Below are 851,678 nucleotides of genomic sequence, written 5' to 3' on the forward strand. Positions count from 1 at the left end.
TGATGGTATACGCCGTGCTGGTGCTGCTGTTTCGCGATTTTCTGCAACCCATCACCATTCTGGTGGCGCTGCCTCTGTCCATCGTCGGCGCCATTGGCGGGCTGTTGTTGTACCAGGCGGCATTGGATCTGGCCTCGATCATCGGCATCCTGATGCTGATGGGCATTGTGACCAAGAACTCCATTCTTCTGGTGGAGTTCGCTGGCCGTAAACGCGAACAAGGCATGGACCTGAGCAGTGCTCTGATGCAGGCCGGCCGCGAACGCGCCCGCCCCATTATCATGACCACGCTGGCCATGGTGGCCGGCATGATGCCCACTCTGTTTCTGAGCGGTGCCGACGCCGGGTTCCGTTCGCCGATGGCCGCCGCCGTCATCGGTGGCTTGATCAGCTCGACCGTTCTAAGCCTGATTTTCGTGCCTGTCGTCTATAGCTATATGGATCAGCTCTGGCGCTGGCTTGGCCGCCGGCTAAGCCGCCTGTCCAGCGTTACCGACAAGGACAGGCAACTAGCCGAAGCGCGGGCGTCGGGCCGGCAGGATTAATTAGGCACCGGGGGCCTGCCAGCCCCCGCCCAAGGCCCTGAACAAATCTGCGCGGGCCTGCAAACGATTCGTAGTCAACTGCACGCGCAGATCCTGGGCAGCATAAAAGGAGCGCTGCGCATCCAACAAAGTCAGCAAGGTTTCAGAACCGGCGCGGTAACGGGTCTCGGCCAGATTCAGTGCCAACCGTGCCTGAGTCCATTCCTGCTCGTTAGCCAGTGCCTGCGCATCGATTCCGCGCAACTGAGCCAACACATCTTCGACTTCCACATAAGCCTGCACCACTCCCTGACGGTACTCGGCCAACAGCTCCTGCAAACGCGCGTGGTTCCACTGTGCATCCGCCTGGAGGCGGCCCGCATTAAAAATAGGGGCCACCAAACCACTTAACAGACTATAGACGGGATGCTCCAGACTTTTACGCCAATGATCGCCCCGCGCACCGGTGCTCGCCCCCAAGGTCAAGCTGGGATACAAGGCCGCACGGGCAGCGCGCAGATCGGCCTGCGCAGCGGCTAAACGGGCCTCCAGACGCGCGATATCCGGCCGCTGGCCCAGCAAGGCGGAAGGCAGCCCCGTCTGCACCGACGGCACATGCAGCGTCAATATATCGTCCTGTGGTTCGGGCAAGACCTGCACTTGCCCCAACAACGCACTCAACTCCAGCCGGTTCCGCACGGCCACCGCTTCCAGCCCATGCAAAGCACGCTGCTGGCTGGCTAGCAGGCCGCGCTGCTGGGCCAGTTCCAGCGGCGATGCCGCACCGGCCTGCGATCGCGCTTCCAGCAGCGCCAGTAAACGCCTGGCCACGGCCAGATTATCGCGGGCGATGCGCAGCCTATGCCTGTCGCCCAGCATCTGCAGCCACAAGTATGCGACCTCGCCCTGCACGCTGACACGCAATACATCCAGCTCATAGGCCGCCGCCTGAGCCTGCGCTGTCGCGCTATCGGCCAATGCGGCATTGCGGCCCCACACATCCAGTTCATAACGCATGACCAGACCGGCTACATAGTCCGACCTGGCCGGCCCATGCCGGCTTTCAAACGGTGCCTGGCGCTGCGCCGACAACGACCCCTCCAGCTCGGGCCACAGACGCGCGCCGGCCATCCTGGCCTGGGCACGCGCCTGCAGCACCCGGGCCTGTGCCTGCTGCAAGGGCGCAGCCTGTGTCACGGCCTGCTGCATCAGGACATCCAAGCCATCGCTGCCAAACGCGCGCCACCATTCGGAGGCCAGCACCACACCGTCGCGTGCGCCACCCGGATCGCCCTGTTCATAGGCCGGGGGCAGTGCGGGCAAAACCACATCTATATTCGGAGACAGAGGCGCACATGCCTGCAACAGTCCGCCAAGCATCGCCAAGGTCCATCGAGAAACGCGCATTGCTACTCCCCAGCCAAGGCTTGCACGGGATCGAGCGCCGCCGCCGTGCGTGCCGGCATATACCCGAACACCACCCCCGTCAGCACCGCGCAGGCAAACGCGCCCAAGGCAGCACTGACCGAGAAAACCACATCCACCCCACCGATAATCAGACCCGTACCGATCAAGGCTCCCGCCAGCACACCCAGCAGCCCCCCTGTCACGGTCAGCATGACGGCCTCGGTCAGAAACTGGCGCAATATGTCCCCCTGACGAGCGCCCGTAGCCATCCGTATGCCGATTTCACGGGTCCGCTCCCTGACCGTCATCAGCATCACATTCATGACGCCGATGCCACCAACGACCAAGGAAACGGCGGCGATCAGGCCCAGCATCATGCTCATCGACTGGCGGGTGGACTCCTCGGCCTGCAAACGAGCCGCGGCATTGCCAATAGAAAAATCTTCACGCCCGCCATGCCGCTGCGTCAGCAGACGGCGCATGGCCTGCTCGGCCTGCAGCACCACGCTGCTGTCTTGCGCTTCCACCACCACATAATCGGGCTGAGTCTGAGCCTGATAGACTCGCGCCCGCGCCGACTGATACGGAATGAACACCATATCGTCGTAATCCTGAACGCCCGAATCCGCTCCGCGCTCCTGCATGACCCCGATGACCTCGAACGAGGAGTTGCCGATCAGCAATTGCTGCCCCAAGGGACTTTGGGGTTCGGGAAAAAAATGTCGCGCGGCCCGATGCCCAAGTACCACCAGCGGTGCCAGATCCCGATCTTCTGCATCGGTGTAATAGCGTCCCTGCGCCAGCGGCCACTGATGAATCTGCGGCATGGACTCGTTGGCCGCGAAAACGTAGATCTGCCTGTCCACATTGCCGCGCCGCACCGTGATCGGATCGCCGATAACCGGCATGACCCGTCGAATCTCGGGCAGTTCGCCCACGGCGCGCAAATCCTCCTGCGTCAACTCCCCGCGCGGCAAGCCGCTGGAGGGTGACATGCTGCCCAAATACATCACCGTCGTGCCCAAGGTCCCCATCTGGGCAATCACGCGCTGACGCGCTCCCTCGCCCACCGCCAGCATCACGATGACGGACGCGACCCCGATAATAATGCCCAGCAAGGTCAAAGCCGTCCGGTAACGATTGATGAGCATGCTGCGCAACGCCCCCCGCGCCGCATCCCGAAATTCCGAACTCCATGCCGCGCGAACGGTCTCTTTGGGGGGGGACGGCGGCGCTGCCGACCCACCCACCGGTGACGCTGCTGCTCGTTTGTCCGACAGGATGCGGCCGTCGCGAATCTCGATGATGCGATCGGCCATCGCCGCAACCTGATGGTCGTGCGTAATCAAAATAATGGTATGGCCAGAATCGGACAGCTCGCGCAGCAAGGCCATGACTTCGGCCCCGCTGCGCGAATCCAGCGCGCCCGTGGGCTCGTCGGCCAGAATGACTTGTCCGCCGTTCATCAGAGCCCGCGCAATGGACACCCGCTGCTGTTGCCCGCCGGACAACTGATTAGGCCGGTTGTCCGGCTTGTCCGACAAGCCCAGCTTGCTCAGCAAAGCCAGAGCCCGGGCCTCGCGCTCCTGCACCGGCAGGCCCGCGTAAATCGCCGGCATCTGCACGTTTTCGGCGGCTGTCTCGGTAGGGATCAGGTGGTAACCTTGAAACACAAAACCAAAGGTTTCGCGCCGCAGGCAAGCCAGTTGGTCGGCATCCAGCTGCGCCACATCCCGCCCCTGGAACAAATAAGTGCCGCTGCTTGGCCGGTCCAGGCAACCCAACACGTTCATCAAGGTGGACTTGCCCGATCCGGACGCCCCGACAATAGCCACGAACTCCCCGGCATACAAGGTCAGATCAATATCGAACAACACTTGCACGGCCGGCTTGCCGCTGGGCGGACCGCCATAAATACGGCTGATGCCGCGCAACTCGATCAATGCAGGATCAGCCCCTACCATTGCAACCACCGCCAGCCGCGTTCCACCGGCACCACGGCAGTAACGATCTGCTCGCCTTGCGCCACACCATCCAGTATCTGCGCCTGATGACGATCACGCACGCCCAACCGCACCTGCCTGTCTTGCAGTTTGCCCGCTGCCAGTACTTGCAAGCGATGCGCCTGGGCGTTTTGCGGGTCGGGGCTCAAAGCGACCAGAGGAGCCAGCAAGGCCTGCTCGGCCCGCGCCGTCTCGAACAGCACCTGCGCCGTCATCTGCGGCATCAGTTCGCCATCCTTGTTATCCACATCGAACAGCACCATATACATCACGGCCTGCGTCGCTGTGGCTTGTGCCTCCTTACCCTCTTCGCGCACCGCTTCTTCGGGTGCCGGCATGATCTGGCGCACCCGTGCGCTCCAACGCCGCGCCTGCAACTCGCCTTGATCGCCCAAGGTTGTAAAAGACACCGGCATGCCGGCCTGAAGACGGCGCACATCCGCCTCGGACACGCTGGTCCAAACCGTCATGGTTCCCAAATCAGCAATACGCAGAATCGTAGGCGTCTGATAGGTGGCGTTCAGCGTCTGCCCCTCGCGAGCCTGCACCCCGATGACCGTGCCGGCCATAGGCGCATAAATACGCGTATAGCCAAGTCGTGCTTCATCCGCTTTCAGTGTGGCCTGGGTCTGTTCGATCTGGGCCTGCACATGGCGTATGCGCGCCTGCGCCACCGCATGGTTGGCCTGGGCCGTCTGCACGTCCTCCTGACGCGTCGCCCCCTGGCGTTCAAGTTGCCGCTGACGCTGCCACTGCTGACTCGCCAGCGTCGACTGAGCCTGCTGCTCGGCCAATTGCGCGCGCAAACCCGCCAGCGACGCACGCCCGGCATCCACCGTGGCCTGTTGCACGCTGGGATCGATCTCCACCAGCAATTGTCCCTGCTCGACCTGATCACCAGGCGCAACCAACAAACGCTTGATCTGTCCGGACACCTGCGCGCCCACATCCACATAGCGGCTGGGCTTCAAGGTGCCCACGGCAGCCACCGTAGCGCTGATCTCGCCCAGCACGACAGGCGTGGTTTCAAACTGCTGCTCGGGGCGGCTTGCCTGAACGGCCAAGGCACCCAACGCCAGCGCCGCCAGCGCAACCAGCACCCAGCGGCGTTTTGCTGCTTTGGACTTCATCGGTGATTCCATCAAAAACACACGCTTCGCCCGCCCCAATTGCTCGGTCGGCCAAAGGCTGTGGACATTGGTCAAAGCCGGAAAAATCAAACAGCGCCATGCAAAAGGCAAAACGCAAGGACCGCTGGCTAGTAGACAAGAAACATTAAATGAGAATCGATTCTATTATCATTTAAAAAGCTTCCGCAAGCCCAAATCGCCATACCCACCTGGAGAGTAAGGATACGTATTCGTTTACGACAGACGAAACAACCATCAAAAACAAATGAAAATCCAGAAAAATCAATCGATTGACGGATAAATCAATCAACGTAGATTTTCCTGCTTTAAAAAGTGAATAGACAAATAGAAATCGCCATACACCACCAAACTAGCAAACTCAGTTGCACTGCCTGTGCGGCAGCGAACAATAAACATGACCGTGTCTGAACTGATGGACTTTTCTAAGCTGCTTATACGGCAGCAAACCGCACATCGTTCAAGCTGGGTCAGGTCGAGGTTTTCTAAGCTGCCTATGCGGCAGCAAACGAGCGGATGTTGTCGTTACAGCAACGATTGAGTTTCTAAGCTGCCTATGCGGCAGCAAACGCGGCCACCAAGACGCAGCAGCAGGTCTTCAATTTCTAAGCTGCCTATGCGGCAGCAAACCCAGCGACCAGAGGTGTCATCCATCAAGGCCTTTTCTAAGCTGCCTATGCGGCAGCAAACACATTCGACCAGATCAGCGAAGCATTGGACAATTTCTAAGCTGCCTATGCGGCAGCAAACAAGGCTGGGCGGTCTGTGTCGCGCCCCGGTACTTTCTAAGCTGCCTATGCGGCAGCAAACGATCATCACCGACGTTTACCAGGGCGCACTGTTTTCTAAGCTGCCTATGCGGCAGCAAACGGCGCTTCCTGTCGATACCCGCTGCCGAACTGTTTCTAAGCTGCCTATGCGGCAGCAAACGCGGCGCGCAGGCTTTCCGGCAGGTTGTCATATTTCTAAGCTGCCTATGCGGCAGCAAACGATCTCGCGCAAGCGTAAGCCGACCATCATCCTTTCTAAGCTGCCTATGCGGCAGCAAACATGACCGTGACCGGCGGGCGCGTCACCTTCACTTTCTAAGCTGCCTATGCGGCAGCAAACACTTCCATCCGCGTTGTGTAGCGTTTGCCCTGTTTCTAAGCTGCCTATGCGGCAGCAAACCGAGCTGGAAATGTGCCTGGCTGATCCGCTCTTTTCTAAGCTGCCTATGCGGCAGCAAACGGGGCACAGGGTCGTCAGAGGCGAACGAGTACTTTCTAAGCTGCCTATGCGGCAGCAAACAACTTGCGCAGCTTGATTCTTCGTTTGTGGCTTTTCTAAGCTGCCTATGCGGCAGCAAACTATTGCCGTTGCCCGCACTGGTTCACTTGCTGTTTCTAAGCTGCCTATGCGGCAGCAAACGCCCTTTCCGTTTTGGCAGTGGCTTACTACCATTTCTAAGCTGCCTATGCGGCAGCAAACAACTCCATGCAGGTTTAAACCGCCCCGGCAGGTTTCTAAGCTGCCTATGCGGCAGCAAACGGCGGGCGGGGTTGCGGTCGATGCAACGGCGGTTTCTAAGCTGCCTATGCGGCAGCAAACCGGCCCTGGGAGCGCGCCTGGGAGAGCTGGACTTTCTAAGCTGCCTATGCGGCAGCAAACATTGTCTGAATAAATCGTCCGTTTTTGAATAATTTCTAAGCTGCCTATGCGGCAGCAAACGAGCCGTGATGCAGTCGGGCAGCAACGCAAATTTTCTAAGCTGCCTATGCGGCAGCAAACTCCTTTCATGGCCGCGAACCGGAGCCGATGATTTTCTAAGCTGCCTATGCGGCAGCAAACTCTGATCGATAAAAACGGCACGGTCGGCCCCTTTTCTAAGCTGCCTATGCGGCAGCAAACGTATTGGGAGCCAATTGGAAAATACGCCGATGTTTCTAAGCTGCCTATGCGGCAGCAAACGCTAGGTAATCAATGCCAGAGTCCCACTCTGTTTTCTAAGCTGCCTATGCGGCAGCAAACGTAGAACGCGCAGAAAAGCGGCTAGACGATCTTTTCTAAGCTGCCTATGCGGCAGCAAACAACGGTAGCCCCGTGACAGTTTTTTCAGTCCATTTCTAAGCTGCCTATGCGGCAGCAAACCCAGTGTCCACGGGCGATCCGTTCGGCAGACTTTTCTAAGCTGCCTATGCGGCAGCAAACGGTCATGCCGGGACACCCTGGTCGCGCACGCTTTTCTAAGCTGCCTATGCGGCAGCAAACCGGTGGCCGTTGCCGCGATGGCGGGCGGCGTATTTCTAAGCTGCCTATGCGGCAGCAAACACCCGCCCACAGCAACGAGTTATTCTCCAGCATTTCTAAGCTGCCTATGCGGCAGCAAACCCTGGCGATGAGTACGAGCCTATCGAGTACGATTTCTAAGCTGCCTATGCGGCAGCAAACATTCGTTGTATTGGCCGCGCGTCATCGGCGTGTTTCTAAGCTGCCTATGCGGCAGCAAACTAGAAGAAAAAAAATCAAAAAAACTTATAAATCAAATATTTAATAGAAATAGGCACCAAAAACCCTTTTTTTCCAAAGAAACACAAGCCATTGATTTATATAAAAAACCTATCAACTAAAAAAATTAGGGTCAAAACCAGGGAACGGTGGCTTGGTTGCTCAGTCCATAAGCATTGAACACACCTGTATTCGCTTCAGGCTGCTCCGGCCCCATCGCCAAAAACAAACAAAATGGTTGTGCAGTACTACTGCTGCGCAGGTGAATAAATGGCAGATTTGGCTGCTGTTGTGCGTCCGCCGGAATCGCAGCACTTGCTTGCTCTGCGGTTTCGGCGTGGCGTTTCATGCGTCTACGACGCAAACGATCTACATTGGTTTTGAATTGACGCCGAAAGACCGTCCGATACGTTGCGCTTGACGGGACAGCCTGTATAGAAACCGGTTCGATATGGTCCCGCATGCCCCGCAGCCACTGCGTCTGCTCCAACCGCTGCAGCGCAGGCATCGACCCATGAATACGCATACGGGTTCCCAAACCCTTAGGTTTAAGCGCATACTCCGGAAAACTGACCCCCAACCCTTGCTCCTGCAATTGAACCAATGCGCGGTGCAGTTTGGAATACAAAGCACCTAGCAAATAGGTAGCACTGAATTCCGGGTCGGGCAGAATACGAATTTCGATGTAGTGGCTAGTCATGCCTTTAATTCCCAGCATCACCAAATACACCACCTCGGATCAGCACCGCCATCACGAAATGCTGCTGTTCGATATCCGGCACCTGATCCTTCAGCAGCCAGTTATCCAGTAAGGTATAGAAATCCAGTTTCGCCTTGGGCTGACGATACGCTTTCCCTTGGGTCGTAACAGAGCCATAGGGCTCGACAGCGATGGGGCCCAGCCCAGCAGCATCTGGATACCAGTCATCGATGGTACGAATCGCATTGCCCAATTTCTGCGAGTGCATAGCGGCCACGCTATCGACGTGATACAGCGTCTTGCTTTTATCGCCCTTGCCACGATCCAGAATCAGTTCCTGGGACGGAAAAACCTCCTGCCCCGCACCGATACGCACATAAGCGGTGACGCGCAGCAAAGTGTGCCGTTGACCAGCCAGCCCTTGTGCAATGACTTGTGCCAAGGCATCACAATCTGCCTGCTGGGCCTGCCCCTCGAAGGCGCGCAAGCTCAATTCCAGCGCATCAAATGTCCAACGCTGGCTGACGCTTCCGTGCTCCAAGACGTCCACCACGACATTTACCTGCTCCGCACCAATCCGGTTGCGCCATAGAAACCGGCCATTCGCCAGGTTATACGCATAACGGCGTGCCAATTCATCGAATCCATGTTCTTGCGTATAGGACTGAATGACCTGTTGCAGCTTCAGTTCGTAATCGGCGTTATTGCATGCCGACGGTTTACCGGCACCGGCCAGCACCCGCACTGTAAAACTAACTTTTAATGTGTCGCTGGACGGAGGCAAAGTAGCCACATCCACCGTCTGCAAGTTAGGGTTTTCGATTGCGGCGTCCAGTTTGGCCGGGTCTTGATCCTTGGTTTTCAGACGATTGGAAATCGTGCCTCGCACCGATTTAAGGCGCAGGGGGACAGCAGTCCATACAGCTTCCTTATCCTGGTCGGCCCAGTTTCCGGCATAAAACAAGGCATCGGAAGGATCGATTTTTCGCTCAAAGGCCAGGACAGATGCAGTTTTCAACGACATGATGACTATTCCTTAAAAATTCGAGATCAAACTTGAAAGACAAGCCGTCAAAGCGGCCAATCAAACACGGACTCATCCAACGCGGACAACTCGGACTGCGGCTCCTGCCGGGGAGCACAATAATCGTTACGGCACAAATACGCGCCAGAGGGCTCGTGGAAATCGGCATACCACAATAAATCGCTTGGACTCTCTAAGCGATGCGGACCTATCCACTGGCCTATGGAATACACACTTTCCACAAAACGAAATGGGGTCGCGCTGTCGCGCGCATTCAATACGGTGCCACCCGCTTGCAATGCTCCCAAGGCCCCATACCCAACGGGGATAGGCACGATCCATCCCGACCTGTCATGCTCCCAGCGTATCTGACCTTCCTCCGTTTCTCGGCTTCGGTAGTTGAACCGCGACAGATCCAGCCAAGCATCGAGCAAGGATGCATTGGGATCATCGCCCTTTAATTCAGCCCAATGTTCTTGCAACAAATCATCCCGGCTGACCAAGGCAAAGCCTGGCAGACAACGTCGTCGGATATCACGGAAAAGGTTCTGCTGCTCTTGGAGATCCTGCGGCCAGCAATACAAGGAGGGACGCTGTCTGGACACACGATTTCGTGCCGACTCCAGCACGCTTCCCCCACCAATGCGCAGAGTCTGCACGTGGTCGGTAACCCGCTGAGCCAGTTCCTGCAAACGCACAGCATCAAGATCCGCTAAACGGCTGCCTTCACCCATGCTCTGAACCTCGAACACCAGCGTCAGATCCAGATGAATACGCCCTTCTTCGACAATCGCAGCGGTATCGCCTTTTTTATCAACAGGGTTACGCGTTAAATTAAAGGTCTTGACGTAACTGCCCTGCGCCAGCTCTTGATGCCAATGACACACAACGCCGACTTTATTCAAGCTCAGCGGTATGCCTTCTTGGGCCAGTTTGCGATTCAAGGCCCACATAAACCCCAGAAATGCCGTCATGGCTGGAAAGCCATGTGTCATCGGGCTAGAAATCGTATTTGCGTTCTGAACCCGCACATGCGGAATAAGCAGCACACCCTCAAGCGACGAACTCATACCGCCTCCTTGCTGGTCGAAGTATGGACCTGAACACCCAAATCCTGCAGTTGCGCCATCCAACTCGACTCATAGGCCAATAATTCTTTTTTCCATTGTCGGTGCTCTACCTCACCCACCGGCAGATGCCCATGTAAACGGGCATTCAGCCAGTTGCCAAAACGGTGCCCTATTTGCTCCGGCCACTGCATCTGCTGCCACTCCAAACGGAACTGCCGGTCCGATTCGGAGCAAAAAACGTCATCCTCATCCACACGTCCTATGTCCAGCCACAATTGCTCTTCGCGGGCCATGTCGCAACGACTGTCGGCACTCCAACCTGCTGGCCAGGCCGTGCGCAGTTCACCAGCCAACGACACTACTTCGTCTATCAGGCTGCTAATGTAGCGATCCACACGCTCTCGCGTCTCCATATTGGAAGCCGGCTTGCTCAACAAGAAACGCAGCAGATTTCCAGTCAGATGGCGCACTTCGCGACGCCGCATCAGTAAGGTGTCAAACACAGAGTTCAGCCCCCACGGTTGCGGAACGGCGCGTGAAGTCCAGTTCGGGGGGAGAGAACTCAACAAATAATTGACGCCACCGCGTTCGCTATTGAGCTGAGAGATGTTTTGAGGCTTGGTTCCCCCCAATTTGCGCACTGCCAAGTCGGGATAGACACGTACGGCGTCATCATGGAGCTTTTGATCGCGCCGTGCCTGACGGGCCTGCTTGGCGCGGTCACCAAAGCGATCCTCCTGCAGCACACCGTGCACGGCATGCACCAACGACGTAGGAAACAAAGGCGCCAACAAATGATACTGACCGTTATCACTGCTATCCGATCCGGTCAGCCAATACAGTTGTTTCGCCAAAACATGGCTAGCCGCCGCTTGCCCAGTGTCTTGCACCAGCCCCAGAAAAGCATCGGCCCATTGCCTGGCCTGATCTGCATCCTTGCTGAAGGCGTCCAGCACAGCCGGCTCATTGCATTGCAGACGTTCCAAGATGCTGCGTCCGTCCAACTCCAGCCGCAAAAACTTATACACATCCAGCGCCGCCGCATTGCCAACGACATCACTCGCAAAACCAGTCGTCAGCACATGGCTGCCCACCTGACCCAGAGTTGGCAGTTGATTTGGTGCCACATAAAGACTGGTGCCACGCGCATCCGGATGAATCGGCTTCAGGGCATGCGTTACCGCTTGGATCTGCCCTACCCGCCGCGCCGCATCCGCCAGCCATGCCTCTGGTTCGTACGGAGCAATCAAGTCCCCACGTTTAGGATCATCCGGCGGCAGTTTGTCCAGCTTGGCCTGCAGGCGGTCTTGAATAAAAGAGTGGATCAAACTTTTCAGCCTGATCCCATCACTCACAGTTTGAGTCACGACAAACCCCTACGATAGAAAACACCCATTGTTTACAAGCAAAGAAGGCCGCCTGGATTAGCATCACACCTTCCGACTGAATCCCAAGCTCTCATGCCACCTCCACCCCTGGTCGCTGGCAGTAACGGATACAAGCCCGAACCGACGGGCGAACGCGTCCAGTGGCATGTCCATGTCCTGGGCCTGACGTTCCATCAAGCTCTGCAGGCTCTCCATCGGCCACGCGTGAACACCTGGCACCTGTGGCAAGACGGTGTCATGCCGCAGGCTGGCATCTATTGCCACGTACAGTTTTTTCCATTTTTGCTCGCCCTCGGCAATACGATGCAGTCGCAGCCGATCGTCGTCATCCGGCAAAAAGGTCAGATCAACCTGCTGGGTGGTCTGTTCGCGAAATGGCTGCATTTGCTGTAGAAATCCCAGTAAATGCACATGCGGCGCACTCCAGAAACTGCTGGCATTCATACGCACAGGCGTAGGTCGCTTATCCGGCGTCAAGGACGCCGACACCGGCAGCATGAGTTCTTCAAGCCTGGCATGTTCCAGATCCACTAAGTTTTTATGTGGTTCGCGATCCCTCATGGGACGCGGCGCTATACGCGGACCGGCATCAATCGGGAAAGTAAAACGCTTGTCCAACAAGGGTTTCAGCGCATGTTCCAACAAATGACTTTCCAAGCAATACCCCCCTTCTGACTCAAACCCAGGGCGACAGAAAGCCGGTTTTCCGAGGCCTGCATCGAAATGCAGCACATTGGCATTGCACAGCAAGACATTGGGATACTTAGGGGTATGCTCGACACGGTGTCGCAAGACCCGCCCAGCCAACTGAATGATGGACCGCATGGACGAGGGCTCGACAATCGCCCAGTCATAATCGTGGTCTCGCCCCACCTCTGTCACCGGCGACCCCAAAACCACGAACACATGATCCTGCTCGGTCGACGTATCCAATGCCTGGCGCACGACAGGCAACTGAAAGACTGCATCCTCCTGCCGTCGGTTCAAAACCTGATCCAGCATATGTTCTATCGCGGATCGCATCACCAGCGGATACTGAGAGTGGTACACGCACAGATGAAGCTGCACCCCTTGCGGCATTCCCGCCTGATGCAGTGCGACCGCCACATCAAACAAGGGATTGATATTGGCCATACGCACCAGACCGAAACTGACTCGCTTGCCACTGAGCGGGTCCGCACCATGATGAGCTTTGTGCAGTTGCCCTATGGCGGTCCTGAACGTATCGGCAAGTTGTACCCGACGCTCGTGTTTCCCCATCTTGCCCATCGATGCCGGCAAAGGCAGAAGCTGGGCCTGACGACGCATAGGCTGCCTGGCTAACTGCTGCATGCGTTTCTGAACAAAACGGCTATGGTGATGAAAAAAATCATCACCCTGTGCGCACGGCTCATGCGCCTGATGGAACTCATCCACCCACAAACATGCTATCTGGGCCGGTTCATCCGGCCGCGCCCCCCGGTTGCGCTGAAACCAGCCACGTCCCGTCGAATAGGCCAGAAACAGGCCCTGGACCAGTGCAGGTGCCAAGGTGGCAGAGGAAAGCAGGACACGCGAACCCAATAAGCCTGCCCAATAAACAAGCCGCGTCAAAGCGGGCAGATCGGCCAGATCAAAATCATCCGGCTCGTCAAGAACCAGGTCGCCGGTCAATAAACGCAACATAGGGGCGATCTGCCTGCCGCCTCGCAAACTTTCGGTGGCGGGCGTCAAGTGATCCACCGTGCATACCAGCAGCGGTGCCATCAGCAGCTTTTGCGCCCCGCCATCATGCGCCAATTGTTGCAAGGCCGGATGATCGGCATTCGCCTCGTAGACCACATATCCGGTCTCGTCCAGCAGGCTCTGTCGGGACGCTGATCCAGTGCGTTCCGCCACTTGTTCGTAATAGTCAAAAATTTCTCTTTGGGCCGCACCGCCCACTTGAATAGCCAACTGATCTTCGCCCAGCCCCAAATCCGTTTGGAAGCTGCGCCCGGTCTGCAAGGTCAGCGTGCGCAAGCCAATTGCAAATGCGCAACGCATGCCCTGACCAGGCTCGGCCAAGGCGTTCATGATGCGTGCGTTCCCCAGTGTTTTGCCGCAACCTGTCGAAGCCATATTGACGATGAACACGCCCTGACCTTGGGAACGCAGACGGATCGCACTGGCGATATCTGCGGCCTTGTCCTGCCAACGGAACCGGGCCTGCGCACTGCGCTGCCTCAACTGACGGTGGCTGATTAGATGGGCAAGCTGGGCCGTCAAACCCGGCAGGCTGCGTACCAGCCGCCCCGCGTGATGTTCCACCCCTAGCAAATGCTCGTCCAGGGTTTGCAACAATGCCCCTGTTTGCCTGTCTGTATTGGCATATAAGGGAAAGTCCTTTTCGCCCTTACACCGTTGATCTTCTTTTTTTAGACCGGAGTAATAATGATCTGCCAGCATCAATGACAGGCGGGACAAATGCATGATGTAAGGATCAAACAAACACGACTGCGCGGCAGCCGCATGGGCTTGCAAGGCATGCGCTAGACGGGCCGCCCGTTTCCTCCATTGAGCCGTCCGCACCGGCAAGCCGACAGGGAACTGCCAGTAAGGCCATATGCGCGCCGACTCGTCAAACCCGGTATCTCCAACTGGCCACGGTTCGTTCCAGTCGGCATCCACTTGACCGAGCAAACTGTCCAAATGCATCGCGCTGCCACCTTGCGGCTTCTGTCCGTGCCGGCAGTGGTGAACATTATTGTGTGCCAGATAATCCGGGCAAGCGGGCAGACGGTGATGCGTCAGAACCAACCAGGCGACAGCCTGTGCGAGCGGGGGCAGACCCGTGCCATCCTGAGCAAACGGTTTATTGTGCCGTGCCTCTTTGTCCAGGCCGTCCCTGAACAACGGTGCCGCTGCCCGTCCCAACCACTGCTGTTCAAAGTCCATCGCACCAGCCCCCGAGCCAGGGGCTTGAACCAAGCGGGCCAGCCAGCTCTGATCGTCATCGGTTCCGACAAAAGCCTGAAACAAACGCACCGATACCCATTCGTGTCGATATCGATTTTTTTCAGGAATGGCACGGCTGCGCAAACGATCCTGAAACGACCGGGATGACTTTCCCAAATCGTGAAGCAGGGCCGCCAATGCCGTCAGCAAGGCCATGAACGACAGGCCATGCCAATTGTTTTCGTCAGCGACACGCAGAACATCGCGCGTCGTGGAATTGGTCGGAACCGCACCCTGGGCATTGAATTGAGCCGCGTTCCCCACCACCCACAACAACTCGGTATGGTCTTTAGCCCGTATCCAATGACAGGCCACCGCCGTATTTTTTCTTGCGCTCTTGCGCAGCAATTTGCGCAAGGTATCCAGTCCCGCCTGCGTAATTGATGTTTGCCAGGTCCGCTCGCCCCGTCGCTCGGCAAACTGATCCAGGATACGCCGCGTCTGCGTCAAGGCCTGCTTTGTACACTGCGACACCAGCATGATATTCATCTGCTGCGCTCCATCATGCGATCTTGCCCTTTGATGTCTGCGTAGCAATGTCTTTCAAGCTATCTATCATGAAGTCCAGGGATTCGCTGCGCGTCAACGATTCAATACACTGGCGGCGAAATGCCTGCTCCTCGTCGCCGCGCATCGCCGACAAAAAAGCCTGCGGCAAAATAATTGCGTCTTTCACCAGGTCCGCCGCATCAAAGACAAGACCTCCCCGGCGCGTCTTGCCATGCAACACCGCCAAGCCATGAGGCAAGCCCAGCACCCAACACGCCGTTGCCCCCAAGCCATAAGCCAAATAATTACCATGATCTAAAAAGCGATTAGCCGGGTCCAAGCCCTGACCTCGCTTACCGCGAGTAAAGTCGCCGTACCCCACCGCAGCAACCGCAAGTTTGAATAAGGCTTTCGTCAAACGCGCTTCTTCGGTCAGCAAATGCATAACGGTTTCCGAATTCTGCATCGCACGGCCTGCTGCATCCAACAAGGTGCCTAGACCCGTCAGATCCACCTGAAAGCCCGCTTCTCGGATCTCTCTTTTTCCCCATTGCACGCGCAAAAACTCCAATCGCAGTTTTTGTAACGCCAACGCTGCTTTCAAGCGCAAATGATCATCAAACCAGAAGCTTACCCAGGCCTGTAAATATTCCGTCGGGCGATACTCGCTTTGCGGTGTCAGCCAGGCCACCTCAACATCCATCTCGTTTACCGCAAACAAAGGCGTGCCTCCGCCGCCGCAAAACCCCACCAGCACACCTGCTTTAGCCAATTCCCGCATCGCCGCCTGCGTCACCGATGTCCCAGTCCCCAAAAGGATGCTGGTGGTATTGGCAATGGGAATATTCCAGTACAAAGACCGCTTTCCTGCATCTGTGACATATTCGACGCGCCCGCCATTGACCAGCACACGGCAATGTTCCAGATAATAAATATTGGCACGCTTGGAGTGCAGAATGGTTTTTAGCTCGGAGGCGGCGATAGGTTCCATGAATATTTTTGTAACACCTTGTTGAGCATTTATCTACAAGCGTATTTATCCATTCAAAAAATCGACTGACTATTTAATGGCAATTTTGCCTACTCTCTTTGACTGGATAATGGCCAAACCCACTCCCTGCGCCAAGGGGCCAATTTCGTCCTGATGCCTGGCCCCACCCCCCGCGCCCTCGCTACAATAGTCAATTGGCCGTCCTTGCGACGGCGTTGTTGTTGATTTCTGACCTGTACTGCGCCATGACCTCCACTGCCGACCTGTCCGCCCACACGCCCATGATGCGCCAATACCTGCAGTTGAAAGCCCAAGCCGGCTCGCATCTGCTGTTCTATCGCATGGGCGATTTCTACGAGATGTTCTATACGGACGCCGAGCGTGGCGCACGCCTGCTGAATCTGACGCTGACCAAACGCGGTGCCTCCAACGGCGAACCCATACCAATGGCCGGCGTGCCGTTTCATGCTATGGAGGGGTATCTGGCGCGTTTGGTGGCGCTGGGCGAGTCGGTGGCCATCTGCGAACAAGTGGGCGATCCGGCAACCAGCAAAGGGCCGGTCGAGCGCAAGATCGTGCGTGTCGTCACTCCAGGCACCTTGACGGACGATGCACTGCTGCCGCCCAAGGCGGACCGCTTGATCGCCGCCTGCACCCTGCTGAAAGTACAGCGCCAGGAATGGGTAGGTCTGGCCTGGATGAATCTGGCCAGCGGCGAATTTTTGGCCTGTCAGTGCGAACCCGATATGCTGGAAACCGAGCTGAACCGCATCAGTCCGGCCGAACTGCTGTACCCCGAAGGCCTGCGCCACCTGCCGGAACTGCCCGGCGCAAGCTGCCACACGCTGCCGGACTGGCATTTTGCGCAAGACGGTTCGCGCCAGACGCTGCTGGAACACTTCAAGCTGGATTCGCTGGCCAGTTTCGGCCTGGACGATCTGCCCGCCGCGTCCGCCGCCGCCGGTGCGCTGCTGCGTTACGTAGGCAGCACCCAATCGCAATCGCTGGCGCACATCGCCGCCGTGCGCGTACAGCACGGCTCGGACTTTGTGGTGCTGGATGCCGTCACCCGCAAAAATCTGGAAATTACCGAGACCATCAGCGGCGAGACCAGCCCCACCTTGTTCTCTACCCTGGACCACTGCCAAACGCCGATGGGCAGCCGCCTGCTGCGCCGCTGGCTGCATCACCCGCTGCGTCTGAACCAGGCCGCCCAACAGCGTCAGGACATCGTCGCGCTGTTTGTACAACACCAGCAAGCCGCCAGCCTGGACGCCCGCGACCCGCTGGGCGCGCTGCGCCAGTCCCTGAATCGCTTCCCGGATCTGGAGCGCATCGCCACGCGCATCGCGCTGCGCAGCGTGCGGCCCCGCGAACTGGCCAGCCTGCGCGATGCTCTGGCGGGCCTGCCCGAGCTGCGCGACGGGTTGCAGCAGAATTTCGGCGCTTCGGGCGAGCTCGCCCGGCACCTGCACGGCCTATCCACAGACCCCGATCTGGCCGCCTTGCTGCAAGCCGCCATTGCCCCCGAACCGGCTTTGCTGGTGCGCGACGGCGGTGTCATCGCCGACGGCTACGATGCCGACCTGGACGAATTGCGCAGTCTGGCCAGCGACAGCGGCGATGTACTGATGCGCATTGAAGCACGCGAACGCGAACGCACCGGCATTGCCACCCTGCGTGTGGAATACAACCGGGTGCATGGGTTTTTTATCGAAGTCAGCCGTGGACAGGCCGACAAAGTACCCGACGATTACCGCCGCCGCCAGACCCTGAAGAACGCCGAGCGTTTCATCACGCCGGAACTGAAGGAATGGGAAGACAAAGTACTGTCCGCCAAGGATCGCAGTCTGGGCCGGGAAAAATTCCTGTTTGAAGCCCTGCTGGACAAATTGCAGGATTTCGCCGGACCGCTGGCGCTGTGTTCGTCGGCCCTGGCCGAACTGGATGCCCTGTCCTCGCTGGCGCTGCATGCGCTGGACAATGACTGGGTCGCTCCCGAGCTGGGTGAACAGGCCGGATTATGGATAGAAGCTGGTCGACACCCCGTGGTTGAACACAGCATCGAGCGCTTTACCCCCAACCACTGCGAGATGCATGCGCAACGCCGCATGCTGCTGATCACCGGCCCTAACATGGGCGGCAAATCCACCTATATGCGCCAGGTGGCGCTGATTGCCTTGCTGGCGCGCGTCGGCAGTTTTGTGCCCGCGCGCAGTGCCCGCATCGGCCAGATCGACCGCATCTTCACCCGTATCGGTGCCGCCGACGATCTGGCGGGCGGCCGCTCCACCTTCATGATGGAAATGACCGAAGCAGCCGCCATCCTGGCCGGTGCCACCCAATACAGCCTGGTCCTGATGGACGAGATAGGCCGCGGCACATCGACCTACGATGGCCTGGCCCTGGCCTGGTCCATTGCCCATCGCTTGCTCAGCCACAACCAGGCCCTGACCCTGTTTGCCACGCACTATTTCGAGATCACCCGCCTGCCTAATGAATTGCCCACTGCCGCCAACGTCCATCTGGCAGCAGCCGAATCGGCCTCGGGCATCGTCTTTCTGCACGAAGTCCAGGAAGGACCGGCCAGCCGCAGTTACGGGATTCAGGTTGCGCAGCGCGCCGGTGTTCCCAGCGCCGTCATTCGCCAGGCCAGCCGCGAACTAAGCCGCCTGGAAGCCCAGAACGACCCCAGCGCGCAACTGGACCTGTTCAATGCGGGCAGCGCCCCCGTCGCCGTCCATACCGAACCCGACCCGACGACCGAACAAGCCTTGGACTTGCTGGAACAGTTCAGACGCGTGGATGTGGACGAACTCAGTCCGCGCGCCGCCCTGGACCTGTTGTATAAAATCAAGAAAAGCCTGCAAAGCTAATAGGCCCTGAACCTGCCACGGCGCGCCATCTTGAACCAGGCACCGCCCGGGCACACCCGAACACAGGCAGCAAATCGCGCAGAAGGTGCCGGGACGGCGACATCGCTTTAACCGGCCCCTAACCCTGTTTACAGTCCATGATCGACGGGCTGGCATGCGGCAGATCAGTTAAGCTTACGACTGTATTCCCTTTTTACTTTTTGTTCAGGCAGCCCATGGACATCGATCAGCCCTTGGCCCTTCTGGGCGGCATCAGCGCGCATGAATTCATGCAAATCTACTGGCAACGCAAGCCTTTGCTAATCCGCCGCGCCATCCCCAATTTCAAACCGTCGCTCAGCATCGCCAATATTCGCGAACTGGTGTCGCGCGACGAAGTCGAATCGCGCCTGATTGTGCACGACGAACAAGGCTGGCACATGGAAACCGGGCCGTTCGACGAGCTGCCGCCCGCTTCCCAGCCCAAATGGACCGCCCTGGCCCAAAGCGTGGACCTGCACGATGACGCCACGGCGGCTCTGATGCGGCAATTTCGCTTCATTGCCGATGCGCGCCTGGACGACGCCATGATCAGCATCGCCTCGGACGGCGGCGGCGTGGGACCGCACTTTGACAGTTACGATGTCTTTCTGCTGCAGGCCCACGGACGGCGGCACTGGCGCATCAGCCAACAAAAAGACTTGAGCCTGGTGCCTGATCTGCCCCTGAAAATACTACGCAATTTCCAGGCCGAAGAAGAATTCACCCTGGAGCCGGGCGATATGCTGTATTTGCCCCCGCATGTCGCGCACGACGGCATCGCCCTGGGCGAGTGCATGACCATCTCCATCGGCTTTCGTTCGCCCACCCAGGCCACGCTAGCGCGCGGCCTGATGGAGGCGGCCAGCGATCAGTTGGCTGCTGCTGGCGGCGAAGGCTACGGCTTGTATTCCGATCCGCCCCTGGCCATGCCAGACCTGCAGGCCCGTTATACCGACCCTGGCGTGGGCGCAACCCGCACGCCGGCTGCCCTGCCTGAAAACCTGGTGCAAAAGTCGCTGGACGCCCTGAATGCCATCCGCTTTGACGACGCCCTGGCCGCCCGCTTTCTGGGCGTCTGGCTGACCGAGCTGCCGGCCAACTCGTGGTTCGACATTGCCGACGAGCCGGTCGATCTGCATGATCCGGACCTCCCTGCTGGTCGTCTGGTACTGGATCGCTGCACCCGAATGATGTATCGTGAACACGAGTTGTACATCAATGGCGAAGTCGCCCCCTGCCCCGCCACCCGTGCCTTGCGCCTGCTGGCCGACGAACGGGAAATCAAGACCGGCAGCGCGGCGTTCCAGGAGCTGGACGAGGACGCGCTGGACATGTTGAACGCCTGGCTGGACGACGGCTGGATTCAGTTTCAAGCCGCTTGAGCGCGCCGAGACAGGGCAAAAAAAGAAACAAAGCCGGACCTTTCCGGCTTGTTTTTTATCCCAAAGCGGTCTGCTCAATTGCCTAAAAGTGTATGGATTAAGTAGTCCATTAGCGGGCTATAAAACCAATTCGGTTTTCATTCCCCATGCTCTTTCAGGAAGCCCTGCACCGCCATGTCCACAGCCAAAACCTCACACTCCCTCCTGCTCAGCGATCTGACGCATCCCGTGGTGGCCGGCCTGATTTCGGTCATCGTCAACTATGGCGGCACCTTTATTCTGGTCTTTCAGGCCGCCAAAGTCGCCGGGCTCAGCCCCGAGCTGACCGCCTCCTGGGTCTGGTCGGTATCCATCGGCGTCGGCGTGACCGGTCTGATTCTCAGTTGGGTCGCGCGCGAACCCATCATCACAGCCTGGTCCACCCCGGCCGCCGCCTTTCTGGTCACTGCGCTGGCCAGCACGCCCTACGAACAGGCCGTCGGTGCCTACCTGATCTCGGCTCTGGCCTTTGTGGTGCTGGGACTGTCCGGTTACTTCGAGCGCGTCATCCGCCTGATTCCCGCCGGTATCGCATCCGGCCTACTGGCCGGGATCTTGCTGCAATTTGGCATCGGTGCCTTTGGTGGAATGAGTGTGGACCCCATGCTGGCCGGCCTGCTGATCGCCGCCTACCTGATCTTCAAGCGTCTGAACGCGCGCTACGCGGTAGTCGGCATCCTGGTGCTGGGCCTGGGTTTTCTGCTGCTGCAAGAGCGCGTGGATCTGGCCGGCCTGCAGCTGCAATTGGCCGCCCCGGTCTTTACCATGCCGGCCTTTTCGCTGAATGCCTTGCTCAGCGTGGCTTTGCCCCTGTTCCTTATCACCCTGACCGGCCAATACATGCCAGGCATGCTGGTGCTGCGCAACGACGGCTTTCGCACCAGCGCCAATCCTATTGTCGCGCTGACCGGCCTGGGTTCGCTGCTCATGGCCCCCTTTGGCTCCCACGCCTTTAATATAGCCGCCATCACGGCAGCCATCTGCACCGGCCGCGAAGCGCACGAAGATCCGTCCAAGCGCTGGATCGCGGGTATTGCCGCCGGCCTGTTCTATATCCTGGTGGGCGTGTTCGGCGTCACGCTGGCCGCTGTTTTCATGGCTTTCCCCGCCACCTTCATCACCACACTGGCGGGCCTGGCCTTGCTAGGCACCATAGGCGGCAGTCTGGCCGGGGCCATGGCCGAACCCAAGACCCGCGAAGCCGCCCTGATCACCTTTCTGGCCTCGGCGGCCAACATTACCCTGCTGGGCATAGGCGGTGCCTTCTGGGGCCTGCTGATCGGCTTGCTGGCCTATCTGGTGCTGAACGGAAAAATGCCGCAACGCAAGTCCAAAGCAGCCGTCCTGCCCACCGAGGCCAGCCCCGAAAAGCCCGTTCTGCGCTAGTCACTCCCGACACCAGAATCAGTGTCGCCATCCCAACAAGGATCGGCGGCACAGCGCCATGCGGCCGATACACCCGGACTCAGAAAAGCGCGCATATGTTTTACCGCTGTCGCTCAATTTGTAAAAAATAGATACATAAAAGCGATCAATTTACAGCAAATTAACCTATATGCACCGAAAATCTATCTATACATATACACACGATTAATAGATACAGCTTCCCGGCAGCGATCCAAAGACATGCATGCTAGCCTGCACCGGCTTCGCTACAGCTCTGGAGACATGCCGTGTTCAAGGCGCCATTCATCGCCGACCCCTACGCGTTTTATGCCGACCTGCGCCAAGGTCCGCCCTTAGTCTGGACGCCTGATTTCTGTGGCGGTGCCTGGCTGGTTCACCGCCATGCCGATGTCCGATTCGCCTTGCGAGACCCCGCCTTGCGCGTGCGCCGGATCGGCGGTTGGACCACGCAGGCCCAGGCACCGGACACCTCCCGCCTGTATGCCTTCAAAAGCCTGATGGCCCGCGCTCTGGTGTTCGTGGACCGGCCCCGGCACACACGGATACGGCGCGTGCTCAGCCCCGCCTTCACCGCCGATGCCATGCGGGCACTGGAACCGGCTATTCAAACACGCTGCCAACAACTTGCCGGTGAACTACGCCGCAAACTGGAAAACGGGCAGGCCGATTTAGCACGCGATATCTGTCGGCCCCTGCCTGTACTGGTCATGATGGACCTGCTGGGCTTGCGCGATTTGCCGGCCGAACGACTGCTTGAATGGACCGAAGCGATGGCGCATTTTCTGGGTATCCCCACCCCGGACGCACCCGTGCTGCTGCGCGCCCAACACGCCCTGCTGGACATGGCCGACTGCCTGTCGGACGCGCGCCATCTCGTGCCCGACGGCTTGGCCTGGCAGCTATTGCACGACCAAAACCTGTCCCTGCGCGGTCGCCAAGAACGGCTAGCCCAGTGCTGCATGCTGCTCTTTGCCGGTTACGAGACCTCGCGCCACCTGTTGGGCACCATGCTCAACACCCTGATCCAACGCGCCGACCTGCGCCAGACGCTGGAGCAGCACCCACAGCAGATTCCGGCCGCCGTGCGCGAATTTCTGCGCCACGACAGCCCGATTCAATACACGGCGCGCCGCCTGGAAGGCGATCGCCACTGGCACGGCCAGACATTACGTAAAGGCCAGTTGCTGGTCTTGTTGCTTGGCGCGGCCAATCACGATCCCGATATTTTTCCGGACCCGCAGACACTGGATTTCACACGCCACACGCAGCCAGAGCTGTCTCTGGGCCACGGCATCCACCACTGCCTTGGGGCCGGACTGGCGCAACTGGAAGCCCGGCTTGCCGTGCAAACCTTATTGCCCCTCTTGCCGTCCCTGCAGTCCCGCCCAGGCCAGCGCATCAGGCTGCCCGCCTACCGAGGCTGGGACAATCTGCCCGTACAAACGGTCGCAGCATGAACGCTCTTTTGAATCGCCTGGAGCACGGCCTGCAAGGGCTGCGCCGGCAAGACTTGTGGCGCCACCGGACACTGTGCCAACCACTGCCCAACGGCCATGTCCGACGCGACGGCCGGGACATGCTGAGCTTTGCCGGCAACGACTACCTGGGCCTGAGCCTGCACCCGGACCTGCAACCCGCGCTCGCCGATGCAGCCGGCGCGACGGCTTCCCCTCTGGTGTGCGGACACCACCGCCAAGCCCATGCATTGGAGCAGGAACTGGCTGCCTGGAGCGGATTTGACGCTGCGCGTCTGTTTGTCAGCGGTTACCAAGCCAGCCTGGGGGTGATTCCCGCCTTGCTTGGCCCCAAGGACAGCATTTTCTGCGACCGCCTGAATCATGCCAGCCTGATCGACGGCAGCCGGCTATCCGGAGCACGCCTGCGCGTCTACCCCCATCGCGATATGGGTCGGCTCGAGGCCCTGCTCTCCCGACCGGGGCCGGGTCTGAAATTAATCATTTCCGACAGCCTCTTCAGCATGGACGGCACCCTGGCTCCGGTCGATGAGCTACTGACACTGTGCGAGCGCCACGATGCCATGCTGTACCTGGACGATGCCCACGGCCTGGGCGTGCTGGGCGCAAACGGACGCGGCGCACCCGAACACTTTGCGCTGACCCAGGCGCAAAGGCGCAGGCTGATCTATCTGGGCACGTTTGGCAAAGCAGCGGGGCTGGGCGGCGCTTTTGTGGCCGGCAGCGCCACGCTGATCGACTGGCTGACCCAACGCGCGCGCAGCTATGTGTTCAGCACAGGACTGGCCCCGGCCCACTGCGCCGCCTTGCGGGCCTGCCTGCCCTTGATTTCCCAAGCACAACAGCAGCGCACCCGTCTGCAACACCTTGCCCGACTCTGGCAGATCCAGGCCGACACCTTGCCCTGGCCTTCCCCTTTATCCGAGACGCCGGTGCAAAGACTGATGCTGGGCCAGCCCAGTCAGGCGTTGCGCCTGTCCGCCTATCTGGCCGAACACGGCATCTGGGCTCCGGCCATACGCCCGCCTACCGTGCCGCGCGGCCAGTCCCGACTGCGCATTTCGCTGTCCGCCGCCCACCAAGAGCGGGACATTTTGCGTCTGGCCGATTGCCTGCGTCAGGCCCCATCCTTCCCCAACACCGAAACGAGCGCACCATGAGCCACATCGACCTGCCCCCCTTATCCCGCCGCAGCCTGGATGCCGTCTGGCATCCTTGTACCCAAATGCAACACCACGATCAAGGCGTGCCGCTACCGGCCATCCTCCGCGCCCAGGGAGCCTGGTTGCACGATCAGGACGGAAAACGCTATCTGGACGCAATCAGTTCATGGTGGGTCAACCTGTTCGGGCACAGCCACCCCCACATCATCAATGCCATCAGCGAACAGTTGCACACCCTGGATCACATCATGCTGTGCGGTCTGACCCACGAGCCCGTTGTGCAACTGTCCGAACAGTTGGCTGCCTTGACCGGCAACCGGCTAGGCCATGCCTTCTACGGCAGCGACGGGGCGTCGGCGGTAGAGATCGCTCTTAAACTTAGCGCACAGTACTGGCGCAACCAGGGCCAGGCGCACAAACACCGTTTTGTGGGCTTGCAACAGGGCTATCATGGAGAAACCCTGGGCGCACTGGCCGTCACCGACGTCCCCTTGTTCCGCGAACACTATGACGCGCAACTGGCTACAAACTACATGGCGGCCAGTCCCGATCTACGCCAAGCCGCGCATCCGGACGAGCAGCAGGCCGTCACCCAGGCCGCGCTGGACTCGCTGGAAACGGTGCTGCGCCAACACACCGACATTGCCGCCGTCATTCTGGAACCACTGGTGCAATGCGCCGCCGGCATGGTCATGCATGCTCCTGCCTATCTGCGCGGCGTACGCGCCCTGTGCGATCGCTATCAAGTGCATTTGATTTTGGACGAAATCGCTGTCGGCTGCGGGCGCACCGGTCGTTTCTTTGCCTGCGAACATGCCGACATCTGGCCTGACCTGCTGTGTTTATCCAAAGGCATCACAGGCGGCACGCTCCCCCTGTCCGTCGTGCTTTCAAGCCATACGCTTTACCAGGGCTTTTACGACCCGGACCTGCGACGCGGGTTTCTGCACTCGCATTCCTATTCCGGGAATCCACTGGCCTGTCGGGCCGCGCTGGCCACGCTGGAACTGTTTCGGGAACTGCCGGTTTTCGAGCTACAGGACGCACTGGCACGAGAACTGGAACCCGGTTTGCAGGATCTAGCGACACGGCACCCAAACATACGGCACCTACGCCGATGCGGCATGATCTGGGCTTTCGATCTGGATACAGGCCCGATGCGACATGACCATGATGCCTTTGCGCGCCGTTTCTACCGGTCCGCACTGCGCTACGGCCTGTTGCTGCGCCCGATTGCCAATACCGTCTACATCATGCCGGGCTACATATGGCAGTCATCGGAAACTCACCACCTGCTGACCGGCCTGCATGATTTGCTGAAGGAATACGCATGAAGGCCTGCTTTGTCACCGGAACCGATACCGAAATCGGCAAAACCCTGGTCAGCGCCGCCCTGTTGCATGTGTTGGCCGGCCAAGGCGCGCGCAGCCTGGGCATGAAACCGATTGCATCGGGCGCAGAATCCATCGGCGGGCGACTGCGCAATCCTGATGTACAGGCCTTGGCCCTGCATTCCAGCGTCAGGGCCGACCCGGACCTGCTGACGCCGTATCTGTTTCGCGAACCGGCAGCCCCGCACATTCTGGCCGCCAAGGCCGGAGAAATACTGGACCCCTTGCGTATCCAATCCAACTTCCAGGCAGCAAGCAAGTTGGCCGACTATGTTGTGGTCGAAGGCGTAGGCGGCTTCATGGTCCCGCTGGGGGCCGGGCAGACCGGGGCGGATCTGGCGCAGCGCTTGAACCTGCCGGTGATTCTGGTGGTCGGTCTGCGGCTGGGGGCCTTGAACCATGCCTTGCTCAGCGCCCAGGCCATACGCGCAAGCGGCTTAACATTGCTGGGATGGGTCAGCAATCAGGTAGAAGAAAATATGCTGCATGCGCAGGCCAATATACAAAGCCTGCGCGAATACCTGCCCGAACCGTGCCTGGGAATCATCCCCCGCCTACACAACCCCGATCCAAACGAACGCATACGCTTGGCTGCTTTGCACTTGCGCCATCCCTGGCCCGCCTGACACAAGAGCGCGCGCAGGGAATGGTACGGACTAACCTACATACCGCCCTAGGCCACCCAACACCACCAAGCCCGCCACCAAGGCCAAAGCGCCCCCCAGAACCGGGCGACGAGCCGGGTGCGCCAGCCAGAAGTCTTCGCAGACATCTTGCAGGCGGCGCATCCAAGCAAAGGGCGGCGTATGGTCTGCAGGAAAAGCATCCTGCTCCCGCAAATCACGCAATTGCGCAGGACTCAGCCTGCCCAGGGCTTCCCATTGCGCCTGCCAGCGGCGATAGGCGGCCTGATGTTCGGGATCTATGTCCAGCCAGGCTCGAAATGCGGATTGGCTACGGGCATCCATGCCATCGCTTTCTCGCACCAACCATTCCAGGGCTTGGTCATCGATGCGCCGGACCCGTTCGTCGACCCGCATCTTAGCTCCTACCCGGCGCGGCCGACATGCCGCTTGCCGCAGAGCCTGGCACCCTCGGGGCTTGACGGCAGGCCCGCAAGGCCAAACGCACATGTTGTTCCACCATCTGGCTGGATGTCTGCATGCGCCGGGCAATCTCGGCATGCGACAGGCCATCAAAACGGTGCAATAAGAACGCTTCGCGCCGACGACGCGGCAAGGAGCGAATGACCTGCATGATGCGCTGATCGGGCTGTGCCGACGGCGCATCTGCACCCGCCCAACGCACGCAAAAATTGATCCATTTACGATAGTAATATTCGAGCATGAGCACACCTCGTACAGGAACATCAAACGATAATAATTCCTATTATCTTTTGATCGATGTTGAATGTCCAGTTAAAGCGCGCAAAAAAAACCCTGACTGTTTAAGTCAGGGTTTTGACTAGCTTACCCAATCCTAAGGTGAGCAGATATTACTTGCCGGGCCGCATATGGCTGGACAGCACATTAACAATGCGCTTGGCCGTAGGCGTGCTCTGCTCCTGGCCGTTCTTATCCAGAACCGTGACACGAGTCGCATCACCCTGACCGGTCAACTTGATCCGCAAGGGTACGGCTTCGGCCGTGTTGCGACCACCAAAGATGCGACCGATGATGTTCTGCTGCTCGATCTTCTCGCCCGTATCGGAGTCCAGATAGCGGATGAAGAATTCGCCAGCCGAACGGTCGCGGTCTTCGACCGAGAAACCGGCCGAATCAATGGCCACGCCGACACGACGCCAAGCACGATCAAAGGATTCGTTCAACACCAACTCCGCCTGGCCCGCCGTATCCAGCGTCTGCACCTGGGCAAGAGAAGGATCTTTAGAGGCATTGGCTACCTGTTCGCGGGCCGAATCGATGTCCGAACCCAGGTACACCATGATGCGCGCCAGCATGGCGGCATTCAGGCCCGGATCTTCCTTGGCAAATACCCATTTGAAAGCGGCACCGTCGGCTGTCGGAGTTTCTTCCATGCGCTGATGCGACACATAGACTTCGGTTTGCCCGCCCACGCGCTCAATGCGAGTACGGAAGCGTTCGCGTTCGCCGCTGTCAAAGACCTGGTCGATGATGGAGCCCAAGGCGCTGCGAATCCAGCTTTCTGGAATCTTGGCGCGGTTCTCGGCCCAGTCGGTCTGGATCAGACCCGCGCTGGGGTCCTGGGACTGAATGGTAAAGCCCTGTTCGCCCCAGAACTCCACGATACCGGGAAACACCTTGTCCACGGGACGGTCAATGACCAACCAGCGCAGATCGCCATCGCGCATCACCTGGATGCCGGCCGCCTGAGGCAGCACTTTGACGGCACCGCCCGAGGCCGCCTGGGCGCTTTGGCCCTGGGCATACTGGGAATAGGACGTAGCCCCTTCCGGTGCCCGATAATGGGCGTCGCGATTGGCCTGGGTCAGATCCGGCGGAATGCTCAGGGGATCGCCCGCCACCGTGCTCTTGTAATTGATCGACTCTTCTTTGCCCAGCACCTGGTCCACCGTCGAACAACCGGACAGAGCCAACAGGCTCAAAGACAGGCCGATAAGGCTTTTACTAGCTGGCTTAACTATCATGAAATCAGATCCGCAACTTTCAAAGATTGGCGCAATAAATCATGGTACTGCTGGCTTAACGGCGTCAATGGTAAACGATAACCGAGCTGAGTGAGGCCCATTTCTGCAAGCGCCCATTTCACAGGGATAGGATTGGCCTCGACAAACAGATTCTTGTTCAGATCGCCCAGCTTGGCGTTAAGACGACGCACAGCGGGCACATCCATGTCCAGCGCGGCGCGACACAACTGGCTCATCAGGCGCGGCGCGACGTTGGCCGTGACCGAAATATTGCCGCGCGCACCCAGCAGAATATAGGCGGCCGCCGTCGCGTCATCGCCACTGACCACGACAAAATCCTCTGGCGCATCGCGCAGCAGCAAGGCACCACGCGCCAAGTCGCCGGTGGCATCTTTGATGCCAAAAATATTAGGCAGCTGGGCCAGACGCAGCACAGTGGCGTTGCTCAGATCGGCCACGGTGCGGCCAGGGACGTTGTACAGCATCTGGGGCAGATCGACCGCCTCGGCAATCGTACGAAAATGCTGGTACAGCCCTTCCTGGGTCGGACGGTTGTAATAAGGCACCACCGACAAACCAGCATCGGCCCCCACGTCCAGCGCATGGCGGGACAGTTCGATGGCTTCCTTGGTGGAGTTGCCACCCACGCCGGCCACCACAGGCACACGGCCAGCGGCGTGCTCGACCGCCACTTTGATCAGCTCGGCATGCTCGTCCACCGACACCGTAGGCGATTCGCCCGAGGTTCCCACCACCACCAGCACATTGGTTCCTTCCTGAATGTGCCAGTCGATCAGTTTTCGGTAGGCGGCGAAATCCAGACCCCCATCGGGATTCATAGGTGTAACAAGGGCAACCATGCTGCCCTGAAGATTGGAAATAGCAGAGTCCGAACTTGCCATGATGAGAGAAGTCTCCGGATTTAAGGCGCAACAGCCGACAAAAATAATGACCTGTCAGTTTAACGGATAAGCAGTCAAATCATAAGAACCATTTCAACACCCCTTCTCCCAAGGCAATCAAGGGACGCATCAGCGTCCAGAGCACGCCGGTAAACATCAGCGCGATCAGAATGATCATGCCGTAGGGTTCGATGCGGGAATAGGCATAGGCCAAACGATTTGGCAACAAACTAAAGACAATTCGCCCGCCGTCCAAAGGCGGCAAAGGCAGCAGATTCAAGGCCATCAACACCAGATTGACCTGTACGCCGGCCACCGCCATGCCCATCCAGAAGGCGCTGTCGCCCTGCCCGATCGACACCATCAGGTGTGCGTACAGCACCCACAGAATCGCCATGAATAAATTGGAAGCCGGCCCAGCCAGGGCTACCCACAGCATGTCCCGCTTAGGGTTGCGCAAACGCCCCCAATCCACCGGCACGGGCTTGGCCCAACCGAACAGAATGCCCCCCATGCCCATCAGGGAACTGCTCAACAGCAGCACCAGCGGCACGACGATCGTGCCGATAGGATCAATATGGCGTAGAGGGTTCAGGCTGATGCGGCCCGCCAGCATCGCGGTCGGGTCGCCGAACAGGCGCGCCACATAGCCATGCGCGGCTTCGTGCAAAGTAATGCCGAAAATAACCGGCAAGGCATAGACAGTAATTGTCTGTATCAGAGAATCCATGACAGTCCTGAGCTCCGAAGGAGCAAGCGCTCCGCCACGGGAGCAGCGGGCGCATTGATCCGGGTTGGACAGTCGGTGCTGTCCCAGGTTCAGGATTGAAACACGAATGTCCGCCCAGGCGCGAATTTTTTCCCGGCCCGAAGCGTCAAGTCAGACCCAGCAAAGCGGGGTCGCCCAGTCCACGACGCAAAACGGCAGGCGAAGGCCCGGTCAGATCAATCACCGTCGTGGCCTGCAAAGGGCACGCCCCGCCGTCGACCACGGCCGCTAGCTGATGGGCATAACGATCCAGAATTTCCTGGGCGTCGTTCAAGGGTTCGTCCTCGCCTTCAGGGATCAAGGTCGTGGAAATAAGGGGGCTGCCTACCTGCTCGATCAGGGATAAGGCCACTTTCTGGCTGGGTACGCGTATGCCTATGGTCTTGCGCGATGGGTGCGATACGCGGCGCGGCACTTCCTTGGTCGCTTCCAGAATAAAGGTCCAGGGACCAGGCGTGGCCATCTTGAGCAATCGGTACTGTGGATTATCGACCTTGGCAAACAGACTGATTTCGGCCAGATCACGGCACAGCAAGGTCAAGTGATGACGCTCATCCAACCCCCGCAATCGCCGCAGATTCTCGGCGGCGGATTTATCATCCAAGCGCGCCACCACCGCATAACTGGAATCGGTAGGAACGGCCAACAGCCCTCCTTTGGCCAGCAGCTCGGCGGCCTGAGCCATGGCGCGCGGCTGGGGGTTCTCGGGATGAACGACGAATAATTGGGACATATCGCGCTTCCTTTGTTGTAGGAGGATGATTAAACCTGATGCCCACATACCCCGGCAAGGCCGCGCACATGGACACCAGAAAAAAAACTGTAGGCGGGTATTGCATTTTGCAAAAAATGCATGCTAGAATACATTTTTTACAGCAAACCGCATCGGCCAAGCGTAAAAAACAGTGGTGACCGTAGCTCAGTTGGTAGAGTCCCGGATTGTGATTCCGGTTGTCGTGGGTTCGAGCCCCATCGGTCACCCCAACAAACATGCCGCTCCCGGCGCTTTGCGCATCCCATTGAATGGTGACAAAGCGAGGAATTGGTGACAAGCGCTTTGAAAGCCCGCCCTAGAGCGGGCTTTTTTGCGTCCATCCATCGTAACAAGTTTGAGCGCAAACAACACCCCTATGGACACGAATCGCAACAACCTGAATTTCAAAAAACTGCGTGCTGCTATGCTGCTGCGCACTGATGATATCGTCGCTATCTGCCGTCATGGTGGCTACCAGGCCAGCCGCTCCATTGCGCAGCGCTGGGGTCTGAGCCAGGATGCCGGGCCTGGCCGTTACGCTGTCATGACAGACGAGGCGTTTGACGCATTTTGCGGCGGACTGCGGACGTGGCTGATTGAGCAAGAGACAAACGATGACAAATGAACAATTTGATTTGCTGCTGTCATTTACGAGCGCCCGCGCCCCTGCCCTGATCGCCGCCGCCCGCCTGGTGCTAGTCGCGGGGGAGCAGCAGGCAAATGCGGTTTTGCAGACGCAGTGCGAGCAGCAACATCTGTCCCGGCTGCTAAAGAAAATGAAATTAACTCACGAAAAATTGCGGCAGGCCGATCAGACTGGGCTGGTCCGGACTGATTTTGTTGTAAACATGGGAACCCCAGGGCGCAAAAAATAAACCTATTTACAAACCAATAAAATGATGTATAATTTAAATCATGGAGTCGCAACACCGCGATCTAATTTTAAGGGGAACATCATGTACTTGGTCCGCGCAATCTCTACAACTAATACCGAGCCCCGCTACGACGGCTGCATTGAATGCAGCACATTTGCTGATGTGCAAAACTACCTGGCTAAAAACCCAGGAGTGTTTTACGGCCACGGCGCAGATATACTCGATAGCAGTGATAATGTGTTGTTTCACACAAACGACTATCAGACAGCATCGACCACGATAGATCGGAACGGAAATGAGCGGACAGTAGTGCCGACACTCAAGGCGTGTGTGGCGGCGGCAGCAGAGTCTGCTAACTACTAATCACTGCATGTTCCCCGCGGCGGCGGGGATTAACCGCTGAATGCTAGACCAGCCCCCTGTTCCCCGCGTAGGCGGGGATTGCTGCCACCCTGCAGCGCAACATGCGAGACTCACATGCATATCCCACACCAGCCTGGGCGCGATGAATTCGCGCTGTGGGCTAACTCCACCGCCCTGCCGAAAACTCGGTGCAAAACATTCGATACCGCCGCTATGACTGCTCGATTTGAGTCTGAGCACCTCTCCGAAGGCGCGCAGATCGCGCTGGCAGGAATATTTTTTGAGGGAGCGCGGCGAAATCTATTTGCCGATAACGGGCACGGAGTAGCCCAGGCCATCGGCGTACGCAGCCCCATTTCTAGCACGGGCCGACCAGCTATCAATGAAAACCGATTTATGCGGTTAATCCGCTCTGCCAGCTGGCCCGCATTTTATGACGCGATGATAGAGGCCCTGTTGATAATCGAGAAAACCACTCCCCGTAGTCCGATGTCCGCGCCGTTGGATCTACGAGCGCTCTACGATTTTGTTCGGCTCTACGATCAGTCGACGCCAGAGCAAAATGAATTCAGCACCCGCCCGCGCGATGGGTTTGCGTATCTCGCTGCCGCTGAGTTCTCATACAGTCAATCCCCGCTATGATCACAATCGAACTGCTGACGCTCTACGTCAGGACGCCCAGCAAATGCGCAATGCGAAATACCAAGCGCCGGACACTGATCATCCTAGCTGATTGACAGTACCGCTTAGGCGGTACATAATGGGCCATGCACTTGGAGAATGACATGGAACTCTTTCACACCAGCCCAACCGAAATCAATAAAGTCACCACCCTGGGTCGCTTCGGTGAGTTCCTGTTTTTCTCGGACAATGAATATGTAATGACGGCCGGCGAACATATCACCTACCGCATTGAGCTGGATAAATCCCAAATCGTCGAGGCTGGCCAGCTGTTCTACCACGAAGGCGCTGATAGGCTGGCCCCGCTGGTTGCAGAACTGGCTGCCCGCCTGGGCGTGGACGAAGACGAGGCTGAGGCGCTGATTGAAGAGTCCAAATCAGTCTACGACTTGGACGGCGTGGAGCCTGAAGACGCTGCAGATCTGTCTTGGGACGTGCAACTTTACACCGCTCGCGCAGCAAAGGCCCTCGGTTTCCGTGGAGTCCAGGTCGAGGACGAACAAGGCACCGCCTTCATGGTCGGTATGCTGGGCCGAGAGGCCGAGCTGGAGCGGGTATGACAAACAATCAATTTGATGCGCTCGCCGCGCTGATGCGCCTACGCCCCTCCCCCAGCCGGGAGGCGCTGCGGCTGGTCCTGGTCGATGGCGCGACTCATACAGCAGCTGCAGAACGAGCCGGCATACCCCGGCCGAACGTCACGAGGCAGGTAAGCAGCGCACGGCACGCCCTCGCATTAATTGAGGCGATTACCGACAAGCCCGCTTCCAAGTGACGGCCGCTGGGCAGCCGCGCAGTAGCTACCGCCCCTGAGCATCCGTGTATGCGGCTTCACACGCCAAGCCAGCTACTCGGCGTCGATCAGCCGCTGCCGCATAGATTCCCGCCAAGTCGTCAGTCTGGCTAAGCAGCTCGGCAAACATTCTGATGGCGGTATCGGCTGCTTGGCGCTCTGCGGCAGCGCTGGCAAGCGCGGTGTCCCGACGATAGCGGGCGGCGTATTCTTGGGCTGACTGGCGCACGCGCTCATCAGCAGCGCGGCGCTCAGCAAGAGCCACTTGCTCCAACTGTTCCAGCGTTTCACGGTCTCGGACCTCCATTTGTTGGGTTAATTCGTGCTCGATCTGCCGCGCCCTGCCCTCCGCATGGGCGACGGCGATCATGTGTTCGGCCTGGGCTTTGTCGTAGCCCTTTTTGCGCTGGGCAGCGCCGTACATCTGCAGCCCCAAAAAAAGGGCTGCCAGTACAGCAGCCCCAGTTAACGCAGACTTGATAGACATATCTGCCTCTCCGCTTGACGGCGCCACTCCAGCCCGCGCAACTTCTTGCCGCCGGCATACACCCAGCGCAGCAGCTCATTGCAGGCCGCTTTCAACTCGCCAGCACGCAGCCGGCGCAGCAGCGTTGAGCCGCCATAGGCACCAGGCCCGACGTTGTAGACAAAGCTGGCCAGCGCCACGCGCATGCCGTCGGGCAGTTGGCCAGGCGTCGAACCATCCACGACCGCCAGCGCCTTGCGTACCTCCTGCTCAGTCAGCACATCGCATTGCGCGGACGTAGCCACATCACCCAGGCGCACGCCATGCGTGTAGCCCTCGCAGATGGTCGGTATCCCCACAGGGTCCGCGTAGGCTACGAGCGAGCGCCCCTCCCAGGCAGCGACCAAACTGACAGCGGCAGCGAGCACTCCCGCGCCAACCTTAGTTTTCAGATCCACTTTTCCACTCCTTGAATCGCAGCCAATGGCGCTGCAGGCAGCCGGCGATGCGCGCAACGGCGCGTGTGAACTCCGGCAGCTTGGTCACAATCAAAATGACCACGTAGGCGGCCCACAGCAGGAGCACGAACTCCTGCAGCGTCCAGCCGTAAATCACCAAAGCCGAGCCTGTCGTAATGGGCAGATGCGCCCCATCGTTGTGCAGCATCGGTTTCTTCCCCTTCGTATGTACGGTCGGCATGGCTGTCTCCCGTGAAGCGCCGCGATTGCGGCAGACGTAAAAAAAGCCGCTCAGGCGGCCGGGTATTCCCACACGATTTGTTCGACGCTCGGTTTATCAGGGGCCAATTGAACTTGCTCAGCCAGCGCCGCGTTGTGCTGCATCAGCGCCAGAATCCGGACCTTGGCTTCGCGCCCCACCTGCTGGATCTGCTCGGCGGTGTGCGGGCGCATGGCCCACTCCCCGGCAGCGTCGGCGCACCAGAACGGCGTTGCCCAATCTGCCGGCAGGTCGGGCAGCAGCGAATCGGTCACACTGCCGGCGAGATTGATCTGGTCCGTCTCTTTGCTCGGGTACAGATGCGGATCGCCCAGGGCGTCCGATTCGAAGCCGGCGGTAATCGCGGCGCGGCATTCCGCCGACAGCGCGACGGCTTTCGCGTCTTTGTGCGCCTGCAGCTGCGCGGCGGCTGTGACGAGTTTGCTGGTATCAATGTTGATCTGCATTCGGGGCGTCCTGTTGTTCGGGTTCAGGGGTAGGTTCTGGCTCTGGCGGGAACTGCGGCGGCAGCGTGATCGGCCCGTCACCGGTGACAAAAATCGGCTCCGGGAAACACGCGGTCGGGTCAGTCTGGTTCAGACTGATAGGGAACAGCAGGCCGTCGATTTCGATTGTGTCGCCCTGCCGACGGATCTCTGCGCTCTGCAGTAACGGATGATCGATAGCGCCGGCAGGCAACGTGTCGCCGTCACCCAGGAATGACAGATCCAGCACTGCGCCGTTGATCAAAAGCGTCGCGCCATGGGCAGCCAGGACCAGCGCCTGGGGCGAATCGCAGCCCTGGGGAGATAAAATCATGTTCCAGTTCATTATTTCCACCTCCCTGCCGCAAAAAAATCAGCAACCACATCGCCGGGGCTTTGATAGAGATAGCGGCAGGAGGCCGCCAGTTTATTCTGATACTGGGGATGGAATGCAACGGAAGTGGGAGGCGTGCCAGAGCCGATATGGGCGCTTACGCTCGAGAAATACTCCGTATCGTTGAGAAACTCTACGGGGAACGTCCAGGTAATACCAAAAATCGTACTGCCCCCTCCACTAATGCCCGCTCTCTGGCGGCACACCTGCAGCCCGTTTTGGAACCGCCACCAGCTGCCGTTAGCGTTTCCGCCCGACTGCATCGCTGCGCCGGTGCCCACATCACCGACTAGATCTGCAAACGCGCCGGATTTCAGGCCGAGCAGCGACGCTGCATTACCGACAGTGATTGTCTCGCTCCAGCCCGACCACAATCCAGTGCCAGCCCTGGCGCGCCAGAATTGGCGTCCAGCTTCAGTGCAAAATCTGTCCAGCAAACACGTGCCGCCGGGACCGCTCAAACCCTCACGGATCAGCACACCGGCTCCCCCGGGGGTATCTGCAACGCCAGCCGCGCACGTATACTCCCCCGGTACCGCATGCATATTTACTGACACATGCGGGTAGGGGTCTGGCGCGCCGCCCAGGCCGTACGCGTTACCGGGCAATAGCTGATCTGCAGTGGCCCAGTATTTACTGCCGATGCTCGATTTCTGGATCGAGTTTTCAGCGAGAGTCAGTGCATCGTAATAGCGTCGCAACAGCTCTGCTGCACGGTCGGCCAGTTCCTTAACATAGCCCTGCAGCGGGGCTAGCGCATACGGCTGCGCGGTCTGCGTCGCGCCACGGTACGGTTTTGTCAGCGTGAGTACGGTGTCCGAGGCGATATTCAGCACCTCGTACAATCGCCCGTCCGGACCGACAAACGCCTCTCCCTGCCTCGCACCCGCCAGCCACTGCGTGCCGACGCCCGTTACCGTGGCGCTGTTCAGGGTGACGTTGACCGTCCCTGCGTCATACCATGCCATGACTGCCCTCCTGCTGGCCGGCGTCCTGCTGTGGCGCATCATCAGCCTGGGCCTGTTGCTGCACGCCAGCGGCCAGTATGTCGATCAGGCTGCGAACCATGCCAGCGGCGAGTTCCGGCGTGATGCGGTTGCCCATATTGTTTTCAAAAACCTGCACGATGGATTTGTGAATGCTCATATTTCTGTCCATAAAAAAAGCCGCTAGGCGGCTGGATACTTGGTTTTGACTTCCTGGCAGTGGTCGATCCACTGCTCAACGTCAGGCGGGAGCTGCTGGCCATGCCCTCGTAAATGCATGGCCAGCTTGAATACAGCATCGAGCTGATCGCCAATGTCGGGATATTCCCTGCGTCGGCGCTCGGCGTGGTTATTGGGTTGATGGTGGATTTTCAACTGTATACCTCCCATCCAGATACGGCCAACGCGTGACCGTGATTTCATACGTGCCGGGGTATTGAAACGACAGCTCCACATCCCCGCCCTCCGCGCATTCGTACTGCTGGCCATCAATCGTGATCGTGCTGCCGGGCCTAACACCGCGCAGTGTCAGACCGTCAACCAGTGCCGGGCAGGCCTGACGTTTCCGGGCCTGGCCACCGTAAAACCACCAGGAGTCGTCCAGTGCGCCCGGCGCGTGGCCGCCACCCCAGCGCGCCAGAAACGGCTCAATAACGAACAACGGCGACCCCTGCAGCGTTTGCACAAACCTGCCGTCCCGAAACAATGAAACAGTGTTTTCCATGCCTACCTCATAAACGCTTCGATACGGATTGCGGCAGCGCCCACCCATTTCCCTGCTATTGAGCTAATAATCGGAGACCGCTGTCGGATCGAAAACTGCTGCCAGCCAGCGGGCACCCATCCTCGGAAAACAACTACCCCGGGCGCTGTCATCGAGTTATCAAAATCACTCACTGTTCTAAACGCAGCGACATCGTAGCCGCCCGTGTCGTACACGAGCTCATGTCCTGTATCTGCGAGTGTGCCAGGCTGAGTATTCGTCAATCCCTCGATCGTTGCCGTAACGACAACATCAGCGCCATGCGGCAGCGCAAGCCCTGCGGCAACAGATCGGAACGTACTGCCCGCCGCCAGTTCTCCCGCGCCCGCCGTTGCATATGCAGTCACAGATACCGAATTTCCGGCAATTTTCAAAGTGTCGACCGAGGCGTTTACGATATGCGCACGCTGAATCTGCGCAGTCTGAATGTGCGCGGACTTGATATATGCAGTATCAAGGTCGGCCAATACGGCCGCTAAATACTGTGTTTCGATTTTCCGTGCATCGAGCGACAGTATTTTTGCTGACGTAATGGATGCGTAGCCAATCAGAGCAACATTCAGAATGCTGGCCCCGTTCTGCACTGAGAACACGGCCGCAGGGCTGCCGTTAACCGCGTGCATCACTGCAAATCTTTCAGCGAGAACGGCGAACGTGGACTGCATCACGCCGGACTCGTTCGTCAGATCCAGGCCGACCCCGGCCACGTACTGCACGCCGTTGACGTTGGTCTTGAATTTGATGCCCCAGGATGCAGAGATTTTGCCATCCAACTCGACGAGCGCACGCATCACCTCCTCGACGGCCGCCGAGTCCTGACCGATACTCGCTGTTAGCGTCGTAACCGACTCGGCCAGCGCGCGATTTTGATCTGCCTGCACATTCTGAAACTGAGAAAGCGCGGCGCGAGTCTCGTATGCATTGAGCGCGTTTTCTAAATCTGCGCTCTCGCCTGCGATGATGTTTTTCACCTCTGCGTTCAAGACCAGGAATTTTGTCGCCGCTGCTCCCTCCACCTCATCTATGCGTGCCGTGGTTTCCTCCAGGACTCCGGCGTACGCATCCAGACCGTCTGCGTATTTCCCGATAGGCTCCCAACACAACGTATCAGTAATGGGCGTACCGGCTGGAACGTCTTGCTTTGCGCGAAACATGTAACCGTCCACGAACACCACTGTCTCGGCGAGATAGTCGGTTTCAAGGTCCCATCCTGTGGCATTCAATGAGTCCCGAATGTTCGGTATGTCGCGGATGTCGCCCATGATCAGCTCGCCCAGCCCGCCGGCGACAATTTCCTGCGTGATCAGGTCGTTGTACTCGCTGGCCACCTGCGATGGCGTGCCGCGCACACCGGGTTCGGACTCAGCCGGATACCACGGACCCCAGGTGCCGTTCTTGTCCACCAGCCGCGCCCAGAAATAGTGCTCGGTGTTGATGGCTAGGCCCGTTTGCTCAAACGAGTCCGTGGGGTACGCGAAGCCGCCCGCCGGCCGCGAATCCGCAAACTCCGGTGAGCGGCTGTAGCGGATTTCCGTGCGTTCAACAATATTGGGGCCGAACGGGAACCCCCAACGTACCACCACGCCCCAGGGGATGGATTCCGTAATTAAATGCGTGACCGGCTGTGGTGCCCCCACACGGCCATCCAGCTGCGTCAGGCTGGACGTGGCCCACAGGCTGGACACATCCAGCACGTTGATAGCACGCACGCGCGCAACGTAGCCGCCGGCGTAGATATTAGGCACCTCCACGCTGGTCGAACCGGTGCGCGGCACGCTCACCCACTCCGAGTTATCCCGACGCCACTGGACCTCGTAGGAGACGGCATTGGCGGCCGCATCCCACGAAATGACCGCATTGTGCCGGGCCTGTCCTTGCGCCAGAACGTGGTACGAGGTGATCACCACATTGGCTGGCAGATTCTGTACCGGAGGCGGCACCACGCTAATGGGTGGCGTCTCAACTCGGGTTTCGTAGTCAATAGCCGCATGTTTGCCGTCTACGTACTGCAGCGCTGTGATGGTGTGCTGTAGCCCATTGCCCTCGCTAACAGTCAAAACACGATACTTCTGCGTCGCCAGATCAGGCGAACTGATCGACCAAGCCGACTCTGCCTGCGGGGTTTGACTAAATGGCGGGTCCACAAAGAGAGTTTCGGCCAGCCCATTCGGCCCCTGCACGGTTGATACCAGTCGGCTCTGCGATACGCCACTGGGCAGCACCACGGTCAGGCGGTCGCCGGCCGACACGCGCGCGGGCGCATCCAGCGTCACGGCCTTGACGGTGGCTGATTTAATCAGCCCGCCGATCCGACGACCTGCCAGATGAGCATCCGCCACCTCGATCACCTGCCCAGGCAGGGCGAGCGTGCCCGACAAACCGACGGCAAACGTCACGCTCTCGGTTTCCATGCGCGACGTAAACAGCGCACTGCGCCCCAGACGCTGGGCTTGGCCCTGGGAAGTGCAGCCGAACGCCGTCAGCTCGACCTGACGCACACCGTAGCGGGCGATACCCTCCGGGTCCTCGACCACTTCCACCTTGGCACGGCCCATGTCCGTTTCATCGTTCCAGGACACCAGAGCCACGGTGTAGCGGGTTTTCAGGCCTGAGCCGGCATAGTTGAACTTGCCGCCCGCCACGTTCGCGTTCGAGTAGGTATACACGGCATCGCGCGGCATGTCGGCCACAGCCAGCACCGAGCCGTGGGCGTAATAGGCCAAGCCGCGGAACACAGACGCCAGATCCTGCAAGACTTTCCAGGCCTCGGCCTTGTCCTGCAGATATACATTGCAGGAGAAACGCGGCTCCGTGCCACCTTTGCCGTCCGGCACCAATTCGTCGCAATATCGGGCAATCTGATACAGCGCCCAGCGGTCCACCCAACCGGCGGGCAGCAAGCGGCCCAGGCCGTCGCAGGCATTCGTGGCCAGATCGTAAAACACCCAGGCCGGGTTATCCGTCCAGGACATTTTGAACGTGCCGTCCCAGGTGCCCACATACGAGCGCGTCCAGGCGTCGTAATTGCTGGGCACGCGCACCACGCGCAGGTACAGATGATACGCGCGCGTCGGGATCGACTGGAACTGCTTGGCATTGACCCGAATCCCGACGCACGCCGACATCGGCCGGCGCAGCTTGGCGTCCGTCACCTCGGTGATAGAGTCCACATAGGTCACATCGCTGATGGTGGAGTTGCTGCTGTTGGGCGTGATCCGGCGCACGCGCACGGACCAGCCGGTGTTCGCGCGCGGCAGGTCGATCCGGTGCGAGCGGGAGTACTGCTGGGTGGTTTTGCCATCAAATGCGGCGCGCAGCACCTCGGCCCAGGCCGATCCGTCGGTGGACAGCTCGATCACGTACTCGACGCGGTAGCCGGTGATGCCACCGGTCTCGGTCGATTGGCGCTTCAGGCCGCGCACGGACAGGCCCACGCGCACACCAGAAATGTACACGTTCTGGATAGCACGCGTAAACGGCTGATCCGAGCGTAGCTCAACATTGACGGCGCTGGACGACTCCACAGCCGGAAACCCAGGGATGTAGCGCTGGTCCTGCGTGCCAGCGCGAAACTCCAGCTGCACATCCTGAAAATTCAGGCTGCCGTCTTCGTTCTGAATCGGTGTATTGTCTAAATAGACCGAGCGCAACGGGTACCACTGATCAACAAATCCGTGTATCGGCCCTGCACTGACCAGATCAATCACAGATGCGTACGCAATGCTATGCAGGTTGTCCTGGTCCTCGGTCGGCGTACGTGTCGATCCGCCACCGCCTTTCCCGCCGCCCTTATAGCCCTGGATGCTGTAGCCGCCAGAAACAGAAACGGCACCCTCAGGTGCCGCAATGTTGTAATCGAGAAGCCGCATTACATCTGATCCTCTGAGTAAATCCCTGCCGATACCACCGCAGAGCCGACGATTTTCCTGCCATAGCCCAGCGGCACCGGATTGCCCTGGGCGGTCGTGTTCACGGGACCGTTGAAGTTGTAGGAAGCGCCGTTCTCGGGCCGGTCGGCCGTGCCCAGGCCCTGCTGTGTGGGGGCCATCATCTGGAACACCCCGCCGATTGCCATGCCGGCACCTGCCGCCATCAAGCCTGTCGCCATTGCCCCCCATCCCATCGGATTCCACCAGGCCACAGCCATTAGCGCCACACCCAGCACCGTCTGAAACAGCCCGCCACGCTTGGCACCGCGAATCACCGGCGCAATCCGGATCTCGTCCCCGCCAGCGGGTGCCTGCAGGGCTTCTTCATTGATGTTGGTCTGGGCCAAGAAGCACGCGTATGACACGCCCCGGTCGCCCGAGGTCATCATTTCCCGCTCAAACCCAGGAAACAGCACGCACAGCGCGCGAATGGCCTCGGCCACCGAGTTCACGGCCAGGCGGTGCACGCGCCCGAAGCGAGCACCCAGCTTGCCGTACAGGCGCACGGTGCGCAGCTCGTCATCGATATCGGTGGCAACTATCACATCAACTCCTTGTGTCGAATGATTTTGCGGGTGATCTGAGCCCAGTACCCGCCGTACGGAATGCGTTCGGACAGGTAGCCGTAGGCGTGGTGCAACATGGCGTCCGGCACCGGGTGAACATTGGGGGCCTCGGTCAGCGGCACATTACCGAGAAACACGGCGGCATGATTCACGCGATCGCTGCGCAACTGCATGAGGATCACATCGCCCGCGCGCGGCCCGTCGTCCACCTCGACAAAACCCGCTTTCTCGAAGTTTTCCAAGTACAGCTCCTGCTCGCCTTCCCACCAGCCGTCTTCCCGCTCAAAGCCTGGCAGCTCGATACCGCGCTCGCGTCGGTAGTAGTCTTGCACCAGCGTGTAGCAGTCCAGCACGCCGTGATAAAACTGGCGGCCAATCAGCGGCGCCTGGTAGCCCTCCGGACAGAACGACTCGATACTGGCCACCTGCGGCGCGACCTCGCCGGGCATGACAGACACAATCAGCCACTCCAGCGGTTTCACATGCTCGGCCATGGCTTCGCACGCGACCCGGTCCGCCTGGCTGGGCGTGGCCGGCATGTTCGGGTGCGAATGCACGAACGCGATGATGTCGCCCAGCTGCTCGGCGGCTGCCCAGTCCTGCGGCCGGGTCTCAAAATAGTCTTCTGGCTTGGCTGCGACGTTCACCCCGGGCATGTACGCCTCGCGCCGGCCGGTGGCCACCACAAAGCCGACAGCCTCACGCGGGTACTCGGCCAGGGCATGCGCTTTGATCGCCTCAATGGTTTTTTTCTGCATACATCACCCATAAAAAAAACCGCCCGAAGGCGGCTTAGATTCTCAGCTCTAACTTATAAAACCCAAGTTGATGAAGGTCTAGTTGCATCAATCTCCACAACACCTGCCCCAGCAAGCATCGGAAGAATATACGTAATACATCGCACCCCCGAATTTGCGCGCTTTGCTGCCAAGCACAATGGCCCTGAATCTGAGTCTGCGTTGGCCGAACGGATCTCACACCTATTGTCCTCAACATGGCCATTGCGTAGAAGATACTGAACTGCATCGACAAAAGACTCTCGTGCAACTCTAACCTCGGTACCTCCAGCCAACACCTTTAACAAACTATCTGTTTTGTCGAGCACGAGGAACTCACGGCTTCCAGAAGGCGTTCTGTACGTTAAATTCAAATCAATCTTTGACCAAATGCCCTCAATTAGCATTTCAGCAGCTTTTTTCATGAAAACTCCTAGAAGAGCTGCGATAGTATCGAATTCCTAAAATCAAAACAATTTCATCGGAGTCGGTCAGCGGCCGGTTCGCCGCCAAAGTTAATTTCCGCCTCCGTCGGCGTACAGCCCTGCTGGGCAGCAAAGCGGAGCTGACAGCTACGCACAAACCCAGGACAACGGTCCAGGGCTGGGTCGCTAACCGGGTTGTCATTCTTATCGAACATTGCAGACCCTGTGTAGCCGCAGTACGGCCCTCGGTATCCGCCTATTCGGGTCCAGGCGCACTGCGTTGTGATCTGGCGCGCCGGCAACTGCTGACCCTGAAAATCAAGCGGACTGGACAGCTCAAACTCCACGACCTCTGCGTCGCTGGAGGTTCGCTGCTCAATCAGCCAGACCTCATCCGGGAAAGCCTGCGCCGGGTCCGCCGTCGGATTGCCGCCACTGAAATTTGCCGCATCCAAGTACTTCGCCAGCGTTCGGCGTCGGATAAACCGCGCGCCGGCCATATCGCCGTACATGCGGCACATCGCGGAAATCACGCCAGGGATGCGCTGCCCCTGTGCATCCAGGCCGATATTGCCCACGCGTACAGTCGGCGCGGGCTGCCGACCCTCGCCTACCCGCTGGAATCCCGTCGCTTCAATGGCCCACGGCTCGTAGCGTTTGCCTTGCCACCAGATAGGCTGGTCCTGCGGGTAGCCGTGAAAGCGCAGCGTACCCGCACCAATTTCTTCGGCGTCCAGCTCAAAAACCTGAACAATGTCACCCGGTTCCAGCCGCTGAATGTCAGATTCAATGCTCATGGCCGAAACCCTTGTTCAAATGTTGCCGACAACCTCCATGCTTGGCCGCCCCCGTGCGGCCGGGAGTACGCCTTGCACTTGACGACGATAGCTGCTGCCTGCCCCGGTGGTACCCACAAGAAAGAGCGCCAGCCACCATGAGCATCCAGAAAGCCCTTGATAGTGTCGATCCGGTCCTGACGCCCGAAAAACGTCAAGGCCCAACTCGAATCGCGGTTATTGATCCCGTCGCCCGCGCTCTGCTCGTAGCCCTCGCCAAACTTGGCAGACAGCACCCGAAACTGGACATCCTCGGTCGCGTTCGTCTGCTCCGGGGCCCAGGTAAATGTTTCCATCATCGTAAGTACCCATTTCGTTGATTCCACAACAGGCCGCCCTGGCGCATTTCTCGCGCCAAGCCCTGCTGAACCATCCCTGCAACCATCTCAGCCAGTTGGCGGCCCTGCTGTGCGCCAGCCCCGCCCACCTGGGTCTGAGTAGAGCCGTCATTGGCAATATTGACTTCGACGTTGATATGGATCGGCTGGCCGCTGCCCTCAGCACCAGCGGGTACTGTGTTGGCTTTCTTGAGATAGGAGGTCAGGTCACTGTTCTGACGCGGGCTTAGCACGCGTTCGCCCTTGTCCAGCAACCAGGTACCCTCGCGCGGGATCTGGTCAATGCCGCTGTGGGCCATGCCGGTAAGCGCAGTCGCGGCGATCATGCCGACCGAGGCATAACCAAGGCCTCGCATTGTCGCAGCCATCGGCGGGCCAGCAATTGGCCCAAGCTCTGCAAGAGCCCGCGTGGCGGCTATCTCGGTATTTATGATCGCCTGGGCAATGCTTGCTGCTTTGCTTGCCAGAAACATTGCCTTATACACCACCGACCCTTCATGCCCGAGGGTTCGCAGCATCTCCGCAGCATCCCCCGTGACCGAGGCAAAGCTTGCAAGAGAGGCAGATTTCCAGGCGTCAGAAAGATTGGACTGCTGTTCGTTGTAGCGCCGGCTGATTTCAAGAACCGCATCAGCGTGCTCCTGCTCACTGATCAGTTTCTGGTTCAGGTACTGCTGGTGCCTCTGCATCTCTTCGGCGCGCCATTTATCCAGCTCTGACCGTGCCTGGGCGACCCGCACAAGCTCGCCAGAAGCGCCGCCCACACTCGCATCAATACCATCAAACTTTGGCGCAACCGAGATTCCACCCTTGATCACGCGCTGCATTGCACTGGCGTACTGGTCCGCTGACAAGCCGGCCTCGCGCAGCACACGAACGCGCTCCTTGAGCAGATCCGTGGTTCGCTCTTCCTCCGTCCGTAGATCCAGTATCAAGGATTTGTAGGCGTCCTGTGCTTCCTTGGCTTTCTCGAAGGCATCTTTCGTTGCCAGTAGAGCATCTGCTGCTTTGAGTTGGCTTTCGGTGGCACCTGCCATCCGCAGTTGATAGCGTTGCATCTCAGTATCCGCCATGCCCAACACCGCTACTTGGTCTTGCAGCGCCTTAATCAGACGGACGGTTTCTTTTTCCTGCTTTATGCCAGCGCCCGCAGCTTTTCGCCGGGCCTCTTCTGCTCGTTCGCTGGCCTCCAGGGTGTCAATCTTCTCACGGGCACGCTTCTGCTCTGCATCGCTCATTTCCCCAAGCAGGCCCTTCTCCAGATCATAACGAAGCTGAACTGCTGCACCAGATTTGCCAATGAGCGCGATCTGGCGATCTATTTGAGATTCGAACTTCGCAAAAGCCTGTGACGTTTGGTCGCCGCCAACACTGATAGGCGCACTCAGCAACCCTGCAATTTTTTCCAACTGCGCACGTAACCCATCAGCCCGCCCCCTAGTTTCTTCATAAGACTGTGCCAGGTCCATCATTTGGCGATACATCTGCTTGTACAGGGGCGAGTTCTTGTCTGGGATCGCATTCATCTGCGAGCCCAGGCTTTCCAGCTTGATCTTCGTAACGGCTATCGTCTGGCCCAGACTAATCAGCTCGTCCTCGATCTTTAGCTTGGCATTCCCCAGGGCAGACGCGCCCATCTTATCAAGTGATGCAGTGAGCAAGTCAACAGAGCCCCGAAAGTCATCTGCGCTTTTCTCTGCGGCATTTGCGTTGCTACTAAACAGCAAGAATGAGCCAGCGGCAAGCGCCGCTGTAACACCAAGCCCCACAGGTCCGCCCAACACCCCAAGCAGCGCCCTACCCGCACCAACACTTGCAGCCTGCGCCGCAGCCAGGCGCTTCGTGGCGGCCTCTTCCGCAACCTTTGCCGCTGCTAGCTGTATATGCGTCGCTTTTAATCCAAGGTTCGCCTGCGTGCTAGCCAGAGTGGCAGCAGTGGCTTGTGCCTCAGCTTTCGCTTCCGCTAGTGCGGCACGCCCTTTTGTATAACTAGCAGCGGCAGCTTGTACGCTAGCCGACGCCGCCCCAAGCGTCCGAGATACATACAAAGTAATCGTGCCAGCAGCGACGTATCCAAGCACATCCGCAAGAGCGGCAAAATTCTTCGAAATAATGCCGATCCCTGATGCCAGCGTCGCCGTAACCTGTGACGACTCGTTCGCCTTACCAATATATTCGCCAAAGGCAGTATTCAAGTTCGTGAGAGCATCCCGCACCGTAGTAGGCATGCCCTCAACCTGCTTCATCACAGGCGCATAAGCAGACAGCAACGCCTTGGCCATCATTTCGGCGGAGATCTTCCCCTCCACCCCCAGCTGACGAATCTCCTCCGCCGCTTTCCCTGTACTGTCAGCAAGATGCTGCACAATAGTATCGGCAGTGCTGTAAATCGTCATCCAGGCATCAGCATCGACACGACCGCGCTGGAAAGACTTACCCAAAGCCTCCATCGCTGCAGCCCCGCGCTCCGCGTTGGCACCGTTTACTACCAACAGCCCAGAAAACGCATCAACAGCATCAATACTTTGATCCAGACTAAGCCCCATCTCCCGCAGTACTGGGGAAAGCTGGATGAATGCCTCTCGTGTCTCGTTGATCGCCCGAAATGTAGTTTGCGCCGATTGCGCCATCCGAGACTGGGCGTGGTTGTACTCGTCCTGGCTCTCGGTGGCCATACGCATGCGGCTTGCGTACTGCCCCCACTCGTCGGCCATATCAATCAACCGCATGGTCGAAAAGCCAAGCAGCGCTGACTTCAAAACACGATTTATCGTGGCTGCCGAGGTGGCCGCCTGTTGCTCGGTCTTTGCCAGCTCTTTATTCAGACCATCAACGCTCGCTGCGGTTGTGCGCGCTACGCCACCGACCCCCACCAATCCACCACTGACGCGACGAGAAGATCCAACGACGCGGATGCCGGCAGCCTCCATCGCGCCGAGCGCCTGCTCCAGCTCCTTGGCTTTCTGCTCAGCGGATCGGCTGTCAATGGTGATAGCCAGGCGAGATTCTTGCGCCATTCAAATTCTCCAGACGAAAAAAAACCCCGCCATCAGCGAGGTTCATGAAGTTTTAATTTTTAAATTAGGAAAGGCTGTCTACGCAGTATGGCGATGCCTCCTTAAGCTGTGAGTCCATTTTGAATCGAACTGTATTGGCGCCTAGGTAATCGTAGTTTCCAACAAGCCCTTCCCCTTCGCGGCTTAAACGCATTTTCGTGCCATCTTGAAAGTAAAGGCGATCCTGGACGAACTTAATGCGGCCCAGGGTATTCCGCTCCCCCCATGAAGAACAAAAAAGCCCCGTCCCGTCCTGCCCTATGCGCAGCGTCAGCAGGTATGGGCCGTTCGAACCTGTCCATGCCCCCACCAAACCTTCGCTCACAAGTTCGGGCGTAAGCTCCGCAAATCGATTGTCGGCCATGTCATGCGTTGGCAGCGCGCAGCCAGCCACCCAGCTAGAAATGATCAAACCCAGTACACGTAGCCTCATCCCCACCTCCACAAAGTCGATGCAGAGATCATAGCCAACGACGAAAGCCCGCGCTAGGCGGGCGAAAAAAAAGCGACCCGGAGGTCGCTTTTAGTGCGGAGGAGGAATAATTTGCCCATAAGTTGTCGGAACTATGTCTGCCGGCGGCGACATCTTTTTCTGTATCTCTTCCGCTTTCTGAGCGGCCCTGCGTTTTGCCGCCGCCATCACCAATGCTGTTCGCAACCTCTGAAGACTCAACACACCTCCGAGTACAGAGATTAGCCGAATCAACACAAAACCCAGCAGGCCACTAATCAATCCACTGAAAACAAAAGAGAAATCGATCGTGCCAACACGCGGAAACTGAAACACAAGCGCGTTTTTCAAAAGCGTTCCAAGTACCAAGGCAACAACCGTTAGGACATTCACTGCCAGCATACCAACCCAGAAACTTTGTTGTCGCTGCAAAGCTCGTGACAGTCGATCGGCTTCGTCAGGAGTCAAATCGTCACCAGAAAGAAAGTTTGTAGTGACAGGAATTAGTTGTAGAAGAGCTGCAGAAATCAGCCCCAAAAATGCAATTAGGCCATCTCGCATTCCGAGCCATACGCTCAGATCTACCAGGTAGCCAGATGCTACGCTGATAGACAGAACTATGAACAGATGCAAGTATTTCACGATAAGTACCTAGTCAGCGATCTTCCCGTCCGCCATCATGACAGCATATGCTTGGCACATGGCACGAAGGACATCGTGCGGGTCAAGCAACGACCCAACAATTTCCGAATCTCCGTTTTGCGACTTAATAAGCCTAATGGAGGCGTTGTGATGCAACCTTACGCTTCCATCTGGCGAGGTCTTCGATCCCTTAGAGAAAACACTGAGTTGACTATCAGGAATATGTCGCAGACCAACTTCCAGATTCCTCAGCGGGGCCCGATCAACCTTGCGCCGGCGAGTTTTATAACCAATATGAACCTGCACGTGCAACTCAGCATCAGCCGGGACAGACTCAAGAACTCTATCAGCCGCGGCAGAGTCATGATTTAGCAACGCCTCTAGCACGCCACGTACCATCTCTTGTCCTGAGCTGACACGCGACATAAGATCGTCTGTTGTTGTTACCTCGCGAATCTGCGGTGGATCAGCAACATTTGAAGAGCTCGCTTCATCGGTCGGAGCCTGAGGGCCACTCAGCGCCCCACCAATGACTATCTCTTTTATATCACCCAGATCCCCGCCAACAACAGCGGAATCAAATTTTGCAGCGAGCGTTACATTTCCAATCCAATTAGCGACGTATTTGGAGAGCAGCCATGCAAGATACTTTTCTAACGCCTCAGTCTGCAACGAGGTGCTCTGGATCACAAACACATGATCACCTTTCACCATCCAGAACATCTGCGAGTGCACGTACTCGCTTCGCTCTGGAGCTGCCATTTGCGCAACAGCAAGCTGGGACAGCGTTTGGTCCGACATCTGGAGCACCGCCTGCATATGCCCCTTGGTGAAGTGAACAACGTCTCCAAACGCAAGATCATGACCTTCGGCGCTACTATCAACAAAGATATTGGCTAGGAAATTGTCGGCCTCCACCTCTTGGATTCTGAGCGTATATCGATCCCTAACCCTTGCCTCCACGCTCGCGTTGTGCGCGTTCATCGCACTATGAACCATCTGCTCAAGCGTAGGAGACCCGCTCTCCCGGACATAACGTCGATAGTGTACCGTTACCGGCTTGCGTGCTAATGCCATCTACCCCTCCCCCTGTTGAAACAAACAGTAACCCGAGGGAAAGCAATTTAAAACTGGATAAACATACAGCATTAATGAAAAAACAGCAAGGGTGCTGAATTGAGCATTGAGTTGATCGGCGACTTCACCTCTCCACCTCCTTAATTCGCCTTATCCCACATTCGCCACCGCTCCAGGCCCGTCAAAGATACGGCCACTGTTTTAGCATATGACACTGGCCATCTTCCTTTACCCGCACTGATACAACAGGTAGGCGTCACCCATAGAGAGAATAATTCCAGTGACTCTCGATACAGCCGCGTTGCGGTCTGACTGTGCGTATACATGGGTCACAGCCCAAAGAAGCGGCCCCGAGCGCACACCCACCAAACATCTCCACTCCTTCGCGGTCACTCCCGCTCTAAACGATCAATAGCAAACACTGCCGCATCCAACTCTCTCCTGGATAGTGGCGTCCCATATGCCTCCACCACAGCAGTGATGTTTGCTGTGGTCAGAGGCAGCGGCACAGCTCCAGCCATCCCGACCGCCACACCCCGGCACCGATCAACCGCGCAGTAAACGCTGATGATGTGATCGGTGATAGGGTCGGTAGGCGGCTCATCGGGTACCTCAGCGCCCAGGGCCGAATAGATCAGCTTGCGCTTTTGGCTTTGCCCGGCCCACTCTTTTTCCCACTGGTACCGGGCGACGGCTTTTCCACGGTTTCCTGAACCTCCTTCTGAGCGCCCGCTGCTACCTGGGCCGCAGTTGCAATCACCCAGACGAAGAGGTCCGTGTTGCTGCACAGGAGCTTGGCGGCAACCTCTGGTGAGTAAGGGACTACATCGCCGGCATCGTCCAGGATCTCACCCTTCCAGTCCTTGATGATGTAACGACCCAGCAGCTGGCACTGCACATCATGCTCGCGGACATCGTTGCCAGACACATTGATAGCTGCCAGCCTCTGGCCTGCGTCTTCCCGCGCGATCAGGCGACGAGCGCGCTCCAGAGCGATCTGGTAGGCCTCGATGTCCAGGCCAGCGAGCTTGAAGGAGACGTCTTCGTCGTAGTCCTCCCAGCGCTCGTTCGTGGCGGCAGGCTCTTGCCGGTTAATTCTCAAAGCCATGAATGCTCCTTAAGGTTCTGGCGTCGCAACTGGTGTACGCGTGATGGTAGGGGCCTGCTTGGCTACCGTGTAGTTCAGCTGGATCTGCAGAATGTCGGATTTGCCGCCACTGGGCAGCTCGCCGTCGATTTCCACTGCGGGTAGCGAGATCTCGTACTTGTTGCCCAAGCTATCGGTGACTGGAAAAGCAATGGCAATCGGCGTGCGTGTGAACTGATTCTTCCAAAGCTCCCACGCCTTCTTGGACCAAGCCAGATTGACGGTACCGGTAATGGCTGCCGTCGTTTCAATCAGGGCCCCCGGTCCCAGGCGCTCGGCACCGAAGCAGCGCTGCGTCTGCAGGTTGTTGTCAATGTTCAGCGTGAGGCCAGAAACGCAGGCTTGCCCAGCCAGCGAGACGCCATTGGCTTTCACGTCGCCTACGCTGATCGAAGACATGAACGGCGTATCCGTGGGCGCTGCCGGTGTGGTCGCAAATGGCGTTTCCTTATCCTCATAGTCCAGGCAAGACATCGAGAACGTCACTGTGGCTTTGCCCTCTTCCGGCACTTCCAATGCCATAGAGCTGACATGTGCGCCCTTGAACAAGGCATAGACACCGACGTCGCGGTAGCCCTTAGCCACGCTGAATGTGGTGCGCGTTTCGCCCACGGTCAGTTTATTGACCGTCCAAGCACCGTAGAACGCGGCGGCCAGCAGATCGTCGAACGTACCGTAAGACAGCTCGCCCGCGATGTCACCGGCAATGTCTACGCTGGTGGTGATGGAACCCTGTCCGATTCGCGAGTCCGTGATTTCTTCGGATTCCTCAGTGTTGGGCGTAGGGGTCAAGGTGTTCCCGGTAACGCGCAGAGTCTGCCAGCCAGAGCTGGGCGTGACGCCGGGCGTGACCTCCTTGACGATGTGGGTTGTTACTTTGGCTCCGCTCGACATGGCGTGCTCCTATTGATGGCGTAAAAAAACCGGCTCTAGGCCGGGTCAGTTCAGGGTTAGAGATGGCTGGATTTCATGCTCCAGCCGTTCGCGCCGCTTTTGCAGCTCTGGGATGGCGCGTTTTCGCTCCAGCATCAACCGGGAGCCGAAAGAGGCTCGGACTTGCGTCGAAACCTCTTCTGCCACCAAGGCCTGGAGCTGCTGGTAAAGGTTCTGCGTTCGCTGGTTTAGTGCGTCTCGCATGCGGTAGAACTCACGGATAAGCCGAACCTTGAAGGCCACCACCTCGTCACTGTTGCGCATGAGGGAAATCAGCAACGCGGCTTGCTGCTCATTAAGCATGGCGTATTCAGTTGGCGAACCGCCACCCTGCGGGCGTTTCGCCACCCGCGTTTCAAACGCAAGTGGCCCAAATTGCTCAAGAGAGGCTGCATGCTTGCGGATCAGTTCCAGCATGTTCTTGTGCCGGGCCTTCATGCCTCGCGCAATCACAAGACTGGACGCCAGCGGCTCGCCACTGACAACAGAAACAAGAGGTTCAAATTGAGTCATTTTTAGATCCCAGAAAAGAAAAGGGCCGCCCGCAATGGGCAGCCCCGGACTTTTCAAAGCTCTTCCACCCTCTCGGGCTCGGTATCTACCGAATTAAGGCTGCCAAGAAAACAAGAAACCGGCTCGCAGCCGGCAATAGATAGATTGATACTGACTATCCAGCCCTAAACCGGATATTGACGTTGATCTGATAGAAACCCAGGCCCTGTGGCCGGCCCACGGAATCCCCGGTACCGACGTCCACCTGACTGGCCTCCAAGCACTCCAAATCGCCCTGGGACCAATAGGAGAAGTGCTCCTCCAAAGAATCCGCCAAGCGATTAAGCGTACCCAGCCCAGCGCCGATGCGGTCGAAACACTGAATGGTGATAATGCCGGGCTTGCGGCTATGTGGTCGGTCGGCCATGCCTGCCATGAAGGCTTGCCCATGCTGGATACTTAGGCGACACCACAGCCCCGACTCGGGCGGCGTAAATGCCGTCAGAGCGTTGGGATAGTCAATGCGCTCCTGGTCGACACCAGGAAAGACAGCCATCCGCGCAGTGATAGCTCGCCGGATCTGTTCAAAGGTCATTTGGTGTGTTTCTCCACGACAGCGGCGAAAGCCACGCCGTAAACCCCGGCGGGCGCCTGACCAGAATGGCCGTCCTCCAGCGCCTCGCCGTAGGGGATATTGTTCTGGATGACGGTTTCGCAATATGGACTGGCGGCAGACCCAATGACCTCACTGCCAGTTTGAAGCGTCTCGGCTCCCGATGGGTCGATTTTCTCCAGGTCATAGCCGAGATCCACCCCGTCGATACTGACGCGGTGATTTGCGCGGTAAGCGCCGGAGTCCACAGGCGAACCAGCGACCACTGCAGCCAGGGTTTCCACAGCAACTTGATGCCGCTTCTGTCCGAGATCCTGCTCCACCACCTTGATAAAAGCCGTGGGTGGTTTACTCCAACCAGTAGCCATTTCAAACCCTCCGTAGCTGCAAGGTCCAGGTGGCACCGACTGGATCCTGACCGACATTCAGCACTTCCATGCCGTTGATCTTGTCGCCTACCTTGGGTGTACCGTCCACATCGCCTTGCAGCGCAGTCAGCTTGGAGTCCGTGGCCAGTATCCGGATGCCATCGATCAGTTCCAGCTTGTAGCCCCCGATGACGCCCCGGCCGGAGTAGATGATCTCAACTTCTGGCCAGACCTCATTCACCGGGTCGTAGGCAAGCCCGCGCTCGATGCGCCGGCCTTTGAACTCGGTCACCGCATCTGCCAGATCTGTATCGAAGGCCTCGGCAATATCGGCCATCAACTCGTCACGCAGCCCCATATCAATCCCGTCCTTTACGACACGGCTCCGGCTTCCACGGCATGCGTTTCGCTTTGATTGTTCGCTTGCCTTGGGCCAATGCCTTGATGACCCTGTGCCGCCCATCTGCTATTCGGCCATTCCAATCCAGCAAAATCGGGGAGTCCAGATCGGCGCTCATGACCTTCTTCACATGCCACGCCAACGAATGCATATTGCTGCCTTGCCAAATCTCCCCAGACAGGTCCAGGGCAGCCAGCGGGCAATCAAAAACAGGCAAATCACCTGCGTCGTCCAGGAGACGAGCCACTGAATACTCGTTGCCCTCGCCGTCCGAGTAATAGTCTTGTAGTGGGTAGGCCTGACTAAATGAGACTTTGGGCACCTTATTTCCCTTGGCCATACACATTTACGTCCTTTTCAGAAAAATGACACCGCCACGCCCCAGCCATGGCTTGAGCAGCGCCAAGGCGAGTCGCTCACCCGCCGTCAATTGCTGGTAGTTCGCTGCAAAGGTTTTGCTGGATTCGACCGTGTCGGCCTTCACAGACTTGCTGGTCACACCTACCTCGGTCGCGCGGTAAAGCCGGTCGGCTGCCGCTTCCACAGCAACCTCGGCACCGGCCTGCTTCCATTGCTGTGGCATGGGGGCCAGGCTGGGCAGACCCTGCTCACCCATCCAGGCATTGGCCAACAACACCGCCCGCGCCTTTTTGTCCTCGGCAGCCCATGACCGCCCCATCAGCTCGTCCACCTCTGAAACAGTCACGTATTCCATGACTATTCCGAGACGAGCGCCAGGGCCAGCAGTTCGTCCTTGGTGGCCTTGGGGTCGAAATCAATGCCCAATCCCTTCAGATACTTGCGCAGGGCCGGCAGCCCCATTTGTGCCGGATCGACGTCGACTTCGTCGCGCTCACCATCGGGGACAACGTGAACAGGGACATCAAGCGCCTTGTACGCCGCAACGATCTCGGGAAAGTGCCCCATGATGGCCACTTCCTCGGCACCGTTCTCGGGGCCTCGGAAATAAATCGGATTGCGCACGGCCACGAACGCGCCTTCGGGCACAGGAATTGTCGCCTGGGTCGTGTACAGAATTTTCATGATTGCTCCTTGAAAGCGGGGCCGAAGCCCCGCACTGGCTTAAGGGCCAGGATCAGGCGTCAGATCGATCAGCACGCCGGCGGTTGCCTTGTCGCTGGTGGCGTACTTGCCCCAGTTGGCACCAGCGCCCAGGGCGGCCAGGTTCGGATTCACGCCGGACGCTTCTTTCCAGGAGTAGCCCAGCAAATCGACGTTGAACGTACCTTCTGCGCGGTAACCCAGCGCCAGATTTTCCTGGGTGTTGATCGGATACGAACGCACACCAGGCACCTGCGATTCGGTCAAGGTGACCGCACCCGCCTGCAGGCCAAAGATGCTGTTACCCGGCACTTTGTCCGAGACCAGCACGGGCTTGCCCATGGTGCCGGGCGTACCGCCATAGATCACGATGCCGGCTTCTTCATAAATCTTCTGATCGATCGCATCATCCACCAGGTCGAAATACGTGGCGGAATCCATGCCGAACAGAGCGATACGGTTGAAGCGGTCGCCGAACTTGCGCATACCCTTGGTCAGGACCTTCTTGTGATCGGTCGCAAACGCGGCCTTGGCGACCATGTTGGCGTTGGAACCGATGGCAGCAGCCAGGGATGCGAAGGCTACTTCGATGTAGTAATCCAGGGCGGCGTCGGCCATATCCTGGCCCAAGAGCATCGAAAACTCTTCGGGGCTGCGCGCGCGGCGTTTGAAGGCTTCTTCAGTGGTTTCGTAGGGGCCATATTTCCACGGCGTCTTGACCCCAATCATTTCACCGGCACCAATCTTCTTGCCCACTGCATTTGCAGCGGAATTAACGTCTCGGTGTTCCAGCGATCCGCCGATCTTGTAGAAGGCGCGCTTGCGCAGATCGCCCTCGATGTTCTCGTTCTGCAGCACCAGCGCGCCGCCCGAGGATTGATTGAAAATGGCCAACACTTCCTGGAGGCGTTCCAGGTAGGCGGTTTGCGCCAGATCGTTGTAGATGATCAGGTCGCTATTGACGGTAGCAGGCATTGAATGCGCTCCTTATTTGGGTAGTTTCAGGTAGGCCTCGCGGCCGTGATCTTTGACGTAAGCAGCAATCTCCGCAGGCGACATTTCGCTGCGCTTTTTACCGCCCTTGCCGCCTTTGTCGCCAACGGCACCCGCGCCCTGAGCTCGCGGCCACAGATGCGGTGCCGACTCGCGCAGGCCCTCGGCCCATTCGAGTGGGGACAGCGGCGTTTTGCCGTCCTTGCCATAGACAATCTCGCCGTCGGCCATCGCGACGGCCTGGCCGTCTTCGCTGAGCTGGAACACGCTGCGCGCGCGCAGAATCATGTCTTCGGCTGCCTCGGGCAGCGCCCCGGCCTTGGCCGACGCTTCACGAATGGAATCGGCCAGGACCTTGTCCTTGAACCGTGCTGCGAATGCCTCAGCCTTGTCGGCACGCTCCTTTTCGGCCTGCAGCTTCTTATCCTGGTCGGCGCGCAGACGCTCGGTGCGGCGAGAGACCACCTCGTCCAGCTTGCCCTCGGCAATCAGGCGGGTTTCCTCGTCCTGGTCGGCCTTGCTCAGCAGGCCTTTGACTAAATCGAGATCCAGGCCGTCGAATTGGGCCTTGAATTGGTCCAGCTCGCCCTTGGCGGTCTTGACCGAGCCCAGCAGTTCCTGGTTCTTGGTTTTCAGGCCCGAGACGGCCTTGTCGATGGCCTCCTGCCCTTTTGCGGCCAACGCCTCCTTGAGAGCGGCGACCTTATCCTCGGGCAGGTCCAGGCCCAGCCCGGCCAGATCGAGATCTTCGAACATGTGGTTTTCCCCTTGGGAAGGTTTCGGCCAGCCTCGCCAGCCATAAAAAAAGCCGCCCCTCGGGCAGCCCAGAAAAAAGAAAACCCGCTCAGAGGCGGGTTATGTGTCGTCTTCCAGCTCCTGTCGGCGCATCGATATGTTGATGTGCATGTGCAGCCATAGCTCGGGCCGCTCCAGTAAAGGGCGGCGCTCGACGATTCGGTGTTTCCACCATTCGAGAAACATGAAATCGCAGGGCTGGTGCTCAGTCACCGAATATGCTCTTGAAGGTATCCGCGTCACGGCGACGCAGCTCCTGCAAAGTGTACTGTCGCCCGCGCGGGTCAACAAAGCGACTCAAGTCGTAGCCGCCCTCTTGGTAAAGCTTGTACCGAGCCGGCCCTAACCATTCGCGCTGGAACGCAACATCCTGGCCGCGAAACCAGCCGCCGTACTTTGTGCTGGCCTGCACCTGGCCAACTTTGAGGCCCGCCTTCTCACGCTGCGCTTTGGTCATGTCTCCGACAGGTCGGAAGCTCGCTGGCCGTGGAACACGTTCACCGTCCTCGCCGATCCGGTAGCCGCCGCGCGCCTTGAGCGAGCGTACAAATGGCCGGTTGCCCACCAGGTCGCCGTCAAAGCTTGGCGCAAGCACCGTGCGGCAGTTCGGATGGTACGGAGGACGTGGAAAATCAGAATCCAACTCATACCGCGTTCCATCCATCGCCGCGCAATATTTGCTGGTGCGCCCGTCCAGCGTGGCCACCACCACCAAGTACTTCACGCCCAGGGCGCGGTAGGTGTTTTCATACGCCACGTTAGAGACATGGTTGCGTGCCGTGCGCACCACCCGCTCCACGTCCAGCTTGCTGCGGTGAATCAGACCATCCTGATAGCGCAGCTTGTCGGTACCACGCAGGCCTCGGATGATGTCGGCGTTGGTTTGCCCTTCCCCGATGCCCTGCCTGATACCGGCATAGATCCGGGCCCGAGCCTGGACTGGGATGTCAGTCAGTAGATCATCCAGCAACTGGCCGCCAAACACCGGCCTGTCAGCGGCAGCCTTAAGCACCTTGACTGGCGACACCTTAACCTTGGGCAGGCCATCGACGGCCTTACCCATCACCTCGGCAATGTAGGCAATCTCGTAACCTGCCAAGGCCAGAGCACCAGCAGACCACTCTGCCCGGATGGCCACATCCAGCGTCTTGGCGGCCTGATCGATCTCGCCCTTCACCGCTTTGAGCGCATCCGTCGTGTAACGGCCAGCTAAGAACGCCTCCCGCTCACCGAGACTCAACGCTTCCAGCAGCGGCAGCAGCTCCTTAGCCAGAGCGGCACCGATCCGGTCCAGTTCAAGCCATAGGCGATTCACGACCTGCGACGATGCCCGGTAGCCATAAGACGAATGCTGGGCCAGCGCCGCTACGATAGCCCGCTGGGCGTCACTCAGGCTCGCCATGCTCTACGCCTCCAGGGTTCTCGATGTGCAGCGCCTCTTCGTCATACGAACGCTCAGGCAGTTTGCCCAAGATCAGGTACTGCCAATAAGCATCCGCGCTGATCTTGCCGGCCATGACCGCCTGCAGCAGTTGCTGGGCAATGGCAGGATCAATCACTGGTGTGCTGAACTCCGGTTTAACCGTGAACTTCACCCCGTCGGGATTCTCGCCAATCCACTCGGCGATATAGCGCAAGCCTTGCTCGATGGCCTCGGCCACCGTTACGACAATGGAGTGCAGAGTCGCGTGCTGATCATCCTGCCGCGCCTTGCGGGCCTCGCCAGACTCGGTGCCGGCCACATCCATGACCTTGGCACCTGCCTCCAGCGCCGCCCCCTTCTGATCCTGCATTGCCCGGCGCACAGCATCGATACCGGCACCCTGGAACTCCAGATAGCCACAGGTGCCGTTATCACCCAGATCCCAGGCTGCCGACGGACCGGTTACCGAAAGCGGTTTATCCGCTTCCAGCCCCGACACCCACGGCTGCGGATGACTGGTGTAGTGCAGGCTAGTGAAATAGTCAGCGCTAAGCTGGTACGACTTGATGGCCGCGCGCGCCATAGTCAGCAGCGGCACCTCGTCCACACCCGGGCCGTTGTCGGTCGAGCCGCAGTAGATGACTGGCAGAAAGCCCAGCCCCTTTGCCACCTGCCCACCGGTCGCCACGGTGCCCAGCGGCCGGCGCTCTTCGATAATCTGTCCGTCGCTGCCCTGAACCTCGGTGAAGCAAATCCCACCATCCAGCGCATAAATGCGGTACACAGCCTCGGTGTCGTGCGAAAAGACGTCATCGCCTTTTTCGCGGAACTCACGGAACACGGCCAGCACCAAGTCCTGGCGACCTTCGACCGTCGCCTCTTTCCAGTTGGTGGCGTTCGTGGCGCGATAGGTGGCGAAATACGGCTGGCCCTGGTCGTCGATATTGACCACCACCGGTACGCGACCATGGGAGACGGCCTGGCGCACCATACGCAGGAACAACTGCTTGAGGCTGAACCCGTCATCGGTGGCGTTCTGCTCCATGGCCTGCATACGGTTGGGTAGCTCGATCTCGGGCTGCAGCCGCGAGACCAAGCCCATCATCGAGCGCAGGCTGTCGCGCACCCAGTGCTCGTACTGAGCGCGTTCGCGGTAGCCCTCGTACAGATAGCGATTGTCGCCGCTAAGTTTTTCCGCCTCGACCATGCCCGCCGGTTTAGGCAGGTAGCCTGGCTTGGCCTTGATAGCCCGCTCACCCTCCAGGGCATCGTCCATCATTTCCCATTCAGGCAGGTGTGCATCGTAGTCGGGATGCGTGGTTGTGACTGACATTACGCCAAGCCTCCAATCTGGCGCTGTCCGGCGCTCGGTTTCTTAATCGGGTAACGATGGACCATGAAGTAGCCCTGTGCATCGTTCGCGTGGTCCTGGCCACTGCTTTTGTCCGGCTCCCCGTTCTTGTCGTAGGCCTGCTGCTCCAGCGCTTCGGTCAGCACCGGGCAGCGGTCCGTGTTCACTTTCCAGCGCCGCTGGTCCATATGATTGAGAAGCATGGCGTTCACCGCGTTGACCCGGTCGCGCACAGATGGGTTGCGACTGTTCGCCCGTACAGTGAATCCAGCCTGCCGCAGAATGCTCAAGTCCGATTCGCTCGCGTTCTTGCTGCTGGTGTTCTGTCCGCTGGCATCGGGATAGACGATCACGGCATGCCCACGGTCCTTGAACCGGTCTTTGAGCAGCTTGGCCATGGCCGGCGTGTCCCGCACCTCGGTCAGTTCAGCCACCGTAATCGGCAGGTCATCGCGGATCACATTGATGGTGGCTGTCATGTTCAACACGTTGAAGTCCATACCCACATGGAGCGTCTCGTTCGGGCGTTCCACCTCGGCGCTGTGGTTGCGCCGCCGGCAGAAAGACGGGTACACGCTGCCGCTGTTCAGGTTGACGAACCGGCCCTGTAGGTAGGCCTCGATCAGTTGCGCCGGGTAGGACTCGCGCAAGGAGTCCACATAATCGTCCGGCAAGAACGGATTGCTTGAGGTGGCCGCCTGGACCATCACATAGCCCGGCTTAGGCTTGCGGGCCCAGGTCTCATAAGCGAACCGGAACCCCTCGGGCGTCGAATAGGCGCTCACCCGGTTGAATGGCTTGTCCACACCTTTGGGCTTTTGCCGGTTACGAGCAATGATCTTGCGCCAGGCCGCCTGCGCCTGCACCTTCTTCAAGGTATCGATCTCGTCCACATGCGCCCGGTAGGATTCGTACCCCACGATGCGCGCCGGGTTCTCCAACGTGCGCAGGATGAAGTCGCCGCAGTTGGGCGCGCTGGTGTAGATGATGTTTTCCTGCTTGTTGTACTTGTACCGAATGCCCAGGTCGGACAGCTTCTCTTCCATCCGTGGTGCCAGGATCAGGCGTACAAGATCGTAAGTCGGCTCATACAGGGCAATCAGGGCATCCGAAGACTCCAGCGCGTCGCGCAGCGCACAGTTAGCCAGGGTCTCTGTCTTGCCGCTGCCGAAGCCGCCGATAAACGCTGGATACTTGTCCTCAGTCTGGAAGAACCGCGCTTGCGGCTCCGTCATCTGCAGGCGCAGGGTTCGGCTTTGCATTCACAATCTCGATTTGGATCTTGCCTACCGGCGTTTCATCTGGCGGCGAGTTCTTGGCTAGGTCAGCACGAGTGCGCTCCAGACTCTCGATGCGAGCCATAAGCCTGTCAACTATCGGCGACCAGTCGCGACGCTTGAACACCTCGTTTTTAACCATTTCATCGTAATCGGGCATACCGCCCAACATAGAAGGCGACTCGGCCCGCTCCACCAGCTCAAGATCCTGCTCGCCAATTTCGGCAATCAGCGCACGGCGCAGACGAATTTTTGCTATGCGCAATTCATCATCTATGTTCCCTATCTCAACACGGTGATAGATTTGCTTTTCTTCATCGGTCAGGCCGCTGGCGTACAAGCCATGCGTTCTAGCGTTCTGGTTGCCCTTGTGGGTAATCTCTGCTTTGCCGCCATGCATGCGGCACCGCCCATTGCCCATCGCCCTGCTTTGGCACGGCTGGCCGCTGCGGGTTTTTGCGCCGCACTTGGCCATTTCTCATCCTCGCAGATTGCATGGGGTGTTTTGCCACCCCAAAAAAGAAACCGCCCGAAGGCGGCAAAAGCTTAAGACCCAGACGTTCTGGCGGAAGATTGCCTTGCTGCTCGGCGGACAGCTCTCGCGGCCCGGCGAGGCGAAGTTCGTCCACGCATATCGCACTCCTAAATCAAAGAGACAGCCCGGCATAGTCTTTAGCAACCCTAGGCTCGGTCTTGCCAAGATCGACTCGCGGCAAATCCACGCCCATCAGCTTAGCGACCTCATCGCCGGGCAAATACTTGTCGCCAAACTGAATCCAATTCATAGCCGCCAGGAAGCGATCTTTTTGCTCCCTGGTTTTGAAGCACATCGCAAACCAATACTCAGAGTCCGTCACGTTCTGGAAACGGTCATTCTCGGCCTTGGCTCTTTCGCGAAAGCCGCGCTTGACCTCGTCAAGATCTGCCAGCGAGTCGGCCTCAGCATCGCCTGTCGGGGTCGGCATACTCACCAGCTTAGGATTTCTGCGGGCTGCTTTCTTAGCTGCTACCGATACCCGGGTTTGCTGAGCCTTCAGCCTTGCCGCTGCCTTAATCGCCTCTTTATCAATCATGCCGCCAGCCTCTCGAAACGGAACAACTCCAACTCTGCTAATGGAAACATTTCCAGAACGCGCTGATAATCACGCGGGAAATGCCGCTTCATTGGACCCAAGAACCGCACATCCATGCCATCGAATGTGCGGCCAAAAACACGGTAGTCGGGAGCCAGTTTGACGCCCGCATGGCGAAACTCACGCAGCAAGTCAGATTTTCTCCAGTCCCATACCGGGTGATATTTCAATCCGTTCTGGCTGATCGGCCCATGAGTTTTGATCGCCACCAGGCGCATGGGCGAGTCAGCTGCGCGCACGCCTGTGGCATAAAGCATATCCGCCGGCAAGCCGTGATCCTGACGAACCACCTGGAATACCTGCTCATAGGTGTGATCAGGCAATCCAGCCTGCTCAACAACTACACACTGCTCAGGCGGTCGGAAAATATGTTCATTCAACCAACGGTGCAGGCTCGGGTGCGGCATCTGGATAATGCGCTCTCCGAAAAATTGCTCATAGTAGTCGATGGACTCCTGAACAAACCCTAGCCCAGGCACCAGATACATGTAGACAGGTATCACGCGGTCAAAATGCGGGCGAATACGCAGCCAAGCTGCGACAGCGTCTTTGCCCAGCGAAAATGCCAGCAATGTCTGGCTCTGCCTGGAGCGAATCTCGCGGATGGTATCCGCCCCGGATAGAACATGAGAACTCATAACACACGCCCAAATAGGAACAATGATCCTATTTATATTCTATTATCGCGCGATTTACAACTACAATGTTCCGCATGATCCCAGATGCTGAAAACTCCTCACCCGCTACCCCGGACTATATTCGCTCGCTCATCCAGAAAACCGGGAGGCCGGCCACCTGGTGCGCAGCACGAGTCGGGATCACCGACCGATATCTACGCGAGCTCACCAGCGGAAACCGTCAGGCCAGCTACTCCCTGCAATTCACCCTGGAATCCCTCGCGCACGAAATGGAGCAATTGCGCCTCGCCGCCCAGCAGCATGCACACATGAAAAAATAAAACCCGCCGATCTTTCGATGGGCGGGCCTGATTCAAATCCTATAGGCACAGTTGTGCTGCTGATAATGTAATGGTTCTTGAAATGGTTTTCCAGAGCCTGATGTTATGCTTTGTGCCCACCACCAATCTGCGTGGGCGCCATTCCCCACTTCGCTGCGGTTCGATTGGATATGTCCTGTTGACTCCAGGTCGCGTAACACACGCCACACTCCGGTGCGAATTACCGCCCGCCGTTTCTGATCGGCATTGCCGCCTATGTAATTGATGATCTGCCTCATCTTGAAACGACGCCCTGGATACGCCGCCAGCAGATCAATCACCTCCGACGCATACTTCACAGCAACACCTCCTTTTCTACCTTGGCCCTAAATCCTTCCAGGTGCCGTTTGTAATCCTCGTCCCGCAAAATGGCGCCGGTCACGTCACGGATCCACCGGCGCGCCATCACCATGCGCCCTGAAGCCGACAAGTGGCCGAAATGCGAGTTCTTGCGCGTGTACTCGACCTGCACCACCATGGCCTCATGCCTGGGAAGACGCTGATACAGGGCGTCGACCGCGCGCGCATGATCCATGTTGATTGGTCGGTAGTCGTCTTCCCATGGCACGTACCGCTCCATGTTGCCCACCGTCCCCCCGGACCAGCACCAGCGAGCCCAGTTCCAGAGCAAATCATCGCCGCTCAGTTTTTGCATGGCCGCCCTCCCCAAATAATGCTTTCAATCCCTCTCGCGCACGCTCCCGTTTAGCTTCCGGCTGCCGCGCTTGGTGCTCTTGCCGCTTCCTGCGCACGAAATCCACGTGCTTGGACGGGTCTTGGTACATCCAGCTTGGGTATGACATATCAAACCTCCCGCACAGAAATGCCGTGGACCTGGAGCATGAGCTTGCGCTTCACGATGTAGTCCCGCGTGCGCATGCCCTTGGCATCCTCGATTACGGTCTGGCCGGTGGCCGTGTCCGTATACCGGAAGTCAGCCACGTACTCACAGGCCCACTCGGGCTTCCCATCGTCGCGGCGCTGCTTGGGTATCAGTTCAAACCGAGGCTGCAGTTCCAAGTCAGTGATCTGCCCTGCCCGCTCCAGCAGCTTGAGCTCGCCGTACCGGTAGGCTTCCCGTTTTGAGTCAAAAGCGTAGCCGTCCAGCACGACCTTGCGGTTTCCGTACTTGCGCTTCATGCCTGCAGCCTCCGCGGTGAGCTGGGGGCCAATGCCTCCTGCATTTCTCTGTCGCTGAGCTGCTGGAACCCGATGCGCTGCGTGTCGGAGCCGTTCTGCAGCACTAGCTTGGCGCGCACAGCATCACCGATCAGCACTGGTGGCTCTACCGGCTGGCCGGCCTGGCTGTTCTGCGCTTCGGCAATGCCGGGCAACCAACGGGGATACTCCAGGCTGGGGCGTGTCGCATAGGCGCGGTAGCGGTTCTCGAACTCACGCGCCACGAATGGCCACTCATCCTCTTTTTTCGTGCCCAGCGCGATCCACCCACCCATGTCCTGCAGCACCAGCAGGATGATCGGATCGTCAAATGTCACGCTGCGGTATGTGCCGACTGCGCGCACGGCTTTATCCACTTTGGCCCAGGCCACTAGGGCGCTATCTTGAGTCGAGCCACGCAACAGCTTCACAATGTCCGAAGGCTTCGGCACATACTGGCCGTTGTCCGGGTTCACGCAATGCCGGTTTATGGCTTCGTTCACGGCAGGGTAATCAAAGGGTTTCATGGCTTCCCACCAGACGTTCAACGCAAAGCGCGATGTGTCCCTGTGGTAGAAGGCATAAACGTCGGCCATAAGGCCAAAGAACTGCTGTTTTTCAGTGTCGTGCATCTCAGGCCTCCATCGCGGCACGGCGCGCAATTTCTCGGTTTCGGGCCTCTAGGGCCTCCTGGCGGTTCAATCCTCCGGAGTGCGCAGAGGGCCCTTGTCCGGTGTTGCTTTCCTTGATGCCAAAAAGCCCAGTCCAACCACGCTCAATGCTCTGTTCGATGGCGGCTGTCGGGTCCTGCCCTGCGGCATGTAGCTTGCCGAGTGTTCGCAGAGAAAGCCGTTTGGCTGCCTCCGTCCAAGCCTTACCGGATTTTTCTTTTCGGAATTCATCCCACATCGACCACGCATCAGAATCCAGCCAATCGGGCAAAACCAAGGCGTCAGCCTTTGGTGGTTTATGACGGTTACTTGATGGTTCTATGGTGGTTATATGCGGGTGCAACGGGTTGCACCCTTTCATGTCGCCGTTTGCACCCTTTGTGTCGTCAGATGCGCCCTTTATGTCGTGGATTGCACCCTTTTCAGGTGGATTAATGGGCGCAAAATTTGCACTGTTTTTTTCATCAGAAATGGGTGCAATTTCTGCACCGTTTTCTTGGCCCGGCAGTTCGCCACCTTTAATCCAATCAAGGTTGATTCGATACTCGCGGGACTGGCCGCGTCCACCATGCCCGCTATTAACCAAAATTAGCCAGCAAGACTCTTCCATCCTGCGTAACTGATACTGGACCGTGCGACGCGACTGGCGCGTCTTGATCATCAAATGCTCAATGGACGGGAAAACCTTGCATCCGTCATCATCAGCGTGGTCGGCCAGCGCCAGGGCGAGAATCATCTCACCGCCACCGACCGGATACCGTTCAAATACGGCCGTCATTACCTTGACGCTCATACAAACTCCTTATCCCGCACTGGTCGCCAAGCAGCGAACGCACGCTCCCAGATCGTTTTCTTTTCATCGCGAGTAAATCGCCGTCCTTGATCTAGCTCTGCGTGGCAGGCGTGGCAGCCAGGGACGGTATAAAAATCAGGGGCTTTCAATCCGCCTGCCTTGTCGTACTCCAACCAGTTGGGGTGACACGGGACCACAGTCGGATCGTCGGGATAGCTGCGACACAGCCCGGGAATCTGCAAATAACATGGATGGCCACGCACGGAATTGCGCAGCTTGGCATCGTGCCGGCCGGGCCGTTTCTTGGGTGCCCGCTTTTTCCAGGCCGTGGCCTTGATCGGTTTGTAAGTACGCAGCGGACCGCCAGCGCGCAGTGTGCTGTTCCAGGCGGTCTTCATTGGTCTTGCTCCGGAAAAGCCAGGTACACACCGCGATCGCGAAAGTCTGTCTGCACAGCCTCGGCATACGCGCTCAATTGCTTGCGGCTCATGAGCGATGTCACCGGCAAATACTTCATCATCAGCAGCTTTTCTTCGTAGCTGCGGCCTTTGATGATCGAGTCGTACATGCCCTGAAACTCAGCGTCTTCAGCCCGCAAGATCGGCACGCCGTGATGCAGCTTGCAGTAACACCGCCAGCCCAGCGCATCGTCCTCGGGCAGTTCCCGGGCTATTTGCCCATACCAGACATGGGTGATGTCGTTCTGAGGCAAAGTGCGGGCCTTGCCGGTCTTGATTGAAATGCGCAGGTATCGGTGAGCCTGGTACTGGCTACGCAGGTCACCCATGAAGCGCTGCAGGGATTCGTCGCTGTTCACGATTTGCATATCAGCCCCCTGCGTGCTTGCGTTGTGCAATCTGCTCTTCCAGCGCCGAGCGGGCGGCCTTCTGAGTGCCGATGGAGTCCGAAAGCTCTTTATGTGCTGTCTCCATCGCATCCAGGCTACTGTCCTGGGAAAGACTGAGCACCGCAGCCATCGCCTCAGAGCCTTCCTTATTGATCGCCTTCACGCGGTCCACCACATCGAACTCTTGCCCGAAGCAGAAAATGAACTTGCGCGCGGAGAAACCTAGCGGACGCAGCATTTCATTCACGTAGGCGTAGCGCAGGTCTTCGGGCATGGCCAGCAGGATGGACTGCTCGAAGTTCGCTGGCATGTAGTTGTTGTCTTTGGTCTGGTCATCGAGCCAGCGGAAGATTCGGTCAGCCGCATTCTTGGCCAGCGTGAACGTGTCACCGGCCGTTTCAAAACGGATTTTGCTGCTGGCCTCCAGGCCGAGCCGTTGATGGGTCTCCACGATGGCCAGCGCCACTGCCTCGCGGCTGCCGGCACGCGCGCGCCATTGATCGACGTAGTGCAGCAAGGTCTTCAGCTTGGATTTGTGCGATTCGTTTCGCATGATTGATCTGTCCCGCTTTCGTAAAGTAGCCCCTGAGACCATTGCAATCCTCGGGAACTACGTATGGATAAGAATCTGAGTGGGCCGGACACTACCGGCATGGATGAAGAAATCGACTTAGAGCGCCTGGAGCTGCTGGACCGTGCCGAAGAGCTGGCCAGGCAAATGTTTGAATACCCAACAGAGACCCATGTAGAGGGTGTGCTGGACAGGCTGCTGTGGAATGAGCTTCACGGCTTGGGCGAGGCCGGGGCAGCGACGCTGCACTAGGCGTCGGTTGGGCCGATAGGGATCGGCTCTCTTTTCTCTGGATCACACATTTGCGCGCTCCTTTATTGATTTCCAAGTAGTAGGCCATTGCTTTGGGTTCTGCTTGGCGACAGCCGCAATCACTCGGTCTGCAATTCGCGGGGGAAGGTCTTCAGGCCATTGGGTTACTGCCTGCGGCATGATCCCGATGGCTGAAGCGGCGGAGCTGACGGTGCCGCCTAGTAGTTGAATGGCATGTTTTTTCTTCATGAGCAAATGTTAGCGTGCTTACGCAAGCATTGCAAGCACGCTTTTCACAAAATAGAGTGTAATTGCGCTTACATATGAGCGAACTTAAAGAAAGAATCGAAGAGGTAAAGGCCTCAATGAACTGGAACGACACCCAGATGGCAAATGCCGCTGGCGTGAGTCGATCAGCCGTGTCTCAGTGGGCTGGAAAAGGAAGCAAAATCATCCACACGATTGGCGATGTGGAGGTTGCGCTAAACCTTGAGCGCGCCACGGGATACAGCGCTCTCTGGATAGCCAAGGGCGTAGGCCACAAGAAGATGAAAGACCGTCTTTCCGCTGAGTCTTGGCCCTTCATCTCTATAGATGATCAGAAAGTTCGCGCGCTAGCCCCTGACAGAGAACGCATGCAGCTTGAGGCTGCCATCCTCCTATCAGCAGCCCAGCTCGGCCTGGACGTAAAGAAGGACTAGGGTACGTAAGATGGCTGAAAACGTGACCCGACCCAGGGAGGCTGTACGCAAGGACTGAAACACCAAAAGCATGGTGGTTTTAGTAAGACAAACTCAGCGGGTTATTCAACCAATTCTTTACCAATTAGGTAAAAAACACTAAAATGGAACAGAGTTGAGGATCGGATTTAACGACGAAAAGGTCCGCAAAATCTGCGAACAGCATGCGGTTGCAGTCAAAAAGCTTGGGGATATCTGTGCACGAAAGCTCCAGATGCGACTAGCTGAACTGGAGGCGGCTTCGTGCGTCAAGAGTCTAGTAGCAGGAAATCCTCATCCACTGACCGGCGACCGAGCCGGTGAGTTTGCTGTCGACTTGTACCGCGGCTTCCGTCTCACCTTTACTCCCGGAAATGATCCTTGTCCTATAAAAGCAGACGGGGGAATTGACTGGGATGAAGTGACTATTATTAGTATTGAATACATTGGGGACTATCATGACTGAACTGAGTGCTCCTTTTGCGCCAGATTGGGTTATCCCCCCTGGTGCATCAATCTTAGATCTAGCTGAAGAAAAGGGCTGGACGCAAAGCGAGCTCGCCAAACGCATTGGTTTTAGCGAAAAACATATTAGCCAGCTCATAAACGGCAAGGTGCCAGTCACCACCGACGCAGCCAATCGTCTTGAGAAGGTGCTGGGCAGCTCTGTCGATTTTTGGCTGACACTTGAAGCAAACTACCAAAAACATAAGGCCCGCTTAGACTCTATGGCGCGCTGTGCCAGCTGGATCGGATGGCTCGATGAATTGCCTATTAAAGACCTCATGAGCTACGGCGCAATCATGAAGCGCCGCCTAACTCAAGCGGTAAAGCCAGATGTTGTCAGCGATTGCTTGCGTTTTTTTGGCGTAGCCTCGCCAGATGAATGGCGCGCTCATTATGGAGGTATGGAAGTCTCGTTCCGACGTAGCCGTGATGAGCAGTGTGATGTTGGGGCGATCTCTGCTTGGCTTCGCTTGGGTGAAGAGCAAGCCGAAAAATACGAAGGCCCTAAGTACGATAGAGCAAAGTTTGAAGATGCTTTGCATGAAATTCGTCGCCTAACTTGTGAGCAGCCTGAAGGGTTTGAGCCGCAAATGCGACGCTTGCTTTATAATGCAGGCGTTATATTTGTGCTTGTTCCATCCATTCCTCGAGCGCATGTCAGCGGTGTTGCGCGTTGGCTTGGCCCTAGCCGACCGGTCATCCAGATGTCGCTTTATGGGAAAAGTAACGATAAGTTCTGGTTCACTTTTTTTCATGAGGCAGCCCACATCCTGCTGCACGCTAGCACTCCAGAAGAAAAGAAATCAATTTTCCTGGACGACCCGAATGCCGCTCGTTCAACGGCGACATATGAACACGAAGCTAACACATGGGCTGCTAATTGGCTGATTCCCGAGTCGGAAACCCAATCGCTGCACGGGCTTCGCAATAAAGCTGCTGTGATAAGCTTTGCCGCTAGAATCGGGGTGCACCCAGGAATCGTAGTTGGACGCCTTCAGCACGAAGGGATCATTGAACAGTCATGGTTTAACGATCTGAAGTCACGCTTTCAACTTAAGTGATACTCACACACACCAAAGCCCCTCTCCGGGGCTTTTTCTTTGCCTATAGCTTTCGTCATCTTCCTCCCCCACCGTCTCTCTCATATCTCCCAGCCGCCGGTAATCGCCACTGAGAGTTAGCCCAAGCCGCATAAACAAAGGCTTCCGGGCAATCTGAACGTCGAGGCTCAGTCCAACTCTTGACTCAAAATACTGTATGGATATACAGTATAACTACTTCCCCTGCCCCGCCATATTGATGCGCTCTATGCAGCCTTTTGCTGTACAGGCCGCACGTCTAAAACGCCTACAGGAATTAGAAAAGCACCGCGATATGACGAGTAACCAGAACACTAAGCCCCCGGCTGACCTTTCATTCTTGATGCGAGCGGCAGCTGAAAGACTGGAAGAAAGCTGTGCGGTTATTGATGCCGCTGAAGCCGCCTGGATGTCTCCTGCACTGCCCGATGATGCAAAGCTGCGCATCATGCTCAGCCTTCGCCGCACCCTAATTGACGTAATCCTTGGCATTGAGAGCGGCACGCAGTCGGGCTGAGCGCCTCATATCCAATACCCCTGCTCGCGATTGCGAGCTTTTTTTCACATAAGGCGTACGCACTCTTACTCAATTACGTTAGCATGCTTGACATTATCTGTTAGCGCTCTTACACTTCATCCAACGCTTCACCAAACCGCAGAACAGCCTAGCCCCCAGGGCAGCCCAGTAACGGTACAGAGAGCGCCAGCAGCGAGGGCTGCGCCTGCTACGGCAGGAGCTCTTTAACAACCAAACGCCGATGTTGCTCACCCCACCTATGCGAGGTGTTCGTCCGGCTCAATAGCACCCACAAGCATGGTTGTGGCTCTGCGCGGTATCCCTGCCGTTCCCAGTCCGCCAAAGCGCGGTTCACGGGAAAAATGGGTGAGGCGTAGACGGCCAAGAGTAGAAACGGTCACTGCCGGTTGGAATCCCGGCGCCGGCCTCGCACAGGGGCCTTATCCACCAGTGCCCTGGCTCTCAGGGTGCTGACGGATAAATAGGAGAGAAATATGAAAGAGCCGATGCGCAAGAGAATCCTTTCCGCCATCGCGGATTGCGACCGCTACATCGCAAAAGAAGGTGCCAGAGCCGCTGATCTGCGGCCTGCTGAAATCCAGCGGCGGCTGGCTTACTACATAAGCCACAGGGACAAACTTGCAGGAATGCTGGCATGACATGCGAGGGAATGGCGAAATCATACAGATTGGCCGCCAGATGCAGTCGCCGCCAGGCTAGGAAGCATATTGTTGCTGGTAATTTGCCTGCGGCATCGGAGGCTGCGTCGCATGCCGGGCTGATGGAGGAATGTGCATTGGAGGTGGAGCGAAGCGCTGCGCTTCCGATGCCCCGCAAGGAAAATATTCGTGCGTTACTTAAAGAATGGTACCTACACAGCCGTTTCGAGGGCCGGGATGGCCCCGTATGGGGCGCTAACTACTCGACCCTGATCGTCGAATCGGTGAGCAGGGATCTCGAATCATACGGAGTGTCGGGAATCAGCATGTACGAGTCTCGTACAGGCAAGCCAATCAAGTTTGGTCGTAACCTGAGCATCTTGAATGCAGACGAGCCGCCGCCTCAGATTCAACGCAAGCCAGCAAGCATTGGACGAATTATTCACGGGCAGGCCTGGTGATATCGGAGATAGACATGGAAATCATCTACGTGCAAAACAGTGGCGGTATGGCCTGCGTCGGTGACGACCTAGCCGCACGCGCCGCCGAAAAAATTGGCGCTTTGCGTCAGGGGCCAGGGGATCGCATTCCTCCGGGGTCGCTCATCGTCTATCGCACCAACGAGGTTGGGGGCTGGTTCGGCGTCGCACGCTCTGAGCGCCATGGAAGGCTGTGCCGATTTCGCGGCTTTGATCGGACGCTTGCAACTGCGCAGCGTATCGCTAAGGCAGTTGAACACACGCCACCTGTTGGCGCACGCCTGCAGCACGACGCCAGCACCGGAGAGTTTGCGTATATCTCCGAGCAACTGGATGGGGACGGAAGCCCCCTGTGGGCCACCGACTGGCATCAAAGCGAAAGCGCCGCGCGTGCCGCCATCGCCACGGTGGCTGGCACTTAATCATCACCCGCCCAGGCAGGCCGGCATAGCCGGATCTCCTCGGGCCCGCGGCGGGCCGACCTGGGTAGCCGAACTGGCAGCAGATAGTGATCTGCCTCCCCTGCGCCAGGACAGGGGCATCACATAGGCGGCGGCGTGGAAAGCAGACACGCTACAAACGGCATGACTCGATGGGGATCGGCCCTTGGGGATGGGAGCCAAGGTCGGTAGCTGGCACACCTCGCTTGCGACAGGTGGAAACAGGCCCTTGAACGCACTCGAACAGCAGGCATTACCGAGCAATCGGGTGATAGTGCGCACGCCTGCGGTCATTACACAGAGCATGCACGTTCCCTAGCTGGAGTAGCGCCCAGCCCGCCTATGTGATGGTCAGCAGGAAACCAGCAGGCACCGGATCCTGTAATCCGGCGAGCCAGGAACAACGGGGATGAAATGCCACTGGCCTCCCCGCCGCTGGAATACGGGTAGCTCCCGGCGGCCATCAAACTCAAATCGTCCGGGCCGCGCGCCGGAGCTGGAACCGTAACCAGCACCCTCCAGCCGCAGCATTCCCCTTCCCCTCCCACTGACCCACTCCGCCCACCCCGGGCGGCAGGGAGTGCTGCGCCTAGAGGGCCACTGCGAGCCTGTCCGAGCCGCAAATTCTAGACGCGTGAGCCGACTTAGCCGGTGACCGCCCTCTTCCCATCACAAGCGCCGGACGCGGCGCAACCCCCATCCGGAGCACACCATGAACGCTATCGCTGAGCGCGAATACCTCGCGCATGAGCTGGCGGAGCGCCGCCGCGCCTATATCGCGGAGCAGATCCGCAACTGCCTGTACGGCGAAATTGAGTTCGTCACCATGGCCTACACCTACCCGGCCATCACCCAGACCGAGAGCCGCGCCGACCTGATCGAGTGCATGGAGAACGAGCTGATTGTGTTGGCAGACGACTACTCAGCCCGGCTACTGGCCGCCCTGGACGACGAGGGACTGCGCCCTTCCCTGCGTGAACTGCGCGACAGCATCATCGAGCGCTGGGCGCGCCACACGCACGACAGCATGACCCGCCAGGAACTGGAGGCGCTGCCGTGCTGATCGAATTTCTTATTTTCTGCGGATTTTTCTGCTGCGCGGCTTTTGCGATCGCGCTGGCGGCTGAGGCTGTGATCAATATCTGGAGGCAGTCATGACCATCGATACAAAAAAACTGCGCACCGTCATAAATGACGACGAGGTAAGCGACGAGGAGCTGGTGCAGCAGATCGAGCCGGAAAAACTGCTCAATCACATTGATGCCCAGGAGGTTGAGATAAAGCGGCTTAAAGAAGCACTCTACTTGGCGCTTGAGTATTGGGCTCACCGCCAGCAGCGCTACAAGAACCGCAGTCCGGTTTGGGTTCAAAAAGCCCGCGATGCCCTATCGGGAGAGCCAAATGGCGCGTAGCCGATGCACTCTGCACAAAACAAAGCTGGTCGAGTTCAAAGCGTTCTGCGAAGAACGCGGCTGGCAGGCCGAGCCGACCAAAGGCGGATACGAAATGCTGCGCATGCGTCACGCCGACCGCAAAGACCCGTTGATCGTATACGACCGGAACAGCGCCCCCGAGCACTACACGACTTGGGGCGAAAGCGCGCGGATGGTCACCGCCATGCTGCGCCAGCGGCGATAGGAGACATCAAATGCCGCACAGCCAAAACCCCGGCTTCCCCCGCACTCGCCGCCGTAACCCATTCGATGGACAGGGATGCTACGCACCAAATAGCAGCGCCCCGCCCTGGGGCTGGCCCCTCACCCTACTTATTGCCATTGCAGTCTGCGGACTGCTTTTTTTCGGCCCGACTCTCGCGGCCCGAGCGATTGGAGCATGACATGACCGAATCCACTGAATTGATGGGTCTGCCGCCAGCCGAAACGGCGCTGCAAATCTACCAAACACCAAATGGCCTAGACCCGTACATCGAGCGCATCCGACAAGAAGTCACCGGGCATGCACCGAACCTAAAAACCGACAAGGGCCGAAAGGAAATCGCCAGCCGCGCATTCAAGGTGCGCAAGATCAAAACCGCTCTGGACGGCCTGGGCAAAGAGCAGGTGGACCGGCTCAAGGAAATACCCAAGCTGATCGACGCTGAACGTAAGCGCATGCGTGAAGAACTGGACGCACTGGCCGACGAAGTCCGCAAGCCGCTAACGGAATGGGAGGAAGCAGAGGCCAGCCGGGTAGCGATGCACAAAAACGGCTTAGAAAGCATAGCATCTCAAACGCGAGAGGTTGGCGGACTTGACTCGGACTCTCTTCGCCTGCGTATCGAATCGGTAGAGGCCGAGGTGATTGGCGAAGCTTGGGAAGAGTTTGAAGCCGAAGCCCACCGGGCCAAAGCCAAAGCGCTGGAAATCCTGAACGCAGCCCTGGCTGAGCGGCAGAAGTACGAAGCCGAGCAGGCAGAACTGGCTGAGCTGCGCCGCAAGCAGGCCGAGCAGGAACAGAAAGACCGCGAGGCTGAGATCGCCCGGCAAGCGGCCGAGAAGGCCCGAGCCGACGCGGAAGCCAAGGCCCAGGCCGAGCGCGATGCCGCCGCCAAGCGTGAAGCCGATGCAAAAGCCGCAGCCGAACGAGCAGAGCAGGATCGCTTACAGGCCATCGAGCGCCTGAAACAAGCCGAGGCGCGAGCCGAAGCGGAAAAGCTGGCCGCCGAGCAACGCGCCAAGGATGCCGCCGAAGCCGCGCGGCAGGCAGAAATCCAGCGCCAGGCCGACGAAAAAGCGGCAGCAGAGGCAGCACAGCGAAAACGCGAAGCTGATATCGCGCACAAGGCCAGCATCAACAACGCCGCCCTGACCGCATTCATCGATAACGGCCTGCCTGACGCGTGCGCCAAGCAAGCCGTCATTTTGATCGCCAAGGGACTGATCCCGGCGGTAAAGATTCAATATTGAGGACATCATGAGCAATCAAACCGCGACCGTTGAGGATCTGGTCTACAGCATTAAGCCCGCGTTTGACACCGTCCTGATTGATCGCGGGATTGTCTTTGAACGAGAGGCTGAGTTTGCGATCCAGGCGATTCTGGCAAGCGAGTACGCCACCAAAATGGCAATGCAGAATCGGCAGAGCGTGATCGATGCTGTGACAAATGTGGCAGCCATTGGCATCAGCCTAAACCCAGCCAAGAAACAAGCCTATCTGGTACCACGCAAAGGTGGTATCTGCCTATCCATCGGATACATGGGCCTGCTTGATATGGCAATGGATTCCGGCTCTATTAAATGGGGTCAGGCAAGGTTGGTGTACGAAGCCGATACATTTCGGCTGAATGGACTGGACCGCCAGCCCACGCACGAATTTGACCCGTTCAACAAGGATCGCGGTGAGGTTGTCGGCGTGTACGTATCAGTCAAAACGGCAGATGGGGACTACTTAACTGAACCCATGTCTGTCGATGAGATCAATTCCATCCGGGACCGATCGGACGCATGGCAAGCCTACATCACCAAGAAACGCTCCTGCCCCTGGGTGACGGACTGGGGGGAAATGGCGAAGAAAACAGCCGTTCACCGTGCCTATAAATACTGGCCCAAGACTGAACGCCTGGAAAACGCCATCCATTACCTGAACACGGATGGCGGCGAAGGCATTCAAACAAACAGCCAGCCTGCACACGACCCTGAACTCGCGCAAGACTGGGCGGCCAAAGCCACTGACTGCCTATCCACCAGCACATTAACCGAAGTTTGGAAAAAAGGGCTTGCCGCCATCAAGGCCGCTGGCGACATGACGGCGTACCAAACATTTAAGGACGCCGTTGAAAAGCGGGGGACAGAACTGAAAGCCATCGAATCTAAAACCGTGGAGGCCGAACCGGCATGACACACATCGTCATTAACTGCGAACAAGGCAGTCTGGAATGGCACCGGGCCCGCGCAGGCGTCATTACCGCAAGCATGTTTTCAACTATTCGGGCAAAGGTTAACTGCCTGGATGAAAAGCAGTCTGCTTATGTCCAAGCCATCTTGGCTGGCAAGAGCGAGGCCAGCGCACGGGAGATTGCTGGGTACAAGACCGCTCCAAGAGCTGAGGGCATTCGCAAAGCGCTGGATGGTGAGCCTGTCGGCGACTGGTCGGACACAGCAAAAAACTATGCATTCCGGCTGGCCGTGGAGCGGATCAGCGGCGAGCCGCTGGATGAAGGGTTCCAGACTTGGAGCATGAAACGAGGCCATGAACTCGAACCGATGGCGCGCATGGAACACGAGTTGCAATCCGGCCTGATCGTGCAAAGAGCTGGCTTCGTCGTGACCGAGGACGGCGCATTTGGAGCAAGCGCAGACGGACTCATTGAGGACGATGAAGGCAGCGAATACAAGTGCTTCATCGACCCTGAAAAATTACGCGCCTTCTGGGTTGACAACGACCCTAGCAGCGTCATGGAACAAGCCCAAGGCTGTATGTGGTTGACTGGTCGTAGGCGCTGGCATATCGGCCTGTATTGCCCCGCCCTTGAGCCGGCCAAGAAACAATTATGGTGGCGCGTGTTCGAGCGCGATGACGACTACATCGAAAAAATGGAGCGTGATCTGCTGGGCTTCAAATCAGTTGTGGACGGCTACGAGGAACTGCTGCGCAAGGAGGCGGCATAACATGGCATCGGTAAATAAAGTCATTCTGATCGGCAATCTCGGCCGCGACCCAGAAGTACGCTACAGCGCGGAAGGTTCGGCCATCTGCAATATTTCCATTGCCACGACCTCGCAGTGGAAAGATCGCAACTCCGGCGAACGCCGCGAGGAAACCGAGTGGCACCGCGTGGTGTTCTATAACCGTCTGGCCGAAATCGCCGGCGAATACCTGAAAAAAGGCCGCTCGGTCTATGTAGAAGGTCGTCTGCGTACGCGCAAATGGACAGGCCAGGACGGTCAGGAGCGTTTCACTACTGAGGTCATTGCCGAGCAAATGCAAATGCTTGGTGGCCGCGACGGTGGAGGCGAAAGCTACGGCAGCGCGCCCCAGCCAGAGCAGCGGCAATCACACTGCCAGCAGCGCAACAACTACGCAGACACCGAAGGGCGCGGGCAGCAAAGACAAGCCCCGCCTCCCATGACGGATAACTTAGCCGACATGGATGACGACATACCTTTTAACTGAGGCGACACGGCCTAGAGCGCCGGCTTACCCGGTGCCGTGCCGCCTACCATCGCCCTTCGGGGCAACTTCCCGACAAGGAAATCCAACCAATGAACACAGTCCAATTCGATTTGGGTGGCGGAGCCGTGCTCGCGCTGCCTACCGCTACTGTCGCTGAGAAACTGATCGGTAGCCTGCAGCAGGCCACTCCGGAGGCGATAGTGCAACCACCTGTGCGCCAGCGCATTGGCGAATATCTGCCTGGCCAGGGCGGTGTCTACGCCGGGGACATTCTGGGCGATGACGGGGTGCTGTACGGCCTGGTCATCGCTGAGCCCAAAGACGTCGGTATGGCCGCGTGGGGACCAGAAGGCGACCTCGATATGAGCGCATGGGATGGCCTGAGCAACACCAACACCCTGCGCGACAAATACCCTGCCGCCAAGCTGGCCGGCGATTACGAGGCCGACGGCCATTGCGACTTCTACCTGCCAGCACGGCGCGAAATGATGATCGCCCTGGCCAACGTGCCGAGCCTGTTCGAGAAATCGGACTGGTACTGGACCAGCAGCCTGCGCGGCGCGTACCCCTGGGCGGTCGTTTTCGAGTACGGAATCGTGCGCTTCAACTTCCGGGGCGACGAGTTCCGTGTCCGCCCTTTCCGCAGATTCGCGCTTTAACCCTTTACCCCTTCACACCGGCACAGGAGCCACCCAATGACCACCACTGAAACCATTTCCCGCGTCCCCGTGATCGGCCAGCACTGGCCTGAGCAGGGAGGTATCTATATCGGCCAGCGCCTGATCGACGGCCAGCCCCATCACATCATCATCGCCCCTGGCATCGAGTCCGACATTCAGGACGTGAAGTTCGCGGACGTGGATAAAGCCATTGCCGAAGTCGGCGAAATCAACGGCCACGCCGATTGGCGGGCACCGGAGCAAGAGGACCTGATGCTGGCCTACGTGAACGCGCCGGATCAGTTTGTGCGCAAAGGGCTGGCCAGCATCTACTGGTCGCGATCTGAGCATCACGACTGGCCCTGGGCGGTCGGTTTCGAGGGCGGGAACGTGCTCAGCATCGCCCGGTGCAGCGAGTTCCGTGTCCGCCCTTTCCGCAGCATTGTCGCTTCATCCATTTAATCATTTAGCGGGCGCTAGCCCGCAGTAACGGCATGGCACTCCACACCGACACCGCAATATACAAAGCGACGTACTCCCTCTGCCAACTCGTCACGCAGCTGGTCTCCAACATGCCACGCAACTACAAAGCGGATTTCGGTGCCGAGCTGCGCCGCCGCTGCATGGGTCTGGTCATGCGGGTCTATGAAGCGAACACCACAGACGAGCGGGCCGACATCCTGCGCAAAATGCGCCAGGAGGTTGAGGCGGTGAATCTGGCATTGCGGCTGTCGGTGGATCTGCGCCTGATTTCACGCGGGCAATATGCACAGGCCATCGCCCTCACGGATAGCGTCGGTAAGCAGGCTACCGGATGGCAGAAACACTCGGAACGTGCGCTTGACGCCGGTTTGCCACGGCAGACCGGACAACGCGCCTATCAATCTGGTCGAGCCGCTGGGCCACAAGCCCACCGCCAGGCGCAACAGGGATATCGCCGGCAGCAGTCGGAGTGATCCTGCGCAGTCTGCCCAATGAGCCAAAGTCTCGCTGGGCCGATGTGAATAGCTCGAATGAACCTGGGCGGTCGATTTCGAGAACGGAAACGTGAACAACAACAACCGAAACAACGAGTTCCGTGTCCGCCCTTTCCGCAAACTGAACCGAGAATTTCTATGGATACTGGCTATTCGTTCGAGCTGCTGGTGCAGGCGTATTTCTCCTGCCGCCGGCTCAAGCGCAACACGGCCAGCGCATTGCGCTTCGAGCAGGATCTGGAGCGCAATCTGCTGGACCTGCATGATGACCTGGTGACTGGCGCGTACAGCCCGGGAAGATCAATTTGTTTTGTGATCACGCGGCCCAAGCCCCGCGAGGTGTGGGCCGCTGATTTCCGCGACCGGATCGTGCATCATCTGCTTTACAACCAGATATCTGACCGGTTTTACCGCCGGTTTATCGCTGACTCCAGCGCCTGCATTCCTGGCCGGGGCACCCTGTACGCCGCACAGCGGCTGGAAACCAAGATCAGAAGCCAGACGCAGAACTGGAACCGGCCAGGGTTTTATCTCAAGTGCGATCTGGCCAATTTCTTCGTCAGCATCGACAAGCGGGTTGTCTGGCCCATGCTGGCCCGGCACATCCCGGAACGCTGGTGGCGCATGCTGGCCAAACTGATCCTGTTCCACGATCCGCGTAACGATGTCGAGATCCGCGGCGAACAGGCGCTGCTGCAGCTCGTACCGCCACACAAACGGCTGATGACAGCGCCGCGCCATCACGGTCTGCCTATAGGAAACTTGAGCAGCCAGTTCTTTGCGAACGTGCTACTCGATGGGCTGGATCAGCATGTCAAACACCGCATTCGGTGCAAACACTACGTGCGTTATGTCGATGACTTCATTCTGCTGCACGACTCACCGCAGTGGCTGAATGACGCGCTGGCCAGCATCAATGAATACCTGCCCACCCTGGGCCTGCAGCTCAACCCTACAAAGACAATCCTTCAGCCCATCGCCAGAGGCGTGGACTTCGCTGGCCACGTAATCAAACCCTGGCGTCGGCAAGTGCGCCGTCGTTCTGTGCGCACGGCGCTGCATCGTATTGAAACAGTCCCCGCTGGCAAGTCGCTGGGAACGATCAACAGCTATCTGGGGCTCATGCGCCACACCAATGGGTACCGCGACAGAGCAACGGTCAGCGCCGCAGCCAGAAAGCGCGGGCATGCCATCGCCTGGGACGCAGCCAAAGCATACCGAAAATCAGGAGCGCCCAATGGCCCTCAATGAAGATCCGCTAACCCGCCACAAAGGCAACAAACCCCTACCCCGCCTTCGACACATTGAGCCGGGGCAATTTTTTATCTTGAGACACGACCCGACGCCCCACGTGCTGCTGCACAAATCAGGGCATCACGGGCATTTCAACAATGGATATGCATCCCTGTGCCATGAGCTGGAACGCTCTTGTGTGGTCTGGGGTGAGAACGGATGGGAAGCAAAGCCTTGAGCGCAGACATACTCCAAGAGTTCACCAAAGAAGAAATCATCCAATGGGTACGTCATAGAGGGCTGATATTCCGCGTCAACAGGCGTGACCTTTTGTTCATCCGATGGGAGCTGGCCAGCCAAAAGCTCATGGCTGACTACGACGCAGAGCTCTCCACCTGGGACGCGCAAAAACCCGACTTCAAAGTCCGGGATGCCCTAGCCGTCCAACTCAACGCTACCTCGGACACTCAAGAGAAGCTGCGACTACTGAGTGAAATCCAACCATACGACAAAGCGCTCCAATCCCACATAGATCGGATGAAGAAATTGGACAAACGCCAGGAAGCCGTAGATCGGATGTATCAAGAGATAAATGGAGCAAAACAGTGAGCACCCACCCACACAACCAAGCGCGGTCTACCCCGCAAGAAGCGTTCAACCTTCAACGCGCAGCGCAGGTATACGGAACACGCGCATTCATCTCCGTTACGTCCAAAGCCGCCCCCAATCCTAATTACCCGCAATTGAAGGAGAAACGTCGATGAGCACAGATACACAAAACAGCGCACCTGTTAGCGCGGAGCCAGTGGCCGTGCCAGATGCAATTCTTCTCATGGCCCAGCGCATCGCCGCCGATGATTTCGAGCACTGCACATCAGATCCGATATTCACCGTTGAGAAACGCAATCTGATTACCGGCCTGGACTTGGATTACACCGACAACATTGGCTGGTTCTGCGAAGGCGAGCAGATTGATGACGAGGATGCAGCGGTGCTCGAAGCCGCATATCAAGAATCTGGAAACGTGCCGGACAATTACACCCGCACCGGTATAGAAGAGACATGGGAGCATTTCGCCACTTATGTGACGCTGGAAGCAGCGCGGGAGTTCGTGAGCAAGAAAGGTGACCAGTACCGGGTTTACGTTGATAGCGGATGTCGTAATCACGAATGGAAGGCTCTACGCGCATTCCTGCTACAGATAGCCGCCAATCCGGTGCTCGCCGCCCCCGTTGCCGCCCAGGCGCAGCAGTCCGCAATTAGTGCTGACTGGCGGTTTGTCGAGGCGCGCGAATGTAGTTCGTGCGGACACGTTGGTATCAATGACTCGTCATCTGATAACGCAGCATGCTCGGAATGCGACTGGATCGGCCCCATGCCAGAGACGGATCGCTGCCAAGGGTGCGAACGAGAAAGCGTGATGACGGCCGCGTGCCCGAAATGCGGGGATCGGTACAACCTCCTGGCAAGTTCCACTACTCAAGCGCCAGCGCAGCAACCTGTAAGCGGTGCTGACCGGTTGTCCATTGAGCTACGCGGCATTGCTGAGGCGGCCAGTACCCGGCCGATAGCCGTCGCTGGGTTCATCGCCGCTGCTGGGCATTGCGAGAACTGTGATGCAGCTAAGGGGCATGTCGAAGGCAACGCGGATACCGAGCGACTGAATCTGCTGCAAGACAATTACTGGGATCTACGCTGCATTAGCGTTCGATCCGGCGGCGACGATGCCGATGTGGATTGGATCGTGATCGGGCACCACATGGCAAAGCCTCATGAGCGCGTGATTGGGCGCGCATTCAAAGACGACCCGAGGGCAGCCATCGACGCAGCCCGTAAGGAGCAGGCATGAAAAGAGCAGCCCCCGCTGATCTGCGGAAATCGTTGATTACGGCGCAGGATCTGGCTAAGGCGGGTGTCGATTTCGTGGTAATGCCCGTTTTAAATGAGCAGGACAGAGTGGCTCTACTGGCCCAACAGGTCAGCAGGCTGGCAGGGCTATTGTGTGACTTTGACTGCCAGGAGCAAGACCAATGATTCAAATCACCGACATGAACGGGCGGCGTCATTACCTGCACCTAGACGCAATTGCCCGGGTCGCTCAGGCAGGCCCAAACTGGCACGGGATACGGGCATACGTGAAGACATTTGACGGCAAAACAATTGAGGCGGCAGAAAGCGCGGATGAGATTCAGCAGGCCATCCAGCTGGCGCGCCGCCCGCCTCATACGAATCAAACCTCATTAATTGCACACATCACTGCATTCATCGCCAGCGATGCCCTGGCCATCTCGTACCAGAGCCTGGGCGAGTACCGCACTGCCCTGCTGCGGATGCTGCGCGAGGCACAGACCAACACGGAGGGCGCATGAGCATTTCACCCGAGGCTGCAGAGGCTGGCCGCAAAACACTTTGGGAGCTGTTCCTCAAGTGGGTGGACAGTCTCCCCATTTAATTCTGATCAGGAAAAAGACATGAACTACAGCTGTGAGAAACACAGTGAAGCCCAAGTGCATCGCGGTCGCACCTGCGTGGCGTGCGAAATCGAGAATCTGCAACAGCAAGTCACTCGCGCTCAATTCCCAGCAACTCGGATGTGGAATTGGATGAACAACCCGGAAAACGCTAAAGACCTCACGGGCGAGCAGCTACGGCAGCGATTCTTGCGGGAGTTCCGGCAAGCCACATGACGCAGGATCGAATTTTGGAAATGTTGGCCAGAACGGCCGAGGATTGGAATCTACCCGCCCCCGTGGCGGGTTTTTGATGGGAGGAGCCATGGCAAATGGTCTATACCTCACCCCCGATGAGCTGCGGCTATTGACGGGGTACATTACTCGCCCCGCCATGATTCGGTGGCTGGAGCGCAACGACTGGCCGTTTGTCATTGGCGGCACAGACAGATGGCCGCGGGTGCTGCGCGAGTTCCACGACCGACGCATGCTGGGCATGCCCACACAAAACAAGCGCGCCGCCGCCGAGCCGGCCTGGAGTGTTTCATGATTGCATCGCGGAAAAAGAATCGTCACCTGGGGCTACTGCCCAGGATGGACGCACGTAAGCGCAAGGGCGGCGGGTACACGTATCGGTACCTGACCTACGACAGGCGCTACATCAACCTGGGACACGACAGGGCCGAGGCCATCAAGCGCGTGCTGGAGATGGAACAGCGGGCGCCTGACACGGGGACGGTGACAGAGCTGCTGCGGGAATATTTCCGTAGCAGCAATTTCAAGAACGATATTTCCCCTCGAACCCAGCAGGATTACCTGGGCTACAGCAAGCAAATCCTGCGTGTGTTTGGGCAGATGCAGGCCAGCGACATCTTGCCGCCACACATCGCCCGCTACCTGCGCATTGAGCGGGCCAGCGCCCCCTCCCAGGCGAACAAGGAAGTTGCAATGCTGTCTTCTGCGTTTCAGTTTGGGATCGAAGCCGGGATCGCAATCAAGAACCCATGCCGAGAAGTGCGCAAGAACAAGGAGCGCCCCCGCACACGATGCCCGTCGTGGGAAGAAATCGAATCGTTCTGCCTGACAGCCAAGGCAAAAGGGCCGTCATCGCATGTGATCGGCCTGATGGCAAAATTCATAGCACTGACTGGCCGCAGGCGGGCCGAGTTCATCAATATGAAAAAAGCGGATTTGACGCCAGACGGAATCCGCGTGACGTACGCGAAGGGACGCGTCGACGACCCTGAAAAACGGGGCCTGATCGAATGGACTGATTCCCTAAGGGCGATACTCACAGAGCTGAAAGCCATCGAGCGTCCAGGCGCGATCAGCTCTGTGTATCTCTGGACCAACAGGTCGGGTAAACCCTATACAGAACAAGGATTCAAGGCGATGTGGGCAAAGATCATGGCGGACTGGGCCAAGGATGGGCAGGACCGTTTCACGTTCCACGATCTGCGGGCCTACTACGTAACGAGAATGGTGGAGCGCAACCAGAATCCAGAGACCCACTCCAACCCAGCGACCACCCGCAAAGTCTACGACCGCCGGCGCGTGGTTCGCATCAAAACCAGCGCTTAAAACGTGGTGACCGCCCTCTTGAAACCCGCATGGGATCTCAGTGCGCCGAGCGGCCCATGTCACCACGTTTCTTCTGTAACCCGCATGAATCCTAGAATGTGAACCGGATTGTGATTCCGGTTGTCGTGGGTTCGAGCCCCATCGGTCACCCCAAAATTTCTCTTTCAGTCTACAAGAAAACCCGCCGAAAAAAATCCCGGGAACATTTCAGCTTGTAGCCTAACGAAAAAGACGAACTCAGCCCATCACCCGATGGGCTTTTTTGCGTTTCAAGCATCCGTTTTACTGCTGCACCACCCCCACGCCAGCCGCTTTGTTACGAAAACTGGCACAATCCCGCACTTTCTTATACCCTAGTCTGTCCCGATTTCCTGGAGGCACACGAATGGAATGCGCTTCTCTCCAATGGGAGCAGGCACCGGCCGGCTGGGACTGGCTGGCCCAGGACGCCGATGGTCAATGGTATTGGTATGGCGTTGAGCCGTCACCGGGCATAGGCGGCGGGGTTTGGCGCGCGCCCTCGCGCCTGCAGAAACTCGCCGGCCCAGGCTCGGCCAACCCGGCCTGGATACAGGCCCTGTATCAACGCCCCGCCTTGCCCTTGCCGACCAGCGACAGCGAGGCCACATGCAGGAGCACGTAATCCAGTTGCGTGCCCTGCTGCAGGACTACTGGCCCCATATCGCCCTGGTTCTGAGCATTGTGGTGGGCGCATCGGCCGCCATCCACGCAGCCATGACCAAGAACGATGTGCGCGCTGCCATCAGTTGGGTGGGCGTCATCATCATGTCCCCCTTGCTGGGACCTTTTCTATACCTGATCGCCGGCATCAACCGCGTGCGCAAGCAAAACCTGCTCGATCACGGCACCGATGCCTTTCGCGAACAGGTTTCGTACACCTATCCGCCGGTCTCGGATGTCGGCCCATTGGCGGGCGCGCAATTTCGCTCCCTGCAAATATTGGGCGACCGAATCAGCCGCAGCCAATTGCGCAGCGGCAATAATGTGCAGGTGCTCGACGGCGGCGACCAGACCTATCCGGCCATGCTGCAAGCCATACATGAAGCACGCAGCACCATTGCCCTGCAAAGCTATATTTTCGACAGTGATCGGCTGGGTGAGCAGTTTGTGCAGGCTTTGGCGCAAGCCCATGCGCGCGGCGTACAGATACGCGTGCTAGTCGATGCCATCGGTGCCAAGTACTCCCGCATTCCGATTGTGCGCCTGCTGCGACGCCAGGGAATACGCTGCGCCCTGTTCATGACCAACCCGCTGGGCTTCATGCGCATGCCTTATGCCAATCTGCGCAGCCACCGCAAACTGCTGATCATCGATGGAGCCATTGGCTTTACGGGCGGCATGAATCTGCGCGAAAGCTTTATGGCCCGCTATTCGGACGGCCAGCCGACGCGCGACACGCATTTCCGGCTGGAAGGTCCTGCCGTAGTGCAATTGGCGGCCTCGTTCGCCCACGACTGGCAATTCACCACCCGGGAAGTGCTGCCTCATTCCCTATGGTGCGCCGATAACTGGAACCCACCCAAACCTCACGTACCGGCCCGTTGCATCTGCTCCGGCCCCGACCGTTTCATGGCCAGCACGCACCACATGCTGCTGGGGGCCTTTGCCGTGGCGCAGCGGCACATACGCATTCAGTCGCCCTATTTCCTGCCCGATCAAATCCTGCTGGGTGCGCTGAACACCGCCGCGCGCCGGGGCATCCAGGTCGATATCGTCATCCCCGGACAGAACAACCTGAAACTGGTGAACTATGCCATGACGGCACAACTGGATCAGGTTCTGCGCGCCGGCTGCCGCGTCTGGCGCGCCAGCGGCCCATTCAACCACTCCAAGCTCATCACCATCGACGGGGCCTGGTCGTACGTCGGTTCCTCTAATATGGACCCGCGCAGCCTGCGGCTGAACTTCGAGCTGGATGTGGAAATATACAGTCGAGATACGGCCCGCCAAATCCAGAATATCATCGACAAGGAAATCGAGGATGCGCAAGCCGTCAGCCTGGAATCCCTGGCCGCCATTGCCTTTGGCAAGCGCCTACGCAACCGCTTGATCTGGCTGGCCAGCCCCTACCTGTAATTCAAGCCTCCCGTGGACCATCGCAGCCGGCATGACGCCAAAGCCCGCACAGTCCCATGCAGATTCCGGTACTTGCGCAGTTGGCGCTTTATAATCAATGCATAAAACAGGCCTGACAAGGCAGGCGATCCGTCCGACTTCAGCCGCCCATACAAAAACAATGTCCGATCCTTCCCATTCCGACCTGGCCCTTTGGGCCGCCCACCATCTTGAAAATCGCCCTCCACGCGCCAAATCTCTGGTCATGACCTTGTTTGGCGATGTCATACGCCCACACGGCGGCAAGCTGTGGCTGGGCAGCCTGATCCAGTTGTTGGCCCCATTCGGCATCAGCGACCGCCTGGTGCGCACCAGTGTCTACAGGCTGGCCGAGGAAGGCTGGCTTAGCGCCCAGCGCGAAGGCCGGCGCAGCCAGTACACGCTGCGCCCGGAAGCCAGCCAGCGATTCGAGCACGCCTACCAGCGCATCTACACGCCTACTTATCTGGCCTGGAACGGAAAGTGGACCTTGGTCTTTAGCTTGCCCGGCTTGATGATGAACTCCAAACAGCGCGCCGACCTGCGCAAAGAACTGCTCTGGGAAGGCTTCTGCGCCCTCTCGCCCACGGCTTTTCTGCACCCCAATCCAGACCACACCATTCTGGACTACATCCTACAAGCCACCCAGGCACGCGGCCAAGTCTACGTCGCCCAACTGGAGCCATCCGATTTACCTCAGACCCGGCCACTGGCGCAACTGATAGAAGAAAGCTGGGACCTGGCTCACGTGGCCAAAGGCTATGGGGAGTTCATCCAGCGTTTCATGCCCGTACGCGACATGCTACAGACGGGCCAACCCTACAGCGCGGAACAGGCTTTTGCCGTACGAACCTTGCTGATCCACGAATTTCGCCGCATCCAGCTGCACGATCCGCAACTGCCCATCGAACTGCTGCCAGCTGGCTGGGCTGGCAAACAAGCCTACGAACTATGCCGGACCATCTACCGCCTGGTTAGCGTCAAAGCCGAGCAGTACATTCTGCACACGCTGCGCGCCGAAGACGAACATGCTCCCGAGGCCGCTCCCTACTTCTACGAACGCTTCGACGGTCTGCCCCAGGCATAAGCTCGTCTGGCCATGGCTGACGCTTGGCTAGACCGAGGCATACCGACGCAAAAAAGCCGGCGAGACGGGTAGCCACGCCGGCACAAATCCGCACCGCCCGGTAAGGCAGCTCGGAACGCAGAGGAGAGCACCCAAGGGTGCCCTCCAGGGAACAGATCAATGCGACGAAGCGGACGCAGCACCGATACCGGTTTCGGAACGCACCGACTGGGCGGCAAAACCGTCGCGGTCCAGTTGAGCGCGCGGGCTGTTATCCAGCACCGAGAACAACCAGATAGCCACGAACGCCAAGGGCATGGAGAACAGCGCAGGCGAAGCGTAAGGGAATGGAGCCGAGCCGACTGGATTACCAAACGTGGCCTCCCAGACCGACGGCGACAGCAAGGTCAGGACCAGAGCCGTGAACAAGCCCAGGAACCCGCCGATGGTTGCGCCACGCGTCGTGCACCCCTTCCACAAAATGGACAGGAACAAGACCGGGAAGTTGGCAGAAGCAGCGATCGCGAAAGCCAGCGACACCATGAAGGCGATATTTTGCTTCTCGAAGATAATGCCCAGCAACACGGCGATCACGCCCAGCATCAGCGTCGTGACACGCGAAACGCGCAGCACTTCCTCGTTGGTCGCATCGCCCTTTTTGATCAGCGTGGAGTACAGGTCATGCGACACGGCAGAAGTACCCGACAGCGTCAGACCCGCCACCACCGCCAGAATGGTTGCAAAAGCCACAGCCGACATAAAGCCCAGGAAGATGTCGCCACCCACAGCGTCAGCCAGATGGACGGCCGCCATATTAGTGCCGCCGATCAACACGCCCGCGCTATCCAGGAACTTGGGATTGGTGGAGACCAGAACGATAGCGCCAAAGCCGATAATGAAGGTCAGAATGTAGAAATAGCCGATCCAGGTCGTGGCCCAGAACACGGATTTACGCGCTTCCTTCGCATCGGGCACGGTAAAGAATCGCATCAGAATGTGGGGCAGGCCGGCAGTACCGAACATCAGGGCCATGCCAAAGGAGATGGCGCTGATGGGGTCTTTGATGAAGTTGCCCGGTCCCATGATGGCCTGACCGATCGCGGACGCCTCGACGGCATCCTTGCCCGCAGCCAAAGCGCCATCGGTCTTGACCTGCACGGCGGCGGAAAACAGTTTTTCCGGCGAAAAGCCATACTGTGCCAACACCATCAAAGCCATGAACGAAGCACCGGACAGCAGCAGACCAGCCTTGATGATCTGCACCCAGGTCGTGGCCGTCATGCCACCAAACAGCACATAGACCATCATCAGGACACCGACCAGCACCACGGCCATCCAGTATTCCAGCCCGAACAGCAGCTTGATCAACTGACCCGCACCGACCATCTGCGCGATCAGGTAAAAGAGCACCACCACCAACGTGCCCGATGCGGCAAAGGCACGGATCGGCCCCTGGCGGAAACGATACGCCGCCACGTCGGCAAAGGTGAACTTGCCCAGATTGCGCAGCTTTTCGGCCAGCAAGAACGTAATAATGGGCCAGCCCACCAGAAAACCGATAGAGTAGATCAGACCGTCGTAGCCATTGATCATGACCGCGGCGGAAATCCCCAGGAACGAGGCCGCCGACATATAGTCGCCGGCAATCGCCAGCCCGTTCTGAAAGCCTGTAATGCCGCCGCCAGCCGTATAGAAGTCGGACACCGATTTAGTGCGGGCGGCCGCCCACTTGGTGATCCACAAGGTGGCCAGCACAAAAACACCGAACATGCCGATGGCCGTCCAGTTTGTCGCCTGTTTTTTCAGCTCGCCCAGATCGCCGCCAGCCGCCATCAAGGCAGGGCTGGCCAGGAGCAAGCCAAGAACCAGGCCCGAACGCAGAAGGGAATGCTTCATTTACGCACCTCCTCGAGCACTTCGCGGGCCATGGCGTCGAACTTGGTGTTGGCGCGCCATACATAAATGCCGGTAATGACCACGGCCAGCACGATGACCCCAAAACCCACGGGGATGCCGACGGTCATGACACCTTCGCCCAGGCGTTTTGCAAACAATTCCTTGTCGAACGCAATAATGCCGATATAGCTGTAATACGCCGCCAACATGATGATGGTCAGAATCCAACCCAGGCGCAGCCGGGTTTTGACCAGATTCTGATAACGGGGATTGGCCGTGATCCGGCCTACAAGAGGATCCTGCATGTTTTGTCTCCGTATTTTCTGACCGCCTGATGAATCGGCGGATCTTATAAGCCGGGCCAGCCCCCCAAGCAGGAGCAGGAACGGTGCTGTGAAGACGCCTGTCGACGTCTATGCGGTGAACATTAGACGGCGACACTTACACCATGCTTACTGGTAGGACAGGATCAGGGTAACTGCGGAGAACGGCGCGTGGCGCTGGCGCACCTCGACGCTGAAACGTCGAACCGCAATGAGGCCATTCTAGAGGAACTTGCAAACTGGAACACTGAACTCAAGCGCCTGAACTCCCCCGCGCTGCAACCGGGTAAGGAGGTCAAGCCATGAGCCTCGACCGCCCACCCATTACCGGGGAATTCCAGAAGGCCAGCACACCGACACCGCCACCTCAAGGGGACAAGCCCGCGCCGCCCTTCTCACTACGCCTGAGCACTGTAGAGCGGGCTGAACTGATCCGCCGCGCAGGCAGCAAGCCGCTCGGGGTCTATATCCGGGCGCAACTGCTCGGAAACGTGACAACCCCGCGCCGCACCCGTCGCCAGCCCGGAGCTGATCAACAAGCCCTTGCCAGGCTGCTGGCCGAACTGGGGCACTCAAAACTTTCCAGCAACCTCAACCAGTTGGCCAAGGCCGCGAACACGGGTTCGCTGCTCGTGACCATGGAGACGGAGCAAGCGCTTATCGAAGCCTGCGAGGATGTCCGCCGTATGCGCCATGCCCTGCTGACCGCGCTGGGCTTGAGGTGCGAACCATGATCCTCAAAGGCAGCCAACGCAGCGGCGCAAGCCAGCTTGCCACCCATCTGCTCAATGCCCGTGATAACGAGCATGTCGAGGTGCATGAACTGCGCGGATTCAGCGCCGATGATCTGCATGGCGCGTTTCAGGAAATCGAGGCCACCAGCCGGGGAACACGGGCTAGACAGCCTTTGTTCTCCCTGAGCCTGAACCCGCCGCCACGCGAACATATCAGCACCGAAGCCTTTGAAGCCGCTATCGAGGCGGCAGAAAAGAAGCTGGGGCTGCAAGGCCAGCCCCGCGCCATCGTCTTCCACGAGAAAGAAGGCCGCCGCCACGCGCATGTCGTGTGGTCGCGGATTGATTCTGAGTACATGAAGGCGGTCAACCTGCCCCACTTCAAGCGCAAGCTGCAAGACGTTTCCCGCCAGTTGTACCGGGAACACGGGTGGAATATGCCGCGCGGCTTGGTTGCTGGCGCGCAACGTGACCCGCTGAACTTCACCCGCAGCGAATGGGAACAGGCCAAGCAGGCGAAGCAAGACCCGAAAGCCCTCAAAGCCATGTTTCAGCGCTGCTGGGAACAGGCAGATTCGGGCAAGGCTTACGCGCACGCCTTGGCGCATCAGGGCTACACCCTCGCGCAAGGGGATCGCCGCGCTTTTGTCGCGGTGGATTTTCGGGGACAGGTCTATGCGATTGCCAAGTGGTCAAACGTCAAGACCAAGGATGTCCGCGCACGGCTGGATGGCCTTCAAAACCTGCCCAGCGTCGAGCAGGCGCAAGCTCAGATTTCCGCCCGCATGACCGAAACGCTGCGGGCCTATGTCACCGAAGCGGAAACCGCGCGCCAGAAGCACAAGGCCGCACTTGCCATGCAGCGGGCGCAACTGGTGCAGCGCCAGCGCAAAGAACGTGCTGACCTTGCCGCCGCACAGGAACAGCGCCAGACCAAGGAAAGAGCCGAGCGCACCAGTCGCCTGAACCGGGGCGTGCGCGGCCTGTGGGATCGGATCACAGGCCGCTACGCCAAACAGGCCAAGGCGAATGAACAGGAAGCCCTGACCGCATGGCAGCGTGACCGACGAGAAAAAGACACCCTGATCGTCCGACACCTCGAAGAACGTGAAGGCCTGCACCTGATGGCCCGCCAGCAAAAGCAGGCCCATGACAAAGACATGGAGCAACTGCACCGCGACATCGCGGCCTATCAGCAACAAGATGGCAAAACACCGCCTGACCTGAAAGGCCAATTCCGAGACGGCGCTGAGCGCGCCAGTGAACGCATACCTGAGCGGGGACGCGATAGAGGCCTGTCCCGCGAACCCTGATCCCTTCCCTGTAACAAGGCCCGCAAGGCCAGAAAGGAGTTCACATGCTGAAAATCATTCTCCAAGATGCCATGGCACGAAGCCTCACGGAGTATCGCGCCGATCCCGAGCACTGGCAGGGCTGGGACTGGTGCGAACTATCACCCGAAGAGTCCGAAGTGTTCAACATCTCCCCCGCGCGGTGGGCCGAGCTGCTTCCGGTATGGCAAGCTTTTGAGTTCTTCATCGGGCGCACCGATGGCTGGAATGATCCCGTCATGGAACAGGATTACCCTGATCTCGGAACGGTCATGCAAGCAGTGCGTGACCAGTACCCGGAATGGGTTTCTCTCAACGCATCGGCGCAAAGCTTCATGCGCTTTGCCCAGTGTTTTGCGGGTGTCCGCTTCCGTGAAGCCCATGCCGTGTTCACCAAAATGCAGTATTGGGGCGTGCGGGCGGGGATTCACTGGTTCTCGGATGAAATGAACTGACCTTGCACCACAGCGGATTCCTAGCAAAGGGCGCAAGGCTTCCCCATCCGGGCGGGGGGCGCGGGCGGCATCAGCCGGGGGCGCGAATTGCCCGTCTGCCAAGATGGGCCACACAAAGAAAAGCGCCGGGGAAACCCGGCGCTTCTGCTTTCTCGCTCATGCTGCGAACAAGGCAAGCTGCTCTTGCGGCGCTGGTGCTTTCGCCTGCAACCCGTGCAGATAATCCATGGCCTTTTGCGCATGACTGGCGGAGGCGAAGATCGCCCGCTTGTCTTCCTTCATCACTTCCAGCCATGAGGCCAGATAGTCCGCATGGTCGGCGCGCAGTTCCGGTGTGACGGAAAGATCGGCGCACAGGAACGCCGCGCCCATCTCGGCCACCAGTTCCTCAAACGCATAGGCCCGGTCGCCGTAACGCTTACCGAATTCCCGCGCCATGCGGTCTTGATGGCCCGTCCAGTGGATCAATTCATGGGCTTTGGTCGCGGTGTAGCTTTCAACGTCGCGGAAAGACGGTACCGGGGGAAGCTGGATCACATCCGGCCCCGGCGCATAGAACGCTGACGATCCGCCATGCCGGAACACCGCCCCGGTGCGGGCAAAGAAGCTTTCCGCGTGTTCTATCAGGTCAACGGCTTGGCCTTCATCATCCGCAGCACCCGCCGGATAAACCCCCGCGTCTAGCCCTTCGATCTGCTCTACGTTGAACACGGTATAGGCTTTCATAAAGCCAAACGCGCGTTCTACATCTTCGCCCTTGTCGTTGGTCTCGATACGGTGGATGGTGTCGGCATAAACGACCATCGCCCCCTTCTCGCCTTTGCGCACATGCGCCCCATGTTCGGCGGCCTGCTTGTAGGTCATCCAAGTGCTGGCCCGATAACCACGCTCTACGCTTTCAGCCCACAGCAGCAAGACATTGATACCCCGGTAAGGCTGGCCGCAGCCACGCCGGGGAAACGGGGCACCGCCTCCCGCCTGCCATGGCTTCATCCATGGGCGGGTTCCGGCCTCCAGACTGGCGATGATTTTGTCAGTGACGCGGGTATAGACATCGGCTTTGGTGCTCTCGGCTTTCATGGTTTTCTCCTTTAGGGTTTGGTTTGCAAGGCGCGCTTGCAAACCTGCCCGTTGGCGAAACCGGGGGGTGCAAAGGACAAGGGCGGATGGAGCGGAGGGGGATCACCCGGCCTGCACAAGCCGAAGGCGCGGAAGGTCGGGGATACCGCTCCATCCGGCCAAGGGCTTGCCCTTGGCTTTACCCTTGTCCTGCGCTGGTGGGGCTGGCCCCCAAGCCACAAACAGGGGTGTGCGGCAAAGCCGCTTACCCCTGTCACCAAAGAAAAGCGCCTGCGGGGCCAAAGCCCGGCAGGCGCTCGACTTGAGCGACAGGCTATGCCTGCCGCTGCTGACTAAAGGATTGATGCGAGAGGGATCGTTACCGGATGGCCGGGACAGACACTGGCCCGGTGCGCCGACAAGCGCATAGAGCCTGGCCGCGCCAGCGGCTCGCCCTGCCTGACCGCATCAGGTCAATTTCTGCGCTTATTGATAACCTTCACCCAGTTTTCAAGAGCTTCAATGTCGCCCTTCAGTTCGTCTGGATCAGGGATGGGGGCGCGGGCAGCGGCAGCTTGATCGTGTCCGGGTAACCAGCGCGAGCATTTGGTCATACCAATTTCAAGCTGACGGCAATCTTCATCGGTCACATCAGCGATCTTGGCGATCTGCTGCGTTTGGACGCTTGGCCGATAGCGCTCGACGATCTTGCAAAGCAGCACTTCTTCAAGCGCCCGCTCCCACGCCTCTCGCAGGAGACCATATATATATTGCGCATCACGCTCGTAGGCAGCTTGCTCACCATCACGATGTCGCTTCTCCGCGCCTTGCAGTTCTTTTTTCAAGTAGCCAATCTTGCCTTTAATGGGCATAGCAACCCAAGGCAACTCATCCGTAGTCACCCCGGCTCCCGCATGTAATTGACGGACATGCTGATCAAGCTGATCAACCTGCTGTTCTTCGGCGATCTGCTTCAAGAAAAGAAGAAAAACAACATCGTGAGTGAAGACAATGACCTGCCGCTGTTTGGCGGCCTCTACCAAGCGGCGTGCAACGCCTTCGCGCCAACGATAGTCAAGCGAAGACACAGGGTCGTCAAATACGATGCCGGAAGCATCGTTAGCAGTGCTCAACTCAGCAAAGAATGCGGCGATGGAGAGGCAACGTTGCTCTCCTTCACTAACAACCTTGGGCAAATCGACTCCCGGAGCGCGCGTCAAAGCTAATTTGTGGTAAAGCACCCCTTCCGCACCGCCAACCTCTTTCAACTCGACTTCGACGTGTTGAAAGGCCAGATTGCGCAACTCAGTCTGGAAACTCTCTTTGAGTTTCTGCGTCACAACTGCACGAGTAACCTCTCCGCTCTTCTTCGTTATGGCTGCGGTCTTCGTTTCACCCAAGGCCTGCTCATACGCTGCGGCTCGTTTCCGGCGATCGATTTCGTCAAGAACGAGTTGCTCATTTTTGGAAAGCAGAATGCGCGCGCGAAGTTCCTGGGCTTCCGCCGTCAGTTGCTTTCGCCTCTCCACGGCGGCATCCGCGCTCAATGTCGCTACGCGCTCTTGAAGCTGAGTAGCCAATGCAGACACCTCAGCATGAACACTTGGAAACTCAGGAAGGCCCGGCGGTAGATCGGCATTAGCCGCAAATGTGTCAGCAACCTGTTTGCGACGCTCTTCAATGGCACCAAGGGTTGTCTCAACTTGATCAGCGATGGCTTCGCTCTCGAGTCGCAGCTCTTTGACAGCTTCGACTACTGAATCAGGCCGCACAACCAGTTGAGAGAACGCCTTAGCCGACTCGTTGAAAAGCGCTTTGGCTTCCCGCAGTTCTTGCTCCGTGGCCGATGCAATGAACGCCTCGAATTGCTCAAGTCGTTGGCTCGCTTCGTGATCCAGCCCCTGTTGGCACAAGACACACTGCGCATCCTCTCCAACATGAGGAAAGCTGTGATGCGGATAAGCTTTCTCTTGGGAAAACGCTCTTGCGGCCTCCCAAAGTGTTTTCCACTCAGTTGATCCCGTCCCATCAAGAAGACCTTCTGGGAACGTGGCAGCGCGGAGGCGTTTGGCTTCCGCATGTTTCCGGCGAAGGGCATCTCTTGCATCGAAGGCAGCGGTCACTGCCGCAGGCGAAAGCGACATCTCAACGCTGCGCATATGTTGAGCAAGTGTCTGGATGCGTGCGGCGCGCAGCTTTAATTGTTGAGCCAGCTTGGCTGGATCGTTGGCCTGTAAATCGAGAAGTGACTTCTCAACCAACTCGTGCCGGGCTTTTTCATCGTCAGTGAGTGTGGCAAGCGCCTTGACGGCTTCCGTCTTCGTCATCACAGACAGGGCAGTGAGCATCTTCGCTACGGCTGTTCCCGGCGGCACCTCCTGCATAAGAAGCGCCGTCTTAACCCCGCCAAGCGCGCGCTGCTCGGCTTCTAGGTGAGCACGAACCGCCTTAGAAGCCTGAACGAGCTTGTCAAAGAGATCAAGGCCTAAGGGCCGAAACGCAACGTCTGTCTTCTCGGTCAAATAGACCGAAGCACTTTGAGTATCAAAGACACTTACTCTGGCAATGGATTCATCGTCGCCTTGCCCACCCCACTCTCGCAGTTCAGCCTCACCTTGAACTTGATACTTAATGGAGACTGCGGGGCGCAGAGGTGCAACACCCGATACCACGTTGCCAAGAATCTGCTCTCGACCACGGGCGCGACATGCGCTCTTCAGGATGCGGGTGTAGCCGCTCTTACCCGCCCCATTGTCACCATAGACAACGGTAAGACGCGGGCCGAACTTCAATGTCTGTGCTTCTGCCAGTGCGTTCACACCCTTGTCGTGATAAATCGAATCGAGGGAAACAATTCCAAGGGCTGTGTCTTCATTGGGCAGGTGATGGGCTATCAACGGATCACCCGGATTCGGCTCCACCAGTCCGTAACTACTTTTGCAAATCTCAGCCAATAATGGGATGTCGCCGTCTGCAATTTCGCCCGTCTCGACAAGACGGCGCAAGGCGTCGCGTTGCCACGCCGGACGATCAGCAGACCACCCCAAGACCTCCTTCAAGACGCTCATACAGCGACCCCTCCCTGTTCAGCCTAGTTCGAATAAAGATACTTCTGGAAATCCACAAAAACGCGGCGAATTTGATCGGGCTTACCAAGTTCGGCAAATGCGTCGGGCAGTGCGCGGTACTTGAGGCGCAGGAGCGGCGATAGCTTTTCCTGGTCTAGTTCGTCCACGCCTTGTTTCACGTACTGCGCGAGAACGAAATCAACGAACGCTTGCTGCTTGTCTGTCAAACCTTGTGCGGCGGCAACTTTCGCCGCGTCGGCACGTTGTTCGCGGGTTTTTGGTTCCATGGCAAAGGCTACAAATGCAAGAACGTCGAAGAGGTCGCTGTTCTCGGCTTCGATGATTTTCTGCATCTCGGTAAGAGGTTCTTTGCTGAACCCCTTTTCCGCCAGCCCCACCAGCAGTGCCTTGCGTGTTTCTGGTACCGACCAGATTCTGCGAAGCTCATCTTCATCCTTGAAGAATTCAGGCAAAGCCCCGTAAAGCACTTCCAGGAATTGCGCTGCTGACATCGGTCGTCCATCCGCGCTCCAGAACGTCGTGGCCATCATGCTCTGAATGCTGCGTGCCTTCCCGTCTGCCAGCTTTACCTTGATCTTCTGGCGCGGCGGCTCCGGTGGCTCCGGCAACGGCCCAGGAGGTGGCTCAGGCGAAGGCCCACCACCACCGCCACCGCCCCTTGGCGGCTCAGGCTCGATAGGTTCGCCATCCCACTCTGGATCATTGAAGTGGTGATGCGCTTTCACAAAATCGTAGATCGTGAAGTAATCTTTGCCGTCATAAAGCCGTGTGCCGCGCCCGATGATCTGCTTGAACTCGATCATCGATTTGACGGGGCGCAACAAGACAACGTTGCGCACGTTACGCGCATCGACACCCGTCGAGAGCTTCATCGATGTGGTGAGCACTGTGGGAATGGTTTTCTCGTTGTCCTGGAACTCGCGCAGATACTGGTCGCCGAGCGCACCGTCATTGGCCGTAACCCGAACACAGTACAGCGGGTCTGCGCTGGTTTTCATCTGATTGATCAGATCACGCACCGCGAGTGCATGGGTCTGGTTTGCGCAGAAAACGATGGTCTTTTCACGCTGATCAATCATGCCCATCAGGAGCTTGACGCGGTACGCTTCACGCTCCTTGATTTCGATGATCGTATTGAAATCTTTTTCTTCGTAGCGCTTTCCGGTTTCGATCTGCCCTTCGAGCACATCGTCGTCAGCGGTGTAGACATACTCGTCAAGGGTTGTCGCAATCTGCTTGACCTTGAACGGTGTCAAGAAGCCATCATTGATGCCTTCTTTGAGCGAATAGATATACACCGGCTCACCGAAATACGCATAGGTATCCGCGTTATTGGTGCGCTTCGGCGTTGCAGTGAGGCCCAGCTGAACCGCTGGCGCAAAATAATTAAGAATTTCACGCCAACTGCTTTCATCATTCGCGCCGCCGCGATGGCATTCATCAATCACGATGAAATCGAAGAAGTCAGGCGGATATTCCCCAAAATACGGTGCGCCGCCGGGGCCACTCATAAAAGTTTGGAAGATCGTGAAGAAAACGCTGCCATTCTTCGGCACACGCCCCTTCTTCTTTATGTCAGCGGGATCAATGCGCACAAGCGCATCATCCGGGAATGCCGAGAATGCGTTGTAAGCCTGATCTGCCAGGATGTTTCGATCCGCCAGAAACAAAATACGCGGGCGGCGTGTCGGCTCACTGCCGCTCTTCCAGTCGGTGACATTCCAGCGGCTTTGAAACAGTTTCCAAGCAAGCTGGAATGCGACGAACGTTTTGCCCGTGCCGGTGGCGAGAGTCAGAAGAACGCGATCACGCCCCGACGCGATGGCTTCCAGAACACGCTCAATGGCGATGTCCTGATAGTACCGGCCCTGCCATGTCCCGCCCTTGTCCTCAAACGGAATAGCAGCGAAGCGGTCGCGCCAGACATTGGCAGCCGGGAATGTCAGATTCCAAAGCTCATCAGGATTCGGATATGCAGCAACGTCACCTTCAACGCCCGTTTGCATGTCGATGCCGTAGATCGTCTGCCCATTTGTCGCATAGGTATGGCGCACGGCGAGTTTGGCAGCGTAGCTCTTAGCCTGACCAACACCCTCGGTATAGGGCTTGCCCCACGCCTTGGCCTCAATGACGGCCAGCTTGGTGTTGCGGTAGACAAGAACGTAGTCGGCAATCTCGGCCTTCGCCCGCTTGCCGCCCCCTTGCAAGCGCCCTTGTGTAATGCCATGCTCTCGCAGAACCCGGCTGCCTTCAACGACACCCCAGCCAGCGGCTTTCAGGGCGGGGTCAACATGCTCTGCGCGGGTCTCTGCTTCGTTCATGCCACGGCTTCCACTTGTTTGTCTGTTGTCTTAGCTGTCAGCTTTCCAGTGAAAGCTTGGTGTAAAAGTGACTTTTTGAGTTCGTCTAGAGCAGCGACCTTGCAGGTGGCGATGTCGGCCAGTTCGTGAGTTACTGTCGCCAATGCCTCGATCTTGGCGACGATCTTATGTTGCGCGTCAAGCGGCGGCAGCGGAACTGCGATCTCGGCAAGCATTCCTTGATTGAGGCTCTTTATGTTCAGCCCGTTACCACCATCAATCAACTTGCGGCGCACTGCGCGCGATCTCAGAAACTGGCAAACATAAGTCGGTGCTGCCTTGGTGCGGTCGAGGCTGATTCGAATCGTGAATCCTGAGTGCGTGGTAGGTTCCGTCAAGCTGCCAACAACCATGCAGCGACCAATCAACTCTGGATTGCCATTGGAACGAACCGTGAGTATGTCTCCTTCGGAAACCGCGTCGATGGGACTCAGGTCACCATCCAGCGTAACTGTGTCCAAATCACCAAGCGGCGCCCAAAAATGCTTCTGGAAGTCCTTGACCCCGATGATTTGGACAGCTTGGCCGTTGCTCTGTTTGGTGAAGTTGACACCGTTGCGGAACGTAGCCAGCTCGCCCAGCCGAAAGCGTTTTGGACTGCCAGCATGATCCGCGAAGACCATATCGTGTTGTTGATTGAATACTTCGACAGCGTTGAGAAGGTTCTTCTCAGTGTTGGCCTTGGCAGTGGCAATGGCGTCGAAGGCTTCATCAAGGATGGCGACGATGCGGCGCTGTTCGAGAAGCGGTGGATAAGAAACGTTGATCGCTTTGTAGGCATCACCGTTCAAGTTCCGAATGCCGGTGGAATGACTCTGCATCCCTTCAGTCACGCCTGAGAGGTAAAGCCAGTGCAAGTAGCGGTGAAGATAGCTGTGATCTAGCGTCAACGGATCGTTGATTCTGATCGCTGCAGTAAAGTTGCTGAAAGAGTAATCACCCTCAGTCTTATCAAACAAGATGACCCGCCCAACAGGTTGTTTTGGGCCTCCACCAGATTTTTCCAGTATGAGGTCACCAAACTGAAGACGACGCTTTGCATATTTTTTCGCCTCCACATCGAGATATGCAATATCGGAGTCATCAAGGGAGCCGTCCTTGGCGAAATTCGTATTTCGGATCACTCCAACCCGAACGAGTGGCGGCACATCACCCTTCCATAAGCCATTGATGAACTGACAAGCATCCCCAAGACATGTCGTTTGCCACTGTGCCATCACGCTACCAACTCCCTGATCGTTGCCAGCACCTCAGCACTCTCAAGGTCGAGCGCAGCGATTTCATCGAGGATGTCCTGTGGATTGCGCAGCACGACCTCATCGCCGCCGTTTGGATTTTTTACCGAAAGATCGTAGTTGCTTGTGTCAATGGCGGTTGCGTCCACTAACCAGCTCTTGGGCGAGTCAGCGAAGCTGGCTTGCAGCGTGACGAACTCGGCCAGGTCATCGTCGTTGAGCGGATTGGTCTTACCAAGATTACGCCCCGGATCAAGCTGGTAATACCAGACCTTGCGGGTGGGTGCGCCCTTCTCAAAAAACAAGACCACGGTTTTGACACCCGCCCCCTGGAACGTGCCGCCGGGGCAATCCAGCACAGTGTGCAGGTTGCAGCTTTCCAGCAGCAGCTTGCGGATACTGGACGAGGCGCTGTCGGCGTTCGAGAGGAAAGTGTTCTTGATGACGATGGCAGCGCGGCCACCGGCCTTGAGACTCTTGATGAAGTGCTGCAAGAACAGGAATGCTGTCTCCCCGGTTTTAATCGGGAAGTTTTGCTGCACCTCTTTGCGCTCCTTGCCACCGAAGGGCGGATTGGCAAGGATGACGTCGTAGCGGTCTTTGTCCTGAATGTCTGCAATGTTCTCGGCCAGCGTGTTCGTGTGAACCACGTTTGGCGCTTCGATACCATGCAGGATCATGTTCATGATCGCAATCACGTAGGCAAGGCTCTTCTTCTCCTTGCCGTAGAAAGTGCGCTCTTGCAGCGTCTTGAGGTCTGCGGTGGTCAGACCTGGCTGGTTTGATAGATAGTCAAAGGCTTCGCAAAGGAACCCTGCTGAACCGCAAGCGCCGTCATAGATGCGCTCTCCGACACGGGGCTTCGTCACTTGGATCATGGCGCGGATCAGCGGACGGGGCGTGTAGTACTCACCGCCGTTGCGCCCCGCGTTGCCCATGTTCTTGATCTTGGCTTCGTAAAGATGCGACAGCTCGTGCTTTTCCGTCTGGGACTGGAATTGCAGTTCGTCCACCTGCTCGATCACGTCGCGCAGGGTGTAGCCACTCTGCACCTTGTTTTTGATCTCGCCGAATATCTCGCCGATCTTGTATTCGATGGTGTTGGGGCCGCTGGCGCGTGCTTTGAAGCCCGCAAGGTACGGAAAGAGCGTGCCATTCACGAAGTCGCGCAAGTCATCGCCGGTCAAGGCAATGTTGTGATCGAGCTTGCCGTTCGCACCCTTTGGGGCGGCCCAGCTCGACCAGCGGTAGGGTTCATCGAGGATAAAACGGTAAGTCTTCGCTTCCAATTCGGCCTCTGCGGCCTTGTCAGATTCCAGATTGTCCAGATATTTGAGGAAAAGCAGCCATGAGCTTTGCTCGGTGTAATCCAGTTCGCTCGTGCAGCCCGCATCTTTATGCAGGATGTCATCGATATTCTTAAAGGTTTGCTCAAACACGATATTCCTCTCCCCCTCATTGTTTCCCATGTTTCTGAGAGGTAATCAATTATTTACTGATAAGTTGCTATGCGAAAAGCTTTGCAATCTGCCCCATGGGCAGAAACAGCCGCAGCGGGGTTTGCTGGAACGGCTGAAAATCAAAATGCCGGTAAAAGCTTTCGGCCTGCTCGTTTTTGGCATCTACGATCACAGCCATGGCCGCGATCTGCTGCGCGGCCTCCAGGCTGCGGCGCAGGGCATCGACCAGCAGGAATTCCCCGACCCCTTGCCCCCCGGCTGAACGATCCACCGCCAGCCGCCCGAGCAGCGTAACGGGCAACTGACCGTAGCGCGGCAGCCGCTTCATCAGCTCTGGCGGCAGTTCTTCAACGGGAATGATCGAGGATGAAAGGGTGTAGAAGCCGAGCACCTTGGCATCGCCCGGCTGCGTGAGCACGAACGGCGCGGCCACGCGCTTTTCAGCGTCCTGCCGCGCCTGTTCACGCAGATAACGGTTCAGGTCTTCTTGGCCGCAATCGAATGACTTGCGTTCATGGGTTTTGGTCAGCGGGCTGATGTGCTCCGGCGTAAGGAGGAGCGCCAATCAAAACCCCGCCTTCTGACGGTAGCTTTGGACGGCCTTTTGCAGGCGCGGCCCCGGTTCAGAAGGCGTGAGCAGTGCGCTCACGAACGCCACCTGTTCCTCACGGCTCAGGCGGATAACTTCGTGCTCCTGCACGATCTTCGCGGCGGCTTCTTGCGTGCTGTCGATGACCAGCTCACTCAGGGTGCGCCCGGTCAGGTTGGCCGCACGCTGGAAAAAGTCTTTCTGGTCGCTGGACACGCGCGCTTCCAGCCGCGCATTGCGCGACTTTTCTTGAATTTCAGGTGTATGCAGCATGGTTGACCTCATGGGAAATGGGTTCACGTTCCACATTTCACTGTACGCCATTTGTCCGTACACGTCAAGATAAACTGCGTTCCCGCCCCTCCTGCCTCCCCGCCGCCGCCTGCACGGCCTTTTCTCGCCGTTTCTGGCACAAGGCTATGGCACTGGAAAACCGGAAGTCCTTTCCGGTTCCTCCACTTTGTTGCGGCCCTTGCGGGTGCCCGCTGCCATTTTCCCCTTGCGCTTCTTCCGGCCTTCACAAAGGCCGCGACAAGCGCGGCCTCCGAGCCAAGGAGGCAACGATGAACACATATATCCCGACCATCCACGAACTGGATCACTACAGCGAAAGCGAACTGCGCATGATGTTTCGCCAAGCCGCAGACATCGCGGCAAGCACGCAGTGCTCCGACGCAGAACGCGCCACCGCCCGGCAGACGCGGGAGAACATTCGCCGCGTTCTTGCCTCTCGCTACCCACAGCCATGAGCCGGACGGCTTCGCACCTGCGCGCCAGGGCATCAGCCCTCGCGCGCAACGTGCATCAAAACCGCGCTGGAAGCGGCTGGGTTCCAAGGGGGCAGGCACGCCCCTTGGTCGATGGGGATGCAAGGGGAGAGCGAAGTTTCCGCCTTGCCCGATGGGGTTCCGGGGAGCGCGGCAGTCTCCCCGGTCGCAATCCAAGCGCGATGAGCTTGGTCAGGGTGTCGGGGCATGAAAGCCCTGACTGGTGATGCAACGGCCAGACGTTGCCCTGGTGCGGAAAGGCTCGATGCCGCAGCCGCGCCAGCCGCAGGGGGTATCCAACAGGGGGCGGCACGCTCCCTTTGGCAAGTGGGTTCTGGACGTAGTACAGAACACATCTTGCAGTCAGCGCCCAAACAACCCGCAAGCGCATGTTTGTAGTACGCCAGCAGCTACCGCTTGCCGCCCCAAACGCACCTCAAAGCACCGCGCCCAACTAGTACGCAAGCAAGCCGCACCTCATCCCGCATAGGCACGCCGAGGCATTGTCGAAGGCTACTAGCAATCAGGCTGTCGCGTTGATGTGCCCCGCAAAGTGCGTCCCTTAGCTTCGATTGCAAGATCACACAGGGAAACTACCTATCCCCGATCTATTGAGTAGCGCCAGTTCGCACCAAATAGATAACAAGGCGCACGGTACTTCCAACACATGTCCTGTTGTCCGCGTGCCGCCCTTGATCAACCCTCGAAAAGGAGCGCTGCCATGAGCCAAGACACATCCGGCCTCTACAAAGCCATTTCCTCGCTGGGCGGCGTCCTGGCTTTTGCCATTGCCATCCTTGCCACGCCCTTGGTGTTCGATCTGGCCAAGGGGCCGCTATACCGCTATTTCCTCTCGCACTGGGGTGCAGATTTAGCGTGGCTTCTGGTCTGGGTGATGGGCGGGGTTGAAGCCTTCGCCATCTTCGCGGCCTCAGCCCTTTTGCTCAAAGCGGGCATGGTCTGGCTGCTCACGTCGATGGCGATGCGCCGTTTCAAGGAGTGATGTCATGTCCTCCTTCCACGAAGAATTTCGTTTTGGCAGTGCGCAATGGGCCACCGCAAATCAAATCGACCGCGCCGGGTTGCATGGCAGTTCCGGCCCCTTCATCGGTTTCGCAGGAAAGCGCCCGCTGCGCCTGCCCGGTGATGCACCCATCATCACTTTTGGCGGCGCGGGTTCGGGCAAGCTGCGCGATGTGCTGGCCTACAACCTGTGCGGCTTGCGAGATCACAAGGGCATATGGCAGGCACCGCGCCGGATGCTCATCAACGATCCACGCGGTGAACTGGCGGCGATTTCCATCGGCAACCAGATACGCATGGGCAAGGCCGCGTACTGCATCAACCCGTATGGATTGCACGGCCTGCCGCGCCACCGAGTCAATCCGTGGAACATCCTGCGGCCCGGTTCGGCAACGTTCCATGCCGATACCAAGCTGCTGGTAGCTGATCTGATTCCGCTGCCCGCGCAGGGGGATGATTATTTCGGGCGACGTGCCCGCGAACTCTCCGAAGCCCTAATCAAGGCGCATGTGGCGGGTATGCCCCCTAGCCAGACCCGCGATGCTATCAGCCTTGCCAGCTTTTATGAGCTGGTAAACATGATGGCGGTTCCTTCCGGTTGGGATGTCTTGGTGCGGCGTATGGCCGCCATGCCCGATGGCGACATTCGCCGCGTGGCCGAGGAGATGGACAGCAAGCGCAAAGAAGCGCCCAAAGAATACAGCGGCATTGCAGGCAGTCTGTATGAAGCGGTACAAGCCCTGAGCGATCCAGCAGTGCGCGAGACCTTGAGCGGATCGGATGTATCGCTCGAAGCTTTGTGCCAGCAGGACTGCAATATCTATCTGGTCATCCCGGCTGAATACCTCGGTATGTTGGCCCCGGTGCAGCGGGCGATATTCGGGTCGGCCATCCTTTACAAGAACCGCCACCCCGGTGCACCCGGTGTGCTGCTGGTGGTTGATGAGGCCGCGCAGCTTGGTAACTTCGAGGCACTGCTGCGGGCCTACAGCTATGGCCGGGGAATGGGTTTGCGTGCCTGGTCATTCTGGCAAGACCCCGGCCAGATCACGAGCAACTACGGACACGCGGCTTTGTCGGGGTTTATCGGCTCCAGTCAGTGCCGTCAGTTCTTCGGTGTGCGTGACTTCGACACGGCACGGCTGATCTCGCAGATGCTGGGCCAGCAAACGCTTTCCTACGATGCCGAATTGCAGCAGCACGCCGCGCGGGCGCAGGCAGCGCAACTTGTTCATCAGGTCATGGCGGGGGATGACCCCTTCACGGCGGGCCTGGGCATCGCGCAAGCCCAACATGCAGCGCGACACCGCCAGAAGCAGGCCCGCGCGCTGCTCACGCCGGATGAGGCGTTGAACATGCCGGAAAACGAACAAATTCTGTTCCTCTCGGGCCTTGGCCTGCCGCCGATTCGGGCGCACAAACGCCCTTACTTCAAGCAGCCTGAAATGGCGGGCGGCTATCTGCCCAATCCGTTTCATCCGCCGCTGGATCGTGTTCCCATCGCCGGGCGATGGCGCAATTCATGGGCACCCGTGGTACGCGAGAACGTACCCGCCGATCTGGCGCAGTGGCCCCAGCATCAAACGGGCATGTGGGCCTACCCCGAAGGCTACCGCCCTGCATTAAAGAGGCCGCCATGAATCCCGCAGATTTCCGCGCTTTTTACAGGCCGTGTTTACCGATTCTTAATCGACTCGGTAGCACTATTAAAACTAGAGCAACCCTTGGTTGCTCATTGCGAAGGGAAGCTCTATGACTACCGACAAGACCTCCACCCCGGCATCGATTCCGCCCGTAGCGAGCGTGCTGCCCTTTGACGCAGGCAAGTACCTTGAACATGTCGAGGATTTCGAGATGACCGAGGCGCAGAAAGTAGAGTTTCTGCGCGTGCTCTGGGACATCATGGCGACGTTCGTGCGCCTTGGCTTCGATGTGGATTCCGTGCTGCCGCGCTTCAAAGAGGCTTCCGAGAATGCATCGGATGCGGTAGAACAAATCACCCCCACCCATGAATTCAATGTCGCTGTCGATGACGGCACGAACGAAGAGGAGTGAAGCATGGACACGGATCAGAAATTGGCAGTCATTTACTGCCGGGTGTCCACCATCGCGCAAACCAAGCGCGGTGATGGCCTCTCCTCTCAGAAAGCGCGCTGCACGGAGTATGCAAACGCGCGGGGCTACACGGTCATCGAAACCTTCATGGACGATGCTTCGGGCAGCCTGATTGATCGCCCCGGCATGAAAGCCATGCTGGGCTTTCTCAGGAAGCACCGTCACGCTGCGCCTGCGGTGCTGATTGACGATATTTCGCGCCTAGCACGGGGCGTGAAAGCGCATATCGAACTGCGCGCTGCCATCAGCCTTGCAGGCGGTGTGCTGGAATCGCCCAGCGTCGAGTTTGGCGAAGATGCCGACAGCGAGTTGCAGGAATACATCCTTGCGACCGTGGCCCAGCACCAGCGCCGCAAGAACGCCGAGCAAACCAAAAACCGGATGCGCGCACGTGTGCTCAATGGCTATTGGCCGTTCCCCTGCCCAGTGGGTTTTCGCTATCAGCGTGTACCCGGCCATGGCAATGTGCTGGTGCGCAATGAGCCTCTGGCCTCTATCGTGCAAGAAGCCTTGGAAGGCTACGCCTCAGGACGCTTTCAGATTCAGGCGGAAATTGTCCGCTTTCTGGAGTCACACCCGGAGTTCCCGCATGACCGCAAAGGTCGAGTACGTTTCACGCAGGTGAATGACATTCTGACCCGTGCCGTCTATGCCGGGTACGTCTCAGCCCCGAACTGGGATGTGCCTTTGCGCAAGGGGCACCATGAGGCGCTCATCAGCTATGAAACGCACCTGAAGATTCAGGAGCGTTTGACGGGCGGCGCGCGTGCACCCAACCGCAAAGACTTGAATGCTGATTTCCCGCTGCGCGGCGCGGTCGTGTGCGGCCATTGCAGCACGCCCTTGACCGCTTGCTGGTCAAAGGGGCGCATGAGCTATCACCCCTACTATTTGTGCCGCCAGCGCGGCTGCGAAGACTACGGCAAGTCGATTCGCCGCGACGTGATCGAAGGGGAGTTCGAGACCCTGCTCAAGAACATGCAGCCGACGGCACCCTTGTTCAAGGCAGCACGCGCCATGTTCAAAGACCTCTGGGATCATCGTCTGGCAATGGGCGTGGAGCGCACCAAAGCTCTCAAGGTCGAGCTGGGCAAAGTCGAGCAGCAGGTGAATCAGTTCCTTGACCGCATCGTCGATGCGTCCGTGCCATCGGTGATTGCGACCTATGAGACGCGCATCAAGACGCTGGAAGATCGCAAGCTGGTTTTGCTGGAAAAGATCGGCACTACAGGTCGTCCGGTGCGAAGCTTTGAAGAAACAGTTAGAACCGCCTTCGACTTCCTCGCAAGTCCTTGTATCTTATGGAGTTCCGAGCGTCTGGAGGACAAGCGCGCCGTGCTGAAACTGGCGTTTGCCGAGAGGTTGGCGTACACGAAAAAACAGGGGTTTAGAACCCCCGATTTTTCCTTACCCTTCAAGACCTTAGCTCAAATTTCAGACCCTGATTTTAAGATGGCGCGGGTGGAGGGGTTCGAACCCCCGACCCCAGGCTTAGAAGGCCTGTGCTCTATCCAACTGAGCTACACCCGCCAGGATGAGGATGTGCGAGACGCAAGTATCAAGCCAGCGCGCGCATCGCACAAAGACTACCCTTTTACAGCGCAGGCATCCCGGCAGGATGCGCGGCCAAAGGGTAATCTGCCATTTTAGCGCGAAAACAACTTTTGCATAGCGAAGCGGGCCCTGCAAGCCGCCATACTGTAAAAAATTATGGTCGCAAATACGATTTTCACGCTCAAATGGTACAGTCGTGTACGGATAAATGAGAATCATCGGGATATTCATGCAGAAGAAGACCCCACACAAGAACCTGCTTTTGCTGGCGGCACCGCTTATGCTGTCCGGCGCAATCATCAATACCGCCCAGGCCGGCGTCAACTATCAACTGCGGCAAGTCCATGCCGGCCCCGGAGAGACCGTCAATATCGATGCCCTGGTCTTTAACGACACAGGCAGCCTTATGAGCTGGACCGCACCGCAAAACCTGGTTTTGCAATGGCGCGACCACCAAGGCAATGTGGTGCGCAGCCTGGCCGAGCTGGAGACACGCGACCCCCAGGCGTCGATTCCGGTCAATAACTTTACAGCCTACAGCTGGCGCGCGGTGGTGCCCAACGGCATAAAAGGTCTGCAAGCCGTCAACATCGAAGGCGAACGCGTCATGCTGGCGCTGGACGCGAACTCTCAGGGCAACAGCCCCATCACGTCCAGCCCGGCCATTGCCGCCGTGGTCAACGCGGGAGCCAGCGGCGATCCGTCCGCCCCCGATCCAGCCTTGCCGGCTGCCCAAGTCGCCGCCGCCGGTGCCGCCGCGCAAGGACCGGCCATCAACAGCGGCTACGGACTGCAGCCTGCCAGCTCCAGTTTCGACAGCTTTCGCAATGCCATCTCCGCCCATGACCCGACCTACTTCATCGCCGGCAACAAAGGTGGAAGCAATGCACGCTTTCAGCTCAGCTTCAAATACCGTCTGCATTCGCCAACAGACCCAAGCAACCCGGGCTTTTTCGATCACTTCTACATAGGCTATACGCAGACGGCGCTCTGGGACCTGCATTCGGACTCCAAACCCTTTGTCGACACCACCTACAACCCCAGCCTGTTCTGGCGCAAAGACGCCATCTGGGAGTCCGAGCACAAACGCATGTTCCTGGGACTGGCCACCGGGTACGAACACGCCTCCAACGGCAAGTCGGGCGACGACTCGCGGTCCATGAACGACGTATTCATCCAGCCGGAGTTCAACTATCGCTTTGACCACGGTGCCACGCTGACCTTTGCGCCGCGCGTCAAACACTATGTCTTTATGGGCGAGAACGCCGACTGGAAGCACTACCGTGGCCGGGTGGACTGGCGTCTGCGCTATGCCCAGGACAACGGCCTGGTACTGTCGGGTATGTACAACCAGGCGTCTCAAGGTCGGAACACAAAAGAAGTTTCCATTGCCTGGCCGCTCAAGCGCACGCCATTGAATATGAATGGCTATCTGTATGGTCAGTATTTCTCGGGCTACGCTCAAACCCTGCTGGGCTACCGCGAACGCAGCTCTTCGCAATTTCGCATCGGCTTGGCGCTGGTCCCCTAAGACTCGGCCTGGGGAATGCTAAAGCAGTCCCCCGCCGCGCCGGCCCGCCAGGCCGGCGCGCGCCATATCCTGCTCACAGGCCTGGATCAGAAAGCGCTGAAACAAGGCCACCAGCCCCACCGGTTCGCGCCCCAAAGGCCAAAGCAGCCCCACTTCCAAAGGCTCCACCGGATCGCTGATGCTGATGGCATGAATGCGCTTGCCCTCCAGCGACCAAGGCCTGTAGACCATATCCGACAGAATGCTGACCCCGAAGCCATAAGCAATCAGGCCGCGCACCGCCTCCAGCGAACGCGTGCGCATGGCCACGCGCGCCGGGAATCCGCCGGACCGGGCATGGCGGGCAGCGGCGACATCGGCATCGTCCACCGTCAACAAAATAAAAGGCTGCTCATTGATCTGTTCCAGCGTCACGCTGGGTTCGCGCGCCAAGGCATGCTGGTCCGACACCCACAGCCGACGCCGCGACGTGGCCAGGCGGTGATGCCCATAATGATCCAGACACTCGATATTGGACAATAAGGCCACACCCAGATCGATCTCACGGTTCTGCAGCGCCTGTTCCATCTCGGGGCGCTCCATGTCGACCAGTTCGATATCGATGTTGGGGTAGCTGTGCTTGAAACGGCTGATCAGATCGGGCAGGAAATAACCCAGCACGGTGTAACCGGCGGCCACATGGATGCGACCCTGGATATTTTGCCGCTTCAGGTCCGAGTGATTAAGCGCGTCGTTGACCGCGTCCAGCACATGGTGGGCGTGATGAAAAAACACCTGACCTTGCGGCGTCAAGGCAACACCATGCGGCAGGCGCTCGAACAAGGGCAGATTCAAGCGCCGCTCCAGACTCTGCACCGCATTGCTGATGGCGGACTGGGATACATTTTCTGCCTCGGCGGCCGCCGAGAACTGCCCGCTGACGGCAGCGGCGATGAAATAGCGGAACTGTCGCAAGGTCACTTCGTGTTTCATAGCCATCCGATTTTCAGATATCAGGTACACGTAAATTTGATTTTACGATATCAAAAAGCTTCACTAGACTAAAGCCATAACGACGATAACTTGCACGAACACAATTCCTGCAGGAGACAAAACCATGAATGCCCCACTCAACAAGCCCCACAAGGTCATGTTGGAATCCGTGTCGCTGGACGACAAATACACTGTCGAACAAGGACGCGCCTATATGAGCGGCACCCAGGCGCTGGTGCGCCTGCCCATGCTGCAAAAAGAACGCGACCGGCGCGCCGGTCTGAATACCGCCGGCTTTATATCCGGTTACCGCGGCTCGCCCCTGGGCGGCGTGGATCTGGCCTTGTGGCAAGCGGATAAACACCTGAAAGAACACGATATCGTGTTCAAACCCGGCCTGAACGAAGATCTGGCCGCCACCGCAGTCTGGGGCAGCCAGCAAACCAATCTGTACGACCAGGCCCGATTCGATGGTGTCTTTGGCATGTGGTATGGCAAAGGGCCGGGCGTGGATCGCTCCATCGATGTGCTCAAGCATGCCAATTCGGCCGGCAGTTCGCGCCACGGCGGCGTGCTGGTGCTGGCCGGCGACGATCACGGTGCCAAGTCCTCCACAGTGGCGCACCAATCGGAACACGTTTTTGCCGCCGCCGGCATTCCCGTCCTGTATCCGGCCAATGTGCAGGAATACCTGGATTTCGGACAACATGGCTGGGCCATAAGCCGTTTTTCGGGCCTGTGGGTGGCGCTCAAATGCGTGACCGAGGTCGTGGAATCCAACGCTTCTGTCGATCTGGACCCGGAACGGGTACAGATTGTGCTGCCCGACATCGAGGACATGCCCGCCGATGGCCTGAACATACGCTGGCCGGACCCACCGCTGGTTCAGGAAGCGCGCATGATGAACCATAAATGGTATGCCGCCCTGGCCTATGTGCGCGCCAACAAACTGAATCGCATCGAAATCGATTCGCCCCAGGCGCGCTTTGGCATCATGACGGCCGGCAAAGCCTATCTGGATACCCGCCAGGCCCTGGCAGACCTGGGCTTGTCCGATGCGCTGTGCGCCGAACTGGGCATACGCCTGTTCAAAGTGGGCTGTATCTGGCCGTTGGATGCTCAGGATGCGCGCCAGTTCGCCACTGGCCTGTCGGAAATTCTCGTCATCGAAGAAAAACGTCAGGTCATGGAATATGCCCTGAAAGAAGAGCTGTATAACTGGCGCGACGACGTGCGCCCCAAAATCTACGGCAAGTTCGACGAAACTGAACACGGCGGCGGCGAATGGTCCACGCCTCGTTCGCCGTGGCTGCTGCCTGCCCAAGGCGAGCTGTCGCCCGCCATGATCGCACGCGCCATTGCCCGACGTCTGACCACGATGGAGCTGCCCGACCCATTGCGCGCCCGCATCCAGGCCCGCCTGGCCATTCTGGACGCCAAAGACCGCGAGGCCCGCGTGCCGCGCGTGACCGCCGAGCGCAAGCCCTGGTTCTGTTCCGGCTGTCCGCACAATACGTCCACGCGTGTGCCGGAAGGCTCGCGCGCCATGGCTGGCATCGGCTGCCACTACATGACCATCTGGATGGACCGCAGCACCTCCACCTTCAGTCATATGGGCGGAGAAGGCGTGGCCTGGATAGGCCAACAGCCTTTTACCAACGAAAAACACGTATTTGCCAATCTGGGCGACGGCACCTACTTTCACTCGGGCATTCTGGCGATCCGCGCCTCCATTGCCGCCAACTCGAACATCACTTACAAAATTCTGTACAACGATGCGGTGGCCATGACAGGCGGCCAGCCGGTGGACGGCATCCTGAAAGTCACGGACGTGATCGCTCAGGTGCATGCCGAAGGTGCCAAGAAGATCGTGGTGGTCACCGACGAACCGGAAAAATTCAAAGGGGTCAGTCTGGCGGGCAATCCGCCTGTCTACCATCGCGACGAACTGGATCGGGTGCAGCGCGAACTGCGCGATGTTCCCGGCACAACCGTGCTGGTCTATGACCAGACCTGTGCCACCGAAAAACGCCGTCGCCGCAAGAAAGGGACGTACCCGGACCCAGCCCTGCGCGCCTTTATCAACGACACCGTCTGCGAAGGCTGCGGGGACTGTTCGGTCAAGTCCAACTGCCTGTCGGTCGAACCGCTAGAGACCCCGCTGGGCACCAAGCGCACTATCAATCAGTCGTCGTGCAATAAAGATTTTTCCTGTGTGAACGGGTTCTGCCCCAGCTTTGTCACCCTGAAAGGTGCACAGCTACGCAAGCCGCAAGCCAAAGGCCATTCGCTGGAATCGTTCAATCTGGCTGATTTGCCTCTGCCTACCCTGCCCGATCTGGATAAAACCTACGGCATCCTGATCGCCGGCATAGGCGGCACCGGCGTGGTCACGGTAGGCGGCCTGCTGGGCATGGCAGCCCACCTGGAAAACAAGGGCGTCACCGTGCTGGACATGGCCGGTCTGGCTCAGAAAGGCGGTGCCGTGCTCAGCCATGTGCAGATCGCCCGCCAACCCGATCTGTTGCACGCCACCCGCGTCCCGACAGGCGAGGCTTCCTTGCTGATCGGCAGCGATGCGCTGGTCAGCGCCTCCACCGATGTGCTTAGCCGGGTCAGTCGCGACCACACCCGTGCCATCGTCAACACCGCCGCCAGCCCAACATCCGATCTGATCGGCAATGCGCACTGGAAATTCCCGCTCAAAACGGCCTGTACCGACATCGAAAATGCGATTGGCAGCCACACCCGCTATCTGGATGCCAATGCCCTGGCCGTACACCTGATGGGCGATGCGCTCTATGCCAACCCGATCTTGCTGGGCTACGCATTTCAGCGCGGCTGGATTCCCCTGCACATGAACAGCCTGCTGCGTGCCATCGAACTCAATGGCGTTGCCGTGCACGCCAATCGTCAGGCCTTCCAATGGGGCCGGCTGGCAGCCGCGCACGGCGTGCAGGCGCTGATGGAGGATGCCGAGTCGACCGCGCCCGCTCTGACCTTTCCTGAAAGCGTGCAATCCCTGATCAAACGCATGGAAACACTGTTGAGCGAATATCAGAACCCTGGATGGGCACGGCGCTATCGGGAAGCGATCAGCCCCTTGCTGGAGCGTGAGACTGAACTGGGACAAGACAAGAACCTTCCGCTGACCCGGATCGCCGCTACTCAACTGGCCCGCCTGATGAGCTACAAGGACGAGTACGAAGTGGCCCGCCTCTATACCGATCCGGCCTTTCTGGACAAGCTGCGCGCCCAGTTTGCGGGGGAACCCGGGACGGACTACCAGATCCAGTATCATCTGGCTCCGCCCATCCTGGGCCGCAAAAACAGCCAGGGCCAACCCGTCAAAAGTCAGTTCGGACCGTCCACGATGACCCTGTTCCGTTTTCTGGCCCGCCTCAAGGGCTTGCGCGGCACACCACTGGATGTATTCGGCTACTCACAGGAACGACGCCACGAACGTCAGGGCATAGAGGACTATCTGGCCGACCTGGCCGAAGCCGGTTCACATCTGACGATCGACAATCTGGACATCGCCCAACGCTGGCTGGGCTATCCCGAGCTGATACGCGGCTATGGCCACGTCAAGGAAAACGGCCGCCTGAAAGCCTATGCGCTGCGCGAACAGCAACGCAGTCAATTCCGCGCACGCACCGAGCCCCATCAGCACGTGGCCTGAACCGGCATATAGGCCTGCCCATTCGCGCCTTGCTCCACCCTGCACCCTGGCTTTCACCGAAGCCGGGGTGCTTTTTTATGCAACGCAGCGCCCTACGCAAACTGGCATACAATCGAAACGAATCCAACCCTCGCCGCCGGCCGTGTCCCTACGCCCGGCGCGAAATTCGACCTTATGCGCCACCTTATCTATCTGTTTGTTCCCCTGGCTTTCATCCTGCTGACCGCCTTCAGGCTGGCCTTCGCATTCTGGAAATGGCCTCGGGTGCGCCAAGCCGGCGGCCTGGGCCCCATTCTTTTAGGTGGGCTGCGCATCGATGCCCTGATGATCGCAGCCCTTTGTGCACCGGTCGCCCTGCTGGCCCCCTGGGTCGGGCACTACGAAACCGCCACGCTGTTGACGGCGGTGTGGTTCACATTCGCCTGGTTCTTGCTGAGCCTGCTGGAAGTCTCCACCCCGCAGTTCATCATTGAATACGACACCCGCCCCAACCGCCTTTATGTGGACTACCTGAAGCATCCCCAGGAGGTCATGGGCATGCTCTGGAAAGGCTACAAGCTCATGATTGCCGTGGCGCTGCTTGGGCTGGCGCTGATCGTCTGGTCAGGATGGAGCCTGTTCGGCCACACCACCCCCGACCCCGCCATGAATCTGTGGCTGCGTCCGGTCTGGATGCTGGTCGCCGCCGCGCTGTGTACCCTGGCCATACGCGGCACCCTGGCGCACCGTCCCATCAATCCGTCCACCGTAGCCTGGTGCGGAGACAGCATGGTCAACACCCTGCCCCTGAACTCGCTGTACAACGTGGCCTACGCCATCTACAGCATGAAAAATGAGCGTTCGGCACAGGATCTTTACGGCCATATGGACCCGCAGCGCATGAACGAGATCGTGCGAACCGCTGCGCAATTGCCCCCCGGCCCGGAGAATCTGCCCACCCTGCACCGCCAGCAGGCCAGCCAGACCCGCACGCGCAAACCTAATCTGGTGCTGATCGTGGAAGAAAGCCTGGGGGCGCAATATGTCGGCAACCTGGGCGGTGCCGACCTGACGCCGGAACTGGATCAACTGGCGCAAACAGGCTGGAACTTTCGCCGCGCCTACGCTACCGGCACCCGTTCCGTGCGCGGCCTGGAAGCCGTCAGCGCGGGCTTTCCGCCCACGGTAGCCGATGCCGTGCTGCGCCTGCCAGGCTCGCAAAGCCGCTTTTTTACCCTGGCCCAATTGCTCAAGGAACAGGGCTACCGCTCACGCTTCATTTATGGCGGCGAAGCCCACTTCGACAATATGAAGAGCTTTTTCCTGGGTAACGGCTTTGACGAACTGCACGAGCAGTCCAGCTTTGAGGCACCGCAATTTGTCGGCACCTGGGGAGCCAGCGATGAAGACATGTTCAACAAGCTGCACACACTGCTGAGCCAGGATGGCGAACAGCCCACCCTGACTCTGGCTTTTTCGGTCAGCAACCATTCCCCCTGGGAATACCCGGCCGGCCGCATCCAGGTTCAGGGCGATCCAGCCACCGTGGAAAACACCGTACGCTATGCGGACTGGGCCATCGGCGACTTCTTTCGCAAAGCCCGCAATGCCGAATACTGGGACAATACCGTCTTTCTGGTCGTGGCCGATCACGATTCGCGCGTAGGTGGAGCCAGCCTGGTGCCGCTAAAGCATTTTCATATTCCCGCCCTGATACTGGGCGGGGGCGTACCCCAGCGCCAGGACGAACGCATCATCAGCCAGATCGACCTGGCCCCAACCCTGCTCTCGCTGATGGGCATAGACAGCGAACACCCCATGATAGGACGTGACCTGACGCGCCAGGACAGCGATCGGGCCATGATGCAGTATTACGAAAACTATGGTTATCTTAAAGGCGACATACTGACGGTACTGACCCCGCACCAGGAACCGGGGCAATACCGATTCACCGCCCCCGACCAATACACGCCCATCGCACAACCCGACCCGGAACTGGCCCAGGAAGCACTGGCCCATGTGCTCTGGCCAAGCTGGGTCTACCACGAACACGCCTATACGCTGCCGCATCTGCAGACACGCCAGGCTGGCAGCGAGTCCGCCCGCACATCTTGACTTGTTTCTAAATTCAATTTAAGATTACTGTCTTTAGTCGGGGCGTAGCGCAGCCTGGTAGCGCATCTGGTTTGGGACCAGAGGGTCGCGAGTTCGAATCCCGCCGCCCCGACCATGTATTTTAAAAAAGCACCGCTTGGCGGTGCTTTTTTTATGGTTACTCGAGACATTCCAAGAGCCAATTTACCCAGCCACTGACGAACTGGCTTTTTGAATACGACATTCAAGGCGCAGGCAGATCGGACGGGGCTGACGGCTTGCCGGCCCGCAATTACAAGACAGCCTCTTTGGCGCTTAGCCAACCGTCTTTTCCAGATATACGGAAAGCGCACCCCCACGACAAACCGTCTTTTTACTCTGCACAGCTTGCCAAGAACAAAAACCGGAGATATAATTTTTTTCTTAGTCGGGGCGTAGCGCAGCCTGGTAGCGCATCTGGTTTGGGACCAGAGGGTCGCGAGTTCGAATCCCGCCGCCCCGACCAAAAAATTCAAAAGCCTTGCAGATTTTTCGTCTGCAAGGCTTTTTGTTTGGCCGTCCATTGTATTTGGCCGTAAGCCAACCAACTCTATTGCGGCACACTAACATTGGACTGACCGCTATCGGCCAGAAACTGTGCCACCATGCCTTGGTTTTTTTGTCGTGCAATAAATTCCTGCATCCAGGCATGGGCCAATGTACGGCCCGCCGGCACCGCCATCGCTTGGCGGATCACCGTAAAGCTGTCCGGCAAAACCCGCAATCGATCGCGCGAACGCGCATAGCGCTCCAAAGGCTGACGCACCCCCGCCGCCGCATCCAGCTCCTGTTCCACAAACAGATCTATCGCCGCTGCCGATGTGGGAGCGCGCACCAGATCGGCCTGCTTGAGCGCACGACTCAAGAACAGGTCGTACGCCGCACCCTTGCCGACCGCAATGCAGACACCGCGCCGATCCAACTGCTCCACGCTCTGGTAGTCCGAATCGGAGCGCACCAGATACGTCCCCTCAATGTGCACATAGGCCTGCGTGAACAAAATCTTTTCAGCCCGCTTGGGATCGATGGCCAGAAAAGCCAGATCCCACTCGTCTTTGTAAACACCATCCACAACCATCTGGGCGGAATCGTAAGAATGAAACTGCACACTCAAGCCCAGCTCCTGGGCTACGCTGTGCGCCAGATCTGCGGACACCCCGCGTGGCGTCTGCTCCAGTTCGCCGCGCTGCGCCAGTACCGGATTGCCGTAATTGATCGCCACGCGCAATACACCTGCGGGGGCCAGCTCTGCGGCCACAGCCTGCTTTTCTGTCATGGATACGCTCCGTCATACTTGTTGATCCCAAGACCTCCTACAATACCCCACGTTGCGAACCTTTCAAATGATGGAGACTGGTCATGTCCCGGGATGATCTTGGAAAACTGATTCTGCGCGCGGGCGTTGGCCTGCTGCTTTTGCTGCACGGCATCGCCAAGATCCGCTATGGCATAGGCGGCATAGAAAAACTGGTGCTAGCCAACAACCTGCCGTCCGTCGTGGCCTGGGGCGTTTACCTGGGCGAAGTTCTAGCCCCCATCATGATGATTCTGGGCTACTACGCCCGTGCGGCAGGTCTGGTGGCCGCGCTGAATATGCTTATCGCTTTGCTGCTGGCGCACAGCTCGCAACTGACTTCCTTTACCGGCCAAGGAATCTGGAGCCTGGAACTGCAAGGCCTGTTCCTGATCGGCTGCCTGACCGTGGGCCTGATCGGTGCCGGCAAATACAGCGTGGGCGGCAACGGCGGCCCCTGGAACTGATTCGCCTCCTGGCGGGCCCCGTCAGGAAAGGCTGCCAGAACCGGGCAGTCAAGCCGCCAGGGTCAGATCCAAACGCAGGCCACCCTTATCCGAAGGCCCGGCCTGTACCTGACCATGATAGCTTTGGGCCAGTTCGCGCACAATGTCCAACCCCAAACCAAAACCGGGGTGACGTTCATCGGCACGCTGGCCCCGGCCAAACACCCGCTCCAGCTGATCGGCGCTCAGGCCCGGCCCATCGTCCTCGACCACGATGCGCAACATGCCGTCTTCCTGGCTGACACGGCACCATACATGGCCCGCCGCCCACTTGCAGGCATTATCAAGCAGGTTGCCGGCCATTTCCTGAAGATCTTGCTCCTCGCCCTTAAAAATCACTTCCTGATCGGGCAAATCCAGATCAATCCTCTTGTCCGTATGCAGGCGGCCCATCACCCGACATAAGGTCTGCAAGCTGACCCGCACATCAGTACGCAAACCGATGGCTCGTACGGCGCTTGCCCTGGCCTTGGACAAATGATGATCGACCTGCCGCTGCGCCAACGCCACCTGCTCGACCACCAGTTCGGCCAGATGCGGATCGGCCGCCGCCGCCGCATTGCCCATGATGCTCAAGGGCGTCTTGACCGCATGAGCCAGATTGCCGGCCTGCGCCCGGGCGCGCTCGACCATGCGGGCATTGGCATTCAGAACGGCATTGAAGTCATCGACCAAAGGCTGAATCTCCGAGGGAAATCGTCCATCGATCTCCGGCTGCCGCCCTTGCTGCACATCCAGCAGCCGCCGGCGCAGCAAACGCAAGGGATACAACGCCAAGACAAGCTGCAACACCGCCGCCAAAATCAGGCCCAGCGCCAGCCCGCCCAAGGACAGAAACAAAATCCGCTCGAAACGCGCCAAAGGCTCAGCCAATAATTGACGATTACCGGCAACCATGATTTGCAGACTCAGGCCCGAGTCATTCAGCTCGTCCAGCTCCTGACGCAGCACAATCAAAGGCTGCCGCCCTGGGCCAGTCAAGGCGAACGCACCATGCGCTTTGCCCACTGCATTTACGTCCAGCGCCTCATCCCACAGCGAGGTCGAGCGCAGCGCAACTACCCAGGCCTGGGTGTCGGCGCTACGCCGCGCAATTTGCCAATACAGTCCCGAGTACGGCTGCTCGAACAAAGGATCGCTCAGGCGGGACTGCAGCGACAGCGCATCTGCGCCTTCCAGATTGATATCGGCCATGATCTGATCCAGGTGCGTTTGCAGCCGCTGCTCGAACTGGCGATAGACATGGTCCTGGAACAGGCGGTTCAACCCCAGTCCGGCCAAAATGATACTGACCACGATCCAGGCCAAGGTGCCCAGCAACAAACGGCTGCGCAAGGAACCAAGGACAGTGTAGCTGCGGCCTGGACTCATGCTGCCGGGTCCACCAGACGATAACCCATGCCGCGCACGGTCTCGATATAGCCGGGCGGCAGTTTTTTGCGCAGTCGCACAATAAACACCTCGATGGTGTTCGAGTCGCGCTCGAAGTCCTGGGCATAAATATGCTCGGTCAGTTGAGTACGCGACAAGACCTGCCCCGGATGATGCATCATGAACGCAAGCAAGCGATATTCGTGGCTGGTCAATACCAGACCGATGCCATCGCAACTGACCGTCGAGGCACGCGGGTCCAGCTCCAGCCCCCCCAATTGCAGCCGGGGGTGTGCCTGCCCTGCCGCACGGCGCAGCAAAGCCCGCATACGAGCCAGCACCTCTTCCATGTGAAACGGTTTGGCGACATAATCGTCCGCCCCCGCATCCATGCCTTCCACCTTGTCGTGCCAGTCGTTGCGCGCGGTCAGGATCAGCACCGGCATCGCAACGCCGGCTGCGCGCCAGCGCCGCAAAATGGACACCCCATCCATACCGGGCAAGCCCAGATCCAACACGACAGCATCGAATGACTCGACTTCGCCCAAGTAGTGGCCTTCGCGCCCGTCGTGCGTCACCTGCACGACATATCCAGCCCGCTCCAGTGCCTGCTGCAGTTGTGCGGCCAGCGTCGTTTCATCTTCGATGACCAAAATCCGCATTTCAATGCTCCTTCTTACCGGCACGCCGAGGGCCGCGTACAGCCAATACCTCGGCCGTCAAGGCATCGACTTTAAGCCGCACCAGACGGCTTTCGTCAAACAGCATACGAATGTCGTACACCCAGACCTCGAAACGCGTGTCGTATTCAAACTGAACCCGCAGCACCCGCCCGGGATAGTCGGGTCGCAGACGCCGCAGCACCTCGCGCAGCGGCAGCGCCTGACCGCGTTGCACCGCTTCGCGCGCTTGATCGTGCCCTCGGTACGCCGGCCCCGCTGGCCAGTGCGGGCTGGGACCGAAGCGTTCGGACGGCGCGGGATCGGAAGCGGAATACGGCGGATACGGCACCGCATCCTGCTCAGGCCAGCCATGCTCCACAGACTCATGCCGCTGCGAATCGGTACAGTGCGCCCACGCCGACGGCATAGAAGCCGACAGCACAGCGCCCAGGCATAGGCAGCAGAACGAGAAGTGGCGAAATATTTTCATCAACAGGCAGCGACAGAGATCGCAAAAGACAAGACACAAGCAGCACGCCCCCGGTATAGCAAGTTGCCGATGAACATAACATGAACAGCCACTTCAGACTTGATTAAGAGGCAGCTGCCCATAATGGGCACCAGGCTGATACGAAACGGCCTGACTTCTACCTCTACAAGGAGCTTTACCATGAAACGCTCGACATTGATTTACGCAGTCATTCTGGGTACTACGGGTGTATTGGGGGGCACGGCCGCGATGGCGCAAGCACCCGCAACGGCTCCCAAACCGATGACCCATCACACCACCAAACCTGCTCACGCCGTAAAAGCGCCGGCCGCCAAAAAAGAACATGGAACCATGCCCCGCGCTCATGCGGCTCCCGCCAAGCCCGCCGCGCCCGCCAAGCCAGCGGCCCCTCACCGTTGAACGTTTACTGTGTAAACCAAGAGGGCCAGGCACGGCCTGACCCTCTGCTTCGACTCCGGCACAGCCACAGGCCAGCCGCAACATCACCAAGGAACATCGCATGACAACACGCACCTCCCTTCTGAGCGCCCTTCTCCTGTCCGCCGGCCTGCTGGGCGGCACGGCCGCCATCGCCCAGGAAGCCTCCACGCAGGCCCAGTCCCAAACCACCAACCGCGAAGCCCGCCCGGCGCGCGACCATAAAGCCCTGACAGCCGAACAGATCAAAGACATAGGCCCGGTCTATCAACGCCTGAAGGATGCCGGCTACACCAAAATCGGCAGCATCATGCAACGCAACGACAAAGTCATCGCCACCGTCGTAGACAAAGACGGCAAAGTCTTGCGTGTTCAGGGCGATGCCGACAATGGTGCCTTCACACCTTGGGAACCCAAAAAAGAAAGACGCCAGCATAATCGCGGCCACATGGAGTCCCAACCAGGCACACACCACCCCACGACAACCGACAAAGCCAGCAGCTAATGTCCACGCTCCCCCTTGCGTACTAGCGGCACAACAATCCGGCGCTTCGCACTGACGCCGGATTTCTTCTTTCCGACCCGGAGACGCTGCGTGCCATCGCCTATTCCCTGGGCCACCAACCTACATATAAGCCCTGATGGGGCAAACACCCGGAACCGGCTAGGATAGATTGTTGTATCCAGATTCAAGGAACCACCTTTATGCTGTCCGCCGGCTCTGGCTATTCAAGTACCTACTCGTCTTTTCGTTGGCTCGTCCCCAAGCATTACAACATCGCCGCCGACACCTGCGACAAATGGGCCGACGGCTCTGGCCGACTGGCGCTGATCCAACACATGCCGGACGGTCAGGTTCATCGCTATAGCTTTGATCAGTTAAAGCGCTGGTCAGACGCACTGGCAGCCGCCTGGCAAATACAAGGCCTGAAACGCGGCGACCGAATCGGCATTCTGCTGGCGCAAGGGCTGGAAACCGCACTGGCGCATCTGGCCGCCTACAAAATCGGGGCCATCGCCATGCCGCTGTTTACCCTGTTCGGCACGGATGCGCTGATGTATCGCCTGAACGACTCGGGGGCCTGCGCCTTGGTCACAGACCAGAGCGGCCTGGACACGCTCCGCCCCATCCGGCATCAGCTCACTCACCTGCAACACATTTATAGCGTCGATGCTAGCGAATCAACCGCCACCGAGCATGCATTCTGGCCCGTTCTGGAATCCGCAACAGGCACCGACTTCCAGCCCGCGCAGACCCGTGCCGACGACCCTGCCGTACTCATCTATACGTCCGGCACCACGGGTTCGGCCAAAGGAGCACTGCACGCCCACCGCGTGTTGTTGGGGCACCTGCCCGGCGTAGAAATGTCGCACAATTTTCTACCACGCGGTCAGGGGCTGATGTGGACGCCCGCCGATTGGGCCTGGATAGGCGGGCTGCTGGATGTGCTGCTGCCAGCCTGGCACCACGGCATGCCGGTGCTGGCCCATCGTTTTCCAAAATTCGATGCCCAGGCAGCCTGGGCGCTGATGTCCGAACACGGTGTCACGCACACCTTTCTGCCCCCCACCGCCTTGAAAATGCTGCGCCGCAGTCCGTCGCCACGCACACGCTGGCCACTGCAGTTGCAGTCCATTGCCAGCGGTGGCGAATCTCTAGGGGCCGAACTGTTGCAATGGGCGCGCCAGGAACTGGGCATCACCATCAACGAGTTCTACGGCCAGACCGAATGCAATATGATCGTCTCCTCCTGCTCTGCCTGGTTTCCCGGCCAGGCGGGCAAGATCGGCAAGCCGGTCCCCGGCCACCGGGTGGCGATTGTGGACGAAACCGGCCAGATCCTGCCGGTCGGATCGGAAGGCCATATCGCTGTACAGCGCCCTGATCCGGTCATGTTCCTGGAATACTGGCAACGTCCGGAAGCGACGAACGAGAAATTTGTAGGCGACTGGCTGCTGACCGGCGACAAAGGCATGCTGGACGAAGAAGGCTATATCCGCTTTGTCGGCCGCAACGACGATGTCATCACCAGCGCCGGCTACCGTATCGGCCCCGGCCCCATCGAAGATGGCCTGCTGGGTCATCACGCCGTTGCGCTGGCAGCGGTCATCGGCGTTCCCGACCCGGAACGCACCGAGGTCGTCAAAGCGTTCATTGTGCTCAAGGACGGCGTGGAACCGTCAGACGAACTGATCAAAGATATCCAGGAGCACATCAAACGCCGCGTCGCCGCCCACGAATACCCCCGCATCATCGAATTCGTAGACTCGCTGCCCATGACCGCCACCGGCAAAGTAATACGACATGCCTTGCGGCAACGCCGATGACATCGCCCCGGCTCTACGCACTCGTGCCAAACAGAACATTCAGCGGATGGCTGACACCTTGTACGGCGGACACGCACGTTCTGCCGTTTAGGCCAAGCGAAAAGGAACTCGGGTTCTCGCCAGGGCACTCGTAGCGGGCCGGCTTGGCTGGGTCCTTCGCCCGCGCTGCGTGCGGATTCCCTGGTCAGGATACTGGAGCGGGCGGGGCGTGAACTCGCAGGGTGATTCGTCCACTGGACAAATCACAAGCGCCCTGCTCGAACAGCACGCCCCTTGCCTCCCGCCCCAGTATCCCGCCTGCGGCGAAGGCCCTGACTCGCCCACCGTCCCGCTACGAGTGCCCTGACGAGAACAGCACCGTTGTGCTTGACCCAAACTGCCTACCCACGACGAAGCAATCCCCGAAATCTCGTGAAGAACCATAAAAAAACCCTGCCGCTCAGTGCGACAGGGCTTTACCCAAAAACCGAACTGACGGCAGGGCCGCCAGTCGACAGACATCAACCAAAACGGCCGGTAATGTAGTCTTCGGTTTCCTTGCGGGCGGGTTTGACGAAGATCTGGTCGGTTTCGCCGAACTCCATCAATTCGCCCAGGTACATATACGCTGTGTAATCCGAACAACGGGCCGCCTGCTGCATATTGTGCGTCACGATGACCACGGTGTAGTCCGTTTTAAGTTCGGCGATCAGCTCTTCGATCTTGGCGGTGGAGATCGGGTCCAGCGCCGAGCAGGGTTCGTCCAGCAGCAGCACTTCAGGCTTGATGGCCACACCGCGCGCAATACACAGGCGCTGCTGCTGGCCGCCGGACAGACCGTTGCCGCTTTGGTGCAGCTTGTCCTTAACCTCGGTCCACAAGGCCGCCTTGGACAAGGCCCATTCCACGCGCTCATCCATTTCGCCTTTGCTCAGGCGCTCGAACAAACGCACGCCAAAAGCCACGTTATCGTAAATGCTCATGGGAAAAGGCGTAGGCTTCTGGAACACCATGCCGACCTTGGCACGGATCAGCGAAATATCCTGCTTGGACGTCAGCAGGTTTTCGTTGTCCAGCAAGATCTCGCCTTCGGCGCGCTGCCCAGGGTACAGCTCGTACATGCGGTTCAGCGTACGCAACAAGGTGGACTTGCCGCAGCCCGACGGACCGATGAAGGCGGTGACCTTGTTTTCCTTGATGGACATGTTCACGTTGCGCAGCGCATGGAATTTGCCATAGTAGAAATTCAGATCTTTGATTTCGATCTTGGTCTTTTCGGCAGAAATAGTGGTTTGACTCATAGCAATCAGGCCGACGAGGGCGCTCCGTGAAATTTATTTATTGCGGAAAAGGCTGCGGGCCAGAATATTGATGCCCAGCACAAGCAAAGTGATCAGGACCGCGCCGGCCCAGGCCAGACGGTTCCAGTCCTCGAAGGGGCTGGCAGCGTATTGGAAGATCACCACCGGCAGGTTGGCCAGAGGTGCGTTCATGTTCATGGACATGAACTGATTGTTCAGGGCGGTAAACAGCAGCGGCGCGGTTTCGCCGGAAATACGGGCAACAGCCAAAAGCACGCCGGTAATAATGCCCGAGCGCGCCGCGCGATACGACACGGCCATGATGATTTTCCACTTGGGGCATCCCAAGGCGGCAGCCGCTTCGCGCAAGCTGTTGGGGACCAGCATCAGCATATTGTCGGTCGAGCGAACCACCACCGGAATCACCAAAATGGCCAGGGCCAGAGCACCGGCCCAGCCGGAATAATGCCCCACCTGCGCCACATGCACGGCATAGATGAACAGACCAATGATGATGGACGGGGCCGACAGCAGCACGTCGTTCAGAAAACGCGTGGCCGGTGCCAGCCAGCCGCGCTGACCGTATTCGGCCAGGTACGTGCCGGCCATGATGCCGATGGGCGTGCCGATCAGCGTGCCGACCGCGGCCATCATGACACTGCCCACAATGGCATTGAGCAAACCGCCTTCGCCACCTGGCGGCGGGGTGCTTTCGGTCAGCAGGGACCAGGCCATGGCGCTGCTGCCCTTTTCGATCAGGGTCAGGATGATCCAGAACAGCCAGAACAGGCCGAAGATCAGGGTTGCGAAAGACACACCCAGCATCAGGCGATTAAAAATATGCCGACGCTTATAGATGGGGTTGTCCAGACTGATAGCGGATTTTTTATCGAACATGATAAGTATGACCCTTAGCGCGACGAACCTTCGTTCTTGGCCAGACGCAGCAACAGCAATTTGGAGATCGCCAGCACAACAGTGGTGATCAGGAACAGGATCAGGCCCAATTCCAGCAGCGCAGACTTCTGCATGCCGCCCGCTTCGTTGAATTCGTTGGCCAGCGCCGAGGCGATGGAGTTAGACGGTGCAAACAAGGAGTTGGGCAGATTGAACGAGTTGCCGATGACGAACGTGACCGCCATGGTCTCGCCCAGGGCACGCCCCAGACCCAGCATAATGCCGCCGATGACGCCATTTTTGGTAAATGGCAGAACCACGCGCCACATGACTTCCCAGGTCGTGCTGCCCAGTCCATAGGCCGATTCTTTCAGCAGAGGCGGAACCAGCTCGAACACATCGCGCATCACGGCGGTAATGAACGGGATCACCATGATGGACAGAATCAGTCCGGCCGTGAACACGCCAATGCCAAAGGGAGGGCCGGCAAAGATGAAGCCCAACACGGGCACACCCGAGAACAGCGAAATCAGGCCGGGTTGCACATAAGTCTGGAACAAAGGAACAAAGACAAACAAGCCCCACATCCCGTAGATGATGGACGGAATGGCCGCCAGCATCTCGATGGCGGTGCCCAAGGGGCGACGCAACCAGGTCGGCGACAGTTCTGTCAGGAACATGGCGATACCGAACGAAACCGGTACCGCGATACAGAGCGCAATGAACGAAGTCAGCAAGGTGCCGACAATAGGTACCAACGCACCATATTGATTATTGACGGGGTCCCAGTTATCCGTCCAGAGAAAGGAAAAACCGTATTCGGCGATGGACTCCCGGCTTCCGTAGATCAGGGAAATGGAGATGGCAGCCAGCAAAATGAACACGAAAAACGCAAATGAGCGCGTCATGTTCTTGAATATGCCATCCATAAGGGCGTTCTGATTTGATTTCATGTAGACAGATGAAGTGTCAGGCCGGAATGGGACAAACGAACAGACGCTGTGCTTTGAGTCCTAGGCCAACTGGATGGACTGCCGCCAGAGACCGCCGGATGCGCCGAACGTTCAAGACAAAACCGTAATTTTTACATAACAAAGACGGCACCACCTAATGGTGGGCCGTCTCGGGAGATCAATTTACAACTGACCTGTATTTGAACACGAATCTTACTTCCAGACCGCAGCGCCGTCTTTGGTCTTGATCTCGGCAGCCCAGGCAGCCTTGATCTGATCCGTCACGTCCTTAGGCAGAGCAACGTAGTCCAGTTCCTGAGCGGACTTGGCACCGTTCTCGAACGCCCAGTTAAAGAAGTCCAGCACGGCCTTGCCGTTTTCAGGCTTGTCCTGCGACTTGTGCATCAGGATGAACGTCGCCGACGTGATGGGCCAGGATTCGGCACCGGGCTCTTCGGTCAGGATCACGCCCATTCCGGGAGCGCTCTTCCAGTCTGCATTGGCGGCGGCAGCGGCAAAGCTGGTTTCGCTAGGCTGAACGAAGTTGCCGTCTTTGTTCTGCAGTTGCGTCCAGGCCAGCTTGTTCTGCTTGGCGTAGGCGTACTCGACATAGCCGACCGAGTTCTTCAGCTGGCGAACGTAAGCGGCCACGCCTTCGTTGCCCTTGCCACCCTGGCCGGTAGGCCACTTGACGGCTTTACCTTCGCCAACCTGGGATTTCCAGTCAGGCGACACTTTGGACAGGTAGTTGGTCCAGCCGAACGTCGTACCCGAACCGTCGGAGCGGTGAACCACGACGATATCGGCGCTAGGCAGGGTCAGGTCAGCGTTCAGAGCCTTGATGGCTGGATCGTCCCACTTGGTGATCTTGCCCAGGAAGATATCGCCCAGCACCTTGCCGGACAGCTTCAGCTTGCCGGGCTCGACGCCTTCGACGTTGACCACTGGCACAACGCCGCCGATCACGGCCGGAAACTGGATCAGGCCTTCTTTGGCCAGCACGTCGCCCTTCATCGGGTCATCAGACGCACCGAAATCAACCGTCTTGGCGATGATCTGCTGCTGACCGCCACCCGAACCGATGGACTGGTAGTTGACGCGGTTGTTGGTTTGCTTAGCGTATTCCGCAGCCCACTTGGCGTAGATGGGGTATGGGAAGGAGGCGCCCGCGCCGGTGATGTCGGCGGCAGTGGCGGAAGCGGCGAATGCGCTGAACGCCAGAGCAATGGTTACCTTGTTAAATACACATTTCAACATCGAGAAATCCTCTTGATGATAGTCAGAGACAGGCCCACCCTGTATGTCACGACATGTTAAACAGACTTTATGACATGTTCGTGACAATGTTGTTATTTCAAACACCGCCCAAACGATGCATCAAAAACTGATGCAGGTTGAATGCGGTGCGACGGCTGCGGATACGGCTGTACGTACCGTCGGAATTCGCTTTCCAGGCCAATTGATTGTCCCGCAAGGCAAAGGTGAAGGCTTCGGAGATGACTCGCTTCTTCAGGCTGCGGTCCAGCACCGGCACGCCCAGCTCCACGCGACGGAAGAAGTTGCGGTCCATCCAGTCGGCCGAGGAAATAAATACATCCTCCTGCCCTTCGTTATAGAAATAAAATACCCGCGAATGCTCCAGAAAGCGGCCAATGATCGAGCGCACCTGGATATTCTCGGACAGACCAGGCACGCCGGCCCGCAACGCACACGCCCCACGTACCACCAGATCTACCTTCACCCCAGCCTGACTGGCGTCATACAGGGCCTGGATGATTTTAGGCTCCAACAACGAGTTCATCTTGGCCATGATGCGCGCCCGTTTGCCGGCCAGAGCATTTTCGGTTTCGGTCTGAATGCGCGCCATCATGCTGTCGTGCAAGGTAAACGGCGACTGCAGCAACAGCTTGAGCGGACGCCAGGCACCCAGCCCGGTCAAGAGCGAAAACACCTTGTCCATATCCTCGCACACATCCTGATTGGCCGTCAGCAGGCCAAAATCCGTATACAGACGCGCCGTGCGGGGATGATAATTGCCCGTGCCCAGATGTCCATAACGGCGGATGCAGCCGTCTTCGCGGCGCAGCACCAATACCATTTTGGCGTGGGTCTTATGCCCGACCACACCATAGCTGACATGCGCGCCCACCTCCTCAAGCTTGGCCGCCCAGTTAATATTGGTCTGCTCGTCAAAGCGGGCCATCAGCTCCACCACCACTGTTACTTCCTTGCCGGCGCGGGCCGCCGACAGCAAGATATTCATCAGCTCGGAGTCTTCGCCTGTGCGGTAAATGGTCTGCTTGATGGCCACCACCGCCGGATCGGCCGCTGCCGCGCGCAAAAAGCTGAGCACAGGCTGAAACGACTGGTAGGGATGGTGCAAAAGCTGATCCTTGCGCTTGATGGCGGCAAAGAACTGGGCCGGGGTGTCAAAAGAGCCATCGAAGGGAGCGGGAATAGGAGCCCGATAGTCCGAAAACAGCAGATCGGGCCGATCAGGCACATTGCATAGCTGCATCAGGCGCGACAGATTGACCGGACCGCGCACACGATACGTATCCGGCCCCTCCAGAGAAAACTCGCTTTGCAGGAAACGCTCCAGACTCTCGGGTGTGGACTGATCGATCTCCAGCCGCACCGCCGCGCCGAAATTGCGCTGCGACAGCTCGCCCTGCAAGGCCGAGCGCAGATTGGTGACCTCTTCTTCGTCCACGAACAAATCGCTGTTACGGGTCACCCGCCACTGGTAGCAGCCTTTGACGTCCATGCCCGGAAACAGTTCGTTGACGAACACGCTGATCAACGAGGTCAGCAGCATATATCCCTGCGGAATGCCGGCAATATCGTCCGGCACGCGGATCACGCGCGGCAAGGCTCGCGGGGCCTGAACAATGGCAATCGTACCGGCGCGCCCAAACGCATCTTCGCCGCTGAGCGCCACAATAAAGTTCAGACTTTTGTTATAGACGCGCGGAAACGGATGCGCCGGGTCCAAGCCGATAGGCGTCAACAAGGGCATCACATCACGCTGGAAAGTCTGGTAGGCCCATTCCCGCTGCGCCTCGGTCCAGCGGGCCGGCAGCAACAGCCCTATGCCTTCTTCCATCAGATTGGGCAGCACCGTCTGCATCAACAGATTGTTCTGCCTGTCAATCAACTGATGCGCAGCCCGCTGCACACGCTCGAACGCCTCCTGGGGCAGGAAGCCGTCATCGCCGACCTGATGCGGATTCTGATGAATCTGCTCCTTCAGACTGGAGATGCGGATCTCAAAGAACTCGTCCATGTTGGAGCTGACGATACAGATATAGCGCAAGCGCTCCAGCAAAGGCGTGCTTGGGTTCTCGGCCATGGCCAGAACACGTTCATTGAACTTAAGCAGCGACAATTCGCGGTTGAGCAAAGTGGAATCGGGAGAAGGCAGCATGGTGAGGTCGTTATCCAACAGTGGAAAAATAGATCGCCGGACTCTTTTACTACATGAATATTACTGTTCTATGAATACAAGATCTCCGCTCCTGGCCCCTATGTCCTTATACACAAACCTGTCATCTTGAAAAGCACAGCCAAACACGGCCGCAAGGTGGATAGGCATCTTTTGTGAATTTTCAGGTTTATGTAACAAAACCCACGATTAATGTCCTTATAATCGCACAGTATTCACCCTCAGCGATTCCTCATGGAACAACTACTCGCCGCCGTGGATCTCGGCTCCAACAGCTTTCGCCTGTCCATCGGACGTGTTGTCCAGCACAATGGCCATGCCCAGATCTACGCGATAGACCGCCTGAATGAATCCGTCCGGCTCGCCGCCGGCATGGGGCCGGACAAGTGCATCAGCCCGGATGCCATCGAGCGCGCAGTCGTCATTCTGCAGCGCTTTAATGAACGTCTGAAAGGCTTTCACCCAAATCGGGTCCGCGCCGTCGCCACCAATACCTTTCGCGTGGCACGCAACCTGAGCGAAGTCTTGCCGGCCGCCGAGGCGGCCTTGGGCTTTCCCATCGAAGTCATTTCCGGTCACGAAGAGGCGCGCTTGATTTTCTCGGGGATCAGTAACGAACTGCCCCCTTCGCCTAATCGTCGGCTGATGATAGACATAGGTGGCGGCTCGACTGAGGTCATCATCGGCAAGGGGCTCAAGCCCATGCTGCTGTCCTCGCTGTACATGGGCTGCGTGAGCTATACCGACAAGTTCTTTGCCGACGGCGCGATTACCGAAGAACGCATGCAAAAAGCCATTCTGGCAGCACGCCGCGAACTGGAAGGCATTACGCGCCAATACCGTAAGACCGGCTGGCAGGAAGCCTATGGTTCGTCCGGCACGGCCAAAGGCCTATTCGCCATCTTGCAAGAAAACGGCATGTCCAAAAAGGGCATCACGCTGGAAGGCATGGAGCTGCTCAAGAAGCGCCTGGTGCAGGACGGCAAAGTGGACATGCGTCTGCTGCACGGCATCAAGCCGCATCGCGCACCGGTGCTGGCCGCAGGCCTGGCCATCATGATGGCCGCCTTCCAGGAACTGAAAATACGTCAAATGATGCCCGGCGAAGGCGCTCTGCGCATGGGCGTGCTGTACGACATGCTGGGCCGGGAGTCCGAGCACGACCAACGCTCCCAGACTGTGCAGCAAATGGTCAAGCGCTATCACATCGACACTCGCCAGGCGCAGCGCGTGCGCAATGCCGCCTTGGCCCTGCTGCGCTCCCTGCAGTTGCCCGATTCGCCCGAAGCCCAGGAGCTGGCTCGGCAATTAGGCTGGGCGGCCGATCTACACGAAGTCGGCCTGAGCATCGCTCACGCTGACTACCACAAACATACCGCGTACGTATTGGAACATGCGGATATGCCCGGCTTCTCGAACGATGACCAGGCCATGCTCAGTTTCCTGGGCCTGGGCCACCAAGGCAAGCTGGGAAAACTCAAGCGTTACGAAACTACCAATGCCTGGTGGCTGACGCTGCTGAGCCTGCGTCTGGCCGTCATTCTGATGCGCCGCCGCGAAGACATGGACTCCTTGCCCTTGCGTGTCGAGCTGCAAGGCAAGAAAGTGCTTATTCACCAGAACACAGCCTGGATGGCCTCGCACCCCTTGTCGCAGGCCTCCTTGCTGGCTGAAGTCCAGGCCTGGCAAACCGACCACAACGACTTGACCCTGGAGCTGGTCTAGCAGCATCACGGAATCAATAGGCCGGGCCGCCTGCCAATAAGACGAGGGATACAGAAGCAGTAAAAAAACGAACCCCCAATGCCGGAAACCGCTCCGGCATTGGGGGTTCGTTTCGTTGCGGCACCTATGCCTGATACCTATTGCCGAAAGCCTGCCGTATCAGACCAGCCCAAAATGGCGCTTATAGCGTTCATCCATAGCCTGCAAATCGAGCAGAACCGGGAAGTCCGCCGTATTGAAGTCCGGGTCCCAGGCCGGTTCACCGCAAATAGTAGCCCCCAGCTTCAGATACCCCTTGATCAAGGGCGGAATACGAGCCGGCAAGTCGCTGTCCAGCCGCTCGACCGGATAGCGGTTCAGCGGTGTGACGTGCGGCACCTCGGGATGATCCTGCATGGATTTGCGGGCCACGCGCCAGACTTCGGCCGCCGTGACACCATCGTCGCGCAAGCTGACGCTGGCGCACCCCAGCAGATAGCGGTAACCGCCCATGCGCATCAGGGCGGCAATACCGCCCCACAGCATCATGATGGCCGAACCATTGCGATAGTCCGGGTGAATGCAGGAGCGCCCCACTTCGACCAGGCTGGGACGCAAGGCGTCCAAAGCGCTGATGTCGAACTCGGACTCCGAGTAATACGCGCCCGCCAGCTTGGCCTTTTCTGGCGTCAGCAGACGGTAAGTGCCGATTACCCGGTTGCGTTCAGGCTCGGACACCATGAAATGCTCGCACCATTGATCAAAACGGTCGGTGTCCAGACCATTATGCTGGCCTGGAAATACCGCGTTCATCTCTTCGGTAAAAACCTGGAACCGCAAACGCTGCAGGACTTCAAGCTCTTCGTCTGTGCGAGCCAGACGCAAAGCCAAGCCTCCGACGGTATGGCCGGCCCAGGCATTGCCCAGGTCGGCTGCGGATCGTGCACGCTCAAGATCTAGCATCGTGATGACTCCAAAAACTTTAGTGCATGATGCACAAGCAATGTTTCAGGTTTTTGATAGCCAAATTACTATTTCATTAAATCCACTGCAAGTAGGGTATCAATCCCCGATTGCGCCAGATCAGCATCCTCGGCCTCTACCATCAGACGCAGCTTGGGTTCGGTACCAGAAGCCCGGATCAACACCCGTCCACGCTCGCCAAGCTGGCTTTCCACCTGCGCCTTGGCCGCGGCCAGTCCGGCATGTCCCTGCCAGTTCTGACCTGCCTGCAAAGGCACATTAACCATGATCTGCGGATACATCTTCAAATCCACCAACAATTCGGACAAGCTCTTGCGACTGTGGCGTAAAGCCGTCAATACCTGCAAGGCGGCAATAATGCCATCACCCGTCGTATGGCAGTCCAGGCACAGAAGGTGGCCGGAACTTTCGCCGCCATACAGCCAGCCGCGCTGCTGCATCTGCTCCAGCACATAGCGATCACCCACCTTGGCACGCTCGAACGCAATGCCCAGATCGCGCATGCTTTTCTCGAAGCCGAAATTGGTCATCAAGGTGCCGACCACGCCTTCCACGGGCTGGCTCTGCTGGCGATCGCGCACGATCAGGTAAAGCAGTTCGTCACCGTTGTAGATACGACCATCGGCATCCACCATCTGGAGCCGGTCGGCATCGCCATCCAGAGCAATGCCCAGGTCTGCGCCATGTGCGCGCACTTCCTCGGCCAGACGCTCGGGGTACGTGGCCCCCACCTCGTGGTTAATGTTAAAGCCATCGGGCTGCACGCCAATGGCCACCACTTCGGCACCCAGCTCACGGAACACGTGGGGGGCAATGTTGTAGGCTGCGCCGTGAGCCGCATCGACCACGATCTTCAGGCCGTCCAGATCCAATTCGTTGGGAAAGGTGCTCTTGCAAAACTCGATATAACGACCGGCGGAGTCCTCCAGGCGACGGGCACGGCCCAAGGACTCGGATTTAACCCACTGCATGGGCTGGTCGATCGCCTGTTCGATCTTGAGTTCGACCTCGTCAGGCAACTTGGTGCCATGCGCCGAGAAGAACTTGATGCCATTGTCGAAATAGGGATTATGGGAAGCGGAAATGACAATACCGGCAGCCAGGCGCAGGGTACGCGTCAAGTAGGCGACCGCTGGCGTAGGCACAGGGCCAGCCAGCAGCACATCGATACCGGCCGCCGACAGCCCTGCCTCCAGGGCCGATTCCAGCATATAGCCGGAAATGCGGGTGTCCTTGCCGATAATGACCGTGGGACGGCCTTTGCCCTGGTGTTGGCCTGCCAGCACCTTGCCGGCGGCATAGCCCAGCCGCAAGGCAAACTCGGGATTGATGGTTGGGCCACCCACTTCGCCACGGACACCGTCGGTGCCAAAATACTTCCGATCGCTCATTCAGAGACTCCAAATTCAACCGCATTCCAGATATCCAGCGCTTCGCGCATTGCGGCGACATCGTGGACACGGATCACTTTTGCACCCCGAACCACGCAGGCCAGGGCTGCCGATATACTACCAATCAGACGTTCATTTGCCGTTTTGCCGGTGACATATCCGATCATGGACTTGCGCGACAAACCGATCAGCCAGGGATACCCTGGCACGCTGGCCTGCTCCAGCCCACGCAGCAACTGGTAATTATGGGCTGCTGTCTTGCCAAAGCCAAAGCCGGGATCGAGCATGATACGCTTGGATGCCACTCCATGCTGCAGCAATTGGTCACAACGCTCTTGCAGAAAATCCCTGACTTGCGCAACCACATCCTGGTAGCGCGGCTCCTGCTGCATGGTGCGCGGTTCGCCCTGCATATGCATAATGCACAGACCACAGTCCGAATCACGCACAGCCTCCAACGCGCCCGGCATGCGCAAGGCATAAATATCGTTGATGATGTCGGCTCCGGCGGCCAGGCTGGCACGCATGATCTCCGGCTTGAAGGTATCTACCGACAATGCCACCCCCGACGAGCGCAGGGCCTGCACCAGGGGGATGACACGCTCCATTTCCTGTTCCAGCGATACAGGCTCGGCCCCCGGTCGGGTCGATTCCCCGCCTATATCCAGGATATCGGCACCTTCGGCAATCAATTGATGGGCGTGGTCCAAGGCCCGGGATAGATCGGCATGCCGGTTACCGTCATAGAAGGAATCGGGAGTGACATTCACGATCCCCATAAGCAAAGGGCGCTCCAGCCCAAGCTGGAAGCGCCCACAAGACCATTGGTCGTGATTCATGAAATAGGCGGTGCCTAAGTAAAAATTAAACAGGCGTCGTTGCCGCCGTACCCTTGTCGCCGCTAGGGCTGACGCCCGTAGCCGGTGGCACAGAGCCGTCGGAGGAGGACGAGTTATCGCCGCCCGGGATATGTGGAGCCCGTGGAGGCAAACCCTTCATGATGTCGTCGATCTGGTCCGCATCGATGGTTTCCCATTCCAACAGCGCCTTGGCCATAGATTCCATCTTATCGCGGTTGTCTTCGATCAGCGTACGCGCAACGCTATATTGCTCATCGATGATCTTGCGAATCTCGGAATCCACCTTCTGCATGGTCGCTTCGGATACGTGCGTGGTCTTGGTGACGCTGCGGCCCAGGAAAACTTCACCTTCGTTTTCGGCGTAAACCACTGGCCCCAGAGAGTCGGTCATGCCGTAACGGGTCACGATGTCGCGGGCGATCTGCGTGGCCCGCTCGAAGTCGTTCGATGCACCTGTCGTCATTTGATTCATAAAGACTTCTTCGGCGATCCGGCCACCGAACAATACGGCAATCATGTTGAGCAGACGTTCCTTGTCCATGCTGTAGCGGTCGCCCTCGGGCAACTGCATGGTGACACCCAATGCGCGGCCACGAGGAATGATGGTGACCTTATGAACAGGATCGGTCTTGGGCAACATGCATGCAACCAGCGCGTGGCCCGCTTCGTGGTAGGCCGTATTGCGACGCTCTTCTTCGGGCATGATCATGGAACGGCGCTCGGCACCCATGATGATCTTGTCCTTGGCGCGCTCGAAATCCTGCATGTCGACCGTACGACCATTGCGGCGGGCGGCAAACAAGGCTGCTTCGTTGACCAGGTTGGCCAGATCGGCACCGGAAAAACCCGGCGTGCCGCGTGCCAGCACCACAGCGTCCACATTGGGAGCCAGCGGCACCTTGCGCATATGCACTTTCAGAATCTGTTCACGGCCACGGATATCGGGCAGACCCACGACGACCTGACGGTCGAAACGGCCCGGACGCAGCAAGGCGGGGTCCAGTACGTCGGGACGGTTGGTGGCGGCAATGACCAGCACGCCTTGGCCGGTTTCAAAACCGTCCATTTCCACCAGCAGTTGGTTCAGGGTCTGTTCACGTTCGTCGTTGCCACCGCCCAGGCCGGCACCGCGCTGGCGGCCGACCGCATCGATTTCGTCGATGAAGATGATGCAGGGAGCCTGTTTCTTGGCGTTCTCGAACATGTCGCGAACACGCGAAGCACCGACGCCCACGAACATTTCCACGAAATCAGAACCGGAAATGCTGAAAAACGGCACTTTCGCTTCGCCGGCGATGGCTCGGGCCAGCAAGGTCTTGCCGGTACCGGGCGAACCCACCATGAGGATGCCACGGGGAATACGACCGCCCAAGCGCTGAAAGCGAGAGGGATCACGCAGGAAATCGACCAGTTCCTGCACATCTTCCTTGGCCTCGTCGCAGCCGGCGACATCGGCAAAGGTGACAGGATTGGAGTTTTCGTCGAGCAGGCGCGCACGCGACTTGCCGAAGCTAAATGCCCCGCCCTTGCCGCCGCCTTGCATCTGACGCATGAAAAACACCCACACCCCGATGAGCAAGAGCATGGGGAACCAGGAAATGAACAGGCTGGTCAGGAAGGAAGGTTCCTCGCGGGCCTTGCCGGAAACCTGCACACCGGACTTGACCAGCTCGGGCACCATCCACAGGTCGCCGGGGGAAGTCAGGGTGTAGGTGCGGCCGGAATCAGGCGTGACATGCAGGGTATCGCCCTGGATATCCACCTTGGTGATGCGACCGGCGCGCGCATCATTCATGAATTGCGTATAGGTGACGCCATCGGTGGTTGCCGGCCGGCCGTCAAACTGCTTGAAAACAGTAAACAGCACAAGCGCAATAACCATCCAGATCGCGACTTTGGAAAACGAGTTGTTCAAAGCCAATCTCCTGCGATTGCGATAACTTGCCATGCATGCTTACACATACCTGAACAAGCGCCATACTTAGTTCATTCTACCCGATCCGGAGACCGGCAAGTCATAAATTACCTGCCCTTCAGACCCCGGGCAACCAGAAAAGTCTCGGACGATTTATCGCGCGACGCTTTGGGTTTGCGCTCGATCACTTTGACAAACTTCTGCTTGAAAGATTCCACGATCTGGGAAAAACCACTACCGTGAAAAGCCTTGACGATCAGTACACCATCGGCGGTCAGATGCTCCACCGCAAATTCCATGGCCAGATCACACAAATGCTGGATGCGGGCCGAGTCGGCCGAAGCCACACCTGACAAGTTGGGGGCCATGTCAGAAATTACAAGGTCCACCGGCTCACCGTTCAGACTGGCATGCAAACGCTCCAGCATCTGCTCTTCGCGAAAGTCTCCCTGCATGAACTCGACCCCGGCAATGGGTTCCATTTCCAGGATATCCAGTGCGATAATGCGACCGTCCAGAACCCCTCCGGGCCCGACCATGCGTTCGCGCACCAGTTGCGACCAGCTGCCCGGCGTGGACCCCAGGTCCACGACCACTTTGCCCTTGACAAGGATCTTCTCCAGATCCAGGATTTCACTCAGTTTGAAGGCCGCACGCGCGCGATACCCTTTTTGTTGCGCCAGTTTGACGTAGGGGTCATTTATATGCTGATGAACCCAATCTTTAGAGAATTTTTTCTTGGCCATTCCCGTACAATCTCTTTATGCCTACATTAAACCTTACACCTCATGAGCGCAGCGATCTTCGTGCTGCCGCTCACGCCTTGCGCCCTGTCGTTCTGATCGGCGACAACGGCCTGACAGAGGCTGTGCTGAAAGAAATCAGCGTACACCTTCAGGCCCACCAGCTGATCAAGATCCGCGTGGCCGGCGATGACCGCGAAGCCCGCCTGCAGATGCTCGAACACATCTGCCAGACGCTGGATGCCGCCGCGGTCCACCATCTGGGCAAAATTCTGACCATCTACAGGCCCAATCCCGAACGGCCGCATGTGCTGGGTGCCCCTGAACAACCGACCCGCGCCGTGCGCAAGCCTTCGGAGCCCTACACGCCCAAGAAGCTGGCAGCCGCAGGGGTCAATCGCACCCGCAGCTCCGAACGCGCCCGCCGCGCAGAAATGCGCACGGAACGCAGCAGCAACCAGGAAGAAAAAACATCCGCCGCTGCGCGCAGCGTACAAAAATTCAATGCAGTCAAACCTGCGGCATCGCGCAGCGCCACCCGCCGTCCGGGCAGCGCCATGTCCCTGAGGGCTGGTGCCCGTCGTGGACCCTCGTCGGGCAAGCGCTAACCATCCCGACGCCGTAAATTATAAGGCCCCCGCAGATTATGCAGGGGCCTTTCTTTTTGAGGCTGGCGACCCTCGGGCCGCCAACGGCAGAGCCGCCTGCCTGCAGGCATCAGACGTAGCTGATGCCAATGATTTCGTATTCGCGGATGCCGGCCGGTGCTTTGACCTCCACCACATCGCCCTCGGACTTGCCGATCAAGGCGCGTGCCACGGGACTGGAAATCGAGATCTTGTTGGCTCGAATGTCGGCCTCGACATCGCCCACGATCTGATACGTTACCGTATTGCCCGACTCCAGGTCTTCGATCTCGACCGTGGCTCCGAACACAATACGCCCGTCGGCCTGCAAGGTGGCCGGCTCGATGATCTGAGCGTTGGACAACGTGCCTTCCAGTTCGCTGATGCGGCCTTCGATAAAACCCTGGCGTTCGCGGGCCGCATCGTACTCGGCGTTTTCAGACAGATCGCCCTGCGCGCGCGCTTCGGCAATGGCGTTGATAACATCGGGACGCTCTACCGTCTTTAGGCGGTGTAGTTCGACTTGCAAACGTTGTGCGCCCTGCGCAGTCAATGGGATCGCAGACATAGTATTCCTGCTCAACAAGTAAAAGACGCTCCGCAGCGGGAGCGCCTGGAAGATAGTGGAGAACGGTGACAAAGGCAAATGCCCTGCCGATGCGGCCGGCACCACTGGCGTGATGCTTTGTAGACCGTACGACCTGAACAAAAGCCCCTTGCTGCTGCGCAGGCCTAAACCTGCCTGGATGCCCACAAGGGGCTTTTTTACCTTGGGCGGCCCGGTGCTCCGGTCGCCCTGCGGCAAGAAAAAACCCCGCCAAGAGCCGGGGCCATGCAAGCTATTGTCGGCAAACTGCCCGAAAATAGCAAGCCCCTCCGAAAAGCGGCAGACAGGACGCGCACGTGCCTGACCGACCGAAACCGCTTAGCCCCGCGCAGGACTTCGGCCACGCAACAAGGCGTGCAGAATAATCGCCCCAAAGGTCGCACACCCGATGCCATCCAAGCGGATCACGCCAAATTGCAAGGAAAAGTTGCCTGCGCCCAAAATCAAGGTAACGGCTGCCACCAGCAGGTTGCGGTTGTCGCTGAAGTCCACCTGATTGACCACCCAGATACGTGCGCCCGCAATGGCGATCAAGCCAAATACGACCACCGACATGCCACCGAGCACCGGACCGGGGATGGACTGGATGACCGCGCCGAACTTAGGCGAAAAACCCAAGAAAATGGCAATGACGGCGGCAAAGGCAAAGATCAGCGTGGAATAGATGCGGGTCGCGGCCATAACTCCGATATTTTCTGCGTATGTAGTGACTCCCGTGCCGCCCACAGCGCCAGATAGCATCGTAGCGACCCCGTCGCCGACAAAAGCCCGTCCCAGATAACCGTCCAGATCCTGCCCCGTCATGGCGCTGACTGCTTTGATATGCCCCAGATTTTCGGCAACCAGAATAATCGCCACCGGCACAATGACCGTCATGGCATGCAGCTCGAACACCGGCGCAGAGAAAGACGGCAGGCCCAGCCAGGCAGCGTTCTGAACAGCGCTGAAGTCAATTGGCGTGCCATAGCCCATGACGTTGGTGAACAACCAGTACAGCACGCAGGCAAGCAGCAAACCCACCAGGATCAGCAGGCGCTGCACGACGCCGCGCGTATAGACCGCAATTCCCCCAACGCACAGCACCGTCATCAGGGCCATCAAGGCATCAAAGGTGCTGCCGCCCATCGCGCCCTTGGCAGCGATGGGGGCCAGATTCAAGCCGATCACAGCCACAATCGCCCCGGTCACAACCGGCGGCATCCAGTGGTTGATCCAGCGTGCCGCGCCGCCTTGGGTGCGGGCATTGAAGATCCAGACGAACAGACCGATCAGCGTATAGACCAAGCCACAGATAATGATGGCACCCAAGGCCACGCCTATATTGGCATTGGCTCCGCTGCCCGCATAACCGGTTACGGCGATGACGCCGCCGATGAACGCAAAGCTCGACCCCAGGTAGCTAGGCACCCGCCCGCCCACAAAAGCGAAAAAGATCAGGGTACCGACGCCAGACATCAGAATCGCCAGATTGGGATCAAACCCCATCAGCAATGGAGCCAGAATGGTAGAGCCGAACATGGCTACCACGTGCTGCGCGCCCATGGCGATATTTTGCGGCGTGGCCAGGCACTCGTCAGGCTGCACAACCGTACCCGGCTCGCTGCCGGACACTCGTCGCCAGCGCGGGAAGTAGGACTGAGACATAAAGGGAAATTCCAAAAGGAAAAAGACGAAACAGACGACAGCACTATCTGCGCCTGACTGTCGCCCCAGCAGGGCGACAGACGCATCGAGGCGTAATTTTAGACCTGAAAGACCAGCGCGGTCATAAAAAACGCACGACATATCGCCGCGCCTGGCACCGGCGGGGATCTGTTTGCCCAACCATGCAGCAAAGCCGCTACAGCGACCGCCCCAAAGCCACAGACTGCCAAAGCAACGGCAAGGCAATGGACCACATAATCACCCCGATCAACAGTTCCAGCATGCGCCAGGCTCGGGGCTGCTTAAAAACGGGCTGAAGCAGTCGCGCGCCAAAACCCACGCTAAAAAACCAGATAAACGACGCCAAGCCCGCACCCACGACGAACCACGGCTTTTGCTCGGCCGAAAACGATGCCCCCACCCCGCCGATGATCAACAAGGTATCCAAATAAACGCCCGGATTCAGGTAGGTTACCGCCAGCGTCGCCAGCAAAGCCCCCCACAGACTGCCGCCGCCAGACCCTGCGCCAAGCTGCAGGCTGCTGCGCGAATACCAGGCCGCATGAAACGAACGCGCCCCATACACCAGCAAGAACAGGCCTCCGCCCAGCGTCAGAGCAAAAGCCAGCCAGGGACGCGCCGCAATCACGGCACCGACGGCCATAACGCCCAAAACAATGAACAATAAATCGGACAAAGCGCAAATCAGCACCACCGGCAATACATGACGGCGCATCAACCCTTGCTTGAGCACGAACGCATTCTGCGCGCCGATAGCCACGATCATAGCCAGACTCAACGCAAAACCCTTGAACAGCGCTTGCATCATCAACATCTGCGACCTGCTCCCTGACGAGGCTTGCGCGGCGCATTGCGCGCCAGACGGTCGTACAGCCAATTGGGCAGCAAACGCATCAAACGCGCCACAATGCCCATAGGCCACGGAATGACCCGGTACGATACGCCTTGCGCAATGGCTTTGACGGCACGCCGGGCAAAGGCATCGGCCGGCATCAGGAAAGGCATGGAATAGGGATTGTGGGCGGTCATGGCAGTGCGCACATAGCCGGGCGCAATGGTGACCACGCGCACGCCCTGCCCGGCCAACTCCAGCCGCAGGCTCTCGCAATAAGCGATGACGGCCGCCTTGGAGCAGCTGTAAGCCCCTGCTCCGGGCAAGCCACGTATGCCCGCCACGCTGGCAATCCCCACCAAAGCTCCGCCGCCATTGGCCTTCATGGCCGGGACAAAGGGCTCAAAGGTCGATACCATGGCCAGCAAATTGGTATCCACTATGGCCTTGAAAACCGCAAAATCCTCGGCCTCTTCGGTCAGAGTGCCGGCGCTGATGCCGGCACTGGCTACAACCACATCCACCTTCTGCCCGCAAAACGCCAGAAAATCGGCAGCCGCTTCATGCAAAGCCTGCCGATCACGCACATCCACGACGTAAATGCGGTGCTGACCCGGCAACGTGGCGGCCAGCTCCTGCAATTGGTCCTGGCGACGCCCCAGCAAGCCCAGACGCGCACCCTGGGCCGCATACTCGCTGGCCAGAGCCCGGCCCAAACCACTGCTGGCTCCAGTAATAAATACCGACTGCATGTGTCATGCACTCCAGAACGCCGGGGTATAAAACCGGCCCGACTCTAAAAATGGCGACTAACGAAAAGGCATGTCGCCATTCCAGCGCCAGTGTCCCCTAGCCCTGCGTCACACTCAAAGAAAAATCAAGGCCAGTATGCCCAGCACCAGCGCCCACTTGAGCACGTAATACAAGGTTTCGTTCTTTTTCTTGATGGCCTTGCCAAAACGGCGCACCGCATAAACCACGCCAAAAATGCGATTGATGCCACCGGTGCGATCGCCTTCCTGGTTGGGCGCTGCCGCTGCGCGCAACAGGAATCCGCCTACCGTATGGTTAACAGCCTGCGCCCATCGGTAACGCATGGGGCGCTCGACGTCCGCAAATAAAATAATGCGGTTCTGATCCGTCTTATTTTCGGCGTAGTGGATAAACGTCTCGTCAAACACCACAGCCTGGCCGTCGCGCCAGTAATAGTCCTGACCATCCACATTGATGTAGCAATCCGGACTATTGGGCGTCATCAAGCCCATGTGAAAACGCAGCGATCCCGCATAAGGGTCCCGATGGCGCGGCAAACGACTGCCTGGCGGCAATGATGCGAACATAGCCGCCTTGATGCTTGGAATATCTTTGAGCAGGCCGGTGGTGACCGGGCACAATTCACGGGCCGAAGGATGGTCGGCATCGTACCATTTCAGGTAGAAGCGCTTCCAGCCGGTCTTGAAGAAAGAGTTGAAACCGGCATCGTTATATTTGTCCGACGCTTTGATATGACCTTCGCCAAACAATTGCTCCGCCTCGGCGCGGATCTGGTCGCAGCGTTCGAGCAAAACTTTCAGCTCGGGAAAGTTCTGCAAATCCAGGTAAGGCTTGTTGGGCACCGCCGAAAAAGCGTACATAAAGCAATTGAGCGGCGCGGTAAACGTAGAATGATCCAGCACCTGACGGGAAAAACGATGACGTACTCGTCCCCGATAATGCACCACCAATGTGCAGACGATGAACACGGCAAGAATGAACCACTTCACGGCATGATCTCCTAGAAAACTCTCACGATCCGCAGACGCCCCGCTGCGATCCGCACACGATGCGTTTTCGCCTTGAATGAGTCGGCAGCAAGAAAAAGGGCGCACCTGCGGGTGCGCCCTTCCAACCTTGATAAGCCTTATTGTTTCGCGAGCAAGGCGTGCAGCTCTTGCACTGCGTAAACTTTCAAGCCATCTCCGTGGCGCAGATACTGCAAGCCCTGAACCGCCGCCAATGCACCTGCAATCGTGGTGTAGTAAGCAAGATTAGCAGCCAGCGCGTGAGTACGGATTGTACGCGAGTCAACGATGGCATTGCGACGCTCCTCGACCGTATTGATGACCAGAGCGACTTCGCCGTTCTTGATCATGTCCACGATATGCGGGCGGCCTTCGGTCACTTTGTTGACCACCTGCACAGGCAAACCTGCCTGTTCGATAGCGGCGGCCGTGCCACGGGTAGCGACCACCTTGAAGCCCAAGGACACCAGGCCGCGGGCCACATCCACCGCTTGCGGCTTATCCTGGGCACGCACACTGATAAAGGCCAGACCACCTTCAGGCAAACGCACGCTGGCAGCCATCTGCGACTTTACAAAGGCTTCGGCGAACGATTCGCCCACGCCCATGACTTCGCCAGTGGACTTCATTTCCGGTCCCAGGATGGTGTCCACGCCCGGGAACTTAACGAAGGGGAATACCGCTTCCTTGACGCTGTAGTAAGGCGGAGTGACTTCTTCGGTCACGCCCTGCTGAGCCAAGGTCTGGCCGGCCATGGCACGTGCGGCGATCTTGGCCAGTTGCAAGCCGGTAGCCTTGGAGACGAAAGGCACAGTGCGCGAAGCGCGTGGGTTGACTTCCAGCACGTAGACTTCGCCATCCTGGATAGCAAACTGCACGTTCATCAGGCCCTTGACGTTCAGGGCCTTGGCCATGAGTGCCGTCTGGCGCTTGATTTCGGCCACGGTAGCATCGTCCAACGAGTAAGGAGGCAGACTGCAGGCAGAATCGCCCGAGTGCACGCCAGCCTGCTCGATGTGCTGCATGACGCCGCCCACGAATACACGCTCACCATCGGCCAGGCAGTCCACGTCCACTTCGGTGGCGTTATTCAGGAAGTGATCCAGCAGCACAGGCGAGTCGTTACTGACCTTGACGGCTTCGCGCATGTAGCGCTCCAGGTCTTGCTGTTCGTGCACGATTTCCATGGCACGGCCACCCAGTACATAGCTGGGACGGACCACCAGTGGGTAGCCAATTTCGGATGCCAAGGCAATGGCTTCGCCTTCGGTGCGGGCCGTGCGGTTGGGCGGCTGACGCAGCCCCAGCTTGGTCAACAGCTTCTGAAAGCGTTCGCGGTCTTCGGCCACGTCGATGGATTCGGGGCTGGTGCCGATAATGGGCACGCCGTTGGCTTCCAGCGCACGAGCCAGCTTCAGAGGGGTTTGGCCACCGTACTGAACGATGGTGCCAACCGGTTTTTCGATGTGGACAATTTCCAGCACGTCTTCCAGCGTCAGAGGCTCGAAGTACAGTCGGTCGGAAGTGTCGTAGTCGGTGGAAACGGTTTCGGGGTTGCAGTTGACCATGATGGTTTCGTAACCATCTTCGCGCAATGCCAAGGCAGCATGTACGCAGCAGTAGTCAAACTCGATACCCTGACCAATGCGATTGGGACCGCCGCCCAGGACGATGATCTTCTTTTTGTCCGTAGGATTGGATTCGCACTCTTCCTCGTAGGTGGAGTACATGTAGGCGGTATTGGTTGCAAACTCGGCCGCGCAGGTGTCCACGCGCTTGTACACGGGACGCACGTTAAGCTGATGACGCAGCTTGCGCACTTCCGATTCCACCGTGTCCAGCAGGAAAGCCAGACGACGGTCGGAAAAACCACGGCGCTTCAAGCCAAACAAAGTGTCGCGGTCCAGGTCGGCCAGCGTCTTTTGTTCCAGCGCCAGCTCGATGTCCACGATTTCCTTGATTTGCGCCAGGAACCAGGGGTCGATCTTAGTCAGATTGTGTACTTCTTCCAGGCTGAAGCCCTGGGCAAACGCATCGCCTACGTACCAGATACGCTCGGGACCGGGTTCGCCCAGTTCCACCTGCAGTTTTTCGCGGTCAGTGGTTTTCTGGTTCAAGCCGTCTACGCCCACTTCCAGACCGCGCAAGGCTTTCTGGAAGGATTCCTGGAACGTGCGGCCCATAGCCATGACTTCGCCCACGGACTTCATTTGGGTAGTCAGGCGGGAGTCGGCCTGGGGGAACTTCTCGAAGGCAAAACGAGGTACTTTGGTGACCACGTAATCGATGCTGGGCTCGAACGAAGCCGGGGTTGCGCCGCCGGTGATCTCGTTGCGCAGCTCGTCCAGGGTATAGCCCACGGCCAGGCGCGCAGCCACCTTGGCAATAGGAAAGCCCGTTGCCTTGGAAGCCAGCGCCGAAGAACGCGACACACGTGGATTCATCTCGATGACGATCATGCGGCCGTTATCGGGATTAACGGCAAACTGCACGTTCGAGCCGCCGGTATCCACGCCGATTTCGCGCAGCACGGCAATCGAGGCATTGCGCATGATCTGGTATTCGCGGTCGGTCAGGGTCTGGGCCGGTGCCACGGTGATCGAGTCGCCCGTGTGTACGCCCATCGGGTCCAGGTTCTCGATGGAGCACACGATGATGCAGTTGTCGGCGCGGTCGCGCACGACTTCCATCTCGAACTCTTTCCAGCCCAACAGGGATTCTTCAATCAGCAATTCGTTCGTAGGCGAGGCTTCCAGGCCACGGCGGCAGATCGTCTCGAACTCTTCGGGATTGTAAGCAATGCCGCCGCCCGTGCCACCCAGCGTAAAGCTGGGGCGAATGACAACGGGAAAGCCGGACGTGCCGATTTCTTCGGCAATGCGCTTTTGCACCGCCCAGGCTTCGTCCATGCTGTGGGCAACACCGGACTTGGCGGACTCCAGACCGATGGAGGTCATGGCGTCTTTGAACTTCAGGCGGTCTTCGGCCTTTTCAATGGCGGCGGCATTGGCACCGATCAGCTCGACACCGAACTTCTCCAGCACGCCGTACTTGGCCAGATCCAGAGCGCAATTGAGCGCAGTCTGCCCGCCCATCGTGGGCAGCAAGGCGTCGGGACGCTCTTTTTCAATGATTTTTTCGACGGCTTGCCAGGTAATGGGCTCGATGTAGGTCACATCGGCCGTATCCGGGTCGGTCATGATGGTGGCCGGATTGCTGTTGACCAGCACGGTCCGATAACCTTCCGCCTTCAAGGCCTTGCACGCCTGAGCACCGGAATAGTCGAATTCGCAAGCCTGACCAATGATGATCGGGCCCGCGCCAATGATGAGAATACTTTTTATGTCTGAACGCTTTGGCATAGTGCGATAGTGATCTTACGCGGCTTTGTTGGCCTGGTGAGCAGCCATCAGGCTGATGAATTTGTCGAACAGCGAGGCGATATCGCGCGGTCCGGGCGTGGCTTCAGGGTGACCCTGGAAGCAGAACGCGGGGCGATCCGTCAACTCGAAGCCCTGCAGGCTCTGGTCGAACAAAGAGATATGCGTGACCTTGGCATTGGCTGGCAAGGTATCGGCGTCCACCGCAAAGCCGTGGTTCTGGCTGGTAATGAACACTCGACCACTGGCCAGTTCCTGCACAGGGTGATTGGCGCCGTGATGGCCGTTCTTCATCTTGAGCGTCTTGGCACCGACGGCCAGGCCCAGGATCTGATGGCCCAAGCAAATACCAAAGACGGGCAGCTTGCGCTCCAACAGGCCGCGACACGCTTCGATGGCGTAATCGCAAGGCTCTGGGTCACCAGGGCCGTTGGACAAAAATACGCCATCGGGCTGATAGGCCAGCACATCGGCCAGCGGCGTCTTGGCGGGCACCACGGTGACCTTGCAACCACGGTCGGCCATCAGGCGCAAGATATTGGCCTTGACGCCGAAGTCGTAGGCCACCACGTGAAAGCGGCCGGTTTCCGGCTGGCTAAAGCCCTGACCCAGCTCCCAAGAGCCTTCGGTCCAGTCGTGAGGCTGGCTGGTAGAGACGACCTGGGCCAGATCCTGGCCTTGCATGCCCTTGAAAGAGCGGGCCAGTTCCAACGCGCGCTCGGCATCGTCGCCGACCATGATGCAGGCACCCAAAGAGCCTTTTTCGCGCAGAATGCGCGTCAGCTTGCGGGTATCGACACCGGAGATGGCAACCACGCCCTGCGACTTCAGGTAGTCGGGCAGGGACTGGGTGGAGCGGAAGTTGGACAGGCGGGAGGGACAGTCACGAACGACAAGCCCGGCAGCGTGGGCTTTGGTGGATTCGGAGTCCTCTGGATTGACACCGGTATTACCGATGTGCGGATAGGTAAGCGTAACAATTTGACCGCTGTAGCTTGGGTCGGTCAGGATTTCCTGATAACCCGTCATGGCTGTATTGAAAACGATTTCAGCAACACAGTGCCCCTCGGCACCGATTGATACCCCTTTGAATAGGGTTCCATCCGCCAGGGCTAGGACAGCACTAGTGATAGTGCGGGACTCCTCAGGAAATAAAGACGGCAGCACGTTAAAAACCCCGGTTCTGAAATTGACATTAAACCTTCTGATTATATGCTGAATACCCCTTGCTCCGGAAGTTAATCGGGAAAAACACTGAAAAAAGCGCGTTTTCCTACAAAATCGACTACAGTTGCCGATTGGTTTGATGGCTTTAAGATGGACTTGCAACAGACATGACAACTCAGCTTGAATCCCTGCGCCAGTACACCACCGTCGTGGCCGACACCGGCGATTTCCAGGCCATGCGCGCCTATCGCCCGACGGACGCAACCACCAACCCTTCCCTGATCCTGAAGGCTGTCCAGCAGCCCGCCTATCGTCCGCTGCTCGAGAGCGTCATTGCCGATCATCCGCACGCCAGCCTGGCCGAGACCAGCGACCTGCTTCTGGTGGCGTTCGGCCGTCAGATCCTGGACATCGTGCCCGGCCGCGTGTCCACCGAAGTCGATGCGCGCCTGTCCTTTGATACGCTGGCCAGCATCGAGCGCGCACGGCACATCATTCAGCACTACGAGCGTGCCGGCGTAGACCGCGACCGCGTGCTGATCAAGCTGGCCTCCACCTGGGAAGGCATACAGGCGGCCCGCGCACTGCAGGCCGAAGGCATACGCTGCAATCTGACCCTGCTGTTCTGCCTGCCCCAGGCCATCGCCTGCGCCCAGGCCAAAGTCACGCTGATCTCCCCGTTCGTAGGGCGCATTTACGACTGGTTCAAGAAAAATGCCGGGGCCGACTGGAACGAGCAAGCCAATCAAGGCGAGAACGACCCCGGCGTACGTTCGGTGCGCGGCATCTACGAATACTACAAAACCTACGATATCCCCACGCAAGTCATGGGAGCCAGCTTTCGCAACATAGGCCAGATCCAGGCCTTGGCCGGCTGCGACCTGCTGACCATCAGCCCCGAACTGCTGAGCCAATTGGATGCAAGCCCAGGCGAACTGACCCCCGCGCTGACCGTCGAGCAGGCAAAAACCGTTGCCCCCGAATGGCGCGCCAGCAACGAAGTGGCTTTTCGTACCGAACTGAATCAGGACGCCATGGCCACCGAAAAGCTGGCTGAAGGCATACGCCTGTTCACTGCCGATGCAATCAAGCTGGACGCTTTGATACAGCAAGCCCGCCAAACCGCCTGACCCCCTTGCGGCCCCTACAAAAACAGGCTGCATCAGCACGATACAGCCTGTTTTTGTGTGGCATGCGCACCCGCTATGCGGGCGGCCAAGAAACCCGGCACTCTCCCGGGCGGTGGAATTCCCCGAACCGCAGCTACTGTAAAAGCAACAATACCCCACCCAAAGACCACGCGCACCGTAGCGATAAACAAAGCAAAACAGTAGAATCTCGCGCACTGCGCCGTGCCGCATTGGCCACGAGCAAACTCCGTTGCCCCTGACGCATAAGAATGTCCAAACACACGCCGGAAATCACCTTCTTTGGTGCCCTTCTCTTGAGCCTGACAAACAGCATTGCCGGCGCTTTTGGCCTGGGTCCCACACTGAGCTGGGCCACCGGCCACTCTTTCTGGGTCAGCGTCACCACGCCCCTGGCGTTTACGGGCATTGGTTTTTTGATTTTCTCTTGGATCAACTCACTGATGAGCAATCGCTCCGGCATGATCCTATATACCTTGAATCTGGTATTTGCCCCTTTCGGCTATGGCTTGCTGGGACTGCCTTATCTGCTGGGTCTGGCTCTGGCTATCGCACCCATGCCGCTTTATTTCGGCACCCGATGGCTGTCCGATCTATTCGAGTAACCCTTTCTGAACGCCACCATTCACAACAGGACACTCTGCCTCTAGCCTGGCAAGCGCACACCAAACCGCCGGTCATGACGCATCCCTTATCGCAATGGATGGATACCCATCTGCTCGCACAGGGCCAGCCCATGACCGGCGGTAGGTTTGTTGATATACGCCTTGGCAAAAAAAACCGTTCTGCTTGATAGACCACGACGCAAAATCAAAGCTTTTCTGTTTCGCCCCCCTTGGGCCGCCAGGCCAGCATGCGATCTTCAAACAAGCTGACCAAACCATCGAGCACCAAGGCAAACACGGTCAAGACCACGATACCGGCAAACACGGTATTAACGTCCAGCGTGCCTTCGGCCTGCAGGATCAGGTAGCCTACCCCGCTGGCCGAGCCCAGGTATTCACCCACCACAGCACCGACAAAGGCCAGACCGACCGACGTATGCAGGCTGGAAAACACCCAGCTGGTTGCCGAAGGGATATAGACATGACGCAATAATTGGCGACGGCTGGCACCCAACATGCGGGCATTGTCCAGCAAGGTCGTACTGACTTCGCGCACGCCCTGGTACACATTGAAAAAGACAATGAAAAACACCAGCGTCACGGCCAGCGCCACCTTGGACCAGATCCCCAAGCCAAACCACATGCCAAAAATCGGAGCCAGAATCACGCGCGGCATGGAGTTGGCTGCGGTGATGTAGGGGTCCAGCAAAGCAGCCGCCCGGGGCGACAGACCCAGCCACAAACCGCAAGCCAGCCCTGCAACAGTACCAATCACAAAAGCCAGCAGGGTTTCGGTCAGGGTCACGCCCAGATGCTGGTAGATATCGCCATTGGTCACGAACCAGGCCCAGATGACCTTGACCACGTCCAATGGTCGTCCGAAAAAGAACGCCACCTTGGGGTCCAGGGTGAAGAAATGCCAGGCCGCCAAAATAAGGGCCAACAGCAGGATTTGCCAGACGCGCAAAGTCAGGCGGGAACGATGAGTAGAAGTGGACATATCAGGCGCGCTTTTGTTGGGCATAGCCCTTCAAGACTTCGTCGCGCAGCACGGCCCAGATGGCCGAGTGCAGTTCGACAAAGCGAGGCTGGTTGCGGACTTCGGCCACATCGCGAGGACGCGGCAGATCGATGTGAAATTCGCCGATAGGGCGCGTGCCCGGACCGGCCGAGAGCACCACTACGCGATCGCTCATGGCGATGGCTTCGTCCAGGTCATGGGTAATGAACAAGACCGCCTTGCGCTGCGCCATCCAGATATCCAGCACCTCATTTTCCATCAGTTGCCGGGTCTGAACATCCAGGGCGGAAAACGGCTCATCCATCAGGATGATGTCCGGGTCGCGAATCAAGGTCTGCGCCAGCATGACGCGTTTACGCATGCCGCCCGACATCTGGTGAGGATAGCGATCGCCAAAACCGCCCAGACCGACCCGCTTGAGCCAGTCCTGGGCGCGGGCGCGGGCCTCGTCCTGCGGCACGCCGGCGAACTCCAGGCCGGCCATGACGTTGGATTCGGCGCTGCGCCAAGGCATCAAGGCCTCGCCCTGGAACATATAACCAGCACGTTGATTGACGCCCTGCAGATCCTGGCCAAACACGCGCACCTGACCAGCCGAAGGGGCCAGCAAGCCGGCCCCCACATTGAGCAAGGTGGACTTGCCGCAGCCGGTGGGACCGACCACGGACACGAACTCGCCCGGCGCAACCGTCAGACTGGCATCGCGCACCGCCGTATACGAACCCTTGCCGTCGCGCGAGGCAAAGACACAGCTGACCTTATCAAGAGAGAGCGCGGCTTCAGACATTGGGATACTTCTTATTGGCCTGATCGGCATAATCGTTGGTGAAAATTTTCCCCGTATCGATCTTGGCCGCATCCAGATTGGGCACGAAAGCAGCCAAGGCATTGAGCGCCGTGGCCGGGCCATCCGCATCCACCCGGCCATCGGGCGAAAGCGACTCTTTATTGGCCTGCAGGCACTGCTTGTACAGTTCAACATCGCCCAGCAGATAAGAAGCCGGCACGGTTTTGGCAATGGTATCGGCGTCGTTGGCCTGTATCCACTTGTCGGCGCGCACGATGGCATTGGCCAAGGCCTGGGCCGTCTTGGGATTTTTATCTAAGAACTCCTGCGAGGCATACAGGCAGGCCGACGGCATATTGCCGCCGAAAATCTTTTTGGTATCGGCCACTGTACGCGTGTCGGCAATAATCTGAATGGCGTCATCCTTGACCAGCGTACCGATGACCGGGTCCAGATTGGCCATGGCATCCACCTGCCCGGTGCGCATCGCCGTTACCGCGCCCGCACCTGCGCCAACGCCGATAAACGCCACATCCGATGGTTTAAGGCCATGCTGCTCCAGGAAGAAGTTGACCATCATATTGGTCGAAGAGCCCGGCGCGGTGACTCCGATTTTCTTGCCCTTCAGATCAGCCGGACTCTTGTAGTCGGGCATGGTTTTCTTGGAAACGGCCAAGACAATGGCCGGAGCCCGCCCCTGTTGAACAAAAGCGCGATAAAACTGCCCTTTGGACTGCAAATTAATGGTGTGCTCGAACGCACCCGAAACCACATCGGCGCTGCCGCCCACCACCGCCTGCAAAGCCTTGGAGCCACCGGCGAAATCCGCCACCTTGACCTCCAGGCCCTCATCGTTGAAAAACCCCTTGGCTTCCGCAATCGACAGCGGCAGATAATAAATCAACGCCTTGCCACCCACGGCAATGGTAAGGTTTTTTTTCTCCAGCTCTTGTGCCCGCCCCAGGGACGGCAGAGACATGGCCAGACCGGACACACCGGCCAGCTTGAGCATATGACGACGTGTGAGTGTCATGGAAATCTCCTCCTGTTGTTGTAGTCTTAAGTAAAAGCTTAATACTTATACTACCAAAAGGAGTGCTTCCGGCGACGATACGCCCAAATGACCGCAGAAAGGGTATGCAGCAAACGAACGGTGCGGCTGTCATAGACAACAGCGCATACCGGGCGCTACGTGGCGCGTCGCTCCATCAAGGCCCAGGCAATCGTACCGGGGTCCACATATTCCAATTCGCTGCCGGCCGGCACGCCGCGCGCCAAACGGGTTACTTTCAAACCCTGGCTACCTAACATTTCAGCCAGATGATGGGCCGTGGTTTCCCCTTCGGCCGTAAAGTTGGTGGCCAGAATCACTTCCTGCACCAAACCGTCGCCAGCCCGCTCCAGCAAGCGATCAAATTGCAGGGCATCGGGCCCTATGCCCTCCAACGGCGTCAAACGCCCCATCAGCACGTAGTACAGGCCACGATAGCCGTGGGTAGCCTCGATCATGTTCTGATCGGCGGGCGTTTCCACCACGCACAGCAAGGCCGGATCACGACGCGGATTGGAACAGGTTTCGCAGATTTCCAACACCGTAAAACCATTGCAGCGTCGGCAATGGCGCAAAGTCTGGGTGGCTTGCTCCAACGCGCGGCTAAGCTGATCCGCCCCCACCAGATCGTGCTGCAACAAGTGATAGGCCATACGCCGGGCGCTGCGCTCACCCACACCCGGCAAGCGGCGCAGCGCCTGGATCAGAACCCGAAGCGGCTCGGGTTCGGCAATCTGCGGCTCGTTCATCAGAAAGGAAATTTCATGCCGGGAGGTAAAGGCAAGCCTGCGGTCACGCCAGCCATTTTTTCCTGCGAGGTCGTTTCGACCTTGCGCTGGGCATCGTTGAATGCGGCGGCGATCAAATCTTCCAGCATATCTTTGTCGTCTTCCAGCAGGCTGGGGTCGATAGAGACGCGGCGCACATCGTGACGGCAATTCATGATGACCTTGACCAGACCGCCACCCGACACGCCTTCGACTTCGATATCGGCCAGGGCTTCCTGCGCCTTCTTCATGTTTTCCTGCATTTGCTGCGCCTGACGCATCAAGCCGGCAATCTGACCTTTCATCATGGTGTCATTTCCTGAAAAAATAAGTTGAACACGGGTCGCTCAGGCAACCCGGACCAAGGGAGTCGCCTTGACCGATCCTTCTTTGACGCTGGCGCCAAACTCCCGGATCAGGGTCAAGACAAAAGGATCTTGGGCGACACGCTCTTCCGCCTGCCGCTGCCGCTCGGCCAGCTTGGCCTGCTCCACAGCATGCGCCGTGGCATCGCCGGTATCGCCGTATTCGATAGCCAGTTGCACAGACTGGCCGAAGTATTCAGTGAGCACGGTACGCAGCCGGGCCTTGCCCTGGCTACCGTCCACCGCCTTGATCTTGGCGCGCAGATGAATTTCCTGACCCTGCACACTGACCCATTCGCTCTGACGGGCCAGTTCCGCTGCCCAGCCGCTCAGCGGCAATGCGGCGGCGATCGTGGGCCACTTGTCGGCGGTCATGCCGCCCAAGCGCACTGCTTTACCAGCATCGCGGCCATGTGCCGCAGCAGACTCGACAATCGGCAGCCCCAGTTCGCCATCTGGCATGAAATTGCCCGAGGCCGGCAATGGCGGTACATCGCCATCGTCCTCGCCTCCCGACGCCGCATCCATGCCGGCAGGCTGGTAGTTCTCGAACTCCTCGTCCATGCCCTCGGACAACCAGGCGGGCTCCTGCGGGCCGTCATCGGCCACAGAAACCGATTCGGCGGGCACCTGGGAGGCTAGCTCCGACACCGGGGCAAGAGTCGCGGTCGGTTCCGCAACAACTTCTGTCGCGATTACGCCAGGGGCACTTGGCGGCGAAGCGGTCTGCTCAGATAAGGGGGCTGAGGCCGCTGGCTCCGGCATCGGCGCACTGCTTGACGGCGCGTCCTCCCAGGCTGGAACAAAATTGTCCGCCACCGGCGAGCGTTCGTCCGTGCCACGCGTGTCTGAAGCAAGCGTCTGAACAGCGTCTGATGCCTCCGAGGCCGGCGCAGAAGCTGGAACGGCAGCGACCACCTGGGCCTTCGCTGCGGTCGGCGGAGCCGGAGCCGCAGAGACGGCATCAGCGACTGGGGCGGCAGGCGCAGTCGATTGTGCCGGTTCAGGCCTAGAGACAGCCTGCACAGGCTGAGCCTGTGCGCTTCCCGATCCTGTTGGCGGTACGGGTTGGGCCGGGACCGGCTCGGGCAGTAAGGCCAGCATGCGCAAACAAGCCATGACGAAGCCGGCGTATTCGTCCGGTGCCAGCGTCAATTCCTGACGGCTGTGAACGGCGACCGAATAGAACAATTGGACATGATCCGGCGACAAGGTCGGAGCCAATTGACGTACTGGTTCCGCCAAGGGATCGTCGTCGGAAATGGTACCCGCAATGCGCTGCTCGATAGCAATGCGCGACAGCAAGGTAGCCAGATCGGCCAATGCCCCCGCGTAGGACAAGCCACGCAGCGCCAGATCGTCGGCCACCGCCAGAACAGCCTTGGCATCGTATGCCACCAACGCCTGCAACAACTGCGCCAGATGGCGCTGATCAATGGTGCCCAGCATGGCCTGCACGGCCTGCGCGCTCAAGTCGCCGGCACTATAGGCAATGGCCTGATCGGTCAGAGACAGGGCATCGCGCATGGACCCGGCAGCGGCCTGCGCCAGCAGGCGCAGCGCCGGCACCTCGAACTGCATGCCTTCCTGCGCCAGGATGTCCTGCAAATGCTCCACGATGGCCGGCACTGTCATCTGCTTGAGGTTGAACTGCAAACAGCGTGACAAAACGGTGACCGGAATCTTCTGCGGGTCCGTCGTTGCCAAAATGAACTTGACGTGCGCCGGCGGCTCTTCCAGCGTCTTGAGCATGGCATTGAAAGCATGGCCGGTCAGCATGTGAACTTCGTCTATCATGTAGACCTTGTAGCGCCCCGAACTGGGCGCATACACCGCCTGTTCAAGCAACTGCGTCATCTCTTCGACGCCGCGATTGGACGCGGCGTCCAGCTCTACATAATCCACGAAGCGGCCAGCGTCGATTTCGGTACAGGCACGGCACGCTCCGCAGGGGGTGGCCGTGATGCCGGTTTCACAGTTAAGCGACTTGGCCAGAATCCGCGACAGGGTCGTCTTGCCCACGCCGCGCGTACCCGTAAACAGCCAGGCATGATGCAGGCGCTGCGTAGACAAAGCATGCGTCAAAGCGCGCACCACGTGATCCTGACCAATCAGGGTATCGAAGGAGCGAGGGCGCCATTTGCGGGCCAGAACAAGATAGGTCATGCGAATTCCGGACGGCCAAAGCCATCGACACAGATAAGCAAAAGGAAAAGTGTACCGGATTCGGTGCCCGAAAGGAGCAGACAGACCGGGCGCACTGATCCCGGCAGATAGATGAGGTGGCGAGCCTGACTCCGGCACTGATTCTGCACGGCTGTGGCTGCTTCGTTCCCGACCTGACCAGATTCACCGCCGAACCATGCGGAGGGGCCCGCCACCCAGGAGTGTAACACTAATAAGGCACCCACAGATCCACGCGCGGAAAATAAAGCGCCCCGCGAGCTGGCCGCCCATCCAACGCCGAGACCTGCGCGCAATAACGCTCCAATTGCGGCGCATAACGCTGACGCATGCGCTCCGCAAATACCTCCAGGTTTTCGGTCGCGCCTGGCGTACTGGTCTTGTAGTCGACCACCAGCCAGTGATCCTCCTGGGAGATGGCCAGATCAATAATGGACACCCGACCATTGACATCGAGCAGCGACCATTCCCGCTGCGCACGCGCGGCGCTGAGCAGCCAGCGGCCGCGATCGGTGCGCAATGTCGCGCTGACCGCCTCGAACAAGGCTTGACCGGCCTCATCCAGATACGGTGCGGGCACGCCGGCGCGCTGCAACTGACGGCGCATGACCGGCCGGCTATCGCTCAGCCGCTCCGGCGACCAGGTCTGCACGCCTTCGCGCCCCAGTTTTTCCAGCCAGGCATGTGCAACCGTGCCAATCGCCGTTTCGTGCGTCGTGTCCAAGGACCACTCCCAGGACTGCTGCGCCGCTGCTACCTGTGTCGATATGGGTGCGGGCAGCGTGGGCACGCTGGCCACGCGCACCAGCGGCGGTCCGATCAACTGAACCGCATCCTGCCCAGCCGCTTGCTGCACAGCCTGCCAGGCCGGTGCCGCAGGCGGATCGATGACCGCCCAAAGACGGCTAAGCAAAGAGCGCCCATCGGGATCGCGCAGTCCCTTGTCCTGGGTCACGCTCAGTTCGGCAAACAAGTGCAATTCCTGCCGGGCCCGGGTCAGGGCCACATACAGCAGGCGATGGCTTTCCTGCTCTGCCCGAATCTTCTCGCGAGCGGCCAGAAAGAGCGAAACGGGATCGCGCTGTTCACTGGCCTTGTGGGTAATCGGCCCCAGAATCAGCCGTTCGGCACTATGCTCCAGCCGGATCAGCGGCTCGGTATCGTTAGCCGACTGCTTGTGCAATCCAAACAAGATGACGGTTTCAAACTCCAGGCCCTTGGACTTGTGGATCGTCATGACCTCTACCGCTTTGCCCGAGCCTTGGGGGGTGGCATACAAGGATTCCACACGCGCCTGAAACTGCTGCTGATCGGGCGGCCCATAGGGGCAGAGCTCCTCCAGCAGACGCAGCACCTGCTCGGCATCGGCCTGATCCGCGGCCAGCGGGTAGACGTGTTCGCCGCCCAGTCGCGCCCAGCACTGCTGTACCCAGGCGGCAAACGGCATCAGTCCGCTGCGATTACCCACATCCAGCAAGGTTTGCCGGGCAAACAGCAGGCGCTCGGCCTCGTCCGGCTCCCAATCGGCCACATCGCAGCCGCGCAGCAAATCGGGCATGGATTGCCGTGGCTGCAAGGCGCACAGGCGATACAGACTGTCCAGCCGCAGCCCTATCAGGGGCGAACGCAACAAAGACAACCACGCCAGGCGGTCGGCCGGGTGTGCCAAGGCGCGCACCAGTTGCACCAGATCGGCCACCACGGGTCGCTGCTGCAACGGTTCCAGCTCCACCGCACGGCACGGTATGCCCTGCTCGCCCAATTTACGCACCAAGCCATTCAAGTGCGCTCGCGCACGCACCAAAATGGCCACCGGATGCGCGCTGTCGGCATGACGCTGCAAGGCTTGCCCGGCACAGCGCACGGCCTGTTCAACGGCGACATCTTGCGCCGCCTGCTCCGCCGCTGCACCATCCTCGCCGCGTCCCAGGCGAAAATGCCAAGAGGGGTGAAAACTCACCATGGCACCCGGTTCGTCAGGCTTAAACGCCGTCGAGCGTTCGTACGTGACCATGCCCAGCTCGGGATCGGACTGGCGCGGAAACAACTGCGCCCCCACCCGATTGACCCACTCGACCAGCTGCGGATGAGAACGAAAGTTATTGCTCAGGGCAAGCGGTTCCAGCTCCACATCGCCCAAGCATTTTTCTTGCCAGACACGCAGAAACAAACCAACTTCTGCCTTGCGGAAACGATAGATGGACTGCATCGGATCGCCCACCAGGAACAGACTGCGGCCATCACCCGGCTCCCAACCGCTGGTCAAGCGTTCCAGCAACTGCACCTGCGACTGGCTGGTGTCCTGAAATTCGTCCACCAGCAAATGCCGTATGGAGCGGTCCATGCGCAGCAACAACTCCCCCGGCTCCTGGGCATTGCCCAAAGCCTCCAGCGCCCGCTGCGCGATCTCGGTAAAATCCACTTCGGACTTTTCCGCAAAACGCAGCTTGAGCTGGGCAGCCGCCAACCACAAGACCTGGATCAAATTGGCCAGAACCTCCTGCTGCTGTTCTGAATACTGCTGGGGCAATTGACGGGCACTATCCAGGCGAGAGACCCACGCCTCGGTACCCATAAAACCACCCAGCCAATCGGCCAGCGTCTCTTTCTGAATCGTCTTGGGCGGAAAGCCATTGCGCACCGTCAGGCTTTTGCGCACGCTGCCGTCATTGGTCAACAGCAAAGCGGCCAAGCCGCGCCAGCGCGGCAACTCGTCCATTGTCGGGGTCAGCGGCTCGCCGCCCCAATCGGCTAGCGCCATCATCTCGCCTTCACCCAGATTGGCAGCCGCAAAGCGCGCCAACGGAGCCAAGGTCGATGCCCAGCCCGGCGGCAAACTGGCACGCAACTGCTCAAGCTGCTGTTCCACTACCTCGCGCAGACTGTCTTGCAGCAAGGTCACATCTGCGCCCGCGCCCAAGGCCGGCAGCCACTGATCGCGACTGGCCAGCATGGAGGCCAGCAGCCCCTGGGCCTGGGCCAGGTTGACATCCATATGCTCCAGAAAGCGGGCGACGCTGGGCGTGTTTTCCGCCATTTCCAGTGTGGCCCAGGCAGCGGCCTCGTAGTGCTCCTGCGCGTTATCTGCAATGGCCGGTACGCCGCCCAAGCCAGTGACCCAAGGCATGGCCCGCACCAGATGCGCGCACAGCGAATCGATGGTGCGTATGCTCAGGCGGGCAGGATAGGCCAGCAGATCCCATTTCTGTTCGCGGTTGCGGCGCATGGCCTGACTGGCCAGTTCCCAACTGCGCACCCGGTACGACTCTGCAGGACAAGGCTGGTCGGCCGCCGCCAGTTTTTCCAACACACGGGCATGCATTTCCGCCGCCGCCTTACGTGTGAAGGTAATGGCCACAATTTCTTCGGGCCGATCTACCCGAGCCAACAAACCCAATATCCGGTCGGTCAGCAATTCAGTCTTGCCCGAACCGGCCGGCGCCTGCACCAGAAACGAGTGATCCGGGTCCAGCGCCCGACTGCGGGCACTACTATCGCTGGGCAACATGGACATCACACACTCCCTCCATCGGGGCCGGCTTCTTGTTGGAATAGGCGCAAGAACGGCTGCACATCGCAATACTGCAGATCGTTACGATTCCAGATACGATTGCCTGCCCGTCCCTGCACAAATTCATCGGCTAATTCCTGTACCGCCTGCTTCCAGGCCGACAACTGCGCCTGCCACTGCTGTTCGGTGTCCAATTCGATCATCCCTTCTATATCTGTGCCCGGCGCGGCCAGGCCGCTATATGCTACTTGCCGGGCATGCAAGCGCACAAAGGCCAGAGCGCTGACCTGCTGCCCCTGCTCTTGCAGGGCCGCTGCATAAAAAGGCAATTGCAGATTGACCGGCCGACTGCGCAACCAGTCTTTTTCAGGCCGTAGTTCGCCTATGCCGGTTTTGTAATCCAAGAGCATGCGTTCTTGGCCGGCCAGGCTGTCCAGACGATCCAGTCGCAGGCTCAAGCGCAGCAAACCCCGGCTCCAGTTAAGTTCTTCTTCTGTCGCCTGCAAAGCAAAAGGAGGTCGCTGGGCTTCCAGCCGCGCATAGTCGGCCAGTACCAGCAAGCCGCGTTCCATCTCCAGCCCACGCAACACCTCCCCGTACTCGGCCAGCTCTTCTTGCGCCGCCTGTTCGACACTGTTGTGCAAAACACTGTCCAGCGTCCCCAGAGCCATGTGCTCGTGCAGGGCCTCCTGGTCCTGCACGGTACGCCAGAACAGCTCGACGGCGCGGTGCAGAAACAGCCCGCGTGTATTCATATCGCCCAGACGCGCATAATCCGGCAAGGCCTGTCCGTGCAGACGAAACTTCACAAAGGCCCAGAGCGGACTGCGTGCCTGCGTGTCGAGCACGCTGATGCCCCCGCGTATACGCTCCTGGGCCTGCAATGCAGGGCCTTGTTCATCACTCAAGGTTTCCAGCGCCGCCGCCGGCACAGACGGTGCCAGCCAATCTAGCGGCTGCAAGGGCCAGGACGCAATCAGCGGACTGGGTCGCAACACCTGCTCGCCTGCCTGCAAGGGGGCGCTAAGCCAGACTTGATCCGCGCAGCGCAGCAAGGCTGCCATCATCCAACGCGCCCACTCCAGTTCACGCTCCGGCGTTGAACGCGGTGCCTGGGCGCGGCGCAGCACATGGGCAGGAATCAAGGGATTAGGCTTGACCGCAGCAGGCAAAATCTCGTCGGTCAGCCCCAACACCCAGACGGCATCCCAGCGGCCTCCCTCGGCCTCCAGAAAACCCAGCACATCCAGACGCGCGCGCGGATCGCGCTGCGGCTGAAACAGGCTTTCGCGCGCCATGCGCGCCAGGGCCGACTGGGCGCGCATGGCACTGATGCGGCCCAGCACCGGCGCTTGCTGCGCAAAACGCAACAGCAATTGCTCCAACGCTTCCAGCGTCTGGTACTGCGCGCTGTCCAAGCTGGCGCTGCCAGGGAAACCCAGCGCCTGCAAGCACTGACGCATCACGCTGGCCCAAACATCCACGCTCTGCGCCCCACTGGGAACACCCGCCATCGTCGCCATCGCCGTTGCCCAACTTTGTGCCAAATGTGGCGCATAACGGCTGAGCATGTCCTCGAATTCATTACGGCGCACCACCGTCATGCGATTGTCGCGCCAGGCCTTGTCGATTTGCGCCCGACCACCCGCCTCGGCCTGATCCGCCTGACAGGCCCCCAAGCGCAGGGCCTGACCAAGCAGAGCAGGCTCGGCCTTGCCACTTGCCGTCAAAGTAAATACGGCTTTGAGCCAGGCCAGCGCGCCTTCGATCAACGGCCATTGCGCCAAGGATCGGGCTGCCGCCACGTTATAAGGCAACACCCCCTGCTCGGTCTGCATGGCCTGCCGCAACAGCCTGTGAACCAAGGGCAGTTGGGTTTCCAACTGCGCAGCCACAATCGCCACGCGGGCCTGCGGGTTTTGATCCAACTGACGGCGCGCCCATTGAATAGCCAGCCGCCACTCGGTATCGGCATCCTGCGCCTGAACACGCTGGACCTGCGTCGCCTGCGGATCGGCTTGATCCAGTCGCTGAATCGACAGGCCCATTGCCCGCAAGCCATCCAACAGACGCTGCAAGCGTGGTGATAGTTCATGAAAGCCATGCAAAATCAGATGGGTGTGCCGCAGGTGTAAAACACCGGCCTGCACCGCCGCCACCACCCTCCCGGCGGCACGATTGGCATCGTCCAGATCGCCTTGCTGCAAACCACTCTGATAGTGGCTTCGCCACTGCAAAAAACGCTCGTAATCCGCACTCGTTTCCGAAGGGTCAAGCTGTATGTCCCACTCGTCCAGCAAGCTGTCGGCTTCGCAGGCAAAACGCGCGGCCTGGGCTATATCCAGAAAATAGCCATCCGGTTCGCACTGTTCAATACTGTGTTCCCAGCGCTGCAAGGACGCGAACTTGTCCATATGGTGCGCGGCAGGCTGCCATTGCTCGGAAAAGCACAACTGATCACTGGCCTGGGCCAGCCAGGCTCCCAGCGGCAAAATCTCGGGCACCGCCACCGTGCCGCCCTGCTGCGCCAGCCGAGCCGACAAACTCCCCAGCAGCCGACGCGCATAGCGATTGTTCACGGTCAGCACTACAGTGCTGGTGCTATCCAGGTCCTGCAACTGCGCCAGAGAAATAGCAGGGATGTCATCCATATCGACTCACCCTCTCGTTCGCACGGGAAATACACATCAAGATCATCGTCACGCAACCCAGTCCACACCCCGCGATGGGGAAAGACCCGATCTTAACCCGAGGCAGAATGACAGGATCAGTCCAGCCCCGCTTACGCGGGGAACACCTGCTCTGCAACGTGTCGGGTGACCTGTATTTCGGTTCATCCCCGCTGACGCGGGGAACACTTGTTCTTCTCGTAGCAGGCCCTTTTCTGGGTTCTTCGAAGCATTCCGGGAATCAATTTTTACTAATTCGATGAGGAGCTGGCTTTTTGAAGGCACCATTCAAGGCGCAGCTCGCTCGAACAGGGCTGATGGCTTGCCGGCGCTGCGCGCCGGTGCCCTGGTCGGGCCACATGGCCGGGCGCGTCGTTAACTCCGGCGGCTTGCTTGTCCACCGGACAAGCAAGCCGCCGTCGAACAGAACGACGCTTGCACCCCGTCCCCGCGCCCCGCCTGCGGCAAGCCATCCGACCCGCCCCGTCCAAGCGTACTGCGCCTTGACCGGCTCAAAACTCCGACGACATCGCCCCGGCTATACGCCTTCATGCCAAACGGGAAATCAGCGGATGACTGTTACCTTGTACGGTGTACACGGACGCTCCGCCATTTGGGCCAAGCACAGCGGTGCCGTTCTCGCCATGCCCGCCTTAGCAGGTCAGCGGGCGAGTCAGGGCCTTCGCCGCAGGCGGGATGCCGGGGCGGGAGACAAGGGGCGTGTTGTTCGAGCAGGACGCGTGTGATTCGTCCACTGGACGAATCACCCTGCGAGTTCACGCCCCGCCCGCCCCGGTATCCAGACCAGGGAACCCGCGCACAGCGCGGGCGAAGGACCCAGCCAAGCTGACCTGCTAAGGCGGGCATGGCGAGAACCCGAGGTTCTCTCTGCTTGGCCTAAACGGCTCAAGCAATACGAAGGAATCCCCGAACCCTTTTCTGATTCGGTTCATCCCCGCTTACGCGGGGAACACACAAACGAGGGGCTGCCGACAACGCGCAGTCGCGGTTCATCCCCGCTTACGCGGGGAACACCAAGGCGGGGCTACTCAAGACCGACTCTATCTCGGTTCATCCCCGCTTACGCGGGGAACACGTGAGCATGCCAAGCAGGGCCACACCCAACGCCGGTTCATCCCCGCTTACGCGGGGAACACTTTGCTGATCAGGCCGGTATGGCCGTGGGTGACGGTTCATCCCCGCTTACGCGGGGAACACACCGCCATAGTAACCCTGGCGGATAAACATTTCGGTTCATCCCCGCTTACGCGGGGAACACCTATCTCGGGCGCTCAAGGAAAAGTCTTGGACCTGGTTCATCCCCGCTTACGCGGGGAACACCGTAGACTTTGGTCAAGGCCGTGGCGGTATTCCCGGTTCATCCCCGCTTACGCGGGGAACACCGTAGACTTTGGTCAAGGCCGTGGCGGTATTCCCGGTTCATCCCCGCTTACGCGGGGAACACAACTTGGCTAGCTGATCTTGTGAGCGCGTCAGCGGTTCATCCCCGCTTACGCGGGGAACACCCCTCTGGCACATCTACGGCCACCACTATGCGCGGTTCATCCCCGCTTACGCGGGGAACACATTTCCATCACGGTAAACCCGACCTGGGCACACGGTTCATCCCCGCTTACGCGGGGAACACGGTATGTACTAGGCGTGTACGCGATGTGGTAGCGGTTCATCCCCGCTTACGCGGGGAACACGCCGAACCGCTCACACAGCGCGAAGCGGAAATCGGTTCATCCCCGCTTACGCGGGGAACACCAATACCTGGTTCAAGCAGATGACGCCGCGCCTGGTTCATCCCCGCTTACGCGGGGAACACCACGTAAGAAAATCCGCTCATGGCTCCACCCCCGGTTCATCCCCGCTTACGCGGGGAACACAGGGTCGGCGTCAGGTATTTCGTAGTCGCCCACGGTTCATCCCCGCTTACGCGGGGAACACGAACGCCTGCGCCGTATGTCCGAAATGGTACCCGGTTCATCCCCGCTTACGCGGGGAACACCCATACTGGCGGGTCGGCTTCCGTTGCGCAAACGGTTCATCCCCGCTTACGCGGGGAACACTTCGCCAGGTTCTTGCGCATCTCGTCCAAGCCCGGTTCATCCCCGCTTACGCGGGGAACACTCTTCCCTGGCAATGGTGGAGTCATGATGCAGCGGTTCATCCCCGCTTACGCGGGGAACACGATCTCAAACTGGAACGGGTAGGCGGTATCCCCGGTTCATCCCCGCTTACGCGGGGAACACTTTTGCTCAGCACCTACAAAGTCGAGAAATTGCGGTTCATCCCCGCTTACGCGGGGAACACAAGTGGCGGCTGCCCTCAGCAAAGGTAAATTCCGGTTCATCCCCGCTTACGCGGGGAACACCGCAAAAGCACCGGGTTAAACCAATTGACCTGCGGTTCATCCCCGCTTACGCGGGGAACACCCGCTAACCAATATGACCTATTTGGCCAGACCCGGTTCATCCCCGCTTACGCGGGGAACACGCATCAGCCAAACGCGGGTCTACAACAACATCCGGTTCATCCCCGCTTACGCGGGGAACACGTTACCAGCAATTGTGGACGTATCTTTTTTACCGGTTCATCCCCGCTTACGCGGGGAACACTCTAAAAACAAACCATTGATTTCAATAGAAAAATACCAGACCAGATTTTCCACCAAAAAAACAACTGATTCCGCCGCCTGCTTTCTACCTGCTTTGCAAGGTCACCGATGTTATTAGAGCACGCCACCTACTCCCCCAGAGCTTTTAGGCATTGCCACCCGTAACCGATCAGGTAATATTATTCTCGACATAAAAACACACAGCGGGTAACAGACTGACCGGCGGTTCAGGTTCAGCCGTCACCCATCGCATTCGTCTTGTTGCTCTTTGCCCTACGACCTTACACTGAGGCCTATGTCCAGCAAAAACGAAACTCAAGCCGAATTCACCAGCAGCCTGTCGCTGCGCACCGGCGAACATACCTGGGGCAGCGCACGGCGCATGACGCTGCTGGCAGCCATTGGTGAGCACGGCTCGATCTCGGCCGCCGCACGCAGCATAGACATCAGCTACAAGGCTGCCTGGGACGCCATCGACATCATGAACAACATGGCCGGCGAACCCCTGGTGCTGCGCAGCACCGGCGGCCATCGCGGCGGCGGCGCTACGCTCACGCCCAAAGCACAAGAACTGCTGGATCTTTACCAGACCTACGACCGGCTGCACCAACGCTTCATGGCGCGTATCGGGCGCTTGATGCCCACAGCAGCCACCCAAATGGAGCTACTCCAAACCATGATGCTGCAAACCTCCGCCCGCAACCAACTCCCCGGCATCGTCACCGCCGTCAAGACCGGTGCCGTCAACGACGAAATCCATCTGGACATCGGCCAGGGACAAAGCGTGGTGGCATCCATCACACGCGAAAGCACCGAGAACCTGGGCATACGCGAAGGGCAGAAAGTACTGGCCTTTCTAAAAGCTTCGTCCATCATGATCGGCACCACGGACACACGCACCAGCCTGTCGGCCCGCAATCAGTTGCCCGGCACCATTACGCAAGTGATCCCCGGCGCGGTCAATGCCGAAGTACGGCTGGAGCTGCCGCAAGGCCTGGCGCTGACGGCGACCATTACCCTGGACAGCACGCAACGCCTGCAGCTGGAAGTCGGCCAGCAAGCCTACGCCTTGTTCAAAGCGTCCAGCGTCATGATTGCAACGGTATAAGATCCAACTGGTGCGATGGGTCCAGCTCGTCAGCGGGGCAGCAATCCACAATACGTCCATCGCGGATGCGATAGACCTCTTGCGCCAGCACGCGGGCATCTTCCGGATCGTGAGTGATCAGGATGGTGGGAATATCGAGCTGCCTTTGCAACTGGGCCAGTTCGGCCCGCAAACGGATGCGCAAGTCCTGATCCAGCGCGGCCAAAGGCTCGTCCAGCAGCAAGATCTCGGGTTCCACAGCCAGCGCCCGCGCCAGTGCGCAGCGCTGCTTTTGCCCGCCCGACAATTCTGACGGGTAGCTATCGAGCACCGGCTCGAGCTCGAAGGCCCGCGCCCAGCGCTGTGCCGGCGCAGGTAAATCCTGCACACGCCGGTTAAACCAACCGGTGTTAAGTCCAAAACAGATATTCTGGGCCGCCGTCAGATGCGGAAACAGGCCGTAATCCTGGAAAAGATACGCAACACGCCGCTGACGCGGTTTCAGATCCACGCCCTGCTGCGAATCAAAATAGACCCGGCCATTAATGCTGATGCGCCCATGATCGGGCTTGAGCAGACCAGCGACACTTTGCACGGTCAGGGACTTGCCCGATCCCGACGGGCCATACAGGGCAATATGCCGAACATCGGTCTGTATATCGATATCCAGCGTGAACTGACGCGCCTGGGACTGCACGGTGCGCTGTATGGACAAGGTCAGGCTCATTGCACACTCCGCCGGCGTCGCACATGTCGCGGCGACAAGGCGCTGGCGCTCCACAGCACCAGCACACAGGTTATCGAAATAACAGCCACCAGCACCAGCGCCTGACTGTCCTCGCCGGCCTGCACGGCCTCGTAGATGGCGATGGACATGGTCTGGGTCCGACCCGGTATGCTGCCTGCGATCATCAAGGTTGCCCCGAATTCGCCCAGAGCACGCGCAAAAGCCAATAGAATGCCCGCAAGAATGCCACGCGCCGCCAAAGGCAGACTGACACGAAAAAAGACTGCCATAGGCGTTAAGCCCAGCACATGCGCGGCGCTTTCCAGCCGGACATCCACATCTTCAAAAGCCGCGCGCGCCGCTTTCAGAATCATGGGAAAGGCCACGACCGTCGCGGCGATGACCGCGCCTTGCCAGGTAAAGACCAGCTCGATGCCGAACTGCGACAGCCACTGTCCGAACGGGCTGCGCCGCCCGAACAGCACCAGCAGATAATAGCCGATGACGGTGGGCGGCAACACCATGGGCAAGGTCAGGATGGAGTCGATCAGATCACACCAGCGCGACTCCCACCGCGACAGCCCATACGCTACCGCAATGCCCAGCACACAAGCAAACAAGGTCGCCCAACCGGCGACCTTGAGTGACAACCAGAGAGGAATCCAGATTGTAGTCATCCCGTCCTTACGTAACGATCAGGGTTTGGCAAAACCATATTTTGCCAGCACTTGCTGCCCTGTTTCGGAAAGAACGAAATCCTGGAAAGCCTGGGCCTTGTCATTGCGCCCTTCGCGCTTGACCAAAGCGATCGGATAGGTGACCGGCTCGGTCGTCTTGAGCGTTTCCAGAACAGTGACCTTGTCCTTCATGATAGCGGCATCGGTAGCGAACACAAAACCGGCCTCGACCTCGCCGCGCGACACATAATCGAGCACCTGGCGCACGTTCTGCCCCAGGATCTCGCGCTGCTTGACCGCTTCCCACTGCCCTGCCTTTTCCAGGGCGGCTTGCGTGTAACGGCCCACAGGAACGGTGGCTGGATTGCCAATGGCGACGCGCTTGACCTCGGGCTTGCCCAGATCGCCGGCATTGCCGACCTTGGCAGGGTTGTCGGTAGGCACAACCAGCACCACCTGATTCTGTACAAAGTTCTTGCGGGTGGCCGGATCGACCACCTTGGCCTCTTCGGCCTTGTTCATCGCTTTCTGGTCAGCCGAGGCGAACACATCCACCGGTGCGCCGTTAACGATCTGCTGCAGCAGCACATCCGATGCGGCAAAGCTGGTCAGCACCTTGGTGCCAGGATGCTTGGCCTCGAACTGGGTAGCCAGATCCTTAAAGGCATTGGTCAGGCTGGCGGCAGCGGCCACCACCAGTTCGTCTGCCTGGGCGGTGCCTTGCACCAGCAAGGCCAGAGCAGCGGCCGACAATACGCGTTTGAACATGGTTTTCTCCTCGTGAACAGGCAATGCCCGATAAGTGCAATCAGGAAATATATATAGGTATATAGCGATGGTCAATCCGCCATCGGGAATATCCTCATCATCGCTCGGTGATAGCATAGGCAGAAAACCGAATGGAGGGCCGCTATCCTCTGCCTCCAACTCTTTGCCCCAGCCCATGACTCCTTCCCGCATTGACGATTTCATTGCCATGCTCTGGCTACAAGATGGCCTGGCCGCCAATACACAGCAAGCGTATCGCCAGGATCTGGAGCGGCTGGCCGAATGGGCGCAGTCCAGGCGGCCGGATACCCCGCTCGAACAACTGGCTACCACTGACCTACAAGACTGGATGGCCAGCCAAGCCACCGACACCAAGGCCAGCACCGCCAACCGCCGTCTGGCCACGCTGCGCCGTTTTTACGATTGGGTCTTGCGCGAAGGCCTGCGCCAGGACGACCCCTGCCTGGAACTGAGCGGTGCCCGCCAGGCCCCTCGCATGCCGCATACCTTGTCCGAGGAGCAGGTGGAACACCTGCTGGCGGCCCCCGACCCCCACACAGAACTGGGCCTGCGCGACCGCTGCATGCTCGAGACGCTGTACGCCACAGGCCTGCGCGTAAGCGAACTGACCGAACTGCCCGTGCAGAACCTGAGCCTGAGCGACGGCATTGTGCGTATAGACCAAGGCAAGGGCGGCAAAGACAGACTGGTTCCGCTGGGACAAGAAGCCCTGCACTGGATCAATTGGTATCTGCAGCAATCCCGCCCAGCCCTGCTCGGCCAGCGCCGCAGCGACTTCCTGTTCATCACCGGACGCGGCACCTGCATGACGCGTCAGTCGTTCTGGCTGATCGTCAAAAAATACGCTGCGCGGGCAGGCATTCAAGCTCCTTTGTCGCCCCATGTGTTGCGCCATGCCTTTGCCACCCACCTGCTCAATCACGGCGCGGACCTGCGCGTCGTCCAGATGCTGTTGGGCCATGCGGACATTTCGACGACGCAGATTTATACTCATGTGGCCCGTGAACGCCTGAAAGCGTTACACGCCGCCCACCACCCGCGCGCCTAGACGCGCCCTGTTCATCATGGCCAAAGAAAAACACGTCAGTGAAACGCCCGCCACCCAGTGGCTGCGCAAACAAAACATACCCTTTACCGAACACAGCTACGAGTACATCGATCACGGCGGTGCCGGCGAAGCGGCACGCCAGCTAGGACTAGATCCCCACCAGGTCGCCAAGACCTTGATCATGGAAGACGAGAACGCCAAACCCTTGATCATCGTCATGCATGGCGACCGGGAAGTCTCCACCAAGAATCTGGCTCGCCAGACCGGAGCCAAGAAAATAGCCCCCTGCAAGCCCGAGGTCGCCCAGCGTCACTCCGGCTATATGGTCGGCGGCACCTCGCCTTTTGCCACCCGCAAAGCCATGCCGATCTGGATCGAAGCCGAACTGCTGGATTACGACACCATCTACGTGAATGGCGGACGGCGCGGCTATCTGGTCGGCGTGTCGCCGCAAGCCCTGGTCGACACGCTGAAAGCCCGCAGCGTCCAGGCCAGCCTGGACAAAACCTGATCACCCCCATTCCCTGCTTTTGTCGACGGCAAACGTACGCCGTATGAGCCACTTGCCCCTCTCTCTTGGCCCGTCACCACCTTTCACCAGATAATTGACGCCTAAATATAAGAGGGGGCTTCATGTTTCAATCTTTGCGCCAACCCGGGGTGATGGTCATCGCCCTGGCGGCCGCCGGCATTCTGATGGTGACAATGGGGATACGGCAGTCGTTCGGACTGTTCATCCACCCTATCGACAAAAGCACTGGCATGGGCATTATGTCCATCAGTTTCGCGATGGCCGTCGGGCAACTGGCCTGGGGTGCCATTCAGCCTATTGCCGGTGCCTGCGCCGATCGCTGGGGGCCGGACCGGGTGCTGGCGGCCGGACTGCTTATTTTGGCGCTGGGCTGCGCCGCCACCCCGTTTATCGGCACTGGCCTGGGCCTGACGGTCACCTTGGGTCTGCTGGCCAATATCGGCGCAGGCGCAGGCAGTTTTTCCACCCTGATCGGTGCAGCTGCGCAGCGCCTGCCGGACCATGCTCGTGGTCAGGCCTCCGGCTTGATCAACGCGGGGGGCTCGTTCGGCCAATTCGTCTTTGCCCCCCTGGTCCAGAAACTGATTCAGCTGTTTGGCTGGATGTCGGCCTTATGGGTGCTGGCGCTGACGGCACTGCTGACGTTGCCGCTGATCCGCAAGCTAAGCAGCGCCCACAACGTGCGCCCGGCCTCACATCCCACAGCAGCGCCCAGTAAGGGCTTGCGGCATGCCGTCAAAGAAGCGGCACAAGACCGCAGCTACCTGCTGCTGAACCTGGGCTTTTTCACCTGTGGATTCCACATTGCCTTTCTGGTCACCCACCTGCCCGGCGAGATCGATCTGTGCGGCCTGCCGCCCTCGGTCGCCAGTTGGTCGCTGGCCTTGATCGGCCTGTCCAACATCTTCGGCAGCATCGCCGCCGGCTCCTGGATCGCCCGCTATCGCAGCAAGCATGTCCTGGCCCTGATGTATGCCTCGCGCGCGCTGTTGATTATCTGGTACTTGCTGATGCCCAAGACCGATTGGGTGTTCTACCTGTTTGCCATCGGCCTGGGCTTTACCTGGTTGGCGACGGTACCGCCGACGGCAGGCATCGTCGGTAAATTATTCGGCACCCGCTACCTGGCCACCCTTTTTGGCCTGACCCTGCTATCACACCAGATCGGCGGTTTTCTGGGGGCCTGGCTGGGCGGCATCGCCCTGACCGAGTTCGGCGACTACAGTTGGATGTGGTATGCCGACATCGCTCTGGCAGCGATGGCCGCTCTGGTAAACCTGCCTATACGCGAAGCCAAGATGCAGACAGCCTAAGCCGCCGAAATACAAACAGGCCGCGATTGCGGCCTGTTTTCATTCGGGTAAAACCTGCGATCACGTGGCACTGCTCGGCAAGCCGAACACCCGGTCAAAAGACCAACTGAAGCAAAACGAATAAAACAGAAAAAAGATCAGAATCGCTATTTCCATCTGCAAAGCGACCAAGAATCCGACCTGATACCACCACATATACATAGGCACGATAAACAGGACCAGACCCGTCTCGAAGCTGATCGCATGCACACAGCGACGCAGCACGCTGCGCCCTTTGACTGCCTGGCGCGACTCCCAGAATTCAAACAAGGTGTTGAACACATAGTTCCAGGCAATGGCCACCGCCGAAATCGCCACCGCGATAGGCACGGAATCGGACGTTGCCCCACCGGCAAAATACGCCAGCAGAAATGACGAAAAAACAATCGCGAAAAACTCAAACAAGCCCACGTACAACACGCGGCGTTTCCAACCCTGAAGTGTCATTGCAACCCTGCGCTGCGCACGAACGCCGATTCTGGGCAGAAGCCCAGCTTGACGTACACACGCTGAAATCATGAAGGCATGGCGGGCCCAGCAGGAATCGAACCTGCAATCTTCCCTTAGGAGGGGAAAGTTATATCCATTTAACTATGGGCCCGCAGCGGCATTGTCGTCTCTATCGACCACGATGCGCTGAAGAAAAGCAGGCGCAAAGTGTATCAGCTAGATGCATGCGAAGAAAGTCTCAAGCAAGAAACCATTCGCCGGCGGTTCAGGGCTTTCGCCTATGCTCAATAGAAAAACGCCCCGCGCTCCAAAGGCACAGTCTTATCCGTACACAGGCGCTTGAGCGCCTGACCAAACAAGAGATCCACGGGGCGATGGGGACCTTGCTCCCGGGTGAACAAAGCCACAGGCGACAAGGCCCACTCGAACGAATAGGGCACGATCGCCACGCCCGATACACGCACCAGCTCTTCGGCAATCTCCGTGGGTACGACGGAAACGGCGCGGGGGTTGTTGGCGATCAATTCGCCGATCAGCTTGGGCGATGCCGTCTCCACAATGGGTACGGGCTCCAGCAAACCGGCCTTCAGAAACAAATCCACGACCTGGCGGCGCATGGGGGTACCGCGCGGCCCCATGATCCAGTCAAGATCTTGCAGATGCGTCCAGTCCAGTCTGCGCCGCCCCAGCCGGCCGGCCAGTTCACGACCGGCGATCAGGCGCGGATGTTGCAGATACAGTGCATCATGGCGCACCCCTTTCATGTTCAGTCCGGGCGATATGCGGGCCACGACGCAATCCAAGGAATGATCCAGCAATTGCGCCAACAGCTCTTCGGTCAGACCTTCCTGAACGCTGACGGACACGGCCTGATCTTGCGGACGCGTATCGCGAATGGCGCTGGAGATCAACTTGCCCGACACCATAGGCACCACCCCCAGGCGCAAGTGGGCCTGCCGTCCGGCCGCATGCGCCTGCAGATCCAGACTGAGCAGTTCCAGATCCTGCAACATGGCACGCGCGCGCAGCAAGACGATGCGCCCCTGGTCGGTGGCCGTCATGCCCCGCGAAGAACGCAAAAACAAGGGCGCGCCAAAAACCTGTTCGGCTTCGGCCAATGCCTGGGTCACGGCAGGCTGACTGGTAGCCATATATTCGGCCACTTTAGTCAGCGAACCCAGGCGGTCAATCTGCAGCAGCAAGGACAAGTGGCGCAATTTGAGCCGACTAAGCAATCGATGCGCCAAATCCGTTGAGTCCGTAGCCGCCATATCAACCCATAAGTGTTTACTAATAGGGGAATAATAAAACGAAATAGCACCTGCCGCTCAGCTATCTACACTGCTTGAATGATTGCTGCCGGCGCTAGCCGGCCCCCGACACTTCGGTCGGCACGTACGCCGGCTTCTTGTTAGAGAGGACACCATGAGCACGACGGTAGACCGCCAAGCCGCATTGGATTATCACGAATTCCCCATTCCCGGCAAAGTCACGATTGCCGCCACCAAGCCGCTGGTCAACCAACGCGATCTGGGGCTGGCCTATTCGCCCGGCGTGGCCGCCGCCTGCGAAGAGATCGTCGCTGACCCCAAGAATGTGTTCCGCTTTACGGGCCGTGGCAATCTGGTAGGCGTAATCTCCAACGGCACCGCCGTGCTGGGCCTGGGCAATATCGGCGCGCTGGCCTCCAAGCCGGTGATGGAAGGCAAGGCCGTCCTGTTCAAGAAGTTTGCCGGCATGGATGTGTTCGACATCGAGATCAACGAAACCGACCCGGACAAGCTGGTGGACATCATCGCCGGTCTGGAGCCGACCTTCGGCGGCATCAACCTGGAAGACATCAAGGCCCCCGAATGCTTCGAGGTGGAACGCAAGCTGCGTGCGCGCATGAACATTCCTGTGTTCCACGACGATCAGCACGGCACGGCCATCTGCGTGACCGCTGCTTTCCTGAACGGTCTTAAAGTGGTCGGCAAGGATATCAAAACGATCAAGGTCGTGACCTCCGGGGCCGGGGCCGCCGCCTTGGCCTGCCTGGATCTGATGGTGGACATGGGTTTGCCCGAGGAAAATGTCTGGGTAACCGACATTGACGGCGTGGTCTACCAGGGCCGCCCCGGCCACCAGGTGCCCGAACTGGCGCGTTTCGCCAAGGACACTCAGGCACGCACGCTGAATGATGTCATCGACAATGCCGACGTCTTTGTCGGCCTGTCGGCCGGCGGCGTCTTGAAAGCCGAGATGCTCAAAAAAATGGCCGACCGTCCTTTTGTGATGGCCCTGGCCAACCCCACTCCCGAAATCCTCCCCGAAGTGGCGAAGGAAGCACGTCCTGACGTTATCATGGCCACCGGTCGTTCGGACTTCCCGAACCAGGTCAACAATGTGCTGTGCTTTCCCTACATTTTCCGAGGTGCCTTGGATGTAGGTGCCACCACCATCACCCGTGGTATGGAAAAAGCTGCTGTGCATGCCATCGCCGGATTGGCCGAAGAAGAACAAGATGAAACCGTGGCCGCCGCCTACGGTGGCTACGGACTGAGCTTTGGCCCCGATTACCTGATTCCCAAACCTTTCGACCCGCGACTGATCGTGCGCATCGCCCCTGCCGTGGCGCAAGCTGCCATGCAGGACGGCGTGGCGACCCGCCCATTGGCGGATCTGGACGGCTACATCGCCAAATTGCAACAGTTCGTCTACCACTCCGGCGCGTTCATGAAGCCGGTCTTTGCCATCGCCAAGCAAATGGTGCGCGAGGGCGGCAAAGCACGTATCGTCTTTACCGAAGGCGAAGAAGAACGCGTGCTGCGTGCGGTGCAGGTGATTGTGGACGAAAAGCTGGCGCACCCGATTCTGGTCGGTCGCCCCGCCGTCCTGCTCTCGCGCATCAAGAAGTTCGGTCTGCGCCTGCGCCTGGGCGTAGATGTGGAAGTGACCAACCCGGAATCGGATGATCGCTTTCATCAATACTGGACCACCTACTGGGAAAAAATGTGCCGACGCGGCATCAGCAAAGAAATGGCTCGCGTAGAAATGCGCCGTCGCCTGACGCTGATCGGCGCAACCATGGTCCATCTGGGCGATGCCGACGGCATGATCTGCGGCACGATCGGCTCCTACCATGCCCACCTGCGCTACATCGACGAAATGATAGGCCGCAAGCCTGACTCCAGCGTCTATGCCGCCATGAACATTCTGTTGCTGGGTGAACGCACCGTGGCCTTGACCGACACCCACGTCAACGACGACCCCAGCGCCGAACAGATCGCCGAATACACCGTGGAAGCAGCCAAAATGCTTAGTTCCTTGAACCTGGAACCCAAGGTGGCTTTGCTGTCGCGCTCGAATTTCGGCTCGGACTCGTCTTCATCCGGCCCCAAGATGCGCCGTGCCCTGGAACTGGTGCACGAACAAGCACCGGAACTGGAGATAGACGGTGAAATGCATGCCGACTGCGCCTTGGACGAAGCCTTGCGCAATCGCACCTTGCCCACCAGCACACTCAAGGGCGCAGCCAACCTGCTGGTCTGCCCGAATGTGGATGCCGGCAACATCAGTTACAACCTTCTGAAAACCGCCGCCGGCAGCAATGTGGCCATCGGCCCCTTCCTGCTGGGAGCCAACGCCCCCGTCCATGTCCTGACCTACAGCTCCACCGTGCGCCGTATCGTCAATATGACCGCCTTGACGGTGCTGCAGGCTAATCGGGTGTAATTCGCACCAACAGGCTGTATCGGAAAGCCGGCCCGTTTTGGGCCGGCTTTTTTATTCTCTCTTTTTAATCACATGCATCGGAAACAATTAAGCCAATACAAAAAATAGAAAAACCATCTCCTGCATAATTTGGAATTCCCTATACACTATCCTGACTGTCAAAACCAAAATACGAAACGGGCTCTTGGAATGAACCATGCCTTCGAAACATATAACACCAACCCAGCCCTATTTCAGACACGACACGGATGTCTTGCGTTCGCGCCTGTTATCTTTGGAATTACTACGCACATTCGTGGCCGTAGTCGAATGCCAAGGGTATACCGCAGCGGCACAGTACCTGCATCGCACACAGGCATCGGTCAGCCAGCAAATCAGCAAGCTGGAGCACAGCATCGGGGTTGCGCTGTTCAACGGTTCCAGGCGTCAATTACAACTGACGGAACACGGTCAGCTCCTTCTTGATTACGCCAAACGTCTCTTGCTTCTACAGCACGAGGCCATCACGCAATTGCGTTCCGACACACTAGAAGGCGTGGTTCGCATCGGAGCCACTCACGTATACGCGACCCAGATCCTACCGGCTATTTTGGCCAGATTTGCCCAGCGCTACCCGCATATACAAAGTGACCTTGAAGTCGGTATTGCACAGGACATGCACCGAGAGCTTGGATCCAAGTTCGACATCACCATCAATGCCTACAGACCCGGAGAAACGCAAGGCATACTGCTGCGCCGCGACCCTGTGGTCTGGGCCATCGCCGAGCACGCCCGGCCCCATCTGAATACGCCCGTGCCTCTGGCAACCCTGCCGCGCGGCTCTCTGTTGCGCCAATGGGCCGAAGACGCCCTGAAAGCTGCCGGGAAAAAATGGACACTGGTCCAAGAAAGTTTAAGCATAGACGTATTAAAAGCGTCTGTACTGGCAGGACTGGCCGTCGGCGTTTTTCAGAAAACAACGATTGCACAAACGCCTGGGCTGCGAACCCTGGGCACCGAAGACGGCTTCCCAGAACTCCCTTCATCAGAAATGCGCTTGGCCCGGGCCAATCGGGAACTATCCCCTTCAGCGCGCCGGCTCTATGACTATTTGCTTGAACAACTTTCCCCATAGAGCGGCGACAGGAAAAAACCACATAAATCATTACAAAGCATTATGAAATTCATAATGCTTTTTTGTTTTTAAAAATCTCCGCAAAAACCTACTATCCCATAACACGCAAAAAACAGAAAAATCAAAAAACACCCAGCCACGCGTAAACAATATATTTCATCTACAGAGGATCATATGCAGATCAACGATCTCCCAGAATCCAAGACGGCCTATCGAGCCATACCTATTTCGGGAACTATCGGGGCTGTCGTCGACGGCATATTGATTCGCGAAGGCATTCCCGATAGTGAAATCGCCTGGATACACCAGGCCCTGACAAAGCACCGCGTGTTGTTCTTCAGGAATCAACATGCCGTCAACGACGCCATTCACCAGGACTTCGCCCGCAAGTTCGGTACGATCATTAGCCACCCGACCATCAACAGCACAGCTGATCCGCAGATTCTGGAACTGGACTCACACCGCGGTGGTCGTGCCAACTCCTGGCACACCGACCTTACCTTTACCCTGTGCCCCCCAAAGCTCTCTATTCTTCGCGCCGTTCAACTACCCATCTATGGCGGTGACACCGTCTGGGCCAATACCGTCGCCGCCTACCTGCATTTGCCCCGTGAACTCCAGGCGCTGGCCAATACACTGTGGGCGGTCCACGGCAACGATTTCGATTACGCCGCCAGCCGTGTCGAGCTATTGCACGATGACACGGCCCGCGCCTATCGTCGTCAATACGCGGCTCAAACCATCAAGACAGAGCATCCTCTGGTCCATATACATCCCGCAACCGGCGAAAAAAGCCTATTACTGGGCCATTACGCACAGCGCTTCGTCAACTGCAACACCTATGAGTCGGATCGACTCTATGAAATATTCCAGGCCCATATCACCCGTCTGGAAAACACGATTCGATGGACATGGGCTCCGGGTGATGTTGCGATGTGGGACAACATGGCAACTCAGCACTACGCCATCAACGATTATGGCGACCAGAAACGAGTAATGCGTCGCGTAACCGTAGCCGGCGATACGCCTATCGCTTGCGACGGCACGCACAGCCGGGCGCATTCGTCTTGAGCCCAGAGCGATTTTGGCTCTCCCTGCTGAGCCTGGCCCTGCTGATGGGCCTGAGCATAGGCTTTACCCGCGTCATCACAGCCCTGTACGCCGTGGAGCTTGGGGCGTATGGCTGGCAACTGGCCATCGTGGCCTTTGCGCAAAGCATCGGTATGCTGCTCCTAGCAAGGACCGCCGCCCGCTGGGTTGATACCACAGGACCGAACAAGGTCTTTACGGCCGGGTCACTCTGGGGTCTAGGCATTTGCCTGACCACCCCACTGTTTCCGTCCGTTGCCGCTCTGGCGCTATTGACCGCTATGGGTAGTTTGGCGATGCCGCCCCGCTTTGTGTCCATCAACACGATATTCATGAGCCAGCTCGAGACACTGGGCAAACAAAAAGCCGGTTGGTTCAGGGCTGCCCACATTATCGGCATGACCTTCATGGGGGCCTTGCTGGCTACGTTTGTTTTTCCGCGTGTCGGTGCCGCTTACGCGTTTCCCTTGGCCGCATTCATCTTTGTGCTCAATATCGCAGTCTTTCACGTAGGAATCGGCCGACACCCTCTACCCTTGCGTTCGCACACGACTCCGACAACCCCGACCAACAACGTCAGCCTGACGCGCATCCCCTTGGTGCGCAAAGTAGCGCTATGGGAATTTGCCATACAAACGCTGAACGCCTACTTTATTTTCTACATCGTCATTATTGTGTTGCGTTACCTGCACCTGCCCGAAACGGTCGCCGGGATCGCTGTCGCCACACAAGGCTGTGTCTTTGTTGGCACTCTGGTCTGCGCCGGTAAGTGTGTGGTATCCCATCCTATGGGCAGTCGGCGGACAGGCCTAGCACTGACGGCATTGGCTTTGCTAAGCCTGCCCGTGGCCGACACCCCAAGTACGATCTATCTGTCTGCCGCAGGCCTGGGAATGGGCCTGGGCCTGCTGCAGATCATTAACCTGACCGACTTTGCGGACCTGGGGCGGTCAATTGGGTTTAGCCAGGCCGCTTACATCAATGCCCTAGCAGGACCTGGCGGCGGTATCCTGGGCGGTCTGCTAGGAGGGCTGCTGGAACCCTGGATCGCCCCTCAAACCTTGTTTCTTTTTTTTCTGCCGCCGGTCCTCGCCCTAGGTTTCTGGTCTACGAACCGCAGCGCGAACGTATCGGCCCCCAACTAAAAAGCCCAAACCCGGTGCCAAACCGGATTCGGGCTTTAAACCGATTTTTTACACTGCCTGACTCACTAAAAACCGGGGTTTTCGCAACGCATCAACTATTTATTCCAGCTTGATATTGCCCTTTTTGACCACGTCACGTGCCCAGTCGTACTGCTCCTTGATTTCCTTGCCGAACTCTTCGGGCGTGTTGCCCGATGGAGCAGCCCCTTGCTTTTCCAGGGCCTCTATGATTTCCGGGGACTTCAAGGCCTGCACAGCAGCGTCGTGCAATTTGGCCACGACTTCGGGCGGCGTGCCCTTGGGAGCCAGCAAGCCATACCAAGCAGGGCTGTTCAACTGCGGATAGCCCTCTTCGGCCAAGGTAGGTACATCCTTCAGGCTGGACAGGCGCTCGGGCCAGGCAATGGCCAACGCACGCAGGTTGCCGCCCTGGATCTGCCCCATCGACGACGGCAGGTTATCGAACATGGCGTTGATCTGGCCGCCTACGGCGTCCGCAACGGCTGGACCCGAGCCGCGATACGGCACATGGACGATGTCGGTACCGGTCGCCTGCTTGAACGCCTCGCCAAACAAGTGCAACACCGAGCAGGTGCCCGAGCTGCCGTAGGAATACTTGCCGGGATTGTCCTTGAGCTGCTGCACGAACTCTTTGAAGGTCTTGGCCGGGAAGGAAGGATTGACCTCGATCACGTTGGGCACATTGGCAAAATTGGTGACCGGCACGAAATCCTTCAGGGGGTCATAAGGCAGATCGTTGGGGCGGCATGCTGGATTCACAGCCAGCGTCGATACCGTCGCGATGGACAGTGTGTAGCCATCGGGCTTGGCACGCGCCGCTTCGGCCGCGCCGATCGCACCGCCGGCACCGCCCTTGTTTTCCACGACCATGGACTGGCCCAGGATCTCGCTCATGCCCTTGGTAACGATGCGCGTCACGATATCGGTAGAGCCGCCGGGCGCAAACGGCACGATGACCCGAATGGCCTGCTTAGGATAGTCTTCAGCCGCCTGGACCGACTGACTGAAACCGACGGCGGCCAGACCTGCACAAAGGGATAAGAGCGCAAAGCGTCGATAGGGCTTCGTTGTCATAGGGTGTCTCTCCTGTTAAACCTTTTTGTGGTACCTCCCCCTGGATAAGGGGTGCGTGTCAATAGTAGCGCAGCTGATCAAAAGCATCGTCAAATAATGTAGAGTCTATTGATACAGGACATCCCTGATAGATCCGACTACGCACTCGTTGCCATGCCCGCCATTTTTTCGCTGATTCTGCCCGACTTTCTGCTGATCGCCCTGGGAGCCTTGCTATTACACCGTTTCCATTTCAGCGCCGAATTTTTTCGTGGCGCGGAAAAACTGGTGTACTACGTCCTGTTTCCCGCCCTGCTGTTTCATTCCATCACGCGCACACCGATCAGCCTGTCCGAAGCATGGACACTGCTGCTGGCCGCCGCCGCATTGATTGCCGCCGGCACATTGCTGGCCTGGCTGGCCCTGCCCATCCTGAAACCCGATATGCGCCAACACGCCGCCGTTACACAATGCGCATTTCGCTTCAATACCTATCTGGGCATGTCGCTAGCCGGCGCAGCGGCGGGATCGGACGGAGTTGCCGTAATGGCTCTGCTGGTCGGCTTTTCCGTGCCGATGGCCAATATGGTAGCTGTCAGCGTGCTGGCGCGCGGCCAACAGAACAGCATCTGGAAAGAAGTGCTGAAAAACCCGCTGATACTGGCGACCGTGCTGGCCCTGGCCTGGAACCTGCTGGGCCTGTCCCTACCCGCTCCGATCGGCGTAGCCTTGAACCGCCTGGGTGCCTGCGCGCTGGGCATAGGCCTGCTCTGCGTGGGGGCAACCCTGTCCATGCAGGGCGCGCGTCAGGCCGGGCCCTTGATCGCCTGGATGGCCTCCATCAAGCTGCTGGCTCTACCGCTCGTCGCCCTGCTGACCGGCTGGCTATTGCAGCTCAGTCCCATCGAGCATCAGATGCTACTCATCTTTGCCGCCCTGCCCACCGCATCCTCGGCGCATGTGCTGGCGGCGCGCATGGGCGCCGATAGCCGCCTGGTCGCGCTGACCATGTCGATCGGCACTATACTAGCGGGCTTTACCATCCCTTTCTGGCTGGCCGTGGCCGGCTGATCTGCGCGTAACTGCCATGACACTGAACACCTTGACGCTGAGCCTGCCGGACGAGGACGCCACCACGGCCCTGGCCGAGCGCTTCGCCCCCCTTCTGACCGGTCAGCGGCCAGGCACGCAGCCAGGCGGGCGCATCCACCTGCATGGCGACCTGGGAGCGGGCAAGACGCACTTCGTGCGGGCGTTGTTGCGCGCCTGCGGCGTAACGGGTCGAATCAAAAGCCCCAGCTACGCGCTGCTTGAAAGTTATAAAGTTTCTAGCTTATACTTCTATCATCTTGATTTCTATAGATTTAGCGATTCACGAGAATGGGTAGACGCTGGTTTTCGTGATATTTTGCAAGACAACACGGTCGTATTGATCGAATGGCCTGAAAAAGCAGGGAATTTACTGCCCGCGCCCGATCTGGATTTACACCTGGATTATTGTGGCGACGGTCGTCTGGCCACCCTGAATGCACACAGCGCCAAAGGAACGCTATGGATTACGACACTCGCCCCCAGCCAGCAGAAGTAGGCACCGCCGGCCAGGCCCGTCGCCGATTCGTCGCTACGGCCACGACCCTGTTCCTGCTCCCGGTAATCCCCCGGCTTGCCCAAGCCAGCACGATCGTGGCCGTACGCACCTGGCCCGCCGATGAATACACCCGCGTCACGCTGGAGATGGACAGCGAACTGAAGGCCGAGCACTTCACCCTGGAAAACCCTCACCGCATGGTGGTGGACATTCAGGGCCTGACCATGAACCGCACCATCGAAGAGCTGGTTTCCAAGGTGCGCCCCAACGATCCCTATATCCGCTCCGTGCGGGTAGGCCAGAACCGGCCCGATGTGGTGCGTCTGGTGCTGGATCTGAAACAAGCCGTCGCCCCCCAGATCTTTACCCTCAAACCGGTGGGCGAATACAAGTACCGTCTGGTGCTGGATCTGTATCCGCGCATTGCGCAGGACCCATTGCTGGCTTTGCAGATTCAGGACGATAACGACCCCCTGGCCTCGGTGCTGGAAAGCCTGGCCCAAAATTCTCCCGATGCGCCTGTGCCTACCGTCAAGGGACAATCCTTGCCTCCCGTAGCGCGCACGCCGTCACCGCCTGTCGCAGTCCCAACGCCACCTTCCAATGGTCGCACGCCCCGGGCTCCGAACCGCCCCTTGCTGATCGCACTGGACCCCGGACACGGCGGCGAAGACCCCGGGGCGATCGGCCCGGGCGGCACACGCGAAAAAGATGTGGTTCTTAGCATCGCCCGGCGTCTGAAGCGCCTGATCGATAGCCAGCCTAATATGCGCACTTACCTGACGCGCGATGCTGACTTTTTCGTACCGTTGCAAGTACGCGTGCAAAAGGCGCGACGCGTCAAAGCCGACCTGTTCGTCAGTATCCACGCCGATGCCTGGATCAAACCCAGCGCACGCGGCTCTTCTATCTATGCCTTGTCACAGAACGGAGCCACCAGTTCCGCCGCCCGTTGGCTGGCCAAGAAGGAAAACGACGCCGACCTGATCGGAGGCATCAATCTGGGCACGCACAACCGCCAGGTCGCCCAGATCCTGCTGGATATGTCCACGGCCGCGCAGATCAACGACTCGGTCAAGGTTGGCTCACGCATCCTGGGTGAAATCGGCAAGATCAATCGGTTGCACAAGAACCGCGTGGAACGGGCCGGCTTTGCCGTGCTCAAGGCCCCGGACATTCCATCCATTCTGATCGAAACGGCTTTCATCAGTAACCCTGAAGAAGAGCGTCTGCTGCGCAGCTCCTCGCATCAAGACAAAATTGCCCAGGCATTACTGTCGGGCATACGCAACCACTTCGCCGAATTTCCAGCCCTGGCCAGCCGAGGCTAAGGCCCCACAGTCGTAAGAAACGACGTACAAACCCAATGCCAGTCAGATGAATGCTGACTGGCATTTTTTGTTTCTGCACAATGCAAGAAAATTCCGTGTCGAATCAGAATCCGTTTTTATAAGGCTCCTCGAAGAACCCCGAGCGCCAATTTATCAAGCCGATAAGGAACTGGCTATTTGAAGACGCCATTTAAGGCGTAAGCAGATCGGAGGGGGCTGACGGCTTGAATGGCTCAAAACACCGATGACATAGCTGCGGCTATACATAGCCATACCCAACAGAACATTGAGCGAATGGCTGATGCCTTATACAACGTACGCGGACTTCCCGCCGTTTGGGTCAAACACAGCCAAGCCAACCCGTCCCGTCTTGCTTCGCGAGAACCCGGATTTCTTTCCACTTAGCCCAAACGACCTACCCCATACGAGGCCCCCCGAAACCTCTCGAAGAACCTTTTCTAAGTACAAAAGCCTATTACCGCCCCAGGGGCACCGTGGCCTGCGATAGACGGTTCCGTCAGTGCAAGCGGCTGTCACCTTTGTGTTTGCGCTTGAACAGTTTCCACAACGCCCCGGCGGCCACCGGCACAACGGCTGCGCCCACGCCCACAAGCACAATCGTATTCAGATGCGCCTTGATGAAAGGCACATTGCCAAAGAAATACCCCAGAGTCACCAGACTGCCTACCCACAGCACTGCACCGGTAACATTAAAAAGTTGAAACCGCCAAACGTTCATGCGCCCCACCCCTGCCACAAACGGCGCAAATGTACGAAACACCGGCAGGAAACGAGAAATGACGACGGTCTTGCCGCCATGCTTTTCGTAGAAAGCGTGCGTCTTGATCAACGCCTTGCGGTCCAGAAACCGCGAATCCGTCGTAAACACCTTGGGACCGAGAAACCGCCCCACGCCGAAGTTGACGGTATTGCCCAGCACGGCCGCCACGATCAACAAGCCACCCAGCAACACCGGGTCCAGCAATCCGGACGCGCCAAATGCGCCGGCAATAAACAGCAAGGAATCACCCGGCAAAAAAGGCAAAACAACAAAACCTGTTTCGCCAAATACAATCAAAAACAAAATAAGGTAGATCCACGAGCCATATTGCTCGACCCAGATTCCCAGATACTGGTCGATGTGAAGGATCATGCTGAGCAGATCAGGCATAGTTCAATACCAAAAAAACCGCCGGCCCGGCACAGCGCCGACCATACGGACACGCAAGCACAAGCAGGTAAAATACAGGCTGACCGTTTGAACCCGACAGGCCAGCATAACGCCGTCCCTGTCCAGATCCACACAAGGCGACCCGCTCCATGTCTTCACGCCGCAGTATTATCCCACTCCCCGAGCTGCTTGTAAGCCAGATCGCCGCCGGCGAAGTCATCGAACGCCCTGCTTCCGTGCTGAAAGAATTGCTGGAAAATGCCATTGATGCCGGCGCGCGCTCCATCGAAGTCCGCCTGGACGGCGGCGGCATACGCCGTATCTCCGTCAGTGACGATGGACACGGCATCCCCCGGGCGGAGCTGCCATTGGCGCTGCAGCAACACGCAACCAGCAAGATTCGCAGCCTGGACGAGCTGGAGTCCGTCGTCTCCATGGGATTTCGCGGCGAAGCGCTGCCTTCTATTGCTTCGGTTGCTCGCCTGACCTTAAATTCCCGCACTCAGGACGATGCCCACGCCTGGGAATATATTCCTGGCCAGCCTGCCGCCGAACCCGCCTCCGGGCAGATCGGCACCCGCGTGGACGTACGCCAGCTCTTTGACGATATTCCCGCGCGGCGCAAATTCCTGCGCACCGAAGGCACAGAGTATGGTCACTGCATCACCGCCCTGGAGCGCATCGCCCTGGCTCAGCCGCAGATCGCCTTTCGTCTATTCCACAACGACAAACCCCAACGCCATTGGCGCGCCGGTTCACTGGAACAACGCTTGCTGGATATTCTGGGCAAGGACTTCGTGGACCAAAGCCTGCCCGTCGCCTTGGAACAAGGGCTGATCGGCTTGCGTGGCCTGGTCATTCACCCGGCACACGCCCGCGCCAGCACCGACAAACAGTTCCTGTTCGTCAACGGCCGCTTTGTGCGCGACCGTACTGTCGCGCACGCCATACGCAGCGCCTACGCGGATGTGCTGCATGGCGACCGCCTGCCCGCCTATGCTTTGTTTCTGAACATAGACCCAGCCACATTGGACGTCAATGTTCACCCGGCCAAACACGAAGTGCGCTTTCGAGACAGCGGAGCCGTCTACCGCTTCGTACTGCAAACGGTGGGCCAGGCTCTGGCACAGGGCAGCATGGCCGGAGAGACGCCTATCGGAGCCATGCCCCTGCCCAACGGGGCCATTGTTCAACCGTCCATGCCAGATCAGGAAAATTCAGCAGCGCCTGCCAGAGGCCTGCCGGGCATGGCAAGCGGCCTGCCCTACACGCCGCCCACCCACCCTGGCCGGCAATCCAGCTTCAACCTGCGCGAACCCAGCAACAGCTACGGAGCAGACTGGAAAAGCCTGTATCGTCCCATCGACACCCACGCTAGCAATATACCGACCGGCGAGACGGGCATGGATGCCAACCAGTCCGACGAGTTTCCGCTGGGCATGGCGCTGGGCCAGTTGCACGGAATCTACATCCTGTCCGAGACCCGCCAAGGCATGATCCTGGTGGATATGCATGCCGCGCACGAACGCGTGGTCTACGAACAGCTTAAACAAGCGCTGGACGGGCGTGAACTGCCCCGCCAGGACTTGCTGGTGCCGGTGGTATTTGCCTGCACGGAAAGCGACATCGCCTTGGTGGACGAACACCAGCACACCCTGGCCGACCTTGGGCTGACTCTAAGTCCAGCTGGTCCCGCCACCCTGGCCGTACGCGCTGTGCCGGCCTTGCTGGCGCAGGGTGACATCGAATCACTGGCGCGCGCGGTGCTGCGCGATCTGGCCCAGGTAGGCTCGTCACGCCATCTGGCCGAACAACGCAACGAACTGCTATCCACCATGGCCTGCCACGGCTCCGTACGCGCCAACCGCCGTCTGACCATTCCGGAGATGAACGCCCTGCTGCGCAAGATGGAGCAGACAGACCGCGCCGATCTGTGCAATCATGGCCGCCCCACATGGTTTCAATGGACGCTGGGCGAGCTGGACAAACTCTTTATGCGTGGACAATGACCGAACTACCCATACTCTGTCTGGCCGGCCCTACCGCCAGCGGCAAAAGCGCCACAACCCACACCTTGGCGCAGCACTGGCCCATCGAGATCATCGTCATGGACTCGGCCACCATCTACCGTGGCATGGACATAGGCACCGCCAAGCCCTCGGCGCAGGAGCAGGCCGCCATCCCCCATCACCTGCTGGACATACGCGATCCGGCCGAACGCTATAGCGCGGCGCAATTTGCCGCCGACGCCCAGGCCTTGATTCAGGATATCCGTACGCGCGGTCACCTGCCGCTGCTGTGCGGCGGCACCATGCTCTACTACAAAGCCCTGCGCGAAGGCCTGAATGAACTGCCCGGCGCGGATCAGTCCATACGCGACCAACTGGACGAACACGCCCGTCAAGAAGGCTGGCCCGCCGTACACGCCCGCCTGGCCCTGGTCGACCCCGACACCGCAGCCCGGCTGGCTCCTAACGATAGCCAACGCATTCAACGTGCCTTGGAAATTTACCTGTCCAGCGGACGCCCCATGAGCGCATGGCTGCAAGAACAGCGCCCAGCACAGAACGACGGACTGCGCTACATCACCCTGAGCCTGGAACCATCGGACCGACTGCAACTGCACGGACGCATCGCACAGCGCTACCGCAGCATGCTGGAGCAGGGATTGCTGGACGAAGTTCGCCGTCTGTACGCGCGCGGCGACCTGCATGCCGGACTGCCCTCGGTACGCTGTGTCGGATACCGCCAGATATGGGACTACCTGGACGGTGCCATCAGCCTTGAAAATGCCATCGATCAAGCCATTGCCGCCACACGCCAATTAGCCAAACGCCAACTGACCTGGCTGCGCAGCGAACCTGGCCGTCACCACGTGGATTGTCTGGCCTCTGACGCACCGCAGCAAATCGTGGACATTGTGCAACGCTACTGGCCGCGGCCCTGAGTCCTGGCCTGCCTGCCGGGCAGGCACTTTTTCCTATTGCCTGAATACGCCGCGTTTGCACACGCGCTTGAGCAATGACGGGATTCGTGAGACGATTCAAGAGGGAATTCAGTACGTTCATGTAGTGGCGCCAGTAACACGGTGAGGCATCAATGAGCAATGGCAGAACGAGGCCGCTGGATCAAGCGGCGCAGGCTTTGGACAACGCGGCTGCGGCAGCGTTGGCACGCTGGACCGGGTCGCTTTCGCCCGCGGCAGGCCTGCTGGCCTGGACGGACTGGGCCAGCCATCTGGCCAACGCGCCCGGCAAACGCTTGGCGCTGGCCGATCTGGCATGGCGACAAGCAGCCCAGCTGATTCAAAGCCTGACCCTAGGCACCGCTCACGACCATGAACCGGACCACCGCTTCGCTGATCCCGCCTGGCAGCAGTGGCCCTTCAACCTCTACCATCAGCAGTTTGTCTCGGCCCAGCGGTGGTGGGAAGCGGCTACGCGTCAAGTACCGGGTGTTGCGCCGCATCATGCGCAAGTCACCGCGTTTGCCGCCCGCCAGTGGCTGGACATGTTCTCTCCGGGCAATGGCTTATTCAGCAATCCGCTAGTACTGCGCCAGACCCTGAAAGAAGGCGGCCTGAACCTGCTGCGCGGCGCGCAATATGCGCTGGACGACGGACTGCGACAAGTCAGCGGACGCCCGCCGGCCGGGGCCGAACACTTTCGCCCGGGCCACGAAGTTGCCGTCACGCCAGGCCAGGTCGTCTATCGCAACGCCCTGATGGAACTGCTGCAGTACGCGCCCAGCACGCCCACAGTCCATCCGGAGCCTGTTCTAATCGTGCCGGCCTGGATCATGAAGTACTACATTCTGGACCTGTCCGCGCACAACTCCCTGATTGCCTATCTGGTCAGTCAAGGTTTTACCGTCTTTTGCATCTCCTGGAAAAACCCGGGAACCGCCGAACGCAACCTTGGCATGGACGATTATCTGCGCGACGGCATAGGCGCGGCGCTGACCGCCATCCAACACATCGTGCCTAAGCAGAAAATTCACGCCACCGGCTATTGCTTGGGCGGCACATTGCTGGCCATTGCCGCGGCCGCCCTGGCGCGCGACGGCGACACCAGCCTGGCCAGCCTCTCGCTGTTCACGGCTCAGACCGATTTCAGCGAACCTGGCGAGCTTAGCCTGTTCATCGACGACAGCCAGATCCACATGCTGCAGGCCCAAATGGGACGCAAAGGGTATCTTAGCGCCGAGCAAATGGCCGGTGCCTTCCAAATGCTGCGTTCCTACGACTTGCTCTGGTCGCGCCTGGTCAACGAATATCTGCTTGGCCAGCGCCATCCCATGTCGGACCTCATGGCCTGGAACTCCGATGCCACGCGCATGCCGGCACGCATGCACACCGAATATCTGCACCGCCTGTTCCTGAACAACGATCTGGCCCAGAACCGCTATCTGGTCGATGGCCGTCCCCTGACCCTGGGGCAAATACAGATGCCGCTGTTTGTGGTGGGCACGGAAACCGACCATGTCGCACCCTGGCGCTCCGTCTACAAACTGCATTTTCTAAGCCCCGCCGAACTGACTTTCGTGCTGACGCGGGGCGGCCACAACGCCGGTATCGTCAGCGAGCCAGGCCATCCCCGCCGCAACTATCGTATGCAGTGCCGCGCCGCCAACGCCCCCGGCATCCCTGCCGAGCAGTGGCTGGAACAGGCCCCGCAACACGAAGGCTCCTGGTGGCCGGCCTGGACCCAGTGGCTGGCGACCCGTTCCGGTCCGGCCACCGCCCCTGCGCCTACATTGGGCGCTCCCGACGCCGGCTATCCTGCGCTCGGCCCGGCACCCGGAACCTACGTACTCGACTGAACCCACACACACGGCCTATCTTTCCCGGTTCGCTTTTCGCGGCCTGCGTGTGATCGGCCTGTGTCTTTACGACCATCCCAACCCCTGCAAGGACACCTTTGATGACGGCCCGCAAGTATCTGATTCCAGCCATCGTCCTGATCGCGGCTCTGACCGTCTATTATGGATGGCACGCCTTGCAGGATCGCGGTCCCGGCGAAGGTTTTGTCAGCGGCAATGGGCGCATCGAAGCCACCGAAATCGACATTGCCACCAAACTGCCCGGACGCATTCAAGACGTGCTGGTCAAGGAAGGGGAGTTCGTGGCGGCCGGCCAGACGTTGGCGCGCATGCAGGTCGATACACTTAATGCGCAGCGCGACGAAGCCCTGGCTCAACATCAGCAAGCCGTGCATGCCGCCGCCAGCGCCAAGGCCCAGATCGCTCTGCGTGAAAGCGACAAAGTCGCTGCCCAGGCCGTCGTTGCGCAACGCAACAGCGAACTGGATGCGGCGCAGCGGCGCCTGAAGCGATCCCAGACGCTGGCGCAAGAAGGAGCCTTGTCCATTCAGGAACTGGACGACAACCGCGCCCGCCTGCACAGCGCCACGGCGGCCGTTGCGGCCGCCCGCGCCCAGGTGGCCGCTACCGAGGCCGCGATACAGGCCGCCCAGGCACAGGAAATCGGCGCTCGCTCGGCCGTGGGTGCTGCACAGGCCAGCATTACACGCATCGAGGCCGACATCCGGGACAGCGAACTGCGCGCGCCGCGCGCCGGACGTATTCAATACCTGATAGCCCATAGCGGCGAAGTGCTGGCTGCCGGAGGCAAGGTATTAAATCTGGTTGATCTGGCCGATGTCTACATGACCTTCTTTCTTCCCGAACAAGCCGTTGGCCGGGTGGCATTGGGCACCGAGGTCCACATCGTTCTGGACGCTGCGCCACAGTATGTCATTCCTGCCGCCGTCAGCTATGTGGCCAGCACGGCTCAGTTCACGCCGAAAACGGTGGAAACCGCCAGCGAACGGCAGAAACTGATGTTCCGCGTCAAAGCTCAGATCAATGCGGATCTGCTGCAAAAACATCTGGCCCAGGTCAAGACCGGCCTGCCCGGCATGGCCTGGATCAAGCTGGATGACCAGGCCGCGTGGCCATCCGATCTTGAAATTCGGGTGCCCTGATGGAGGTGGCCCGGCTTGACGGCGTAACGCTGCGCTATGGCCAGACTCTTGCCTTGGATACCCTTAGCCAAGGCATTCCATCCGGTTGCATGGTCGGCCTGATCGGTCCTGACGGAGTAGGTAAATCCAGCTTGTTGGCGCTGCTGGCAGGCGCACGCGCCGTCCATGAAGGCAAAGTCTGGGTACTAGGCGGTGATATGGCCAATGTCGGCCACCGCGAAGCCATCTGCCCCCGCATCGCCTACATGCCCCAGGGCCTGGGAAAAAACCTCTATCACACCCTGTCAGTCGAAGAAAACCTGCAGTTCTTCGGTCGCCTGTTCGGCCACGATGCCGCCGAACGCCGTCAACGCATCGACAGGCTCACTCAAGCCACGGGACTGTCCGCCTTCTTGGCACGCCCGGCCGGCAAACTATCCGGTGGAATGAAGCAAAAACTGGGATTGTGCTGCGCACTCATCCACGATCCGGACCTGCTCATCCTGGACGAACCCACCACCGGCGTCGATCCCCTGGCCCGCGCCCAGTTCTGGGAACTGATCAGCGCCATACGCCAGGACCGTCCAGGCATGAGCGTCATCGTCGCCACCGCGTATATGGACGAGGCACAGGACTTCGACTGGCTGATCGCGATGGACGCCGGCCGTATTCTGGCAGCCAGCACCCCCGATCAACTGCGGCAATCCACCGGTTGCGACTCATTGGAAGCGGCTTTCATCGCCCTGCTGCCCCAAGAAAAAACCCGTGATCACCGCCCCGTCGAGTTTGTGCCTCTGGAGCTGGACGATTCAGCCGAGATCGCCATCCAGGCTCAGGACCTGACCATGCGCTTTGGCGACTTTATTGCCGTGGATCACGTGAACTTCCAGATCCGACGTGGTGAAATCTTCGGCTTTCTGGGCTCGAACGGCTGTGGAAAATCGACCACCATGAAAATGCTGACCGGCCTGCTGCCTGCCAGCGAAGGGCAGGCCTGGCTGTTCGGCCACCCGGTCGACCCGCGCGACATCGACACGCGCCGGCGCGTGGGCTACATGTCGCAAGCCTTCTCCTTGTATGGCGAGCTGACCGTACGCCAGAACCTTGTGCTGCACGCCCGCCTGTTTCACGTGCCCGCCGCGCAGATCGACACCCGCGTCCAAGAAATGGCACAGCGCTTCGATTTGGTCCAGGTCATGGACGAACTGCCCGAAAAACTGCCGCTGGGCGTGCGCCAGCGGCTATCGCTGGCAGTGGCTATGGTCCACAAACCGGAGCTACTGATTCTGGACGAGCCCACATCCGGCGTCGATCCGGTAGCGCGCGACAATTTCTGGCACCTGCTGATCCGACTGGCTCGCCAAGACAAGGTCACGATTTTCATCTCCACCCATTTCATGAACGAGGCCCAGCGCTGCGACCGCATCTCGCTGATGCATGCCGGACGTGTGCTGGTCAGCGACACGCCCGAACACATTACCCGCCAGTGCGGCACCGCCACCCTGGAACAGGCCTTTATTGACCATCTGCTGCAAGCTGGAGCCGGTACCCCGCCCGCCCCTCCGAACACCGCCGCGCCGCAGGAACACGCGAAGCCCTCTGCCCAACACCACAAAGGCTTTAGCCTGAACCGTGCCGCCAGCTATATGTGGCGCGAAGCGCTGGAGCTGCAGCGTGATCCTGTGCGCGCCACCCTGGCACTGGTGGGCTCGATTCTTTTGATGTTCGTCATGGGCTTTGGCATCAGCATGGACGTCGAAGACCTGCGCTATGCCGTGCTGGACCGCGACCAGACCGGGCTTAGCCAGAACTACGCTCTGAACCTGTCCGGCTCACGCTACTTTATCGAACAGCCTCCCATTACCGACTACACCCAGTTGGACCGCCGCATGCGCTCAGGCGAACTCGCCCTGGCCATCGAGATCCCCCCCGGCTTTGCCCGCGACCTGCAGCGCGGCCTGCCGGTGCAGATCGGTGTCTGGATCGACGGTGCCATGCCCCAGCGCGCCGAAACAGTCCGGGGTTATGCGCAAGGCATACACCAAAACTGGCTGATGGAGCAGGCACGTCAACAATATGGAACCACATTCAACCCACCAGCCAGCATAGAAACCCGCTTTCGCTACAACCCGGATGTGCGCAGCCTGCCGGCCATGGTGCCGGCCATCATCCCTTTACTGCTGCTGATGCTGCCAGCCATGCTGACCGCCCTGTCGGTAGTGCGTGAAAAAGAACTGGGCTCCATCATCAACCTGTATGTCACCCCGGTCACCCGCCTGGAATTTCTGTTAGGCAAACAAGCCCCGTACATCGTGCTGGCCATGGCCAACTTCCTGCTGATGGTTCTGCTGGCCGTAACCGTGTTCGATGTTCCCATCAGCGGCAGCGTGCCCGCCTTGCTGCTGGCTGCGCTGATCTTCAGCGTCGCGGCCACCGGCATCGGCCTGCTGGCCTCGTCTTTTACGCGCAGCCAGATTGCCGCCTTGTTCTTTACCATGCTGGGCACGCTGATGCCGGCCATTCAGTTTGCTGGCCTGCTCAATCCTGTCTCGTCGCTGGAAGGCAGTGGCCGGTTGATCGGGGAAATCTACCCGGCCACCTATATGCTGACCATCAGCCGAGGCATCTTCAGCAAGGCCTTGACGCTGGCCGACCTGGGCAGCCAGTTCTGGCCCATGATGGCCTCCGTCCCCCTGATTCTGGGCGCGGCTGTCTGGCTGCTGCGCAAACAAGAGAGCTGACACCATGGGCCGCCATCTTGCCAATATCTATCGCCTGGGCGTCAAAGAGCTGTGGAGTCTGGCGCGCGACCCCATGATGCTGATCCTGATCGTGGTCTCTTTTACGCTGATGATCTACTCGGCGGCCACGGCCATGCCCGAATCCTTGCACAAGGCCCCGATCGCGATTGTGGACGAAGATGTATCGCCCCTGTCGCAACGCCTGGCCGCCGCCTTCTTCCCCCCCCATTTTTTGCCGCCCGTCATCATTACCTCGACTGAGCTGGATGCCGGCATGGATCAGGGCGACTACACCTTTGCCCTGACCATCCCGCCCAACTTTCAACGCGACGTGCTGGCCGGCAAGCCGGCGCAAATCCAGTTAAACGTCGATGCCACACGCATGTCTCAAGCCTTTACCGGCAGCGGCTACATCCAGCAGATGCTGAACGACGAGATTAACGAATTTCTGCGCCGCTATCGCAGCATCGATCCGCCGCCGGTCGCCCAGGCCATACGTTTGCGCTTCAATCCAAACCTCACGCAATCCTGGTTCGGCGCGATGACCGAACTGATCAACAACATCACGATGCTGTCCATCATCCTGACCGGCGCCGCCCTGATCCGGGAACGTGAACACGGTACGATCGAACACTTGCTCGTCATGCCGGTCACCCCCACCGAAATCATGCTGGCCAAGATCTGGTCCATGGGACTGGTGGTCTTGACGGCAGCCGGCCTGTCCCTGGTGTTGGTAGTACGCGGCCTGCTTCAGGTGCCCATAGAAGGCTCGGTGTCGCTGTTTCTGGCCGGCACGGCACTGCACCTGTTCGCGACCACATCGATGGGCATTTTCCTGGCCACGCTGGCGCGCAGCATGCCGCAGTTCGGCATGTTGCTGGTCCTGGTGCTCTTGCCATTACAAATGCTCTCGGGGGGCAATACGCCGCGCGAAAGCATGCCGCAATTAGTGCAAGACATCATGCTGGCCGCGCCGACCACGCACTTTGTCGAACTGGGACAGGCCATTCTGTACCGGGGTGCCGGCATTGATGTGGTCTGGCTGCCGTTCCTGGCGCTGCTGCTGATCGGCAGTGCCTTGTTTGCCGTTTCGCTCAGACGTTTCCGCCGCACGCTCAGCCAGATGGCCTGAGCCCGGCCCCTGCCTTGCCGCATGGGCGCAAGCGGCAACAGACCCGCTCTTGCGCCATTTTTTAGCCATAGCACGGAGTACCGCCATGAATAGCACACGCACCGCCCTGATTACCGGAGGCACAGGCGCACTGGGCCAGGCCATCGCCCTGGCCCTGCACGATGCCGGCCATCGGGTTATCGTTACCTGCCGCCAAAACGGCCCGGCTGAACAAGCCTGGCTCACCGAGCACACAGAAGCGGGCCGCCCCTTTTTGCTGTACGCCGTCGATGTCGCGGATTATGACAGTTGCCGTCAGCTTGCCGATACACTAGTCGCCGACGGCCACAGTGTCGATATCCTGGTCAACGGTGCAGGCATTACCCGCGATGCCAGCTTGCGTAAAATGCCGCGCGAATCCTGGAGCGCAGTTCTGCGCACCAATCTGGACTCAATGTTCAACATGACCCAGCCCCTGATCGAGGGCATGGTCAACCAAGGCTGGGGCCGCATCGTGAATATCTCCTCGGTCAATGGCTTTAAAGGCGCATTCGGGCAAACCAACTACGGCGCAGCCAAGGCCGGTGTACATGGCTTTACCAAGTCCTTGGCGCTGGAAGTGGCCCGCAAAGGCGTCACCGTCAATACCGTGTCCCCCGGCTACCTGGACTCGCCGATGGTCGATGCCGTCCCGGCCGATGTGCTGGAAAGCCAGATCCTGCCGCAAATCCCCTTGGGCCGGCTGGGTCAACCCGCCGAAATCGCCGCGCTGGTCGCCTTCATCTGCAGTGAACCAGCTGCCTATCTGACAGGCAGCAATGTAGAAATGAACGGCGGCATGTACTGAACACATGCCCGATCCGCGACAGGCAACGCTTTACCCAGCCTTCAAACAAAAAAAACCCGATGCCTTGGCATCGGGTTTTTTTTGGAGTTCTCTGGGCCGGCGAATCAGGCGACCACTGTCTGCGGCTGCCCCTCTTGGCGCTCCGCGATCTCGCCCAGCGACCAGACCTGTTCGCCCTGAGCTTGCAACGTGGCGCTGATGGCCTGGGCCTTGTCGGCGGGAACAATAATGATCATGCCAATGCCACAGTTAAAGACACGATACATTTCTTCATCAGCCACATTGCCATTGGCCTGTAACCACTGAAACAAGGCGGGCATGGTCCAGGAATCGCGGCGCAGGCGGGCCGTCAGGTGATCCTGCAGAATGCGCGGCACATTTTCCAGCAAGCCGCCGCCGGTGATATGCGCCAGACCTTTAATGTCAGTGCCGTGCTCGGCCAAAGCGGCCAGAACGGATTTGACGTAGATGCGGGTGGGCTCCATGACCACATCGGCCAAGGGACGACCATCCAACTCGTCGGTGGGCTTGGCATTGGCGTGCTTGAGAATCTTGCGGATCAGGGAATAGCCGTTGGAATGTGCGCCGCTGGAAGCCAGGCCCAGCACCACATCGCCAGCGGCAATGGATTTACCGTCAATGATGCGCGATTTTTCCACCGCGCCCACCGCAAAACCGGCCAAATCGTATTCGCCTTCCGGATACATGCCGGGCATTTCAGCGGTTTCGCCGCCGATCAGGGCGCAACCGGACAGCTCGCAGCCCTTGGCGATGCCACCGACAACCTGGGCCGCCGTGTCCACCGACAGTTTTCCGCAGGCAAAATAGTCCAGAAAGTACAAGGGTTCTGCGCCCTGGACTAGAATGTCATTGACACTCATGGCCACCAGGTCAATGCCCACGGTGTCATGGCGCTGCCAGTCAAATGCCAGGCGCAGTTTGGTGCCGACGCCGTCGGTTCCTGAAACCAGCACCGGCTCTTTAAGGTGGGTAGGCACTTCGAACAGCGCGCCAAAGCCTCCGATTCCAGCCATGACGCCCGCGCGCATGGTCTTGGCAGCTAGTGGCTTGATACGATCGACCAGGGCATCGCCCGCGTCGATATCCACGCCTGCATCGCGGTAGGTCAAGGAAACAGAAGTATTGTTTTTCATGAGAAAAGCCGTGGGATATGTGAAAATTGCGAGTTGGACGAAATTGTACGACACATGACCGAGCAACTGATTCTGGATATATCTCCAGCGCCGCCTGCTTCTCTGGACAACTTTGTTGCCGGAGCGAATCAGGCTGCGTTGCAGGCCCTGCGCCAGTGCGCTCCAGGACGCGCGGTCTATCTGTGGGGGCCGCCCGGCGCAGGCCGCACGCACTTGCTGCAAGCCATGGCCAGTCGGGACAATAGCCGCTATTTTAGTGCAGATGATCCTCCCGCACCCATTCTTCGCATCGCCACCGGCGATGCCCCCCCACCGCGCCTGTTGGCTGTAGACGATATAGAACGTTTTACCCCACCCGGACAGGCTGCCATATTTGCACTGTACAATCGCTGGCGCGAGTCGGCCACCCGCGCAGACGCGTTCACCCTGATCGTTTCAGGGGACCGTGCGCCCAAGGCCATGTCCGTGCGCGAAGATCTGCGTACCCGGCTAGGCTGGGACCTGGTTTTTCGGCTGGAATACCTGTCCGACGCCCATCGCGCCGAAGCCATGCAACAGCGGGCCCAGGCGCGCGGCCTGCATTTGCAGGCCGAGGTCGTCACCTGGATTCTGACCCACTACGCACGCGACATGAACCGCCTGAGCGCTCTGGTCGATGCGCTGGATAATTATTCGCTGGTAAAGAAACGCCCCATTACTTTACCCCTGCTCAAAGAACTGCTGGCCAACAGCCAGACCCACTCCTCTTCCTGAGTCATGACTGCATCTTCTTCTATCGCCCTTTTCGATCTGGACCACACCCTGCTTCCCCTGGACAGCGACTATCAATGGGCGGACTTTCTGGCCCGCACAGGCCGTGCCGGCGACCCTGTCCAAGCCGTACGTCGCAATGAAGACCTGATGGAGCGCTACAACCAGGGTCTGCTGACCGCCGAAGAATCGGCCGAGTTCATGCTGGGCCTGCTGACCCGAGGCACACAAGAGGAACTGCTGGCCTGGCAGGACGAGTTCATGCAGGCTATTATCCTGCCATCCATCACCCCGGCAGCGCGCGAACTGCTGGCCCACCACCAGGACCAGGGCCATCTGGTGGCCATCGTGACCGCCACCAACGAATTTGTCACCCGCCCCATTGCCGCCGCCTTGGGCGTGCAGCACCTGATCGCCACCCTGCCGCAAATGCACGAGGGCCGCTACACCGGCAAGATCGAAGGCGTGCCCAGCTTCCAGGCCGGCAAGATCACCCGCGTCAACCAGTGGCTGGACGGCATGGGCAAGTCCCTGACCGACTTCGAGCGCAGCTGGTTCTACAGCGATTCGCCCAACGACCTGCCCTTGATGGAAGTGGTCAGCGATCCCGTCGCCACCAACCCCAGCGACCGGCTGCGGGCCGTGGCTGCCGAGCGCGGCTGGTCTATCATTGATCTGTTCGCTGACATGATGGACAGCAAGTCGTAAAATCACACGCATGCTCAAGCAAACAATAAAAACATTCGTCAACCGACTCCTGAATCCATCGCAGCGCACCCGCTCCAGCGGACCGCGCCGCTACGAACGTCAGGAGCACGGCATCGATCGCCGCCTGGTGTCGCGCCATGCCGTCAAGGTCTGCGAAGTCCTCAGCCAGCAAGGCTACGAGGCCTACGTGGTCGGGGGAGCCGTGCGCGACCTGATCGTGGGCCTGGAGCCCAAGGATTTCGACGTAGCCACCAATGCCACACCGGAGCAGATCCGTGCGCTGTTCCGGCGCGCGCGCATCATCGGCAAGCGCTTTCGGCTGGTTCATGTGGTCTTTGGCCAGGAGGTCATCGAAACCTCGACCTTCCGGGCCGACGACAGCGGCAAACAAACCGACGAACACGGCCGTATCCTGCGCGACAACGAGTTCGGCACCTTGAAAGACGATGCTGCGCGCCGCGACTTTACCCTGAACGCGCTGTACTACGATCCACTATCCGAAACCGTCATCGACTACCACAATGGCGTGGCCGACCTGAAAGAGCGTCTGGTACGCATCATCGGCGACCCGGAAACCCGCTACCGCGAAGATCCGGTACGCATGCTGCGCGCCGTACGCTTTGCCGCCAAGCTGGACGCCACCATAGAAAGCAAGACCAAGGCCCCCATCCAGCCCCTGGCGCGCCTGATCGAAAACGTGCCCGAATCGCGCCTTTTCGATGAAACACTTAAATTGTTGAGCTGCGGCCATGCGATGGATTGCATCCGTCGCCTGCAGGCCCAAGGCCTGGACAGCAAGCTGCTGCCTATGGTGTCCGCCGTGCAGCGCCTGCCCGGCGGCGAGGCCTTCCTGGAGATGGCCCTGGCCCGTACCGACAGCCGGGTGCGCGCCGGCAAGTCCGCCAGCCCCAGTTTTATCTATGCCTGCCTGCTCTGGAAACTGGTTCAGAAAGACTGGCAGCAGCGCTGCGATAAAGGCGAACATCCCCAGCAAGCGCTGCTGGAAGCGGCCGACGCCGTCATCGAAAGCCAGACCCGCATCATGCCCATCCAGAAACGCTTCCAGTCGGACATGCGCGAAATCTGGTTCATGCAGCCGCGTTTCGAGCGGATCGCGAACCGGGCCATCTGGCGCATGACCGAACAGCCACGTTTTCGCGCCGCCGTGGATTTCATGCAGCTGCGTGCGGAAGCCAAGGAAGTGGACAGCGTGCAAGCACAGTGGTGGATGGATCTGGCCAATGCCGGCGATGACGAGCGCAGCGAAATGATTGCCGTGCGCAAACCAGCCGGCACCAGCGCGACTGGCGCGCCGCGCAGCGGCCAGCGCCGTAATCGCCGCCGCCGCTCCAATGCCAAACGCAGCAACGCAGCAGGCGCAAGCGAATCGTGATTCCAGGCAACACCACCGTTTTTGTTGCCATGGGCGCAAATCTGGGCGAAGCACGACAGACCCTGGAAACAGCAGCGGCTGAACTGGCCGCTACTACCGGTATCCAGGATCTGACGCTGGCCCACTTCTACAGCACCGCCCCAGTCGACTCCAGCGGCCCGGACTATGTCAATACGGTCATCCGCTTTACCTGTTCGCTGGACCCCGAAACCTTGCTGGACTGTCTGCAAACCATCGAACACGAGCATGGTCGCACACGCCTGTACCGGAATGCTCCTCGCACCTTGGATCTGGACCTATTGCTTTACGGGCAAGAACAGATCAATACAGAACGGCTCACCGTACCGCATCCCCGCATGCATGAGCGGGCTTTTGTGCTGGTTCCGCTGGCCGATCTGGCCCCTGAACTTGAACTGGCCCAAGGTAGCCTGAGCGAATTGCTGGTCAAAGTACACGACCAGGAAATTAAGCGGCTGAGTTGATACCCGCTGTCAGGACTTCTTAGCAGCGGGTCGTGACGAACGGCAGGCTGTACACGCAGCGCACACGAGGGGCATCCGCCAAACACGCTCAAGCGATAAAATCAAACGCCCAACTGCTTGATCAAGGCCTCTTGCTGATTGGAGCGGGCTTCCAACAACTGCCGCCCTTCTTCGGTCAAGATGGCAATCAAGGGAGCGGGAAAATGGGAAGGAGTCTGCGTCGTTTGTGGAATGGCTTGGATTAATCCCAGAGGCTGTAATTGTTCAAAAACGGCTTGTTTTTTGTGCCAGGGAATTTGGCGTAAGCGCACAAGTTCAAGCGTGTTCCAAATAGTGGGGTTGAACTGCGGAATCGTTGTGGAGCGCTGAAGTTGCGTCATACAAGGCCTTTAATTAGACCACCCATACCGACGTTGTGTGCCCATACGGAGGGTCAGCCAGAAAACATCCCTACACCGTACAACATAACGATGTACAGAATATTTCAAGGAGTTCTGACACTCATCGTCGCAGTGCTGCTCCTGGTCACCAATAAGGAATAACCCGCACGGAGCGTTGCTGATCGGCTTGTTAATGCAGAGCCAGCAACACTCAATGCGGGTTTCGCGCTTTATGCGCCGGGAAACCGAAGCTTCCCGTTTGACGTCTTACACCGCGACCAGTGGGATCTCGGCAATGATCTTGCGCCAGTGTGCAGGGCCGGTGTTGTGCACCGATACACCTTGGGCATCCACAGCCACCGTTACCGGCATGTCTTTGACGTCGAACTCGTAAATGGCTTCCATGCCCAGGTCCTCGAAGCCCACGACCTTGGCACTGCGAATCGCCTTGGACACCAGATAGGCGGAACCACCCACGGCCATCAGGTAGGCCGACTTGTGGGCACGAATGGACTCGATGGCCACAGGACCGCGTTCGGCCTTGCCTATCATGGCGATCAAGCCGGTTTTTTCCAGCATCATGTCGGTGAACTTGTCCATGCGCGTTGCCGTGGTCGGACCGGCCGGGCCCACGGCCTCGTCGCGGACAGGGTCAACCGGCCCAACGTAGTAGATAACGCGGTTGGTGAAATCCACCGGCAAAGATTCGCCTTTTTCCAGCATGTCCTGAATACGCTTATGGGCGGCGTCACGCCCGGTCAGCATCTTGCCCGACAGCAGCAGCGTTTCGCCGGGTTGCCAGGAAGCGACTTCAGCCGGGGTCAAGGTGTCCAGATTCACCTGGCGCGACTTGTTGTAATCCGGTGCCCAATGGATATCAGGCCAGGCCGACAAGGGCGGCGGCACCAGAGCGGCCGGACCCGTACCGTCCAGCGAAAAATGTGCGTGGCGCGTGGCGGCACAGTTAGGAATCATGGCAACGGGCTTGGAAGCCGCGTGCGTGGGGAAGGTATTGATCTTCACATCCAGCACGGTCGTCAGCCCGCCCAGGCCCTGGGCACCGATACCCAGGGCATTGACCTTTTCGTACAGCTCGATACGCAGCTCTTCCAGCTTGTTCTGCGGGCCGCGTTGCAGCAGATCGTACATATCGATGTCTTCCATCAGGGCTTCTTTGGCCATGAGCATGGCTTTTTCGGCCGTGCCGCCCACCCCAATGCCCAGCATGCCCGGAGGGCACCAGCCCGCGCCCATCGTGGGTACGGTCTTGAGCACCCAATCCACCAGCGAATCGCTGGGGTTGAGCATGACGAACTTACTCTTGTTTTCCGAGCCGCCACCCTTGGCCGCGACCTGAACGTCGACCCGGTCGCCCGCAACCAGCTCGACGTTGACAATACAGGGTGTGTTATCGCGCGTGTTCTTACGCGTGAACAACGGGTCGGTCAGGATGGAGGCGCGCAGCGGATTATCCGGATTCAGATAGCCACGACGCACGCCCTCGTCACAGAGTTCCTGCAAGGAGCGCTGTGTATCGAAGCGCACGCCCATGCCCACTTTCAGGAACACATTGACCACGCCGGTATCCTGACAGATAGGGCGATGGCCTTCGGCGCACATGCGCGAATTGGTCAGGATCTGGGCGATCGCATCCTTGGCCGCCGGGCTTTGCTCGCGCTCGTAGGCGCGGGCCAGGTGCTGGATGTAATCGGTAGGATGGTAGTAACTGATGAACTGCACCGCGTCGGCGATGGACTGAATCAGATCGTCTTCTTTGATCGTGGTCATGGTGGCATCTATTTAACGGAGTGAAACGAGGGGGAATTACTTGCCTTGCCAGACAGGTTCGCGCTTTTCGGCAAAGGCAGTGGCACCTTCCTTGGCATCGGCGGACGTGAAGATATTGGCAATGCGCGGACGCTGCAGATCAAACATCTGGTCCTGACGCCAATCGCGCGACGCGGCAATGACCTGCTTGGCGGTCTGCACAGCCAACGGGCCGTTGGCCGCAATCTGCGCGGCCAACTCCAAAGCCTGTTCGCGGGCCTGGCCTTCGTCGGCCAGACGGCTGACCAAGCCCAGCTCGGCCATGCGCTCAGCAGGATACATGCCGCCGGTCAGCACCATTTCCATTGCCACGTGGTAAGGGACACGGCTGGGTAAACGTATCATGCCGCCCGAGCCGGGCACGATGCCGCGCTTGACCTCGGGCAAGCCGAACATAGCCTGGCTGGACGCCACGATCAGATCGCAGGACAGGGCAATTTCAAAACCGCCGGCCAGGCAATACCCTTCCACGGCAGCAATCAGGGGCTTGCGCGGCGGCCGTTCGCAAATGCCGGCAAAGCCGCGATCGTCGACATAGGGACGCTGTCCGGTCTTGGCGAAGGCCTTCAGGTCCATGCCAGCGCAAAACGTCTGATGGGCACCGGTCAGCACTCCCACCGCCACATCCGGGCTGTTGTCCAGCTCGTCCAGCGCCTGGGCCAGTTCCTGAGCCGTCTCCAGATTAATGGCATTACGCGCCTCGGGACGGTTCAGCGTGATGAGCAGCACCTTGCCGATGCGTTCGAGCTTGACGAGTTCACCCATGGATATGGCCTCCTGGATCGCCGGCCCGGATACGGCCGGCAAATAAGCAAAGTTTGAACAAACGCATATCATACGTCTAAAACTGGGCTATCCGCAGGACCGGTGGCAGTCCGCCCAGCGGCGCGCAATGGGCTTGGGGATGACCACGACCGGCCTATTTATGCTGCAAGCGCGCAGTTCACGCTAAAATGGAAAAATTTTGCGGCTTCTCGCTTTACTGGCCATTGCTCATGCTCACCTTTCAGCAAATCATACTTACGCTCCAGCAATACTGGGACAAGCACGGATGCGCGCTGCTTCAGCCCTACGACATGGAAGTCGGTGCCGGAACGTCCCACACCGCGACTTTTCTGCGCGCCATCGGCCCCGAACCCTGGCGCGCCGCCTATGTCCAGCCTTCGCGCCGTCCCAAAGATGGCCGTTACGGCGACAACCCCAACCGCCTGCAACACTATTACCAGTTCCAGGTCGTGCTCAAACCCGCCCCTGAAAATATCCTGGATCTGTACATCGGATCGCTGGAGGCACTGGGCATCAATCCCAAGGCGCACGACATCCGCTTTGTCGAAGACGACTGGGAAAACCCCACGCTGGGGGCATGGGGGCTGGGCTGGGAAGTCTGGCTCAATGGCATGGAAGTGACCCAGTTCACCTACTTCCAGCAAGTCGGCGGGCTGGACTGCACGCCCACCACCGGCGAGATCACCTACGGTCTGGAACGCCTGGCCATGTACCTGCAAGGAGTGGAAAGCGTCTACGACCTGGTCTGGACCGAAGGCCACAACGGCCAGCGCATCTATTACCGCGATGTGTTCCACCAGAACGAAGTGGAGCAATCCACCTACAACTTCGAGCATGCCGGCACGGACATGCTGTTCGCCCATTTCAACGACTACGAAAGCGAAGCCAAGCGCATCATCGACGTGCCGCTGGCCCTGCCCGCCTACGAACAGACCCTGAAAGCCGCCCACACCTTCAATATGCTCGATGCGCGCGGCGCCATCAGCGTCACCGAACGCGCCGCCTATATCGGCCGCATCCGCAATCTGTCGCGGGCCGTGGCCCAGGCCTATTACGATTCCCGCGAACGCCTAGGTTTCCCCATGCTGAACAAGAACACCCAGGAGGCCAGCGAATGACCGCCTCCCCTACACAGCCTTTACTGGTCGAGCTGTTTACTGAAGAGCTCCCACCCAAGGCCCTGAATCAACTGGGCCAGGCTTTTGCCCAAGGCCTGCAGAAAGTCCTGGGCGAACAGGCTCTGCTGGCCGAGGGCTGCGAGTTGCGCGCCTACGCCACGCCACGCCGCCTGGCCGCCTGGTTCAGCGCCGTGCGCAAGCAGGCCGACGATCAGCCCTACACCGAAAAGCTGATGCCCGCTCATATCGGGCTGACCGACGACGGTCAGATCGCCCCCGCCCTGGCCAAGCGCCTGGACGCCAAGGGCCTGGGCCACATCACCGCCGCCGAACTGGTACGCGAATCCGACGGCAAGCAGGACTATCTGTACGCCCGGGGCGTCGCCCCTGGTGCCGCCTTGGCTGACGGCCTGCAACAGGCCCTGGAGTGGGCCATCACCCACCTGCCCATTCCCAAGGTCATGCGTTATCAATTGGCCGACGGTGTGACCAGCGTACGCTTTGTACGTCCTGCCCACGGCCTGCTTGCCCTGTGGGGATCGGACATCGTGCCGGTCAGCGCCCTGGGCTTACACGCCGGCCGCCAGACACACGGCCACCGCTTCATGTGCGATACGCCGCTGTCCATCCACAGTGCCGACAGTTGGGCCGACCAGTTGCTGGAACACGGCAAAGTGGTGCCTTCCTTTGACGAGCGCCGCGAACAGATCCGGCAGGATCTGGAAAACCAGGCCCGCGCCCTGAACGCCACGCTAGGCCAGGACCCCGAAGTCGAGGCGTTGCTGAACGAGGTCACCGCGCTGGTCGAATTTCCCACTATTTACGTGGGTCAGTTCGACGAGCAATTTCTGCAAGTGCCATCCGAATGCCTGATTCTGACCATGCGTCTGAATCAGAAATACTTCCCGCTGTTCGACCCAGGCTCTCAGGCGCTGACCAATCGCTTTCTGATCGTCAGCAATATGCGCGTGGACAATCCGGTCAACATCATCGAAGGCAACGAACGCGTGGTGCGTCCGCGCCTGGCCGATGCCCAGTTCTTCTTCGAGACCGATCGCAAGCAAGCCCTGGCCGAACGCGTGGCCACGCTAGCCAATAGCGTCTACCACAATAAACTGGGGTCGCAACTGGACCGGATCGAGCGCCTGCAAACGCTGGCCGGCTACATCGCCGATCAGCTTGGCGCAGACAAAACCCACGCCCAGCGCGCCGCCCTGCTGGCCAAGGCCGACCTGAACTCCAATATGGTGGGCGAATTCCCCGAGCTGCAAGGCGTGATGGGTGCCTACTATGCGCAGGCCGATGGCGAAGCCGACGATGTCGTGCTGGCCATCCGCGAGCAATACCGCCATCGCCTGGACCAGCCTGTGCATCCGCGCACCCTGACCCAGGCCGTGCTGTTTCTGGCCGAACGCGCCGAAGTGCTGGTGGGCATCTGGGGCATAGGGTTGGCTCCCACGGGCGAACGCGACCCGTACGCCTTGCGCCGCGCAGCGCTGGGCCTGATCAGCGCCTACGAACAACTGGAACGCGGCGGCTACTTCGGCAACCATCGCCTGGATCTGGGCGCACTGCTCAGTTTTGCCGCCTCTCTGTTCAAAGAAGGCGTGCTGGCCGCCGATACCGTAGCGGCGGTACAAGCCTTCATCTACGAACGCTACCGCAACCAACTGGGCAACGACTACGACCGCAACGTGGTCGATGCCGTGCTGGCCTTGCAGCCGCCCCTGGAACAGGTGCATGCCCGCATCCAGGCCTGCACCTCATTCGCGCAGCGTCCCGAAGCCGACAGCCTGGCTGCCGCCAACAAACGCGTCAGCAATCTGCTCAAGAAAGCCGAAGGCAATCTGCCCGCGCTCGATACCGCTTTGCTGGTCGAGCCGGCCGAACGGGAACTGGCACAGCAGATCACTTTGTTGCAGCCGGTCGCCCAGCAGCAGTTTGAAGCTGGCGAATTCGATGCCTCCCTGGCTACCCTGGCCCAAGCGCGCAGCGCCGTGGACAATTTCTTCCAGGATGTCATGGTCATGGCTGACGATCCCGCCGTACGCGCCAACCGCCTGGCACTGCTGCACAAGCTGCACCTTTTGATGAACCAAGTGGCGGACATCTCGGGGCTGGCACGATAGTGAAATTGGCCATCATCGATCGGGACGGCGTCATCAACCAGGACAGCGACGCCTTCATCAAAAGTCCGGACGAATGGATTCCCATTCCGGGCAGCCTGGAAGCACTGGCGCGCCTGACCGAGAACGGCTGGAAGGTGGTCATCGCCACCAACCAGTCGGGACTGGCACGCGGCTTTTTCTCCATGGCCACGCTCAATGCCATCCACGCCAAGATGCGCCGTGAACTGGCGTTGCACGGCGGTCTGATCGATGCCATTTTCATCTGCCCCCACGGCCCGGACGACGGTTGCGCCTGCCGCAAACCGGCCCCGGGCATGTTCCGCGATATTGCGCAACGCTACGAAATCAGCCTGCACAATGTTCCTTCCGTCGGCGACTCCTTGCGCGATCTGCAAGCCGCCGCCGCCCTGGGCTGCGTGCCCTGGTTGGTACAAACCGGCAAGGGCCTGCGCACCCAGGAAAAAGGCGAACTGCCCGAAAACACCCGCATCGAGGCCGACCTGGCGGCCGTTGTCGACAAATGGCTCACCGAGACCTGATATGGGCATCATCCGCGCCACGCTCTACCAGCTTTTCCTGCTGGTCACCGTCATCCCTTACGCCTTTGCCTGCATCCTCTGGGCTCCTTTGCCGCTGGACTGGCGCTACCGACTGACGGCCGGATGGCCGCGTCTGGCTGTCTGGGGGGCTCGCACGATTCTGGGCATACGCTGGCAGACCAAGGGCTGGGAAAACCTGCCCGACGGCCATGCCGTGATCCTGTCCAAGCACCAATCCGCCTGGGAAACCCTGTTTTTCCCCGCCTATATGCCGCGCCAGGTCTGCTTCGTCTATAAAAAGGAGCTGCATCGCGTGCCCTTTTTCGGGTGGGGGCTGGCTTTGCTGCGCATGATCCCCATCAACCGCGCCAAAGGCCGGGATGCGTTCGAGCAGGTCATCCGCGTCGGTCAGCAACGCATCAACGAAGGGCGCTGGCCGCTGCTGTTTCCCGAAGGCACGCGTACCGCTCCCGGCACGACAGGCCGCTATAAAATGGGCGGTGCCCTGCTGGCCAGCCGCAGCGGCACCCCGGTCGTTCCTGTGGCCCACAATGCGGGCGAATGCTGGCGTCGCAATGCTTTCGTCAAAACGCCCGGCATGGTCACCGTCTCCTTCGGCCCGCCCATCGATCCCACGGGCCTGACCCCCGAAGAACTAAACCAGCGCGTGCAAGACTGGATCGAGGCCGAAATGCGCGTGCTGAACCCCGAACGCTATGCCGGTACCACCGCAACTGGCGCTGTTTCCTGACACCGCCTTCCCGCACCCGGCGCAGCGGCCCACGCCGCTCGCCGGCCAAGCACGCCTGCCCGCCACCGAGTCGCTGACTATACGCCCCCAGACCCTGCCGTCCGGGGTGCAGTGGCACTACATTACGCTCGATGGCCACACCATCGGCTATCAACTCAAGCGCTCCCGGCGACGCACCGTCGGCTTGACCATCAACGACAGCGGCCTGACCGTATCGGTGCCAGCCTGGGTCAAGCTCAACCAAACCGAACAGGCCCTGCAACACAAAGCCGCCTGGATCGTGCGTAAACTGCAAGAATACAAGGCACGCCGTGAACAGTTGGCGCTGAACACACTGCGTTGGCAAGATGGCGACTGCCTACCCTATATGGGCGCATCGATCCAGCTGACCCTGGACCCAAGCGCACAACAAGCCAGTTTCAGCGGCCAGGCCCTGGCCCCCCGCAACAGTGACCGCCTGCACCTGCCTTTGCCCCTAAGCGCAGACTCACGCCGTGTTCAAGAGCTGACCCAAGCCTGGCTACAGCAACAAGCCGCACACTGGTTCGCGCAAAGACTGGAACACTATCAGCAGATGGCAGGCCTGAACGCCCGCAGACTGCGCCTGGCCGCACCTGCCAAACGCTGGGGATCGTGCAGCAGCGACGGAACCATCATGCTGAACTGGCGGCTGATACACTTTGAGCCGGCCATCATCGACTACGTCGTGGCGCACGAAGTGGCCCATTTGCAAGAAATGAACCACGGCCCTCGGTTCTGGGCCCTGGTCGAAGCACTTTATCCCGATTTCATGCATGCCCGTAATCAATTACGGCAACATGATCCGGGCACGTTGCCCTTGCTGTAGAAATGCTGTCTTTTCTACAGCAAGGGCACAGACCAATCTCTAGGAGCTTTTAAACATGCGTATCCTGCACACAATGCTGCGCGTCGGCAATCTGGATCAATCCCTGGCCTTCTACACCGACGTTCTGGGCATGAAACTGCTGCGCAAATCAGACTACCCCGATGGCCGCTTCACCCTGGCCTTTGTCGGTTACCAGGACGAGGCCGACGGTGCCGTGCTTGAGCTGACTCACAACTGGGATACCACTTCATACGAGCTGGGCAATGCCTATGGCCATATCGCCCTGGAAGTGGACGATGCCTACAAAGCCTGTGAAAACATCAAGGCACGCGGCGGCAAGGTCGTGCGCGAAGCCGGCCCCATGAAGCACGGCACCACCGTCATTGCTTTTGTCGAAGATCCGGACGGCTACAAGATCGAATTGATCCAGGCCAAGGGCCGCGTGGACTGATCCCAGCCATAATCCTGCATCAAAGCCCTCTGCAGGGCAGCAGCCATGCTAGAACCGCGCCCTTGGGCGATACACGCATGCTGCTGCCCACGAAGGCAGATCAGGCAGGACGGTGCTCTTGACTATCGGCATCGTCCTGTGCGTCATGGGGATGCCCAAAAACGCCGGATGGGAAATCGTCCACGGCAATAACCTCGGCCACAAGCTGCTGATACGCTTCGATCTGCTGGGCCTGCTCGGCTGTGATCGCCCCTTTGTCGCGGGCGATGCGCCAATCAGACAGTCCGGCTTTGCGCACTTGATCCAGCAGCGGTTGCACCTGAACCGCCAGGCTGAACGCCCGCTCCAGCAAAGTCACCGATGCCGTGTCATGCTCTTCCCAGACGGCCCCCACCAGACGATCCCGAGAACCAGATGGCTCCAGCAACACCTGCGCCACTTTACGGGTCAGATCGTCGCTTGGGCCTCGGGCCGCCAAGCCGAAGGGCCGCAACAAAACCCGCAACACCCAGGCCAGAGGACGCGACGGCAAATTGGACAAAACCTCGTCCATGCGCCGGTCCAACCGCGCCAAGCTGTCCTGCGCGCACCAATGCACCAGCGCAAGGTCGGAATGGTGCCGGCCTTCATCATTCCAGCGTTTGAGCACTGCCGACAACAAGAACAACTCGGCCAGCATATCCCCCAGGCGCGCGGACAGCATTTCCTTGCGTTTCAGGTTGCCGCCCAAAGACAGCAACGCGCATTCGGCAACCAGAGAAAAAGCGGCGCTGTAGCGATCCAGCCGCCGGTAGACAGGTGCAACTTCTCCGGCCTGACGAGGCCAGCGCCCCACCAGTCCGCCCGTCCAAGCCAGAGCGGTAGCACGCAGGGCATTGCGCACGCTGTGGCCCAGATGTCGCCAGATGGCGGCGTCAAAATCATCCTCGCCCTGTTGCGAATCCGGGTTGGACAGCGCCTGCACCTCCTGCATCAGCCAGGGGTGCGAACGAATCGCTCCTTGGCCAAAAACAATCAGGCTGCGGGTCAGAATATTGGCACCCTCGACCGTAATGGCGACCGGCAAGGCGCGATACAGGCCGGACAGATAATTGCTCGGGCCATCGATAACGGCCTTGCCCGCATGCACATCCATAGCAGCATTGACGGATTCCCGCATGCGCTCGGTGCAATGCAGCTTCATGATGGCCGACGCCACCGCCGGTTTGACGCCCTGATCCAGCCCCGCGCAGGTCATACGCCGGGCGGCCTCGACCACATAGGCATTGCCTGCCATACGGCCCAATTGCTCCTGTACGCCCTCGAACTTGCCGATAGGAATACCGAACTGAGTGCGCACGCGCGCGTAAGCGCCGCTGGTGTGGGCAGCAAACAAACATGCCGACGCGGCCAGCGACGGCAAGGAAATGCCCCGGCCCGCGGCCAGCGCACTCATCAACATAACCCATCCCTTTCCAGCCTGGGCAGGCCCACCGATTAAGGCATCCAGTGGCACGAATACATCGCGCCCTTGCGTAGGGCCATTCTGAAAAACTTGCATGGCCGGCAAGTGACGCCGCCCAATGGTAATGCCGGGCAGATCGGTTGGGACCAGCGCCACGCTGATACCCGGCTCAGGATCATCACCCAACAAGCCATCCGGGTCTTGCAACTTAAAAGCCAGCCCCAGCACCGTGGCCACCGGAGCCAAGGTAATGTAACGCTTGGCCCAGTTCAGCCGGATGCCCAGCACAGACTGACCATCCACGTCCTGGCGACACACCACGCCGGTATCGAGCATAGCGGCCGCATCCGAGCCCGCCTCGGGGCTGGTCAAGCCAAAGCAAGGAATATCCTCGCCACTGGCCAGGCGCGGCAGCCAATGACGCCGCTGCTCGTCCGTGCCGAACTGCAGCAACAATTCCCCTGGTCCCAAGGAGTTGGGCACCATGACGGTCACTGCCGCCGTGACTGAACGCACAGCAATCTGCCGCACGACCTCGGAATGGGCATAGGCCGAAAACCCCAAGCCTCCGTACTCGGCCGGAATGATCAAGCCGAAAAAGCCGTGTTCGCGCAAAAAAGTCCAGACCTCGGCGGGCAGATCACCCCTATGCCACTGGTTGTCCCATTCGTCGAGCATTTTGCACAACTGCGCGACCGGACCATCGATAAAAGCCTGTTCGTGGGCATCGAGCCGGGCCGGTGGCACTGCAAGCAACTTCTGCCAATCAGGGCGGCCGGAAAAAAGCTCCGCCTCCCACCAGGCGTCGCCCGCCTCGATGGCTTGCCGCTCGGTGGCGGACAAGCGTGGCAAGGCATTCTGTCCCATGCGATACAAGGGGATAGTCAACCATTTTCTACGCCAGGCTTTCCAGTCCATAATGTCTCCGAAACATGATGCGGCACTCAAGCTTCATTATCACCTTAATACCCCGAGTCTGCGACAATCTTGCCTGGCTCCCGGTCTCTTGGCGCGCTGCCGACAACATGCTCAATACACTTTGGCTGATTTTCTTTCTGATCGCCGCCGTCAGCGGCTTCTATCAATGGCTGGTCCAAGGACAGGCGGATATTTTTGCGCACATGGTGCGCAGCCTGTTCGACATGGCAGCCCTATCCGTACAACTGATGCTGCTGCTGTTCGGCACCCTGACGCTATGGCTGGGATTTCTGAAAATCGCCGAACGGGCCGGGTTGATCGACGTGCTGGGCCGCTGGCTGACGCCGCTGTTTGCCCGCCTGATGCCCGACGTCCCGCGCGGTCATCCCGCGCTGGGTCTGATCACCCTTAATTTCGCCGCCAACGGCCTGGGCCTGGACAATGCCGCCACCCCCATTGGCCTGCGTGCCATGAAGGCTTTGCAAAGCCTGAACCCGCGCCCGGACACGGCCACCAACGCGCAGATCCTGTTTCTGGTGCTCAATGCATCCTCGCTGACACTTTTGCCGGTCAGCATATTCATGTACCGGGCCCAACAAGGCGCGGCAGACCCGACCCTGATCTTTCTGCCCATTCTCCTGGCCACCACCGCGTCATCGCTGACCGGCCTGCTTTGTGTTGCCCTGACTCAACGCCTGCGACTACTTGATCCGGTCCTGATGCTGTGGTTCGCCGCCTTGGCCGTGCTGCTGGGCACGTTCATGGCCTTGCTGGCCACACTGAGTTCGGCCGCCATTCAGACCCTCTCGTCCCTGTTGGGAAATCTGACCCTGCTGGGCATTATCTGGCTGTTTCTGCTGATAGGCTGGCGACGCAAGGTGCCGCTGTACGACAGCTTTGTGGAAGGCGCAAAAGAAGGCTTTGCCGTCGCCCGCGACCTGCTCCCCTATCTGGTCGCCATGCTGTGCGCAGTAGGCATTTTGCGCAGCTCCGGTGCGCTGGACATCGTGCTGGACCTGATACGTTGGCTGGTGGGCCTATCGGGCCTGGATACCCGATTCATTGATGCTTTGCCCACGGCCCTGGTCAAGCCCTTTTCGGGTGGGGCCGCCCGCGCATTACTGATCGAAACCATGCAGCACCACGGTGTAGACAGCTTTCCCGCCTTGCTGGCCGCTACCGTACAAGGCAGCACGGAAACCACTTTCTATGTGCTGGCGGTCTATTTTGGCGCGGTAGGCATACAGCGCGCCCGGCACGCCGTACCCTGCGCACTGGTGGCGGACCTGGCAGGCGTGCTGGCCTCTATTGGCGTGTGCTACTGGTTTTTTGGATGATCAGGCGGCGCGTACTACGCCCTTGTCCAACAAGTGGTCGGCCAAAGCGATGTACTGCTGCAAAGACAAATCTGCTGGACGGGCAGTAGGGGCAATACCCAGGGCGTCCCAGTCAATGCTGGCGGCCCAGTCGCCCAGTCCACCGCGCAACATCTTGCGTTTCTGCGCGAAGGCGCGGGCGACCACTTGCCCAAAAGCAGCGGCGCTTTTTGCCTGTGGACGGTCCGCCGGCAAAGGCACCATGCGTACCACGGCCGACACCACGCGCGGCGGCGGGTTGAACGCCTCGGGCGGCACCTCGAACAGCTTAGTCATGCGATAGCGCGACTGCAGCATGACGGACAAACGGCTGTAGTCGGATGAGCCAGGCTTGGCCACCATGCGATCGATGACCTCGCGCTGCAACATAAAATGCTGATCGATCACCGCATCGGCATGATCCAGCAAATGAAACAGCAAAGGGCTGGAGATGTTGTAAGGCAGATTGCCCACCACCCGCAATTGCGGCCCCAGGGCCGAAAAATCCACCGTCAGCGCATCGGCCTGGATGATTTCCAGCTTGTCTGGGGAGTACTGATGGCGCAAGCGCGACGCCAAGTCCCTATCAATCTCGACGACGCGCAAATGTTCGACCGCCTGGCTAAGCGGCCGGGTCAGGGCCGAGAGGCCCGGACCAATTTCCACGAGATTGTCGACGGCTCGCGGGCCAACGGCCCGGATGATCTGGTCGATGATGGCCTCATCTTCCAGAAAGTTCTGTCCAAAACGCTTGCGCGCCTGATGCTGCGCCATAGTGATCCTTACCGTTTGCGCGTGCTGGACTCGGGGTCCAGGCGATTATCTATATAAGCGCGGCCGCGCAAACCATTGAGCCAGTCCTCGAACGCCGGCTCGGCCCGCTGCTGGAACAATATCTGGCGCGCCTGCATGCGCTTGTATTCGTTTTCCATGTTGCGGGTGCGGCGCTCCACCACCTGGATCAGGTGCCAGCCGAACTGGGACTGCACCGGACCGCTGATCTTGCCCGGTTCCAGTTTGTCCATGGCCTGCTCAAAAGGAGGCACCGTCTCGCCAGGCGACAGCCAGCCCAGATCGCCGCCTTGCGGCGCGCTGCTGTCTTCCGAATAGCTCTTGGCCAAGGCTTCGAAGGACTCGCCGTTGTTCAAGCGCTGATGCAATTGCTCCACACGCTGGCGCGCCTGCTCCGAGGTCCTTACCTTGGACAGCTTGACCAGGATATGGCGGGCGTGCGTCTGGGTAACCATCATGGGACCGGACTGCACCGCGCCGGCACCTGGTGCCTGCGTCGTGGTGACCGGCGCACCGGTAGAGCCGCGCTCGAGCAGTTTCAGGATATGGAAACCCTGTCCGCTGCGCACCAAGCCCGAAACCTGCCCGGGTTCCAAAGTATGAATAGCCTGTACAAACAAATCAGGCCAGTCGGACTGCGAACGGGTCCCCAACACACCACCGCTCAAGGCTTCCTGACCGTCCGAGCTGGACGCAGCCAGACCGGCAAAATCCGCGCCCGAACGCGCTTGGGCGAGCAAGCCTTCAGCCTTGCGGCGCAAGCGGTCTTGCTCACTGGCATCGGCATTCTCGGGCACCCGAACCAGAATCTGAGCCAGCGTGACCGGCCCGTCCTGTTGCTGGGCGGCCGGCTGCCCCAAGGAGGCCAGCCCTGCGCCGCCACCCTGCGCGCGCAGATAGGTATCGATGTCGGCATCCGTAATGTTGATGGAGCTGTCCACGGCCCGCATGCGCAGTTGATCCAAAAGGATCTCCTGACGCAGATTGACCAGGTACTGATCCCAGCTGATACCATTTTTTTCGACTTCGGCACGCAATTGGGCCTCGGTCATTTTGTTGCGGGAGGCGATCAGGCGCACGCCTTCGGTCACCTGCTCGGGTGCCACGCGAATACCCAGTACACGCGCCTCCTGCTGTTCCAGGCGCTCATTGATCAGGCGTTGCAGCACTTGTTTGCGCAACACGTCCTGATCAGGAGCTGGAATCTTTTGATGCTGTAATTGCGCACGCACCTGCGCCGCCTCTAGCTCGACCTGGCGCAAGGTAATGACTTCATCATTGACCACGGCGGCGATACCGTCCACAAACTGCGGAGCGGTGGACTGCGCCGCTTTGGCTTGCTTGGCCTGCGCCCAGACAGGTTGGGCCGCGCCCAGGCCCAGGGCGGCTGCCAAAGCCAGCGCCAGGGTACGGTTGTTCAAGCTGAAACGCATATTATTCATACCTCTCGTAGATCGTTTTTTCCGGCACGGGCTCGGACACGGGCTCGTAACCTATTACCCGGTCGCGCAGCAAACGCATGGGGTCGTTGCCTATGCCGCCCAGCCCGGAGAGCTCCAGCTGGAAAAACAAGGCTTTATTTGTTTCCTTGGCCGAGACCACGTAACGCTGCATGACGACACGCGCGGTCCAGCAGCAGTCGCCTTTGTACTCCAGACCCAGAATGGACTGCGTGCCGCGCCGCTCTTGCATAGAGTAATCGTAACGCCCGACCGCATAGAACTTGTTGGTCAACGGCCATTGGCCGGTCAGGGAAATCGACTCCTTACCGCGCATGTCCAGAGGGTCAGGCTGAAAGGTCGGGTCCAGAACCTGGCGCGGGTCGCGTTCGTAGCGATAGGTCACGCCCAGGGTCGCCAGGCGCTTGGGCCGCCAACGCAAGCCGGACGACATGCGGTTGCGACGACTTTCTTCTGGGTTGAACTGAGCATCGAAATTGACCGACAGCGTGTTGGTCAGCGCGGCGCTGGCTCCCACCAGATAGTCGGAACGCGTGCTGGTGCGGGGTTTTTCGCCCAGCGTAACCTTTTGATCCTCGAAGTACAGACGTTGCGCCGCCTGCAATACCAGCCGCTCGAACCCGGTATCGGCATCCAACCAGCGGGACGTCAGACCCAGTGTCACCTGATTGGCATTGGAGATGCGGTCCCAGCCCCCCGAATAGATGTTTTCGCTAAATGCCTGAGCGAAGTTGAAACTGGCCAGGCCGGTATCGAACAAGGGCAGCGTGGACTGATCCCGATAAGGCACATACAGGTAATAGACTCGCGGCTCCAGGGTCTGAATGGACTGGCTGCCGAACAAGGTGGTATCGCGCTCGAACGTCATGCCGGAATCCAACGACAAAATGGGCAGCACCCGGCTCTGTGTCTTGGAGCGGTTTGCGTACCAAGGCAATTCGCTAGGATACCAGTCAGTCGAATACTGGCTCATGTGCAGGCCCGCCTTGGGCGTGATGTACCAGCCCGGACGCACAATGGGGTAAGCCACCGTGGTGTACGAGGAAAAACGGGTGCCGTCCGGTGCCAGGCGGCGATCCCGGTACGCATCGAATTCCTTTAGATTGCCGCTATAGAAAGGCAGACGAAAACGCGTGGCATAGTTGTCGCTGACCACATCCAGACCGCCCCAGTTATAGCGAGACGCTCCGACATACAGCTCAGGAAGCTTGTCGTACTGCGGTTGCCGATAACCAGCCGAGGCATCCTGCAGAGTTTGATAACGAGTGGCGCTTAAATGCGCCCGAAAATATTTTGACCCACCCCATCCAACACTTACTGTACTAGCCAGGTCCTGAACGGTAGAGTCATTCAAACCGAAAGTACTGAAGTCACGGAAATAATCGTCGTCAGAAACGCGGCGTATATCGGCGTTCAGATAGAAACTAGCCGGCAGACTCTGGCGGTACTGCCCCATGAACAACCAACGTTTAAAGCCCAGATCGCGATCATGCGGCAAATAATTGCCGGTCAGCTCGCCTGAAAAACCATCGCCCAGATAACGAAACTCGCCGCCCAGCATCGCGCCGCGCTTGAGCATGACGCGCGGAGTCAGGGTGGCGTCGTAATTGGGGGCCAGATTCAGGTAATAAGGAACACTAATATCCATGCCGCTGCGCGTGGACATGCCGTAGGTGGGCAGCAAAAAGCCGGATTTACGTTCCTTACGCAACGGAAACGTCAGGTAGGGGGAATACAAGAGCGGCACGCCCTTGAAATACAGTACCCCGTTGCGCGCCACCCCTTCGTTTTCCTTGGAATACAGGTCCACCTTGGGGGATTTGATGTACCAGGCCGGCTCCGGACACGGGCAACCCGAATACACCATCTTGGACAGCCGCATATGATTGCTGCTGAGAATATCGGCCCGCTCGGCCGTGCCGCTGCCACCGGAGGCTCCCAGCCAGAATTCGGGCATGCTCATGCGGCCGGTTTCGGCATCCAGGTTGTACTCGAAATCCGGACTGTGCGCGATAGAACCATCGCGCATGATCAGCCCGTTACCGCGCACATGCACCTGCCCGGTGTTCTGGTCGTAGTCGATCCGGTCGCCCTTGACCACCGAATCGATGCGCCGCACCTGCGCATTGCCCTGCAGACGCAGGGTACCGTTCTCGTTGGCCTGCATGTCATCCCCGATCAGGTAGACGGACATGTCCTCTTCCTGGAGCTTGCGCACCTGCAGGTTCGGAGACGTCTGCAGAGACGGACGGACAGACGACTGCGCCTGGGCTATGCCCAAGCCAGCTGTCATCAAGACGAAAGACCACGCCGCGACTCGCACCAAGAATGCGCCTCCAATTGTGTGCTGCACATTTGACCACACCAGATGATGAAATCCCTGGCGACCCGGTATTATAGAGAAGCCTGCCGTTTAGCGGCACTGCTAAAACATCAAACCGTTACGATCTTCTGCACCGAATCATCTCATGTCAGTTCCATTTCCTTCTACCGCAGACCAACGCCTGCAGCAAGCCATCGCCTGGTTAACCCCTCTGAAAGACCGTCACGGCCTGCAACTGGACACCTTGCAGCCGGCCTCCAGCGACGCCAGCTTCCGGCGCTACTTCCGCCTGCAGGCCGCAGATCGCAGCCTGATCCTGATGGATGCCCCGCCCGCCACCGAAGACTGCGGCCCCTTTCTACACGTTACACAATTGCTGGCACCCACCGGCATCCATGTGCCCGACATTATCGCCGTCGACCGTGAACACGGTTTCATGCTGCTCAGCGATCTAGGCCAGGACAATTTCTACCATGCCCTGCAAGCGCCCATGGAACAACAGGCTCTGGACCAACTGTATCGCAACACCTTGCTGACGCTGGTCAAAATGCAGCAAGCGGACATCACCGGCCTGCCGCCTTATGACGAAGCGCGCCTGCTCGAAGAACTGCAGGTCTTTCCTGAATGGTATGTGCAACGCTATCGTCAGATCGAATTGAGCGACAAAGAAAAAACCATGCTCACCGTCACCTTCAACGAGCTGGCCAAAGCCAATGTCCAGTCGGCCACCGTGCTGGTGCATCGCGACTTTCACAGCCCCAACCTGATGATGCCCTTGCCCGGCCAGTCCGAGCCGGGTGTCATCGACTACCAGGACGCCCTGGCCGGCCCTATCACCTACGACATTGCTTCCCTGGTCATGGACGCACGCCATACCTGGCCCGAAGAACAGCAACTGGACTGGGCCATACGCTACTGGCAGGCAGCGGTTGAAGCCGGGCTGGATGTGCCCGCCGATTTCGCCGTCTTTCACCAACAATACGAATGGATGAGCCTGCAACGCAATCTGCGCATTCTGGGCGTTTTCGCGCGCCTGTCGCTGCGCGACGGCAAGCACCACTATCTGGATCACATGCCGCGCTTGCTCCAGTATGTCCATCAAGTGGCCAGTCGCTATCAGACATTCAGCGGCCTGCTGCGCCTGCTGAACCGTCTGGAAGGACGCCAGACCATACTGGGAATGACTGTCTGATGCGGGCCATGATTCTGGCGGCCGGTCGGGGCGAACGCATGCGCCCCCTGACCGACACCTGCCCCAAACCCCTGATTCCGGCCGGCGGCCAACCTCTGATCGTCTGGCATCTGCAGGCACTGGCTCGGGCCGGCATACACGAGGTCATCATTAACCATGCCTGGCTGGGCACGCAAATCGAATCCGCCTTGGGCAACGGTAGCCAATGGGGCCTGCGTCTGAGCTACTCGCCGGAGAACGTCGCATTGGAGACAGCCGGCGGCATCGCTCAGGCACTGGACTTCTTTCAAGACCAGCCTTTTCTGGTCTTGAACGGCGATGTCTGGAGCGACTGGGACCCCGCCCAGGCCCACGCCATGGCCGAACGCCTACGTCAGGGGCCCGAGCAGGCCTGGCTGGTCCTGACCCCCAACCCTCCCCACCACCCCGAAGGCGATTTTGGCATGCAGGCCGGACAAACCTTGCTGTGCCCCAAGGACGCCCCCGGTGCACGCAGCGCCACCCTTAGCGGCCTGGGCGTATACAAACCCGAACTGTTTGCACAGGTCCCCAAAGGTCAGGCAGCCAAGTCCGCCCCCCTGCTGCATGCTGCCATTGCGCGCGGGCTTGTCCTGGGCAGCCTGCATCAGGGCTTCTGGATGGATGTCGGCACCCCCGAACGCCTGCAGGTTCTGAATCAACACTTGGAATCGCTGCCGGGCTCACGGTAAACTGAACTTCCGGGTCAGCGCAGCAATCGTTTCCAGGCACAACAAAGAGCAACAAAGCCGGCCGCTCCTGCCCTTGTGCCACGAATCAAGACTATGCTGTCTGGTTTTGTAAACAGGACTTTCCATCGCGCAAGTCCGTCTGTCTGACAGGAACAATTGTCCTCATGCTTGGTTCCTCCAAACGCGCCGTCTTCAAACCCACCGCCTACGGCTCCAGCCGGCGCAAGCGCCGCGTACCACGCTGGCTTGTACTGCTGCTGACTGGTATCGCCCTAGGAGCGGGCGGTCTGCTTTTTCTGCAGAAAAGCTATGGCCCGCCGCGACTGACTGTCGAGCAGTCCGAGCAGTTGCACTACGACCTGAACAGTGCCAATGTCGACAAACAGCGCCTGCAAGGCCAGCTTAACCAGGTCACCCGTGATCTGGAGGACACACGCCAGAAAGAAGGTTCACTGGATAGCCGCGTAGCAACGCTGCAAACCCAGGTAGACAAACTGGAAAAAGACATTGCCCTGTTCGCCGATGCCATGCCCCCCGATCCGCGCGGCACCTCGCCCGGCATCCGCTCCGCCGAATTTACCGTCAGCGACGGCCAACTGCGCCATTTTGTGCTGATCATGCAGGACAAGGGCAAGGACACGACATTCAAAGGCACCATGGAAATGGTGGCCGCCGGGCGCTACAGCAATGGTCGCAGCGGCAGCATCGACCTGCCCTCCACAACATTCGACGTAGAACGCTACGCGTATATTAACGGGCAGTCCGAACTGCCCGCCGGTTTTACCCCGCGCCAGATCACCATACGCATCAAAGCCGAAGGTTCGGAGCGCGTCAGCGCCACCCGCACTATTTTCGTCTCGCGCTGAAACCGCCTTCCAGCCAGGAACACTAGCCTGCGGGCTCAATGCCAGTCAGCTCAATGCTGACTGGCATTTTTTTGCTTCTTCGAAGCATTCCGAGCGCCAATTTACCCAATCGATGACGAACTGGATTTTTGAAAATGCCACTCAAGACGCAGCACGCTCGGACAGGGTTGATGGCTTGCCGGAGCGTTGCTCCAGCGCCCTGGTCGGGGCGCATGGCTGGGCCATACATACCCAACAGAACATTGAGCGTATGGCTGATGCCTGGTACAGCGTACACGGACGTCCCGCCGTTTGGGCCAAACACAGCGGTGCTGTTCTCGCCAGGCCGACCATAGCGGGACGGCGGGCGAGTCAGGGCCTTCGCCGCAGGCAGGATGCCGGGGCGGGAAGCAAGGGGCGTGCTGTTCGAGCAGGGTGCTTGTGATTCGTCCAGTGGACGAATCACCCTGCGAGTTCACGCCCCGCCCACCCCGGTATCCTGACCAGGGGACCCGCGCGCAGCGCGGGCGAAGGACACAGCCCAGCCGGCCCGCTATGGTCGGCCTGGCGAGAACCCGAGGTTCTGTCCGCTTGTCCCAAACGACCCGCCCACTACGAAGAAAAACGACGGCTTTCTGCCACTTGAGCCAAAAGCAACAGTGCTGCTCGTGTAAAGCAGCCCCCCCTACACCACGTGCTGCAAAAAGTCCTTGAGCCGCTGGCTGGGCGGATTGATCAGCAATTCGGCCGGAGGGCCGTCGTGGGCGACTTTGCCCTGATCAATGAACAGCAGACGACTGCCCACACGCCGAGCAAAATCCATCTCGTGGGTCACGACCACCATGGTCATGCCCTCTTCAGCCAGCAGTTGCATGACCTTTAATACTTCCTGACGCAGCTCCGGGTCCAGAGCGGACGTTGGCTCGTCAAACAGCATCAACTTAGGCTTGATCGCCAGGGCGCGCGCAATCGCTACTCGTTGCTGTTGCCCGCCGGACAGTTCGCTGGGGTAGTGGTCCACGCGCTCGGCCAACCCTACTTTAGCCAACAGGTCCAGCGCCAGTACGCGCGCATCGGCACGTCCGCTTCCACGAGTGTGGATGGGGCCGAACATGACGTTCTCCAACGCCGTCATCTGTGGAAACAAATTGAACTGCTGAAACACCATGCCGGCTTCGCGGCGCAGTTCACGTACCTGTGCAGGCGTGCCATTGACACTCAGACCATTGACCACAATGTCGCCGGACTGGATGTCCTCCAGTTTGTTGATGCAGCGCAGAAAGGTCGACTTACCCGACCCCGACGGCCCAACCACCACAACCACTTCGCCTTTTTCCATGCTCAGGCTGATATCGTCCAGCACCGTGTTGGGGCCAAAGCGTTTGGTCACATTCTTGAACTCGACAATGCTCATACTATCCTCATGCGGTGCTCGATAAACTTCAGCGTCAGGGCGATCAGGCCGGTCAGAATCAGATAAATGACCGCCACGGCTCCCCAGATCTCGACCGAACGAAAGTTATTGGCAATGATTTCCTGTCCCTGACGGGTCAGTTCGGCCACCCCGATCACGATGAACAGCGAAGAGTCCTTCAGGCTGATGATGCACTGATTGCCCATAGCGGGAATCATCCGGCGAAACGCCACCGGGCCGATGATGTGAATCAGGATTTTGTGAAACGGCAACCCCATCGCCTCGCCCGCTTCCTTTAACCCTTTGGAGACCGACAATAAGGCACCACGAACAATCTCGGAAATATACGCGCCCGAATTGATCATGAGTGTAAAGATCGCCGCCGTCAGACCATCAATCCTGATGCCCGCCAGCATGGGCAAGGCAAAATAAATAAACATGACCTGCACCACAATCGGCGTGCCGCGTATGACCAGCACATAGACTTGGCACAGGAACGACAGCACGACCATCAGGTGCGCCCGGAAACGGGCCAGCAAGGCCAACACGATCAGCACCTGCAAAACAGTCCATGCCCAATCCGGCACGCCGCCAAACCAATTACCCGCCATCCAGGACGCTCCTTGCGCCGCCAAGGCGAAGGCGATCAACCCCAGCACAGCCAGCACGGCATTGCGCAGGCTCACCGGTACGCGCACATACGTGGTGATGACTCCCGCCAGAAAACCCAGTACGGCCCCGCCCACCAACCCCAGCAGGGTGATGAACAGCGTCATTTTTGTCCCTTCCAGGAGGCTGGGCATAGCCCCCCAGATCGCGTCCCATTGAAAATTCACGATGCTACCTTTGCATTACGTAACACGCCGCACGAGGCGGCGAAAAAAAAAGCGGTGATCCGCGACTGGCACGAGATCACCGCTTTGGACAGCTCCCGGCCTGACTTAGTCAGGCTGCTTGCCAAACCACTTTTCGTAGATCTTGTCGTACGTGCCATCCGCCTTAATGTCTTTCAGAGCCTGATTGACAACAGGCACCAGTTCGCTGCCTTTAGGGAAGCCGATACCGTAGAAGTCGCCGCTCTTGACAGCACCAGTGACTTTCACACGATCCTTGCCGCCTGTCTGGGCGTAGTACTGCACATTGGGCGTATCGTGCACAACGGCATCCACACGGCCGGTAGCCAGTTCCAGGAAGGCGTTATCAATATTGGGAAACAGCTTGAGCTTGGCCGAAGGCACCGAGCGCTGCATGTAATCCACCGTTGCGGTGCCGATCTTCACGGCGACCGTCTTGTTCTCCAGGTCCTTGGCCGACTTGATGTCTTTATTGTCCATATTGACCAGAATGGCCAGACCGCTTTCGTAGTAGGGATCGGAAAAGTCGATGACTTGCTTGCGGTCATCGCGAATCGTGATGCCTGCCAGAGCGGCATCGATATTGCGTGTCTGCAGGCCGGGAATAATGCCATTGAAATCCATAGGCTGCAGCTTGTAGTTCAAGTTTGCTTTCTTGGCCACGGCATCCCACAGATCAATATCGAAACCCGTGTACTTGCCATTTTGCTTGAACTCGAACGGCACAAAGGCGGTGTCGGTCGCCACGACCAGCTCTTTGCCCTGCTGCGCCAAGGCTTGTCCAGCGGGCAAGGCCAAGGCCAATGTCAGGCCGGCCATCAGTGTCTTCATTTTCTTATTGAACATCTACAACTCCTCTCTAGGTTCCGGCCTGCAACAGGCCGGTTCGATGATTCCGCCTGAATCGACATCGGGCTCGTGGCCTGCGTCGACGTAAAGCTATCGTACCCGAAGCGGCCCTGCGCATCGCATTCCGGTGCCCTAAAAAAAGAAAAACCTCGGGAAATCCCGAGGTTTTACTGTTCAAACAAAGACCATCAGAATGCCGGCACAATCGCACCCTTGTACTTGTCGGCGATGAATGCTTTGACATCTTCGCCATGCAGCGCCTTAACCAGCTTGGCAACCCGCGCATCATCTTTGTTCTTGGCTGCGACGGCGATCAGATTGGCGTATGGCGAATCGGCACCTTCGATCACCAGCGCATCTTTAGTAGGATTCAAACCGGCTTCCAGAGCGTAATTGGTGTTGATCAAGGCCAGATCCACGTCCGCCAGCACGCGCGGCAAGGTCGCGGCTTCCAGTTCCTTGAATTTCAGCTTCTTGGGATTCTGGGCAATGTCGCGCGCCGTGGCCTGAATGTCGGCAGGGTCCTTGAGCGTGATCACGCCGGCTTTTTGCAGCAGCAACAGGGCCCGTGCGCCATTGGATGGGTCGTTAGGAATAGCGACCAACGCCCCTTCTTTCAACTCGTCCAGGCTCTTGATTTTCTTGGAATAGGCACCGAAAGGCTCCACATGCACCAGGCCGACGGACACCAGGTCGGTCTTGTGCTGCGCGTTGAACGAATCCAGGTAAGGTTTGTGCTGGAAGAAGTTGGCATCGATATGACCGTCAGCCACTTGCTGGTTAGGCTGCACATAGTCGGTAAACACCTTGATGTCCAGCTCTACGCCTTCCTTGGCCAAGGCTGGCTTCACAAATTCCAGCAGTTCGGCATGGGGCACGGGCGTCGCGGCAATGGACAATTTGTCGGCGGCATGGGCTGTGGAGGCAAACAGTGCCGATACGGACAGTGCCAGAACAGGTACGAATTTCTTCAAAGACATGTAAGACTCCAATCACAGTAAAAAAACCGCGCCGCGCCCTTGGCCCACCCCCTCCAAAGAAGGTGTGTGCCTTAGAGGCAGCCCGGCGAAAACACACACATCCACGCTGCGCCGCCCGTTCGCCGTCCCTACCGGGAGGGCCTGTTTGGCCTTGCAGCAGCCTGGTTTTACTTTCGACTCAGCCTGGCCACCAGAGCATCGCCGAATACTTGCAAAAGCTGCACCAACACCACCAGAATCGCTACGGTCACGACCATAACGTCGGTTTGATAGCGTTGATACCCAAAGCGCAAAGCCAGATCACCCAGGCCGCCGCCGCCGATCACCCCGGACATGGCCGAGTAGCCAACCAGCGCAATCGCAGTGACGATAGTTGCCGCCACGATCCCTGTCGTGGCCTCGGGCAGCAAGGCCCACAGCACCGTCTGCCGGGAGTTGGCCCCCATGGCGCGGCAGGCTTCATTGACGCCTGGGTCCAGTTCGCGCAGTACATTCTCCACCAAGCGAGCAAAGAAAGGCGCGGCACTGAGCACCAACGGCGGAATCGCGCCCTGCACCCCCAAAGACGTGCCCGCCAACAAACGGGTAAGCGGAATCATGACGATCAGCAAGATCAAAAACGGCACTGAACGCAATACATTCACGACCAGAGACAAGGTCTGGTAGATCCAGCTATTGTCCAGCATCTGCTTGCGGCTGGTCAGAAAAAGCAGCACGCCCAAAGGCAATCCGATGATGACGGTAAAGACCAAAGACATGCCCGTCATCAGCAACGTATCGATGGTCGCCTCGCCGATCAGCGCCCAATCCAAATTGGAAAAATTCATGGTCGCAGCACCTCGGATTCGATATTCAATTCTGCCAATAAGGCGTGCAGTCTGTCCTGCGAAGCCCCATCGCCTTCCACTGCCACCACCAACTGCCCGTATGGTTCGTCCTTAATGCGGCTGACCGATCCTTGCAAAATGCTGACATCCAGGCCCAGTTCGCGCGTAACTCTGCTTAGCAAAGGCTGCGTAGTGGCGGCACCGCGAAAGCTCAAACGCAACAAACGCCCGCCCACGCTGCCCGCCAGATCCTGCCAACCATCGGCATCCACGCCGCTTTCGCTCAGCAAAGACTGGGTCGTGACATGCCCAGGATGCAGGAACACATCCAGCACCTCGCCCATTTCTACGATCTGGCCAGCGTCGATGACCGCCACACGATCGCAGACCGAACGGATGACATCCATGCCATGGGTGATCAACACAATCGTCAGCCCCAATTCCTGGTTGATCTCGCGCAGCAGACGCAAAATCGATTGGGTGGTTTCCGGGTCCAACGCCGAGGTCGCCTCGTCGCACAACAAAAGCTGCGGCCGATTGGCCAAAGCACGCGCAATACCGACGCGTTGCTGCTGCCCGCCCGAGAGCTGACGGGGATACTTATGGGCATGATCCTGCAGCCCGACCAGATGCAGCACCTCCAGCGCGCGCTGCTGACGCTGGGCGCGCGGCACCCCGGCCAGGCGCAAGGGAAAGCAGACATTGTCCAGAACCGTGCGCGAATGCAGGAGATTGAAATGTTGAAACACCATACCCACGCCCTGACGAAAAGCGCGCAGTTGGGCATCGGAAAAACGGGTTATGTCCTGGTCCTGCACCCATACCTGACCGGTACTGGGTTGCTCCAGCAAATTCAGCATGCGGATCAGCGTGCTTTTACCCGCTCCAGAGCGACCAATAATGCCGAAAACCTCGCCTTGGCGAATCTGCAAGGAGATATCGCGCAAAGCGTGAACCGTCCTGCCCGCCGACGTATAGGTTTTGGAAATGTTTTCGAGACGAATCAAAGTGGGCTCAGCCTAAATACATTAGTCAGTCGAGTTATAAGCGCCTGACCTGAGAGCGAAATTTACCATAAAGCAAATCCGGCATAGGCAGATGCATATAGCGAAAGGAAATATGAAAACAGATTGATACCGGCCACGTATGGCAATGGTTCTGTCTCTGCTCCAACCCGACTCGGCTTTAGGCGGCACAAAATAAACACGCAAAGAAAAAGGCCGCTGAAAGCGGCCTTGTTTCTGTTTTCAGCTAAAGTGGTGGGTCGTGCGCGACTCGAACGCGCGACCAACGGATTAAAAGTCCGCTGCTCTACCGACTGAGCTAACGACCCCCGACTGAAAGATAGAATTATTGCACGGATAATTTGTACCTGTCAAGCATTCGATGCGCTATTTTCTGAAAAAAGATCGCTATGCGCCCAAACCCCGCTCTTTGCCGTGCTTTCGGTCACACTCACACACCAGGCCCCACATAAAAAAACCGCCCCGAGCAGGCGCAAGGCCTGGCAGGGCGGCTGAACAGTCTGTAGCTGTTGTAACGTGGCGCTCAACGTGCCCGGGAAATGCGTACTTCGGCCCCCCGGCGTTTTACTTCCAGGCCCTCGGATGGCAGGATTTTCAGCCCTTCCAACCCCTTGATATAGCTGGAGCCCTGCATCTGCATGACACGGATCTTGTTGCGCATGACCACCGGGCTGTGCTCGGGCATGCCAAACATCCAGACCTCGTCCAGCAGACGCGCCGAGTTGAACTCGGACGTATGGCCTACCACCGGCCCCAGGCACAACATGTGGCCTTCGCGGCCAAAGACCGGCAAACGGTCCAGGCCGGCCTTGACCTGCAAAGTCGTACCACCTTCGTAACGCCACCCGGTGCTCAAATCCCACCATGCCTCGCCCGCCGGCAAATACACTTGGACGTCCTCGCCCGGCTGCATAATGGGCGCTACCAACAAGGCCGGGCCCAGCAAATACTGGGTATCCCAGAGTCGGGCCTGCTCATCGGCCGGAAACGCCTGAGCCATAGAACGCTGCACCGGCAGGCCGGTGCGCACCGCATCCTCGATAATGCCCAGCACATAGGGCACCAGGCGAAAGCGCCACTCCATCCAGTGGCGAACCAGCGCCTGGGTCGCCTCGTCAAAAGCGTCCGGGCGCAGCGCCGCCACACCTTGCAGGCTGAAGTTAGCCGAAAAGACCGCCATGGCCAGCCAACGCAGATACAGCTCGGCACTCATGCCCGATGTGTCTGCATCGCCATTGCCCAGAGCGTGAATCTGAATCGGCACGCCACTGTTGCCGGTGGATAGCGCCGACTTCAGTGTCTGTTCCAGACCGGCCCAGGAATTATCCACCGCCGGGCCCAACTGCCAGGCAAAACGCTGCGCGGAGGGAAACAGATCACGGCTGGCGACGATGCCTTCTTGCGGCGTCTTGTGTCCGGCCACGGCATCGAACAGAGCCTGCCGCGCCAATACGGGGTAAATGGCCCGCAACAAAGCGCCGGACTCCCCTCCCCGACTGGTGACGGTATCCGGAATGGCAAAACGCGCGTTGCACAGCACCGCGCCCAAACCATCGTCCACCATCTGCCGCTGACGCTCCACCCACATGCGAAAGACGTCTTTATGGGTCAGGTCCAGCAAACCATAGTCCCGACCGCCGCTCAGCTCGTCGCCTTCAAAAACATAAGCGCTGCCGTCGTCGTCGTTGATCAGCAGCCAGCCCCGATCTTCCCATTCGTCGAACAAGGCTGTTGCGGCCAACACACAAGGACGCGTCCAGGCCGCCAACTGCGCCTGCTCGGCATGCAACCCGGCCAAGGTCTCGCGCGGGTCGGCCAGGCGCGTCGCATCCCATTCCAGCATGGGTTTGTCGTCCTGGAATCCATACGATTGCGGTGCAGGCAATACCGCCGCATCCACGCCTATGCCCTGTTCCCGCAGCAGACGAACCTGTTCGCGCAAGGCCTGGATATCGGCACCGGCCACGCCGTCCAGCCATAGCCCCATGGGCCAGACTCCCGGTTGACCTGCGCGCCCCGTCAAAGCGGAATACTGATTGATGATTTCGCTAGGTTCGCCCACGAACAAAAACACATCCAGTTCGGCTGTATGGATACGGGCGCGCAAACGGTCTTGCTGCTCGCGCCCCAGGTCGTGCTCTACCCGCTCGAAGGTATTGATATACAGCCCCCAGCCCTGTGTGCTCCACAACAAGGGCAGGCTGCGGTCCTGGGGACGGTCGGTATCGACGGCCTGATCGCGCCGGTCCAGCTCATCGAGGGTTTCGCCCAGGCCATACAGCGCATCGTCCTCGGCCAGGGCCAAGTCCAGTTGCCAGCAGGCGGCTCCGTCCTGTTGCAGCGTCAAGGGCTGCTCGCCGCTACAGAGCACCAGGCGCTCGCCGCGCAAGACCTGAAAACGCCACGGATGCGCCTGCACGTGGACAATCGCCTCGCCCTGCTCGATACGCCAGCCTTGCGGGGACGGCTCCAGTTGAAACTCGCTGACCGCTTCGTGGCGCGCCAACAGCATATCGCCCAAAGCCTTGGCACGAACGCCGGGCTTTTCGCGCTCAAGCTGGGAACCAGGCAAGCAACGCAAACGGAATACGCCCGGCGCATGCGCCTCGATGCGAAGCACATAATCGGTTTCGACAAAAGCGAAATCCGCATAGGCGGATTTCGCCGTCAACAAACTCAGATGATTAAACAATTGTGTCACGTCGTCAGAGTGGAAGGGCCGGCACGATGCTTAACGCAGGGTTGCGCCCAAAATACTAAACAAGGCCATTATTTTGACGTATTTGCGCCACAAAGGAAAACCCTCGTTAAAAATGGCCGGAAATAAAAACAAAAAAACAAACTATCGGGGTCGAACAGCCTGCTCCAAACGCCGCTCCAACGGGACAGGTTCTTCCATCCAGCGGGCGGCCAACAGCCCCCCTGCCAGCAGGCTCCAGGTCAGGCCGCGCGACCCATAGGCAGCAGCCATGAACAAGCCGGGATGCCCTGGCACGCCGCCCATGACGGGCAGATGGTCGTTCAAGGCAGCCCGCCATCCGGCCCACCCCGAACAAGGCGTCAAGCCGGATAAATCCGCCTGATGCGACAGCATCTGACCCAGCTTGGAGAGCGTATCGGCGTGACCTTCCTGCGTGACGGCCGGCTCCTGACCATCACGCAAATAGGTACTGCCAATGACTTGCCCGTACTGGTCCGCAGGCAATACGTAACCCATGCCGCTCAGCGTAGGCCCAGCACCAACCAAAGGCCGATCCGCCGGCAAATAACTGACCTGGCCGGCCAAGTCCTGCATAGCCACAAGCCGCGGCAACACACGCGCAGCCAGCACATCGGAATGCAGCGCCTGCATGCTGCGACCCGCCGCCGCCACCACGACACGGGCGGTACGCTCCAGAATCGTTCCTTGTTCGCGGTGGATGTCCCAGTACCCCGGCTCAGGCGCAGACCATACCTGCACACGCTCGGGCACGCATTCGATCAAGGGATGATTGAGCAATTGCGCCACCAGCGCCCTAGGGTCCACCACCATGCCTTGCGGAAAATAAAGGCCACCGCGCGCAAGCGACACGCCGGCCGCCTGCGAGGCCTGCTGCCTGTCCCACCATTGCACCCATTCCGGAGCCAGTTGCAAACGCATCAAGGCCTCCTGGATCGCGGCATCGGAATTGCCGGCCTGGCCGAACAACAGCGTTCCCGTGCGACGCGGCCGGGCCGGCTCCGGCAAGTCTTTCCAACCCTGCCAGGCACGCAATACGCCATTGCGGCTCAAACGCGCCAGCGGCGCGTCGTCGAGCGCAAACACCGGTGAAATAGCCGCCAACCTATGCCCTTGATGAGAACCGTCACGCCCCAGACGCAAGACCGGATCGCAAACCAGCACAGACTGACCGCGCCGGGCCAGTTCCCAGGCACACGCCGCCCCTGCCAATCCCGCGCCAACCACCGCCACGCGCCCCGGTGCCGGCACGGCATCGCGATGCCCCAGATGAGGCCGCAACACAGCCTGCAAAGCAGGCCTGCCGCCCACGCCCGGTGTCTTGCGCACCTCGAAACCGACAGAGGACAGATCGCGCCGCACCTGCCCCACGCAACACCCGGAAGCAAGGGTCGCGCCCGGCGCGGCCAACCGCACCAGTTGCCCCAGTACCGCCCGCGACCATATATCCGGATTGCACCGTGGGGCAAAGCCATCCAGATAAAACGCATCGGCTCGGCATTGCAATTCACGCATCATGCCCTGGGCCGACCCGAACACCAAAGTCAACGTCACCTGCCCACCCTGCAACTCCAGCCTATGCACGCCGGGCACCAGAATAGGCCAGACCTCCAGCAACTGCGCCGCCAACGGCTGCAGCAAAGGCGGAAAACACGAATACACGGCCGCCAGATCAGACTGGCTGAAGGGATGTGCCTCGACCGAGACGAAATGCAGATATTCGCTGCGATTCGGGTCGCTGCGCCAGGCATCCCAGGTCGCCAGAAAATTGGCCCCCAACCCAAACCCGGTCTCGCAAACCGTGAACTGACGACGCCCCCGCCAGCGCTCAGGCAAATCATTGCCGCGCAAAAACACCTGCTCGGCCTGAGCAAGCGGGCCGCCCGACGGGTAATAGGCATCTTGGTACATCGAACTGAAAGGCACGCCCTGCGCTGTGAACTCCAGCCGGGCTGGCACTAGCGGCTCGCAAGCTGCTGCAGACATTGAAAAAATCGCCTGAAAAAAAGACCCGCCATACACCCGCCATTTTTACTGGCCGGGGCTTCATAAAACTGGCATAAAGAAGCACGTACAATGAAAGAATTCGCTTCGCACTTTTACTATCGAGACAGAATCACTATGCCATTGCCACGTTTACCGCTCAGCGATTGCCTGGACGCCGCCGTTACGGCGGCCCATGCCGCTGCCGCTATTTTACAAGCCTACGCTTCGGATCGCAGCGAACTGGTCGTGACCAGCAAAATGCGCAACGATCTGGTGTCTCAGGCCGACCGCGAGGCCGAACAAGCCTGCATCGCGGTATTGCGCGAGCGTACGCCAGACATGGACATCGTGGCAGAAGAAAGCGGCGGCGTCAGCACAGGCAAGCCTACCTGGTACATCGACCCGCTTGATGGCACCACTAACTTCCTGCACGGCATTCCCCAGTACGCCGTCTCCGTCGCCCTGATCGCCCCTGCCGGCACACAGATGGACAACGTCGTGCTGAGCGAAGACACACCCGTGATCGCCGTGGTCTACGACCCCAACCGCGAAGAGCTCTTTACCGCCATGTACGGCGTCGGTGCCTGGCTGAACGGCAACCGCATCCAGGTCTCGCAGGCCAAGACCATCGCGGACTCGGTACTGGCCACGGGTTTTCCTTTCCGGGATTTTTCATTTGCCGACCAATACATGCCCGCCCTGCACGCTGCCATTACCGGCAGTCGTGGCGTGCGCCGCATGGGTGCCGCCGCGCTGGATCTGGCCTGGGTAGCCTGCGGCCGCTACGACGGCTATTGGGAAATGGGTCTGGCACCGTGGGACGTGGCCGCCGGCACCTTGTTGGTGCGCGAAGCCAAGGGCATATGCGGTGATCTGTACCAGCAACAACCCTGGCCGATGGACGGCTATGTGTATGCCGGCAATCCCCAGATCGCGGCACAGTTGCTGGATATGACCGGCCCCCACCTGACGATCCCACACCTCTAAGCCCCCACCTGCCCAGCCGGAACTTGTCTGGCCGGGCAGGTGCACCGACACGGCTGCGGCACCTGAACAGCGGCCAAGAGGTCAGGCCACCGGTGCCTTCCTGGCCTCTTCGTCACGCAAGACGCGCCGCAAAATCTTGCCCACATTGCTCTTGGGCAGCTCATCCCGAAATTCGATGATGCGCGGTCGCTTATAGGCCGTCAGCCGCTCTTTGCACCAGCGCTTGATCTCATCTTCGGTCAGGGCGGGATTGCGCCGCACCACAAACAGCTTGATGGTCTCGCCGCTGTGCTCGCTGGGCACCCCGACGGCAGCCACCTCAAGCACATCGGGGTGGGAAGCCACTACGTCCTCGATCTCGTTCGGGTAGACATTAAAGCCCGACACCAGAATCAAATCTTTCTTGCGATCCACCAACCGGATACGGCCCTGCTCGTCCATAATGCCAATGTCGCCCGTTTTCAGAAAACCATCGGCGGTAAAGGTTTTGGCCGTTTCTTCGGGCTGCTGCCAATAGGCCGACATCACCTGTGGCCCCTTGACCGCCAGTTCGCCCTGCTCGCCTTGCGCAACTGGCCGCTCCTGATCGTCGAGCAAGATCACATCGGTCGATGGCAAAGGAAAGCCTATCGTACCGCTATAGACTTTGGAGTCGGTCACGTTAACGGCCACCACGGGCGAGGTCTCGGACAAGCCATAACCTTCGATCAGGGCGCTACCGGTCAGCGCCAGCCAACGCTCGGCCACCGTTTTTTGCAATGCGGCCCCGCCGGCCAGGCACAGCCTGAGCTGAGCAAACGGCAGCTTGCCGAACGGTGCATGATTGGCCAAGGCATTAAACAGCGTATTGACCGCCGGGACGATGTCGGGCGGATTGCGCTTCCAGGCCTTGCAGATGGAATTAAGATCGCGCGGATTCATGATCAGCACCAGATGCATGCCGGCATACAAGGCAAATAAGCCGCATACGGTCAGCGCAAAGATGTGATAAAGCGGCAAAGCCACCATCATGGTGTAAGCCGGCCCTTTGAAATCGCCCAGGGCCGGATGACCTACCGCCTCGACTTGCAGCACATTCGCCATCAGATTGCGCTGACTGAGCATGGCCCCCTTAGGGCGGCCTGTCGTGCCGCCGGTGTACTGCAGCAAAGCCAGATCGTCAGGTCGCGCAGGCCTACGGCGCAACGGCAGATCCGCCCCTTGCTCCAGTGCCTGGTGCAGGCGCAACGCGCCCGGCAAAGAATACGCGGGCACCATGCGTTTCAGATAGCGCACGGCCAGATTAAGCATCGTCCCCTTAAACCCCATGCAGTCGCCTACCGTGCTGATCAGCACATGGCGCGGCTGCAGCGGCTTGGGCACCTGCTGCAATACATGCGCGAAGTTTTCCAGGATGACGATGACATCAGACTGGCTATCGGCCAGTTGATGCTCCAGCTCGCGCTCGGTGTATTGCGGATTGGTATTGACTGCAACCATGCCCGCGCGCAGCGTGCCGACCAGGGCCATCAAAAACGGCAGGCCATTGGGCAGCATCAGCATAACCCGGCTGCCTGGCTCCAGCCCTCGGGACTGCAGCCACGCGGCGAACGCGTCGGCATGTCGGTCCAACTGCCCGTAGCTAAGGTCGTAACCCATAAAGGTCAACGCCGTTCTGTCCTTGTGCTTCTTGATGGCGGCATCCAAACAATCGATCAAGGTCTGCTCGGGATCGAGCCGGATATCCCGGGGGACCGAAGGCGGATAATGTTCCAGCCATGGTTTTTGCTGAGTATCCAAGAGCTTGTCACCTAATTCTGGTTTATTTATGGTTAACTTTACTCTACCTTAATGTTCATGCACACGAACAGGACTGCATCATGAAGCTGCTCGAACCCATTTCCGCCTGGTCCCACGAAATCACGGCCATACGCCGCGATCTTCACGCCCATCCCGAACTGGCCTTCGAGGAAACCCGAACCGCCGACCAGGTCACACACTGGCTCAAGCAATGGGGCATCCCTGTGCACCGCGGCCTGGGCATAACCGGCGTGGTCGGCATTGTGCGCGGCACCGGCGGCGACGGGCCGTCGGTGGGCTTGCGCGCCGACATGGACGCGCTGCCCATGCAGGAGCTGAACGAGTTCGACCACAAAAGCCGCCATGACGGCAAAATGCATGCCTGTGGTCACGACGGCCACACCGCCATGCTGCTGGGTGCGGCCCGCTACCTGGCCGAACACCGCGATTTCGCCGGCACCGTCTACCTGATCTTCCAACCCGCCGAAGAAGGCTTTGGCGGCGCGCGCGAAATGATCAACGACGGTCTGTTCGAGCAGTTTCCTATGCAGGCGGTCTTTGGCCTGCACAACTGGCCCGGCATGCCGGCCGGCACCTTTGGCGTGCGTCCGGGTGCCATGATGGCCTCCAGCAACACCTTCAAGATTCGCATCGAAGGCAAGGGAGCACACGGCGGCATGCCCAATCTAGGCGTAGACCCCGTTGTCACGGCCGTGCAACTGGCGCAAAGTCTGCAAAGCATCGTCAGCCGCAATGTGGACCCGCTCGAACCCGTGGTACTGAGCATCACGCAGATCCACGCCGGCTCGGCCGATAACGTCATCCCCAACGACGCCCTGATGAGCGGCACCGTACGCACATTTTCCAACGAAGCCCTGGAGCAGGTAGAGCAGCGCATGCGTGAGCTGACCGAGCACACCTGCGCCGCATTTGGCTGCCGCGCCCAATTCAGCTTCGATCGCCGCTACCCGCCCACCCTCAACGATCCGGCCCAGGCCGCGTTCTGCGCTCAGGTCATCCGCGAACTGGTGGGCGAAGAGCGCCTGCGCCAGGACATACGGCCTTCCATGGGAGCGGAAGACTTCTCTTTCATGTTGCAAGAGGTGCCCGGCTGCTACGTCTGGCTGGGCAACGGCGACGGCGATCATCGCAGCCACGGACACGGCCTGGGACCCTGCATGCTGCACAACGGCAGTTACGACTTCAACGACACGCTGATTCCGGTCGGGGCCAGTTACTGGGTCAAGCTGGCGCTGGACTGGCTACGACACCATCGCTGAACCTTTAACAAATGTTTAACGGCGGGCACAAGGCTTGCCGTTACAATGCCTGTTGCTTTGCCTGCCGTGTGCGGCCCGCTTGTGCACTGCGTTTATCCGCCAATCCGTACCACTGGAGTTTTCGTGAGTACCCCCAGCACCCTCTCCCAGTTGCCCGACGGCGCGCCTACGCTGCGCGTCATGCCCATGCCCACCGATGCCAATATCCATGGCGATGTGTTCGGTGGCTGGATCATGTCCCAGGTGGACATCGCCGGTGCCATCCCGGCCACACGACGCGCCCAGGGCCGGGTCGCCACGATTTCGGTCAATGCCTTCACCTTCAAACAGCCCGTTTTTGTAGGTGATCTGCTCAGTTTCTATACGGAAATCATCAAAACAGGCCGCACGTCCATCACGGTCTCGGTCGAAGTCTACGCAGAGCGCAAGCGCCTGCAGCTGGAAACCGTCAAAGTGACCGAAGCCACACTGACCTATGTGGCCACCGATGACGAGCGCCGCAGCCGTCCGCTGCCCCCTCTCTAAGCAACAGCAACAGGCAGGCCTATGCAGGAACACCCGGTTTCCCCCTCCGACCCTCGCCCCACACCGCGCCGGCTGGAGCCGGAAGACGCACAGCAAGCCCTGCATCGCCTGCAGAACATCCTCAAGCGCCAGGAAGTAGTCGAATCCCTGGCTCAGCGTCAATTCGAGGACGACGACCGCTCCAACCTGCTCGAAGGCCTGATCCACCGCCAGCACGAGGCCGAGATCAAAGGCATTATCAACGACCTGCATCCGGCCGATATTGCCTTCATCCTGGAATCGCTGCCCGAGCTGGAACGTCAGGCCGTCTGGCAACTGGTCAGCTCCGAACACGATGCCGACGTTCTGCTGGAAGTGGCCGACTGGGCACGCGAATCGCTAATCCGCTCTATGGATTCGGCCGATCTGATTGCCGCCGCCGGCAATATGGACGCCGACGAAATCGCCGATCTGGTGCCGGACCTGCCGCCGGATGTGGTCGCCGCCGTGCAACGCGGTCTGACGGACGAAGAGCGCGCGCAACTGATCGAGGCCATGGGCTACCCCGAAGACACCGTGGGTGCCATCATGGACTTCGACATGGTGCGGGTACGCGAGGACGTCACCCTGGAAGTGGTGCTGCGCTATCTGCGCCGCCTGCAAGAATTGCCCGATCATACCGACCAGATCTTCGTGGTGGACCGTGCCGACAAGCTGCAAGGCACGCTGTCGCTGACGCGCATGCTGGTCAGTGAACCTGAAACACTGGTATCGGCGGTCATGTCCACCGACTACCTGACGCTGAACCCGCTGGACTCGGACTCGGACGCCGCCGGAGCCTTCGAGCGCTACGATCTGGTGTCCGCGCCGGTCGTGGACGATATGGGCCGCCTGATCGGCCGCGTCACCATCGACGAGGTGGTGGACGTGCTGCAGGAAGATTCACAGGAACAAGCCCTATCGCGTGCCGGTCTGCAAGAAGACGACATCTTCTCGCCCATCCGCACCGCCATCCGCAACCGCGCGCCTTGGCTGCTGATCAATCTGTGTACAGCGGCTACCGCCTCTTTCGTGGCATCGCGCTTCGAGGACACCGTCAGCCATATTGTGATACTGGCTTTTCTGATGTCGATTGTGGCCGGCATAGGCGGTAACTCCGGCAACCAGACCATGACCATGATTATCCGCGCGATCGCGACCGGTCGTGTCTCGGGTGCCAATATCGTGCCGCTGATCAAGCGCGAACTGCTGGTGACGTTCCTGGTGGGTGCCTGTGGTAGCGTTGTCACGGCTTTCTTTGCCTGGTTCATTTCCGACTCTATTGCCATCGCTGCGGTGATGATGGCCGCCATGATAGGCAATATGCTGCTGGGCGCAGCCCTGGGCGTACTGATCCCCATCTTGCGCGACCGCTTCGGCAATGACCCTGCTGTGGGCTCGTCGGTGCTGCTGACCTTTGCCACCGATTCGCTGGGCTTTCTGCTGTTTCTGGGGCTGGCGACCGTTTTTCTGCTGTAGCCTGTGCAAAAAAACGGCTTATCGCTTATTGCCGGGAACCACTGTTCATTCATGAACAGAATACGAACCCCAGAAACCGCCGTTCCATTCCGGGGCTGGGCCGCTCACGCTTTGCCCTGATGATGCATGGAGTTGTTTCGGCAAAGAAACGCATTGAGCGATCCGCTGATGTGCAGGTCCCGTACAGACGGGTACGACGGTTTGCCGCGGGCAGTCGTACTTCAGCGGCAGTGGGCACGCCTCTCAATGTCCCGATGCATCCGTCGCATCGGCATCCTCCAACAGCACCTGCAAGCTCTCTGGCACACCTAGCGCATGGCTATGCTGCAAGCGCGGCGTGGCGGCTGTGTGCTCAAAAAAATCCAGCACGCCGTTCATGACCCTGGGCCGCAGACCGGCCTGCTCCATCTGCTGCTTGACCTGCACGACTTCGTCACGCCGACGCACACCATGCACCAGATGCGTGCGCACGCTCAACTCCATGAAGTGGCGCAGGCCATGATGATCCAGATCCTGCAATACCTCGTACAGCTCGGCACGCAAGCCCAGGCGCTCGGCCAGCATCAGGTTTTCGATGGCCAGGGCTTCCAGCCCCTTGGTCATCTGGCTACGCAGCAGTTTTAAGCGCATGGCGTCACCCGCCTTACCCGGCAGAACCCGCACAGCAGCCCCGACGACGCTTAAAAGCGCAGCCGCCCTGCCAGCCCCCTGCCCTGCGGCAATCAGGGCCGTATGTACGCCCGTGGTGGGCACCGAGCCCATAATGGCGATGTCCGCAAAATCAATATCATGCTGCGCGGCCATATGCCCGATGTCCTCCATCGTCTGAGGCTCGCCCGTACACACGTCCATATACAGGGTGCCGCCCGACAGCCAGGGCAATATGGCCTGCGCCACTGTGCTGGCCTGCGCCCCGGTGACAGCACACAACACGCCCCCCACCGTGCGCCAACCATCGGTCGGCATCATGCACAGTTGCGCCCCCACCTGCTGCGCCAACGCCTGCGCCTGTGGTGTTGCGCGCCGTACCAATAGAAAGGGGATCTCCAGTCCAGCGGCTTTCAAAGCAGGGCCATATGCGCGCGCAACTTCGCCCGCACCAATCAAGGCAATACGATCCAATTGGGAAGACATAATCAATGAGACATAAAAATAAAACTAAATAAGCCAAGCGACGCCATCACGCCTAAAGCCGCTGTGACATTCCAATACTCATGCCGTTAGCATCTGGCCTGACGCACAGACGGACGAATGAGGCACAAACAAGAGAGAGCGTAAAAAAAACCCACAGACCGAAATCCGTGGGTTTCTTATCAAAGTCGCACTTACCCTTTCAGGCAAGTCTGGCAACGATCATGCCAGACGGCCATGGCACTGCTTGTACTTCTTGCCGCTGCCGCACGGGCAAGGATCGTTGCGGCCTACGCGCGGCACCTCGCCCTGGGGTGTTTCGTTCAGGCCGGGGTCCTCGCCGCTTAAGGCGGCGTCGTAATCTGAATGGTGGAAACGCACGTTGACGGGCGGCGGCGTATCAACGGCCACTTCTTCGGCCTGCTCGGGTGACTGAATGCGCACGGTCATCAGAACCTTGACGACTTCGTCGCGCACGCGATCCAGCATATCGGAGAACAAAGCAAATGCTTCGCGCTTATATTCCTGCTTGGGATCTTTCTGAGCATAGCCGCGCAGATGAATACCCTGACGCAGATGATCCAAAGCCTGCAAATGGCCACGCCACTGCGTATCGATGGACTGCAGCAACACCGCGCGCTCGAAATTACCCCAGTTGTCCTGTCCGACCTGATCGATCTTGGCCTGCAGCAGACGACGGGACTCCTCCAGCACGCGATCATGCAGATCGTCGTCGGTCAGATTGGATTCCTGCTCCAGCATGGCGGCCAATGGCAGCTCGATCTGGAAGGTGCTGGCCAAGTCCGTGGTCAGGCCAGGAATGTCCCACTGTTCTTCCATGGACTCTTCAGGCACATACTCGCGGAACAGACGGCTGACGGCCGCTTCGCGCAGACTGGCGACGGTCTCGGTAATGTCGGCCGACTCCAGAACTTCGTTACGCTGCGCGTAGATGACCTTGCGCTGATCGTTGGCCACATCGTCGTATTGCAGCAATTGCTTGCGGATATCGAAGTTGCGGGCCTCGACCTTGCGTTGGGCCGATTCGATGGAACGGGTGACCATGCGCGCCTCGATGGGTTCGCCCTCGGGCAGACGCAGACGCTCCATGATGGCGCGCACGCGGTCGCCCGCGAAAATACGCATCAGCGAGTCTTCCAGCGACAGGTAGAACCGCGACGAGCCAGGATCGCCCTGACGGCCGGCACGACCGCGCAACTGATTATCGATACGACGTGATTCGTGGCGTTCCGTGCCAATGATACGCAAGCCGCCGGCTTGCTTGACCTGCTGATTCAACGGCTCCCAAGCGGCGCGGATAGCCTGGATTTTTGCTTCTTTCTGCTCGGCGCTCAGGGATTCGTCTTCACGAACCTGGGCAATCGCACGTTCGATGCTGCCGCCCAGCACGATATCGGTGCCGCGACCGGCCATATTGGTAGCGATGGTCACATGCCCGGGCATGCCGGCTTCGGCCACGATGTCAGCTTCGCGGGCATGCTGCTTGGCATTCAGAACTTCGTGCTTGACGCCGGCGGCAGTCAGGCGCGTGGAAATCAGCTCGGAATTTTCGATGCTGGTCGTTCCCACCAGCACAGGTTGACCACGCTCGTGACAGTCCTGGATGTCCTTCAGAATGGCATTGAATTTTTCGTCATCCGTCTTGAAGACCTGATCATTCTGGTCCTTACGGGCCAGGGGACGGTTCGGCGGAATAATGACGGTTTCCAGGCTGTAGATTTCCTGGAACTCGTAGGCTTCCGTATCGGCCGTGCCGGTCATGCCGGACAGCTTTTCGTACATGCGGAAGTAATTCTGGAAGGTAATGGATGCCAGAGTCTGGTTTTCGTTCTGGATACGAACGCCTTCTTTGGCCTCTACAGCCTGATGCAGGCCGTCGGACCAGCGGCGACCGGCCATAAGGCGGCCTGTGAACTCGTCCACAATGACGACTTCGCCATCCTGCACCACATACTGCTGATCGCGGAAAAACAGATTGTGAGCCCGCAAGGCAACCATCAGATGGTGCATCAGGGAAATATGGCGCGGCTCGTACAGGGACTCGCCTTCTGGCAGCAGGCCGATTTCGGTCAGAATCTGCTCGGCACGCTCGTGCCCGGCTTCGGAAATATGGACCTGCTGGCCTTTTTCGTCGACCCAGAAATCGCCTTCGGGTTCCGGTTCGGTGGGGCGCGGCTCCTGTGTCATGCGGGTCAGCATGGGCGGGACCACATTCATGCGCACGTACAGCTCGGTATTGTCTTCGGCCTGGCCGGAGATGATCAGGGGCGTGCGGGCCTCGTCGATCAGGATGGAGTCCACCTCGTCGACAATCGCGTAGAACAGGCTGCGCTGGCGACGGTCTTCGGCGCGATATTCCATATTGTCGCGCAGATAGTCGAAGCCGAATTCGTTATTGGTGCCGTAGGTGATGTCGGCCTGATAGGCGGCGATTTTCTCGGCATTGTCCTGCTGGGGCACGACCACGCCCACGCTCAAGCCCAGGAAATTGTACAAACGCCCCATCCAGCCGGCGTCGCGCCGGGCCAGGTAATCGTTGACCGTCACCACATGCACGCCTTTGCCGGCCAGCGCATTCAGGTAGACAGCCAAGGTAGCGGTCAGGGTCTTACCCTCGCCGGTACGCATTTCCGAAATCTTGCCGTTATGCAGCGCGATCGCGCCCAGCATCTGCACATCGAAGTGGCGCATGCCAAACACGCGGATACTGGCTTCGCGCACAACGGCAAAGGCCTCGGGCAGCAAGGAATTGAGGGAAGCACCATCGGCGACGCGCTGGCGAAACGCCTGGGTCTTGGCAGTCAGTTCCTCGTCGCTGAGCCCTTTCAGGGAGGGTTCAAGCGCATTAATCTGTGCGACCAGCTTGCGGTACTGTTTAAGCAATCGGTCGTTGCGACTGCCAATAAGCTTTTTCAGCAATGAAACCATTCTTGTGTCGTCAATGTGGGCGAGGCTGCAAGGGCTTGCAACAATACCCCATTCCTATATCAGGTTAAAGGGAAGCGCAAGAAAACAATACAGTTTAACGCACATGCGTCCAGAGCAACTACTTGCCCGGCTCCAATTGTGCGATCTGATTGTCCATGTACTCGCGCGCCGGCAAAAACAAGTTAGGGTCCAGCGCATGACCGGCCATGCGCACCTCGAAATGCAGATGCGAACCGGTGGACTGCCCCGTGGAACCGACACGAGCGATCAGTTGCCCTTTTTCTACCACATCGCCCAGCTTGGCGACGATGGAAGAGGCATGGGCATAACGGGTGCTCATGCCATTGCCGTGATTGATTTCCACCAGTTTGCCATAGCCAGGCACATAGCGGGCTTCGGACACCACGCCGCCGGAAGCCGCATAGATGGGCGTGCCTTTGGGGGCCGGAAAATCCAGTCCCTCGTGCAGGGCATGCCGACCGGTGACCGGATGCCGACGCCAACCGAAGGAAGAAGCCACTTCGTCATAATCGATGGGTCGATAATTAGGCAGGCGGGCTTCGTTGCCCGTGCGCTCAGTCAGCACCGAATCAAGCATGGTGAACCAATCCTGTTGCTCGGACATCTGCTTGGCCAGATGATCCAGTTGTTCGCCCAGGCGATCCGCGCTCCAGCCCAGATCAGTACCGGCCAGGCTGGAAGCCAGGTCGGCATCTTGGGCAGGCATGGAATCGGCCAGTTCGGGATCGGTATAAGCAATGCCGGCCGCTTTGGCGACCCGCTTGCTGACCCCATCCATCTCGATCAGCTTGGCCTGCAGATCACCCACCTTTTCGGCCAGCCGGTTCACATTGTCCTGCATGGCATCGCTGCGCGCCTGCTGGCTGGCATGCGCGCCCGCATCCTGGCCGGACACGGCATCGCGTTCGCTCCAGTGCGACTGAACCCAGGCGCCGGCACCTGCCGACACCCCCAACGAAGCGGCGGCCAAAATGGCGATCAGCGCCTGCCGCAAGCCTTTGGCGTTAGAATCCAAGGACTTCTTGTCTTTTTTTCGATTCACTTTGGTAAAACCTCGAACATGACCTGGAATCCGCATTCACCATCGGCGACTCGCAAACGCGGCGGTGGCCAAAGCCACGCCTTGGGTTGGCTGGCCGGTGACCAGCAGGGTTCCCAGGTTCTGGAAATGGCCCGGCAGCTTATGGCGGCGCAGACCCATGTCAGCAAGGCCTTGCCACCCGCTTTGGGCAAGGCATGTAAGGTGGCCCGTATAGACAGACAACAATTGACGCTGGCAGTTCCCAGCGCGGCGCACGCTGCCAAGCTGCGGCAGTTGCTGCCCACTGTCATGCGGCGCTTGAATGCCGCTGGCTGGAACATTACCGATGCGCTGGTGCATGTACAAGCCCATTTGTTCGCCGGCGAGACAATAAAGCCCGAGCGACAGATCCAGCCACTGGACGAACGCGCCCTGGCGTCGTTCGAGCAATTGCGCGACGCTCTGCCACAGGGGCCGCTGGCCGACGCTGTCGCCAGGCTGCTGCGACATCATCGCGGCTGAGCCGCCTGCCGTAGCGGGCGGCGCACCGCAATCAGGCGAATTTCCACTCGCTGGTATAGGCACGCGGCGCAGCCGCGGCCGACTCGAACGAGACCAGTTCCCAGCTATCCTGGGCGGCCAGCAAGGCGCGGGCCAACTGGTTGTTCAAGCCGTGACCCGACTTGCAGGCCACGTAGCGGGCGATCAGCGGATGGCCGATCAGATACAGGTCGCCGATGGCGTCCAGTATCTTGTGCTTGACGAACTCGTCCTCGTAACGCAGGCCATCGCTGTTGAGCACGCGGTACTCGTCCATGACGATGGCATTGTCCAGGCTGCCCCCACGGGCCAGCCCGGCCGCCCGCAAGGCTTCCACTTCGCTGGCAAAACCGAACGTACGGGCACGGGCGATGGTTTTGACGTAAGAGTCGCGGGCAAAGTCCACTTCGGCAAAATTAGCGGTCGCATCAATGGCCGGGTGGTGAAAATCGATGGAGAACTGCAGAGAAAAACCTTCGTACGGTTCCAGGCGCGCCCACTTGATATCCTGCCCTTCGCCTTCGGAAACTTCGATAGGCTTGAGCACGCGCAGAAACTTCTTGGGCGCGGCCTGCTCCTGCAGGCCGGCCGAACGCAGCAGATACACAAACGTACCGGCGCTGCCGTCCATGATGGGTACTTCTTCGGCGGTCAGATCCACATGCAGATTATCGATGCCCAGGCCGGCAATGGCCGACATCAGGTGCTCGACGGTGGAGACGCGCACATCATCCTTGATAAGCACAGAGGCCATGCGAGTGCCGCCGACCTTGTCGGCCTGGGCCGGCAGGTCCACGACTTCGGGCAGATCAACGCGGTGAAACACAATACCGGTATCAGGCGCCGCGGGACGCAACGTGATTTCCACGCGACGGCCGGAGTGCAGGCCGACTCCCTTGGTACTGATAATGTTCTTGATGGTGCGCTGGCGAAGCATGGTATTTTTTGTACTTGTAAATCGTTGTTCGTACAGAGGATTGTAACCGCGTTGCGGGTTATCCACTATAAGTTTTGTGTTGCTACACCTTGCTGTCAAGCGATCGTTTGCAACAGAATCCCGAAACAAGAACGCCTCCCTGGCGCGAACGCCAGGGAGGGAGTGTGGGAGAAATCAAACAGGCGAATCGGGTATCGCCTGATTTGACTCAATCAGCTTGCTTGCGCAGGAAAGCCGGAATGTCGAAATGATCCATACCGGCGGTTTCCAGGGCGCGCACCTGGGCCGAAGCCTGGCTGCGTGGATTGCGGATCACGGCAGGCACATCCGCATTGGCGTAATCAGCACCGATGACGGGCATGTTGTCCGTACCGGTACGCAGCACTTCCTCGTTGTTCTGCACCAGTTGCGGACGCGACTGCTTGCGGCCCAGGCCGGTCGCAACCACGGTCACGCGCAGGCTGTCGCCCATGGCTTCGTCGTAGGCCGTGCCGAAGATGACGGTGGCGTCTTCAGCGGCATAGCTGCGGATGGTATCCATGATCTCGCGGGTTTCGCGCATTTTCAGCGATGCGGAGGAGGTGATGTTAACCAGCATGCCACGGGCACCGTGCAGGTCCACGCCTTCCAGCAGCGGGCAAGCAATGGCGCGCTCGGCGGCTTCGCGGGCACGGTTCGAGCCCGAAGCGACCGCCGTGCCCATCATGGCCTGACCCTGCTCGCCCATGATGGTCTTGACGTCCTCAAAGTCCACGTTCACATTACCTTCGACATTGATGATCTCGGCAATGCCCGCGCAGGCATTGTGCAACACATCGTCGGCAGCCTTGAAGCAGTCGGACTGAGTCGCGTCCTCGTCCATCAGGTCGTACAGGTTTTCGTTCAGCACCACGATCAGGGAATGGACGTGCTTGCTCAGCTCTTCGATCCCTTCTTCGGCCATACGCAGGCGGCGATTGCCTTCAAAAGAGAATGGTTTGGTTACCACGCCCACAGTCAGAATGCCTAGCTCCTTGGCCACTTCGGCCACGACAGGGCTGGCACCCGTGCCGGTGCCGCCGCCCATGCCAGCCGTAATGAACACCATGTTCGCGCCGTTCAGGGCTGCACGGATTTCCTCGCGCGCCGTCTCGGCGGCGGCACGGCCCTGGTCGGGCTTGGCACCGGCACCCAGGCCGGTGCGGCCCAGACGGATCTGGATGGGGGCTTCGCTGCTGGCCAGGGCCTGCGAATCCGTATTGGCGCAGATGAAATCCACACCCTGCACGCCGGAATGGATCATGTGCGTGACGGCATTGCCGCCCGCTCCCCCCACACCGACCACCTTGATAACCGTGCCGTTGCGGCTGGTATCCAACATTTCAAAGTTCATCATGATTGACTCCCACTCAAACACAAATTAGTAAATTTCCAACTCGCTTCCCCGATACAGCTTCGATTTGGAATCGCCTCAAAACACCTGCCAGCCTCTGGGCTCGCAACCGGTTTGAATCGCCTCCCGGACAGCCCTTGCGGACCACCCCTTTCAGGCATCTGCATGCCTTTAATTCATGAACCACTCTTTCATGCGCGCCAGCAGGCCTTTGACACTGCCTTTCTGCTGGGCAACCTTGCGGCCCCGCGCACTTTGCAAACGCGCCTCGGTCAACAGGCCCATGACCGTCGAAAAACGCGGATTGCGCATCACATCGGCCAGACTGCCCTCGTAGCTGGGCACGGCGACCCGCACCGGCTTCAAGAACACGTCCTCGGCCAGTTCCACGATGCCGGGCAACATCGCCGTGCCGCCCGTCAAGACCACGCCCGAGGACAGCAGGTCCTCGTAGCCCGACTCGCGCAGACTTTGCTGCACAAAAGTAAACAGTTCTTCCACGCGCGGCTCGATCACCGCGCCCAGGGCCTGACGCTTGACCTGACGATTAGGCCGATCGCCCAGTCCGGGCACTTCGATCATTTCCTCGGGATGGGCCAGCGATTGCTTGGCCACGCCAAAACGCAACTTGATTTCTTCGGCATCGGGCGTGGGCGTGCGCAGCATGGCGGCAATATCACTGGTGATCTGGTCGCCGGCGATAGGGATCACATCCGTATGACGAATGGCACCGCCCGTATAAATGGCAATGTCGGTCGTGCCGCCGCCGATATCGACCAACACCACGCCCAGTTCCTTCTCGTCGGCTGTCAGACACGACAGGCTGGAGGCCAGCGGCTGCAGGATAAGATCCTGCACTTCCAGGCCGCAACGGCGCACGCATTTAACGATGTTTTGGGCGGCACTGACGGCACCGGTCACGATATGCACGCGCACTTCCAGGCGCAGACCGCTCATGCCGATGGGCTCGCGTATATCTTCCTGCGAGTCCACGATGAACTCCTGGGTCAGCACATGCAGCACTTGCTGATCGGTCGGAATATTGACGGCTTTGGCCGTCTCGATCACGCGTGCCACATCGGTGGCGGTCACTTCCTTGTCCTTGACGGCCACCATGCCGCTGGAATTAAAGCTGGTGATGTGGCTGCCGGCAATGCCCGTATAGACTTCACGGATCTTGCAATCAGCCATCAGTTCGGCTTCCTCCAGCGCGCGCTGGATGGAGTTGACCGTCGTCTCGATATTGACAACCACCCCCTTGCGCATGCCCTGGGACTCATGCTGTCCCAGACCAAGCACTTCAAACCGGCCTTCCGGCAGGACTTCAGCCACCACAGCAACAACTTTGCTGGTGCCGATGTCCAATGCAACGATCAGGTCTTTGATGTCACGAGTCATAGTGTTCTTTACTTCACAGGGGTAGATGGAACCGGAGCCAGCGTGATCGCAAAGCCATTCGGATAACGTAAATCGGCGCTTTGCAGCGTGCGGTCGCCCAAGCGCTGCATCAGGCCAGGCCAGGCCTGCACAAATCGTTCAATACGCACGGCAAAGGGCAAAGCCCCTTTGCGTCCGTGCGGGTCGGCAATATCGGCCGCAGGATCGCGGCCCAGATTCAGTTGCGTGCCGTTCGAGAGCGTCACGTCCCAGGCATAACGTGGGCTGAGCGCGACCTCGCGCACCTGCACATCCAGGGGGCCGAACCAGCGCGCCAGCTCCGCATAGCGCTGCACCACCAGCCGCTCGGAATTGGGCGGACCGCTTAACTGCGGCAGTTGCGCGTCGTCGGGCACCACCGCCTGATTGGCCGCAAACGCCTCGCCCCAGGTGTTGATCATGTCGTTCTCATTCCAGTAGGCCAACGGCTGCTGCTCTTCGATGCGAACTTGCAGCGTATTGGGCCAGACCCGCCGGATCTGAGCACGCCGCACCCAGGGCGCGGTTTCGATCAAGGCACGGGACTTGTCCAGGTTGACCGTAAAGAAGTTGCCCTCCAGACGGCCCGCTACCGTGGCCTTGACGCCTTCGGGCGTGACATAGGCCAAGGGTTCGCCTTGCGACGATTCGATCTGGATACGCTCGATATTGAAATACGGACGACGCACAGCCCAGATGATGACCCCGACGACCAGCGCCGACACGGCCAGCAGCGCCAGCGTGTTAGCGATCAGATTGGTCAGGCGGGCATCGGAAAACATGTTCCAGGCTCCTTGGGTTTACACGCTGCGGGCGATGGCCTGCACTTTGCAGCGCGCCGTCGCCAAAATGTTCACGCACAGCTGGGCATAACTGACTCCCTGGGCTTTGGCAGCCATGGGAACCAGCGAATGGCTGGTCATGCCGGGCGAGGTATTCATCTCCAGCAGCCAGGGCCGGTTCTGCTCGTCCAGCATGAAATCGGCCCGCGCCCAGCCTTCGCAACCCAACGCCTGAAACGCGCGCACGGCCAGATCCTGCACCTGGGCCGTCAGCTCGGGCGACAAGTCGGCAGGGCAGAAATACTGGGTTTCGTCGGAGTAATACTTGTGCTCGAAGTCGTAATTGCCTTGCGGGGCGACGATATCAATAACCGGCAAGGCACGCGCATGCTCGCCGGTGCCGATGATGGGCACGGTCAGTTCGCGGCCGCGGATAAATTGCTCGGCCAGCACGACGGTGTCGTAATGCATGGCGGTCTGAAACGCTGCCAGTGCCTGATCGGCCTGATCCACACGCACCACACCTACGGTGGAGCCTTCATGCGGGGGCTTCATGATCATGGGCACGCCCAGACGCTCGACGGCGGCGGCCACGCCCGAGGCGTCGGTCAACTCGACAAAGTCCGGCGTCGGCAGGCCCACGTGCTGCCAGACCCGCTTGGTCATGATCTTGTCCATGGCCAGACTGGAAGCCATGACGCCGCTGCCAGTGTAGGGAATACCCAACCATTCCAGCGCGCCTTGCAATGTCCCGTCCTCGCCGAAGCGGCCATGCAGCGCAATGAACACGCAGTCAAAACCAGCCTGGGCCAGATCGGCCAGGCCTTTTTCGCCCATGTCAAACAGATGCGCATCCACACCCATGCTGCGCAAGGCATCATGAACCCCTTGGCCCGACATCAGCGATACCTCGCGCTCGGCAGACTTGCCGCCGTACAACACGCCTACTCGGCCAAAATCTGCTGTCATGCCATTTCTCCCAATTGGGCAGGAATCCGGCTGATGGACCCTGCTCCCATTACCAACACCACATCCCCGTCGCGGACAAAGTCCAGAACGGTCTGTGCCATATCATTGATTTCCGCGACAAAAATCGGTTCAACCTTGCCCAGCACGCGCACGGCGCGGCTGAGCGCGCGACCGTCGGCGGCCACCAGAGGCGGCTCGCCGGCGGCATAGACCTCGCTGAGCAGCACCGCATCGGCCTGACTGAGCACCTGCACGAAATCCTCGAAGCAATCGCGGGTACGCGTATAGCGATGCGGCTGGAACGCCAGCACAATGCGCCGGTCCGGCCATGCGCCACGTGCGGCCGCCAAGGTAGCAGCCATTTCGACAGGATGGTGACCATAATCGTCAACAACGGTAAACGTGCCGCCGCCCTGTCGCTCGGAAACAGGAAAGTCGCCGATCAGAGAAAAGCGCCGGCCCACGCCGGTAAATTCGCTCAGGGCACGGGCAATCGTGGCGTCATCGACGCCCAGCTCGGTGGCCACTGCGATCGCCGCCAAAGCATTGAGTACATTGTGCCGACCCGGCAAATTCAGACATACGGACAGCACCGGCAGATCGCCTCCCGCCCCTTTGCGCTGCACATCAAAACACATGGTCGTGCCGCGGCTCTGGATATTGACCGCCCGCACCTGCGCATCGCTGTCTATGCCGTAGGTCGTGACAGGACGAGATACAAAAGGAATGATTTCGCGCACATTGGCGTCATCACTGCACAGGATGGCGCTGCCGTAGAACGGCAGGCGATGCGTGAAATCGATAAAGGCGCTTTTAAGACGCGCCACGTCGTGACCATAGGTGTCCATATGGTCCACATCGATATTGGTCACGATGGCCATGACGGGCAACAGATTCAGGAAGGAGGCATCGGATTCGTCAGCCTCGACCACGATGTACTCGCCCTGCCCCAGACGCGCGTTCGCACCGGCAGAGTTCAGACGCCCGCCGATGACAAACGTAGGGTCCAGCTCGCCGGCGGCCAGCAGGCTGGCGACCAGGCTGGTCGTGGTGGTCTTGCCATGCGTGCCGGCCACGGCAATGCCGCGCTTCAGGCGCATCAGCTCGGCCAGCATCAATGCTCGCGGCACCACAGGGATACGGGCAGCCCGGGCGGCCAGCACTTCGGGGTTATCGCCGGCAATGGCGGTGGAGGTGACGATAGCCCCCATGCCTGCCACGTTCTCGGCCTTGTGGCCGATGATGATGCGCGCGCCCAGGCTCTCCAGACGGCGTGTTACCGCCGTTTCCTGAATATCGGAGCCGCTGATGGCAAAGCCCAGATTCAGCATGACTTCGGCAATGCCGCTCATGCCCGATCCGCCGATACCTACAAAATGAATTCGTTGAATGCGGTGTTTCATCCCGCCCTCCTTGCCGCCTGCTGACATGCTTCGGCAATGTGTTGCGTGGCATTCAACTGTGCATGTTCCTGTGCGTGGCTGGCCACGCGACTCAATTCTTCACGGCCCAGCGTCTGCAGCCATTGGGCTAGCCACTGGGGTGTCAATTCCGATTGTTTCTTCAACCAGGCCCCCGAGCATTCGCTCAGGTACCGGGCGTTGGCCGTCTGGTGATCGTCGATGGCATGCGGCAAAGGCACAAACAAGGCTGCCACACCCAAAGCGGCCACCTCGGCCACGGTCATGGCACCTGCCCGACAAATCAACAGATCGGCCTCTTTCATGGCTTGCGCCATATCGCCGATAAAGGCCGTGCAGTCGGCCTGTACCTGAACCTGTGCATACGCCTGCTGCAACGCTTGCAGATGCTGCTCGCCCGACTGATGCGTCACCTGCGGACGCTGCCCGGCAGGAATCAATGCCAAGGCCTGCGGCACGACGGTATTTAGTGCCGCCGCACCCAGACTGCCGCCGACCACCAGCACCCGCAACGGCCCCTGACGCTGCGCATAGCGTTCGACGGCCGCGCCTTGATCCACAAACGCATCACGCACCGGATTGCCCACGGTGACGGCACCCGGCAGAGCACCGGGGAAACCGGTCAGGACCTGATCGGCCATCTTGGCCAGATACCGATTGGCCGTGCCGGCAACCGCATTTTGCTCGTGCACCACCAGCGGGCGACGCATCAAAAACGCCATCAAGCCACCGGGAAAGGCAACATATCCGCCCATGCCCAGCACCACATCGGGCTGCGCCTGCTTGATGCAGCGCCGCGCCTGCAGGCAAGCACCCAGCAAGGTAAAGGGCAGTTTCAACAAGGCCCCCACGCCTTTGCCGCGCAAGCCTGCAAATCGCAGCGGCAGCATTTTAATGCCATGCTGGGGCACCAGGCTACCTTCCATGCGTTCCGGATGGCCCATCCAGACAACATTCCAGCCGCGTTCGCTCATGGCCTGGGCAACGGCCAAGCCTGGCATGATATGTCCGCCTGTGCCGCCGGCCATGATCAGAATGGTTGGGGCGCTCATGTGCGTTTCCCCCGCATCATCTGACGGTTTTCAATGTCCACCCGCAACAGCAGGGCCAACGCCACCAGGTTCATGACAATGCCCGAGCCGCCATAGCTGACCAAAGGCAACGTCAGGCCTTTGGTGGGCAACAGTCCCAGCACCACGCCGATATTGATGAAGGTCTGTACGCCGAACCAGACGGCCACGCCTTGGGCGACCATGCCATTGAAAATACGCTCCATGGCGATGGCTTGCCGGCCTATGCTGAAACTGCGCCACACCAGAAACGCGAACGTCAGCACCAGTGCCGACACGCCGACAAAGCCCAATTCCTCGCCGATCACAGCCACGATGAAGTCCGTATGCGCTTCGGGCAGGTAATGCAGTTTTTCCACGCTGGACCCAAGGCCCACGCCAAACCATTCGCCACGCCCCAGCGCAATCAGCGAGTGCGAGAGCTGATAGGCGCTGCCGTAGGCATTGTCCGGGTTCCAGGGGTCCAGATAGACGAACAGGCGTTCGCGACGCCAGGGCGAAATCCAGATCAGCAGTAAGAAACTGCCCACCAGAATGCCCAGCAAGGCCGAAAACAGCTTGCCATTGATGCCGCCGATAAAAAGAATGCCCACGGCAATCGCCACGATGACCATGAAGGCACCCAAGTCGGGCTCCATCAACAGCAGCACGCCCACAAAGCCCAAGGCAACGGCCATAGGCAGGAAGCCGCGCAGAAAAGACTGCAAATACTCTTGCTTGCGCACCGTGTAGTCGGCCGCATACAGCACCATGGCGACCTTCATCAGTTCGGAAGGCTGAAAATTGATGATGCCCAGCGGCAGCCAGCGCCGCGCTCCGTTGACTTCACGACCTATGCCCGGAATCAACACCACGATCAAAAGCAAAATAGCCAGCACAAACACAGGGATGGTCAGCTTCTGCCAAACCCGCATCGGTATCGAAGCGGCGAATACCGCCATCAATGCGCCCACGGCAATGAACAGGCCGTGACGGATCACAAAATAGTAACGGCCATAGCTTTCGTAGCGCGGCCCATCGGCCAAGGCGATGGAGGCCGAATACACCATGAGCAACCCAAACAAGGTCAACATCAAGGTGACTGACAACAGCGCCCGGTCGAACGTGGGCAATGCGGTGCGCCCAGGGCGCACCGCATTGACACCGGAAGTCAGTTCCGCGAACAGGCTCATGCTGCCTCTCCCTTGTCCAGGGCCAGCTCGGTCACGGCGGCCACAAAACACAGGCCGCGATGGTGATAGCTTTTGAACATATCCATGCTGGCGCAGGCCGGCGACAGCAACACCACATCGCCCGGGCGTGCTTGTTCGGCGGCTTGCCGGACAGCCGCGTCCAGACCATCGCAAAATCGATGCGGCACATCCTGCGCTTGCAGAGCAAGCGCCAATTGCTGCGCATCGCGCCCGATCAGAAACGCTTCCGCTACGCCGCCGCGCGCCGCCTGTGCCAACGGCCCGAAATCCTGGCCCTTACCCAGTCCGCCGGCGATCAGCCAGACGCGCTGATCCAGGCCCCGCAAAGCCGCCACAGTGGCACCCACATTCGTGCCTTTGCTGTCATCCAGATACTGAACGCCGTCCAGCACGCGCACCAGTTCTACGCGATGCGGTTCGCCGCGATAGCTGCGCAGGCCATTGAGCAGCTCGGCCCACCCCAGCCCCAGACTACGCGCCAGAATCAAGGCGGCCTGGGCATTCAGGGCATTGTGACGCCCCTTGACCTGCAGGGCCTCGACCGGCATCAGGCGGTTCAGGCGTCCGGGCAGACGAACGGCGGGCGCATCGTCGCCCTTACGTCGACGCGCAGCCGCCACGGGCTGATCGAAATCCTGCGGATCGCTGGCCAACAACCACTCCATGCCGCCATCCACGCCCAAGCCCATATCGCCGGTCAGCGCGGGCCGATCCAGCCCAAAACTGCGCACGGTTGGCAGCGCGGCATCGTCGACCATCGCCATCACGGCCGGATCGTCGCGATTGACCACCGCCAACCGGGACATGCCCAGCAAGCGGGCCTTGGCCTGGACATAAGCCGGCATGTCTCCATGCCAGTCCAGATGGTCCTGAGAAATATTAAGCACCACCGCGGCGTGGGCCTGCAGACTAAAGACACTTTCCAGCTGGAAGCTGGACAGCTCCAGCACCCAGACCTGCGGCAGCGCATCGTCCTGCAAGGCCTGGTACAAAGCTGCCAGTGCCGCCGGGCTGATATTGCCAACGGCGCGCGCGGATACACCGGCCTGCTCCAGAATATGGCGGGTCATGGCGGTCACGGTCGTCTTGCCATTGGTGCCGGTCACAGCCAGCACCTGGCTGTCGCGCCCCTGTTCGCTCAGGTCCCGCAAAGCGCGCGCAAACAGTTCAATTTCGCCGATGACCTCGGCACCCTGCTGACGCGCCTGCGCCAGAAAGGCTGCGATGGGAGCCTGCAGCGGCGACAAGCCGGGGCTGATTACCACCGTATGCACATCCTGCAAGGTGGCCGCCTGCAAAGCCTGTTCCCCCAGGCGACTATCCAATGCTACGCCCGCCAAAGCGGCCAACTCGTCCTGTCCCTGGATCTGTTCACGCGTGTCGGCCAGGCGCACGTTTGCGCCGTGGGCAAGGCACCAGCGGGCAGCGGCCAGGCCTGTCTCGCCCATCCCCAGGATGAGCGTGACGCCGTCGGCGCGGATCGAAGGAAAAGTCAGACCATTCATCGCAGTTTCAAGGTAGACAGGCCCAGCATGACCAGCATCATGGTGATGATCCAGAAGCGGACCACCACTTGTGTTTCTTTCCAGCCGCTCACCTCGAAGTGGTGGTGCAGCGGTGCCATCCGGAATATGCGCCTGCCCTGCCCATAGCGCATCTTGGTGTACTTGAACCAGGTCACCTGCAACATCACGGACAGAGTTTCCACCACGAACACCCCTCCCATGATGAACAGCACGATTTCCTGGCGCACAATCACGGCAATGGCCCCCAGCGCACCACCCAGAGCCAAGGCACCCACATCACCCATAAAAACCTGAGCGGGATAGGCGTTGAACCACAGGAAAGCCAGACCCGCGCCGGCAATGGCAGCGCAAATCACCATCAGTTCGCCTGCGCCGGGAATATAAGGGAACAACAGGTACTTGGAATAATCCACACGGCCCACGACGTAGGCGAAGATACCCAGGGCGCTACCGACCATGACGGTGGGCATGATGGCCAGTCCATCCAGACCGTCAGTCAAGTTGACGGCATTGCTGGAGCCGACGATCACGGCCCAGGTCAGCACCACGAAACCCAGCACGCCCAGCGGGTAGCTGACCGACTTGAAAAACGGCACGATCAGATCGGCCTGCGCGGGCAGCGGCATGGAAAAGCCGCTGAGCACCCATTCCTTGAACAGCGGCCACAGATCGGTGCTGGCCGGCACGGACACGGCAAAGCTCAGGTAGACCGCCGCCACTACGCCGATCAGGGCTTGCCAGAAGAACTTCTGGCGCGAAGACATACCCTCGGGATCGCGGTTGACGACTTTTTTGTAATCGTCGGCCCAACCTATCCAGCCAAAGCCGAAAGTCACCAACAAGACGACCCAGACGAAACGGTTGGTCCAGTCGGCCCACAGCAAGGTGCTGACGCCGATAGAGATAAGAATGAGCACGCCGCCCATCGTGGGCGTACCGTTCTTTTGCAGGTGCGACTCCGGGCCATAGGCACGCACCGCCTGTCCGATCTTCAGTTCGGTCAGTTTGCGAATCACCCAGGGCCCGCACAGCAGGCCAATGGCCAGGGCGGTTGCGCACGCCAGAATGGCGCGCAGCGTAATGTATTCGAACACACCGAAGGCGCGAATATGGGAATCCGACAACCAGCGCGCCAGTTCAAGAAGCATTCGTCGCCCCTTCAAGATTGGAAAAATGGTTTTCCAGGGCGGCAACCACGCGCTCCATGCGCGCGCTACGCGAACCCTTGACCAGAATGTGGGCAGGCTCCAGGGCCAGCAGATAGGCCACCATATCCTCGAAGCCATTGAACTGATGGGCGCGGGCACCAAACGCCTGCGCGGCATGGCTGGCATCGCCGCCCAGCGTCAGCAATTCGTCTACGCCGCGCTCCTTGGCATAGGCACCGACTTCGGCGTGCAGCTCGGAGCTGTTCTCGCCCACTTCGGCCATATTGCCCAGCACCAGCACTTTACGCCCCGTCAGTTGTGCCAACACTTCGATAGCAGCGCGCACGGAATCGGGATTGGCATTGTAGGTATCGTCGATCAGTTGATAGCCCGTGGACAGCAGCTTGGGCTGCATACGCCCGGATACAGGACGGAAACTTTCCAGCCCTTGCACAATCGCCTCCAGCGGCGCGCCGGCCGCATGCGCGCAAGCCGCCGCCGCCAGCGCATTGCGCAGATTGTGCAGACCCGGAGAGTTCAACGCCACCGCTGCGCTGCGACCGGCCACATTCAGCACAAAACGGGTGCGCGCCGGCTCGACGAACATATCCGCGGCAAACACGTCCTCCTGTCCGCTCAGGCCAAAACGCAACACACGGCGCTCGGCGGCCTGCTCGGCCCACAGCGCACTGAACTCATCGTCGGCCGGAATGACCAGTTGCCCATCCGGCGGCAGAAAGTCGATGACAGTGCCATTTTCGCGCGCCACCGCTTCCACACTGTGCATGAATTCCTGGTGTTCGCGCTGAGCATTGTTGACCAGGGCGATCGTAGGGCGCACGATGGCCGCCAGCACGGCGATCTCGCCGGGATGGTTCATGCCCATTTCCAGAACAGCCGCCTTATGGTCCGGGGTCAAACGCAAAACCGACAATGGCACGCCCAGATCATTGTTCAGGTTACCTTGTGTTGCCAGACTGTGGGCTTCGCCCAGCCAGGTACGCAAAATGGCGGCGATCATTTCCTTGGTCGTGGTCTTGCCATTGCTGCCGGTGACACCGATCAGGGGAATGGCAAAACGGGCCCGCCATTGGTCAGCCAGCGCCAGCAATGCATGGCGCGTATCGCCCAGCACGATCTGGGGCAGATCCACCGACGCCTGACGTTGGGCCACAATCGCTGCCGCAGCGCCCTGCTCTTTGGCTTTGTCCAGGTAGTCATGGCCGTCGAACTGTTCGCCGTGCAGAGCCAGGAAAATATCTCCCTTGGTCAGCTTGCGGGTATCGCTGTTCAGGCGCGCGCCACGCAACCAGCACAATGCGGCCTGCGCCCAATCGCGGTCATCGAACACATGGCGCTCGCCGCGCACCTCTTGATAGGTTTCGTGCCCCTTGCCGGCAAGCAAGACGATATCGTTGGGCTTGGCCGCCCATACCGAGGCCAGAATGGCGCGCGCGCGATCAGCCTGCACATGCGCAGTGCCCGGCATGCCAGCCAGTATCTGGCGGATGATCTCGGCCGGGTCCTCGAAACGCGGGTTATCGGTGGTCACGATGACTGAGTCGGCCAAACGGGCTGCGATCTCGCCCATGACAGGCCGTTTGGCCGTATCGCGGTTACCGCCGCAACCAAAGACGCAGACCAGCTTGCCACCGCGCACCTTGGCCACATCGCGCAAGGCCTCCAACGCGCGCTCCAGCGCATCGGCAGTGTGCGCGTAATCGACAACAACCAGAGGAACCGGCTGCTGACGTCCGGCCGCAATCAAAGGATCGACGATCTGTAAACGCCCTGGCACGGATACTAATTTAGCCATGATGCGAGCGATCTTAGAGACAGGCCAGCCCACCTCCTGCAACACGCCGGCGACCAGCAACAGATTGGCGACATTGTGTTCGCCCAACAGATGGGTCAGGATCTGCGCTGTGCCGTGGGGCGTGATCAGGTTAAATACCTGTCCGTCGGCACCGGTGTGTACATCGTCGGCCAGCAGATCCACGTCTGGCTGGCTCATCGAATACGAAACCACACGCGCCGACAGTTCGGCCTGCATCAATTCGCGGCCCATTTCATCGTCGGCATTGACCACGGCGCTACGCAGGCCCGGCCAGCCGAACAAACGCAGCTTGGCCTCTTTGTAGGCCTGCATGGTCTCGTGATAGTCCAGATGGTCGTGGGTCAGATTGGTAAAGCCGGCAATATCGATACGCACGCCATCCAGACGGCCTTGCTCCAGGCCGATCGAAGACGCTTCCAGCGCCACGGCATTGCCGCCCTGAGCGCGAATCGCAGCCAGACTGCGATGCATCGTCAGCACATCGGGCGTGGTCAGCACACCGCCCAGGTTCGAGCCATCGGGCAAGGTCACGCCCAAAGTGCCTATGGTGCCGCAGGGAACGTGCGAATGATTCAGGGCCGAGGCGACCCACTGCACACTGGAGGTCTTGCCATTCGTGCCGGTAACGGCGACGATGGTCATGGATTCGGAGGGACGGCCCCACCACTGGTGGGCGACTTCGCCCAGCAAGGCGTTCAGTCCGGCCACCTGCAGAACAGGCACACCCGGATCGGCGGCTTGTTCACTTTGTTCGCGCACAATCGCCACTGCCCCCTGCCGCACGGCCTGCGCCTCGTACTGTCGGCCATCGCCGCCATGCCCCAGGCATGCGAAAAACACATCCCCTGCCTTGATCTGACGGGAGTCCAGGCACAAGTCTGCCGTCGGCGCGACATGCTGCGCCAGCCATTCCAATACTGCTGCGGCATTCATCGTACTTCCTCCCCGCTGGGGCCAACCGCCACCAGCGACTCAATGGGCGCATCGGGCTGCACACCTAGGCGTCGCAGGCTCCGGGCCACAATTTCTGAAAAAACCGGCGCGGCAATACGCCCGCCGTAATAACTGGAGCTATGCGGCTCGTCGATCGTGACGGCCACCACAATGCGAGGATCGGATACCGGCGCAAAGCCGACAAAAGAGCCGCGATACAAAGACCGGCTATAGCGGCCATCCACTATCTTGCGCGCCGTTCCGCTCTTGCCGGCCACGCGATAGCCTTGTACCTGGGCGCGCCGGGCGCCATCCGGTCCGGCAGCCGCCTCCAGCATTTCGCGGATCTGACCCGCAACACGCGGCGTGTACACCTGGACACTGGCCGGCTTGCCGTCGCGCTTGAGCAAGGTCATGGACACCATATCGCCATTGCGGGCAAACGCCGTATAGGCATGCGCCATCTGCAAGAGCGAGACCGACAGGCCATAGCCATAGGCCATAGTGGCACGCTCGATGGGGCGCCATCGCTCCCAGGGACGCAGACGGCCGCTGGCGATACCGGGAAAGTCCGCCTGGGGCGAACGCCCAAAACCCAATTCAGTAAATTTGTTCCACATTTCCTGCGAAGTCAGACGCTCGGAAATCATGGTCATGCCGATATTGCTGGAGCGGCGCAAAATGCCGGCCACATCCAGCACGCCGTTGCGGCTGACATCGCTGATGGTATTGCCTTGGTAACGGTACTGCCCATTGCCCGTGTTGAACTGGGTGCTGGTCGTGATGCGATTAATGTCCAAGGCCAAGGCCACCGTGAACGGCTTCATGATGGAGCCAGGCTCGAAGGTATCGGTCAGGGCACGGTTGCGCAGCGCCGCGCCCTTGCGATCATCGCGGTCGTTCGGGTTGTAAGTAGGCAGATTAACCAGTGCCAACACTTCGCCGGTCTTGACATCCAGCACCACGGCAGCGGCTGCTTTGGCGTTGACGTCTTCCATGCCTTTTTTCAGGGCCGTGTAGGTGTCAAACTGCAAACCTGCATCGATGGACAAATGCAGGTCCTGGCCGTGGGTGGGCGGAATCACCGCCCGCACATCCTCCACCACCCGGCCCAGGCGGTCGCGGATGACGCGGCGCGAACCCGGCGTGCCGGACAAGGCCGAATTGAACGCCAGCTCGATGCCTTCTATGCCCTGATCTTCGATATTGGTAAAGCCCAGGACATGCGCCATGACTTCGCCTTCCGGATAGAAGCGGCGCATCTCTTCCTGCTGATGAATGCCGGGGATCTTCAGTTCCGCGATACGCGCCGCCGTATCCACATCGACCTGTCTTTTTATATAGACGAAGTTACGATCTTCCACCGACAGGCGGCGCTGCACATCGGGCAGGCCCATGCCCAGCAGCTTGGCCATCTGAGCAATCTGTTCGGGCCCGGCATTGCGCGCGTCATCCGGAATTGCCCAGATAGCGCGCACCGGCACGCTGGAAGCCAATACAACCGAAGCGCTGCGGTCAAATACCTTGCCACGCATAGGCGGCAGCACAAGCGTGCGCTCGTAGCGACGCTCGCCCTGCTGTTGCAAGAACTCGGTGGACAGACCTTGCAAATACAAGGCCTTGACAATCAGGGCACCAAAACCCAGAAACAACAACACCAGGACCAGGCGGGAACGCCAGAATGGCACCTGCACGCTCAGGACGGGATTTTCGTGATAACCATATCGCCTCATGGCCGCTCCCCTTGTTGCGGGGAACTGGAGGTCAACTCCCCACCTTGCAGGTACAAGGTGCGATCCGGCGAGCCCAGCACCAGGTGCAGCTCGTTGCGGCCGATATCATCCACGCGGGCATTGCGTGCCAGCTCGGCACGCTCAAGCTGCAGACGGCGCCAGTCCGTATCCAGTTCACGGGCCTTGGTCGCCAGGCGATCGGTCTGCACAAACAGTTCGCGCGCCTGATAGCGCGCCGTGACCAGCGAAATGGCCGACAGCATGAGAGCCAGAGCCAAGACGATGACCAGGCGCATCATCGGCGTCCCCTACGCCCGACCGGCTGGCGGCTGTAGGCGGCCTGCTGCAACAAGCGTTCGCTGGCGCTGCGCATCCAATCGTCAGGAATAGGCGTGGTGGTGCGCTGAGCAACCCGCAATACGGCCGAACGCGCGCGCGGATTATCCGCAGCTTCCTGATCGGTGGGCAGCACCCGGCCCAAGGACTGCACCAGTGGTTGGGGCATGTCTTTTTCGAGGATAGGCAGGCGCGACTGCTCCTGCGCGGGACGCGCCGCCGCATTCATGAACTGCTTGACCATACGGTCTTCCAGCGAATGAAATGCAATCACCGCGAGCCTCCCCCCCGGTGCCAACCGGCTTAGAATTGACGGAAGCGCATGCGCGAGCTCTTCGAGCTCACGATTGAGGTAAATCCGTATAGCCTGGAAGGTCCTGGTTGCCGGATGTTGACCCTTTTCGCGCGTGCGGACGACACCGGCGACGAGCTCGGCGAGATCACGCGTTGTATGCAGCGGGCGGGATTGGCGGCGATCAACAATCGCCTTTGCAATCTGGAAAGCAAACCGTTCTTCGCCATATTCTGCAATGACCTCCTTTAAGACTTCCACGCTGGCTTGCGCCAGCCACTGTTCAGCGGTCGGGCCGCTGCTGGTGTCCATGCGCATGTCCAGCGGACCTTCGCGCATGAACGAAAAACCTCGTTCTGCATCATCGATCTGAGGCGAAGACACGCCCAGATCCATCATGACGCCGTCCAGCGGACCGGCATCGATATCGTCCAAGGCCTGGGCCAGGTCGCCAAAGCCGCTGTGCAGCACCGTGACGCGGGCATCCTGAGCCGCCAGGTCGCGTGCCACTGCAATCGCCTGCGGGTCCTTATCGAATACGATCAGGCGCGCCTTGGGGCCCAGATAAGACAACAACAGGCGGCTGTGCCCACCCCGTCCAAAGGTGCAATCCACGAACACGCCATCGCGTACCGCATGCGCCGTTGGCGCTTGTGTCCAACGCCGGGCCTCGAATGACGGATCAACGAGGGCCGCTACCGTAGGCTCCAGCAGCACGGATCGATGTACCAGCGTCATGACTTGCTCAGAAAGAAAATGATTCGAATACGTCGGTGGAGCCAGCCGCCAGATCCTGGGCCTGACGGCGTTCCAGTTCCTGGGCATTCCACAATTCAAAATGGGTTGCCATGCCTAACAACATGGCATCGCGCTCCAGGCCCACGGCACTGCGCAGCTCGGGGGCGATCAGTATCCGGCCGGCGGAATCCAGATCGACGTCCTGGGCGCTACCCAGCAGCAGGCGCTGCAGAAAACGTGCGCTCATGGGAAAACGGGCGATCTGTTCACGCTTTTCTTCCCAGACGCTGCGCGGATAAACCAGCAAGCAGCCATCGGGGTGGCGAGTCAGCGTCAGGCGACCTTGTTCCTGCTGGACCAGCGCGTCACGATGCCGGGTCGGAATCGACATCCGCCCCTTTGCATCGATGGTGAGTGCGCTGCTGCCCTGGAACATTTTCCCCCCACTTTTTTACACTATTTCCTACTTTTCCCCACTCTACGGCGGAAAGCGCATACGGTCAAGACGCAAGTTGCAATTTTTTCAATCACAACAAGCACTTAGCGTACTATTAGAGAATCGGCAGTTAAAAATTTCTCTGTTAAATCAAGAAATTGCAGGACGCAGTCAAAGTGAATTGTTATAAGCAAGGACACAGGCAGGTCGTGTCCGGGCTTTGCGGTCCCTAACAATTGATTTCAAATGATTGAAATATGTGCGAAATGTGGCGAGCGCCGGAGAGAGTGTGAGACAGGCCTATAGGCCGGATTCTGTATGCCGGCGGGAACCCGCCGGCCGGCAATCATTCCTCTGGGCCGGCCATTGCTGGACGGCTCTAGCTACCTACCCGCATACTAAGACGAGCCGCCTTTCGGGCTAAAAGCCTGCGTATGCCTATTTGGTATTGCTCCGGGTAGAGGTTACCGCGTTTCACCCCACAGCACCCCGCACCTTGCGATGCCGGAAATACGGAGATGGCCGTATCTGTGTCCGCCGTGGCGAACCCTTGCCGTGGTCTCGTCTCTGTGGCCCTGGTCCTCGGCTTGCCCGGCATAAGCCGGGTTTGCCGGACGGCTGTTAGCCGCTACCCTGCTCTGTGGAGTCCGGACCTTCCTCGATGCGTGCGCACCGCGACTGCCCAGCCTGCCTCACAAGCGCATTGTAACCTGCGACAATACTGAAATTCGCACGACACGCCGATTTATCTGGAGTTTTATGTCCATTAACCTGATTTCCCTGAGCGATGCCCAACTGGCATTCGGTCACCACCCCCTGTTGGACCACGCCGATCTGACCATACAAAGCAACGAACGCATCGGCCTGATCGGACGCAACGGGGCAGGCAAATCCTCGCTGCTGAAAATCCTGGACAGACGCATCGCTCCTGACGACGGTCAGGTACAAAGCCTGAACGGCCTGAAGGTGGCCACTGTCGAGCAAGAGCCCGAACTGGACCCCGATCAAACCATATACGACATCCTGTGCGGCGATTTCACTGAAACCGAAGACTGGCAGCGCCCCGCCCGGGCCAACACCCTGATCGACAAACTGGGCCTGGACCCGCAGGCCAGCGCCGCCAGCCTGTCAGGCGGACAGCGCAAGCGTGTGGCCCTGGCGCGCGCCGTCGTCGAACAACCCGATCTGCTTTTGCTGGACGAACCGACTAACCACTTGGACTTCGACGGCATACTCTGGCTGGAGCAGTTGTTGCTGGGCTTCAAAGGCAGCGCCGTCATCATTACCCACGACCGACGCTTTCTGGACGTGGTGGCCACGCGCATCGTAGAACTGGATCGCGGCAAGCTGTTCAGTTTTCCCGGTAATTTCTCCGAATGGCAGGTGCGCAAGGCCGAATGGCTGGAAGCGGAAAAACAGCAAAACGCCAAGTTCGATAAATTTCTCGCCCAAGAAGAGGTCTGGATTCGCAAGGGCGTACAAGCACGGCGCACTCGTGACGAAGGCCGAGTACGTCGCCTGGAACAGTTGCGCCGCGACCGCGCCGAACGGCGCGAACGCTCGGGCGATGTCAAATTCGCCATTTCCGAAGGCCAGCGCTCCGGCAAGCTGGTGGCCGAACTGCAAGACGTCAGCCACGGCTACGACGACCGCGTACTCATCAAAGATTTCTCGACCGTGCTGATGCGCGGCGACCGCATCGGCCTGATTGGGCACAACGGCGCAGGCAAAACCACCTTGCTGCGCATCATGCTGGGATTACAAGAACCCAATGCCGGAATCGTGCGCCACGGCACCAAACTCAATATTGGCTATTTTGACCAGATGCGCAGCCGACTGGACGAAAACGCTACGCTGGCCGACACCATCAGCCCTGGCAGCGAGTGGGTGGAAATTGGCAATCAGCGCAAACACATCATGAGCTACCTGGAAGACTTCCTGTTTCCGGCTGCCCGCGCCCATTCTCCGGTACGCAGTCTGTCCGGTGGCGAACGCGCCCGGCTGGCGCTGGCGCGCATGTTCGCCCAGCCCACCAATGTGCTGGTCCTGGACGAACCAACCAACGACCTGGATATCGAAACCCTGGAACTGCTGGAAGACCTGATTCAGGATTACACCGGCACCGTGCTGCTGGTCAGCCACGACCGCACTTTCCTGGACAATGTGGTCACCCAGGTCATTGCCGCCGAAGGCGATGGCCATTGGGGCGAGTATGTAGGGGGCTACGACGAGTGGCTGGCGCAACGCCCGCAAACCAAGCCCGATACCCTTGCGGCGGCCGGCACCCCGACTGCTGCCACCCCCGCCAAGCCGGCTGCCGAACGCAGCGGCATGGCCGCCAAAACAGGCCGCCTGGCCCCATGGGAAGAAAAGGAACTGGACGCCCTGCCCGAGAAAATTGCAGCCATCGAAGGCCAGCAAGCCGAACTGGCCAATCAACTGAGCGCGCCCGATCTGTATAAGGACGGCTCCAGCCGGGCAGACGAGATCAACCGCCAGCTTGAGCAGCTCAATAAAGAGCTGGAGCTGTTGTTTGAACGCTGGGAAAAACTGGAAGAAAAACGCCTGGCCACCTAGCGGCAAGCCAAGGGATCAAGCGCTCAGCCCTGAAAAGCTGAGCTGCCCCTCGTTTTCCTCTTGGGCCTTGGGCATGCGCTGACAGTCCACAGAAATAGGTTCAGCGGCCGTGCAGCAGCATGGCAGAACTTCGCCCGGAGCCACATAGGCCAGCGGCTGTTCTTTATAGGTAACTTGTCCATAGACAAGAGGGATGCGGCAGGAGCCGCAATAGCCGCTCCTGCACTGGTACTCGACCTGATGGCCGGTACGCTCCAAGCCTTCCAACAAGGTTTCACCGTCCAGCAACCGAAACTGAGTATCAGTTGTCCGGACTAGGCTCATAGTTCGATGCCATCGAAGTCGTTCGCCGACACTTCCGCATCGATCTGCCCCACCAGATAGGAGCTGAGCTCCACTTCCTGGGGAGCGACCTGCACCGTATCGGAAGACAGCCAGGTATTGATCCAGGGAATGGGATTATGCTTGGCCCCCTCGAAAGCCGGCTTTAAGCCCACCGCCGCCATGCGGGTGTTGGTGATGTACTCCACGTACTGGCCCAGAATATCCTTGTTCAACCCAATCATGGAGCCATCGCGGAACAGATACTGCGCCCACTGCTTTTCCTGCTCGGCAGCCTGCTTGAACATCTGGAAGCACGCCGGTTCCAGTTCCTTGGCAACCTTGGCGAACTCGGGATCGTCCTGCCCCGAACGCATGATATTGATCAGGTGCTGGGTGCCGGTCAGGTGCAGCGCTTCGTCGCGCGCAATCAGGCGGATGATCTTGGCGTTGCCTTCCATCAGCTTGCGCTCGGCAAAGGCAAACGAGCAGGCAAAACTGACGTAAAAGCGAATCGCCTCCAGGATGTTCACGCTCATCAAGCACAAGTAGAGCTTTTTCTTGAGCTCGTACTCGTTGACCTTGTAAGTCTGACCATCGATGACGTGCTCTCCCGCACCGAACCGCGAGTACAGCATGGTGTCGTGGATCAGGTCGTCGTAGTAAGACGATATATCCGTAGCGCGCAGCTTGATGTTTTCGTTGCGCACAATGTCGTCAAAGATAATGGACGGATCATTGACGATGTTGCGGATGATATGGGTATAGGAGCGCGAATGGATCGTTTCGGAAAACGCCCAGGTCTCGATCCAGGTTTCCAGCTCGGGCAGCGACACCAAGGGCAGAAACGCCACGTTGGGGCTGCGGCCCTGGATGGAGTCGAGCAGTGTCTGATATTTCAGATTGCTGATGAAAATATGCTTTTCGTGCTCGGGCAGGTTCTGATAGTCGATACGATCCTGTGAAATATCGACTTCTTCGGGACGCCAGAAAAAAGACAATTGCTTTTCGATCAACTTCTCGAAAATCGGATACTTCTGCTGATCGTAGCGCGCCACATTGACCGGCTGGCCGAAGAACATCGGCTCTTTGAGCTGATCGTTATCGGTTTTTGAAAAAATACTGTATGCCATGGTCTGCGCTCCGTCAGATCTTGCACGCGCCGCCGGCGCAGCCATCGTCTTCCAGTTCACCCTGGGCGTCATCGGCACCATCGCGCGTATTGTGGTAGTACAGCGTCTTGACGCCATACTTGTAAGCCAGCAACAAATCCTTGAGCAATTGCTTCATGGGCACACGGCCGCCCTCGAAGCGCTGCGGGTCGTAATTGGTATTGGCCGAAATGGACTGGTCCACGAACTTCTGCATAATGCCGACCAGCTTCAGATAGCTCTCGTTGCCGGGCATGCGCCAGAGCAGTTCGTACTGATCCTTTAGCTGCTCGAAGTCAGGCACCACCTGACGCAAAATGCCGTCCTTGGACTGTTTGACGGAGACCAGCCCACGCGGTGGCTCGATACCATTGGTCGCATTGGCGATCTGACTGGAGGTTTCGGAAGGCATCAAAGCCGTCAAGGTGGAGTTACGCAAACCGTGCTTGACGATGTCGGCACGCAAGGCTTCCCAATCCAGATGCAGCGGCTCGTCGCAAATACCGTCCACATCTTTTTTGTAGGTATCGATCGGCAGCAGGCCAGCGGCATACGTCGTTTCGTCAAAGGCCTTGCAGGGGCCGTATTCACGGGACAATTGCACCGAGGCTTTTAGCAGATAGTACTGGATGGCCTCGAACGTGCGGTGCGTCAGGCCCAAAGCGGCTGGATCGGAATAGCGGGTGCCGTTCTTGGCCAGATAATAGGCATAGTTGATGACGCCCACACCCAGAGAACGACGCTTTTCGGTGGCGCTCAATGCCGCCTTGACCGGGTAGTCCTGGTAATCCAGCAGCGCATCCAAAGCCCGGGTGATCAGGTCGGCCAGGCCGTCCAGTTCGTCCAGCGACTCCAGCGCCCCCAGGTTGAAGGCCGACAAGGTACACAGCGCAATCTCGCCGTCCGGGTCGTTCAAATCATTCAAGGGCTTGGTAGGCAGCGCAATTTCCATGCACAGATTGGACTGACGCACAGGAGCCACGTCCGGGCGGAACGGACTGTGCGTATTGCAATGGTCCACATTCTGGATGTAGATGCGGCCGGTGCTGGCACGCTCTTGCATCAGCAGGGAAAACAGTTCCAGCGCGGGCAGGCTGCGCTTGCGAATGGCCGGGTCCTGCTCGTAGAGCTCGTACAGGCGCTCGAACTCGTCCTGATCGGCAAAAAACGCTTCGTACAGGCCGGGCACATCGTGCGGCGAGAACAGCGTGATGTGGCTGCCCTTGATCAGACGCTGATACAGCAAGCGGTTAATCTGCACACCGTAATCCAGGTGACGGATACGGTTTTCTTCCACGCCGCGGTTGTTCTTGAGCACCAGCAGGGTTTCGACCTCCAGGTGCCACAAAGGATAGAACAAGGTGGCGGCACCGCCGCGCACACCGCCCTGGGAGCAGGACTTGACGGCAGCCTGGAACATCTTGAAGAAAGGCAGGCAGCCGGTGTGCTGGGCTTCGCCGCCGCGGATCTCGCTGCCCACGGCGCGGATGCGTCCACCGTTGATGCCGATGCCAGCGCGCTGCGATACGTAACGCACAATCGCGCTGGTGGTGGCGTTGATGCTGTCCAGGCTGTCATCGCACTCGATCAGCACGCACGAACTGAACTGGCGCGTAGGCGTGCGAACGCCCGCCATGATAGGCGTAGGCAGGGAAATCTTGAACTGCGAGACGGCATCGTAAAAACGCTTGATGAAGGACAAGCGGGTCTGCGCCGGATACTTGGCGAACAGGCACATGGCCACCAGCACATACAGGAACTGGGGGCTTTCGTAGATGCGTTTGGTGACCCGGTTCTGAACCAGATACTTGCCTTCGAGCTGCTTGACGGCGGCGTACGAGAAATTCATGTCGCGCCAGTGATCAATGTACTGATCGAGCTCGTCAAATTCGGCGCGGCTGTAATCAGCCAGCAGATGCGGGTCGTAGCGACCGTCCTCGGTCAACTGCTGGACATGATCGTACAGAGCGGGCGGCTCGAATTGCCCGAAGGCGATCTTGCGCAGATGGAAAATAGCCAGCCGGGCAGCCAGATACTGGTAATCGGGCGTGTCTTCGGAAATCAGGTCGGCTGCCGACTTGATGATGGTCTCGTGGATGTCGCTGGTGCGAATGCCGTTGTAGAACTGAATATGCGAGCGCAACTCGACCTGCGACACCGACACATTATTGAGTCCTTCCGCGGCCCAGTCAATGACGCGATGAATTTTGTCGAGATTGATCGGCTCTGTCCGGCCATCCCGCTTGGTGACCATCAATTGTTCGGTTTTTTGCATGGTGAGTCTCGGAAATCAGATATAGATACGTGCACACTTGACAAAACGCCAAGCTCCACCCCTGGGCACCACATCTAGTGAAGGATAGCCTGAATTCTACTACATATAGTGTTTCAAGTTGGCGCTGTTTTCACTTCAAAATGCAACACCATTGATATAGGCTTCAATATCAACGGTTTGTGCGCCCTGTCGGCCGACTGGAAAAAAGGCGCAGCGCCTGTCAAGAAAAACCCGGCTCAAACCGGGTAAATAATGCGGCCTGCTATTGCGGATGGATCTCCTGCACACAGCGCAGCAACGCTTCCCCATAGGCCTCGCGCTTGCGCACCCCTATGCCGGTGATATGTTCCAGATCGGTCTGCGAACGTGGGCAGCGCACGGCCACCTCGCGCAGCGTCGCATCATGAAAAATGACGTAGGCCGGCACGCCGTGTTCTTTGGCCGTGGCGGCACGCCAGACACGCAACGCCTCGAAACGCACCTGCTGCTCCGGCTCCAGGGCCGGACCCTGGTTGGCCTGCCCGCGCGTGCGATGCGCAGCCGGGCCGCGCGACACGGTTTCGCGGCGCAACATCAAGGTGCGTTCACCCTTGAGCACCTCGCGGCTGGCGTCGGTCAACAGCAAGGTGCCATAGCCTTCGGTATCGACCGCCACCAGATTATGAGCCAGCAACTGGCGCAGCACGCCCCGCCAGGCCTGGTCGGACAAATCGGTGCCCACGCCAAATACGGTCAGGCGATCATGTTCGTTTTCCTTGACTCTGTCGGTCAGTTTGCCGCGCAGAATGTCAATCAGATGCCCTGCCCCGAAACGCTGGCCCCGTTCGCGCCAGAGCCGATAAATAGTAGACAACATTTTTTGGGCGGCCACCGTGCCATCCCAGGCCTGCGGAGCCTCCAGGCAGGTGTCGCAATTGCCGCAAGGCTCGATCTGTTGCCCGAAATAGGCCAACAATCGCTGACGGCGGCAGGAGATCGTTTCGCACAAGCCCAGCATGGCGTCCAAGGCCTGCCCCTGCTGACGGCGATGCGCCGCGTCCCCCTGCGACTCGTTGATCATGCGATGCAGTTGCACCACGTCCTGTAAACCATAGGCCAGCCAGGCCGTGGCCGGTTCGCCATCGCGTCCTGCCCGCCCCGTTTCCTGATAATACCCTTCCACCGATTTGGGCAGGTCGATGTGAGCGACAAAGCGCACATCCGGTTTATTCACCCCCATGCCGAACGCAATGGTGGCCACCATGACCACCCCTTCCTCGCGCAAGAAACGCGCCTGATTGGTGGCCCGCAACTGGGCATCCAGACCGGCGTGATAAGGCAAAGCATTGATGCCATTGCGGCACAGAAAGTCCGCAGTCTCATCGACTCGCGCACGCGACAGGCAATACACAATACCGGCCTGCCCGGCATGCTCCTCGCGAATAAAATTCAGCAGTTGCTTGCGCACCTCGTTCTTTTCGATGATGCGATAGCAAATGTTGGGACGGTCGAAGCTGGCGACAAAGTGACGCGCATCCTCCAGTTTCAGGCGCTGGGCGATCTCCACCCGCGTGACTTGATTCGCAGTGGCCGTCAGGGCCACGCGCGGCACCTGCGGCCAACGCTGCGCCAGCAGGTCCAGGCCCAGGTACTCCGGCCGGAAATCATGCCCCCACTGCGACACACAGTGAGCCTCGTCGATGGCAAACAAGGAAATAGTGCCGCGCGCCAACAAATCCAGGCAACGGTCGGTCAGCAAGCGCTCGGGGGCCACATACAGCAGGTCCAGTTGCCCGGTCAAAAATTCGCGCTCGACCTCGCGGGCGGTCTGCCAGTCCTGAGACGAGTTCAGATAAGCCGCATTCACGCCCAGTTCGGTCAGGGCATCGACCTGATCCTGCATCAATGCGATCAAAGGCGATACCACTATGCCCGTGCCAGGACGCACCAACGCGGGGATCTGGTAGCACAGGGACTTGCCGCCTCCGGTGGGCATCAGCACCAACGCATCGCCCCCCTGGATCAGGGTTTCGATGATTTCGTGCTGGAACCCCCGAAAACTGTCGTAACCGAAAACTTCCTGTAGAACGTCAAGTGCTGACTGGGCCATGCCGCCTGCTTAAAAAATCGGAACAGAAAAACGCAAAGCCACATTGGACTGACGGCTTTCCAGATGACGGCGGGCCTGCAAACCCACCCTGAGGCTGGGACTGTACCAGAACTGCTGCGACACCCCAACATAGCGGTTCACGCCACCGGCCAGGGGGTGCTGCACCTCGTACTGTGTGTTCAATTCGCCCCAACGGCGCAGAGGCACCGTCGCTCCCAGCACCTGCCGACGACTGGCAGCGGCCATTTTCATACCCTGGTAACGGCTTAGATCGACAAAGCGATCCTGATAGCGCTCACCCCGCCATTCCAGGCGCAAATCATCCAGCACATCCATGCCATAGGCCGCCTGATAACGCCAACCCTGACCCAGCGAATGGGACGCCCGCGCCACGCTGGCCTGCCACACGCCCCAATCCGGCGAGCGATAGGTGGCTCCTACCCCGGTCATGGAAAAATCGCGGGCACTTTCCATTTGCGCGTCCACGCTCGTATGGGTGGCGACATCAGTGCTGACAAGCAAGCTGCCGGCCGTGGCACCGTAGACCAGATCGCCATTGTCGCGGTTGCCGGTGGCATCCAAGGCGCCAAGAGCCAGCGCATAACGCCAAGGACCGCCCGGTCCCTGCTCGAACGCCTGAGTCAGATTGACCCCGCCCATAGACACTGGCTGCGCCCAGTCGGCACCGGCGATCGTGTCGTTGCCCAAGGTCAGCTCCAAACCCTGCTCACCCACGTAGCGCCAATTGCGCTCGCCAAAGACCCAGACCTGGTCGGCGGAACTACGCAACCAGCGTGCCCGCCAGAGCGGCGATGACTGCCTGCTGTATTGAATGGAGCGGGCAAGACTGGCCGTTTCCGAACCGGCAAGACTAAGATCGGAAAACGACAAAGCTGGGGTCGTGTCGTATGTAGGTTGCGCGTCGTCCTGCCACTGAGCGGGATCAAAGAACGGGGTCGGAGGCGGCAGCTCCTGAGCAGGAACCGCTTGGGCCTCCTGAACCCCATACACCTGCGTAGAGGACAGGCGCTCCAAGCCCATGCTGTTCTGCGCGGCGACGGCCGGACCGAACAACATGCCAGTCAAACAGAACATCAGCACCCCCGCAGACACATGGGCGCGAACTAGGATGTGCATGATTACAAAAACCAGAAAGTCAGCGGCGGGCGTCCAGCATCACTTCGCCGCTGGCGTCCAGCGAACGCTTGATGGCCGAATATTTTTCCAGCACGGCGGATTTATAAACCACGCCGATCAGCCGACCGGAGCCATCGCCATTGAGCACCGGCAGGCGCTCACCCAGAAAGTGTACAAAATGCTCCTGTGCTTCATCCAGGCTCATGTCGGGATAAAGCGTCTTGACAAAGTCCATGCGCAAAATGTCTCCTACCAAACGCTGTTGGGCATCGTTGTCATCAAGCAACATGCGGGTCAGATCCTGCTGCGCGATCACCCCTTGGTAAACCTGATGCTCGTCCACCACATACAGATAGCGCACGGGGTACTCCAGGAACATCTGCAAGGCCTCGCGCACCTGCGTAGTAGTACTGACCACCGTATCGGCAGGCCGGATCAGCTCAGCCAGCGTGGTGTGACGTAACTTGTGGCGCAGCAGCGCATCGCGTTCGCGCACCAAAGTAACCTCGTACATGGCCACTTCGGCCACGGCGCGCGACACAAAATAAGCCATGACACAGGCTACGATCAGAGGCAGCACCAGTTGGTAGCTGAGCGTCATCTCGAACAGCATCAAAATAGCCATGAAGGGCGCGCTGGTCGCCGCGCCCAGAAAGGCACCCATGCCTACCAAGGTAAACAGATACAGCGGCACATCCAGGCCGGGCAAGAGCATCAGGGTCAGCTTGCCGAACAAAGTACCGAAGGCCGCGCCCACAAAGATAGCCGGCGTGAACACGCCGCCCACCGCGCCCGAGCCCACCGTCAGCCCGGTGGCCAGCACCTTGAAAAACAACATCAACAATACGGCGTGCCAGGCCCAGTCGCTGTGCAACATGGACGACACCACGCTGAAACCATTGCCGGCCACGCGCGGCACGAACACCAGCAACAATCCCAGCAGCAGGCCGCCCAAAGTCAGACGCAACGGAAGTCCCAGACCCGTACGCTTGAAAAGACTGCGCGACAGATTCATTAATTTCAGAAAGGCGGGGGCCGCCACGCCGATCAAGGCTCCCAGGACCAGAAACGGCAGGATATCCATGCCGCCGATGGCCTGAATGCCCGTCATTTCGTAGGGCGCGTGATAATCGCCCAATGTGCGCATCGTGATATGGGCGCTGACCGCTGCCATCAAAAGCGGGCCGAAGCTGCTCATGCTCATGGTGCCCAGCACGATTTCGGCCACAAACACGGCACCGGCAATCGGCGCGCCATAGGCGGCGGCCACCCCGGCTGCCGCGCCGCACGCCACCAGCAGGCGCAGACGCGCCTGACTGAACAAGGTAAAACGGCCTATGGCCGAGGCCGACAATGAAGCCAGATGCACCATCGCCCCCTCACGACCGATGGAACCGCCCGAGGCCACCGTCATCAACGAGGAAAGCGAACGCAGCAAGCCCTGGCGCACAGACAGGCGGCCATCGCCGATGGCCACCGCTTCCATATAGTCCGAATTGCCTTTGGACGGCAAGCGCCCGGCCAACCACAGCAGCACACCGGCGCACAGCCCGCCCACCGTCGGGAACAGGATACGGACAGGCCAGGACAAACCTTCGGTCACCGCAACAATACCGCCATGCTGCCCCGTAACCCACTGCTGGATCAGCTTCATGCCCTGATGGAACGCAATCGTCGCCAACGCCCCCAGAACCCCCGCCACCACCGCCCAGGCCAGCATGGCCGGCATATCCGACAACCATCGGAACCCTTGCAGACGCTTGCGCATGGACAGAACGGAGTGAACGATCACAATGTTTTCAACCTTTGAAGCTGGGCGGCTGCGGCGGCTGCGACAGACCGAACATGCGCCAGTACACCCACACATTGAAAATCAGCGTGATCGGCAAGGCAATAATAATGGCCGACAAAATCAAGGCCAGCGACGGCACCGACGCGGCCGCATCCCAAATGGTCATTTCGTCAAGAATTAAATAGGGAAAGAAGCTGAAAGCCAGCCCCCCCATGACCGAAACCATGACGAACAAGGTCAGCAGAAAAGGCAGTGCCGTGGTCCTGTAGCTGCTGTTGATCATGCGCTGTAGGCTCATTTCGATAGACACGAAACTGATCAGGATGACGGCCCACAGAAGCAGAACCAATCCCCAATAAGGGCCGTCGGTCCATTTCAGCAAGACACCGGCATTGACAAAGGCCAACACCACCGACACGCCCACGGCCCCGGCGGCAAACCAGCGCACCGAACGCCGCCCCCAACTGACGGCGCGTGCGCGCAACTCGCCCGCCTCGCGCATGATCAACCAACTGGCCCCCAACAAGCAGTATGCAGCGACGGCACAAAAACCCATGAAAACGGAAAACCAGACATAGCCCGCGTCGCTCTGAAAGCCGACAGCGACCTGCGCCAGCAGCACGCCGTGCGAAAATGCGGTAATAAGCGAGCCCAGGGCAAAGCCGGTCTGCCAGCGCGATTGCAGCTCCAGCGGCGCACGCATGCGCAACTCGAACGACACCGAGCGCATGAACACCCCCACCCCCAACGCGCAAAGCGGTCCATACAATTGCCCCATGACCGCGCCCCATGCCTTGGGAAAGGCACATACAAACAAGCCCAGGCCCAAAAACAGCCAGAACTCGTTTGCGTCACGCCACGGACTGAGCAAAGACAACATGCGCGGCCGCAAAGACTCGGGGGCCAGCAAAGACAGGCAACCCACGCCGATGTCAAAACCATCGAGGACCGTACCGGCCACAATGATCAAGAAAAACAGGGCCAGAAAGGCCAGCGGCATCCAAAAGACGGGATCGTGGGCACCGATGCCCACGGCATTGGCAAAAGAATCAATCATGCGCGCCCCCGATGACGAGCAACAGGCACAACGCCAAAACGCACGACATGTCGCAGCATCTGCAAAAAGCCGACCATGCACAAGGCGTACACCAAGCCATAAGCCAGCAGGCCCAGTGCTACGGTCGCCGCGCTATTGCTGCCCTGCACCTGGGCCAGCGTAATATCGGAGCCAACCAGGTAGGGTGCAAAGCCGAACAACACGTAGGCGGCACCGGCCAGCAGCATGACCCAGCCCAGCACCGACGCCCCGACCAGGACCTGGCGCGACCGATAAGAAAGCGAATGTGGGTCCAGACCATAACGACGCGTGCGCAGCAGCGCCCATCCCAACACCAGCAGCATCAGCACTCCTGCGAGCACAGCCAGACGAAACGACCAGAACGTCAAGGCGACCGGCGGCAGCGCATGCGCGAAGCGGTCCAGGCCGATCAAGACGCCATCTGCATCCTGCCCCAGCCAGCGCCCACCCGCATGCGACCAGCGCAGCGCGCCCAGCACACCCTCTTGAACGCCGGGCGAGGCAGCTGCGAACAACAAGTCCGGCTGCACACCGCTATGCCAATAGGCCGCTGTCGCCGCCGCTTTGGCCGGCTGATGCTCGGCGGTCATGAAGCCATTGCCCACGACCATGAACAGTTGAACGCACCAGGCCCCCACGCCCAGAAAAAGAGCGGTGCGAAATGCCAACCGTTCGCTATCCGTTACAGGTCTTTGCATGGTCTGCGCGCAGCTGACTCCCAACATAAAAAAGGCTACAGTCAGTAGACTGCCCGCCAGCAGCAAGCCGCCATACCAGGGCAAGGCCGGCGTGGCCAGCACCGCCAGCCAGTCCACCACGACATAATGCCCTTCCAGCACATCCACGCCCGTGGGCACCTGCATCCAGGCCAAAATAGCGACCAGCCAGAAAGCGGTCAAGGTCACGCCCAGCGCCACCATGAACACGACCAAAGTATGCACCGCATTGGAGAGCATACGCTGAGCAAACAGCATCACCCCCAAAAAGCAGGACTTGAAAATGAACAGGGACAACATGGATGCGGCCAGCATGGGACCGACCACATCGCCCACCTGCTCCATCAGGCCCGGCCACACACTGCCGAACTGGATCAGCACCGGCATGGATGCAGCGAAACTGAGTATGAACGCCAAGGCAAAGATGCGCACCCAGAAACGATAGGCCCCCATCCAGGCATGGTGCCTGCTCCCGAATGTTTTAACTCTAAAATAAAACAACACCCAGGACAAGCCCAGTTCCAGGGCAAGGAACAGCAACATGAAGCCCAGACTAAGGAAGAACTGAGCCTGAGAAAGAGAAAGGGCGGAGTGCGTCATAATGAGCGGTAGTGTAGGGCGAATCGGCGTGCCGACGCCACCGTTACGCGCAAGGTCGGCGCGACCATTTCTGTTTGCGAATACCCCAGTAAAACAAGAACGTGGCAAAATGGCCGATTAGCCTGTCGCTTTCTTTTTTTCATACGTGTATGACCTCTGCTTCCACTCCCGCCCCCGCCTCTAATTTTCTGCGTACGATCATCGACCAGGACCTGAGCGCCGGCCGCTATGCCCAGAAAAGCTGGGCCGGACAGCCCGGCCCGGCCGATGTCCAGCAGGGCGCCGAGCCGGACACGGCGCGCATCCGCACCCGCTTCCCCCCCGAACCCAATGGCTACCTGCACATCGGTCATGCCAAGAGCATCTGTCTGAACTTCGGTCTGGCCAGCGAATACCAGGGTGCCTGTCACCTGCGCTTTGACGACACCAACCCCGAAAAAGAAGAGCAGGAGTACGTGGACGCCATTATCGACATGGTGCAGTGGCTGGGTTTTGACTGGACCTTCAAAAACGAAACCAATCTTTACTTCGCCAGCGACTACTTCGATCACATGTACCGCTTTGCCGAAGCACTGATCGAAGCGGGCCATGCCTACGTAGACGAACAAAGCGCAGAGCAAATGCGCGCCAACCGGGGCACACTGACCGAAAAAGGCGTGAACTCCCCCTGGCGCGACCGCCCCGCCCAGGAATCCCTGCGCCTGCTGCGCGAAATGCGCGACGGCCAGCACCCGGATGGCAGCATGGCGCTGCGCGCCAAGATCGATATGGCATCGCCCAACATCAATCTGCGCGACCCGGTCATGTACCGCATCCGCCACGTCGAGCATCACCGCACCGGCGACAAATGGTGCATCTATCCCATGTACAGCTGGGCGCACCCGGTGGAAGACGCGCTCGAGCGCATCACCCACAGCCTGTGTACCCTGGAATTTGAAGACCAGCGTCCCTTCTACAACTGGATTCTGGAACGTCTGGTGGAACTGGGCCAACTGTCCGACCCGCTGCCTCAGCAATACGAGTTCTCGCGCCTGAACCTGTCCTACGTGGTCACCAGCAAGCGCAAGCTGCGCCAACTGGTTCAGGAAAACCACGTGCAGGGCTGGGACGACCCCCGCATGCCCACGCTAGCTGGCCTGCGCCGACGCGGCTACACGCCGGGCGCGATTCGCCTGTTCACCGACCGTCTGGGCGTTTCCAAAGCGGCCCAGCACATCGACTACAGCAGTCTGGAACAGGCCTTGCGCGATGACCTGGACCCCGTGGCCGACCGCAGCGTGGCCATCCTGGACCCGATCAAGCTGGTCATCACCAACTACCCCGAAGGCCACAGCGAGCTGTGCCACGCTCCACGCAACCCGCACCAGCCCGACGCCGGCCAGCGCGAGTTTCCCTTTTCGCGCACGCTCTACATCGAACGCGACGACTTCAAAGAAGAACCGCCCAAGAAGTATTTCCGCCTGTTCCCGGGCAATCAGGTGCGTCTGAAGTACGGCTACGTGGTGCGCTGCACCGGCTGCGTCAAAGACCCGGACGGCAATGTCACCGAAGTACACGCCGAATACCTGCCCGACACCAAAAGCGGTACACCCGGCGCGGATTCGGTCAAGGTCAAGGGCAATATCACCTGGGTCAGCGCCCAGCATGCCATTGCCGCCGAAATCCGCCTGTACGACCGCCTGTTCGCGCATCCGCACCCCGACTCGGGCGACCAGGATTTCCTGGAGCACATCAATCCGGACTCGCTGCGCGTTATCCAGGGCTGGATCGAACCGGGCACCCTGGCCGAGCCCGACGCCCACTGGCAATTCGAGCGCCTGGGCTACTTCGTGGCCGACCGGGTGGAATCCACGCCGGCCAAACCCGTACTGAATCGCACCACGACCCTCAGAGACACCTGGGTCTAAGCCCCTCATCAACGATCACCAACAACTCAAGTGAACGAACAGACTCACGCCAAAGGGCCACAGGCCCTGGACTTCAAGAGCGCTACCTTATATGCGGTGCGTGTGGTGCTGCGCTCGGCCGATACGGCCGAGCAACTGGCGGCGCTGGCGCAGCGCATGCAAGATGCCGGCTCCTTCTTCGAGGATGAGCCCGTCGTCATCGATGCCAGTGCCATTGCCGCCACGGTAGACTGGCCTGCCCTGATTGCCGCCTTGCGCCAGTACAAGCTGCATCCGGTCGGCGTGGTGGCCCACCCCGACCACATCGATGCCGCCCTGGACAGCGGCCTGCCTAATGTAGAGCTGTCCAGCCCTCCGGCACGCCCACAAACCCAGGCCGCCCCCGAGCAAGATGTACCGGCACTGTCCGTCGCCCCCCAGCCGGCCACCGCGCCCCCTCAGGCTGCAGCCGCGCAGGCGGCACCGGCCATTGCTCCGGCGGCGCTCATCATCAACCGGCAACTGCGCTCGGGCCAGCGCATCTATGCCCGCCATACCGACCTGATCGTGGTGGGTGCCGTCAGCCAGGGCGCGGAAGTCATCGCCGACGGCAATATTCATGTGTACGGCCCTTTGCGCGGCAAGGCCATGGCCGGTGCCCGGGGCGATACCAACGCCCGCGTATTCACGACCGAGCTGGACCCCGAACTGGTGGCCATCGCCGGGGTCTACCGCATCATCGAAACACGGCTGGACCCGCAACTGCGCAACAAGCCCGCCGTGGTGGCGCTGGACGGCGACAAGCTGCGGATAGATCCGCTCGGTGCCTGAAGCCGCCGCGCGCAATGCGCGGCGGACAAAAACAGCAGTACGAACAAAATAGTGCAGTTTTTTACGGCAAACCGGCACGAATCGACGCAATTGATATGTTTTGTTGCGAAGCTCTAGGCGAAGTCGCAGGGCGGATGCCAAAATAGCGCCGGTTATGCTTTACGATTATGTGACTTGAAAAACAAAGGAATCCGATTGTCATGGCGCGTATAGTGGTAGTGACCTCAGGCAAAGGCGGTGTGGGCAAGACCACCACCAGTGCCAGTTTTGCATCCGGTCTTGCGATGCGCGGTCACAAGACCGTCGTCATCGACTTCGACGTAGGCTTGCGTAACCTGGATCTGATCATGGGTTGCGAGCGGCGCGTCGTCTACGACTTCGTCAATGTCATCCAGGGCGAGGCCACCTTGAATCAGGCCTTGATCCGTGACAAACAGCTGGAAAATCTGTTTATCCTGCCCGCTTCGCAAACCCGCGACAAAGACGCGTTAACGCGCGAAGGCGTGGAAAAGGCCCTGGAAGAGCTCAAAGGCATGGGCTTTGAATACATTGTGTGCGACTCGCCCGCCGGCATCGAAACCGGAGCCCTGATGGCTTCGTACTTCGCCGACGACGCACTGGTGGTCACCAACCCCGAAGTGTCCTCGGTCCGCGATTCCGACCGCATTCTGGGCATTCTGGCTGCCAAGTCGCGCCGCGCCGAACAAGGCGGCGAACCCATCAAAGAGTATTTGCTCCTGACCCGCTACAGCCCCAAGCGCGTGTCCGAAGGCGAGATGCTGTCGCTGCAGGACGTCGAGGACATTCTGCGCATCAAACTGATCGGCGTAACACCCGAATCGGAAACCGTGCTGCAGGCTTCCAACCAGGGCGTGCCTGTCATCCACATCCGCGAAAGCGATGTGTCCCTGGCCTATCAAGATATCGTTGCCCGTTATCTGGGCGAAGAGAAACCATTGCGCTTTGTCGATTACGAAAAACCAGGTCTGTTCAAGCGCCTGTTTGGAGGAAAGTAATATGTCTTTCCTGTCCTTCCTGCTTGGTCACAAAAAGACGTCTGCCACGGTGGCCAAAGACCGTTTGCAGCTGATCCTCATCAACGAGCGTGGTCAAGGCGGCGTTGCCCCCGACTACCTGCCTCGCCTGCAGAAAGAGCTGGTGGAAGTCATTTCGCGCTACGTGAAAATCGACCCCGACGATATCAAGGTCAATCTTGATCGCCAGGACTCGCTGGAAGTGCTGGAAGTCAAAATAGAAATGCCGCAGGTCGATGCCGCCACCCTGGCGGGCAAATCGGCCGACGGCAAAGCCTGAGACCGGCATCGTCTGCCCCATGCAGACAAGCCGGTGCAGGTAGCGCCGGCTTGTCTGTCTGTGTTAGTACCTTGCGGTCTCCTTGACCCAGACTCAAGCCTGCATCAGACATAGATCAAGGGCGCACGGCATTGACGCGTTTGCGGGTGCCGCCCAAGGCCCGCAGACAAGGGATAAGGTACAATTTTCGGTTTGCAATCGGCCAGTTCCGATTTTTCTTCGCGCCAGCAGCGGTCACGGTTTGTCAGCATATCTCACCGCCCTGGCTACTTACCCACGCGGAGGGAATCATGACCGACATTGGTCGGATGGCACACGTGGTGCCGGCTCGCCCCCAGCTTCCCGTCAATGCTTATTTTGACGAAGCCCTCTTCAAGCGCGAGCAAGAACTCATTTTCAAGCAGTCATCGCTCTATATCGGCAGCGAAAAACTCGTCCCTGAAAGAGGCGACTGGCGCGCATTGGCCCAAGAAGACGGTGCGCGCGTATTGGTACGCGGCCAGAACGGTGTCGAACTGCTGTCCAATATCTGCCGCCACCGCCAGGCTTTGATGCTGGGCGGGCTGCCCGGCCAAGCAAGCGGCTCTGCGCAGGGCAATCTGGCCGGCACCGGCAATCATATCGTCTGCCCGCTGCATAACTGGACTTACGACGAGCAGGGGCAATTGTTGAGCGCACCGCGTTTTTCGGAAAAGCCCTGTCTGAACCTGCAGCGCTACCGCCTGCGCGACTGCCACGGCCTGCTGTTCGAGGGCCCCCGCGACCCTGCGGCCGACATGGCCTCCTTATTTGCCCGCCCTGAATTCGACTTTGGCGATTATGTGCTGGACCATGTCGAAATCCATCGGTGCAACTACAACTGGAAAACCTTTATCGAGGTCTACCTGGAGGACTACCACGTTGCGCCCTTCCATCCAGGCTTGGGCCAATTCGTGACCTGTGACGACTTAGAATGGGAGTTCGGCGATTGGTATAGCCTGCAACGCGTCGGCGTACACCAGGCCCTGGCCAACCCCGGATCGGAAGTCTACCGCCGTTGGCATGACAATCTACTCGCCTACCGCAGCGGCCAGACACCTGATTTCGGCGCGGTATGGCTGACCTACTTCCCCACCCACATGATCGAGCTCTACCCGCATGTGCTGGTTCTGTCCACGCTATATCCGAAAAGCCCACAGGAAACCATCAATGTCGTGGAGTTCTACTACCCCGAGGACATCGTGGCCTTCGAGCGCGACTTTGTGCAATCGCAACGCGCCGCCTATATGGAAACGGCCATCGAAGATGACGAAATAGCCGAGCGCATGGACGCAGGCCGCCGTGCATTGATGCAGCGCGGCATCTGCGAACACGGTCCTTACCAGTCACCCCTGGAGGACGGCATGCGCCACTTCCACGAATGGTATCGCCGGCAGATGGGCGATCCACCGTTGTAGCAGACCAAAACACAACGCGAACCTCGGTTCGCGTTGTGTCGGCGCGCATCATGCGCCTTGACCGGGGCTGCCGCGCCCGCGACTGCCCAGGGCCAGACTAGACACGGCCTGTACCTTAACCCCCGGTCGACATCATCAGGTCGGGTAGCCAGAGCACGGCCTGCGGCCAAATAATCATGCCCAGCACAAACAGCAGCATGACCAGCATAAAGGGCAGACTACCCAACATCACATCGGTAATGGCACCACGGCCACGCACTCCCTGAACCACATACAGATTCATGCCCACGGGTGGCGTGATCAAGGATATTTCCATCATCAGCACCAGGAAAATACCGAACCAGACCGGATCGAAGCCGAACTGCATGACCAGAGGCACCACAATGGGCACGGTGGCAATCATCATGGACAAGGTTTCCAGAAAGCAGCCCAGTACCAGATAGAACACTACCAACATCAAAATCAGCGTCAGCGGGCTCAATCCCAGTTCGGATACCCAGCGCGACAAGGCGGCCGGAATCCCCAGAATGCCCACCACGTAATTCATGAAGTAGGCACCCACAATAATCAGCAGCAACATCGCCGTGGTACGGGCCATAGACAGAAAGCACTCGTGCAACATGGTCAGCGTCAACTTGCGACGCTGCGCAGCCACCAGCAACGCCGCCACCACGCCCAAAGCGGCGGCCTCGGTAGGTGTGGCCCAACCGCTGTAGATGCTGCCCATGACGATAAAAAACACAAAGGCCGGCGGCAGCAAATCCTTCAGGGCCGCCAGCTTCTCGTCCCAGCTGGCCAGCGGCTCGCCCTGCCCCGCGACCCCGGGCTTGAACACGGCATACAAATAGATCGTGGCGCTGAAGGCCAGGGCCAGCGCCAGGCCAGGCAAAATCCCGGCAATGAACAGCTTGCCGATGGATGTGTTGGTGATCGCGCCATAAATAATCATATTGATGCTGGGCGGAATCAGAATTCCCAGCGTCGCCCCCGCCGCCAAAGAACCTAAAGCCAGGCGCTCGTTATAGCCGCGCTGCTGAAAAGCCGGCAAGGCCACCGTGCCTATGGTGGCGGCGGTGGCCACCGACGAGCCCGACATGGCGGAAAACACCGTAGATGCACCGATATTGGTGTGCAGCAAGCCGCCCGGCAGTCGTTGCAGCCACACCGACAAGGCCCCGTACATACGCTCGGTAATGCCGCAGCGCAACAAGATCTCGCCCAGCAAAATAAACAAGGGGATGGCGGTCAGCAGAAAATCATTCAGCGTCGCCCACAGATTGTTGCCAAAGTTAAACAGCAAAGAGGTGTTCAGATACATCAACACCCCGGCCGTCGCCACCGTAAAAATGGCCACGGCGACACTGATGCCGGCCGCCAGCAACAGCAACAGCAGCGCAAAACCGCCTGCTATACCCATCAAGGTAATCATGGCTTGACCTCCATGTGTGCATCGGGGACGGGACCGGACAAGCGGGTCATCTGACTATCCTCCAAGGCCTCGTTCAGCTCTTCGTCGGTCGTCTTGGGACCCAGCAAGCCATTGAGCGCATCCACCTGACCGCCCGCCGCCAAACGCAAGCCACGGATCAGATAGCTCAAGGCCACGACAGCAAACAAGGCAAACCCTGCCACCCAAATCAACTGCGGAATCCACAACGGCGTCTCCAGCGGTGTAGAGGCACGGCTGTCGAACTCCAAGGTTTCGCGCAGCGTTGCCACGCTCTGCCAACACAGAAAGCAGGCCAGCGCCGCCATCATGGCCGCCGCAAGCACATTAAAGCCTGCCCGCAGGCGACGCCCCAGCGGGTTGATCAGCACATCCACACGGGTATGGGCCCGCATGACCAGTGCATACGACAGGCTCAGGCTGACACCAATCGCCAGGACATAGCCGCCGTACTCATCAACACCCTGAAATGAAAAACCAAAGAATTTGCGACAGATCACCTCTACCGTGATCAGAATGGACAGGATAAATGTGGCATAACCGGCCACCATGGCCGCCATCCTGACGACGAGCTGGGCCGCGCTGTTTCCGTGTTCTGACATAACACTTCTCCCGGATGCCCGGGCCCGGCCCGGAGCATCCTGTTTTGTTCGCACTTATTGAATGGCAAAACCCGTTGCCTGGCCCACCGTCTCGTTCCAGACCGTCTTGCACTCTTTGTAGTTGCGCGAGCAACTGGTCGCCCAGGCCGGCAATACGACCTGATTGGTCAGTTCCACGACACGTTGCCGGTTCTGCGCATCGATAGGTACTTCGCGCATGCTGTAGGCCGTATGCTGCTTGCACTCGCCCTGCCCCGTGCTGCACTGGATGGCGTCCTGGTTATTGACGCTGGCCAGATCCCACATGCTGTCGTCCATCGTTCTGAACTGGGCTTGCAGCTTGGCCTGCTGCTCCGGACTCAATTGCTTCCAGCGATCCAGATTCATCAGGTGGCCTTGCACCGAATAGGACAGCGGCAAAGGCAAGAGTACCTTGGTCACTTCCGGCCACTTGCCGCTGTTGCCGGCGCTGGGTGCGGTCACGCCGCAGTCGGCCACGCCGCGCTGCAAGGCTAGATACACCTCGCTGAACTGCAGCGTAACGGGCGTCGCCCCCAGGCCTTCCACCAACCGCGACATGGAAGGCGTAAACACCCGCACCTTCTTACCCTTTAGATCATCCACCGAATGGATATCGCCATTGCAAAACAGCACTTGCGCGCCAAACGGCCACAATGTCAGCAATTTGGCATTGAAGCGCTGCTGCAAGCGCTCGTCCATCTTGTCGCGAAACGCATCGACCGCCTTGCGCTGGCTCTCCAGGTCGGCGGATACACCGGCCAGATCGATGCCTTCAAAAAAGGGATCATCCCGGGAGGCCATGCCGATCTGCACCGACATGATATCGAAGGAGCCGGAGCGCAACATACGCAAGGCGTCGGCCGCATTCACTCCAATGGCGTCCATCGTGTTGTAGACCACGGGCACGCCCATGCTGGTCTGCAACTGCTCGAAAAAGGGCCGTTCAATCTGCTCCACATGGATTTTGTTGCCGGAAAAATTGCCGACGACACGCAGCGGCGTCTCCGCCTGACTGATCCCGCCGGCCAGCAGGCCTGCGCCCAACAGGGCACTGCCCAGGCACTTCTTGAGTTTCAGGTGTTGCATGGTGTCTCCTCCTTGCTTGTGATCCTGATAAATAAGTCCGGCGCGGCTTTATGCTCTTTCTGCCAGACTGGATTGTCGGAACAACTGTCCCCATCCCTGTATGCGGGACGGGTCTTGTCCGGCCAACAACAGCGACTTCCAGACTGTCACGCTGACCGAGTCATACACTGGAATACCGATCTCTTTTTCAATCTCATCCACCAGCCGCGCGCCACGCAGATTCGTGCACAGAATCGCAATGGCCTCGGGCTGACGCTCGGCTACCCGGTAGATCATCTCGCGCAGGGTGGACTCGTCATATTCCGAGAACGAAAAATTACCTTTATCGCCCAGATGCTCTTCGGCCACCACCTGATGCCCGGCCGCATCGTAATTGCGCACAATGGCTTGCTGCACATCCTTCAGATAGGGCGTAACCAAGCCCAACCGGCCCACATTGCCGCGCGCCAGCACTTCGTTCAAGGCCAGCACACTGGTCGTGGCCGCAATACCGGTGCGGTCAACAATCGCGGCGCATAGCCGTTCATCGACCTCAAAACCCAGCCAGCTTGCCGCCGTGCCGCTCCAGGCAATGGCATCCATGCGCGCATCGCTCAGCAGTTCGGCCGCCTCCAACAAGGCAGGCAAGGAAAACTGAGCCAGCGCGCCGTCCTCCAGCGAAATCTCGCGCACGACAAAACGCTGAAAGTGCGCCGTCACCAAGGGAAACATGTCCATCAGCAATGCGCTGGTGTAGGGCTCCAGCACCGTGTTGGAGGACGGGGTGATCATGCCCAGCAAGGTCCGTTTCATTACGGGGTCTCCTGATAAAATTTGCGTTTTTAATTTTGTATGCAAAATTCAATGTTCAAAAACATGCTATAAAATCCACTGCAAAGCCGCAACCAAAAATCGCGCGGATTAGGGAATGTTCTAAGAAACCCAAACGGAGCATCGCCATGAATGGCATCAGCACTACTCCCAGCACAGCCTTGCGCGTCAAGCGCGAGCCTATGTATCTGGTCATCGCCAACCAGTTACGCAGCCTGATCCTGAAAGCCGAATTAAAACCGGGCAGCCGCGTACACGAGCAATATCTGTCCGATCTGTTCGATGTCTCGCGCACGCCACTGCGCGAAGCGCTGAAAGTCATCGCCCAAGAAGGCCTGATCGAACTGTTACCCAACAAGGGAGCCCGCATCACGGCTATCGATCTGCAAGAACTGCGCGAGATATTCCAGGTCATGACCAATCTGCAGGCCCTGGTGGCCGAGCAATTGCTGGAACACGCCAGCGACCAGGATGTGCAAGGCCTGATGCAACTGCACACGGCGATGGTGGATGCCGCCCGCCAGGGCGATCGGGACGGCTACTTCAAACTGAACCAGAACGTACACCACGAGTTCAGCCGCCTGGCCGGCAACAGCGTACTGGCCGACATCGAAAAGCAGTTGGGCGTCAAGATCGCCCGTGCGCGCTACATGGCCAACCTGAACCCGGACCGCTGGCTGGAGTCGGTGACCGAGCACGGACACATCATGCACGCCTTGCAAGCCCGAGATCGTGCCGGCCTGATCGCCGCCATGAGCGAACACATGCGCAACACAGGACAAGCCGTACTGGCCGGCCTGCCCGCCGACGGGCAGGACTGAGCGGCGTCTTGCCCCCCTGCCCGGCCAAGCTGGCGCGCAGGGCCTCTCTATCTTGAACCACAGTGTCCACAGAAGACACGAGCCGGAGACTTCCCATGTTTGACCTGATCATTAAAAACGCGGACATTGCCACGGCCAGCGAACGCTACACCTGCGATATAGGCATACAAGATGGCCGCATCACTACCCTGGCCCAAGGACTGGAGGGCGCACGGGAAACCGTGGACGCATCCGGCTATCTGGTGTTGCCCGGGGGCGTCGATGCGCACTGCCACCTGGACCAACCCATGCCGGAAGGCGTGCGCATGGCCGACGATTTTCTGAGCGGTACGCGCTCGGCTGCCTGCGGTGGCACCACGACCGTCATTCCCTTTGCTGCCCAGGAAAAGGGCCAATCGCTGCGGGCCGCCGTGGACGACTACCACCAACGGGCGCACGGCAAGGCCGCCATCGACTATGCGTTTCACCTGATCGTCGCGGACGCCACGCCCCACGTGCTGGAACACGAACTGCCCGAGCTGGTGCGCGAAGGCTACACGTCCTTCAAGATCTACATGACCTACGACGATCTGAAACTGAGCGATCTGGAGATACTGAAAGCCCTGGATGTGGCGCGCCGCGAAGGTGCCCTGGTCATGATTCATGCCGAAAGCGCCGACTGCATCACCTGGCTGACGGAAAAGCTGAGCGCCGCCGGGCAGACAGACCCTCGCTATCACGCCGTCTCGCGCCCTTCGGCTGTGGAGCGCGAGGCCACACACCGGGCCATCACGCTGTCTGAACTGGTGGACGTACCTATCCTGATCGTGCATGTGTCGGGCCGCGAAGCCATCGCGCAGATCCATTGGGCCCAAGGCCAGGGACTGAAAATATATGCCGAAACCTGTCCACAGTACCTGTTCCTGACCCAGGACCATCTGGACGAACCCCATTTCCATGGAGCCAAGTTCGTCTGCAGCCCGCCGCCCCGCGACAAAGACAATCAGCAGGCCGTCTGGAATGGCCTGGAAAAAAATATCTTCAGCATCTTTTCGTCGGACCACGCGCCCTTTAACTTCGAGGACCCCTGCGGTAAAAAATTAGCGGGCCAGGAGCCTGACTTTCAATACATACCCAACGGCATCCCTGGCCTGGAAACACGCCTGCCCTTGCTGTTCTCGGGCGGCGTCAACGAGGGCCGGATCAATGTGCACCAGTTCGTGGCACTGACCGCCACCAATCCCGCCAAACTCTATGGCTTGTATCCACGCAAAGGCTCTATCGTGATCGGCGGCGACGCCGATCTGGTGCTCTGGAAAACAGACCAGCGCGTCACCATACGCAATGAAGCCCTGCATCATGCCGTGGACTACACACCATACGAAGGCACTATCGTGCAGGGCTGGCCCATGATGACATTTTCGCGCGGCAAGCTGGTCAGCAAGGACTTCCGGTTCGTGGGCGAAGCGGGCGCAGGCCAGTTCATGTCTTGTCAAAACCCCACGCTGGACGGTCGCCTGCGCTAAGCGAAAGGGGTTACGCGCAAATAAAAGGGGCTGCGCTAAACACCGGAGATTCCTTCGTATTGCTTGGGCCGTTTGGGCCGAGCAGAGAGTACCTCGGGTTCTCGCCAGGCCGATCCTAGCGGGCCGGCTGGGCTAAGTCCTTCGCCCGCGCTGTGCGCGGGTTCCCTGGTCAGGATGCCGGGGCGGGCGGAGCGTGAACTCGCAGGGTGATTCGTCCACCGGACGAATCACAAGCGTCCTGCTCGAACAGCACGCCCCTTACCTCCCGCCCCGACATCCCGCCTGCGGCGAAGACCCTGACTCGCCCACCGGCCCGCTAGGATCGGCCTGACGAGAACAGCACCGCCGTGCTTGGCCTACATGGCGGGACGTGCGCGTACGCCGTACAAGACATCAGCCATACACTAAATGTTCTGTTGAGTACGGATATATATAGTCAGGGCTATGTCATCGGTGTTTTGAGCCGTTCAAGGCGCCTTCAAAAAGCCAGTTCCTCATCGACTGGGTAAATTGGCTTCCGGAATGCTTCGAAGAACCAAATAAAAACCCCTTGGATATCCAAGGGGTTGGGGCTTTGCACGGTACTGCGTAACAGTTAGCGATTCTTGCCGACCTGGTCGCCAATAACGCCACCGATGGCCGCACCGCCTACCGTGCCCAGTACACCACCACCGCTGATCACGGCTCCGGCGACACCGCCTAATCCAGCACCAGTAACCGTGCTTTTCTGGCGATGGCTCATATTGTCCCAAGAGGAGCATCCGGCCAGGGTAACAGCCAGAACAGCGGCCAGGCCTGCTTTAGTGATAATGGCTAATTTCATATACGACTCTCCGTGAAATAGCTGTTGTTAAAACAACATTAACGGATATCTCACGACAGTAGCAAGAAATGACGACAACGGGGTTGTTAGGTAACACTACATTTGTAAACCCCGCCTTTGCCGCTACTTAACCAAAGCCAGCACCTGCCTGAAAGCCGGATTGGACGGGATTTCCAGCCACTCGAACATGGCCATCTCGGCGCTGACGCGCTCCAGGCCATGCTGGGCCCAACGGTCCCAGGCGGCCTGCCGGTCTTCGTGACGACGCGAACCCACGCAATCCCCCACCAGTACCGGCTCGTATCCGCGCTCTTTCAAGCCCAGGCCAGTTTGTAACACGCAAATATGCGCCTCTGTGCCCAGAAGCAACACTCGTGGCCGCCCCACCGGCAAAGCCGGCAGAAAATCCACTTCGCGGGTAGCGTCAAAGTGCTTCTTATGCAGAACCTGGTCCAGATGCGGGGTCAGGGACCGATCGGTAGGCCCGATCTTGTCGGCCCAGTGCTCGGTCGCAAACACCGGCACGCCCAGAAGGCGTGCCGCCTGCGCCAACTTGCCCGCGCGATCGAGCAACGCAGCATGATCGGCAATCGCCGGCAATAGGCCGGTTTGCATATCGACAATCAACACCAACGACTGGTGGGCGGTCAGCACAGGCATGGCAACTCCTTACTTAAGGGACTTGTAGCGGATACGGCGTGGCTTGGCGGCCTCTTCACCCAGGCGGCGTTTCTTGTCGGCTTCGTATTCCTGATAGTTGCCATCGAAGAACACGGCCTGAGAATCGCCTTCAAAGGCCAGTATATGGGTGGCGATGCGATCCAGGAACCAGCGATCGTGACTGATGACAAGAACCGTACCGGCAAATTCCAGCAAGGCGTCTTCCAGGGCGCGCAGCGTTTCCACGTCCAGATCGTTGGACGGTTCGTCCAGCAACAGCACGTTACCGCCGGCGATCAAGGTCTTGGCCAGGTGCAGACGCCCACGTTCACCGCCGGACAGATTGCCCACGATCTTGTTCTGGTCGGCACCCTTGAAGTTGAAACGGCCCAGATAAGCGCGCGACGGCATCTCGAATTTGCCCACCGTCAGCAAATCGGCTCCATCGGCAATCGCATCAAACACTGTTTTTTCGTTGGCCAGCGCATCGCGCGATTGGTCAACATACGCCAGCTTGACGGTCTGACCCAGTTTGACCGTGCCCGAATCGGGCTGCTCTTTACCGGCCAACATGCGGAACAAGGTGGACTTACCCGCGCCGTTGGGGCCGATGATGCCGACAATGGCACCGGCCGGCACCTTGAAACTGAGATTGTCGATCAGCAGGCGATCGCCATAGCCTTTGCTGACATTCTCGAACTCGATGACTTCGTTGCCCAGGCGCTCGGCCACCGGAATGAAGATTTCCTGGGTTTCGTTGCGCTTCTGGTATTCGTGCGAGGACAGCTCCTCGAAACGAGCCAGACGGGCCTTGGCCTTGGCCTGGCGTCCCTTGGGATTCTGGCGCACCCACTCCAGCTCTTTCTTGATGGTCCGCTGGCGGGCGCTTTCGGACGACTCTTCCTGTTTCAGGCGGTCTTCCTTCTGTTCCAGCCAGGAGCTGTAATTGCCCTTCCAGGGGATGCCGTGACCACGGTCCAGTTCCAGAATCCATTCGGCGGCATTATCCAGAAAGTAGCGGTCGTGGGTCACAGCCACTACCGTGCCGGGGAACTGGCGCAAAAATACTTCCAGCCATTCCACGCTTTCGGCGTCCAGGTGGTTGGTCGGTTCGTCCAGCAGCAACATGTCGGGCTTGGACAGCAACAATTGGCAGAGGGCCACGCGGCGCTTTTCGCCACCAGACAAATTACCGATGACGGCATCCCACGGCGGCAGGCGCAACGCGTCAGCCGCAATTTCCATTTGAGTTTCGATGTCGTCCGCGCCGCTGGTCGCAGCGGCGGCAATCACGGCTTCCAGCTCGGCCTGCTCGGCGGCCAATGCGTCGAAATCAGCGTCCGGCTCGGCATATTCCGCATACACCTGCTCCAGACGCTGCCGCGCTTCGAACACTTGTCCCAAGCCGGCTTGCACCGCTTCGCGTACCGTATGCGCGGGATCAAGTTGCGGCTCCTGGGGCAGGTAGCCGATCTTAATACCCGCCATGGGAATGGCTTCGCCTTCGATATCCTTGTCCACGCCCGCCATGATCTTGAGCAATGTCGACTTACCCGAGCCGTTCAGGCCCAGCACGCCGATCTTGGCACCAGGAAAGAAAGACAAAGAAATATTGCGCAGAATCTGCCGCTTCGGCGGCACGATTTTGCCGACGCGGTTCATTGAATATACGTATTGGGCCATAAGAACCTAAAAAGGGAAAAACAAGCCAGACAGAGCCGGCCTGCGGCTACGGTGTCTGTGTCACGACAGGTGGGGCGCGGCGGGCACCATCGTCTGCGCCCCGCACGCCGTACACGAAAACCCAGGCCGGCGCACAGACGCACCGAATAGATGGAAACAGCGATTGTAGGCGTTTGCCGTCCGAAAATGCGCGCTTTGGCGCGATAGATACGCAGGCCAGCGACCCGCCCAGCAACACCCGTCGGTTAATATACTCATTTTATGCTGACAAACCAAAGACACCATGTCCTTCGCTGACGCACCTGATCTTGTTTTTACCGCCGATGAGCTGGAAACCCTAGGCCGCACTGCCGATGCCTTGAGTGCTTATTTAGGCCGCGCCGTGTTGGCCGAAGTCGTGGACGCCCAGGAAACGGGCTTTGAATGGGCCATTTTTGCCGTTCCGCTGGATAAGGACGAAGACGAAAGCCAGTTCACCGTCGTGCAGATAGGCGGCGAAGGGGCGCGCGTGCTGGGCAACCGGGGAGGCCTGGAACCGGACGACACCGCTGTCTACGCCTGCCGCTATCTGTGGGCCATCCAGTTGACCGATGCCGACCCGGTGCGTTTCATCAAAGTGGACGAAGAAGGCGACGAAGTAGCCTGGACCGAGACGTTGGAAGAGCTGCTGCCCTTCGCGCTCAAAGACGATGCCTTCATACCCGACGACGATCAAGACGATGATGATCAAGACGACGACGATGAACTGCCCGACAGCCGCGGACAGATTCTGCACTAAGTCTGCCAGCCGGCGGGCCCGCAATAGCTAGGCCTGCCGGGCACCCCCTATTAGGTGCGCAGCCGATCGCGGATATATAAAGCGGCCCCCGCCGGCCACATCAGTCCGACCAGCAGGCGCGCCGCCATCCCTTTAAGCGGGTATTGCGGCGGTGGCCGGCGACCACTGGCGCGCAAATGCAGGCCGAAGCGCGTATAGCGCGCCGCCGCCATCAAAAATGCCTTGGGGCTGTAGCGGAACCACGGCAGACACTCCACCACCGTATCCTGGGCCAGTAACCATAGACCCAAGGCATGCTGCTGGCTGGTCTTGCCCTGCATGGACAGGGAGTCGGGGCTATCGTGGTAAACACGAAACACCGTATTGACGAAGCGATGCTTGTAGCCCGCGCGCGCAATCGCCCGCCAGACCATGCTTTCGGGCACAAAACCGTCGATCTGATCCGGAAAAGGAAACTGGCGCAACACCGCCGTGCTGAGACAACCGAATTTCTCGCCGCGTACATCGTAGCGAAAGGTCAGATCTAGCGCCGTGGCATCAAAAACATCGCTGGGATACATATCGCCCACCACCTTGCCGTCGGGGCGCACACATAGCCCGGTCACGCCCGCAAAGCCGTCGCGCTCCTGTTCGGGAATATGGTGCCAGACCTGCGCCATGTCGTACAAAGCGTTGGTGCCCAGCGTATCGTCACTGTCCAGCGCAACGATCAATTCGCCATGCGCCAAAGACACGCCGTGGTTGAAAGCCGCCTTTTTATGTCGGTTTTCTTGCCAGGCATAATGAATCGGGAAGCGAGCTTCCTGCTGCCAGCCCAAAACCAAGTCGCGGGTCTGATCGGTAGAGCCATCATCGATCACCACCCACTCGAAATCCTGATAGGTCTGTTCGCACAGCGAGCGATACGCCCGCTCCAGGGTGTGAGCCCGGTTGAAAGTGGGCGTCAGGACCGTGAACAAATGGCGCCATTCCATGATGTTTTCTTCTTCTTTCTCGATATTGAGCACACTGCGCAACCCGCCCTTTACCCATCCGCAACAAAATGCCTGTATACCATAGCACGCAAGAGCAGTGCCGCCATCGCCCGACCTGGGACAAGCGGCCGGGAATTGGTATCCATTTTTAACTGCGACATGGCGCGCACACAAAAAAAACCACAGGCATTCCTGTGGTTTTTTCCCTGTTTGAAAACAGTTGGCGTTCTTTGGCGGCGAGGGCAAAGCCTACGCCGCAAAAGTCGCCGTCAAATGCGCTTACACGCGCTTGACTTTTTCCAGCATCTTGAACACGCCTTTAGGGGCGCGAACGAACAGACGCTTGAAAGCCTTGCCCAGGCAACGACGCTCCAGCGTGTTGCGGCGAGTGCGTTTGATTTCCGCCATGGTGATCTCCGATCTAAATAAAAGCCCTGCCGGATGATCCCGACAAAAGCGCAAAAGCTAACCGGAAATTCTACCGTAAACCGCGTTAAGATACAAAGATTAGCGTAAGCGTCCTCCACGGAAACGACGCTCGCACCCCACAGATCGCACCGGTCTGCCTGCGGTTCGCACCGACGCGCCGCACCGCTCCCGAGGCGGCTCTCTCCTGCGCATCCTGCTGCGCCTTCTCCAAGAAGCCTACCTTGCCATGAGTTCAGAAATACGCATTTTCGGCGCTCGCCAGAACACCCTGAAAAACCTGGATGTCCGTATCAAGACCGGCGAACTATTGGTCATTACCGGCGTGTCCGGATCGGGCAAGAGTTCCTTGGCGTTTGATACGCTCTATGCAGAAGGACAACGACGCTATGTAGAGACTTTTTCGCCCTACGCCCGTCAGTTTCTGGACCGCATGGACAAACCCCAGGTGGACCGCATCGAAGGCATACTGCCCGCCATTGCCATCGACCAGGTCAATCCGGTGCGCAATTCGCGCAGCACGGTAGGCACCATGACCGAGCTGAACGACTACATCAAGCTGCTGTACGCCCGCTTGGGCGAACTGTTCTGCCGCCAATGCGCCCAGCCGGTGCGCCGCGACAATGCCGACAGCATCGCCCGTCAGATCCGCGCTCTGGCGGTCAGCCACGACGATCCACGCCTGGTGCTGACCTTTCCGGTCAAAGTACCGGTCAATTTCACCACCGAAGAAATCGAAAAACTGCTGCACCAGCAAGGCTACACCCGGCTGCACCACGAAGAAACCACGGCATTGCCCGTCGCCACTGCCGGCAAAGGCAAGACCGCCAAGAACTCACCCACCGAGCAAAAAACGCTCTATGTCGTCCAGGATCGCTTTCGCGCCAGCACTGTCGAACCCGAGCGCTTCATGGAAGCCATCGAAGCGGCCTTGCGCCACGGACAAGGCCGCCTGACCGTTTACGCCTCGGCCAACAGCGACGGCCCCGAAACCGCATGGCGCTTCAGCCAGGGGCTGCACTGCGCCCATTGCGACATCGACTACAGCGCACCGGTCGCCAGCACCTTCTCGTTCAATTCGCCGCTGGGTGCCTGCGACAGTTGCCGGGGCTTTGGCCGCGTCATGGGCATAGACTACGGCCTAGTAGTACCGGATCAGAGCAAAAGCCTGCTGGAAGGAGCCGTGCGGCCCTGGCAGACAGCCAGCTACAAAGAATGCCAACAGGAAATGGAACGCTACGCACCGGCGGCGGGCGTGCGCCTGGGCGTGCCCTGGAAAGACCTGAGCGAATCCGAAAAAGACTGGGTCATTCACGGCACCCCCGACTGGAAAGGCGGCAATCAGGCCTGGAAAACCCAATGGTATGGCGCGCAACGCTTTTTCGACTGGCTGGAGTCGCGCGCCTACAAAATGCATGTGCGCGTGCTGCTGTCCAAATACCGCAGCTATAACACCTGCCCGGCCTGCGCCGGTTCGCGCCTGAAGCCGGACGCCAGCCTGTGGCGTGTCGGCCAGGATCAAGCGCCGGCCGACTCCATCTATAAACGCTTCATGCCTGTGCATGCGCTCTGGTCGCGCCCACAACTGGATACCCTGCCGGGTTTAAGCGTACCCGACCTGATGCGCCTGCCCATCGAGCATGTGCGCAATTTCTTCCGTGGCCTGCACTTTGGCGATGCGCGCGATGCCGCCATCGACCTGCTGTTGAAAGAAACCCTGTCGCGCCTGGATTATCTGTGCGATGTTGGGCTGGCCTACTTGTCTCTGGATCGCCAGAGCCGCACCCTGTCCGGCGGCGAAGTGCAGCGCATCAATCTGACCACGGCCCTGGGCACATCGCTGGTCAACACCCTATTTGTGCTGGACGAACCATCCATAGGCCTGCACCCGCGCGACATGCACCGCATCATCCAGGTCATGCACCGGCTGCGCGGCAACGGCAACACCCTGGTGGTTGTCGAGCATGATCCACAAGTCATGGTGGCGGCTGACCGCATCCTGGACATGGGTCCAGGGCCTGGCGAACGCGGCGGACAGATTCTATTCGACGGACCGCCACACGCCCTGCGCAGCGCCCCCACCCTGACCGGGCGCTACCTGAGCGGCGAACTGAGCATCGAATCCCCACGCCCCCTGCCGGTGGCCGACAACACGCCGCGGCTGCTGCTGGAGGACGTCAGCGCACACAATTTGCAGCATGTTTCGGTTTCCATCCCGCTAGGCCGCCTGGTGTGCGTGACCGGGGTGTCGGGTTCGGGCAAGTCCACCTTGATTCAGGATGTGCTCTACCCGGCAATCCTCAAGCAACAAGGCAAGCCCACCGAGGCCCCCGGCAGCTACGGCGCACTGCTGGGCGTAGAACAGATTGCCGACGTCGTCATGGTGGATCAGACCCCTATCGGCAAGACGGCCCGCTCCAACCCGGCCAGCTACGTCGGTGCCTTCGACCCTATACGCAAACTGTTCGCTCAGGCGGCCTTGTCCAAAGAGCGCGGCTATCTGCCCGGCACCTTCAGTTTCAACAGTGGCGACGGCCGTTGCCCGACGTGCGGCGGCACCGGCTTTGAACACATCGAAATGCAATTTCTGTCGGATGTGTATTTGCGCTGCCCGGACTGCGACGGCAAACGCTTCCGGCCCGAAGTGCTGGAAGTACGCATCGAGCACTTCGGGCGCAGCGCCTCCATCGACCAAGTGCTGGACATGACGGTACACGAAGCGATGGCGTTCTTCGAAGGTTTGCGCGATGTGCAAACCGGTCTGGCACCGCTGGCCGACGTGGGCCTGGATTACCTGAAACTGGGCCAGCCCGTACCCACGCTGTCAGGCGGCGAAGCCCAGCGCCTGAAACTGGCCGGCTATCTGGCCGAAGCCTCGCGCAGCCGCCTGAGCCGTGTGCAAGTTGCCAAGAAAGGCAATCTGTTCCTGTTCGATGAGCCCACCACCGGCCTGCACTTCGATGATATCGCCCGCTTGATGCGCGCTTTTCGCAAACTGCTGGCCGCCGGCCACAGCCTGCTCATCATCGAGCACAATCTGGACCTGATCCGCGCCGCGGACTGGGTCATAGACCTGGGCCCGGAGGGCGGCGAACGCGGCGGCCTGGTACTGGGAGCCGGCACCCCGCACGACATCATGGCCCTGCCGCATTCGCACACCGGCCATGCGCTGAAGGAATACGAAGACGCCATCATAGGCCGGGCGACACCAGCCCTGGCCGAACCTGCCGCGTCCTATGCGCTTGCGCCCGTGTCCAAACAGGACAATCACATTGCCATCCTGAATGCCCGCGAACATAACCTAAAAGGCATTTCGGTTCATATTCCGCGCAACACCTTCACCGTAGTAACGGGGGTTTCCGGCTCGGGCAAATCCACCCTGGCCTTCGACATCCTCTTTAACGAAGGCCAGCGCCGCTATCTGGAGTCCCTGAACGCCTACGCGCGCGCCATTGTGCAGCCGGCCGGCCAGCCCGACGTGGACGCCATCTACGGCATTCCGCCCACTGTGGCCATCGAGCAGCGCACCAGTCGCGGCGGTCGCAAGTCCACCGTGGCCACCATGACGGAAATCCATCATTTCCTGCGTCTGCTGTATGTCAAGCTGGCAACGCAGTACTGCCCCACCTGCCGTGTGCCGGTCGCCCCGCAAACGCCCGAGCAAATCGCCGCGCAATTGCTGCGCGACCACAAGGGCGAACACATAGGCCTGTTGGCCCCGCTGGTCACGGCCCGCAAAGGCTACTACACCGATCTGGCCAAATGGGCGCAAGGCAAGGGCTACACGCACTTGCGCGTAGACGGGGCGTTCATCCCTGTCTCGCCCTGGCCGCGTCTGGATCGCTATAGCGAACACACGCTGGAACTGCCTGTGGCCGACCTGATCGTAGACCCTCGTCATGAACTGCAACTGCGTCAGGCGATACGCGATGCTCTGGAACTGGGCCACGGCACGCTCAGCGTGCTGGCTCCGCTGACACCGTCCGGCACCCTGTCGCTGGAGCAGCGCCGCCAGGGCCATCCGTCCGCCTCGGCCAGCCAGCAGCATTTCTCGGTCAAGCGCGCCTGCCCCTGCTGCGGCACCAGCTTCCCAGAACCCGATCCGCGCATGTTTTCCTACAACTCCAAGCACGGCTGGTGTACCGACTGCTTTGGCACCGGCCTGAAGCTGACCGGTTTCGACCAGGAACAAACGGGCGAGGAAAACACCTGGAATGCAGGCTACGAAGGCCAGGCCAGCGAATGCCCGAGCTGCCAGGGCCAGCGCCTGAATCCTGTCTCCCTGGCCTTCGAGTGGCGTGACCGCTCCATCGCGCAACTGGCCAGCCTGCCGGTCGATCAGGCCCAAACGTTCTTTACGGGCTTGAACATGAACGGCCGCGAAGCCGACATCGCCCGCGATATCCTCAACGAGATCCGCAGCCGTCTGGACTTCATGCTGGAAGTCGGTCTGGGCTATCTGGCTCTGGACCGCGCCGCGCCGACGCTCTCGGGCGGGGAAGCGCAACGCATCCGCCTGGCCGCGCAGTTGGGTTCCAATCTGCAAGGCGTGTGCTACATACTGGACGAGCCCACCATAGGGCTGCATCCGCGCGATAACCAGATCCTGCTCAATGCCATGGCCCGTCTGGAAGGCAACGGCAATACCCTGGTTGTAGTCGAACACGACGAAGACACCATACGCCGCGCCCAGCACATCATCGACATGGGACCGGGTGCCGGCAAACGCGGCGGCGAAATCATCGCCCAAGGCACACTGGCGGAAATCGAAGCCAACCCCGCCTCGCTGACAGGCCGCTACCTGCGTGAACCCTTGCAACACCCCATGCAGGCACGTCGCCCTGTCGAACCGGATACGCCCCTGCTGACCGTACATGGCGCGCGCCTGCACAATCTTCAAGACGTGCAGGCCGGCATTCCGCTGGGCAAGCTCAGTGTCGTCACCGGCGTATCCGGTTCGGGCAAATCCACCTTTGCCCGCGACGTGCTGCTGGACAATCTAGCGCGTACCGTCGGCAGCCAGCAACCGCCCGCCTGGCAAGGCTGCGCCTCCATCAGCGGCTGGGAGTCTCTGGACCGCGTGCTGGAAGTGGACCAGACCCCTATCGGCAAGACACCACGCTCCTGCCCGGCCACCTATATCGGTTTCTGGGACGAAGTACGCAAGCTGTTTGCCAGCACGAACGACGCGCGCCTGCGCGGCTGGAGCGCATCGCGCTTTTCCTTCAATACCGGCGAAGGCCGCTGCCCATTATGCGAAGGCCAAGGCATGCGCACGCTGGAAATGAGCTTTCTGCCCGACGTCAAAGTGCCTTGCGATGCCTGCCACGGCCAGCGTTTCAACCCCGACACGTTGTCCATTACCTGGCGCGATGTCACCATCGGTCAACTGCTGCAAATGGACGTGGACGAGGCCGTCGAGTATTTTGCCGCCCACCCTAAGATCCTGCGCCCGCTGCAATTGATGCAAAGCGTAGGACTGGGTTACCTGACTCTGGGCCAGCCCTCGCCCACCTTGTCGGGCGGCGAAGCACAGCGCATCAAACTGGTCAGCGAACTGGTCAAGGCGCGGCTGGACGAAGGCCTGACCCGGACCGGACGGGCCTATAAGGCACCGCATACGCTGTACGTGCTGGACGAGCCCACCGTGGGACTGTCCATGGCCGATGTAGAAAAGCTGATTCTGGTGCTGCACCGGCTGGTCGATGCCGGCCACACCGTCATCGTGATCGAGCACAATCTTGACCTGATCGCCGAAGCCGACTGGATCGTGGACTTAGGTCCGGAAGGCGGTTCGGGCGGTGGCCGACTGGTCGTGCAAGGCACGCCCGAACAGGTCCAGGCCACGCCTGGCTCCCATACCGGGGCCGCCCTGGCTGAATTTTTAGAGGAACACGGCGCATGTATGGCCGCTTTGAAGACAGACTGAACAATACCGCGCTGGAAATGCAGGAGTGCCTGGGCCGGATCGAGGCCCGCACTCCACAGGAACTGACACACGCTTTTACCGCCATTGAAGACGCCCGCCGCGCCGGCCACTGGGTCGCGCTGGCGCTGGACTACGAACTGGCCGAACTGTTCGAGCCGCGCCTGCAAGCGCGTCCTGCCGGTTCCCAGGCTCCGCTGACGGCCTTGGTCTTTGCCAACGCCAGCCATGTTCCCCCCTGGAGCAGCCAGACAGCACCGCGACTGCACGCCAGCCTGGGCATCTCGCAACACGACTACCGCGCTGCCATCGAACAGATACAAGCCGGCTTGCGCGCCGGCGAGTTCTACCAAATCAACTACACCGTCCCCTTGCACATCCAGGCCGACATGCCGCCCCGCGAGCTCTATGCCGCACTGGCCAGCCGTCACCCGGTCGCCTACGGCGCCTACCTGGATCTAGGCGGACGGCACATCCTGTCCCTATCGCCCGAGCTGTTTCTGGAAAAACGCGGCACCCACATCCGCACCCGACCCATGAAAGGCACACGGCCACGGGATGCCGACCCAACGCGCGACAAGGCCAACGCCCAGGATCTGCGTGACAGCCAGAAGGACAAAGCAGAAAATGTCATGATCGTAGACCTGCTGCGTAACGACCTGGGCCGCATCGCCCGTACCGGCTCCGTGCGTGTCAGCAGTCTGTTCGATGTAGAACAGTATGCCTCGGTTTGGACCATGACCTCGACCATCGAGGCGCACCTGCCCGATGACTGCGGACTGGAAACCCTGCTGCGCGCCTTGTTTCCTTGCGGCTCCATTACCGGAGCCCCCAAACTGGCGGCTATGCAATGCATACGTCGCCTGGAATCCTGGAGGCGCGGCATCTACTGCGGCTCGTTAGGCTATGTAAATCCGCAAGGCGATCTGTTCCTGAACGTCGGCATCCGCACGCTGGAGCTGGACGACGAAGGCAAAGGCATCTTTGGTGCCGGCGGCGGTATTGTCTTGGACTCCGACCCGGATCAGGAATGGCAGGAATGCCTGTGGAAGGCACGCGTCCTGCAAACCCCTATCACTCTCATGCAAAAGGCCACGCCATGACACAGGGTAAACCAGAGCTGATCGAAACATTGCGTGTAGACCCGGACGGCCAGATCCCACTGCTGGAATTGCACCTGGAGCGTATCGCGCGCAGTTGCCGCGAACTGAACTATGTCTGGGACGCGCAAATCTGGCTGCAAGCCATGCATCTGGCATTGGCGCAGGCCCCCAGTCAGGTCGCCCTGCGTCTGCGCGTGCTCTGGCAGGCACAGGGTGCCGCCACCGCCCAGGCTGAACCGCTCCCCGCCTTGGCCGGTCCGCTGCATCTGCGGCTATCGGCCACACCGCTGCCGGCCCTAGACCCGCTGCTGGCTCACAAAACCACGCACCGTCCCTGGTATCAACACGCCAGCCGCCTGCTGGCCGACGACCCGAGCTTGTTCGATGTCATTTTCGTGGACGACCGCAACCTGGTCTGCGAAGGCAGTCGCAGCAATATCTACATACAAGACGATCAAGGCGTCTGGTGGACACCGACCGCCACCGGTTGGCTCTTGCCCGGTGTGCAACGCCGGGCCCTGCTCAATAGCGGTCTGGCCCGCGAAGCCGAGATTTCGCTGGATGCCCTGAAAACGGCGCGGGCGCTGCGTATCTCCAATGCGCTGCGCGGCTGGCAGGACGCCTTACTGCTTCAAGAGACTGTTTAAGGCAAAATCGGCCGCCAGCATACCCATGCTGGCGGTAATCGTCACCCCCGACCCATACCCCGCGCAAGCCAAACCCTGCAAAGCGCCGTCCTCCTGAGGCTGCCAGGCCTGCGGCAAGCGGGTTTCCTGCTCGAACCACAGGCACTGCACTCCCATGCGCGGCACGCGCTTCAAGGCGCGACCCTGCGCGTCGCTGCCACGCGCAAATCCATGCTGCTTGCGCAAGATCTGACGCAAACGCCCCAGCAAGGCATCGTGACGGGCCAAAGACAGATCGCCGATGCGCAGCGTCAAAGGATCGGTCTTGCCACCCGCCCCCCCGCAAGTCAGCAAAACCACACCACAACGCTGCGCTTCTAGAATCAGGGCGATCTTGGCACTGGCCTGATCGGTACAGTCCAGAAACACATCGGGCTTGCGCCCCATCAGATCGGCCACATTGTCGGCCGACACGAAATCATCGACGACATGCACGCGGCAATCCGGATTGATATCGAGGATACGCTGAGCCATCGCCTGGGCCTTGCCCTGGCCCAAAGTGCTGTCCAGCGCCGGCAACTGCCGGTTGATATTGGATTCGGCAATGTGATCCAGGTCGATCAAGGTGATGGTTCCCACGGCGGAACGCGCCAAGGCTTCCACGGCCCAGGTCCCCACGCCGCCTATGCCGGCCACCATGACATGGGAGGCAGATAAACGCGCCCGTGCTCCGGCCCCATACAAACGATCTATACCGCCGAAACGACGCTCGGCATCCATGCCCTGCTGCTGTGTCATATAACTTTCCACGTACGGCCCATACCGCCAAACCTCTCGATTTTACGTAAATTCGCCCGCTGCCGAGCCTTATGCTCTCCCTGCCTTGACAGCAACCTGCCAAATAGCAACACTCGTATAAGCAAATTATTATTTTTCCTTAGTTATCAGTCGCAAAGCCCGCTACAGTAGGTTTTGCCGATCTACAATCGCTACAGGTATCAACCATCCGTGATCCAGGCTACGCGCCCCTTTGCCGTGAATATCGATCCCTTTTCCGCCCCTTCCGCACCAGCGCCCACCCCCTGCAGCTTTCGCGTCCTGAGCGACGACGAACGCAACGCCTCTTTGCGCCAGTCTCTGGATCAGGCGCAGTGGTGCGGGGAACAGGATCTTTGGGTCTATGGTTACGGTTCATTGATCTGGCGTCCGGACTTCGAGTTCATCGAGCAGCGCCAAGCCTTGCTGCGCGGCTATCACCGCGCCTTGTGCCTGTGGTCGCGCATCAATCGCGGCACGCCCGAACAGCCCGGTCTGGTTTTTGGCCTGGATGTCGGCGGCTCGTGCCGAGGCATGGCGTTTCGTATCCCCGGGCGTGATGTCCCCAAAGTCTTTGACGCCCTGTGGCAGCGCGAGATGCCCAGCGGGGCCTACATTCCGCGCTGGCTGCGCTGCCGCACCACCCAGGGCGATATCCGCGCGCTGGTGTTCACCATGAATCGCAAGACCGATGCCTATGTGCCCCGCCTGCCCGACGAACAGCTTATGCAAGTGGTGCATTCGGCACAAGGCATCAACGGCCCGTGCATCGAATACGTGATGGAAACCGCGTCTGCGCTCCGACGCTCTAAAATTCTGGATAAACGCCTGCAATCAGTGGTTCAATTACTACAAAGTTACACTGATCAAGCACTTCCCCATCAAGCATAAGAGCGCATCATGTCCCTTGCCGATATTCGTAACGAATACGAACGTTTTACCCTGAGCGAAAGCGATATTGCCTCCGATCCGCGCACCCAGTTCCAGCGTTGGCTGGACCAGGCGCTGGAACTGAAGGAGACCGAACCCACAGCCATGACCCTGGCCACCGTGGACGCACAGGGCCGACCGTCGGCGCGCATCGTGCTGCTCAAAGGCTACGACGAACAGGGACTGGTATTTTTTACCAACTACAATTCCCGCAAGGGCACGGACCTGGACGACAATCCCTGGGGCAGCCTGTCCTTTTTCTGGCCGTCCATGCAGCGCCAGATTCGTTTTGAAGGACGCGTCAGCCGCATCAGTCAGGCCGAATCCGACGAATACTTCCACAGCCGCCCGCTAGGTTCGCGCATCGGAGCCTGGGCATCGCCGCAAAGCGAACCCATCACCCGTGCCGAACTGGACGCCCGCAACGAGCACTATGCCCGCAGCCTGGGCGAAAACCCCGAGCGCCCCCACCATTGGGGCGGCCTGCGACTGTCGCCGGACCATGTAGAGTTCTGGCAAGGACGCGCTTCGCGCCTGCATGATCGCTTGGTATTTGACCGCAATGAACAAGGCCAATGGGAGTTAAGCAGGCTGGCTCCTTGAGCCCCGGCCTTTGTGCAATGACAGCCGTATCCTCTACATTCGACACCGACTTTTTCCGCTCCGCGCTGGGCCGTTTCGCCACAGGCGTCACCGTGGTGACCGGCCCCGACCGGGAGCATCCGGGCCTGGCCGTTGGGCTGACCGTCAGTTCCTTCAATTCGGTGTCTCTCAGCCCTCCCCTGGTGCTCTGGTCGCTGGCCAAGCAGTCGCGTTCGCTGCCTCACTTTCTGCATGGTTCCGGCTACGTCATCCATGTGCTGGGTGCCAGCCAGTTGGCGCTGGCCAAACGCTTTGCCTGGGGCGAACAGGCCGAGCGTTTTCGCGAACACCCTTTGCGAACGTCGCCCAATGGCCTGCCCATGCTGGCCGATCCGGGCTGCAGCGCCTGGTTCGAATGCCGGCCCTACGCCTGCCACGAAGCAGGCGACCACATCATCTTCATCGGCGAAGTCACCCACTGCGAACGCAATGCCCACCAGCCACTGATCTACCATGCGGGCGACTTCGACCTGACGCCGTCGCAGGACTGAGTCCTTCCGCAAGCACGCGCAAACCAGAGCAGCGGCCTGGTTCGCGCCGCTCATGAAAATCCTGCACGACGAAGATCAACAGGAACAGATGCCGGGAGTACACTTATCCCTTTGCGTCATTCTGCAAATAGGGATTTGATCATGGCGAACGATGTCGATTGCGTCGTACTGGGCGCTGGGGTAGTGGGTCTGGCCATCGCCCGGGAACTGGCCCAGCAAGGCATGGACGTGCTGCTTATCGAACAGACACCGGGCATTGGCAACGGAGTCAGCTCGCGCAACTCGGAAGTCATCCACGGCGGTATCTACTACACACCCGGTAGCCTGAAAGCCCGGCTCTGCGTCCAGGGCAAGGAACAGCTCTACGACTATTGCCAGGAACGCCATATCGACCATGCCCGCTGCGGCAAGCTGATTGTCGCTACCGACGCCGCCCAAGAGCCGGCCCTGCGCCAATTGCAGGACAATGCCCACGCCTGCGGCGTACACGATCTGCAATGGCTGGACGCGCAGCAAGCCCAGGCACTGGAACCGGCGCTGCGCTGCAGCGCCGCTCTGCTGTCGCCATCGACGGGGATTGTGGACAGCCACGGCTTGATGTTGGCCCTGCAGGGCGACGCCGAAAACCTGGGTGCGCAAATGGTGTTTAATACCCCCTTCACCCGCGCCCACGTGCTGCCCGGCCAGGGGTTCGAGGTTCAGGTTGGAGGGGCCGAAGCCTTTTCCCTGACCTGCTCCTACCTGATCAACGCCGCCGGCTTGGGTGCGGTAGCCGCCGCCCACCAGATAGACGGCCTGGACGCCGCCCACATCCCCCCCGCCTATCTGTGCAAAGGTAGCTATTTTTCGCTCTCGGGACGTTCACCTTTCAAGCACCTGATCTACCCCATGCACAACGAGGCCGGTTTAGGCGTACACCTGACCCTGGATCTGGCTGGACAGGCGCGCTTCGGACCCGATACCGAATGGGTAAGCGAGGAAAACTACGACATGGACCCGCTGCGCGGCCAGTCCTTTTACGCCGCCGTGCGCCAGTATTGGCCCGAGCTGCGCGATAACAGCCTAAGCCCGGCCTACAGTGGCATACGTCCCAAAATCGTGCCTGCCGGAGTGCCGGCCGCCGATTTCCTGTTTTCTGGTTCCGCCCAGCACGGGGTGCCAGGCCTGATCAATCTGTTCGGCATCGAATCACCCGGTCTGACCGCTTGTCTGGCGATTGCGCAACATAGCCGGGAAATGCTGCTGCACGCCGATCAAAAACCTTTCTGAAGTCATTACAATACCGTCGATGAACGATTACATTTTGACCCTATCCTGCCCGGACCGCACCGGCATTGTGCATAACGTCTCCGGCTGGCTGCTTGAACAGAACGGCAACATCAACGAAGCCCAACAGTTCGGCGATGCCGAAACCCAGCGTTTCTTCTTGCGCATTGAATTTTCCCTGCCCGAAAAAGTAACTGTGGCCGACCTGCAAGCGCGCTTTGCGCCCATCGCCACCCAATTCGGCATGGACGCCAACATCTACGACGCGCAGCGCAAAGCCCGCCTGCTGATTCTGGTCAGCCGCCAAGGTCATTGCCTGAACGATCTGCTGTTCCGCGCCCACAGCGGCCAATTGCCCGTGGACATTGCTGCTGTCGCCTCCAATCACACCGATCACGCCGGCCTGGCGTCGTCCTACGGCATTCCTTTTCATCATCTGCCTGTCACGCCCGAGACACGCCCACAACAAGAACAGCAGATTTTGCAACTGGCCAACGAACTGAAAGTAGATCTGGTCGTGCTGGCCCGCTACATGCAGATTTTGTCGACTGACCTGTGCCGCTCCCTGTCCGGACGGGCCATCAATATTCACCACAGCTTTCTGCCCAGCTTCAAGGGTGCACGCCCTTACCACCAGGCTCATGCCCGCGGCGTAAAGATCATCGGGGCTACGGCGCACTACGTGACTGAAGACCTGGACGAAGGCCCCATCATCGAACAGGATGTGGAGCACGTCAGCCACTCCGTCAGTCCGCTCGAACTAACCCAGATCGGCAGCGACGTTGAATCCTTGGTTCTGGCCCGCGCCGTGCGCGCCCATGTCCAGCACCGCATCCTGCTCAACGGCCAACGCACCGTGGTATTCCGTTAATCCCTCGAGTCCGTCGCCTGACGCCAAAACCCGGCCATCGGCCGGGTTTTTTCATTTCACAAGGACACGGCTCCGACACATCACTGTACAGAGCCAAAGCCAGATGCCGCTCGTTGATCAATCACTTAAGCGAATTCAATATATGTCGACATCTGCCAAAACCTGATCTGCTTCGCTGCTATCTGCGACGTGCCCCAGCTAGGCAGTAAAATGCGCTGCCGCACAACGGCCGCAAAACGTGAGCCGATCCGTTGGGCATTGAGCAGGCACTCTATATAACATCCACTCCAAGAAACCAACGCCGCGACGCAGCTCGGCTTCACTCAGGCCTTTGGCGATAGAGAACATCATGAAAAAGATCGCATCCATCTTTACCCTCATACTGATTCTGATCGCCGCCCACGCCCTGGGCAATATCGGGGGAAGCTATGCGGCAACAAGCAACAAACCAAGCCAGCACGAACTACTGAGAAGGTTTGTAAATGAATTTATCGTGAACAACGCGAATGTTCATTACCCCGTACAGATCAATGAAGACACATACCTGATCGATAGATCCATAAAAGAGGAAGGCCGGTCCATGTTTGTCGTTGAAAACTATCGAATCACCGCCCCCGTCACTGCCAACCCAAACGAAATAAAGCAGGCAAAAGAAACGACGTGGCGACAGGTTAAAGATATTTTCTGCACAAGCCTTCAGGAGCGCGATCGATTATTTACCGGATACTCGTCTGTCGGAATCATACAAAACATCGCAGATTCCAGGGGCACGCTACTGTTCAGCGTCAAAGTTGAAAAATCGCAATGCTCCTAGTCGCTCAAAACTAAGCCACACTTCTTGGCGGAGCATCTGCCACTTGATGCCGAGGGATACAGGACCACCCGTCTTGCCCCCGGCAGTACGAACCTGACAAAACCCATACAAACCGTCCGGCGGCCGGCGCTGGAGGGGTTGGAGTCAATATGTACGCTTTATCCTTGTAGATTTAGACCGGCAGGCTGGGCAGTCGCCGACGCTACGCGTCGGTTCCCTTGGCGAGCCTGGTGGCGGGCGGGGCGTGAACTCGCGGAGCAGCTCGTCCCCCGGACGAGCTGCAAGCGTTCCGCTCGAACAGCACGCCCCTTGCCTCCCGCCCCTGCGTTCCGCCTGCGGCGACTACCCTGACCCGCCTGCCGGTCTAAATCTACAAGGATAAAGCTCAGAATCGGAAACCCCTCCAGCGCCGGCCGCCGGACTGGACACCTTGATCAAGCACAATACCCCGACCACGTCATCATCGCCCCAGCGCCAAACCCTCGCGCCTGGGGTCCACGCCCGCCTCCAGGCCTTGCGCCGTCCAGCGGATAACATGCGTGCCGCTGGGAAAGGGCTGTTCACGAACCTCGTGACCCAAGGCCCGCAAGGCCTGGGCCTGTTCGGTGACCGCGGTATTTGCTTCCAGCTCAGTCGCCCAGTTGCGGCTACCGTAATGCGGCAGGCTGACTGCCTGCTGGGCATCCAGATCCCACATCAACATACCAGTCAAGGCCTGCGCCACGTACAGGATAATCGCACTGCCGCCCGGCGAACCCAAAGCAATGACAGGCTTGCCCTGCTCCATCACAATCATGGGTGCCATGGAACTGCGCGGTCGCTTACCGGGCTGGACGCGATTCACGCTCAAGCGGCCCGCCTCGTCGCGAGGGCTCAGCGCAAAATCGGTCAGCTGATTATTCAGCAAAAAGCCCTGCACCATAATTTTGCTGCCAAAAGCAGACTCTACCGATGTGGTCATGGACACGACCTGCCCTGTGGCATCAACCACCGATAGATGCGTGGTGGAAGGCAGCTCCAGCGTGCTGTCCGCCGCGGGTACTGCATCATCCAGCGGCTGTCCGGGCAGCGCATGGCCCAGGGAGCGGTCCGGACGAATCAAGGCGGCACGCGCCCGCAGATAGTCGGGTGCCAGCAAAGCCTGCTGCGGTACAGCAACAAAGGCCGGGTCCGCCACCCAGGCATCCCGATCAGCAAAGGCCAACCGTCCTACTTCGGCAAAATAATGAATGGCCTGGGCCGACAATGGCTCCAGCGACGCCATCGGCGTATGCTGCAACATCCCCAGCATCTGCATGACCGTCAGCGGACCGGAGCTGGGCGGTGCCATGCCGCACAAGGCCCAGCGCTGCCAGTCCATGCACAAGGGGTCGCGGCGCAAAGCGCGATAGGCGCGCAAATCCGCCTTGGACACGTCACCAGGAACAGGATCGGCAGCCACGGCCGCCACCATATCGTCGGCCAGTTCACTGTCGTAAAAGGCATCCGCTCCCTGCTGCGCCACCCGTTTCAGCACCTGGGCATAATCCGGATTGCGCAAGCGATGGCCAACGGGCCAGGGCTGGCCTTGCGCATCCAGAAAATACGCGCGGGCAGCCGGTTTATCGGCCAGCTCCGCCCTATTGTCTGCTATCAAGGCATGCAAGCGTGGAGTGACAGCAAACCCCTGTTCCGCCAATTCAATCGCCGGGACAAACAACGTGGCCCAGGGCAAAGCACCACCATCCCGATGCATCAATTCCAACGCACGTAACAATCCCGGAACACCGACAGACCGCCCACTGTTGACGGCCTGTTTGAAGGACATGGTTTTGCCGTTCAACTCGAAACGGTTCAAGGTACTGGCGGCCGGTACGGTTTCCCGGCCGTCATAGCTAAGCAAACCTTTACCAGGCTGAAACAGCAGCATAAAGCCGCCCCCGCCTATTCCGGAAGATTGCGGCTCCACCAGGCCCAACACCAACTGGCTGGCAATGGCGGCATCCACCGCGCTGCCCCCCTGATCCAGCATGCGCAGGCCGGCCCGTGTCGCCAGAGGATGTGCCGTCACGACCATGCTCTTGCTGCTGCTTACTTTGTCGCGCTGCAGGCTGGCGGTAGCCGCTTCAGGGTTCAGGTCGGGCGCAGCCGGCCCACGCGCGCAGGCCTGTCCCGCCAAAGCCAGGGTCAAGGCGAGCACCGTCAGACGACGCATCAAGGCATGGTTCATGGTATCTCCTTCTGATTTTGGGCCAGCCACTGGGCCAGCAGCAACACCGCTTCACCCGGCTCATTAGCCGTCGGATAGCTGAAAAAATACGCTTCCTGCACTGGCATGGCGTGCGAGGCCGCCAGCACCAGATCGCCGCAGGCCAGTTCGCTGTCAATCAAGAAGCGCGGCATCAGGGCCACCCCCATGTCGGCGCGCAACGCTGCCAGTATCAGGGAAAACAGTTCGTAGCGCGGCCCGGCACTGACATGCAGACCCGGCTCCAGTCCAGCCGAACGATACCAATCAAACCAACTGTCCGGACGGGTGGACATGTGCAAATGCCGCAATTCCTGCAATGGTGCGCTGGCCGCCAGTGCCGGCGTGCACACCGGCACCAGCTCGCCCTCGTCAAACAAGCGTATGCCCTGCGTCTGAGGCCACAACTGTCGACCATGATAAATGGCTGCATCGAAAGGATGATCGCCAAACTGAAAAGGCTGGGTGCGCACGGACAGGCTGACGGTAATATCCGGATAGCAACGGCTGAACGCGGCCAGACGCGGCATCAGCCACACGGTAGATAGCGTCGGCAGGACGGCCAGATGCACGCTGCGCCCCACGCCTGCGCGGGCAACCAGACTGAAGGTGTCCTTGCCGATCTGCTCCAGGTGATGCCGTATGCGGGCGGCATAGTCGCGCCCGGCCGGTGTCAGAACCAGCCTACGCCGTACCCGCCCGAGCAATTGGACGCCCAGGCGTTGCTCCAGGCCGCTGACCTGACGGTAGACCGCGCTGTGCGTCAACGATAACTCTTCTGCTGCACGCGAAAACGATCCTAACCGAGCCGTGGCCTCGAAGGCCTGCAACGCGCCCAGGCTGGGTATGCCGTGTCTCATGGAGTGCTCCCGATTCGGGGCCGGTGCGCCCCTGCTCCGATTGTGTTGGTGGCCGCTGGTACGTCAGCACACGATGATGTGCAATTTTATCAATTGCCCTGTGCGCTTTGCGCACATTATCCTACGCCATCAAGCAGACATGCCGCTACGGCCTGTCCCGCGGCATCCGACGCGCAACACGACGCCTGTCCGACCTGAGCCGGCTGCAGACCCTCTTTGAATTTCCGGAGCATCTCCATGTCTTCCTCCCCCTCGTTTCATTGGGACGATCCCCTGCTGCTGAATCAGCAGCTCAACGACGAAGAGCGCATGGTGCGCGACGCCGCCCACGCTTACGCACAGGACAAGCTGCTGCCGCGCGTGCTGGAGGCATTTCGCCACGAACGCACCGACCCGGCTATTTTTGCCGAAATGGGCGAACTGGGCCTGCTGGGTGCCACCATCCCTGAAGAATACGGCGGTGCCGGCCTGAACTACGTCAGCTACGGATTGATCGCCCGTGAAGTGGAGCGGGTGGACTCCGGCTATCGATCCATGATGAGCGTACAGTCCTCGCTGGTCATGGTGCCCATCTTTGAATTCGGCAGCGAAGAACAAAAGCGGCACTATCTGCCCAAACTGGCCAGCGGCCAATGGATAGGCTGCTTCGGCCTGACCGAACCAAACCACGGCTCGGACCCCGGTGCCATGGAAACCCGGGCCGTCAAGGTCGACGGAGGCTATAGACTGAGCGGCAGCAAAATGTGGATCACCAACTCGCCCATTGCCGATGTGCTGGTGGTGTGGGCCAAGGTCGTCGGCGGTCAGGACGATGGCAAGATTCGCGGCTTCATTCTGGACAAGGGCATGGCCGGACTGTCTACCCCTGCCATCCACGGCAAGGTCGGTTTGCGCGCCTCGCTGACCGGCGAAATCGTCATGGACAATGTAGAAATCCAGGACAAACGGATGCTGCCTGGCGTCAGCGGGCTACGCGGCCCCTTCACCTGCCTGAACTCGGCCCGCTACGGCATCGCCTGGGGCGCGCTGGGCGCTGCCGAGTCGTGCTGGCACACGGCACGCCAATACACGCTGGATCGTATGCAGTTTGGCCGTCCCCTGGCCGCCACCCAGCTTATCCAGAAAAAACTGGCCGATATGCAAACCGACATCACCCTGGCGCTACAAGGCTGTCTGCGCCTGGGCCGGATGAAAGATGAAGGCACGGCAGCCGTGGAAATTACGTCCATGATGAAACGCAATTCCTGCGGCAAGGCCCTGGACATCGCCCGTCTGGCACGCGACATGCTGGGCGGCAACGGCATCTCCGACGAGTTCGGCGTGGCACGCCATCTGGTCAACCTGGAAGTGGTCAACACCTACGAAGGCACCCACGACGTGCATGCCCTGATCCTTGGCCGGGCCCAGACGGGCATACAAGCGTTTTTCTGAACCCGGACGGCCTTCTTGTTCGCACAACACAATGCCCCTTTCAAGGGGCATTTTTCATGAAGTACCTGACGATACGTCAGCACACGAACAACACAACTATTCTTACGATAATTAGCCCACTGGCAGTCTGTTTATACAATTAATTTTTAACAAAAAAACAAACCATTAAATAGAAGAATCATATTTAGAAAATAAAAGAAAACACAGAAAAATGTGCGATCATAGAAACTAAGAAACCACCGAATAGACCACAGTGAATACTATTTTATATATATCGTATATCGCCACCATTGCAGCGATCATAGCAACACCAGGACCAAACGCGGCATTGATGGTGTCTCATTCCATGAAATATGGCAAAGAGGCCATATTCCTGAACTCCATAGGAAGCGCAGTTGCCGCATCCGTATTAATAGCCATTTCATTGTTTTTTATCGACAAGATAATACCAGAAAATGCAATACCGGCACTATCAGCAATAGGTTCTATTTACCTAATAAACCTAGGCATAAAAAACCTAACAAACAAGGAAAAAACAAAACACCAAGAAGGCAGAAAAACGCAAAAAACAATATTTTATCAATCATTCATAACAGGAATAAGCAATCCCAAAGACATTATTTTCTTTATTTTATTTTTGCCACAATTTTTAGACACATCAATCAACATAGGAACCGCATCAACACTGCTGATATCAGGCTGGATAATATGTGACTTATTCATTATGTCATGCTATGGACTGATAGCTCAAAAATCAAAAAAAACACTATCAGACAATCACATAAAACACATAACAAGAGCTATGGGATTCATCATTCTATCTATTGGCTGCGGCTTAGCCTATCACTCCTTCTTAGAGCTAACAAAAACTTGATTAATTATAAAAAAAGCGCCCTTTCCAGGACGCCTTTTCATTAACAAACAGCAAGCACGAAAATGTATGTTTTTGATCAAATAAAAAATCACTTCAAATCAAACATGCTGGTCGCTTCCAACTCCACCACCAGTTCGTCGTGCTGGTTATAGACATTCCAGAACCAGCGCACAATGCCCAGATCGCTGCGACTGGACGAGACTCGCTTGGAGGCGACCGTCGCTTCCAGACGAATAGAGTCCCCAGGGCGCACCGGCAACAACCAGCGCAGACGCTCCAAACCTGGAGACGCAAACGATTCGGAATCGTGTAGCGCAGAGTCCACCGCCATGCGCATAGCCTTGCTGCATGTCAGCCAACCACTGCCGATCAGACCATTCCAATGGCCGTGTTCAGCACGCTCCTCGTCCACATGAAACCATTGCGGATCGTATTGACGAGCGAATTCCAGCATTTCTTCCCGCGTAACGGGCACAAGCGGGTGATGAATGACCATGCCCACTTCAAATTCATCGAATTTCATGTTGTGCTGCAACAAAAAAATAGTCAGGCCGCCAGTGTACCAATACCGTACGTTTTTGCAGCGCAGCAACGCAGCGCCTGACAGCAACGATCTGCGTACAGTCTGACCGACGTCTGCAGCGCCCGGCTGCAATCTGTGGCATAAAGACACTTTGCCATAAACGTGCACAGGCAAGGCCGCCGGCGGCGGCACTGCTGCGACCCCTACTACCATGACGACACTGGACACATCCCTGCAATTTGCATCGCTCACGCAAGGCGGGCAAGCGATACAGCTGGAATATCAATGGATACGCCCCGAGCTTCGGGACGCGCCGCTGCTGGTCTTTCTGCATGAAGGACTTGGTTCGATCAGCATGTGGAAAGACTGGCCCGCCCAACTGTGCGAACAAGCCGGCTGCAGCGGCCTGATGTATTCGCGTTATGGCTATGGCCGCAGTACGCCGCGCAGCGAACATGGACCCAAGACTCCCGATTACCTGCACGAACAGGCATTGGAGGTGCTGCCACAACTACTGGAACAACTGGGCGAAGAGGGTCAGCGTCCTGTCGTGCTGGTAGGCCACAGCGACGGCGGCTCTATCGCCCTGCTGGCTGCCAGCGGATTTGGCGACCGTCTGCAAGGCATTGTGACGATGGCCCCGCATCTATTTGTCGAGGACATATCCCTGCGCGGCATTCTGGTGGCCCGCGACGCCTACGAACAAGGCTTTCTGCGAGAGCGACTGGCACGCTACCACGACGATGTGGAGTCCGCTTTCTGGGGCTGGAACCGGACCTGGACCGAACCGGCCTTTCGCGACTGGAATATCGAAGCTGAGGTGGCCAAAATCACCTGCCCTATCCTGGCCATACAGGGAGTGGATGACGAATACGGGACGCTAGAGCAGATACGCCGCATCCGCGCATTGGTGCCGCACACCGAACTGCTGGAGCTGGAACAATGCGGCCACCTGCCCTACCGGGATCAGCAAGACAAGGTGAACCAGGCCATTGTCGACTTCCTGCGCGCGCACCGCCAAAACAATCCCGACTAGCCCTCGAAAGCGGCGGCCGCGCGGCCCAGGCGGTCGTTGACGGCCCGCCAACCGGGGGTATCAGGACAACGCTGCACCCAGATGTGCTCGTATTGACCTTGATCCAGACGACGCAGCATGGCGTACAGATCCTGCGCATAGGCTTGGGGCTCGGGCGCGCACACATACCAATCGTGCATATCCGCCGCAAAGGGTGCCAGCGATGCAAAAGCCACGATGGCCTGACGTCCGCCTTGCGCCAATGCCGCCTGCATAGCAGGAACGCTATCCGGGTCAAACAGCGACAAGGGCGTGCGCGGCGCATAGTGGGCTTTCAGGCTACCGGACACCTGTGGTGCCTGCGCATCGGGCAAGGCCGGCTCGTAACCGATGACCTGGGCAATCATGGCCGCCGTCACATGACCAGGACGCAACAATACCGCCCCCAACCCCTGCCCTGTGCGAGAAACATCGACAATCGTGGACTCGATACCCACTTCCGAGGGCCCCGCCTCCAGAATCAGTAGCTCGTCGGCCGACAAGTCCGAAAATTCCTCGCGCACATGGCTGGCCGCCGTGGGCGACACCTGACCGAATTTATTGGCCGAAGGCGCTGCCACGCCTGCCTGCCCGCTGGGTTTCAACGCCGCCATACGGCCGAGCAAGGCCTGCGCCACAGGATGTGAAGGACAGCGCAGCCCGATGGTGGACTGTCCACCGCTGACCGTATCCGGAATCTGCGGATTACGCGGCAAAATCAGCGTCAGCGGCCCCGGCCAGAACGCAGCGATCAATTGCTGTGCCACCGGCGGCACCTGAGCCGCCCAATACAACAGATCCGCACCGGGAGCCACATGCACGATCAGAGGATGATCGGACGGACGGCCTTTGGCACGGTAAATGCCCCGCACGGCATCGGGATTTTCGGCATCGGCCCCCAGGCCGTAGACCGTCTCGGTCGGGAAAGCCACCAAGCGCCCCTGCGCCAAGCGTTCGGCCGCCTGCTGAATATCCTGATCGCTAGGCATAGGAACGGTATCAGCCATGATCAAAAGCAATATGCAAGGCCGCCGCAGCCAGAGCGGCGCGTTCGCGCACCTGCGTATCGGAGTCGCCTACCACGTTGACATGCCCCATCTTGCGGCCGTGACGCGCCTGGGCCTTGCCGTACAGGTGCAGGGACACGCCGGGGATGGCCAGCACGCCGGCCCAGTCCGGTTCGCGGCTGACGCCTTGCGCATCGAACCAGATATCGCCAAGAATGTTGAGCATGATGGACGGACACAAAGCCTGGGTACTGCCCAAGGGCAAAGCCGCCATGACACGCGCCTGCTGCTCGAACTGGCTGGTGACACAGGCATTCATGGTGTAGTGGCCGCTGTTATGCGGGCGCGGTGCCACTTCGTTGGCCAACAGACGGCCATCCTTCAGGATGAAAAATTCGACGCACAACACGCCGTAATAGCCCAGTGTGACGGCAATCGCGGCCGCTGCCGAACGAGCCTGTTCGGACAGGGCATCCGCCTGAAAATGGGCGCTGACCGTGGACACAGCCAGGATACCATCGCGATGTTCGTTGCGGGCGCACGGAAATGTCTGCACCTGACCATCCAGGCCACGCGCCAGCACCACGGAAATTTCCGACGCCAGCGGCTGCAGCGCTTCCAGCACGCAGGGCTGGGTGCCAAACTGCGCAAAAGCCGCCAAGGCCTGCTCCCGGTCGGCCACACGGGCCTGACCCTTGCCGTCATACCCAAAGCGCGCCGTCTTCAGAATGCCAGGAAACAATCCTTGATCCGCCGCCAGCAGATCGTCGGCCGTTGTAATGGCGGCATACGGAGCCACCGGTACGCCGGCCTGGACAATAAAGGCTTTTTCGCGGATACGATCCTGCACAATGCCCACGGCCTGGCCAGAAGGCGTAACCCGGGTATAAGCCGCCAAAGTACGCAGGGAATCGGCCGGTACGTTCTCGAATTCGGTGCTGACCGCCCGGCACAAAGTGCCCAGACGCTCCAGGGCAGCCGCATCATCATACGTCGCGCAGATATGCAGATCGGCCACGCTGCCGGCCGGACTGGCTGCATCAGGGTCCAGAACAGCTACTTTGTAGCCCATATTCTGCGCCGCATGGCAGAACATGCGCCCTAATTGGCCGCCCCCTATCATGCCCAGCCAGGAGCCGGGGGCCACGACGGCAGCCTCGGACAGAGCGGCATCAACAGAATCGGCGCCAGGGCGCGTGGTCGTCGGGATAGTCATAACAAAGTCATCGTCACGCAGAAACAGGGGGAACAACCATAGCGCGGGCCGCCTCGGTCTGGCGGGCGCGGAACGCAATCAATTTTTCGGTCAGTTGCACGTCATTGACCGCCAGATTGGCAATGACATGCAAGGCGGCATTGGCCGCGCCGGCTTCGCCGATGGCAAACGTGGCAACGGGCACGCCTTTGGGCATCTGCACAATGGACAACAGGGAATCTTCGCCGCGCAGGTAGCGCGAGGGCACAGGCACGCCGAACACAGGCAAGTGGGTCAGCGCAGCCAGCATGCCGGGCAAGTGAGCGGCACCGCCCGCGCCGGCAATAATGGCTTTCAGGCCACGCGCGGGAGCCTGCGCACCGTACTCCACCATGTCGATCGGCATGCGATGCGCGGATACCACGCGGCATTCGTGCGCCACCCCGAACTCGTCCAGCACGGCTACTGCCTGTTTCATGACGTCCCAATCGCTGGACGACCCCATGACGATACCCACCACAGGGGATACGCCGTGCGAAGAAGCTAGGTTTGCAGTCATCAGAAATGCACCATCAAAAAAGGAAGAAGGCGCCACCCGGACAGCGGCGCCTTTCAAAGAGTGGATGGGATACACCCACCTTGTGCGAAGGCCTGGTGCACCGGCTCAAGCCGTCAGGCGCTCCAGAGCTTCGCGGTACTTGTCGGCGGTACGCTGGGCGACCTCCACGGGCAGGCGCGGCGCAGGCGGAGTTTTGTCCCAAACCTGGGTTTCCAGCCAATCGCGCACAAACTGCTTGTCGTAGGACGGTGGGCTGATGCCTTCGGCGTAACTGTCGGCAGGCCAGAAGCGCGAGGAATCGGGCGTCAGCACTTCATCCATCAGGTGCAACTGACCATGCTCGTCCAGACCAAACTCGAATTTGGTATCGGCAATGATGATGCCACGGCTGGCGGCATAATCGGCGGCCTCGGTATACAGGCGCAGGGTCACGTCACGGATCTGCTCGGCCAGCTCCTGACCGACTTCCTTGACCACGTGCGCAAAATCCACGTTCTCGTCGTGCAGACCCATTTCGGCTTTGGCGGCCGGGGTGAACAGGACATGGGGCAGCTTGGCGGCTTGCTTCAGACCAGCCGGCAAAGTAATACCACACACCGCGCCGGTCGCCTGGTAATCTTTCCAGCCCGAACCGATCAGGTAGCCACGGGCCACCGCTTCCACCATGATGGGCTTCAAACGCTTGACCACCATGGAGCGGCCTTCAACCTGCGCGCGCTCCTCGGGTGCCACCACATCAACCGGATTCACGCCGGTCGTGTGATTGGGGATGATATGTGCCAGCTTGTTCAGCCAGAATTCGGTCATCTGGGTCAATACAGCGCCCTTGCCGGGAATGGGATCATCCAGAATCACGTCAAACGCCGAAATGCGGTCGCTCGCCACGATCAACAACTTATCATCACCCACGGCATACATATCCCGGACCTTGCCGCGCGCCAGCAGCGGCAAAGACGTCAGACTGGATTGATGTAAGGGCTCTTGCACGATGTCATCCTTGAAACGAAAACATCCCGCTGGCGGCAATGGCTGGCGGGACGACAGTTCCGACGCTGCACGCGTCGGGAGAAAAGACGGGCCGGGAGCAGACGGCAGACATGCGCGTATCCGGTCCCGGCTGACGATTACTGAACGATCTGGGCCAACTGACCGGCGGCATACTGACGAGCGATCTCGTCCAGCGGCGTAGCCTTGATCTTGGACGCGTTACCAGCGGTGCCGAACTGCTGGTAGCGGGCAATACACACTTTCTTGGCCGCTTCGCGGGCAGGTTTGAGGTATTCGCGCGGATCGAACTTCTCGGGGTTCTCGAACATGAAACGACGGATCGCCGCCGTCATGGCCAGACGGATATCGGTATCGATGTTGATCTTGCGCACGCCGTACTTGATGGCTTCCTGGATTTCCTCGACTGGCACGCCGTAGGTTTCCTTCATGTTGCCGCCAAACTGACGGATCTCGGCCAACAATTCCTGCGGCACGCTGGAGCTGCCATGCATGACCAGGTGAGTGTTGGGCAGGCGACGGTGGATTTCCTTGACGCGCTCGATGGACAGGATATCGCCCGTGGGCTTGCGGGTAAACTTATATGCGCCGTGGCTGGTGCCGATGGCAATGGCCAAGGCATCCAGCTGCGTACGCGTGACAAATTCGGCCGCCTGCTCGGGGTCGGTCAGCAACTGATCCAGGGTCAAGGTGCCATCAGCGCCATGACCGTCTTCCTTGTCACCCTGCATGGTTTCCAGCGAACCCAGACAGCCCAGTTCGCCTTCCACGGTCACGCCCAGCTTGTGGGCCATGTCCACGACTTTGCGGGTGACCTCGACGTTGTATTCAAAGTCGGCAATGGTCTTGCCGTCAGGCAGCAAGGAGCCGTCCATCATGACACTGGAAAAGCCCAGGTCGATGGCACCCTTGCAGATTTCGGGCGACTGGCCGTGATCCTGGTGCATAACCACAGGGATATGCGGGTAGGATTCGACGGCGGCTTCGATCAGGTGGCGCAGAAAGGCTTCGCCGGCATACTTGCGGGCACCGGCCGAGGCCTGCATGATGACGGGGCTGTCCGTCTCCGCAGCGGCTTCCATGATGGCCTGGACCTGCTCCAGGTTGTTGACGTTGAACGCTGGAATGCCATAACCGTGCTCGGCTGCATGATCCAGCAGCTGGCGCATGGAAACTAGGGCCATGAATAGACTCCTGAAGACGAAAAATAATAGAAAACAAGGCTTCGCATCCTAGGATGCGCCGCCGCTTGTATACCTGCCATGTTCAACGGCTTTCCCGGCGCGCCGCCTTGGGGCGGAAAGCCTGAACCACCTCGTCGCGGGTTTGCGCGTAAGGTCCGCCGATAAGGTCGATGCAATACGGCACGGCAGCAAAAATGCCGGGAACCAGCACCCGCCCGGACTCGGGATCACGCAATCCTTCCAGGGTTTCCTGGATGGCTTTGGGTTGCCCCGGCAGATTGATGATCAGGGCGGCGTGGTCCTGGATTTCACGGATGACCGCGACTTGCCGCGACAAAATCGCTGTTGGTACGAATTTTAAACTGATTTGACGCATCTGTTCACCGAAACCGGGCATTTCGCGCGTACCGGCATCCAATGTGGCTTCCGGTGTAACGTCGCGCCGCGCCGGACCCGTGCCCCCGGTGGTCAGGATCAAGTCGCAACCGGCCTGAACCAGATCGATCAGGGTGCCGGTAATCAGCGGACGCTCATCGGGTATCAGGCGCTCTTCGTACAGAGGTCCAACCGTCAGGGCCGAATCCAGCCAGCGCCGCAACGCAGGGATGCCTTCGTCTTGATACTGCCCGCGCGAGGCACGGTCCGACACCGACACCAGGCCGATGATAAGCTGGTCGGGATGCTGACGTTGGGACTGTAGCGGTAAAGACATGTTTTTCCTTGCAACAAAATAGACAGCGGGCCAGTAGGCCAGCCCGCCTGCGACAAGATTGTAGCCGGGGAACGACAGATCAGATGCAACGCCCGCCATCGACCTCGATGCAAGTCCCGGTAATAAAGTCCGCCTCGTCCGAGGCCAGATACAAGGCGGCTGACGCCACATCGTGCGGCGTGGAAAAACGCCCCAGCGGGATGCCGGCCAGAAAACGGGCACGATTCTCCGGCGTGTCGGGCATGCCCATAAACTCTTCCAGCAAGGCCGTATCACCGATGACCGGATTGACGCAATTGACCCGGATATTATCGGGGCCCAGTTCTGCGGCCATGCCCTTGCTGATCGTCACCACGGCCCCTTTGGTTCCGTTGTACCAAACCAGGCCCGGCCTGGGGCGCAAGGCCGCCGTCGATGCAATATTGACAAAGGCACCCCCACCCTGGGCCCGAAAATAGGGCACAAAATGCCGCGCCGTCCAGTATATGCTTTTGACATTGACGGCAAACACATGATCGAACTCGCTTTCGCTGACATCGAGCATCGGTTTGTTGCGATGCGTGGTGCCTGCATTATTGACCACGATGTGCAGTCCGCCACACTCGCGCAGCGCCACATCCAGCAGGGCCTGGACTTCATCGCCATGCGAGACGTCGCACGCGGCGAACTGCGCCACTCCGCCCTTGGCCTGTATATGGGCTGCCGCCGCCCGGCCTTTTTCCACATTCAGGTCGGCAATCAACACACTCGCGCCTTCGCGAGCAAAAGTCTGCGCAATGCCAAACCCAAACCCTGAAGCCCCGCCGGTCACAATTGCGACCTTATCTTTCAAACGCATAATTGTCTCCTTGTGCTATCCATCGAATGGGCGGCTTGCCGGCCGCCCATATTGTGTCCCCCACAAACAGCAATACGCCTTGGCGCAGTGCTGCCGGGACGGGCACCGACCGCAGCGCTCTCAGGCACCGTCGTGTCGCACCGCCACTGTTTTTAGACTGGTCAAGGCGTACAGGGCTTCAAATCCCTTTTCGCGCCCGATGCCAGACTGGCCCGAGCCCCCGAAAGGCAGTTCCACACCGCCGCCTGCACCATAGTTATTGATGAACACCTGGCCGGCCCGCAAGCGCCGCGCCAACCGTATCTGACGCGCGCCATCGCGCGTCCATACGCCAGCCACCAGGCTATACGGTGTGCCATTAGCCAAGGCCACCGCTTCGTCCTCGGTGCCGAAGGGTTGCGCCACCAGCACGGGACCAAAAATTTCCTCCTGGGCCAGACGATGCTGGGGCGGCACATGATCCAGCAACACCGGCACTTGGTAGAAACCGCCCTCAGGCGCTTGGGAATCGAGCTTGCCCTGGGCTACGACCACGATGCCATCGTCTTCCAGCCCATTCAGATAAGAACGTACCCGGTCGCGCTGCGCGGCACTGATCAATGGCCCGCAATCCAGGTTATCGGCCGCTGCGCCGGTCAACAGCCCCTTGAAGGCCTCTGCCAACCGTTCCACAAAATCGCTGTAAATAGCACGCTGGATCAGCACCCGACTACCGGCCGAGCAGGTCTGTCCCGCGTTCTGCACAATGGCATTGACCACTACCGGCAACGCCGCGTCCAGGTCCGCATCGGAGAACACCAGTTGCGGCGACTTGCCACCCAGCTCCAGGGTGACAGGCACAAAATTCTGTGCGGCCGCCTGGGCCACCAGCCGCCCGGTCGCAGGCGATCCGGTGAAAGAAATATGGTTGATGCCCGTATGGCAGGCCAACGCCTGCCCAGCCTGCCTGCCCCAACCCGTACACACATTCAGCACGCCGGCCGGCAGCCCCGCTTCATGCAGCAATTCGGCCACACGCAACAAAGACAGGCTGGCCTCTTCGGCGGGTTTGACCACGCAGGTATTGCCGGCAGCCAAAGACGCCGCCACGCTGCGCCCGAAAATCTGCAAAGGATAATTCCAGGGAATGATGTGCGCCGTCACCCCCAGCGGTTCGCGCAGGGTGAATGCCGTCAGATCCGGCCCCAAAGGAATGGTCTGGCCGTGCAGCTTGTCCACCGCGCCGGCATAAAACTCGAAATAACGCGCAATGGCGGCAGCATCAGCCTGGGCCTGACGCAAAGGCTTGCCGGTGTCGCGGGACTCCAAGCGGGCCAGTTCCTCGCCCGCATCGGCCAGCGTGCGCGCGCAACGCAGCAACAAATGACTGCGCTGTGCCGCTCCCAAGGTGCGCCAGTGCGCTTGGCTGGCACGCTGTGCCGCTTTGACCGCCCAATCCACATCGATCTGCGACGATTCGGCCAGACGGGCAAACACCTCGCCGGTGGACGGGTCCGTCACCGGCAACAATTCGCCGCTTTCTGCCCCCAGGAACTGTCCATCAATCCAATTGCGACACTCCATGACTGCCTCCGATGCTATCGTTATATCCGCCGACACGAACTTTATCTGATCCATTCTACTCAAGGACATGCTGCCGTGGACCTTTACTCCCCTACTTTGCTGCTGGCCGGTGCTGGTGATCTAGGCCTGCGCACAGGACAACTGGCCTTACGGGAAAAATGGCAGGTTCTGGGCCTGCGGCGCAATCCGCCCGCCCAAGGAGACAGCCGTATCGAATGGGTCGCGGCCAATCTGGCTGAGCCCGCCACGCTGCGCCTGAAGCACCGCGCCATCACCCACGTACTGTACGCCGTCGCCCCTGATCGGCGCAGCCCCGAGGCATACGAACAGGTCTTTCTGCGTGGCCTGGAAAACTTGCTCAAGGAGCTGGATCTGAACGCCTTGCAGCGACTGGTGTTTGTATCCTCGACAGCCGTCTACAGCCCAGCCCCTGGCTGGCTGGACGAACACTCGCCGACAGAACCGCGCCAGTTCAACGGCCAGATACTGCTGCAAGCCGAACAAATGCTGCAGCACACCATTCCTGCCCAGGCAGTGGTACTACGCCCATCGGGGCTATACGGCCCTGGACGCACGCAATTACTGGAGCGGCTACGCCAAGAACGCGCCACCGTGCCCAACGACCCCGAGCAATGGGCCAACCGCTTTCACATCGAAGATGCCGCCCGCGCCTGCATGCATCTGCTGCGCATCCCAGCGCCCTTCCCCTGCTATATCGGCACAGACAGCCGCCCCTATCCCATTACCGAGCTGTACGACGGCCTGGCGGACCTTCTGCAGGTCGCCCACCCGGCCCGCGAACCCGCCGGCGAAGGCGGCAAGCGCCTGAGCAACCAACGTCTGCTGGACAGCGGCTTCGAGTTGAACTGGCCCGATGCCTTGGACGGCTATGCCCAATTGATCCGGGATGGGGCTTGAGCGAAGCCGCAGCAAGCAACCAAACCAGCTTCGTTCTGGCCCGATTGAACCGCTTCCGAAATCCACGAAAACGTCGCTCAGCTCACAGTATGGTCAGGCTGGGCTGGCTGCTTGCCGGTGCTATGCACCGGTTCCCTGGCCGGCGAGTCGTTCCGGGCGCACCTTGAACTCGACCGGGTGGTTCGTCCCCCGGACGAACCACAAGCGCCGGTCTCAAACAACAAGGCCCTTGCATCCCTACACCACTCACCGTCTGCGGCAATCAGCCTGACCCGCCCCGCCTGACCATACTGTGAGCTGAGCGACTCATACAAAATCAAGTATTTTCTTATACAGCGACATCATGCTTCCAATTCCAACAAGGTCGCTTTGCTAACCATGTGGTCGTGCAATGCGGCGCATCTTTCTTGAGAAACTTGGGTGGCGTCTGCCGGACGAGTTAGAGACCTCGCCGCCGGCAGGGTGGCAGAACAGGATGCAAGCCCCGTACTGTTTGAGGACGGCGTTTGTGGCTTGTCCGGGGGACAAGCCACCGTCCGAGTTTACGGGGTGCCTGTTCTGTCACCCTGCCAAGGGAACCCGTGCGCAGCGCGGGCGCAGGTCTGCGTGCGGCAGACGCCACCCAAGCTTCTCAAGACATCAAGAATCACCTCCTTGCTGAGCATAAAAAAAGCCAGTCAGCACAAGACTGACTGGCTTTTACACCTACACGAAACACGACCTGCCGCCCAAGAAAAGGACGACCTGGCCGTCTTGAACGATCAGGCGCGGTCTTCCAGAGCGGCTACGGCAGGCAAACGCTTGCCTTCCAGAAACTCCAGAAAAGCACCGCCGCCGGTAGAGATATAACCCACCTGATCGCCGATGCCGAACTGGGCAATGGCGGCCAGGGTATCGCCGCCACCGGCAATCGAGAACGCAGGCGAGGCCGCGATGGCGCGCGACAACGTCTCGGTCCCCTGCGCAAAGGCGGGGAACTCGAACACCCCCAGCGGGCCGTTCCAGACCACGGTGCCGGCCTTGGCGATAATGTCGGCAATCTGCTGAGCCGTCTGCGGGCCTACGTCCAGAATCAGGTCATCTGGCTCGACCTGATCTGCCAGCTTGGTCTGCGCAGGCGCATCAGCCGCAAACGTCTTGGCGCACACCACATCGACCGGAATCGGCACCTCGGCACCACGCTCCTTCATGATGCGAATGACTTCGCGGGCTTCTTCTAGCTGACTGTCTTCCACCAAGGATTTGCCCACCGGCAAACCGCTGGCCAACATAAACGTATTGGCAATGCCGCCACCCACCACCAACTGATCCACTTTGGCGGCCAGAGCACGCAGAATGGACAGCTTAGTGGACACTTTGGCACCACCGACAATCGCGACCAAGGGACGGGCAGGTTCGTGCAAAGCACGACCCAAAGCCGTCAGCTCGGCCTCCAGCAAGGGACCGGCACAGGCGATAGGAGCAAAACGTGCAATGCCTTCGGTCGTGGCTTCTGCGCGGTGCGCGGTGCCGAAAGCATCGTTCACATATACGTCGCACAAAGCAGCCATCTTGCGGGCCAGTTCGGGATTATTCTTTTTTTCGCCAAGGTGGCACCGGCAGTTTTCCAGCAACACGACCTGACCGGGCGACACCTGCACGCCGTCCAGCCAGTCGCGGCGCAGCTCTACCGGCATGCCCAGCAGTTCGGACAGGCGTTGGGCTACAGGAGCCAAGGAATCCGCCTGAGTAAACTGGCCTTCGGTAGGGCGACCCAGATGGGATGTGACCATGACGGCAGCCCCGGCATCCAGCGCCATGCGGATGGCAGGAACAGAAGCACGCACGCGGGTGTCTTCGGTGATGCGGCCATCCTGCAAGGGCACGTTCAGATCGGAACGGATAAATACCCGCTTGCCGCGCAGCGCATCGCTGTCGGCCAGCGCAGACAAAGTCTTGATGGTAGTAGACATGATTGTTTTTTGTGGAAATTAACATAACAAGGGCGGGATATCCCGCCCTTGTCGATCGGCTCGATTACTTGGCCGACATCAGTGCAATAGTGCTGTCCAACATGCGAATGGAGAAGGCCCACTCGTTGTCGTACCAGGCAGCCACTTTAACCATATTGCCGCCGGTCACCTTGGTCAGCAGGGAATCGACCGTGCTGGAAGCGGTGGTGTGGTTGAAGTCGATGGAAACCAGAGGTTCAGTGCAGTAGTCCAGAATGCCTTTCAGGGAGCCTTCGGAAGCCTTCTTCAGGATGCCGTTGACCTCTTCGACCGTGGTATTGCGACTGGCCACGAAAGTCAGGTCTACCATGGATACGTTAATGGTGGGAACACGCACGGCGTAACCGTCCAGTTTGCCATTCAGTTCTGGCAACACCAGACCCACGGCAGCGGCAGCGCCGGTCTTGGTGGGGATCATGCTGCTGGTGGCCGAACGGGCACGGCGCATGTCCTTGTGACGCACGTCGGTCAGGACCTGGTCGTTGGTGTAGGCGTGGATGGTGGTCATCAGACCGCTGACCACACCCAGTTCCTTGTGCAGGGGGGCAACCAGGGGAGCCAGGCAGTTGGTGGTGCACGATGCGTTGGAGATGACCGTGTCGGTGCTCTTCAGAATGTCGTGGTTCACGCCGTACACGATGGTGGCGTCCACATCCTTGCCGCCAGGAGCCGAGATGATGACCTTCTTGGCACCAGCCTGAATGTGCTCGCTGGCTTTTTCTTTGCTGGTGAAAGCGCCGGTACATTCCAGTACCACGTCCACACCCAGCTCGGCCCAAGGCAAGGTCAGGGCATCGCGCTGACTCAGCAGGCGGATACGGTCGCCGTTGACCACCAGGTAGTCGCCATCCAGCGAGACATCGGCGTTGAAACGGCCATGCACGGAATCATAGCGAGTCAGGTGCTCGTTGATCTCGGCACCGCCCGAGGCGTTGATGGCCACGATCTCGATATCGTGCTTTTTGCCGTACTCGTAGTGGGCACGCAAGATCATGCGACCGATACGACCATAACCATTGATTGCGACGCGAATCGTCATGTCAGACTCCAATTACAGAATTTCTTGAACGGCCGCAGCAACCTTCTCTGCTGTCAGACCAAAATGCTTGAACAGGACGCCAGCCGGAGCCGATTCGCCGTAGGTATCGATACCCACTACAGCGCCTTCCAGGCCCACGTACTTGAACCACAGGCCTGTGGTACCGGCTTCAACCGCCACACGCGGGATGCCGGGAGTCAGAACCTGATCGCGCCACTGCTTGTCCTGGGCATCAAACAAATTAGTACACGGCATGGACACCACACGGGTCGCAATACCTTGCTGAGCCAGTTGCTCCTGTGCCTGCAGAGCCAAACCCACTTCCGAACCGGTTGCCATGATGATGGCGCGCGCATCTTGCGCATCGCGCAGAACGTAGCCGCCACGACGGATGTTCTGGATGGTTTGCGCATCGCGCTCGACAAAAGGCAGATTCTGGCGCGACAAGAGCAAGGCGCTGGGGCCACCGTCCTGAACATGCATGCCAATGCTGGTGGGACGCTCTACCGAGCAGGCCCAGGCCACGGCGGTTTCAGTCGTGTCGCAAGGACGCCAGACGTGCAGGTTGGGGATCAGGCGCAGGCTATTGGCATGCTCGATGGACTGGTGCGTAGGACCGTCTTCGCCCAGACCGATGGAGTCGTGGGTGAATACGTGTACAACACGCTGCTTCATCAAGGCGGCCATGCGGATGGCGTTGCGCGAGTAGTCGGAGAACGTCAGGAAGGTGCCGCCAAAAGGCAGGTAACCACCGTGCAGGGCCACGCCATTCATGATGGCAGCCATACCGAATTCACGCACACCGTAGTTGATGTGGCGACCAAAATGCACACCGTCGGCGTGAGCGCGCACAGCTTGCGCACCCTTCCAGTCGGTGAAGTTCGAGCCGGTCAGGTCAGCGGAACCGCCCAGCATTTCTGGCAACACATTGACCAGAGCGCTGATGGCCAGTTGCGAGGCTTTACGCGAGGCAATGGTTTCTGCTTTCTGGGCTGTTTCGTCGATGAAGGCTTGAACCCTGGCGCTGTAATCAGCCGGCAGTTCGCCTTTCAGGCGACGGGCCAGTTCTGCAGCCAGTTCAGGGTAAGCCTGGCTGTAGGCGTCAAAACGCTGTTGCCACTCTGCTTGCTGGGCACCACCTTTCTCGCGGCAATCCCAGCCTTGGTAGACTTCCTGAGGAATCTCAAAGGGACCGTGGTTCCAGTCCAGCGCGGCACGGGTGGCGGCGATTTCATCAGCGCCCAGAGGAGCACCGTGGACTTTTTCGGAACCGGCGGCGTTAGGAGCGCCCTTGCCGATCACGGTACGGCAGCAGATCAGGGTGGGGCCTGTGCCCTCTTTCGCGTTGCGGCGAGCCTGTTCGATCGCGTTGTGGATCGACGCGGCATCGTGACCGTCAACAGCGCGGATCACGTTCCAGCCATAGCTTTCAAAGCGGGCAGGCGTATCGTCGCCGAACCAGTTTTCGACCTTGCCATCGATGGAAATGCCGTTATCGTCGTACAGCACGACCAACTTGGACAGTTTCCAGGTACCGGCCAGCGAACACGCTTCGTGGGACACACCTTCCATCAGGCAGCCGTCTCCGGCAAACACCCAAGTCAGGTGATCGACGATATCGTGCCCGTCGCGGTTGAATTCGCGGGCCAACAGGGCTTCAGCCAGAGCAAAGCCGACGGCGTTACCCAGACCCTGGCCCAACGGACCCGTGGTTGTTTCCACGCCGGCCGTAATGCCCACTTCGGGGTGGCCTGGGGTGCGCGAATGCATCTGACGGAAATTGCGCAACTCGTCCATGGGCAGGTCGTAACCCGACAGGTGCAGCAAGGCGTAGATCAGCATGGAACCGTGGCCGTTTGACAACACAAAGCGGTCGCGATCAAACCAAGCCGGGTCCGACGGGTTGTGTTTCAGGTGCCGGGACCACAGGACCTGGGCAATATCGGCCATGCCCATAGGCGCACCGGGGTGACCCGAATTAGCTTGTTGCACGGCATCCATAGACAAGGCGCGGATGGCATTGGCTAGGGGTTTATCAGAGGCTGACGCAAGATCCATTAGAAGCTCGTTGGGGCGCGCGGAGCGGCAGGTCCGACATTGCGGACGGCCCACGGCCCTGATTGGTTTATAAAACGCGCTATTTTAGCATTGCTGGCGCTTGGCAGCGCGTTCACTGTCCCGCCCGCTCAGGACTCACGAGCCCGGATGAGCCCGTTCGCATGGCGATTCACCGGGGCGTCCGGGTACGGTATGCTTGTGCCGTTTTTTGTGTTTGTTGGTGTCCAATTATGGCGGCTCCCCGTTTTTACCATCCACTCCCCCTGGAGGCCGGCGCGGACATCGCCCTGCCTGAAGCGCTGGCCCATCATGCGATCCGCGTGCTCCGTCTGACCGACGGTGCCGATATCCTGCTGTTTGACGGACACGGAGCCCAGTACCCGGCCACCCTGCACATAGAAGGCAAGAAAGGCCGCGCATCGCTAGGGCAGGCGCAGACCCCGCCCACCGAGCTGAACGGCAACATTACCGTGCTGCAGGGCATAGCCGCAGGCGACAAAATGGACTGGATCATCGAAAAATCCGTCGAGCTTGGCGTGCGCCGCTTCGTGCCCATACGAGCCCGCCGCAGCGTGCTGCAGCTCAATGCCGAACGTCAGGCCAAACGACTGGTGCATTGGCAACGCGTCATTGAGTCGGCCAGCGAACAATGCGGACGCAACCGTTTAATGGAACTGGCCGAACCTGTCACCTTGGCCGAATATTGGCAGCAAGCCGCGCAGGGACTGCACTTGTTTTGCGACCCAGATGCCGAACAAACGCTGGCACAGACACTGGCTCCAGAACATCACGACGTTGTGCTGCTGATCGGCCCCGAAGGCGGTTGGGCCGAACAAGAACGCGCCAGCGCAGTGCAGGCACAGGCCCGTGCCATCCGTTTCGGCCACCGTGTCTTGCGCACCGAGACAGCCGCTCTGGCCCTGACCTCGGCCATCAGCGCGCTACAAGGCTGGGAATAAAAAAACTCCGGCGCAATGCCGGAGTTTTTACGGTCAGGCCACACGGCCCTTACTTGCCTTGGCGTCGTCCCAAGGCGTCGGACTGGACGATCAACACCATCAATCGTCATCCTGACTGGAGTATGGCATGGGGGCCTCGCCCAGCTCGGGGTCGGGATGCTTGCCGGCATGCAGCACGGCATAGACGAAACGGCGGTCATTGTTGGACGCCCATTCGTGCACATCGTCACAGACACGCAAAATGGCCTGGGCATCTTTTTCCAGGGCTGGATCGCCCGAATGCAAATGATCGAACCACAAAGCCAGACCAGCTTTCTGGTCCAGAACGGTATCGCACAAGCAATCGTATAACGCGTCAAGATTGCCACCGAAGAACTCGGGAAAATCCACCGCCTTGACCACGGCGCGCAACACGGCCGAACGGTTGCGCGCCCGGTCGCATTCCACCACCAAAGCCGTCAGGCCGTGGGCCTGGGCCTGTTCCAGAAAGTCGGCGGTCTTCAACCCGCCTGCGTCGATTAAACCGCCTTGCTGCAAGACTGCTTGCAAAGTAAGGTGCTGGCTCATTTCGACGTCTCCTTAAAAAACGCTATCACTTCTTCACGACGACTCATGGTATCGGTCTTTCCTAATTCGATCAGCTCTTGGGTGTAGCCGCGCTCGAACAACAAATATGAAATTAATGCGCCGCCTGTAGTCGGACCGGACTTTGAAGATACACCAAGTACTCGAAATAGGGTACGTGCAGCAGTTGGCATCTGATGGATATGCCGGGTGGCAATTTCGTCCAGCGAACGGCTGGGTGTGATGGCAAACGTACTGACAGGACGCAGCGATTGGCTTTGTAATACATTTGCGGGCATGTACGCAAGCAACGTATTAATGCGCTCCATACGCTCAATATCCATTGACACGCTGTCCAGAAAGATGTTGGACAAGGCATATCCACTGATCTGTGCCAGCGATGGATACGGTGGGTCGGACGGTTCTTCGCTGCGGTAGGTGTTATCGGCATATCCCGTACCCACGATCAGGATCTTGCGTGCGCCCAGGTGAATAGCCGGACTGATGGGAGCCAGCAGGCGCATGGTTCCGTCGCCGCACCACTGCGTCTGCCCGCCCACCAGCAGGGGCTGGGCAGGAAACACGAAGGGAATAGCACTGGAAGCCATAAGGTGGTCTACACCGATGGCACCCGGAATGGCGCGGCGCAGGCTGCGGGACCACGGCCGGATACGCCGGTCGGACTGATAGAAAGTAAGGTGTTCGCCCGTGGTATAGGCCGCTGCCGTAATCGCCAGCGCCCCCAGGTGTTCGCACGCTAAATTGCGCTGCAGGCGCTCGAAATCCAGACTGCCCTCCAACAAGCGACGCAGCGGTGCGTTGTCCAGCAAAGAATGGGGCGTATGCTCCCGGAATCGCGGCATCAGCCAACCCAGGGCCAAGGTGCTCATCCAGTGCAAGCCTGTGCGCAAAAGCAGCACCGGGTCCGCATGAAAGACATTGTGGCTGTTCAGCGTCGACCACAATTGTTGTATGTGATCCACAGCGTCGTGCGGCCTGTCGGCTTTGCACGCCAGGCCAGCCGCATTAATGGCTCCGGCCGAGGAGCCACAGATGATATCGAACGGATTGCTGAACTCTGGATTGCGCTGCGGGTCCAGAATTTCCAGCAAACCGGCCAGCACGCCGGCCTGATAGGCACCCCGCGCCCCGCCCCCGTTCAGGACCAATGCAACGGGGGACGAGGTACGAAAGATCATGGCGGGAAATCAGGCTACGGTGGCGACGTTGGCATCCACCACGGTCACGGCCGTCATGTTGACGATGCGCCGCACGGACGAGGTAGAGGTCATGATGTGCACCGGCGCGCGCGCGCCCAGCAAAAAAGGCCCGATGGCGACATTGCCGCCGGCGGCCGTCTTGAGCAGGTTGTAGGCGATATTGCCGGCCTCTACATTCGGGCAGACCAGCAGATTGGCCTCGCCGCTCAGGGTGGACGTGGGCAGTATCTGCACACGAGCTTTTTCATCCAAGGCGCAGTCGCCATGCATTTCGCCATCCACCTCCAGCGTGGGGTCCTGCTGCCTGACTATATCCAGCGCAGCACGCATCTTGACACCGGCGGGCGCATCATTGGTGCCGAAGTTTGAGCTGGACAGCAATGCCACCTTGGGTTCGATGTTGAACTGGCGCATCTTGCGGGCCGCCGCCAACGTGATTTCCGCCACCTGGGAAGCATCCGGGTCGTGGTTGATATGTGTATCGGTAAGGGCTACCGAACGTTCGCTGAGCAGCAAAATATTCATGGCGGCGTAAGTCTGCACGCCCGCTGCCTTGCCGATGACTTGATCCACCAGCTCCAGGTGATTCTCGTAACGGCCCACCGTGCCGCAGATCAGCCCGTCGGCATCGCCCAGATGCACCATCATGGCACCGATCAGCGTGGGACGGCGGCGCATTTCCACCCGGGCCATTTCCTTGCTGATGCCACGCCGCGACATGATTTCCCAATAGGTGGTCCAGTACTGATGAAAGCGATCATCCTGCTCTGGGTTCGTGACCTCGACATCCACGCCCAGGCGCAGACGCAGTCCATAGCGTTCGATACGCTGCTGCAGTACGGCTGGACGGCCCACCAGAATGGGACGTGCCAGCCCCTCATCCACAATGATCTGGACGGCGCGCAACACACGCTCGTCTTCGCCTTCGGCAAACACAATGCGCGCCTTGCCGCCGTCCTGCACCAGCCCCCGGGCCAGCGAATAAATCGGCTTCATGAACGAGCCCGATTTATAGACGAACTGACGCAACTGATAGACGTAGCTATCAAAATCCTGGATAGGACGGGTTGCGACCCCTTCGTCCATGGCGGCCTTGGCGACAGCAGGAGCAATGCGCACGATCAGGCGCGAATCGAAGGGACGCGGAATAAAGAAAGCCGGGCCGAAAGAAACTTCGTCCAGACCATACGCCGCCGCTACGCCTTCGTCCTGCTCTTCGCGCGCCAGTTGGCAGATGGCCAACACAGCGGCTTTTTCCATGCCACGGGTAATGGTGGTGGCTCCCACATCCAACGCGCCGCGAAAGATATACGGGAAGCACAGCACATTATTGACCTGATTCGGATAGTCCGAACGGCCTGTGGCCATGACCACATCGTCACGCACGGCATGCGCGTCTTCGGGCAAGATTTCCGGATTCGGATTGGCCAGTGCCAGGATCAGGGGACGGACGGCCATTTTCTGGAGCATCTCGGGCTTGAGCACGCCGCCGGCCGACAGGCCCAGGAACACATCCGCGCCATCGATCACATCGGCCAGCACGCGCGCATCGGTCTGTTTGGCAAACCGAGCCAGCTCAGGCACCTGATGGCCGGGGCGGCCTTGATAGACCACGCCGTCGATATCGGTGACCCAGACATTTTCTTCGGGCAGGCCCATATCCACCATCAGGTCCAGACAAGCCAAGGCGGCCGCGCCGGCACCGGACGTAACCAGCTTGATTGTCTTTATGTCCTTGCCCACCACGCTCAAGCCGTTCAGAAAGGCGGCGGTGACACAAATGGCCGTACCGTGCTGATCGTCGTGGAACACGGGAATGCTCATGCGCGCGCGCAATTTGCGCTCGACCTCGAAGCATTCCGGCGCTTTGATATCTTCCAGGTTGATGCCGCCGAAGGTCGGCTCCAGACCGGCGATGATGTCCACCAGCTTGTCCGGATCGGTTTCGTTGATTTCGATATCGAACACATCCAGGCCGGCAAAGCTCTTGAACAGCACTGCCTTGCCTTCCATGACAGGCTTGGAAGCCAATGCGCCTATATTGCCCAGACCCAGCACGGCGGTGCCGTTGGAGATTACGCCCACCAGATTGCCCCGGCCTGTATAGCGGAAGGCATTTTGGGGGTCGGCCACGATTTCCTCGCAGGCGGCGGCCACGCCGGGCGAATAGGCCAGGGCCAGATCCCGCTGGTTGGATAATTGTTTGGTCGGTGTGACCGACAACTTTCCGGGTCGCCCCTGTTCGTGATATTCCAGGGCCGCTTTCCGAAAATTGGCATCCATGCTGTGCACCTACGCAAAAATCCATTGAACGAACCGGATTTCCTGATGCGGACATAAACATGCGCCAGGCTCCGGTGGCGTTGTCCCTGCTTTGAATGGGACAACGGTCATTCTAGCCCTTGAGCGCCCCACTGGCACAAGAGCGGCCAGGACAAACAGGCTACAAGTCCTGACCAGGATGCGGAAAACGCCCGGTAGGATCGAACAACGCCTTGATCTGGCTGTCTAGTTCCTGTCCCTGCCAGGACCCCTGCCCGCCAGGCCAAGTCCAGGAATCGGGTGCCGTCCCCGCTTGCAGGTGCTGATCCAACACCACCCACTCCACCCAGGCCAGATCACCGCCGTGGCCCAATAACAAATGCGCCAGATTGATCCCCTCCTGTCCCTGCGGTTGCAAGGCGTCCAGACGATAACGGCCAGGCCACTCTCCTTCCAGCAAGGCCTGCGCGTCGGGGCCGGCCATCAAGCGGAACAAGGCGGGAATCAGTTGCTGAAGACGTAAACTGTCCAGCGGATTACGGTTGTCCTGACCGAACGGCCCGAGCGCCGCCTGGGTATTGTCGGCCAGCAAGATGGAACAATGTCGCAAGCCGGACAAAGCCGTATGCCCTGCGGGCCAGGCATGCAGGCGGCGGTCGGCCAGCCAGGCCCCCACGCTCAGGTCGGGAGGCAGGTGCGCCATTCCTGCAAAACCGTGGGCCTCCAGTTCACCCACCAGACAGCCCGGCTGCACAAACCACAACGACGACCCCGGTTCAAGACGTTCGCACCGAGCCAACTGGCGCCCCGGTGCCAGCCACAGGGTAGGGCCTTCGGCTTCGTGCGCCAGCGGCACACCCTCCAGCCCGATGGCAATGCCATACTCGTCCGACAAGGTCAGCGCCATATGCACATCGGCACTGGAATCGGGCACCAGCCTGGCCTGCTCAAGCCCCGGCTCGTCACTCAAACCCAAAAAGACGCCTTGAACCCGACCCGCCAGACGCGAGCAAAACGCCTGCCATGCTGTCTGGGGTGGACGACGCCCCATCAAAAATGCACGCCGGGAGGGAGATACCATAGACTTTTCCTGCAACAGACCTAAACTGGAGTAGACCGGGACCAAAGGCGTATCCGCAACAGCATGAACGCCCACGGCCCGCCCACACCCGCTGCCCCTTCGGGGCAAGGCACTACAATACACTTTTTACCCGAGATTCGCCGTATGTCCCGCCTCGCCAGCCGCACCGAACTGGTCGTTCCTTTTCATGCCGTAGAACTCTTCAAACAAGCCCATGCCCTGCAGGCCACGGGTCGAGACATCATCAGCCTGGGCATAGGCGAACCGGACTTCACGGCCCCGCCGGCCGTAGTCGACGCCTTGCATACAGCGACCTCCCAAGGCCTGGGCCAATACACCGCTCCGGCGGGACTGGCCGCTTTGCGTGAACGCATTGCGCTGTACTACGAACAGCAGTTCCGGGCGCGCGTCGATCCTGCGCGCATCCTAATCACGGCAGGAGCCTCGGGAGCCTTATCGCTGGCCACGCTGGCCCTGATCAACCCCGGCGACGAAGTGCTGATGCCCGACCCTTCGTACCCGGCCAACCAGAACTTCATCACTGCCGCGGGCGGCATAGCGCGCTTGATCCCGGCCAGTGCCGACGAGCGTTTTCAGCTTAGCGCCGAGCATATCCGCCAGCACTGGGGCCCAGCCACGCGCGGCGTGCTCATCGCCTCGCCCAGCAATCCGACCGGAGCCACCATTTCGCGCCCTGCCCTGAAAGAGCTGATCGCCGAAGTGCGCGCCCGGGACGGCTTTATCATCATGGACGAGATCTATCTGGGTCTGTTCTACGACGAAGCGCCGCTCAGCGCCCTGACTCTGGATCAGGACATCATCGTCATCAACAGTTTTTCTAAGTATTTCCACATGACAGGCTGGCGCCTTGGCTGGATGATCACCCCTTCCTGGATGACGGCCACCTGCGAGCGCATGGCCTCCAGCCTGGCGATCTGCGCACCCTCGCTGGCGCAACATGCCGCCCTGGCCTGCTTCGAGCCAGAAACCATGGCCATCTACGAAGAGCGACGCCTGGCTTTCAAGCAACGTCGCGACTACCTGCTGCCTGAACTGGAACGGTTGGGGCTCCGTGTGCCGGTGCGCCCCGATGGCGCGTTCTACATTTACACCGACATCCGCGAACACAGCCAGGACAGCGACGCCTTTTCGCACCAACTGCTGCACGAAGCGGGCGTGGCGGCTGTTCCGGGCCGCGACTTCGGACTGGCGCACGCTCCCTATACACTACGCTTGGCCTACTCAACCGGCATGGACCGCCTGCAGGAAGCTATTGACCGCCTGGACCGCTTCCTGAATCGCTGAACGTAAAAAACGGGCGCGCTCAACGCGCCCGGACAGGAATTCCGGAAGCCAGGGCGATGCGGCGGCGTTCGGACAAGACTTTGGCTCCATAGCCACCATCGCTAGGCCCGGTGGCCCCTACATAGCAGGCCAAGCCCCCTTCCAGCGAACCACGCCGCCGTATGCAATCGGACAGGATCTGGGCCCCGACGCGAATATTGGCTTCGGGGCTCAGAACCGCCAACGTGCCTTCCATGTAGATATCGAATTTTTCCTTGTGCACCTTGGTCATGACCTGCATCAGCCCTTGCGCGCCGACATGACTTTCTGCATACGGGTTGTACCGTGACTCGATGGCAATGACCGCCAGAATCAGCTGGGGGTCCAGGTTTTTCTCCTTGCCCACGATAAACGCCGTGTGAATCAAGGCCCCGGCCACCGAGTGCGCAATCTTGTACTTGCGGGCCAGATAGCTGCGCAAGGCCTGAATCTGCGCAGGCGAGACGCCGGCCACCGGCTGCCCGGCCACAGATGCGCGTAAATTACGCATGAAGCCCTGATACGCAGACACCGCCTGACGCTGCTCGTCGGCCGTCAGCGACTCGCCGTCCTCGGGCGTATCCTGCTGCTCGGCAGGCCAGACCGCCTGGCTGTAAGCATCGTACTTGACAGCTTCGGGACGCAAGGTTTGCACGAGGCCGGTATAAAGCTGGTTAAACTGGGCGCGCATCGAGGGCACGACCACGCAGGCGGCAATCGTGACCAACACGGCAATGCCCAGATACATGGCACAGACATGCACCAGCTCGCCGACGCGATACGTCAGGGTGCGCGCGGAACGGCTGAGCACATGGTCCAATTCCGGGAAGGCCATGAGGGTGATCCTTAGTTTTGCAGACTGCCCGATGTTAACCTTAACCACCAAACCATATGTAACCGGAGCCACTTTCATCTGTGAAATACCGTGACTTGAGGGACTTTATTGCCCAACTTGAAGCCCGGGGCGATCTGAAGCGGATTACGCAGCCGGTGTCCACACGCCTGGAGATGACGGAGATCAGCGACCGCGTCCTGCGCTCAGGCGGCCCGGCCTTGCTGTTTGAGAACGCACAGCACAATGGCGCTGCGGCTGCCATGCCGGTGTTGACCAATCTGTTCGGCACGCCACAGCGCGTGGCCCTGGGCATGGGTGCCGAGGACGTATCGGCCCTGCGCGAGACCGGCGAACTGCTGGCCACCCTGAAAGAGCCCGAAGCGCCACGTGGCATGCGCGATGCATTGGCCAAAGTGTCCATGCTGAAGTCCGCGCTCTGGGACATGAGCCCCAAGAACGTGCGCTCGCCCGCCTGCCAGGAGATGGTTCTGGAAGGCAAAGACGTGGACCTGAACCAGATTCCACTGCAACTGTGCTGGCCTGGCGACATCGCCCCGCTGCTGACCTGGGGACTGGTCATCACCAAAGGGCCGCATGCCAAACGACAGAACCTAGGCATCTACCGCCAGCAACTGATCGGCCGCAACAAACTTATCATGCGCTGGCTGTCGCATCGCGGCGGCGCACTGGATTTTCGCGACCATGCGCTGGCCCACCCAGGGCAACCCTTTCCCATTGCCGTGGCGCTGGGCACCGACCCGGCAACCATTCTGGGTGCAGTCACTCCGGTGCCCGACAGCCTGTCCGAATACCAGTTTGCTGGCCTGCTGCGCGGTTCACGCACCGAAGTGGCCAAGGCGCTGGGCAGCGAGCTGTCTGTGCCGGCTTGGGCGGAAATCGTACTGGAAGGCCACATCCTGCCCAGCACCCACCCCGACGCCCTGGCACCGGTCGTTCCCGAAGGCGTCAACCCACCGGCCGCCAGCGACTACGAGATGGCGCTGGAAGGCCCCTATGGCGACCATACCGGCTACTACAACGAGCAGGACTGGTTCCCCGTATTTACGGTAGAGCGCATTACGATGCGCCGCAAACCCATCTATCACAGCACCTATACCGGCAAGCCGCCCGACGAGCCCGCCGTGCTGGGCGTGGCCCTGAACGAGGTATTCGTACCGCTGCTGCGCAAACAGTTGCCCGAGATCGTTGACTTTTACCTGCCCCCCGAAGGCTGTAGCTACCGGCTGGCCGTCGTATCGATTCGCAAACAGTATGCGGGCCACGCCAAGCGCGTGATGTTCGGCGTCTGGAGCATTCTGCGCCAGTTCATGTATACCAAGTTCATTGTGGTGGTGGACGAAGACGTGAACACGCGCGACTGGAAAGAAGTCATCTGGGCCATGACCACCCGCATGGACCCGGTGCGCGATGCCGTGCTGGTGGAAAACACCCCTATCGACTATCTGGATTTCGCCTCGCCGGTATCAGGACTAGGCGGCAAAATGGGGCTGGACGCCACCAACAAATGGCCGGGCGAGACCCAGCGCGAATGGGGCACGCCTATCAAGATGGACCAGGACACCAAGCAAAAAGTAGACAGTATCTGGGAGTCGCTGGGCATCTAGCCACCGCATGGACGACACAACAAAAAACCGGCCCAGGCCGGTTTTTTGCATGCAGATGGATAATGAATGTCAGCCGTCTGAATCGCGCCGTACCGGCACCAACACCTGTTCGCTTTTTTTGCGCTGCTGGCTTGTTGCCGCGCTGTAGAGTTTCCAGCCAGTCAAGGCCAGTGCGCCCAAGCGCACCCACCGCCCACCCAGGCTGCTTAACAACGTCGATGCCCCCGACAACAACAAGGGGTAGCGGCGCGTCAAGGTCAGGGCACTGGTCAGCAACCCGCCTACACTACGCCCCGAAGGGGCCACACTGCGCAACAGATTGCCGGGTCGCAAGTCCTCGCCCAGAACATGAATCTGTTGGGACAAAGCCTGGCGCTCCAGAGCAGCACGGGCACGCAACAATTCGATACGAATAGCACGTTCCTGCGCATTCATACTTTCTTTCGCTGTCATTCGCGCTCTCCCACCTTATCGCCCAAGCGTTCCAAAAACGCTGCATCGCGGCGTAGTTCGTCCAATGTGGCAGAAAATGGAATCGGGCCTGTGGTCAGGCGCCGGCGCACCGCCAGAAACAAGCCTATGCCCAGGGCTGCGTACACCACCACCAGAAAACCCAAGGCGACATAGCGGTAGTCCGTCGGCCAGAAATACAAAGCCAGCAACAGGCTGAACACCAGCACGGCCAGCGTAGAAAACAGCAAGGCACCAAACAACATGCTCAGCAAAGATATCAGACTGGTCTTTTGCTGCCCGGCTTCGAGCGCAAACAGTTCGAGACGGGTACGGGCGGACGACACCAAGGTCGAGCCCAGTTCACTGACGGATTGCCGAAGCGCCATAATGGGTTCCTGCTACGCGGTGCCCGATCATTGCCCGCAATGACGAGCGCCTGGTTCATAGAAGGCTGCCGGCACCGCAACAGCGCCGCCGGCAGCAGACACATCCACTACGCGGCCCAAAAGCCGCGTAGCCAAACACATGCGGGTCTTAGCGACGGCACATCAGCATGCCGAACATCAGGCCAACCACACCGGCAATGCCAATGGCCTGCCAGGGATTGTCATGCACATAGTGGTCGGTCGCCTTGGCAGCGCGCACGCCGCGCTCAACCACGGCTTCCTGGGCATCGTGCAACGTATCGCGGGTCGAGCGCAGCGAACGCAACGCTTTTTCACGCAATTCTCCGGCCTTGTCACCCGTGGCGTCAGCCGCTTCGCGCAGGAGCTTCTCGGCTTCGTCCAGGCTGGCCTTGACGTCAGCAATAAAGGTTTCTTCGCTGGTATCCACACTTTTCTTGATTGCCATATACAGCTCCTTGTGGTTGAAAGGGATACGCATGCAACACGTATCGCCAAGTGGGTGGCGCATGGGTGCGCCGGATCAATATCGCCAACGACGCGAACATCCGCCGCAGGCAATAAAATGAAGCCGCCGCTCTGGCGGCACCTGCCAGACAGGTTTACTTCATGTGCGTTACATCGACAAGGGACGCAACGCCGTTCTGTACGCTTTCCTGCTTCATGACCATTTGCACATCCGGGCAATACCAATCGGTAACCTGAGAGTTGATGCCGGGGATAGGCAGGCTGATGCCACTGAAGCTGGCCTGGGTGGGTTCTATATCGCGTTGATAACGGATGGGCCAGCACTCGTGCCTGCCCAGCGATGTTTCTATGGTCTGGACCGGCCCCACCGTCTTGGCACCGGTACGGATGCGCAAAGGATCGGCCTGCGCCCGTTTGTCCAGCTGGATCTGGAAGTCTTGACGCGGGAATGTCTGACCTTCACGCAACGCATTGCGATCGTATGAAAAAAGGCCGACCAGACGCAGATCGAACGAGCCTTTGACCGGTTCCAGGCCACCTTGGCCGTCGTCGCGCTGAAAACTGGCCCGACCATCGCGCACGGTCATGATGTAATCGATATCAGGCTTGCCGGCCGGCAAGCCTGCCAAGGCGACGCTGGCGCGACCACGTACCCGTGCGCTGCACTGATCACCGCCCGATTTGCGCACATCAGAAAAAGCCAGATCGGCTCCCAGAGCCAAAAACCCCGAGCCGCTCAGTTGCACCTGGCCGCCATCATGCATAAAAGGCACATCGCACAGGCCGGCCCGGGCTGTACCCAGACCCAACAACATCACGAGCGGGAGTGTGAACCAGACTGACAATTTCATGATCTTCCGTTTACTCCAAGGAATCACAATTCATCCTACCCCATTTATAGCGACGGCTAGATTGCGCCTTGGCAAAGGATTGTAAAAAACCACGACAACGGTCAATCGTTCCAGGGCGTGCTCAGTCCTTTTGGCGCGTGCCGAAAATACGGTCGCCCGCATCGCCCAAGCCTGGCACGATATAACCGCTTTCATCCAGATGGCTATCGATAGATGCCGTATAGATATGCACGTCGGGATGGTGTTTTTCAAGTGTGGCGATCCCTTCGGGGGCTGCCACCAACACCAAGGCGCGAATATTCTTGCACCCTGCCTTCTTGAGCAGATCGATGGTGGCGACCATAGAGCCGCCAGTCGCCAGCATAGGATCGACAATCAGGGCCAGACGCTGATCCAGTTCGCCCACCAACCGCTCCAGATAGGTCTGGGCCTGCAGGGTTTCCTCGTTGCGGGCAATGCCGATGACGCTGACCTTGGCACCCGGAATCAGGCTGAGCACGCCATCGAGCATGCCTATGCCCGCCCGCAGAATCGGCACCACCGTCACTTTCTTGCCCGCCAGCTTTTCGACTTCGACCTGACCACACCAGCCTTCGATGCTGGTCGGCTCCAGGGGCAGATCCTTACAGGCTTCGTACGTCAGCAGCGCCGCGATTTCCTGGGACATTTCGCGAAAGTTTTTGGTGCTCAGCTCCGCCTTGCGCATCAAGCCCAGCTTATGGCGGATCAGAGGGTGGCGTATTTCGTGTATGGGCATGGTTGCCTGCTCGATAGAGGTACAGATAAAAACAATGGGGAGCCGCGACGGCCCCGAACAATAAAAAGGGTCAACGTACGGCCAGCCACTTGATCACGGCATCGAAAAAAGGCCGCGCAGAGGCCGAACGCTCGTCATTGACCATCATGACGACAATATACCGCTTTCCGCTGGCCCCCAGCACGTAGCCGGCCAGAGCCCGGCTGTCGCGCAGCGTGCCGGTCTTTAAATGGGCACGGCCCTGGACTTCATCATCGCGTAGACGTCCACGCACAGTACCGTCCACGCCCGAAATGGCGAACGAAGAAATATATTCCGGCATCCAGTTCGAGCGCCAGGCGACCTTGAGCATATCGGCCATGCCGCCAGCGGTGATGCGGCCATTGCGCGACAGGCCGGAACCATTGTCCACAACCCAGCCGCGTGTATCCACGCCTTGACGATTCAGAATGGCCATAACAGCACGTTCGCCACTGGCTACGGTGGCACCCTGCCCGCTGGTTTCGGCGCCGACGGTCAACAGCACTGTCCGGGCCATGACGTTATTGCTTTGCTTGTTGACGATGCGGATCAAGTCCGAGAGCGAACGCGAGTCGTGCCAGGTAATGGCCTGGGCATTGCCCGGAACCCGGCCGGAACGTATATCTCGGGCCAGCGTACCGCCCAGATCGCGCCACAAGGAGCGGAACAACTTATCGAAAAACTCGGTCTGCGAATGCACCAGACGGTAGACGCTGAATTCCCCGCAAGACGCTGCCGCCTTGCCGCTGACGCGGATCACTATTTCAGTGCCTTGCGCAGCAATCTGCGTGCCCACAGCCGGAGACCCGGGGCAGGCAGCGGTCGACCACTCGAGCTCACCCTGGACCCGGACACCCGGCAGCGGCGGATCGACGATAGCAATCCACTTGCGTGCTTGCTGGTCGGGCTGGAACACCAAGCGGGACGCCCCCAGGCCGACCATCATGGCGTCGGGGCTGGCATTGTAGGGGCGGTCACCCGCATTGTCGAAGTCGCCCGGGTTAATGGCGACATTGCCGAAAATGGAACGATCCACCACCACTTCCGTCAAATTTTTTACGCCGCGCAAGCGCAGTTCGCGCAGCATGTCCCACAGTTGAGGCACGGTCAGAAATGGATCACCGCCTGCCTTGATATATAAAGGCCCTTTCAAGGTTCCTTGCGCATCCACCTGCAAACCGCCTTGGGCCATTAGCGTGGTACGCCAGGTGTATTCCGGCCCAAGCGCTGACAGGCCGGCCCAGGTGCTGACCAGTTTCATGACCGAAGCCGGGTTGCGCGGCTCCTGGGGGTTGACGCCGATCAGACGCGGCCCCTCAGCCTCGTCCACCACGATGGACAGCGCAGACTGCGGCAGGCGGCTGGCTCCCCATACCGAGGCCAGCTCAGGCGGCAGGGCTTGCGCCCACGCCAGCGTGGCCCCATGCACAGTCAACAAAGTGGCCAAGGCCAGTTGCTTGCAGCGATTGATTACTGGCTTTGCCATCAGGGCCTTCATGTGCGCATCTCCAACGGATCGTTCCGGAAAGTCCAAAGCATACCGAAAGAAAAACGCCGGCGAAACGGCGACTTCGGTAAACCAGGGACAAAGCGTTAAAATGATCGGCTTAGCTTACCGGGTCCAGCCTTCCGCGCCCGGGCCTTTACCCCACACCATGAGCATTGACCCTTCTCTTGATATTTCCCAGTTCGACTACGAACTGCCGTCCGAACTGATCGCCCAAAGCCCGGCGGCCCAGCGCCAGGACAGCCGACTGCTGCACCTGGACCCGGCCAGCCAACTGCACGATCTGCATTTTACCGACCTGCCCGGCCTGCTGCGGCGCGGCGATCTGCTGGTATTTAACGATACACGCGTCATCAAAGCGCGCCTACATGGCCAGAAAAGCAGCGGCGGCAAGGTCGAAGTACTGATCGAGCGCGTGACCGGCCCGGACACGGCGCTGGCTCACATCCGCGCCAGCAAATCGCCCAAACCGGGCAACCTGCTGGAACTGGCCGAAGGCCGCGTGCTGGCCGATTGCACCGGACGCGACGGTGCCCTGTTCGCCCTGCGCTTTCACAAGCCTGTGCTGGACATGCTGGAACACTATGGTGCCACACCCCTGCCGCCTTATATCAGCCATGCAGCGGACGAACACGACGAGTCCCGCTACCAGACCGTCTATGCGCGCCACCCCGGTGCCGTGGCCGCGCCCACCGCAGGCCTGCACTTTACCGACGATATGCTGGCGCTATTGCGCGAACAAGGCGTGGATCAGGCCTTCGTTACCCTGCACGTCGGCGCGGGCACCTTCCAGCCTGTGCGGGTGGACAAGATCAGCGAACATGTCATGCACGCCGAGCGCTATCGCGTCCCAGCCGAAACATTGGCCAAGATCCAAGCCACTCGCGCCGCTGGCGGGCGCATCATCGCCGTGGGCACGACCAGCGTGCGTTCGCTGGAATCGGCGGCGCGGCCCCAGGAAAGCAATGGTCAGGTATGCCCGGACGGCAGCATCGAAGGCGATACCCGGCTGTTCATCACCCCCGGTTATCAGTATCAGTGGGTCGATGCCCTGATCACCAATTTCCACCTGCCCCAGTCCACCCTGCTGATGCTGGTGTCGGCGCTGGCCGGCCTGGAACCCATACAACGTGCCTACCGGCACGCCGTCCAATCCCGGTATCGTTTCTTTAGCTACGGCGATGCCATGTTCATTGAGCCTCCCACCCCATGAGCGGACTGAAGTTTGACTTGCTGGCCACCGACGGCGCTGCGCGCCGCGGCCAGATCACCCTGAACCACGGCGTCGTGCAAACGCCCATCTTCATGCCAGTCGGCACCTATGGCAGCGTCAAGGCCATGATGCCTCACGAGCTCAAGGACAACGGCGCGCAGATCATTCTGGGTAACACTTTTCATTTATGGCTGCGTCCCGGCACGCAAGTGCTGGACCGCTTCGGCGGACTGCACGGTTTCATGGGCTGGGACAAGCCCATCCTGACCGACTCGGGCGGCTTTCAGGTCTTTAGCCTGAAAGGCATGCGCAAAATCACCGAGGAAGGTGTCAAGTTCGCCTCGCCGATCACGGGCGAGCGCCTGTTTCTGACGCCCGAGGAATCCATGCGCATCCAGTATTCGCTGAACTCAGACATCGCGATGGTGTTCGACGAATGCACCCCTTACCTGATCGATGACCGGCCCGCCACCCACGAGGAAGCGGCCAAGTCCATGCGCATGTCGCTGCGCTGGGCGCGCCGCTCGCGCGACGAATTCAAACGCCTGGACAACCCCAATGCACTGTTCGGCATTGTGCAAGGTGGCATGTTCGAAGATCTGCGCGACGAATCCTTGGCCGGCCTGACCGACATCGGGTTCGAGGGCTACGCGATCGGAGGCCTGTCTGTCGGCGAACCCAAAGAAGACATGATGCGCATACTGGCGCACACCACGCCGCACCTGCCTGCGCAGGCACCGCGCTATCTGATGGGCGTCGGCACCCCCGAAGACCTGGTCGAAGGCGTCAGCCGGGGCGTGGACATGTTCGACTGCGTCATGCCGACCCGCAACGCCCGCAACGGCTGGCTGTTCACCCGCTACGGCGACATCAAGATCCGCAACGCCCGCTATCGCGAGGACACCCGCCCGCTGGACGAAAGCTGCCGCTGCCATACCTGCCTGAATTTCTCGCGCGCCTATCTGCATCATCTGCAGCGCGCCAACGAGATTACCGGCTCGCGCCTGAACACAATTCACAATCTGCACTTTTATCTGCAGATCATGGCCGAAATGCGCGAAGCCATTGAACAGCAACGCTTTGAAGCCTGGCGCGCGCAATTTCATGCAGACCGGGCGCGCGGTATCGATTGAAAGCCGTTTGAGTTCCCGCCACAATCTACCGCTACAATACAGAGTTAGTTTTTACAACCCACACAAAAAGTAATCAGGAGCCCTCCATGTCCGTAGTCGACATCTTGACTCTCGTTCCAGCCCAGGCAGCCGCCGGCGGCGAAAACGCCCTGATGGGCATGCTGCCCATCATTCTGATGTTCGTCGTGCTGTATTTCCTGATGATCCGTCCCCAGATGAAGCGCCAAAAAGAACACCGCAATCTGGTGGCTGGCCTGTCCAAAGGCGACGAAGTCATCACCTCCGGCGGCCTGCTGGGCAAGGTCAGCAAAGTCAACGACAACTACCTGACCATCGAAGTCGCCAACCTGGCTGAAAAGCCGGTTGAAGTTCTGGTCCAACGCGTGGCCGTAACGACCGTGCTGCCCAAAGGCACCATCAAGTCGCTGTAATGCCTCCGACCCCGGACCTCGGTCCGGGGTTGCCATTTCCGCACCCGCCGTAGATACCCCATGAATCGTTACCCCATCTGGAAATATCTCATCGTATTGGTAGCACTGGCGATCGGCCTGCTCTATACCTTGCCCAATTTTTTTGGCGAATCCCCGGCCGTCCAGGTCTCCAGCGCCAAGTCCACTGTACGGGTCGACTCCAGCCTGCTGAGCCAGATCGACGAGCTGCTCAAGCGCAACAATATTCCCACGACGGGTTCGTACTTTGAACAAAACGGCCCTAGCGCCACTGCGCGCGTCCGTTTTGAATCCACCGACACCCAGCTAAAGGCCAAGGACTTGATCGAGCGCGAGCTCAACAAGAACGCCGCCACGCCGGACTACACCGTCGCCCTGAATCTGCTGCCCGCCTCGCCTGCCTGGCTGACGGCCCTGGGCGCACACCCCATGTACCTGGGTCTGGACCTGCGCGGCGGCGTCCACTTCCTGTTGCAAGTGGACATGCAGGGTGCCCTGACCGCACGCTATGACTCCATGGTGGCCGACGCCCGCAGCGTGCTGCGCGAAGCAAAAACACCCGTCGGCGGCATCGAGCGCGAGGGTCAGTCCCTGCGCCTGTCCTTTGCCTCCGAGCAGGAGCGCGACGACGCCCTGCTGGAACTGCGCCGTGGCATGCCCGACCTGACATTTACCCACTCCGGCTCGAACGCACTGGTAGGCCGCCTGTCCGACACCGCCGTCACCCAGGTGCAGAACAATGCCCTGACCCAGAACATCACCACCCTGCACAACCGGATCAACGAACTGGGCGTGGCCGAACCCATCATTCAGCAACAAGGGTCCGACCGCATCGTCGTCCAATTGCCCGGCGTGCAGGACGTGGCCAAGGCCAAGGAAATCCTGGGCCGCACCGCCACGCTGGAATTGCGCATGGTGGAAGACTCCCCCGCCGCCATCGCAGCCCTGAATTCGGGCACAGTGCCCTTCGGCCTGGAACGCTACACCGAACGCGGCGGTTCGCCCTTGCTGCTGCGCCGCCAGGTCATCCTGACCGGCGAAAACCTGCAAGATGCCCAACCTGGCCGCGATCAGCAGACCCAACAGCCCACGGTCAACCTGACGCTGGACAGCAAAGGCTCGCGCATCTTCCGTGATGTCACCCGCAACAATATCAACAAGCGCATGGCCATTGTGCTGTTCGAGAACGGCGTGGGCGAAGTGGTCACCGCGCCTGTCATCCGCAGCGAAATTCCCAACGGCCAGGTCCAGATCAGCGGCAGCATGAACGCCCAGGAAGCCGCCGACATTTCCCTGCTGCTGCGCGCTGGTTCGCTGGCCGCACCCATGAGCATCATCGAAGAACGCACCATCGGCCCCAGCCTGGGCGCGGACAACATCCGCCAAGGCTTTGACGCCACGTTGTACGGCTTTATCGCCATTGCCATCTTCATCATGCTCTATTACCACCTGATGGGCATGTTCTCCACCATAGGCCTGGCGTTTAACGTGCTATTGCTGTTGGCCGTGCTGTCCATGCTGCAGGCCACCCTGACCCTGCCGGGCATCGCCGCCATTGCCTTGACCCTGGGCATGGCCATCGACGCCAACGTGCTGATCAACGAGCGCATCCGCGAAGAACTGCGCAACGGCGCATCGCCCCAGCAAGCCATCCATCTGGGCTTTGACCGCGCCTGGGCCACTATTTTCGACTCGAACCTGACCAGCCTGATCGTCGGGGTCGCCCTGCTGGCGTTCGGCTCCGGCCCGATCCGTGGCTTTGCCGTCGTGCATTGCATCGGCATCCTGACCTCCATGTTCTCGTCTGTGGTCGGCGTGCGCGCCCTGGTCAATCTCTGGTACGGCAACAAGCGCCGCTTGCAGAGCATCTCCATCGGCCAGGTCTGGAAACCACAGGACAAGTAATGTGCCCGCGCCGGCGCGCCACCCGCGCCGGACTGGCCCAACAACAGGCATAACGCATCATGGAATTTTTTCGTATTCATCGCAGCATCCCGTTCATGCGCCATGCGCTGGTGCTGAACCTGATCAGTCTGCTGACCTTCATCGCAGCCGTGGTCTTTATCGTCCTGCGCGGCTTTCACCTGTCGATCGAGTTCACCGGCGGCACGGTCATGGAAGTGCATTACCAGCAAACGGTGCAGATCGAAGATGTACGCAGCTCCGTCCAGTCGCTGGGCTATACCGATTTTCAGGTCCAGAACTTCGGTACCTCGCAAGACATCATGATCCGCCTGCCCGTACAGGAAGGAAAAGATTCGGCCCAGCAAAGCGAACAGGTACTGCAGGCCCTGAAGCAGCAACACGCCGATGTCGAACTGCGCCGCGTGGAGTTCGTGGGTCCGCAAGTGGGCCAGGAACTGCTGCACAACGGCCTGATGGCCCTGGCTTTCGTGGTCGCCGGCATCATTCTGTATCTGGGATTCCGCTTTGAGTGGAAGCTGGCCCTGGCCTGCGCCATCGCCAACTTGCACGACGTGGTCATCATCCTGGGCTTTTTCGCCTTCTTCCAATGGGAGTTCTCGCTGTCTGTGCTGGCCGGCGTGCTGGCCGTGCTGGGCTACTCGGTGAACGAGTCCGTGGTGGTCATGGACCGTATCCGCGAGAACTTCCGCAAGCAGCGCAAGATGTCCGTGTCCGAAATCATCGACCTGTCCATCACGCAGAACATCTCCCGCACGATCATTACCCACGGTTCCACCCAGATGATGGTGCTGTCGATCTTCTTTTTCGGCGGTCCTACACTGCACAACTTCTCGCTGGCCCTGACCATCGGCATCTGGTTCGGCATCTACTCCTCCGTCTTTGTGGCCGCTGCCATTTCCATGTGGCTGGGCATCAAGCGCGAGGATCTGGTCAAACCCATCAAAAAAGACGAAGGCGGCGAAGTCGTAGAAGGCTAGGCTGATCTTGCCCGCTTTTCAGAAAACCCGGCGCTCTGACGCCGGGTTTCAGACTGCTGACAAACCCTTGCGTAAAATCCTCTTGCCAGCCCTTGAATGTGGGCTGGCATTTTTTTGCATTACGTTCGGCTGCCGATGTTCATTGCCGAACCGGTTTTCTATAGACGCCACTCAAGGCGCACGCTGAACGGGGCAGGCTGACGGCTTGCCGGCGCTGCGCGCCGGTGCCCTGGTCGGTTCGCGGGGCCGGGCGCGTCGTGAACTCCGGCGGGTCGCTTGTCCGCCGGACAAGCAACAAGCGCCGCCGTCAAACAGCACGACACGTGCCTCCCGTCCTCGCGCCCCGCCTGCGGCAAGCCATCCGACCCGCCTGCCCCGTTCAGCGTGCGCCTTGAGCGGCTCGAAGCCCTGTTGGCATAGATTTCAACCCTTGGTCTATGGGAGATTCACGGATAGCAAGACTAGGGGCGACCGAGAGAGCTCCCGCCTGGTAGGGTTGGTCGATGGGCCTTGGGCCTGAAACCATCACGTTGCCAGGGTGAGTTCGGTGGCCCTGATTCGGCGGGCGAGTCAGGGCATTCGCCGCCGACGGCTGGCCGGGACAGGGGGCAAGCCCCGTTCTGTTTGAGACGCGCGCTTGTGGTTCGGCACGAACCACGCGGCGAGTTAACGGGGCGCCTGTCCCGGCCAGCCGGCAAGGGAACCGGCGCGCAGCGCGGGCGAAGGCCCCAGCCCGCCGAATCAGGGCCACCGGACTCACCTTCTTCGATGTCGTTTCTGCTTCGCTCAACGAACGAACACTACATAGGGATGTGTTCGTCCTGCGATCCGAACATGTGTTTGGGCTGAGCAAACAGACATGGGTTTAACAGCGGGGTTTGTCAGCAGCCTGAAACCCGGCGCTATAATGACAAATTACTTATTTTCAAACTGCCCCCGGGATATACACCCGTCACGGCCCCATCCATGACCGACACCACACTGCCTACGCCCGCCGCTGCGGACGCCGCCGCCAAGCCTGCCCGCAAGCTCTTCATCCGCACCTTCGGTTGCCAGATGAACGAGTACGATTCCGAAAAAATGGCCGACATCCTGAACCAGGATCGGCCGGTGGAACTGACCACCAACCCGGAAGAAGCCGACATCATCCTGTTCAACACCTGTTCGGTGCGCGAAAAAGCACAGGAAAAAGTCTTTTCCGACCTGGGCCGCGTCCAGCACCTGAAAGCCCTGAACCCCGATCTGGTGATCGGCGTGGGGGGCTGCGTTGCCAGTCAGGAGGGCGATACCATCATCCGCCGCGCTCCCTATGTAGACGTGGTATTTGGCCCGCAGACTCTGCACCGCCTGCCCGAACTGATCGTCAAACGCCGCAACAGCGGCCGCTCTCAGGTGGACATCAGCTTTCCGGAAATCGAAAAGTTCGATGCCCTGCCCCCGGCCCGCGTCGAAGGCTACTCCGCTTTTGTATCGATTATGGAAGGCTGCAGCAAATACTGCAGCTTCTGTGTCGTACCCTACACGCGCGGCCCCGAAGTCTCACGCCCGTTCGACGACGTGCTCATGGAAATTGCGGACCTGGCTGACCAGGGCGTGCGCGAAGTGACCCTGCTGGGTCAGAACGTCAACGCCTACCGGGGCCCTACAGGCGTGGCCGGCGAAATCGCCGACTTCGCCATGCTGCTCGAATACGTTCACGAAATCCCAGGCATAGAGCGCATCCGCTATACCACGTCGCATCCCAAGGAAATGACCTCGCGCCTGATCGAAGCCCACGGCAAGCTACCCAAGTTGGTGCCCTTTTTGCACCTGCCCGTACAGGCCGGCAGCGACCGCATCCTGGCCGCCATGAAACGTGGCTATACCTCGCTGGAATTCAAATCGATTGTGCGCCGCCTGCGCGAAGCCCGTCCCGGCATCGTGCTGTCCTCGGACTTTATCGTGGGCTTTCCCGGCGAGACCGAGGACGACTTCCAGAAAACACTCAAACTGATACGCGACGTCAACTTCGACCAATCTTTTTCCTTCGTCTATTCGCGCCGTCCCGGCACACCAGCCGCCGACCTGGAAGACACCACCACCAAAGAAGAGAAACTGGATCGACTGCACCGCCTGCAAGCCCTGGTCAACGAGCAAGCCCAGGCCATCAGCCAGGCTATGGTGGGCAGCGTGCAACGTATCCTGGTGGAAGGCACCTCGCGCAAAGACGATGCCGAACTGATGGGCCGCACCGAAAATAATCGCATTATCAATTTTCCCGGCAGCCAACGCCTGATCGGCCAGATCGTGGATGTACACGTTACGCAGGCCCTGACCAACACGCTGCGTGGCCAAGTGCTGACGCAAGATGTGGTGGCAGGCTCCTGATATGAACGCAAAACACCGCCGTCTGCCCACGGCCGTCCGCCTGGACGGCGACAATACCCATCTGGCCAATCTGTGTGGCCCGCTCGACGAAAATCTGAAACAGATCGCCATCGCCTACGACGTGATTCTGCGTCGGCGCGGCAGCCATGTTTCGATCGAAGGGGAGCGCGCGGCCGAGGCAGCCAAAGCCGTGGACTGGTTCCATTCCAGGGCCGTGCACCAGGCTCTGAATATCGACGACATCCAGCTTGGCCTGGTGGAACTGGGGGCCAACCGCCGCCCCGACCACAAGGACAAGACCGCCCAAGCCGAGCCGGTTCCCGAACTGCCGCCCGTGGGCCAGGACGATTTCCAATTGCGCACCAGCAAACGCGACCTGCGTGCCCGCACGCCGCGCCAGCGCGATTACCTGCACAACATTCTGCACCACGATATCACCTTCGGCATTGGCCCTGCCGGCACCGGCAAGACATGGCTGGCGGTCGCCTGCGCCATCGACGCCTTGGAGCGCGAATCGGTCCAGCGCCTGATTCTGACCCGTCCGGCCGTGGAAGCCGGCGAGCGCCTGGGCTTTTTACCCGGCGATCTGGCCCAGAAAGTAGATCCGTACCTGCGCCCGCTGTACGACGCCCTGTACGACTTGATGGGCCTGGAAAAAGTGCAACGACTGTTTGAAAAGCAAACCATCGAAATCGCGCCCCTGGCCTATATGCGCGGCCGCACGTTAAACCATGCCTTCGTGATTCTGGACGAAGCACAGAACACCACGCCCGAGCAGATGAAGATGTTTCTGACGCGCATCGGCTTTGGCAGCAAGGCCGTCATTACCGGCGACCCCTCCCAGGTAGACTTGCCCAAAGGACAACGCAGCGGCCTGAACCACGCCGCCACAGTCCTGAAGGATGTCCAGGGCATCGCCTCCACACAATTTACCAGCCGCGATGTGGTGCGCCACCCTCTGGTGGCCCGCATCGTGGACGCCTACGAGAATGCCGGCGATGCCTGACCTGTCCCTAAGCGTCCAATACGCCACATCCTGCCCCGAGCTGACCCGCCCGCGCCTGCGGCGCTGGGTACAGTGCGCCCTGGACCAGGCATGGGAACGCACCCACCCCGATGACCGCTTCAGCGGCCTGTCGGTCACGCTGCGCATCGTGGATGCCGAAGAAGGGCGCAGCCTGAACCAGGGCTATCGCGACAAAGACTACGCCACCAATGTCCTGACTTTTGAATATGGCCAAGACCCCGAAGGCATCGTGCACGGCGATATCGTGTTGTGCCTGCCCGTGCTCGAGCGCGAAGCTGCGGAGCAGGAAAAGCCCCTGCTGCATCATGCCGCCCACCTCGTGGTCCACGGCACATTGCACTCGCTGGGCTACGACCACATCGACGAGCAGGACGCCCTGGACATGGAAGCACTGGAAACAACCGTACTGGCCCGTTTGCGCATTCCCGACCCCTACCAGGAGCGCTGACCAAGCGTGGACGGCGCGCTCGCTCGTACTCCGGACCCGTTTTTCGGTTATGCTAACTTTTCGATCAACTCGTCCTTCGGACAATGTCAGACTCTGCCCCCGACCCTGAACCGCGCTCATCCAAGTCCGGTTCTAACAGCCCCATCTCCCGCCTGAGCGCGTTCTTTAACCGACGCAGTGCGCCCGAAGACCGCGAAGAGCTCAAGGCTGTGCTCGTTTCGGCTCACGAACGCCAGATCATCGACGACGAATCTCTCGCCATGATCGCCGGCACGCTGGACATGGCCAGCAAGACCGTCGCGGATATCATGGTGCCGCGCTCCAAGATCGATATGCTGGACATCGCCAAGCCCCTGGCCGAACTGTTGCCCGTCATCATCGAAACCGGCCACAGCCGTTTCCCCATCTACGAAAACGAACGCGACAACATCATCGGCATCCTGCTGGCCAAAGACCTGCTGCTGTCGATTGCCAATCCGGCCATCGATCTGCGACCCTTGATCCGTCCGGCCGTCTTCATCCCGGAAACCAAACGCCTGAATGTGCTGCTGCACGAGTTTCGCGGCAGCCGCAATCATATTGCCATCGTTATCGACGAACACGGCGGCACCGCCGGCCTGGTCACTATGGAAGATGTGCTGGAACAGATCGTGGGCGACATCGAAGACGAGTACGACGAAGATGCCGAACAGACCATCTTTCAGGCCAGCCCCGACAGTTGGCGGGTCATGGCACTGACCGAAATCCCCGACTTCAACGAGGCCTTCAACACCGCTTTGCCCAACGACGACTTCGACACCGTCGGTGGCTGGTTGGCGTCCGAACTGGGCCACATCCCCCGTCGGGGCGATGTCGCTCAACTGGACAACATCAGCATCACCGTCGTGCGCGCCGATGCCAAGCGGGCTTTGTGGCTGCACGTCCAACGCGCCGCTCCTGCCCCCGCCGAGTCCGATCTTGCACACGACTGATTCCCAGGCTCTGCCCCAATCCTTGCGCGTAACCCTGCTGCTGGTGCTGGGCGGCCTGCATGCCTTGTCCTTTTCGATAGGCCCGCTCCCAGCCTGGACTTTGCCGTTTTACCAGATCGCCTTGCTGGCCATGGCCAGTTCGCAAATCATGGCGGCACGCACAATGCGCCAGGCATTCGGACGCGCCTGGCTGTTTGGTCTGGGACACTTCGGGGTTGGTGTCTATTGGCTATATATCAGCATGCACCAGTACGGCGGTATGCCCGCCTTGCTGGCAGGCCTGGCCGTACTGCTGCTGGCGGCCGCCCTTGCCGTATTCCTGGGTGCAGCGGCGGCGCTATGGCAAAGACTGCGCCACAACCTGAACCCGGATGCCTGGCCCGCCCGCCTGCTGCTAGCGGCCGCCTGGGCCAGTTGCTGGACCTTGGCGGAATGGCTGCGCGGCACTTTGTTTACCGGCTTTCCCTGGCTCAACATAGGGTACGCCCACGCCGAAGGCATGTTCGCCGGCTGGGCTCCTGTCGTCGGCGTCTACGGCCTGGCCTGGATGTCGGCCTTCAGCGCTGCCGCCATCGCCCAGTTCACCGCCTCCAAAGACAAAAACCAGAACCCCTCCAGCGCTGCCGGCATCGGTGCTGCTTTGTTGCTCGGGCTTATAGGCATCGGTTTGCCGCATATTGCCTGGGTTCAGGCTGACGGTACCCCCTTCATTGTCCGTCTGGTCCAGGGCAATGTGGATCAAGCCGACAAGTTCGGACCGTCAATGGACCAAGGCATACGACGCTACTACGAGCTGGCTGACCTGCCTGCGAAGTCGCCAAAAGACGCTCCCCGCCTGATCGTGTTGCCCGAAACCGTCATTCCCGTCCTGCAAAGCCGCCTGGCACCCGAATTCTGGCAGGACTGGACCGAGCTGGCCAAGCGCCATCAGGCCGATGTAATTCTGGGCGTACCGATGGACCGCAGCCAGTCCCAGGGCGGCGTTCAGTACACCAACAGCGCCTTGCTGATTCGCCCGGATACCCGCCCCCAAGATATCCCGGTAAGCGCGGCGTCCTTTTACGACAAGCATCATCTGGTGCCCTTCGGCGAATTCATCCCAACCGGCTTTCGCTGGTTTGTGGACATGATGCAAATCCCGCTGGGCGATTTTCATCGTGGTGCCCTACCCCAGGCACCGTTTGTACTGGGCAATAATCGGGTGGCTCCCAATATCTGCTACGAAGACGTATTTGGCGAAGAAATCCTGCAATCGGTACGCGGCACAGCCCAAGCCCCTGGTGCCAGCCTGCTTCTGAACCTGAGCAATCTGGGCTGGTTCGGCGACTCTTGGGCGCTTAGCCAGCACTTGCAGATATCTCGCATGCGCGCCCTGGAAACCGGACGCCCCATGCTGCGCGCCACCAATACCGGCATGACGGCAGCCATCGATCCTAACGGTCGCATACGCGCCGCGCTGCCTGCCTTGAAACCGGGGGTTCTGGACGTCGAGGTCCAAGGCACCCAAGGGCTGACCCCCTATGTGCGCCTGGGCAATCTGCCCGTGCTGATCTGGTCGCTTATTATTCTGGCTCTATTACTTTGGCATAGCCGGCGCAACTCGCATCACCGCCCAGAACCCACTGCCTGACCCGACGCCGGACTGCCCCGCCTGTAAAGGCGGGAGCCACAACCGGCAAGATCACGCTGTTTCGCCACCCAAAAATCAGGCCGACTGCTCGATCCGAGGTTGCCGCTGGCGGACAAAATCCGCGGCCTGATCGCGATTCCAATCCTTGCACCACTGGGCAAAGTCTGCAGCCGGAATCGGCGGCGAGCACAAATAACCCTGCATGTAATCGCAACCGGCTTGATGCAGCAGCTCGACCTGCTCGTACGTAGTCACACCTTCGGCCACTACCCGCAAGCCCAGCTTCTGCGCCATCACAATCATGGCCTGAGTCAGCACCAGATCCTCGCTGCCTTGCGACAAGTTACGGATATAACACTGGTCGATCTTGAGCACATTGATGGAGAAGCGCTTCAGATGCGACAAGGACGAATACCCCGTACCAAAATCATCCAGGGCCACGCCCATGCCGTACTCCCGCAACAGACGCAGCTGCTGCAAAGCTTGATCCTGCCCGTCGAGCAACAAGCGTTCGGTAATTTCCACCACCAAGGCTTCGCCAGGTATGCCCTCGCCTTGCAAGTGCTCGACCCAGTCCTGGGCGCACGAGCCGTTTAGCTTGAACTGGGCCGGGGACACATTCAGGCTGATACGGAAAGACGGGTCCAGCTCCTGACGCAAACGCATGACGGCCTGGGCAGCGGTTTCAAACACCCACTCGCCAATAGCAACAATCAGCCCCGAATCTTCGGAAAACGGAATGAACTCCGATGGCGGCACCAGACCAAGCTGTGGATGCTCCCAGCGAATCAACGCTTCGGCGCGCAGCACCTGCCCGGTTTCCATATCCAGAATTGGCTGGTAATACAGGCGGAACTGCTGCTCGTGCAGCGCGTTCTGCAAATCCTGCGAAAAGCGCAGGCGCGCTTGTACGGCTTCGCCCATAGCAGGCAAAAAGCGGCAATATTGATTACGCCCACAGGCCTTGGCCGCATACATGGCCATATCGGCATTTTTTAGCAGTTCGCCGGCATCATCACCATCTTCGGGATAGACGGTAATTCCAATACTGGCCGAAACCGATACGGAATTATTGTCCAGCTGGAAAGGCTCCTCGATGGTATCGAGCATGCAACGACAAATGCGCTCGACAATCGCCGGATCGCTGATATCGGAGATGATTACCGTGAATTCGTCACCGCCGATGCGCGCTACCGTATCAGTGGCACGCACGCATTGTTGCAAACGACGGGCGACCTCTTGCAACAACACATCGCCCTTTTCGTGCCCCAGAGAATCGTTGACGTCCTTAAAGAAATCCAAGTCCATGAACACCAGCGCGAACGGCAGGCCGGTACGCCGGGACTGTTCCATAGCTTGTTGCAGCCGATCCTGAAACATCTGGCGGTTGGGCAGGCCGGTCAGATGGTCGTAATGGGCCTGCCGCCACATCTGCGCTTCGCGCTTTTTGTGACTGGTGATGTCCGTAAACAAACCAATATGCCGGTAGACCGTGCCATCCGGATTCCAGGCCGTGCTGATGGTCAAGCGCTCGGCGTATTCCTCGCCATTCTTGCGCCGGTTCCAGATATCGCCCTGCCAGCGGCCGGTTTCGATGATCTCCAGCCACATCAAACGATAAAATTCGCTATCCTGACGGCCGGAGCTAAGGATCGCCAAAGTGCGGCCACGCACCTCATCCAGGGCGTAGCCCGTAATGCGGCTGAAGGCCGGGTTGGCATCGACCACATGGCCGAAACGGTCGGTAACCACAATGGCTTCGCACGTATTGTCGTAGACCACAGCGGCCAGCCGCCCGGTAACCTCGTTGCGCACGCGCATCGTGATGTCTTGAACCACTGCCACCGTTGTGATGCGCCCTTCCAGACGGATAGGCACTTCGCACACTTCCACATCAATACTTTTACCGTCATGACGCACCGCGCGGGTTTCGTAGCGCACGCTGTTGGCACCCAGATGGCGTTCGGGCACGACCTCGGACAACGACGGAAAACGCGGTTCCAGAAACACATCCGCCAAGGTCAATTGCTGACGCATGTACGAACGCGAATACCCCAATGTATCGGCCAGCTTCTTGTTGACGAAATCAAAACGACCTTCGCTGGATATGTAAACACCCAGCAAAGGATTATGGGTCAGGCTGCGACAAGCTGCATTAACCTGGGCCAGGCTGCGTTTCTGTATGGAAAGCTGCGCATCCAATTGCTGAATACGCAAACCGCAAAAATTCAGCACTCGCGACAAGAAGCTGATCTCGCTGGTGCCTTCGGCTGAACTTTTTGCTCGATAATTACCCCGCAGAAAAGCTCCCGCCTGAGCGGACAGTTGATCCAAGGGTTGCGCGGCCCAGGTGCGGAACATGAAATACGAGCCCATCAATACAAGCAGGTTCAAGCCAAGCAACCCGGCGACGGTCCAGCGATGCTTGGCTTGCGTGCTCAGGCGTCGGGACTCAAACGAGTCGAGCAACTGCTGGGTATTGTGTCTGAACAACGAGTCTTCGGCACCCAGTGTGGCCGCCGGCAAAAGAACCTGCTCCGGCGTCACAGGAAAATCCAGCCTGGATAAACGGCGCTGCCATTCGTTCGCTATCTGCCCCACAAGACCCAACAAGGGTTTGTCCAAGGGACGCAAACGCACGCCATCAACCATCCCACCTTCATTGAGCAACTGCACCACACGCTGAAACTGCTGATCCAGTCGCCTAAGCCGGGCAGGCGACGCACTATCAGGAGCCGCCAATGCCACCGAATAGCTGATGTCGGACAACTGACTCAGCAAGGCGCTCCCCGCCTGTAACTGAGCTTTGGCCTGATTTTGCTTGTAAATAACAGTAACGGTTGCCGAAACCAGCAACAGCCAGACTGACAGAACCCAGATCAGCAAAGCGCCCAGACTGATTCGTCTTTGGGCATCGGCCGGGACAGGCATGGACGAAGTAGTGCACTGCTTAGCTGACATGGCGCCAATAAATAAAAGCTGCAGGCTCTTGGGGCAGCCTACAAAACGTAATTATTGCAGGTGAAATGTTACTCGTTGAAGCATACCATTAATAGATTCTGCATCCGCGAGATTTATCAAGAAGCGCATAATACTAAGCGCTGGGCGTTGAAATAAAGCATCAGCCGTTTCCTGGAGCGGGATGGAAAGATGCAAAATCTGCTCATCAATAAATCATAAATTGCAATGTGAAGAAACACATATGGACACGATCACACCATGCAATAGCCCAAGTTAAACACGCATTTCACACAGGCTTCACGTGCCAAAGCCCCCCTTCACCTGGCCACGATAGCACCGTGCCCTGCTTGCCCTGAGCGCTGATCAAAAACACAGCCACCCAGCACGCGGATCAGCCAGATTCGGTTTTTTTGCGGATTTTGAACTTTTTGTCGAAAAAGGCTTGCACAAATCTAAAAACCTCTTCATAATCTCATTTCTTCGTTGGTGGACAACACGTTGAACACCGAAATGGGGGTATAGCTCAGCTGGGAGAGCGCTTGCATGGCATGCAAGAGGTCAGCGGTTCGATCCCGCTTACCTCCACCAACACGAAGAAAATGTATGTCCTGTCCCCTTCGTCTAGAGGCCTAGGACACCACCCTTTCACGGTGGGTACAGGGGTTCGAATCCCCTAGGGGACGCCAAAGCTTTTGCTTGGCACCGCTGCGGAGCGGTAGTTCAGTTGGTTAGAATACCGGCCTGTCACGCCGGGGGTCGCGGGTTCGAGCCCCGTCCGCTCCGCCAAAAAATTACGAAATCAGCACCAGACTGGTTTCAGCAGGAAAAAGTGAACGGCCCGTCAAGCCTGACACTTGTTTGATCAAACCGACGCATCGGCATATCCAATGCGCAGATTGAACAAACAAAACGGGGGTATAGCTCAGCTGGGAGAGCGCTTGCATGGCATGCAAGAGGTCAGCGGTTCGATCCCGCTTACCTCCACCAAATGACACTGTTGTAAAGTCCTGTCCCCTTCGTCTAGAGGCCTAGGACACCACCCTTTCACGGTGGGTACAGGGGTTCGAATCCCCTAGGGGACGCCAAAGCTTTTGCTTGGCACCGCTGCGGAGCGGTAGTTCAGTTGGTTAGAATACCGGCCTGTCACGCCGGGGGTCGCGGGTTCGAGCCCCGTCCGCTCCGCCAAAAAATTCAAAAAGCCCGACGATTTTGCATCGTCGGGCTTTTTCTTTTCTACAGGTTCCTCGATGCCTTTTCGACGGCCAAGGAACTACATTGGCGCACATCCCGCATCCATTTGGCACCCCGCCACAACAGATGCGCTACCCGGGCTGCCCGCCACGACCTACAAAACACTCGCCATCGCTTTGTTCGCCATCTTACTGCCAGTCAGCACCCCACAGGCCTGGACTATCAATCTGCAGCAGGACATGGGCCCGCGCGGCTTGATGCGCCACTGCAAATACAGTGACGGTCGCATACACACCGTCAACGCCACCGACTTATGTCCATTGACATTACAAGGCAGTGATTCCGGCATGGGCCGTGGCAAAGGCTTTCTGAAAAGCGACTATCCAGACGGCATGACCAAAGTCTGCGTATATGACGTCCTGGGCGGAAAAAACACACTACGGCTACCAGCCACTGATATTTGCCCGCTCGGTGCCGACTTCTGACAAGCCACATCGCGGACGCCCACGTCACTGCAACACCCCTGTTCGCCAAGCACAACACAGTCCGCGCACAGGGAGCCACATGCACAAAGCCCACCCAGGCCCCCATTAAAAACACTTAAAACGGAAATCCAGGCCCGGAATTGAACCCCGATCCCCGCAAACCACCGCGTCCATCCGATTCCAGCCTAGCCCCGGAGTTACGCCCCGTCCCCCTGAAACCACCACGACCGTCCGACTCCCATCCGGCCCCCGAATTGCGTCCTGTGCCCCGATAGCCTCTGCGGCCGTCCGACTCCCACCCGGCCCCCGAGTTGCGCCCGGTCCCTTTCAAACCGCCGCGACCATCCGACTCCCATCCTGAACCGGAGTTATGCCCCGTTCCTCGGAAGCCACCACGACCGTCGGACTCCCATCGCGCTCCGGCACTGCTCCCCGACCCGGTATAACCGCCGCGTCCATCGGACTCCCACCTGGACCCGGAACGGTGCCCCGTTGTTCTGTAGCCACCGCGACCGTCCGACTCCATGTTTTCCCCCTGATTGCGTCCCGACCCGCTAAAGCCGCCACGGCCATTTGACTCCCACCGGGCACCATTATTGCGTCCGGTTCCCGAGAAACCGCCGCGACCGTCGGAATCCCACCCCTCTCCGGCATTACGTCCTGTTCCCCGATAGCCGCCGTACCCGTTGGACTCCCACCCGGCCCCCGCATTACGTCCCGTTCCGGTGTAGCCGCCACGGCCATCCGATGCCCATCCCGAGCCCGCATTACCCCCTGTCCCCCGGTAGCCTCCGCGTCCGTCAGATTCCCACTCGCCGAATATCTGCGCATGGGCGCTGCTTGCCATAAACACGCTGGCAGCCACTGCCGCAACTAGCCGAATCACTTTACTCACTTCCACACTCCTATTGACAAGGCAAAAACAAGCAAAAATCTGACGAATGACTGAAATCTATCAGGCTTTCTTCATCGCCGCAGCCATCAACGCACCCGCCGTATTGGTCAGCGCACCGTCGCACCGAAAAAGCATACGCCCGCCCACAGCAACGTATCGTTCAAAAATATAGCCCCACCATCCAGGGCACTTGCTCCCGAAACACAAGAAAGTTAATGTATTGCCGTATCGTCACCCCAGATCCATGACTATGCCTGCCTGCACCAGCGGCCAACGCGGCCCTAGCGAACACTATCGCCGTGAACAGATCATTGCTCAGGCCAATGCGCATTTCCGGCTGTATGGCTATCGGAAAACCTCGGTAGCCAACCTGGCTAAGTCCATCGGCGTATCCAGCGCCTATCTATACCGTTTTTTTGATTCCAAGCAGTCCATAGGCCAGGCCATCTGCCACTCGGTACTCCATGACATGCATGTGCAGCTGCAAAAAATCGTCGATAGCGACCTGCCCCCTATCGAGCGGCTGCGTCAGTTCATTCAGACAGCCTGCCAATTAAGCCTGGAACTGTTTCTACAAGAAGGCCGCATGCAAGAGGTGGTCATTGAGGCGCTGCACCACAATTGGCCCCCTGTAACCCAGCATCAGCACGAGCTGCTGACGCAAATTACCGCTCTGGTGCGCAGCGGCCGAGAAAGCGGGGACTTCGAGCGCCGCACGCCACTGGACGAAGTCGCCGAGGGCATTTTGCAGGCCCTGATCCCCTGCCTGCACCCTGTACTGCTGGAGATGCGTCCACCCGAAAAAACCCGCCAGGGCCTGTTTGCTGTGACGCAGCTGATACTGCGCAGCCTGATGCCCTAACGACCAAGCACGAAGTTACGATTTACCCATATATTTACCTGCCTGGAGTCCTGCATGGCTCGTTTCCGCCCCCTCAGCCCCGGCTTGAGCATCTTCATTGCCTTACTACTTGCGGGATGCAGCCAGCAGGCGCAGGAGCCAGACCCGCGCACCCAAGCGCCTTTGGTCATACAAAGCCAGGTTCAGCCCAAAGGCGAACAGCAGCGACGCTTTCTGGGCCTGATCAGCGCCCGGGTAGAAAGCCCGCTTAGCTTTCGGGTAGGTGGAAAGATCGACTCGCGGAAAGTCCAGAATGGCGAGCGCGTAGTACGCGGGCAACCCCTGATGACGCTGGACCCAAAAGACCTGCAACTGGATCACCGTGCGCGGCTGGCTGCCGTGCAGGCGGCCCAGGCACAAGCCGAGCAGGCGCAAGCCGAACTGGCGCGCATGAAACTGCTGGTCGAACAAGGAGCGGTATCGCGCCAGGCCTATGACCAAAGCCGGCAGGCCAACACCAGCGCACAGGCCAATCTGCGTTCGGCGCGGGCACAGGCAGAACTATCCCAAAATGCAGACCGCTACAGCACCTTGCTGGCTGAGTCCGATGGCGTGATCACAGCCCAACTGGCTGATACCGGCCAGGTCGTCAGCCCCGGTCAGGCTGTATTGCGTCTGGCCCACGATGGCCCACGCGATGTGCTGGTAGATCTGCCAGAGCACCTCAAAGTTCCTCTGGGCACCCAGGCACTCATCACCCTTCCCGGCCAAGAGACCAAGACCTACGCCACACTACGGGAACTGGCCCAGGCCGCCGACCCGGCCACGCGTAGCTATCAGGCGCGCTTTTCCTTAGAGCAAACGCAGATACAAGCGCGCCTGGGCTCCAGCGCCGTCCTCTATCTGGATATACCCGATACACAGCGCTTGACCCAGGTTCCCTTGGGCGCACTGCACGATGCCGGGCAAGGCCCTGGCGTGTGGGTCATCAGCAACCAGCAAACGCTGCACTGGCAAGCCGTGCGCATCGACAGCCTGGGACAGGAATATGCGTATCTGTCCGACGGCCCACAGACAGGCGCTGCGATCGTAGCCCTGGGAGCCAGGCTGCTGCACGAAGGCCAGAAAGTTCGCCCCCAAGCGCAGCAAGCGGTGGTGCCATGAACCACTTCAATCTGTCCGCCCTGGCCGTGCGCGAACGGGCCATCACGCTATTCCTGATCATTGCCATCGTCGCCTCGGGCATCTACGCGTTCATCAAGCTGGGACGGGCCGAAGACCCGGCCTTTACCGTCAAGGTATTGACCGTGACTACGCTCTGGCCGGGCGCAACAGCGCAGGAAATGCAAGACCTGGTCGCCGAACCGCTGGAAAAACGCATGCAGGAACTGCGCTGGTTCGACCGGGTGGAAACCGTCACCCGGCCAGGCACCGCCTTGATGGTAGTGATGCTTAAAGACACCATGCCGCCGGCACAGGTGCAAAGCGAGTTCTATCAGCTACGCAAGAAACTTCAGGATCAGGCGGCACGACTGCCCAACGGCGTGCAAGGCCCCTTTGTGAACGACGAGTACTCGGACGTATCCTTTGGCTTGTTCGCTCTGCAAGCCCCTGGGCTGGCACCGCGCGAACTGACCCGCCAAGCCGAAGCCGTGCGCAATAGGCTGCTGCAGGTCGCTGGCGTCAAAAAGGTCAATATCCTGGGAGAGCAAAACCAGCGCATCTTCGTGGACCTGGACGAAAGCAAACTGCACACGCTGGGCATACATCCGCAACAACTGCTTGCGGCGCTGTCTCAGCGCAGCGCCATGTCGGCCACCGGATCGATCAGCACTCAGGGACCGCGCGTACAGTTGCGCCTGTCGGCCGGCCTGGACAGCCCCGAGGCCGTGCGCAATACCCATGTCTACGTGCAGGGCCACAGCTTGCGCCTGGGCGATGTGGCAAGCGTTACACGCGGCTACGAAGACCCGCCCTCTTTCGAGATCCACCACAACGGCCAGTTTGCCATGCTGCTGGACGTTGTCATGCAAGACGGCTACAACGGCCTGCGTCTGGGCCAGGATCTGGAACAGGCGCGCCGCGCCATCGCCGCCGAGCTGCCACTGGGCTTCAGCTTCGATACTGTGACCAACCAGGCCGTCAACATCGCGTCATCCGTCGACGAATTCATGCTTAAATTTTTCGCCGCGCTGGGCGTGGTGCTGGTGGTCTGTCTGGTCAGCATGGGCTGGCGCGTGGGCATTGTCGTGTCTGCCGCCGTGCCGCTGACTCTGGCCATGGTATTTGTGATCATGATGGCGACCGACCGGGTGTTCGACCGCGTCACGCTGGGCGCGCTGATCATTTCGCTGGGCCTGCTGGTCGACGATGCCATCATTGCCATCGAAATCATGATCGTGAAGATGGAAGAAGGCATGGACCGCCTCAAAGCAGCCGCCTATGCCTGGAACCACACGGCTGCCCCCATGCTGTCGGGTACCTTGGTCACCATCATCGGTTTTTTGCCGGTCGGCTTTGCGCGATCGTCGGCCGGGGAATACGCCGGCAATATCTTCTGGATACTGGCTTTCGCCTTGCTGGCCTCCTGGTTGGTCGCCGTGGTGTTCACGCCCTATATGGGCGTGAAACTGCTGCCGCCGATTGCCCCGCGCCAGGGCGGACATCAAGCCATCTACAACACACCCAATTATCAACGGCTGCGCCGCATGATCGAATGGTCGGTACGCCGCAAATTTCTGCTGGCCGGCATTGTCGCTCTGGCCTTGTTGCTGTCGGTACTGGGCATGGGGCTGGTCAAGCAGCAATTCTTCCCGACCTCGGATCGCCCGGAACTGCTGATTGAAGTCCAGTTGCCCGAAGGCAGCAGCATCCAGGCGACGCAAGCGGTCACCCGCAAAATCGAGCACTGGTTGACACAACAAGAAGAGACCCGCCTGGTGACCAGCTACACAGGCCAGGGTGCGCCACGGTTTTTCTTGTCCTACAACCCCGAGCTGCCTAATCCATCCTTTGCTCGCCTGATCGTGCTGACACCTGACGACAAAGCCCGCAACGCCTTGCAGGCCCGGTTTCGACAACGCGTGGCGGACGGCTTGAGCCCCGAGGCGCACGTGCGTGCCACTCAATTGGTCTTTGGGCCGGCCACCAAGTACCCCATCGAATTTCTGGTACGCGGGCCGCAGTTGGCTCCTTTGCGCACCATTGCCGAACAAGCCATGGACATCATGCGCAGCGACCCAGCCATGCGCCAGGTCAACGTGGACTGGGGCGAACGGGTGCCGGTCATGAAGCTGGACATAGACCCAGAACGTCTGCAGGCCTTGGGGCTGGATCGCCAAAACCTGGCCGAACAGATCCAACTGCTGCTGGACGGAGCCGTCATCGCCGAGTACCGCGAAGATGTGCGCAATGTCCTGGTCGTCGCACGCAGCGCCGCCGTCAACCGCCACGATCCGGCTCGGCTGGCGGGGCTGAGCATCGTCAACAAGCAGGGGCAGCGCCTGTCCCTGGATCAAGTCGGCACCCTGACTATCGCCCAGGAAGATCCTACGCTGGCACGCCGCAACCGCCTGCCCACCATGACGGTGCGCGGCGACGTGGACGATGCACTGCAGCCCGCCGAAGTCGCGCACCGCCTGATGCAGGATTTCCAGCCCTTGATCGACACGCTGCCGCCAGGCTATAGCATCGAGATGAGCGGCATCACCGCCGAGGCAGACAAAGCCAATCAGGCCCTGACGCCTGTGTTCCCGGTCATGATCGCGCTGATGCTGCTGGTCATTGTGATACAGGTGCGCTCTCTGCCGGCCATGGTCATGGTCTTTCTGACCGCGCCGCTAGGCCTGATCGGCAGCGTGCCCGCCCTGCTGATTTTCCAGCAACCGTTCGGCTTTACAGCCATCCTGGGCCTGATCGGCCTGGCTGGCATACTGATGCGCAACACGCTGATCCTGATCGAGCAAATCAAAACTAACCGCGCCGAGGGGGCCTCGGCCTACGAGGCGGTGATCGAAGCAACGGTGCAACGCGCCCGGCCCGTGGTCCTGACCGCCCTGGCCGCCGTACTGGCCTTCGTCCCTTTGTCTTTTTCGATTTTCTGGGGCTCCATGGCTTTGACCCTGATCGGCGGCACTGCCGTGGGTACTGTGATTACCTTGCTATTTCTGCCCAGCCTGTACGCCATCTGGAACCGGATCGAGCCCCCGCGCATGCCCTGACTTGCCCAGGCAGCAAAAGTATGCAGATAATGGCTACAGGCCACGTACACGCAGGACATCCTCATGCTCGATAAGCTTGATCTGCCCGCATCTTTGTCCAAGGCCTTTGAACAGGCCATCTATCAAGTCCACTCTCCTGCCGGGGATCTGACTTTGCGCATCGGCACGCGCCACGCGCGTCTGGCCCAGTTACTGCGCCAGGAAAACTGCCGAGGCGCGGCCATACTGACCGCCCACAACCCCCAGGCCCAACGCTGCGGTGACCATTTCAACCTTGCCGCCCAGGAAACCCTGTTGCGCGCCTTGCAGCAACAAGGCATGCGCTGGTGGCCGGCAGTCAACCAAGACCCTGAAGGGCAGTGGCCCAACGAGCCTGGCTTTCTGATTCTGGACATCAGCCTGCATCAGGCACGCCTGCTCGCGCGTCTGGCCAAGCAATTGGCCTTTGTCTACATCGAACCCGATGGAGTCGCACGCCTGCATCAGGTTCAGCAACGCCTGCCTGCCCCGGCCGTCGATTGACTCACTTGCCCGCGACACCCTGAAGACAAAGCCGGAAATCCTCCGCAATCGGTTCGCCCTTCAGACGCCCCTCGGGCAAGACACGCGCCCACGCCCGCCATTCATGCCCCGTGGCCACCAACCGACCATCGGTATTGAATACCTCGTAATCCAGCTTGAAGCGTCGCTCCAGCCATTGACCGACCCCCACCCGCACCAGAATGTCCTGGTCGTAGCTGACCGGCGCGCGAAACTGCGCCCCCACATCGACCAAGGGCGTCACGGTTCCATGTTCCTGACGCAAGACTCGCTGACTCAGCCCTAACTGACGCAGCCAGGCCTGATAGGTGCAATCGAACCAGTAAAAATAGTTGGGATAAAAAACAATTCCTGCCTCATCACAATCCCCCCACTCCACCGTAATGCGGCGCTCAAATGTATGCATGGCCATCCTCTGTCTCAGAACAGGCAATTTTAGCGCTCACACTAAAAGATGGATTCGAAGCACACCAAGCGCATAGAAACATCTTGATAACATTATCGATGAAACCAATTGAAACAGTGAAAATGAGAGAAGTTAATCAATTTTGATCCATAAATAGCATTAAAATCAGCCTATATCTGTATTTTTAAGGAATGCACAGAAAAAATTTACATCGACAAAATTCGTTTTTACCGCTTCTCCCCTCTAGCATGGCCGCACGATTGACAGACTCTGCCCCGCCATGACCCATACCGTCTCTTCCCCCTGGACCATCCGCGCCATTCTGGATCTGTATGAACTGCCCTTCATGGACTTGTTGTTCCAGGCCCAAGAAGTACACCGCCGACATCATCGCCCCCACGAGGTGCAGCTCTCCAGCTTGCTGTCCATCAAGACCGGTGCCTGTCCAGAAGATTGCGCATACTGCCCGCAATCGTCCAAATACGAAACCGAACTGGAGCAAGAACCACTGATGCCGCTGGCGCAGGTTCTGGAGGCCGCCCGCAAAGCGAAGGAGCAAGGGGCACAGCGCTTTTGCATGGGCGCAGCCTGGCGCTCGCCCACCGAAAAACAACTGGATCAAGTCATGGAAATGGTCAGCGCGGTCAAGGCGCTGGGCCTGGAGACCTGTGTCACCCTGGGCATGCTCAAGAACGGCCAGGCCGAACGCCTGAAAGATGCCGGTCTGGACTACTACAACCACAATCTGGACACGTCACCCGAATTCTATGGCCAGATCATCAGTACCCGCACCTACCAAGACCGTCTGGACACATTGGAGCGAGTGCGCGCCGCTGGCCTGAATACCTGTTGCGGCGGCATCATCGGCATGGGCGAAACCCGCCGGGAACGCGCCGGCCTGCTGGCCCAGTTAGCCAATATGCGCCCTTTTCCCGAATCGGTGCCCATCAATCAACTGGTCAAAGTACCGGGCACGCCTTTGGGCGATGTAGAAGATCTGGACCCCTTTGAGTTTGTGCGCACCATCGCGGTGGCCCGCATTCTGATGCCCACCAGCGCCGTACGCCTGTCCGCCGGGCGCGAAGGCATGGATGACAGCACCCAGGCCCTGTGCTTTATGGCCGGCGCAAACTCCATTTTTTACGGTGAGCAGCTACTGACCACGGCCAACCCGCAATTTGTGGCCGATCAGAACCTGTTCGCGCGTCTGGATCTGCAACCGGCCCAGACCGCCCTGGCCGACGGCCACCCGACTGCCGGCAAGACCCGTTTTGTCGCACTCACCGAGGCACTCTGACATGATCACCCTGATTGCCAGCATCAGTTGCAGTGTCGCCGTCTCCATCCTGCTCAAAGTCGCCCGCCAGAAGCAAATCGATGTGGGTCAGGCCATTGCCGTCAACTATCTAGTGGCCGTTACGCTGGCGGTGGTGCTGCTGCAACCCCATCCGTCCAGCTTGCTCAATCCCGCCACCCCCTGGTGGGTGCTGATCGCTCTGGGCGTATTGCTGCCGACTATTTTCCTGGCCATGGCAGCCGCCGTGCGTCACGCCGGTATCGTATTGAGCGATGCCGCCCAGCGTCTGTCCTTGTTCATCCCGCTGCTGGCCGCATTTTTGCTGTTCGGTGAACAATTGGGCGGACAGAAATTACTGGGCGTGGGCCTGGCGCTGGTGGCGCTGCTGTGTCTGCTCGTGCGGCCCCGTCAGGCCGATGGGCAAATGCAGAACACACGCTCGGTCCTGATGCTGCTGGCCGTCTGGGTGGGCTACGGCACGATAGACATCTTGTTCAAGCAATTGTCCAAGGCCGGTGCGGCTTTCTCCAGCAGCCTGGTGGTGTCCTTTTCCCTGGCCGGCGTGCTGATCCTGGGCTGGCTGCTGGCGCGCCGGACCGTCTGGAACCGACCCAGTCTGTTGGCAGGCCTGCTGCTGGGACTGCTGAACTTCGGCAATATCTATTTCTATATCCGCGCCCACCAGACCTTTCCAGATAATCCAACTCTGGTGTTTTCCGCGATGAATATCGGCGTGATATCGCTGGGTGCCATCGTCGGCGCGGGCTTTTTCAAGGAAAAATTAAGCATGGTGAACATGGCCGGCGTCGCCTTGGCGATCGTAGCCATCGTAGCGTTGATCCCTCGCTGAACACGGCTCCATCCCAAGTCCGGGGCAACACTAGGGAAAGTCTTTATATATGCCAAGAAAAATACCGTACATTTGAAACGTCAATAAACTGTCGAAAAAAACTCCTGTAGATTAGAAAAAAACAAGCAGCGGCGATAAAGCCGATCAACTACACAGGAGACACCATCATGGCAGGATTCACCCGTCGTCAATTATTGCTGGCCGCCGCCACCGCCAGCGCAGGAGCAATCGCTGCCCCCTGGTTGGGGCGCAGCGCATTTGCAAGCGGCAAACCAATCATCGCCGCACTGTTCTGCGGCCATATCGACGATAACGGCTTCATGCAGGCCGGCTATCAAGGGCTTAAGAAAGCCCAGGACAACCTGGGTATTACGGCGCACTATAAAGACCGCGTCGCCAACGAAACCCAGGCCCAGATCGCCGCGCTGCGTGAGCTGGCAACGCAATACAAGCCGACCTTGATCATCGCCCACGGCGGCCAGAACACCGATGCTGCACTGGCGGTGGCCAAGGAATTTCCCGATATACGCTTTGTCATTACCCAGGGTGCCGTCACGGCCGGGAACCTGAGCAGCTACGATGTCGTCCAGGAAGACTCTGCATGGCTGGCCGGAGCCTACGCGGCACTGATGAGCAAAACAGGCGTGGTCGCCCATCAATCGGGCATACGCGTGCCTCCGGGGCTGCGCGCCCGGGCTTCCTATGCTGCCGGCGTCAAGCATGCCAACCCGGATGTGAAGCTGCTGACCAACTTCTCCGGCAATCAGGACGACATCGCCCTGGCCGAACGCGTCACACGTGCCCAGGCCAAAGCCGGGGCCGACATCATCTACACCATGCTGAACAAAGGACGCAGCGGCACCACCCAGGCCTGCCGCGAACTGGGCATCAAGGAAATCGGCAATGTCATCGACTGGGTGGCCCGCGAACCCGATGTATTCATCGGTTCGGCCTGGGCCGACGTAGGCATAGGCGTGTTCGAGGCCTGCAAAGACCTGGCCGGGGGCAATTTCGAGTCCGGCAAAATCTTCAAGGTGGGTCTGCAGCGTCCCGAAGCGGTACGCCTGATCATGGCCCAGAACACGCCCGATGCCGTGCGCCAGCGCATCGAGGGATTCCAACAGGACATTCTGGCCGGCAAAATCCATGTCGAAGCCGAATACAAAGGGCCTGAGTTCCAGATCTAATCAGCGCATATTGACCATCGAGTGAAAAAAGCGGCCTGCGGGCCGCTTAGGCTGCTGACAAACCCCGCTGTTACACCCCCGTCTGTTTGCTCAGCCCAAACACAGGTTCGGACCGTAGGGCGAACACATCCCTATGTCGCGCTCGGTCGTTGAGCGAAGCAGAAACGACATCGAAGAAGGTGAGTCCGGCGGCCCTGAGTCGGCGGGCTGGGGCCTTCGCCCGCGCTGCGCGCCGGTTCCCTTGCCGGCTGGCCGGGACAGGCACCCCGTTAACTCGCCGCGTGGTTCGTGCCGAACCACAAGCGCGCGTCTCAAACAGAACGGGGCTTGCCCCCTGTCCCGGCCAGCCGTCGGCGGCGAATGCCCTGACTCGCCCGCCGAATCAGGGCCACTGAACGCACCCTGGCAACGTGATGGTTTCAGGCCCAACACCCATCGACCAACCCTACCAGGCGGGAGCTCTCTCGGTCGCCCCTAGTCTTGCTATCCGTGAATCTCCCATAGACCAAGGGTTGAAATCTATGCCATCAGGGCTTAGAGCCGCTCAAGGCGCACGCTGAACGGGGCAGGCGGGTCGGATGGCTTGCCGCAGGCGGGGCGCGAGGACGGGAGGCACGTGTCGTGCTGTTTGACGGCGGCGCTTGTTGCTTGTCCGGCGGACAAGCAACCCGCCGGAGTTCACGACGCGCCCGGCCCCGCGAACCGACCAGGGCACCGGCGCGCAGCGCCGGCAAGCCGTCAGCCTGCCCCGTTCAGCGTGCGCCTTGAGCGGCGTCTATAGAAAACCGGTTCGGCAATAAACATCGGCAGCCGAACGGAACGCAAAAAAAGCCAGCCCACATTCAAGGGCTGGCAAGAGGATTTTACGCAAGGTTTTGTTTGCCAGACGGCAGGCCCATCCCAGAAGCCTGCAAAAACCAGACTGCTCAGATGCCTGATCGTGGCGGGACATCCCCCCGCTTCCCGTCTTGCTGCACCTCTGCCCTGCCCGCCGACGTATCGTCAACAGAGGGTTCCACCGGCGGGCTCTCCGTACCGGCCGGCACACGTTCCTCAACCGGCGGCAGGTCCTCGAACACCGGGTCATGCGAGACGTCCGAAGGAATATCCACGCGCGGGTCCAGTGCCACGGCGGCCACCGAACTTTGCAAACTGTCGGGCATAGGTACAAAAGTGGTGGGCGCATCCTGGCTCAAGTGGTCGCCCAACACCTTCTGCGGACGCACCAGCAATACCAGAACCAAGCCGCACAGAGCCACAAAAATATAATAGACGTTGCTGCCGATATAGCTCATGAGCAAGCCGGCCACCAACGGCCCCAGACAGGCACCCAGGCCATACACCATGTACAGGATCGCGCTCAGACCTACCCGGCGCTCGGGGTCTACATTATCGTTGGCAAAGGCGGCACCCAGCGGATACAAGGTGAACTGCAAAACCCCGAACAAGGCAGAAAACAACAGCAAGAACCAGAAAGGAGCCTCGAACCATCCCCATAGCGGAATTGCCAGCCCCAAAAGAAAACAGGCATTGATACGAATCAGCAGCACACGGTTGACCCGATCGGCCAGCCAACCTACCGGCCACTGCGCCAACACCCCGGCGGCCACGGACACGGCAACGAACAAGGCAGCCTGTTCGTTGCTAAGGTGTACGCGCACGGCATATACCGGTGCCAAACCATAGAAGGCGCCTGTCAGCATGCCCGCAATCAGCAGCACCATCATGGACATGGGGACGCGATCCATATAGTAGCGGGCATTAATGGGTGCCGGCACTTGCAGGGGCGGATGGCTGCGCCGCGTAATGGCCACCGGCACCAGGCTGAAAGCCGAACAAATGGCCACAAATACCAGCGGCTCGTAATTCAGGTGGGGAAACAGGGTCAAGGACAGTTGCCCCAGAACAGTACCCAAACTGGAAAACACCATGTAGAAGGCAAAAATCGTACCGCGCTGGGTATTGTCGGTCTGCTCGTTCAGCCAGCTTTCTATGCCCATGAACTGCACTACCATGGCCGCCCCGGCCAGAAAACGCAGCAGCAGCCATACATACATGGAGTCGATCAGAATCTGAGCCAGGACACAGATGGTGACAATGGCGGCGCTGGCCGCATACGCGCGTATATGGCCCACGCCCATAATCAGACGGTGGCCCACACGGGCACCAAATACCAGCCCCAGGTAATACACCGCGATCAAGCCACCCACCCAGACTTCCGACACGGAGATGGCGGTCAGGCGCACACCCATGAAGGTATTGAACAGGCCCGAGCTCAACAAGAGCATCAAGGTGGCAAAATACAGTGACGAAAACGCGCCTACCGATGACAGCATCCCTTCTACCTTAAAAAAACGCCGGCACAAAGCCGGCGTCGCACATCAATAAAAGCCTTGCGCCACACCGGATGAGGCGCAAGGCAGTAGGATCACGACTGGATCTGTTTCAGCAGCGTGTCTGCATCGCTGTTGTGCAGGCCACCGCCTTCGTCGATATTCAGCTGGGTGACCACACCATCGTCCAGCAAGGCCGAAAAGCGCTTGGCGCGCACGCCCAGGCCCTTGGCCGTCAGATCGAACTCCAGGCCCAGCTTCTTGGTCCAGATGCCGCTGCCGTCTGCCAGCAGGCGCACTTTGCCGTTGATGTCCAAGGAACGGCCCCAGGCCCCCATGACAAACGGATCGTTGACCGACACGCACCAGATCTCGTCCACGCCGGCGGCCTTGAAGGCGTCGGCCTTGGCGGCAAAGCCTGGCAAGTGCTGTTCGGAGCAGGTGGGCGTAAACGCGCCAGGCACCGCAAAGACGGCGATCTTCTTGCCTTTGGCCAGATCGGCCACCTGGAAATTATTGGGGCCGATGGCGCAGGTCTGCGTGGCGGTGTCGATGTACTCGCTTAATGTCGCGTCTGGAACGCGCTCGCCGACTTTGATAGACATGGGATCTCCGTTGTGAAATTGCGCCGCCAAAACGACCGCGCTCAAGCAACTATGATACTGATACTACCGCCCTGCTTGAAGCCTATAGTGCTTATCAGAAAGTATCAGGTGCGGACAGAACGCAAAAAGGCCGGGCGCAGGGCCCGGCCTTCAGTGTTAACACATCATCGGCGTCAGGACGATTACAACCATCCCATCGTGCGGGGCAGCCAGAGCGTCACTTCCGGCACAAAGGTAATCACCATCAAGAAGCCCAGGCCGGTCAGCAACCAGGGAATGGTGGACTTGGTCACTTCAGTCAGTCCCAGTTTGGATATGCTGGAGGCCACATACAGGTTCAACCCCACTGGCGGCGTCGCCAAACCGATCTCCATATTGACCACCAGCATGATGCCGAAATGCACCGGGTCCATGCCCAGCTTCATGGCCACAGGAAACAGGATGGGAGCCATGATCAAAATCAGACCCGAGGGCTCCATGACCATGCCGATGACCAACAGCAACACGTTCACGAACAGCAAAAAGACGATCAGGCCCATGCCCTGCGACACGATCCACTCGGCGATAGCCTGCGGGATCTGTTCGGAGGTCAGAATAAAGGCGAACATCACGGCATTGGTAATGATGTAGAGCAGCATGGCGCTCATTGCCGCCGATTCCAGCACAATGCGCTTGACGTCTTTGAGCTTCACATCCTTGTACACCCACACCGCGATCACAAAAGCATAGACCGCGCTGATGGCCGCTGCCTCGGTCGGCGTGAACACGCCCGAGTAAATACCGCCCATGACGATGACGATGAGCATCAGACCCCAGATGGAGTCCATGAACGCACGCCAACGCTCTTTGTAGGTGGCGCGCGGCATGCGCGGATAGCCCAGCTTCCAGGCGCGGAACATGGTGGTGGCCCCCAGGCACAGGGCCAGGATAAGACCGGGCACCACACCGGCGATGAACAACTGACCGATCGAGGCCGTGCCGACCTTGGCACCGTCCGGCCCCTCGACCATCATGCCGCTGGTCGCCACCGCGTACATCACCATCACAATCGAGGGCGGCAGCAAAATACCCAGACCGCCGGACGTAGAGACAATGCCGGTGCCGAACTGAGCGGGATAACCCTGTTTGACCATGGCCGGAATCATGATGGAACCGATGGCCGCCACGGTTGCGGGCGAAGAGCCACTGATGGAGGCAAACAAAGCGCAGGCCAGTACAGCCGCCAGCCCCATGCCGCCGGGCAAATGCCCCACCATGGACGAGGCAAAGCGGATCATGCGATGCGCGACGCCGCCGTGCGTCAGAAAGCCGCCGGCCAGAATGAAGAACGGGATCGCCATGATCTCGAACTTCTCGATGCCGGTAAACAGCTTGAGCGCAATACTGTCCATGGGCACTTCGGTCATGGTGAACAAAAAGCCCATGACGGTCAGGCCCAGCGCAATCGATACCGGCATGCCGGTCAACAGCAGCACGGCCAGCAAGGCAAAAATAATCAGGGCGGTCATGCACGCGCTCCTTGGTTTTCAGACAGACCTTGCTCGGTTTCGGCAATCAGGTCGGCAGCGGGTTCATGGTGGGCAATCTCGCCCGTGCGCAGGTAATGCACCATTGCCTGCAAGAAACGAAAACACATCAGCAAAGACCCCGCCGGCACGGCCAGATACACAATCCAGACGGGCATTTCCAGGTCGGCAGTTACCTGCGCGGTCTGCGCAATGCCGTAGACGAAATGACCACCGATCCAGGCCACGATGGCCGTAAACAAAACACCGGAAGCCAGGGAAACAGTCACCAGCAAACGCTGCCAGCGCGGCCCAACCGCATTGACCAGCACATCCACGCCCACGTGTATGCCCACGCGCACGCCATAGGCCGCGCCGAACTTGGCCATCCAGACAAACAGATAAATGCACAGTTCCTGCGCCCAGAGCAGGTTGATACCTGCCACGCTGCGATACGTGGAACGCGCCATGCCCATCAGGGACTCATGGCCGTTTGCCCGCGACCAGGACACCAGATCGGCCAGCAGGCTGACCGAATAACGCTGACACACCGCCACAAAAATAAGCAGGACCGCCGCCACCATCAGAAGCGAGATAAACGCTTCCTCGAAACGATCCAGAAATCGTACAAACATGATATCTCCAGGCTGCAGGCAGGCTGCCCGGCGCACGGCAGGCAGTCACCCATAGCGGGAAAAAGGGGGAAAATGCGCGCCTGGAGCAGGCACGCGCAACAAGGCCGCCCCGAAAGGAGCGGCCTGTGTCTTACTTCACGGCCTGGTAGAACGCATCGATCACGTCCTGGCCGATGCGGGAGGCCATTTCCTTATGCACCGGACGCAGTTGCTCGACCCACTCCTGGCGCTGGGCCTCGCTCAGTTCGTAGAACTGGGTCTTGCCCGAGTCTTTCATGGCCTTGAGCGAGTCCAGATTTTCCTGCTCGGCAATATCGTTGGCGTACTGCGTGGATTCGGTCATGGCCTTTTCCAACGGCTGGCGCACATCTTCCGGCAGACCTTCCCAGAACTTCTTGTTCACGATGACGGCATAGCCCAGGTAACCATGATTGGACAAGGTGGCATGCTTTTGCACCTCGTGCATTTTCTGGGTGTACATATTGGACGGCGGATTCTCGGTGCCATCGACCACGCCGGTCTGCAGCGCTTGATAGACCTCGGAGAACGCCATGACCTGGGGCACGGCATCGAGCGCCTTGAACTGGGCTTCCAGCACTTTCGAGGACTGGATGCGCATTTTCAGGCCCAGAAAATCGTCCGGGCTTTGCAGGGCGCTGTTGGCGCTCATGACCTTGAAACCGTTATCCCAATAGGCCAGGCCCTTGATTCCCTTGGATTCAAGCTTGTCCAGCAACTGGCGGCCGACCGGACCCTCGGTCACTTTGCGCAGATCGCTGCGGTCCTTGAAAATGAACGGCAGATCGAACACCTCGAATTCGCGCACACCCAAGGGGCCGAACTTGGCCAGCGAAGGGGCCAGCATATGCACCGCGCCCAGTTGCAACGCCTCCAGCTCTTCCTTGTCCTTGTACAACTGCGAATTCGGGTAGACCTCCACGACGACCTTGCCGTCGGTGTACTTTTCCGCCAATTCCTTAAAGCGCACGGCACCCTTGCCCTTGGGCGTATCGGGCGACACCACATGGCTGAACTTGATGATCAGGGGATTGGCCAGCGCGGGAGCGGACAGGAATACAGAGGCCACAAGCGTGGCCATCAGCGTTTTTTTCATACTTGCCTCCGGTCGGCGTGGAACCGACACACTTTATTGATTGATTCGCAGAAAGACGTGTAGCTTAAAAAAGCAATGTGAATTTATCTATTGTGGAAATCCGAAATCCTTTGTCATGAACCGCCCAGCCCACCCCGATGGCCCCGCCGCTTCGCTCGCCCAGGCCCCCCATCCCCTGAATCCCTACGTGCCCATGCTGGCCATCGTCGTTATCGTGCTGTTGATGGGCGTGTTCGCCTGGGCCGTGCTTTCCGAACGTCGCGACGAACAGTCAGACGAGCTGATACGCAATGCCTTGTGGGTCGAGCAGTCCCTGTCATTTCAGTTGCGCTCGCACGAGAACAATCTGAACCGCATCGCCGATGAACTGAGCATGTCCGACCGGCTGGGCGATACACGCGAAGCGCAAACCCTGTTGCAACACTTCAAGACCATTCACCCGGACTTGCTCAAAGTGGTGATCCAGGACCGCTTCGGCACCACTTTACTCGTGCGTCCACCGGGCGCGGACACACGCATCGCCGCCCATGTGGCCACACCGCGCAAAGCCACCTGGCTGCCCGTGTACCGCTCGCGGGAACACCAGGAACCCGTTCTGGATCTGGTCGTGCCCGTGTACGAAAACAATGAACTGGCCGGCACGCTGCGCGCCACTTTTTCGCTGCACAAAATTTTGACGGAAAACGTCCCCTGGTGGATCGCCGAGCATTACCACGTCACTCTGGTGGACAACAGCGATACAGTGCTGGCCACGCGCTCCAAAGGCGAGCCGGACAGCCAAGCGCTGCGCCACGCCATGTCGGTTGACCCGCCGCTGCACGGCCTGCGCCTGCTCATCACGCCCTACCAGCAAAAGCGCATTCCAACCTTTACCTTGTTGCTGACCGTCATCGTCGGCCTGGCTTTGCTGGCCGTAGTCAATCTGGTTATTCAGCACCACTATGCCCGCAAGCGCCGCGATGCCGAGTATGCCTTGCTGCAAGAGCAAGCCTTTCGCAGCGCCATCGAAAACTCCATGATCACCGGCATGCGTGCACGCGATCTGGACGGACGCATCTTGTATGTCAATCCGGCTTTCTGCCGGCTGGTGGGCATGGACAGCGAGCAGATTATCGGGCTGGCGCCACCCATGCCCTGGTGGGTGCCGGAGATGATGGACGAAACCCTGGAGCGGCGCGACCGCCTGCAACGCACCCCGACCGTGCAGGTTTTCGAGACGCGTTTCCAGCACACGGATGGTTCGCGTCTGGATGTGCAGGTCTTTGAATCGCCCTTGATCGATGCGCAGGGGGAGCAGGTGGGTTGGATAGGCTCGATTATCGACATCAGTTCGCGCAAGCAGGCCGAAGCCCTGGCCAGTTCACAATCCGAGCAACTACACCACACGGCCAAGCTGATCACGATGGGCGAGATGGCCTCTACCCTGGCGCACGAGCTGAACCAGCCCCTGTCGGCCATCGCCAGCTATGCGGCCGGAGCGCTGAATCTGCTGCGCGCCGGCAAGGCCGACCCGGCTTTGCTCACACGCAGCATGGAAAGTCTGGCCGAACAGACACGGCGCGCCGGGCTGATCATTCACCGCATCCACGATTTCGTGCGCAAACGCGACCCACAACTGATCCCCCTGAATCTGGTTGATGCCCTGCACGGCGCACTGGCGCTGGCACGGGCCGATCTGACCCGCCACGACATACAACTGCGCCTGCCCCCACACCCCACAACCTTGCCAGTCCTGGGCGACAAAGTCCTGCTGGAGCAAGTCATTTTCAATTTGGTGCGCAATGCCGCCGAGGCCATGTCCGATCTGCCCGCGCCCCGCCGCGTGCTGGAGGTGACCATGCTGAAACGCGAGACCACCGTGCTGATCATGGTCGCCGACCAGGGGCCGGGTGTGTCATCGAACATCATGTCCGAGGTATTTCAGGCCTTTACCACTACTAAAACCGACGGACTGGGGATAGGATTGAACATTTGCCGCTCCATTGTCGAACTGCACCACGGTCAACTCTGGTTCGAGAACGAAGCCCCCTACGGAGCCACTTTCCTGTTCTCCCTGCCCTTGAACGAACATGACTAAGCCCATATCCGCCCCCCTGGTCCACATTGTTGATGACGACGACGCCATCCGCGACGCCCTGTCCTGGCTGTTCTCCACCCGTCAGGTAGACACGCAAGTCTGGAGCAGCGGCGAAGCCTTTTTACAGGCCATGACGCCCGAGACCAGCGGCTGCATCCTGCTGGACATACGCTTGGGCGGCATCTCCGGGCTGGAAGTATTCGAGCGCCTGCGTCAGATGCACGCCACGCTACCGGTCATTTTTCTGACCGGACACGGCGACCTGCCACTGGCCGTCAACGCCCTGAAACAAGGCGCGGCCGACTTCATCGAAAAACCGTTCAACGACAATGATCTGGTGGACCGCGTCCTGGAAGTGCTGCGCAGCTACCGGCTGAGTCAGGCCGAACGTGCCAGCGAAAACGCCTTGGAGCGGCGGCTCGACACCCTGTCGCAACGTGAACGCGAAGTGCTGGGGCTGGCCCTGGAAGGACGACTGAACAAGCAAATTGCCGAAGATCTGAACATCACCATGCGCACCGTAGAAGTGCATCGGGCGCGCGCGCTGGACAAAATGCAGGCACGCTCCCTGCTGGAGCTGGCCCGCTGCGTAGACCCGATTCGCTTGCGCTCCGGCACCGGATCGGCCACAAACTGAACCCGGGATCAAGCATGTCCCTGCCATCAGGCCATCCATCCCGCAGGCAGGCCTGGCCCCGATGTATATAATGAAAACATAAAGTAAATAGAGCTGCGCCATCCCCGCATGCGCGGCTCACGGAGCACCCATGAGCGATACCACCACCCCGGCCGCTGCCGGACTGCACCTGTCCCACCTGGACCAGGACGGCAAAGTCCGCATGGTCGATGTCAGCGACAAAACCACTACTGCGCGCTCGGCCACGGCGCGCAGCATCGTGCGCCTGAGCCCGGCCGCCTTCGAGCTGCTGTCGGCCAACCGCAATGCCAAGGGCGAAGTTCTCAATACCGCCCGCGTGGCCGGCGTCCTGGCCGCCAAGCGCTGTGCCGAGCTGATTCCCATGTGTCATAGCCTGCCGCTGGATTTCGTAGGCATAGACTTTGAAAGCGATGCCGTCACGGGCACCATCGCCGTGCTGGCCACCTGTCGCACACGCTACACCACGGGCGTGGAAATGGAAGCCATGACGGCCTGCAGCGTGGCTGCGCTGACCATCTACGATATGTGCAAGGCGGCCGACAAAGGCATCATCATCGAACAGACCCGCCTGCTGGAAAAAACCGGCGGCAAGAGCGGCACCTGGACAGCCGCCCTCTGACTTGGTTCACGGAGGTTTTCATGACTACCCCCACGACGCTGCGCGTCCTGTACTTTGCCCAGGTGGCCGAACGCACCGGCGTGCGCCAGGAAAGCTGGGACTGGCCGCAGGACGGCACCGTGCAACAATGGCTGGACGCTCTGGTACTGCGCTATCCCGAACTGCAGGACATGTCGGGACGGCTGAAAGTCGCCGTCAACCAATTCCATGCCCGCCCCAGCGACCCGGTACGCGCCGGCGACGAGATCGCGGTATTTGAACCTGTTACCGGAGGCTGACATGGTTGTCGTGCAAACGCAGGATTTCGATGTGGCCGCCCTGAATGCGCAACTGCGCAGCACGGCAGGCGGCAAGGCCGGGGCGATGGTCACCTTCGTGGGCTATGTGCGCGATCAGGCTGATGGCACGCCCACGCAATCGCTGTTTCTGGAACACTACCCCGGCATGTGCGAGCGCGAGATCAACGACGTATGCGCCCAGGCCCGTGCCCGCTGGCCCATTCTGGACACGCTGGTCGTGCATCGCGTGGGCGAACTGCACCTGACCGACCAGATCGTCTATGTGGGCGTGACCAGCGCCCATCGCGGCGATGCTTTTCGCGCCTGCGAATTCATCATGGACGTACTCAAGACCCGCGCCCCCTTCTGGAAACGCGAAACCTTGGCCGACGGCCAACGCTTCTGGGTCCAGCAACGCGACAGCGATACGGACAAGACCGACTCCTGGAATACCACCCCCGACTCGCCCCACCATGTCTAAAGCCCAACCCGACCTGCCTGCGGCCAGCCTGGCCGCCGCCGTGCTGACCATTTCGGACAAGCGCGGCCCGAACGACGATACCTCCGGCGACTATCTGGCCGCCAGCCTACAAGACAGTGGTCACCGCTGTGTGCAGCGCGCCATCAGCCGCGACGACATCTACGCGGTGCGCGCCATACTCAGCCAATGGATCGCCAACCCGGACATACAGATCATTCTGTGCAACGGCGGCACCGGCTTCAGCCATAAAAAATCCACCATCGCGGCCGTCACGCCCCTGCTGGACCAGGTCATTACCGGTTTCGGCGAACAGTTCCGCTACCTGTCTTTCCAGGACATAGGCTCGTCGGCGTTGCAATCGGATGCCCTGGCAGGCACCGCCAACCAGACCCTGATATTTTGCCTGCCCGGCTCGCCCGGTGCCTGCACATTGGCCTGGGAAGGTATTTTGCGCCAGCAACTGGATAGCCGACACCGCCCCTGCAACTTCGCCTCGCAATACCTGCGCTAGGCCCTGTGTATACGGACCCCTGAACACCGATGATCGAATTTGACGTAGCCCAACAACGCCTGGCCCGGGCAGGCCATTATCCCGAAACAACCGAAGTCTGCGAGCTGGCCGATGCGCTGGGCCGCATTCTGGCCCAGGATATACAGGCTCAGCTGGATATGCCCCCGGCCGACAACAGCGCCATGGACGGCTATGCCGTGCGCCTGACCGATCTGGCCGAGGGCCGCGTCCTGCCCATCCAGCAGCGCTGTTATGCCGGCGACATGCCCGAAACGCTTAAAGCAGGCATGGCCATCCGCATCTTTACCGGCAGTCTGCTGCCTCCTGGCGCAGACACTGTCGTCATCCAGGAAAACTGCCAGGAAGACGAACACGGCGTGCGCATCCTGGAAATGCCCGAAGCAGGCGTCAATATCCGCCGCCGTGGCGAGGACATGCGCGTGGGCGAGGTTCTGATCCAGACCGGCACAAAACTGAGTGCCGCGCATATCGCCCAATTGGCGGCCCAAGGCCATGCCCGCCTGTCTGTCTACCAACGCCTGACCGTAGGCATCCTGACCACCGGCGACGAACTGACACCGGCCGGCCAACCCCTGTTGCCCGGCCAGATCTACAACTCCAACGCCCCCATGCTGCGGGCGCAACTGCTTGCGCTGGACGTCGCCCGGGTACGTGCCCTGCATGCCCCAGACACGCTGGAGGCCATCCGCGACGCGCTGCAATCGCTGCTGGCCGACTGCGATCTGGTCCTGACTGTAGGCGGCGTATCCGTGGGCGAGAAAGATCTGGTCAAACCTGCCATCGAATCCATAGGCGGCGAACTGGATTTGTGGAAAGTACGCATGAAACCCGGCAAACCCCTGGCCCTGGCCTATGTGCAGGACAAACCGCTGGTCTGCCTGCCCGGCAACCCCGTGTCCTCCTATGCCGTGTTCTCCTTGATGGTGTCCCCGCTGATTCGCCGCCTGCAAGGTCGCCGCGACACCTTGCCGACCGTTCGCCACGCCATCCTGCAGGGCGAACGTCACTTTGAAGGCGACCGCGAGGAGTTCATCCGCGTCCAGGTGGGCAGCGACGAACAGGGACGCCTGCTGGCGCAGCCTTTCAGCAATCAGGGCTCGGGCGTGATCAGCTCCCTGCCCTGGGCCCAGGCTCTGGCCCGCATCCCCGCCGACACCCATGTCGCGCCCGGCGACGTAGTGCGTCTGTACGAGTACAGTCAGTGGCAAGCCTGATGGCCTGACTGTCCCGGCTCTCCGATCGACCGATGCCGGTCAGCACTCAGCTGACCGGCATTTTTTTGTCGAAAGATGTCGGGGCTTGCTTCGTATTAAATGGGCCGTTTGGGCCAGGCGCAGCGGTGCCTTTCTCGCCAGGCCGGGGCGATGTCGTCGGTGTTTTGAGCCGTTCAAGGCGCAGCACGCTCGGACAGGGCTGATGGCTTGCCGGCGCGTCGCGCCGGTGCCCTGGTCGGGGCGCATGGCCGTGCGCGTCGTTAACTCCGGCGGGTTGCTCGCCTCCCAGGCGAGCAACAAGCGCCGCCGTCAAACAGAACGACGCTTGCACCCCGTCCCCACGCCCCGCCTGCGGCAAGCCATCCAACCCGCCCTTTTCGAGCGTGCTGCGCCTTGAACGGCTCAAAAAGCCAGTTCCTCATCGACTGGGTAAATTGGCTCCCGGAGTTCTTCGAAGAACCTTTTTGGGCCCACCGCAGAAATATGTGAAAGCGTTTCCGCCCTCACCGCAAGCCAGGCTCAAAGGACTGCGCCGTCTCCAGATCCTGGGGCGTATTGATATTGAAAAATGCATGGGCCGGTGCATCGCAATAATCCACCGGCACGGCTGCGACGCTGTGCAGCCAGTCCATGACACGGCGCTCTCCGCCCAGCAGATACTGTTTCAACGACGCCGCCTGATCGGCTCGGACCAACAGACACAAAGGATGCGTGCGTTCGGCCTGCACATAGGCCGCCGGCGCATCTCGCTCGCACACCGCCTTGGCCAATCGCTGGCCCAGATCGGCAGGTACAAAAGGCAAATCCACCGGACAAGACAAGGCCCAGGGTGTCGTCACCTGCTCCAACGCACTGGCCAAGCCAGCTAAGGGTCCAAGATAGCCATCCAATCCAGCCATATCCGGCACAACACGCCCCCAATGCACATACTGCTCGGGATTACGATTGGCGCTGATCAGCACCGGACCGACTTGCGGCCGCAAGCGGCGCACGACATGCTGCACCAATGGCTGGCCAGCCAGCACCACCAAGCCCTTGTCGATCTGACCGGACAGGTCAAAACGGCGCGCTCGGCCGCCGGCCAGCACAATGCCACTGATGTCATGCGTAGGGATCATCCGCCGATATAGCTCATTTCGATGCGTGGCCGACCGGCAGTCTGTTCGCCACGAAGTTCAGAATAACGGTCCCGCCGTCCGGACCAGACACCATGCAGATAAGCAGCCAGTTGTTCATCCGAGGCCCCACCCCGCAACTGCGCGCGCACATCATACCCTTGGGATGCAAACAAGCACAGGAACAAGCGCCCTTCGGGCGACAGGCGCATGCGCGAACAGTCGCCACAGAAAGGCTGCGAAACACTGGTAATGACCCCGACCTCGCCCGAACCGTCCGCAAAACGCCAGCGACTGGCCACTTCGCCCCGATACTGGGCCTGAGCGGACTCCAGCGGATAGCGCTCATGGATACGCGCCACGATATCCGCGCCGCTCAGCACTTCGGCCAGATTCCAGCCATTGCTGGTGCCCACATCCATATACTCGATAAAACGCAGAATCTGCCCGGAACCTTTGAAATGCGCCACCATAGGCAGGATCTGGTCATCGTTCAGCCCCTTGCGCACCACCATATTGACCTTGACCGGTGCCAGACCCACCGCGTGCGCCTGGGCAATGCCATCGAGCACAGTGGCCACCGATACGCTGCTGTCGCTCAACTGCGCAAAACGTGCGTCGTCCAGAGCATCCAGACTGACCGTGACACGGTTCAGCCCTGCGTCCTTCAGGGCGCGTGCCTTGCGACCCAGCAAAGTGCCGTTCGTGGTCAGAGTCAGCTCCACTGCCTTCCCCTCGGGGGTACGCAGTTTTGCCAACATCTCGATCAGCACTTCGATATTGCGCCGCAGCAGCGGTTCCCCCCCGGTCAGGCGCAGCTTGCGCACGCCCAGCGCCACAGCCTGCCGGGCAACCCGCTCGATCTCCTCGAAACTCAGCAGAGACGCATGCGGCAGGAACTCGTAGTCCGTGCCGAAGATCTCGCGCGGCATACAGTAGGTGCAGCGGAAGTTGCACTTGTCGGTCAGGGAAATACGCAGGTCGCGCAGCGGCCTGTGCAGTGTGTCCAGCGGCTGCCCAGGCACCCCGACGGCGCGCACCGTGGGCCCGCCCGCAGGCCGGGACTCCGACACATCGTTATCGGAAAAAATGCCTTGCCGCCGCTCGGCCTGGTCGCCGCGCGGTCGTGCCCGGCCTGCATCGGCAGGTCGGGGCGCGTGCTTGGGCCCGTGGTCATCGCTCATTGTGTTCTCGTCATTCAAGGACAGGGTTCAGCCCCGTCTCATGTCCTGTGTCTTCGTAAAGTAGCATGTCGGCGCAAGAAACGCTGCGGTCTGCCCGGCCGCTTCAGCGCCAGAACAGATCGGCCGGCTGGCCGAACGCCTGTTCCAGCGTCAAAATGCGTCCCATGCCCTGCGGATCGTAACCGACCAGCTCCTGCATGAACTGCCCATACGCCGGCCCGGTGATCAAGGCCATCAATTTCTGCATAGGCGCGCTGTCGAGCGTCTCTTGCTGTACGGCAATAAAGTATCGTTCCTGCGCCAACGGAATGAAATCCAGCCCGCAGCGACATGCGGCCGTCTCCACCCCCAGACCGGTATCGGCCATGCCGCTGGCCACATGGGCCGCCACGGCCATATGCGTCAATTCTGTGGTTTCAAAACCCGGCACCGCACTGGTGTTTACCCCCAGTTGGCCCAATAGCAAGGTCGCCAGAAAACGGGTGCTGGAACCAATCTGTCGATTCACGAAACGCACATCCGGCCTGACCAGATCGGCGATGCCGCTGATGTTCTTGGGATTGCCTTTTTCCACAAACAAGCCGGTATTGCGCGAGGACAGAAAAATCAGGCGATGCCGCACAGGCGACAGCCACTCGCCATAGCGCCGCAGCGCCGCGCTCTCGAACTGCCCGAGCGGCACCTGAAAACCCGCCAGATCGCAATCGCCACGCTCCAGCGAGGCCAGCGCCTCGATGGCGGTGCGATAACGCAGCTCTAGCGGCAGCATATCCATATCGTTGGCCAGGCGCATCAGCCCTTCGATGGCAAAGCCGTGACTGGCCTGAAAGCGCAAATGAGCCGTCTGGTGACTATACAGACGGCCCAGCTCCTCTTGCAGCTCGGACGCCATGCTCTCGAGCGTGGGCGTCAGACGCGCTTCCAGCCGACGATTGGCCCACAGCAGACGCTGGGCAAATTCGGTCAGCTTGGTGCCCTTGCGCCGCGACGTTTCCAACAAAGCAGCGTCGAATTCTTTTTCTGCATTGCGCAGCAAGCCCCAGGCATGGCGATAAGAAAACTGGCAAGCCTTGCTAGCCCCGGACAAATGCCCAAGGCTCTCGATGGCACCGAGCAGACGCAACACATCCCGCATGGGAAGTTCCGCGCCACCCGCATTTTCCAGCACCCATTCTGAACGCAGCCTGGCCTTGAATTTTAGATTAGCCATGGTTTGGAGGGGGGTGTGTGTTTTCGTATTATGTTTCTGTGAACATGTTTAAAACATTATATATGCGAAATATTGCTTATTGAAGCGAATGAATTTCCTTTGTAGATTAGGAAAGAAAACACATTCAATAATATGCATACGCGTGCATAAAAAACATGGAGGCGCAGGTTTCTTCAGCGGAAACCGCGCATACAGACATGCAACTACCCCCCGACGCACAGGCGTTCGAGCCATCCGATCAGGCTCCCGTGGACCTTGTCATGCAAGCCCTGCAGCAACACGCCGGCCAGAAAGGCGCACTGCTGCCCATTCTGCACACCATTCAGGACGCATTGGGCTACTTGCCCGAATCCATCGTGCCTGTCCTGTCCGAGCACCTGGCGCTGTCGCGCGCGGAGATTCACGGCGTCATCTCCTTTTACGCCCACTTTCGTACGCAAGCCCATGCCTGTAGAACCCTGGAAATCTGTCGGGCGGAAGCCTGTCAGGCGCGCGGCGGCCTGGAGCTGGCCGCGCATGCCCGTCGACGCCTGAACTGCGATTTCCACGAAAACAGCAGCGACGGGCAGATCACCCTGGAACCGGTGTACTGCCTGGGCCTGTGTGCGCAGTCGCCCGCCATCATGCTCGATGGCATTCCGCACGCCCGCGTCACCCCCGAAAAGCTCGACGCCTTGCTCAACCCAAAAGGTGTGATGCCATGACCGCCATTACCGTCTATATCCCCCGCGATACGGCCGCCGTCGCCATGGGCGCACACCAGCTTGCCAGCGAACTGGCGGAACAGGCCCGACTGCGCGGCCAGGATCTGCGCATTGTGCGCAACGGCTCGCGCGGCCTGCTGTGGCTGGAGCCCATGATAGAAGTACAGACCACCGAAGGCCGCGTGGCCTACGGGCCGGTTCAAAGCGAGGATCTGCCCGGACTGCTGGATGCCGGGCTGCTGCACGGCGGCGCGCATGCCCTGCGCCTGGGCCTGACCGAGGACATTCCCTACCTGAAGAACCAGGAGCGGCTGACCTTTGCACGCGTGGGCATCATCGACCCGGTCAGCGTGCCGGACTACATCGCACATGGTGGTTTCGAGGGGCTGCGCCGCGCGCTGAGCATGCAAGCGGCCGAACTGGTTCAAGAGGTGACCGACTCCGGACTGCGTGGCCGCGGCGGTGCCGCTTTTCCCACCGGGATCAAATGGAAAACCGTACTGAATGCGCCTGCGCAGCAAAAGTACATTGTCTGCAACGCCGACGAAGGCGATTCGGGCACATTTTCCGACCGCATGCTGATGGAAGGCGATCCGCTGTGCCTGATCGAAGGCATGGCGATTGCCGGCCTGGCCGTGGGTGCCACCTACGGCTATATCTATGTGCGCTCCGAATACCCCCTGGCCATCCAGGCCCTGAATCAAGCCATCACAGCCGCGCGCGCCGCAGGCTGGCTGGGCCAGGACATTCAAGGCAGCGGCCATGCCTTTGACCTGGAGGTGCGCAAGGCCGCCGGTGCCTACATCTGCGGCGAAGAAACCGCCCTGCTCGACAGTCTGGAAGGCAAACGCGGCGTCGTGCGCGTCAAGCCGCCGCTGCCGGCCATCAAGGGGCTGTTCGGTCAGCCTACGGTGGTCAACAATGTGGTCTCGCTGGCCTCTGTACCCATTATTCTGTCCAAGGGGGCTGCCTATTACCAGAACTACGGCATGGGCCGTTCGCGCGGCACGCTGGCCTTTCAACTGGCTGGCAACATCAAGCACGGTGGCCTGGTGGAAAAAGCCTTTGGGGTCACGCTGCGCGAACTGCTCTACGACTACGGCGGCGGCAGCGCCAGCGGACGGCCACTGCGCGCCGTGCAGGCCGGCGGCCCATTGGGAGCCTACCTGCCCGAAAGTCAGTGGGACGTGCCGCTGGACTACGAAGCCTACATGAAGATCAATGCCATGGTCGGCCACGGCGGCCTGGTGGCCTTTGACGATACGGTAGATATGGCCCACATGGCGCAATACGCCATGGAATTCTGTGCCATCGAATCCTGCGGCAAATGCACGCCTTGCCGCATCGGCTCCACCCGCGGCGTGGAGACTATCCAGAAAATCCGCCGCCGCGAAGACCTGGACAACCATGTCGAGCTGCTGCGCGACTTGTGCGACACCCTGTATTCCGGTTCCCTGTGCGCCCTGGGCGGCATGGTTCCCTACCCCGTTCTGTCCGCCCTGGAGCATTTCCCCCAGGACTTCGGGCTGGCCCCAAAAAACGAACCGAGTCGCCTGGCCAAGGCCTAAGACGGAGAACAGCATGAAAGAAACCATCGCCGTACGCGAACGCGACCTGGGCACGCCCGCCTCGGAACTGACGGACACCGTCAATCTGACCATTGACGGCAAACTGATCGAAGTGCCGGCCGGCACCTCCGTCATGCGCGCCGCCGCCCTGGCAGGCATCAACATCCCCAAACTATGCGCCACCGACACACTGGAAGCCTTCGGTTCATGTCGCCTGTGCCTGGTCGATATCGAAGGCCGCCGCGGGCATCCGGCCTCTTGCACGACTCCTGTCGAAGAAGGCATGGTCGTACATACCGAAAACGACACCCTGCACAAGCTGCGGCGCAACGTAATGGAGCTGTACATCTCCGACCACCCGCTGGACTGCCTGACTTGCCCGGCCAACGGCAACTGCGAATTGCAGGACATGGCCGGGGTCGTGGGCCTGCGCAGCGTGCGCTACGGTTTTGACGGAGCCAACCACCTGGACGATGCTACCGACGCCTCCAATCCCTATTTCGCCTACGACTCCAGCAAATGCATTGTCTGCAACCGCTGCGTGCGCGCCTGCGAAGAAGTCCAGGGGACGTTTGCGCTGACCATAGACAAACGCGGTTTCCAGGCCCGCGTGGCCGCCGGCCAGAACGACGACTTTTTGGCCAGCGACTGCGTTTCCTGCGGTGCCTGTGTGCAATCCTGCCCAACGTCCTCGCTGATGGAAAAATCCGTCATCGAACTGGGCCAGCCCGAACACGCCGTCATCACCACCTGCGCCTACTGCGGCGTGGGCTGCGGCTTCAAGGCCGAAATGAAGGGCGACAAGGTCATACGCATGACGCCCTGGAAAGACGGCAAGGCCAACCGGGGCCACGCCTGCGTCAAGGGCCGCTTTGCCTGGGGCTACGCAACCCACCAGGACCGCATCCTGAACCCCATGATACGCAAAAGCATCAGCGATCCCTGGCAGGAAGTCTCCTGGGACGAAGCAATCGACTACGCCGCCTCCGAGTTCCGCCGTATCCAGGACCAGTACGGCCGCGACTCGGTCGGCGGCATTACTTCTTCGCGCTGCACAAACGAAGAAACCTACCTGGTGCAAAAACTGGTACGCGCCGCCTTCGGCACCAACAACGTCGATACCTGCGCGCGCGTATGCCACTCGCCGACTGGCTATGGCCTGAAGATGACGCTGGGCGAATCGGCCGGCACGCAAACCTTCGACTCTGTCATGCACACCGATGTGATCGTGGTGATCGGTGCCAACCCCAGCGCCGCCCACCCCGTGTTCGCCTCGCGCCTGAAACGACGCCTGCGCCAGGGCGCGCGGCTGATCGTGATCGATCCGCGCCAGACCGAACTGGTCAGTTCCCCGCATATCCAGGCCGATTTCCACCTACCCCTGCGTCCCGGCACCAACACGGCCCTATTGACCGCCATGGCGCACGTCATTGCTACCGAGCACCTGATTGCCGAAAGCTATGTGGCCGAGCGCTGCGACACCGCTGCGTTTGAGGAATGGCGCACTTTTGTCAGCCAGCCGGAAAATTCGCCCGAAGCCATGGCCGAGGTCTGCGGCGTGCCTGCCCAGAACATCCGCGGGGCGGCCCGCCTGTACGCCACCGGCGGCAACGGCTCGATTTACTACGGCCTGGGCGTAACCGAACACAGCCAGGGCTCCACCACCGTCATGGCGATTGCCAATCTGGCCATGGCCACTGGCAACGTCGGCCGCGAAGGCGTGGGCGTCAATCCGCTGCGCGGTCAGAACAATGTGCAGGGCTCCTGCGATATGGGCTCCTTCCCGCACGAATTCCCCGGCTACCGCCACGTCTCCGACGACACGGTGCGCCATCAGTTCGAGCAAGCCTGGGGCGTGCCTTTGCAATCCGAACCCGGTCTGCGCATCCCCAATATGTTCGACGCCGCGCTGAGCGGCAGCTTCAAGGGCTTGTACTGCCAAGGCGAGGACATCGTCCAATCCGACCCGAACACGCAACACGTCGCGGCCGCGATGGCCGCCATGGAATGCGTGGTGGTGCAGGACCTGTTCCTGAACGAAACTGCCAAATACGCGCACGTTTTCCTGCCAGGCTCGTCCTTCCTGGAAAAAGACGGCACCTTTACCAATGCCGAACGCCGCATCTCGCGCGTGCGCCAGGTCATGCAGCCCAAAGCCGGCATGGCCGACTGGGAAGTGACCTGCGCGCTGGCGCGCGCTCTGGGCTACCCCATGAACTACGAGCACCCCGGTCAGATCATGGACGAAATCGCGCACCTGACTCCGACCTTTGCTGGCGTCTCCTACGCCCGCATCGACGAGCTGGGCGGCAGCGTGCAATGGCCGTGCAACGAGCAGGCTCCCGAGGGCACGCCGACCATGCACATCGACCACTTCGTGCGCGGCAAGGGCCGCTTCATGCTGACGCAGTACGTGCCCACCGAAGAGCGCAGCAGCCGCAAATTCCCGCTGCTGCTAACCACGGGTCGCATCCTGTCGCAATACAACGTCGGGGCCCAGACGCGCCGCACCGACAACGTCACCTGGCATTCGGAAGACTTGCTGGAAATCCACCCGGTCGATGCCGAAGATCGCGGCATACGCAGCGGCGACAGAGTGTCGGTCAAGAGCCGCTCGGGCGAAACGGCGTTGCGCGCCACGGTGACCGAACGGGTGCAGCCGGGGGTGGTCTATACTACTTTCCACTTCCCGGAGTCGGGGGCCAACGTGGTCACTACGGACAATTCGGACTGGGCAACCAACTGCCCCGAGTACAAAGTGACCGCCGTGCAAATCCAGCGCGTAACGGCCGAATCCGATTGGCAGAACCGCTGGAATCGTTTCAACGATATCCAACAACGCCTGCTGCAAGGCCAGCCAACGCCGCCCGACTCCCAGCCCCTGGGCGACCACGAGCACGCCCACCACTAAGGAGCCCGCGTGAGCAAGGCGGATTTTCATCAAGCCAGCGCCACCGCCACTGTCTGGCGGCAGGCGCGCACCACCACAGGCCAAACCGGCGCGCTGCCACTGGCCGATAGCGACAGCCTGGCCTGCGAACAGGCGGTGGCCCTGGAATACAACGGCATCAGCCATGCCGCCTTGCTGTGCAGCCCTACCGACCTGGAAGACCTGGCCTACGGCTTTTCGGTGACGGAAGGCATCATCCGCGACGCCAGTGATATCCGCGCCATAGACCTGCAAGAGGACGAGCGCGGCAGCCTGCTGCAGATTGAGATTGCCAGCGCCTGCCTGCATCAGCTCAAGGCACGCCGTCGCCAACTGGCCGGACGCACCGGCTGCGGCCTGTGCGGACTGGAAAGTCTGAACGAGGTGCGCCGCCACCTGCCCACCCTGCCCGTCCCGCAGCACAGCCCGCAAGCCGATGCCATTTTTCGCGCCCTGGATGCGCTGCGCGACAGCCAGCCCCTGCATCGCCTGACCGGTGCCACCCACGCGGCGGCCTGGTGCACACTGCAAGGCCAGATCCTGGCCGTGCGCGAGGATGTGGGCCGCCACAACGCCCTGGACAAACTGCTGGGCCACCTGCTGCGCCAGGGCATCGATCCGCGTCAGGGCATGGTCTTGATTTCCAGCCGCGCCAGCTTCGAGATGGTTCAGAAAGCCGCCGCCGTCGGCATACCCTTTGTGGTGGCCGTCTCCGCTCCCACCCGCTATGCCGTGCAGATTGCCGACGAACTGGGCGTGATGCTGGCCGCCTTTGCCCGCGACCGCGCTTTCACGCTCTACAGCCACCCCCACTACCTGAATACCGCCGAATCCGTGTCGGCCACCACACCATGAACATTGCTCCCCTGATTCCCATGGCCAATCGCATCGGCCTGTTCTTCGAGGCCCTGAGCGACCGCCAGCAAGGGCTGGATGAAATCGCCGAACACATCCGCAAATTCTGGGACCCGCGCATGCGCCGCGCCCTGCTGGACTTTATCGACCAGCACCCCGACGGCAAAAGCGAAGCCGGCGAACTGACCCCTATCGTGCTCGAGGCCGTCATTCAACACCGCCAACAACTGGAGCCACGCGCCTGAAACGCTTTCCATCCGGCAATGGGCCGCCCGACGGACACGAATTTTTCGCCTACCAAAACGTCTACCCTGCCCTGCTCCTGAAGCCGAACAGCAAAAAACCCGCCGAAGCGGGTTTTTTTACGGTAGGGCCATCTTGCCCCTGCGCAACAAGGCGCGCCAAGCGCCGATATTGTGCCGACCCGACCATTTTTACGATCAGTCGGCTTCCTTGACGCGATACACCAACACCGTGTTCTTGGCCATGTTCAGCACTTTGATGGTGACGCTGCCCAACAGCAAGCGCGACAAACCACTGCGCCCGTGACTGCCGATGAAGATCAGATCGCAACCTTCCTGCTCGGCGGCCTGCACAATGCCATCGGCCACATTGAAGTTGGACACCGACTTGCCGGTGGCCTTCACGCCGGCCGTCTCGGCACGGTCCAGAATCTGCTGCAAATACTTTTTGGACTGTTCCTTGGCGGTCTTGTCGTAATCTTCGTCGGTAATGGCATACGCAGCGGCCATGCCGTCAAAGCCGACCGTGGCAGCAAAAGGCTGTGTCACATGCAAGGCCACGATTTCCGCGCCGACCTGACGGGCGAACGAAACGCCCTTGTTGGCGGCCTGGGCAGACAGGACGGAACCATCGGTAGGAATAAGAATCTTCTTGAACATGGCAATAACCCCCTTTGGATAGATACAGACAGCTTACCGTCGCGCGCTTGCGCTGGACAAGCCGGAAACAGACCTGAACTTGAGCCAGATCAGGATTCGGTGGCTGCACGAAACAAAGCAGCGCAACGATTGCCGCTGCGGCAATAGGCCAAAATAGGCTTGGGCAACTCCTGCAGCAACTCGGCGAAACGATCCACATCGGCTACCGTAATGGCACTGCCGACCACTGGCTGATAATACACGGCCAGGCCGGCCGCTTGAGCCGCCTGCATGACATCGGCCGACATGGGCTGATCTGGCCCGCCTTCCATATCGGGACGATTGATGATGACGCTCTTGAAGCCGGCATCGGCTACCGCCTGCATATCCTGTTCCGATAACTGAGGAGCCACCGCAAACTGCTCGGTCAAGGATTGGTAGGGAAGCGACATAGGAACTCCTGAAATCGGGATAAACTAAATGCGTTCAAAGGAAAAATAGTATGTCCACCCCCGGTACTGCGCAAGCCCCCCTTTCAGCCAGGCACTCCCCCGATGCCGAACCCGCCGATCTGCTGATACGCCCGGCCACGCCCGAGGACATGCATGCGGTGCAAGCCATCTACGCCTATCACGTGTTGCACAGCACGGCCACCTTCGAAGAAACTCCGCCGGATCTGGCCGAAATGCAGGCCCGCCATGCGCACATCACCGGCCAGGGACTGCCTTGGCTGGTGGCCGAGCTCGAGGGCCAGATCGTGGGCTATGCCTACGCCGGACTGTACCGCCCCCGCATCGCCTATCGCTTCACACTCGAGGACTCGATCTATCTGGCCCAAGGCCAGGTGGGCAAAGGACTGGGCAAGGCCCTGCTGGCCCGACTGTTGGCTGAATGTGAAAAAGGCCCTTGGCGGCAAATGATCGCGGTCATTGCAGGCCACGATAACCGTGGCTCCATCGGCCTGCATCGCGCCCTGGGCTTTACCCATGCCGGCACCCAAGTCGCCACGGGCTATAAGTTCCAGCAATGGATCGATGTTGTCTTTATGCAGCGCGCCCTGGGTCCTGGCAACCAGACCCACCCGGACGCAAACGCTTGAGCACACGCGTCTTTCAGGCAATGCGCAAGCTGTAGCGATCCAGCCATTGCTCCATATCGGACCCGGACAGCACCTGGTATTCGGCCAGGCGCTGCGCACCCAGTGGATCGCCCGGCACAGCCTCCAGCGCCGGGTGACACATCAGACTGTCGCCATGCCGCATCGCGGCCAGCCACGCCTGCACCAGACGGCTATAACGTGCCTGCCCGCCCTTGAAATCATAGACACCGGTAAAGCCGGTATTTAATGTCACGCCCTTGGCAACGGCCAGATGAGCCAGCGCATCCGCCCCCAAGGCCGCGATGACCCGCGCCTTGAAGCGTTCGCCCAGACTAAAACTGTTGCCCAGCCGCTGCGCCCCTGTGTAACGCAGCCAGGGCATGCGGTGTGGATAGCGACGCTGCATTTCATCGAGCAGCGCCTGACGGATCTGGGGCAACTGATGCACATGCTGATGGCCATCGATATAGTCGGGGGCCTGTCCCAGCGCCTGTTCAAAACGATCCAACTGCCGTGCAATGCTGGCCTTGATCCTGTCCGGGTCCAGCTTGTGCAGAAAACTGAGCACGATCACCCGCTTGAGCGGCATGGCATACACGCCTTCTTGAGCCCCGAACTCGGTAAAATTCAAGTGCAGGCCCTTTTGCAGACGGGTCTGACGCAACGCCGGCGCATTTTGAGCAAAGCTGGCACCGTCGACCAGGCACGAGGTCCCCGACAGGCGACCGATCTGCTCCAGCGCCAGCACGGCAGCATCCACGGCTGGTGCCATGCCGAAATCATCCGCACAAATACTGATCTGCCTTTCTTTTGCCACCGATTACTCCGACTTTCTCATGTCTCGTCAAATACTGCTGTTTATTCTGGTCGGCACCCTGGCCGCCGCCACACACTGGGGCATTGTAGTCCTCGCCGTTCAAACGCTGGCCGTACCGGCTTTACTGGCCAACTTGCTGGGTTGGCTAGTGGCCTTCGGCGTATCGTTCAGTGGGCATTACTGGATGACTTTCCGGCAGCAGCATGCGCGGCTGCTGCCCGCGCTGGGCCGCTTCTTTCTGGTGTCGGCTGCTGGCTTCGCCGTGAACGAAGCCAGCTATGCGGTGCTGCTGAAATACAGCGGCCTGCGTTACGACCTGTTGCTGGGCCTGATTCTTATTGCCCTGGCTGTACTGACGTTTCTGGCCGGCCGCCTGTGGGCTTTTCGTCGCACATGAAGGCATGATCGTCCGCATCAAAACGCCACAATGCGATGCGATGATCTTCGTACAAGCGCTGCGCACGCCCCAGCACAATACTCTGCCGCACAGTATCGGGGGCACCGATCAGCCAAAACACCTGCTGCTTATCGCGACACAACAACTCGGTCAATGCCTGACGGTCTATCAAACGGCGACTGCCACGCACCGGCTCGAACCGGGCCGCTTCAACTAACTCTTTGCGCCAGTTATCCGTACGAGCAATATCGGGATCGGACCAATTGCCCACGATGCGCGTCATACCCAGCCCCGGCACATAAAAGCCCAGGTCGTAGCGATAATCGTTCAGAAACACGACCTGATCCCCCGCTTGATATTGCGTCGCCAGCACACGCCCCAAGGCACGACTGTTGACCTGCGGATGCACTACCATCACCACCACCGCAGTCAGACACAGCAACACGCCCGCCGCCGCGCTCCAGAACGCACGGCGATCCAGGTTCCCATTTCCGTTCAAGGCACGGCGGCGGACCAGAGCATCGGCCAGAAAAAAAGCCCACGGCCCCATTGCCGGCAGGATGTAGCCCACCAACTTGGACGTAGGCAAAGAGAAAAAGATCATCACCGTCAGAAAAGCGGACAGCATCAAGCCCCGTATCGCGCCCAAGCCATCTTGGGCTCTACGCCAGCGCTGCACCAAAAATGGCGTCCAGGTCAGTGTCGCCACCGGCATCACCGCCCAGTAAAACCAGAAAGGCTGTGGATTGTTAAAGCCTTTTTCCAGAAAGCGATAAAAGTGCTGGTACAGAATGTAGTAGTCAAAAAAACCTGGATAACGAGCCTGCATCAGCCACATCCAGGGCATGGTTACCAAGGCCAACACACCCAGCCCGGTCAGGGAAAACAAACGCAGCAAAACAGAAAACTGCCGCCGCCCCACCAACCAGAACACCAGCACGCCACCGGGAATCACAATCCCGATCAGGCCCTTGGCCAGAAAGGCCAGCCCGGCCACGGCATACAGCCCCATCAAGGCCAGGCGAAAAGGACGCCCTTGCTCGATCTGCAAGGCAGCATGCGCTCCCAACAGAATGCAGCACGTAATCAACGCGGCCACCGTCATGTCCAGATTGGCATAGTGCGACGCCCCGAACAGCAGTGGACTGGTAGCCAGGATCAAGGCAATCCAGGCGGCATGCTGCCGACTGGCATGACGGCGACAAAAAGCGTGCATCGCCCCAATCAGCAAAGCCGCCATCATGGCCGGCACCAGACGCGCACCGACAAAGTTCACGCCCACAACTTTCAGGCTGGCTGCCGTCAACCAGTAATGCAGGGGGGGTTTATGGAAAAACGGCAGACCGTCCAGGCGCGGAACCAGATAGTCGCCCGTCTCCAGCATAGACAAGGCCACGCCCACGTAGCGGCCCTCGTCGGGTATCAATAAAGGATAAAAACCCAGCGTTGCGGCAAACCACAGCAAAGACAGCAAGGCAAGCGACACGCTGGACATATCGCCTAAACGCTGTAACGCCGGAGCAAGCCAACGGCCCAGACCGCGAGCGCCGCCCTGCGCGCCCAGCACTGAGGAAACAGGAACTGGATTTTCGATACTCATTTTGTAAAGCCGAACCAAAGGATTAGGCAGCCACGGCTGTGGCTGTCAGAAACGATTCAGAGTATCGGTGCGGCTTTCAAGAAGCTTCGTCTGTAGGAGGAGCAGACAGCCCCTGGCCCTGACGGCGACGTACCAAATACAAAGGTCTGTTCTTGACCTCGGCAAAGATACGCGCCACGTACTCGCCCACAATGCCCAAGGACAGCATATTGACTCCGGCAAAGAACAGCACCACCGTAATTAAGGTGGCCCAGCCCCGGACGGCGTCGCCATACAGCAAATGCTTGAAAATAATAAACAGGCCATAGCCGAACGACAGCATGGCCAACACGGCCCCCATCAGGCACAGCAGCCGCAGCGGCCAGGTGGTAAAAGCCGTCAGGCCATCGACGGCAAAACCGAGCAGCTTGCCGGGACGAAAACGACTGGTACCGTGCAAGCGATCGGCCGGCGAGTAATAAATAGGCTCGGACGGAAACCCCACCCAGGCAAACAGGCCTTTCATAAAACGGCTGCGTTCGGGCAAAACCAGCAAGGCATCCACCACGCAACGGTCCAGCAAACGGAAGTCGCCCGCATTGCGAGGCACGCGCAAACCGCTGGAGGTACGCATCAGTTTGTAGAAGATACTGGTACCGGCCCGCTTCATCCACGTCTCGTCGTCGCGGGTTTCCCGCACGGCATAGACCATATCCACGCCGCACGCCCAACGCTGCATCATGTCTGCGATCAAGGCAGGCGGATGCTGCAGATCGGCATCCATGCACACCACAATCTGTCCGCGACTGGCCTGCAACCCGGCCGTCAGTGCCGCTTCCTTGCCGAAATTGCGCGACAGCTGGATATAGACTAATTGCGGATAGGTCTGGCGCAGATGCTCCACGACCAGGGGGGTGGCGTCTGTGCTGCCGTCATCGACGAAAATGATCTCGAAATCCTGTACCAGCGAACGCAATTGCGCCACCAGAACCGGCATCAAAGCCGGCAGGTTTTCTGCTTCATTCAACCCGGGAATGACGCAAGAGAGCGTCCGGGCCTGTCTGGTTATAGTCATTAGTCCTCGTGCGGCAGCGCTGTAACAAAATAAACAATCAGCCGACAAAAAGTAATCGTATCTCGCCAGACCTGCCAAATCAATTTGGCTCCTGTGCCAGACACTTCTTTTGTCGACAGAATGCCGCACAGCACGGCCTTTCTGCCTTTACCTACACACGCCGCCGGAGCCACTGTCCTGCGCCGCACCCATACTCTGAAATCTGTATCAGTGTAAAAACACCGGTGTTGAATCGACGTTCACAACAAATATGCGCACCACATTCCAGTATGCGCCAATCCATGCTTGACCCCTGTATGCAAAGCCAATAAGATGCATTGAAAATATATCTTTAAGCAACAATTGTCATGACTACAACCGATCTTTGCTCCCGCCAGGAAATCCATGATCTGGTCTGGGATTTTTACGACCGCATCCGCATGGACGACATGCTGGGGCCGGTGTTTTCCGAGCGCATCAAAGACTGGGACACCCATCTGGGCGTCATGGAGGAGTTCTGGTCCTCCCTGCTGCTCAAGACCGACGGCTACCAGGGCAACCCGATGGGCAAGCATCTGTCGCTACAACACATACGGGCCGAACACTTCGAACAATGGCTGCGCCTGTTCAAAGAAACCTGCAACGAACGCAGTAATCAGGCCATGGCCCAACTGGCTCTGGAATACGCGCAGCGCATTGCCCGCAGTTTCTGGTTCGGCTATCAGTTCCAACACCATCCCACCCAGGTTTCCACAGACCTGACCATGCCCTGAACCATGCGCCTGACCAATCTGACCGATTACGCACTGCGTTTGCTCATGTATCTGGGCCAACACGAAGATCGACTCTGTACCATTGCCGAAATCGCGCAATACCACCAGATTTCCGAAGCCCACCTCATGAAAGTCACACATCTGCTGTCCAAAGGCGGCTGGGTGCATACCCAACGCGGCAAGAACGGCGGCATGCGCCTGTCGCGGCCAGCTCGGGACATGAACCTGGGCCAACTGGTGCGCTATACCGAAAACGATCTGGCCGTGGTGGAATGCCTGGGCAGCGGCAGCCACTGCATACTCAGCGGCCGCTGCGGATTGAGCAATATACTGAACCAGGCCCTGAGCCATTTTTTGGCCCACCTGGACGGCTTCACCCTGCAAGACATCGTGCCGCCTTCCAGCGGCAACGAACACACCATCCATTGGCCCACGGCCAAGCGTCCGGAACTCAGCAAGACCTCCTGAAAAACGCAAGCCAAACAGCGTAATGCCAGTCCGCTTAGCACTTTCGGGTATTTTTGATGCCTGTACATCGCACGCAGAAACTAAGCTGCCCGATAAAAATGGGTGATTGCAAACGCCGTTCAAAACACAGCCGCTTGGCTCAGGCGGCGGGCTCAGACCCCCATCGTATCGATCAGGCCAGCGCCGCTTCCCACACACCAAGAAAAACAATTGTGGAACTTAAGCTGACAAGCGCATGCAAAGACCCAGAAAAATGGGTTCTTCGCTAAATACCGGGGGTTTCTTCGTATTGCTTGGGCTGTTCAGGCCAAGCGTAGAGAACCTCGGGTTCTCGCCAGACCGACCCTAGCGGGCCGGCTTGGCTGGGTCCTTCGCCCGCGCTGGGCGCGGGTTCCCTGGTCAGGATACCGGGGTGGGCGGGGCGTGAACTCGCAGGGTGATTCGTCCACTGGACGAATCACAAGCGCCCTGCTCGAACAGCACGCCCCTTGCCTCCCACCCCGGCATCCTGCCTGCGGCGAAGGTCCTGACTCGCCCGCCGTCCTGCTAGGGTCGGCCTGGCGAGAACAGCATCGCAGTGCTTGGCCCAAATAGTGGAACGTCCGCGTATGCCGTACAAGCCATCCGCCCTGTCCGAGCATGCAGCGCCTTGAATGGCGTCTTCAAAAAAGCAGTTCGTCATTAACTGGGTAAATTGGCCCCCGAAATTCTTCGAAGAACCAAAAAATGCCAGTCAGCGTTTCACTGACTGGCATCAAGCTAAAAAGCCCGTCCTTTCCACTATGCCCGCTTACGGGGCCGGGATCAGATCGCACCGCAAGGTGGCGACATGCGAGCGGATGGCCTTGAGCACGTCGGCCCCAGGCACGCTATCCAAATCGGTCAGAACATAGCCAAGTTCACCCTGGGTCTGCAACTGCTGCCGCGTAATGTTCAAGCTGCGTTCGGCCAATATATTATTCAGCCCGCCCATGGCACCGGGCATATTGCGATGGACATGCAGCAAGCGGCATGCGCCCTGAATATCGTGATACGAGACTTCGGGAAAATTCACCGCGCCCTTGGTGGCACCGCTACGCAGGAAGCTGACCAGCTTTTCGGCCACCTCGCGGCCTATGTTTTCCTGGGACTCCTGCGTGCTGCCGCCGATATGCGGCGTCAGAATTACGTTGGGCATGCCGATAAGCGGACTTTTCAGCGCTTCGTCCACGCTCTTGGGCTCCACCGGGAACACGTCCAGAGCCGCACCGGCCAGATGCCCCGATACCAATGCCTGATGCAAGGCATCAATATCCACCACCGTGCCGCGCGATGCGTTGATCAGAATGGCACCCGGTTTCATTGCCGCCAAGGTATCGGCATTGATGATGTTCTGCGTGCCTTGCCCGCCCGGCACATGCAAGGTCACCACATCGGCCTCGGCCAGCATCTGCTTCAGGTTGCCATAGACGCGCGCATTGCTTAAAGGCAGCTTGGACTCCACATCGTGGTACAGCACACGCATGCCCAACGCCTCGGCCAGCGTGCCGACCTGCGACCCGATATTGCCATAACCGATTACGCCCAAGGTCTTGCCGCGGATCTCGAAAGCACCCTCGGCGTTCTTGTCCCAAAAACCCTGGTGGACACGCAGGTTTTTTTCGGGGATGCGGCGCAGCAGCAAGATCGCTTCGCCCAATACCAATTCGGCCACCGAGCGTGTGTTGGAGAACGGTGCATTGAAAACAGGCACGCCGCGATGTTCGGCATCCAGCAGATCGACCTGATTGGTGCCTATGCAAAAGCAGCCCAGCACTTTGAGCTGGTCCGCCTGCTCCAGAACACGGCTGTCGAACTGAGTGCGCGAGCGTATGCCCACAACCTGCGCCCCTTTGACGGCATCCAGCAACTCCTGGCCGGACAAAGCGCCCTTATAAGTCTGGATATCGGTAAATCCAGCCGCCTCGAAGACGTCACGGGCGCTGGGATGAATGTTCTCGAACAGGACGATGCGACTCATGATGGTTCCAGTCATTAAATAGTATCTAAATGGTACTATTTTTACGCCGGTTTCGCAGAGCATCAACAATGCCGGCATGGGCTTACGCCCCCGGACAGCAGAACGGCCCGCTAGGCGGGCCGTTCTTTAGACACGCGTCTGTCGATCAGGAGCCGAAAGGCACCGGACGGGGCGTGTTGTCCTGCGATGGCGGCAAGATAGGCAGAACGATTTCTGGCTGTTTGCCGGTCAGCGTCTTGAGGAAAGCCACGATCTGCGCGTTCTCTTGATCGCTGAAGCTGCGACCCAACTGCAAGCGCCCCATGATGTCCACCGCTTCAGTCAGCGTATTGACCGCGCCATCGTGAAAGTAAGGATAGGTCATCTCCACGTTACGCAGCGTAGGCACCTTGAAGTTGAAACGGTCGGCATCCTTGCCTGTTACGCCAGAACGGCCTTCGGCCGGATTGTCTGTCTTGTACGGTTCGACCAAGCCCATTTTCTGGAAAGATGTGCCGCCCAGATTGGGGCCGTTGTGGCAAGCCACGCAGCCGCTGGCCTTGAACAACTGATACCCGGCCAGTTCCTGATCGGTAATGGCTTTCTTGTCACCCTTGAGCCACAGATCGAAACGCGAATCAGGCGTGACCAACGTTTCTTCAAACGCAGCGATGGCCAGCGTCACTTCGTCGATCCCGAACTGCTCCTTGCCGAACACCTGCTTGAACTCTGCCTTGTACTCAGGAATTGAGCTCAAAAACTCCAGAGCCAGTTCATGGGTGAAGGCCATTTCCTTCGGGTTAGCGATGGGGCCGCCGGCCTGCTCTTTCAGGTCGCTGGCGCGACCATCCCAGAACTGCGCCATATTCAAGCTGGAGTTCAGCACAGTGGGCGAATTAATGGGACCTTCTTGCCAACGATCGCCGATGGAGGTGCGGATATTGTCCGTGCCGCCCATGCTCAGGTTGTGACAGGAGTTGCACGAAATAAAACCCGAGCGCGATAGACGAGGTTCAAAAAACAGCTTTTTACCCAGTTCAACCCGTGCCGGATCAGTGACTTTGACATCAGGAATGACCTGAACGGGTTCAGATGCGGCATGCGCAGCAGCGCCTGCAAACAGCGTGGCCGATAAGACTGAAAGAGCAAACAGGCGTACTTTCATGACGAATTCCTTATAGGGGGATAAAACTCCTACTGGACGGATTTGTACTGCTCAAGAAAACCCTTCCAGCTTTAAGGTCATCGTAAGAAAAGTTTCGGCATTACATGTTGATACATCGCAAACAAAACACCTTTCCTGCAGCACGCCGGGAACTTTCACCACGTTGGCGTGCCACGGTGCTGCTTTTACCACTTGAACGAGCAAGGCCAGCGGATATGAAAATGCGCTGCATCCGGCCAAACACCAGCATGCAGCGCATCGTCAAACTACCAATCGGCGCACGAGGCCTTCAGATCAGACGCCCAGATAACGCGTCCATAACGTCCGGTCCGCGCCCAGCGCATCCGAATCCCCCTGCCAGACCAGCTTGCCGCGCTCCAGAATAATGTGGTGATCGGCCAGCGCCATCAGCCGCTCCACGTATTTGTCGATCAGCAAAATGGTCTGCCCTTCTTCGCGCAGCACGGCCAGACAGTTCCAGATTTCTTCGCGGATCTTGGGGGCCAGACCTTCGGACGCTTCATCCAAGATCAGCAGTTTAGGGTTGGTGACCAATGCCCGGCCAATGGCCAGCATCTGCTGTTCTCCCCCCGAGAGCTGATTGCCCATATTGGCCGCCCGTTCGCGCAGGCGCGGAAAAAAGTCATACACCCGCTCGGGCGTCCAGGTCGTAGTGGCCTTGGGATTGCGCTTGCAGGCAAAGGCGGTCAGGTGTTCGGCTACCGTCAGGTTAGGAAAGCACTGCCGCCCTTCAGGCACGATGGCGATTCCGGCACGCGCAATGCGGTCTGGGTTCCAGCCCGAAATCGACTGTCCATCGAACTTTACATCGCCGCCGCGCACAGGCAACAGGCCCAAAATAGTACGCAACAAGGTAGTCTTGCCCATGCCGTTGCGCCCCAGCACGGTCACCACCTGCCCGGCCTTGATCGACAGGTCCACACCGAACAGCACCTGGCTGGCACCATAGCCACTTTGTAATTGAGTCGTTTCCAGCATGCTGCCCTACCTTGGTGTTACCGGCGTGTCGTCATCGCCCAGATAGGCTTGGCGCACGGCCTCGTTGTCGCGAATGTCGGCTGGCGTGCCGGTAGCAATGACATGTCCAGCCACCAACACGGAAATACGATCGGCCAGCCGGAATACGGCTTCCATATCGTGCTCGACCAACAGCATCGTCGCCTTGCCGCGCATGGATTCGATCAGCTCGGTCAGGCGCAAAGTCTCGTCCGGCCCCATGCCCGCCATAGGCTCGTCCAACAGCAGAACCTGGGGACGGCTGGCCAAAGCCAGGGCAAACTCCACTTTGCGCTGCTCCCCGTGCGGCAATACGCCTGCCAGCGTATGCAGCACACCGGCATCGATGGCGCACTCGACCGCCAAGGCACGGGCCTGCTCGTACAACTGCGTTTCGTCGCGGCGGGAACGCCAGAAGCGGAAACTGCTGCCGCTGCACGCCTGCAAAGCCAGCACCAGATTGTCCAGCACCGTGTAATTCTTGAAGATATTGGTAATCTGAAACGAACGCGCCAATCCAGCCGCTACGCGCTGGTTGCCCGACAGAGCCGTCACATCGCGCCCGCCCAGCAGCAATTGCCCTTCGTCGGGGTCCAGCGTCCCGGAGAGCAAGTGGATCAAGGTGGACTTTCCGGCCCCATTAGGGCCGATCAGGCCGTGTATCTCGCCTGGTTCCAGGCTCAGCGACACATCGTCGGTGGCTTTCAGCGCGCCAAAGCGCTTGACCAGACCACGCGCCTCTAAAGAAGCCGCATGGTTCTTGGCCGACGCTGCCATTGTCATCATATTCATGGCTGCTCCTTGGCCAGTCCGGCGGTTTTGGCAGGATCGACGGCCGAGCGGATACGCACCAGTCCGGCCAGCCCCTTGGGGGCGAAAAACACCACCACCAGCAACAAGATACCCAATGGCATGTGCCAGTACTCGGTCCAATTGCGCAGAATTTCTTCCAGCACCAACATCACGAATGCACCCAGCGCACCGCCATAGAGCAAGCCTATCCCACCGACCAGCACCATAATGATCAGATCCGCCGACTGGGTCCAGTTCATCAGGCTGGGCGAGACGAACAAGTTATGGTTAGCCAGCAAGGCACCGGCCAGGCCCATGACGGCACCGCTGATGGTGTATGCGGTCAGGCGAATCCGATACACCGGGTAGCCCAGGGACTGCATGCGGCTTTCATTTTCGCGCGTTCCCATCAAGGCCTGTCCGAAACGGGCATTGATCAAACGCTGAAACAGAAACAAGGCCAGAACCAGAATGGCCAGCACCAGGTAATAGAACACCAGGTCATTGCTCAGGTCCAGGCCCGGCAACTGGGACGCGTTATACAGGTTCATGCCGTCCTCGCCGCCATACTGGCGCAAGGAAATGAACAAGTAATAAATCATCTGGGCAAACGCCAGAGTGATCATGATGAAATACACGCCCCGCGTGCGCAGCGACACCGCACCAGTCAGAAAAGCCAACAAACCGGACACCAGCATGGCCGCCGGCCAGGCAATCAGGCCGCTGTCTACGCCTTCGGTGGCCAGTATGCCCACGGTATAGGCACCTGCGCCAAAGAATGCGGCATGCCCCAGCGCCACCAGCCCGCCATAACCCAGCACCAGATTCAAGGCACTGGCGGCCAGCGCATAAATAAAGATGCGCCGCACAAAAGATATATAAAACTCCATGCCGTACAGCGGGGCCAACAGCGGGAAGGCAATCAGCACTGCCAAGGCCAGGACGGTAAAAATGCGCGAAGTACTCATTGCATCAACCTCGCGCCGGGAACAAGCCCGAAGGACGGAAAACCAGAACGCCGGCCATCAGAACGTAGATCATGATGGCCGCCAGTGTCGGCCCCACGCTGGAGGCCACGTCGGCCGGAAAGACATTGCGCAGCAGCATGGGCAAAAAGGCACGACCGGCCGTATCCACCATGCCCACCAGCAAAGCTCCGACAAAAGCGCCGCGTATCGAGCCTATGCCGCCGATCACAATACACACCAGCACCAGGATCAGAATTTCTTCGCCCATACCGATCTGCACGGCCGTGATAGGTCCCAGCAAAGAACCCGCCAAGGCTGCCAGGGCCGCCCCAAGCGTGAATACGCCCAGGAACAACACCGGCACCTTGACGCCCATCAATGTCGCCATCTGACGGTTAGAGGCCCCTGCCCGCACCAGCACGCCGGCACGGGTCTTGGTGACAAAGGCATACAGCGCCAAGGCCACGATCAATCCCACCGCAATAATCATCAGGCGGAAAGCGGGATACAAAAAGTCCGGCAGCAGCTCCACAGGACCGGACAACATGGCCGGCATATTGAGCATAACGGGCGTCGGCCCCCAGATCATCTTGACCAGATCGTTGGCGATCAGGATAACCGCGTAACTGCCCAGCACCTGCGCCAGATGGTCGCGGGTGACCAGTTTGCGCATGATGAGTATTTCCAGGGCGATGCCCACCAAGGCCGTCACGCCCACCGCCACGATGATGGCGGCGGTGAACGAGCCGGTACGCTGCATGGTTTCGGCGGCCACATAGGCTCCCGCCATATAGAGGGAGCCATGGGCCAGGTTCATGATGTCCATAATGCCAAAGACCAGTGTCAGGCCGGCGGCAATCAAAAACAGCATCAAACCAAACTGCAAACCATTCAGCAATTGCTCTGTAATCAGAATGAGCGACATGCTTCTACCACCTGAATCTTATTTAAGTTTGCAGTCTTTGACGTAAACGTCCTGGTAATTATCAAACACCTTGCTGACCAGGCGGTTCACCAGACGTCCATCGGCATCTTTTTCGACCTTGCGCAGGTAATACGCCTGGATGGGGAAGTTGTTCGTGCCATAGCTGAACTTGCCGCGCACAGAATCGTAATCGGCAGCCTTCAGGGCCTTGAGGACGGCTTCGCGGTCTTTGACATTGCCATCCACCTGCTTGACGGCCGCATCGATGGCCAGGATCACGTCATACGCCTGGGCAGCGTACACGGACGGATAGCGGCCGTTATATTCCTTGCGGAACGCATCGACAAATTTCTTGTTGGCCGGCACATCCAGGTCCTGCGACCACTGGGCGGTGTTGTACATGCCCAGAATGGGGTCGCCCACCGCCGGGATAATGTCCTCGTCACCCGAAAAGGCCGGTCCAAGCAGCACGATGTCCTTGTCCAGACCGGCGGCTACGAACTGCTTGATGAAGTTGATGCCCATGGCACCGGGCAGGAAGAAAAATACGGCCTGGGGCTTGGCGGCGCGGATCTGTGCCAGCTCGGCCGCGTAGTCGATCTGGCCCAGTTTGGTGTAGATCTCGTCGCTGACCGGCTTGCCGTAGCCGCGCTTGAACCCGTTCAGGTGATCCTTGCCGGCCGGGTAATCCGGGGCCACGATGAACATCTTTTCGTAATTTCTGTCGGCCGCCACTTTACCGGCCGCTTCGTCAAACGCGTCGTTCTGATACGAAACACCGAAGAAATAGGCATTGCAACCCGCGCCGGCCAACTGGCTGGGACCGGGGTTGCTGGTCAAGTAAGGAACCTTGGCGGAAAACAGCGCCGGAGCCACGGCCAGGGCCACGTTCGAGCCGACCGGGCCGGTAAAGAAGTCGATCTTGTCGCGCTGCACAAAGCGGTTCACCAACTGGCGAGCCTGATCCGGGTTGCCGGCCATGTCTTGCTGAATAAACTCGGCGGGCTGACCGCCCAACTTGCCATCCAGCATCTTGATGGCAAGGTTAAAGCCATCGCGCACCTCTCCCCCTACGGCCGCAAATGGGCCGGACGTATCCATGGCCATGCCGACCTTAACGGTATCGGCATGGACCAGCGAACCGCCAAACGCCGTGGCCAAAGCCACCGACAATACGATACGTTTCATGTTTTCTCCTCGCGCCACAGCGCTTGTAGGCTGTCTTTATTTACGGGTATGGGCAGACCGACACCAGATACCGCCACACCAACCATTTATTTATAAATAGTTTAGTTATCAATCAATTTTGATGACAAGTTGTGGTTTTTACCTAGAATCGGCTTGCCGTCTGTCTCCTTGCCGAACGGCGCGGTTACGCCGATGCGACAGGTGGCTATGCACTATAACGACTGCAGCGGCAGCGGTTTATGCGCGTTTTCCTTGATGCCGCGCAGCAAACCGCAAGCCGCCGCTGCTACACTGGCCCTTCGCCCTTTTACCAGGAGACCTTATGCGTATTTCACATTTCCTGTGCCGGCTGCTGGCCGGCGGCGCCTTGCTCGTTCCCTTGCTGGCTACTGCCCAGTCCGACGCGCCGGTGTATCTGGCCGATCTGGCCTCTACCAACAAGCACGTGGCCGACCAGTATCGCGCCCTGATGCGCGATGTCGCCAAACGGGCCAGTTGGGTCAACCAATACGGCACGGCTTCGCCGGCCGAGACGGTGTCGGTAGACGGGCGCAACTATCACTTGTTCCGGGCCTGCAAACCGCACAATTGCCCAAGCGAAAGCTATGTGGTGCTGTTGGACGCTCAAAAGCAAACCCTGGCCCACGGTGCCTTCGTGGAAAACAAAACGTCCGGCCCTGGCCTGGCCAGCAGCCGCGTGCAGTGGCTGGGCGAACCCGACACCGATCTGGCACGCCACATGGCGGCCTGGCTGTTCTAGCAACGACAATGACCGCGGCCAAGCCGTCTGCGGCGGCTTGGCAACGCCATACCGGGCCGGTACACAACATTCAGTCACAATGTGTTAGCTTAGGAAAAAATGGCGCGTGATCGCCTTTGTCCTTCAGCCATCTCGCATAGAAGAATGGATCATGCCGACACTGCAATCGCCTTCCCAAGGCGCAGCATTCGACGCCTTGCACGCTGTGGCAATAGGCCAGGCCAGATGGGACGAGGTCATGGGCTTTGCCAAAGAACTGGTGGGAGCCGATTCAGCCACCATGCTCTGGCACAGCAAAAAAGCCCACGGACTGGCCCACACCGAAACAGCCGATATCCCCGCGCACACCCTGCAACTGTACGGCGACCATTTCCACAAATATGACCCTATCGCCCTGCGCCATTGGGGATCGCCGCCCGGCACCCGTTTTTCCTGTGGCCTGGAACTGGACAAACAGGACAGCATCAGCCGCAGCTTCTGGAACGACTTCATGCAGCCCTGCCGCATCCAGGAGATCCACGGCTGTATCCTGACCAACGAAGAGCAATGGATTACCGCCATCAGCTTTCAGCGCAGCCGCCTGTACAAACCCAGCCGAGAAACGCTGCGAACCGAACAGGCCTTTATGGCTCTGGCGGCCCAAGCCCTGCAAGAACAGCAACGGCGCAACATTGACGAGCTATCGCACCTGGGGCAGTTGCTAGGCCCGCGCCAAAACCTGTGGATGATTCTGAACAGCCGGGGCGAACTGCTCAGCAATGTGCACGCCCTGTTCCAGGAACTGGATCACGACCATAGCCTGCAACTGGTAGACAACCACCTGCGCCACCAAGACCCGCGCTGGAACCAGCGTCTGCTGGACGCCTTGCAGGACTGCCAGCAAACCCATCGTCCACTGCAATTGCACCTGCCCGATAACTGGGGACGCTCCTATCGCCTGTATCTGGGTCCGGCTGATACGCGATACAGTCAGGGCCTGCAAAATACCTTGCAGTTGCGCCTGGAATGCCGTCATATTTTCCATCTGCCCAGCGCCGAGCTGATTGCCGAGTTTTTTTCCCTGACTCCTACCGAAGCCCAGCTGTGCCACTGCCTGGCAAGCGGCATGACCCTCAAGGATGTCGCCCTTGTGCTGGGCATGGCATCGGAGACGGCCCGCAAGCATCTGGCCTCGGTCATGAAAAAAACCGGCTGCCACCGCCAGCCCGAACTGCTGCGCCTGATCACTTCTTTATAGATGCCGCTTGACCTTGCCCTGATGGGAAGGCTTACGCTGTTTCTATTGTTCCTACTACCCGGAGTCCTGCCATGTCCACTTTTTCCGTCCCTGACATGACCTGCGGCCACTGCGTGCGCAGCATCACCGAAGCCATCCACGCCGTCGCCCCACACGCCAGCGTCAAGACCGACCTGGATCTGCACCAAGTCACCATCGAAGGGCTGGACGCGGACCAAGCCCTGAAAACACTGGAAGACGCCGGCTACACACCCAGCAAACTGTAAGACCGCACCGGCCCTCCACAGGGCCGGCCGCTTTGTTTCGCGCCTACAATGCCTCCAGTTTCTGATTGACCACGGAGCGCATTGATGACTTCCCGACTTATCCCCCAGCCGCTGACCCCCGCCGACTTTGCCCCCTATGGCACCATGTTGGGCAAGGGGCTGGCACACGCCCCCACCGAAGCGGCCTTCAGCAATGCCGCCACCGATTTCTGGCGCGAACACCTTTTTGAGACCGGTGCGGGCGGCGACACAGAAGTGCTCTGGGTCAATTACCGCATCCAGGACCCGCACATCGCCGCCCTGGAGCAACACCTGCTGACGCAACAGGCGTTGGTACCGCTGACCGGCGAAATCATCCACGTCGTGGCTGCCAGCACCGCGCAGGGCGGGCCCGACCTGACTACCCTGAAAGCCTTTATCATCAAGCCCGGCCAGGGCGTATGCATGCAGCCGGGCTGCTGGCACAGCAGTCGCGTGCGCCGTGGTCAAGTCAGTTGCCTGATGCTGACACGCCGCTCGACCACCTTGGATCTGGTTGCCCATATGAGGGATGGAAACGTGGCCACCGAAAGCGAAATCCAACCCATCGACGCAGTTTCACTGGACCTGTAGCGCGATCGTCAAAAGGCGGACGCCGCCCCATACTTGATCGCCAGTTCGATAAATGCGCGCATCGCGGCCGACTGGTAGGCCCCCTTGCGCTGCATCAGAATGGCACGCCGCTGTGGCGGAGCCGGGTCCAGCCCCACCGCCACCAGGTATTCGCTGTTGCCAGCAATGGCCGCCGGCAGCAAAGTAGCCAAGCCGGTGCGCCGCACGATCTCGATGACGGCATTCAGTGAGTTCGATTCCATCTGCACCCGCAAATCCAGATCGTGCTGCCGGCAATGGCGTTCGATCTGTTCACGGGTAGCGAATTCGGCCGTAAGCAAAACCAGCGCCTCGCGCATCAACGCATCACGGTCTATGCTGCGCCGCTCGGCCAGGGCATGGGTGCGGCTGACGACCATCGCCAGGGTCTCGACCAGCAAGGGCTGGAACTCGACTGCTGTCGAGGTGGGTTTCTCAAAGGCAATCCCTATATCCAGTTCGTCTTCCACCAGCTGCGTTTCCACGCGCTCTTGCAGCATTTCCTGCACCACCAGGCGCACATTCGGGTAGCGACGGTGAAAAGCCTCGACCAAAGGACCAATCAGATACGAAGTGAACGTAGGAGCCACGGCCACCCGCAAGGAGCCTCGGCTCAAATCACTGACATCATGAATGGCACGCCGTCCTTCCTCCAGATCCTGCAGCGCCTGACGCGCGTAGCGCAGATATACCTCGCCGGCATCGGTCAGGCGCACGCTGCGCCCATTACGATCGAACAATTGCGCCCCCAACTGCTCTTCCAGTTGACGGACTTGCTGGGACAGTGCAGGCTGAGACACATGCAAGGCATGGGCCGCGCGCGTGAAGCTCTGATACTGAGCCACCGCCAGGAAATAATTGAGATGACGCAGCAGCATATTTTCACTATAAGTAAATCCAATGCAATGCATCGGAAATTGGTATTTTACCTTATGAATAGAGCAAGGTAAGCTTCACCCTGAGTCAAACCACAAGGACAAGGATGAAAGACATTATCGACGGATTCCTGAAGTTTCAACGGGAAGCCTATCCAAAGCGCGCCAAGCTGTTCAAAAACCTGGCCACGCACCAAAATCCCCGCGCGCTCTTCATCTCTTGTTCCGACAGCCGATTGGTGCCCGAACTGGTCACCCAGCGCGAACCAGGCGATCTGTTCGTCATTCGCAACGCAGGTAATATTGTCCCGTCCTACGGGCCCGAACCCGGTGGGGTCACCGCTTCCGTCGAGTATGCCGTGGCCGCTCTGCGGGTGTCGGACATCGTCATCTGCGGCCATTCGGACTGCGGGGCCATGACGGCCATCGCTACCTGTCAGTGCCTGGATCACATGCCGGCGGTCGATCATTGGCTGCGCTATGCCGACTCGGCACGCCTGGTCAACGAGGCGCGCGTACATGTCAACGAACACGAACGCATTGCTTCGATGGTGCGGGAAAACGTCATCGCCCAGTTGGCCAATATCCAGACCCACCCGTCGGTGCGCCTGGCCATGTCCGAAGGACGGCTGACCTTGCACGGCTGGGTTTACGATATCGAATCGGGCACCATCGATGCCTACGATGGCGGTGCCATGAAATTCGTGCCGCTGGTTGAAAATCCCACGGTACGCGCCGCACCGATCCGCCTGCCCTAAGCTGAATGAACGCTCCTGCAAAAGGAGCATTCATACCCACCGTGGTTCGTAACAACAACCCGCTGTTTCAAGTGCCCAGCACCGCTTTCAGTGCTGGCTGCAGATCCGGATAGCGAAATACATAGCCTGCTTCCAGGCAACGGCGCGGTTGCAAGCGCTGCCCGCCCAGCAACAGCACCGACAGCTCTCCCAGGGTGGCCTTCAGCAACCACTCCGGCACAGGCAGAAATGCAGGCCGGCCCAGGACACTGGCCAGGGCACGAGTAAAGTCGGCATTGCGCACCGCCCCAGGCGCACATGCATTAAACGGGCCGGAACAGGTTTGATGCTGCAACAAAAAGTCGATCAACCCGACTTCATCATCCAGATGAATCCAGGGCATCCATTGCCGCCCACTCCCCAGACGCCCCCCCAGGCCCAGTCCAAAGACGGGTGCCAACCGCTTCAATATGCCTTGCCCATCGGCCAGCACAGGGGCGGTGCGTACCCGCACAACCCGTATCCCTAATGATTCGGCTCGAATCGCTTCCTGCTCCCAGGCAGCACACAATCGGCTGCCGAAGTCTTGTCCAGGCAAGGTTCTTTCTTCGTCCAGAAGCAAGTCGCCGCCATCCCCGTACCAACCCACCGCCGAACCGGACACGAGCACAGACGGGCGATGTTCCAACCGCGCCAACCAGCCCACCAAGGTTCGAGTCAGATCCACGCGGCTGCGCCATAGCACCTGACGCCTACCCGCCGTCCACGGACGGTCTGCAATGGGTGCGCCGGCCAAATTAACAACCGCATCCAAGGTCTGCGCACCGTCCCACTGCTCCAGCGCGCCCAAACCCTGTGCTCCGCTGCACAGCCCAGCCACCTCGTGCGGGCGACGACTCCACACCCAGACATCGTGGCCCTGTGCCTTCCATTGCTTGCACAAGGCTCGTCCGATCAAACCCGTACCGCCTGTCAATAAAATACGCATCGCCTGTCTCCTGCGCGCAAGCCGATCTTACATCTGGCGGTCCTGGCGCTGCTGGTCAAATAAGCTGCGTCTTGCATGATGCACCAGAGACGGTCCGATCGCCATGCGTATTGACACTTGGCCCAGCCCACCCTGCCGCCGTCAGGCGCAACGAATTAAAACAAGTTACGCCCGAGGCAGGCCATTTTTTTTAAACAGAACGCATCTACTGTTGGGCTTGGACAGTAATCGACAGATTCACCGGCACGGTCGTGGAAATCATGGTCAGGCCAGCGACCTTGCGCAAGGCTTCAATGCCATCGCCCAACTTAAAATCCAGTGCATTCAGAACAATAGGCTCTTGTGTCGTTAACACCGCACGCCCGTCTTTCAGCTGGATGTAGCGTAATTGGGATTTAAACGGCTTGGTCTGGCCTGCAATACTCAACTCCCCGTCCAGATTCACCAGAGCGGACTGCCCGGCCTGCAAATCCTGCACACCTTCCAATCCGGCCTGGCCCTTGAATTCGATGGCCGGATACTGCTGCTCCTGAAACAGCATGGTCCGCATGCGCTCATCGCGCACAGGAATGCCGGTATCCAGCCCGGCCAGCGCAATCGACGCCTGGACCTGACCGCTCTTGTCCACCGTTCCTTGCACGCCGTTAAAGCGCAACACTTCCGTGGCCGCTTCGTTACCGGGCTTGAGTGCCTTGACCGACAGGAAAGTGACCGTTGATTGCTCGCCATCCACCACCCACGCCGCCTGCACAGTCGGCGTCAGCATCAAAGAGCCAGCCAGAGCAGCAAGAGCAAATATTTTACGCATGAAGAATATCCTTTTCTAAATAAAGACAGGGTTTCTTGGAATGGAAAAACAGATCAATCAAAATCATAAAAAAATTAAAAAAAGAAACATATTGAAAATATAAAACCCTACAAAAATAGGGGTTTATGAATTTCAAAAAAAATAATCCAAACACTACCGAAGCAATCATAAACAAAAAAACAGAAATAACAGAAAAAAAAGATTCTTCGCTAAACATCGGGGATTCCTTCGTATTGCTTGGGCCGTTTAGGCCAAACGCAGAGAGCCTCGGGTTCTCGCCAGGCCGATCGCAGCGGGCCGGTGGGCGAGTCAGGGCCTTCGCCGCAGGCGGGATGCCGGGGCGGGAGGCAAGGGGCGTGCTGTTCGAGCAGGGCTCTTGTGATTCGTCCGGTGGACGAATCACCCTGCGAGTTCACGCCCCGCCCGCACCGGTATCCTGACCAGGGAACCCGCGCACAGCGCGGGCGAAAGACCCAGCCCACCGGCCCGCTGCGATCGGCCTGGCGAGAACGACACCGCTGTGCTTGGCCCAAACGGCGGGACGTCCGTGTACGTTGTGCAAGGCATCAGCCATACGCTCAATGTTCTGGTGGGTATGTATGGCCGGGCTATGTCGCCGATGTTTTGAGCCGTTCAAGACGCAGCACGCTTGGACGGGGCGGGTCGGATGGCTTGCCGCAGGCGGGGCGCGGGGACGGGGTGCAAGCGTCGTTCTGTTTGACGGCGGCGCTTGTTACTTGTCCGGCGGACAAGCAACCCGCCGGAGTTAAGGACGCGCCCGGCCATGCGCCCCGACCAGGGCACCGGCGCAACGCGCCGGCAAGCCATCAACCCTGTCCGCGCGTGCTACGTCTTGAACGGCGTTTTCAAAAATCCAGTTCGTCATCGACTGGGGCAATTGGCTCCCGGAACTCTTCAAAGAAACCAAAAAAACGCCCCATATTCAATGAGCTGAAAATACCGTCTACAACACAGTCTGCGTCGTGCCCCCCCCCCTCTTTGACGGCCCATGCATCCCAGGCTGATTTTTATCCCGACCATTTTCGGACAGTCTTTGTCCATACTCGGATAGCTGCCCAAGACGCTCTTTCGCTACTGTATGGACATGAGCCGCCCACTTTTTTGGCGGCATGGATGCAAGGAGACAAGCAATGAGCACAGTGAGTTACGACACCTACCGCGAAGACAAGCTGGGTCGCGCCAATGTGGCCGACACCCCCGAACTGCTGTCCTACTACAAAGACCTGGAGCGCCTGGGCACGGCTGCCTTGTGGACAGTGGCCAACAAAATCGAACCCTGGCAACCCAAGTCGCAATCCGTCCCCATGCTGTGGCGCTATCGGGATTTGCGCGAACACGTACTGCAATCCGTATCCCTGGTCTCGCCTGAAAAAGCCGGACGCCGGGTGATCTACTTTGAAAACCCAGGGCGCAAAGATGTGGCTGCCGCCGTGGGCTGGCTGTATTCGGGCCTGCAGGTCATGCATCCCGGCGAAGCCGCCTCGGCGCACTGGCACTCCTCGTCAGCGCTGCGCTTTATCATGGAAGGTCGCGGGGCCTACACCATCGTCGATGGCCACAAAATGACGTTGGGCGCGAACGACTTCGTCATCACCCCCAATGGCTGCTGGCACGAACACGGCGTAGACGAAGGCGGTCTGCCCTGCATCTGGCAGGATGGCCTGGATATTCCGCTGGCCAACGCCATGGAAGCCGGTTTTTTCGGCGTACACCCCGATCTGCACCAGGCCGTGGGCTTTCCCGTGGACGACGCGGTCGGTCTGTGGGGCGCGCCCGGCCTGCGTCCCGACAGTGTCAAATGGACCAAGCCCTACTCGCCCCTGCTGAAGTACCAATGGGAGCCGACCTACGAGGCACTGCAACGCTACGCCCAGGCAGCCGAAGGCAGCCCCTACGATGGCTTGCTGATGAACTACACCAACCCGGCCACAGGCGGCCATGTCATGGCCACGATGGGAGCCAGCATGCAGATGCTGCGTCCCGGCTTCGTGGGCAAGGCGCACCGTCACACCGGCAGCTTTCTGTACCAGGTGGCTAAAGGCAGCGGATACTCCATTGTGAACGGCCAACGCCTGGACTGGCAGGAACACGACGTTTTCTGCGTGCCATCCTGGGCCTGGCACGAGCACGTCAATGGTTCGCAGACCGAGGATGCCTGCCTGTTCTGTTTTAACGACCTGCCCGCCATCGAAAAAATGGGCTTTTACCGCGAAGAAGCACTGGCCGATAACAACGGCCATCAACCTGTCTCGGCCTAGACGCGGCGCTGGCCTCCCCAGAGCCAGCTTGTCGTCCATCAGTCCGGACCGCTCCGGGATTGGATCAACGTCCAATCCCGGGGCGTTTTGCTTTGCCCGACGCGGCGCTATACTAAAAACTTGAAGGATCAACAATCGCTGCCGGTACCCGGCCTGGTCAACGGCGATTGCAAAGCCGGACAACAGCGCCCAGACAGCCCCGCGGAGGCCGCCATGCACCCTTCGATGACAGGATGGACTCAAACCCTGCTGAGTCAGCACGCGCTGCTGGTGTCGCGCGACGTCGAAGAAGTGCGTTCGCGTGTCGCCGCCTTGCTCAACGATCACCACCTGACCCCACATGGGGCCACGCTGACAGCCCGCCTGCACGGCGTGCAAGCCGACGCACTCAGCCTGTGGCGACTGGAATACGGCGACGCCGTCACTGTCGAAGAAACCCGACCAGGCGGCGACTTTCTGCTGGTACAGATGCCCCTGTCCGGTTCGGTGGACATTCAATGCGAAGAAGGTCACTGGGCCGTGCGTGCCGGCTCGGGACTGATTCTACCTTCCCACCAGCCCCACCGCCTGCTCTGGGAAGCCGGTGCCGCGCAGATCATCCTGAAAGTGCCGCTCAGCCGTCTACAACTCGAATACCAGAACCTGACCGGCACGCTTTCCCGTGAACCTTTGACCTTTGATCGCCAGATCCGACTGGAAGCCAGCGACGGCGAACAGTGGAGCGCCCTGCTGCGCTACTTCTGCGAACAACTGGCCCATCCATCGCCGCTGGGCGCGATCAAGATCCGCATGGCCGAACAAGCGCTGATCCGCCACCTGCTGGTGGCCCAGTCCCTGACGCTGCGCGAACACCTGCTGGGCGAACACGGCCTGCACATGCCCCGGGTTCTGCAACGCGCCCGCGACTTTATGCAAAGCCATCTGCGCGAGACCATCGGCCTGGACGACATCGCCCGGCACAGCGGTGCCAGCCCACGCAACCTGTCGCGCCTGTGCCAGCAACACTATGGCGTCAGTCCCATGCAGTTGCTGCGCGACATGCGCCTGGATGCCATACGGCAAGCACTGATCCAGGCCAACCACGACCGCAACGTATCAGAAATCGCCCTGCACTGGGGCTACACCCACCTGGGCCGCTTTGCGGCAGCCTACAAACAGCGCTTCGGGCAGACGCCGCAGGAAACGCGGCGGTTTGGGCGGGCCACCAGAGGCTCCGACCAGAATTGACTATCGCCTGAAGTAACGCGGGCCTAAACAGACACGGGAGGCCACGACCCGGCCCCAATACCACACAGTAGCAGCCTGTTTAACGACAAGCCGCAGCTACTGCGCGACTGACGGTTTGGCCCAGCTCCGTTCCAGCAAAAAGCCCAGCATGTGCGCTGGGCTTTAAGAGATACTGGCCGTGAATGAAGCGGAAAGAGCCGCTTCTTGTCGTCAGACGTTAAACAAGAAGTTCAACACATCCCCGTCTTTGACCACGTATTCCTTACCTTCAGCGCGCATTTTGCCGGCTTCTTTAGCGCCTTGTTCGCCTTTGCAGGCGATGAAGTCATCAAAGGCGATGGTTTGGGCGCGGATGAAGCCGCGCTCGAAGTCGGTGTGGATGACACCGGCGGCTTGAGGGGCGGTGTCGCCTACGCGGATGGTCCAGGCGCGGACTTCTTTGACGCCGGCGGTGAAGTAGGTTTGCAGGCCCAGCAGGCTATAGGCGGCGCGGATGACGCGGTTCAAGCCCGGTTCTTCCATGCCCAGGTCGGCCAGGAACTCGACTTTGTCGGCATCGTCCAGCTCGGCGATTTCGGCTTCCACAGCGGCACACACGGCGACCACGGGCGCGCCGTCGGCGGCGGCGTACTGCTGCACGGCGTCCAGATGGGGATTATTGGTAAAACCGTCTTCTTTGACGTTGGCCACGTACATGGTGGGCTTGGCGGTGATGAAGCCGTAGGATTTGATCTGGTGCAGCTCTTCGGCGTCCAGCTTCAGGGAGCGCACGGACTTGCCTTCGCCCAAGGCTTTTTCGATACGTTCCAGCAAGGCCACCAGCTTGGCCGCGTCTTTGTCGCCGGAGCGGGCCAGCTTCTGATTGCGATGCACGGCTTTTTCGACCACGCCCAAGTCGGCCAGCGCCAATTCGGTATTGATGATTTCGATGTCAGCCAGGGGGTCGACCTTACCGGCAACGTGAATGACGTTTTCGTCGGCAAAGCAGCGCACCACGTGTACGGTCGCGTCGGTTTCGCGGATATTGGCCAGGAACTGATTGCCCAGGCCTTCGCCCTTGGACGCGCCCGCCACCAGACCGGCAATGTCTACAAATTCCACCACGGCGGGCAGAATGCGCTCGGGGTTTACGATCTCGGCCAACCCTTGCAGACGACTGTCGGGCACTTCGACCACGCCCACGTTGGGTTCGATGGTGCAGAAGGGGTAGTTTTCGGCCGCAATGCCGGCTTTGGTCAGTGCGTTGAACAGGGTGGATTTACCAACGTTGGGCAAGCCAACGATGCCGCATTGCAGTGCCATGAGTATCCTGAAAATCAAAGAGTTATATAAACGATGCGCTATTGTAGCGCCCTGGCGCAGCCTGGGTGAAATCCAGAATAGGCCGATCTATAAAATGATGCCGACGCAGTCCTCGCATCAGCCGAACCGGGCTGACGCGCTATGACCTGCCTGGCCCAGACAAACGACCTGACGTAACGATTGTATTTACCCTGGCAAGTGCCCAAACAGTTTGAGCAGGCCCATGATAAGCAACACCGGCCCGCCATTGAAAATCGCATGCAGCACGATGGCGGCCCCGATACCGCGACGCACCCGCAGCCAGGCCAGCACCAGACCGGTCACGCATTGCGGCAGCACGAGCAAGGGCAGCAGATACCAGCTCATGCTGTTGAGCTGAAAGTTATACAAATGCAGCGCCCCGAAAGCCAGAGTCAAGGCGTAGAACACCCAAGGGAACAGCCGCCAATAGCGGCGCATAGCGGCAAAGCGCCAGGGCCGCCCTTGCAATGCCGCCAATAAGCGACTGAACCAGTTGGCCCCGGCCGGCAGTGCGGTACGCGCAAAACCGGTATGGCGGCTGATCCAGACGGCAAGACACAGCACCAGCAAAGCCTGCATGGCCCAGGTCGGCCCCTGGAACATGCATAGCGTAGCCAAGGGCACCACCGTCAGCCATTGGGACGGTCTACGCAACACAAAACGAAACACCAGCTCCTCTACAACGGGAGCCCAAAGAATGGCCTGGGCCCACGGTATGCGCGTCGGGTCCAGCCTGTGCTGCGCGCCGCCCAAGCCCGCGACCGACACGGCAATCGGGCCGAAAACCAGCACATTGACCAGCCAAAGCAGACCGGCCCACTGCAGCAAACGCTTGAACGGCAAAGGCGCGAACCAGTCCAGCCACCAACCCTGCCCTGCAGGCCGGCCGGCAAGCCGCCGCGCTGAACGCGGATTGCACAAAAAACGGAAGAAATCCCTGAGTTCGTCCCGAAACCGCACCCCGCCGGCCACCGCTGGATACACCATGCACTAAGCCTTTTGCGTTGCGTGCAACTGGCGCGTCGCCTGTTCGATATCGCCGCGCAACAAAGCAGGCATCACCTGCCTGCAACGTGTAATGACGTCCTCGATATCGCGTAATTCTTCCTGGCGGGGATTGTTCAAGACAAAGGCGGCCACCTGCTGGGCCAGGCCCAGGCTGCGCGGATGCCCTATGCCGATGCGCATGCGCCAGAAATCAGGGCTGCCGAATGCAGACTGAATATCGCGCAAGCCGTTATGGCCCGCATGACCACCGCCCTTCTTGATCTTGACCTGCCCAGGCAGCAGATCCAGCTCGTCGTGCAGCACCAAAACCTGCTCGGGCTGCAACTTGTAAAAACGCATCAGCGCGCCGGCGGCCTGTCCGGATTTGTTCATATAGGTAATGGGTTTGGCTAAAACGACGTTTTCGCCTTCGAAGCGCGCCTTGGCGACCCAGGCGAAAAAGGCCTTTTCCAGATTGAAGGTCGCACGCAAGTCGTCCGCCAGATGATCGGCCAGCCAGAAGCCGGCATTATGGCGGGTGCTTTCGTATTCCGGGCCAGGATTGCCCAGGCCAATGATCAGACGTATGGGGGCAGACATGAAGAGTTCAAAAAATAAATCGCTGCGCAACAAGCGCAAAAAACAAACCCCCGCCAGCATACGCTGACAGGGGTTGATTCGCCAAGCGCAAGGCCGGCCAGGCCGGCCCGCAGCTGTGCCTTACTCGGCGGCGGCTTCTTCTTCGGCAGCAGCGCCACCGCCCACAGGCAGAGCGGCAGCCAGCAAAGGATTGGCTTCGTGGCCGGCATACTGCACGCCCAACGGCAGCTTGACATTTTCCAGGTGCAGGTTGGCGTTGGCAGTCAGGCCGCCCAGATCCACGGTGATGGACGCTGGCAGGCTACCTGGCAGGCAAGTGATTTCCAGATCCGTCAGGATGTGGCTGATGACTTGGCCGCTGAGCTTGACGGCAGGAGCCGTGTCACCGTTGATGAAGTTCAGAGGAACTTTGGTGGTGATGGCCTGGGAAGCCAGAACGCGCTGGAAATCCACGTGCAGCACTTGCTGCTTGTAGGGGTGCCATTGCACGGCGCGCAGCAGAACCTTTTCGGCCTTGCCGTCCAGATCCATGGTCAGGATGGAGGCGTGGAAAGCTTCTTTGCGCAGGCTGTGATAGATTTCGTTGTGATCCAGAGCGACCACGACAGGCTGGCCTTCGCCACCGTAAACGATAGCGGGCACTTGACCGGCGCGACGCAGGCGGCGGCTCGCACCCGTACCCTGTACATCACGCGAAGTAGCGGTGAATTTCATGTAGAACTCCGTAGTGCAGAGCCAGGCTCTGCATAAAATGGTAGCGAACTACCTAGTTGACGCGCGCCGCGACCAGCGCACGTTGAAAAACTTAATCCGTAAACAGCGAACTGACCGATTCGGCATTGGAAATGCGCAGAATCGTCTCGCCCAGCAACGCCGCACAGGACAACTGGCGGATTTTGCTGCATTCGCGGGCCTTGGCAGACAGCGGGATGGTGTCGGTTACGACCAGCTCGTTCAACTGGGAATTACTGATGCGCTCGACCGCCTCGCCCGACAGCACGGGGTGCGTGCAATAGGCGTATACCGCCTTGGCACCGCGCTCTTTCAGGGCTTCGGCAGCCTTGCACAGCGTGCCGGCGGTATCGACCATATCGTCCATCAGGATGCAGGTGCGGCCATTGACATCGCCAATGATGTTCATGACTTCGGATACGTTGGCCCGCGGACGGCGCTTGTCGATAATAGCCAGATCCACCTCCAGCTGTTTAGCCAGTGCGCGGGCCCGCACTACGCCGCCGATGTCGGGCGACACGACCACCATATCCTGGTAGTTGCAACGCCAGATATCGCCCAGCAAAATGGGAGAAGCGTAAATATTGTCGACAGGAATATCGAAAAAGCCCTGGATCTGATCGGCGTGCAAGTCCATCATCATGACCCGGTCCACACCCACCACTTGCAGCATATTGGCGACAACCTTGGCGGAAATGGACACGCGGGCCGAGCGCGGACGGCGATCCTGACGGGCATAGCCAAAATAAGGAATGGCCGCCGTGATGCGACCGGCCGAAGCGCGGCGCAGTGCATCGACCATGACCATGATTTCCATCAGGTTGTCGTTGGTGGGCGCGCAAGTAGGCTGGAGTACGAAAACATCGCGACCGCGCACGTTCTCGTTGATTTCGACCATTGCTTCCCCGTCGGAGAAGCGACCTACTGTCATCTTCCCTAGCGACATGTCAAGATGGTTGACGACGTCGACGGCAAGGCGAGGATTCGCCGTGCCGGTGAAGATCATGAATCGGTCTTGTGCCATGATATGGAGATAGATTTCTGATGCAGGAAAAGCAAAGCTGTTGATCGATACCCCTGTAAGGCAACGACTCAACAGCTTTACATTATCGCAGGCTTTAAGCCTGAAAAGTGGCTGGGGAAGAAGGATTCGAACCTTCGCATGCTGGAATCAAAATCCAGTGCCTTAACCAGCTTGGCGATTCCCCAAAAACTCAATCTATCCAGTAGCGTAGTGGATGATTCTGAAGCCCTGAACAAACCCATGTTTGTTTGACCAGTGAATCATCACTATTTGCTGCGCTACCAGCATGATGTTCTTTACTGCTGATTTGCAAAATTTTATTTTGGCAAATCGTGGCTTCACGCTTGTTTTCAGTTTTCCTGCACTCAACAAACAAACATGAACCAGAGCCTGTCATTCTAGCGCTTATTCCTGAATCGTGCAAGTTATTTTTTAACTTGAGTAGATTCGGATATAAACCGAATGCGACTGCTTCAAGGTTGTTCTTGCCAAACAAAGAGACATTTCCCTCTGCCTGCCAAAAGCGTTCTTGCCAATCAGCAAAGAACGTCATTGTGATGGGTTCTTCGTCTCGTGTCAAGTCTTTCGACGTAAATATTTCCGCAGTCGAAATAAATTGCGGAGGGCGAATAATGACGTAGTCCCGTTCGGGCAGTGCGATCGCCTGCAACTGCTCGCCTACTCCCTGCGCGAATGCGGCTTGCCCGAACACAAAGACCGGCACATCGGCCCCCAAAGGCAAGGCAATATCCATCAAGGCCTGTCGGCTCAAGCCCAACGACCACAAACGGTTCAGTGCGATCAGCGTGGTGGCCGCATCACTGGACCCTCCGCCCATGCCCGCACCCGACGGAATATTCTTGACGCAGGAAATATCCACGCCCTTGCGGGTGCCAGTCGCCTGTTGCAGCGCCCGTGCCGCGCGCACGACCAGATCCTGCTCGGGGTCCACATCGACCAATGTGCTGTAGGCACGGCAAATCCTGCCGTCATCGCGCGGGATAAAGCTCAGGTAATCGTTAAGATCTACAAAGCGAAAGGCCGTCTGCAGAAAATGATAGCCGTCGGCACGGCGGCCGACCACATGCAAGAACAGATTGATCTTGGCCGGAGCCGGTACATCGTATAGCGCCATGACGCCCTGCCCGTTGTTTACTGGTCTACAACCAGACGCACGCTGATTGAGCGGCTGGCTTCGTGGCGGTTCAGTTGCAACAGGCGCGGCCCGCGCTCGTCGTAGCGCGACAAACCCACGCGCCAGCCTGCTTGCTCAAAACTGCTCAGGTGCTCTTGATCGTCACGCTTTTGCGCACGTACCGGTGCCGCGCCCGTGCGGCCATGCAGCCAATCGCGCAGACCGGCCACCGGCACGGGGCTACCCAGTACTTTTTCCACTAATTCGTCGGGGTGGCTGGCCGCTTCCTGACTGCCGTCCGTTCGTTCCAGCATGGCCCGACCCGGCACCACCCAGACACGGGCCAAGGTATTACCTAAAGGGTTGGTCAGGTCCAGCATCAAGCGCTGCCCATCGTCACGCCAGGCAAAACCGCCTTGCACGGCCTCCACCTGCCCGTTGTCGTGCGTTACGCTCAAAGCAAAACGGCCGGCCCGCGACAAGGCAGTATCGCGCTGGGCCTGCTCGGTCTGCGCGGGCGCATCGATTTTCTGGGGAGTAGCGCAAGCCGCCAGCAACCCCGTCAAGGCCAAAGCCCCCAGACCGGCCCAGCGGCGCAACAAAGAACAAGACATCACGGCAAAACGACTCCGAGGCGTTTGATGGTTTCCAGAAGGGTACGGTTATGCTCATCTTTGGCCAGGCCGGCACGAAACACCAGCATGGCGTCATTGCGACGTCCTTTGGCCCAAAGCACCTCGCCCAGATGGGCGGCTACGTCTGCTTCCGGCAGTTTTTCGTAGGAACGCTGCAAATACTCCAGCGCCGCCTGCAAGTCGCCAATACGGAACAAGTACCAACCCACACTATCCAATATGTAAGGATTGTCCGGCTCCAGCTCCATGGCGCGCTCCAGCAGATCCTGGGCCTCTTCCAGGTTGCGATTCTGATCGGCGTAGGTATAGCCCAGCGCGTTGTAGGCATTGGCATTGTCGGGGCGCAGTTCGATCACGCGCCGCATCAGCGTCTCGAACTGCTCGGTCTTGGCGCGCTGCTCGTACAGCATGGCCAGGTTGTATTTGATCTCGGCACTGTCAGGCAATTCCCGATCGGCGCGCTCCAGGGTTTCCAGGGCCTGATCGGTGCGACCACTATCCTGATAAATGGAGGAGTAGGTCAAGGCCACCACCACCTGATCGTTGCGGTCGCGAGGGCGCGATGTATCCAGCGTGCGGCGGGCCAAGGGCAGATTACCCTGACGGGCCTGCAGCACCGCTTTATGGATCTGGGCCTGAAACCGCAACGCCGGCTCCTCGATCAGATCCAATTGGCGAATGGCTTCGTTCAGATCATTCTGCGCTTCGGCAATCTGCACCAGCGACAGACGGGCCTCGGAAATACTGGCCAAGGCCGTGCTGGCATCGTCGCGCAAGGACTGGCGGCGTTGCTGCTGAACATTGATATATTCTTCGAGCAGGCGACGCGCCTGATCGTAGTGCTTGGCGCGAATATGGATTTCGGCCTGCGTATACAACAGGTCGAAGTCTTCGGGTGCGGCACGTTGCAAGGCAGTGACCAGCGCCAGCGCTTCATCGAACTGCTGTCGCTCGACCAACCTGTTAGCCAGCAATAGTTGCAGCTTGCGGCTGTCGGGGTTTTCGCGCACAAAGCGACGGGCCGCCTCCAGGGCAGCCGAGGGATTGATCTTGATGCCGTACTCCAGCACGCGCTGGGCTGCGGCTTCCGATTGCGGGTCCAGACGTAAGGCTTCGCGGGCTTCGCGCTCGGCGCGCACAGGGTCTTCGGCATTCCAGGCCGTATCGGCCAGGGCAAGGCGCGCCAGGGGCGTGGAACGCACGGGTTCCTTCAAGGCCTTGTCCAGCACCTCCAGCGCCAGTCGCCTATCAACCATTTTGCCCACGATGCTCATGGCCTGGACGATGGCCTGGTCTTTGTCTTGCGCCCGGGATATGCGCAGCCACAAGGCATCAGCCAAGCCTTCGGTTTGACCGCTAGAGGCTTCCAGCGCCAGAGCGGTGGCTTTGGCCTCGGGGTCGTTGGGGGCCAGCAGCACCCATTCCTTGGCGGCGCGCAAGGCGCGCGACAGATTGCGATCAGCCATGGAATACTGGAAAGCACTCTGGGCAAAACGGGGATCGCTGGTATCGCGCGCCAGGCCCAGGAAGGTCTGGCTGGCTACATCGTACTCGCCGCGCGATGCGGCCACTTCGCCCACCAGCACCCGATAAAGAATATCGGATGTCAGGCCGACCAGCGGCAACTGCCCGCTACGCAGACGAATCGTATCGGCAGGCGGCTCCGCCTTGATAATAGGAAGTGAATTCTGCGCTTGCGCCGAAACCGCTGCAAGCAACGACGTCAGGCCCAACAATAGTGTTAAGGTCAGAGCATTCATCCAGAAAAACCCGCGCCGTTGCACGCGTGAAAAGACGCTCGATGGCACAATAAAGGAATCAGATTTGTTGATGGTATCACCCCCCCATGCCTGAACTGCCAGAAGTTGAAACAACTCGTCGCGGAATTGCGACGGTCATCAACGGAAAAATAGTCCGACAATTCCTGATCCACGAGCCCCGCCTGCGCTGGCCTGTTCCCGGCCAGTTGCCGCTCTGGATACAAGGCCAGATCGTGCTGGGCTGCGAGCGCCGTGGGAAATACCTGTTGTTGCATTTCGAGCAAGGCACCCAAATCATCCACCTGGGCATGTCCGGGTCCTTGCGTCGCGTGGCCCTGGACGAGCCCCGCCGCAAGCACGACCATGCGGAATGGCTATTTGATGATGCACGCTTTCTGCTGCACGACCCACGCCGCTTTGGTGCCATATTATGGCACGCCCCCAGCAGCGGCCCACTGGAAAACCATCCGCTGATTCGCACTTTAGGGATAGAGCCGTTCGATCCCTTGTTCACTCCTTTGTATCTGCATCGCCATCTGCAAGGACGGCGCATCGCCATCAAGCAGGCGTTGCTGGGCGGAAAAATCGTGGTGGGCGTGGGCAATATTTATGCATCCGAATCTCTTTTTCTGGCCGGCATCCACCCCGAAATGCCAGCCGGTGACCTATCCCTGCATCGCTGCGAAAAGCTGCATGCCGCCATCCTGAGCACCTTACAGGCTGCACTGGACTCGGGTGGCAGCACGCTGCGCGATTATGTAAACGCCAGCGGTGCCCCTGGTGCCTACTTCGATATCCATGCCAATGTCTACGAACGCGCGGGCCGCCCTTGCCCGCGTTGCGGGCAGGCCATCAAGCGTATCGTCCAAGGCCAACGCGCAACATATTACTGTTCGCGCTGCCAACGCCGCTAAGCACGCGGCGCGCCATTGCCCCCTGCCCTCCCCATGTTATGCCGGCCGCCTCGCCAGGCATGGCTGTGCGCGTTTCAGTGAAACGCCGTCCTGTTTGCGGACACTCAGGTATTCACCTATATCGAATTGATTAGCCATAAACTAATCTATGGACATCCCCTTCTTTACTGTGGAGTCCGTTTCATGAGCAAGTCCTTTGCCTCGCACAACGACCTGGAAGACAAAGTCGTTTCTTTCGAAAAACTGTCCGACAATGCCTACGCCTACACGGCCGAAGGCGACCCAAACACCGGCATCATCATCGGCGACGAAGCCATCATGGTGATCGACACGCAGGCCACGCCGGTCATGGCAGAAGATGTTATCCGCCGCATACGCGAAGTCAGCGACAAGCCCATCCGCTACATTCTGCTGTCCCACTACCACGCCGTGCGCGTGCTGGGCGCATCGGCCTATAACGCCCAGGAAATCCTGGCCAGCCGCGACACCTACGACTTGATCGTCGAACGCGGCGAGCAAGACAAAGCCAGCGAGATCGGCCGCTTCCCACGCCTGTTCCGCAATGTCGAGTCCATTCCGCCCGGCCTGACCTGGCCCACCATGACCTTCCAGGGACACATGACGGTGGATCTGGGCAATCTGGAAGTACACCTGATGCAGGTGGGCCGCGGCCACACCAAAGGCGACACCATTGCCTGGCTGCCCGAACAGCGCATTCTGTTCGCCGGCGACCTGGTGGAGTATCAATCCACCCCCTATGCAGGCGACTGCTATTACCGCGAATGGCCACGCACGCTGGATCGTCTGGCCGAATTCAAGGCCGAGAAAATGGTGCCCGGTCGCGGCCCCGCCCTGAAAAATGCCACCGAAGTGCGTCAGGCCCTGGCCGGTACCCGTGCCTTCCTGACCGATCTGTATTCCTGCGTGTACCAAGGAGTCACGGCCGGCAAGGATCTCAAGACCATCTACCGCGAAACGTACGACTTCATGAAGCCACGCTATGCCGATTGGGTCATCTTCGACCACTGCATGCCGTTTGATGTGGCGCGCGCCTACGACGAGGTAAACGGCTACGACGATCCCCAGATCTGGACCGCCGAGCGCGATCTGGAAATGTGGAAACAACTCGAAGGCCAATAAGGCAGCGCACCAGGGAGAACGGACATGGGAGACATCAACTACCAAACCCTGGAACTGGCGCAGGCAGCGCGGCCCGACACACATACACGACACGAGATCGTAGTGGTCGGTGCCGGCCCGGTGGGACTGACTCTGGCGCTGGACCTGGCCGCCAAAGGCCGCCGCGTCCTGATCCTGGACGAAGACACCGGACTGTCAAAGGGTTCGCGCGCCATCTGCTTTGCCAAGCGCACGCTGGATATCTGGGACCGGCTGGGCGTGGGCCAGCGCATGATGGACAAAGGCGTATCCTGGAACGTGGGCAAGGTCTTTTTCCGCGACCAGGAAGTCTGGAGCTTTAATCTGCGCCCCGAGGAAGGTCACCAACGACCGGCTTTCATCAATCTGCAGCAATACTATTGCGAAGGCTATCTGTATGAAGCCGTGCGCGATCACCCCTTGATCGAGCTGCGCTCGGGCCACAAGGTGGCCAGTCTGCGCAATGCCCCCGACAGCGTGCAGCTGAATGTGCAAACCAGTCAGGGCGACTACACCCTGGAGGCCGGCTGGCTGCTGGCGTGCGATGGCTCCCGCTCCAGCATACGGCGCGAACTGGGGCAGGCCAGCAGCGGTCGTATCTTCAAGGACCGCTTCCTGATCGCCGATGTGCGCATGCAGGCCGATTTTCCGGCCGAACGCTGGTTCTGGTTCGACCCGCCCTTTCATCCGAATCAATCTGTACTGCTGCACAGTCAGCCGGACAATGTCTGGCGCATCGACTTTCAACTGGGTTGGGATGCCGATCCGGTGGAAGCGGTCAAACCGGAAAACGTCCTGCCGCGCATCCGCGCGCTGCTGGGGGCCGACACGCCCTTCGAGCTGGAATGGGTCAGCATCTACACCTTTGCCTGCGAACGCATGGAGCACTTTCGCCACGGCCGCGTCCTGTTCGCCGGTGATTCGGCCCATCGGGTCTCGCCTTTTGGTGCCCGAGGTGCCAATAGCGGAGTACAAGATGCCGACAATCTGGCCTGGAAGCTGGATCTGGTGCTCCGGGCCAAGGCCCCGGAGAGCCTGCTGGACAGCTACGCACAAGAACGTGAGCCGGCCGCCGACGAGAACCTGCGTCACTCCAGCCGATCGACGGACTTCATTACCCCAAAAAGCGAGATCAGCCGACTGTTCCGCGACGCCGTGCTGATTCTGGCACGCCGCCATGCCTTTGCTCGTAACCTGGTCAACAGCGGCCGCCTTTCTCTGCCCAGCGCCTATCTGGACAGCACGCTGAATACGCCCGACCAGGACGCCTTCGCGCCCCATGCCCCCGCGCCAGGCACATGCGTAGCCGACGCCCCCATACAGAGACAAGGCCGCGATACGTGGTGGCTGCCACAACTGGGGCCGGCGTTCACGCTGGTGGAGTTTGCCTGCGAGCCGCAAAGCACAGACCCAAAGCTGACCGAATTGGTCGAACAGGGCCTGCTGACCCGCTTGCGCATATGGCCGGCAGGAACCAGTCAGGAGCAAGCCGGCATCGATCCCGTGGACACACAGGATCTGCTGCGGCAGCGCTATGACGCCACCCCCGGCAGCGCCTACCTGATCCGCCCCGACCAGCACCTGTGTGCCCGCTGGCGCACGCTGGACGGTAATGCCGTCCAGCAGGCCCTGCACCGTGCCTGCGGCCATCCCCTGGAGACTGCACAATGCCTGCACTAAACACCACTCGCCCTATGGACAGAGCCGACGATTTTTATGAGCTGCTGATCAACGCCCATCAGGGACTGAGCACCGCCCAAAGCCATGCGATGAATGCATCTCTAGTCCTATTGCTGTGCAATCATATTGATTCGCTGGAGATTGTCGCCCAAGCCCTGGAAGCAGCGCGACAAGCCAGCCAGGAACAAACCGCCTGAACCACGGAGACTTTGCAATGAACTCCTTGAACTACCAGATCGGATTTGGCAATGCCTTTGCCACCGAAGCCTTGCCCGGCGCACTGCCGCTGGGGCGCAATTCGCCCCAGCGCTGCCCCTACGGCCTGTATGCCGAACAACTGTCAGGCACGGCCTTCACCGCCCCGCGCGCGGAAAACCGCCGCTCTTGGCTGTACCGCATCCGCCCCAGTGCCCAGCAAGGCCCCTTTACTGCCTTTGGTGGTGCCCCCCACTGGACCGAGGACTTCGGCCAAGGTCCGGCCAACCCCAACCGGCTGCGCTGGAACCCCATGCCGCTGCCGGCCACACCCACGGATTTTTTGGCCGGCGTTCATACCTGGGCAGGCAATGGCAGCAGCGGCGAACAAAGCGGCATAGGCATACAGTTGTACGCCATCAACCAGTCGATGGGACGGCGCGTGTTCTACAACGCGGATGCGGAAATGCTGTTCGTGCCTGAACAAGGCCGTCTGCGCCTGGTCAGCGAGCTGGGCATCATGGACATAGAGCCGTGCGAGATTGCCGTCATGCCGCGTGGGGTACGTTTCAAGGTCGAACTGCTGGACGATGCCGCGCGCGGCTATCTGCTGGAGAACTTCGGTGCCCCCCTGCGCCTGCCCGAACTCGGCCCGATTGGCTCGAACGGGCTGGCCAATGCGCGCGATTTCAAAACACCGGTTGCCTGGTACGAAGACCTGAGCGAACCGCACGAACTGGTGGCCAAGTTCACGGGCGGCTTCTGGGTGGCCCAACTGGCCCATTCGCCGCTGGATGTCGTGGCCTGGCACGGCACACATGCCCCTTACAAATATGATCTGCGTGACTTCAACGTCATCGGCTCGATCAGCTACGACCACCCCGATCCGTGCATTTTCACCGTGCTGACCTCGCCCTCGGACACGCCCGGCACCGCCAATCTGGACTTCGCCATTTTCCCGCCCCGCATTCTGGCCATGGAAAACACCTTCCGTCCGCCCTGGTTCCATCGCAATTTCGCCAGCGAGTTCATGGGTCTTATCCAAGGGGTGTACGATGCCAAGGCCGACGGCTTTGCACCGGGAGGCTCCAGCCTGCACAATTGCATGAGTCCACACGGACCCGATGCCGGCACCTTCGACAAAGCCAGCCAGGCGGACCTGAGCCAGGCCGACTATCTGCGCAACACCATGGCATTCATGTTCGAGACGCGCAAAGTCATCCGGCCTACTCGCCAGGCGCTCGACAGCAACGGGCTGCAGGCCAACTACGACGCCGTCTGGGACGGACTGGAAAAACACTTTTCTACGGAACACAAGGCATGACAAGCACTTTCCTGAATGACACCCACGACCCGGCGCTACAAAGCTGGGTGCCAGGCGCCAACGAGGCGGACAACGGCTTTCCTATCCAGAATCTGCCCTTTGCCGTGGCGCGCCGCCGGGATAGTCAGGAAGACTTCCGCGTCATGGTCGGCATAGGCCCTTACGCGCTGGACCTGGGCCTGCTGGCCTGCGAAACCCCTTGGCACGGCAAGGCAGCGCACGCCCTGGCGGCCTGCGCCCATCCGGCCCTTAACCCCTTGATGGCACTGGGTCAGGACTACTGGAGCGCGCTGCGCGCCGCCTTGTCGCAAGACCTGCGCAGCGGCTCGTCCGCCGAGTCGCGCCTGCGTGCACTGCTGATCGAACGCGATCATCTGGAATATGCACTGCCCATGCAGATCGGCGACTACACCGATTTCTACATTTCCATTCACCACGCCACCGCTGTGGGCAAGCAGTTCCGCCCTGATGCGCCCTTGCTGCCCAACTACAAATGGGTTCCCATCGGCTATCATGGCCGCGCTTCCAGCATAGGCGTGTCGGGCCAGCAATTCCCTCGCCCACTGGGCCAGACCCGCCCGCCCGAAGGCCAGGATCAACCCGGCTTCGGACCTTGCCAGCGCCTGGACTTCGAGCTGGAAATGGGGATTGTCATCGGCCAGGGCAATCCTGCCGGTCACCGTATCCCCATCGGCCAGGCCCAGCAGCATGTATTTGGCCTGTGCTTATTGAACGATTGGTCGGCACGCGACCTGCAGGCCTGGGAGTACCAACCACTGGGCCCCTTTCTGGCCAAGAACTTTGCATCCACGATTTCGCCCTGGATCGTCACCCTGGAAGCGCTGGCCCCCTTCCGACGCGGGTTCAGCCGCCCGGAAACCGATCCACAGCCGCTGCCTTATTTGCAGGACGCAGACAATCAACAAAGCGGGGTGCTGGATGTGGAACTGGAGGTCTACCTGAGCACGGAGCAATCGCGCCACCAGGGACAGCCTGCCGCTCTGCTCTCGCGCAGCAACTTCAAGGAAGCATACTGGACGGTTTCTCAACTGGTGGCCCACCATACCGTCAATGGCTGCAATCTGCAGACCGGCGACCTGCTGGGTACTGGCACGCTGTCTGGCCCCGGCAAAGGCCAGGAAGGGTCGCTGCTGGAAATGAACCAAGGCGGCAAGAACCCGATCGAGCTACCCTGGGGAGAACAACGCACTTTCCTGCTGGATCAGGACGAAATCATCCTGAAGGCACGGTGCCGTAAAGAAGGCTACCCCACACTGTCGTTCGGTGAATGCGCAGGACGGGTGCTGCCCGCCCTGGTTTAAAGAAAAACGCCCCACAGGCCGTCTACGGGCTGTGGGGCGCTAAAGCCACGGGACATCAGCCCTTAATAAATCAGACTCCTGCGACGCGCCCAGCCATGCAGGACAGAAAACAAGACACAGCCATACAGCCCCAACAGGGCGGCCGATGCCAGTACCTGGCTCAAAAAATGGTAGCCCTGCATAACGCGCAGCAAACCAAAACCTAAACCCGCGCACAGCCCCAGCACCAGCCCTGTCCAGGCCAGTGCCTTGCGGCCCAACAGAACACCCACGAAAAACAGCGCCAATAGCGCATAGCCAGATGCCGCATGGGCGCTGGGCAAGGCATTGCCCGCCTCCGCCAGCGAATGCGCCCAAAAATCGGCCGGCATGGCCATAGGCCCATTGAACTGATCCAGAACCAAGGGGCGCGGCATGGCGGTCAGGTGCTTGAACACACCGGCTAACAAGGGGCCGCTTCCCATGAACAGCGCCGCCCCCGACCATGCCAGACGCCGCTGCGAATGCGCTGGTTGACGCCAGGCCACCAAAACCAGCAGCGCCGCCCCGCCAAAAGGCACAAACCAGACCAGCCTGCGCCCAAAAAAATCAATCGCAGGCTGATGCTGCCAGGGGAACGTCTGCGCCTGCGCATCATAGAAATACTGGCTCAAGGCCAGATCCGGACCGGACCCCATCAAGAAGCCCGCCGCCACGGCCAGGGCCGCAAACAACGCGACACTCCAACGCATAGAAGAACAAAACGGCATATACGGCCCCTGCCCTGTCAATCCGGCAGAACCTTGCCTGGGTTCATGATGCCCAGCGGGTCCAGCGCCGATTTGATGCGCTGCATCAAGGCCAATTCCACCGGATCTTTGTAACGCGGCAGCAGATTGCGCTTGAGCTGACCGACGCCGTGTTCTGCGCTGATGGAACCCTGGAAACGGTGGACACTGTCGTGTACCAAAGCATAAATCTCGTCCTGGCGTTGCAACAGTTCTTGTTCGGTAAACGCCGTGCCACGCGCCACGTTGTAGTGCAGATTGCCATCGCCCAGATGGCCAAAAGTTACGTTCTCGATGCCCGGAAACGCGGCCTGCAACTGGGCATCGGTTTCGTTGACGAACTGCGCCATCAGCGACACCGGAATGGACACATCGTGTTTAATGCTTTTGCCATAAGCTTTTTCGGCCAGCGGGATGCTTTCGCGTAAGTGCCACAGCGCCTTGCTCTGCGCCAGACTCTCGGCAATGACCGCATCCTGAACCAGCCCTTGTTCCAGCGCCTGGCCGATCACGCTCTCGAAGCGCTCTCGGGCATGTTCCAGGCTTTCGCTATCCGACAGTTCCAGCAAGGCATACCACGCCGCCTGGGCCGATTCGCCCTGGAACGGCATGCGCTGTTCGGGATAGCAGGTAACCACGGCCTGCAGGCAATTTCCCGCAATCAGCTCAAAACCGGTCAGCGAGGCAGCCAGACCGCTGCGTGCCAAGGACAGCACCTTGACGGAATCTTCAATGGACTCCAGCGCCAGCAACGCCGTGCATCCAGCCACGGGAACCGGATACAGCTTGATGGTAGCCGCCGTGATGATGCCCAGCGTGCCTTCGCTACCGATGAACAAATTACGCAAATCGTAGCCGGTATTGTCTTTGCGCAGGCCATGCAGGCCATGCAATATATCGCCCTGCGCCGTCACCACTTCCAGGCCCAAGGCCAGATCGCGGGCATTGCCGTAACGCAGCACCTGTGTGCCGCCGGCATTGGTGGCCAGGTTGCCGCCCAAGGTGCAACTGCCTTCGGCCGCCAGGCTCAAGGGGAACAGGCGATCGTGCTCGCGCGCTGCCTGCTGCACGTTCTGCAAAATACAACCGGCCTCGACCACCATCGTGTCGTTGTCCGTATCCACGCTGCGAATCGTGTTCAGGCGCTCCAGCGACAAGACCAGTGCCGTGCCGCTGGCATCCGGCGTCGCCCCACCACACAGGCCGGTGTTGCCACCCTGCGGAACCACAGGCACCCCATGCTGCGCGCACAAGCGCACGACCAGCGCGACTTCTTCGGTGTTGCCCGGTCGCGCCACCGCCAGCGCCGCGCCTTTGTAGCGTCCGCGCCAGTCTTCCAGATACTGCTGCATGGCCGGGCCGGTCAGCACATGCCGCTCGCCTATACCACTCTGGAGTTCCTGTAGAAATGTCATGACCTTGACCATCCTGAAAAAAACGGAAATTCGCGCCGCAGCGCAGCGTCGGAGCCACTTATGGTAACTCACGGCAGCGGCGGCATTCAGGCTAAACTGTCTTTCTTTCTCTTTCACCGAGTCTTTACCGTGAACCTGAACCCTGCCCTGCCCGACGCCGTTTTCAAAGCCTACGACATTCGCGGCACTGTGCCCGAGCAGCTTAACCCCGAATTTGCGCACCTGCTGGGCCTGGCCCTGGCCGCCAGCGCTCGCGAACAAGGTGTCAGCACTCTGGTGGTGGGTTACGACGGTCGCCACAGCAGCCCTGCCTTGTCGGCAGCCCTGCAAGATGGCATCCAGGCAGGCGGCGTCAATACGGTGGACCTGGGCATGGTGCCCACGCCGGTGGTGTACTTTGCCGCCAATGTCCTGAACACAGGGTCCGGGGTGGCGATTACCGGCAGCCACAACCCGCCCAACTACAACGGCTTCAAGATGATGATGGCAGGCAAGACCCTGCACGGAGCCGACATCCAGGCACTGAAACAACGCATCCAAGCCGGCGTGCAGGCTGCCGCCCAAGCAGGAACACAGGAAAAGCGCGACCTGCTGGACCAGTACGTCGCCACCATTGCCGAGCGCGTCAAGCTGGCACGCCCCATGAAAATCGCCCTGGACTGCGGCAATGGCGTAGGCGGCGTGGTCGCCGAGCGCCTGTTCAAGGCCCTGGGCTGCGATGTGGATGTCCTGTTCGGCGATGTGAACGGCGACTTCCCCAACCACCATCCCGATCCGGCCGAACCTCACAATCTGCAAGACCTGATCCGTCATGTGCAAAGTACGGACTGCGAGGTCGGCCTGGCGTTTGACGGCGACGCCGACCGCCTGGGCGTGGTCACGCGCTCGGGTCAGATCATCTGGCCAGACCGCCAACTTATTCTCTACGCACGCGATATTCTGCAGCGCGAACCCGGTGCCACCATTATTTTCGACGTCAAGTGCAGCCGCCATGTGGCGCTGGAAATCGCCAAGGCCGGCGGCCAGCCACTGATGTGGCAAACAGGTCACTCGCTGATCAAAGCGAAACTGGCCGAAACCGGTGCCCCACTGGCCGGCGAAATGAGCGGCCATGTGTTTTTCAAAGAACGCTGGTACGGTTTTGACGATGGCCTGCACACAGGCGTGCGTCTGCTGGAAATCCTGTCGCGCAGCGACAACCCATCGGCAGAACTGGAAGCGCTACCCCAGGACCAGTCCACACCGGAATTGAAACTGCCCTTGGCCGAAGGCGAACCCCACACCCTGATCGCGCGCCTGCAGCAAGAAGGCCGCTTCCCCACGGCGCAAAGCCTGAACACCATAGACGGCGTACGCGCCGAATACGCCGACGGCTTCGGACTGGCCCGTGCGTCCAATACCACGCCCGTCATCGTGCTGCGCTTTGAAGCGCAATCTCAAGAAGCCTTGCAGCGCATCCAAAACGAATTCCGCGCTGCCCTGCTGGCCCTCAAACCAGACGCCGCGCTGCCGTTCTAGATGTCTATCCCCGCTTGCGCGGGGAACACTGGTTAGCGCGGGACGAGGCGAAGACTCGTTGCGGTTCATCCCCGCTTGCGCGGGGAACACTCATGCGCTCTTTCTCGCCATCGATCTGTAACTGGTTCATCCCCGCTTGCGCGGGGAACACTAGGCGCAGTCGGTTCGCGGGTAGCTGGTTAACGGTTCATCCCCGCTTGCGCGGGGAACACAGTGTTGCCGATAATCAGGCTCTGGTTTGTGGCGGTTCATCCCCGCTTGCGCGGGGAACACGCCTAAGCGACGTGATCGAGATCGACGGCCTACGGTTCATCCCCGCTTGCGCGGGGAACACCCTACTAGACCGCCCTACGGTATACGTAAGCGCGGTTCATCCCCGCTTGCGCGGGGAACACGTTGACAAACGGCGGCAGACCGCCCTCCCAATCGGTTCATCCCCGCTTGCGCGGGGAACACTTGTTGATCCGCTGGGAGCAATAGGTATTCGGCGGTTCATCCCCGCTTGCGCGGGGAACACTCTAAATCTAAGCCATTGTTTTTAAAAAATAAAACAAAACAATAAAAATCCACCGAAAAAAACGGCGTTTCAACACCCTCTCATCAGCGCTGCTGAACTGAGCTGCAAACTATGCATTCAAGGGACTCAGTTGCTGATACAAGTCCAGATGGGCTTCGGTGATACGCTGAATATCGAAAGCTTGTTCGGCCAAGCGTCGGCCTTGCGCGCCCATGGCGCGACGACGCGCGGGATCGTCGGCCAGTTCCTGCACAGCCCGGGCCAAGGCCTGGGCATCGCGCACCGGAACCAGCAGGCCGGTCACGCCCGGTTCGATGGCATCGCGGCAGCCGGGTACATCGGTGGTGACCACTGCGCGCCCGCAGGCCGCTGCCTCGACCAGTGATTTGGGCAGACCTTCCCGATACGAAGGCAACACGGCAATATGCGATTGCGCATACAACTGGGCCACGTCACGCCGTTCGCCCAGGCATTGCACGCCCCCCTCCTGTCGCCAGTTTTCCCATTCTTGCTGTGAAATACTGGCCGGATTGCCAGGGTCCGGACTGCCGGCCAGTACCCACTGAACCTGACTGCCTTGACGGGCACTGATGCGGGCCGCTTCGACAAACTCGCGCACCCCCTTGTCAGCCAGCAAGCGGGCCACCATAAACGCCACGGGCGGGCCGTCCGGCTCGGCTTGATCACGAAACTGATCCAGATCGACGCCCGAACCGCGAATCATGACGCATTGCCCTGACCGAACCACGCCGGCGTGCAACAAGACATCCCGATCGTTACTATTCTGAAAAATAACTCTGCTGTGGGCATGTCCGAGCGCCAGGCGATACAACTGCACCGCTATCCAGCGTATCGGATCGACTCCTTTGTCGCGTCCGGTAAACACATAACCCAGACCGGAGATCGCCGCCAAAAAGCCAGGCACGCCCGCCAGCCGTGCCGCGATACCGCCGTATAACACGGGCTTGATGGTGACGGCATGCACCACATCGGGGCGTTCGCTGCGAAACAGACGCCACAGCGCCCACACCGTGCGCGCTTCCTGAACCGGGTTGGTGCCGCTGCGCGTCATAGGTAAAGCATGATGGATCAGCCCATGCTGCTCGATGATGCCAACCGCCTCGCCATCCATCGTGGCCACATGCACCTGGTAGCCCTCGCGCTGCGCCGCCAGCGCCAAAGGCAAGCGATGCGACAGGAAAAATGCCGGGTTGTTGACCACGAACATCAGCTTTCGCGGGGCTTGCTCAGCCCCGCGGGCAAGCGCAGAGTCGGACACTGTGCGCGTACGACGCGGTCGTTTACGCTTGGGTGGATGGGCCGCCGCCAGCTCGGTCCAAGCCTGGGTGTAGTTATTGACCATGCCCTGCAGGGAAAACAGTCGGGCCACGCGTTCGCGTGCATGTTCGTGCCGCGCCTGCCAGGATGGCGAACCCAGTTCATCTACCGCACTATTAATGGCACCAGACAAAGCCTCGGCATGCCGGGGGGGCACGACCCAACCCTCGTTACCCACGATCAAAGCGGCATCGCCGACGTCGGTCACTACATTGGACACGCCCGCTGCCATCGCTTCGCACACGACGTTCGGAAAACCTTCCGCGGAGCTGGACAGAACGTGGACATCCAACGCGTTCATCAGACGTGGCACATCGCTGCGCCGACCCATCAAAATAACGGACTCGTGCAACTGATGCTGATCCAGCAAGCGCATCAAAGCCTCGTTACCGCTATCCATGCCATCGCCGATCAGCAAACAGCGCAATCCGGGATGACGACGCAAACTACGTGCCAAAGCGGCCAGCAGATTGGGATGATCTTTTAGCGGATTCCAGCGCGCCACGCTACCGATCACCGGGGTATCCAAAGCCAAGCCCAATTCGCTGCGCACCTGTTCACGCGCTTGCGCGTCCGGATGCCAGCGGCTTAAATCATAGCCATTGGGGATGACTTTCATGATGTCGGCGCGATAACCCCATTGTTTATGACGCCGCGCCGCATTTTCTGCGCAGGAAACAATCAGATTCGGGATAATGCGCGAAACCCGCGCACACAGCCAGGCTACCAGCCGCGCTTTGGGGCTGCCCTGGTACAGGTTGGCCCCCGAATTGCGTATCCCCCAAGACACCGCCGGTAACTGCGCGATACGGGCCGCCGCGCCACCGACCAGATCCGAGTGATACATCCATGTCTGGACAACATCGGGCTGCATATCGTCCAGCAACTTCACCAGGGCACGCAGGCCCTTAAGAAACCGCCAAGGCGATTTCATATGCAGACAATGCAACTCGATGCCGGCTTGCCGCAACTGAGGGCCAAATACATCCTCGCCCCCCAGGGACACCACGATATGCTCGGTGTCCTGACCGGGCGCGGTCGCCAGCCGAAACAGCACGGTTTCGGCACCGCCCTGCCCCAACCCGGAAATAATATGCACGACGCGCAATGGCGCTGATGCCGCAGACGGCAATCCATTCATGCTTGTGCTCCCTGTTGCTGGCCGCCCCGGGCGGCCGTGAAAACCTCGTCCCACGCCTGCAGGACCTGCGCCAGTTGGTAACGCTGGCGTACTGCCGCCGCCGCCCGGCGGCCCAGCACGCCGCGAAATACGCCATCGCCCATCAGCTCGGAGAGGGCCGCCGTCAGAGCACCTTCGTCTCCGACCGGCACCAACATCGCATCGCGGCCATCGGCGGTGATCTCGCGCGGGCCGCTGGGACAATCCACAGTGACGGCCGGCAAGCCCATTGCCATCGCTTCCAGCAGTACGTTGGGGAAACCTTCCACTTCCGAGGTCATGGCAAACGCATGCGCACGCGCCATCTCGGCCCAAGGCTCGGATGTCTTGCCGGGCAGACGGATGCGTTCGCCCATGCCCAACAAAGCCACCTGCTGCATCAACGCGGCACGTTGCGGACCGTCGCCGCGAATGACCAGAGTCCACTCCGGATACGACGCCGCCAAATTGGCAAAAACGCGGATCAGCACATCGAAACGCTTGGAGGGCACCATGCGCCCCATCGCCAACAAAGTGCAGTGGCGGTTTTCTTCGACGCGCACCAGACGCTCCACGGTATCGAGCGCCTGCGGCAAGGGATTGGACACCACCGCCACTTGCTTCATGCCAGGCACCATGGCCTGAAATGCCGCGATGCTGGCTTGTGTCTGAACAGTCACAACCTGCGCTTTGGGATACAAGCGGCGACGCATGGCCTGCAAGACCTTGCCGGCACTGCTGCTGAACGCTGGATTGGTGCGCTCGCCCACCACAATGGGCACGCCCATGTCGGCCAAGCCCAACAACACATTGACGTTGACGTTGGTCAGAAAAGACACAATGACATCGGGCTGCTTTTCGCGCACCAGCTTGCGCATTGCAGCCAGCTTGGCCAAAGGCTTGGGCAGCCAACTGCCGCGCATGCGGTGCGCCAACCAGACCACCTCGACCTTGGAGTCGATCTCGTAAAAAGCCGTGCCGCCGCCACTGAACGTCGGCACGAGCGTGACCTGATCGCCACGCAACCCCCAGGCATTAGCCAGCGTCGAGGCGACGCGCTCAGCCCCGCCGGCATTCAGGGAACTGACGAAAAACAGAATTTTCACCGGGCCTCCGTGGGTCCATACAAGGGGGCAAACACGCAAAACGCCATTCTAAGACCGCCGTAAGCACTGTTCCAACAATTGCTGCCACAATGCCAGCACGCGCGCGGATGAAAAACGATCGCGCACATCGATGGCGCGCCGCGCCAGACGCTGGCGCTTGTCGGGATTGGCCATGAGATCGGACAGGTGAGCGGCCAAGGCCTCGACATCGGACACCGGCTGCACCAGCACCCCGTCGATATTGGCGCGGATGATCTCGCGCGGGCCGGTGTCGCAATCGTAGGCTACTGCGGTCAGGCCGCTGGCCATGGCTTCCAGCAGACTGTTGGACAAGCCCTCCATGCGCGAACTGAGCACGTACAGATCCGACTGGCCGTACCAATCGGCCATATTGCCGACCCGCCCAGGCATCTGTATGCGCTCCTGCAAGTTCAGGTCGGCAATGCGCTCCTGCAAGGCCTCGCGCTGCTCGCCTTCGCCCAGAATAACCAGATCCCAATTGGGAAAATAGCTGGAGAGCATGGCAAATGCATCAATCAAAGAATCAAATCCTTTGACCGGATGCAGACGCCCTACGGCCAGCAAACGCCTGCGCCCATCCAAAGCAGGCACAGGCACGACCGGTTCACCGTTTTCCATGGGCCAACGCACCGCATTCGGAATGACCTGCACCTGACTGCCAGGCACATGTTCGCGCAGCCAGTCGGCCGTGCCGGCCGTCAGCGCCACTACCGCCTGGGCCTGCGGGTAGGTGCGCACGCGCGCCTTTTGCCAGAAAGAAGAAATCGACTGGGACGGCGGATGGGTGTGTTCAGTAGCAATGACTTTGCAAGGCAAGCCTTTGGCCGCCGAGACCGCCAGCACCGATGAGGTGGTCATCATGCCCAGCAACACATCGGGTTTGTGGCGGCGCAACAAGGCGCGCAGGCGGCGCACACGCCGCCAATTGTTCCATAAAGCCTGCCACCGCCCCCGGCTGGCACCGGCCGTGCCCAGCACATGACGCTCCACCCCGCTGGCCAGCGCGTAGACATCTTTATTCTCGCCGGCTTGGGTCACGAGCGATACCCGATAACCGCGTGCCACCCAGGCAGCGCTCAAGTCGGCCGCAACGCGTTCCGCCCCCCCACCACCCAAGGAGTGGATCAGCAACATGATGTGCGGCCGGGTTCCTGATTGACTGTGCACGTTTTCCTATTCCTGCCGCTCGGGTGCCACGGCACCGGCCGGCTTCAAAGCCAAAATAAAATAACAGGCGAAAGAGGCCGCGTACATCAGGCTGGTTGCCAACATGATGCCTGCCGGGCCCATACGGGCCGCCAGCACCGGATTCAAGGCCGCCTTCACCATAAAGTTGACCACGGCAATCGCTGCCATGGATGTGTAACGATTCTGACTGGCCAGCAACTGGACCAGAATCAGGACACCAAAATAGAAAGGCAGTTGCACTAAACCCCAGCGCATGACATGGGCTACGGCGGCGGTATTGTCCGCCGTGAACGCGCCGCGCTCGTACAACAGGGCCACGCCCCAAGGAGCCAGCACAATCCCTAGGGCAGCGGCCGCCGCGCCGCCCAGCAGCATCAGCACTGACCATTTCAGGGCCATGGAACGCGCCCGCTTCTGGTCGCCCCGGCTCTGGATATCTGCCAGCACCGGCAAGGCCGCACGGCCTACCGACGCCGCCCCCACGCCCAGCAACAAAGAAATCAGACGGCTGGCATACCCCAGCGTGGCATTGGCATTGGCTCCCAGATTGGCCGCCGTATACTGGTCGATAGGTCCGACAAAACTCATGGCCACTTGCCCGACCAGCATAATGGACGCTGCCTTGAGCAGATTGGGCCACTGTTCCGAACGCAAGCTAGGCGTGGGCCGCGCCCAGACCTGATCGGCGCGCGAGGCCAGCGCCAACAACCAGACCGCCTGGATAATCAGGCCCAGCAGTGTGCCCCATAACAGCGGACCAATGCCTGGATCGGCACCGGCGGCCAGCACCAGCACCAGGATGACAAAGGCCGGGACGCTGTCCAGCAAGGTATTGATGTGCCGTTCGTGAGCCCGCAGACGCGCCGCGCTCAGTCCTATCATCAAGGTCAGCACGGCGGCAGGCGCAAAAGCGAACAACAACTCCTGGCTCATCAGCCGGGCTTGTGCCGTCAGCCCCTTGCCCGCCCAATCCAACACCCAAGGCCAGGCCACCCATAACAGCGCACCCAGGACGCAGCCCAAGACCATGCACCAAGCCTTGATTTCGCCCAGAAAACGACGCCGTGCCTGCGGCTCCAGCTTGCGCAGGCGCACCAGCACGGGAATCAAGACCACAGACATGGAGCCCACCAGCGTCAACGGCAGCCAATTGGCCATGACCATGGTGAACTGATAGGCATCGACCGCGTCGCTGACACCGTAGCGGTAGGCCACGGCCATTTCCTTGAGCGCGCCCGCTGCCTTGCCCAGCAGCAGAAAAAACGCCACCCGCATCGCACCCACGGCGATGCGGCGGTGGTCGGCATGCAAGCCGGACAGGCGTTTTTTCAAACTGCTGCGGTTCACCTCAGAAACGCCACATACCAAGGCATGGCGACCTCCAGACCTTGCTGGATGGTGTGGCTGGGCTCGTACCCCAGGTGTTCGCGGGCCTTGGAAATATCGGCCTGCGAATGACGCACATCGCCGGCACGGAAATCCGCATGCACCGGCGCGCGGGTATAGGACACGCCATTGGCCGCCAGGGCCGTTTGCAGATACTCAAACAACTGGTTCAGGCTGGTGCGCGCATTCACGGCCACGTTGTAGACCTCGGCGATGCCCGGCGACTGATCCTGAGCGGCCTGCTCATTGTGCTGCTCGACCTTCAGGGCGGCCAGAATGTTCATCTGCACCACATTGTCGATAAAGCAGAAGTCCCGGCTGGTCTCGCCGTCGCCGTTGATCTGCAAGGTCTGGTCCTGGATCATGGCCGACACCCACTTGGGGATGACGGCAGCGTAGGCACCGTTAGGGTCCTGACGCTTACCGAATACATTGAAGTAGCGCAGACCCACGCTGGAAAAACCATAGGCGCGGGCGAACACATCGGCATACAGTTCGTTGACGAACTTGGTGACGGCATACGGCGACAAGGGCCGCCCGATGCGATCTTCGACCTTGGGCAGGCCGGGGTGATCGCCATAGGTCGAGCTGGATGCCGCATAGACAAAGGCCCGGACCTTGGCATCGCGGGCGGCAACCATCATGTTCAGACTGCCGCTCACGTTGACCTCGTTAGAGGTCAGCGGATCGTTCAACGAGCGTGGCACCGAGCCCAGCGCCGCCTGATGCAACACGTAGTCCACACCCTGGACAGCCTGACGGCAGTCATCGAGGTTGCGGATGTCGCCTTCAATAAAGCGGAAGCGGGCCCAGCGCTGCGCACCCACCTGCTCGCGCACTTCATCCAGATTGTATTGGTGGCCTGTGGCAAAGTTGTCCAGACCGACAACCTGCTGATCCAGCATCAGCAGGGTTTCCAATAGATTCGAGCCGATAAAGCCCGCGCAGCCGGTCACCAGCCAGGTTCCAGGCTGATCGCGCAACTGCTGCTTGGCCTGTTTAAATGCAGAACTCATGGTGGTATCCATTAAAGGCGCAGATCCGACTCGTTGCGGTCGAACACGTATTTCAGGTCATACAGCACATGTTCGGGCTTGCCCCACCGGCGCACGCCTTGCACGCCCAGCTCCTTGAACTGATGGTGCGCCACCGCCACGACAATACCGTCATAGGCACCGGCCTGCGGGTCCTGGACGGGCGTCAGACCATATTCATGCTCGGCTTCCGCGGGGTCTACCCACGGATCGTAAACATCCACATGCACATCGTATTGCTTGAGCTCGTGAACGATATCCACGATGCGGGTATTACGCAGATCGGGGCAGTTTTCCTTGAAAGCCAGACCCAGCAACAGCACGCGCGCGCCTTGCACCTGGATACGGCGCTTGGTCATGGCCTTGACCAGTTGGGAGGCCACATAAGCCCCCATCGAGTCGTTCAGACGGCGGCCAGCCAAAATGATTTCGGGGTGATAGCCGATGGCCTGCGCCTTGTGCGTCAGGTAATACGGGTCCACACCGATACAGTGCCCGCCCACCAGACCGGGACGGAATGGCAGGAAGTTCCATTTGGTGCCGGCTGCTTGCAATACATCCAGCGTGTCGATGCCCATGCGATTGAAAATCAGGGCCAGTTCGTTGATCAAAGCGATATTGACGTCGCGCTGGGTATTCTCGATGACCTTGGCGGCCTCGGCCACACGGATGGAGCTGGCCTTGAAGGTCCCCACCACGATGATTTCGCCATACAAGGCATCGACCAGATCAGCCACCTCGGGCGTGGAACCGGACGTTACTTTTTTAATGGTGGAGACGCGATGCTCCTTGTCGCCCGGATTGATGCGCTCGGGACTGTAGCCGGCGTAGAAATCTTCGTTGTAGCGCAGACCCGACACCTGTTCCAGCACGGGCACGCACACTTCTTCGGTCGCGCCGGGGTAGACCGTGGATTCGTAAATAACGATATCGCCACGCTTGAGCACCTTGCCTATGGTCTCGGAAGCACGCACCAGCGGGGTCAGATCGGGTTGCTTGAATTCATCGATGGGCGTGGGCACGGTCACGATGAACACATTGGCCTGGGCCAGTTCATCGGCATCGCAAGAATAGCTCAGGCCCGTAGCCTGGGCCAGTTCTTCGCTGCTGACTTCCAGCGTACGGTCCACGCCGTCTTTCAGTTCGGCCACACGGCGGGCGTTGATGTCAAAACCGATGACGGAACGCTTCTTGCCGAACTCGACCGCCAGAGGCAAACCGACATATCCGAGGCCGACCACGGCCAGTTTCACATTCTCAAGTTGCAACTTCATTCTCCAATAGGCGGGATGCGCAAGGAAATTTTGACGAAGGCCGGAAGATCAGTCCCGGTCGGCTCGCCGGCGAACCGAAGGCAGCAGCAGCCAGGAAGGCCGCCGCCACGATACCAGGCGGGCATACAGCCAGATATAGACCAGGGAAAAGGCCAGCATGCTGGCGCACAAAGCCCAGGTATTGTCCCACCAGATAGTGGCAGGAACCAGACCGATCAGAGCCAGCACCCACAGGTAAGGCGAGGTCATGGCATTACAAAACGCTGGCAAGGCCCCTTCGCTGTCGCGGCTGAACGTGGCGCGCACCAGGCGGCGAAATACCAATTGGTGCAGATGCAGTGCGTCGGGCTGGTCCACCGGCACGCCGCGCTTGAAACGACGGCGCCAGATCGAAAACATGGTCTCGAACACCGGGTAGAACAAAACGGCAAGGGCATAAAATGGCGAAACGCTGGGATTGCGCACCACCAGTTGCACCGCCAGTTCGGCCAGCATGAACCCCAGGAAGTACGCACCGCCATCGCCCAGAAACACCCGTCCGAACGGGAAGTTCCAGACCAGAAAGCCCAGCGTGGCCGAGGCCAGCGACGCGGCAATCAGAAAAATAGGATAGTCCTGCACCTGCAGCGCCACCAGCGCCAGGGACATCGCCATCAGGGTGGCGATCATGCCAGCCAAACCGTTCATGCCATCGATGATGTTCAGGGCATGCGTGCAGCCCCCCACGGCAATCATGGTGAACAGCAGTGAAATCGGCCAGAAACCCAGTACCCAGTCGGCCCAGCTGACTCCCACCCGCGACACCCCGCCCAGCAGCCACCAGGCGATGGCCGCCGACAGAAAAGCGGCCAGCAGACGTTTGAGCGAACCGACATCCTTAGTGATGTCCTCGACCAGGCCGGCCACAAATACCGGCATGGCCGCCAAAAACAGCACCGGCCACAGCCAGGTCAGGGTCATATTGCTGGGGCCAAGCACTAACAGACCAGCCAGACTGCCTGCCACGACTGCCAGGCCCCCAACGCGGGGCGTGGCGCGGGAATGAGACGCCTGAGGCTTGCTAAGGTCGCTATCGCCGGTCAGTCTGCCGTGCCAGCGCTCGGAGGCCACGATAAGCCCGCCGACCATAAACGCCACGACACAGATATACAACCAGGTAAACGACTCCCCCATCTGAGGTAAGGACACTGCGAAACACCCTGAAGGTTAGCACTGCATTATTATCAACCTGCCACCCCGGCTCTGTCCGTGACCAGTCGCATTAAATGCAACAAAATCTATGTAGATGCGGAGGCAGGCGCGCGCGTCACAACGACGCTTGACGACAGCCCGCTAATTTGCACTAGCGCAAGGCCGAAATCAAGCGTTTTGCGGGGTTCAGGAGCCGACCTGCACCAGTTCGCCGGTAGGAGCCAGTTCATTGCCACATTCCGTCAACAAACGACGCAGCCAACGGTGGCTGGGCGAATGCCGATTGCGCTCGTGCCAGAGCTGGTAAAAGCGCATGGGAGGGAACTGCACCGGAGCCTCCAGGATGGCCAAGGGCAACAGCTTGCAATAAAACTCGGCAAAGTGGCGCGCCGTGGTAAAAACCAGATCCGTATTTTGTAACAGGTACGGCGCGGCGGAAAAGGACTGCACAATGACACTTTCGTCGCGCTGTATGCGCAGCCCGGACAAGGTCGTGTCGATGACGCCGCGCTGATTGATCGAATACGGCATGGGCACAACATGGCGCGCGCGCAGGTAGTCGTCCAGAGTCAGCCCTTTACGGGCCAGTGGGTGCGTGGCTGCAACCAGGCAGACAATCTGGTCTTCCAACAATACCGACAGGTGCATGCGATCGGGCGGCTCGGGCCAGTTGCCGATGACTACATCCAGATCGCCTTCGGCCAGGGATCGCTCGAAATCGAAGTTGGCATCCAGCGCATGCAAGTTCAAACGGGCCTCGGGCGCTTCGCGTCGCATACGCTCGACCACACTGCCGATGAACATAGGGGCCAGGTAATCGGGCGCGCCGATATGAAACTCGCTACGGCTGACCTGCGGATCGAAAGTCCCGGGCGCATTGACCATGCAATCGATCTCGGCCAGGGCTCCTTTGGCATGCGCGAGCAAGGCAATAGCCCGTTCGGTGGGCACCATGCCGCCTTTTTCCCGCACCAGCAAAGGATCGCCAATAATATCGCGCAAGCGCCGCAGCGCAGCGCTGATGGCAGGCTGCGACTGATTCATCTTGAAGGCGGTGCGCGAGACGCTGCGCTCGGTCACCAACAAGCAAAATACCCTGAGCAGGTACGTATCGAGCGGGTTATCCCCACGTCGGGCTGCCATCCGGACTTCTCCTTCTTACACAGTGTTCCGCCATGATATTGACACACACGCGGAATACGCCATGGCATATATCATTTATAAGGCTAATTCTATTTTATTTATGATTAGAAATCTTAAACTGCTTGAAGATAAAAAGATCAGAGGCTGGGGACACCCTACTTCATAGGCGCCAAGCAGCCGCTGGGGCGTGCGCTGCATGGCCTTTATATATTGACGCAACCGGCCTTGTTTTTGATGCGCACGCAGGCGTTCTGGCTAACCACATATAAATCCCAAGAAAACCGGACTGAACCATGACCCAAACCCTTACTTCCGACACCGCTCTGGCCGAACTGTCTAAGCTGGAGCAAGCCCAGTTCGTGGACAGGCTGGAAGGCATTTTCGAGCATTCACCCTGGGTGGCGGAGCGTACCTGGAGCCAGCGCCCCTTTAACAGCGTGGACGAGCTACATGCGGCGATGGTGCAAGTTGTGAACCAAGCCTCGCACGATGAAAAGAAAGACCTGATCTGTGCCCACCCGGAGCTGGCCGGCAAAGAAGCCGAGGAAGGCACGCTGACGACCGCCTCCACCGGCGAGCAGCGCGGTGCCGGCCTGGACCAGTGTTCCGCGCAGGAACTGTCTCGTCTGCGTGGCCTGAACGCCGGCTACCGCGAACGCTTCGGCTTTCCGTTCGTAATCGCCGTCAAAGGCTTGACCCGCCACCAGATCATGGACACGGTGGATGCCCGATTGAACAACGATACAGAAACAGAGTTCGAGACCTGCCTGCGCGAAATCGGCAAGATCGCCCGTTTCCGTCTGGATGCCCTGCTGGGCTGATCCACGCACCTTAACCAGGAGACGCCATGCCTATCACACTGACACTGGAAACGCTGACCGCCCAGGCTTTTGCCCCTTTTGGCGATGTCATCCAAGCCAGCGAGGCCGTCAACCACTTCACCATCAATGACGGCAATACCGAACGCTATCACGACCTGGCCAATATAGAGCCCGGCCCGGACGGACAAGTCATCGTCTCCATTTTCCGTGGCCAGCCCCGTAGCCTGCCCTTTCAGGTCACCATGATGGAGCGCCACCCCAAAGGCAGCCAGGCCTTCATCCCCCAGTCCGGCCAGCCCTATCTGGTCATCGTCGCCCCAGCCGGCGAAGCCCCCAAAGCCAGCGATCTGCGTCTGTTCCTGGCGCGCGGCGACCAAGGCGTGAACTACGCGACCGGCGTCTGGCACCACCCCTTGATGGCCTTGAATCAAGTGGCCGACTTCATCGTGATCGACCGCAAAGGCCCAGGCGATAACTGTGATGTCATCCAGCTGGAAGAACACGCCATCATCGCCGAGCTGGACACCGCACCGGCATGAGCGAATCCTGTGCGCTGACCCCGGACATTCAAGCCATCTACGCCGCGCGCCCCAAAAACTGCAGCCAGGCCGAATGGCGTGCCCGGGTCAATCTGGCCGCCTGCTATCGCCTGGCGGCCAGGCAGGGCTGGGACGACATTATCTACACGCATATTTCGCTGCGCCTGCCCGGACGCGACGATGTGTTTCTGATCAATCCGTTCGGCCTGCGTTTTGACGAGATCTGCGCCTCCAATCTGCTGCTGATCGATCTGCAAGGCAAGGTCGTCGATGGCACAGACCGGCGCGCCAACCCCAGCGGTTTTGCCATACACGGCGCGGTTCACCGCGCCCGCAAGGACGCGCATTGCGTCATTCACCTGCACACCGATGCCACCATTGCCGTCTCGGCGCTGCAATGCGGCTTGCTGCCCTTGTCCCAGCACGCCATGCGTTTCTGGAACGATATTGCCTACCATGACTATGCGGGCCTGGCTTTTTCCCGGCAAGAACAGGAACAACTGGTCTTGGAGCTGGGATCGCACCCGGCTATGCTGCTGCGCAATCATGGCAGCCTGACCTGCGGACGCACCGTGGCCGAAGCCTACATACTGATGGACACACTGGAGCGCGCCTGTCGCATCCAGCTCTCGGCCATGTCCACCGGCGCAGAGCTGCACGTGCCGGCCCCTGATGTATTGGCGCAAACACATCGCCAACTGCTGCCCGGCTCTCAGCCCGAAGGCTTGCTAGAATGGCCGGCCTTGCTGCGCCGGCTCCAGCAGTCCGACCCGGACTTCTGCCTTTAGCAGCCCATACCATACGGAGCAACCATGCCTACCATCAACGTACAACTGTTCGACGGCCGTCCTGTGGAAACTAAGCGCGCCCTGGCTCAAGCCTTGACCCAAGAGGCCTGTCGGGTACTGGGCTGCAGCCCGGAGGCGGTCGACATCGTCTTTACCGACATCAAGCGCGAAAACTGGGCAACGGCCGGCGTGCTGTGGTCCGACAAATAAAACGCCAAACACTGTCGTTCCAGGCGGCCCCACGGGGCCGCTTTTTACTGCCCAGCCCATATAGACCGGCCCGCGTGGCACACAGAAATTCAAGCATCAAATAACACAGTTCCATATCGCATGCTAGGTGGGCAATACCCCTATCCCGGCCTGCTCGGCGTCAGATACCGCATCTGGATGTCAATACTGTTACGACAGGCCCTGTTTTAGCGGGCTTATCTGAAAACAGCGCCAGAATGCCAAACGCTATACGCGTTTGCGTATTCCACTTATCAAGCCCCGCCTTCTTCCAGCCCTCTCCCCCATCCGATACCTTTATGCGTGCGCTGCCAGACATCGCCGCGCACACAGGCCGCAGCAGCATCGGATCACCCGCCAGAGCACAGGCACCCACACATCCGCGCTGTTAGCCCGGCCGACGCCGCCCTGGCGCACCGCACATGCAGCGCAACAGAGTCGGACGTCCATAACGTATTACTAAGGAGACCCTGATGTCTGCGAACCCTCAAGTCAGCCAGCCCGACCCATGCGGCGGCGTGGACGAGCGCCTGCCGCTCGGCCAGTTGGCAACCCTTGGCCTTCAGCATGTCATGGTGATGTACGCCGGTGCGGTCGCCGTGCCATTGATCATCGGTGCCGCACTGGGCCTGAGCAAAGAACAGATCGCCCTGCTGATCAATGCCGATCTGCTGTGCTGCGGCCTGATCACCATCATCCAGGCGCGCGGCATGGGCGTCTTCGGCATCCGCCTGCCTGTCATGATGGGTGTGTCCTTTGCCGCCGTCAGCCCTATGATCGCCATAGGCCTGGACCCCGAACTGGGTCTGACCGGCATTTTCGGTGCCACTATTCTGGCCGGTATCTTCAGCATCCTGATCGCGCCGGTCTTTAGCCGCATGATGGGACTGTTCCCGCCCGTGGTGACCGGCATCATCATCACTGTCATCGGCATTACGCTGATGCGCGTCGGCCTGGACTGGGTGGGCGGGGGCAAGCCCCAGATTCTGGATACCGCCACCGGCCAGATGATTGCCAACCCCGACTATGGCTCGCTGGAAAACCTGGCCATTGCCATGACGGTCTTAACCATCATCCTGGTGATTACCAAGTTTGCCCGTGGCTTTCTGGCCAATGTGGCCGTGCTGATTGGACTGCTGGCCGGTTTCTTCATTTCCCTGGGTCTGGGACGCATCAGCTTTGCCGGGCTGGATCAGGCAAGCTGGTTTGCCGTGGTCACTCCTTTCGAGTTCGGCGTGCCCACCTTTAGCTGGGGGCTGCTCGGTGCCGCCGCTGTGCTCTCGCTGATCATGGTGGTGATCATGGTGGAGTCGCTGGGCATGTTTCTGGCCCTGGGCTCGATCTGTGGCCGCCCGCCCAGCCGCGAAGACCTGGTGCGGGGCTTGCGCACCGATGGCCTGGGCACACTGGTGGGCGGCATCATGAACACCTTCCCGCACAGCTCCTTCTCGCAAAACGTAGGACTGGTTAGCGTAACCGGCGTGCGCAGCCGCTGGGTTTGCGTCATGGGCGGCGTATTCCTGATGGCTCTGGGCCTGTTTCCAAAAATGGCTTTCGTCGTCGCCTCTATTCCCAACTATGTCCTGGGTGGTGCCGGCATTGTAATGTTCGGCATGGTGGCGGCCACCGGCATCAAAATCCTGATGTCGGCCAATCTGAACCGCAACCGCTACAACCCATACATCATCGCCATCAGCCTGGGCTTTGGCATGATTCCCCTGGTCGCCGAGCACCTGCTGGACAAGATGCCCGCCGCCTTGGCTCCCCTGCTGCACAGCGGCATTTTGCTGGCAGCCGTATCAGCTATTGTCCTGAACCTGTTCTTTAACGGCATAGAAAAATTTGCAGGCCAGAGCCACGAGGTGCAATCCACCGCTGCCGAAGCCCAAAAGCAGGAAAACACACAAACCGCCGACAAAGAGCGCAGACTCGCCTCGCAACACTGATTCGTCTTACCCATAAGGCCGCCTGGACTCAGGCGGCCTTCGTTTTGCTCTGCGCAGTCCATACTAAAAAGTATCGACCACCCTATATGTAAATAAAAAACACAAAAAACTACAGGAAAATTCAATACCTGTGTCCAACACACCGGGCGTCAGACCCTGGACACGCTATCAAGCACATTGAAGAGGAGACATCATGAAACACCCGCACTGCGCTGTGCTGGTTTGCACGGCGCTGGCCGCCATCCCGGCTACACCTGCCCTTGCCGCCACCTGGAGCGACACCTTTCTGGCTTACCGATATAGCTCGGCCTATACCGAGCCGATGAACCCGCGCGATATCGAAAAGCATATCCTGAGCCTGACGCACGTCAGCGGCTATAGCCTGGGGCAGAATTTCTTCAACCTGGACATCTTGCAGTCGGACCGCCACGACCCATCCAACGGCAGCAAAAACAATGGGGCGACCGAGTTCTACGCCACCTACCGGCACCAGTTGTCGCTAGGGAAAACCTTGGACAAAGACGTGTCTTTCGGCCCTGTCAAAGACGTGGCGATTACCGCCGGATTCGATCTGAACACCAAGAACACCGCCTTTGCCCCACGCAAGCGTCTGCTGGTGGTCGGCCCCACGTTCAAGTTCGATGTCCCCAAGGGATTTGTAGACCTGAGCCTGCTGTACGGCAAAGAATGGAATCATTGCGGCCTGGGCTCGCCCGCCTGCCCGGACAGCAAGATCTCCTTTGCCCCCCAGTTCATGGCCAGTCTGACCTGGAACCTCCCCTTCGATGCCGGCGCGGTGCCGCTGAAATTCCAGGGCTTTGCCAACTACAACGGCCCCAAAGGCAAGGACTACGCCGGCATCAGCACCAAATCCGAAGTGCTGGTGCGCACCTCGCTCATGGCCGACGTGGGCAAACTGGCCTTCGACAAAAAGAACACCTTATGGGTGGGTATAGGCTACGAATACTGGCACAACAAGTTCGGCAACCGTTACATGGCCAATGGCAACGTCAAGCCCGGCATCAAGACCAGCGCGCCGACCGTCCAGGTCGAATGGCACTTCTGATCGCTGTCGCCTGACGGCAGACAACCGCTCTTCCGAGCGGTTGTTTGTCTTTCATAGTTCAGCGACGCAACACAGAGTCAGAACTGCACTTCCCCATCCCAATACCCAGGCGTGTTGTAGATAGCGCGCAAGTAGTCGATAAAGCGGCGTACCTTGGCCGGCAAATAACGCTGCTGCTGATATACCGCCTGAATGTCGTAGCTAGGAGCCTCGAAATCGGTCAGCACAGTGACCAATTCGCCGCGCTTGAGCTCGGGTTGGATCTCCCACGTGGAGCGCCAGCCTATCCCCCATCCCTGCTTGACCCAGTTAAACAACAATTCGCCATCGTTGCAGTCCAAGTCGCCATCCACCCGCACCGCCAAGGGCTTGCCGTCGCGCATAAATGTCCAGCCCCGTTGCTGACCGCCTTGCAAATTGAAGGCCAGGCAATTGTGGCGCGCCAGATCTTCGGGAACGCGCGGCACGCCATAGCGCTCGAAGTACGCGGGCGTGCCGCACACCACGCGCCGATTGGGATACAAACGCACCGCCACGTAATTAGGGTCGGTGACTTCGCCGATGCGCAAAGCCATGTCGTATCCCTCGCGCACCAGATCGACCACGCTATCGGTAAAGTTGAACGACAGCTTCAGTTCCGGATAGCGCTTCTTGAATGCGATGGCGTGCGGTGCCACATGGCGGCGACCGAACGCAGCCGGCGCGGACACCACCAGATGCCCGCGCACCACTTTGCGCTGCGCGCTGATACTGGCTTCGGCTTCGTCAAAGTCCTTCAGTATCTGTTTGCACTGCTCCAAAAACTGCTCACCCAGATCGGTCAGAGTCAGCCCACGCGTAGAACGGTGCATCAAGCGCACGCCCAGCCTTTTTTCAAGCGCATCCAAACGCCTGCCCATGACGACGGGCGTCACGCCTTCGACGACAGAAGCTGCCGCAAAACTGCCTTTTTCAGCGACCAAGGCGAAGCTTCGGATTTCGGTATAACGGCTCATTCAATACTCCAAGTATCGATAGAAGCAATCGTACCACCAATTCAAAGCAACCCCACTGCTCCTTATTATCGAGTCATACATTTCGTCAACAGATGAACGAGGAGACATCAATGGCTCGAATGAGAGCAGTGGACGCCGCCGCCGCGATCCTGCGCAAAGAAGGCATCAGCACCGTGTTCGGCGTGCCCGGCGCCGCCATCAACCCCTTTTACTCGGCCATGCGCAAAGAAGGCGGGTTTGATCACATTCTTGCCCGCCACGTAGAAGGCGCATCCCACATGGCAGAGGGCTACACGCGCTCGGCTCCCGGCAATATCGGCGTGTGCATAGGCACGTCCGGCCCCGCCGGCACGGACATGATCACCGGCCTGTATTCGGCATCGGCCGACTCGATTCCTATCCTGTGCATCACCGGCCAGGCTCCCCGTTCGCGTCTGTACAAAGAAGATTTTCAGGCAGTGGACATCGAATCCATCGCCAAACCTGTGACCAAATGGGCCGTTACCGTACGTGAACCCGACCTGATCCCGCGCGTATTCCAGCAGGCCTTTCACATTATGCGCTCCGGCCGCCCAGGCCCTGTGCTGATCGACATGCCTATCGATGTGCAACTGGCCGAGATCGAGTTCGATCTGGACACCTACTCACCCCTGGCGGCCTACAAGCCCGTCGCCACCCGTGCCCAGGCTGAAAAAGCCATCGACATGCTCAATGCCGCCGAACGCCCCCTGATCGTATCGGGCGGCGGCGTCATCAATGCAAACGCATCGGCCCTGTTGCAAGAGTTTGCCGAACTGGTCAACGTGCCCGTGATCCCGACCCTGATGGGCTGGGGCACCATTCCCGACGACCACCCCCTGATGGCCGGCATGGTCGGCCTGCAGACCGCGCACCGCTACGGCAACCAGACCCTGCTGGCCTCGGACTTCGTGTTTGGCATCGGCAACCGCTGGGCCAACCGTCACACCGGCTCGGTAGACGTCTACACCGAAGGCCGCAAGTTCGTGCATGTGGATATCGAACCCACCCAGATCGGCCGCGTGTTCGGCCCGGACCTGGGTATTGCCTCGGACGCGGGAGCCGCGCTGGAACTGTTCATTGAAGTGGCCAAGGAGTACAAAGCTGCCGGTAAGCTGCGCCAACGCGACCAATGGATTGCAGACTGCCAGAAACGCAAGGCCACGCTGCAGCGCAAGACAAACTTCGACAACGTGCCCCTGAAGCCGCAGCGCGTGTACGAAGAAATGAACCGCGCCTTTGGCCCCGCGACGCGCTATGTCACCACCATCGGCCTGTCGCAGATCGCCGCCGCGCAGTTTCTGCACGTCTACCAGCCGCGCAACTGGATCAACTGCGGCCAGGCCGGCCCCCTGGGCTGGACTATCCCCGCCGCCCTGGGCGTGGTTGCCGCCGACCGTTCGCGCGAAGTGGTGGCCATCTCGGGCGACTACGACTTCCAGTTCATGATCGAAGAACTGGCCGTGGGCGCGCAGTTCAAGCTGCCCTACCTGCACATCCTGGTCAACAATGCCTATCTGGGTCTGATCCGCCAGGCACAGCGTGGCTTCGATATGGATTACTGTGTGCAGTTAGCCTTTGATAACATCAATGCACCCGAAACCAAAGGCTACGGTGTGGACCACGTGACCGTCGTGGAAGGCCTGGGCTGCAAGGCCATACGCGTGCACAAACCCGAAGAAATCCAGCCGGCCATCGAACAGGCCCGCGCCCTGATGAAGGAGTTCAGCGTGCCGGTGGTGATCGAGCTGATTCTGGAGCGCGTCACCAACATCGCGATGGGTACCGAGCTGCACAATGTGAACGAGTTCGAGCCCTTGGCTGAATCCGGCCTCGATGCGCCCACCGCCATATCGCTGATGAACTGATTGTTGATTTAAAACGGAGTACCGACATGCCAAAATTTGCCGCCAACCTGACCATGCTGTTCAACGAGCACGACTTCCTGGATCGTTTCCAGGCAGCGGCCGACGCCGGCTTCAAAGGTGTGGAGTATCTGTTCCCCTACGCCTACGACAAACAGCAACTGGCCGAACAACTGCAGAAAAACGGCCTGATCCAGGTTCTGCACAACTTGCCGGCAGGCGACTGGGATGGCGGTGAACGCGGCATCGCGGTGCTTCCTGAACGCGTGGGCGAATTTCAGGACGGCGTAGGCCGGGCCATCGAATACGCGACGGCCCTGGGCTGCAAGCAAGTCAACTGCCTGGCTGGCAAAGTACCGGCCGGACTGGATACGGATACTGCCCACCGCACCTTCGTCGACAATCTTCAGTTTGCCGCCGGCAAATTGAAAGAAGCCGGCATACGCCTTCTGGTCGAGCCCATCAACACCTACGATATTCCGGGCTTTTACCTGAATCGCACCGAACAGGCGGCAGCCCTACTGCAAGACGTAGGCTCGGACAACCTGTTCATCCAGTACGACATCTACCATGCGCAGCGCCAGGAAGGCGAACTGGCCAATACCATCAAGAAGCACTTGGACAAGATTGCGCACATCCAGCTGGCCGATAATCCCGGCCGCAACGAACCGGGCACCGGCGAAATCAATTACGCCTGGCTGTTCAAACACATCGACGCGACCGGCTACGACGGCTGGATAGGCTGCGAATACAAGCCGGCAGGCCTGACAAAGGACGGCCTGGGCTGGATTCAGGCCCTGAGCGCCTGAACGCCCTGCTGACTGCACACCAATAACTAGGAGATTCCACAATGGCAAAAATCGGTTTCATCGGTCTGGGCATCATGGGTGCCCCCATGGCAATCAATCTGATCAAAGGCGGCCATGAACTGTTCGCCTACACCCGCGGCAAGGTGCCCCAAAGCGTCAGCGACGCCGGTGCCACCCTTTGCAAGAATGGCGCGGATGTTGCCCGCCAGGCCGACATCATCATTACCATGGTGCCCGACACCCCTCACGTGCAGGATGCCCTGTTCGGCGAGAACGGCGTGGCCGCCGGCTTGTCCAAAGGCAAGATCGTGGTGGATATGAGCTCCATTTCCCCAGTGGCCACCAAAGACTTCGCACAACGCATTGTGGAGCAAGGCGGCGAATATCTGGATGCCCCCGTATCGGGCGGCGAAGTCGGTGCCAAGGCTGGTTCCCTGACTATCATGGTCGGCGGAAAGCAAGAAATCTTCGATACGGTCAAACCCTTGTTCGACCTGATGGGCAAGAACATCACGCTGGTGGGCGGCTACGGCGATGGCCAGATCACCAAGGTGGCCAATCAGATCATCGTGGCCTTGACCATCGAAGCCGTGGGCGAAGCCTTGCTGCTGGCCTCCAAGGCTGGCGCGGATGCGGCCAAGGTACGCGAAGCGCTGATGGGCGGTTTTGCCAACTCCCGTATTCTGGAAGTACACGGCGAACGCATGGTCAAACGCACTTTCGACCCCGGTTTCCGCATTGAGCTGCACCAGAAAGACCTGAACCTGGCGCTGACCACGGCCCGCCAGTTGGGTGTGGCCCTGCCCAGCACCGCTGTCGCCCAGGAGCTGTTCAATACCTGCGCGGCCCACGGTGGCGCAGGTCAGGATCACTCCGCGCTAGTGCGCGCCCTGGAAATCATGGCCAACTACGAAATCGGCCAGTAAGAGCCGTGCTGCGGCGGGCAGCCTATCGCCCGCCGCCCATGCCGTCACCCAGGAATAGCCATGAAAATAGAGCCCCAAGACCTGCTCCACAAAATGTTCCAGGCCGCCGTCAACGCGGCCCAACCCGAACACTGCATCCCCCCCTATCTGCCACCGCCCCCAAAAGGGCGCACCATCGTAATCGGCGCGGGCAAAGCCTCGGCCGCAATGGCACAGGCACTGGAGCGACACTGGGCGCACGGCCCCGTCAGCGGCGTCGTGGTGACTCGCTACGGCTACAGCGTACCCTGCGAGCACATCAAAATCCTGGAAGCGGCTCACCCTGTCCCCGATCAGGCCGGTGAACAAGCCGCGCACGACATCCTGCGCACGGTCAGCGGATTGAACGAGGACGACCTGGTGATCTGCCTGATCTCCGGCGGCGGCTCCTCTTTGCTACCCCTGGCGGCCGAAGGAATCACCCTGGCCGACAAACAGGCCATCAACAAAGCCTTGCTGAAATCGGGCGCGTCCATCGGCGAGATGAACTGCGTGCGACGCCACCTGTCCGCCATCAAAGGTGGGCGCCTGGCCGCCGCCTGCGCTCCGGCCCGTGTGCTGAACCTGCTGATTTCCGATGTGCCCGGCGACAAACCTATGGATATCGCCTCCGGTCCCACCGTGGCCGACCCAAGCACCTGCGAACAAGCCCTGGAAATCATCGACCGATATGGCATCGATATCCCGCCGGCTGCGCGCACGCTGCTGCAAACCGGTACAGGCGAAACAATCAAGCCTGATGATCCTCGCCTGGCCCGGGTCACCACTCATCTGGTCGCCACTCCCCAACTGGCCCTGCTGGCCGCGGCCCGGGTGGCCGAAGCCGCAGGCGTGCGTCCCGTGCTGCTGGGCGACAGTATCGAAGGCGAAGCCCGCGACGTGGGCAAGGTCATGGCGGGCATCGCCTTGAGCACTGCCCGGCACGGACAGCCAGCCCACGCCCCTTGCGTGCTACTATCCGGCGGCGAGACTACGGTAACCCTGCACGGCCAAGGCCGCGGCGGGCGGAACGTAGAGTTCCTGCTTTCCGCCGCCTTGGCGCTGGACGGGGCACCCGGCATCTACGGCCTGGCCGGTGACACTGACGGTGTCGACGGACAAGAAGAGATTGCCGGCGCATTTTGCAGTCCCGATACGCTGGAACGCGCATGGAGCAAGGGGATACACCCACGCGAGAGCCTGGATAACAATGACGGCCACGGGTTTTTCGAGGCCTTGGACGACTCCCTGGTCACCGGTCCGACCCTGACCAACGTCAACGATTTTCGCGCCATCCTGGTCGTATCCCCCGATTTGTCTATTACTTAAAGGAATGAACGTGAGAAATACCAAAGCACTGACACTGGATGACGTCAAACGCATCGCCGCTGCCGCCGAAGCTGAAGCCCTGAAGAACAATTGGGCTGTCAGCATCGCGATCTGCGACGCGGGCGGTCACGCTCTCTGGCTGCAGCGCATGGACGGCGCCCCCACGATGAGCGCCACGGTCGCCCCTGGCAAGGCCCACGCCTCGGCCATCAGCGGCAAGCCCAGCAAGGTTTTTGAAGATATGGTCAACAACGGCCGCTACGCCGCTCTGGCCATGCCCTTGTCCCCCTTGGAAGGCGGTGAACCCATTGTGATCGACGGTCAGGTCATCGGCGCTGTCGGCGTATCGGGCGTAAAGGCGGCTGAAGACGCCCAGATTGCCCGCGCCGGCATTGCCGCTTTGACCGACTAACCTGCGTTCTCCAAGGACAACACCATGAAACGTCAACGCCAATCCCGGATACTGGCAACACTAGGGCCAGCCAGTTCGTCACCCGAACGCATCCGTGAACTGTTTGAAGCCGGAGCCGATGTTTTTCGCTTGAACTTCAGCCACGGCACACACGAAGATCACGCCGCTCGCTACCACGCGATCCGCCAGATCGAGCAGGAAACAGGTCGAAGCATTGGTATTTTAATGGACCTGCAAGGCCCAAAACTGCGCGTGGGCACCATGAAAGACGGCCGCGTGCAACTGACGACAGGCCAGGCATTTCGCTTGGATCTGGACCCGGCCGAAGGCGATGAGACGCGTGCTCACCTGCCCCATCCGGAAATCTTCGCCGCGCTGGAAAACGGCACCGATCTGCTGCTGGACGATGGCAAGCTGCGTCTGCGGGTAGACAGTTTCGGTCCCGACTTTGCGCAAACCACTGTCATGGTGGGCGGGCCTTTGTCGGATCGCAAGGGCGTGAACGTACCGGGTGTTGTCCTGCCCATTTCCCCACTGACCGAAAAAGATCTGGCTGACCTGGCATTCGGCCTGGAACTGGGCGTGGACTGGGTTGCCCTGTCCTTTGTCCAGCGTCCCGACGACATCCGCGAGGCGCGCGCCATCATCGGCGACAAGGCCTGGATCATGGCCAAGCTGGAAAAGCCCCAGGCGTTGGAACACCTGGAAGAAATCGTGAATCTGTGCGATGGCGTCATGGTCGCCCGTGGTGATCTGGGCGTAGAGGTTCCGCCGCAGCGCGTACCCGTACTGCAACGCCAAATTGTGCGTACCGCACGCGCAGCAGGCCGCCCCGTCGTGGTGGCCACGCAAATGCTGGAGTCCATGATTACCTCTCCCGTGCCCACCCGGGCCGAAGCGTCGGATGTCGCCACGGCCATCTACTCGGGCGCGGATGCCGTCATGCTGTCGGCCGAATCCGCCTCGGGGCAGTTTCCCTTGGAAGCGGTGTCCATCATGGACAACATCATCAAGGAAATCGAGAACGACCCCAGTTGGCGCACCATTCTGGAAGCCAACCACAGCACGGCTGAAGCCACAACGGCAGACGCCATCTGTTGCGCTCTGCGCCGTGTCGCCAGCATTCTGGAGCCGGCCACGACCGTTGCCTACACCACGACCGGTTACAGCGCGCTGCGGGCCAGCCGCGAACGTCCGACTGCCCCTATCCTGGCCTTGACGCCACGCCCCAACACGGCGCGTCGCCTGGCTCTGGCCTGGGGGGTTCACGCGATTCCCTGCGATGATGTCAGCGACCTGGGGGAAATGATCGATCATGCAACCGATGTGGCAGTGCAACACGATTTCGCCCGTTCCGGCGATACCATCGTGATGATTGCCGGCGTACCTTTTGGCACCAGCGGTCGCACCAATCTGCTGCACGTGGCCACCGTGCCTCATCTGTCCCAGAACTGATCGGCCACGCAACCGCGAACTGCTTGGTCCGGCTTTCAAGCACCGGCCGGTGTTTGGGTAGGGACGTGCCGGACAAATGAGCAAAAAAAACCCGAGATCAAAAGATCTCGGGCAAATCCACCAAAGGAGGAGGGTGGAGGAGACAATCGTGGCATGCCGGGCTGCTGGACTATGCACAGCGCCTGAAAGCTAGGGTAATTACGGTTGTTTTTCCCGCTTTCTTTTCGACATCCGATAACTAAAGTGTAGCGACAAAATTTGTGCGATGCAAGATAAATACGCTCCAACCCGCTTAAACCGTCAAGATGTGGCGTAGACACCTCATTTTGCTACCCTAAAACCCACAGCAGGTATCTAGTCGTTATCCCTAGGCCACAAAAAACCGCTCATGGAGCGGTTTTTTATTAGCTTCGGATCTGGTTTTATAACCTGTAGGCCGTCGTGGTCATGACCTTAGACATCATGCGCATGACCGACTTGATCGGCGGCGGCAGACCGGCGGCACCATTGTGCTCGGCAGTGCGTCTATGTTCGATTTCATCATCGCGCATCTGCTCGACAATACGCCGCGACCGCGCATCGGCCACCGGCAGCGTTTCCAGATGGCTTTCCAGATGCTCTTCCACCTGGCGCTCGGTCTCGGCCATAAAGCCCAGGTTATAGGGCACACCGGCACGGCTGGCAATCAGGCCCAGCGCGAACGAGCCGGCGTACCACAGCGGGTTAAATACGCTGGGCCGACTGTCCAGTTCGCGCAAGCGGTCATCGCACCAGGCCAGGTGGTCTACTTCTTCCTGGGCGGCGTGCAGCAGCACTTGCGTGACCTGTGGGTCTTTGCACAACATGGCCTGGCTGCGATACAGCGCCTGGGCGCATATCTCGCCAACGTGATTGACGCGCATCAGTCCGGCGGCGTGACGTGCTTCTTGTGGCGTGATATCCGATACTTCTTTACCGGCTGGATTGGGCCGCGAGGCGCGGGCCGAACGCCCCAGTACATCCAATGCCCGGTTCGCTTCGGTCAAGAGTTGGTCGAACAAGCTGTTGCGTCTGTGCAGACGCGCTGCACCGGCCGAAAGAGAACGATTCATGGAGGCTTACCTGAAAAACAGAATCAATCGCTATTATTGCCGCAAAAAAGCCATGACGGCCTTGATCTCGGCCAATAGCCAGAACAGGGGCAAGACGCAGGCCATGACCACCAGGCCTATGCCGGCGATTTCCTGGTCGGACTGCAAATAGAAATTACACAGACGCATGGGGTTTTCCTGGTACAGAATACCCACAATGCCCATCATCCAGCAGAAATTGCCCAGAAAAAACAAACGAAACACCAAATGAGCGCGCCGCCAGGATTCCATGAACAACATGCCCATCAGCACCAGCCCCACGTACTTGCCCACCGCCATGGACGAAGACACCAAAACGTCGTCCAGGGACTTGGGCACCATCCAGTAGGCAGCGGCAAAACTGACCAGAATCAGGCCGGGCAGCCCGTATTCGTTTAACGCGTAATAAGGGCGCAGGAGCGCCTGCATGATCTTGCCCCGCCCTGCACCCTGAAAGCTCAAGGCTAATTGCAGCACAATGCCCGACAGCACCAGCAGCGGGATATGGACCAGCATATGCAGACTCATCTGGGCGGTCAGAAAACGGTCCCAATACGCTGCTGCCGCAAATAAAACAGCGGCCAGCAGGGCCAGTATGCTGCCCAGATACGGATGGATGCGACGCGGCGCAGGCGAAGTATTCAGGCGTATCATGGCGCGTCCTTGGATACACGCTCTAAGGCTTGCCGGGCATGCGACAAAGCCAGGATGGGTTCGCCGTAATCCACGATGCGGCGCAGCCGGGGTTCGGATGTAACGACATGGTAGGCGGCGTTGTGCTCGTATTCGTCGAAGGGCGCAGGAATGACGATAATGCCGAAATCATCCAGAACGCGCTGGCGCTGATCGCCCGCTTGCATCGTGACGAACTGCCACACTTGGGGATCGGCCTTCATCATGTGACTGTAGCGCTGCAAGCGGTCGGCCGAGTCCGAAGGATCGAAGCTGATGCTGAGCAGACGCACTTTATCCTGCAAGCCTTCGTCCAGAATGGCCTGTTGCAACTGCTGGTATTCGGAACCCATGGCCAGACACAGCGTGACACAACGGGTATAGATGAAGTTAACGATAGCGATGCGACCATCGTCGCGCAGCACATCGTGCAGGCTGCGCACGGCGTTGGACGGAGTCAACACCGATACATCCGAAATAAGTCGAGGCGAGGCGGCCACATCGTTGCGACGGGCCGTCTCGGAAGTCAGGGCCGCAAATCCCTGCGTCAGGTGGAACAGCGCCCCGATACCCAGGGCGCAGACCAACAGGATACTTGCCAGGAGCCTCATGCCCGGCCCCTTAATACAACATTACTGTTCCATGGGCGCCAGTTCGGCGTCGCCATTCCAGTGATCCTTCTTATCGGCAGTTTTTTCACGTTCAGCTTTGACAAAGGCCTCGTCCACAGGATCGGCGCTGTTGCCACCCAATTCAGTACGCAGGTAGTTTACTACTGCCGTCATTTCCGCGTCATTGAACTTATCGCGGAACTCGGGCATGGCACCATTGTACTTGTTACCCTTGACGGTCAGCTCGCCGGTAATCCCGTGCAGCAGAATCTGAACCAGGACCTCGGGTTTGCGCATCACCCACTCGGAGCCCACCAGCGGCGGGAAAACACCGGGGATACCAGCACCCGTAGCCTGGTGACAGGCAGCACACTGCGCCACAAACAACTGCTGACCATCGATCTTGCCGCCTTCAGCGCCCTCGGGAGCCTGAAAGTCGGCCGCGATGCGATTATCGCCCACGGTCGAATCGTAGTGCATGGTGGTGCTGAAAATATAGTAGATGCCCCACAGAAACAAACTGGCGATGATAAGCAACACCGCCCACGGCACCGGTGCCGCTTTTTCTTCGGGATCGGCGTTTTCGCGCAACTGCGCGTCGTACTTGTGATTGTCGGTCATTCAAATTCTCCGATGCGCCCCGACTGGCGGGGCGCACTAGCTGGACAGTGCCTGATTACTTGAGCATGTTGGCTGGCGATACGGGGTACGTACGATCCAGCGCCAACAGATACTGAACAAGATCCAGAGCCTCTGGCTTGGCAACCACGACCTTGCCCTCCGGAGCAAAGGCTCCCGGCAGATTGACGACCTTGTCGCCGGGCTCGGCCTTGTCCTTGAGCTCGAACATAAAGGGATAGGCGGGCATATTGCTGCCAGGCGTATAGGCACGGGGCTGATACAGGTGACCCAGGTGCCAATCCACGCTGGGCTGACGCGCGCCGATGTTCATCAGGTCTGGGCCGGTGCGCATGGTGCCGAGCAGGTGGGGCGTATCGTAATAGTAGTCGCCCGCCACCGATGCCCGCCCCCAGCCGCGCTGAAAGTCCGGAGCCTGGTTTTGGCTGCGTGGCTGCTGCGAGTGACAGTACACACAGCCCATATTGATGTATTCCTGGCGACCGCGCAGTTCCACACTGGTGTAAGGCTTCAAGCCTTCAGGCGGTTCGACTTTCTCGACCTGCAGATACGGGATCACCACTAAAGCCGAGGTGGCCAGGGCAAGCGTCACCATGGCGCCGCCCAACAGTTTGTATTCGCTTTCCATGACTAAATCAGGCCTCCACTACATTGCGAGTTGCCGAGCGCTGGTGAAACAGGGCTGGACCAATACGACGGCTGCCATAGCGCAGAGCCATTGCCACGAAGTGGAAGGCGAACACAAGGTGGCCCAAAGTCATCAGACCGCCACCCAGAGAACGCGACTTCAGGTAGGGGATAGTGACAAAAACAGATTCCATGAAGGACTTGGCAGGGTCAAGCATAGCCACGCCTTGCAGCCAGCCGCCGATGCTCAAACCCACCGCGTAGACGGCAAAGCCGATCAGCACCAGCCAGAAATGCAGAGAAATCAGCTTGGGGTAAGGCCATTCCCAGGACATGACGCGCGGCATGACATAGTAGATGGCACCGAACATGACCAAGGTAAAGAAGCCATACAGGCCGATGTGGGCATGGGCCACCGTAAAGTGCGTGAAGTGCGTGATGGTGTTGATGCTGCGCAGCGCCTCGAAGGAGCCCTGAATGGAGCTGACGGTATACATCATGCCGCCCAACACCATAAAGCGCAGTGTCGGCGAGTGGATCAGCGTGCGGAAGTGACCTTTCATGGTGTAGTGCTGGTTGACCGAGAAGGCCAGCACGGGAATGATCATCATCATGCTTTGCACGATGGACAGGGTAACCATCCACTGCGGCACGGGGCCACCCACCAGGTGGTGGCCGCCGACCTGACCATAAAAGAATGCCAGGCCCCAAAACCCTACCAGCGACAGATTGTAGGAAACAATGGGCCGGCCAATGATCTTGGGCAGGAAGTAATACACCGATGCCAAAGCCATGGGCGTGTAGAAAAGACCCAGCACATTATGGCCGAACCACCAGTTCATGGTGGCCTGCTCGACGCCCACGTGCACGGCAGGCAGGTTGCCCACCAGGAACAGGATAGGGAACCAGAACAACGCTGCGCCCATATACCAAACCGACACGTACAAGTGGTGCGTGCGGCGATTCTGCAAAGTGAACAGCAAAGGCAGAGCGGCCAAGGCACCGCCGACCACCATCAGGATGTCGACCTGCCAAGGCATTTCCAGCCACTCCATGCCGTCGGTGATACCGACCGCAATGCTGCCCAGGCCAGCAATCAGGCCGGCGTTCCACAGCGCGCCGCCCAGAATGGCGAAACGTGCGCCCATCAGCGGGGTCTTAAACAGGCGCGGCAGCATCCACATGGCCACACCGAAGGCGGCCATCGGAGCCCAGCCATAGGCAACGGCGTTCAGGTGCAGCGTGCGCATGCGACCGAAGGTCATCCAGGCCTGCTCGACCAGAAAGTCCGGTTCGTGCAGCTTGATCGAGCTGATCAGCCCGGCCGTGGACGCCACGATAAGCCAGACAATGGAACAGGACAGGAACATGAAGGTGACGTAAGCGGAGGAGCGGTCGGCTTCCACACGCTCGGCCAGCTCAACACCCAGAGCCTGCCGATCTTCAGTGGAAATGGCGGTTTCGCCCATTTCCTTTTGCAGTGCCAGACGCTGCTCGGGCGTGGCGGACGGATCGTCCACCTGGCCGATTTCGCCTTTGGAGAAGATCTCCTTGGCGGCGGCAGGACTGTCGTCAAAGAAGTTCCGGCGCAACGACCAGATAAAGACAAAAAGTCCTGTGACGGACAATATGAAAGCTAGAAGCAGTATTGAAACGGTATTCACAATGATCCAGGCCTGGTTAATGTGAAGCTGCCAAGCAGCTCGGCGGCACATGACGCGTCGCAGATCAAAAGAGCGTGGACGCAAAAAATCTGCGACTGCCAATGTCGCGAGAGCCGCATGTTAAAACACCCGTCTGTTACACCTTGATAAAACCCACTTCAAAAACATGGTTTATTGAGGCAGAACAAATACGGACACGACTTTTTTTGGTATAGGGACAGGCGCCATTATAGGCGAGGGTATACCCGTGTGACATGGTTGTTTCAATTTCCCTGCTACCTGCCTTGCATATTATCCTAGGACAAAAAACAAAACCACATAAAGCCCTACATTTTGTCTACATTTTTGTCCGCGCCTGTCATATCGCATTCCATATATCGCCATGCATGGCCCGCTACATACGTATAAACGGATAAGCCATATAGCCATAAAGGCAACGCAAGCAAGTCCTGCCTGTCACTGGCGGTGCGCAGACGAAAAGCGGTCAAAAAAGTACAATCATGGCAAGCACACTTTGACGGGGCGCAAGCCCCGCACCGAATCAAGGACACCACGATGGAATGCACAATTGACTGGGGCGGTGCCGACGGCATGCTCTTTATCGCCCGTACCGGCAGCGGTCACGTCACCGCCATGGACGGTGCCCCCGAAGGCGGCGGCAACAATCTGGCACCCCGCCCCATGGAAATGCTGCTGACGGGTGCCGGCGGCTGCGCCGCCTACGATGTCGTGCTGATCCTGAAGCGCGGCCGTCACGCCATTACCGGCTGCCAGGTCAAGCTCACGGCAGAGCGGGCCGACACCGACCCGAAAGTCTTTACCCGCATCCACTTCACTTTTGTGGTTTCCGGCAAAGACCTGCCGCAGGCAGCCGTGGAGCGCGCCGTGCAGTTGTCACACGACAAGTACTGCTCGGCTTCCGCCATGCTGGGTAAAACAGCAGAAATCACCTATTCCATCGACATCCAGCAAGCCTGAGACCACCATGTCCGCACATCCCTACGAAGACCTGCTGCGACTGGTCTACACACAAGGCACGCCCAAGACCGATCGCACCGGAACCGGCACCCGCTCAGTCTTCGGGCACCAGATGCGCTTTGACCTGTCGCAGGGCTTTCCGCTGATCACCACCAAAAAACTGCACACTCGCAGCATCTTCATCGAGCTGCTGTGGTTTCTGCGCGGCGAATCCAATGTTCGCTGGCTGCAAGAGCGCGGCGTATCGATCTGGGACGAATGGGCCGACGCCGACGGCAATCTGGGCCCGGTGTACGGTGTGCAGTGGCGCTCCTGGCCGACACCCGATGGGCAGCACATCGATCAGATCAGCCAGCTTATCGAGCAAATCCGTCGCAACCCCGACTCGCGCCGCCTGATCGTATCGGCCTGGAACGTGGCCGACGTTGGCCAGATGGCGCTACCGCCCTGCCACGCCCTGTTCCAGTTTTATGTGGCGGACGGCAAACTGTCATGTCAGCTGTATCAGCGCAGCGCCGATATTTTCCTGGGCGTGCCCTTCAATATCGCCAGCTATGCCCTGCTGACGCATATGGTGGCCCAGCAATGCGATCTGGCAGTGGGCGATTTCATCTGGACCGGCGGCGACTGCCACCTGTATTCCAATCATTTCGAGCAGGCCGAACTGCAACTGTCGCGCGAACCGCGCCCCTACCCAACGCTGAACATCAAACGCAAGCCCGCCAGCCTGTTTGAGTACGAGTTCGAGGATTTCGAGATCGCCGACTACGACCCCCACCCCCACATCAAGGCTCCGGTCGCCGTATGAACACACTGCCCGCCATCCGCCTGGTCGTAGCCTATGCGGCCAACCGCTGCATCGGCAAGGACAACACCCTGCCCTGGCGTCTGCCCTCGGACCTGCAGCACTTCAAGCGCGTCACGATGGGCCTGCCCATTATTATGGGGCGCAAGACCTGGGAATCGCTGGGCCGCCCCCTGCCGGGACGGCCCAACATCGTCATCAGCCGCAATACCGACTACGCGGCACCCGGCGCACAGGTCTTTAGCGATCTTCACAGCGCCTTGCACGCCTGCGCCGACTTTGACACCGCCTGCGTCATCGGCGGAGAACAAATCTTCGCCCTTGCTCTGCCCCAGGCACGGGAGCTGATCGCCACGGAAATCCATTCCGAGGTGCAAGGCGACACCTTCTTTCCCGCGCTGGCAGACGATCAGTGGACGGAAGTCGAACGATTGCCGCAGCCCCCCGAAAACGGCCTGTCTTTCGATTTCGTCACCTACAGACGCAAGGTCTGAGCCTGGCTGACCCGCATGGCGGGCCGACCGGTCCGCCATGATCTGCCCTGCGAACTAGGGTTTATCCCAGGCCTGGCCGCTTTGCAGCGCAACAAGGACAGGACACAATACAGTTTGTCTGCCGACAATCAGGTGTCGTGCGTCCTTACCCAGGAATGCGCCATGATCCGAGCCCCCGCCAGTACCGACCTGTCATCTTTGTGGATGCCGTTCACCGCGAACCGGCATTTCAAGCAACACCCCAAACTACTGGCCCGCGCCAAGGGCATGTACTACTACACGGCAGACGGTCGCCCCATTCTGGACGGAACGGCAGGACTGTGGTGCGTGAACGCGGGCCATGGCCGCGCCCATATTATCGAGGCCCTGACGCGCCAGACCATGAACCTGGACTATGCGCCCAGCTTCCAACTGGGCCACGAAGATGCTTTTCGCGCCGCACAGGCCGTCGCCGAGCTGATGCCCAAGGGCTTGGACCGCATCTTCTTTACCAACTCCGGCTCGGAATCGGTCGACACGGCGCTGAAGATAGCGCTGGCTTATCACCGGGCGCGCGGTCAAGGACAGCGCACCCGCTTCATAGGCCGCGAACGCAGCTATCATGGTGTCGGACTCGGCGGTATTTCGGTAGGCGGCATCTCGGCCAACCGCCGCGCTTTTTCCTCCATGCTGCTCGCAGGCGTGGACCACCTGCCCCACACCCACAACCTTGAGCACAATGCCTACAGCCAAGGCCAGCCGGCCTGGGGCGCGCATCTGGCCGATCACCTGGAAGGACTGATCGCCCTGCACGATGCCAGCAATATCGCCGCCGTCATCGTAGAGCCGCTGGCCGGCTCGACTGGCGTGCTGGTCCCCCCGCAAGGCTATCTGGAAAAGCTGCGCCAGATCACCAGCAAGCACGGCATCTTGCTGATATTTGACGAAGTCATCACCGCGTTTGGCCGTTTGGGCGACAATACCGCCAGTGAATATTTCCATGTCACCCCCGACCTGATCACTCTGGCCAAGGGCATCAGCAACGCCGCCGTGCCGGCCGGTGCCGTCGCCGTCCGACGCGACATCCACGACACCATTGTGCAAGCCAGCAGCAGCGGCATCGAGTTCTTCCACGGCTACACCTATTCGGCCCATCCGCTGGCCACGGCCGCCATTCTGGCCACGCTGGAGGTGTATCAGGACGAAGCCCTGTTCCAGCGGGCGCGTCGCCTGAGCCCCTACTTTGAGCAGGCCGCGCACACACTGCGGGGCAGCCCGCACATCATCGATATCCGCAATCTTGGCCTGGTGGCCGGTATCGAGCTGGCCAGCCGCGTCGGTTCCCCAGGCGCGCGTGCAGCCGAAGTATTCGATGCCTGTTTCGAAGAAGGCGTGTTGGTGCGCTATACCGGCGACACCATTGCCATCTCCCCCCCTTTGATCGTGGACCAGGAGCAGATAGACCACATTTTCAACACGGTGCGCAAGGTGCTCAAGAACGTGCGCTGACACCTGTACGGGTCGAGCTGCGCGCTCGGGTGTGGATATCCCTTTCCGATTCAAGAAAATTCAAGCGCAAGAATCAGGAAGTCTGGCGGGGATTCGTGCTTTTATACTGGCCTGGACTTCTATTCGCAGGCGCACACGATGAACAGCCCTTTTTTCTTGCGCGACACGCCCAGCCCGTATCAGGACGCTGAACGCTTTCTGGCCGGCCTGGACGCGCACTGGCAGACTCTGGTGGAAACAGTCGGCCCATGCGTGCACACTCCCAGGCCGGAACGCGATCCCTACGAAGCCCTGGTACGCGCCGTGGTGTACCAACAATTACATACGCGTGCCGCCGACTGCATTTTGCAACGGCTATTGGGCGTGTACGAACATGGCCGCTGTCCCTCACCCGAAGAACTGCTGGCCACTCCGGTGCAGACACTGCGTGCCTGCGGGCTGTCCAGTGCCAAGACCACCAGCATCCAGGGACTGGCGCAGGCGCGCCTGGACGGGCGCATTCCAGACCAGCAAGCCGCCCTGGCCATGAGCGACCAGGAACTGATTCAATCCCTGAGCCAACTGCGCGGCATAGGCCGCTGGACAGTGGAGATGATGCTGATCTACACCTTGGAGCGCCAGGACATACTACCGGCGGATGACTGGGGAGTCCGCGACGGTTATCGCCGTCTGAAGAACCTGGAAACAGCCCCCTCTGCCAAGATCCTGCGCGACCTGGGCCAGGCCTGGTCGCCTTATCGCAGTATTGCCGCCTGGTATCTGTGGCGCGTCCCGCGCACCAGCGCCAAAGAACCAAAGCCCTACAGCACTCCTGCCCAGCGCTGGCAGGCGGTGCTGGAGCGGGACGCGAATGCCGATGCCCACTTTGTCTATGCCGTACTGAGCACTGGCACCTATGCCAGCCCCAGCGCTGCCGCCCGCCGCCCCAAACCGGAAAATGTGCGTTACTTCGATTCGCCCGAACAAGCTCAGGCCGCCGGTTTCCGAGCCAATCGCCACCGCCATGCCGATCGACAAGAGCTGGCGCAAAAGCACAGGCAAGCCGTCACCCAGGCCTGTCGCCTGATCGAAACCAAGCAGCCGGCCCCCAGCCTGAACGAGCTGGCCGCTGCCGTGGAGTTAAGCCCCTACCACTTTCACCGAATTTTCAAGGCCCAGACAGGCCTGACCCCGCACGCCTACGCCCAAGCACTACGTACCCGCCGACTGCGCCATACATTGGATGCTCCACAAACCAGCATCACTCGCGCCATCTACGATGCTGGCTATGGCGCAGCCAGCCGCTTTTACGAAGAGTCCCCCACCTTGCTGGGCATGTCGGCCCGCTCCTTCCGTCAGGCCGGTCATGGAAACACCATACGCTTTGCCATTGCCCAATGCAGCCTGGGTGCCTTGCTGGTGGCCGAAAGCGAGCGCGGAATTTGCGCCATCTCCCTGGGCGACGACGCCGAAGCACTGCTAATAGAATTGCAAGAACGTTTCAAGGCGGCCCAGTTGATCGGGGCCGATCCGCAGTTCGAGCGGCGAGTGGCGCAAGTGGTGGCATTGGTCGAAAACCCTGCGATAGGGCTGGATCTACCCCTGGACATCCAAGGCACGACGTTCCAGCAGCGCGTCTGGGAAATACTGCGCAGCATTCCGGTCGGCCAGACCCTTAGCTACACCGATATTGCGCAACGCCTGGGACAGCCACGCGCCGTGCGCGCCGTCGCCCGCGCCTGTGCCACCAATACGCTGGCCGTTGCCATTCCCTGCCATCGTGTCGTGCGCCGGGACGGTGACCTGGCCGGCTACCGTTGGGGGCTGGAGCGCAAGCGCAGTTTGCTGGATCGCGAAAGCGCTTGAGCACACACGATCGCGCGCCAGACACAAAAAACCCGGCTGACGCCGGGTTTTCGCTTTGCTACCAAGCAGGACACACTTACATAGGCACCACGCGGGTAGGCCCGTTGCCACTGAGCATGCGCACGCGCTGCCCAACGGACAAGGGAACGTCCGCTTCCTGAGCGACCACACGGGTTTCGCCATTATCCAGCTTGACGGTGATTTCCAGGCCATCGGACTTGCCGACACGGTTCTCTACGGCATTGCCGACCAGGCCACCCAGCAAAGCACCGCCGATACTGGCAATAATGCTGCCACGACCGCCGCCGATGGAGCTGGCCGCCACCCCGCCAATGGCAGCACCGGCCACCGATCCCACGCCAGAAGTCTGATCCTTCTGAATGGTGACGGAACGCACGCTGACAACCGTACCCAGCCGCACAATCTGCTCACGCTGGGCCTGGCCGTAGCTGTAAACGGAGCTCGATGCCGATTGGTTCGCGCACCCCGCCAGCATAAAGACCGGAACGGCCAAGCTGGCTGCCATCAGCAGACGGACTTTGGGACGATGAAAAAAAGAAGCATGCATACGATTTACTCCGGAAAATTCGCCTGGCCTACCCAGCACATTTGCGCCTGGACTCAGGATCAAAGGCTGCGTTCGATACCGAAGTGCTGTTTTAGCATAGCCTGTACATCGGATCGTTTAAACGCATGGTTCTGGGGACCATGGCTGGCAATTTTAATACTGCCCATCAGGTTACCCAAGCTGCAGGCCTCCTCAAAACTCCACCCTTTTGTAAGACCATATAACAGGCCGGCACGATGCGCATCGCCGCAACCGGTAGGGTCTAGCACTTGAGCGGCCGGGACCGGAGCAATGGCAATTTCCTGGCCATCGCGGTAAAGCGTGCTTCCATGAGCACCACGGGTGACCACAGCTGCCTTCAGGCCGCCGGCAATCTGCGTCATGGTCTTGCCGGTCCGCTGCTCAATGACCTCGGCCTCGTAATCGTTGGCGGTAAGAACCTGACACAGTTGCAGCATCTCCACCAAGTCTTCACCCGAAAACAATGGCATAGCCTGCCCCAGATCGAAGATAAACGGCACGCCCATGGCATTCAGACGTCGGGCATGGGCAAACATGCCTTCTTTGGCGTCCGGCGCCACAATACCCCAGCCCGCCTGCTGTCCCGACAAGTCGTTATCGGCCGAGTGCAACATGGCACCTGGATGAAAAGACGTGATCTGACTGGCTGCCAGATCGGTGGTGATAAAACACTGCGGGGTAAACAGCTCTGGCATGACACGAACCATGCCGGTATCGATGCCCAGCTCATTCATGCGCTTGACGTAATCCAGGCCGTCGCCCCCTACCGTGCCTACTGGCACAGGCTCGCCGCCCAGCATGTTCAGCGTATAGGAAATATTGCCCGCGCAACCACCCCACTCTTTACGCAGGCTGGGCACAAAAAAGGACACGCTCAGCGCCTGAATGCTGTCGGGCAAAATATGATCTTTAAAATAGCCCTCGAAAACAGCGATCGTATCAAACGCGATAGATCCACACACCAGCACTCGCTCGGACATAACGTACCTTATGGAAAAAAAGGGCTAATCTCATAGCCGTTGACCTGGAGTCCCCCGGTATCCAGGGGCAACTGCACCGCCAGCTCCGCACGTGCCCCGAAAGGCAGGTGTCGCAAGCCCGGCACCAGATACTGCTCGGGAGCAAGGTTGCGCCGGGCGATCAGGGCACCGGAAAAATCCTTCAAGTCCAGCACCAGCGTGGGCCACTGCTGCGGACGCTCAAATTCGTTGCGCAGCGTAAAACGCAGCATGGAGCGCGACCCTTCGCCCGGCTCCTTGTGCAAGGCCGACGACACGATGCGGATGGCATCGATACGACGCTCGAAAGGCACCTGACAGCCCAGCTCCAGGCAGGCCCGTTCCAAAACGGGACGCAGCACCGGCACATGACTGGCAATCTGCACCCGGTAAACATACACCAGTTGACCGAGCAGCACGACGATACCGAGCACGCACAACAATTTCCAGAAGAACGACCAGATACGCTGTCCTGTTCCTGCCTCACCTTCGTAGCGCGTTTCGCGCTGCAAGGCCGGGTTAGCAGGAATGGTCCAATCCTGCTCGACGTCTGCCCTTGCCGTCCCGTCGGCCTGACGCGAAGGGTAAGCCGCGCGCAAAGTCTGGGCACGGTCGCCTACGCTGAAATCCGGGTCGGACTCCCCCCAGGATGCCGCACCGATATGATGCTCACTGGATTGAACCGGCAGATGTCCGGACACAAAAAAAGGAAGCTGTTCGTGCCCATCGCTGTCTGATCGATCGGCTTGGGTCGAGGGCTGGGGCGGCGCGACTGGCGCATTGGCCAGGACGGAATCAGGAAACTTGCGCACCTGCAACGAGTCGTGGGCCGACCCCTCGTCGCGCGGCGGCGCATGACGGGAATGCTCGACAAAACGCGGCCCTGGCACGGGTGCCTGCAGATCAACCTGCTGTGCCGCCGGGGGCCGGTTCTGCGCCAGCACCGGCTCGATCTTGACCGAGGGCTCGGGAGCCTGGGAGGGCGCACGATAGGTGGGTTCCGGCTCGCCCTCGTCGATCACCTCCTCGAAGCCATCAAAAATATGCGCGCACTGGATACAACGTATATAGCCCCGGCGGCGCTGCAACAGCTCGACACTGGCTGCAAACGTCGTTGAGCACCGAGGGCAGCGAGTCTTCAGCTCCATAAGCCCACCTAAATACTTACCGTCTTACAAAGGACGCTGACCAGCCAGGCAGACCCAGCCATCGCGTATCTGCCAGACCGTCAACGGCAGGTAGGGCGAATAGACGGCGATCATCTCGTCGGCCTGCCAGTCGTAAATACCTGACAACACCAGATGGCCACCCGGCTTGACGCGGTTAGCCAGCATAGGGGCCAGCATGCGCAGCGGATTGGCCAATATATTGGCCACGACCAGATCGGTCTGCCCGGCAGGCATCTGATCGGGCAACAAACCCTGGACCTGAACCTGATTGACCTGCGCATTGTAGCGCGTGGAAATCACGGCCTGTTCGTCAATATCCACGCCCAGTGTCTGGCCTGCCCCCAGCTTGCGCGCGGCAATGGCCAAAATGCCCGATCCACAACCATAATCCAGCACGGTCTGCCCCGGCTGGACATGGTGCGCCAGCCAGTCCAGGCAAAGATGCGTCGTAGGATGGCTGCCCGTGCCAAACGCCAGCCCGGGGTCCAGCTCGATGCGCACCAAACCATCGCCCGCCTCCTGCACCAGAGGCAGATCCACATCGTCCTTGTGCCAGCTGGGTACGATCAGAATACGCTCACCGACCGGAATGGGGCCGAACTGAGACTGAGTCAGGCGAACCCAGTCCGCATCGGGCACATCGCGCACACTCCACTGCACCTGCGCCGGATCGAGCACGCCCGCCTGCCCCAGCAACTGCACCATGTCCTGAGGCTCCATGTCCTCAGGCAGCAAAGCAACGACTCGGTTGTGGTGCCAGGCCAATACTTCAGGCTCTATGCCCGGTTCGCCGAACAAGGGTTTTTCGTGCTCGGTGTCCCCGTCGGCATCTTCTACGGAAACGGACAAGGCACCCGCTTCCAGCAGGGCATCGGACAAGTGCTCTGCCTGTTCTTCAGGGCAGCTCAACAAGAGTTCACGCATCTAGTTCTTCCATAAAGCAAAACAGGGGCGAGCCCCTGTTTTGCATGATCGCGGCGCAAGGCATGCCGGTACAGAACCGTCACGCCCTGTTGGCTTACTTGCGCTGGGACAGTCTCTGTTCCAGGTAATGAATGCTGGTGCCGCCTGCCTTGAAATTGGCGTCTTGCATCAGTTCGCGGTGCAAAGCGACGTTAGTCTGAATGCCTTCCACCACCATCTCGGACAAGGCGATGTCCATACGGGCAATCGCCTGCTCACGGGTCTTGCCGTAGGTAATCAGCTTGGCAATCATCGAGTCGTAGAATGGCGGCACCGTGTATCCGGAGAACACGTGCGAATCGATACGCACGCCTGGACCGCCCGGTGTGTGCCAATTGGTGATCAAGCCTGGGCTTGGGGTGAACTTGAATGGATCTTCCGCATTGATGCGGCATTCGATGGAGTGCCCCTCGAAATGGATGTCGCGCTGGCGCAGCACGAACTTCTCGCCCGCGGCCACCTTGATCTGCTCCTGGACCAGGTCAATGCCCGTGATCATTTCGGTGATCGTGTGTTCGACCTGAATACGGGTATTCATCTCGATGAAGAAGAACTCGCCGTTTTCGTACAGGAACTCGAACGTGCCCGCGCCGCGATAACGCATTTTGCGGCAGGCATCGGCGCAACGCTCGCCGATACGCTCGATCAAACGACGCGCAATGCCGGGGGCCGGTGCTTCCTCGATGACTTTCTGGTGACGACGCTGCATGGAACAGTCGCGCTCACCCAGCCAGATCGCATTGCGATCGCCGTCGGCCAGCACCTGAATTTCGATATGGCGTGGATTCTCGAGGTACTTTTCCATGTAGACCTCGGGATTGTTGAACGCCGCCGCCGCTTCGGACTTGGTCGTGGCGACCGCCGTCAGCAAGGCCGCTTCGGTATAGACCACGCGCATGCCGCGTCCGCCGCCGCCACCCGAGGCCTTGATGATGACCGGATAGCCCACTTCGCGGGCAATGCGCAAAATCTCCTGCGGATCGTCGGGCAAAGCGCCGTCCGAGCCGGGCACCACGGGCACACCGGCTTCGATCATGGCTTTCTTGGCCATGACCTTATCGCCCATCGTGCGGATGTTTTCGGGACGCGGGCCGATAAAGACAAAGCCACTTTTTTCGACACGTTCGGCGAAATCGGCATTCTCGGCCATGAAGCCGTAGCCGGGGTGGATCGCTTCGGCATCGGTGACTTCGGCTGCCGAAATGATGGCCGGCATGCTCAGATAGCTGTCGCGGGCAGGCGCAGGCCCGATGCAGACGGCCTCGTCGGCCAGACGCACGTACTTGGCACCGCGGTCAGCCTCGGAATATACCACCACCGTCTTGATACCCATTTCGCGGCAGGCGCGTTGGATGCGCAGGGCAATTTCGCCCCGGTTGGCGATTAGGACTTTTTCAAACATATCATCAACCGATGATGAACAGAGGCTGGCCGTATTCCACGGGACCGCCGTTTTCGATCAGGATTTCCTTGATCACGCCGGACTTGTCGGCTTCGATCTCGTTGAGCAGCTTCATGGCTTCGATGATGCACAGCGGATCGCCTTCCTTGACCGTCTGGCCCACTTCCACGAATGCGGCGGCACCTGGGCTGGGAGCACGATAAAAAGTGCCGACCATAGGCGATTTGACAGCATGTCCTTCGGCCACGGCAGGTGCGGGCGCTGCTGCGGCTGGCGCTGCCGGCGCGGCCACAACCTGAGCGGCCGGCGCTTCAAACGTCTGAACCACGGGCGCAGCCGTGCTTTGCGAAAATTTGACGATGCGCACTTTGTCATCGCCTTCCGTGATTTCCAGCTCGGCAATACCCGACTCAGCCACCAGATCGATCAGGGTTTTGAGTTTTCTAAGATCCATGCGTGCTTCCCGCGATGCCGCCCTGTTCGAACACTGAACGGCATCAAAAAAAGAAAATTGGTCAAAAAACGAAGACAGCCGCCTAGCTGTCCAAGGCAAAACGCAATGCAGCTTCGTACCCGAACGCCCCCAGCCCCACGATCACGCCACGGGCGCAGTCGGACAGATAGGATTGGTGGCGGAAAGGCTCACGCTTGTGAACATTGGACAAGTGGACTTCGACGAATGGAATGCCGACCCCGGCCAGGGCGTCGCGTATCGCCACGCTGGTGTGTGTATAAGCACCGGCGTTGATGATGATGAATTCGACACCTTCGGCACGGGCCTGATGAATCCGGTCGACGAGCCCGCCTTCGTGATTACTTTGGAAAAAATGACACCGGGCGCCATGCTGATCTGCCAAGGCCCGCAAACTGCCGTTGATATCGTCGAGGGTCTGATGTCCGTAGACATCCGGCTCCCGGGTACCCAGCAGATTGAGGTTAGGCCCGTTCAGGACCAGAACATGATTCGCCATAGCGGATTTTTCGTGAAGACAGATCGCCTTTTTACGCTAAAAAGCACCATTTGTCCATCAACAACCCCGATTACAAGCGGTAACGGAACACTTTTGGGTTTACAGCGGCAAACCGTGCTGAACCAGAAATTTGCCGCAATTGAACGACGAAGTAAGCCAGTTAACGCTGACGCTTGATAACTTCGTCCAATTTTTGCGGATCGATCTGTCCAAGAATCCGCTCACTGATCCGGCCATTGCTGCCAAACACCACGGTAAAGGGTAAGCCCCCCTTCTTATTGCCCAGGCTGCGCATCTGTTTGACTCCGCCCGGACCCGAAAGAAGAATGTCGTAGCTGACCGGCACGCGCTGCAAAAACTCCCGCACGTTGTCCTTGGAGTCAACGGCAATACCCACGAAGTTCACCTCGGGGTAACGCTGGTGCAAGGCCTGCAGATCGGGCATTTCCTTGACGCAGGGAGCGCACCAGGTCGCCCAGAAGTTAATGACCAGCGGCTTGCCAGCATAGGACGACAGGGTGCGATCTTGATCCTGCAGGTCGGGAAATGCCTGCGCCAGAAAAGGATCGGGCGGAAACAAGCCGGCCCAGGACGCCGCGGGCAAGGTCAACAGTCCCGCGCACACCAGGGACCGCTGCAAAAATAAGCGCCGTTGCATACGTGCTCACACATAAATAGACAGTATCGGACGATGATAGCACCCGCATACGAAGCAGGCCGACGCGCCAGATCAAACATCCGACTAAAATACAGGCCGGAGGATTGTCATGCACATACATATATTAGGCATATGCGGCACGTTCATGGGTGGTCTGGCGCTGATCGCCCGTTCGGCAGGCCACACTGTCACCGGCTGCGATACCGGGGTCTACCCCCCCATGAGCACCCAACTGCAGGAACAGGGCATAGAGCTGATCGAAGGCTTTGATGCCGACCAGACACGCCTGGCCCCCGACCTGTACATCATCGGCAACGTGGTCTCCCGGGGCAATCCCCTGATGGAAGCCATTCTGGACCAAGGCCTGCCCTATGTTTCGGGGCCGCAGTGGCTGGGCGAAAATATACTGCGCGGCCAGCACGTGCTGGCCGTCGCCGGCACCCACGGCAAGACCACGACCAGTTCCATGCTGGCCTGGATACTGGAACAAGCCGGACACGAACCCAACTTCCTGATCGGCGGCGTGGCCCCCGATCTAGGCGTATCGGCGCGCTTTGACCCGGCCCAGCCACTGTTTGTGATCGAGGCCGACGAGTACGACACCGCCTTTTTCGACAAACGCTCCAAATTCGTCCACTACCGGCCGCGCACGGCTGTATTGAACAATCTGGAATACGACCATGCGGATATCTTCCCCGACCTGCACGCCATACAGACCCAGTTCCACCATCTGGTGCGCACCATCCCCCACTCGGGTCTGATCCTGTGCCCCACCGACACCCCCGCTCTGGAGCAGACCTTGGCGCGCGGCTGCTGGACGCCTGTCAATTACTTTGGCCTGCAAGGCGACTGGGACAGCCGGGATATCGGCCCGACCACCTTTGAGGTCATCCATCGCGGCCACCTGCAAGGCACGGTACGCTGGGCACTGACCGGGCGGCATAACCAGCTCAACGCGCTGGCGGCCATCGCTGCCGCCCAGCATGTCGGCGTCGCCCCCGAGCAGGCCATCGAAGCACTCAGTCACTTTCAAGGCGTCAAACGCCGCATGGAAGTACGCGGCACTGTTCAAGGTGTTACGGTTTACGATGATTTTGCCCACCACCCCACCGCCATTGCGACCACGCTGGAAGGGCTGCGCGCCCAGGTCGGCCCCAAGACTCGCATTCTGGCCGTGCTGGAACCGCGCTCGAACACCATGAAGCTGGGAGCGATGGCCGCCCGCCTGCCGTCATCACTGGAACAGGCCGATCTGGCTTTCTGCTATGGCGAAACATCCGGCAAACATGCCCTGGGCTGGGACCCGGCTATTGTGTTGGCCCAGATGGGCGAGCGCGCCACAGCCTGGAACGATTTAGATAAAATGGTGTCTGCCATTGTCCAGGCAAGCCAGCCCGGCGATGCCATTGTCGTCATGAGCAACGGCAGCTTTGGCGGCATACACCAGCGCTTGCTGGACCGCCTGCCCCGCTGACCCCCTACCCCCACAGGTGCCTTCATGATTCTCTACCTACACGGCTTTCGCTCCTCGCCCTTGTCCTATAAAGCGCAGCGCATGCAGCAAGCCCTGCAGGAACGGGAGCTGCAGGACCTGTGGCGCTGCCCCCAATTGCCGGCCAGTCCGGCACAAGCCATCGCGCTGTGCCGTCGCATTCTGGATTCAGAACTGCAGGCCGGCCATACGCCCGACCAGTTGTGCATCATGGGCTCATCCCTGGGCGGCTACTACGCCAGCCACCTGGCCCAGCACTATCGTTGCCGTGCCGTACTGATCAACCCCGTGGTGTACGCCGGCCGCGATCTGGCTACCCAGGTGGGTGAGCACGTCAGTTACCACTCGGATGCGCCCTTTCACTTTCTACCCGAATACGTAGACGAGCTGGACGAAATACAAGTGCCCCGCCCCGCCGACCCCAAGCAGTTCTACCTGCTGGCGGCCAAAGGCGACGAAGTCCTGAACTGGCGCGAGATGGCAGACTGGTACCGAGGCAGCCAGGGCCACATCGTTGAGGGCGGCGATCACGGTTTTTCGGATTTCGATCCCTGGATTCCCGAAATTCTGCACTTCGCCCTGCAACGACCTTACTAATACTTACCGGATGGCAGCGGCCATCCACATGGAACATCATGTACGTCCTTTTCGAAGACAGCGGCAACTTCAAGGCAGAAAAAGTCTTCTCCGAGAGCGACACCACATTGCAAGTGGAATCGGCCTCCGGCAAACGCAGCAAGATCAAGAAAAACAGCGTGCTGTTCAGCTTTGAGCAACCCGCGCCCGCCCAACTGATGGAACAGGCGCAAGCCCTGGCCGAATCACTGGACATCAATTTTCTGTGGGAATGCGCACCCCAGGAGGAATTCGAGGCCGCCGCCCTGGCCCAGGACTATTTCGGCCATACGCCCGGTGCCGTCGAAAAAGCCGGCACGATCTTCGCCCTGCACAGCGCGCCCGCCTATTTCCATCGGCGCGGCAAAGGGCTGTATCGCCCCGCCCCGCCCGAGATCCTGCAGGCCGCGCTGGCCGCTATCGAGAAAAAACGCCTGCAACAAGAACAAATCGAAGCCTGGGCGCAAGACATGGTGCAAGGCCGCCTGCCCGAGGCTATCGCCCAGAAGGCCCACACTTTCCTGGCCCAGCCGGACAAGAATTCGCTGGAATGGAAAGCCTTCGATCAGGCACAGAAAGAACTGAATACGGGCACCGAGAAACTACTGCTGTCGCTGGGGGCCTGGTCCAACCCATTAACGCTGCACCAGCACCGTTTTCTGTCGGCCCATTTCCCCAAAGGCACGGGCTTTCCGGCCATCCAGGTCCAGGACTGGGGGCAGGATCTGCCACTGGCCCAGGTGACCGCCTATTCGGTAGATGACGCCAATACCATTGAAATCGACGATGCCCTGTCGGTGCAGGTTCCCGAGCCGGGCCGTATCCGAGTCGGCGTTCACATTGCCGTGCCGGCACTGGCCATCAAACGCGGCAACGAACTGGATCAACTGGCGCGCGCGCGCATGGCCACGGTGTACACGCCGGGTTACAAAATCCCCATGTTGCCGCCAGAGCTGATCGCCCGTTTCTCCCTGGACCAGGGCCAAGTACGTCCCACGCTGTCGCTGTATGTCGATGCCGACAGCAACACGGGCGAGATACTGGGCCACCAGACGCGACTAGAACGCATCGCCGTCGAACGCAATTTGCGCCAGCACGAGCTGGACCCACTGATCTCCGAGCAGGCCTTGAACGATCCGGCCGCCGACCTGCCGTATGCAGACTGGCTGCGCCCGCTGTGGGCCTTTTCACGCCAGTTGGCAGCGCAACGCGAGGCCATACGGGGCAAACCCGAAAACAACAACCGGGTGGAATACACCTTCGAGCTGGACGGCCCGCACGACGATCCCAACTCCATCATCCGCCTGGTGCCGCGCGTGCGCAATGCCCCCCTGAGCCTGCTGGTGGCCGAATATATGATTTTGGCCAACCAGCTCTGGGGCGGCCTGCTGGCCGAGCACAATGTGCCCGGCATCTACCGCTCCCAACAATTCATGCGCACGCGCATGTCCACGACGCCCGCCCCCCACGAATCCATAGGCGTGCCGCAATACACCTGGTCCACGTCGCCGTTGCGCCGCTATGTGGACCTGATCAACCAGGGCCAGATTCTGGCGGCCGCCGAACACGGCATCTCTGCGCGGCTGGCAGCCCCCTTCCAGCCCAAGGACGCCGACCTGTTCGCCATCATCGGCGCATTCGAGGGCCAATACGCCCAATGGTCCGACTACCAATCGGCCCTGGAGCGCTACTGGTGCCTGCGCTGGCTGCAACAGCAGGGCATTACCCAGGCCCGGGCCACCTTTATAAAAGAAGACCTGGTGCGCCTGAACGACGCTCCCCTGGTATTGCACGTGCCCGGCCTGCCCGCGCTGGACCGAGGCCAGGAAGTCACCATAGACCTGCTGGCCTTTGACGAGCTGGCGCTGACGGTGGAATGCCGCCTGCGCGAGATCGCGACCGCAGCCTGATCGCCATGACAGCGCCGTCGCCCCGCCGCCGCTTACCTCGCGACTACCTGTGGCCGGCGGTGGCGATCTCGGCTCTGGCGCATGCCGTGCTGATTTTCTGGCCACACGGGCGCAGCGTCCCGCGCCCCGCGCAGGACATGGACGTGGCCCTGGTCAATTTCAGTACCGAAACCGCCCCCCTGTCCCCGCATCTGCTGGCCCAACTTAACCTGGAGGGCGGCGGCCAGGATACACAAGGCCAGGCCAGCCAGCCCTTGCCGCTGACGGACCCCGATCTGCCTAATCTGCTGGTGCTGGAAGCGCTGCGCAAGCGCCAGCAAAGCCTGGAAATCGAGCAACAGCGTCTGTTAGGTGAGCTGGACCCATCCGACACCGCTCCGCCGCCCACGCCGACCACCGAATATATAGGTGCCGCGCAAAGCCCCGGACAGGACGATACCGACCGCAGCCCGGTAGTCAGCAACGCCCGCATTGCCCTGCTGCGCGACCAGATCCGCGAACAGCAGCGCCAGCCACGCTATCACTATGCTGGCCCGAGCGCGCGCGCCAGCGACGAAGCGCACTACCTGGATCAATGGCGTCAGACCATCGAACAGACCGGCACCCGCCACTATCCGCGGCAAGACGGACAGAAGCTGTACGGGCACCTGCAAATGACGGTCTATATCCGACGCGACGGCAGTTTGCTGCGCGCCGAACTGACCCAGCCCGCCAAGGAACCGGCCCTGAACCTGGCCGCCCGCCGCATTGTGGAGCTGGCCGCGCCCTTTGCGCCGCTGCCTCCCGATGTTGCTCCCGGTGCCGATGTGCTGGTTATCTCACGCAGTTGGAACTTCACCCGCGATACATTCAGCATGCAGGCCCCAAGCCAGGACTGACATTCGGACGCGCCAATGGCCTAGCGCAAAGCGCGCCCCGCGACGCGCGCCGGATGGGTAAAATACCACTGACCAGGCAGAGCACCGATGTCCAGACACAGAACAAGGACATCCAGACCGGCCAGATCCTATAACAAGACATTTCCAGAGAGCCTCACATGTCCGACACCCGCTCGGCCGGGCGCTACGGCGTCATCGGCAATCCGATCCGGCACAGCCGTTCGCCCGAAATCCACGAACAATTCGCGCAACAGTGCAGCATCGCGCTAAGTTACGAACGAATCTTGGCTCCGCTGGATGGTTTTGAGCATAGCGTCCAGGATTTTTTCCAGAGCGGCAAAGGCCTGAACGTCACCCTGCCGTTCAAAGAACAGGCCTTCGAGCTGGCTTCGCACAATCTGAGCCGCCGGGCCCGCATGGCCGGCGCAGTCAACACCTTGTGGCTACAGGATGGCCAATTGCACGGCTGCAATACCGATGGCGTGGGCCTGTGCGCCGATCTGCGCAGGCTGGGCCACGATCCGGCTGATAGGCGTATTTTGTTGATCGGCGCGGGCGGCGCTTGCCGCGGCGTGGTGTTTCCACTGCTGCAAGCAGGCTGCGAATTGCTGCACATCATCAACCGGACCAGCACAAAAGCCCATGATCTGCGCGAACACGTGGTCGCGCTGGAGCCCGATACATCGCGCCGCCTGAGCGCCGGCGGACTGGACGATCACTCCGGAGACTGGGACATTATCATCAACGCCACCTCGGCCAGCTTGCAACAGTCCCTGCCCGAGCTGCCCGATGCCCGTTACCGCAAACACTCCCTGGCCTACGACATGTTCTATGCAGGGGAGCCCACTGCCTTTATGGTGGCGGCCGAGCGGGCCGGTGCCGATCAGGTGGCTGACGGCCTGGGTATGCTGGTCGGGCAGGCAGCCGCCAGTTTTGCCATCTGGCATGGCGTGGAACCGGACGTAGAACCCGTACTGGCTGCGCTGCGCCAGCACAGCGGACACATCTGACGTGACTGTCTTCACCCAGCCCTGGAAATGGGTTCGTCTATCGCTGCTGGCCCTAGCGGTCGGCGTGCTGCTCTACCAGATCGCCTTGTTTCTGATGGTGCTTTGGTACAGTGTGATGCCGCCCAGGCTCACGCCTTTCATGGCGGCCGAACAGCGCGAACTGCGCGCCAGCGAACCGGACGCTCGGATACGCTACGAGTGGGTGCCCTACGATCAGATCAGCACCAACCTGAAACGCGCCGTCATTGCCTCCGAAGATGCCAACTTCATGCAGCATACCGGCGTAGAATGGGATGCCATACGCAAAGCCTGGGACTACAATCGTCGCCAGTCCGAAAAAGGCTCGGCGCGCCGCCGTGGCGGCTCCACCATTTCCCAGCAATTGGCCAAAAACCTGTTTCTGTCCGAATCGCGCAGCTATCTGCGCAAAGGCCAGGAGCTGATCCTGACCTATATGATAGAAGCGGTCATGAGCAAAGAACGCATCCTGGAGCTGTACCTGAATGTAGCCCAATGGGGCCAAGGCGTATTTGGCGCGCAGGCGGCCGCCCGCCACTATTACAAACAGGACGCCGCCCGAATCAGCGCGGTGCAGGCCGCACGGCTGGCCGGAATGCTGCCCAACCCGGCCTACTACGACCGCCGCCGCGACAGTTCCTACCTGCAATCACGCACGCGAACAATCAGCCAGCGCATGCGCCAGGCCGCCATCCCCTAAACATCCCTCACCCTCCTTTTCAGGGTGTCCACGCACGGCTTTTTTGTTAATCTAGCCACGTCTTTGCCACAACCCTATTTCATGCGCACCGCCCGCCGCTATCTTGCCTCCGAAATCTACCGCTCCAGCGCGGTCGTCCTGCTTGCCCTGCTGGGGCTGTTCACCTTTTTCGCCCTGATCGAAGAACTGGACAACGTAGGTTCCAAATTCTCCCTGGCCAGCCTGTTCTACATTCAGGCGCTGGAGCTGCCGACACGCCTGTACGATCTGCTGCCCATCGGCCTGCTGATCGGTGCCATCCTGGCCCTGGCCAGCCTGGCGCAACGCAACGAGCTGGTCATTCTGCGCGCCTCGGGAGTCAGCGGGATGCGCATGATGCTGATGCTCTGGACCGTCACGCTGCCGCTGGTGGCCGGTGCCTTCGTGCTCTCGGAATACGTCACGCCAATGGCCGAAGTCAAATCCAGCGAACAAGGCATGGCGCTGCTTGGCCGCTCCGGCGGCGGACGCCTGGACAGCGGCTACTGGTTCAAAGAAAACAAGCCTGACAATGGCATGCGCATCATCAACATCGCCAGTCTGCAAGGCAATGGCAATGTCGCCGACGTCAGCATCTACGACTTTATCGACGGCCAACGCCTGAGCACCGTCGCCCAGGCCCCCACAGGCGTATTCAACGGCAACGAACTGGTACTGACCGACGTGACCGAAACCCACCTGAGCGAACACTCCCACCAAGCGCTGGCCCAATTGCAAGCACCGGACCAGCCACTCGTGCGTATCGAGAAACGCCCAGAACTGGTGCTGCAAACGACCTTGACCCCCGATCGCCTGATTGCCCGCGTCGTCACACCCGAGCGCATGTCCATTCTGGACCTGAAGGACTACATCGACTACCTGCAAGCGAACAAGCTACAAACCAAACGCCAGGTCGTGGCCCTGTGGCGCAAGGTCGCCTACCCGTTTACGCTGTTGGTCATGATTACCATTGCCGCGCCCATCGGCTTCATGCAGACGCGCCACGGTGGCGTGGGCACCAAAGTATTTACCGGCATCTTGTTGGGCGTCGGGTTCTTCATGATCAATCAATTGGCCCTGAATGTGGCCATGCTCAGCGATCTGGCCCCCTGGGTCACCGCCCTGCTGCCCAATCTGATGGCGATGGCCCTGGCCCTGGGAGGACTTATCCTGATGGAAAACCGCCATAATCTGCGCCGTCGCCACTCCAGCGTCTCGAACTGAACCATGCCACTGTCTCACTCCGCTTCCATCTGGGCCATCGGCGACATTCAGGGTTGCTGCTCTTCTCTGGATACACTGCTGCGCCACCCCGATATTCAGGCCGATGCACAGGCCCATTTCTGGTTCGCCGGCGACCTGGTCAACCGGGGCCCGGATTCGGCCGGATCGCTACGCCGCATCCGCGCCTTGGGCAAACGCGCCACCTGCGTGCTGGGCAATCACGACATTCATTGTCTGGCTGTGGCGGCTGGCGTGCGCAAGAGCGGCAAGCATGACACGCTGACCGCACTGCTGGCCGAACCGGACGCACAGGAACTGCTGGACTGGTTGCGCCATCAACCCCTGGCACACTACGAGCACGGTCACCTGATGGTTCATGCGGGCGTACATCCATCCTGGAGTCCCGAGCAAACGCTGGAACACGCCAAGGAACTGGAGTCGCTGCTGCGCGCCGACGATTGGCGCGAACATATCGCCGAACTGTTCGGCAACGATCCCGATACCTGGCACGCCACCCTCAAAGGGCAATCACGCCGCCGCGCTATCGTCAGCACACTGACTCGCATGCGCATGTGCAGGGCCGACGGGGGTATGGATTTCAAACACAAGGGTGCTCCAGACCCCGAATCAGGACTGCTGCCCTGGTACGAGCTACCAGATCGGGTCAGCGCCGATATTCCTATTATTTTCGGCCACTGGTCCACTCTGGGCCTGATGAACACGCCTACCCTGCTCAGCCTGGACACCGGTTGCGTCTGGGGCCGGCAGCTTAGTGCCGTACGCCTGCAAGACCGGCGTCTGGTTCAGATCCATTGCCCGGAAAATCAGAAACCTGGCGAATAAAGCGGCGCTCGTGCTCAATCCGGGCAGACAACAGCCCGGATGCGGTCGCGCGCGTGCTGGGCGGTCACGCTGCGCCCCCACTGCGCACAGGCCTGCGCGGGCATCAGTTCCAGGAAATGGCAATGCACCTGGGCCCGGCGCGAACTGAGCAAAACCCAGATATTGCCGACCAGAGACTGTTCGCCCACGAACGCAAAGCGCTCCGTGCGACGCCCGTCCTGCTCGAACAACAAGGCCACAGGCTGTATGTCCACATGCAGGCCAATGGCCGCCTCGAACAGGCTGGCATGAAAGTTTTTGACATCCAAACCGGTCGACGTGGTGCCTTCAGGAAACAAGCCAACCGCATCGCCGCGCTGAAAACGGCTTTCCATCTGCTGGCCCACGATATGTACCGCGCGCCGCTGACCGCGCTCGATAAAAACGGTGCCCGCACCCGCCACCAGCCACCCTAAGATCGGCCAGCGACGGATCTCGCTCTTGGCGATGAACGAGGTCGGACGCACGCTGTTGAGCACGAAAATATCCAACCACGAGACATGATTGGACACATACAGCACCGCCCCGTCCCGTACGGCCTGCCCATGTTCAAAAACCTGAACACCGCAAATACGCATCAGAAGACGCGACATGCCCAGCACCAGCGCCCGCCGTCCGCCGGGGCGCAAGACCGGAAACGCCAGCCCCACCAGCAACAAACCTAACAATATCCACACAACCAGCGCCACGGCGCGCCAGGCAAAACGAAAAATAGTCAAAGGGCTTCAGCCTCGTGATTGGACTCAGGCGGGTGGCAGACTGTCCAGATAGCGCTGCAAAATAACATAAGCGGCCACCGCATCATCATCATCGTTATTTCCCAGCAAAGCCTGGGCTTCCATGCTGGAGCCGCGCTCGTCCACCAGCTCGACCGTAATCCCAAAACGGCCATGCAACTGATTGGCGAAACGCCGGCAACGAAGCGAAGCATACTGCTCCCCGCCTTCCGTGGTCAAAGGCAAACCTACCACCAGGCGGTCGGGCTGCCATTCATCGAGCAGCGCCTGAATAGCGGCAAAACGCTGTTCGCGCGTGACCGGCCGCAAAATAGAATACGGGCGGGCCTGACGTGTCAGGGTGTTGCCCAGCGCCACGCCGATTTTTTTCAGGCCATAGTCAAAGGCCAATATGGTTTCGGCCGCCGGCACGGACGTGCCGCAGTTGTGTTCAGGCATGGCCTGCATCGCCTGCAAGCATCAGCGGATCGATGCCCAGCAAGGCCAAGGCGCTGCCATAACGCTTTTCGACCGGCGTGGAAAACAGAATATCGTGGGTCGCCTTGACGTTCAGCCACGCATTGTCGGCCATCTCGCTTTCCAACTGCCCGGAACTCCAGCCGGCATAACCCAGGGTCACCAGCATATGCTGCGGCCCCTGACCATGCGCCACATCCTGCAACACATCTTTGGAAGTGGTCAGGGTCAGTTCTCCCACCGCCAAGCTGGATGTATAGGCTTTGTCCGAATCATGCAGGACAAATCCCCGGTCGGTCTGTACCGGCCCGCCGAAATAAACAATGGTGTCGGCCAGGTCTGTGCCCGCATCCACGGACACCTCGATACGCTCCATCAGCTCGGCCAGGCTCAGATCGGTAGGCCGGTTGATGACCAGGCCCAACGCGCCTTGCTCGTTATGCTCGCAGACATAGATGACCGTATCGGCCAGACTGCCCGACACCACGCCGGGCATGGCCAACAACAGATTGTGGGTCAGATTGGCGCTTTCCTGAACCAGAGGAGACTGACTTGTGGCGCTCATACGTACCTCCCGCCCAGGCAAACCACCTTGTCAAAGGGGCTGATCACACTTCGATCAGTTCGAAATCTTCCTTGCGCGCGCCGCATTCGGGACAGACCCAGTTCGGAGGCACATCTTCCCAACGCGTGCCGGGAGCAATCCCTTCCTCGGGCAGGCCCGCTTCTTCATCGTAAATCCAGCCGCAAATCAGGCACATCCACGTACGCATAACATCCCTACCGTATTTGTAAACATAGACCGATCCAGGTGCAAATCGGGGCAATCCATTAAAATGGGGTCAATATTACTAAACCCTGCGTCATCCGGGCCAAATAATTGGCACAGGGGCGCATCTGACATCAAATGGCTGCTGATCTCGAAAATTCAAGTACCGGTCTGACGCTGGTGCTGGCACCCTACGACCCCAGCGGCAGCGCCCACCTGCCGGCCGACGCCCTGACCGGTGCCCGTCTGGGTTGCCATGTCCTGAGCGTGCCCACGGCACTGTTGGTGCGCGATACCGCCCAACTGGAAAGCATTCAGCCGCTGTCCGAAGACACGGCCGACGACCAGGCCCGCTGCCTGCTCGAAGATGTCAACATCCAGGCCATCAAGTGCGGGCCCGTGTATAGCCCCGAAATGGCCAGCATGGTAGCCGGCCTGTGCGCCGACTATCCTGAACTGCCTCTGGTGCTGCATCTTAGCGCCATGCCCGCCGGCCTGGACGATATCGATGCCGAAGACGCCCTGGATGCCTGCCTGCGCCTGCTGCTGCCGCTCAGCGCGCTGCTGGTCGTCGATCACGCAAGTCTTGAACAATGGCAGGCGGACGGCATGCTCGAGGACGGCGAATCCGCCATTGCCGGGCTGCTGGGCGCGGGCGGACATGCCGTACTGTGCACCGGCGCGCCAGGCGCAGCCGGACAGTGGCACTTCCTGTTTCACGGGCACCACGGACAGCTCTCCTACACCCTGCCCAGGGACTCCAACCTGCGCCAACAAGATCTGGACAGCCTGCTGGCCGCTGCCTGCGCGTGCCGTCTGGCCCAAGGCATGGAACTGGACAGCGCGCTAGAATCGGCATTGAATCACTTGCAAGATCGCTTGCAAGACACTTTTCAGCCCGGCATGGGCCATCGCCTGTTCAACCACGCCACCAATCGCCATGACTGACACCACGCCACTGCGCTTTCCGGCCGGCCTGTACGGCATCACTCCCGACTGGGACGACACCCCACGCCTGTTGCGCGCCGTGCAAGCCGCGCACGATGGTGGCCTGAAGGTGCTGCAATTTCGCCGCAAGAAGGGCGACAAGCAAGCCCTGCGGCAACAACTGACCCAACTGGCCGAGCTATGCGCCTCGCTGGCCCTGCCGCTGCTGATCAACGATCACTGGGCCTGGGCCTTGCAGTACCCTGTTCAGGGAGCCCATCTGGGCAAGGACGATGGCGACCTGATCCAGGCTCGTCATACCCTAGGCCAGCACGCCCTGTTGGGGCGTTCGTGCTACAACAGTATCGCGCTGGCCCGCCAGGCGCTGGACCAAGGAGCCGACTACATCGCCTTCGGGGCCATGTTTCCGTCCAGCGTCAAGCCCGATGCGCCCCGCGCCGAACTGGACACACTGCGCCAGGCCCGCCTGCTATGCCAGGATCAGAGCCGCAGCAAACGTGCCGCCGTGGTCGCCATTGGAGGCATCACGCCCGACAACGCCGCCGCACTTATACACGCCGGGGTGGACAGCGTGGCGGTCATCAGCAGCCTGTTCGACACGCCCGATGTACGTGCCACCGCACAACGCTTTACCGATCTTTTCCGAGCCCAGGCCCAGCACTGACTGACCCGCCTGCCACGACCCAACCGCTTCAACCGTCTGGATTTCTGCCTCATGTCCCGTAACACGCAACTTTTCGAACGTGCCTGCGAATTCATTCCCGGTGGCGTCAATTCGCCCGTCCGCGCCTTCGGCTCGGTCGGCGGCACGCCTTGCTTCATCGAACGCGCCCAGGGCCCCTATATCTGGGATGCGGATGGCCGCCAGTACACCGACTACGTCGGCTCGTGGGGCCCGGCCATCCTGGGCCATGCCGACCCCGACGTGGTCAAAGCCGTTCAGGACACCGCCGTGCACGGCCTGTCTTTCGGCGCACCCACCGAAGGCGAAGTCGTCCTGGCCGAAACCATTACCCGCCTGCTGCCTTCCATCGAGCAAGTGCGCCTGGTCAGCTCCGGCACCGAAGCCACCATGAGCGCCATCCGACTGGCGCGCGGCTACACCGGCCGTAAAACCATCATCAAATTCGAGGGCTGCTACCACGGCCATGCCGACAGCCTGCTGGTCAAGGCCGGCTCGGGCCTGCTGACCTTCGGCAACCCCACCTCCGCCGGCGTGCCCGACGAATTCGTGGCCCACACCCTGGTACTGGACTACAACAAGCTGGACGCCGTACGCGCCGCCTTCGAGCAAAAAGGCCAGGACATCGCCTGCATTATCGTCGAACCCTTTGCCGGCAATATGAACCTGGTGCGGCCTGCGCCCGGCTTTCTGGAAGGCCTGCGCGAACTGTGTACTCAGTACGGAGCCGTGCTGATTTTTGACGAGGTCATGACCGGCTTTCGCGTCGGCCCGCAAGGCGCGCAAGGCCTGACCGGCGTACGTCCCGACCTGACCACGCTGGCCAAGGTCATCGGCGGCGGCATGCCGGTGGGAGCCTTCGGCGGACGACGCGAGATCATGCAATGCGTGGCACCGGTGGGCGGCGTCTACCAGGCAGGCACGCTGTCCGGCAACCCGGTGGCCGTGGCCGCCGGTCTGGCCACCCTGAAAAAACTGGGACAGCCCGGTTTCTACGACACCCTGTATGCCAACACTGCGCGCCTGATTGATGGCCTGCGGGCGGCGGCACGCGAGGCGGGCGTGGCATTTTCCGCCGATCACCAAGGCGGATTGTTCGGCATCTACTTCAGCGAGCAGATCCCCACCTCCCTGGCCGAGGTATCGGCAGGCGACATCGAACGCTTCAAGCACTTTTTCCACGCCATGCTGGACAAGGGTGTGTACTTCGCGCCGTCTGCCTTTGAAGCCGGCTTCGTCTCGGTCACGCACACCCCGGACGTCATAGACGCCACCATCCAAGCCGCGCGCGAGGTCTTCGCCACGTTCAAGAACTAAGGGTCTCGGTAGGCAGTCTCCCCCCAACGACCTGGCCGGGCTGACGGCGCCGCATTAAAAAAGGCTCTGCGAAGCATTCCGGGAGCCAATTTACCCGGTCGATGAAGCATTGGTTTTTTGAATACGCCATTCAAGGCGCAGCACACTCGGACGAGTTGATGCGCCTTGAACAACTCAAAACACCGATGGCATAGCCCCGGCTATACATAGCCATACCCAACCGACCATTGAGCGTATGGCTGATATCTTGTACGGCGTACGCGGACGCCCCGCCGTTTGGGTCAAGCACAGCTGTGCTGTTCTCGCCAGGCCGACCCTAGCAGGCCGGCAGGCGAGTCAGTGCCTTCGCCGCAGGCGGGGTGCCGGGGCGGGAAGCAAGGAGCGTGCTGTTCGAGCAGGACGCGTGTGATTCGTCCAGTGGACGAATCACCCTGCGAGTTCACGCTCCGCCCGCCCCGGCATCCTGACCAGGGAATCCGCGCATAGCGCGGGCGAAGGAACCCGCCAAGCCGGCCTGCTAGGGTCGGCCTGGCGAGAACCCAGGTTGCTGTCCGCTTGGCCTAAACGGGCCAAGCAATGCAAAGGAACCCCGCCCTCAGCCCTGCGCCATCTGACGCAGTAAAAAGCGCTGCAACTTGCCAGTCTCGGTACGTGGCAACTGAGCAACGAATTCGATGGCACGCGGATACTTATAAGGCGCGGCATTCTCCTTCACAAAATCCTGCAACTGCTTGCACAGCTCCGGACTGCCGACAAAACCGGGTTTCAACACGATAAACGCCTTGACCACCTGGCCTCGTTCGGGATCGGGCGCGCCCACCACGCCGCACTCAGCCACTGCCTCATGCTTGAGCAAGGTTCCCTCGACCTCTGGGCCGGCAATGTTGTAGCCCGAAGATACAATCATGTCGTCATTACGGGCCTGGTAATACAGGTATCCGTCCTCGTCCATCTTGAACGTGTCGCCCGGGAAGTTCCACCCGCCCTGAACAAACTGCTTTTGCCGCTCATCGTTCAGGTACTTGCAGCCGGTCGGCCCTTTGACGGCCAAACGCCCCACCGTGCCCACCGGCACGGGATTCAGGTCATCGTCCAAAATAGCAGCCACATAGCCGGGCACCACCTTGCCGATCGCGCCGGGTCGCACCTGTTCAGGCGGGCTGGAGACATAGACGTGAATCATTTCCGTGCCGCCTATGCCATCGGTCATCTCGATGCCGCTGGCTTGCTTCCACAGTTGACGCGTGGCATCGGGCAAGGCCTCGCCCGCCGATACACTGGCGCGCAGGCTGCTCAAAGAATAACGCCCCACCAACGCAGCCATCTGCCGATAAAAGGTTGGCGCGGTAAAGCTCATGGTGACCTTGAAGCGATCCACTGCCGCCAACAGGTCAGACGGGGTCAGGCGCTCCAACAACACGGACGATGCCCCTGCCCGCAAAGGAAAGCACAACAGACCGCCCAGACCAAACGTAAACGCCAGGGGGGGAGTGCCACACACCACATCGTCAGGCGTCAGACGCAGAATATGGCGCGAAAAAGTGTCGCACATGGCCAGCACGTCGCGATGAAAGTGCATGCAGCCCTTGGGCTGACCCGTGGTGCCGCTGGTAAACGCAATCAGGCACACGTCGTCGCCCGCCGTATCGCAAGCCACAAAATCCACCGGTTTGTCGCGCAAAAGCGCCTCCAGCCCAGTCTGGCCATCATCGTTAAAACACAGCAGTTGTTCCAGACCCGGCGCATACGAGTCGTGCTGCGCATCCATGCAATGATCCAGCTCCTCGCGCAAGCGAACATCACACAAGGCCGCCTGAACCTGAGCTTTATCCAGGATGGTCTTCAATTCCACGGCCCGCAGCAAAGGCATGGTCGGCACGGTCACCAGACCTGCCTTGATGCTGGCCAGCCAACAGGCCGCCATCATAGGATTGTTCGGGCCGCGCAGCAAAATGCGATTGCCCGGCACCAACTTCATATCCTGCGTCAGAACATGAGCAATCCGGTTGGTCAACGCATCAAGTTCGGCATAGCTCATGCTGGCGTCTTGCTCGCCTTGCGACCAGCGCAAAGCCACACGATCGCCGTGCCCGGCCGCCACCTGGTCGCTCAGCAAGGCCGAAGCGCAATTAAACCGGGCCGGATAGTCCACATCGGGATTGCCCTCGATCAGCAACTGCGGCCACCATTGAGGCGGCGGCAGATTATCGCGAGCAAAAGTATCCATATGCGCCGAACGCTCCATCCTGTTCTCCTGCGTGTGTTGCGCCCCGCTCGGGCGTAGATCGGGGTCAAGCGGCGCGCATCGCCGTTTGCCCTGCAATCTATATTGTTTAGTTCTAAACTATATTAGCAAAAAAAAACATCAGCGCCACTGCCTGCCCGTACGGGTTATCCGCAGTAGCGCAGCATCCGCAAGACCTATTGAAGCGCGCCGCCAAGCATGCCAAAGCTCTTCTTTGAACGCGGACACCAAATAAACGACCGTCGTTTGTAAAAATAAACAGTCGCCAAATTACCGTGAAATTTTCAATTAAGAAAATAATAAAAAGTGTATTCACTATGAAACAAAACAGAACGCCCTCAGAGTCGTGGTCCAGGGCATCCGGTCGCATCCATACGTCCACTGATGCATGATACTTGAAGCAAATAGTCCCTTGATTTTATCGACCTTATCGGGCACAGGCCGTCAGACCCGACAGACATTTTTTGTAAATTGACGGAACTTATAAACTAATTACCAGCATTTGATTTTATTTGGTTTTATTTGTCACGCTACGAGGCCTGACATCTCGTTTTTGGAATATTATTAATTTAAACTTAAAAACGAATTTACTTTGATCTGCCGCAATGTCAAACTTGCAGGCATCCACCTAAAATGACCCACAAGCTAACCCAGCTTACTTTTGGCTGCGGTCTGCGTCCTTCAAAGCTAAAAATTTTGGACATGCACCATTAAGGCCAGCTATCTATGATCATGAACGATATCCCCGCTTCCGCCGTCGCCGATGCCGCCCCCGACCTGGAGAGCCGCGCCAATAGCGACGATCACTTCGACGTACGCCTGTGGCTGCGCCTGATGGCCTGCACCAACCTGGTCGAAGGCGAAATCCGCAGCCGTCTGCGCACCGAGCACCAGACCACCCTGCCCCGCTTTGACCTGATGGCCCAGCTGCAACGTCAGCCCGCCGGCATGAAAATGAGCGAATTATCGCGTCATCTCATGGTCACCAACGGCAATATCACCGGCATTACCGATCAACTCGAAAAGGAAGGCTTGGTCGAACGCCTGAAAGTGGCCACCGACCGCCGCAGCTCCCTGATCCGCCTGACGCCCAAGGGCAAGCGTCAGTTCCGCAAGATGGCCGCTTCGCACGAACAATGGCTGCAGGACATGTTTGCCGATCTGTCCGAAAAGGCACGCAGAAACCTGTTCGAGGCCCTGGGTGAACTCAAACTCATCGCCCGCAACAACGTGTCCATAGCCGCCCGCCAGAACTGAGCCGGCCCACTCCCGAACGTCTATCCGCCAGGCGGCCAAAGCAAGTATCATTATTCTTTTGAGCCGCCTTTAACCTTGTTTTCCGGATAGCGTCATGGCCGTCAATCTGTTCATCCCTTCCGAGTCCGACATCCACCCCGTCGCCGGCGTAAAAATCGGCATTGCCCAAGCCGGCATTCGCAAGGCCAACCGACGCGATCTGACCGTCTTCGAACTGGCACCCGGCACCAGCGTGGCCGGCGTATTCACCACCAATCGTTTCCGCGCCGCGCCCGTGCAAGTGTGCGAGGCCCACCTGGCTACCCACGACGGTATTGCCGCCCTGGTCATCAACACCGGCAACGCCAATGCCGGCACCGGCGAACCAGGTCTGGCCGATGCGCGCCGCACCTGCACCGAGCTGGCCAAGCTGCTGGGCCTGCGTCCACAACAAGTGCTGCCATTCTCGACCGGCGTCATCCTGGAACCGCTGCCTATGGACCGGCTGCTGGCCGGCTTGCCCCAGGCCGTCGCAGACCTGCAGGCCAATAACTGGTTCAACGCCGCACACAGCATCATGACCACGGATACGCTGCCCAAGATCGTATCCAAACAGATTACCCTGGACGGCAAGACCATTACCCTGACCGGCGTCAGTAAAGGGGCCGGCATGATACGCCCCAATATGGCCACCATGCTGGGCTTTCTGGCCACCGACGCGGGCATCGCCCCCGCGCTGCTCAAAGATATGTGCCGCATTGCCGCCGACCGCTCTTTCAATCGCGTTACCGTAGACGGCGATACCTCCACCAACGATTCCTTCATCATCATGGCCACCGGCCAGAGCGGCGTGCAGGTCGATTCCATTGCCGACCCCAACTACAACACGCTGCTCGATGCGCTGGTGGATGCATCGCGCGAACTGGCCCAGAAAATCGTGCGCGATGCCGAAGGCGCTACCAAGTTCATGACTGTGCAGGTCGAGGATGCCGGCTCGTCTGACGAAGCCCTCAAGGTGGCCTATGCCATCGCGCACTCCCCCCTGGTCAAAACCGCCTTTTTTGCCTCCGACCCAAATCTGGGCCGCATTCTGTGCGCCATCGGCTACGCGGGGATTGCCGACCTGGACGTCTCCAAACTGCGCCTGTGGCTGGGCGATGTACTGGTCGCCCACAGCGGTGGCCGCAATCCGGACTACCGGGAAGAGGACGGCCAACGCGTCATGCAGGAAGCTGAAATTCTGGTGCGTGTTTCGCTGGGGCGCGGACAAGCGACCGAAACGGTCTATACCTGCGACTTCTCGCACGAGTACGTTACCATCAACGCCGACTACCGCTCCTGATCAAACAACAGGCCCCGCCGGAAAACACCGACGGGGCCTGCGCATATCCAAGGCCCGGACCCGTTCCGGGCCTTGTCTATTTGGCCATTCCCTTGACCAGGGAAATTACGGCCAGAATCAAGAATACAAAGAACAAGATCTTGGCAATCGAGGCAGCGCCTGCGGCAATGCCACCAAAACCCAGGACAGCGGCCACAATAGCCACAATAAAAAAGACAAGAGCGTAATAAAGCATAGGACTCTCCTGATGACAGCCGCCCCAAAAAGCGAGCCTTTAACACAGGTACCCTGCGCCCTATCCAGACGTTGCCGGACGGGTGCCGACGACAACGCTAACGGTCATACTTGTCGTAAAAATCCCTGACCTCACGCTCGGCTTCTTCCCGGGTACGTCCATAGCGTTCCTGCACCAGCCCGGCCAGTTGCTGGGCATCGCCCTTGACCTTGGCCAGATCATCGTCGGTCAGTTCGCCCCAGACGGATTTTGCCTTGCCGGTCAACTGTTTCCATTTGCCTTCGATCGTGTCTTTATTCATACTGGCTCCTTATGTAAAGGTTCAGAAATAATGACTTACGCTCAGCGAACGCACCTTTACCGTAGCCAATCGCATCGGCCAAGACGCCACCGAATGCCAGGAAACATAAACAGATGTTACAGCACAAGGCGTACGGCCCCTCGTTAACAAGACCTAAATATCGCTACCTGACTGTGCAGCAGGCCCCGACCACCGCCTGCGATGCGTAACCAACAGATGCGAAATGCAGACAAGACTGGACCCAAGCCATTGACGACAAAGCCTTTTTGACCTATATTCTTTTGCTTGGCATTTTGTTTGCCAAGTTATTGTCAACGATTGCCGGTTTTTGGCAGGCTGCTCTTGCAGTTCAGCCAGGCGCAATGCGCCCGGAAACCGGATCGAATCTCTAAGGGACTCCCTATGTACGCGGTTATAAAAACCGGCGGTAAGCAATATCGCGTTACTGCTGGCCAAAAACTCAAGATAGAACAGATACCGGCTGACATTGGGCAAGAAATCTCGCTCGACCAGGTCCTATCCGTAGGCGAAGGCGAAGCACTGAAGATCGGTGCTCCTTTCGTCGAAGGCGCCGTGGTTAAAGCAACCGTTCTTGCGCAAGGCCGTCACGACAAAGTGAAAATCTTCAAAATGCGTCGTCGCAAGCACTACCGCAAAACGCAAGGCCATCGTCAAAACTACACCGAAATCCGTATCGAGGCTGTCAACGGCTAAGCCGTTGCACCGAACGAATCAGGTAATTTCTTCATCAAGGAGCTAAAACATGGCACAGAAGAAAGGCGGCGGCTCTACGCGGAACGGCCGTGACTCACAGGCCAAACGACTGGGCGTAAAAGTTTACGGCGGTCAGGAAATTCTGGCTGGCGGCATCATTGTCCGTCAGCGCGGCACTCAGTTTCACCCCGGCGTGAACGTGGGCATTGGCAAAGACCACACCCTGTTCTCCCTGGTCGATGGCAAAGTCAAATTTTCCATCACCGGTGCACTGAACAAGCGTACCGTTTCGGTCGTTTCTGCCGAATAAGCACTCGCGTCTCGCGTAGCTGCCAGAAAGCCCTGCCGCATGCGGCAGGGCTTTTTTTGTGATCAGCCCCCACCCCGCGTACCGGCGGCACACCCCTGCCACCGCAAAATCCACGCCTACGCATCAGCCGACACGTGCAGCGCGGCGTCCAATCTCCTATACACTGAACAGTTAGTGTTTTTTGTTTAAAATGGTCGGGATACGGCCCGCCGGACATCCATCGGCTGTGCGCCCATCGACCCATACAACACCCATCATCATGAAATTCGTAGACGAAGCCACCATTGAAGTCATCGCAGGCAAAGGCGGAAATGGCGTGGCCAGCTTCCGCCGGGAAAAATTCATCGAAAAAGGCGGGCCGGACGGTGGCGACGGCGGTCGGGGCGGCAGCATCTATGCCATCGCAGACCGCAACGTCAACACCCTGATCGACTACCGTTACGCCCGCCTGCATCGCGCCCGCAATGGCGAAAACGGTCGTGGCTCGGACCAATATGGCGCAGCCGGACCGGACATCGAGCTACGCGTGCCTGTGGGCACCATGGTATTTGACGCGGAAACCGGCGAACAACTGCACGATCTGAAACGCCACGGCGAGCGCATCACCCTGGCCCAGGGCGGTCAAGGCGGCATGGGCAATCTGCACTTCAAATCCAGCGTGAACCGCGCGCCACGCCAGTTTACCTATGGCAAAGAAGGCGAACAGCGCAAGCTGCGTCTGGAGCTGAAAGTGCTGGCCGACGTGGGCCTGTTGGGCATGCCCAACGCCGGCAAGTCCACCTTCATCAGCCGCGTCTCCAACGCCCGTCCGCGCATCGCCGACTACCCGTTTACCACCTTGCACCCCAACCTGGGCGTGGTGCGTTCGTCCGAATCGCGCAGTTTCGTCGTGGCTGATATTCCCGGCCTGATCGAAGGCGCTTCGGAAGGTGCGGGGCTGGGCCACCTGTTTCTGCGCCACCTGACGCGCACCCGTATCCTGCTGCACATTCTGGATGTATCCAGCCTGGACCCGGATGTGGACGTAGTAGAAAAAGTCGTCGCCGAAGCCCGCGCCATCGTCGAGGAACTGCGCCTGTACAGCGAAGAGCTCTATGCCAAGCCGCGCTGGCTGGTGCTTAACAAGCTGGACATGGTCGATGACCCCGAGGCCCTGAAAGCCCGCCTGCTTAAAGAACTGGACTGGAACGGTCCGGTGTTCGGCATCTCCGCCCTGACAGGCGAAGGCACGCAGGAGCTAGTGTGGCAATTGCAATCCTGGCTGGACGCCGAAACCCGCAAGGAACACATCGAACAGGACAAGGCCGACGGCACCCACGTGTACGACGACCCGCGCTTCGCCCCGGACCAGGACTAGGCAGTCCGGCGGCTTGCTGCGCCGGCACTGGAACGCCGGCGCACACATACACGCACCGGAACCAGCGGCCAGCCTGCCGTCCATCCGGTCTTCCCTCTTTTCCACGCTAACCGACAGATCTCAGGCTCATCATGCAGCTTTCCCCTCACTCCGAGTCCGCCGTCGCCCAGTCGCGACGCCTGGTCGTCAAAGTGGGCTCGTCCCTGGTCACCAACGAAGGCAAAGGCATCGCCCTTGACGCCGTTGAACAGTGGGCCACCCAGATCGCCAGCCTGCACGCGCAAGGCAAGCAATTGGTGCTGGTCTCCAGCGGCGCCATCGCCGAAGGCATGGCCCGCCTGGGCTGGCCGCGCCGGCCCAAAGCGATGAACGAGTTGCAGGCCGCCGCCGCTGTGGGGCAAATGGGCCTGATCCAAGCCTACGAAGTGGCTTTTGCACGGCACGGCGTGCGCACCGCGCAGATTCTGCTGACGCACGAAGACCTGGCCGACCGGCACCGTTACCTGAACGCGCGCAGCACCATCAATACGCTGCTGGACCTGGGCGTGGTGCCCATCGTCAACGAGAACGACACCGTGGTCACCGACGAAATCCGCGTGGGCGACAACGACACGCTGGGCGCGCTGGTCACCAATCTGATCGAAGCCGAAACCCTGATCATCCTGACCGATCAGGCCGGACTGTACAGCGCCGATCCACGCCGTAATCCCGAGGCCGAGTTTATTTCTTTGGCCCAGGCCGGCGACCCTACCCTGGAAGCGATGGCAGGCGGATCGGGTAGCCTGGTCGGCACGGGCGGCATGATCACCAAGATTCTGGCCGCCAAGCGGGCCGCCAACAGCGGTGGTCACACCATCATCGCCTCGGGCCGCGAAACCGACGTGCTGACCCGTCTGGCCCAAGGCGAGCGCATCGGGACCGAATTGCGCGCCATGCTGCCGGTGCGCTCGGCACGCCAGCGCTGGCTGGTGGATCACCTGCGGGTGCGGGGCCGCGTCTCGCTGGACGACGGCGCGGTGCGCGCCCTGACCGAGGGCCACAAAAGCCTGCTGCCGGTAGGCGTCACCCACGTGGAAGGCGAATTCGATCGGGGCGATGTGGTCGCCTGCGTGGATCGCCACGGGGTGGAATACGCACGCGGCCTGATCAACTATTCGTCCGACGACACGCGGCGCATCATGGGCCAGCCCAGCCATCTGATCAACGAATTGCTGGGCGGTGCCAACGATACCGAACTGATGCATCGCAACAACATGGTATTGCCCCACTGGGCAAACGAAACCGACTGAACTGCGCCAGATCATGGCACGGGTGTTTTCAACGCTGGCCGGACACCGGCGACCTTGACCCGCCTGGGGCGCGCCTGTTGAAATAGACCCGCAAAACGTATCGAATGACGACAGCGTGCGTACCGGCGCGCTGTCCTGCCCGCGCCACGATACTGCGCGTTACAAGGAAAAGTATGCATATCCTCGTTCTGGGCGCCGGCGTGGAAGGCGTCACCAGCGCCTATTATCTGGCTCGCCAAGGTCACAGCGTCACCGTCGTAGACCGCCTGCAAGGACCCGCGCTGGAGACCAGCTTTGCCAACGCCGGCCAGTTATCCTTTGGCTATGCCTGCCCATGGGCAGCGCCGGGCATCCCGCGCAAAGCCATAGGCTGGATGTTCGACACCCACCCTCCCCTGACCATACGCCCCGACGGCAGCCTGCAGCAAATACGCTGGCTGCTGGCCATGTGGCGCAACTGCACGCCAGAACACTACGCCACCAATAAGGAAAGGATGGTGCGGCTGGCCGAATACAGCCGCCACTGCCTGGCACAACTGCGCGAGGCGACGGACATACAGTTCGAGCACCGCAACCAGGGCACCCTGCAAGTGTTCCGCACCCAGCAGCAAATTGATGCTCTGGCGGCGGATCTGGACGTTCTGAAACAAGCCGGCGTGCGCCACGAACTGATGTCCGCTGCCGAACTGCACCGGGTAGAGCCTGCCCTGCAACACGTGGCCCACAAGCTCAGCGGGGGGCTGCGCTTTCCAGACGACGAAACCGGGGACTGCCAGCTATTTACCAGCCGCCTGGCCGAACTGGCCATGCAGGAAGGCGTGCAGTTTCACTGGGGCCAGAACATACAGCGCATCCATGCCTCGGGTGGAAAGATTTCGGGCGTTCAGTGCTCGGATCAGATGTTGACCGCCGATGCCTACGTGGTGGCGCTGGGCTCCTGGTCCACCGGCCTGATGAAAGACCTGCAGGCCATACCGGTCTACCCCCTGAAAGGGTATTCGATCACAGCGACTATCGCCGACGAATCGCGGGCACCGCAGTCCACCTTGCTGGACGAAAGCTATAAAATCGCCCTGACCCGGTTCGATCGCCGTATCCGCGTCGGAGGCATGGCCGAAGTCGTAGGCTTTAACAAACGCCTGAACCCGCGCCGCCAGCAGACCTTGCTGATGGTGTTGAACGATCTGTTCCCCGGCAGCTACCAAAGCGGCGTGGACTTGAATTTCTGGACGGGCCTGCGCCCCAAGACCCCGGACAGCACGCCCATCGTCGGCCGTACCCGCTACGGCAATCTGTTCCTGAATACCGGGCATGGAACCCTGGGCTGGACGCTGGCCACGGGCAGTGCCCAACTGCTGGCTGACATCATCAGCGGTCGGGAAACCGCCATACGCTCCGACGACCTGGGGGTACAACGCTACGCCCGTTGAACGCAGTCTTGTCCACCATCGGGCAAAAATAAGCGGCCTGGCCTTGTCCAGGCCGCTTAACCGTCAGAGGCTGGCGGATCAGTCGCGCAGCTCGCAATGAGCCGCGAACATATACCCCCAATTGTGAACCGAGCGCACCGGCAAAACAGCGTCGCCCCGGCTGAACTTGCGCCGCATCCGACTGACCAGCACACCCAGGCGATTAATCAGCAAAGCCGACGGCGGGTCCTGGATCTGGCCGGACGTACCGGCAATGGCGGTCAGCAATTCATGATGACTGGCACGCCGGTCCGGATGCTGCAAAAGACGTCCGATAAAAGAACGCTCGGTGGTGGTCAGAGCAAAGGACTGCCCACCCGGCGCGACCAACGCCCAGCCTTCCTGGGCTAGAAACCAATCGGCGCGCTGCACGGGATCGGACAAGGTCGGCACCTGAATAAGCCGGCGCTGCAAACTTTGCAAATTGGCAGCCAGCAACTCAAGCGACGAATTTTTGGGACACAACTGATCCGCCCCGCTATGCAAGGCCTGCAGCATAGCGGCATCGGAATAATCAGCCTGCATCAGAATGCCCACTTGCGGGCACAGCATACGCAACCGCACCGCCGCCGCGCAAATGTCGGACAGCGCGCCGCCCAACCAGGCAATACACACCGAACCCACACTGCGCCCCCGGCTTTGCGCCAGTTGCAGCAAGGCCGTGAAATCGCGGCAGGAAATCGGACGATAGCCCCGTTCGGCCAGGGCCTGCACCTGCTGCTCGAGCAACATGCGATCGGGAATGACACTGGACAGGTACAGCACAACAGGACCGCCAGCAACGAGATTTGTAACCGACATAGTTGATACCTTAACTATAATGACACCAGATGACCTTCCATGACATTATAAATCACAAATGTGATTAAAAATCAAAACCATCGTGTCGTTCGTTCCATCAACAATCACTGATGTGAAGAACTTCTCCGACCGCCTGCGATACGCACGGCAACAACGCGGCCTGTCCCAGGCTGATCTGGCACGCCTTTGCAGCCTGAGCCAGAGCGCCATTTCGAACTACGAAAACGGCACGCGACGCGATGCACGGGAGATTCTGGACCTGGCCAAGGCACTGAACGTCAGCGCCCAGTGGTTGCGCAACGGCGTGGGCATTATGGAGCCCCGCTCGGGCGGCATGGTGTTGCTGGAACCGGATGGCGGCCCACCGATTGTCACCTGGCCTTTTCAGCGGTTTTCCGTGGATGAAATCGTCGCATTGCCCGACGCCGAGCGCGAACTGATCGACCGCACCATACGCCACCTGCTGAACGGTATGAAAACCCGCTGACCCGCCCTGGGCAGCGCATCGTGGCACACCCATCACATATGGGATTATCCATGAAAACCATCGTGTATGGCGTTCCATGAACAATCATCATTGTGAAGCATTTTTCCGAACGCCTACGTCATGCCCGGTTGCAGCGCGGTCTTTCCCAGGCCGAGCTGGCCAGACTGTGCAACCTGAGCCAGAGCGCCATCTCCAACTACGAGAGCGGCACGCGCCGTGACGCCCGCGAGATCCTGGATCTGGCCAAGGCCCTGAATGTCAGCGCCCAATGGCTCAAAAGCGGGCTTGGACCGATGGAAATCAGTCTGGGCGGCGCACTGGTGCTGCACGATGCCGGGGACGGCCCCCCTATCGTCACCTGGCCGTTTGGCCGCTTTTCGGTGGATGAAGTCGTCGCGCTGTCCTCCCAGGACCGCGACCATCTGGATCAGACCATACGCCATTTGCTCAATGGCATGAAAAACAAATAAACCTTATCTGCCCACAAAAGGCTCCAAGACACCTATACTTGTCGACACGCAGGGGTACTCGCCAAAGGCGGGTTGAGATAAACCCTCGTACCAGTACGGATAATGCCGATGCTGGGAGCGTGTGCCCCAGGTGCAATGCCTGCATGGCACTTCTTCCTATATCGGCTCCACCCATTCTTTGGAGCTGCAATGACAAGCAAAAACCCTTCTTTCACCGCCACCGAGGCCAGTGTCGATCCGGCTGCGATCCAGCCTTTGCCCAATTCCCGCAAGATCTATCAGACCGGCTCGCGCCCCGACCTGCGCGTGCCGTTCCGGGAAATCACCCTGGCCGACACACCCAGCCAGTTCGGCACGGAGCGCAATCCGGCGCTCAGCGTGTACGACACCAGCGGCCCTTACACAGATCCCAGTGTCAGCATCGATATACGCAAAGGTCTGCCGGCGCTGCGCCAGAACTGGATTCAGGAACGTAACGACACGGAATTGATGGCCGGGCTGAACAGCCAGTACGGCCAGGCCCGACAAGCCGACCCGGAGCTGGACACGCTGCGCTTTGAACTGAAGCGTCAGCCACGGCGCAGCCTGCCCGGTGCCAATGTCACGCAAATGCACTACGCGCGGCGCGGCATCATCACGCCCGAAATGGAATTTGTTGCGATTCGGGAAAACCTGCGCCGCGAACAATACATAGAAAGCTTGCGCGCCACCGGTCCCCAAGGCGAAGAAATGGCGCGCCGCCTGACCAAAGTCCATCCCGGACAAGGCTTTGGCGCATCGCTGCCCGCCTCGGTCACCCCCGAGTTCGTGCGCGACGAAATCGCGCGGGGCCGGGCCATCCTGCCGGCCAACATCAATCACCCCGAAACCGAGCCCATGATCATAGGGCGCAATTTCCTGGTGAAGATCAACGCCAATATCGGCAACTCGGCGCTGGGCTCGACCATCGGCGAAGAAGTCGAAAAAATGACCTGGGCGATACGCTGGGGCGCAGACACCATCATGGATCTGTCCACAGGTAAAAACATCCACGAAACACGCGAATGGATCATCCGCAACTCGCCCGTGCCCGTGGGTACCGTACCCATCTACCAGGCCTTGGAAAAAGTCGGCGGCATCGCCGAAGACCTGACCTGGGACATTTTCCGCGACACGCTGATCGAGCAGGCCGAACAAGGGGTGGATTATTTCACTATCCATGCCGGCGTGCGCCTGCCCTTCGTGCCCATGACGGCCAGCCGCATGACGGGCATCGTCTCGCGGGGCGGCTCCATCATGGCCAAATGGTGTCTGGCACATCACCGCGAAAGCTTTCTGTACGAGCACTTCGAGGACATCTGTGACATCATGCGCCAGTACGATGTGGCCTTCTCGCTGGGCGACGGCCTGCGGCCCGGTTCCGGCTACGACGCCAACGACCAGGCCCAATTCGCGGAATTGCGCACTCTGGGCGAACTGACCCAGGTCGCGTGGAAGCACGATGTGCAGGTCATGATCGAAGGCCCTGGCCACGTACCGCTGCACCTGATTCCCGAAAACATGCAGTTGCAGCTGGAACACTGTCACGAAGCGCCCTTCTATACCCTGGGGCCTTTGGCGACCGATATTGCGCCGGGCTACGACCACATTACTTCCGGGCTGGGGGCCGCCATGATCGCCTGGCAGGGCACGGCCATGCTGTGCTATGTCACCCCCAAGGAACACCTGGGTCTGCCCAACAAGAAAGACGTCAAGGACGGCATCATCACCTACAAGATCGCCGCCCACGCGGCCGATCTGGCCAAAGGCCACCCGTCCGCCGCCTTCCGCGACAACGCGCTGTCCAAGGCCCGCTTCGAGTTCCGTTGGCAGGACCAGTTCAATCTGGGTCTGGACCCGGACACGGCGCGCGAATTCCACGACGAGACCCTGCCCAAGGACTCCATGAAAGTAGCGCACTTTTGCTCTATGTGCGGGCCTAAGTTCTGCAGCATGAAAATCTCGCAGGACGTGCGCGACTATGCCAAGGCCAACGGCCTGGATGAACAGTCCGCGGTGGATCAGGGCATGAAGGAAATGTCGATACAGTTCGTGCAGCAAGGCAGCAAGCTGTACCAGGACGCCTGACCGATACGGCAAGCACCTGACAGGACACCCCGGCCCCGCTTTGCTCCAAAGGCCGGGATGTCCTGTCCTCATGGGCGGCTACCGCCGCCCATGACCCCGGTCCGGCTGGCCGGAACAGGCAAGAAGTAAACAGATCAGGCAAGGATTCGTCTTTTAAAAAAGTCCTGTCCTTTAATCTCTGGTTTTCGAGCCTGCTTTTACGCCCATGCACCTTGAGCTGCTTCTGAACAAGATCCTGGCCTTGGTCCCGGAATACAAAGTTTTTATTTACCCCGAAAAAGCGGCGCTATCGACCCGTTTCAACCCGCCCGCCCATACCCAATTGTTCCGCTTCGACTCGGCGCAGGCACCCATGTATCTGTCCCTGCTGCACGAAAAGCTGGCACAGGCGCAGGCGCAGGCCGGAAAAATCTATTGGTCGACCACCGCCTGGCGCATCGTCACCTGGAACCCGATTTTACTTAGCATCATGGCCGTACACAGTATTGGCCGTGGTTTGTGCCTGCAAGGCTGCGGCCTGTGGGTGACCCAAGAAAGCATCGAAGGCAGCGCCCTGGAAAACCATGCCGCCGCCACTGGCCCGCACGATGCCCTGATCGACTATGCCGGCCAGCAGATCAAGCTCTTGTTTGAACAATTGCATGGGGCGGCCACACAAAGCTTTCCCCTGCCCCTGAAACTGGCCCAGAAGCTGACAACAGACAGCATCATCGAATGCCTGATCATGCAAAACGAGCTGGCCGGCCCCGCACAGGCACTGGACCAAACCGAACTCCAGACCCGCCTGAACAAATGGTTGGGCGCGGCCAATCTGCCCCTGGTAAGCGGCACCTTATTGCTGCCCAACGGCAGGCTGGGCCTGAACCGCCAGGTCTGTTGCCAATATTACCGGGTAGAACCCGGCGCGGAATGCCCCGACTGCACACGCATTCCCATGCAAAAGCGGCTGCTCCTGATGGCCGAACACGCCCATTAGGCCCGCCGGTCGCGGCCCCCTTGCGGCCTGGATGGCCTGGGCCCCGCTCCATCGGCACGGGGCCCTTTCACACCAGCAAGGCTAATCTTTCGTTTTTAACGGCCTGTCTCGGCATCCGGGACAATCCGCCCGCTTTCCATTTTGATCAAGCGATCAGCCAGATGGAAATAGCGGTCATCATGGCTGATGACCAGTACGGTCTTGCCCATTGCTTTGAGCTCGGGCAGCAGCTCGTGGTAGAACACATCCTTAAAGACCGGGTCCTGATCGGCCGCCCATTCGTCAAACACCAGAAAAGGCCGGTCTTCCAGATAGGCAGCCACCAGAGCCAGACGCTTGCGCTGGCCTTGCGACAAAGCCTGTGTGGTAAATGCCCCCTCTTTGATCTGCACCTTGTGGTGCAGATTCAGCTTGGTCAGCAAGGCGTTGCCGCGCTCGTCAAAGCCGCTGGAAACGCTATCCAGCAAGCTGTCGAACAAATGAAAATCGGAAAAAATAGCCGAAAACATCTGCCTGTACTTATCCCGATTGTCATCATCGATCTTCTGGCCATTCAGCTCGATGGTGCCGTTTTCCGGTTTGTACAAGCCTACCAGCAGCTTAGCCAGACTGGTTTTGCCGCTGCCATTGCCGCCCACCAGATAATTAAGCTGCCCGGGGGCAAAGCTCAAATCGATCGGGCCCAGCGTAAAGACGTCATTGGTGCCTTCGTGATAATACTGATGCGTCACCCCGCGCAGCACCAAAGAGCGCACCTGCTGCGGACCGGCCTGTTCGGCCATATGTTCGCTTTGCGTCAGCCCGGCCACCATAGACTCGATATGCCGGGCCGACATGCCGGCCGACTTCATGGGCGGCAGACTATTGATCACGGCTTCCAGCGGCCCGACCATATACACCAGCAACAGAGCAAAACCGGTCGTGACCCGCACTTGCTCGGAGGCGCTCTCGGTCAGCACAAACAAGACCAGACCGATAAACACAAAAATCAGAAAGTTATTCCAGACCGAGGACACAATGTAGATCGTCATGCCCAGGCTGCGTTCGCGCCGCACCTGCTCGATCGAATCGCGCATGTGCGAACGCAAAAAGCGATCCCGCTTGCCGGCATTCAGGCGCAGTTCCTTGGCACCATTGATCAGCGCATTGAAAATGCCCAACATACGGTCCTGCTCGTACTCGGCCCGTTGCAAATGCTTGACTGCGCGCAGCCCTGCCAACTGAAACGTCAAAAACCCTGCGCCGATCACAGCGCTGGCAAACAGAAAAATCTCCCAGGACAAGGACGCCATGTAAATCAAACAGCCCAGCACAATGGCCGCGTTGGTCAGCATAATGGGCATGAAGCCGAAAAAGAACTTCACATTCAATGTGTGTTCGGACATGGCGGCCTGCATCCGGCCCCGCCCCATTGTCTCCAAGGAACGAAAGTCTGCCGCATTGACGTGATCCACAATGTAATTGCGCAATTGGGCATGGACCCGCTGGCCCAGGCGCTCCAGCAGGATCTGCGCCGTGGACTGAAACAGCATGGCTGCCAAGGCCGTCGCTGCAAACTGCACGCCTAATTGCGCCTTGGATGTCTCCGACGAAACCGTGATGACCTCGGTAATCAGGGCCAGCAGTCGCACGCTCAACAAACCGCCGACTACGCTCAAAACAGCGCAAAAGGTCAGCAAAGGCCAGGATTTCTTGATGAGATACTTAAACAAGACTGCATCCTTGATAGATTGCCACCGTATGCCGGCACAAAGCCTCGCCATTTACCGCCGCGACAGGCTTCAGCGCGCCGACACTACGCAGCAGAAATAAACCGGACTGGGACCACCATGCCCGACGCCGGAAAAAATGGGCCAAACCATGCCCGCGAACGCTCTGGGTCACGAGCCCTGGGGCTGGCTGGCCAGATAGGCCAAACCATGCGAGAGCGCTGGAAACAAGCTGTGTGTAAAGTTTTTCCAGCGCAATTCCAGAATGGTGTCATCCGGTTCGATCTGGGTATTGAGCACCTCCCAAAGCACCGGTCCAGAATCAATCCCCTGATCCACGACATGAAATGACGCCCCCGTCTTGTTCAAGGGCGTCACCGCGCGCGTTGCCATCGTCTGCCAATTCAGAATCTGCTGCCCCCGCGCCCCGTACAACGCATCCAGGGTCGCGGTCGCTCCGCGCCGACGGTAAGGCGAGTCCTGGCGAGTCAGACCGGGGTGGATATTGACGATCCGACCCTGAAACGGTGCCCCTGGACGAACAAGCTCGTCCAGAATCACAATCAAACCGTCCAGTACAACCCAATCCGCCTCCAGCGCCTGAAAGCGTTGCTGCAGGCGCTGCTCGAAGGCTTGCTTACCCGAGCTGCGCGCCGGATCGCCCACAGGCAGACTGCGATAGGTAGAAGGAATGTTTTCGAGCAGCTCGTTCACGGGCCTGCCCTGCACGCACAGATCCAAGGGATAAATCCAGGGCGAACCATCCCGACCGGCCCGGCCATAACTGCCTAGCTTGGCTTGATCGGCGGCGTAATCCGCGATGTCATCGTAAATTAGCGCTTCCAGCGAATACAGATTGCCCAACTCGGAATCGTTCAACTGATGAACCAGATACTCCAGCGGCGACATCATGTAGCGCCGCTCGCCTTTATAGGCCACCCATTGCCCGGCCTTGTCCGCTGCGGCGTTACGCAAGGACATTACATAGACTAATTTTCTTTTCATGAATCATCCGCATCCGGCTCGCATACCCACGTAGGTATGCCCTGGAGACGAACGTCTATTCATTTTGTTCAATAACAAGAAAAATAATAACAATAACTATCATTCGCATTAAACAAAATGACAGAGAAATCGTCATCTTTCCCAATTGACGCACATGCACTTTATCCGCGTGCCGGCCACCAACCTGGTCGCACGCACGAAGAACAATGAATGGGATCGGGAAATGTATGACTATCTATGACATGATTGGCATCGGTTTTGGCCCCTCGAATATGGCCATTGCCATCGCGCTGGAGGAAAGCCTGACCAAAACACACCCAAGCCGCGACCCGCACGATATTTTGAACATGGTATTTATCGAGCAGCAGCAGGAATTTGCCTGGCACCCCCACATGCTGCTCAAAGATGCCGACATGCAGATTTCCTACATGAAGGATCTGGCCACGCCGCGCAATCCCTGCAGCCGCTATTCCTTCATCAACTATATACATAGCCAGGGACGTTTCGATCAGTTCCTGAACCTGAAAAGCTTCAACCCCAGCCGCATCGAATTTAACGACTACCTGGGCTGGGCCGCCCGGCAACTGGGCCCCTGGGTGGCCTCGGGCGAACAAGTCATCGAAGTCAGCCCGATCAACGAAAGCCATCACGTCACCCTGCTCAAGGTCGTTACTCGCAACGCCAAGGGCGAACGCAAGGAGCGTCTTGCCCGCAACCTGATCGCCAGCATCGGCGGCACCCCAAAAATCCCCGATTTCTGCACCCAGGCCATTCAGGACCCACGGATTTTTCATTCGCATCATTATCTGCAGAAAATCCGGGAAAACAGCCAGGCACAACGCATAGCCGTCATCGGTGCCGGCCAGAGCGCCGCCGAAATCTTTATGGATCTGGCCTCGCACCAAGATAAAAACGTCGAGCTGATCGCACGCACCTACGCGCCCAAGCCTGCCGATGAAACCCCCTTCGTAAACAAAATATTCAACAAGGAATTTGTCGAGCACATCTATCACCTGGAGCCGGATCAACGGCTCGCATTTCTGCAGGAATTTCGTCATGCCAACTACGCCTGCATAGACGTAGACCTGCTCAACGCCATGAACCGCCTGCTGTACGAACAACAGGTACAAGGCAAGGAGCGCCTGAACCTGTGCCTGCGCCACCAGGTTCAGGCCATCACGGCCAGCCCGGACCATATAGAGCTGCGGCTGCATAATTTGAACACCGGCACCAGCGTGCTGCGCCGCTACGACGCCGTCATTCTGGCCACCGGCTACGAACGCGACCTGCACCACGCCCTGCTCAAGCCGCTACAGCCGTACATGGACGATTTCAGCACTGATCGCTTTTATCGCCTGAAGACCCGTAGCGAACTCAAACCCACGATCTTCGTGCTTGGCTCTAATGAAACCACCCACGGCCTGAGCGACACCTTACTCTCGCTGACCGCTGTGCGGGCCGGCGAAGTGGCGCACGTACTGCTGAATCAATTACTGAACCAAGAAATACAAGCCGCTTAAGCCAGGGACACGCACCTTATGCAGCCACACCGAGTTCTAAGTTTTCCCGCCAGCGCCGCACCGGACGACAAACCCAAAGAGAGCTTGCGCGAGCGCGTCAGAGCCGTCTTGCCCGCCATCGAAGCGTCTGCCGCCAAAACCGAAAAAGACAGGATGGTGCCGCCGCAAAATATCGCGCTTCTGAAATCCACAGGACTGCACCGGGTCTTTCTGCCCATTACCTACGGTGGCTATGAAGCCTGCCTGCCCGAGTTTGCGCAATGCCTGGTCGATGTGGCCAGCGCCTGCGCCAGCACGGCATGGGCCTTTGGCCTGATGAGCACGCACAACTATATGCTGGCGCACTTTCCCAAACAATTGCAGGACGAAGTCTGGGCAAGCGATCCCAACTGCACCGCCAGCAGCAGCATTGCGCCTCTGGGACGATACGAGGAAGTGGACGGCGGCATCCTGCTGTCGGGCACCTTCGGCTGGAGCAGCGGTTGCGACCACACCGAATGGGCCATCCTGGGGGTAAACCGACTCAACGCACAGGGCCAGACCATCTACAGTTTTGCCGTCGTGCCGCGCGGCGATTATCGCATCCAGGACGACTGGCACAGCATGGCCATGTCCGGCAGCGGCTCCAAGTCCATCGTCCTGGACAAGGCCTTCGTGCCCAACCACCGCATCCAAGCCATCGACGATATGCTGTTCGAAGGGCGCTCGGCGGGCATCAGCCAATACCCGGACAGCACCTTGTTCCACTCGCCCTACCGCCCCTACTTCGCCAGCATTTTTGCCGCTGTGGGGCTGGGCATCGCCGAAAAAGCACTGGCCATGTTCATCGAAAAAAACCGCAACCGGCGGCGGGCCTACAGTGGCGTGCTGGTGGGCACCATGCCACCCATGTTGCTGCGCCTGGGCGAGTCCACCCACCAGGTCAAGGCGGCACGCGCACTGATGGAAAAGTCCTGGCAGGATCATCGTATCCATGCCGAGCGCCAAACCTACCCGTCGCAACGCACCGCCGTGGAATGGCGCACCGAACAAGCCTATGCCATCAAAATGTGCGCCGAAGCGGTCAACCGCCTGTTCGCCGCGTCGGGCGGATCGGCCTGGCTGGACCACAACCCCATGCAACGTCTGTTTCGCGACATCAATGTCACTGCGGCGCACGCCTATACCGACTACGACCTGTGCTCGCAAGCAATGGGGCGCGAGCAAATGGGACTGCCCCCCGACCCGCTGACTGTGCCTGCGCCCTGAACTGCGCCACATAGGCGTCCGCACCTGCAACAGCCCGCCCGCGCGGGCTGTCTTTTTTGAACATCCAGAACCGCGCAGCGCATTCGCCCAGTAGCCGTAGGTCCAATTTAAACAGAATGATTCCTATTTCGTCTCAATAAAGAATATGTATCAGAACTTGAATTTCCATTGCGAGTGAGTTTTCTATAGGCAAAAACTCGTCGCCTAAAACACATCTTGCAATTGAGCGGATTAATTACTTTTAAAAGACAACTCGGATCATGTGCCAAAACGGACTCAAACTCTCTCCTTTAGCCCTCGCTCTGTGCAGTGTATTGTTATCCCCTGCTATCCAAGCACAACAAAGCAGCGCCACCAGCATCTCACCTGCTTCAAACGATGCTCCCGCGACCTTGCCGAGCATTACGATCAAAGCCCAACAAGAGCGCAGCGCCTTTGATCCGGTCACGGGCTATGTTGCCAAACGATCCGCCACGGCTACAAGAACCGATACCCCATTAAACGAAATTCCTCAGTCCATCAGTGTCATCGGAGCCCAACAGATTAAAGACCAAGGCTCCCAAAGCCTGTCCGATGCATTGCGATACACCCCTGGAGTCAATCCAGGCAACGTCGGTGTAGATAACTTTGGAGACTGGCTTCAGGTGCGGGGCTTTGGAGCAAAAACCTTCGAGGACGGACTATCCGACACCATATCCGTCTCCGAAAAGGCGGATGTACGCAGTGAACCATATGCCTATGAACGGATCGAAGTTCTGCGAGGACCCAGTGCTGTTATTTCGGGCAATAACTTTCCCGGTGGCGTTGTCAATCTGGTCAGTAAACGTCCACAGGCCACGGCTGCCAGGGAAGTTTCCATTAGCTATGGCAATTACGGCTATAAGCAGATCGCTACCGACCTGACCGGCCCCATCGACGAACAGGGAGAATGGCTATATCGCCTGATTGCGGTCGGCAACGACAGCAAGACCCAAGTCGATACAGCAAAATCCAAACGTGCATTCGTGCGTCCCACCATCAGTTGGCACCCCGATGCCACGACAAGCCTGACTGTATTCGCCGAATATCAACACGATGACAACAATACCGTTCTGGGCTACCTGCCGCATCTGGGCACCATCCGGGATCGAGCCCTAGGAAACATCCCCACGAATCGATTTATCAGTGAACCAGGATGGGACAAAGCCCGCGGCACACGCCAACGTATCGGATGGGAGTTCGATAAACAGCTCAACGACAATTGGCAGCTGAAGCACCATTTCCGCTACTCCGTATCAGACCGCAAGCTCCAAACCCTGGTTCCTGCCTATTGGGCAGGCGACTATGTGTATACAAATGCCAACGGAATTCCAGACCCGATCGGTGGCGAATACATGCAGCGCACCTTCCACTACGAATCGGAGCGCCGTTTTGCCTACGCAACCGATGTACTTTTACAAGGAAAATTCCGGACAGGGCCTCTTGAACACAACACCTTGTTTGCGTTCGACATGAGCAATGTACATGGAAATAGTGCCTGGCTTGAAGGGATGAGCTCGTCGATTAATATCGACAATCCCAGACACGACAATTTTACACCGCCAGACCTATCGAAAGCACCAGAAACCCATAAGCAAATGAAGCAATATGGGATCACACTGCAAGACCAAGTAAAGATCGCAGATACATTTTTGCTGACTGGGGCGCTCAGATACGATATTGCAACTCAATATCAAAATGGTGTTCATCAAAAAGATGACAGAATCAGCCCGAGAATAGGTTTGGTATGGCTTGCAGGCGGCGGATTTTCTCCATACATAAGCTATTCGGAATCCTTCCAAGCTGTCTTTGGCGTGCGGAAATTCAATGGGGAACTAGCAGAGCCATTGGTTGGGAAACAAGTTGAAGCTGGAATAAAATGGCAGTCTGAAGATCAAAACATTCTACTAAGCGCTGCCGTATTTAATATAAAAGAAGAAAACGGAATTTCAGCAGACTTGAAACACCCTGGTTTTAGCGAACAATCTGCTGAACGAAAAGGCAATGGGTTTGAATTAGAGGCAGGGATAAACCTAGAAAACTGGAACATAATGGCCCAGTACTCTCATATTAATAATAAATTCACAAAAGCAGATATTTATAGGGAAAACAGAATTAATCAGCAAATCTCCGGACTCCCAAGAAACTCGACATCCTTATGGGTTACGCACAAGTTTGATCACCTTGGAATACCAAACTTGAGAATGGGTGCAGGCGTAACATACAAAGGAAAAACAGGGTTAGGAATAAAGGACAGCCAACAACTGCCAGCGACAACATTAATTGACGCAATGGCAAGCTATGAAACCGGACCGATTACACTATCCCTAAACATAAACAACTTAACAGATAAAACATATTTCACCGCTTGCGGGGATGTGGCTGGATTTTGCGGATATGGGGCCCGCCGACGGATAATCGGAAATATAGCCTATCGATGGTAATAACAATCGATTGAAACAAAATATATCGATTTTTCAGAACTGAAGAACCAATAGAATCAATTGAATGGATTTAATCATGAAGAAAAAGCATATTTATCACTACGCAGCTATCCTGACCTCCAGCCTGTTAACCGCATCTGTTGCACAAGCACAGGGCTCTGCTCAATTCCCTTCGTTCGAGACTAGCAGTTGCGAAACAGTCAAGGGCTACGACCCTGACTGGGCCAGCTACGGGGAAGAATACGGCCTGAAGCTACAACCCAAGAAAGATTACGATTTTATTTTCGGCTTTTATCAGATGGTCGAAAAAGATGGGAAATTGTATGCCGCGTTCGGTGGAGCGATTGGACCGGAAGGACCTGTTAAAGGAGCGCGCCCCGGCGCTGTCGTCGTCCTTAACGCGGACACACTGCAATATGAAAAAGCAATTCCTTTACCTTTCCATGCGCACGCTATGGCATTGGACAAAACCAACAACAAACTGATTGTGACACACACCAGCGCGAATGCATTCAGCATGGTAGATTTGGAAAAAGGAACAACGACATGCCTGAAACCAAACGCCAATATTGGAGACATCCCATTTCAAGGCAGATACGTCCAAGTTGACGAAAATGGCGATTTCTACATAAATTACAATACAGTAAGAAACGAGAAGGGTGAATCAATCGTTGTAAAATACAAAAAAGATGGAAAAAAAGATAACAATTTTAAAATAAATGTTATTGAAAACAATATTGCATTCCCACTGCTTTATAAAGAAAATAAAATTTTTGCAGGGTCCAAGGGCATTACATCAATCCCCAGCAAAACCGGAGAAATTAAAAACCTAACAGAAAAAAACACTGCGATTACGTTATTCAACTACACACCAGGACCAGAGGGAACACTTCTTGCTACAGAAATGAACTCAACGGGCCAACCAGGCCTTTATCTTTTTGACCTCAAGAACAATCACCAAAGCTCCTTGTTCACTGGAGCCGCGTCGTTAGAAGTTGCTTACAAAGCAGATCTAAATCAAGCATTGGTAACAAATCTAGAATCAAAAACCGTGGCAGTCGTTGACTTACCCAATGATGAAAAATCATTAGAAAATCGGCCTTTCAGAAATATCCTCATCAGTGACGAGGTCGATTTCTTTTTCCGTGGGCTAGTCAGCAACATCCATTTACGCGAAGAAACCAAAAACACAGAATTCTTTGTTACGCAAAAATTCTGGGCAGAAAAAAATCTGGAAAAACATGGTCTGATCAGCAAAGTAACGCTGGCCGATTACACCAAAGGAATAGATGGACTAGAAAAACCAGGCGCATGCACCGTCCAAACATTCAACATGGCTGACAAGAAAGTCAGCGAAAAACAACCCTGCCGAATAATGTCAGAAAAAGAGAGCTACGAGGCAGAAAAAGAGCGAATTGAAAGAAATATCAAGAAAATAAAAACAGAAAAAGAAAAAACAGAGAAAGAACTAACAGAAGCACAAAGCAAGAATGAAAACCAGAAAAGAGAAGGAAACAAAAAACCAGCAGAAGAAGTTTCATCAGAAATAAAAAAACTGCAAGAGTATAAGAAATTTCTAGAAACAGATTTATCAAAGTCAGAAGCAGCAATTAAGGCTATGGAAAAACTCCTAAAACAATAAACAGATAGAATCAATACTGAGTAAAAAACAAAAGGGTGGGATTCATCTCACCCTAATCATATTTGCTCTGTTGCTGTTATTTTCGATAAGTCAATCCCATGAAATATCACGAGTCATGCCCGCGCCGCCGCACGGGCACTCCCACCGCTGCGCGTTTAAATGCGCTGGCCGCCGCCGTGCTGATGGGCCTAGGTTCCATCCACCAGGTCGCCCTTGCCCAACAGGCGGAATCAAGCCCCGTCGATTCACCATCTCAAGCGCCTCAAAACGTCTCGTCCGGATCTGCCCAGACCCAAGCAAGCGAGCCGCAGACAACCCAACTGGCACCAGTCACCGTCAAAGGCTCCAGGCTCAACGAAATCACCGAAGGCACCGGTGCCTATAACGCAGCCAGCAGCACGGCGGCAACCGGCCTGAATCTGTCTTTGCGCGATACGCCGCAAGCCCTGACGGTGATCACGCAACAACGTATGCAGGATCAGGCCATGACATCGCTCTCGGATGTCGTCACTGCCGTCACAGGCGTATACAACGACCGCTCAGGCACGCCGATTGGCGGCGAGTCGTTTTATTTTTCGCGCGGCTTTCGTCTCGAAAATCTGGTAATCGACAGTCTACCAGCCTCCCCGCAAAGCTGGTCTTACTACGGTGCCGGTTCGCTGGACACCGCCATCTACGATTCGGTCACCGTTGTGCGTGGAGCCACCGGCCTGTTGACCGGGGCCGGCGACCCCAGCGGCAGCATCAACATCACGCGCAAGCGTCCCACCCGCGAATTCCAGAGCTCTGTGGAAGGCACTCTGGGCAGTTGGAACCGGCGTCGTGGCGTATTCGACGTCGGGGGACCGCTGAACGAAGAAGGCACGTTCCGGGGACGTTTCATCGCCCTGCACGATAGATCCAACTCCTGGATCGACAACTACAAAGGTAAAAAGTCGCTGGCCTATGGCGTGCTGGAGTCCGACCTGACCGACAAGACCTTGCTCAGACTGACGCTGCAATACGACGAAGAAAAGGCGGACAGCATCAGCTACAGCAGCGGTTTTCCGGTCATCTTTACTGATGGAATACCCACGCCGGATGACAGAAGCATGAATACGGCACCTGACTGGGCCTACAAGAACGACAAACGCACAGACCTGACCGTCGCACTGGAACACGAATTCAACCCGGACTGGAAAGGCACCTTGTCCTACAGCTACGGCCACCGCAAGTTCCACGACCAGTGGTACAAAATCTACGCGGTCACCCACGACCTGCAGATCCCCGACTTGTGGGTAGGCAATAACAATAGTGTCGAGACCAAGAACGCATTCAATGCGCACCTGAACGGCAGCTTTGAATTGTTTGACCGCAAGCACGACCTGATTACAGGTTTCAATGGCTCGCGCGTGCACCGGGACATGTCCACGCATGCCGGCGGTTTTGTGCCTGGCGTGTTCTACAGCGATGACCGGCTCCAGTTTCCTCCTATGGACTGGGAAGGCTTTAGCTTCCAGGCCCCCTTTATCTCCACCACCGAACAATTTGGTGCCTATCTGGCCACACGGCTCAGGCCCACGGACCGCTTCTCGCTCATTCTGGGCAGTCGCTGGAGCGATTGGAAATTCACGCGTAAAGGCTCCTTCCCTTCTGAGCGCAAAGAAAATGGCGTTATCACCCCCTATGTGGGCGTGCTGTACGACATCAATGACAACCTAACGGCTTACGCAAGCTATACAGAAATCTTCAATCCTCAAAGCAGCAAGGATCGAAGCGGCAACATTCTTGACCCGGAAGAAGGCAAGAACTACGAAATTGGCCTAAAGGCAGAACTCCTGGACAAGCGATTGAACATCAGTACTGCTTTCTTCCAGGTGCGCAAAGAAAACCTGGCCGTGCTGGACGGCAACTACGTGACGCCCGAGGGAACCCCGGCCTACCGCGCCGAAGATCACACCAAGGGGCGCGGTTGGGAGATCGAAGTGGCCGGCGAAATCACCCCCGGCTGGAACATGCAGGCCGGCTATAGCCGCACCATGACGCGATCGAGCAAGGGCAAGCATTTGAACACCGACCTGCCTGTGCATATGTTCAAAATGTTTACCACCTACACGCCACGCTCTTTGCCCCAGTTAAAAATCGGTGGCGGCGTCCAGTGGCAAAGCAAGATCTACAACGATAGAGTCCCCGCCGTCGTGCGGGATAGCTACACGCAAAAAGCCTATGCCACGGTCAATCTAATGAGCAGCTATCAGTTCAACAACGACACAAATCTGACGGTCAATGTCGACAACCTGTTCGACAAAACCTACAGAAAGCAGATCGGCTACCGCGACTACGGCGCGCCCCGCAGCATCATGGCCACCTTGAGGCACCAGTTCTAAACAGCGAAAAAGAGCCTTTGCAGTAACCAGCGCAACCTAAACGGTTGCGCTGGTTTTTTTATGGTCGATCACACGTGACCACACACCGGCAAGTCCGCCAGAACACCTTGGCATTGGCCCGGCCCTGCCTGGCACAGCACCTGAATGTCCGCCAGCAAGGCAGACGAACGGATAATGCTGCCATGATCGTCCTGTGGCAGCAGAACCTGGACATGGTGTTCGCTGCGCATCCAGCTCGTAAATTCGGCGGCATTGGCATCCGATCCTGCCCACCAAAGATAGGCCGGAGCCTGCAGGTTGACCCCTGGGCAGCGCACGGAACGCGCTTGATACAAGAGCCAGGACGTCAGGCACAGATCAGCCAGCTCCGTATCACCGAGTCGCGCCAAACCACTGAGACGATTGGGGGGATGCTGCTCTCTGACATGTCGGGTCATCCGGGCAATGCCAGTCTGATCTGGCTGGGCATGCGCCAGCCACCGCATCACATCAGCATCCGCCAACACGTTTTCATGCCGGTCCGGATCAACCAGCGCCAGAAGATACTCATGCGCAAAGCGCGGAAAATCGACATCCAGCTCGTCCAGCGCCTGAATGTACGGATCAATGGCTCCGACCCATGCCACTTGCCGACCTTGCGACTCCAGCAATGCGGCAACCTGAAATGCCAGTGCGCCACCCAAGGACCAACCGGCAATCTTCACAGGCCCGACGGGCTGATGCTCCTGAATCGTTCGTGCATGCATAGCGGCAATATCGTGCAGGTTTCCTGGCACATGACGGCTTTCCAAAGGCAGCCCGATCACGGGACATGTCTGCGCCAGAGTCTGGCCCACAGAAAAATAATCCAGCACACTGCCTCTGCCGTCATGAATCATGAATAACGCCGGTATCTCGTGCGCACACTGATTCAAGGCAATCGTACGGCTACTCGTGCTTTGTGCAGCGGCGTACGCCGCCACCGTCTGAGTTCTGAGCAAGGTAGCCAAGTCACCGGCTATGCCCAGATTACGCTTACCGATTTCCCCAACCAGGCTCAATGCCAGCAGCGAATGCCCGCCCAGCTCGAAAAAATTGTCCTGACGGCCCACACGCTCCACGCCCAGCACCTGCGCCCAAATCGACGCCAGCACCGTTTCCAGTTCGCCCTGCGGCGCTTCGTACTCCTGACTGCCGACAAACTGCGGCTCGGGCAACGCCTTGCGGTCGATCTTGCCGTTAGCATTCAAGGGCAAGGCGTCCAGCACCATGATCACCGAAGGCACCATGTAGTCCGGCAAACGCTGCGCTAACTGATCACGTAGCTCCTGACCCAGCAGGCCCTCGCCCGACACATAGCCCACCAACTGCGCGCCCTGCGGCCCTTCACGGGCCACCACTACCGCTTCGCGTACCCCGTCCAGCGCCAACAAGCCAGACTCCACCTCGCCCAGCTCGATACGGAAACCGCGCACCTTGACCTGATGGTCCAGACGGCCCAGGTACTCCAGCTGACCCTGCCCATTCCAGCGCACCAGATCGCCCGTGCGGTACAGCCGTCCGCCGTCCGCGCCGAACGGATCAGCCACAAAGCGCTCCGCGCTCAAGTCCGGCCGGTTCTGGTAGCCGCGTGCCAAGCCCAGACCACCCAGATACAACTCGCCCGCCACCCCGACCGGCACCGGCTGCAAGTAGCCATCCAGTACCCGGCAGCACGTCTCGTTGATCGGAACACCCAGCGGCACCTGAGCGGCCTGCACCGCCTGCGCGTCCACCCGAGCGCACACCGCAAAGGTCGTGCATTCGGTCGGCCCATAGCCATTGATCAGCACCGTCTGTTCGGCTGCGCTGATCAGCCGCTGCGCATGCGGCAAGGACATTGCCTCCCCACCACTGAGCAACTGGCGCAAGCGGCCCAGCGCCTGCGGCGCTTCGTCCTGCATCCGATTAAACAAGGCGGCCGTCAGCCAGGCCGTATCAACCTGACCGCGCTCGATCACCTGACCCAAACGGGCATAGTCCAGCAAGCCCGCCGGGGCCTGCACCAGCGTGCCACCATTGCACAAAGCTCCCCAGACCTCCAAGGTGGACGCGTCAAAACTGAGCGGCGCAAACTGCAACATCCGCACCGACTCGTCCAAACGAGCATAGTTGGCCTGATGCACTAGCCGGAACACCCCGTGGTGCGCGATCTCCACCCCCTTGGGCTGGCCCGTGGAGCCGGAGGTGTACATCACATACGCCAGATTGTGGGCGTGCACCGCCACAGACGGGTTATCCGTGCCGCACCCCTGCGTGTCCAGGCAGTCCAGCAGCACGGGACGCACGGTGGCGGGCAGCCAGTCCAGACTGCCCGCGTCACTGCGCGTCAGCACAAAGCGCATCCCGCTGTCCTGCGCCATGTACCGCAAACGCTCGGGCGGGTAGTCCAGATCCAGCGGCACATAGGCCGCACCCACCTTCAAGATCGCCAGCACGGCGACGATCTGCGCCTGACTGCGCTCCAGCGCCAGCCCGATCTTGTCCTCCGGGCGCGCGCCCTGGGCCAGCAGGTAGTGCGCCAGCCGGTTGGCCTGTTCATTCAGTTGCGCGTAGCTTAGATCCGGGCCCGCGCCCGTCAACGCGATGCGCGCGCCCTGCCGCAGGGCCTGCGCCTCGAACAGCCGGTGGATCGGCTCGCACATCAAGGTGGGGGTATGGTGCGTGCCCAGACGCCCCAGCACGCTCAGTTCATCGTCACCCAAGATCTGAACTGTACGGATCGGCTGCGACACATCGGTGGACAACACCAGCAATAATTGCTGCAACGCCTTTTGTGTATACAAGGCCAGTTGATCTGCCTTGCCCGCAATGGCGGCCTGTACATCCAGGGAAAACACTACACCATCATCATTCACCGAGACAGTCACGGGATAGTTGCTGCGTTCCTGCCCGCCCAGCACCTGCATGCCTTCCCAGGCCGCGGCCTGCTCGTGCGCCTGTGGGGCGATGTAGCGATAATTCAGCATCGAGGTGAACAGCGGCACCCCGGCCGCCACCGCACTGCACTGCTGGGCCTGCGACAGACTGGCATGCTCGTGCGCCATCAACTCGCTCAGGCAGCGGTGCGTCTGCTGCAAGGCGGCGCTGGCCGTGCCATTTTGCAGATCGATGCACACCGGCAAGGTGTTGATGAACATGCCCATCGCCTGATCTATGCCTTGGCCACCCTGCATGCGACCGAACAGCACCGTGCCAAACACCGGGCGACTCTGGCCGCTGGTGGCCAACAGCACCAGCGCCCACGCCAGGTGGAACACGCTGGCCGCACTGACCGCCTGACGACGCGCCAGATCGCGGATGGAGCGGGACAGCTCGGGCGGCAACGGCAACGAGACCTCCTGCACCGCACGGCCATCGCCCTGCACATCCAGCACCCCGAACGGGGCGGTCGGCTCGTCGATCTCGCCCAGCATCCGGCTAAAGAAGGCTCGGTGAGCCTCCTCGTCCGCACCCAACACGGACTGGGCCACAAAGTTGCGGAACGGCACTACCGCAGGCAAGGCGTCGAACCGCTCTTGCTGGATCAGGCTGATTTCCTGAACCATGCGCTCCAAGGTGGTGTGATCACTGATCAGGTGGTGCAGCACCACTTGCAACAGATACCGACCCCGAACCGCGGTTTGTGCGGTATCGCTCAACGCCTGCGCTGTCTTATCCGCGATCTCGTCCCCTAAGCTGGACTGGATATCATGAACCGGGATACGCGCCTGTCCATCTCTTAAATCATGCACCAGATCATGATCTGGATCGTGTACGGCCAACACATCGATCATGGGCGCACGGCGCACATCCAGACGATACTGGCCCGTGCGAGTCAGGGCTTGCAATTGGGTTTGTGCATCCTGCCCCGGCTGCAAGGTAGGCCACTGAATCTGCACCCGCGCGCGGCGCTGCACCACCTGCACCGGATCGGCCACCCCTTCCCAATGCACCGAGGTGCGCAAAATATCGTGCCGGGCAATCACCTGATTCAGGCTGTCCACAAAGCGTTCCAGGCGCGCGCGGCTGTCAAAAGCCAGCAGCGTCGGTGTCACGTATGCATCACGCTCGGCATCAAGCAAGTGATGAAACAACATGCCTTGTTGCAAGGGTGCCAGCGGATAGATGTCCTGGATCTGCGCCATGCCGCCGGGCACTTGCTGGGCCAGCGCGGCGATCTCGGCAGAACTCAGGGCCACCAGCGGCAACATGTCGGGCGTGATCGCCGTGCAATCGGCCGGGATGCCGTTCGCGGGCACCACACAATCCTTAACCGGCTGCGCCTGCGACACGGCCTGCGCAAACGCGCTCAGCACCGGATGCTGGAACACGGTGCGCACCTGCGCCACGATGCCGGCCGCGCGTTGCCGCTCGATCAGGCTCAATGCCAGCAAGGAATGCCCGCCCAGCTCGAAGAAGTTGTCCTGACGGCCCACCCGCTCTACGCCCAGCACCTGCGCCCAGATCGACGCCAGCGCCGTCTCCAATTCGCCCTGCGGCGCTTCATAGTCCTGGCTGCCTGCAAACTGCGGCTCGGGCAACGCCTTGCGGTCGATCTTGCCGTTGGCGTTCAAGGGCAAGGCATCCAACACCATGATTACCGCAGGCACCATGTAGTCCGGCAGACGCTGCGCCAATTGTTCGCGCAATTGTTGGCCCAAGATCATCGAACCTGGAGCGCCACCACCACCGACAAGTTCGTGATCCGCCGGGTCAAGATCGGTAGTTTGCGAGTTCAGTACGCCCTGACCCACTGCGCCCTGGCCCAACAGACCCTCGCCCGACACATAGCCCACCAGTTGCGCGCCCTGCGGCCCCTCGCGGGCCACCACCACCGCTTCGCGCACCCCGTCCAGCGCCAATAACTGGGACTCCACCTCGCCCAGCTCGATACGGAAACCACGCACCTTGACCTGATGGTCCAGACGGCCCAGGTACTCCAGCTGACCCTGCGCATTCCAGCGCACCAGATCGCCCGTGCGGTACAGCCGCCCGCCGTCCGCCCCGAACGGATCGGCCACAAAGCGCTCCGCGCTCAGCTCCGCCCGGTTTTGATAACCGCGTGCCAGCAGATCCCCGCCTATATACAACTCGCCCTGCACGCCGGCAGGCACCAGATTCAAGGAGCCATCCAGCACATAGGCTTGGGTCGCATCGATCGGGCGGCCGATAGGCACCGGCGTGCGACCATCATCCTGGCACGTCCAGCGTGTTACATGTATCGTCGTCTCGGTCGGTCCGTATAAGTTCTGTAAGACGCCCGCGCCCAGCCGCTGCACCGACAAGGACTGCACCGCCGCGCTGATCGCCTCGCCACCGCACATTACATGCCGCAGGCCGGGCACCTGCTCGCCGCATTGCGCCAAAAAGGCTTGCAGCATCAGCGGCACGAAATTGACGGTCGTAATCCGATGCTGCTCGATCAGGTCAAAAATACGCTGCGGGTCGCGATGGTCGCCCGGACGGGCGATCACCAGCCGCACACCGCAGCTCAAGGGCCAAAAAATCTCCCAGCACGACACATCGAAGCTGAACGGGGCCTTGTGCAGCACCGTGTCGTCCGTACCCAGCCCGTAGGTATGCTGCATCCAGCCCATGCACTGCGACAGCGCCCGGTGACGCACCGCCACCCCCTTGGGCAGGCCCGTGGAACCGGAGGTGTAGATCAAATAGGCCAACTGTTCGCCGTGCACCGCCACCGCCGGGCAGTCCGGGCGATACGCGCCGCTATCGAGCCGGTCCACCAGCACCAGACTGACGTCTGCCGGACGCCAGGCCGAGGTGTCCACCCCGCTGCGGCTCAACAACAAACCCATGCCGCTGTCCTGCGCCATATAGCCCAGGCGCTCGGGCGGGTAGTCCAGGTCCAGCGGCACGTATGCCGCCCCGGCCTTGAGCACCGCCAGTATCCCCACCACCATCTCCAGCGAACGCTCCAGCGCAATGCCCACCCGGTCTTCGGGCCGCACCCCGCGCGCGATCAAGGCATGCGCCAGTCGATTGGCCTGCGCCTCCAATTCACCGTAGGACAGACGCTGTCCCTCGAACACCAGCGCCGGGGCGTCCGGTGTGGACTGCGCATGCATGCTGATCTGTGCGTGAACAGGGCTGGGAATCGCCCCCGAATCTCTGCCCGTTCCCCACACGCTCAATTCGCGCGATTGCTCCGGGGCCATCAGTGCAAGACTACCCACCGGACAATCGGGAGACGCCAGCACGGCCTCCAATATGCGCTGATACTGCCCGCAAAACCTGGCCACCGTATCCGGATGGAACAGCTCCTGCGCGTATGAGCAGGTCACCATCAAGGTACCATCCTGCGTTTCTTGCGTGTTCAGCACCAACTCGAACTGAGCCTGCTGGCTGGCCAGCGGATAGCCCTGCAAGGACAAAGCCGGTAAAGACACTTTTTCCAAACCCTTGCTTTGCACCAGGTGATTGAACATCACCTGAAACAAAGGATTGACCCCGAACAGGCGTTCTGGCTGCAGCGCCTGCACCAGTTGTTCAAATGGCAAGTCCGGATACGCCTGCGCCTGCAACAAGGTGTCTTTGACCGTAGACACAACGCTGCGCAGGCTGGCGCGTGGATCGAAGCAATGGCGCAGCACGTGCGTATTGGCAAAAAAACCGATAAGCCCTTCCGTCTCCGGACGGGTACGGTTACTGAACGGTATGCCGATCCGGATATCTTCCAGACCGGTATAGCGATACAGCAGCACCTGAAATCCGGCCAGCAATACCGTGAACAAGGTCATCTGCTCTTGCGCGCAGAACGAACGCAGCGCTGCCGCCAATTCCGTCGGCAAGGTCAGGTGATGACCGGCAACGGTATAACGGCCATCCTGACGGCGCGGCCCGTCTGCGGGAAGCTGCAAGACAGGTTGCGGCTCGCCCAGTCGGGCGGTCCAATAATGCAGTTGCCGCTGCCGTTCGCCCGCCTCCATCCAATGACGCTGCCATTGGGCATAGTCGGCATATTGAATCGGCAAGGGGTCCAGCACCGGCACCTTGCCCTGCGAGAGAGCATGGTAGCTCTGTACCCATTCGCCCAGCAGTTGCTGCAAAGACCCATCGTCGGCCACGATGTGATGCACCACCACGAGCAAAATATGTGTCTGTTCATCCGTTCGGATCAAGCCGATCCGCAACAAAGGCCCATGCTCCAGATCGAAGGGCCTTAACTGCCAGCGGCTTAGCGCATCCTGCACGCACGCGTCTCTGTCCGACAGGGGAACGCCGCTCAGGTCCTGCTCATCAACGGCCACAGGTGCCACGGGCTGCGGATACTGCCTTGCCTGACCATCGGCGCCGGCTGCAAACACCGTGCGTAGTTGAGCATGCCGCTCGACCAGAAAGTCAAAACTGCGCTGCAGGACAGCGCGGTCCAAACGCCCCTGCAATTGCAAAGCACTGCTTAAATGATAGGCGCTGCTGTCCCGATCCAGTTCCCATAAAAACCATTGCTGCTGCTGCGCATAAGAGACGGCGCAACCATCGGGTCCGACCTGCCCACCGGCCACAATCGGAAACTGTTCGTAGCCTTGCCCCTGTTCCTGGACCTTGGCATAGAATTTTTTCTGTTGCGCGGGAGCAAGCGTCGCAAACCGTTCCGCCAACTGCATCAACACGCTTTTATTCATCATTTACATCCAATAAAGAGTCCATGAACACATCCAGTTCGTGCATGGCATGGTGACTCTTGGCCTGCTGTTCCTGCCCAGGCAAATGCTGCGCCAAAGCCTGGACACTCGGGGCCTGAAACAACTGGGACAAAGAAATCGGCAAAGCCAGTTGCTGCTTGATCTGATTGACGATCTGCATCGCCAGCAGCGAATGCCCACCCAGCTCGAAGAAGTTGTCCCGGCGGCCCACGCGCTCTACGCCCAGCACCTGCGCCCAGATCGACGCCAGCGCCGTTTCCAGTTCGCCCTGCGGCGCTTCGTAGTCCTGACTGCCTACAAACTGCGGCTCGGGCAGCGCCTTGCGGTCGATCTTGCCGTTCGCATTCAAGGGCAAAGCATCCAGCACCATGATCACCGCAGGCACCATGTAGTCCGGCAAACGCTGCGCCAACTGATCGCGCAGCTCCTGACCCGACAGGCCCTCGCCCGACACATAAGCCACCAACTGCGCGCCCTGCGGCCCCTCGCGCACTACCACCACCGCTTCGCGCACCCCGTCCAGCGCCAACAAGCCGGACTCCACTTCGCCCAGCTCGATACGAAAACCGCGCACCTTGACCTGATGGTCCAGACGCCCCAGATACTCCAATTGGCCTTGCGCATTCCAGCGCACCAGATCGCCCGTTCGGTACAGTCGCCCGCCACCCGCACCGAACGGATCGGCCACAAAGCGCTCCGCGCTCAGGTCCGGCCGGTTCTGATAACCGCGTGCCAGCAGATCCCCGCCTATGTACAGCTCGCCCTCCACACCAACGGGGGCCAGGTTGAGCTGCCTGTCCAATATGTACAAGCGCCGCTCCGCCAGCCCGGTGCCGATAGGCATATGTTTCGGCAAAGGCAGACTGCCCTGCACATACTGCGTGCAATCGAACAAGGTCGCGGTCACGGTGGCTTCGGTCGGACCGTAGGCATTGAGCAGGCGAACATGTTCAAGCCCTGCGGAGCGCCAACTGACCAGCGCCTCGGGCGGCATCGCCTCGCCACCCGCCAGCACCTGCCGCAAGCGGCCGTAATCCCGTTGCCCTTGTCGGGCAAAGTCATGAACCAGCACGGTCCAATGCGCCGCCGTCAAGTCCAGCACCGTAATGTGCTGGCTGATCAACTGCTCGTAAAAGGTCACGCTGTCCCAGACCTCGCGGCCACGCACCAGCATGCTGCCACCCGCGGTCAGGATCGGAAAAACCTGCTCCACAAAAGCATCAAAATTGATGGTCGAAAACTGCAGGACACGGTCCTGCCCGGTCAAGCCATAGGCATCGCGGGCCACCGCGCTCTGCACCGCCAGATCCCGATGCGTCATCGCCACGCCCTTGGGCGTGCCCGTCGAACCCGAGGTGTAGATGATGTATGCCAGGTTATCGCCATGCAGCGGCACCACAGGTGCATCGCCAGGGTGCCCGTCCACATCAAGGGCATCCAGCTTGAGCACCCGCACGCCGGATAAGGTAGCAAAAACATGATCCGAGGCACTGTCTGTCAGGACATACGTCATGCCGCTGTCATGCACGATATGCGCCAGGCGATCCTGCGGATAATCCGGGTCCAGCGGTACATACACGCCACCCGCCTTCAGAATCGCCAGCACCGCCACAATCATGTCAGCCGAGCGTTCCACGGCCAGGCCCACCGCGCTTTCCGGACGCACGCCCTGTGCGATCAACGCATGCGCCAATTGATTGGCGCGTCGATTCAGCACCTGATAAGAGAGCGTCTCCCCTTGGCATAGCACAGCCGCCGCAGCGGGCTGGCCCTGGGCCTGGCGGTCAATCGTGACATGCACTGCTTCGGTATAGGCATAGGGCTGGATATTGCGGCCCAAGCTTAAAAGCTGAGCGCGCTCACCCTCGCCCACGACGGCATCGACCAGATCGGGCAGCGCACCCGCCTGCTCGATAAGCGCTTGCAGCGCACGCTCCATATAATCGACCATGCGCTGCGCACCTATCGCCTTGACGGCTTGTGCCTGCAAGACGAAATCCTGGCCCAGATCATCGACCGACAAATCAACGGGAAAGTTGGTGCGCTCCTGCCCGCCCAGCACCTGTATGCCTTCCCAGGCCAACTCCTGACCCAGCTCCTGCGGCGCAATGTAGCGATAATTCAGCATCGAGGTAAACAGCGGCACCCCGGCCGCCACCGCACTGCACTGCTGGGCCTGCGACAAGCTGGCATGCTCGTGCGCCATCAGCTCGCTCAGGCACCGGTGCGTCTGCTGCAAGGCGGCGCTGGCCGTGCCATTTTGCAGATCGATGCACACCGGCAAGGTGTTGATGAACATGCCCATCGCCTGATCTATGCCTTGGCCACCCTGCATACGACCGAACAGCACCGTGCCAAACACCGGGCGACTCTGGCCGCTGGTGGCCGACAGTACCAACGCCCACGCCAGGTGGAACATGCTGGCCGCGCTGACGGCCTGACGACGCGCCAGATCGCGGATGGAGCGGGACAACTCAGGCGGCAACGGCAACGACACCTCCTGCACCGTACGGCCATCACCCTGCACATCCAGTACCCCGAACGGGGCAGTCGGCTCGTCGATATCGCCCAGCATCCGGCTAAAGAAGGCCCGATGCGCGGACTCGTCTGCACCCAACACGGACTGGGCCACAAAATTGCGGAACGGCACCACTGCGGGCAAGGCATCGAACCGCTCTTGCTGGATCAGGCTGATTTCCTGAACAATCCGCTCCAGCGTAGTGTGATCGCCAATCAAGTGATGCAAGACCACCTGCAACAAGCACGGACCCGACGTGTCATCCTGCAAGGCCTTATCGGCCGGGTCATGCGCGGCCAACACATCAATCATGGGTGCGCGGCGCACATCCAGGCGATACTGCCCGGTGTGGGTCAGGGCTTGCAGTTGGGCTTGCGCATCCTGCCCCGCCTGCAGCGTGGGCCACTGAATCTGCACCTGCGCGCGGCGCTGCACCACCTGCACCGGGTCGGCCACCCCTTCCCAATGCACCGAGGTGCGCAAAATGTCGTGCCGGGCAATCACCTGATTCAGGCTGTCCACAAAGCGTTCCAGACGCGCACGGCTATCAAAGGCCAGCAAGGTGGGCGTCACATATGCATCGCGCTCGGCATCGAGCAAGTGATGGAACAACATGCCTTGCTGCAACGGGGCCAGCGGATAGATGTCCTGGATCTGCGCCATGCCGCCGGGCACCTGCTGCGCAATCGCGGCGATCTCGGCAGAACTCAAAGCCACCAGCGGCAACATGTCGGGTGTGATCGCCGTGCAATCGGCCGGAATGCCGTTCGCGGGCACCACGACATCGTGCACCGGCTGCGCCTGCGACACGGCCTGCGCAAACGCGCTCAGCACCGGATGCTGGAACACGGTGCGCACCTGCGCCACGATACCAGCGGCACGTTGCCGCTCGATCAGGCTCAATGCCAGCAGCGAATGCCCGCCCAGCTCGAAGAAATTGTCGTAACGACCCACGCGATCCACACCCAGCACCTGCGCCCAGATCGACGCCAACGCCATTTCCAGCTCACCCTGCGGCGCTTCGTAGTCCTGACCACCGACAAACTGCGGCTCGGGCAGCGCCTTGCGGTCGATCTTGCCGTTGGAACTCAAGGGCAAGGTATCCAACACCACGATGGCACTAGGCACCATATAGTCCGGCAAGGTCTGCGACATACGCTGACGCAAGGCAGCAACATCCAACTGGACGCCGGACTTGGCGGACACATAGGCCAGCAGCACCGCGCCCATCTTGCCCGGATGAGCAACCACAACGGCCTCGCGCACCCCGTCCAGCGCCAACAAGCCAGACTCCACCTCGCCCAGCTCGATACGGAAACCGCGCACCTTGACCTGATGGTCCAGACGCCCCAGGTACTCCAGCTGACCCTGCGCGTTCCAACGCACCAGATCGCCCGTGCGGTACAGCCGCCCGCCGTCCGCTCCGAACGGATCGGCCACAAAGCGCTCGGCACTCAAGTCGGCCCGATTCTCGTATGCCCGTGCCAAGGGCAAGCCGCCTAAGTAGAGTTCTCCCGCCGTCCCCTGGGGGATCATATTCAGAGCCCTATCAAGCACATAGCAAGTGGAATCGGCAATCGGCCTGCCGATAGGCACGACCCCCACAGCGTCGGGCTGACACTGCCAACTGGTGATATCAATCGCCGCTTCGGTCGGTCCGTAAATGTTGTACAGATCGGCCCAGGGCAGGCGGGCCAGCACATCGTTCTGCACTTCTGCCGCCAAGGCTTCGCCAATGCAGATAATCCGTTTCAGGCTACGACAATCTTCCACCACATCCCCGGCCATGAACGCCTGCAACATGGAAGGCACGAAGTGAATCGTGGTGATGCTGTGCTCACGAATCAAGGCCAACAGCCGCTGCGGGTCGCGATGATCGCCCGGATTGGCGATATGCAGCCTGGAGCCGTTGGTCAGAGGCCAGAACAGCTCCAGCAAAGACACATCAAAACTGATCGGTGTCTTTTGCAACACCACGTCCCGGCCCTCGGACCGAAACTCCTCTTCCATCCAGACCATCTGATTGGACAGCGCATCGTGCGTATTGCCGACACCCTTGGGTCTGCCGGTCGACCCAGACGTATAAATCACATAAGCCAAGCTGTCCGGACGCACCGCCACGCCAGGGTTCAAGATCGGTGCGCTGATCGCCGCCTGCGCCTGCAGCAAAATGACAGTCGCCGTTTCATCGCAAGGCAGCAGGGTCTGTAGATGAGGCTGGGTCAATAAAAGACGGATGTCACTGTCCTGGATCATGAACGCCAGACGCTCTTGGGGCAGATCCGGGTCCAGCGGCACATAGGCCGCACCGGTTTTCAGGATGCCCAACAGGCCGATCATCATTTCCAGCGAACGATCAACCGCAATCCCCACCTTGGACTCCAGCCCCACGCCGCGCCCCATCAAGTCGTGTGCCAGTTGATTGGCACGCGTGTTCAATTGCTCGTAGCTCAGGCTGCGCCCATCAAAAACCACAGCGATCCGATCGGGATGCAGCCGGGCTTGCTGCTCGAACATGATATGGGTCGGCACCAAAGAGGCGTAACGCCGCGTATTCACTCCCCACCGCATCATGGTCTGTCTGTCCTGCTCGGGCAGGACAGACACCATCTCCACAGGCTGCCGGCCCCCGGCCTCCAAAGACTGCACAAGGTGCTCTAGCGTTTGCATCACGTAATCGGCAATGCGCGCGGCACCAATCTGGCGCACCACATGCAAAGACAGGCTGAATGGGCCATCGCTGCTGTCATTGACGGCTAACCCAATGGGATAGTTGGTTCGCTCTGCCACGGACAGCACCTGGACACCCTCCCACGCCGAACTCTGTCCATCGCCCAGCGACGCATCGTGCCTATAGTTCAGCAAGGCGCTAAACAGCGCCGTTCCCTCGGGCAGGCCGCTACAACGCTGCGCCAAGGCCAGACTGGCGCTTTCGTGATTCATCAGCGCCGTCAAGCTGGCATGGGTCTGTGTCAAAGCACGCGCGACAGACCCGCCCTCCAGATCGATCCGAACCGGCAAGGTGTTGATAAACATCCCCAAAGCCTGGTCTATGCCCTGACCGCCCTGCATCCGCCCGAACAGCACCGTGCCAAACACCGGACGACTTTGCCCACTGGCTGCCGACACTACCAGCGCCCAAACCAGGTGGAACACACTGGCGGCGCTGACACCATAGGTTCGGGCGCACGTGCGGATACGGACGGCCAATTCATCAGGCAAGGCACGATGGACCTCCTCTACATCGCTGCCATTGCCCTGTATGTCCAGCAAACCGAACGGAGCCGTGGTCTCCTCCACGTCGCCCAGCATCTGCTTAAAAAAATTCCGATGCGTCTCCTCGTCCGCACCCAACACGGACTGCGCCACGAAATGACGAAACGGCACGACCGCCGGCAAGGCATCAAACCGCTCTTGCTGGATCAGCCCGATTTCATGAATAACACGTTCCAGCGTGGTGTGATCGCTGATCAGATGGTGCAGCACCACCTTCAACAGATACCGCCCCTGCGCGGCAGGTCGAGCTATGCCAGAGGCCGACTCATGGGCCTGTTCATGCATCGGGCCATGCTCCGGGTCGTGAGCCGCCAACACATCGATCATGGGTGCACGGCGCACATCCAGACGATACTGGCCCGGCATGGCCAAGGCTTCCAACTGGGCGCGGACATCCTGCCCCGCCTGCACGCTTGGCCACTGAATCTGCACCCGGGCGCTGCGCTGCACCACTTGCACAGGCTCGATCACCCCTTCCCAATGCACTGAAGTACGCAAAATATCGTGCCGGGCAATCACCTGATTCAGGCTGTCCACAAAGCGTTCCAGACGTGCGCGGCTGTCAAAAGCCAGCAAGGTGGGCGTGATGTAGGCATCCCCCTGGGCTTGCAGCACATGATGGAACAACATGCCTTGCTGCAAAGGGGCCAGCGGATAGATATCCTGGATCTGCGCCATGCCGCCGGGCACCTGCTGTGCAATCGCGGCGATCTGCTCAGGGCTTAATGCCACCAGCGGCAACATGTCGGGCGTGATCGCCGTGCAATCGGCCGGGATGCCGTTCGCGGGCACCACGACATCGTGCACCGGCTGCGCCTGCGACACCGCCTGCGCAAACGCGCTGAGCACCGGATACTGGAACACGGTGCGCACCTGCGCCACGATGCCAGCGGCGCGCTGCCGCTCGATCAGGCTCAATGCCAGCAGCGAATGCCCGCCCAGCTCGAAGAAGTTATCCTGACGGCCCACACGCTCTACGCCCAGCACCTGCGCCCAAATCGACGCCAGCACCGTTTCCAGTTCGCCCTGCGGCGCTTCGTACTCCTGACTGCCGACAAACTGCGGCTCGGGCAACGCCTTGCGGTCGATCTTGCCGTTAGCATTCAAGGGCAAGGCGTCCAGCACCATGATCACCGAAGGCACCATGTAGTCCGGCAAACGCTGCGCTAACTGATCACGTAGCTCCTGACCCAGCAGGCCCTCGCCCGACACATAGCCCACCAACTGCGCGCCCTGCGGCCCTTCACGGGCCACCACTACCGCTTCGCGTACCCCGTCCAGCGCCAACAAGCCAGACTCCACCTCGCCCAGCTCGATACGGAAACCGCGCACCTTGACCTGATGGTCCAGACGGCCCAGGTACTCCAGCTGACCCTGCCCATTCCAGCGCACCAGATCGCCCGTGCGGTACAGCCGTCCGCCGTCCGCGCCGAACGGATCAGCCACAAAGCGCTCCGCGCTCAAGTCCGGCCGGTTCTGGTAGCCGCGTGCCAAGCCCAGACCACCCAGATACAACTCGCCCGCCACCCCGACCGGCACCGGCTGCAAGTAGCCATCCAGTACCCGGCAGCACGTCTCGTTGATCGGAACACCCAGCGGCACCTGAGCGGCCTGCACCGCCTGCGCGTCCACCCGAGCGCACACCGCAAAGGTCGTGCATTCGGTCGGCCCATAGCCATTGATCAGCACCGTCTGTTCGGCTGCGCTGATCAGCCGCTGCGCATGCGGCAAGGACATTGCCTCCCCACCACTGAGCAACTGGCGCAAGCGGCCCAGCGCCTGCGGCGCTTCGTCCTGCATCCGATTAAACAAGGCGGCCGTCAGCCAGGCCGTATCAACCTGACCGCGCTCGATCACCTGACCCAAACGGGCATAGTCCAGCAAGCCCGCCGGGGCCTGCACCAGCGTGCCACCATTGCACAAAGCTCCCCAGACCTCCAAGGTGGACGCGTCAAAACTGAGCGGCGCAAACTGCAACATCCGCACCGACTCGTCCAAACGAGCATAGTTGGCCTGATGCACTAGCCGGAACACCCCGTGGTGCGCGATCTCCACCCCCTTGGGCTGGCCCGTGGAGCCGGAGGTGTACATCACATACGCCAGATTGTGGGCGTGCACCGCCACAGACGGGTTATCCGTGCCGCACCCCTGCGTGTCCAGGCAGTCCAGCAGCACGGGACGCACGGTGGCGGGCAGCCAGTCCAGACTGCCCGCGTCACTGCGCGTCAGCACAAAGCGCATCCCGCTGTCCTGCGCCATGTACCGCAAACGCTCGGGCGGGTAGTCCAGATCCAGCGGCACATAGGCCGCACCCACCTTCAAGATCGCCAGCACGGCGACGATCTGCGCCTGACTGCGCTCCAGCGCCAGCCCGATCTTGTCCTCCGGGCGCGCGCCCTGGGCCAGCAGGTAGTGCGCCAGCCGGTTGGCCTGTTCATTCAGTTGCGCGTAGCTTAGATCCGGGCCCGCGCCCGTCAACGCGATGCGCGCGCCCTGCCGCAGGGCCTGCGCCTCGAACAGCCGGTGGATCGGCTCGCACATCAAGGTGGGGGTGTGGTGCGTGCCCCAAGCAGCCTGTTGCTCTTGCATCGCTTCGGAAAGCACGGCGATATCGCCAACCCGGGTATCCGGTTCCTGCGCCATCGCCATCAGAACGTCCAGATACAAAGTCTGCATCTGTTCTATCGTCTGGGCCTGGAGCCGCTCTCGGGCATAGCTAAATTGCACAGCCAGTCCACCCGCTGCGTTTTCCTGACCCGTGACGGTCAGGTCAAACTGCGCATCCTGCTGCGGCAAAGGGTAGGCATTTACCTGTATACCCGGCAACTGCAACAAGGCATCCGAGGCCGATTCCCGAACATGGTTATACATGACCTGAAACAAAGGACTGACGCCGACGTTACGCTCCGGCTGCAAAGCTTCCACCAACTGCTCGAACGGCAAATCCTGATGGGACTGCGCGCCCAGCGCACCGCTTTTGACCTGTTCCAGGACGTCGCGCAAGGTACTGCGGCCCGTCACCTGGCTGCGCAACACCTGCGTATTGACGAAAAAACCAACAACGGCTGCCGTTTCGGGACGATAGCGGTTGGCGTTGGGCACGCCGACCCGTATGTCCTCATGTCCTGTACGCTTGTTCAGCACTACTTTCAGCGCCGCCAGCAGAACCATGAACACCGTCACGCCGTGACGTTGGCACAGCAAACGCACAGCCGAAACATGCTGAGCAGGCAGTTCCACCGTTCGTTGATCGGCCCAGCAAGGCCCATCAACCGCCGGCCGTCGTCCGGCACTCAAATCTAGAACCGGATGACTATCTCCCAAGTAAGCGCGCCAATACTGTAGTTGCCGCTCGGTCTCCCCCGCCTGCATCCACTGCCGCTGCCACAGCGCATAATCGGCATAGTCGACGGGCGAGTCAGCGAATCGGACCTGCTCCCCTTGGCTGTGCTGCAAGTAGGCCTGAGCAAAATCCCTGACCAGTACATCCATGGACCACCCATCGGAGATGATGTGGTGCATGACCAGCAGCAGAACATGCTCGCTTTCTGCCAGACGAAACAAAGCAACCCGCAGCAAAGGCCCCGCCTCCAGATCAAAAGGCATGCTGCGCAAGGCCTCTATCTGTACGTGCAAAGACTCTTGCTGTTTCGCGGCGCTGTCGACCGGCAGATGCACCAACTGCACAATCGGGTCTGGTACTTCCAGAACACGTTGATAGACTGCCGCGCGCTCATCGGCCTGGAAAACCGTGCGCAACGCCCGATGTTGCGACACCAGCGCATGGAAGCTACGTTCAAGGGCCTGAATATCCAAGGGGCCAGACAAACGCAAGCCTGCGCTGATGTGATAGGCCGAGGCGGCCGGGTCCAGCTTCCATAAAAACCATTGCCGCTCTTGCGCAAACGAAGCGCGACTGGCGGCGCGCCGGTCATCAGCGCGCGGCACAATCGGAAACTGGCTGGCACGCAGCCCCTGCTCCGAAATTTTCTGGTAGAAAGCGCGACTGGACTCCTTGTCCAGACTTGCGAACTGCTGCGCAATGGCCTTGAGGCGATTTTCGGAAAGACTCATCTTATTTCACCAAGCCAAAAAGAAAACTTTCGATATCGTCGATAGCCTGATCCGACAGCGGATCGGCACCGTCGCCAGCCCAAAACTGCACCAAAGCGGCTACCGTGGCATGCATGAACACATCCTTGATCTCGACCTGACGATGCATGGCGGTCTGGATACGGGCAATCAGTTGAACGGCCAACAGGGAATGTCCTCCCAGCTCAAAGAAATTGTCGTGCCGACCCACTCGCTCCAGTCCCAACAATTCGGCCCAGATGCCGGCCAGCTGAATTTCCGTCTCGCCCAACGGCTCCTCGTAAGCCGCCGTGGCACTGAATTCGGGTTCCGGCAAAGCGCGACGGTCCACCTTGCTGTTGGCATTGAGCGGCATCGCCTCCAGCACCACAATGGCCGCTGGCAGCATATAGTCCGGCAACACCTCGCTTAAGCGTTGACGCAATTGCGCAGGGCTGGACTGATGGCCGGATTTCAGCGACACATAGGCTGCCAACCGCGTGTCCGCGCCGTTGCCCAGGGCCAGCACCACCGCTTCGCGTATACCGTCCAGCGCCAGCAACTGGCTTTCTATTTCGCCCAATTCAATGCGGAAACCCCGCACCTTGACCTGATGGTCGATACGGCCTAGATAGTCCAGTTGCCCCTGGGCCGTCCAACGCGCCAGATCGCCCGTGCGATACATGCGTTCGCCTTGATCGCTGAATGGGTCTGCCACAAAGCGTTCGCACGTCAATGCCGCCTGGTTCAGGTAGCCACGCGCCAAGCCCGCCCCGGACACGCATAGCTCACCTGCCACCCCGATCGGGACACGGTTCAGTGCGCTATCCAGGACATACAGCCCCAGATCCGCAATGGCGGCCCCGACCGGACTGCCTGTCTCGGCCAGATCCTGTCTGCGCACAGGCCGGTAGGTGACATGAACCGTCGTTTCGGTAATGCCGTACATATTGATCAGCGTCGGCATCGCGTCCCCGAACACATCGATCCAGGGTTCCAGACGCTTAGGCTCCAGCGCCTCCCCGCCGAACACAACGGCACGCAGCGCCAAGGCCGGCATGTCCTGCCCGATCAGCGCCACCAATTGCCCAAAAGCCGATGGAGTCTGGTTCAGCACCGTGACTTTTTCCTGATGCAGTAACTGCAGGAAATCACGCGGGGATCGACTGGTCAGATAAGGGACGATGACCAGCTTGCCGCCCGTGCACAAGGCCCCGAAAATCTCCCAGACCGAGAAGTCGAACGCATACGAGTGAAACTGCGTCCAGACATCCTGCGGCCCAAAGTCGAACCACGGCTCAGTAGCACTGAGCAAACGCACGACATTGGCATGAGACAGCTGCGCGCCCTTGGGCCTGCCTGTGGAGCCGGAGGTGTAGATCAGATAGGCCAGCGTCTCAGGATGCACCGCCACGCACGGATTGGTATCGGGCTGCTGCCCGATTGCCTCGTCATCCAGCAAAACCGTGGTGATCTGCGCCGCTCCAGGCAAGCGGGCCAGGACATCTTCTTGCGTCAACAGCACACTGATGCCGCTGTCCTGCATCATGTAGGCCAGTCGTTCGGCCGGATAGTCCGGCTCCATAGGCATATAGGCCCCGCCCGCCTTCAAAATGGCCAGCAAGCCCACCACCATGTCCACCGAGCGCTCTACCGCCAAGCCGACCCGGCTTTCCAGGCCCACCCCGCTTTGCATCAAGTAATGGGCCAGACGATTGGCGCGGCGGTTCAGAGTGTCGTAGCTGATGCCGACTCCATCCATGACCACCGCGGTCTCATGGGGCCGCATGCACGCCTGGGCTTCGATCAAAGCATGGATAGACCCATCGACTCGGAACTGCGACTGCGCACGACCCCAATGCGCAAGCTGTGCATCCTCTTTAGTGGGCAGAATAGACAACGCACGCAGCGGAGACGGATCGTCTTGCTTCAGGCAAAGGACCAGACCTTCCAAGGCATGGCGTAAGTAATGCGCCAGACGCTGGGCACCGACTTGGGTATGGGCCTGGGACAACAAGACGAAATCGTCGCCCATATCATCAACGCACAGCGTAATCGGGAAGTTGGTGCGTTCCTGCCCGCCCAGCACCTGCATGCCTTCCCAGGCCGCAGCCTGCTCGTGCGCCTGCGGCGCAATGTAACGGTAGTTCAGCATGGAGGTGAACAGCGGTACCCCGGCCGCCACCGCGCTGCACTGCTGGGCCTGCGACAAGCTGGCATGCTCGTGCGCCATCAACTCGCTCAGGCAGCGGTGCGTCTGCTGCAAGGCGGCGCTGGCCGTGCCATTTTGCAGATCGATGCACACCGGCAAGGTGTTGATGAACATGCCCATCGCCTGATCTATGCCTTGGCCACCCTGCATACGACCGAACAGCACCGTGCCGAACACCGGGCGACTCTGGCCGCTGGTGGCCGACAGCACCAACGCCCACGCCAGATGGAACACGCTGGCCGCGCTAACCGCCTGACGGCGCGCCAGCTCGCGGATGGAGCGGGACAGCTCAGGCGGCAACGGCAACGAGACCTCCTGCACCGCACGGCCATCGCCCTGCACATCCAGCACCCCGAACGGGGCCGTCGGTTCGTCGATATCGCCCAGCATCCGGCTAAAGAAGACTCGGTGTGCCTCCTCGTCCGCACCCAACACGGACTGGGCCACAAAGTTGCGGAACGGCACTACTGCGGGCAAGGCATCGAACCGCTCTTGCTGGATCAGGCTGATTTCCTGAACCATGCGCTCCAAGGTGGTGTGATCACTGATCAGGTGGTGCAGCACCACTTGCAACAGATACCGACCTTGAACGGCCTTTGGGGCTGTATCGTCGGTCGGGACCGGCGCTGGCGCACGGTCTCCCCCTAGACTGGACTGGATATCATGGACCGGGATACGCGCCTGTCCATCCTTTAAATCATGCACCAGATCATGATCCGGATCGTGTACGGCCAACACATCGATCATGGGCGCGCGGCGCACATCCAGACGATACTGGCCGCTCGTAGCGAGGGCCTCCAGCTGGGTTTGCGCATCCTGCCCCGGCTGCAAGGTGGGCCACTGAATCTGCACCCGCGCACGGCGCTGCACCACCTGCACCGGATCGGCCACCCCTTCCCAATGTACCGAGGTGCGCAAAATATCGTGCCGGGCAATCACCTGATTCAGGCTGTCTACAAAGCGTTCCAGACGCGCGCGGCTGTCAAAGGCCAGCAGCGTCGGTGTCACGTATGCATCGCGCTCGGCATCGAGCAAGTGATGGAACAACATGCCTTGTTGCAAGGGCGCCAGCGGATAGATGTCCTGGATCTGCGCCATGCCGCCAGGCACTTGCTGCGCAATCGCGGCGATCTCGGCAGAACTCAGGGCCACCAGCGGCAACATGTCGGGCGTGATCGCCGTGCAATCGGCCGGGATGCCGTTCGCGGGCACCACACAATCCTTAACCGGCTGCGCCTGCGACACGGCCTGCGCAAACGCGCTCAGCACCGGATGCTGGAACACGGTGCGCACCTGCGCCACGATGCCGGCCGCGCGTTGCCGCTCGATCAGGCTCAATGCCAGCAAGGAATGCCCGCCCAGCTCGAAGAAGTTGTCCTGACGGCCCACCCGCTCTACGCCCAGCACCTGCGCCCAGATCGACGCCAGCGCCGTCTCCAATTCGCCCTGCGGCGCTTCATAGTCCTGGCTGCCTGCAAACTGCGGCTCGGGCAACGCCTTGCGGTCGATCTTGCCGTTGGCGTTCAAGGGCAAGGCATCCAGCACCATAATCACCGAGGGCACCATGTAGTCCGGCAGACGCTGCGCCAATTGTTCGCGCAATTGTTGGCCCGAGATCATCGAACCTGGAGCACCACCACCACCACCACCACCACCACCACCACCACCACCACCACCACCACCACCACCACCGCCGACACGCTCGTGATCCGCCGGGTCAAGACCGGTAGTTTGCGAGTTTGCTACTTGCTGCTCCACTACGCCCTGACTCAACAAGCTCTCGCCCGACACATAAGCCACCAGTTGCGCGCCCTGCGGCCCCTCGCGGGCCACCACTACCGCTTCGCGCACCCCGTCCAGCGCCAATAACTGGGACTCCACCTCGCCCAGCTCGATACGGAAACCGCGCACCTTGACCTGATGGTCCAGACGCCCCAGGTACTCCAGTTGACCCTGCGCATTCCAGCGCACCAGATCGCCCGTGCGGTACAGCCGTCCGCCGTCCGCACCGAACGGATCAGCCACAAAGCGCTCCGCGCTCAGCTCCGCCCGGTTCTGATAACCGCGTGCCAGCAGATCCCCGCCTATGTACAACTCGCCCTGCACACCGGCAGGCACCAGATTCAAGGAGCCATCCAGCACATACAAGGCACGCGCGCCCACGGCCGTCCCAATCGGGACATAAGGGCCAGTCAGGCCCTCCGCAGCAGTGCCTGACCAGAGTGTCGGCGAAATCACCGTCTCGGCCGGTCCATAGACATTGAACAACTGCGGCGCACCCAACACCTGACTGGCCTTGTGCAAATCATCCACCGCCCAGGCCTCGCCACCGACAATGCACATCCGCACCGCGCAGACTGACTCGTTGGACGAGTTAACGATCTGGCGCAGATAAGCCGGGGGCAGATACAAGACCGTCACATCATGACGGCGCACATGTTCGCGCAGCGCATGGCCATCCAGATGACGATCGGCAACGATATACACGCTGGCCCCAGCCACCAGAGGCGTTACCCACTGCTCGAGCGCCGCATCAAAACTAATCGAAGCAAACTGCAGCAAACGGTCGCTGGGCCGCAGACCGTACCGACGCCCCACTGCGTGCGTATGGGCGCTCAGACTGCCGTGGCTGACCGCAATCGCCTTGGGCTGCCCGGTCGAACCCGAGGTGTAGATGACATAGGCCAGGGAACCCTCATGCACGACCATCGCCGGGTTCTGAACCGACTGTTGCCACAGCGACGGATCATCCAGCTCCACAATCGGCACAGCGTCCAGCACAGGCAGGTGCGCGCGCACCTGGGCATGACACAGCAACAAGGCAATACCGCTGTCGCGCAACATATACGCCAGGCGGTCAGCCGGATAGTCCGGGTCCAGCGGCACATAGGCCGCCCCGGCCTTGAGCACCGCCAGCATCGCCACCACCATGTCAACCGAGCGCAAGGCGGCCATGCCCACCGTATCTTCGGGGCCTATCCCTTGGGCAATCAGGTAATGCGCCAGGCTATTGGCGCGGCGGTTCAGTTCGCCATAACTGAGGCTGCCGTCCTGATCCAGCACGGCAATCGCATCGGCCTGCCGATGCGCCTGCTGCTCGATCCACACATGTACCGGTACCTGCTGTTCCGAGGTCTGCTCGCCACGGCCCAAGGCCAGAACCCGCCTCTGTTCGTCGGCAGGTAGCAAAACCAGACGTCCGACCACATCGTCATCACCAAGTTCCTGTGCCTGCAACAGCTTCTCTAGCGCGGATTGCAGATACAGCGCCAAGCTTGGGGCATCTATCGAGTCCACCGCCTGAAGTACCAGCTCGAAGTCCTGACCGTAATCATTCACAGCCACAGAAATCGGGAAGTTGGTGCGTTCCTGCCCGCCCAGCACCTGCATGCCTTCCCAGGCCAACTCCTGATCCAGCTCCTGCGGCGCAATGTAACGGTAGTTCAGCATCGAGGTGAACAGCGGCACCCCGGCCGCCACCGCACTGCACTGCTGGGCCTGCGACAGACTGGCATGCTCGTGCGCCATCAACTCGCTCAGGCAGCGGTGCGTCTGCTGCAAGGCGGCGCTGGCCGTGCTATTTTGCAGATCGATGCACACCGGCAAGGTGTTGATGAACATGCCCATCGCCTGGTCTATGCCTTGGCCACCCTGCATACGCCCGAACAGCACCGTGCCAAACACCGGGCGACTCTGGCCGCTGGTGGCCGACAGCACCAACGCCCACGCCAGGTGGAACACGCTGGCCGCACTGACCGCCTGACGACGCGCCAGATCGCGGATGGCGCGGGACAGCTCCGGCGGCAACGGCAACGACACCTCCTGCACTGCACGGCCATCGCCCTGCACATCCAGCACCCCGAACGGGGCCGTCGGCTCGTCGATCTCGCCCAGCATCCGGCTAAAGAAGGCCCGATGCGCGGACTCGTCTGCACCCAACACGGACTGGGCCACAAAGTTGCGGAACGGCACTACCGCGGGCAAGGCATCGAACTGTTCTTGCTGGATCAGGCTGATTTCCTGAACCATGCGCTCCAAAGTGGTGTGATCGCTGATCAGGTGGTGCAGCACTACTTGCAACAGATACCGGCCTTGAACGGCCTTTGGGGCTGTATCGTCGGTCGGGACCGGCGCTGGCGCACGGTCTCCCCCTAGACTGGACTGGATATCATGGACCGGGATACGCGCCTGTCCATCCTTTAAATCATGCACCAGATCATGATCCGGATCGTGTACGGCCAACACATCGATCATGGGCGCGCGGCGCACATCCAGACGATACTGGCCCGTGCGAGTCAGGGCTTGCAATTGGGTTTGTGCATCCTGCCCCGGCTGCAACGTAGGCCACTGAATCTGCACCTGCGCGCGGCGCTGCACCACTTGCACCGGATCGGCCACCCCTTCCCAATGCACCGAGGTGCGCAAAATGTCGTGCCGGGCAATCACCTGATTCAGGCTGTCCACAAAGCGTTCCAGGCGCGCGCGGCTGTCAAAAGCCAGCAGCGTCGGTGTCACGTATGCATCACGCTCAGCATCGAGCAAGTGATGGAACAACATGCCTTGTTGCAAGGGGGCCAGCGGATAGATGTCCTGGATCTGCGCCATGCCACCGGGCACTTGCTGGGCCAGCGCGGCGATCTCGGCAGAACTCAGGGCCACCAGCGGCAACATGTCGGGCGTGATCGCCGTGCAATCGGCCGGGATGCCGTTCGCGGGCACCACGACATCGTGCACCGGCTGCGCCTGCGACACGGCCTGCGCAAACGCGCTCAGCACCGGATGCTGGAACACGGTGCGCACCTGCGCCACGATACCGGCGGCGCGTTGCCGCTCGATCAGGCTCAATGCCAGCAGCGAATGCCCACCCAGCTCGAAGAAGTTGTCCTGACGACCCACGCGATCCACACCCAGCACCTGCGCCCAGATCGACGCCAGCGCCGTCTCCAGTTCGCCCTGCGGCGCTTCGTAGTCCTGGCTGCCGACAAACTGCGGCTCGGGCAACGCCTTGCGGTCAATCTTGCCGTTGGCACTCAAGGGCAAGGCGTCCAGCACCATGATCACCGAGGGCACCATGTAATCCGGCAAACGCTGCGCCAACTGATCGCGTAGCTCCTGGCCCAACAGGCCCTCGCCCGACACATAGCCCACCAGTTGCGCGCCCTGTGGCCCTTCACGGGCCATCACCACCGCTTCGCGTACCCCGTCCAGCGCCAACAAGCCAGACTCCACCTCGCCCAGCTCGATACGGAAACCGCGCACCTTGACCTGATGGTCCAGACGCCCCAGGTACTCCAGTTGACCCTGCGCATTCCAGCGCACCAGATCGCCCGTGCGGTACAGCCGTCCGCCGTCCGCACCGAACGGATCGGCCACAAAGCGCTCCGCGCTCAGCTCCGCCCGGTTCTGGTAGCCGCGTGCCAGCAGATCCCCGCCTATGTACAACTCGCCCTGCACACCGGCAGGCACCAGATTCAAGGAGCCATCCAGCACATACAAGGCACGCGCGCCCACGGCCGTCCCAATCGGGACATACGCTCCAGTCAACCCATCCCCAGCAGTGCCTGACCAGAGTGTCGGCGAAATCACCGTCTCGGCCGGTCCATAGACATTGAACAACTGCGGCGCGCCCAACACCTGACTGGCCTTGTGCAAATCATCCACCGCCCAGGCCTCGCCACCGACAATGCACATTCGCACCGCGCAGACTGACTCGTTGGACGAGTTGACGACCTGGCGCAGATAAGCCGGGGGCAGATACAAGACCGTCACATCGTGACGGCGCACATGCTCGCGCAGCGCATGGCCATCCAGATGACGATCGGCAACGATATACACGCTGGCCCCAGCCACCAGAGGCGTTACCCACTGCTCAAGCGCCGCATCAAAACTAATCGAAGCAAACTGCAGCAAACGGTCGCTGGGCCGCAGACCGTACCGACGCCCCACTGCGTGCGTATGGGCGCTCAGACTGCCGTGGCTGACCGCAATCGCCTTGGGCTGCCCGGTCGAACCCGAGGTGTAGATGACATAGGCCAGGGAACCCTCATGCACAGCCATCGCCGGGTTCTGAGCCGACTGTTGCCACAGCGACGGATCATCCAGCTCCACAATCGGCACATCGTCCAGCACAGGCAGGTGCGCGCGCACCTGGGCATGGCACAGCAACAAGGCAATACCGCTGTCGCGCAACATATACGCCAGGCGGTCAGCCGGGTAGTCCGGGTCCAGCGGCACATAGGCCGCCCCGGCCTTGAGCACCGCCAGCATCGCCACCACCATGTCAACCGAGCGCAAGGCGGCCATGCCCACCGTATCTTCGGGGCCTACCCCTTGGGCAATCAGGTAATGCGCCAGGCTATTGGCGCGGCGGTTCAGTTCCCCATAACTGAGGCTGCCGTCCTGATCCAGCACGGCAATCGCATCGGCCTGCCGATGCGCCTGCTGCTCGATCCACACATGTACCGGTACCTGCTGTTCCGAGGTCTGCTCGCCACGGCCCAAGGCCAGAACCCGCCTCTGTTCGTCGGCGGGTAGCAAACCCAGACGTCCGACCACATCGTCACTATCGCGTTCCTGTGCCTGCAACAGCTTCTCTAGCGCGGATTGCAGATACAGCGCCAAGCTTGGGGCATCTATCGAGTCCACCGCCTGAAGTACCAGCTCGAAGTCCTGACCGTAATCATTCACAGCCACAGAAATCGGGAAATTGGTGCGTTCCTGCCCGCCCAGCACCTGCATGCCTTCCCAGGCCGCAGCCTGCTCGTGCGCCTGCGGCGCAATGTAACGGTAGTTCAGCATCGAGGTGAACAGCGGCACCCCGGCCGCCACCGCACTGCACTGCTGGGCCTGCGACAAGCTGGCATGCTCGTGCGCCATCAACTCGCTCAGGCACTGATGCGTCTGCTGCAAGGCGGCGCTGGCCGTGCCATTTTGCAGATCGATGCACACCGGCAAGGTGTTGATGAACATGCCCATCGCCTGATCTATGCCTTGGCCACCCTGCATACGCCCGAACAGCACCGTGCCGAACACCGGGCGACTCTGGCCGCTGGTGGCCGACAGCACCAAGGCCCACGCCAGATGGAACACGCTGGCCGCACTGACCGCCTGACGACGCGCCAGATCGCGGATGGAGCGGGACAGCTCGGGCGGCAACGGCAACGAGACTTCTTGCACCGCACGGCCATCGCCCTGCACATCCAGCACCCCGAACGGGGCGGTCGGCTCGTCGATATCGCCCAGCATCCGGCTAAAGAAGACTCGGTGTGCCTCCTCGTCCGCACCCAACACGGACTGGGCCACAAAGTTGCGGAACGGCACTACTGCGGGCAAGGCATCGAACCGCTCTTGCTGGATCAGGCTGATTTCCTGAACCATACGCTCCAAGGTGGTGTGATCACTGATCAGGTGGTGCAGCACCACTTGCAACAGATACCGGCCTTGAACAACGGTTTGTTCGGTATCGCTCAACGCCTGCGCTGCCTTATCCGCGATCTCGTCCCCTAAGCTGGACTGGATATCATGGGCCGGGATACGCGCCTGTCCATCCTTTAAATCATGCACCAGATCATGATCCGGATCGTGTACGGCCAACACATCGATCATGGGCGCGCGGCGCACATCCAGACGATACTGGCCCGTGCGAGTCAGGGCTTGCAATTGGGTTTGTGCATCCTGCCCCGGCTGCAAGGTAGGCCACTGAATCTGCACCCGCGCGCGGCGCTGCACCACCTGCACCGGATCGGCCACCCCTTCCCAATGCACCGAGGTGCGCAAAATATCGTGCCGGGCAATCACCTGATTCAGGCTGTCCACAAAGCGTTCCAGGCGCGCGCGGCTGTCAAAAGCCAGCAGCGTCGGTGTCACGTATGCATCACGCTCGGCATCAAGCAAGTGATGAAACAACATGCCTTGTTGCAAGGGTGCCAGCGGATAGATGTCCTGGATCTGCGCCATGCCGCCGGGCACTTGCTGGGCCAGCGCGGCGATCTCGGCAGAACTCAGGGCCACCAGCGGCAACATGTCGGGCGTGATCGCCGTGCAATCGGCCGGGATGCCGTTCGCGGGCACCACACAATCCTTAACCGGCTGCGCCTGCGACACCGCCTGCGCAAACGCGCTCAGCACCGGATGCTGGAACACGGTGCGCACCTGCGCCACGATGCCAGCGGCACGTTGCCGCTCGATCAGGCTCAATGCCAGCAGCGAATGCCCGCCCAGCTCGAAGAAATTGTCCTGACGGCCCACGCGCTCTACGCCCAGCACCTGCGCCCAGATCGACGCCAGCGCCGTCTCCAGTTCGCCCTGCGGCGCTTCGTAATCCTGGCCACCGACAAACTGCGGCTCGGGCAGCGCCTTGCGGTCAATCTTGCCGTTGGCGTTCAAGGGCAAGGCATCCAGCACCATGATTACCGCTGGCACCATGTAGTCCGGCAACGCTCTCGCCAAGGCTTCTCTTAGTACAGACGACTCCAGAACATGGCCCGCACGAGCAACCACATACGCAAGCAACCGTGTGTCGGAAGCACCCTGCTTGGCCATGACCACCGCTTCCTTGACGCCATCCAGGGCCAGCACCTTGTTTTCGACCTCTCCCAGTTCGATACGAAAACCACGCACTTTGATCTGATCATCGATCCGCGCCAGATACTCCAACTGCCCCTGCTCATTCCATTTGACAATGTCGCCAGTACGGTACAACCGTGCCCCTTGCTTGCTGAACGGATCAGCCACAAAACGGTCGGCCGTCAGCGCGGCTCGTTCCAGATACGCCCGCGCCAGGCCTATGCCCCCAACATACAACTCGCCAGCCAACCCCACAGGAACGGATTTGAGCCGGGAATCCAGAATATGCACCGTACGACTACCCACCGGCCGGCCAATCGGCATGTATAAAGAGCGCTGACTTTCCTGCTCGCCACGCTGCCACACGCACATGCTGGTCGCAATAATCGTCTCGGTCGGTCCATACGCATTGACCACGCGCTGGGCATCGAGCTTGTTGACGATTTGACGATAATCGTCGCGGCCAAACGCCTCGCCGCCGACAATGCACACACGAACAGAGAGCTCATTAGGTGCCAGGTCGTTGCAAAGTTGCCGCACATACGCGGGCGGCAAGTTGATCATGGTCAGGCCCTGGTCGCTTATACGACGCTTGATATCGTCGGTCTGCAGCAGAATGTCCGGCGTAATGTAGACGCTGGCCCCCCGGATCAAGGGCACAATCCACATATCGCCTGCCGCATCGAAACTGAAGGAAAAGGTATGCAGGGCCTTATCGTCCGCGCGCATATCGAACACATCTGCAATGGCCTGAATATGCATAGCCAAGGGCCCATGACTGACGGCGACTCCTTTGGGCTGCCCTGTCGACCCCGAGGTATAAATCACGTAGGCCAGATTGTCCGGGTGTAGATCTACGGACGGATTGCTAGAGCTGCAAGCACTCAAATCCACCGTATCAAGCAAAATTGCCAATACATCCTGCAAAGGCACAGCGCTCTGCACGGCAGTCGTTGAAATGACACGACGCATGCCGCTGTTCTGCGCGATATAGGCCAGACGCTCCAAAGGGTATTGCGGGTCCAGCGGCACATAGGCTGCCCCGGCTTTAAGCACCGCCAGCAACGCCACCACCATTTCCAAGGAACGGTCCAACGCCACGCCGACACGCTCCTCGGGCCTGCTGCCGTGTTGCAACAAGTAAGAGGCAAGACGATTGGCTTGTTCGTTCAACTGCCGGTAGGTCAAGGTCTGGGACTCGAAACACAGAGCAGGTGCGTCCGGCGTTCGCTCGGCCTGAGCTTCGATCAAGCGATGTATTAGCAAATGCGAACTATAAGCAGATTGATTAACTGACAAATGTGCTAACTGCTGAATTTCTTCAGAAGGCAGCACCTGCACATCTGCCAACAAAGAGGGGATGTCGGATTCCAAACCGGCCACAACACTGGTCAGCGCCGTTTGCATATACTGCGCCACCCTGGTCGCGCCTATATCCTGAATCACCTGCGATACCAAGGTAAATGAGCGACCATCGTCATCCACCGACATACCCACGGGATAGTTGGTGTGCTCCTGCCCGCCCAGCACCTGCATGCCCTCCCAGGCCGGACTATCATGCGCCTGTTCTGCGCTATGCCTGTAGTTGAATACTGAAGTGAACAGTGGCACTCCGGCAGGCACCGCGCTGCACTGCTGGGCCTTCGGCAGGCTGGCATGCTCATGCTCGAGCAGCTCGGTCAAAAGACGATGCGTTTGTTGCAAAGCCTGGGCTACCGTATCTTGCGTCAGATCAATGGCTATCGGCAGCGTGTTGATCAGCATCCCCATAGCCTGGGCTGTATCTGAACTGCCTTGCATGCGACCGAACAGCACTGTGCCAAACACCGGACGACTCTGACCGCTGGTGGCCGACAAAACCAGCGCCCAAGCCAGGTGGAACACGCTGGCCGCACTGACACCGTGTCTGCGCGCCTGAGCGCGAATCGCCTGCGACAAGCCTGCCGGCATCTGCTGCACGGACTCCTGTATGAAGCGTCCATCACCACGCACATCCAGAATCCCGAACGGGGCCGTCGGCTCGTCGATATCGCCCAGCATCCGGCTAAAAAAGGCCCGATGCGCGGACTCGTCCGCGCCCAACACGGACTGAGCCACAAAGTTGCGGAATGGCACCACCGCCGGCAAGGCGTCGAGTTGCCCTTGCTGAATCAGACTGATTTCATGAACGATATGTTGCAGCGTTGTATGGTCACCGACCAAATGATGCAGTGCCAACTGCAACAAGTACCGACCCTGTGCGCCGTCCTGCGCGGCAAGATAGGACGGGTCATGCGCGGCCAGCACATCGATCATGGGCGCGCGGCGCACATCCAGACGATACTGACCGCTCGTAGCGAGGGCTTCCAATTGAGCTTGCGCATCCTGCCCCGGCTGCAAGGTGGGCCACTGGATCTGCACCTGCGCACGGCGCTGCACCACCTGCACCGGATCGGCCACGCCCTCCCAATGCACCGAGGTGCGCAAAATATCGTGCCGGGCAATCACCTGATTCAGGCTGTCCACAAAGCGCTCCAGGCGCGCGCGGCTGTCAAAGGCCAGCAGCGTCGGTGTCACATACGCATCGCGCTCGGCATCAAGCAAGTGATGGAACAACATGCCTTGTTGCAAGGGAGCCAGCGGATAGATGTCCTGGATCTGCGCCATGCCGCCGGGCACTTGCTGCGCAATCGCGGCGATCTCGGCAGAACTCAGGGCCACCAGGGGCAGCATATCGGGTGTGATCGCCGTGCAATCGGCCGGAATGCCGTTCGCGGGCACCACACAATCCTTAACCGGCTGCGCCTGCGACACGGCCTGCGCAAACGCGCTCAGCACCGGATGCTGGAACACGGTGCGCACCTGCGCCACGATACCAGCGGCACGTTGCCGCTCGATCAGGCTCAATGCCAGCAGCGAATGCCCGCCCAGCTCGAAGAAATTGTCGTAACGACCCACGCGATCCACACCCAGCACCTGCGCCCAAATCGACGCCAACGCCGTCTCCAATTCGCCCTGCGGCGCTTCGTAGTCCTGGCTGCCGACAAACTGCGGCTCGGGCAACGCCTTGCGGTCGATCTTGCCGTTGGCATTCAAGGGCAAGGCATCCAGCACCATAATCACCGAGGGCACCATGTAGTCCGGCAGACACTGCGCCAATTGTTCGCGCAATTGTTGGCCCGAGATCATCGAACCTGGAGCGCCACCACCACCACCACCACCACCACCACCACCACCACCACCGCCGCCGACAAGCTCGTGATCCGCCGGGTCAAGACCGGTAGTTTGCGAGCTCAATATGCGCTGACCCACTACGCTCTGGCCCAACAGACCCTCGCCCGACACATAGCCCACCAGTTGCGCGCCCTGCGGCCCCTCGCGCGCCACCACTACCGCTTCGCGCACCCCGTCCAGCGCCAACAAGCCGGACTCCACCTCGCCCAGCTCGATACGGAAACCGCGCACCTTGACCTGATGGTCCAGACGGCCCAGGTACTCCAGCTGACCCTGCCCATTCCAGCGCACCAGATCGCCCGTGCGGTACAGCCGCCCGCCGTCCGCGCCGAACGGATCGGCCACAAAGCGCTCCGCGCTCAGCTCCGCCCGGTTCTGATAACCGCGTGCCAACAGATCCCCGCCTATGTACAACTCGCCCTGCACTCCGGCAGGCACCAGGTTCAAGGAGCCGTCCAGCACATACAAGGCACGCGCGCCCACGGCCGTCCCAATCGGGACATACGCTCCAGTCAACCCATCCCCAGCAGTGCCTGACCAGAGTGTCGGCGAAATCACCGTCTCGGCCGGTCCATAGACATTGAACAACTGCGGCGCGCCCAACACCTGACTGGCCTTGTGCAAATCATCCACCGCCCAGGCCTCGCCACCGACAATGCACATTCGCACCGCGCAGACTGACTCGTTGGACGAGTTGACGACCTGGCGCAGATAAGCCGGGGGCAGATACAAGACCGTCACATCGTGACGGCGCACATGCTCGCGCAGCGCATGGCCATCCAGATGACGATCGGCAACGATATACACGCTGGCCCCAGCCACCAGAGGCGTTACCCACTGCTCAAGCGCCGCATCAAAACTAATCGAAGCAAACTGCAGCAAACGGTCGCTGGGCCGCAGACCGTACCGACGCCCCACTGCGTGCGTATGGGCGCTCAGACTGCCGTGGCTGACCGCAATCGCCTTGGGCTGCCCGGTCGAACCCGAGGTGTAGATGACATAGGCCAGGGAACCCTCATGCACGGCCATCGCCGGGTTCTGAGCCGACTGTTGCCACAGCGACGGGTCATCCAGCTCCACAATCGGCACAGCGTCCAGCACAGGCAGGTGCGCGCGCACCTGGGCATGGCACAGCAACAAGGCAATACCGCTGTCGCGCAACATATACGCCAGGCGGTCAGCCGGGTAGTCCGGGTCCAGCGGCACATAGGCCGCCCCGGCCTTGAGCACCGCCAGCATCGCCACCACCATGTCGACCGAGCGTAAGGCGGCCATGCCCACCGTATCTTCGGGGCCTACCCCTTGAGCAATCAGGTAATGCGCCAGGCTATTGGCGCGGCGATTGAGCTCCCCATAACTGAGGCTGCCATCCTGATCCAGCACGGCAATCGCATCGGGATGGGTCGCTGCCTGCGACTCGAACAAACGATGAATGGGCTCGATCTGAGGCGGCTGATGCCTGTTCACATTGCATTCGAGAGCCAGTTGAATATCCAACGGGCTCAACATCTCAACCGCATCCAGGCGGGTAGTACCCGATTCCAGCAAGGCCATCAGCACGGTCCGATAATGCTCGGCCATGCGGGCCACGCGCTCTGGATGAAACAGCTCTTGGGCATAGACAAAACTGACTGTCAGTGCGCCGCTTTCCTCTTCCAGAGTCTGCACCGCCAACTCGAACTGAGCGTGAGGCTCGGCGAAATGCAAACGCTGTACCTCAAGACCAGGCCAGTCCTGCTGTGCCTGACCGTCCCGGCGCAGATGATTGAACAGAACCTGGAACAAGGGATGCACACCCAGCTGACGCTGCGGCTGCACCGCTTCCACCAAGTGGTCAAAAGGCAGGTCCTGATGAGCTTGCGCATGGATGACTGCCATCCTGACGCGTTCAAACAAGGCATTCAAATCCATGCTCCCGGCAAGTCGGGACTGCACGATCTGCGTGTTCACGAACATACCGACAAGGGAACGGGTCTCGGGCAGGCTGCGCTGAGCCAGTGGTATGCCGACCCGGATCAGCGTCTGACCGGTATAACGGTACAGCCAGGCATGAAAGGCCGTCATCAATGACATGAAAAGCGTCGCCCCCGCCTGCGCGGCGTGCGCTTTCAAACGCTCGACCAAGGCTGCGTCCAGCGTAAAACTATGCTGGGCCGCGTGATACTGCGCATCGGCACGCCGCGGCTGATCCACGGGCAAGGCAATCACCTCGTGCTCATTGCCCAGTTCGTTGCGCCACCAGGACAACTGCTGCGCGGCCTGCTGCCCCTGCATCCAGCCTCTTTGCCATTGGGCAAAATCGGCATATTCGATCGGCAAGGCCGCCAGTTGGGCCGCTTCGCCCAGACGAGCGGCCCGGTACAGGGTCTGCAGTTCGTTCAAGATGATCTGCACCGACCATTCATCGCAAGCGATGTGATGCACCACGACCAGCAAATAGTGCTCCTGCGGTGCTGCTTTGAGCAACTCGAAACGCCATACCGGCCCCTTGATCAGATCAAAGGGGCGCTGGCAGACCTGGGCAATGCGATCATCAAGCGATGCCTCCGACGTCTGGCTCAAGTCCCTCACGCGTATATCCAGGTCCGCCTGCTTATGAATCACGGCACGGACGCCATCGCGCTCGTCGGGCAAGAACGTAGTGCGCAAAGCGGCATGCCGCTCCAATACGGTCTGCAAGGCCGTATTCAGCGCCTGCACGTCCAGCTCGCCTGCCAACCGCAGCCCACCGCACATGTGATAGGCCGTGTTGTCGGGGTCGAGCTGCCAAAGGAACCACTGACGCTGCTGAGCAAAGGACACGACACCGTCCTGACGAGGATGGGCGGCGAAAATGGTCTGCTGCTCGATAGCCGCTCCCCCTCCTTTCAGCCTCGCCTGCAAAGCCTCTTTCTGGGCGGGGCTCAATGCAGCGCGTCGTGCTGCTCGCTCTTCCTTCCTAGACATGGTCACACCTCGGGTTCTGCGCTAAATAGACTTAATGAGCAAGGCTGTCTTGCTCAATCTGATCAATCAGTTCCGCTTCCACCACGGCGGCCAAAGCGGCAATGGTGGGGTCCTGAAAAAACACGGCGGGCGGAACATCCACCCCATACGTGGCTTTGACCTTGGCCAGCAACTGGATCGCCAGCAAGGAATCACCGCCCAACTCGAACAGGCTGTCTTCACTGCCCAGGCCTTGCATGCCCAGCAAATCGCCCCACAGCGCGGCCAAGCCATCTTCCAGTTCGCCGTCCGGCTCCACATATTCGACCGCCAGCGACGGACGGGGATACAACACCGCCTGAGCCGAAGGTTCAGGGATAGCCGACACAGCCAGCATGTCCTGCGCATCGACTCGCCAACGCGCCTGTAGGGCGGTCGTGCTGACCAGAAGCTGAGGCACCCTGCCCTGGGACAGCACCATTTCCAGCAAGGCCATGCCCTGCTGCGGACGTATGCCGATATGGGCAGGCCACTGACTCTGGGCCGCCATGCCGATGTCGCGCCAGCCATCCCAATTGATACTGATCAGCCTGGGCGCGCCCGCCTTGTCGGCCCAGGCGTGCGCCAAAGCATCCAGATAGGCATTGGCCGAGGCATACAAGGACTTGCCCAAGCCGCCCAGAACGCTGGCCAAGGAAGAAAACAACACGACAAAATCCGGACTGTCGGCCTCGATGGCCTGCAAAAGATGCTGCGTTCCCTGAACCTTGGCGGCCAACGCCGGGCCTATATCCTCAGCGCGTAACTGGCTGATGACGCGGCTCTGGGCCACGCCGGCGGCATGCACGACCCCGTGGATCGCGCCCAAGGTCTGACGGGCCGTTTGAAGGGCGGCCCGGACATCGTCTTTGCAAGCCAGATCGGCCACACACGCCAGCACCTGAACGCCGCTGCGTCTTAAAGCATCCAGGCGCGTTTGCCGTTCTGCATCCAGATAGCGCCCAATCAGCACCAGGTTGGCCTGCCAGTGCTGGGCCAGATGTTCGGCGATGTGCCAGCCGATACCGCCCAGCCCGCCGGTAATCAGGTAGGTGCCGCCGCGCCGCAACGCACTCGCGGACGCCGCATCCTGCAGTACATAGGGCTCGTACGACTGGACCCAGCGGTGCCGGCCTCGATACGCCACCGCGAAGGATTGATCCCCACCCTTCAACTCGGCCAAGACCTGCTCCAATGTTTGCTGTTCGGGGCTGGTGCCGTCCAGATCCAGCAATCGGCAATCGATATGTTCGTATTCCTGGCCCATCACCCGGCACGGTCCTTGCAACAGTGCCTTGGCCGCGCACAGATTTTCTGTTCCGGTGACATCGTTCAACGGCGAGGTCAGCACCGTGAATCGAACCGGCGAGTCCCGCAAGGCACCGAAGGCCCTGGCCAGATTCAACAGCCCGGGAATAAACAAGGAGCAGGCCGCAGCCTGCGCCCGGGCCTCGTCACACTCCTCTAAGGCCCAGGTCGCGCAGACCTGCTGAACCAGCTTGCCCTGCGCGCTGATCTCGCTCAGCAAACGCGCCACGTCCTCCTGCCGATCCGCACGCAGCTCCACATGATCGGGCCCCAGACGCCGATAGGCCGGCCCCGCGCTGGCCACAATGGCCGGATACCCGAGTGACTGCCAGCGCTGCTGCAACTGCGCGGCAAACGACAGGTTCGACCCAAAAATCAACAAGCATGGTGCCTGGCCGTCAGCCATCGGCTCAGCCACGCGCAACGCCTGCCGCTGCCAGACCGGTACATAGACATGGGTTCCCGCCTGACACTCTGGTGCCTGCGCATCGCTTACCGAAACGGACACCGCTGCGTCGGGCACATGCGGAGCATCGGCCGCCACCCAGTACGACTGCCGGTCAAAGGCATACAAGGGCAAGGGAATACGCCGGACGTGCTCCATCTTGAACAAAGGACTGGCGTCGATATCCACACCGGACACCCATAGTTGCGCCAGGCAGCACGACACTTGCCCTGCATTGCCGGCCAATTGTCGGGGGTGACTTTGCGAGGCCAGCACCGGCACAGCGCCGCGCCCGGGGTGTTGACGCGCAAGCGCGCTCAGCGTCTGGCCTGGCCCGACTTCCAGCAAAATGCGTCCGGGCAACGCCAGTAAAGTGCCCACGCCATCCGCAAAACGCACCGCGCCGCGCACATGGCGTACCCAATAAGCGGGGTCCACGGCTTGCTCGGGCGATATCCATGTCCCGCTCAGGTTGGAAATAAAAGGAATGGCTGGCGGCGAAAGCATCAGGCCGGACAGCACCTGGGCAAACGCATCGAGCATGGGTTCGACCAGCGCCGAATGAAACGCATGAGAGACATGCAGGCGCCGCAACACAGCGGTCCGTTTGCCTAGCTGGGCCTGAGCCTGCTCAATGGCCGCCACCGAGCCGGACAGCACGCACAAGGCATCCGTATTGACGGCGGCAATGTCGCAACCGTGGGGCAGCGCGGCAAGCAATTGATGCTCGGACAGACCCACCGCCAACATGGCACCGGGTGCCAGCTTCTGCAGCAACTTGCCACGCAGAACCACAACACGCAGCGCATCTTCCAAGGTGAACACGCCCGCCAGGCAAGCAGCGACATATTCCCCTATGCTGTGTCCGATCATGGCCTGGGGGGTAATGCCCCAGCTCATCCACAAGCGTGCCAGCGCATACTCCATGACGAACAAGGCCGGCTGGGTATAGCGAGTCTGGGACAGATGCTCGTCGGCCAGCGTTTCTTGGTCTGGTGCGGCAAACATCATCTGGCGGATATCCAGCCCTAGATCTTTCTCCAATATCTGGCAGCATTCGTCCACGATTTGCCGATATAAAGCATGCTGCTGATACAGACTGCGCCCCATGCCCACATGTTGCGCCCCCTGCCCGGGAAACATAAATGCCACGGCGGGCGCATCCGCCGACACCGAGCCTTGAAAAAAAGCATTCGGGGTTTCCGTCAGAAAGGCCTGCGCGGCCTGCGCTGGCGTATGGGCCAACACGATGCAACGCTGTCCTAAATGGCGACGCCCCGCAATTAAGGTCGAGGAGACGGCCTGCAGGCTGCCACACTCCTGGGAGTGCAAATAATCCGCCAAATTGGCCCTGTTGGCCGACAGCGACCGGGACGTATGCCCGCTGACCGGTAACGCATAGCCGCCTGCCGGCACCGCTTCTTGCCCGACCAGATCCGCTGTCTGGTTCACAGTCTGGCAATGCTCCTGCAAGACCACGTGCGCGTTGGTGCCGCCAATACCAAAGGAGCTGACGCCAGCCCGACGCGCGTCAGCTCCTGCCGGCCAGGGGCGCGTCTGCGTATTGACATAAAAGGGACTGTCCGCAAAATCGATTTGTGGATTGGGCTCATCAAAATTCAGGCTGGCCGGCAGCACCTGATGGCGCAAGGCCAGCGCAGTCTTTATTAAACCGGCCACGCCTGCTGCCGTGTCCAGATGACCGATATTGGTCTTGATAGAGCCCAATACGCAGCTGCCGGGCCGGGCCGGTGCGCCGAAGGCCTGCGTCAAGGCGGCCACTTCGATAGGATCGCCCAATACAGTTCCGGTGCCATGTGCCTCGATATAGCCAATGGAGTCGGCCGGCACATCGGCCATCGCCAAAGCGGCCTGGACCACGTGCGCCTGGCCCTGGATGCTGGGCGCGGTAAAGCCCACTTTCTGGGCTCCATCATTATTGATGGCCGAGCCTTTGATGACGGCGTAAATGGTGTCGCCATCATCAATCGCCTCCTCCAGCCGTTTGAGCACCACCACGCCCGCGCCGCTGCCCAGCACCGTTCCGCTGGCTTTGGCATCGAAAGCACGGCAATGACCGTCCCGCGAAAAGATCGCGCCATTGCGATACAGGTAACCGCCCTTTTGCAACAGATTCAAGGACACCCCGCCGGCCAGTGCCATATCGCATTCATGATTGAGCAACGACTGACAAGCCATGTGCACGGCCACCAGCGAACTGGAGCAGGCTGTCTGTACCGCCACTGCAGGACCTTGCAGATTCAACTTGTACGCGACACGCGTCGCCAATGAATCGGGACCGTTGCCGGCCAGCAAAGACAGCATATCGGTCACGGTAGTACGTTCGTTCAGCGGAGTCTGCGCCAATAAATGACGAATTAAATACACGCTGGCACCGCAGCCCGCAAAAACGCCCACAGCCCGCCCCGCCGACCCGTCCCCCATATAACCGGCATGCTCCAGCGCATGCCAGGCGCACTCCAGAAATACCCGATGCTGGGGATCGAGCAATTGGGCGTCGCGCGGCGTGTAGGCAAACAGCGCGGCATCAAATTGCTCCAGCGCGTCAAACTCTAGTCCTGCCCGTACGTAATCCGGGTCCTGCAGCAGCGCGTCGGGAACACCCATCTGGCGCAATTGCTGCTCACTGTACTGGACCACCGACTCCGTGCCCTGGCAGATGCGCTCCCACAGCGTCTGCACATCTTCGGCACCAGGAAAGCGTCCTGCCATGCCGACAAGGGCAATTTCCAATCCAGTTGTGGTGTTCTGTGCTGTCATGCCAGCCCCCGCTGGGGCGTCTGCTTACGCCGCAACAAGGCCTGCTTCCTGCGCTCGGCCTGCATGTCAATAGACCGTCGTTCGACCTGTTCTTGCATATCGGTACCCACCGCTTGCATAAAAGCCGCTTGCGCCTGAACGCTGGGATAACGGAACAGGTCCATCACCGACAAATCCGTCTGCAAGCCCTTGCGTATGCGTTCATGCAGTTGCACCAACAACAAGGAATGACCGCCCAGATCGAAAAAGTTGTCCCGGCGGCCCACCCGCTCCACGCCCAGCACCTGCGCCCAGATCGACGCCAGCGCCGTCTCCAGTTCGCCCTGCGGCGCTTCGTAGTCCTGGCCACCGACAAACTGCGGCTCGGGCAGCGCCTTGCGGTCAATCTTGCCGTTGGCGTTCAAAGGCAAAGCGTCCAGCACCATGATCACCGCTGGCACCATGTAGTCCGGCAAGCGCTGCGCCAATTGTTCGCGCAATTGTTGGCCCGAGATCGTCGTGCCTGAATCGACGCTAACGGCAATATTTTGAGCCGCAGGATCAAGACCAGCAGTAACCGCGTTCGATACTCGCTGATCCACTACGCCCTGGCCCACCAGGCGATCACCCGATACATAGCCCACCAGTTGCGCGCCCTGCGGCCCCTCGCGGGCCACCACCACCGCTTCGCGCACCCCGTCCAGCGCCAATAACTGGGACTCCACCTCGCCCAGCTCGATACGGAAACCGCGCACCTTGACCTGATGGTCCAGACGGCCCAGGTACTCCAGTTGACCCTGCGCATTCCAGCGCACCAGATCGCCCGTGCGGTACAGCCGCCCGCCGTCCGCACCGAACGGATCGGCCACAAAGCGCTCCGCGCTCAGCGCCGCCCGGTTCTGATAACCGCGTGCCAGCAGATCCCCGCCTATATACAACTCGCCCTGCACGCCGGCAGGTACCAAATTCAAGGAGCCATCCAGCACATAGGCTTGGGTCGCATCGATCGGGCGGCCGATTGGCACCGGCGTGCGACCATCATCCTGGCATGTCCAACGTGTTACATGTATCGTCGTCTCGGTCGGTCCGTATAAGTTCTGCAAGACGCCCGCGCCCAGCCGCTGCACCGACAAGGACTGCACCGCCGCGCTAATCGCCTCGCCACCGCACATGACATGCCGCAGGCTGGGCACCTGCTCGCCGCACTGCGCCAAAAAGGCCTGCAGCATCAGCGGCACAAAATTGACGGTCGTAATCCGATGCTGCTCGATCAGGTCAAAAATACGCTGCGGGTCGCGATGGTCGCCCGGACGGGCGATCACCAGCCGCACACCGCAGCTCAAGGGCCAAAAAATCTCCCAGCACGACACATCGAAGCTGAACGGGGCCTTGTGCAGCACCGTGTCGTCCGCACCCAGCCCGTAGGTATGCTGCATCCAGCCCATGCACTGCGACAGCGCCCGGTGACGCACCGCCACCCCCTTGGGCTGACCCGTGGAGCCAGAGGTGTAGATCAAATAGGCCAACTGTTCGCCATGCACCGCCACCGCCGGGCAGTCCGGGCGATACGCGCCGCTATCGAGCCGGTCCACCAGCACCAGACTGACGTCTGCCGGACGCCAGGCCGAGGTGTCCACCCCGCTGCGGCTCAACAACAAACCCATGCCGCTGTCCTGCGCCATATAGCCCAGGCGCTCGGGCGGGTAATCCAGGTCCAGCGGCACGTACGCCGCCCCGGCCTTGAGCACCGCCAGTATCCCCACCACCATCTCCAGCGAACGCTCCAGCGCAATGCCCACCCGGTCTTCGGGCCGCACCCCGCGCGCGATCAAGGCGTGCGCCAGTCGATTGGCCTGCGCCTCCAGTTCGCCGTAGGACAGACTCTGTCCCTCGAACACCAGCGCCGGAGCGTGCGGTGTGGACTGCGCATGCATGCTGATCTGTGCGTGAACGGGGCTGGGCGCAACCTCGCATGCTGCGCCGCTTCCCCACGACAATAGCTGCGCCCGCTCCGCCGTCCCCAGCAAAGGCAGAGCTGCCAGCACCTGCCCATCGTCCGCCAGCATGGCCTGCACAAGCGCCAAATAATGCCCGGCCATCCGGGCAATCGTGTCGTCAGCAAACAAAGCACTGTCGTACACGAAACGCACGCTGGCACCATGTCGAGCGTGCTCTCGTACCTCCACGCTCAACTCAAACTGGGCCTGCAAGGCATCCAGCCTGACTACGCTTGCCGACAGGCCGCTGTTGCGGGCAAAGCCTGAAAAGTCTTCGTGCAGGTAATTGAACATCACCTGAAACAAAGGATTGACGCCGGGGCTGCGCTCAGGACGCAACACATCGACCAGTTGTTCAAACGGCAGATCCGAATGCGCCATCGCTTGCCGGTGACTCTGGATCGCCTGCCCGATCAGACCCGACAGCGTGTCGCCAGATCTGAAAACCTGCTGCAACACCACCGTATTGGCGAAAAAGCCGACCATCCGTTCCAATCCCGGATAGTGGCGATTGGTCACGGGCACGCCAAGTCGAATGCATTCTTGCGCCGTATAACAATGCAGCAGTAACTGCAGTGCGCACGAAAAGATCACAAAAGGCGTCGCGCCTGTGTCTCCGGCCAGATGCTGCACCTGGGCAAACAAAGATGGCGCTATATCGAGTTCGTACTGCGCCGCTGGCCGCGAGCCCTGCTTCGCCGGCAGAAAATCATGCGGCAGCTTCAATACGGTGTGCTCCGAGCCCAAAGTGCGCTGCCAATAGTCCAGGCTTTGCGCATGATCCGGCCTGCCGGCACTGCCCACCCATGCTGCATAATCCACGTACTGCAGCACAGGCTCCTCGGGCCAAGAGCCCCGATCGAGCAAGGCGGCATAGAGCGCGCCCAGATCCTCCAACAGTACCTGCATGGAGGCCGCGTCCGAAATAATGTGGTGCATCACCAAGACCAGCAAATGACGCTGCTCCGATTGGCGGATAAGCGCGGCCCGAACCGCAGGCCCTTGCAGCAAATCAAAAGGACGCTGTAAAAAATGCGCCATATAGCGTGTCAGCTCGGCCTGCTGCTCGCACTGCGCCGGACCAGGCTCCAGCGGCACCGAGACGTTCTCCAGCAAACACTGGCGCACCTGACCATCGTCGGTCAGCATAAAACGCGTGCGTAATGCCCCATGTCGCTCGACAAGGCACTGCACGGCCTGCTCGAACACGTCCAGATGCAAATCCCCCTGGATCTGCAAAGCCCCCTGGACATGGTAAGCGGTGCCGTCCGGGTCCAGTTTCCACAGGAACCACTGGCGCTGTTGCTCAGCCGATAAAGGCTGGGCCTGACTACGCTGCCCGGGTTCCAGCGGCGGGATGCGCAGGGGCGCATTGCGCTGCGACTTTTGCAGCCTGCGTATCGCCTGAGCCATCTCGCCCAACCTGGGATAAAGAAAGACATCGCGCGGCTGAAACAACACGCTGTAGTGCCTGCTGATGCACATGGCCAGCTGTGCGGCAGTCAACGAGTTGCCCCCAACCATAAAAAAATGGCTGTGTGCTTCTGGTGCGTCCGACCCTGCCTGTCCGAGCACCTGCGCCCAGAAAGCCGCCAACTGTTGACTGACGGAATCAGCCATCCCTGCAGCCTGCGGGGAGCCATGAGATGCTTCCCCGACCACCAAACGTCCATTTTCAAAAATGGCATAGGCATCGAGCGTATTCTGCTGCCACTGGGCACGGCAGGCCTGACGCTGCAACTTGCCACTGGACGTCTTGGGCATGCCCGAGGCATTTAACAATGCGATCACCCGAGGGGCCTGGCCCAGATGGGCACCCAGCGCATCGGCAATTTGACTCGCCACCTCCTGAGGACCGACCCGTTTCTGCACGCCCCGCGAAACCTCTGCGGCAATCCCCACACCCTCATCCCCATTGAGCTGCACCGAAAATGCCGCAACCCGGCCTTTGCGCACCGCCGCCACGCCATCTTCAACCAGTTTTTCAAGGTCATGCGGATAAACATTATGTCCGCGCACAATCACCATGTCTTTCAGGCGGCCGGCAATATACAGGTGATCTTGATGCTGAAACCCCAGGTCGCCTGTGCGCAGCCACCGTTTGCCCGATGCATCGGCCACAAAGGTCTGCTCACTGGCCTGCGGGTTGCGCCAGTAGCCGGCGGCGATGCTGGGGCCGCTGGCCCAAATCTCGCCGATGCACTGCTCGGTCTGCTCTTGCAGGCTGAGCGGATCGACAATGCGCAACTCGTGCCCAACCGCAACCTGTCCGCACCCCACCAGAATTGCCCCGCTTTCATCAGGCTGCACCTGTCCCAACGACAACAAAGACGTGCAGAAGCGTTGTGTATGCAGACCCGCGCCGCGACGGCCGCCAGTAATGAACAAGGTCGCCTCGGCCAGGCCATAGCAGGGGTACACGGCCTGCGGGGCAAATCCGCAAGCGGCGAAACGATCAATAAAATCCCGCATGGTGTCATGGCGCACCGGTTCCGCGCCCGTATACGCAACCCGCCAATGGCTCAAATCCAGACCAAGACAATCTTGCGGCTTGATACGGTCCAGACACAGGCGATAGGCAAAATCCGGACCGCCGCTGATGCTGACCTTGTAACGATCCACCAACTGCAACCAACGCAAGGGACTGGCCGTGAAGTACTGCGGCGTGCAGAGCACGCAAGCAATGCCACTGTAGAAAGGTTGCAGCAAACCGCCGATCAAGCCCATATCGTGAAACAAGGGCGACCAAACGCCAAAACAATCGTTGGAGCTGACCGACAGCCCGCTGCGGATGGCCGCTTCGTTCGCCATCAGGCAAGCATGGGTCACCATGACGCCCTTGGGAGCCGAGGTCGACCCCGAGGTGTACTGCAAGAAAGCAATATCCGACAACGCTGGCTGGAAAGAGCGCCACTGCGAGGCATTTTCGGGATCGACCTGATCGACCAGCACCAGATCGACAACGCCTAGTTGCTGCGCCAGACCCGACACCAGCCCGGCGCAACGGCTGGGGGCCAGAATCAAACTGGCTTGTGCGTCCTGGGCAATACCCAGCAAACGTGCCGCATGCTGCGGCCGGTTGGACTCAGGGGGAAAGACAGGTACTGCAATAACGCCGGCCGCAAAACACGCGAACAAGCTGAACACATAATGCTCATCGTTTTCCAACAGCAGCAGGGCTCGTTCGCCCGGGCGCGTTTTCTTTTGCAGCACAGCAGCCAGGGCGGTCGTCCGCTGCCAGATCTGCGCATAAGTAAAAGTACGCTCGAACGGCTCGCCCTGCTCTACCCCGACCACCGTCAGGGCTGTATCAGAACCACGCTGTCCGGCCAGGTGCATCAGCCCCTGCACGAAGTCGGCAGGCGGCACAAATGCGTCTGCGCAGGAGGCAAAGGTAGTGTGCATCATCATCCGCTTTTCCTTTGTGCAAGCCGACGCAAGCAGACCTTGCGGCGCACCGGCATCGGAGTCCATGAGGCATGGACGGCAATAAACTATGTGAAATCCTGGATGCGCCGACTAAACAGACCGCAATAGATGGTTGATGCGCTCAAGCACCTGCGCCTGCTGTTGCCAGATAAAAAAGTGGTTCCCCTCGAACCAGTCCAGCGTGAAGCGGCCGGCCCCTTCCTGCCTCCAGGCATGCAGGCTGTCCGGCTTGATATCGTCCTTCTTGCCGGCCAACACATGAAGCGGCACCGGCAGCCTTGCCGGCTCATCATGCGAAAAGGTGTCGCACACGCGGTAATCGGCCCCCAGGGTATCCAGGGTCATGCGCAGCAGCTCCGCATTGGCAAACACCGCTTCGGGCGTACCCCCTTGGTCGCGCAGATCCTCGATCAAGGCCTGATCGGTGTCCTTGTTCGCAAAACGGTCCGGGTCTCGGACAGAGGGGGCAGGGCTGGCCGACACCAGCAGCGCCCGTGGCAACGGGTATTTATGTTGGCGCTGATGCAAGGCCATGCCGTACGCCAGCAGCGCCCCCATGCTGTGTCCGAACAATACATAGTCGCCTTGCAGGTGCTGGGCATATTCAGCGCATAATTTCCGGACCAGGGCCAGGAAGTTCTCCTCGCACGGTTCATTCATCCGGGTGCCGCGGCCAGGCAGCTCCAAAGGTATCAATTGCACGACGGGCGACAGGTGGCGGCGCCAGCGCAAATACATGGTTGCACTGGCACCGGCGCAGGGCAGCGCAAGCAGCTTGAGCGTCATGGCTGGACGCTGTCGGCCTGGGCTTGCTCCTGCATCCATTTCCTCAAGGACAAAGGACGCATATCGGTCCAATGCATCTTGACGTAATCCAGGACATGCTGCTTATCGCCCTGGACTCCTTCCACGGCTTGCCAGCCACCGGGCACCGCCTTCCACTGTGGCCAGATGGAATACTGTTCTTCGTGGTTCATCAGGACAATGAACGTCTCGTCCTCGCGATCAAAACAACTTGTCGACATCGCCAACTCCTGAAAGGTAATGATTCTTATTACCCAAAGACGAAGTAGGAAGCTTTTTGTTCAATCCAGTCCGTTCTTATCAGGTTTTGACACATCAAGGCGCGCCACAGCCCCCATTCATGCCATGCCGTACTGCACAAACGCACGGCATATATCGCATTGCATCAGCGCTTCCCGAACATTTTTCAAGTAAATATTGACGGAGGCCGCCGAGCATTGCAGCTCGGCGGCAATCTCCCGTTGTGTCATATTCTGAGCGTAATGCAGCATAAAGGCCCGACGCTGGCATTCAGGCTGTATGCTCAGCTTGGCCAACACGGCGCTCCAGACTTGTTTTAGGTAGATGGTCTGTTCGGGCGTACGGCAGGCAGACTGCACGGAATCCAAGGTCTGCTCGCCATTATCTTCAATCAGATGCACGCCTTGCTTGGCGGTACGACGGTAAATATCCAGCGCAATATTGCGCACGACCTGGCAACAATACGCTTTTGCATTGCGTATTTCAGGGGGAGAGCTGCCATGACACACGCGTACATACGCATCCTGGATGATCTCTTCGGCAACGGCCAGATTTTTGACAATGTCAAAAGCAATCCGTGCAAGCTGCGCCCTGTCCTTTACAAACACAAGGCACAAATGCTCTTTACATAGGGCAGCCTGTCCTTCAGCATGCAACATACACCCACCATAAAAATGCAAATGCGATTGATTCTCATGAGCATTCTATATGATGATTCTGTTTCAACAATCAAAACCATTTTTTGCCGGGTCAGACATTTCCCCACGCCAATAAGCACCAGGATATGAGAGCACACAACAATTAGTTAACATATTATTTATATATAAATAATTTATTCGGCTTTTAAGATTTTTAACTGACTTTATTTCTCCATACATTCCAGCCATTTAGGACTCCTATTTCCAATAGGACTCCTAAATGGCTTTCAAATTAATCAACAAAATCGTACAGGACCGAATCCACGTTTCTGTCCGTATTCGCAAGCCGCCTCCTCCAACAACTATAGAGGTTATTTTGCAACAATGGGCGTATCAGCAACGAAACCACGACAGCCAATACGCGCTACCCATACGAACAGTTCAGAAAATAAAAATCCCTGCGCCGCATATCAAGCGGCACAGGGACCGGGCAAACTACATTTTTACATCTGATCTTTATCGGACGTTCCGATGGGTGTCACTTTTTTACTGCTTTTGCGGAGCGTACAAATACAATTCCACGCGACGATTCATGGCACGGCCTTCAGCGGTGGCATTATCGCCTATCGGCGAGTTGGGACCACGGCCTTCAACCATCAAGCGGCCCTGGCCTACGCCCTGCTGGGTCAAATAATTGGTGACGGCGCTGGCTCGATTGACAGACAGTGTCTGATTAGTCTGCGCCGAACCGGTGCTATCGGTATGGCCAACCGCTTTGGCGCGCAATTCGGGATGCTGCACCATGGAACGCGCCACACTATCCAGAACCGGCAGCAGAGCCGGCTTTAACTGATACTTGCCAGTATCAAACGAGACGCTGCTGGGAATATTGACGCGCAGACTGCCGTCGGGCATTTCCGTCACATCCACGCCCAGGCTGCTGGCACCGGACTGCTGGACATCTTTTTTGATACCCGACCAGTTATAGGCCGCGATCCCGCCGGCCAAGGCACCGATACCGGCACCGATGGCGGCTGCCTTGCTGCTGTCGCCGATCAGTGCACCAAGACCGGCACCGACGGCAGCACCCGCACCTGCTCCGACGGCAGTGCGTCCACCAGTCCCCATATTGTCCATGGTGCTGCAACCAGCAAGAATGGCAAAAGCGCCTGCGCATGCAGCTAATTTGGCTGAACGAATGGAAATTGTCATTGTTTTCTCCGTAAACTCGAAATTAAGTACCAGGGGCCTATCGAGCGTCTCTATGCTAGCAAGGCTAGCCCAGAGGCGGTGTTACAGAATGACTCCAAACAAAGGACTTCACAATTCTTGATCCGATATGCAGCATTGTCAAAGAGCGGCACCCGATAGGTGCCGCTCTTGCCATATATCAGAACAATTCTGCTCCGGAACTGGCTACCACTTCCTTGTACTTCTTCAGATCGCGACTGACAAGATCGCGGAACTGCGCCACGGTGCCCGGCTCAGCGTCCGATCCCATGACGGCCAGCGCCTGACGGACCGAGGGTTCCATCAGAGCCTTGGCATAGGCATCGTGCAGTTTCTGAACGACGGGTTCGGGTGTCCCGCCAGTTACAAACACGCCGAACCAGGTGCCCAGGTCAAACGGTTTGACACCGGCCTGTTCCATCGTCGGCACATCGGGGAAAAAATTGGAACGCTCGGTCGTGGTCACGGCCAATGCCTTGACGGAATCGGCTTTGATCAGCGGGGCGGCCGAGGCCAGGTTGTCGAACATAAAGTGTACCTGCCCGGCCAGCAGCGCAGTCTTGGCCGGAGCCGCGCCCGCATAGGGCACGTGCACCGAGTCGATCTGCGAACGTGTATTTAGCACTGCGCCGGCCAGATGGCCTGCGCTGCCGTTGCCGCCCGAAGCGAAATTCAGCTGCCCCGGATGCTGCTTGGCATAGGTCACCAGATCCTGCACCGTCGCAATCTGCTTGCTCTGCGCAAATTCCTTGTTGACGATCAGGACATTGGGTACCGAGGCCACCAAGGCGATCGGCTCGAAGCTTTTCACCGGATCAAACGGCACTGTCTTGTACAGCCAAGGGTTGATCGCATTGATGGCAACCGCTCCCATCATCAAGGTATAGCCGTCCGGTGCCGCCTTGGCAACGATGCTGGCACCGATATTGCCACCCGCGCCCGATTTGTTTTCCACCACCACGGTACCAAGGTCGTCCTTGACGCGCTCGGCCAACAGACGCGCCATGCTGTCCAAAGGACCGCCAGGAGGATAAGGAACCACGAACTGGATGGGTTTGGAGGGAAAGGCGTCTTGGGCCTGGACGGCGGGAACCGCCATCACGGCAGCCACGCCCGAGACGGCCAACAGCCACTTGCGTGCACAAAGCATCGAACTATCCTTCTTCAACATAAAACAAGCCTGCATCAAAAAGACACAGGCGTAAAACCACGCAGGCCATCAGTGAATGATCTGACTGAGAAACTCCCGCGTGCGCTCGTTCTGGGGGGCATCGAAGAACGCATCCGGCGTATTTTGTTCGATGATCTCGCCCTGATCCATGAATATGACCCGATCGGCCACTTTGCGCGCAAATCCCATTTCGTGGGTAACACACAGCATGGTCATGCCAGTATGGGCCAGCTCCACCATGACTTCCAGCACTTCCTTGACCATTTCCGGGTCCAGCGCCGAAGTGGGCTCGTCGAACAGCATGATTTTCGGCTCCATGCACAATGAGCGCGCAATCGCCACACGCTGCTGCTGCCCTCCTGAAAGCTGACCGGGGTATTTATTGGCCTGCTCGGGAATACGCACTCGTTCCAGGTACTGCATGGCCAAAGCCTGCGCCTGCGCCTTGGTCTTGCGGCGCACCCACATCGGCCCCAACGTCAGGTTTTCCAGAACAGTCAGATGCGGAAACAGGTTGAAGTGCTGAAACACCATGCCTACATCGCGGCGTATGGCCTCGATCTGGCGCAGGTCATTGCCCAGCTCCACGCCATCTACAATGATCTGACCCTGCTGATGCTCTTCGAGCCTATTGATGCAGCGGATCAAGGTGGACTTGCCCGATCCGGACGGCCCGCAGATCACGATACGCTCACCACGACCGACCTCCAGATCGATGTTGCGCAGCACATGGAACTGACCATACCACTTGTTGACGTTCTTTAGCTGAATGATGGCGTCTGCCATGCATAACTCCTCGTAGGACCCGCTGGGCCGCTATATAGCCGCAACGGCATGTCTCAACGTTCGTATCCGGTCTGCAGGCGCCGCTCCAGAGAGCGGCTGTAACGAGAGATCGAATAGCAGAATACAAAGTAAATCAAGGCGATGAACAGGTAGGCTTCGGTGCTGAAACCACGCCAGGCGGCATCGGCCAGCGCCACCTTGGCGGCCTGGGTCAAATCGAAAATGCCGATGATCACCACCAGAGACGTATCCTTGAACAATGAAATGAAAATGCCCACCAGAGGGGGAATCACGATTTTAAGCGCCTGCGGCAGCACAATCTTGCGCATGGTCTGCCAGTAGCTCAGGCCCAGGGACTCGGCACCCTCGTATTGCCCTTTGGGAATGGCTTGCAGACCACCGCGCACGGTTTCCGCGATATAGGCGGCCGCGAACAGGATGATGGCGATCTGGGCGCGCAGCAGCTTGTCGATGTTGAAGCCTTCGGGCATGAACAGCGGCAACATGACCGAAGACATGAACAGCAAACTGATCAAGGGCACCCCGCGGATCAATTCGATGTACACCACGCACACCGCCTTGACGGCCGGCAAGTGCGAAGTGCGGCCCAAGGCCAGCAGCAGGCCCAGCGGAAAAGCAAAGGCAACGCCGAACGTGGCCAGAATAAGGGTCAGGGGCAAACCACCCCACAGGCTGTTTTCCACATAACTCAGGCCCAGCACGCCGCCCCACATCAACACGCCCACCGCCGTCAGACCAACCAGCCACAACAAAGGCAGCCAGGGCTTCCAGAACCAGCGCACACAGCTGCATACAATCAGCAAGGTCAGCAGAACAGAGGCCAGGAGCGGGCGCCACTGCTCGTCGTAAGGGTAGATGCCGAACAGGATCAGGCGATGCTTTTCACGTATGAAGGCCCAACAGGCTCCGGCGCTGGCACGGCACTCCTGGGCGTTCTGCGCGCCGAAATTAGCCTTGATGAACAGCCAGTCCACCAGAGCAGGCACTGTTAAAAGCAGCAGCCACAGCACCAATACCGTCAAGATGGCATTCAGGGGCGATGAAAACAGATTTTCGCGCAGCCAGCCCAAGACACCGCGGTGCAGCGAAGGGGGAGCCGACAAGGTAGAGGTTTGCGCAGCGGTCATTTAGCGCTCCACCAGGGCAATGCGGTTGTTGTACCAGTTCATGAAGATCGAGATCGACAGACTGACGGTCAGGTAAGCCGCCATGATGATCAAGATGCCTTCAATGGCCTGGCCGGTCTGATTCAAGGTGGTATTGACCACCGAGACGATATCCGGATAGCCGATGGCCACGGCCAACGAACTGTTCTTGGTCAGGTTCAGATACTGACTGGTCATGGGCGGAACGATGACGCGCAGCGCCTGCGGCAAAATCACCAGCCGCATCATACGGCTGCGCGACAGGCCCAGGGCTTGCGCCGCTTCCCATTGACCCTTGCCCACCGACTGTATCCCCGAGCGCACCACTTCGGCCACAAAAGCGGAGGTATAGATGATGAGCCCGGCCAGCAACGCCGCAAATTCCGGCGACAGGGTCAGTCCGCCCACAAAGTTGAAACCACGCAGCTCAGGCATATCCAGCGCCAGCGGCGCGCCACTGATCAGCAACGCGGCAGCCGGCACCAGCAACAGCACCACCAGCCCGACTCTGGCCACCGGAAAAATGTTGCCTGTCAGTTCCTGACGCCGCCTGGCCCAGTGCGCCATCACCACGACCAGCACAATGGCCAACGCCAGACCAAGCAGTATCCAACTGAGTCCGTCGCCCTGCAGCGCAGGCAGTTTCAGGCCGCGATTGGACAAAAATACGCCGTCTACTGGATGCAGAGCCTGACGCGGTCCCGGCAAGGCTTCGGTAATCAGCGCATACCAGAAAAACAATTGCAGCAGCAGCGGCACATTACGCATGACTTCGACATATAAGCCGGCCAGGCGCGACACCAGCCAGTTTTTAGACAGACGCGCAATGCCCAGCACCGTGCCAAACACTGTCGCAGCAACAATGCCGACGACAGACACTTTAAGCGTATTGAACAGGCCAACCAGAATAGCGCGCCCATACGTATCGGAAGGCGTATAGGCAATGGGAGTCTCGCCGATGGCAAAACCGGCCTCGCGCCCCAGGAAATCAAAGCCCGTGGAAATATTACGCACCGCCAGATTGTGCAAGGTGTTGGAGACCAGATACCACACACAAAAGCCCAAGACGCCCAGAATCAAGACCTGATAGAGGATGCCGCGCGTAAACGGATCGTTCCAGGACAGGCGGCGGCGCGGTGCCTGTGGCGTAGTTGTGTTGTGTGCCATAGCGTAAAACCCGTGTTTGCAGCACTACGCGTAGCCCTGCTGAATGGCCCGCGCCCGGTCGCCTGACCGAAGCGCGGAAACAGATGGAAAAGATAAGGAATCTTAACGCACCGGCCACCCGTACATCAGACCTCCATTGCGCCATTGAGCATTCAGGCCGCGATCCAGCTTCAAGGGCGTCGTCTTACCCAGATTACGCTCAAAGCTTTCGCCGTAATTGCCCACTTGCTTGATGATGTTGTAGGCCCACTTATTGTCCAGTTTCAAGCCTTTACCCAGCTCCCCGGATACGCCCAGTATGCGCTGTATATTGGGGTTGTCGCTTTTGGCCTTTTCGTCCACATTGGCCATCGTGATGCCGTACTCTTCGGCCTCCAGCATGGCGTTCAGGGTCCAGCGCACCAGTGTGAACCAGTCATCGTCGCCCTGACGCACCATCGGTCCCAGGGGTTCTTTGGAAAAATCTTCGGGCAGGATATCAAATTCGTCCGGCGTCGCCTGCGCAGCGCGCACGGCCGCCAACTGCGACTTATCAGTCGTGAAGGCATCGCAGCGTCCCGATGTAAACGAACGCATCGCCTCTTCGGGATTGTTGATGACCACAGGATTGAACTTCATGTTCTGGGCCCGAAACCAATCGGCCAGATTCAACTCGGTCGTGGTGCCTGGCTGTACGCAGACCGCCGCGCCATCCAATTCCTTGGCGCTTTTCACGCCCAGCGTCTTTTTGACCATGACGCCCTGGCTGTCGTAATAATTCACGCCGGCGCTCATCAGGCCCAGCGTGGTGTCGCGGGCAATGGTCGCCGTGGTGTTTCGCGTCAGTACGTCCACTTCGCCCGATTGCAAAGCGGTAAAGCGCTGCTGGGTAGTCAATGGTGTTACCTTGTACTTGCTGGCATCACCGAACACAGCCGCAGCAATCGCGCGGCAGACATCCACATCCAGGCCGCTCCAGTTACCTTTGCTGTCCGCCAAAGAAAAGCCGGCAATGCCGGTCGAGATACCGCACTGGACAAACCCCTTCTTCTTAACGGCATCCAATGTCTCGCCAGCCTGTACGGCGGCACCAAATGCCATTAAAGCCACACCGCATGCAATGGTTTGTACGAACCTCATGGAATGTCACCTCCTGTTTACTTTTGGTAAATGGATGCAGATTACAATTGCAGCTAAGCTGTTGGTATCCAATCGTAAGACCTGCCAGAGGAAACAAATATGGGGAGTTTCCCTCTCAGGCAGCCGGCCCCCGACGACACCCGGTCCGGCTTTGGCCCGCCAGATCGCCCGAATTGCCATCGTGGCATTCCAGTCAGACTTTTCTTTGATTTTCCATTGCGATGATCGAGTTCCAACACGTTTTCAAGTCGTATGGCCGCAGCAAGAATATTCTTGCCGACATCAACTTCCGCATCCAGGCCGGTGAGTTCATCTTCGTCTCCGGTCCATCCGGAGCCGGCAAGTCCACCTTGCTGCGCCTGATCGGCGGCCTGGAGCCGCCCAGCCGCGGGTCGGTGCAAGTCAATGGGCACCGGCTGGACAAGCTTTCGGCGCGCGCCCGCCCCTATCTGCGCCGCGCCGTGGGCGTGGTGTTGCAAGACACCCACCTGCTGTATGATCGCAGCGCCCTGGCCAATGTCACCCTGCCGCTGGCCGTCGTGGGCCTGGACCCGCGCACAGCGCAGGCGCGCGCCCGCGCCGCCATGGAAAAAGTGGGCTTGCGCGGCAAAGAGGACTTGACGCCGGTGGAACTATCCGGCGGGGAGCAGCAGCGCCTGGCCATCGCTCGGGCCATCGTCAACCGCCCGGCCATCCTGATCGCGGACGAACCCACCGCCAATCTGGACGCCGACAACGCCAAACGCATCATGGATGTACTGATGGATTTCAACCGGGTCGGCGTCACCACGCTGATCGCCTCGCATGACCTGACGCTGATGGCGCGCTACGCGCGCCGCACACTGCTGATCCGGGACGGCCGTTTCGAGGACCATCCAGGAGTCATGGCATGACGCGCTGGCTCCGGCATCACCAATACGCGCTGCTGACCGCACTGCGCCGTCTGAAAACCCAACCGTTTTCGTCACTGTCCAATCTGGTGGTCATTGCCCTGACTCTGGCCGTGCCTATACTAGGGGCCGCCATCCTGCTGGCCGCCCAACCCGTGGTGCGCGAAATTCCGATTTCGCCTGAGATGACGGTCTTCATGGAGCAGGATGCCAAGCTGGAACAGGCCCAGGCCCTGACCGCCGCCATCAACAAGGACTTCGCCCCGGTGCTTGCCCAGGCCCGCCTGGTCAGCAACGAGCAGGCCTTGGGCCAGCTCAAGGGCAATCCTACCTGGGCCGACGCACTGGCCGTACTGCCCAGCAACCCTTTGCCCCATGCCATCGTGCTGACCTTGCACGACGCGCCGGACCTAGCCGCACGGGCCGATACGCTGGCCCAGGCGCTCAAAGAGCGCGATGGTGTAGACAGCGTGCTGCTGGACAGCGAATGGGTCCAGCGCCTGGAGGCGATTCTGCGCTTTGTGCGCATAGGCTTGTGGATTCTGATGGCTGGCGTAGGCGTGGTGGTCATTGCCACCGTCTTTAACACGGTGCGCCTCCAGGCCCTGAGCCAGCGCGATGAAATAGCCGTGGCGCGCCTGGTCGGCGCAACCGAAGCCTTTGTGCGGCGTCCCTTTTTGTATATGGGCGCGCTGACCGGCCTGCTGGCCAGCGCACTGGCCAGCGGCCTGGCGCTGCTGGCACTGACGCCATTGAATCACGCTCTGACACGGCTGGCCGCCAGCTATGGCGTCCCGCTACAGTTGCGCCTGCCCGATTTTTCGCTTTTGCTGACCGCCGCCGTGCTGGTGGCCATACTGGGAGCGCTGGCGGCGCGCTGGTCCGTTACCCGCAGTACCCAATACTGATGCCTTTACCCGAACCCTGTACACGCACGCTGGCAGAGCGCGTGGTGACTTGGCAAAAACAAGCCGGTCGCCATCACCTTCCCTGGCAGCACACGCAAGACCCCTACCGCGTCTGGTTGTCTGAAATCATGCTGCAACAAACCCAGGTCAGCACCGTCCTGGGCTATTACCAGCGTTTTCTGGAGCGCTTTCCCAGCGTGCTGGATCTGGCCGCCGCCGATCAGGACGAGGTCATGCCCTACTGGGCTGGCCTGGGCTATTATGCGCGCGCCCGCAATCTGCACCGCTGCGCACGCGAGGTGGCCGAACAATGGAACGGACACTTTCCGCCCACCGCTGCCGAGCTGGCGACACTACCGGGCATAGGCCGATCCACCGCCTGCGCCATCGCTGCATTCTGTTACGGCGAGCGCAGCCCCATCATGGACGGTAATGTCAAACGAGTCTTTACGCGGTATTTCGGCATTTACGGACAGACCCAGAAAAAAGCGGTGGAAAACGTCTTGTGGGACAAGGCCGAGCAAGCCGTCGCGCTGTCCCGCGCCGACCTGGACATGGCTGCCTATACCCAGGGCCTGATGGATCTGGGTTCGCAGTGCTGTACACGCAGCAAGCCCACCTGTAGCGTGTGCCCCTTGCAAGCGGACTGTTATGCCCATACGCATCAAGCGCAGGCCGAACTGCCCAGTCCCAAGGTGCGCACGCGCCAGAATGAGCGTTACTGCCATGTGCTGGTTCTGGAACAGGACGGCCAACTGCTGCTGGAGCAACGCCCCGATACAGGCATATGGGGCGGCCTGCACACCCTGCCGCAATTCGATGACGAACAACAGCTGCACGTGGCCGCGCAGCGCTGGTCCGCACAAGAACCGGTGGCCCTGGCTTCGTTCCAGCATGTATTTTCGCACTTCAGGCTGCACATCACGCCCTGGCTGCTGCAAAGCGATGCGCCTGTACTGGCCGAACCCGCCGCCCGCCAGAACTGGCTGGCGCTAGACGCCCTGCCGCAGGCGGCCTTGCCGGCCCCGATACGCAAGCTGCTTGATGGCCTGTATGCGCCAGACTCCAACGCGCAATTGACGTTAGCCGAACACCCTTGACGCACCCTGCGCACTAGCGGGGCTTGATAAGCCCGCGCAGCGATGCCGGCAGCGCCAGCGGCCCACAAGACTTAGACCCGAACAGGCCTGTGATGACTGATGCTCATCAGCATCCCGCAGGCCACCCCCAATGTCATCAGGGCTGTACCGCCATAGCTCAGGAATGGCAACGGCACACCCACCACAGGCAAAATGCCGGTAACCATGCCGATATTCACAAAGACATACACAAACAGCATCATGGACATGGAACCAGCCAGCAAGCGGCTGAACTGAGTCTGCGCAGCCACGGCGATAGACAGGCCACGTAGAATCAACAATGCATACAGCACCAGCAGCATGATGCCGCCATACAAACCAAACTCTTCGGCAAAGACGGCAAAAATAAAGTCGGTCGTGCGCTCGGGCACAAAATCCAGATGCGATTGCGAACCCATCATATAGCCTTTGCCATATACCCCGCCCGAGCCGATGGCGATCATAGACTGTATCGTATGGAATCCTTTACCCAAGGGATCACTGCCGGGGTTCAACAAGGTGCAGACCCGGTGCTTCTGATAATCGTGCAGCACGACCCAGTCCAGATCCGGAATACAAATCTGGTCTTCGTAGTACAGCAATGCGCTGATACCCATCACCAGCACCAGGAAAATCGGCACCAATAAACGAAACGACAGGCCCGCAAAATAGATGACGCAAAAACCCGCGCCAAACACCAGCAGCGCCGTACCCAGGTCGGGCTGGCGCACGATCAGCAGAAACGGGATCATCAGCAGCACGCCGGCCACCAGAAAATCCATGAAACGCATCCGCGACCCCTGATGGCGGTCGAAATACCAAGCCAGCATCAAGGGCACCGATATCTTGAGCATTTCCGAAGGCTGGATGCGCGCCACGCCCAGATCCAGCCAGCGGGTCGCGCCTTTGCTGGTTTCGCCAAAAAACTCCACGCCCAGCAAAAGCACCACGCCAATCGAATAGATGACCGGGGCCAGCCGCATCCACAGAGGCGGTGGCATCAGGGCCGCCACCCACATAACGCCAAAGGCCAACAGAAAATTTCGTGTCTGGTCGGCAAAACGCCAGTCCGTGCCGCCCACGGCCGAATGCATGACCGTCATACCCAGCACGGTCATCAGCACCAATAACAAAAACAGCGGCCAGTCGAAAGCATTGATGGCTTTCAGGCCCCATTGAAGAATCCGTCTCATTGCAGGTGCCCCCGCTCGATCAGCCAATAGTCAAACACCTGACGGGCGACCGGAGCCGCGACCGAGCCCCCCCAACCGGCATTTTCCACGATCAGCGCCACGGCGATCTTGGGATTTTCCGCCGGCGCGTAAGACATGAACAAGGCGTGGTCGCGCAGGCGCTCGTCGATGGCATGGGCGTTGTACTTGGCACCACGCAGGCTAAACACCTGGGCTGTGCCGGTTTTGCCTGCCGCCTGATAAGCCGCCCCGGCAAAGGCGCGCCGCGCCGTGCCCATGCGCACCACATCGACCAGGGCACGCTTGACCACATCCAGATGCTCCTGCTGCAAAGGAATGACCTGCGTTTCAATATTGACGGGCTTTTCCAGACTGGGATCATGCGGGTTGACGATCTGACTGACCAAATGGGGTTTGCGGGCGATTCCGTTATTGGCCAGCACCGCCGTGGCATGGGCCAGTTGCAGCAAGGTAAACGAGTTATATCCCTGGCCCACCGCCACGGAAATGCTCTCGCCCGCATACCAGCGCTGCTGGGCAGGCTTACGGTACGCCTTGCGCTTCCAGTCGGTTGACGGCAGGATACCGCGCCGTTCGCCGTCCAGGTCAATGCCGGTGTACTGACCAAAACCGAACTGCTTCATGAATTCGTGCAGATTATCCACGCCGATTTCCGGCCCCAGCGAATAAAAATACGTGTCCGATGACACCACCAAGGCGCGGTGCATGTCGGTGGAGCCGTAAACGGCTCCACCCGCATTACGGAACCGCTGACCACCAAACTCGAAATAGCCCGGGTCGGCGATACGGTCGGTGGCCTTGCGTTTGCCCAGCTCCAGCGCCGCCAAAGCCACGAATGGCTTATACGTAGAGCCAATGGGATACGTGCCGTACAGGGGGCGGTTGATCAGGGGGTGATCAGGCGAGTCATTCAGCTTGCGCCAGTTTTCCACATCGATGCCGTCGATGAACAGGTTAGGGTCAAAAGACGGCGCCGAAACAAACGCCAACACCTCGCCCGTTGCCGGCTCTATCGCCACCAATGCGCCACGCCGCCCCTTGAACTGAGCCTCGGCCACTTTCTGTAATTCGATGTCCAGCGACAGCTTCAGACTGGACCCAGGAACGGGGTCCACGCGGCTGAGCGTGCGCACCGGACGCCCCGAAGCGGCAACCTCGACTTCCTCGATGCCGGTGCGTCCATGCAGGGTCTGCTCCCAGGTCTGTTCTATGCCTTTCTTGCCAATGACGCTGGTGCCGCGATAGTTGCCCGTCTGTCCGCTTTCTTCCAGACGCTGCTGATCGGCTTCGGAAATACGCCCCACATAACCGATGACATGTGCTGCCGACTCGCCCTGCGGGTACTCGCGCACCCAACGAGCCTGCAAGGTAACGCCCGGAAATTTGTAAGCATGGGCGGCAAACCACGAGGCTTCGTCATCATTCAGGTTGTTGCGCAACATGCTTTCGGAATAGCGGCTGTTCTGCGCCACACTCTGTTTGAAGCGGCGCCGGTCACGCGGACTCAGCTCTATCAGCCTGCCGATTCGGTCCAGCATGTCATCCACGCTGCCTTCCAGATTGGCAGGAACCACTCCCAGGGTGTAGTCGCGGTAATTACGCGCCAGCACGACGCCGTTGCGATCCAGGATTTCGCCACGCCGGGGAGTAATAGGCACCACCGCAATCCGGTTCTGGTCCGCCCGGGCCGCAAAACCTTCGTAGCGCACGACCTGCAAATACCACAGGCGCACGCCCAGCACGCCCAGCAACAAGGCGGCCAGAATACCGGCCACCATGGCGCGAATCAACATGCGCTGGCGCTGCTGGTGAGTGGTTTTTTTAAATTCAAACATGGCCGCCGTTCCGGTCAGGGCGAACCGGAATCGGTCTCGTCATGGCGACGCTGCGGCAGAAACAGCACACTATCGGCCAACGGCCAGAGCGCGGCAGTCAGCAAGACGGCACCAACCCAGTCCCACCCCGACCATTCGCCCACCAGCCAGGCGTGCAGCACCCGCACAATCAATTGGGCCAGCAGCATGACGGGCAACATGTGCAGCACATGCGTCCACATGCCAAAGTGCAGCATGCGGCGGCGCAGCACCAAAGCGCCATACACAACCAATACATAACTGACGGCATGTTCGCCCAACAGCGTGCCGTCGTGCACATCGACCAGAATACCCAGCACAAAGGCCAAGGACATGGGCACGCGACGCGGCTCGTGCACGGCCCAGAAAGCCAGCACCAACATCAACAGGTCCGGCGCGAATGGCCACAGCCGCCAGGAAAGCATGGAGGCCAGCCACATCAACAAAATGGACCCCCAAACCAGCCAGGGACTGGAGGCGCGAGAAAACGGGCTGCTGTCTATGGGTTGCAGGCTGCTCAGGGACGACGGACGCGCTCGCCTGAACGCCGTACTCTGGGAATCAGGGCGATTCATGATCGGGCAGATCCTGTTCGAAAGGTGGATCACTCTCGGGCACGAGCAGTATCAGAAAATGACGATAGCGCTCCGGGTGCGACAAAGGCGTGACCAGTGCCAGGGCAAAGCCCGAGGCATCATCGCGCTCGATACGGTCCACCGTGCCTACCGGCAGACCCGCCGGAAACAGACCGCCGATACCGCTGGTGATCAACGTGTCTTCTTCCTGCAGGTCCACATCAGCCGTCAGAAAGCGTACTTCCACCTTGCCGCCTGGATTGCCGCCAAAAGCAATCAAGCGCAGACCACTGCGCAACACCTGGACCGGTACCGATACCTTGTCGTCGGTAATCAGCGCCGCCTCGGAGGTAAAGCGGGTCACGCGCACGACCTGTCCCACCACCCCGCCTTCATCAATCACGGGCATGCCGGGACGTATCCCATGGGACGAGCCTTTGTTGAAAATCAGATGTCGGGCGTATCCATTAGGCGGCTCGTACAGCACCTCGACGGCCACCGAAGGCTGGGTAACCGTATCAGCCACTTGTAGCAAACGGCGCAACTGCTCGTTTTCTGCCGATAACTGGGCTGCATGCGTCGATAACTGGGCCAGTTCGATACGCTGGCGCTGCAGGGCTTCTTTTTCAGAGCGGGCCGTCGAGGCCGCATCGGTCCAGCTGCTGAAATAGCTGACCAGGTCGCGCGGCGCGAGCATCACGCGCTGAAAAGGATAAAGCACGGCCGCCACGGCCTGGCGCACCGGTTCGAGCACCGACATGCGAGCGTCGGCCAGCATCAGGCCCAGGGCCAGCACAAGCAGCGCGGCCACTCGCAGCTCGGCAGAAGTGCCGCGCCTGAAAAGCCGGATGGAGCTTTGTTCTCGCATTACTCAAGCACTCGGACGCTTGCCCCCAGGGCATGGAGCGCCCGGGGGACTGAGCGAGGATCAGTCGTAGATGAATACGGATTCCAGGCGCTCCAGATGCTCCAGCGCCTCACCGCAACCACGCACAACGCAAGTCAGGGGGTCTTCGGCCACCACCACGGGCAAACCGGTTTCTTCTTGAAGCAAACGGTCCAGATCGTGCAGCAAAGCACCGCCGCCGGTCAGGACGATGCCCTTGTCGGTAATATCGGCACCCAATTCAGGGGGCGTCTGTTCCAGGGCGGTCTTGACGGCCGAAACAATCTGGTTGAGCGGATCGGTCAGGGACTCCAGTATTTCATTGGAGGACACCGTGAAACTGCGTGGCACGCCTTCGGACAGGTTGCGGCCCTTGACTTCGATCTCGCGGATTTCGGTGCCGGGGAACGCCGAACCGATCTGCTTTTTGATGAGTTCGGCAGTGGGTTCGCCGATCAACATGCCGTAATTGCGACGAATATAGTTGATGATGGCTTCGTCGAACTTGTCGCCACCCACGCGCACCGATCCTTTGTAGACCATGCCGCCCAGCGAAATGATGGCCACTTCGGTGGTGCCTCCGCCGATATCCACCACCATGGAGCCGCTGGCATCCGACACCGCCAGACCCGCGCCGATGGCAGCCGCCATAGGCTCTTCGATCAGGTAGACCTTGCTGGCACCGGCACCCAGGGCCGATTCTTTGATGGCGCGGCGCTCGACCTGCGTGGAGCCGCAGGGAACGCAGACGATAATGCGCGGACTAGGCGCGAACATGCTGCGCGGATGCACCATGCGGATGAACTGCTTGAGCATCTGCTCGGTAACGGTGAAATCCGCAATGACGCCATCCTTCATGGGACGGATGGCTTCGATATTGCCAGGCACCCGGCCCAGCATCTGCTTGGCTTCGTGCCCGACTGCCTGAATGATTTTCTTGCCATTGGGGCCGCCTTCATGGCGGATGGCTACAACGGATGGTTCATCCAGTACGATACCCTTGCCACGTACGTAGATGAGGGTATTGGCCGTACCGAGGTCGATTGCCATATCGCTGGAAAAGTAACTGCGTAGGAATCCGAACATGGGCGCGCAAGGTGATAAGTGTTTGGGGGAGAGACAGGTAAATTCGGCGCGGAACTCAAGCGTGAAACGGCAGGCACAAGAACCAGGCAACGAATTCAAAAATACCTGGGAAGGAAACGGTCAATGATAACTTATAATTGGTCTACATTAGGACTGTTTTAATGGTCAGTTAAGTTCTGTAACCTCCACATTTCCTATAAAAACGCGAATCTGCTGCTAACTGGCAGGTTCCCGCCATTTTTTATTACTTATCTGCGAATACGACCCTCATGTCCATCAATCAACAGGATATCGCCCGTATCGCGCAACTGGCGCGCATCGATTTATCTGCCGAGCAGACCGCTCAGGCCGAACAGGATCTGACGCGCATCCTGGGGCTGATCCAGACCCTGCAAACCGTGGACACCGCCGGTGTGGTCCCTATGGCCCACCCCTTGTCCGCTCACCAGGACATCGCCCTGCGCCTGCGCGAAGACCAGGCACTGCCCACAGGCTCGCAGGACGATCGCCAAGCCATGATGCGCAATGCCCCCGCCGAACAGGACGGCCTGTTCCTGGTGCCCACGGTCATCGAATAAAGCTGAACCATGTCTCTCTCACCCGAATTCGCCTCTATCGCCACCCTGCGGCAAGCGCTGCAGGACAAATCCATCAGCGCGCGCGAACTGGCCCAGCAGGCGCTGGAGCGCAGCGCGCAGCACCAGGACCTGAACGCCTTTGTGCAACAGGAGCCAGCCCTGACGCTGGCCCAGGCCGATGCTGCCGACACCCTGATCGCCCAAGGCAAGGCCGGCCCCCTGACCGGCATTCCTATTGCCCACAAAGACCTGTTCGTCACGCGCGATTGGCGCACCACCGCCTGCAGCAAAATGCTGGGCGACTATATCAGCCCATTTGACGCCACCGTCGTCAGCAAACTACAAGCGGCGGGTGCCGTCTCGCTGGGCAAGCTTAGCTGCGACGAATTTGCCATGGGCTCGCGCAACGAAAGCTCGGTATTCGGCCCGGTGCGCAACCCCTGGGACAGCAGCATGATTCCGGGCGGCTCCTCGGGCGGCTCGGCTGCGGCGGTAGCCGCCGGCCTGGTGGCCGGCGCGACGGCCACCGACACGGGCGGCTCCATACGCCAACCCGCCGCCCTGTGCGGGGTCAGCGGCATCAAGCCAACCTACGGCACCGTATCGCGCTTTGGCATCATCGCCTATGGCTCCAGCCTGGATCAGGCCGGTCCCATCGCGCGTAACGCCCGCGACCTGCTCGATCTGCTGGAAGCCATGTGTGGTTTCGATCCACAAGACGCAACCAGCCTGGAATTTTGCGACGACCAGCCCAACACGGGCGCGCGCATCCGCACTCAATTCCAGCAGCACCTGGGCCAGTACGATGCCCAAGGCAGCCAACCCCTGAAAGGCCTACGTATCGGCGTACCTGCCCAATTCTTTGGCGCTGGCCTGGACCCGGCCATCGCCGCCGGCATCGAGTCGGCGCTGCAAACCTACGAAAGCCTGGGTGCAGAACGCGTAACGGTACAGTTGCCCCTGACCGAACTGTCCATCCCGACCTACTACGTCATCAGCCCGGCTGAAGCCTCCACCAATCTGTCGCGTTTTGACGGCGTTCGCTATGGCCACCGTGCCGAGCAATACACCGACCTGGCCAGCATGATCTCGCGTTCGCGCTCCGAAGGCTTTGGCCCCGAAGTCGTGCGCCGCATCCTGGTAGGCACCTACGTGCTCTCGCACGGCTATTACGACGCCTACTACCTGCAGGCACAGCGCGTGCGCCGCATGATCGTGGACGACTTCCAGAAAGCCTTCGCCCAATGCGATCTGATCCTGGGACCGGTTACCCCGACCCTGGGCCGCAAAATCGGCGATGCCACCGACGACCCCACAGCCGACTGGCTGGGCGATATTTACACGCTGGGCGTCAGCCTGGCCGGCTTGCCCGCCATGTCCATCCCCTGCGGCCTGAGCGGCGGCGACCAACCCCTGCCCATCGGCTTGCAGATCATCGGCAATTACTTCCAGGAAGGCCAATTGCTCGCATTCGCAGACCGCTTCCAGCAAGTCACCGACTGGCACCAACGTCAACCAGGACAACGATAATGGAATGGGAAATTGTCATCGGGCTGGAGACCCACACCCAGCTCTCGACCGAATCGAAGATCTTCTCCAGCAGCAGCACCCGTTTCGGCGCGCCACCCAACACGCAGGCCAACGAAGTCGATATGGCCTTGCCCGGCGCGCTGCCCGTATTTAACCGGGGTGCCGCCGAGCGGGCCATCCGCCTGGGCCTGGCCGTGGGCGGCCATATCGCGCCGCGCTCGGTATTCGAGCGCAAGAACTACTTCTATCCAGACCTGCCCAAGAACTATCAGATCAGCCAGATGGAAATCCCGGTTGTCTCCGGGGGCACGATCACATTCATGGTTGGCGACGAAGAAAAAACCGTCAATCTGACCCGCGCCCACCTGGAAGAAGACGCCGGCAAGTCGCTGCACGAAAACTTCCGTGGTCCGCATGGCGAATCATCCACCGGCATAGACCTGAACCGCGCCGGCACACCGCTGCTGGAAATCGTGTCCGAACCCGAAATGCGCTCGGCCGCCGAAGCCGTGGGCTATGCCCGCGCGCTGCACAGTCTGGTCGTCTGGCTGGGCATTTGCGACGGCAATATGCAGGAAGGCTCCTTCCGCGTGGACGCCAACGTATCCGTGCGCCCCAAAGGCCAGGCCGAATTTGGAACGCGCTGCGAGATCAAGAACATCAACTCTTTCCGGTTCCTGGAACGCGCCATTCAGTACGAGGCCCGCCGCCAGATCGAACTGATCGAAGATGGCGGCAAGGTCACGCAGGAAACCCGCCTGTACGATGCCGACCGCGACGAAACCCGCAGCATGCGCAGCAAGGAAGATGCCCACGACTATCGCTACTTCCCCGACCCGGACTTGCCGCCGCTCATCATTGCGGCCGACTGGATCGAGCGCGTGCGCCAGGACATGCCCGAGCTGCCGGCCCAAAAGCAGGCTCGTTTTCAGAGTGAATTCGAACTAAGCCCCTACGACGCCGCCCAACTGACGGTAGATCGCGCCACGGCCGACTTTTTCGAAGCCGTGCTGCAGGCCGGCTCCCCCGCCCACGCCAAGCTGGCCGCCAACTGGATTCTGGGCGAATTGTCCGCCACCCTGAACCGTCAGGAGCTGCCCCTATCCCAATCACGCGTCAGCGCTGCCCAATTGGCTCAGCTGATCGCCCGCATCGCCGATGGCACCATCTCCAACAAGATCGCCCGCGACGTATTCGCAGCCCAATGGGAAGGCGAACTGAACGGCGATGCAGACGCGATCATCGAGGCCAAGGGCCTGAAACAGATCAACGACACCGGTGCCATCGGCACTATGGTGGACGAGGTTCTGGCCGCCAACCCCGACATGATCGAGCAGTACCGCGCCGGCAAGCAAAAAGCGTTCAACGCACTGGTCGGCCAGGTCATGAAAGCGGCCAAGGGCAAAGCCAACCCGCAGCAGATCAACGATATGCTCAAGCAAAAGCTGGACGCTTAAGTCTTTTCTATCGTTTGTTCCAAAACACCAGGCTCAGCGCCTGGTGTTTTTTTATGCCGACTTTGTACCAACAACAACAGTGTTTACATCTGTACCTCTATATTTGCACTGCCCCCACACCTATACACACCTCCGCCCACGGCGGATACGGCAGCTTCGCTTTTGCCCGACTTATTCATTTGGCAGCTAAGAATAAATTCGATAAGCCAGAATAGTTATAAGCAAGCAAGTTTTTCGTATTTCCAGGGCCTGGCGGTCACATGCTGAAATGCTTTTCATGGAAGTCCTGCCGCTACCGAGCAATCCGCTCTCTGCCGCATCCACCATCGGCCGGCCCAAACCCGCGGGCCTTGTTTCTTACTGGAAGTGTCATGAAAACGTCTTTCAAGCTGTTTGCCTCTTTCGCCCTGTCTCTGGCCGCCGGTCTGGCCCATGCTGATCGCCTGGAGGACATCAAAAAGTCCGGCGTGCTGACCATCGCCGCTTTCGACAGCAACCCACCCTTTGGCTTTGTCGATCCCAAGACTCGCCAGATCGCGGGCCTGGACGTGGACTTCGGCAAGGCGCTGGCCGACAAGCTGGGAGTCAAACTTGCCATTCAGCCCACCAATCCAGCCAACCGCATCCCCCTGCTCAGCTCCAAGAAAGCCGATCTGGTCGTAGCCAATTTCACCATCACCGCGGAACGGGCCAAGCAGATCGACTTCAGCATTCCTTACTTTGCATCCGGCCAGCAGTTCATCGCCAAGAAAGGCGTGCTCACCTCGCCTGAGCAGCTCAATTCGCTGCGCATCGGTGTGGACAAGGGCACGACCAACGAAATCGTGCTGCGCGAAAAATTCCCAGGTGCCAAGCTGGTTGCCTACGACGATACGCCGTTCGCCTTCACGGCTCTGCGCAACGGCAATGTCCAAGCCATCACCCAGGACGGCCCCAAGCTGATCGGTCTGCTGGCCAACGTGCCCGACAAGGACAAATACGAAATACCCGCCTTCACCATTTCCAATGACCTGATCGGTATCGGCATCCCCAAAGGCGAAGACAATCTGAAAAAATTCGTAGACGCTACGCTGTTGGAACTGGAAAAAAGCGGCAAGGCCGACGAAATCTACAATCGTTGGTTCGGCCCTGACACCGCCACGCCGCTAACCCGCCTGTACAAGATCGGCCAAGCTCAATAAGCGTGTCGTCCTCGGCGTATAGGGCGTGACCGCAACAGCGACACACCCATCACCGTTAGCACATCCTGCCCACCTCGGCCATGCCGGGCGTGGGCTGTCTTTGTTCCAGCAGCCTACCCACAACCCTGTGTTTCCATTTCTGCTATGAGCGCTTTCTCCGACTGGCTGGCCCCGCACTATGTAGGCTGGCTACTGCAAGGCTTTGCCCTGACGCTATGGCTGTCCGCCCTGGTATCCGTTACAGCCACCATCCTGGGGTTTTTTGTATGTCTGGGCCGCCTGTCGCGCCACCCTGTGCTTTCGTTTCTGGCACGGGCCTACTTGAGCCTGTTTCGCAACACCCCTTTGTTGATTCAGCTTTTCTTCTGGTATTTCGGCGCATCCGGCCTAATGCCCGAAGCGTGGGTCAGTTGGCTGAACACCCCGCATCAACTGACGCTGGGCGGCCTAACCCTGTCTTGGCCCAGTTTTGAGTTCCTGGCCGCCCTGTGGGGCCTGAGCCTATACGCGGCCGCCTTCATCGCCGAAGAACTGCGCTCGGGCGTGCAAGGGGTACGCTCAAGCCAGTGGGCCGCCGCCCGTTCGCTGGGGCTGACGGATTTTCAGATCTGGCGCTGGATCATCATGCCCCAGGCGCTGCGCAACGCCTTCCCATCGTTACTGGGGCAATACATGAACACAATCAAGAACACATCGCTAACGATGGCGATCGGTCTGGCCGAATTGTCCTACGCTTCGCGCCAAGTGGAAACCGAAAGTCTGAAAGCCTTTCAAGCCTTCGGCATCGCTACCGCTCTGTATGTACTGGCGGTCGCTCTGGTCGAGATCGGTGGTCAGTACCTGCAACAGCGCCGCTACCAGGTATGGGGAGGACAGCGATGAACCTGCACGTCATCCAGGACAATCTGCTGTACTTCATGGTCGGGGCCTGGCCGCACGGCCCGCTGGGCGGAGCGGTCCTGACTTTGTTGCTGAGCCTGGGCAGCGCGCTGGCTGCCGCTGTGCTAGGGCTGATTCTAGGCGTGGCGCTCGCGCTGACACGCGGCCTGCCTCACCAGATATTGCTGCTGATATTGGGGTTTTTTCGCGCCATTCCCGTGCTGATGCTGATTTTCTGGACCTATTTCTTACTGCCCATCCTGTTTCAGATCGACATTCCAGGCACCGCCACCGTGGTCTGCGCCCTATCGCTGATCGGCGGTGCGTATCTGGCCCATGCCGTACACGCCGGGATTCGCAGCCTGCCCGCCGGACAATGGCAAGCCGCTCTGGCCCTGGGCATGAACCGCCGCCAACTGATGCGCTGGGTCATCCTGCCCCAAGCCCTGCCGATCATGCTGCCCTCTTTTATCAACCAGTGGGTGGCGCTGATCAAGGATACGTCGCTGGCCTATGTAATCGGCGTAGCCGAACTGTCCTTTGTCGCCACCCAGGTCAGCAATCGCGAAATGGTCTATCCCGTCGAAATCTTCCTGTTCGTCGCCCTGGTCTATTATCTATTTTGCAGTGGCCTGCAAGCACTGGCAGACTGGACGGCGCGGCGCTGGCGGCCTGCGCAAGCTCGCTAAAAACTCCTGGGCCTTCGCCAGGCATCGACACGCAAAGCGGCAAGCCGCCTACTTCCGTAAAAATACCCACGGACAAATAGCGGCCAGGCCGGGGCTAAGGGGCAAGGGCGACAGCGTTCAGACGCCGTAACGGTCGCGGTACGCCTTGACTTGCGGGGCGTGGGCGGCCAGGGTCTGATCGTCGGCCAGCACATCCATGATGTCGGCCAGCGACGCGATGCTGATCACCGGAATGCCGTAGGTCTGCTCGACTTCCTGCACGGCGGAATGGGCCGACAAGGCATCATCGGCCCCGGCACGCTCCATACGATCCAACGCAATCAGCACGGCGGCCGGTTCGGCACCCGCTGCCTTGATAATCTGCATAGACTCACGCACCGATGTGCCCGCAGTGATCACATCGTCAATAATCACGACCTTGCCTTGCAAAGGCGCACCGACCAGCGTGCCACCTTCGCCGTGGTCTTTGGCTTCCTTGCGGTTGAACGCAAACGGCACATCACGCCCGTTGGCCTGGGGATGTTCGGCCAGCGCAATCGATGTCGCGGTGGACAAAGGAATGCCCTTGTAGGCCGGTCCGAACAACATATCGAACGGCACGCCCGAATCCAGCAAGGCCTGGGCGTAGAAACGAGCCAACTGGCCCACGCTGCGACCGGTATTGAATAAACCGGCATTAAAAAAATAAGGGCTCAGACGGCCGGACTTGACCTTGAACTCTCCAAAACGCAACACACCCTGTTCCAGGGAAAAGCGCACGAAATTGCGACGGTTATCTTGTTTGGCCGACATGACGATATCTGTAATGGAAAAAACAAACGCTATTTTACAGACTTGGCGACGCGCGTCCCGCTCCCTGTCCCCAGGGCCTGCAGCCAATAGTCGATAAAACTACGCACTTTAGGCGTCAGATAACGACGACTGGCATAGACCGCATGCAATTCCTGAGGGGCCTGATTGTAATTAGGCAGCAAGCGCAACAAACGCCCGCTCAGCAGGTCATCAGCCACCAGCCAATCGGGCAGATACGCCAGCCCCACCCCCTGCAGGGCAGCCTGATAGGTCAAATTGGTGTCGTCGGATTTCATGGCCGTACGAAACCGCAACAACTCGCGCCCTTCCGGCCCCACAAACTCAAACCCATCCTGCTGCAGATAACTAGGCGTCACGGCAGCCAGGCGCATGACATCGACCGAAGTACGCGGTGCGCCATGACGCGCGACAAAATCGGGGGATGCCACCAGATAAAAGGGAATCGTGCAAATATGACGCGCGATCTGGTGTGGGGAAGGGTCACGCGTTACCCTCAGCGCCAGATCCATGCCTTCGGCGGCCAGATCGATCTTGTGATTGCTTAGATGCATATCGAGCATGACATCGGGAAAACGCTGCTGATAGCCTTGCAATAAACGGGCCACCTTGGCATTGGCAAACCAAACCGGTGCTGTCACCCGCAACACACCTTGCGGTGCCTGCCCTGTTCCTGCCAAGGCGTCCTGCCCTTTCTGCAATGTTTCCAACGCTTGCAGGCAATACTCGAAGTAAGTCTGACCCAGTTCGGTCAGGCTCAGTTTACGGCTGCTGCGATTGAGCAGGCGCGCACCCAACTGTTTCTCCAGATGGGCCAGATGCTTGCTGACCATAGGCGCAGACATGTCCAGACGCTGGGCGGCCCCCACAAAACTGCCTGCCGCAACAATCTCCCGGAACACTCGCAAACTTTGTACGGTATCCATGATTTCCTTTTAAGAAACCATTCAAATAAAAAAACTGGGTTTATTTCATGATAGTAATTCAATAAGCTTCCGAACTAGACCAATCGATGGCGTGCCCTGAACCTTGTCGTGGGCAGAGCAGGTAAATATCGTCATACTATGCGCAGGCTCAATGTTCAGAAGCCTGCTTACTGCCCTACCCCATCGATGCCCTCAATTTTTCTAAGGAACCATCATGAGCGCAGTTACCTCTCCCTGGACTTCCCGCGTGCTCAGCATTTTGCGCATCGTCACCGGCTATTTGCTGCTGACTCACGGCACCGCCAAGATCCTTGGCTTTCCCAAAGTAGATATGTTCGCCAACCTGCAACTAACCTCGATGTACGGGGTGGCCGGCATACTGGAGTTGATCCTGGGTGCCCTGTTGGTCATAGGCCTGTTTTCGCGCTTTGCGGCCTTCATTGCCTCCGGCCTGTGCGCTGCCGCCTATTTCATCGGCCATGCCAGTGAAAATACCTTCCCATTCCCGCTGCTCAATGGCGGCGAGGCCGCCGTGCTGTTCTGCTTTGCATTCCTGTATCTGGCCGTGGCGGGCCCCGGACCCTGGAGCGTGGACGCTGCCCGCCAGGCCACCTAAGCATTTTTTATTCTGAACACCCCCTGCCTGCCCAGGCAGGGGCTGGAGCTTTTCATGAGCATGCCTACTTACTTTATCTCCCACGGCGGAGGTCCCTGGCCGTGGATGCCTCAAGCTCAGGCCATGTATGCGCCGCTGCGCGACGCCCTCAAGGACATTCCCCGACAACTGGGCCGCACCCCCAAGGCAATCCTGATGGTGTCGGCCCACTGGGAAGCCCAAGGCGATCACCTGCTGGTCGCCTCCTGCGCCCATCCCGACATGGTCTACGACTATTACGGCTTTCCGCCCCACACCTACGAAATCCGTTACCCTGCGCCCGGCGACCCGACACTGGCCGCGCAGGTGTGTCAGTTGCTGCAATCCCAGGGACTGCCCACGCAAGAAGATAGCCAACGCGGTTTCGATCATGGAGCATTCGTGCCGGCCTACTGCATCTATCCGCAGGCCAATGTGCCTATCGTGCAGTTATCCATTCACGGCAATTACGATCCGGCGCTGCATTATGCAATGGGTCAAGCCCTGGCACCCTTGCGCGACCAGGACATCCTGATCATCGGCAGCGGCCTGAGCTACCACAACCTACGCAATATGGGCGCGGGCGGCGTAGAGCCTTCCGCCCAGTTCGACCACTGGTTGCAACAGTCCCTTGCACTGACCGACCCGCAGCAACGTCGCCAGGCCCTACTGGATTGGGAGCAGGCACCGGCCGCACGCATTGCCCATCCCCGCGAAGACCATCTGGTGCCTCTTATGGTGGCTGTCGGTGCCGCTGCCCACGAGCCGGCCCATCGCTTTCACCACGAAACCCAGGCCTTCGGGGGGCTGACCGTCTCCAGCTACCGTTTCGGTCCGGCCTGATCCGTCCTGAACATGCCGCCCCCTGACGCCGGGCGGCATGATGGGTTACAGTGCTGACGCTATAAGGAGAACTATCCCGTGCTACGCGTCACCTCGTTAAACGTCAACGGCATTCGCGCCGCCTTTCGCAAAGGCCTGCCCGACTGGCTCCAGGCTCAACAGCCCCATATCGTCTGCATGCAGGAAATCAAGATCAGCGCCGCTGACCTTACCGACGATATGCGCCACCCCGGTTCCTACGAAGGCCATTTCCATCACGCCCAGAAAAAAGGCTACAGCGGCGTGGGGATCTATCTGAACCCACGCGCGCAGGCTGTGACCGAAGGCATGGAGTGCGAAGAATTCGATGCCGAAGGACGCATTCTGCGCGCCGATTGGGAAAAGCTCAGCGTAATCAGTGCCTACCTGCCCTCGGGCTCGTCGGGCGACGAACGCCAAAATGCCAAATACCGGTTCCTGGATCATTTCGAGCAGTGGATCAAGGATCTGATGAAAGAACACCGCGACACAGGCCGGGAATTCATCATCTGCGGCGACTGGAACATCGCACACCACGAAGCCGACCTGAAGAACTGGAAAGGCAATTTGAAAAACAGCGGCTTTCTGCCCGAAGAACGCGCCTGGATGAGCAAAGTGCTGGGCGAACTATCCTGGGTCGATGTCTACCGCAGCCTGCATCCAGACACCACCGACGAGTGCTACACCTGGTGGAGCAACCGTGGCCAGGCCTGGGCCAAAAACGTGGGGTGGCGCATCGACTACCAGATTGCCACACCCGGCATCGCCGCCACGGCCCGACACGCCTCTATCTATAAAGAAGAGCGCTTCAGCGACCACGCCCCCCTGACCATAGACTACGACTGGACCTTGTAACGGGGATTGTTGGCACACCGGCAGCACGTCCATCGGCTCCGGCCAGCCGCACAGGAAATCAAAAAGCGTCGGTCAGATGGCCGACGCTTTTTCTACTTTTGACGGGATGCACAACATGCAGTCCCATCCACACATCGACGATCAGTTAGACTGCTCCAGCATATAACGCACTACACTGCGCAACTGTTCGTCGCTGGCCTTGGCGGCACCGCCTCGCGGCGGCATGGCACCCTTGCCGTTGATCACAACCGTCATCAAGGCATCTTCGCCTTTTTCCTTCAGAGGTGTCCAGCGCGCCTTATCGCCCAGGCGCGGCGCATTCGCCATCCCGGAAGCATGGCAGACCATGCAGGACGAACGATACAGCTTGATGGCTTCGTCCTGATTCGCTTGGGCGGACGGCATAGCGGCCAGCACGGCCAACCCAGCCAGGAACGCGGAAACGAGGGTGGATGGACGACGACAGATTTTCATTTGTTTCTCCGTGGTGCGGACGGCATGCCACCATGCCGCCGCCATGACTGGATGATCGTGCTTAAGCCTTGATAGGACCGGGAGGGCTGACCTGCTTCATCAGATCATCGTTCCAATCGCCTTCCACCAGCACATGGCCGGCGGCCCCCAACTCCATCGCCTCGATCAGATTGTGATTGACGTAGGCATACACACCGGGCTGCTTGAAGGTATACAGCGCCACACCCGCCGAGCCGCCACGGATAAACCAGGTTTCCAGGTTCTTGGCTGGTGGGTCATCGAACTTACCCAGCTCCCATACCCAGTCGCCATGCCCGCCGATCAAATGCGGACGGCTATCACGGTTGGCTTGCGAGTGAATGAACAACACCGTTTCGCCCACTTTGGCCTTCATGGCACCGTCACCGGTCAAGGCACCGACCTTGCCGTTGAACACCACGTGGCTGGGGATCAGACCGCGCATGGCTTCCAAAGTGTCGCCATAGCTTTCCGCCGCCGAACCGTACTTCTTGAAATTGCCCTTTTCGTCGCGTGGAATATACAGGTCGAACTCGCCGATCGTATAGATACGGTCGTAGCTCAGCGGATTGCCGGCCGAATCCTTCAGGCCGTCACGCGGCAGCACCATCACCGTGCCGTGCATGCCGGCCACCACGTGCCAGGCCACCGACCCTTCCGGCGCGCAGTGATACACAAACGTGCCCGCACGATCGGCCTTAAAACGCAGTGTGGCCTGTTCGCCAGGATTGACATTGGTCAGCTTGGCACCGCCCAGCGCGCCGGTGGCCGCATGAAAGTCGATGTTGTGCGGCATGGAATTGGTGGCCGGATTGACCAGGGTCAGTTCCAGATAGTCGCCCTCGTGCACAACCATGGTGGGCCCGGGCATGGAACCGTCGAACATCATGGCATGCATCGTCGTGCCGTCGCGGTCGACCACAATCTCTTTTTCGGCGATGGACATGCGAAACTCGACCACGCGCGGCTCGGGGCCGGCTTTTTGTTCGTGGGGATGCACCAGAGGTGGTGCCACCAGATCTACTTTGACGCGTTGCAGCTTGGCAATATCCGCCTCGCTGCGCGCAGCCAGCCAAGGGGCCGCTTTCTTGGGGGCGGCGGTCTCGCGCGCATGTACGTTGGCGGCCAGCAAAGTTGTGCCGGCAGCCACTCCAAGACCTGCGCTTTTCAAGAAATGACGACGTTCCATAAAACCTCCCGATGTATCCAGGCTTGGTGCCTGATAATAAGTGTTCTGCGAGATTGTGCAGTCCATGGCTGTATTGCACCGCATCTTGGGAGTTCACTCTTTGCTGTGGCACAAACTAGAACTGTTTTTCTTGATATACGGTGTTTTAAACACTACCTCTCCAAAAAACGACACATTAGCCACACAAGCAAAGCACGGACGGGCGCACTTATATATAGGCAAAGGACCTGCCAATAAATCCAAACACATATAAGGCTGATCCTGACGCCATCTGCACTGAGCAATACACCACAGACCATTCACATGCCATCAAACGATGGCACGCAATTTCCTACGGATTTGGGCTGCGCCCGGTCCAGTTGCTAGGCAAGGGCACCGGCGTACAGCATCAGCCTGCCGCCAGCCCAAGAGTTCCTGAAACCTGCTGAAAATGACGACTCAGCATGATTGATGGCACCCTTCTAAGCATTTAAAAGAAGCATAAAAAAGGTTCTTCGAAAAATTCCAGGAGCCAATTTACCCAGTCGATGAAGAACTGGCTTTTTGAAGACGCCATTCACATAGCCCCGGCTATACGTATTCATGCCCAACAGACCATTGAGCGTATGGCTGATGTCTTGTACAGCGTACCCGGACGTCCCGCCATATAGGCCAAGCACCGCGGTGCTGTTCTCGCCAGGCCGACCCTAGCGGGACGGCGGGCGAGTCAGGGCGTTCGCCGCAGGCAGGATCCCGGGGTGGGAGGCAAGGGGCGTGCTGCTCGAGCAGGGCGCTTGTGATTCGTCCAGTGGACGAATCACCCTGCGAGTTCACGCCCCGCCCACCCCGGTATCCTGACCAGGGAACCCGCGCTCAGCGCGGGCGAAGGACCTAGCCAAGCCGGCCCGCTAGGGTCAGCCTGGCGAGAACCCGAGGTTCTCTCTGCTTGACTCAAACGGCCCAGGCCATACGAAAGCCCCCGGTATTTAGCGAAGAACCATAAAAAAACCGCCCGAAGGCGGTTTTCAAGCCGGATAAAAACGAAACTAGCGAACCGATCCGGGAACCGAGCCTGCCGGCAATACATCCCGGCTGCGACGGCCGGCCCAGATACGGACCACCACTTGCAGGAACACCAGCAGCGCACCGGCAATAAAGACCACATCGCCCAGCGTACGCCACCAACGCAGCGACTGCAAAATGGGTTGCTGCATGAATTCCTCGCTACGGGCATACCACATACCCTCGGAAATGCTCGCCCAGGCCTGGATGATGCCCACAGGCAACAGACTGATGAACATCATCAGCGCAAGTCCGATATTCAGCGTCCAGAACCCCCAGGCCATCAGGCGGTCGTTAAAGCGCACATTCGGTGCCAGGTAACGCACCACCAGCAGCACAAAGCCCAGAGACAGAAAGCCATACACTCCGAACAAGGCCGCGTGCGCATGTACCGGCGTCGTGTTAAGACCCTGAATGTAATACAGCGCGATAGGCGGATTGATCATGAAACCAAAAACACCTGCGCCCAGCATGTTCCAAAAAGACACGGCCACAAAGAACATGACCGGCCAGCGCAGATCCTGCATCCAGCCGGCGCGTTCCTGCAATTTCCAGCTGCTCCAGGCCTCGTGACCCAGAATGATCAAAGGCACCACTTCCAAAGCACTGAAGGTCGCGCCTATGGCCATGATGGGTGTGGTCGTGCCCGAAAAATACAAGTGATGCAGCGTACCGGGCACACCGCCCAGCAGGAACAAAGAGGCCGAAGCCAGGCTGGCGATAGTAGCGCTGCGCCGCGAAACCAGGCCTAGAGTGGCAAAAATAAAAGCCAATGCCGTGGTGGCGAACACTTCAAAAAAGCCTTCGACCCACAGGTGTACCACCCACCAGCGCCAATATTCCATGATGGTGATATTGGTATGTTCGCCATAGAACAGACCCGAACCATAGAACAGACCAATCGCCACGGTGGACGCAGCCAGCAGCATCAACAGGTGATTATCGCCCTTGTTGCGTCGCAAGGCGGGCGTCATGCCGCGCAGCATCAACACCAGCCAGAAAGCCAGGCCGATAAACTTGATGATCTGCCAGAAACGGCCCAGATCCACATATTCGTAACCCTGATGACCAAACCAGAAATTCAGGTCGGCAGGCAAGACATGTTTGATGGCCAGATAATTGCCGGTAAACGAGCCCAGGAACAAGACGACCAGCGCCACAAACAGAATATCGACGCCCAGCCGCTGAAACTTGGGATCTTCCCCGCCATTGATAATGGGCACCAGAAACAGCCCCGCCGCCAGGAAACCGCTGGCAATCCAGAACAAGGCCGCCTGAATGTGCCAGGTACGCGTCAAGGCGTAGGGGAACCACTGCGAGACATCAATGCCGTAAAACATCTGCCCTTCGACGGTGTAATGAGCCGTGAAACCGCCCAGAAACACTTGCAGCACGAACAGCGCCACCGTCAGAAAGGCATATTTTTTAAGAGCGCGCTGCGAAGGCGTCAGGCGGATGCTCAGCACAGGGTCCTGAGCCGGGGCCTGAGGCAGAGGTTCGTCCTTATGCAGGAAAGACCAGCCCCAGACCAGAAAGGCAATGCCCGCCAGCAACAGAACGACGCTGACGACAGACCAGACCACATTGGCCGTGGACGGATGGTTGGCGATCAGTGGTTCATGTGGCCAGTTGTTGGTATAGGTCACATCGGTGCCGGGACGTTCCGTGGCCGCCGCCCAGGACAGCCAGAAGAAAAAGCGGGTCAGGTCTTCGCGGCGCTGCAGATCGGGCAGCGTATCGTCCTTCATGGCAAAGCTGGCACGCGTACTTTTCAGCTCGGGGGCATCGCCGAACAAGGCAATATAGTACTGAGCGGTTTGCTCGATTGCCTGAACACGCCTGTCGCTGATGCGCAACTCGCCCGTCGCGTCATCGACACGGTTACCACGATATTCGTCCTGCAGCTCCTGACGCAGATTGGCCTGCTGGGACGAAGTCAGCTGTCCGTAGTCCAGCGCATAGGCATCGCGTGCGGCCAGATCCAGCCAGGCCAGCGCTTCGCGGTGCAACCAGTCCGCGCTCCAATCCGGTGCCTGATACGCGCCATGCCCCCAGATTGAACCCAGCTGCATGCCGCCGGTACTTTGCCAGGCAGATTGGCCGCGCTCTATCTGTGCCTGTGACGTAAACAGCGCGCCATCCTGGGTCAGTACCTTGGCAGGCATCGGCGGTGCCTGCCGGTATATTTCCACGCCGGTCCAGCCCAGTATGGAGAAGGTAACGACCAATACGGCCAGCAAAGCCAGCCATAGACCCTTGTAGCTACGCATGGTGGTCTCCCCGTGCACGCTGCACCGAATGATTGAACAAAATATTGTTTTCCAGATGAATGTGTTCCATCAGGTCCTGCCGAAACTGCTCCAGCCCGCCGTACAAAGCACGCCAGGTCGTGCAAGCATCGACAGGCGGTTGTAGCTGAGCCGTCAACGCCAGCACAGCCTCCAAACTTTCGCCATGCTGTTCGTGTTCCAGGCGCATGACCACGATCGGGCTCTGCGCCATTGCGTCAGCCCCCTGTGCCAACATGGGAAACAACACCCGTTCCTCTTTGTGCATATGGCTTTCCAGCTCCTGATGCAGAAACTCCAGCACATCGGCCAGTCCTGCCGGGCAGTCAGTATGCTCCTGATGGCGCACTTCCACCCGACGCGCCAGGCGAATCAGCTCGGGCAGTTGTTCCCTATGGGTTTGGTGATAGCGCTGCGTCAAGTGCTCGATCAACTGCGGCACCGACGCCTGCCGCCAGTCCTGGTCGGCCGGTTCGGCCTGCTCCAGCAACGACGTCAGGGTCCGGGCCAGCCCGACTGCATCCAGCGACCGACGTTCGGCCGCTTCGCGCAAGCTGACTTGTCCACCACAACAAAAATCCAGCTTGTGCTGACGAAATACACGGGTAGCCCCTGGTATGTCGCTGGCAAGATCGCTCAAGCTGCGCTCCAGAAGTTCAAGTGTCATGCCATACTCCTTAAAAAAAGAATTGCCATGCACTTAAAGCAAGGATCATGCCAAGCTGTTTTGATCTTGATTAAAAGGGTTTCCAGGCAAACAGGGTATAAATAACCCATCGAAAAACGGGTTCTTTTTACCAACAGGGTAGTTTTCACCCATGCTTGAATTGCTGATTGCCGATCTGGCCACCGATATTCCTGGAGCGCTGCGCCTGCAGCGCATGGTGCAACTGGTGGCGCGTTACTTCGCCTGTGATGCCGTCGGCCTGCTCAAGCTGGACGATACGGTGCTGCGCATTGTGGCCGCCAGCGGTCTGAGCAACGACACGATGGGCCGCCATTTCGTCATCGCCGACCATCCACGCTTTGCGCGGATTCTGGCCAGCCGATCCCCCATCCGATTCGAGCCGGACAGCCCTTTGCCCGATCCCTACGACGGCCTGCTGGACGACAAGCGCGGCCTACCCCTGCCCGTACACGATTGCGTGGGAATCGCCCTGCACCTAAAAGGCATCCCATGGGGCATCCTGACCCTGGACGCGCTGCAACCGGGCACATTCTCCGAACAGGCCTTAATCGAGCTGCAGCGCTGCAGCCTGGTGCTGGAAAGCGCAATACGCGTCAGCGAACTGGAAGAAGAAAACCGCAGCCTGCGCCTGCTATCGACCCAGGCGGCCAGCCACCTGGTGCAGAACGGCAGCACAGAACTCATCGGCGCAAGCATCCCCCTGCTAAACGTCATCCATCTGCTCGATACGGTGGCCGATTCAGAGTTACCCGTGTTGCTGCTGGGCGAGACCGGCGTAGGCAAAGAATTATTTGCCCAGCGCCTGCACCAGCGTTCGCGCCGAAACCAAAAGCCGCTGGTCTACGTCAATTGCGCCGCCCTGCCCGAGTCGCTGGCCGAAAGCGAACTGTTCGGCCACATAAAGGGCGCATTTTCCGGCGCACAGACCGACCGCGCCGGTCGCTTTGAGGCCGCCCGGGGAGGCACCTTGTTCCTAGACGAAATCGGCGAATTATCACTATCGGTGCAGGCCAAGCTGCTGCGCGCGCTGCAAAACGGCGAAGTCCAGCGCCTGGGGGCGGACCATCCCATCAAGCTCGATGTCCGGCTGGTGGCAGCCACCAATCGCGACCTGAACCAGCAGGTGGCCCAGGGGGCATTTCGCTCAGACCTGTTTCACCGCCTGTCGGTTTTTCCCCTGACCGTTCCACCGCTGCGCGAACGGCAGAACGACGTGCTGCTGCTGGCCGGCCACTTTCTGGAAGCCAACCGGTCGCGGCTGGGCCTGCGCGGCATACGCCTGTCCCATGCTGCCGAAAACGCCCTGCTGGCATACCATTGGCCGGGCAATGTCCGTGAGCTGGAACACCTGATCAGCCGCGCCGCCATTCGCTTGCTGGTCGATGCGCCGGACAGAAACCAGATATTCACACTGGATACTGATAATCTGGGCATAGCGCCTGCCGTAAACTCATGCATACCCAAGGCCGAAGCCAAGCCGCTTTCTGCATGGCAGCCGCTGCGGCAGTCGGTAGAACAGCTACAGCGCCAGCTTATCCGGCAGGCCCTGGAACAAACGGATGGCAACTGGAGTCTGGCGGCACGCCGCCTTGGCCTGGACCCCAGCAACCTGCATAAACTGGCCGGTAAACTAGGGCTTAAAACCCGCCCCGAGACTGTTACCCATGACTGATATTTCCCAAGCCTCCATGCTGTCGGCCCTGCCCGTTTTTTCCCAGCTGGATGCCGCCGGCCTGGACGATCTCTGGCAGCAGGGCCGCCTGATCGAATACGACAAAGACAGCCAGGTATTTCGTCAGGAACAAGCCAGCGACCAGTTCTTCGTGCTGCTCAAAGGTTTGATCAAGGTCGTGCGCACCATGCCCAACGGTTCGCAATTGCTGGTGCGTTTTGCCTTGCCGGGCGATGTCATCGGCATCGCCCCTGCCCTGCGCCGGCGCAACTATCCGGCCACCGCCATCAGCGTCACGCACAGCGCGGCGCTGGCCTGGCCGGAACAATCCTGGGAAAGCCTGACCGCGCAATACCCCTGCCTGCTGCACTGCGCACAGGACACGGTATCGCGCCGCCTGAGCGAAGCGGACGACAGGCTGCTGGAAATCCATAGTCTGGAAGTCGAACAACGTCTGGCGCACAGCCTGCTGCGCCTGATACGGCAAGTAGGACAAAACGATGCGCAGGGCACATCGCTCAGCATTCCAGTCACTCGCCAGGACTTGGCCGAACTGGCCGGTACCACGCTGTACACCGCCAGCCGCATCGTCAGCAGTTGGGACAATCAAGGGCTGCTCCAGGCGGGCCGAAAGCAAATCACCATCGCCGACCTGGACAACTTCGCGCGGGCCGTGCTGGAGCGCACATGATCCGCGCCGTACGCTAGCCTTCCGTGACCAGACGCAAACCCAGATAGCGCGGGGGCACCCCCACCGAGCAAGCCCCCGTCTTGGGATCGCGGATAAAATCGGGCATGGCAGCGGCGTGTTCCCCGCCTAGAACGCGTACGCCGCAGTTTTCCAGACGGGATTGCACCGGTGGCATGCCCAGTCTGTGCACACGCACATGGCAGGTGTCGGTCCACTCGGAAACCTGCCCACCCGCATCGAAAATCCCATACTGATTAGCCTGCCCCTGGCCCAGCGGTGCCAACGGGACTTCCTGTTCCTGCTTGCGCTTGTAGTTCACCAGATATTCTTCCAGCCACAAGGCGGCTTGGGCATTTTCATCCAATGATTGCCCCGCAGACTCGGGAGCTTGCTGACCGGCAAAGTAGCTCCACTCCAGGAAAGTAGGCAGGCGGAAAGTCTTGCCGGTGCGCTTGGACAGCCAGGCGGCATAGTCCTGCCCGTCCTGCCAACTGACCCCGGCAACCGGCATAGTGGGTGCCTGTCCCTGACCGACCGGATCGGCCTTCTTGCAGCCGCCGGCCACGACGCACTGGTTATAGTCGTGCTGACTGACCAGGTATTTCATGACCTGCAAGGATGGGCTGGGCGCATACATAACCGTATCGGCCGCTATCAGACGGCCATCCAGCAGAAATTCACCCGGCTGAACCAGCTGGCGCGCCGGACCAGCCACACTGACCAGTTCCGGCACATCGGAGCGGGCCGCCTGTTCGCCACCCGAACATGCCGCCAGCAACGCCGCCAACATAACCCCCACTTGCTTTTTCATCAACCACCTCCGTTCCATACACTGATTGGAACTCAGGCCAAGATGGCTGTCCTTGCGCCAGAGCAAGCTGGCGGCAAGAGCAGTTGGCGGCTGCGTTAGTTCAGCACATTCATGAATCCGGTAATGATGACGGCATTGAAAAAATCGATGAACAGCGAACCTACCAGCGGTATGACAAAGAACGCTTTGTACGAAGGCCCGTTATCTTCAGTAAAAGCCTGCATATTGGCCATGGCATTGGGTGTAGCCCCCATGCCAAAACCGCAGTGGCCTGCCGACATGACGACCGCATCGTAATCTCTGCCCATGACGCGAAACGTGATGAAGTAGGCAAACGTAAACATCAAAATGGTCTGGGCGACAAGAATCAGCAGCAAGGGTCCAGCAACATCGGCCAGTTGCCACAGCTTCATAACCATCAATGCCATGACCAGGAAGAAAGCCAAAGACACATTACCTATGATCTCGAACTCGCGCTCGGGCAGGCGGTAACGACGCCAGTCGATAATGTTTCGCATAATCGCCGCCACCAGCATGGAACCCAGGTACGCGGGCAGAATGATGCCCTGATCGGCCATCCAGTTGATGATCAGGCTACCGGCACCAATCGCCACGGACAGCAGCACGACGGCGTACACCGGCATGTCAAAGCCGCTGTCATCCACCTGTATGGTTTCGGTATGCATGGCCGGGGCCGTATCTTTGCCCTCGTGCTGGCGACGATGGCGGCGGTGGGGAGCCGGCCCCGTGATGCCGTGCCGCTTCATCAAGCGCAGGCCCACCGGCCCACCGATCACGCAACCCATGACCAAACCCCACGTGGACGCCGCGATGGCCGCCGGCAATGCGCCGGTGGCACCGGCCGCTTCCATCACAGGGCCAAAGGCGGCCGACGTACCATGCCCGCCTGTCATCGCCACTGACCCCGCCGCCACGCCGATCAAAGGGTTAGCCCCCAGCAGCATCGCCAGCGACACGCCCACGACGTTCTGCAAAATGATCAACGCTACCGCACAACCCAAAAACAGCCCGACGGCCAGACCGCCTTTCTTGAGCAGCTCAAAGCTGGCTGAAAAACCGATGGTCGTAAAAAAAGCCATCAGCAGGAAATTGCGGATATCGTCATTGAACTGGAAGGTAAACGTACCGGTCTGGTGACCAAGCAGAGCGATCAGCGAAAACACCAGTCCGCCGATGATGGGGCTGGGGATGAAGTAGCGCGCCAGAATGGCAACACGATTCTTGATGTACTCCCCTAAAACCAGAAAGACAGCGGCCATGCCGACTGTCTGCGCGATATCAAGCTCGATATTCATGAATCCTTTCCCTTACATCTTTTGGATAGGTACGCGCCCCGCCAAACCTGGGCAGGATTCTCTGCCGCAACGACCCGGGTGCGCGCGCAAATAAGTTGCAGGCCGGCCACACGATAGCGCGGCCCGCCTGTGCTAGCAAATTGCAGCGGGGTTCAGAAAATAACATGAACTATTGATTTAACGGGCAATAAACGCCTATTTACCGCGATCTGCTTACAAAAAAAACCCGCTAAAAAGCGGGTTTCATAGGGAGAGACGCAATCGCCGATCAGCGGTCGCGCTGCACGGAAAAAGCGCACAAATGCAACAAAACCTGTTTGAATTCGCTCTCGGGCACCGACTCCAGAGCTTGCACGGCCAATTCAGCTTCGGCTTCGGCAGCCTGGCGGGTATAAGCCAGTGCATCGGTCTGTTCAATGGCCTGGGCCACGGCCGCAAAATCGGCGTCGCCGGTTTCGATGGCGTTCTTGATAAGCTGCGCCTGCTCGGGCGTGCCCACTTCCATGACTCGAATCAAGGGCATGGTAGGCTTGCCTTCACGCAGATCGTCGCCCACGTTCTTGCCCAGTGCCTCGGTATCGCCGGTGTAGTCCAGAACGTCATCGATCAACTGGAAGGCAGTACCCAAATGACGACCATAGGATGCCATTGCCTCTTCCAACTGGGGCGGCGCGCCGGCAACGATGGCACCCACCTGGGCAGCGGCCTCGAACAGCTTGGCGGTCTTGTAGCGCACGACCTGCAAGTACCGCTCCAGAGAAACGTCGGGATCATGCACGTTCAGCAACTGCAGGACCTCGCCTTCGGCAATGACCGTGGTCGCGCCCGACAGCACGGCCATGGAGCGCATGGAATCGGACTCGACCATCATTTCGAAGGAACGGGAATACAGGTAATCGCCCACCAGTACGCTGGCCGCATTGCCGAAAACCGCATTGGCCGTCTGGCGGCCACGGCGCATGTCCGACTCGTCCACTACATCGTCGTGCAGCAAGGTGGCGGTATGGATAAATTCCACTACGCCCGCCAGCAGATGATGCGTGCCGCCCTGATAGCCCAAGGCTCTGGCCACCAGCAGCAGCAAGGCGGGTCTCATGCGCTTGCCGCCGGCGCTGACAATATATTCGCCAATTGTGCGTATAAGTACCACGTCCGAATTCAAACGTGCACGGATAACGACATCGAGCGCCTTCATGTCGTCGGCGATAGGTTCAATCAGGGTTGCGAGGTTCAAAACAAAATTCCGGACGAGTAAGTGGTACAGCCAAACACAAGTGCTCAATTATACGGTTTTGAGTGGTGTTAAGCCTATTGTTAGCCATCATGCAGGGACTTGATGAGTGGAAAGCGTTTCAAATTAGCGATAATAGAGGTTTTGCAGACCGTTTACGGAGACTGTCTTGAATCCGCAAGACCTCAGCACCCTGATTGGCCGCGCCGAACGCGTCCTGGCCCAGTTGGAAGCCTGGCTGCCCCCCGCCCCCCCGCCCATCGACTGGGACGCCATTGCATTTCGCTGGCGCAAGAACGGCTCACGCGGCTGGCTGGAAGGCGTCCGGCACATTGCGGCCATACGCAGCCAAGATTTGCAGCACATCGATCGCCAGAAAAGCATCATCGAGCGCAACACACGCCACTTTCTGGAGGGCAAGCCCGCCAACAATGTGCTGATGACCGGCGCGCGCGGCACCGGCAAAAGCTCGCTGGTCAAAGCCATGCTGTCGCAATTTGCCGATAAAGGGCTGCGTCTGATCGAAGTGGACAAATCGGATCTGGGCGATCTGGGCGAGATCATCGAACTGATCAGCACCCGTCCCGAACACTTCATCATTTTCAGCGATGATCTGTCCTTCGAGGAAGGCGAAGCCGGCTACAAGGCCCTGAAATCCGTGCTGGACGGCTCGGTGGCCTCGCCCGGCGACAATGTGCTGATCTATGCCACATCCAACCGACGTCACCTGATGCCCGAATACATGAAGGAAAATCTGGGTACGTCCACCGCCGCCGACGGCGAGATCCACCCCGGCGAAGCCGTGGAGGAAAAAGTATCGCTGTCCGAGCGCTTTGGTTTGTGGCTGTCCTTCTACCCGTTCAAGCAAGACGATTATCTGGACATTGTCTACTACTGGCTGGGCGAGCTGGGATGCCCCGCCGACCAGATACAAGCGGCGCGCACCGAAGCGCTGCAATGGACACTGGAGCGCGGTTCGCGCTCGGGACGCGTGGCGCGCCAATTTGCCCGCGACTGGACGGCCCGCCATGTCTAAACCCTGCATCGAAGTGGCTGTGGGTGTCCTGTTGCAAGCTGATGGCAAAGTGCTGCTGGGCAGCCGACCGGCCGACAAGCCCTGGCCGGGCTGGTGGGAGCTGCCTGGTGGCAAGATCGAGCCCGGCGAGGATGTGTTGCAGGCGCTGGTTCGCGAACTGCGCGAGGAGCTGGACATCACCGTTACCCAGGCCCAGCCTTGGGTAACGTATACGCACGAATACCCAAAAAACTTCGTCAAACTGTACTTTTGCCTGGTGCGCGGCTGGGAAGGCACGCCGCGCAGCATGGAGGGGCAGGAACTGGCCTGGGTAGACCCCGCCGGCCCCCTGAGCGTCGGCCCGGTGCTGCCGGCCACGGAACCCCCGCTTAAATGGCTGCAATTGCCCGAACGCTACCTGATCACCCAGATCCAGGAGCCGGCCAGGCTGGCCGGCTATCTGCAACAACTGGAGCACGCCTTGCAGCAAGGCGTGGCACTGGTTCAATTCCGTGAACCCGAATGGGCGGCGCGTGCAGATGCGGAATTCAGCTTGCACCAAGCATTCTTGCAAGTGGTCAACCTATGCCACCGCTACCGCGCCCGCTGTCTGGTCAACAGCGTTCACCCGGAAAGCTGGTGGGACCATGCCGACGGCGTGCATCTGCGCAGTGTCGATGCCCAGGCGCTGGCCGAGCGACATCACGACACGCTGACCTCGGTGCCAGCCCTCAAGCAAGGCTTGATCGGAGTATCCGCTCATCAAGCCGCGGACATCGACGTGGCCCGCCGGCTTCAGGCCGACTTTCTGGTGCTGGGCCATGTGCTGGATACCCCGTCCCACCCCGGCCAGCCCGGCATGGGGTGGGCGCATTTCAGCGAATTGGCGGGGCTAGCCGGCCGCCCGGTCTACGCCATCGGTGGGCAATCCGCGCAAACACTGCCTATCGCCCGCCAGCATGGTGCCCACGGCATCGCTGGCATACGCGCCCTTCTGGACACCCCGCCCGCATGATGCCGCCCGTCACCATCTCGGAGCACGAAGGCGTACGCTACCTGCACCTGGGTTCGCCCTGGGTGCAGGGTGCCATGCGCCTGGACGATCCCGACCGTCTGGAGCTGGAATACATACGCCAGATGATGATGTGGACACTGTTTCTGGAACAGCCCCGGCGCATTGCGCAGTTAGGACTGGGAGCCGGGGCGCTGACCCGTTTTTGTCACCAACGCTTTCCCCAGGCACTGGTCGAGGCGGTGGAGTTAAATCCCGATGTGCTGCGGGCCTGCCGACTGCTATTCGAGCTGCCGCCCGATAACGAACGGCTGCACGTGCATGTGTGCGATGCACTGGACTACCTGGAAAAGCAGGACGCTAGCCTGGATATTTTGCAGGTAGACCTGTATTCGGACCAGGCCGAACATCCGGCCCTGGAAGATCAGGCGTTTTATCAGGCCTGCCAACGGGCGTTGACCCCACAAGGGCTGCTGACCGTCAACCTGCTGGGTTCGCCCTTGGTCCACGCCCGCAATCTGCATGCCTTGCAAAACAGCTTCGCCGCCGTCGCCTGGATGCCCGAGACCCACGACGGCAATATTGTCGCCATCGCCTTTAACGAAGCGCCGCAGATCGATTTCGACGAGCTCTACGAACGGGCTGATCGTATCCAGGCGCAATGGGACTTGTTCGACGCCCGCCGCTGGGTAGACGGTCTGTATGCCTGGATGGAACAAGACTGAAACGCCCCCCTGCGTAGGCCCCGAGCGGCCCGCAGGGCGCTACGGCACCGCTGGCTGAGCCACAGCACCAGACGCAGCGGCCGTATCGGACACCGCCGTCCAGCCCCCGCCCAGCGCGACCAGCAATTTGACCGCTGCCCGCAGGCGTTGCGACTCTATATCCAAGGCCTGCTGCTCCGCCGAAAACGCCGACGTTTCCGTCTGGGCCAGACTCAGATAGTCCACCAGACCGGCATCAAACTGATTCCGAGTCAATTGCAAAGACTCGCGCGCAGCCGCCAGCGCGCGAGACTGGCTGATCTGTTCACGTCCCAGGCCATATAGCTCGGACAGCGCATCCTCGACCTCTTTCAGAGCTTCCAGCACCGTCTGTCGATACGCAGCCACCTGCTCGTCGTAGCTGGCCTGGGCCTGATTGACCTGGGACTGGCGTGCGCCAAAATCCAGCAAGGTCAACGCCAGGGACGGCCCTAAAGACCAGACCCGCGCCGGCGCAGTCAGCCAATTACTCAGGTCCGAGCTTTTGAAGCCGCCGCCCGCATTCAAGGTCAAGCTGGGAAACCAGGCCGCCTTGGCGACGCCGATCTGGGCGTTCGCCTGTGCCATGCGACGCTCGGCGGCGGCCACATCGGGGCGCCGCTCCAGCAAACTGGACGGCAAGCCTACGGGAATCTCGGGTGTCACTGGCCAGGGCGCATTGGGCACCACTTCAAACTGCGACGGAGCCCGTCCCACCAATACGGCCATCGCATGGTGATACGACGATTTCTCGCGGTCCAGCGCCAAGCGCTGAGTGCGCGCCCCTTCCAGCTGGCTAAGCGCCGCCGCGACATCGCCGGGCGCGGAAAATCCAGCATCCAGGCGATTCTGATTGATCTGCAAAGAGCGCTCGTAAGCCTGAACCGTGCGATCCAGCAACCGCACCGCCGATTCCGCGCTGCGATACTGAAAATACGTCTGCGCCAACTGAGACTGCAAGCTAAGGCGGGTCGCGGCCATATCGGCTGCGCTGGCCTGTAAAGACGCGTCGCCAGACTCCAGTTGCCGGCGTATACGGCCCCACAAATCCACTTCCCAAGTCACGTTCAAGCTCAGGTCGTACGCGCTGCTGCTTTGGCTGCTCGTCCCCGACCCGCTGCCTTGGCGTGTGGACGAGGCCGAACTGCTGACCGCAGGAAACAAACCCGAACGGGTATTGGACAAAGCGGCCTGGGCCTGCCGCACCCGCGCCTGGGCCTGCTGCAAGGAGTAGTTCTGCTCGTTCAGGCTGCTCATCAAGGTATCGAGCACCCCGTCGTTAAAGACCCGCCACCATGCCCCTCTGTCCTGCAGGTCGGCCGGCTGCGCGGGCTGCCAGCTTCCCTGGGCTTTCGCCTCGCGGAAGTGTTCGCCGACGTGGGCCTGGGGCCGCTGGTAATCGGGGCCGACAGCACAACCGGCCAGCGCAGCCAGCAATACCGCCAGGCTTAATGCCCGACTTCGGGACGCGATGAATCGACGGTTAGCGGGCATATCAGCTCTGCTCATTCAAGATAGTACGGCGCGCACGGCGCGAAAAACGATGGCGCAAGCGGTCCAGGTACAGATAGACCACTGGCGTGGTGTAAAGCGTCAGGATCTGACTGAGCACCAGACCACCGACGATGGTCACCCCCAAGGGCTGACGCATCTCCACGCCCGGCCCCGAGGCCAATACCAGCGGAATAGCGCCAAAAATAGCCGACAAGGTGGTCATCATGATGGGCCGGAAACGCACCAGGCAGGCTTCGTAAATGGCCTGACGCGAGTCCAGACCGCGTTCGCGCTCCATCTGCAAGGCATAATCGACCATCATGATGGCATTTTTCTTGACGATGCCGATCAACAGAAAAACGCCGATCATGGCGATCAGGTTGAACTCGCCGCTGGTCATCATCAGGGCCAGCAAAGCACCGATACCGGCAGAAGGCAAAGTAGACAAGATCGTCAACGGGTGCATATAGCTTTCGTACAGCATGCCCAGCACAATGTACAAAGCGACCAGTGCTGCCAGAAACATCAAGGGTTGCTTGGCGATGGAGTCGAGCATCTGGGCAGTATTGCCCTCGAAACCGGCCTGAATCTCGCGTGTCGGCAACTGGATTCGCGCCATCGCCTGGTCGATCGCGGCCCGTGCCTGACTCAGCGTCACGCCTTCTGCCAAACCGAAAGATACGGACTCCGCCACCAACAAACCTATATGGTTGATGCCGCGCGGCGTGGTGCCGCTGGTAAACGTCGTAAAGGCCGACAAAGGCACACGTTTGCCGTCCCGCGCTACGACCTCGATTTCCTGTAGCGACTGCAGATCCTGGGCAAAGCGTTTTTCTACCTCCATGACCACACTGTACTGATTCAGCCGTCCGTAAATCGTGGATACCTGCCGCTGGCTGAAGGAATTGTTCAAGGTACTGGCGACCAGGGCCATGTCCACACCCAGACGGGTGGCCCGATCACGGTCGATGGCCAGCCGCACCTGCCCGGCCTTGTCATCGGTGCTGGTATCCACATCCACCAGCTCGGGCAATTCGGCCATGGCCTGCTGGACTTTAGGCACCCAGGTCTTGAGCAGATCCAGGTCGCTGCCCAACAAGGAATAATCGTACGACCCCGAACGAGAACCCCCGCCTCCCCCCACCGGAATATCCTGCTGCGGCACCATGAACATGCGCGCGCCCGGTGTCGTGCCCAGCGGCACACGCAAACGGTTGACCACATCAGTCGCGCTGGCACCGCGCTGGTCCAGGGGTTTAAGTTCGACCAGAATGAATGAGGAGGTGCTTCCGCCGCGTCCGCCCGCAAACACAGCCACCGATTGAATATCCGGGTCCTGATTCAGAATGGAGCGGAAATGTTCCAGCTTGGGTTCCATGGCCTGAAAGGAGGTGCCCCGGTCCACACGAAAAAAACCCATCAACTGACCGGTATCCTGCTGCGGAAACAAACCTTTGGGCACCACGGCATACAAATAGACATTCAAACCTATCGTGGCAAACAGCGAAAACAACATCAGCCGGTGATGCCTCAAGGCCCACTCCAGCGAACGCCGATAGCCGAGCCAACTGACCCGTCCCACCCAACCCAGAAAACGGCTGATCGGATTGCGGACCTGTCCATGCTGAGGTCCGGGACGCAGCAAACGGGCCGACATCATGGGCGTGACTACCAGAGAGATGATCAGCGACACCAGCACCGCCGTGCACAAGGTCACGGCAAACTCCATGAACAGGCGGCCCGCCAGTCCACCGATCAACCACAAAGGAATGAATACCGCGACCAGAGACAGGCTCATGGCCGTAACGGTAAACCCCACCTCGCGCGTGCCGCGCAACGCCGCCCGCATGGGCGACAGTCCCTTCTCCAGGTAGCGCATGATGCTCTCGAGAACGACGATGGCATCATCCACCACAAAACCGGTGGCCACAATCAAGGCCATCAGTGAAATGGTGTTGAGCGTAAATCCAAACAGATACATCAGCGCAAACGTGCTGATCAGCGACGCCGGCACGGCGATGGCCGGTATCAGGGCAGCGCGCCAATTGCGCAGAAACAGCAAGACCACCAGCACGACCAGGGCCACGGCGATAATCAGCGTCAGCTGCGCCTCCTCCAGTGTGGCCCGTATGCTGGGCGTGCGGTCCTGCGCCACCGACAGGTGCGCCTGGCTGGGCAGCATGTCTTCGATGTCTGCAAGGCGTTCGCGTATGGTATTGACCGTCTCGATGATGTTGGCCCCCGCCTGACGGCGCACAATCAACAACACCGCCGGCTGATCGTTCAGATAGCCAAGACTGTGTATGTCCTCGACCGAATCTTCAACCTTGGCCACATCGCCAAGGCGTATCACCTGCCCGTCCTGGGTCTTGAGGACCAGGGGCTCAAACAGCCGGGCCTGGTTGTACTGCTTGCCCGAGCTCAGTTGCCATTGTTCCTGGGCGTTATCCAGATAGCCATTGGGCCGCAGACTGTTGGCGTTGTTGATGACAGTGCGCACATCATCCAGCGCAATGCCCGCCGATGCCAGAGCCTGGGGGTTAAGGCCGACACGCACGGCCGGCAGCGAACCACCGCCCACCTCCACCGAACCCACCCCTGGGATCTGCGCCAGCTTCTGCTGCACGATACCGCTGGCCATATCGTAGAGTTGCGCCTGGGTCGCGGTGGGTGAGGTCAGCGCCAGCACCATGACCGGCATGGACGAAGGGTTGACCTTTTCGTAGGTCGGCACATTGGACATGCCCGAAGGCAACATGGGCCGCGCCTGATTGATAGCCGCCTGCACATCGCGGGCCGCACTCTCGATACTGCGCTCCAACTCGAACACCAAAATGATCTGGGTCGAGCCTTCGTTGCTGCGTGAGCTCATCTCGCTAATACCGGCAATCGAGCCCAGCGCCTGCTCCAGCGGTGTCGCCACGCTGGAGGCCATCGTCTCCGGACTGGCTCCAGGCAAGCTGGCCGTGACCGCAATCATAGGAAATTCCATTTCCGGCAAGGGAGCCACCGGCAACAGCCGCAAAGACAGCGCCCCCACCAGCACCATGGCCAGTGCCAGCAGGCTGGAGCCTACTGGTCGGAAAATGAATAAACCCAGCAAACGCTTCATGCCTGCCCACGCGCGCCGCTGCGGCGAGTGAAACGGTCGAAGAACAGGTAGATCACAGGCGTCGTGAACAAAGTCAGCACCTGGCTGGCCAGCAGGCCACCCACCATGACCAGGCCCAGCGGCTGGCGCAGCTCCGCGCCCGAGCCGGTGGCGAACATCAACGGAATGGCACTGAACAAGGCGGCCAGCGTCGTCATCAGAATCGGCCTAAAACGCAGCAGCGCCGCCTGGTGAATCGCCTGACGCGGCGTCAAGCCCTGCTCGCGCTGGGCCTCCAGGGCGAAATCAATCATCATGATGGCGTTTTTCTTGACGATGCCGATCAGCAAAATAATGCCGATGACGCCTACCATGTCCAGGTCCCGCCCGGCCAGCAGCAGAGCCAGCAAGGCACCGATGGCGGCCGACGGCAGCGTGGACAGAATGGTAACGGGATGGATATAGCTTTCGTACAAAATCCCCAGCACGATGTACATCGTCAGCACGGCAGCCAGCATCAGCCACAGCGTACTGGACAGCGACGCATTAAAAGCCTTGGCCGCGCCCAGATAGCGCAAGTCTACCGAATCGGGCATACCGATCTGCGCGCCTACGGCTTCAATGGCCTGAACCGCATCGGACAAGGAATGGCCGGGGGCCAGATCAAAGGATGCATTCACGGCCGGGAACTGGCCCAGACGCTCTACCGACAGCGCGCCCGGCAACAATTGGACGCGAGCCAGGGAGGTCACCGGCACCATATTGCCCGCGCTGGTCGCCACATATATGTGTTCCAGATTCTGCGGACTCTGGCGGGCCTGTTCCTTGACTTCCAGCACGACGCGGTACTGAGCCGACTGCGTGTAGATGGTGGAAATCAGCCGCTGCCCGAACGCATCGTATAAGGCATCGTCGATTGCCGCCTTGGTCACGCCTACCCGAGCCGCCGCATCGCGATCTATATCCAGCAGTACCTGCAGGCCATCGTTCTGCAGGCTGGTGGACGCTTCCTTAATCTGAGGCAAGGCACGCACCGCCTCCAGCCACTTAGGCATCCACTCGTTCAGAATCTGCGGGTCGGGATCGGACAGAGCCAGTTGATACACATTGCGGCTGATCTGATCATCAACCGTCAGCTCCTGAATGGACTGCTGGTAAGACGTCAGGCCAGGTATCCCCGCCAGGCGTTCGTCCAGCCGCTCCATGATTTCGTTGGCCGAGGCCCGGCCGCTGCTCTGTGGTTTAAGCGCAATCTGCATACGGCCGTTGTTCAACGTGGCATTCGTTCCATCTACACCGATAAACGAAGTAACCGTCTGCACATCCGGGTCCTGCAGCACTATGGCGGCGGCTTCTTGCTGCAAACGGCTCATGGAGCGAAAAGACGCGGTCTGCGGCCCTTGGGTGATTACCTGAATCAAGCCGGTATCCTGCTGGGGAAAAAATCCCTTGGGCACCATCAGGTACAGCAAGGCAGTCAGCACGACCGTTCCCAGCGCCACCAACAAGGTCAGCGTCTGATGCCGCAACACCAGCACCAGGCCCTTGTCGTAAGCCTGAATCAACCTATCCATCTGCACGCCGGCCCAGGTCGTAAAGCGTCCATGTTTTTGCTGCGCGCTGGGCGTGAGCATACGCGCGCACATCATGGGCGTGAGCGTCAGCGATATAAACAGTGACAACAAAATGGCCACGGCCAGCGTAATGGCGAACTCGCTGAACAAGCGCCCGATCACATCGCTCATGAACAGCAGCGGGATCAACACGGCAATCAAGGAAATGGTCAGGGACAGCAAGGTAAAACCAATCTGCGCCGCGCCTTTCAGGGCTGCCTGCATGGCGCTCTCGCCCTTTTCGATATACCGGGCAATGTTCTCGATCATGACGATGGCGTCGTCCACCACAAAGCCCGTGGCAATCGTCAACGCCATCAACGTCAGGTTGTTAACGCTAAAGCCACATAAAAACATGATCGCAAACGTACCGATCAGGGAAATAGGCACAACCACGCTGGGAATAATGGTCGCCGTCCAGGTACGCAGAAATACAAACGTCACCAGCACCACCAGGGCGATGGCCAGCAACATTTCTTTCTGAACATGATCGACCGAATCGCGGATGGTCTGGGTCCGGTCTGTGGCGACCGTCACGTCCACCCCGACCGGCAAGGATTGCCGTATCTCGGGCAGCAGATCCTGAATGCGGTCGACCACATCGATGACATTGGCACCGGGCTGACGCTGGATATTCAACAAGATAGCCGGATCGGTCCCCACCCAGGCCGCCTGGCGCACGTCCTGGGCATCGCGCACGACCGTTGCCACTTCGCCCAACCGTACGGCGGCATCGTTCTGATAAGCAATGATCAGATTTTCGTAATCGCGCACCGACTGCAATTGTTCGTTCGCGCTGATGCTGGTCGAGCGCTGCGGCCCATCCAGATTGCCTTTGGGTTGGTTGACGTTCGCAGCGACAATCGCCTGCCGGACGCTGGCCAGCGTCAGGTTGCGGGCTGCCAGCGCAGACGGATCGGCCTGGATGCGCACGGCCGGCTGCTGACCGCCTGCAATGCTGACCAGACCCACTCCATTGACCTGAGACAGCTTTTGCGCAACACGCACATCGATCAGATCGCGCACTTCGTGCAACGGCATGTTCGGAGAAGTGACCGCCAAGGAAATAACCGGTGTGTCAGCCGGATTGACCTTGTTGTAGATGGGCGGTGCCGGCAGGTCGTTAGGCAACATGGTCGAGGCTGCATTGATCGCCGCCTGCACTTCCTGCTCGGCCACATCCAAGGACAAGCCCAATTCAAACTGCAAGGTAATGCGCGACGCCCCCCCCGAACTGGACGAAATCATCTGCGACAGACCGGACATGCTGCCGAAACGCCGCTCCAGCGGCGATGTAACCAGGGCCGCCACCACATCCGGGCTGGCTCCCGGATATAAGGTCACAACCTGGATCGTGGGGTAATCGACCTGGGGCAACGCGGCCACGGGCAGCATGCGGTACCCCAGCAAACCGGCCACCAACAATGCCACCATCGCCAGCGTAGTGGCCACCGGGCGCAATATGAAAAGGCGGGACATGCTCACGCTTTAGTCGTCCTCGAGTTCGTCATCAGGGCCGCTGCCTTTGTGCTGTGCCCCGGCTGCCCGAACTTTTTCGCCATTCTCCATGACCTCGACCACAGACCCTTCACGCAGGCGGTCCGTGCCTTCCACCACAATACGATCACCCGCATTCAGCCCCGACACGACCAAGGTTTGGTCCAACGACGCCGTGCCCAGCTCCACCGGCTGTATATGCACCTTGTCATCCGCATTCAGCGTATATACATACGTACCCACCGAGCCGCGCTGCACGGCATAAGATGGAATCAGCAGTCCTTGCTGCTGGCCCAAATACACGCGTGCATTGACGAATTGATTGGGAAACAGATGCTCGTCGGGGTTATCGAATTCGGCTTTGACACGCAAGGTGCCCGTGGCCACATCTATCTGATTGTCCAGCGCCTGCAACCGCCCTTTGTCCGACAACACCTGTCCGTCGCTGCCGGTGACCTCCACGCGCAGCGGCTGCTGACTCTGGCGCATCGCCTGGACTAAAGCCGTCAACTGGTTCTGCGGCAAAGAGAACTCCACCCCGATCGGATCGACCTGAGTAATAATCACCATGCCGTCCGTGTTCGCTGCGGAAATCAGATTACCCTGATCCAGCTTGCCCAAGCCCAAGCGCCCCGTCAAAGGCGCGGTAATGCGGGTACGATCCAGCTGCAACTGAGTGCGCGCCACCTCCGCCTGCTGGGATACGACCTGCGCCTGCAATTGCTGCACGGCCGTCTGCTTAGTTTCCAACGCCTGACGCGACACCGAATTCTGTTGAAACAACACGCGATGCCGCTGCAGCTCCTGCTGGGCCCCTTTCAGTTGGGCCTGACTCTGCAACAGTTGCCCACGCGCCTGATCCAGTTGCACCTGATAGGTACGCGGATCGATCTGGGCCAGCACATCGCCAGCCTGCACGCTTTGGCCATCGTTGAAATAGACACGCTCAAGCACGCCGTCAACTTCGCCCCGGACCGCCACCGTTTGCAACGGCTTGACCGTTGCAATCGCCGTCAGCGTCTGATCGATGAGTCCTGGCTGCACCGTTACGGCCCGCACAGGGACTTTGCCGGCTCCCAGCATGCCGCGCGCTCGACCCGATTCTTGGTCGGTGGCCGTCGAGTCCGGGGTCAGCATGTAATAAGCCAGGCCCGCGGCCAGCACACCCAGCCCCCACCAGACATAGAACGACCGGGACTTGCGGCCCCTGCCTGCATTGAACTCCGACATGTAAGCTCCCGGCTAAAACTAGATTGTCTGCGCACAGCGTCAAAATCAGCGTTTAACAGACCGCAGTCCAGGCCCTTGGAGGGCACGCCTGCGTGCGCACGATATTCTCCATCGCAGCGCCGATGCGAAACAAGCTCAAACATTCAGGCGCAGCCTATGTGCAACAGGCGCGCCATAAAGCGCGCCTGCCCGGGCCAGTATAAATTTCGCTATATGAACCTGATATGAACGAAGCCGTTCAGCCGAAATTGCAACGCGCCAGACGAAAAGGGATATCGGCCGTCACCGGCTGGGGCTTAAGTTGATTGTCCTGCTGCACAAAACGCACCCAGACCACATAACGGTTGGCGCTCATTTCGGGGTAAATGCGCGCACCTGCATCCACCCAGACCCGCAGCAGTTGAAATGACTTGCCCGCCAGCATTTCCTGGTAGGAGCCTTCGCGCGCCACTTGGTTGATGGCATCCCCCGACTGACGCAAAAGCCGCAAAATAAGCGCCAAACCCTGATAAAGGGGGGTAAATGGCTCGGACCAGAGCCGGATATCCTCGACACGCTCGGCATCGGGCCGCTGCTGCCAGGAATAGTACGACGGCAAATCCACCTGGGACGTACCGCCCGGCACAGCGACACGTCCGCGCAGGCTGCTGAGCCATTCGTTCTCGCGCAGACCCTGGCCCACGCGTCCCTGGGCAGACAGATCGGCGGCGGCACCGTTGATTTCGTCCAGCATATTGTCCAGCGCCTGCAGTTGCACGCCGGGGTGTTCGCGCAGGGCAGCCAGCGCGATCCGCTGGCGCTCCAGATCCTGAAGGACGGCAGAACGCAGATCGGTCCGATCGGAGATGTCCAGCAGATCAAACAGCGTCGCCACAGCGATCTGATGAGAATGCGCATCCAGGCTGCGGGCGAAGTGAAACAGCCGCTCGAACAGGTACTCGACCCGGAGCAAAGCCCTGACACGCTCGTTGCATGGGTATTCGTATAGAGTCACGCGTTTAGAAACCTTTAATTGACTGCTTGGGCCGGGGGCAGACCTGCGCTCAACCAGACAAAGCGCACCAGGCTTGATGTACAGCCCGGGCACGTTGCTCCAGGAGCGGCAGCGTTGTGTCCCCGTCATTAAGGACAATATCGTCAGCCAGCGCGAGCCGCTGCTGGCGCGAAGCCTGAGCGGCCATGATACGCTCAATCGTGGCGACCGACAGTCCGCTGCGCTGCTGAACGCGGCGCACCTGCGTAGCCGTATCGCAATCCACAACACAGATGCGATCGACCCGGTCCCGCCAACGTCCGGATTCCACCAGCAAAGGCACAACCACCACAAGATAACATCCCTTAGCCGCCAAGGTCTGTGCTTTTGTTACAGCGAAGATCAAAGGGTGGACGATTTCTTCAAGACGACGGCGTGCCTGGGCATCCTGAAAAACACGGGTGCGCATCCGCTCGCGGTCCATGGCACCGTCCGGCGCAATGAACTCGTGACCAAACGCCTGCCGTATGGGTTCTATGGCCTGCCCGCCCGGTGCCGTCAGCTGATGGGCGATGACATCGGTATCTACCACCGCCGCCCCCCAGGCCTGGAAAAAATCCGCCACCCGGCTTTTGCCCGACCCTATACCGCCCGTCAGCCCTATCGTCAGCATGTTCCGCCCGCCCGTCAAAAATGAAACTGTAACGCAGGGCAGGCGTTCCTTCTATCCTGTATGAACGCCCAGTCCCAGGAACCACCCCGGTTGCCTCAAAGGCGCTGTCATGCTGCTACGGTCTCGCGTAGAATCGCACTATCCCTCTTCACGGAATTGCGCCATGCTTGCTCAGAAGATCTCGTCCCTGCGTCCTCTTTCCCTGGTGCTGGTCGCCCTGCTGGCCGCCTGCGCCCAGACTCCGTCCCAGCCAGATGCCAACCAAGGCCGTGGCTCCACACAGCAAGACGCCCTGCGCAACGCCCAGGGCCGGGACACAGCACGCGCCCCTTCCCAGATTTCGCTGGGATTTGGCGACCAGGAAGGCGTGCGTGCCGTCGAACCAGCCCAACCCACGCAAGAAGCCGCACCGCTGGGCAATGCCATCGCCGAACTGGCCGAACCCAAAACCTTTCTGGGCACCTTGTCTTGCCCCCCCCAGAGCGGTGCCTGCACGCCTTCCAAGATCAGCCTGACCCTGGCACCGGCAGGCCAATGGCGCTTGCGCACCGAATCACTGGGCGGTGGCCAGACACACAGCGCGGGCGGTTGCTGGGTTCCTATCGGGGCGCAACCAACCCGCATCGCCTTGCTGACCGACAAAGACAGCACGATGGCAGACCTGAGCTTTCTAAATGGCAACGTACTGCGTATCAATACCTTCAATCAGCAGCGTCCGACCCTGGAAAGCCGGCTGACCCGCCAGGCCGACATAGATCCTATTGCAGAACTGGACGGCAAACCCGTTCCGGCCTGCCGCTAAGCCACCTGGCAAGCACTGCCGCCCATGACCCTGGGCGGCAGCACATCCAGCAAATCCGGTTCGCTAAAGACAAAACGAGTCAGCTCTACCGCATTGCGCACCCGCAACTTCTGAAAAACACGCGCCCGGTGTGCTTCTACCGTGCGCTGTGAAATCGCCAGTTCGGCGGCAATGACCTTATTCGCCTTGCCGATGGCGATGTACGACAATACATCGCGCTCACGCGGCGTCAGACTGTCAAAAAGGACGGAAGCGGGAAGATGACCATTCAACACCATATCAGGCTCACGATTTAGACACCGGACGAAGAAACCATCCGATCCATTAAACATTAGCTAGGACACATAGTTTGTCATTCTATGCAACAAGCTGGCGACTGTTAGCTTTGACAGGATGACTTTGTCACATGCCTAATCTACCTTATTGTCCCTGCCTGACATAGGCGCATCGGCCGACCTCCTGGTTTCACAAGCATCGCCTCCCTGCTACCGCCATCATTCCGAACAAATCCTCTGAATATCAAGAGCAAAAATAGGTTCTTCGCTATATACCGGGATTCCTTTGTATTGGGTTGGTCGTTTGGGTCAAACAGACAGAAATTCGGGTTCTCGCCAGACCGGCCTTAGCGATCCGGCTTGGCTGGGTCCTTCGCCCGCGCTGCGCGCGGGTTCCCTGGTCAGAATACCGGGGCGGGCGGGGCGTGAACTCGCAGGGTGATTCGTCCACTGGACGAATCACAAACACCCTGCTCGAACAGCACGCCCCTTGCCTCCCGCCCCAGTATCCCGCCTGCGGCGAAGGCCCTGACTCGCCCGCCGTCCCGCTAAGGCCGGCCTGGCGAGAACGGCACCGCGGTGCACGACCCAAACGGCGGGATGTCCGTATACACCGTACAAGGTATCAGCCACCCACATAATTTCTTGTTCGGCATGAAGGCATATCGCCGGGACTATGTCGCCTGTGTTTTGAGCCATTCAAGGCGCGGCATGCTCGGACGGTGCTGCGCCTTGAATGGCGTCTTCAAACAGCCCGTTCCTCATCGAATGAGTAAATTGACTCCCGGAATGCTTCGAAGAACCAAAAAAAAGCACGGACCAAGCCGTGCTGTGCGTCATTCGGGCGTCTGCGCGCCGAAATCAGGCTTTTGTCATTTCCAGGTTGTCGATCAGGCGGGTAGCGCCTAATTTGGCCGCAGCCAAGGCAACCAGCGGCTCGCCGGCCAAGATCTGTTCTTCGGTCGGCTCCAGCAAGTCCGACTGGCGACGCAGGGCCATATAGTCCACCTGCCAACCGCGTTCAGCCAGCGTACGGGTAGCCCGTGCCTCGATCTGCTCACGGCTATCGCCTTGCTGCAATTGCCGCGCCATTTCCTGCAACGCCTGATACAGCTGCGGTGCTTCGGCCCGTTCGCTGTCGGACAGATAGCGATTGCGCGATGACATGGCCAGACCATCATCCTCGCGCACCGTCTCGTGTGCCAGAATCTCTACCGGCAGCTGAAACTGGCGCACCATTTGGCGCACGACCATCAGTTGCTGGTAGTCCTTCTTGCCAAATACGGCCACACGCGGCTGCACACAGGAAAACAGCTTGAGCACCACCGTACACACGCCTTCAAAGAAGTCCGGACGGAAATGCCCTTCCAGGATGCGGCCCAGGTGATCGGGGGGGCTGACGCGAAAGTTCTGCGGCTCTGGATACATTTCTTTTTCCGACGGCGCAAACAGCACGTAGACATCGCGCCCCTGCTCCATCTTGGCCACATCATCCTGCAAGGTGCGCGGATAGCGGTCAAAATCTTCGTTGGGGCCAAACTGCAGGCGATTGACGAAAATGCTGGCAACCACCGGATCGCCATGCTGGCGCGCCAGCTTCATCAGGGACAAGTGCGCCTGGTGCAGATTGCCCATGGTCGGCACGAATGCCACGCGTGTCTGGCCTTGCAGCTGATCGCGCAGTTCTTGGATATTGTGGACGACTTTCAAAAAAATTCTCCGCTACGGAATAAGACCGGCCAAACGCCCCTAGGCCCGGATATAAGTCAGGCGCAGGTAAATGGGAGCATAGGGCTCGGCCTGCGTGATTTCAAGCAATGACTCGCGCGCCAGCTCCAGCATGGCCAGAAAATGCACGACGATCACCGCCGCCGGATCGCCCTGATCCAGGCGTTCGGAAAAAAGCTGGGTAAATTCCATGAAACGCACATCCTGCAGGCGACGCAAGATCTGGCTCATGTGATCGCGAACCGACAACTGTTCGCGGGTGATTTTATGGCTGGCATTCAGTTTGGCGCGCTTGAGAATGCCCAGCCAGGCCTGGCGCAGATCGTCGGCGCACACCTCGGGCAATATTTCTTCCACCACCAGTTCGGCGTGCGCACCGGCCAAGAGATAGTCGCGCCCTTGCAGGGGCAAATCGTCCAGACGGCGCGCGCCCAGCTTCATGCGCTCGTATTCCAGCAGGCGTCGCACCAGTTCGGCACGCGGGTCCTCGACTTCTTCGCCGGTGTCGGCCTTGCGCACCGGCAGCAACATGCGCGACTTGATCTCGATCAGCAACGCCGCCATCAACAGGTATTCGCCGGCCAGCTCCAGATTGGTCGCCCGGATCTGATCCACGTACGATAGATACTGTCCCGTGACCTGAGCCATGGGAATATCCAGCACGTTAAAGTTCTGCTTGCGGATCAGGTAGAGCAACAGATCCAGCGGTCCCTCGAACGCATCCAGAAAGACTTCCAGCGCATCGGGCGGAATGTACAGATCCTGGGGGATGGCAAACAAAGGCTCGCCGTACAGGCGCGCCAGAACAGCGTCGGCCTGCGGCTCGTCCAGCACGAGGTCCGGCTCGATATCAGGCACAGGTCAGGCAGTCTGGTTCAGTTGTTTTCGTAGTAGACGTACGGCTTCTGAGGCGTGCGCCCGGCCTTGTAGCCATCTTGCAGTTCCTGGTCGATCTGCTTGTCCCAGAGACGATGGCGGCCTTCGCGCTGGCGGGCATCGGTATCGGGATACTGATCTTTATATTGTTTGATGAACTGCGTAATTTCCGATTCGTAATTCTTTGCCATAATACCTGTACGCCTAAAGTAATTGGATCAATCAAAAGTTCGAGTTTACTGCACCGGACGCCGGAGAGCTTGCTGCATGACGCCTGCCACGACCGAAACCGCCCCTGATGCGGCCATGTCCCCCCAGGAGCGCCGTGCCGTGCGCATTATTCCCTACATTGTCGGCTGCGCGCTGTTCATGCAAATGCTCGACTCCACCGTGGTGGCCACCGCCCTGCCCACCATGGCGCAGTCGCTGGACACCAGCGTGATCCGCATGAACATTATCATCACCAGCTATCTGCTGGCCGTAGCGGTATTCGTGCCCGTCAGCGGCTGGGCGGCCGACCGCTTCGGAGCCCGCAAAGTCTTTCTGGCCGCCATTTTACTCTTTACCGTCAGTTCTGTTGCATGCGCCCTGTCGCAAAGTCTGCCGCAACTGGTCTTGGCGCGGATAGTCCAGGGCATGGCCGGTGCCATGATGGTGCCGGTCGGACGCATCATACTGCTGCGCCGCGTGCCCAAAGACCAACTGCTAGGCGCCATGGCCGTACTGACCTTGCCGGCCCTGATGGGCCCTATCATCGGCCCGCCGGTCGGCGGCTTCCTCGTGACATACGCCACTTGGCACTGGATCTTTCTGATCAATGTCCCTGTCGGCGCGCTAGGTATCCTGCTGGTGCTCAAGTACATACGCGAAGACTATCCTACGGAGCGCACGCCGCTGGACTGGCTGGGCTTTATCCTGAGCGCCGTCTGCCTGGCTGCGCTGGTAACCAGTTTTGAAAACGCCGGCCACGGCACCTTGAGCTGGCCCACCCTGGGCTGGCTGACCCTGGCCGGCATCCTGGCCGGTCTCTGGTACATCTGGCACGCCCGCCGGGCGGCCTATCCCATCATTGACCTGTCGCTGCTGCGCACCAAAACCTTCGCCATTTCCGTGCTGGGCGGCAATCTGTGCCGCTTTTCCCTGGGTGCTTCGCCCTTTCTGCTGGCCATCCTGCTGCAAACCAGCTTTGGCATGAGCGCCCTGGCGGCCGGACTGATCACCTTTACCGGAGCCATAGGCGCGCTGGTCATGAAACTGGCTGCCCCGCCCATCATCCGGCGCTACGGCTTTCGCCGGGTACTGATCGCCAACGCCTGGCTAACGGGGTTTTTCATCGCCTTGTGCGCTTTGTTTCAGGCCAGCACGCCGCTTTGGCTGATGGCCGCCGTACTGACGGCCGGCGGTTTTTTCCGTTCCCTGCAGTTCACCGCCGTCAACGCCCTGACCTACGCCGACCTGGACTCGCAAGCCATGAGCCGCGCCAGCAGCTTCGCAGCGATGGCCCAGCAGTTGGCGATCAGCCTGGGCGTGGCCTGCGCGGCCGTCACGCTGAACATCAGCATGGCGCTACGCGCCTCCGACACGCTGACCACGCAGGATGTCATGTGGGCTTTTCTGGTTCTGGGAGTCATCACGGCCGCTTCCAGCGTGTCCTTTGCACGACTCTCGTCCAACGACGGGCAGGCTCTGCAAGAAAAACAGGCACGCCGCTGAGCGGCAAGCCGGTGTACGGGCGGCTGATCAAATCGGCGCAGAATCGTCGGCCAGCAGCATCACCAGCTTGCAATCGGGCCGTATGGCCAGCCTAAAGGTAAACTGCTGAAAACGCCGCACGCCCAGGCGCGGATGACGAAAGTCGCGCAAGCCACCCTCGCGCTCGACCACGGTCTGACGTCCCCACCAGAAGGCAAATACCTGACTTTGCTGGGTCAGTTCCAAAATCAGAGCCTGCAAATCGGCTTCTTGGGCGTGCGCGCCCACATCAGCGCGAAACTCGGCCACCACCCGGCTGGCGCGTTGCTCCCAGCCAACCACCAGATCGCGTGCGGCCGGGTCCAAAAAAATGTAGCGCAGCAAATTAGGCTGTTCGCTGCGATCCGGCCAGCCATCAAACAGTTCCAGCAAAGCCTCGTTGCGCGCCAGCACGTTCCAACTGCGATCCAAAATATACGCAGGTGCAGCAATGCTGTCCACGCACGCGCTCAGCCCCTGCGGCAAGGGCTGAATATCGCCCTGCCAATGCTCGGGGTCGGCACAATCGGCCAATTCAAACAGGTAATGCCGCTCGGCGCGGGCCAATTTAAGGACCGTCGCCAGGCGCGCGCACACAGCCGGTGATACGGTGACGTCGCGCCCCTGCTCGATCCAGGTGTACCAGGTCGTGCTGATATCGCACAACTGCGCCACCTCTTCGCGCCGCAAGCCTGGTGTGCGACGCCGCACTCCGGCGGCCAAACCCAAGTCTTCAGGCCGCAGGCGCTCGCGTGCATGACGCAGAAAACGCCCCAGTGCCTGACGCCGGGTCAGGCAGGTCGAGGACGCATCGCCCGCCGACGCCTTGTCGCGCCCGTCCATGTCAGCCCAGCACGCCCGACAAGGTACGGCGCACGTCTTCTTCCGTACGGCCACTGCGCTGGATGTAATCCTGGAGCTGGTCTTCGCCGATATTGCCCACGTTGAAATACTTGGACTGCGGGTGGCTGAAGTAAAAACCGGACACGCTGGAAGCCGGAATCATGGCGTAGCTGTCGGTGATGAACATCTCGATGTCTTCGCACTGCAAGACACGGAACATATCGTGCTTGACTACGTGCTCCGGGCAGGCCGGGTAGCCAGGGGCCGGACGAATGCCCTGGTATTTCTCGTCGATCAGCTCTTCGTTGGACAAACGCTCGTCGGTCACATAGCCCCACAAGTCCGTACGGACACGGGCGTGCAGGCATTCGGCAAAGCCTTCGGCAAAACGGTCACCCAGTGCCTTGATCATCAAGTCTGAGTAATCGTCACCTGCGGCCTGGAAACGCTCGGACAGCTTGTCCACGCCGATCCCGCCCGTGACGGCAAACATACCGATGTAATCGGCCACGCCGCTTTCTTTAGGTGCGATGTAGTCGGCCAAGCACTTGCTGTCCACACCTTCACGCTTGACGCCCTGCTGACGCAGATTGCGCCAGGTGAACAGGACGTCGCTGCGCGATTCGTCCGAGTAGACCTCGATATCCTCGCCGTTGACGGTATTGGCTGGGTAGAAGGCAATGACGCCATTCGCGGTCAACCAGCGACCTTCAATCACTTTCTTCAACATGGCCTGCCCTTCAGCAAACAGGGTCTTGGCCTGTTCGCCCACCACCTTGTCTTCCAGAATGGCCGGATATTTACCGAACAGGCTCCAGGTCTGGAAGAACGGCGTCCAGTCGATGAACTGGGCAATATCGGCCAGATCGTAATTCTTGAAGGTGCGGCGACCAATGAATTTAGGGCGTGGTGGCACGTAAGTGGACCAGTCAATGACAGGCTTGTCTTCACGCGCTTTTTCCAGCGAAATCAAAGGGGTGGCCTTGCGGTTGGCATGACGCTGGCGCACTTGTTCGTACTCCTCGCGCACTTCAGCCAAGAACTCGTCCACATTGTCCGACACTAGCTGGGTAGCTACACCCACGCAACGGCTGGCGTCCGGAGTGTAGATGACTGGGCCATCGTAATGCGGAGCAATCTTGACGGCCGTGTGCACGCGGCTGGTGGTTGCACCGCCAATCATCAGAGGAATATTGCGCTCGCGGAAGTACGGGTCGCGCTGCATCTCGGAGGCGACATAGGCCATTTCTTCCAGACTGGGGGTAATCAGTCCGGACAGGCCGACAATATCGGCTTCTACCTCTTTGGCTTTGGCCAGGATCTCGGCGCACGGAACCATCACGCCCATATTGACCACTTCAAAGTTATTGCACTGCATCACCACGGACACAATGTTCTTGCCGATGTCGTGTACGTCGCCTTTCACCGTGGCAATGACCATGCGCCCCTTGGAGCGCACATCACCACCCGCGGCTTCGATCTGGCGCTTTTCTTCTTCAATAAAGGGAATCAAGTGCGCCACGGCCTGCTTCATCACCCGCGCAGACTTCACCACCTGCGGCAAAAACATCTTGCCCTGACCGAACAGATCGCCCACCACATTCATGCCGTCCATCAAAGGACCTTCAATGACGCTGATGGGGCGACCGCCCTGGGCATCGATCTTCTGGCGTACTTCTTCGGTGTCTTGCACGATGAAGCTGGTGATGCCGTGTACCAAAGAGTGGATCAGGCGCTGCTCGACCGAGGTTTCACGCCAGCTAAGGTCTTCTTCTTTCTTGGCACCCGAGCCTTTGACGCTCTCGGCCATTTCCACCAGACGCTCGGTGGGAGTGCGCTCGTCAGCCGGATCGGTTTTGCCCTTGGGTTCGGCCCTGTTCAGGATGACGTCTTCGATCAGATCGCGCAGATGCGGTTCAATATCGGCATAGACACCCAACTGCCCGGCATTGACGATACCCATCGTCAAGCCTTCCTGAATGGCGTAGTACAGGAATACAGTGTGGATGGCCTCGCGCATGGCTTCGTTGCCACGGAAGGAAAAGCTGACATTGGAAATACCGCCGGACAAACGCGCGTGCGGCAGATTCTTGTGAATCCAACCCACGCCACGGATAAAGTCCAGACCGTATGTCGCGTGTTCGTCCATGCCGGTTGCCACGGCAAAGACGTTGGGGTCAAAAATAATGTCTTCGGGTGGGAAGCCCACTTCGTCTACCAGCAAGCGGTAAGCACGTTCACAAATCTCCACACGGCGCTCGTAGCTGTCAGCCTGACCTTGCTCGTCAAACGCCATCACCACAATCGCGGCACCGTATTTGCGGCACAAACGGGCATGCTCCAGGAACGGCTCTATGCCCTCTTTCATGGAAATGGAATTGACGATGGCCTTGCCCTGCACGCAGCGCAAGCCGGTCTCGATGACATCCCACTTGGAGCTGTCGATCATGATGGGCACGCGGGCAATGTCCGGCTCGGAGGCGATCATGTTCAGAAAACGATGCATACAGGCAGCCGAATCCAGCATGCCCTCGTCCATATTGATGTCGATGATCTGCGCGCCGTTCTCCACCTGCTGACGCGCCACGGACAAGGCTTCTTCGTAGTTTTCTTCGCGGATCAGGCGCAAAAAGGCTTTGCTGCCGGTCACGTTGGTGCGTTCGCCCACATTCACGAACAAGGTGTCGTCGTCGATGTTCAGAGGCTCAAGACCCGACAGACGGGTTTTGACGGGAATCTGCGGCACGACACGCGGCGGCAAATCCCGACACAGCTCGGCAATAGCGGCAATGTGCTCGGGCGTGGTGCCGCAGCATCCACCCACCATATTCACCAGCCCCGCCTGAGTGAACTCCTGCAACAAAGCCGATGTATCGGCGGGTGTTTCATCAAAGCCGGTTTCCGCCATCGGATTGGGCAGGCCCGCGTTCGGGTATACACAGACGTAGGTATCGCACAGCTTGGAGAGTTCAGCCACGTAAGGGCGCATCAAGGCGGCACCTAAGGCGCAGTTCAGGCCGATCGTAATGGGACGGGCGTGGCGCATGGAGTTCCAGAACGCTTCCACCGTCTGGCCGGACAGAATACGACCCGATGCGTCCGTAACCGTCCCCGACACCATCACCGGCACACGCTCGCCACGTTCGTCAAAAACGGTTTCCAGGGCAAAAACGGCGGCTTTGGCGTTGAGTGTGTCAAAAACCGTTTCGATCAACAAAATGTCTACGCCGCCATCGAGCAAGGCACGCACCTGTTCCGTGTAGGCAATGCGCAACTGCTCAAAAGTGACGTTACGAGCGGCCGGGTCATTCACATCGGGCGATATGGACGCAGTTTTGGGCTGCGGCCCCAAGGCTCCGGCCACAAAGCGCGGCCTTTCAGACGTGCTGAACGCGTCGCGGGCCTGACAGGCCAGTTTGGCCGACGCCAGATTCAGGTCGTAGCTGATGCCCGGCAGGTCGTAGTCACCCTGGGCGATGTCCGTTGCACCAAAAGTATTGGTGCTGATGACATCGGCCCCCGCCTGCAGGTACTGCTCGTGGATGTCGCGGATGATGTCCGGACGCACCAGCGACAACAGCTCGTTATTGCCTTTCACATCTTTATGGTGATCGGCAAAGCGCTCCCCCCGAAAATCCGCCTCGCCCAATTTGTAACGCTGGATCATGGTGCCCATGGCACCATCAAGGATCAAAATCTGCTGGCCCAGACGACGAGCAAATTCGGCTCCGCGCGTGTAGGCGGAAAGCGGATAAGGCAAAGCTGGATAAGACACAGGCAAACCCCGTAACAAGAAACGGAAAGCAGCGGCTCCAGGGGCGGCGACCGCAAATATGGTGGATTGACACCACAATTGTAGCCTTTTGCATCTCTGAACAGACCCAAACCCTTAACCTTTGCGTCACAGGCATGTAACATTTTCCGCTTGGAAAGAGGTGCTTTCCGGTCCGGCCCACGTCGGATCTGGGAAAGTCAAATGGGAAACGACGCCGCTCCTGGACGGAGCGGGCAAAACGTGCTGCCCCCGCAACGGTACCTGCCTTGTGCAAAGCCCGACACCAGCCTCTTGAAATCCGCCCGCCAGCACCGCTGACGCACGGATTTCTCGCCATCCTGAATCCATTGCCGCCCCCAGCGCCGGGCGGACTCGTTTAACGATGTGCGGGGACGCATGTCACACAGGAATCACCATGTCCGCATTCTCCCTCCGGCCATTGATGGCCGCCGTGGTCGGCGCTCTGCCGCTGATAGCCACCGCCCAGACCGCCCCTGTGGCCAAGCTTGAACAAATCGTCGTCACCCCCAGCCGAATCGAACAACCACTCAAGAATGTCTTGGGCGATGTCACCGTGATCGGCCAGGACACATTGCAAAAGGCCGGCCAAAGCAGCGTGGCCGAAATCCTGCAACGCCAGCCCGGCGTGGAAATCACCACCAACGGCGGCCCGCAAGCGGTCACCAGCGTGTACCTGCGCGGCACCAATCCACAGCAAACCCGCATCATGATCGACGGCATGCGCATCAACAGCTCGACCAGCGGCTCGGTGAACTGGCAGGCGCTGGACCCTGCGCTGATCGAACGCATCGAAATCGTGCGCGGCGCTGGCAGCAGCTTGTACGGCTCGGATGCCATCGGCGGGGTCATCAACATCATCACCAAAAAAGGCCAGCGCGAACGTGCTTTAAGCGCCTGGGGCAATGTGGGCCTGGGTTCCTACGACACCTTCAAGTCCAGCGCCGGTTTTTCGGGCGCAACGCAAGGCTGGGATTACAGCCTGGCCACCAGCTACGGCACCAGCGACGGCTTTAACGCCACCAACCCGCAGGCCGGCGGCTTTACCTACAACCGCGACAAGAACGGCTACACACAACACGGATTCAGCGGCAGCCTGGGCTACGAGTGGGCACAAGGCCAGCACCTGGGCCTGACCGCCCTGAACAGCTATATGGACGGCCAGTTCGACAGCGGCCCCGGCTTGACCACCCCCAGCACATTGACCCGACAGCAAGCCTACGGTCTGACCAGCACCAACAAACTGGCCGAACGCTGGACCAGCCGCCTGAGCGCCGCGCTAAGCAAAGAAGACGTGGAAACGCGCCAATTCAGCTCGCGCTTTTCCACCCTGCAGCGCCAGTACAGCTGGCAGAACGATGTGACCGTGGCGCAAGGCCACACCGTCTCGCTGCTGGCCGAGCGCCTGGAAGAGCGCATCAAGCACAGCACGGTGCATACCGAGGACAAGCGCAACACCAATGCCGTTGCCCTGATCTACCGTGGCGATCTGGACCGCCACCACCTACAGGCCAGCCTGCGCAACGACAATATCAGCGGCTATGGCAACAAAGTAACGGGCGGCCTGGGCTACGACCTGGACATCACCGAAAACTGGACCGTAGGCGTGGCCGCCAATACGGGCTTTCGCGCGCCGACATTTGCCGACCTGTATACCCCGTATAACTGGGGCTTTCGCGGCAACCCCGACCTGAATCCGGAAAAATCGCGCAACGTCGAAGGCCACATCCGCTATACCGACGAGACGACCGAGCTGGGTCTGGTGGTCTACCAGAACCGTATCCGCGACATGATCAACCCGTATGTCTGCGATGCGAACTTCGAGTGCACCAGCGCCAATACCGAACGGGCCCGCATCACCGGCCTGACCCTGACGGCCATGAAACAACTGGGCGACACAACCCTGACCGCCAGCGCCGATTTTGCCAACCCAAAGGATGACAACACCGGCAAGCAACTGATCCGCCGCGCCAAACAAAACCACAAGCTGGCTGTGGAACAACGCATCGACGCCCTGAAAGTCGGTGCCGAATACCAGTTCGCCAGCCACCGTTACGAAGACGCCGCCAACAAGCTACGCCTGGGCGGCTACGGACTGCTGAACCTGACGGCCAGCTACCCCATCACCTCCAGCCTGGAGGCCCAGCTGCGCTGGAACAACGTGCTGGACAAGGACTACACCCTGATCCGTGGCTACAACAACCCCGGCTCCAGCGTGTTCCTGAACCTGGCCTGGCGCATGTAAGCATGGCAACGGGGCTGCGACCCCGGCGGCGCCCGTGCGCCGCTTTGCCCCGCGCCCTGATCATGGTCATGACTGCCGCCGCCCCATTCATACACCGGCTACGCCTTGGCCTGACCGGTGTCTGCCTGTTGCTTGCCCCCCTTGCCCTACGGGCCGAGCCGATTGCGGCAGTCCCCCCCACCGTCGTCAGCCTGGCCCCACATATAACGGAAATCTTATATGCGGCCGGTGCCGGCGCACATGTGATGGCAGTGGACAGTTCCAGCGACTTCCCGCCGGATGCGCTGACGCTGCCGCGCATCGGCGACGCGCTGCGCGTCAATCCGGAGATGTTGCTGCAACTGCGGCCCGACCGGGTATGGGCCTGGCAAAGCACGCAGATCGGCCCCGAACTGAGCCGACAACTACAGCAAACCGGCATCCATCTGACCCTGGCGGCCCCCGAGCGTCTGGACGACATCCCGGCATTGGTACGTCGTGCGGGTCTGGAATTGAATACCTTGGAGCAGGCCAACCTGGCTGCCGCCGCCCTGGAGCATCAGATTGCGGCCCTGCGCCAGGACCGCCACGCCACCGAACCGATTACCGCCTTTCTGGAAATCGGCCACGAACCGCTCTACACACTGGCACGCGACCCGTTGACGCAGGATGTGCTCGCCACCTGCAACACCCGCAACATTTATGCCCGGCACGCCTCCGTCGCCCCTACCGTCAATCTGGAAGATGTGCTGCATCGCAAGCCGCAAGTCATCATCATGGCGTATAAAGACCCGGCCTTGCTGCGCGCACGCCACCAGTTCTGGGAAACACACCTGGGTCTGCCCCCCCAGGCCGTGCTCAACCTGAATCCGGACGCCTTGTACCGTCCCGGCCCACGCTTGATCGACGCCACGCGCATACTGTGCGAACAGTTGGATCGCTACCGCGCCAGCCGGCGCTAGGGATACACTGCGCCATCCGCCCCCGAACGTCCCGGCAAGCGCGCCCGCACAGAACGGATAAATCGATTATCCTTCTGTCTATTGGTTATTTGAAACAGACGACGCCAGTGCTGACGCCGTCCTCCCGCATCACCACCATGACCCACACTCTGAACAACGACCCATTTGTCCTGGCCGGCAAGACCTATCAATCCCGCCTGCTGGTGGGCACCGGAAAATATAAGGATTTCGACGAAACCCGCCTGGCCATCGAGGCCAGCGGTGCCGATATCGTTACCGTCGCCATCCGCCGCACCAATATCGGCCAGCACGCCAACGAGCCCAGCCTGCTGGACTACCTGCCGCCTTCGCAATATACCTTGCTGCCCAATACCGCCGGCTGTTACACGGCCGACGATGCCGTACGCACGCTGCGCCTGGCGCGCGAACTGCTCGATGGCCATAAGCTGGTGAAGCTGGAAGTGCTGGGCGATGCGGGCAATCTGTTCCCCAATATGCCCGAAACCCTGAAAGCAGCCAAAACACTGGTGGCCGAAGGGTTCGACGTCATGGTGTACTGCGCCGACGACCCGATCCAGGCCCGCATGCTGGAAGATATTGGTTGTGTGGCCATCATGCCACTGGCCTCGCTCATCGGCTCGGGCATGGGTATTCTGAACCCCTGGAACCTGCGCCTGATCATCGATCAAAGCTCGGTGCCGGTCCTGGTGGATGCCGGCGTGGGCACGGCCTCGGATGCGGCCATCGCCATGGAACTGGGCTGCGACGGCGTGTTGATGAACACCGCCATCGCCGGAGCCCGCCAGCCCATCCTGATGGCCAGCGCCATGAACCTGGCCGTGCAGGCCGGCCGCCAGGCCTACCTGTCGGGCCGCGTGCCGCGCAAATACTACGACGCAGACCCCAGTTCGCCGACCGAGGGACTGATTCACTCCCGCACATCCTGATTCCATGATTCCCAATACGCTGACCATCGCCGGAGTCGATCCTTCCGGCGGCGCCGGCATTCTGGCCGACGTCAAAGCCATGAGTGCCCTGGGTGCCTACGCTACGGCCGTGATCGCCGCCCTGACTGCCCAGAACACCCAGGGCGTCACCGGCATCAGCCCCGTTCCAGCCGAGTTCGTGCGCCTGCAGATCGACACACTGTTCGCCGACGTGCGCATTGCTGCCGTCAAGATCGGCATGCTGGGCCAGGAAGCCGTCACCCGCGTGGTGGCCGAACGCATGGCGCACTTCAAACCCCGGCACCTGGTGCTGGACCCGGTCATGATCGCCAAAAGCGGCGATCATCTGCTGGAACGCTCGGCGGTCAACGCACTGCGCGAAGGGCTGGTGCCGCTGTGTACCATGATCACGCCTAATCTGCCCGAAGCCGGTGTGCTGCTCGAAGCCCGTCCCGTCGAGACCCTGAAAGAAATGCGCCAGGCCGCCGAACGTCTGCGCCGCCTGATGAACCACAGCGATCAGCGCTGGGTGTTTCTGAAAGGTGGTCACCTGCCCGGTTCGGACTGCATAGATCTGCTGCACGATGGCGATCAGATGATAGAGATGCCGGCCCGACGCATCGACACCGTCAACACGCATGGCACAGGCTGCACGCTGGCCGCCGCGCTGGCCGCTCTGCTGCCCCAGCACGACTCGGTGCCGGACGCGGCCCTGGCCGCCAAGCGATATCTGTACAAGGCCATTGCACGGTCAGGCGAACTGGATGTGGGCAGCGGCCACGGGCCGGTACACCACTTCCATCGCCTTTGGTCCTCCTCCTGAACCACGATCACTTGCCGGCGTCCGCCACGACGCCCGGAGCCATCATGTCTACACTCGGTATTATTGTGGCCATGCGCGAAGAACTGGATGTCGTGCTGGCCCGCCTGCAGGATACCCGCACCCACCAGCGCGCAGGCATGACGTTTCATTGCGGCAACTACCTGGGCAAACCCGTGGTGGCCGTGGTGTGCGGCGTGGGCAAAGTCAATGCCGCCACTTGCACCCAGCTGCTGATTTCAGAGTTTTCCGTAAACCGACTGATCAATATCGGGATTGCGGGTGGATTGGGCCCCGGCATCGTACCCGGTGACATCGTCATCGCCGACACGCTGGTGCAGCACGATATGGACCTGCAGGCGCTGGGACTGCCGCCTGGGCAGCTTTTCCGGCTGGACACCTTCGACTTCCCAGCCGATCCAGCGCTGTTCCAGCTTGCTCTGGATGCAGCCCGACACATCCAGAACCACCAGGTTCACGTGGGACGGATCGTAACCGGCGACCAGTTCATCGCCTGCCAGCAAAAAACCCAATGGCTGACCCAGACTTTCGGGGCGCTGGCCTGCGAAATGGAAAGCGCCGCCATTGCCCAGGTCTGCTATCTGAACGCGCTGCCCTTTGTCTGCATACGCAGCATCTCCGACAATGCCAATCAAGGCGCACACATGGACTTTGACACTTTCTTGCCCATTGCCGTCAACAATGCCAGCGCCTTGCTGCATGCCATGGTGCCGGCCTGCTAAGCGCCGGCGCACCGATATTGGTGCGCTGGCTTATAATTGATTCTTTGCCACGCCTTTAGTTTTCTGGAAGCTATGAACATCACCGCGCTGTCTGAACTCGAACGTGCCCGCTACTACATGGTCGAACAACAAATCCGACCCTGGAACGTATCCGACGAAAACGTGCTGCAAGCCCTGTTCTCCGTACAGCGCGAGCGCTATGTTCCTTCGACACTGCGCTCGACGGCCTTCTCGGACACCGAGCTGCCCTTGATCATCAACGCCGTGGACACCCACGAAACCATGCTCTCGCCCAAGGTCGAGGCCCGTCTGACGCAGGATCTGCAATTGCAGCCCACCGACGGCGTGCTCGAAATCGGCACGGGTTCGGGCTATCAGGCCGCCCTACTGGCCCATCTGGCCCAGCAGGTCACTTCCGTGGAAATCGACAGCAAGCTGGCCGCTTTCGCCCAGGAAAACCTGCAGCGCAACAATGTGCGCAACGTCAAAGTCGAAGTGGGCGATGCGCACGCCGGCTGGGGCACCACCGAATACGACGCGATCCTGGTCACCGGATCGGTACCCACCATCCCCGATGCCCTCAAATATCAGCTCTGTATCGGCGGCCGGCTGGTCGTGGTGGTCGGTCAGAACCCCGTCATGACCGCCGTGCGCATTACCCGCACCAGCGCCGCCAGCTTCGAGACCACCCCCTTGTTCGATACCTGGATCAAGCCATTGCGCGGCACCGCCGTGTCTCAATTCCGGTTCTGAAACAACAATTTGCATGGCTGTCGCCGCCCACCTGCGCGTCTGCATCCTGGCCTGTGGCATCCTGAGCGGCGCTGCTCAGGCCCAGGATCTACTCCAGACATGGAACCAGGCGCTGGCCCGCGAACCACAATTCGGGGCAGCGCAGGCGGCCCGCCAGGCGGATCAGGAACGGATTCCCCAAAGCCGCGCCCAGTTATTGCCGCAGATCACGGCCACCGGCACGGCCGAACTACAAGAACGACGCCAGACCAGTCGACTTTCCACGCGGCACTCCTCGGACCGCGCCCTCTGGTCTTTGTCCCTGAGTCAGCCCATCTACAACCGTAGCGCCTGGGCACAATACGAGCGCGCCCAACTGCTGGCGCAAGGGGCCGATGTTCAGCTTGCTCTGGAAAGGCAAGCCTTGATGCTGCGCGTCAGCCAGGGGTACTTCGACATACTTGCCGCCCAGGACGCTCTGGCCACCCTGAAAGCCGAACAAGCCGCTATCGATGAACAACTGCGTGCCGCCGACCAAAACTTTCAGTTGGGCGGCACCACGATTACCGACACCTACGAAGCGCGCTCCCGCCTGGACCTGACCCGCGCCAAAGTCCTGCAAGCCGAAAACACCTTACAGGTTGCGCAAGACAAACTGGCGGCCCTGACGCTGGAACGACCCGCAAAACTGGCCCGGCTACGCAATCCGTTGCGCCTGCCCGCCCCTCAGCCATCCAGGCTGCAGGATTGGCTGGATCAATCCAGCCAATCAGGTCTGTCTGTGGCATTGGCCGACCTGAACAGCCGCGCCGTGCAAGAGCAACTGAACAGCACCCAGGCGCAACACCAGCCGACCTTGGCCCTGAAAGCGCAGACCGGCAGCGGCAGCGACCAGACCTTGTTCGGGCAGTCTGGCGGTGGCCCACGGTCGCTCAACAGCGCCATCGGACTGGAACTAAGCATCCCGATCTTTCGCGGCGGCGAAACATCCTCGCAAGTGCGCGAACAGACCTCGCGGCTGCAAGAGGCACGCTATCAATTGCAACTGGCTCAGCAACAAGCCATTCAGCAGACACGCCAGTATTTTTCGGGCGTCACCAGCGGGCTGAGCCGGGTACAAATCCTGGAAGCCGCCGAAAAATCCAGTCTGGATTCCGTGAAGGCCAACAAGCTGGCCTACGAGATCGGCGTGCGCGTCAACATCGATGTGCTCAACGCTCAACAACAGCTCTACGAAACGCAACGCAACCTATCGCAAGCGCGCTACGACGTTCTGATGAACAGCCTGCGCCTGAAGGCCGCCAGCGGCACACTGGACGAAAGCGACCTGCGTGCCGTAAACCAACTGCTGGAACCGTCTGCCAACGCAAACGGCAGCTAGCTACGCAGCCTCTTGACCAGCGATGTCGTCGAACGCTGGAACTCAAACGGAATGGCGCGCGCATCGCCACCCCAGCTGCGCACCAGCGCCGTTTCAGGCAGCACTTCCATATCGTAGTCACCACCCTTGACGATCAGGTCTGGCCGCAAGGCGGCAATCAAAGCCTCGGGCGTATCTTCCGGAAAGATCACCACGGCGTCCACGCAAGCCAGGGACGCCAATAATGCCGCCCTGTCCTGCTCGCCGTTGATGGGACGCTCGGGGCCCTTGTTCAAACGGCGCACCGAGTCGTCCGCATTGACCCCGACCACCAGCGCAGCCCCCATCTGTGCCGCTTGATCCAGATAGGTAACATGACCACGGTGCAACAGATCGAACACACCATTGGTAAAGACCAGCGGACGCGGCAAGCGGCCCTGGGCGATAGCCTGGGCCAACTCGTCGCGATCCAGAATCTTGGCCTCGAAACGCGCTGTCATGTCAGGATCAAGGACTCGGCCGGTGCCTGACGGGTCAACTCCTTGCGATAGCGGTTCAATTCCTGAACGGTCTCGAAAGAGCTGCCCAACAACAAAGACATATTGTGCAGAATGCGCGTGCTGACCTTATGTTCCCATTCCTTGTCGAAACGGATCTGGGTATCCAGCCAGTTCTCCAGCCAACCTGGCGAAGGCAGCTTGGACTGCACGGTGTCCTCAGGGTACATCGCCTTGTTCACGTGCAGATTGGTCGGATGCAGGGCCTGGGCCGTGCGATGCGCCGACGCCATCAACACACCGATCTTGGCAAACGCCATGCGCGCCTGCAAGCCAAACTCTTGTCCCTTGTGTACCAGAGCGCGCTTCATGTAGCGCAGGTACGCGCCAGCATGACGGGCTTCGTCCTGGGCCACGATCTTGTAAATAGCCTTGATCACAGGCTCCGTGTGCCAGTCGGCGGCGCGGCGGTACCAATGATTCAGACGCACTTCGCCGCAAAAATGCAGCATCAGCGTCTCCATCGCGGGAGCCGGATCAAAGTCAAAGCGCACTTTGTGCAGCTCTTCTTCGGTAGGCATCAATTCGGGACGAAAACGGCGCAAGTACTCGATAAGCACCAGCGAGTGCTTTTGCTCCTCGAAGAACCAGACCGACATGAACGCGGAAAAATCGCTGTCGTCCTTGTTGTCACGCAAAAACATCTCGGTAGCCGGCAACGCGGCCCATTCCGTGATGGCATTCATCTTGATGGTGTAGGCCTGCTCGTCGCTGAGCTTGCTGCCATCAAAATCGTCCCAAGGGATGTCCTGCGCCAGATTCCAGCGCACCGCCTCCATGGACTTGAACAATTCGTGGTAGAGCATAACGATTCCTAAAAAGAATCAAGCGGTTCCATGACAGCGGCGCGAAGGCCGGCCAAACGGACTTGCTGATGGCCGGCGCACATATGGGCCGGCAGGCATGCGTCCATCGTAGAACCCGCGGTTATCAGAAATATGTCAGTTCTTAAAAAAAACCGACGCGTCGCGTGGAAGTCACACTTCATCGTCCCACCAACGCCCAGATAGCAACACCAAGGGCCACTGCCAATACGGCGCACAGCACCGTGAGCAGCTTGTTGGTCTGCTGCTGCGACTGGCGCAACAGCTTGATTTCCTGGTTCAGCGCCTGCCGGGTATCGGGTCTGTCCAGATTGGCATGGACCAGACGCGGAAGCTGCGGCAGTATCTGGGCCCACTGCCCAGCCTCCTGTCGCAAGCGCTGATAAAGTCCGGACGGCCCGATACGCTGGTACATCCACTTTTCCAGATACGGCTTGGCGGTATCCCACAGATCCAACTCTGGATCGAGATCCCGCCCCATCCCTTCCACATTCAGAAGGGTTTTCTGCAGCAGCACCAGCTGCGGCTGAATTTCTACGTTGAAACGGCGCGACGTCTGAAACAGGCGCAACAGCACCTGTCCCAGAGAAATTTCCGACAAGGGCCGGTCGAAATAAGGTTCGCACACCGCCCGTACAGCACCTTCCAGTTCTTCTTCGCGCGTCTGCGGCGGCACCCAGCCCGACTCGATGTGCAATTGCGCCACTCGCCGGTAGTCGCGTCGAAAGAAAGCCAGAAAATTCTGCGCCAGATAATTCTTGTCGAATTCAGACAAAGAGCCGACGATGCCGAAATCCAGGGCAATATACCGTCCCAGCGTCTCGGGCGCATCGGACACATAGATATTGCCCGGGTGCATGTCGGCATGAAAAAAACCGTCGGTAAATACCTGGGTAAAGAAGATCTCCACCCCTTTGCGCGCCAGGTCCTTCATGTCCACATTGGCCGCGCGCAAGCGATCGATCTGATTGACTGGAATGCCTTTCATGCGCTCCATGGTAAAGACCGAGGAAGCGCAATATTCCCAGATGACCTCGGGCACGATCAACAGCTCGGCGCGCTCCTTTTCCATAGAGAAATTGCGACGCAGCTGACTGCAATTGGACGCTTCGCGGATCAGGTCCAGCTCGTCGTTCAGGTATTTATCGAACTCGGCCACCACTTCACGCGGTTTCAAGCGCCGTCCGTCCGCCCCCAAACGCTCGACCAGGCCGGCAATGGCCCGCATCAGACGCAAATCCTTGAAAATGACCTCGTGCATGCCCGGACGCAGCACTTTCACGGCCACCTCCCGACCGTCGTGCAATTGGGCAAAATGCACCTGGGCAATAGAGGCCGAGGCGATAGGCTGCATGTCGAACTGCTTAAACAACTGCTGCGGCGGTGCCCCCAGGGCTTTCTCTATGGTCGCGGCCGCCACTTCCGACGGAAACGGCGGCACGCGGTCTTGCAGCAAGGCCAACTGCTCGGCAATATCCAGGGGAATCAGATCGCGGCGCGTGGACAAGACCTGTCCAAACTTCACGAAGATGGGGCCCAGACTCTCCAAGGCCAGTCGCAGGCGCACCCCACGCGGCAGGGTAGGCGCACGGCCCAGACGCACCAGACGTAGCAAGCGCGACGCCCAGGGATGACGAATGCTCGACAGCACCAGCTCGTCCAAGCGGTAGCGGAACGCGACCAGCAAAATAGTGAACAGACGGCAGAAAGAAAACATACTCAGCGCCCTTTCACTCTGGCTTGCCCGGCATCCAGGCGACGCTCCAGGCCATCCAGCCGGGATGACAAACTCTCAGTCTGCTCGCGCAGCCGCGCCAACTCGTCCCGACTAACCAGCAAACCGCTTTCCTGAGACAGATACTCTGTCGTATTACCTGCCAGGCGACGCCCCAGATCACGCAGACCAGCCAACGCCTGCCGAGCTCCCCCGACAAGACGCACAGCCATGACATCACCCACAACCTTGGACAGATCTTCTTCAGCATCCCAGCGCAGATGAGCGGCCAGCTCGGACACCAGATTGGCCAGACCGGCCTCGCCCTGCACATGCATCAGTTGAGCAATGCGGCTGAAGTCGCCATCCTGGATCACCTGTGGCAAATCCGGCAAACGCTCGGCAGGCAAAGTCAGAGTGACATCGGGCACCACGGCGGGATGCCCCAGGTCCAGCCCGCCTTCGGATGTAATGGTATAGACCAGACGCAAACGGCCCAGCGCCAGCGCGACCGTCTTGCCGGCATAGGCGCACAGGCGTTCGCGCGCCCAATCCTCGCGACGCAGCAAGGCGTTAAGCAGGCGCACGCCCACGGCGGCAGGGTCGAGGAAGGAAGAAATACCAGGCATGTCCATGTGGATTTGCGGCCCATGCCGGCAAATCCGTCAAATGAAAACGTCAGTTTAACCCGACATAGACACAGTTCGATGTCCCGAACAACAGGAACAAGCACGCTATTGCCCTGATCCTGCCCGACAACAAAAAAACAGCCGCCTTCTTCGGGAAGGCGGCTGTATACGTAAACAGCGATCAGGCGTTGGGGTCGACCGGAATCTGCTGAATACCGGCCAACATCCACCCCGCCCCGTCAGCCTTGAAGAGATTCCATACCTCTTCGAAGCGGAAGGCATCTGCGCCGACGGCTTCGCGCAGCATGCCGGAGTAACGCACGCTGGCAAGGTGACCATCAGCCACTTTTTCAATGCCCAGCAGCTCGGCATTCAACAACACGACTTCGGTCACGTTATCGCCTTGACGCTGCATGATCTGAGGCGCGGCTTCCTTGAGCAGATCGTCGGTCAGGAAATTGCGCAGTTGCTCGACGTCGCCCTTGTCCCACAGCTTCTGGATTTCCACGAACTGCTTCTTGGCATTGGCCAGGAAGGTGGGGGTATCGAAGTCGCCGGGGATGAACCAGCTCTCGTCCACCGGAGGGGCTGGCACGGCAGCAGCGGCAGCAGCCGGAGCAGCGGCAGGCGCGGCGGCGGGCGCTGGGTTGGACTGTTGCCAAGGCGTAGGGGCCTGATTGTTGTTGCGCATCATGGGCTGGGCACCGGCCTGCTGCATGGCAGGACGAGCGGACGAGCCGCGCAGACGGCGCACAATAAACAGAACCGCAAAAATCACCAGACCGATCAACAGCAGGCTGGACATCATTTCCAGGAATGCGCCGCCCAAGCCCATGCTAGAGAGCAAGGCAGCAATACCCAGACCGGCGGCAATGCCGGCGATCGGGCCCAGGAAGCGGGACATACCGCTCTTGGCGGCCGTACCGGCGGCAGCCGTGCCAGCCGCAGCAGCGCCGGCTGCAGGAGCGGCGGAACGTGCGGTGTTGTTGGCGGCAGCAGGTGGCGTAACGGCAGAACGGTTCTGAGTGACATTGGACGACTGCCGGCCCATGCTGGAGCCGCCGCCCGCGCGGCGCGCTTCGGCGTCGTAAGAAACAGTCAACATAGCGCCGGTGCTGACAGCCAGCACAACGGCCATGAGAAAACGAGAAAGTCGGCTAGACATAGTGCACCACTCCTGGCTGATGTGATCTGCCTGCGGCATCGGGTTCTGCCCGCTGCCATCTGGAATCACTCCAGTCGATTATTCAAGAAAGCTTACGGAAAGCTGAACATTAACATGACACTTTCCACCATACCAGATTTTTTTGCCCCGTCTAAGGCAAAAAAGGCAACGGCACCGAATGGTGCCGTTGCCTCGAAAATCGTCGGTTTCAATCCAGACGCACGCCTTCGTGCAGCGCCGCAATGCCGGCGGTCAGGTTGAAATACTGGACACGTTCTAGACCGGCATCACGCATCATGTCGGCCAAGGTATCCTGATCGGGATGCATGCGTATGGACTCGGCCAGATAACGGTAGCTTTCTTCGTCCTTGGCCACCCACTTGCCGATGCGCGGCAAGATATTAAAAGAGTACCAGTCGTACGGTGCCTGCAAAGGCTTGGCAACACGCGAGAACTCCAGCACCAGCAACTTGCCGCCTGGGCGCAGCACGCGTTTCATTTCAGCCAGCGCACGATCTTTGTGCGTCATGTTGCGCAGCCCGAAAGCCACCGAAACACGATCAAAGTAAGCGTCCGGGAAAGGCAGATGTTCGGCATCGCACACCGCCGATGGCGTCAAAATTCCTTTGTCCTGCAGACGATCACGCCCCACACGCAACATGGAGCTATTGATATCCGTATGCCAGACTTCACCATCATCGCCCGCCTGACGGGCAAACGACTGGGTCAGATCGCCCGTGCCTGCGGCAATATCCAGCACTTTCATGCCAGGGCGCACGCCGGCCCGACCAATGGTAAAAGACTTCCAGATGCGATGCAGACCGCCCGACATCAAGTCATTCATGATGTCGTAATTGCTGGCCACCGAATGAAAGACTTCGGCAACTTTGCCAGCCTTTTCATTTTCGGCAACGGTCTTAAAACCGAAATGCGTGGCGGAATCCTGGGCAGGAGAGGAATGAGGACGCTGTGTTTCCATAATGCCGTAATCGTAACGCAGTTTTCGGGTAGCGGAAAAAAAAGTACGGCCACCGCATCACGCGCCATCCCCTGGGATGCAGCGCGATTGCGACACCGTCATATTGCAGTTTTATGCACATTCACAAACTTGAAACATTCACGCCATATGATGACGCCATACCCTCGCTGCCCTCTCACCCCTTGTATCGGACCAGTCTGAAGAAACAATGAGTACAAGCATATTAGTCGTGGAAGACGAACCCGCGATCCAGGAACTGATCTCCGTCAATCTTTCGTTCGCCGGCCACAAAGTGCTGCGCGCATTTGATGCCGAACAGGCCCAGGTGCTGATCCGCGCCGAACTGCCCGACTTGATTCTGGTGGATTGGATGCTGCCCGGCTCGTCGGGCATCAGCCTGGCGCGCAAGCTGCGCACCGATGAGCGCACGCGTCACATTCCGGTCATCATGCTCACGGCCAAAGGCTCGGAACAGGACAAAGTAGACGGCCTGGAGGCCGGTGCCGATGACTACATCACCAAGCCCTTCTCTCCAAAAGAGCTGATCGCCCGCATCAAGGCCGTGCTGCGCCGCCGCGCACCCCAGCTGACCGACGATATGATCACCATCGGCAATCTGCAGCTGGACCCCAGTACGCATCGCCTGTCCAGCGAAGGTCTGGCCCTGACCATAGGCCCGACCGAGTTTCGCCTGCTGCACTTTTTCATGACGCATACCGAACGGGTCTTTACGCGCTCGCAACTGCTCGACCAAGTCTGGGGCGATCACGTTTTCGTGGAAGAGCGTACCGTCGATGTGCATATCCGCCGCTTGCGCAAGGCGCTGGAACCCACCGGACACGACAGACATATTGAAACCATACGCGGCTCAGGCTATCGTTTTGCCCTCTCTCCACTGGAAAAAGCTCCGACAGCCTGACCCCCCATGCTCAGCACCTTGACGTCTATTATTCTCTGGGCCATTTTCGGGGCCATCATGGGCTGGTGGCTCGGTCCGGCCACCGGCTTTGCCTGCCTGGCTTTCGGCCTGCTCATCATGGTGCTGGTCAGTGGGGCCCATGTGTCCCGCATCCAGAAGTGGACACGCAACCTGAACGACCCTCCGCCCCCCTCCATCGGCCCCTGGGACGCGATTCTGGCTCCGGTCTACCGCCAGTTGCGGCGCGACCGCCAGGAAATCCTGGACCTGAACCGTCATGTGGACGGCATCATGATGGCCGCCGAAGCACTGCCCGACGGCGCCATCACACTGAATGCAGAAATGGAACTGCAGTGGTGCAACCAGACCGCCTGCGAACACATCGGTCTGAATCTGGCGACAGACCGCCACCACAGCATCTTCAATATTCTGCGCGCGCCGGAATTTTCGCGCTATGCCCGCCAATTGCGCTGGGATGGCCCTTTGCTGCTGCACATCAACAGGGACGGTCTGGAAAAATCCTTGCTGCTGCAACTGACCCCCTACGGCCTGGGCCAGTTCCTGATCGTCACCCGCGATGTAACCCAGGTAGAAAAGCTGGAGACCACCCGCAAGGACTTCGTGGCCAATGTGTCCCACGAGTTGCGCACCCCCCTGACCGTGCTGCTGGGCTTTCTGGAAACATTGCAGGACATGCCTGCCGAAAGCCTGCCGCTTGAGCAGCGCCAACGCTACGAGGCCATGATGCTGGAGCAGACCCGGCACATGCAATCCATCGTGGCCGATCTGCTGACCCTGTCCACACTGGAATCTTCGCCCACAGTCGAAGGCGAAACGGTACAGGTCAGCAATCTGATCCAGAGCGCGCTCAAACAAGGCGAAGCCATCTCCGGCGGACAGCATACCTTTGTGACCAATCTGGACCCCGGCCTGGCCATCCAGGGCATGGAAACCGAACTGAGCTCAGCCGTCTCCAACCTGATTACCAACGCCATTCGCTACACCCCAAAGGACGGCACTATTACCGTCAGCTGGTATGTGCTGGATAACGGCGATGCGTGTTACTCGGTGCAGGACACCGGCATAGGCATCGCCCCACAAGACATTCCGCGCCTGACCGAACGCTTCTACCGCGTAGACAAGGGCCGTTCCCGCTCCACCGGCGGCACGGGCCTGGGCCTGGCGATCACCAAGCATATCGTGATGCGCCACAATGCCGAACTGCAGATCCAGAGCCGTCTGGGCGTGGGCAGCCTGTTTACATTGCGCTTTCCAAAAAGCCGCGTCCGCATCCTGGACAACTGACCTGCACCCGCGTGCGCTTGGCCCTACAATGAACGGCTCTGACCACATTGTCGGCCACGCGCCGCACAGGAGCCAAGCATGTCGCAATCGACCGGGCTACGCCCATTTCACCTTGCCTTTCCCGTTCACGACCTGGCCGTGGCGCGCCAATTCTATGGTCAGACACTGGGCTGTCCCGAAGGCCGCTCCTCGGACCAGTGGATAGACTTCAACTTCTACGGCCACCAGATCGTGGCGCATCTGGCCCCCGAAGAATGCGGTAGCCTGGCCACCAGCGCCGTGGATGCCCACAATGTACCGGTGCGCCACTTCGGCATCGTGCTGGACATGCAGACCTGGCAAGCCTTAGCCGACAAGCTGGTCGCAGCGGGAACCCAGTTCGTCATCGAACCTTATATCCGTTTCAAGGGCGAACCCGGCGAACAGGCCACCATGTTCTTTATGGACCCCTCGGGCAATGCCCTGGAGTTCAAAGCCTTCAACAACCTGGATTCCCTCTTCGCCAAATAAGCATGTCCACGTCCTGGCAACTTATTCCACAGGGCGACCGCTGCCTGCTGGTTCAGTTCGGCGGCGGCATTGCCCTGGACACCGGTCTGCGCTGCACGCAGGCCGCCCGCCTGTTGCGTGCCCGGGCACCCACCTGCGTGCGCGATCTGGTACCCAGCTTCACCAGCGTGGCGATTCACTTCCTGCCTGACGGCAGCAGCGATCAGCTCGAACGGCTGCAGGCCTATATCCACCAGACTCTGGACACACTAGAAGATACCGCTGTCCAGACCGGCACGCTGGTAGACATACCCGTCTGTTATGGCGGCGACTTCGGCCCCGACCTGGCCGATATGGCCCGCCAGTTAGCATTGACCGAGCAACAGTTAATCGAACTGCACAGCAGCCTGCCGCAGCTGGTGTTTATGGTCGGATTCGCCCCCGGCGCCCCCTATCTGGGCATGCTGCCTGACGCGCTGAACCTGCCTCGCCGAACAACACCACGCACGACCTTGCCCCAAGGTTCAGTCGCCATCGCCAACCGACAAACCATCATCTACCCCAACGCTTCTCCCGGAGGCTGGCACCTGATCGGCCGTACTCCACTTAGCCTGTTCGACCCCTTGCGTTCGCCGCCCGCGCGGCTGGAGCCGGGCGATCAGGTACGCTTCGTGCCCATATCGCCCGAACAATTCGAGCACTGGACCGCATCATGAGTCTGCGCATCGTCAAACCCGGCCTGCTGACCAGCCTGCAGGACAGAGGGCGCTATGGCTACCAACACCTGGGCGTATCTCCTGGCGGCGCAGTGGATGAACGCGCCCACCGTTTGGCCCACTTACTAGCGGGGAATATTCCCAATACCGATCTGGCCAGTCTGGAAATAACCGCAAGCGGACCCACACTGGTATTCGAGGCCCCCTGCGTCTTCGCCCTGGCCGGCGCAGACCTGGGCGCTGCCCTGGACAAACGGCCCATTGCCCCGCAACGCCCCGTGCTGGCCCGAACCGGACAGACATTGACCCTGAAATCGGCCCATCCGGGCCAAGGCGCGCGCGCGTACCTGGCCGTCTACGGCGGTTTTGCCGTACCCAGTGCCTTGGGCAGTCAAAGCACACACATGCGTGTCGGCCTGGGCGGACTGGACGGACGGGCTCTGCGCAAGAACGACCTACTGACCCTGGCGACCTCCTTACCGCTCGATGCCCAGGCACTGGACGAGCTACAGGAACAACTGGATCAGGCGCGCATTTACCTGCCTTCGGCCTTGGCCTTACCTGTGCGCGAACGCATCCGCGTCGTCCTGGACGAACAAGCTGGGCTGTTCACCAAGGAATCACTGACGCTGTTCCAGACACAGTCCTACCGGATCAGTCCTGCTTCCGAGCGCATGGGATACCGGCTGGAAGGCCAACCACTCCAGCGCAACACGCAACAAGAACTGCTCTCGGGCCCCACCTGCTTTGGCACCATCCAGGTACCCAACGACGGCCAGCCCATCGTACTGATGGCCGATCGCCAGACGACAGGCGGCTACCCGCGCATCGCGCAGGTTGCTAGCGTTGACCTGGCCCTGCTCGCCCAGCGACTCCCCGGCCAGACCCTCGGGTTTGAAGTGATCACACTGGAACAGGCCCAAGCCCTGAGCATCCGCCAGGAGCAAGCCTTTCAGCGGCTGCACGACAGCCTGGAGCCGATGCGGCTGGCCTTGGGCCGATTACGCATCTAAGCGATACTACGCATGGGCAAATCCTTGCCTCCACTGCCAACCTTGAACGCAACGCAAAAAAAAGCCCCAAAAGCCAAGCCACGCTCCGCTTTTGGGGTTTCGTATCCGTGCCCAAAGTAGCCCCGAGCACGCAAATCACTTACAGAAACAGCTTGTACGCCGGATTGTCGGTTTCGTTCCAATACGGATAGCCCAGCGTATCCAGGAAGGTCTTGAATTCCTTCTTGTCCGAAGCGGGCACCTGTATGCCTATCAAGATCCGACCATAGTCATCGCCCTGGTTGCGGTAATGAAACAGGCTGATATTCCAGTCTTGGTTCATGCTGCTCAAAAACTTGCGCAGCGCCCCAGGTCGCTCGGGAAACTCGAAACGCAGCAGCATTTCGTTCGTGGCCTCGTTGGATGTGCCGCCCACCATATAACGCAGGTGCGTCTTGGCCAGTTCGTTGCCAGTCAGATTCAAGGTGCCGAATCCTTTCTTCAGGAATCGCTCTTCCAGCTTGGCGATCTCGGCTTCCGATGCAATCGACATACCCACAAAGACATGCGCCTGCTCGGGATTGGACATGCGATAGTTGAATTCCGTCACCGAACGCGTGCCCAAAGCATCGCACAGGCGGCGGAAACTGCCCTTGCGCTCGGGAATGGTCAAGGCAAACAAAGCTTCGCGCGCCTCGCCCACGTCGGCACGTTCAGCCACCATGCGCATGCGGTCGAAATTCATGTTCGCACCCGACGTTACCGCAATCAGGGTCTTGTTCTTGAGCTTGTGCTGCGCCGCATAACGCTTGGCACCCGCCAAAGCCAACGCACCCGCCGGCTCCAGAACGCTGCGCGAGGCCTGAAACACATCCTTTATGGCGGCGCACACCGCATCCGTATCCACCACCACAAAGTCGTCCACATACTGGCGCACCAGGCGAAACGTCTCGGAACCGACCTGCTTGACTGCCGTGCCATCCGAAAACAGACCGACGTCGGACAGATTGACACGACGACCCGCCTTGATGCTGCGCACCATGGCACAGGAGTCTTCGGTCTGCACGCCAATGACTTTGATCTCGGGCCGCAGCGCCTTGACATAGGCCGCAACGCCGGCCGCCAACCCGCCACCACCGATGGCCACGAAAATCGCCTCGATAGGGCCTGGGTGCTGACGCAGGATTTCCATGCCGATAGTGCCTTGACCGGCAATGACATCGGGGTCGTCGAATGGATGGACAAAGGTCAGGCCTTCGGCCTTCTGCAACTCCATGGCATGCTCGTACGCATCCGAATAGCTGTCGCCCGCCAGCACGACTTCGCCGCCCAGATTGCGCACGCCGTCGATCTTGACTTGCGGCGTGGTGGTGGGCATGACGATGACCGCACGACAACCCAGCTTGCGGGCCGACATGGCCACGCCCTGCGCATGGTTACCCGCCGAGGCCGCCAGCACGCCGCGCTTGAGCTCGGCTGCCGACAAATTGGCCATTTTGTTATAGGCACCGCGCAGTTTGAAACTGAAGACCGCTTGATAGTCTTCGCGCTTGAGCAGCACCGTGTTACTAATTCGAGCCGATACCTGGGGAGCGGGTTCCAGAGGTGTTTCGACGGCAATGTCGTACACTTTCGAGGTGAGTATTCGCTTTAGGTAATCGTTCGACATGATTCAGGCTTAAATTAATAGCCGGCTTGCCACGCGGCCAAATGCCGTATCGGCGGCTCTGCTGCCCATATGCGCAGAAGCCCTCACCGGAAAAGAAAAACAGAATACCATAGGCGCTGCCCCCTGCCGGCGTCCACTTTCCCCCTTCAGACCCGACCCTTTCCCATGCAAGCCTGGTTGCACGACTCGATTCAATGGCTCCTGGCCACCCTGTCCCTACCCGAAATCGGCCTGAGCGCGATCTTTGCTGTCAGTCTGGTATCGGCCACGCTGCTGCCCATGGGCTCGGAACCTGCCGTCTTCGCCTATGTATCACTGTCGCCCCACCAGTTCTGGCCGGCGGTGCTGGTCGCCACGCTGGGCAATACGCTGGGCGGAGCCATCAGCTACGCCATGGGCGCGGGCGCGGAAAAAGCCTATGAATCCTGGCGGCAAAAGCATCCGCACCAGGACGACGACGCTCAAGGTGCCGCCCTGAAACAAAAAGCGGCCGGCCGCTGGCATGCTTTCAGCTCCCGTTGGCTGACGCGGCTGGGACCGGCCGCCCTGCTGTTTTCCTGGCTGCCCGCAATCGGCGACCCTCTGTGCGCCGTGGCCGGCTGGCTGCGCCTGCCCTTTTGGCCCTGCGTGTTCTACATGGCGATCGGCAAACTGGCCCGCTACATAACCATGACGGCAGGATTGCTGTGGATCTTTCCCCACCTGGGGTGGTAAACCACTTTGTTCGCGCCGCATAAACAGCACGCCCGACCTTGGTATGAGGGCAGCCGGGCGGGTATTCGTATACACTTGTCTTTTGCACATCCGCTCGAGTCCGAGCGCCCTTGACGGGCACTGCCAACTATCGCCATGAACGCCCCCATCGCAAGTCAGTACCTGGCCTCCCAGGCAAGCACCACCGACACGCCGCGCCTGCGTGAAATCCCGTACAACTATACGTCCTACTCAGACCGCGAAATCGTCCTGCGCCTGCTTGGCGAGGAAGCGTGGGAAAAGCTGTCCGAGCTGCGCTCCGAGCGCCGCACCGGCCGCTCCGCACGCATGCTGTTCGAAGTGTTGGGCGATATCTGGGTCGTCAAGCGCAACCCCTACCTGCAGGACGATCTGCTGGACAACCCCAAGCGCCAGCGCCAACTGATCGAAGCGCTGAACCACCGCCTGAACGAAATCGACCAGCGCCGCGACAGCGCCGTGCCCGAGCGCGACGCCAAAGTCATGCGCCTGCTGCTGGCCGCCCGTCAAGCCGTGGCTGCCTTCGAGCAAGAATTCAACGACACCCGCGAACTGCGCCAGCAGGTCGTGCGCAGCCTCTCGCGCCTGACCGCCAAGGACAACATCAAATTCGATGGCCTGTCGCGCGTCTCGCATGTCACCGACGCCACCGACTGGCGCGTTGAATACCCCTTCGTGGTGCTCACCCCCGACCACGAAAACGAAATGGCCGCGCTGGTCAAGGCCTGTATCGCGCTCAAGCTGACCATCATTCCGCGTGGCGGCGGCACCGGCTACACAGGCGGTGCCATTCCCCTGACCTGGCGCTCGGTGGTCATCAACACCGAAAAGCTGGACGCCATCGGCAAGCCCGAATCCAGCACCTTGCCCGGCATGGACCACCCTGTCACCACCATCCTGACCGGTGCCGGCGTGGTCACGCGCCGCGTGGCCGACGCCGCCGAAGCGGCCGGAACGGTGTTTGCAGTCGACCCCACCTCGGCAGATGCCTCCTGTGTGGGCGGCAATATCGCCATGAATGCCGGCGGCAAGAAGGCCGTGCTGTGGGGCACCGCCCTGGACAACCTGGCCTGGTGGCGCATGGTGGACCCCAAGGGCGACTGGCTGGAAGTCACGCGGCTGGACCACAACATGGGCAAGATCCACGATGTGGAAATGGCCCGCTTCGAGCTCAAATGGTTTGATGGCCGTCATGCGCCCGGCGCGCAGTTGCTGCGCACCGAAACCCTGGCCATCGAAGGCCGACGCTTTCGCAAGGAAGGTCTGGGCAAAGACGTTACCGACAAGTTCCTGGCCGGCCTGCCCGGCATCCAGAAAGAAGGTTGCGATGGCCTAATCACCCAGGCGCGCTGGGTGCTGCACCGCATGCCTGCGCACACCCGCACCGTCTGTATGGAGTTCTTCGGCCAGGCCAAAGAGGCCGTGCCGTCCATTGTCGAAGTCATCGATTACCTGAATGGCGAGGGCAAGCGTATCGGTGCCATCCTGGCTGGTCTGGAGCACCTGGACGAGCGTTACCTGCGCGCCGTGGGCTATGCCACCAAGAGCAAGCGCAACGGTCTGCCCAAAATGGTTCTTATCGGCGATATCGTGGGCGACGACCCCGACGCTGTAGCCAAAGCGGCCTCCGAAGTCGTGCGCCTGGCCAATGGCCGCTCGGGCGAAGGCTTTGTGGCCGTCAGCGCCGAGGCCCGCAAGAAATTCTGGGCGGACCGCTCACGCACCGCCGCCATCGCGCGCCACACCAACGCCTTCAAGATCAACGAAGACGTGGTCATTCCGCTGCGCCGCATGGGCGAATACACCGAAGAGATCGAGCGCATCAATATCGAACTCTCCACCGACAACAAGCTGCGCCTGACGCGCGAACTGGAAGACTTCCTGAAAGGCGATCTGCCCGTGGGCAAGATCGAAGACCCGGACGACGCCGAGCACACCCGCGAAGAAATCCTGGAAGCCCGCCGCCACGACGCGCTGCAAGTCATCCAGACCGTGCGCCGCCGCTGGCAATGGCTGCAAGACCACCTGGATACACCACTGGCCGACAGCCGGCAGGCTCTGGCCGAACTCGGCGTGCCGCTGGATGCGACCGCCATCGACGCACGCCTGCAAGCCCAGCCACAAGCCAGCATCTTCCAGTTACTGCAGGATCACACTATCCGCACATCCTGGAAGGCCGAGATCCGCGAAGCCCTGGAACACATCTTCCCCGGCGCGGACTGCGCCGCCGTGCTGGCCGAACTGCAAGCCATCCACGACCGCGTCCTGAAAAGCCGTGTCTTCGTGGCCCTGCACATGCACGCCGGCGACGGCAACGTGCATACCAATATTCCGGTCAACTCCGACGACTACGGCATGCTGCAACAGGCCAACGTCACCGTGGCGCGCATCATGCAGATCGCCCGCAACCTGGATGGCGTCATCTCCGGCGAACACGGCATTGGCCTGACCAAATACGAATTCCTGACCCAGGAAGAACTGGAACCCTTCCAGAACTACAAGCGCGAAGTCGACCCGGACAACCACTTTAACGCCGGCAAACTCATGCCCGGTGCCGATCTGAGCCGCGCCTGGACCCCCAGCTTCAATCTGTTGGGCCACGAATCCCTAATCATGCAGCGCAGCGAAATCGGCTCGATCTCGCACGCCATCAAAGACTGTCTGCGCTGCGGCAAATGCAAGCCGGTGTGCGCCACCCATGTGCCGCGCGCCAATCTGCTGTATTCGCCCCGCAACAAGATTCTGGCCACCTCGCTGCTGATCGAAGCCTTCCTGTACGAAGAGCAGACCCGTCGCGGCGTCAGCCTGAAGCACTGGGAAGAGTTCGAGGACGTGGGCGACCACTGCACGCTGTGCCACAAGTGCTACAACCCCTGTCCGGTGGACATCGATTTTGGCGATGTGTCCATGGAAATGCGTTCGCTGCTGCGCCGCATGGGCAAAAAGTCCTTCAACCCCGGCACGGCCGCCGCCATGTTCTTTCTGAACGCCAAGGACCCGCGCGTCATCAAGGCCACCCGCACGGCCATGATTGATGTCGGCTACAAAGCCCAGCGCTTGGCCCACGATGTACTGGCCGCGCCGGCCCGCAAGCAAGTCGCCGCCCCGCCGGCCACCACCGGCAAGGCACCGATACGCGAACAGGTCGTTCACTTCATCAACCGCAAAATGCCCGGCGGCCTGCCCAAGCAAACCGCGCGCAAGCTGCTGGACATCGAAGACCCGAATTACGTACCCATCATCCGCAATCCGGCGGCTACATCGGTGGACTCGGAAGCGGTGTTCTACTTCCCCGGCTGCGGGTCCGAGCGCCTGTTCTCGCAAGTGGGACTGGCCACGCAAGCCATGCTCTGGCATGTGGGCGTGCAAACCGTGCTGCCGCCCGGCTACCTGTGCTGTGGTTACCCGCAACGCGGTAACGGCATGAGCGACAAGGCCGAAAAAATCATCACCGATAACCGTGTGCTGTTTCACCGCATGGCCACCACACTGAACTACCTGGACATCAAGACCGTGGTGGTCAGCTGCGGCACCTGCTACGACCAACTGGCCGGCTACGAATTCGACAAGATCTTCCCCGGCTGCCGCCTGATCGACATCCACGAATTTTTGCTGGAAAAAGGCCTGAAGCTGGACGATGTGCAAGGCGTGCGCTACATGTACCACGACCCCTGCCACACCCCCATGAAGCTGCAGGACCCCATGAAAACAGTCAAGTCGCTGGTGGGTGACAGCACCATCAAGGCCGACCGCTGCTGTGGCGAATCTGGGACGTTGGCCGTGTCGCGCCCTGATATTTCGACCCAGATCCGTTTCCGCAAAAACGAAGAGATGCTCAAGAACAAGCAAGCTCTGACCAGCGACGGATTCCAGGGCGAAGTCAAAGTCCTGACATCCTGCCCGTCCTGTTTGCAAGGCCTTGCGCGTTACCAAGATGATGTTAAGGTCGACGCCGACTACATCGTGGTCGAAATGGCCAAGCACATGCTGGGCGAGAACTGGATGCCCGACTACGTGCGCCGCGCCAACGACGGGGGAATCGAACGCGTGCTGGTCTGATCCACCTGCTCCTCCCCATAAAACGGGCCGGCATTTGCCGGTCCTTTTTTTTGCCGTGTTCTGCCTGGCAAAAGCTCCGACCACTGCGCCGGAGCCAACGTCTACGCCTACGCCTACGCCAATGCCAATGCCAATGCCAATGCCAATGCCAATGCCAATGCCAATGCCAATGCCAACAAGTATGTTCGGCCCGGCTGGACGATAAGGTATGCTTTGTGCAGCCGCCTTCCATCCCTCTTTTGCAGCGAGGTTTCCCATGTCCGACGACACGCCACTTCTGGCCGGCCTGCAGCACCTGCTCCAGACACGACGCACCGCCGCCCTGGGCACGCTGACCAATCGGGGCTTGCCCTACGTATCCCTGGTGCCCTTTGCCATCGCCCCGAGACTGGAAAGCGTCATCATCCACATCAGCGAACTGGCAGCCCACACCCGCTATCTGATGCAACGTCCCGACGCCAGCCTGCTATTGAACCAGGGCGAACAAGACGGGCAAATCGTCCACGATCTGCCACGCGCCACCATTCAGGCACATGCAACGCAACTCATACCCGGCGACAAGGATTGGGAACACGCTCGCAATGCGTACGTGGCCCGTTTTCCCGACAGCGAATTCATGACCTCGTTCAAGGACTTCCACTTCTTTTCTCTGTCTATCGTACGTGTACGCCACATCGCTGGTTTCGGCTCTGCACACAGCATAGCTCCCGAAAAAGTGCGGCAGTTGCTGGCATCAAGCCCTTGGCCACAAACCGACTCGTAAACGGCCCCTGGCCCAATCCGCCTACTGCTACGGCGCATCGCTGCGCCACGCGATCCAATTAAACGCCTGCTCCCCCTCTGGAAACGACAATCTCGTCAGCCACAAGAGCTTTCCTCTGGCTTATCGGCAATTGTTTTCAAACGCTTGCCCATCAAAATGGCAAACCTGGCGATCTATACGATGCCTGTTTTCTGGCGTCAACCATAGCAGCACTGGCATTGCCGCCGGGACAACACCGCCGCCACAACAAACACAAGGCATAAGGGGAACACGAATGTCGCGAAAACGAATATCAAGCAGCCTGCTGATGCAAGCGGGCTTATTGGGACTGGCCTTGCAGCCCGGCGCTCAGGCCGCGTCGGTCCAGGACTGGGAAACCCAAGAATACAAGCGCCAGGCGGGTCTGGGCATGATACAAGCCGCCCAGGCCTATGCCCTGGGCTTTACCGGCCAAGGAGTCACCGTCGGCTACCTGGATTCAGGCATCGCCGCCAGTCACCCCGAACTATCGGCCGCCATCGTCGGCGGTTTTAACTTCAACACCCACACCGCCTATGCGCCGGGCATAGGCCTGGACTCGGACCTAACTCCAACAGGCGGTCACGGAACGCACGTTGCCGGCATCATAGGCGCACGCCGGGACGGTGTAGGCATGCATGGTGTTGCATTCAACAGCACACTGTTTCCGGTCGCCTATGCAGATGACGACGATGACAGCCCGCCCCTCTCTCTGCACCCGGATACCGCCGACATCGATAAAGCCCTTGCCACGGGCTGGAACTACCTGGCTGACTTTAAACTACCCATCATCAACAGCAGCCTGGGCATAAACAATTGCAACGATGCCTCGGACCCGCCACCTTGCAACATCACCGACTACAGTTCCGCTCAGGATATCGCCGAATGGATGCCTCTATCGGTAGCCGCCTTCCACAAAAGCGTAGCCGCCGGCTCCTTAATGGTCTTTGCAACCGGCAACGAAAGCCAGCCGCACCCCGACCTGCTCGCCGGCTCTCCCCACTGGATTCCCGAACTGAAAGATAACTGGCTGGCCGTTACCGCTTTGGACGAACAGGGCCAACTGGCCTCCTACGCCAACCGTTGCGGGGTAGCAGCCGAATGGTGTCTGGCCGCTCCCGGCGGGGATGAGCCCGGCATCTACTCAACCAGCTCCAAAGGCGGTTACGTCACTATGGGCGGAACCTCGATGGCGTCGCCACATGTCGCCGGTGCTGCCGCCCTAGTCAAACAAGCCTTCCCCTACTTCACGGCCTACCATCTGCAGCAAACCCTGCTGACCACGGCCACCGACATGGGCGACCGCGCCACCTATGGTTGGGGCCTGATGAATGTCGGCAAAGCCGTTCGCGGCCCCGCTCAATTTACCCGCCAGTTCGATGTAGACACGCTAGGATTTGACTCCACGTTCTCCAACGACATCAGCGGCACCGGCGGCTTGACCAAGCGTGGTGCCGGCTCGCTGCAATTGACAGGCAACAACAGCTACAGTGGCCCAACCACCATCCACGGCGGACGACTGGCCGTGAACGGTACGCTGGCATCCGCAGTCACGATCGAACCGGGCGGCACCTTGGGTGGCGCAGGCGTGGTCAGCCAGGTAAAAAACTACGGCACGCTGGCCCCGGGCAATTCGGTCGGCACCCTAACCGTCAACGGCAACTACACGGCACACGATGGTTCGGTCCATGAGCTGGAAGTCGGCCCTGCCGGTGCCACCGACCGTCTGGTCGTTGGCGGCACGGCCCATCTGGCCGGTACCTTGAAACTGGCCGGCGGCCCCTATCGCCAAAATATCCCCTATTCGTTCCTGCAAGCGAACCAAGGCGTCACCGGCGAATTCGCCCACATCACCTACAGCATGGCTTTTCTGTCGCCCACGCTGTTGCGTGGCCAGGACCTGGCCCTGCTGATCAAACGCAACGACGTCCCCTTCGCCCGCTATACCGAGACCGCCAACCAGTACGCCGTCGCCCAGGCCCTGGACCCTGCCTCCACACAGCCTCCGGCAGCGATGGACGGGATCTACGACAGCCTGCTCAATGCCTCCGCCGGGCAAGTGGCCGGGTATATGGAACAATTGCAAGGCCAGATCCATGCGGGGACAAGCGCCGCCCTGCTCGGCAATGGCGACCTGTTACCGCGCACCCTGGCACGCCACGCGACATCGGCCCGCCTGACACGCGAAAAGGATACGGTTCTGTGGGCTGATGTCATCCAACAACGACGCGATCTAGACGGCGACGGCAACAGCCGCGATGTGCGCCACGATGCCGGCGGCCTGTTCCTGGGTGGCGACACGGCACTGGGCAGCCAAGGCTGGCGCCTGGGCGCAGCCCTGGGCTATCTGGAAAACCGCATCAAACTAGACACTCGCAGCCACTCCACGCGCAGCAACAGCGTCAGCGCCGCCCTGTACGGCACCCAACGCTGGCAAGCCGGTAACGGCCACCTGAACCTGCTGGCAGGCGGCGCCTACACACGACACAGTCTGGACAGCCGCCGTCAGGTCGATCTGGGTAGCACCCAAACCCTGAAGGCTGATTACAAAGCGCACAGCGTGCAGGCCTTCGCGCAACTAGGTTACGAGCTCTCGGTAGGCGAACGCTCGCGTATCGAACCCTATGCCAATATCAACTGGCATCAGTTGCGCAACGGCTCCTTCACGGAAACTGGCGGGCAGGCCGCCCTGCGCGGCAACTCCCAGACCCAGGATCTCAGCACCCTGACACTGGGCCTGCGCGGCAAGACAATGGTGGAACTCAACAACACTCACATTGCCTTGACGGCCGGTCTGGGTTGGCGACACGCCATGGGCGACACCTTGCCCGAGCGTCAGTTGGCCTTTGCCGCCTTGCCCGGCAGCAACTTTCGCATCAGCGGCGCGCCCATTGCCAAGAATGCAGCGGTTGCCGAGCTGGGAGCGGAACTCTTGGCCAGCGAACGCACCTCGTTGGGGCTGAACTACCAGGGCCAGTTCGGCCGCAACCAAGATCACGCCGGGTCACTGTTCTTGAAGGTAAAGTTCTAAAAAGCACACGGCTCAACAACAAGAAGCACAGGCTTCGCAAGGCATCCCAGGCTATGCAATTCTGCTTAGCGAAGCCCCGGCTATATTGTTGTCTCAACAAAGACGCCATTCAAGGCCCAGTAAGCTCGGACAGGGTGGATGGCTGATACCTTGTACGGCGTACGCAAACGGCTCGCCTTTTGGGCCAAGCACTGCGGTGCCGTTCTCGCCAGGGTTTCTTTCTGTTTGGCCCAAACAGCCTGCCTAATACGAAGGCAGCCCCGACATCTCTCGAAGAACCCAAAAAAACCCGCCTTCAGGCGGGTCATCTACATCAACGATCCGATTCGTTAAAGCTACAGACCGTATACACCGGCAGCCCCGAATCGGTTACAGCTTTGGAACCACCCAGTTCGGGCAGATCGATAATTGCCGCCGCTTCCACCACATTAGCTCCCAGACGCTGCAGCAAACGCGCTGCCGCCAACAAGGTGCCGCCGGTGGCGATCAAATCGTCGATCAACAGCACCCGCTGTCCAGGACGCACAGAGTCGGTATGCATTTCAACACTGGCGTTACCATATTCCAGCGAGTACTCTTCGGCCACCGTATTGAACGGCAGCTTGCCTTGCTTGCGCACAGGCACAAAACCCAGATTCAGCTCGTACGCCAGCACCGAGCCCACGATAAAGCCGCGTGCATCCACACCGGCCACCAGATCCAGCTTCTGTCCCATATAACGGTAAACGAACAGATCAATCAAAACCCGGAACGAGCGCGGGTCCTGCAAAACGGGGGTAATGTCACGGAACGTCACACCCGGTTTGGGCCAATCCGGCACATTGCGGATAGTTTGACGGATGTACTGGGCTGGATCAGTTTGCATGTCGAAGGCTTCTACAACAAAATAAATCCTGACGCGAAAAGCGTCCGCGGATACGCCGCAAGTGTACACAATTGGGACAGGGGCACAAAGGCTGACGCCCCCCTTGCCTGGAAGTTGCGCCAATACGACGCCATTGACTTTAGCCGCTCAGACTGCGCCTATGGCGCTACGCCGTCACCATAGGGTCGGAATTATCGGCACGCACCGGCACCAAGGTGCCCCCGTCGAGCTGCCAGACATGATCGGTCAAGGTCAGCAAGCGCGTGTCATGAGTCGCCATGATGACAGTACGCCCCCCCGCCGCAAGCAGTATGTCGCGCATCAAGGCCTGACTGGTCGGCCCGTCCAGGCTGGCCGTAGGTTCGTCCAGAAACCAGATCTGCGCCGGCGACAGCAAAACACGGGCCAGACACAAACGACGCTGCTGACCCAACGACAATTGCTGCCCACCTTCACCTAACCAGGTATCCAGCCCCTGCGGCAAATCGCGCACCGTCTTTTCCAACTGCGCATCACGCAATACCTGCCACAAGCGCTGCTCGGTGGCGTTTGGCTCGGCCAGCAGCAGATTGTCGCGTACTGAACCTAGAAATAAAGGCGAGTCCTGGGCCAGCAGCGCACAATGCCGATACCAGTCGGCACGGGCCCAGTGACCGGCCGGTTCACCATCGATCAGGTACGCAGACGCAGGCACTGGCAACAAGCGCATCAACACACCAAGCAACGTCGACTTGCCCGAACCGCTGGGTCCAAATAATGCCACGCGCTCGCCGGACTGCACCTGCAGATTCAAGTCCTGCAGCACACGCTGATCTCCATAACTGAAGGTCAACTGCTGCACCCGCAACACAGCCGCTTTTTCTGATGGCAAGGGATGGCCGGCATCGTTCTCCTCTGGCCCCGTTCCATCCATCACGGTCAGTAGACGTCGGCTGGCGGCTTCGACTTCGCCCAGGCGGGCCGCACCCCGCATCATCGGGGCCATAATCTCGAACAAGCCCAGCAAAGCCAGTATCAGCCCCACCCAGACAGGCCCGCTCATGGCATGCAGATCTACCTGCTGCGCGCCGGCCAACAGACACACCAGTAAGGCAATGCCCATCAAGACCTGCTGGATGAACTGACCGGCCACTGCCCAGGCGCTGCTGTGCAATCGCGCCTGCGCCAGATCCCGGCTCAACGCAGCGACCTGTTCCTGAACCGCCGCCTTAGCGGCAAACACCTGTATATCCACATAAGCACGCACGGCCTGATGGGTCAACGCACGCAAGTGGTTTTCCAGAACATGGACCTGCCGGGCTGCCTGCGCAGCCCGACGCGCCGACCAATACGGCACCAGACACGCGGCCAGCAAAATGCAGGCCAGCACCGGCCATGCCCACCACGACAGCCATGCTCCCAGAACCAGACTGAATACCAGTCCTGCCAGCACGGCCGTCACCACAGGTGCCACCAGCAACAACAGCACCAGATCCAGAAGGGCCACATCTGCCGTCAAACTGGCGGCCAGCTCGCCATCGCGAAACTGCGCCAGTCTGCCCTGGCTGAAACGGGCCAGACGGGCAAAAACACGGGTACGAATGCGCACCTGCAAATCCAAGGTCAGGGCATGACCGACGATCCGCTCCAGATAGCGCGAGGCAATCCGCCAGAAAGACAGCCCCCGAATCAGGGCCGACGGACCGAACAAATTAAAAACAATACCCAGCGTCGCCAAAAAAGCACTGCTTAAAAACCAGCCCGCTACACCCAACAACCCCACACCGGCCGCCACAGTGCTGCACGCCAACAGTAGAGTCAGTGCAAGCGCGCCCCGCCGGTCGCGCAGGCTGTCCCCCAAAAGACGCAACCAGGCTTTCATGCCGACAACACCCCCTGGGTTATACGCAGACGCACCGAGCAACGCGCAGCCAGTTGTTCGTCATGCGTGGCGATCACCAGACAACGACCACGGCAAAAGCGCAGAATATTATCCATGACCCGATCCCGCGTGGCGGCATCCAGGCGCGACGTCGGTTCATCCAGCAGCACGACATGTGGATCAGTCAGAAACAGGCGGGCCAGCGCCAGCCGCTGTATCTGCCCCCCCGATAAGCCAAACCCGCCTTCGCCCAGCGCGCTGTCCAGCCCTTGCGGCAAGGCCCGTACGAAGCCGTCCGCGCAGGCCAATGCCAAAGCGTGCCAGAGCTGTTCGTCGGTTGCGCCCGGAGCCGCCAACCGCAGGCAGGCACGAATAGAACCCAGCGACAGAAAAGCCTGTTGCGAAATCAGGGTGATGCCATCGTGATGGGTCAACAAACGCCCCATCGTGTCATTGCCGCGCAACATGACGTGCCCCCCATCCAGGTGGCGCAGGCCGATCAACGTTTCGAGCAGACTGCTCTTGCCGCTGCCGCTGGCCCCCATGACGGCATAAGACTGGTCGATATAAAGCTGTAAGCCTGGCACCTTCAACAAGGTGCCTCCACCGCTCAAATCGGGCAAGCGCAATTGGCTGAGCACCAGCACAGGCAGTGCGGGAAAAACCGTAGCGGGCTGGCACGGCTCGACAGCAGGAATCAGATCACTGCCCAGACCAGACCAAACCCTGTCCAGCTCGTCAGCCGCTGCCCGGGCGGCCGCCCGGTCGTGGTAATTTGCCGCAAGTTGGCGCAGAGGCTGATACGCTTCTGGGGCCAACAACAGGCAGAACAGGCCCTGCTGCAAGCTTAATCCAGCAAAAGACTCGCCCAGATACCCCAGGTAGCCCAATCCGATATATACCGCAATCCCCGCCACACCCAGGGCGGCAAAAAACTCCAATACGGCAGAAGACAAAAAAGCGATGCGCAACACTTTCATGGTGCGCGTGCGCAGCTCCTGACTGGCCAGTTCCACCCTCGCCGTCTCATCCTGACTGCGGCCCATCAGACTCAAGGTAAAAATACCTCGCACGCGATCGGCAAAAAAACCGGATAAACGCAAGGTGGCCTGCTGCTGTTCACGGCTAGCCGCCTCCGCCCCCCAGCCCACCAAGGCCATGAACAAAGGAATCAAGGGGATGCTGAACAGCAGGATCAAAGCGACAATGCCATCAACCGGCAAAACGGCCACGATCAAGGCCAATGGAATCAGCGCAGCGGCCGCCATAGAGGGCAGATAACGGGTCAAAAAGCCATCCAGCGCCTCCACCTGCCCAAGCAAACTGGACGACAATTGCCCGCTGCTGCTGGCACGCAAGCGAGGGACAGTGCTGTGAAACAGCCGGGCAAACAGATCAGAGCGCAGACTTTGCTTGATCTGTTCGGAGACATGCTGGGCGCGCCTCTCGCCACTGGCCAGCAAACCAGCGCGCACCAGCAGTAAAAGCAACACCAGGCCGACAGGCAGCCATTGTCCGCTCCAGGCCAAGCCATCCACCACAACGGCCTGCACAACCCCGGCCAGCAACCAGGCTTGCGCGATCAGCAGCACACCGGCCAGCACCGGCGCAGCCATAGGCCAACGCAGCGCCGTTCGCGCCCGGGCGGAAAACTCGCCCAGCCACTGCTGCGCCGATGTGTCCCGCGACGCCAATCAGGCCTCGGCGTCCAGGTCGGGAGTCCGCTGGACGTCGTCCAAAATCGCGGTGGTTTCCCGTAACTCGAACCACATGGCATTAAGAATAGAAAACGCGCAGGCCAGACCCAGGCCCAAAATCCAGGAAAAATACCACATTGCTTCAGGCCTCCTTAATAAGAATGGGGAGCATCATTGATACTGGCCACTGTCACCTTGCCACGCATCACGCGGTAAACCCACGAGGTATAAAGCACGATGATGGGCAAAAAGAACAGGCTGATGAGCAGCATGAGCCACAAGGTCAGGTGACTGGCCGATGCATCGAACAAGGTCAGGCTGGAGCCGGGCGTCAGCGACGATGGCAACAAAAACGGAAAGACCGCAAAACCAAAGGTCAGAATAATGCCGGTCAGCGCCAGGGAAGAACACAGCACCGCAAGCAAGCCGCGACCGCGCCCCGCCAACAAAGCACCCAGCAGCAAGCCGACAAACCCGGTCGCCGGTGCCAGCCACAACAACGGCCATTGGCTATAGTTCGCCAGCCATCCGCCCTGCACCACCTGCACCGTCTTGCCGATAGGGTTAGACATGGCATGGCTGACTTCAGGCCAACTCATGGCATAGCCGTTCAAGTGGCTGATCCACCAACCGCCAGCCGCAAACGTCAGGATGGATAACAGCCCCAGTGGAATGGCCCAGGCACGCGCCCGGCGCGCCACCTGATCGCTGGCTTTCCAGGCCAGCACCACCACCCCCTGAAAAGCCAGCATCAGCACGCTCAGCACCCCGCACAGCAAGGCAAAGGGCTGGAACAAGCCAAAGAAGTTGCCCTCGTACAATGGGCGCAAGGTCGTAGGATCAAAACCAAAGGGTACGCCCAGCATGACATTACCGATGGCGACGCCGAACACCAGGGCGCTGACCACGCCGGCCGCCGTCCAGATGGCATCCCAGTTACGACGCCAGCGACGCGATGCAAGCTTGCTGCGGTACTTGATGGCCACGGGCCGCACGATCAACGCCACCAGCAACAGCATCATGGCCAGGTAAAAGCCCGAAAAAGCCATGGCATACAACAAGGGCCAGGCGGCGAACGCCACCCCGCCGGCCAAAATCAGCCAGACCTGATTGCCCTCCCAGACAGGACCGATCACGTTATACAACACGCGTCGTTCCTCGTCGTTACGGGCGACCAGCGGCAAAGCCATTGCTACGCCCAGATCGGCACCATCCATAATGGCAAAGGCAGCCAGCAGCACGCCCAACAACAGCCACCAAATCACGCGCAGCGTATCGTAATCAAGCAGAATCAGATTTTCCATGGTGTTCACCTCTTAACCGCGCAGCAGCGGCGCATTGCGCGAGCCGTAGGACAGGACCGAAGGAGCTGCCGAGGTGCCGTGCTCGTCAGGCCCTTTGCGTATAGCATGCAGCATCACTTTGATGCCCACGACCGCCAGCGTTCCATACAACAACAGGAAAATACTCATGCTGATCATCAAGTCCGTAAAGGACAGGCCAGAAGCGGCATAGTACGTAGGCAGCACCCCTTCGATAGCCCAAGGCTGGCGGCCGAACTCGGCCACAAACCAGCCGCACTCAATCGCCACCCACGGCAAAGGAATGCTCCAGACCGCCATCTTGAGCAAACGTGTATGACGCTGCAGGCGATCCCGCGAAGCCAGGAAAAAGGCCACGCCGAAAAACAGGATGAAGTACAAGCCTAGGCCGACCATGATGCGGAAACTCCAGAACAACGGGGCCACCTGCGGCACCGTATCCCAAGCGGCTTGGGCAATCTGCTCGGGCGTGGCCTGTGTGATGTCGTCCATATACCGCTTGAGCAACAAGGCATAACCCAGATCGCGCCAATTAGCGTCAAACACACGTCGCGCATCAATGTCGGAAGCATCGGTGCGCACGGTCTGTAAGGCTTGATAGGCGCGCAAGCCATTGGCAATGCGCACTTTGGCATGCTCGACCAGGTCGTTGATGCCCAGCATGGGCGTGGTCAGCGAACGCGTGCCGATCAGTCCCATGACCCAAGGAACCTCGATGGCGAAGCGGTTTTCGCGCGCTTCCTGATCGGGGATGGCGATCAGATTGAAGTTGGCCGGCGCTTCTTCGGTTTCCCACATGGCTTCCATCGCCGCGATCTTCATCTGCTGGTGCTCGGTAGTCAGATAACCGCTTTCATCGCCCAGCACCACCACCGACAAAGAGGCGGCCAGGCCAAAGCTGGCGGCCACCGTCATCGAACGCTTGGCCAGATCGATATGCCGTCCGCGCAGCAGATACCAGGCGCTGATGCCCATGACGAACATGGCACCGAGCACATAGCCGGCGCTGACCGTGTGCACAAACTTGGCCTGGGCGACAGGATTCAGGATGACCTGGGCAAAATCGGTCATTTCCATACGCATAGTATGCGGATTGAACACCGCGCCCACTGGGTTCTGCATCCAGCCATTGGCCACCAGAATCCACAACGCCGACAAGTTGGTGCCCAACGCCACCAGCCAGGTAACAATTAAGTGTCCCAGCTTGGACAAGCGATCCCAGCCAAAGAAAAACAGCCCCACAAATGTGGCTTCCAGAAAGAAAGCCATCAATCCTTCGATGGCCAGCGGAGCGCCGAAAATATCACCCACGTAGTGGCTGTAATAGGCCCAGTTCATGCCGAACTGAAACTCCATGACGATGCCGGTCGCCACGCCCAGGGCAAAGTTGATGCCGAACAACACGCCCCAGAACTTGGTCATGCGACGCCAGATCTCGCGGCCCGTCATGACATAAGCGCTTTCCATGATGGCCAGCAAAAACGACAGGCCCAACGTCAAAGGCACGAACAAAAAGTGAAACATCGCGGTTGATGCAAACTGCAAGCGCGATAAAGTAACAACATCCAGATCAATCATGACGACCCCCAGTCTGATCAGCTTTGCGAATTCTTCCGGCAAACCCCAAAACCTTTTGCACCTTGCTGCCCAGACGCATCAGATTCTGCAACGTCTCCGGCGGCAAATGATGAACTTCGTCAAACCAGCCACACGCCAACTCGATCAACTCCAGCATCTCGGTGATGCGCTGCTGGCCGTACGCCTCCTCGTCGTTCAGAGGCGCCTCCATAAGAATACTTCGCAATAGTGTCAATGTGGGGTCGATCTCGCGCTTGCGCTTTTCTTCGACCAGGGTACGGAAAATGTCCCAGACATCCTTGGGAGACTCGAAGTATTCGCGGCGCTCGCCGATCTTGTGCGTCATGCTGACGAGCCGCCACGACTGCAGCTCGCGCAAGCTCATGCTGACATTGGAGCGTGAAATGCCCAGCGTTTCGGCAATATCATCGGCGTGCATGGGTTCGGGGGACATGAAGAGCAAAGCGTAGATCTGGCCAACCGTGCGATTGACCCCCCAGCGCCCGCCCATTTCCCCGAAATGCAGCACAAAGCGCTCGGCCTGTGGTCCTAGATTCATAGTATTTTGAACTTTCAGTAATTACTGAAACAACGAAACAGACCGTATCTTAACCCTAAACAATCGAGACAGCTACGAGATTCACGCCCGTTCTCGTAAAATAAGTGCCCGCCAACCGGCATGCCAAGCTTGTGCTTCGCGTTTACAATTTCCCAATGACTACACCGGACCTGCACGACACCGATCCGATACTGGACTCGGCCCGCCGCACTTTCGCCACCGAGATCGACGCCTTGCGCACGCTCAGCGCCCGGCTGGACGCGCATTTCGTGCGCGCCACGCACATGCTGATGCAATGCCAGGGGCGTGTTGTCGTCACCGGCATCGGCAAGTCCGGTCACATTGCCCGCAAAATCGCGGCCACCCTGGCCTCCACCGGCACGCCGGCTTTTTTCATGCATGCCGCCGAGGCCCTGCATGGCGACCTGGGCATGATCACCGGCCAGGATGTCGTCATTGCCATCTCGTATTCCGGCCAGGCGCAGGAACTGGTCACCGTGTTGACCGTATTGCGCCGCATGGGTGCCAAGCTGATCGCCATTACCGGCAACCCCCAATCCGAACTGGCCTTGAACGCAGACTTGCACCTGGATGCGCACGTAGAGCACGAGGCCTGCCCGCTGAACCTGGCCCCCACGGCCAGCACCACGGCGGCACTGGCCTTGGGCGATGCCCTGGCCGTCGCCTGCCTGGAAGCCAAAGGTTTCAGCCGCGAGGACTTCGCCCGCTCGCACCCAGGCGGCGCGCTAGGCCGCCAACTGCTCACTTTTGTGCGCGATGTCATGCGCCAGGGCGATCAATTGCCGATTGTCTCGCCTGACACGCTGGTTCCGGACGCACTGGCCGTCATGTCCGCCAAAGGCATGGGCATGACCATTGTGGCCGACCCGCAAGGTCATCCCGTAGGCCTGTTCACCGATGGCGACCTGCGTCGCTTGATCGCCCGCCAAGGCGACATCCGTCACCTGCCAGTCCGCGCAGGCATGACACCGCAACCTCGTAGCATCGGTGCCGACGCATTGGCCATCGAGGCGGCCGGCCAGATGGATGCGCTGCGCATCAGCCAGATGCTGGTATTGGACGCAAACGGGCTACTATTAGGGGCTCTGCACATGCACGACTTGCTGGCCGCAAAGGTAATCTGACCATGATCCACACTTCCACGACCCCGCTGCATCCCGCCGAAGCGCAAATTCTTGCCAAACTGCCTGACTCCACCCGTGAACGGCTGCGTGCCCTGCGCATGATGGTGTTCGATGTGGACGGCGTACTGACGGACGGTCGGCTGTGGTATAGCGAGCACGGCGAAGAATTCAAAGGCTTCCATGCCCTGGATGGGCATGGTCTGCGCATGCTGGGCGAAAGCGGCATCGCCGTTGCCCTTATCACCGGTCGCGAAAGCGGCATTGTGTCGCGTCGGGCAGCCGAACTGGGCATACGCTTCGTACACCAGGGCGTGCGCGACAAAGTCGCCATCCTGGCGCAGATTGCCCAGGAAAACGGCCTGGCCCTGAACGAAATCGGCTACATGGGCGATGACCTTATCGACCTGGCCGCCATGCAGCGCGTGGGCTTTTCCGCCAGCGTGCCCAATGCTCCCTTCTATGTATCACAAATGGCCAGTTGGGTATCCAGCCTGCCGGCCGGCCAGGGTGCCGTGCGCGAATGCTGCGATGCCATACTGGCGGCCCAGGGTCGTCTGGCCGGCTTCATCACCGGCGGCCTCCTGAAAACGACCGGAGTCATTCAATAGTCATGCGCGACCGCCTGCCCACTTTTATTTCTCTGCTGTTGCTGGCTTTGCTGGTGTTGGCCACGCTGTGGGCGGTGGACTACACCCAACGCTCGGTGGCACTTGATCCGCCGCGCCGCGTCACCCACGAACCCGACTCCTGGTCGCGTAACTTCACGATGGTCAGCACCGACGCAAGTGGCATGGCCATCAACCGTCTGGACGGCGAAATGGCCTATCACTACCCGGACGACGACTCCTACGACATCGAACATCCGCGCGCGGTCAGCAACCGTGCCCAGTCTCCCATGACCGTGGCCACATCGGACACGGCGCACATGAACGCCGGCGGCGATACGATCACCATGACGGGCAATGCCCATATCCATCGCCAGGCCACCGCCGAAGACGAGGCCCTGGATGTGCGCAGCCGCGTGCTCATCATCCTGCCGCAAGAAGATGTGGTCTACACCAACGAGCCTGCTGTCGTGGTCAACGGTCAATCCACCTTGCGCGGCACCGGCATGCGCTACGATAATCGCGTACGGCAATTGAACGTCATGTCGGAATCCGACACTAAAATCTCGGGCCAACAAACACAAAAAACGCGATCCCCCAACAGTTCTAAGGATTCCCAGCCATGACCACGCGTCACCGTGCCCCCTCCGGCCTGCGGCCCGAGCCTTTTACCCGTCTGCTGCGCAGCACCACTCTGGGACTAGCCCTGGTCTGGGCGGCCGTGCCAATGGCACCGACGGCGCTGGCGCAAAACAGCGCACCCGCCGCGCAGGAACCGGATACCTCTGTACTGTCCGATACACTGACCTACGACGACATTGCCAAGCAAACCATCTACAAAGGCAATATCGTGCTCACGCGCGGTAACTTAACGCTAATGGCCGACCAGTTGGCCATCGAGCAGGATGCCGAAGGCTTCCAGCACGGCACCGCCACCGTCAGCACACGCCCTCGCGTGACCATCCGCCAAGAAGATCCCGCCAAGTTCGAGCTGATGACGGCTGAAGGCCTCAAGGCGATCTACAACGGCAAGGCCGAAGAGATCGAGCTTATCGGCCAGGCCATCGTTAACCGTTATGTCTGCGGCAAGCTGCAAGATTCCATCCAAGGCCAGCGGGTTGTCTATCGCCAGAAAGACAACACCTACCAAGCCTTTGGCGGTGCCGATTCGGCCACGCGCGACGGTCGCGTGCGCTCGGTAGCACGCCCACGCGCCAACGCCGATGCCGCCCTGGCCGAATGCCAGCGCAAGTCCTCCCCCCGCAAATAGTCCGGACCCCTGCCTACTCATATGGTTGCACCTTCCAGCCCATCCTCTCCCGTCCGCGCCCAGAACACCGCCAAAGGCAGTCTGATCGCCCAAGGCCTGCGCAAGACATACGGCAAACGCACCGTAGTGCAGGATGTATCCCTGACTGTAGAAAGCGGCGAGGTCGTCGGCCTGCTGGGCCCTAACGGCGCGGGCAAAACCACCAGTTTCTACATGATCGTGGGCATCGTGCATGCCGACGCCGGCCGCATCGAAATCGACGGCACACCCATCACAGGCATGCCCATGCACAAACGGGCGCGCCTGGGCCTGTCCTATCTGCCGCAAGATGCCTCGGTGTTCCGCCGCCTGACCGTCGAGGAAAACATCCGCGCCGTCCTGGAACTTCAACAAGACGACAAAGGCCGAGCCATCAGTTCCCGGGAAATCGGAGAACGGCTCGAGACGCTGATCGGCGAGCTGCAGATCGGTCACATCCGCCGCAACACCGCCGTCTCCCTGTCCGGAGGCGAGCGCCGTCGGGTCGAGATCGCCCGGGCACTGGCCAGCAATCCGCGCTTTATCCTGCTGGACGAACCCTTTGCAGGGGTGGACCCGATCGCCGTCATCGAAATCCAGCGCATTGTGCAGTTCCTTAAAGGGCGCAATATCGGCGTGCTCATCACCGACCACAACGTGCGCGAAACCCTGGGCATCTGCGACCGCGCCTACATCATCAGCGAAGGCACCGTACTGACCAGCGGCCACCCGTCCGAAATCATCGACAACGAGGCCGTGCGCAAAGTCTACCTGGGCTCGAACTTCCGCATGTAAGCCTGCGCTGCGCCCGCCATCGCGGGCATCTTTTTCGCTCAGGGTTTTCCTGACATTTTCGCTTGATCCAAGTCATGTAATCCGGCCGACATATAGGTATACTGGGATCTCCAATCACCGCAAAAGGAGCTTCCAGAATCCCCACTCCCGCGTCTTGCGACGCACTTGCAACACTACTACGGAGAGCCTATATGAGCCTTAACATCAGTGGCCGTAATCTCGACATAACCCCTGCTATCCGCGACTACGTCAAGAACAAGGTCGGTCGAATCGACAAGCATTTCGATAATGTCGTCGACTCCCAGGTTATGCTTTCCATCGAACGTCTGAAGCACACTGCCGAAGTTACCGTGCGCGTGCCCGGCAAAGACATCCATTGCGCTGCTTCCGACGAAAACCTGTACGCTGCCATAGACCTGCTGGCCGATAAAATCGACCGCCAGGTGGTCAAATACAAGGAAAAAGCGCATAGTCACGCGCATGAGCCCGCCAAGCGGCTCGAGGTACCGGCAGCCTAAACGCCGCCTTTGCCTGCAGGCCAGACCTGCCAACAAACCCCGTACCCTTCCCGGTTCGGGGTTTTGTGTTTCAGGGCAGCAAGGCCCTGCCCTGCACACACTGCCCAAAAAGTGTTCAGCTCAAAAAATTTCCCCCTATAATGGCCGTCATGAATCTCTTGTCGCGCATTTTGCCTCTGTCCAATGTGGTTCTGGATCTTGCTGCAACCAGCAAGAAACGCGCTTTTGAACAAGCCGGACTGATTTTCGAGAACCATCACGGCATCGCCCGGACAGCCGTATTCCACAGCCTGATCGCCCGAGAGCGACTAGGCTCGACCGCGCTCGGCCACGAGGTTGCCGTGCCGCATGGCCGCATCAAAGACCTGAAAGAGCCCTGCGCCGTCTTTATGCGTCTGGCCGAACCTGTACGTTTTGACGCCAGCGACGGACGTACCGCTAGCCTGCTGTTTTTTCTGCTGGTACCCGAAACAGCAACACAAATACACCTGGATTTGCTGGCCGAGATCGCGCGCCTGATGGCCGACCCCGAAGTACGACAGGCGCTGGCGCAGGAAACCGACCCGGCCCGCATCCACCAGATACTTACCCAGCCGGCAGCACCCGAGGCAGAAAACCACCATGCTGACAGTTCACGAGCTGGTCAATGACAATAACGACAAGATCACGGTTACCTGGGCGGCAGGCAAACATGCCGCCAACCGGCCAATACCTGATCTTGGCATGTCGGCCGCCGATCTGGTCGGCCACCTGAACCTGATCCACCCATCGCGTATCCAGGTTTTCGGCCCCGAAGAACTGTCCTACTACAACCGCTTTGACATCAAGCGCCGCCGGCACCATCTGGAAGATCTGGTACAGGGCGGTGTGCCGGCCATCTTCATTGCCAATAACGCACACGCTCCCTCCGACCTGCTGCAATTTTGCGACACACAGGGAGTGCCGCTCCTTTATACCCCCATCGATGCCGCGCAACTGATCGATCTGCTGCGCATCTATCTGGGCAAGCGCCTTGCCCCCAAGACCACCATGCACGGCGTATTCATGGATGTCTTGGGCCTGGGCGTGCTGATCACTGGCGAATCGGGCCTGGGCAAAAGCGAACTGGCGCTGGAATTGATCTCGCGCGGCCACGGTCTGGTAGCGGACGACGCCGTCGAACTCTCGCGCACCGCCCCCAACATGATCGACGGACAATGCCCTCCTTTGCTGCAGAACCTATTGGAAGTGCGCGGCCTGGGCTTGCTGGACATACGTACCATTTTTGGCGAAACCTCGGTGCGCCGTAAAATGAAGCTTAAACTGATCGTGCATCTGGTTCGTTCTAATCCCGACAATTTCGAACGCCTCCCCACCCAGGACCAGGTCCAGGACGTACTGGGCATAGGCATCAAGCGCGTCATGCTGCAAGTGGCGGCGGGCCGCAACCTGGCCGTGCTGGTGGAAGCAGCGGTTCGCAACACCATACTCGCCTTTCGCGGCATCGACACCATGGGCGATTTCATCGAACGCCAGGCCCTGGCCATCATGAACAGCCGCGAAGACTAGGCCGCCTTTACGGCTGTCTTGCTAAGATAGGCGATTCGTCGAGCGAACCCCTCGGTTTCGGACGCACTCTCCTCGAATAGTATTTACAGGCCCTTATCACGATGCTGAAAGTTGTATTGATCACCGGCATATCCGGTTCGGGAAAGTCGGTCGCTTTGCGACTGCTGGAAGACACCGGCTACACCTGCGTGGACAACCTGCCCGCGCGCTTTCTGGCCGAGTTTGTCGAACGCTCCGCCCAGCAAGGCCTGGAGCGCCTGGCCGTGGCCATCGATGTGCGCGGCTCGGGCGATCTGGACACCTTGCCCGACGTCATCCGCAAACTGCGCGAAGATGGGTATGCGCTGCGTGTCATCTTCCTGAACGCCAATGATCACACCCTGATGCAGCGCTATTCCGAATCGCGCCGCCGCCACCCCCTGACCGACCGCTTGCGTCAGGATGGCCGTTCCCCATCGCTGGAAGAATGCATTGCCGTCGAGCGCGAACTGACCGCATCGCTGCGCGAACAAGAACATGTCATCGACACCAGCGACGTCACTCCCGGCCAGTTGCGGGCCTGGGTACGCGATCTGGTTCAGGCCGACCGAGCCAGTGTGGTGCTGACCTTCGAGTCCTTCGCCTACAAACGCGGCGTCCCCGGCGATGCCGACCTGGTCTTTGATGTACGCTGCCTACCCAACCCACACTACGATCCGGAGCTGCGTCCCATGACAGGGCGCGATGAGCCGGTGGCCAAGTGGCTGGCCCAGTTCGGTTCAGTCGAGAACATGATCGACGATATTGCCAGCTTCGTGCGCCGCTGGCTGCCTCTGTATATGCAGGACACCCGCAACTATCTGACCGTCGCCATCGGCTGCACAGGTGGCCAGCATCGTTCCGTTTATGTCACCGAGCAGTTGGCGCTGCGCTTTGCCGATCACGCGCCCTTGCTGGTGCGCCACCGCAACCAGCCCCCCATCAATCCGGTCCAATGAAAATACCTAATCTGCGCTCACTGGCAAGCGCGCTGACCATTCTGGCGCTGCTGGCGGGCTGCTCCTCCAGCCCCAAACGCGCCAAGCCCAAGCCCAGGCCTGGAGCCACGGTGGCCGCCCCCCAGGGTGGGGGATACTACAAAGACGACGGCCCCCACAGCCGTGTCCCCGCCAATCTGCTTGCCACCCCCAACGCCACACCTCGTCTGGAACCCATTGCCCGCAGCAATACGCGCCCATATACCGTGCTGGGCAAAAGTTTTGTGCCGCATACCAGCCATAAGTCGTTCTCTCAGACCGGTACCGCATCCTGGTACGGGCGTAAATTCCACGGCAAGAAAACCGCCAACGGCGAAACCTACGATATGTACGCCATGACGGCAGCCCATCCGACGCTGCCCATTCCCAGCTATGCGCGCGTCACCCGGCCCAAAACCGGCAAGTCCGTCATCGTGCGCATCAATGACCGGGGTCCATTTCATAGCTCTCGCATCATCGATCTGTCCTACGTCGCCGCCGCCAAGCTGGATCTGATCGCTCCAGGCAGCGGCACCGTACTGGTGGAGTCCATCACCGAGGACGATATACGCAGCGGCCGCTTCGATACGGATGAAACCCAGATTGCCCAGGTCGATACCCGCGCGGCTCCCACGCCCGCACCGCAGCCCAGCCTGGTGATCAAAGAAGAGCGACAACCGACCCCCGATGCGCTAGAGGCTCTGGCACAGGACGAGCTAACAATGGAGCTGGATGAGTCACCAAGCTGGAGCAGCGACGCCAACGACCAGCAATTGATCGTGCAAGCCACCCCGCCGGTTCAAACCAAACGCAGCGCCGAATCGGGCCAGACACGGGTCTACCTGCAATTTGGGGCTTTTTCGGCACGCCAAAACGCTTCTGCCCTGGCCCAGCAGCTTAACCGCCAGATCGCCCAGGTCGAGTACCGCAACGCCGAGGTCGAAGCCCACAATGAATTGTTCCGCGTACAGATCGGCCCTTATCAAAGCCGTACTGAAGCCATTAACGCCGCCCTGCGCATCCGTCAGGAAACCGGCCTGAACCCCGCCGTAGCCGTGCGCTAAACGTATAGCGCCCACGAAAAGCCCTGCCCCACTATGTGATGGGCAGGGCTTTTTTCATCCAACCAGCATCAATCCCTGGACTGGCGCGCCAAGCCCCAGGCATACAGCACATCCCGAGGCACACCGCTGGCCTGGCTGCCGATACGGGCGGCATCGCGCAATGACACATGTTCCAGTAAGGCCGACATCCAGCGCTCGGTGACCGCATCCAGTACCGGGGCATCGTCCTGGGCAGCCTGTGCCTCGTGCAGGATCAACACGAACTCGCCCTGCTCCCGGTGACTGTCCTGCTCTAGCCAGTGTTGCGCCTCTCCCAAAGCGACGGTATGGATCTGCTCGAAGCGCTTGCTCAGTTCACGCGCAAAGGTCAACTGACGCTGCGGCCCGCACACCTGTTCCATGTCCCGCACGGCGGCGCGCAAGCGATGCGGCGACTCAAACATCACCACCGGCATGCCTTGCCCCGCCCAATGCTGCAACCACTTGCGTCGCGCTACGCTCTTGGGCGGCATGAAACCCGCAAAGGCAAACGCAGGATTCTCGTCGCTGGTCGCCCCACTGCCCATCAAAGCGGCAATGACCGCCGATGCCCCAGGCAAAGGCACCACCTGATATCCTGCTTGCCGCACCTCGCGCACCACGCGCGCGCCCGGATCGCTGACGGCCGGCGCGCCCGCATCCGAGACCAAGGCCACCCTTTGGCCCTGTGCCAGCCGTTCTATGATCGCGGCCGCAGCCTGAGCCTCGTTATGGCGATGCGCCGCCATCAGCGGCGTCTGTATGCCCCAGGCCTGCAAAAAGGGACGAGTGGCGCGCGTATCTTCCGCCGCAATAATGTCGCACTGCTCCAGCGCTTGCCAAGCCCGCAAGGTAAGGTCTCCCAGATTGCCGATCGGCGTGGCCACCACATACAGACATGCCTGGGGCCAGACCTGGCCCTTGACCTTGTCCATCATGTTCTGCCAGACGCCGGCAGCCGGCGTGCGGCCTTCTGTGTCGCTCATGCTAAATCCTGTCTAAACATCGTTGTCATTGGGTGCCCATGAATCCTTTCGAGCAAGCCCGCCTGGCCCAGAACCGGACCTTGCGCCGCCGACGGCGAACCAGCGCCTGTCCCGCTGCGCCTGCGCCGCGCCGCTCGCCCAGCCAGCAGCGGGGCGACCACGCCGAACATCTGGCCGGTCGGTACGTGCAAAAGCACGGTGCCCGTATTCTGGAGCGACAATTGCGGGCCCGCGGCGGCGAGATCGACCTGGTACTGTGGCATGAAGGCCAGTTGGTTTTTCTGGAAGTACGCCAACGCACCAGCGACCGCTTCGGCGGAGCGCTTGCCAGTGTAAACCGGGACAAGCAACGCCGTCTGATCCTGGCGGCCCGCCACTGGCTGCCCATCCTGAGCCGGCGTTATCTGCAAGGCCAAACACCCTCTTGTCGCTTCGATGTGATCGCCCTGGAGCAGGACGGGCTGCGCTGGGTAAAAAACGCCTTTGCCGATCAGTAAGACACGCTGCCGCCACAACGTCGGGAACCTTGACGCGCCTGAGCTGTCACATTCTTTTCAATAGGCTGCGTTTTTTTCAAGATGACACGTTCTGCCCGCCCCACAGCGAAATTCTCCGTGCGATAATGCGCGCTATGGACCTTATCGCCTTAATGACCTCGCATTTCGACGATTCCGTCGATACTCTCAAAGCCAGCACCCGCGAACTGGCCGAACCTCTGGCAGCTGCCGTGGAACTCTTGTTCGCCACCCTGGCCAACGACGGCAAGATACTGGCCTGCGGCAATGGCGGCTCGGCGGCGGACGCCCAGCACTTCATTGCCGAACTGGTCGGACGCTTCGAGCGCGACCGCCTCCCTCTGGCCGGCATCGCCCTGAACACCGACACCGCCATCCTGACTGCCGTAGGCAACGACTACGGCTTTGACAGCGTGTTCGAGCGTCAGGTCAGCGCCCTGGGTCAGACCGGCGACATTCTTGTAGCCATTTCCACCAGCGGCAATTCGCCCAACGTCATCCGTGCCATCGAAGCCGCGCGCGAACGCGATATGGTCATCATCGCCCTGACCGGCAAGGGCGGCGGCAAAATCGCCGAACTTCTCTCCGATACCGACATCCACCTGTGCGTGCCCCATGACCGGACCATGCGCATTCAGGAAGTCCATATCGTCCTGCTGCACGCCATGTGCGACGGCATCGATGCCCTGCTGCTCGGAGACCCCCTATGAAAAACCGCCTGATCCTGACCGGCCTGCTGGCCGCCACCCTGGTTTCCTTATCGGGCTGCGGCCTGCTGGTCGTAGGCGGCGCAGCCGCCGGCACAGCCGCCGTCGCCACCGACCGGCGCACCGCTGGTGAACAAGTCGAGGACAGAACCATCGTCATGAAGGCAGGCGCAGAAACGCGCCGCCTACTCGAAAACAAGGAAGGCCGCATCAACACCTCGTCATACGCTGGCGTGGCCTTGCTGACTGGCGATGTGCCCACCGAAGCAGACAAGGCCGAAGCAGGCCGCCTGGTGTCGCAGGTCGAAAAAGTCACGCGCGTCGTCAACGAATTGCGCGTGGGCGAACCCACACCCTTAAGCACACGCTCGAACGACTCCTGGATCTCCACCCGGGTCAATACCGCCCTCATCAATACCAAAGAAGTCCCCAGCCGCACCATCTCGGTCACGACCGAACGCGGCGTGGTCTACCTGCAAGGGCGCGTCACCCAGGCCGAGGGGGAGCGGGCCGCCATAGCAGCAGCAAGCATTCCGGGCGTCACTAAAGTCGCCAAGCTGTTCGAATACGTCAGCGCCGAAAGCCTGGCCCAGCCCTTGTCCAGCAACGCCCAGACCGCCGCCCCCGCGCCGGCGGCTCCCGCTGCCGCACCTGCAGCCTCTTCTGTCGAAGTCATGCCAGTCCAATGAAAAAAATACTGATTATCGCCATTGCCGTGGCGGCAGCCGTAGGATTGGGAGTCTGGACCATGTCCGACTCCAAATCCGCTGCACCCAATGTCGCCTTCACCGACCTGAACGGCAAGACCTTCCATACCGAAGACCTGCGCGGCAAGGTCGTGCTGGTCAAATTCTGGGCCACCGACTGCACGACCTGCGTCGCCCAGATGCCCGACAACATCGCCAACTTCCAGGCCTTGTCCGGCAAGGGTTTCGATATCGTCGCGGTCGCCATGAAGCATGACCCCATCAACTATGTACTCAATTTCGCCCAATCGCGCCAACTGCCGTTTACCGTCGTCCACGACGCCAACGGCGACATCGCCAAGGCCTTTGGCGACGTGCGCCTGACCCCGACGGCCTTCTTGTTGGACAAGCAGGGCCACATCATCAAGCGATACCTGGGCAACTACGACAAGCAGGACTTCATCGCCACAGTCGAGAAGGCCTTATCCAGCAGTTAAGCCCACGTTTTGCCACAAGCCACACAACCCCGGGTACCAGCAGTGGACCCGGGTTTTCTTCAAGTGAGCGCGTCAATGAGCACCACAGATTCGCAGAATTACTCGTCCAACGTCAAAGCGGAAGTCCTGTCCGAGGCGCTGCCCTATATTCGCCGTTTCCACGGCAAGACAGTGGTCATCAAGTACGGCGGCAACGCCATGACCGAAGAAGCCTTGCAGCGCAGCTTCGCACACGATGTCGTGCTCCTGAAGCTGGTCGGCCTGAACCCGGTCGTCGTGCACGGCGGCGGCCCCCAGATCAACGATGCGCTCAAGCGTATCGGCAAGGAAGGCACATTCATCCAGGGCATGCGCGTGACCGATGCCGAAACCATGGAAGTAGTCGAATGGGTGCTGGGCGGCCAGGTGCAGCAAGATATCGTCATGATGATCAACGAGGCCGGCGGCAAGGCCGTGGGCCTGACCGGCAAAGACGGCGGCATGATCCAGGTCACCAAAAAAATGCTGCCCGATGCCGAACATCCCGGCGAGCTGCTGGACATCGGCTTTGTCGGCGACATCCAGAGCATCCAGCCCGAAGTGGTCAAGGCTTTGCAGGACGACCAGTTCATCCCTGTGATTTCCTCCATCGGTTACGGTGAGGACGGCCAGGCCTACAACATCAATGCCGACGTGGTCGCCGGCAAGATGGCCGAAGTGCTGGGAGCCGAAAAGCTGGTCATGCTGACCAACACTCCCGGCGTGCTGGATAAAGGCGGTCAATTGCTGCGCCGCCTCTCGGCCCAGACCATCGACGAGCTGTTTGCGGATGGCACGATTTCCGGCGGCATGCTGCCCAAAATATCCTCGGCACTGGATGCGGCCCGCAACGGCGTCAACTCCGTCCACGTCATCGATGGACGCGTGCCGCATTGCCTGCTGCTGGAGATCCTGACCGATCGCGGCGTAGGCACCATGATCAGCTCCCACTAAGGGCCTGCCAACATGCGCGACCCGATCCGCGCCCATCCCTGGGCGCGGTCTCTTGCCGCCGGCCGACAAGGCGGCCCCATCTGGCTGTTCGACCTGGACAACACCTTGCACAATGCCTCCAACGGCATTTTCCAGGCCATAGACCAGCGAATGCGCGTGGGCGTAGCCCAGACGCTGGGCGTGGACATGGAAACGGCGGATAGGCTGCGCATAGAATACTGGCAGCGCTACGGTGCCACCATGATAGGGCTGCATCGTCATCACGGTGCCGATCCCGCGCAATTTCTCCGGCATGCCCACGATTTCGACGTCCCTGCCTTGCTGAGCGCCGAAAAGGGCTTGCCGGCACACGTACGCCGTCTGCCCGGCTACAAGCTGCTGCTCACCAATGCGCCTTTGGACTATGCGCGGCGGGTACTTAAAGCCCTGAATCTGCTGCCGGTATTTGACGGCATCTGGGCCATCGAACACATGCAGCTACAAGGCCGTTACCGCCCCAAGCCCTCCCGCGCCCTGATGCGCCAGACCCTGGCCGTACTGCAGGCCCAGGCACGCGATATCATCCTGGTCGAAGACACATTGCGTAATCTGAAAAGCGCCCGTCAGATGGGCATGCGCACCATCCATATCTATAACGCCGGCACGCCCTTCAGCGCCCTGCATCGTGGCCGCGATCAGTACGTAGACCGGCGCATCAGCCGTATCGCCCACTTGGGAAAGAGCCATCCCGTGGAGCACTTTCCGGCGCGTTAACCGGCAGTTTTTGCTTCTGCGTCGCCGACCAGGAAAACACGCGCAGGGCCGGCCGCGACGTTTGAACCAGACAATACGTGTGTCGCGCTGGCTTCGCTTATGACAGCACAGTCCAAAACACGGCAAGACAGACCTGACCGACAACTTGCCGGTGTGCTGTGCGCCGTTCAGTCAGCCAGACACATCAGCGCTAGCGTGCGCGGTATTCGAACCGCACACCAGACAGCCAGGATCTTTGCGAAAACGCACACTATGCCAATTCATGTTGAAGGCATCCACGCTCAGCAAACGTCCCACCAACGGCTCCCCAAACCCACCCAGCAACTTCAGGGCCTCGGCAGCCTGAACACTTCCGACCATACCCAGCAAGGGCGAGAGCACCCCGGTCGTGGCACAGCGCAGTTCTTCGACGTCATCGGCCTCGGGAAACAAACAGTGATAACAGGGTGCCTGCGGATCGCGCAGATCGTAGGTGCTGACCTGGCCGGAAAAACGGATGGCCGCCCCCGAAACCAAAGGCTTGCGATGTGCCACGCAGGCCCGGTTGATGGCATGCCGGGTGGCAAAGTTATCGCAGCAATCCAACACCAGATCGACTTGTCCGACCCAATGCATCAAGGCCTGATCGTCCAGACGCTGAACCACGGGCTGGACCTGCACTTCTGGATTGAGCTGGTGGATATGCACCCTGGCGGACTCTACCTTGTCCCAGCCCAGACGGTCTGTGGTGTGGGCGATCTGGCGCTGTAAATTGCTCAGCTCGACCTGATCGTCGTCGACCAGCGTCATCCGCCCCACGCCCGAAGCAGCCAGGTACGCTACGACCGGCGACCCCAGGCCTCCCGCACCAACCACCAGCACGTGGGAAGCCAGGATACGCTCCTGGGCTTCCACGCCAAACTCATCGAGTAAGATATGCCGCGCATAACGCAGCAGTTGCTGATCTTCCACGCTTACCGCCTTTGCCCTTAAGGCGCTACCGGCTGCATACCCTGCGGCGTGATTCGGAACCGCTCGGTGTGTGGTTGATCATTTAGCGGGGTTTTTTTTTCCGTCGATGTCGCCTCCGGTTTCTGCGCCTGCTTGGCCGCTTCCTTAGCCGCTGCCATCTTGGCCGGATCGTTCTTCATGACAGGACGGCCCGCCAGTTTATTCAGTGCCTGCTGCAACTGGAAGTCGTCGTCGCCACCGAACTCGAACATCTTCAGGTCAGGATTTAGGTCTGCTTCGGCCTGGGCGGCATCGGCTTCTTCGTCCACTTTGCTGTTCAGCAAATGACGCTTCAGGTCCACTTCGCGCGGCAGACGGAACAGATTGCCTTGGGCGGTATCGTCCACGACGATATCCGGTTCCACGCCAGTTACCTGAATGGAGCGACCGCTGGGTGTGTAGTACAAGGCCGTGGTCAGTTTCAGCCCTGCATCCTCGGACAGAGGCACGACACTTTGGACCGAACCCTTGCCAAACGTGCGGTTTCCGATAATGGTAGCGCGCTTATGGTCCTGCAAAGCACCGGCCACGATTTCCGATGCGGAAGCCGAACCGACGTTGACCAGCACCACGACCGGCACCTGCTTGAGCCAGTCGACCTTTTTAAGCACATCGGCGTCCGAGTCCAGTTCGCCCAGCACAGACTGCATGGACTTGACGTAGTACTCGCGGTTGGACGACGGAATACGGCCTTTGGTGGACACCACCAGCGTGCCGGGCTCCAGGAAGGCCGACGATACACCGATGGCGCTCTCGAGCAGGCCGCCCGGATCATTACGCAAATCGATGACCAGACCTTTAGGCGCGCCAGCACCTTTGTTGACCGTTGCCAGTTGCTTGATCAGGTCGGCAGCCGTACGTTCCTGGAACTGAGCAATGCGCACATACGCCACATCGCCCGGCAACATCTTGGAGCGCACGCTGCGTACCTTGATCAGATCGCGCACCAGCTGAAATTCCATAGGCTTGTCGCGCCCGGCGCGACGTATGGTGAGTTTGATGGACGTATTGGGCTCGCCGCGCATCTGCTTGATGGCGTCGTTCAGGGTCATGTCCTTGGTGGGCTTGCCGTTGATGTGCGTGATGATGTCGCCCGACAAGATGCCGGCACGCGCCGCCGGAGTGTCCTCGATGGGCGAAATCACCTTGGGCATGCCGTCTTCGCTGCCGATTTCGATACCCAAACCGCCAAAACCGCCCTGGGTCATGGCTTCCATTTCCTTGAACGCATCCGCATCCAGGTAAGCCGAGTGCGGGTCCAGATCGGTAAACATGCCCTTGATGGCATTGCCGATCAAGTCCTGATCCGACAAGGGTTCTACGTATGTATTCTTGATGGCGGCAAACACATTGGCGAACTGCTGCAGTTCGCGCAATGGCAAAGGCTCCCCGCGCTGTGCGGCTGCGGTAATGCCCAGGCTGATCAAAATGCCGCCCACGGCACCTGCCGCCACCAGACCGATGCTGCCAAACCTTCGAGTGCCCATGCACATTCCCATTATTTCAGATTCAAGATCGGGCCCCGTATCCCCGCTGACCCGTCCAGGCATTATAGAGTAGCCCAAAACGGCATACTAGCAGGCCACCCGTTGACAACCAATGCAAAATTTCGCCATTCGTAAACGGGACTACGACTCGGTCCAGGCCTACTGACCCAACCAGACCTGCGGATTGATGGGCTTGCCCTGGTGACGCAACTCGAAATACAAGCCGGGCTCGACCTGCCCTCCGGTTGCGCCCACACGCGCCACGGCATCGCCACGCCCAACGATATCGCCCACCTGCTTGAGCGTGCTTTGATTGTAGGCATACACGCTCAGGTACTCGCGTCCGTGGTCAATGATCAACAGGTTGCCAAAACCGGACATCCAGTTGGCAAACACCACCCGCCCAGGAGCCACCGCACGTACGGTGGTGCCTGCATTGGCGCGCAGAACAATGCCCCGCCAGATGCCTCCGTCGGGACGGGCTGCACCGAACTTGCCCTGCACCTGTCCACGTACCGGATACGGCAGGCCACGCGCCAGACCACGAAACCCGCCTTCAGGCTCAGTAGCCTCGCTGGGGGCTTCGACCACGGTTTCTTCAGGTTCGGCTTCCCGCACCGCAGGCTGGGGCGACCGGACAATCGATGGGCTGGGTTCGGAGACGGTCTCCAGATTGTCAGACAACAAGCGCTCGTGCTCGGCCGGCGGACGATAAGTCAACGGCGGTGACCCTTCCGGCCCGCCCGCACGCCCCTCGGATGGCGTGCTGCGCGGCGGCGCGGACGGCGGTTGCGTGGCACGGACACGTTCAAGCAGCTCACGTTCCCGCTCCAGGCGGGCCTGCTCACGGGCGGCCTGTTCTTCAAGCGCCTTGGCGCGTGCCGCCTGCTGGCGTGCCAATTGGGCTCGGCGGGCTTCTTCGGCACGGCGCGCGGCCTCTCGCCGACGCTGTTCTTCAGCCTGACGGGCCAGTTCCGCCTGACGAGCGATTTCCACCTCCAGCCCTGTAATCAGACTGGCCAGGCGTTTGTCATTCTGCTGTAGGCGCGAGGCCTGCCCACGCTGACGCTCCAGCTCGGCGCTGATATCAGCCAACACTTTAGCGCGCTTGTCTTTCTGATCCTGCAGGGCGACCTTTTGCTCGGCCGCCTCGGCGGCCAATTGCTGCTGTTCTTTCTCGCGGCTAGCTACCTGCTGCTGCAGGCGATCCAAACGCTCCACGGCGCGCCGCACCTTGTGAACCTGTTCAGTCTGCTGGCGCGACACATACCCCAGGTAATACAGTTCGCGGTTCACGGCATTGGGGTCCTCGCCGGAGAGGAGCGCCGCCCAGGGCGACACGCCATTGGCATACTGCGTGCGCAACTGTTCGGCCAACTCTTGCTGCCGACGAACCTTGACCGCCTGCTGCTTCTGTATCTGCCGCTCCAGATCCTGCAATTGTCCGTGCAATTCTTCTTGGCGCTGGTCTATCTGCGCCAGCTTCCGATCCAGATCGGAAATCGCTTGTTCGGATTCTCTCAAGGCGCTGGCCGCATCCCGACGCGAATCCTCGCCGGTATCGATAGATGTACGTAAAGCGTCGATTTTTTGGCGCAGCTCTGCCTGCTGCTTCTGAGCCTGGGCCTGGCGTGCCGCCAGATCAGGATCGGCCGCATGAGCCGGCAAGGCCCATGCGGCCAGCAACAGGCAAAAGCCGGCGCGTCGCATTACTGATGGGCCTTGCCCTGGTTGGCCACAGCCTGCATCTGGGCCTGAATGGCTTCCTGGTCACCCAGATAGTAGTGACGGATGGGGCGCAGATTCTCGTCCAGTTCATAGACCAGCGGTTGACCGGTGGGAATATTCAAATGAACGATGTCCTCGTCCGAAATGCCGTCCAGATGCTTAATCAGGGCGCGCAGGCTGTTGCCGTGGGCGGTAACCAGCACGCGACGGCCCGAACGGATGGCAGGTGCAATCGACTCTTCCCAGAAAGGCACCACACGGGCCACCGTATCCTGCAGGCATTCGGTGCGCGGCAGTTGATCGGCCGGCACACGGTCGTAGCGACGGTCAAAACGCGGGTTGCGCGGATCATCCTCACTCACCGGATCGGGAGCGATCGCATAGGCGCGACGCCAGACCAACACTTGCTCGTCGCCGTACTTTTGTGCGGTTTCGGCTTTATTTAAGCCCTGCAAAGCACCATAATGGCGTTCGTTCAGACGCCAGCTCAAGCCAACAGGTGTATGCATGGCGTCCATGGAATCCAGGGCGATCCACAGTGTACGGATGGCACGCTTGAGAACCGACGCAAACGCCAGGTCGAACTCGTAGCCGTTTTCCTTGAGCAGCTCTCCAGCCTGCTTTGCCTGTTGCCGCCCGGTTTCGGTAAGATCGACATCGGTCCAGCCAGTGAACCGGTTTTCCAGGTTCCATTGGCTTTCGCCGTGTCGCATCAGTACAAGTTTATACATGGTAAAAACAGCCTCGAGGTTGAAAAATCAGCGCCACTCTATAATCGTGTGATCCCGCTCTTTTTTCTTGTTCTTCTTGGCACTCATCAGGATTTAACGTGGACTTCATCTTAAGTCAGAACAATCTACTAATTTTAGCAATTGCGCTGGTTGCCGGCATTATGCTTTTAATGCCCAGCTTTTTCAAAGGCCGAGCCGGACGGGCCGTTTCCACCTCGGAAGCGGTACAGATGGTAAACCAGAAGCAGGCCGTGCTGATCGATCTGCGCGGCGCGGATCAGTTCAAGGCTGCCTCCATTGCGCAGTCCCGCAACATTCCGGCTGCCGATCTGGACGCCAAGGCCGCCAGCCTGCCCAAGGACAAGCCGGTCATTCTGGTGTGCGACACCGGTCGCAGCGCCTCGCGCAGCGTGGCTGTGCTGCGCAAACACGGCATCCAGGAAGCCTACACGCTGGAAGGCGGCATTCAGGCCTGGATGCAGGCCAGCCTGCCCGTCAAAAAATCGTAAGCCAACGCTTTCCGAGGTTCTCATGGCAAAAGTAACGATGTACTCCACAATGGTGTGTCCATTCTGCGTTCGCGCCGAAATGCTGCTCAAACAACGCGGAGTCACCGAAATCGACAAAATCCTGATCGACCGCGACCCCGAACAGCGCTCCATCATGATGGAGCGCACCGGCCGACGCACCGTACCCCAGATCTATATCGGGGACACCCATGTGGGCGGCTACGACGATCTGGCCGCGCTGGATCGCGCTGGCGGCCTGATGCCGCTGCTTTCTGCCTGACTCTTTTTATTACCGACTTTTTCTACCCATAGGATTAACCATGGCCGACCAGAACACCCAACCCGCTGCCGATCAAGAAGTGCAACCGAGCTTTAGCCTGCAGCGCACCTACATCAAAGACCTGTCCATCGAAATGCCCCATGCCCCCCAGATTTTCCTGGAGCAAGAGGCCCCGACCGTTGAAGTGTCCATCAATGTGGGCGGTCAACGCCTGGCCGACACCGTCTACGAAAGCACCGTGACCGCAACCGTGACCACCCGTATCGGCGACAAGGTCATGTACCTGGTGGAAACCACCCAGGCCGGTATTTTTGAGGCGGCCAACATCCCCGCCGAACAACTCGATCCGCTGCTGGGCATTGTGTGCCCCACCATGCTGTACCCCTACCTGCGCGCCGCGGTGGCCGATGCCATCAACCGCACGTCGCTGCCCGCGCTGCACCTGACGGAAGTCAACTTCCAGTCGCTGTACGAGCAGCGTCTGGCGCAAGCTTCCGAACAGGCCGACGGCCAGCCCCTGCAGGCCTGATCGTGCCACACGCGCGCACCACCCCTCGCGTCGCTGTTCTGGGCGCGGGCAGCTGGGGAACGGCCCTGGCTGCGCTGGCCTGTGCCCAGGCACCCACCATGGTGTGGGCGCGCAACTCGGCAACGGCGCAGGAAATATCCTCCCTACGCCGCAACGAACACTATCTGCCCGATATCGCCCTGCCCGACGCGTTACAGGCCACGGACGACCTTGCCCAGGCTATGGCCTTCGCCCTGGCGGACGATAGCGCTCCCGCCCTGATCATCCTGGGCGTGCCGGTGCGCGGACTGGCCCAGACTTGTCAAGATCTATCGCGCCACCTGCCGGCCCAACGCCGCCATCCCGTGCTGCTGGTTTGGACCTGCAAAGGCTTTCAGCACGAAACCGGCCTGCTGCCCCATCAGATCGCCAGACAGAACCTGCCCAGCCATGCCTGGCTGGGATGCGCCGTGCTGTCGGGCCCATCCTTCGCCCTGGAAGTGGCCAAAGGCCTGCCGGTGGCGCTGACATTGGCCTGCGAGCCGCCCGGCATGGCTCATGTGGCCCTGGACGTACTGCACGGCACCCAAGCCAGACTCTACACCAGCGGCGACACCATAGGCGTAGAAGTCGGCGGTGCCTTGAAGAACATCATGGCCATTGCCTGTGGCATCGCCGATGCGCTGGGCCTGGGTCATAATGCCCGCGCGGCACTGATTACGCGCGGTCTGGCAGAAATGCAGCGACTGGGCGTGGCCCTGGGCGGCCAGGCGGACACTTTTGCCGGACTGGCCGGACTGGGCGATCTGGTCCTGACCGCCACTGGCGAACTATCGCGCAACCGGCAGGTCGGTTTGGCGGTGGGCGCAGGTCAAAGCCTGGACAGCATCCTGGCGACCGGCATCACCGCAGAAGGGGTGCGCTGCGCCAGCGCCGCACTGGCCATGGGCCAGGCACACCATGTGGACCTGCCCATTACCGAAGCCGTATGCCAGATCTTGTTTCACCACTTGCCGCCCCGGCAGGCCGTCCACGCCTTGCTGACGCGCGAAGCCAAGCAGGAAGGCCGCTGACCCCCTTCACCGAGGCACCGGCACAAACTGGCCACGCCCGCTACACTAGCTGCGGGCTGACGGCAGTTTTTTACTTTTGAAATCATCACTATGTCATTGTTCGCACGCTCTCGCCGCCTGATCTACTCGTCCTTGCTGGGGCTGGCCTGCGCCGCTCTTATGCCTACCGTCTCGACCGCTCAGTCCAGCTGGCCCGAGCGCCCTATCCAAATGGTCGTGCCCTTTCCAGCCGGATCGTCGCCCGATGCCTTAGCGCGCGCCATCGCCGAGCCCCTGGCCCAGAACCTGGGCCAACCCGTCATCGTGGATAACCGCCCTGGTGCGGGCGGCAATATCGGCACGCGTTTCGTCGCCCATGCCAAGCCCGACGGCTATACGCTACTGTTGACCATCAATGGCCCTATGGTGACGGCACCGACTTTGTACAAGAACACCCTAGGCTACGATCCGCTCAAGGACCTGCAGCCTATTTCCATGATAGGCACCAGCCCGAATGTCCTGGTCGTTCCGGCCGACTCGCCGGCCAATACGGTTCAGGAATTTATTGATCTGGCCAAATCCCGTCCAGGCGAACTGAACTACGGCTCGGTCGGCCCAGGCAGCTCCGCTCACCTGGCTATGGCCATGCTGGAAAACGCAGCCGATATCCGTCTTGAGCAAATCCCCTACTCCGGCTTTCCGCAGATTCTGACCGCCATCATCGCCGGCGATATCGACGCCGCCTTCATGGTGCCCGGCATCGCCATGCCCCAGGTTCAGGCCGGCAAAGTCAAGGCGCTGGCCATTACCTCGTTGAAACCCAGCGAACTGCTGCCCGGACTGCCCACCATGGTACAGGCCGGCCAGAAACAATTCGAGGCCATCTCCTGGGACGCTTTCTTCGTGCCAAGCAACACACCCGACGATATCGTTGCGCGCCTGAACAAAGAAGTTACCGCCGTCCTGCAGCGCGAGGACATCAAAGCCAAGCTCAACGCTTTTTACTTCTCGTCCGAACCATCCACGCCCCAAGCCATGACAGACAAGATCCTGGCCGACAAAGCGCGCTGGGATGCCGTAATCGACCGCCTGAAGCTGTCACTGGACTAAAGCGGCATACCCCCACGCATCGCCACTTGATCGGCGATGCATGGGGCCAGCCCGGACGCCAACCGTCCAAACCAGGCACGTCACCACACCCGGCAGAACGACTTAAACCCCACCTTCGTACGACGCTTGCCGCCAGGCCTCAAACACACAGACCGCCACCGCGTTGGACAGGTTCAGGCTGCGCTGACCGGCCATCATGGGCAGGCGAATGCGCTGCGCCGGGGGAAACACGGCCAATTGTTCTGCCGACAAGCCCGCCGTCTCGCGACCGAACACAAAGACATCGCCCGGCCGGAAAGCCTGCTCGGCAATCAGATGGCTGCCTCTTGTGGTCAAGGCGAAACAGCGCCCGGGAGCTGCCGCGCTGGCCTGCAAGGCCTCTTGCAAGGTGTCGTGCACCTGTACCTGCGCCCATTCGTGATAATCCAGTCCGGCGCGCCGCAGCTTGCTGTCCTCCAGCTCGAACCCCAAGGGTCGCACCAGATGCAAGACACTGCCTGTGTTGGCGGCCAGCCGGATCACATTGCCCGTATTGGGAGGAATTTCGGGCGAAACCAGCACGATATGAAACATGAACTATCCAGAAAACCGCCGTCTGAACGGCTAAAACGACAAAGATGAAACTGGCCGCCACGGAGCCCTTGCCGCCACCAGTGCGCACACAGAGCGCGCTCCGGCAAGACGGCAGGTCCGCGCCAGCGCATCCAGGGTGGCACCGGTGGTCAGCACATCGTCCACCAGCAAAACATCGCGCCCATCCAACCGGGCGGACAGCACGAACGCATCACGCATGGCAGCCCGACGCGCCCGTCGGCCCAAGCGCTTCTGCACACCAGCGCCTTCACGGTTCCAGCGCACGACTACCGGGCACATGCGCACAAACAAGCGCCTAGCCACCTGATGCGCCAATAAAGCACTGGGGCTGAAGCCGCGTTCGCGCAAGGCCCGCCTTCTGGCCGGTACAGGAATTATCCAGGCATGCTTGTCCAGGCCCGGCCCATGCACTTGCCATTGAGCCACCATCAGATCGGCCAGAACCGGCACCAGCTCCAGTTGATGCAAAATTTTAAGCCCATGAACCAACATATCGCCAGGGTGTTCGTAGTCAAACGCGGCCACCGCTGCCTGCAGCGCAACCTGTCCCGCTGCGCAATCCGGACAAGACAGCAAGCCCAAAGGCGGCAAAGCCAGTGCGCAGCGCGGGCAGCGCATGCGCTGCGCCGATAGCCGCAAGGTTTCCCTGCATAAGGGGCACAAGGCCCCGGCACAGGACCGCAAGCCGCACAACACGCAGGGACGGGCCGGGAAATGACGCCACAAGGCCAAGGGTTGCAGGTCGCGCCGTATCAGTGGATGCGCCATAATATGTCGTTGTCCTTTTTCCAGAACAGGCAGGCCTGATCACACCACAATGCGGTGAGCCAAGCCAGTCCACGCTGCGCAACTATGTCCTCCCTACCCTCGCTGCCTATCGATTCCGCCCATGTCGAACAACAATTCGACCGTCGCGCTCCATTGGATCAAGCCCAGTTCCTGTATGGCGAGATCGCCCAGCGCATGCTGTCACGACTGGCCTTGATACGCTTGCAACCGACCCATATCCTGGATGCAGGCTGTGGTTCCAGCCATGCGCTGGAACCGCTGCGTTCGCGTTACCCCGACATGCAATACACCGGCCTGGATCGCAGCGCGCGGCTGCTGGCCAGCGCACGCGAGCGTTACCAGGCCAGGCCCAGCCTGTGGCAACGCCTGCGCAATCAGCCTACGCCGGCGGCAAACTGGGTGCAGGCCGATCTGGCACATAGCGGCCTGCCGGCCGAAAGCCAGGAATTAATCTGGTCCAATATGGCTCTGCACTGGCATCCAGAACCGCATCGTGTACTGGAAGAGTGGCGACGTCTGCTCAAACCTGACACCCTGGTCATGTTCTCCTGCCTGGGCCCCGGCTCACTGGCCGAATTGCGCAGCGCTATGGCGATGGCCGATCTGGGCACGCACAGCATGGAATTTGTGGACATGCACGATTTCGGCGACCTGCTGCTGGAAAACGGCTTTGCCGATCCGGTCATGGATCAGGAAATCATCACCCTGACGTATCGCAACGCCGAAAAATTACTGAACGACCTGCACGTCCTGGGCGGCAATCCACACACCCAGCGCAAGCGTGGTTTAAGCGGCCGACAGTGGCGCGAACGTCTTGTGCAGGCGCTGGACAAGCAACGCCACATGGACGGTACCTTGCACCTGACCCTGGAGGTCGCCTATGGCCACGCCTGGCGCGCCCGCAGCCGCCGCAGCGTGCAAGGCGAAGTCAGCGTGCCGATCTCCACCATCAGCCGCCGCCCCAAGCCTTCATTGGACTGAACTGTCCGCGCTGCTCTGACAGGCGCTTCATTTAAGAGTAAACTTTCCCGACCGGCCGTTCAGGCCGGTCGCGTTCTCAGGGCGGGGTGCAATTCCCCACCGGCGGTAATGGCCTTTGCCTAGCCCGCGAGCGCCTGGCCCCACGGCCAGGGTCAGCAGATCCGGTGCGATCCCGGAGCCGACGGTTACAGTCCGGATAAAGAGAGAACGGGACAGGCCATCGATTCTGTACCTTTGGTGCAGGCCGACGGTATGTCCTGATTCCTGCATGCCCTGTTTGTTGTCTCGAAACAGGAAATCACCATGAACAGCATCACCCCCGCCAACCATCTGGCCCCCCGTATTGCCTTCATTCAAGCCTGCTGGCACAAAGACATCGTGGATCAGGCACGTCTAGGCTTTATCGACGAAATCCGCAACCTGGGGCAAGACCCCGAGCATATCGACTTCTTTGAAGTGGGCGGCGCGTTCGAGATTCCCCTGCATGCCCGTCGCCTGGCTCGTTCAGGCCAGTATGCAGCCATCGTAGCGGCAGGACTGGTAGTGGACGGCGGAATCTACCGCCACGACTTTGTTGCCACCGCCGTGATCCAGGGCTTGATGCAAGTACAGCTGGAGACCGATGTTCCCGTGTTTTCGGTGGTGCTAACCCCCCATCACTTCCATGACGGGCAGGAACATCACGACTACTTCCATCGCCACTTCGTCCTTAAAGGGCGCGAAGCCGCCCGCACCTGCCTGGACACCGTGAATAAACTGCAGGCTTTGCCCGATGCGATGCGCATGCCCGCCCTGTAGGAGTACGGGTCTACTTGCACCGACAACAAAAAACCCGCCGTAGCGGGTTTTTTGTTGTTACCACTGTTTCAAGACTGGTTACGCTTGCGGGATGAATCGATGCCCAGTTGCTTGAGCTTACGATACAAGTGCGTCCGCTCCAGGCCGGTACGTTCGGAAACACGCGTCATGCTGTGATTTTCGCGGCGCAAGTGGTATTCAAAATAAATGCGTTCAAATTCGTCGCGGGCCTCGCGCAGCGGCAAATCCAGGGAAATACTACCCAACTGAGATTCGTCCACTTCAGGTTCGGGTGCCACTGCCGCCGGCACCTGACCCGCAGCAAGAGACGCGACCGGTGCATCGGCACGACGCTCTGTGCCGTTGATGGCAGGACGTGCCGCTGCCACCAGCGCCTTAGGTGCAACCGTACGCTCCAGCCCCGAAGAGACGGTCTTGAGCAGACGCTGCATGGTAATGGGCTTTTCCAGGAAATCCACCGCACCGATGCGTGTGGCCTCCACTGCCGTATCCACCGTGGCATGGCCGCTCATCATGACGACGGGCATGTCCAATAAACCTTGCGATGCCCACTCCTTGAGCAGGCTGACGCCGTCGGTATCCGGCATCCAAATATCGAGCAAGACCAGATCGGGACGACCACGCAAGCGCGCCTCGCGAGCCTGGGCGGCATTTTCCGCCAGCTGAACGCTGTGTCCCTCGTCGTATAGGATTTCCGACAAGAGTTCGCGAATGCCGATTTCGTCATCAACTACCAGAATTCTGGCCATATAGCGTCACCTACGTACTTTTTACGCATTATCGTTTGCTTGCCGCCCGGAGTCCAGACGAATATGCTGGTCCGCCAGTCGGGTCAGGAGGATGGAAATGCGCGCCCCCCCCTCGCGGCGATTGGAAACATCGATCCTGCCGCCGTGCTCCTCGATGATTTTCTTTACTATAGCAAGTCCCAGGCCCGTACCGGTGGGCTTGGTGGTTACGTACGGTTCAAAAACACGCGCCAACATCTGGGGCTCGAATCCTGGGCCGTTGTCGGCGACGACAAAACGGACCGCGCCAGGCGAGTCTGCTCCTTCTATGCCAGCCATCATGGTTTTAACAAATACACGCGCCTGGTCAAGTGATTGATCCTGGGCGGCCGCTTCACGCGCATTGGCCAGCAAATTATGGATGACCTGACGCAACTGCGTAGGATCACCCTGGATCAAAGGCAGATCCGGGTCCAACTCCACATCAATTGCCACCGTGTAACCATCATCGCGCACCATGCCGTCCACCGGGTCCCAACCATAAAGAGTCAGCACTTCGGTGATCAGCTCGTTGATATTGATGTCCTGCATCTGAGTGGCCGGCTTGCGCGCATATTCCCGAAAGTCTTCCACCATTTTTTTGAGCGAGCCGACCTGATTGACAATGGTATTGGTGTAGCGCAGCAACATGGCGGCATGCGTCTGGTCCAACTGCGACTCCAGCTTCATGGCCAGACGTTCGGCCGAGAGCTGAATAGGTGTCAGCGGATTTTTGATCTCGTGCGCCAGCCGGCGCGCCACCTCACTCCAGGCCACCAGACGGCTGGCAGAGATGACATCCGTAATATCGTCGAACACAACCAGATAGCCTGTCGCCTGGCCATCCACCCGCAGCAACGTACCCCGCGCCAGCACGGTGACAATCGTGTCACGAGCCTCATTGGCCTGACCCATCTCCAACTCGAATTGCTGCTGCCAATACGGGTGCTCCGAACCCATCGCCTGATGGGCGGAAAACGCATCGCGAATCACCGAAGCAAACTTCAGCGCACCATCCAATGTCTCCAGAGGACGCCCTTTGATGGAACGCAAATCCACGTGCAGGATGCGCTGCGCCCCCTGGTTGAACATCGTCACGCGAAACATCTCATCAAAGGCCAACACCCCGCTGGACAGATTGCTGAGCACCGACTCCAAATAGACGTTAGAGCGCTCCAGCTGCAAGCGGTTTCTCTCGACCATGCGACGTGCCTCGTCCAACTGCCGGGTCATGGCATTGAAGGAACGGGTCAACTGGCCAACTTCGTCCTTGGCGGGCGGCTCTGGCAAGGGGCGATAATCGCCCACGCCGACAGCCTGGGTACCGGCTGCCAGCGTCAACAGCGGTCGGGTCAGGCGACGCGACAGCGCCAAGGCGGCGGCTACCGCCGTGAACACCGCCAAGATCAACGCCAGGGTCAGGGTAATGCCATACAGCTTGCGCAGCCCCTGACGCGACAAGGCCAGTTCCTGATAGTCACGGAATCCCTGCTGGACCTGGTTAGCATTGCGAGCAATCTTGTCCGGCACCGGCTGTATTACCTGCAGCCAGCGGGCATCGGCATTGCCGCCCAGCGAAGCCGTGAATCGATTGGCGTCCGCCAACGGCAGCACAATACGTAGGCGCAAGCCGGTCGATTCGGCAGACACGCCGCTGTCGTCGGCTGTGCCATCGGCGGCGGGCTGGTCATCGTCCACCTCGGCTGCCGAGTACTGACGAGAAATACGCAGCTGATTCATGACGCTGGAAGGCGGCATGTCCGGCAGCAAAATATCGTAGCGAGACGAAGAAAATGCCAGCAAACGACCATTGCTGGAAAAAATCATGGCCTCGGACACTCCGCTGTTCTCTCGCAGCGAGGTCAGCAGACCGCTGTAATGCGCGCCATCGGTTTTGTTCAGCGCATTCACCATCTCGTGAGCCCGACCTTCCAGCTCATTCAGTTGAGAATCCAGAGCTGCCCGCCCCAGGCTCAAGCCGGATTCCAGCGCCGTATCCACGCGCACGTTGAACCAGGACTCGATCGAACGCGACATGAACTGCACCGACAGAATGTAAATGAGCGCCCCCGGAATAATGCCGATCAAGGTGAAATAAAAAGCAAAGCGGGCTGTCATGCGCGCGCCGAACTGACGCCGCCGTATCTGTCGTATCAGCCGCGCAGTCAGCAGCAACACCCAGGAAATAAGCGTGGCCGCCAGAACCCCGTTAAGTACCAGCAACAAGTCGTATTGCTGCGCATAGCGCGAAGCATTGCCCGTGGACCAGACCAGCAAGGAAAACAAGGCCAAAGCGCTGATCGCCGCCCCGACCAGGGCGGTGCGCAGAATCCAGCGAATCAAGGCCGGGGCTCGGCGACGGAGACGGAGAAAGAAAAGGTTTTCCATGGGGTAGCAAGCGACCATGCAGAACTATTGATGGCATCCACCTGAAAAGGACGTGCCAACAAGGATGTATCCAGCCGCAGCCTCAGACGGCCCCGGTATTCCTGGTCGTGTTCCAGATCGGCCACATACGCAACAGACCAGCCCCGGATATGCCGCAGCATGTCCAAGGCATCGTTCATGGACGATTCAGGCAAGGACAAATCGCCCGTGCCCACGCGCCACTGGCGGGTCAACGCGTTATACACGACCCGCCAGGTCTGTTGCTCTTTAACTACATTTCGATCAAACCACCACCAACGCGGCTGGGCGACTTCGACCTCTGCCGTGAAATACAAGGGCACGCCTTTTTCCGCCGCGTTACGTAATTCGTCGCTCAACTCGAAATCGATATCGGCATCGATATACAGCTTTTGATCCCGAATATGCGGCTCTACCTTGACGACCCGCTCTCCTGACGCCGTTACCGGCACGATGTCCTGGGCAGAGGTCAGCGCGCAATAAAAAATCAGCAGAAAGGACAGAAAAACGCGCCGCATCGGGATCAACCGCAAGGAAAGGAGAAACAGTACCCGTATTGTGACAACTCAAGCACGGCGCGTAAATAAAGCATAAAAAAAGCCATCGCCATCAGCCAGCGAACGGCCCGGCACGCCGGGCAGAATCTGACCCGGCGAGGGCAACAGCTCGGCCTTGGGGTGGCGCGCCAGAAAAGCCTCGACCTGTTGCTGGCCTTCAGCCGGGAAAATCGAGCAAGTCGAATAAAGCATATGGCCGCCCACGCCCAAGGTCGACCACAGGGCACTGAGAATCGAGGCCTGCAGCCGGGCCGTATCCGCCACATCGGATTCGCGTCGTAGCCAGCGTATGTCAGGATGACGGCGCACAATGCCCGATGCCGTGCAAGGCACGTCCGCCAAAATCGCGTCAAAAGGCTTGCCGTCCCACCACTGATCGGGCCGCGCCGCATTGCCGCGCCGAATCTGCACTCGTTCGCCATCCAACCCCAGACGATGCAAGTTCTGCGACACTCGCTGCAAGCGCTCGGCGTCCGAGTCCAGCGCGGTCAGCTCCAGATCCGCCTGCTCCAGCAAATGCGCAGTTTTGCCGCCGGGTGCGGCGCATGCGTCAAGCACGCGCATGCCATCGCGTACCGGCAACAGCAGACCGGCCTGTTGGGCCGACCAGTCCTGCACCGACCACCAACCCAGATCGAAACCGGGGATCGCATGCACCGGCAGAGCTTTATCAAGAGTGACAGCCCCCGTTCCGGGCGAACTCGACGCAATGCCGGCTTCGTCCAGCACCGCCCGCAACCGCTCCACCGTGCACCGCCGCTGATTAACACGCAAGGTCATAGGGCCGGGGCGATTCGCCGCCTCCAGCAATGCCTCCCAATCGCGGGGGTAGGCGCGGCGCAATTCTTTGACCCACCAGCCGGGATGATTCCACCGGGCTTCTGGACGGGACTCGACCTGCGCTAAAATGGCGTCGCGCTCACGCGTAAAACGACGCAGCACACCATTAACCAAGCCCTTGGATTGACGCAGCGCCGCCTGGCTGTCGGCGGCACGCACGGCCTGATCCACCACGGTATGCACCGCGTAGACAGGCACGTCGGGCCGATCGGCAAAAGCGTCAGGGTCGGCCTGCACGCGCATGGCCGTATCCAGCAAGGCCAAGGACACCATCAGCAAGGCATCCAGCCAGGCATTGCCCGGCTGACGCGGCACCAGGGTAATGCGTATCTGGCGCGCATGCCCCAGACGGCGCAGCACATGAAAGCTAATGGATTGCACGGCCGCCCGGGCAGGTGCCGGCGTGGCGGCCAGACTGTCGGACAAGGACTTGCCCGCCAGCACGCCTTCAATATGGCGGGCGCTAAGCAGCAGGACTTCGGACAAGGGCAAAGATGGAGAAGAGTGCGTGTCGGACACAGGAAAACCGATAGTAAAGAAAATATGTCTGCGACTTTAGCACTAATTGCCACATTGCCCGGGCCGCACACCAAAGATCGGCGCGCATGAGCGCGACGGACGTTAAAATCAAGCCAATTTCCCAATTTCGAGCCGTAAGGCTCCTGAAGGACCTTTTATGACCGCCCCAAAAGTCGGATTCGTGAGCCTGGGCTGCCCCAAGGCACTGGTAGACTCCGAACGCATCCTGACCCAGCTGCGCACCGACGGCTACCAGATCACCCCCAGCTACGACAACGCCGACGTAGTGGTGGTCAATACCTGTGGCTTTATTGACAGCGCCAAGGCCGAATCTCTGGAAGCCATTGGCGAAGCCTTGGCCGAAAACGGCCGGGTCATTGTCACCGGCTGCATGGGCGTAGACGAAGGCCTGATCCGCGAGGTGCATCCTTCGGTTCTGTCCGTTTCCGGCCCGCAGCAGTACGAACAAGTGCTGCGCGCTGTGCGCGAAGCCGCCCCGCCGTCGCTGGACCACAATCCCTACATTGATCTGGTGCCCCCGCAAGGCATCAAGTTGACCCCGCGCCACTACGCCTATCTGAAGATATCCGAAGGCTGCAACCACAGTTGCAGCTTCTGTATCATCCCGTCCATGCGCGGCAAACTGGTCAGCCGCCCCGTGGGAGACGTATTGGGCGAGGCCGAGCGTCTGGTCAAGGCCGGCGTCAAGGAACTGCTGGTTATCTCCCAGGACACCAGTGCCTACGGCGTGGACATCCGCCAACGCACCGGCTTTTGGAACGGCCGCCCCGTCAAAAGCAGCATGGTGGACCTGAGCGCCGCCCTGTCCGAGCTGGGTGCCTGGGTACGGCTGCACTATGTTTACCCCTACCCGCACGTAGATAACATCATCCCCTTAATGGCCGAAGGCAAAGTGCTGCCTTATCTGGATATTCCGTTCCAGCACGCCAGCCCATCGGTACTGCGCGCCATGAAACGCCCGGCATTCGAGGACCGCACCCTGTCGCGCATCAAGCAGTGGCGTCAGGACTGCCCGGATCTGACTATCCGCTCTACCTTTATCGTAGGCTTTCCCGGCGAAACCGAGGACGACTTCCAATACCTGCTGGACTGGATGAGCGAGGCCCAACTGGATCGCGTCGGCTGTTTCCAGTACTCGCCGGTAGAAGGCGCGCCCGCCAACAAACTGGATGGCGTGGTTCCTGACGAAATCAAGCAAGAACGCTGGGAACGCTTTATGGAGCACCAGCAAGCCATCTCCACCGCCCGCCTAGCCGCCAAGGTAGGCCGCGAAATGGATGTGCTGATCGACGAAATCGACGAAGACGGCGATGCCATCGGCCGCTCCAGCGCCGATGCGCCCGAAATCGACGGCAACGTATTCATTACCAGCCCGCAAACGCTGGAACCCGGCCAGATGGTACGCGTGCGCATTACCGATTCCAGCGAATACGATCTGTTCGCTGAGGCAGTTTGATTACAGGCCATTTTCTCTAGCTCGTTCGCCAACTCCCCGGCCCTACTACCGGGGAGTGCTGTTATTACATGAAAAAAACTCTGTTCATCGATTTTGCCGTCGTCACCGCACTGGCATTTTTTCAGCACTATCTTCTGCAGGATCATCTGAACTTCATTTTCCTGGACGATGCAGGAAACTATCGCTGGGTGCCTCTTGCCTTGTCCATAGCCCCACTGTTCGCGCTTTATTTTCTTCTAAGGACATTGTTGCCCTGCCTGGCTGCAGCAGCAGTCGCGGCTGGCACGACATTTCTGCTGACCAAAATCAACACGACCAAACAGGCATTAACCACCGCACCGTTGTCTTGGAGCGACATTACCCGCACCGACAATTTTTCGGTGATTCCACACTACATAAACCTGCACCATGTGATCTACATTGCCCTGGTTATCGTTAGCATTATTGCGCTATCGCGTGTTGATAAGACCCAACGATTGAAAGTCACCGGCTTAATGCTGGCTTTGCTTTTAGGAGCAGTCTCACTGCACCCTTACTTCACGGGTCTTAACAATCGCCTCAGCCAGCACGTTAAATTCGAACTGACACGCCAGGACGTGAATTATGTCGTTTGGGATTGGCCAGTCAACATCCGTAAAAACGGACTGCTGACACACTTGATCCAAACTAGTCAGCGTCGCATTCCCCCTCTCCCCACCCCCCATGAGCAAGAGCAATTCTCCATTCTGAGCGTCCAGCAAACGCCAGCCCTTGCGGCCCCATCCAATATTATCATCATCTTGTGCGAGGCCTGCTGGCATGACGAACAGCATTTCAAAGCGGCATTTCAGCCACTTGTTCAGACCGGCTTCAAGGCTTTTCGGGGGATATCGCCCGTCTATGGCGGGGGTACCGTCAATGCGTCTTTCGAACTGCTGACCGGGCTACCCGCAAACGGAGCCCTGAACGGGATAATTTACCAGGAATACACGCAGTTATTGGCGCCTAATGTGCAAAGCTGGCCCAGGGCTCTGGAGCAGGCGGGCTATGCCAGCATTTCTTTGCACAACCATTACCGCCAGTTTTGGAATCGAGACATCATTAATCGAAAACTCGGCTTCCGCCAGTTCGTCTCGTTGGAAGACATGAATTACGAGGGCCCTATCTGGGCAAATGACAATATTTTGTTTAAGTCTGCGCTAGAGCGAATAGGTCGAGGCAGATTGCCTCACTTCCAGTTCATTACAACCGTATCTACACATGGTAGATACGAACCTAAAAATGGAGATGACGGCGAAGGCGAATATGAATCCAAGCTAACTCTAGCTATCTCCGAAGTCGCTGATTTTTCAAAAAAACTGCTACAACATGCACCCGACTCCATGATTTTGGTTGTAGGAGACCATAAGCCTGGCCTAACACGGTTTTTTCATCGCGAGCGAATTTTTCAGGACGAGCATTTCTTTAACACAGGCTCCGGCAACGATGATTATCTATTTAAGTACTCGACTCCCCAATCCATGTTGGGCGATGTACCAGGCTACATTTACTATAAGGACCGTGACCTCAGTGAGCTCTTGAATCATCAACCTTTCTTCTGCCTGACACAAATACTCAACGAAGCCTCGATACGCATCGCGCTTCCTGCGTTCAACTATGCACAGCATCAAGCCATCTGTTCCCCCAATACATCACTGACCTATACTCAACGTAGCAACTCCTATCCCGACTGGCTGTATTCAGCGTCCTTATTCTGACCCTGAACATCTAATGTTCCGCAAGAAACCCTATGCCTATCTATCAACTAGATCAACTGTCCCCAATCATCAATAGCTCCAGCTATATCGCTGAACAAGCTATGGTGATCGGTAATGTCATACTGAAAGAAGGCACCAGCGTATGGCCAGGCGCCGTCATCCGCGGCGACAACGAGACCATCACCGTGGGCGCCGGCTCCAATGTGCAGGAAGGCGCGGTGCTGCATACCGACCCAGGTTTTCCGCTGGATATCGGCGAGCACGTCACCATCGGCCACCAGGCCATGCTGCACGGCTGCACCATCGGCGACGGGGCCTTGATCGGCATTCAGGCCGTGGTGCTGAACGGCGCCGTCATCGGACGCGACTGCCTGGTGGGCGCGGGCGCTCTGGTTACTGAAGGCAAGGTCTTTCCCGAGCGCAGCCTGATCATCGGCTCGCCCGCCAAGGCCGTTCGCACCCTGAGCGATGACGATGTGGCCAAGCTGCGGCGCAATGCCCAGGTCTATGCTGAACGCGCGGCGCACTACAAGACGGCGCTCAAGCGCCTGGACTAACCCCTTCACCGTCATCTTATTGGAGACGTATCCGATGACCCGCAAGATTCTCGTCACCGGTGGAACCGGTTTCATTGGTTCCCACACCTGCCTTGAACTGATCGCCGACGGCTATCAGGTCCTGGTATTGGACAATCTGTCCAACAGCCAGGAAAGCGTGCTGGATGCGCTTGAGCAGATCAGCGGAGTCCGGCCCGAGTTCATCCGCGGCGACATCCGCGACCGCGTCCTGCTGGACCGCATTTTCCAAGAACACGACATTGCCGCCGTCATCCATTTTGCCGGTTTGAAGGCCGTCGGCGAATCCGTTTCCCAGCCGCTGAACTACTACGACAACAATATCGCCGGCACCGTCACCCTGATGCAGGCCATGCAGCAGGCCGACGTGCGCAGCCTGGTGTTTTCGTCCTCGGCCACCGTTTACGGCGATCCGCAGCAGCTTCCCATTCCCGAAGACCACCCTCTGTCGGCCACCAATCCTTACGGCCACACCAAGCTGGTCCTGGAAGAGATCATAGGCAACGTCTACCAAAGCGAGCCCGGCTGGCACATCGGATTGCTGCGCTACTTCAACCCCGTGGGTGCACATCCATCCGGGCTGATCGGCGAGGCCCCGCAAGGCGTGCCCAACAACCTGATGCCGTATATTGCCCAAGTGGCCAGCGGGCAACGTGAGCAAGTCCAGGTCTTCGGTCAGGACTACGACACACCCGACGGCACGGGGGTGCGCGACTACATCCACGTCATGGACCTGGCCCAGGGTCATGTCGCCGCCTTGCGCTACCTGCAAGAGAACAAGCCCGAGTTGCTGGCCGTGAACCTGGGCACCGGCCGCGGTTACTCCGTACTGGAAATGATCCAGGCGTTCGCTCGCAGCAGCGGCCGCGATATCCCCTACACCATTGCACCACGCCGTCCCGGCGACATTGCCTCCTGCTGGGCCGACACCCGGCTGGCCCGCGAAAAGCTGAACTGGACCGCGGACAAGGACATCCAGGAAATGTGCGATGACGCCTGGCGCTGGCAGGCGACCCGATCCTGACCAAGCAACGTGCCATCGCCATTGGCGATGGCACGTTGACAGATGATTGATTTGCAAGGGGGAAAGCGGCCTCTAGAATGACCCTGTCAATCTAAAAACCTCCTTCATCCAGAGACAGCCCGCTATGAAAACCTACCGTATCGGCCAGATCGTTCCCAGCTCCAACACCACCATGGAAACCGAGATTCCTGCCATGCTGCAGGCGCGCTACGCCGAGTTTCCCGAAGAACGCTTCACCTTCCACTCCTCGCGCATGCGCATGATGCAAGTGAACCCCGAGGAACTGAAGGCCATGGACATCGCCAGCGACCGCTGCGCTGTCGAACTGAGCGATGCGCGCATGAGCGTCATGGCCTACGCCTGCCTGGTCGCCATCATGGCCCAGGGCGACGGTTACCACCGCGCCTCGCAGGCCCGCCTGCAGAACACCGTGAAAGAAAACGGCGTGGAAATCCCCGTGCTGAGCTCGGCCGGCGCACTGGTGGATACGCTGAAAGAATTCGGCTACAAAAAAGTCTCCATCATCACTCCTTACATGAAGCCGCTGACCAAGCGCGTGGCCGACTACATCGAAGCCGAAGGCATCGAAGTCCAGGACTCCATCAGCCTGGAAGTGTCGGACAACCTGGAAGTGGGCCTGCTGAACCCTGAAAACCTGCTGGAACACGTTCAGCGCCTAAACCACGACGGCGTAGACGCCGTGATCCTGTCCGCCTGCGTGCAGATGCCTTCCCTGCCGGCCATCCAGCGCGCTCAGGACCTGATCGGCAAGCCCGTGCTGTCCGCCGCTGTCTGCACCGTGTACCAGATGCTCAAGACCCTGGGTCTGGAAACGCGTGTGCCCAACGCCGGTCACATTCTGTCCGGCGCCAAGCCCCAGCAGGCCTGATCGCTCGCTACCCCGCCCATCGTATCCAGCCCTGCCGGCACAATGCCAGCAGGGTTTTTTTATGGCTCTTCGAAGAATTCCTGGAGCCAATTGACCAAGTCGATGACAAACAGGCTTTTTGAAGACGCCATTCAAGGCGCAGCACGCTCGGACGGCTCAAAACACCGACGACATAGCCCCAGCTATACATAGCCATACCCAACAGAACATTCAGCGGATGGCTGATACCTGGTACAGCGTACGCAAACGTCCCGCCCGCCCCAAATGGCCCGCCCCATACAAAGGAATCCCCGGTATTGAGCGCAGAACCTTTTTTATGGCCGATCACATTAAAAACACGCCAAAGATAAAGGTCCAGCCACCACCTCGCGCATCCAGGTCAGGCGCACGAAAAAAAGATATGATGCCTGCATGAAACTTGACCTTCTGACCCTAAAACTGTTTGTCCGGGTACTGGAAGAAGGCACGATCAGCCAGGCGGCCGAACGCGAACACATTGCCGCCGCCGCCGTCAGCCGCCGCATCGCCGACCTGGAACAGTCCCTGCACACCACCTTGCTGGTACGCACCAACAAAGGCGTCAGCCCTACCGCAGCGGGGCTGGAGCTGCTGTATCGTTCGCGTGCCCTGCTCAACAGTGCGCAAGACATCGAATCGCATCTGCTGGCCTATTCGCAAGGCCAACAAGGCCTGGTCCACATTCTGGCCAATACCTCGGCCATCTCACAATTTCTGCCCACGCCGCTAGGACTGTTTGGCCGGCAGCATCCCGGCATCCACTTGCAACTGGAAGAAAAAACCAGCCTGGACATTATCCGCGCACTGGCCGAGGGCAAAGCCGACCTGGGCGTCTTTACCCGCTTGCCCTACGATGCAGACATCCAGGCCTATCCGTTTCGCAGCGACAAGCTGGTGGTGCTGGTTCCGAACGACCACCCCCTGGCCTGCCATGAGCGGCTGCGATTCGAGCAGACCCTGGAGCATGAACAGATCACGCTGCTGCCGGGTACACAGATCAATTACCAGATCACCAAGGTCGCCATGGAAGCCAATCGCTCCGTGCGCGTGCGCACGGAGGTCTCGGGCTACGATGCCATGTGCCTGCTGGTCAATGCCGGCATGGGCATTGCCATACTGCCGCGCGAAAGCGCCCGCATCTATCATGTTCCCAACACACGCATGCTTGAGCTGGACGAAGACTGGAGCCAGCGCGAACTGCTGATCGGCGTGCGCCGACACCGGGAACTGCAGCCCAGCGCCCAGACTCTGCTGAACTTTCTGCTGGGCAGCCCCGCCTGAGACCATCCATCAGTCGATCTTTCTGACAGGTACCCACACGGCCGGAGCCTGCAGCCCTGCCGTCACAAAAGCCACGATCTGTTCGAAGACCTCGCCGGTATCGTTCGGGTCATACACAACGGGGGCCAGTTCCTCCAGGCGATGCGTATCAGAAAACGCATACATATACGCCCCTATCATCAGCACCATGCGCCAATACGCATCGCAAGCCGGCAGTTGCGGCAATATTTCTTCCAGCAATTTAACGTAGGCACGGGTGGAGGCGTCATGCGCCTCGTTGCGCGAGCTTATAGGAAATCTCTGCCAGCTCCGTGTGCAAGCGGGCTTGTAGACCCAAAAAACGCCGGCCGCCCTCTGTGTCACGCAAGGCGATGGTGGGTGCCAGAAAAGCGCGTACCACGCCCTCCAACGGTGCCGTGCGCGGCGCGGCACGCAATTGTTCCAGACCCAGCAAACGCTCGTCGGAAATCAAGCGGCCCCGGCGTATGAAGACGGCTTTGTACAGACCGTATTTGGAGCCGAAATAGTAGTTGATCAAGGCCTGCGTTATAGCGGTGCGCTGCGCAATGATGCGCAAAGTCGTGCCCGCGTAGCCGGTTTCCGAAAATGCCTGCTCGGCTGCATCCAATATGCGCTCGGACGCATTGTCGCAGACGCATTTCTTATATTTTTGCTCTAAATAGTTTACATACAAACAAATCCACGCACATAGAAAAATCCTTATTTCCATCCAAATCATGGATTTGACCGCCGCATAGCCCGGTTTTCCGTTACAAGCTTGTCAAGCGCCCAAGAACCACTCCACACCCTGCTTACCATCAGCCTCCAAGGCTCTGGCTCAACCCTAACTTTACGAGATTTGTCTTCGTAACAACCGATGAGGCCTGCGTGTCCAGTCCACAGAAGTCGTCGAATCTGTTTACCGTTACATTCATGCGTGACGCGGGCAAATCGTAGTAAAAAATGTGTTAAGGAAAAAACAATCAAGCAACTAAATAAAAAAAAGAAATAAAGAAAAAAGAAAACAAACTTGATAAAAAAAACAATCAATGCAACGATCACAGAAGACAAAATGATTGCACTTAAAATCATGATCAATTTCTTATATTTAAAAAGAAGAATTCTCCCAAAAAATGCATTGAATCAAAAATATTTGAATGGCAAGAAATTGAACATACAATCCAAAAATTGGAATTCAAGCGAAAATATATCCATAGCACAAAAAGAATATAGACAAAAATCCATACACAGAGGAAAATCAAAAAAAAACAGAAAAGGAATTAAAACATCACAACAAAAAATCAATGACTTACTTAGAGAAAGCACACCACTGATATTAGATAATATTGACAAGAAACACAATAAGATCAACGGAAATCAATAAAGAAATACCTGAAGAAATAAAATTAGAAATAAGCAAAAAAATGAATATATGAAATTAACCCAGGAAATATCAAGAAAAAATGATTCTTTTGAATATTTAGAACACCTTATCAAAAAGGATTGAAAATGAGATTATTCAACGAAGAAGAAGTTAGGTGGATTTCAAATGGAGTAGATTGCAGAGGAACAATATAAAAATCCCAAACACCAACACAATCAGGAATATATATACAAAACAACGAAAACAATTCTTCAACCATAGAAATTAGCGTGGGCGGGAATACAACCAGCCTCAACACTGGAATAGGGGTTGCTTGTAAAATCATGTCAACCGGAGCTGGGACAATCGTACAAATACATTCAAAGAACAACACCATTGGGGCTGCAGTCTCATGACTGAAAAACAAAGGTTGCACCGCTTTAGGTGGTTACAGCACCCCTGACGGGGACGGATTCCAAATGAAATTCCTTTTCGCCAAAAGACTAATTTATTTTTCAATTATAATGGCCCTGAGCCTTATGCTATCTAAAGCCTATCCAAATTTATTTGAAACCACCACAAAAGCCGCTATATCATTTATTTCAACGGCTATTTTTTTATGGATAGGGGAATATTTTTTCTACAAAAAAGAAAATGAAAAACTGAAAAAATATCTTAAAAATAAAATAGAGTTGCTTATTTTTTTTATAGGTATAGTTTTAATATCAGCAGGATACATAAAAAATAATTTCGCCTTATTGGAATTTGGCTATTATTCAGCTTTTTTTGGACCCTATATAGGATTAAACCACAAAGGGATAAACTCTTTTTCACAACAACAATGGCAAGAATCTACCAATAGGAAATAGCATTTAGAAGAAAAAATTCAGATTAGATGCATGAAAAAACCCTGAAAACCATACGCTCAGCTTTATCGGCTTAAACAAGATCTCCTCATGAACACCCTCCCCCCTGGAAATAAACTGCCCCCGAAGGTTGGACATTGCCCAACCTTCGGGGGCAGTTTATCTGACGAATTACGACGAGCGGCTTAAGCTGCGCGTAGTACGGCAGTGAACGCTTACCGAGCCCCTGGCCGGGCCGGGCTGCGCCGTAAAGGTGCACACTATGACGCCACATTCAAGCTCAAGGTGCTCGAGCGGATGTGGCGCGAGTAGTGGTCCCAGGCCCAAACAACGGCGGCGTTCGACATTCGCGGCGCGGCCCATATTGGCAAATAGGCGCGCCTGTATCATGCGGGTGGTATTGACGCCCTGCGGCCCCTTCGCAAGGGTCGCACCAAATCTCTGAAGCTCACGACCATGGACGCCAAGCACACAAAGCCCGCCCCCCCTTGAGCGAACTGGACGACAAACAGATCATTGCCCGGCAGAATCGGGAGCTGATCGGAGCTTGCTTACTTAAAAAAAATTGAGGGCCTTTCGTCAGGAAAAAGCGCGGGTCGTGCTCAAACTGAGGCAAGGCCACGCATTGGCTGTGCTGCTGAAGGTAGCCGGGCTGTCGCGCAGCACGTTTTACTACCAGTTGAACGCGCAACAGACAGGCGATCGCCAGGCCGCCTTGAAGGCGCGCATCCGCGCTCTGTACGCCCAGCATAAGGGGCGCTACGGTTATCGCCGGATCACCGCCGCCCTGCGCCAGGCCGGTAAGCACGTCAGCCACAAGGCTGTACAACGCATGATGCAGACACTCGGGTTGAAGTCCTTGGTGACCTGCCCCCGGAATCGTTGCCAACCTGACGCTGGATAAACAAATCCTGCAGGAGGTGGTGCGAAAAAAGTCTGGGGGCTGGAAAGTGGGCCAGAAACGTGTTTATCGACTCTATAGGCTGGAAGGACTGCAACTGCGGATGAAGGTCAAACGCCGCAAGCGTATCGCCCTGCTGCGCGACAAGTCGCCAGTGCCCACCGGGCCGAACCAGCACTGGAGCATGGATTTCGTTCATGACCAGATACTCGACAGGTGCCGCTTTCGCATTTGGGCCGTCATCGATCAATGGAGGCGCGAAAGTGTGTGTCTGGAGGCCAACTTTCGGCAGACTGGTCGCGCGGCTGGTCAGGCTTTGGATCGTTCCACTGTCCTGCGCGGATGGCCAAAATCCATCACTGCAGATAACGGGACGGAGTTCACATCGCGGGTCTTAGGCGACTGGGCATACCGGTGCGGCGTAAAACTCGATTACACGTGACCCGGCAAACCGACCAATAATGGCTTAATCGAGTCATTCAATGGTCGGCTGCGCGACGAATTCATGCACGTTAAGGAATTCGTCACGCTGTACGACCTGCGAGCAAAGATGAAGACTTGGTGGCACGACTACAACCATTATCGTCCCCACGGCTCGCTCGGCCACCTGCCCCCAAGCGAGTTCATCCAAAAGTGGTCAGTGAAACCCAAAGAGGCAACTCCTCTCCAGTTTTAAACCGTCCAATTTCCGGGGGTAGGTCAAGGCCTTCGGGCTCTAGACTCTGACCGTCCAACTATTGGGGGTCAGTTCATAAAGCCGGGTTCTAACCTTAAGGCAACCAAGGTCGCCGCAGGACTAAGCGGGACTAAACCCCGCCCATACACAGGTACTTCACGACCATATAGTCATCCAGGCCATAGAACGAGCCTTCGCGGCCCATGCCCGACTGCTTGACCCCGCCGAACGGCGCGGCGGCATTGGAGATCAGGCCGGTGTTGATACCCACCATGCCGTATTCCAGGGCATCAGCCACGCGCCAGACGCGGCTGATGTCGCGGCTGTAGAAGTAAGCCGCCAGACCGAAGATGGTGTCGTTGGCCTGGGCGATGACGTCCTCGTCGCTGCTGAAACGGAACAGCGGTGCCATGGGGCCGAAGGTTTCTTCCTGGGCCACCATCATGTCGGTGTTCGCATCGGCCACCACCGTCGGCAGGTAGTACTGGCCGCCTTGCTCGGGCTGCTTGCCCCCGGTCAGGATACGCCCGCCGCGCTGCACGGCATCGGCCACGTGCTCGCTGACCTTGGCCACCGCGGCCTCGTCGATCAGCGGCCCCTGAGTCACGCCCACTTCCAGGCCGTTGCCGACCTTGAGCTTTTCCACCGCCACCACCAATTTCTGCGCAAACGCGTCATACACCGAGTCATGAACGTAGAAACGGTTGGTACACACGCAGGTCTGACCCATATTGCGGTACTTGCTGGCCATCGCGCCTTCTACGGCGGCATCCAGATCCGCATCGTCAAAGACGATGAACGGCGCATTGCCGCCCAGCTCCAGCGACACCTTCTTGATCTGATCCGCACTTTGCGCCATCAGCGTGCGGCCCACTTCCGTGGAGCCGGTAAAGCTGACCTTGCGCACATCCGGATTGCTGGTCATCTCGCCGCCGATGGCGGAGGCGCTGCCGGTAATGACGGAAAACACGCCGTCAGGCACACCGGCTTGCTGTGCCAGCACGGCCAGCGCCAAAGCGGAATACGGCGTCTGACTGGCGGGTTTGACCACAATCGGGCAGCCGGCCGCCAGCGCCGCGCCGGCCTTGCGAGTAATCATGGACGAGGGAAAATTCCACGGTGTAATAGCCGCGCACACACCGATTGGCTCCTTGACCACCACGATGCGCTGCGTGCCGGAAGCAGCGGGAATCACATCACCGTAGGCACGCTTGCCTTCTTCGGCATACCACTCGAAGTACGATGCCGCATAGGCGATTTCGCCCTTGGCCTCAGCCAACGGCTTGCCCTGCTCCAACGTCATCAGCGTGGCCAAGTCGTCCTGGTGTGCCATCATCAACTCGAACCAGCGACGCAAAATCACGCTGCGCTGCTGGGCTGTCTTGGCGCGCCATCCGGCCCAGGCCTGACGCGCCGACTCGATGGCCCTGCGGGTTTCGTCCGCACCCATGCGCGGCACCGTACCCAAAGACTGCCCTGTCGCCGGATTATGCACGTCCAGCGTCTGGCCCGAATCAGCATCCTGCCATTGGCCGTTCACGAAACACTGTTGACGAAACAGGTCTTTGCGCTGCAATTGTTCCATTCTTGTCTCCAATTAATAGCTTCAGTAGGCGGCACCGGCCTGCACAGGCGCGCTGCTCACATCATCACGAAATTGCCCCAGCAAATCGGTGGCTGCGCGACGCAACAACACCGCGTCCACGCCCACGGCCACAAACTGCGCACCCAGCGACAAATAATGGCGAGCCGTCGCAACATCCGACTGCAAAATGCCAGGGGCCTTGCCCGCCTTGCGGATACGCACAATGGCATCTTCGATAGCAGCACGCACATCGGGGTGCCCCGGCTGGGTCAAATGCCCCATGCTGGCGGCCAGATCCGCTGGACCAATAAATACGCCATCCACGCCGTCCACCGCCAGGATCTCGTCCAGATTGGCTAAGGCTTCGGCCGTTTCCACCTGACACAGAACGCAAATCTCGTCATTGGCGCGCGCCAGGTAATCGCTTGTATCGCCCCACCGGGCGGCCCGGGCCAAAGCCGTGCCCACACCCCGAATTCCAGAAGGCGGATAACGCACCGCGGCCACTGCATCGCCCGCCTGCTGTGCGTTTTGCACCATAGGGATCAGCAGATTCTGGGCTCCGATATCCAGCAGCATCTTCAATTGCACCGGGTCATTCCAACTAGGGCGCACCACCGGCGCGACAGGATGAGCTGCCACGGCCTGCAACTGGGCCAGCAAAGTCTGCACCGTGTTGGGCACGTGCTCGCCATCGAGCAGCAGCCAGTCATAGCCCAGTCCGGCACACAGATCCGCGGTATAGGGACTGGCCAGTCCTTGCCACAGACCGATCTGGGCCTGTCCATCGCGCAACGCCTGTTTGAACAGATTCACGGGGTGCTTCATGTTTGATCCTTTAAGGCAGCGATTATTCAAAACGGCAATTAATGGTACCGAGTGCGCCATAGTCCGCGCAAAACACATCGCCTTTCTGTGCGAACACTGGACGGGTGAACGAACCCGACAGGATGACCTGACCGGCCTTCAGACTCACGCCCAAAGAACCTAACTTGTTGGCCAACCAGACCACGCCGTTACCCGGATGATTCAACACACCCAGCGCCAAGCCGGTTTCCTCGATAATGCCGTTACGCACCAGGCCAGCGCCTACCCAGCGCAGATCCAACGCATCCGCCTTTACCGGACGCCCACCCATGACAATCGCGGCATTGGCCGCATTATCCGAAATCGTGTCCAGCACTTTTCGAGTGACCTTGGTCTGCGGGTCAACCTGATGAAAGCGCGCATCAATAATTTCCAATGCGGGTACCACATACTCGGTGGCGCGCAGCACATCCATCAAGGTCACGCCCGGCCCTTTCAGGTCCGTACCCAACACGAAAGCCAGTTCGACCTCCACCCGTGGCACAATGAAACGCTCTATGGGCAAAGCTGCGCCGTCGGTATAGAACATATCGTCCAGCAACACGCCAAAATCGGGCTCGTTGATGTTAGAGGCCAGTTGCATGGCCCGTGACGTCAGGCCTACTTTATGTCCGCGCACCACACGCCCGTGGGCCACCTTGCGGCTGACCCAAGCATTCTGGATCGCGTAGGCATCGTCCATCGTCATGTCGGGGTACTGCAACGACACCTGCCGAATCTGCTGGCGCGACTGCTCGCTCGCGTCCAGTTGCGCCGCAATCTGTTCAATCACTTTAGAATCCATCACTTCATCCTCTTTGCATCAATTCGCCTGACGCCATGCCAAGCACATTCAAACACCGCAATCTGCCCCATCTATTCCTGTCCGCCCGGGAAGCGCTGATGCTGCGGTTCCGCCCCGTGCTGAACGAGGCCGGCATCAGCGAGCAACAATGGCGCGTCCTGCGCATTCTTTCCGATACGGACTCCTTGGACGCGGCCACCTTGGCCCAGCAGGCACAAATTCTGGCACCCAGCCTGACTCGCATGTTGCGTGGCCTAGAGCAGGCTGGACTGATCCAGCGCGGTGCCGACCCCACCGATCTGCGTCGCCAGGTCATACGGCTGAGCACACAAGGCAGGTACACGGTCACCGAATTAAGCCCACGCATCGAAGCCATCTACCAGGAACTAGAGCAGGCCATCGGACCGGAACTGCTGCAAGCCATCTACGACAAAATTGATCGCATGATCGAACGCATCCAGCAACCTTAGGCAGCCATGCCATACTCATAAAAGCATCGTATCAGAAATTCATTAACACGTTAACTTATTGATGCGGACAGCCACCTCCGGCTGCCTGCATCACGCTCAGTTGGCGTCCCACCACGGTTGGAGGTCCACTCCCAAACCCACCTGCTGCGGCACGGTCATGTAACCATCCACAATCGGCGGCGGCTCGACCACGTGGTTACTGAAAAACCGGGCCGTTCCCATGCCACAAGGTTCGATAGGCTGCGCCAACAAGGCAGCCGTATGCAACGCCACATGCAGGCCGATGGACGTTTCCAGACTGGCCGTAACCACGCAGCGCATGTCCGCGTGGCGGGCCTGCGCGATGATCTGCCCCGCCACATCCGCCCCACCTACCCGCGGCGCCTTCAGAATCAACACCTTGGCAGCCTGCATATCGCTAGCCCGCTGCGCATGGAACGGCGAGCGTATGGAATCATCCAACGCCAAGGGAATGGATGTGCGGCTCGAAAACTGTGCGTAGGTCGTCAGATCCGTGCCGCGCGGCAGCGGCTCTTCGATGTAATCGATGTCGAAACGCTCCATGGCCTATATCTGCTCCAGGGCCCAGTCCAGTTCCCAGGATTCGTTGGGATCCAGACGTATGCGCAGCGTGGGGAATGCATCGCGTATGGCGGCCACGCGCTCCAGATCCAGACTGCGCTCGGCCGTGCATTTGACTTTGACGGTATCCTGGCCCCACGCCAGCGCCTGGCGCGCGCGTTCGACACACGCATCGGGCTCGGCATCCCCGATCAAGTCATTCACCGGCACCCGCGCAGCCGGCTCAAGATCGCCGGCCAGATAGCGGGCCAGCGATACGCCCTGGGCACTGGCGCGAGCGGACAGAACGGCCGACACCAGGCCGCAACGCACGCGAGGAGACACTTCACGCAGGGCCAACTCGTCAAAAAAACCATCGTCCGCTGCATTCAGGCCATGCAGCAAGGCCGCCCCATGCGCGGCAAAACTCCAGCCGTCGTAAATAACATGCGGCGGCAGAGCTGCTTCTCCCCACCCCACATGCCCATCGATTTCTGCCCGCACCAGAAAGCCCCTGCGCACATACTGCGTTCCTTTGGACCACCGGTACGGCACCTGCAAAGCTTAGTTATACGGTTTCAATTGCAAGACGGAATCCATTTTTTCTCCTTGGTAGATTGGCTCAGGCGGCAAGCGCGCTGTCATGCTCCAGGAGCACGCAGCGCTCCAGATAAAGAGACAATTTCACGGATCGCCCCACCGGCAGATCCAGATAGGCTGAAGCCACGGCCGTCAACGGATTCTGGCCGCTGACAAAGCTATAATGAGTCCGGTCACCCACAAACACCTTGTGAGTGACGACGGCCGGCACCAGGTTTTCTCCCTGGGCCGAGTCCGGCAGGATCTCCACCGATTCAGGGCGAATCATCAGATAGCCCGCGTTCGCTCCCAAGCCATGAGGATCGCTGGCCCGAATACGTCCCAAGGGCGTATCCACCGCCACGAAGCCGCCGTCGGCCTGCACCGCGGCGCAGGCGAACACCTCCGCCTTGCCGATGAGCTGGGCCGTGAAGTGCCGGCGCGGTTTCAGGTAAAGGTCTGTGGGTGTGCCCTGTTCCACGATGCGCCCTTTTTCCATGACCACAATGCGGTCGGACATGGCCAAGGCCTCGTCCTGGTCATGCGTGACAAAAATCGTGGTGGTCTTCAGTGTCTTTTGCAGGTCGCGAAATAATTCAACCAGAACACACCGATGGCGATGACGAAAGCCGCCCCCGCGTGGCTGACCTTGAACCAGGCAATTGCAAATACGACCCAGGCCAGCGGCGGAATCGAACGCAGCAGGCGCACCAGATAAGTCTGCAGCAGATCAAAGCGGCGCAGCGTGGCCGACGCCAGCCCAAAGAGAATGCCCAGGACGGTTCCCAGACCCAGACCCAGACCCAGACCCAGACCCAGACCCAGACCCAGACCCAGACCCCAGAAATAATGAACCAGGCTGGACTGCGCCGCCGGCCATAGCCGGCCCGACTCCAGCTCCGCCGCCAAGGCCAACGGCAAGGACAGCGGATCGGGCAAGGTGCCGCGCGGCGCTCAATCCAGAACATACGCCAGACGCCAGACGCCAGACGCCAGACGCCAGGCCAGGATGAACAAGGCCAGGCCCGCCAGACCGTACAGGACCCGCTCCAGCCCGCGGCGCCACAAGGCATCCGCAGACGGCGCGGATTGTGCAGGCAGGCTCGCTTGTTTGACGGCGCTCATTACTGAACCACCTTTTGGAAGAAGCGGGTATCAAACAAGCTCTGGACATCGTCCAGCTTGGTACCCAAAGTCCCCAGCGACGCCTGAAAATATTGCAACTCGCCCGTCGCCTTGATGATCTTGCCCGGATCCGCCTGGAACTGGTCGTGCGGCGCTCGATCGCCCCCTACACAACGTCCTTAGGCAGACGGCCGCCCCCAACGTATTTCTGCACATAAAGCGTGGCCTTGGCAAGGTCATCGCGCAACAAAGCCGTGGAGCGCACCTGCGCATTAACCAGATACTGCACCAGATCAGGCTTGGACTGGATCAGGCTTGGACTGGATCAGTGACTCGCACACCAGCAACACAGCGCCCGGCTGATTGGGAAACAGCTGTGCCCCTTGCGCCAGCACCTTGGCATCGGGCTGGCGCTTCAGGATCTGGCTGACCGTAGGCTCGAGAATCGCCGCCGCATCCACCGCATGGTTGCTCAAGGCCTGCTGAATCTGCGCCTCGCCTTGATAGATAAGCTCAACGGCGTCAGCCGGCAGCTTGACCACATTACGCAGCCAATACTGCAAAGCCGCCTCCGGTAGGGCGCTCTTGGGGTAGCTGGCAATCATGGGCTTGCGGCCCTTTTCCTGGGTAAAACGGGCTACCGCCGCTGCAAAATCAGGCTTGTCGGCATCGAAGTAGTTCGCCAGCCCGCCGATGGCCAACACATTGACCTGCTCCACAATATTGGAGGCAACCACCTTGATGTCAGCGCCCTTGGCCTTGGCCACCAACGCCGGGCCAATGCCCACATACGCGACATCCAGTTAGCCTGCGATCAGCGCCTGCGTCAGCGCCGGCCCGCTCTGGAACGACACCAGCTTGGGCGCAGGCTCACCTTCCGGCAGCAAATCGCCGGACTCCAGCCCCACAAACAACTGAGCGGCAGGCAAAATAGGCAGATAACCGATCTCCAGGGGCTGCTCGGCAGCATGCACAGGCAGGACAGCGGACAAGGCCAGTACACTGGCGGCTACATAACCAAAAAGCATGAGAAACTCGAAAAACAGGCAAAAATTGAAGCATAAACCTGTTGGTTAGACCTATCTTTATTTGCTTATAATTATAAGATATATTACAAACCTAACGGTTATGGGGCAAAGCGCCAGAGCATGCGGCCTTCCGAGTTGGTATAAAATAGCTAAGTTGAGCAGCGGCTGGAGATTAGTATCCCAGTCACTACATGCCAGCGTGCTCCCTAAGCAGGGCAACAAGGCCAGTATTTTTCTGGTCGTTATTATCAATAATCATCGCAAATGATCTGCGGTGCTCCCGGGATGCACTCCTTCACACGCAGGCGCATCGGAAAACACTAGACGGGCAAACTGCGTCAATCGTGGAGCGCATCATTGCGAAATCAACGCCAATTGACGGACCACTCTAAACGGCCAATGCTCTGCCCACGGGGCTATCATTAACACTCATGGATTTAAGCCTTGTTAACGATAATGCAGCGACCATGCGTCTTCTGCCTGGCTCTAGCCAAAACCAATGCTCCATTACTACCGTTCCATTTCAAGCCCTGTACACTCATGGGTGACGCCCCACAGAGAAGCACCCGAGCGGATTGCACCCTCTCTGGTCTATCGGCGCGCTGAGTCGAAATCCTGTCCCACTTCCGATATGCTACGCACAATCAGTAAGGTCAGGCATGGCACCATCGTTCTGACCTCACCCTATCAACGAACTCCCGCTCCATCCTTGCCAGAATGGCGGTTTCGCTTGAAGGGGCCCCAAAGACGCAGGCCCAGTAAAATGTGCGGCTATCCAGAAACATCCATGGGAACTTCCAAAAAAACGCTCCGCTCTGAACACAGATGTAGTCCGAGAAATGAAAGCGCCAATTATTTTATTAAACCCCTTATACACTGCTCTCAGCAAATTCTTCAACACAGTGTGCAGCTAGCCGTTAAACAATAATCATCCTGACTTTAAAAACGATGAAAAATAATTTCCCAAGACGATTTAGACGACTATATGAAGAAGTACTACTATCGAACACTTTCTCCCTATTTGTAGGGTGGATAATTACAGTAGCTCTTCCGTTTATCGCCTTTTGGTCCTACGAGCAATTGATTTCACCTAACAACGGACAGAAAAATGCTCTGATAGCGACAAGCATCGCGTATTTTTTTAGCGCTGCAGGAACAAATCGTTTACGCAACATTTATCCTGGTGGACGTTCCGCCGCTTTTATACTACCGCAAGTCGTGCTTGTGTATGGTCTGATCGCCCTCATCACTTTTATGTTGCGGCTGGAAATATCTCGCTTTTTACTCATTGCCTCGGGAGCGACCGCTCTTATTTGGCTATATATTGAATACACCTTAACCGAAAAATACAAACGACTTAAGCTAGCAATTATTCCTGGAAATAAATATACAGAGGAAATTTCACAGCTAAAATTAGTGGATGCCAGGGTGCTTAAGACATTATCACTAGAAGGCAGACGATATGATAGCGTAGTGGCTGACTTCGAAAGCATTGATGAGAATACACAACGATTTCTTACGCAATGCGCACTTCATCGCACCGCCGTGTACGATGCAAAACAAATATATGAATCTCTGACTGGAAAAGTAAAAATACATCGTATGTCAGAAAACAATATGGGAGCTTTATTGCCATCCCCTGGTTATGAACGACTTAAATTTTTTATTGATATTCTTATTGTATTAGCGACACTACCAGTTGTTTTAGTTATTGGCCTAATCACAGCCATTCTTATAAAAATAGAGAGCCCTGGACCTGCAATTTACACACAAACTCGCATAGGCCAAGGAAACAAGCCTTTTACTATTTATAAATTCAGAAGCATGCGCTTTGATAGACTGGCGAGCGAGCAGTTTGCGGGTGAAAATGATCCTAGAATAACAAAAATAGGAAAAATCATCAGAAAATTAAGAATTGATGAACTACCACAATTTTTTAATATTCTAAAAGGTGAAATGAGCCTGATAGGCCCAAGGCCTGAGCAACCCTCTTTCGTAAATGAATACGATAAGAAAATACCTTTCTACAGCTATCGTCACATTGTTAAACCCGGAATTAGCGGTTGGGCGCAAGTACGACAAGGCTATACGGCGAGCGCAGACGAAACGCAGGTAAAAATAGAACACGACTTTTATTATATAAAAAACTGTTCATTATCCCTAGACCTGATAATTGCTATTTTAACTATAAGAATAATGATAACTGGATTTGGTGCTAGATAAATGAAAAAAGTAATATATCTCCGCTCTAACCCGATAGACCCTGACCCAAGGGTGGAAAAAGAGGTTCGTGCGTTAAGTAAAGCAGGATTTGATGTAACCATCTTAGCCTGGGATAGAGACGCAGACAAAGGCAATAAAGGCCAGCTAATATCTGAAAAAAAACAAATACCAATATATTATTTTTCTTTAAAATCGAATTTTGGCGGTGGAATAAAAAACATTATTAAGTTAGCACGATTTCAATTCTATTTACTAAAAAAATTACTTTCTTTAAGAAATCACTATGATATCATCCATGCTGCCGATTTCGATACCGTAATCCCGGCATATTTCATGAAAGTCTTATATAAAAAAAAACTAGTTTACGATATTTTTGATTTTTATGTTGATGCATTTTCAGTACCTAAAATTCTGATAAAGCCGATAAAAAAAATAGATCTTGGCATTATAAACCGAGCTGATGCTGTCATCTTGGCGACCGAGAATCGGCTAAAACAAATAATGGGTTCAAACCCAAAATTTATAGAATATATTCATAACACCCCAGAAGTAAAGACTGAACTTACGTTATCCACCTTACCCAAAAATAGAGAATCTATAACGCTAGGATACGTAGGCGTCTTACAGCCAGGCAGGCTACTGGAGGAGATTCTAAATGTGGCATCGCGTAATCCGAAGATAAAAATCACACTCGCCGGCTTTGGCCCTCTTGAGGAATCAATAAAAGAAAAATCATTAAAATATGAAAATATAGTATTTTTAGGAAAAGTAGATTATTCCGAGAGTTTAAAAATAAACGCGGAAAGTGACATCATGTTTGCCACTTACGACCCTACGATACCTAACCATGCCTATTCGTCTCCCAATAAATTATATGAAGCTATGCTTTTATCAAAACCGCTCATAGTTTGTAATGGAACGGGCATTGATGAACTGATCAATACTGAAAAAATAGGCTTTACAATAGATTATTCTGAAAAATCATTTGAGAACCTGCTCGAAACCATTTTGCAAGATCACCACGATTTAGAGTGCATGGCAAAGAAATCGTATGCTCTATATCAGCAACGCTTTTCGTGGAGCGTGATGGAAAACAGACTTATAGAAATGTATAAAAGACTATGACGCGAGCAAGCCGATGACAACATCAAATAATTTAATAAAAATTATTTTCATAATATTTTTATTGAAACTGCTTGCCTACTTATTTATATCATACACAAATCTGGACCTTTACAAGTCAGGCAATGACTCAGATTATTATGACGCCTATGCACTAGGAAAGCTAAATTACACAACCAGCGTCTGGCCAATGTTATTAAGAATTCTTAATGACATTGGATTATATTCCAGAGAAGGCGTCAGTTTTACATTAAAAATAATGGGTATTATCTTAATACCCTTGGGAGCCGCGTGGGTAGCAAAAGAGAACTATAGCCCAATATCGAACAAATGTGTAATTTTAGCGTTTTTGATCTATAGCATATACCCGACCATTTTCTATTACACCAATGATATATATCGTGATGTTTTCATGATTTTCATTTTTATTTTAGCGCTAGTGGCCGTTCGAAATTCCATTTGGCAAAACGATATTACTCTTCAATTATTTTGGCTTTTTATATTTTTTATATTAAGCATTGTTTTATTTGGCCTTAGGCCATATCTGGGATTCTCTACAATTGCAGCCTACTTCATCAGCAAAGTCATTAATTTAAGAAAATTTCCAACATTGCTCTGGATAATAGCATATTTTATATTCTTGTATCTTGCTTTTTTAATAGGCGCCCTTGATCCCATAATGGCTTATCGGCAAAATTTCACCTCAGGAATATTAGTAGGCGAAGCAAATTTAGGAATAAATTTTCAAAATAAATCTTTGTTTTTAATTGATCTTTCAAAAAGCTATTTATACCAGTTATTTGGTTTTTATTGGCCAAACAAATCATCGATGATAGCATTTTTGCTCGAATCACTACCATTTATTTTGGCTTTGGCTTACGTAGTCAAAAGCCGGCAGCAAATACATTCATTTACCAATTATTTATTAATATTCTTTTTTATTTATAATACATTTTGGATCCTAGGCAACGACAATTTAGGATCAGCCGTCCGTCTTAGAGTTTTTAGCTACTTAGCTATTTATATTTGTCTTTTTATCTCTATACAAAGAAACGACTATATAAAGCGCATAAAATAAATTAAATTAGATTAGATTATGAAAATTGCATATATCATCACCCGATCGGACGTTATTGGCGGTGCAAATATACATTTGCTTGATTTGGCTCAAGGAATAAAAAAAGAAGGAATAGAAGCGATCATTTTAATCGGTGGTGAAGGTATAGTTGCACAAGAAGCCAATGCAAAAGGAATACCTACGTTAGCAATAAAAAATCTAATTAGAGAAATCAATCTCATCAAAGATATACTTGCCTTCTTTGAAATTCGTTCAGCATTAAAGAAAATATCGCCAGATATTGTGCATCTGCATTCGTCCAAAGCTGGTATTGTTGGACGTCTTGCAGCTCGCTCGCTTGGTTTACCAGCCATATTCACAGCTCACGGCTGGGCCTTTACAGATGGCGTATCAAAGAGACGTAAAATAGCCTATCGACTTATTGAAAAGGCCATGGCACCTTTTGCAACGAAGATAATCACCGTATCAGAATATGATCGTCAGCTTGCAATAAAAAACAAAATTATAAAACCTAGTAAATTGAGAGCCATTCAAAATGGACTACCTGATGTTGACATAGAAAAAAAATATTTAGAACATCAAGAAACCCAGAATGATCATCTATGTAAATTAATTATGGTGGCTCGTTTTGATGAACAGAAAGATCAAGCTACCTTAATTAAAGCCTTAGCGTTAATTAAAAATAAAAATTGGAATCTTACTTTTGCCGGCGATGGAAGATTACGCAGCGAAGCAGAAAAATTGGTTAAAGAGCATCAATTAACAGACAAAATAATCTTTGCCGGTGCGTGTCGCGATATACCAGATCGTTTACAGGCCTCTGACGTATTTGTTTTAAGTACTAACTGGGAGGGGTTTCCTCTTTCGATCCTGGAGGCCATGCGAGCAGGTTTACCCGTTCTCGCTACTGACGTTGGCGGTGTATCTGAGGCTGTTGCTCACGGTGTGACGGGGTACTTATCCCAAAGAGGCGATTCACAAGAATTAGCAAAATATCTTGAATTATTAATCTCAGACCCAAAGCTTAGAGAATCTTTGGGGAAAAATGGTCAGATTTCTTTCAAGAAAAATTTTACGTTTAAAACCATGTTGGAAAAAACTATTTCTGTCTATAAAGACGCTTTAAAAATTTAGATCCACAAAAATATGACTTTAAATTGATTAAAATTGTTGTATAGAGAATAACTACACACTAAATCTACACACAGCACTGTGTCAGATCAGTAACCTTAAATCAGCTTGAACATGCAAAGAATGACGTACAGCGAGCTAAACCGCGTAACTATGCAAGTATTGAATTACCAGCTGCACAACAGCCCCCCCGAGCATCACTATATTATAAAGTACACAGCAGCTGTATACGACAAAACCTAAGTTAATCAAGCCCAAAAAAGACCCCGTATTATCGAGGCCATCAAGTTTTAATCAGAAATAAAAAGCCAATCAAATCCCTAGATGTGAAAATAGATAAAAATATAAATTAATATATAGTTCCTATTTTGAATTAAACAAAGAATCTGAGTAAATTTTTTTTACTTTATAAACCAAGAGGCCGGTCAATATGAGCTCTGCTATTACCAATGCCAACGCCGCTCCTACTTCATAATAATAATGAGTCAGCGTCAAAAGCAGCAATACAAATATTAAAGCCGACAAATAAAAGCTATAGCTATATTTTTTTACTTCACCCATTGCAGTTAATATTTGAATACCAAGTATGTTATTAATTACACCACCTATTAACCATAATGATAATATAAAAACCAGCAATTTAGAGATGATGCTTTTATTTAATATATTTATAGCAAAAGGTACAAAAATAACAAGCGAAAGGGCACACAATATGCTTAATAGAAACAACCACTTCCCAACTTTAAAAGCCAGCCTAAAACCACGCTGGTTACTATGAGAGAATTCATTGGCAATTACGGGATAGGAAGCGCGCGTTAAAGGTTGGAAGAGAGACACGGCAGCTTTTACAATAGATTCAACCATAGCATAGGCTCCGACAATGCTTGGGTTGCTCACTATACCCAGCCAAAAGACACACCCGTTACCCAACAAGGCAGAGAGAAAGCTGGTTGTAAATATATGCCAACCACTCACGAGCTGATCCTTAACATCTTTAAACCGAACATTCGTCTTGACTATTTCCTTCTTTTTATATATAAAATAGAACGAAACCACACAAACTAAAAATGATGGTATAAGGTTAGCTAAGAAAATTTTCTCTACATCCTCCGGCCCATTAACAAGAAGAATAATCAATACACAAGAAACTCCTTTTGATAGGATATTGAAAATAGCAACTACCTTGAAGTCCTCTTTCCCATGGAAATACCAAATCGGTGTCATGGAGTTAAAAAAAGCAAGAAAATAAATATATAAAAAAAAATTAAAACTTATTTCCACATAACCTGAAAAATATACGAAAATTGAAATTATAAAAAGAAAAACTGCGACTAAAATCTTAGAAAAATTAACGCTCCAAAATACTGCACTCAATTTAATTTTATTATCGCCAATTTTGGCTACATCACGACTTGCAGTTAGCAGAAAGCCATAGTCAACTATGGTTTGCATATAAATTACTATTGTTAACAAAAAAGAATACTTACCAAATCCTTCCTGACCAAGGTTTTTAATTAAATAAGTCAATAACAACAAAGGCACAAGATAATTAACCCCTTGTATTATGAATAGATACAAAGAATTACTTAAAACGCGATTAAAAATATTTTTTTCTTTCACTTTATTTACTTAATAATGTATGTAAGTAAGCATATTCACAAATCATCATTTTCAATATTTACAAAAAAAATAATATAAAAAATTTAAACGTCAAAATTAAATTTAGAAACTCATTCAAATAAAAAACAAAACGAAGAAGTAAAATTATAAATTTGAATAAAAATTAATTTATAAATTAGCATCAATTATAAATTGAAATTATAGCTGATAATATTAATTTAAAGATAAAATAACAATACGCATTACGTCCGCTAAAAAATCAAACACAAAGACGTAAGTCACACTTAAATATTCTACTGCACACGAACAAAATGAAACTATATTTTTAAAAAATATGTGTTAGATTATTTATCCATCATACGATAAAATGAACTTCGTAGCATTGTATTGTTACAGTGCAGAAAGACTCATTTAATCCTTATCCTCTGTTCAAATATGGCTATACATATCCCCCCTCCTATCCCTATGTCTGATGAACAAGACAAAATCGATTTCGCCGGCATTCTTAAAGAGCTGTACTCAGCAAAAAGGTTTATTTTTAGCGTAACAGTGTTGAGCGCACTAACAGCTTTATTGTATGTGCTTTTTAATAGTGCAAGCTATAAGTCCAGTGTTCTAGTTCAACTGGAACAACCTAGCAATGTTTCGAATATAGTAGTAGGAGGCCTTGGTTCAAGAATAGGCATCCAAACGAGCGCAATTTCCGAAATTGAAATTATAAAATCACCTTTAATTTTAAAAAAATCAATTAATGATTTTTTGCTTGATGTTCAAATTACAGAAAGCGATACTTCTTTTTCGAAAAAATGGATAAAACCGGATTCAAAAATAGCATACTTATTAGAGGCAGCAGGAATTTATACTGCAACCCCTCAAGACACTATAGTTTTTCTTGAAGCGCTTGCTTTACCAAAATCACTAAGAAATAGAAAACTGGCATTAATTAAAACTCAAAATGGTTATCAATTGATATCCCCTGAACAAACTATAATCACTGAGGGAAAATTTGAAGAGCTAGTAAATTTTAACTACAATGGTGAAAGTGGACAAATATATATATCTGATATCAAGGCTGAAGAAGATGCTTGGTTTACGTTGAAACAAGAAAGCCTAGAACAAGCCTTGCTCAGACTTCAAAAAAATCTAATTGTCGAAGAAGAACCTAGTGGGTCACGAATTATAGACATTTCATATGTCAGCTCCAATAAAGAAATTGCTGTAAAAACGACAAACGCCGTAGGCCAAACTTACTTGGAGATTGATTCTGAAAAGAAGAAAACCGAAGCTACTGAAAGTTTAGATTATCTAAACATGTTTTTACCAAAATTAAAAAACCAAATAATTGACCTAAAAAAGACCAACAAATTACCCTCTAACCAAGAAATATCAGAACAAGCAAATAGTTTTCAGTTATCTAACGAGCTTAAATTTGATAGCGAACTTTATTCCAATCTCTTATTAGTCTCGCAACAATTAAAACTCATTAGAGACGGAAAATCCGGAATGACTCGCCTGATAGACCGATCGTTCATTTCAAGTGAAAAAATTACTTCTAAAGATCCTATTCTTGTTGGTATAGGCCTTTTCTTGGGTTTCATTCTTAGTATTACATTAGTACTGTTTAGAAACTTCTATCGTGGTGAAATCAGATCAACTGCCACTTTAGAAAAAAAGATTGGAAGAAAAGTTTATGCTCTCATCCCTTTTGGCAAGAGAAAAAAACAAATACCGGAGGAATATAACAAGGAAAATGCAACCACTAATGCAATTGACAGATTAAGCATACAAATCAAAAACAACTCCGATCAGGGAAAGAAGAATATAATTATATTTACTGGGCTTTATGAGTCTAAACAAAGACTATTCGTAGCACGCAATCTGGCAAAATCTCTTTTCAGTAAAAAAAACAAGTCCATTCTTATAGATTGTGATTTTAACAACAAAATCATAAGCAAAAAACTAGCTTCAGATGAAAATTGTTTTGGAATTTATGAATGTATTGAAGACAAAATTTCGGTAGAAAATGTGATTTACATGAAACCGGATATAAGAGCGGATTTTATTCCCGTAGGAAATCGAAAAATTTTAAGTGCTGAAGATATTTTACAAAGCAATGAATTTAATAATTTATTATCAGAGCTAAGCACTAAGTACGACAATATTGTCGTGAATATTGCTCCGATCTTTATAGAGAATGATGCTTTACAGCTAGCTAGTAAAGATTATTTGTTTTTTCTTTATATTCGATCTAAGTCTGACACTCTAGAAGATAGCGCCGAAGGTATTAGACGACTAGAACAGGCAGGCGCGAATAAAATCAATATTATTCTTGAAGAATAACGAGCCACTATGTATCAATGCCGGTTGAAATCCAACCCACTTTCGTTGGAATCTTCGGAATAAAACTGCCCCACTCCGACGTCTTAATGCAATGACCAAACAAAACCTGCTCAAGTTAAGCGGCCAAAACAAGTGCCTGAGCCGGGGTCTTCATGCCGAGAGTCGGGTGTGGGCACCGGTGGTTGTAAAAGCGTATCCAGTCTCCGACGACGCGGCTGGCATGCTGGATGGTCTCGAAGCGATGTCAATGCACGATCGGATCGCAACAGGAACGGCGCAGGCACAAGCCCCTGCCTCCCGAAGCGGGCGATCAGGGCATGTTCCAGTGCACTGCCTGCGGTACAGTCCTTGTCACTTCGGGGCATGTGCCAGCCGAACAACTTCCGCGTATGACAGTCGATCAACAACGCCAGCGTCGCCCAGCTATCTCGGCCGGCCCAAACGCGGCACAGATCCGTCGATCGACGCTCGTTGGGCCTGGTGGTCACTGGCAGCAATGCTTGGATCCGAGATCTAAGCCCGTTGGGCCCCTTGCGGACCTGCCGCCCATCAACTGGAATACGCGCTGCACGGTGTTACTGTTGAACCCCAACAGATGGGCGGCCGTCCGGTAGCTAAAGGGTAATCCCCCCTTTTTAGCGATTGTGGATTCAGACGGTCAGTGCAACACCTTATTTGATTTTGATAGATGGAGGTGTGAAATGGTCAGCATTCACGGCGCCATGACTGAGACAAGGAAGTCCCGAATCTGGGATCTATGGCGCAAGGGGACACCGATGAGCTCTATTGCGCGCGACATTGCCAAACCGCCTGCGACGGTTTTTTCCTATCTTCTGTACCACGGAGGGATCGCGCCTCATCCCCGAACACGCCGTACCGAATGCCTGTCTGCACAAGACGCGAGTCAATCTCCCGAGGGCTCGCCTGTGGTGCCAGTTATCGAGCGATTGGGCGTGAATTGGGTCGCTCAGCATCAACGATCTCGAGAGAGGTTGGTCGCAATGGTGGCCCAGGGAAGTATCGGGCCTACGAGGCTGAAAAGCAGTTTCTGAAACGCGCTCGGCGACCAAAGCCGTACTTGCTGGCTAGTGCTGCGCAGTTGCGCAATGTCGTTATACGCCTCTTGGAGGCCGACTGGTCCCCAGAACAGATATCGGGATGGCTGAAACGTCGATCCCCTGACGGAAAAACCATGTGTGTTTCGCACGAGACGATCTATCGATCACTGTTTGTTCAGGCCCGCGGCGTACTGCGAGAGGAACTAAAAAAGCACTTGCGAACGCAGCGTATGTTCCGCCATGCCAGGCTTCACCATGCTGCCGTATCAGGTGGCATTCCCGAATCCATTTCTATTCACGCTCGTCCCGCGGAGATTGCAGAGCGCGCATTGCCGGGACATTGGGAGGGTGTCTCATTTCGGGAACAAATCAAAGTGCTATCGTCACGATCGTCGACAGAAGCACGCGATTCACCGTGCTTTGCAAGATCAACGATAAGCGGGCCGAAACCGTCACCCAAGCTCTTGTCGAGCAGATACGCCAGCTTCCCACCCAACTGAGGAAAAGCCTTACGTGGGATCGTGGCGTTGAGTTGTCAGCGCACAGACGTTTTAGTATGGATACCAATATGGCCGTTTATTTCTGTGATCCGGGCTGCCCCTGGCAACGAGGGACCAACGAAAACACGAACGGCCTGCTACGCCAATATTTCCCCAAAAAAACCAGCCTGGCGAACGACACCCAGAACGACCTCAACGAAGTCGCTGCCAAGCTAAACACCCGTCCCAGAAAGACGTTGGGGTTCAAAACTCCGGCTGAAGCGCTAGACGAACTGTTGCACTGACCGTCTGAATCCACATCACCGCTTTATTGGGGGGATTACCGTGAGATGGCTTCACCATTTTTGTCAATAGCTTCCTTCAGAATCTCAGCCTTAAGCCGTTCCTCTGCATACATCTTTTCAACCGGGAGTTCTCCGTCTCCAGCTCCTTCATGCGCAACATCAATCCAGCATCCATGCCGCCGTAGTTGACACGCCATTTATAGAACGTAGTATTGCTCATCCCGTGCTCTCGGCAAAGTTCCGCCACGTACGTACCCGCTTCAGCCTGCTTTAGGAGGGCGATGATCGGGCTATCGTAATAACGTGAGGTTTTCATGCAAAATTTCCGGAGTACTGCTGTTAGAAAATTCCACCTTGAAGACCGTTCCTTTTCTGAGGAGATTACAGCTGAGCAACAGCGGGCCACACGCTGGATATTCGATCCAGCTTCAGCGTATCAAAAAATTATTCGATACGATTGTATTGAAGACTCACGCCCGAATCTCCAACAGCTCGTTGTAGACCGACGACGGATGCTGAGAACTCTCCAGTGGCATTGGTCGCTGAGATTCTGCTGGCAGAAGAATGTCTGGGTGTTGTTAAGGCAGCGGCAGTCATACCCGCGAACTACTGGGCTGGCATCTGCCGGGCAGTGGCGAGGCCTGTAGAGCGGGCAGTTCCTCGTGTTTAAGAGTGGCAATCTGCTCAAAGTAATGCACCATCTTGTCTGCAATGCGCTGGCAAGCATTTCCATCGCCGTAGGGATTGGAGGCATAGCTCATTTGCTCATATTGCGACTCATCTTCAAGTAACGAACTAATTGATTGAGTAATTTTTTCGGGACTAGTGCCGACTAGTTTGACCGTACCGGCTTGTACTGCTTCAGGGCGCTCAGTCGTATCTCTCATGACTAAGACTGGTTTTCCTAACGCAGGTGCTTCTTCTTGAATTCCACCTGAGTCCGTCAGGATAATATGTGAACGATTCATTAGATACACGAAGGGGAGGTAGTCTTGAGGAGGAATGAGATGCACATTGCCCAAGTTTTTCAGCAGCCGTTTAACAGGTTCTTGGACATTTGGATTGAGGTGTACCGGATATACGAACTGAACATCAGGAAAGCGAGTAGCACTAGCACGGATACTCTGACAGATCCGTTCAAAGCCAGAGCCAAAGTTCTCACGCCGATGCCCAGTAATGAGAACCATTCTGCTGCTATTCAGTAGGTAGGGGAATGCATTGCTTAATTGTTGCTGTAGTTCCGGCTCAGATTCCATTTTATTTTTTACTATGAGCAAAGCGTCAATAACAGTGTTACCCGTTACAACGATGGCCTCTGGAGATATGTTTTCACGTAACAAATTCTGCTTGGATTGAACTGTGGGAGCGAAATGCAAGGTGGTAAGCGCAGTAGTAAGCTTGCGATTTGCCTCTTCTGGCCAAGGTGAGTACATGTCGCCTGTACGTAGTCCAGCTTCCACATGTCCTACTGGAATTTTATGATAATAAGAGGCAAGCGCACCTGCAAAGGTGCTGGCCGTGTCTCCGTGTACTAATACCATGTCTGGGTTGTAAGAAGAAAAAACAGAATTTAGGCCTTGCAAGACAGAAGACGTAATGTCCCCCAGCGTCTGACCTGATTTCATGATATTGAGGTCGAAGTCAGGTGAAATAAGAAATAACTTTAATACCTGGTCTAACATTTCCCTATGTTGGGCAGTAACACAAACCTTTACATTAAAACGATTATCGTTTTTCAGCGACTGTATTAACGGGGCCATTTTTATGGCTTCAGGACGGGTGCCGAATACAAATAGAACTTTCATTTTTTACCTTAATTACTAATAGCGGTGATTCGCGCTAAAAAGATCGAACTGACTTTATTAGCACTCCCTGACATTGGGAATAAGTTTTTAGTAACTCGTCATTTTTTAACGGCTGTGAATTTTGACAGTCAGTGCAGCAGTTGACCCAATGAATCAGCGTGGGCTGGCACTTGACCTGTGTCGACATTCAGTAACCAGTTAAGCAGTGGGTCGCATACCGATATTCTCGGATACCAGCAAGGCTTAACGGACCCTTGGCAGGCGGTGTAACGGCGTACGCTATGTAGCCACGCTAACAAAATGCTGTTGCAGCGCTCTTTGTGGGCATATTACTCTTACGTTGGCGTAGCAATCCCATCAAAACAGCCAGAATTAATAAGAAAAACATTAACGTGTTATTGCGTATCAGCATAATCTGGCTTTGACTGTACACCACATATCCTAGTACCAGACAGACGCCTGCCAGCGCATAGACTCGCACGATGGCGTCGGGGTCTCTTAGATAAGACAGGAAATGCCAAGCTGAGCTTATCAAAAAACCGATCAAGGCTATCAAGGTCAGTCCGCCGTACATGACCCAGACCTCTAAAAATGTATTGTGAGTGTTTGCAAGACTGGCAGGTACTTGTCCTAGCAAACCCTCGTCTGCTCTTTCATGCAATTCCTGGCGGAATCGAACCTCTCCCCAACCTAGAATCGGCTTTTCTTTCAAAAGATCAATAGATGCACGCCAGATCGCGAACCGGGCTCCTAGCGAGCTGGAGCTATTGACGCCCTCATCCTTATACTCGCTAAGATCGTGGGAAACCTGCTGTATGCGTTCCTGCAGCACGGGCGAATACAATGTCACAATAGCTCCAGAAGCAATGATGGCTATCGAGGCTAGTATGCAGGACAAGAGGTTGCCACGGCGCATATATGACAGCAGAAACAGCATTAGAAATACAGGGGTCGCTATCCATCCCCCTCGGGTGCCCGAGAAGTACGACCCCATTAACCCACAGGTGACACCCGCCGCCAATAGTCCCAGCCAAAAACGACGATTTTCACATGGGTTGCGCAGTGTCCAGCACAACGCAACAACCAAGAGGGCCCCCATCGTCAAAGACAGGTTTCCAAACTGAATAGCGCCTGTAAATCCAAACGCTTTGTACACCCCTATCTGGTACATCTTCCAATATGCCACAGCTAGGCCACTGACCGCTCCTACCACCAGCCCCGACCAGAGCGCCGCCGGCTGGGGCGGCTGCTTCATGCAGCAATGGATCAACACCATGCCCAGGGCAAACTTGGCAGGTACCTCGAAAGCGTCGGCAGGGTCTCCGTGCCAGGCAGCGGCAATGCCCCCCAGCAGCGCAAACAAGCCCATACAGACCAATACCCAGCCTTCCGAGCGCTCGAACGCAATGCGCGGCCCTTTCAACTGCCAAAAAGAATACAGCGACAGTACGCCCAGAACATAGGAGTAGCCACTTTTTGTAGACAGAAGACTGGCGAGGAACAGAAACACCAATACCGATGTCACACGATGGCCCTCGCGGGAAAAAAGGGATGCTAAAGCCATAGTTCAAGAATATTCAATCATCCGGGTTGGTATGGTCCGTTTATCGGGCAAGACATGCCCAGGCTGCTGAACGCTCGCATCGGCGTGTTGCCATGATAAAACGGCTATGTAAAAGAAAGAGGGGCGTACGTTAAATCAGGTATTAAATTGTAACCGCACTATCCCTGAGCTGCTCGTTTAAATGGGTCTCGTCATAGTTTCCGCTAGTAACATATCAAACTACTACGGCCAGTCCCGCAATGCCATAGGCCGGATGCAAACGCGTGGCCAAACTGATGGAAGTCCACCTTTCTTTTCGATCGATAGAAACACGTGAAACTACATTATCGTAGTCAGGCAATGGATGACTTTTACCCCGTCCATGCCATCGATGGGCTTGCGTAAGGCCGCCTTATCTGAAATCAACATACCATGCGTATTCTCGTCACCGGCGGCGCCGGCTTCATCGGTTCCGCCCTCATTCGCCATATCATCCGGCACAGCAGCCACACCGTACTGAATCTGGACAAGCAGACCTACGCCGGAAACCTGGATTCTTTGGCTTCTGTCGCTGACAGCCCCCGGTATCAGTTCTCGCAGACGGATGTCTGCGACGCTGCGGCGCTGGCTGCTCAGCTCAGGCTATTTCAGCCCGCTCTCGTCATTCACCTGGCGGCCGAGTCCCATGTAGATCGCTCCATCGACGGGCCGGCCGATTTCATCCATACCAATATCGTCGGCACCTACACCTTGCTGGAAACATGCCGTCCTTACTGGCAGGGCCTGGATCCTGAACGCAAGGCGGCATTCCGCTTTCATCATGTCTCCACTGACGAAGTGTATGGAGATCTAGACGGCACGAGCGAGCTGTTCACGGAAACGACGTCGTACTCACCCAGTTCTCCCTATTCGGCCAGCAAAGCAAGCTCTGATCATCTGGTGCACGCCTGGCAACGCACGTACGGATTGCCAACGCTGGTCAGCAATTGCTCCAATAACTACGGCCCCTTCCATTTTCCTGAAAAGCTGATTCCCCACATGATTCTCAATGCCTTGCAGGGCCGCCCCTTGCCGGTCTATGGAGCGAGCGACCAGATACGGGATTGGCTTTACGTCGAGGATCACGCCCGTACGCTGCTGGAAGTCGCCGTCCATGGCCGGGTCGGCGAAACCTACAATATCGGCGGACACAACGAAAAGCGGAACCTGGACGTGGTACGCAGCATCTGCGCCATTCTGGAAGAATTGGTGCCTGCCAAACCTGCCGGCGTGGACCGATACGCCGACCTCATCGTCTTTGTAGAGGACAGACCCGGACACGACCGGCGCTACGCTATTGACGCCGGCAAAATGTTCTGGGAGCTGGGCTGGAGGCCGCAGGAAACGTTTGACTCGGGCCTGCACAAAACCGTGCGTTGGTATCTGGAGAATACATCGTGGTGGCAGCGCGTGCTCAACGGCACTTACCGTCTGGATCGCATAGGAAACCAAGCATGAAAGGAATCGTTCTGGCCGGCGGCTCCGCGACGCGTCTGCACCCCATCACAATGGGCGTCTCTAAGCAATTGCTGCCTGTTTATGACAAACCCATGATCTTCTACCCCCTGTCGGTACTGATGTTGGCCGGCATACGGGAGATTCTGATCATCTCCACACCTGAAGACCTGCCCAATTTCCGCAATGACGGATCGCGCTACGGCCTGGAGCTGTCCTATGCCGAGCAGCCTTCTCCGGATTGTCTGGCCCAAGCCTTCATCATCGGAGCTGCTTTCATAGGCCAGGATAATGTCAGCCTGATTCTGGGGGACAACATCTTCTATGGCTACGGATTCAGCCAGATGCTCAAAGAGGCGCGATCACGCCGCACAAGGGCGACGATTTTCGGCTATCAGGTAACTAACCCGGAACGCTTTGGCGTCGTGGAGTTCGACAATAACGGCAAAGCAGTCTCCATTGAAGAAAAGCCGATGCAGCCCAAGTCCCACTATGCCGTCACTGGACTGTATTTTTACGACAATCGCGTTATCGACATCGCACGCCAGATTCGGCCGTCAGCCCGTGGCGAACTCGAGATCACGGATGCCAACAATACCTATCTGCGGTTGGGCGAATTGAATGTCAGCTTGCTGGGACGCGGCTTTGCCTGGCTGGACTCCGGCACCCACGAAAGCCTGATGGAGGCCGGCTCTTTCATACGCACGATAGAACATCGTCAGGGCATGAAAGTCGCCTGTCTGGAGGAGATCGCCTTTAATCAAGGTTGGCTCGACCGACAACAGCTGGGCGAGCAAGCCGACGCACTAAGGAAAACCGGCTACGGCCAATACTTGCAAAGACTCCTCCAGAGCTGACATGAATATTCTAAACACCTCACTGCCTGGGGTTCTCATCATCGAGCCCCGTGTTTTCAGCGATGAGCGCGGCTTCTTCAAGGAAACATTCAGCCAGGAGCGCTACCGAGAAAAAGCCGGCATCACCCAGCCTTTCGTCCAAGACAATTACTCCCGATCGGGACACCATGTGCTGCGCGGACTTCACTTCCAACGAACCCGGCCGCAAGGAAAATTGATCAGCGTCACGCGCGGCACCATCTTTGATGTAGCCGTGGACATCAAACCGGAATCAGAGACTTTCGGCCGCTATGTCGGTGTTGAATTAAGCGAAAGCAATCACCGCCAGCTCTGGCTCCCTCCCGGCTATGCGCATGGATTCTGTGTGTTGAGCGAAGAGGCGGACCTCAGCTACAAATGCACGGACTACTACCACCCAGACGATGAAGGCGGGCTGGCCTGGAACTGCCCTCGACTGGCCATCGCTTGGCCAGTCCCGCAGCCCTTGCTGTCGCCCAAGGACAGCCGCCATCCAGGACTGGAGCAATTTCAGCGTCCTAGCCAGCAGGAAAGGCCATGACACGCATACTGGTGTCCGGAGGCGGAGGCCAGCTTGGTCAGGCCATAGGCTGGCTGAAGTCATCCCGCGCCAAAGCGCGTGTGCAAGCCGATCCGGCGTCAGCGTCGGCTCGGCTCGTGCACGAACCTGTCCAGCAGACTGAGAGTCTTCATATCCTGGCTCGATCTGATCTGGACATTACCGACCTTGAATCCATACAGCAGGCGCTGGAACGATACCGGCCCGATGTGCTGATCAATGCGGCCGCCTATACGGCCGTGGACAAAGCCGAATCCGAACCCGAAACGGCGTATCTCGTCAATGCACTTGCCCCTGGCCTGCTGGCGCAGGCCAGCGCGCAGCGCGGGATCGGCCTGATCCATATATCGACCGACTACGTCTTCGACGGTCAGGCGGCGCAGCTCTATGCTGAAGACGCGCCGACCGGGCCGATGAGCCTCTATGGGCGCAGCAAGCTCGACGGCGAGCAAGCCGTGCTGGCCGCCCTGCCCTCGGCAGTCATCGTACGCACCAGCTGGGTGTTCAGCCAGTTCGGTAATAATTTCTTGAAAACCATGTTGCGTCTGGGTCGGGAACGTCGGGAATTAAGCATCGTGAGCGATCAAGTGGGCGGCCCCAGCTATGCCCCGCATATCGCGCAGGTCCTGCTGCTTCTTGCCCGGCGCTTGGAGGCCGGCGTGCAAGCCCCTCGTGGAATCTACCATTACGCGGGCCAGCCTGATGTCAGCTGGTACGATTTTGCCCAGGAAATCTTCCACCAGGCCGTCCAACTGGGATTGCTGGCAGAATCGCCTTCGCTAAGGCCTATTTCGATGTGCCAGCATCCTGTACCGGCACGACGCCCCGCCCGGTCGTGCCTGAGCCAGCGCAAGCTGGACGATCTACTGGGTGTCGATGCCATTACCCGGGACTGGCGCGCAGGCGTGCGGTTAAGTCTGCTGGCTTTGCGAGAAACGTGCTGAAGCACGCGACACAGTGATGCCTTGAGCGATATCGCTGCTGGCTACGCCACAGAATCAGCCATGCAAAAAAGGCACCCGAAGGTGCCTTTTTTGTGGACGCTGTCCGCTGCGATCAGTGCTTGCGCACGTCCCGCAGTCGACGGGCCGCAGCAGCCTGAGCGGCCAACATGGCCAACTCGGCTTCCACGACGGCGATGTCGGCTTTGTCCTTGGTGTTGCGCAGGGCTTCTTCCGCACGTTTGCGGGCTTCAAGGGCCTTGGCCTCATCCAGGTCGTTAGCGCGAATCGCGGTATCCGACAACACAGTGACTTTGCCGGGCTGAACTTCGAGTATGCCGCCGGCTACGAAGATATGCTCTTCGCGGCCATCGTCCATAACGATCTTCAGCGTGCCGGGACGAATCCGCGAGATCAGAGGGGTGTGGCCGGGCAAAATACCCAGCTCCCCAGCCTCGCCGGGCAGTGCCACGAACTTTGCTTCACCAGCAAAGATCGATTCTTCGGCACTAACCACGTCAACATGAAGCTTAGCCATGAGCAATCCTTACTGAATAGTCTTGGCTTTTTCGAAAGCCTCGTCGATGGAACCGACCATGTAGAACGCCTGTTCTGGCAGAGCATCACACTCGCCGTCGACGATCATCTTGAAGCCGCGCAGGGTTTCAGCCAGTGGCACGTATTTACCAGGGGAACCGGTAAACACTTCAGCCACGTGGAACGGCTGCGACAGGAAGCGCTGGATCTTACGAGCGCGGGCCACGGCCTGCTTGTCTTCTGGAGACAATTCGTCCATACCCAGAATGGCGATAATATCGCGCAGTTCTTTGTAGCGCTGCAGCGTCTGCTGAACACCGCGAGCCACTGCATAATGCTCTTCGCCCACAACTTGAGGGTCAAGCTGACGGCTGGTGGAATCCAGAGGGTCCACAGCGGGGTAGATACCCAGGGCAGCAATGTCACGCGACAACACAACGGTGGAGTCCAAGTGCAGGAAGGTCGTAGCAGGCGATGGGTCAGTCAAGTCATCGGCTGGCACGTACACGGCTTGGATGGACGTGATCGAACCGGTCTTGGTGGAGGTAATGCGCTCTTGCAGCTTACCCATTTCTTCGGCCAGCGTAGGCTGGTAGCCCACAGCCGAAGGCATACGACCCAGCAGAGCGGACACTTCGGTACCGGCCAGCGTGTAGCGGTAGATATTGTCCACAAAGAACAGGATGTCGCGGCCTTCGTCGCGGAACTTCTCGGCCATGGTCAGGCCGGACAGTGCGACGCGCAGACGGTTGCCTGGAGGTTCGTTCATCTGACCGAACACCATGGCCACTTTGGAGTCGCTCAGGTTGTCCATCTGGATAACGCCGGCGTCAGCCATTTCGTGGTAGAAGTCGTTACCTTCACGGGTACGCTCACCCACGCCAGCAAACACGGACAGACCGCTGTGGGCCTTGGCGATGTTGTTGATCAGCTCCAGCATGTTCACGGTCTTGCCCACGCCGGCACCACCGAACAGACCGACTTTACCGCCCTTGGCGAACGGGCAAACCAGGTCAATCACCTTGATACCGGTTTCCAGCAGTTCCACTGATGGGGACAGTTCGTCGAACTTGGGGGCAACCTGGTGAATGGAGCGGCGCTCTTCGCACTGAATGGGGCCCACTTCGTCGATAGGGCGACCCAACACGTCCATAATGCGGCCCAGTGTGCCGGTGCCCACGGGCACGGAGATGGGCGCGCCGGTGCCGGCCACTTCCATGCCACGGCGCAGGCCGTCGCTGGAGCCCATGGCGATGGTACGAACCACGCCGTCGCCCAATTGTTGTTGCACTTCAAAGGTCAGGCCTTTTTCAGCGAAGGCCGAGCTTTCATCTACGAGCGTCAGGGCGTCGTAGACTTTAGGAATGCTGTCGCGGGGGAACTGAATATCCACCACGGCGCCGATGCACTGAACGATGGTACCGTTGCTCATGTTTAGTCCTTGCAATATAACTTTGATGGTATGCCTTGCCGTGATTACACAGCAGCGGCACCCCCCACGATTTCAGAGATTTCTTTGGTAATCGCTGCTTGGCGGGTCTTGTTGTAGACCAGCTGAAGCTCGCCGATCACGGACTTCGCGTTGTCCGAAGCGGCCTTCATGGCCACCATACGGGCAGACTGCTCGGAAGCCATATTCTCGGCGACAGCCTGATACACCAGACCTTCCACGTAACGCATCAGCAAATCGTCAATAACCGACTTGGCATCTGGTTCGTAGATGTAATCCCAACCATATTCGGAGGAATTGACCACGCCGCTTTCAGCGTTAATCTGATCGCCCGCCTGGAACGGATCTTTCAGACCCGTCGGCAAAGGCAGCAGACGAATGAAAGTTGGGTCCTGCTTCATCGTATTGACGAAGCGGCTGGTCGCCAGGTAAACGGCATCGATGCGGCCTTCCACAAAATCGTCGATCTGCACCTTGATGGCACCGATCAGACGTTCCAGGTTAGGAGCATCACCCAGACCGACTTCCTGGGAGACCAGTTTGGCGCCGACGCGAGCCAGCGTACCGGCTGCTTTCCCACCCAGGGCGGTTGTCTGCACCGAAATGCCCTTGTCTTCAAACTCGCGCAGACGCGCAAGCACCAGACGCAGGATATTGGTGTTCAAGCCGCCGCACAGACCTTTGTCCGTGCTGACCACTACAATACCAACAGCCTTGATTTCGGCGGGCTCAACCATGTAGGGGTGAGTGTAGTCGGGATGCGCCTGCATCAGGTGCGAAGCGATCTCGCGCACCTTGTCTGCATAGGGACGGCCGGCCCGCATCCGTTCCTGCGCCTTGCGCATCTTGGATGCCGCCACCATCTCCATGGCTTTGGTGATCTTGCGCGTGTTTTGCACGCTCTTGATCTTAGTACGAATTTCCTTAATTCCGGCCATCACACTTTCCTGTAAGGGCATTGTCGGGAGACTGGCGAGACGCCCGCCTCCCGCTAATCGTGACGCCGGAAGCACTCCGGCGCCTGCCTGCAGTGATTAGAAAGCGCCGTGCTTCTTGAAGTCCTGGATGGCTGCAACCAACTCAGCCTCGTCTTCCTTAACCAGTTCCTTCTTGCTTTCGATGCGCTGGACCAGTGCGTCAAACTTGTTGCGCAGGTGATCCTTCAGGCCTTTCTCGAAAGGCAGAACCTGAGCGACGTCCAGATCGTCGAAGTAACCGTTGTTCACGGCGTACAGGCTCACGGCCAGTTCCCACACAGCCAGCGGCTGGTACTGAGGCTGCTTGAGCAGTTCCACCACGCGCTTGCCGCGCTCCAGCTGACGACGGGTTGCATCGTCCAGATCGGAGGCGAACTGCGCAAAGGCGGCCAGTTCACGGTACTGAGCCAAGTCGGTACGAATACCGCCAGACAGCTTCTTGATGACCTTGGTCTGAGCTGCACCACCCACGCGGGACACCGAGATACCGGCGTTAATTGCGGGGCGTACACCAGCGTTAAACAGGTCCGATTCCAGGAAGATCTGGCCGTCGGTAATGGAAATGACGTTGGTCGGCACGAAAGCGGACACGTCGCCGGCTTGCGTTTCGATGATAGGCAGCGCGGTCAGCGAACCGGTCTTGCCTTTGACTTCGCCATTGGTGAACTTTTCGACGTACTCGGCGTTAACGCGGGCAGCACGCTCCAGCAGGCGGGAGTGCAGATAGAACACGTCGCCGGGGTAGGCTTCACGACCTGGAGGACGACGCAGCAACAGGGAAACCTGACGGTAGGCCCAGGCTTGCTTGGTCAGATCGTCGTAAATGATCAGGGCGTCTTCGCCGCGATCGCGGAAGTATTCGCCCATCGTGCATCCCGAGTAGGGAGCCAGGTACTGCATAGCAGCGGATTCCGAAGCGGAAGCAGCCACCACAATGGTGTATTCCATGGCACCGTGCTCTTCGAGCTTGCGCACCACGTTGTTGATCGTGGAAGCCTTCTGGCCCACGGCAACGTAAATACATTTCACGCCATTGCCCTTCTGGGCAATGATGGTATCCACAGCCACGGCGGTCTTGCCGGTCTGACGGTCGCCAATGATCAGCTCGCGCTGGCCACGGCCGATCGGCACCATGGAGTCCACGGCTTTGGTGCCGGTCTGCATGGGCTGGGACACGGATTCGCGGGCGATAACGCCGGGAGCGACTTTTTCGATGACGTCAGTCATCTTGGCGTTGATCGGGCCTTTGCCGTCGATAGGCATGCCCAGCGTGTCAACCACGCGGCCGAGCAGCTCGGGACCAACGGGCACTTCCAGAATGCGGCCGGTCGTCTTGACTGGATCGCCTTCGGAAACACCGGTGTATTCGCCCAGAATCACGGCGCCGACAGAGTCGCGCTCGAGGTTAAGGGCCAGACCGAACGTATTGTTCGGGAATTCGAGCATTTCGCCCTGCATCACATCGGACAGGCCGTGGATACGAGTGATACCGTCGGTAACGGACACGACCGTACCTTGTGTACGAACGTCAGTCGACGCGCCCAGGCCTTCGATGCGGCTCTTGAGCAGTTCGCTGATCTCGGACGGATTAAGTTGCATGTTCAGACTCCTGAAATCCTGTTTACTGACTCGCGCTTATGCGGTCAGCGTATCGCGCATGCTGGCCAGCCGGGCCTGCACGGAAGTGTCGAGCACCTGGTCACCAACGATCACCCGAATACCGCCGATCAGATCAGCGTCGACGGTAACTGTCGGCTTTAGCTTCAGGCCAAACTTCTTTTCGAGGCCAGCCACCAGCTCGCCGACCTGAGCGTCGCTGAGCGGGAAAGCGCTGATGATCTGCGCCTGTGCCGTGCCTTCGAGTTGGTGTTTCAATAACTCGAACTGCTCTGCAATCTGGGGCAGCAGCAAAATGCGCTGATTGTCCACCAGCAGTTCGAGAAAGTTGCGAGCCTTTTCCGAAGCCTGAGACTTGATCAGGCCTGTAAAAAGTTCGAGACGCTGCCCATTGTTCAGGCGCGGATCGTTCAGTGCCTCGCGCACATCGTGAAGACCGGCCACCTGAGCCATTTCGGACAACAGGGCCGACCACGATTCGAGTCCCTGACTGTCGTCGCGCACAGCGGCGAACAGGGCCTCGGCGTAAGGTCTGGCAATAGTCGATAGTTCAGCCATGGCCTGCCTTGATTTTAAAGTTCAGCCTTGAGCTGGTCGAGCAGCTCGGCATGCGCTTTCGCGTCAACTTCGCGTCGCAGGATCTGCTCGGCGCCTTTCACGGCCAGTATGGCGACTTCGCCACGCAGACCTTCGCGTACGCGTTGTACTTCCTGGGCAGCGTCTTGCTGGGCCTGGGCGATGATGCGGGCTTTCTCGGCCTCGGCTTCACGGCGGGCCTGTTCCAGCAGAGCGTTTGCCTGTTTTTCGGCGTCGACAATCCGTTGATGGTTGTCGGACTTGGCCGATGCGTCCATCAGGCTGATACGCGCTTGAGCCTGGGCCAGATCGGCCTTGCCCTTATCGGCGGCAGCCAGCCCGTCGGCGATTTTCTGACGACGATCATCGATTGCTTTCGTCAATGGCGGCCATACGAATTTCATCGTAAACCAGGCCAAAACGAAAAACACGATCATCTGGAAAAAGAGAGTCGCGTTTAAGTTCACGGTCGTATCCCTTCAATACCACGTGTGCCGGATGCTGGATTGCGTCCCGACACCTGTATGTTCAAGTCGGAAGCGGTGCATGTTCGTTAATGAGCCGCACCGCCAACGACTGCCTGTCCGCCTGCAATAACAGCGGACCCGCCTTATTACCCAACGAATGGGTTGGCGAATGCAAACAGCATGGCGATACCGACACCGATCAGGAAGGCAGCATCGATCAGACCGGCCAACAGGAACATCTTGGTTTGCAGGGCGTTCATCAGTTCGGGCTGACGAGCCGATGCTTCCAGATATTTACCACCCATCAGGGCGATACCAATGCAAGCGCCGAAAGCGCCCAGGCCGATGATGATACCGCAAGCAAGAGCAACGAGAGCGACGTTGGTCATGACAACTCCTTGGTTAAAAATCAGGTGTAAATCGAAAAATCAAAAAAGCGTGAGCAAGCGAACTTGCGTCCCGGTCAGACCCCATTGCCCGACCGGAAACTGATTAATGGCCTTCGTGAGCTTGCCCGATATAGACAAGGGTAAGCATCATGAAAATAAATGCCTGCAGCAGAACGATCATGATGTGGAAGATCGCCCATACAGAGCCGGCCAGCACGTGGCCGATACCCAGACCCAGGCTGGCGCCATTAAACCCAGTCCATGCACCACCCAGCAGAGCGATCAGCATGAAAACCAATTCACCGGCGAACATATTGCCGAACAGTCGCATGCCCAGGGATACCGACTTGGCTGCATATTCGATGCAGTTCAGCAGGAAGTTGAACGGGGCGAGCACGACGGCCATGATGCCATTGGCGGTGAATGGTGCAGTAAACAGTTCTTTGACAAAGCCGCCTGGGTGCTTGATCTTGATGCCGTAATAGAACATCAGCAGCAGCACGCCCATGGACATGCCCATAGGCACGTTCAGGTCGGCGGTGGGCAAAATGCGGTGGTAGTACAGCGGGTCGCCGTGCTCGGTGCCCAGACCGCTGGTATAGAAAATCCAAGGCAAGAGATCCACGGGGATCAGGTCCAGGACGTTCATCATGACAATCCACAGAAAGACCGTCAGGGCCAGCGGCGAAACAAATTTACGCGAATCGGCATTGTGTACGATGGACTTGGCCTGGTCTTCGACCCAGTCGACCAAGATTTCGACGAACGACTGCAGACGGCCAGGAACGCCGGCGGTAGCACGCGCGGCTGCGCGCCACATGAAGAACACAACAACCAGACCCATCAACAGGGACCAGAACATGGAGTCGTAGTTAATGACACCGAAGTTAGCCAGAATATCCTGTTTTTCACCGACGTTATTCAAGTGAACCAAGTGGTGTTGGATGTACCCTGACTGAGGCGAAATATCACTAGCAGCAGCCATCTGTATTTACCCTGTGATGTATACGTTAAGGGACAAGCCCGTGAAACAAAAATCCGTTATGGCAGCTTGCGAAAAACCAGCAGCAGCACATAGCCCTTCAAGACACACAACAAGCCCAGCAACAATGCGGGCCAGACCAGCCAGCCTGTATTCGCCCAGGCCACCAGCGCCAGTGTCAGTACAGCAAACCCCAGCTTGAAGGCTTCCCCCCAGAAAAAGGAGAGTGCGCCGGCATTGCCGCCACCCATCAAGCCCAGCAAAAGACGCAGCGCGAACAATGCGTTGGGCACAAAATAAGCAGCCGCACCGATCAGTGCCGAGGCTGCTGCATTCGCGCCTGAAACCCATGCCGACACGGCAATCGCCAACAAGGCCATCAAGGCCTGAGCCACCAGAGTGCGCACAATTCCCTTGCCTGCCCGCCGCGCCATATAAGCGCGCTGCTCGGGCGTAAGAACCACGGGTTCCGGAAAAGGTAGTGCATCCCCTGCTGCCCGCACCGTATTTTCGGTGCCTGTCTGCTGATCGACCGGCTGATTCATAGTAGGAAAAACTCGGATAAAGTTGTGTAGATGGATGTGCTACAACGACAGACCCACAAAGGCCCAGCCACCATCCGCGCAAAGTTATCGGCCCCTTTTAAAAGCCGCTGGCGTCAAACCCGTAAAGTATAGCGTCTTTTTTTTGTTGCAAGCAAATCAAGTCAGGATTGTTTCAGCTAAGGGTCAAGCCAAAAACGCGGCAGATCAGTAAGCACAAGGGGTCGGGAAGATTTGCAACGCTGCAGCGCAGCAACTTTACAACAACCCCTGTGTTTTTATTGACTTTTAAGTGGTTTATCGGTGTTTGAAATCGGGTTTGCGCTTCTCGGCAAATGCACGCATGCCTTCTTTCTGATCCTCGGTTGCGAACAAAGCATGGAAGTTGCGTCGCTCGAACAGCAGGCCTTCCTCTAGCGAGGACTCGAACGCCCGGTTTACGCACTCTTTGGCCATCAAGACAGATGGCAAAGACATACTGGCAATGACGGTGGCCGCTTCCAGCGCCTCGTCCAGCAATTTGTCGGCCGCCACTACGCGCGACACCAGGCCGGCACGCTCGGCCTCCTCGGCGTTCATCATGCGCGCGGTCAACACCAGATCCATGGCCTTGGCCTTACCCACGGCACGCGGCAGGCGCTGTGTGCCGCCGTAGCCGGGGATAACACCCAACTTGATCTCGGGCTGCCCGAAACGCGCTGTATCGGCGGCAATGATAAAGTCGCACAGCATGGCCAGCTCGCAGCCGCCGCCCAAGGCATAACCGGCAACGGCGGCAATAATGGGCTTGCGGATGCGCCGCAGATCCTGCCAGTGCCCACCCAGATAGTCCTGGGACGCCACATCGTGGTAATTCCAGTCCTTCATGGCTCCGATATCCGCGCCGGCGGCAAAGGCCTTTTCGTTGCCGGTCAGCACCATGCAGCCTATGCTGTCGTCGGCCTCGAATTTATGCACCAGAGCATACAGCTGGGTGATGACTTCGTTGCTAAGCGCGTTCAGGGCCTTGGGGCGGTTTAATGTCAATAAAGCAACACGACCATGCACCTCTGCTTTGACCAAGGGTTCGTTCATGCTGACTCCCAACAAAATTAAATAGAATAAGACAATGGAACCTACACCCGTACTTTACCGCGCCGTGCCGCAAGATCTAGCCGGCCACCGCCTTACTGTCCAGATACAGATCACCCACCCGCACACCGACGGCCAGATTCTGAGCCTGCCGGCCTGGATTCCCGGCAGCTACTTGATCCGCGACTTCTCGCGCCAGATCGAGGACATCAGCGCCAGCAGTCATGACCAGCCCGTGTCCGTGCGCAAGCTGGACAATCATCGTTGGCAATGTGCCCCCTGCCAAGGCCCCCTGCTTGTCCAGTACCAGGTCTATGCCTGGGATCTGTCGGTGCGCGGCGCACATATCGACGAAACCCACGCTTTCTTTAATGGTGCCGGCACCTTGCTGGCCGTAGAAGGCCAGACCGGACAGCCTTGCCTGCTGGAGCTGCCTGAAACTGAACAGATCGCGCACTGGAGCGTCTACACCAGTTTGCCAGAGGCCAGTGGCCTGCCCGGGGCTGCCCAGCGGTACGGCTTCGGCCTGTATCGCGCCCGCGACTACGACGATCTGATCGACCACCCCATTGAAATGGGCACCCCCCAGGTCATCAGTTTTTTCGCCCACGGAGCCGAACACGAACTGGTCTTTACCGGCGTGCTGCCCAATCTGGATCTGGCCCGCATCGCCCGGGACGTCGAGCAAATCTGCGCCACCCAGATCGCCTTCTTCGAGCCGGAAACCCGCCGCGCGCCCTTCCTGGACAGCAGTTCACGGTATGTGTTCATGACCATGGTGACCGACGACGGCTATGGGGGACTGGAGCACCGCGCCAGCACCGCCCTGATGGCATCGCGCCGCGACCTGCCCACCCAAGGCCAGGACAAGTCGATCAAAAGTGCCGGCTACCAGACCTTCCTGGGCCTGGTCAGTCACGAGTACTTCCATACCTGGAACGTCAAGCGCATCAAACCGGCCGCCTTCGCGCCTTACGATCTGAGCCGTGAAAACCACACCCGCCTGCTGTGGGTATTTGAAGGCTTTACCTCGTACTACGATGACCTGATGTTACTGCGCTCGGGTGTGGTGACAGAAAGCGAATACCTGAGCCTGCTGGCCAAGAACATCAGTGCCGTCCAGCGCAGCCCCGGCCGCTTCAAACAGTCCGCGGCACAAAGCTCTTTCGATGCCTGGACGCGTTACTACAAACAGGACGAAAACTCTCCTAACGCCTTGGTCAGCTACTACACCAAGGGCGCGCTGATCGCCCTGGGGCTGGATCTGTGCATACGCGCCCACTCAAACCAGGAAAAAAGTCTGGACGATGTCATGCTGTTGATGTGGGAGCGCTATGGCCGCGACTTCTACCAAGGCACACCACAGGGCATTGCCGAAGATGCCATGCCCGCACTGATTCTGGAAGCAACGGGGTACGATGCCACTGACTTTATTGCGCGCTACGTAGAGGGCCGGGACGACCTACCCCTGAAGACTTGGCTGCCCAGCCAAGGCATACAGCTGGGCTGGAAGGCGGCCAGCACGCTACCCAGCTTGGGCGCGCGACTGCGCCAGAACGGCAGCCAATGCCAACTGGCCACTGTCTTTACGGACGGAGCCGCCCACCATGCTGGTTTGTCGGCCGGCGACACACTGGTGGCACTGGACGGCCTGCGCATCAGCGACAGCGCCAGCCTGGAACGGTTGCTGGGTGCCTACGAAGCCGGCCAGACCGTCCAGATCCACGTGTTTCGTCGCGACGAACTGCGTTGTTTTACCCTGCAGCTGACACGTCCCGCCCTGGACGAATGCGTACTGAGCCGACTGCCATCCTGACAACCACCGGGCGGCCATCAAAGGCCGCCCGTCCTGACCTGCTTTTCCATGCCTACCCGCCGTATTTTCATCAAGAACCTGATCGTGGACGCCTCCATCGGCATCCTGGACCATGAACTGACCCAACGCCAGCCTCTGCACATTGATGCCGAGTTCGATGCCGCCATCACCCAGACGGTGGACGACACCGATATCGCCAGCGTGCTGGACTATCGGCTATTGCGCCAGGCACTGATCGAAGTGAGCGCGAGCCATCACACCAATCTGCTGGAGACCCTGGTCGAACAACTGGCCGACCGCATCCAGAATGAGTTCCCCGCCATAGAACGCGTTAAAATCCGGGTCAGCAAGCCCCAGGCCTTTCCCGACTGCGACGCCGTCGGCATTGAAATCGAACGCAGCCGCTAAACCCCGCTGCCAAGGCCTGAATCGGCCGACACTCTTTTCCGCTTTTCCTATGCCTCAAGACTCCAGCACCCTTTCCGCTTCCGCGACCGACACCTCTGCCGAGGCCGCCGTTTTTGCCACTAAGGCCGAACGCAAACAGCGCAACGAAGACAATAAGCTCAGCAAACGCATCATGCGCGAAGTGGGCCGCGCCATCGGCGACTTCAATATGATTGAAGACGGCGACAAGATCATGGTCTGCCTGTCCGGCGGCAAGGACTCTTACGGCCTGCTGGATGTGTTGATGACGCTACAAAAACGAGCGCCCATCAAATTCGATATCGTGGCCGTCAATCTGGATCAGAAGCAACCTGGTTTCCCCGACCACATCCTGCCCGAGTACCTGGAAAAACTGGGCGTGCCCTACCACATCGAAACACAGGACACCTATTCGGTAGTGACTCGCGTCATCCCCGAAGGCAAGACCATGTGTTCGCTCTGTTCGCGCTTGCGTCGCGGCATTCTGTACCGCGTCGCCAAGGAACTCGGTGCCACCAAGATCGCTCTGGGCCATCACCGCGACGACATTCTGGCCACCTTTTTCCTGAATCTGTTCTACGGCGGACGCATGAAAGGCATGCCCCCGAAACTGATGTCGGACAACGGCGAACACATCGTGATCCGCCCACTGGCTTATGTGCCGGAAAAAGATCTGATCGCGTACGCCAAGCTCAAGCAGTTCCCCATCATCCCGTGCAATCTGTGCGGCTCCCAGGAAAACCTGAAGCGCCAGGAAATCAACCGCATGATCGCAGACTGGGACAAGAAATTCCCCCACCGCTCGTGGAACGTCTTTGGCGCACTGACACGCGTGATTCCCTCGCACTTGATGGATGCGCAGCTGTATAACTTCGTGGACTTGAAAGTCACCGGCCAGGCCGACCCGGACGGAGACACCGGTTTTGATCAGGACTACTTTGATGACCACCTGCCTACAGGGCTGATGCCCAGCGACCTGGACCCAAGCACAGACACGGTCGTCGATGACAACAGCGAACGCACGGACGCCTTTACACCTGCCAAACCCGCGGCTGCCGGTGAACAAAAAATGATCTTTGTCAGCAAGCGGCGCTCGGGGCAGTAACATCTATCCGCCCAACCGGAACAAATCCACAATCCATTAAACGCGCAAACAACAAACCCCCAGACCCATAGGTCCGGGGGTTGTTAAGACACCGGCCCGACACATAAGCCAGAAACCTATCTGGCCGTACCAAGACAAGGCAAGCGGCGAAAAAACCGCCGCTGCGCATCAAACGGGTTTCTGTGACCCGTCCCAGCGTTCGCCGGGCACCTGAATATCGAACAGCTCCAATACTCGCATCACCGTGTGATCGACGATGTCATCGATACTTTTGGGTCGCAAGTAGAACGCCGGCATGGGCGGGAAAATAATGCCGCCCATTTCGGTAACCGCTGTCATATTGCGCAAGTGCGCCAGATTGAACGGCGTTTCGCGCACCATCATGACCAGTCGTCGGCGCTCTTTCAAGGTAACGTCCGCCGCTCGGGTAATGAGGTTATCCGACAAGCCGTGCGCCACGGCCGCCAGCGTGCGCATGGAACACGGCACAACAACCATGCCCGCCGTAGGAAAGCTGCCGCTGGCCAAGGTCGCGCCCACGTCTCGAAAGTTGTGTACGTGATCGGCCAGCGCCTGGATATCGTGCCGACCTATATCCAGCTCATACTTGATGTTCAGCACCCCGGAGGGCGAGATCACCAAGTGGGTTTCGATGTCCGGACAGGACTGCAGCACTTGCAACAGGCGCACGGTATAAACGGCACCTGTTGCGCCTGTCATGCCGATGACCAGGCGGCGCTTGGCGTTCACTCCAGAGCCCCGGCCTCGCGCAGCATGGTTTCCAGTTCGCCGTTTTCGTACATTTCGGACACGATATCGGAGCCGCCAACAAACTCGCCCTTGATATAGAGCTGAGGAATCGTGGGCCAGTTGGAATAATCTTTGATGCCCTGGCGCACTTCGGCGTCATCGAGCACGTTGACGATGACGACCTGGCTTAGACCGACAGCACGCAGAATTTGCACCGTGCGGGCAGAAAAGCCGCACTGAGGGGCTTGCGCCGTGCCCTTCATGAACAGAACGACTGGGTTTTCCGTGACCGTTTCGCGGATGAAATCTTGAACTTCACTCATGATGTTCTCGTAAGAAAAGAATTAACGTTGACCGCCTGTAACCCGCCTTATTCCGGCCAGGTCTGCATAACTGGCGACCTGGGTAAATCCGGCGTGCCGCAGCATATTCTGCACATGGTCGGCCTGATCCCAGCCGTGTTCCATGAGAAGACTGCCTCCCGGGCGCAGATGCGACCCGGCTCCCTGGACTATTGTACGCAAATCCCGAAGACCATCGGCACCGTCGGTCAGGGCATGGCGCGGCTCAAAGCGCACATCCCCTTGCCCAAGATGCGCATCGTCGGCGGCAATATACGGCGGGTTGGACACGATCAGATCAAAAGGCGGCTGACCCGACACGGCATCGTACCAACTCCCCAGGCAAAATTCGACTTTCCCACACAGTCGCTGGGCATTTAAACGCGCCACTTCCAGCGCGGGTGCGCTACAGTCCGTCGCCACCACCTGTGCGTCCGGGCGCGCCAGAGCCAAAGACACCGCAATGGCACCGCTACCGCAACCCAGATCCAGAATCCGGGGCGAAGACATATTCTGCAAACACCACAAAACCTGTTCGACCAGCGTTTCCGTATCAGGGCGCGGAATCAGCACATCCGGCGTGACCAGAAAGTCATGCCCCATGAACTCCCGCATCCCCACGATATAAGCCATAGGTTCACCCGCCAGACGGCGCGCTTCCAGGCGGTGATACGCCTGAACCGCCTGTTCAGGCAAGCGGTCTGTGTCGTGCGCAATCAGCCATGAACGGCTCACGCCCAACACCTGCATCCAAAGCATATCCCGCTCCAGACGCGGCAGGCTGCTACCTGCCTGCAAAGCACGCAGAGTGTCGGCGGCATCACCGGAAGCCGCTGCCTGCTGCATCGAATCGACCGAGGGCCGTGCCTGGCTTTCGCACGAATGCCCGGACAGGTCCTGCGACCGGCTCATGCTCACGCCTCTGCCAAGCAAGCCAATTGCTCGGCCTGATGCTCGGACAGCAAGGCTTTAATCAATTCGTCCAGATCGCCATCCATGATGTAACCCAGCTTATACAGCGTCAGGTTGATCCGATGATCCGTCATGCGTCCCTGCGGGAAGTTATAGGTGCGAATCCGCTCGGAGCGGTCGCCTGTGCCCACCAGACTCTTGCGCTGGGCCGCTTCTTTGTCGGACTGTTCGCGCTGTTGCTTGTCCTTCAGTCGGGCGGCCAGCACCTGCATGGCTTTTTCACGATTGCGATGCTGGGAACGATCATCCTGACATTCCACCACCAGTCCCGTAGGCAGGTGGGTCAAACGCACAGCCGAATCGGTTTTGTTGACGTGTTGGCCACCAGCCCCGCTGGCGCGGAAGGTATCCACACGCAGATCGGACGGATTGATGGTGATTTCGCTCAGGCCTTCGGCCTCCGGCAACACCGCCACCGTGCAAGTGGACGTATGAATGCGGCCCTGCGCTTCGGTTTCGGGCACCCGCTGCACGCGATGCGCACCCGACTCGAACTTCAGGCGACCATAGACATCCTGCCCCTCGATGCGCACGACCACTTCTTTGTAGCCACCCAGATCCGCCTCGCTGGCGGACATGATTTCAGTACGCCAGCCACAGTTTTCTGCATAGCGCATATACATGCGCAGCAGATCGCCCGAGAACAGCGCACTTTCGTCACCGCCTGCGCCAGCACGGATTTCAATGAATACGTTACGGGTATCGTCGGGGTCGCGGGGCAACAGCAGGATCTGCAATTCGTCCTCCAGCTGCCCGATACGCTCTTTGCCCAGCTTAAATTCCTCTTCGCCCATTTCTTTCAATTCGGGGTCGGACATCATCTCCTGAGCGGCCTGCAGGTCCGCCTCAGCCGACTCATAGGCCGTAAAAGCGGTCACAACAGGTTCAAGCTCAGAACGCTCACGCGACAATTTGCGGAACTCGTCCATATTGCCGGCGATCTCGGGCTCGGCCAACATGGCATCCACTTCGATGAGACGGCGGGCCAGTTGCTCCAGCCGGCTGCGCATTGAGTCTTTCATAGAGGGAACAGCCTAAAGGGAAAACGGTAGGCCTGGGCGCAGGGCGACGTTACACATCTGGCTGCACCGCAGGAAGTCGGTGAAACAAGCCGCCGGAAACGCTAACGCCGACGCGTCGTGGATGGCAGCAGGCGAGGCAACAGATCCAACAGTTGCTCGCGCTCGGCACCTTCGCTGCGATTCAGCTCGGCCATGGGGCCGTGTACGTATTTCTGGGTCAGGCCGTGCGCCAGCCATTCCAGGACCTGGGCAGGATCTTCGCCACGGGCCAGCATGCGCTGCGCCCGCTCCAGTTCGTGCTTGCGCACTTGATCGACCGTATGCTGCACATCCAGAATGGCCGGGACAATGGCCCGATTGCTGAGCCAATGCATGTACTGCTGCACCTGGGTGTCGATAATGGCTTCGGCCTGAACCACCGCCGCGCGGCGGGCGTCCGTGCCGCGCTGGACCAGCCGGCCCAGATCGTCGACGGTGTACAGGTAAACGTCGTCCAGACGGCCGACTTCGGTTTCGATGTCGCGCGGCACGGCCAGATCGACCATGACCACGGGCCGATGGCGGCGCGAACGCACGGCACGCTCCACCATGCCCAGCCCCAATATGGGCAGGGTACTGGCCGTACAGGAGACGACCACGTCGAATTCGGCCAGACGATCGGGAATATCGGCCAGCTTCATGGTCGTTGCCAGAAAACGCGAAGCCAGCGTTTCCGCCCGTTCTTGCGTGCGGTTGGCCACCACGATACGACAGGGGTTGACCGCCGCAAAGTGCGTGGCGCACAGCTCGATCATTTCGCCTGCGCCGATAAACAGCACCTTGGCCTGGGAAAGATCGCCAAAAACGCGTTCGGCCAAACGGACGGCGGCGGCGGCCATCGATACGGAATGCGCGCCGATGGCCGTCTGCGTGCGCACTTCCTTGGCTACCGAGAAAGTGCGCTGAAACAACTGGTGCAGCAAGGTGCCCAGCGAACCGGCCTCGTTGGCGGCGCGCACGGCATCTTTCATCTGGCCCAGAATCTGGGGTTCGCCTAGAACCATCGAGTCCAGGCCGCTGGCCACGCGAAACGCATGGCGTACCGCTTCGTTCTGGTTGTAGCGATACAGGTGCGGGGTCAGCTCAGCCGAGCGCAGACTGTTGAAATCCGCCATCCACTCGGGCAAGCGTTCGGCAACCTGGGGTTCGGCCGCGCAGTAGATTTCGGTACGGTTACAGGTAGACAGGATTGCCGCTTCGCGCACGCCATTGCCGAACGCCGAGCGCAGGGTGTCGAGCGCCGGTTTCAACACGTCGATCGGGAACGCCACGCGCTCGCGCACGGAAACCGGCGCGGACACATGGTTGAGCCCGAAGGTTAAGACATCTACTGACATGAGCGATACAGGCCAAAGCCCTGAAAAGACCGAAACAAGCGGCTATGCTTGTGCAAGCCGCGTGTGATGCACCTGATTTTACGCCGCCACAACGCGTTTTGACAAAAATACGCCGCGACAACATATTTTATGATTATAATCTGCCCTCTTGCCAAAGGGTCGGTTTGCCGGCACAAGCGCGCCGCACCTGGATACACCGCAAGAAAGCACAAAAATTTTTGTTGTTTTGTGTGCACAACAAAAAAATCGTGGTATAGTTTCGTTTTTACCGAGCAGCACATGGCCTGGTAGCTCAGTCGGTAGAGCAGAGGATTGAAAATCCTTGTGTCGGTGGTTCGATTCCGCCCCAGGCCACCAGAATTATCAAAAAAGCCCAGCTTAACCGCTGGGCTTTTTTGCATTCTGCCGTCAAAACACAGCCTAGCCGCAGGCCATCCTCGCACTCGTGACGACATAAGCTCATTTTTCTGCCGCTTGCCGACTAAGGGCCAATTTCCCGTGTTGCTTGCGCATAAAGCGCACGGCGATATGCGGTATAACCATAGCAATGATTTTCGGGAAACGAGCGTCCAGCTGGTTGTGCCAATCTCAGGTCTAAAGCCACTACGCAACGCCCCAACGCCTCGGCAGCGGCACCACCTCTGCCACGACACCCCAACCTAGCCTCTAGACTGCCATGCGTGCCAAACCAGTAGCAAGCGAAACGGGAATCAACGTCTCCGTGGAAAAGTCGTCCCTGACGATTGACCCGCCAACAACCGCGGAGACCGCATGAAAGCCATTATCTTAGCGGGTGGTGCCGGCTCACGGCTGTATCCCCTGACGCAAGTCTCCAGCAAGCAGCTACAGGCCGTCTTTGACAAACCCATGATTTACTACCCCTTGACCGCCTTAATCGCGTCCGGGGTCAGAGAACTGTGCCTTATTTCCACGCCCGACGATCTGCCGCGTTTTCAGGCTCTGTTGGGCGACGGCGCACAGTGGGGGATCAGCATTGACTATCGCATACAAGCCAGACCCGAAGGCATTGCCCAAGCGTTCATTATCGCCGCCGACTTTGTAGGCACGGACAATGTCATTCTGATGCTTGGCGATAATATTTTCTCGGGCGGCGACGACTTTCCTCGCGCGGTTTCCAGTTTTACGGGCGGGGCCAGCATTTTTGCCTATCACGTCAAAGACCCACAACGATACGGCGTAGTGCAGTTCGACAACGCCGGACGCGCAATTGCTATCCAAGAAAAACCGCAGCACCCCAAAAGCAACTATGCGGTACCGGGGGTCTACATTTATGACCACGAAGTCGTAAAAATTGCACAATCCATCGCTCCTTCAGCACGAGGAGAACTGGAAATTACCGACGTCAATCTAGAATACCTGCGCCAAGGAAAACTACAAGTGCGACGCCTTAGCCGTGGTTTTGCATGGCTGGATGCCGGAACCAGCTCGGCCCTACATGAAGCATCTTCCTACATTGAAGCCATTGAGCGCCGTCAGGGCATTAAAATCGGCTGCCCAGAAGAGGCGGCACTGATCCGAGGCTTTCTGAGCATCCAACAGTTTGAGGCCTTGATCGCACACATGCCGCGCTGCGAATACAGCGACTATCTGCGCGGCGTAGCGGACGAGTGGCACCGATTGCAAAGAGAGCGGGCATGACCCGCACACAGTCATTCGCACTGTCATGACCGACCAGCACAACGCCGAAAATCCCATGAAAATCCTGATCACCGGAGGAGCCGGTTTTATCGGCTCGGCGGTCATCCGCCACCTCATCCAGCACACAGACCATCACGTCATCAACGTCGATAAACTGACTTACGCGGGCAATCTTGCCAATCTGCGCGACATAGCCGGTTCAGACCGTTATGCGTTTGAACAGATCGATATCTGCGACCGTGATGCCCTGGAGCGCGTATTCGGCCTACATCAGCCAGACGCGATCATGCATTTGGCAGCGGAAAGTCACGTCGACAAATCAATCGATGGTCCCGCCGCCTTTATGGAAACCAATATTCTCGGGACGTACCATCTGCTCGAGACGGCTCGTCAATATTGGCAAAAGCTGGATAATCACGCCCAGCAACAGTTTCGCTTCCACCATGTATCCACCGACGAGGTTTACGGCGATCTGCCTCATCCTTCGTATGTCCATGGCGCAGAGCACATCCTGTTTACTGAATCCACGGCATACGCCCCCAGCAGCCCATATTCAGCCAGCAAAGCCAGCTCCGATCATTTGGTTCGCGCATGGATGCGGACCTACGGACTTCCGACCCTGATCAGCAACTGCTCCAACAACTACGGCCCATTTCACTTTCCTGAAAAATTAATTCCACTCACCATTCTGAATGCCCTAAACGGAAAGCTGTTGCCGGTATACGGAAATGGGGAGCAGATCCGTGACTGGCTGTATGTCGAGGACCATGCCCGTGCCCTCTGTCTCGTGCTGACCGAAGGCAAAGTCGGAGAAACCTACAACATAGGCGGCCACAACGAGAAACAGAACATAGACGTGGTTCGCACGGTGTGCGATGTCTTGCAGGAACTTGCCCCCCCCGATACAACCTTCCCCGTCAGTCATTATCGAGAGCTCATTACCCATGTCCAGGATCGCCCTGGCCATGACCGCCGCTATGCAATTGATGCCAGCAAAATAAAAAATGAACTGGGCTGGACGCCGAGCGAAAGTTTCGACACAGGTATACGCAAAACAGTGCAATGGTATCTGGATAACCTAGCCTGGAGCCAGGTAATACGAAACGGCGACTATAAGCGCGAGGGTTTGCAGACAACAAACCACCTATAACTCGGCGTGCAGGATTGAATGCCCCGGCAGAGCCTGTTCGATTCTGCTGCCACCGCATATAAGCTGCTCTCGGTCCCGTTACACTAGAACTGGGGCATGCCGAGTGACACCACGCTCTTGGCACTGACATATACGGGTTGAAATCGAAAGATGACGGATTTTGCGTTCAGGAAAAATGCGGTCAAGACACTGACCAGCCGGATCGGGGTGTATGTGCTGTGCGATCTGGACAATGTGCCTATATATGTCGGTCAATCCAAGGATGGGATTCGCCGCCGAGTAGCCAGACACCTGACGTCCGCACGGTCAGACATTATTGCCAACAGACAGATTGATGTCTGGGAGATTGCCTATGTTTGGGCCTACCCTGTCGATTCAGTCGCTGGAATTGATGATCTTGAAGCCCTGCTCTTTCATGCTTTCAATCCGCGTTCGCCCTTGATGAATGGGACTGTCCCCAAATACAACGTCAACAGGATACCGCCTAATCCATCACAAATAGTCCAAGTTATGACGGATGACGAAATCCGCAAACGTCAGGACGCAAGCCAACGCTTACCCCGTCAGGCCGTCCATTACGCGCAATTGGTCGATCATTTTCTGACCGTCAAGAATTCACCGCAAATAGCGCGCGCCTTGGATGCCCATTTTGAACGACTGCAAAAGTATCACAAAACGCTGTTTGGGTTCGCGGATACCCAGACCGACGAAAACGGTAACAACGGCTGACTCCCCCCCTGACTGGTTGACTGGGCATCAATAAAAACGCCACGGTCTGCTGATTCGCACCAAGAACAGGGAATTAAGCCAGAATCGGCTCAAAAAGGCAGTGTGCCAAGTGCCGCACGACAGGCACCGCAACGCCGTCGCCGGCCACATGATAGGCATCGTTGTAATTGCCGGGCAGTTGGTAACTATCGTCTAAGCCCATCAAACGGGCCGCCTCTCGGGGGGACAGTAGGCGTGACCGAATAGTATCGCCTTCGACCAATAAAATACTTTGTCGGCTTGACCCGCCGGCCGGGGTACGCAAACAACCGGCCAGGTCATCGAACCTGACCTCGGCGCGTTGCACCTTATGGCCCTGTTCGTCCAGACGGGTGCGTTTGTACAAGCCACCTACCTTGCGCTGACCTGATTTCTGCACAGCCCGCACCTTGGCAAGGTTGGTCGGACTCATCATGCCCAACAATTGCTGCGTTTTCTCGGCACTGTCCCACGTCACGCCCTGGGGGTTCTCTTCGATGATCGCCGTAAAGGTGTTGACCGGCGTCCACGGCATGGGCAAAGCCCACCACACCCACAATTTCTGCGCTGCCGGGCACAGTCCGGCATAAGCGCTGACCATACGCGCGGGATGCCAAGGCTCGACAGGGCCCGGCGACATCAGCGACGGCGCAATATCGACTTGCGTCCGAACCGCCACAATAAACACGCGCGGACGAGACTGCGGCACGAAGTAACATGCATCAATCACCATGGCACCGAAACGGTACCCGGCCTCCGCCAGTACGGAGCCGATTGCAGCAAAATCTTGGCCCTGATTAGAAGTCAGCACGCCATAGACGTTTTCCAGCACAATCACGGTGGGCGCTCTGCCTTCGTCCATCAGGTTTTGCATCAGGCCCCAAAAAGGCCAAAACGTGCCCGAGCGCGTTTGCTGTGCATCCAGCGCGCGCCCTATTCCTTTATAAGCGCCTGCCAAGGATAAGTCCTGACACGGAAACGATGCCCAGACAAGATCGGCTTGTTCCGGCAATTGCTCGGATGTGACCGTATTGACATCCTGCACCAGCAAGTCCAGGCCACCGTTCCAGTTGTCGCGATACACCCGGCTTTTCATCGGACTGATGTCGTTAGCGAACAGGCAATCCCAGTTAGGCCCCAGTCCTGCCCTGGCCATGCCGCCGCCGGCGAAAAATTCGTAGAAGCGGCGACCTGGACGGGCAGAACGAATCGCTTGATCCTGCCCAGGCTGCGTATCGCGCTGAATTTTCTCTTCGACTGCTTTCGCAATCCAGGTGTTCATGGTTACTTTACCGCCGTCCGAACGGCACAAGTCGTCGATCAGCTCGCGCTGTTTCTGCGTCAAGCGAAGACTTGTACGGTAAGGAGGGAGTTGACTCATTGAGTATCCAAAAAATGGCGCCAAATTTAGGCTCCACTAAGGATACCGTGCTGAGCCGCACTGTCAACGACAACACGCGGTCATTTCAGACTACGCCGATCGTGTTCGAGCATTGCGGCATGGATCGCGAGCCTGCCGGATCAATCAAGATCATGCAAAACGCTTGAGCCTGTCCAGTGCTTTGTATAAAGGTCCGGTCAGCACCAGCACGAAGATCATGCGCGCCACTTGAAACGCAGTGACCAGGGGCGCGCCCAACTGCAGAACCTTAGCCGTGATGGCCATTTCGGCAATCCCGCCGGGGCTGACACCCAGGATCAGCGTGGGATAAGGGATGTCGGAAATACGAAACAACACATAGGCGAAACCGAATGCCAGGGACAAGTTCAATAGATTGCTGACCGCTACCACGCCTAGATAGCGTGGTGCGCGACGAAAAAAGTCAGGGCCGAACTTATCGCCTAATGCCCAACCTATGCACAGTTGCCCCAGATTGGATACTTCTACCGGCAGACCCGACAGCAGCACGTCGTTATACGTCAGCACGCCCACGACCAGCAACGGCCCCAAGACCCAGGGATTAGGCAAACGCAGTACCTGAAACAAGCCGCCGCCTGCGCTGCTCAGCAGTATCAGCAATGCCAGGCCGGGCACATCCAGAAAGTCGGCCCGCACTGCTGCGCCGGACTGTGTTCCCTGGAACTGCAAAGCCTCGAACACGAATGGAATGATGAGCACGATCATCAGCACCCGCAAGCCGTGTGCCGAGGCGACCAGATCGGGGCGCGCGCCATAGTGTTCGGCCAGGCTGGTCATTTCGCTGGCCCCGCCGACGGCGCTGGCAAACCATGCGGTCCGCAGATCGGTTCCAGCAAAGCGGGTCAATGCCAGCGTACCCAAGCAGCACAACACCAGAGCAAACAGCATGCCCAGCGCAATGAACGGCGCATTGCCGCCAATCAAACGCACCATAGAGGGCGTAAAGAACAGGCCCAACGACGCCCCGATGACCCACTGCCCCGCATTGCGCGCTACCGGCAAGCACATACCGGGACTGCCGGCCATCTTGGTGGCTGCGGTCAGTATCAACGCACCCAACATCCAGGGCAGAGGCATTGCCAGCCAAGTAGCCACCCATGCCCCGAGCAAGGCAACGCTAAAACCAATGGCGATTCGAATCCAGATACTCATCCGCATATAGCAAAGCCAGGCTCAGTCCTGGCATGTTCTCCCAAAAATGGCCCCAGTACCGAGCCGGGGCCTACAGTCAGGTCTCTGCGGATCGACGGGCCAAACGCCGAAGCACAAGGGGTCCCAGGCTGACCAGAGCCGCCGCAACCCATAGCCCGATGGACACTGGACTTTCGAACAGAATGCCGATCTCGCCGTTAGTGATGGATAGGGCACGCCGCAGATTCTGCTCCATCATATTACCCAGCACCACGCCCAGCACCATAGGAGCCATAGGCACATTCATTTTGCGCAGAAAATACCCCAACACCCCTACCCCGACTACCAGCGCCAGATCGAAGGTCGTACCGTTGATGGCATACACGCCAATGTAGCTGATGGCCAAAATCCCCGGCACCAACAAACGCGGTGGTATCGCCAGCATGGACGCAAACACCCGCACCAAGGGCACATTCATCAAGAACAGCATGATGTTGGCCACGAATAAAGAGGCAATCAGTCCCCAGACAATCTGCGGCTGAGACTCGAACAGGACAGGACCGGGCGTGATGTTGTAGAGCGTCAGTGCCCCCATCATGACAGCGGTCGTCCCCGAACCGGGCACACCCAGCGTCAGCATAGGAATGAAAGAGCCTGTCGCGGCACTGTTATTGGCGGCCTCCGGCGTGGCCAGACCGCGCAGATCGCCCTGCCCGAAGGTGGCATTAGGGTCTTTGCCTTCGATGTATTTTTTCTCGTTGGCATAGGCCACGGCAGAGGCCACGCTGGCACCGGCTCCGGGCAAGATACCGATGAAAAAACCCAACACGCCGCCACGTACGGTGCTCCACCAGGTCAGCGCCAATTCGCGCAGATTAAACAACTTGCGTTCGCTCTTGGGCACCGTGATGGATACCCCTCCCAACAGGTTTTCCAGCATCTGCAGCATCTCGGCCACGGCGAACAAGCCGATGACCACCACTACGAAGTCGATGCCGTCGGCCAGATTGGGAATATCGAAGCTATAGCGATAGACACCTGAATTGGCATCGACACCGACAGTGGATATAAACAAGCCCAACATCGCCGCCAGAATGCCTTTGACAGGCTCATCGCCAAGCAAGCTGGTCAAGGCGCAGAACGCGAACACCATCAGTACGAAATATTCTGCTGGCCCAAACGCCACTGCCCAATTGGCCAACATAGGGGCCAACATGACGATCCCAAAGATCGCAATGGTCGAACCGATGAATGAAGCAAATGCCGACAGGGACAACGCCACGCTCGCCATGCCTTTGCGCGCCAGTGGATAGCCGTCCAGCGTGGTCATGACGGCTGCGGCCTCGCCCGGCACATTGATCAGAATAGACGTGATGCGCCCGCCATACTCAGCCCCCACATAGACGGCTGCCAACAGGATCAACGCCGACTCGGGCGGCAGCTTCATCGCAAAAGCGATGGGCACCAACATGGCCACGCCATTGATAGGCCCCAGCCCCGGCAATACTCCCACGATCGTGCCGATAAACGCGCCAACGGCGGCGACCAGCAGATTCAAGCCGGAAAAAGCGACCCCGAAACCAATGCTTAAATAATCCAGGATCGCGCTCACAGCCATTCTCCCAGGATGCCTTGCGGCAGGACCACATCCAGGCCCAGATCAAACAGAACAAACAACCCCGCCCCCATCCCAACGCCGCCCAGCACGGCCTGCTTCCAGGAACCGCCGAACAAGCGTCCTACCAAGGTCGCCATCAACGCGGTCGAGACGATGAAACCCAGCCACTGAAAAAGACAGGCATAGCCGGCCAGATACGCAACCATCAGCAAGATGCGGCCATTCGCGCCGGGCGGGTTAGGCTGCACCTGCCCGCCTCCCTTGATCACCAGACGCAGGCCACACAAAGCAATGATCAGCGCCACCAGCAATGGGAACGCTTTAGGCCCGACGGGTTCATAAGAGAAAGGCGGTTCTAGGTCGTAACCAAAGGCAGTGATCAAGGCGGCGGCCGCCAGCGCGCCCACGCCCAGAACGCGATCGTTCAGCGTCATGTTGGAATCTCCGGAATCACCCGCAACAAGATAGCGGGCAGGCGGTGTGTACCCGGCGCATCAGCAACCGGGCAAACACTGTAAAGACTTACTTCTTGATCAGGCCGAACGAATCGGCCAATTCGCGGTACTGCACCACCCGCTCTTTGACATAGCTATCCAGTTCTGCTCCGGCCATATTGAAGGGGAACAGTCCTTGTTGCTTTTGCAGGCGGGCGAACTCGGGGGTTTTCATCAACTGCTCAAACGCATTGACCCACCATTGATACTGTTCGTCCGACACCTTGGGCCCGACATAAAAGCCGCGGATAATCGGCCACTCGATATCGAAGCCCTGCTCTTTGGCCGTCGGGATGTCGGCCAGCGCACCATCCAGACGCTTATCGTTGAACACGGCCAGCACCCGGATAGGCGCGCCGCCTTCCAGCATGGTGTAGGCTTCGGCCGCATCACCCATATAGGCCTGGATATGACCGCCGCGCAAAGCCGTCATGGCCTCGCCGCCGCCCTCAAAAGCAACAAAGCGCATTTTGCGGAAATCCACATCGGCGGCGCGCGCCGTCAGGGCGGCCTTCATCCAATCCTGTCCGCCGACCGAGCCGCCCGCACCCAGCACTATCTTGGTGGGATCGGCCTTGAACGCGGCCATCAGCGACTTCAGATCCGTAAAGGGCGCATCATTGCGCACGATCGCAACACCATAATCGCTCCCGATGGCTGCCAACCAGCGCACATCGTCCACGGAATATTTGCCGAACTTACCCTGGGCAAGATTCAACAACGACCCACCTGAGAAAGCAGCGATTGCATTGCCATCGCCTGGACGCTGGGCCACGATATGGTTGTACGCCACCGCTCCGACGCCGCCGGGCATATACACCGTCCGCATGGGCTGCTCCAGCAAGCCGGTCTCCAGGAATCCGTTCAAGGCCACGCGGCAGGTCAAGTCAAAGCCGCCGCCCGGCTGGGCCGGAGCAATGCACTCGGGTTTGGCCGGCTGCTGCGCTTGCACGCTTGAGAACGCTCCCAGGCCAATCACGCCGGCCGCCAATAGTGCTCGCAGTTTCATAGGAACCATCATTCATCGCCTCCAGTGGGGTAGTCGTCGTTGTAATGCCTGCGACCTTACCGGAGCAAAGCTTTCGCCTACCTTTCAGTTGGCGCAAAAAATGCCTGGCACAAGGGTATACCCTGAAACATCGGCCCGCTTAGGGCAGCGCGTCAAACTCCAGCAACACCGTCAAGCCCCGTCCATCCGGACCTGGCTGCAGGCTCAGGCGCGCATCATGAATCTGAGCAATCGCCTGCACAATGGCCAAGCCCAAACCCGACCCCTGCATGGCCTTGCCGGCCTGCCCGCGCCGAAAGCGATGGCCCGCCTTGGCCAGATCGTCAGGGCTCATGCCAGGGCCATCATCATCCACACGCAATACACACACACGCCCGTTCTGGTACACAGATACCGTAATACAAGCTTGCGGAGGGCAGTATTTGATCGCGTTGCTCAGTACATTGCTCAAGGCCTGCTGCAACAGCCACGCGACGCCTGAAACCCGTACGGGATGATCGGGTGCCTCCAGGCCCAAATCCTGTCTGCGGCTACGTGCCAAGCCCCACAACTCGTCCATGACCTCGGCGGCCACCCGGCACAAATCCACACTGCCCCGCGCCGCCTTGGCCCGCAACTGCTCGGCGACATCGCGCACCCGCGACAAGGCCACCATTTGATGGGTCATCTGCACGGTATTATTCAAACGCTGCTGGATCGCCTGTAACACCTCTTGCATTTCATCGCTCTGCGCCAGGGTCTGTGCATAATCGACCTGCGTCAGCAAAACCGCCAACGGTGTCTTGAGCTGATGCGACGCATCATCCAGAAACTGCTGCTGCTCACGCGATTTACGCGCATAGCGATCCAGGTGCAAATTGATGGTCTGCACCAACGGACGCACCTCGCGCGGCAAGCTGCGCTGGTCGATGGGCTCCAGATTGTCATAGGAGCGATGCCGCACATCTGCGCTGATCTTGCGCAGCGGACGCAGCGCCAACAGCGTTCCGGCCAATATCAACAACATAAAGACCCCCAGGACGGCCAAGTCCTGAAGCAAGTTCTGGATAAGGACGTTGCGGATGAACTCATTCCGTCCGCTGACGTTCTCGCCAGCCTGGATCAGGATACGGCTGTCCTGATAGGTCTGCAGGCGTTCACCCGACTCCAATGCAACAGTAGCAATTCGCAATGGCTCGCCCAGATAGTCGGCGTTGTAAAACACCGGCCGGTTGCTGCTCAAACCATCTGGCGGCAGCGGCATGCCCGTAAAACCGATTTCCGACAAACCATCCTCGGTGGCGACACGGAAATACATATGCCCCCGGATGGTGTACTCCATATACTCCATCATGTAATAGGACTGTTCCATAGCCAGACCACCGCTGATGGTGCGCACATTTGCTTCCATGGACTTCAGCGCGCCGGCCAGCGCCCGGTCAAATGCGGCGTTGACCTGTTCCTTGAGCTCTATGCTAGATAGGGTCAGCGAGACACCGGACGTCAGCAAGGCGGCAGGAATCAGCATGGACAGCAAGGTACGGCGCAAGCTGCTCAAAGCCATGACCACCCTCCCCTAAACAGGCGCACAAGACGGCCACCGCTAGCGCACATCGTCCACCACGGGTTCCAAGCAATAGCCTACCCCGCGCAAGGTCACAATCTGCACCTGCGACGGCTGTAGTTTTTTGCGCAAACGGTGAATCAGCACTTCAATCGCCTCGATGTTGATATCGTCCTCGCCCTGGTCGTTGAGCCGGTCCAAAATGAACTGCTTATTGACCGGTTCGCCGCTGCGTTGAATCAGTATGCGCAATACCGCGCCTTCGCGCGGCGACACAGACAACAGCGCACCATCCAACGTAAAGCGCTGGGCTGCCATATCGTAGACCAGACCGGCGCAAGCCATGCGCGGCTTGTCCTTGCCGCGACTACGGCGGATCAGGGCATGCAAGCGCGCCACCAACTCTTCGATGCGAAAAGGCTTGGACAAAAAGTCGTCGGCACCGCACTCCAGCGTCTCCACCCGCTCCTGCAAGGAGTCGCGCGCCGTCAGAATCAGCACTGGAGTGCGGTTGTCCTGGCCGCGCAAACGCGCCAGCAACGTGCGTCCGTCCAATCCGGGCAGCCCCAAATCCAAGACCAACGCGTCGAACTCCTCGACCTGCAATCGGCGGTGGGCGACCAGGCCATCGTTGGACCATTCGACCGAAAACCCCTTTTTCTGTAGGCTGCGCGTCAGCCACAGAGCCAGGTCCGGTTCATCTTCAATCAGCAAAATACGCATGAAAATAGTCAGAAAGACAAAACTGCAACAAGCCCCATAGTACGACCTGGCCGGACCAGGGCAAGTCCGACCAGCAGCTTGCAATCTGACCCTGTCCCTGCCTACCCATGCCAAAAAAACGTATAGTGACCTTTTTTGACCGACCGCCGCAACAGGGACCATCCATGCGTAACACGCACTCCATCGCCGTACTCATCGGCCGCTGGCAACTGCCCCACATGGCCCATCTGGCCCTGCTTCGTACTGCCCTGGAGCAGGCCGACAGCGTGGTCGTGGTGATCACATCGGCCTGGCGTTCCCGCAACCCCAGAAACCCGTTCAGCGCCTCCGAGCGGCAGGCCATGATAGACAGCATGCTGGACGACGACCAGCGCTCGCGCGTGCGCTTTGTGCCAGTACGCGATTACAGCGACGAGCGGCGCTGGATACAAGCGGTGCGGCACGGCGTACAGGCCCAAGCACCCGGCGCACGGCCAGACATTGTGCTGATCGGTGCCGACAGGAACGAATCCAGCCGCTATCTGGAACTGTTTCCCGACTGGCGCTTTCTGGGCGCAGGCAGCGCTCTGGCGGTGCGCGCCACCGCCTTGCGCGATGCGTTCTTCAGCGAAGGCGATTTTGCCCGCGTGCTGGCCCCGTATGTACACCCCAGCGTCATAGCCTACCTACAAGCCTGGAAAAACCTGCCCGACTACCAAACGCAACTGACCGAAAAAAAAGCCGTAGACAACTATAAATCCATCTACACCGGTCCCTGCTACCTGACGGCGGACTGCGTGCTGGAAGTCAACCGGCATGTCCTGCTGATCCGTCGTGGCGGCACCATTGGACATGGTCAATGGGCGCTGCCCGGCGGCTTCGTTGATCCACATGAGACATTTTACCAGGCGGCCCTGCGCGAACTGGCCGAAGAAACCAGCTACAAACCCATGAAAGCCACGATGGACGCAGCCTTGCTGGATCAGGCTGTTTTCGATGACCCGATACGCAGCCCGCGCGGCCGCCTGGTCACCACGGCCTTCTACTTTCGCCAGACCCTGGACCGCCTTCCCGATGTGCGCGGCCAAGACGACGCCAAACAAGCCGCCTGGTGGCCTGTGGCGCAACTATCGCAGATCGAGGATGAACTGTTCGAGGACCATGCCCTGATCCTGGACCGATTCATCCCTTTCATGGACGCTGCTGCAGCCCACCACCAGTAGGCCACACGCGACCAGGGGCGTAGCGGCGCAGCAAACGCTCTCCCCCTGGCCCGCCGATACACGCCAGGAGCGTATCCGCACTACCGTACTAAAAGGTGCTTCGGGAGATGTCGGGGATTCCTTCGTAGTGGGCGGGCCGTTTGGGCCAAACGGCAAGGCGTCCACGTACGCCATACAAGGCATCAGCCATCCGCCGGAGTTAATGGCGCGCGCGGGCAAGCCATCAGCACCGTCCGAGCTTGCTGCGCCTTGAATGGCGTCTGCAAAAAACCAGCTCCTCATCGGCCTGGTAAATTGACGCTCGGAATTCTTCGAGAAACCTATTAAAAAGCGTAGCGCAAGCCGCCAAAGAAACTGCGTCCATTGCCGGGCAGATACGTGGGCATGGCGACCGTTGCGGAACGCCGGATGGCATAACTGCTGGCATAGGTCTTGTCGAAGATGTTGTCGGCCATCAGGTAGGCGCTCCAGTGCTTGCCGTGCTGATAATCCACCTTGAAGCCCCAGATAGCGTAGGCATCCTGCTGCGTTCCGGCCACGTTCTGATGATTGGTGGGTGTATCGGAGGCCAGCCAGCGCACATTGGGCCCCAGACGCCAGCCACCCCGGCGATACAGCAGCTCGGCGCTAAGCAGGTGGCGCGGCACGCCCGCAATCCGATTGCCTGCGTATTCGCCCCCGCGAAAGCGAAAATCGCTATAGGTATAAGACAGGCGGTAATCCAGCCAAGCGCTGCCCGGCGCAGGCAAAGAGCCGTTCAGGCCGGCTTCCAGTCCCTGGTGACGGGTCCGGTCGCCATAGTTAAAGGTAATGGATGAGGTGCCGATGGCATCGCTGACCGCCATCAATTCATCCTTGACGGTGCTGCGGTACACCGTCAGCGACCAGTCCACTGCCGATGTGCCGCTGCCCAGCCGTCCGGCCCCGCCCAGCTCCACCGTCGTGGCTTTCTGCACCTGCAAGGCAGTCAGGCCGGTCACGGCAGAACGTACATTCATGGGCTGCGGAACCTCGGCCGAGATGATCTCCCAGTAGGTCGGTGCTTCGTGACTGCGGCTGACATTGGCAAACAGACGCAGATCCTGGGCAGGTTGCCAGATCAGGCCCAACTTGGGGCTGGCGTAGGACCACTTCTGATCCAGCGCCTGACCGCTCAAACGGTTGCGCGCATCCCGAATAGCCTGGCTGTATTTCAGATCGCCCACCAGCGTCCATTGCCGCGCAAAGCGCCATCCCAGGCTCAGCAACGCATTACGATTTTCGGCACGCAGGCGGTAGTCACCGAAGAACAGCGCCCGGCTGCCATTGGCCGGGCTGACCGCATAGAGCTCCCGATCCATATCGCTGCGTGCCCAATCCAGCGCCACACGGTAATCCACCACCCCTGTCTGACCAGCCAACTGCCATTGCGCGCCGTAGGTATGCCCTTTGGTGGGCGAGGAGACCTGCGGATTGGTAAAGGTATCGTCGACCGTCTGCCAGTACACCCCGGCGGTCTGGTTCAGAGCCTGTGTGCCCCAATAGCTCCGGTTGGCCAAGCGCCATTGCGTAGCCTTGCGGTTCGGATCTCGTCGGTAAATATTATTGATCCGATCCAGTGGCTGCTGCTCATCGCCCAGAACACTTTGCGGGTCGCGGTACAGACGCTCGCGCGGGACGACGTTGGGAATATCGAACTTCAGGTCCACATAGGACAGGTAGCTGCGGTTTTCGAACTGCCCGCGCCGAAAGCCTAGATTGCCCTGCACGCTGGTACGCTCCGAGGACGAATGATGGCGATAGCCATCGGCCTTATCGTGGCTCAGAGCCAGACGGCCATCCATCGTGTCGGTCTGAAAACCCTTGCCCGCATGCAGCCCCAAACGCCCGTAGCTACCCCCCTCCACGCTCAGGACATCGCCTTGCGTGCCGGTCAAGGACTGAAAGTCCAACTCTCCGCCCAGGGTCGTGGCTCCCGCCGACAATGCATTGGCTCCGCGCCGCACACTGATCAGAGAGGTGTTGCGCGGCTCCAGAAAGCCGATCACAAAAGAGCCGTCTGCTTCATTCAAGGGCAGCCCGTCCTGCATCAGTAGCACGCCCCGGTTGACGGGATTGCTCTGGATGCCCGAGCCGCGAATATTCAGGCGAGGCTGGTCTATGCCACCAAAAAAATCCTGTACCACCAACCCCGGCTGATAATCCAGTGCGTCGCGCAGGGTAACTAAACGCACTTCGGACTGGGGTTGAATCAGATTGGTGCCGCCGGCCACGGCATCCAAGCGGGCCTGCTCATGCCTGAAATCGGCTTGCAAAGCACCTTGACCGACCGGGGCCTTGACCACGACGGGCGACAATGTGGATACCCCGTCCGCCGCCGCAGCGCACGACCAAGCCAAGCCCAGCGCCAAGCCTGTTCCCAGGCGGCGAAATACAAAAGCGTGTGACATCTAGGTTCTCGATAAGGAAATACATTAGCAGTGCAGGTAGAACATGGTTTTGGCCAGCACCACGATGCCGACCATGTGACAGAACACGCTTAGATGGATGCGCTTGAAATGAATGGACTTCATCCGCCCTGTGCTGCGCAGGGTCATGGCCGTCAGAAAATGAGCAAACACGCTCAAGGCCAGCAAAATCTTGATGCTGAGCAACAAGCCCAAAGGGTTATCCAAGGGCTGCGCCAAGGCCTGTCGGTGATGCCAGGCCAGCCCCAAACCGGCGCTGTACAAAACCAACAGCACCCAAGGCATGATCCGGCGTGCCCGGTTGCCGATCGCGATTTCCAGCGTGCGCATGGTGTCACGTGGAATATGACGTCGTATCCCTTCAAGCATCAGGACTTCAAAAAATACGGTACCGATGAAAAACAACGCCGCAAACAGATGCAACAGCAGCAGGACGGGATATGTCATGAGGAAATGCCCTCCGGATTTAGAAGAAGTCGATACAGCCGCTCGGCCAGGTGATCCCGCTGTGCATCGTCCGCCGTGTCCGCCAGGGCAAATCGCTGCACGCTGTCCTTGCCCAGCAGCAAGCAGGCATCGGCCAGGCGCATCAGTTCCTGCGGTTGATGGCTGACATACAACAAAGCCGCGCCACTATCGTCCAGGCAGCCACGGCAGACGTCGGCCAGACTCGCGCGCAGTGCCGGGTCCAAGGCGCTAAAGGGTTCGTCCAACAGCAACAGATCGGGTTGCAGCGCAAAGGCCCGCGCCAGAGAGACGCGTTGCGCCATGCCCCCGGAAAGTTCTCCCGGCCAGGCACCGGCTGCATCGCGCAATTGCACGCGCTCCAACCAATGCAAGGCACGCGTCTGGGCCTGAGCAACGGGCAAACCCGCAGCGCGCAGAGGAATCAAAATATTGTCCAGGACGCTGCGCCAGGGCAGCAGGCGCGCCTGCTGAAACACCAGAACAGGATGACGAAATCGATTGTTGACAACGCCCGAATCGGCACGCAGCCCCCCTGCCGCCAGACGCAGCAAGGTGCTTTTCCCTACCCCGCTGGGGCCCAGCAGCCCCAGACGCTGGCCGGCCCGCAGCTCCAGGCTCAGATCGCGCAGCACACTGCGCCCGCCAAAACCCACACACACCTGACGGAACTCAAGCACGGCTTCCCTCCCGCCACTGCCCCAGACGACGCTGCAAGGGCTGCAACAGCAAAAATTCCAGCGCGGCGACCAACAACAGAATCAACACGATCCAGGCGTACAGCTGGGCGCTGTCGAAGGTACTGCGGGCATTGGCCAGAGCAAAGCCTGCACCGCTCTCCGCGCCCAGCACTTCGGCCATCACGACCAGGCGCACACCACCGCAGGTGGCAATCAGAAGGGCTGCGGTCAATGGCGCGGTCATGGCGGGCAGATAAAGATGCCGCAGACGGTGCCACCAGCCAAAACGGTAAACCCGCGTCATTTCGATCAGTTCGCGGTCCACCTGCTGCATGCCTTTGACGGTATTGACATACATGCCAGGCACCATCATGACCACGGTCATGAAAATCACCATAGCCGAACCCAAACCGAACCAGAGCATGGCCAGGACCACTACTACGACCGGCGGAATCGACATAAGCAGCCAGCGAATGGGTTCGAGCAGGCCCCGCAAGCGCGGGCTGTGGGCGGCCAGCACACCCAGCACAAAGCCGATGGCGCAGCCGCCGCTGACACCAATCGCAATACGCAGCAGACTGTCACCGGCATCGTTCCAAAAATGCGCCGACGCCAGCAAACGCGGAATGGCGCGCGCAGTCTCCAGCGGCGAGGCCATGAGCAAGGGCCCCATCACCATGGCGCTCAGTTGCCAACCCAGCAGCAGTAAGGCGACGCCCGCCACTGCCCAGGCACGGGAGCTGCGGCGGGCCGGACCAGTATGCGATACAGCTGTCATGGCCCGTAGAACCCCACATCGGGCAAACGGCCGCCTATGGCTTGCGGATACGTGTTGCCCAGCAAACCATACAGGGCCTCCAGTTGCGGCCGCAGCTGCAAGGCCGGGCGACTGTCCAGCCGGGTCTGGCGAATGGCCGATTCGATGGCCGGCACTGGAAACTGCGGCAAGTAACGATGCACCATTTGCGCGCATGCCAAAGGCTGCTCCTGGCACCAGGCGGCCGACTGTGCATAGGCACGCTCTACCGCCTGATTAAGTTCGGTATCGTGCGCAATATGCGCATTGGCCATGATGCCTGCCTGGGGCAGTTCGGCCTGCCGTGGAAAGGCCTGACGCCAAGCTTGCTCCAGACTGTCGCCCCGGTACAAAGCCACACCCTGTTCCTTGGCCCGTGACAACAACATGGACACCATAGGTTCCAACAACAGGGCATGCCGTCCCTGACCCGTCAGCATCAAAGCGACGGCATCCTGGACATCGCGGGTACGCCGCAGGCGCACCGGCTCCAGCCCCGCCGAGCGCTGTTGGTCCAGAAGGGTATCGAGCAGCACAGCCGGCAGATCGCGCTGGAAAGGCACCAGCAGTTCCTGGCCGGACAGATCCGCAAAACTGCGCACTTGCGGATCGCGGCTGACCAACCACAGAATGCCCCAGACGGAGATGTTCAACAGTTTGACCGTTTCGCCTTTATTGAACATCAGAGCGGGCACCGTGCTGGGCGCAGCGCTGTAGTCGATTTCTTTTTTGGCCAGCAACACGCGCAACTGGTCCGGGTTTTGCCATAGACGAAATTCCAACTTTCCGACGTGTTCGGCCAGAGCCTGCGTCTCTACCATGTGGATCAATGGGTACGTGACGACCGAACTGGGGCCTGCCAACGTCAGCGACGGATAGCGGGGAGCGGCCTGTGCGCCGCCAAGCAATACTGCGCTGCACGCGATAAACCCGGTCAGCAGGCGACGAAATCGAGAAAATGACATGGATACTCGTATAATGAGAACTATTATCAAATAGAGAGTTTCCCATCATCTGACCACGCCAAAAATGACAAAAGTCAATGTTCCTGACCGTCTCTTGTCCGCCCCCGAGCTGCTGGCCGCACATCGTCTGCTGCGCGGGCTACCGCCCGAGGCCGCCTTGCAGATGACCGCGCATGCCCAGCTGCAGCAGGTTCGATCCGCGCAGATACTGTTCCATGAAGGCGATGCCGCGCACCATTACCTGTTGCTGGCCAGCGGGCAGGTGGAAGTATTGCGCTACAGCCAGAGCGGCGACGAACGCGTGTTCCAGGTATTCGAGACCGGACAGTTGGTGGCGGAGGCGGCCATGTTCATGCCCCACGGTCGCTACCCTATGTGCGCGCGGGCACGCAGCGCCGCACATATCTATCGTTTGCAGCGCGACAGTCTGCACCAAGCCTGCCGGCAGTGGCCGCAATTAGCCATGAATATGCTGACCGGTCTTAGTTCGACCCTGTATGCGCAGGTCAACAAAGTCGACTGGATCACGTCCAGTTCAGCCGGCGAACGCCTGGCCAACTATCTGCTAAATCTAAAAGAGCGGCAGGGCGCATCCATACAACTGCCTCTGAACCAACGCCAACTGGCCGCGTATCTGGGCATACGCGCCGAAACCCTGAGCCGCCTGTTTACCGACTGGCAAGCACGCGGCTATATCGCGGGCAAGCGCAGCGACTGGGCCCTGTGCGACGAAGCCTACCTGCGCCGCCTGGCCAGCCCCGCTCAGCGCTCGTTCTGAAGCGATGCCAGACAGGCCGGCATGACTTTTGTCATTGGCCGCACGCTTACCTTGCCCAGACAATGCCGATATATCCATTCCTGGTAACCGCCATGTCTGCTTTACCCGGCACACCCGATTACGACGAATCCGACATCCGCAAGCTGGTCATCTCTTTTTATGCCCGCATCCGGCAAGATGAACAACTAGGCCCGATTTTTAATCGGCACGTGCAAGACTGGGACAGCCACCTGACTGTTCTGTGCGACTTCTGGTCCGCCCTGCTGCTGGGCACGCGCCGCTTCAAGGGCGCGCCGATCGCGCGCCATGCCGCCATTCCCGACCTGAACTGGACATTATTCCAACGCTGGCTGACACTGTTCAATGACACCACGGCCCGATTGGATCGGCCCGCCCTCCAACACAAAGCCGATGCCACAGCAGCACGCATCGCCACCAAGCTATGGCAGACCTACCAAGCAAACAGCGCCATGACCTCCTTGCCCGACGCCCTGCCCCCCGGCCTGGAACACTACAGCCAGTCGCCGGTATTCACGCCCGAGAACCTGCCCGCGGCCCTGACCCGGGCGCATACCACCCGCGCCGGCACCTGGGGTTTGCTGCGCGTATACAGCGGCATACTGCATTTTTCCCTGGACCAGGCACCGTTTACCGAACTCGTCCTGAGCGCCGGACAAACTGTGGTGATCGAACCGGGCATTCCCCACCACGTCCGTTTCGAGCTGCCGGGCAGTTTTCAGATCGAATTTCACAAAATGCCGGGCTGACCCACCAAAATGGCCTTAAAAATCATAAGTGAATACCCTAAACACACAGAAAAACCACTGGATAGATAAAAAATCTAATTAAATCAATGGTATTTTCAACACAGCAAAATTAATTCCGGCTCGTTTTCTGTAGGCCCCAAGCTTATACTGTCGAACCTATAAAACGGGAGTGACGCTCACAAGGCGGCTCCCGTCCGATTTTCAATTACCAATACCACTCGATTGGAGAGCCGCATGGTCAACATGAATCGGCGTCAGTTCTTCAAAGTGACGGGGGCTTCGCTGGCCAGTTCCAGCATGGTTCTGCTGGGCGCAGCGCCCACCCCCGCCATGGCGGAAGTCAGGCAGTACAAGCTGACCCGCATGACAGAGACGCGCAACACCTGTCCTTACTGTTCTGTCGCCTGCGGGGTACTGCTGTACGCCCGTGGCGACGGTGCCATGAACGCCCAACCCAGCGTGGTGCACATCGAGGGCGATGCTGACCATCCCGTCAACCGCGGCACGCTCTGTCCCAAGGGCGCGGGCCTGGTTGACTTCATCCATAGCCCCAACCGCCTGAAGTTCCCCGAATACCGCGCCCCCGGCTCGGACAAGTGGGTGCGCATGTCGTGGGACGAAGCCTTCACCCGCATCACCCGTCTGATGAAGGAAGACCGCGACGCCAACTTCGAGGCCACGGCCGCCGACGGCAGCGTGGTCAACCGCTGGCTCACCACCGGCATGCTGGCCGCTTCTGCCAGCAGCAACGAAGTGGGCTACATCACGCATAAGGTCATCCGCAGTTTCGGCGTACTGGCGTTCGACAACCAAGCTCGTGTCTGACACGGCCCGACGGTGGCAGGTCTTGCCCCGACGTTTGGCCGTGGAGCGATGACGAACCATTGGGTCGACATCAAGAACGCGGATATTATTCTTATCATGGGCGGCAACGCGGCCGAGGCTCACCCTTGCGGGTTCAAATGGGTCACGGAAGCCAAGGCGCACAACAAGGCGAAACTGATCGTCGTGGACCCCCGTTTTACGCGGTCGGCGTCCGTGGCGGACTTTTACGCGCCCATACGCACCGGAACGGACATCACCTTCCTGGGCGGAGTCATTAAATACCTGCTGGACAACGACAAGATCCAGCACGAGTACGTGCGCAATTACACGGACATGTCGTTCATCGTGCGCGAAGACTTCGACTTCGAGCAAGGGCTGTACTCCGGCTACAACGAAGAAAAGCGCAGCTACGACAAGTCCTCCTGGGACTACGAGCTGGGCGAGGACGGCTACGTCAAAACCGACCCCACCTTGCAACATCCACGCACGGTGTACCAACTGCTGCGCAAGCACTACGAGCGTTACACGCCCGAGATGGTGCAGCGCGTCTGCGGCACCCCGCAGGACAAGTTCCTGAAGGTCTGCGAAATGCTGGCCTCCACGGCGTCGCCCGATCGCGCCGGTACCATTCTGTACGCACTGGGCTGGACGCAGCACAGCATCGGCTCGCAAATTATCCGCACCGGTGCCATGGTCCAGTTGCTGCTGGGCAATATCGGCATTGCCGGCGGCGGCATGAATGCGCTGCGCGGGCACTCCAACATCCAGGGCCTGACCGATCTGGGCCTGATGTCCAACCTGCTGCCCGGCTATCTGACGCTGCCCAATCAGGCCGAACAAAGCTTTGACGGCTACATCGACGCACGTACCCAGAAGCCACTGCGGCCCAACCAGTTGAGCTACTGGCGGCATTACAAAAAGTTCCACGTCAGCCTGATGAAGGCCTGGTGGGGCGATGCCGCCCAGGCCGACAATAACTGGGCCTTCGACTACTTGCCCAAGCTGGACAAGCTGTACGACATGCTGCAGGTATTCGAGCTGATGGACCAGGGCAAGATGAACGGCTATATCTGTCAGGGCTTCAACCCCCTGGCCGCCGCGCCGTACAAGAAGAAACTGCTGCGTTCGTTCTCCAAGCTCAAGTACATGGTCATCATGGACCCGCTGGTCACGGAAACGTCGGAATTCTGGCGCAACTACGGCGAGCACAACGATGTGGACAGCGCCTCGATCCAGACCGAGGTTTTCCGCCTGCCCACCACCTGCTTTGCCGAAGAAGAAGGCGCGCTGGTCAATTCGGGCCGCTGGCTGCAATGGCACTGGAAGGCGGCCGAGCCTCCCGGCGAGGCCAAGAGCGACATCGAGATTATGGGCACGCTGTTTACCCGCCTGCGGGCCATGTACCAGAAAGAAGGCGGTGCCTATCCGGACCCCATCCTGAATCTGTCCTGGCCTTACTCCAACCCCGACGACCCCAAGGCCGCCGAACTGGCCAAGGAATACTCGGGACGGGCGTTGACCGATCTGAGCGATCCCAAAGACGCCAGCCGCGTCACCCGCAAAGCGGGCGAACAGCTGGACGGTTTTGGCGAATTGCGCGACGACGGCAGCACCGTCAGCGGTTGCTGGATCTATGCCGGTGCCTGGACGCAGCAAGGCAACCAGATGGCGCGACGCGACAACAGCGATCCGACCGGTATTGGTCAGACCCTGAACTGGTCTTGGGCCTGGCCGGCCAATCGTCGTGTGCTTTATAACCGCGCTTCCTGCGATGTGGCCGGCAAGCCGTTTGACGAACGTCGCCAACTGATCCACTGGGACGGCAAACGCTGGGGCGGTGCCGACGTACCGGATTACAAGGCCGACGAAAATCCGGACGGCGGCATGGGGCCCTTCATCATGAACCCTGAAGGCGTGGCGCGCTTTTTCGCCCGCAAAGGCATGGCCGAAGGCCCCTTCCCCGAGCATTACGAGCCTTTCGAGACCCCGCTGGGCTACAACCCGCTCAGCCCGAACGAGCCACGTGCCGTCAGCAATCCGGCTGCCCGTGTGTTCAAGGACGACCTGGCCACGATGGGCAAGGTCGAGGACTTCCCGTATGTGGGCACCACCTACCGCCTGACCGAGCACTTCCACTACTGGACCAAGCACGTGCGCCTGAACGCCATCGTGCAACCGGAACAATTCGTGGAAATCGGCGAGGAACTGGCCAAGAAAGAAGGCATCGCCCACGGCGACCACGTCAAAGTGTCCTCGAACCGCGGCTATATCAAAGCCGTGGCCGTGGTCACCAAGCGCATCAAGGCGCTGAACGTGGACGGCAAGACGGTGCATCAGGTGGGCATACCGATTCACTGGGGCTTTGTCGGGCTGGCCAAACCGGGTTTCCTGGCCAATACGCTGACCCCGCCGGTGGGCGATGGCAACTCGCAAACCCCAGAGACCAAGTCCTTCCTGGTCAAGATCGAGAAGGCATAGGAGTAAGCCATGGCATTGCAATCACTGGATATCAAACGGCGCTCCGCCACCACTACCCCTTCGCCCAGCGTGCGTGAGCCCGTGGGCGGCGAGGTGGCCAAGCTCATCGACACCAGCAAGTGCATAGGCTGCAAGGCCTGTCAGGTCGCCTGCATGGAGTGGAATGACACCCGCGATGAAATCGGCACGAACATCGGGGTGTACGACAACCCCATTGATCTGACCGCCAAGTCCTGGACCGTCATGAAGTTCTCGGAATACGAGGACAACGAAGGCAATCTGGAATGGCTGATCCGCAAGGACGGCTGCATGCACTGCGAGGACCCCGGCTGCCTGAAGGCGTGCCCGTCGCCGGGCGCCATCGTGCAGTACACCAACGGCATTGTGGATTTCCACGAGGAAAACTGCATCGGCTGCGGCTACTGCGTGACCGGCTGCCCCTTCGATGTGCCGCGCATTTCGGAAAAGGACAAAAAAGCCTACAAGTGCACCTTGTGCTCGGACCGTGTGGCGGTCGGACAGGAACCGGCCTGCGCCAAGACCTGTCCGACCGGCGCGATTGTCTTTGGCACCAAGGACGACATGAAGCAGCATGCCGCCGAGCGTATCGACGACCTGAAGTCGCGCGGTTTCGAGAACGCCGGCCTGTACGACCCGGCCGGTGTGGGCGGCACGCACGTCATGTACGTGCTGCACCATGCCGACAAGCCGCAGCTGTACAGCGACCTGCCCAAAGACCCGCAGATCAGCCCCATGGTCTCGCTCTGGAAAGGCGTAGCCAAACCCATCGGGGTGGCTGCGATGGCCCTGACTGCACTGATCGGCTTTTTCCACTACATCCGTACCGGCCCGAACGAAACGGATGAAGAGGACGAACGCCGTGCGGACGAGCAAGCGCGACAGATCAAGGAGGCCCACCATGACTGAGCATAAACGCGACAAAATGATTGTGCGCTACACCACCAGCCAGCGCATCAATCACTGGGTCATCGCCATCAGTTTCGTACTGCTGGCGCTGTCCGGCCTGGCGCTGTTTCATCCTTCGCTGTTCTGGCTGACCAATCTGTTCGGCGGCGGTCCGTGGACGCGCATTCTGCACCCGTTCATCGGCGTGGTGCTGTTTGTGTGTTTTTTCGCATTTGCCGCCCGCATGCTGCACCACAACAGCTTTGACCGCAGCGATGCGGCCTGGATGCGTCACTTCAAAGATGTGCTCAATGCCCACGACGAGCGCATTCCCGAAGTGGGACGCTACAACGCCGGCCAGAAGATCCTGTTCTTTGCGCTGGTGTTGCTGGTACTGGGTCTGATGGTGACCGGCGTGGTGATATGGCGCGAGTACTTCTCGGCCTTCTTCCCCATCTGGGCCATACGCCTGGCATCGGTGCTGCACGCCGTCTTTGCCTTGCTGATGATTTGCGCGATCATCGTGCACGTCTACGCCGGCATCTGGGTCAAGGGCTCGATCAAGGCCATGACACGCGGCACCGTCACCCGTGCCTGGGCCTGGAAGCACCACCGCAGCTGGTTCCGCGAAGAAATGGGCGAGCGCCCGAACCGTACGACCAAATAAGGTCTTATCCCGGCCCGGCGATCCCGGGCTCACCGGCTGCCATGCCCGCCTGCGTGCATGGCAGCTTTTTGTTTCAGGAGTCTGCCTTGCAACGCATCCTTCCGCGCGGCGAGATCGAAGGTCTGGATCACACATCCATCCCACGGCTGCGCCTGCCAGTGCGCGCCAGTGTCTTTGCTGACCGCGCAGCCCGGCTGCGCCAACTGGCCGCCGACAATCCAGCCGGTGCGTATTTGAATCTGCTGGCTGTCCTGGTCGAGGGCCAACACCGCGAACTGAACGCCCTGCCCGACACAAGCTTGCCCGCTGAGCTGCTGACCACCGCCCAGACCCACGGCATGCCCCCCCTGCTGGCTTCGGGCTGGAATCGCGACCCCCAGTGGCGCACCATCCTGGCCAAACTGCTGACCCACATGCAACAGACGCCGGGCGTGCCGGAAGCGGCGGCGCAGGTTTGCCAGACACTGCTGACCCGGCTGCACACACAGCCACAGTCCATCGAAGAACTGGCCGATGCCCTGCTGGCCGAACAGTTGCCGGATCAGGACGGCGCAGCCGCTCCCTTTGTCATGGCCGCCCTTCAGGTCTACTGGACCCATCTGGCCTGCTCTCTGGACGAAAGCCAATTGTCCGTCAGCAGTCCTTTTGGTGTCTGCCCGGCCTGCGGCAGCCTGCCTGTCGCCAGCGTCGTGCGCGTAGGCGGCCGCGAGGACGGCTGCCGCTACCTGTGCTGCCCGCGCTGTTCGGTGGAATGGCATCTGGTGCGTGTGACCTGTTCGCACTGCGAAAACACCAAAGGCGTCGCTTTCCACGCTATTGAAAACGGCCCCGAAGGCATCAAGGCCGAATCGTGCGACAAGTGCCACACCTATCGCAAGATCTTCTATCAGGAAAAGCAGTTAGGCATAGACCCGGTCGCCGACGACCTGGCCAGCCTGGCGCTGGACGTGCTGATGGGCGAAGAGGGTTATTCGCGCTCCAGCGGCAATCCTTTACTATGGCACCTGAGCTGAACTGACTCGATGGGCGCTACCCGACACGCGCCCATCGAGTCCCCATATCCCCCGTGATAGCCTTGTGCCGATGAACACTGCCTCCCCTATCCCCGCAGCGCCCGCCGGGGCCAAAGACATTCCTTCCCTGGATCGCCTGCTGCGTTCGCCCGAATTCGAACCGCTGCTGCGCGCCTGGGGTCATACTCAACTGAGCCAGATCAGCCGCATCTGTCTGCAAGAGCTGCGCGAAACGGCCTTGAACGGACAACTGCTCCATGCCAGCCTGACGTCAGCCGCTCTGGCGCATACTGTGCAAACCCGGCTGGCAGCCCGGAATGCGCCCCGTCTACGCCCTGTCTATAACTTGACCGGCACCGTATTGCACACCAATCTGGGACGCGCCTTGTTACCCGACGAATCCGTGCACGCCGTGCTGCGCGCCCTGACCTCGCCCGCCAATCTGGAATTTGATCTGGACACCGGCGGCCGGGGCGACCGCGACGATCTGATCGAACCGCTGCTGTGCGAACTGACCGGGGCCGAGGCCGCAACCGTGGTCAACAATAACGCCGCCGCCGTGCTGCTGATGCTCAATACACTCAGCGACCAACGCGAAAGCATCGTATCGCGCGGCGAACTGGTGGAAATCGGCGGTGCCTTCCGCATCCCCGACATTATGAAGCGCGCGGGGGCGCGCCTGATCGAGATCGGCACCACCAACCGCACGCATGCGGCCGACTACGAAAACGCCATCGGCCCGGACACGGCCATGCTTTTAAAAGTCCATTGCAGCAACTATGCCGTCAAAGGCTTCACCAAAAGCATCGATATCGGGCAAGTCGCCCAGATCGCGCACGCACGCGGGCTGCCGGCCTGTGTTGACCTGGGCAGCGGTACCCTGGTCGATCTGGCCCAATGGGGCCTGCCGCCCGAGCCCACTGTGCGCGACACCATCGCCGCCGGCGCCGACATCGTCACCTTCAGCGGCGACAAACTGCTGGGCGGGCCGCAAGCGGGCCTGATCGTAGGCCGCGCCGAGCTGATCCGCAAAATCAAGAAAAACCCGCTTAAACGCGCCCTGCGCGTAGGCAAGCTGACACTGGCCGCCCTGGAACCGGTGCTGGCCCTGTACCGAGACCCTGAACACCTGCCCGAACGCCTGACCACGCTGCGCCTGTTCACCCGCCCGGCCAGCGCCATGCAAAAGCAAGCAACCCGCCTGACTCCGGTACTGCAAGCATGGGTCGGCACGGACTTTGTTGTGGAAACCGCCGCACTGTTCAGCCAGATCGGCAGCGGTGCCATGCCCGAAGATGTGCTGCCCAGTTGCGGCCTACGCATCCGCCACCTCGGCCCAGGCCGCCCCGGACGGCACCTGGCGCATCTGGAGACCCGGCTGCGCAGCCTGCCCCAACCGGTTATCGGCCGCATCGCCGAGGACGCGCTGTGGCTGGATCTGCGTTGTCTGGAAGAAAATCAGGAACCCGCCTTCGCAACGCAATTGAACGCGGATCGGACATGATCATCGGCACAGCAGGCCATATCGACCACGGCAAAACCACCTTGGTTCGCGCCTTGACCGGCGTGGACACCGACCGCCTTCAAGAAGAAAAAAAACGCGGCATTTCCATTGAATTGGGCTATGCCTATACCCCCCTGGCCGACGGCCAAGTGCTGGGCTTTATCGATGTGCCCGGCCACGAACGCCTGGTGCATACCATGGTGGCCGGTGCCACCGGCATCGATTTCGGCCTGCTGATCGTGGCAGCCGACGATGGCGTCATGCCCCAGACACGCGAACACATGGCGGTGCTGCAACTGCTGGGGCTACAAGACGGAGCCATCGCCATCAGCAAGGCCGACCGCGCCGATGCAGCGCGCATCGAGCAGGTACGCGCCCAGGTCGCCGCCTTGACGCAAGACACTTTTTTACAGAACGCCCCGGTTTTTGTGGTGGATGCCGTATCCATACACATGCCCGGCGTGGATGCCTTGCGCCGCCACCTGCACGAACGCGCCATGCATACGTCGCAGCGCAATCAGGCAGGTTATTTCCGCCAGGCCATCGACCGCGTCTTTACCCTGCCGGGCCACGGCACCATCGTGACCGGCACCGTGCATGCCGGCCTGCTGGATCTGGACGGCCCGCCACTGGATCTGCGCCTGATGCCCCACGGCAAACCCGTACGGGTGCGCAGCATCCACGCCCAAAATCGACCCGCTCGTCAAGCCTTGGCCGGCCAACGCTGCGCCCTGAACCTGGGCGGACTGGATGTACGCGACATCGCGCGGGGCGATTGGCTGGCCGATGCCCGCCTGTTCTCGCCCTCCTGTCGCATTGATGTAGAACTGACTCTGTTGGATAAGGCCGACGGTCCGCTGCGTGCCTGGTCACCTTGGCACGTGCATCTGGGCGCAGCCCATCTGACCGCGCATGCGGTGCCGCTGCAAGGCGATGCGCTACAGCCCGGCCAGACCGGCAAAGTCCAACTGGTATTCGAACAGCCAGTCTGCACGGTGACTGGCGAGCGCTTCATTCTGCGCAATGCCCAGGCCCGTGACACTGTAGGCGGTGGTCTGATCCTGGACCCCGATGCCCCGGACCGCAAGCGTCGCGCCCCAGCGCGTTTGGCCTGGCTGGACGCCTTGGCTGGCTGGGCACGCGGCGCAAATCTAGACACCCTGCTGGCACAGGCCCCTTACGGCTTGGCTGAATCTACCTTGCTGCGTCTGGCAGGCGGTGACCAGACACGTCTGAGCCTGCCGCCGGATGCGCTCTGGCTGGAGCCGGGCCGTGGACAGGGCGAACGTCTGCTGATGGACGGCGATCGTCTGCGCGCTCTTTGTTCGCGTATTGAAACCACCGTTCTGGAATTTCATGATCGCAACCCCGATGAGCCGGGCCTGTCTGCCAGCCGCCTCAAACGCATGGCCGCCCCGACCATGCCCGATACACTTTGGGCCGTCCTGATCGAACGCCTGATCCAGGAAGGCCAGCTGGCCCGTCAGGGCTCCTGGCTGCATCGCCCAGACCATCGCATTTGCCTAAGCCCGGAAGACACCGCACTGGCCACCGAGCTGCTGCCGCGCATTGAGGCGGGCGGTTTCGATCCCCCCTGGATGCGCGATCTGGCGCGCGAACTGACCGAACCGGAAGAGCGGGTACGCACCTTGCTGCGTCGGCTTGTTCGCCAGGGCGATCTGTACCAGATCGTACACGACCTGTTTTACCACCATCGTCAGGTCGCGCACCTGGCCCGGGTCATCTCCGAGCAGGACGCGGGCAAGGGCATCAGCGCCGCCCAATTTCGGGACGCAACCGGCCTGGGACGCAAACGGGCTATTCAAATCCTGGAGTTTTTTGATCGCATCGGCTACACCCGCCGTCTGCGCGACCGCCACGTGCTGCGTGGCGAAGCCTGGCCAGAACAGACGCGGTAATCATCTTGCGCGTATGCGCAACGCATCGGACTAGGCTGCACCGCAGCCCTTACAGTATGATGTCGGCTTCGTGGAAAGCATCCGTGCCCGGTGGCACGGCCGGGCTTCAAACCCGGTTGGGGGCGTCAGACGTTCCCAGGTAGGTTCGACTCCTGCTGCTTTCCGCCACTTCACTGCGGCTGCATCACGCCGCTCTGCCCGGTTTCTCTTGCCAGACCGGATCGCTCCGAACACGTAACCGCCAGTACCTGGGCCTGCTCCTTGCCAAGGCTCAGCACGCTATGGGGTAGTTCGGAGTCGAAATACACCGAATCGCCCGCTTCCAGCGTAAAGCTGTGCTCGGCAATCGTGACCTGTATCTGCCCCGACACCACAAACACGAACTCTTCACCCGCATGCGGAAAGATGGTCGGCTGCGCCTGCTTTTCGTGGGGGGGGTAAATAATAAATGGATTCATCAGGCGAAACCGCCGCCGCCCCGCCATCGCTTCGTATCGTCCGCCATCCTGTCCGCGGTGGCCCGGCAAAGGCAGGCGCTCGTCACGGCGCACAATGCACACGCTCTCGTCCTGATCGACATCGGCCTCGCCGATCAATTGCGATACCCCCATGCCATAGGCCTGGGCCAATTTGATGACGGTCGAAATCGACGGCGCGCTGACCGCCCGCTCCAGCTTGGACAGGTAGCTTTTGGTCAAGCCGGTACGCTGGGCCAACTGCTCCAGCGACAAACCATGTTGACGGCGCAGGGCGCGCAGCCGGAAAGGAAGATGGGTCATGGTCAAACAAGAGGCGTGACCTCCCGGCTCCGCTAGGGACAGCCCCACAAAGGGCCGGGACGTCGATAAGAAATTCGGCCCCTTATTCTACTCAAGAACATCCGCATGGCGCTTTAAAGCTTGTCGGGCGTAATATTCAAAGCCGATTTGCGAACGCTTGGGGCGCAGTATCCAATCGTGCGCCTCCCGTCCCAAGGCAGGCACGATAGGCTTGATCTGACCGGCCGACATGGCCAGCAACTGCATGCGGGCCGTGCGCTCGAACTGCAAGGCCAACACACAAGCCTCTTCGATGGAGCCCGCCGCCACCAGCATTCCATGATGCGAGAGCAGAATCGCGCGCTTATCGCCCAGCGCCTGCGCAATGATCTGGCCTTCCTCGTTGCCCACGGGCACACCGGGCCAATCTTTTAAGAAGGCACAGTCGTCGTACAACGGACAATTGTCCATGTGCGATACCTCCAACGGCACCTCCAGCATGGACAAGGAAGCCGCATGCAAAGGGTGGGTGTGGATAATGCACTGAACATCCGGCCGGGCCTGATAGATCCAGGAATGGAAACGATTGGCCGGATTGGGCATGCCTTGCCCGTGCAGCACGTTCAGATCCTGATCGACCAGCAATATATTGGACGCTGTGATTTCGTCAAAGCCCAGGCCCAGCTGTTGGGTAAAGTAGGTGCCAGCCTGTTCGCCACGCGCTGTAATCTGCCCGGCCAGCCCCGAATCGTGACCGCCATCGAACAAAATGCGGCAGGTCAGAGCCAGTTTTTGGCGCACACTACGTTCGGGCAGCTCGAACTGGGCCTGCATCTGGCTTTGCGACTGTGCGATCAGCACGGACTTGGGCAGGCTCATGGTGTCATTCATGTGAACTCCTTCAACAAACAAGATACGCAGGTTCAAAGCAACGGGACATAGCCCGGCAAGGCCTGCATGCGCGCCAGCCAGCCGCGCACCTGCGGGTACGGCTGCAGCTCGTAGCCGCCCTGGGCGGCCATGCAGGTATAGGGAAACAAGGCGACATCGGCAATGCTGGGACCATCGCCCACAAAAAAACGGTTTGACTGCAAGTGCCGTTCCATATGAGCCAGGGCCTGCTCTCCGTGGTGCCGCCAGGCCAGCACCCGCGGATCGTCCGGCTGCATGGTCTGGCGCAGGTGTACCCATAGGCGTGGCTGAGCCAGATTGACCATATGCTGGGTCTGCTCAAACGACAGCCACTGCACCAGTTGCGCCTGGGCCAAGCGCTCTGCGGGCAGAAATGCGGTGCCCTGGGCCAGATACCACAAAATGGCACCGGACTCGGCCAGCCAGCGGCCTTCTGCGGTGCGCAGGACCGGCACCTGCCCCCAGGGATTGATACGCCGGAAATCCTCGGTTTCCAGATCGCCATCCACGATGGACAGGCTGCGGCGTCGCACAGACCGCCCCAGATAGCCGCATAGCAAACGCACCTTCCAGCCATTGCCCGAATGGACGGTGTCAACTAGCTCCAGGACAGGAAGAGACATGGCCGACCCCTTAATCGATACGGATCTGAGCGGTCTGCACAATGTTCTTCCATTTGCGCTGTTCGGCCGCAATAAAGTCCTGATACTCCTGCGGCGTGCCCGCATAGACCTGGCTGCCCTGTTGCTGCATGCGCTCCAGAAACACCGGATCGGCCAGTGTTTTTTGCAAGGCCGCACCCAGCGTGTCGGCCACCGTTTGCGGCGTGCCGGGCGGCAAGAACAAGGCATTCCAGGAACTGATCTGCAGATCCGGCACGCCCAGGTCCGCGCTGGAAGGCAGATCGGGAGCCGCGGGCGAACGCTGCCCGCTGGCCAGCACCAACGCCTTGAGCTTGCCCGCCTGAACCTGCGGCATGACCACGGCAATGGCGTCCATCACCATATCCGCATGACGGCCGGCGACCGCACTGACCGCCTCGCCGCCGCTTTTGAAGGGGATATGCAGCACATCGACCCCGGCTGTCAGCTTGAACAGTTCCATTCCCAAGTGCGGGGCGCTGCCGACCCCTGCCGAGCCAAAGTTCAGGCTGCCTGGATCGCGCCGGGCGGCATCGACCAGATCCTGATAGTTGTTGACGTCCAGATTCGAGCGCACCGCCAGCACATAAGGCGATCCGGTAACCATGCCCACCGGCACAAAAGCCTGTGGGTCGTAGCTAACCCGGCTGGCAATCAAGGGATTGACCACCTGCGTGCCCACCGTACCCATGAACAAGGTGTAACCGTCAGGCCGCGCGCTTTGCGCCGCTTGGGCGGCAATCATGCCGCCCGCGCCGGCCTTGTTCTCCACAATGACGGTCTGGCCTAGCTGGTCGCCCATTTGCTGTGCCAGCTGACGCGCAATCAGATCAGTAATCCCTCCGGCGCCGAACGGCACGATCAGGCGCAACGGTTGATTGGGATACTCGGCGGCCTGCGCAGTCCCGAAAGCCCAGACAGCCGCCCACCCGGCCGCCAGCATACGTACTGTTTTCTTCATGTGATGTCTCCTGAACTATTTGAATTTGAATTGTTCAGGACACATTCTTCTCGTAATGACACATCGTGTCAACTAAGAAAATCGTTTCCTTTTAAATACAACAGCTACCACTGCTTTACCGCAGGGATAGACCAGTCCGCTCAGGCGACAAGAGCACAGGCGACAAGAGCACAGGCGAGCAAATTGAGTATGATTTGACTTTCCCTCCACTTTGCGTGAACACATCCCATGGACACTCCTATCCGCCTGACCCAATACAGTCATGGAGCCGGTTGCGGCTGCAAGATATCCCCCAAGGTGCTGGACGTGATCCTGGCGGGCAGCGGCGCACAGAACCTGGACCCGCGCCTGTGGGTGGGCAATGCCTCGCGGGACGACGCGGCGGTCTACGGTCTGGACGACGAACGCGGCGTGGTGTCGACCACGGACTTTTTCATGCCCATCGTGGATGATCCGTTCGACTTTGGCCGCATTGCCGCCACCAACGCGATCAGCGACATCTACGCCATGGGTGGCGATCCGGTCATGGCCATCGCCATTCTGGGCTGGCCGGTCAATGTGCTGCCGCCCGAGGTCGCCCGCGAAGTGGTGCGCGGCGGCCGGGCAGCCTGCGATGCCGCCGGCATCGCGCTGGCCGGCGGACACTCCATCGACGCCCCCGAACCTATCTTCGGACTGGCCGTGACCGGCGTGGTGGACAAAGCCCGCATGAAGCGCAACGACACCGCCACCGAGGGCTGCCGTCTTTACCTGAGCAAGCCGCTGGGCATCGGCATCCTGACCACCGCCGAAAAGAAAGCCAAGCTGCGCCCCGAGGACGTCAACCTGGCGCGCGACTGGATGTGTACCCTGAACAAGCCCGGCAGCCGCTTCGGCCAACTGGCCGGGGTCAAGGCCATGACGGATGTAACCGGCTTTGGTCTGCTGGGTCATCTGGTGGAAATGGCCGACGGCAGCGGTTTGACCGCCGTGCTGGATGTTGCCCGGGTGCCGCGTCTGCCAGACATAGACTACTACCTGGAACAAGGCTGCGTACCTGGCGGCACCGGCCGCAACTTCGATAGCTACGGCCACCGCATCGCCCCTATCAGCCAGTCCCAGATCGATCTGCTGTGCGACCCGCAAACCAGCGGCGGCCTGCTGGTGGCTGTGGAGCCGTCCGGCGAAGCCGAGTTTCTGGCCGTCTGCGCCGAACTAGGCCTGGAGCTGGAGCCTATTGGCGAACTGGTCCGCCAACAGGAACACGCCGTACAATTGCGCTGATACGATCAGACCCGCGCCAGCGCCTGCTCCAGATCGGCCAACAGGTCGTCGATATCTTCAATGCCGATGGACAGGCGCACCGACTCTTGCGGCACGCCCGCCCGCGCCAGTTCCTGCTCCGATAGCTGACGATGCGTCGTCGAGGCCGGATGCGTGGCCAGGGACTTGGCATCGCCGATATTGACCAGCCGGGTAAACAAGCCCAGCGCATCCAGAAAGCGCGGTCCGGCTTCGCGTCCGCCTTTCAGGCCAAAGGTCAGGATGCCCGACGCGGAACCGCCCAGATAGCGCTGCGCCAGCGCATGGTCCGGATGATCAGGCAGACCGGCATAACTGACCCAGGCCACCTTATCGTGCGCCTGCAAATACTGGGCGATCCGGGCTGTGTTCTGCACGATGCGCTCGACGCGCAAACCCAAGGTTTCTATGCCCTGCAGAATCAGAAAGGCGTTAAAGGGGGACAAGGCCGCGCCTATATTGCGCAGCGGCACGACGCGGGCGCGAGCAATGTAGGCCTCCGCCCCCAACGCTTCGGTATAGACCAGACCGTGATAGCTGACATCGGGCTCGTTCAGCCGCTTGAACCGCTGCGGATGCTCGGCCCACGGGAAACGGCCCGAATCCACAATCGCCCCGCCCAGGCTGGTGCCATGCCCACCCAAATACTTGGTCAGCGAATGCACCACAATATCGGCCCCGTGTTCGATGGGACGCAGCAAATGGGGCGTAGCCACGGTATTGTCGACGATCAGCGGCAGACCATGCGCATGCGCCAACTCGGCCAACCGGGCAATATCGGCAACCACACCCAGCGGATTGGAAATAGACTCGACAAAAATAGCCTTGGTGCGCTCATCAATCAACGGCGCAAACGAGTCCAGATTACGGACATCGGCAAAACGCGTCTGAATGCCATACTGCGGCAAGGTATGGGCCAGCAAATTATATGTGCCGCCATACAAGGCTCCAGTCGCGACGATATTGTCGCCAGCTTCGGCTATCGTCAGGATCGAGTAGGCCACGGCTGCCTGCCCCGACCCTACCGCCAACGCCCCGACACCCCCTTCCAGGGCGGCCAGGCGTTTTTCCAGCACCGTTGCGGTGGGGTTGGTCACGCGCGAATAAATATTGCCTTCGACTTTCAGATCGAACAGGTCCGCGCCATGCTGGGTATTGTCAAAAGCAAACGCCACGGTCTGGTAAATGGGCACGGCCACGGCACGGGTATTGGGGTCCGGCGAATAGCCGCCATGCACTGCCACGGTGCCCGGTTTCCATTGAATCTCTTGTTCTTGAATGCTCATGGTGAAAACAGCCTTTTTCAGGTAGGAATCAATCGTAGGCGCTGCTCGGGCCGTTCAGGCCCGTCCCCTGGACGGCCAGCACATCGGCATAGAATCGCCGGGCGACATCCAGGTGCGAACGCAGGCGTCCTTTGAGCAGGTTCTCGCCGGTATGCGGCACTAGCGGGTTGCGCGGATCGCGCTCCACGCCGCGCGCCAAGACGGCTAATTGGGGCGGTAACGTCAAGAACGGCAGGGACGCATCCAGGCGGGGACTCAAAAAGAAAGCCAGCGACAACCTGTCCTGTCCGCTGTCGGGGCTGACGACCCGATGCAAGGTGGCGCGCAAAAAGCCATCCGTCAGGATCTCCAACACTTCGCCCAGGTTAAACACCACGGTACCGGGAATGGGGGGTGCGTCTATCCAGCGGCCCTGATAATGGACCTGCAATCCTTTCTGGGTTTCCTGCAGCACAAAGGTCAGGCACCCCGAATCCTTATGCGCCCCCACGCCCTGCTGGGACTGGGACTGCGCACGACCGGGATAGCGGATCAACTTGACATGCTGGACCGGCGTATCGGCAAAGGCTGCATCGAATTGATGTTCGGGCTGCCCCAAAGCCAGCGCCAGCGCCCGCAGCAAATGTCGGGCGGCATCGGTCAAGGTGGCCTGCACATGCAAAATGCTGGGTTTCAGTTCGGGTAATGCAGCTGGCCACTGGTTGGGCCCTTGGAGCCGTTTCCAGGCCGGGTCATGCGCAGCCACTTCCAGTGCCGGGCGCTCGGCCCCCACATCGAACTGTTCGCGCCAATCCTGCTCGCCACGCGTGATCTCGCCGCCCTCGTGGGTATAACCCCGGAAATGCGGCGAATTTTCCATGCGCAAGGCATCTTTATCGGCCTGCGGAAGCGCAAAAAACCGGCGTCCCAGCGCGAACACGTCTTGCTCATGCCGAGGCGTCAGTCCCACGCCCCGCAAATACAGAAAGCCCACACCATGCGCCGTTTCCCGCAGGGCATGTACAAAGGCCAGGCGCTGTGTCGCCGACCCATTAATAAAGTCCTGCAGATCCAGGATCGGTAGTCCAGCCTCAGCCATGAAATGTCCTTTTTCTTAAATTCAATCACGCAGTTCGGATTGAGTAAGTGTGCGCAGCGCCCCCTGAAAAAAGAACCAAGAAAAAAGCATTAATTTATTTTCATAAGCCCCCATATTCTTATTTCAAAAAGACCAAAAAAAAACAAAGCACTGATATATAAGGAAATTATTTTCTTATTCTCATTTACTTATCGACTTTTCATCTACAAAAAAAAGAAGTGCCAAAGGTAGACTAAAAAAACAAATTTTTATGTCTGGCGCAATGGCTATAGCCGCTCTGGACTCAATCCGCAAACGTCACAGCAAGGCCGCAAACCATGACCACCTCTCCTTACGCACCCGCCTCCTCCAGCCGTCGCCGGCTGCTGCGCTCCGCCGCCCTGGCCGGTCTGGCAGCGCCGCTGGGCATACTGGGCTCGCGCGTGCTCGCCGCTTCCAGCCCCAGCAAAACATTCAAGATCGCCTGGAGTCCGACCGCCGTTTGCCAATCGCCGGTATCGGTCGCCCTGGAGCGCGGTTTTTTCGACAAGTACAACATCAAGGTGGAACGCATCAATTTCAGCGGCTCCACAGACCAATTGCTGGAGGCCATCGCATCGGGCCACGCGGACGGTGGCATCGGCATGGCGCTGCGCTGGCTCAAGCCGCTGGAACAAGGCTTTGACGTCAAACTGGCCGTCGGCACCCACGGCGGCTGCATGCGCCTGCTCGTGCCCAAGGATTCGCCCATTCAGTCCGTGGCCGATCTGCGCGGCAAGCGCGTGGCAGTCACCGACCAGGCCAGCCCGGTCAAAAATTTCTTTGCCATCCGCGCCGCCCAGGTCAACGTCCCACCCGATCAGGTGGACTGGCACCAGTTTCCCCAGGATCTATTCGGCGAAGTGCTGCGCAAAGGGGAAGTCGACGCCATCGCCGGCGACGACCCCTTGATCTACATCCTGCGGGAGGACCACCAGCTACGCGAAATCGCCACCAATCTGGAAGGCGACTACGCCAACGGTGCCTGCTGCGTGCTGGGCCTGTCGGGCAAGTTGGTGCGTGACGAACCCGAGGCCGCCGCGGCCATTTCCCGCGCCGTCATCGACGCCCAGCGCTGGAGCGCCGCCAATCCGGACGAGACGGCCCGTATCTTCGCTCCCCACATCCCCTCCAAAGTGCCGGCCGAACGAGTGGCGGCCATCCTGCGCAGCCATACGCACGGCCACGCCTCCACCGGCGAGAAGCTGCGCAGTGAAGTGCTGCTCTTTGCGCGCGACCTGCAACAGATCAATGTACTGTCGCCGCGCCTGAACCTGGAAAACTACGCCAAGCAGGTGGTCCCCAATGTCCTCGTCTAAAACAAGCACACTGGCCCAGGCCATCTTTACGCCGATTAACCGCCACCTTGCCCGGCCGCGCCTGTGGCGCACCGGCGCAGCAGCAGCGGCAGTCTGGCTGGCTGCCGGCCTGCTCACGCTGCACTGGCCTGATCAGCAAATCGGCTTTGTCCAATGGGGGTATGCGCAGGAGCTGGGGCTGGGGCTGATCGCGCTGGGACTGCTCATTGCCCTGGCCGCCCTGCCGTTCAACACCGTGCTGGCACTGCGCAAACGTATCGAAACACTGGGGCCGTGGCTGCTGGCGCTGGGACTGTTCATCGCCGTATGGGAAGTGCTGACCGCCAAGCTGCCCGTTTTGCCCGCGCCCTTCTTTGCTCCGCCCCAGTCTTTGATCGAGGTCTACAGCAGCGATTGGCAGCGCCTGGCGGACAGCCTGTTCAATTCGCTCTGGCTGCTGCTCAACGGTGTGCTCATCGGTTCGGTATCCGGCTTTCTGACCGGCGTTGCCATAGGCTGGTCCAGCGCATTGGGCTATTGGGTACACCCCATTCTGCGCTTTCTGGGACCGGTACCTTCCACCGCCCTGCTGCCCATGGCGTTTTTCTTTTTCCCGTCGGGCTGGGCGGCAGCGGTATTTCTGATCGCGCTGGCCACCTGGTTCCCCGTTACCGTGCTGACCTGGTCGGGGGTTGCCGGCGTGGACAAGGCCTTGTACGACGTGGCCCGCACTATGGGCGCGCGCCCGTCTTTCCTGATCCTGCGCGTGGCCATACCGGCCGCCTTGCCACATGTTTTTGTGGGGCTTTTCATGGGGTTGGGCGCTTCTTTTTCGGTACTGGTCGCTGCCGAAATGATGGGCGTGAAATCCGGCCTTGGATGGTATCTGTCCTGGGCGCAGGGCTGGGCCTCGTACGCCAATATGTATGCCGCCCTGATCGTCATGGCCCTAGTTTTCTCGGGCTTGATCACCTTGCTGTTTCTGGTGCGCGACCGCCTGCTGGCCTGGCAAAAAGGAGTGGTCAAATGGTAGAGACGACGCACGAGGCCGGCACCCAGGCCCTGGAGTTGCAAATACAGCAGGTCAGCCATCATTTCGAGCTGGAAGGAGCCATTCTGCCGGTACTGGACAATGTCCAGCTGAACATCCGCCCAGGCGAATTTGTCGCCCTGCTGGGGCCCAGCGGCTGCGGCAAATCTACCTTGCTGCGACTGGCAGCCGGTCTGGACGCGCCCGCAAAGGGCAGTCTGCTGGCGGACGGCCAAGCCATAGACAGTCCCGATCCCTCACGCATCATCGTGTTCCAGGACCCTACCTTGTACCCCTGGTTGTCCGTGCGCGACAACGTGGCCCTGGGCCTGCAGGCACGCGGCCTGCTGCGCAGCCACGGCCACCGGGTAACGCAAGCGCTGGAGCTGGTCGGGCTGCAAGAGTTCGGCTCCGCTTACCCGCATCAACTGTCGGGCGGCATGGCCCAACGCACCGCCCTGGCGCGCGCGCTGGTCAACGATCCAGCCTTGCTGATCCTGGACGAGCCCTTGGGCAAACTGGACTCCCTGACCCGCCTGACCATGCAGTCCGAACTGGTCCGGCTCTGGCAGCGTTCGGGCTTTACCACGCTATTGGTCACGCACGATGTCGAAGAAGCCCTGTTCATGGCCGAACGCATTATTGTGTTTTCGTCCAGACCTGCCCGGGTACTGGACGATATTGCCGTGACACAGCCCTACCCCCGCAAGCGCGGCGATCCGGAACTGGCGCAATTGCGCCACCGAGTGCTGTCCTTGCTGGGACTGGGCCAGACATGGTGATGCACGCCTCATGCTGACCGGTTCCATCGTTCTGGCCTGGGGCGCACTGCTTCTGCGCCTGCTGCATTGGCTGGGCATTGCGATGCTGCTGGCTGTCGGTTTGACCTGGCTGAGCCAACGATCCGTCCCGCTGCGGCCGAGACGCATGGCCGCTACCGGCCTGCTCCTGGCAACACTCGCCGCAGCCGGTTGGCCCGTACTCTACGCACTGGCCGTCTTTGCGCCGACCCGTCACTGGGAAGTGTTAGCCAGCCTGGGCATGCACACGGCAGCCGCCTGGTTCCCGCCTTTATCCAGCCTGACCGCACTGCAACCGCCCTGGCCGCTGGCCTGGCGGCCCGACCCGGACATTCCCGTCAGCTACCACGCCCTGTCTCAGATCCGGCAATCCATACTGGTGCTAGTTGTAGGATTGAGCGCTGTGCTGGCCACCCTGATACAGAATCGTCTGAACGCCGCCTTGCTTCTGGCCCTGGCCACCGGGGCAGGCACGCTATGGTTACAGCCACGCCCCGAGCTGCTCTTGGTCCAGGCAACGCCAGACAGTTTCCGACAGCCGCTCCATCCTCTGCATGTAGACCAGATCACCGTCGGCCAGGGCCTATACGAACAAACCTGCCTACATTGCCACGGCGTCGGGGGGCAAAACCCCACACGCCAACCCGACGGTCGCTGGCCCGCCCTGCTGGGCCCCAGCTTATTTAGCAACCGCCCTGCGGGCGATCTGCTCTGGCATGTGCGCCACGGCGACCCGAGCCAAAACCCCGTTGCCCCCTGGCACGCTGCGGGCGCGGAGCTGTCGGATCAGGCTATCTGGCAGATACTGGACTATCTGCGGCTTAGTGCCGCCGGTACGGAAGCGCGGCAGGACAGCGGCTGGCAACACGCGCTGCAAGCGCCCGATTTGCCTCTTTCCTGCGCCCATCGGGCCGCTGCTGATTCTTTGCACAGTTTGCGCGGCCGTATTCTTCGCATCGTGGCCTACGACACACAGGGGCCACCGTTGTATCCCGACCCGCTGCTGTTCACCATCGCCCTGTCCCGCAGTCCGATGTCCGTCTCATCCCGCCCCAGCGGGGCGGACTGCGTAGCGCAATCCTCCGCCGCCTGGCATGCCTACGCCCTGATCGCCGGACGCCATGCCGACCAATTGGCCGGCACCCAGTTTCTGGTCGACCGCCAGGGCTGGTTGCGCAGCCTGGCTGCGCCCGATGCCGCTTCCGGCTGGTCCCGCCCCGACAGCATGTGCCTGCCCGGACAAGCCCCTGCCCAGGCCAACGATGCGAGCACCGAGACCCTGTTGCGACGCATCGATATGCTGACCGTGGAGCCGCCGCTGTATCGCCCCGCGCCATCCTGAGTTCTGTCACCGGGCCCATGCGGCTCTCTATCCACCTTACAAGGCATCTTGACCATGAGCACTCTCCAGGAATATCTACACCATAAGCGGGCCGCCCTGTATACACTGCGCAGCCGCGACCCGCTTCAGGTCGAACCGCTGGTGCTGAAAGCACGGGCCAGCGCCGAAGGGCGCAGCGGGGTGCGCCGCATCCGCATCCGCCATCATCAAGTCATCAGCGACAGCCCATCGGACTTTGCCGGTTACGATCTGGGCCCCGCTTCGCCCGAGCTGCTGCTGGGTTCGCTGTCCAGCTGCCTGACCCATATCTTCCTGATTCAGGCCTCGGATCTTCAGATTCCGCTGGACCGCCTGGAAGTCGAAGTCCAGGGACTGCAAGACCCACGCGCAGGCCAGCCCGGCCATGAGAGCACGCCCATTCACCCATATGACATCCAATACACGGTAGAACTGGAGTCTGCGGCCTCGCCCGAAAAAATCGAGCAGTTATACGCCGCCGTCCGGCAAGCCTGCCCGGTGCTGCAACTGTTGAACCGGCCTCAATCCGTCACGGGCCACCTGATACACAACGGCGAGCGTTTCAAAGAGGCATAAATTAAGTATCATTTCAGATTGACCTGACCTTTCCTGGCGCTGACTTTGCACGCCAGCGCCACCCGCCAATGCGCCCAGATACCCAGCAGTACCGCGAACTTTTCCTGAACGATGTGCCGCTGATGGACGCTCGCGCGCCGGTGGAATTTGCCAAAGGCGCATTCCCATGTGCCATCAACCTTCCCCTGATGGACGACGAACAGCGCCGCCGGGTCGGGCTGTGCTACAAGCAGCAAGGCCAACAAGCGGCGATGGAACTGGGCCACCGACTGGTCAGCGGTCCGCTTAAACAAGAACGTCTGCACGCCTGGGCGCAATTTGCCCAGGCCCACCCGCAGGGCTACCTGTATTGCTTTCGCGGCGGCTTGCGTTCGCAGATCACGCAGTCCTGGCTGCAGGCCGAAGCCGGCGTGGCCTACCCACGCGTGATCGGCGGCTATAAAGCCATGCGCACGTTTCTGCTGGACAATATCGAACAAAGCCTGGCCAGTGCCCGCTTTACCGTCCTGGGCGGCATGACAGGCACCGGCAAGACCGATGTGCTCCAACAGTTGGCGCACAGTCTGGATCTGGAAAGCCACGCGCACCACAGGGGATCGAGCTTTGGCAAACACGCCACCCCGCAACCTGCGCAGATCGACTTTGAACACCGGCTGTCCATCGACCTGCTGAAAAAACGCGCCCAAGGACATCAGCGCTTTGTGCTGGAGGACGAAGGCCAGATCATCGGCAGTTGCAGTCTGCCGCTGGGCCTGTATCGCGGTATGCAGCAATGGCCCATTGTCTGGCTGGAGGACAGCCTGGAAAACCGCATCGAACGCATCTTGCGCGACTATGTGGTCAATCTGCGGGCCGAATTTTCCGCCCTTCACGGCGAACAGCTCGGCTTCGATCTGTATGCCCAGCGCTTGCGCCAGAGCCTGGATCGCATCACCAAGCGCCTGGGCCACCAGCGCCACGATCACTTGGCGGCCATTATGGACGCCGCCCTGGCCGAACAAGGCCGCAGCGGCATGGTAGACGGTCATCGCGACTGGATCAGCGGCCTGCTGATCCAGTACTACGACCCCATGTACATCTACCAACGTCAGCAAAAAGCCGGTCGTGTGCTGTTTCAAGGCGACGCAGACGCCGTCGTGGACTATCTGCGCCGGAACGCCTGAACGGGCAGGCTGCCCATTGGGGGGCACACGGCATCATCGATGCCATAACGGTTGAAAGCCGTTCAACGGGCGGCAAGACCAGACGGACGGCTTGCCGACCCGTTGAACCGCGTTTTCAAACAACGCTCAAGGCTTAGGCGAAGCCTGTGCCGGATGATAGCTGCCCACTCCGATCAAAGCATCGCCCACGCGCTGGTAGAAAGCGCGCTTGCGCTCGACACGGCGCGTCTCGGGATTCATCCAGTCGTAATCGATGGCATGGATTACATTGCGATCCACATCGGCCAGCATATCCACCAGAAACATCTTGCCGTGCAGATCCTTGAAGTCCGTCACCGGTTTACCGTCGAAACTGCGGTTGGCACCATTCAACACAACAGTACGGCTGGGTATATCCAGCACAAAGACATATAAATCCCGCCGCGTAAACGCCCCCTGGCGATTGGCGAACTGCCGCAGGGCCAGCTCCGGGTCCTGGAAGTAACGGCTGACCGCCTCGTCCAACAGCTCCTTGGCCTGGTTCTCGGTGGCGCGCGCCGGGAAATAACCCGTTGCCACCACAACACCATCCACCTCTTGGTAATACGCCACCTTGAGCTCGGGCTGGCCCTCGGCGGGGTTGAACCAGTAATACTCCAGGGAACCGGCGGGTTGACGCTGCGCCTGCTCCAGCATTTCCTTGAAAAAGGGCCGGTTACGCGCATCGGTCTCTCCCAGCACGGACTGGCCCACCAGCGTTGCCGACCAGCCTCCACTGGCCAGCATCATGCCGTCACGGCTCAAGGCATACACATACAGATCCTTGTCTGTGAAGCGGGCATCCCGATTAAAGTCATTCACCGCCACCGGGCCGTTCCGGCGCACATGCTCAACGGCACGGGCCAACAGGTCCTGCACGCGCTGCTCGATGCCGGCCGGCGCGCCCTGCGTGTTCTCTGGAGCCGGTGCAGTCTGGCCCCAGGCCGCGCCCCCCAAGCCCAGCCCTGCGGACAAGGCGGCACCGGCCAGCCAGGTTTTACGAAAATCCGTGCTCATGATGTCAGTACCCCATTTTCGACGGCAGCCACAGAGAAATGCCGGGCACAAAGGCAATGATGAAAATCGCAGCAGTCAACGCGAGGATGAAAGGCAAAGCCTTGCCGACGATGGACTCGACCGATGCCCCGCCTATGCCCGAGGCCACGAACAGGTTCTCTCCCAACGGCGGCGTGATAAAGCCCACTGACAGCGCGCAAATCACCACAATGCCCACCTGCGTGGGGTCCACACCCAACATATACGTGACCGGCAACAGCACCGGCACCAGAATCATGATGGCGGCCAGCGTCTCCATGAACATCCCAACAAACAGCAGAAATACGATCAGAATTACCCAGATCAAGTACAGATTGTCGGTCCAGCTCAATAAAGAATCGGCAATGGTGGCGGGAATGCGCTGCTCGACCAGCAAGCGCCCGAACACCGTAGCGGCAAACAAGATCAGCAGTACGCGCCCCGTGATCCAGGTCGTGGTGCGCAGAGAATTGAACAAATTCTTAAACGTCAGTTCACGGTGGATAAACAAGCCTACGAACAAGGTGTAGAAAATCGCCACGACCGCCGATTCAGTCGGGGTGAAAATCCCGGCGTAAATACCGCCCAAGATAAAGACCGGGGCCAAAATGGACCAGATCCCCCGGCGCAGTGCCGACCCGACTTCGCCCAGGCTCCAACCCTCGCTCAAGCCCTTGTAACCCTGCTTGCGGGAAATAATGTAGTTAAGCACCAGCAAACTGGTGGCCATCAGCAGGCCCGGCATGACACCGGCAATAAACAACTTGGAAATGGATACCGATGCAAACGGGCCATACTTGGCCACGGCCTCGGGCGGCGGTGCCATGCCCAGGGCGGAAATGCCAAAGATGACCATAGGAATGGAAGGCGGAATGATGATGCCCAATCCACCTGCCGATGCAGTCACGGCAGAGGCATAGCGCAGATCATACTTACGATGCGTCATGGCCGGAATCATCAGCATGCCCACGGCCGCCGTGGTAGCCGGACCGGACCCGGAGATCGCGCCGAAAAACAGGCAGGCCAGTACCGTCGCCACACCCAGGCCGCCGGTAATAGGGCCGGCCAGGCTTTCGGCAATATCGACCAGCCGCCTGGATATGCCGGCCGCCTCCATCAGCGCTCCTGCCAGCACAAAGGCCGGCAGGGCCATCAGCGGAAAGCTGCCCACCGAGGTAAAGGCAATCTGCACAAAGGAAATAGGATTCTTGCCCAGAATCAGGAACGCAGCCATCGCCGCCCCGGCCAGCGACACCGTAATAGGCGCGCCGATCAAGAGCAGCACGACAAAGCTGCCGAACAAAATACCGACAACGGACTGATCCATCACTGGCCTCCTTGCAGACCGGCAGCGGGCTGCTGGACCGAGCGCTTGATCGCCTCGATCTCGGCCTTTTCAGGGTCCAGAATCTGCACCGACCTGAACAGAGTCAGGTAGTTATTCCACAGAATACGCACCGACATCAGCACAAAGGCGATCGGCAAAATCATAAAGAAATACTTCATGGGAATACCCGTGGTCTGGGACTTCCAGAACAAATTCATGCGGTTGAACACGAAGTCGTACGCCAGCCAGGCAAAGTACAGGTTAAAGGCCACCCAGATCAGGTCGGCCAGGGCCTCGGATACTTTTTTGACGATGGGCGGAAAAAACATGAACTGAAAAGTCACCCGGTTGTGGGCCTGCATCTTGGCTGCCACGACAGCACCCAAGTAGGCAAACCAGACAAACATATAGGTGGCGACCTCTTCGCCCCAGGGAATGGAATAGGCAAAAAACTGGCGCACCAGAATCTGCACGAACAACAAGGTCACGAAAACAGCCAGCAACAGGCCGCAAACGTATTCTTCAATGTGGTTGATCAGATGAATCAAGACGCGCTTAAGACTCATGGTGACCTCCTGCAACTTTTTTCAGTGAAGGGGGACTCGGGCCCCCGACCCGCCGCAGCGGGTCGAGGCTGCCAGTCTTAACGCTTTAGCGAGGCCAGCACGGCGTCCAGTTTCTCTTTGCCGCCCACGGCATCGTAGAACTGTGGCCAAACCTGGGTTTGGGCCGCCTCGATCCAGGCTTTCTCGCCGTCTGCCGGCTCGGTGATTTCCATCCCGGCGGCCACCAGCTCTTTCTTGATGCGGTCTTCGGTATCGTGCAGATACTTGAAGCTATGCTCGGTCGCTTCCTGGCCGGCTTCCAGGATTGCCTTCTGAATTTCCGGGCTTTGCGACTGGAACACCTGCTCGCTAACAATCAATGGTTCGAGCGAAAACAGGTAGCGGATCGGTGTGATGTACTTTTGCACTTCGTTGAACTTCATGGCCGATACCGTGATGTAGGGATTGTCCTGCCCATCAACCACGCCCTGCTGTAAGGCAGTAAACGTTTCCGACCAAGCCAAAGGACTGGGGTTGATACCCCAGGCTTTGTAGGTGGCGATCATCAGCTCGTTCTTGGGAACGCGGATCACCAGGCCTTTCAGGTCTTCGGGCTTGGCCACCGCACGTTTGGAGTTGGTCAGGACACGAAAGCCCGAATACGACCAGCCAATAATCCGCACTTGTGCATCGCGGATGGTGTTTTCGGTCAGTTGCTTGCCGACGTCGCCTTGGGTCAGCTGACGGGCATCCTCCGGACTCTGAATCACATACGGCAAGGTCAGCACAGCGACGGACGGGGAAAACGGCGTGATGTTATTGATGGCCACTACCGAAAAATCCAACAGGCCCATCGCCGCGTTGTTCACGGTGTCCTGTTCGTCGCCCAACTGGCTGTTGGGGAACAAGTCCGCCGTCGCCTGGCCGTTGGTCTTGGCCTTGAGGTTTTCTGCAAAGACCTTGGCCAGCTCGAACTGGGTGCCGCCAGCGGCATCGCCTGTCGCCAATTTAAAGGCTGCGGCCTGGGCAGCAGGAACCGCCAGGGTGGCACCCACCGCAAGCAGCGCGGGCAGAATCATTTTTCGCACAAATTTCATACTTGTCTCCGTCCTCCTCAAGGGAGGTTTATTTATTGATGGTATGAGGCGCAATGCAAAAGCACACGAGAACTTACAAAACTTCATCCTTCAAGTAATACCAGCGATACAGAAAACGCTGACCAAAACGACGGAATGGGGCGAACGCCTCCGAAGTCACCATTTCGCGCACATTGGGAAACGGCAGGCGAGATTGAAAAATAGGCAGATCCAGCTCCCCGCCCTTGCCCGCGATCAACTGCGCCAGACGACGCCCAGCCTGAGCCGAATACATCACCCCATTGCCGCCATAGCCCATGGCGTAATAAAGGGTCTCGTTTTTATTGGGCTGGACAATGCGCGGCATCATGTCGTGACTGACATCGACCCACCCCCACCAGGAGTAATCAATCTGTATGCCCTTGAGAGCCGGAAACTTGCGGGCCAACCCATCTTCCAGGCTCCTGCGGTATTGTTCCTGGGGCGCATCGCGGCCGGAAATGGCGCTGCGGCTGCCGATCTGCAGGCGATTGTCGGGCAGCAGGCGGTAGTAGTTGCGCAGCACGCGGGTATCGGTCAGGACTTGATGCGTGCGGATATTGCAGGCCTCGATCTCGGCCGCCGTCAACGGCCGCGTCACCATGGAGTTCGACAGAATAGGGAACAGTCGGTTGCGAAACTCCGGGTTCAGCGCATTGGCGGTATAGCCGCCCGTAGCCACGCCCACGGCACGGGCCCGCACCACGCCGCCCGGCGTGCGCAGATAGTGTTGGCCGTTGCGCGTTTCCCAACCCTGCACAGGGCTGGCCGGATGCACCTTTACACCCAGGGCACGGGCTTTCTTCAGATAGCCGAAAGCCAGCTTGGCCGCATGGATGCCGATACCCTCCGGTTCGTGCATGGCACCATGCGCCTCGTGGTCGCCCACCCATTCGTTGCGCACCGTCTGCGCATCCAGGATGCGAGCGTTATAGCCAAAAGTCTCGCGCAGCAACGCGGCTTCTTTTTCCAGTGCCGGCATGACCTTGGCGCGATGCGCTACATACAGGTGGCCGCCCGGCTGCGGATCGCAGTCGATATCTTTGATCAGCTCCTTGAAATTTTCCATGCCCTCGACACACTCGCGGTGCATCTTCAGGGCCGTGTCCAGCCCCCAGCGGCTGATCCACTGCGAACGCTTCAAGCGTCCGGAGGCACACTGGGCCTGGCCGCCGTTGCGGGTGCTGCAACCCCACGCCGTGCGGTTGGCTTCCAGTACCGTCGCCTTGATGCCGTATTCCTGCGCCAGGAAAATCGCCGTGGTCAGGCCGGTAAATCCGGAACCGATAATGACCACATCGGCATCCATGTCCTGCGTCACCGGGCCATCGTCGCCGGGCGGCTCGCCTGCCGTGCCTATCCAGTAGCTGGGCGCATAGTCGCGTCCCTGGCCGGGCGTGGAGTCCAGCAAAGGATCGTAGGCAGGATCATAATCCGCCCGGGGTGCCGTCGCAGCATTCAAGGTCCGGCCCACTTCTTTGTCGGCAAGGTCCATGACTCATTTCCCGGCGGGCAGTACGGGACGCTGCTTGCGAAAGGCATTCTTGACGGCAATTTTGCCATCGCGAAAGGTAAAGATATCCACCATGCGAGCCTGAACGCGCGAACCGTCGGCCGCTGTGCCCTGGAAAGTAGATTCCAACACGCCGCGATCCCCGATCACAAAGCTGTCGCCGTCCAACCAGGCCGCGTCAGGGAAAGCAATCCAGGCCTGCTCGAATGCCACGCGCAGTTGTTGGGTGCCTTTGTGGCTGGTGCCGAGCACGTCGGGGCCGGCCACGGTATGAAACTCGCAGTCCTCGGTGACCATGCTCATCAACGCTTCCAGATCATGGTCGTTCCAGGCCTGGCCGAAATCCTGCAGCAGTTGCAGATGCTGTTCTTGTTGGGACATTGTCTTCCTCCATTAAGTATCTCGTTTATCGTTCAAGCTTTTCGACTTAAAGCGACGTTTCAATCAAGATACGCAATTCGCAAACGGCCCCATAGCACCAGCTGGATGCTATCTATTGGTCCAGAAAAACAGGCCGTGCCAAGACCCGCTGCTGCACCGGCGCAATGTCGTGCAACGCCTGCGCCAGACGGACGATTCCAGGTTCGATATGCGACATGGGAATCGATGCAAAGCCCAGGCGAAAAAACCGCTTATTGGCCTTATCGTCGGCGAAAAACACCTCTCCAAGCTCGATCAGCACGCCTAGGCGCTCGGCATGCGCAGCCAGTTCGGCCGCGTCCAGCCAGGCCGGCCCCTCTACCCAGCAGGATGCCCCGCCCCGGATGGGCGCATAGCGCAGGCCGGGTAAATACCGATCCAAAGCACTCATCAAAATGACGGCTCGTTCCTGCTGGACTGCGGCCCGCCGGCGCAGCAACGCATCCAGATGGCCCAAAGACATGAACAAGGCAAAAACCCGCTGCATATAGGCCGTGGGGTGGCGTATGCTCAGGCGGCGCACGGCACGCAATTGCTCGATCAGAGCGGCACCACCCACCACATAGCCCAGGCGCACGCCTGGGGCCAGTTGCTTGGAAAAACTACCGATGTAAATAACCCGGCCGCTGGTGTCCATGCTTTTGAGCGAAGGCAGCGGCTCGCCATCCAGGCGGTATTCACTTTCGTAATCGTCCTCGATGATGACAAAGTCGAACTCGTCGGCCATGCGCAATAGTTCCCGACGCCGCTCCAGCGACATGCTGACCGTTGTCGGGCATTGATAGCTGGGGGTGACATACACATAATCGCAGCCATGCAGCGCCTGATCCGGAATCAGGCCGTCCTCGTCCACCGGCAAGAGCACCAGATTGTCGCTGCGGCTGGCGAAAATATTGCGTGCATCCGGATACCCGGGATCTTCGATCCCCACCGGCGTATCCGGCCCCACCAGCAAATCGGCAATCAGGTACAGCGCCTGCTGCGCTCCTACCGTCAACACCACTTCGTCCTCGCCCGCCCAAACGCCACGGCGCGGCAGCACGCGGCTGCGCAGCTGTTTGATCAGGGATTCATCATCACGCAGAATCATGTCCTGCGCCCATTCGCCGACCTCCAGCGCGCTTAGCGTGCGCAGACAGCAATCGCGCCAGGCGGCAATAGGGAACAGATCGGCATCGAACTGCCCGTAAATAAACGGGTAGGGATAACTGCGCCAGTTGGCGCGCTTGCGTATATTGCGCTGCCGCGAGGGCGTAAAACGGAAACGCCGCTCCCAATCCGGCGCATCACCCTGCGACAGGGCAGCAGGCGGCGGCGGAACCGGCACATGGCCCGACAGCATCATGGGATTGACGAAGTAACCCCGGCGCTCGCGCGACACCAGATAGCCCTCGTCCACCAGGTTCTGGTAGGCAATGACCACCGTGTTGCGCGCCACGCCCAGAATCATCGCCATGTCGCGGCTGGACGGAATGGGCAGATCCTCGGGCAACTGGCCATCCAATACCAGGGAAACCATCATCTGCCGGATCTGGCCTTGCAGGCTCAGACCCGAATCGACCCCGCGCAAGAACAACTGACGCCACATAATGCCGCTGGATCGTGAATTCATGCCTCTTCCTCACTCTGTGCGAATGTATTTTTTGTGAGTCCGACACACTATCCTATTTCCTCTGCTCTAGGGAAATAGGCCGTCCGGTATGGTGCAGCCGGACCTGGCACCGGCAACGCGCGACGCCCTGCCCCGCACGCGGCTAGATCATCGACGGCGAAATCAGATCGGTCATGGGCGAAGAGGCCTGAGCCTGATAGACCTTGCGCGGCATGCGGCCAGCCAGATACGCATCGCGCCCGGCCTGAACGGCGCGCCTCATGGCGCGCGCCATGCGCACCGGGTCCTGGGCATAGGAGATAGCGGAATTCATCAATACCGCATCGCAGCCCAGCTCCATCGCAATGGCCGCATCCGATGCCGTACCCACGCCTGCATCCAACAGAACGGGGACAGAAATACTGTCTATGATCAGGCGCGTATTCCAGGGATTTAAGATGCCCATGCCCGAGCCGATGATCGATGCCAGCGGCATAATGGCCACGCAACCCATATCCTCCAGCATACGGGCCTGGATGGGATCGTCCGAACAATACACCATCACCTGAAAACCTTCCTGAACCAGCGTACGGGCGGCCTTCAGGGTTTCAGGCATATTGGGATACAGATTATTCGCGTCGCCGAAAATCTCCAGCTTGGCCAAAGGGTGACCATCGAGCAATTCACGCGCCAGGCGCAGCGTGCGCACGGCGTCTTCGGCGGTAAAGCAACCGGCGGTATTGGGCAGATAGGTATAGCGCTGCGGGCTGACATAGTCGAGCAGGCTGGGTTCGCCCGGGTCCTGGCCGATATTGGTGCGGCGGATGGCCACCGTCACGATTTCTGCGCCGCTGACCTCGATGGCCTCGCGGGTCTGCTCAAAATCCTTATATTTGCCCGTGCCCACCAGCAAGCGCGACTGGTACGACTGTCCGGCAATAATCAATGGGTCATTCATGGCCCTGCTCCTACAGATGCATTGCGGCGGGCCGGGCCCGCCGCTGCGGAACCCCCGGCTTGCAGAAGCCGGGGGCGGGCGTACGACACAATCAGACGTAGTCTTTGTACTTGTCCAACAAGCGCACGGGCTTGGCCAACGCATCGCGGCGGAACGGATCGCCCAGTTCGCGGGTACACATGATCTCGATCACACACGTCTTGCCCTCGTTCATCTGCATGTCGATGGCACGCTGCAAGGCCGGACCCACATCCTCCAACTTGTCCACCACAATGCCTTCGGCACCCATGGACTGGGCAATGCCCGCAAACGAAGGGCTGTCCAGCTCGCCGGCCACAAAACGACGGTTATAGAACTCGACCTGGTTCTTTTTCTCGGCACCCCACTGGCGGTTGTGGAACACCACGGCCGTCACCGGAATGTCGTGGCGCACGGCGGTCAGGATCTCCATCATGCTCATGGCCCAAGCACCGTCACCGGCGTAAGCAATGGCCGGACGCTCGGGCGCAGCCGTCTTGGCACCGATAATGGTCGGCAGCGCATAGCCGCAGTTGCCAAAGCTCATGGGTGCGAAAAAGCTGCGTGGGCGCTCAAAGCGCAGATAGCTGTGCGCCACCGAGTTGATGTTGCCGATATCCGTGGACACCATCACATCCTTAGGCATGGCTTTTTCCAGCTCACGCAGCACTTGGCGTGGATGCAGGTACTGGCCGCCGCTGAACGGTTTTTCCTTGGCGTTTTCGGCGATCATGTCCAGGCTGTAGGGATCTTTTTCGTGGGTCCATTCGTCCAGCTCCTTTTCCCAGGCCGCCTTCTCCGCCGCAATCTTGTCGGCGCGCTCGGCTTTGGTCGAATCGCAATCCAGCGTGCGGCCGTCCAGGCGCAGGGCCAGCTCCTGGGCAACCGCTTTGGCATCTCCGCAAATGCCCACGGCGATCTTCTTGACCAGGCCCAGCATCTTCTGGTCGGCATCGACCTGGATGATCTTGGCGTTCTTAGGCCAGTAATCAATACCGTGCTGAGGCAGCGTGCCGAATGGCCCCAGACGCGTACCCAGTGCCAATACCACATCGGCCTGGGCAATCAGCTTCATGCCGGCTTTGGAACCCTGATAGCCCAGCGGACCGCACCACAGCGGATGGCTGGCGGGGAAAGAGTCGTTGTGCTGGTAGCTGTTGACCACCGGCGCGCCCAGACGCTCGGCCAGCGCCTTGCACTGCTCCACCGCGTCGGACATGATCACGCCGCCACCCGAGATAATGACCGGGAACTTGGCCTTGGCCAGCAGATCGGCCGCCTCGTCCAGGCTGCGCACGCCACCGGGGCCACGATCCACACGGGCTGGCTTGGGGATTTCGCATGTGACTTCGCCATAGAAGTAATCGCGCGGAATGTTCAGCTGGGTCGGGCCCATTTCGCTGACGGCACGGTCAAAACAACGGGCCGTAAATTCGGCCATGCGATTAGGGTTGGTGACGTGACCCTGATACTTGGTGAATTCCTGGAACATGGGCAACTGGTTGCACTCCTGGAAACCGCCCAGGCCCTGGGTGTTGGTGCCGGTTTCGGGGGTCACGATGACCACGGGGCTGTGCGCCCAGTAAGCGGCGGCAATGCCCGTAACGCAGTTGCTGATGCCGGGGCCGTTCTGGCCGATCACCATGCCGTGGCGACCCGAAACACGGGCGTAGCCGTCAGCCATGTGGGCAGCGCCCTGTTCGTGAACCACCGGAATCAGGCGGATGCCGGCGGGAGCGAAGATATCCATCGCATCCATAAAGGCCGAACCCATGATACCGAACATATCGGTGACCCCGTAGGACACCATGGTTTCCACAAACGCCTCCGAAGGCGTCATCTTGGTCGGTCCGCTGACCACGCTGCGATTATCCGTATTGCCCTGGCTCATGTCTCTGTCTCCATTACGCGACGGGCCGGGGGTGGCCCTGTCAAAAAATTAAAAATCTTGTTTTTCGAGATTTTTTATAAACTTTATCGAGACAAACAGGCCATGTCAACATAGAATCTCAATTATCGATATTAAATGTACCGATTTTTGATCTTATAAGCACTTTGACCACGCAGCAGCACAACACGCCGCACGCTGCCCGCACCCATCAGGGGGTTCCATGACCATCACCACACTGCCCGAGCATCTGCTCAGCATCCGCGATACGTTCGGCCTGTCCCTGGACGGACAGGCGCTGGCCTTGCAAGCGGGGGCCACACAGGTGCCTGCCGCCGATCCGGCCTACCGCTTCAACCCGGAAGTTACCCAGGCAATCCTGGCCGGCTTTACCCATAATCGCCGCGTGCTGGTGCAGGGCCGGCACGGAACCGGCAAGTCCACCCATATCGAGCAAGTGGCCGCTCGCCTGAACTGGCCCTGTCTGCGCGTCAACTTGGATGGGCACCTGAGCCGCCTGGATCTGGTGGGCAAAGACACCATTCAGATTCAGGACGGTCTGCAAGTCACCGGCTTTCAGGAAGGCCTGATCCCCTGGGCCATGCAGCGCCCTATGGCGCTGATCCTGGACGAATACGATGCGGGACGGCCGGATATTTTGTTCGTGGTGCAGCAATTGCTGGAACCGGACGGCGGCCTGACCTTGATGGACCAGAACCGCGTCATCCGCCCCCACCCGCAATTTCGCATTTTCGCCACGGCCAACACCCTGGGCCTGGGCGATACCAGTGGCCTGTACCACGGCACGCAGTTGCTTAACCACGCCCAGTTGGACCGCTGGAATGTGGTAGCGCGACTGGACTACCTACTTGCCGAGCAGGAAATGGAAATCGTGCTGGCCCGCGTCCCCGACAAAAACACACCGACCGGTCGCGAACAGGTCCAGGCAATGGTGGCGCTGGCGGCACTGACACGCCACGGTTTTGCCTGCGGCGATCTGTCCACGCTGATGTCGCCGCGCACCGTCATTACCTGGGCGCAGAATCATGCGATTTTCCATGATCTGGAGCTGGCTTTCCGGCTCAGTTTTCTGAACAAGTGCGACCTGTCCGAACACCCTCTGATCGCGGAATACTATCAACGTTGCTTCGGTACCGAGCTGACCCTGGAGCCGCTGGCCGCCGGGCAAACCGCATGACCACGGCCACGCCCTTGCGTCGTCTGCACCGCGCCCACGAGCTGGGCGCAGCCGTCGCCCGCGCCCTGACGGACGACCCAAGCATCCATCATCGGCAACAGACGCTGTATCGCGGCGAGCAGCGCCTGGCCAGCCTGGCCCCGCATATCCGCCCCGACGCACACGACCAGGCCCACAGCCTGCGCGGCGTCGCCGACAGCCTGGCGCTGCGCAGGCTGCACACCCGACGCGCGCTGCACGCCAATCGTCTACCCGAAGAGCCCGTCGCCCGGCTGTTCTTTGACTGGCTGGAGCTGCTGCGCACCGAAACCCTGGCTGGCAGCCAGTGGCCTGGGGTGCGCCAGAATCTGCGCACGCGTTTCGAGCGCTGGTCTGCCGGCTATCACCACCACGGCCATACCCGCAGCGAACTGGGCCTGCTGGTCTATACCGTGGCGCAGATGGTGTGGAGCCGCCTGAACGGCTGGCCAGTGCTGGAAGAAACCGAAGACCTGATCGAATCCACGCGCGCCGGCATCGCTCCCCTGATGGGCGGGCTGCTGCAAACGCTCAAGCGCAGCGTGGCCGACCAGGATCGCTACGGACTGGCCGCACTGGAGCTGGCCGAACGCATCGGCCTGACGATTAAAGAACTGCGCCCCGCCACGAGCCGCCCCAGCAATGCCGAAACGCCGGAACTGCAGGACTTTGCCCTGCTGCTGCCCGACAGCAACGATCCCAGTGACGGCGGCCTGCGGCACGGCCAGGAGCGCACAGCACAAGACGCCCAGCACAGCCCTTATCGCATCTTTGATCGCAGCGGCGACAAAGAAGAACAGATGGCCGATCTGGTGCGCGCCCCTTTGCTGCGCCAACTGCGCGAACAACTGGATCAGAACATTGCCGCCTATGGCCTGCCCCTGCCGCGCCTGGTTGCCCGCATGCGCAAGATGTTGCGTCAACCCGTGCGCGAGCAATGGCAATACGGCCAGACAGACGGCTTGGTGGATGGCCGCCGGCTGGCCCAACTGATTTGTTCGCCGCAAGAACGACGCCTGTTCAAACAAGTGGACGAACCGTTGCGCAACCAATGCGCCGTCACCTTCTTGCTGGACTGCTCGGGATCGATGAAGGACCAGGCCCAGACCCTGGCCGTCATGGTCGATGTCCTGGCCCGCGCCCTGGAGCGCAGCGGCGCGCAGACCGAAGTACTGGGATTTTCCACCCAGACCTGGAACGGCGGACGCCCCTACCGCCGCTGGCTGGCACGTGGCAAGCCCGCCCAGCCCGGCCGCTTGAACGAAACCAGCCACCGCATCTTCAAGGCGGCTTCCAGCACCTGGCGTCAGGCGCGCCCGGCCATTGCCGCCCTGCTCAAGCAGGATCTATATCGCGAAGGTGTGGATGGCGAAGCCTTGGCCTGGGCATGCCAGCGCAGTCTGGCGCTGACGGCAAAACGGCATCTGGTCTATGTCATCTCGGACGCCAGTCCAATGGACAGCGCCACCGCTCTGGCCAATGGCCCGGACTACCTGGATCAGCACCTGCTACAGGTCTTGCGCGTCTACGAGCGCCAAGGTGTGGAAATCACCGGCATAGGACTGGGGCTGGATCTGGGCGCGCTGTACCGGCACACGCTGGTGGCCCATATGGAAAAAGGGCTGGACCAGCAGTTTCTGGACGACTTCATTGCCAGCCTGGCGCCGGGGCGTGCCCGCCACGGTCGGTAGGCCGATAGTGGGTGGCGGCCATGCCGCCTGCCCGCCTTATCGATCGGCAGATACCAGCCCTAGAAATCTTCTTCGATGCGCGCCAACGCAGCGGCGGCCCGTTGCAGAGCCGGCAGGCACTGCAAGGCTTTTTCGGGTGTCATGCGCATAATGGGGGCCTGGGTCGCCACCGCCATATTGGACTTGCCGTCCGCGCGCGGCACCAACACGGCCACGCAGAACAGCCCAGACAGAAACTCTTCGTTATCAAAGGCATAGCCGTTCAGCTTGACCTGGGCAATGTCTTTTTCGTAGTCCTGCACCGTGGTCAAGGTATTGGGCGTATAACGCTCCATAGGCGTATGCGACAACAAGCGCCTGCGCTGCGCAGCGCTGAGTTGCGCCAGCAAGACCTTGCCGCTGGCCGAACAATGCACCGGCACACGCGAACCAGGATACAGATAGAACCGCAAAGGTGCGGCAGTTTCCACGCGATCCAGATACAGCACATCGGTGCCCGACAGCGCCGTCAGATTGCAGGTTTCGCCCAGTTCGTCCACCAGATGACGCAGCACGGCATGGCGTGCGCCATGCTTGGCATCGTGCAGCAACAGATTTTCGGCCAGGCGGCGCAGGCGCGAACCCACGCCGTAATGGCGCCCATCGCTCTCGCGCAGCAGCAGGCCGCTGCCTTCCAGCTGTTGCAGCATGCGATGCACAGTGGGTTTGGGCAGGCCGGTCAATTCGACCAGATCCTGCAAGGTATAACGCCGGTCCTGGCCCGCCATGACTTCGAGCAGGGCAAACAGCCGCATGGTGGGCGTATCGCCGCTCAGGCGGACGCCTTCTGCGACGTCGGTTTGGATCTCGGACATAAAAAAGCTCTCGCTATCTGGCAGTTTCTACGAAATTCTATACCAGTAAATGGAACCAATCATTGACTGCCTGGGTATTTCCCGCTAGATTTTGCCATATATCTCGAAAAACAAAACAAAAAGTTCCATAATAAAGATTACCACGGAGACATGGCATGAAGCTCATCGAACATCTGATCGTCGCCGCCCAGGCCCGGCCACGCCGCATCGTGCTGTGCGAAACCGAGGACGAACGCGTGCTGCAGGCCGCTTGTCAGGCCAGCCAGGACGGAATCGCCCACATTACCCTGGTCGGCGACTCGGCGCAGACGGCCGCGCGCCTGCGCGACCTGGGCCTGGCACGCGGCGCACTGCAGATCGAAGACCCGATATTCAGCGCAAACCGCCCGGCCTTGCTCGAAGCCTTGCTCGCGCGGCGCAAAAACAAAGGATTGACCCCGGAGCAGGCGCAGCACTGGCTGGACAATCCCTTGTGCTACGCCAACATGATGGTGCACGCGGGTCTGGCCGACGGCTCGGTGGCCGGTGCCGTACACAGCACGGCAGACGTCGTGCGCACCGCCTTGCAACTGATCGGCAAGGCTCCCAAGGCCAGTCTGGTATCCAGCTTTTTCATCATGATGCTGTGCAAGCAAGACCACCCGCGCAAGGGCGGGCTGATTTTCAGCGACTGCGGGCTGGTCATCGACCCCGATGCCGATCAGCTATGCGACATCGCTCTGGCGGCGGCCGACAGCGCGCAATTGCTGCTGAACGAAGCCCCGCGCATTGCCATGCTCAGTTTTTCCACCGCCGGCAGCGCCCAGCACGATAAAGTCACCAAAGTGGTGCAGGCGGCCCGCAAAATCAAAGAGCGCCGCCCCGACCTGGCCATCGACGAGGACGTGCAACTGGACGCCGCGTTGATCGAGGAAGTGGCCGCCCGCAAACTGCCCGGCTCGGCCGTGGCCGGCAAAGCCAATGTGCTGATTTTCCCCAACCTGGAAGCGGGCAATATTGGCTACAAAATGGCCGAACGCCTGGGCGGGGCCATCGCCATCGGTCCCTTACTGCAAGGCCTTAGCAAGCCGGCCAACGACCTGTCGCGCGGCTGCTCGGTGCAGGACATCTACAATGTCATCGCGGTAACAGGAGTACAGTGCTTGCAGGACACATCCCTGCAAGCCTGACTCCCGATTCGCAGGCTGCTACATCTTCAGATCCAGCCCTTTCAGCCTTTTCTGCCAGGCCTGCGCCTCGTCCTGCAGCTCCTTTTGCAGCTGCGGCCCCGTCTGGGCGCTGACTTGCAGGCCGGCATCTTCGTACAGCTTGATCAAGGCCGGTTTTTTCAAGGCCGACTCGATAGCCGCCGACAAGGCCTGGACCCGCTCGGGCGGCGTTTCCTTGCGCGCCACCAACATCCACCAATTATCCGGGATAGCCTCAGCCAGCTTGCCCCAGCCGGCTTCCTGCACCGTGGGCACTGTGGGCAACATGGCCAGTCGCTGGGGCGCGATCACCGCCAAGGCCCGCACCCGTCCCGACTGCAGCATGGACTGGACCGTGGAATAGCCTACCAGGGCAAACTGCACTTCGCCGGCTCCCAGTGCTGTGGCCATGGCACTGCCACCACGATACGGCACATGCACCGCTTTCGTGCCGCTGGCCTGCAAGAACAAGGCTGCCGCCAGATGCGGCAAAGTACCTGCGCTGGGCGACGCATAGTTGGCATTGCCTTTCTGCACATTCAGATACGCTACCAACTCGTCCACGGATCGTATGGGCAGCTTGGCATTGACCACCACCAGCAAGGGCACGGACACCACTTTCGCCACCGGCACAAACGTCGCCAGAGGGTCAAGCTTTTGCTTGGAAAAAAGAAACTGGTTAATGACCAGGTTATTGGTTGCCGCCGACAGAATGGAATAGCCGTCGGCAGGCTGGCGCAGCACATAGTCTGCACCGATCAGCCCGCCCGCTCCGGGCTTGAACTCGATAATAAACGGCAAACCCAGATCGCTCTGCAACTGATTGCCCAGCAAGCGCGGCACCAGATCGGCTATGCTGCCGCCGCCATAAGGCACCACGATATTAACGGGCCGGCTCGGGTAAGCCGGTTCGTCCTGAGCGGCCTGAGCGGCCATGCAGGGCAAGGCCAATGCGCCCGCCAAGGCAAGACGGGATAACACACCACGCCGGAAACCCACACGGCGCGGCGCTACGGGGGTAGTGGTCATGATGGGATTCCTAGAATTTAGGGAAAATCTGTTTTTCGGACAGCCAACTCGACATCTTCATGCGCTCTTTGCGCGGTGCTTTCTTGAAGTCGTCATGGTGCTCTTTATTAGGCCAGACATCGGCACTGGTCACGGCCATGCGCGTCAACAGCCGTTCGCGGGTCACGTTAAACACCATCATGTCCTTGGCCAGCGCCAGCGGACCCGAATAATGCGTGCGTATGGCCTGTTCCATCTCGGGTGCCGTATCGAAATCGTTGAAAAAATGATAGGCCACCGCCAGACGCGGCTCGCACAGCGCAAACACCTTGCCCGCCTCGACCGGGTCCGAATGCGCCATGCTGCCTATGCCGATGGCGGTGCGCTCGTCATAGCCGGAACGCTCCATCAGTTGCTGGCGTGTATTGAAGGTTTCGTGCACCACCACATCCGCATTGCGGGCATTTTCCACAAAAAAGTAGCTGGGGGTCGTGTCGCCCGAATACACAAACGACAAGCCGTTCCAATCCAGACGCAAGCTGACTGCCCCATCGTAAATATGCACGGCCGGAAAACTGGTGACTTTGACGCCATTGTGCTCATACACCACATGTACTTTGGAATAGTCGAACTCGTGTACATTGACCTGCGCGCCCACCGCCGGCAGCAAGCCGACACGCGTGTCCGTATCCCAGGCATACGACTCCATCTGCTTGGTCACGAAATGCTTCATGCCGTATTTTTCTTCTGGCCCGGACGGTCCATAAACCTCCAGCGCACGGGTACGCCCGCCTGCCCAGCTACCGATCCAGATCTGGGCAAAATCGCCAACATGGTCCGTGTGCAGATGGGTGGCAAAGTACGCCGTCATTTTCTGATATGGGATTTCCAGCGCGCCGAAATTGGTCTGCGTGCCGTAGCCGAAGTCGAACTGAAACTTGTCGCCGTTGCCCAGCTCCACCAGCCAGCCGGCATTGGCCTGCGACGGACGCAAGAAAGGGCGTCCTGTCCCGAGCGCAGTAATCCGCATCTCGTCCTTGCCCAGCTCTTCCGTGTTAGGGAAATACTGATCCCGATAGTTCATCATGGCTGTCTCCTTAATCATCGTTATTGAAATATCCAGGATCAGTCTAGAATTTGATTTGTTGCCTGACTATTTACATTTCAACCCTATGCCATACCGGAAATGATATGTCTGAGCCTACCGATCTAACGCTGCAACTGGCCCGCGAACGCTGGCACCAGGTCGCCCGCTTCAAGCTGCGCCACCTGATCCTGCTGGACGCCATCGGCGAACTGCAGAATCTGCGCCTGGCCGCAGAACATACACACATGACCCAACCGGCAGCCAGCCGCATGCTCAAGCACATCGAAGAGCTGCTTGGCCAGCCACTGTTCGAGCGCAGCAGGCACGGGCTGCATCCCAAACCCGAAGGCGAGCTGATGATCCGCTATGCGCGCCGCATGATTCACGAACTGCTGACCGCCCAATCCGAAATCGGCCAACTGGGACAAGGTCTGCGCGGCAGCATCCTGGTCGGCTCGGTGCAATCGTCCGCCAGCCAGATCCTGCCGCGCAGCGTCGCCCGCTTGCTGCTGCAACATCCGGATCTGCACATTTCAGTTCAAGAGGGCGAATCGCACATGCTGGTCGATGCACTGCGGGCCGGCAAGCTGGACCTGCTGGTAGGCCGGCTCAACACAGGCTCATCCCACCACGACCTGAATATGGACATCATCAGCACCGAGCCTTTTGTGGTGGTGGCCAACCGCCGCCACCCGCTGGCCGGACAGACGCAGATCGACACCCGCGCTCTGGTCGATGAGCAGTGGATTTTGCCCTCCCGATCAACGCCTCTTCGGCATGTCATCGACAGCCTGTTCATTCGGCACATCCGGCAAACGCCGCGCCGGGTCATAGACTCGGTCTCGCTCTCGTTCAATCAGGTACTGCTGCAAGAGATGCCCTGCCTGGCCATCCTGCCCCGCACGACCGCCCTGTCCTTGCAGAATCAGGGACTGCTGCGCATCCTGCCAGTCGAATTGGGACAACTGCTGGGTACCCTGACCATCGTTACACTGAAAAACAGCCTGCCTAACCGCAATGCGCAGGCCTTGATACAGACGCTGCACACGACAGCGGCCCAAGAACAGCCCGAGGCCGAGACCACACAAAATGCGATGGACGCCAGCAACTCCTAGCACCACAATATCCGTACTCGGGCCTAGCCCCCACTCATCGGGAGCCGAACATGCGCCACACCCCTTTGTTCCTCGTCAGCTTGATGTTGCTCTACACCACGCCAGCCACCGCGCAGGCCTCCAGCATCCAGATCCAAGGTTCGGACCAGACACAGACCATCACGTGCCAGGGCGACACACTGCTGATCGCCGGCGAACGCAATACTGCCGCCGTCCAAGGGCATTGTGCCGAAATACGGGTAGAAGGGGCGGACAACAACCTGAGTTTCGAGCATGCCGACCGTCTGACGGTCAAAGGGCCGCGCCAACGTATTCGTGGCGGCACCACCCAGACATTGGACCTGTCAGGCAATGCCAATACACTGGAACTGGCTTTAGGCCGGTCCACCGGGCCAGCCAAAGCACACCTGAAAGGCGCAAACAATCACATTTCCGTGCGACTTACTTCGCCAGCCGACATTACCCTGGAAGGGGCCGACAACACCGTGCGCTGGCAAGGCACTGCCGGAGCCGCCGACCCCGTCATTACGCTGCGCGGCGCGCGCAACCGGATCGTGCAGGACTAAGTCCGTTTTCCTGCACATGAAAAAAACACGCCCGGCACATGCCCTGGCAACATGCATTTACACGTCCGCATCGGACGGCAAACGATACAATGCATTGAAACAAACGATCTTTTCGACTCTTTATGAACGCTCCCACCCAAGCGCTTTCTTTCCTGCATGCCATGCGTCCTTTGCCCGAACTGCCCGAGTGGCAGGCTTTTTGCCAAGCCGCACATACTGCCGACCAGTACACCTTTGATCTGCGCTGCCTGAAGGCTGCCGGCATACAGGTGGACCTGAGCGGCCAGCGCCATTCGGCGCAGTTAAGCCATGCCGGCCAAGCCTTGCTGCACGCGCGCGAGTTCGACAATGCCCGCGCCGGCCTGCTGGATGGCGGTTTGGTCAATACGACGGAACAACGAGCAGCCTGGCACAGCGCCCTGCGCACACCTGCCCCTATCGTAGGCGTGGCTAAAGAACGGGAGCGCATGAACGAATTTGTACGCGTCGCCGACTCGGAGCGTCGCTGGCGCAATATCGTCCATATAGGCATAGGCGGCAGCGACTGGGGCGTGCGGCTGTCCCTGGCCGCCTTCGGCTATCGCCGCAGTTGGCGCCAGGTGCGCTTTCTGGCCAATATCGACGGCCATGCCCTGGAGCACGCCCTGTCGGGCCTGGACCCGCACGATACACTGATCGTCATCGCGTCCAAATCCTTTACCACGACCGAAACCCTGCAAAATGGCCAACGCGCATTGGAATGGCTGCAAGCCGCAGGCGTTCCCCACCCTTACGAACAAATCGTCGCTGTCACGGCCCGCCCAGACACCGCGGCGGCATGGGGCATACCGCAACGTCATATTTTCCGATTCTGGGACTGGGTAGGCGGGCGCTTTTCCCTATGGTCGGCCGTCAGTCTGACCACGGCGCTAGCCGTCAGCGCCGACGTAGTGGCCGGCATGCTGGCCGGTGCCGCCGCCATGGACCAGCATTTCCAGGAAGCGCCTATTGCGCTGAATGTACCCGTGCAAATGGCTCTGGCAGGCATCGTCAACCGCAGCGTGCTGGGCTATGGCTCGCTGAACATTTCTCCTTACGACTTCCGTCTGGGCAATCTGGTGCCTTACATCCAACAACTGGACATGGAATCCTTGGGCAAGTCCATCACCTTGGACGGTGAACCGGTCGGCGTACCCACCGGCCCCGCCGTCTGGGGACTGGCCGGCACCGACGCCCAACACACCTTCTACCAGTGGCTGCACCAGGGCAGCGACGGCGCACCCGTGGATTTCATCATCTGCCAACAGGCCGATCACGACAATAAAGAACACCATCGACTGCTCATGGCCAACTGCCTGGCCCAGCGCGAAGCCTTGATGCGCGGCAAGACCTACGAGCAGGCGCTGGAAGAATGCCGTCAGAGCGGTGCCGGCGAAGAGGCCGAACAACTGGCTCGCCACCGCGTGCATTCAGGCGGACGCCCCAATACCTTGATCGTGCTGCCGCGCCTGACACCGTTTGCCCTGGGCGCACTGCTGGCGCTGTACGAACACAAGATCTTCGTGCAAGGTCTGATCTGGGGCATCAACCCCTTTGACCAATGGGGCGTGGAATACGGAAAAGTACTGGCCGGCGGCATCATGGACGAGCTGGCCGGTGCAAAACCCATTCAAGACAGCCACGACGCATCGACCACCCACTGGATTCGTACGTTCAAAAACTAAAACACAAACCTCGCACACCTTGTCTGCCGGGGACTGACTCCAGAGCGCATAGCCCTAGGAACCGGCGCTAGCACCAGACCAGCAGAACCCGCGGCAAGAATTTCCCTGTTTACGGGGTTTTCCCTTAACGTCTGCCAAAACCCGTCAATAGGCTCTTATTTTTCACGGGTTTTCCCTGGCTTATAGGCAGTTTCTTGGGTCCTGTATATGGATTCAAGTATGGGCTGCCGCCTGCACTCCTTTACATTGGTGTTGTTCCATACAACAACTCATCCAATATACGGAGACATTCCATGGGTACGAGCTCTACCAGCGCACCCGTTGACGAACGGTTACCAAACGGGAAACTTGCCGTCCTCGGCCTGCAGCACGTTCTGGTGATGTACGCCGGAGCGGTAGCGGTTCCGCTGATTGTGGGCCGCGCACTGAACCTCTCGTCCGAAGAGGTATCCATCCTGATTGCCGCCGACCTGTTCGTATGCGGTCTGGTGTCCATTATCCAGTCGCTGGGTTTTACCCAGTATTTCGGTATCAAATTGCCCGTCATGATGGGCGTGACCTTCGCTGCGGTGGGGCCTATGGTGTCCATGGCGCAAGCCAACCCAGGGCACGAAGGGGCGCAGATGCTGTTTGGTACAGTGATAGGCGCAGGGATCATTACGATGATCATCGCGCCGGCAGTCAGCAAGATGCTGCGCTTTTTCCCACCCGTGGTAACCGGCACGATTATCGCCATGATCGGCATTACGCTGATGCGGGTGGGCATCAACTGGATTTTTGGCAACCCCGTAGGCCCAACGGCACCGGCCGTCGTCAATCCTGACCATCTGGCCTGGTTGCAACACGCCCAATCGGCCGCCGCCATGCCCGGCTCGGCCGTGCCGCCGCCGCCCGATGGCCTGTCCCTGCGTGCAACAGTGCCCAACCCACGCTATGCAGATCTGACCGGACTGGGCGTGGCCACTATCGTGCTGGTGTCCATCTTGCTGATCGCCAAGTTCTGCAAGGGTTTCCTAGCCAATGTCGCCGTGCTGCTGGGCATTGTCATCGGTGCCGTGGTCGCCTCCTTCATGGGCATCATGACCTTCGAAAAAGTGGCCAAGGCCGACTGGGTGGATCTGGTGTTGCCCTTTCACTTCGGCATGCCCAAGTTCGAGATTCTGCACATTGCCACCATGACGCTGGTCATGATTGTGGTGCTGATCGAATCGACCGGCATGTTCCTGGCGCTGAGCGACATGACAGGCAAAAAAGTGGACCAAAAGGACCTGGCGCGCGGTCTGCGCACCGATGGCCTGGGTACGCTGTTGGGCGGCATCTTCAACACCTTCCCCTACTCCAGTTTTTCGCAAAACGTAGGTCTGGTCGCCGTCACCGGCGTGCGCAGCCGCTTTGTGTGCGTAGCCGGGGGCATCATCCTGGTGGTGCTGGGCCTGTTGCCCAAAATGGCCGCCCTGGTCGAGTCCCTGCCCACGGTGGTGCTCGGCGGCGCAGGCATCGTCATGTTCGGCATGGTGACCGCTACCGGCATCCGCATCCTGTCGGGCGTGGACTACAAGACTAACCGCAACAACTCCATGATCGTGGCGATTTCGATTGGCGTAGGCATGATTCCGCTGGTGGCCCCCAATTACATGCAGTGGATGCCGCACGCCATCCACCCGCTGATCGAGTCGGGCATCTTGCTGACCTCGATGGCCGCCGTTCTGCTGAACCTGTTCTTTAACGGTGCCAAAGAAGACCCGCATGCCGCTATCGAAGCAGCCAAGCACGCAGAAGCCTAAGCATGCCGACGGCCGCCATCCGCACACCGTGTCCTGAAAGCGGCCAGACACAAAGAAAGTGATCCACTGTTTTTTCAAGCCGACCTATCGCATCAGCGGAAGGTCGGTTTTTTTTGTCTGGACGATTCGGCATTAGCCAGCAAGCACGTACCGTCTTGTGCCCAAAACCCTGCCTCCTAGGGTAATTCCCCCCACACCTTCTCTTGTTTTAGGCTTAAACATCTCTTAGTCTGTGTTTATATGCAAGTGCATAGAAATAGACATTCAAAGACTGGAGACAAACATGAAGGTAGCGGTATTAGGTGGCGGACACGGTTGTTACGCGGCGGCAGCCGACCTGAGTGAACAAGGCCACCACGTGCGCCTGTGGCGCCGCGACACGGCCCAGCTCCAGCCCTTGCTGGACAAGCCTGTCATTACCCTGAAGGACGAACGCGGCGAACGCGAAATCGCCATCGCCCAGGTCTGCGCCGATATCGGCCAGGCCATTGCCGGTGCCGATCTGGTGCTGATTCCTTCACCCGCCATCGCTCAGCGCGACATTGCCCGCCTGATGGCCCCGCACCTGAGCGACGGTCAGGTCGTGTTCCTGCCGCCTGGCACCTTCGGCTCCTTCCTGATGAGCGAGATCGTGCGCGAACACGGCAATACGGCAGACGTCAGCTGGGCCGAAACCGGCACACTGCCCTGGCTGGCACGCAAACACGGCGACACCGTCATCAACATCACCACCCGCGCTACGCGCCTGCCTACCGGCGTCTATCCGGCCCGCAACACCGACCATGCGCTGACTGTCATTGCCCAGGCCTTCCCATCGGTAGAACGCTGCGAGGACGCCCTGTCCGGTGCACTGATGAATGCCGGCCCCATTATCCACCCACCGCTGATCCTGATGAACGCCGGCCCTCTGGAACACTTCCCGGCATGGGACATCCACAACGAAGGCACGCAGCCATCGGTGCGCGCGGTCACGACGGCGTTGGACAACGAGCGCATGCGCGTACGCGAAGCCCTGGGCTATGGCGCGCCGCACTTCCCGCTGTCCGACCACTACGAGAATGACCAGTGGATGTACGGCGACCGCTCCTCGCACGCCAAACTGGTCAAGAGCGGCGACTGGCGCGAAAAAATCGATTTGCAGGAACACCGCTATATGCGTGAGGACACCATGCTGGGACTGGCTTTCCTGGCATCGGTCGCCGAATGGGCCCAGGTGGATGCCCCTGTCACTTGCGGACTGCTGGCCGTGGCCGGTGCCGTGGTCGGACAGGACTTGCGTCAGGGTGAACGCACTCTGGGAGCCTTGGGCCTGAATGGCCTGTCCCGCACACAGATGCAGGAACTGCTGACCGAAGGGCGCGCCTGATGAATGCCCCCGCCCCCATCACGACAATTGTGGCGGTGGGCGCGGGTCGCATGGGCCGGGGCATTGCCCTGGCCTACGCACTGCGCGGCCATGCCGTCACCTTACTGGACTTCAAACAGCGCAATCCAGCTGACAGCGCCCGGCTGGAAGCCGACATACAACAGGAACTGCGCGCCACGTTGGAACAACTGGCCCAGCTGGGACTGTTTCCCGACCACGAGACACCGGACCATCTGGCTCGCGTCTCGGTAGCTCGCCTGGAGCAGGCCCCCCATGTATTAGCCAGCGCCGATCTGGTCTACGAAGGCGTACCCGAGACCTTGGATGCCAAGCGCGATGCGCTGGGTCGTATTAGCCGGCACGTGCGCCCCCAGACCCTGATCGCCTCCACCACCTCGACAATGCTGGCCTCGGACCTGGCTCCTATGGTCAGCCACCCCGAGCGTTTTTTGAATGCGCACTGGCTCAATCCAGCCTTTCTGATTCCGCTGGTGGAAATCAGCGCCCACCCCGGTACCAGCCAGGAGACGCTGGAGCGGCTGCGCGCCAATCTGGAGTCCATAGGCAAAGTACCGGTGGTCTGCGGCTGCCACCCCGGCTTCATTGTGCCCCGCCTGCAGACTCTGATCATGAACGAAGCCGCGCGCATGGTGGACGAAGGCGTGGCCAGCGCTGCCGATATCGACAAGGCTACGCGTTATGGACTGGGTTTCCGCTTTGCCAGCATAGGCGTGCTGGAGTTTATCGACTACGGCGGCAACGACATTCTGTACCACGCGGGCAATTACCTGGCCCGCAACCTGGACCCACACCGCTACGCCGTGCCCGAGATCATCGCCCGCCACATGGAAAGTGGGCGCAACGGCCTGCGCAGCGGGCAGGGTTTTCACGATTACCCGGCTGAGCAGCAACAGGCGTACCGCCGCGATGTGCTGGCACGCGTTCTGGGCATGCTGCGCCATGTCGGGCTGGCACCGTCCGGTGCCGACCATACCGCCAAGGAGACACAGGAATGAAAAAACACGCTGCACTGCTGTTTACCCTTATTGCCTGCCAGAATCTGGCGCAGGCCCAGGATATACCCACCTTGCGCGTGGGCTGGACCATCCCCGGCGAAGAAGCCAAATACCTGATGGCCAAGCGTCCCGAGCTGTTTCCCAATCTGGGCAAAACCTACCAGATCCAGTGGACCCAGTTCCAGGGCACCTCGCCCATGGTGCAGGCCATGCGGGCCAATGTGCTGGACTGTGCCACGATGGCCCCCATGTCGCTGGCTAACGGCGCGATCGAAAGCGGTCTGAAGGCGTATATCGTGGCCCAGCATGTCCATTCCGACGAAGGCCACTTCTCGGTCTACTGGGCCGTGAAAGACGACAGCCCCATCAACAGCGCCGCCGACCTGAAGGGCAAGGTCATCGGTACCAATGCCTACGGCGCGGGGGTGTACTTCGACATGCTGCTGTGGCTGCGCCAACACGGGATAGACCCGGACAAAGACGTCAAAATCGTGGAAACAGGCTTCCCTCCGGCTGCCGACGCGATTCGCAGCGGACGTATCGCCGCCGGTCCGATGGCGCAACCCTTTGCGCTGCTGAACGAAGAAAAAGGCGGGCTGCGCAAGCTGTTTTCGCTGTCCGAAGTCGCCAGCCCTTCCGTACAGATTTTCGAGGGATGCAGCCAGCAATACAGCGACGCCCACCCGCAGGTCGTGCGTGCCTATGTCCAGGACATGAAACACGCCATGGACCTGATGAACAAAGACCCATCGCTGGCTGTGGAGGTGACCTCGCAAGTGACGCGCGCCCCTAAGGAGCTGCTGTCCAAGTACCTGTTTACCGACAAGGACTTTGCCCGCGTACCCGATATGCAGCCAAATCTGGAGTCCATCCAGAAAACCTACGATCGCTATCACCAGGCCGGCTTCCTGAAGCAAGCGCTGAATGTGCAGGACTTCTACCGGGCCGATCTGCGCGAGGACACGCCATGATTGAACTGGACGGTGTGGGCAAGACCTTCAGCACGCGCCGTGGCAGTTCGCACACGGCGCTACGCGACATTACCCTGGACATTCCGGCTGGACGCTTTGTGTCCATTCTGGGGCCCAGCGGCTGCGGCAAAAGCACCCTGCTGTACATGCTGGGCGGCTTTGAGTCCTGCAGCAGCGGCCAGATCCGCGTCAAGGGCAAGCCGGTCAATGGCCCCGGCCCGGATCGCGGGCCGGTCTTTCAGGAATACGCCCTGTTCCCCTGGAAAACCGTACTGGGCAACGTCGCCTACGGCATGCAAGAACAGGGCGTGCCGCGCCGTCAGGCCGAAGAGCGCGCCCGCCAATGGCTGGACAAGGTCAAGCTGGGGCCCTATGCCTCTTTTTACCCGCGCGAACTGTCCGGCGGCATGCGCCAGCGCGCCGCCATTGCCCGCACCCTGGCCTATGAACCAGGCATCCTGCTGATGGACGAGCCTTTCGGAGCCCTGGATGCGCACACCCGCGTCAATCTGCAGACAGAACTGCTGACCCTGTGGGAACAGTTGCGCAATACCGTAGTGTTCGTCACGCACGGGGTGGACGAGGCCGTGTTCCTGTCCGACACGGTCGTGGTCATGACCGGTTCGCCCGGCCGGATCAAGGAAGTGGTAGACATAGACTTGCCACGGCCACGGATACGTTCAGAATTGCTGCGCAACCCGATCTACCAGGACACCATCATCCGCTTGGAGCAATCGCTGATGGCAGAGGCCCATCCATGAACGCGCAGCGCTGGTACGAAAACCGCTGGATCACCCTGCTCCTGGCCGCCGCCCTGGTGCTGCTGGCCTGGGCCGGACTGGCCCGCTGGGTCGGGCTGGACTCCTTTCCCGGCCCCGGCCCGGCCCTGCGCGAATTACCGGCCCTGATCACCGATCCCACCGCCTGGTCAGCCATCCTGCAATCGGTAGGCCGTATGTTCGCCGGCTACGGCCTGGCGCTGATCGTGGCCATACCGCTGGGTCTGGCGATGGGCCGCAGCCGTCTGATCTATACGCTGTTCTACCCATTGGTGGCGCTGGCCTACCCCATGCCCAAGGCGGCGCTGATGCCCATCCTGATGCTATGGTTCGGCCTGGGCGATTTCTCCAAGATCCTGGTGATTGCCATGGGCGTGTCCCTGCCGCTGCTCTATCACAGCTACCACGGGGCTTGCCGCATCGAGCCCAAGCTGGTCTGGGTAGCCCAGTCCATGGGCATGGGGCCGCTGGCCCGCCTGGGCAAAGTCGTGCTGCCGGCGGCGCTGCCGGAGGTCATGATCGGCTGCCGGGTCGGCGTGGTCATGGCGCTGATCGTGATGGTGTCCTCGGAGATGATTGCCCGCCAGGAAGGCATAGGCAATTTGCTCTTTACCTCTATGGATATGGCGCAGTACCCCACCGTCTACGCCGTCATCGTGCTGCTGGCCGCGCTGGGCATTGTCTGCGATGCGCTGTTCGAGCAGGTACGCAAGCGTTGCACGCGCTGGTACGACTCGGCACAGGCCCTGATCGACAAGGGATAAACACATGACTAGCAAAACCTTACCTTGCACCCGTCTGGAACCACGCCCCGCAGCCGCTTCCATGCCCACGCGGCGCTGGAATCTGTCTGGCCTGTCGCTGTGCATCAGCCCGGCGCTACTGCTGATCGTCTGGGAGCTGGCGACGCGCCTGGGCTGGGTCAGCCCGCAATTACTCCCCGCGCCCTCGGCCATCGTGCTGCGCCTGCTGGAGCTGGCCACCGAAGCGGACTTCTGGCGCAATCTGGGCCTCACCGTCTATCGCCTGCTTTGCGGCCTGTTGATCGCGTCAGTGCTGGGCGTGGTGCTGGCCCTGGCCGCGCAGCTATCGCGCTGGAGCGCGCTGCTGCTCGATGCGCTGATCCGACTGCTGGCCCCCATTCCCAAGATCGCGCTGTATCCGGCACTGATCCTGATTTTGGGTTTCGAGAGCGCATCCAAGATTTCCCTGGTGGTGTCGGATGCAATCTTCCCTGTGCTGATGGCCAGTTGGGTAGCCGCTCAGACCGTGGACCGCAAGCTGATCTGGTCTGCACGCGCCGCTGGCACCTCGCGCGCCGCCTGTCTGTGGAAAGTCGTGCTACCCGCCATCTGCCCGACGGTATTGGCCGGCGTGCGCGTGGCCGGGGTCATTGCCTGCGTAGTGGTATTTCTGGCCGAAATGATCGCCTCCACCGACGGCCTGGGCCATATGCTGACGGCCGCCGCTCGCAGCTACCGCATCACCGACATGTTTGTGCCACTGGTCTGGATCTGCCTGCTGGGCTTTGCATTGAATCTGACGATTGCCGCCTTGCAGCGCAAGGTGGATCATACAGGCTGACACAGCCACTCGCCCGGCTGCGACCACAGACGTAGCCGGGACTTTGCAGGCCCGCTCCGCCAGCACCGGGGAGCAGGCCTGCTTTTTTACCATTGCGTGGAATTTGAACTCATGACGACCCCTTCCCTGGCTGGCGCTCCCACCGACGCCTATACCGGGCACGATACGTTTATCCCTTATCTGCTGAACCGCACGACCTCGGCGCTGAATGCCGACTTCCAGATTCTGCTGCGCAGCCACGACCTGACCTTGCTGCACTGGCGCGTGCTGGCTTTTCTGAACGAGACCGACGGCCTGGGCGTCAGCACCCTGGCCCAGTACACCGACGTAGACCAGACCACGCTGTCGCGCGCCCTGGTGGTCATGGAAAATGCCGGCTACATTTCCCGCCGACCCTGTAAACAGGATCAGCGCATGGTACTGGTCCACATCCAACAGCAAGGGCGGGAACATTTCCTGCACGTGCTGCCGGCCGCGCTGGACATACACCGACGCGCCATCCAGGGCTTTTCGCCCCAGGAACTAACACAGTTACGCCAGTTCCTGAGCCGCATCCGCGCCAACATCAACGGGGAAACGACCTGATCGGGGCCTCAAACCATCATCCCTTCATCGGGCCGATGGCCGAGCCAGTCGTTATAAAGCCGTTCAGGACGGGGACTGACCCGTCCTGAACGGCTCGCAACAGCCACCTGCTCGACCGATTGACATGTGCCAGCAAGGAATGGCTTGCCGCACTGGATACCTTGGCGATTGCGGGACAGCACCATTTAAACCAAGTGAAGCGATGCTGTTTTCTTGAGATGGGCCTGGGCGGGCCGGCGGGCGAGTCAGGGACTTCGCCTTGTCAGGACGTTGAAGCGGGGTGCAAGGGGCGTGCTGTTCGAGGAGCACGCTTGCGGTTCGTCCGGGGGACGAGCCGCGCTCCGAGTTCACGCACCGCCCGCGCCAGCGTCCCGACAAGGGCACCCGTGCGCAGCACGGGCGAAGTACCCAGCCAAGCCGGCCCGCCCAGGCCCATCTCAAGAAAACTGGACGTTCTCCATGCCTGCCCCAAAAAACCCTTTCAAGACACAAAACTCTTAAGCATCACGCTTTTATCTGAAGGCACATCCGCCCCGACAAAATCCGCTACTCAACTCCGATGCCATACCTAGGCTTTATTTACATGGCAAAAGCTCCTAAAATGATAATGATTAACATTTAGTCGAGCATCCGCACACTCTGAAGCGGTAATCAGAAACGCGGTCGCCTGTCTTGCGGAATAAAAATTCGTGACCTCCTCCTCGCTTAGTGCTGGCCGTCGCCAGCTCTTGTTGGCTGCAGCAGCCAGCCCCCTGCTGTTTGGCGTGCCGCGCCTGCTGCGCGCCCAGGATGCCCCCCTGAAGATAGCTTTGCTGACCTCCCTGTCTGGCCCGTTTGCCGCGCTGGGCGAGAGCATGCGCGCCGGCCTGGAGCTGATGCTGCAACAGTGCAACTACGAAATGGGCGGGCGCAAAGTGCAGTTACTGGTCGAGGACGACCACGGCAAGCCCGACGAAGCCATACGCAAAGTGCGCAAACTGATCGCACGGGACCAGATCGACATTCTGGGCGGTGTCATCAGCGCCAATATCGCCTTGGCAATCCGGGACATCGTGCACGATGCGCAACTGCCGACCTTTATTTCCAACGCCGCCGCCAACGCACTGGCGCGTGAAGCAGCCAGCCCCTATGTGTTCCGGCCCACCAAGACCAGTTGGATGCTGGGCCACACCGGCGGGCTCTGGACTTACGAACACATCGAAAAATCCGGCGGCCTCACCCTGGCTTCGGACTACACCGCGGGCCGCGAATACATCGAAGACTTCGCCCACACCTACCAGGAACAGGGTGGCGCACTGGGCGAACGCATCTGGACGCCGCTGGGCACGCCGGATTTTGCGCCCATCATCATGAATCTGGCGGCCCGCAACCCCAAATTCGTCTACACCTTTCTGGCCGGTTCGGACGCCGTGCGTTTTCACCAGCAAATGCAGGATTATCAACTGCACGGCAAAATCCAGATCATCGGCCCCGGCGCGCTTTACGACCAGGAAGATGTCGTCACTGCCGTAGGCCAAGCCGCCCTGGGCGGGGTCAGCACATTTCACCAATCGCCCGGCGCAGCGGGTGCGCAGGACTTTGTGGCTGCCTACCAGGCCGCCCGTGGTCGCCTGCCCGGCGAGGCCAGCACCTCGGGCTATGTCACCGGCCAGGTCATCAAGGCCGGCCTGGATGCCGTCAAGGGGGAGCTATCCAACAAGCTTGCCTTTAAACAGGCTCTGCTGGACCAACCCATAGACACCGCCTTCGGGCCGCTGCAATTCGATCCGCGCAACAATCAATCCATCCTGGACATCTATGTGAACGAAGTGCGCCAGGATGCGCAGGGCCGCCCCTTCAATACGGTCGTACACACCTACTCCCGCATCCAGGACCCCGGCCCGCGCAGCTGAGCATCGCCTTGTCTTACTTTCTGCTTCAAGTTCTTAACGCCCTGTCCTTCTCGGCTCTGCTGATGTTGGCAGGGCTGGGGCTGTCCCTGGTGCTCAGCATGATGAACTTCATCAACCTGACCCACGGTTCATTTTTCCTGCTGGGCGGCTATATCGGCGTGCAGTGGCTGGCCTCGGGAGCCCCCTGGTGGCTGGCCTTTCCAGCGGCCTTCGTGCTGTGCGCCCTGACCGGCTGGCTGTTGAACCAGTTTCCGTTTCGCCAGTTTTACCAGCGCCCCCACCTGATGCAGGTGCTGCTGACCTACGGCCTGTCCGTCATCTTTGCCGATCTGATGCGCTGGGGCTTTAGCGCCGACACCCTCTCGCCTGTGCTCCCCCAGGCGCTGCGCGGCGGCGTATGGATTCTGGGCCTGCCTTTTCCGACCTACCGCCTGTTCCTGATCGTGGCCGGACTGGCCCTGGCCCTGCTGTTCTGGCTGCTGCTGGACCGCACGCTATGGGGCGCGGCCATACGCGCCTGCGTGCAGGATGCCCAGATCGTCGAAACCCTGGGCCTGGATTCACGCCGTCTGTTTGCCATCGGCATGGCCTTGTCCACCGGGCTGGCCGGACTGGGCGGGGCGCTGGGTGCCGGCATGCTGTCTGTCTACCCCGGCCTGGACGAAGAAATTTTGCTGCTGGCTCTGCTGGTCGTGGTGGTAGGCGGCCTCAACTCCGTGCGCGGCACCCTGTTGTGCGCCCTGATCCTGGGCTTTGTCAGCACCTTCGCCCGCATGTGGGTGCCATCTTTTGCCAATGCCGCCACGCTGGCGGCCATGCTGGGCATGCTGCTCATCTGGCCGCGTGGCCTGGGTGGCCCTGTCGCGCGCCAAGTCTGAATGAATTCCCGACCCTCTTTTCCGCTGCCGTCCTGGCTCTGGCCCGTCCTGGCCTGTCTTGCGCTACTCAGCAGCGCCGCCTGGGGCGACCCTTTTCTGTGGCGTTTCGCCACCGAAACCTTGCTGATCGGCTGCGCCGTGCTCAGCATCAATCTGCTGATCGGCTACGGCGGTCTGGTCACGCTGGGCCACGGTGCCGTTTTTGGCTTTGCAGGCTATGCTGCCGCCATTGCCAGTCAATGGCTGGGTGCAGGCCTGCCTGTGGTGCTGTTGATCGGCGTTCTGGCCGGGCTGCTGCTCTCGGCCTTGATGGCGCTGGTCAGCATGCGCACCTCGGAGCTGTTTTTTCTGGTCGCTACCCTGGTTGCCGGACAGATGGTCTGGGAAATCGCCTTTCGCTGGCGCGCCGTAACTGGCGGAGCGGACGGCCTGCGCGGCTTTCCGCGCCTGAGCCTGGGCGATCTGCCTTTAAGCGCCCCCTACACCCTGATGGTTCTGGCCTTGATCCTGGCCTTGTCGTGCTGGCTGCTGTTGCGCTCCTTCAGTCGCGCCCCGATTGGACTGGCACTTGTGGGCCTGCGCGACCAGCCGCTGCGCATGGCCGCCCTGGGCTATCAGGCCTGGCGCATCCGCCTGGCCGCTTTTCTGGCCGCCGGAGCCGCCACCGGCGCGGCCGGCAGCCTCTATCCCTTCGTCAACCAATACGTCAGCCCCCAGCAAGTTCACTGGAGTTTCTCGGCCACGCTCATCATCATGGGCGTAATCGGCGGCATACGCACCTGGCGCGGGGCCTTCATCGGCGCGACGGTCTACCTATTCGCGCAGACCTACCTCAGTTCATATACCGACCGCTGGCAATTGCTGGTGGGCCTGATTTTCGTGGCTACGGTGCTTTTCATGCCCAACGGCCTGGCCGAACGCCGCCGGAAGCTCTCATGAACGCTTTATTAAGCCTGCATAGTGTCTGCCTGCGCGTGGGCGGGCTGGATATCCTGAACGAGGTCAGCCTGGAGCTGCACGCCGGCGAGACACTGGGCCTGATCGGTCCGAACGGCGCGGGCAAGACCACCTTGTTCAATATCATCAACGGTATGGCGCACGCAACGAGCGGACAGGTGCTGTTCGATGGCGTGGACCTACGGACACGCAGCCCCATTGAACGCGCGCAGCAAGGTCTGGTGCGCAGTTTCCAGACCAGCCGCATTTTTCCCGAACTAAATCTGTTGCAGAACCTGGCCCTGGCCATTCGTACCCGCCAGGGCGGAGCCTACCGCTGGTGGGGTGGCAACGCCGCGCGCCGCAACAGCGATGCCGCCGCCCACACCTTGCTGGAACACAGCACCCTGGCTGGCCGCGGCCATACCCTGGCCCGCAACCTGTCCTACGGCGAACAACGCATTCTGGACCTGCTGATCGCCCTGGCCCAACAACCACGCGTGCTGTTGCTGGACGAGCCGACCGCCGGCCTGTCCGAATCCGAGGCGCAGGCAGTCATGGCGTTGGTGCATGCCATGCGCGGCCAATGCGCCGTGCTGCTGATCAGCCACGATATCGATATCGTATTCCGGGAGTGCGACCGCATCGCCGTGTTGTCCTCGGGCGTCTTGCTGACAGCCGGCACACCCCACGATGTGCGCCGCGACCCCGGTGCACGCCAGGCTTACCTGGGCGAACTGGCCCTGGAGACAGCATGAATCCGGACCTGAGCCTGACGGCCATGTCGGCCCGCTACGACAATGCCGACGTTCTGCAAGACATCTCGCTGGACATCCCAGCCGGCCAATCCGTGGCCCTGTTGGGGCGCAACGGTGCCGGCAAAACCAGCCTGCTACACAGCCTGTTCAATATGGGGCCGCAATGGCGCGGCCAGATCCGCATCAAAGGACAGGAAGTTGCAAACTGGCCCACGCACCGTATTGCCCGGCTGGGCATGGCGTTGGTGCCGCAAGGCCGGGGACGCTTCCCGACGCTAACGGTTGCCGAAAGCCTGCGTCTGTCCGGCCTGGCGCGCCGCATGCGCGCAGACGATGCCTGGACGCTGGAGCGCATCTACACCACCATGCCGCGCCTGTTCGAGCGCCGCCAATCGTCTTGCGCGGCTCTGAGCGGCGGCGAACGGCAGTTGCTGGCGCTGGCCCGCGCCCTGCTGACCCAATCGTCCATCCTGCTTCTGGACGAGCCCAGCGAAGGGCTGGCCCCCATGACCATCGAGGACACCCTGCTGCCACAATTGCAGCAGCTGCGCCGCGAAGGCATTACCGTACTGCTGGCCGAACAGAATCTAAGCCTGGCCCTGCGGTTGGCCGACCGCGCTCTGCTGTTAGGACATGGGCAACTGGTCTACGACGGCTGCGCCGAACAACTGCGCCAGAACAGTGACCTGTTGCACCGCCACCTGGGCATCTAAGCGCACCATGTCGCCGCGCCTGTTCATGCTGCCGGTACCGCTGCCGTCCAGTCTGCTGCCCTGGATGCAAGCCCAGGTGCCCGACAGCACCCTGGCCCGCATCGCCCGGCTGCGTCGTACCGCCGACCAGCACCTGAGCCTGCTGGCCCATGCCGCCCTGCGCCACCTGCTGGCACCACTGCTGGGCTGCGCCGCCCGCGACATCCCCATGCGCAGCCTGCCGCACGGCAAGCCTGTTCTGGACATGGCCCGGCCCGAACTGCACTTTAGCCTGTCGCACAGCGGTCAGCGCGTGCTGCTGGGCATAGCGGGCCAGCCGTTGGGCGTGGACATCGAAGCCACCCATGTGCCCGTAGACGCCGCCCTGCCCGCACTGTGCAGCCTGCCCGCCGAACTGCACTGGCTACATAGCGACCTAGACTTCTATGCCCTATGGTGCGCCAAGGAAGCCGCCCTGAAACAAGCGGGGACCGGCTTGAGCATAGGCCCAAAGGAGTTGATGTTGGACAGACACCCAAACCTGGGGTGCTCCGTACAATCGCCCCACTCGGTGTTAAACGGCCTGCATGTGTGCAGCCGCACGCCTGAACCAGGGTACGCGGCCGCACTTTGCCTGCAGCAGACTTTGCCAGTCTGGTGTATCGAGCGCCTGGAACCGGAACAACTGCCCGACAGTCGGTTAGGTTCCAACGCTTAATGAGTACGGCACCTGATTGCATAGTGGCCGTTACGCCGACGACCGCACACAAGCCGGATGAAATCGGCCGCTGCAAACACCTTTTGCCCGCCTTCCCGCCAAGCCGAGGACAAGGCCGGAGTTCTTCACAAGTCTTTCTTTTTATGTAATAGTTCTCATTATAATGATGACATCTATTCCTGTTGAACAAGTCTGGCCCGATAACTTTGCCCAACGCTATCGCGAGGCCGGCCACTGGCAAGGCGAAACCTTCGGTGCCTTGTTGCGCACGCGTGCCCAACGCCACCCCGAACGCGAAGCCATTATCGGCGGCCAACAACGCTGGACGTATGGGGCGCTGGATCACTATGCCAGCCAGATTGCGGCCGGGTTGCTGCAGGCGGGATTGCGCAAAGGCGACCGGGTTCTGGTGCATCTGCCCAATATCCCCGAATTCGTCAGCGTGGTGTTCGGCCTTTTTCGCGCCGGCCTGCTGCCGGTTTACGCCCTTCCCGCACACCGCATCACCGAAATAGCGCATTTTGCCAACAGCGCACCGGTGCGCGCCTACATCGGCGTGGATCAGCATGCAGGCTTCGATTATTTGCCGCTGGTGCGCGAACTGCGCGACCGCTGCCCACAAGTAGAACAGGTCTACATCGTGGGCCAGGCACAGGAATTTACGTCGCTGGCACAGTTGCAAGCCAGTGCGTCCGATGCTGATGTGCCGGTGTCGGCTGCCCAACCTTCGGATGTCGCCTTTTTGCAGATTTCGGGCGGCAGCACGGGGCTATCCAAACTCATTGCGCGCACGCACGACGACTATATTTACACCTTGCGCGAAAGCGCCCGGATCGCCGGCCTGAACGAATCCAGCGTGTTCCTGGGCGCGCTACCGATTGCGCACAATTTCCCCATGAGCTCGCCCGGCTTCCTGGGCGCGCTGTATGCGGGCGGCAAGGTAGTACTGAGCCCCGCGCCCAGTCCCGACGCCTGCTTCGGACTGATCGAACGCGAAGGCGTTACCGATACCAGTCTGGTGCCGCCACTGCTGCTGTTGTGGCTGGATGCGGCGGGCAAAAGCGCGGCTCGCCTGGACAGCTTGAAGGTCATACAGGTGGGCGGTGCCAAACTGAACGCCGAGGTCGCCAAGCGCGTTCGCCCCACCTTGGGCGTCACCTTGCAGCAGGTGTTCGGCATGGCCGAAGGGCTGGTCAACTACACACGCCTGGACGACCCAGAAGACACTATCATTCATACACAGGGCCGTCCCATCAGCCCGGACGACGAAATCCTGATCGTGGACGACCGCGGCCAGCCCGTAGCGCCCGGCCAGACCGGCTACCTGCTGACGCGCGGCCCCTACACGATCCGTGCTTACCACAACAACCCGGCAGCCAATGCGCGCTCTTTTACCGAGGACGGCTTTTACCGTACGGGCGATATGGTTCGCATGACGCCCGAAGGCTATCTGGTGGTGCAGGGGCGCGCCGGCGACCACATCAACCGCGCCGGCGAAAAGATCTCTGCCGAAGAAATCGAAGATCACCTGCTGGCTCACCCGAACGTATTCGACGCCGCTGTGGTGTCGGTGCCCGACGAGTTCCTGGGCGAACGCAGTTGTGCCTTCATCATTCCCAAACACGAAAAGCCGCGCGCGGTCGAACTGAAAAAATGGATACGCAGCCGCGGTCTGGCCGACTTCAAAGTGCCTGACCAGATCGTTTTCGTGGACAAGTTCATGGAAACCGCCGCCCTGAAGATCAGCCGCAAAGAGCTGCGCGCCGCACTGCGCCAGCAACTGGAAAACACAGTACAAGAATGACCATGAACCACTCGATTACCCTGGAGCGCATGCGACAGGACATTGCAGCCATGCTGCACGAAGATCCCCAAGACGTGCTGGACGACGACAACTTGATGGACCTGGGCCTGGACTCGATGCGCGTCATGACGTTGGCCACCCGTTGGCGCCAGGCCGGCGCACCCATCGAATTCTCGGAGATGGCCTCGGTCGTCACCCTGGGCCAATGGTGGGCGCTGATCGAACGCGCCCAGCAGAACGCCCGCTGATTCATCCGTTGCACACATCCCGCGATGCCTGTCCCGATTGCCGATCTCCCTCTGCGCCCGCTGACTGAAGCCCAGGAAGGACTGTGGTACGCCCAGCGCCTGGACCCGCTCAACCCCGTATTCAATACCGGCCACTGCACGCAGATCCGCTCACCGCTGGACCTGGCCCTGTTTACCCATGCCGTCAACACCACGCTGGCCGAGGCCGACGCCCTGGCGCTGCGCATGGTGGACACGCCCGATGGGCCACGCCAGTATCTCTGCGCGGCATCGCGCATCACACTGGAAATACAGGACCTGTCGGACACACAGGGTGCCGGCGAACAGGCCCAGCGTATGGTGCAGGCCGACTTGCACACCCCGCTGGACCCCACGCAAGCACCTCTGGCCCGCCACATATTGTTTATCCTCGGTCCGGATCACTACTTGTGGTATCAACGCATACACCACCTGGCGGCCGACGGTTACGGCATGGCCCTGATCGAAGCCCGCGTGGTCAAGCTATATCAGGCCCTGCTGCAGCAAAGCACCGATCGGGGCGAGGCGCTGCTGCCCTTTGCGCAATGGCAGCAGGACGATCTGGCCTACAGGCAATCCGAACGCCGCGCCAAGGACCGTCAGTTCTGGCAAGATGCGCTGGCCAGCGCCGAACCGGCCCAGAGCCTAGCCGAATCCCAGGCCCTCAGCGATCATCGCTTCTTAATAGCGCGCGCGCCCGTCGCCCCCGTGCTGACAGAAAAGCTGCAAGCACTGTCGCAACGTATAGACATCAGTTGGCCCGACGTCCTGACTGCACTGACGGCCGCCTATGTGCGCCGCCATACACGCCAGGACGACTGTATCGTGGGGGTGCCCTGGATGGGCCGCTTGGGCAATGTCAGCGCGCGCGTCGTGGCCACCGTCATGAATGTGACGCCGCTGCGCCTGCAGATCGACGAGTCCCAGCCGCTGGACCGGTTTTTGATCGACACCGCCAAGGCCTTGCGCCAGACTCGCCGCCACGGCCGCTACCGCAGCGAACAACTGCGCCGCGACCTGGGCCTGCTGGGTGGCATGCGCCGCCTGCATGGCCCCATCATCAATGTGCTGCCCTTTGATGCGCCCTACGCGCAGGCCGGCCTGAACGCCAGCCAGACCGTACTGTGCGCCGGCCCGGTCGAAGACTTGAACTTCACCTTTCGCGCCCAGCCGGACGCCGGCGGCATGCGCCTGGAAGTCGAGGCCAATCCACGCCTGTACAGCCAGGAGCAGATCCAGGCCCACCTGCAACGCCTGGAACAGTTCCTGATTCGCGCCTTGCAGGCCGACACGCTTTGCGCCGTGCCCACCCTGACCGAGGCCGAGCACCGCCACTGGATAGAAACCGTCAACCAGACCGCTCATCCCGTACCCGAAACCACGCTCTGGGCGCTGATCGAAACACAGCTGCGCAGTCGGCCCGAACAGCCCGGCCTGGAGTTCGAGGGCCAGACCCTCAGCTACGCCCAGATCGACCGACAAACCGCCAATCTGGCCGCCCAACTGCGTCAGGCAGGCGTGCAAACCGGGGATATCGTAGCCGTGGCCCTGCCGCGTTCGCTGGATCTGGTGCTGTCGCTGCTGGCCATACACCGGGCCGGTGCCGGCTATCTGCCCCTGGACCCACAACAGCCGCAGGAGCGTCTGAACGCCATCTTGCAGGCCGCCCAACCGCGTCTGCTGCTGGCCCAGGCGGGCTGCACCTTGCAAGCCCCGGTTCTGGTGCCTCGCCCGCAAGACCCGACCGCGACAGCGGCCTGGACGCCTGCCGGTCCGCACGACCCGGCCTACATCATCTACACCTCGGGTTCGACCGGCGCGCCCAAAGGGGTGTTGATCAACCACGATGCTATCGTCAACCGCTTGCTGTGGATGCAAGCGCACTACCGCATCGGTCCAGACGACCGCATTCTGCAAAAAACCCCGGCAACCTTCGACGTGTCGGTCTGGGAGTTCTTTTTGCCCTTCATCAGCGGTGCTACGCTGGTGGTCGCGCCGCCGGACGCGCACAAAGACCCCGCGCGCATCGCCCGCCTCGTACGCGAATCAGCCATCAGCGTGCTGCACTTCGTGCCTTCCATGCTGGCTTCCTTCCTGGACGAACCGGCCGCCCGCGGGCTCACGCCACGGCTGGTGTTCTGCAGCGGCGAAGAACTGCCGGCCACCACCCGCGACCGCTTTCACGCGACCTTGCAGGCCGAACTACACAATCTGTACGGCCCCACCGAAGCCGCCGTGGACGTCTCCTGGTGGCCCGCATCGCGCCAGGACCGCTCACAGCCCGTACCCATCGGCTTTCCGGTCTGGAATACCGCGCTGTACATCCTGGACGAACAATTACGCCCCGTGCCGCCCGGCGTGGCCGGTCACCTGTATCTGGCCGGACGCCAACTGGCGCAAGGTTACTGGGGCCGCCCCGATCTGACCGCCGAGCGCTTTGTGCGCGACCCCTATGCCTTGCACGGCGCGCGCATGTACGCTACCGGCGACGTAGCCCGCTGGCGCGAGGACGGTGCCGTGGTCTTTCTGGGCCGTTCGGATCACCAGATCAAACTGCGCGGCCAACGCATAGAACTAGGCGAAATCGAAGCCGTGCTGGCCCGCCACCCGGATGTGGCCCACGCGGCAGTCATTGCCCGCGAGGACACGCCCGGCCAGATGCGCATCGTGGCTTACTGGGTGCCCCAAGAGGGCAGCGCCGGCGATCAGACCGCCCTATCCACATACGTCGGCGAACACCTGCCCTCGTACATGGTGCCTGCTGCCTGGGTCGCGCTGCCGACGCTGCCCGTCACGGCCAACGGCAAACTGGACCGCAAAGCCTTGCCCGCTCCTACACGGGATCTGCGGCCTGCCGGCAGAACATTGACCGGAGCGGCCGAGCAGCAGATCGCCGCCGCCTTCGGGCAGGTGCTGGAGCGCAGCGGACCTTTCTATGCAGACGACGACTTCTTCGCCTTGGGCGGACATTCGCTGTTGGCCGCCCGTCTGGCCCTGATCCTGCGTGAACAGCGCGGTCAGGACTTGTCCCTGGGCACGATCTTTGAATTTCCGACCATCGCCCGCCTGGCACGCCATCTGGAACAGGCCGGCACCGTCGCCGGCGACGGCTTCGGCCCGCTGATCACCCTGCGCCCCGCGCAGCACGAGCAGCCCGCCTTGTTCGTGGTGCATCCGGCCGGCGGTCTTTCCTGGTGCTACGGCGCGCTGGCACGCCGCCTGCCGCCGGGACGCGCCATCCACGGCCTGCAAGCCACCGTGCTGTCGACTCCGGACATGGAACTGGACAGCCGCCTGGACGAGATGGCTCGCGCCTATGTGGACCGACTGGAACAAGCCCAGCCGCACGGCCCGTATCACCTGGCGGGCTGGTCAGTAGGTGGCATCATCGCCCAGGCCATGGCCGTGGAACTGCGCCGCCGCGACCGCGATGTGGGCATGCTGGCTCTGCTGGACGCCTACCCCAGCGACGCCTGGCGCGACCAGCCCGAACCCGAACCCAACGCCATCTACAAAGCCTTGCTGCACATTGCCGGACACGACCCGGACAGCCTGCCCGATGTCGCGCTGACCCGCGAAGGCGTCATCGGTTTTCTGCAGCGCAGTGGTCACCCGCTGGCAGCGCTGCCCGACGCGCGCCTGGACCGGGTATTCCAAGTTGTGGAAAACAATAACCGGCTGGTGCGCCATCACCGCCATCAAACCTACGACGGCCCGGTACTGTACTTTCGCGCCGCCCTGGACCATGCTGGCACGAACCTGCACCCGAACCTGTGGCAACCCTATGTCGCGCAGTTGCGCAGCCACGACCTTGCCGCCCTGCACGCTCATCTGACCGGTCCCGATGCCGTGGCCGTCATGGCCCCGCTGATGGAATCGGCCATGAGCCAGGCCGAACAGGCCGTGCTCCAAACCGCACTCGATGTCTGATCTATGTCTTTAAGCCGCCTGCTCCTGGATATTTCCCCTTTGCGCGAGAGCCGGGCCTTTCGCTACGCCTATTTCGCGCGTGCCGCGACGGTGCTGGTTACCGGCATGCTGATGGTGGCGGCCAGCATCCAGCTTTACGAACTGACCGAATCCAGCGTTGCCGTCGCCTTTTTGACTGTCTCCATGGCCACGCCCATGGTCCTGGCACTGATTGTCGGCGGCGTGCTGTCGGATCGCATGGACCGGCGCAGCCTGATGGTCTGGTCGCGCAGCGTGTATATCGTCAGCGTGGTGCTGTTTCTGCTTAACACGCTGCTGCCCCACCCCAGCGTCTGGCTGATCTACCTGGCTGCCGCCATAGGCGGAGCGGCGGGCGGCATCAGCGTGCCGGCCATGATGGCTGCCACACCCGCGCTGGTGGGCCGCGACAAGCTGGCCGCCGCCGCCGCCCTATCGGGACTGGCCATGCAATTAGGCGGCATCATAGGCCCGGCGCTGGCCGGACTGCTGATCTCCGGCCCCGGGCTGATCTTTTGCTATGTGATCGTGCTGTGCGGCGTCATCATCACCCCTTTGCTGCTGCGCGCCTTGCCCAGCCTGCCGCCTCAGAATAACCATCGCCCAGCGCAGAAAATGCTGCAATCGCTGCAAGATGGCCTGCAGTTCGTGGCCGGCAACCCGCTGCTGCGCGCCTTGCTGCTGATTGATCTGGCCGCCTTGATCCTGGCTACCCCGCTGGCCCTGATGCCCGAATGGGGCGACACCATACTGGGCATGGGGGCGCAAGCCACCGGCTACCTGTACGCCGCCCCCGCCGTGGGGGCCACGTTGGCGGCCCTGTCCAGCGGCTGGTGCCGCCAACTAGCCCGGCCGGGCGCAGCCATCGTCGCGGCCGTCGTGGTATGGGGGCTGGCCGTGGCCGCCCTTGCCCTGCATGCCTCCTTGATCTGGGCCCTGGCCTGCCTGGCCATCATGGGCGCAGCCGACACCATCTCCAAAATCCTGCGCATGACGCTGGTCCAGAAGCACACGCCCGATTACCTGCTGGGTCGGGTCTCCAGCCTATGGATGACCCAATATTCGCTAGGTCAGGCCCTCGGTAATGTACAGATGGGCTATCTGTCGCGCCTGCTGCATCCGGCACTGGCCGTAGCCGTAGGGGGGCTGGCCTGCGCCGCCGTGGCAACAGGCTTCGGAATCCTGAACCGGGGCCTGCGGTCGGCGGTCTCGCGCAACGAGACGCCGCATGCCTGATGTCACGCTGATTTTTCGCTGTTTCCTGCTTTATGCCTGTAGCCAGGCGTCTCGCTCCACAACGAGACGTCATCCGAAATTTTCACTAGGATAAATGATGCAAATCAATGTCAATTGCATTCGTACCACCCCTGCCAGTCTGCTACGCAAAGCCGGCCTGAGCGCCGCCATCCTGTCGCTGTCGCTGGCCAATGCATTTGCCGCGCCTTCGTTCGATCAGCCCGACCCCAATTTCGGTGGCCGTATCAATGCATCCGGCGTCATCTACGCCGGTTCTGAAGCCGAGCTGTCCGGCCGTGGCTTTACGCCCGGCCAAGAAGTCACCCTGCTGCAAAACGGCAACCCCCTGACTGCCCAAGCCCTGGTGGCCGACAAAGACGGACAAATCAACACCAAAGTCGCCATTCCCGCCCAGGCTGCCATCGGCCTGCACCCGGTGGTCGTGCAAGTCAGCAAACCGTCTGCCGCCACCGTATTCGAGCTGAAAGTATCCCCCAAGGTCGCCCTGAGCGGTCAGGATCAGTTCGAGCTCCAGTCCCAAAAACTGGTGCCCGGTCTGTACCAAAGCGCCTACAGCCCCAAGAACAAAACGCTGTTCGTCACCTCCGCCGTGGGCCGCCCGCCGGTCAAAGAATCCCAACTGCTCAAGGTCAATCCCCAGACTCTGGCCATCGAAGCCCGCGTAACGCCCGCCGCCCAGAAAAGCCGTAACGACGGCCAGGTTCAGGCCGTCTACGGCGTGGGGGTGGACGATGCCCAGGGCAATGTGTGGGTCACCAATACCCGCAGCGACACCATTGCTGTCTACAGCCAGAAAGACCTGAAGCTGGTGAAACAGTTTGAAGACGGTGCCGCCAGCCATGCACGCGATGTCGTCATCGACGAAAAAGCCCAGCGTGCCTACGTGTCCTCGCCCGGTTCCGAGCAACTGTCGGTATTCGACACCAAAAAACTGACGGCACTGGAACCCATCAAGCTCAAAACCAATACCCGCGACTACCTAAGCCCCATGAGTCTGGCTCTGGACGCTGAGCAGGGCCGCCTGTACACCGTCAGCGCCAGCACCAACGAGCTGCTCATCATCGATCTGAAAAACGGCAATGCGCAAACAATCTATGCCCTGCCGGGCGCGCGCAACGCATCGGGCGTCGCCGTGGACAGCAAGAACGAGCGGGTATACGTGGCCTCGCAAAGCAGCGACAACCTGCTGATCGTCAACGCCAAGGACGGCAAAGTGCTGCACCAAGTTCAGATTGGTGCCGGCGCGCTGAACGTAACGTATGACCCCAAGACCGAACTGGCCTACGTGGCCGCGCGCGGCGCAGGTACCGTCACCGCCGTCAACGGCAAGGGTGAAATCGTCGCCAACCTGGACGGCGGCAGCTTCCCCAACCACATTTCGCTGGATGGTCAGGGCAATGCCTATCTGGTGAACAAGGCCAAGGGCAAGGACGACCCGAGCGCCGACCGCATCACCCGCATCAGCCTGAAGTAAAACCCCGACGGCCCCTGCGGGGGCCAACCGCCCTGCCCTTTGATCCGCAAGGAGCGCCCATGACCACCGGCACCCAGAACGACGTCCGCGCCGCCACCATCGAACAATGGCTGCAGCACTACGAAGCGGGCAGCACTGTGTTCGCCTCGCCCACCGTGAGCCTGCTGGCGCAGGGCTCGGCACTGGAGCTGCGCGCCGATAACGCCCAAGGGCAACTGCAGACGCATGCACAGCGCCTGCTCGAACAGGCCAGACAAAATGGCATGGAGGCACCCTTGCTGCTGGGCGTCATTCCGTTTAACCCGGCCCGCCCGGCCTACCTGCGCGTGCCGGTCAGCTACCGCCGCGACCCGGTCCTGCGCCGTCCGGTCCAGCGTCCGCCTCTGGCCCGCTCTGCCAATACGGTGCTTGCGCAGAGCCTGCTGCCCGATGGTCCAGGCTACGAAGACAGCGTCGCCCGCATTCTGACAACCATGCGCGAGCGCAACATCCACAAAACCGTCATGGCGCGCACCGTGTCCATCACGCTGAATCAGCCTCTGGACCGTCTGACGGTATTGCGCAATATGTTGCACAGCAACCCTGCCGGCTATACCTACGCCATGCCGCTGCCGGAAGGCAGCGTACACGATCCGTCGACCTTCTTCGGAGCCAGCCCCGAGCTGCTGGTACGCCGCCAGGGCGAATGGGTCACGGTCAACCCGCTGGCCGGCACTGCGCCGCGCCATGCCGACCCGCGTCTGGATCAGGCCAGCGCAGAAGCACTCATGGCATCGGCCAAAGACCGACGCGAGCACGCCTATGTGATCGACGATGTGGTCCGCATCCTGTCGCATTTTTGCGAAGAACTGGACGTGCCGCCCGGCCCCAGCCTGACCAGCACAGCGAATCTGTGGCACCTGTCCACCCGCGTACGCGCGCGCCTGCGCAACCCCGACATCAGTTCACTGGAGCTGGCCCTGGCCATGCACCCCACCCCGGCCGTATGCGGCCAGCCGACCGCCGCCGCCATGCAGGCCATCGAGGCCACCGAATGCTTTGATCGCGGCTACTTTGCCGGTGCCATAGGCTGGAGCGATAGCCGGGGCAACGGCGAATGGGCCGTGGCCATACGCTGCGCCCACTATGCACAACAACGCCTGACCCTGTCCGCAGGGGCAGGCATCGTAGAAGGTTCGCGTCCCGAACTCGAACGCCAGGAAACCGGCAACAAACTGCTGACCCTGATTCACTCCCTGGGGCTGGCCCAGGACATCACGCTTTGACGGAGACTTGGCCATGACCATCCATGCCCTGCCCAGCTACGACCTGCCCGACACCCCCGTAAACAACAAGGTGAACTGGCGTCCCCAGGCCGCGCGCGCCGCCTTGCTGATCCACGACATGCAGGCCTATTTCCTGCGCAAGTACGATATGGCGCAGGCCCCCATCCCCCAACTGATCGAACGCATCGCCGCGCTGCGCGCCGTGTGCAAGAAACTGGGCATTCCGGTGTTCTATACCGCCCAGCCTGTCGAACAATCCGCTCGGGACCGTGCGCTGCTGAACGACTTCTGGGGCCCGGGGCTGACCGATCCAAGCATGCACGAACAACAAGCCGTTATCCCCGAACTGGCCCCCGGCCAGGACGACCTCATGCTGACCAAATGGCGCTACAGCGCGTTTCAACGCTCGGATCTGCGCCAGCAACTGGCCGACCTGGGCCGCGATCAGCTCATCATTACCGGCGTCTACGCGCATATCGGCTGCATGAGCACTGCGCTGGAAGCCTTCATGCAGGACATACAGCCCTTTCTGGCCATAGACGGGGTGGCCGATTTTTCGCTGCAGGAACACCAGATGGCCGTGCGCCATGTTGCGCAGCGTTGCGGCGTCAGCCTGACCTGCGCCCAGATCCAGGACAGCCTGCAGGCCTGAAAAAGAAGACATAGCCATGAACCAGACCAAATTGGAATTTTCCGGCGAATGCATTGCCGTTACCGGCGCAGCCAGTGGCATAGGGGCCGCCGTCACCCGCCAACTGCTGGCGCAGGGCGCACGCGTCATCGCCCTGGACCTGGATGCCGAAGGTCTGACGCGCCTGGGCGACGCCGACTCGCAAGAGCGCCTGTCCTGTCACCTTGTGGACGTCAGCAATGCGCAGGCCGTCAACCTGGCGCTGGACCAAGGCCAGGCCAAGCTGGGTGCCATCCAGCGCCTGGCCTGTGTAGCCGGCATGCTGCAAATGGGCCGCATTGCCGAATTAAGCAACGAGCAATGGGACCGTGTCTTTGCAGTCAATACCACCGGAGTATTCAATGTGTGCCGCCATGTCGCCCAAGGAATGATGGAGCGCCGCCAAGGGGCGATTGTCACGGTCAGCTCGAATTCTGCCGCCACGCCGCGCATCGCCATGGGTGCGTACGCCGCCTCCAAAGCGGCCGTTACCCAGCTTAGCCGCTGCCTGGGACTGGAGCTGGCCGAATACGGCATACGGGTGAACATCGTCTCGCCCGGCTCTACGGACACGGCCATGCAACAAGCCATGTGGAAACAAGGCAGTTCGCGCGAAACCGTCATCGCCGGCTCGGGTGAACACTACCGCCTGGGCATTCCGCTGCAAAAAATCGCCACTCCCGACGAAGTGGCTCAAGCCGTGCTGTTCTTGCTGTCGGACCGCGCCAGCCACATCACCCTGTCCGATCTGCGGGTAGACGGCGGCGCAACCCTGGATCAAGGCTAACGGTTACAGACGATCGGCCTGGCCGCTCGACACTGCCTGGTCCGATGCCACAGGACCAAGCAGATGCACCAGACCCACCGCCAAGGCATCGCGCCAGGCCACGTAATCGTGGCCGGTGGCTGCTTCGTCATAACGGACCGTATAGCCGCGGGCGCGCAACACATCGTACAAATGCCGGTTGGCCTGTACCAGACTGACACCTTGGCCGGAGCCAGAAGTCTCGAAAATGCCCGCCGTCATATAAATATTCACCGCCGCCGCCGGCGCATCGGCCAGGTGTCGGGTCAGCCACTGGCCGTGTTCGCCCGTCGGGCCCCACCAGAACGAACCTGACAGGCTCAACACATTGCCAAAATGGTGCGGCAGACGCCAGCCCGCATGCAAGGCCGCCAAACCGCCGTAGCTGGAACCGGCGATAACGGTATTGGCGGCGTCGGCGACAAGGCCCTGCGCAGCCAGCCAAGGCATCAATTCAGACTGCAAGAAACGCGTATAGGCTGGATTAGGCGGCAATTCGCGCGAGCGGCTCGCCGCGCCCGGGTTGTCGATCAACACCACCCGTAAAGGGGGAATCCGTCCTTCCCGGACCAAGGTATCGATCAAGGCCGGGGCATTGGCCTGCTCACGGTATTCGCGACCATCCAACAAGACCAACAGATGACGCGCCTGCTCGGCTCCCGGCGGCTGATAAATATGAATGTCGCGCTCATTACCCAGCGCCTGACTGCGCAGTCGCCCTTGCCGCCACGTTCCCTGCGGCTGGTCGGTGGAGCTGACCTGCGCCAGCGGCACCGGAGCCTGAGACAAGCGCAGCACCGATCCGCCTTGAAATAGGTCCCGGCTGTTCTCGGGCAGCAGTTGCGGGTTATACGGGTCGCGCTGCAAAGCCGCGCGCAAGGCGGCTCGCCGGTCCGCCGGCGCTACATGCGGCACATCGGCCGCTATCCGATAGCTGAAGCGCGCATCGCGCGGCAAATCGTACGTGATGTACCAGATATCCGAATCGCCCAGGCGCTGCATGCGGTCGTCATACGAAGCCGGGCCGCCGTGGATGCGCACATTGTCCTGCGCGCCCTTCCACACGAAGGTCACGCGGTCGTGGGTTGCGCTGTAGCGTTCCACCAAGGGCGACCCCACCCGCGACACATACTCCCAAAATCCGGCTGACGACTCCCCGGCCCGCAGGCGCATGGCCCATTGCCGGATCACATCGCCCTGCAAAGGTTCGGCCTGCTCGGGTGCGGCAGGCGCATTAATTGCGGTCAACTGCCACTGATAGCTGCCCTGGCCCGCGACCCGCAACCGATAGTCCCCGGCCGATCGAGCTATAAATCCGAATGGTGCGGCCTCGTCCGTATCCTGGGACAGCCGGCGAATATGCCGGCCGTCCGGCCCCAACAGCTCCAGAACGGCCTGCCCGCTGTGTTGCCAGCGACCCTGCACAAAATCGTCCTGTTGCAAGCTCAGTATGCGTTCGTGGTGCTCCTGTGGATGAATCTGCCCCTGGGCCGAAGGCAGCGCCGCCGCCCAGGCCATCCCCGTCATCGATACTGCCCACCCCACCACCACCGCACGCATACGCCACATACAAGCTCCCGGGCAGGGCGGATCGACACACTGCTACGTAACACGACCTGCAAGGCCGGGACAACAGGCAATGGCAACACACCCTGGGTAAAACAATGAACCAGCAGCCAGTATACGATCAAACATAATGAGAACCACTATCAATTAAGCCTTGCCGGCTCACGCCAAACGGAAGGTCTGGATCAAGCGGTTCAACTCCTGCACCTGCTCTTGCAACTCACCGGACGTACCGGCCACCTGATCGACCATATCCGCATTTTGCTGCGTGGCCGAATCCAGTTGGCTGACGGCCACATTGATCTGCTCGATGCCTATGGTCTGTTCGCGCGTGGATGCGGCGATTTCGTGAACAATGGTCATGACCTGCGAGCTGCCCGTCACCATTTCCTCGATCACCTGGCCCACCTGCTCCATCAGCTCCACGCCTTCGCGCGTGCTGGTGGACGAGGCCTCGACCAACAGAGCGATTTCGCGCGCCGACGACGTCGTGCGCTGCGCCAAAGCGCGCACTTCGCCCGCCACGACCGCAAAACCCCGCCCTTGTTCGCCGGCACGCGCCGCTTCGACCGCTGCATTCAAAGCCAGAATATTGGTCTGGAAGGCGATGGAATCGATCACATTGGTAATGTCGGCCACTTTTTGGCTGGTATCGCGGATCGCCCCCATGCGATCCACCAGTTCGCCAACCATCTGCCCCCCGTGCTGGGCCGTCTGCTGCACCTTGGTAGACACCTCCTGCGCCCGCTGCGCATTGTCTTCGCTCATGCGCACGGTGCCCGTCATTTCTTCCATGGCCGACGCCGTCTCCTGCAAGGCCGCAGCCTGCTGGGTCGTGCGGCTGGATAGCTCCAGATTGCCGGTGGTTAACTGCACGGCATCGTCAGCAATCACTTCGCTGCTGTGTTGAATAGTGCGCAATGCCTCTGCAAGACGGGTACGCATTTGTTCAATCGACGCCATGACGCTGCCGGGCACAATATGCCGCACATCGTGCGACACGCGCAGATCGCCATCGGCAATCGCATGCGAGGCATCGCGCAGCAACACAGGCTCGGCCCCCAGCTCCTGGTAAATCTGACGCGCCAAAATGCCAGCCACCACGCTCAACACAATGACAAGCAAGGCCAATACCCCGACTGACAGCAACAGATTGTCGGTAAATTCAGACTGGATATCGTCGATATACACGCCGGAGGTCAGCACCCAGTCCCATTCGGGCATGCCCACGCCATAGGCCAGCTTGGCCGCGACCGTCTGGTCGCTTAACTTGGGCCAGACATACTCCAGAAAACCCGAGCCGCCATTGGTTCCGATACGCGCCAGCTCCTTGAAGGACTTGACGCCATTGACATCGGCCAGATCACTCATGTCTTTGCCTTCCAGGTCAGGACGGGTCGGATTCATGATGGACACGCCCTGGGTGGTCAGAACGGAAATATAGCCCTCCGTGCCAAAGCGGATGCTGGCGACACGCTGCAAAGCCTGACGCTGAGCGGCCTCTTTGCTCAACACACCTTCGCGCTCCAGTTTTTCGTAGTCGCCGGTAATCTGCCGCGCAATCGTCACAATCTGCTGCAAGCTATCCTTGCGCTCCTGCAATTGCGCCTGGTAGAGCTGGTAATTATCGAACGCAAAGACCGACAGCAACGCCAGCAGGCTCAAGGCCAGCGGCAACCACAACTTCTGTTTCAAGCTCAAACGCATCACACACCCCATCGCCGCGCGAAAAAAGCCAAGCCCCGGGCTGCATCGTTCCCCGCATGCACCGTTGCGCCCCGCCAGGACTTAGCAGCCGGCCGCACAGGAAAATGCGAAAGATCAACCGCCCTATGCACACACAGGCCGACCGTGAAAACACGGCCGGCCTGTGACTAGGACTCAACAAACTGACTGGATAACGGCGTGAAATGCGAATATTTAAATGCTGTTACAAGTGGCAAAAATCAGGGGGCGAACAATCGTCAGCGCCGGGCCTCGGAAAGGCGTCGCTGGGTATCATAATTTTGGCTAAAGACCGGCTCGCTACTGGCCAAGGTCAACAGGAAGCCATCCTCGGACATCAGCTCGGAAGTCAATTGCCCCTGGTAATGATTCAATTCCAGATTAAGGGCCAGATCACGCTGCTCCAGCGTGTCCACACCTTTGACCACCACTTCCAGACCCAGCTCATTGATCAAGTGGCAGGCCGTCTCCAGCAAGGCCCGGAACGTAGGCTCCGCGCAGGCCCGCTTGATGACCTGGGCTTCGAGTTTGATGCCGCGAATCGGCCATTCCCGCAAGCGGCTCAAGTGATGATTTTCTATATCGACACTGCTCAGCCAGACCTGTACCCCATTGACGCGCAGATACTCCAGACGCTGCACAAGGTAGGGAAAATCATCCAGCAAATTGTCGCTGAACACATCCAGTTCGATACTGGCCGGGTCCAGTTCCAGGCGACGCAACTGCTCGGGCAAATGTTTGTAGCAATACTCCAGCATTTCCACAGGCAGCTTGATGCCGATGTGACTGGCCCGCAATGAATACTCCTGCCACCAGCGACGCACGTCGCTCATCAGCGTCTGGGTCATCCATTCGCACAAAGCCCGCCGGCGGTCTGGATCACTCATGTGCTGCAAGACGCGATCCGCCCCCAGGCGCTGACCACCCGGCGCAGTCCAGAACACCTGGGCGTCCACCCCGCTGTACTGTCCGGAACCTGCCGCAACCCGCAGCTGATAATTGAACGAGAGCGACTGCACCGTGCGCGGGTCCTGTACATCCAGCGATTGCACGGCCCGCAGCAACTCGGCCGACATCGCCTGCTCCAGAACCGGCTCTTCGCGAAAAGGCTGAAAGTCCATTACATCGTGTTCGTGCGGCTCTAATTGCGCGACCAGCCGTCCTGTAAAGGTATAACCCCATCCATGCACAGACTTGATAGGCAGGGTTACCCCGGCCTGAGCCGCCTTGCGGCGCAGGCGACTGATCAGGGAGTCCACGGCGCGGCTATCACCCGCGGCAATGCCCTTATCGCGCATCAAGTCTTCGCGGCTGAAGCGGGCGTCGGCGTGGCGCACAAACGCATCCATTAATTGGCGTTCGCTGTGCGTCAGCTCCAAACTGACATCGTCAGGCGACACCAGAGTCCATCCTTTGTCGCGCAAAATCCACTCATCCTGCTCGGACAGCCCTTGCTCGTCGCTTTGCTGCGCAATTGGCGTGCCATCGGCATGCAGGAAACGACGCCGCACCGCATGGCACCAGGCCATCAATTCAGGCACATCAATATCAACCGGCATGCACGCATCCGCCCCCGTCAGCAAGAGCTGCACGCGCAGGCTGGGATTTAAGTCGCGATGCAAGGCCACAATGCCCAGATGGGCGAAATCGTTGCGCAATTTGGCAACCATCAGCGGGACATAGCCTACATCGACCGGAAAAAGGAGAAGGTCCGCCTGCGCACCGTGGCAAACCTGCGCCACGTGGTCCAGCGACCTTAGCACGGTTGTCTTGGCACCGAAGACCGCCAGCTGCTCCTGCCAAAATTGCAGACTTTCACCGTCTTCCAAGACAACCAGCACACAGTGTGCATGTTCCATAGGCACCTACTATTCCAAATACAGAATACGTCGCGCTCGTCACAGACCGTGACGGGCCACTGTTTTTATACAGACAGTTCCGATTATCACTTCAACAAACCGAAGCAAAAAGTCAAAAATCGTCAAACTGTGTCTTTTGAAATTATTTTTCTTTTAAATCATTTAACTAGACAAAAATAGCAGCACAGAGACAGCTTGATTCAAACGCGATTATTTTAACAATAGCCCTATAAAAACACTTATAGTTTTCATAGCATTTAAGCACAAAAAAACCCGCCGAACGGCGGGTTGCCACAAATGGAGCGTTCGTAAAGAATATTTACTTTGCGGCGGCGGCCTCCAGGCGGGCCTGCAACTGGGCCGCAGGCAACCAACCATCGGCGCGCGTGCCATCGGCAAAATAAATGGCGGGCGTGCCCTGAATGCGCAACTGCTGGCCTACGGCCAACAATTGATCCAGCGGATGATCGCAGGAGGCTTTCTGCGGACGCTCCCCCTTGCCCATCCAGGCGGTCAAGGTCTGGGCGGGATCTTTGGCGCACCAGATATCTTCCGCCTTACGGCGGCTGTCCGGCCCCAGAATGGGGAACATCATGCTGTATACCGTGACGTTGTCGATCTCTTTAAGGGTGGTGTGCAAACGCTTGCAATAACCACAGTTCGGGTCCTCAAACACGACCAGGCTGCGGCTGCCATCGCCCTTGACCAGTTTAATGGCCTTGTCCAGCGGCAAGGAGTCGAGCGAAATCTTGTTCAGTTCCTGCATGCGCTGCTCGGTCAGGTCAACGCGGGTCTTGCTGTCCAGCAATGCGCCCTGCAACACAAAGCTGGCCTGCGCGTCGGTGTAAAGCAAGGTGCCGCTGACTTGCACTTCCAGCAGATTGGGATAGGGCGTAGCACGAATGGCATCCACCTGTACGCCTGGGAAAGCGGCCTCGAACGCCTTACGGGTTGCATCAAATGCCCCCGGCGCATCGGCTGCCTGGACCAGGCCTGCGGCCGAAACCAGCACAGCGGCCAATACAGTTCGAACTTGCTTAAACATGGAACAACTTCCTTTGCGTAACCGCCCGGCACCCAACGTAATCAAAACAACAGGGAGCCAGGCGCAACCCCCGCCGCATGCGCAATGATACGCCGCTTCACCCACGGCAGGCGATCTACCAGCTGCATGCCCGCATTGCGCACCAGCGAGGCGGGTGCCCCAGACGCCGCAAACAAGCGATACAGGCCATCGGTGGCTGCACGCATCGCGGCAATTGGCTCGGCACGTGCGCGCTTGTAGCGATTAAGCATACGGATGTCCCCCACCGAGCAATGCGGCCCACGCAAGGACACGGTCTTGACCAGCTCTTCGATATCGCCCAGGCCCAGATTCAGTCCCTGCCCGGCCAGCGGATGAACGCGATGCGCGGCATCGCCCACAAGCGCCACACCCGGCGCGACCATGCCGCTGCGCTCGAAGGTCAGCGGAAAACCGTGTACTGCGCTACGCAGCGACACATCGCCCAAGCGCCCGCCCGTCAAGGCGCGCAGACTGGACTGCAGGTAATGCGCCTGCGCCTGTCCCTGCAAGGCCAGCACACGCTCGGCCTGGGCCTGGCCGAGCGACCAGACCATAGACACCTGCGGCTTGCCATCCACATCCGGCATGGGCAACAGCGCCAGAATGGAGTCGCCGGTAAACCACTGCAAAGCCGTATGCTGATGCGCCCGCTCGGCATTCAGGTGCGCCACCAATCCCAGATCGCCATATTCGCGGCCCTGATGCTCGATGCCGGCAGCGGCGCGCAAGGCAGAGCGCGCGCCATCCGCACCCACAATCAGGTCGGCCTGCAAGCGCTGCTGCCCGGCCGTGATGACAAGACCGGGCTCCAGCCGCTCGAAGCGATCCTCGATCCAGGGCACGCCAAACACCTGCAAGGCCTGGCGCAACGCCTGCTCCATCTGCCCGGACTCCAGAATCCAGGCCAGGCAATCCTGGGCGTCCTGCCAGGCATTCAAGGTAACGCAGCCACCGCCATCACCATGAACCTCCATGGCCTGGACCGGTGTAATGCGTTCGGCCTGCATCAGATTCCAGACACCTAGATGAGCCAAAAAGCGCTGACTGGCACCGGACAAAGCATAGACACGCGGATGGTACTGCCCGGGCTGCAAGGCCATAGCCGTATAGGCCGGTGCCAGGATGCTGACCTCCAGGCCGGCTTTGCGCAAGCCCAACGCCGCCGCCATACCGGCCAGCCCCCCACCGCACACTACAATTCGTTCGTTCTTCATCGCGCGCTCGGCACTCCTGCATTGCGTGGCCACAGCAGCCACATCTCGCCCTTTTGCTTCATGCGCCCAGCCTGCGCGCCGGCCTGATCGCCCGTACCCCAGTAAAAGTCAGTACGGGCAGCGCCCTTGATGGCCGCGCCGGTATCCTGCGCAAATACCAAACGCCGCAATGGCTGGCCCGAACCCGGATACGTGGTGGACAAAAATACCGGCGTGCCCAACGGCACGTAAGTGGGATCGATGGCTACCGCGCGTTCACCGATCAGGGGGATGCCATAGGCCCCCTTAGGCCCAAGCTCCGGGTCCACGATGCGCTCTTCCCTGAAAAACACCATGGCCGTGTTTACATTCATCATTTCCTGGACGCGATGCGGATTACGCTGCGCCCAGGCCTTGATGTTCTGCATGGAGGTCTGCGCCAGCGGCATCTCGCCCTGCTTGGCCAGCCACTGCCCCACCGACGCATAGGGCCTGCCATTATGATCCGCATAGGCCAGACGCACGGCGCTGCCATCGGGAAGAACGGCGCGCCCTGAGCCCTGGATCTGCAAAAAGAAGCCCTCTACAGGGTCCTGCGCATAGACAATCACAGGCGGCTGGCGGTCTGCATTGGCGACGATTTGTTCGCGAGTATCGTAGGGCACCACGCGCTTGCCCACCTGCTTGCCGCGTATCCGTTTGCCGGCCAATTCGGGATACAGGCTGCCCAAGTCTATGGTCAGCAGGTCTTGCGGTGCAGCAAATAGCGGCCACTGATACTGGCCGCTGCGCGAGCGCGACGCTTGCAGCAGTGGTTCGTAATAGCCCGTGACGGTATTTTGCGCAATCTGCCCATCGCCGGTCAGCAAGCGCCAAGGCTGCAATTGTTCCTGCAGAAACTGACGGATGGCGGCCGTATCGCGACTATCGGCGTCCAGCCCGGCAGAGGCCGCCGCCTGGCAGACCGGCTGCCAGGCGCGCGGGTTGGCCCGCGCCGGCATGGCCAGCGAACCGCTGACTGGCCGCATCAGACCTTTGCAATTATTGATGAACCCCTTCCACACATGGTCCAGCGAGTCGGCCTGCCAGCCCGGCAGAGCCCCCCAGTTAACCGCCTGATATTTGCCGGCCAAGGCGCGCGCCGGAGTTTCCGGCAACGCTGTCAGGGCGGGCACGCGCAACGGCTGCAGGGCAATGTCGCCGGCATCGGCCGGCGGCTCGGAAGAGGTGCCGGTCTGATCGACAGGCGCAGTCGAACAGGCGCTCAGAGCCAGCAAGACGAGCGGCAAGCAATAAATAAGCTTCATGGATGAACTCAAACCTTAATGCAGGGTACGGGGAGAGGCCAGCACAAATTCCTGGATGGGTACTTCGAAAGGCACGCCATTCTCGCCCACGCACTGATAGCTGCCGCGCATGGTGCCGACCGGTGTCGTCAAAGGACAACCGCTGGTGTATTCAAACGACTCGCCCGGGGCCAGAACAGGCTGCTGCCCCACCACGCCCAGTCCACGCACTTCCTGGACCTGCTGATTGTCATCCGTAATGATCCAGTGACGACTGATGATCTGCGCCGACTGCTGCCCGTGGTTGGTGATCCGCACGGTGTACGCAAACACATATTGTTTGCTGTCCGGTTCGGATTGCTCAGGCAGGTACTGGGGCGTCACGCGCACCTCAATATCGTCAGGCTTCATGATGGTTTCCAATTTACGACTGTACAGATGCGGACCGCTACAGACGATCCCGCTTGAAACTGCAATAATGACATACGCACACGGTTTACGTGTTGTCTAATCTTTACCACTTCTATTATGTCCCAAGCCAGCTCCACACGTATCGCCCCCAGCATCCTGTCTGCCGATTTCGCCCGCTTGGGCGAAGAAGTGCGCAATGTCGTCGCCGCCGGTGCCGACTGGGTTCACTTCGATGTCATGGACAACCATTTCGTCCCTAACCTGACCTTCGGCCCCATGATCTGCGAAGCGCTGCGGCCACACACCAGCGCCCCCATCGACGTACACCTGATGGTCGAGCCTGTGGACGCCCTGATCCCCGCCTTTGCCAAAGCCGGGGCCGACGTCATCACCTTCCACCCGGAAGCATCGCATCACGTGGATCGCACGCTGTCGCTGATCCGCGACCACGGCTGTAAGGCCGGCCTGGTCTTTAATCCGGCCACCTCGCTGCAATGGATGGACTACGTCATGGACAAGCTGGACATCGTGCTGCTGATGTCCGTCAACCCTGGTTTCGGCGGCCAGAGCTTCATTCCCGCCACGCTGAACAAGCTGCGTCAGGCGCGCGCGCGCATCGATGCCTGGACGGCGCAAGGCGGCCAGCCCATTTTGCTGGAGATCGACGGCGGGGTAAAAGTAGACAATATCCGGGAAATCCGCGCGGCCGGTGCCGACACCTTCGTGGCCGGTTCGGCTATTTTTGGTAAGCCCGACTACGCCCAGGTCATCGGCGAGTTGCGCGCCCAGATCGCCCTGGCCGAACAAGCCTAAATAACGTCGGCCCCGCCAACCCAGCGGGGCAACGGCTACTGCAACACAATTTCACGACCGAACTGGGCCTGACGCACCGGCGTCTCCGGATGACGCCGCTCCACAAACAGCGCATTGCCCTGTATTTTTTTGGCCTGCGCCTTGGCCGATGTCGCCAACTCCGCAATCAAAGAGCCGGAATACTGTTCGGGCCTGTCGACCAGCACCACCCCCAGCGACAGGCTGACCAGTGGATGAAAAACCGGCACGCCCTGTCGGTTTTCGGCCAAATACCCGCCGGCCTGCAAGTGCTCGCTCAGGTAAAGCGGCTCAAGCTCGCAGGCCAGCTCGTCCAGAATCATCTGGCAACGCCGTGCCCAGTCGGGGCTCGTAAAGACCAAGATAAAATCATCCCCGCCCACATGCCCGACAAAATCCGCATCGCGTACAGCATGGCGCGTAAACAATTCGGCCATGGCGCGCAACAGATCGTCGCCCTTGCGATAGCCGTACAAATCGTTGTACGGCTTGAAATGATCCAGGTCGGCATAGCAAACGGCAAAGCTCGTACGATTACGCAGCAAGGCGTCGATATGCTCGTTGATCGGCACATTGCCAGGTAGCTGCGTCAGGGGATTGGCATACCGCGCCGTCGTAATCTGGATCTGGGTAATTTCGCGCATCAGCTCCACGCTGGAACCCAAGCCCATGTACTCCCCTTCGGAAGTAATAATAAAACCATCGCTAAGCGTATCGTCCGCCCCCTGCGACATCAAAGCGCCCAGCTCCAACAAACTGGTGTCGCTGTCCACAATCAAGGGGGATGTCTCGATAAACATGGAGCAAGGCTTGTTGCCGTACAGTTCGCGGTGATACGGACGGGCCAACTGATCATACAACTGACTGCGACGCAAAATTCCGGTCGGACGACCATCGCACAACAGTGCAATGGCACTCAGATCCGGATGACTCTGGAACAAGTCGTAGACCCGGTTGGTCGGAGTATTGTCCGCCACGGCCGGTGCGCTGCGCAGCAAGCGGCGCACGCTCATGGCATGGCGCTCCTGAGACAGGGGGCGTGAATGACCTGCAGATGGCCCGAACAAAACGGCCAAGCCCGGCTCCAGCCGCGCAGGCGGCACGGGCTGCGGGCGGGACAATAAATAACCTTGCCCACAAGCCACACCCAGGTAACGCAAGGTACGCAGCTCCGCCTCGGTCTCTATGCCTTCGGCAATCACCGTGGACTGGGCATGATTGGCAATATCGCAGATCGAACGCACTAATTGCTGCTTGAGCATGTCCGTATCGATATCGCGCACAAAGTACTTGTCGATCTTGACATACTCGGGGCGCAGCTCTGACCACAAACGTAAAGACGCATAGCCCTCGCCCAGATCATCAATGGCAAACTGCAGGCCTTCCTGACGATACATTTCGGTCGCCTGGTGCAGATGGTAGTAGCTGTCGGTACGTTCGGACTCGGTCAGCTCCACCACCAAACGGCTCCAGTCCATGCCGGCCAGTTGCGGCAACCCTGCCCGGCAATCGCGCCGCGCCAACCCCAGCATACGCATCATCATGTCCGGGCTGGAGTTCAGGAACAACTTACCGGCCAGACCCTGCCGCCTGAAGCTGGCAATCAACTCGTGGCAACATAACTCCTCCAGATCCCAAACGCGTCCGCACTGACGGGCGGCATCGAACAAGGCCAGGGGCGAATAGAAACTGGTTTGCTCCGGTCCCCGGATCAAGCCCTCGTAGCCCAGGATGAAACCCGACCGCAGGTCGACAAGAGGCTGAAATACGGGGGTGACTTGTTTTTCTTTGAGAATCTGGTGAAATGTGTCGAGCATCATACTTCCGCTCCAACGGTGTTTCTAAACGAACAACCGAAAGCCAAATATGTAACCAAATGCGGCGCACTCACTTTAACGGATAAACTCAGGCAAACCTAGCATTCATATCGAAATCAGTTAATCTGAATCAAATCCTAAAGTCCTGAAAAATATTTAAACTTAGACATTAGCAAGGGTATGACAATATTTTGTCACAAGCTCGCTACAAAATGATGAAATTTTTCTCTGTGCTTTTTGACCTGGACGGCACCTTGCTGGACACCATTCCCGATCTGGCCCTGGCCTGCAACGCCATGCGTGCCGATCTGGGTCTGTCCGCCCTGCCCCAGGAACACGTTACTACGCTGGTCGGAAAAGGAACGGAAAATCTGGTTCGCCGCGCCCTGTCCGACACATCCAAAACCGCAGCAGATATAGCCCAGGCACTGGATTTGTTCCACCATCACTACAGTCTGTGCAATGGTCAACACAGCCGCCTGTACCCCGGCGTGCTCGAAGGTCTGCAAGACTTCCAGCAACAGGGCCTGCGGTTGGCCGTCGTCACCAACAAGCCCGAACGCTTTGCCCGCCCCCTGCTGGAGCATACCGGCCTGGACGCCTATTTCGAACTGCTGGTAGGCGGCGATACCTGCGCGCGCAAAAAACCAGACCCCCTGCCTTTCTTGCACGCCTGCGAACAACTGGGCACGGACCCATCGCAAACCCTGGTGGTGGGCGATTCCCTGAACGACGCACAGGCGGCACGCGCGGCGCGCATCCCGGTTCTGCTGGTGCCTTACGGCTACAACGAAGGGCAGGACGTGCAAAGCCTGGAATCCGATGGTATAGTTGATTCCATCGCTTGCGCGGCCCGCTGGGTGCGCCAAGCCAATAACAATACTGCAACAACGTAATATTGCTCATGTCTACTTCCCTGAACGTTCACACTACCTACGGCGCTTATTGGCGCTGGTGGCGTTCGTGTATCGGGTAGACATGCACCCTGAAGTCTGGCGGCCGCAACAATACAGTAGTACCAGCGGACCCCCTCCAGGAAAAAAAGCCCGGTAATCATAACGACCGGGCTTTTTTTGTTTCTGTCCGGTCTGCCGTACCCACTGACCTATCGAGACCCCCATGACAGAAATAGAATTCAATGCCCTGGCCGCCGAAGGCTTCAACCGCATCCCGCTGATCGCGGAAACCTATGCTGACCTGGACACCCCCCTCTCGATCTACCTGAAGCTGGCGCACAATTCGCCGGAAGGTGGACGCTACAGCTGCCTGATGGAGTCAGTGGTGGGCGGCGAAAAATTCGGCCGTTACTCCTTCATCGGCCTGCCCGCCAAGACCGTCATCCGCAGCCACGGCCGCCATACCGAAGTGCTGAAGAACGGCAAGATCGTCGAAAAGGCAGACGGCGATCCGCTGCAATTTATCGAACAGTTCCAGGCACGCTTCAAAGTCGCCCTGCGTCCGGGCCTGCCACGCTTTGCCGGCGGGCTGGCCGGCTACTTCGGCTACGACACCGTGCGCCATATGGAACCGTCGCTGGGCGACAGCCCCAAGCCTTTCCCGGCAGGCCAGGAAAACGGCGTGCCCGACATCATGCTGCTGCAGGTCGACGAACTGGTCATCGTGGACAATCTGGCCGGCCGCACCTACCTGCTGGTCTACGCCGACCCCACTCAGCCCGAAGCCTACGTACAGGCCAAACGCCGCCTGAAAGATCTGCGCGAAAAACTGCGCACACCGGTAGTCATTCCCTACGCCTACGCCAGCATGCAGACCGAATGCGAGCGCGACTTCGACAAAAAAGACTACCTGGAAGCCGTAAACCGTGCCAAGGAATACATCGCCGCCGGCGACGTGATGCAAGTGCAGATCGGCCAGGTCATCACCAAGCCTTTCCGCGACTCGCCGCTCTCGCTGTACCGCGCCCTGCGTTCGCTCAACCCCTCCCCCTACATGTACTTCTGGAATTTTGACGACTTCCAGGTCGTGGGCGCGTCCCCCGAAATCCTGGTGCGTCAGGAAGAACACATAGAACATGGCCGCCACAGCGAACGTGTCACTATTCGCCCCCTGGCCGGCACCCGCAAGCGCGGTGCCACCCCCGAAGCCGATGCAGCCCTGGCCGCCGAACTGCAGGCCGACCCCAAAGAACGCGCCGAGCACGTCATGCTGATCGATCTGGCCCGCAACGACATAGGCCGCATCGCCAAGACCGGCACCGTGCAGGTCACCGACACCATGACCATCGAACGCTATTCGCATGTGCAGCACCTGGTCTCGAATGTCTGCGGCGAACTGCAGGACGGCATGAGCCAGATGGACGTGCTGCGCGCCTCCTTCCCGGCCGGCACCCTGACGGGCGCGCCCAAGGTGCGCGCCATGGAACTGATCGACGAACTTGAACCGGTGCGGCGCGGTATCTACGGCGGTGCCGCCGGCTACCTGAGCTACTCGGGGCAGATGGACCTGGCCATTGCCATCCGCACCGGCGTCATCAAAGACGGCATGCTGTATGTGCAAGCGGCGGCCGGCATCGTGGCCGACTCCGACCCCGAAAAAGAATGGCAGGAAACCGAAGCCAAGGCACGCGCCGTTCTGCGCGCCGCCGAACAGGTGCAGTTCGGCCTGGACGAGCCCATCTAAGCCCTGATCGCAACCCTTTTCTGTCGGAGTACCCTCTCATGCTGTTCATGCTCGACAACTACGATTCATTCACCTACAACCTGGTTCAATATTTTGGCGAGTTGGGCCAGGAAGTCGTGGTGCGGCGCAACGATCAGGTCACCCTGGACGAAATCGATGCCCTGAACCCGGCACGCATCTGCATCTCGCCCGGCCCTAAATCGCCCGCCGAGGCTGGTTTGTCCGTGGCGCTGATCCAGCACTTTGCCGGCAAGAAGCCGATTTTTGGCGTCTGCCTTGGGCATCAGGCCATCGGCCATGCGTTTGGCGGGCGCATTGTCCGCGCCCAGGAAATCATGCACGGCAAAGTCTCGGCCATCAGCCACCAAGGCACCGATTTGTTCCAGGGCCTGCCCTCGCCCTTTAACGTCACGCGCTACCATTCACTGGCGATCGAGCGGGCCAGCCTGCCCGACTGCCTGGAAGTGACCGCACACACCGAGGATGGCGAAATCATGGGGGTACGCCACCGCGAACTGCCCATCTACGGCGTGCAGTTCCATCCCGAATCCGTGCTGAGCGAGCACGGCCATGCCCTGCTCAAGAACTTTCTGGATCTTTGACCACCATGAATACCATCACTCCTACCGAAGCACTGGTACGCTGCATCGAACACCGCGAAATCTTCCACGACGAAATGCTGCACCTGATGCGTCTGCTGATGCGCGGGGAAATGTCGCCACAGATCGCCGCCGCCTTGCTGATGGGCCTGCGGGTCAAGAAAGAAAGCGTGGGGGAAATTACCGCGGCCGCCCAAGTCATGCGCGAATTCGCCACCCCCGTCATCACACCAGACCCCAGCGAATTGCTGGACATGTGCGGTACCGGCGGCGACGGCTCCAACACCTTCAATATATCGACCGCCGCCATGTTTGTGGCCGCCGCCGCCGGCATCAAAGTGGCCAAGCACGGCAACCGCAGCGCCTCGTCCTCGTCAGGCAGCGCCGATGTGCTCGAAGCCCTGGGAGCCAGCCTGGTTTTTTCGCCCGAGCAAGTGGCCGCCAGCATCGAAGAAACCAATATCGGCTTCATGTTCGCCCCCGCCCACCACGGTGCCATGAAAAACGTGGCCGCCGTGCGCAAAGAGCTGGGCGTGCGCACCATCTTTAACATTCTGGGGCCATTGACCAATCCGGCCAGTGCCGGCAACCAGTTAATGGGCGTGTTTCACGCCGACCTGGTGGGCATCCAGGTGCGCGTCATGCAGCGACTGGGAGCCAAGCATGTCCTGATCGTGCACGGCAAAGACGGCATGGACGAGGCCTCGCTAGGTGCCGCCACGCTGGTCGGCGAGCTCAAAGACGGCCAGGTACGGGAATACGAAATTCACCCCGAAGATTTCGGCATGTCCATGACCTCGAACCGCAGCATCCGCGTGAACAGCCGGGAAGAATCGGCCGCTCTCATCATGGAAGCCCTGAATAACCAAGAGGGAACGGCTCGTGATATCGTTGCCCTGAACGCCGGACTGGCCATTTACGCGGCCAACCGGGCAGACTCCATCGAAAGCGGCCTGAAAATGGCCTTCGAGACCATCGCCAGCGGCGCAGCCCGAGAAAAACTCGAACAATTCTGCGCCTATACAAGGAAGTTAAACGCATGAACGACATTCTGGCCAAAATTCTGGACACCAAGAAATCAGAAGTCGCCACCGCCCGCCAGTTGCGCAGCGAATCGGATCTGCTGCGCGAAGCGAAGAACCGGAACGACCTGCGCGGCTTTGCCAGCGCCATCGAAGACAAGATCGCCCAGGGCAAGCCCGCCATCATCGCGGAGGTCAAAAAGGCCTCGCCATCCAAAGGGGTGATCCGCAGCGACTTTAACCCGACCGAGATCGCATCCAGCTACGCCGCGCACGGTGCCGCCTGCCTGTCCGTGCTCACGGACGTCAAATACTTTCAGGGGGCCTACGACCACCTGCGCCAGGCGCGCGCCGCCTGCGCCTTGCCGGTACTGCGCAAGGACTTCATTATTGATCCTTACCAGATCATCCATGCGCGAGCGTTGGGCGCAGACTGCATCTTATTGATCGTGGCGGCCCTCAGCCCCCAGCAGCTCAAAGAATACGAGACCATCGCCCACGAACTGGGCATGGATGTGCTGGTCGAAGTACACGATAGGGCCGAACTGGATACGGCACTGGAATTGCAGACCGGCCTGCTGGGCATCAATAACCGCAATCTGCGCAGCTTCGAGACCAGCACGCGCACCACGCTGGATCTGCTGCCGTTCATTCCTGCCGGTAAACGCGTGGTCACCGAAAGCGGCATCCACACCATCGAGGATGTTGCCGTGATGCGTGAACACGATGTGCAGGCCTTTCTGGTGGGCGAGGCCTTCATGCGCGAACCCGACCCCGGCGTGGCCTTGCAAAATCTGTTCTTCGGCCAGCCTGCATGAAGCAGGCCGCATGCCCCCTTTGCGCGTTAGAGCCCGACCAGTTGCTATGGTCGGGCGCAGGGCTGCACGTACTTAATGTCGCCGACAGCCCGTTTCCAGGCTATACGCGTGTCATCTGGCACGAACATAGTGCCGAAATGACGGACCTATCCCCCACGCAGCGCCAGCATCTGATGGATGCCGTCTATATTGTCGAAGAGGCCCTGCGCGCGCATCTGCAGCCCATCAAAGTCAATCTGGCCCAATTCGGCAACCAAGTGCCGCATCTGCACTGGCACCTGATTCCGCGCTGGCGCGACGATCCATTTTTCCCGGACTCCGCCTGGTCGCCTGCACCGACGCGCACGCCAGAACAAAATCTGGCATGGTCCGGGCAACACAAGACTCTGCTGGCACGCTTACCAGCCTATCACCAAGACCTGCAATCGGTGCTTCAAGCGCGCCTGGTCGATAGCCATCCGTCTGCCAGTAGCTAGCAAATAAAAAGCCCAGCGTCGCGCCGGCGCATGCCTGAGCCAAGTGCGCTGCGTGCCAGATGCCCCGGCCCATCTACATAGCCCTGATCAGCCCCTGCCCAAACGCCAGGGGCTGACGGCCATGCAAAATTAATCTGGATCAAATCTAACAAAGAAAGTCCCGCACCCTGCTTGAATACACTACATATAGTGCCTAGCATTACATAAACCACTATATGTAGAGAAATTCATGAACACCAGGGCAGCCCCCGATGCACTGCAAAGACCAGTGCCGCAGATCGATATCATCCGCTCGGTCACCGAATACCTGGAACGCCAGGACTGGCGCGTCAATGCCAATGCCAACCAGGGCTATTCGCTGGGCGGTCTGATCTTGAACACATCGGGCAAGATGATCGCCAATTACTGGCTCAGCCACGTCTACCCCGAAACCATAGGCCAGGCCCATCGCCAGGCCGACCTGCACATTCACGACCTGGATATGCTTTCGGGCTACTGTGCCGGCTGGTCGCTGCGCATGCTGCTCACCGAAGGCCTGAATGGCGTGCCCGGAAAGATCGAGTCCGCCCCGCCGCGCCATATGTCCAGCGCCGTGGGTCAGATCGTCAACTTCCTGGGCACCCTGCAAAACGAATGGGCCGGGGCCCAGGCCTTCAGCTCTTTTGACACCTATATGGCTCCTTTTGTGCGCAAAGATGCCATGAACTACACCCAGGTGCTGCAATGCATGCAGGAACTGATCTACAACCTGAATGTGCCATCACGGTGGGGCACGCAAACACCCTTCACCAATCTGACCTTCGACTGGATCTGCCCCGAGGATCTCCGCGCACAAGTGCCGCTGATCGGCGGCCAGGAAATGCCTTTTTGCTATGGCGATCTGCAAAGCGAAATGGACATGATCAACCGCGCCTACATCGAAGTCATGACGCAGGGCGATGCGCGCGGGCGGGCTTTTACCTTCCCCATTCCCACCTACAACATCACGGCCGACTTCGACTGGCACAGCCCCAACGCGCAGCGCCTGTTCGAGATGACGGCCAAATACGGCCTGCCTTATTTCCAGAACTTCATCAATTCCGAACTCAAGCCCAATATGATCCGTTCCATGTGCTGTCGCCTGCAACTGGATCTGCGCGAACTGCTCAAACGCGGCAACGGCCTGTTCGGCTCAGCCGAGCAGACCGGTTCGCTGGGCGTGGTCACCATCAACTGCGCGCGGCTGGGCTATCTGCATCGCGGCGATGCGCCAGGGCTGTTCGCGCGGCTGGACCACTTGCTGGAGCTGGGGCGCGACAGCCTAGAAATCAAGCGCCGCGTCATCCAGGAACACATGGACCAGGGCTTGTTTCCCTACACCCGGCGCTACCTGGGCACTTTACGCAATCACTTCTCTACGCTGGGTGTGAACGGCATCAACGAGATGATCCGCAACTTCACAGACAATGCGCACGATCTGACCACCCCCTGGGGCCACGATTTTGCACTGCAATTGCTCGATCATGTACGCGCCCGGATGGTGCAGTTCCAGGAAAGCACGGGCCATATGTACAACCTGGAAGCCACGCCCGCCGAAGGCACCACCTACCGCTTTGCCAAGGAGGACCGCGCCCGCTGGCCAGACATTTTGCAAGCCGGAACGCCGGACATGCCCTACTACACCAACTCCTCGCAATTGCCAGTGGGCTTTACCGACGACCCCTTCGAGGCCCTGGAACGCCAAGACGAACTACAACGAAGATACACCGGCGGCACTGTGCTGCATCTATACATGACCGAACCGCTGTCCAGCGCCAACGCCTGCCGCACCCTGGTGCAGCGCGCCCTGAGCCGCTTTTCCCTACCGTACATCACCGTCACGCCCACATTCTCCATCTGCCCCAAGCACGGCTATCTGCCCGGCAAGCACACATTCTGCCCGCATTGCGACGCAGACCTCCTGGCACGCAGGCAAGCCGCTTGCCAACACGGGCACTAGGCACCCGTTCCGCTGTGCCCGCAACCCGCGTCTGTGCATCCACGCATCCCACCAACACACGCAACCCCGATCGTTTTCTTTTTTTCCGGTCATCCGGATTTTTACTGGAGCTTTCTATGACAGACCCAAGCCTCGTCCTGACGGATGCCGAACGCCAACCTTGCGAAATCTGGACGCGGGTCATGGGCTATCACCGTCCTATGTCCTCGTTCAATATCGGCAAACAGGGCGAATTTCACGAACGCCGCTATTTTACGGAGTCGAATGCGGACCTGCCTGCCCCGATACCGACAGCCTGAATCACCCCTCTTTTCTTTCACCTGACGCAGCATGGGCCAATCAGGCCCGCGCTGCGATGACTGCCTTCCCCGTGGCCACGCTACGCAGCCACACCGCCGGAAAGATTGGCATGACGCACACCCGCTCACACAGACAGGCCACAGCACGCGCACCGCTAAAAATAGGCGGCCTGGTTCCCTTCACAGCCACGGACTACCCAGGCCATCTGGCCGCCGTCATTTTTGTGCAAGGCTGTCCCTGGCGCTGCGGCTACTGCCACAACCCGCATCTACAGGAACGCCCCCCCCACAGCCCGCTGGACTGGCAGACCATTCTGGATTTTCTGCGCCGACGAGACGGCATGCTGGACAGCGTGGTATTTAGCGGCGGCGAACCCACGATGGACCCAGCCTTGGAAGCGGCCATACACGCCGTACGCGAATTAGGATTCAAGATCGGACTACATACAGGCGGAACACACCCGCGCCGTTTACGCGACATCTTGCCCTGGGTGGACTGGGTAGGGCTGGACATCAAGACCGACTTCCAGAACTACGACAAAATCACTCGTGTACACAACAGCGGCAACGCAGCCAAAGACAGCTTGCAGGCCCTGCTGGATGCCGGTGTTTCGCTGGAATGCCGCAGCACCATACACCCGCAACTGCACAGCCCCCAGGACATACTGCGACTGGGGCACTATCTGCACCGCCAGGGCGTGCGACAGTATGCCTTGCAAGTGTTTCGTACCCAGGGATGCCGGGATAGCGTCCTGAATCAAAGCGGGCAGGCGCTGCACGCCTACCCCGGCGAACACGTCACCCAGGCACTGGCGGAACTGTTCCCCCGCTTTGAACTGCGCCGCGACTGAACAAACCCATTTACAGACGAGCAGCGTTCACCGGGCGCTGCCCAAGCAAGCTGCGTCGCACGGCCTGCCAAAGCTGCGGAATCACAATACGCGCCTGCAACACGCTTGGGTCCAGAGAGTCCAAGGTGTTCTTGACCATCAGGCCCAACTCGGTATCGCCCTCGATCAACAAACGCCGATTAAAGAACAGTGTGTCCGGGTCTTCCTTGCGCTGCAAAAGCTGATAAAAATCCCAGGCATTGGCACGCAGGGTCAAATCCGGGGCCGGTCCACCACTGCGCAAAGGATAAAAGGCTCCATTGCGCCAAGAGTAGTCAAACTCCAAGCGCGCATCGATCACCTGCAAACGCAAGCGCCGCTCCTGCAGGCACTGCCCGACATCGTCGGGTAAATGAGGGGCCATGACCACATTCAGGGCACTGGCCAGCACACGCGACCCTGGCCAGCGCGGTAAGTGTTCTAGCACACTGGCCAAGGGCAAAGGCAGGCGCGGAGTTGAAGCAGTCATCGTCGGATCTCCAGAAATCGGCATCAAAAATATACGCACGGCACACCTAGGCCAAGACGGCGTGATCAGGCACAGGCCACAGCCACATGCAACATCGCAGTCAGGCAGCCGTCGCGGCCGGCATCACCATCTCCAACCCTGCCCGCCCATGCCAGAAACCATTGCAGGCCTTGGCCGGCAAGTACTGCTGCAACTGCTCATAAGCCGCCTGAATCGGCATGCGTTCGTGCAGGGCATCGTCAAACAGCCGCAAAACCTCACCCATATGTGCGGACTGCGGGCTAAAGCGCAAAACATCCACACCCAAACTGCGCAGATCCTGAACCTGATGCAGCAAGGTATACACCCAGGCCGACTGCGTCTGTATGCCATTGATCGTCAAAAAGCCTTGGCCTTCGCGGGTTTCCAGCAGCAGACCGTCGGGGTAGTCCATGCATACGTATTGGCAGTTGTCTTTGGGCAGATTACGATTGCGGGCCGTAAAACAGCGGGCCGAAAAAGCGAGCGGCATGCGACCAAAGGCAAACACTTCGGTCTGTAGTCCCTGCGGCCTGTCCTGCTGTAGCTGCGCCAAGCCTGTACGTCCCATCTCCAGTGGCATCACCCAGCGCACCGCGCCTTGCGACGCAATCAACTCCAGCGCAGGCCTGTTGTACAGATTCAGAAACGGACCGGCCACAAAGTCCCGACCCTGCATATGGCGCACGGCACCCATATCGTTGGCCTCGACCAGATAGCGATCGTGTTCGCACACTTTGCGCAAGACCGTCATGTCGCGTCCGGACTCCAGCAAGACCTGGGTGGACAAGACTGGAGTCTTGCCCGCCTGCGCCAACATGTGCGCAATCTCCAGCCAATCCTCCAGGCGCAACTCGTGCCGCCGGGAGCAAACGGTTTCCCCCAGATAAACCGCATCGACCGGCCATTCGCAGGCCGACTCGTAAAACTGCATCACCGCCAGACGCGACCAATAATATTGCAAGGGTCCCAAAGAAAATTTCATGTCCCTATCTCCGTGGCTGGCTTACTTCCAGGGACGCGAATACGCGCCCAATGTGTGCTGCTGGCCCTCGGCCAACTTGTCCAGAGTGCCCATCCAGGCCGGATGAACCGAGTAACGTGTCGTGCGAGAATGGGCCAGATCGATAGCCTGTCGCCAGACTTTCGTGACTTGCGCCACATAGGCCGGGCTGCGCTGGCGTCCTTCGATCTTGATGGCAGAAACCCCGGCCGCCAGCAACTGCGGCAACAGCTCCAGGGTATTCAGGCTGGTGGGCTCTTCCAATGCGTAGTAGTTCTCGCCGGCCACATCAAAGCGGCCCTTGCACAGCGTGGGATAACCCGCATTTTCGCCATCCTGGTAACGATCGATCAGCACACCGTTCAAACGCGACTCCAGGCCCTGGCCGGTCTGTTCCCAACGCACATGTCGGGCCGGCGAACAGACGCCATGCGTGTTGGGCGACTCGCCTGTCGCATACGAAGACAACGCGCAACGCCCCTCCACCATGACGCACAGGCTGCCGAATCCAAACACTTCCACCTGGACAGGGACCTGTTCGCATACTTGTTCGACCTGCGACATGGAAAGCACGCGCGGCAACACCACACGCTGAATCCCGAAGTGGTCGTGGTAGTAGGAAATCGCCTGCGGGTTGGTGGCCGAACCTTGCACAGACAAGTGCAGCCGCAGGTCGGGATGACGCTGGCTGGCATAGGCCATCAGCCCCGGATCGGCCAGAATGACGGCATCCACACCCGAGTCCGCCGCCCGGTCAACGGCATCCCGCCACAATGGCCAAGCCTGCGGCTGCGGATAGGTATTGAGCGCCAGCAAAACCTTGCGCCCACTCTCGTGGGCATAGCGTATGCCTTGCTCGATGGCCTGTGCATCAAAATTGAGCCCGGCAAAATTGCGCGCGTTGGTGGCGTCGCGGAAACCCAGATACACACTGTCTGCGCCATGATCGATGGCCGCTTTCAGGGCCGGCAAGCTGCCGGCCGGGCAAACCAGCTCCAGACAAGCCTGGGCAGGACTTCGAGGCATAGTATTCATGACACTCCCGAACAAAGATCCAGCCAAGACTCGTCCCGGCTGTGCAACGCCCACCACTATGCCCCGTCCGGCCCGGCCTCTCCTTAACACATATCAATTTCTACGCATCTGCTGATCGCCAACAAGCTCTGCACGGCGCAAAATCCCCACCACGCCGCCCGAGTAGTGAACAATACCCACTTTGGTCCCACGCTATTGTCCGAGTCTTTGCCATGACACACCCCGAAGTCATACTGGATGTCCGCGGCCTGCCCGCTCCCGAACCCCTGGAGCACTGCCTGGAGGCGCTGGCTGGACTGGAGCGCGAGCAAAGCCTGACCATGCTGATCGACCGCGAGCCGTTTCCGCTCTACGCCATTCTGGATCGGCACGGTTTCCGGCACCGCTGCACCGACTGCGGCACTCATTTCCAGCTCGTCATCAACAAGGCTTGAATCATGCAACGCGCCCTGTCCATCGATCAATCGCCACCGCTGGCCCTGACCCTGCCGTTTTTCCTGAATGTGCCGCTGTTCGGCCTGCTGTCCTGCGCTCTGGCCATCTGGGCCGGCCCCGATTTGTTTGATTCCCGCTGGCATCCCGCCACCCTGGCCCTGACCCATGCCTGGACGCTAGGCATACTGGGCAGCGCCATGCTGGGCGCACTGATGCACATTCTGGCCGTCGCCGGCAATATACGCGCCACCTTATCGCGCCTGTCGGGCGGAACACTGTGGGCGCTGCTGACCGGGGGCACCTTGCTCTTGATGATAGGCTTCATGGCCTGGCTGCCATGGGCCTGGCTGCTGGCGGCTCTCTTATTAGGCACGGCCCTGACCGGCTACCTGGCTTGCATGGCCAACGCGCTTTGGGCGCAGCGGCGTCGCGTCTTTGCAGGCGCGCGCGAAATCCTGGCCCCCATACGCCTGGCACTGTTGTTTCTGACGTTGACTCTGTTATCGGGCATCTCCATGCTGACCGCTCTGGGCTTGGGCAAGCCCGCGCCCAATCTGCTCGACAGCCATATGCTGTTCGGACTGGCGGGCTGGACAGGACTGCTGGTCATAGCCATGTCTTTTCAGCTGCTGCCTATTTTTCAGGTAACCGAGCTGTATCCACGCAGCCTGGTACGCTGGCTGCCCTGGACGCTGACAGGCTTGCTGGTCGCCAGCGCCGCCCTGCAAAGCCTGCCCGGCCCGTGGCTACCACTGCGCGAACTGCTGCTGTATTTAATCATTCTGGCCTTCGCCCTATGGGCCATCGTCAGCTGGGCAAGATTGTGGCGGCGCAAACGCCCCAATGCCGATACGGTCACCCTGTTCTGGTACAGCGCGTTGGCAAGCCTGATCGTCTGCGTCCCTTTACTGCTCTGGTCGCGTTCGCCTGCAAGCCATGACACAAGTCTGGGCATCGGAATACTGATCATCGTCGGCACACTCGGGTCCCTGGTAACAGGCATGCTCTATACCATTGTGCCCTTTCTGCTATGGCGCGAAGCACAACAAGCCGTGCCTGTAGACCTAGCGCATCCCGAACGAACCCGTGGGTTACTACGCCTGATTCCCAAAACCGGACACTATATCCCGGCCGCCACGGCTCGTTTGCACTGGGCATTGCATAGCGCAGCTATCATGGCGTGCGCTCTGGCCGCGTTGGGCATAGAGACGGCAGCCTGGATAGCGGCCCCTTTGCTCCTGACGGCTTTTATGGTGCTTACCTGGAATCTATGGACAGCCTGGCAGCGCTATCGGCTATGCCGCCAAGCGTTGATAGAACACACGCACTCTGCGGGCTAAACACGTACCACAGCCAACGGGGTGGCATCCATGTGCCTGTCTTACATCTGAAACGCTTTTATCCCCGATATTGGCGTAAAGCCTCGCTGTCCAGAATCGTAAAATTGCGACGTTGCACACGAATCAAGCCCCGGTTCATCAAGTCGCGCAAGGTCCGCGATAGATGTTCGGGCGTCAGATTCAACCGGGAAGCAATGACAGATTTGCCAACATCGATACGGAACGGCTGGCCTTCTTCGCCCGGCCATTCCTGCAATAAATACGCCACCAGACGCTGCGCTCCGTTTTGCAACGTATAGGACTCCAGCTCGCCCATCAGGCGATGCAAGCGCTGGCTAAGTCCGGCCAGCATTCGCCGGGCCATGCCCGGGCTTTGGTCCAGCCGCTCGAAAACCGTTTCACGACCCACATGCAGCAGCAATGTATCGACCAGCGCCTGGGCGGTCACAATATAGTCGCGCTCCATAAACATCAAAGCCTCGCCAAACCCTTCGCCCGGTCCCACCAGCCGCACCACCCGCTCCAGACCAGACGAGGACACGAACACCAGTTTGACGCGGCCATACACCACCACATGAAAACCCATGCATGGATCGCCGCAACGAAACAAGGTGTCTCCGCGCAAGGCATGTACTTCCCGTGTGCCTTGTGCAATAGGCTCCAGTTCGCTACGGGGCAGTTCCTTGAACAGTGGCAAATGTGCAAGATGGGCCTGTATGCGGGCAAGCCGCCTGGACTCTTCCAGAACGACAAACCCCGAACCAGGCGTTCGCGATGCAGCCTGCTGATCGTCCTTTCCTGACTCCATCATGGCCAACTCCAAAATCAAATCCAGACGTTGGACAGACTGCCATATTCCGGCGCGTCGCGATCAGTCGGCAAGGGTCCCGGCTTGACGCATGTCAATCACAGCCGGCAGAAGATAGGCCGAGTGCTCATCATGGGTAGTGCTACAAGGGCCAACGTATTGCCGGCTGTACTGCTTATTGGATGACCCGACCAGCACATGGGGCGCTATTGCGGACTATATTGCCTGATAGCGCATGGGCCGCTATTGGAACGCCGGCACTGCCGGGGAGC

The 851,678-nt window shown here is 59.4% G+C and carries 739 protein-coding genes, 15 tRNA genes, 2 other RNA genes, 12 pseudogenes, 3 CRISPR repeat arrays and 2 riboswitches (1 of these 773 only partly in view); of the genes and pseudogenes, 370 read left to right on the forward strand and 398 right to left on the reverse strand.

Features of this window, described 5'->3' with window-relative positions:
• Positions 1–545, forward strand: the 3' portion of a protein-coding gene (locus tag AADW57_RS12910; protein ID WP_341667299.1) for an efflux RND transporter permease subunit. It extends 2,566 nt beyond the left edge of the window; only the last 545 of its 3,111 coding nucleotides appear in the window; its start codon lies off the left edge, out of view; its stop codon occupies positions 543–545.
• Here the strand turns inward: AADW57_RS12910 and AADW57_RS12915 are convergent, their stop codons facing one another.
• From AADW57_RS12915 to cas1f, 9 genes are all read right to left on the reverse strand, one after another.
• A complete protein-coding gene (locus AADW57_RS12915) occupies positions 546–1,931 on the reverse strand; it encodes an efflux transporter outer membrane subunit (RefSeq protein ID WP_341667300.1) in 1,386 nt (461 codons plus the stop codon).
• Between the two features lie 2 nt (positions 1,932–1,933).
• Positions 1,934–3,895 (reverse strand): ABC transporter permease, encoded by a 1,962-nt coding sequence (locus tag AADW57_RS12920; protein ID WP_341667301.1) that lies wholly within the window; start codon positions 3,893–3,895, stop codon positions 1,934–1,936.
• The gene (locus tag AADW57_RS12925; protein WP_341667302.1) at positions 3,889–5,064 is read right to left on the reverse strand and encodes an efflux RND transporter periplasmic adaptor subunit; all 1,176 of its coding nucleotides are present in this window, start codon (positions 5,062–5,064) and stop codon (positions 3,889–3,891) included. Before AADW57_RS12925 ends, AADW57_RS12920 begins: the two co-directional genes overlap by 7 nt.
• 440 nt (positions 5,065–5,504) lie before the next feature.
• A CRISPR array of direct repeats spans positions 5,505–7,572; the repeat unit is 28 nt; unit sequence TTTCTAAGCTGCCTATGCGGCAGCAAAC.
• 130 nt (positions 7,573–7,702) lie between these two features.
• The gene (cas6f, locus tag AADW57_RS12930) at positions 7,703–8,269 is read right to left on the reverse strand and encodes a type I-F CRISPR-associated endoribonuclease Cas6/Csy4 (RefSeq protein WP_341667303.1); all 567 of its coding nucleotides are present in this window, start codon (positions 8,267–8,269) and stop codon (positions 7,703–7,705) included.
• 4 nt (positions 8,270–8,273) lie between these two features.
• Positions 8,274–9,293, reverse strand: coding sequence for a type I-F CRISPR-associated protein Csy3 (gene csy3 / locus AADW57_RS12935; protein ID WP_341667304.1), 1,020 nt, complete (start codon positions 9,291–9,293; stop codon positions 8,274–8,276).
• Between the two features lie 47 nt (positions 9,294–9,340).
• Positions 9,341–10,363: a type I-F CRISPR-associated protein Csy2 gene (csy2, locus tag AADW57_RS12940; protein ID WP_341667305.1), complete on the reverse strand. Its 1,023-nt coding sequence runs from the start codon at positions 10,361–10,363 to the stop codon at positions 9,341–9,343.
• The gene (gene csy1 / locus AADW57_RS12945) at positions 10,360–11,691 is read right to left on the reverse strand and encodes a type I-F CRISPR-associated protein Csy1 (RefSeq protein ID WP_341667306.1); all 1,332 of its coding nucleotides are present in this window, start codon (positions 11,689–11,691) and stop codon (positions 10,360–10,362) included. The genes csy2 and csy1 overlap by 4 nt, the downstream gene beginning before the upstream one ends.
• 102 nt (positions 11,692–11,793) lie before the next feature.
• Positions 11,794–15,216, reverse strand: a complete 3,423-nt coding sequence (cas3f, locus tag AADW57_RS12950; protein WP_341667307.1) for a type I-F CRISPR-associated helicase Cas3f — start codon at positions 15,214–15,216, stop codon at positions 11,794–11,796.
• 13 nt (positions 15,217–15,229) lie between these two features.
• Entirely contained in the window at positions 15,230–16,207 is a 978-nt protein-coding gene (cas1f, locus tag AADW57_RS12955; RefSeq protein WP_341667309.1) for a type I-F CRISPR-associated endonuclease Cas1f, read from the reverse strand.
• A gap of 245 nt (positions 16,208–16,452) precedes the next feature.
• On the opposite strand from cas1f, the gene mutS reads away from it, so the two are divergent.
• The 7 genes from mutS (at position 16,453) to bioD (ending at position 26,587) form a co-directional block, all read left to right on the forward strand.
• Positions 16,453–19,083, forward strand: coding sequence for a DNA mismatch repair protein MutS (mutS, locus tag AADW57_RS12960; protein WP_341667310.1), 2,631 nt, complete (start codon positions 16,453–16,455; stop codon positions 19,081–19,083).
• 215 nt (positions 19,084–19,298) lie between these two features.
• Positions 19,299–20,486 (forward strand): JmjC domain-containing protein, encoded by a 1,188-nt coding sequence (locus AADW57_RS12965; protein ID WP_341667311.1) that lies wholly within the window; start codon positions 19,299–19,301, stop codon positions 20,484–20,486.
• Between the two features lie 174 nt (positions 20,487–20,660).
• Positions 20,661–21,911, forward strand: a complete 1,251-nt coding sequence (locus AADW57_RS12970; protein ID WP_341667312.1) for a benzoate/H(+) symporter BenE family transporter — start codon at positions 20,661–20,663, stop codon at positions 21,909–21,911.
• 287 nt (positions 21,912–22,198) lie between these two features.
• Positions 22,199–23,389, forward strand: coding sequence for a cytochrome P450 (locus AADW57_RS12975; RefSeq protein ID WP_341667313.1), 1,191 nt, complete (start codon positions 22,199–22,201; stop codon positions 23,387–23,389).
• A complete protein-coding gene (locus AADW57_RS12980; RefSeq protein WP_341667314.1) occupies positions 23,386–24,567 on the forward strand; it encodes an aminotransferase class I/II-fold pyridoxal phosphate-dependent enzyme in 1,182 nt (393 codons plus the stop codon). Before AADW57_RS12975 ends, AADW57_RS12980 begins: the two co-directional genes overlap by 4 nt.
• Positions 24,564–25,904, forward strand: a complete 1,341-nt coding sequence (bioA, locus tag AADW57_RS12985) for an adenosylmethionine--8-amino-7-oxononanoate transaminase (protein WP_341667315.1) — start codon at positions 24,564–24,566, stop codon at positions 25,902–25,904. Before AADW57_RS12980 ends, bioA begins: the two co-directional genes overlap by 4 nt.
• The gene (bioD, locus tag AADW57_RS12990; protein ID WP_341667316.1) at positions 25,901–26,587 is read left to right on the forward strand and encodes a dethiobiotin synthase; all 687 of its coding nucleotides are present in this window, start codon (positions 25,901–25,903) and stop codon (positions 26,585–26,587) included. Before bioA ends, bioD begins: the two co-directional genes overlap by 4 nt.
• A gap of 30 nt (positions 26,588–26,617) precedes the next feature.
• On the opposite strand, the gene AADW57_RS12995 is transcribed toward bioD, so the two are convergent.
• The 6 genes from AADW57_RS12995 to AADW57_RS13020 form a co-directional block, all read right to left on the reverse strand.
• Positions 26,618–27,001 carry a FecR/PupR family sigma factor regulator gene (locus AADW57_RS12995; RefSeq protein WP_341667317.1) on the reverse strand — a complete coding sequence of 128 codons (384 nt, stop codon included), beginning with the start codon at positions 26,999–27,001 and terminating at the stop codon, positions 26,618–26,620.
• A gap of 1 nt (position 27,002) precedes the next feature.
• Positions 27,003–27,308 carry a sigma-70 region 4 domain-containing protein gene (locus tag AADW57_RS13000; RefSeq protein ID WP_341667318.1) on the reverse strand — a complete coding sequence of 102 codons (306 nt, stop codon included), beginning with the start codon at positions 27,306–27,308 and terminating at the stop codon, positions 27,003–27,005.
• Between the two features lie 148 nt (positions 27,309–27,456).
• Positions 27,457–28,590, reverse strand: a complete 1,134-nt coding sequence (gene bamC / locus AADW57_RS13005; RefSeq protein WP_341667319.1) for an outer membrane protein assembly factor BamC — start codon at positions 28,588–28,590, stop codon at positions 27,457–27,459.
• Positions 28,587–29,492 (reverse strand): 4-hydroxy-tetrahydrodipicolinate synthase, encoded by a 906-nt coding sequence (gene dapA / locus AADW57_RS13010; protein WP_341667320.1) that lies wholly within the window; start codon positions 29,490–29,492, stop codon positions 28,587–28,589. Before dapA ends, bamC begins: the two co-directional genes overlap by 4 nt.
• 79 nt (positions 29,493–29,571) lie before the next feature.
• Positions 29,572–30,222: a site-2 protease family protein gene (locus AADW57_RS13015; RefSeq protein ID WP_341667321.1), complete on the reverse strand. Its 651-nt coding sequence runs from the start codon at positions 30,220–30,222 to the stop codon at positions 29,572–29,574.
• Between the two features lie 145 nt (positions 30,223–30,367).
• Complete coding sequence (locus tag AADW57_RS13020; protein WP_341667322.1) at positions 30,368–30,994, reverse strand: L-threonylcarbamoyladenylate synthase; 627 nt, start codon at positions 30,992–30,994, stop codon at positions 30,368–30,370.
• Between the two features lie 175 nt (positions 30,995–31,169).
• Here AADW57_RS13020 and AADW57_RS13025 point away from each other — a divergent pair.
• The 6 genes from AADW57_RS13025 (at position 31,170) to AADW57_RS13050 (ending at position 33,709) form a co-directional block, all read left to right on the forward strand.
• Positions 31,170–31,245, forward strand: a tRNA-His gene (locus tag AADW57_RS13025).
• 146 nt (positions 31,246–31,391) lie between these two features.
• Positions 31,392–31,640, forward strand: coding sequence for a hypothetical protein (locus AADW57_RS13030; RefSeq protein ID WP_341667323.1), 249 nt, complete (start codon positions 31,392–31,394; stop codon positions 31,638–31,640).
• Entirely contained in the window at positions 31,630–31,890 is a 261-nt protein-coding gene (locus AADW57_RS13035; RefSeq protein WP_341667324.1) for a hypothetical protein, read from the forward strand. The genes AADW57_RS13030 and AADW57_RS13035 overlap by 11 nt, the downstream gene beginning before the upstream one ends.
• Before the next feature lie 477 nt (positions 31,891–32,367).
• Complete coding sequence (locus AADW57_RS13040) at positions 32,368–32,895, forward strand: hypothetical protein (RefSeq protein WP_341667325.1); 528 nt, start codon at positions 32,368–32,370, stop codon at positions 32,893–32,895.
• 143 nt (positions 32,896–33,038) lie between these two features.
• A complete protein-coding gene (locus AADW57_RS13045; RefSeq protein ID WP_341667326.1) occupies positions 33,039–33,494 on the forward strand; it encodes a hypothetical protein in 456 nt (151 codons plus the stop codon).
• Positions 33,491–33,709 (forward strand): hypothetical protein, encoded by a 219-nt coding sequence (locus tag AADW57_RS13050; RefSeq protein ID WP_341667327.1) that lies wholly within the window; start codon positions 33,491–33,493, stop codon positions 33,707–33,709. Before AADW57_RS13045 ends, AADW57_RS13050 begins: the two co-directional genes overlap by 4 nt.
• A gap of 25 nt (positions 33,710–33,734) precedes the next feature.
• On the opposite strand, the gene AADW57_RS13055 is transcribed toward AADW57_RS13050, so the two are convergent.
• The 36 genes from AADW57_RS13055 to AADW57_RS13230 form a co-directional block, all read right to left on the reverse strand.
• Positions 33,735–34,214, reverse strand: a complete 480-nt coding sequence (locus AADW57_RS13055; RefSeq protein ID WP_341667328.1) for a DUF2514 family protein — start codon at positions 34,212–34,214, stop codon at positions 33,735–33,737.
• Entirely contained in the window at positions 34,193–34,651 is a 459-nt protein-coding gene (locus AADW57_RS13060; protein ID WP_341667329.1) for a lysozyme, read from the reverse strand. Before AADW57_RS13060 ends, AADW57_RS13055 begins: the two co-directional genes overlap by 22 nt.
• Positions 34,635–34,892 carry a hypothetical protein gene (locus AADW57_RS13065; protein WP_131070752.1) on the reverse strand — a complete coding sequence of 86 codons (258 nt, stop codon included), beginning with the start codon at positions 34,890–34,892 and terminating at the stop codon, positions 34,635–34,637. The genes AADW57_RS13060 and AADW57_RS13065 overlap by 17 nt, the downstream gene beginning before the upstream one ends.
• A 50-nt stretch (positions 34,893–34,942) precedes the next feature.
• Entirely contained in the window at positions 34,943–35,377 is a 435-nt protein-coding gene (locus AADW57_RS13070; protein WP_341667330.1) for a DUF4376 domain-containing protein, read from the reverse strand.
• On the reverse strand, positions 35,361–35,741 hold the full coding sequence (locus AADW57_RS13075; RefSeq protein WP_341667331.1) for a hypothetical protein: 381 nt from the start codon (positions 35,739–35,741) through the stop codon (positions 35,361–35,363). Before AADW57_RS13075 ends, AADW57_RS13070 begins: the two co-directional genes overlap by 17 nt.
• A complete protein-coding gene (locus AADW57_RS13080; protein ID WP_341667332.1) occupies positions 35,741–36,757 on the reverse strand; it encodes a hypothetical protein in 1,017 nt (338 codons plus the stop codon). Before AADW57_RS13080 ends, AADW57_RS13075 begins: the two co-directional genes overlap by 1 nt.
• Entirely contained in the window at positions 36,744–36,935 is a 192-nt protein-coding gene (locus AADW57_RS13085; RefSeq protein ID WP_341667333.1) for a hypothetical protein, read from the reverse strand. The genes AADW57_RS13080 and AADW57_RS13085 overlap by 14 nt, the downstream gene beginning before the upstream one ends.
• Positions 36,936–37,124: 189 nt before the next feature.
• Positions 37,125–37,499 (reverse strand): hypothetical protein, encoded by a 375-nt coding sequence (locus tag AADW57_RS13090; RefSeq protein ID WP_341667334.1) that lies wholly within the window; start codon positions 37,497–37,499, stop codon positions 37,125–37,127.
• Positions 37,500–37,501: 2 nt separating this feature from the next.
• On the reverse strand, positions 37,502–41,407 hold the full coding sequence (locus tag AADW57_RS13095; RefSeq protein WP_341667335.1) for a phage tail protein: 3,906 nt from the start codon (positions 41,405–41,407) through the stop codon (positions 37,502–37,504).
• Positions 41,407–42,012, reverse strand: coding sequence for a tail assembly protein (locus AADW57_RS13100; protein WP_341667336.1), 606 nt, complete (start codon positions 42,010–42,012; stop codon positions 41,407–41,409). The genes AADW57_RS13095 and AADW57_RS13100 overlap by 1 nt, the downstream gene beginning before the upstream one ends.
• Positions 42,009–42,791, reverse strand: coding sequence for a C40 family peptidase (locus AADW57_RS13105; RefSeq protein ID WP_341667337.1), 783 nt, complete (start codon positions 42,789–42,791; stop codon positions 42,009–42,011). Before AADW57_RS13105 ends, AADW57_RS13100 begins: the two co-directional genes overlap by 4 nt.
• Before the next feature lie 53 nt (positions 42,792–42,844).
• Complete coding sequence (locus AADW57_RS13110) at positions 42,845–43,234, reverse strand: hypothetical protein (RefSeq protein WP_341667338.1); 390 nt, start codon at positions 43,232–43,234, stop codon at positions 42,845–42,847.
• A 53-nt stretch (positions 43,235–43,287) separates the two neighbouring features.
• Positions 43,288–44,031, reverse strand: a complete 744-nt coding sequence (locus AADW57_RS13115) for a phage minor tail protein L (RefSeq protein WP_341667339.1) — start codon at positions 44,029–44,031, stop codon at positions 43,288–43,290.
• Positions 44,028–44,369, reverse strand: coding sequence for a phage tail protein (locus AADW57_RS13120; RefSeq protein WP_341667340.1), 342 nt, complete (start codon positions 44,367–44,369; stop codon positions 44,028–44,030). Before AADW57_RS13120 ends, AADW57_RS13115 begins: the two co-directional genes overlap by 4 nt.
• Positions 44,366–47,425 (reverse strand): tape measure protein, encoded by a 3,060-nt coding sequence (locus AADW57_RS13125; RefSeq protein ID WP_341667341.1) that lies wholly within the window; start codon positions 47,423–47,425, stop codon positions 44,366–44,368. Before AADW57_RS13125 ends, AADW57_RS13120 begins: the two co-directional genes overlap by 4 nt.
• 64 nt (positions 47,426–47,489) lie before the next feature.
• Positions 47,490–47,897, reverse strand: a complete 408-nt coding sequence (locus tag AADW57_RS13130; protein ID WP_341667342.1) for a J517_1871 family lipoprotein — start codon at positions 47,895–47,897, stop codon at positions 47,490–47,492.
• Between the two features lie 90 nt (positions 47,898–47,987).
• Positions 47,988–48,557, reverse strand: a complete 570-nt coding sequence (locus AADW57_RS13135) for a hypothetical protein (RefSeq protein ID WP_341667343.1) — start codon at positions 48,555–48,557, stop codon at positions 47,988–47,990.
• Between the two features lie 9 nt (positions 48,558–48,566).
• Positions 48,567–49,634, reverse strand: a complete 1,068-nt coding sequence (locus AADW57_RS13140; protein WP_341667344.1) for a hypothetical protein — start codon at positions 49,632–49,634, stop codon at positions 48,567–48,569.
• A gap of 634 nt (positions 49,635–50,268) precedes the next feature.
• On the reverse strand, positions 50,269–50,742 hold the full coding sequence (locus AADW57_RS13145) for a hypothetical protein (RefSeq protein ID WP_341667345.1): 474 nt from the start codon (positions 50,740–50,742) through the stop codon (positions 50,269–50,271).
• A 9-nt stretch (positions 50,743–50,751) separates the two neighbouring features.
• Positions 50,752–51,675, reverse strand: coding sequence for a phage tail tube protein (locus AADW57_RS13150; protein ID WP_341667346.1), 924 nt, complete (start codon positions 51,673–51,675; stop codon positions 50,752–50,754).
• 45 nt (positions 51,676–51,720) lie between these two features.
• A complete protein-coding gene (locus AADW57_RS13155; RefSeq protein WP_341667347.1) occupies positions 51,721–52,227 on the reverse strand; it encodes a Rha family transcriptional regulator in 507 nt (168 codons plus the stop codon).
• A 154-nt stretch (positions 52,228–52,381) separates the two neighbouring features.
• Positions 52,382–52,801 carry a phage tail terminator-like protein gene (locus AADW57_RS13160; RefSeq protein ID WP_341667348.1) on the reverse strand — a complete coding sequence of 140 codons (420 nt, stop codon included), beginning with the start codon at positions 52,799–52,801 and terminating at the stop codon, positions 52,382–52,384.
• Complete coding sequence (locus tag AADW57_RS13165; protein ID WP_341667349.1) at positions 52,798–53,187, reverse strand: hypothetical protein; 390 nt, start codon at positions 53,185–53,187, stop codon at positions 52,798–52,800. The genes AADW57_RS13160 and AADW57_RS13165 overlap by 4 nt, the downstream gene beginning before the upstream one ends.
• Position 53,188: 1 nt before the next feature.
• Positions 53,189–53,545 (reverse strand): hypothetical protein, encoded by a 357-nt coding sequence (locus AADW57_RS13170; protein ID WP_341667350.1) that lies wholly within the window; start codon positions 53,543–53,545, stop codon positions 53,189–53,191.
• Between the two features lies 1 nt (position 53,546).
• Positions 53,547–53,927: a hypothetical protein gene (locus AADW57_RS13175; protein ID WP_341667351.1), complete on the reverse strand. Its 381-nt coding sequence runs from the start codon at positions 53,925–53,927 to the stop codon at positions 53,547–53,549.
• Between the two features lie 6 nt (positions 53,928–53,933).
• Complete coding sequence (locus AADW57_RS13180; protein ID WP_341667352.1) at positions 53,934–54,302, reverse strand: hypothetical protein; 369 nt, start codon at positions 54,300–54,302, stop codon at positions 53,934–53,936.
• 2 nt (positions 54,303–54,304) lie between these two features.
• A complete protein-coding gene (locus tag AADW57_RS13185; protein ID WP_341667353.1) occupies positions 54,305–54,631 on the reverse strand; it encodes an Ish1 domain-containing protein in 327 nt (108 codons plus the stop codon).
• Between the two features lie 39 nt (positions 54,632–54,670).
• Positions 54,671–55,624, reverse strand: coding sequence for a major capsid protein (locus AADW57_RS13190; protein ID WP_341667354.1), 954 nt, complete (start codon positions 55,622–55,624; stop codon positions 54,671–54,673).
• Between the two features lie 12 nt (positions 55,625–55,636).
• A complete protein-coding gene (locus AADW57_RS13195; RefSeq protein WP_341667355.1) occupies positions 55,637–56,398 on the reverse strand; it encodes a hypothetical protein in 762 nt (253 codons plus the stop codon).
• A 99-nt stretch (positions 56,399–56,497) separates the two neighbouring features.
• The gene (locus tag AADW57_RS13200) at positions 56,498–56,623 is read right to left on the reverse strand and encodes a hypothetical protein (protein ID WP_268378279.1); all 126 of its coding nucleotides are present in this window, start codon (positions 56,621–56,623) and stop codon (positions 56,498–56,500) included.
• A gap of 19 nt (positions 56,624–56,642) precedes the next feature.
• Positions 56,643–57,839, reverse strand: coding sequence for a minor capsid protein (locus tag AADW57_RS13205; RefSeq protein ID WP_341667356.1), 1,197 nt, complete (start codon positions 57,837–57,839; stop codon positions 56,643–56,645).
• On the reverse strand, positions 57,823–59,193 hold the full coding sequence (locus tag AADW57_RS13210) for a DUF4055 domain-containing protein (RefSeq protein WP_341667357.1): 1,371 nt from the start codon (positions 59,191–59,193) through the stop codon (positions 57,823–57,825). Before AADW57_RS13210 ends, AADW57_RS13205 begins: the two co-directional genes overlap by 17 nt.
• Positions 59,193–60,473, reverse strand: a complete 1,281-nt coding sequence (locus AADW57_RS13215; protein ID WP_341667358.1) for a phage terminase large subunit family protein — start codon at positions 60,471–60,473, stop codon at positions 59,193–59,195. The genes AADW57_RS13210 and AADW57_RS13215 overlap by 1 nt, the downstream gene beginning before the upstream one ends.
• Complete coding sequence (locus AADW57_RS13220) at positions 60,412–60,963, reverse strand: HGGxSTG domain-containing protein (protein WP_341667360.1); 552 nt, start codon at positions 60,961–60,963, stop codon at positions 60,412–60,414. Before AADW57_RS13220 ends, AADW57_RS13215 begins: the two co-directional genes overlap by 62 nt.
• A 172-nt stretch (positions 60,964–61,135) precedes the next feature.
• Complete coding sequence (locus AADW57_RS13225) at positions 61,136–61,561, reverse strand: hypothetical protein (RefSeq protein WP_341667361.1); 426 nt, start codon at positions 61,559–61,561, stop codon at positions 61,136–61,138.
• Complete coding sequence (locus AADW57_RS13230) at positions 61,558–62,259, reverse strand: phosphoadenosine phosphosulfate reductase (RefSeq protein WP_341667362.1); 702 nt, start codon at positions 62,257–62,259, stop codon at positions 61,558–61,560. The genes AADW57_RS13225 and AADW57_RS13230 overlap by 4 nt, the downstream gene beginning before the upstream one ends.
• Positions 62,260–62,324: 65 nt before the next feature.
• Between AADW57_RS13230 and AADW57_RS13235 the strand changes: the two genes are divergently transcribed.
• Complete coding sequence (locus AADW57_RS13235) at positions 62,325–62,579, forward strand: hypothetical protein (RefSeq protein ID WP_341667363.1); 255 nt, start codon at positions 62,325–62,327, stop codon at positions 62,577–62,579.
• A 334-nt stretch (positions 62,580–62,913) separates the two neighbouring features.
• On the opposite strand, the gene AADW57_RS13240 is transcribed toward AADW57_RS13235, so the two are convergent.
• The 7 genes from AADW57_RS13240 to AADW57_RS13270 all read right to left on the reverse strand — a co-directional run bounded on the left by AADW57_RS13240 (position 62,914) and on the right by AADW57_RS13270 (position 66,640).
• Positions 62,914–63,273 carry a hypothetical protein gene (locus tag AADW57_RS13240; protein ID WP_341667364.1) on the reverse strand — a complete coding sequence of 120 codons (360 nt, stop codon included), beginning with the start codon at positions 63,271–63,273 and terminating at the stop codon, positions 62,914–62,916.
• A gap of 149 nt (positions 63,274–63,422) precedes the next feature.
• Positions 63,423–63,758, reverse strand: coding sequence for a DUF1064 domain-containing protein (locus AADW57_RS13245; protein ID WP_341667365.1), 336 nt, complete (start codon positions 63,756–63,758; stop codon positions 63,423–63,425).
• The gene (locus AADW57_RS13250) at positions 63,755–64,408 is read right to left on the reverse strand and encodes a DUF6475 domain-containing protein (RefSeq protein ID WP_341667366.1); all 654 of its coding nucleotides are present in this window, start codon (positions 64,406–64,408) and stop codon (positions 63,755–63,757) included. Before AADW57_RS13250 ends, AADW57_RS13245 begins: the two co-directional genes overlap by 4 nt.
• A 1-nt stretch (position 64,409) precedes the next feature.
• Complete coding sequence (locus AADW57_RS13255; protein ID WP_341667367.1) at positions 64,410–65,240, reverse strand: helix-turn-helix domain-containing protein; 831 nt, start codon at positions 65,238–65,240, stop codon at positions 64,410–64,412.
• A complete protein-coding gene (locus AADW57_RS13260; protein WP_341667368.1) occupies positions 65,237–65,638 on the reverse strand; it encodes a nuclease domain-containing protein in 402 nt (133 codons plus the stop codon). The genes AADW57_RS13255 and AADW57_RS13260 overlap by 4 nt, the downstream gene beginning before the upstream one ends.
• The gene (locus AADW57_RS13265; protein ID WP_341667369.1) at positions 65,635–66,066 is read right to left on the reverse strand and encodes a hypothetical protein; all 432 of its coding nucleotides are present in this window, start codon (positions 66,064–66,066) and stop codon (positions 65,635–65,637) included. Before AADW57_RS13265 ends, AADW57_RS13260 begins: the two co-directional genes overlap by 4 nt.
• A 1-nt stretch (position 66,067) precedes the next feature.
• Complete coding sequence (locus AADW57_RS13270; RefSeq protein WP_341667370.1) at positions 66,068–66,640, reverse strand: hypothetical protein; 573 nt, start codon at positions 66,638–66,640, stop codon at positions 66,068–66,070.
• A gap of 63 nt (positions 66,641–66,703) precedes the next feature.
• Here AADW57_RS13270 and AADW57_RS13275 point away from each other — a divergent pair, with 63 nt between their 5' ends.
• Complete coding sequence (locus AADW57_RS13275; protein WP_341667371.1) at positions 66,704–66,910, forward strand: hypothetical protein; 207 nt, start codon at positions 66,704–66,706, stop codon at positions 66,908–66,910.
• Positions 66,911–66,952: 42 nt separating this feature from the next.
• Here AADW57_RS13275 and AADW57_RS13280 read toward each other — a convergent pair whose 3' ends face one another.
• A complete protein-coding gene (locus AADW57_RS13280) occupies positions 66,953–67,159 on the reverse strand; it encodes a Cro/CI family transcriptional regulator (RefSeq protein WP_341667372.1) in 207 nt (68 codons plus the stop codon).
• Between the two features lie 74 nt (positions 67,160–67,233).
• Here AADW57_RS13280 and AADW57_RS13285 point away from each other — a divergent pair, with 74 nt between their 5' ends.
• From AADW57_RS13285 to paaX, 26 genes are all read left to right on the forward strand, one after another.
• The gene (locus AADW57_RS13285; RefSeq protein WP_341667373.1) at positions 67,234–67,611 is read left to right on the forward strand and encodes a hypothetical protein; all 378 of its coding nucleotides are present in this window, start codon (positions 67,234–67,236) and stop codon (positions 67,609–67,611) included.
• Between the two features lie 476 nt (positions 67,612–68,087).
• Positions 68,088–69,197 carry a helix-turn-helix domain-containing protein gene (locus tag AADW57_RS13290; RefSeq protein ID WP_341667374.1) on the forward strand — a complete coding sequence of 370 codons (1,110 nt, stop codon included), beginning with the start codon at positions 68,088–68,090 and terminating at the stop codon, positions 69,195–69,197.
• A gap of 196 nt (positions 69,198–69,393) precedes the next feature.
• On the forward strand, positions 69,394–69,732 hold the full coding sequence (locus AADW57_RS13295; protein ID WP_341667375.1) for a hypothetical protein: 339 nt from the start codon (positions 69,394–69,396) through the stop codon (positions 69,730–69,732).
• A 494-nt stretch (positions 69,733–70,226) separates the two neighbouring features.
• On the forward strand, positions 70,227–70,391 hold the full coding sequence (locus AADW57_RS13300; RefSeq protein ID WP_341667376.1) for a hypothetical protein: 165 nt from the start codon (positions 70,227–70,229) through the stop codon (positions 70,389–70,391).
• Positions 70,388–70,852 carry a hypothetical protein gene (locus tag AADW57_RS13305; RefSeq protein ID WP_341667377.1) on the forward strand — a complete coding sequence of 155 codons (465 nt, stop codon included), beginning with the start codon at positions 70,388–70,390 and terminating at the stop codon, positions 70,850–70,852. Before AADW57_RS13300 ends, AADW57_RS13305 begins: the two co-directional genes overlap by 4 nt.
• A 14-nt stretch (positions 70,853–70,866) precedes the next feature.
• Positions 70,867–71,292, forward strand: a complete 426-nt coding sequence (locus AADW57_RS13310) for a hypothetical protein (RefSeq protein ID WP_341667378.1) — start codon at positions 70,867–70,869, stop codon at positions 71,290–71,292.
• 730 nt (positions 71,293–72,022) lie between these two features.
• Positions 72,023–72,373, forward strand: a complete 351-nt coding sequence (locus tag AADW57_RS13315) for a hypothetical protein (RefSeq protein WP_341667379.1) — start codon at positions 72,023–72,025, stop codon at positions 72,371–72,373.
• A 91-nt stretch (positions 72,374–72,464) separates the two neighbouring features.
• The gene (locus AADW57_RS13320; RefSeq protein WP_341667380.1) at positions 72,465–72,722 is read left to right on the forward strand and encodes a hypothetical protein; all 258 of its coding nucleotides are present in this window, start codon (positions 72,465–72,467) and stop codon (positions 72,720–72,722) included.
• Positions 72,712–72,948 carry a hypothetical protein gene (locus AADW57_RS13325; RefSeq protein ID WP_341667381.1) on the forward strand — a complete coding sequence of 79 codons (237 nt, stop codon included), beginning with the start codon at positions 72,712–72,714 and terminating at the stop codon, positions 72,946–72,948. The genes AADW57_RS13320 and AADW57_RS13325 overlap by 11 nt, the downstream gene beginning before the upstream one ends.
• Before the next feature lie 200 nt (positions 72,949–73,148).
• Positions 73,149–74,216 carry a hypothetical protein gene (locus AADW57_RS13330; protein WP_341667382.1) on the forward strand — a complete coding sequence of 356 codons (1,068 nt, stop codon included), beginning with the start codon at positions 73,149–73,151 and terminating at the stop codon, positions 74,214–74,216.
• A gap of 7 nt (positions 74,217–74,223) precedes the next feature.
• A complete protein-coding gene (locus tag AADW57_RS13335) occupies positions 74,224–75,147 on the forward strand; it encodes a recombinase RecT (protein ID WP_341667384.1) in 924 nt (307 codons plus the stop codon).
• Complete coding sequence (locus tag AADW57_RS13340; RefSeq protein WP_341667385.1) at positions 75,144–75,917, forward strand: lambda exonuclease family protein; 774 nt, start codon at positions 75,144–75,146, stop codon at positions 75,915–75,917. Before AADW57_RS13335 ends, AADW57_RS13340 begins: the two co-directional genes overlap by 4 nt.
• Position 75,918: 1 nt before the next feature.
• Complete coding sequence (ssb, locus tag AADW57_RS13345; RefSeq protein WP_341667386.1) at positions 75,919–76,422, forward strand: single-stranded DNA-binding protein; 504 nt, start codon at positions 75,919–75,921, stop codon at positions 76,420–76,422.
• A gap of 89 nt (positions 76,423–76,511) precedes the next feature.
• Positions 76,512–77,081 carry a hypothetical protein gene (locus AADW57_RS13350; RefSeq protein WP_341667387.1) on the forward strand — a complete coding sequence of 190 codons (570 nt, stop codon included), beginning with the start codon at positions 76,512–76,514 and terminating at the stop codon, positions 77,079–77,081.
• A gap of 36 nt (positions 77,082–77,117) precedes the next feature.
• On the forward strand, positions 77,118–77,543 hold the full coding sequence (locus AADW57_RS13355) for a hypothetical protein (RefSeq protein ID WP_341667388.1): 426 nt from the start codon (positions 77,118–77,120) through the stop codon (positions 77,541–77,543).
• A 32-nt stretch (positions 77,544–77,575) separates the two neighbouring features.
• Positions 77,576–78,037, forward strand: coding sequence for a four helix bundle protein (locus tag AADW57_RS13360; RefSeq protein ID WP_341667389.1), 462 nt, complete (start codon positions 77,576–77,578; stop codon positions 78,035–78,037).
• A gap of 57 nt (positions 78,038–78,094) precedes the next feature.
• Positions 78,095–79,309, forward strand: a complete 1,215-nt coding sequence (locus AADW57_RS13365) for an RNA-directed DNA polymerase (RefSeq protein WP_341667390.1) — start codon at positions 78,095–78,097, stop codon at positions 79,307–79,309.
• A gap of 201 nt (positions 79,310–79,510) precedes the next feature.
• Positions 79,511–79,900: a hypothetical protein gene (locus AADW57_RS13370; protein ID WP_341667391.1), complete on the forward strand. Its 390-nt coding sequence runs from the start codon at positions 79,511–79,513 to the stop codon at positions 79,898–79,900.
• Between the two features lie 151 nt (positions 79,901–80,051).
• Complete coding sequence (locus AADW57_RS13375; RefSeq protein ID WP_341667392.1) at positions 80,052–81,140, forward strand: hypothetical protein; 1,089 nt, start codon at positions 80,052–80,054, stop codon at positions 81,138–81,140.
• Positions 81,137–81,325: a DUF1382 family protein gene (locus AADW57_RS13380; protein ID WP_341667393.1), complete on the forward strand. Its 189-nt coding sequence runs from the start codon at positions 81,137–81,139 to the stop codon at positions 81,323–81,325. Before AADW57_RS13375 ends, AADW57_RS13380 begins: the two co-directional genes overlap by 4 nt.
• Positions 81,322–81,660 (forward strand): hypothetical protein, encoded by a 339-nt coding sequence (locus AADW57_RS13385; RefSeq protein WP_341667394.1) that lies wholly within the window; start codon positions 81,322–81,324, stop codon positions 81,658–81,660. The genes AADW57_RS13380 and AADW57_RS13385 overlap by 4 nt, the downstream gene beginning before the upstream one ends.
• Before the next feature lie 406 nt (positions 81,661–82,066).
• Positions 82,067–82,291: a DUF4224 domain-containing protein gene (locus tag AADW57_RS13390; RefSeq protein WP_341667395.1), complete on the forward strand. Its 225-nt coding sequence runs from the start codon at positions 82,067–82,069 to the stop codon at positions 82,289–82,291.
• On the forward strand, positions 82,288–83,322 hold the full coding sequence (locus AADW57_RS13395; RefSeq protein ID WP_341667396.1) for a tyrosine-type recombinase/integrase: 1,035 nt from the start codon (positions 82,288–82,290) through the stop codon (positions 83,320–83,322). The genes AADW57_RS13390 and AADW57_RS13395 overlap by 4 nt, the downstream gene beginning before the upstream one ends.
• Before the next feature lie 385 nt (positions 83,323–83,707).
• Entirely contained in the window at positions 83,708–83,965 is a 258-nt protein-coding gene (locus tag AADW57_RS13400; protein WP_341667397.1) for a hypothetical protein, read from the forward strand.
• Entirely contained in the window at positions 83,950–85,419 is a 1,470-nt protein-coding gene (locus tag AADW57_RS13405; protein ID WP_341667398.1) for a phospholipase D-like domain-containing protein, read from the forward strand. The genes AADW57_RS13400 and AADW57_RS13405 overlap by 16 nt, the downstream gene beginning before the upstream one ends.
• Positions 85,420–85,579: 160 nt before the next feature.
• A complete protein-coding gene (gene paaX / locus AADW57_RS13410) occupies positions 85,580–86,524 on the forward strand; it encodes a phenylacetic acid degradation operon negative regulatory protein PaaX (protein WP_341667399.1) in 945 nt (314 codons plus the stop codon).
• Positions 86,525–86,680: 156 nt separating this feature from the next.
• On the opposite strand, the gene AADW57_RS13415 is transcribed toward paaX, so the two are convergent.
• Together AADW57_RS13415 and AADW57_RS13420 are read right to left on the reverse strand one after the other, a co-directional pair.
• Positions 86,681–88,399 (reverse strand): cation acetate symporter, encoded by a 1,719-nt coding sequence (locus tag AADW57_RS13415; RefSeq protein WP_341667400.1) that lies wholly within the window; start codon positions 88,397–88,399, stop codon positions 86,681–86,683.
• Positions 88,396–88,704 carry a DUF485 domain-containing protein gene (locus tag AADW57_RS13420; RefSeq protein WP_341667401.1) on the reverse strand — a complete coding sequence of 103 codons (309 nt, stop codon included), beginning with the start codon at positions 88,702–88,704 and terminating at the stop codon, positions 88,396–88,398. The genes AADW57_RS13415 and AADW57_RS13420 overlap by 4 nt, the downstream gene beginning before the upstream one ends.
• Before the next feature lie 320 nt (positions 88,705–89,024).
• On the opposite strand from AADW57_RS13420, the gene AADW57_RS13425 reads away from it, so the two are divergent.
• The 3 genes from AADW57_RS13425 to AADW57_RS13435 are packed head-to-tail and all read left to right on the forward strand — an operon-like array spanning position 89,025 to position 91,242.
• Entirely contained in the window at positions 89,025–89,456 is a 432-nt protein-coding gene (locus AADW57_RS13425; RefSeq protein ID WP_341667402.1) for a hypothetical protein, read from the forward strand.
• Positions 89,453–90,769: a relaxase/mobilization nuclease domain-containing protein gene (locus AADW57_RS13430; RefSeq protein WP_341667403.1), complete on the forward strand. Its 1,317-nt coding sequence runs from the start codon at positions 89,453–89,455 to the stop codon at positions 90,767–90,769. The genes AADW57_RS13425 and AADW57_RS13430 overlap by 4 nt, the downstream gene beginning before the upstream one ends.
• Positions 90,770–90,813: 44 nt before the next feature.
• Positions 90,814–91,242 (forward strand): hypothetical protein, encoded by a 429-nt coding sequence (locus AADW57_RS13435; protein WP_279975946.1) that lies wholly within the window; start codon positions 90,814–90,816, stop codon positions 91,240–91,242.
• Between the two features lie 156 nt (positions 91,243–91,398).
• On the opposite strand, the gene AADW57_RS13440 is transcribed toward AADW57_RS13435, so the two are convergent.
• The 7 genes from AADW57_RS13440 to AADW57_RS13470 all read right to left on the reverse strand — a co-directional run bounded on the left by AADW57_RS13440 (position 91,399) and on the right by AADW57_RS13470 (position 101,307).
• Positions 91,399–92,322: an ArdC family protein gene (locus tag AADW57_RS13440; RefSeq protein ID WP_279975948.1), complete on the reverse strand. Its 924-nt coding sequence runs from the start codon at positions 92,320–92,322 to the stop codon at positions 91,399–91,401.
• A gap of 452 nt (positions 92,323–92,774) precedes the next feature.
• Entirely contained in the window at positions 92,775–95,369 is a 2,595-nt protein-coding gene (locus tag AADW57_RS13445) for an AAA family ATPase (protein WP_279975950.1), read from the reverse strand.
• Positions 95,370–95,392: 23 nt separating this feature from the next.
• Positions 95,393–97,711 (reverse strand): EcoAI/FtnUII family type I restriction enzme subunit R, encoded by a 2,319-nt coding sequence (gene hsdR / locus AADW57_RS13450; protein ID WP_279975952.1) that lies wholly within the window; start codon positions 97,709–97,711, stop codon positions 95,393–95,395.
• Positions 97,708–98,967 carry a restriction endonuclease subunit S gene (locus tag AADW57_RS13455; protein ID WP_341667404.1) on the reverse strand — a complete coding sequence of 420 codons (1,260 nt, stop codon included), beginning with the start codon at positions 98,965–98,967 and terminating at the stop codon, positions 97,708–97,710. Before AADW57_RS13455 ends, hsdR begins: the two co-directional genes overlap by 4 nt.
• On the reverse strand, positions 98,967–100,424 hold the full coding sequence (locus tag AADW57_RS13460; RefSeq protein WP_279975955.1) for a class I SAM-dependent DNA methyltransferase: 1,458 nt from the start codon (positions 100,422–100,424) through the stop codon (positions 98,967–98,969). The genes AADW57_RS13455 and AADW57_RS13460 overlap by 1 nt, the downstream gene beginning before the upstream one ends.
• Before the next feature lie 67 nt (positions 100,425–100,491).
• Positions 100,492–101,010: a GNAT family N-acetyltransferase gene (locus tag AADW57_RS13465; protein WP_279975957.1), complete on the reverse strand. Its 519-nt coding sequence runs from the start codon at positions 101,008–101,010 to the stop codon at positions 100,492–100,494.
• Positions 101,011–101,307 (reverse strand): type II toxin-antitoxin system TacA family antitoxin, encoded by a 297-nt coding sequence (locus tag AADW57_RS13470; RefSeq protein WP_341667405.1) that lies wholly within the window; start codon positions 101,305–101,307, stop codon positions 101,011–101,013.
• A 290-nt stretch (positions 101,308–101,597) separates the two neighbouring features.
• On the opposite strand from AADW57_RS13470, the gene AADW57_RS13475 reads away from it, so the two are divergent.
• From AADW57_RS13475 to AADW57_RS16785, 5 genes and pseudogenes are all read left to right on the forward strand, one after another.
• Positions 101,598–101,783 (forward strand): hypothetical protein, encoded by a 186-nt coding sequence (locus AADW57_RS13475; RefSeq protein WP_341667406.1) that lies wholly within the window; start codon positions 101,598–101,600, stop codon positions 101,781–101,783.
• 739 nt (positions 101,784–102,522) lie between these two features.
• Complete coding sequence (locus AADW57_RS13480) at positions 102,523–102,804, forward strand: hypothetical protein (protein ID WP_341667407.1); 282 nt, start codon at positions 102,523–102,525, stop codon at positions 102,802–102,804.
• A 4-nt stretch (positions 102,805–102,808) separates the two neighbouring features.
• Positions 102,809–104,464 (forward strand): type IV secretory system conjugative DNA transfer family protein, encoded by a 1,656-nt coding sequence (locus AADW57_RS13485; protein WP_341667408.1) that lies wholly within the window; start codon positions 102,809–102,811, stop codon positions 104,462–104,464.
• Positions 104,465–104,576: 112 nt separating this feature from the next.
• Positions 104,577–104,879, forward strand: a complete 303-nt coding sequence (locus tag AADW57_RS13490) for a hypothetical protein (RefSeq protein ID WP_341667409.1) — start codon at positions 104,577–104,579, stop codon at positions 104,877–104,879.
• Positions 104,880–104,882: 3 nt separating this feature from the next.
• A pseudogene (locus AADW57_RS16785) lies at positions 104,883–105,635 on the forward strand (recombinase family protein); the annotation flags it as partial.
• Positions 105,636–105,679: 44 nt separating this feature from the next.
• Here the strand turns inward: AADW57_RS16785 and AADW57_RS13500 are convergent.
• Positions 105,680–105,811: a hypothetical protein gene (locus AADW57_RS13500; protein ID WP_341667411.1), complete on the reverse strand. Its 132-nt coding sequence runs from the start codon at positions 105,809–105,811 to the stop codon at positions 105,680–105,682.
• On the opposite strand from AADW57_RS13500, the pseudogene AADW57_RS16790 reads away from it, so the two are divergent.
• Positions 105,783–105,851, forward strand: a pseudogene (locus tag AADW57_RS16790) (hypothetical protein); the annotation flags it as partial. The gene AADW57_RS13500 and the pseudogene AADW57_RS16790 sit on opposite strands and share 29 nt — an antisense overlap.
• A gap of 541 nt (positions 105,852–106,392) precedes the next feature.
• On the opposite strand, the gene AADW57_RS13505 reads toward AADW57_RS16790, so the two are convergent.
• Positions 106,393–106,469: transfer RNA gene (locus tag AADW57_RS13505), tRNA-Arg, on the reverse strand.
• Between the two features lie 253 nt (positions 106,470–106,722).
• Between AADW57_RS13505 and AADW57_RS13510 the strand changes: the two genes are divergently transcribed.
• Entirely contained in the window at positions 106,723–108,024 is a 1,302-nt protein-coding gene (locus AADW57_RS13510; RefSeq protein ID WP_341667412.1) for a phospholipase A, read from the forward strand.
• Between the two features lie 18 nt (positions 108,025–108,042).
• On the opposite strand, the gene AADW57_RS13515 is transcribed toward AADW57_RS13510, so the two are convergent.
• Positions 108,043–108,996, reverse strand: a complete 954-nt coding sequence (locus tag AADW57_RS13515) for a LysR family transcriptional regulator (RefSeq protein ID WP_341667413.1) — start codon at positions 108,994–108,996, stop codon at positions 108,043–108,045.
• A gap of 124 nt (positions 108,997–109,120) precedes the next feature.
• Here AADW57_RS13515 and AADW57_RS13520 point away from each other — a divergent pair, with 124 nt between their 5' ends.
• The 4 genes from AADW57_RS13520 to AADW57_RS13535 all read left to right on the forward strand — a co-directional run bounded on the left by AADW57_RS13520 (position 109,121) and on the right by AADW57_RS13535 (position 115,256).
• The gene (locus AADW57_RS13520; RefSeq protein ID WP_341667414.1) at positions 109,121–112,678 is read left to right on the forward strand and encodes an indolepyruvate ferredoxin oxidoreductase family protein; all 3,558 of its coding nucleotides are present in this window, start codon (positions 109,121–109,123) and stop codon (positions 112,676–112,678) included.
• Positions 112,679–112,852: 174 nt separating this feature from the next.
• Positions 112,853–114,772 carry an LTA synthase family protein gene (locus AADW57_RS13525; RefSeq protein ID WP_341667415.1) on the forward strand — a complete coding sequence of 640 codons (1,920 nt, stop codon included), beginning with the start codon at positions 112,853–112,855 and terminating at the stop codon, positions 114,770–114,772.
• A 38-nt stretch (positions 114,773–114,810) separates the two neighbouring features.
• Positions 114,811–114,887, forward strand: a tRNA-Pro gene (locus AADW57_RS13530).
• 292 nt (positions 114,888–115,179) lie between these two features.
• A tRNA-Pro gene (locus AADW57_RS13535) sits at positions 115,180–115,256 on the forward strand.
• An 84-nt stretch (positions 115,257–115,340) separates the two neighbouring features.
• On the opposite strand, the gene AADW57_RS13540 is transcribed toward AADW57_RS13535, so the two are convergent.
• Positions 115,341–116,066, reverse strand: coding sequence for a transporter substrate-binding domain-containing protein (locus AADW57_RS13540; RefSeq protein WP_341667416.1), 726 nt, complete (start codon positions 116,064–116,066; stop codon positions 115,341–115,343).
• Positions 116,067–116,149: 83 nt separating this feature from the next.
• Here AADW57_RS13540 and AADW57_RS13545 point away from each other — a divergent pair, with 83 nt between their 5' ends.
• Entirely contained in the window at positions 116,150–116,551 is a 402-nt protein-coding gene (locus tag AADW57_RS13545) for a DoxX family protein (RefSeq protein WP_341667417.1), read from the forward strand.
• A gap of 48 nt (positions 116,552–116,599) precedes the next feature.
• Here AADW57_RS13545 and AADW57_RS13550 read toward each other — a convergent pair whose 3' ends face one another.
• Genes AADW57_RS13550 through AADW57_RS13560 form a run of 3 tightly spaced genes read right to left on the reverse strand, consistent with a single transcriptional unit; the run spans position 116,600 to position 119,113 of the window.
• Positions 116,600–117,961 (reverse strand): sensor histidine kinase, encoded by a 1,362-nt coding sequence (locus AADW57_RS13550; protein WP_341667418.1) that lies wholly within the window; start codon positions 117,959–117,961, stop codon positions 116,600–116,602.
• A complete protein-coding gene (locus tag AADW57_RS13555) occupies positions 117,958–118,623 on the reverse strand; it encodes a response regulator transcription factor (RefSeq protein WP_341667419.1) in 666 nt (221 codons plus the stop codon). Before AADW57_RS13555 ends, AADW57_RS13550 begins: the two co-directional genes overlap by 4 nt.
• Position 118,624: 1 nt before the next feature.
• Positions 118,625–119,113: a PepSY domain-containing protein gene (locus AADW57_RS13560; RefSeq protein WP_341667420.1), complete on the reverse strand. Its 489-nt coding sequence runs from the start codon at positions 119,111–119,113 to the stop codon at positions 118,625–118,627.
• 180 nt (positions 119,114–119,293) lie between these two features.
• On the opposite strand from AADW57_RS13560, the gene AADW57_RS13565 reads away from it, so the two are divergent.
• The 3 genes from AADW57_RS13565 (at position 119,294) to AADW57_RS13575 (ending at position 121,879) form a co-directional block, all read left to right on the forward strand.
• Positions 119,294–119,533 (forward strand): hypothetical protein, encoded by a 240-nt coding sequence (locus AADW57_RS13565; RefSeq protein WP_341667421.1) that lies wholly within the window; start codon positions 119,294–119,296, stop codon positions 119,531–119,533.
• A 100-nt stretch (positions 119,534–119,633) separates the two neighbouring features.
• Positions 119,634–120,056 (forward strand): hypothetical protein, encoded by a 423-nt coding sequence (locus AADW57_RS13570; RefSeq protein ID WP_341667422.1) that lies wholly within the window; start codon positions 119,634–119,636, stop codon positions 120,054–120,056.
• A 200-nt stretch (positions 120,057–120,256) separates the two neighbouring features.
• The gene (locus AADW57_RS13575; RefSeq protein ID WP_341667423.1) at positions 120,257–121,879 is read left to right on the forward strand and encodes an acyl-CoA synthetase; all 1,623 of its coding nucleotides are present in this window, start codon (positions 120,257–120,259) and stop codon (positions 121,877–121,879) included.
• 500 nt (positions 121,880–122,379) lie between these two features.
• On the opposite strand, the gene pstB is transcribed toward AADW57_RS13575, so the two are convergent.
• From pstB to ppk1, 5 genes are all read right to left on the reverse strand, one after another.
• Complete coding sequence (gene pstB / locus AADW57_RS13580) at positions 122,380–123,159, reverse strand: phosphate ABC transporter ATP-binding protein PstB (RefSeq protein WP_341667424.1); 780 nt, start codon at positions 123,157–123,159, stop codon at positions 122,380–122,382.
• Between the two features lie 33 nt (positions 123,160–123,192).
• On the reverse strand, positions 123,193–124,056 hold the full coding sequence (pstA, locus tag AADW57_RS13585; protein ID WP_341667425.1) for a phosphate ABC transporter permease PstA: 864 nt from the start codon (positions 124,054–124,056) through the stop codon (positions 123,193–123,195).
• 14 nt (positions 124,057–124,070) lie between these two features.
• On the reverse strand, positions 124,071–125,009 hold the full coding sequence (pstC, locus tag AADW57_RS13590; RefSeq protein WP_341667426.1) for a phosphate ABC transporter permease subunit PstC: 939 nt from the start codon (positions 125,007–125,009) through the stop codon (positions 124,071–124,073).
• 213 nt (positions 125,010–125,222) lie between these two features.
• Positions 125,223–126,266 carry a phosphate ABC transporter substrate-binding protein PstS gene (gene pstS / locus AADW57_RS13595; protein ID WP_341667427.1) on the reverse strand — a complete coding sequence of 348 codons (1,044 nt, stop codon included), beginning with the start codon at positions 126,264–126,266 and terminating at the stop codon, positions 125,223–125,225.
• A gap of 97 nt (positions 126,267–126,363) precedes the next feature.
• Entirely contained in the window at positions 126,364–128,436 is a 2,073-nt protein-coding gene (gene ppk1 / locus AADW57_RS13600) for a polyphosphate kinase 1 (RefSeq protein ID WP_341667428.1), read from the reverse strand.
• A 252-nt stretch (positions 128,437–128,688) separates the two neighbouring features.
• Between ppk1 and AADW57_RS13605 the strand changes: the two genes are divergently transcribed.
• Complete coding sequence (locus AADW57_RS13605) at positions 128,689–130,179, forward strand: Ppx/GppA phosphatase family protein (RefSeq protein WP_341667430.1); 1,491 nt, start codon at positions 128,689–128,691, stop codon at positions 130,177–130,179.
• Between the two features lie 159 nt (positions 130,180–130,338).
• Here AADW57_RS13605 and AADW57_RS13610 read toward each other — a convergent pair whose 3' ends face one another.
• The 5 genes from AADW57_RS13610 to AADW57_RS13630 form a co-directional block, all read right to left on the reverse strand.
• Positions 130,339–131,121: a GNAT family N-acetyltransferase gene (locus AADW57_RS13610; protein ID WP_341667431.1), complete on the reverse strand. Its 783-nt coding sequence runs from the start codon at positions 131,119–131,121 to the stop codon at positions 130,339–130,341.
• Between the two features lie 68 nt (positions 131,122–131,189).
• Positions 131,190–132,533, reverse strand: a complete 1,344-nt coding sequence (glmM, locus tag AADW57_RS13615) for a phosphoglucosamine mutase (RefSeq protein WP_341667432.1) — start codon at positions 132,531–132,533, stop codon at positions 131,190–131,192.
• Positions 132,530–133,372 carry a dihydropteroate synthase gene (gene folP / locus AADW57_RS13620; RefSeq protein ID WP_341667433.1) on the reverse strand — a complete coding sequence of 281 codons (843 nt, stop codon included), beginning with the start codon at positions 133,370–133,372 and terminating at the stop codon, positions 132,530–132,532. Before folP ends, glmM begins: the two co-directional genes overlap by 4 nt.
• 25 nt (positions 133,373–133,397) lie before the next feature.
• Positions 133,398–135,308: an ATP-dependent zinc metalloprotease FtsH gene (gene ftsH / locus AADW57_RS13625; RefSeq protein ID WP_341667434.1), complete on the reverse strand. Its 1,911-nt coding sequence runs from the start codon at positions 135,306–135,308 to the stop codon at positions 133,398–133,400.
• 107 nt (positions 135,309–135,415) lie between these two features.
• Positions 135,416–136,054: an RlmE family RNA methyltransferase gene (locus tag AADW57_RS13630; RefSeq protein WP_341667435.1), complete on the reverse strand. Its 639-nt coding sequence runs from the start codon at positions 136,052–136,054 to the stop codon at positions 135,416–135,418.
• A gap of 17 nt (positions 136,055–136,071) precedes the next feature.
• On the opposite strand from AADW57_RS13630, the gene AADW57_RS13635 reads away from it, so the two are divergent.
• On the forward strand, positions 136,072–136,659 hold the full coding sequence (locus AADW57_RS13635; protein ID WP_341667436.1) for a YhbY family RNA-binding protein: 588 nt from the start codon (positions 136,072–136,074) through the stop codon (positions 136,657–136,659).
• A 109-nt stretch (positions 136,660–136,768) separates the two neighbouring features.
• Here the strand turns inward: AADW57_RS13635 and greA are convergent, their stop codons facing one another.
• From greA to carA, 7 genes are all read right to left on the reverse strand, one after another.
• The gene (gene greA / locus AADW57_RS13640; RefSeq protein ID WP_341667437.1) at positions 136,769–137,245 is read right to left on the reverse strand and encodes a transcription elongation factor GreA; all 477 of its coding nucleotides are present in this window, start codon (positions 137,243–137,245) and stop codon (positions 136,769–136,771) included.
• Between the two features lie 357 nt (positions 137,246–137,602).
• A complete protein-coding gene (locus tag AADW57_RS13645) occupies positions 137,603–138,928 on the reverse strand; it encodes a solute carrier family 23 protein (RefSeq protein ID WP_341667438.1) in 1,326 nt (441 codons plus the stop codon).
• 196 nt (positions 138,929–139,124) lie between these two features.
• A complete protein-coding gene (locus AADW57_RS13650; protein ID WP_341667439.1) occupies positions 139,125–139,763 on the reverse strand; it encodes a LysE/ArgO family amino acid transporter in 639 nt (212 codons plus the stop codon).
• On the reverse strand, positions 139,757–140,533 hold the full coding sequence (locus AADW57_RS13655; protein ID WP_341667440.1) for an SDR family oxidoreductase: 777 nt from the start codon (positions 140,531–140,533) through the stop codon (positions 139,757–139,759). The genes AADW57_RS13650 and AADW57_RS13655 overlap by 7 nt, the downstream gene beginning before the upstream one ends.
• 114 nt (positions 140,534–140,647) lie before the next feature.
• On the reverse strand, positions 140,648–141,544 hold the full coding sequence (gene lpxO, locus AADW57_RS13660) for a lipid A hydroxylase LpxO (protein WP_341667441.1): 897 nt from the start codon (positions 141,542–141,544) through the stop codon (positions 140,648–140,650).
• Positions 141,545–141,681: 137 nt separating this feature from the next.
• Positions 141,682–144,924, reverse strand: a complete 3,243-nt coding sequence (gene carB / locus AADW57_RS13665; protein WP_341667442.1) for a carbamoyl-phosphate synthase large subunit — start codon at positions 144,922–144,924, stop codon at positions 141,682–141,684.
• A 15-nt stretch (positions 144,925–144,939) separates the two neighbouring features.
• Positions 144,940–146,109, reverse strand: coding sequence for a glutamine-hydrolyzing carbamoyl-phosphate synthase small subunit (gene carA / locus AADW57_RS13670; RefSeq protein ID WP_445819149.1), 1,170 nt, complete (start codon positions 146,107–146,109; stop codon positions 144,940–144,942).
• 167 nt (positions 146,110–146,276) lie between these two features.
• On the opposite strand from carA, the gene tal reads away from it, so the two are divergent.
• Positions 146,277–147,239, forward strand: coding sequence for a transaldolase (gene tal, locus AADW57_RS13675; protein ID WP_341667443.1), 963 nt, complete (start codon positions 146,277–146,279; stop codon positions 147,237–147,239).
• A 269-nt stretch (positions 147,240–147,508) separates the two neighbouring features.
• Entirely contained in the window at positions 147,509–147,862 is a 354-nt protein-coding gene (locus tag AADW57_RS13680) for a hypothetical protein (protein WP_341667444.1), read from the forward strand.
• Between the two features lie 205 nt (positions 147,863–148,067).
• Here the strand turns inward: AADW57_RS13680 and AADW57_RS13685 are convergent, their stop codons facing one another.
• The 9 genes from AADW57_RS13685 to AADW57_RS13725 form a co-directional block, all read right to left on the reverse strand.
• Complete coding sequence (locus AADW57_RS13685; RefSeq protein WP_341667445.1) at positions 148,068–148,862, reverse strand: ABC transporter permease; 795 nt, start codon at positions 148,860–148,862, stop codon at positions 148,068–148,070.
• A 1-nt stretch (position 148,863) separates the two neighbouring features.
• Entirely contained in the window at positions 148,864–149,670 is an 807-nt protein-coding gene (locus tag AADW57_RS13690; protein ID WP_341667446.1) for an ABC transporter ATP-binding protein, read from the reverse strand.
• A complete protein-coding gene (locus AADW57_RS13695; protein WP_341667447.1) occupies positions 149,663–150,703 on the reverse strand; it encodes an ABC transporter substrate-binding protein in 1,041 nt (346 codons plus the stop codon). Before AADW57_RS13695 ends, AADW57_RS13690 begins: the two co-directional genes overlap by 8 nt.
• Before the next feature lie 155 nt (positions 150,704–150,858).
• Entirely contained in the window at positions 150,859–151,470 is a 612-nt protein-coding gene (recR, locus tag AADW57_RS13700) for a recombination mediator RecR (RefSeq protein ID WP_341667449.1), read from the reverse strand.
• Positions 151,470–151,796: a YbaB/EbfC family nucleoid-associated protein gene (locus tag AADW57_RS13705; RefSeq protein WP_341667450.1), complete on the reverse strand. Its 327-nt coding sequence runs from the start codon at positions 151,794–151,796 to the stop codon at positions 151,470–151,472. The genes recR and AADW57_RS13705 overlap by 1 nt, the downstream gene beginning before the upstream one ends.
• Positions 151,797–151,835: 39 nt before the next feature.
• Positions 151,836–154,019 (reverse strand): DNA polymerase III subunit gamma/tau, encoded by a 2,184-nt coding sequence (locus AADW57_RS13710; RefSeq protein WP_341667451.1) that lies wholly within the window; start codon positions 154,017–154,019, stop codon positions 151,836–151,838.
• A gap of 115 nt (positions 154,020–154,134) precedes the next feature.
• An RNA gene (gene ffs / locus AADW57_RS13715) (signal recognition particle sRNA small type) lies at positions 154,135–154,232 on the reverse strand.
• Between the two features lie 16 nt (positions 154,233–154,248).
• The gene (locus AADW57_RS13720; protein WP_341667452.1) at positions 154,249–157,551 is read right to left on the reverse strand and encodes a UvrD-helicase domain-containing protein; all 3,303 of its coding nucleotides are present in this window, start codon (positions 157,549–157,551) and stop codon (positions 154,249–154,251) included.
• Positions 157,551–160,199, reverse strand: a complete 2,649-nt coding sequence (locus AADW57_RS13725) for a PD-(D/E)XK nuclease family protein (protein WP_341667453.1) — start codon at positions 160,197–160,199, stop codon at positions 157,551–157,553. Before AADW57_RS13725 ends, AADW57_RS13720 begins: the two co-directional genes overlap by 1 nt.
• A gap of 963 nt (positions 160,200–161,162) precedes the next feature.
• Positions 161,163–162,841: a CRISPR direct-repeat array (repeat unit 29 nt; unit sequence CGGTTCATCCCCGCTTACGCGGGGAACAC).
• A gap of 294 nt (positions 162,842–163,135) precedes the next feature.
• Here AADW57_RS13725 and AADW57_RS13730 point away from each other — a divergent pair.
• Entirely contained in the window at positions 163,136–163,948 is an 813-nt protein-coding gene (locus AADW57_RS13730; protein WP_341667454.1) for a TOBE domain-containing protein, read from the forward strand.
• Here AADW57_RS13730 and AADW57_RS13735 read toward each other — a convergent pair.
• Genes AADW57_RS13735 through modA form a run of 3 tightly spaced genes read right to left on the reverse strand, consistent with a single transcriptional unit; the run spans position 163,929 to position 166,099 of the window.
• Entirely contained in the window at positions 163,929–164,654 is a 726-nt protein-coding gene (locus tag AADW57_RS13735) for a sulfate/molybdate ABC transporter ATP-binding protein (RefSeq protein ID WP_341667455.1), read from the reverse strand. The genes AADW57_RS13730 and AADW57_RS13735 overlap by 20 nt on opposite strands.
• The gene (gene modB, locus AADW57_RS13740; protein WP_341667456.1) at positions 164,651–165,331 is read right to left on the reverse strand and encodes a molybdate ABC transporter permease subunit; all 681 of its coding nucleotides are present in this window, start codon (positions 165,329–165,331) and stop codon (positions 164,651–164,653) included. The genes AADW57_RS13735 and modB overlap by 4 nt, the downstream gene beginning before the upstream one ends.
• An 18-nt stretch (positions 165,332–165,349) precedes the next feature.
• Positions 165,350–166,099, reverse strand: coding sequence for a molybdate ABC transporter substrate-binding protein (gene modA, locus AADW57_RS13745; protein ID WP_341667457.1), 750 nt, complete (start codon positions 166,097–166,099; stop codon positions 165,350–165,352).
• Between the two features lie 175 nt (positions 166,100–166,274).
• Here modA and xerD point away from each other — a divergent pair, with 175 nt between their 5' ends.
• The 3 genes from xerD (at position 166,275) to AADW57_RS13760 (ending at position 169,013) form a co-directional block, all read left to right on the forward strand.
• Positions 166,275–167,168, forward strand: coding sequence for a site-specific tyrosine recombinase XerD (gene xerD, locus AADW57_RS13750; RefSeq protein WP_341667458.1), 894 nt, complete (start codon positions 166,275–166,277; stop codon positions 167,166–167,168).
• Between the two features lie 16 nt (positions 167,169–167,184).
• The gene (gene ybaK / locus AADW57_RS13755) at positions 167,185–167,679 is read left to right on the forward strand and encodes a Cys-tRNA(Pro) deacylase (RefSeq protein ID WP_341667459.1); all 495 of its coding nucleotides are present in this window, start codon (positions 167,185–167,187) and stop codon (positions 167,677–167,679) included.
• A gap of 122 nt (positions 167,680–167,801) precedes the next feature.
• Positions 167,802–169,013 (forward strand): MFS transporter, encoded by a 1,212-nt coding sequence (locus AADW57_RS13760; RefSeq protein ID WP_341667460.1) that lies wholly within the window; start codon positions 167,802–167,804, stop codon positions 169,011–169,013.
• Between the two features lie 60 nt (positions 169,014–169,073).
• Here the strand turns inward: AADW57_RS13760 and AADW57_RS13765 are convergent, their stop codons facing one another.
• The 3 genes from AADW57_RS13765 to AADW57_RS13775 all read right to left on the reverse strand — a co-directional run bounded on the left by AADW57_RS13765 (position 169,074) and on the right by AADW57_RS13775 (position 170,773).
• On the reverse strand, positions 169,074–169,499 hold the full coding sequence (locus AADW57_RS13765) for a PACE efflux transporter (RefSeq protein ID WP_341667461.1): 426 nt from the start codon (positions 169,497–169,499) through the stop codon (positions 169,074–169,076).
• Between the two features lie 79 nt (positions 169,500–169,578).
• A tRNA-Arg gene (locus tag AADW57_RS13770) sits at positions 169,579–169,653 on the reverse strand.
• A 133-nt stretch (positions 169,654–169,786) separates the two neighbouring features.
• Entirely contained in the window at positions 169,787–170,773 is a 987-nt protein-coding gene (locus AADW57_RS13775) for a LysR substrate-binding domain-containing protein (RefSeq protein ID WP_445819150.1), read from the reverse strand.
• Between the two features lie 154 nt (positions 170,774–170,927).
• Here AADW57_RS13775 and AADW57_RS13780 point away from each other — a divergent pair, with 154 nt between their 5' ends.
• The 4 genes from AADW57_RS13780 to AADW57_RS13795 all read left to right on the forward strand — a co-directional run bounded on the left by AADW57_RS13780 (position 170,928) and on the right by AADW57_RS13795 (position 176,564).
• A complete protein-coding gene (locus AADW57_RS13780; RefSeq protein ID WP_341667463.1) occupies positions 170,928–173,216 on the forward strand; it encodes an NADP-dependent malic enzyme in 2,289 nt (762 codons plus the stop codon).
• Between the two features lie 196 nt (positions 173,217–173,412).
• Positions 173,413–174,330, forward strand: a complete 918-nt coding sequence (locus AADW57_RS13785; protein ID WP_341667464.1) for a LysR substrate-binding domain-containing protein — start codon at positions 173,413–173,415, stop codon at positions 174,328–174,330.
• 174 nt (positions 174,331–174,504) lie between these two features.
• Complete coding sequence (locus tag AADW57_RS13790) at positions 174,505–175,401, forward strand: TauD/TfdA dioxygenase family protein (RefSeq protein ID WP_341667465.1); 897 nt, start codon at positions 174,505–174,507, stop codon at positions 175,399–175,401.
• Positions 175,398–176,564 (forward strand): hypothetical protein, encoded by a 1,167-nt coding sequence (locus AADW57_RS13795; protein WP_341667467.1) that lies wholly within the window; start codon positions 175,398–175,400, stop codon positions 176,562–176,564. The genes AADW57_RS13790 and AADW57_RS13795 overlap by 4 nt, the downstream gene beginning before the upstream one ends.
• A 99-nt stretch (positions 176,565–176,663) precedes the next feature.
• On the opposite strand, the gene AADW57_RS13800 is transcribed toward AADW57_RS13795, so the two are convergent.
• Positions 176,664–177,659, reverse strand: a complete 996-nt coding sequence (locus tag AADW57_RS13800; protein WP_341667468.1) for a tripartite tricarboxylate transporter substrate binding protein BugE — start codon at positions 177,657–177,659, stop codon at positions 176,664–176,666.
• A gap of 153 nt (positions 177,660–177,812) precedes the next feature.
• Between AADW57_RS13800 and AADW57_RS13805 the strand changes: the two genes are divergently transcribed.
• Genes AADW57_RS13805 through AADW57_RS13815 form a run of 3 tightly spaced genes read left to right on the forward strand, consistent with a single transcriptional unit; the run spans position 177,813 to position 180,557 of the window.
• Positions 177,813–178,709: an AEC family transporter gene (locus AADW57_RS13805; RefSeq protein ID WP_341667469.1), complete on the forward strand. Its 897-nt coding sequence runs from the start codon at positions 177,813–177,815 to the stop codon at positions 178,707–178,709.
• A gap of 16 nt (positions 178,710–178,725) precedes the next feature.
• A complete protein-coding gene (gene tsaE / locus AADW57_RS13810; RefSeq protein WP_341667470.1) occupies positions 178,726–179,226 on the forward strand; it encodes a tRNA (adenosine(37)-N6)-threonylcarbamoyltransferase complex ATPase subunit type 1 TsaE in 501 nt (166 codons plus the stop codon).
• On the forward strand, positions 179,190–180,557 hold the full coding sequence (locus tag AADW57_RS13815; protein ID WP_341667471.1) for an N-acetylmuramoyl-L-alanine amidase: 1,368 nt from the start codon (positions 179,190–179,192) through the stop codon (positions 180,555–180,557). The genes tsaE and AADW57_RS13815 overlap by 37 nt, the downstream gene beginning before the upstream one ends.
• Positions 180,558–181,074: 517 nt before the next feature.
• Here AADW57_RS13815 and AADW57_RS13820 read toward each other — a convergent pair.
• A complete protein-coding gene (locus AADW57_RS13820; RefSeq protein ID WP_341667472.1) occupies positions 181,075–181,728 on the reverse strand; it encodes a VTT domain-containing protein in 654 nt (217 codons plus the stop codon).
• Positions 181,729–181,877: 149 nt separating this feature from the next.
• Here AADW57_RS13820 and mutL point away from each other — a divergent pair, with 149 nt between their 5' ends.
• From mutL to phbB, 7 genes are all read left to right on the forward strand, one after another.
• Positions 181,878–183,737, forward strand: coding sequence for a DNA mismatch repair endonuclease MutL (mutL, locus tag AADW57_RS13825; RefSeq protein WP_341667473.1), 1,860 nt, complete (start codon positions 181,878–181,880; stop codon positions 183,735–183,737).
• Positions 183,734–184,675 carry a tRNA (adenosine(37)-N6)-dimethylallyltransferase MiaA gene (miaA, locus tag AADW57_RS13830; protein ID WP_341667474.1) on the forward strand — a complete coding sequence of 314 codons (942 nt, stop codon included), beginning with the start codon at positions 183,734–183,736 and terminating at the stop codon, positions 184,673–184,675. The genes mutL and miaA overlap by 4 nt, the downstream gene beginning before the upstream one ends.
• Positions 184,676–184,827: 152 nt before the next feature.
• Positions 184,828–186,549, forward strand: a complete 1,722-nt coding sequence (locus tag AADW57_RS13835) for a PHA/PHB synthase family protein (protein WP_341667475.1) — start codon at positions 184,828–184,830, stop codon at positions 186,547–186,549.
• Positions 186,550–186,650: 101 nt separating this feature from the next.
• The gene (locus AADW57_RS13840; RefSeq protein WP_341667476.1) at positions 186,651–187,712 is read left to right on the forward strand and encodes an HlyD family secretion protein; all 1,062 of its coding nucleotides are present in this window, start codon (positions 186,651–186,653) and stop codon (positions 187,710–187,712) included.
• A complete protein-coding gene (gene rbbA / locus AADW57_RS13845) occupies positions 187,712–190,432 on the forward strand; it encodes a ribosome-associated ATPase/putative transporter RbbA (protein WP_341667477.1) in 2,721 nt (906 codons plus the stop codon). Before AADW57_RS13840 ends, rbbA begins: the two co-directional genes overlap by 1 nt.
• A 4-nt stretch (positions 190,433–190,436) precedes the next feature.
• Positions 190,437–191,564, forward strand: coding sequence for an ABC transporter permease (locus tag AADW57_RS13850; protein WP_341667478.1), 1,128 nt, complete (start codon positions 190,437–190,439; stop codon positions 191,562–191,564).
• An 85-nt stretch (positions 191,565–191,649) separates the two neighbouring features.
• The gene (phbB, locus tag AADW57_RS13855; protein ID WP_341667479.1) at positions 191,650–192,390 is read left to right on the forward strand and encodes an acetoacetyl-CoA reductase; all 741 of its coding nucleotides are present in this window, start codon (positions 191,650–191,652) and stop codon (positions 192,388–192,390) included.
• 104 nt (positions 192,391–192,494) lie between these two features.
• Here phbB and purM read toward each other — a convergent pair whose 3' ends face one another.
• Complete coding sequence (purM, locus tag AADW57_RS13860; RefSeq protein WP_341667480.1) at positions 192,495–193,544, reverse strand: phosphoribosylformylglycinamidine cyclo-ligase; 1,050 nt, start codon at positions 193,542–193,544, stop codon at positions 192,495–192,497.
• A 54-nt stretch (positions 193,545–193,598) separates the two neighbouring features.
• Here purM and hda point away from each other — a divergent pair, with 54 nt between their 5' ends.
• From hda to folK, 4 genes are read left to right on the forward strand one after another with little or no spacing between them, the layout of a single operon-like run.
• On the forward strand, positions 193,599–194,297 hold the full coding sequence (gene hda, locus AADW57_RS13865; RefSeq protein ID WP_341667481.1) for a DnaA regulatory inactivator Hda: 699 nt from the start codon (positions 193,599–193,601) through the stop codon (positions 194,295–194,297).
• Between the two features lie 3 nt (positions 194,298–194,300).
• Positions 194,301–195,002, forward strand: coding sequence for an HAD family hydrolase (locus AADW57_RS13870; RefSeq protein ID WP_341667482.1), 702 nt, complete (start codon positions 194,301–194,303; stop codon positions 195,000–195,002).
• A gap of 10 nt (positions 195,003–195,012) precedes the next feature.
• On the forward strand, positions 195,013–196,395 hold the full coding sequence (pcnB, locus tag AADW57_RS13875; protein ID WP_341667483.1) for a polynucleotide adenylyltransferase PcnB: 1,383 nt from the start codon (positions 195,013–195,015) through the stop codon (positions 196,393–196,395).
• A 29-nt stretch (positions 196,396–196,424) separates the two neighbouring features.
• Positions 196,425–196,877 carry a 2-amino-4-hydroxy-6-hydroxymethyldihydropteridine diphosphokinase gene (gene folK / locus AADW57_RS13880; protein ID WP_341669705.1) on the forward strand — a complete coding sequence of 151 codons (453 nt, stop codon included), beginning with the start codon at positions 196,425–196,427 and terminating at the stop codon, positions 196,875–196,877.
• Between the two features lie 101 nt (positions 196,878–196,978).
• On the opposite strand, the gene AADW57_RS13885 is transcribed toward folK, so the two are convergent.
• The 3 genes from AADW57_RS13885 to AADW57_RS13895 all read right to left on the reverse strand — a co-directional run bounded on the left by AADW57_RS13885 (position 196,979) and on the right by AADW57_RS13895 (position 199,849).
• A complete protein-coding gene (locus AADW57_RS13885; RefSeq protein WP_341667484.1) occupies positions 196,979–197,257 on the reverse strand; it encodes a hypothetical protein in 279 nt (92 codons plus the stop codon).
• Between the two features lie 267 nt (positions 197,258–197,524).
• Positions 197,525–199,045, reverse strand: a complete 1,521-nt coding sequence (locus tag AADW57_RS13890) for a fumarate hydratase (protein ID WP_341667485.1) — start codon at positions 199,043–199,045, stop codon at positions 197,525–197,527.
• Positions 199,046–199,081: 36 nt separating this feature from the next.
• On the reverse strand, positions 199,082–199,849 hold the full coding sequence (locus AADW57_RS13895) for a crotonase/enoyl-CoA hydratase family protein (RefSeq protein ID WP_341667486.1): 768 nt from the start codon (positions 199,847–199,849) through the stop codon (positions 199,082–199,084).
• A gap of 230 nt (positions 199,850–200,079) precedes the next feature.
• On the opposite strand from AADW57_RS13895, the gene glyQ reads away from it, so the two are divergent.
• From glyQ to gloA, 6 genes are read left to right on the forward strand one after another with little or no spacing between them, the layout of a single operon-like run.
• Positions 200,080–200,988 carry a glycine--tRNA ligase subunit alpha gene (gene glyQ, locus AADW57_RS13900; RefSeq protein WP_341667487.1) on the forward strand — a complete coding sequence of 303 codons (909 nt, stop codon included), beginning with the start codon at positions 200,080–200,082 and terminating at the stop codon, positions 200,986–200,988.
• Positions 200,985–203,117, forward strand: coding sequence for a glycine--tRNA ligase subunit beta (gene glyS, locus AADW57_RS13905; protein WP_341667488.1), 2,133 nt, complete (start codon positions 200,985–200,987; stop codon positions 203,115–203,117). Before glyQ ends, glyS begins: the two co-directional genes overlap by 4 nt.
• Positions 203,117–203,656 carry a D-glycero-beta-D-manno-heptose 1,7-bisphosphate 7-phosphatase gene (gene gmhB / locus AADW57_RS13910; protein WP_341667489.1) on the forward strand — a complete coding sequence of 180 codons (540 nt, stop codon included), beginning with the start codon at positions 203,117–203,119 and terminating at the stop codon, positions 203,654–203,656. Before glyS ends, gmhB begins: the two co-directional genes overlap by 1 nt.
• 1 nt (position 203,657) lies before the next feature.
• Positions 203,658–204,407 (forward strand): lysophospholipid acyltransferase family protein, encoded by a 750-nt coding sequence (locus AADW57_RS13915; protein ID WP_341667490.1) that lies wholly within the window; start codon positions 203,658–203,660, stop codon positions 204,405–204,407.
• Entirely contained in the window at positions 204,373–205,254 is an 882-nt protein-coding gene (locus AADW57_RS13920) for a M48 family metallopeptidase (protein WP_341667491.1), read from the forward strand. The genes AADW57_RS13915 and AADW57_RS13920 overlap by 35 nt, the downstream gene beginning before the upstream one ends.
• 55 nt (positions 205,255–205,309) lie before the next feature.
• The gene (gene gloA / locus AADW57_RS13925) at positions 205,310–205,705 is read left to right on the forward strand and encodes a lactoylglutathione lyase (RefSeq protein WP_341667492.1); all 396 of its coding nucleotides are present in this window, start codon (positions 205,310–205,312) and stop codon (positions 205,703–205,705) included.
• 100 nt (positions 205,706–205,805) lie between these two features.
• Here the strand turns inward: gloA and AADW57_RS13930 are convergent, their stop codons facing one another.
• Positions 205,806–208,067 carry an acyl-CoA dehydrogenase gene (locus AADW57_RS13930; RefSeq protein WP_341667493.1) on the reverse strand — a complete coding sequence of 754 codons (2,262 nt, stop codon included), beginning with the start codon at positions 208,065–208,067 and terminating at the stop codon, positions 205,806–205,808.
• A 107-nt stretch (positions 208,068–208,174) separates the two neighbouring features.
• Between AADW57_RS13930 and AADW57_RS13935 the strand changes: the two genes are divergently transcribed.
• Positions 208,175–209,404 carry a nucleoside recognition domain-containing protein gene (locus AADW57_RS13935; protein ID WP_341667494.1) on the forward strand — a complete coding sequence of 410 codons (1,230 nt, stop codon included), beginning with the start codon at positions 208,175–208,177 and terminating at the stop codon, positions 209,402–209,404.
• On the opposite strand, the gene rsmA is transcribed toward AADW57_RS13935, so the two are convergent.
• From rsmA to AADW57_RS13950, 3 genes are read right to left on the reverse strand one after another with little or no spacing between them, the layout of a single operon-like run.
• On the reverse strand, positions 209,405–210,196 hold the full coding sequence (gene rsmA, locus AADW57_RS13940) for a 16S rRNA (adenine(1518)-N(6)/adenine(1519)-N(6))-dimethyltransferase RsmA (protein ID WP_341667495.1): 792 nt from the start codon (positions 210,194–210,196) through the stop codon (positions 209,405–209,407).
• Between the two features lie 8 nt (positions 210,197–210,204).
• Complete coding sequence (locus AADW57_RS13945; RefSeq protein ID WP_341667496.1) at positions 210,205–211,656, reverse strand: peptidylprolyl isomerase; 1,452 nt, start codon at positions 211,654–211,656, stop codon at positions 210,205–210,207.
• Positions 211,649–213,967, reverse strand: a complete 2,319-nt coding sequence (locus tag AADW57_RS13950; RefSeq protein WP_341667497.1) for an LPS-assembly protein LptD — start codon at positions 213,965–213,967, stop codon at positions 211,649–211,651. Before AADW57_RS13950 ends, AADW57_RS13945 begins: the two co-directional genes overlap by 8 nt.
• Positions 213,968–214,142: 175 nt before the next feature.
• Here AADW57_RS13950 and AADW57_RS13955 point away from each other — a divergent pair, with 175 nt between their 5' ends.
• The 3 genes from AADW57_RS13955 to AADW57_RS13965 all read left to right on the forward strand — a co-directional run bounded on the left by AADW57_RS13955 (position 214,143) and on the right by AADW57_RS13965 (position 216,765).
• Complete coding sequence (locus AADW57_RS13955; RefSeq protein WP_341667498.1) at positions 214,143–215,189, forward strand: aminoglycoside phosphotransferase family protein; 1,047 nt, start codon at positions 214,143–214,145, stop codon at positions 215,187–215,189.
• Positions 215,189–215,899, forward strand: coding sequence for an N-acetylmuramate alpha-1-phosphate uridylyltransferase MurU (gene murU / locus AADW57_RS13960; protein WP_341667499.1), 711 nt, complete (start codon positions 215,189–215,191; stop codon positions 215,897–215,899). The genes AADW57_RS13955 and murU overlap by 1 nt, the downstream gene beginning before the upstream one ends.
• A gap of 164 nt (positions 215,900–216,063) precedes the next feature.
• On the forward strand, positions 216,064–216,765 hold the full coding sequence (locus AADW57_RS13965) for a DUF6776 family protein (RefSeq protein WP_341667500.1): 702 nt from the start codon (positions 216,064–216,066) through the stop codon (positions 216,763–216,765).
• Between the two features lie 664 nt (positions 216,766–217,429).
• On the opposite strand, the gene glnQ is transcribed toward AADW57_RS13965, so the two are convergent.
• From glnQ to mnmC, 9 genes are all read right to left on the reverse strand, one after another.
• Positions 217,430–218,158, reverse strand: coding sequence for a glutamine ABC transporter ATP-binding protein GlnQ (gene glnQ / locus AADW57_RS13970; RefSeq protein ID WP_341667501.1), 729 nt, complete (start codon positions 218,156–218,158; stop codon positions 217,430–217,432).
• Entirely contained in the window at positions 218,155–218,934 is a 780-nt protein-coding gene (locus AADW57_RS13975) for an ABC transporter permease subunit (RefSeq protein WP_445819151.1), read from the reverse strand. The genes glnQ and AADW57_RS13975 overlap by 4 nt, the downstream gene beginning before the upstream one ends.
• Positions 218,935–219,099: 165 nt before the next feature.
• Complete coding sequence (gene glnH / locus AADW57_RS13980; RefSeq protein WP_445819208.1) at positions 219,100–219,831, reverse strand: glutamine ABC transporter substrate-binding protein GlnH; 732 nt, start codon at positions 219,829–219,831, stop codon at positions 219,100–219,102.
• 218 nt (positions 219,832–220,049) lie between these two features.
• Entirely contained in the window at positions 220,050–220,841 is a 792-nt protein-coding gene (locus tag AADW57_RS13985; protein ID WP_341667503.1) for a MetQ/NlpA family ABC transporter substrate-binding protein, read from the reverse strand.
• 167 nt (positions 220,842–221,008) lie between these two features.
• Positions 221,009–221,668: a methionine ABC transporter permease gene (locus tag AADW57_RS13990; RefSeq protein WP_341667505.1), complete on the reverse strand. Its 660-nt coding sequence runs from the start codon at positions 221,666–221,668 to the stop codon at positions 221,009–221,011.
• Positions 221,665–222,675 carry a methionine ABC transporter ATP-binding protein gene (locus AADW57_RS13995; protein ID WP_341667506.1) on the reverse strand — a complete coding sequence of 337 codons (1,011 nt, stop codon included), beginning with the start codon at positions 222,673–222,675 and terminating at the stop codon, positions 221,665–221,667. Before AADW57_RS13995 ends, AADW57_RS13990 begins: the two co-directional genes overlap by 4 nt.
• A gap of 250 nt (positions 222,676–222,925) precedes the next feature.
• Positions 222,926–223,001 (reverse strand) — tRNA-Lys (locus AADW57_RS14000).
• Between the two features lie 215 nt (positions 223,002–223,216).
• Complete coding sequence (locus tag AADW57_RS14005) at positions 223,217–225,385, reverse strand: glycoside hydrolase family 31 protein (protein WP_341667507.1); 2,169 nt, start codon at positions 225,383–225,385, stop codon at positions 223,217–223,219.
• A 150-nt stretch (positions 225,386–225,535) separates the two neighbouring features.
• Entirely contained in the window at positions 225,536–227,398 is a 1,863-nt protein-coding gene (mnmC, locus tag AADW57_RS14010) for an FAD-dependent 5-carboxymethylaminomethyl-2-thiouridine(34) oxidoreductase MnmC (RefSeq protein WP_341667508.1), read from the reverse strand.
• 135 nt (positions 227,399–227,533) lie between these two features.
• Between mnmC and AADW57_RS14015 the strand changes: the two genes are divergently transcribed.
• Positions 227,534–228,385 carry an inositol monophosphatase family protein gene (locus tag AADW57_RS14015; protein WP_341667509.1) on the forward strand — a complete coding sequence of 284 codons (852 nt, stop codon included), beginning with the start codon at positions 227,534–227,536 and terminating at the stop codon, positions 228,383–228,385.
• An 81-nt stretch (positions 228,386–228,466) separates the two neighbouring features.
• On the opposite strand, the gene AADW57_RS14020 is transcribed toward AADW57_RS14015, so the two are convergent.
• Positions 228,467–230,164, reverse strand: coding sequence for an AMP-binding protein (locus AADW57_RS14020; protein WP_341667510.1), 1,698 nt, complete (start codon positions 230,162–230,164; stop codon positions 228,467–228,469).
• Between the two features lie 80 nt (positions 230,165–230,244).
• Here AADW57_RS14020 and AADW57_RS14025 point away from each other — a divergent pair, with 80 nt between their 5' ends.
• The 3 genes from AADW57_RS14025 to mgtE all read left to right on the forward strand — a co-directional run bounded on the left by AADW57_RS14025 (position 230,245) and on the right by mgtE (position 233,466).
• Positions 230,245–231,444: a M20 aminoacylase family protein gene (locus AADW57_RS14025; protein WP_341667511.1), complete on the forward strand. Its 1,200-nt coding sequence runs from the start codon at positions 230,245–230,247 to the stop codon at positions 231,442–231,444.
• A 180-nt stretch (positions 231,445–231,624) separates the two neighbouring features.
• The gene (locus AADW57_RS14030; protein WP_003803527.1) at positions 231,625–231,969 is read left to right on the forward strand and encodes an acyl-CoA thioesterase; all 345 of its coding nucleotides are present in this window, start codon (positions 231,625–231,627) and stop codon (positions 231,967–231,969) included.
• 21 nt (positions 231,970–231,990) lie between these two features.
• Positions 231,991–233,466, forward strand: a complete 1,476-nt coding sequence (gene mgtE / locus AADW57_RS14035; RefSeq protein ID WP_341667512.1) for a magnesium transporter — start codon at positions 231,991–231,993, stop codon at positions 233,464–233,466.
• Positions 233,467–233,709: 243 nt separating this feature from the next.
• On the opposite strand, the gene AADW57_RS14040 is transcribed toward mgtE, so the two are convergent.
• From AADW57_RS14040 to AADW57_RS14050, 3 genes are all read right to left on the reverse strand, one after another.
• A complete protein-coding gene (locus AADW57_RS14040) occupies positions 233,710–234,600 on the reverse strand; it encodes a DUF1932 domain-containing protein (protein WP_341667513.1) in 891 nt (296 codons plus the stop codon).
• Between the two features lie 219 nt (positions 234,601–234,819).
• Positions 234,820–237,546 carry a preprotein translocase subunit SecA gene (secA, locus tag AADW57_RS14045; protein WP_341667514.1) on the reverse strand — a complete coding sequence of 909 codons (2,727 nt, stop codon included), beginning with the start codon at positions 237,544–237,546 and terminating at the stop codon, positions 234,820–234,822.
• Between the two features lie 118 nt (positions 237,547–237,664).
• Positions 237,665–238,540: a M23 family metallopeptidase gene (locus AADW57_RS14050; RefSeq protein ID WP_445819209.1), complete on the reverse strand. Its 876-nt coding sequence runs from the start codon at positions 238,538–238,540 to the stop codon at positions 237,665–237,667.
• A gap of 87 nt (positions 238,541–238,627) precedes the next feature.
• Here AADW57_RS14050 and AADW57_RS14055 point away from each other — a divergent pair, with 87 nt between their 5' ends.
• Positions 238,628–239,110, forward strand: coding sequence for a DciA family protein (locus tag AADW57_RS14055; protein ID WP_341667516.1), 483 nt, complete (start codon positions 238,628–238,630; stop codon positions 239,108–239,110).
• Positions 239,111–239,141: 31 nt separating this feature from the next.
• Here AADW57_RS14055 and lpxC read toward each other — a convergent pair whose 3' ends face one another.
• The 16 genes from lpxC to rnpB form a co-directional block, all read right to left on the reverse strand.
• Complete coding sequence (lpxC, locus tag AADW57_RS14060; RefSeq protein WP_341667517.1) at positions 239,142–240,065, reverse strand: UDP-3-O-acyl-N-acetylglucosamine deacetylase; 924 nt, start codon at positions 240,063–240,065, stop codon at positions 239,142–239,144.
• A gap of 208 nt (positions 240,066–240,273) precedes the next feature.
• Positions 240,274–241,440 (reverse strand): cell division protein FtsZ, encoded by a 1,167-nt coding sequence (gene ftsZ, locus AADW57_RS14065; protein ID WP_341667518.1) that lies wholly within the window; start codon positions 241,438–241,440, stop codon positions 240,274–240,276.
• A 168-nt stretch (positions 241,441–241,608) separates the two neighbouring features.
• Complete coding sequence (gene ftsA, locus AADW57_RS14070; RefSeq protein ID WP_341667519.1) at positions 241,609–242,835, reverse strand: cell division protein FtsA; 1,227 nt, start codon at positions 242,833–242,835, stop codon at positions 241,609–241,611.
• 8 nt (positions 242,836–242,843) lie between these two features.
• Entirely contained in the window at positions 242,844–243,635 is a 792-nt protein-coding gene (locus AADW57_RS14075) for a cell division protein FtsQ/DivIB (RefSeq protein ID WP_341667520.1), read from the reverse strand.
• A gap of 18 nt (positions 243,636–243,653) precedes the next feature.
• Positions 243,654–244,604 (reverse strand): D-alanine--D-alanine ligase, encoded by a 951-nt coding sequence (locus tag AADW57_RS14080; RefSeq protein ID WP_341667521.1) that lies wholly within the window; start codon positions 244,602–244,604, stop codon positions 243,654–243,656.
• Positions 244,601–246,007: a UDP-N-acetylmuramate--L-alanine ligase gene (murC, locus tag AADW57_RS14085; RefSeq protein ID WP_341667522.1), complete on the reverse strand. Its 1,407-nt coding sequence runs from the start codon at positions 246,005–246,007 to the stop codon at positions 244,601–244,603. Before murC ends, AADW57_RS14080 begins: the two co-directional genes overlap by 4 nt.
• On the reverse strand, positions 246,004–247,077 hold the full coding sequence (murG, locus tag AADW57_RS14090; protein ID WP_341667523.1) for an undecaprenyldiphospho-muramoylpentapeptide beta-N-acetylglucosaminyltransferase: 1,074 nt from the start codon (positions 247,075–247,077) through the stop codon (positions 246,004–246,006). The genes murC and murG overlap by 4 nt, the downstream gene beginning before the upstream one ends.
• Positions 247,074–248,267 (reverse strand): putative lipid II flippase FtsW, encoded by a 1,194-nt coding sequence (gene ftsW / locus AADW57_RS14095; RefSeq protein ID WP_341667524.1) that lies wholly within the window; start codon positions 248,265–248,267, stop codon positions 247,074–247,076. Before ftsW ends, murG begins: the two co-directional genes overlap by 4 nt.
• A complete protein-coding gene (gene murD, locus AADW57_RS14100; RefSeq protein WP_341667525.1) occupies positions 248,264–249,793 on the reverse strand; it encodes a UDP-N-acetylmuramoyl-L-alanine--D-glutamate ligase in 1,530 nt (509 codons plus the stop codon). The genes ftsW and murD overlap by 4 nt, the downstream gene beginning before the upstream one ends.
• Positions 249,790–250,962: a phospho-N-acetylmuramoyl-pentapeptide-transferase gene (mraY, locus tag AADW57_RS14105; protein ID WP_341667526.1), complete on the reverse strand. Its 1,173-nt coding sequence runs from the start codon at positions 250,960–250,962 to the stop codon at positions 249,790–249,792. Before mraY ends, murD begins: the two co-directional genes overlap by 4 nt.
• Positions 250,952–253,732, reverse strand: a complete 2,781-nt coding sequence (murF, locus tag AADW57_RS14110; RefSeq protein WP_341667527.1) for a bifunctional UDP-N-acetylmuramoyl-L-alanyl-D-glutamate--2,6-diaminopimelate ligase MurE/UDP-N-acetylmuramoyl-tripeptide--D-alanyl-D-alanine ligase MurF — start codon at positions 253,730–253,732, stop codon at positions 250,952–250,954. Before murF ends, mraY begins: the two co-directional genes overlap by 11 nt.
• Positions 253,729–255,465 carry a peptidoglycan D,D-transpeptidase FtsI family protein gene (locus tag AADW57_RS14115; protein WP_341667528.1) on the reverse strand — a complete coding sequence of 579 codons (1,737 nt, stop codon included), beginning with the start codon at positions 255,463–255,465 and terminating at the stop codon, positions 253,729–253,731. Before AADW57_RS14115 ends, murF begins: the two co-directional genes overlap by 4 nt.
• Positions 255,462–255,764, reverse strand: coding sequence for a cell division protein FtsL (ftsL, locus tag AADW57_RS14120; protein ID WP_341667529.1), 303 nt, complete (start codon positions 255,762–255,764; stop codon positions 255,462–255,464). The genes AADW57_RS14115 and ftsL overlap by 4 nt, the downstream gene beginning before the upstream one ends.
• The gene (rsmH, locus tag AADW57_RS14125) at positions 255,761–256,831 is read right to left on the reverse strand and encodes a 16S rRNA (cytosine(1402)-N(4))-methyltransferase RsmH (RefSeq protein ID WP_341667530.1); all 1,071 of its coding nucleotides are present in this window, start codon (positions 256,829–256,831) and stop codon (positions 255,761–255,763) included. The genes ftsL and rsmH overlap by 4 nt, the downstream gene beginning before the upstream one ends.
• 7 nt (positions 256,832–256,838) lie before the next feature.
• Positions 256,839–257,267, reverse strand: coding sequence for a division/cell wall cluster transcriptional repressor MraZ (gene mraZ / locus AADW57_RS14130; protein WP_341667531.1), 429 nt, complete (start codon positions 257,265–257,267; stop codon positions 256,839–256,841).
• A 287-nt stretch (positions 257,268–257,554) separates the two neighbouring features.
• An RNA gene (gene rnpB / locus AADW57_RS14135) (RNase P RNA component class A) lies at positions 257,555–257,961 on the reverse strand.
• A 65-nt stretch (positions 257,962–258,026) separates the two neighbouring features.
• Here rnpB and AADW57_RS14140 point away from each other — a divergent pair.
• Positions 258,027–259,844, forward strand: coding sequence for an ATP-binding cassette domain-containing protein (locus tag AADW57_RS14140; RefSeq protein ID WP_341667532.1), 1,818 nt, complete (start codon positions 258,027–258,029; stop codon positions 259,842–259,844).
• A gap of 15 nt (positions 259,845–259,859) precedes the next feature.
• Here the strand turns inward: AADW57_RS14140 and yfaE are convergent, their stop codons facing one another.
• The 8 genes from yfaE to AADW57_RS14180 form a co-directional block, all read right to left on the reverse strand.
• Entirely contained in the window at positions 259,860–260,168 is a 309-nt protein-coding gene (gene yfaE / locus AADW57_RS14145) for a class I ribonucleotide reductase maintenance protein YfaE (RefSeq protein WP_341667533.1), read from the reverse strand.
• The gene (gene nrdB / locus AADW57_RS14150) at positions 260,165–261,298 is read right to left on the reverse strand and encodes a class Ia ribonucleoside-diphosphate reductase subunit beta (protein ID WP_341667534.1); all 1,134 of its coding nucleotides are present in this window, start codon (positions 261,296–261,298) and stop codon (positions 260,165–260,167) included. The genes yfaE and nrdB overlap by 4 nt, the downstream gene beginning before the upstream one ends.
• A 13-nt stretch (positions 261,299–261,311) precedes the next feature.
• A complete protein-coding gene (nrdA, locus tag AADW57_RS14155) occupies positions 261,312–263,591 on the reverse strand; it encodes a class 1a ribonucleoside-diphosphate reductase subunit alpha (protein ID WP_341667535.1) in 2,280 nt (759 codons plus the stop codon).
• A 262-nt stretch (positions 263,592–263,853) separates the two neighbouring features.
• Entirely contained in the window at positions 263,854–265,680 is a 1,827-nt protein-coding gene (recQ, locus tag AADW57_RS14160; protein WP_341667536.1) for a DNA helicase RecQ, read from the reverse strand.
• A gap of 9 nt (positions 265,681–265,689) precedes the next feature.
• A complete protein-coding gene (locus AADW57_RS14165) occupies positions 265,690–266,817 on the reverse strand; it encodes a hypothetical protein (protein WP_341667537.1) in 1,128 nt (375 codons plus the stop codon).
• 19 nt (positions 266,818–266,836) lie between these two features.
• Positions 266,837–268,609 (reverse strand): ClcB-like voltage-gated chloride channel protein, encoded by a 1,773-nt coding sequence (locus tag AADW57_RS14170; protein WP_341667538.1) that lies wholly within the window; start codon positions 268,607–268,609, stop codon positions 266,837–266,839.
• A gap of 7 nt (positions 268,610–268,616) precedes the next feature.
• Positions 268,617–269,666, reverse strand: a complete 1,050-nt coding sequence (locus AADW57_RS14175; RefSeq protein ID WP_341667539.1) for a cytochrome d ubiquinol oxidase subunit II — start codon at positions 269,664–269,666, stop codon at positions 268,617–268,619.
• Positions 269,663–271,003, reverse strand: coding sequence for a cytochrome ubiquinol oxidase subunit I (locus AADW57_RS14180; RefSeq protein WP_341667540.1), 1,341 nt, complete (start codon positions 271,001–271,003; stop codon positions 269,663–269,665). The genes AADW57_RS14175 and AADW57_RS14180 overlap by 4 nt, the downstream gene beginning before the upstream one ends.
• 149 nt (positions 271,004–271,152) lie before the next feature.
• On the opposite strand from AADW57_RS14180, the gene AADW57_RS14185 reads away from it, so the two are divergent.
• From AADW57_RS14185 to AADW57_RS14205, 5 genes are all read left to right on the forward strand, one after another.
• Positions 271,153–272,910: a glutamine--tRNA ligase/YqeY domain fusion protein gene (locus tag AADW57_RS14185; RefSeq protein WP_341667541.1), complete on the forward strand. Its 1,758-nt coding sequence runs from the start codon at positions 271,153–271,155 to the stop codon at positions 272,908–272,910.
• A 30-nt stretch (positions 272,911–272,940) separates the two neighbouring features.
• Positions 272,941–273,720: a septum site-determining protein MinC gene (gene minC, locus AADW57_RS14190; RefSeq protein ID WP_341667542.1), complete on the forward strand. Its 780-nt coding sequence runs from the start codon at positions 272,941–272,943 to the stop codon at positions 273,718–273,720.
• Between the two features lie 200 nt (positions 273,721–273,920).
• On the forward strand, positions 273,921–274,736 hold the full coding sequence (gene minD, locus AADW57_RS14195) for a septum site-determining protein MinD (RefSeq protein ID WP_341667543.1): 816 nt from the start codon (positions 273,921–273,923) through the stop codon (positions 274,734–274,736).
• A 1-nt stretch (position 274,737) separates the two neighbouring features.
• The gene (minE, locus tag AADW57_RS14200) at positions 274,738–275,034 is read left to right on the forward strand and encodes a cell division topological specificity factor MinE (RefSeq protein WP_341667544.1); all 297 of its coding nucleotides are present in this window, start codon (positions 274,738–274,740) and stop codon (positions 275,032–275,034) included.
• Between the two features lie 290 nt (positions 275,035–275,324).
• Positions 275,325–276,470: an aromatic ring-hydroxylating oxygenase subunit alpha gene (locus AADW57_RS14205; protein ID WP_341667545.1), complete on the forward strand. Its 1,146-nt coding sequence runs from the start codon at positions 275,325–275,327 to the stop codon at positions 276,468–276,470.
• A 115-nt stretch (positions 276,471–276,585) separates the two neighbouring features.
• Here the strand turns inward: AADW57_RS14205 and AADW57_RS14210 are convergent, their stop codons facing one another.
• The 4 genes from AADW57_RS14210 to AADW57_RS14225 are packed head-to-tail and all read right to left on the reverse strand — an operon-like array spanning position 276,586 to position 280,418.
• Positions 276,586–277,899, reverse strand: a complete 1,314-nt coding sequence (locus tag AADW57_RS14210) for a TRAP transporter large permease (protein WP_341667546.1) — start codon at positions 277,897–277,899, stop codon at positions 276,586–276,588.
• The gene (locus AADW57_RS14215) at positions 277,896–278,519 is read right to left on the reverse strand and encodes a TRAP transporter small permease subunit (RefSeq protein WP_341667547.1); all 624 of its coding nucleotides are present in this window, start codon (positions 278,517–278,519) and stop codon (positions 277,896–277,898) included. Before AADW57_RS14215 ends, AADW57_RS14210 begins: the two co-directional genes overlap by 4 nt.
• A gap of 54 nt (positions 278,520–278,573) precedes the next feature.
• On the reverse strand, positions 278,574–279,626 hold the full coding sequence (locus AADW57_RS14220) for a TRAP transporter substrate-binding protein (RefSeq protein ID WP_341667548.1): 1,053 nt from the start codon (positions 279,624–279,626) through the stop codon (positions 278,574–278,576).
• 48 nt (positions 279,627–279,674) lie between these two features.
• Positions 279,675–280,418, reverse strand: a complete 744-nt coding sequence (locus AADW57_RS14225) for a maleate cis-trans isomerase family protein (RefSeq protein WP_341667549.1) — start codon at positions 280,416–280,418, stop codon at positions 279,675–279,677.
• Positions 280,419–280,564: 146 nt separating this feature from the next.
• Here AADW57_RS14225 and AADW57_RS14230 point away from each other — a divergent pair, with 146 nt between their 5' ends.
• On the forward strand, positions 280,565–281,257 hold the full coding sequence (locus AADW57_RS14230; protein ID WP_341667550.1) for a GntR family transcriptional regulator: 693 nt from the start codon (positions 280,565–280,567) through the stop codon (positions 281,255–281,257).
• 95 nt (positions 281,258–281,352) lie between these two features.
• The gene (hydA, locus tag AADW57_RS14235; RefSeq protein ID WP_341667551.1) at positions 281,353–282,762 is read left to right on the forward strand and encodes a dihydropyrimidinase; all 1,410 of its coding nucleotides are present in this window, start codon (positions 281,353–281,355) and stop codon (positions 282,760–282,762) included.
• A 595-nt stretch (positions 282,763–283,357) separates the two neighbouring features.
• On the opposite strand, the gene AADW57_RS14240 is transcribed toward hydA, so the two are convergent.
• The 3 genes from AADW57_RS14240 to ettA all read right to left on the reverse strand — a co-directional run bounded on the left by AADW57_RS14240 (position 283,358) and on the right by ettA (position 285,928).
• Positions 283,358–283,585, reverse strand: coding sequence for a glycine zipper 2TM domain-containing protein (locus AADW57_RS14240; protein WP_341667552.1), 228 nt, complete (start codon positions 283,583–283,585; stop codon positions 283,358–283,360).
• A gap of 123 nt (positions 283,586–283,708) precedes the next feature.
• A complete protein-coding gene (locus tag AADW57_RS14245; RefSeq protein WP_341667553.1) occupies positions 283,709–284,245 on the reverse strand; it encodes an isochorismatase family protein in 537 nt (178 codons plus the stop codon).
• A gap of 9 nt (positions 284,246–284,254) precedes the next feature.
• Positions 284,255–285,928, reverse strand: coding sequence for an energy-dependent translational throttle protein EttA (ettA, locus tag AADW57_RS14250; protein ID WP_341667554.1), 1,674 nt, complete (start codon positions 285,926–285,928; stop codon positions 284,255–284,257).
• A 283-nt stretch (positions 285,929–286,211) separates the two neighbouring features.
• On the opposite strand from ettA, the gene AADW57_RS14255 reads away from it, so the two are divergent.
• On the forward strand, positions 286,212–286,706 hold the full coding sequence (locus AADW57_RS14255; protein ID WP_341667555.1) for a hypothetical protein: 495 nt from the start codon (positions 286,212–286,214) through the stop codon (positions 286,704–286,706).
• 50 nt (positions 286,707–286,756) lie between these two features.
• On the opposite strand, the gene AADW57_RS14260 is transcribed toward AADW57_RS14255, so the two are convergent.
• Both AADW57_RS14260 and AADW57_RS14265 read right to left on the reverse strand, forming a co-directional pair.
• Complete coding sequence (locus AADW57_RS14260; protein WP_341667556.1) at positions 286,757–287,680, reverse strand: glycosyltransferase family 2 protein; 924 nt, start codon at positions 287,678–287,680, stop codon at positions 286,757–286,759.
• Positions 287,681–287,959: 279 nt separating this feature from the next.
• Positions 287,960–288,088 (reverse strand): hypothetical protein, encoded by a 129-nt coding sequence (locus AADW57_RS14265; protein ID WP_003803595.1) that lies wholly within the window; start codon positions 288,086–288,088, stop codon positions 287,960–287,962.
• A gap of 247 nt (positions 288,089–288,335) precedes the next feature.
• On the opposite strand from AADW57_RS14265, the gene uvrA reads away from it, so the two are divergent.
• Genes uvrA through AADW57_RS14280 form a run of 3 tightly spaced genes read left to right on the forward strand, consistent with a single transcriptional unit; the run spans position 288,336 to position 295,782 of the window.
• Positions 288,336–294,035 (forward strand): excinuclease ABC subunit UvrA, encoded by a 5,700-nt coding sequence (gene uvrA, locus AADW57_RS14270; RefSeq protein ID WP_341667557.1) that lies wholly within the window; start codon positions 288,336–288,338, stop codon positions 294,033–294,035.
• Positions 294,008–295,135 (forward strand): aminodeoxychorismate synthase component I, encoded by a 1,128-nt coding sequence (locus tag AADW57_RS14275; RefSeq protein WP_341667558.1) that lies wholly within the window; start codon positions 294,008–294,010, stop codon positions 295,133–295,135. Before uvrA ends, AADW57_RS14275 begins: the two co-directional genes overlap by 28 nt.
• Positions 295,132–295,782 (forward strand): aminotransferase class IV, encoded by a 651-nt coding sequence (locus AADW57_RS14280; RefSeq protein ID WP_341667559.1) that lies wholly within the window; start codon positions 295,132–295,134, stop codon positions 295,780–295,782. The genes AADW57_RS14275 and AADW57_RS14280 overlap by 4 nt, the downstream gene beginning before the upstream one ends.
• On the opposite strand, the gene AADW57_RS14285 is transcribed toward AADW57_RS14280, so the two are convergent.
• Complete coding sequence (locus AADW57_RS14285) at positions 295,759–296,559, reverse strand: tRNA threonylcarbamoyladenosine dehydratase (protein WP_341667560.1); 801 nt, start codon at positions 296,557–296,559, stop codon at positions 295,759–295,761. The two genes, AADW57_RS14280 and AADW57_RS14285, sit on opposite strands and share 24 nt — an antisense overlap.
• A gap of 237 nt (positions 296,560–296,796) precedes the next feature.
• Here AADW57_RS14285 and AADW57_RS14290 point away from each other — a divergent pair, with 237 nt between their 5' ends.
• From AADW57_RS14290 to AADW57_RS14315, 6 genes are all read left to right on the forward strand, one after another.
• A complete protein-coding gene (locus AADW57_RS14290; RefSeq protein ID WP_341669708.1) occupies positions 296,797–297,468 on the forward strand; it encodes a gamma-glutamylcyclotransferase in 672 nt (223 codons plus the stop codon).
• Between the two features lie 9 nt (positions 297,469–297,477).
• Positions 297,478–298,110 (forward strand): pyridoxamine 5'-phosphate oxidase, encoded by a 633-nt coding sequence (gene pdxH / locus AADW57_RS14295; protein ID WP_341667561.1) that lies wholly within the window; start codon positions 297,478–297,480, stop codon positions 298,108–298,110.
• A gap of 17 nt (positions 298,111–298,127) precedes the next feature.
• Positions 298,128–298,640 carry a flavin reductase family protein gene (locus AADW57_RS14300; RefSeq protein WP_341667562.1) on the forward strand — a complete coding sequence of 171 codons (513 nt, stop codon included), beginning with the start codon at positions 298,128–298,130 and terminating at the stop codon, positions 298,638–298,640.
• A 141-nt stretch (positions 298,641–298,781) separates the two neighbouring features.
• Positions 298,782–299,909, forward strand: coding sequence for an NAD(P)/FAD-dependent oxidoreductase (locus tag AADW57_RS14305; RefSeq protein WP_341667563.1), 1,128 nt, complete (start codon positions 298,782–298,784; stop codon positions 299,907–299,909).
• A 19-nt stretch (positions 299,910–299,928) separates the two neighbouring features.
• Positions 299,929–300,777, forward strand: coding sequence for a formyltetrahydrofolate deformylase (gene purU / locus AADW57_RS14310; protein WP_341667564.1), 849 nt, complete (start codon positions 299,929–299,931; stop codon positions 300,775–300,777).
• A 349-nt stretch (positions 300,778–301,126) separates the two neighbouring features.
• Positions 301,127–301,591 carry a hypothetical protein gene (locus AADW57_RS14315; protein WP_341667565.1) on the forward strand — a complete coding sequence of 155 codons (465 nt, stop codon included), beginning with the start codon at positions 301,127–301,129 and terminating at the stop codon, positions 301,589–301,591.
• A gap of 460 nt (positions 301,592–302,051) precedes the next feature.
• On the opposite strand, the gene ggt is transcribed toward AADW57_RS14315, so the two are convergent.
• The gene (gene ggt / locus AADW57_RS14320; protein ID WP_341667566.1) at positions 302,052–303,800 is read right to left on the reverse strand and encodes a gamma-glutamyltransferase; all 1,749 of its coding nucleotides are present in this window, start codon (positions 303,798–303,800) and stop codon (positions 302,052–302,054) included.
• Positions 303,797–304,678 carry a LysR substrate-binding domain-containing protein gene (locus AADW57_RS14325; protein ID WP_341667568.1) on the reverse strand — a complete coding sequence of 294 codons (882 nt, stop codon included), beginning with the start codon at positions 304,676–304,678 and terminating at the stop codon, positions 303,797–303,799. The genes ggt and AADW57_RS14325 overlap by 4 nt, the downstream gene beginning before the upstream one ends.
• Before the next feature lie 237 nt (positions 304,679–304,915).
• Here AADW57_RS14325 and AADW57_RS14330 point away from each other — a divergent pair, with 237 nt between their 5' ends.
• Both AADW57_RS14330 and AADW57_RS14335 read left to right on the forward strand, forming a co-directional pair.
• Positions 304,916–306,109, forward strand: coding sequence for an acyl-CoA dehydrogenase (locus tag AADW57_RS14330; RefSeq protein WP_341667569.1), 1,194 nt, complete (start codon positions 304,916–304,918; stop codon positions 306,107–306,109).
• Between the two features lie 253 nt (positions 306,110–306,362).
• Complete coding sequence (locus tag AADW57_RS14335) at positions 306,363–306,983, forward strand: LysE family translocator (protein ID WP_341667570.1); 621 nt, start codon at positions 306,363–306,365, stop codon at positions 306,981–306,983.
• Positions 306,984–307,071: 88 nt separating this feature from the next.
• Here AADW57_RS14335 and AADW57_RS14340 read toward each other — a convergent pair whose 3' ends face one another.
• Positions 307,072–307,506: a MaoC family dehydratase gene (locus AADW57_RS14340; RefSeq protein ID WP_341667571.1), complete on the reverse strand. Its 435-nt coding sequence runs from the start codon at positions 307,504–307,506 to the stop codon at positions 307,072–307,074.
• 211 nt (positions 307,507–307,717) lie between these two features.
• On the opposite strand from AADW57_RS14340, the gene AADW57_RS14345 reads away from it, so the two are divergent.
• Positions 307,718–308,542 carry an alpha/beta fold hydrolase gene (locus AADW57_RS14345; RefSeq protein WP_341667572.1) on the forward strand — a complete coding sequence of 275 codons (825 nt, stop codon included), beginning with the start codon at positions 307,718–307,720 and terminating at the stop codon, positions 308,540–308,542.
• Here AADW57_RS14345 and AADW57_RS14350 read toward each other — a convergent pair.
• From AADW57_RS14350 to AADW57_RS14385, 8 genes are all read right to left on the reverse strand, one after another.
• Positions 308,539–309,567 (reverse strand): L-threonylcarbamoyladenylate synthase, encoded by a 1,029-nt coding sequence (locus AADW57_RS14350; protein WP_341667573.1) that lies wholly within the window; start codon positions 309,565–309,567, stop codon positions 308,539–308,541. The genes AADW57_RS14345 and AADW57_RS14350 overlap by 4 nt on opposite strands.
• Positions 309,560–310,783 (reverse strand): 5-(carboxyamino)imidazole ribonucleotide synthase, encoded by a 1,224-nt coding sequence (locus AADW57_RS14355; protein ID WP_445819152.1) that lies wholly within the window; start codon positions 310,781–310,783, stop codon positions 309,560–309,562. Before AADW57_RS14355 ends, AADW57_RS14350 begins: the two co-directional genes overlap by 8 nt.
• A gap of 13 nt (positions 310,784–310,796) precedes the next feature.
• Positions 310,797–311,321, reverse strand: coding sequence for a 5-(carboxyamino)imidazole ribonucleotide mutase (gene purE / locus AADW57_RS14360; RefSeq protein ID WP_341667574.1), 525 nt, complete (start codon positions 311,319–311,321; stop codon positions 310,797–310,799).
• A gap of 105 nt (positions 311,322–311,426) precedes the next feature.
• On the reverse strand, positions 311,427–312,308 hold the full coding sequence (locus tag AADW57_RS14365) for a phosphoribosylaminoimidazolesuccinocarboxamide synthase (protein WP_341667575.1): 882 nt from the start codon (positions 312,306–312,308) through the stop codon (positions 311,427–311,429).
• A gap of 137 nt (positions 312,309–312,445) precedes the next feature.
• Positions 312,446–313,510: a class II fructose-bisphosphate aldolase gene (gene fba / locus AADW57_RS14370; protein ID WP_341667576.1), complete on the reverse strand. Its 1,065-nt coding sequence runs from the start codon at positions 313,508–313,510 to the stop codon at positions 312,446–312,448.
• Between the two features lie 82 nt (positions 313,511–313,592).
• On the reverse strand, positions 313,593–314,222 hold the full coding sequence (gene mog, locus AADW57_RS14375) for a molybdopterin adenylyltransferase (RefSeq protein WP_341667577.1): 630 nt from the start codon (positions 314,220–314,222) through the stop codon (positions 313,593–313,595).
• 79 nt (positions 314,223–314,301) lie between these two features.
• Positions 314,302–315,060: an SDR family oxidoreductase gene (locus AADW57_RS14380; protein WP_341667578.1), complete on the reverse strand. Its 759-nt coding sequence runs from the start codon at positions 315,058–315,060 to the stop codon at positions 314,302–314,304.
• Positions 315,061–315,180: 120 nt separating this feature from the next.
• Positions 315,181–316,623 (reverse strand): aldehyde dehydrogenase family protein, encoded by a 1,443-nt coding sequence (locus AADW57_RS14385; protein WP_341667579.1) that lies wholly within the window; start codon positions 316,621–316,623, stop codon positions 315,181–315,183.
• Positions 316,624–316,698: 75 nt separating this feature from the next.
• On the opposite strand from AADW57_RS14385, the gene AADW57_RS14390 reads away from it, so the two are divergent.
• The gene (locus tag AADW57_RS14390; RefSeq protein ID WP_341667580.1) at positions 316,699–317,541 is read left to right on the forward strand and encodes an NAD-dependent epimerase/dehydratase family protein; all 843 of its coding nucleotides are present in this window, start codon (positions 316,699–316,701) and stop codon (positions 317,539–317,541) included.
• 761 nt (positions 317,542–318,302) lie between these two features.
• On the opposite strand, the gene AADW57_RS14395 is transcribed toward AADW57_RS14390, so the two are convergent.
• From AADW57_RS14395 to tkt, 3 genes are all read right to left on the reverse strand, one after another.
• Positions 318,303–319,493, reverse strand: a complete 1,191-nt coding sequence (locus AADW57_RS14395) for a phosphoglycerate kinase (RefSeq protein ID WP_341667581.1) — start codon at positions 319,491–319,493, stop codon at positions 318,303–318,305.
• Positions 319,494–319,557: 64 nt separating this feature from the next.
• Positions 319,558–320,571 (reverse strand): type I glyceraldehyde-3-phosphate dehydrogenase, encoded by a 1,014-nt coding sequence (gene gap / locus AADW57_RS14400; RefSeq protein WP_341667582.1) that lies wholly within the window; start codon positions 320,569–320,571, stop codon positions 319,558–319,560.
• Positions 320,572–320,583: 12 nt separating this feature from the next.
• Positions 320,584–322,629, reverse strand: a complete 2,046-nt coding sequence (gene tkt, locus AADW57_RS14405; RefSeq protein ID WP_341667583.1) for a transketolase — start codon at positions 322,627–322,629, stop codon at positions 320,584–320,586.
• Between the two features lie 230 nt (positions 322,630–322,859).
• Between tkt and AADW57_RS14410 the strand changes: the two genes are divergently transcribed.
• Positions 322,860–323,588 carry a 16S rRNA (uracil(1498)-N(3))-methyltransferase gene (locus AADW57_RS14410; RefSeq protein WP_341667584.1) on the forward strand — a complete coding sequence of 243 codons (729 nt, stop codon included), beginning with the start codon at positions 322,860–322,862 and terminating at the stop codon, positions 323,586–323,588.
• A gap of 99 nt (positions 323,589–323,687) precedes the next feature.
• Here AADW57_RS14410 and AADW57_RS14415 read toward each other — a convergent pair whose 3' ends face one another.
• From AADW57_RS14415 to AADW57_RS14430, 4 genes are all read right to left on the reverse strand, one after another.
• Positions 323,688–324,155 (reverse strand): barstar family protein, encoded by a 468-nt coding sequence (locus AADW57_RS14415; protein WP_341667585.1) that lies wholly within the window; start codon positions 324,153–324,155, stop codon positions 323,688–323,690.
• Positions 324,152–325,351 carry a patatin-like phospholipase family protein gene (locus AADW57_RS14420; protein WP_341667586.1) on the reverse strand — a complete coding sequence of 400 codons (1,200 nt, stop codon included), beginning with the start codon at positions 325,349–325,351 and terminating at the stop codon, positions 324,152–324,154. The genes AADW57_RS14415 and AADW57_RS14420 overlap by 4 nt, the downstream gene beginning before the upstream one ends.
• Before the next feature lie 9 nt (positions 325,352–325,360).
• Positions 325,361–327,655, reverse strand: coding sequence for an NADP-dependent malic enzyme (locus AADW57_RS14425; RefSeq protein ID WP_341667587.1), 2,295 nt, complete (start codon positions 327,653–327,655; stop codon positions 325,361–325,363).
• Positions 327,656–327,815: 160 nt separating this feature from the next.
• Entirely contained in the window at positions 327,816–328,715 is a 900-nt protein-coding gene (locus AADW57_RS14430; RefSeq protein ID WP_341667588.1) for a hypothetical protein, read from the reverse strand.
• Positions 328,716–328,859: 144 nt separating this feature from the next.
• On the opposite strand from AADW57_RS14430, the gene AADW57_RS14435 reads away from it, so the two are divergent.
• Positions 328,860–330,020, forward strand: coding sequence for a pyridoxal phosphate-dependent aminotransferase (locus AADW57_RS14435; protein ID WP_341667589.1), 1,161 nt, complete (start codon positions 328,860–328,862; stop codon positions 330,018–330,020).
• 19 nt (positions 330,021–330,039) lie between these two features.
• Here AADW57_RS14435 and AADW57_RS14440 read toward each other — a convergent pair whose 3' ends face one another.
• Complete coding sequence (locus AADW57_RS14440; protein ID WP_341667590.1) at positions 330,040–330,873, reverse strand: lytic transglycosylase domain-containing protein; 834 nt, start codon at positions 330,871–330,873, stop codon at positions 330,040–330,042.
• An 80-nt stretch (positions 330,874–330,953) separates the two neighbouring features.
• Between AADW57_RS14440 and AADW57_RS14445 the strand changes: the two genes are divergently transcribed.
• A complete protein-coding gene (locus AADW57_RS14445) occupies positions 330,954–332,498 on the forward strand; it encodes a UbiD family decarboxylase (protein ID WP_341667591.1) in 1,545 nt (514 codons plus the stop codon).
• Positions 332,499–332,567: 69 nt separating this feature from the next.
• Here AADW57_RS14445 and AADW57_RS14450 read toward each other — a convergent pair whose 3' ends face one another.
• The 6 genes from AADW57_RS14450 to dacB form a co-directional block, all read right to left on the reverse strand.
• A complete protein-coding gene (locus AADW57_RS14450) occupies positions 332,568–332,951 on the reverse strand; it encodes a hypothetical protein (protein ID WP_341667592.1) in 384 nt (127 codons plus the stop codon).
• On the reverse strand, positions 332,948–333,337 hold the full coding sequence (locus AADW57_RS14455; RefSeq protein WP_341667593.1) for a phage holin family protein: 390 nt from the start codon (positions 333,335–333,337) through the stop codon (positions 332,948–332,950). Before AADW57_RS14455 ends, AADW57_RS14450 begins: the two co-directional genes overlap by 4 nt.
• 148 nt (positions 333,338–333,485) lie before the next feature.
• A complete protein-coding gene (locus tag AADW57_RS14460) occupies positions 333,486–333,803 on the reverse strand; it encodes a DUF883 family protein (protein WP_341667594.1) in 318 nt (105 codons plus the stop codon).
• A gap of 154 nt (positions 333,804–333,957) precedes the next feature.
• On the reverse strand, positions 333,958–334,674 hold the full coding sequence (locus tag AADW57_RS14465; RefSeq protein ID WP_341667595.1) for a hypothetical protein: 717 nt from the start codon (positions 334,672–334,674) through the stop codon (positions 333,958–333,960).
• Positions 334,675–334,795: 121 nt separating this feature from the next.
• The gene (upp, locus tag AADW57_RS14470; RefSeq protein ID WP_341667596.1) at positions 334,796–335,431 is read right to left on the reverse strand and encodes a uracil phosphoribosyltransferase; all 636 of its coding nucleotides are present in this window, start codon (positions 335,429–335,431) and stop codon (positions 334,796–334,798) included.
• Positions 335,432–335,501: 70 nt separating this feature from the next.
• Positions 335,502–336,950, reverse strand: coding sequence for a D-alanyl-D-alanine carboxypeptidase/D-alanyl-D-alanine endopeptidase (gene dacB / locus AADW57_RS14475; RefSeq protein ID WP_341667597.1), 1,449 nt, complete (start codon positions 336,948–336,950; stop codon positions 335,502–335,504).
• Between the two features lie 157 nt (positions 336,951–337,107).
• Here dacB and queA point away from each other — a divergent pair, with 157 nt between their 5' ends.
• The 10 genes from queA (at position 337,108) to lnt (ending at position 349,100) form a co-directional block, all read left to right on the forward strand.
• Positions 337,108–338,172 carry a tRNA preQ1(34) S-adenosylmethionine ribosyltransferase-isomerase QueA gene (queA, locus tag AADW57_RS14480; RefSeq protein ID WP_341667598.1) on the forward strand — a complete coding sequence of 355 codons (1,065 nt, stop codon included), beginning with the start codon at positions 337,108–337,110 and terminating at the stop codon, positions 338,170–338,172.
• Positions 338,169–339,305 carry a tRNA guanosine(34) transglycosylase Tgt gene (tgt, locus tag AADW57_RS14485; RefSeq protein ID WP_341667599.1) on the forward strand — a complete coding sequence of 379 codons (1,137 nt, stop codon included), beginning with the start codon at positions 338,169–338,171 and terminating at the stop codon, positions 339,303–339,305. The genes queA and tgt overlap by 4 nt, the downstream gene beginning before the upstream one ends.
• An 86-nt stretch (positions 339,306–339,391) precedes the next feature.
• Positions 339,392–339,736 (forward strand): preprotein translocase subunit YajC, encoded by a 345-nt coding sequence (gene yajC / locus AADW57_RS14490; protein WP_341667600.1) that lies wholly within the window; start codon positions 339,392–339,394, stop codon positions 339,734–339,736.
• A gap of 60 nt (positions 339,737–339,796) precedes the next feature.
• On the forward strand, positions 339,797–341,659 hold the full coding sequence (gene secD, locus AADW57_RS14495) for a protein translocase subunit SecD (protein ID WP_341667601.1): 1,863 nt from the start codon (positions 339,797–339,799) through the stop codon (positions 341,657–341,659).
• A 59-nt stretch (positions 341,660–341,718) separates the two neighbouring features.
• Positions 341,719–342,657, forward strand: coding sequence for a protein translocase subunit SecF (secF, locus tag AADW57_RS14500; protein ID WP_341667602.1), 939 nt, complete (start codon positions 341,719–341,721; stop codon positions 342,655–342,657).
• 966 nt (positions 342,658–343,623) lie between these two features.
• The gene (miaB, locus tag AADW57_RS14505; RefSeq protein ID WP_341667603.1) at positions 343,624–345,024 is read left to right on the forward strand and encodes a tRNA (N6-isopentenyl adenosine(37)-C2)-methylthiotransferase MiaB; all 1,401 of its coding nucleotides are present in this window, start codon (positions 343,624–343,626) and stop codon (positions 345,022–345,024) included.
• A gap of 1 nt (position 345,025) precedes the next feature.
• Positions 345,026–346,030, forward strand: coding sequence for a PhoH family protein (locus AADW57_RS14510; protein ID WP_341667604.1), 1,005 nt, complete (start codon positions 345,026–345,028; stop codon positions 346,028–346,030).
• Positions 346,023–346,499 (forward strand): rRNA maturation RNase YbeY, encoded by a 477-nt coding sequence (gene ybeY, locus AADW57_RS14515; protein ID WP_341667605.1) that lies wholly within the window; start codon positions 346,023–346,025, stop codon positions 346,497–346,499. The genes AADW57_RS14510 and ybeY overlap by 8 nt, the downstream gene beginning before the upstream one ends.
• An 83-nt stretch (positions 346,500–346,582) precedes the next feature.
• Positions 346,583–347,470 carry an HlyC/CorC family transporter gene (locus tag AADW57_RS14520; protein WP_341667606.1) on the forward strand — a complete coding sequence of 296 codons (888 nt, stop codon included), beginning with the start codon at positions 346,583–346,585 and terminating at the stop codon, positions 347,468–347,470.
• Positions 347,457–349,100: an apolipoprotein N-acyltransferase gene (gene lnt / locus AADW57_RS14525; protein ID WP_341667607.1), complete on the forward strand. Its 1,644-nt coding sequence runs from the start codon at positions 347,457–347,459 to the stop codon at positions 349,098–349,100. Before AADW57_RS14520 ends, lnt begins: the two co-directional genes overlap by 14 nt.
• Before the next feature lie 75 nt (positions 349,101–349,175).
• Here lnt and AADW57_RS14530 read toward each other — a convergent pair whose 3' ends face one another.
• On the reverse strand, positions 349,176–352,061 hold the full coding sequence (locus AADW57_RS14530) for an EAL domain-containing protein (RefSeq protein WP_341667608.1): 2,886 nt from the start codon (positions 352,059–352,061) through the stop codon (positions 349,176–349,178).
• A gap of 512 nt (positions 352,062–352,573) precedes the next feature.
• Between AADW57_RS14530 and AADW57_RS14535 the strand changes: the two genes are divergently transcribed.
• The 11 genes from AADW57_RS14535 (at position 352,574) to AADW57_RS14585 (ending at position 360,215) form a co-directional block, all read left to right on the forward strand.
• Positions 352,574–352,649, forward strand: a tRNA-Ala gene (locus AADW57_RS14535).
• 22 nt (positions 352,650–352,671) lie between these two features.
• Positions 352,672–352,747 (forward strand) — tRNA-Glu (locus tag AADW57_RS14540).
• 23 nt (positions 352,748–352,770) lie between these two features.
• Positions 352,771–352,847, forward strand: a tRNA-Asp gene (locus AADW57_RS14545).
• 125 nt (positions 352,848–352,972) lie between these two features.
• Positions 352,973–353,048, forward strand: a tRNA-Ala gene (locus AADW57_RS14550).
• A gap of 22 nt (positions 353,049–353,070) precedes the next feature.
• Positions 353,071–353,146 (forward strand) — tRNA-Glu (locus AADW57_RS14555).
• Positions 353,147–353,169: 23 nt separating this feature from the next.
• A tRNA-Asp gene (locus tag AADW57_RS14560) sits at positions 353,170–353,246 on the forward strand.
• 62 nt (positions 353,247–353,308) lie between these two features.
• Positions 353,309–353,737 carry a hypothetical protein gene (locus tag AADW57_RS14565; RefSeq protein ID WP_341667609.1) on the forward strand — a complete coding sequence of 143 codons (429 nt, stop codon included), beginning with the start codon at positions 353,309–353,311 and terminating at the stop codon, positions 353,735–353,737.
• Between the two features lie 1,139 nt (positions 353,738–354,876).
• A complete protein-coding gene (locus AADW57_RS14570; RefSeq protein ID WP_341667610.1) occupies positions 354,877–355,494 on the forward strand; it encodes a TetR/AcrR family transcriptional regulator in 618 nt (205 codons plus the stop codon).
• Positions 355,495–355,548: 54 nt separating this feature from the next.
• Complete coding sequence (locus AADW57_RS14575) at positions 355,549–356,637, forward strand: efflux RND transporter periplasmic adaptor subunit (RefSeq protein WP_341667611.1); 1,089 nt, start codon at positions 355,549–355,551, stop codon at positions 356,635–356,637.
• Complete coding sequence (locus AADW57_RS14580; RefSeq protein WP_341667612.1) at positions 356,634–359,693, forward strand: efflux RND transporter permease subunit; 3,060 nt, start codon at positions 356,634–356,636, stop codon at positions 359,691–359,693. The genes AADW57_RS14575 and AADW57_RS14580 overlap by 4 nt, the downstream gene beginning before the upstream one ends.
• A 63-nt stretch (positions 359,694–359,756) precedes the next feature.
• Positions 359,757–360,215 carry a DUF3293 domain-containing protein gene (locus AADW57_RS14585; RefSeq protein WP_341667613.1) on the forward strand — a complete coding sequence of 153 codons (459 nt, stop codon included), beginning with the start codon at positions 359,757–359,759 and terminating at the stop codon, positions 360,213–360,215.
• A gap of 1 nt (position 360,216) precedes the next feature.
• Here AADW57_RS14585 and AADW57_RS14590 read toward each other — a convergent pair whose 3' ends face one another.
• A complete protein-coding gene (locus AADW57_RS14590) occupies positions 360,217–360,639 on the reverse strand; it encodes an acyl-CoA thioesterase (RefSeq protein ID WP_341667614.1) in 423 nt (140 codons plus the stop codon).
• A gap of 280 nt (positions 360,640–360,919) precedes the next feature.
• Here AADW57_RS14590 and bioB point away from each other — a divergent pair, with 280 nt between their 5' ends.
• The 3 genes from bioB (at position 360,920) to AADW57_RS14605 (ending at position 363,973) form a co-directional block, all read left to right on the forward strand.
• Positions 360,920–361,936, forward strand: coding sequence for a biotin synthase BioB (gene bioB / locus AADW57_RS14595; RefSeq protein WP_341667615.1), 1,017 nt, complete (start codon positions 360,920–360,922; stop codon positions 361,934–361,936).
• 1 nt (position 361,937) lies between these two features.
• A complete protein-coding gene (locus tag AADW57_RS14600; protein ID WP_341667616.1) occupies positions 361,938–362,786 on the forward strand; it encodes an EamA/RhaT family transporter in 849 nt (282 codons plus the stop codon).
• A 167-nt stretch (positions 362,787–362,953) separates the two neighbouring features.
• Positions 362,954–363,973: a BMP family protein gene (locus AADW57_RS14605; protein WP_341667617.1), complete on the forward strand. Its 1,020-nt coding sequence runs from the start codon at positions 362,954–362,956 to the stop codon at positions 363,971–363,973.
• A gap of 926 nt (positions 363,974–364,899) precedes the next feature.
• On the opposite strand, the gene AADW57_RS14610 is transcribed toward AADW57_RS14605, so the two are convergent.
• The 5 genes from AADW57_RS14610 to AADW57_RS14630 form a co-directional block, all read right to left on the reverse strand.
• Positions 364,900–366,309, reverse strand: a complete 1,410-nt coding sequence (locus AADW57_RS14610) for an MFS transporter (RefSeq protein ID WP_341667618.1) — start codon at positions 366,307–366,309, stop codon at positions 364,900–364,902.
• Positions 366,310–366,401: 92 nt separating this feature from the next.
• The gene (locus AADW57_RS14615; RefSeq protein WP_341667619.1) at positions 366,402–366,911 is read right to left on the reverse strand and encodes a peroxiredoxin; all 510 of its coding nucleotides are present in this window, start codon (positions 366,909–366,911) and stop codon (positions 366,402–366,404) included.
• A gap of 182 nt (positions 366,912–367,093) precedes the next feature.
• Positions 367,094–368,419 carry a TRAP transporter large permease gene (locus AADW57_RS14620; RefSeq protein WP_341667620.1) on the reverse strand — a complete coding sequence of 442 codons (1,326 nt, stop codon included), beginning with the start codon at positions 368,417–368,419 and terminating at the stop codon, positions 367,094–367,096.
• Positions 368,416–369,051 carry a TRAP transporter small permease gene (locus tag AADW57_RS14625; RefSeq protein ID WP_341667621.1) on the reverse strand — a complete coding sequence of 212 codons (636 nt, stop codon included), beginning with the start codon at positions 369,049–369,051 and terminating at the stop codon, positions 368,416–368,418. The genes AADW57_RS14620 and AADW57_RS14625 overlap by 4 nt, the downstream gene beginning before the upstream one ends.
• Positions 369,052–369,181: 130 nt before the next feature.
• The gene (locus AADW57_RS14630) at positions 369,182–370,165 is read right to left on the reverse strand and encodes a TRAP transporter substrate-binding protein (RefSeq protein WP_341667622.1); all 984 of its coding nucleotides are present in this window, start codon (positions 370,163–370,165) and stop codon (positions 369,182–369,184) included.
• Between the two features lie 115 nt (positions 370,166–370,280).
• Here AADW57_RS14630 and AADW57_RS14635 point away from each other — a divergent pair, with 115 nt between their 5' ends.
• The 8 genes from AADW57_RS14635 (at position 370,281) to AADW57_RS14670 (ending at position 376,421) form a co-directional block, all read left to right on the forward strand.
• Positions 370,281–372,242 (forward strand): PAS domain S-box protein, encoded by a 1,962-nt coding sequence (locus tag AADW57_RS14635; protein ID WP_341667623.1) that lies wholly within the window; start codon positions 370,281–370,283, stop codon positions 372,240–372,242.
• Positions 372,235–372,879, forward strand: a complete 645-nt coding sequence (locus AADW57_RS14640) for a response regulator transcription factor (protein WP_341667624.1) — start codon at positions 372,235–372,237, stop codon at positions 372,877–372,879. Before AADW57_RS14635 ends, AADW57_RS14640 begins: the two co-directional genes overlap by 8 nt.
• 130 nt (positions 372,880–373,009) lie before the next feature.
• Positions 373,010–373,519 carry a cyclic pyranopterin monophosphate synthase MoaC gene (gene moaC / locus AADW57_RS14645; protein WP_341667625.1) on the forward strand — a complete coding sequence of 170 codons (510 nt, stop codon included), beginning with the start codon at positions 373,010–373,012 and terminating at the stop codon, positions 373,517–373,519.
• Between the two features lie 20 nt (positions 373,520–373,539).
• Positions 373,540–373,797, forward strand: a complete 258-nt coding sequence (gene moaD, locus AADW57_RS14650; protein ID WP_341667626.1) for a molybdopterin converting factor subunit 1 — start codon at positions 373,540–373,542, stop codon at positions 373,795–373,797.
• Between the two features lies 1 nt (position 373,798).
• Entirely contained in the window at positions 373,799–374,278 is a 480-nt protein-coding gene (locus AADW57_RS14655; RefSeq protein WP_341667627.1) for a molybdenum cofactor biosynthesis protein MoaE, read from the forward strand.
• A complete protein-coding gene (moaB, locus tag AADW57_RS14660) occupies positions 374,271–374,789 on the forward strand; it encodes a molybdenum cofactor biosynthesis protein B (protein WP_341667628.1) in 519 nt (172 codons plus the stop codon). Before AADW57_RS14655 ends, moaB begins: the two co-directional genes overlap by 8 nt.
• Positions 374,790–374,818: 29 nt before the next feature.
• Positions 374,819–376,024: a molybdopterin molybdotransferase MoeA gene (locus tag AADW57_RS14665; protein WP_341667629.1), complete on the forward strand. Its 1,206-nt coding sequence runs from the start codon at positions 374,819–374,821 to the stop codon at positions 376,022–376,024.
• A 202-nt stretch (positions 376,025–376,226) separates the two neighbouring features.
• On the forward strand, positions 376,227–376,421 hold the full coding sequence (locus AADW57_RS14670) for a hypothetical protein (protein WP_341667630.1): 195 nt from the start codon (positions 376,227–376,229) through the stop codon (positions 376,419–376,421).
• A 106-nt stretch (positions 376,422–376,527) separates the two neighbouring features.
• On the opposite strand, the gene mobA is transcribed toward AADW57_RS14670, so the two are convergent.
• The 3 genes from mobA to AADW57_RS14685 form a co-directional block, all read right to left on the reverse strand.
• Entirely contained in the window at positions 376,528–377,142 is a 615-nt protein-coding gene (mobA, locus tag AADW57_RS14675; protein WP_341667631.1) for a molybdenum cofactor guanylyltransferase MobA, read from the reverse strand.
• Positions 377,139–378,323: a GTP 3',8-cyclase MoaA gene (gene moaA, locus AADW57_RS14680; protein ID WP_341667632.1), complete on the reverse strand. Its 1,185-nt coding sequence runs from the start codon at positions 378,321–378,323 to the stop codon at positions 377,139–377,141. The genes mobA and moaA overlap by 4 nt, the downstream gene beginning before the upstream one ends.
• Before the next feature lie 103 nt (positions 378,324–378,426).
• On the reverse strand, positions 378,427–379,533 hold the full coding sequence (locus tag AADW57_RS14685; RefSeq protein WP_341667633.1) for a substrate-binding domain-containing protein: 1,107 nt from the start codon (positions 379,531–379,533) through the stop codon (positions 378,427–378,429).
• 197 nt (positions 379,534–379,730) lie between these two features.
• On the opposite strand from AADW57_RS14685, the gene AADW57_RS14690 reads away from it, so the two are divergent.
• Genes AADW57_RS14690 through AADW57_RS14710 form a run of 5 tightly spaced genes read left to right on the forward strand, consistent with a single transcriptional unit; the run spans position 379,731 to position 385,834 of the window.
• Complete coding sequence (locus AADW57_RS14690; RefSeq protein WP_341667634.1) at positions 379,731–380,237, forward strand: formate dehydrogenase subunit gamma; 507 nt, start codon at positions 379,731–379,733, stop codon at positions 380,235–380,237.
• On the forward strand, positions 380,234–381,805 hold the full coding sequence (locus AADW57_RS14695; RefSeq protein ID WP_341667635.1) for a formate dehydrogenase beta subunit: 1,572 nt from the start codon (positions 380,234–380,236) through the stop codon (positions 381,803–381,805). The genes AADW57_RS14690 and AADW57_RS14695 overlap by 4 nt, the downstream gene beginning before the upstream one ends.
• Positions 381,806–381,818: 13 nt before the next feature.
• Positions 381,819–384,716 carry a formate dehydrogenase subunit alpha gene (gene fdhF, locus AADW57_RS14700; RefSeq protein WP_341667636.1) on the forward strand — a complete coding sequence of 966 codons (2,898 nt, stop codon included), beginning with the start codon at positions 381,819–381,821 and terminating at the stop codon, positions 384,714–384,716.
• Between the two features lie 9 nt (positions 384,717–384,725).
• Positions 384,726–385,589 (forward strand): formate dehydrogenase accessory sulfurtransferase FdhD, encoded by an 864-nt coding sequence (gene fdhD, locus AADW57_RS14705; RefSeq protein WP_341667637.1) that lies wholly within the window; start codon positions 384,726–384,728, stop codon positions 385,587–385,589.
• Positions 385,586–385,834: a formate dehydrogenase subunit delta gene (locus AADW57_RS14710; protein ID WP_341667638.1), complete on the forward strand. Its 249-nt coding sequence runs from the start codon at positions 385,586–385,588 to the stop codon at positions 385,832–385,834. Before fdhD ends, AADW57_RS14710 begins: the two co-directional genes overlap by 4 nt.
• A 195-nt stretch (positions 385,835–386,029) precedes the next feature.
• Here the strand turns inward: AADW57_RS14710 and AADW57_RS14715 are convergent, their stop codons facing one another.
• Together AADW57_RS14715 and AADW57_RS14720 are read right to left on the reverse strand one after the other, a co-directional pair.
• Positions 386,030–386,491, reverse strand: a complete 462-nt coding sequence (locus AADW57_RS14715) for a universal stress protein (RefSeq protein WP_341667639.1) — start codon at positions 386,489–386,491, stop codon at positions 386,030–386,032.
• Between the two features lie 89 nt (positions 386,492–386,580).
• A complete protein-coding gene (locus tag AADW57_RS14720) occupies positions 386,581–386,922 on the reverse strand; it encodes a TIGR01244 family sulfur transferase (RefSeq protein ID WP_341667640.1) in 342 nt (113 codons plus the stop codon).
• A 50-nt stretch (positions 386,923–386,972) separates the two neighbouring features.
• Between AADW57_RS14720 and AADW57_RS14725 the strand changes: the two genes are divergently transcribed.
• Positions 386,973–387,569 (forward strand): GNAT family N-acetyltransferase, encoded by a 597-nt coding sequence (locus AADW57_RS14725; protein WP_341667641.1) that lies wholly within the window; start codon positions 386,973–386,975, stop codon positions 387,567–387,569.
• Positions 387,570–387,582: 13 nt separating this feature from the next.
• Here AADW57_RS14725 and AADW57_RS14730 read toward each other — a convergent pair whose 3' ends face one another.
• Entirely contained in the window at positions 387,583–388,386 is an 804-nt protein-coding gene (locus tag AADW57_RS14730; protein WP_341667642.1) for a ChbG/HpnK family deacetylase, read from the reverse strand.
• 19 nt (positions 388,387–388,405) lie between these two features.
• Between AADW57_RS14730 and AADW57_RS14735 the strand changes: the two genes are divergently transcribed.
• Complete coding sequence (locus AADW57_RS14735; RefSeq protein ID WP_341667643.1) at positions 388,406–388,783, forward strand: GtrA family protein; 378 nt, start codon at positions 388,406–388,408, stop codon at positions 388,781–388,783.
• On the opposite strand, the gene AADW57_RS14740 is transcribed toward AADW57_RS14735, so the two are convergent.
• A complete protein-coding gene (locus AADW57_RS14740) occupies positions 388,722–390,383 on the reverse strand; it encodes an ArnT family glycosyltransferase (RefSeq protein ID WP_341667644.1) in 1,662 nt (553 codons plus the stop codon). The genes AADW57_RS14735 and AADW57_RS14740 overlap by 62 nt on opposite strands.
• 76 nt (positions 390,384–390,459) lie before the next feature.
• Positions 390,460–391,437: a glycosyltransferase family 2 protein gene (locus AADW57_RS14745; RefSeq protein WP_341667645.1), complete on the reverse strand. Its 978-nt coding sequence runs from the start codon at positions 391,435–391,437 to the stop codon at positions 390,460–390,462.
• Between the two features lie 347 nt (positions 391,438–391,784).
• Here AADW57_RS14745 and AADW57_RS14750 point away from each other — a divergent pair, with 347 nt between their 5' ends.
• Together AADW57_RS14750 and AADW57_RS14755 are read left to right on the forward strand one after the other, a co-directional pair.
• Complete coding sequence (locus AADW57_RS14750) at positions 391,785–392,189, forward strand: group III truncated hemoglobin (RefSeq protein ID WP_341667646.1); 405 nt, start codon at positions 391,785–391,787, stop codon at positions 392,187–392,189.
• A 3-nt stretch (positions 392,190–392,192) separates the two neighbouring features.
• The gene (locus AADW57_RS14755; protein ID WP_341667647.1) at positions 392,193–392,657 is read left to right on the forward strand and encodes an RrF2 family transcriptional regulator; all 465 of its coding nucleotides are present in this window, start codon (positions 392,193–392,195) and stop codon (positions 392,655–392,657) included.
• Between the two features lie 790 nt (positions 392,658–393,447).
• Here the strand turns inward: AADW57_RS14755 and serA are convergent.
• From serA to AADW57_RS14790, 7 genes are all read right to left on the reverse strand, one after another.
• A complete protein-coding gene (gene serA / locus AADW57_RS14760; RefSeq protein WP_341667648.1) occupies positions 393,448–394,656 on the reverse strand; it encodes a phosphoglycerate dehydrogenase in 1,209 nt (402 codons plus the stop codon).
• A gap of 145 nt (positions 394,657–394,801) precedes the next feature.
• Positions 394,802–395,800 (reverse strand): cytochrome-c peroxidase, encoded by a 999-nt coding sequence (locus tag AADW57_RS14765; RefSeq protein WP_341667649.1) that lies wholly within the window; start codon positions 395,798–395,800, stop codon positions 394,802–394,804.
• 294 nt (positions 395,801–396,094) lie between these two features.
• A complete protein-coding gene (locus tag AADW57_RS14770; protein WP_341667650.1) occupies positions 396,095–396,799 on the reverse strand; it encodes an ABC transporter ATP-binding protein in 705 nt (234 codons plus the stop codon).
• A 6-nt stretch (positions 396,800–396,805) separates the two neighbouring features.
• Complete coding sequence (locus tag AADW57_RS14775; RefSeq protein ID WP_341669710.1) at positions 396,806–397,603, reverse strand: ABC transporter ATP-binding protein; 798 nt, start codon at positions 397,601–397,603, stop codon at positions 396,806–396,808.
• 2 nt (positions 397,604–397,605) lie between these two features.
• Positions 397,606–398,577: a branched-chain amino acid ABC transporter permease gene (locus tag AADW57_RS14780; protein WP_341667651.1), complete on the reverse strand. Its 972-nt coding sequence runs from the start codon at positions 398,575–398,577 to the stop codon at positions 397,606–397,608.
• 4 nt (positions 398,578–398,581) lie between these two features.
• A complete protein-coding gene (locus AADW57_RS14785; protein ID WP_341667652.1) occupies positions 398,582–399,502 on the reverse strand; it encodes a branched-chain amino acid ABC transporter permease in 921 nt (306 codons plus the stop codon).
• Positions 399,503–399,520: 18 nt separating this feature from the next.
• Positions 399,521–400,690, reverse strand: a complete 1,170-nt coding sequence (locus AADW57_RS14790) for an ABC transporter substrate-binding protein (protein WP_341667653.1) — start codon at positions 400,688–400,690, stop codon at positions 399,521–399,523.
• Between the two features lie 322 nt (positions 400,691–401,012).
• On the opposite strand from AADW57_RS14790, the gene AADW57_RS14795 reads away from it, so the two are divergent.
• From AADW57_RS14795 to AADW57_RS14810, 4 genes are all read left to right on the forward strand, one after another.
• Positions 401,013–401,450 (forward strand): Ivy family c-type lysozyme inhibitor, encoded by a 438-nt coding sequence (locus AADW57_RS14795; RefSeq protein WP_341667654.1) that lies wholly within the window; start codon positions 401,013–401,015, stop codon positions 401,448–401,450.
• Positions 401,451–401,601: 151 nt separating this feature from the next.
• Positions 401,602–402,687, forward strand: a complete 1,086-nt coding sequence (locus AADW57_RS14800; RefSeq protein ID WP_341667655.1) for a helix-turn-helix transcriptional regulator — start codon at positions 401,602–401,604, stop codon at positions 402,685–402,687.
• 71 nt (positions 402,688–402,758) lie between these two features.
• The gene (locus AADW57_RS14805; protein ID WP_341667656.1) at positions 402,759–402,953 is read left to right on the forward strand and encodes a heavy-metal-associated domain-containing protein; all 195 of its coding nucleotides are present in this window, start codon (positions 402,759–402,761) and stop codon (positions 402,951–402,953) included.
• 84 nt (positions 402,954–403,037) lie between these two features.
• Positions 403,038–403,565 (forward strand): ureidoglycolate lyase, encoded by a 528-nt coding sequence (locus AADW57_RS14810; RefSeq protein WP_341667657.1) that lies wholly within the window; start codon positions 403,038–403,040, stop codon positions 403,563–403,565.
• Between the two features lie 8 nt (positions 403,566–403,573).
• Here AADW57_RS14810 and cynR read toward each other — a convergent pair whose 3' ends face one another.
• A complete protein-coding gene (gene cynR, locus AADW57_RS14815) occupies positions 403,574–404,461 on the reverse strand; it encodes a transcriptional regulator CynR (protein ID WP_341667658.1) in 888 nt (295 codons plus the stop codon).
• A gap of 104 nt (positions 404,462–404,565) precedes the next feature.
• On the opposite strand from cynR, the gene AADW57_RS14820 reads away from it, so the two are divergent.
• Positions 404,566–405,216, forward strand: a complete 651-nt coding sequence (locus AADW57_RS14820) for a carbonic anhydrase (RefSeq protein ID WP_341667659.1) — start codon at positions 404,566–404,568, stop codon at positions 405,214–405,216.
• Positions 405,217–405,283: 67 nt separating this feature from the next.
• On the opposite strand, the gene AADW57_RS14825 is transcribed toward AADW57_RS14820, so the two are convergent.
• The gene (locus tag AADW57_RS14825) at positions 405,284–406,183 is read right to left on the reverse strand and encodes a TIGR01777 family oxidoreductase (protein ID WP_341667660.1); all 900 of its coding nucleotides are present in this window, start codon (positions 406,181–406,183) and stop codon (positions 405,284–405,286) included.
• A gap of 205 nt (positions 406,184–406,388) precedes the next feature.
• Entirely contained in the window at positions 406,389–406,991 is a 603-nt protein-coding gene (locus AADW57_RS14830) for a YceI family protein (protein ID WP_341667661.1), read from the reverse strand.
• A gap of 1,151 nt (positions 406,992–408,142) precedes the next feature.
• Between AADW57_RS14830 and AADW57_RS14835 the strand changes: the two genes are divergently transcribed.
• Positions 408,143–409,270, forward strand: coding sequence for a cupin domain-containing protein (locus AADW57_RS14835; RefSeq protein WP_341667662.1), 1,128 nt, complete (start codon positions 408,143–408,145; stop codon positions 409,268–409,270).
• A 213-nt stretch (positions 409,271–409,483) separates the two neighbouring features.
• Positions 409,484–410,497 carry an AraC family transcriptional regulator gene (locus AADW57_RS14840; protein WP_341667663.1) on the forward strand — a complete coding sequence of 338 codons (1,014 nt, stop codon included), beginning with the start codon at positions 409,484–409,486 and terminating at the stop codon, positions 410,495–410,497.
• A 210-nt stretch (positions 410,498–410,707) separates the two neighbouring features.
• Here AADW57_RS14840 and ychF read toward each other — a convergent pair whose 3' ends face one another.
• The 9 genes from ychF to AADW57_RS14885 form a co-directional block, all read right to left on the reverse strand.
• Positions 410,708–411,799, reverse strand: coding sequence for a redox-regulated ATPase YchF (ychF, locus tag AADW57_RS14845; protein ID WP_341667664.1), 1,092 nt, complete (start codon positions 411,797–411,799; stop codon positions 410,708–410,710).
• A 186-nt stretch (positions 411,800–411,985) separates the two neighbouring features.
• Positions 411,986–412,807 carry a CPBP family glutamic-type intramembrane protease gene (locus tag AADW57_RS14850; protein ID WP_341667665.1) on the reverse strand — a complete coding sequence of 274 codons (822 nt, stop codon included), beginning with the start codon at positions 412,805–412,807 and terminating at the stop codon, positions 411,986–411,988.
• 3 nt (positions 412,808–412,810) lie between these two features.
• Positions 412,811–413,407, reverse strand: a complete 597-nt coding sequence (gene pth, locus AADW57_RS14855; protein ID WP_341667666.1) for an aminoacyl-tRNA hydrolase — start codon at positions 413,405–413,407, stop codon at positions 412,811–412,813.
• 120 nt (positions 413,408–413,527) lie between these two features.
• Complete coding sequence (locus tag AADW57_RS14860; RefSeq protein WP_341667667.1) at positions 413,528–414,121, reverse strand: 50S ribosomal protein L25/general stress protein Ctc; 594 nt, start codon at positions 414,119–414,121, stop codon at positions 413,528–413,530.
• 91 nt (positions 414,122–414,212) lie between these two features.
• On the reverse strand, positions 414,213–415,163 hold the full coding sequence (locus AADW57_RS14865) for a ribose-phosphate pyrophosphokinase (protein WP_341667668.1): 951 nt from the start codon (positions 415,161–415,163) through the stop codon (positions 414,213–414,215).
• A gap of 108 nt (positions 415,164–415,271) precedes the next feature.
• A tRNA-Gln gene (locus AADW57_RS14870) sits at positions 415,272–415,348 on the reverse strand.
• 5 nt (positions 415,349–415,353) lie between these two features.
• Positions 415,354–416,298 (reverse strand): 4-(cytidine 5'-diphospho)-2-C-methyl-D-erythritol kinase, encoded by a 945-nt coding sequence (gene ispE, locus AADW57_RS14875; RefSeq protein ID WP_341667669.1) that lies wholly within the window; start codon positions 416,296–416,298, stop codon positions 415,354–415,356.
• A 17-nt stretch (positions 416,299–416,315) separates the two neighbouring features.
• Positions 416,316–416,912 (reverse strand): outer membrane lipoprotein LolB, encoded by a 597-nt coding sequence (locus tag AADW57_RS14880; RefSeq protein ID WP_341667670.1) that lies wholly within the window; start codon positions 416,910–416,912, stop codon positions 416,316–416,318.
• Positions 416,912–418,693, reverse strand: a complete 1,782-nt coding sequence (locus tag AADW57_RS14885; protein ID WP_341667671.1) for a tetratricopeptide repeat protein — start codon at positions 418,691–418,693, stop codon at positions 416,912–416,914. The genes AADW57_RS14880 and AADW57_RS14885 overlap by 1 nt, the downstream gene beginning before the upstream one ends.
• A gap of 86 nt (positions 418,694–418,779) precedes the next feature.
• Here AADW57_RS14885 and mutM point away from each other — a divergent pair, with 86 nt between their 5' ends.
• The 6 genes from mutM (at position 418,780) to fahA (ending at position 425,286) form a co-directional block, all read left to right on the forward strand.
• Positions 418,780–419,607, forward strand: coding sequence for a bifunctional DNA-formamidopyrimidine glycosylase/DNA-(apurinic or apyrimidinic site) lyase (mutM, locus tag AADW57_RS14890; protein WP_341667672.1), 828 nt, complete (start codon positions 418,780–418,782; stop codon positions 419,605–419,607).
• Positions 419,608–419,790: 183 nt separating this feature from the next.
• On the forward strand, positions 419,791–420,747 hold the full coding sequence (locus AADW57_RS14895; RefSeq protein ID WP_341667673.1) for an MBL fold metallo-hydrolase: 957 nt from the start codon (positions 419,791–419,793) through the stop codon (positions 420,745–420,747).
• Positions 420,748–420,771: 24 nt separating this feature from the next.
• Positions 420,772–422,445, forward strand: a complete 1,674-nt coding sequence (locus AADW57_RS14900; protein WP_341667674.1) for an FAD-dependent oxidoreductase — start codon at positions 420,772–420,774, stop codon at positions 422,443–422,445.
• The gene (locus tag AADW57_RS14905) at positions 422,433–422,642 is read left to right on the forward strand and encodes a DUF2783 domain-containing protein (RefSeq protein ID WP_341667675.1); all 210 of its coding nucleotides are present in this window, start codon (positions 422,433–422,435) and stop codon (positions 422,640–422,642) included. The genes AADW57_RS14900 and AADW57_RS14905 overlap by 13 nt, the downstream gene beginning before the upstream one ends.
• 17 nt (positions 422,643–422,659) lie before the next feature.
• Positions 422,660–423,964, forward strand: a complete 1,305-nt coding sequence (hmgA, locus tag AADW57_RS14910) for a homogentisate 1,2-dioxygenase (protein ID WP_341667676.1) — start codon at positions 422,660–422,662, stop codon at positions 423,962–423,964.
• The gene (gene fahA / locus AADW57_RS14915) at positions 423,961–425,286 is read left to right on the forward strand and encodes a fumarylacetoacetase (protein WP_341667677.1); all 1,326 of its coding nucleotides are present in this window, start codon (positions 423,961–423,963) and stop codon (positions 425,284–425,286) included. The genes hmgA and fahA overlap by 4 nt, the downstream gene beginning before the upstream one ends.
• Before the next feature lie 62 nt (positions 425,287–425,348).
• On the opposite strand, the gene AADW57_RS14920 is transcribed toward fahA, so the two are convergent.
• Positions 425,349–426,017 (reverse strand): phosphatase PAP2 family protein, encoded by a 669-nt coding sequence (locus tag AADW57_RS14920; RefSeq protein ID WP_341667678.1) that lies wholly within the window; start codon positions 426,015–426,017, stop codon positions 425,349–425,351.
• Positions 426,018–426,052: 35 nt separating this feature from the next.
• Entirely contained in the window at positions 426,053–427,468 is a 1,416-nt protein-coding gene (locus AADW57_RS14925) for an FAD-binding oxidoreductase (protein ID WP_341667679.1), read from the reverse strand.
• A gap of 129 nt (positions 427,469–427,597) precedes the next feature.
• Here AADW57_RS14925 and AADW57_RS14930 point away from each other — a divergent pair, with 129 nt between their 5' ends.
• Positions 427,598–428,986, forward strand: coding sequence for a phosphomannomutase/phosphoglucomutase (locus AADW57_RS14930; protein ID WP_341669711.1), 1,389 nt, complete (start codon positions 427,598–427,600; stop codon positions 428,984–428,986).
• Positions 428,987–429,503: a CRISPR direct-repeat array (repeat unit 29 nt; unit sequence CGGTTCATCCCCGCTTGCGCGGGGAACAC).
• 109 nt (positions 429,504–429,612) lie between these two features.
• Here the strand turns inward: AADW57_RS14930 and AADW57_RS14935 are convergent.
• The 9 genes and pseudogenes from AADW57_RS14935 to AADW57_RS14975 all read right to left on the reverse strand — a co-directional run bounded on the left by AADW57_RS14935 (position 429,613) and on the right by AADW57_RS14975 (position 440,343).
• On the reverse strand, positions 429,613–430,731 hold the full coding sequence (locus AADW57_RS14935; RefSeq protein WP_341669712.1) for a glycosyltransferase family 4 protein: 1,119 nt from the start codon (positions 430,729–430,731) through the stop codon (positions 429,613–429,615).
• A 225-nt stretch (positions 430,732–430,956) separates the two neighbouring features.
• A pseudogene (locus tag AADW57_RS14940) lies at positions 430,957–431,982 on the reverse strand (glycosyltransferase); the annotation flags it as partial.
• Positions 431,979–433,106 (reverse strand): glycosyltransferase family 4 protein, encoded by a 1,128-nt coding sequence (locus AADW57_RS14945; RefSeq protein ID WP_341667680.1) that lies wholly within the window; start codon positions 433,104–433,106, stop codon positions 431,979–431,981. The gene AADW57_RS14945 and the pseudogene AADW57_RS14940, both read right to left, overlap by 4 nt.
• 48 nt (positions 433,107–433,154) lie before the next feature.
• Complete coding sequence (locus AADW57_RS14950) at positions 433,155–434,261, reverse strand: glycosyltransferase family 4 protein (RefSeq protein WP_341667681.1); 1,107 nt, start codon at positions 434,259–434,261, stop codon at positions 433,155–433,157.
• A 39-nt stretch (positions 434,262–434,300) separates the two neighbouring features.
• The gene (murJ, locus tag AADW57_RS14955; RefSeq protein WP_341669713.1) at positions 434,301–435,590 is read right to left on the reverse strand and encodes a murein biosynthesis integral membrane protein MurJ; all 1,290 of its coding nucleotides are present in this window, start codon (positions 435,588–435,590) and stop codon (positions 434,301–434,303) included.
• A gap of 68 nt (positions 435,591–435,658) precedes the next feature.
• Entirely contained in the window at positions 435,659–436,717 is a 1,059-nt protein-coding gene (locus AADW57_RS14960) for an SDR family oxidoreductase (protein WP_341667682.1), read from the reverse strand.
• Between the two features lie 11 nt (positions 436,718–436,728).
• Positions 436,729–438,009, reverse strand: a complete 1,281-nt coding sequence (gene tviB / locus AADW57_RS14965) for a Vi polysaccharide biosynthesis UDP-N-acetylglucosamine C-6 dehydrogenase TviB (RefSeq protein WP_445819153.1) — start codon at positions 438,007–438,009, stop codon at positions 436,729–436,731.
• 48 nt (positions 438,010–438,057) lie between these two features.
• Entirely contained in the window at positions 438,058–439,182 is a 1,125-nt protein-coding gene (locus AADW57_RS14970; RefSeq protein WP_341669715.1) for an MraY family glycosyltransferase, read from the reverse strand.
• Between the two features lie 204 nt (positions 439,183–439,386).
• On the reverse strand, positions 439,387–440,343 hold the full coding sequence (locus AADW57_RS14975) for a LysR family transcriptional regulator (RefSeq protein WP_341667683.1): 957 nt from the start codon (positions 440,341–440,343) through the stop codon (positions 439,387–439,389).
• A gap of 293 nt (positions 440,344–440,636) precedes the next feature.
• On the opposite strand from AADW57_RS14975, the gene uraD reads away from it, so the two are divergent.
• The 6 genes from uraD (at position 440,637) to AADW57_RS15005 (ending at position 445,731) form a co-directional block, all read left to right on the forward strand.
• Positions 440,637–441,164, forward strand: coding sequence for a 2-oxo-4-hydroxy-4-carboxy-5-ureidoimidazoline decarboxylase (gene uraD / locus AADW57_RS14980; protein WP_341667684.1), 528 nt, complete (start codon positions 440,637–440,639; stop codon positions 441,162–441,164).
• A 26-nt stretch (positions 441,165–441,190) separates the two neighbouring features.
• The gene (locus tag AADW57_RS14985) at positions 441,191–441,703 is read left to right on the forward strand and encodes an ureidoglycolate lyase (protein WP_341667685.1); all 513 of its coding nucleotides are present in this window, start codon (positions 441,191–441,193) and stop codon (positions 441,701–441,703) included.
• Positions 441,700–442,491 (forward strand): class II aldolase/adducin family protein, encoded by a 792-nt coding sequence (locus AADW57_RS14990; protein WP_341667686.1) that lies wholly within the window; start codon positions 441,700–441,702, stop codon positions 442,489–442,491. The genes AADW57_RS14985 and AADW57_RS14990 overlap by 4 nt, the downstream gene beginning before the upstream one ends.
• 24 nt (positions 442,492–442,515) lie before the next feature.
• Positions 442,516–442,701, forward strand: a complete 186-nt coding sequence (locus AADW57_RS14995; protein WP_341667687.1) for a 4-oxalocrotonate tautomerase — start codon at positions 442,516–442,518, stop codon at positions 442,699–442,701.
• Between the two features lie 491 nt (positions 442,702–443,192).
• On the forward strand, positions 443,193–444,665 hold the full coding sequence (locus tag AADW57_RS15000) for a nucleobase:cation symporter-2 family protein (protein WP_341667688.1): 1,473 nt from the start codon (positions 443,193–443,195) through the stop codon (positions 444,663–444,665).
• A gap of 193 nt (positions 444,666–444,858) precedes the next feature.
• Complete coding sequence (locus AADW57_RS15005; RefSeq protein WP_341667689.1) at positions 444,859–445,731, forward strand: hypothetical protein; 873 nt, start codon at positions 444,859–444,861, stop codon at positions 445,729–445,731.
• A 77-nt stretch (positions 445,732–445,808) separates the two neighbouring features.
• Here the strand turns inward: AADW57_RS15005 and AADW57_RS15010 are convergent, their stop codons facing one another.
• A complete protein-coding gene (locus tag AADW57_RS15010) occupies positions 445,809–446,726 on the reverse strand; it encodes a LysR family transcriptional regulator (protein ID WP_341667690.1) in 918 nt (305 codons plus the stop codon).
• Between the two features lie 110 nt (positions 446,727–446,836).
• On the opposite strand from AADW57_RS15010, the gene gcl reads away from it, so the two are divergent.
• From gcl to pyk, 6 genes are read left to right on the forward strand one after another with little or no spacing between them, the layout of a single operon-like run.
• Complete coding sequence (gene gcl, locus AADW57_RS15015; RefSeq protein WP_341667691.1) at positions 446,837–448,612, forward strand: glyoxylate carboligase; 1,776 nt, start codon at positions 446,837–446,839, stop codon at positions 448,610–448,612.
• A gap of 26 nt (positions 448,613–448,638) precedes the next feature.
• Positions 448,639–449,418: a hydroxypyruvate isomerase gene (gene hyi, locus AADW57_RS15020; RefSeq protein ID WP_341667692.1), complete on the forward strand. Its 780-nt coding sequence runs from the start codon at positions 448,639–448,641 to the stop codon at positions 449,416–449,418.
• 41 nt (positions 449,419–449,459) lie between these two features.
• Complete coding sequence (locus tag AADW57_RS15025) at positions 449,460–450,344, forward strand: 2-hydroxy-3-oxopropionate reductase (protein ID WP_341667693.1); 885 nt, start codon at positions 449,460–449,462, stop codon at positions 450,342–450,344.
• A gap of 60 nt (positions 450,345–450,404) precedes the next feature.
• A complete protein-coding gene (locus AADW57_RS15030; protein ID WP_341667694.1) occupies positions 450,405–451,691 on the forward strand; it encodes a glycerate kinase type-2 family protein in 1,287 nt (428 codons plus the stop codon).
• A gap of 10 nt (positions 451,692–451,701) precedes the next feature.
• Positions 451,702–452,103 (forward strand): GlcG/HbpS family heme-binding protein, encoded by a 402-nt coding sequence (locus AADW57_RS15035; RefSeq protein ID WP_341667695.1) that lies wholly within the window; start codon positions 451,702–451,704, stop codon positions 452,101–452,103.
• A gap of 24 nt (positions 452,104–452,127) precedes the next feature.
• Entirely contained in the window at positions 452,128–453,558 is a 1,431-nt protein-coding gene (gene pyk, locus AADW57_RS15040; protein ID WP_341667696.1) for a pyruvate kinase, read from the forward strand.
• A 422-nt stretch (positions 453,559–453,980) separates the two neighbouring features.
• On the opposite strand, the gene coq7 is transcribed toward pyk, so the two are convergent.
• From coq7 to AADW57_RS15070, 6 genes are read right to left on the reverse strand one after another with little or no spacing between them, the layout of a single operon-like run.
• Positions 453,981–454,649 (reverse strand): 2-polyprenyl-3-methyl-6-methoxy-1,4-benzoquinone monooxygenase, encoded by a 669-nt coding sequence (gene coq7 / locus AADW57_RS15045; protein WP_341667697.1) that lies wholly within the window; start codon positions 454,647–454,649, stop codon positions 453,981–453,983.
• Positions 454,650–454,682: 33 nt separating this feature from the next.
• Positions 454,683–455,321 (reverse strand): hypothetical protein, encoded by a 639-nt coding sequence (locus tag AADW57_RS15050; RefSeq protein WP_341667698.1) that lies wholly within the window; start codon positions 455,319–455,321, stop codon positions 454,683–454,685.
• Positions 455,318–455,950, reverse strand: coding sequence for an SCO family protein (locus tag AADW57_RS15055; RefSeq protein WP_341667699.1), 633 nt, complete (start codon positions 455,948–455,950; stop codon positions 455,318–455,320). Before AADW57_RS15055 ends, AADW57_RS15050 begins: the two co-directional genes overlap by 4 nt.
• A gap of 21 nt (positions 455,951–455,971) precedes the next feature.
• Complete coding sequence (locus tag AADW57_RS15060) at positions 455,972–456,571, reverse strand: c-type cytochrome (protein WP_341667700.1); 600 nt, start codon at positions 456,569–456,571, stop codon at positions 455,972–455,974.
• Between the two features lie 55 nt (positions 456,572–456,626).
• Positions 456,627–457,217, reverse strand: a complete 591-nt coding sequence (locus AADW57_RS15065; RefSeq protein WP_341667701.1) for a cbb3-type cytochrome c oxidase subunit II — start codon at positions 457,215–457,217, stop codon at positions 456,627–456,629.
• A 7-nt stretch (positions 457,218–457,224) separates the two neighbouring features.
• Positions 457,225–458,880 (reverse strand): cbb3-type cytochrome c oxidase subunit I, encoded by a 1,656-nt coding sequence (locus tag AADW57_RS15070; RefSeq protein WP_341667702.1) that lies wholly within the window; start codon positions 458,878–458,880, stop codon positions 457,225–457,227.
• 555 nt (positions 458,881–459,435) lie between these two features.
• Here AADW57_RS15070 and AADW57_RS15075 point away from each other — a divergent pair.
• From AADW57_RS15075 to ada, 6 genes and pseudogenes are all read left to right on the forward strand, one after another.
• Positions 459,436–459,858, forward strand: coding sequence for an OsmC family protein (locus AADW57_RS15075; protein WP_341667703.1), 423 nt, complete (start codon positions 459,436–459,438; stop codon positions 459,856–459,858).
• A gap of 7 nt (positions 459,859–459,865) precedes the next feature.
• Complete coding sequence (locus tag AADW57_RS15080; protein WP_341667704.1) at positions 459,866–460,666, forward strand: thymidylate synthase; 801 nt, start codon at positions 459,866–459,868, stop codon at positions 460,664–460,666.
• Positions 460,663–461,157, forward strand: coding sequence for a dihydrofolate reductase (locus AADW57_RS15085; RefSeq protein ID WP_341667705.1), 495 nt, complete (start codon positions 460,663–460,665; stop codon positions 461,155–461,157). The genes AADW57_RS15080 and AADW57_RS15085 overlap by 4 nt, the downstream gene beginning before the upstream one ends.
• A 165-nt stretch (positions 461,158–461,322) precedes the next feature.
• A complete protein-coding gene (locus tag AADW57_RS15090; RefSeq protein WP_341669716.1) occupies positions 461,323–462,645 on the forward strand; it encodes an aspartate aminotransferase family protein in 1,323 nt (440 codons plus the stop codon).
• Positions 462,646–462,783: 138 nt separating this feature from the next.
• Positions 462,784–463,362 (forward strand): annotated as a pseudogene (locus AADW57_RS15095) (DNA-3-methyladenine glycosylase family protein); the annotation flags it as partial.
• Positions 463,363–463,404: 42 nt separating this feature from the next.
• Positions 463,405–464,490 carry a bifunctional DNA-binding transcriptional regulator/O6-methylguanine-DNA methyltransferase Ada gene (gene ada / locus AADW57_RS15100; protein ID WP_341669717.1) on the forward strand — a complete coding sequence of 362 codons (1,086 nt, stop codon included), beginning with the start codon at positions 463,405–463,407 and terminating at the stop codon, positions 464,488–464,490.
• A 76-nt stretch (positions 464,491–464,566) separates the two neighbouring features.
• Here ada and AADW57_RS15105 read toward each other — a convergent pair whose 3' ends face one another.
• The 8 genes from AADW57_RS15105 to AADW57_RS15140 form a co-directional block, all read right to left on the reverse strand.
• Positions 464,567–465,016 carry an outer membrane lipoprotein gene (locus tag AADW57_RS15105; protein ID WP_445819210.1) on the reverse strand — a complete coding sequence of 150 codons (450 nt, stop codon included), beginning with the start codon at positions 465,014–465,016 and terminating at the stop codon, positions 464,567–464,569.
• Between the two features lie 101 nt (positions 465,017–465,117).
• A complete protein-coding gene (locus tag AADW57_RS15110) occupies positions 465,118–466,059 on the reverse strand; it encodes a carbohydrate kinase family protein (RefSeq protein WP_341667707.1) in 942 nt (313 codons plus the stop codon).
• Positions 466,060–466,067: 8 nt separating this feature from the next.
• Positions 466,068–467,225 (reverse strand): zinc-ribbon and DUF3426 domain-containing protein, encoded by a 1,158-nt coding sequence (locus AADW57_RS15115; protein WP_341667708.1) that lies wholly within the window; start codon positions 467,223–467,225, stop codon positions 466,068–466,070.
• A 24-nt stretch (positions 467,226–467,249) separates the two neighbouring features.
• Positions 467,250–468,170 (reverse strand): 50S ribosomal protein L11 methyltransferase, encoded by a 921-nt coding sequence (gene prmA / locus AADW57_RS15120; protein WP_341667709.1) that lies wholly within the window; start codon positions 468,168–468,170, stop codon positions 467,250–467,252.
• Positions 468,171–468,264: 94 nt separating this feature from the next.
• On the reverse strand, positions 468,265–469,611 hold the full coding sequence (gene accC, locus AADW57_RS15125) for an acetyl-CoA carboxylase biotin carboxylase subunit (RefSeq protein WP_341667710.1): 1,347 nt from the start codon (positions 469,609–469,611) through the stop codon (positions 468,265–468,267).
• 4 nt (positions 469,612–469,615) lie between these two features.
• Positions 469,616–470,065 (reverse strand): acetyl-CoA carboxylase biotin carboxyl carrier protein, encoded by a 450-nt coding sequence (gene accB / locus AADW57_RS15130; RefSeq protein ID WP_341667711.1) that lies wholly within the window; start codon positions 470,063–470,065, stop codon positions 469,616–469,618.
• Between the two features lie 82 nt (positions 470,066–470,147).
• Positions 470,148–470,582 carry a type II 3-dehydroquinate dehydratase gene (aroQ, locus tag AADW57_RS15135; protein ID WP_341667712.1) on the reverse strand — a complete coding sequence of 145 codons (435 nt, stop codon included), beginning with the start codon at positions 470,580–470,582 and terminating at the stop codon, positions 470,148–470,150.
• 160 nt (positions 470,583–470,742) lie between these two features.
• Entirely contained in the window at positions 470,743–471,240 is a 498-nt protein-coding gene (locus AADW57_RS15140) for a TlpA family protein disulfide reductase (protein WP_341667713.1), read from the reverse strand.
• A 109-nt stretch (positions 471,241–471,349) separates the two neighbouring features.
• On the opposite strand from AADW57_RS15140, the gene mpl reads away from it, so the two are divergent.
• The 8 genes from mpl to AADW57_RS15180 all read left to right on the forward strand — a co-directional run bounded on the left by mpl (position 471,350) and on the right by AADW57_RS15180 (position 479,948).
• Positions 471,350–472,714, forward strand: a complete 1,365-nt coding sequence (gene mpl, locus AADW57_RS15145) for a UDP-N-acetylmuramate:L-alanyl-gamma-D-glutamyl-meso-diaminopimelate ligase (protein WP_341667714.1) — start codon at positions 471,350–471,352, stop codon at positions 472,712–472,714.
• 24 nt (positions 472,715–472,738) lie between these two features.
• The gene (locus AADW57_RS15150) at positions 472,739–473,329 is read left to right on the forward strand and encodes a YqiA/YcfP family alpha/beta fold hydrolase (protein WP_341667715.1); all 591 of its coding nucleotides are present in this window, start codon (positions 472,739–472,741) and stop codon (positions 473,327–473,329) included.
• A 38-nt stretch (positions 473,330–473,367) separates the two neighbouring features.
• Positions 473,368–475,257, forward strand: coding sequence for a ribonuclease catalytic domain-containing protein (locus AADW57_RS15155; RefSeq protein ID WP_341667716.1), 1,890 nt, complete (start codon positions 473,368–473,370; stop codon positions 475,255–475,257).
• Positions 475,224–476,135 (forward strand): energy transducer TonB, encoded by a 912-nt coding sequence (locus tag AADW57_RS15160; protein WP_341667717.1) that lies wholly within the window; start codon positions 475,224–475,226, stop codon positions 476,133–476,135. The genes AADW57_RS15155 and AADW57_RS15160 overlap by 34 nt, the downstream gene beginning before the upstream one ends.
• Positions 476,136–476,293: 158 nt before the next feature.
• Entirely contained in the window at positions 476,294–477,145 is an 852-nt protein-coding gene (gene aroE / locus AADW57_RS15165; protein WP_341667718.1) for a shikimate dehydrogenase, read from the forward strand.
• A gap of 1 nt (position 477,146) precedes the next feature.
• Positions 477,147–477,863: a monofunctional biosynthetic peptidoglycan transglycosylase gene (gene mtgA / locus AADW57_RS15170; protein ID WP_341667719.1), complete on the forward strand. Its 717-nt coding sequence runs from the start codon at positions 477,147–477,149 to the stop codon at positions 477,861–477,863.
• Between the two features lie 81 nt (positions 477,864–477,944).
• The gene (gene lptG, locus AADW57_RS15175) at positions 477,945–479,105 is read left to right on the forward strand and encodes an LPS export ABC transporter permease LptG (RefSeq protein ID WP_341667720.1); all 1,161 of its coding nucleotides are present in this window, start codon (positions 477,945–477,947) and stop codon (positions 479,103–479,105) included.
• 3 nt (positions 479,106–479,108) lie between these two features.
• Positions 479,109–479,948: a symmetrical bis(5'-nucleosyl)-tetraphosphatase gene (locus AADW57_RS15180; protein WP_341667721.1), complete on the forward strand. Its 840-nt coding sequence runs from the start codon at positions 479,109–479,111 to the stop codon at positions 479,946–479,948.
• Between the two features lie 14 nt (positions 479,949–479,962).
• Here the strand turns inward: AADW57_RS15180 and AADW57_RS15185 are convergent, their stop codons facing one another.
• Genes AADW57_RS15185 through AADW57_RS15200 form a run of 4 tightly spaced genes read right to left on the reverse strand, consistent with a single transcriptional unit; the run spans position 479,963 to position 481,953 of the window.
• Positions 479,963–480,706 carry a lysophospholipid acyltransferase family protein gene (locus AADW57_RS15185; protein ID WP_341667722.1) on the reverse strand — a complete coding sequence of 248 codons (744 nt, stop codon included), beginning with the start codon at positions 480,704–480,706 and terminating at the stop codon, positions 479,963–479,965.
• A gap of 24 nt (positions 480,707–480,730) precedes the next feature.
• A complete protein-coding gene (gene ruvX, locus AADW57_RS15190) occupies positions 480,731–481,171 on the reverse strand; it encodes a Holliday junction resolvase RuvX (RefSeq protein ID WP_445819154.1) in 441 nt (146 codons plus the stop codon).
• Positions 481,155–481,745, reverse strand: coding sequence for a YqgE/AlgH family protein (locus tag AADW57_RS15195; protein ID WP_341667724.1), 591 nt, complete (start codon positions 481,743–481,745; stop codon positions 481,155–481,157). The genes ruvX and AADW57_RS15195 overlap by 17 nt, the downstream gene beginning before the upstream one ends.
• 43 nt (positions 481,746–481,788) lie before the next feature.
• Entirely contained in the window at positions 481,789–481,953 is a 165-nt protein-coding gene (locus AADW57_RS15200; RefSeq protein ID WP_102068856.1) for a rubredoxin, read from the reverse strand.
• Positions 481,954–482,087: 134 nt separating this feature from the next.
• On the opposite strand from AADW57_RS15200, the gene AADW57_RS15205 reads away from it, so the two are divergent.
• From AADW57_RS15205 to hemL, 3 genes are read left to right on the forward strand one after another with little or no spacing between them, the layout of a single operon-like run.
• Entirely contained in the window at positions 482,088–482,897 is an 810-nt protein-coding gene (locus AADW57_RS15205; protein WP_341667725.1) for a bifunctional hydroxymethylpyrimidine kinase/phosphomethylpyrimidine kinase, read from the forward strand.
• Positions 482,890–483,561, forward strand: coding sequence for a thiamine phosphate synthase (thiE, locus tag AADW57_RS15210; protein ID WP_341667726.1), 672 nt, complete (start codon positions 482,890–482,892; stop codon positions 483,559–483,561). The genes AADW57_RS15205 and thiE overlap by 8 nt, the downstream gene beginning before the upstream one ends.
• Positions 483,562–483,612: 51 nt before the next feature.
• The gene (hemL, locus tag AADW57_RS15215) at positions 483,613–484,896 is read left to right on the forward strand and encodes a glutamate-1-semialdehyde 2,1-aminomutase (RefSeq protein ID WP_341667727.1); all 1,284 of its coding nucleotides are present in this window, start codon (positions 483,613–483,615) and stop codon (positions 484,894–484,896) included.
• Positions 484,897–485,491: 595 nt separating this feature from the next.
• Here hemL and AADW57_RS15220 read toward each other — a convergent pair.
• Entirely contained in the window at positions 485,492–487,141 is a 1,650-nt protein-coding gene (locus tag AADW57_RS15220) for an AMP-binding protein (protein WP_341667728.1), read from the reverse strand.
• Between the two features lie 726 nt (positions 487,142–487,867).
• Here AADW57_RS15220 and AADW57_RS15225 point away from each other — a divergent pair.
• Together AADW57_RS15225 and argJ are read left to right on the forward strand one after the other, a co-directional pair.
• The gene (locus tag AADW57_RS15225) at positions 487,868–488,398 is read left to right on the forward strand and encodes a MarR family winged helix-turn-helix transcriptional regulator (RefSeq protein WP_341667729.1); all 531 of its coding nucleotides are present in this window, start codon (positions 487,868–487,870) and stop codon (positions 488,396–488,398) included.
• A gap of 94 nt (positions 488,399–488,492) precedes the next feature.
• A complete protein-coding gene (gene argJ, locus AADW57_RS15230; RefSeq protein ID WP_341667730.1) occupies positions 488,493–489,719 on the forward strand; it encodes a bifunctional glutamate N-acetyltransferase/amino-acid acetyltransferase ArgJ in 1,227 nt (408 codons plus the stop codon).
• Positions 489,720–489,795: 76 nt separating this feature from the next.
• On the opposite strand, the gene AADW57_RS15235 is transcribed toward argJ, so the two are convergent.
• Both AADW57_RS15235 and AADW57_RS15240 read right to left on the reverse strand, forming a co-directional pair.
• Positions 489,796–489,954: a DUF1328 domain-containing protein gene (locus AADW57_RS15235; RefSeq protein ID WP_341667731.1), complete on the reverse strand. Its 159-nt coding sequence runs from the start codon at positions 489,952–489,954 to the stop codon at positions 489,796–489,798.
• A gap of 97 nt (positions 489,955–490,051) precedes the next feature.
• On the reverse strand, positions 490,052–490,255 hold the full coding sequence (locus AADW57_RS15240; protein ID WP_341667732.1) for a CsbD family protein: 204 nt from the start codon (positions 490,253–490,255) through the stop codon (positions 490,052–490,054).
• A gap of 402 nt (positions 490,256–490,657) precedes the next feature.
• On the opposite strand from AADW57_RS15240, the gene rplU reads away from it, so the two are divergent.
• The 5 genes from rplU (at position 490,658) to AADW57_RS15265 (ending at position 495,355) form a co-directional block, all read left to right on the forward strand.
• The gene (gene rplU / locus AADW57_RS15245; RefSeq protein WP_341667733.1) at positions 490,658–490,969 is read left to right on the forward strand and encodes a 50S ribosomal protein L21; all 312 of its coding nucleotides are present in this window, start codon (positions 490,658–490,660) and stop codon (positions 490,967–490,969) included.
• A 49-nt stretch (positions 490,970–491,018) separates the two neighbouring features.
• Positions 491,019–491,279, forward strand: coding sequence for a 50S ribosomal protein L27 (gene rpmA / locus AADW57_RS15250; protein ID WP_341667735.1), 261 nt, complete (start codon positions 491,019–491,021; stop codon positions 491,277–491,279).
• 259 nt (positions 491,280–491,538) lie between these two features.
• Positions 491,539–492,636, forward strand: coding sequence for a GTPase ObgE (obgE, locus tag AADW57_RS15255; RefSeq protein WP_341667736.1), 1,098 nt, complete (start codon positions 491,539–491,541; stop codon positions 492,634–492,636).
• A gap of 131 nt (positions 492,637–492,767) precedes the next feature.
• Positions 492,768–493,925 (forward strand): glutamate 5-kinase, encoded by a 1,158-nt coding sequence (gene proB, locus AADW57_RS15260; RefSeq protein ID WP_341667737.1) that lies wholly within the window; start codon positions 492,768–492,770, stop codon positions 493,923–493,925.
• A 173-nt stretch (positions 493,926–494,098) separates the two neighbouring features.
• Entirely contained in the window at positions 494,099–495,355 is a 1,257-nt protein-coding gene (locus tag AADW57_RS15265) for a D-amino acid dehydrogenase (RefSeq protein WP_341667738.1), read from the forward strand.
• A gap of 78 nt (positions 495,356–495,433) precedes the next feature.
• On the opposite strand, the gene AADW57_RS15270 is transcribed toward AADW57_RS15265, so the two are convergent.
• Complete coding sequence (locus AADW57_RS15270) at positions 495,434–496,195, reverse strand: DNA-binding response regulator (protein ID WP_341667739.1); 762 nt, start codon at positions 496,193–496,195, stop codon at positions 495,434–495,436.
• Between the two features lie 112 nt (positions 496,196–496,307).
• Between AADW57_RS15270 and AADW57_RS15275 the strand changes: the two genes are divergently transcribed.
• From AADW57_RS15275 to AADW57_RS15290, 4 genes are all read left to right on the forward strand, one after another.
• Entirely contained in the window at positions 496,308–496,682 is a 375-nt protein-coding gene (locus tag AADW57_RS15275) for a helix-turn-helix domain-containing protein (RefSeq protein WP_341667740.1), read from the forward strand.
• A 92-nt stretch (positions 496,683–496,774) separates the two neighbouring features.
• On the forward strand, positions 496,775–497,152 hold the full coding sequence (locus AADW57_RS15280) for a helix-turn-helix domain-containing protein (RefSeq protein WP_341667741.1): 378 nt from the start codon (positions 496,775–496,777) through the stop codon (positions 497,150–497,152).
• 189 nt (positions 497,153–497,341) lie between these two features.
• Positions 497,342–499,258, forward strand: a complete 1,917-nt coding sequence (gene thiC, locus AADW57_RS15285) for a phosphomethylpyrimidine synthase ThiC (RefSeq protein WP_341667742.1) — start codon at positions 497,342–497,344, stop codon at positions 499,256–499,258.
• A 205-nt stretch (positions 499,259–499,463) separates the two neighbouring features.
• On the forward strand, positions 499,464–500,234 hold the full coding sequence (locus AADW57_RS15290) for a (2Fe-2S)-binding protein (protein ID WP_341667743.1): 771 nt from the start codon (positions 499,464–499,466) through the stop codon (positions 500,232–500,234).
• A 95-nt stretch (positions 500,235–500,329) separates the two neighbouring features.
• Here AADW57_RS15290 and AADW57_RS15295 read toward each other — a convergent pair whose 3' ends face one another.
• Positions 500,330–501,946 carry a cyclic peptide export ABC transporter gene (locus AADW57_RS15295; protein ID WP_341667744.1) on the reverse strand — a complete coding sequence of 539 codons (1,617 nt, stop codon included), beginning with the start codon at positions 501,944–501,946 and terminating at the stop codon, positions 500,330–500,332.
• Between the two features lie 168 nt (positions 501,947–502,114).
• Positions 502,115–502,948 carry a formyltransferase family protein gene (locus tag AADW57_RS15300; protein ID WP_341667745.1) on the reverse strand — a complete coding sequence of 278 codons (834 nt, stop codon included), beginning with the start codon at positions 502,946–502,948 and terminating at the stop codon, positions 502,115–502,117.
• 227 nt (positions 502,949–503,175) lie between these two features.
• On the opposite strand from AADW57_RS15300, the gene AADW57_RS15305 reads away from it, so the two are divergent.
• The 5 genes from AADW57_RS15305 to AADW57_RS15325 all read left to right on the forward strand — a co-directional run bounded on the left by AADW57_RS15305 (position 503,176) and on the right by AADW57_RS15325 (position 512,186).
• A complete protein-coding gene (locus AADW57_RS15305) occupies positions 503,176–504,468 on the forward strand; it encodes a lysine N(6)-hydroxylase/L-ornithine N(5)-oxygenase family protein (protein ID WP_341667746.1) in 1,293 nt (430 codons plus the stop codon).
• An 18-nt stretch (positions 504,469–504,486) separates the two neighbouring features.
• A complete protein-coding gene (locus tag AADW57_RS15310) occupies positions 504,487–505,716 on the forward strand; it encodes an acyl-CoA dehydrogenase family protein (protein ID WP_341667747.1) in 1,230 nt (409 codons plus the stop codon).
• Between the two features lie 260 nt (positions 505,717–505,976).
• Complete coding sequence (locus AADW57_RS15315; protein ID WP_341667748.1) at positions 505,977–508,178, forward strand: TonB-dependent siderophore receptor; 2,202 nt, start codon at positions 505,977–505,979, stop codon at positions 508,176–508,178.
• A gap of 76 nt (positions 508,179–508,254) precedes the next feature.
• Complete coding sequence (locus AADW57_RS15320) at positions 508,255–509,820, forward strand: YncE family protein (RefSeq protein ID WP_341667749.1); 1,566 nt, start codon at positions 508,255–508,257, stop codon at positions 509,818–509,820.
• Between the two features lie 98 nt (positions 509,821–509,918).
• Positions 509,919–512,186: a TonB-dependent siderophore receptor gene (locus AADW57_RS15325; RefSeq protein WP_341667750.1), complete on the forward strand. Its 2,268-nt coding sequence runs from the start codon at positions 509,919–509,921 to the stop codon at positions 512,184–512,186.
• Between the two features lie 68 nt (positions 512,187–512,254).
• Here the strand turns inward: AADW57_RS15325 and AADW57_RS15330 are convergent, their stop codons facing one another.
• The 15 genes from AADW57_RS15330 to AADW57_RS15400 form a co-directional block, all read right to left on the reverse strand.
• Positions 512,255–519,832 carry an amino acid adenylation domain-containing protein gene (locus AADW57_RS15330; RefSeq protein WP_341667751.1) on the reverse strand — a complete coding sequence of 2,526 codons (7,578 nt, stop codon included), beginning with the start codon at positions 519,830–519,832 and terminating at the stop codon, positions 512,255–512,257.
• Positions 519,822–529,718 (reverse strand): amino acid adenylation domain-containing protein, encoded by a 9,897-nt coding sequence (locus tag AADW57_RS15335; RefSeq protein ID WP_341667752.1) that lies wholly within the window; start codon positions 529,716–529,718, stop codon positions 519,822–519,824. Before AADW57_RS15335 ends, AADW57_RS15330 begins: the two co-directional genes overlap by 11 nt.
• A gap of 1 nt (position 529,719) precedes the next feature.
• Entirely contained in the window at positions 529,720–546,651 is a 16,932-nt protein-coding gene (locus AADW57_RS15340; RefSeq protein ID WP_341667753.1) for an amino acid adenylation domain-containing protein, read from the reverse strand.
• A gap of 31 nt (positions 546,652–546,682) precedes the next feature.
• The gene (locus AADW57_RS15345) at positions 546,683–551,203 is read right to left on the reverse strand and encodes a type I polyketide synthase (RefSeq protein ID WP_341667754.1); all 4,521 of its coding nucleotides are present in this window, start codon (positions 551,201–551,203) and stop codon (positions 546,683–546,685) included.
• Positions 551,200–556,590 (reverse strand): amino acid adenylation domain-containing protein, encoded by a 5,391-nt coding sequence (locus tag AADW57_RS15350; protein ID WP_341667755.1) that lies wholly within the window; start codon positions 556,588–556,590, stop codon positions 551,200–551,202. Before AADW57_RS15350 ends, AADW57_RS15345 begins: the two co-directional genes overlap by 4 nt.
• Positions 556,591–556,698: 108 nt before the next feature.
• Positions 556,699–557,394 (reverse strand): thioesterase II family protein, encoded by a 696-nt coding sequence (locus AADW57_RS15355; protein WP_341667756.1) that lies wholly within the window; start codon positions 557,392–557,394, stop codon positions 556,699–556,701.
• The gene (locus AADW57_RS15360; protein ID WP_341667757.1) at positions 557,391–557,633 is read right to left on the reverse strand and encodes an MbtH family protein; all 243 of its coding nucleotides are present in this window, start codon (positions 557,631–557,633) and stop codon (positions 557,391–557,393) included. Before AADW57_RS15360 ends, AADW57_RS15355 begins: the two co-directional genes overlap by 4 nt.
• A gap of 117 nt (positions 557,634–557,750) precedes the next feature.
• The gene (locus AADW57_RS15365; protein WP_341667758.1) at positions 557,751–558,311 is read right to left on the reverse strand and encodes an RNA polymerase sigma factor; all 561 of its coding nucleotides are present in this window, start codon (positions 558,309–558,311) and stop codon (positions 557,751–557,753) included.
• A gap of 63 nt (positions 558,312–558,374) precedes the next feature.
• Positions 558,375–558,539: a hypothetical protein gene (locus AADW57_RS15370; RefSeq protein ID WP_341667759.1), complete on the reverse strand. Its 165-nt coding sequence runs from the start codon at positions 558,537–558,539 to the stop codon at positions 558,375–558,377.
• 297 nt (positions 558,540–558,836) lie between these two features.
• Positions 558,837–559,418 carry an OmpA family protein gene (locus tag AADW57_RS15375; RefSeq protein ID WP_341669718.1) on the reverse strand — a complete coding sequence of 194 codons (582 nt, stop codon included), beginning with the start codon at positions 559,416–559,418 and terminating at the stop codon, positions 558,837–558,839.
• Between the two features lie 262 nt (positions 559,419–559,680).
• A complete protein-coding gene (locus AADW57_RS15380; protein ID WP_445819155.1) occupies positions 559,681–560,691 on the reverse strand; it encodes a Bug family tripartite tricarboxylate transporter substrate binding protein in 1,011 nt (336 codons plus the stop codon).
• Positions 560,692–560,739: 48 nt separating this feature from the next.
• Complete coding sequence (locus AADW57_RS15385; RefSeq protein WP_341667760.1) at positions 560,740–561,477, reverse strand: amino acid ABC transporter ATP-binding protein; 738 nt, start codon at positions 561,475–561,477, stop codon at positions 560,740–560,742.
• Positions 561,478–561,530: 53 nt separating this feature from the next.
• Entirely contained in the window at positions 561,531–562,625 is a 1,095-nt protein-coding gene (locus tag AADW57_RS15390; protein ID WP_341667761.1) for an amino acid ABC transporter permease, read from the reverse strand.
• Complete coding sequence (locus AADW57_RS15395; RefSeq protein ID WP_341667762.1) at positions 562,626–563,810, reverse strand: amino acid ABC transporter permease; 1,185 nt, start codon at positions 563,808–563,810, stop codon at positions 562,626–562,628.
• Positions 563,811–563,912: 102 nt separating this feature from the next.
• Complete coding sequence (locus AADW57_RS15400; protein WP_341667763.1) at positions 563,913–564,929, reverse strand: amino acid ABC transporter substrate-binding protein; 1,017 nt, start codon at positions 564,927–564,929, stop codon at positions 563,913–563,915.
• A gap of 221 nt (positions 564,930–565,150) precedes the next feature.
• Here AADW57_RS15400 and AADW57_RS15405 point away from each other — a divergent pair, with 221 nt between their 5' ends.
• Genes AADW57_RS15405 through mutY form a run of 3 tightly spaced genes read left to right on the forward strand, consistent with a single transcriptional unit; the run spans position 565,151 to position 567,827 of the window.
• Positions 565,151–565,822 (forward strand): cell division ATP-binding protein FtsE, encoded by a 672-nt coding sequence (locus AADW57_RS15405; protein ID WP_341667764.1) that lies wholly within the window; start codon positions 565,151–565,153, stop codon positions 565,820–565,822.
• Complete coding sequence (locus AADW57_RS15410; RefSeq protein WP_341667765.1) at positions 565,819–566,727, forward strand: cell division protein FtsX; 909 nt, start codon at positions 565,819–565,821, stop codon at positions 566,725–566,727. Before AADW57_RS15405 ends, AADW57_RS15410 begins: the two co-directional genes overlap by 4 nt.
• Entirely contained in the window at positions 566,727–567,827 is a 1,101-nt protein-coding gene (mutY, locus tag AADW57_RS15415) for an A/G-specific adenine glycosylase (RefSeq protein ID WP_341667766.1), read from the forward strand. Before AADW57_RS15410 ends, mutY begins: the two co-directional genes overlap by 1 nt.
• 71 nt (positions 567,828–567,898) lie before the next feature.
• On the opposite strand, the gene rodA is transcribed toward mutY, so the two are convergent.
• The 5 genes from rodA to AADW57_RS15440 are packed head-to-tail and all read right to left on the reverse strand — an operon-like array spanning position 567,899 to position 573,459.
• A complete protein-coding gene (gene rodA, locus AADW57_RS15420) occupies positions 567,899–569,038 on the reverse strand; it encodes a rod shape-determining protein RodA (RefSeq protein ID WP_341667767.1) in 1,140 nt (379 codons plus the stop codon).
• Positions 569,035–570,894: a penicillin-binding protein 2 gene (gene mrdA / locus AADW57_RS15425; protein ID WP_341667768.1), complete on the reverse strand. Its 1,860-nt coding sequence runs from the start codon at positions 570,892–570,894 to the stop codon at positions 569,035–569,037. Before mrdA ends, rodA begins: the two co-directional genes overlap by 4 nt.
• 14 nt (positions 570,895–570,908) lie before the next feature.
• Positions 570,909–571,487, reverse strand: coding sequence for a rod shape-determining protein MreD (gene mreD / locus AADW57_RS15430; protein ID WP_341667769.1), 579 nt, complete (start codon positions 571,485–571,487; stop codon positions 570,909–570,911).
• On the reverse strand, positions 571,474–572,355 hold the full coding sequence (gene mreC, locus AADW57_RS15435; protein ID WP_341667770.1) for a rod shape-determining protein MreC: 882 nt from the start codon (positions 572,353–572,355) through the stop codon (positions 571,474–571,476). Before mreC ends, mreD begins: the two co-directional genes overlap by 14 nt.
• Before the next feature lie 60 nt (positions 572,356–572,415).
• Complete coding sequence (locus AADW57_RS15440) at positions 572,416–573,459, reverse strand: rod shape-determining protein (protein WP_341667771.1); 1,044 nt, start codon at positions 573,457–573,459, stop codon at positions 572,416–572,418.
• Positions 573,460–573,728: 269 nt separating this feature from the next.
• Here AADW57_RS15440 and gatC point away from each other — a divergent pair, with 269 nt between their 5' ends.
• The 6 genes from gatC (at position 573,729) to AADW57_RS15470 (ending at position 579,773) form a co-directional block, all read left to right on the forward strand.
• Entirely contained in the window at positions 573,729–574,037 is a 309-nt protein-coding gene (gene gatC, locus AADW57_RS15445) for an Asp-tRNA(Asn)/Glu-tRNA(Gln) amidotransferase subunit GatC (RefSeq protein ID WP_341667772.1), read from the forward strand.
• 9 nt (positions 574,038–574,046) lie between these two features.
• A complete protein-coding gene (gene gatA, locus AADW57_RS15450; RefSeq protein WP_341667773.1) occupies positions 574,047–575,567 on the forward strand; it encodes an Asp-tRNA(Asn)/Glu-tRNA(Gln) amidotransferase subunit GatA in 1,521 nt (506 codons plus the stop codon).
• The gene (gene gatB / locus AADW57_RS15455; RefSeq protein ID WP_341667774.1) at positions 575,567–577,024 is read left to right on the forward strand and encodes an Asp-tRNA(Asn)/Glu-tRNA(Gln) amidotransferase subunit GatB; all 1,458 of its coding nucleotides are present in this window, start codon (positions 575,567–575,569) and stop codon (positions 577,022–577,024) included. The genes gatA and gatB overlap by 1 nt, the downstream gene beginning before the upstream one ends.
• Positions 577,025–577,395: 371 nt before the next feature.
• Entirely contained in the window at positions 577,396–578,205 is an 810-nt protein-coding gene (locus AADW57_RS15460; protein ID WP_341667775.1) for an ABC transporter substrate-binding protein, read from the forward strand.
• A 144-nt stretch (positions 578,206–578,349) separates the two neighbouring features.
• The gene (locus tag AADW57_RS15465; RefSeq protein ID WP_341667776.1) at positions 578,350–579,087 is read left to right on the forward strand and encodes an amino acid ABC transporter permease; all 738 of its coding nucleotides are present in this window, start codon (positions 578,350–578,352) and stop codon (positions 579,085–579,087) included.
• Positions 579,084–579,773 carry an amino acid ABC transporter permease gene (locus AADW57_RS15470; protein ID WP_341667777.1) on the forward strand — a complete coding sequence of 230 codons (690 nt, stop codon included), beginning with the start codon at positions 579,084–579,086 and terminating at the stop codon, positions 579,771–579,773. Before AADW57_RS15465 ends, AADW57_RS15470 begins: the two co-directional genes overlap by 4 nt.
• 117 nt (positions 579,774–579,890) lie before the next feature.
• Here AADW57_RS15470 and pyrE read toward each other — a convergent pair whose 3' ends face one another.
• Together pyrE and AADW57_RS15480 are read right to left on the reverse strand one after the other, a co-directional pair.
• On the reverse strand, positions 579,891–580,565 hold the full coding sequence (gene pyrE, locus AADW57_RS15475; protein WP_341667778.1) for an orotate phosphoribosyltransferase: 675 nt from the start codon (positions 580,563–580,565) through the stop codon (positions 579,891–579,893).
• 29 nt (positions 580,566–580,594) lie between these two features.
• Complete coding sequence (locus tag AADW57_RS15480) at positions 580,595–581,509, reverse strand: LysR family transcriptional regulator (RefSeq protein ID WP_341667779.1); 915 nt, start codon at positions 581,507–581,509, stop codon at positions 580,595–580,597.
• A 214-nt stretch (positions 581,510–581,723) separates the two neighbouring features.
• Between AADW57_RS15480 and AADW57_RS15485 the strand changes: the two genes are divergently transcribed.
• The 3 genes from AADW57_RS15485 (at position 581,724) to AADW57_RS15495 (ending at position 583,859) form a co-directional block, all read left to right on the forward strand.
• Complete coding sequence (locus tag AADW57_RS15485; protein ID WP_341667780.1) at positions 581,724–582,125, forward strand: DoxX family protein; 402 nt, start codon at positions 581,724–581,726, stop codon at positions 582,123–582,125.
• A gap of 54 nt (positions 582,126–582,179) precedes the next feature.
• Positions 582,180–582,986, forward strand: coding sequence for a DODA-type extradiol aromatic ring-opening family dioxygenase (locus tag AADW57_RS15490; protein WP_341667781.1), 807 nt, complete (start codon positions 582,180–582,182; stop codon positions 582,984–582,986).
• Positions 582,987–583,064: 78 nt separating this feature from the next.
• Entirely contained in the window at positions 583,065–583,859 is a 795-nt protein-coding gene (locus AADW57_RS15495; RefSeq protein ID WP_341667782.1) for an exodeoxyribonuclease III, read from the forward strand.
• 141 nt (positions 583,860–584,000) lie between these two features.
• Here AADW57_RS15495 and AADW57_RS15500 read toward each other — a convergent pair whose 3' ends face one another.
• The 4 genes from AADW57_RS15500 to ytfE form a co-directional block, all read right to left on the reverse strand.
• Positions 584,001–584,333: a c-type cytochrome gene (locus AADW57_RS15500; protein WP_341667783.1), complete on the reverse strand. Its 333-nt coding sequence runs from the start codon at positions 584,331–584,333 to the stop codon at positions 584,001–584,003.
• A 61-nt stretch (positions 584,334–584,394) separates the two neighbouring features.
• Positions 584,395–585,540: a copper-containing nitrite reductase gene (gene nirK, locus AADW57_RS15505; RefSeq protein WP_341667784.1), complete on the reverse strand. Its 1,146-nt coding sequence runs from the start codon at positions 585,538–585,540 to the stop codon at positions 584,395–584,397.
• Positions 585,541–586,565: 1,025 nt separating this feature from the next.
• Complete coding sequence (locus AADW57_RS15510; protein WP_341667785.1) at positions 586,566–588,851, reverse strand: nitric-oxide reductase large subunit; 2,286 nt, start codon at positions 588,849–588,851, stop codon at positions 586,566–586,568.
• Positions 588,844–589,536 carry an iron-sulfur cluster repair protein YtfE gene (ytfE, locus tag AADW57_RS15515; RefSeq protein ID WP_341667786.1) on the reverse strand — a complete coding sequence of 231 codons (693 nt, stop codon included), beginning with the start codon at positions 589,534–589,536 and terminating at the stop codon, positions 588,844–588,846. The genes AADW57_RS15510 and ytfE overlap by 8 nt, the downstream gene beginning before the upstream one ends.
• 151 nt (positions 589,537–589,687) lie before the next feature.
• On the opposite strand from ytfE, the gene norR reads away from it, so the two are divergent.
• Both norR and AADW57_RS15525 read left to right on the forward strand, forming a co-directional pair.
• The gene (gene norR, locus AADW57_RS15520; RefSeq protein WP_341667787.1) at positions 589,688–591,229 is read left to right on the forward strand and encodes a nitric oxide reductase transcriptional regulator NorR; all 1,542 of its coding nucleotides are present in this window, start codon (positions 589,688–589,690) and stop codon (positions 591,227–591,229) included.
• Positions 591,222–591,920, forward strand: coding sequence for a Crp/Fnr family transcriptional regulator (locus tag AADW57_RS15525; RefSeq protein WP_341667788.1), 699 nt, complete (start codon positions 591,222–591,224; stop codon positions 591,918–591,920). Before norR ends, AADW57_RS15525 begins: the two co-directional genes overlap by 8 nt.
• 13 nt (positions 591,921–591,933) lie before the next feature.
• On the opposite strand, the gene AADW57_RS15530 is transcribed toward AADW57_RS15525, so the two are convergent.
• From AADW57_RS15530 to ispB, 3 genes are all read right to left on the reverse strand, one after another.
• Entirely contained in the window at positions 591,934–592,731 is a 798-nt protein-coding gene (locus tag AADW57_RS15530) for a formylglycine-generating enzyme family protein (protein WP_341667789.1), read from the reverse strand.
• Between the two features lie 95 nt (positions 592,732–592,826).
• Positions 592,827–594,047 (reverse strand): sodium/glutamate symporter, encoded by a 1,221-nt coding sequence (gltS, locus tag AADW57_RS15535; RefSeq protein WP_341667790.1) that lies wholly within the window; start codon positions 594,045–594,047, stop codon positions 592,827–592,829.
• A 268-nt stretch (positions 594,048–594,315) separates the two neighbouring features.
• Entirely contained in the window at positions 594,316–595,281 is a 966-nt protein-coding gene (gene ispB / locus AADW57_RS15540) for an octaprenyl diphosphate synthase (RefSeq protein WP_341667791.1), read from the reverse strand.
• A gap of 166 nt (positions 595,282–595,447) precedes the next feature.
• Here ispB and AADW57_RS15545 point away from each other — a divergent pair, with 166 nt between their 5' ends.
• From AADW57_RS15545 to AADW57_RS15555, 3 genes are read left to right on the forward strand one after another with little or no spacing between them, the layout of a single operon-like run.
• Complete coding sequence (locus AADW57_RS15545; protein ID WP_341667792.1) at positions 595,448–596,314, forward strand: ATP-binding protein; 867 nt, start codon at positions 595,448–595,450, stop codon at positions 596,312–596,314.
• On the forward strand, positions 596,307–597,308 hold the full coding sequence (locus AADW57_RS15550; protein WP_341667793.1) for a Nudix family hydrolase: 1,002 nt from the start codon (positions 596,307–596,309) through the stop codon (positions 597,306–597,308). Before AADW57_RS15545 ends, AADW57_RS15550 begins: the two co-directional genes overlap by 8 nt.
• Positions 597,305–598,030 carry a spermine/spermidine synthase domain-containing protein gene (locus AADW57_RS15555; RefSeq protein WP_341667794.1) on the forward strand — a complete coding sequence of 242 codons (726 nt, stop codon included), beginning with the start codon at positions 597,305–597,307 and terminating at the stop codon, positions 598,028–598,030. Before AADW57_RS15550 ends, AADW57_RS15555 begins: the two co-directional genes overlap by 4 nt.
• A 39-nt stretch (positions 598,031–598,069) precedes the next feature.
• Here AADW57_RS15555 and AADW57_RS15560 read toward each other — a convergent pair whose 3' ends face one another.
• From AADW57_RS15560 to coaE, 6 genes are all read right to left on the reverse strand, one after another.
• Positions 598,070–599,542 (reverse strand): efflux transporter outer membrane subunit, encoded by a 1,473-nt coding sequence (locus AADW57_RS15560; RefSeq protein ID WP_341667795.1) that lies wholly within the window; start codon positions 599,540–599,542, stop codon positions 598,070–598,072.
• 1 nt (position 599,543) lies between these two features.
• A complete protein-coding gene (locus tag AADW57_RS15565) occupies positions 599,544–602,654 on the reverse strand; it encodes an efflux RND transporter permease subunit (protein ID WP_341667796.1) in 3,111 nt (1,036 codons plus the stop codon).
• Positions 602,651–605,731, reverse strand: coding sequence for a multidrug efflux RND transporter permease subunit (locus tag AADW57_RS15570; RefSeq protein WP_341667797.1), 3,081 nt, complete (start codon positions 605,729–605,731; stop codon positions 602,651–602,653). The genes AADW57_RS15565 and AADW57_RS15570 overlap by 4 nt, the downstream gene beginning before the upstream one ends.
• A 3-nt stretch (positions 605,732–605,734) precedes the next feature.
• Entirely contained in the window at positions 605,735–606,973 is a 1,239-nt protein-coding gene (locus tag AADW57_RS15575; RefSeq protein WP_341667798.1) for an efflux RND transporter periplasmic adaptor subunit, read from the reverse strand.
• A 238-nt stretch (positions 606,974–607,211) separates the two neighbouring features.
• Positions 607,212–607,967: a cell division protein ZapD gene (zapD, locus tag AADW57_RS15580; RefSeq protein WP_341667799.1), complete on the reverse strand. Its 756-nt coding sequence runs from the start codon at positions 607,965–607,967 to the stop codon at positions 607,212–607,214.
• A gap of 49 nt (positions 607,968–608,016) precedes the next feature.
• Positions 608,017–608,619, reverse strand: a complete 603-nt coding sequence (gene coaE / locus AADW57_RS15585; RefSeq protein ID WP_341667800.1) for a dephospho-CoA kinase — start codon at positions 608,617–608,619, stop codon at positions 608,017–608,019.
• Positions 608,620–608,782: 163 nt separating this feature from the next.
• Between coaE and AADW57_RS15590 the strand changes: the two genes are divergently transcribed.
• Positions 608,783–609,421 carry a hypothetical protein gene (locus tag AADW57_RS15590; protein WP_341667801.1) on the forward strand — a complete coding sequence of 213 codons (639 nt, stop codon included), beginning with the start codon at positions 608,783–608,785 and terminating at the stop codon, positions 609,419–609,421.
• Here AADW57_RS15590 and AADW57_RS15595 read toward each other — a convergent pair.
• The 4 genes from AADW57_RS15595 to AADW57_RS15610 all read right to left on the reverse strand — a co-directional run bounded on the left by AADW57_RS15595 (position 609,418) and on the right by AADW57_RS15610 (position 612,491).
• Positions 609,418–609,699, reverse strand: a complete 282-nt coding sequence (locus tag AADW57_RS15595) for a response regulator transcription factor (protein ID WP_341667802.1) — start codon at positions 609,697–609,699, stop codon at positions 609,418–609,420. The two genes, AADW57_RS15590 and AADW57_RS15595, sit on opposite strands and share 4 nt — an antisense overlap.
• An 858-nt stretch (positions 609,700–610,557) precedes the next feature.
• The gene (panC, locus tag AADW57_RS15600; protein ID WP_341667803.1) at positions 610,558–611,406 is read right to left on the reverse strand and encodes a pantoate--beta-alanine ligase; all 849 of its coding nucleotides are present in this window, start codon (positions 611,404–611,406) and stop codon (positions 610,558–610,560) included.
• 39 nt (positions 611,407–611,445) lie between these two features.
• Complete coding sequence (locus AADW57_RS15605) at positions 611,446–612,282, reverse strand: segregation and condensation protein A (RefSeq protein WP_341667804.1); 837 nt, start codon at positions 612,280–612,282, stop codon at positions 611,446–611,448.
• 17 nt (positions 612,283–612,299) lie between these two features.
• Positions 612,300–612,491, reverse strand: a complete 192-nt coding sequence (locus tag AADW57_RS15610) for a DUF3460 family protein (protein ID WP_341667805.1) — start codon at positions 612,489–612,491, stop codon at positions 612,300–612,302.
• Between the two features lie 115 nt (positions 612,492–612,606).
• Between AADW57_RS15610 and AADW57_RS15615 the strand changes: the two genes are divergently transcribed.
• Complete coding sequence (locus tag AADW57_RS15615) at positions 612,607–614,013, forward strand: DHA2 family efflux MFS transporter permease subunit (protein ID WP_341669720.1); 1,407 nt, start codon at positions 612,607–612,609, stop codon at positions 614,011–614,013.
• 27 nt (positions 614,014–614,040) lie between these two features.
• Here AADW57_RS15615 and AADW57_RS15620 read toward each other — a convergent pair whose 3' ends face one another.
• Both AADW57_RS15620 and metH read right to left on the reverse strand, forming a co-directional pair.
• Positions 614,041–614,874: a helix-turn-helix transcriptional regulator gene (locus AADW57_RS15620; RefSeq protein WP_341667806.1), complete on the reverse strand. Its 834-nt coding sequence runs from the start codon at positions 614,872–614,874 to the stop codon at positions 614,041–614,043.
• 1 nt (position 614,875) lies between these two features.
• On the reverse strand, positions 614,876–618,649 hold the full coding sequence (metH, locus tag AADW57_RS15625; protein WP_341667807.1) for a methionine synthase: 3,774 nt from the start codon (positions 618,647–618,649) through the stop codon (positions 614,876–614,878).
• Positions 618,650–618,790: 141 nt separating this feature from the next.
• A riboswitch (cobalamin riboswitch) is annotated at positions 618,791–618,955 on the forward strand.
• 109 nt (positions 618,956–619,064) lie between these two features.
• Here metH and AADW57_RS15630 point away from each other — a divergent pair.
• From AADW57_RS15630 to AADW57_RS15660, 7 genes are all read left to right on the forward strand, one after another.
• Entirely contained in the window at positions 619,065–620,912 is a 1,848-nt protein-coding gene (locus AADW57_RS15630; protein ID WP_341667808.1) for a TonB-dependent receptor domain-containing protein, read from the forward strand.
• Positions 620,913–620,980: 68 nt separating this feature from the next.
• On the forward strand, positions 620,981–621,853 hold the full coding sequence (locus AADW57_RS15635; RefSeq protein ID WP_341667809.1) for a helical backbone metal receptor: 873 nt from the start codon (positions 620,981–620,983) through the stop codon (positions 621,851–621,853).
• 137 nt (positions 621,854–621,990) lie between these two features.
• The gene (locus tag AADW57_RS15640) at positions 621,991–622,800 is read left to right on the forward strand and encodes a thiazole synthase (protein WP_341667810.1); all 810 of its coding nucleotides are present in this window, start codon (positions 621,991–621,993) and stop codon (positions 622,798–622,800) included.
• 4 nt (positions 622,801–622,804) lie between these two features.
• Positions 622,805–623,623 carry a bifunctional hydroxymethylpyrimidine kinase/phosphomethylpyrimidine kinase gene (thiD, locus tag AADW57_RS15645; protein ID WP_341667811.1) on the forward strand — a complete coding sequence of 273 codons (819 nt, stop codon included), beginning with the start codon at positions 622,805–622,807 and terminating at the stop codon, positions 623,621–623,623.
• Between the two features lie 44 nt (positions 623,624–623,667).
• The gene (locus tag AADW57_RS15650; RefSeq protein WP_341667812.1) at positions 623,668–624,363 is read left to right on the forward strand and encodes a 5'-methylthioadenosine/adenosylhomocysteine nucleosidase; all 696 of its coding nucleotides are present in this window, start codon (positions 623,668–623,670) and stop codon (positions 624,361–624,363) included.
• 72 nt (positions 624,364–624,435) lie between these two features.
• Entirely contained in the window at positions 624,436–625,116 is a 681-nt protein-coding gene (locus tag AADW57_RS15655; protein WP_341667813.1) for a protein-L-isoaspartate O-methyltransferase family protein, read from the forward strand.
• A gap of 13 nt (positions 625,117–625,129) precedes the next feature.
• A complete protein-coding gene (locus AADW57_RS15660; RefSeq protein WP_341667814.1) occupies positions 625,130–626,476 on the forward strand; it encodes a TolC family outer membrane protein in 1,347 nt (448 codons plus the stop codon).
• Here the strand turns inward: AADW57_RS15660 and rfaE2 are convergent.
• From rfaE2 to ubiE, 6 genes are all read right to left on the reverse strand, one after another.
• Entirely contained in the window at positions 626,473–626,955 is a 483-nt protein-coding gene (rfaE2, locus tag AADW57_RS15665) for a D-glycero-beta-D-manno-heptose 1-phosphate adenylyltransferase (RefSeq protein WP_341667815.1), read from the reverse strand. The genes AADW57_RS15660 and rfaE2 overlap by 4 nt on opposite strands.
• On the reverse strand, positions 626,952–627,818 hold the full coding sequence (locus AADW57_RS15670; protein ID WP_341667816.1) for a ferritin-like domain-containing protein: 867 nt from the start codon (positions 627,816–627,818) through the stop codon (positions 626,952–626,954). The genes rfaE2 and AADW57_RS15670 overlap by 4 nt, the downstream gene beginning before the upstream one ends.
• 178 nt (positions 627,819–627,996) lie before the next feature.
• Complete coding sequence (gene ubiB, locus AADW57_RS15675) at positions 627,997–629,553, reverse strand: ubiquinone biosynthesis regulatory protein kinase UbiB (RefSeq protein WP_341667817.1); 1,557 nt, start codon at positions 629,551–629,553, stop codon at positions 627,997–627,999.
• Positions 629,554–629,555: 2 nt separating this feature from the next.
• Complete coding sequence (locus tag AADW57_RS15680; protein ID WP_341667818.1) at positions 629,556–630,185, reverse strand: ubiquinone biosynthesis accessory factor UbiJ; 630 nt, start codon at positions 630,183–630,185, stop codon at positions 629,556–629,558.
• Positions 630,186–630,360: 175 nt separating this feature from the next.
• Positions 630,361–631,344, reverse strand: coding sequence for a Tim44 domain-containing protein (locus AADW57_RS15685; RefSeq protein ID WP_341667819.1), 984 nt, complete (start codon positions 631,342–631,344; stop codon positions 630,361–630,363).
• Positions 631,345–631,552: 208 nt separating this feature from the next.
• Entirely contained in the window at positions 631,553–632,323 is a 771-nt protein-coding gene (gene ubiE, locus AADW57_RS15690) for a bifunctional demethylmenaquinone methyltransferase/2-methoxy-6-polyprenyl-1,4-benzoquinol methylase UbiE (RefSeq protein WP_341667820.1), read from the reverse strand.
• A 208-nt stretch (positions 632,324–632,531) separates the two neighbouring features.
• On the opposite strand from ubiE, the gene phoB reads away from it, so the two are divergent.
• The 5 genes from phoB (at position 632,532) to AADW57_RS15715 (ending at position 636,765) form a co-directional block, all read left to right on the forward strand.
• Positions 632,532–633,242, forward strand: coding sequence for a phosphate regulon transcriptional regulator PhoB (phoB, locus tag AADW57_RS15695; RefSeq protein WP_341667821.1), 711 nt, complete (start codon positions 632,532–632,534; stop codon positions 633,240–633,242).
• A 6-nt stretch (positions 633,243–633,248) separates the two neighbouring features.
• Positions 633,249–634,547, forward strand: coding sequence for a phosphate regulon sensor histidine kinase PhoR (gene phoR / locus AADW57_RS15700; RefSeq protein ID WP_341667822.1), 1,299 nt, complete (start codon positions 633,249–633,251; stop codon positions 634,545–634,547).
• 78 nt (positions 634,548–634,625) lie between these two features.
• Positions 634,626–635,057 (forward strand): VOC family protein, encoded by a 432-nt coding sequence (locus tag AADW57_RS15705; protein ID WP_341667823.1) that lies wholly within the window; start codon positions 634,626–634,628, stop codon positions 635,055–635,057.
• A gap of 2 nt (positions 635,058–635,059) precedes the next feature.
• Entirely contained in the window at positions 635,060–635,752 is a 693-nt protein-coding gene (gene pxpB, locus AADW57_RS15710; RefSeq protein WP_341667824.1) for a 5-oxoprolinase subunit PxpB, read from the forward strand.
• Positions 635,749–636,765, forward strand: coding sequence for a 5-oxoprolinase subunit C family protein (locus tag AADW57_RS15715; protein ID WP_341667825.1), 1,017 nt, complete (start codon positions 635,749–635,751; stop codon positions 636,763–636,765). Before pxpB ends, AADW57_RS15715 begins: the two co-directional genes overlap by 4 nt.
• A gap of 139 nt (positions 636,766–636,904) precedes the next feature.
• Here the strand turns inward: AADW57_RS15715 and ilvA are convergent, their stop codons facing one another.
• Positions 636,905–638,413: a threonine ammonia-lyase, biosynthetic gene (gene ilvA / locus AADW57_RS15720; RefSeq protein ID WP_341667826.1), complete on the reverse strand. Its 1,509-nt coding sequence runs from the start codon at positions 638,411–638,413 to the stop codon at positions 636,905–636,907.
• 165 nt (positions 638,414–638,578) lie between these two features.
• Between ilvA and AADW57_RS15725 the strand changes: the two genes are divergently transcribed.
• From AADW57_RS15725 to AADW57_RS15740, 4 genes are all read left to right on the forward strand, one after another.
• Positions 638,579–639,127, forward strand: a complete 549-nt coding sequence (locus AADW57_RS15725; RefSeq protein ID WP_341667827.1) for a YqaA family protein — start codon at positions 638,579–638,581, stop codon at positions 639,125–639,127.
• A gap of 135 nt (positions 639,128–639,262) precedes the next feature.
• Positions 639,263–643,204, forward strand: coding sequence for an FAD/FMN-binding oxidoreductase (locus AADW57_RS15730; RefSeq protein ID WP_341667828.1), 3,942 nt, complete (start codon positions 639,263–639,265; stop codon positions 643,202–643,204).
• Positions 643,205–643,460: 256 nt separating this feature from the next.
• The gene (locus AADW57_RS15735; RefSeq protein ID WP_341667829.1) at positions 643,461–643,967 is read left to right on the forward strand and encodes a HugZ family pyridoxamine 5'-phosphate oxidase; all 507 of its coding nucleotides are present in this window, start codon (positions 643,461–643,463) and stop codon (positions 643,965–643,967) included.
• Positions 643,968–644,241: 274 nt separating this feature from the next.
• Positions 644,242–647,016, forward strand: coding sequence for an autotransporter domain-containing protein (locus AADW57_RS15740; RefSeq protein WP_341667830.1), 2,775 nt, complete (start codon positions 644,242–644,244; stop codon positions 647,014–647,016).
• 313 nt (positions 647,017–647,329) lie between these two features.
• Here AADW57_RS15740 and AADW57_RS15745 read toward each other — a convergent pair whose 3' ends face one another.
• The 7 genes from AADW57_RS15745 to AADW57_RS15775 all read right to left on the reverse strand — a co-directional run bounded on the left by AADW57_RS15745 (position 647,330) and on the right by AADW57_RS15775 (position 654,898).
• Positions 647,330–647,881, reverse strand: coding sequence for an adenine phosphoribosyltransferase (locus AADW57_RS15745; protein ID WP_341667831.1), 552 nt, complete (start codon positions 647,879–647,881; stop codon positions 647,330–647,332).
• 166 nt (positions 647,882–648,047) lie between these two features.
• Positions 648,048–649,742 carry a thiol reductant ABC exporter subunit CydC gene (gene cydC / locus AADW57_RS15750; protein ID WP_341667832.1) on the reverse strand — a complete coding sequence of 565 codons (1,695 nt, stop codon included), beginning with the start codon at positions 649,740–649,742 and terminating at the stop codon, positions 648,048–648,050.
• Positions 649,739–651,436 carry a thiol reductant ABC exporter subunit CydD gene (cydD, locus tag AADW57_RS15755; RefSeq protein WP_341667833.1) on the reverse strand — a complete coding sequence of 566 codons (1,698 nt, stop codon included), beginning with the start codon at positions 651,434–651,436 and terminating at the stop codon, positions 649,739–649,741. Before cydD ends, cydC begins: the two co-directional genes overlap by 4 nt.
• Positions 651,437–651,577 (reverse strand): cytochrome bd-I oxidase subunit CydX, encoded by a 141-nt coding sequence (cydX, locus tag AADW57_RS15760; RefSeq protein ID WP_341667834.1) that lies wholly within the window; start codon positions 651,575–651,577, stop codon positions 651,437–651,439.
• Positions 651,578–651,591: 14 nt separating this feature from the next.
• Complete coding sequence (gene cydB, locus AADW57_RS15765; protein ID WP_341667835.1) at positions 651,592–652,743, reverse strand: cytochrome d ubiquinol oxidase subunit II; 1,152 nt, start codon at positions 652,741–652,743, stop codon at positions 651,592–651,594.
• Positions 652,744–652,755: 12 nt separating this feature from the next.
• Positions 652,756–654,339 carry a cytochrome ubiquinol oxidase subunit I gene (locus AADW57_RS15770; protein ID WP_341667836.1) on the reverse strand — a complete coding sequence of 528 codons (1,584 nt, stop codon included), beginning with the start codon at positions 654,337–654,339 and terminating at the stop codon, positions 652,756–652,758.
• Positions 654,332–654,898, reverse strand: a complete 567-nt coding sequence (locus AADW57_RS15775) for a GbsR/MarR family transcriptional regulator (RefSeq protein WP_341667837.1) — start codon at positions 654,896–654,898, stop codon at positions 654,332–654,334. The genes AADW57_RS15770 and AADW57_RS15775 overlap by 8 nt, the downstream gene beginning before the upstream one ends.
• Positions 654,899–655,053: 155 nt before the next feature.
• Between AADW57_RS15775 and AADW57_RS15780 the strand changes: the two genes are divergently transcribed.
• The 10 genes from AADW57_RS15780 (at position 655,054) to AADW57_RS15825 (ending at position 662,856) form a co-directional block, all read left to right on the forward strand.
• The gene (locus AADW57_RS15780) at positions 655,054–656,043 is read left to right on the forward strand and encodes a KpsF/GutQ family sugar-phosphate isomerase (protein ID WP_341667838.1); all 990 of its coding nucleotides are present in this window, start codon (positions 655,054–655,056) and stop codon (positions 656,041–656,043) included.
• A gap of 2 nt (positions 656,044–656,045) precedes the next feature.
• A complete protein-coding gene (locus tag AADW57_RS15785; RefSeq protein ID WP_341667839.1) occupies positions 656,046–656,651 on the forward strand; it encodes a KdsC family phosphatase in 606 nt (201 codons plus the stop codon).
• A gap of 2 nt (positions 656,652–656,653) precedes the next feature.
• Positions 656,654–657,274 (forward strand): LPS export ABC transporter periplasmic protein LptC, encoded by a 621-nt coding sequence (gene lptC / locus AADW57_RS15790; protein ID WP_341667840.1) that lies wholly within the window; start codon positions 656,654–656,656, stop codon positions 657,272–657,274.
• Positions 657,271–657,918, forward strand: coding sequence for a lipopolysaccharide transport periplasmic protein LptA (gene lptA / locus AADW57_RS15795; protein WP_341667841.1), 648 nt, complete (start codon positions 657,271–657,273; stop codon positions 657,916–657,918). Before lptC ends, lptA begins: the two co-directional genes overlap by 4 nt.
• A 21-nt stretch (positions 657,919–657,939) precedes the next feature.
• A complete protein-coding gene (gene lptB, locus AADW57_RS15800) occupies positions 657,940–658,731 on the forward strand; it encodes an LPS export ABC transporter ATP-binding protein (protein WP_341667842.1) in 792 nt (263 codons plus the stop codon).
• Between the two features lie 191 nt (positions 658,732–658,922).
• Entirely contained in the window at positions 658,923–659,249 is a 327-nt protein-coding gene (hpf, locus tag AADW57_RS15805; protein ID WP_341667843.1) for a ribosome hibernation-promoting factor, HPF/YfiA family, read from the forward strand.
• A 149-nt stretch (positions 659,250–659,398) separates the two neighbouring features.
• Positions 659,399–659,899, forward strand: a complete 501-nt coding sequence (locus AADW57_RS15810) for a PTS sugar transporter subunit IIA (protein WP_341667844.1) — start codon at positions 659,399–659,401, stop codon at positions 659,897–659,899.
• On the forward strand, positions 659,871–660,797 hold the full coding sequence (gene hprK, locus AADW57_RS15815) for an HPr(Ser) kinase/phosphatase (protein ID WP_341667845.1): 927 nt from the start codon (positions 659,871–659,873) through the stop codon (positions 660,795–660,797). Before AADW57_RS15810 ends, hprK begins: the two co-directional genes overlap by 29 nt.
• A gap of 101 nt (positions 660,798–660,898) precedes the next feature.
• Positions 660,899–661,774 carry an RNase adapter RapZ gene (gene rapZ, locus AADW57_RS15820; RefSeq protein WP_341667846.1) on the forward strand — a complete coding sequence of 292 codons (876 nt, stop codon included), beginning with the start codon at positions 660,899–660,901 and terminating at the stop codon, positions 661,772–661,774.
• Positions 661,771–662,856, forward strand: a complete 1,086-nt coding sequence (locus AADW57_RS15825) for a septal ring lytic transglycosylase RlpA family protein (RefSeq protein WP_341667847.1) — start codon at positions 661,771–661,773, stop codon at positions 662,854–662,856. The genes rapZ and AADW57_RS15825 overlap by 4 nt, the downstream gene beginning before the upstream one ends.
• 68 nt (positions 662,857–662,924) lie before the next feature.
• Here the strand turns inward: AADW57_RS15825 and rsmI are convergent, their stop codons facing one another.
• A complete protein-coding gene (rsmI, locus tag AADW57_RS15830; RefSeq protein WP_341667848.1) occupies positions 662,925–663,860 on the reverse strand; it encodes a 16S rRNA (cytidine(1402)-2'-O)-methyltransferase in 936 nt (311 codons plus the stop codon).
• Between the two features lie 38 nt (positions 663,861–663,898).
• Between rsmI and AADW57_RS15835 the strand changes: the two genes are divergently transcribed.
• From AADW57_RS15835 to AADW57_RS15860, 6 genes are all read left to right on the forward strand, one after another.
• Positions 663,899–664,357: a YraN family protein gene (locus tag AADW57_RS15835; RefSeq protein ID WP_341667849.1), complete on the forward strand. Its 459-nt coding sequence runs from the start codon at positions 663,899–663,901 to the stop codon at positions 664,355–664,357.
• A 134-nt stretch (positions 664,358–664,491) separates the two neighbouring features.
• Positions 664,492–665,085, forward strand: a complete 594-nt coding sequence (locus AADW57_RS15840) for a phosphoheptose isomerase (protein ID WP_341667850.1) — start codon at positions 664,492–664,494, stop codon at positions 665,083–665,085.
• Complete coding sequence (locus AADW57_RS15845; RefSeq protein ID WP_341667851.1) at positions 665,082–665,771, forward strand: BON domain-containing protein; 690 nt, start codon at positions 665,082–665,084, stop codon at positions 665,769–665,771. Before AADW57_RS15840 ends, AADW57_RS15845 begins: the two co-directional genes overlap by 4 nt.
• Positions 665,768–666,265 (forward strand): peroxiredoxin family protein, encoded by a 498-nt coding sequence (locus tag AADW57_RS15850; RefSeq protein WP_341667852.1) that lies wholly within the window; start codon positions 665,768–665,770, stop codon positions 666,263–666,265. Before AADW57_RS15845 ends, AADW57_RS15850 begins: the two co-directional genes overlap by 4 nt.
• Before the next feature lie 75 nt (positions 666,266–666,340).
• Positions 666,341–667,237: an acetylglutamate kinase gene (argB, locus tag AADW57_RS15855; protein ID WP_341667853.1), complete on the forward strand. Its 897-nt coding sequence runs from the start codon at positions 666,341–666,343 to the stop codon at positions 667,235–667,237.
• 12 nt (positions 667,238–667,249) lie between these two features.
• Positions 667,250–667,990 (forward strand): pyrimidine 5'-nucleotidase, encoded by a 741-nt coding sequence (locus AADW57_RS15860; RefSeq protein ID WP_341667854.1) that lies wholly within the window; start codon positions 667,250–667,252, stop codon positions 667,988–667,990.
• A 171-nt stretch (positions 667,991–668,161) separates the two neighbouring features.
• Here AADW57_RS15860 and AADW57_RS15865 read toward each other — a convergent pair whose 3' ends face one another.
• From AADW57_RS15865 to gpmA, 4 genes are all read right to left on the reverse strand, one after another.
• The gene (locus tag AADW57_RS15865; RefSeq protein ID WP_341667855.1) at positions 668,162–668,941 is read right to left on the reverse strand and encodes a HesA/MoeB/ThiF family protein; all 780 of its coding nucleotides are present in this window, start codon (positions 668,939–668,941) and stop codon (positions 668,162–668,164) included.
• A gap of 17 nt (positions 668,942–668,958) precedes the next feature.
• Positions 668,959–670,467 carry a S41 family peptidase gene (locus tag AADW57_RS15870; RefSeq protein ID WP_341667856.1) on the reverse strand — a complete coding sequence of 503 codons (1,509 nt, stop codon included), beginning with the start codon at positions 670,465–670,467 and terminating at the stop codon, positions 668,959–668,961.
• 159 nt (positions 670,468–670,626) lie between these two features.
• Positions 670,627–672,177 carry a murein hydrolase activator EnvC family protein gene (locus tag AADW57_RS15875; protein WP_341667857.1) on the reverse strand — a complete coding sequence of 517 codons (1,551 nt, stop codon included), beginning with the start codon at positions 672,175–672,177 and terminating at the stop codon, positions 670,627–670,629.
• Positions 672,177–672,926, reverse strand: a complete 750-nt coding sequence (gpmA, locus tag AADW57_RS15880) for a 2,3-diphosphoglycerate-dependent phosphoglycerate mutase (protein WP_341667858.1) — start codon at positions 672,924–672,926, stop codon at positions 672,177–672,179. Before gpmA ends, AADW57_RS15875 begins: the two co-directional genes overlap by 1 nt.
• 98 nt (positions 672,927–673,024) lie before the next feature.
• Between gpmA and AADW57_RS15885 the strand changes: the two genes are divergently transcribed.
• From AADW57_RS15885 to AADW57_RS15905, 5 genes are all read left to right on the forward strand, one after another.
• Complete coding sequence (locus AADW57_RS15885; RefSeq protein ID WP_341667859.1) at positions 673,025–673,435, forward strand: rhodanese-like domain-containing protein; 411 nt, start codon at positions 673,025–673,027, stop codon at positions 673,433–673,435.
• A 22-nt stretch (positions 673,436–673,457) separates the two neighbouring features.
• A complete protein-coding gene (gene grxC / locus AADW57_RS15890) occupies positions 673,458–673,715 on the forward strand; it encodes a glutaredoxin 3 (RefSeq protein ID WP_341667860.1) in 258 nt (85 codons plus the stop codon).
• A gap of 40 nt (positions 673,716–673,755) precedes the next feature.
• Entirely contained in the window at positions 673,756–674,244 is a 489-nt protein-coding gene (secB, locus tag AADW57_RS15895) for a protein-export chaperone SecB (RefSeq protein ID WP_341667861.1), read from the forward strand.
• Positions 674,245–674,246: 2 nt separating this feature from the next.
• Positions 674,247–675,296 carry an NAD(P)H-dependent glycerol-3-phosphate dehydrogenase gene (locus tag AADW57_RS15900; protein WP_341667862.1) on the forward strand — a complete coding sequence of 350 codons (1,050 nt, stop codon included), beginning with the start codon at positions 674,247–674,249 and terminating at the stop codon, positions 675,294–675,296.
• 90 nt (positions 675,297–675,386) lie between these two features.
• Entirely contained in the window at positions 675,387–676,385 is a 999-nt protein-coding gene (locus AADW57_RS15905) for a Bug family tripartite tricarboxylate transporter substrate binding protein (protein ID WP_341667863.1), read from the forward strand.
• A 102-nt stretch (positions 676,386–676,487) separates the two neighbouring features.
• On the opposite strand, the gene AADW57_RS15910 is transcribed toward AADW57_RS15905, so the two are convergent.
• Both AADW57_RS15910 and AADW57_RS15915 read right to left on the reverse strand, forming a co-directional pair.
• On the reverse strand, positions 676,488–676,958 hold the full coding sequence (locus AADW57_RS15910) for a tRNA (cytidine(34)-2'-O)-methyltransferase (protein ID WP_341667864.1): 471 nt from the start codon (positions 676,956–676,958) through the stop codon (positions 676,488–676,490).
• A gap of 30 nt (positions 676,959–676,988) precedes the next feature.
• Positions 676,989–677,747: a ComF family protein gene (locus AADW57_RS15915; RefSeq protein WP_341667865.1), complete on the reverse strand. Its 759-nt coding sequence runs from the start codon at positions 677,745–677,747 to the stop codon at positions 676,989–676,991.
• Positions 677,748–677,831: 84 nt separating this feature from the next.
• Here AADW57_RS15915 and AADW57_RS15920 point away from each other — a divergent pair, with 84 nt between their 5' ends.
• Both AADW57_RS15920 and AADW57_RS15925 read left to right on the forward strand, forming a co-directional pair.
• Complete coding sequence (locus AADW57_RS15920) at positions 677,832–678,749, forward strand: methyltransferase domain-containing protein (RefSeq protein ID WP_341667866.1); 918 nt, start codon at positions 677,832–677,834, stop codon at positions 678,747–678,749.
• 68 nt (positions 678,750–678,817) lie between these two features.
• Positions 678,818–678,962: riboswitch (FMN riboswitch) on the forward strand.
• Positions 678,963–679,052: 90 nt separating this feature from the next.
• On the forward strand, positions 679,053–679,547 hold the full coding sequence (locus AADW57_RS15925) for a 6,7-dimethyl-8-ribityllumazine synthase (RefSeq protein WP_341667867.1): 495 nt from the start codon (positions 679,053–679,055) through the stop codon (positions 679,545–679,547).
• Between the two features lie 68 nt (positions 679,548–679,615).
• Here the strand turns inward: AADW57_RS15925 and AADW57_RS15930 are convergent, their stop codons facing one another.
• From AADW57_RS15930 to rsmB, 4 genes are read right to left on the reverse strand one after another with little or no spacing between them, the layout of a single operon-like run.
• Entirely contained in the window at positions 679,616–680,317 is a 702-nt protein-coding gene (locus tag AADW57_RS15930) for a response regulator (RefSeq protein ID WP_341667868.1), read from the reverse strand.
• A 21-nt stretch (positions 680,318–680,338) separates the two neighbouring features.
• Positions 680,339–682,675 carry a sensor histidine kinase gene (locus tag AADW57_RS15935; protein WP_341669721.1) on the reverse strand — a complete coding sequence of 779 codons (2,337 nt, stop codon included), beginning with the start codon at positions 682,673–682,675 and terminating at the stop codon, positions 680,339–680,341.
• Positions 682,675–683,259 carry a DUF4390 domain-containing protein gene (locus AADW57_RS15940; RefSeq protein ID WP_341667869.1) on the reverse strand — a complete coding sequence of 195 codons (585 nt, stop codon included), beginning with the start codon at positions 683,257–683,259 and terminating at the stop codon, positions 682,675–682,677. Before AADW57_RS15940 ends, AADW57_RS15935 begins: the two co-directional genes overlap by 1 nt.
• Positions 683,260–683,307: 48 nt before the next feature.
• Positions 683,308–684,657, reverse strand: coding sequence for a 16S rRNA (cytosine(967)-C(5))-methyltransferase RsmB (gene rsmB / locus AADW57_RS15945; protein ID WP_341667870.1), 1,350 nt, complete (start codon positions 684,655–684,657; stop codon positions 683,308–683,310).
• Positions 684,658–684,814: 157 nt separating this feature from the next.
• On the opposite strand from rsmB, the gene rimO reads away from it, so the two are divergent.
• From rimO to AADW57_RS15975, 6 genes are all read left to right on the forward strand, one after another.
• Complete coding sequence (rimO, locus tag AADW57_RS15950; RefSeq protein WP_341667871.1) at positions 684,815–686,134, forward strand: 30S ribosomal protein S12 methylthiotransferase RimO; 1,320 nt, start codon at positions 684,815–684,817, stop codon at positions 686,132–686,134.
• Positions 686,135–686,202: 68 nt separating this feature from the next.
• Positions 686,203–687,870 (forward strand): sulfatase-like hydrolase/transferase, encoded by a 1,668-nt coding sequence (locus tag AADW57_RS15955; RefSeq protein WP_341667872.1) that lies wholly within the window; start codon positions 686,203–686,205, stop codon positions 687,868–687,870.
• Positions 687,871–687,902: 32 nt separating this feature from the next.
• Positions 687,903–688,427, forward strand: a complete 525-nt coding sequence (locus AADW57_RS15960; RefSeq protein ID WP_341667873.1) for a gamma carbonic anhydrase family protein — start codon at positions 687,903–687,905, stop codon at positions 688,425–688,427.
• A gap of 34 nt (positions 688,428–688,461) precedes the next feature.
• Entirely contained in the window at positions 688,462–689,469 is a 1,008-nt protein-coding gene (galE, locus tag AADW57_RS15965; RefSeq protein WP_341667874.1) for a UDP-glucose 4-epimerase GalE, read from the forward strand.
• Between the two features lie 124 nt (positions 689,470–689,593).
• Entirely contained in the window at positions 689,594–690,358 is a 765-nt protein-coding gene (locus AADW57_RS15970; protein ID WP_341667875.1) for a maleate cis-trans isomerase family protein, read from the forward strand.
• A gap of 411 nt (positions 690,359–690,769) precedes the next feature.
• Positions 690,770–691,657 (forward strand): LysR family transcriptional regulator, encoded by an 888-nt coding sequence (locus AADW57_RS15975; protein WP_341667876.1) that lies wholly within the window; start codon positions 690,770–690,772, stop codon positions 691,655–691,657.
• 9 nt (positions 691,658–691,666) lie between these two features.
• Here the strand turns inward: AADW57_RS15975 and AADW57_RS15980 are convergent, their stop codons facing one another.
• Positions 691,667–691,882, reverse strand: a complete 216-nt coding sequence (locus AADW57_RS15980) for a hypothetical protein (protein WP_341667878.1) — start codon at positions 691,880–691,882, stop codon at positions 691,667–691,669.
• A 40-nt stretch (positions 691,883–691,922) separates the two neighbouring features.
• Entirely contained in the window at positions 691,923–692,285 is a 363-nt protein-coding gene (locus AADW57_RS15985) for a TetR/AcrR family transcriptional regulator (RefSeq protein WP_341667879.1), read from the reverse strand.
• Between the two features lie 444 nt (positions 692,286–692,729).
• On the opposite strand from AADW57_RS15985, the gene AADW57_RS15990 reads away from it, so the two are divergent.
• The 5 genes and pseudogenes from AADW57_RS15990 to AADW57_RS16795 all read left to right on the forward strand — a co-directional run.
• Positions 692,730–693,041 carry a hypothetical protein gene (locus AADW57_RS15990; RefSeq protein WP_341667880.1) on the forward strand — a complete coding sequence of 104 codons (312 nt, stop codon included), beginning with the start codon at positions 692,730–692,732 and terminating at the stop codon, positions 693,039–693,041.
• Between the two features lie 458 nt (positions 693,042–693,499).
• Positions 693,500–693,889: a hypothetical protein gene (locus AADW57_RS15995; RefSeq protein WP_341667881.1), complete on the forward strand. Its 390-nt coding sequence runs from the start codon at positions 693,500–693,502 to the stop codon at positions 693,887–693,889.
• A 595-nt stretch (positions 693,890–694,484) separates the two neighbouring features.
• Positions 694,485–694,790, forward strand: coding sequence for an IS3 family transposase (locus AADW57_RS16000; RefSeq protein ID WP_341667882.1), 306 nt, complete (start codon positions 694,485–694,487; stop codon positions 694,788–694,790).
• A 100-nt stretch (positions 694,791–694,890) separates the two neighbouring features.
• Positions 694,891–695,229 carry a DDE-type integrase/transposase/recombinase gene (locus tag AADW57_RS16005; RefSeq protein WP_341667883.1) on the forward strand — a complete coding sequence of 113 codons (339 nt, stop codon included), beginning with the start codon at positions 694,891–694,893 and terminating at the stop codon, positions 695,227–695,229.
• 12 nt (positions 695,230–695,241) lie between these two features.
• Positions 695,242–695,463: pseudogene (locus AADW57_RS16795) on the forward strand (integrase core domain-containing protein); the annotation flags it as partial.
• A gap of 130 nt (positions 695,464–695,593) precedes the next feature.
• On the opposite strand, the gene gabD reads toward AADW57_RS16795, so the two are convergent.
• The 3 genes from gabD to hpaH are packed head-to-tail and all read right to left on the reverse strand — an operon-like array spanning position 695,594 to position 698,702.
• The gene (gene gabD / locus AADW57_RS16010) at positions 695,594–697,060 is read right to left on the reverse strand and encodes an NADP-dependent succinate-semialdehyde dehydrogenase (RefSeq protein ID WP_445819156.1); all 1,467 of its coding nucleotides are present in this window, start codon (positions 697,058–697,060) and stop codon (positions 695,594–695,596) included.
• A gap of 9 nt (positions 697,061–697,069) precedes the next feature.
• Entirely contained in the window at positions 697,070–697,876 is an 807-nt protein-coding gene (hpaI, locus tag AADW57_RS16015; protein WP_341667885.1) for a 4-hydroxy-2-oxoheptanedioate aldolase, read from the reverse strand.
• A gap of 22 nt (positions 697,877–697,898) precedes the next feature.
• Positions 697,899–698,702: a 2-oxo-hept-4-ene-1,7-dioate hydratase gene (hpaH, locus tag AADW57_RS16020; RefSeq protein ID WP_341667886.1), complete on the reverse strand. Its 804-nt coding sequence runs from the start codon at positions 698,700–698,702 to the stop codon at positions 697,899–697,901.
• Between the two features lie 32 nt (positions 698,703–698,734).
• Between hpaH and hpaR the strand changes: the two genes are divergently transcribed.
• Positions 698,735–699,169 carry a homoprotocatechuate degradation operon regulator HpaR gene (hpaR, locus tag AADW57_RS16025; RefSeq protein ID WP_341667887.1) on the forward strand — a complete coding sequence of 145 codons (435 nt, stop codon included), beginning with the start codon at positions 698,735–698,737 and terminating at the stop codon, positions 699,167–699,169.
• Between the two features lie 96 nt (positions 699,170–699,265).
• On the opposite strand, the pseudogene AADW57_RS16030 reads toward hpaR, so the two are convergent.
• The 5 genes and pseudogenes from AADW57_RS16030 to AADW57_RS16050 all read right to left on the reverse strand — a co-directional run bounded on the left by AADW57_RS16030 (position 699,266) and on the right by AADW57_RS16050 (position 702,462).
• Positions 699,266–700,285: pseudogene (locus AADW57_RS16030) on the reverse strand (mandelate racemase/muconate lactonizing enzyme family protein).
• Positions 700,286–700,352: 67 nt separating this feature from the next.
• Positions 700,353–700,829 carry a TOBE domain-containing protein gene (locus tag AADW57_RS16035; RefSeq protein WP_341667888.1) on the reverse strand — a complete coding sequence of 159 codons (477 nt, stop codon included), beginning with the start codon at positions 700,827–700,829 and terminating at the stop codon, positions 700,353–700,355.
• Between the two features lie 62 nt (positions 700,830–700,891).
• Positions 700,892–701,434 (reverse strand): annotated as a pseudogene (locus AADW57_RS16040) (hypothetical protein); the annotation flags it as partial.
• A gap of 293 nt (positions 701,435–701,727) precedes the next feature.
• Positions 701,728–702,237, reverse strand: coding sequence for an ABC transporter substrate-binding protein (locus AADW57_RS16045; protein ID WP_341669722.1), 510 nt, complete (start codon positions 702,235–702,237; stop codon positions 701,728–701,730).
• A complete protein-coding gene (locus tag AADW57_RS16050) occupies positions 702,238–702,462 on the reverse strand; it encodes a hypothetical protein (protein WP_341667889.1) in 225 nt (74 codons plus the stop codon).
• A gap of 948 nt (positions 702,463–703,410) precedes the next feature.
• Here AADW57_RS16050 and AADW57_RS16055 point away from each other — a divergent pair.
• Genes AADW57_RS16055 through AADW57_RS16070 form a run of 4 tightly spaced genes read left to right on the forward strand, consistent with a single transcriptional unit; the run spans position 703,411 to position 708,019 of the window.
• Positions 703,411–704,685, forward strand: a complete 1,275-nt coding sequence (locus AADW57_RS16055; protein ID WP_341667890.1) for a sugar transferase — start codon at positions 703,411–703,413, stop codon at positions 704,683–704,685.
• Positions 704,686–705,810, forward strand: a complete 1,125-nt coding sequence (locus AADW57_RS16060) for a glycosyltransferase family 4 protein (protein WP_341667891.1) — start codon at positions 704,686–704,688, stop codon at positions 705,808–705,810. It begins immediately after the preceding gene.
• A gap of 13 nt (positions 705,811–705,823) precedes the next feature.
• Positions 705,824–706,885 carry a hypothetical protein gene (locus AADW57_RS16065; RefSeq protein WP_341667892.1) on the forward strand — a complete coding sequence of 354 codons (1,062 nt, stop codon included), beginning with the start codon at positions 705,824–705,826 and terminating at the stop codon, positions 706,883–706,885.
• 18 nt (positions 706,886–706,903) lie between these two features.
• Positions 706,904–708,019, forward strand: coding sequence for a glycosyltransferase family 4 protein (locus tag AADW57_RS16070; protein WP_341667893.1), 1,116 nt, complete (start codon positions 706,904–706,906; stop codon positions 708,017–708,019).
• A gap of 360 nt (positions 708,020–708,379) precedes the next feature.
• Here the strand turns inward: AADW57_RS16070 and AADW57_RS16075 are convergent, their stop codons facing one another.
• Positions 708,380–709,636 (reverse strand): oligosaccharide flippase family protein, encoded by a 1,257-nt coding sequence (locus tag AADW57_RS16075; protein ID WP_341667894.1) that lies wholly within the window; start codon positions 709,634–709,636, stop codon positions 708,380–708,382.
• Between the two features lie 435 nt (positions 709,637–710,071).
• Between AADW57_RS16075 and AADW57_RS16080 the strand changes: the two genes are divergently transcribed.
• Positions 710,072–711,976, forward strand: coding sequence for a GNVR domain-containing protein (locus tag AADW57_RS16080; RefSeq protein WP_341667895.1), 1,905 nt, complete (start codon positions 710,072–710,074; stop codon positions 711,974–711,976).
• Between the two features lie 115 nt (positions 711,977–712,091).
• Here AADW57_RS16080 and AADW57_RS16085 read toward each other — a convergent pair.
• A pseudogene (locus AADW57_RS16085) lies at positions 712,092–712,208 on the reverse strand (integrase core domain-containing protein); the annotation flags it as partial.
• Between the two features lie 79 nt (positions 712,209–712,287).
• Positions 712,288–712,464: pseudogene (locus AADW57_RS16090) on the reverse strand (IS3 family transposase); the annotation flags it as partial.
• 213 nt (positions 712,465–712,677) lie between these two features.
• On the opposite strand from AADW57_RS16090, the pseudogene AADW57_RS16095 reads away from it, so the two are divergent.
• Positions 712,678–713,818, forward strand: a pseudogene (locus AADW57_RS16095) (IS30 family transposase).
• 59 nt (positions 713,819–713,877) lie between these two features.
• Here the strand turns inward: AADW57_RS16095 and AADW57_RS16100 are convergent.
• From AADW57_RS16100 to AADW57_RS16110, 3 genes and pseudogenes are all read right to left on the reverse strand, one after another.
• Positions 713,878–714,134, reverse strand: a pseudogene (locus AADW57_RS16100) (transposase); the annotation flags it as partial.
• A 277-nt stretch (positions 714,135–714,411) separates the two neighbouring features.
• Positions 714,412–715,623 carry a non-hydrolyzing UDP-N-acetylglucosamine 2-epimerase gene (gene wecB / locus AADW57_RS16105; RefSeq protein WP_341667896.1) on the reverse strand — a complete coding sequence of 404 codons (1,212 nt, stop codon included), beginning with the start codon at positions 715,621–715,623 and terminating at the stop codon, positions 714,412–714,414.
• Between the two features lie 292 nt (positions 715,624–715,915).
• A complete protein-coding gene (locus AADW57_RS16110; RefSeq protein WP_341667897.1) occupies positions 715,916–717,187 on the reverse strand; it encodes an O-antigen ligase family protein in 1,272 nt (423 codons plus the stop codon).
• Between the two features lie 411 nt (positions 717,188–717,598).
• Here AADW57_RS16110 and rfbB (AADW57_RS16115) point away from each other — a divergent pair, with 411 nt between their 5' ends.
• The 4 genes from rfbB (AADW57_RS16115) to rfbD are packed head-to-tail and all read left to right on the forward strand — an operon-like array spanning position 717,599 to position 721,038.
• The gene (gene rfbB / locus AADW57_RS16115; protein WP_341667898.1) at positions 717,599–718,663 is read left to right on the forward strand and encodes a dTDP-glucose 4,6-dehydratase; all 1,065 of its coding nucleotides are present in this window, start codon (positions 717,599–717,601) and stop codon (positions 718,661–718,663) included.
• Entirely contained in the window at positions 718,660–719,517 is an 858-nt protein-coding gene (gene rfbA, locus AADW57_RS16120; protein WP_341667899.1) for a glucose-1-phosphate thymidylyltransferase RfbA, read from the forward strand. Before rfbB (AADW57_RS16115) ends, rfbA (AADW57_RS16120) begins: the two co-directional genes overlap by 4 nt.
• 1 nt (position 719,518) lies before the next feature.
• Complete coding sequence (gene rfbC / locus AADW57_RS16125; RefSeq protein WP_341667900.1) at positions 719,519–720,076, forward strand: dTDP-4-dehydrorhamnose 3,5-epimerase; 558 nt, start codon at positions 719,519–719,521, stop codon at positions 720,074–720,076.
• The gene (gene rfbD / locus AADW57_RS16130) at positions 720,073–721,038 is read left to right on the forward strand and encodes a dTDP-4-dehydrorhamnose reductase (RefSeq protein WP_341667901.1); all 966 of its coding nucleotides are present in this window, start codon (positions 720,073–720,075) and stop codon (positions 721,036–721,038) included. The genes rfbC and rfbD overlap by 4 nt, the downstream gene beginning before the upstream one ends.
• Positions 721,039–721,150: 112 nt before the next feature.
• Here the strand turns inward: rfbD and AADW57_RS16135 are convergent, their stop codons facing one another.
• The 10 genes from AADW57_RS16135 to AADW57_RS16180 all read right to left on the reverse strand — a co-directional run bounded on the left by AADW57_RS16135 (position 721,151) and on the right by AADW57_RS16180 (position 729,646).
• On the reverse strand, positions 721,151–721,573 hold the full coding sequence (locus tag AADW57_RS16135; RefSeq protein ID WP_341667902.1) for a F0F1 ATP synthase subunit epsilon: 423 nt from the start codon (positions 721,571–721,573) through the stop codon (positions 721,151–721,153).
• A 9-nt stretch (positions 721,574–721,582) separates the two neighbouring features.
• The gene (gene atpD / locus AADW57_RS16140; protein WP_341667903.1) at positions 721,583–723,004 is read right to left on the reverse strand and encodes a F0F1 ATP synthase subunit beta; all 1,422 of its coding nucleotides are present in this window, start codon (positions 723,002–723,004) and stop codon (positions 721,583–721,585) included.
• A gap of 44 nt (positions 723,005–723,048) precedes the next feature.
• Positions 723,049–723,960, reverse strand: coding sequence for a F0F1 ATP synthase subunit gamma (gene atpG, locus AADW57_RS16145; RefSeq protein WP_341667904.1), 912 nt, complete (start codon positions 723,958–723,960; stop codon positions 723,049–723,051).
• Between the two features lie 96 nt (positions 723,961–724,056).
• A complete protein-coding gene (atpA, locus tag AADW57_RS16150) occupies positions 724,057–725,598 on the reverse strand; it encodes a F0F1 ATP synthase subunit alpha (RefSeq protein WP_341667905.1) in 1,542 nt (513 codons plus the stop codon).
• 36 nt (positions 725,599–725,634) lie between these two features.
• The gene (locus AADW57_RS16155) at positions 725,635–726,174 is read right to left on the reverse strand and encodes a F0F1 ATP synthase subunit delta (protein WP_341667906.1); all 540 of its coding nucleotides are present in this window, start codon (positions 726,172–726,174) and stop codon (positions 725,635–725,637) included.
• Between the two features lie 14 nt (positions 726,175–726,188).
• Complete coding sequence (locus tag AADW57_RS16160) at positions 726,189–726,659, reverse strand: F0F1 ATP synthase subunit B (protein ID WP_341667907.1); 471 nt, start codon at positions 726,657–726,659, stop codon at positions 726,189–726,191.
• A 146-nt stretch (positions 726,660–726,805) separates the two neighbouring features.
• Positions 726,806–727,048, reverse strand: a complete 243-nt coding sequence (gene atpE, locus AADW57_RS16165) for a F0F1 ATP synthase subunit C (protein WP_009464117.1) — start codon at positions 727,046–727,048, stop codon at positions 726,806–726,808.
• Between the two features lie 103 nt (positions 727,049–727,151).
• The gene (gene atpB / locus AADW57_RS16170) at positions 727,152–728,033 is read right to left on the reverse strand and encodes a F0F1 ATP synthase subunit A (protein ID WP_341667908.1); all 882 of its coding nucleotides are present in this window, start codon (positions 728,031–728,033) and stop codon (positions 727,152–727,154) included.
• Positions 728,034–728,089: 56 nt separating this feature from the next.
• The gene (locus tag AADW57_RS16175; protein ID WP_341667909.1) at positions 728,090–728,575 is read right to left on the reverse strand and encodes an ATP synthase subunit I; all 486 of its coding nucleotides are present in this window, start codon (positions 728,573–728,575) and stop codon (positions 728,090–728,092) included.
• Between the two features lie 294 nt (positions 728,576–728,869).
• The gene (locus tag AADW57_RS16180) at positions 728,870–729,646 is read right to left on the reverse strand and encodes an enoyl-CoA hydratase (RefSeq protein ID WP_341667910.1); all 777 of its coding nucleotides are present in this window, start codon (positions 729,644–729,646) and stop codon (positions 728,870–728,872) included.
• A gap of 34 nt (positions 729,647–729,680) precedes the next feature.
• Between AADW57_RS16180 and AADW57_RS16185 the strand changes: the two genes are divergently transcribed.
• The 3 genes and pseudogenes from AADW57_RS16185 to ttcA form a co-directional block, all read left to right on the forward strand.
• Positions 729,681–731,459: a M61 family metallopeptidase gene (locus AADW57_RS16185; protein WP_341667911.1), complete on the forward strand. Its 1,779-nt coding sequence runs from the start codon at positions 729,681–729,683 to the stop codon at positions 731,457–731,459.
• Between the two features lie 48 nt (positions 731,460–731,507).
• Complete coding sequence (folB, locus tag AADW57_RS16190; protein ID WP_341667912.1) at positions 731,508–731,867, forward strand: dihydroneopterin aldolase; 360 nt, start codon at positions 731,508–731,510, stop codon at positions 731,865–731,867.
• 16 nt (positions 731,868–731,883) lie between these two features.
• Positions 731,884–732,819: pseudogene (gene ttcA / locus AADW57_RS16195) on the forward strand (tRNA 2-thiocytidine(32) synthetase TtcA); the annotation flags it as partial.
• 339 nt (positions 732,820–733,158) lie between these two features.
• Here the strand turns inward: ttcA and AADW57_RS16200 are convergent.
• From AADW57_RS16200 to hemA, 5 genes are all read right to left on the reverse strand, one after another.
• The gene (locus AADW57_RS16200) at positions 733,159–733,740 is read right to left on the reverse strand and encodes a UbiX family flavin prenyltransferase (protein WP_341667914.1); all 582 of its coding nucleotides are present in this window, start codon (positions 733,738–733,740) and stop codon (positions 733,159–733,161) included.
• A complete protein-coding gene (gene grxD / locus AADW57_RS16205) occupies positions 733,737–734,063 on the reverse strand; it encodes a Grx4 family monothiol glutaredoxin (protein WP_341667915.1) in 327 nt (108 codons plus the stop codon). Before grxD ends, AADW57_RS16200 begins: the two co-directional genes overlap by 4 nt.
• A gap of 21 nt (positions 734,064–734,084) precedes the next feature.
• Entirely contained in the window at positions 734,085–734,927 is an 843-nt protein-coding gene (gene prmC, locus AADW57_RS16210) for a peptide chain release factor N(5)-glutamine methyltransferase (protein WP_341669723.1), read from the reverse strand.
• A 68-nt stretch (positions 734,928–734,995) separates the two neighbouring features.
• Positions 734,996–736,075 carry a peptide chain release factor 1 gene (prfA, locus tag AADW57_RS16215; RefSeq protein ID WP_341667916.1) on the reverse strand — a complete coding sequence of 360 codons (1,080 nt, stop codon included), beginning with the start codon at positions 736,073–736,075 and terminating at the stop codon, positions 734,996–734,998.
• 101 nt (positions 736,076–736,176) lie between these two features.
• Positions 736,177–737,451, reverse strand: a complete 1,275-nt coding sequence (hemA, locus tag AADW57_RS16220) for a glutamyl-tRNA reductase (RefSeq protein WP_341667917.1) — start codon at positions 737,449–737,451, stop codon at positions 736,177–736,179.
• A 281-nt stretch (positions 737,452–737,732) separates the two neighbouring features.
• Here hemA and AADW57_RS16225 point away from each other — a divergent pair.
• From AADW57_RS16225 to AADW57_RS16240, 4 genes are all read left to right on the forward strand, one after another.
• A tRNA-Phe gene (locus AADW57_RS16225) sits at positions 737,733–737,808 on the forward strand.
• A 414-nt stretch (positions 737,809–738,222) separates the two neighbouring features.
• The gene (gene rfbA, locus AADW57_RS16230) at positions 738,223–739,110 is read left to right on the forward strand and encodes a glucose-1-phosphate thymidylyltransferase RfbA (protein WP_341667918.1); all 888 of its coding nucleotides are present in this window, start codon (positions 738,223–738,225) and stop codon (positions 739,108–739,110) included.
• A 55-nt stretch (positions 739,111–739,165) separates the two neighbouring features.
• Positions 739,166–740,260: a dTDP-glucose 4,6-dehydratase gene (gene rfbB, locus AADW57_RS16235; RefSeq protein WP_341667919.1), complete on the forward strand. Its 1,095-nt coding sequence runs from the start codon at positions 739,166–739,168 to the stop codon at positions 740,258–740,260.
• Positions 740,261–740,410: 150 nt separating this feature from the next.
• Positions 740,411–740,989: a GIY-YIG nuclease family protein gene (locus tag AADW57_RS16240; RefSeq protein ID WP_341667920.1), complete on the forward strand. Its 579-nt coding sequence runs from the start codon at positions 740,411–740,413 to the stop codon at positions 740,987–740,989.
• 73 nt (positions 740,990–741,062) lie between these two features.
• Here the strand turns inward: AADW57_RS16240 and AADW57_RS16245 are convergent, their stop codons facing one another.
• The 7 genes from AADW57_RS16245 to AADW57_RS16275 form a co-directional block, all read right to left on the reverse strand.
• Entirely contained in the window at positions 741,063–742,388 is a 1,326-nt protein-coding gene (locus AADW57_RS16245; protein WP_341667921.1) for a DNA cytosine methyltransferase, read from the reverse strand.
• A gap of 150 nt (positions 742,389–742,538) precedes the next feature.
• Positions 742,539–743,579 (reverse strand): AbrB family transcriptional regulator, encoded by a 1,041-nt coding sequence (locus AADW57_RS16250; protein ID WP_341667922.1) that lies wholly within the window; start codon positions 743,577–743,579, stop codon positions 742,539–742,541.
• Positions 743,580–743,655: 76 nt separating this feature from the next.
• Positions 743,656–745,170, reverse strand: a complete 1,515-nt coding sequence (locus AADW57_RS16255; RefSeq protein ID WP_341667923.1) for a tripartite tricarboxylate transporter permease — start codon at positions 745,168–745,170, stop codon at positions 743,656–743,658.
• Positions 745,167–745,604, reverse strand: coding sequence for a tripartite tricarboxylate transporter TctB family protein (locus tag AADW57_RS16260; protein ID WP_445819211.1), 438 nt, complete (start codon positions 745,602–745,604; stop codon positions 745,167–745,169). Before AADW57_RS16260 ends, AADW57_RS16255 begins: the two co-directional genes overlap by 4 nt.
• 94 nt (positions 745,605–745,698) lie before the next feature.
• Positions 745,699–746,691 (reverse strand): Bug family tripartite tricarboxylate transporter substrate binding protein, encoded by a 993-nt coding sequence (locus tag AADW57_RS16265; protein WP_341667925.1) that lies wholly within the window; start codon positions 746,689–746,691, stop codon positions 745,699–745,701.
• A 127-nt stretch (positions 746,692–746,818) separates the two neighbouring features.
• Complete coding sequence (locus AADW57_RS16270; protein WP_341667926.1) at positions 746,819–748,222, reverse strand: sensor histidine kinase; 1,404 nt, start codon at positions 748,220–748,222, stop codon at positions 746,819–746,821.
• A 39-nt stretch (positions 748,223–748,261) separates the two neighbouring features.
• On the reverse strand, positions 748,262–748,945 hold the full coding sequence (locus AADW57_RS16275; RefSeq protein WP_341667927.1) for a response regulator: 684 nt from the start codon (positions 748,943–748,945) through the stop codon (positions 748,262–748,264).
• Between the two features lie 164 nt (positions 748,946–749,109).
• Between AADW57_RS16275 and AADW57_RS16280 the strand changes: the two genes are divergently transcribed.
• A complete protein-coding gene (locus AADW57_RS16280; RefSeq protein ID WP_341667928.1) occupies positions 749,110–750,147 on the forward strand; it encodes an NUDIX domain-containing protein in 1,038 nt (345 codons plus the stop codon).
• A 323-nt stretch (positions 750,148–750,470) separates the two neighbouring features.
• Here AADW57_RS16280 and AADW57_RS16285 read toward each other — a convergent pair whose 3' ends face one another.
• Genes AADW57_RS16285 through AADW57_RS16305 form a run of 5 tightly spaced genes read right to left on the reverse strand, consistent with a single transcriptional unit; the run spans position 750,471 to position 755,500 of the window.
• On the reverse strand, positions 750,471–752,576 hold the full coding sequence (locus tag AADW57_RS16285) for a TonB-dependent receptor family protein (protein ID WP_341667929.1): 2,106 nt from the start codon (positions 752,574–752,576) through the stop codon (positions 750,471–750,473).
• 24 nt (positions 752,577–752,600) lie between these two features.
• Positions 752,601–753,041, reverse strand: a complete 441-nt coding sequence (locus tag AADW57_RS16290) for a CopD family copper resistance protein (protein WP_341667930.1) — start codon at positions 753,039–753,041, stop codon at positions 752,601–752,603.
• Positions 753,038–753,739, reverse strand: a complete 702-nt coding sequence (locus AADW57_RS16295; protein ID WP_341667931.1) for an ABC transporter ATP-binding protein — start codon at positions 753,737–753,739, stop codon at positions 753,038–753,040. Before AADW57_RS16295 ends, AADW57_RS16290 begins: the two co-directional genes overlap by 4 nt.
• Positions 753,732–754,517 carry an ABC transporter permease gene (locus AADW57_RS16300; RefSeq protein WP_341667932.1) on the reverse strand — a complete coding sequence of 262 codons (786 nt, stop codon included), beginning with the start codon at positions 754,515–754,517 and terminating at the stop codon, positions 753,732–753,734. Before AADW57_RS16300 ends, AADW57_RS16295 begins: the two co-directional genes overlap by 8 nt.
• Positions 754,514–755,500, reverse strand: a complete 987-nt coding sequence (locus AADW57_RS16305) for an ABC transporter substrate-binding protein (RefSeq protein WP_341667933.1) — start codon at positions 755,498–755,500, stop codon at positions 754,514–754,516. Before AADW57_RS16305 ends, AADW57_RS16300 begins: the two co-directional genes overlap by 4 nt.
• Before the next feature lie 64 nt (positions 755,501–755,564).
• Between AADW57_RS16305 and AADW57_RS16310 the strand changes: the two genes are divergently transcribed.
• The 9 genes from AADW57_RS16310 (at position 755,565) to AADW57_RS16350 (ending at position 766,525) form a co-directional block, all read left to right on the forward strand.
• The gene (locus AADW57_RS16310) at positions 755,565–756,278 is read left to right on the forward strand and encodes a Crp/Fnr family transcriptional regulator (protein WP_341667934.1); all 714 of its coding nucleotides are present in this window, start codon (positions 755,565–755,567) and stop codon (positions 756,276–756,278) included.
• 92 nt (positions 756,279–756,370) lie between these two features.
• Complete coding sequence (locus tag AADW57_RS16315) at positions 756,371–757,045, forward strand: DUF1971 domain-containing protein (RefSeq protein ID WP_341667935.1); 675 nt, start codon at positions 756,371–756,373, stop codon at positions 757,043–757,045.
• A gap of 234 nt (positions 757,046–757,279) precedes the next feature.
• Entirely contained in the window at positions 757,280–760,348 is a 3,069-nt protein-coding gene (gene fdnG, locus AADW57_RS16320) for a formate dehydrogenase-N subunit alpha (protein WP_341667936.1), read from the forward strand.
• Between the two features lie 9 nt (positions 760,349–760,357).
• Positions 760,358–761,275, forward strand: a complete 918-nt coding sequence (fdxH, locus tag AADW57_RS16325; RefSeq protein WP_341667937.1) for a formate dehydrogenase subunit beta — start codon at positions 760,358–760,360, stop codon at positions 761,273–761,275.
• Positions 761,268–761,921: a formate dehydrogenase subunit gamma gene (locus tag AADW57_RS16330; protein WP_341667938.1), complete on the forward strand. Its 654-nt coding sequence runs from the start codon at positions 761,268–761,270 to the stop codon at positions 761,919–761,921. Before fdxH ends, AADW57_RS16330 begins: the two co-directional genes overlap by 8 nt.
• A gap of 86 nt (positions 761,922–762,007) precedes the next feature.
• Positions 762,008–762,934, forward strand: a complete 927-nt coding sequence (fdhE, locus tag AADW57_RS16335; protein ID WP_341667939.1) for a formate dehydrogenase accessory protein FdhE — start codon at positions 762,008–762,010, stop codon at positions 762,932–762,934.
• A 70-nt stretch (positions 762,935–763,004) separates the two neighbouring features.
• Positions 763,005–764,438, forward strand: coding sequence for an L-seryl-tRNA(Sec) selenium transferase (selA, locus tag AADW57_RS16340; RefSeq protein WP_341667940.1), 1,434 nt, complete (start codon positions 763,005–763,007; stop codon positions 764,436–764,438).
• Positions 764,435–766,357 (forward strand): selenocysteine-specific translation elongation factor, encoded by a 1,923-nt coding sequence (selB, locus tag AADW57_RS16345; protein ID WP_341667941.1) that lies wholly within the window; start codon positions 764,435–764,437, stop codon positions 766,355–766,357. Before selA ends, selB begins: the two co-directional genes overlap by 4 nt.
• Before the next feature lie 72 nt (positions 766,358–766,429).
• Positions 766,430–766,525, forward strand: a tRNA-Sec gene (locus tag AADW57_RS16350).
• A 2-nt stretch (positions 766,526–766,527) separates the two neighbouring features.
• Here the strand turns inward: AADW57_RS16350 and AADW57_RS16355 are convergent.
• The 4 genes from AADW57_RS16355 to AADW57_RS16370 all read right to left on the reverse strand — a co-directional run bounded on the left by AADW57_RS16355 (position 766,528) and on the right by AADW57_RS16370 (position 769,629).
• Positions 766,528–767,136: a helix-turn-helix domain-containing protein gene (locus AADW57_RS16355; protein WP_341667942.1), complete on the reverse strand. Its 609-nt coding sequence runs from the start codon at positions 767,134–767,136 to the stop codon at positions 766,528–766,530.
• Positions 767,137–767,223: 87 nt separating this feature from the next.
• Positions 767,224–768,006 (reverse strand): aldolase, encoded by a 783-nt coding sequence (locus AADW57_RS16360; protein WP_341667943.1) that lies wholly within the window; start codon positions 768,004–768,006, stop codon positions 767,224–767,226.
• 32 nt (positions 768,007–768,038) lie between these two features.
• Positions 768,039–768,650, reverse strand: coding sequence for a glutathione S-transferase family protein (locus tag AADW57_RS16365; protein ID WP_341667944.1), 612 nt, complete (start codon positions 768,648–768,650; stop codon positions 768,039–768,041).
• A 10-nt stretch (positions 768,651–768,660) separates the two neighbouring features.
• Positions 768,661–769,629 carry a Bug family tripartite tricarboxylate transporter substrate binding protein gene (locus AADW57_RS16370; protein ID WP_341667945.1) on the reverse strand — a complete coding sequence of 323 codons (969 nt, stop codon included), beginning with the start codon at positions 769,627–769,629 and terminating at the stop codon, positions 768,661–768,663.
• Between the two features lie 228 nt (positions 769,630–769,857).
• Here AADW57_RS16370 and selD point away from each other — a divergent pair, with 228 nt between their 5' ends.
• Positions 769,858–770,892, forward strand: coding sequence for a selenide, water dikinase SelD (gene selD / locus AADW57_RS16375; RefSeq protein WP_341667946.1), 1,035 nt, complete (start codon positions 769,858–769,860; stop codon positions 770,890–770,892).
• Between the two features lie 5 nt (positions 770,893–770,897).
• Here selD and AADW57_RS16380 read toward each other — a convergent pair whose 3' ends face one another.
• Both AADW57_RS16380 and AADW57_RS16385 read right to left on the reverse strand, forming a co-directional pair.
• Positions 770,898–772,196: an O-acetylhomoserine aminocarboxypropyltransferase/cysteine synthase family protein gene (locus AADW57_RS16380; protein ID WP_341667947.1), complete on the reverse strand. Its 1,299-nt coding sequence runs from the start codon at positions 772,194–772,196 to the stop codon at positions 770,898–770,900.
• 28 nt (positions 772,197–772,224) lie between these two features.
• Positions 772,225–773,274 carry an isopenicillin N synthase family dioxygenase gene (locus AADW57_RS16385; RefSeq protein ID WP_341667948.1) on the reverse strand — a complete coding sequence of 350 codons (1,050 nt, stop codon included), beginning with the start codon at positions 773,272–773,274 and terminating at the stop codon, positions 772,225–772,227.
• 317 nt (positions 773,275–773,591) lie between these two features.
• Here AADW57_RS16385 and AADW57_RS16390 point away from each other — a divergent pair, with 317 nt between their 5' ends.
• The 6 genes from AADW57_RS16390 to mnmH all read left to right on the forward strand — a co-directional run bounded on the left by AADW57_RS16390 (position 773,592) and on the right by mnmH (position 779,519).
• A complete protein-coding gene (locus AADW57_RS16390) occupies positions 773,592–774,611 on the forward strand; it encodes an ABC transporter substrate-binding protein (protein WP_341667949.1) in 1,020 nt (339 codons plus the stop codon).
• Positions 774,598–775,623: an ABC transporter permease gene (locus AADW57_RS16395; protein WP_341667950.1), complete on the forward strand. Its 1,026-nt coding sequence runs from the start codon at positions 774,598–774,600 to the stop codon at positions 775,621–775,623. Before AADW57_RS16390 ends, AADW57_RS16395 begins: the two co-directional genes overlap by 14 nt.
• A complete protein-coding gene (locus AADW57_RS16400) occupies positions 775,617–776,402 on the forward strand; it encodes an ABC transporter ATP-binding protein (protein ID WP_341667951.1) in 786 nt (261 codons plus the stop codon). The genes AADW57_RS16395 and AADW57_RS16400 overlap by 7 nt, the downstream gene beginning before the upstream one ends.
• 10 nt (positions 776,403–776,412) lie before the next feature.
• Positions 776,413–777,762: a c-type cytochrome gene (locus AADW57_RS16405; RefSeq protein WP_341667952.1), complete on the forward strand. Its 1,350-nt coding sequence runs from the start codon at positions 776,413–776,415 to the stop codon at positions 777,760–777,762.
• 54 nt (positions 777,763–777,816) lie between these two features.
• Positions 777,817–778,356 carry an OsmC family protein gene (locus tag AADW57_RS16410; protein WP_341667953.1) on the forward strand — a complete coding sequence of 180 codons (540 nt, stop codon included), beginning with the start codon at positions 777,817–777,819 and terminating at the stop codon, positions 778,354–778,356.
• 68 nt (positions 778,357–778,424) lie between these two features.
• Positions 778,425–779,519: a tRNA 2-selenouridine(34) synthase MnmH gene (mnmH, locus tag AADW57_RS16415; protein ID WP_341667954.1), complete on the forward strand. Its 1,095-nt coding sequence runs from the start codon at positions 778,425–778,427 to the stop codon at positions 779,517–779,519.
• 126 nt (positions 779,520–779,645) lie between these two features.
• On the opposite strand, the gene AADW57_RS16420 is transcribed toward mnmH, so the two are convergent.
• The 9 genes from AADW57_RS16420 to xsc all read right to left on the reverse strand — a co-directional run bounded on the left by AADW57_RS16420 (position 779,646) and on the right by xsc (position 789,950).
• Positions 779,646–780,554: a cache domain-containing protein gene (locus tag AADW57_RS16420; protein ID WP_341667955.1), complete on the reverse strand. Its 909-nt coding sequence runs from the start codon at positions 780,552–780,554 to the stop codon at positions 779,646–779,648.
• Positions 780,555–780,558: 4 nt separating this feature from the next.
• On the reverse strand, positions 780,559–781,899 hold the full coding sequence (locus tag AADW57_RS16425; protein WP_341667956.1) for a TRAP transporter large permease: 1,341 nt from the start codon (positions 781,897–781,899) through the stop codon (positions 780,559–780,561).
• The gene (locus AADW57_RS16430) at positions 781,899–782,465 is read right to left on the reverse strand and encodes a TRAP transporter small permease (RefSeq protein ID WP_341667957.1); all 567 of its coding nucleotides are present in this window, start codon (positions 782,463–782,465) and stop codon (positions 781,899–781,901) included. Before AADW57_RS16430 ends, AADW57_RS16425 begins: the two co-directional genes overlap by 1 nt.
• Positions 782,466–782,542: 77 nt before the next feature.
• The gene (locus AADW57_RS16435; protein WP_341667958.1) at positions 782,543–783,541 is read right to left on the reverse strand and encodes a TRAP transporter substrate-binding protein; all 999 of its coding nucleotides are present in this window, start codon (positions 783,539–783,541) and stop codon (positions 782,543–782,545) included.
• 73 nt (positions 783,542–783,614) lie between these two features.
• Entirely contained in the window at positions 783,615–785,054 is a 1,440-nt protein-coding gene (locus AADW57_RS16440) for an NAD(P)/FAD-dependent oxidoreductase (RefSeq protein WP_341667959.1), read from the reverse strand.
• A 3-nt stretch (positions 785,055–785,057) separates the two neighbouring features.
• Positions 785,058–785,453, reverse strand: a complete 396-nt coding sequence (locus tag AADW57_RS16445) for a nuclear transport factor 2 family protein (RefSeq protein WP_341667960.1) — start codon at positions 785,451–785,453, stop codon at positions 785,058–785,060.
• A gap of 112 nt (positions 785,454–785,565) precedes the next feature.
• Positions 785,566–787,104, reverse strand: a complete 1,539-nt coding sequence (gene pdxR, locus AADW57_RS16450) for a MocR-like pyridoxine biosynthesis transcription factor PdxR (protein WP_341667961.1) — start codon at positions 787,102–787,104, stop codon at positions 785,566–785,568.
• Positions 787,105–787,246: 142 nt separating this feature from the next.
• Positions 787,247–788,041 carry a thiazole synthase gene (locus AADW57_RS16455; protein ID WP_341667962.1) on the reverse strand — a complete coding sequence of 265 codons (795 nt, stop codon included), beginning with the start codon at positions 788,039–788,041 and terminating at the stop codon, positions 787,247–787,249.
• 91 nt (positions 788,042–788,132) lie between these two features.
• A complete protein-coding gene (xsc, locus tag AADW57_RS16460; protein WP_341667963.1) occupies positions 788,133–789,950 on the reverse strand; it encodes a sulfoacetaldehyde acetyltransferase in 1,818 nt (605 codons plus the stop codon).
• A gap of 220 nt (positions 789,951–790,170) precedes the next feature.
• Between xsc and AADW57_RS16465 the strand changes: the two genes are divergently transcribed.
• Complete coding sequence (locus tag AADW57_RS16465) at positions 790,171–791,145, forward strand: AAA family ATPase (RefSeq protein ID WP_341667964.1); 975 nt, start codon at positions 790,171–790,173, stop codon at positions 791,143–791,145.
• Positions 791,142–792,854, forward strand: coding sequence for a cobaltochelatase CobT-related protein (locus AADW57_RS16470; protein ID WP_341667965.1), 1,713 nt, complete (start codon positions 791,142–791,144; stop codon positions 792,852–792,854). Before AADW57_RS16465 ends, AADW57_RS16470 begins: the two co-directional genes overlap by 4 nt.
• A 59-nt stretch (positions 792,855–792,913) precedes the next feature.
• On the opposite strand, the gene AADW57_RS16475 is transcribed toward AADW57_RS16470, so the two are convergent.
• A complete protein-coding gene (locus AADW57_RS16475) occupies positions 792,914–793,708 on the reverse strand; it encodes an IclR family transcriptional regulator (RefSeq protein ID WP_341667966.1) in 795 nt (264 codons plus the stop codon).
• Between the two features lie 155 nt (positions 793,709–793,863).
• Between AADW57_RS16475 and pta the strand changes: the two genes are divergently transcribed.
• The gene (pta, locus tag AADW57_RS16480) at positions 793,864–794,877 is read left to right on the forward strand and encodes a phosphate acetyltransferase (RefSeq protein WP_341667967.1); all 1,014 of its coding nucleotides are present in this window, start codon (positions 793,864–793,866) and stop codon (positions 794,875–794,877) included.
• A gap of 18 nt (positions 794,878–794,895) precedes the next feature.
• Here the strand turns inward: pta and AADW57_RS16485 are convergent, their stop codons facing one another.
• Both AADW57_RS16485 and gntH read right to left on the reverse strand, forming a co-directional pair.
• Positions 794,896–795,924 (reverse strand): Bug family tripartite tricarboxylate transporter substrate binding protein, encoded by a 1,029-nt coding sequence (locus AADW57_RS16485; protein ID WP_341667968.1) that lies wholly within the window; start codon positions 795,922–795,924, stop codon positions 794,896–794,898.
• A gap of 10 nt (positions 795,925–795,934) precedes the next feature.
• On the reverse strand, positions 795,935–796,990 hold the full coding sequence (gene gntH, locus AADW57_RS16490; protein ID WP_341667969.1) for a guanitoxin biosynthesis MBL fold metallo-hydrolase GntH: 1,056 nt from the start codon (positions 796,988–796,990) through the stop codon (positions 795,935–795,937).
• 104 nt (positions 796,991–797,094) lie between these two features.
• Here gntH and AADW57_RS16495 point away from each other — a divergent pair, with 104 nt between their 5' ends.
• The 25 genes from AADW57_RS16495 (at position 797,095) to dhbA (ending at position 825,804) form a co-directional block, all read left to right on the forward strand.
• On the forward strand, positions 797,095–798,105 hold the full coding sequence (locus AADW57_RS16495) for a LysR substrate-binding domain-containing protein (RefSeq protein ID WP_341667970.1): 1,011 nt from the start codon (positions 797,095–797,097) through the stop codon (positions 798,103–798,105).
• A gap of 50 nt (positions 798,106–798,155) precedes the next feature.
• Positions 798,156–798,671 carry a DUF3060 domain-containing protein gene (locus AADW57_RS16500; RefSeq protein WP_341667971.1) on the forward strand — a complete coding sequence of 172 codons (516 nt, stop codon included), beginning with the start codon at positions 798,156–798,158 and terminating at the stop codon, positions 798,669–798,671.
• 122 nt (positions 798,672–798,793) lie between these two features.
• Complete coding sequence (gene pgi / locus AADW57_RS16505; RefSeq protein ID WP_341667972.1) at positions 798,794–800,374, forward strand: glucose-6-phosphate isomerase; 1,581 nt, start codon at positions 798,794–798,796, stop codon at positions 800,372–800,374.
• 293 nt (positions 800,375–800,667) lie between these two features.
• The gene (locus AADW57_RS16510) at positions 800,668–802,158 is read left to right on the forward strand and encodes a nucleobase:cation symporter-2 family protein (RefSeq protein ID WP_341667973.1); all 1,491 of its coding nucleotides are present in this window, start codon (positions 800,668–800,670) and stop codon (positions 802,156–802,158) included.
• 283 nt (positions 802,159–802,441) lie between these two features.
• Positions 802,442–803,524: an NAD/NADP-dependent octopine/nopaline dehydrogenase family protein gene (locus AADW57_RS16515; RefSeq protein WP_341667974.1), complete on the forward strand. Its 1,083-nt coding sequence runs from the start codon at positions 802,442–802,444 to the stop codon at positions 803,522–803,524.
• Entirely contained in the window at positions 803,524–804,540 is a 1,017-nt protein-coding gene (locus tag AADW57_RS16520) for a 3-hydroxybutyryl-CoA dehydrogenase (protein ID WP_341667975.1), read from the forward strand. The genes AADW57_RS16515 and AADW57_RS16520 overlap by 1 nt, the downstream gene beginning before the upstream one ends.
• Positions 804,537–805,511 carry an ABC transporter substrate-binding protein gene (locus AADW57_RS16525; protein WP_341667976.1) on the forward strand — a complete coding sequence of 325 codons (975 nt, stop codon included), beginning with the start codon at positions 804,537–804,539 and terminating at the stop codon, positions 805,509–805,511. The genes AADW57_RS16520 and AADW57_RS16525 overlap by 4 nt, the downstream gene beginning before the upstream one ends.
• Complete coding sequence (locus tag AADW57_RS16530) at positions 805,508–806,272, forward strand: ABC transporter ATP-binding protein (protein WP_341667977.1); 765 nt, start codon at positions 805,508–805,510, stop codon at positions 806,270–806,272. The genes AADW57_RS16525 and AADW57_RS16530 overlap by 4 nt, the downstream gene beginning before the upstream one ends.
• Entirely contained in the window at positions 806,269–807,054 is a 786-nt protein-coding gene (locus AADW57_RS16535) for an ABC transporter permease (RefSeq protein ID WP_341667978.1), read from the forward strand. Before AADW57_RS16530 ends, AADW57_RS16535 begins: the two co-directional genes overlap by 4 nt.
• Before the next feature lie 4 nt (positions 807,055–807,058).
• Positions 807,059–807,874 carry an ABC transporter permease gene (locus AADW57_RS16540; protein WP_341667979.1) on the forward strand — a complete coding sequence of 272 codons (816 nt, stop codon included), beginning with the start codon at positions 807,059–807,061 and terminating at the stop codon, positions 807,872–807,874.
• A 111-nt stretch (positions 807,875–807,985) separates the two neighbouring features.
• Entirely contained in the window at positions 807,986–808,459 is a 474-nt protein-coding gene (locus AADW57_RS16545) for a MarR family winged helix-turn-helix transcriptional regulator (protein ID WP_341667980.1), read from the forward strand.
• Between the two features lie 689 nt (positions 808,460–809,148).
• Positions 809,149–810,351, forward strand: a complete 1,203-nt coding sequence (locus AADW57_RS16550) for an ABC transporter substrate-binding protein (protein WP_341667981.1) — start codon at positions 809,149–809,151, stop codon at positions 810,349–810,351.
• 8 nt (positions 810,352–810,359) lie between these two features.
• Positions 810,360–811,229, forward strand: coding sequence for a branched-chain amino acid ABC transporter permease (locus tag AADW57_RS16555; protein WP_341667982.1), 870 nt, complete (start codon positions 810,360–810,362; stop codon positions 811,227–811,229).
• Positions 811,230–812,168: a branched-chain amino acid ABC transporter permease gene (locus AADW57_RS16560; RefSeq protein ID WP_341667983.1), complete on the forward strand. Its 939-nt coding sequence runs from the start codon at positions 811,230–811,232 to the stop codon at positions 812,166–812,168. It abuts the gene before it with no gap.
• Positions 812,165–812,923, forward strand: a complete 759-nt coding sequence (locus AADW57_RS16565; RefSeq protein WP_341667984.1) for an ABC transporter ATP-binding protein — start codon at positions 812,165–812,167, stop codon at positions 812,921–812,923. The genes AADW57_RS16560 and AADW57_RS16565 overlap by 4 nt, the downstream gene beginning before the upstream one ends.
• Positions 812,920–813,636, forward strand: a complete 717-nt coding sequence (locus AADW57_RS16570; protein ID WP_341667985.1) for an ABC transporter ATP-binding protein — start codon at positions 812,920–812,922, stop codon at positions 813,634–813,636. Before AADW57_RS16565 ends, AADW57_RS16570 begins: the two co-directional genes overlap by 4 nt.
• A 7-nt stretch (positions 813,637–813,643) precedes the next feature.
• The gene (locus AADW57_RS16575) at positions 813,644–814,333 is read left to right on the forward strand and encodes a 4'-phosphopantetheinyl transferase family protein (RefSeq protein ID WP_341667986.1); all 690 of its coding nucleotides are present in this window, start codon (positions 813,644–813,646) and stop codon (positions 814,331–814,333) included.
• 163 nt (positions 814,334–814,496) lie between these two features.
• Complete coding sequence (locus tag AADW57_RS16580; RefSeq protein ID WP_341667987.1) at positions 814,497–816,137, forward strand: (2,3-dihydroxybenzoyl)adenylate synthase; 1,641 nt, start codon at positions 814,497–814,499, stop codon at positions 816,135–816,137.
• A gap of 2 nt (positions 816,138–816,139) precedes the next feature.
• Complete coding sequence (locus AADW57_RS16585; protein WP_341667988.1) at positions 816,140–816,385, forward strand: phosphopantetheine-binding protein; 246 nt, start codon at positions 816,140–816,142, stop codon at positions 816,383–816,385.
• 24 nt (positions 816,386–816,409) lie between these two features.
• Positions 816,410–820,333 carry an amino acid adenylation domain-containing protein gene (locus AADW57_RS16590; RefSeq protein ID WP_341667989.1) on the forward strand — a complete coding sequence of 1,308 codons (3,924 nt, stop codon included), beginning with the start codon at positions 816,410–816,412 and terminating at the stop codon, positions 820,331–820,333.
• Between the two features lie 3 nt (positions 820,334–820,336).
• Positions 820,337–821,587, forward strand: coding sequence for an enterobactin transporter EntS (entS, locus tag AADW57_RS16595; protein ID WP_341667990.1), 1,251 nt, complete (start codon positions 820,337–820,339; stop codon positions 821,585–821,587).
• 94 nt (positions 821,588–821,681) lie between these two features.
• A complete protein-coding gene (locus tag AADW57_RS16600) occupies positions 821,682–823,082 on the forward strand; it encodes a glutaminyl-peptide cyclotransferase (protein WP_341667991.1) in 1,401 nt (466 codons plus the stop codon).
• 59 nt (positions 823,083–823,141) lie between these two features.
• Positions 823,142–824,347, forward strand: coding sequence for an isochorismate synthase (locus AADW57_RS16605; protein ID WP_341667992.1), 1,206 nt, complete (start codon positions 823,142–823,144; stop codon positions 824,345–824,347).
• Between the two features lie 13 nt (positions 824,348–824,360).
• Positions 824,361–824,999, forward strand: a complete 639-nt coding sequence (locus AADW57_RS16610; protein WP_341667993.1) for an isochorismatase family protein — start codon at positions 824,361–824,363, stop codon at positions 824,997–824,999.
• Positions 825,000–825,015: 16 nt separating this feature from the next.
• The gene (gene dhbA / locus AADW57_RS16615; RefSeq protein WP_341667994.1) at positions 825,016–825,804 is read left to right on the forward strand and encodes a 2,3-dihydro-2,3-dihydroxybenzoate dehydrogenase; all 789 of its coding nucleotides are present in this window, start codon (positions 825,016–825,018) and stop codon (positions 825,802–825,804) included.
• 3 nt (positions 825,805–825,807) lie between these two features.
• Here dhbA and AADW57_RS16620 read toward each other — a convergent pair whose 3' ends face one another.
• From AADW57_RS16620 to apaG, 7 genes are all read right to left on the reverse strand, one after another.
• On the reverse strand, positions 825,808–827,391 hold the full coding sequence (locus AADW57_RS16620; RefSeq protein WP_341667995.1) for an alpha/beta hydrolase-fold protein: 1,584 nt from the start codon (positions 827,389–827,391) through the stop codon (positions 825,808–825,810).
• 159 nt (positions 827,392–827,550) lie between these two features.
• Positions 827,551–829,095: a methyl-accepting chemotaxis protein gene (locus tag AADW57_RS16625; protein WP_341667996.1), complete on the reverse strand. Its 1,545-nt coding sequence runs from the start codon at positions 829,093–829,095 to the stop codon at positions 827,551–827,553.
• 257 nt (positions 829,096–829,352) lie between these two features.
• A complete protein-coding gene (locus AADW57_RS16630; RefSeq protein ID WP_341667997.1) occupies positions 829,353–830,972 on the reverse strand; it encodes an EAL domain-containing protein in 1,620 nt (539 codons plus the stop codon).
• A 319-nt stretch (positions 830,973–831,291) separates the two neighbouring features.
• Positions 831,292–832,017 carry a DsbC family protein gene (locus AADW57_RS16635; protein WP_341667998.1) on the reverse strand — a complete coding sequence of 242 codons (726 nt, stop codon included), beginning with the start codon at positions 832,015–832,017 and terminating at the stop codon, positions 831,292–831,294.
• Between the two features lie 41 nt (positions 832,018–832,058).
• A complete protein-coding gene (locus tag AADW57_RS16640) occupies positions 832,059–833,252 on the reverse strand; it encodes an FAD-dependent monooxygenase (RefSeq protein ID WP_341667999.1) in 1,194 nt (397 codons plus the stop codon).
• Complete coding sequence (gene mltA / locus AADW57_RS16645) at positions 833,249–834,538, reverse strand: murein transglycosylase A (RefSeq protein WP_341668000.1); 1,290 nt, start codon at positions 834,536–834,538, stop codon at positions 833,249–833,251. The genes AADW57_RS16640 and mltA overlap by 4 nt, the downstream gene beginning before the upstream one ends.
• 15 nt (positions 834,539–834,553) lie before the next feature.
• The gene (gene apaG / locus AADW57_RS16650) at positions 834,554–834,928 is read right to left on the reverse strand and encodes a Co2+/Mg2+ efflux protein ApaG (RefSeq protein WP_341668001.1); all 375 of its coding nucleotides are present in this window, start codon (positions 834,926–834,928) and stop codon (positions 834,554–834,556) included.
• Between the two features lie 117 nt (positions 834,929–835,045).
• On the opposite strand from apaG, the gene rpe reads away from it, so the two are divergent.
• On the forward strand, positions 835,046–835,741 hold the full coding sequence (gene rpe, locus AADW57_RS16655; RefSeq protein ID WP_341668002.1) for a ribulose-phosphate 3-epimerase: 696 nt from the start codon (positions 835,046–835,048) through the stop codon (positions 835,739–835,741).
• 35 nt (positions 835,742–835,776) lie between these two features.
• On the opposite strand, the gene AADW57_RS16660 is transcribed toward rpe, so the two are convergent.
• Positions 835,777–837,579, reverse strand: coding sequence for a GGDEF domain-containing protein (locus AADW57_RS16660; protein ID WP_341668003.1), 1,803 nt, complete (start codon positions 837,577–837,579; stop codon positions 835,777–835,779).
• A 209-nt stretch (positions 837,580–837,788) separates the two neighbouring features.
• Here AADW57_RS16660 and AADW57_RS16665 point away from each other — a divergent pair, with 209 nt between their 5' ends.
• The 9 genes from AADW57_RS16665 to AADW57_RS16705 all read left to right on the forward strand — a co-directional run bounded on the left by AADW57_RS16665 (position 837,789) and on the right by AADW57_RS16705 (position 846,259).
• Positions 837,789–838,472 (forward strand): phosphoglycolate phosphatase, encoded by a 684-nt coding sequence (locus AADW57_RS16665; protein WP_341668004.1) that lies wholly within the window; start codon positions 837,789–837,791, stop codon positions 838,470–838,472.
• A gap of 223 nt (positions 838,473–838,695) precedes the next feature.
• The gene (trpE, locus tag AADW57_RS16670) at positions 838,696–840,216 is read left to right on the forward strand and encodes an anthranilate synthase component I (protein ID WP_341668005.1); all 1,521 of its coding nucleotides are present in this window, start codon (positions 838,696–838,698) and stop codon (positions 840,214–840,216) included.
• Positions 840,217–840,254: 38 nt separating this feature from the next.
• Positions 840,255–840,818, forward strand: coding sequence for an aminodeoxychorismate/anthranilate synthase component II (locus AADW57_RS16675; RefSeq protein ID WP_341668006.1), 564 nt, complete (start codon positions 840,255–840,257; stop codon positions 840,816–840,818).
• Between the two features lie 5 nt (positions 840,819–840,823).
• Positions 840,824–841,858: an anthranilate phosphoribosyltransferase gene (trpD, locus tag AADW57_RS16680; RefSeq protein ID WP_341668007.1), complete on the forward strand. Its 1,035-nt coding sequence runs from the start codon at positions 840,824–840,826 to the stop codon at positions 841,856–841,858.
• On the forward strand, positions 841,855–842,655 hold the full coding sequence (gene trpC, locus AADW57_RS16685) for an indole-3-glycerol phosphate synthase TrpC (RefSeq protein WP_341668008.1): 801 nt from the start codon (positions 841,855–841,857) through the stop codon (positions 842,653–842,655). Before trpD ends, trpC begins: the two co-directional genes overlap by 4 nt.
• Positions 842,652–843,131, forward strand: a complete 480-nt coding sequence (locus tag AADW57_RS16690) for an HIT family protein (RefSeq protein ID WP_341668009.1) — start codon at positions 842,652–842,654, stop codon at positions 843,129–843,131. Before trpC ends, AADW57_RS16690 begins: the two co-directional genes overlap by 4 nt.
• Before the next feature lie 229 nt (positions 843,132–843,360).
• On the forward strand, positions 843,361–845,109 hold the full coding sequence (locus tag AADW57_RS16695) for a ribonucleoside triphosphate reductase (RefSeq protein WP_341668010.1): 1,749 nt from the start codon (positions 843,361–843,363) through the stop codon (positions 845,107–845,109).
• Positions 845,110–845,225: 116 nt separating this feature from the next.
• Complete coding sequence (gene nrdD / locus AADW57_RS16700; protein WP_341668011.1) at positions 845,226–845,408, forward strand: anaerobic ribonucleoside-triphosphate reductase; 183 nt, start codon at positions 845,226–845,228, stop codon at positions 845,406–845,408.
• Positions 845,409–845,518: 110 nt separating this feature from the next.
• Positions 845,519–846,259 (forward strand): anaerobic ribonucleoside-triphosphate reductase activating protein, encoded by a 741-nt coding sequence (locus AADW57_RS16705; RefSeq protein WP_341669724.1) that lies wholly within the window; start codon positions 845,519–845,521, stop codon positions 846,257–846,259.
• A gap of 10 nt (positions 846,260–846,269) precedes the next feature.
• Here the strand turns inward: AADW57_RS16705 and ubiT are convergent, their stop codons facing one another.
• The 3 genes from ubiT to ubiU all read right to left on the reverse strand — a co-directional run bounded on the left by ubiT (position 846,270) and on the right by ubiU (position 848,823).
• Positions 846,270–846,767 (reverse strand): ubiquinone anaerobic biosynthesis accessory factor UbiT, encoded by a 498-nt coding sequence (gene ubiT / locus AADW57_RS16710; protein ID WP_341668012.1) that lies wholly within the window; start codon positions 846,765–846,767, stop codon positions 846,270–846,272.
• A gap of 100 nt (positions 846,768–846,867) precedes the next feature.
• Positions 846,868–847,770 carry a ubiquinone anaerobic biosynthesis protein UbiV gene (gene ubiV / locus AADW57_RS16715; RefSeq protein WP_341668013.1) on the reverse strand — a complete coding sequence of 301 codons (903 nt, stop codon included), beginning with the start codon at positions 847,768–847,770 and terminating at the stop codon, positions 846,868–846,870.
• 21 nt (positions 847,771–847,791) lie between these two features.
• On the reverse strand, positions 847,792–848,823 hold the full coding sequence (ubiU, locus tag AADW57_RS16720; protein WP_341668014.1) for a ubiquinone anaerobic biosynthesis protein UbiU: 1,032 nt from the start codon (positions 848,821–848,823) through the stop codon (positions 847,792–847,794).
• Positions 848,824–849,035: 212 nt separating this feature from the next.
• On the opposite strand from ubiU, the gene AADW57_RS16725 reads away from it, so the two are divergent.
• Positions 849,036–849,257, forward strand: a complete 222-nt coding sequence (locus tag AADW57_RS16725) for a DUF2249 domain-containing protein (protein WP_341668015.1) — start codon at positions 849,036–849,038, stop codon at positions 849,255–849,257.
• A gap of 3 nt (positions 849,258–849,260) precedes the next feature.
• Positions 849,261–850,598: a hypothetical protein gene (locus AADW57_RS16730; protein WP_341668016.1), complete on the forward strand. Its 1,338-nt coding sequence runs from the start codon at positions 849,261–849,263 to the stop codon at positions 850,596–850,598.
• 58 nt (positions 850,599–850,656) lie between these two features.
• On the opposite strand, the gene AADW57_RS16735 is transcribed toward AADW57_RS16730, so the two are convergent.
• Complete coding sequence (locus AADW57_RS16735; RefSeq protein WP_445819157.1) at positions 850,657–851,409, reverse strand: Crp/Fnr family transcriptional regulator; 753 nt, start codon at positions 851,407–851,409, stop codon at positions 850,657–850,659.
• Positions 851,410–851,678 lie beyond the last annotated feature (269 nt).

The sequence above is a fragment of the Alcaligenes sp. SDU_A2 genome, assembly GCF_038237375.1.
Taxonomy (GTDB): Bacteria; Pseudomonadota; Gammaproteobacteria; order Burkholderiales; family Burkholderiaceae_B; genus Alcaligenes.

Bases quoted from the DNA above. Each gene is read 5' to 3' on its own strand.
- glnH (WP_445819208.1), bottom strand. From the start codon at position 219,831: ATGGCCGGCCTGACATTGGCCTTGGCCTTGCCCGCTGGACAAGCCTTG.
- fdxH (WP_341667937.1), top strand. From the start codon at position 760,358: ATGGCATTGCAATCACTGGATATCAAACGGCGCTCCGCCACCACTACC.
- AADW57_RS15640 (WP_341667810.1), top strand. From the start codon at position 621,991: ATGACCCACACTCTGAACAACGACCCATTTGTCCTGGCCGGCAAGACC.
- thiD (WP_341667811.1), top strand. From the start codon at position 622,805: ATGATTCCCAATACGCTGACCATCGCCGGAGTCGATCCTTCCGGCGGC.
- AADW57_RS13200 (WP_268378279.1), bottom strand. From the start codon at position 56,623: ATGTTTCTCGAATGGTGGAAACACCGAATCGTCGAGCGCCGCCCTTTA.
- cydX (WP_341667834.1), bottom strand. From the start codon at position 651,577: ATGTGGTATTTTTCCTGGATTTTGGGCCTGGGTCTGGCCTGCGCGTTT.
- nrdB (WP_341667534.1), bottom strand. From the start codon at position 261,298: ATGGCATACAGTATTTTTTCAAAAACCGATAACGATCAGCTCAAAGAG.
- AADW57_RS14165 (WP_341667537.1), bottom strand. From the start codon at position 266,817: ATGCACATCCTAGTTCGCGCCCATGTGTCTGCGGGGGTGCTGATGTTC.
- AADW57_RS13920 (WP_341667491.1), top strand. From the start codon at position 204,373: ATGCCGGTACCACCGCAACTGGCGCTGTTTCCTGACACCGCCTTCCCG.
- norR (WP_341667787.1), top strand. From the start codon at position 589,688: ATGCTTGAATTGCTGATTGCCGATCTGGCCACCGATATTCCTGGAGCG.
- AADW57_RS13275 (WP_341667371.1), top strand. From the start codon at position 66,704: ATGGATAAGAATCTGAGTGGGCCGGACACTACCGGCATGGATGAAGAA.
- dapA (WP_341667320.1), bottom strand. From the start codon at position 29,492: ATGGCAAGTTCGGACTCTGCTATTTCCAATCTTCAGGGCAGCATGGTT.
- AADW57_RS15030 (WP_341667694.1), top strand. From the start codon at position 450,405: ATGAAAATAGAGCCCCAAGACCTGCTCCACAAAATGTTCCAGGCCGCC.
- murJ (WP_341669713.1), bottom strand. From the start codon at position 435,590: ATGCGGGTGGCGTTTTTTCTGCTGCTGGGCAAGGCAGCGGGCGCGCTC.
- mreC (WP_341667770.1), bottom strand. From the start codon at position 572,355: ATGCGAGAACAAAGCTCCATCCGGCTTTTCAGGCGCGGCACTTCTGCC.
- cas1f (WP_341667309.1), bottom strand. From the start codon at position 16,207: ATGGAACCTATCGCCGCCTCCGAGCTAAAAACCATTCTGCACTCCAAG.
- AADW57_RS16250 (WP_341667922.1), bottom strand. From the start codon at position 743,579: ATGAGTATCTGGATTCGAATCGCCATTGGTTTTAGCGTTGCCTTGCTC.
- AADW57_RS13545 (WP_341667417.1), top strand. From the start codon at position 116,150: ATGTCCCGGGATGATCTTGGAAAACTGATTCTGCGCGCGGGCGTTGGC.
- AADW57_RS16435 (WP_341667958.1), bottom strand. From the start codon at position 783,541: ATGAAATTTGTGCGAAAAATGATTCTGCCCGCGCTGCTTGCGGTGGGT.
- AADW57_RS14745 (WP_341667645.1), bottom strand. From the start codon at position 391,437: ATGACTATAACCAGACAGGCCCGGACGCTCTCTTGCGTCATTCCCGGG.
- ftsW (WP_341667524.1), bottom strand. From the start codon at position 248,267: ATGAGCCTGTTCGCGGAACTGACTTCCGGTGTCAATGCGGTGCGCCCT.
- AADW57_RS13645 (WP_341667438.1), bottom strand. From the start codon at position 138,928: ATGTCTCAGTCCTACTTCCCGCGCTGGCGACGAGTGTCCGGCAGCGAG.
- AADW57_RS13015 (WP_341667321.1), bottom strand. From the start codon at position 30,222: ATGGATTCTCTGATACAGACAATTACTGTCTATGCCTTGCCGGTTATT.
- AADW57_RS13335 (WP_341667384.1), top strand. From the start codon at position 74,224: ATGAGCAATCAAACCGCGACCGTTGAGGATCTGGTCTACAGCATTAAG.
- AADW57_RS13300 (WP_341667376.1), top strand. From the start codon at position 70,227: ATGAAAGAGCCGATGCGCAAGAGAATCCTTTCCGCCATCGCGGATTGC.
- fdhF (WP_341667636.1), top strand. From the start codon at position 381,819: ATGAAAGAAACCATCGCCGTACGCGAACGCGACCTGGGCACGCCCGCC.
- AADW57_RS13115 (WP_341667339.1), bottom strand. From the start codon at position 44,031: ATGAGCATTGAATCTGACATTCAGCGGCTGGAACCGGGTGACATTGTT.
- AADW57_RS14240 (WP_341667552.1), bottom strand. From the start codon at position 283,585: ATGAAATTAGCCATTATCACTAAAGCAGGCCTGGCCGCTGTTCTGGCT.
- AADW57_RS14895 (WP_341667673.1), top strand. From the start codon at position 419,791: ATGAGCAAGTCCTTTGCCTCGCACAACGACCTGGAAGACAAAGTCGTT.
- AADW57_RS15860 (WP_341667854.1), top strand. From the start codon at position 667,250: ATGCGCGACCCGATCCGCGCCCATCCCTGGGCGCGGTCTCTTGCCGCC.
- AADW57_RS13790 (WP_341667465.1), top strand. From the start codon at position 174,505: ATGCAGATCAACGATCTCCCAGAATCCAAGACGGCCTATCGAGCCATA.
- AADW57_RS14805 (WP_341667656.1), top strand. From the start codon at position 402,759: ATGTCCACTTTTTCCGTCCCTGACATGACCTGCGGCCACTGCGTGCGC.
- AADW57_RS16430 (WP_341667957.1), bottom strand. From the start codon at position 782,465: ATGAGTCTTAAGCGCGTCTTGATTCATCTGATCAACCACATTGAAGAA.
- AADW57_RS15875 (WP_341667857.1), bottom strand. From the start codon at position 672,177: ATGCGACGCGCCGGCTTTTGCCTGTTGCTGGCCGCATGGGCCTTGCCG.
- AADW57_RS14605 (WP_341667617.1), top strand. From the start codon at position 362,954: ATGGCAGGATTCACCCGTCGTCAATTATTGCTGGCCGCCGCCACCGCC.
- AADW57_RS15525 (WP_341667788.1), top strand. From the start codon at position 591,222: ATGACTGATATTTCCCAAGCCTCCATGCTGTCGGCCCTGCCCGTTTTT.
- nrdD (WP_341668011.1), top strand. From the start codon at position 845,226: ATGACAGACCCAAGCCTCGTCCTGACGGATGCCGAACGCCAACCTTGC.
- AADW57_RS15825 (WP_341667847.1), top strand. From the start codon at position 661,771: ATGAAAATACCTAATCTGCGCTCACTGGCAAGCGCGCTGACCATTCTG.
- AADW57_RS13000 (WP_341667318.1), bottom strand. From the start codon at position 27,308: ATGCTCGAATATTACTATCGTAAATGGATCAATTTTTGCGTGCGTTGG.
- queA (WP_341667598.1), top strand. From the start codon at position 337,108: ATGAGCATTGACCCTTCTCTTGATATTTCCCAGTTCGACTACGAACTG.
- AADW57_RS13605 (WP_341667430.1), top strand. From the start codon at position 128,689: ATGGAACAACTACTCGCCGCCGTGGATCTCGGCTCCAACAGCTTTCGC.
- AADW57_RS16540 (WP_341667979.1), top strand. From the start codon at position 807,059: ATGACTAGCAAAACCTTACCTTGCACCCGTCTGGAACCACGCCCCGCA.
- pyk (WP_341667696.1), top strand. From the start codon at position 452,128: ATGAAACGTCAACGCCAATCCCGGATACTGGCAACACTAGGGCCAGCC.
- AADW57_RS14995 (WP_341667687.1), top strand. From the start codon at position 442,516: ATGCCTACCATCAACGTACAACTGTTCGACGGCCGTCCTGTGGAAACT.
- AADW57_RS13210 (WP_341667357.1), bottom strand. From the start codon at position 59,193: ATGTCAGTCACAACCACGCATCCCGACTACGATGCACACCTGCCTGAA.
- lptA (WP_341667841.1), top strand. From the start codon at position 657,271: ATGACCACGCGTCACCGTGCCCCCTCCGGCCTGCGGCCCGAGCCTTTT.
- AADW57_RS15355 (WP_341667756.1), bottom strand. From the start codon at position 557,394: ATGACGCTCAAGCTGCTTGCGCTGCCCTGCGCCGGTGCCAGTGCAACC.
- AADW57_RS13380 (WP_341667393.1), top strand. From the start codon at position 81,137: ATGAAAAGAGCAGCCCCCGCTGATCTGCGGAAATCGTTGATTACGGCG.
- thiC (WP_341667742.1), top strand. From the start codon at position 497,342: ATGACAAGCAAAAACCCTTCTTTCACCGCCACCGAGGCCAGTGTCGAT.
- AADW57_RS13990 (WP_341667505.1), bottom strand. From the start codon at position 221,668: ATGAATTTTTCCAATTTGGATTGGGCGCTGATCGGCGAGGCGACCATC.
- AADW57_RS13470 (WP_341667405.1), bottom strand. From the start codon at position 101,307: ATGCTGCATACACCTGAAATTCAAGAAAAGTCGCGCAATGCGCGGCTG.
- AADW57_RS14825 (WP_341667660.1), bottom strand. From the start codon at position 406,183: ATGCGTATTTTATTGACAGGCGGTACGGGTTTGATCGGACGAGCCTTG.
- AADW57_RS15140 (WP_341667713.1), bottom strand. From the start codon at position 471,240: ATGCAACGGCGCTTATTTTTGCAGCGGTCCCTGGTGTGCGCGGGACTG.
- AADW57_RS13390 (WP_341667395.1), top strand. From the start codon at position 82,067: ATGGCAAATGGTCTATACCTCACCCCCGATGAGCTGCGGCTATTGACG.
- AADW57_RS15050 (WP_341667698.1), bottom strand. From the start codon at position 455,321: ATGATACGCCTGAATACTTCGCCTGCGCCGCGTCGCATCCATCCGTAT.
- AADW57_RS16390 (WP_341667949.1), top strand. From the start codon at position 773,592: ATGACCACCTCTCCTTACGCACCCGCCTCCTCCAGCCGTCGCCGGCTG.
- hpaR (WP_341667887.1), top strand. From the start codon at position 698,735: ATGCCAAGCACATTCAAACACCGCAATCTGCCCCATCTATTCCTGTCC.
- AADW57_RS13520 (WP_341667414.1), top strand. From the start codon at position 109,121: ATGAATGCCCCACTCAACAAGCCCCACAAGGTCATGTTGGAATCCGTG.
- ppk1 (WP_341667428.1), bottom strand. From the start codon at position 128,436: ATGCTGCCTTCTCCCGATTCCACTTTGCTCAACCGCGAATTGTCGCTG.
- AADW57_RS15110 (WP_341667707.1), bottom strand. From the start codon at position 466,059: ATGTCCGAGCGAGTGCTGGTGTGTGGATCTATCGCGTTTGATACGATC.
- AADW57_RS14430 (WP_341667588.1), bottom strand. From the start codon at position 328,715: ATGGTATCTCCCTCCCGGCGTGCATTTTTGATGGGGCGTCGTCCACCC.
- AADW57_RS15990 (WP_341667880.1), top strand. From the start codon at position 692,730: ATGATTGCACTTAAAATCATGATCAATTTCTTATATTTAAAAAGAAGA.
- AADW57_RS16500 (WP_341667971.1), top strand. From the start codon at position 798,156: ATGCGCCACACCCCTTTGTTCCTCGTCAGCTTGATGTTGCTCTACACC.
- pstB (WP_341667424.1), bottom strand. From the start codon at position 123,159: ATGAGTCAAACCACTATTTCTGCCGAAAAGACCAAGATCGAAATCAAA.
- AADW57_RS14785 (WP_341667652.1), bottom strand. From the start codon at position 399,502: ATGTCGCTCATTCTGATTACAGAGCAATTGCTGAATGGTTTGCAGTTT.
- AADW57_RS12920 (WP_341667301.1), bottom strand. From the start codon at position 3,895: ATGGTAGGGGCTGATCCTGCATTGATCGAGTTGCGCGGCATCAGCCGT.
- AADW57_RS15325 (WP_341667750.1), top strand. From the start codon at position 509,919: ATGAAATATCACGAGTCATGCCCGCGCCGCCGCACGGGCACTCCCACC.
- AADW57_RS15565 (WP_341667796.1), bottom strand. From the start codon at position 602,654: ATGAAGCGTTTGCTGGGTTTATTCATTTTCCGACCAGTAGGCTCCAGC.
- phbB (WP_341667479.1), top strand. From the start codon at position 191,650: ATGAATAGCACACGCACCGCCCTGATTACCGGAGGCACAGGCGCACTG.
- AADW57_RS14820 (WP_341667659.1), top strand. From the start codon at position 404,566: ATGAAAGACATTATCGACGGATTCCTGAAGTTTCAACGGGAAGCCTAT.
- AADW57_RS13420 (WP_341667401.1), bottom strand. From the start codon at position 88,704: ATGCAGGATCCTCTTGTAGGCCGGATCACGGCCAATCCCCGTTATCAG.
- AADW57_RS16520 (WP_341667975.1), top strand. From the start codon at position 803,524: ATGAATGCCCCCGCCCCCATCACGACAATTGTGGCGGTGGGCGCGGGT.
- AADW57_RS15740 (WP_341667830.1), top strand. From the start codon at position 644,242: ATGTCGCGAAAACGAATATCAAGCAGCCTGCTGATGCAAGCGGGCTTA.
- AADW57_RS14775 (WP_341669710.1), bottom strand. From the start codon at position 397,603: ATGATGACAATGGCAGCGTCGGCCAAGAACCATGCGGCTTCTTTAGAG.
- AADW57_RS14380 (WP_341667578.1), bottom strand. From the start codon at position 315,060: ATGCGTTTGAAAGATAAGGTCGCAATTGTGACCGGCGGGGCTTCAGGG.
- AADW57_RS13965 (WP_341667500.1), top strand. From the start codon at position 216,064: ATGCTTGGTTCCTCCAAACGCGCCGTCTTCAAACCCACCGCCTACGGC.
- AADW57_RS15995 (WP_341667881.1), top strand. From the start codon at position 693,500: ATGAAATTCCTTTTCGCCAAAAGACTAATTTATTTTTCAATTATAATG.
- lptG (WP_341667720.1), top strand. From the start codon at position 477,945: ATGCGCACCGCCCGCCGCTATCTTGCCTCCGAAATCTACCGCTCCAGC.
- AADW57_RS14860 (WP_341667667.1), bottom strand. From the start codon at position 414,121: ATGAAATTCACCGCTACTTCGCGTGATGTACAGGGTACGGGTGCGAGC.
- AADW57_RS14780 (WP_341667651.1), bottom strand. From the start codon at position 398,577: ATGAGTACTTCGCGCATTTTTACCGTCCTGGCCTTGGCAGTGCTGATT.
- mutM (WP_341667672.1), top strand. From the start codon at position 418,780: ATGCCTGAACTGCCAGAAGTTGAAACAACTCGTCGCGGAATTGCGACG.
- pgi (WP_341667972.1), top strand. From the start codon at position 798,794: ATGAACGCTCCCACCCAAGCGCTTTCTTTCCTGCATGCCATGCGTCCT.
- AADW57_RS14255 (WP_341667555.1), top strand. From the start codon at position 286,212: ATGTCCTTCGCTGACGCACCTGATCTTGTTTTTACCGCCGATGAGCTG.
- AADW57_RS15780 (WP_341667838.1), top strand. From the start codon at position 655,054: ATGACTACACCGGACCTGCACGACACCGATCCGATACTGGACTCGGCC.
- AADW57_RS13440 (WP_279975948.1), bottom strand. From the start codon at position 92,322: ATGAAAGCCGAGAGCACCAAAGCCGATGTCTATACCCGCGTCACTGAC.
- AADW57_RS14670 (WP_341667630.1), top strand. From the start codon at position 376,227: ATGGCTTGCCGGCGCGTCGCGCCGGTGCCCTGGTCGGGGCGCATGGCC.
- carB (WP_341667442.1), bottom strand. From the start codon at position 144,924: ATGCCAAAGCGTTCAGACATAAAAAGTATTCTCATCATTGGCGCGGGC.
- AADW57_RS16510 (WP_341667973.1), top strand. From the start codon at position 800,668: ATGGGTACGAGCTCTACCAGCGCACCCGTTGACGAACGGTTACCAAAC.
- AADW57_RS14850 (WP_341667665.1), bottom strand. From the start codon at position 412,807: ATGGTGTATCCAGCGGTGGCCGGCGGGGTGCGGTTTCGGGACGAACTC.
- AADW57_RS15060 (WP_341667700.1), bottom strand. From the start codon at position 456,571: ATGACCGACAATCACAAGTACGACGCGCAGTTGCGCGAAAACGCCGAT.
- AADW57_RS13340 (WP_341667385.1), top strand. From the start codon at position 75,144: ATGACACACATCGTCATTAACTGCGAACAAGGCAGTCTGGAATGGCAC.
- AADW57_RS13295 (WP_341667375.1), top strand. From the start codon at position 69,394: ATGGATATACAGTATAACTACTTCCCCTGCCCCGCCATATTGATGCGC.
- mraY (WP_341667526.1), bottom strand. From the start codon at position 250,962: ATGCTTCTTGAACTGGCGCGCTGGTTGTCGGATTCCCATATTCGCGCC.
- AADW57_RS14410 (WP_341667584.1), top strand. From the start codon at position 322,860: ATGGCGGCTCCCCGTTTTTACCATCCACTCCCCCTGGAGGCCGGCGCG.
- AADW57_RS14720 (WP_341667640.1), bottom strand. From the start codon at position 386,922: ATGTCGCTTCCCTACCAATCCTTGACCGAGCAGTTTGCGGTGGCTCCT.
- AADW57_RS15055 (WP_341667699.1), bottom strand. From the start codon at position 455,950: ATGAGGCTCCTGGCAAGTATCCTGTTGGTCTGCGCCCTGGGTATCGGG.
- rimO (WP_341667871.1), top strand. From the start codon at position 684,815: ATGACCGCCCCAAAAGTCGGATTCGTGAGCCTGGGCTGCCCCAAGGCA.
- grxD (WP_341667915.1), bottom strand. From the start codon at position 734,063: ATGAGTGAAGTTCAAGATTTCATCCGCGAAACGGTCACGGAAAACCCA.
- AADW57_RS16575 (WP_341667986.1), top strand. From the start codon at position 813,644: ATGTCGCCGCGCCTGTTCATGCTGCCGGTACCGCTGCCGTCCAGTCTG.
- gatB (WP_341667774.1), top strand. From the start codon at position 575,567: ATGGAATGGGAAATTGTCATCGGGCTGGAGACCCACACCCAGCTCTCG.
- AADW57_RS15650 (WP_341667812.1), top strand. From the start codon at position 623,668: ATGTCTACACTCGGTATTATTGTGGCCATGCGCGAAGAACTGGATGTC.
- AADW57_RS13075 (WP_341667331.1), bottom strand. From the start codon at position 35,741: ATGAACTGGAACATGATTTTATCTCCCCAGGGCTGCGATTCGCCCCAG.
- tal (WP_341667443.1), top strand. From the start codon at position 146,277: ATGACAACTCAGCTTGAATCCCTGCGCCAGTACACCACCGTCGTGGCC.
- AADW57_RS14735 (WP_341667643.1), top strand. From the start codon at position 388,406: ATGTCTCGTCAAATACTGCTGTTTATTCTGGTCGGCACCCTGGCCGCC.
- AADW57_RS15775 (WP_341667837.1), bottom strand. From the start codon at position 654,898: ATGAATCTAGGACCACAGGCCGAGCGCTTTGTGCTGCATTTCGGGGAA.
- selD (WP_341667946.1), top strand. From the start codon at position 769,858: ATGGACACTCCTATCCGCCTGACCCAATACAGTCATGGAGCCGGTTGC.
- AADW57_RS15310 (WP_341667747.1), top strand. From the start codon at position 504,487: ATGCAGCCACACCGAGTTCTAAGTTTTCCCGCCAGCGCCGCACCGGAC.
- AADW57_RS13305 (WP_341667377.1), top strand. From the start codon at position 70,388: ATGACATGCGAGGGAATGGCGAAATCATACAGATTGGCCGCCAGATGC.
- AADW57_RS15920 (WP_341667866.1), top strand. From the start codon at position 677,832: ATGTCCTCCCTACCCTCGCTGCCTATCGATTCCGCCCATGTCGAACAA.
- AADW57_RS14315 (WP_341667565.1), top strand. From the start codon at position 301,127: ATGAAAAAGATCGCATCCATCTTTACCCTCATACTGATTCTGATCGCC.
- AADW57_RS15335 (WP_341667752.1), bottom strand. From the start codon at position 529,718: ATGAGTCTTTCCGAAAATCGCCTCAAGGCCATTGCGCAGCAGTTCGCA.
- AADW57_RS14750 (WP_341667646.1), top strand. From the start codon at position 391,785: ATGACTACAACCGATCTTTGCTCCCGCCAGGAAATCCATGATCTGGTC.
- AADW57_RS13270 (WP_341667370.1), bottom strand. From the start codon at position 66,640: ATGCGAAACGAATCGCACAAATCCAAGCTGAAGACCTTGCTGCACTAC.
- AADW57_RS15785 (WP_341667839.1), top strand. From the start codon at position 656,046: ATGATCCACACTTCCACGACCCCGCTGCATCCCGCCGAAGCGCAAATT.
- AADW57_RS14920 (WP_341667678.1), bottom strand. From the start codon at position 426,017: ATGCGTTGGAGTGTCGCGTTGTTTGCGGCCCTGGCCGTGGCGGCGGGC.
- mraZ (WP_341667531.1), bottom strand. From the start codon at position 257,267: ATGTTCCAGGGCAGCAGCGCACTCACCATCGATGCAAAGGGGCGGATG.
- secB (WP_341667861.1), top strand. From the start codon at position 673,756: ATGGCCGACCAGAACACCCAACCCGCTGCCGATCAAGAAGTGCAACCG.
- AADW57_RS16070 (WP_341667893.1), top strand. From the start codon at position 706,904: ATGAAAATTGCATATATCATCACCCGATCGGACGTTATTGGCGGTGCA.
- AADW57_RS16005 (WP_341667883.1), top strand. From the start codon at position 694,891: ATGAAGGTCAAACGCCGCAAGCGTATCGCCCTGCTGCGCGACAAGTCG.
- AADW57_RS13145 (WP_341667345.1), bottom strand. From the start codon at position 50,742: ATGGCTTTGAGAATTAACCGGCAAGAGCCTGCCGCCACGAACGAGCGC.
- phoR (WP_341667822.1), top strand. From the start codon at position 633,249: ATGCTCAGCACCTTGACGTCTATTATTCTCTGGGCCATTTTCGGGGCC.
- AADW57_RS13515 (WP_341667413.1), bottom strand. From the start codon at position 108,996: ATGAAACACGAAGTGACCTTGCGACAGTTCCGCTATTTCATCGCCGCT.
- modA (WP_341667457.1), bottom strand. From the start codon at position 166,099: ATGTTCAAACGCGTATTGTCGGCCGCTGCTCTGGCCTTGCTGGTGCAA.
- trpC (WP_341668008.1), top strand. From the start codon at position 841,855: ATGAACGACATTCTGGCCAAAATTCTGGACACCAAGAAATCAGAAGTC.
- AADW57_RS15840 (WP_341667850.1), top strand. From the start codon at position 664,492: ATGGACCTTATCGCCTTAATGACCTCGCATTTCGACGATTCCGTCGAT.
- AADW57_RS14975 (WP_341667683.1), bottom strand. From the start codon at position 440,343: ATGGCAGCCCGACGTGGGGATAACCCGCTCGATACGTACCTGCTCAGG.
- minD (WP_341667543.1), top strand. From the start codon at position 273,921: ATGGCGCGTATAGTGGTAGTGACCTCAGGCAAAGGCGGTGTGGGCAAG.
- pdxR (WP_341667961.1), bottom strand. From the start codon at position 787,104: ATGAATTCACGATCCAGCGGCATTATGTGGCGTCAGTTGTTCTTGCGC.
- AADW57_RS13765 (WP_341667461.1), bottom strand. From the start codon at position 169,499: ATGACACTTCAGGGTTGGAAACGCCGCGTGTTGTACGTGGGCTTGTTT.
- AADW57_RS16055 (WP_341667890.1), top strand. From the start codon at position 703,411: ATGAAAAATAATTTCCCAAGACGATTTAGACGACTATATGAAGAAGTA.
- ubiV (WP_341668013.1), bottom strand. From the start codon at position 847,770: ATGAAATTTTCTTTGGGACCCTTGCAATATTATTGGTCGCGTCTGGCG.
- AADW57_RS14355 (WP_445819152.1), bottom strand. From the start codon at position 310,783: ATGACTATCCCGACGACCACGCGCCCTGGCGCCGATTCTGTTGATGCC.
- nrdA (WP_341667535.1), bottom strand. From the start codon at position 263,591: ATGCAAAAAACCGAACAATTGATGGTCACCAAGCGGGATGGCCGGACA.
- ggt (WP_341667566.1), bottom strand. From the start codon at position 303,800: ATGAACCATGCCTTGATGCGTCGTCTGACGGTGCTCGCCTTGACCCTG.
- AADW57_RS13140 (WP_341667344.1), bottom strand. From the start codon at position 49,634: ATGGCATTAGCACGCAAGCCGGTAACGGTACACTATCGACGTTATGTC.
- AADW57_RS16275 (WP_341667927.1), bottom strand. From the start codon at position 748,945: ATGCGTATTTTGCTGATTGAAGATGAACCGGACCTGGCTCTGTGGCTG.
- AADW57_RS15960 (WP_341667873.1), top strand. From the start codon at position 687,903: ATGCCTATCTATCAACTAGATCAACTGTCCCCAATCATCAATAGCTCC.
- AADW57_RS14275 (WP_341667558.1), top strand. From the start codon at position 294,008: ATGTATGGCCGCTTTGAAGACAGACTGAACAATACCGCGCTGGAAATG.
- gap (WP_341667582.1), bottom strand. From the start codon at position 320,571: ATGACGATTCGCGTCGCAATCAATGGTTATGGTCGTATCGGTCGCATG.
- gcl (WP_341667691.1), top strand. From the start codon at position 446,837: ATGGCTCGAATGAGAGCAGTGGACGCCGCCGCCGCGATCCTGCGCAAA.
- mltA (WP_341668000.1), bottom strand. From the start codon at position 834,538: ATGAAGCTTATTTATTGCTTGCCGCTCGTCTTGCTGGCTCTGAGCGCC.
- AADW57_RS13405 (WP_341667398.1), top strand. From the start codon at position 83,950: ATGCAGGAGCACGTAATCCAGTTGCGTGCCCTGCTGCAGGACTACTGG.
- AADW57_RS15320 (WP_341667749.1), top strand. From the start codon at position 508,255: ATGAAGAAAAAGCATATTTATCACTACGCAGCTATCCTGACCTCCAGC.
- AADW57_RS15360 (WP_341667757.1), bottom strand. From the start codon at position 557,633: ATGTCGACAAGTTGTTTTGATCGCGAGGACGAGACGTTCATTGTCCTG.
- AADW57_RS15365 (WP_341667758.1), bottom strand. From the start codon at position 558,311: ATGTTGCATGCTGAAGGACAGGCTGCCCTATGTAAAGAGCATTTGTGC.
- hda (WP_341667481.1), top strand. From the start codon at position 193,599: ATGACCGAGCAACTGATTCTGGATATATCTCCAGCGCCGCCTGCTTCT.
- AADW57_RS16265 (WP_341667925.1), bottom strand. From the start codon at position 746,691: ATGATGGTTCCTATGAAACTGCGAGCACTATTGGCGGCCGGCGTGATT.
- AADW57_RS14435 (WP_341667589.1), top strand. From the start codon at position 328,860: ATGTCCCGCCTCGCCAGCCGCACCGAACTGGTCGTTCCTTTTCATGCC.
- miaA (WP_341667474.1), top strand. From the start codon at position 183,734: ATGACCGAACTACCCATACTCTGTCTGGCCGGCCCTACCGCCAGCGGC.
- ruvX (WP_445819154.1), bottom strand. From the start codon at position 481,171: ATGCAGGCCATGCCTGAACACAACTGCGGCACGTCCGTGCCGGCGGCC.
- accC (WP_341667710.1), bottom strand. From the start codon at position 469,611: ATGTTTGAAAAAGTCCTAATCGCCAACCGGGGCGAAATTGCCCTGCGC.
- rodA (WP_341667767.1), bottom strand. From the start codon at position 569,038: ATGAGACGGATTCTTCAATGGGGCCTGAAAGCCATCAATGCTTTCGAC.
- AADW57_RS13695 (WP_341667447.1), bottom strand. From the start codon at position 150,703: ATGACACTCACACGTCGTCATATGCTCAAGCTGGCCGGTGTGTCCGGT.
- AADW57_RS14285 (WP_341667560.1), bottom strand. From the start codon at position 296,559: ATGACACAGCAGCAGGGCATGGATGCCGAGCGTCGTTTCGGCGGTATA.
- proB (WP_341667737.1), top strand. From the start codon at position 492,768: ATGCAGCTTTCCCCTCACTCCGAGTCCGCCGTCGCCCAGTCGCGACGC.
- AADW57_RS14265 (WP_003803595.1), bottom strand. From the start codon at position 288,088: ATGGCGGAAATCAAACGCACTCGCCGCAACACGCTGGAGCGTCGTTGC.
- AADW57_RS15180 (WP_341667721.1), top strand. From the start codon at position 479,109: ATGCCACTGTCTCACTCCGCTTCCATCTGGGCCATCGGCGACATTCAG.
- AADW57_RS14725 (WP_341667641.1), top strand. From the start codon at position 386,973: ATGTCCACCCCCGGTACTGCGCAAGCCCCCCTTTCAGCCAGGCACTCC.
- AADW57_RS13800 (WP_341667468.1), bottom strand. From the start codon at position 177,659: ATGACAACGAAGCCCTATCGACGCTTTGCGCTCTTATCCCTTTGTGCA.
- folK (WP_341669705.1), top strand. From the start codon at position 196,425: ATGGGCGCAAATCTGGGCGAAGCACGACAGACCCTGGAAACAGCAGCG.
- AADW57_RS15225 (WP_341667729.1), top strand. From the start codon at position 487,868: ATGATCATGAACGATATCCCCGCTTCCGCCGTCGCCGATGCCGCCCCC.
- fahA (WP_341667677.1), top strand. From the start codon at position 423,961: ATGACAAGCACTTTCCTGAATGACACCCACGACCCGGCGCTACAAAGC.
- cas3f (WP_341667307.1), bottom strand. From the start codon at position 15,216: ATGAATATCATGCTGGTGTCGCAGTGTACAAAGCAGGCCTTGACGCAG.
- AADW57_RS14880 (WP_341667670.1), bottom strand. From the start codon at position 416,912: ATGTCTTGTTCTTTGTTGCGCCGCTGGGCCGGTCTGGGGGCTTTGGCC.
- AADW57_RS13055 (WP_341667328.1), bottom strand. From the start codon at position 34,214: ATGTCTATCAAGTCTGCGTTAACTGGGGCTGCTGTACTGGCAGCCCTT.
- gltS (WP_341667790.1), bottom strand. From the start codon at position 594,047: ATGAATATCGAGCTTGATATCGCGCAGACAGTCGGCATGGCCGCTGTC.
- grxC (WP_341667860.1), top strand. From the start codon at position 673,458: ATGGCAAAAGTAACGATGTACTCCACAATGGTGTGTCCATTCTGCGTT.
- AADW57_RS14695 (WP_341667635.1), top strand. From the start codon at position 380,234: ATGACCGCCATTACCGTCTATATCCCCCGCGATACGGCCGCCGTCGCC.
- AADW57_RS13130 (WP_341667342.1), bottom strand. From the start codon at position 47,897: ATGAGGCTACGTGTACTGGGTTTGATCATTTCTAGCTGGGTGGCTGGC.
- AADW57_RS15345 (WP_341667754.1), bottom strand. From the start codon at position 551,203: ATGACAGCACAGAACACCACAACTGGATTGGAAATTGCCCTTGTCGGC.
- AADW57_RS13150 (WP_341667346.1), bottom strand. From the start codon at position 51,675: ATGTCGAGCGGAGCCAAAGTAACAACCCACATCGTCAAGGAGGTCACG.
- AADW57_RS16360 (WP_341667943.1), bottom strand. From the start codon at position 768,006: ATGAATGACACCATGAGCCTGCCCAAGTCCGTGCTGATCGCACAGTCG.
- AADW57_RS13480 (WP_341667407.1), top strand. From the start codon at position 102,523: ATGAGCCAAGACACATCCGGCCTCTACAAAGCCATTTCCTCGCTGGGC.
- AADW57_RS15510 (WP_341667785.1), bottom strand. From the start codon at position 588,851: ATGCGTAGCTACAAGGGTCTATGGCTGGCTTTGCTGGCCGTATTGGTC.
- AADW57_RS15530 (WP_341667789.1), bottom strand. From the start codon at position 592,731: ATGAAAAAGCAAGTGGGGGTTATGTTGGCGGCGTTGCTGGCGGCATGT.
- cas6f (WP_341667303.1), bottom strand. From the start codon at position 8,269: ATGACTAGCCACTACATCGAAATTCGTATTCTGCCCGACCCGGAATTC.
- AADW57_RS13190 (WP_341667354.1), bottom strand. From the start codon at position 55,624: ATGCCTGCTACCGTCAATAGCGACCTGATCATCTACAACGATCTGGCG.
- dacB (WP_341667597.1), bottom strand. From the start codon at position 336,950: ATGAAGGCCCTGATGGCAAAGCCAGTAATCAATCGCTGCAAGCAACTG.
- AADW57_RS13950 (WP_341667497.1), bottom strand. From the start codon at position 213,967: ATGACAGCTGGCTTGGGCATAGCCCAGGCGCAGTCGTCTGTCCGTCCG.
- hsdR (WP_279975952.1), bottom strand. From the start codon at position 97,711: ATGAACGAAGCAGAGACCCGCGCAGAGCATGTTGACCCCGCCCTGAAA.
- AADW57_RS14345 (WP_341667572.1), top strand. From the start codon at position 307,718: ATGACGACACTGGACACATCCCTGCAATTTGCATCGCTCACGCAAGGC.
- AADW57_RS16155 (WP_341667906.1), bottom strand. From the start codon at position 726,174: ATGGCTGAACTATCGACTATTGCCAGACCTTACGCCGAGGCCCTGTTC.
- rbbA (WP_341667477.1), top strand. From the start codon at position 187,712: ATGGAGGTGGCCCGGCTTGACGGCGTAACGCTGCGCTATGGCCAGACT.
- AADW57_RS16310 (WP_341667934.1), top strand. From the start codon at position 755,565: ATGACAAAAGTCAATGTTCCTGACCGTCTCTTGTCCGCCCCCGAGCTG.
- AADW57_RS14740 (WP_341667644.1), bottom strand. From the start codon at position 390,383: ATGAGTATCGAAAATCCAGTTCCTGTTTCCTCAGTGCTGGGCGCGCAG.
- AADW57_RS15490 (WP_341667781.1), top strand. From the start codon at position 582,180: ATGAGCATGCCTACTTACTTTATCTCCCACGGCGGAGGTCCCTGGCCG.
- AADW57_RS13550 (WP_341667418.1), bottom strand. From the start codon at position 117,961: ATGAGTCCAGGCCGCAGCTACACTGTCCTTGGTTCCTTGCGCAGCCGT.
- fba (WP_341667576.1), bottom strand. From the start codon at position 313,510: ATGGCCCTAGTTTCCATGCGCCAGCTGCTGGATCATGCAGCCGAGCAC.
- thiE (WP_341667726.1), top strand. From the start codon at position 482,890: ATGACTGACACCACGCCACTGCGCTTTCCGGCCGGCCTGTACGGCATC.
- gpmA (WP_341667858.1), bottom strand. From the start codon at position 672,926: ATGTATAAACTTGTACTGATGCGACACGGCGAAAGCCAATGGAACCTG.
- AADW57_RS15385 (WP_341667760.1), bottom strand. From the start codon at position 561,477: ATGGCAGACGCCATCATTCAGCTAAAGAACGTCAACAAGTGGTATGGT.
- AADW57_RS14905 (WP_341667675.1), top strand. From the start codon at position 422,433: ATGCCTGCACTAAACACCACTCGCCCTATGGACAGAGCCGACGATTTT.
- AADW57_RS13310 (WP_341667378.1), top strand. From the start codon at position 70,867: ATGGAAATCATCTACGTGCAAAACAGTGGCGGTATGGCCTGCGTCGGT.
- AADW57_RS16475 (WP_341667966.1), bottom strand. From the start codon at position 793,708: ATGTCCGAGATCCAAACCGACGTCGCAGAAGGCGTCCGCCTGAGCGGC.
- AADW57_RS15330 (WP_341667751.1), bottom strand. From the start codon at position 519,832: ATGATGAATAAAAGCGTGTTGATGCAGTTGGCGGAACGGTTTGCGACG.
- modB (WP_341667456.1), bottom strand. From the start codon at position 165,331: ATGACTACAATCTGGATTCCTCTCTGGTTGTCACTCAAGGTCGCCGGT.
- AADW57_RS13250 (WP_341667366.1), bottom strand. From the start codon at position 64,408: ATGCACGACACTGAAAAACAGCAGTTCTTTGGCCTTATGGCCGACGTT.
- ubiU (WP_341668014.1), bottom strand. From the start codon at position 848,823: ATGAATACTATGCCTCGAAGTCCTGCCCAGGCTTGTCTGGAGCTGGTT.
- pstA (WP_341667425.1), bottom strand. From the start codon at position 124,056: ATGTTCGATAAAAAATCCGCTATCAGTCTGGACAACCCCATCTATAAG.
- AADW57_RS15925 (WP_341667867.1), top strand. From the start codon at position 679,053: ATGAACAGCATCACCCCCGCCAACCATCTGGCCCCCCGTATTGCCTTC.
- AADW57_RS16535 (WP_341667978.1), top strand. From the start codon at position 806,269: ATGAACGCGCAGCGCTGGTACGAAAACCGCTGGATCACCCTGCTCCTG.
- AADW57_RS15610 (WP_341667805.1), bottom strand. From the start codon at position 612,491: ATGGCAAAGAATTACGAATCGGAAATTACGCAGTTCATCAAACAATAT.
- rsmA (WP_341667495.1), bottom strand. From the start codon at position 210,196: ATGGCGCAGCATCAGGCGCGCAAGCGTTTTGGACAGAACTTTCTGGAA.
- AADW57_RS12915 (WP_341667300.1), bottom strand. From the start codon at position 1,931: ATGCGCGTTTCTCGATGGACCTTGGCGATGCTTGGCGGACTGTTGCAG.
- selB (WP_341667941.1), top strand. From the start codon at position 764,435: ATGATCATCGGCACAGCAGGCCATATCGACCACGGCAAAACCACCTTG.
- hyi (WP_341667692.1), top strand. From the start codon at position 448,639: ATGCCAAAATTTGCCGCCAACCTGACCATGCTGTTCAACGAGCACGAC.
- AADW57_RS15010 (WP_341667690.1), bottom strand. From the start codon at position 446,726: ATGAGCCGTTATACCGAAATCCGAAGCTTCGCCTTGGTCGCTGAAAAA.
- AADW57_RS13485 (WP_341667408.1), top strand. From the start codon at position 102,809: ATGTCCTCCTTCCACGAAGAATTTCGTTTTGGCAGTGCGCAATGGGCC.
- AADW57_RS13985 (WP_341667503.1), bottom strand. From the start codon at position 220,841: ATGTCTTTGAAGAAATTCGTACCTGTTCTGGCACTGTCCGTATCGGCA.
- xsc (WP_341667963.1), bottom strand. From the start codon at position 789,950: ATGAGCCAGGGCAATACGGATAATCGCAGCGTGGTCAGCGGACCGACC.
- moaC (WP_341667625.1), top strand. From the start codon at position 373,010: ATGAGCGATACCACCACCCCGGCCGCTGCCGGACTGCACCTGTCCCAC.
- AADW57_RS14385 (WP_341667579.1), bottom strand. From the start codon at position 316,623: ATGGAGTGTCGCAATTGGATTGATGGACAGTTCCTGGGGGCAGAAAGC.
- AADW57_RS14210 (WP_341667546.1), bottom strand. From the start codon at position 277,899: ATGATTACCTTGATGGGTATAGCAGGCGGTTTTGCGCTGCTGTTGCTG.
- AADW57_RS15635 (WP_341667809.1), top strand. From the start codon at position 620,981: ATGACTGCCGCCGCCCCATTCATACACCGGCTACGCCTTGGCCTGACC.
- AADW57_RS14635 (WP_341667623.1), top strand. From the start codon at position 370,281: ATGAACCGCCCAGCCCACCCCGATGGCCCCGCCGCTTCGCTCGCCCAG.
- AADW57_RS13105 (WP_341667337.1), bottom strand. From the start codon at position 42,791: ATGCAGAAAAAAACCATTGAGGCGATCAAAGCGCATGCCCTGGCCGAG.
- AADW57_RS15405 (WP_341667764.1), top strand. From the start codon at position 565,151: ATGATCGAGTTCCAACACGTTTTCAAGTCGTATGGCCGCAGCAAGAAT.
- AADW57_RS13430 (WP_341667403.1), top strand. From the start codon at position 89,453: ATGATCCTCAAAGGCAGCCAACGCAGCGGCGCAAGCCAGCTTGCCACC.
- cynR (WP_341667658.1), bottom strand. From the start codon at position 404,461: ATGCTGCTGCGTCATCTCAATTATTTCCTGGCGGTGGCTCAGTATCAG.
- AADW57_RS15555 (WP_341667794.1), top strand. From the start codon at position 597,305: ATGATGCCGCCCGTCACCATCTCGGAGCACGAAGGCGTACGCTACCTG.
- AADW57_RS14710 (WP_341667638.1), top strand. From the start codon at position 385,586: ATGAACATTGCTCCCCTGATTCCCATGGCCAATCGCATCGGCCTGTTC.
- AADW57_RS13070 (WP_341667330.1), bottom strand. From the start codon at position 35,377: ATGCAGATCAACATTGATACCAGCAAACTCGTCACAGCCGCCGCGCAG.
- AADW57_RS15725 (WP_341667827.1), top strand. From the start codon at position 638,579: ATGCAAGCCTGGTTGCACGACTCGATTCAATGGCTCCTGGCCACCCTG.
- AADW57_RS13710 (WP_341667451.1), bottom strand. From the start codon at position 154,019: ATGACCTATCTTGTTCTGGCCCGCAAATGGCGCCCTCGCTCCTTCGAT.
- AADW57_RS13180 (WP_341667352.1), bottom strand. From the start codon at position 54,302: ATGGAATACGTGACTGTTTCAGAGGTGGACGAGCTGATGGGGCGGTCA.
- AADW57_RS16605 (WP_341667992.1), top strand. From the start codon at position 823,142: ATGACCACCGGCACCCAGAACGACGTCCGCGCCGCCACCATCGAACAA.
- AADW57_RS13895 (WP_341667486.1), bottom strand. From the start codon at position 199,849: ATGGGTGAACTCGTCAAGCTCGAACGCATCGGCAAGGTGCTGCTCATC.
- AADW57_RS14055 (WP_341667516.1), top strand. From the start codon at position 238,628: ATGACCTGGAATCCGCATTCACCATCGGCGACTCGCAAACGCGGCGGT.
- AADW57_RS16570 (WP_341667985.1), top strand. From the start codon at position 812,920: ATGAATCCGGACCTGAGCCTGACGGCCATGTCGGCCCGCTACGACAAT.
- glnQ (WP_341667501.1), bottom strand. From the start codon at position 218,158: ATGAGCATTGTCGAGTTCAAGAATGTGACCAAACGCTTTGGCCCCAAC.
- argJ (WP_341667730.1), top strand. From the start codon at position 488,493: ATGGCCGTCAATCTGTTCATCCCTTCCGAGTCCGACATCCACCCCGTC.
- selA (WP_341667940.1), top strand. From the start codon at position 763,005: ATGAACACTGCCTCCCCTATCCCCGCAGCGCCCGCCGGGGCCAAAGAC.
- AADW57_RS14245 (WP_341667553.1), bottom strand. From the start codon at position 284,245: ATGCCTGTGCTGACCGCCCACCAGTCGTTGGTGTTGATTGTCGATATG.
- AADW57_RS16580 (WP_341667987.1), top strand. From the start codon at position 814,497: ATGATGACATCTATTCCTGTTGAACAAGTCTGGCCCGATAACTTTGCC.
- AADW57_RS15460 (WP_341667775.1), top strand. From the start codon at position 577,396: ATGAAAACGTCTTTCAAGCTGTTTGCCTCTTTCGCCCTGTCTCTGGCC.
- atpG (WP_341667904.1), bottom strand. From the start codon at position 723,960: ATGGCCGGAATTAAGGAAATTCGTACTAAGATCAAGAGCGTGCAAAAC.
- AADW57_RS14230 (WP_341667550.1), top strand. From the start codon at position 280,565: ATGAATGGCATCAGCACTACTCCCAGCACAGCCTTGCGCGTCAAGCGC.
- mog (WP_341667577.1), bottom strand. From the start codon at position 314,222: ATGTCTTTACCGCTACAGTCCCAACGTCAGCATCCCGACCAGCTTATC.
- gatA (WP_341667773.1), top strand. From the start codon at position 574,047: ATGTCTCTCTCACCCGAATTCGCCTCTATCGCCACCCTGCGGCAAGCG.
- AADW57_RS13885 (WP_341667484.1), bottom strand. From the start codon at position 197,257: ATGACGCAACTTCAGCGCTCCACAACGATTCCGCAGTTCAACCCCACT.
- AADW57_RS14395 (WP_341667581.1), bottom strand. From the start codon at position 319,493: ATGTCTACTACCATCAAGACTTTGTCTGCGCTGGCCGACAGCGATGCG.
- AADW57_RS14800 (WP_341667655.1), top strand. From the start codon at position 401,602: ATGCCGACACTGCAATCGCCTTCCCAAGGCGCAGCATTCGACGCCTTG.
- pxpB (WP_341667824.1), top strand. From the start codon at position 635,060: ATGTCCACGTCCTGGCAACTTATTCCACAGGGCGACCGCTGCCTGCTG.
- AADW57_RS13720 (WP_341667452.1), bottom strand. From the start codon at position 157,551: ATGTCCATGTTGCCCAGCGATAGTAGTGCCCGCAGTCGGGCGCTGGAC.
- AADW57_RS13360 (WP_341667389.1), top strand. From the start codon at position 77,576: ATGGCACTCCACACCGACACCGCAATATACAAAGCGACGTACTCCCTC.
- AADW57_RS13565 (WP_341667421.1), top strand. From the start codon at position 119,294: ATGAAACGCTCGACATTGATTTACGCAGTCATTCTGGGTACTACGGGT.
- AADW57_RS13355 (WP_341667388.1), top strand. From the start codon at position 77,118: ATGACCACCACTGAAACCATTTCCCGCGTCCCCGTGATCGGCCAGCAC.
- AADW57_RS14985 (WP_341667685.1), top strand. From the start codon at position 441,191: ATGCCTATCACACTGACACTGGAAACGCTGACCGCCCAGGCTTTTGCC.
- secF (WP_341667602.1), top strand. From the start codon at position 341,719: ATGGAATTTTTTCGTATTCATCGCAGCATCCCGTTCATGCGCCATGCG.
- hydA (WP_341667551.1), top strand. From the start codon at position 281,353: ATGTTTGACCTGATCATTAAAAACGCGGACATTGCCACGGCCAGCGAA.
- ftsA (WP_341667519.1), bottom strand. From the start codon at position 242,835: ATGACTCGTGACATCAAAGACCTGATCGTTGCATTGGACATCGGCACC.
- AADW57_RS16635 (WP_341667998.1), bottom strand. From the start codon at position 832,017: ATGTTTAAGCAAGTTCGAACTGTATTGGCCGCTGTGCTGGTTTCGGCC.
- murF (WP_341667527.1), bottom strand. From the start codon at position 253,732: ATGAATGCCGCAGCAGTATTGGAATGGCTGGCGCAGCATGTCGCGCCG.
- AADW57_RS14075 (WP_341667520.1), bottom strand. From the start codon at position 243,635: ATGTTTTCCGATGCCCGCCTGACCAATCTGATCGCTAACACGCTGGCG.
- ubiB (WP_341667817.1), bottom strand. From the start codon at position 629,553: ATGTTTTCTTTCTGCCGTCTGTTCACTATTTTGCTGGTCGCGTTCCGC.
- AADW57_RS15305 (WP_341667746.1), top strand. From the start codon at position 503,176: ATGACTATCTATGACATGATTGGCATCGGTTTTGGCCCCTCGAATATG.
- AADW57_RS13395 (WP_341667396.1), top strand. From the start codon at position 82,288: ATGATTGCATCGCGGAAAAAGAATCGTCACCTGGGGCTACTGCCCAGG.
- AADW57_RS16065 (WP_341667892.1), top strand. From the start codon at position 705,824: ATGACAACATCAAATAATTTAATAAAAATTATTTTCATAATATTTTTA.
- AADW57_RS16640 (WP_341667999.1), bottom strand. From the start codon at position 833,252: ATGAAGAACGAACGAATTGTAGTGTGCGGTGGGGGGCTGGCCGGTATG.
- AADW57_RS13975 (WP_445819151.1), bottom strand. From the start codon at position 218,934: ATGACGCTGTTCATCACCCTGCTGGGGTTGGTGGGCGGGGCCGTACTG.
- miaB (WP_341667603.1), top strand. From the start codon at position 343,624: ATGACCGACACCACACTGCCTACGCCCGCCGCTGCGGACGCCGCCGCC.
- AADW57_RS15850 (WP_341667852.1), top strand. From the start codon at position 665,768: ATGAAAAAAATACTGATTATCGCCATTGCCGTGGCGGCAGCCGTAGGA.
- AADW57_RS16515 (WP_341667974.1), top strand. From the start codon at position 802,442: ATGAAGGTAGCGGTATTAGGTGGCGGACACGGTTGTTACGCGGCGGCA.
- bioB (WP_341667615.1), top strand. From the start codon at position 360,920: ATGACCCATACCGTCTCTTCCCCCTGGACCATCCGCGCCATTCTGGAT.
- pth (WP_341667666.1), bottom strand. From the start codon at position 413,407: ATGTCTGCCCCCATACGTCTGATCATTGGCCTGGGCAATCCTGGCCCG.
- AADW57_RS14865 (WP_341667668.1), bottom strand. From the start codon at position 415,163: ATGGCACAAGACCGATTCATGATCTTCACCGGCACGGCGAATCCTCGC.
- AADW57_RS13425 (WP_341667402.1), top strand. From the start codon at position 89,025: ATGAGCCTCGACCGCCCACCCATTACCGGGGAATTCCAGAAGGCCAGC.
- AADW57_RS15955 (WP_341667872.1), top strand. From the start codon at position 686,203: ATGAAAAAAACTCTGTTCATCGATTTTGCCGTCGTCACCGCACTGGCA.
- AADW57_RS13680 (WP_341667444.1), top strand. From the start codon at position 147,509: ATGTCCAAACACACGCCGGAAATCACCTTCTTTGGTGCCCTTCTCTTG.
- tsaE (WP_341667470.1), top strand. From the start codon at position 178,726: ATGACACTGAACACCTTGACGCTGAGCCTGCCGGACGAGGACGCCACC.
- AADW57_RS15620 (WP_341667806.1), bottom strand. From the start codon at position 614,874: ATGGACGGGCGCGACAAGGCGTCGGCGGGCGATGCGTCCTCGACCTGC.
- AADW57_RS13760 (WP_341667460.1), top strand. From the start codon at position 167,802: ATGTTTCAATCTTTGCGCCAACCCGGGGTGATGGTCATCGCCCTGGCG.
- minE (WP_341667544.1), top strand. From the start codon at position 274,738: ATGTCTTTCCTGTCCTTCCTGCTTGGTCACAAAAAGACGTCTGCCACG.
- AADW57_RS14440 (WP_341667590.1), bottom strand. From the start codon at position 330,873: ATGGCCTTCCCGGAATTGGACCATGTGCTCAGCCGTTCCGCGCGCACC.
- AADW57_RS13350 (WP_341667387.1), top strand. From the start codon at position 76,512: ATGAACACAGTCCAATTCGATTTGGGTGGCGGAGCCGTGCTCGCGCTG.
- ftsZ (WP_341667518.1), bottom strand. From the start codon at position 241,440: ATGATGAACTTTGAAATGTTGGATACCAGCCGCAACGGCACGGTTATC.
- bioD (WP_341667316.1), top strand. From the start codon at position 25,901: ATGAAGGCCTGCTTTGTCACCGGAACCGATACCGAAATCGGCAAAACC.
- AADW57_RS15715 (WP_341667825.1), top strand. From the start codon at position 635,749: ATGAGTCTGCGCATCGTCAAACCCGGCCTGCTGACCAGCCTGCAGGAC.
- AADW57_RS14590 (WP_341667614.1), bottom strand. From the start codon at position 360,639: ATGCATACATTTGAGCGCCGCATTACGGTGGAGTGGGGGGATTGTGAT.
- AADW57_RS16630 (WP_341667997.1), bottom strand. From the start codon at position 830,972: ATGGAACATGCACACTGTGTGCTGGTTGTCTTGGAAGACGGTGAAAGT.
- pstS (WP_341667427.1), bottom strand. From the start codon at position 126,266: ATGTTGAAATGTGTATTTAACAAGGTAACCATTGCTCTGGCGTTCAGC.
- AADW57_RS16270 (WP_341667926.1), bottom strand. From the start codon at position 748,222: ATGGCTTTGAGCAGCTTGCGCCGTACCTTGCTGTCCATGCTGATTCCT.
- AADW57_RS13870 (WP_341667482.1), top strand. From the start codon at position 194,301: ATGACTGCATCTTCTTCTATCGCCCTTTTCGATCTGGACCACACCCTG.
- purE (WP_341667574.1), bottom strand. From the start codon at position 311,321: ATGACTGCAAACCTAGCTTCTTCGCACGGCGTATCCCCTGTGGTGGGT.
- AADW57_RS13020 (WP_341667322.1), bottom strand. From the start codon at position 30,994: ATGTCCCAATTATTCGTCGTTCATCCCGAGAACCCCCAGCCGCGCGCC.
- AADW57_RS14950 (WP_341667681.1), bottom strand. From the start codon at position 434,261: ATGTTGCTGATCCACTCCTTGGGTGGTGGGGGGGCGGAACGCGTTGCG.
- AADW57_RS13185 (WP_341667353.1), bottom strand. From the start codon at position 54,631: ATGAAAATTCTGTACACGACCCAGGCGACAATTCCTGTGCCCGAAGGC.
- AADW57_RS15940 (WP_341667869.1), bottom strand. From the start codon at position 683,259: ATGCGGCGCGTTTTTCTGTCCTTTCTGCTGATTTTTTATTGCGCGCTG.
- yfaE (WP_341667533.1), bottom strand. From the start codon at position 260,168: ATGAGCCTAGTCCGGACAACTGATACTCAGTTTCGGTTGCTGGACGGT.
- AADW57_RS13780 (WP_341667463.1), top strand. From the start codon at position 170,928: ATGAGCACGACGGTAGACCGCCAAGCCGCATTGGATTATCACGAATTC.
- AADW57_RS13785 (WP_341667464.1), top strand. From the start codon at position 173,413: ATGCCTTCGAAACATATAACACCAACCCAGCCCTATTTCAGACACGAC.
- AADW57_RS15270 (WP_341667739.1), bottom strand. From the start codon at position 496,195: ATGTCGGTTACAAATCTCGTTGCTGGCGGTCCTGTTGTGCTGTACCTG.
- AADW57_RS16330 (WP_341667938.1), top strand. From the start codon at position 761,268: ATGACTGAGCATAAACGCGACAAAATGATTGTGCGCTACACCACCAGC.
- AADW57_RS13655 (WP_341667440.1), bottom strand. From the start codon at position 140,533: ATGCAGTCGGTATTTATTACTGGAGCCAGCAGTGGTTTGGGCCGGGCT.
- AADW57_RS16610 (WP_341667993.1), top strand. From the start codon at position 824,361: ATGACCATCCATGCCCTGCCCAGCTACGACCTGCCCGACACCCCCGTA.
- AADW57_RS13835 (WP_341667475.1), top strand. From the start codon at position 184,828: ATGAGCAATGGCAGAACGAGGCCGCTGGATCAAGCGGCGCAGGCTTTG.
- AADW57_RS13650 (WP_341667439.1), bottom strand. From the start codon at position 139,763: ATGTTGATGATGCAAGCGCTGTTCAAGGGTTTTGCGTTGAGTCTGGCT.
- AADW57_RS15500 (WP_341667783.1), bottom strand. From the start codon at position 584,333: ATGAAAATCTGTCGTCGTCCATCCACCCTCGTTTCCGCGTTCCTGGCT.
- AADW57_RS16725 (WP_341668015.1), top strand. From the start codon at position 849,036: ATGACACACCCCGAAGTCATACTGGATGTCCGCGGCCTGCCCGCTCCC.
- entS (WP_341667990.1), top strand. From the start codon at position 820,337: ATGTCTTTAAGCCGCCTGCTCCTGGATATTTCCCCTTTGCGCGAGAGC.
- AADW57_RS14305 (WP_341667563.1), top strand. From the start codon at position 298,782: ATGGCGAACGATGTCGATTGCGTCGTACTGGGCGCTGGGGTAGTGGGT.
- AADW57_RS14325 (WP_341667568.1), bottom strand. From the start codon at position 304,678: ATGAGACACGGCATACCCAGCCTGGGCGCGTTGCAGGCCTTCGAGGCC.
- AADW57_RS13330 (WP_341667382.1), top strand. From the start codon at position 73,149: ATGACCGAATCCACTGAATTGATGGGTCTGCCGCCAGCCGAAACGGCG.
- AADW57_RS14465 (WP_341667595.1), bottom strand. From the start codon at position 334,674: ATGAAATTGTCAGTCTGGTTCACACTCCCGCTCGTGATGTTGTTGGGT.
- AADW57_RS14570 (WP_341667610.1), top strand. From the start codon at position 354,877: ATGACTATGCCTGCCTGCACCAGCGGCCAACGCGGCCCTAGCGAACAC.
- AADW57_RS15910 (WP_341667864.1), bottom strand. From the start codon at position 676,958: ATGTTTCATATCGTGCTGGTTTCGCCCGAAATTCCTCCCAATACGGGC.
- AADW57_RS14630 (WP_341667622.1), bottom strand. From the start codon at position 370,165: ATGAAAAAAACGCTGATGGCCACGCTTGTGGCCTCTGTATTCCTGTCC.
- AADW57_RS15395 (WP_341667762.1), bottom strand. From the start codon at position 563,810: ATGGCACACAACACAACTACGCCACAGGCACCGCGCCGCCGCCTGTCC.
- AADW57_RS15300 (WP_341667745.1), bottom strand. From the start codon at position 502,948: ATGAAAAGAAAATTAGTCTATGTAATGTCCTTGCGTAACGCCGCAGCG.
- gloA (WP_341667492.1), top strand. From the start codon at position 205,310: ATGCGTATCCTGCACACAATGCTGCGCGTCGGCAATCTGGATCAATCC.
- AADW57_RS14795 (WP_341667654.1), top strand. From the start codon at position 401,013: ATGCGTATTTCACATTTCCTGTGCCGGCTGCTGGCCGGCGGCGCCTTG.
- AADW57_RS16585 (WP_341667988.1), top strand. From the start codon at position 816,140: ATGAACCACTCGATTACCCTGGAGCGCATGCGACAGGACATTGCAGCC.
- AADW57_RS13490 (WP_341667409.1), top strand. From the start codon at position 104,577: ATGACTACCGACAAGACCTCCACCCCGGCATCGATTCCGCCCGTAGCG.
- AADW57_RS16290 (WP_341667930.1), bottom strand. From the start codon at position 753,041: ATGACATATCCCGTCCTGCTGCTGTTGCATCTGTTTGCGGCGTTGTTT.
- AADW57_RS15375 (WP_341669718.1), bottom strand. From the start codon at position 559,418: ATGGGGACTGGTGGACGCACTGCCGTCGGAGCAGGTGCGGGTGCTGCC.
- obgE (WP_341667736.1), top strand. From the start codon at position 491,539: ATGAAATTCGTAGACGAAGCCACCATTGAAGTCATCGCAGGCAAAGGC.
- glmM (WP_341667432.1), bottom strand. From the start codon at position 132,533: ATGAGCGATCGGAAGTATTTTGGCACCGACGGTGTCCGTGGCGAAGTG.
- AADW57_RS14690 (WP_341667634.1), top strand. From the start codon at position 379,731: ATGCAACTACCCCCCGACGCACAGGCGTTCGAGCCATCCGATCAGGCT.
- tgt (WP_341667599.1), top strand. From the start codon at position 338,169: ATGAGCGGACTGAAGTTTGACTTGCTGGCCACCGACGGCGCTGCGCGC.
- AADW57_RS14600 (WP_341667616.1), top strand. From the start codon at position 361,938: ATGATCACCCTGATTGCCAGCATCAGTTGCAGTGTCGCCGTCTCCATC.
- AADW57_RS15730 (WP_341667828.1), top strand. From the start codon at position 639,263: ATGAACGCCCCCATCGCAAGTCAGTACCTGGCCTCCCAGGCAAGCACC.
- AADW57_RS15105 (WP_445819210.1), bottom strand. From the start codon at position 465,016: ATGGCAGCCAGCTTGGCCGTTCCGGTCTTTATGCTGGCGGGGTGCGCG.
- AADW57_RS13890 (WP_341667485.1), bottom strand. From the start codon at position 199,045: ATGACCACGATCAAAGAAGACGATCTGATTCAGTCCATCGCCGACGCG.
- rfaE2 (WP_341667815.1), bottom strand. From the start codon at position 626,955: ATGACAGCGCGTTTCGAGGCCAAGATTCTGGATCGCGACGAGTTGGCC.
- AADW57_RS16590 (WP_341667989.1), top strand. From the start codon at position 816,410: ATGCCTGTCCCGATTGCCGATCTCCCTCTGCGCCCGCTGACTGAAGCC.
- AADW57_RS13125 (WP_341667341.1), bottom strand. From the start codon at position 47,425: ATGGCGCAAGAATCTCGCCTGGCTATCACCATTGACAGCCGATCCGCT.
- AADW57_RS14300 (WP_341667562.1), top strand. From the start codon at position 298,128: ATGACAGCCGTATCCTCTACATTCGACACCGACTTTTTCCGCTCCGCG.
- hmgA (WP_341667676.1), top strand. From the start codon at position 422,660: ATGAACTCCTTGAACTACCAGATCGGATTTGGCAATGCCTTTGCCACC.
- AADW57_RS14615 (WP_341667619.1), bottom strand. From the start codon at position 366,911: ATGTCTATCAAAGTCGGCGAGCGCGTTCCAGACGCGACATTAAGCGAG.
- accB (WP_341667711.1), bottom strand. From the start codon at position 470,065: ATGGATCTTAGAAAACTCAAAACCCTGATCGATCTGGTGGCTGAGTCG.
- AADW57_RS15075 (WP_341667703.1), top strand. From the start codon at position 459,436: ATGGAATGCACAATTGACTGGGGCGGTGCCGACGGCATGCTCTTTATC.
- AADW57_RS16285 (WP_341667929.1), bottom strand. From the start codon at position 752,576: ATGTCACACGCTTTTGTATTTCGCCGCCTGGGAACAGGCTTGGCGCTG.
- greA (WP_341667437.1), bottom strand. From the start codon at position 137,245: ATGTCTGCGATCCCATTGACTGCGCAGGGCGCACAACGTTTGCAAGTC.
- AADW57_RS13160 (WP_341667348.1), bottom strand. From the start codon at position 52,801: ATGACCTTTGAACAGATCCGGCGAGCTATCACTGCGCGGATGGCTGTC.
- murD (WP_341667525.1), bottom strand. From the start codon at position 249,793: ATGAATGGTCTGACTTTTCCTTCGATCCGCGCCGACGGCGTCACGCTC.
- AADW57_RS16135 (WP_341667902.1), bottom strand. From the start codon at position 721,573: ATGGCTAAGCTTCATGTTGACGTGGTTAGTGCCGAAGAATCGATCTTT.
- AADW57_RS16530 (WP_341667977.1), top strand. From the start codon at position 805,508: ATGATTGAACTGGACGGTGTGGGCAAGACCTTCAGCACGCGCCGTGGC.
- AADW57_RS13630 (WP_341667435.1), bottom strand. From the start codon at position 136,054: ATGGCCAAGAAAAAATTCTCTAAAGATTGGGTTCATCAGCATATAAAT.
- AADW57_RS12965 (WP_341667311.1), top strand. From the start codon at position 19,299: ATGGACATCGATCAGCCCTTGGCCCTTCTGGGCGGCATCAGCGCGCAT.
- AADW57_RS14770 (WP_341667650.1), bottom strand. From the start codon at position 396,799: ATGCTGGAAACGACTCAATTACAAAGTGGCTATGGTGCCAGCCAGGTG.
- atpE (WP_009464117.1), bottom strand. From the start codon at position 727,048: ATGACCAACGTCGCTCTCGTTGCTCTTGCTTGCGGTATCATCATCGGC.
- AADW57_RS16730 (WP_341668016.1), top strand. From the start codon at position 849,261: ATGCAACGCGCCCTGTCCATCGATCAATCGCCACCGCTGGCCCTGACC.
- ybeY (WP_341667605.1), top strand. From the start codon at position 346,023: ATGCCTGACCTGTCCCTAAGCGTCCAATACGCCACATCCTGCCCCGAG.
- AADW57_RS13325 (WP_341667381.1), top strand. From the start codon at position 72,712: ATGGCGCGTAGCCGATGCACTCTGCACAAAACAAAGCTGGTCGAGTTC.
- AADW57_RS14925 (WP_341667679.1), bottom strand. From the start codon at position 427,468: ATGACATTTCTACAGGAACTCCAGAGTGGTATAGGCGAGCGGCATGTG.
- bamC (WP_341667319.1), bottom strand. From the start codon at position 28,590: ATGATAGTTAAGCCAGCTAGTAAAAGCCTTATCGGCCTGTCTTTGAGC.
- AADW57_RS16705 (WP_341669724.1), top strand. From the start codon at position 845,519: ATGACGCACACCCGCTCACACAGACAGGCCACAGCACGCGCACCGCTA.
- AADW57_RS13935 (WP_341667494.1), top strand. From the start codon at position 208,175: ATGCTCAATACACTTTGGCTGATTTTCTTTCTGATCGCCGCCGTCAGC.
- AADW57_RS13510 (WP_341667412.1), top strand. From the start codon at position 106,723: ATGCAGAAGAAGACCCCACACAAGAACCTGCTTTTGCTGGCGGCACCG.
- AADW57_RS13030 (WP_341667323.1), top strand. From the start codon at position 31,392: ATGGACACGAATCGCAACAACCTGAATTTCAAAAAACTGCGTGCTGCT.
- AADW57_RS13840 (WP_341667476.1), top strand. From the start codon at position 186,651: ATGACGGCCCGCAAGTATCTGATTCCAGCCATCGTCCTGATCGCGGCT.
- AADW57_RS13050 (WP_341667327.1), top strand. From the start codon at position 33,491: ATGACAAACAATCAATTTGATGCGCTCGCCGCGCTGATGCGCCTACGC.
- AADW57_RS14220 (WP_341667548.1), bottom strand. From the start codon at position 279,626: ATGCAACACCTGAAACTCAAGAAGTGCCTGGGCAGTGCCCTGTTGGGC.
- AADW57_RS15550 (WP_341667793.1), top strand. From the start codon at position 596,307: ATGTCTAAACCCTGCATCGAAGTGGCTGTGGGTGTCCTGTTGCAAGCT.
- AADW57_RS15930 (WP_341667868.1), bottom strand. From the start codon at position 680,317: ATGGCCAGAATTCTGGTAGTTGATGACGAAATCGGCATTCGCGAACTC.
- AADW57_RS13705 (WP_341667450.1), bottom strand. From the start codon at position 151,796: ATGATGAAAGGTCAGATTGCCGGCTTGATGCGTCAGGCGCAGCAAATG.
- AADW57_RS14455 (WP_341667593.1), bottom strand. From the start codon at position 333,337: ATGGCGCTTCGGCAATCCGTCAGTGAACTGGGCTCGACCTTGGTGTCG.
- AADW57_RS15390 (WP_341667761.1), bottom strand. From the start codon at position 562,625: ATGACCGCTGCGCAAACCTCTACCTTGTCGGCTCCCCCTTCGCTGCAC.
- AADW57_RS14840 (WP_341667663.1), top strand. From the start codon at position 409,484: ATGCACCCTTCGATGACAGGATGGACTCAAACCCTGCTGAGTCAGCAC.
- AADW57_RS13235 (WP_341667363.1), top strand. From the start codon at position 62,325: ATGTTCCGCATGATCCCAGATGCTGAAAACTCCTCACCCGCTACCCCG.
- AADW57_RS16245 (WP_341667921.1), bottom strand. From the start codon at position 742,388: ATGAGTCAACTCCCTCCTTACCGTACAAGTCTTCGCTTGACGCAGAAA.
- AADW57_RS14215 (WP_341667547.1), bottom strand. From the start codon at position 278,519: ATGTCAGAACACGGAAACAGCGCGGCCCAGCTCGTCGTCAGGATGGCG.
- AADW57_RS16495 (WP_341667970.1), top strand. From the start codon at position 797,095: ATGTCTGAGCCTACCGATCTAACGCTGCAACTGGCCCGCGAACGCTGG.
- ssb (WP_341667386.1), top strand. From the start codon at position 75,919: ATGGCATCGGTAAATAAAGTCATTCTGATCGGCAATCTCGGCCGCGAC.
- AADW57_RS16175 (WP_341667909.1), bottom strand. From the start codon at position 728,575: ATGAATCAGCCGGTCGATCAGCAGACAGGCACCGAAAATACGGTGCGG.
- coq7 (WP_341667697.1), bottom strand. From the start codon at position 454,649: ATGAATCGTTCTCTTTCGGCCGGTGCAGCGCGTCTGCACAGACGCAAC.
- AADW57_RS16440 (WP_341667959.1), bottom strand. From the start codon at position 785,054: ATGGACCTTGCCGACAAAGAAGTGGGCCGGACCTTGAATGCTGCGACG.
- AADW57_RS13170 (WP_341667350.1), bottom strand. From the start codon at position 53,545: ATGGGGCTGCGTGACGAGTTGATGGCCGATATTGCCGAGGCCTTCGAT.
- AADW57_RS13085 (WP_341667333.1), bottom strand. From the start codon at position 36,935: ATGAGCATTCACAAATCCATCGTGCAGGTTTTTGAAAACAATATGGGC.
- AADW57_RS16280 (WP_341667928.1), top strand. From the start codon at position 749,110: ATGCGTAACACGCACTCCATCGCCGTACTCATCGGCCGCTGGCAACTG.
- AADW57_RS16300 (WP_341667932.1), bottom strand. From the start codon at position 754,517: ATGACAGCTGTATCGCATACTGGTCCGGCCCGCCGCAGCTCCCGTGCC.
- AADW57_RS14620 (WP_341667620.1), bottom strand. From the start codon at position 368,419: ATGACCGCCCTGATTATTTTTGCCTTGCTGGCCGTGCTGCTGTTGACC.
- AADW57_RS14520 (WP_341667606.1), top strand. From the start codon at position 346,583: ATGTCAGACTCTGCCCCCGACCCTGAACCGCGCTCATCCAAGTCCGGT.
- AADW57_RS14280 (WP_341667559.1), top strand. From the start codon at position 295,132: ATGACACAGGGTAAACCAGAGCTGATCGAAACATTGCGTGTAGACCCG.
- AADW57_RS13610 (WP_341667431.1), bottom strand. From the start codon at position 131,121: ATGCTAGATCTTGAGCGTGCACGATCCGCAGCCGACCTGGGCAATGCC.
- uvrA (WP_341667557.1), top strand. From the start codon at position 288,336: ATGAGTTCAGAAATACGCATTTTCGGCGCTCGCCAGAACACCCTGAAA.
- AADW57_RS13035 (WP_341667324.1), top strand. From the start codon at position 31,630: ATGACAAATGAACAATTTGATTTGCTGCTGTCATTTACGAGCGCCCGC.
- rpe (WP_341668002.1), top strand. From the start codon at position 835,046: ATGTCCCAAGCCAGCTCCACACGTATCGCCCCCAGCATCCTGTCTGCC.
- AADW57_RS16380 (WP_341667947.1), bottom strand. From the start codon at position 772,196: ATGAGCATTCAAGAACAAGAGATTCAATGGAAACCGGGCACCGTGGCA.
- xerD (WP_341667458.1), top strand. From the start codon at position 166,275: ATGACTCCTTCCCGCATTGACGATTTCATTGCCATGCTCTGGCTACAA.
- mutS (WP_341667310.1), top strand. From the start codon at position 16,453: ATGACCTCCACTGCCGACCTGTCCGCCCACACGCCCATGATGCGCCAA.
- csy3 (WP_341667304.1), bottom strand. From the start codon at position 9,293: ATGTCGTTGAAAACTGCATCTGTCCTGGCCTTTGAGCGAAAAATCGAT.
- AADW57_RS13775 (WP_445819150.1), bottom strand. From the start codon at position 170,773: ATGGCGGCTACGGACTCAACGGATTTGGCGCATCGATTGCTTAGTCGG.
- lptC (WP_341667840.1), top strand. From the start codon at position 656,654: ATGCGCGACCGCCTGCCCACTTTTATTTCTCTGCTGTTGCTGGCTTTG.
- AADW57_RS15000 (WP_341667688.1), top strand. From the start codon at position 443,193: ATGTCTGCGAACCCTCAAGTCAGCCAGCCCGACCCATGCGGCGGCGTG.
- AADW57_RS13805 (WP_341667469.1), top strand. From the start codon at position 177,813: ATGCCCGCCATTTTTTCGCTGATTCTGCCCGACTTTCTGCTGATCGCC.
- AADW57_RS16735 (WP_445819157.1), bottom strand. From the start codon at position 851,409: ATGATGGAGTCAGGAAAGGACGATCAGCAGGCTGCATCGCGAACGCCT.
- mobA (WP_341667631.1), bottom strand. From the start codon at position 377,142: ATGATCCCTACGCATGACATCAGTGGCATTGTGCTGGCCGGCGGCCGA.
- AADW57_RS15465 (WP_341667776.1), top strand. From the start codon at position 578,350: ATGAGCGCTTTCTCCGACTGGCTGGCCCCGCACTATGTAGGCTGGCTA.
- AADW57_RS12995 (WP_341667317.1), bottom strand. From the start codon at position 27,001: ATGCGGGTCGACGAACGGGTCCGGCGCATCGATGACCAAGCCCTGGAA.
- mutY (WP_341667766.1), top strand. From the start codon at position 566,727: ATGCCTTTACCCGAACCCTGTACACGCACGCTGGCAGAGCGCGTGGTG.
- AADW57_RS14625 (WP_341667621.1), bottom strand. From the start codon at position 369,051: ATGTTTGTACGATTTCTGGATCGTTTCGAGGAAGCGTTTATCTCGCTT.
- AADW57_RS13195 (WP_341667355.1), bottom strand. From the start codon at position 56,398: ATGTTCGAAGATCTCGATCTGGCCGGGCTGGGCCTGGACCTGCCCGAG.
- AADW57_RS16545 (WP_341667980.1), top strand. From the start codon at position 807,986: ATGACGACCCCTTCCCTGGCTGGCGCTCCCACCGACGCCTATACCGGG.
- wecB (WP_341667896.1), bottom strand. From the start codon at position 715,623: ATGAAAGTTCTATTTGTATTCGGCACCCGTCCTGAAGCCATAAAAATG.
- AADW57_RS15005 (WP_341667689.1), top strand. From the start codon at position 444,859: ATGAAACACCCGCACTGCGCTGTGCTGGTTTGCACGGCGCTGGCCGCC.
- AADW57_RS16465 (WP_341667964.1), top strand. From the start codon at position 790,171: ATGACCATCACCACACTGCCCGAGCATCTGCTCAGCATCCGCGATACG.
- AADW57_RS14080 (WP_341667521.1), bottom strand. From the start codon at position 244,604: ATGACAGCAGATTTTGGCCGAGTAGGCGTGTTGTACGGCGGCAAGTCT.
- AADW57_RS13120 (WP_341667340.1), bottom strand. From the start codon at position 44,369: ATGATGGAAACATTTACCTGGGCCCCGGAGCAGACGAACGCGACCGAG.
- AADW57_RS16355 (WP_341667942.1), bottom strand. From the start codon at position 767,136: ATGACCCATCTTCCTTTCCGGCTGCGCGCCCTGCGCCGTCAACATGGT.
- argB (WP_341667853.1), top strand. From the start codon at position 666,341: ATGAGCACCACAGATTCGCAGAATTACTCGTCCAACGTCAAAGCGGAA.
- AADW57_RS13315 (WP_341667379.1), top strand. From the start codon at position 72,023: ATGAACGCTATCGCTGAGCGCGAATACCTCGCGCATGAGCTGGCGGAG.
- AADW57_RS15870 (WP_341667856.1), bottom strand. From the start codon at position 670,467: ATGGGCACTCGAAGGTTTGGCAGCATCGGTCTGGTGGCGGCAGGTGCC.
- AADW57_RS14040 (WP_341667513.1), bottom strand. From the start codon at position 234,600: ATGTCTTCCCAATTGGATCGTATTGCCTTGATTGGTGCGGGCGAAGTT.
- AADW57_RS14260 (WP_341667556.1), bottom strand. From the start codon at position 287,680: ATGGAATGGCGCCATTTGTTCACGGTCCTGACGCCCACTTTCAACCGG.
- AADW57_RS13815 (WP_341667471.1), top strand. From the start codon at position 179,190: ATGGATTACGACACTCGCCCCCAGCCAGCAGAAGTAGGCACCGCCGGC.
- AADW57_RS15380 (WP_445819155.1), bottom strand. From the start codon at position 560,691: ATGTTGAAGAAGGATAGTTCGATGCTTTGTGCACGCAAGTGGCTGTTG.
- AADW57_RS14835 (WP_341667662.1), top strand. From the start codon at position 408,143: ATGAGCACAGTGAGTTACGACACCTACCGCGAAGACAAGCTGGGTCGC.
- purU (WP_341667564.1), top strand. From the start codon at position 299,929: ATGAACGATTACATTTTGACCCTATCCTGCCCGGACCGCACCGGCATT.
- AADW57_RS15315 (WP_341667748.1), top strand. From the start codon at position 505,977: ATGTGCCAAAACGGACTCAAACTCTCTCCTTTAGCCCTCGCTCTGTGC.
- AADW57_RS13385 (WP_341667394.1), top strand. From the start codon at position 81,322: ATGATTCAAATCACCGACATGAACGGGCGGCGTCATTACCTGCACCTA.
- AADW57_RS14790 (WP_341667653.1), bottom strand. From the start codon at position 400,690: ATGAAACGTATCGTATTGTCGGTGGCTTTGGCCACGGCGTTTGGCGGT.
- AADW57_RS15080 (WP_341667704.1), top strand. From the start codon at position 459,866: ATGTCCGCACATCCCTACGAAGACCTGCTGCGACTGGTCTACACACAA.
- ubiT (WP_341668012.1), bottom strand. From the start codon at position 846,767: ATGACTGCTTCAACTCCGCGCCTGCCTTTGCCCTTGGCCAGTGTGCTA.
- prmA (WP_341667709.1), bottom strand. From the start codon at position 468,170: ATGCGTGAACTCTTGTTGAGCTGCCCTGAAGAACAGGCAGAGCACTTG.
- AADW57_RS13165 (WP_341667349.1), bottom strand. From the start codon at position 53,187: ATGGCTACTGGTTGGAGTAAACCACCCACGGCTTTTATCAAGGTGGTG.
- AADW57_RS15630 (WP_341667808.1), top strand. From the start codon at position 619,065: ATGTCCGCATTCTCCCTCCGGCCATTGATGGCCGCCGTGGTCGGCGCT.
- AADW57_RS14610 (WP_341667618.1), bottom strand. From the start codon at position 366,309: ATGCTGTCATCGGTAGGCGCGTTTTCGTCACTGTATTTTGCCACCTTG.
- AADW57_RS14585 (WP_341667613.1), top strand. From the start codon at position 359,757: ATGCTCGATAAGCTTGATCTGCCCGCATCTTTGTCCAAGGCCTTTGAA.
- AADW57_RS13090 (WP_341667334.1), bottom strand. From the start codon at position 37,499: ATGGAAAACACTGTTTCATTGTTTCGGGACGGCAGGTTTGTGCAAACG.
- AADW57_RS13730 (WP_341667454.1), top strand. From the start codon at position 163,136: ATGTCCAGCAAAAACGAAACTCAAGCCGAATTCACCAGCAGCCTGTCG.
- AADW57_RS13635 (WP_341667436.1), top strand. From the start codon at position 136,072: ATGCCTACATTAAACCTTACACCTCATGAGCGCAGCGATCTTCGTGCT.
- galE (WP_341667874.1), top strand. From the start codon at position 688,462: ATGACCCGCAAGATTCTCGTCACCGGTGGAACCGGTTTCATTGGTTCC.
- AADW57_RS13260 (WP_341667368.1), bottom strand. From the start codon at position 65,638: ATGAAGACCGCCTGGAACAGCACACTGCGCGCTGGCGGTCCGCTGCGT.
- AADW57_RS16365 (WP_341667944.1), bottom strand. From the start codon at position 768,650: ATGTCTCTTCCTGTCCTGGAGCTAGTTGACACCGTCCATTCGGGCAAT.
- AADW57_RS16370 (WP_341667945.1), bottom strand. From the start codon at position 769,629: ATGAAGAAAACAGTACGTATGCTGGCGGCCGGGTGGGCGGCTGTCTGG.
- AADW57_RS13245 (WP_341667365.1), bottom strand. From the start codon at position 63,758: ATGAAGCGCAAGTACGGAAACCGCAAGGTCGTGCTGGACGGCTACGCT.
- AADW57_RS14755 (WP_341667647.1), top strand. From the start codon at position 392,193: ATGCGCCTGACCAATCTGACCGATTACGCACTGCGTTTGCTCATGTAT.
- AADW57_RS13095 (WP_341667335.1), bottom strand. From the start codon at position 41,407: ATGCGGCTTCTCGATTACAACATTGCGGCACCTGAGGGTGCCGTTTCT.
- atpD (WP_341667903.1), bottom strand. From the start codon at position 723,004: ATGAGCAACGGTACCATCGTTCAGTGCATCGGCGCCGTGGTGGATATT.
- AADW57_RS15235 (WP_341667731.1), bottom strand. From the start codon at position 489,954: ATGCTTTATTACGCTCTTGTCTTTTTTATTGTGGCTATTGTGGCCGCT.
- AADW57_RS15575 (WP_341667798.1), bottom strand. From the start codon at position 606,973: ATGTCGGAGTTCAATGCAGGCAGGGGCCGCAAGTCCCGGTCGTTCTAT.
- AADW57_RS13685 (WP_341667445.1), bottom strand. From the start codon at position 148,862: ATGTCCACTTCTACTCATCGTTCCCGCCTGACTTTGCGCGTCTGGCAA.
- AADW57_RS15485 (WP_341667780.1), top strand. From the start codon at position 581,724: ATGAGCGCAGTTACCTCTCCCTGGACTTCCCGCGTGCTCAGCATTTTG.
- serA (WP_341667648.1), bottom strand. From the start codon at position 394,656: ATGAGTCGCATCGTCCTGTTCGAGAACATTCATCCCAGCGCCCGTGAC.
- AADW57_RS16305 (WP_341667933.1), bottom strand. From the start codon at position 755,500: ATGTCATTTTCTCGATTTCGTCGCCTGCTGACCGGGTTTATCGCGTGC.
- AADW57_RS14655 (WP_341667627.1), top strand. From the start codon at position 373,799: ATGGTTGTCGTGCAAACGCAGGATTTCGATGTGGCCGCCCTGAATGCG.
- AADW57_RS16080 (WP_341667895.1), top strand. From the start codon at position 710,072: ATGGCTATACATATCCCCCCTCCTATCCCTATGTCTGATGAACAAGAC.
- AADW57_RS15480 (WP_341667779.1), bottom strand. From the start codon at position 581,509: ATGGATACCGTACAAAGTTTGCGAGTGTTCCGGGAGATTGTTGCGGCA.
- AADW57_RS13370 (WP_341667391.1), top strand. From the start codon at position 79,511: ATGGGAAGCAAAGCCTTGAGCGCAGACATACTCCAAGAGTTCACCAAA.
- rfbA (WP_341667899.1), top strand. From the start codon at position 718,660: ATGAAAGGAATCGTTCTGGCCGGCGGCTCCGCGACGCGTCTGCACCCC.
- apaG (WP_341668001.1), bottom strand. From the start codon at position 834,928: ATGAAGCCTGACGATATTGAGGTGCGCGTGACGCCCCAGTACCTGCCT.
- AADW57_RS14580 (WP_341667612.1), top strand. From the start codon at position 356,634: ATGAACCACTTCAATCTGTCCGCCCTGGCCGTGCGCGAACGGGCCATC.
- AADW57_RS12970 (WP_341667312.1), top strand. From the start codon at position 20,661: ATGTCCACAGCCAAAACCTCACACTCCCTCCTGCTCAGCGATCTGACG.
- AADW57_RS13320 (WP_341667380.1), top strand. From the start codon at position 72,465: ATGACCATCGATACAAAAAAACTGCGCACCGTCATAAATGACGACGAG.
- tkt (WP_341667583.1), bottom strand. From the start codon at position 322,629: ATGGATCTTGCGTCAGCCTCTGATAAACCCCTAGCCAATGCCATCCGC.
- moaD (WP_341667626.1), top strand. From the start codon at position 373,540: ATGACTACCCCCACGACGCTGCGCGTCCTGTACTTTGCCCAGGTGGCC.
- AADW57_RS16470 (WP_341667965.1), top strand. From the start codon at position 791,142: ATGACCACGGCCACGCCCTTGCGTCGTCTGCACCGCGCCCACGAGCTG.
- AADW57_RS13455 (WP_341667404.1), bottom strand. From the start codon at position 98,967: ATGGCACAGTGGCAAACGACATGTCTTGGGGATGCTTGTCAGTTCATC.
- AADW57_RS14225 (WP_341667549.1), bottom strand. From the start codon at position 280,418: ATGAAACGGACCTTGCTGGGCATGATCACCCCGTCCTCCAACACGGTG.
- coaE (WP_341667800.1), bottom strand. From the start codon at position 608,619: ATGCTGACGATAGGGCTGACGGGCGGTATAGGGTCGGGCAAAAGCCGG.
- secD (WP_341667601.1), top strand. From the start codon at position 339,797: ATGAATCGTTACCCCATCTGGAAATATCTCATCGTATTGGTAGCACTG.
- AADW57_RS16110 (WP_341667897.1), bottom strand. From the start codon at position 717,187: ATGGCTTTAGCATCCCTTTTTTCCCGCGAGGGCCATCGTGTGACATCG.
- AADW57_RS13280 (WP_341667372.1), bottom strand. From the start codon at position 67,159: ATGAAGAAAAAACATGCCATTCAACTACTAGGCGGCACCGTCAGCTCC.
- AADW57_RS13850 (WP_341667478.1), top strand. From the start codon at position 190,437: ATGGGCCGCCATCTTGCCAATATCTATCGCCTGGGCGTCAAAGAGCTG.
- AADW57_RS15905 (WP_341667863.1), top strand. From the start codon at position 675,387: ATGTCATTGTTCGCACGCTCTCGCCGCCTGATCTACTCGTCCTTGCTG.
- rfbB (WP_341667919.1), top strand. From the start codon at position 739,166: ATGAAAATCCTGATCACCGGAGGAGCCGGTTTTATCGGCTCGGCGGTC.
- ilvA (WP_341667826.1), bottom strand. From the start codon at position 638,413: ATGTCGAACGATTACCTAAAGCGAATACTCACCTCGAAAGTGTACGAC.
- AADW57_RS15240 (WP_341667732.1), bottom strand. From the start codon at position 490,255: ATGAATAAAGACACGATCGAAGGCAAATGGAAACAGTTGACCGGCAAG.
- AADW57_RS16485 (WP_341667968.1), bottom strand. From the start codon at position 795,924: ATGACCACTACCCCCGTAGCGCCGCGCCGTGTGGGTTTCCGGCGTGGT.
- AADW57_RS16315 (WP_341667935.1), top strand. From the start codon at position 756,371: ATGTCTGCTTTACCCGGCACACCCGATTACGACGAATCCGACATCCGC.
- AADW57_RS15205 (WP_341667725.1), top strand. From the start codon at position 482,088: ATGGCTGCTGATCTCGAAAATTCAAGTACCGGTCTGACGCTGGTGCTG.
- AADW57_RS16600 (WP_341667991.1), top strand. From the start codon at position 821,682: ATGATGCAAATCAATGTCAATTGCATTCGTACCACCCCTGCCAGTCTG.
- AADW57_RS16565 (WP_341667984.1), top strand. From the start codon at position 812,165: ATGAACGCTTTATTAAGCCTGCATAGTGTCTGCCTGCGCGTGGGCGGG.
- AADW57_RS15155 (WP_341667716.1), top strand. From the start codon at position 473,368: ATGTACGTCCTTTTCGAAGACAGCGGCAACTTCAAGGCAGAAAAAGTC.
- AADW57_RS14530 (WP_341667608.1), bottom strand. From the start codon at position 352,061: ATGTCAGCTAAGCAGTGCACTACTTCGTCCATGCCTGTCCCGGCCGAT.
- upp (WP_341667596.1), bottom strand. From the start codon at position 335,431: ATGCCCATACACGAAATACGCCACCCTCTGATCCGCCATAAGCTGGGC.
- csy2 (WP_341667305.1), bottom strand. From the start codon at position 10,363: ATGAGTTCGTCGCTTGAGGGTGTGCTGCTTATTCCGCATGTGCGGGTT.
- AADW57_RS14420 (WP_341667586.1), bottom strand. From the start codon at position 325,351: ATGATCTTTCGTACCTCGTCCCCCGTTGCATTGGTCCTGAACGGGGGC.
- prmC (WP_341669723.1), bottom strand. From the start codon at position 734,927: ATGCAGCAGGCAGCGGCTTCCGGTGATGCCGCCGACACTCTGCGTGCT.
- AADW57_RS13255 (WP_341667367.1), bottom strand. From the start codon at position 65,240: ATGAGCGTCAAGGTAATGACGGCCGTATTTGAACGGTATCCGGTCGGT.
- AADW57_RS13265 (WP_341667369.1), bottom strand. From the start codon at position 66,066: ATGCAAATCGTGAACAGCGACGAATCCCTGCAGCGCTTCATGGGTGAC.
- AADW57_RS14765 (WP_341667649.1), bottom strand. From the start codon at position 395,800: ATGAAAGTACGCCTGTTTGCTCTTTCAGTCTTATCGGCCACGCTGTTT.
- AADW57_RS16690 (WP_341668009.1), top strand. From the start codon at position 842,652: ATGAAGCAGGCCGCATGCCCCCTTTGCGCGTTAGAGCCCGACCAGTTG.
- AADW57_RS13175 (WP_341667351.1), bottom strand. From the start codon at position 53,927: ATGGCCAAGGGAAATAAGGTGCCCAAAGTCTCATTTAGTCAGGCCTAC.
- AADW57_RS15970 (WP_341667875.1), top strand. From the start codon at position 689,594: ATGAAAACCTACCGTATCGGCCAGATCGTTCCCAGCTCCAACACCACC.
- AADW57_RS14510 (WP_341667604.1), top strand. From the start codon at position 345,026: ATGAACGCAAAACACCGCCGTCTGCCCACGGCCGTCCGCCTGGACGGC.
- atpA (WP_341667905.1), bottom strand. From the start codon at position 725,598: ATGCAACTTAATCCGTCCGAGATCAGCGAACTGCTCAAGAGCCGCATC.
- AADW57_RS15810 (WP_341667844.1), top strand. From the start codon at position 659,399: ATGAATCTCTTGTCGCGCATTTTGCCTCTGTCCAATGTGGTTCTGGAT.
- AADW57_RS13435 (WP_279975946.1), top strand. From the start codon at position 90,814: ATGCTGAAAATCATTCTCCAAGATGCCATGGCACGAAGCCTCACGGAG.
- AADW57_RS14565 (WP_341667609.1), top strand. From the start codon at position 353,309: ATGCCTTTTCGACGGCCAAGGAACTACATTGGCGCACATCCCGCATCC.
- AADW57_RS15835 (WP_341667849.1), top strand. From the start codon at position 663,899: ATGAATCCTTTCGAGCAAGCCCGCCTGGCCCAGAACCGGACCTTGCGC.
- bioA (WP_341667315.1), top strand. From the start codon at position 24,564: ATGAGCCACATCGACCTGCCCCCCTTATCCCGCCGCAGCCTGGATGCC.
- AADW57_RS15410 (WP_341667765.1), top strand. From the start codon at position 565,819: ATGACGCGCTGGCTCCGGCATCACCAATACGCGCTGCTGACCGCACTG.
- AADW57_RS15065 (WP_341667701.1), bottom strand. From the start codon at position 457,217: ATGGAAAGCGAATACAAACTGTTGGGCGGCGCCATGGTGACGCTTGCC.
- AADW57_RS16185 (WP_341667911.1), top strand. From the start codon at position 729,681: ATGGAACCTACACCCGTACTTTACCGCGCCGTGCCGCAAGATCTAGCC.
- pcnB (WP_341667483.1), top strand. From the start codon at position 195,013: ATGCTCAAGCAAACAATAAAAACATTCGTCAACCGACTCCTGAATCCA.
- AADW57_RS14970 (WP_341669715.1), bottom strand. From the start codon at position 439,182: ATGGGGGAGTCGTTTACCTGGTTGTATATCTGTGTCGTGGCGTTTATG.
- AADW57_RS15370 (WP_341667759.1), bottom strand. From the start codon at position 558,539: ATGGCTGGAATGTATGGAGAAATAAAGTCAGTTAAAAATCTTAAAAGC.
- AADW57_RS13400 (WP_341667397.1), top strand. From the start codon at position 83,708: ATGGAATGCGCTTCTCTCCAATGGGAGCAGGCACCGGCCGGCTGGGAC.
- AADW57_RS16400 (WP_341667951.1), top strand. From the start codon at position 775,617: ATGGTAGAGACGACGCACGAGGCCGGCACCCAGGCCCTGGAGTTGCAA.
- AADW57_RS14830 (WP_341667661.1), bottom strand. From the start codon at position 406,991: ATGCGTAAAATATTTGCTCTTGCTGCTCTGGCTGGCTCTTTGATGCTG.
- tviB (WP_445819153.1), bottom strand. From the start codon at position 438,009: ATGAAGTTGCAACTTGAGAATGTGAAACTGGCCGTGGTCGGCCTCGGA.
- AADW57_RS16660 (WP_341668003.1), bottom strand. From the start codon at position 837,579: ATGATGCTCGACACATTTCACCAGATTCTCAAAGAAAAACAAGTCACC.
- AADW57_RS15915 (WP_341667865.1), bottom strand. From the start codon at position 677,747: ATGGCGCATCCACTGATACGGCGCGACCTGCAACCCTTGGCCTTGTGG.
- AADW57_RS14450 (WP_341667592.1), bottom strand. From the start codon at position 332,951: ATGACAGCGAAAGAAAGTATGAATGCGCAGGAACGTGCTATTCGTATC.
- pstC (WP_341667426.1), bottom strand. From the start codon at position 125,009: ATGAAATCAAATCAGAACGCCCTTATGGATGGCATATTCAAGAACATG.
- AADW57_RS13555 (WP_341667419.1), bottom strand. From the start codon at position 118,623: ATGCGGATTTTGGTCATCGAAGATGAAACGACGCTGGCCGCACAACTG.
- AADW57_RS13690 (WP_341667446.1), bottom strand. From the start codon at position 149,670: ATGTCTGAAGCCGCGCTCTCTCTTGATAAGGTCAGCTGTGTCTTTGCC.
- AADW57_RS13365 (WP_341667390.1), top strand. From the start codon at position 78,095: ATGAACCTGGGCGGTCGATTTCGAGAACGGAAACGTGAACAACAACAA.
- ftsL (WP_341667529.1), bottom strand. From the start codon at position 255,764: ATGATGCGCCTGGTCATCGTCTTGGCTCTGGCTCTCATGCTGTCGGCC.
- AADW57_RS15025 (WP_341667693.1), top strand. From the start codon at position 449,460: ATGGCAAAAATCGGTTTCATCGGTCTGGGCATCATGGGTGCCCCCATG.
- lptB (WP_341667842.1), top strand. From the start codon at position 657,940: ATGGTTGCACCTTCCAGCCCATCCTCTCCCGTCCGCGCCCAGAACACC.
- AADW57_RS13155 (WP_341667347.1), bottom strand. From the start codon at position 52,227: ATGACTCAATTTGAACCTCTTGTTTCTGTTGTCAGTGGCGAGCCGCTG.
- AADW57_RS15745 (WP_341667831.1), bottom strand. From the start codon at position 647,881: ATGCAAACTGATCCAGCCCAGTACATCCGTCAAACTATCCGCAATGTG.
- AADW57_RS13045 (WP_341667326.1), top strand. From the start codon at position 33,039: ATGGAACTCTTTCACACCAGCCCAACCGAAATCAATAAAGTCACCACC.
- glyQ (WP_341667487.1), top strand. From the start codon at position 200,080: ATGCTCACCTTTCAGCAAATCATACTTACGCTCCAGCAATACTGGGAC.
- nirK (WP_341667784.1), bottom strand. From the start codon at position 585,540: ATGGAACGTCGTCATTTCTTGAAAAGCGCAGGTCTTGGAGTGGCTGCC.
- moaB (WP_341667628.1), top strand. From the start codon at position 374,271: ATGTCTAAAGCCCAACCCGACCTGCCTGCGGCCAGCCTGGCCGCCGCC.
- AADW57_RS14115 (WP_341667528.1), bottom strand. From the start codon at position 255,465: ATGAGGCGATATGGTTATCACGAAAATCCCGTCCTGAGCGTGCAGGTG.
- AADW57_RS16695 (WP_341668010.1), top strand. From the start codon at position 843,361: ATGAACACCAGGGCAGCCCCCGATGCACTGCAAAGACCAGTGCCGCAG.
- AADW57_RS16525 (WP_341667976.1), top strand. From the start codon at position 804,537: ATGAAAAAACACGCTGCACTGCTGTTTACCCTTATTGCCTGCCAGAAT.
- AADW57_RS13375 (WP_341667392.1), top strand. From the start codon at position 80,052: ATGAGCACAGATACACAAAACAGCGCACCTGTTAGCGCGGAGCCAGTG.
- uraD (WP_341667684.1), top strand. From the start codon at position 440,637: ATGACCCAAACCCTTACTTCCGACACCGCTCTGGCCGAACTGTCTAAG.
- ubiE (WP_341667820.1), bottom strand. From the start codon at position 632,323: ATGGAAACACAGCGTCCTCATTCCTCTCCTGCCCAGGATTCCGCCACG.
- AADW57_RS13540 (WP_341667416.1), bottom strand. From the start codon at position 116,066: ATGACAGAAAAGCAGGCTGTGGCCGCAGAGCTGGCCCCCGCAGGTGTA.
- AADW57_RS14025 (WP_341667511.1), top strand. From the start codon at position 230,245: ATGAAGCTGCTCGAACCCATTTCCGCCTGGTCCCACGAAATCACGGCC.
- mgtE (WP_341667512.1), top strand. From the start codon at position 231,991: ATGCAGGAACACCCGGTTTCCCCCTCCGACCCTCGCCCCACACCGCGC.
- AADW57_RS15735 (WP_341667829.1), top strand. From the start codon at position 643,461: ATGTCCGACGACACGCCACTTCTGGCCGGCCTGCAGCACCTGCTCCAG.
- AADW57_RS16665 (WP_341668004.1), top strand. From the start codon at position 837,789: ATGATGAAATTTTTCTCTGTGCTTTTTGACCTGGACGGCACCTTGCTG.
- rplU (WP_341667733.1), top strand. From the start codon at position 490,658: ATGTACGCGGTTATAAAAACCGGCGGTAAGCAATATCGCGTTACTGCT.
- AADW57_RS16445 (WP_341667960.1), bottom strand. From the start codon at position 785,453: ATGTCCCAACAAGAACAGCATCTGCAACTGCTGCAGGATTTCGGCCAG.
- AADW57_RS15770 (WP_341667836.1), bottom strand. From the start codon at position 654,339: ATGATTGATCTGGATGTTGTTACTTTATCGCGCTTGCAGTTTGCATCA.
- AADW57_RS15265 (WP_341667738.1), top strand. From the start codon at position 494,099: ATGCATATCCTCGTTCTGGGCGCCGGCGTGGAAGGCGTCACCAGCGCC.
- trpE (WP_341668005.1), top strand. From the start codon at position 838,696: ATGACAGAAATAGAATTCAATGCCCTGGCCGCCGAAGGCTTCAACCGC.
- AADW57_RS14885 (WP_341667671.1), bottom strand. From the start codon at position 418,693: ATGAATGCTCTGACCTTAACACTATTGTTGGGCCTGACGTCGTTGCTT.
- AADW57_RS15400 (WP_341667763.1), bottom strand. From the start codon at position 564,929: ATGAGGTTCGTACAAACCATTGCATGCGGTGTGGCTTTAATGGCATTT.
- AADW57_RS13065 (WP_131070752.1), bottom strand. From the start codon at position 34,892: ATGCCGACCGTACATACGAAGGGGAAGAAACCGATGCTGCACAACGAT.
- AADW57_RS15705 (WP_341667823.1), top strand. From the start codon at position 634,626: ATGTCGCAATCGACCGGGCTACGCCCATTTCACCTTGCCTTTCCCGTT.
- atpB (WP_341667908.1), bottom strand. From the start codon at position 728,033: ATGGCTGCTGCTAGTGATATTTCGCCTCAGTCAGGGTACATCCAACAC.
- cydC (WP_341667832.1), bottom strand. From the start codon at position 649,742: ATGAAAGCCTGGTTGCGTCTTTTGGGGGACAGCCTGCGCGACCGGCGG.
- AADW57_RS14715 (WP_341667639.1), bottom strand. From the start codon at position 386,491: ATGTTCAAGAAGATTCTTATTCCTACCGATGGTTCCGTCCTGTCTGCC.
- AADW57_RS13500 (WP_341667411.1), bottom strand. From the start codon at position 105,811: ATGCGCCCCTTTGACCAGCAAGCGGTCAAGGGCGTGCTGCAATGGCCG.
- AADW57_RS16425 (WP_341667956.1), bottom strand. From the start codon at position 781,899: ATGGATCAGTCCGTTGTCGGTATTTTGTTCGGCAGCTTTGTCGTGCTG.
- murC (WP_341667522.1), bottom strand. From the start codon at position 246,007: ATGAAACACCGCATTCAACGAATTCATTTTGTAGGTATCGGCGGATCG.
- AADW57_RS15975 (WP_341667876.1), top strand. From the start codon at position 690,770: ATGAAACTTGACCTTCTGACCCTAAAACTGTTTGTCCGGGTACTGGAA.
- AADW57_RS13525 (WP_341667415.1), top strand. From the start codon at position 112,853: ATGCGCCACCTTATCTATCTGTTTGTTCCCCTGGCTTTCATCCTGCTG.
- AADW57_RS13415 (WP_341667400.1), bottom strand. From the start codon at position 88,399: ATGAAGCATTCCCTTCTGCGTTCGGGCCTGGTTCTTGGCTTGCTCCTG.
- AADW57_RS16420 (WP_341667955.1), bottom strand. From the start codon at position 780,554: ATGAGCACGGATTTTCGTAAAACCTGGCTGGCCGGTGCCGCCTTGTCC.
- AADW57_RS15350 (WP_341667755.1), bottom strand. From the start codon at position 556,590: ATGATGATGCACACTACCTTTGCCTCCTGCGCAGACGCATTTGTGCCG.
- AADW57_RS15200 (WP_102068856.1), bottom strand. From the start codon at position 481,953: ATGCGTACGTGGATGTGCCTGATTTGCGGCTGGATTTACGATGAAGAA.
- AADW57_RS15290 (WP_341667743.1), top strand. From the start codon at position 499,464: ATGCACCTTGAGCTGCTTCTGAACAAGATCCTGGCCTTGGTCCCGGAA.
- AADW57_RS14180 (WP_341667540.1), bottom strand. From the start codon at position 271,003: ATGACGCACTCCGCCCTTTCTCTTTCTCAGGCTCAGTTCTTCCTTAGT.
- trpD (WP_341668007.1), top strand. From the start codon at position 840,824: ATGAATACCATCACTCCTACCGAAGCACTGGTACGCTGCATCGAACAC.
- AADW57_RS13955 (WP_341667498.1), top strand. From the start codon at position 214,143: ATGTCAGTTCCATTTCCTTCTACCGCAGACCAACGCCTGCAGCAAGCC.
- AADW57_RS13110 (WP_341667338.1), bottom strand. From the start codon at position 43,234: ATGAAAAAAGCTGCTGAAATGCTAATTGAGGGCATTTGGTCAAAGATT.
- AADW57_RS13735 (WP_341667455.1), bottom strand. From the start codon at position 164,654: ATGAGCCTGACCTTGTCCATACAGCGCACCGTGCAGTCCCAGGCGCGT.
- AADW57_RS13445 (WP_279975950.1), bottom strand. From the start codon at position 95,369: ATGAGCGTCTTGAAGGAGGTCTTGGGGTGGTCTGCTGATCGTCCGGCG.
- mnmC (WP_341667508.1), bottom strand. From the start codon at position 227,398: ATGTCTGCAGCAGCTTGCGAGCCGCTAGTGCCAGCCCGGCTGGAGTTC.
- AADW57_RS14665 (WP_341667629.1), top strand. From the start codon at position 374,819: ATGATCGAATTTGACGTAGCCCAACAACGCCTGGCCCGGGCAGGCCAT.
- AADW57_RS15440 (WP_341667771.1), bottom strand. From the start codon at position 573,459: ATGTTCGGATTCCTACGCAGTTACTTTTCCAGCGATATGGCAATCGAC.
- AADW57_RS15845 (WP_341667851.1), top strand. From the start codon at position 665,082: ATGAAAAACCGCCTGATCCTGACCGGCCTGCTGGCCGCCACCCTGGTT.
- AADW57_RS15685 (WP_341667819.1), bottom strand. From the start codon at position 631,344: ATGTCTAGCCGACTTTCTCGTTTTCTCATGGCCGTTGTGCTGGCTGTC.
- AADW57_RS13285 (WP_341667373.1), top strand. From the start codon at position 67,234: ATGAGCGAACTTAAAGAAAGAATCGAAGAGGTAAAGGCCTCAATGAAC.
- AADW57_RS15220 (WP_341667728.1), bottom strand. From the start codon at position 487,141: ATGGAGCGTTCGGCGCATATGGATACTTTTGCTCGCGATAATCTGCCG.
- AADW57_RS14330 (WP_341667569.1), top strand. From the start codon at position 304,916: ATGTCTTCCTCCCCCTCGTTTCATTGGGACGATCCCCTGCTGCTGAAT.
- AADW57_RS14935 (WP_341669712.1), bottom strand. From the start codon at position 430,731: ATGTTCGTGGTCAACAACCCGGCATTTTTCCTGTCGCATCGCTTGCCT.
- purM (WP_341667480.1), bottom strand. From the start codon at position 193,544: ATGAAAAACAATACTTCTGTTTCCTTGACCTACCGCGATGCAGGCGTG.
- AADW57_RS15595 (WP_341667802.1), bottom strand. From the start codon at position 609,699: ATGGTGTTGAATGGTCATCTTCCCGCTTCCGTCCTTTTTGACAGTCTG.
- AADW57_RS14640 (WP_341667624.1), top strand. From the start codon at position 372,235: ATGACTAAGCCCATATCCGCCCCCCTGGTCCACATTGTTGATGACGAC.
- AADW57_RS13930 (WP_341667493.1), bottom strand. From the start codon at position 208,067: ATGGACTGGAAAGCCTGGCGTAGAAAATGGTTGACTATCCCCTTGTAT.
- AADW57_RS13725 (WP_341667453.1), bottom strand. From the start codon at position 160,199: ATGGATGACATCCCTGCTATTTCTCTGGCGCAGTTGCAGGACCTGGAT.
- AADW57_RS16410 (WP_341667953.1), top strand. From the start codon at position 777,817: ATGAGCACTCTCCAGGAATATCTACACCATAAGCGGGCCGCCCTGTAT.
- folP (WP_341667433.1), bottom strand. From the start codon at position 133,372: ATGAATCACGACCAATGGTCTTGTGGGCGCTTCCAGCTTGGGCTGGAG.
- AADW57_RS16455 (WP_341667962.1), bottom strand. From the start codon at position 788,041: ATGAATGACCCATTGATTATTGCCGGACAGTCGTACCAGTCGCGCTTG.
- AADW57_RS15680 (WP_341667818.1), bottom strand. From the start codon at position 630,185: ATGGACATGCCTGGTATTTCTTCCTTCCTCGACCCTGCCGCCGTGGGC.
- moaA (WP_341667632.1), bottom strand. From the start codon at position 378,323: ATGAGCGATGACCACGGGCCCAAGCACGCGCCCCGACCTGCCGATGCA.
- ispE (WP_341667669.1), bottom strand. From the start codon at position 416,298: ATGGCGCTATACGATGTACCGGCTCCGGCCAAGATCAATCTGTTCTTG.
- mreD (WP_341667769.1), bottom strand. From the start codon at position 571,487: ATGAATCGCCCTGATTCCCAGAGTACGGCGTTCAGGCGAGCGCGTCCG.
- AADW57_RS16625 (WP_341667996.1), bottom strand. From the start codon at position 829,095: ATGCGTTTGAGCTTGAAACAGAAGTTGTGGTTGCCGCTGGCCTTGAGC.
- AADW57_RS14900 (WP_341667674.1), top strand. From the start codon at position 420,772: ATGGGAGACATCAACTACCAAACCCTGGAACTGGCGCAGGCAGCGCGG.
- AADW57_RS13915 (WP_341667490.1), top strand. From the start codon at position 203,658: ATGGGCATCATCCGCGCCACGCTCTACCAGCTTTTCCTGCTGGTCACC.
- AADW57_RS15085 (WP_341667705.1), top strand. From the start codon at position 460,663: ATGAACACACTGCCCGCCATCCGCCTGGTCGTAGCCTATGCGGCCAAC.
- paaX (WP_341667399.1), top strand. From the start codon at position 85,580: ATGTCCGATCCTTCCCATTCCGACCTGGCCCTTTGGGCCGCCCACCAT.
- gntH (WP_341667969.1), bottom strand. From the start codon at position 796,990: ATGATGAACTATCGGGATCAGTATTTCCCTAACACGGAAGAGCTGGGC.
- hprK (WP_341667845.1), top strand. From the start codon at position 659,871: ATGCTGACAGTTCACGAGCTGGTCAATGACAATAACGACAAGATCACG.
- AADW57_RS14140 (WP_341667532.1), top strand. From the start codon at position 258,027: ATGTCCATTAACCTGATTTCCCTGAGCGATGCCCAACTGGCATTCGGT.
- recQ (WP_341667536.1), bottom strand. From the start codon at position 265,680: ATGGCCCAGTCAGCACTTGACGTTCTACAGGAAGTTTTCGGTTACGAC.
- AADW57_RS15160 (WP_341667717.1), top strand. From the start codon at position 475,224: ATGCCGCCTGCGCGAGATCGCGACCGCAGCCTGATCGCCATGACAGCG.
- AADW57_RS15615 (WP_341669720.1), top strand. From the start codon at position 612,607: ATGTCCCCCCAGGAGCGCCGTGCCGTGCGCATTATTCCCTACATTGTC.
- AADW57_RS15115 (WP_341667708.1), bottom strand. From the start codon at position 467,225: ATGGAGCTGAAGACTCGCTGCCCTCGGTGCTCAACGACGTTTGCAGCC.
- AADW57_RS16405 (WP_341667952.1), top strand. From the start codon at position 776,413: ATGCTGACCGGTTCCATCGTTCTGGCCTGGGGCGCACTGCTTCTGCGC.
- ettA (WP_341667554.1), bottom strand. From the start codon at position 285,928: ATGGCCCAATACGTATATTCAATGAACCGCGTCGGCAAAATCGTGCCG.
- AADW57_RS15590 (WP_341667801.1), top strand. From the start codon at position 608,783: ATGCTTGCTCAGAAGATCTCGTCCCTGCGTCCTCTTTCCCTGGTGCTG.
- mutL (WP_341667473.1), top strand. From the start codon at position 181,878: ATGTCTTCACGCCGCAGTATTATCCCACTCCCCGAGCTGCTTGTAAGC.
- hemL (WP_341667727.1), top strand. From the start codon at position 483,613: ATGTCCCGTAACACGCAACTTTTCGAACGTGCCTGCGAATTCATTCCC.
- AADW57_RS13575 (WP_341667423.1), top strand. From the start codon at position 120,257: ATGCTGTCCGCCGGCTCTGGCTATTCAAGTACCTACTCGTCTTTTCGT.
- recR (WP_341667449.1), bottom strand. From the start codon at position 151,470: ATGAACGAGCCGCAGATTGCCGAACCCGAGCCGCTTCGGGTTCTGATC.
- AADW57_RS13240 (WP_341667364.1), bottom strand. From the start codon at position 63,273: ATGCAAAAACTGAGCGGCGATGATTTGCTCTGGAACTGGGCTCGCTGG.
- hemA (WP_341667917.1), bottom strand. From the start codon at position 737,451: ATGTCAGTAGATGTCTTAACCTTCGGGCTCAACCATGTGTCCGCGCCG.
- AADW57_RS13225 (WP_341667361.1), bottom strand. From the start codon at position 61,561: ATGATTGATAAAGAGGCGATTAAGGCAGCGGCAAGGCTGAAGGCTCAG.
- AADW57_RS13205 (WP_341667356.1), bottom strand. From the start codon at position 57,839: ATGGCGAGCCTGAGTGACGCCCAGCGGGCTATCGTAGCGGCGCTGGCC.
- gatC (WP_341667772.1), top strand. From the start codon at position 573,729: ATGTCCATCAATCAACAGGATATCGCCCGTATCGCGCAACTGGCGCGC.
- AADW57_RS14685 (WP_341667633.1), bottom strand. From the start codon at position 379,533: ATGGCTAATCTAAAATTCAAGGCCAGGCTGCGTTCAGAATGGGTGCTG.
- mnmH (WP_341667954.1), top strand. From the start codon at position 778,425: ATGCGCCCAGATACCCAGCAGTACCGCGAACTTTTCCTGAACGATGTG.
- AADW57_RS15655 (WP_341667813.1), top strand. From the start codon at position 624,436: ATGAACATCACCGCGCTGTCTGAACTCGAACGTGCCCGCTACTACATG.
- AADW57_RS16060 (WP_341667891.1), top strand. From the start codon at position 704,686: ATGAAAAAAGTAATATATCTCCGCTCTAACCCGATAGACCCTGACCCA.
- lpxC (WP_341667517.1), bottom strand. From the start codon at position 240,065: ATGCTTCGCCAGCGCACCATCAAGAACATTATCAGTACCAAGGGAGTC.
- AADW57_RS13945 (WP_341667496.1), bottom strand. From the start codon at position 211,656: ATGAATAATATGCGTTTCAGCTTGAACAACCGTACCCTGGCGCTGGCT.
- prfA (WP_341667916.1), bottom strand. From the start codon at position 736,075: ATGAAAGACTCAATGCGCAGCCGGCTGGAGCAACTGGCCCGCCGTCTC.
- AADW57_RS13215 (WP_341667358.1), bottom strand. From the start codon at position 60,473: ATGCAAAGCCGAACCCTGCGCCTGCAGATGACGGAGCCGCAAGCGCGG.
- AADW57_RS15195 (WP_341667724.1), bottom strand. From the start codon at position 481,745: ATGAGCGCCACAAGTCAGTCTCCTCTGGTTCAGGAAAGCGCCAATCTG.
- secA (WP_341667514.1), bottom strand. From the start codon at position 237,546: ATGGTTTCATTGCTGAAAAAGCTTATTGGCAGTCGCAACGACCGATTG.
- AADW57_RS14205 (WP_341667545.1), top strand. From the start codon at position 275,325: ATGACCGACATTGGTCGGATGGCACACGTGGTGCCGGCTCGCCCCCAG.
- folB (WP_341667912.1), top strand. From the start codon at position 731,508: ATGCCTACCCGCCGTATTTTCATCAAGAACCTGATCGTGGACGCCTCC.
- AADW57_RS13040 (WP_341667325.1), top strand. From the start codon at position 32,368: ATGCATATCCCACACCAGCCTGGGCGCGATGAATTCGCGCTGTGGGCT.
- AADW57_RS13820 (WP_341667472.1), bottom strand. From the start codon at position 181,728: ATGCCTGATCTGCTCAGCATGATCCTTCACATCGACCAGTATCTGGGA.
- rfbB (WP_341667898.1), top strand. From the start codon at position 717,599: ATGCGTATTCTCGTCACCGGCGGCGCCGGCTTCATCGGTTCCGCCCTC.
- mpl (WP_341667714.1), top strand. From the start codon at position 471,350: ATGCACATACATATATTAGGCATATGCGGCACGTTCATGGGTGGTCTG.
- AADW57_RS16050 (WP_341667889.1), bottom strand. From the start codon at position 702,462: ATGCTTTTTGGTTATGTAGCCGCCAGTGTACTGGCCTTGTCCGCTGTC.
- AADW57_RS16180 (WP_341667910.1), bottom strand. From the start codon at position 729,646: ATGAACGAACCCTTGGTCAAAGCAGAGGTGCATGGTCGTGTTGCTTTA.
- AADW57_RS14415 (WP_341667585.1), bottom strand. From the start codon at position 324,155: ATGAGCCAGCACCTTACTTTGCAAGCAGTCTTGCAGCAAGGCGGTTTA.
- hpaI (WP_341667885.1), bottom strand. From the start codon at position 697,876: ATGAAGCACCCCGTGAATCTGTTCAAACAGGCGTTGCGCGATGGACAG.
- AADW57_RS13290 (WP_341667374.1), top strand. From the start codon at position 68,088: ATGACTGAACTGAGTGCTCCTTTTGCGCCAGATTGGGTTATCCCCCCT.
- rfbC (WP_341667900.1), top strand. From the start codon at position 719,519: ATGAATATTCTAAACACCTCACTGCCTGGGGTTCTCATCATCGAGCCC.
- AADW57_RS14030 (WP_003803527.1), top strand. From the start codon at position 231,625: ATGCCCATGCCCACCGATGCCAATATCCATGGCGATGTGTTCGGTGGC.
- ychF (WP_341667664.1), bottom strand. From the start codon at position 411,799: ATGGCACTGCAATGCGGCATCGTTGGCTTGCCCAACGTTGGTAAATCC.
- AADW57_RS14960 (WP_341667682.1), bottom strand. From the start codon at position 436,717: ATGAGTTCTGCATTTAAACAGGCCAAGCAGCAGTTGCGCGATCAGCCT.
- AADW57_RS12980 (WP_341667314.1), top strand. From the start codon at position 23,386: ATGAACGCTCTTTTGAATCGCCTGGAGCACGGCCTGCAAGGGCTGCGC.
- rsmI (WP_341667848.1), bottom strand. From the start codon at position 663,860: ATGAGCGACACAGAAGGCCGCACGCCGGCTGCCGGCGTCTGGCAGAAC.
- AADW57_RS16385 (WP_341667948.1), bottom strand. From the start codon at position 773,274: ATGGCTGAGGCTGGACTACCGATCCTGGATCTGCAGGACTTTATTAAT.
- AADW57_RS15660 (WP_341667814.1), top strand. From the start codon at position 625,130: ATGGCTGTCGCCGCCCACCTGCGCGTCTGCATCCTGGCCTGTGGCATC.
- AADW57_RS16395 (WP_341667950.1), top strand. From the start codon at position 774,598: ATGTCCTCGTCTAAAACAAGCACACTGGCCCAGGCCATCTTTACGCCG.
- AADW57_RS14810 (WP_341667657.1), top strand. From the start codon at position 403,038: ATGACTTCCCGACTTATCCCCCAGCCGCTGACCCCCGCCGACTTTGCC.
- pdxH (WP_341667561.1), top strand. From the start codon at position 297,478: ATGTCCCTTGCCGATATTCGTAACGAATACGAACGTTTTACCCTGAGC.
- rpmA (WP_341667735.1), top strand. From the start codon at position 491,019: ATGGCACAGAAGAAAGGCGGCGGCTCTACGCGGAACGGCCGTGACTCA.
- AADW57_RS14460 (WP_341667594.1), bottom strand. From the start codon at position 333,803: ATGGCAATCAAGAAAAGTGTGGATACCAGCGAAGAAACCTTTATTGCT.
- AADW57_RS16620 (WP_341667995.1), bottom strand. From the start codon at position 827,391: ATGTGGCGTATGCGTGCGGTGGTGGTGGGGTGGGCAGTATCGATGACG.
- AADW57_RS14015 (WP_341667509.1), top strand. From the start codon at position 227,534: ATGCCATTGCCACGTTTACCGCTCAGCGATTGCCTGGACGCCGCCGTT.
- rsmH (WP_341667530.1), bottom strand. From the start codon at position 256,831: ATGACGCTGGTACATCGATCCGTGCTGCTGGAGCCTACGGTAGCGGCC.
- pta (WP_341667967.1), top strand. From the start codon at position 793,864: ATGAAGCTCATCGAACATCTGATCGTCGCCGCCCAGGCCCGGCCACGC.
- AADW57_RS13230 (WP_341667362.1), bottom strand. From the start codon at position 62,259: ATGAGTTCTCATGTTCTATCCGGGGCGGATACCATCCGCGAGATTCGC.
- AADW57_RS16035 (WP_341667888.1), bottom strand. From the start codon at position 700,829: ATGTCCGACCGCATTGTGGTCATGGAAAAAGGGCGCATCGTGGAACAG.
- rapZ (WP_341667846.1), top strand. From the start codon at position 660,899: ATGCTGAAAGTTGTATTGATCACCGGCATATCCGGTTCGGGAAAGTCG.
- AADW57_RS15560 (WP_341667795.1), bottom strand. From the start codon at position 599,542: ATGCCCGCTAACCGTCGATTCATCGCGTCCCGAAGTCGGGCATTAAGC.
- AADW57_RS16560 (WP_341667983.1), top strand. From the start codon at position 811,230: ATGAATTCCCGACCCTCTTTTCCGCTGCCGTCCTGGCTCTGGCCCGTC.
- AADW57_RS14340 (WP_341667571.1), bottom strand. From the start codon at position 307,506: ATGAAATTCGATGAATTTGAAGTGGGCATGGTCATTCATCACCCGCTT.
- AADW57_RS14175 (WP_341667539.1), bottom strand. From the start codon at position 269,666: ATGATTGATTCTTTTGCCAATGCCGTGGGCATCGGTGCCCACGATCCC.
- AADW57_RS15470 (WP_341667777.1), top strand. From the start codon at position 579,084: ATGAACCTGCACGTCATCCAGGACAATCTGCTGTACTTCATGGTCGGG.
- AADW57_RS16240 (WP_341667920.1), top strand. From the start codon at position 740,411: ATGACGGATTTTGCGTTCAGGAAAAATGCGGTCAAGACACTGACCAGC.
- AADW57_RS14575 (WP_341667611.1), top strand. From the start codon at position 355,549: ATGGCTCGTTTCCGCCCCCTCAGCCCCGGCTTGAGCATCTTCATTGCC.
- mrdA (WP_341667768.1), bottom strand. From the start codon at position 570,894: ATGTTTGAATTTAAAAAAACCACTCACCAGCAGCGCCAGCGCATGTTG.
- pyrE (WP_341667778.1), bottom strand. From the start codon at position 580,565: ATGTCGGCCAAACAAGATAACCGTCGCAATTTCGTGCGCTTTTCCCTG.
- murG (WP_341667523.1), bottom strand. From the start codon at position 247,077: ATGAGCGCCCCAACCATTCTGATCATGGCCGGCGGCACAGGCGGACAT.
- AADW57_RS15670 (WP_341667816.1), bottom strand. From the start codon at position 627,818: ATGCTCTACCACGAATTGTTCAAGTCCATGGAGGCGGTGCGCTGGAAT.
- yajC (WP_341667600.1), top strand. From the start codon at position 339,392: ATGTCCGTAGTCGACATCTTGACTCTCGTTCCAGCCCAGGCAGCCGCC.
- AADW57_RS14350 (WP_341667573.1), bottom strand. From the start codon at position 309,567: ATGGCTGATACCGTTCCTATGCCTAGCGATCAGGATATTCAGCAGGCG.
- hpf (WP_341667843.1), top strand. From the start codon at position 658,923: ATGAGCCTTAACATCAGTGGCCGTAATCTCGACATAACCCCTGCTATC.
- AADW57_RS13220 (WP_341667360.1), bottom strand. From the start codon at position 60,963: ATGGCCAAGTGCGGCGCAAAAACCCGCAGCGGCCAGCCGTGCCAAAGC.
- murU (WP_341667499.1), top strand. From the start codon at position 215,189: ATGCGGGCCATGATTCTGGCGGCCGGTCGGGGCGAACGCATGCGCCCC.
- AADW57_RS14425 (WP_341667587.1), bottom strand. From the start codon at position 327,655: ATGGATGCCAATTTTCGGAAAGCGGCCCTGGAATATCACGAACAGGGG.
- ytfE (WP_341667786.1), bottom strand. From the start codon at position 589,536: ATGACACTTGAACTTCTGGAGCGCAGCTTGAGCGATCTTGCCAGCGAC.
- AADW57_RS14990 (WP_341667686.1), top strand. From the start codon at position 441,700: ATGAGCGAATCCTGTGCGCTGACCCCGGACATTCAAGCCATCTACGCC.
- AADW57_RS13560 (WP_341667420.1), bottom strand. From the start codon at position 119,113: ATGAAAATATTTCGCCACTTCTCGTTCTGCTGCCTATGCCTGGGCGCT.
- AADW57_RS13570 (WP_341667422.1), top strand. From the start codon at position 119,634: ATGACAACACGCACCTCCCTTCTGAGCGCCCTTCTCCTGTCCGCCGGC.
- AADW57_RS15340 (WP_341667753.1), bottom strand. From the start codon at position 546,651: ATGTCTAGGAAGGAAGAGCGAGCAGCACGACGCGCTGCATTGAGCCCC.
- aroQ (WP_341667712.1), bottom strand. From the start codon at position 470,582: ATGGCGAATCATGTTCTGGTCCTGAACGGGCCTAACCTCAATCTGCTG.
- AADW57_RS12925 (WP_341667302.1), bottom strand. From the start codon at position 5,064: ATGAAGTCCAAAGCAGCAAAACGCCGCTGGGTGCTGGTTGCGCTGGCG.
- AADW57_RS16675 (WP_341668006.1), top strand. From the start codon at position 840,255: ATGCTGTTCATGCTCGACAACTACGATTCATTCACCTACAACCTGGTT.
- AADW57_RS15150 (WP_341667715.1), top strand. From the start codon at position 472,739: ATGATTCTCTACCTACACGGCTTTCGCTCCTCGCCCTTGTCCTATAAA.
- rfbD (WP_341667901.1), top strand. From the start codon at position 720,073: ATGACACGCATACTGGTGTCCGGAGGCGGAGGCCAGCTTGGTCAGGCC.
- ybaK (WP_341667459.1), top strand. From the start codon at position 167,185: ATGGCCAAAGAAAAACACGTCAGTGAAACGCCCGCCACCCAGTGGCTG.
- AADW57_RS13475 (WP_341667406.1), top strand. From the start codon at position 101,598: ATGAACACATATATCCCGACCATCCACGAACTGGATCACTACAGCGAA.
- cydB (WP_341667835.1), bottom strand. From the start codon at position 652,743: ATGGAAAATCTGATTCTGCTTGATTACGATACGCTGCGCGTGATTTGG.
- dhbA (WP_341667994.1), top strand. From the start codon at position 825,016: ATGAACCAGACCAAATTGGAATTTTCCGGCGAATGCATTGCCGTTACC.
- glyS (WP_341667488.1), top strand. From the start codon at position 200,985: ATGACCGCCTCCCCTACACAGCCTTTACTGGTCGAGCTGTTTACTGAA.
- phoB (WP_341667821.1), top strand. From the start codon at position 632,532: ATGAGTACAAGCATATTAGTCGTGGAAGACGAACCCGCGATCCAGGAA.
- rfbA (WP_341667918.1), top strand. From the start codon at position 738,223: ATGAAAGCCATTATCTTAGCGGGTGGTGCCGGCTCACGGCTGTATCCC.
- AADW57_RS14185 (WP_341667541.1), top strand. From the start codon at position 271,153: ATGACCTCTGCTTCCACTCCCGCCCCCGCCTCTAATTTTCTGCGTACG.
- AADW57_RS13080 (WP_341667332.1), bottom strand. From the start codon at position 36,757: ATGGCATGGTATGACGCAGGGACGGTCAACGTCACCCTGAACAGCGCC.
- aroE (WP_341667718.1), top strand. From the start codon at position 476,294: ATGTCCGACACCCGCTCGGCCGGGCGCTACGGCGTCATCGGCAATCCG.